The 922,746-nt window shown below is 59.3% G+C and carries 688 protein-coding genes, 6 tRNA genes, 2 rRNA genes and 1 pseudogene (2 of these 697 running past the window's edge); 354 read left to right on the forward strand and 343 right to left on the reverse strand.

Features of this window, described 5'->3' with window-relative positions; all coding sequences use genetic code 11:
- From atpD to ACYQ2I_RS06260, 9 genes are all read right to left on the reverse strand, one after another.
- On the reverse strand, positions 1–259 hold the 5' end (the start) of the coding sequence (atpD, locus tag ACYQ2I_RS06220) for a F0F1 ATP synthase subunit beta (protein ID WP_460166139.1). Its footprint begins 1,238 nt before the window's first position; only the first 259 of its 1,497 coding nucleotides appear in the window; the start codon lies at positions 257–259; its stop codon lies off the left edge, out of view.
- A 77-nt stretch (positions 260–336) separates the two neighbouring features.
- A complete protein-coding gene (gene atpG, locus ACYQ2I_RS06225; RefSeq protein ID WP_460166140.1) occupies positions 337–1,206 on the reverse strand; it encodes an ATP synthase F1 subunit gamma in 870 nt (289 codons plus the stop codon).
- A gap of 60 nt (positions 1,207–1,266) precedes the next feature.
- Entirely contained in the window at positions 1,267–2,796 is a 1,530-nt protein-coding gene (gene atpA, locus ACYQ2I_RS06230) for a F0F1 ATP synthase subunit alpha (protein ID WP_460166141.1), read from the reverse strand.
- Complete coding sequence (atpH, locus tag ACYQ2I_RS06235; RefSeq protein ID WP_460166142.1) at positions 2,747–3,400, reverse strand: ATP synthase F1 subunit delta; 654 nt, start codon at positions 3,398–3,400, stop codon at positions 2,747–2,749. Before atpH ends, atpA begins: the two co-directional genes overlap by 50 nt.
- Positions 3,401–3,457: 57 nt before the next feature.
- Entirely contained in the window at positions 3,458–4,117 is a 660-nt protein-coding gene (gene atpF, locus ACYQ2I_RS06240; RefSeq protein ID WP_460166143.1) for a F0F1 ATP synthase subunit B, read from the reverse strand.
- A gap of 198 nt (positions 4,118–4,315) precedes the next feature.
- The gene (gene atpE / locus ACYQ2I_RS06245; protein WP_460166144.1) at positions 4,316–4,672 is read right to left on the reverse strand and encodes an ATP synthase F0 subunit C; all 357 of its coding nucleotides are present in this window, start codon (positions 4,670–4,672) and stop codon (positions 4,316–4,318) included.
- A 133-nt stretch (positions 4,673–4,805) separates the two neighbouring features.
- Positions 4,806–5,642, reverse strand: a complete 837-nt coding sequence (atpB, locus tag ACYQ2I_RS06250; RefSeq protein WP_460166145.1) for a F0F1 ATP synthase subunit A — start codon at positions 5,640–5,642, stop codon at positions 4,806–4,808.
- A gap of 51 nt (positions 5,643–5,693) precedes the next feature.
- Positions 5,694–5,933, reverse strand: coding sequence for a hypothetical protein (locus ACYQ2I_RS06255; RefSeq protein ID WP_460166146.1), 240 nt, complete (start codon positions 5,931–5,933; stop codon positions 5,694–5,696).
- Between the two features lie 240 nt (positions 5,934–6,173).
- Positions 6,174–6,506: an AtpZ/AtpI family protein gene (locus tag ACYQ2I_RS06260; protein WP_460166147.1), complete on the reverse strand. Its 333-nt coding sequence runs from the start codon at positions 6,504–6,506 to the stop codon at positions 6,174–6,176.
- A gap of 877 nt (positions 6,507–7,383) precedes the next feature.
- Between ACYQ2I_RS06260 and ACYQ2I_RS06265 the strand changes: the two genes are divergently transcribed.
- The 6 genes from ACYQ2I_RS06265 (at position 7,384) to ACYQ2I_RS06290 (ending at position 15,670) form a co-directional block, all read left to right on the forward strand.
- A complete protein-coding gene (locus ACYQ2I_RS06265) occupies positions 7,384–8,601 on the forward strand; it encodes a DUF4912 domain-containing protein (protein ID WP_460166148.1) in 1,218 nt (405 codons plus the stop codon).
- A 332-nt stretch (positions 8,602–8,933) separates the two neighbouring features.
- Entirely contained in the window at positions 8,934–9,722 is a 789-nt protein-coding gene (locus ACYQ2I_RS06270; protein WP_460166149.1) for a UvrB/UvrC motif-containing protein, read from the forward strand.
- 228 nt (positions 9,723–9,950) lie between these two features.
- Positions 9,951–10,913, forward strand: a complete 963-nt coding sequence (locus ACYQ2I_RS06275) for a bifunctional riboflavin kinase/FAD synthetase (RefSeq protein ID WP_460166150.1) — start codon at positions 9,951–9,953, stop codon at positions 10,911–10,913.
- Between the two features lie 80 nt (positions 10,914–10,993).
- The gene (locus ACYQ2I_RS06280) at positions 10,994–12,031 is read left to right on the forward strand and encodes a DHH family phosphoesterase (RefSeq protein ID WP_460166151.1); all 1,038 of its coding nucleotides are present in this window, start codon (positions 10,994–10,996) and stop codon (positions 12,029–12,031) included.
- 483 nt (positions 12,032–12,514) lie between these two features.
- Entirely contained in the window at positions 12,515–13,087 is a 573-nt protein-coding gene (locus ACYQ2I_RS06285; protein WP_460166152.1) for a QcrA and Rieske domain-containing protein, read from the forward strand.
- 60 nt (positions 13,088–13,147) lie between these two features.
- Complete coding sequence (locus tag ACYQ2I_RS06290) at positions 13,148–15,670, forward strand: cytochrome b N-terminal domain-containing protein (RefSeq protein ID WP_460166153.1); 2,523 nt, start codon at positions 13,148–13,150, stop codon at positions 15,668–15,670.
- Between the two features lie 186 nt (positions 15,671–15,856).
- Here ACYQ2I_RS06290 and ACYQ2I_RS06295 read toward each other — a convergent pair whose 3' ends face one another.
- Entirely contained in the window at positions 15,857–16,354 is a 498-nt protein-coding gene (locus ACYQ2I_RS06295) for a Fur family transcriptional regulator (RefSeq protein ID WP_460166154.1), read from the reverse strand.
- Positions 16,351–16,632 (reverse strand): flagellar biosynthesis anti-sigma factor FlgM, encoded by a 282-nt coding sequence (locus tag ACYQ2I_RS06300; protein WP_460166155.1) that lies wholly within the window; start codon positions 16,630–16,632, stop codon positions 16,351–16,353. Before ACYQ2I_RS06300 ends, ACYQ2I_RS06295 begins: the two co-directional genes overlap by 4 nt.
- A gap of 1,127 nt (positions 16,633–17,759) precedes the next feature.
- On the opposite strand from ACYQ2I_RS06300, the gene ACYQ2I_RS06305 reads away from it, so the two are divergent.
- From ACYQ2I_RS06305 to ACYQ2I_RS06315, 3 genes are all read left to right on the forward strand, one after another.
- Positions 17,760–18,728, forward strand: coding sequence for an EF-hand domain-containing protein (locus tag ACYQ2I_RS06305; protein ID WP_460166156.1), 969 nt, complete (start codon positions 17,760–17,762; stop codon positions 18,726–18,728).
- Positions 18,729–19,112: 384 nt separating this feature from the next.
- Positions 19,113–21,170 (forward strand): right-handed parallel beta-helix repeat-containing protein, encoded by a 2,058-nt coding sequence (locus ACYQ2I_RS06310; protein ID WP_460166157.1) that lies wholly within the window; start codon positions 19,113–19,115, stop codon positions 21,168–21,170.
- 139 nt (positions 21,171–21,309) lie between these two features.
- Positions 21,310–22,140 (forward strand): oxidoreductase, encoded by an 831-nt coding sequence (locus ACYQ2I_RS06315; protein ID WP_460166158.1) that lies wholly within the window; start codon positions 21,310–21,312, stop codon positions 22,138–22,140.
- Positions 22,141–22,220: 80 nt separating this feature from the next.
- Here ACYQ2I_RS06315 and ACYQ2I_RS06320 read toward each other — a convergent pair whose 3' ends face one another.
- The 6 genes from ACYQ2I_RS06320 to rho (ACYQ2I_RS06345) form a co-directional block, all read right to left on the reverse strand.
- Positions 22,221–23,975: a sulfatase gene (locus ACYQ2I_RS06320; RefSeq protein WP_460166159.1), complete on the reverse strand. Its 1,755-nt coding sequence runs from the start codon at positions 23,973–23,975 to the stop codon at positions 22,221–22,223.
- Positions 23,976–23,989: 14 nt separating this feature from the next.
- Entirely contained in the window at positions 23,990–25,915 is a 1,926-nt protein-coding gene (locus ACYQ2I_RS06325) for a sialate O-acetylesterase (protein WP_460166160.1), read from the reverse strand.
- Between the two features lie 113 nt (positions 25,916–26,028).
- Positions 26,029–27,111 (reverse strand): sialate O-acetylesterase, encoded by a 1,083-nt coding sequence (locus ACYQ2I_RS06330; RefSeq protein ID WP_460166161.1) that lies wholly within the window; start codon positions 27,109–27,111, stop codon positions 26,029–26,031.
- 178 nt (positions 27,112–27,289) lie between these two features.
- Positions 27,290–29,164: a rhamnogalacturonan lyase gene (locus tag ACYQ2I_RS06335; RefSeq protein ID WP_460166162.1), complete on the reverse strand. Its 1,875-nt coding sequence runs from the start codon at positions 29,162–29,164 to the stop codon at positions 27,290–27,292.
- Positions 29,165–29,525: 361 nt separating this feature from the next.
- Positions 29,526–29,610, reverse strand: a tRNA-Ser gene (locus tag ACYQ2I_RS06340).
- Positions 29,611–29,773: 163 nt separating this feature from the next.
- Complete coding sequence (rho, locus tag ACYQ2I_RS06345) at positions 29,774–31,042, reverse strand: transcription termination factor Rho (protein ID WP_460166163.1); 1,269 nt, start codon at positions 31,040–31,042, stop codon at positions 29,774–29,776.
- Positions 31,043–32,181: 1,139 nt separating this feature from the next.
- Between rho (ACYQ2I_RS06345) and ACYQ2I_RS06350 the strand changes: the two genes are divergently transcribed.
- Positions 32,182–33,930 carry a thioredoxin fold domain-containing protein gene (locus ACYQ2I_RS06350; RefSeq protein WP_460166164.1) on the forward strand — a complete coding sequence of 583 codons (1,749 nt, stop codon included), beginning with the start codon at positions 32,182–32,184 and terminating at the stop codon, positions 33,928–33,930.
- Between the two features lie 314 nt (positions 33,931–34,244).
- Here ACYQ2I_RS06350 and ACYQ2I_RS06355 read toward each other — a convergent pair whose 3' ends face one another.
- Positions 34,245–34,910 carry a tetratricopeptide repeat protein gene (locus ACYQ2I_RS06355; RefSeq protein WP_460166165.1) on the reverse strand — a complete coding sequence of 222 codons (666 nt, stop codon included), beginning with the start codon at positions 34,908–34,910 and terminating at the stop codon, positions 34,245–34,247.
- A gap of 300 nt (positions 34,911–35,210) precedes the next feature.
- Between ACYQ2I_RS06355 and ACYQ2I_RS06360 the strand changes: the two genes are divergently transcribed.
- Positions 35,211–36,365 carry a hypothetical protein gene (locus tag ACYQ2I_RS06360; protein ID WP_460166166.1) on the forward strand — a complete coding sequence of 385 codons (1,155 nt, stop codon included), beginning with the start codon at positions 35,211–35,213 and terminating at the stop codon, positions 36,363–36,365.
- 120 nt (positions 36,366–36,485) lie between these two features.
- Here ACYQ2I_RS06360 and ACYQ2I_RS06365 read toward each other — a convergent pair whose 3' ends face one another.
- Positions 36,486–36,848, reverse strand: a complete 363-nt coding sequence (locus tag ACYQ2I_RS06365; RefSeq protein WP_460166167.1) for a response regulator — start codon at positions 36,846–36,848, stop codon at positions 36,486–36,488.
- Positions 36,849–37,491: 643 nt separating this feature from the next.
- Here ACYQ2I_RS06365 and ACYQ2I_RS06370 point away from each other — a divergent pair.
- From ACYQ2I_RS06370 to ACYQ2I_RS06395, 6 genes are all read left to right on the forward strand, one after another.
- Positions 37,492–38,007, forward strand: a complete 516-nt coding sequence (locus ACYQ2I_RS06370) for a chemotaxis protein CheW (RefSeq protein ID WP_460166168.1) — start codon at positions 37,492–37,494, stop codon at positions 38,005–38,007.
- Positions 38,008–38,263: 256 nt separating this feature from the next.
- Positions 38,264–39,313: a CheR family methyltransferase gene (locus tag ACYQ2I_RS06375; protein ID WP_460166169.1), complete on the forward strand. Its 1,050-nt coding sequence runs from the start codon at positions 38,264–38,266 to the stop codon at positions 39,311–39,313.
- Positions 39,314–39,414: 101 nt separating this feature from the next.
- On the forward strand, positions 39,415–42,366 hold the full coding sequence (locus ACYQ2I_RS06380) for a chemotaxis protein CheA (protein WP_460166170.1): 2,952 nt from the start codon (positions 39,415–39,417) through the stop codon (positions 42,364–42,366).
- 21 nt (positions 42,367–42,387) lie between these two features.
- Positions 42,388–43,008 (forward strand): chemotaxis protein, encoded by a 621-nt coding sequence (locus ACYQ2I_RS06385; RefSeq protein ID WP_460166171.1) that lies wholly within the window; start codon positions 42,388–42,390, stop codon positions 43,006–43,008.
- A gap of 68 nt (positions 43,009–43,076) precedes the next feature.
- Entirely contained in the window at positions 43,077–43,574 is a 498-nt protein-coding gene (locus ACYQ2I_RS06390) for a chemotaxis protein CheD (protein ID WP_460166172.1), read from the forward strand.
- 112 nt (positions 43,575–43,686) lie between these two features.
- Positions 43,687–44,070 carry a response regulator gene (locus ACYQ2I_RS06395; protein WP_460166173.1) on the forward strand — a complete coding sequence of 128 codons (384 nt, stop codon included), beginning with the start codon at positions 43,687–43,689 and terminating at the stop codon, positions 44,068–44,070.
- 63 nt (positions 44,071–44,133) lie between these two features.
- Here the strand turns inward: ACYQ2I_RS06395 and ruvC are convergent, their stop codons facing one another.
- The 7 genes from ruvC to ACYQ2I_RS06430 form a co-directional block, all read right to left on the reverse strand.
- Positions 44,134–44,649, reverse strand: a complete 516-nt coding sequence (gene ruvC, locus ACYQ2I_RS06400) for a crossover junction endodeoxyribonuclease RuvC (protein WP_460166174.1) — start codon at positions 44,647–44,649, stop codon at positions 44,134–44,136.
- A gap of 77 nt (positions 44,650–44,726) precedes the next feature.
- Positions 44,727–46,265: a cysteine--tRNA ligase gene (gene cysS, locus ACYQ2I_RS06405; RefSeq protein ID WP_460166175.1), complete on the reverse strand. Its 1,539-nt coding sequence runs from the start codon at positions 46,263–46,265 to the stop codon at positions 44,727–44,729.
- Between the two features lie 74 nt (positions 46,266–46,339).
- The gene (ispF, locus tag ACYQ2I_RS06410) at positions 46,340–46,837 is read right to left on the reverse strand and encodes a 2-C-methyl-D-erythritol 2,4-cyclodiphosphate synthase (RefSeq protein ID WP_460166176.1); all 498 of its coding nucleotides are present in this window, start codon (positions 46,835–46,837) and stop codon (positions 46,340–46,342) included.
- Positions 46,838–47,130: 293 nt separating this feature from the next.
- Positions 47,131–47,649 (reverse strand): carboxypeptidase-like regulatory domain-containing protein, encoded by a 519-nt coding sequence (locus ACYQ2I_RS06415; RefSeq protein WP_460166177.1) that lies wholly within the window; start codon positions 47,647–47,649, stop codon positions 47,131–47,133.
- A 280-nt stretch (positions 47,650–47,929) separates the two neighbouring features.
- The gene (locus ACYQ2I_RS06420; RefSeq protein ID WP_460166178.1) at positions 47,930–48,379 is read right to left on the reverse strand and encodes a hypothetical protein; all 450 of its coding nucleotides are present in this window, start codon (positions 48,377–48,379) and stop codon (positions 47,930–47,932) included.
- A 400-nt stretch (positions 48,380–48,779) separates the two neighbouring features.
- Positions 48,780–49,607, reverse strand: coding sequence for a tyrosine-protein phosphatase (locus ACYQ2I_RS06425; protein ID WP_460166179.1), 828 nt, complete (start codon positions 49,605–49,607; stop codon positions 48,780–48,782).
- Positions 49,608–49,745: 138 nt separating this feature from the next.
- Positions 49,746–50,012, reverse strand: coding sequence for a hypothetical protein (locus tag ACYQ2I_RS06430; protein ID WP_460166180.1), 267 nt, complete (start codon positions 50,010–50,012; stop codon positions 49,746–49,748).
- A gap of 18 nt (positions 50,013–50,030) precedes the next feature.
- Between ACYQ2I_RS06430 and ACYQ2I_RS06435 the strand changes: the two genes are divergently transcribed.
- Complete coding sequence (locus ACYQ2I_RS06435) at positions 50,031–50,183, forward strand: hypothetical protein (RefSeq protein WP_460166181.1); 153 nt, start codon at positions 50,031–50,033, stop codon at positions 50,181–50,183.
- A 150-nt stretch (positions 50,184–50,333) separates the two neighbouring features.
- The gene (locus ACYQ2I_RS06440; RefSeq protein WP_460166182.1) at positions 50,334–52,529 is read left to right on the forward strand and encodes an esterase/lipase family protein; all 2,196 of its coding nucleotides are present in this window, start codon (positions 50,334–50,336) and stop codon (positions 52,527–52,529) included.
- A 113-nt stretch (positions 52,530–52,642) separates the two neighbouring features.
- Here ACYQ2I_RS06440 and ACYQ2I_RS06445 read toward each other — a convergent pair whose 3' ends face one another.
- The 3 genes from ACYQ2I_RS06445 to ACYQ2I_RS06455 form a co-directional block, all read right to left on the reverse strand.
- Positions 52,643–52,972 carry a carbon storage regulator gene (locus tag ACYQ2I_RS06445; protein WP_460166183.1) on the reverse strand — a complete coding sequence of 110 codons (330 nt, stop codon included), beginning with the start codon at positions 52,970–52,972 and terminating at the stop codon, positions 52,643–52,645.
- A gap of 349 nt (positions 52,973–53,321) precedes the next feature.
- On the reverse strand, positions 53,322–54,128 hold the full coding sequence (locus ACYQ2I_RS06450; RefSeq protein WP_460166184.1) for a sugar phosphate isomerase/epimerase family protein: 807 nt from the start codon (positions 54,126–54,128) through the stop codon (positions 53,322–53,324).
- Positions 54,129–54,334: 206 nt separating this feature from the next.
- Positions 54,335–55,354, reverse strand: a complete 1,020-nt coding sequence (locus ACYQ2I_RS06455) for a hypothetical protein (protein ID WP_460166185.1) — start codon at positions 55,352–55,354, stop codon at positions 54,335–54,337.
- A gap of 961 nt (positions 55,355–56,315) precedes the next feature.
- Here ACYQ2I_RS06455 and ACYQ2I_RS06460 point away from each other — a divergent pair.
- The gene (locus ACYQ2I_RS06460; RefSeq protein WP_460166186.1) at positions 56,316–62,903 is read left to right on the forward strand and encodes a hypothetical protein; all 6,588 of its coding nucleotides are present in this window, start codon (positions 56,316–56,318) and stop codon (positions 62,901–62,903) included.
- A gap of 323 nt (positions 62,904–63,226) precedes the next feature.
- On the forward strand, positions 63,227–64,423 hold the full coding sequence (locus ACYQ2I_RS06465; protein ID WP_460166187.1) for a BBP7 family outer membrane beta-barrel protein: 1,197 nt from the start codon (positions 63,227–63,229) through the stop codon (positions 64,421–64,423).
- A 215-nt stretch (positions 64,424–64,638) separates the two neighbouring features.
- Here ACYQ2I_RS06465 and ACYQ2I_RS06470 read toward each other — a convergent pair whose 3' ends face one another.
- Positions 64,639–68,106 (reverse strand): aminotransferase class I/II-fold pyridoxal phosphate-dependent enzyme, encoded by a 3,468-nt coding sequence (locus ACYQ2I_RS06470; protein WP_460166188.1) that lies wholly within the window; start codon positions 68,104–68,106, stop codon positions 64,639–64,641.
- A 587-nt stretch (positions 68,107–68,693) separates the two neighbouring features.
- Between ACYQ2I_RS06470 and ACYQ2I_RS06475 the strand changes: the two genes are divergently transcribed.
- The 3 genes from ACYQ2I_RS06475 to dapB all read left to right on the forward strand — a co-directional run bounded on the left by ACYQ2I_RS06475 (position 68,694) and on the right by dapB (position 71,855).
- Positions 68,694–69,380, forward strand: coding sequence for a zinc ribbon domain-containing protein (locus ACYQ2I_RS06475; RefSeq protein ID WP_460166189.1), 687 nt, complete (start codon positions 68,694–68,696; stop codon positions 69,378–69,380).
- 273 nt (positions 69,381–69,653) lie between these two features.
- Positions 69,654–70,952, forward strand: a complete 1,299-nt coding sequence (locus ACYQ2I_RS06480) for a threonine synthase (RefSeq protein ID WP_460166190.1) — start codon at positions 69,654–69,656, stop codon at positions 70,950–70,952.
- A gap of 105 nt (positions 70,953–71,057) precedes the next feature.
- The gene (gene dapB, locus ACYQ2I_RS06485; protein ID WP_460166191.1) at positions 71,058–71,855 is read left to right on the forward strand and encodes a 4-hydroxy-tetrahydrodipicolinate reductase; all 798 of its coding nucleotides are present in this window, start codon (positions 71,058–71,060) and stop codon (positions 71,853–71,855) included.
- A 55-nt stretch (positions 71,856–71,910) separates the two neighbouring features.
- On the opposite strand, the gene ACYQ2I_RS06490 is transcribed toward dapB, so the two are convergent.
- A complete protein-coding gene (locus ACYQ2I_RS06490; protein ID WP_460166192.1) occupies positions 71,911–72,621 on the reverse strand; it encodes a hypothetical protein in 711 nt (236 codons plus the stop codon).
- 414 nt (positions 72,622–73,035) lie between these two features.
- A complete protein-coding gene (locus tag ACYQ2I_RS06495; protein WP_460166193.1) occupies positions 73,036–74,484 on the reverse strand; it encodes a retropepsin-like aspartic protease in 1,449 nt (482 codons plus the stop codon).
- A gap of 285 nt (positions 74,485–74,769) precedes the next feature.
- Between ACYQ2I_RS06495 and rpmB the strand changes: the two genes are divergently transcribed.
- The 6 genes from rpmB to bioA all read left to right on the forward strand — a co-directional run bounded on the left by rpmB (position 74,770) and on the right by bioA (position 80,954).
- The gene (gene rpmB, locus ACYQ2I_RS06500; RefSeq protein WP_460166194.1) at positions 74,770–75,087 is read left to right on the forward strand and encodes a 50S ribosomal protein L28; all 318 of its coding nucleotides are present in this window, start codon (positions 74,770–74,772) and stop codon (positions 75,085–75,087) included.
- 166 nt (positions 75,088–75,253) lie between these two features.
- Positions 75,254–75,547 carry an Asp-tRNA(Asn)/Glu-tRNA(Gln) amidotransferase subunit GatC gene (gene gatC, locus ACYQ2I_RS06505; RefSeq protein WP_460166195.1) on the forward strand — a complete coding sequence of 98 codons (294 nt, stop codon included), beginning with the start codon at positions 75,254–75,256 and terminating at the stop codon, positions 75,545–75,547.
- A 72-nt stretch (positions 75,548–75,619) separates the two neighbouring features.
- A complete protein-coding gene (gatA, locus tag ACYQ2I_RS06510) occupies positions 75,620–77,161 on the forward strand; it encodes an Asp-tRNA(Asn)/Glu-tRNA(Gln) amidotransferase subunit GatA (protein WP_460166196.1) in 1,542 nt (513 codons plus the stop codon).
- A 75-nt stretch (positions 77,162–77,236) separates the two neighbouring features.
- A complete protein-coding gene (gene gatB, locus ACYQ2I_RS06515) occupies positions 77,237–78,715 on the forward strand; it encodes an Asp-tRNA(Asn)/Glu-tRNA(Gln) amidotransferase subunit GatB (protein ID WP_460166197.1) in 1,479 nt (492 codons plus the stop codon).
- The gene (locus tag ACYQ2I_RS06520) at positions 78,688–79,497 is read left to right on the forward strand and encodes an SAM hydrolase/SAM-dependent halogenase family protein (RefSeq protein ID WP_460166198.1); all 810 of its coding nucleotides are present in this window, start codon (positions 78,688–78,690) and stop codon (positions 79,495–79,497) included. Before gatB ends, ACYQ2I_RS06520 begins: the two co-directional genes overlap by 28 nt.
- Positions 79,498–79,562: 65 nt before the next feature.
- Positions 79,563–80,954 (forward strand): adenosylmethionine--8-amino-7-oxononanoate transaminase, encoded by a 1,392-nt coding sequence (gene bioA, locus ACYQ2I_RS06525; RefSeq protein WP_460166199.1) that lies wholly within the window; start codon positions 79,563–79,565, stop codon positions 80,952–80,954.
- A 39-nt stretch (positions 80,955–80,993) separates the two neighbouring features.
- Here the strand turns inward: bioA and ACYQ2I_RS06530 are convergent, their stop codons facing one another.
- From ACYQ2I_RS06530 to ilvD, 9 genes are all read right to left on the reverse strand, one after another.
- Entirely contained in the window at positions 80,994–82,019 is a 1,026-nt protein-coding gene (locus ACYQ2I_RS06530; RefSeq protein ID WP_460166200.1) for a hypothetical protein, read from the reverse strand.
- 30 nt (positions 82,020–82,049) lie between these two features.
- On the reverse strand, positions 82,050–83,633 hold the full coding sequence (locus tag ACYQ2I_RS06535; protein WP_460166201.1) for a hypothetical protein: 1,584 nt from the start codon (positions 83,631–83,633) through the stop codon (positions 82,050–82,052).
- The gene (locus ACYQ2I_RS06540) at positions 83,630–84,976 is read right to left on the reverse strand and encodes a MotA/TolQ/ExbB proton channel family protein (protein WP_460166202.1); all 1,347 of its coding nucleotides are present in this window, start codon (positions 84,974–84,976) and stop codon (positions 83,630–83,632) included. Before ACYQ2I_RS06540 ends, ACYQ2I_RS06535 begins: the two co-directional genes overlap by 4 nt.
- 420 nt (positions 84,977–85,396) lie before the next feature.
- Positions 85,397–86,449 (reverse strand): saccharopine dehydrogenase family protein, encoded by a 1,053-nt coding sequence (locus ACYQ2I_RS06545; protein WP_460166203.1) that lies wholly within the window; start codon positions 86,447–86,449, stop codon positions 85,397–85,399.
- Positions 86,450–86,615: 166 nt separating this feature from the next.
- Positions 86,616–86,837, reverse strand: coding sequence for a hypothetical protein (locus ACYQ2I_RS06550; RefSeq protein ID WP_460166204.1), 222 nt, complete (start codon positions 86,835–86,837; stop codon positions 86,616–86,618).
- Between the two features lie 98 nt (positions 86,838–86,935).
- Positions 86,936–88,660, reverse strand: coding sequence for a vWA domain-containing protein (locus ACYQ2I_RS06555; RefSeq protein WP_460166205.1), 1,725 nt, complete (start codon positions 88,658–88,660; stop codon positions 86,936–86,938).
- A gap of 60 nt (positions 88,661–88,720) precedes the next feature.
- Positions 88,721–90,139, reverse strand: a complete 1,419-nt coding sequence (locus ACYQ2I_RS06560) for a magnesium chelatase ATPase subunit I (protein ID WP_460166206.1) — start codon at positions 90,137–90,139, stop codon at positions 88,721–88,723.
- A gap of 154 nt (positions 90,140–90,293) precedes the next feature.
- Positions 90,294–91,256 (reverse strand): DUF1559 family PulG-like putative transporter, encoded by a 963-nt coding sequence (locus ACYQ2I_RS06565; RefSeq protein ID WP_460166207.1) that lies wholly within the window; start codon positions 91,254–91,256, stop codon positions 90,294–90,296.
- 748 nt (positions 91,257–92,004) lie between these two features.
- A complete protein-coding gene (gene ilvD / locus ACYQ2I_RS06570) occupies positions 92,005–93,840 on the reverse strand; it encodes a dihydroxy-acid dehydratase (RefSeq protein ID WP_460166208.1) in 1,836 nt (611 codons plus the stop codon).
- Between the two features lie 533 nt (positions 93,841–94,373).
- Here ilvD and ACYQ2I_RS06575 point away from each other — a divergent pair.
- A complete protein-coding gene (locus ACYQ2I_RS06575) occupies positions 94,374–94,697 on the forward strand; it encodes a hypothetical protein (RefSeq protein ID WP_460166209.1) in 324 nt (107 codons plus the stop codon).
- Here ACYQ2I_RS06575 and ACYQ2I_RS06580 read toward each other — a convergent pair.
- Entirely contained in the window at positions 94,687–96,333 is a 1,647-nt protein-coding gene (locus tag ACYQ2I_RS06580; protein WP_460166210.1) for a BNR-4 repeat-containing protein, read from the reverse strand. The two genes, ACYQ2I_RS06575 and ACYQ2I_RS06580, sit on opposite strands and share 11 nt — an antisense overlap.
- 284 nt (positions 96,334–96,617) lie before the next feature.
- Between ACYQ2I_RS06580 and ACYQ2I_RS06585 the strand changes: the two genes are divergently transcribed.
- Positions 96,618–97,958 (forward strand): serine hydroxymethyltransferase, encoded by a 1,341-nt coding sequence (locus ACYQ2I_RS06585; protein WP_460166211.1) that lies wholly within the window; start codon positions 96,618–96,620, stop codon positions 97,956–97,958.
- Positions 97,959–98,184: 226 nt separating this feature from the next.
- Here the strand turns inward: ACYQ2I_RS06585 and ACYQ2I_RS06590 are convergent, their stop codons facing one another.
- Positions 98,185–98,481 carry a hypothetical protein gene (locus ACYQ2I_RS06590; RefSeq protein WP_460166212.1) on the reverse strand — a complete coding sequence of 99 codons (297 nt, stop codon included), beginning with the start codon at positions 98,479–98,481 and terminating at the stop codon, positions 98,185–98,187.
- Positions 98,482–98,852: 371 nt separating this feature from the next.
- On the opposite strand from ACYQ2I_RS06590, the gene ACYQ2I_RS06595 reads away from it, so the two are divergent.
- The 5 genes from ACYQ2I_RS06595 to ACYQ2I_RS06615 all read left to right on the forward strand — a co-directional run bounded on the left by ACYQ2I_RS06595 (position 98,853) and on the right by ACYQ2I_RS06615 (position 105,035).
- Positions 98,853–99,503, forward strand: a complete 651-nt coding sequence (locus ACYQ2I_RS06595; protein ID WP_460166213.1) for a cyclase family protein — start codon at positions 98,853–98,855, stop codon at positions 99,501–99,503.
- 56 nt (positions 99,504–99,559) lie between these two features.
- Positions 99,560–100,447, forward strand: a complete 888-nt coding sequence (locus ACYQ2I_RS06600) for an HAD family hydrolase (protein WP_460166214.1) — start codon at positions 99,560–99,562, stop codon at positions 100,445–100,447.
- Positions 100,448–100,522: 75 nt separating this feature from the next.
- Positions 100,523–101,491 carry a GSU2086 family protein gene (locus ACYQ2I_RS06605; RefSeq protein ID WP_460166215.1) on the forward strand — a complete coding sequence of 323 codons (969 nt, stop codon included), beginning with the start codon at positions 100,523–100,525 and terminating at the stop codon, positions 101,489–101,491.
- Between the two features lie 23 nt (positions 101,492–101,514).
- Positions 101,515–102,582: a bifunctional heptose 7-phosphate kinase/heptose 1-phosphate adenyltransferase gene (locus ACYQ2I_RS06610; protein WP_460166216.1), complete on the forward strand. Its 1,068-nt coding sequence runs from the start codon at positions 101,515–101,517 to the stop codon at positions 102,580–102,582.
- A gap of 68 nt (positions 102,583–102,650) precedes the next feature.
- Entirely contained in the window at positions 102,651–105,035 is a 2,385-nt protein-coding gene (locus ACYQ2I_RS06615; RefSeq protein ID WP_460166217.1) for an N-6 DNA methylase, read from the forward strand.
- Between the two features lie 13 nt (positions 105,036–105,048).
- Here ACYQ2I_RS06615 and ACYQ2I_RS06620 read toward each other — a convergent pair whose 3' ends face one another.
- From ACYQ2I_RS06620 to ACYQ2I_RS06630, 3 genes are all read right to left on the reverse strand, one after another.
- The gene (locus ACYQ2I_RS06620; RefSeq protein ID WP_460166218.1) at positions 105,049–106,416 is read right to left on the reverse strand and encodes a sulfatase; all 1,368 of its coding nucleotides are present in this window, start codon (positions 106,414–106,416) and stop codon (positions 105,049–105,051) included.
- Positions 106,417–106,756: 340 nt separating this feature from the next.
- Entirely contained in the window at positions 106,757–107,635 is an 879-nt protein-coding gene (locus ACYQ2I_RS06625) for an HDOD domain-containing protein (RefSeq protein WP_460166219.1), read from the reverse strand.
- A gap of 268 nt (positions 107,636–107,903) precedes the next feature.
- Positions 107,904–108,158, reverse strand: a complete 255-nt coding sequence (locus ACYQ2I_RS06630) for a hypothetical protein (RefSeq protein WP_460166220.1) — start codon at positions 108,156–108,158, stop codon at positions 107,904–107,906.
- A gap of 292 nt (positions 108,159–108,450) precedes the next feature.
- Here ACYQ2I_RS06630 and ACYQ2I_RS06635 point away from each other — a divergent pair, with 292 nt between their 5' ends.
- Positions 108,451–109,446 carry a C-terminal binding protein gene (locus ACYQ2I_RS06635; protein WP_460166221.1) on the forward strand — a complete coding sequence of 332 codons (996 nt, stop codon included), beginning with the start codon at positions 108,451–108,453 and terminating at the stop codon, positions 109,444–109,446.
- Between the two features lie 26 nt (positions 109,447–109,472).
- Here ACYQ2I_RS06635 and ACYQ2I_RS06640 read toward each other — a convergent pair whose 3' ends face one another.
- The 3 genes from ACYQ2I_RS06640 to ACYQ2I_RS06650 all read right to left on the reverse strand — a co-directional run bounded on the left by ACYQ2I_RS06640 (position 109,473) and on the right by ACYQ2I_RS06650 (position 111,417).
- Positions 109,473–109,709: a hypothetical protein gene (locus tag ACYQ2I_RS06640; protein WP_460166222.1), complete on the reverse strand. Its 237-nt coding sequence runs from the start codon at positions 109,707–109,709 to the stop codon at positions 109,473–109,475.
- A 153-nt stretch (positions 109,710–109,862) separates the two neighbouring features.
- The gene (rsmA, locus tag ACYQ2I_RS06645) at positions 109,863–110,777 is read right to left on the reverse strand and encodes a 16S rRNA (adenine(1518)-N(6)/adenine(1519)-N(6))-dimethyltransferase RsmA (protein ID WP_460166223.1); all 915 of its coding nucleotides are present in this window, start codon (positions 110,775–110,777) and stop codon (positions 109,863–109,865) included.
- A gap of 34 nt (positions 110,778–110,811) precedes the next feature.
- Positions 110,812–111,417 (reverse strand): riboflavin synthase, encoded by a 606-nt coding sequence (locus tag ACYQ2I_RS06650; RefSeq protein WP_460166224.1) that lies wholly within the window; start codon positions 111,415–111,417, stop codon positions 110,812–110,814.
- A 523-nt stretch (positions 111,418–111,940) separates the two neighbouring features.
- Between ACYQ2I_RS06650 and eno the strand changes: the two genes are divergently transcribed.
- Positions 111,941–113,236, forward strand: coding sequence for a phosphopyruvate hydratase (eno, locus tag ACYQ2I_RS06655; RefSeq protein ID WP_460166225.1), 1,296 nt, complete (start codon positions 111,941–111,943; stop codon positions 113,234–113,236).
- A gap of 127 nt (positions 113,237–113,363) precedes the next feature.
- Here the strand turns inward: eno and ACYQ2I_RS06660 are convergent, their stop codons facing one another.
- Positions 113,364–115,166 carry a hypothetical protein gene (locus tag ACYQ2I_RS06660; RefSeq protein WP_460166226.1) on the reverse strand — a complete coding sequence of 601 codons (1,803 nt, stop codon included), beginning with the start codon at positions 115,164–115,166 and terminating at the stop codon, positions 113,364–113,366.
- Positions 115,167–115,442: 276 nt separating this feature from the next.
- On the opposite strand from ACYQ2I_RS06660, the gene ACYQ2I_RS06665 reads away from it, so the two are divergent.
- Positions 115,443–115,976 (forward strand): hypothetical protein, encoded by a 534-nt coding sequence (locus tag ACYQ2I_RS06665; protein ID WP_460166227.1) that lies wholly within the window; start codon positions 115,443–115,445, stop codon positions 115,974–115,976.
- A 61-nt stretch (positions 115,977–116,037) separates the two neighbouring features.
- Here ACYQ2I_RS06665 and ACYQ2I_RS06670 read toward each other — a convergent pair whose 3' ends face one another.
- The 6 genes from ACYQ2I_RS06670 to guaA all read right to left on the reverse strand — a co-directional run bounded on the left by ACYQ2I_RS06670 (position 116,038) and on the right by guaA (position 122,999).
- On the reverse strand, positions 116,038–116,922 hold the full coding sequence (locus ACYQ2I_RS06670; protein WP_460166228.1) for a DUF6263 family protein: 885 nt from the start codon (positions 116,920–116,922) through the stop codon (positions 116,038–116,040).
- A 122-nt stretch (positions 116,923–117,044) separates the two neighbouring features.
- Positions 117,045–117,899, reverse strand: coding sequence for an NAD(+)/NADH kinase (locus ACYQ2I_RS06675; RefSeq protein ID WP_460166229.1), 855 nt, complete (start codon positions 117,897–117,899; stop codon positions 117,045–117,047).
- Positions 117,900–118,012: 113 nt separating this feature from the next.
- Positions 118,013–119,953 carry a 1-deoxy-D-xylulose-5-phosphate synthase gene (gene dxs, locus ACYQ2I_RS06680; RefSeq protein ID WP_460166230.1) on the reverse strand — a complete coding sequence of 647 codons (1,941 nt, stop codon included), beginning with the start codon at positions 119,951–119,953 and terminating at the stop codon, positions 118,013–118,015.
- Positions 119,953–120,858 carry a polyprenyl synthetase family protein gene (locus ACYQ2I_RS06685; RefSeq protein ID WP_460166231.1) on the reverse strand — a complete coding sequence of 302 codons (906 nt, stop codon included), beginning with the start codon at positions 120,856–120,858 and terminating at the stop codon, positions 119,953–119,955. The genes dxs and ACYQ2I_RS06685 overlap by 1 nt, the downstream gene beginning before the upstream one ends.
- 217 nt (positions 120,859–121,075) lie before the next feature.
- Positions 121,076–121,420 (reverse strand): exodeoxyribonuclease VII small subunit, encoded by a 345-nt coding sequence (locus ACYQ2I_RS06690; protein WP_460166232.1) that lies wholly within the window; start codon positions 121,418–121,420, stop codon positions 121,076–121,078.
- 28 nt (positions 121,421–121,448) lie between these two features.
- Positions 121,449–122,999, reverse strand: coding sequence for a glutamine-hydrolyzing GMP synthase (guaA, locus tag ACYQ2I_RS06695; protein ID WP_460166233.1), 1,551 nt, complete (start codon positions 122,997–122,999; stop codon positions 121,449–121,451).
- 236 nt (positions 123,000–123,235) lie between these two features.
- On the opposite strand from guaA, the gene surE reads away from it, so the two are divergent.
- From surE to ACYQ2I_RS06710, 3 genes are all read left to right on the forward strand, one after another.
- Positions 123,236–124,096: a 5'/3'-nucleotidase SurE gene (gene surE / locus ACYQ2I_RS06700; protein WP_460166234.1), complete on the forward strand. Its 861-nt coding sequence runs from the start codon at positions 123,236–123,238 to the stop codon at positions 124,094–124,096.
- A 104-nt stretch (positions 124,097–124,200) separates the two neighbouring features.
- Complete coding sequence (locus ACYQ2I_RS06705) at positions 124,201–124,827, forward strand: hypothetical protein (protein ID WP_460166235.1); 627 nt, start codon at positions 124,201–124,203, stop codon at positions 124,825–124,827.
- A 275-nt stretch (positions 124,828–125,102) separates the two neighbouring features.
- Positions 125,103–125,714 carry a hypothetical protein gene (locus ACYQ2I_RS06710; protein ID WP_460166236.1) on the forward strand — a complete coding sequence of 204 codons (612 nt, stop codon included), beginning with the start codon at positions 125,103–125,105 and terminating at the stop codon, positions 125,712–125,714.
- Positions 125,715–125,724: 10 nt separating this feature from the next.
- Here the strand turns inward: ACYQ2I_RS06710 and ACYQ2I_RS06715 are convergent, their stop codons facing one another.
- Positions 125,725–126,957, reverse strand: a complete 1,233-nt coding sequence (locus ACYQ2I_RS06715; protein ID WP_460166237.1) for a class I SAM-dependent methyltransferase — start codon at positions 126,955–126,957, stop codon at positions 125,725–125,727.
- A gap of 343 nt (positions 126,958–127,300) precedes the next feature.
- Here ACYQ2I_RS06715 and ACYQ2I_RS06720 point away from each other — a divergent pair, with 343 nt between their 5' ends.
- Positions 127,301–128,020 carry a DUF6690 family protein gene (locus ACYQ2I_RS06720; protein WP_460166238.1) on the forward strand — a complete coding sequence of 240 codons (720 nt, stop codon included), beginning with the start codon at positions 127,301–127,303 and terminating at the stop codon, positions 128,018–128,020.
- A 34-nt stretch (positions 128,021–128,054) separates the two neighbouring features.
- Here ACYQ2I_RS06720 and ACYQ2I_RS06725 read toward each other — a convergent pair whose 3' ends face one another.
- Together ACYQ2I_RS06725 and ACYQ2I_RS06730 are read right to left on the reverse strand one after the other, a co-directional pair.
- A complete protein-coding gene (locus tag ACYQ2I_RS06725) occupies positions 128,055–129,062 on the reverse strand; it encodes a DNA integrity scanning protein DisA nucleotide-binding domain protein (protein WP_460166239.1) in 1,008 nt (335 codons plus the stop codon).
- 214 nt (positions 129,063–129,276) lie between these two features.
- Positions 129,277–130,002, reverse strand: a complete 726-nt coding sequence (locus ACYQ2I_RS06730) for a HEAT repeat domain-containing protein (RefSeq protein WP_460166240.1) — start codon at positions 130,000–130,002, stop codon at positions 129,277–129,279.
- A gap of 311 nt (positions 130,003–130,313) precedes the next feature.
- Here ACYQ2I_RS06730 and ACYQ2I_RS06735 point away from each other — a divergent pair, with 311 nt between their 5' ends.
- From ACYQ2I_RS06735 to ACYQ2I_RS06755, 5 genes are all read left to right on the forward strand, one after another.
- Positions 130,314–130,823 carry a hypothetical protein gene (locus tag ACYQ2I_RS06735; RefSeq protein ID WP_460166241.1) on the forward strand — a complete coding sequence of 170 codons (510 nt, stop codon included), beginning with the start codon at positions 130,314–130,316 and terminating at the stop codon, positions 130,821–130,823.
- A gap of 122 nt (positions 130,824–130,945) precedes the next feature.
- Entirely contained in the window at positions 130,946–132,322 is a 1,377-nt protein-coding gene (locus ACYQ2I_RS06740) for an SPFH domain-containing protein (protein ID WP_460166242.1), read from the forward strand.
- A 112-nt stretch (positions 132,323–132,434) separates the two neighbouring features.
- Complete coding sequence (locus tag ACYQ2I_RS06745; RefSeq protein WP_460166243.1) at positions 132,435–133,967, forward strand: ABC transporter permease; 1,533 nt, start codon at positions 132,435–132,437, stop codon at positions 133,965–133,967.
- Positions 133,968–134,173: 206 nt separating this feature from the next.
- Positions 134,174–135,229: a DUF1570 domain-containing protein gene (locus ACYQ2I_RS06750; RefSeq protein ID WP_460166244.1), complete on the forward strand. Its 1,056-nt coding sequence runs from the start codon at positions 134,174–134,176 to the stop codon at positions 135,227–135,229.
- Between the two features lie 236 nt (positions 135,230–135,465).
- Positions 135,466–136,788, forward strand: a complete 1,323-nt coding sequence (locus tag ACYQ2I_RS06755; RefSeq protein WP_460166245.1) for a Gfo/Idh/MocA family protein — start codon at positions 135,466–135,468, stop codon at positions 136,786–136,788.
- Positions 136,789–136,910: 122 nt separating this feature from the next.
- Here ACYQ2I_RS06755 and ACYQ2I_RS06760 read toward each other — a convergent pair whose 3' ends face one another.
- From ACYQ2I_RS06760 to ACYQ2I_RS06790, 7 genes are all read right to left on the reverse strand, one after another.
- Positions 136,911–138,734 (reverse strand): DnaA ATPase domain-containing protein, encoded by a 1,824-nt coding sequence (locus ACYQ2I_RS06760; protein WP_460166246.1) that lies wholly within the window; start codon positions 138,732–138,734, stop codon positions 136,911–136,913.
- A gap of 564 nt (positions 138,735–139,298) precedes the next feature.
- Positions 139,299–140,279, reverse strand: coding sequence for a GNAT family N-acetyltransferase (locus tag ACYQ2I_RS06765; protein ID WP_460166247.1), 981 nt, complete (start codon positions 140,277–140,279; stop codon positions 139,299–139,301).
- 52 nt (positions 140,280–140,331) lie between these two features.
- Positions 140,332–141,027 carry an NAD(P)H-hydrate epimerase gene (locus ACYQ2I_RS06770; protein ID WP_460166248.1) on the reverse strand — a complete coding sequence of 232 codons (696 nt, stop codon included), beginning with the start codon at positions 141,025–141,027 and terminating at the stop codon, positions 140,332–140,334.
- A 121-nt stretch (positions 141,028–141,148) separates the two neighbouring features.
- Positions 141,149–142,039, reverse strand: a complete 891-nt coding sequence (locus tag ACYQ2I_RS06775) for a hypothetical protein (RefSeq protein WP_460166249.1) — start codon at positions 142,037–142,039, stop codon at positions 141,149–141,151.
- 181 nt (positions 142,040–142,220) lie between these two features.
- On the reverse strand, positions 142,221–143,696 hold the full coding sequence (gene guaB / locus ACYQ2I_RS06780) for an IMP dehydrogenase (RefSeq protein ID WP_460166250.1): 1,476 nt from the start codon (positions 143,694–143,696) through the stop codon (positions 142,221–142,223).
- Positions 143,697–143,971: 275 nt separating this feature from the next.
- A complete protein-coding gene (locus ACYQ2I_RS06785; protein ID WP_460166251.1) occupies positions 143,972–144,883 on the reverse strand; it encodes a hypothetical protein in 912 nt (303 codons plus the stop codon).
- A gap of 536 nt (positions 144,884–145,419) precedes the next feature.
- The gene (locus ACYQ2I_RS06790; RefSeq protein ID WP_460166252.1) at positions 145,420–145,803 is read right to left on the reverse strand and encodes a hypothetical protein; all 384 of its coding nucleotides are present in this window, start codon (positions 145,801–145,803) and stop codon (positions 145,420–145,422) included.
- Between the two features lie 494 nt (positions 145,804–146,297).
- Between ACYQ2I_RS06790 and ACYQ2I_RS06795 the strand changes: the two genes are divergently transcribed.
- The 6 genes from ACYQ2I_RS06795 (at position 146,298) to ACYQ2I_RS06820 (ending at position 155,346) form a co-directional block, all read left to right on the forward strand.
- Positions 146,298–147,563, forward strand: coding sequence for an L-rhamnose isomerase (locus ACYQ2I_RS06795; RefSeq protein WP_460166253.1), 1,266 nt, complete (start codon positions 146,298–146,300; stop codon positions 147,561–147,563).
- A gap of 120 nt (positions 147,564–147,683) precedes the next feature.
- Positions 147,684–149,747 carry a purine-cytosine permease family protein gene (locus ACYQ2I_RS06800; protein WP_460166254.1) on the forward strand — a complete coding sequence of 688 codons (2,064 nt, stop codon included), beginning with the start codon at positions 147,684–147,686 and terminating at the stop codon, positions 149,745–149,747.
- A gap of 65 nt (positions 149,748–149,812) precedes the next feature.
- Entirely contained in the window at positions 149,813–153,016 is a 3,204-nt protein-coding gene (locus tag ACYQ2I_RS06805) for a family 78 glycoside hydrolase catalytic domain (protein WP_460166255.1), read from the forward strand.
- Between the two features lie 227 nt (positions 153,017–153,243).
- Entirely contained in the window at positions 153,244–154,050 is an 807-nt protein-coding gene (gene proC / locus ACYQ2I_RS06810; RefSeq protein WP_460166256.1) for a pyrroline-5-carboxylate reductase, read from the forward strand.
- Between the two features lie 136 nt (positions 154,051–154,186).
- Positions 154,187–154,678 (forward strand): hypothetical protein, encoded by a 492-nt coding sequence (locus ACYQ2I_RS06815; protein WP_460166257.1) that lies wholly within the window; start codon positions 154,187–154,189, stop codon positions 154,676–154,678.
- Between the two features lie 104 nt (positions 154,679–154,782).
- On the forward strand, positions 154,783–155,346 hold the full coding sequence (locus tag ACYQ2I_RS06820; protein WP_460166258.1) for an elongation factor P: 564 nt from the start codon (positions 154,783–154,785) through the stop codon (positions 155,344–155,346).
- A gap of 51 nt (positions 155,347–155,397) precedes the next feature.
- On the opposite strand, the gene xseA is transcribed toward ACYQ2I_RS06820, so the two are convergent.
- The 6 genes from xseA to ACYQ2I_RS06850 all read right to left on the reverse strand — a co-directional run bounded on the left by xseA (position 155,398) and on the right by ACYQ2I_RS06850 (position 163,636).
- Positions 155,398–156,633: an exodeoxyribonuclease VII large subunit gene (xseA, locus tag ACYQ2I_RS06825; protein WP_460166259.1), complete on the reverse strand. Its 1,236-nt coding sequence runs from the start codon at positions 156,631–156,633 to the stop codon at positions 155,398–155,400.
- Positions 156,630–157,499: a lysophospholipid acyltransferase family protein gene (locus tag ACYQ2I_RS06830; RefSeq protein ID WP_460166260.1), complete on the reverse strand. Its 870-nt coding sequence runs from the start codon at positions 157,497–157,499 to the stop codon at positions 156,630–156,632. The genes xseA and ACYQ2I_RS06830 overlap by 4 nt, the downstream gene beginning before the upstream one ends.
- Positions 157,500–157,545: 46 nt before the next feature.
- Complete coding sequence (gene dapF / locus ACYQ2I_RS06835; protein ID WP_460166261.1) at positions 157,546–158,388, reverse strand: diaminopimelate epimerase; 843 nt, start codon at positions 158,386–158,388, stop codon at positions 157,546–157,548.
- 205 nt (positions 158,389–158,593) lie between these two features.
- Positions 158,594–158,917, reverse strand: a complete 324-nt coding sequence (locus ACYQ2I_RS06840) for a hypothetical protein (protein ID WP_460166262.1) — start codon at positions 158,915–158,917, stop codon at positions 158,594–158,596.
- Between the two features lie 179 nt (positions 158,918–159,096).
- Complete coding sequence (locus ACYQ2I_RS06845) at positions 159,097–162,294, reverse strand: hypothetical protein (RefSeq protein ID WP_460166263.1); 3,198 nt, start codon at positions 162,292–162,294, stop codon at positions 159,097–159,099.
- Between the two features lie 58 nt (positions 162,295–162,352).
- On the reverse strand, positions 162,353–163,636 hold the full coding sequence (locus ACYQ2I_RS06850) for an ArnT family glycosyltransferase (protein WP_460166264.1): 1,284 nt from the start codon (positions 163,634–163,636) through the stop codon (positions 162,353–162,355).
- A 478-nt stretch (positions 163,637–164,114) separates the two neighbouring features.
- Between ACYQ2I_RS06850 and ACYQ2I_RS06855 the strand changes: the two genes are divergently transcribed.
- Positions 164,115–165,746 carry a purine-cytosine permease family protein gene (locus ACYQ2I_RS06855; protein ID WP_460166265.1) on the forward strand — a complete coding sequence of 544 codons (1,632 nt, stop codon included), beginning with the start codon at positions 164,115–164,117 and terminating at the stop codon, positions 165,744–165,746.
- A 126-nt stretch (positions 165,747–165,872) separates the two neighbouring features.
- Here ACYQ2I_RS06855 and tilS read toward each other — a convergent pair whose 3' ends face one another.
- Positions 165,873–166,841 (reverse strand): tRNA lysidine(34) synthetase TilS, encoded by a 969-nt coding sequence (gene tilS / locus ACYQ2I_RS06860; RefSeq protein ID WP_460166266.1) that lies wholly within the window; start codon positions 166,839–166,841, stop codon positions 165,873–165,875.
- A gap of 1,075 nt (positions 166,842–167,916) precedes the next feature.
- On the opposite strand from tilS, the gene rny reads away from it, so the two are divergent.
- The 5 genes from rny (at position 167,917) to ACYQ2I_RS06885 (ending at position 173,088) form a co-directional block, all read left to right on the forward strand.
- Positions 167,917–169,485 (forward strand): ribonuclease Y, encoded by a 1,569-nt coding sequence (gene rny / locus ACYQ2I_RS06865; protein ID WP_460168400.1) that lies wholly within the window; start codon positions 167,917–167,919, stop codon positions 169,483–169,485.
- A gap of 69 nt (positions 169,486–169,554) precedes the next feature.
- On the forward strand, positions 169,555–170,391 hold the full coding sequence (locus ACYQ2I_RS06870; protein WP_460166267.1) for a TIGR00282 family metallophosphoesterase: 837 nt from the start codon (positions 169,555–169,557) through the stop codon (positions 170,389–170,391).
- Between the two features lie 144 nt (positions 170,392–170,535).
- Positions 170,536–170,952, forward strand: coding sequence for a DUF2752 domain-containing protein (locus ACYQ2I_RS06875; RefSeq protein WP_460166268.1), 417 nt, complete (start codon positions 170,536–170,538; stop codon positions 170,950–170,952).
- 41 nt (positions 170,953–170,993) lie between these two features.
- The gene (locus ACYQ2I_RS06880) at positions 170,994–171,659 is read left to right on the forward strand and encodes a hypothetical protein (protein ID WP_460166269.1); all 666 of its coding nucleotides are present in this window, start codon (positions 170,994–170,996) and stop codon (positions 171,657–171,659) included.
- A 379-nt stretch (positions 171,660–172,038) separates the two neighbouring features.
- A complete protein-coding gene (locus ACYQ2I_RS06885) occupies positions 172,039–173,088 on the forward strand; it encodes an alpha/beta hydrolase (protein WP_460166270.1) in 1,050 nt (349 codons plus the stop codon).
- Positions 173,089–173,888: 800 nt separating this feature from the next.
- On the opposite strand, the gene secD is transcribed toward ACYQ2I_RS06885, so the two are convergent.
- The 5 genes from secD to ACYQ2I_RS06910 all read right to left on the reverse strand — a co-directional run bounded on the left by secD (position 173,889) and on the right by ACYQ2I_RS06910 (position 183,318).
- Entirely contained in the window at positions 173,889–177,248 is a 3,360-nt protein-coding gene (secD, locus tag ACYQ2I_RS06890) for a protein translocase subunit SecD (protein ID WP_460166271.1), read from the reverse strand.
- Positions 177,249–177,367: 119 nt separating this feature from the next.
- Positions 177,368–177,766 (reverse strand): preprotein translocase subunit YajC, encoded by a 399-nt coding sequence (gene yajC / locus ACYQ2I_RS06895; protein WP_460166272.1) that lies wholly within the window; start codon positions 177,764–177,766, stop codon positions 177,368–177,370.
- Between the two features lie 390 nt (positions 177,767–178,156).
- Positions 178,157–178,936: an alpha/beta hydrolase gene (locus tag ACYQ2I_RS06900; protein ID WP_460166273.1), complete on the reverse strand. Its 780-nt coding sequence runs from the start codon at positions 178,934–178,936 to the stop codon at positions 178,157–178,159.
- 670 nt (positions 178,937–179,606) lie between these two features.
- Positions 179,607–180,551: a malate dehydrogenase gene (mdh, locus tag ACYQ2I_RS06905; RefSeq protein ID WP_460166274.1), complete on the reverse strand. Its 945-nt coding sequence runs from the start codon at positions 180,549–180,551 to the stop codon at positions 179,607–179,609.
- A 298-nt stretch (positions 180,552–180,849) separates the two neighbouring features.
- Complete coding sequence (locus ACYQ2I_RS06910) at positions 180,850–183,318, reverse strand: hypothetical protein (RefSeq protein WP_460166275.1); 2,469 nt, start codon at positions 183,316–183,318, stop codon at positions 180,850–180,852.
- A 703-nt stretch (positions 183,319–184,021) separates the two neighbouring features.
- Here ACYQ2I_RS06910 and ACYQ2I_RS06915 point away from each other — a divergent pair.
- The 5 genes from ACYQ2I_RS06915 (at position 184,022) to ACYQ2I_RS06935 (ending at position 190,276) form a co-directional block, all read left to right on the forward strand.
- Entirely contained in the window at positions 184,022–187,108 is a 3,087-nt protein-coding gene (locus tag ACYQ2I_RS06915) for a hypothetical protein (RefSeq protein WP_460166276.1), read from the forward strand.
- A gap of 76 nt (positions 187,109–187,184) precedes the next feature.
- Positions 187,185–188,219, forward strand: coding sequence for a tetratricopeptide repeat protein (locus ACYQ2I_RS06920; RefSeq protein WP_460166277.1), 1,035 nt, complete (start codon positions 187,185–187,187; stop codon positions 188,217–188,219).
- A 234-nt stretch (positions 188,220–188,453) separates the two neighbouring features.
- The gene (locus ACYQ2I_RS06925; RefSeq protein ID WP_460166278.1) at positions 188,454–189,293 is read left to right on the forward strand and encodes a MotA/TolQ/ExbB proton channel family protein; all 840 of its coding nucleotides are present in this window, start codon (positions 188,454–188,456) and stop codon (positions 189,291–189,293) included.
- 56 nt (positions 189,294–189,349) lie between these two features.
- Positions 189,350–189,790 carry an ExbD/TolR family protein gene (locus ACYQ2I_RS06930; protein ID WP_460166279.1) on the forward strand — a complete coding sequence of 147 codons (441 nt, stop codon included), beginning with the start codon at positions 189,350–189,352 and terminating at the stop codon, positions 189,788–189,790.
- Between the two features lie 3 nt (positions 189,791–189,793).
- Positions 189,794–190,276 carry an ExbD/TolR family protein gene (locus ACYQ2I_RS06935; protein WP_460166280.1) on the forward strand — a complete coding sequence of 161 codons (483 nt, stop codon included), beginning with the start codon at positions 189,794–189,796 and terminating at the stop codon, positions 190,274–190,276.
- A 120-nt stretch (positions 190,277–190,396) separates the two neighbouring features.
- On the opposite strand, the gene holA is transcribed toward ACYQ2I_RS06935, so the two are convergent.
- A complete protein-coding gene (gene holA, locus ACYQ2I_RS06940; RefSeq protein WP_460166281.1) occupies positions 190,397–191,446 on the reverse strand; it encodes a DNA polymerase III subunit delta in 1,050 nt (349 codons plus the stop codon).
- A gap of 74 nt (positions 191,447–191,520) precedes the next feature.
- Positions 191,521–192,180 carry a bifunctional 4-hydroxy-2-oxoglutarate aldolase/2-dehydro-3-deoxy-phosphogluconate aldolase gene (locus tag ACYQ2I_RS06945; RefSeq protein ID WP_460166282.1) on the reverse strand — a complete coding sequence of 220 codons (660 nt, stop codon included), beginning with the start codon at positions 192,178–192,180 and terminating at the stop codon, positions 191,521–191,523.
- A 238-nt stretch (positions 192,181–192,418) separates the two neighbouring features.
- Between ACYQ2I_RS06945 and ACYQ2I_RS06950 the strand changes: the two genes are divergently transcribed.
- Positions 192,419–192,667 (forward strand): hypothetical protein, encoded by a 249-nt coding sequence (locus ACYQ2I_RS06950; RefSeq protein WP_460166283.1) that lies wholly within the window; start codon positions 192,419–192,421, stop codon positions 192,665–192,667.
- 261 nt (positions 192,668–192,928) lie between these two features.
- Complete coding sequence (gene clpX, locus ACYQ2I_RS06955) at positions 192,929–194,206, forward strand: ATP-dependent Clp protease ATP-binding subunit ClpX (protein ID WP_460166284.1); 1,278 nt, start codon at positions 192,929–192,931, stop codon at positions 194,204–194,206.
- A gap of 124 nt (positions 194,207–194,330) precedes the next feature.
- Here the strand turns inward: clpX and ACYQ2I_RS06960 are convergent, their stop codons facing one another.
- Complete coding sequence (locus ACYQ2I_RS06960) at positions 194,331–195,452, reverse strand: pyridoxal phosphate-dependent aminotransferase (RefSeq protein WP_460166285.1); 1,122 nt, start codon at positions 195,450–195,452, stop codon at positions 194,331–194,333.
- 163 nt (positions 195,453–195,615) lie between these two features.
- Positions 195,616–196,632 carry a helix-turn-helix transcriptional regulator gene (locus ACYQ2I_RS06965; protein ID WP_460166286.1) on the reverse strand — a complete coding sequence of 339 codons (1,017 nt, stop codon included), beginning with the start codon at positions 196,630–196,632 and terminating at the stop codon, positions 195,616–195,618.
- 181 nt (positions 196,633–196,813) lie between these two features.
- On the opposite strand from ACYQ2I_RS06965, the gene ACYQ2I_RS06970 reads away from it, so the two are divergent.
- Positions 196,814–197,641, forward strand: a complete 828-nt coding sequence (locus ACYQ2I_RS06970) for a sugar phosphate isomerase/epimerase family protein (RefSeq protein ID WP_460166287.1) — start codon at positions 196,814–196,816, stop codon at positions 197,639–197,641.
- 188 nt (positions 197,642–197,829) lie between these two features.
- Here the strand turns inward: ACYQ2I_RS06970 and ACYQ2I_RS06975 are convergent, their stop codons facing one another.
- Positions 197,830–198,834 carry a 3'-5' exoribonuclease YhaM family protein gene (locus ACYQ2I_RS06975; protein WP_460166288.1) on the reverse strand — a complete coding sequence of 335 codons (1,005 nt, stop codon included), beginning with the start codon at positions 198,832–198,834 and terminating at the stop codon, positions 197,830–197,832.
- 243 nt (positions 198,835–199,077) lie between these two features.
- On the opposite strand from ACYQ2I_RS06975, the gene xerD reads away from it, so the two are divergent.
- The 8 genes from xerD (at position 199,078) to ACYQ2I_RS07015 (ending at position 207,783) form a co-directional block, all read left to right on the forward strand.
- A complete protein-coding gene (gene xerD, locus ACYQ2I_RS06980; protein ID WP_460166289.1) occupies positions 199,078–200,007 on the forward strand; it encodes a site-specific tyrosine recombinase XerD in 930 nt (309 codons plus the stop codon).
- Between the two features lie 131 nt (positions 200,008–200,138).
- Positions 200,139–200,213: transfer RNA gene (locus ACYQ2I_RS06985), tRNA-Pro, on the forward strand.
- A gap of 481 nt (positions 200,214–200,694) precedes the next feature.
- Entirely contained in the window at positions 200,695–201,813 is a 1,119-nt protein-coding gene (locus tag ACYQ2I_RS06990) for a DUF1559 domain-containing protein (RefSeq protein WP_460166290.1), read from the forward strand.
- Positions 201,814–202,400: 587 nt separating this feature from the next.
- Positions 202,401–203,516 carry a DUF1559 domain-containing protein gene (locus ACYQ2I_RS06995; protein ID WP_460166291.1) on the forward strand — a complete coding sequence of 372 codons (1,116 nt, stop codon included), beginning with the start codon at positions 202,401–202,403 and terminating at the stop codon, positions 203,514–203,516.
- A gap of 223 nt (positions 203,517–203,739) precedes the next feature.
- Positions 203,740–204,225: a DUF6795 domain-containing protein gene (locus ACYQ2I_RS07000; protein WP_460166292.1), complete on the forward strand. Its 486-nt coding sequence runs from the start codon at positions 203,740–203,742 to the stop codon at positions 204,223–204,225.
- 102 nt (positions 204,226–204,327) lie between these two features.
- Entirely contained in the window at positions 204,328–206,076 is a 1,749-nt protein-coding gene (locus ACYQ2I_RS07005; RefSeq protein ID WP_460166293.1) for a hypothetical protein, read from the forward strand.
- Positions 206,077–206,156: 80 nt separating this feature from the next.
- Positions 206,157–206,897 (forward strand): rhomboid family intramembrane serine protease, encoded by a 741-nt coding sequence (locus tag ACYQ2I_RS07010; RefSeq protein WP_460166294.1) that lies wholly within the window; start codon positions 206,157–206,159, stop codon positions 206,895–206,897.
- 46 nt (positions 206,898–206,943) lie between these two features.
- The gene (locus ACYQ2I_RS07015; RefSeq protein ID WP_460166295.1) at positions 206,944–207,783 is read left to right on the forward strand and encodes an SDH family Clp fold serine proteinase; all 840 of its coding nucleotides are present in this window, start codon (positions 206,944–206,946) and stop codon (positions 207,781–207,783) included.
- Positions 207,784–207,798: 15 nt separating this feature from the next.
- Here ACYQ2I_RS07015 and ACYQ2I_RS07020 read toward each other — a convergent pair whose 3' ends face one another.
- From ACYQ2I_RS07020 to ACYQ2I_RS07030, 3 genes are all read right to left on the reverse strand, one after another.
- Positions 207,799–209,253 (reverse strand): glycoside hydrolase family 130 protein, encoded by a 1,455-nt coding sequence (locus tag ACYQ2I_RS07020; RefSeq protein ID WP_460166296.1) that lies wholly within the window; start codon positions 209,251–209,253, stop codon positions 207,799–207,801.
- Between the two features lie 265 nt (positions 209,254–209,518).
- A complete protein-coding gene (locus ACYQ2I_RS07025; protein ID WP_460166297.1) occupies positions 209,519–211,834 on the reverse strand; it encodes a glycosyltransferase family 4 protein in 2,316 nt (771 codons plus the stop codon).
- Between the two features lie 92 nt (positions 211,835–211,926).
- Positions 211,927–212,988, reverse strand: a complete 1,062-nt coding sequence (locus ACYQ2I_RS07030) for a glycoside hydrolase family 130 protein (protein ID WP_460166298.1) — start codon at positions 212,986–212,988, stop codon at positions 211,927–211,929.
- A gap of 331 nt (positions 212,989–213,319) precedes the next feature.
- On the opposite strand from ACYQ2I_RS07030, the gene ACYQ2I_RS07035 reads away from it, so the two are divergent.
- A complete protein-coding gene (locus tag ACYQ2I_RS07035) occupies positions 213,320–214,678 on the forward strand; it encodes a porin (RefSeq protein WP_460166299.1) in 1,359 nt (452 codons plus the stop codon).
- Between the two features lie 326 nt (positions 214,679–215,004).
- On the opposite strand, the pseudogene ACYQ2I_RS07040 reads toward ACYQ2I_RS07035, so the two are convergent.
- From ACYQ2I_RS07040 to ACYQ2I_RS07055, 4 genes and pseudogenes are all read right to left on the reverse strand, one after another.
- Positions 215,005–216,252: pseudogene (locus ACYQ2I_RS07040) on the reverse strand (Gfo/Idh/MocA family protein); the annotation flags it as partial.
- A 128-nt stretch (positions 216,253–216,380) separates the two neighbouring features.
- Positions 216,381–217,949, reverse strand: a complete 1,569-nt coding sequence (locus tag ACYQ2I_RS07045; RefSeq protein WP_460166300.1) for a sulfatase family protein — start codon at positions 217,947–217,949, stop codon at positions 216,381–216,383.
- Positions 217,950–218,110: 161 nt separating this feature from the next.
- Complete coding sequence (locus ACYQ2I_RS07050) at positions 218,111–219,208, reverse strand: glycoside hydrolase family 43 protein (RefSeq protein WP_460166301.1); 1,098 nt, start codon at positions 219,206–219,208, stop codon at positions 218,111–218,113.
- Positions 219,209–219,253: 45 nt separating this feature from the next.
- Positions 219,254–220,363 carry a CAP domain-containing protein gene (locus ACYQ2I_RS07055; RefSeq protein WP_460166302.1) on the reverse strand — a complete coding sequence of 370 codons (1,110 nt, stop codon included), beginning with the start codon at positions 220,361–220,363 and terminating at the stop codon, positions 219,254–219,256.
- 379 nt (positions 220,364–220,742) lie between these two features.
- Between ACYQ2I_RS07055 and ACYQ2I_RS07060 the strand changes: the two genes are divergently transcribed.
- From ACYQ2I_RS07060 to flhB, 27 genes are all read left to right on the forward strand, one after another.
- Entirely contained in the window at positions 220,743–222,251 is a 1,509-nt protein-coding gene (locus tag ACYQ2I_RS07060; RefSeq protein ID WP_460166303.1) for a Gfo/Idh/MocA family protein, read from the forward strand.
- 321 nt (positions 222,252–222,572) lie between these two features.
- Complete coding sequence (locus ACYQ2I_RS07065; RefSeq protein ID WP_460166304.1) at positions 222,573–225,014, forward strand: tetratricopeptide repeat protein; 2,442 nt, start codon at positions 222,573–222,575, stop codon at positions 225,012–225,014.
- On the forward strand, positions 225,004–225,567 hold the full coding sequence (locus ACYQ2I_RS07070) for a hypothetical protein (RefSeq protein WP_460166305.1): 564 nt from the start codon (positions 225,004–225,006) through the stop codon (positions 225,565–225,567). Before ACYQ2I_RS07065 ends, ACYQ2I_RS07070 begins: the two co-directional genes overlap by 11 nt.
- 45 nt (positions 225,568–225,612) lie before the next feature.
- Positions 225,613–226,545, forward strand: a complete 933-nt coding sequence (locus tag ACYQ2I_RS07075; protein ID WP_460166306.1) for a sensor histidine kinase — start codon at positions 225,613–225,615, stop codon at positions 226,543–226,545.
- Entirely contained in the window at positions 226,542–227,966 is a 1,425-nt protein-coding gene (locus ACYQ2I_RS07080) for a sigma-54-dependent transcriptional regulator (RefSeq protein WP_460166307.1), read from the forward strand. The genes ACYQ2I_RS07075 and ACYQ2I_RS07080 overlap by 4 nt, the downstream gene beginning before the upstream one ends.
- Positions 227,967–228,229: 263 nt before the next feature.
- Complete coding sequence (flgB, locus tag ACYQ2I_RS07085; RefSeq protein WP_460166308.1) at positions 228,230–228,646, forward strand: flagellar basal body rod protein FlgB; 417 nt, start codon at positions 228,230–228,232, stop codon at positions 228,644–228,646.
- 65 nt (positions 228,647–228,711) lie between these two features.
- The gene (gene flgC / locus ACYQ2I_RS07090; protein WP_460166309.1) at positions 228,712–229,131 is read left to right on the forward strand and encodes a flagellar basal body rod protein FlgC; all 420 of its coding nucleotides are present in this window, start codon (positions 228,712–228,714) and stop codon (positions 229,129–229,131) included.
- Positions 229,131–229,427: a flagellar hook-basal body complex protein FliE gene (fliE, locus tag ACYQ2I_RS07095; RefSeq protein WP_460166310.1), complete on the forward strand. Its 297-nt coding sequence runs from the start codon at positions 229,131–229,133 to the stop codon at positions 229,425–229,427. Before flgC ends, fliE begins: the two co-directional genes overlap by 1 nt.
- Positions 229,428–229,515: 88 nt before the next feature.
- Positions 229,516–231,165 carry a flagellar M-ring protein FliF C-terminal domain-containing protein gene (locus ACYQ2I_RS07100; protein ID WP_460166311.1) on the forward strand — a complete coding sequence of 550 codons (1,650 nt, stop codon included), beginning with the start codon at positions 229,516–229,518 and terminating at the stop codon, positions 231,163–231,165.
- A 53-nt stretch (positions 231,166–231,218) separates the two neighbouring features.
- The gene (locus ACYQ2I_RS07105) at positions 231,219–232,274 is read left to right on the forward strand and encodes a FliG C-terminal domain-containing protein (protein WP_460166312.1); all 1,056 of its coding nucleotides are present in this window, start codon (positions 231,219–231,221) and stop codon (positions 232,272–232,274) included.
- A gap of 36 nt (positions 232,275–232,310) precedes the next feature.
- Entirely contained in the window at positions 232,311–232,973 is a 663-nt protein-coding gene (locus ACYQ2I_RS07110; protein WP_460166313.1) for a FliH/SctL family protein, read from the forward strand.
- 15 nt (positions 232,974–232,988) lie between these two features.
- Positions 232,989–234,341, forward strand: coding sequence for a FliI/YscN family ATPase (locus tag ACYQ2I_RS07115; RefSeq protein WP_460166314.1), 1,353 nt, complete (start codon positions 232,989–232,991; stop codon positions 234,339–234,341).
- Positions 234,342–234,360: 19 nt separating this feature from the next.
- Entirely contained in the window at positions 234,361–234,813 is a 453-nt protein-coding gene (gene fliJ, locus ACYQ2I_RS07120; RefSeq protein ID WP_460166315.1) for a flagellar export protein FliJ, read from the forward strand.
- Positions 234,810–235,514 (forward strand): hypothetical protein, encoded by a 705-nt coding sequence (locus tag ACYQ2I_RS07125; RefSeq protein WP_460166316.1) that lies wholly within the window; start codon positions 234,810–234,812, stop codon positions 235,512–235,514. The genes fliJ and ACYQ2I_RS07125 overlap by 4 nt, the downstream gene beginning before the upstream one ends.
- A 1,130-nt stretch (positions 235,515–236,644) precedes the next feature.
- Entirely contained in the window at positions 236,645–237,235 is a 591-nt protein-coding gene (locus tag ACYQ2I_RS07130; RefSeq protein WP_460166317.1) for a flagellar hook-length control protein FliK, read from the forward strand.
- 50 nt (positions 237,236–237,285) lie between these two features.
- Complete coding sequence (locus ACYQ2I_RS07135; protein ID WP_460166318.1) at positions 237,286–237,783, forward strand: flagellar hook capping FlgD N-terminal domain-containing protein; 498 nt, start codon at positions 237,286–237,288, stop codon at positions 237,781–237,783.
- Between the two features lie 172 nt (positions 237,784–237,955).
- Positions 237,956–240,403, forward strand: coding sequence for a flagellar hook-basal body complex protein (locus tag ACYQ2I_RS07140; protein ID WP_460166319.1), 2,448 nt, complete (start codon positions 237,956–237,958; stop codon positions 240,401–240,403).
- Between the two features lie 174 nt (positions 240,404–240,577).
- Positions 240,578–240,814 (forward strand): flagellar FlbD family protein, encoded by a 237-nt coding sequence (locus tag ACYQ2I_RS07145; RefSeq protein WP_460166320.1) that lies wholly within the window; start codon positions 240,578–240,580, stop codon positions 240,812–240,814.
- A gap of 9 nt (positions 240,815–240,823) precedes the next feature.
- A complete protein-coding gene (locus ACYQ2I_RS07150; protein WP_460166321.1) occupies positions 240,824–241,606 on the forward strand; it encodes a motility protein A in 783 nt (260 codons plus the stop codon).
- Positions 241,607–241,637: 31 nt separating this feature from the next.
- Entirely contained in the window at positions 241,638–242,405 is a 768-nt protein-coding gene (locus tag ACYQ2I_RS07155; RefSeq protein ID WP_460166322.1) for an OmpA/MotB family protein, read from the forward strand.
- Between the two features lie 305 nt (positions 242,406–242,710).
- Positions 242,711–243,262 carry a flagellar basal body-associated FliL family protein gene (locus ACYQ2I_RS07160; RefSeq protein WP_460166323.1) on the forward strand — a complete coding sequence of 184 codons (552 nt, stop codon included), beginning with the start codon at positions 242,711–242,713 and terminating at the stop codon, positions 243,260–243,262.
- A 129-nt stretch (positions 243,263–243,391) separates the two neighbouring features.
- Positions 243,392–244,261 (forward strand): flagellar motor switch protein FliN, encoded by an 870-nt coding sequence (gene fliN, locus ACYQ2I_RS07165; RefSeq protein ID WP_460166324.1) that lies wholly within the window; start codon positions 243,392–243,394, stop codon positions 244,259–244,261.
- 47 nt (positions 244,262–244,308) lie between these two features.
- Positions 244,309–245,223 (forward strand): FliO/MopB family protein, encoded by a 915-nt coding sequence (locus ACYQ2I_RS07170; RefSeq protein WP_460166325.1) that lies wholly within the window; start codon positions 244,309–244,311, stop codon positions 245,221–245,223.
- 60 nt (positions 245,224–245,283) lie between these two features.
- Complete coding sequence (fliP, locus tag ACYQ2I_RS07175; RefSeq protein ID WP_460166326.1) at positions 245,284–246,144, forward strand: flagellar type III secretion system pore protein FliP; 861 nt, start codon at positions 245,284–245,286, stop codon at positions 246,142–246,144.
- A gap of 66 nt (positions 246,145–246,210) precedes the next feature.
- Entirely contained in the window at positions 246,211–246,477 is a 267-nt protein-coding gene (gene fliQ, locus ACYQ2I_RS07180) for a flagellar biosynthesis protein FliQ (protein WP_460166327.1), read from the forward strand.
- Between the two features lie 39 nt (positions 246,478–246,516).
- Positions 246,517–247,311, forward strand: coding sequence for a flagellar biosynthetic protein FliR (fliR, locus tag ACYQ2I_RS07185; protein WP_460166328.1), 795 nt, complete (start codon positions 246,517–246,519; stop codon positions 247,309–247,311).
- Between the two features lie 47 nt (positions 247,312–247,358).
- A complete protein-coding gene (gene flhB, locus ACYQ2I_RS07190) occupies positions 247,359–248,438 on the forward strand; it encodes a flagellar biosynthesis protein FlhB (RefSeq protein WP_460166329.1) in 1,080 nt (359 codons plus the stop codon).
- A gap of 33 nt (positions 248,439–248,471) precedes the next feature.
- Here flhB and ACYQ2I_RS07195 read toward each other — a convergent pair whose 3' ends face one another.
- Positions 248,472–249,677: a sulfotransferase family protein gene (locus ACYQ2I_RS07195; protein WP_460166330.1), complete on the reverse strand. Its 1,206-nt coding sequence runs from the start codon at positions 249,675–249,677 to the stop codon at positions 248,472–248,474.
- A 361-nt stretch (positions 249,678–250,038) separates the two neighbouring features.
- Here ACYQ2I_RS07195 and flhA point away from each other — a divergent pair, with 361 nt between their 5' ends.
- The 5 genes from flhA to ACYQ2I_RS07220 all read left to right on the forward strand — a co-directional run bounded on the left by flhA (position 250,039) and on the right by ACYQ2I_RS07220 (position 255,716).
- Entirely contained in the window at positions 250,039–252,135 is a 2,097-nt protein-coding gene (gene flhA / locus ACYQ2I_RS07200; protein WP_460166331.1) for a flagellar biosynthesis protein FlhA, read from the forward strand.
- Between the two features lie 62 nt (positions 252,136–252,197).
- Positions 252,198–253,445, forward strand: coding sequence for a flagellar biosynthesis GTPase FlhF (gene flhF / locus ACYQ2I_RS07205; RefSeq protein WP_460166332.1), 1,248 nt, complete (start codon positions 252,198–252,200; stop codon positions 253,443–253,445).
- A 32-nt stretch (positions 253,446–253,477) separates the two neighbouring features.
- Complete coding sequence (locus ACYQ2I_RS07210) at positions 253,478–254,398, forward strand: MinD/ParA family ATP-binding protein (RefSeq protein WP_460166333.1); 921 nt, start codon at positions 253,478–253,480, stop codon at positions 254,396–254,398.
- Between the two features lie 189 nt (positions 254,399–254,587).
- The gene (locus tag ACYQ2I_RS07215; RefSeq protein ID WP_460166334.1) at positions 254,588–254,815 is read left to right on the forward strand and encodes a hypothetical protein; all 228 of its coding nucleotides are present in this window, start codon (positions 254,588–254,590) and stop codon (positions 254,813–254,815) included.
- Between the two features lie 118 nt (positions 254,816–254,933).
- Entirely contained in the window at positions 254,934–255,716 is a 783-nt protein-coding gene (locus ACYQ2I_RS07220; protein ID WP_460166335.1) for a FliA/WhiG family RNA polymerase sigma factor, read from the forward strand.
- Between the two features lie 79 nt (positions 255,717–255,795).
- Here the strand turns inward: ACYQ2I_RS07220 and ACYQ2I_RS07225 are convergent, their stop codons facing one another.
- Together ACYQ2I_RS07225 and ACYQ2I_RS07230 are read right to left on the reverse strand one after the other, a co-directional pair.
- A complete protein-coding gene (locus ACYQ2I_RS07225; protein WP_460166336.1) occupies positions 255,796–256,527 on the reverse strand; it encodes a hypothetical protein in 732 nt (243 codons plus the stop codon).
- Between the two features lie 128 nt (positions 256,528–256,655).
- Positions 256,656–256,850 (reverse strand): hypothetical protein, encoded by a 195-nt coding sequence (locus ACYQ2I_RS07230; RefSeq protein WP_460166337.1) that lies wholly within the window; start codon positions 256,848–256,850, stop codon positions 256,656–256,658.
- A gap of 932 nt (positions 256,851–257,782) precedes the next feature.
- On the opposite strand from ACYQ2I_RS07230, the gene ACYQ2I_RS07235 reads away from it, so the two are divergent.
- From ACYQ2I_RS07235 to ACYQ2I_RS07255, 5 genes are all read left to right on the forward strand, one after another.
- The gene (locus ACYQ2I_RS07235) at positions 257,783–258,775 is read left to right on the forward strand and encodes a substrate-binding domain-containing protein (protein WP_460166338.1); all 993 of its coding nucleotides are present in this window, start codon (positions 257,783–257,785) and stop codon (positions 258,773–258,775) included.
- 46 nt (positions 258,776–258,821) lie between these two features.
- Positions 258,822–260,354 carry a sugar ABC transporter ATP-binding protein gene (locus ACYQ2I_RS07240; protein WP_460166339.1) on the forward strand — a complete coding sequence of 511 codons (1,533 nt, stop codon included), beginning with the start codon at positions 258,822–258,824 and terminating at the stop codon, positions 260,352–260,354.
- Positions 260,354–261,448 carry an ABC transporter permease gene (locus ACYQ2I_RS07245; protein ID WP_460166340.1) on the forward strand — a complete coding sequence of 365 codons (1,095 nt, stop codon included), beginning with the start codon at positions 260,354–260,356 and terminating at the stop codon, positions 261,446–261,448. The genes ACYQ2I_RS07240 and ACYQ2I_RS07245 overlap by 1 nt, the downstream gene beginning before the upstream one ends.
- A 560-nt stretch (positions 261,449–262,008) precedes the next feature.
- Entirely contained in the window at positions 262,009–264,525 is a 2,517-nt protein-coding gene (locus ACYQ2I_RS07250; protein WP_460166341.1) for a methyl-accepting chemotaxis protein, read from the forward strand.
- Between the two features lie 311 nt (positions 264,526–264,836).
- Positions 264,837–266,753, forward strand: coding sequence for a right-handed parallel beta-helix repeat-containing protein (locus ACYQ2I_RS07255; protein WP_460166342.1), 1,917 nt, complete (start codon positions 264,837–264,839; stop codon positions 266,751–266,753).
- A gap of 27 nt (positions 266,754–266,780) precedes the next feature.
- Here ACYQ2I_RS07255 and ACYQ2I_RS07260 read toward each other — a convergent pair whose 3' ends face one another.
- The 10 genes from ACYQ2I_RS07260 to ACYQ2I_RS07305 all read right to left on the reverse strand — a co-directional run bounded on the left by ACYQ2I_RS07260 (position 266,781) and on the right by ACYQ2I_RS07305 (position 278,657).
- On the reverse strand, positions 266,781–267,896 hold the full coding sequence (locus ACYQ2I_RS07260) for a hypothetical protein (protein ID WP_460166343.1): 1,116 nt from the start codon (positions 267,894–267,896) through the stop codon (positions 266,781–266,783).
- 162 nt (positions 267,897–268,058) lie between these two features.
- The gene (locus ACYQ2I_RS07265; protein ID WP_460166344.1) at positions 268,059–268,553 is read right to left on the reverse strand and encodes a hypothetical protein; all 495 of its coding nucleotides are present in this window, start codon (positions 268,551–268,553) and stop codon (positions 268,059–268,061) included.
- A gap of 261 nt (positions 268,554–268,814) precedes the next feature.
- A complete protein-coding gene (locus ACYQ2I_RS07270; protein ID WP_460166345.1) occupies positions 268,815–269,090 on the reverse strand; it encodes a hypothetical protein in 276 nt (91 codons plus the stop codon).
- Between the two features lie 120 nt (positions 269,091–269,210).
- Positions 269,211–269,885, reverse strand: a complete 675-nt coding sequence (locus tag ACYQ2I_RS07275) for an FHA domain-containing protein (RefSeq protein WP_460166346.1) — start codon at positions 269,883–269,885, stop codon at positions 269,211–269,213.
- Between the two features lie 446 nt (positions 269,886–270,331).
- Positions 270,332–271,162: a lipoate--protein ligase family protein gene (locus ACYQ2I_RS07280; RefSeq protein ID WP_460166347.1), complete on the reverse strand. Its 831-nt coding sequence runs from the start codon at positions 271,160–271,162 to the stop codon at positions 270,332–270,334.
- A gap of 36 nt (positions 271,163–271,198) precedes the next feature.
- A complete protein-coding gene (gcvPB, locus tag ACYQ2I_RS07285) occupies positions 271,199–272,662 on the reverse strand; it encodes an aminomethyl-transferring glycine dehydrogenase subunit GcvPB (RefSeq protein ID WP_460166348.1) in 1,464 nt (487 codons plus the stop codon).
- Between the two features lie 61 nt (positions 272,663–272,723).
- On the reverse strand, positions 272,724–274,064 hold the full coding sequence (gcvPA, locus tag ACYQ2I_RS07290) for an aminomethyl-transferring glycine dehydrogenase subunit GcvPA (protein ID WP_460166349.1): 1,341 nt from the start codon (positions 274,062–274,064) through the stop codon (positions 272,724–272,726).
- A 95-nt stretch (positions 274,065–274,159) separates the two neighbouring features.
- Complete coding sequence (gcvH, locus tag ACYQ2I_RS07295; RefSeq protein WP_460166350.1) at positions 274,160–274,561, reverse strand: glycine cleavage system protein GcvH; 402 nt, start codon at positions 274,559–274,561, stop codon at positions 274,160–274,162.
- A gap of 288 nt (positions 274,562–274,849) precedes the next feature.
- Positions 274,850–277,243, reverse strand: coding sequence for a ribonuclease R (gene rnr / locus ACYQ2I_RS07300; RefSeq protein ID WP_460166351.1), 2,394 nt, complete (start codon positions 277,241–277,243; stop codon positions 274,850–274,852).
- Between the two features lie 436 nt (positions 277,244–277,679).
- Positions 277,680–278,657, reverse strand: coding sequence for a 3'-5' exoribonuclease YhaM family protein (locus ACYQ2I_RS07305; RefSeq protein ID WP_460166352.1), 978 nt, complete (start codon positions 278,655–278,657; stop codon positions 277,680–277,682).
- Positions 278,658–279,066: 409 nt separating this feature from the next.
- Here ACYQ2I_RS07305 and ACYQ2I_RS07310 point away from each other — a divergent pair, with 409 nt between their 5' ends.
- Positions 279,067–280,851: a proline--tRNA ligase gene (locus ACYQ2I_RS07310; RefSeq protein ID WP_460166353.1), complete on the forward strand. Its 1,785-nt coding sequence runs from the start codon at positions 279,067–279,069 to the stop codon at positions 280,849–280,851.
- 33 nt (positions 280,852–280,884) lie between these two features.
- Here ACYQ2I_RS07310 and ACYQ2I_RS07315 read toward each other — a convergent pair whose 3' ends face one another.
- The 4 genes from ACYQ2I_RS07315 to ACYQ2I_RS07330 all read right to left on the reverse strand — a co-directional run bounded on the left by ACYQ2I_RS07315 (position 280,885) and on the right by ACYQ2I_RS07330 (position 284,304).
- Positions 280,885–282,225, reverse strand: a complete 1,341-nt coding sequence (locus ACYQ2I_RS07315) for a sulfatase-like hydrolase/transferase (protein WP_460166354.1) — start codon at positions 282,223–282,225, stop codon at positions 280,885–280,887.
- Between the two features lie 70 nt (positions 282,226–282,295).
- The gene (arsB, locus tag ACYQ2I_RS07320) at positions 282,296–283,390 is read right to left on the reverse strand and encodes an ACR3 family arsenite efflux transporter (protein WP_460166355.1); all 1,095 of its coding nucleotides are present in this window, start codon (positions 283,388–283,390) and stop codon (positions 282,296–282,298) included.
- 69 nt (positions 283,391–283,459) lie between these two features.
- Positions 283,460–283,903 (reverse strand): arsenate reductase ArsC, encoded by a 444-nt coding sequence (locus ACYQ2I_RS07325; RefSeq protein WP_460166356.1) that lies wholly within the window; start codon positions 283,901–283,903, stop codon positions 283,460–283,462.
- A complete protein-coding gene (locus ACYQ2I_RS07330; RefSeq protein WP_460166357.1) occupies positions 283,903–284,304 on the reverse strand; it encodes an ArsR/SmtB family transcription factor in 402 nt (133 codons plus the stop codon). The genes ACYQ2I_RS07325 and ACYQ2I_RS07330 overlap by 1 nt, the downstream gene beginning before the upstream one ends.
- Before the next feature lie 167 nt (positions 284,305–284,471).
- Here ACYQ2I_RS07330 and ACYQ2I_RS07335 point away from each other — a divergent pair, with 167 nt between their 5' ends.
- The 4 genes from ACYQ2I_RS07335 (at position 284,472) to serA (ending at position 290,545) form a co-directional block, all read left to right on the forward strand.
- Positions 284,472–285,446, forward strand: coding sequence for a DUF3179 domain-containing protein (locus tag ACYQ2I_RS07335; protein WP_460166358.1), 975 nt, complete (start codon positions 284,472–284,474; stop codon positions 285,444–285,446).
- Positions 285,447–285,685: 239 nt separating this feature from the next.
- The gene (locus ACYQ2I_RS07340) at positions 285,686–287,476 is read left to right on the forward strand and encodes a hypothetical protein (RefSeq protein WP_460166359.1); all 1,791 of its coding nucleotides are present in this window, start codon (positions 285,686–285,688) and stop codon (positions 287,474–287,476) included.
- Between the two features lie 216 nt (positions 287,477–287,692).
- The gene (locus ACYQ2I_RS07345) at positions 287,693–288,847 is read left to right on the forward strand and encodes a pyridoxal-phosphate-dependent aminotransferase family protein (RefSeq protein ID WP_460166360.1); all 1,155 of its coding nucleotides are present in this window, start codon (positions 287,693–287,695) and stop codon (positions 288,845–288,847) included.
- A gap of 66 nt (positions 288,848–288,913) precedes the next feature.
- Entirely contained in the window at positions 288,914–290,545 is a 1,632-nt protein-coding gene (gene serA / locus ACYQ2I_RS07350; RefSeq protein ID WP_460166361.1) for a phosphoglycerate dehydrogenase, read from the forward strand.
- A 71-nt stretch (positions 290,546–290,616) separates the two neighbouring features.
- Here the strand turns inward: serA and ACYQ2I_RS07355 are convergent, their stop codons facing one another.
- From ACYQ2I_RS07355 to ACYQ2I_RS07415, 13 genes are all read right to left on the reverse strand, one after another.
- Positions 290,617–292,551, reverse strand: a complete 1,935-nt coding sequence (locus ACYQ2I_RS07355) for a hypothetical protein (RefSeq protein ID WP_460166362.1) — start codon at positions 292,549–292,551, stop codon at positions 290,617–290,619.
- Between the two features lie 111 nt (positions 292,552–292,662).
- Positions 292,663–293,997 (reverse strand): alkaline phosphatase family protein, encoded by a 1,335-nt coding sequence (locus ACYQ2I_RS07360; RefSeq protein WP_460166363.1) that lies wholly within the window; start codon positions 293,995–293,997, stop codon positions 292,663–292,665.
- A 63-nt stretch (positions 293,998–294,060) separates the two neighbouring features.
- Complete coding sequence (locus ACYQ2I_RS07365) at positions 294,061–294,897, reverse strand: sugar phosphate isomerase/epimerase family protein (protein ID WP_460166364.1); 837 nt, start codon at positions 294,895–294,897, stop codon at positions 294,061–294,063.
- A 26-nt stretch (positions 294,898–294,923) separates the two neighbouring features.
- On the reverse strand, positions 294,924–295,880 hold the full coding sequence (locus ACYQ2I_RS07370; RefSeq protein WP_460166365.1) for a UbiA family prenyltransferase: 957 nt from the start codon (positions 295,878–295,880) through the stop codon (positions 294,924–294,926).
- A gap of 10 nt (positions 295,881–295,890) precedes the next feature.
- The gene (locus ACYQ2I_RS07375; protein WP_460166366.1) at positions 295,891–296,742 is read right to left on the reverse strand and encodes a sugar phosphate isomerase/epimerase family protein; all 852 of its coding nucleotides are present in this window, start codon (positions 296,740–296,742) and stop codon (positions 295,891–295,893) included.
- A 69-nt stretch (positions 296,743–296,811) separates the two neighbouring features.
- The gene (locus tag ACYQ2I_RS07380; protein WP_460166367.1) at positions 296,812–297,648 is read right to left on the reverse strand and encodes an ABC transporter permease; all 837 of its coding nucleotides are present in this window, start codon (positions 297,646–297,648) and stop codon (positions 296,812–296,814) included.
- A gap of 4 nt (positions 297,649–297,652) precedes the next feature.
- Positions 297,653–298,516, reverse strand: coding sequence for an ABC transporter permease (locus ACYQ2I_RS07385; protein WP_460166368.1), 864 nt, complete (start codon positions 298,514–298,516; stop codon positions 297,653–297,655).
- A gap of 85 nt (positions 298,517–298,601) precedes the next feature.
- Positions 298,602–299,630, reverse strand: coding sequence for an ABC transporter ATP-binding protein (locus ACYQ2I_RS07390; RefSeq protein ID WP_460166369.1), 1,029 nt, complete (start codon positions 299,628–299,630; stop codon positions 298,602–298,604).
- A 172-nt stretch (positions 299,631–299,802) separates the two neighbouring features.
- Positions 299,803–300,882, reverse strand: a complete 1,080-nt coding sequence (locus tag ACYQ2I_RS07395; RefSeq protein ID WP_460166370.1) for a zinc ribbon domain-containing protein — start codon at positions 300,880–300,882, stop codon at positions 299,803–299,805.
- A 27-nt stretch (positions 300,883–300,909) separates the two neighbouring features.
- Positions 300,910–301,536: a Holliday junction branch migration protein RuvA gene (ruvA, locus tag ACYQ2I_RS07400; protein WP_460166371.1), complete on the reverse strand. Its 627-nt coding sequence runs from the start codon at positions 301,534–301,536 to the stop codon at positions 300,910–300,912.
- A gap of 28 nt (positions 301,537–301,564) precedes the next feature.
- Positions 301,565–302,413 (reverse strand): sugar phosphate isomerase/epimerase family protein, encoded by an 849-nt coding sequence (locus ACYQ2I_RS07405; protein WP_460166372.1) that lies wholly within the window; start codon positions 302,411–302,413, stop codon positions 301,565–301,567.
- Positions 302,414–302,680: 267 nt separating this feature from the next.
- A complete protein-coding gene (locus tag ACYQ2I_RS07410) occupies positions 302,681–304,426 on the reverse strand; it encodes a Gfo/Idh/MocA family protein (protein WP_460166373.1) in 1,746 nt (581 codons plus the stop codon).
- Between the two features lie 98 nt (positions 304,427–304,524).
- The gene (locus tag ACYQ2I_RS07415; RefSeq protein WP_460166374.1) at positions 304,525–305,478 is read right to left on the reverse strand and encodes a DoxX family protein; all 954 of its coding nucleotides are present in this window, start codon (positions 305,476–305,478) and stop codon (positions 304,525–304,527) included.
- Between the two features lie 571 nt (positions 305,479–306,049).
- Between ACYQ2I_RS07415 and ACYQ2I_RS07420 the strand changes: the two genes are divergently transcribed.
- Positions 306,050–307,060 (forward strand): D-2-hydroxyacid dehydrogenase, encoded by a 1,011-nt coding sequence (locus ACYQ2I_RS07420; protein ID WP_460166375.1) that lies wholly within the window; start codon positions 306,050–306,052, stop codon positions 307,058–307,060.
- Between the two features lie 219 nt (positions 307,061–307,279).
- On the forward strand, positions 307,280–308,389 hold the full coding sequence (locus ACYQ2I_RS07425) for a serine/threonine-protein kinase (RefSeq protein ID WP_460166376.1): 1,110 nt from the start codon (positions 307,280–307,282) through the stop codon (positions 308,387–308,389).
- Positions 308,390–308,406: 17 nt separating this feature from the next.
- Here ACYQ2I_RS07425 and ACYQ2I_RS07430 read toward each other — a convergent pair whose 3' ends face one another.
- Positions 308,407–309,426 (reverse strand): Gfo/Idh/MocA family protein, encoded by a 1,020-nt coding sequence (locus ACYQ2I_RS07430; protein WP_460166377.1) that lies wholly within the window; start codon positions 309,424–309,426, stop codon positions 308,407–308,409.
- A gap of 683 nt (positions 309,427–310,109) precedes the next feature.
- Here ACYQ2I_RS07430 and ACYQ2I_RS07435 point away from each other — a divergent pair.
- Positions 310,110–310,583 (forward strand): thioredoxin family protein, encoded by a 474-nt coding sequence (locus ACYQ2I_RS07435; RefSeq protein WP_460166378.1) that lies wholly within the window; start codon positions 310,110–310,112, stop codon positions 310,581–310,583.
- 24 nt (positions 310,584–310,607) lie between these two features.
- Here ACYQ2I_RS07435 and ACYQ2I_RS07440 read toward each other — a convergent pair whose 3' ends face one another.
- Positions 310,608–311,135 (reverse strand): chemotaxis protein CheX, encoded by a 528-nt coding sequence (locus ACYQ2I_RS07440; protein ID WP_460166379.1) that lies wholly within the window; start codon positions 311,133–311,135, stop codon positions 310,608–310,610.
- A 276-nt stretch (positions 311,136–311,411) separates the two neighbouring features.
- The gene (locus tag ACYQ2I_RS07445) at positions 311,412–313,421 is read right to left on the reverse strand and encodes a sigma 54-interacting transcriptional regulator (protein WP_460166380.1); all 2,010 of its coding nucleotides are present in this window, start codon (positions 313,419–313,421) and stop codon (positions 311,412–311,414) included.
- A 597-nt stretch (positions 313,422–314,018) separates the two neighbouring features.
- Here ACYQ2I_RS07445 and ACYQ2I_RS07450 point away from each other — a divergent pair.
- Entirely contained in the window at positions 314,019–315,371 is a 1,353-nt protein-coding gene (locus tag ACYQ2I_RS07450) for a DUF1598 domain-containing protein (RefSeq protein ID WP_460166381.1), read from the forward strand.
- 170 nt (positions 315,372–315,541) lie between these two features.
- Here ACYQ2I_RS07450 and ACYQ2I_RS07455 read toward each other — a convergent pair whose 3' ends face one another.
- The 7 genes from ACYQ2I_RS07455 to ACYQ2I_RS07485 form a co-directional block, all read right to left on the reverse strand.
- On the reverse strand, positions 315,542–315,859 hold the full coding sequence (locus tag ACYQ2I_RS07455) for a metal-sulfur cluster assembly factor (RefSeq protein ID WP_460166382.1): 318 nt from the start codon (positions 315,857–315,859) through the stop codon (positions 315,542–315,544).
- A 35-nt stretch (positions 315,860–315,894) separates the two neighbouring features.
- Complete coding sequence (locus ACYQ2I_RS07460) at positions 315,895–316,212, reverse strand: Rieske (2Fe-2S) protein (RefSeq protein ID WP_460166383.1); 318 nt, start codon at positions 316,210–316,212, stop codon at positions 315,895–315,897.
- Between the two features lie 85 nt (positions 316,213–316,297).
- Positions 316,298–317,611 carry a Fe-S cluster assembly protein SufD gene (gene sufD / locus ACYQ2I_RS07465; protein WP_460166384.1) on the reverse strand — a complete coding sequence of 438 codons (1,314 nt, stop codon included), beginning with the start codon at positions 317,609–317,611 and terminating at the stop codon, positions 316,298–316,300.
- An 86-nt stretch (positions 317,612–317,697) separates the two neighbouring features.
- The gene (sufB, locus tag ACYQ2I_RS07470; protein WP_460166385.1) at positions 317,698–319,176 is read right to left on the reverse strand and encodes a Fe-S cluster assembly protein SufB; all 1,479 of its coding nucleotides are present in this window, start codon (positions 319,174–319,176) and stop codon (positions 317,698–317,700) included.
- A gap of 88 nt (positions 319,177–319,264) precedes the next feature.
- Positions 319,265–320,071: a Fe-S cluster assembly ATPase SufC gene (gene sufC / locus ACYQ2I_RS07475; RefSeq protein WP_460166386.1), complete on the reverse strand. Its 807-nt coding sequence runs from the start codon at positions 320,069–320,071 to the stop codon at positions 319,265–319,267.
- Positions 320,072–320,178: 107 nt separating this feature from the next.
- Positions 320,179–320,820 carry an NADH-quinone oxidoreductase subunit B gene (locus ACYQ2I_RS07480; RefSeq protein WP_460166387.1) on the reverse strand — a complete coding sequence of 214 codons (642 nt, stop codon included), beginning with the start codon at positions 320,818–320,820 and terminating at the stop codon, positions 320,179–320,181.
- Between the two features lie 167 nt (positions 320,821–320,987).
- Complete coding sequence (locus tag ACYQ2I_RS07485) at positions 320,988–321,644, reverse strand: helix-turn-helix transcriptional regulator (RefSeq protein WP_460166388.1); 657 nt, start codon at positions 321,642–321,644, stop codon at positions 320,988–320,990.
- 321 nt (positions 321,645–321,965) lie between these two features.
- Here ACYQ2I_RS07485 and ACYQ2I_RS07490 point away from each other — a divergent pair, with 321 nt between their 5' ends.
- Together ACYQ2I_RS07490 and ACYQ2I_RS07495 are read left to right on the forward strand one after the other, a co-directional pair.
- Positions 321,966–323,624: a sodium-dependent transporter gene (locus ACYQ2I_RS07490; protein WP_460166389.1), complete on the forward strand. Its 1,659-nt coding sequence runs from the start codon at positions 321,966–321,968 to the stop codon at positions 323,622–323,624.
- Positions 323,621–323,779, forward strand: a complete 159-nt coding sequence (locus ACYQ2I_RS07495; RefSeq protein ID WP_460166390.1) for a hypothetical protein — start codon at positions 323,621–323,623, stop codon at positions 323,777–323,779. The genes ACYQ2I_RS07490 and ACYQ2I_RS07495 overlap by 4 nt, the downstream gene beginning before the upstream one ends.
- A 51-nt stretch (positions 323,780–323,830) precedes the next feature.
- Here the strand turns inward: ACYQ2I_RS07495 and dusB are convergent, their stop codons facing one another.
- The 3 genes from dusB to ACYQ2I_RS07510 all read right to left on the reverse strand — a co-directional run bounded on the left by dusB (position 323,831) and on the right by ACYQ2I_RS07510 (position 327,809).
- Positions 323,831–324,862: a tRNA dihydrouridine synthase DusB gene (gene dusB, locus ACYQ2I_RS07500; protein WP_460166391.1), complete on the reverse strand. Its 1,032-nt coding sequence runs from the start codon at positions 324,860–324,862 to the stop codon at positions 323,831–323,833.
- A 127-nt stretch (positions 324,863–324,989) separates the two neighbouring features.
- Entirely contained in the window at positions 324,990–326,837 is a 1,848-nt protein-coding gene (locus tag ACYQ2I_RS07505) for a hypothetical protein (protein WP_460166392.1), read from the reverse strand.
- A 756-nt stretch (positions 326,838–327,593) separates the two neighbouring features.
- On the reverse strand, positions 327,594–327,809 hold the full coding sequence (locus tag ACYQ2I_RS07510) for a hypothetical protein (RefSeq protein WP_460166393.1): 216 nt from the start codon (positions 327,807–327,809) through the stop codon (positions 327,594–327,596).
- On the opposite strand from ACYQ2I_RS07510, the gene ACYQ2I_RS07515 reads away from it, so the two are divergent.
- The 6 genes from ACYQ2I_RS07515 to ACYQ2I_RS07540 all read left to right on the forward strand — a co-directional run bounded on the left by ACYQ2I_RS07515 (position 327,796) and on the right by ACYQ2I_RS07540 (position 337,114).
- Positions 327,796–328,212 (forward strand): hypothetical protein, encoded by a 417-nt coding sequence (locus tag ACYQ2I_RS07515; RefSeq protein WP_460166394.1) that lies wholly within the window; start codon positions 327,796–327,798, stop codon positions 328,210–328,212. The genes ACYQ2I_RS07510 and ACYQ2I_RS07515 overlap by 14 nt on opposite strands.
- A gap of 204 nt (positions 328,213–328,416) precedes the next feature.
- Positions 328,417–330,144 carry a sodium:proton antiporter gene (locus ACYQ2I_RS07520; RefSeq protein ID WP_460166395.1) on the forward strand — a complete coding sequence of 576 codons (1,728 nt, stop codon included), beginning with the start codon at positions 328,417–328,419 and terminating at the stop codon, positions 330,142–330,144.
- 259 nt (positions 330,145–330,403) lie between these two features.
- Complete coding sequence (locus ACYQ2I_RS07525) at positions 330,404–331,681, forward strand: ribonuclease D (protein ID WP_460166396.1); 1,278 nt, start codon at positions 330,404–330,406, stop codon at positions 331,679–331,681.
- 225 nt (positions 331,682–331,906) lie between these two features.
- Positions 331,907–334,414 (forward strand): hypothetical protein, encoded by a 2,508-nt coding sequence (locus ACYQ2I_RS07530; RefSeq protein ID WP_460166397.1) that lies wholly within the window; start codon positions 331,907–331,909, stop codon positions 334,412–334,414.
- A 49-nt stretch (positions 334,415–334,463) separates the two neighbouring features.
- Positions 334,464–335,390 carry an ABC transporter ATP-binding protein gene (locus ACYQ2I_RS07535; protein ID WP_460166398.1) on the forward strand — a complete coding sequence of 309 codons (927 nt, stop codon included), beginning with the start codon at positions 334,464–334,466 and terminating at the stop codon, positions 335,388–335,390.
- Between the two features lie 53 nt (positions 335,391–335,443).
- Positions 335,444–337,114 carry an ABC transporter permease subunit gene (locus tag ACYQ2I_RS07540; RefSeq protein ID WP_460166399.1) on the forward strand — a complete coding sequence of 557 codons (1,671 nt, stop codon included), beginning with the start codon at positions 335,444–335,446 and terminating at the stop codon, positions 337,112–337,114.
- Between the two features lie 23 nt (positions 337,115–337,137).
- Here ACYQ2I_RS07540 and ACYQ2I_RS07545 read toward each other — a convergent pair whose 3' ends face one another.
- Positions 337,138–337,971: a GGDEF domain-containing protein gene (locus ACYQ2I_RS07545; protein ID WP_460166400.1), complete on the reverse strand. Its 834-nt coding sequence runs from the start codon at positions 337,969–337,971 to the stop codon at positions 337,138–337,140.
- 425 nt (positions 337,972–338,396) lie between these two features.
- On the opposite strand from ACYQ2I_RS07545, the gene ACYQ2I_RS07550 reads away from it, so the two are divergent.
- The 3 genes from ACYQ2I_RS07550 to ACYQ2I_RS07560 all read left to right on the forward strand — a co-directional run bounded on the left by ACYQ2I_RS07550 (position 338,397) and on the right by ACYQ2I_RS07560 (position 341,488).
- Positions 338,397–339,350 carry an aspartate carbamoyltransferase catalytic subunit gene (locus tag ACYQ2I_RS07550; protein WP_460166401.1) on the forward strand — a complete coding sequence of 318 codons (954 nt, stop codon included), beginning with the start codon at positions 338,397–338,399 and terminating at the stop codon, positions 339,348–339,350.
- Positions 339,351–339,430: 80 nt separating this feature from the next.
- On the forward strand, positions 339,431–340,714 hold the full coding sequence (locus ACYQ2I_RS07555) for a dihydroorotase (protein ID WP_460166402.1): 1,284 nt from the start codon (positions 339,431–339,433) through the stop codon (positions 340,712–340,714).
- A 63-nt stretch (positions 340,715–340,777) separates the two neighbouring features.
- The gene (locus ACYQ2I_RS07560; RefSeq protein WP_460166403.1) at positions 340,778–341,488 is read left to right on the forward strand and encodes an NYN domain-containing protein; all 711 of its coding nucleotides are present in this window, start codon (positions 340,778–340,780) and stop codon (positions 341,486–341,488) included.
- 63 nt (positions 341,489–341,551) lie between these two features.
- Here the strand turns inward: ACYQ2I_RS07560 and purD are convergent, their stop codons facing one another.
- Positions 341,552–342,844, reverse strand: a complete 1,293-nt coding sequence (purD, locus tag ACYQ2I_RS07565) for a phosphoribosylamine--glycine ligase (RefSeq protein ID WP_460166404.1) — start codon at positions 342,842–342,844, stop codon at positions 341,552–341,554.
- Between the two features lie 438 nt (positions 342,845–343,282).
- Here purD and ACYQ2I_RS07570 point away from each other — a divergent pair, with 438 nt between their 5' ends.
- The 18 genes from ACYQ2I_RS07570 to ACYQ2I_RS07655 all read left to right on the forward strand — a co-directional run bounded on the left by ACYQ2I_RS07570 (position 343,283) and on the right by ACYQ2I_RS07655 (position 371,495).
- The gene (locus ACYQ2I_RS07570; RefSeq protein WP_460166405.1) at positions 343,283–343,783 is read left to right on the forward strand and encodes a QcrA and Rieske domain-containing protein; all 501 of its coding nucleotides are present in this window, start codon (positions 343,283–343,285) and stop codon (positions 343,781–343,783) included.
- Positions 343,784–343,801: 18 nt separating this feature from the next.
- Entirely contained in the window at positions 343,802–344,575 is a 774-nt protein-coding gene (locus tag ACYQ2I_RS07575) for a cytochrome b N-terminal domain-containing protein (RefSeq protein ID WP_460166406.1), read from the forward strand.
- 54 nt (positions 344,576–344,629) lie between these two features.
- Positions 344,630–345,994: a cytochrome b family protein gene (locus ACYQ2I_RS07580; RefSeq protein WP_460166407.1), complete on the forward strand. Its 1,365-nt coding sequence runs from the start codon at positions 344,630–344,632 to the stop codon at positions 345,992–345,994.
- Positions 345,995–346,065: 71 nt separating this feature from the next.
- Complete coding sequence (locus ACYQ2I_RS07585) at positions 346,066–349,899, forward strand: PDZ domain-containing protein (RefSeq protein WP_460166408.1); 3,834 nt, start codon at positions 346,066–346,068, stop codon at positions 349,897–349,899.
- A gap of 198 nt (positions 349,900–350,097) precedes the next feature.
- Entirely contained in the window at positions 350,098–350,892 is a 795-nt protein-coding gene (locus ACYQ2I_RS07590; RefSeq protein ID WP_460166409.1) for a hypothetical protein, read from the forward strand.
- Positions 350,893–351,034: 142 nt separating this feature from the next.
- Positions 351,035–352,207: a cytochrome c gene (locus tag ACYQ2I_RS07595; protein ID WP_460166410.1), complete on the forward strand. Its 1,173-nt coding sequence runs from the start codon at positions 351,035–351,037 to the stop codon at positions 352,205–352,207.
- 38 nt (positions 352,208–352,245) lie between these two features.
- Complete coding sequence (locus tag ACYQ2I_RS07600) at positions 352,246–353,373, forward strand: COX15/CtaA family protein (RefSeq protein ID WP_460166411.1); 1,128 nt, start codon at positions 352,246–352,248, stop codon at positions 353,371–353,373.
- Between the two features lie 101 nt (positions 353,374–353,474).
- Entirely contained in the window at positions 353,475–354,389 is a 915-nt protein-coding gene (locus ACYQ2I_RS07605; protein ID WP_460166412.1) for a protoheme IX farnesyltransferase, read from the forward strand.
- A 202-nt stretch (positions 354,390–354,591) separates the two neighbouring features.
- The gene (locus ACYQ2I_RS07610; protein ID WP_460166413.1) at positions 354,592–355,635 is read left to right on the forward strand and encodes a uroporphyrinogen decarboxylase family protein; all 1,044 of its coding nucleotides are present in this window, start codon (positions 354,592–354,594) and stop codon (positions 355,633–355,635) included.
- Positions 355,636–355,709: 74 nt separating this feature from the next.
- On the forward strand, positions 355,710–357,938 hold the full coding sequence (locus tag ACYQ2I_RS07615; RefSeq protein WP_460166414.1) for an outer membrane protein assembly factor BamB family protein: 2,229 nt from the start codon (positions 355,710–355,712) through the stop codon (positions 357,936–357,938).
- 176 nt (positions 357,939–358,114) lie between these two features.
- Positions 358,115–359,173: an AAA family ATPase gene (locus tag ACYQ2I_RS07620; protein WP_460166415.1), complete on the forward strand. Its 1,059-nt coding sequence runs from the start codon at positions 358,115–358,117 to the stop codon at positions 359,171–359,173.
- Positions 359,121–360,026 (forward strand): DUF58 domain-containing protein, encoded by a 906-nt coding sequence (locus ACYQ2I_RS07625; RefSeq protein WP_460166416.1) that lies wholly within the window; start codon positions 359,121–359,123, stop codon positions 360,024–360,026. Before ACYQ2I_RS07620 ends, ACYQ2I_RS07625 begins: the two co-directional genes overlap by 53 nt.
- A gap of 33 nt (positions 360,027–360,059) precedes the next feature.
- Positions 360,060–362,252 carry a BatA domain-containing protein gene (locus ACYQ2I_RS07630; RefSeq protein ID WP_460166417.1) on the forward strand — a complete coding sequence of 731 codons (2,193 nt, stop codon included), beginning with the start codon at positions 360,060–360,062 and terminating at the stop codon, positions 362,250–362,252.
- 3 nt (positions 362,253–362,255) lie between these two features.
- Positions 362,256–364,619, forward strand: coding sequence for a hypothetical protein (locus tag ACYQ2I_RS07635; RefSeq protein ID WP_460166418.1), 2,364 nt, complete (start codon positions 362,256–362,258; stop codon positions 364,617–364,619).
- A 113-nt stretch (positions 364,620–364,732) separates the two neighbouring features.
- Complete coding sequence (locus ACYQ2I_RS07640; protein ID WP_460166419.1) at positions 364,733–368,368, forward strand: hypothetical protein; 3,636 nt, start codon at positions 364,733–364,735, stop codon at positions 368,366–368,368.
- 35 nt (positions 368,369–368,403) lie between these two features.
- Complete coding sequence (locus ACYQ2I_RS07645) at positions 368,404–369,129, forward strand: hypothetical protein (RefSeq protein WP_460166420.1); 726 nt, start codon at positions 368,404–368,406, stop codon at positions 369,127–369,129.
- A 33-nt stretch (positions 369,130–369,162) separates the two neighbouring features.
- The gene (locus ACYQ2I_RS07650) at positions 369,163–370,185 is read left to right on the forward strand and encodes a prenyltransferase/squalene oxidase repeat-containing protein (RefSeq protein WP_460166421.1); all 1,023 of its coding nucleotides are present in this window, start codon (positions 369,163–369,165) and stop codon (positions 370,183–370,185) included.
- A gap of 185 nt (positions 370,186–370,370) precedes the next feature.
- Positions 370,371–371,495: an NPCBM/NEW2 domain-containing protein gene (locus ACYQ2I_RS07655; RefSeq protein WP_460166422.1), complete on the forward strand. Its 1,125-nt coding sequence runs from the start codon at positions 370,371–370,373 to the stop codon at positions 371,493–371,495.
- A gap of 123 nt (positions 371,496–371,618) precedes the next feature.
- Here ACYQ2I_RS07655 and ACYQ2I_RS07660 read toward each other — a convergent pair whose 3' ends face one another.
- Positions 371,619–372,830, reverse strand: coding sequence for a 2,3-bisphosphoglycerate-independent phosphoglycerate mutase (locus ACYQ2I_RS07660; protein WP_460166423.1), 1,212 nt, complete (start codon positions 372,828–372,830; stop codon positions 371,619–371,621).
- Positions 372,831–373,213: 383 nt separating this feature from the next.
- Here ACYQ2I_RS07660 and ACYQ2I_RS07665 point away from each other — a divergent pair, with 383 nt between their 5' ends.
- Positions 373,214–374,644 carry a glucose-6-phosphate isomerase gene (locus ACYQ2I_RS07665; protein WP_460166424.1) on the forward strand — a complete coding sequence of 477 codons (1,431 nt, stop codon included), beginning with the start codon at positions 373,214–373,216 and terminating at the stop codon, positions 374,642–374,644.
- Between the two features lie 141 nt (positions 374,645–374,785).
- Positions 374,786–375,484 carry a metal-dependent hydrolase gene (locus ACYQ2I_RS07670; protein WP_460166425.1) on the forward strand — a complete coding sequence of 233 codons (699 nt, stop codon included), beginning with the start codon at positions 374,786–374,788 and terminating at the stop codon, positions 375,482–375,484.
- Positions 375,485–375,579: 95 nt separating this feature from the next.
- On the opposite strand, the gene ACYQ2I_RS07675 is transcribed toward ACYQ2I_RS07670, so the two are convergent.
- Complete coding sequence (locus ACYQ2I_RS07675) at positions 375,580–375,915, reverse strand: Rieske (2Fe-2S) protein (RefSeq protein WP_460166426.1); 336 nt, start codon at positions 375,913–375,915, stop codon at positions 375,580–375,582.
- 186 nt (positions 375,916–376,101) lie between these two features.
- Between ACYQ2I_RS07675 and ACYQ2I_RS07680 the strand changes: the two genes are divergently transcribed.
- On the forward strand, positions 376,102–376,899 hold the full coding sequence (locus ACYQ2I_RS07680) for an HpcH/HpaI aldolase family protein (RefSeq protein WP_460166427.1): 798 nt from the start codon (positions 376,102–376,104) through the stop codon (positions 376,897–376,899).
- Between the two features lie 22 nt (positions 376,900–376,921).
- On the opposite strand, the gene ACYQ2I_RS07685 is transcribed toward ACYQ2I_RS07680, so the two are convergent.
- From ACYQ2I_RS07685 to ACYQ2I_RS07705, 5 genes are all read right to left on the reverse strand, one after another.
- On the reverse strand, positions 376,922–377,851 hold the full coding sequence (locus ACYQ2I_RS07685; RefSeq protein ID WP_460166428.1) for an ABC transporter ATP-binding protein: 930 nt from the start codon (positions 377,849–377,851) through the stop codon (positions 376,922–376,924).
- 129 nt (positions 377,852–377,980) lie between these two features.
- Entirely contained in the window at positions 377,981–380,176 is a 2,196-nt protein-coding gene (locus ACYQ2I_RS07690; protein WP_460166429.1) for a hypothetical protein, read from the reverse strand.
- Between the two features lie 101 nt (positions 380,177–380,277).
- Positions 380,278–380,541, reverse strand: coding sequence for a MazG nucleotide pyrophosphohydrolase domain-containing protein (locus ACYQ2I_RS07695; RefSeq protein ID WP_460168401.1), 264 nt, complete (start codon positions 380,539–380,541; stop codon positions 380,278–380,280).
- Positions 380,542–380,713: 172 nt separating this feature from the next.
- The gene (locus ACYQ2I_RS07700; RefSeq protein ID WP_460166430.1) at positions 380,714–381,577 is read right to left on the reverse strand and encodes an HAD family hydrolase; all 864 of its coding nucleotides are present in this window, start codon (positions 381,575–381,577) and stop codon (positions 380,714–380,716) included.
- Positions 381,578–381,747: 170 nt separating this feature from the next.
- On the reverse strand, positions 381,748–383,538 hold the full coding sequence (locus ACYQ2I_RS07705; protein ID WP_460166431.1) for a TIGR03960 family B12-binding radical SAM protein: 1,791 nt from the start codon (positions 383,536–383,538) through the stop codon (positions 381,748–381,750).
- Between the two features lie 219 nt (positions 383,539–383,757).
- Between ACYQ2I_RS07705 and ACYQ2I_RS07710 the strand changes: the two genes are divergently transcribed.
- The 5 genes from ACYQ2I_RS07710 to prmC all read left to right on the forward strand — a co-directional run bounded on the left by ACYQ2I_RS07710 (position 383,758) and on the right by prmC (position 388,613).
- Positions 383,758–385,008, forward strand: coding sequence for a protein-L-isoaspartate(D-aspartate) O-methyltransferase (locus ACYQ2I_RS07710; RefSeq protein WP_460166432.1), 1,251 nt, complete (start codon positions 383,758–383,760; stop codon positions 385,006–385,008).
- A gap of 188 nt (positions 385,009–385,196) precedes the next feature.
- Positions 385,197–385,970 carry a TIGR03000 domain-containing protein gene (locus ACYQ2I_RS07715; RefSeq protein ID WP_460166433.1) on the forward strand — a complete coding sequence of 258 codons (774 nt, stop codon included), beginning with the start codon at positions 385,197–385,199 and terminating at the stop codon, positions 385,968–385,970.
- 286 nt (positions 385,971–386,256) lie between these two features.
- Entirely contained in the window at positions 386,257–386,508 is a 252-nt protein-coding gene (rpmE, locus tag ACYQ2I_RS07720) for a 50S ribosomal protein L31 (protein WP_460166434.1), read from the forward strand.
- 127 nt (positions 386,509–386,635) lie between these two features.
- Positions 386,636–387,709, forward strand: coding sequence for a peptide chain release factor 1 (prfA, locus tag ACYQ2I_RS07725; RefSeq protein ID WP_460166435.1), 1,074 nt, complete (start codon positions 386,636–386,638; stop codon positions 387,707–387,709).
- 13 nt (positions 387,710–387,722) lie between these two features.
- Positions 387,723–388,613: a peptide chain release factor N(5)-glutamine methyltransferase gene (gene prmC, locus ACYQ2I_RS07730; RefSeq protein WP_460166436.1), complete on the forward strand. Its 891-nt coding sequence runs from the start codon at positions 387,723–387,725 to the stop codon at positions 388,611–388,613.
- A 48-nt stretch (positions 388,614–388,661) separates the two neighbouring features.
- On the opposite strand, the gene ACYQ2I_RS07735 is transcribed toward prmC, so the two are convergent.
- The 5 genes from ACYQ2I_RS07735 to pdxA all read right to left on the reverse strand — a co-directional run bounded on the left by ACYQ2I_RS07735 (position 388,662) and on the right by pdxA (position 393,967).
- Complete coding sequence (locus tag ACYQ2I_RS07735; RefSeq protein WP_460166437.1) at positions 388,662–389,882, reverse strand: DUF11 domain-containing protein; 1,221 nt, start codon at positions 389,880–389,882, stop codon at positions 388,662–388,664.
- Between the two features lie 2 nt (positions 389,883–389,884).
- Positions 389,885–390,667 carry a hypothetical protein gene (locus tag ACYQ2I_RS07740; RefSeq protein ID WP_460166438.1) on the reverse strand — a complete coding sequence of 261 codons (783 nt, stop codon included), beginning with the start codon at positions 390,665–390,667 and terminating at the stop codon, positions 389,885–389,887.
- A 187-nt stretch (positions 390,668–390,854) separates the two neighbouring features.
- Entirely contained in the window at positions 390,855–391,910 is a 1,056-nt protein-coding gene (locus ACYQ2I_RS07745; protein ID WP_460168402.1) for a hypothetical protein, read from the reverse strand.
- Between the two features lie 322 nt (positions 391,911–392,232).
- Entirely contained in the window at positions 392,233–392,868 is a 636-nt protein-coding gene (locus ACYQ2I_RS07750; protein WP_460166439.1) for a histidine phosphatase family protein, read from the reverse strand.
- Positions 392,869–392,914: 46 nt separating this feature from the next.
- Positions 392,915–393,967, reverse strand: coding sequence for a 4-hydroxythreonine-4-phosphate dehydrogenase PdxA (gene pdxA, locus ACYQ2I_RS07755; protein ID WP_460166440.1), 1,053 nt, complete (start codon positions 393,965–393,967; stop codon positions 392,915–392,917).
- A gap of 204 nt (positions 393,968–394,171) precedes the next feature.
- On the opposite strand from pdxA, the gene dtd reads away from it, so the two are divergent.
- Entirely contained in the window at positions 394,172–394,636 is a 465-nt protein-coding gene (dtd, locus tag ACYQ2I_RS07760) for a D-aminoacyl-tRNA deacylase (RefSeq protein WP_460166441.1), read from the forward strand.
- A gap of 25 nt (positions 394,637–394,661) precedes the next feature.
- Here dtd and ACYQ2I_RS07765 read toward each other — a convergent pair whose 3' ends face one another.
- Positions 394,662–395,456: a metal-dependent hydrolase gene (locus ACYQ2I_RS07765; RefSeq protein WP_460166442.1), complete on the reverse strand. Its 795-nt coding sequence runs from the start codon at positions 395,454–395,456 to the stop codon at positions 394,662–394,664.
- A 233-nt stretch (positions 395,457–395,689) separates the two neighbouring features.
- Between ACYQ2I_RS07765 and ACYQ2I_RS07770 the strand changes: the two genes are divergently transcribed.
- Positions 395,690–396,289: a CvpA family protein gene (locus ACYQ2I_RS07770; protein WP_460166443.1), complete on the forward strand. Its 600-nt coding sequence runs from the start codon at positions 395,690–395,692 to the stop codon at positions 396,287–396,289.
- Between the two features lie 731 nt (positions 396,290–397,020).
- On the opposite strand, the gene ACYQ2I_RS07775 is transcribed toward ACYQ2I_RS07770, so the two are convergent.
- The 23 genes from ACYQ2I_RS07775 to ACYQ2I_RS07885 all read right to left on the reverse strand — a co-directional run bounded on the left by ACYQ2I_RS07775 (position 397,021) and on the right by ACYQ2I_RS07885 (position 424,782).
- Positions 397,021–398,028, reverse strand: coding sequence for an acetyl-CoA carboxylase carboxyltransferase subunit alpha (locus ACYQ2I_RS07775; protein ID WP_460166444.1), 1,008 nt, complete (start codon positions 398,026–398,028; stop codon positions 397,021–397,023).
- Positions 398,029–398,094: 66 nt separating this feature from the next.
- A complete protein-coding gene (locus tag ACYQ2I_RS07780) occupies positions 398,095–398,961 on the reverse strand; it encodes a serine/threonine-protein kinase (protein ID WP_460166445.1) in 867 nt (288 codons plus the stop codon).
- A 196-nt stretch (positions 398,962–399,157) separates the two neighbouring features.
- Positions 399,158–400,366, reverse strand: coding sequence for a glycosyltransferase family 4 protein (locus ACYQ2I_RS07785; RefSeq protein WP_460166446.1), 1,209 nt, complete (start codon positions 400,364–400,366; stop codon positions 399,158–399,160).
- 18 nt (positions 400,367–400,384) lie between these two features.
- Positions 400,385–401,167 (reverse strand): tRNA pseudouridine(38-40) synthase TruA, encoded by a 783-nt coding sequence (truA, locus tag ACYQ2I_RS07790; RefSeq protein ID WP_460166447.1) that lies wholly within the window; start codon positions 401,165–401,167, stop codon positions 400,385–400,387.
- Between the two features lie 80 nt (positions 401,168–401,247).
- A complete protein-coding gene (locus ACYQ2I_RS07795) occupies positions 401,248–402,249 on the reverse strand; it encodes an aspartate-semialdehyde dehydrogenase (protein WP_460166448.1) in 1,002 nt (333 codons plus the stop codon).
- A gap of 264 nt (positions 402,250–402,513) precedes the next feature.
- On the reverse strand, positions 402,514–404,316 hold the full coding sequence (locus tag ACYQ2I_RS07800; RefSeq protein WP_460166449.1) for a hypothetical protein: 1,803 nt from the start codon (positions 404,314–404,316) through the stop codon (positions 402,514–402,516).
- A complete protein-coding gene (gene kdsA, locus ACYQ2I_RS07805; protein WP_460166450.1) occupies positions 404,316–405,146 on the reverse strand; it encodes a 3-deoxy-8-phosphooctulonate synthase in 831 nt (276 codons plus the stop codon). The genes ACYQ2I_RS07800 and kdsA overlap by 1 nt, the downstream gene beginning before the upstream one ends.
- Positions 405,147–405,323: 177 nt before the next feature.
- Positions 405,324–406,286, reverse strand: coding sequence for a diacylglycerol/lipid kinase family protein (locus ACYQ2I_RS07810; RefSeq protein ID WP_460166451.1), 963 nt, complete (start codon positions 406,284–406,286; stop codon positions 405,324–405,326).
- Positions 406,287–406,911: 625 nt separating this feature from the next.
- Complete coding sequence (locus ACYQ2I_RS07815) at positions 406,912–410,244, reverse strand: serine/threonine-protein kinase (RefSeq protein ID WP_460166452.1); 3,333 nt, start codon at positions 410,242–410,244, stop codon at positions 406,912–406,914.
- Positions 410,245–410,332: 88 nt separating this feature from the next.
- Positions 410,333–411,334 (reverse strand): zinc ribbon domain-containing protein, encoded by a 1,002-nt coding sequence (locus ACYQ2I_RS07820; RefSeq protein WP_460166453.1) that lies wholly within the window; start codon positions 411,332–411,334, stop codon positions 410,333–410,335.
- A 33-nt stretch (positions 411,335–411,367) separates the two neighbouring features.
- On the reverse strand, positions 411,368–412,363 hold the full coding sequence (locus ACYQ2I_RS07825) for a type II secretion system F family protein (protein ID WP_460166454.1): 996 nt from the start codon (positions 412,361–412,363) through the stop codon (positions 411,368–411,370).
- Between the two features lie 45 nt (positions 412,364–412,408).
- Positions 412,409–413,251: a type II secretion system F family protein gene (locus tag ACYQ2I_RS07830; protein WP_460166455.1), complete on the reverse strand. Its 843-nt coding sequence runs from the start codon at positions 413,249–413,251 to the stop codon at positions 412,409–412,411.
- A 2-nt stretch (positions 413,252–413,253) separates the two neighbouring features.
- Complete coding sequence (locus ACYQ2I_RS07835) at positions 413,254–415,176, reverse strand: TadA family conjugal transfer-associated ATPase (RefSeq protein ID WP_460166456.1); 1,923 nt, start codon at positions 415,174–415,176, stop codon at positions 413,254–413,256.
- A 57-nt stretch (positions 415,177–415,233) separates the two neighbouring features.
- Complete coding sequence (locus ACYQ2I_RS07840) at positions 415,234–415,992, reverse strand: CpaB family protein (RefSeq protein WP_460166457.1); 759 nt, start codon at positions 415,990–415,992, stop codon at positions 415,234–415,236.
- Between the two features lie 168 nt (positions 415,993–416,160).
- Positions 416,161–417,099, reverse strand: a complete 939-nt coding sequence (locus ACYQ2I_RS07845; protein WP_460166458.1) for a hypothetical protein — start codon at positions 417,097–417,099, stop codon at positions 416,161–416,163.
- Positions 417,100–417,163: 64 nt separating this feature from the next.
- Positions 417,164–418,096, reverse strand: a complete 933-nt coding sequence (locus ACYQ2I_RS07850; RefSeq protein WP_460166459.1) for a hypothetical protein — start codon at positions 418,094–418,096, stop codon at positions 417,164–417,166.
- Positions 418,097–418,231: 135 nt separating this feature from the next.
- Positions 418,232–419,728 (reverse strand): pilus assembly protein TadG-related protein, encoded by a 1,497-nt coding sequence (locus tag ACYQ2I_RS07855; RefSeq protein WP_460166460.1) that lies wholly within the window; start codon positions 419,726–419,728, stop codon positions 418,232–418,234.
- 80 nt (positions 419,729–419,808) lie between these two features.
- Entirely contained in the window at positions 419,809–420,792 is a 984-nt protein-coding gene (locus ACYQ2I_RS07860) for a TadE/TadG family type IV pilus assembly protein (protein ID WP_460166461.1), read from the reverse strand.
- Positions 420,793–420,873: 81 nt separating this feature from the next.
- Positions 420,874–421,449, reverse strand: a complete 576-nt coding sequence (locus tag ACYQ2I_RS07865; protein WP_460166462.1) for an A24 family peptidase — start codon at positions 421,447–421,449, stop codon at positions 420,874–420,876.
- 13 nt (positions 421,450–421,462) lie between these two features.
- On the reverse strand, positions 421,463–421,669 hold the full coding sequence (locus ACYQ2I_RS07870; protein WP_460166463.1) for a TadE/TadG family type IV pilus assembly protein: 207 nt from the start codon (positions 421,667–421,669) through the stop codon (positions 421,463–421,465).
- A gap of 135 nt (positions 421,670–421,804) precedes the next feature.
- Positions 421,805–421,993, reverse strand: coding sequence for a hypothetical protein (locus tag ACYQ2I_RS07875; RefSeq protein ID WP_460166464.1), 189 nt, complete (start codon positions 421,991–421,993; stop codon positions 421,805–421,807).
- A gap of 67 nt (positions 421,994–422,060) precedes the next feature.
- Complete coding sequence (locus ACYQ2I_RS07880; RefSeq protein ID WP_460166465.1) at positions 422,061–423,173, reverse strand: TadA family conjugal transfer-associated ATPase; 1,113 nt, start codon at positions 423,171–423,173, stop codon at positions 422,061–422,063.
- Between the two features lie 415 nt (positions 423,174–423,588).
- Positions 423,589–424,782, reverse strand: coding sequence for a DUF3500 domain-containing protein (locus tag ACYQ2I_RS07885; RefSeq protein WP_460166466.1), 1,194 nt, complete (start codon positions 424,780–424,782; stop codon positions 423,589–423,591).
- A 236-nt stretch (positions 424,783–425,018) separates the two neighbouring features.
- Between ACYQ2I_RS07885 and ACYQ2I_RS07890 the strand changes: the two genes are divergently transcribed.
- The 3 genes from ACYQ2I_RS07890 (at position 425,019) to tgt (ending at position 428,084) form a co-directional block, all read left to right on the forward strand.
- Positions 425,019–425,091 (forward strand) — tRNA-Thr (locus ACYQ2I_RS07890).
- Between the two features lie 442 nt (positions 425,092–425,533).
- Positions 425,534–426,859, forward strand: coding sequence for a tetratricopeptide repeat protein (locus tag ACYQ2I_RS07895; RefSeq protein ID WP_460166467.1), 1,326 nt, complete (start codon positions 425,534–425,536; stop codon positions 426,857–426,859).
- Positions 426,860–426,953: 94 nt separating this feature from the next.
- Complete coding sequence (tgt, locus tag ACYQ2I_RS07900) at positions 426,954–428,084, forward strand: tRNA guanosine(34) transglycosylase Tgt (protein ID WP_460166468.1); 1,131 nt, start codon at positions 426,954–426,956, stop codon at positions 428,082–428,084.
- A 64-nt stretch (positions 428,085–428,148) separates the two neighbouring features.
- Here tgt and ACYQ2I_RS07905 read toward each other — a convergent pair.
- The 8 genes from ACYQ2I_RS07905 to ACYQ2I_RS07940 form a co-directional block, all read right to left on the reverse strand.
- Positions 428,149–428,219: transfer RNA gene (locus ACYQ2I_RS07905), tRNA-Gln, on the reverse strand.
- A 236-nt stretch (positions 428,220–428,455) separates the two neighbouring features.
- The gene (locus ACYQ2I_RS07910) at positions 428,456–429,367 is read right to left on the reverse strand and encodes a sugar phosphate isomerase/epimerase family protein (protein WP_460166469.1); all 912 of its coding nucleotides are present in this window, start codon (positions 429,365–429,367) and stop codon (positions 428,456–428,458) included.
- A 214-nt stretch (positions 429,368–429,581) separates the two neighbouring features.
- Positions 429,582–430,331: a tetratricopeptide repeat protein gene (locus ACYQ2I_RS07915; RefSeq protein WP_460166470.1), complete on the reverse strand. Its 750-nt coding sequence runs from the start codon at positions 430,329–430,331 to the stop codon at positions 429,582–429,584.
- A 211-nt stretch (positions 430,332–430,542) separates the two neighbouring features.
- Positions 430,543–431,973 (reverse strand): aldehyde dehydrogenase family protein, encoded by a 1,431-nt coding sequence (locus ACYQ2I_RS07920; protein ID WP_460166471.1) that lies wholly within the window; start codon positions 431,971–431,973, stop codon positions 430,543–430,545.
- Position 431,974: 1 nt separating this feature from the next.
- Entirely contained in the window at positions 431,975–433,126 is a 1,152-nt protein-coding gene (locus ACYQ2I_RS07925; protein ID WP_460166472.1) for a mandelate racemase/muconate lactonizing enzyme family protein, read from the reverse strand.
- Positions 433,127–433,173: 47 nt separating this feature from the next.
- Complete coding sequence (locus ACYQ2I_RS07930) at positions 433,174–434,304, reverse strand: L-rhamnose/proton symporter RhaT (protein ID WP_460166473.1); 1,131 nt, start codon at positions 434,302–434,304, stop codon at positions 433,174–433,176.
- A gap of 306 nt (positions 434,305–434,610) precedes the next feature.
- Positions 434,611–435,306 (reverse strand): GntR family transcriptional regulator, encoded by a 696-nt coding sequence (locus tag ACYQ2I_RS07935; protein WP_460166474.1) that lies wholly within the window; start codon positions 435,304–435,306, stop codon positions 434,611–434,613.
- Between the two features lie 135 nt (positions 435,307–435,441).
- Positions 435,442–437,439 (reverse strand): NPCBM/NEW2 domain-containing protein, encoded by a 1,998-nt coding sequence (locus ACYQ2I_RS07940; protein WP_460166475.1) that lies wholly within the window; start codon positions 437,437–437,439, stop codon positions 435,442–435,444.
- Positions 437,440–437,838: 399 nt separating this feature from the next.
- Between ACYQ2I_RS07940 and ACYQ2I_RS07945 the strand changes: the two genes are divergently transcribed.
- Together ACYQ2I_RS07945 and ACYQ2I_RS07950 are read left to right on the forward strand one after the other, a co-directional pair.
- On the forward strand, positions 437,839–438,357 hold the full coding sequence (locus ACYQ2I_RS07945; RefSeq protein ID WP_460166476.1) for a UvrB/UvrC motif-containing protein: 519 nt from the start codon (positions 437,839–437,841) through the stop codon (positions 438,355–438,357).
- 123 nt (positions 438,358–438,480) lie between these two features.
- Positions 438,481–439,551: a protein arginine kinase gene (locus ACYQ2I_RS07950; protein WP_460166477.1), complete on the forward strand. Its 1,071-nt coding sequence runs from the start codon at positions 438,481–438,483 to the stop codon at positions 439,549–439,551.
- 75 nt (positions 439,552–439,626) lie between these two features.
- Here the strand turns inward: ACYQ2I_RS07950 and ACYQ2I_RS07955 are convergent, their stop codons facing one another.
- Positions 439,627–440,388 carry an SGNH/GDSL hydrolase family protein gene (locus ACYQ2I_RS07955; RefSeq protein WP_460166478.1) on the reverse strand — a complete coding sequence of 254 codons (762 nt, stop codon included), beginning with the start codon at positions 440,386–440,388 and terminating at the stop codon, positions 439,627–439,629.
- A gap of 293 nt (positions 440,389–440,681) precedes the next feature.
- Here ACYQ2I_RS07955 and ACYQ2I_RS07960 point away from each other — a divergent pair, with 293 nt between their 5' ends.
- From ACYQ2I_RS07960 to purB, 7 genes are all read left to right on the forward strand, one after another.
- The gene (locus tag ACYQ2I_RS07960; protein ID WP_460166479.1) at positions 440,682–444,545 is read left to right on the forward strand and encodes an outer membrane protein assembly factor BamB family protein; all 3,864 of its coding nucleotides are present in this window, start codon (positions 440,682–440,684) and stop codon (positions 444,543–444,545) included.
- A gap of 263 nt (positions 444,546–444,808) precedes the next feature.
- Complete coding sequence (locus ACYQ2I_RS07965) at positions 444,809–445,414, forward strand: TetR/AcrR family transcriptional regulator (RefSeq protein WP_460166480.1); 606 nt, start codon at positions 444,809–444,811, stop codon at positions 445,412–445,414.
- A gap of 65 nt (positions 445,415–445,479) precedes the next feature.
- Positions 445,480–446,259: a ThuA domain-containing protein gene (locus ACYQ2I_RS07970; RefSeq protein ID WP_460166481.1), complete on the forward strand. Its 780-nt coding sequence runs from the start codon at positions 445,480–445,482 to the stop codon at positions 446,257–446,259.
- 68 nt (positions 446,260–446,327) lie between these two features.
- A complete protein-coding gene (locus tag ACYQ2I_RS07975) occupies positions 446,328–447,200 on the forward strand; it encodes a sugar phosphate isomerase/epimerase family protein (protein ID WP_460166482.1) in 873 nt (290 codons plus the stop codon).
- A 74-nt stretch (positions 447,201–447,274) separates the two neighbouring features.
- The gene (locus tag ACYQ2I_RS07980; RefSeq protein ID WP_460166483.1) at positions 447,275–448,636 is read left to right on the forward strand and encodes a Gfo/Idh/MocA family protein; all 1,362 of its coding nucleotides are present in this window, start codon (positions 447,275–447,277) and stop codon (positions 448,634–448,636) included.
- Positions 448,637–448,906: 270 nt separating this feature from the next.
- Positions 448,907–450,316, forward strand: coding sequence for an HD domain-containing protein (locus ACYQ2I_RS07985; protein ID WP_460166484.1), 1,410 nt, complete (start codon positions 448,907–448,909; stop codon positions 450,314–450,316).
- A gap of 80 nt (positions 450,317–450,396) precedes the next feature.
- Positions 450,397–451,839 carry an adenylosuccinate lyase gene (gene purB / locus ACYQ2I_RS07990; protein ID WP_460166485.1) on the forward strand — a complete coding sequence of 481 codons (1,443 nt, stop codon included), beginning with the start codon at positions 450,397–450,399 and terminating at the stop codon, positions 451,837–451,839.
- A gap of 99 nt (positions 451,840–451,938) precedes the next feature.
- Here the strand turns inward: purB and ACYQ2I_RS07995 are convergent, their stop codons facing one another.
- From ACYQ2I_RS07995 to ACYQ2I_RS08005, 3 genes are all read right to left on the reverse strand, one after another.
- Positions 451,939–453,327: an alpha-L-fucosidase gene (locus ACYQ2I_RS07995; RefSeq protein ID WP_460166486.1), complete on the reverse strand. Its 1,389-nt coding sequence runs from the start codon at positions 453,325–453,327 to the stop codon at positions 451,939–451,941.
- A gap of 150 nt (positions 453,328–453,477) precedes the next feature.
- Entirely contained in the window at positions 453,478–454,203 is a 726-nt protein-coding gene (locus ACYQ2I_RS08000) for a DUF502 domain-containing protein (RefSeq protein WP_460166487.1), read from the reverse strand.
- Positions 454,200–455,390, reverse strand: coding sequence for an aminotransferase class V-fold PLP-dependent enzyme (locus tag ACYQ2I_RS08005; protein WP_460166488.1), 1,191 nt, complete (start codon positions 455,388–455,390; stop codon positions 454,200–454,202). The genes ACYQ2I_RS08000 and ACYQ2I_RS08005 overlap by 4 nt, the downstream gene beginning before the upstream one ends.
- Before the next feature lie 457 nt (positions 455,391–455,847).
- On the opposite strand from ACYQ2I_RS08005, the gene ACYQ2I_RS08010 reads away from it, so the two are divergent.
- Positions 455,848–456,030: a hypothetical protein gene (locus ACYQ2I_RS08010; RefSeq protein WP_460166489.1), complete on the forward strand. Its 183-nt coding sequence runs from the start codon at positions 455,848–455,850 to the stop codon at positions 456,028–456,030.
- An 83-nt stretch (positions 456,031–456,113) separates the two neighbouring features.
- Here the strand turns inward: ACYQ2I_RS08010 and cobA are convergent, their stop codons facing one another.
- Positions 456,114–457,637 (reverse strand): uroporphyrinogen-III C-methyltransferase, encoded by a 1,524-nt coding sequence (gene cobA / locus ACYQ2I_RS08015; protein ID WP_460166490.1) that lies wholly within the window; start codon positions 457,635–457,637, stop codon positions 456,114–456,116.
- 379 nt (positions 457,638–458,016) lie between these two features.
- On the opposite strand from cobA, the gene ACYQ2I_RS08020 reads away from it, so the two are divergent.
- Both ACYQ2I_RS08020 and rpsT read left to right on the forward strand, forming a co-directional pair.
- The gene (locus ACYQ2I_RS08020; RefSeq protein ID WP_460166491.1) at positions 458,017–459,546 is read left to right on the forward strand and encodes a tetratricopeptide repeat protein; all 1,530 of its coding nucleotides are present in this window, start codon (positions 458,017–458,019) and stop codon (positions 459,544–459,546) included.
- 139 nt (positions 459,547–459,685) lie between these two features.
- Complete coding sequence (gene rpsT, locus ACYQ2I_RS08025) at positions 459,686–459,967, forward strand: 30S ribosomal protein S20 (RefSeq protein WP_460166492.1); 282 nt, start codon at positions 459,686–459,688, stop codon at positions 459,965–459,967.
- Positions 459,968–460,066: 99 nt separating this feature from the next.
- Here rpsT and ACYQ2I_RS08030 read toward each other — a convergent pair whose 3' ends face one another.
- Positions 460,067–460,954 (reverse strand): dihydroorotate dehydrogenase electron transfer subunit, encoded by an 888-nt coding sequence (locus ACYQ2I_RS08030; RefSeq protein WP_460166493.1) that lies wholly within the window; start codon positions 460,952–460,954, stop codon positions 460,067–460,069.
- Between the two features lie 39 nt (positions 460,955–460,993).
- Positions 460,994–461,848 carry a pseudouridine synthase gene (locus tag ACYQ2I_RS08035; protein WP_460166494.1) on the reverse strand — a complete coding sequence of 285 codons (855 nt, stop codon included), beginning with the start codon at positions 461,846–461,848 and terminating at the stop codon, positions 460,994–460,996.
- Positions 461,849–462,614: 766 nt separating this feature from the next.
- Between ACYQ2I_RS08035 and ACYQ2I_RS08040 the strand changes: the two genes are divergently transcribed.
- The 3 genes from ACYQ2I_RS08040 (at position 462,615) to ACYQ2I_RS08050 (ending at position 467,196) form a co-directional block, all read left to right on the forward strand.
- Positions 462,615–464,090: a hypothetical protein gene (locus ACYQ2I_RS08040; RefSeq protein WP_460166495.1), complete on the forward strand. Its 1,476-nt coding sequence runs from the start codon at positions 462,615–462,617 to the stop codon at positions 464,088–464,090.
- 178 nt (positions 464,091–464,268) lie between these two features.
- Entirely contained in the window at positions 464,269–465,894 is a 1,626-nt protein-coding gene (locus ACYQ2I_RS08045) for a glycine--tRNA ligase (protein ID WP_460168403.1), read from the forward strand.
- Between the two features lie 249 nt (positions 465,895–466,143).
- Complete coding sequence (locus ACYQ2I_RS08050) at positions 466,144–467,196, forward strand: tetratricopeptide repeat protein (RefSeq protein ID WP_460166496.1); 1,053 nt, start codon at positions 466,144–466,146, stop codon at positions 467,194–467,196.
- 24 nt (positions 467,197–467,220) lie between these two features.
- On the opposite strand, the gene ACYQ2I_RS08055 is transcribed toward ACYQ2I_RS08050, so the two are convergent.
- Positions 467,221–468,015, reverse strand: a complete 795-nt coding sequence (locus tag ACYQ2I_RS08055; RefSeq protein ID WP_460166497.1) for a hypothetical protein — start codon at positions 468,013–468,015, stop codon at positions 467,221–467,223.
- 110 nt (positions 468,016–468,125) lie between these two features.
- Positions 468,126–469,484, reverse strand: a complete 1,359-nt coding sequence (gene tatC, locus ACYQ2I_RS08060) for a twin-arginine translocase subunit TatC (protein WP_460166498.1) — start codon at positions 469,482–469,484, stop codon at positions 468,126–468,128.
- A gap of 348 nt (positions 469,485–469,832) precedes the next feature.
- Between tatC and ACYQ2I_RS08065 the strand changes: the two genes are divergently transcribed.
- Both ACYQ2I_RS08065 and ACYQ2I_RS08070 read left to right on the forward strand, forming a co-directional pair.
- Positions 469,833–469,905: transfer RNA gene (locus ACYQ2I_RS08065), tRNA-Glu, on the forward strand.
- 1,319 nt (positions 469,906–471,224) lie between these two features.
- On the forward strand, positions 471,225–471,677 hold the full coding sequence (locus ACYQ2I_RS08070) for a hypothetical protein (protein ID WP_460166499.1): 453 nt from the start codon (positions 471,225–471,227) through the stop codon (positions 471,675–471,677).
- On the opposite strand, the gene ACYQ2I_RS08075 is transcribed toward ACYQ2I_RS08070, so the two are convergent.
- Positions 471,560–472,036 carry a hypothetical protein gene (locus ACYQ2I_RS08075; protein ID WP_460166500.1) on the reverse strand — a complete coding sequence of 159 codons (477 nt, stop codon included), beginning with the start codon at positions 472,034–472,036 and terminating at the stop codon, positions 471,560–471,562. The two genes, ACYQ2I_RS08070 and ACYQ2I_RS08075, sit on opposite strands and share 118 nt — an antisense overlap.
- Before the next feature lie 136 nt (positions 472,037–472,172).
- On the opposite strand from ACYQ2I_RS08075, the gene ACYQ2I_RS08080 reads away from it, so the two are divergent.
- The 18 genes from ACYQ2I_RS08080 (at position 472,173) to ACYQ2I_RS08165 (ending at position 490,859) form a co-directional block, all read left to right on the forward strand.
- A complete protein-coding gene (locus ACYQ2I_RS08080) occupies positions 472,173–472,604 on the forward strand; it encodes an HAD family hydrolase (protein ID WP_460166501.1) in 432 nt (143 codons plus the stop codon).
- Positions 472,601–473,932, forward strand: coding sequence for a hypothetical protein (locus ACYQ2I_RS08085; RefSeq protein WP_460166502.1), 1,332 nt, complete (start codon positions 472,601–472,603; stop codon positions 473,930–473,932). The genes ACYQ2I_RS08080 and ACYQ2I_RS08085 overlap by 4 nt, the downstream gene beginning before the upstream one ends.
- A gap of 14 nt (positions 473,933–473,946) precedes the next feature.
- Entirely contained in the window at positions 473,947–474,363 is a 417-nt protein-coding gene (locus tag ACYQ2I_RS08090) for a capsid cement protein (protein ID WP_460166503.1), read from the forward strand.
- 37 nt (positions 474,364–474,400) lie between these two features.
- Positions 474,401–475,435 (forward strand): hypothetical protein, encoded by a 1,035-nt coding sequence (locus ACYQ2I_RS08095; RefSeq protein ID WP_460166504.1) that lies wholly within the window; start codon positions 474,401–474,403, stop codon positions 475,433–475,435.
- 14 nt (positions 475,436–475,449) lie between these two features.
- On the forward strand, positions 475,450–475,950 hold the full coding sequence (locus ACYQ2I_RS08100; RefSeq protein WP_460166505.1) for a hypothetical protein: 501 nt from the start codon (positions 475,450–475,452) through the stop codon (positions 475,948–475,950).
- Between the two features lie 9 nt (positions 475,951–475,959).
- On the forward strand, positions 475,960–476,493 hold the full coding sequence (locus ACYQ2I_RS08105) for a hypothetical protein (RefSeq protein WP_460166506.1): 534 nt from the start codon (positions 475,960–475,962) through the stop codon (positions 476,491–476,493).
- Positions 476,490–476,912, forward strand: a complete 423-nt coding sequence (locus ACYQ2I_RS08110) for a hypothetical protein (protein ID WP_460166507.1) — start codon at positions 476,490–476,492, stop codon at positions 476,910–476,912. The genes ACYQ2I_RS08105 and ACYQ2I_RS08110 overlap by 4 nt, the downstream gene beginning before the upstream one ends.
- Entirely contained in the window at positions 476,909–477,106 is a 198-nt protein-coding gene (locus ACYQ2I_RS08115) for a hypothetical protein (protein WP_460166508.1), read from the forward strand. The genes ACYQ2I_RS08110 and ACYQ2I_RS08115 overlap by 4 nt, the downstream gene beginning before the upstream one ends.
- Before the next feature lie 3 nt (positions 477,107–477,109).
- Entirely contained in the window at positions 477,110–478,501 is a 1,392-nt protein-coding gene (locus ACYQ2I_RS08120; protein ID WP_460166509.1) for a hypothetical protein, read from the forward strand.
- On the forward strand, positions 478,498–480,783 hold the full coding sequence (locus ACYQ2I_RS08125; RefSeq protein ID WP_460166510.1) for a hypothetical protein: 2,286 nt from the start codon (positions 478,498–478,500) through the stop codon (positions 480,781–480,783). The genes ACYQ2I_RS08120 and ACYQ2I_RS08125 overlap by 4 nt, the downstream gene beginning before the upstream one ends.
- Positions 480,784–480,835: 52 nt before the next feature.
- Positions 480,836–482,347 carry a hypothetical protein gene (locus ACYQ2I_RS08130; RefSeq protein WP_460166511.1) on the forward strand — a complete coding sequence of 504 codons (1,512 nt, stop codon included), beginning with the start codon at positions 480,836–480,838 and terminating at the stop codon, positions 482,345–482,347.
- A 1-nt stretch (position 482,348) separates the two neighbouring features.
- The gene (locus ACYQ2I_RS08135; protein WP_460166512.1) at positions 482,349–482,837 is read left to right on the forward strand and encodes a hypothetical protein; all 489 of its coding nucleotides are present in this window, start codon (positions 482,349–482,351) and stop codon (positions 482,835–482,837) included.
- On the forward strand, positions 482,834–485,962 hold the full coding sequence (locus tag ACYQ2I_RS08140) for a hypothetical protein (RefSeq protein ID WP_460166513.1): 3,129 nt from the start codon (positions 482,834–482,836) through the stop codon (positions 485,960–485,962). The genes ACYQ2I_RS08135 and ACYQ2I_RS08140 overlap by 4 nt, the downstream gene beginning before the upstream one ends.
- Before the next feature lie 24 nt (positions 485,963–485,986).
- Complete coding sequence (locus tag ACYQ2I_RS08145) at positions 485,987–487,729, forward strand: glycosyltransferase (RefSeq protein ID WP_460166514.1); 1,743 nt, start codon at positions 485,987–485,989, stop codon at positions 487,727–487,729.
- Between the two features lie 44 nt (positions 487,730–487,773).
- A complete protein-coding gene (locus ACYQ2I_RS08150) occupies positions 487,774–488,514 on the forward strand; it encodes a hypothetical protein (RefSeq protein ID WP_460166515.1) in 741 nt (246 codons plus the stop codon).
- Between the two features lie 9 nt (positions 488,515–488,523).
- Complete coding sequence (locus tag ACYQ2I_RS08155; RefSeq protein ID WP_460166516.1) at positions 488,524–489,936, forward strand: hypothetical protein; 1,413 nt, start codon at positions 488,524–488,526, stop codon at positions 489,934–489,936.
- Between the two features lie 16 nt (positions 489,937–489,952).
- Complete coding sequence (locus ACYQ2I_RS08160) at positions 489,953–490,156, forward strand: hypothetical protein (protein WP_460166517.1); 204 nt, start codon at positions 489,953–489,955, stop codon at positions 490,154–490,156.
- Between the two features lie 115 nt (positions 490,157–490,271).
- Positions 490,272–490,859 (forward strand): hypothetical protein, encoded by a 588-nt coding sequence (locus tag ACYQ2I_RS08165; protein ID WP_460166518.1) that lies wholly within the window; start codon positions 490,272–490,274, stop codon positions 490,857–490,859.
- A 326-nt stretch (positions 490,860–491,185) separates the two neighbouring features.
- Here the strand turns inward: ACYQ2I_RS08165 and ACYQ2I_RS08170 are convergent.
- Positions 491,186–491,274, reverse strand: a tRNA-Ser gene (locus ACYQ2I_RS08170).
- A 329-nt stretch (positions 491,275–491,603) separates the two neighbouring features.
- Between ACYQ2I_RS08170 and ACYQ2I_RS08175 the strand changes: the two genes are divergently transcribed.
- The 11 genes from ACYQ2I_RS08175 (at position 491,604) to ACYQ2I_RS08225 (ending at position 505,621) form a co-directional block, all read left to right on the forward strand.
- On the forward strand, positions 491,604–492,425 hold the full coding sequence (locus ACYQ2I_RS08175) for an alpha/beta fold hydrolase (RefSeq protein WP_460166519.1): 822 nt from the start codon (positions 491,604–491,606) through the stop codon (positions 492,423–492,425).
- A 188-nt stretch (positions 492,426–492,613) separates the two neighbouring features.
- Positions 492,614–492,784 carry a hypothetical protein gene (locus tag ACYQ2I_RS08180; protein WP_460166520.1) on the forward strand — a complete coding sequence of 57 codons (171 nt, stop codon included), beginning with the start codon at positions 492,614–492,616 and terminating at the stop codon, positions 492,782–492,784.
- A gap of 240 nt (positions 492,785–493,024) precedes the next feature.
- A complete protein-coding gene (gene rpsO, locus ACYQ2I_RS08185) occupies positions 493,025–493,294 on the forward strand; it encodes a 30S ribosomal protein S15 (RefSeq protein ID WP_460166521.1) in 270 nt (89 codons plus the stop codon).
- 178 nt (positions 493,295–493,472) lie between these two features.
- Positions 493,473–495,668: a polyribonucleotide nucleotidyltransferase gene (gene pnp / locus ACYQ2I_RS08190; RefSeq protein ID WP_460166522.1), complete on the forward strand. Its 2,196-nt coding sequence runs from the start codon at positions 493,473–493,475 to the stop codon at positions 495,666–495,668.
- A 273-nt stretch (positions 495,669–495,941) separates the two neighbouring features.
- Entirely contained in the window at positions 495,942–496,697 is a 756-nt protein-coding gene (locus ACYQ2I_RS08195) for a sensor histidine kinase (protein WP_460166523.1), read from the forward strand.
- Between the two features lie 39 nt (positions 496,698–496,736).
- Entirely contained in the window at positions 496,737–498,143 is a 1,407-nt protein-coding gene (locus tag ACYQ2I_RS08200; protein WP_460166524.1) for a sigma-54-dependent transcriptional regulator, read from the forward strand.
- Positions 498,144–498,290: 147 nt separating this feature from the next.
- Positions 498,291–500,207: a DNA mismatch repair endonuclease MutL gene (mutL, locus tag ACYQ2I_RS08205; protein ID WP_460166525.1), complete on the forward strand. Its 1,917-nt coding sequence runs from the start codon at positions 498,291–498,293 to the stop codon at positions 500,205–500,207.
- 97 nt (positions 500,208–500,304) lie between these two features.
- The gene (hisH, locus tag ACYQ2I_RS08210) at positions 500,305–500,910 is read left to right on the forward strand and encodes an imidazole glycerol phosphate synthase subunit HisH (RefSeq protein WP_460166526.1); all 606 of its coding nucleotides are present in this window, start codon (positions 500,305–500,307) and stop codon (positions 500,908–500,910) included.
- 132 nt (positions 500,911–501,042) lie between these two features.
- Positions 501,043–501,756, forward strand: a complete 714-nt coding sequence (gene hisA, locus ACYQ2I_RS08215; protein WP_460166527.1) for a 1-(5-phosphoribosyl)-5-[(5-phosphoribosylamino)methylideneamino]imidazole-4-carboxamide isomerase — start codon at positions 501,043–501,045, stop codon at positions 501,754–501,756.
- 71 nt (positions 501,757–501,827) lie between these two features.
- Complete coding sequence (locus tag ACYQ2I_RS08220; RefSeq protein WP_460166528.1) at positions 501,828–503,927, forward strand: elongation factor G; 2,100 nt, start codon at positions 501,828–501,830, stop codon at positions 503,925–503,927.
- 317 nt (positions 503,928–504,244) lie between these two features.
- Positions 504,245–505,621, forward strand: coding sequence for a porin (locus tag ACYQ2I_RS08225; protein ID WP_460166529.1), 1,377 nt, complete (start codon positions 504,245–504,247; stop codon positions 505,619–505,621).
- 100 nt (positions 505,622–505,721) lie between these two features.
- Here ACYQ2I_RS08225 and ACYQ2I_RS08230 read toward each other — a convergent pair whose 3' ends face one another.
- From ACYQ2I_RS08230 to ACYQ2I_RS08245, 4 genes are all read right to left on the reverse strand, one after another.
- Positions 505,722–506,030 carry a putative quinol monooxygenase gene (locus ACYQ2I_RS08230; protein ID WP_460166530.1) on the reverse strand — a complete coding sequence of 103 codons (309 nt, stop codon included), beginning with the start codon at positions 506,028–506,030 and terminating at the stop codon, positions 505,722–505,724.
- Positions 506,031–506,099: 69 nt separating this feature from the next.
- Positions 506,100–507,239: an enolase C-terminal domain-like protein gene (locus ACYQ2I_RS08235; protein ID WP_460166531.1), complete on the reverse strand. Its 1,140-nt coding sequence runs from the start codon at positions 507,237–507,239 to the stop codon at positions 506,100–506,102.
- An 11-nt stretch (positions 507,240–507,250) separates the two neighbouring features.
- Positions 507,251–508,798, reverse strand: a complete 1,548-nt coding sequence (gene trpE / locus ACYQ2I_RS08240) for an anthranilate synthase component I (RefSeq protein ID WP_460166532.1) — start codon at positions 508,796–508,798, stop codon at positions 507,251–507,253.
- A 159-nt stretch (positions 508,799–508,957) separates the two neighbouring features.
- Positions 508,958–509,404, reverse strand: a complete 447-nt coding sequence (locus ACYQ2I_RS08245; protein ID WP_460166533.1) for a hypothetical protein — start codon at positions 509,402–509,404, stop codon at positions 508,958–508,960.
- A gap of 379 nt (positions 509,405–509,783) precedes the next feature.
- On the opposite strand from ACYQ2I_RS08245, the gene ACYQ2I_RS08250 reads away from it, so the two are divergent.
- Positions 509,784–512,144 carry a VIT domain-containing protein gene (locus ACYQ2I_RS08250; protein WP_460166534.1) on the forward strand — a complete coding sequence of 787 codons (2,361 nt, stop codon included), beginning with the start codon at positions 509,784–509,786 and terminating at the stop codon, positions 512,142–512,144.
- Positions 512,145–512,228: 84 nt separating this feature from the next.
- Here ACYQ2I_RS08250 and ACYQ2I_RS08255 read toward each other — a convergent pair whose 3' ends face one another.
- A complete protein-coding gene (locus tag ACYQ2I_RS08255) occupies positions 512,229–512,933 on the reverse strand; it encodes a hypothetical protein (RefSeq protein WP_460166535.1) in 705 nt (234 codons plus the stop codon).
- 597 nt (positions 512,934–513,530) lie between these two features.
- Here ACYQ2I_RS08255 and ACYQ2I_RS08260 point away from each other — a divergent pair.
- From ACYQ2I_RS08260 to glnD, 5 genes are all read left to right on the forward strand, one after another.
- Entirely contained in the window at positions 513,531–515,036 is a 1,506-nt protein-coding gene (locus ACYQ2I_RS08260; protein WP_460166536.1) for a transglutaminase-like domain-containing protein, read from the forward strand.
- An 86-nt stretch (positions 515,037–515,122) separates the two neighbouring features.
- On the forward strand, positions 515,123–515,713 hold the full coding sequence (locus ACYQ2I_RS08265; RefSeq protein WP_460166537.1) for a cob(I)yrinic acid a,c-diamide adenosyltransferase: 591 nt from the start codon (positions 515,123–515,125) through the stop codon (positions 515,711–515,713).
- Between the two features lie 384 nt (positions 515,714–516,097).
- Positions 516,098–517,519, forward strand: coding sequence for an ammonium transporter (locus ACYQ2I_RS08270; protein ID WP_460168404.1), 1,422 nt, complete (start codon positions 516,098–516,100; stop codon positions 517,517–517,519).
- Positions 517,520–517,709: 190 nt separating this feature from the next.
- Positions 517,710–518,048: a P-II family nitrogen regulator gene (locus tag ACYQ2I_RS08275; RefSeq protein ID WP_460166538.1), complete on the forward strand. Its 339-nt coding sequence runs from the start codon at positions 517,710–517,712 to the stop codon at positions 518,046–518,048.
- A gap of 181 nt (positions 518,049–518,229) precedes the next feature.
- On the forward strand, positions 518,230–520,854 hold the full coding sequence (gene glnD / locus ACYQ2I_RS08280) for a [protein-PII] uridylyltransferase (RefSeq protein ID WP_460166539.1): 2,625 nt from the start codon (positions 518,230–518,232) through the stop codon (positions 520,852–520,854).
- Between the two features lie 12 nt (positions 520,855–520,866).
- Here glnD and ACYQ2I_RS08285 read toward each other — a convergent pair whose 3' ends face one another.
- A complete protein-coding gene (locus ACYQ2I_RS08285; protein ID WP_460166540.1) occupies positions 520,867–521,358 on the reverse strand; it encodes a hypothetical protein in 492 nt (163 codons plus the stop codon).
- 330 nt (positions 521,359–521,688) lie between these two features.
- Here ACYQ2I_RS08285 and trpB point away from each other — a divergent pair, with 330 nt between their 5' ends.
- Both trpB and trpA read left to right on the forward strand, forming a co-directional pair.
- Positions 521,689–522,891 (forward strand): tryptophan synthase subunit beta, encoded by a 1,203-nt coding sequence (gene trpB / locus ACYQ2I_RS08290; RefSeq protein WP_460166541.1) that lies wholly within the window; start codon positions 521,689–521,691, stop codon positions 522,889–522,891.
- Positions 522,892–522,948: 57 nt separating this feature from the next.
- Positions 522,949–523,755 carry a tryptophan synthase subunit alpha gene (trpA, locus tag ACYQ2I_RS08295; protein WP_460166542.1) on the forward strand — a complete coding sequence of 269 codons (807 nt, stop codon included), beginning with the start codon at positions 522,949–522,951 and terminating at the stop codon, positions 523,753–523,755.
- Between the two features lie 111 nt (positions 523,756–523,866).
- On the opposite strand, the gene ACYQ2I_RS08300 is transcribed toward trpA, so the two are convergent.
- From ACYQ2I_RS08300 to ACYQ2I_RS08310, 3 genes are all read right to left on the reverse strand, one after another.
- Positions 523,867–525,081: an argininosuccinate synthase gene (locus ACYQ2I_RS08300; protein WP_460166543.1), complete on the reverse strand. Its 1,215-nt coding sequence runs from the start codon at positions 525,079–525,081 to the stop codon at positions 523,867–523,869.
- A gap of 284 nt (positions 525,082–525,365) precedes the next feature.
- A complete protein-coding gene (locus ACYQ2I_RS08305; RefSeq protein WP_460166544.1) occupies positions 525,366–527,441 on the reverse strand; it encodes a hypothetical protein in 2,076 nt (691 codons plus the stop codon).
- Positions 527,442–527,503: 62 nt separating this feature from the next.
- Positions 527,504–528,016 carry a TIGR03546 family protein gene (locus tag ACYQ2I_RS08310; RefSeq protein WP_460166545.1) on the reverse strand — a complete coding sequence of 171 codons (513 nt, stop codon included), beginning with the start codon at positions 528,014–528,016 and terminating at the stop codon, positions 527,504–527,506.
- A 311-nt stretch (positions 528,017–528,327) separates the two neighbouring features.
- Between ACYQ2I_RS08310 and ACYQ2I_RS08315 the strand changes: the two genes are divergently transcribed.
- On the forward strand, positions 528,328–529,428 hold the full coding sequence (locus ACYQ2I_RS08315; RefSeq protein ID WP_460166546.1) for a sialidase family protein: 1,101 nt from the start codon (positions 528,328–528,330) through the stop codon (positions 529,426–529,428).
- A gap of 113 nt (positions 529,429–529,541) precedes the next feature.
- Here ACYQ2I_RS08315 and ACYQ2I_RS08320 read toward each other — a convergent pair whose 3' ends face one another.
- From ACYQ2I_RS08320 to ACYQ2I_RS08330, 3 genes are all read right to left on the reverse strand, one after another.
- The gene (locus ACYQ2I_RS08320; RefSeq protein WP_460166547.1) at positions 529,542–529,961 is read right to left on the reverse strand and encodes a hypothetical protein; all 420 of its coding nucleotides are present in this window, start codon (positions 529,959–529,961) and stop codon (positions 529,542–529,544) included.
- Positions 529,962–529,980: 19 nt separating this feature from the next.
- Positions 529,981–531,057, reverse strand: coding sequence for a DUF1559 family PulG-like putative transporter (locus tag ACYQ2I_RS08325; protein ID WP_460166548.1), 1,077 nt, complete (start codon positions 531,055–531,057; stop codon positions 529,981–529,983).
- A gap of 468 nt (positions 531,058–531,525) precedes the next feature.
- Positions 531,526–532,506 (reverse strand): RluA family pseudouridine synthase, encoded by a 981-nt coding sequence (locus tag ACYQ2I_RS08330; protein ID WP_460166549.1) that lies wholly within the window; start codon positions 532,504–532,506, stop codon positions 531,526–531,528.
- 238 nt (positions 532,507–532,744) lie between these two features.
- Between ACYQ2I_RS08330 and amrA the strand changes: the two genes are divergently transcribed.
- Positions 532,745–533,341, forward strand: coding sequence for an AmmeMemoRadiSam system protein A (gene amrA, locus ACYQ2I_RS08335; RefSeq protein WP_460166550.1), 597 nt, complete (start codon positions 532,745–532,747; stop codon positions 533,339–533,341).
- A gap of 27 nt (positions 533,342–533,368) precedes the next feature.
- Here amrA and pyk read toward each other — a convergent pair whose 3' ends face one another.
- Positions 533,369–534,814, reverse strand: coding sequence for a pyruvate kinase (gene pyk / locus ACYQ2I_RS08340; protein WP_460166551.1), 1,446 nt, complete (start codon positions 534,812–534,814; stop codon positions 533,369–533,371).
- 362 nt (positions 534,815–535,176) lie between these two features.
- Here pyk and ACYQ2I_RS08345 point away from each other — a divergent pair, with 362 nt between their 5' ends.
- The 4 genes from ACYQ2I_RS08345 to xylA all read left to right on the forward strand — a co-directional run bounded on the left by ACYQ2I_RS08345 (position 535,177) and on the right by xylA (position 540,777).
- Positions 535,177–536,511 carry a Gfo/Idh/MocA family protein gene (locus ACYQ2I_RS08345; protein ID WP_460166552.1) on the forward strand — a complete coding sequence of 445 codons (1,335 nt, stop codon included), beginning with the start codon at positions 535,177–535,179 and terminating at the stop codon, positions 536,509–536,511.
- Positions 536,512–536,832: 321 nt separating this feature from the next.
- On the forward strand, positions 536,833–538,167 hold the full coding sequence (locus ACYQ2I_RS08350; protein WP_460166553.1) for a Gfo/Idh/MocA family oxidoreductase: 1,335 nt from the start codon (positions 536,833–536,835) through the stop codon (positions 538,165–538,167).
- A gap of 251 nt (positions 538,168–538,418) precedes the next feature.
- Positions 538,419–539,231: an SDR family NAD(P)-dependent oxidoreductase gene (locus ACYQ2I_RS08355; protein WP_460166554.1), complete on the forward strand. Its 813-nt coding sequence runs from the start codon at positions 538,419–538,421 to the stop codon at positions 539,229–539,231.
- Between the two features lie 232 nt (positions 539,232–539,463).
- The gene (xylA, locus tag ACYQ2I_RS08360; RefSeq protein WP_460166555.1) at positions 539,464–540,777 is read left to right on the forward strand and encodes a xylose isomerase; all 1,314 of its coding nucleotides are present in this window, start codon (positions 539,464–539,466) and stop codon (positions 540,775–540,777) included.
- A 78-nt stretch (positions 540,778–540,855) separates the two neighbouring features.
- Here the strand turns inward: xylA and ACYQ2I_RS08365 are convergent, their stop codons facing one another.
- Positions 540,856–541,476 carry an HAD family hydrolase gene (locus ACYQ2I_RS08365; RefSeq protein WP_460166556.1) on the reverse strand — a complete coding sequence of 207 codons (621 nt, stop codon included), beginning with the start codon at positions 541,474–541,476 and terminating at the stop codon, positions 540,856–540,858.
- A gap of 352 nt (positions 541,477–541,828) precedes the next feature.
- On the opposite strand from ACYQ2I_RS08365, the gene ACYQ2I_RS08370 reads away from it, so the two are divergent.
- Positions 541,829–542,509, forward strand: a complete 681-nt coding sequence (locus tag ACYQ2I_RS08370; RefSeq protein WP_460166557.1) for a hypothetical protein — start codon at positions 541,829–541,831, stop codon at positions 542,507–542,509.
- Positions 542,510–542,635: 126 nt separating this feature from the next.
- Here the strand turns inward: ACYQ2I_RS08370 and ACYQ2I_RS08375 are convergent, their stop codons facing one another.
- Entirely contained in the window at positions 542,636–543,487 is an 852-nt protein-coding gene (locus ACYQ2I_RS08375; RefSeq protein ID WP_460166558.1) for a sensor histidine kinase, read from the reverse strand.
- 317 nt (positions 543,488–543,804) lie between these two features.
- Here ACYQ2I_RS08375 and ACYQ2I_RS08380 point away from each other — a divergent pair, with 317 nt between their 5' ends.
- Positions 543,805–544,065, forward strand: a complete 261-nt coding sequence (locus ACYQ2I_RS08380; protein ID WP_460166559.1) for a hypothetical protein — start codon at positions 543,805–543,807, stop codon at positions 544,063–544,065.
- Positions 544,066–544,153: 88 nt separating this feature from the next.
- Here the strand turns inward: ACYQ2I_RS08380 and nadD are convergent, their stop codons facing one another.
- A complete protein-coding gene (gene nadD / locus ACYQ2I_RS08385) occupies positions 544,154–544,792 on the reverse strand; it encodes a nicotinate-nucleotide adenylyltransferase (protein ID WP_460166560.1) in 639 nt (212 codons plus the stop codon).
- 295 nt (positions 544,793–545,087) lie between these two features.
- Here nadD and priA point away from each other — a divergent pair, with 295 nt between their 5' ends.
- From priA to rnhA, 3 genes are all read left to right on the forward strand, one after another.
- Positions 545,088–547,391 carry a replication restart helicase PriA gene (gene priA / locus ACYQ2I_RS08390; RefSeq protein ID WP_460166561.1) on the forward strand — a complete coding sequence of 768 codons (2,304 nt, stop codon included), beginning with the start codon at positions 545,088–545,090 and terminating at the stop codon, positions 547,389–547,391.
- Between the two features lie 97 nt (positions 547,392–547,488).
- Positions 547,489–549,294, forward strand: a complete 1,806-nt coding sequence (locus ACYQ2I_RS08395) for an ATP-binding protein (protein ID WP_460166562.1) — start codon at positions 547,489–547,491, stop codon at positions 549,292–549,294.
- Between the two features lie 59 nt (positions 549,295–549,353).
- Positions 549,354–549,827, forward strand: a complete 474-nt coding sequence (rnhA, locus tag ACYQ2I_RS08400) for a ribonuclease HI (protein ID WP_460166563.1) — start codon at positions 549,354–549,356, stop codon at positions 549,825–549,827.
- 30 nt (positions 549,828–549,857) lie between these two features.
- Here the strand turns inward: rnhA and recG are convergent, their stop codons facing one another.
- The 5 genes from recG to ubiE form a co-directional block, all read right to left on the reverse strand.
- Complete coding sequence (recG, locus tag ACYQ2I_RS08405; RefSeq protein ID WP_460166564.1) at positions 549,858–551,948, reverse strand: ATP-dependent DNA helicase RecG; 2,091 nt, start codon at positions 551,946–551,948, stop codon at positions 549,858–549,860.
- A 53-nt stretch (positions 551,949–552,001) separates the two neighbouring features.
- Complete coding sequence (gene mqnE / locus ACYQ2I_RS08410; protein WP_460166565.1) at positions 552,002–553,135, reverse strand: aminofutalosine synthase MqnE; 1,134 nt, start codon at positions 553,133–553,135, stop codon at positions 552,002–552,004.
- A gap of 141 nt (positions 553,136–553,276) precedes the next feature.
- Positions 553,277–554,143 (reverse strand): 4-hydroxybenzoate octaprenyltransferase, encoded by an 867-nt coding sequence (locus ACYQ2I_RS08415; RefSeq protein ID WP_460166566.1) that lies wholly within the window; start codon positions 554,141–554,143, stop codon positions 553,277–553,279.
- Position 554,144: 1 nt separating this feature from the next.
- Entirely contained in the window at positions 554,145–554,831 is a 687-nt protein-coding gene (locus tag ACYQ2I_RS08420; RefSeq protein ID WP_460166567.1) for a UbiX family flavin prenyltransferase, read from the reverse strand.
- Positions 554,828–555,589, reverse strand: coding sequence for a bifunctional demethylmenaquinone methyltransferase/2-methoxy-6-polyprenyl-1,4-benzoquinol methylase UbiE (ubiE, locus tag ACYQ2I_RS08425; RefSeq protein ID WP_460166568.1), 762 nt, complete (start codon positions 555,587–555,589; stop codon positions 554,828–554,830). Before ubiE ends, ACYQ2I_RS08420 begins: the two co-directional genes overlap by 4 nt.
- 258 nt (positions 555,590–555,847) lie before the next feature.
- Between ubiE and ACYQ2I_RS08430 the strand changes: the two genes are divergently transcribed.
- Entirely contained in the window at positions 555,848–556,618 is a 771-nt protein-coding gene (locus ACYQ2I_RS08430) for a 2-phosphosulfolactate phosphatase (RefSeq protein WP_460166569.1), read from the forward strand.
- A gap of 30 nt (positions 556,619–556,648) precedes the next feature.
- Here the strand turns inward: ACYQ2I_RS08430 and ACYQ2I_RS08435 are convergent, their stop codons facing one another.
- Both ACYQ2I_RS08435 and ACYQ2I_RS08440 read right to left on the reverse strand, forming a co-directional pair.
- Positions 556,649–558,322, reverse strand: a complete 1,674-nt coding sequence (locus tag ACYQ2I_RS08435) for a SpoIIE family protein phosphatase (protein WP_460166570.1) — start codon at positions 558,320–558,322, stop codon at positions 556,649–556,651.
- A 305-nt stretch (positions 558,323–558,627) separates the two neighbouring features.
- Positions 558,628–559,671, reverse strand: a complete 1,044-nt coding sequence (locus tag ACYQ2I_RS08440; protein ID WP_460166571.1) for a DUF1559 domain-containing protein — start codon at positions 559,669–559,671, stop codon at positions 558,628–558,630.
- A 404-nt stretch (positions 559,672–560,075) separates the two neighbouring features.
- Here ACYQ2I_RS08440 and ACYQ2I_RS08445 point away from each other — a divergent pair, with 404 nt between their 5' ends.
- From ACYQ2I_RS08445 to ACYQ2I_RS08485, 9 genes are all read left to right on the forward strand, one after another.
- On the forward strand, positions 560,076–561,575 hold the full coding sequence (locus ACYQ2I_RS08445; protein WP_460166572.1) for an ATP-binding protein: 1,500 nt from the start codon (positions 560,076–560,078) through the stop codon (positions 561,573–561,575).
- Between the two features lies 1 nt (position 561,576).
- A complete protein-coding gene (locus tag ACYQ2I_RS08450) occupies positions 561,577–563,046 on the forward strand; it encodes a sigma-54-dependent transcriptional regulator (RefSeq protein WP_460166573.1) in 1,470 nt (489 codons plus the stop codon).
- A 118-nt stretch (positions 563,047–563,164) separates the two neighbouring features.
- The gene (locus ACYQ2I_RS08455; RefSeq protein ID WP_460166574.1) at positions 563,165–565,657 is read left to right on the forward strand and encodes a DUF5060 domain-containing protein; all 2,493 of its coding nucleotides are present in this window, start codon (positions 563,165–563,167) and stop codon (positions 565,655–565,657) included.
- Positions 565,658–565,791: 134 nt separating this feature from the next.
- Positions 565,792–569,946 (forward strand): FHA domain-containing protein, encoded by a 4,155-nt coding sequence (locus ACYQ2I_RS08460; RefSeq protein WP_460166575.1) that lies wholly within the window; start codon positions 565,792–565,794, stop codon positions 569,944–569,946.
- 172 nt (positions 569,947–570,118) lie between these two features.
- Positions 570,119–570,664 carry a manganese efflux pump MntP gene (locus ACYQ2I_RS08465; RefSeq protein ID WP_460168405.1) on the forward strand — a complete coding sequence of 182 codons (546 nt, stop codon included), beginning with the start codon at positions 570,119–570,121 and terminating at the stop codon, positions 570,662–570,664.
- 253 nt (positions 570,665–570,917) lie between these two features.
- Positions 570,918–571,499, forward strand: a complete 582-nt coding sequence (locus tag ACYQ2I_RS08470; protein WP_460166576.1) for a hypothetical protein — start codon at positions 570,918–570,920, stop codon at positions 571,497–571,499.
- A gap of 88 nt (positions 571,500–571,587) precedes the next feature.
- Positions 571,588–573,195 (forward strand): serine/threonine-protein kinase, encoded by a 1,608-nt coding sequence (locus ACYQ2I_RS08475; protein ID WP_460166577.1) that lies wholly within the window; start codon positions 571,588–571,590, stop codon positions 573,193–573,195.
- Between the two features lie 202 nt (positions 573,196–573,397).
- On the forward strand, positions 573,398–574,813 hold the full coding sequence (locus ACYQ2I_RS08480; protein ID WP_460166578.1) for a glycoside hydrolase family 140 protein: 1,416 nt from the start codon (positions 573,398–573,400) through the stop codon (positions 574,811–574,813).
- A gap of 24 nt (positions 574,814–574,837) precedes the next feature.
- A complete protein-coding gene (locus tag ACYQ2I_RS08485; protein WP_460166579.1) occupies positions 574,838–576,472 on the forward strand; it encodes a DUF5060 domain-containing protein in 1,635 nt (544 codons plus the stop codon).
- A 50-nt stretch (positions 576,473–576,522) separates the two neighbouring features.
- Here the strand turns inward: ACYQ2I_RS08485 and ACYQ2I_RS08490 are convergent, their stop codons facing one another.
- Positions 576,523–578,667, reverse strand: coding sequence for a right-handed parallel beta-helix repeat-containing protein (locus ACYQ2I_RS08490; protein ID WP_460166580.1), 2,145 nt, complete (start codon positions 578,665–578,667; stop codon positions 576,523–576,525).
- A gap of 199 nt (positions 578,668–578,866) precedes the next feature.
- On the opposite strand from ACYQ2I_RS08490, the gene ACYQ2I_RS08495 reads away from it, so the two are divergent.
- The 5 genes from ACYQ2I_RS08495 (at position 578,867) to hisN (ending at position 585,663) form a co-directional block, all read left to right on the forward strand.
- Positions 578,867–581,344, forward strand: coding sequence for a hypothetical protein (locus ACYQ2I_RS08495; protein WP_460166581.1), 2,478 nt, complete (start codon positions 578,867–578,869; stop codon positions 581,342–581,344).
- Between the two features lie 185 nt (positions 581,345–581,529).
- Positions 581,530–581,901, forward strand: a complete 372-nt coding sequence (locus ACYQ2I_RS08500) for a TraR/DksA family transcriptional regulator (protein WP_460166582.1) — start codon at positions 581,530–581,532, stop codon at positions 581,899–581,901.
- A 217-nt stretch (positions 581,902–582,118) separates the two neighbouring features.
- Positions 582,119–582,787 (forward strand): signal peptidase II, encoded by a 669-nt coding sequence (locus tag ACYQ2I_RS08505; RefSeq protein WP_460166583.1) that lies wholly within the window; start codon positions 582,119–582,121, stop codon positions 582,785–582,787.
- Between the two features lie 214 nt (positions 582,788–583,001).
- Complete coding sequence (locus ACYQ2I_RS08510; protein ID WP_460166584.1) at positions 583,002–584,852, forward strand: chloride channel protein; 1,851 nt, start codon at positions 583,002–583,004, stop codon at positions 584,850–584,852.
- 31 nt (positions 584,853–584,883) lie between these two features.
- On the forward strand, positions 584,884–585,663 hold the full coding sequence (gene hisN / locus ACYQ2I_RS08515) for a histidinol-phosphatase (RefSeq protein ID WP_460166585.1): 780 nt from the start codon (positions 584,884–584,886) through the stop codon (positions 585,661–585,663).
- 40 nt (positions 585,664–585,703) lie between these two features.
- On the opposite strand, the gene ACYQ2I_RS08520 is transcribed toward hisN, so the two are convergent.
- The 4 genes from ACYQ2I_RS08520 to metH form a co-directional block, all read right to left on the reverse strand.
- Positions 585,704–586,762: an ROK family protein gene (locus tag ACYQ2I_RS08520; RefSeq protein WP_460166586.1), complete on the reverse strand. Its 1,059-nt coding sequence runs from the start codon at positions 586,760–586,762 to the stop codon at positions 585,704–585,706.
- Positions 586,763–586,795: 33 nt separating this feature from the next.
- Positions 586,796–587,452: a 3-keto-disaccharide hydrolase gene (locus ACYQ2I_RS08525; protein ID WP_460166587.1), complete on the reverse strand. Its 657-nt coding sequence runs from the start codon at positions 587,450–587,452 to the stop codon at positions 586,796–586,798.
- Positions 587,453–587,587: 135 nt separating this feature from the next.
- Positions 587,588–589,027, reverse strand: coding sequence for a phosphomethylpyrimidine synthase ThiC (thiC, locus tag ACYQ2I_RS08530; RefSeq protein ID WP_460168406.1), 1,440 nt, complete (start codon positions 589,025–589,027; stop codon positions 587,588–587,590).
- A gap of 238 nt (positions 589,028–589,265) precedes the next feature.
- Positions 589,266–593,000, reverse strand: coding sequence for a methionine synthase (metH, locus tag ACYQ2I_RS08535; protein WP_460166588.1), 3,735 nt, complete (start codon positions 592,998–593,000; stop codon positions 589,266–589,268).
- Between the two features lie 461 nt (positions 593,001–593,461).
- On the opposite strand from metH, the gene ACYQ2I_RS08540 reads away from it, so the two are divergent.
- Entirely contained in the window at positions 593,462–596,563 is a 3,102-nt protein-coding gene (locus ACYQ2I_RS08540) for a secretin N-terminal domain-containing protein (protein WP_460166589.1), read from the forward strand.
- Between the two features lie 6 nt (positions 596,564–596,569).
- Here ACYQ2I_RS08540 and coaD read toward each other — a convergent pair whose 3' ends face one another.
- Positions 596,570–597,088, reverse strand: coding sequence for a pantetheine-phosphate adenylyltransferase (gene coaD, locus ACYQ2I_RS08545; RefSeq protein ID WP_460166590.1), 519 nt, complete (start codon positions 597,086–597,088; stop codon positions 596,570–596,572).
- A 219-nt stretch (positions 597,089–597,307) separates the two neighbouring features.
- Between coaD and ACYQ2I_RS08550 the strand changes: the two genes are divergently transcribed.
- The 5 genes from ACYQ2I_RS08550 to larE all read left to right on the forward strand — a co-directional run bounded on the left by ACYQ2I_RS08550 (position 597,308) and on the right by larE (position 602,704).
- Entirely contained in the window at positions 597,308–599,074 is a 1,767-nt protein-coding gene (locus tag ACYQ2I_RS08550) for a rhamnogalacturonan lyase family protein (protein ID WP_460166591.1), read from the forward strand.
- A gap of 71 nt (positions 599,075–599,145) precedes the next feature.
- The gene (gene larB, locus ACYQ2I_RS08555; RefSeq protein ID WP_460166592.1) at positions 599,146–599,931 is read left to right on the forward strand and encodes a nickel pincer cofactor biosynthesis protein LarB; all 786 of its coding nucleotides are present in this window, start codon (positions 599,146–599,148) and stop codon (positions 599,929–599,931) included.
- Between the two features lie 46 nt (positions 599,932–599,977).
- A complete protein-coding gene (locus ACYQ2I_RS08560; protein ID WP_460166593.1) occupies positions 599,978–600,892 on the forward strand; it encodes an NAD(P)H-hydrate dehydratase in 915 nt (304 codons plus the stop codon).
- 9 nt (positions 600,893–600,901) lie between these two features.
- The gene (locus tag ACYQ2I_RS08565; protein WP_460166594.1) at positions 600,902–601,303 is read left to right on the forward strand and encodes a DUF2784 domain-containing protein; all 402 of its coding nucleotides are present in this window, start codon (positions 600,902–600,904) and stop codon (positions 601,301–601,303) included.
- 531 nt (positions 601,304–601,834) lie between these two features.
- On the forward strand, positions 601,835–602,704 hold the full coding sequence (gene larE / locus ACYQ2I_RS08570; RefSeq protein WP_460166595.1) for an ATP-dependent sacrificial sulfur transferase LarE: 870 nt from the start codon (positions 601,835–601,837) through the stop codon (positions 602,702–602,704).
- A 35-nt stretch (positions 602,705–602,739) separates the two neighbouring features.
- Here larE and ACYQ2I_RS08575 read toward each other — a convergent pair whose 3' ends face one another.
- Entirely contained in the window at positions 602,740–604,311 is a 1,572-nt protein-coding gene (locus ACYQ2I_RS08575) for a serine/threonine-protein kinase (protein WP_460166596.1), read from the reverse strand.
- Between the two features lie 317 nt (positions 604,312–604,628).
- Here ACYQ2I_RS08575 and ACYQ2I_RS08580 point away from each other — a divergent pair, with 317 nt between their 5' ends.
- A complete protein-coding gene (locus ACYQ2I_RS08580; RefSeq protein WP_460166597.1) occupies positions 604,629–605,495 on the forward strand; it encodes an O-methyltransferase in 867 nt (288 codons plus the stop codon).
- A gap of 112 nt (positions 605,496–605,607) precedes the next feature.
- Here ACYQ2I_RS08580 and ACYQ2I_RS08585 read toward each other — a convergent pair whose 3' ends face one another.
- The 11 genes from ACYQ2I_RS08585 to ACYQ2I_RS08635 all read right to left on the reverse strand — a co-directional run bounded on the left by ACYQ2I_RS08585 (position 605,608) and on the right by ACYQ2I_RS08635 (position 621,269).
- Complete coding sequence (locus tag ACYQ2I_RS08585; protein ID WP_460166598.1) at positions 605,608–605,955, reverse strand: P-II family nitrogen regulator; 348 nt, start codon at positions 605,953–605,955, stop codon at positions 605,608–605,610.
- A gap of 852 nt (positions 605,956–606,807) precedes the next feature.
- Positions 606,808–608,547, reverse strand: coding sequence for a porin (locus ACYQ2I_RS08590; protein WP_460166599.1), 1,740 nt, complete (start codon positions 608,545–608,547; stop codon positions 606,808–606,810).
- Between the two features lie 463 nt (positions 608,548–609,010).
- A complete protein-coding gene (locus ACYQ2I_RS08595; RefSeq protein WP_460166600.1) occupies positions 609,011–610,387 on the reverse strand; it encodes a Gfo/Idh/MocA family protein in 1,377 nt (458 codons plus the stop codon).
- Positions 610,388–610,576: 189 nt separating this feature from the next.
- Positions 610,577–611,503, reverse strand: a complete 927-nt coding sequence (ftsY, locus tag ACYQ2I_RS08600; RefSeq protein ID WP_460166601.1) for a signal recognition particle-docking protein FtsY — start codon at positions 611,501–611,503, stop codon at positions 610,577–610,579.
- Between the two features lie 49 nt (positions 611,504–611,552).
- The gene (nusB, locus tag ACYQ2I_RS08605; protein WP_460166602.1) at positions 611,553–611,987 is read right to left on the reverse strand and encodes a transcription antitermination factor NusB; all 435 of its coding nucleotides are present in this window, start codon (positions 611,985–611,987) and stop codon (positions 611,553–611,555) included.
- A gap of 10 nt (positions 611,988–611,997) precedes the next feature.
- On the reverse strand, positions 611,998–612,537 hold the full coding sequence (gene ribH / locus ACYQ2I_RS08610) for a 6,7-dimethyl-8-ribityllumazine synthase (RefSeq protein ID WP_460166603.1): 540 nt from the start codon (positions 612,535–612,537) through the stop codon (positions 611,998–612,000).
- Between the two features lie 167 nt (positions 612,538–612,704).
- Entirely contained in the window at positions 612,705–614,198 is a 1,494-nt protein-coding gene (gene rho, locus ACYQ2I_RS08615; RefSeq protein WP_460166604.1) for a transcription termination factor Rho, read from the reverse strand.
- Positions 614,199–614,461: 263 nt separating this feature from the next.
- Entirely contained in the window at positions 614,462–615,058 is a 597-nt protein-coding gene (gene coaE, locus ACYQ2I_RS08620) for a dephospho-CoA kinase (protein WP_460166605.1), read from the reverse strand.
- Positions 615,059–615,109: 51 nt separating this feature from the next.
- Positions 615,110–617,986 (reverse strand): DNA polymerase I, encoded by a 2,877-nt coding sequence (gene polA, locus ACYQ2I_RS08625; protein ID WP_460166606.1) that lies wholly within the window; start codon positions 617,984–617,986, stop codon positions 615,110–615,112.
- A gap of 155 nt (positions 617,987–618,141) precedes the next feature.
- Positions 618,142–618,248 (reverse strand): 5S ribosomal RNA (rrf, locus tag ACYQ2I_RS08630).
- A gap of 101 nt (positions 618,249–618,349) precedes the next feature.
- Positions 618,350–621,269: ribosomal RNA gene (locus ACYQ2I_RS08635) — 23S ribosomal RNA — on the reverse strand.
- A gap of 702 nt (positions 621,270–621,971) precedes the next feature.
- Between ACYQ2I_RS08635 and ACYQ2I_RS08640 the strand changes: the two genes are divergently transcribed.
- Positions 621,972–623,675: an ABC1 kinase family protein gene (locus ACYQ2I_RS08640; RefSeq protein WP_460166607.1), complete on the forward strand. Its 1,704-nt coding sequence runs from the start codon at positions 621,972–621,974 to the stop codon at positions 623,673–623,675.
- 27 nt (positions 623,676–623,702) lie between these two features.
- Here ACYQ2I_RS08640 and ACYQ2I_RS08645 read toward each other — a convergent pair whose 3' ends face one another.
- Positions 623,703–623,933 (reverse strand): hypothetical protein, encoded by a 231-nt coding sequence (locus tag ACYQ2I_RS08645; RefSeq protein ID WP_460166608.1) that lies wholly within the window; start codon positions 623,931–623,933, stop codon positions 623,703–623,705.
- Between the two features lie 418 nt (positions 623,934–624,351).
- Between ACYQ2I_RS08645 and rpsU the strand changes: the two genes are divergently transcribed.
- From rpsU to ACYQ2I_RS08660, 3 genes are all read left to right on the forward strand, one after another.
- A complete protein-coding gene (gene rpsU, locus ACYQ2I_RS08650; RefSeq protein WP_460166609.1) occupies positions 624,352–624,546 on the forward strand; it encodes a 30S ribosomal protein S21 in 195 nt (64 codons plus the stop codon).
- Positions 624,547–624,750: 204 nt separating this feature from the next.
- Positions 624,751–626,799 carry a hypothetical protein gene (locus ACYQ2I_RS08655; protein WP_460166610.1) on the forward strand — a complete coding sequence of 683 codons (2,049 nt, stop codon included), beginning with the start codon at positions 624,751–624,753 and terminating at the stop codon, positions 626,797–626,799.
- 271 nt (positions 626,800–627,070) lie between these two features.
- On the forward strand, positions 627,071–627,493 hold the full coding sequence (locus ACYQ2I_RS08660; RefSeq protein WP_460166611.1) for a hypothetical protein: 423 nt from the start codon (positions 627,071–627,073) through the stop codon (positions 627,491–627,493).
- Here the strand turns inward: ACYQ2I_RS08660 and ACYQ2I_RS08665 are convergent.
- The 3 genes from ACYQ2I_RS08665 to ACYQ2I_RS08675 are packed head-to-tail and all read right to left on the reverse strand — an operon-like array spanning position 627,488 to position 629,972.
- Positions 627,488–628,648: an N-acetylglucosamine-6-phosphate deacetylase gene (locus tag ACYQ2I_RS08665; protein ID WP_460166612.1), complete on the reverse strand. Its 1,161-nt coding sequence runs from the start codon at positions 628,646–628,648 to the stop codon at positions 627,488–627,490. The genes ACYQ2I_RS08660 and ACYQ2I_RS08665 overlap by 6 nt on opposite strands.
- Positions 628,649–628,663: 15 nt before the next feature.
- Positions 628,664–629,440, reverse strand: a complete 777-nt coding sequence (locus tag ACYQ2I_RS08670; protein WP_460166613.1) for a hypothetical protein — start codon at positions 629,438–629,440, stop codon at positions 628,664–628,666.
- 19 nt (positions 629,441–629,459) lie between these two features.
- Entirely contained in the window at positions 629,460–629,972 is a 513-nt protein-coding gene (locus tag ACYQ2I_RS08675; protein WP_460166614.1) for an RNA polymerase sigma factor, read from the reverse strand.
- A gap of 237 nt (positions 629,973–630,209) precedes the next feature.
- On the opposite strand from ACYQ2I_RS08675, the gene ACYQ2I_RS08680 reads away from it, so the two are divergent.
- Positions 630,210–630,422, forward strand: coding sequence for a hypothetical protein (locus tag ACYQ2I_RS08680; protein WP_460166615.1), 213 nt, complete (start codon positions 630,210–630,212; stop codon positions 630,420–630,422).
- Between the two features lie 220 nt (positions 630,423–630,642).
- On the opposite strand, the gene uvrB is transcribed toward ACYQ2I_RS08680, so the two are convergent.
- Entirely contained in the window at positions 630,643–632,769 is a 2,127-nt protein-coding gene (uvrB, locus tag ACYQ2I_RS08685; RefSeq protein WP_460166616.1) for an excinuclease ABC subunit UvrB, read from the reverse strand.
- Positions 632,770–633,009: 240 nt separating this feature from the next.
- On the opposite strand from uvrB, the gene ACYQ2I_RS08690 reads away from it, so the two are divergent.
- The 3 genes from ACYQ2I_RS08690 (at position 633,010) to ACYQ2I_RS08700 (ending at position 636,740) form a co-directional block, all read left to right on the forward strand.
- Positions 633,010–633,891, forward strand: coding sequence for a phosphoribosylaminoimidazolesuccinocarboxamide synthase (locus ACYQ2I_RS08690; RefSeq protein ID WP_460166617.1), 882 nt, complete (start codon positions 633,010–633,012; stop codon positions 633,889–633,891).
- The gene (gene aroC / locus ACYQ2I_RS08695; protein ID WP_460166618.1) at positions 633,839–635,119 is read left to right on the forward strand and encodes a chorismate synthase; all 1,281 of its coding nucleotides are present in this window, start codon (positions 633,839–633,841) and stop codon (positions 635,117–635,119) included. Before ACYQ2I_RS08690 ends, aroC begins: the two co-directional genes overlap by 53 nt.
- Before the next feature lie 139 nt (positions 635,120–635,258).
- A complete protein-coding gene (locus ACYQ2I_RS08700; RefSeq protein ID WP_460166619.1) occupies positions 635,259–636,740 on the forward strand; it encodes a hypothetical protein in 1,482 nt (493 codons plus the stop codon).
- 44 nt (positions 636,741–636,784) lie between these two features.
- Here the strand turns inward: ACYQ2I_RS08700 and ACYQ2I_RS08705 are convergent, their stop codons facing one another.
- The 5 genes from ACYQ2I_RS08705 to ACYQ2I_RS08725 all read right to left on the reverse strand — a co-directional run bounded on the left by ACYQ2I_RS08705 (position 636,785) and on the right by ACYQ2I_RS08725 (position 644,480).
- Positions 636,785–639,703 carry a cytochrome c biogenesis protein gene (locus ACYQ2I_RS08705; RefSeq protein WP_460166620.1) on the reverse strand — a complete coding sequence of 973 codons (2,919 nt, stop codon included), beginning with the start codon at positions 639,701–639,703 and terminating at the stop codon, positions 636,785–636,787.
- A 156-nt stretch (positions 639,704–639,859) separates the two neighbouring features.
- Positions 639,860–642,043: a hypothetical protein gene (locus tag ACYQ2I_RS08710; RefSeq protein WP_460166621.1), complete on the reverse strand. Its 2,184-nt coding sequence runs from the start codon at positions 642,041–642,043 to the stop codon at positions 639,860–639,862.
- A 313-nt stretch (positions 642,044–642,356) separates the two neighbouring features.
- Positions 642,357–642,632, reverse strand: coding sequence for a hypothetical protein (locus tag ACYQ2I_RS08715; RefSeq protein ID WP_460166622.1), 276 nt, complete (start codon positions 642,630–642,632; stop codon positions 642,357–642,359).
- Positions 642,633–642,722: 90 nt separating this feature from the next.
- On the reverse strand, positions 642,723–644,024 hold the full coding sequence (locus ACYQ2I_RS08720) for a helix-turn-helix domain-containing protein (RefSeq protein ID WP_460166623.1): 1,302 nt from the start codon (positions 644,022–644,024) through the stop codon (positions 642,723–642,725).
- Between the two features lie 105 nt (positions 644,025–644,129).
- On the reverse strand, positions 644,130–644,480 hold the full coding sequence (locus ACYQ2I_RS08725; RefSeq protein ID WP_460166624.1) for a hypothetical protein: 351 nt from the start codon (positions 644,478–644,480) through the stop codon (positions 644,130–644,132).
- A gap of 392 nt (positions 644,481–644,872) precedes the next feature.
- Between ACYQ2I_RS08725 and ACYQ2I_RS08730 the strand changes: the two genes are divergently transcribed.
- The gene (locus ACYQ2I_RS08730) at positions 644,873–645,514 is read left to right on the forward strand and encodes a 7-cyano-7-deazaguanine synthase (protein ID WP_460166625.1); all 642 of its coding nucleotides are present in this window, start codon (positions 644,873–644,875) and stop codon (positions 645,512–645,514) included.
- 158 nt (positions 645,515–645,672) lie between these two features.
- Entirely contained in the window at positions 645,673–646,116 is a 444-nt protein-coding gene (locus tag ACYQ2I_RS08735; protein ID WP_460166626.1) for a 6-pyruvoyl trahydropterin synthase family protein, read from the forward strand.
- Positions 646,117–646,137: 21 nt separating this feature from the next.
- On the opposite strand, the gene ACYQ2I_RS08740 is transcribed toward ACYQ2I_RS08735, so the two are convergent.
- A complete protein-coding gene (locus ACYQ2I_RS08740) occupies positions 646,138–646,782 on the reverse strand; it encodes a hypothetical protein (protein ID WP_460166627.1) in 645 nt (214 codons plus the stop codon).
- A gap of 492 nt (positions 646,783–647,274) precedes the next feature.
- On the reverse strand, positions 647,275–647,508 hold the full coding sequence (locus ACYQ2I_RS08745; RefSeq protein WP_460166628.1) for a hypothetical protein: 234 nt from the start codon (positions 647,506–647,508) through the stop codon (positions 647,275–647,277).
- Positions 647,509–647,835: 327 nt separating this feature from the next.
- On the opposite strand from ACYQ2I_RS08745, the gene ACYQ2I_RS08750 reads away from it, so the two are divergent.
- Complete coding sequence (locus ACYQ2I_RS08750) at positions 647,836–650,232, forward strand: carboxylesterase family protein (protein ID WP_460166629.1); 2,397 nt, start codon at positions 647,836–647,838, stop codon at positions 650,230–650,232.
- 23 nt (positions 650,233–650,255) lie between these two features.
- Here ACYQ2I_RS08750 and ACYQ2I_RS08755 read toward each other — a convergent pair whose 3' ends face one another.
- Both ACYQ2I_RS08755 and ACYQ2I_RS08760 read right to left on the reverse strand, forming a co-directional pair.
- Positions 650,256–652,013 (reverse strand): GntP family permease, encoded by a 1,758-nt coding sequence (locus ACYQ2I_RS08755; protein ID WP_460166630.1) that lies wholly within the window; start codon positions 652,011–652,013, stop codon positions 650,256–650,258.
- A 169-nt stretch (positions 652,014–652,182) separates the two neighbouring features.
- Entirely contained in the window at positions 652,183–654,087 is a 1,905-nt protein-coding gene (locus ACYQ2I_RS08760) for a hypothetical protein (protein WP_460166631.1), read from the reverse strand.
- A gap of 365 nt (positions 654,088–654,452) precedes the next feature.
- Here ACYQ2I_RS08760 and ACYQ2I_RS08765 point away from each other — a divergent pair, with 365 nt between their 5' ends.
- The 6 genes from ACYQ2I_RS08765 to ACYQ2I_RS08790 all read left to right on the forward strand — a co-directional run bounded on the left by ACYQ2I_RS08765 (position 654,453) and on the right by ACYQ2I_RS08790 (position 660,578).
- Positions 654,453–655,577, forward strand: coding sequence for an ABC transporter permease (locus ACYQ2I_RS08765; RefSeq protein WP_460166632.1), 1,125 nt, complete (start codon positions 654,453–654,455; stop codon positions 655,575–655,577).
- Positions 655,578–655,610: 33 nt separating this feature from the next.
- Positions 655,611–656,330 carry an ABC transporter ATP-binding protein gene (locus tag ACYQ2I_RS08770; RefSeq protein WP_460166633.1) on the forward strand — a complete coding sequence of 240 codons (720 nt, stop codon included), beginning with the start codon at positions 655,611–655,613 and terminating at the stop codon, positions 656,328–656,330.
- The gene (locus ACYQ2I_RS08775) at positions 656,327–657,400 is read left to right on the forward strand and encodes an HlyD family secretion protein (RefSeq protein ID WP_460166634.1); all 1,074 of its coding nucleotides are present in this window, start codon (positions 656,327–656,329) and stop codon (positions 657,398–657,400) included. The genes ACYQ2I_RS08770 and ACYQ2I_RS08775 overlap by 4 nt, the downstream gene beginning before the upstream one ends.
- A 342-nt stretch (positions 657,401–657,742) precedes the next feature.
- Positions 657,743–658,477, forward strand: a complete 735-nt coding sequence (locus ACYQ2I_RS08780; protein WP_460166635.1) for an N-acyl amino acid synthase FeeM domain-containing protein — start codon at positions 657,743–657,745, stop codon at positions 658,475–658,477.
- Positions 658,478–658,542: 65 nt separating this feature from the next.
- Entirely contained in the window at positions 658,543–659,655 is a 1,113-nt protein-coding gene (locus ACYQ2I_RS08785) for a nitroreductase family protein (protein ID WP_460166636.1), read from the forward strand.
- On the forward strand, positions 659,652–660,578 hold the full coding sequence (locus ACYQ2I_RS08790; protein WP_460166637.1) for a ThiF family adenylyltransferase: 927 nt from the start codon (positions 659,652–659,654) through the stop codon (positions 660,576–660,578). The genes ACYQ2I_RS08785 and ACYQ2I_RS08790 overlap by 4 nt, the downstream gene beginning before the upstream one ends.
- A 99-nt stretch (positions 660,579–660,677) precedes the next feature.
- On the opposite strand, the gene ACYQ2I_RS08795 is transcribed toward ACYQ2I_RS08790, so the two are convergent.
- From ACYQ2I_RS08795 to ACYQ2I_RS08955, 33 genes are all read right to left on the reverse strand, one after another.
- Entirely contained in the window at positions 660,678–661,616 is a 939-nt protein-coding gene (locus tag ACYQ2I_RS08795) for a PEP-CTERM sorting domain-containing protein (RefSeq protein ID WP_460166638.1), read from the reverse strand.
- A 125-nt stretch (positions 661,617–661,741) separates the two neighbouring features.
- On the reverse strand, positions 661,742–662,185 hold the full coding sequence (locus ACYQ2I_RS08800; protein WP_460166639.1) for a hypothetical protein: 444 nt from the start codon (positions 662,183–662,185) through the stop codon (positions 661,742–661,744).
- 365 nt (positions 662,186–662,550) lie between these two features.
- Complete coding sequence (gene wecB / locus ACYQ2I_RS08805) at positions 662,551–663,675, reverse strand: non-hydrolyzing UDP-N-acetylglucosamine 2-epimerase (RefSeq protein ID WP_460166640.1); 1,125 nt, start codon at positions 663,673–663,675, stop codon at positions 662,551–662,553.
- Between the two features lie 59 nt (positions 663,676–663,734).
- Positions 663,735–665,546 carry a heparinase II/III domain-containing protein gene (locus ACYQ2I_RS08810; protein ID WP_460166641.1) on the reverse strand — a complete coding sequence of 604 codons (1,812 nt, stop codon included), beginning with the start codon at positions 665,544–665,546 and terminating at the stop codon, positions 663,735–663,737.
- 86 nt (positions 665,547–665,632) lie between these two features.
- Positions 665,633–666,816, reverse strand: a protein-coding gene (locus tag ACYQ2I_RS08815) for an IS3 family transposase (protein ID WP_460166642.1) whose coding sequence is annotated in 2 segments (ribosomal slippage) — positions 665,633–666,543 and positions 666,543–666,816 — 1,185 coding nt in all. Because the reading frame shifts where the segments join, the coding sequence is not laid out codon by codon here.
- Positions 666,817–666,987: 171 nt separating this feature from the next.
- Positions 666,988–668,427, reverse strand: coding sequence for a hypothetical protein (locus ACYQ2I_RS08820; RefSeq protein ID WP_460166643.1), 1,440 nt, complete (start codon positions 668,425–668,427; stop codon positions 666,988–666,990).
- Entirely contained in the window at positions 668,411–669,376 is a 966-nt protein-coding gene (locus ACYQ2I_RS08825; protein WP_460166644.1) for a glycosyltransferase family 2 protein, read from the reverse strand. The genes ACYQ2I_RS08820 and ACYQ2I_RS08825 overlap by 17 nt, the downstream gene beginning before the upstream one ends.
- Positions 669,358–670,617, reverse strand: coding sequence for a glycosyltransferase family 4 protein (locus tag ACYQ2I_RS08830; RefSeq protein WP_460166645.1), 1,260 nt, complete (start codon positions 670,615–670,617; stop codon positions 669,358–669,360). The genes ACYQ2I_RS08825 and ACYQ2I_RS08830 overlap by 19 nt, the downstream gene beginning before the upstream one ends.
- Positions 670,617–671,774, reverse strand: a complete 1,158-nt coding sequence (locus ACYQ2I_RS08835; protein ID WP_460166646.1) for a glycosyltransferase family 4 protein — start codon at positions 671,772–671,774, stop codon at positions 670,617–670,619. Before ACYQ2I_RS08835 ends, ACYQ2I_RS08830 begins: the two co-directional genes overlap by 1 nt.
- Before the next feature lie 13 nt (positions 671,775–671,787).
- Entirely contained in the window at positions 671,788–672,540 is a 753-nt protein-coding gene (locus ACYQ2I_RS08840; RefSeq protein ID WP_460166647.1) for a sulfotransferase family protein, read from the reverse strand.
- Positions 672,527–673,453 (reverse strand): glycosyltransferase family 2 protein, encoded by a 927-nt coding sequence (locus ACYQ2I_RS08845; RefSeq protein WP_460166648.1) that lies wholly within the window; start codon positions 673,451–673,453, stop codon positions 672,527–672,529. The genes ACYQ2I_RS08840 and ACYQ2I_RS08845 overlap by 14 nt, the downstream gene beginning before the upstream one ends.
- A gap of 11 nt (positions 673,454–673,464) precedes the next feature.
- On the reverse strand, positions 673,465–674,613 hold the full coding sequence (gene rffA, locus ACYQ2I_RS08850; protein WP_460166649.1) for a dTDP-4-amino-4,6-dideoxygalactose transaminase: 1,149 nt from the start codon (positions 674,611–674,613) through the stop codon (positions 673,465–673,467).
- On the reverse strand, positions 674,610–676,760 hold the full coding sequence (locus tag ACYQ2I_RS08855; protein WP_460166650.1) for a bi-domain-containing oxidoreductase: 2,151 nt from the start codon (positions 676,758–676,760) through the stop codon (positions 674,610–674,612). The genes rffA and ACYQ2I_RS08855 overlap by 4 nt, the downstream gene beginning before the upstream one ends.
- Positions 676,761–676,904: 144 nt before the next feature.
- The gene (locus tag ACYQ2I_RS08860; protein WP_460166651.1) at positions 676,905–677,330 is read right to left on the reverse strand and encodes a hypothetical protein; all 426 of its coding nucleotides are present in this window, start codon (positions 677,328–677,330) and stop codon (positions 676,905–676,907) included.
- Positions 677,331–677,672: 342 nt separating this feature from the next.
- Entirely contained in the window at positions 677,673–678,680 is a 1,008-nt protein-coding gene (locus ACYQ2I_RS08865; RefSeq protein WP_460166652.1) for a glycosyltransferase, read from the reverse strand.
- A 1,091-nt stretch (positions 678,681–679,771) separates the two neighbouring features.
- Positions 679,772–680,955, reverse strand: a protein-coding gene (locus ACYQ2I_RS08870; RefSeq protein WP_460166642.1) for an IS3 family transposase whose coding sequence is annotated in 2 segments (ribosomal slippage) — positions 679,772–680,682 and positions 680,682–680,955 — 1,185 coding nt in all. Because the reading frame shifts where the segments join, the coding sequence is not laid out codon by codon here.
- 800 nt (positions 680,956–681,755) lie between these two features.
- Positions 681,756–682,820 carry a hypothetical protein gene (locus tag ACYQ2I_RS08875; protein ID WP_460166653.1) on the reverse strand — a complete coding sequence of 355 codons (1,065 nt, stop codon included), beginning with the start codon at positions 682,818–682,820 and terminating at the stop codon, positions 681,756–681,758.
- 258 nt (positions 682,821–683,078) lie between these two features.
- Positions 683,079–683,981 (reverse strand): glycosyltransferase family 2 protein, encoded by a 903-nt coding sequence (locus tag ACYQ2I_RS08880; protein ID WP_460166654.1) that lies wholly within the window; start codon positions 683,979–683,981, stop codon positions 683,079–683,081.
- Positions 683,982–684,020: 39 nt separating this feature from the next.
- Positions 684,021–685,244, reverse strand: coding sequence for a glycosyltransferase (locus ACYQ2I_RS08885; protein WP_460166655.1), 1,224 nt, complete (start codon positions 685,242–685,244; stop codon positions 684,021–684,023).
- Between the two features lie 35 nt (positions 685,245–685,279).
- Positions 685,280–686,095, reverse strand: coding sequence for an O-antigen ligase family protein (locus ACYQ2I_RS08890; protein WP_460166656.1), 816 nt, complete (start codon positions 686,093–686,095; stop codon positions 685,280–685,282).
- A gap of 397 nt (positions 686,096–686,492) precedes the next feature.
- Positions 686,493–687,635, reverse strand: coding sequence for a glycosyltransferase family 4 protein (locus ACYQ2I_RS08895; protein WP_460166657.1), 1,143 nt, complete (start codon positions 687,633–687,635; stop codon positions 686,493–686,495).
- Between the two features lie 29 nt (positions 687,636–687,664).
- The gene (locus ACYQ2I_RS08900) at positions 687,665–688,861 is read right to left on the reverse strand and encodes a glycosyltransferase family 4 protein (RefSeq protein ID WP_460166658.1); all 1,197 of its coding nucleotides are present in this window, start codon (positions 688,859–688,861) and stop codon (positions 687,665–687,667) included.
- A gap of 3 nt (positions 688,862–688,864) precedes the next feature.
- A complete protein-coding gene (locus ACYQ2I_RS08905; protein ID WP_460166659.1) occupies positions 688,865–689,866 on the reverse strand; it encodes a glycosyltransferase family 2 protein in 1,002 nt (333 codons plus the stop codon).
- 8 nt (positions 689,867–689,874) lie between these two features.
- Positions 689,875–690,660 carry a sulfotransferase gene (locus tag ACYQ2I_RS08910; RefSeq protein WP_460166660.1) on the reverse strand — a complete coding sequence of 262 codons (786 nt, stop codon included), beginning with the start codon at positions 690,658–690,660 and terminating at the stop codon, positions 689,875–689,877.
- A 2-nt stretch (positions 690,661–690,662) separates the two neighbouring features.
- A complete protein-coding gene (locus ACYQ2I_RS08915; protein WP_460166661.1) occupies positions 690,663–691,838 on the reverse strand; it encodes a glycosyltransferase family 4 protein in 1,176 nt (391 codons plus the stop codon).
- Positions 691,835–692,971, reverse strand: a complete 1,137-nt coding sequence (locus ACYQ2I_RS08920) for a polysaccharide pyruvyl transferase family protein (RefSeq protein ID WP_460166662.1) — start codon at positions 692,969–692,971, stop codon at positions 691,835–691,837. The genes ACYQ2I_RS08915 and ACYQ2I_RS08920 overlap by 4 nt, the downstream gene beginning before the upstream one ends.
- Positions 692,968–693,903: a nitroreductase family protein gene (locus tag ACYQ2I_RS08925; protein ID WP_460166663.1), complete on the reverse strand. Its 936-nt coding sequence runs from the start codon at positions 693,901–693,903 to the stop codon at positions 692,968–692,970. The genes ACYQ2I_RS08920 and ACYQ2I_RS08925 overlap by 4 nt, the downstream gene beginning before the upstream one ends.
- 146 nt (positions 693,904–694,049) lie before the next feature.
- Positions 694,050–695,318 carry an ABC transporter ATP-binding protein gene (locus tag ACYQ2I_RS08930; protein WP_460166664.1) on the reverse strand — a complete coding sequence of 423 codons (1,269 nt, stop codon included), beginning with the start codon at positions 695,316–695,318 and terminating at the stop codon, positions 694,050–694,052.
- A gap of 140 nt (positions 695,319–695,458) precedes the next feature.
- Positions 695,459–696,394, reverse strand: a complete 936-nt coding sequence (locus tag ACYQ2I_RS08935; RefSeq protein ID WP_460166665.1) for an ABC transporter permease — start codon at positions 696,392–696,394, stop codon at positions 695,459–695,461.
- Positions 696,395–696,471: 77 nt separating this feature from the next.
- Positions 696,472–697,149 (reverse strand): EpsI family protein, encoded by a 678-nt coding sequence (locus ACYQ2I_RS08940; RefSeq protein ID WP_460166666.1) that lies wholly within the window; start codon positions 697,147–697,149, stop codon positions 696,472–696,474.
- 71 nt (positions 697,150–697,220) lie between these two features.
- Positions 697,221–698,723 carry a glycosyltransferase family 4 protein gene (locus ACYQ2I_RS08945; RefSeq protein WP_460168407.1) on the reverse strand — a complete coding sequence of 501 codons (1,503 nt, stop codon included), beginning with the start codon at positions 698,721–698,723 and terminating at the stop codon, positions 697,221–697,223.
- Positions 698,724–698,828: 105 nt separating this feature from the next.
- Complete coding sequence (locus ACYQ2I_RS08950; protein WP_460166667.1) at positions 698,829–701,078, reverse strand: polysaccharide biosynthesis tyrosine autokinase; 2,250 nt, start codon at positions 701,076–701,078, stop codon at positions 698,829–698,831.
- Positions 701,079–701,224: 146 nt separating this feature from the next.
- On the reverse strand, positions 701,225–702,190 hold the full coding sequence (locus ACYQ2I_RS08955; RefSeq protein WP_460166668.1) for an exosortase/archaeosortase family protein: 966 nt from the start codon (positions 702,188–702,190) through the stop codon (positions 701,225–701,227).
- A gap of 1,138 nt (positions 702,191–703,328) precedes the next feature.
- On the opposite strand from ACYQ2I_RS08955, the gene ACYQ2I_RS08960 reads away from it, so the two are divergent.
- From ACYQ2I_RS08960 to ACYQ2I_RS08990, 7 genes are all read left to right on the forward strand, one after another.
- Positions 703,329–704,129, forward strand: coding sequence for a choice-of-anchor N protein (locus tag ACYQ2I_RS08960; RefSeq protein ID WP_460166669.1), 801 nt, complete (start codon positions 703,329–703,331; stop codon positions 704,127–704,129).
- A 320-nt stretch (positions 704,130–704,449) separates the two neighbouring features.
- Positions 704,450–704,731 (forward strand): hypothetical protein, encoded by a 282-nt coding sequence (locus tag ACYQ2I_RS08965; protein WP_460166670.1) that lies wholly within the window; start codon positions 704,450–704,452, stop codon positions 704,729–704,731.
- A gap of 238 nt (positions 704,732–704,969) precedes the next feature.
- A complete protein-coding gene (locus ACYQ2I_RS08970; protein ID WP_460166671.1) occupies positions 704,970–705,773 on the forward strand; it encodes a hypothetical protein in 804 nt (267 codons plus the stop codon).
- On the forward strand, positions 705,770–706,561 hold the full coding sequence (locus tag ACYQ2I_RS08975) for a YdcF family protein (RefSeq protein WP_460166672.1): 792 nt from the start codon (positions 705,770–705,772) through the stop codon (positions 706,559–706,561). The genes ACYQ2I_RS08970 and ACYQ2I_RS08975 overlap by 4 nt, the downstream gene beginning before the upstream one ends.
- 885 nt (positions 706,562–707,446) lie before the next feature.
- The gene (locus ACYQ2I_RS08980; RefSeq protein WP_460168408.1) at positions 707,447–708,409 is read left to right on the forward strand and encodes a sensor histidine kinase; all 963 of its coding nucleotides are present in this window, start codon (positions 707,447–707,449) and stop codon (positions 708,407–708,409) included.
- A 212-nt stretch (positions 708,410–708,621) separates the two neighbouring features.
- The gene (locus ACYQ2I_RS08985) at positions 708,622–709,260 is read left to right on the forward strand and encodes a response regulator (RefSeq protein WP_460166673.1); all 639 of its coding nucleotides are present in this window, start codon (positions 708,622–708,624) and stop codon (positions 709,258–709,260) included.
- A 366-nt stretch (positions 709,261–709,626) separates the two neighbouring features.
- Positions 709,627–710,454, forward strand: a complete 828-nt coding sequence (locus tag ACYQ2I_RS08990; RefSeq protein ID WP_460166674.1) for a WecB/TagA/CpsF family glycosyltransferase — start codon at positions 709,627–709,629, stop codon at positions 710,452–710,454.
- A 4-nt stretch (positions 710,455–710,458) separates the two neighbouring features.
- Here ACYQ2I_RS08990 and ACYQ2I_RS08995 read toward each other — a convergent pair whose 3' ends face one another.
- From ACYQ2I_RS08995 to ACYQ2I_RS09005, 3 genes are all read right to left on the reverse strand, one after another.
- Positions 710,459–712,408: a thioredoxin-like domain-containing protein gene (locus ACYQ2I_RS08995; RefSeq protein ID WP_460166675.1), complete on the reverse strand. Its 1,950-nt coding sequence runs from the start codon at positions 712,406–712,408 to the stop codon at positions 710,459–710,461.
- A gap of 241 nt (positions 712,409–712,649) precedes the next feature.
- Complete coding sequence (locus tag ACYQ2I_RS09000) at positions 712,650–713,687, reverse strand: PrsW family intramembrane metalloprotease (RefSeq protein ID WP_460166676.1); 1,038 nt, start codon at positions 713,685–713,687, stop codon at positions 712,650–712,652.
- A 100-nt stretch (positions 713,688–713,787) separates the two neighbouring features.
- Positions 713,788–714,897, reverse strand: a complete 1,110-nt coding sequence (locus tag ACYQ2I_RS09005; protein WP_460166677.1) for a hypothetical protein — start codon at positions 714,895–714,897, stop codon at positions 713,788–713,790.
- A gap of 341 nt (positions 714,898–715,238) precedes the next feature.
- Here ACYQ2I_RS09005 and ACYQ2I_RS09010 point away from each other — a divergent pair, with 341 nt between their 5' ends.
- The 3 genes from ACYQ2I_RS09010 to ACYQ2I_RS09020 all read left to right on the forward strand — a co-directional run bounded on the left by ACYQ2I_RS09010 (position 715,239) and on the right by ACYQ2I_RS09020 (position 719,975).
- Positions 715,239–716,189, forward strand: coding sequence for a hypothetical protein (locus ACYQ2I_RS09010; protein ID WP_460166678.1), 951 nt, complete (start codon positions 715,239–715,241; stop codon positions 716,187–716,189).
- A 469-nt stretch (positions 716,190–716,658) separates the two neighbouring features.
- Positions 716,659–717,972 carry a hypothetical protein gene (locus ACYQ2I_RS09015; protein ID WP_460166679.1) on the forward strand — a complete coding sequence of 438 codons (1,314 nt, stop codon included), beginning with the start codon at positions 716,659–716,661 and terminating at the stop codon, positions 717,970–717,972.
- Positions 717,969–719,975: a right-handed parallel beta-helix repeat-containing protein gene (locus tag ACYQ2I_RS09020; protein ID WP_460166680.1), complete on the forward strand. Its 2,007-nt coding sequence runs from the start codon at positions 717,969–717,971 to the stop codon at positions 719,973–719,975. The genes ACYQ2I_RS09015 and ACYQ2I_RS09020 overlap by 4 nt, the downstream gene beginning before the upstream one ends.
- Before the next feature lie 400 nt (positions 719,976–720,375).
- On the opposite strand, the gene ACYQ2I_RS09025 is transcribed toward ACYQ2I_RS09020, so the two are convergent.
- The 4 genes from ACYQ2I_RS09025 to ACYQ2I_RS09040 all read right to left on the reverse strand — a co-directional run bounded on the left by ACYQ2I_RS09025 (position 720,376) and on the right by ACYQ2I_RS09040 (position 728,818).
- Complete coding sequence (locus tag ACYQ2I_RS09025; RefSeq protein ID WP_460166681.1) at positions 720,376–721,152, reverse strand: SDR family NAD(P)-dependent oxidoreductase; 777 nt, start codon at positions 721,150–721,152, stop codon at positions 720,376–720,378.
- Positions 721,153–721,265: 113 nt separating this feature from the next.
- Entirely contained in the window at positions 721,266–722,690 is a 1,425-nt protein-coding gene (locus ACYQ2I_RS09030; RefSeq protein WP_460166682.1) for a glutamate synthase subunit beta, read from the reverse strand.
- The gene (gltB, locus tag ACYQ2I_RS09035) at positions 722,683–727,239 is read right to left on the reverse strand and encodes a glutamate synthase large subunit (protein WP_460166683.1); all 4,557 of its coding nucleotides are present in this window, start codon (positions 727,237–727,239) and stop codon (positions 722,683–722,685) included. The genes ACYQ2I_RS09030 and gltB overlap by 8 nt, the downstream gene beginning before the upstream one ends.
- Before the next feature lie 388 nt (positions 727,240–727,627).
- The gene (locus tag ACYQ2I_RS09040) at positions 727,628–728,818 is read right to left on the reverse strand and encodes a radical SAM/SPASM domain-containing protein (RefSeq protein ID WP_460166684.1); all 1,191 of its coding nucleotides are present in this window, start codon (positions 728,816–728,818) and stop codon (positions 727,628–727,630) included.
- A 168-nt stretch (positions 728,819–728,986) separates the two neighbouring features.
- Here ACYQ2I_RS09040 and ACYQ2I_RS09045 point away from each other — a divergent pair, with 168 nt between their 5' ends.
- From ACYQ2I_RS09045 to ACYQ2I_RS09060, 4 genes are all read left to right on the forward strand, one after another.
- The gene (locus ACYQ2I_RS09045) at positions 728,987–730,912 is read left to right on the forward strand and encodes a prenyltransferase/squalene oxidase repeat-containing protein (RefSeq protein ID WP_460166685.1); all 1,926 of its coding nucleotides are present in this window, start codon (positions 728,987–728,989) and stop codon (positions 730,910–730,912) included.
- 141 nt (positions 730,913–731,053) lie between these two features.
- Positions 731,054–732,838: a polyprenyl synthetase family protein gene (locus ACYQ2I_RS09050; RefSeq protein WP_460166686.1), complete on the forward strand. Its 1,785-nt coding sequence runs from the start codon at positions 731,054–731,056 to the stop codon at positions 732,836–732,838.
- A 58-nt stretch (positions 732,839–732,896) separates the two neighbouring features.
- Complete coding sequence (locus ACYQ2I_RS09055; protein ID WP_460166687.1) at positions 732,897–734,222, forward strand: glycosyltransferase family 4 protein; 1,326 nt, start codon at positions 732,897–732,899, stop codon at positions 734,220–734,222.
- 49 nt (positions 734,223–734,271) lie between these two features.
- Positions 734,272–735,189: a prenyltransferase/squalene oxidase repeat-containing protein gene (locus ACYQ2I_RS09060; protein ID WP_460166688.1), complete on the forward strand. Its 918-nt coding sequence runs from the start codon at positions 734,272–734,274 to the stop codon at positions 735,187–735,189.
- Here the strand turns inward: ACYQ2I_RS09060 and ACYQ2I_RS09065 are convergent.
- The 3 genes from ACYQ2I_RS09065 to ACYQ2I_RS09075 form a co-directional block, all read right to left on the reverse strand.
- Complete coding sequence (locus ACYQ2I_RS09065) at positions 735,182–737,824, reverse strand: serine/threonine-protein kinase (RefSeq protein ID WP_460166689.1); 2,643 nt, start codon at positions 737,822–737,824, stop codon at positions 735,182–735,184. The two genes, ACYQ2I_RS09060 and ACYQ2I_RS09065, sit on opposite strands and share 8 nt — an antisense overlap.
- A gap of 242 nt (positions 737,825–738,066) precedes the next feature.
- Positions 738,067–738,690, reverse strand: a complete 624-nt coding sequence (locus tag ACYQ2I_RS09070; RefSeq protein ID WP_460166690.1) for a nucleoside monophosphate kinase — start codon at positions 738,688–738,690, stop codon at positions 738,067–738,069.
- A 17-nt stretch (positions 738,691–738,707) separates the two neighbouring features.
- Entirely contained in the window at positions 738,708–739,514 is an 807-nt protein-coding gene (locus ACYQ2I_RS09075; RefSeq protein WP_460166691.1) for a ThuA domain-containing protein, read from the reverse strand.
- Positions 739,515–739,707: 193 nt separating this feature from the next.
- Here ACYQ2I_RS09075 and ACYQ2I_RS09080 point away from each other — a divergent pair, with 193 nt between their 5' ends.
- A complete protein-coding gene (locus tag ACYQ2I_RS09080) occupies positions 739,708–741,642 on the forward strand; it encodes a RiPP maturation radical SAM C-methyltransferase (protein ID WP_460166692.1) in 1,935 nt (644 codons plus the stop codon).
- Between the two features lie 253 nt (positions 741,643–741,895).
- The gene (locus tag ACYQ2I_RS09085; protein ID WP_460166693.1) at positions 741,896–743,437 is read left to right on the forward strand and encodes a DegQ family serine endoprotease; all 1,542 of its coding nucleotides are present in this window, start codon (positions 741,896–741,898) and stop codon (positions 743,435–743,437) included.
- Positions 743,438–743,583: 146 nt separating this feature from the next.
- Here the strand turns inward: ACYQ2I_RS09085 and ACYQ2I_RS09090 are convergent, their stop codons facing one another.
- From ACYQ2I_RS09090 to ACYQ2I_RS09110, 5 genes are all read right to left on the reverse strand, one after another.
- Positions 743,584–744,690, reverse strand: a complete 1,107-nt coding sequence (locus tag ACYQ2I_RS09090; protein WP_460166694.1) for a TIGR04053 family radical SAM/SPASM domain-containing protein — start codon at positions 744,688–744,690, stop codon at positions 743,584–743,586.
- 109 nt (positions 744,691–744,799) lie between these two features.
- Complete coding sequence (locus ACYQ2I_RS09095) at positions 744,800–745,237, reverse strand: hypothetical protein (RefSeq protein ID WP_460166695.1); 438 nt, start codon at positions 745,235–745,237, stop codon at positions 744,800–744,802.
- Positions 745,234–746,559 (reverse strand): hypothetical protein, encoded by a 1,326-nt coding sequence (locus ACYQ2I_RS09100; RefSeq protein ID WP_460166696.1) that lies wholly within the window; start codon positions 746,557–746,559, stop codon positions 745,234–745,236. Before ACYQ2I_RS09100 ends, ACYQ2I_RS09095 begins: the two co-directional genes overlap by 4 nt.
- A 58-nt stretch (positions 746,560–746,617) precedes the next feature.
- Entirely contained in the window at positions 746,618–750,013 is a 3,396-nt protein-coding gene (locus ACYQ2I_RS09105; RefSeq protein ID WP_460166697.1) for a hypothetical protein, read from the reverse strand.
- Between the two features lie 108 nt (positions 750,014–750,121).
- Entirely contained in the window at positions 750,122–751,315 is a 1,194-nt protein-coding gene (locus ACYQ2I_RS09110) for an agarase (protein ID WP_460166698.1), read from the reverse strand.
- A gap of 298 nt (positions 751,316–751,613) precedes the next feature.
- Between ACYQ2I_RS09110 and ACYQ2I_RS09115 the strand changes: the two genes are divergently transcribed.
- The 5 genes from ACYQ2I_RS09115 (at position 751,614) to ACYQ2I_RS09135 (ending at position 758,966) form a co-directional block, all read left to right on the forward strand.
- Positions 751,614–752,519, forward strand: coding sequence for an alpha/beta hydrolase fold domain-containing protein (locus ACYQ2I_RS09115; protein ID WP_460166699.1), 906 nt, complete (start codon positions 751,614–751,616; stop codon positions 752,517–752,519).
- A 73-nt stretch (positions 752,520–752,592) separates the two neighbouring features.
- Positions 752,593–753,285, forward strand: coding sequence for a hypothetical protein (locus ACYQ2I_RS09120; protein WP_460166700.1), 693 nt, complete (start codon positions 752,593–752,595; stop codon positions 753,283–753,285).
- A 283-nt stretch (positions 753,286–753,568) separates the two neighbouring features.
- Positions 753,569–755,812 carry a glutamine amidotransferase gene (locus tag ACYQ2I_RS09125; protein ID WP_460166701.1) on the forward strand — a complete coding sequence of 748 codons (2,244 nt, stop codon included), beginning with the start codon at positions 753,569–753,571 and terminating at the stop codon, positions 755,810–755,812.
- Positions 755,809–756,708 carry a DUF58 domain-containing protein gene (locus ACYQ2I_RS09130; RefSeq protein WP_460166702.1) on the forward strand — a complete coding sequence of 300 codons (900 nt, stop codon included), beginning with the start codon at positions 755,809–755,811 and terminating at the stop codon, positions 756,706–756,708. The genes ACYQ2I_RS09125 and ACYQ2I_RS09130 overlap by 4 nt, the downstream gene beginning before the upstream one ends.
- Positions 756,705–758,966 (forward strand): BatA domain-containing protein, encoded by a 2,262-nt coding sequence (locus ACYQ2I_RS09135; protein WP_460166703.1) that lies wholly within the window; start codon positions 756,705–756,707, stop codon positions 758,964–758,966. Before ACYQ2I_RS09130 ends, ACYQ2I_RS09135 begins: the two co-directional genes overlap by 4 nt.
- A 32-nt stretch (positions 758,967–758,998) precedes the next feature.
- Here the strand turns inward: ACYQ2I_RS09135 and ACYQ2I_RS09140 are convergent, their stop codons facing one another.
- Complete coding sequence (locus tag ACYQ2I_RS09140; protein ID WP_460166704.1) at positions 758,999–760,141, reverse strand: ABC transporter ATP-binding protein; 1,143 nt, start codon at positions 760,139–760,141, stop codon at positions 758,999–759,001.
- Positions 760,142–760,221: 80 nt separating this feature from the next.
- A complete protein-coding gene (gene phoU, locus ACYQ2I_RS09145; protein ID WP_460166705.1) occupies positions 760,222–760,899 on the reverse strand; it encodes a phosphate signaling complex protein PhoU in 678 nt (225 codons plus the stop codon).
- Between the two features lie 467 nt (positions 760,900–761,366).
- Between phoU and ACYQ2I_RS09150 the strand changes: the two genes are divergently transcribed.
- Together ACYQ2I_RS09150 and ACYQ2I_RS09155 are read left to right on the forward strand one after the other, a co-directional pair.
- Positions 761,367–762,764, forward strand: coding sequence for an OprO/OprP family phosphate-selective porin (locus tag ACYQ2I_RS09150; RefSeq protein ID WP_460166706.1), 1,398 nt, complete (start codon positions 761,367–761,369; stop codon positions 762,762–762,764).
- A gap of 105 nt (positions 762,765–762,869) precedes the next feature.
- Positions 762,870–763,469 (forward strand): hypothetical protein, encoded by a 600-nt coding sequence (locus tag ACYQ2I_RS09155; protein WP_460166707.1) that lies wholly within the window; start codon positions 762,870–762,872, stop codon positions 763,467–763,469.
- 122 nt (positions 763,470–763,591) lie between these two features.
- On the opposite strand, the gene rbsK is transcribed toward ACYQ2I_RS09155, so the two are convergent.
- From rbsK to ACYQ2I_RS09175, 4 genes are all read right to left on the reverse strand, one after another.
- Positions 763,592–764,506 carry a ribokinase gene (gene rbsK / locus ACYQ2I_RS09160; RefSeq protein WP_460166708.1) on the reverse strand — a complete coding sequence of 305 codons (915 nt, stop codon included), beginning with the start codon at positions 764,504–764,506 and terminating at the stop codon, positions 763,592–763,594.
- Positions 764,507–764,636: 130 nt separating this feature from the next.
- The gene (locus ACYQ2I_RS09165) at positions 764,637–766,010 is read right to left on the reverse strand and encodes a tRNA modification GTPase (protein WP_460166709.1); all 1,374 of its coding nucleotides are present in this window, start codon (positions 766,008–766,010) and stop codon (positions 764,637–764,639) included.
- 53 nt (positions 766,011–766,063) lie between these two features.
- A complete protein-coding gene (locus ACYQ2I_RS09170) occupies positions 766,064–768,619 on the reverse strand; it encodes a YidC/Oxa1 family insertase periplasmic-domain containing protein (protein WP_460166710.1) in 2,556 nt (851 codons plus the stop codon).
- Between the two features lie 319 nt (positions 768,620–768,938).
- Positions 768,939–769,694, reverse strand: a complete 756-nt coding sequence (locus ACYQ2I_RS09175; protein ID WP_460166711.1) for a metallophosphoesterase family protein — start codon at positions 769,692–769,694, stop codon at positions 768,939–768,941.
- Positions 769,695–769,975: 281 nt separating this feature from the next.
- Between ACYQ2I_RS09175 and tsaB the strand changes: the two genes are divergently transcribed.
- Positions 769,976–770,665: a tRNA (adenosine(37)-N6)-threonylcarbamoyltransferase complex dimerization subunit type 1 TsaB gene (gene tsaB / locus ACYQ2I_RS09180; protein ID WP_460166712.1), complete on the forward strand. Its 690-nt coding sequence runs from the start codon at positions 769,976–769,978 to the stop codon at positions 770,663–770,665.
- Positions 770,666–770,711: 46 nt separating this feature from the next.
- On the opposite strand, the gene hemL is transcribed toward tsaB, so the two are convergent.
- The gene (hemL, locus tag ACYQ2I_RS09185; protein ID WP_460166713.1) at positions 770,712–772,019 is read right to left on the reverse strand and encodes a glutamate-1-semialdehyde 2,1-aminomutase; all 1,308 of its coding nucleotides are present in this window, start codon (positions 772,017–772,019) and stop codon (positions 770,712–770,714) included.
- Between the two features lie 237 nt (positions 772,020–772,256).
- Between hemL and ACYQ2I_RS09190 the strand changes: the two genes are divergently transcribed.
- The gene (locus ACYQ2I_RS09190) at positions 772,257–772,520 is read left to right on the forward strand and encodes a MoaD/ThiS family protein (RefSeq protein WP_460166714.1); all 264 of its coding nucleotides are present in this window, start codon (positions 772,257–772,259) and stop codon (positions 772,518–772,520) included.
- A 49-nt stretch (positions 772,521–772,569) separates the two neighbouring features.
- On the opposite strand, the gene ACYQ2I_RS09195 is transcribed toward ACYQ2I_RS09190, so the two are convergent.
- Together ACYQ2I_RS09195 and ACYQ2I_RS09200 are read right to left on the reverse strand one after the other, a co-directional pair.
- The gene (locus tag ACYQ2I_RS09195; RefSeq protein ID WP_460166715.1) at positions 772,570–775,359 is read right to left on the reverse strand and encodes a tetratricopeptide repeat protein; all 2,790 of its coding nucleotides are present in this window, start codon (positions 775,357–775,359) and stop codon (positions 772,570–772,572) included.
- Positions 775,360–775,632: 273 nt separating this feature from the next.
- Complete coding sequence (locus ACYQ2I_RS09200) at positions 775,633–776,271, reverse strand: helix-turn-helix transcriptional regulator (protein ID WP_460166716.1); 639 nt, start codon at positions 776,269–776,271, stop codon at positions 775,633–775,635.
- Positions 776,272–777,081: 810 nt separating this feature from the next.
- Between ACYQ2I_RS09200 and trxA the strand changes: the two genes are divergently transcribed.
- Positions 777,082–777,651, forward strand: a complete 570-nt coding sequence (gene trxA, locus ACYQ2I_RS09205) for a thioredoxin (RefSeq protein WP_460166717.1) — start codon at positions 777,082–777,084, stop codon at positions 777,649–777,651.
- A gap of 208 nt (positions 777,652–777,859) precedes the next feature.
- On the opposite strand, the gene mutS is transcribed toward trxA, so the two are convergent.
- The gene (gene mutS, locus ACYQ2I_RS09210) at positions 777,860–780,478 is read right to left on the reverse strand and encodes a DNA mismatch repair protein MutS (RefSeq protein ID WP_460168409.1); all 2,619 of its coding nucleotides are present in this window, start codon (positions 780,476–780,478) and stop codon (positions 777,860–777,862) included.
- A 184-nt stretch (positions 780,479–780,662) separates the two neighbouring features.
- Between mutS and ACYQ2I_RS09215 the strand changes: the two genes are divergently transcribed.
- Positions 780,663–782,042: a glycoside hydrolase family 28 protein gene (locus ACYQ2I_RS09215; RefSeq protein ID WP_460166718.1), complete on the forward strand. Its 1,380-nt coding sequence runs from the start codon at positions 780,663–780,665 to the stop codon at positions 782,040–782,042.
- A gap of 14 nt (positions 782,043–782,056) precedes the next feature.
- Here ACYQ2I_RS09215 and fliG read toward each other — a convergent pair whose 3' ends face one another.
- Positions 782,057–783,052, reverse strand: coding sequence for a flagellar motor switch protein FliG (fliG, locus tag ACYQ2I_RS09220; protein WP_460166719.1), 996 nt, complete (start codon positions 783,050–783,052; stop codon positions 782,057–782,059).
- A 598-nt stretch (positions 783,053–783,650) separates the two neighbouring features.
- Between fliG and ACYQ2I_RS09225 the strand changes: the two genes are divergently transcribed.
- Positions 783,651–785,735, forward strand: a complete 2,085-nt coding sequence (locus tag ACYQ2I_RS09225; RefSeq protein ID WP_460166720.1) for a methyl-accepting chemotaxis protein — start codon at positions 783,651–783,653, stop codon at positions 785,733–785,735.
- A 171-nt stretch (positions 785,736–785,906) separates the two neighbouring features.
- Here the strand turns inward: ACYQ2I_RS09225 and ACYQ2I_RS09230 are convergent, their stop codons facing one another.
- Entirely contained in the window at positions 785,907–786,230 is a 324-nt protein-coding gene (locus ACYQ2I_RS09230; RefSeq protein ID WP_460166721.1) for a hypothetical protein, read from the reverse strand.
- A gap of 62 nt (positions 786,231–786,292) precedes the next feature.
- Positions 786,293–788,839 carry a ComEC/Rec2 family competence protein gene (locus tag ACYQ2I_RS09235; protein WP_460166722.1) on the reverse strand — a complete coding sequence of 849 codons (2,547 nt, stop codon included), beginning with the start codon at positions 788,837–788,839 and terminating at the stop codon, positions 786,293–786,295.
- A gap of 131 nt (positions 788,840–788,970) precedes the next feature.
- On the opposite strand from ACYQ2I_RS09235, the gene ACYQ2I_RS09240 reads away from it, so the two are divergent.
- The 21 genes from ACYQ2I_RS09240 (at position 788,971) to ACYQ2I_RS09340 (ending at position 811,707) form a co-directional block, all read left to right on the forward strand.
- Complete coding sequence (locus ACYQ2I_RS09240) at positions 788,971–789,312, forward strand: cupin domain-containing protein (protein WP_460166723.1); 342 nt, start codon at positions 788,971–788,973, stop codon at positions 789,310–789,312.
- A 131-nt stretch (positions 789,313–789,443) separates the two neighbouring features.
- Positions 789,444–790,547, forward strand: coding sequence for a M24 family metallopeptidase (locus ACYQ2I_RS09245; RefSeq protein WP_460166724.1), 1,104 nt, complete (start codon positions 789,444–789,446; stop codon positions 790,545–790,547).
- Between the two features lie 17 nt (positions 790,548–790,564).
- The gene (gene accB / locus ACYQ2I_RS09250) at positions 790,565–791,134 is read left to right on the forward strand and encodes an acetyl-CoA carboxylase biotin carboxyl carrier protein (protein WP_460166725.1); all 570 of its coding nucleotides are present in this window, start codon (positions 790,565–790,567) and stop codon (positions 791,132–791,134) included.
- Between the two features lie 132 nt (positions 791,135–791,266).
- Complete coding sequence (gene accC, locus ACYQ2I_RS09255) at positions 791,267–792,613, forward strand: acetyl-CoA carboxylase biotin carboxylase subunit (RefSeq protein ID WP_460166726.1); 1,347 nt, start codon at positions 791,267–791,269, stop codon at positions 792,611–792,613.
- 326 nt (positions 792,614–792,939) lie between these two features.
- Complete coding sequence (locus tag ACYQ2I_RS09260; protein WP_460166727.1) at positions 792,940–794,298, forward strand: 6-phosphofructokinase; 1,359 nt, start codon at positions 792,940–792,942, stop codon at positions 794,296–794,298.
- 305 nt (positions 794,299–794,603) lie between these two features.
- Positions 794,604–795,230 (forward strand): type IV pilus modification PilV family protein, encoded by a 627-nt coding sequence (locus tag ACYQ2I_RS09265; protein WP_460166728.1) that lies wholly within the window; start codon positions 794,604–794,606, stop codon positions 795,228–795,230.
- A gap of 2 nt (positions 795,231–795,232) precedes the next feature.
- Entirely contained in the window at positions 795,233–796,084 is an 852-nt protein-coding gene (locus ACYQ2I_RS09270) for a PilW family protein (protein ID WP_460166729.1), read from the forward strand.
- A gap of 54 nt (positions 796,085–796,138) precedes the next feature.
- Positions 796,139–797,683: a hypothetical protein gene (locus tag ACYQ2I_RS09275; RefSeq protein ID WP_460166730.1), complete on the forward strand. Its 1,545-nt coding sequence runs from the start codon at positions 796,139–796,141 to the stop codon at positions 797,681–797,683.
- Between the two features lie 71 nt (positions 797,684–797,754).
- The gene (locus ACYQ2I_RS09280; RefSeq protein ID WP_460166731.1) at positions 797,755–797,994 is read left to right on the forward strand and encodes a hypothetical protein; all 240 of its coding nucleotides are present in this window, start codon (positions 797,755–797,757) and stop codon (positions 797,992–797,994) included.
- Between the two features lie 2 nt (positions 797,995–797,996).
- Positions 797,997–798,611 carry a prepilin-type N-terminal cleavage/methylation domain-containing protein gene (locus ACYQ2I_RS09285; protein WP_460166732.1) on the forward strand — a complete coding sequence of 205 codons (615 nt, stop codon included), beginning with the start codon at positions 797,997–797,999 and terminating at the stop codon, positions 798,609–798,611.
- Between the two features lie 114 nt (positions 798,612–798,725).
- On the forward strand, positions 798,726–799,781 hold the full coding sequence (pilM, locus tag ACYQ2I_RS09290) for a type IV pilus assembly protein PilM (RefSeq protein WP_460166733.1): 1,056 nt from the start codon (positions 798,726–798,728) through the stop codon (positions 799,779–799,781).
- A gap of 39 nt (positions 799,782–799,820) precedes the next feature.
- Positions 799,821–800,951 carry a hypothetical protein gene (locus ACYQ2I_RS09295; RefSeq protein ID WP_460166734.1) on the forward strand — a complete coding sequence of 377 codons (1,131 nt, stop codon included), beginning with the start codon at positions 799,821–799,823 and terminating at the stop codon, positions 800,949–800,951.
- A 62-nt stretch (positions 800,952–801,013) separates the two neighbouring features.
- Positions 801,014–801,571, forward strand: coding sequence for a hypothetical protein (locus ACYQ2I_RS09300; RefSeq protein WP_460166735.1), 558 nt, complete (start codon positions 801,014–801,016; stop codon positions 801,569–801,571).
- A 73-nt stretch (positions 801,572–801,644) separates the two neighbouring features.
- Positions 801,645–802,280, forward strand: a complete 636-nt coding sequence (locus tag ACYQ2I_RS09305) for a hypothetical protein (RefSeq protein ID WP_460166736.1) — start codon at positions 801,645–801,647, stop codon at positions 802,278–802,280.
- Between the two features lie 100 nt (positions 802,281–802,380).
- Complete coding sequence (locus ACYQ2I_RS09310) at positions 802,381–804,615, forward strand: hypothetical protein (RefSeq protein ID WP_460166737.1); 2,235 nt, start codon at positions 802,381–802,383, stop codon at positions 804,613–804,615.
- A 12-nt stretch (positions 804,616–804,627) separates the two neighbouring features.
- A complete protein-coding gene (locus ACYQ2I_RS09315; protein WP_460166738.1) occupies positions 804,628–805,881 on the forward strand; it encodes a tetratricopeptide repeat protein in 1,254 nt (417 codons plus the stop codon).
- 215 nt (positions 805,882–806,096) lie between these two features.
- The gene (locus ACYQ2I_RS09320; RefSeq protein WP_460166739.1) at positions 806,097–807,578 is read left to right on the forward strand and encodes a sensor histidine kinase; all 1,482 of its coding nucleotides are present in this window, start codon (positions 806,097–806,099) and stop codon (positions 807,576–807,578) included.
- A gap of 88 nt (positions 807,579–807,666) precedes the next feature.
- Positions 807,667–808,062: a response regulator gene (locus ACYQ2I_RS09325; RefSeq protein ID WP_460166740.1), complete on the forward strand. Its 396-nt coding sequence runs from the start codon at positions 807,667–807,669 to the stop codon at positions 808,060–808,062.
- Positions 808,063–808,335: 273 nt separating this feature from the next.
- A complete protein-coding gene (locus ACYQ2I_RS09330; RefSeq protein ID WP_460166741.1) occupies positions 808,336–808,671 on the forward strand; it encodes an STAS domain-containing protein in 336 nt (111 codons plus the stop codon).
- 71 nt (positions 808,672–808,742) lie between these two features.
- Complete coding sequence (locus tag ACYQ2I_RS09335) at positions 808,743–810,473, forward strand: GspE/PulE family protein (RefSeq protein ID WP_460166742.1); 1,731 nt, start codon at positions 808,743–808,745, stop codon at positions 810,471–810,473.
- A gap of 34 nt (positions 810,474–810,507) precedes the next feature.
- Positions 810,508–811,707: a type II secretion system F family protein gene (locus tag ACYQ2I_RS09340; protein WP_460166743.1), complete on the forward strand. Its 1,200-nt coding sequence runs from the start codon at positions 810,508–810,510 to the stop codon at positions 811,705–811,707.
- Between the two features lie 110 nt (positions 811,708–811,817).
- Here ACYQ2I_RS09340 and ACYQ2I_RS09345 read toward each other — a convergent pair whose 3' ends face one another.
- The 5 genes from ACYQ2I_RS09345 to ACYQ2I_RS09365 form a co-directional block, all read right to left on the reverse strand.
- Positions 811,818–812,609 (reverse strand): SDR family NAD(P)-dependent oxidoreductase, encoded by a 792-nt coding sequence (locus tag ACYQ2I_RS09345; RefSeq protein WP_460166744.1) that lies wholly within the window; start codon positions 812,607–812,609, stop codon positions 811,818–811,820.
- Between the two features lie 66 nt (positions 812,610–812,675).
- The gene (gene gnd / locus ACYQ2I_RS09350) at positions 812,676–814,127 is read right to left on the reverse strand and encodes a decarboxylating NADP(+)-dependent phosphogluconate dehydrogenase (protein WP_460166745.1); all 1,452 of its coding nucleotides are present in this window, start codon (positions 814,125–814,127) and stop codon (positions 812,676–812,678) included.
- A 67-nt stretch (positions 814,128–814,194) separates the two neighbouring features.
- Positions 814,195–815,061 (reverse strand): HAD family hydrolase, encoded by an 867-nt coding sequence (locus ACYQ2I_RS09355; RefSeq protein WP_460166746.1) that lies wholly within the window; start codon positions 815,059–815,061, stop codon positions 814,195–814,197.
- A 92-nt stretch (positions 815,062–815,153) separates the two neighbouring features.
- Positions 815,154–816,452, reverse strand: a complete 1,299-nt coding sequence (locus tag ACYQ2I_RS09360) for a diphosphate--fructose-6-phosphate 1-phosphotransferase (protein WP_460166747.1) — start codon at positions 816,450–816,452, stop codon at positions 815,154–815,156.
- 486 nt (positions 816,453–816,938) lie between these two features.
- The gene (locus ACYQ2I_RS09365) at positions 816,939–817,253 is read right to left on the reverse strand and encodes a hypothetical protein (protein ID WP_460166748.1); all 315 of its coding nucleotides are present in this window, start codon (positions 817,251–817,253) and stop codon (positions 816,939–816,941) included.
- Positions 817,254–817,724: 471 nt separating this feature from the next.
- Here ACYQ2I_RS09365 and ACYQ2I_RS09370 point away from each other — a divergent pair, with 471 nt between their 5' ends.
- Positions 817,725–818,558 carry a PP2C family protein-serine/threonine phosphatase gene (locus ACYQ2I_RS09370; RefSeq protein ID WP_460166749.1) on the forward strand — a complete coding sequence of 278 codons (834 nt, stop codon included), beginning with the start codon at positions 817,725–817,727 and terminating at the stop codon, positions 818,556–818,558.
- Between the two features lies 1 nt (position 818,559).
- Here ACYQ2I_RS09370 and ACYQ2I_RS09375 read toward each other — a convergent pair whose 3' ends face one another.
- Complete coding sequence (locus ACYQ2I_RS09375; protein WP_460166750.1) at positions 818,560–819,012, reverse strand: ComEA family DNA-binding protein; 453 nt, start codon at positions 819,010–819,012, stop codon at positions 818,560–818,562.
- A gap of 192 nt (positions 819,013–819,204) precedes the next feature.
- On the opposite strand from ACYQ2I_RS09375, the gene nadC reads away from it, so the two are divergent.
- Positions 819,205–820,134, forward strand: a complete 930-nt coding sequence (gene nadC, locus ACYQ2I_RS09380; protein WP_460166751.1) for a carboxylating nicotinate-nucleotide diphosphorylase — start codon at positions 819,205–819,207, stop codon at positions 820,132–820,134.
- A 45-nt stretch (positions 820,135–820,179) separates the two neighbouring features.
- Here nadC and hisB read toward each other — a convergent pair whose 3' ends face one another.
- The 3 genes from hisB to hisD all read right to left on the reverse strand — a co-directional run bounded on the left by hisB (position 820,180) and on the right by hisD (position 823,310).
- Entirely contained in the window at positions 820,180–820,767 is a 588-nt protein-coding gene (hisB, locus tag ACYQ2I_RS09385) for an imidazoleglycerol-phosphate dehydratase HisB (protein ID WP_460166752.1), read from the reverse strand.
- 73 nt (positions 820,768–820,840) lie between these two features.
- On the reverse strand, positions 820,841–821,896 hold the full coding sequence (gene hisC / locus ACYQ2I_RS09390) for a histidinol-phosphate transaminase (protein ID WP_460168410.1): 1,056 nt from the start codon (positions 821,894–821,896) through the stop codon (positions 820,841–820,843).
- Positions 821,897–821,942: 46 nt separating this feature from the next.
- Complete coding sequence (gene hisD / locus ACYQ2I_RS09395) at positions 821,943–823,310, reverse strand: histidinol dehydrogenase (RefSeq protein ID WP_460166753.1); 1,368 nt, start codon at positions 823,308–823,310, stop codon at positions 821,943–821,945.
- A gap of 360 nt (positions 823,311–823,670) precedes the next feature.
- On the opposite strand from hisD, the gene ACYQ2I_RS09400 reads away from it, so the two are divergent.
- Together ACYQ2I_RS09400 and aroF are read left to right on the forward strand one after the other, a co-directional pair.
- Positions 823,671–827,231 carry a DUF1559 family PulG-like putative transporter gene (locus tag ACYQ2I_RS09400; RefSeq protein WP_460166754.1) on the forward strand — a complete coding sequence of 1,187 codons (3,561 nt, stop codon included), beginning with the start codon at positions 823,671–823,673 and terminating at the stop codon, positions 827,229–827,231.
- A 420-nt stretch (positions 827,232–827,651) separates the two neighbouring features.
- The gene (gene aroF / locus ACYQ2I_RS09405; protein WP_460166755.1) at positions 827,652–828,698 is read left to right on the forward strand and encodes a 3-deoxy-7-phosphoheptulonate synthase; all 1,047 of its coding nucleotides are present in this window, start codon (positions 827,652–827,654) and stop codon (positions 828,696–828,698) included.
- A 125-nt stretch (positions 828,699–828,823) separates the two neighbouring features.
- On the opposite strand, the gene ACYQ2I_RS09410 is transcribed toward aroF, so the two are convergent.
- Positions 828,824–830,365: a sulfatase family protein gene (locus ACYQ2I_RS09410; protein ID WP_460166756.1), complete on the reverse strand. Its 1,542-nt coding sequence runs from the start codon at positions 830,363–830,365 to the stop codon at positions 828,824–828,826.
- 390 nt (positions 830,366–830,755) lie between these two features.
- Between ACYQ2I_RS09410 and ACYQ2I_RS09415 the strand changes: the two genes are divergently transcribed.
- The 5 genes from ACYQ2I_RS09415 to ACYQ2I_RS09435 all read left to right on the forward strand — a co-directional run bounded on the left by ACYQ2I_RS09415 (position 830,756) and on the right by ACYQ2I_RS09435 (position 842,547).
- Positions 830,756–831,979, forward strand: coding sequence for a serine hydrolase domain-containing protein (locus ACYQ2I_RS09415; protein WP_460166757.1), 1,224 nt, complete (start codon positions 830,756–830,758; stop codon positions 831,977–831,979).
- Between the two features lie 80 nt (positions 831,980–832,059).
- Entirely contained in the window at positions 832,060–834,630 is a 2,571-nt protein-coding gene (locus tag ACYQ2I_RS09420) for a prolyl oligopeptidase family serine peptidase (protein WP_460166758.1), read from the forward strand.
- 173 nt (positions 834,631–834,803) lie between these two features.
- Entirely contained in the window at positions 834,804–837,905 is a 3,102-nt protein-coding gene (locus ACYQ2I_RS09425; protein ID WP_460166759.1) for a glycosyl hydrolase, read from the forward strand.
- A 141-nt stretch (positions 837,906–838,046) separates the two neighbouring features.
- Positions 838,047–839,306 carry an alpha-L-fucosidase gene (locus ACYQ2I_RS09430; RefSeq protein WP_460166760.1) on the forward strand — a complete coding sequence of 420 codons (1,260 nt, stop codon included), beginning with the start codon at positions 838,047–838,049 and terminating at the stop codon, positions 839,304–839,306.
- Between the two features lie 67 nt (positions 839,307–839,373).
- Complete coding sequence (locus tag ACYQ2I_RS09435) at positions 839,374–842,547, forward strand: outer membrane protein assembly factor BamB family protein (protein WP_460166761.1); 3,174 nt, start codon at positions 839,374–839,376, stop codon at positions 842,545–842,547.
- A 51-nt stretch (positions 842,548–842,598) separates the two neighbouring features.
- Here the strand turns inward: ACYQ2I_RS09435 and ACYQ2I_RS09440 are convergent, their stop codons facing one another.
- A complete protein-coding gene (locus ACYQ2I_RS09440) occupies positions 842,599–843,510 on the reverse strand; it encodes a cell division protein FtsQ/DivIB (protein ID WP_460166762.1) in 912 nt (303 codons plus the stop codon).
- A 402-nt stretch (positions 843,511–843,912) separates the two neighbouring features.
- Between ACYQ2I_RS09440 and ACYQ2I_RS09445 the strand changes: the two genes are divergently transcribed.
- The 3 genes from ACYQ2I_RS09445 to ACYQ2I_RS09455 all read left to right on the forward strand — a co-directional run bounded on the left by ACYQ2I_RS09445 (position 843,913) and on the right by ACYQ2I_RS09455 (position 849,306).
- A complete protein-coding gene (locus ACYQ2I_RS09445; protein ID WP_460166763.1) occupies positions 843,913–844,998 on the forward strand; it encodes a sugar phosphate isomerase/epimerase family protein in 1,086 nt (361 codons plus the stop codon).
- A gap of 16 nt (positions 844,999–845,014) precedes the next feature.
- Positions 845,015–846,505 (forward strand): sulfatase, encoded by a 1,491-nt coding sequence (locus tag ACYQ2I_RS09450; protein WP_460166764.1) that lies wholly within the window; start codon positions 845,015–845,017, stop codon positions 846,503–846,505.
- Between the two features lie 113 nt (positions 846,506–846,618).
- Entirely contained in the window at positions 846,619–849,306 is a 2,688-nt protein-coding gene (locus ACYQ2I_RS09455; protein ID WP_460166765.1) for a sulfatase-like hydrolase/transferase, read from the forward strand.
- Positions 849,307–849,407: 101 nt separating this feature from the next.
- Here the strand turns inward: ACYQ2I_RS09455 and serC are convergent, their stop codons facing one another.
- The gene (gene serC / locus ACYQ2I_RS09460; RefSeq protein ID WP_460166766.1) at positions 849,408–850,505 is read right to left on the reverse strand and encodes a 3-phosphoserine/phosphohydroxythreonine transaminase; all 1,098 of its coding nucleotides are present in this window, start codon (positions 850,503–850,505) and stop codon (positions 849,408–849,410) included.
- 284 nt (positions 850,506–850,789) lie between these two features.
- Positions 850,790–855,259 (reverse strand): hypothetical protein, encoded by a 4,470-nt coding sequence (locus ACYQ2I_RS09465; RefSeq protein ID WP_460166767.1) that lies wholly within the window; start codon positions 855,257–855,259, stop codon positions 850,790–850,792.
- A 324-nt stretch (positions 855,260–855,583) separates the two neighbouring features.
- Here ACYQ2I_RS09465 and ACYQ2I_RS09470 point away from each other — a divergent pair, with 324 nt between their 5' ends.
- From ACYQ2I_RS09470 to ACYQ2I_RS09485, 4 genes are all read left to right on the forward strand, one after another.
- Complete coding sequence (locus ACYQ2I_RS09470) at positions 855,584–859,078, forward strand: CRTAC1 family protein (RefSeq protein ID WP_460166768.1); 3,495 nt, start codon at positions 855,584–855,586, stop codon at positions 859,076–859,078.
- Between the two features lie 197 nt (positions 859,079–859,275).
- Positions 859,276–860,715 (forward strand): Gfo/Idh/MocA family protein, encoded by a 1,440-nt coding sequence (locus tag ACYQ2I_RS09475; protein WP_460166769.1) that lies wholly within the window; start codon positions 859,276–859,278, stop codon positions 860,713–860,715.
- A 34-nt stretch (positions 860,716–860,749) separates the two neighbouring features.
- On the forward strand, positions 860,750–862,030 hold the full coding sequence (locus tag ACYQ2I_RS09480) for an FG-GAP repeat domain-containing protein (RefSeq protein ID WP_460166770.1): 1,281 nt from the start codon (positions 860,750–860,752) through the stop codon (positions 862,028–862,030).
- Positions 862,031–862,092: 62 nt separating this feature from the next.
- Entirely contained in the window at positions 862,093–863,472 is a 1,380-nt protein-coding gene (locus ACYQ2I_RS09485; protein WP_460166771.1) for a sulfatase family protein, read from the forward strand.
- 219 nt (positions 863,473–863,691) lie between these two features.
- On the opposite strand, the gene ACYQ2I_RS09490 is transcribed toward ACYQ2I_RS09485, so the two are convergent.
- From ACYQ2I_RS09490 to ACYQ2I_RS09505, 4 genes are read right to left on the reverse strand one after another with little or no spacing between them, the layout of a single operon-like run.
- Positions 863,692–864,141, reverse strand: coding sequence for a hypothetical protein (locus ACYQ2I_RS09490; protein ID WP_460166772.1), 450 nt, complete (start codon positions 864,139–864,141; stop codon positions 863,692–863,694).
- A gap of 30 nt (positions 864,142–864,171) precedes the next feature.
- Positions 864,172–865,269 carry a hydrogenase formation protein HypD gene (gene hypD, locus ACYQ2I_RS09495; protein ID WP_460166773.1) on the reverse strand — a complete coding sequence of 366 codons (1,098 nt, stop codon included), beginning with the start codon at positions 865,267–865,269 and terminating at the stop codon, positions 864,172–864,174.
- A gap of 18 nt (positions 865,270–865,287) precedes the next feature.
- Entirely contained in the window at positions 865,288–865,569 is a 282-nt protein-coding gene (locus ACYQ2I_RS09500; protein WP_460166774.1) for a HypC/HybG/HupF family hydrogenase formation chaperone, read from the reverse strand.
- A gap of 54 nt (positions 865,570–865,623) precedes the next feature.
- A complete protein-coding gene (locus tag ACYQ2I_RS09505; protein WP_460166775.1) occupies positions 865,624–866,496 on the reverse strand; it encodes a menaquinone biosynthesis family protein in 873 nt (290 codons plus the stop codon).
- Positions 866,497–866,630: 134 nt separating this feature from the next.
- On the opposite strand from ACYQ2I_RS09505, the gene ACYQ2I_RS09510 reads away from it, so the two are divergent.
- Positions 866,631–867,362 (forward strand): NUDIX domain-containing protein, encoded by a 732-nt coding sequence (locus ACYQ2I_RS09510; RefSeq protein WP_460166776.1) that lies wholly within the window; start codon positions 866,631–866,633, stop codon positions 867,360–867,362.
- 87 nt (positions 867,363–867,449) lie between these two features.
- On the opposite strand, the gene ACYQ2I_RS09515 is transcribed toward ACYQ2I_RS09510, so the two are convergent.
- From ACYQ2I_RS09515 to ACYQ2I_RS09540, 6 genes are all read right to left on the reverse strand, one after another.
- Complete coding sequence (locus tag ACYQ2I_RS09515; protein ID WP_460166777.1) at positions 867,450–867,995, reverse strand: hypothetical protein; 546 nt, start codon at positions 867,993–867,995, stop codon at positions 867,450–867,452.
- Positions 867,996–868,054: 59 nt separating this feature from the next.
- Positions 868,055–872,098, reverse strand: a complete 4,044-nt coding sequence (locus ACYQ2I_RS09520) for an efflux RND transporter permease subunit (protein ID WP_460166778.1) — start codon at positions 872,096–872,098, stop codon at positions 868,055–868,057.
- A 94-nt stretch (positions 872,099–872,192) separates the two neighbouring features.
- On the reverse strand, positions 872,193–874,460 hold the full coding sequence (locus ACYQ2I_RS09525) for a heavy metal-binding domain-containing protein (protein WP_460166779.1): 2,268 nt from the start codon (positions 874,458–874,460) through the stop codon (positions 872,193–872,195).
- 170 nt (positions 874,461–874,630) lie between these two features.
- Positions 874,631–875,473 (reverse strand): anti-sigma factor family protein, encoded by an 843-nt coding sequence (locus ACYQ2I_RS09530; RefSeq protein WP_460166780.1) that lies wholly within the window; start codon positions 875,471–875,473, stop codon positions 874,631–874,633.
- 2 nt (positions 875,474–875,475) lie between these two features.
- A complete protein-coding gene (locus ACYQ2I_RS09535) occupies positions 875,476–875,997 on the reverse strand; it encodes an RNA polymerase sigma factor (RefSeq protein WP_460166781.1) in 522 nt (173 codons plus the stop codon).
- Between the two features lie 28 nt (positions 875,998–876,025).
- Positions 876,026–876,520 (reverse strand): hypothetical protein, encoded by a 495-nt coding sequence (locus tag ACYQ2I_RS09540; protein ID WP_460166782.1) that lies wholly within the window; start codon positions 876,518–876,520, stop codon positions 876,026–876,028.
- Here ACYQ2I_RS09540 and ACYQ2I_RS09545 point away from each other — a divergent pair.
- The 4 genes from ACYQ2I_RS09545 to ACYQ2I_RS09560 all read left to right on the forward strand — a co-directional run bounded on the left by ACYQ2I_RS09545 (position 876,519) and on the right by ACYQ2I_RS09560 (position 880,574).
- Positions 876,519–876,692, forward strand: coding sequence for a hypothetical protein (locus ACYQ2I_RS09545; protein WP_460166783.1), 174 nt, complete (start codon positions 876,519–876,521; stop codon positions 876,690–876,692). The two genes, ACYQ2I_RS09540 and ACYQ2I_RS09545, sit on opposite strands and share 2 nt — an antisense overlap.
- A gap of 123 nt (positions 876,693–876,815) precedes the next feature.
- The gene (locus ACYQ2I_RS09550) at positions 876,816–878,246 is read left to right on the forward strand and encodes a TolC family protein (protein WP_460166784.1); all 1,431 of its coding nucleotides are present in this window, start codon (positions 876,816–876,818) and stop codon (positions 878,244–878,246) included.
- Positions 878,247–878,302: 56 nt separating this feature from the next.
- The gene (locus tag ACYQ2I_RS09555) at positions 878,303–878,515 is read left to right on the forward strand and encodes a hypothetical protein (RefSeq protein ID WP_460166785.1); all 213 of its coding nucleotides are present in this window, start codon (positions 878,303–878,305) and stop codon (positions 878,513–878,515) included.
- 421 nt (positions 878,516–878,936) lie between these two features.
- Complete coding sequence (locus ACYQ2I_RS09560) at positions 878,937–880,574, forward strand: alpha-L-fucosidase (protein ID WP_460166786.1); 1,638 nt, start codon at positions 878,937–878,939, stop codon at positions 880,572–880,574.
- Positions 880,575–880,654: 80 nt separating this feature from the next.
- On the opposite strand, the gene ACYQ2I_RS09565 is transcribed toward ACYQ2I_RS09560, so the two are convergent.
- The 14 genes from ACYQ2I_RS09565 to ACYQ2I_RS09630 form a co-directional block, all read right to left on the reverse strand.
- Entirely contained in the window at positions 880,655–882,073 is a 1,419-nt protein-coding gene (locus tag ACYQ2I_RS09565; protein WP_460166787.1) for a transposase, read from the reverse strand.
- A gap of 967 nt (positions 882,074–883,040) precedes the next feature.
- Positions 883,041–883,928, reverse strand: a complete 888-nt coding sequence (locus ACYQ2I_RS09570; protein ID WP_460166788.1) for a hypothetical protein — start codon at positions 883,926–883,928, stop codon at positions 883,041–883,043.
- 550 nt (positions 883,929–884,478) lie between these two features.
- A protein-coding gene (locus tag ACYQ2I_RS09575; RefSeq protein WP_460166789.1) for an IS3 family transposase occupies positions 884,479–885,683 on the reverse strand; the annotation gives its coding sequence in 2 pieces (ribosomal slippage) (positions 884,479–885,419 and positions 885,419–885,683; 1,206 coding nt in all).
- A 49-nt stretch (positions 885,684–885,732) separates the two neighbouring features.
- Positions 885,733–886,044, reverse strand: a complete 312-nt coding sequence (locus ACYQ2I_RS09580) for an alginate export family protein (protein ID WP_460166790.1) — start codon at positions 886,042–886,044, stop codon at positions 885,733–885,735.
- On the reverse strand, positions 886,035–886,868 hold the full coding sequence (locus tag ACYQ2I_RS09585) for an alginate export family protein (protein WP_460166791.1): 834 nt from the start codon (positions 886,866–886,868) through the stop codon (positions 886,035–886,037). The genes ACYQ2I_RS09580 and ACYQ2I_RS09585 overlap by 10 nt, the downstream gene beginning before the upstream one ends.
- A gap of 471 nt (positions 886,869–887,339) precedes the next feature.
- Positions 887,340–887,984, reverse strand: a complete 645-nt coding sequence (locus tag ACYQ2I_RS09590; protein WP_460166792.1) for a molecular chaperone TorD family protein — start codon at positions 887,982–887,984, stop codon at positions 887,340–887,342.
- On the reverse strand, positions 887,981–888,847 hold the full coding sequence (locus tag ACYQ2I_RS09595) for an ethylbenzene dehydrogenase-related protein (protein ID WP_460166793.1): 867 nt from the start codon (positions 888,845–888,847) through the stop codon (positions 887,981–887,983). The genes ACYQ2I_RS09590 and ACYQ2I_RS09595 overlap by 4 nt, the downstream gene beginning before the upstream one ends.
- A 40-nt stretch (positions 888,848–888,887) precedes the next feature.
- Positions 888,888–890,015 carry a 4Fe-4S dicluster domain-containing protein gene (locus tag ACYQ2I_RS09600; RefSeq protein WP_460166794.1) on the reverse strand — a complete coding sequence of 376 codons (1,128 nt, stop codon included), beginning with the start codon at positions 890,013–890,015 and terminating at the stop codon, positions 888,888–888,890.
- Positions 890,016–890,017: 2 nt separating this feature from the next.
- Positions 890,018–893,473, reverse strand: coding sequence for a molybdopterin-dependent oxidoreductase (locus ACYQ2I_RS09605; protein ID WP_460166795.1), 3,456 nt, complete (start codon positions 893,471–893,473; stop codon positions 890,018–890,020).
- Between the two features lie 5 nt (positions 893,474–893,478).
- A complete protein-coding gene (locus tag ACYQ2I_RS09610; RefSeq protein ID WP_460166796.1) occupies positions 893,479–895,134 on the reverse strand; it encodes a c-type cytochrome in 1,656 nt (551 codons plus the stop codon).
- Positions 895,135–895,138: 4 nt separating this feature from the next.
- Positions 895,139–896,689 carry a cytochrome b N-terminal domain-containing protein gene (locus tag ACYQ2I_RS09615; protein ID WP_460166797.1) on the reverse strand — a complete coding sequence of 517 codons (1,551 nt, stop codon included), beginning with the start codon at positions 896,687–896,689 and terminating at the stop codon, positions 895,139–895,141.
- Positions 896,689–897,171: a QcrA and Rieske domain-containing protein gene (locus tag ACYQ2I_RS09620; protein WP_460166798.1), complete on the reverse strand. Its 483-nt coding sequence runs from the start codon at positions 897,169–897,171 to the stop codon at positions 896,689–896,691. Before ACYQ2I_RS09620 ends, ACYQ2I_RS09615 begins: the two co-directional genes overlap by 1 nt.
- Positions 897,168–899,102, reverse strand: a complete 1,935-nt coding sequence (locus tag ACYQ2I_RS09625) for an FAD-dependent oxidoreductase (protein ID WP_460166799.1) — start codon at positions 899,100–899,102, stop codon at positions 897,168–897,170. Before ACYQ2I_RS09625 ends, ACYQ2I_RS09620 begins: the two co-directional genes overlap by 4 nt.
- Positions 899,103–899,141: 39 nt before the next feature.
- A complete protein-coding gene (locus tag ACYQ2I_RS09630; protein WP_460166800.1) occupies positions 899,142–899,663 on the reverse strand; it encodes an RrF2 family transcriptional regulator in 522 nt (173 codons plus the stop codon).
- Positions 899,664–900,271: 608 nt separating this feature from the next.
- Between ACYQ2I_RS09630 and ACYQ2I_RS09635 the strand changes: the two genes are divergently transcribed.
- The 14 genes from ACYQ2I_RS09635 to ACYQ2I_RS09700 form a co-directional block, all read left to right on the forward strand.
- A protein-coding gene (locus ACYQ2I_RS09635; protein WP_460166642.1) for an IS3 family transposase occupies positions 900,272–901,455 on the forward strand; the annotation gives its coding sequence in 2 pieces (ribosomal slippage) (positions 900,272–900,545 and positions 900,545–901,455; 1,185 coding nt in all).
- A gap of 624 nt (positions 901,456–902,079) precedes the next feature.
- Positions 902,080–903,717: an alpha-L-fucosidase gene (locus tag ACYQ2I_RS09640; RefSeq protein WP_460166801.1), complete on the forward strand. Its 1,638-nt coding sequence runs from the start codon at positions 902,080–902,082 to the stop codon at positions 903,715–903,717.
- A gap of 785 nt (positions 903,718–904,502) precedes the next feature.
- The gene (locus ACYQ2I_RS09645) at positions 904,503–907,211 is read left to right on the forward strand and encodes a glycoside hydrolase family 95 protein (protein WP_460166802.1); all 2,709 of its coding nucleotides are present in this window, start codon (positions 904,503–904,505) and stop codon (positions 907,209–907,211) included.
- 420 nt (positions 907,212–907,631) lie between these two features.
- Complete coding sequence (locus ACYQ2I_RS09650) at positions 907,632–908,918, forward strand: glycoside hydrolase family 117 protein (RefSeq protein ID WP_460166803.1); 1,287 nt, start codon at positions 907,632–907,634, stop codon at positions 908,916–908,918.
- Complete coding sequence (locus ACYQ2I_RS09655) at positions 908,915–910,468, forward strand: sulfatase family protein (protein ID WP_460166804.1); 1,554 nt, start codon at positions 908,915–908,917, stop codon at positions 910,466–910,468. Before ACYQ2I_RS09650 ends, ACYQ2I_RS09655 begins: the two co-directional genes overlap by 4 nt.
- 154 nt (positions 910,469–910,622) lie before the next feature.
- On the forward strand, positions 910,623–912,158 hold the full coding sequence (locus tag ACYQ2I_RS09660) for an alpha-L-fucosidase (protein ID WP_460166805.1): 1,536 nt from the start codon (positions 910,623–910,625) through the stop codon (positions 912,156–912,158).
- Complete coding sequence (locus tag ACYQ2I_RS09665; protein ID WP_460166806.1) at positions 912,155–913,687, forward strand: sulfatase-like hydrolase/transferase; 1,533 nt, start codon at positions 912,155–912,157, stop codon at positions 913,685–913,687. Before ACYQ2I_RS09660 ends, ACYQ2I_RS09665 begins: the two co-directional genes overlap by 4 nt.
- Positions 913,688–913,833: 146 nt before the next feature.
- A complete protein-coding gene (locus ACYQ2I_RS09670) occupies positions 913,834–915,435 on the forward strand; it encodes a sulfatase family protein (RefSeq protein ID WP_460166807.1) in 1,602 nt (533 codons plus the stop codon).
- On the forward strand, positions 915,432–916,325 hold the full coding sequence (locus ACYQ2I_RS09675) for a polysaccharide lyase family 20 protein (RefSeq protein WP_460166808.1): 894 nt from the start codon (positions 915,432–915,434) through the stop codon (positions 916,323–916,325). The genes ACYQ2I_RS09670 and ACYQ2I_RS09675 overlap by 4 nt, the downstream gene beginning before the upstream one ends.
- A gap of 65 nt (positions 916,326–916,390) precedes the next feature.
- Positions 916,391–918,643, forward strand: a complete 2,253-nt coding sequence (locus tag ACYQ2I_RS09680) for a right-handed parallel beta-helix repeat-containing protein (protein ID WP_460166809.1) — start codon at positions 916,391–916,393, stop codon at positions 918,641–918,643.
- A gap of 153 nt (positions 918,644–918,796) precedes the next feature.
- Entirely contained in the window at positions 918,797–919,327 is a 531-nt protein-coding gene (locus ACYQ2I_RS09685) for a transposase (RefSeq protein WP_460166810.1), read from the forward strand.
- 65 nt (positions 919,328–919,392) lie between these two features.
- Positions 919,393–920,811 (forward strand): transposase, encoded by a 1,419-nt coding sequence (locus tag ACYQ2I_RS09690; protein WP_460166811.1) that lies wholly within the window; start codon positions 919,393–919,395, stop codon positions 920,809–920,811.
- A 146-nt stretch (positions 920,812–920,957) separates the two neighbouring features.
- Entirely contained in the window at positions 920,958–922,400 is a 1,443-nt protein-coding gene (locus tag ACYQ2I_RS09695) for a transposase (protein ID WP_487248089.1), read from the forward strand.
- A 54-nt stretch (positions 922,401–922,454) separates the two neighbouring features.
- On the forward strand, positions 922,455–922,746 hold the 5' portion of the coding sequence (locus ACYQ2I_RS09700) for a hypothetical protein (RefSeq protein WP_460166812.1). 230 nt of this gene lie beyond the right edge of the window; 292 of the gene's 522 nt are visible here — the first part of the coding sequence; the start codon lies at positions 922,455–922,457; the stop codon falls past the right edge of the window.

Consider the following 922,746-nt stretch of genomic DNA (forward strand, 5'->3'; position numbering starts at 1 on the left):
CAAGACCGTCCGTCGATCCCAACGCCACGCACCGCACCTTTCCACCGCCGAGATGTTGCTGCACCTCGCCGGTGAGGTCGATCTTGACGCCCTTGTTTTCTTCGACCACCCGCACGGCGTTGTAGATCGTCGGCAGGCGATCTTCGGGAAACTCGGCATCGAAGGTCGAGCCGATCACTTGGGTGATGCGGCCGTAATTGGGACTTTCGGTTACGACTGCCGAAGTTGCCTGGGCGGTGTTTTTTCCGGTATCTGCCATGATTCTTTCCAACTAGATACAGCGGGTTGGGATTTCGGCCAAGGGATCCGTTCGATATAGGCTCCGGTGGATCCGGATTATTGAATCGCTTCGGCGCCGCTGATGACCTCCAACAGTTCCGAGGTGATTTGCGTCTGCCGAGCGCGGTTGTACGCCATACTCAGGTGCGAGATCATCTGATCGGCGTTGTCGGTGGCCGTCTTCATGGCCACCATGCGGGCGATTTGTTCGCTCACCGCCGCGTCGAGGAAGAACTTGAACAAGCGGATCTTGATGCTCATCGGCACGACTTCCTCGAGGATGCTTTCCGCCGACGGGAAGAAGTCGTATTGGGCACGCGAGGCCGCTTCCTCGCCTTCTTCCAAGGCGGCCGGCGGCAACAACGTCTCGACGACCGGATACTGACGACTCGCCGACTCGAATCGGACGTAAGCCACGTCGACGCGATCCAGGTCGCCGCAGGTGTATTCGTCCAGGTAACGCTTCGCAAGCACGTCCACATCGACGAACTTCGGGCGGTCTTCGAAATGGGTGTAGGCCTCGGCAACCTCGGTGCCGCGAAAACGGAACGCCGAAATGCCGCGTTTTCCCGAAACTTCCAAGGCCACCTGGTCGTATTCTTCCCGCAAGTTACGATGCGCGGCAATCGCCGTCCGCAACACGCCCGAGTTGTAGCCGCCGCACAAGCCGCGGTTGGAGGTCAAGACCAACAACACGGCTCGACGTGTCGTCGTTCGCGGTTCAAGCAGCGGGTGACTGACCTGCAGGCCCGCCTCGGTCAAATGCCCGACCAGTGCGGCAATCCGGTTGGTGTAGGCGGTTGCCGCTACGGCGCGATCCATCGCCCGTTTGAAGCGAGCGGTCGAGATCAGTTCCATCGTCCGCGTGATCTTGCGGATGTTGCGAACCGATTTCCGCCTTCGGTCGAGTGCACGTGCTTTGGCCATGTTTAGCCCGATTACCTATTGTGCGTATGTTGTTCGGTCGCTAGGGGGCAACCGCCGTGGTCAAGCGGCCACCGATTTGTCCTTTTCGACGAATTTGGCCTGGAACGCCTCGATCGCTTGAGTGAGCTGCTGTTCCAGATCCGAAGTCAGGTCTTTGGTTTCGGCCAATCGGTCCCACAACGCCTGATGTTCGGCGTGGATGTATTCGAGGAATTCCTTTTCCCAGCGGCGCACCTGCGAAATCTCGATCTTGTCGAGATAGCCCTTGGTGCCTGCGTAAATGACCATCACCTGGTCGACCACGTGCATCGGAGCGTACAACCCCTGCTTGAGCAGCTCGGTCATGCGATAACCGCGGTCGAGTCGGGCCTGCGTGGCCGGGTCGAGTTCCGTTCCCAATTGGGCGAAGGCCTCCAGTTCCCGGAAAGCCGCCAAGTCGAGCCGCAGGCCGCCGGCCACCTTTTTCATGGCGGGCATCTGGGCTTTACCGCCCACACGGGAGACCGAAATACCGACGTTCATAGCGGGCCGCTGACCCGCAAAGAACAAGTCGGGTTGCAGGTAGATCTGACCGTCGGTAATCGAGATCACGTTCGTCGGAATATAGGCGGACACCTCGCCTTCGAGCGTTTCGACGATCGGCAACGCAGTGAGCGAACCGCCGCCCAATTCGTCGCTGAGTTTGGCCGCACGCTCGAGCAAACGGCTGTGGCAGTAGAAGATGTCGCCGGGGTAGGCCTCACGTCCCGGAGGACGTCGCATCAGGAGCGACATTTGCCGGTAGGCTTGGGCCTGACGCGACAAGTCGTCGTACACGACCAGCGCGTGTTCGCCCTTGTACATGAAGTACTCGGCCATCGAACAACCGGCGTAAGGGGCGATGTATTGCAACGGTGCCGGGTCACTCGCTCCGGCCACGACGACCGTCGTGTATTCCATCGCGCCGTGGCGTCGCAAGGCGTCGATCAAACCCGCCACGCTCGATTCTTTTTGGCCGACGGCCACGTAGAAGCATTTGACGCCGGTACCCTTCTGATTGATGATCGTGTCGATGCAGATCGCCGTCTTCCCGGTCTTCCGGTCGCCGATGATCAGCTCACGTTGACCGCGGCCGATGGGCGTCATCGAGTCGATCGCCTTGATACCGGTTTGCAGCGGCTCGACGACGGGTTGACGCTCGGCGACACCCGGCGCGGGACATTCGACGGGCCGGCGCTCGCTGGTCACGATGGGCGGACCGCCGTCGAGCGGATTGCCCAGCGGGTCGATCACGCGGCCCAATACCGCTTCTCCGACCGGAACGCTGAGCAGTTCGCCGGTACTGCGAACCTCGTCGCCTTCGTGGACGGTCAAGTAGTCGCCCAAGATGGTCACGCCGACCGAGTTCTCTTCCAGGTTCAGCGCCATACCCCGGACGCCGCTGGGGAACTCGACCATTTCACCGGCCATCACGCCCGACAGACCGTACACGCGGGCGATGCCGTCACCAACCTCCAGCACGCGACCGACGTCCCGGACGTCGATCTTTGAGCGATACTGCTCAATTTCCTGCTGGATCACGGAAGCGATCTCGTCGGCTTTGAATTTCATGAGCGCTCCTATCGATGATCTGCTTACGCACGGCCGCCAATTGTGCGGCGACCGAAGCGTCGTACACGGTATCCCCCACGCGGATCTTCACGCCGCCGATGAGGGAAGGATCGACCTCGACTTCCAGTACCGGTTCACCCGCAACCAACGGAGCCACACCGGCTTTGATCTTGGCGAGCAAGTCTTCGCTCAACGGTTCCGCTGCGGTGACCCGCACGGGAACGCGTCCCAGACGTTGATCGTGCAGGGCCTTCGCCTTGGCGGCGATTGCCCGCAGGCAGTCGAGCCGTCCCCGCCGTGAAAGCACCATCAGAAAGTTGAGCAACACGGGTGTTGCCCGACCGCCGAGCGTTCGCTCGATGATGCCTTCCTTTTCGTGATGGGGAACGACGCCCGAGGCCAGCACGGCTTCGAAGTCGGGGAACACGTCGAGAACGTCGGTCACGAGCGATTCGAGTTCTTCCAGGCACGAGGCGACGTCACCGACGTTTTGCGCCGCGTTCAAGAAGGCTTCGGCGTAAACCTCGGCGATCTGCTCGGCGTTGACGTCGGCGTCCCATTCTGCCGCAAATTGGGCGTCGCGGGCCTGGAGTTCGTCGCTCATCTCACGGTTCTCGTTGAAAGACGATGCCACATTCGAAGCACAACCGACGGGCAGGGATCATTTCTTCCCGTTGCCGGCGGTGTTTCCTAAGTTGTTGACGGCTTTCTCGATCAAGCCGGCATCGGCTGCGGGATCGAGACGTGCCTGGATGATTTTCCCGGCCAGTTCGACGGCCAAGGCACCCGCCCGTTGGGCGACCTCTTTGACCGCCTGATCGGCCGCTTGTTCGATTTCGGCGAGCTTGCGTTGATGCTCGGCCTCGGCTTCCTGGCGAGCCTTTTCGACGATTTGGCGGGCCGTTTCATCGGCACTTTGTTTCGCTTGTTCGAGCATGTTGCGGACTTCGTTTTCCGCATCGGTCAATTTCTTGCGGTATTGCTCGAGCAGCTCTTTGGCCTCTTGGTTGGCCTTTTCGGCCGATTCGATTTCGTTACGGACGTGTTTTTCACGTGCCTCGAGTGCTTCGGCGATCGGTTTCCAAGCGAACACCCGCAACACCACCAGCACGAGCAGAAAGACGACCGCCGTCCACAAGGCCAAGTCGGTGCTCCACTCGAGCGGATTCAAAGCGCTGCCGATATCGCCGGACTCTTCGCCGTGCGCAGCCGATTCGTGCGCGGCTGCCGGACCTTCGGCTCGTACCGGAGTCGGTGTAGCCGCCCACGCACAAGCCAAACTTACCGAAATCGTTGCCAGGATCAGTATCCGCCGAAGCATTGCATCAAGCCTTTTGTCTTGAGATCGTGGCGAACCGTCGACTTCGCGTCCCGCCGGTTCCGCTCCCGCCGCCTCACACGAAGACCGACAAGCCTTCGTGTGAGAACGGCAGAACGTGTATCGACAGGAGATACGAAGCCGTTCGGCGGGGAAACGTTGCCGTTCCTCGCCGCCGTGCCGATCGCGTGATCCTCCCGCCTAGAAAATGTAGGCAAGCAAACACACGATCAACGCGAAGAACGTCACACCTTCGATCAAGGCCGCCGAAATGATCATGGCGGTTTGGATGTTTCCGGCCACCTCCGGCTGTCGCGCCATTGCGTCGACGGCCTGCGAACCGATCTTGCCGATGCCCAGGCCGGCACCGATGATCACCAAGCCGGCGCCGAACGCACCCGACAGCGAGATCAGCGTCCAGGGCGGAGCGGTGTCTTGTTGCTCGGCGGCAGCGGGTTGACCTTCGTCGGCAGCAGGCGTGGCCTCTTCGGCGAACACGGGAGCGGCCATCGCGAGGACCGCAAACACCAAGATCGCGATCTGCAGCAACTTGTTCACGGATTCGTACTCCTTATCCTTGTCGAACCAATTCGAACGTTTTTGCCCGGAAAAGGGCCGAGCGTTCCCGATCGTTTCACTTGTCGTACCGATTCGTTCTCGAAACCGTCGACGAATCGGCAATCCTTGCGGGCTAGTGCTGATGTACCGCCATGCCGATGAACAACGCCGCAAGGAACGTAAAAATGTACGCCTGAAGGAATGCCACGAACAATTCAAGCATGTTCAATGCCACTTGCAGGCCGATGCTGAAGACGGTCACGCCGAACCACAGCAGGAACATCCGCAAGGGGATCGCGGCGATGAAACCCAATATGACGGCCAATACCAAGTGACCGGCGAACATGTTGGCCATCAAACGCACAGCCAACACAGCATGTTTGATCAACAAACCGGCGACTTCGATGCCCCAGAGCATCGGTTTCAGGAAAACCGCCAACAACGGCGGCAGATCCATCTTCGGCACCAGGCCGAGCCAAAAACCGGTGATCCCGAATTCGGCCATGCCCGACCCGATCACCACCAGGAACGTAATCAGCGCCATGGCCGCGGTGACCGACAAGGCAGCGGTCGCCGATCCGGCCCAAGGAACGGCACCGAGCAGATTGCAAAACAAGAGGAAGAAAAACGTCGTCCACAAAAACGGCAGGAATCGATCGGCGTGATGCGAACCAATGGCCGGTCGCGCAACCTGATCGCGGAAATACAGCAAGACCGCTTCGAAGAAATTGGCCAGTTTGCCTCGCGGCGGTTTTCCACCTCGCAAACGCTGGGCCAGCGGGATGAAAATCACGATCATCAGCACCGCGGCGACCAGTTCCAAGACCATGAACTTGGTCAACTGGAATTCCACGTGCCCCAAGACCGGCAGATCGAAGACGAACCGAGGCAGCTCCACGTGGTAGCCGAACGGGAGATGAAACCCGTGAGCATCCTTGACGTGTTCGCCGGCCGACTTGATATCCAGCATGCTTGCGCTCCGCTGTTGGGAAATCCATGTGCAAAGCAGCGGTGGCTTGTCTCAATTTTGACGTGATCGTTCGCCGTCGGGCAGCATCACGGCCACCTCGAATACGAGGGCGATCACGTAGAAAACCAAAAGATACACCAATGTACCCAGGGCGACTAGGTCCCCAAGGATCCAGCGCCCTACTCCCAATACGGCAAAAGGAACCGTAAACCGCGGAATCATCGCGGCGACTGCCGCATAGGGGGCCGCATGCGTGGTCTGGAGACGCCCGAACAAAACGAATGCGGACACTCCACCCAAGTACACGGCACCAGCCGCCCATGCCGCCGACAGGTGGGAAAAATCGAGGGACTGCGTAAGGCGGGAAATTGGCGGGACTATCAAAACGTATACCGCGCAAATGAACAAGAGAAGCCATTTCGCTGCCGAAACAACCCCTCCGTCGCGCAGGTTGCGCCGTATTGTCCGCAATTTCCGCACGATCATTTCTGGTTCGTTCGTCGAGGAATACGCCGGATCGCGGGGGAAGGTTCATCCGGATGGCGGTTTGCGGTCTGACGGGCCAGGCTCCGTGTCGTTTTCGGCCGTCGAATTCGTGTGGTGGGGGCCGACCGGCGACGTGTGTCGGGCGGTCGCTTTCTGCTGACGCACGGCGAACGAAATAAGGGAGCTACCACCGACAAGTAATCCGATCGCCACGCCCGCCAGCAGCAACCAGGGACCGGTGTCCCAACGGCGGTCCAACCACGCCCCGAGCAGGGCCGGCAACGCCGTTTCCAACCCGATACCGACGATCGTGTAAGCGATCGACCAGCCTTGGGCCCAAGCGGCGCGATCGTCTTCGCTGTTCCGTCGCGGGATCATGCGCACGACATCTCGAAACGTGATGATTGTCAAAAACAGAACAAACGCATTTGTTGTCTTGTCGTTTGTGCTGGTCGATCGACATCTCTAGCGGCGCGTTGATTATCGGGGTTTCGCGAGTCGTGTCCAGGCGTCTGTTACGCCACGTTGTCCACGGATCGAAAAACCTGAGTGGAACAGGGCGGTGCGGTTTTGCTATCTCCCTCAACCTTGCTGGTTCGTCTGGGGGGATCGATTGACGGTCAAGTCTGGGCGTGATTTGCCAAGGGATGGGAGCCTCCCTCTGTGTCGGGGGGCAGTGCGGGTCGGGAAGGTATTGCAAGGTAGTAAAGATGAGTGGTAAATCGACGTAACTCTTTGAATGAAAAGGTGTTATGTGTTTCGGTGTGCGTGCGGCCGTTTGCGGGAAATGGTGGTCGATCGTTGCGTAGGCTGTTCGGGCGCGTTAAAATCGGAATCAAGTGATGTCCCACAGCTTCAGCGACAAGGGCGAAACTGTGGCCAGCGAGTCTTTGTCGCATTCGTCACAGTCGAACAGTTGTTTCGCGGTTTTTTGAGCAACGAGGCCTACCGACTAAGTAACGCCGCCGCGAGATGGATGTATGGTGGTCCCGCCTACCCGGCCACCTAGGAGATCTCGTGAACTGTTCGTTCGCAACGGACGCTGCGTCCTGTGATGGTCTCCGGAGACAGAGCAAGAGGCGCGTGTGCAGGCTGCATGCTCCCCGCGAATCGGCGGCATCCGGCCCCAAATTCGTGCGGGTTTGTAAGTGTGTGCGAGCGGAGATGTCGGGTTTCAAGACCCGCCCCGTCGTTTACCACCGATCGCCTACCCCCGACAACTGAATCGTGAAGCGGTCCATCGGAGGTTTTGCCCGTGACAACCGCGTCGAAATTGAAGTTGCACACCGTGAAAGACCTTGCCGAAATGGCAAAGGCCCACGGAATTCCGGGCTGGCATGCCATGCGAAAGCAGGAGCTGATCGAGGCGCTGGTCAAGGTTTCTAAACGACAAAAAGGAAGTGGAGCCTCGAAATCGTCGCGCAACGGCCGCAGTCGAAAAAACGGGCAAGTTACGGCAAACGGTAAGAACGGCAAGGCCGCGAAACGATCGGCGACCAAGAGTGCCAAAGCAGTCGCCAAGAAGGTGGAGAAATCGAAGGCGGCAACCAAGGGATCGAACGGGCGAAGCAAGTCGAAACGCAAGAATAGCGACGAGGGGTCGACTCGCGAATTGCGTGAGTTGTGGGCAAGGCTGCGAGAGGCGAAAGACCTTGCCACCGATGTCGATGAGCAGCAGCCGGCCGGGGAAGACCGGATCGCCCTGATCGTTCGTGATTCGTATTGGTTGCAGGCATATTGGGAGATCACCCAACAATCGGTCAACCGGGCTCGGGTTGCGTTGGGGCAGCATTGGCATATCGCCAAGCCTGTCTTGCGGTTGTGGAAAGTCATTCATGATGCCGCCAGCAGCCACGAACGAGAACTTGTTCAAGACATCGAAATTCACGGACGCGTCAACAACTGGTACCTGAACGTTGACGATCCTCCGCAGTCGTTCCAGGTGGATATCGGGTATCTCGTTCCCGGGGCGCGATTTTTCTCGCTGGCACGAAGCAATGTCGTGACCACTCCGCAAACCGGCTCGACGCAGTCGGCCGATTTGAACTGGGAAGGCGTCGCCGAAGACTACGAGCGGATTTACGCTCTCAGCCGGAGCGATTCACCGCACGAACAAGAACGCCTACGGGAAATCTTCGAACGGCGTCTCAAACGGCCCATGACGAAACCCATCTTGGGCCCCGTCGGTCTGGCCACCGATGAAGAATTGGGGGAACTCGAATTTCCCTTTGAGGTCGATGCCGAATTGGTGGTCAGCGGTCGTGTCGCTCCTGACTCACGGGTAACTATCAAAGGGGAACCGGTCGAGTTGGAGTCGGACGGGACCTTCTCGGTACGATTTCACCTGGCCGACCGACGCCATGTGTTGCCGATCGTTGCGCAAACCGGCGACGGCTTGCTCGAACGTACGATCGTCTTGGCGGTCGAGCGCAACACGAAGGTCATGGAACCGCTCATTCGCGAGGTCGAGTGATCTCGGCTTGCTTTCGGCGGGCATACGCGGTCGAATGGGGCGATTCTGCGCGCTCACATGCGCGTCCCATACCGGTTGAAGAACTCCTCTCGGATTTTGTTTTTTGACGCGATTGCCGGTTTTCTCCGTGTTTGCGGCGAATGCTCGTAAATAATCTGTGAAATTTCAGGAAAACGCCGTCGTCCGTCCCTGTGAACGGATCGCAGGGTAAGTACAATCGAAACTAGTTGGTTGGTGTGCACGCGCCGGCCGAAATCTTCGCCCTTTTGTTGGACGGGGGATCGTATCAGGGGCGACAGCACGCGGGTTGAGCACGAGGAGCGTCGGACTCGATGTCGGACGACATTAGCAAGATCATTGCCGGTTGGGATTTCGATCCCGACAAGCTGAGCGTTCGCATCATTCAAGGAGACGATGGAAAAGAAAAGGTCCAGCTGCGTCTCGACTTGGGCCTGCTGCAAATGGAGATGGACGGTCGTCCCGACGGCGAGACGCCGTGCGGTTATCCGTCGTGGTTCGACTATTACCAAGCGCGTCGCGAAGAGCACGAGGTCGCGAATCCCGACGGCCCGCCCTTCGTACTCGACGACGAAGCCTGCTCGCGACTGTGGCGCGAAGCGGTTCAATATTACCACCGGTATCTGAGCCTGTGGCATCTCGAGCGGTACGAAGCGTGCGCCCGTGATACGGAGCGGAATTACCAGCTTTTCCGTTTTGTGCGCACCTATGCCGTCAGCGAAGAGAACATTGCGCAGTTCGATCAGTGGCGCCCGTATGCGGCGATGATGCACGCGAGGGCAGTGGCCAAGCCGCTGGTCGAAAAGCAGCGGATTGCCCAGGCGATCGAGGCCATCGAGGAAGGGATCGATCGAATTCGGGAATTTCTCGAAGATTACGACTTGCTCACCAAAGAGGATGAGTACCCCGAGCTCGTTCATCTGAAGAAGTGGCGCGATGAGCTTCTCGAGTCGCTGGATCAACTCGATCCCGTCGAAGGGCCGGTCGAGGATCGCCTGCCGTTGCTCCAGCGGCGTCTCCAACGCGCCGTCCACGAAGAGCGCTTCGAGGAAGCCGCTAAGATTCGGGACGAGATCCGGCGGCTGAGCAAAGTAACGCAATAGTTCCTTCACAGACGATCTCACACCGGTTTCTGCGGTTGAGATTCGCGGCTGCAACGGTCGTTTTGCGGAATGCGGCGATTGCTCCGGCGGTTCTCCGAATTCGATCGGTGACTATAATGTAACTCTTCGGACATCGGACCCTATCGTGTGCGGGAGAGAGGCGTTCGGCCGCCCCGACACTGGGGATAAGGGCGATGTCGAAGCCGAGTCGAATTCACGAGGTGCTGCGTGAGAATCGTGCGAGCGGGAAATTCGGAGGTCGATCCGAGCATTCGCCACGGCGTGGTGACGATCGGCAATTTCGACGGTGTGCATCGCGGCCACCGCGCGCTGTTGGCACGAACGCGGCAAGTGGCCGATCGGCTGGGCGGACCGGCCGTTGGCGTGACGTTCGACCCGCATCCGGCCGCCGTTCTGCGTCCGAACGAACCGATTCGGCCCCTCACATGGACCGAATTCAAGTTTGATCTCTTGGCGGAAACGGGCATCGATGCCGTGCTGGTCTTGCCCGCCGACATGACGTTGTTGAATCGCTCGGCCGAAGACTTTTTTCGGGCGGTCCTTCTCGATCGCTTGGGTGTGAAGGGCATCGTGGAAGGCGCCGATTTTCGGTTCGGCCGTGGTCGTGAAGGTGATGTGGAAACGCTACGAGCACTGGCCGCACCGCACGGTATCGTAGTGGAAGACGTGCCCGCCGTCGAAGTCGACGGCAAGCCGGTGTCCAGCTCCCGAATTCGGCAGCTCATTACCGAAGGTGCCGTTGCCGACGCCGGGCGGTTGTTGGGGCGTCCGTTTCGAACATGTGGTTTGGTCGTTCACGGGGCGGCTCGGGGGCGCACGCTGGGCTATCCGACGGCCAATCTGCAACGAGTGCGCACGATCTTGCCGCGCGAAGGCATCTACGCCGGCGCGGCGTGGGTCGAAGGTTGTCGATTACCGGCGGCCGTCAGTTTGGGAGGTAATCCGACCTTCGATGAATACTCGGTGAAGTTCGAAGTCTTCATCTTGGACTTCGAGGGTGACTTGTACGATCAATGGCTTGAAGTGGAATTCTTGGAGCGATTGCGCGACGTCGAAAAACACGACTCGGTCGAATCGTTGCTTTCGCAAATGCAAGAGGATGTCGCCGCGACGGCGTGCCTCTTCGATGAATTGTTTGGAGCCGGCAAGGCGGCCTCGGACGCCGGCTGAGAATAAATGCGGTGATTGCGAGCGGCTGATCACTCCTGCCGCACGCGGAGAGTCCGTGAATTGCAGGAAAGGGAAACACCTTGGCGGAGTCGACCAATACTCAAACGGCGGAATTGACGCTTCGCAATCCCAGCGCAATCGATTGGGAGCGGCTGTTGGGAATCTTGCGGGATCATGAGCGTTTTGTCTTGGTGACCCACATCCGCCCCGACTGTGACGCGATCGGCAGTCAGTTGGGCATGGCGATGTTGTTGGAGTCGATGGGAAAAGATGTTGCCTGTATCAACGACTTTCACATGCCGCCCCACTTGGCGTTTCTCGAAGACGGAGGACGACTGCGGAAGATCGGCGAACCGGGCACGCAAGAGACGCTCGAGGCCGCCGAAGTGCTGATCGTGCTCGACACCACGGCGTGGGCTCAATTGGGGGCGATGGGGGATCGCATTCGCAGTTTCGGCGGCAAGAAGTTGGTGATCGATCATCACGTGAGCGCCGACGATTTGGGCGCCGAGCTGTTCAAGAACACCGAGGCCGAAGCCACGGGGCGGTTGATTACCGAATTGGTTGCAGCCGCGGGCATGCAACCGACGCCGGCGATGGCGACGGCGCTGTTGTCGGCGGTCGCCACCGATACCGGGTGGTTCCGCTTTTCGTCCGTGACCGGTGACACGTATCGCGTTGCTTCGTACCTGATCGACTGCGGTGCAGCTCCCGACCGGCTCTATCGGGATTTGTACGAGAACGAGCGATTGCCTCGTTTCCGGTTGGCCGGATGTGCCATGCAGCGTGCATGCGTGGAAGAAGACGGGCGTTTGATTCACACGTACCTCACCCGCGCCGACTTCGAAGAGTGCGGCGCCGTGCCTTCCGACAGTGAAGACATCATCAACACGACCCTGTCGGTGGGCGGAACGAAAGTTGCCGTTATCTTGATCGAGCAGCCCTCCGGTGAGTTCAAAGTGAGCTTCCGAAGCCGCACGAGTCTCGATTGCAGCAAAGTGGCGGCGCGATTCGGAGGTGGGGGGCACAAGGCTGCCGCCGGTGCGACTGTTCCGGGGCCGTTGGACGATGCCCAACGAAATGTGCTTGACGCCGTGCGTGCCGCGATGCAAGAATAACCCAATCGGGTGGTGGCTTGCCGACGTTGATGACCGCCACCGATTTCGGGGCTGCGTGCGAACGATTCGGTGCGCCGTGCGTACCCAATACCAACCACACACCGACGCAATTATATTGGAGCCCCATTGATGCCCTCCGATGAGCGGTGTGTGTCCCTCCGATGATGCATTCTTAGCGAAACGGTTGATACCTTCGTACCCCAATGGGTCCTCCAATGGGGGGAAGGTTCTGGTGCGACCGATACCGGGCGAAATACCGGTACGCGCTCATGCCGTCATTCCTGATGCTTGTGGCTGTAGGAATCCGCCATCGTTTGAAAAAGCTGCCGTGTCGGGGCAGAATGGGACGGCAGCGGGAGCCAGCGAGTGTGCGGCAAGCTACCGTTGAACAGGCGAAGGACAAGCGAAACATTGCCGGACGAGCTGGAGCGGCTTTTGGCGAACTAGTGATCTGCGGCCGAACGTGATAGGGGACGAACGCGAATGAACACTGAAAAAAAGAAGCCGGAAAAGACTTGCTGTTGCACGGGAGAACCGAGGCGAGGATTCTTGGGTTGCGCCGTCGCGTGGGTGTTCGGTTTGGTCGCCTTGGTGCCGGCGGGGGTTTCGGCGTTGGCGGCCTTTTTCTCGCCCGCATTGGGAAAAGGCGGCGGCGGAACCTTCGTGCGGTTGACGACCTTGGACGAGTTGCCTGCCGACGGAACGCCCAGAAAATTCCCGGTCGTTCTCGACCAGGTCGATGCTTGGGTACGATCACGTGAACCGGTCGGGGCCGTCTATCTGCGCCGCGTGGAAGGCGATCAGGTCGAAGCGTATCAGGTGATCTGTCCGCACGCCGGTTGCTCGGTCGAGTTCATGCAGTCGGCTGAAGGCGGACAGTTTTACTGTCCGTGCCACCAAGCCCACTTCGATTTGTCGGGCAAGCGATTGGACGAAGTCTCGCCCAGTCCGCGGGATCTCGACACATTGACCGTCGAATTGCGAAACGGCAACGAAGTGTGGGTCGAATTCCAAAACTTCCAGGTCGGGGTCGCCGAGAAGAAGCCGGTGGCCTGAGCCGGTCTTCCTCCAGTCTTGCAATCGAACCGCAAACACCTATCGTCGGGAATCATATCGATGAACGTTCTGAAAACTTGGTTGGCCGATCGGTTGTGTTGTCCCAATTCCGAGGCCTGCGAATCGACGGGGCCGCGTGGTGCCTGGTGGACGCTCGGAATGTCGGTGACGGCATTCTTGCTGTGCGGACAGGCGATTACCGGATTCGTCTTGTGGGCCTATTACAGCCCTAGTGCTCAAACGGCGTGGGAGAGCGTCTACTTCATTCAATACGAGGTACCGTTGGGCTGGCTCGTGCGCGGAATCCATTACTGGGCCGCTCAGGTGCTGGTCGGATGGTTGGGGCTTTACGTCACATGGTTGATCATTCGCGGCCTCGTGCGGGCGCCGCGCGAATTCGTCTATTGGACCGCACTGTTCTTGGGCCTGTTTGCCTTGGGAGCGTGTCTGACGGGCGATTTGTTGGCGTGGGACCAAGAGGCCTACGCGGCGACGAAAACCCGCGTGAGCTTTCTCAATCTGTTGCCTGAAGTAGGGGACGAACTGTTCCGCATCGCCGCCGGCGGTCCGCAGATGGGCTCGGCGACGCTGACACGATTCTTCGCGTTGCACGTGGCCGTGTTTGCGGGCGGTCTGATCGCCCTCTTCCTTTTGCACGCGTGGACCTCGCGGCTGGCTGCCGTGCCGCGAACAGCGTATCCCGAGACGCGTCGACGCAAGGGATTTCACCCGGTGTTGCACGGCGCGGCTTGTATTGTGACCTGCGCCGTCGTGTTGGGGTTTGTCTTCGCGCCCGCGGCGAAAGACAAGTCGGTCTTGGAACAACCCGCGATGCATTTGGGGGCCGATCTGGGGTCTCCGGCAGATCGCAATCCGGCTAACTTCTACGCGGGTGCGCGTCCCGAATGGTCGTTCCGGGGCCTATACGGTTTCTCGAACGCGTTCCCCGGCGAGCTGAAGATCTTGCCGATCTTCGTGATTCCCTCGATCGTGATGGTCTTGTTCCTGCTGATGCCGTTCGTGGGACGACTTGACCTGGTGGGGTATTTGTTCAATTTGGCGGTGTATCTCGTCGTGCTCGTCGGGTTGGCGTATTACTCATATGTGGCCTGGAGCCACGATTGGCACGACGAAGATTACTATGCCTCGGTCGCGGCCGAGGAAGCTCAGGCCGAACGAATCGTGGAACTCATTCAGGGCAGGCAGGGCATTGCGCCCGACGGCGCTCTGGCGATGCTCAAACGCGATCCGAAATTGCAAGGTCCGAAGCTGTACGATCAGCAGTGCGTCAGTTGCCACAACTGGACGCCCGAGGATGAATCGCAAGCGATGACCAGCGACAATCCGAGCGCTCCCGACCTGTACGGCTTCGGCACGCGAGCATGGATCGAGAAGTTGTTCGATCCCGAACACATCGCTTCGGATCGCTACTTCGGCAACACGAAGTTTGCGACCGGCATGATGGTTCGCTACGTACAAGACAAGTTCGGCGACGTGCCCGAAGAAGATCAGGATGCCATCATCGAAGCGTTGGTCGCCGAGGCAGGGCTGTCGAAGGAACCGTTGGACGAAACCCTCGTCGCCCGCGGCCGCGAGCTGATCGCCGGTCCGGAATGTGCCCGCTGCCATCGCTACCGCGGGAACGGGCCGGTGGGGGCTGCACCGGATCTGACGGGTTACGGTTCGCGGGAATGGTTGCTCGGCATGATTGCCGATCCGGCTCACTCGGCGTTCTATTCCGCTCGGAATGATCGGATGCCCGTCTACGTCGAAGACCCTGCCGCACCCGAAAAGAACCGATTGTCGGTCGGTCAGGTCGCCGTGCTGGCCGATTGGCTCCGCGGCGATTGGTACGAACCTGCCGAGCAGGAAGCGACGGAAGAAACGCCTTCTTCCTCGGTGAAGCCTGCCTTACTGGCTTTGGGAGAATGGGAAGGCCGCAAGGTCGAGGTGCCCCCTATGCCCGAGGCCCCGGAAGAGCAAGGACGTTGGTTGTTCGAGACCGCCGGTTGTGCCGTATGCCATCCCCACACGGGGACGGCTGACGGCGACATCATGCCTGCGCATCCTGTGGCCCCCGACTTGGGTGGGTTTGCTACCGAAGACTGGATTCGCGGCTTTCTGGATCGAAAACAAATCGACGGGCCGAAATACTTCGGGAATACGGCGTTCGCCGAGGGAGACATGGTCGACTTCGTGCAAGGGAGCCTGCGCGAGTTGATCGACGACATCGGTGACGATGTGTTCGACGAACTCATTGCCGCCCTGGCGGCCGAGGCGAAGAAAGGCCCCAATCCCGAGCCGCCCGACGAAGATACCATGTACCTCTTCGAGGACTTTACCTGCATAGATTGCCACAAATTCTACGAAGAGGGCGACGGCGGCCCCGATTTGACCGGGTACGGTTCGGTCGCCTGGCTGAAGGGAATCATCGCCGATCCGACCCATTCGCGGTATTACGGGAACTCGAACGATGCAATGCCGTCGTACGCGGGCTCGGAAGATCCGGCCAAGAACATGCTGACCGACGAGCAAATCGACATCTTGGCGAAGTGGCTGCTCAAGCCGGCCCTGGCGAAATAAACGCCGAGCCAAGACGCTGCAACGGCAATCACCCGCCTCGGACGTACATGCTGAGGCGGGTTTTTGTATGGGGATTCATGACCTCGAGCGCGGCGACCTTCGATACCGGCCATGTTGCAGCTCGGCGGGATCGAGAAGCTGCGTTGTCGACAAGCGGCAAAGCCGAGAGTCGTGATGCAAAATGCACTACACGGGAGGGCGAGGTTCCGGCTGTCTTGCGCATTCAGCACAGATGCCGGTAATCAGCATCCGGTGACCGTCCGATTCGAACGCGTGCGCGCGGCTGACCTCGTTACGCAGTCGGCTTAGACGCTCGTCGTGGAACTCGATCAGGCGATGGCAACGTCTGCAATAGAGGTGGTCGTGTTCGGGATAACCGAAGTCGTGTTCGTAGATGCTCCGGCCCCGCAGGATCATCTTTCGTAAGAGTCCCGCTTCGACCAGTTCGTTCAGCGTGCGGTAGACGGTCGGACGACTGACTTCCCGCTTCTTCATGGAGTCCTTCAGGTGCTCCATGAGTTCTTCGGCGTCGAAATGATCGTGGTGACTGAAGATCATTTCGACGATCAGACGTCGCTGGGCGGTCATTCGTCGCCCGCGAGCACGCAAGTATTCGGCAAGCCGGGCGATCGGCTCACCGGCGGAATCTGTCGTCTGAGATGGTTGTTGCCGTTCCGAACTCACCCGATCTCGTCCAGAAGTCTCTCAATGGCGATGTCCAGCTTCTCAGGCGTTTCGTAGGTGCCGTTGGCGATTTCGGCCCGAATCTGCTCGATGAGTTCCATGCGCATTTCGGGAATCTCGTTCACCTTGTCCAGCAGTTGGGCGGTGTCCGAGATTTGCAACTCGTCCTGAATCGGTGCCGAGTTGCCGTCGATCGGCTGCGGCTTGGTCGGTCGATTTGCGTGCGGGCCCGTGATTCCCTGCGGACCGTGCAAATAGTTCGGACCGTAAATCTGCATGATGAAATCTCCTCTGCGACGAAGGGAGCCGTTGTTGCCGAAAAGATGCGTTCCGTGGACCGGCCCGGTCGTCTCGCTGGGGCCGACTCTTCGCAACGACGATGCCGCCTTATACGGCGTCACCGTTGCGATAACCTGATCGGGTAAGGTTTTTCGGCACGCCGGTGCCGACTTCCTTGTCGTGGAACAACTCACCTTCGTGTACTGTAACTATAGCCCAAGTTGCAAGTTGTCGCCATAGCAGCCCTTTTGTGCAGGCCGCACCTCGAACGAAGCATCCGTACCCGGCCGATATTTTGTGGATTTGCCTGTGTTGCCAGGCTTGCGTCTTTTGCCTCAAGGCGTATCCGATGCCGGGCTGCGAGTCGTGGTCCCATGAATGGACACGACCCAAGTTTGCGGGAACTCCTTTTTCCCGCAGGCACGGCTTGCATGCGTCTATTCGACCTCTTCGCAACCGCCAATTCACAAAAGGGTTGCGGCAGCGCGTCGTATCAAACGACGGTTCCCTGACGGACGCACCGTCTGTTCCCGTTGCTTGCTTGAAAACCGGACGGGCAAGGTTTGCACGGCAAACCGGTGGCCGTGGTGAATCCGATTGGGGACGCTCCGCCCGCTTGCCCGCAAGAGGTGATTCGCGCCTCCTGTTCCGGCTTTGTGTTCCGTGCTGCCGGTGCGGGTTTCGAATGGCTTGCGGGCAGTGCCGGTTCGGAGTGAGCGTTCGCCGTTTCGTTGCAGATAGCGAAGCGATCGTTTCAAACATTGCCGTCGAAGCCTCCATGCTCAGCACTTACCTTTCCGGATAACTGTACGGATGTTCTGGTTCTCGGTTCGCGCCGGATAGGCAGATTTTTTCCGATTCCGGGCGAATCGGGAGCTCGTGAAGCGCTCTCTAACCAGATGAGACGATCGCGATTGCAACAAAAAAACGAATGATCCGGCGAAACCACCGCCGTCGGTGGTGGTTGGATGTATTGGACAGAGAAGGGTCACGTGACGATCTCTCCGCGACCGGGCTCCACGTGGGCCGATTGTTCAGGGACGCGTCTTCTGAAGCTTTTCTCGGATTTCACGACGCCGACTAGGCGTCGACCGATGGTACGGTTCTTTTCGAAGGAGGTAGGCGTATGCGTTTGCGCATCTTGTTGGCATTGGCGGTGACGTGCGGCTTCGGGCTGTGCAATGCCGCAGCCGCTTCAGCTCAGGACGGTCCGCCGCGGCCCGACCGACCGTCCCCCCCGATGATGTTCAAACACCTGGACAAGAACGGCGACGGCGTCCTTTCACAGGACGAAATCCCGGAACGGTTGAAACAGGCGGCGAAGGAGCTTTTGGCCAAGGCGGATCAGAACGGTGACAAGAAACTGGATCCGCAGGAATTCGGCGGTTTGGTGCGTCGCCTGGCAGCCGAACGCGGTGGTTCCGGTGGTCCGCCGAAACGTCCCGAGGGTGGAGCGGAAGGTCCGAAGGGACCGCAAGCCGATCGTCGTCCCGGGCCTCCGATGGGGCCGCCGGAACGCGGGATGGGGCCGCGCGATGGGGAACCCGGTCGTCCTCTGTTTGCCGGTCGGCGACCGCCGATGGGCCCCGAGGCAAAGGGCGATCGGCCCGAGCCGTGGTCGCGTGGAAAGGATGACGACGCCGGTACGCGTCCGCCGCGACCGTTCGGTCCACCGGAAGGCAAGTGGGGCAAGAAGCCCGGTCCGGGGCCGTGGGCCCCTCCGCAATTCGGACACCGTCCCGGTTTTGGTCGCCCGGGTGGACCGCAAGGCCCGGGATGGATGCCGCATCGGCCGTTCGGGCCGCCGCGTGGTCCAATGGCCGGCCGAGTGCCCTGGGGGCGTGGTCGGCCCGATATGAAGGGACGGCCGCCTTTCGCAGGTAAAGGGCACGGACCGGCTGTCGCCGCCAAGGGCAAGGCCCCCGGGGCGAAGGGCAAGTGTCCCAAGACCGCCGCGAAACGGCCGACGCCTCCGCGGAAGGGCCCCAAAGCGGTCGCAAAGCGGCCGGGTTCGCGAGATCACGGGCCGAAGGGGACGCACGGTCGTCCTGCTCACCCGCAAAAACGGCACGGACCGCCCGTCAAGCGCGGATGATTTGCGGGAGATTTTTGCGAAACCGATCGCCCCTCGACGGGGTTGATGGAGATAGTCGGTTTCGTACCGAACGATAAGCATGGGACACCACCAGCCCGCGCTGGTTTGTTCCCGGCGGACTTTCCTTGCGGAAGGTTCGTCGGGACTCTTTTTTTGCGCGATCGTTTTGTCGGTGATGTCGACAATTCTACGAGGCAATCGAGGGCGGCATCTGTCGAGAATCCGGCAAATCGATCGAGCTTTGTTGGTGACGTCTTGAGTAGCCTCTGTGTTCAAGCCAGAATGCCGGACACGTGATACCTTCCGGCGATTCGGCGGCTGAATCGCCGCGTCCCCCCGCAGACTCCCACCGTTTTGTATCCCGCCTTGAAGAGGAGGAGTGCCGTGTCGTTCCGCGTAGGAAGCTTTGGGGGAATCGTGTGTTGTGTCGTGATGTCGATCGGGATCGCGTCGTCTCCGGTGGCTCAGGGAGAACAAGGGACGCTGCAAATTCACGTGGCCGTCGACGGCGACGATCATGCCGCGGGTACGGCCGAAGCACCGTTGGCGAGCCTGGAGGCTGCCCGCGATCTCTTGCGGGAACTCAAACCTCGAAACGGTGCCGTCGTATGGTTGCACGGCGGACGGTATGTGCGGACACATGCATTCGAATTGACGGCAAATGATTCCGGCCGGCCCGACGCGCCCATCATCTACAAGGCCGTGCCGGGCGAAACGGTGATCCTCGACGGAGGACGTCGCCTCGATGCGGCGGTGTTTCTTTCGGTAAGCGACGAGTCGGTAGTGGCGCGGTTGCCCGAGAACGCCCGCGACCGCGTGGTGTATGCCGATTTACACAAGCTCGGTATCGACGACTTGGGCCGCTTCGGCCCTCGTGGCTTTGGACGTCCGACGTTTCCTGCGCCGCCGGAATTGTTCATCGACGGCAAGCCGATGCAAATCGCCGTGTGGCCGAATCCCGGGGAACCGTGGATTCCCTTGGGTGAAGTCTTGGACAAAGGCAGCGTGCCGCGGCGAGGGGAGACCGACAACCGGCCCGGCGTGTTTCGGTACGTCACTCCGCGCGCCGAGCGATGGGTGCAAGCAGAAGACCTTTTTGTCCAGGGGTTCTTTGCGTGGGGATACGCCGAAGACACCGTCGGCATTGCCCGCATCGATACCGAACAGGGCACCTTCACCACCGACGGTCCGCACTTGTACGGGTTCGGCGGCGGTCGCCAGCCCAATTTGTGGGTGTGGCGAGCGGTCAACCTGCTGGAAGAAATCGACCTGCCCGGTGAATACTACATCGATCGTAAGCGCGGGCGCGTGTACCTTTTGCCCCCGGGACGGCTCGACGAAGCCGCGATCTGGATTTCGCTCTTGGACGAGCCGTTCATCGAAGCGAAAGGGATTGCACATGTGCGGTTCGATGGAATCGTGTTCGAGTATGCCCGTGGAAACGGTATGCGGTTCGACGATGTCGAGGACGTCGAAGTCGTCGGGTGCACGTTACGAAACCTGGGGTTGATGGGCATCTCGATGGTCGGGACACGCTGTCGTGTGCGTTCGTGCGACGTGTACCAAACCGGTGCCGGAGGGGTACGCATCAGCGGGGGCGATCGGCCGCGTCTCGTGCCGGGAGAAAATTGCGTTGAAAACTGCGAGATTCATCACGTGAACCGATGGTATCGCAACTATCGCCCCTGCGTGGCCGTCAGTGGTGTGGGTAATGTTGTGCGTCACAATCATTTGCACGATTGTCCCGGGCAGGCGATCACAATGGCGGGAAACGATCACCTGATCGAGTTCAATCACATTCATCATGTCGTGGGTGATATGTCGGATCAGGGAGCGATCTACATGGGGCGGAATCCCTCCGACGCGGGCAACGTGTTCCGTTACAACTATTTCCACCACACGGCGAGCACCCACGAAAAGAGTTACGGCAATTCGGCGATCTTTTTCGACGACGGCGACAGCGGGCAAATCGTCGTAGGAAATGTCTTCTACCGGACCGGGCGCAACGGGGCCGTCAAATACCATGGCGGGTTATACAATACCTTTGCCGGAAACATCGTGATCGACTGCGATCGGACGGTGACGTATCAACTGTGGGACCAAGAGCGGTGGGACGCGTTCCTGGCCGACGAGAACATGCAGCGACGGCTCTTCCACGAGGTGGACATCCGAAAACCGCCGTTCAGTACGCGCTACCCTCACTTGAAGAAGCTGTTTGACGAACCGTATTCCCGCGAGACGCACATCGAAGAACGGAACTACGCGACGACGGCCGACGATCCCTTGTTCGTCGACGGAGAGAACGGCGACTTTCGCGTCCGCGATTGGAACGCTCTCGCGGATAGAGTACCGGGATTCGAACCGATTCCGCTGGAGAAGATCGGGCCGTATCGCGATGCTTACCGACGCAAGGTGATGCCCGTGTGGGGGCCGGGTAACTAAGCTTCAAAACGACGAACGCCGATTCGCGGCTTTTCCCCGCACTGGATGTTTCGCTCGATTCACGATACGATTCCCGCAGACGGCCGTCGGGCCGTGGTCGAGGGAGTGTCGTTCGTGAAAGCGATTTGGGGAAGGACGTATGGATACGCGAGTGGCCTGGGTGACCGGGGCATCGGCGGGCATCGGAAGAGCGGTTGCCGCGGCGCTGACGGATGCCGGTTTTCATGTGTACGCCTCGGCGCGGCGCACGGCACGGTTGGCCGAGCTGGAATCGGCGAGGATCACTCCTTTACCCTTGGATGTTACCGATCCCGACGCCGTCGTTCGGGCCGCTTCGCAAATCGAACAGGAGCGAGGACGGATCGACGTTTTGGTGAACAATGCCGGTTACGGGCTCTACGGTACAATCGAAGGATGTTCCGAAGAGGAAATCCGCCGCCAATTCGACGTCAACGTGTTCGGATTGGGACGTGTGACCCGGGCGGCTTTGCCGATCATGCGGCGGCAAGAGGCGGGCAGGATCATCAACATCGCCTCGGTGGTCGGCAAGCTCGCGCTGCCGTTCGCCGGTTGGTATTCGGCGACCAAGCACGCCGTCGAAGCGATCTCGGACGCCCTGCGCCTCGAAACGTCGCCGTTCGGCATTCGCGTGATCGTGATCGAACCGGGAGCAATCAAGACGGAATTCGACGAGACGGCGCTCGCCAAGCTTGACGCTTCGCCCGATCCGGAAGTGTACGGGCGCGCCAAGAGCGGTTTTCGCAGCGCGATCGAAGATGCCTATCGTAAGGCGCCGGGCCCTGAAGTGGTCGCGAAAGCAGTCGTTCATGCGGCTACGGCACGGCGCCCCCGTCGTCGTTATGCGGTTCCCGCCGATGCGAAAGCCCTGATGATCGCCCGCCGCATCTTGACCGACGGGATGTTCGACCGAATTCTGCTTCGCGTCTTGCGGCTACGGAATCGCGGTTGATCAACGCAACAGCGGTGTTGCCGAGACATCGTCCGGGCGTCTTTGCAATCTGAAGATCGCCGGGAGGCGGTACCGGCAGACTACGGTGCCGCAGCGTTTTTTCCATCACGCATGCGGAAGAGCAGGGCACGCAGTTCCGCTTTTTGCGATGCATAGGCCGGATCGTCGGCTAGGTTCGTCCATTCATGCGGATCGTTATCGTGGTCGTAGAGTTCTTCGGCACCGTTGTTGTAGAGGATGTATCGCCAACGCCGTGTGCGGACCGACCAGTGTTGCTTCGCCGGATCGTTCTTCGATTCGGGGCCGGCATAAACCATCGTCAATGCCCCGGGTGGTCCGTCCCATTCGGTCGTCGCCGGGTTTTCCAGGAAGGGACGCAGGCTGTAGCCGTCGAGCGGATGGCCTTTTTCATTCTTGCGGTTATCGCCGGTCAAATTACACAAATCGGCCAATGTGGGATACAAATCGATCAGCGCCACGGGATGCTCGACGATTCCCCCGGGAACCGTAACGCCGGGTGCGCGAATGACGAGTGGGACTCGCGTGCTTTCTTCCCAGAGCGAGTTCTTGAACAGGTAGTCTTTTTGCCCCATCGTCCATCCGTGGTCGCTGGTGACGACGATGATCGTGTTGTCGCGTAACGGACTGTTGTCGACGGCCTCGACGACCTCGCCGATGCACTCGTCGACCGCCGCGATACTCGCCAGGTAAGCCTGCATGAAAGCCTTGATTCCTTCACCGCAACTCGGATAGGACTCGCACAACAGCCGGAAGTACTTCAGCCCTTTCGATTCGGGAGAGATGACCTCGGCGTAGTGGCAGTCATCAGCGTCGTGTGGTTTGATCAGCGGCAGTTGCAACCGGTCTTTGGGGAACATGTCGAAGTACTTCTTCGGCACGTGCAGCGGTGTGTGCGGCCGGATGAAGCCGACGGCTAAGAAGAACGGCCGTTGGCCGGGGGTTTCGGCGAACCGGCGAATACGTTCGGCGGCCCAGCGGGCATTCCGTTCGTCGGGGGTCGGATCACGGTCCGTCTCGCTACGATACCGGAACGGAACCGTCTTGCCCCAGGTGCCGTAAATCCAGCCTTTGGAGCCCGTGGTGTCGTCGGGATAGGGGAGGTCGGAGAGCGGGGCGAACGAACCGTCGACCGGGCCGATGCTACGGAAGGGCTCGGGTACCGACGGGTGGGCCACCCGCTCTTGTCCGTCGAAAACGAACGGACCGTAGTCGGGCTTATAGGCGTATTCGTCCCATTCTTCAACACGCACGTGGTGCATGACTTTGCCGCTACCGACGACGTAATAGCCGTTGTCGCGGAAATAATGCGACAGCGTTTTCGAATTGGCCAAGACGGGGTTCTTGAACCAATAGTCGAAGAACATGTTTCTCGACTGGTGCGGATAAATGCCCGTCAAAAAGCTCGAGCGAGACGGCGCGCAGATGGGATTGTTGCTGTACGCGTGCCGGAAGGCGACTCCGGAAGCCGCCAGTTTTTCGAGATGCGGAGTTCGTGCCTGCGGGTGACCGCCCAGAACGGTCACGTAGTCGTTGAGATCGTCGCACACGATGAGCACGACATTGGGCCGCTCCTTCGCTGCGGAAACGCATCGAGGCGAAAACGCAGCCGGGATGGCGGTCCACAAGAATAGCAGAGCGAGCGATCGGGTTCGTGAGTGAAGCATGAGGTTCTCCAGCAACGTGGGGTAGGGCGGTCGGTGGAGGGAAATCGCGACGCCGGGAAGAAGTGTATACATGGTATACACGCAGCCCGCCAATAACAAGTACCAATCGCAGCCCAACGTAACGTGAGCTGCGATCAGCTTTTCTCTCACCTTGGCGTCTGTCCTCAGTTTCCCAACGCGGCCTTCGCCTTTTCGACCAGCGGAGTCAGTTCTTCGACGGTTGCTTGAGCCGTGCGCAAGCGACGCTCCAGGTCGGCGGCTTCCAGCACTTTACGCAATCGACCGGCGATGTATCGGCGGGCCGAATCGGGCGACATGCCCTCGGGAACTTCGATTTTGACGGGCGTTTCCTCCAGGATCCAATCGTCGCTTCGCTGAGTCGCCAACGGCACACCGCGACCGTTCACGATGTTTTCCAGCGGATTCCTCGCCCACGCGTACCGGTAATGAACCGGTTCGTCTACGAAAGGACTGCGCAGCACGAGGATGTTGCGACGTTCACGAGGCTTTTGACCCTCGATCGTTTCGGTGTAGTACGTAACCTCGGCCGGATAGAAGATGCGGTCCTCACCCGCAATGGCGAAACCGAGCATTTTTCCGTCGGCATCGTCTTTTGTGCGGACGTCGGTGCTCAACGTCAGGCGAATTGTGCCGTCGACGATTTCCATCTTTTCGATCGTCGGGGGGAGCCAGAACTGCTCGGCACCGCCGCGCTGGAACACCCCGTATTGCGTCGTCAATGCCCATTTGGCGACTCGCTCGCCCGCGGGAATCTTGATCTGCGGATGGTACCAACTCTTACGCAAATCATACGTGCTCGCAAATCCGATGTTGGGATCGCCCGCATCGAAGAAGTCGCGAAACGTGCGGTACTGGGCTTCGCGGATATACGGACCGACGTCGTACATCGGTACGAGGAAGTTGTCCAACGTCTGCGGTGCACCGGCCGTGCACAGCGAGACGATGCAAAACGGCATTTGCGGATCGTCGAATGCTTTTCGCCAGGCGGTGATCATCTTGCCGAATACCTGGTAGTACATTCGCGCGCCGGCCGATCCGCTGAAGCAGTTATTGAAGCCCTGATGAAACACGGCGCCTTTGACCGCGAATCCTTCCAGCGGTCGGATCACGCCCGCATAACAATAGCCGGGACGATTGCGGTCGGCGGCCGGGCCGGGACGCAGATCGTTCGGGGGGCGGCTGTCGGGCGGAATCGGTTCGCCGCGTTCTTTGAGCGACTTGATTCGCGCTTCGTAGGCCTCGATCCGGCGTTGCAGGTCGGCCTGCGGATCGTAAGACGCGATGCGCTCGGCCCAATCCTGCAATAATGCCCGCGTTTCGGCCCCTTCGACTTGTTCGAGAACGTCGATGGGCGTCCACGTTTCGACGGTCGTGCCGCCGATCGACGTGTCGATCAGGCCAATCGGCACACCGGTCGCCATGTGCACACGTCGGCCGAACACGTACCCGATCGCCGAGAATTCGCGCACGGTTTCGGGGGTGCAGATTTCCCAGTCACCCTTGCGAAAATGCCGTTTCGACCACGAACTCCATTCGTACAACCGTTCGAAGCTGTGGACGGAATCGAACCCCTTTCCTTGCGGCGTCGTCAACAGGCGAATTTGGGGGAAATTGGCCGACGCGGCCTCGAGTTCGCCGTCGTCGACGTTGGTGATGGGAAACTCCATGTTGCTTTGGCCGCCCAACACCCACACGTCGCCGACAAGGATGTTTTCCAACGTGATCGTTTCTTCCTTGCCTCGGACGACCATCGTCTGCGGGGTTGTGTTCACCGGCACCGCGGGAAGCACGACCTCCCAAGCGCGATCCGATCCGGCTTCGGCCGTCGCTTCATGGCCGGCGAACGAGACCGTCACTTTTTCACCCGGAGAAGCCCAACCCCAGACACGGATGGGCTTGTCTCGTTGGATGACCATGTTCGTTTGGAAGATGTTGCTCACGCACAGCCCGTCGCCGATCGCCGGTACCTCGACGACGTCTTCTTTCGGCAAGTTCGGCGGAATTCCCTGGCCGAACGCGGAAGAAGCGAGAATTCCAAACAGCAAACAGACGGCAAACGAAGAACGCATTGTCGAGAGCCTTTCTTCCTTCGAAAAGGTGGGCAACACAACAGAGCCTCATGCCGATTTCGCCTGAGAAAACGGCATGAGGCAAACGGGACGACGTTTCCGCGACGTTACTTTTACTTGCCTTGTTGCAGCAATTTGACCATCGCGGCTCCCATGGCCTCGCCGACGTCCATGTACGTTTCGGCGTGCCCGTTGTAGTGGCTGTTGGAGGCGCCGCCGTGGCACAGCGGGTGCGTGTAAACGGTGGCCACGTTGCCTTTGAATTCCGGATACTTGCCCGATTCACCGTCGACAGCCAGTTGCGCGTTCAGAATGAGGCCTTCGTTACCTTCGGCTCCCTTCTCGGTTTGACCGAGTGTGGCGCAGACGAACTTGGCATCGGGCGCGTTGAAGTCCTTGCGCAACTGTTTGATGAGGTGCACCAAATTTTGTTCGTAGCGGGCGGCGTGTCCTTCGTCGTAACGATCCTTGTCGCCCTGCCACCAGAAGAAACCGGCGATTTCGTAGCCCTTGGCGCCGGGATAGTACTTGTCCAATTCGGCCAGCACGGCCTTGGCGTTGGCGACGTCGCCGTCGTATTGCATGCCGGCGTACCAGCCGATCGGCTCGGGTTCGGTTCCTTTTTCCCACTTGGACGGCGATTGTTTGTAGCCGGCGTAGACGTACGTTTTCTTTTCGCCGGTTTTCTTGTCGACGATTGTATATTCGTACGATTCGCTGCCGGGCGGAAGGAGATCCCAGCCGAGGCTGCGGTTGCCGATGCAGCTCTTCAGAATGAGGACGGGTTCGTCGAGCGCATTACCAAGGTAATGACCGATGCCCAACTCGGGGCCGATTTTGCCGCCGCTGACGGTCAGCCATTCGTTGTTGAACAACCGCATCGGCCCGGTGCCGCTCCCCATGACCCGCACGTAGCGAACGTCTTGCCGTACCGTCCAATTGCCTTGGTCGTCGACGAGATAAAGATACTTCCCCTTTTCGCGGACGGCATATTCGAGCGAACCTTCGGAATCGCCGGTCACCTTACCGGCCCCGAGCATGTTCGATTGTCCCATCAAGATAAAGACCTTGACTGGTTTCGACATGTCGGCCGGTTTGCCGTCGGGATCGGGAAGTGAGTCGGCAGCGTAACCGTGCGATCCGATTGCGATTGCAAGCGCAAGGGCAAGCCACAGAAACACGCGAAGAGACTTCATGGCATTCCTCCTCGATAGGGACCGGGGGTATTGTGCTGAGATGCCCGCGGTCGGCAAGCCGATGGGCCAGAATCCGCGGGCATGACGTCAGCGAGTATAGTTGCCGCCGCCGTCGCATGCAAAGATTCGGCAACACCGCCGTTGCAGGACTTCAGGGAGCCGTCGTCGCTCACCGTGCTTACCGCGCCGGGCGTGAGATTGTTTCCACGTGAGGTGGCGGAGGTGCGCGCATGCCTGAGCCCAGGAAAAAACCGGGATGCGGCGGCTGATTGTAGCCGACGTTCTGCCATACGATGCTCAACCGGTAGACGGGATCGTGCATCAGCGTAACAAGCCGATGCGGTGTCGGCGACACCGTGCTGAAGACGAACAAACTCGATCCATCGGCGCTGGGCCAAATGACCTCTTCTCGCCAGTCGCCGAGAATATCGGCCGACAAGCACGGATTGGCTTTCGTGCCGTTGATCGAAACGGCCCCGAATGCCGCAGCATCGAGGATCAGTTCGCTTTCCTGTGTGAGCGGGTTCCACTTGGTGATGCGTGTCCCGTCGAGTAGTTCGCGTGAAAGATCGCCGTCCCACCACACGGCAAAATTGCATTCGCGCGGTGCACGCTCGGCGATGCGCCGTCCGCGGCAATCGTAGATCCCGCGCAAGCCGCCCCCTTTGGCCCAACATTCCAAGCCGGCATGATTCGGATCGACATCGCACGCCAGGCCGCGGCCTACGTCGGGCGAGGCCAGGCCCCAGAGCACCTCGCCGGTCGCCGCATTGCGCAAATTCGCCCCAAACGGATGCGAAGGATGCTCGTGAATTCCGAACACTTCCAACCCGGGATGTTTGGGATCGATATCGGTGACGTGCAGCGCATCGCCATGCCCGAAACCGGTCGAATACAGGCCCGATCCGTCGTCGTCGATCGCACACGCGCCGTAGATGATTTCGTCACGACCGTCGCCGTCGACGTCGGCTACCGCCAAGTTGTGGTTGCCTTGCCCCATGTACTTGGTGCCCTCGGGAGCGGTGTTCGTGTCGAACTTCCATCGTCGAACGAGCCGGCCTTCGTGCAAATCCCATGCAACGACGACGATTCGCGTATAGTAGCCGCGGGCGAAGACGAGACTCGGATGCCGGCCGTCGAGATAGGCTGCGCAGGCCAGGAAACGATCCGACCGGTTTCCGTAATCGTCGCCCCAAGTTTCGACGTCGCCGCGGGGAGGATCGTAGGGAACCGAATCGCGCACCGAACCGGTCCGCCCGTCGAACACGGTCAGATACTCGCGCCCGGTGAGAATCAAGCCTTGGTCGTTGCGATAGTCGGCCTCGGGATCGCCCAGGATTCGCCCCGTGCCGTCACGTGTTCCGTCGGAAGTGCGGCACGCGACTTCGGCTCGGCCGTCGCCGTCGAAATCGTAAACCAAGAACGGCGTGTAGTGCGCTCCCTCACGAATGTTTCTGCCTAGATCGATACGCCACAGAAATTTACCTTCGAGTGTGTAGGCCTCCAGTCGGGTTCGGCCTGTCGGGCCGCGCTGGGAATTGTCTCGCGGCGTCATCTCTTGTTTGAGGACGATTTCATAATCGCCGTCGCCGTCCAGGTCGCCGACCGATGCGTCATTCGGCCGACAGCCCGATAACGTTCGCAGCGGAATGCGAAGAAAGCCGTCTTCCCAAATCACCGTCGGTGTCGATCGGGCAACGAGCGTGTTGCCGTCGAAACTTTCGACGATATAGCCGGTCGTGTTTTCAGGCGGCTTTCGGTCGATGAAGAAAGTCGGTTGGTCCGATCGACAGGTCCAGATCGGCTTGCGAGAACCATCGTTTCCAAGACGAACAACTCGGAACGTTCGAGTGTCCGGATCGTCGGCAGTGATGCGCCACGAAATCGCCACGTCGCCTTCCGGCGTGCGGATGGCCGCCGTGCCGCGGTCGAGCCGTTCGACCAGTCGCGAAAGCGGGGGCCCGGCAGATACAAAATTGCCGCCGGCGAGAACGACGAACATCAGGCCGTACACGAAAGGCAAGCGACTGAATCGGATGCGTAGCAATTGCATGGTGCGCGCCGTTGAGGCTGGAATTCGTGAGATGAACAAGAATGGCTGCTTGCAGACAAATGATTCGGCGGCGGAGTCCTGGTGAGACGGATCGCTCCTCGCGTGCGACTGACGGCGGGTAAAGAATTCGTTCGTCGAAAGCCGTCAAAACGGTTTTCTCGCAAGGTGTCCGGTCGCCATTCCCCCACAACCTGCTTCCAGCTTATTCGGAAGATGCCTGACTTGCCAATGCAGACCGGGGAGCAAGAAGGGCAAAACGCGATAACATTTGGCCTTCCGCGTGAGGGGCGTCGGGGTGTTCGGAACCGGGCGCATAAAGGCGCATAAAAAAGCCTCTGCAAACGCAGAGGCACTTTCGGAGCGGAGGGCACGGGACTCGAACCCGCAACCCCGTCACCGGGGCACCACATTTCCAGTGTGGCTGCTAACCAATTCGCGTACCCTCCAAAGGGTTGTCGCCGGTGCTGCAAATCGCTTTCCGACCAGCTGATCTACGAAGAATTATAGCTCGATCCACTTCGGCTGTCAGGACCGGAAAGAGACTTCCCGGCCGGCGCACATCGCTGTGTCGGGCGAACGCAAAGCGCTGGAATCAGCGGCTCACCGCCGTCAGTCCGAAACGTGGACGCCGCTGATCAGTTCGATGAATTCGGCGTTCGACTTGTACTTCGCCAATTTGGCGGTGAGCTGTTCCATCGCGTCGACCGGCTGCATGCTTGCCAGCATGCGTCGCAGCGTGTTTACCGCCCGCAGTGTCTCCGGCGGCAGCAGCTTCTCTTCACGCCGTGTACCGGATTGCGTGATGTCGATCGCCGGCCAAATGCGGCGATCGGCCAGCCGACGGTCGAGAACCAGTTCCATGTTCCCGGTGCCTTTGAACTCTTGGAAGATGAGTTCGTCCATGCGGCTGCCGGTGTCGATCAAGGCCGTCGCGACGATAGTCAACGAGCCGCCTTCTTCGAACACGCGAGCGGTGGCAAAGAGTTTCTTGGGGATGTCCATCGCCTTGACGTCGATACCGCCGGACATCGTTCGTCCGGTGTTGCCGACCCACTTATTGAATGCCCGGGCGAGACGGGTGATCGAGTCCATCAACAGGAAGACATCTTTGCCCATCTCGGCCAAGCGGCGGCAACGCTCAACGATCAATTGCGACAACCGCACGTGGCTTTCGATTTCGCAATCAAGGCTGCTGGCTACGACTTCAGCGTTGTGGCAAACGCGGCGGAAGTCGGTGACTTCCTCGGGACGTTCGTCGATCAACAGAATGATCAACTTGATGTCGGGATAGTTGGTCGCGATGGCTTGGCTTACGTGTTGAAGCAGCACCGTTTTGCCGGTGCGCGGCGGCGCCACGATAAGGGCACGCTGACCTTTCCCGAGTGGGGTCAGGAGATCCATCACCCGGGTGGTCATCGGCTCGGGGCCGGTCTCCAATTGGAGCCAGGACTCGGGGTTGATCGGAGTCAGTTCGTCGAAATGCTTGACGTTGGGGTATTCGTCGGGGGGGAGACCGTCGACGTCGTAGATTTCACGGACGCGCGGACCTTGGCCGCGCCGTCCCGGTTGGATCTTGGCGTTGATATGGACGCCTTCACGGAGCCGGTACTTGTCGACCATGCTGCCGGGCACGAAGGGGTCCGAGAGCTGTCGGGCGTAGTTGGCGGCCGGATCCCGCAGAAAGCCGTATCCGCTGGGATGCATTTCCAGCACGCCGCCCCCATCGTAGAGCTGGGGTTCACCGTTTTCACCCGTTTGCGGTTCGGGAACGGTGCCGATCGGCGCGTTGGGATCTCGACGGCGTGACCGAGATCGATCATTCCTTGATTTCCGGTTCCCGCCCGATCTTCCGCGGGCACGTCGTTTGTTCTTAGCCATAAAGCACCCAAGCTACCATTCGTAGCGCGCAGTAGAAGAATAAGGTATTTCACCTCATTCGCAGACGCACCGCACGATCGCACTCCACGATCCCGTCGTTACGGTGCGGAACCAAGAGTTCCTCACGGCGGAGACATGCCACAGTCTCCACCTGCCACTCCGGACGCTCCGTCTCAACCAATAGTGATCGGTCTGCCGGGTGGCAAAGCCAATGATTTCATTTGGTCGGTTCGATGCCGGTGAAACAACGGCATCGCCCGAGATGCCCCCTGTGCATGTCACCGAGGGGATTCACGCAGGAACTTCCACGCAGTCAAGAAGCCGCGACTCCCCGCTACGTAGAGAACGCCTACAAGGGAAAATGGGCCGTTCAACCAGAGGCCACCAGGGCGTCGATGGTCATTACCTGCGGCAGAGAACCCTTACATGGTCATCTTACAGGGTTGCCGCGACGTGTCAAGCTTCGGGCGACGGCCCGCCTGATTTTTCCGAGCAAGGCAGGAACACATGCCGACTGTGTTCCTCGCCGGTCATGTACGGCTCACCCCCCGGATGACAGTTCCCAATATGATCAAACCTTTGAACGCTTGTCAACAGCTTTGAGCCGACAAAGATGCCGTTTTGCAGCGATTCTACCGTGTGGTACCGGAGGCGGCGATTCGGCCACGTACGAGCTGTTTCCGGCTAGAGTGAACGCTTACCCGACGATGGATGGACCGTGGTGTCGGGCCTCGAACGGAGTGCCGACTATCGTCTCGCTGCTGCACAAAGGTAGCATACCGGTGTGTAATGACAAACGGAATTTCGACGATTGACCGGCCGAATCACCGTATCGAGGCGAAGCGTACGTCACGGGTTCGGATGCTTCCCGGCCCATGATGACTCGTTCCGCACCGGCTAGCGGCGTCATGCCTCACTGCCCGTGACCTTAATTTCTGCGAAAACATGCCGCAAAACAATCGCAGTTTTCTGGCTTTCCTGGCTTGCCGAGGCTCTCCGTTTTGTCGCTACAACCGATAAATTTCGACTGATTCGACCAAACCGAACGTGGCGGCGGTTCCGATAAGGAAAGAGCGGGATCTCTTCCCGTCTGCCTTTTCTTGCGTGTATCGGAGCAATCCAGGGTCGAGGAAATCAAAATGCGCGGTCTGTATTCGTGGATCGTCGGTGCGACGATCGGAGTCGGTTTGATGTGTGCGTCGGTCGTGCAAGCCGACGTTGTTCATTGGCAGCCGACGCTCGACGCCGCCAAGCGGGTTGCCGCCCAGACGAACCGACCCGTGCTTATTCACTTTTGGGCCGAATGGTGCGGTCCCTGCCGTCAGATGGAGAGGACCGTATTCAGTCGTCAAGACGTGGCGGCGGCGATCGAGTCGCAATTCGTGCCCGTCAAAATCAATCAAGACGAGTTTCCATATACGGCGCAGCAATTCAAGGTCTCGGGCATTCCCTGCGACGTGGTGATTACCCCGCAGGGCCAAGTGTTGCGGAAAATGACCGGCGCTGTTTCGGCGGAAGTCTATTTGCAACGGATCAATCAGATCGCCGCAGCCTACCGATCGACGGCCAATCGCCAATTGGCGGCAAATCCGACATCCGTGCCGAGGGAGGAGGCGTTACCTTCCGGTGTTCCTCAAAATCCCGTTCTCGTCGGAAACTCGCCGACCGGATCGTACGGGCCGATCGGTCCACAGCCGGGGCAGTCGCCGGCCGCACCGGCGACGAACACCCCTTCGCCGTGGAATGCGCCGGTGAGCGCGGGCCCCGGGGGAGTGACAGCACCCATGATGCCTGCGGCGCCCGCAGACCCGTCGTTGGTCGGGCCGCGATATGCTTCGCAAATGCCGACAAACTACGGTCCGGTAGCGTCGGCGCAAGTGCCTGCCTCGGCACAAGCGCCGCAGCTTTCCGCCGGTTTCGGCGGTGCCACGACGAGTGGTTTGCAAGAGACGCCGGCACGGCCGGCGGTTGCGTCGGCACAAGCAGGGCTTTCGCCGTCGGTCCCCTCGCCGTGGAGCCGCCCGGCGATGCAACCAACCCGTTCGCCGGCACCGTCGGCAGCTCAACCGGGCGGGGTGATGGACTATCGTCCCGGCCCATCCGTGAACGGGACGCCGACCGAAAATCTCGCGATGCAGCCGGCTGTCGCAGACGACCCGATGGCCGAACTGGAGCGGCGAGCGCAGCCCGCAACAGCGGGATTGAATGTCCATCTTGATTTGCCGCCTGGCGTGGCGGTCGAGCAGTCTTCGACGCCGCCGGTGGTTCCGGAAACCAGGCAACCGGCCGGTCGGCTCACCGCCGAAGCAAGAACACCCTCCGGACCGGTCCAACCGCATGGGACGATGGTGACTGCGGACGCCACTGCCGGGCAATCGGCGGGCTTGACACAAGCTCCCGTTCGTCCGCCGGTCGGAAATGCCGTCACGATTCCCCCCGGAAACCCGCCGTTGGGGCTCGAAGGATATTGTCCGGTGAGTTTGACCGAAAAAGGTCGGTGGGTGCTGGGCAATCGCCGTTGGGGTGCCCGCCACGAAGGACGCACGTATCTGTTTGCCGGACCGGTCGAACAGCAAAAATTCCTGGCCGATCCTGAGCGATATGCGCCGGTCTTGGCGGGGATCGACGTGGTCAAAGCTCTTGATTCGGGACGGGTTGAAGAAGGCCGCCGCGAGTTCGGCGCGTGGTACCGGGATCGCGTTTACTTGTTTGCCGATGAAGAATCGTTCGAACGGTTCAATATGAATCCGGAACGCTACGTGCAGGCACTGCCCGACATTCGGCGGATCGCTTTCGGTGCAGGCGGCACGGGAAACATAGCCGTTCGACCGCGCTATGATACATCGTGGAATACCGTACCCGCGCAACCGAACGCGGGATGGTACTGAACCGAACGCAAAGCGAATACTTCACGCGATCGAAGCATTCTCGGTATGCAGCAGCCCGTTGCAAATCCCAATTGTGATCAGCGGCTGACCGCAGAGAATTGCGGCACGAAGCGGCAAGAGCGTCTTTCCCTGTGTGAGGTCTGCCGAAAGTGAAGAAACGGTACTTGGTGCGGATGAGGGTTGCAACCTAGCGGTGATTCTGTCCTTGCGGTTCGGACTGAGCGTTCCACGGAGCCTGACTGGTGCGGCCGAAACAGCCGCGGGGCTTTATTCAGCCTCAAGCGATCCCCAAAACCCGCTTGTGCAACGGGCGGTTAGGAATCTTCGATCAGACGGCTGAGGCGATGGACCTGGACGCGGACGGCTTCGAGGTCGGGATTCAATCGCAACGCGCGGCGAAAGGCCTCGAGCGCCGATACCGGGTCGTTCAGCTCCAGATAGGCTTGGCCCATGCCCGCTGCGGCGCCGAAGTGGTACGGATTCAACTCTAGCGCCTGGTGACAGTCTCGAATCGCTTCGGCGAACTCGCCCTGTCCGAAAAAGGCTACCGCCCGTTGGTTGTAGGCCTCGGCGAAATCGGGCAGCTCATCGATCAAAGCACTTGCGCGGCGAATGACTTCGTGGTAGCGTTTTGCCGCGTTCATGCGTGCGATGACGGCGATTTCCCTCCGGTGCTCCGGATTACCGAACCGCATCCAGATTTTTCGAATGCTGGTTTCGGCCATCATCCGCGTGGTGCGGTCCTTGTCGTTGAGGGCACGGCCCAACACGTGGTTCGATTCATAGTCGCCCACGAAGCCCAAAACCAGCACGGCCGCGCGGCGCGTGATGACATCGTCGAACGAAGCCACCAGTCGCTGGAGAGTGCCCTGCGTGTAGCGGGCGCGAACCGCCTTGAGAAAGGCGGCCGTGTCCTGCGATTCCAGATAGTGCATGTAGAGATCGGCAAGAAGGGCCGTTCGAGGACGGTCGTCAGCCACGGAGATGCTCCCCGAAGGATGTCAATGTGCAACACGCCTGTTGCCGTCCGTGACGTACGCTATCGCCTCCAGGCCGTACGGTCGATTGTAATCGGAGTTCAGCGTTTCCCAAACGAAGTTCTTCAGGAACCGCTCGTGGTGAACAGGCCTTGAGATGTCACAGAATCGATTTTCGCAATCGCAACGATTGTGCCGATCGCAGGAGAGCGACCGGCTCGGTCGTCGCCGAGCGGCGGCGTATAATGAGGTGTACGAGACATTGCCTCGTGTTTCGGTTCACTCGTCAGCGGAGGCCGCTCAATGCGGAAACCGATCCTCTTTGTGCTCTTGTCGATGGCTTATTGGGGGGTAGCGTGTGGGGTGATTGCGGCCATCGGCGGACCGACCTTGGGCCAAGAAGGCAAGGCCGCCGGCGGACAACAAACCTTGTCACTTCACTGGACCGACGTGCCTTTGCGAGACGGACTGAAGGGCGTCGTCGAATCGGCGGGGCAATTCTTGTTGTTGGATCGCCGACTCGATCCGGATCGCAAGATTACGCTTGAACTTCGCGATGCGACCTTACAGCATGCGGTTTCGGGCGTCGCGCGATCGGTCGGCGGAGACGCCGCCTTTTTCGACGAGATCGTTTATGTGGCGCCCCCGGCGGCGGCTAGACGCTGTCGAACATTGCTGGAGCTTCGACGTCGTGAATGGGAGAGGTTGCCTCCCGATGTTCGTCAGCGCGGCAACGTGCTCGTTTCGGGCGGCTGGGAGCGATTGGCGACCCCGCGTGAGGTCGTCGGCCGATGGCTGACGCAAGCCTCGTTGCAGGCAGAAGGCCTGGACCGGTTTCCGCATGATCTGTTGGCTCCGGCAGATTTGCCCGAGATGCCGTTGCATCAGGCTCTCACGCTGTTTGCCGGCATGTTCGAGCTGACGTATGTTCCGCGGGCGGACGGTGTCGTTCAGTTTGTTCCCGTCGAAAAGGACATCGTCGACACACGACGGTTCCAGATTGGAGCGCGAGCAGCGGAAGCGGCCGATCGATTGAGGCAAGCCGTTCCGGAGCTGCGCGTGCAAGTGAACGGTACGCAATTGATTGTCGAAGGACGCATCGAAGCATTGGAGCTGGCGGCCGGATTGTTGCAGGGGACGAATTCCGGTGCGTCTTCCGCAAGCGGGCATACGGCGGTACGTCCTCGCCCGGGAAGTGATCCTTATGCGCTTGACCGGTTCACCGTAAAAGAAGCCAAAGCTACCTTGCGACAAGTGATCGAACAATTCGGACGACAGCTTCGCCTAGACATTCGATATGACGAAAAGGCGTTGGCGCAGGCCGGAGTTTCGCTGGATCGGCCGATTGTGTTTCAGATCGAAAATGGCACGATCGACGATCTTTGGCACGCCGTTCTCGATCCGTTGGGGTGTCGCTTCGAACGGCGAGGGCGTGTCTTGAAGATCGAGCCGAAATAATGCAGGCGGTCGGTTCACGACACATCGGCGACATGCAAAGGGGGCAGTCCGACAAAAAAATACGGCCGTCGATCGGCGCAGAGCGATCGGCGGCCGTGTGTGCGTGTAAACTTTGCCGGTTCAGCAGCCGTGCTTTTCCAGCTTCTCGCGGAGCGTTTCGGCCGTAAAGGGCTTTACCAAGTAGTCCGAGACACCGGCTTGGATCGCCTGCATGACGCGGCCTTTTTCCGCCTCCGTCGTGATCATGATGATGGGGACGTTCGGATCTTGGGCGCGGATCTCTTGAATCACCTCCAAGCCCGTTTTGCCCGGCATGTTCCAGTCGGTCAGGACCATGTCGAATTCACCGGGCTTGAACAGGGAGACGGCCTCGGTGCCGTCGGCCGCTTCGACGGCTTCCGGGATACCTACGGCTTGCAACGACCGCAGGATGATTTTCCGCATCGTGCTGGAATCGTCGGCAACAAGAACTCTCGCGCTCATGGTCTTACCTTTTCGAAAATCAAGTCGACGAAATGAATACCAAGGATGTTTCGATGGAACCTGTCCGGCCCGCGAACATGGAGCCGGCGTACGGATTCGTTTGAGTTCTCTCAAACGTAGGATGCACGCGGCGCGCAGTGCCGCCTTTTTTTGAGGTTGGTTGCGCGGGGCTTGCCGCAAAGACACCGGCTTGTATGGATTGTGCCGGTTGAGACGAATCCGCGCCCGCACCGAACGGAAGTTGCTGGTCTGCGGTAGCTCTATTCTCTCTATCTGTCTATTTGTTTCTTTTTTAATGCGCGGTCGAAGAAAGGAACTTTGCGGACCGAGAGTCGAGTGAAAACCGCGGCCGGCCCGGCAGCGAGTTGGGTCGGCACACGAAAGGAGTGCGATTGCAACAGTTGTGCTGCCGATGCAGGGGCACCCTCGGAGAAAAAGGCGCGAATAGCCAAACCTCGCCGTTTGTGTGGTCTATAGTTGTTCAGAAATGTCGGTGATTTTCGGCATTTTTGCTGCCGCGTTTGCATTCGACCGGCGGCAACGGGCCTTTGGGACCACCGACCTCGGAATCGACCAACGACAGCAGATGAAGCCGGGATTTCCGGCCTCCGTTGGTGGCTTTGAACGAATGAGGAGGAAAACCGTGTCGACGACCACACAAGAGGCTCTGATTCAGGAAGTGAATCAGCAGGAAGGTTCGGGCACCATGCAACTGGTCAGTTTCCGCCTCGGCCAAGAGGAATACGGGGTGGAAATCACCAAGGTGCAAGAAATCATCCTGATGGGTGAAATTACTCGCGTGCCGCAGACGCCCGAGTACATCAAAGGTCTGATCAACCTCCGCAGCACGGTCATTCCGATCGTTGATTTGCGGTTGCGATTCGGGCTTCCGCCGCAAGACCTGACGGAAGATACCCGCATCATGGTCGTGAACGTGCGCAACAAGACGATCGGCATCATCGTCGATGCGGTGAGCGAGGTGCTGCGAATCACGCAGGACCAAATCGCGCCGCCGCCTCCGACGGTCGCCGGTTTGGGCCGCGAGTATCTGACCGGCCTGGTAAAGCTGGAAAACCGATTGCTCATTCTTCTCGAGATCGATCGCCTCTTGGGCGAGGAAGAATGCGCCGGGATGGACGCTTACGCAGGTATGGTGTGATCCCTGTGTGATCCGCGGGGGCCGGTGAGCTGGAAGTGTTCGCGCCGGCTCGCCACCGAAGCCGGGAAGGCACCGACGGAACGAGATATTTTCAACGTTTTTTGGATAGATTCCGGCAGGGAGGTCGTCTGCGAGCCCGAGTAGCCTCCATCACTCCGGTGGATTGTCGCACTTGGCGGTGCTGCAAGCCGGCGTCGATGCCGAAGGAGGCGGTTTTCGGGACCGCCTGGGGCGGGGGCGATCGAAGGAATCGTGAATGGAGTTTGACATGCTGCCGAAACGCTTCGGATTCAAAAAGAGCGGTAGCGACGACAAGAAGAATACCATTCCGGCAAAACCGGTGGTGAAATCCACCTGGAAGAAAACGACGGAAGCCAAGACGATCGCTGCGAAACCGCTGTCCGGCGGAGTATCGGCGTTCGGTGCACAGGTGACCGACGAACAATTGCGCCGGTATGCCGACCTGATCTACCGCCGCACGGGCATTCGCATTTCGCCGCAAAAGAAAACGCTGCTGTCGAATCGGCTGCGCCGTCGGCTGCGTGAGACCGGCATCAAGGGGTATGACGAATACTTCCAGTATCTCACGTCGCTCAAGCCCGACGATCCGGAATGGGACGGTTTTCTGCAAGAGATCACCACGCACGAGACTTACCTGTTTCGTGACGAAGCACAGTGGAACTGGTTTCGCAAACAATTCCTGCCCGAGATGGAAGCGCGGGCGAAGAAAACCGGCCGTCGCCAACTGCGGATTTGGTCTGCGGCGTGCAGTACCGGCGACGAGGCGATGACGATCGCCACGTGCATCGCCGCCTCACTGCCCAATTTTCAACGCTGGAACATTCGTATCCTGGGGACCGACATCGGCATCGGTGCCGTGGAGCAGGCCAAGACGGCGGTGTTCAACGAACGGGCGATGAGATTGGTGCCCGAGGAGCTTCGCAAGAGGTACTTCACCCAAGTGCCGAATGCGTCGGTATGGAAGGCGAAACCGGTGCTGACCTCGATGGCGAGCTTTCGCCAGCATAATCTGCTCGATCCGCTGGTGAACGAGGGGCCCTTCGACATCGTCTTCCTGAAGAACGTGTTGATCTATTTCGATACCGAATCGAAAAAACGGGTCATCGGCAATGTGACCAAGGTGATACGCGAAGGCGGCTACCTGGTTGCCGGTGCGGCCGAGGGAATCAGCGACCTCGTACGGTCCTTCCAACGGCTCCAACCGTGGTTGTACCGCGTTCCCGAAGCCAAGGAAAAATCTTCCTCCCCCGCCAAGAAGACAACCTATAGTTTTCTGAAGAAGTAACCCCCCTTCGGCAATCCATGCCGAAGTTCAGCCTTCCAGTTGATGCCAACCGAGACAGGGACAACTCCTGCCCCGCCGAATGGAGACCACAGGAGTCGGATATGAGCGCGACCGCTCGAGACGAATTCTTCGAAAGTATGTTGGGCGATTTCCTGGATGAGTCCGCCCAGTTGTTGGACCGTCTCAACGAGAACCTCTTGCAGTTGGACGACTGGGTACGCGCCCAAGGCGGTACACCGACCGAGCGGTTCGACATGGAGCTGCTCAACGAGATGTTCCGGGCCGCGCACAGCCTCAAAGGTCTGTCGGCCATGCTGGGGCTCGACGACATCAACGAGCTGACCCACAAGGTCGAAAACGTCTTCGATGCCGCCCGCAAAGACGAGTTGATCATCACCAGTGAAGTCGTCGACCTGGTCTTTCAAGCGGTCGATCGGCTGACGGCCATGATCGATTTGCTCAAAGAGCCGGATTCGGACGAGTCGGTCGACGCGGAAGAAGTTGTCGCCGCCATCAAGGAACTTTTGCAACGAGCCGGCGTCGAACGGCAAAAAAGCAGCCAAGCTGATGCGGAACGCGCCTTGGCCGCCCTCAGCCAAGCCGAGGAAGGCGTCGAAGAAGCCATGGAAGGAACGGAGGAAGCTCCCGCTCCGGAAACGCCCGCAAACGCGGCGCCGAGCGACGATGCCGCGGTCGAGGCGGTCGTGGCCGAGCACTTCAACGGCTTGACCGACGAAGCGGATTTCTCGTCGAAGTACTTCCAGATGTTCATCGACGAGTTGGACCAGTCGCTCGACACACTGTCGGAAACACTTTTGGCCGTCGAGGGGGGCGGAAGTAAAGAAGAACTTGAGCAACTCTTGATCACCTCGCATCGGATCAAGGGATCGGCGGCTTCTGTGGGCTTGAATCGTGCCGCCAAGCTGGCGCATTTGATGGAGGATTTGCTCCAGAACCTCCGCGACAACGGTAAGCCGCTTAGTCCTGAAGCCACCGATGCACTGTTGAAATGCACCGACGGTTTCCAGCAGTATCTCGGCAACCTGCGTTCCGGTGGGAACGATGCCGACCATTTCGTCGAACTCGCCGTCGGTTTGGTGAAGGTGCAGGGTGGTGCGGTCGACGCCGCGAAATCACCGTCGGCCGGAGAGAAACCGGCTGCCGGAGAAATTGCATCCCAGAAAGGTTGTTCGACCGACCGAGTCGAAGATGCGGTTCACGCGGCTGTGGCGAAAACGGCCGGCGATCTGGGCGCTTTCGTCGGGCGCGTCTTCTTCCAGCCCAAGCTGCCCTTGGTCGGACTGAAAGGCCGACTGATCTATGAAAAGCTGAACAACGCCGGCGATGTCTGCTATTTCGATCCGCCGTTGGAGAGCGTGGACGAATTGGAGACTCTGGACTACGTGACCTTCGGCGTGATCACCGAAGCATCGCTGGAAGATATCGTTCGCCTTGTGCGGGTGGGCGGCGTTCGTGATTTCGTGGTCGAGCCGTTGCGACAAGTCGCAGAACCGGCAGAGAAAAAAGCCGCTTCGACAAGCACGAGCGGCCCCAAGCCGCAGCAGGCGAAACCGCAGGCGAATGCCAAGGAGCAGGCAAGTCCGGCACCGAAAAAACCGGCTTCGCGCGGCCGACAAGGCGAATCCAACAAGCCGAGCGAGACATTGCGGGTCGACATCGAGCGGCTCGACCAGCTCATGAATCTCGCCGGCCAGTTGGTGATCAGCCGTGCCCGTTTTACGGAAATCGGGGAAAAACTGAAGACCGTGCTTTCGGTCGGGCAATCGCTGCAGTCGCTGGCGAACGTTCAAACAAAGCTCGACAGCTTGTCGTCTTGGCAAAAGGAAACCGGCGATGCCGGCAAATTGGCTGCCGAAATGGCTGCTGCGGCGGCCGCCGCCCGGCAGATGCAGAAGGACCTCGTCAACGTCCGTCGCGAACTCGAGGCCGTTCTCGAGACACGTGCCGCAGTGAACAACCTGTTCGACGCCATCCATCAATTGGACCGTGTGACGGACGGAATCCAACAGAGCGTGATGGACACGCGGATGGTTCCCATCGGCCCGTTGTTCACTCGTTTCAAACGCGTCGTGCGCGACATTTCGCGGTCGAACGGGAAAGATATCGAACTGGTCATCCGCGGAGAAAAGACCGAACTCGACAAGCGGATGATCGACGAGCTGGGCGACCCGCTGATCCATATAGTCCGCAACTCGGCGGATCACGGTATCGAGTTGCCCGAGGTGCGCAAAGCGGCCGGAAAGCCGCCCCGAGGGACGATCATCCTGGATGCCTTCCACCGCGGGAACTCGATCGTCATCCAGGTGATCGACGACGGAAAAGGACTCGACGGCGACCGAATCCTGAAGAAGGCGCTCGATCGAGGAATCATCACGCAAGCCGAAGCCGACAAACTCACCCCGCAGCAAATCTATCAGCTCATTTGGGAGCCGGGGTTGAGTACGGCGGAGAAAGTCACGGAAGTTTCCGGCCGCGGTATGGGAATGGATATCGTCAAGTCGAAGATCGAGGACCTCAACGGTACCGTCGAGATCGACAGCAAGCCGGGGGAAGGAACGACGATCACCATCAAGCTTCCGCTTACCCTGGCGATCCTGCCCAGTTTGCTGGTCGAAATTCACAAGGATGTGTTCGCGATGCCGATCGAGGCGGTGGCCGAGATCGTCCGGTTGCGACCGGAGTATCTGACGACCGTCCACGGATTGCGGACGGCGCGAATTCGGGAACGCGTCATCTCGGTCGTGGAGCTTTCCGACTTGTTCGGATGGTACCACGAAGATTATCAACCCGAAGAGCAGCAAGGCGATGCCACGTTGGTCGTAGTGGGCGACCCCGGCCATGAATTCGGTCTGATCGTGGATCGCGTGCTGGGTGAGGAAGACGTCGTCATCAAGTCGATCTCCGAGAACTACCGCAACATTGCAGGAATCTCCGGGGCAAGCATCTTGGGGAACGGTAGGGTTTCGCTGATCCTGGATATTGCCGCTTTGACGCAGATGGTATCCAACAAGGTTTCCGGGGCGGCTGTTTGAGGAGCAAAAGGAACAAGAACCATGAACGCCGAATCGACGCTCGGGACTTCCCGTAACATCGATTATTTGGAAAAGCTTTTCGCCACAGCTACGCACGACGCCTCGGCGGCGATGTGCCGGTGGACCGACGGTCTGATCTCGCTCAGCCTCGACGAGGTCAAAGAGATCCCGTTGGAAGAGGTTTACACCGAGCTGGGCCTGGGCGATGAATTGTTGACGATGGTCGTGCTCAGCTTGGAAGGCGAGCCCGGTGGTGAGATGATTCTCACCTTCGACGATGTCAACGGTCGCCGGTTGGCGGCGACCCTGCTCGGCCAAAACTACGAGCCGAGCGGTGAGTGGACCGATCTGGAAAAGTCGGCCCTCACCGAAACCGGGAATATCTTGGGGTGTGCCTACATGAACGCCCTGACCCGGATGATCGATTACAAGCTGGTACCCTCTCCACCGTACTTCATCCAGGACTACGGTATCAGCGTCCTGCAACAAGCCCTCATGCCGCAGGTGATGCACTCCGACATGGTCACCATCTGCCGTACGATCTTTCGTCGTGAGGGCGAGGCCTTGAGTTGGCACGTGCTGTTCGTGCCTACTCAAGAATTGCGAGAACTCATGGAGAGGGCGATTCACGCCAAGAATTGACGCCTTCGCCCTGTACGATTGCCGCCCCGTGGGTTACGGAGAGTAGTGTTGGAGAGGGAGTGCTCGAAATGACGGTAAACGTTCAATCCGGTGCTTCCACCGGAAACAAGATATCGGTCGGCATGGGCCAAGTCGCCATCGGTAAGGCCGGAGATCAACTTTCGTCGGTCCTCGGATCCTGCGTCGGCGTCGCCCTGTGGCATCCTCGGCTCAAAGTCGGGGCCTTGGCACATGTGGTGCTGGCCAATTCTCAGGGGAAAACCGGCACCCCCGGTAAGTTTGCCGACACCGCCGTAGCGCACATGGTCGGTGAACTGGAAAAGCAGGGAGCCATGCGTTCGTCGTTGGTAGCGAAAATCGCGGGAGGTTCCTGCATGTTTCGCAGTTGCGGTCCGCTTCAAATCGGAGACGACAACATCAAGGCCGTGCGTGAGCATCTGAAACGACACAGCATCCGAATTGTCGCGGAGGACACCGGCGGGAATTCGGGACGGCGAATCACCCTCGACTGCGCCACCGGATCGGTTTCCGTCGAGGTGGCCGGCAAAGTGACTAAAACCTTGTAGTTCATTTGCAGATCGGCGCAATGCTCAGGAACGCGAGTTGCGCGTTCGGCAGGGCGGATCGAAAACATCATTGAGCGGAATTGAACAGGTTAGGAAGAGAGGCGGAGCTCCCATGTCGAGGAAGATTCTCATTGTCGACGACGCCGCGATCATCCGTGCGATGATCAAAGATACCGTTACTGCCGCAGGATGGACGGTGGTCGGGGAGGCGGACAACGGTCAGGCCGGAATCGACAGATACCGCGAGCTGCGCCCGCACGCCGTGACCCTCGACTTGGTCATGCCGCAGTATGACGGTTTGCACGCGATGCGAGGTATCCGCGAGTTTGATCCGCAGGCTCGGATCGTCGTCGTCAGCGCATTGGATCAGACCGAGATTCTTCGCGAAGCATTCAAGGCGGGAGCGTCCGATTTCCTCGTCAAGCCGTTCGACAAACAAATCTTGCTGGATACACTCGATCGCCTTGTGCCTCTCGAGGAGGTTGTGACCTCCTGATGTGCCGAGAGTCCGTCGACTCACCTACGAAACGCCGAGGTGGTGCGCCCGGGCACGCGTCGGTCATCTCAAAGACGCATCGGTGTTCAGGCTGCTTTTCGACAGGTAGTGGTGGCAGATGGCGATCGCCAATGCGTCGGCGACGTCCGGCGGATCAGGAACGGTTGCCAAGCCGAGTTCACGGCAGACGGCCTGCTGAACCTGGGACTTCGGCGCCCGACCGGCGCCGGTCAGAATACGCTTGATTTGAGTCGCTGCATACGAAACCACCGGCACCCCCGCTTGGGCTGCCGCCAGGCAAATGACGCCGCGTGCGTGGCCCATCAAGATAGCCGTTCGCGGACGAGCAACATGAGAATAGAGTTCTTCTAGGGCCATCACGTGCGGACCGTATTCCTCGATCAAGTCCGTCAGCCCGCGATGGATTTCGGCCACACGCTTGGCCACATCGCCCTTTCCGGCCCGAATTACACCCGCCTCAACCAACGACACGCCCTTGCCGGGCGAGTCGAGGATCGCATAACCGGTTACGTTCAATCCGGGATCGACGCCCAGAATTCGATGCTTCGTGGCGCTCACCGCGACGTTCCGTCACTAGGCCGTGTCGTGCTCGATGTCGAATCACGGCAACGATAGGAGGCTCCAACGATCGTAGATCAGGAGACCAGCCGCCAACGCGTTCCCTGAGGCCCGTCTTCTAAAAGCACGCCCATCGCTTTCAGTTCGTCCCGAATCTTGTCGGCGGTGGCAAAATTCTTGGCCTTGCGAGCGTCGGCACGGACTTCGATGAGCAACTCGATCAACTTTCCAACCAATCCGTCGTCGGCGACGGTCTTCTTCTTCTCGACCGGTTTGAGAAACAGTCCCAACGTTGCGGCGACTTCCCGGAACAGAGAAACTCCGCGTTCCAAGCGGGTGATCGCGTCGGGTGTGGCGGATTGCTCCAGGTTGTTTTGGTCGATGAACCGGTTGAACAGACGCAGCATTTCAAACAGCTCGGCCACGGCCCCACCGGTGTTGAAGTCGTCGTCCATGAACTGCCGGAAACGTTCGGCGTGATCGGCGACCTCCTGCAACCAAGTATCGCCGGCTTCGGGAGCCGGGCTGTCGGTGCGTTTCTTGGCATAGTCGACATCGTAAAACGACTTGCCGGTGATCCGGGCGAAGCGTTCGAAGAAGCGATAGAACCCGTCGAGCGCCGTTTCGACCTCCTTGAGTCGCCGATCGCCGAACTCGATCGGCCGACGATAATGGGTCGAGAGAATGAAGAATCGGATCGTCTCGGGGGCGTACTGTTCCAACAATTCACGGAATGGGCGGGCGCCTTTCGACTTGCTGATTTTGCCCGCCTCTTGGGCTTGTTCGTCGTCGGCCGCACGAGTGCGACGGCCTCCGACCTTGCCGATTTCGTCGGCCGCCTGCATCAAGCCGTTGTGCAGCCAATACTTGGCCATCGGCTTGCCGTGCCGGGCCTCGCTTTGTGCGATTTCGTTCTCGTGGTGGGGAAAGACCAGGTCGAGCCCGCCGCCGTGGATGTCGAACGTCTCGCCCAACAGCGTACCGCTCATGACGGAACATTCGATATGCCAACCCGGCCGACCCGGTCCCCACGGACTTTCCCACGACGGTTCTCCCGGTTTGGCCGCCTTCCACAAGGCGAAATCGGTGGGAGATCGCTTCTTGTCGGCCGCCTCGCCCCCTTGGCCGATCATGTCTTCAAGGCTGCGACGACTGAGTTTTCCGTATTCGTCCAGCTTGGTGACGTCGAAGTATACGTCGCCGTCCGACTCGTAGGCGAAGCCCTTGTAGATCAGGTCCTGGATGAAATCGATGATGTGCCGGATATGCTCGGTCGCCCGTGGGAAATGATCGATCGTGTCGATCGACATGGCTTCCAGGTTGCGCATGTAGTCGGCGATCATTTCTTCGGCGACCTGCGACATGGGGATGCCTCGCCGGTTGCTCTCGGCGATCAACTTGTCGTCGACGTCGGTGATGTTGACGACCCAGGTGACGTCGTACCCGGAATAGAGCAGGTAACGCTTGATCGCGTCGAAAATGACGGGCCCGACCATATGCCCGATGTGGCTGGGTTTGTAAACGGTGGGTCCGCACAAGTACATGCCCACTTTGCCCGGCACGACGGGTTCGAACGGTTCCTTGGTTCGCGTCAACGTGTTGTATACACGGATCATGATGGACGACCTTGTTCGTTGGTTTATTCTTTCAATCGGCTGATTGGTGTCGAGGTGCCGCGACCCGACGTGTCTCAATTCGTGGATCGCTGGAGCAGGGCGACGCATTGCACGGCAACCGCCCGGCGATTGCCGACGGCGTCGAGGCCCTCGCCGGTCTTAGCCTTGACGCCGATGCGTTCGGGAGGGACGCCCAATATCGTCCCGACGGCTTGTTGGATCGCCGTTCGGTAATTGGCGAGTTTCGGGCGCTGCAGGTGGACTACGCAGTCCAGGTTGACTAGTTCCCAGCCTGCGTTCCGAACGAGTTGCCACGCCGTGCGAAGCATGTCGCCCGAGTCTCGGTTGCGGTTTTCGGGGGCGGAATCGGGGAACAAAGTTCCGATGTCGCCCAACGAGGCGGCTCCGAGGACGGCGTCGGTAACCGCATGAAGCAAGGCATCTGCATCGCTATGGCCGACCGCCCCGAGGTCGCTTGGGATGATGACCCCCCCTAATCGCAAGGGTCGGTCGGGTTCCAAGCGGTGAAGATCCGTCCCCAAACCGATGCGAAATTCCACAGTTTGACTCATGCGCAAGGTTTCCCAACATCTCAATGCGGCGGATTATACCGCCCCTAAGAAGAGGCGACAACACGAGAAGCCGCGGCAGGGAGCCTTGTGCGATGATTCGGGCAGGCCGCGTTTCGACTTCCGCGGCGCCTCAAAAAAAGCCTGCACCGATCCTTCGGTGCAGGCCTTGTGGGCTGGAACTTAGTTTGGGGATTTTCACGAACCGAGTGGAGCGACGGTAGCGCTCTTCTCAGTCCGTTCGTGCCGCATCGGCAAAAACGGTTGCTGATGGGGCAAGGCTCGAGTCGCTCGACTCACGGCGAACTCGGAGTATCGTCGTCGGCATTGTGGATGGCTACCGGAACGGCCACGGCGGTTGCAACGATACCGCCGACCACCCACGGATTCGACAGCCACGCCCGCATCCGGGCGCCCAGTTGACCGCGGGCCAGATCCTGACCGGCGACGACCAACGCACCTCGCTGAGCAGAAGGCGGCGCCGTCCGCGGAGCCCACAAGCGGTACATGCCGGTGCCGTCTGCGGCCGTCAACTGATACATGCCGCCTCGCAGACCGCTGAAAGCGAAATAACCCTTCTCGTCGGTCTTGCCGACGGCGAGTTCCTTCTCGCCGGCGGTCAGTTTGACCGGCACATTCGCTTTGGCGATGCCTTGGGTATCGACCACTTGGCCCATGAGCACACCGCCGTCGGCCAACGCGACGTCGATCACGTTGATCTTTTGCTGTTGAGGTGCGGCAGCCTGAGCCGTCCATCCCATGCCGACCAAAGCGGCAGCGACCAGCATCCCTACAATGACTTGGATCCGTTTCATGATCGTTCGTGTCCCCTTCGGTAAAACGAAAATCCCTTGAATGACGTGCCGTCGTTATCCAGCCCTCGCGTGGGTGTGTACGTAGAAGCTCAAACGCGAAAACGAGGAGGCTTGCTCCCTTCATCGGCGCTTCGTGTCGGCATCTTTGAAAATTCGGCCGAGAATTCGCGCCGGTCTTCGTTCTTCGGAGAGAGGCCGCCGGATTCTTCAGTTGCTTTCACCCGGTCAACAAAAAGGCCGCAGGTTGTCCAGTGTGACGGCACGTAAAAATAGAAAAGAGTTATTCGTGCCAGTTCAGAAAGTGGTCGATGTAGGCACGGTGCAGATCGGGAATTCGCTGCGAGAGATGCGCTTGCAGGCTGCCCGGCGGCGTGTAATTACGGATGCGACTCAAGAACGCGATGAGTTCTTGGCGGGCGGGCGGCGGCCCGTGGAGCATGAAATGGACCCACGCCCAGGCGTCGCGGTATTCGCGTTCACCCATTGCCTGCATCGAGCCGAGGGATTCGAGGCGAGCCAGATCGGGAACGCGGCGAAAACGGCACGCCCAACGGATTGTTTTCAAGTAGGGAGAACCGAACGCGCGTTCGCCCGGTGGCACCTCGAAATACTCGGCCAATCCTTCGTCGAGCCAAAGGGGAACCATCGGTAGGGCGGCATGGAGCAAGGCGTGCGTACATTCGTGCCGCAGATCCGTTTCGAAATCGCGTCCGCGGGCGGTGAAGACCATCGAGCGACCGTTTTCCAAGACAAACAATGCCCGACGGTAGGGAACGTCGGGAAAACGGCGGACGATGAAGTCTTTGTAGCCGGCCTGATTGGCAAAGATGTATAAACATCGATCGCGCCGGCTTCGGGAGCGATTTTCAGCTTTACGGCAATATCGTCGGCGAGGTTTTGCAGGTCGCTCAAGGCCGGGAGAATCTCGTCGATCGGAAAATCGGCGATACACCGGAACGGACCGACCGTGTGGCTCCATCGCCACGGACTCGATTGTCCTCTTGCCGGACCACTCAGAAGCAGACACAAAGTCAGCGATCCGACGACCGTTACGGCCGGGCGGCAAAGGCGTATCGGGTTGTGGCGCGAGGTGTTCACGATCGAATCATTCGGCGCCTTGCAGTCGAAAGCTATCCGGCGCGTCGTTTCCAGAACGATCCCCAAAAGCTCGTGGTCTTGGGAAGTTCGAGGATGACGTCTTCACCTTGGGCGATTCGAGTGGGATTTTCTCGAAACAGGACGTCGGCCGCGCGAGGGCCGATCAATTGGTGCGTGCGACGGTAGGCCCGGCTCAAAATCGGGCGGCGGCGTCGCAGGCCATGGGCGTCGGAGGCCACCATGTGAATGACGCCTCGCTTCAACAGAACCTCGCTGAGGCGTTGAATCGGTTCGCCGAAGCTGCCGGTCAAACTGCCGGCGGTCAGTTGCATGAGGCAACCGCGGGCCACGAGCCGATCCACGATTCGCGGATCTCTCTGGATTCCGGCGTTGCGTTCCGGATGCGACAGAATGCCGACCAGGCCCATGCGTTCGAGCCGATCGAGCAGTCCCTCGAGCGGTACGTAGAGTTCGTGCGGTAGTTCCAACAACACGTGCCGCCCCCGATCGGCCAACGTCATTACCGAATCATCGGCCACACGTTCGGGGAGATCGTCGTCGATGCGGACGTCGGCCCCCGGCCGAATGACCAGCGGTATCCCTGCATCTTCCAGTCGGCGGTTCGCCTCGGTGACGAGCGATCGAATCGTTTCGGCCGTGTTGTTTCGGTACGAGCCGAGCTGATGCGGCGTGGCGACCACGAGCGAGATGCCGTCGGCTGCGGCCGCGCGGGCCATGGCGAGCGTCGTTTGCCAGTCCGTCGCTCCGTCGTCGATTCCGGGCAAGATATGGCAATGGACGTCTACCAACGCCGTAGGCGAAGGAGGGGAATTGCCGCGGGCATGACGATCGGTCGTCATGAAAGGCCTCCCATGAAGTGATCCGTGTCAAGGTCGTAAGTGCTGGAAATCGTGGAGCTTGACCCATTTCGCATTCGTGCTCCGTTGCCGTCACACGTGTGCTCAAGGCTATCGCAACCCGCCGCCGACGCATGGCAGTCAGGCGGCATCGGCGCGAGGGGGGCGGTTTCGCCGCGAGGCCAAGTGCAGTTCGGCCTGCGACGGGGCGGAGATTTGATCGCGTACGATGCGTAATCGCGGCGGATGAACCCGCTTGCCCCACGTGAAAAACCACAATGTCACGAATTCGTGGAAACAATGCCGGCAGGCCATCGGCCGCAACAACAGCAACGCGTACACCCAGCGTTGCCAAGCGGGGCACGATCGGAGATAGGCCTTGTCGGACCAGCATTTCGGGCACTTCATCAGGTCGGAACTCCTCGATTGCTTGAAACGATCGTCGACGCAGCAGGACCGGCCTTGCTTTACGGTTTCGGGGCTGCGAAGCGTATCGTTTCGGCCTGCGAAAAACAAGTGAAAATGGGCAGGGCAGGATGGATGGGGCGTGCCGTCAAACACGGCGTGTTGGAGACATGAATGCCGTTGACCGATTGCCCGTTCGACCGCTATCCTTTTCCGCCTTCAAGCCGGGATAGAGATCCTCGGTAACGGTGGTACGGCGACGGTGGTCGCAGGAGAGGCGTGTCGCCGTGGTCGTGTTCGCGGAGATGATCATGGAGGATCACCATGCGAGCGGTTTGCAAAACGACGGCCGACCGCACCCGACTGGTATTCGGTGTGCTGGCGGCGGCATGTTTGACGCTCGGGTGCGCAAGTGGGCGGTACGCCGAGTTGCGGAGCGTGCCGCACGATCCTCTTTACTCGCAGGTCGATTTCACCTGGTGGCGTCGGCCGATGCCCAGCGATCGAACGATGCAGTTTTTGCGACGTTACGATCTAGTGGAAGACCTCGACGGTGAGCCCGAGGAGTTGCTGGAAAAGGTCCGCGCGACGATCGAAGCCGATCCCACGCCGGAAAAAGTTTACGCCTACGCCGAGTTGAGTCACTGGGCGGCCAAGCAGGTCGAAAAGTCGGATCCCAAAAGGGCGCTCGATTTGTACGGCGGAGCCGTCTTGTACGCCTATCAATACCTGTTCGACGATACCTTGGCGAAGTGGCGGAATCCGTACGATCCCCAGTTTCGCGGGGCTTGTGACCTGTACAATGCGGCCCTCGAGTCGGGGTTGCGCATCGTCTGCCGCGATTCGGGATTGAAGCCGGGATATTCCTACGAAGTCGAAACAGCCGGCGGAAAGTGGGACATCGTTTGTACGATCAGCTCTTCGCAGTGGGACGTTCGCGATTTCGGCCGTTTCGAGTTTGTCTCGGATTACGAGATCAAAGGACTGCGGAACCACTACGTCAATTACGGTCTCGGCGTTCCGATGATTGCCGTTCGGGAGAACTACCAGGGCGAGCCGCAAGTGGCGAAGTATTATCCACCGGATTTGAGCTTTCCCGTTACGGCATTCTTGCGCCCCGGCAACGTACACACGATCAACACGTCGACGAATCGCCTGCCCGGCGCCTCGCAACGCGCGGCATTGGAACTGTACGATCCGATCGTGCGAAACGATCTCGAATTGGAAGGCCGACGGGTGCCGCTGCAAAGCGATTTGACGACGCCGCTGGCCTATTTCCTCTCGAAGCCCGAATTGGGAGCACTGGCGACGGTCGGCTTGTTGCGGCCGGACGTCATGTTCTTGGAACGTCCGACCGGCGGAGAGCCGATTATGGGCTTGTACATGGTGCAGCCGTATCAGCCCGGCAAGATTCCCGTCATCATGGTACACGGCTTGTGGTCCAGCCCGATGACGTGGATGCAAATGTTCAACGACCTGCGGGCGGATCCCACGATTCGGCAAAACTATCAGTTTTGGTTCTATCTGTATCCGACTGCCGAACCGTTCTGGGTGACGGCTGCGAAGTTCCGCAAAGATCTTCAGGAGATGCGGGAGAGCGTCGATCCGCAGCATCGCGAGCCCGCGTTGGATCGGATCGTCTTGGTCGGGCACAGCATGGGCGGCCTCGTCTCACGATTGCAGACGATCGACAGCGGAAACGACTTTTGGCAACTGGTCAGCAACCGTCCCATCGACGAGTTGAAGTTGGATCCGGACACCCGCAAGGAACTCGAAGAAACCTTCTTTTTCCACGCAAACCCTTCGATCCGACGGGTCATCACGATCGGGACGCCGCATCACGGAAGCGAGTTTTCCAACGAAACGACCCAATGGTTGGCTTCGTGGTTGATTCGATTGCCCAAGAAGTTGATCCAAACGCAACAGCGCCTGTTCCGCGAAAACAAAGACTTGCTGAAGCCCGAGAGCTTGCTGGCGATCACCGACAGCATCGAGTCGTTGGCGCCCGAATGTCCTGTGTTCGGAGTCATTCTGGCTGGCCACAAGGCTCCCTGGGTGGTCTATCACAACATCATCGGCGTGTTGCCGCAAGACAAGTGGATCGGACGGATCGCCGGCGAAGGCGACGGGGTCGTGCAGTATGCCAGTGCGCACGTCGAAGACGCCGCCTCGGAATTGGTCGTGCCTGCCGATCATGTGGCCGTGCACGCCCATCCGTTGGCGATCTTGGAGGTGCGACGTATTCTGCTGGAACATCTCCAACAAACCCGCGTGCCCGACGGGGCGCCGGGCGTCGTTCAGCCTGCGGGATATCCCAGCTTGGGGCGTTCGATCGATCGCACGTCGCCCCGTTCGATTGAGGACGGAGACGTAAATGCGGTGGTTTCGTGGACGACGCCGTTCGAAGAGCGCGACGGATTCGCTTCGGCCCCTTACGCGGACGAGGATGGAGTGGCTCGAAGACAAGGTTCGCGGCAGATTGCCGTTGTTGCGTCACCGGTAGAAGGTCGGGACCGGTAGCACATGAGATAACGGTTCGGCCGCAAGGGAAAAGATCGCCCTGCCGTCGGATGCTCCCCATGAGAAGACCGTTCAACGGCGGCAGGACGAGTTCGTCGGGCCCGACGAGATAATCAGCTCGATGAAGACGCGCGCTCTTCGCAACAAGCCGGGATCGTGAAAAACACGACTTGGCTGTCGCAGGCTTGGGGCGTTCCGACATCGGCCGACGACGATGCGGACGTTTCGTCCTCGATTCGCCCCTGAAGACCGGTCACGATGGGGCCGTCTCGGCTTGGGGCGTCCGGCGATGTGTCGGCGCAAAGCTCTTCACGTAACACGCGGACATCGGGCGGTGCCTCGATGCCGATCCGAACCGTTTTCCCCCGAACGGCAATCACGACAAGGCGAATGTTCGGGCCGATCGTGATCCCTTGACCTTCCTTCCGGCTGAGTACCAACATGATTCGATCCTTCCTGGATGAGACGGCTGCCCACCAACCTTGCGCGACCTCGATGGATCCGTTGCCTACAATTTCGTTGCCGCGGTCGGCCGCTTTCTTCCCCCGTGTTCCTCAGTCGTCACCTTGTGCAGTTTGCATGCCGAACCATGGCCGCTTCCGTAAGTTTCCCTCTTAACTCGTTCTAAGATCGTTACTTGCGCATATGCCAAGTAGTTCGCAAGAATCCGAGGATTCTTTCGACGCTATTGGAACAGACGCACCGGCAGCGCACGAAATTACAACAATGGTTGAAAAATGCGCCACCGTTACGGTGTAAAGGAGGGTTGGCTGGGAGGTATAAGAAATATGGTTAGCTTGCGATGTGTTCCGCGAAGAATTGTTTCGCGTTTTCTAGAAGTTGCTCGTAAGAGTACGGTTCGACGTCTTCCCCGAGCAGTTCGACATCGTAGTAACCGTCGTAGCCGGCCTGTTTCAAGGCGGCGACGATTTCGGCCACCGGCAATATTCCTTCTCCCAGCGGGCACCGGTTTTGTTCGGAGCCGGGGTCGCGTTTTGCGTCACCGAGTTGGACGAACGCGATCCGAGGAATCCAATCGCCCACCCGGTAGGTCACGTCGGGATCGAACCCTTGATGGTAGACGTCGAAGACCATCTTCAGCCGCGGCGAACCGACCTCATCCATCAGCTCGAAGACGTCTTCAGGCACGTTCAAGAACGTGAACTCTCCCGCGCACGAGGGATGCATCGGCTCGATAGCCAGATCCACGTTGTGTTTTTCGGCGTCGTCCAGCAGTTCTTTGATTGCTTCGCGAACGAGGCGGCGGGCGTGATTATACGTGTGTCCTGCTCGCGCACCGCTGAAAAGAACCAGGCACGATGCACCGAGATCGGCGGTCACGCGGACGGCTTCGCGCGCGTCGTCGACGGCAGCACGGAAGGACCGACCGTCGCTACCGGTGAACCCGCCGGCCCAGTACAGATGGGACGCTCGAAGCCCTTTGCCGGCCAGCAGTTCGGCCCCTTTGGCCTCGCCGAAGTCACTCAGCTTGTGTCGCCACACCCCCATCGCCGGGATTCCGGCCGCAGCGTATCGTTCGACATCTTCTTCGAAAGACCAACGAAAGGTCGTGGTTTCGTTGACCGAAAGGAATGCCATCCGTGCCGACTCCTTGAGGTGCCGTTCGAGCGTCGAGTGCTTCTGCGTGAGATGGTTCGGCGCGACGGATGCGGAAAATTTACTCCGAATTCCGCAGCCCTGAATGCCGATCCCCACTATCGCGGTAGTATGCCCGATGCCGAATGCGATGTAAAGAACGGGCCGATGTGAAGACGTGCCCGGGCGACTGCCTCGCCGTGTCGCGATCAATCACCCGAAACGCCGCGACGTTTGTGAGACCGGCGATTCTTGTTCTTGGTCTTGGGGGGCTTTCCGTCTGCGTCGTTGCCCGGTTCCGACAGGTCCCATGCCGTAAGCCAACGGACTTCCACCGGCTCCAGTCCGTACTGCGTCCTCAGACGCTTGTCGAAGTCGTTCATATGGCCGGCTCCGTAAAAGATGGCAATCTTCTTTGCGCCCTGCTCGATTTGCGAGTCGAGGACCTCGAGGGCTTTGGCGTTTCGGCCGGCGATCAAGGTCGAACCCTGTTCTCCCGCCAAGGCGTCGATCGCGGCGGTGGCGTCGTCTGCCATTTGGCCGCATAGCACCCGTTTGAGAGCCAAAGCGCGATTCTTGCTGAAAAAGGCCGCCAAAAAATCGGCATCGCTACCTTGACGGCTGGGAGCCGAACTGCGGGCCATTTCGTAGCCCATCATTTTCAGCATCAACTTCCATAGGCTTTCATCGCGTTCGGCCATCGATCGCGCGAACTCGGTCGGGTTCATGTCGGCATGGACAAAGTTTTCGCGGGTGTAATCGATTCGGTCGAGTTGGTATTCGAGTTCGAGCAACTCTTTCATGCTCATTTGCATCGCGCTGATGGGATGCTGCGGCACACCGGCGCCCCCTCTGGGGATGCGGGTACCCTCGGGGGCGACCAATTCATAAAGCACGACGTCATACTTGCGCAGAATCCGATTCAGCTTGTCGTAATAAGCGGCATCTCCAATGTGGATGACCCCGACCAGGTCTACTCGCAGACCCGATTCGCTCTCTTTGGGGTTGGCGTAGCCGACGATCGCCGTTTGAAGGGCGACCGGCGTGCCCGAATCGTCCAACTTCGCCCGAATGAATCTGTCCGAGGTGATCTTCTTGTCGGTACCTTTGGCCGATACCGACGAGGTGCAAAAAATCGCCGCGATCACGACAGCCAGAATCAAACTTGAGGTGTGCGATTCGGCGAGAAAGCGGCGTTGTGGCTTACGGAAAAAGGCGTCGATCGGCATGGCGTTCCCTACGACTACTTAGGATGCTCGGTAACGGCAACGCGAACTTGGGTTTGCCGCGACATGTATAGCTCTGATGAGCGGGAAGGCTTCCTCAGAAAGTGGGTGGGGTGACGCGGGAAAACAATCTCTCCCGGAGAATTGTACGTCGTGAGCGTGATGATTTCACGCGTTTTTCTGGCAAGGTCGCCGGTATTAGGGGAACCGTCATTGTCGGAAAAACGGGAACTTTCACTCAAGTCGGTGCGTCAAAGGTAGGAGCCGGCATTCTTGCACACGCCAATCGCGTGTCTTCTGCGTGTTTGGGCAAGCTTTAGCGAACGCGACGACCATGATGCTCCCTGTCCGCCCGATTCTGCTGGTGTGCGCTGCCAGGAATGCGTCGTTCTTGCCTGGGCGGGATAGGAATGACGCGATTGCTGAAGAAGAATTTTCTCCAGTAGGGGGTGTACTTTCCCTGAATAGGTGGTGTATGCGTTTCCATTTCGGCCCGGAAGCCGCGTCACGACGACCCGCGGTTCGGCGGCAAGAGTCCGGTTGTGACGGTCATAACCGGCTGCGTTTGCCCATATTCCTATCGCGTTCGCAAAGTCAACCCTTGACCGGATTTCGGTGCGGAATCATGATAAAGCCGTCTATCTGGTTGGTTTGGGCAAGATGCGTTGCTTATCTGGTTTCCCGCGTTTTGGGGCTCAAACCGATCGGGAAGTTTTGCCTTTCCCCTCGAAATGGGGTGTTTTCGGCCGGTGGATGTGCCGCGACGGAGGCGGCAAGGTGGTCCGTCGGTCGCCATACCGGCGAGCCGGGCAGGAAGGCCTCATCTCGCAAGCAATAGATCGTTTTCATAAGCATGTTTCCCTCGTCGCCGGGGCTATCGGCGTCGGCGAATCGAGACTCATCCAATAGAGGTTCCCAACAGATGTCCTCGATGCGACTGCCCAGTTTTCGAAGGAACAAGTCGATGAAGAAGAGCGCGCTTGGTCGTTGGGGAAGTGACTCCCGATCGCCGCGGCGAGGCCGCAAACACCGTCGCCTGACCATCGACGCGCTGGAAGAGCGGACCATGTTGAGCGTCAGTCCGATGCAATTGGACGACACGCTCGTCAACCAGTCGCTCATTTCCTTTTCGACGACCGGTCCGAAGGGAAGTTCGCTCGCCGATTTCGACGGCGGCACGATCGAGGCGCAGTCGATCGCGGTCGACAACGACGGCGACTTCGTGATCGCGTGGTCGCGGCTGGATCCGGTGCTCGATCCGAATACCGGATTGCCGATGGTCGATCCGCAGACGGGCGAACCGCTCACCGAGAGTAACATTTACGCTCGTTACTTCACCGACGAAGTCCAACGCGTGACGTTGCCGTCGGGCGTGGTGGCCGACAATGTCGCCGGGGCTTACGGGACCTTCACGCTGGTTTACGGCGGGTACCAACTCAAACAAAAGTTGACGTTTTCGGCGACATACGAACCGTATACGACCACGCAACAGCCGATTGCCGGCCAGGTCGTGCTTCAGGCCGACGGGAACGGCGACGGTGTCATCGATCCGAGCGAAAAGACGACCTTCGTGTACGACGAGACGCAAGATCCCGCGACGATTGCGGAAGCATTGCAAAGTGGATTGCAGGGGATCGGCGGCGCCTTGCAGGATGCGAAGGTGACGGCCATCAGTTCCAAGGAATTCATCATCGAGTACGGCGACGCGGAACTCGGCATCGATCAGCCCAAGTTGGAGGTCGGATCCGCGACCTGGACCAGCGGCTTCTTGCCCGCCGCGACGTTGACGGTCGAAAGCGAGCCGATCGTCATCGCCGACATTCCGGTGTCGCCCGACAATCCGGCAGCGACGGCGAACGCCATCGAGCAAGCCTTCGCATTGCGGGCGAAGAACTACCCGATCGGACCGGTTTCGTTTCCGCCGCCCAGCCGTGTGCCCGGCGTTGAAGGCCCGTACCGTGCGCCGCAGACGTTGCGAACGGCCGTACCCGGCGTGTCGGTGACTGCCGTGAGCGCCACGCAGTTCGATATCCGCTTTACGGGCGATTCGGCGAAGGAAGATCATCCGACGCTGATCGTTTCCGACGTGCGCGACGATTTGGGCAACTCGCTGTTGCCGTCGATCGAATTGAACGTGCAGACGCTCAAACAGTCGAGCCCGGAATTCCGCGTGAACCCGGAAGAACCGGACAATCCGCTGACGCCCGGACCGGACCAGCTCGATCAGACGAACCCGGCGGTCGCCATGGACGCCGACGGCGACTTCGTGATTGTTTGGGAAAGCGAGGTCACCAACTTCCAGGATTTCGGCAGTGTGACGGATATTTTCGGGCGTCGCTATATGCCCGTGGGGACGACGGTTCTCGGCCCTGACGACATTCCCGGCGTGCGTCCGGTGGCCGTGCCCGATACCGAGGGCTCGTTCCGCGTCGATGAGTACACCTTCCGTGTGAACGACAATACGACCAATCCGCAATTCGACCCCGCCGTCGCGATGGACGATGCGGGCAACTTCGTGGTCGCTTGGGCCAGCGGCGGGCAGGACTTCAGCTTCTTCAACTCCGTCAACGCGCAGATCTTCAATCGGCACGGGGAACGCGTCGGCGTCGAGTTCCAGGTCAACAACGAGGCGACTGCGGCGTTGCTGGATCCCGCTGTAGGGATGAGCCACGACGGGAACTTCGTAATCACCTGGTCGCAAACGAACGATCCCGATTACCTGCTGTGGCGGAACGGCGGCTTTCCGCAGCAAGTGTTCACGTCGACGATCAATGCCGTGGCCTACGACCCCAGCGGAACGGTTCTGTTGCCGCAATTCTCGGTCGGCAGCGGCTGGCGATCGATGGTGTCGTTCGATTCGGCGAATCACTTCGTCGTTGCCTGGGAGACGGTCGGTACGTCCGACAACACGCAACAAAACTCCATCGACACACATGCGATCATGTACGAGTTGGTCGATGCGACCGGGACACCGACCGGGACGGTGCTGCGCGACGAATTCCGATTGAATAGCGCCGCTTTTGATCCGGGAGATGCCACGCTCTGGCCTTACTCTCAGGTGTCGGCCAACGCCGGTTTGGATGCCGACGGCGATATCATCGGCGTCTACGAAGGGTACGGGCCCGATACCTCGGACTTCCTCAGCATTCCGGGGGCCTGGTTGAGTTCGCAGATCAACGCGTCGACGAACGCCGACCTGCTGCCGTATTTCGATCCGGCGACGGAAAACATTGATTCCTTCCTCGGTTTCGGCTTCGGTTTCGGATACGGAGTCGATGTCGACAGCGTCATCGAACAATATCTCGTCCGAGCCGTGAACCGTGGCGCAAACAGCGAGCAACTCGGCCGTTTGCGGGCGATTTTGGATAGCGTCGCCGGACTGATGCGGGGCGAGGCCAACGGCATCCTGGGCAGCCGATTCGATGCCGATCCGCAATTCAGCACGTTGGTGCTCGAAAGCGACAGCGTGCTGAACGCGCAGCGCGACGGTCACAACACCCGGTACTACATCGTGATGGACGCCGGCTTGAACTGGGAATCCTTCACGCTGCGGCTATTCAATGACAATTTGGTCGGGTTCGAAGACCTCACCGTCAACAACATTCAACAAAACAACACGTTTAGTCCCACTCTCGCCGCCCAACGCATCGACGAGGTCCTCGAAGGCTCCGATCTGACGGGTGTCAACTGGCCGGAAACCGCTTATGATGGACCGGTCCATGTTCGTCTCGTGAGTGGCCTGGAAATCGTCGATCGGCAAGGAACGCCGTGGGAGATTCGAGACGGATTCGGCAATCCGGTGGATCCATTCGGTTCCTATGTCTTTGAAGTGACATTCCAAGGGGAGGTCCATGATACGGGGCTGACGATGTTCCCCATCGGAACGGCACGTGCCGGGGGGGCCGATGTTGCACCGCCCGATGTGGTCTTGTTCGAGGCAGGTACGGAAGGGACGCCGCAGACCGAGCCTTCACTGGGCGTCATGCCCGACGGGTCGTTCGTCGTCGCGTGGACGCAGTGGGAACAGTCCACCGACGGCACGTACACCAACAAGTCGATCTACTATCGTGAATTCAAGGAGTCGGTCGACACGGCCGGCCCGATCGTCACGGATTTAGTGGCTCCCGACGGCACGAAGATCGACGACGGCGACGTGGTTGTGACCGATGACGGGTTGCAATATCTGGTCGTGACGTTCGACGAAGAGATGCTTGCCTACGACCAGGCGACCTTGGGATGGGCTCTGCAAGAGCGCGACAATGCGCTGGCGAACGGATTGCCCGTGCCGGCCGCGGTCAAGCACGTTCTCGACAGTGTCACGAATCCCGAGAATTACCGCTTGGCTCGCAACGGCGTGTTGATGGGCGGGAGCATCGTGCACGTCGATTTCGGCATGAACATGGCCTCGCAATTGGCCGATACGCTGGGGCTCGATCCCACGCCGACCAATAAGTGGGAAGCCGTATTGACGATCGATGCTGATGCCGGTCAGCCCGGATTACAACCCTTGCCTGCCGATATCTACTCGCTCGAGGTCGTGGCGCCGATCGGTGCCGGTCAAGGCCAACTCGAGCAAAGCGGCGTGCGGGACAAGGTAGGAAACCCGCTGGGACGGACCGGGTTCGCTCCCAACGGCGCATCGTTCGTGCGGAATTTCCGCGTACTGATCGGGTTGCCCGGCCCCGAGGTGCCCGGCGAACCCGGCGAGGGGGCCGAGGACAGCGTGGTCAATACGACCTTGCTGGGCGACCAGACCGACGTCGCCGTCGCGATGAACAACAACGGCGACTACGTGGTCGTCTGGGTGAGTCCCGATCAGGGGGCCGACGCCGGTACCGGCCAGACGAACATCATCGCGCAGCGTTACAACCGCGAAGGTGAGCCGCAGGGGCCCGAGTTCATCGTGAACACGTACGAGACGGGCGACCAGGTCCAACCCGACGTCGCGATGGACGATACGGGGAACTTCATCGTCGTGTGGGCCGGTGAAGGTGAAGACGATCTGGACGGCGGCATCTTCGCACGTCGGTTCGACCGCTTCGGGACGCCGCAGGGCGACCAGTTCCGCGTGAACCAGTATCGGCTCAACCTGCAGGATTCGCCGCAGGTGGCCGCCGACTCGGTCGGGAATTTCGTCATCACCTGGACCAGCTTCGGCCAGGACGGCGATTCGGACGGTGTTTATGCTCGGCAGTATAACCGTTACGGCCAGCCGATTGCCGACGAGTTCCGCATCAACGATACCACGGCCAATCGTCAGCAGAACTCGGACGTGGCGATGGACGATGCCGGGAACTTTGTGGCCGTGTGGATGAGCTACGGCCAAGACAGCAACGAGTACGGCATCGTCGGGAAGGTTTACAACGCCGACGGCACCGCCCGGACCGGCGAGTTCGGGATCAATCAATACGTCAACGACGAGCAAATCGACCCGCAAGTGGCAATGGATGCCGACGGCGACTTCGTCGTGACCTGGGCAAGTTTCCTCCAGGACGGCAGTGGTTACGGCGTGTACGCCCGCATGTTCTCGCCCGCCGGGACACCCAAGGGCAACGAGTTCCAAGTGAACGAGACGACGCTCCATTGGCAGTATCAGCCGGTGGTGGCGATGGACAAGGCCGGCGACTTCACGATCGCGTGGAACACGTCGGGGCAAGACAATGATCTGGCCGTGGATGACGGTATCTACGCCCGCATGTTCCAGGCGGACGGCTCCGACTTCGTCTTGCCGCCCAAGGGACATCAAGGCGAGTTCCGCGTGAACGCGTTCACGGCAGGCAATCAGGTCACTCCGGCGATCGCGATGGACGCCGTGGGGAACTACGTCGTCGCTTGGGTCGGGCCGACCACCGAAACCGATCCGTTGATCGCTCCGCTCAACGGCACGGACATTTTCACCCGATTGCTCGACCCGCCGGGATTGGCGCCGCGGGAGGTTCAGACCATTGCCCACCTGACCGGTACGACCGGCGATGACGTGTTCGAGTTCGTGGCCGACGCGAATTCGAGCAACTGGATCGTCAAGGTGAATGGTCAAACTCAGGCCGTCGCCGACGGGATGACCACCGTCCGCTTCGACGGGCTTTCGGGTTACGACCAAGTGAAAATCACGGGGACGACGGGCGCCGATTCGGCCCGCCTGTGGGGGAACGGCGTGGCATTGAACTTCGGGACCGACTTCGTCGTCGATGCGACGAACGTCGAGGCCGTCGATCTCAACGGCAATGGTGGGGCCGATACGTTGGAAATCTGGGATTCGGTGGGCACCGACATGGTGGCCCTCACGCCGACGACCGCCCGGTTGTATTCCGACAGCTTCAGCCACATCGCCCGCGGCTTCACGGATGTCGTCGCCCACGCGGGTGAGGGCGTGGATATCGTTTCGCTGTACGACACGGCGGGAGACGATGTCGTCACCGGTTCCCCCGAGGCAATGGAATTGGTCGGTTCCGGGGTTCGGTTGCGGGCTGAGGGCTTCGAGTTTGCTCATGCCTACGCGACCGCCGGTGGAAACGACTCGGCGCAGTTCGTCGACGGATTGGGCGGTGACACCGTCACGGCCACGCCGAGTTACACCATCTTGGACGGTGCCGATTATTACCTGCGGGCGAAAGGATTCGAGAACGTCGTCGTCGACACATCGACCGGCGGTATTGACGTGGGACGTCTGGTCGGCAGCAACGGCAACGATCAGCTCACCATCACGGCGAAGCTGGCTGAACTTTCCGGTGCCGGATACGCCCTGGCGGTGCGCGACCTCGATACGATCAGTGTCGATGCCGCGGGAGGCTCCGCCGATAAGGCGACCATTATCGGTACTGCCGGCAATGAAGTGATGCTCATCACGCCGACCTTGGCGAACGTGACGGGGACGACCTATGCCCAATCGCTGCGGGGATTCGAGTACGTCGATGCGCATTCCGGTGGCGGTGAGGATGTCGTCCACCTGTATGACTCGCCCGGAAACGACGTGTTCACGGCGAAGCCGGATTATATCGTGTTGGCCGGTAACGGCTTCCGGTTGACGGCCGAAGGGTTCCGCTGGGCCCACGGTTACGCCACCCGCGGCGGAGCCGATGTCGCTCACCTGTACGATTCCCCCGGGAACGATACTTTCCAATCGTACGCCAATATGGGGAAAATGTACGGGAACGGCTTCTACCTGCGGGCTAAGGCGTTCGACTACGTCCACGCGTACAGCGAAGCCGGTGGCGTCGATCGTGCCTACCTGTGGGGAACGGCCGGCAACGAGACGATTTACGCCAACGATCAATATGTGCGAATGGACGGCGTGTACGGCGTCCAGCGGGCGAAATGGTTCGAGGAAGTCGTAGTCCGCGGCGAAGGCGGCTTCGATACGGCTTACGTGACCGGCGGCACCGTGCTCGACGGCGTCGTGACGCGAGCGTCGTCGGTCTTGCCTGCCGACGTGGCCGAGCTCGCATGGTTGGTGTCGGTTGACCGCATCCGAACGATCAACGAAGGCGGTACCGGCCAGAACCGCACGATCGAAGCAGCCGACCAGATTTTCACGAGCTACTGGCGCGAGTAATCTGATACACCTTCTGTAGAGGGGGTGGGGCCAAGGTGAGCGCCTTGGCCCCTTATTTTTTTGCGCGGCGAAAAAGGCCGCGTTCCGAAGGTGCCTTGCCTCAAGAGGCATTGAACCTCCCTAGCGGTGGCATTGCACTCCCCTCTGTGGTGCGTTTCTTGGCCAAAAATTGCCGCATTTTCGGTAAGGCTTACCGTTCTTACTCAACTAGCACGGCTGGAACGTCCGATACTAACGTCGCAACCCCATTCTGTCGGCGTCCGTGTGTGGTATGGCGCCGGCTTCGGACTGTTCAATTGCGGACATCGAGGTGGAACAAGACCATGTCGTTACAACGCATCCCAACGTGGCTGGTCGCGGGGCTCATGGCACTGCTGGTGGGATCTCCGGCAGTGGCGCAAGTCCAGGACATGCAATTCTTCAACCCGGCCGAGGTGAGCCAGTACGGCGGCGGCGTCCGGCCACACGAAGGTTACTTCTTGAATCTTGAGTATCTGCACTGGTCGATCGGTCGTCCCGACACGACGCCGATCGGTTTTCCCGGGGCGACGCGGACTGTGTACTACGATACCGACGTCTTTGCCGTCCAATCGAATACCCATGACAATGGTTGGATCGGGACCCCGTGGAGCGACGGCGATCGGGTGGAATTCGGTTATATCGAAGGGCATCACGGTTGGTTGTTCAGTAATACCTTCCTGGGCACGGCCGGTTCGAACCACAATGCCCGCCAGATGGATGTGGTGTTCTCCGATCCGCCGTACGGTCCCTCGCCGGGAAGCCAACTGTTGCAAGGGTATGTCGACTCGGCATTGACCGATATCCAGAACTTGCCGGTAAGCTTCACCGCGCCCGTTATCACCGACGATGACGACAATCCGCTTCCCAGTTGGGGAGCCCGGATGGAAAACCTGATCCAGACCTGGAGTCTGGAACTGAACTACACGTATCGCTTCCATCCCACACACCACGGGTCGATTTGGGAGCTGTACATGGGGGTTCGGTACTTCGAATTCAACGAAGAATTCAATGTGAGAGCTTTCGGCGGCACGCTGGCCGACAGCGAATGGTTCAGCGACGTCGACAACCACATCGTCGGTCCGCAATTGGGCGGTCGCATTTTCCGGACCTACAATCGCTGGACGTTCGAAACTCAGGGCCGCTTCTTTGCCGGTTGGAATGCCCAGAGCGTGAACCTTGACGGCATTTTGGGCAGCCAGTTGGATCCTTCCGCCGGTCCGGTGGAAGATATGCCGCTGGCGATGGGACCGACCGCCTTCAGTCACACCGAGCATGTCCAAGAGTGGTCGCCGGGTGTCGAACTGCGATTCAACCTGAAATATCAGCTTACCGAGAAGATGGCGATTTCGGTCGGTTGGACGGGCTTCTGGATCGACGGGATCGCCCGAGCATCGAACGTCATCTACTATGACGTACCCGACATGGGCATCACGATGGACCGAAACCGTCAAGACGTCTTCATGAACGGTGTCAACGTGGCGGTGGAATTCAATCACTGAGCAGTCCGATAATCGTCGGCCAACCACGATTTCGGATGAGAGGGGTGCGACCCGAGCCGACGCCACACGGCTCGGGTCCTTTTTTTCTTGGCCTTGTCCAAAAGCTCACAATCGCCGCTAAGAAGATGCCGGCTTACGCGGTAAGGCGACGAAAAAAAGCCCCGCCTTGGAGCGGGGCTTGGAAGATACCGTCGCCTGGAGCACGAGGCACGGGCTCAATCGCTTTTGGCCGCCTTTGGAGCCAAGTATTCGGGGCTGATGTTGTTCAGCTCTTCGGTCATGACGTCGATCGTGTACCGGATTTGCTCTTCGGTATGGCACGAGGTCAGGAAGAACCGAAGTCGTGCAGCTTTTTCTTCCACCGCCGGATAAAGAATCGGTTGGACGTTGATGCCGCGTTTGAACATCGCCTGCGACAGCAACAGGGCATGCATCGAGTTACCGATGATGATCGGTACGACCGGCGTATCTTTGCTCATGCCCGTGTTGAACCCGCGTTCCTTGGCGAGTTCGAGGAACAACTTGCTGCGAGCGTGCAGTCGTCGTACGCGCTCGGGTTCTTGCTTCAACAGGTTCAGCGAGGCCAACGCGGCGGCGGCGTTCGGCGGTGAAAGTCCCACGCTGAAGACAAAGCCGGGAGCCGTATATTTCAGGTATTCGACCAGCGGCTTCACCCCCGCGATGTACCCTCCGCAGCTTCCGAACGACTTGCTCAGCGTGCCCATCCACACGTCGACATCGCGGCGATCGACGCCGTAGTACTCGCCGATTCCCCGACCGGTATCACCCAACGTGCCCGCCGAATGGGCTTCGTCGATCATCAGTTGGGCCTTGTGCTTTTTCTTGACTTCGATGAAACGCGGCAGGTCGGGAATGTCGCCGTCCATGCTGTAGGTGCCTTCGATGACGATCAGCACGCGGCGGTATTCGTGTCGATAACGGGAGAGAATCTCGTCGGCCGCTTTCCAGTCGTTGTGCGGGAAGGGCCGTCGCCGGGCTCCCGAGAGAATGCACCCCTGCACGATGCTGTTGTGGGAAAGGGCGTCGTGCAAAATCAGGTCGCCCGGGCCGTACAGATGCCCGATGACCGTCTCGTTGGTCGCGTGCCCGCCTACGAAAACGACGGCGTCCTCGGTGCCGAAGAAGTCGGCCAAGCCTCGCTCCAGTTCGCGGTGGAGAGGCTTTTCCCCCGAGACCAGGCGGCTGGCCGATACACTGGTCCCGTACTTCTCGACGGCCTCTTGAACGGCTTTGATGACCGTCGGGTCGCCCGACATGCCGATGTAGTTGTAGCTCGAAAAATTGATCAGCTCACGGCCGCCGATGATCGTACGGTCGTTCGTAATCCCTTCGTGAACGGTGAAAAATGGATTTCCCAATCCGCTGGATTGCAGAAAATCAAGTCGTTCTCGCAGACTGACGTATTCGGGGAACTTTTCGAAACGATACGCCGACTCGGGAATCTCGGCATCGGGGGCGACGGCGGAACGGCGCCGCGGCGTCGTTCCCAGGTACTTTTCGACCGCCTCGATGACTTGGCGGCATGTCTCCAGGTCGGGCAGGATTTCTTCCGGGAAGCGACCGCCGAAGTATTCTTCCAACGAGGCCAAGATTTCCATGCGCTCGAGGGAATCGAGGCCGATTTCGGCGATATGGGTGTCGAGCGTCAACTCGGCGGCTCGCTCTTTGGCAATTTTGCGAACCTGCTCCAGTACGACTTGGGTCAGTTCTTCGCGGGTAAGCGGTTTCGACGGTTTCTCTTCGCTTTCGGAAGGGCTGCTTTCGTCGACCGGTGTTTCGGCCACCGAGTCCTCCGCGCCGCCTGCGGGTTGCCAAGCGGATTCGCCGGTCGAAGGCACTGCGTCCTTTTCTGCCGACGGTCCGCTTGCGGATGTTTCGGTGGCTTGTTCTTCCTCCAGGTCAGGCAAGGGTTGGCCGATTTCCCAACGGGCGACTTCTTCGAGTTCGCCGGCCAAGAACGCTTCGCGGCATGCGTAGCGTTGGATTTTATTGCTCGAGGTTTTCGGGATCGAGCCGGCGCGCACGAGCACGATCGTATCGAGGGGGAGTTCGTGTTCACGAGCGACGGCCCGGCGCACAGCGGCGAAGATTTCGTCGAAATGGTCTCGCGTACGGCGTTCCAGCTCTTGTACCAACACGAGCCGTTCTCGACCCTCGTGTTCGACGGTGAAGGCCGCCCCTGCGTTCGGCCGCAGACGCTCGTGACTGTTTTGTGCCGTCCGTTCGATATCCTGCGGGTAAACGTTGACTCCGCGAAAGATCAGCAGTTCCTTGATTCGGCCGGTGACGAACAACTCGCCCTTGTCAAGGAAGCCGAGGTCGCCGGTGCGCAGGAAGGGGCCTTCGTTTGTGTCGGCGGTGTACGCTTGGAATGTTTCGCGGGTGGCTTCTTCGTTTTCCCAGTAACCTTTGGCAATACTGGGGCCATTGACCCAAATCTCGCCGATCGTTCCATCAGGACACGTTTTCTTGGTTTCGGGATCGACGATACGGATGGTTTCGTCGGGTAATTGCTGGCCGCAACCCACGATGCGTCGGGGACGGGCTGTCGACGCGTCGGCCGGAACGGCCTGGCCATGTTGCAGTCGATCACCGTCGAACGTGCGGATGACGGGCGGTTCCTTCACATATCCCCCGGAGACGATCAACGTGGCTTCGGCCAATCCGTAGCAGGGATAGAAGGCCTCGCGTCGGAACCCGCACGGCGCGAAGTATTCGCAGAATCGCTCGATCGTTTCTTCGTGGATCGGCTCGGCCCCGTTGAATGCGACCTCCCAACTGCTCAGGTCGAGCTGATCGCGTTGTTCGGGTTTGATTTGACGCACGCAAAGGTCATAGGCGAAGTTCGGGCCGCCGCTTGTCGTGCCTCGGTAGCGGGTGATCGCCGAAAGCCACCGGAACGGGCGCTGCAAGAAGGCCAGCGGCGACATGAGCACGTTCGGCCTTCCCACGTACAGCGGCTGAAGGATTCCTCCGATCAAGCCCATATCGTGGTAGCTCGGCAGCCAGAACACTCCCGTGCCCGACCGCGTGTGTTCAAAAGCGTAGGAAATCAACGCCGAATTGTGGAGCAGGTTGCCGTGCGTGAGCATCACGCCCTTGGGCGTGCCGGTGGAACCCGACGTGTATTGAAGGAACGCGAGCGTGTCGGTGTGAATATCGGGAGGCGTCCAATCGTCGGCGTGCCCTGGTTCGACCTCGTCGGTGGCCAACCAAGGCATTTCTTGGAGGTGAGGTGTCTCGCCGATGATCGATTGCACGCGGTCGATCACTTGCCGCGTCGCCAAAGTCACCTTGGCATGGCAATTGTCCGAGACGGCCTCGATGCGGAGCATCGACCGGTTTTTGCGCGGCGGATACGCGGGAACGGCCACCACACCCGCATACAGGCAGCCGAAGAACGCGGCGATGAAATCCAATCCCGGCGGATAGAGCAACAACGCACGTTGTCCGGCAAGTCCCATCGACTGCAAGCGGGCGGCGACGGCCCTTGCGCGACGATCCAACTCGGCGTTGGTCAGTTTTTCTTCTTGATGATCGCCGTCCACGAGATAGACAAATGCGATGTCGTCCGATTGGTGTTCGGCACGATGACGCAACAGTTCGACCAGGTTCGGCGGTCCGAAGAATGTTCCCGGGATGTGATCCATGGAGTTGGTCATCGGTTCGTCGCTTCGTTGAATTTCGTGGAGTCGTCTATTTGGGCACACACGCCGTCGGCGTTATGACAGGGGAGACGCGACACACGTTGCTTCCGAACGTATTCCCCCATCCTCTCGGCCGCGGGAGATCGCCGATCGCCGCGTTCCGCTCGAGACTTGCCGGCCGGCGGAAGTCGGTTCCCTGCAAATATCTGCGAAGTTTCACGTCGATGGCGATACCGCCGTGCGACCGCCCTGCGGGGCGGCGACTGGCGAACGGGAGGTTCGGCGTGAGACTTCCCGCCTATGGGAAGTCGAGCCTGCTGTGCGGCGCATTTTCCGTTTCACCGGCGGTTACCGTTTCCATCGGTTGGGTGATACAGGAGCGATAACGGGGCCGGCCCTTCGTAGAATCTCTCCCGACTTCCCGATAATCGACCTATCTTATTCTTATTGTTTTGCTTACGCAATTGTGGGCATGGCTGGAGACTTGGTATCATGATCCTTGGGAGGGGGCTCGTTCCACCGTGTCACCCCACAGAACACACGGAATCGGCGAAGCCCGCCTGCCCGATGCCGCAGACCGGCAAGGCCTGGGATGTTCTCGTATGCATTCCCAAAAGGGGGAGATCATGGCGATCATCGCGTGTCCGAAATGCCAGGCAAAACTCAAGATTCGGCCGGAATACGCCGGCAGGGTGGGTAAGTGCCCTAAATGCCAGGGGGTTATCCGGATTCCTGAGATTCTGGAGGAACCCGGCTTGTCGTCGGCCGCCTCCGAACCCGGCGCTGCCGAGGAGAACGTACCGGCTGTCGAGACGCCTGCTCAACTGGTTCCTTGGCATCATTACGTCGTCTGCGATCGGACGGGGCTGTTTGCCACCTGGGAAAACAACGGCAAAGGATGGCAAATCAAGAGTGGCACCCAAATGGTGCCTGTTCGACAGCATCCGGACAAACTTCCCTCGCAAGGGACGTTCGTATTGGTCGAGCTTCAAATCGAATCGACCGACGAGGGGCATCGACTGGTGGGGATCGTGCCGTATCGGCTGGCTGATCGGTACGCGCTTACGAAGCTCGAACGTGGTCCCGACGAGATTTTGAAGGCGATACGCGGCCCCGGAGCACTGAATCGAGAACAGAAAGTCGCTGTCATGGGATATTTGCGCAGTCGGTTCATGCGCGAGGTGTGGGCCGGCAATGAGGCGTTGCGAGACTACCTGACCAATCAAGACTACCATTCGCCCGGCATCGGCAAGCCGTCTCACCCCTGGAACGAACAAACGATCGGTTGACCGTCACTTGCGCGCGGTCCGGCCAGTCTTGCAGCCGAGGGGGTTTAGGGGTATAGGTTTGAGAATCTGCGTCGGCTTTTGCGCGCTTCGTGCGGATGGCTGGCTCAAGTCGACCGCTTGGTGAGGTGTGGGTGTTTCGTCCTCCTGTTGAACAGAAAGTGAGGCGTCGCCATTTGCGCTTCAGAATTTGTCTATCAGCGATGCATCGATCCGGACTGTAACGCCTCGTTCGGGGTTGAAGAGGTTCTCGTCGGTTGCCCCAAGTGTGGCGGGTTGCTTGATGTTGCGTACGAATGGGATCGGCTCCCGTTACCCAATCGGTTGGCCGACTTTGAGAGCAAATGGGCCCGTCGCCACGAGCGTTTGGCGTTCAGCGGTGTGTGGCGCTTCCGGGATCTGTTGCCGTTCGTGCCGGAAGAATTGTGTGTGACCGTCGGCGAAGGGCAAACGCTGTTGCTGCCTGCCGACGCTGTCGCGGAATATGCGGGCCTCGAAGCGGGGTGTTTGTTCCTGCAATACGAGGGAATGAACCCGTCCGGTAGTTTCAAAGACAACGGAATGTCGGCGGCGTTTTCGCACGGGCGGCTTGTCGGCGCGAAACGCGCAGCCTGCGCTTCAACAGGGAATACCAGTGCCTCGTTGGCCTTGTATTGTTCGGTGACGCGGCTGATGAAGGCGCTGATCTTCATCGGCTCGGGGAAGATTGCCTTCGGCAAGCTGTCACAAGCCCTGGAATATGGGGCACTGACGATCCAGATTGCCGGCGACTTCGACGACGCCATGCGGCGCGTCCAGGAGGTTTGTAGTAAGCTTGGAATTTATCTTGTCAACAGTGTGAATCCTTTTCGGCTGGAAGGTCAAAAGACGATCATGTACCGGGTGCTTGAAGCGCTACGCTGGGAAGTGCCCGACTGGATCGTCGTGCCCGGCGGCAACCTGGGAAACTCCAGCGCCTTTGGAAAGGCGTTCATGGAGCTGCGTGATCTCGGATTGATCGATCGTGTGCCCCGGCTGGCGATCATCAATGCCCAAGGCGCAAACACCCTCTTCAGGCTTTACGAACAAGAAGGCTTGCGTTGGAACGGCGGACGCCCCGATCGAAAGCTCATCGACGGCTTTTTCGGTGAGATGGATGCCGAAGGACGCCGCGCATCGACCATTGCCAGTGCAATCGAGATCAATCGACCGGTCAATCTGACGAAGTGCTTGCGGGCGCTCGACGTGTGCAATGGCGTCGTTCGCGAGGTGACCGACCAGGAGATTATGGACGCGAAAGCCCGCGTGGGGGCCAACGGCATCGGGTGTGAACCGGCCAGTGCTGCCAGCGTCGCCGGAACGAAGAAGTTGGTCGACGAGGGGATCATCGGCAAGGATGAACGTGTGGTGTGCATTCTGACCGGCCACTTGCTGAAAGACCCCAATGCCACGGTGGCCTATCACACGACCGACCAGCATCTATTCAACGAGGTGTTGGGTAAACGCGGGGTCCGTCGTGCGGCTTTTGCCAACCGTGCGGTCACGGTGCCGAACGACCTTTCCGAGATCATCAAGGCGATCGAACTGTACGGGTGAATTCGCCTTGTGTGAATGTTCTTACTCGGTGTTGCCGCAATATAAGGCGGTCGGCTTGTTGCGTTCGATAGACCGACCACGCATGAACGAAGAAAGCTGAGAACCATGGCGAAAAAGAGTATTCGTGTTGCAATTTTCGGTGCAGCAGGACGCATGGGGCGGCGATTGACGGCCTTGACTGCCGCTGATGACGACTTGGAGCTTGGGGCTGCGGTCGATGCTCCGGGCTGCCCCGACTTGGGGAGCGATGCCGGTGAGCTCGCCGGCTGCGGCCGTTTGGGCGTTCCAATTTCCGCCGAGCTGGATCATGCCGTCGACGTGGTCGTCGATTTTTCGAAGCCCGAGGCCACCGACGGATTGTTGCAGGTGTGTCGGGAAAAGAAATTGCCGTTGGTCTTCGCGACGACCGGAATCAGCGCCGAGCAGCAGCAGCGGCTGCACGATTTGGCGGCGATCGTTCCGGTGGTGTGGTCTCCGAATATGAGTTTGGCGGTGAACCTGGGGATGCGTCTCGCCCAAACCGCGGCGAAGGCGCTGGCCGATCACGATGCCGATGTCGAGATTCTCGAACGCCATCACCGGTTCAAAGAAGATGCCCCCAGCGGAACGGCCTTGAAATTCGGACAATTGATCGCCCAAGCCATGGGCCAGACGACCTTCCGTCACGGGCGTGAGGGGCGGCCGGGCAAGAGGCCGCACGACGAAATCGGCTTTCACGCGATCCGCGTGGGCGACAATCCCGGCGAACACACAATTGTTTTCGGGATGCTCGGCGAAACACTGGAAATCGTCGTGCGGGCGAGCAGCCGCGACGCCTACGCCCTGGGCGCCTTGGCCGCTGCGAAGTTCGTCGTCGGCAAAGAGCCGCGACTCTACTCGATGTTCGACGTGCTCGGCCTTTGAAGCGAGCGGCCTTGCCCCGTTCGGGACAAGGCGTTGAATCGGCCGAGATCGGCGCTTACTTCAGTTCGGCCGACAGTGTGGCACGCCAAAGCACGGCGTCTTTCCGCAGGAACCAAACAAGCAGGGTTCCCTTGCCGGAAAACAAAGGATGGTTCAGGTCGAGCCACAACGTGCGCGCGTCACGGGACCATTGCTCGGGGTAGCAATACGACGAGCACGCGTACGGGTCGGTCGGTGTGACGCGAACGATCTGATCCACCACCAACGACGGTCGGCCTTGGGTGTTCCTGAACGTGCGAACTTGGTACGTTCGATCTTCGATGCTGAGATCTTTCTTCAAATCGAGCGTCCAGGTTTCGTCCAGTTGCCGCTGGAAGTCGATCCACATCTTCCCATGCAGGTGTTGGGGGCCGAACTGCGGAGGACGAATCCGGTCGGTCGATACGCTCGGCGGCCGGTTGTCGGGAATCCACATTGTTTCGATCGTCACGTCGGAATGGATCGACCACGGGTAGACGATTTCGAGTACCGGCGGATGCGTACCGCCTTGAAGGACCGAAAGACGCGGGGCCGGGGGACGCGTCCATTCGATGCCGTTGCCGAAGCGGGGAATGCGGTCGGTCGCCTTCGGCAAGTCGGCAATTCCCACACTCGGGCGGAAATCGGCCGCCGTCGTGGAACCCGCCGGGACGACCAAAAGCATCAGGGCAAGCAAGCACAACCCGCTGTCGCATCGGCGTTCGAGGTGAGTAAGAACCGTCCCCATGAATTCCTCCTATACGTCGATTCTCGAATCAAGGTAGCCGGCAGTTCGGTTTTTCCGGCACACGATCGCGCGCCGAACATGCCGCGTGTGCCTTCGGACTCCGAAAGAAAAAACCGCTCGGAGTACGAATCGCGACGATGCGACGGAGCCGTGCCCGAAATGCTTCGGGAGCCGGAGCGTCGGCATTCGGCAGCAGTTGCGACGGAGACTCGTCGCACGCGGAAGAGACGCGTCGCAGAAGCCCTCTAGAGGCCAACCGACTCGCGATGTCTCATCCTGATGTGCCGCGGCCGGTCGGCCGTCGTCTTGGAGCATGAGCACGCATGCGCAAGATGACCTTATTATCGAAAAAGCCGCGCGCGAATCAAGGATTTTTTGGAAAGTTTCGGGCCGGCACGCCTGCGGACCACCAGGCTATCGCTCGGCGCTCGGTGAGCCGAATCGTTTGCGCAGAAGCCCAGTGAGGACGCCACAGGCCGCGACGAGAAACAGTACCAGCGCCGCCGGTTCGGGCACTGGGGCGGCGGCACTTTCAAGTGAGAATCGGGGGAAGGCGGGGCCGCTCGTGACTAGATTGCCGAGTAACGGGTCGGCCTCTGCGGCCAGGGCCAACAGATCGGTTTCGTCCGGATCGGGGATCTCGCGGGCAGCAGTGTAAAACGTTGCCTGGAACGAAGCCCCGAGCGGATCCCACGGGTCGTACAAGAATTCCGCGGCCGAGTTCCAGAGATTCATTCCCAGGATTCCGTCCAATCCCGATTCGAAATCGATCACGAACACAGGCGCATTCGTGAACCGCAAATCACTATCGGCCGTTCCGTCGAGGTCCGAATCGTAAGGAACGACGAGTTCGTCGAGCACATAACCTGGGACAGCTACGGGGGCCCCGGCGGCTCCGACGATGTCGATTGTGGTTTCCGGTGCGTTCAAGTCGAGCCCTAACGAGGAGGCCACGTCGCTGCTGATCACACTTACCGACGCGCCCGTGTCGAGCAGAAAGGTGAGATCGGTTCGCTGCGCGCCGCCGTCGGCGACGGAGACGTTCGGCTGTATCGGATTCGGGGCGACCGTCAAATCGTTTCCCGGCGCCGGATGATTCGTGTCGCCGTACATCGCCAACGGAATTCGGACCGGATCGGTTGTCTCACCGACGATCGCCGTCAATCGAAGCCCGGGCTGGACGAACGTCAAATCGGGCATGTAATAAACCATTCCCGCCAACAGCGTACTGAGGAACGGGTCGTCGGCGAAAAGTTCGCCTAAGTCGAGCGCATAACCTCGCATGTCGACCAACGCGGCGGCACCGGCATCGGACGGATCGATCTTGCCGAGATGGATTGGAGTGCCCGCGATGTTGGGGAGCTGGGCGCTGCCGTCGTAGGTGCCGACAAACACTTGCACGCCGGGTACGGAAACGCCGCCGGTGAGGTCGAAGGTCGCGTCCAACGACAGCCCCGACCAGTTGAATGTGACAGCGTGGATACCGTCGGCCCAAAAACTCACCGGTTGAGAAACATCTCCGACGACCGTTCCGTCGATGGCACCGGCCTGAGCACCGCCGGGGACTTTGATCGGGACCGGGTTTCCTTGAAGGGAGAAGCCCTCTTGGTCGGCCGCCGAAAGGGTCACGACGCTGGCTCCCGTATCCCAAATGCCGAAGGCAGCTCGCTGTTCTCCGCCGCTTTCGTAAATTTGGACCGTTTCGATCTGGTCACCGTACCAATCGAGTTCGGGGATCAGCGGGATTTCGAGAACTCCGGCCCGAATCGACTCGGACGCCGTGCCGAGGATGATCGTGCACGCAGCGACGAACGCCGTCCACACACCGGGCCGAAGGAATCGGCAGCTACAGTGCTTTTTCATGGTTGGACACCCCGATCCTGGTTGCCGAGAAACGGATCCCGTTGATTTCGGCAAAATCGTAAGCCTGTATGCAAAATGGCAGCTTGCGGGAGCTACGTGTGGATTGATGCCGAGATCGATTGTAATGGCGCAAAGCAGGCGTGCAAGGAATTCGGAAAGAATACGTTGGCACGGTGGTAGCAAACACCCAGATATAGGGAGGTTCGCGTCCTCTTGCAATGCCTCGAACGACCGATATACTAAGGGTTTCTTTCGCCATTGCAGGCCTCCCCAAGGAGTCCAGATATGTCGCAGAAGTGTGAAATTTGTGGAAAGACCGGCGTTCAAGGCCGTTCGATCACTACAAAGGGTAGGGCGAAATACCTCGGTGGTGTCGGTACCAAGATTACCGGTATTAGTCGCCGGCGGTTTCGTCCCAACCTCCAGCGGGTTCGTATTACGGATAAGAACGGTGCGCCTCGCCGCGTGCGTGTTTGCACTCAGTGCCTGCGATCGGGGGCTGTGACGAAGCGGATTCGGCAGAAGCCGTTCGAACTGCCCGCCGATGCGGAAGCCGTGTTGGCTTCCGGCGCCGGCAAGGGACGCAAACGCCGTAAGAAATAACGACGTGACACCGGGCGCCGGAGGCCGGCCCCAGTCGCGATCGACGTGCGCATCGGACCGCCTTCGACACTTTCGGGTTCGCAGGCGGTTTTGCTTGCGCGGTCGTCTTTTCGGAGAATCGTCGCTAAACCGGTTAATCGGCGCGAATTCTGGGGGAGGACTCATCGTGGGACTGTCGCGTGCCGACGTGGAAAAAGTGTCGCTGTTGGCTCGGTTGGCGCTCTCGGACGACGAAATCGACGTCATGGCCGGGCAATTGGCGAAAGTTCTCGATTACATGCGGCTTCTCGAAGAGGCCGATGTCGACGGCGTCGAGCCGTTGGCGCATGCCGCCGACGTCACGAACGTGTTCCGCGCCGACGAGGTGAAACCGAGTCTGCCTCGCGAAAAGGCTTTGGCGAACGCACCGAATCACGACGGCGAGTGCTATCGCGTGCCGGCGGTGCTTGGAGACTTGTAGTTCTCGTTCCCCGGCGATTGCCGGTCCTCGCAGTCGGTCCTCTTGTTCTTTCACGATAGTTCGGGGGTCCTCATGGATATCACCGATCGCTTCGCCGTCGAGTGGCTGAACGCGTTGGAAAAAGGGGAGGTTTCAGCAGTCGAGCTGACGAAGGCGTGTTTGGACCGTATCGAATCGCACGACGAAACGATCGGCGCGTTTCTGACGGTCGATGCCGAGGGTGCCCTCGCACAAGCGGAAGCCGTCGACCGTAAGCGGAAGGCCGGTGAAAAGCTCGGTCGGCTTGCCGGCTTGCCGGTCGCCGTGAAGGACGTGTTGTGCACCAAGGACCTGCCGACGACCTGCGCTTCACGCATGTTGGCCGATTTTCGCCCCCCCTACGATGCCGACGTGATCGAACGTTTGCGTCGCGCCGATGCGGTCATCATCGGCAAGACGAACATGGACGAGTTCGCGATGGGCGGATCGACGGAAAACTCCGCGTTCAAGCCCACGCGAAACCCTTGGGATACCGCTCGTATTCCCGGTGGTTCCAGCGGTGGTGCCGCTGCGTGCGTGGCGGCCGGAATGGTACCGTTGTCGGTCGGGTCCGACACCGGCGGATCAATCCGACAACCGGCCGCGTTGTGCGGCGTCACGGGCTTGAAACCTACCTACGGGCGTGTGAGTCGGTACGGTCTCGTCGCGTTCGCCAGTAGCTTGGATCAAATCGGCCCTCTTGCCCGCAGCGTCGACGACTGTGCCTTGTTGTTGGAGGTCATCGCCGGGCACGATCCGCGGGATTCGACTTCGGTGAACCGCGATGTGCCCGCGTATACCGAAGCGGTCGGTAGGTCGCTTGACGGATTGAAGCTTGGTGTCGTTCGGGAACACTTCGCCGAAGGGCTGGACCCGCAGGTCGAAGCGGCCGTTCGGGAAGCGATCGAAGTTTATCGCTCGTTGGGAGCCGACGTTCGAGAAATCTCGCTTCCGCACAGTAAGTACGCCGTCGCGGCGTACTACATCATCGCGCCGTGCGAGGCGTCGAGTAACCTCGCGCGTTACGACGGTGTGCACTACGGGTATCGAACCGACGTCAAGGCGGTGCTCGACGAACTGGCGGCGGAACGCAAGGCTTGCCTTGAGCGAGGCGACACGACGGCGGCCGAAGAAATCGATTCGGCTTTGGTTCGCATGTACCGGAAGACGCGGGCGGAAGGATTCGGCCCCGAAGTCAAACGCCGAATCATGTTGGGAACGTATGCCCTCAGCGCCGGGTACTACGACGCGTACTACCTGAAGGCCTCGCGTGTGCGTCGCTTGATCAAAAACGATTTCGATGCTGCGTTCGCCGACGTCGATTTGATTGTCGGGCCGGTCACCCCCGGTCCCGCTTTCAAGTTGGGGGACAAAATCGACGACCCGCTGGCAATGTACCTGTTCGACCTGTATACCGTCGGTACGAACCTTGCCGGTTTGCCGGGAATTTCGGTGCCGTGCGGGTTTACCTCCGAGGGGTTGCCCGTCGGTTTGCATTTGCAGGCACCTTGGTTCCGTGAAGACTTGCTTCTTCAGGGGGCGGCCATGTTCCAGCGGGAAACCGACTGGCACACGAAATTGCCGTCGCTTGGTTGAGACGGTGCCGTGGGAGCAGATTGCGTCGCGACGAACGGGCGAACGAAACGACGGATTATCCGAGGATCGGTTGACATGACCAATGCCGCTGCCGCCGACTACACGATCGTGATCGGGCTGGAAGTTCACGTCCAGTTGTTGACCGAGAGCAAACTCTTTTGCGGCTGTTCGACGAAGTTCGGTTCACCGCCGAACACGCAGACCTGCCCGGTGTGTATCGGTATGCCCGGCGTTCTGCCGGTGATGAATCGTCGAGCCTTCGAATTGGCCATGAAAGCGGCATTGGCGCTCAACTGCCGAATTGCCCGGTTTACGAAATGGGACCGCAAGAACTACTACTATCCCGACCTCCCCAAGGGATACCAAATCAGCCAGTACGACTTGCCGTTCAGCAGCGAGGGATGGCTCGAAATCGACGATCCGGCAGGGGAGGGCGTTCGACGGATCGGGATCATCCGAGCGCACCTCGAAGAGGATGCAGGCAAGAGCATGCACGACGAGGCGGCCGGGCGGGCCGACAGCCGCATCGACCTCAATCGTACCGGTACACCGTTGCTGGAGATCGTCACCAAACCCGACATTCGGTCTCCCGAAGAGGCTAAGGCTTTCCTCACCGAGTTGAAGTTACTGTTGAATTACATCGGGGTTTCCGACTGCAACATGCAAGAGGGAAGTTTGCGGGTCGATGCCAACATCAACCTGCACATTCCCACCGAAGACGGTACGGCCGCCACACCGATCGTCGAAATCAAGAACATGGGCAGTTTCCGCGCGGTCGAGCGGGCGCTGGCCTACGAAGCGAAGCGTCAGTACGAAGCCTTCTTGGAAAACGGGCATCGGCTGGGCGATGTTCCCAAGCAAACCCGCGGATGGGATGAAGAATCGCAAGTGACCCGCGCCCAGCGATCGAAAGAAGAATCCAGCGATTACCGTTACTTTCCCGATCCCGACCTGGTGCCCGTGACGGTCACCGACGAAGAAGTCGAGGCCGCGCGAGCCTCGTTGGGCGAACTTCCCGCGGATTTGCGGCGTGAATTGCGGGAACGGTACGGTCTACCCGGCTACGATGCGGGGGTGATCGTCGCGCAGGGGCGCGAGTTCGTCGCCTATTTCCGCAAACTGGCCGAGTGCTGCGGTGAGCCGAAAACGGCGGCCAACTGGTTGCAGCAAGACGTGTTGCGAACGTTGAACGCCCAAAGCAAGACGATCGACACGTTTTCGGTATCGGCCGAAACATTGGGAGACTTGCTCACGCGTGTGGTAAGCAAGCGACTCGATACCGCCCGGGCGCGAAAGGTCTTTGAATATCTTGTCGAGAACGGCGGGACGGTCGAAAAGGCGTTGAACGCACTGCAATTCGAAGAGGTCGATGAGGCTGAAATCGACGCCTTGTGTCGCGAACTGGTCGAGCAGAATCCGGATGTGGTCGCCAAAGTGAAGGCGGGCAATCCCAAGGTTATCGGTCGACTGGTAGGACTGGCGAAAAAGCGAAACCCGAACGTCAACCCGGCGCAGGTGCAAGAGCGGTGTCAGGAATTGATCGACCAAATGTGAAGCCGATCGTCACGTTGACGACCGATTTCGGTGTCGACAGCCATTACACGGCGATCATGCGCGGGGTGATGCTGTCGATTTCGCCCGAGTTGTATTTGGTCGACATTTCGCATCGCATTCCGCCGCAAGACGTCCGGCAGGCCGCGTGGATCTTGGATCAGGTGGCCTGGTCCTTTCCGCGGGGAACCGTCCACTTGGTGGTGGTGGATCCCGGCGTGGGAACCGACAGGGCGTGCGTCGCGGCAGAGATCGACGGCCGACGGTTCGTCGCACCCGACAACGGCGTGCTGTCGCTGGTGTGCCGGCGCGCTTCACCCGACTGGTGCGTTCGATTGGAGAACCCGCGATACCGCGGGGCGGAGATTTCCGCGACGTTCCATGGACGCGACATCATGGCACCGGCAGCGGCACATCTGGCGGTCGGCATCGAGCCACAGGAATTGGGGCCGACCCATTGTCTGCAATCGACAATCCGGTGGCCCGAACCGGAGGTCACACCCGAGGGGATTCGCGGCGAGATCGTGACGGTCGATCCGTTTGGAAACCTCGTGACGAACATTCTCGGAACCCAATTGCCGCCGCCCGCCCGACTGACCGGTTTTCTCGTCGGCGATCGAGAAGTCAAGCATTTCGTGCACACGTACGCCGAGGCCTCTCCCGGCATGTTGGTGGCTCTCATCGGATCGCACGGCTTTCTCGAAATTGCCCAAGTCGACGGAGACGCAGCCGCTACGCTGGGCGTAAGGCCGGGTGTCGAGGTCTTCGTCTCGTGCCGTCGATAAGCAAAAACGACCTTTGTTTCTGACCCGACGGCAGCGATCCATCGATTGGAGCGTCGGATACGACCATGAACAACGAACCTAATAGCGCATCGAATACCGCTCGCCGCCCCTCGCGGGAAGACCTGGAACGTTGGGACCGTGAGATCGTCTGGCACGCCTTCACACAGATGGCCGAGTACGAGCCGTTCATCATCGAGCGGGCGGAAGGGTGCACCCTGATCGACCTCGATGGAAACCGCTACATCGACGGTGTCAGCAGCCTGTGGTGCAACATTCACGGTCATCGCCATCCCGTCATCGATGCGGCGATTCGAGAACAACTTGCCCGCACCGCTCATGTGACGAATCTCGGGCTTTCGAATCCGACGACCATCCGGCTGGCCAAGCGACTGACCGAGATCGCTCCAGCGGGATTGACGCATGTGTTCTTTTCGGACGACGGGGCCACCGCCGTCGAGGTCGCGTTGAAAATGGCGTTTCAGTATTGGCGACAACGTCCCGATCCGCGACCCGAGAAACGACTGTATGTGGCGTTGGGTGATGCGTACCACGGCGATACGATCGGTTCGGTGAGTGTCGGCGGTGTGGAACGCTTTCACGCGATGTTTCACCCGTTGTTGTTCGAGACGATTCGATTGCCCGTCCCCGATTCGTATCGGCGGCCGGCGGGAATGTCGGACGAAGCGTTGACGGCGCACCACCTCGCGAAACTCGAAGCGGTATTGGCCGAGCGGGCATCGGAGATCGCGGCAATGGTCATCGAGCCGTTGGTGCAGGGGGCCGCGGGCATGATCATGCATCCACCCGGCTATCTGCGAGGGGTGCGGGAACTCACACGCAAGTACGATGTTCTCCTCATCGCCGACGAGGTGGCCGTCGGTTTCGGAAGAACCGGGAAGATGTTTGCCTGCGAGCACGAAGACGTCGTGCCCGATCTTCTGTGTTTGGCGAAGGGGATCACCGGCGGCTACATGCCGCTGGCCGCTACGCTGGCCACCGACGAAATCTACAACGCTTTCTTGGGAACCTACGCCGAGTCGAAGACGTTTTTCCACGGACACACCTACGGCGGCAATCCGTTGGGCGCCGCAGCCGCTTTGGCCGTGCTCGACGTGTTCGAAAAAGAGCAGACCCTTGCCCATTTGCCGGAAAAGATCGATCGATTGTCGCTACACCTCGAACGTATCGCGCAGTTGCCGCATGTGGGGGATGCACGCCAACGCGGCATGATTGCCGCCGTCGAACTGGTGGCCGATCGGTCGACGAAGACGCCCTATCCGTGGGAAGAAAAACGCGGCATGCAGGTATGCGATCACGCGCGCAAACGGGGGGTTTGGCTGCGGCCGTTGGGGAACGTCATCGTCATCATGCCCCCGTTGGCCGTCTCGCTGGATGAAATCGACCGCATTTGCGAGGCGGTCGAAGAGGGGATACGCCTCGTGACGGAAGGCGATTGACCGCAAAGGCGTTTGGGGGACGGCCGGGAGAATGACGGATCATTCGGCCATCGATTTGCTTCCGTCGGGTGCCCCGGAGATCGGAAAGCCCTTCGGCAGCGGGCGCGCTGCTGCGGCGTATCCAAGTTCGTGCACGACATCGCGCAGCTTGCGAAAGTTGCCGAAATCTTCCGGATACACCCAAATCGTGATGACGGTCGTTTGCGGATCGTATCCGGCCAAACGACGGCGGAACATCGAGGTCGCTTGCAAGGCTTCCTCCACCGTTTCGCCGGTCACCGTTCCGGAGGGAATCAAGACCCAGCGTTTCAGTTCGATTCGCCCCCCGGCGACGGGGCCGGCGCTCCAGCGGTCTTCCGGTGTTGCGGATTGCCGCCCCAACGTGTACCGCAGGCGATATCCACCGATCGGTCCGACGGTTGCCGTGATTTCAGGCATTCGCAGCAGGCTGGGAACCCGCGTTCGGGCGTCGTCGACAAGCTCCTTGAGTAGTTCGTCCAAGGGGATGAACGTGATCCGCCCGTTTTCCAGTCGAAAGTGGATTTCGGTTTCGTGGTCGACTTTCTTGCCGAGCGGTGTCACACGGTGCCGGATTTCGATCGGCTGAGAGGCCTCGTCCAACGCGGCCCGCTCGCGAAGAAGATCGTCGGCTTTCCGTTTCGCCTCGGCGATGCGGGCTTCGAGTTCCGCACGCCGCCGCGACTGAGTATCGAGAGAGGAACGGACCTCGGCAAGCTTTTCTTCCAAAGCCAGTTTCAGAGCGACGAGTTGTTCTCGCTCGAATTGGCGAACGACGCGTTCCCGTTCGATGGCTTCGATTTGGGATGCGAGCTGGGCGATCTCGCTCCTCAGCGTTTCGACTCGCAATTTTCTCGCGGCCAGTTCTTCGATCATCGCGTGCGAAGGGGCCGCTTGAGGCGCGATCGACAACGGCGGCGCATGCTTGACCCGGACGCCGACAACCATGACCAGAATGATCAAGATGCCGACGATGTTCGTTACGATGTCGAGGAACGAATCGTAACCAGGTTGCTGTCTGTTCCGAGGTTTGCGTTTTCGGATCATGGTTGCTTCCGGCGTTGGACGGCGCGGCGGTCATCGGGGAGAGGATCGAGACTGCTCGACGGCCAGGCCGCTGTCTTCCAGCAGGATTTTCAGCTCTTCATAGCGAGATTCGGCGCCCGGCGCTATTCGAACGGCGAGCACGGGCTTCCAATACATGCCGTAGCCGGCGATCCCCCAGCCGTCCATGATGTTCCACAGAGCGGAAGCCAGGCGATCCATACTCGGTTCGAGCGAACCGCGGACCTCGATTTCAACGGGCGCCGCACCGGGCGTGTCGGGTACGATCACGAGCTTGTCGGGATAACAATCCACACGGACCGGCCGCGTGACGGGAATTCCGTCCGCTGTGTGGTCGGGCAATCCCCAGTTTTCGCCGCGGGTACGTGCCAGCGGACGTACGCTGCCGCCGACTGCGACACCATGTTTGGGTGTTTCGCCTGCCCAAGTGCGGTTCGGTTGCCCTTCATTCGAGTTTGCGGCATTGGGCGGAGAAAGGCGTGTACCACCGGTCGCCGGGGCGTCGGCCGCGAGTGCTGAACCGACCGGCGGGCGAATTTCCGAGGCGCTTTCCGCGACCTCGGCATACTCACCGGAAGGGCTGCGCGATCGTTCGGCCTCGATCGGAGCCGAGAAGGTCGGAAATGCGTTCTCGTCGGCAACCGATTCGGATGCACCGCCGGAGCGACCGTACTTGCGAGGAGCCGCTCGAGCGAGCAACTTCTGCCGAAAGCGAGCTTCGGCAACGGTTGTGACCACCAGTTCGGCCAGTCGCGGATCGGGGGCCGGGAACGCCAAGTCCCAGTCGGCTTCGATCAGTTCATACCCGAATTCGCTGCCCCACGACGTCATCGCGGCTCGGGCGGCGTAGTAACCCGCGATCCCGTCGGGCCGAACCAACAACAAAGGATACGGCTCGCCTTGCGACGAATCGAAGCGACCCGACTGCATGAGGTATTCACGGACCGCCCGCAGCGCCGCATCGAGCGGATTTCCCGGGCCCAGCGGACCGCTGAAGTCGGACACGGTGAACCGGATCCCTTCCGGTTGAAGAATGACGGCGTCGCTGCGGCACTCGAGATAGATGGGGATTCGTCGGGTGCCGTACTTGCCGTCGAAAGGAATGACGGCGTAGGAGCGTTCCCTTGCCTTTCGTCTTGCTTCCGCCAGTTCCGCCTCCGCCTTGGCGACGGCCTCTTCCAAGCGAGCGGCCTTGGCTTCCAGTTCTTCCAAGGTGAACGAATCAGAGTGCTGAGGCGGGCGTTTCAACTCGGCCTCGAGACGCACGACTTCTTCGCGCAGCTCACGAATATGTTGCTCGGCATGGCCCAACAACCGCCTTGCGTCGGCGAGCTGCTTTTCGGTGTGTTCTTTCGAGGCAGTGAGCGCTTCGATTTGCCAGTCGAGTTCTTCGCCTAGTTTCCGGATTTCGTCCACCGAAAGGGTCGGTTCGGTCGAGGTCACCGATTGGATCGCTTCGAGACGCATTTGGCGTGCCATGACCACCAACAGCACGATCAGCGCGCCCATCGTACAGATGAGCACGGCGAGAAAGGGAAACAGTGAGACGGGGGTTCCGTCCGTCTTCGATATGGAAACGTGCCGTCGCACACTCATGCGGCTTCACTCGCGCTGTCGGAATCGAGCCGAACCCTGCCTGCCGCACTGTGTGCCCGTCGATCCAATTGCGTGCTGAGCAGGTTGACCGCAGCGGCAAGGCTGGCCACGACCTCTTCGAACCGTCCTGTTTCGGCAAGTGTTTCCAGATTGCGGTTCAATGCCGATTCGAGCTTGGCGATTTCGTCGGTCGCCTGGACGGCACGTCCGACGGTTTGGACGTGTCGTTCCATTGTCGACTGCAAACTTCGCAGTTGCGCGGTAGCGGCGGCGGCTTCCTCGATCAAGGCAGACCAACGCGATTCGGTCCGGTTGCGCGATTCGGATTCGACTTCCGCCAGGCGAGTCAAATGACGATCGGTCGCGTCGGCAAGCCGGTTTCCCAGCGAGGCGGCGACGGCCTCGCTGCTTTCGGTAATCGCCGCAGCCAATGTCGCGCCGAGGCGATCCAACAGCGTATTCCAGCGTTCCTCTTGTCGGCGAAGCGACTCGGCTTGGGCCGAAATCATCGTCTCCAGCAACGAGCGAACCGGGGCGAGTTCGCCGTTTGCCGCCGGGTCGACAGCCGGAAGGCGAGCGGTAATCTGCTCGTCGACCAGTCGATCCAACTGGCTGAGCATGCCCGATTCGTACCGATCGGCTACGAATTGAAGGAACATCAGGATGATCGACAAGGCCAACGCCAAGGCGGTCGTGTCGAAGGCCACCGTCAAACCGGCCATTACGACCGGCAGAGTTTCTTCCAAGGCTTTCGGAGAAAGATTGCCCAGCGCCAAGGCAATCCCGATCACGGTGCCCAAAAAACCGAGAATGGGAATCGCCCACACGATCAGTCGTACAAAGCCGAAGCTGCGATCCTGCTCTTCACGATCTTGGTCGGCCAAAAGGACGACGCGATCGTCGATTCCCTCGGGCGATTGCCGGTGGATCAGGTGTTCCAACAACGATTCGATCCGCCGGACCGGGTAGGTGTCGCGTTTCGACGGCGAAAGCTGCCGCAGTCGATCGACAATGCGGTCGAACGCTCCGAGCAACTTGCCGAAGGCCGTTTCGTGAATCGAGGAGGCCTTCAGATCGCCGAGTTCCGAGTCAAGGCGTCCCTCGAGCTGTTGAAGCAGGCGATATTCTCCCGCGGTGCGAAGCAGTTTCAGCACCAAAACCGCGGCGCCCAAAAAGAACAGAGCAGTTTCAATATACTCCACCGGGTGGCCGGTCGTGTATCGCCGCACGATGCCCATGCCGGGAATCGGTAGCGAAACGACGGCGGCAAACGAGGCGAAGCCGATTGCCGCCCAGAAAAACGGGTACAAGATAGCTTTCCATTTGCGATGGAGGTTCGCCATCGGTAGGCTCCAGAGTGATCTTCGAATGGAATCCGGCGGTGAAAAGGCTCACCGCGCAGAGGTGCCCCTACATCAAGGTCCACACGATCGGTATCGGCAGAGAATCCCGCAGAATCGATCCAATCCGCAATCTTTCTGTAGATTACGCAAGAAAGGCAGCTTGGGAGGTTTGGTGTGGCCGCATTAGGTCAGTACGGCGGGCGGGAGAGAGGTCCGGCGCTTTTTGCCCGGTTGCTCATAAAGTTACGGTTCGTTTGGGCCGATTATTCCCTTCGTACCAAGCTTCACGCGGAGAACGGAAGCTCCGTTTGCGGCGAGGTATTTCCAGAGACATCTTGCCCAGGGGGGACCAGCCCGGTTGAGCGAGCGCGCGACTGCCGGGCTGACTTTTTGCGCCTACTCCGCTTTTGGAAGGGGACCTCAGGCGTCCGGCGTTGTCCACGCCCAGCGACAACCGGGAAACCGCTCGATCAGATAGCCGCCGAGCGCCTGGGCCGGAGTATGGAAGCCCGGAGGAATCGAGCCGGCAAGGACTTCGCCGGCGATTTCCAAAGCGGTCAGAACGGTCAAGTGATAGCCGTCGGGTGTTTGCAGAGTCGCCGCGGCCGCCTCCGATTCACCGGTTGCCCGTCCCCAAAACGATCCCGGTATCGAAGGGGATTGCTCTTGCGGTGCCAACGAACGGCGGACGAAAGTGGCCAGTCGCTCGCGCGAAACGAGCCGCAGCAACGGCGCCAACCGACCGAAAAAGCGAAGAAAACGGACGCGACTCGGCGGCATGGCCAGGTAGACGGTGATGTTCGGAATACCGGTAGAATACCAGGCCGAGGCTACATCGCCCCACGGAACGGCCACGGCCGTTTGCGTGCCGTCGGCGAAAGGTACCTTCCGAATGAGCGTGCCGAACGGCACCCGCACGAGACGCCCGTCGCGTCGCACGACGCAACCACGCGGAATCGCCTCGGCAATGGTTCGCGCCGTCCCGCGACTGATCGATCCTGCCGTCGCAAAAGCGAGTTCCAGCGAGGTCGCATTCAAAACGCGTTCAGCCAGACGCACGGCAAGACAATCGCTCGGTACAACGTCGAACCCGACCGCGGGCATCAGGACGACACCGCGGCTCTCGGCACGTTTGCCTTGTGCTGCGGCCGCTTCGATGACGTCGATTTCGCCGGTGATGTCGAGGTAGTGAACGCCGCAGCGAAGGCAGGCTTCCATCATCGGTGCCGCCGTTTGCGAAAACGGACCGGCACAGTGCAGCACGAGCCGACAACCCTCGAGTCGATCGGCGATTTCTTCGACCGAATCGAGAGGAAAATCGCGGATTTCACCGTCGCACTCCGCAAGCAACGTCTCCAATGCGTTGGGATTACGTCCCGCCAAGATCGGGCGTTGGCCGCGGCGATAGGCTTCGAAGGCGATCCGCTTGCCCGTGTAGCCATAGGCGCCGTAAATCATCCAATCCGAAGCCATGACACAGCCCTCTCGATAGTGGACAACTCGCCCCATAGCAGTAGAACGGCACGACTTGAGTGCCGTGAGATTATACGCCGAGCGAGATCCGGCAGTCGACCGAGCGAAAAGAATGCCGAAGCCGATAACGCGCAGTCAAAAGGGGCGCCGAGAAAAGAGGAAGGCGTTAGGCCGTCTTGTCGATCAGCTTTCCGGTATCGAGACTCTTGCTTTGTTGAACAGCGTTATCCAACAGCTCGACAATCGCCTGTCCTTGCGATTTGGCCGCTTCGAGTTGCTTTTTGGCGAGGGCCATCTGGATTTGATTCGCCAAGGCACTTTCCTTGGCTTGGCACACAGATTGGACCGGATCCATCAGCGACTCTCCCGTGAGCTCAAGACCGACCATGCCCCTTATTCGTTATCGACCGGCCGGAAAGCGATTCTGTGAGGATTCATCGGGCGGTCAAGATGGAGGGATTGCGTTGAAAAAAGCGGCCGGGGGGGTTAGGAGATGATGTCCCGTCGCCGCTGGAAATAATCCCACACGACGTAGCGGTCGAGATTGCGCCCGGCTGTGAAGAACACGCGTCCCTGTGTCGATTCCGCCAGTCGGTAGGCAAATTGGATGTCGGCCCGGCTTTGGTTCCAGCTCGACAGCAAGAAAATGTTGATGGTGATGTCCTCGCGTGCACACAGGTGGGCCTCGCGAAGCGTCGCCTCTTCGGTACGCGGATCAGGAGGGTACAGGAAGAAGAGTTGTTCCTCTTCGAAGTGGGCGGTAGGAAGGCCGTCGGTGATCAAGATTATTTGGCGGTTGGGCGTATCCTGGCCTGCCAGCAACCGCCGCGCGATGCTCAGGCCGTGCTGGATGTTGGTGAAGTGCGGGGGCAGATCCGATTCGGTCAAATTCGGGTCGCTCATATCCGCCCGCAACCGAACGATCGGATCGAAGATCGTCACCGGCTTGGGGAGCAGCGCGGCGATTTCCGAGGGGTGCCGCATTTTGGCGACACTGTACACTTCGACGAAGCGGAGGATATCGCCGGGGTATTCTTTGACGATCAGGCCGTGCAGCGCCAGGGCCATCCGCTTGACGTCGACGTACAGGCCGTCGTAGCGCATCGAGCCGCTCATATCCATGAGAACGACCGTGGCACATTTCGGCGTATTGCGCGTCCGGTGGACGAGAATGTCGTCGGGCCGAAAGCGGATCGGCAATCCGGTTCCCGAGCGGATCATCGCGTTGATCATCGTGCCGGGAATGTCCATCGCCGCAGGCGAATCGCCGAATTCATACGGCACGCTGTCGGGCAGTTCCACGGCCCCTTCTCCGGCGATCGGCCCGCGGTGTCTTCCGGAGCGCGCAGCCTGGATATCGCTGAAGATGCGATCCAGCAACTTCGCCTGAAAGAGCCGGTATGCCTTGGGCGTCAAGACGAACCCGTCCTTGGTCCGTTCGAGGCCCTGACGCCGCGCGAGATCGTCGAGCATTTCGCGAATTTGGTCGGCGATCCGCTGAAGATCCTCGAGCTGTTCTTTTTCGGCGAAACGAGCAAGGGCCTGCATGTCGATGATCGCCGGCTTCGCCTTCTTTTTCGCTTCTTCCAATTGAGCGATCAACCGATCGATCGTTTCCAGTTCTTCTTTGACGGTCAATGCTTGCTCGACCGTCAGCGGTTCGCGGCCGGAGAACGCATAGCGTGATGCCAACAGTTCGACCTGGTACAGATTGCCCATGTGTTCGATCAACCGGGGGAGGCATCGCGAGAATTCCGGCGCGCGGCGTTCGGCCCGATACCAAAGTCGCTCGAGGTCGTAGATTTGACGTTCCGCTACGGCTCGTCGAAAGGCCTCACGGAACAGGGCAGGGGGGCGTGCTTTCTTTGCAGCGTCTTCAACCCGGCGAGCGGCTTCGCGCTGCACGCGGTGCGTTTCGTAGGTCGCCAGGATTTTGGCCTTGCGCTCTTTCAACAGGCGCAACAGTGCATCGATACTCGGTCCCAATCCGGCGATCATGCGAGGATCGAGTTCGATCGCTTCGGCCAATTCTTCTTCGGTCAATTCCCGCAGATCGCCGAACGCCAGCAGATGCTCGAAGGCGGGAGTGACGATGTCGGCGGTCGGTTGCCGTGGACCGGGAAATCGCTGGGGATCGTATCGCTGGTAGACGTGCACGATGCCTCCGACGGGAGGACGTCGTGACGGCTTGCGGGAATTGCGACTGCTCATTGGAATCCCCGGTGTTGGTATTCGTCCTGCCGACCGCGTCGGCGGAGATTCACCGAATCGTCAGAGTTCATACACAATCTTGCCGTGACGCGTCACGCGAGAAATGCGTTCGGTAGCGTACAGGCCCGCGAGAACGAATTCGACGCACGAGGCACGCATTGCCGGATCCGAGGCCGTGTTTACCTCGAACGCTTTTTCCCAGGCGGGCGGCACACGCTGCAATCGTTCGACGTATACCGACGAAGGCAGCAGGTCGCCGACTTCGATTCGAACGCCGCGGGAAAAGATTTCGGCGATTTCTTCGAGGCCGTGTTCGTCGACGTATTCGCGGAATACATCAGCGACCGCCTCGGCGATGATTGCTTCGAGAACCTGTCGCTCGCTGAGCTGATGGCTCGACATTAGATCAAGTTCGAGTTTGCCCAGCGACGACGACACGATGTGCTCCAAGTCGCTGATCCGAGGTACGGCCGGTTTTTCTCCCAAGACGACCCCTCGTTGCCGAGCCGAGGCGACCATCGTGCGATAATTGGCGATGCTGAAGCGGGCGCTGACGCCCGACTGCTGATCGACGTATTTCGATTGTCTGGCGACAATGCTGATCTGCTCGATGATTTGCTTCATGAAATAGGGGACGACCACCGGGTACTCGCCGCCCAGGTCGATTCCCGCCTCTTGTTCCATGATGCGAATCCCCAAGTCGCGGTCGGTCGGGTAGTGCGTGTGAATGACCGCGCCGATGCGGTCCTTCAGTTGCGGGATCACCTTTCCGCTGCGGTTATAGGTGGCCGGGTTCGCGGAAAATAGAATCAAGAGGTCGAGGTCGAAGCGAATAGGATAGCCGCGAATCTGGACGTCCCGTTCTTCGAGAATGTTGAACAGGCCGACTTGAACGGCCTCGTCCAGTTCGGGAAGTTCGTTGACGGCAAAGATCCCGCGATGCATACGAGGAATCAGCCCCAGGAACAACGATTCCTCAGCCGACATGCTCGCCCCGGTGGCCAGTTTGGCGGGATCGATTTCGCCGATGATGTCGGCGAACTTCGTGCCGGGGGCGAGGCGTTCGGCGTAGCGCTCTTCGCGCGGCCACCAGGCGATGGGAATCTTTTCGGGAGGCAACTCGGACGTGAGACGCTTGCCTCGCGACGTGATGGGACGAAACGGATCTTCGTGAAGCGGGATCTCGGGATCGTCGATGTACGGAATCGCGGGATCCAAGAACCGCACCAGAAGACGCATCAATCGCGACTTCGCCTGTCCCTTTTCGCCCAAAAAAAGCATGTCGTGACCGGCGATCAGTGCCAGATTGATTTCGGGAATCACCGTGTCGTCATAGCCGACGATGCCGGGGAAGAGTTCCTCACCGGCCGCAAGGGCGGCAAGCAGGTTGTCGCGGATCTCTTCTTTGACGGTTTTCGATCGCCAACCGCTTTCTTCGAGTTCCTTGAGGTTCGTCGCGCGCGATGTCGTCGTGGCCATGCGTCTCTTGTTTCCCTCGCTGTTGTCGCCCGACGGCGGTCGTCGGCGCAAGTCGATCATTTCTGGGAAAGATGGTGACCTTGCCCAATTCTAGCGCCGAAGCGGTTGGAGCCAAGCAACCTACCGGCCGTTCCAAGATGGCGGAATCGGCAGGTCAGGGAGCCTGCACGACTTCGCCGCCTCGTCGTGTGCTCAAACCCAGGAAGACATCGGTGTCGATTGTGTCGGGGACGAAGTGAACGGAGCCGTCCGCCCGCAGAAAGTTCACCCCTCCGGGATGCTCGCTTCCGAAGTTGTGCACGAAGTGCTCTTCATCGACTTCGGAGTTAGGCGGAAAGGCAGCCACGCCTACCACACGCGCGGGGGCATGTTCACCGCCGGAAATCACGCCCACCCACGTCGAGGGGGCATGACGGGAGCTGCGTTCGCCGACGATCAGCGTGTTACTCAATCCGTCGATGAAATCGCGGAAGGACACCTGGCGGTTCAAGAAAAACGTACCGTCGCCCTGGCAGCCGTTGAATGCGGGACTGTCGGGATCGCAAACTGCGTGCATTTCCAGGGTACCGAACATGCCGATGTAATTCGACTTGGGAACTTCGGTGGGAAATTGGACGTGAATGCCGGGGACTTCCTCGTCGTGATCATGGTCGTGATCTTCCGCCAACGCGAACGTGCGACGCGATTGGTCGAGATCCGAAGGACAGCGAAACGTCGGGATGGGGATTGTGCGTGCGCCGGCATTAATTGGGTCCCAAACCGGCGCGTCGTAGTGAACTTCGTTTTCAAAAACGTTCGCTTGCTCGATGTACGGCAACAACACGGCACTCCATGCCCAGCCCGGCGAGCCCTGCCAGTGCGGTTGTTTTGTGCCCGGAATGTAACCTCGCCAACCGGCGGGTAACCCCTTGTGGGCATCGTGATACATATGCATCGCCAGCCCGAGTTGCTTGAGATTGTTTGTGCATGAGGCCCGGCGCGCCGCTTCGCGGGCGGCTTGAACGGCGGGCAAGAGCAAGGCGATCAGAATTCCGATGATTGCGATGACGACCAACAATTCGATCAGCGTAAATCCACGAAAAGCGCGACGGAAGCGTGGGCTATGGACGGAATACATGACTTGAATCTCCTCCGAACGGTTCATTTGATAACGGCATGACACAAGCTGGACGATTGCGCGCGACGACACGAACGATTCGACCGTTCAGGCGGCGCGCGGAAGAAGACGATCGGCAATTCCGTCGTCACGCCGTTCGAGGAGGGGCACGACTGTGCCACGCAGAGAAGTTGCCCGCTCGGGGTGTTGCCTTTGCATGGGCGACCGACCGGACCACGACATCGAATCGGACCGGTCCTACGATCGATGCCGTTTCCGACGCCGGGGTTCGCTGAAAACGGCATACGAGGCAATGCGTGTCGCGATGATCCGCGGAATCGGACGAAACGAACCGACGCTGTACACCGTTTGCATCGCGGGTTGCGAGTTCATCCGCTTCAGCAACACATCCGTGGTCGCACGATGCCCGGGAATATTCTTGCAGTCCGGCGTGGTTGTGCAGACCGATCGCGCCGACCGAAAGGTAGAGAAACCATCCGGTCAAGAGTATCCGGCCGAATTTACAAACCTTCGTGCGAACCACGGTACTTGCCGTTACCGGATCCAATCAGTCAAGCAGGTGGATGTGTATAGATTATAACTAGAAAAGCAAGAGCGGCTTCCATTCGTTTCGAGGTTGTCCCTTCGACGCCTGACGGTTGCAGGAGGGCTTCGAAAGCAAGAAAAGCCGGAAGACGCACTTTCGATGCGTTTTCCGGCTCGAAATCGTGGGTCGATTTATCGGCTCAGCCGGCGTGCCGGCAAACCGCTATTGGTCCCAGCGAAGCACGGCACCTTGATCGGCGCTGGTGGCCAGCTTCGCATACTTGGCCAAGTAGCCTTTCGTGTAACGAGGCGCCGGCGGCTGCCAGTTTTTCTTGCGTTCGGCAAGTTCTTCGTCGCTCAACTGCACAGCCAGTTTGCGGTTCGGGATGTCGATCTCGACGATGTCGCCGGGCTGTAACAGGCCGATCGGACCACCCGCCGCCGCCTCGGGGCTGACGTGCCCGATGCAGGCGCCGGCCGTTCCACCGGAGAAACGTCCGTCGGTGATCAAGGCGACACTGTCGTCCAGCTTGACACCTTTGAGGGCGGTGGTCGGCGCAAGCATTTCTTGCATGCCGGGGCCGCCTCGCGGTCCCTCGTAGCGAATGACGACGACGTCACCGGCCTTTACCTTGCCGTTGACGATTCCCTCGTAGGCCTCGGTTTCGGATTCGAAAATGACGGCCGGTCCCGAGTGTTGCATCATTTGCGGGAGGACGCCCGCCGTCTTGACGACCGCGCCGTTCGGCGCCAGGTTGCCGTACAAAATGGCCAGGCCGCCGTCTTGGCTGTAGGCGTTGTCGACCTCGCGGATACAGTCATAAGGATCGAAGCCGAGCTGTTCCGCCGACAATTCCCGCACGCTGCCGACGGTCCGTTCGACGTTGAGGCCTTCGACATTCCGCTCGCCGGTGGTCGTGACCGCCGCCAAGGCCAGTGCTTCTTCGCACACCTTCTCGCCGCGGATGTCGTACTCGTCGATGTTTTCCCCCAGCGTCTTGCCGGTGACGGTGGGACATTCGAGATGCAGCAACTGGGGGCGTCCTCGACGGATCGAACCGAGAATCGTGTGGATGCCGCCGGAATTGTGGACGTCTTCGACATGATAGCTGCTGCTGGGTGCGACCTTGCACACATTGGGCGTGCTGCGGCTGAGGTGGTCGATCCGGCTGATGTCGTAAGGGATTTCCGCTTCGCGGGCGACGGCCAGCATGTGCAGCACGGTGTTCGTGCTGCCGCCCATCGCCATGTCGAGCACCATCGCGTTGTCGACCGATTCGGCCGTAACGATTTCGCGGGGCAACAGGCCGTGGCCGTCCCCTTTTGCTTCGTACTCGAGAACCATTTGCACGATGCGTTCGGCGGCACGGCGGTACAGCTTCTTGCGCTCGGCGCTGGTGGCGACGATCGTTCCGTTGCCGGGCAACGCCATGCCCAACGCCTCGCACAGGCAATTCATGCTGTTGGCGGTGAACATACCCGAACACGAACCGCACGTAGGGCACCCGGCCTGTTCCAAGGCGAGCAATTCTTCTTCGGACAATTTGCCGTCTTGCTTGGCCGCGGCACCGATGAAGACGTCGATCAGATCGACTTTCTTGCCGTCGGGCGTGCGGCCGGCCTCCATCGGCCCGCCGCTGACGAAGATAGTCGGGATATTGCATCGGACGGCCGCCATCAGCATGCCGGGCACGATCTTGTCGCAGTTCGGAATGCAAATCATTCCGTCGAAGCAGTGGGCCTGGACCATCGTTTCGACCGAATCGGCGATCAGTTCGCGGCTGGGCAACGAGAATTTCATCCCGCTGTGCCCCATGGCAATACCGTCGTCGACGCCGATCGTGTTGAACACGAACGGCACGCCGCCTGCCGCGCGAACACATTCCTTCACATACTCACCCACTTTGTTCAGGTGGACGTGACCGGGAATGATGTCGGTGTAGCTGTTGCAAATGGCGATGAAGGGCTTTCGGAAATCGTCTTCTCCGACGCCGGTAGCGCGTAAGAGACTACGGTGCGGTGCGCGTGCATCGCCCAGTTTGATCGTGTCGGATCGCATGGTCGTCACCTGAAAATATTTGAAATATCGTCATCGAAACGGGGATGGCCCAAAAATGCTATTCTAGCGATGCCGCCGGGGCGAAAAAAGGATCGCAAAGCAATCGGCGCGCCGCGTCGACGGTTGACCGATGTTTCCGGAAAGCCATAATGGTTCTAGTCGACGTGAAGTTTCCCGTACCGCAGCAGCCGAGAAAACGATCGGTCTGCCGATGTAATAATGCGGGAACACGTGCGTTCGACGGCAAAGGGTGCAACATGCGTGTTGCAGGGACTCGGTCGTACGTCTTTAGTTCATGACCGAGAGTGATCGGGGATGGTCGGGCCGCCATCCGGTTCGGAAACACACGTTCCGGAGACTGCACGATGGCAAAACCCCGCAAACGCGGTGGGCGAAAAACGTCCGCCCGATCTTCTGCACAACCTGCCCAAAACGATTCTCCCGCGCTGCAAAGCTCAAACGCGGAATCTTCGCGGACCGACGACAATCGCGAGACGGATTCCGTGTCCTCACCACCACGCGACGATACCGACGTGGCCGCTGACGATGCGACGACGCAAAGCGCCGGCGGTTGTCTCGTTCGCCTCTATTGGATGGTGGTCGGTTATCTGATCGCGGTGATTTGCGGCGTGTCGATCATCAACCATCACGGATCGTTCTCGGTGGTCGATGTCGTTTATTGGGCGGCCGTCGCGGGGATCATCGTCGCAAGGTATGTGGACGTCGTGAAATTTCAAGGCACGAGAACCGACGGGAAACCGGCCACTCTGGCCGATTGGAAACGGCATGCGGCGATCAACGTCGCGGTGGCGATCGTCGGCTGGGCTGTGATCCACTTCGTGCGCATCAGCGGGTGACGGTCACTTCTGCGGTAGACGGTTCCGAATCGCTTCGAGGCCGAGGGGCGACTTCCTCGCCGCGCCATACGGGAATCGGTCGCGAGAATTCTCCGGTCGTCACCGGCGGCAGCATGAAGACGGTGTCTCCGCTTCGATTCGTGAAATACAGGCGGCTTTCCGATTCGCGGCGCGCATGGCCGTCGGCCCATAAGGCGTAGAAATCGGGCTGCGCTCCGAGCGGCCGGCGAATGTAGGTGTGGTTGAACACGCTTTGAGCCGTCAAGCGACGCACTTTTTCCCAATGCCGGCCTCGATCGCGGCTGGTCCACATGACGACTTCGCCGCCGGGATTGTACGCTTGTGGCCCGGTGTCGGTCGGTGCGATCAGCCGCCAGGTTCCGTCCGGCTCGATGTAGAGCGGCCCGTAGTCGTAGTTGTGGTCCGAGGTGGTGACGTCACGAATCACCCATCGCGTGCCGTCGAATGCGGCCGTGTGCCAAACTCGCGGACCCGATTCAGGACCCGAGCGGTAGCCGTTGCTCGTCAGGTACAGAATCACCGGACGCCCTTCGGCGTCGTAATTGATGTCTTTGAGGTACACGAGCCTGCCCTCCGAGGCGTAGTCATGTACCAACGCCGCGTTGTCCGGCTCCAGGAGCGGGAGGTCGATCGGTGTGCCGTCGGCGGTTTGCCACGTGTCGCCACCGTCGCGGGTTTCCAGATAGTACAAGTTCGTTCTTGCGTTGAGACCACCCTGCCGGGGATGGACGTTGAACGCCGTTCCTACTCCCCACGGGGCCGGCCAACTGATCTGGTATTGGCCTTGGGCCATGGCTGCCAACAGGCGACGATTCGACCAGGTGAATCCGTCGTCGCTGCGCCAAACGAACAAGAATCGTCTCCCCTGTTCGTAATGCGTGTGGAGAAAACAGAAGCCTTTTTGGGGGACGAACCATGGTTGAGAATATGAAAAATTCGTTTCCGCGATTCTAATGAACGAATCGATCGCGTACGGCTTTTCGCTGCGATGGACGAACGCCGGTCGGGACGTTCCGTGGGCATTCGAGAAAATCCACACGTATCCCTCGCCATCGATGACCAGCGTGGGGTTGTCGTGGGCGTCGTCCGTCTGTTTGTCGAGCAGGATGCGGGGGCGTGCCACCAGGCCGGTCTCGTGGTCGTAGTACGAGATCATATGCAGCAGCCGGTTGGCGTCGGACGCTCGCCCTCCGAAAACGAAGAACGTCTTGCGGACTTCAGGAGCGTAGATCGCGATCGGATTCAGTTGCTGCGGGTACGTTCCCAACCCGCCACTGTACTTGTACACGTATTCGTCGCCCGACGGTTGATTGGGATACCAGATTCCCTGGAAGCCCTCGGCATACGGAAGGGGGAACGGCTTTTCCGTTGCGACGGCGGGCAGGGGAGAGTTGTCCACTCGCTGCCAAAGCGGTATCTCCGGCGGCTCCGTCGGCGGCGAGTCCTGGGCAGCGGGAACCCCGCGGCTGTTTTCGGCGACGGGCGGTTCTTGCTCGACCGGCGGCTTCGCGGAGGACTGCCCCAAGCACGGCACGGCAAGGAAACCCGCGAGGAGGCTGCCGGCAAGCAGAAGAAAAAGCCGCGTTCCGCGATCGTGAGAATTGAATTGGTGCATCGGCGACACCTTGAAAAAGGAGATTGTAAACCCAAAGCACTCCAGCGGTTGGCAGTATGTTTCGGCAATTCCCTCAAAGCAAATGTCTGTGCGCCCGGCGATCGGGCGAGGCAAGGTGGAAACGACCTGTCCAGAGGCGGGGTGTCGGCTTGTGGGCGAGATAGGCGTGCGGTATCCTGAGGGTTTCTTTGTCGGTCGCCGGGTTCCGTCCGAGTGAACCGCATCACCGTCCCCCCATTCGGCGGGAAAACCGATTCGTGGTTGTTACGAACAGCGAGGTCACGATGGCGCTTTCGAAGTCCACCAGCGACGTTTGCCGAGAACGGTTTCCCAACTTGCGTGAGAACGATCCGGAACTGTACACGCTGATCGAACAGCAGGCCGAATACGAGGCGACGACGCTCAAGATGATTCCGTCGGAGAACTTCGCCTCGATCAACGTGTTGGAAGCGACCGGTTCGGCCCTGACCAACAAGTACTGTGAGGGATATCCCGGCGCCCGCTACTACGAAGGCAATGATATTGTCGACAAGATTGAAAACCTCGCCATCGAGCGTCTGAAGGCCTTGTTCGGTGCCGAGCATGCCAATGTGCAGCCTTATTCCGGTTCGCCTGCGAATCAGGCGGTCGACCGGGCGTTGGCCGAACCGGGTGATAAAATCATGGGCATGCCTGTGCCTGCCGGAGGGCATTTAACACACGGGTGGAAGGTCAATTTTTCGGGACAGGATTATCAAACCGTTCATTACGGCCCGCGGGTCGACACGGGGCTTCTCGATTACGACGAGGTCCGCGAGATCGCGCGGCGGGAACGGCCGAAAGTGATTTGGGTGGGCGGCACGGCCTATCCTCGCACGTTCGACTACAAGATCTTCGCCGAGATCGCCCAGGAGATCGATGCGTACTTGGTGGCCGACATTGCCCACATCAACGGGCTGATTGTCGGCAAAGTACATCCTGATCCGGTGCCGTATTGTGATGTGGTATCGAGTACGTGCCACAAGGCACTGCGTGGTCCGCGGGCAGGATTCATTCTCAGTCGAATCGAAGATCGCCTGAAAGACAAGTATCATCCCGACAGCAAGCTGAACTTGGCCAAACGCATCGATCGAGCCGTGTTTCCCGGCTTGCAGGGCGGACCACATATGAACGTCATTGCGGGCATGGCGACTGCCTTTCGTGAGGCGGCCACCGACGCCTTCCGCCAATACGCGGCTCAGGTGGTCAAGAATGCGAAACACCTGGCCGAATCGCTTTTAGCCAAAGGCTACAAATTGGTCAGCGGCGGGACGGACAATCACCTTCTGATCATGGACTTCCGCGACAGCGAGCATACCGGTAAAGAAATCGCCAAAGCGCTGGCGGCAGGCGGCATCATCGCCAATTTCAATATGGTGCCCGGCGATCCGCGAAAGCCGTTCGTTACCAGTGGTGTGCGAATGGGAACACCCGGCTTGACCAGTATGGGCATGAAAGAGCCGGAAATGGAGAAAGTCGCGGAGTGGATCGACCGGATTTGCCGCAACATGGACCGTTTGGATGAAGTCGCTCCGCAGGTGCGGGCGGAAGTGGCCGACTTGTGCCGTCAATTCCCCGTGCCGGGATTGCGATCGGCAGCGGTGTGATTCTAATTGTCTTTCGAACGTTCGACGGGCGCCGGGAGTCTGTCTAGATTCGGGTATCGCGGGGGAAGACGCGCGCGGGCAGAGACCGGCGAGCGGTCTCGCACAAAAAAACGCCGCGCCCCGAAACAATCCATTTCAGGACGCGGCCGCTTCCGGGAGGGACAAAAAGCGTTCGGTACTCGGCCGAGATTACCTTTCGGCCCTACGGCAGCTCATCGTGGTGCCGTCATTTGTCTTTTTTCGTGTCCTTGTCACACTGCTTGTCTTTGTCGCAGCCCTTCTTGTCTTTGCAACATTCCTTGTCGCAGTCCTTCGGACACTTTTTCTTGTCACAATCCTTTTTGTCTTTGTCGCATTCCTTCTTTTTGTCGCACTCACCACAATGAGTGAGGTTGGCGTCTTCGGCGACGGAAACGGTCGCCTGGCCATCCGAAGGAGAAGCCGACTCGACCGCCGTGGCAGCCCACGCTGGTAAGACCAACAAGGCGGCCAACACTGCAAACAATCCCAAATAACGCTTCATTCAACCACTCTCCCAACAAGAGATACCCGAAGGCCGACAGAAAAACAAGCGCCTTTCACGAAAATTTTGGCAATGCTTTCTGTCAAATTTGACACAAAAGTATTATCGACCGATCCCGAGCTGCGGCAACCCATAAAATTGTCGATATTTTCAATGATGTATGCATCGTTTTTGCGAGGTTCATGTCGTCTTAAGTTTGGGAGGGCTGTTTCTCCAGAAGTGCCTTTTGCAGCGGTGCATTCGGGCAGTCGTGGGGGACGGGGGGTGCGCATGCTTGATCGCCGTTGTCCCGGCAGCTACCTTTAGAATCCGGCGATCGAGTCCGCACAGCCTCTCGGAAATCTTGTGTCGGCAAAGCAAAGGAAGCTGTCATGAGCCGATTGATCGACCTGTCGCATCCGTTAGTCGACGGGCAGTTGAGCTATCCGAACGATCCGCCCTTGGTGATTCGAGACTACCGAACGATTCATGCGGGCGGGTGTAACGTCAGTAGCGTTCAATTCGGCACGCATCAGGGAACGCACCTGGACGCCCCGTACCATTTCATCGATGGGGGAACACCGCTGGACGCAATTCCGCTCGAGCGGTTTTACGGGCCGGCCGCCTTGGTCGATTTGGCACCCGGCGGCGAATTACCGGCCAAGACCCCCATTACTGCCGAGATGCTTGCCGAACACGCCGACGCCTTTTCTGAAAAGGGACGCGTGATTTTGCGGACGGGCTGGTATTCGCACTTCGATACTCCGGCTTATTTCACGGATCTTCCGTCGCTGACGGAAGACGCGGCTGCTTGGATCGCCGAACGAAGAATTTGGCTGTTGGGGATGGACATGCCGACCCCCAGCAAGATCGCCGGACGCCGGTGCCACGAAATCTTGTTGGCGCCGGGTACGGAGATCGTCATCGTCGAGGGACTGACCAACCTTCACGAGCTGCCTTCCCGGTTCACGCTGGCGGCGTTTCCGCTGAATTTCGCAGGACGAGACGGTTCGCCTGTCCGTGCGATAGGCATCGTCGAATAGTCTCGCCGCCGGTTAATCGCATGCAACAGGGGCTCGTTTCGGAGAAAATGGGCATCATGACGGCATCGTTCGAGGAATCCGACTTTCGTGCCGTCGTGCCCGTGCCGCAGAAACCGAGCTATCTTCCGGGGACACGGATCGAGATCGTCCGCACCGTTTTGCCTCGTCGTTACCGGCACGCCTTGTTCGATTTCGACGGAACGTTGAGCTTGATCCGTGAAGGTTGGCCCGAGGTCATGATCCCGATGATGGTCGAATACCTACGGGAAACGCCGCGCGCCGAGCCGGAAGACCGACTGCGTGCCTGTGTGACGTCGTTTGTCATGCGATTGAACGGGAAGCAGACGATCTACCAAATGATGCGTCTTGCCGAGGAGGTCGAGCGACGCGGCGGAAAACCATTGGATCCGTTCGAATACAAGGCGGAATATCTGCGGCGGCTGCGTGTGCACATCGACGGTCGGAAGGCCGCGCTGCGGGACGGTTCCCGATCGCCGGACGAGTTCTTGGTGCCCGGGGCGAGACGGTTTCTCGGCCTTCTTCAGGCCCGGGGACTCATCCTTCATTTGGCGAGCGGAACCGACGAAGAAGACGTGGTCGAGGAATGCAGGTTGTTGGGCTTGGACGCGTTTTTCGGAGATCGCATTCACGGCGCACGACAAGATTTCCGCCGGTTTTCCAAAGCCCGTGTGATCGCCGACATTTTTGAGCACGAAAACGTGCGCGGCGATGCGCTTCTAGGCATCGGAGACGGGTACGTCGAGATCGACAACATCAAGACTGCCGGAGGAACGGCCGTAGCGGTCGCCAGCGACGAGAAACATCGTAGCGGCCGCGTCGATCCTTGGAAACGCACGCGACTGATCGAGGTCGGCGCCGATCTGGTCGTTCCCGACTATCGTGAGGGAGAAGCCCTTGTTGCGTATTTGTTCGGCGATTCGTAGCGCCGGACATATCGATGGCCGTCGCGCGTGTGCCGCCGTGTCGATCAAGGCCGTCACGACGAACAGGATGCGACCATGTCGTTTGAACGATTCGACCCTTCGCGATTGCATCTCTTGCCGCTGCGGCAGCGCGTGCACGACATAGATCGCAGTGTCATGATGTCGCCGAATGCTCCTCCGCCTGCGTTCAGTCATCCGGCGCTCGAACCGTTGGCCGAACGCATTGCGGCGGCTGCAAGAGCAAGGCGGGCGATCATTGCGGCTTGTGGCGCCCATGTGTTGCGAGAAGGGGCCGGGCCGTTGCTCATCGATTTGATGGTGCGCGGCTTGATCACGCACCTTGCGTTGAACGGAGCGGGAGCCATTCACGACTTCGAATTGGCAATGATCGGAGCGACCTGCGAAAGTGTGGCCAGATACGTTCAAGAAGGACAATTCGGATTGTGGCAGGAAACGGCCCGCTTCAACGAGGCGGCCGTCGAGGCGGCGAAGAACGACATCGGACTCGGTGAAGCCTTGGGCCGGATGATCGAACGGGAAACTTTTCCGTATCGAGAGACGAGCGTGTTGGCAGCCGGGGTGCGATTGGGTGTGCCGGTGACCGTTCACGTGGCGTTCGGGCAAGATATCGTCCACGAGCACCCGAACTTCGATCCGCAGGCGACCGGGCTTGCGACGTACAACGATTTTCTCGTGTTCTGTCGTTCGGTCGAAGACCTGGAAGGCGGGGTGTTCTTGAACATCGGCACGGCGGTCATGGGCCCCGAGGTCTATCTCAAGGCATTGGCCATGGCACGCAATGCGGCACACCGGCAGGGGCGACACATTCGGCTCTTTACGACCGCCGTCTTCGATATCGCGGCGCCGGAAGAGGGAATCGACACGGAGCCGCCCAAGACGGATCCCAAGTATTACTTCCGGCCGCTGAAGACGGTTCTCGTTCGCACGGTGGCCGACGGCGGCGAGAGTTTCTCCGTTCGCGGTCCGCATCGCCTGACATTGCCGGCACTGTATCACGCCGTGGTCGAAGCGGCGAAACGTTGACAACGTCCGAAAAGGAATTGCTCATGCCTGACGGGCTGACGCCGTATACCGCGTTTTCGAAAGAAAGAATTGCCTCGCTGATCGACCGGTTTTCGCAAGTGCGGACGGCAGTGTTCGGCGATTTCTTCTTGGACAAGTATTTGGAGGTCGATCCGAGGCTTGAAGAAACGAGTGTCGAGACGGGACAACCGGCGCACCAAGTCGTAGGTATTCGGCATTCTCCCGGCGCAGCCGGAACGGTCGTGTGCAATCTGGCCGCCTTGGGCGTCAAAGAAATTCACACGATCGGGATCATCGGTGACGACGGCGAGGGATACGAATTACAGCGGGATCTCATCCGAATGGGATGTATCACGCAATACTTGCACGTCGTACCCGGCCGTGCGACGCCCACGTATCTCAAGCCGCGCGACATCGATCGTCCCGGGATTGCGGGCGAGCATCCGCGGTACGATACGAAGAACCGGACACCGTTGTCGGACGATCTTGCCGATCAGTTGTCGAGGTCGTTGGAGACGGTGTGTCCGCAAGTCGATGCCGTGGTCGTATTGGACCAGGTCGAAGAACACGATTGCGGCGTCGTGCATTCGAAAACGATTGCTTTCTTGCCGGAGTTGGCAGGTCGCTATTCGGACGTGCAATTCTGGGGCGACAGCCGAAGCCGAATTCACCGGTTTCGGGGAGTGGCGGTAAAGTGCAATCGATACGAGGCCGTCTTCGGACGGGCGGCCAAGGACGATACGGAGCTTTCGTTCGAGCGGTTGGCCGAGGCCGTGGAAGATCTACGTCGTAAACTGAATGCGCCGCTTCTGGTAAGTTGCGGAGCCGACGGGATGCTGGTGTACGACGACACCTTGCGCCGTGTGCCGACCATCTCGGTAGAGGGGCCGATAGACCCGACGGGAGCGGGCGACAGTGCGATGGCCGGGTGCGTCGCGGCGCGAGCTTCCGGGGCTAAGTGGGAAGAAGCGGCACTCGTGGGGAACCTGACGGCATCGCAAACCATTTGTCGACTCGGAACGACCGGAACCTGCTCGCCTGCCGAACTGCGTCGAGCCGTCGATGCGTGGTTCGAAGAGTGGGGCGATTGAATCGCACGACCTCGAGCGAACGGTCTCGTAGAGAACCGGGGAGAGAGAGCACTGCGACGAGGAGCGACGTGAGCAAGTCCGGCAAAAAAACGGGCGGTGCGGCACATTCACGAGGCATACGTCCCGCAAGCGAGCGCTGGTTCGATGGTATCCGCGCGGTGTACGGGGTGATCGATCAGCTCGACCGAGAGCATGCCGTGGCCGAGGCCGAAGGTCTTTCGTGTCTGATCGACGACGCGGCGTCACGCCATCTGATGCGATCGCAGCCGTTGAAAACGTGGGCGAAGAAACTAGGAATCGGCACTGCCGACGATCGATTGCCGCACTTGATGGCGGCGATCGATACGGTGTTTGCCGTCGCGGCTGTGGCCACCATACTTCCGCGGTTGCCTGAACCGTGGCAACGTGCTCCGCAGCGAATCCGGCAATTTCTTGCCGGGAGGAATACCGACTCGTCGCAAGCTGCGAGAGTCGGCGGAAAGATCGTGACTTGTCTGCCGCGGCCATTTTCTTGGTTCGTTGATGCCTTCGACGATTTCCCGGATTTGCAGGGGTGGACGGCTCGTTTGTCGGAGCGTCGATCCGACGCCGGGGAAGCGGGTGGGACTTGTGCCGACGATTTATGCAGGTCGTTGTACGAGACGATCGTGCCGAAAGCGGTCCGGCTGTCGCTGGGAGAGTTTTATACACCCTCGTGGTTGGCCGAGCATGTGTTGGCCAATGTCGTTCCCACACGCCTCGACGATCGGCATGCGTATCCGCTTGACGGGGCGCCGTTGTTGATCGATCCCTGTTGCGGATCGGGCGTATTTCTCTTGGCGGCGATTCGTCGTTTGACCGCGGGAGGAATAGACGACCTGCATGAAGCGGATTGGAGCGGTTTGATGGGGATCGACATTCATCGGCCTGCCGTACTGGCGGCACGGCTCAACGTGCTTGCGGCGCTGGCTTCGATGGTCTCGCCCGCAACGGCCGAACGATTGCCGCGGATTCGTCACCTTGATTTCCTAGGGCAGTTCGGCACGGCGTCGGCAGAGCTTGGGGGCGACTTTCGCTTGGTTGTCGGCAATCCGCCGTGGCTGGTGTGGGATAGCCTACCTGAATCGCGGCGGACGGGGGCCGAAAAGTTGTGGCGGCGATTCGGGTTGTTCACGCTCGACGGAACGGCGGCGCGGCACGGTGGAGCGAAGAAAGATCTCGCTTCGTTGGTCGTGTTGGCGGCTGCCGAGTCTCTGCTCGCCGACGGCGGGCGGCTGGCGATGCTCGTTCCTCGATCGTTGTTGCATGCCAAGGGGGCCGCCGAAGGCTTTCGACGCGCATTGAGCGAGGTTCGGGGCACCAAGCTGCGGTTGACGGCGGTCGACGATTTTTCGGCCGTTTCGGTGTTTCCCCGAACGACGAATCGGACGGCGGTCCTGTATTTGGAAAAAGGGAAAACAACGCAGTTTCCCGTTCCTTATCGGCGGTGGTCGGAAGATGAAGGCGACCTCGCATCGCTTGCATGCACGTTGGGACCGATCGATTCGACCGACCCCGGCAGACCGTGGCTCATCCTGCCCGACGGTGTCGAGGTGGATGCGGGCCGCATTTTGTCACCGTCGGCTTACCGCGGCAGTCTGGGGGCCAATACGGCCGGGGCGAACGGCGTGTATTGGGTGGAAATCGTCGGACGACGTGACGGTTTGCCGGTGATTCGCAATCTCGGCGATGCGAGTCGTCCGCCGTTTCCGATCGTCGAAACTCCGATTGAGCCGACTTATTTGTATCCGCTGTTGCGCTGGGGCGATGTGCAACGCTTCCGGGCTCGGCCGAGCGCATGGATCCTCCTCCCGCAAGATGTCCGCTCACGTCGCGGCGTTCCCCAAGAGCAGTTGGAGACCGAATCGCCGAGGACGGCGGCATATCTTCGGCATTTCGAAGGTCGCTTGCGGACGCGGGCGGCTTATCGGCGATTCCAACATCGGGCGGCGTGGTACTCGATGTACAATGTGGGACCGAACACACCGGCCGAGTGGAAGGTCGTGTGGCGTCGGATGGACCGTTCGCTGCAAGCGGCCGCCGTGGGGCCGATCGACGATCCGTACCTGGGGCGGCGTCCCGTCATCCCGCAAGAGACGTGCGTCTTCGTGCCCTGCGACGACGCCGACGAAGCGCACTACCTCGCGGCGTTTCTCAATAGCTCGCCCGTCCGGTTTGTGGTGGGCCATTACAGTTTGACGGGCAGCAAGGGGTTCGGCTCACCGCATATTCTCGACGTGGTGGCCGTGACGCGGTTCGATCGCGAAAACGACGACCATCGCCGATTGTCGGAACTCGGACGCGAGGCGACCGCAGCCGAAGCGGTGGACCGTCAAGAGCGCTTGCTTGCTATGATCGACGCCGTGGTCGCGCGATTGTGGGGCCTTACTGAACGGACGGTCGCGATCATGCAGGATTGCCTCGGCGTCGGCTGAATCGGCGAGGAACCTACGGCGCCTGCTTGACGGGTGGTGTCTCGGCGCCGGCATTTCGACGCAGCCGATCCAATTCGGCCAGCAGTCGTTTGACGATCTCGGGATGGGTATCGGCCAGGTTGCGGGTTTCACCGATGTCGTCGGCGAGGTTGTACAGCTCGATTTCGCCGGTATCGAAGAACTGGATCAACTTCCAATCGCCATGGCGAATGGACCCCGCCGAGCGGCCTCCTAAGAAGTGCGGCTTTTCGAGCGGATAATGCCACCACAACGGCCGATCGGGCAGTTCGGCCCGTGGATTTTCCCAGACGCTCCGCAACGAAATGCCGTCGATCGGCTGCGAGTCGGGAATCTCAAGGCCGCATATTTCGGCGAAGGTGGGGAAGAAGTCGATCGTGGAAACGGGCGCGTCGCACGTCGTTCCCGCAGGCACGTATCCCGGTAGACGGACGATCATCGGTTCGCGGACGCCGCCTTCGTACAGCGTTGATTTTCCCGCCCGCAAGGGCGCATTCGAGGTGACGCGATCCTCACCGCCGTTGTCTGAAGTAAACACGACAAGCGTCTTGTCGTCGATCCCGTACCGCCTCAAACGCTCGTAGATCATGCCGACACCTTCGTCGATCAGTTGCAATTGGGCGGCGAGATGCGGATTCCGCTTGCGTTCGGTTGCGTCGGGGAAATCGGCAAGTTTCTTTTCATATTTTTCCACGAGATCGGGACGTCCGACTAGGCGCGTGTGCACCGCGTAATGGGGCACGTACAGGAAAAACGGCTCGTCGTGGTGCCTGTCGATGAATTCGACGGCCTCTAGATTCATCCGGTCGATCAGGTGTTCGTCGGGCAGCCGCTTCTTGATCGCCGGATTGAAGTGGTACGGCCAGAAATAGCTGCCGCCGGCGATACCGCGACGCTCCGAGACCAGGACTTCTTGGAAACCGTGGGCTTGTGGTCGAATCTCGACGGCACCGTGGTGTTCGTAACCGGTCAAATGCCACTTGCCGATCATTCCGGTCGTGTAACCGGCGGCCTGAAAGGCTTCGGCAACCGTCGTCAATTCGGTAGGCAGGTGTTTTGGATCGTTAGGGCGAAGATAGTCGGTGATTCCCACGCGGGCGGGAACCTGTCCCGTCATGAAAGCTGCTCGCGTCGGTGAGCATACCGGGGCAGCGGCGTAGGCTTGGGTGAATCGCATGCCTTCACGCGCCATACGGTCGAGGTTCGGCGTTTCGTTGAACGTGTTACCGTAACACCCGAGTTCGGCCCAACCGAGGTCGTCGGCCAAAATGAAAATGACGTTGACCCGCTCGGCGGCCGAGACCGCGATTGTCGGAAACCACACACCGGCCGCAGCGAGCAGAGCGGCAAGCACGTGCAGCATGCCGAAAAAAGGTTTCGTCCCCGTCGAAGCCCGTCCACAAAGTTCGAGATCATAGGTCGTCATCGTATTCCCCCACAACGAAGTAACGATTGTGTATCCGGTTGCGGCGCTCTCTTGTGCATTGCGAAAATCGGTCCCGGCGCACGATGTCGCAGCGGAAACGAGAAATCGGGCCCCAGAACGCCTCCAATGTGGAGCCTCGCGCACGCCAAGTCAACCGAGCGGCAAAGACGAACCGTGGAGAATCGTACCCCGACCAACGGCACGAGGATCGGCCGGCGTTCTAGAAATATGTGACGCTGTAGGGGGACGCAAGCCGAGCGGAGCCACAAACTTGCGATCACGCGAGGGCGATCAGGTGTTTGTGATCTTCCAGCTCTTCGTCGAACAACGTCATGATGTTCCGCAACAGCGGCGGCGTGATCCGTAGAGAATGCAGCAACTGCTTGGAGAGGACGGTCAAGTTTCGCCCCACCGAGGTAATGCCCTTGTTGCTGCACAGGGCATTGGCCAGCTCGACGCAACGCACGATGTCGGCATACTTCCCCCGGTAATTGACCGACATATGATGATAGCGGATTGTGTCTTTGACGCTCTCGGGGAATCCCCAGATCTTGCCCAAACACTCACCGAGCATCGAATGGTCGAATGCCAACACGTTCTTTTCGACCGCGCAAAGCGGCGTTTCGTCGGTCAGTCGCTCCATCACCCGACAAAACGACGTGTGAATGTGCTGGTCTTCGAGGATGATTCCGATATCGTGCAGCAACCCGGCCAGAAACATGTCTTCGGCGTTGGAATGACCGAGTTGACGGGCGATCATGCGGGCAATGACCGCAACCGAGACCAGGTGGCGCCACAACTCGCTGCGCTTGTATGTGCCGATCGTTTCATCGACCTTGAACAATTCGCTCACGCTGGCGGTCAGCGCAAGGTTGCGGATTGCCTTGACGCCCAGGTAGGCGATCGCCTGTTGAAGATTCGTGATCTTTTGCCGCAGGCCGTAGGCGGAAGAATTCACGTACCGCAGCACGCGAGCCGAAAGCGCCGTGTCGCTTTCCATGGCGATCGTCATGTCCGCCGCACACGAAGTCGGATCGTTCGCGATTTGCAAAATACGAATCGCGACGTGGGGAAGCGTGGAAATCTCGTCGATACGCCGCGCGACGGCATCAACCGCCGCGTTGCCCCCGGGCACGAAGTTCATCAGTTGAGGCACGGTTGCGTCCCTCTTGTTCGAACCGCTCACATCACCGGACGAAGAACGAGCGGGGTTTCGAACGACAACGGGCGATTGAGGTGTCGGGTTCCAGGGTTCGTCGTCTTCTGAAGCACCGTGTCGGCGAAATCTGCCCGAAAAAATCTAGCTCTTCGTCGAGTCGAATATTCGTCGATCCCGCCTCACACGACCGAGTGGCAGGGGGACATTGCATCGACGACGCGGGTTGTAGCGACCGTGCCGGTGAATCCCCGCTCTATTGCGGGGGTCACGCTGCGCCTTCGGCTTTTTCCAGGCCCACTGCTTGGATTTGTTCCAAACTGCGGCCGAGTTTCTTGCGTCGCGTGCCCGACTTCGTCAAGCGGCGCGAAGCGATCGCCTGCGGCGAGCTTTGGATAGCCTCGGCAATGTGTTGTTTGTAGTCGCCCGCCTCCGGCGGCGTGCCCAAATTGTCCACGGCATCGGCAACGCCCAACAACACGGCCTGACGGACTCCTTCCCGAATCCACGCGAAGAAATTCATGAGTATAGGCCTCCTGCCCGATCGGCTCTTTGAAGTGCAAGTTTCGTATGCTATCGGCGACGAGGAGGGACGCCGTTGGTGAACTCCTCCCCGCAGGGAACGGCGTCTGCTCTGCGAACATTGCGTCGCCTTGATCACAAAGGTACCGTACCGCGCTTGGGCTTTACGTGTCCAGAGCAGTTGCTTCGGTCGCTTGAGCCTGCGAGACTAAGAGGCCGGTAGCTATTGCCCCCCCAAACGCTTCGCTAGTTGTTGCCGTCCAGTGATTCGGAAAATGGCGGGATTGGTGAAAATGGAAAGAAAGTCACGGGTCGTGCTGACCGATTTCATCGACGACGATTTGGCGATCGAACGCCGTGTTTTGGGGGAACTCGCTGAGGTCGAAGCGCTCGCAAAGCATCACGAGAGCGAGTTGGAAGGTCTCGTTGAAGATGCCGACGTGTTGATTGTTTTCCATGAGTTGAGTGTGACCCGGGCGACGATCGACCGGTTGCAACGGTGTCGCTTGATCGTCCGAGCGGGGGTCGGGGTGGACAACGTCGACGGCGAAGCCGCTCGGCGACGCGGCATTCCGTTGGCCAATGTTCCCGACTACGGTTCGGAAGAAGTCGCCGATACGGCGATCGGCATGGCGCTCGCATTGGCACGTGGTATCCATCTGCTGAATTCCCGACTGATTCGCAAACGAGGTCCGTGGAGTTACGAGCAGGCGGTTCCGATTCTTCGGCTTCGCGGAAGGGTTTTCGGAATCGTCGGATTGGGCCGGATCGGCACGGCGGCCGCTTGCCGCGCGAAGGCCTTGGGAATGGACGTCGTGTTCTACGATCCGTACAAACCCGACGGTTACGATCGTGCGTTAGGGATTTGGCGGGCAGAAACGTTGACCGATTTGCTGTCGCAGGTCCACATTCTGAGCATCCATTGTCCGGCGACCGAAGAAACACGCGGCATGATCAATGCGGAGGCCCTGGCTGCGATGCCGGAAGGGGCCTACCTGGTGAACACCGCACGGGGGGCGATCGTCGATCCGGCGGCCGTGCTGGCGGCGATCGAATCGGGCCGTTTGGCGGGAGCGGCATTGGACGTGTTGCCGCAAGAGCCGCCTTCCGAGGACGATCCGCTGATTGCCGCCTGGCGGAATCCTGATCATCCGGCGCACGATCGGATCATCCTCAATCCGCACGCCGCTTTTTATTGTGTCGAGGGGCTGGAAGACATCCGTCGTAAGACGGCCGAGGCAGCACGGCGGGCGATTCTCGGGGAACCTCTGCGAAACATCGTGAATTGAGCGGGCGCGCCCGCGGTTTGTTTCGCTCAATAGGGGCTGGCCCAGTCCAGACCGGTTTCGCGTCGGATGCGGGCTTCGTAATCCCCCAGCAGACCGCCGATTAAGTCCCAGCGGTCGGCGCGGCGGATTTCGATGTCTCCTTGCTTGTTCACGCGGACGACGCTTTCGTCGGTCAAGCCCACCGCCTTCAACTGCTCGGGCGACGGGCCGCCTTCGTTGACCACGCGAAGCAATTGCTTGCCCGACATCTCGATGAATTCCATGCTCGATCTTCTCCGAAACCGGCGTTGAATTACAGAGAAAAGGGGAGTGAAAAGCGAGACGAGTTCCTGTGTAAACCGGCCCGTGGGATGAGCCGACGACCAACCCATCATAGATTTGCGCCGATTCGATCGTCAACCGATTCGGCGTTTCGCTCAGAGCTTGTCGACCAGCGGCCGGCAAGCCTTTGCCAGTTCAAGAATCGTTTCCAGCGTCAGTTCTTCCGCCCGCAGTTGGGGTTCGAGGTCGAGCTCGGACAGCACACGATCGACGGCTTCTTTCGAGGCCTTGCGCCCGAGCGTGCTGAGTACCTGCGCCCGGAGGAATTTGCGTCGATGCAAAAACAACCGCCGCACGAATTGATGAAAGAACTCACGGTCGAAGATTCGTGCCCGCAAGGCCGGATCGAATCGTAATGCGACGATGGCCGAGGTCACCTTCGGCCGCGGCCAGAAGACGCTCGGCGGCAAGATTCTAGCGATCTTGACATGGCATTGACTTTGTACCCAAAGCGAAAGAGAGCCGTAGTCCTTCGACCGGGGACGCGCGATCATGCGATCGGCGAGCTCTTTTTGGATGGTAACCGCCATCAGCTCGGGTGGGCGATCCAAAGTCAGTAAGTTCGTAATCAGCGGCGTCGCGATATGGTACGGAAGATTGGCGACCAGCTTGAATCGAGCGTCGGGAACGGCGGCCAGCTCTTCTTCCAACACCTTCAAAAGGTCAGGATGCAGTTTGTTTTTGTTTTTGAGGGCATCGTGATGAAGCAAGCGAACATTGTCGACTCCGCCCAGCGTTTCGGTTGCCAAGGTGTGCAGATCACCGTCGACTTCGACGCTCACGACGCGGCCGGCACGTTCCGCCAGCATCGACGTCAAGGCCCCGGTGCCCGTGCCCACTTCGAGGACGACATCTTGCTTGTCGACCTTGCCGACTTCGACCAACACGCCCAGCAGGTTCAAGTCGATCAGGAAGTTCTGTCCCAAGTCGGTCTTCGGACGAATCCCGGACGCCTCGAACCTGCGGCGGAGATAGCTAAGGGTTTGGCGCGGAAGAAGCGGCTTTTCCATCGTCGAGCGGGTCCTCGTCGGGGCGAGAGACGCATCAGGCCTTGGGCCAACTTTGGGCTTCGATCGCCCGTTGGACGTATTTGGCCAGAATGTCGGTTTCCAGGTTGACGACATCGCCTTCTTGCAACCCGCCCAGCGTCGTGACTTCCAACGTGAACGGGATCAAGGCCACGCTGAACCGTTCCGGTTCGCTGTCGACGATCGTCAAGCTTACGCCGTCGACGGCGATCGAGCCTTTGGGGGCCATTTGAGCGCCGAGACGCTGCGGAATGCGGAACCAAAAGCTTGACCAGTCGCCGTAATCTTCCCGCTTTTCCAGCGTGCCGACGTCGTCGATGTGTCCGGTGACGAAATGACCGCCCAGCCGTCCGCCCACCTTGAGCGAACGTTCCAGGTTTACCTTCGAACCGACGGCCAGCTTACCGAGGTTCGTGCGTTTGAGTGTTTCGGGACCGGCCTGAAAGGCGAACGTGTCGTCGGTGACGTCGACCACGGTCAGACAACAGCCATTGACCGAGATGCTGTCGGCCACCTTCGTCTCGGCGGCAATCGTCGGTTCACGGATGATCAGTCGTGTTCCGGGGCCTTCTTGAATCAGTTCGGCGACCGTACCCATCGTTTCGACGATACCGGAAAACATGGTTCGGCGTTCCTTTAAGCTTGTGTTGATTCGTGACGGTGCCGGCGAGGGGAAGCTGTCGAGTAGTCTGCGGGGCCTCGTGCCGCTCAGGGGACGGACGAGCCCGAGACCACGACGCCGCGATCACCCGAGCAGGCGCGGTGGTAAAGAATCGCAACCTCTTATCCTAAACGGAGTTGCGTCGCGTGAAAAGCGGGGGCGGGAGACCGCGGCGGCCAATGGAAATTGCGGAGTCGGCAAGTTGCGCATTGCCGTACGAATGCCGGACGACACTGCGGAAGATCGGCCCGACTGTTCAAAACGCGCGGGATGCGCCACAATACGGTCTTTGATCCCCGGCCGACAGAGGGTTTCGGAGAATTTCTTCCCGAGGAGGTGCCGTCCAATACGCTGTCGGCGGTGTCGGATGGCCTGATCGGGTGGATTGCGATAAACGTTTCGGTCGAACGCGAAGCCGGGAGGTGTTCGCGAGACCGGCCAGTCACGGTCGTTCCACGCAAACATTCTTTACGAGGGACAAGTCATGAACTCTACAATTTTGGACATTCAGGCCCGGCAGATCCTCGACAGCCGCGGCAACCCGACCGTCGAAGTCGACGTGGTTTTGGAAGACGGCTCGTTCGGCCGCGCCGCCGTTCCCAGCGGGGCCAGCACCGGGGTCCACGAGGCACTTGAACTGCGCGACGGCGACAAGAGTAAATATCTCGGCAAAGGCGTGTTGAAGGCGGTCGAAAACGTCAACAACGTGTTGGCCGCCGAGATTTGCGGCATGGATGCTTTGGATCAAGCGGCCGTCGACATGCGGATGCTCGAACTCGACGGTACCGAAACGAAAAGCAAGCTGGGGGCGAACGCGATCTTGGGCGTCTCGCTTGCCACGGCGCACGCCGCCGCCGACTACTGCGGGTTGCCGTTGTATCGGTACCTCGGTGGAGTGGGGGCTCGCGTCGTTCCGGCGCCGATGATGAACATCATCAACGGTGGTGCCCACGCCGACAACGCCGTCGACGTGCAAGAATTCATGATCATGCCGCTGGGCTTCGAGCGGTTTTCCGATGCGATCCGCTGCGGTTGCGAGGTGTTCCACAACCTGCGAAAAGTGCTCAAGGATCGCGGTTTGTCGACCAACGTCGGTGATGAAGGTGGTTTTGCGCCGGACTTGAAGAGCAATGAAGAAGCCCTCCAGGTGATCAGTGAGGCGATCGACAAGGCCGGTTACACGTTGGGGAAAGATGTCTACATCGCCCTCGACGTCGCTTCGAGCGAATTGGTTCCCGAAGAAGCCAAGAAGAGCGGCAAGTACGTGTACAACGTCGGCGGCAAGGAACTGACTTCGGCAGAAATGGTCGACATGCTTGCCGAGTGGGTCGACAAGTATCACATCGTCTCGATCGAAGACGGTTGTGACGAAGACGACTGGGAAGGTTGGAAGGTTCTCACGGAGAAGCTCGGCTCGAAGATCCAGCTCGTCGGCGACGACTTGTTCGTGACGAACACGAAGCGACTCCAAAAAGGTATCGAATCGGGGATCGCCAACAGCATTCTGATCAAGGTGAACCAGATCGGTACATTGACCGAGACGCTCGAGGCGATCGACTTGGCGCTGCGGAATGGTTACACGGCCGTCATCAGCCACCGCAGCGGCGAGACGGAAGACTCGACGATCGCCGACCTGGCAGTGGCCACCGGCGTCGGCCAGATCAAGACCGGTTCGGCTTCGCGAACCGACCGCATGGCCAAGTACAACCAGCTCTTGCGGATCGAGGAGATGCTCGGTCAGGGAGCGATCTACGGCGGTCCGTTGTTCCCGAAGAAGTGATCTTGACGCCGTTTTTACACCGGTAAGCCGTCATGAGACGATAGAGGTCGTCCGGGCCACGCAGTCCGGGCGACCGTTTTTCGTAGCCGGCGAGACTGAACGTGTATCGACGGAGCGTGCCGGTGCTTCAGTGGCCGCCGAATTCCTTCCACGTTTGACGCTGGGCTTCCGGCGGAGAGGGGGCATAGACGCGGCCGCCCAGATCGTTGACGATGTGCGCGATCTCGCTGCCGGGCGTTCCGTCCAGCCAAATGGTCGTCAAGTGATGCAGTCGGATGCCGGGTCTCGTCGGGGCTTCGACGGCGCTTCGAGCTTTGATCGGAGCGTCACGGAAGTAACAGTAGACTCCGATGCCCCACGCCTCATGCGTCGTCACGTGATCGGCCACCTTGTACGAGGCGAAACCGTTCGTTGTGCCGTGACGCCACGATTGCTGATCGGGGACGTCGTAGGGCATCTCGGATTGGTACATGTAGACGCGTCCGCCTTCACCGTTCCACACGGTTTGATATTCTTCGTGGTGTTCGTTGAACAAACCGTAAATCACGACGCCGTCGCCGTTGACGACCAGGCCGTTCTTCGTCGGGTTCGTGTTCCATCCCACGCCGTCACCGTGGTCGGCTCGCCAGATCCAAATGTGATCGACGACCGTGTGGTTGCTGTTGATGACGACGCCGACATCGTTCAGCCCGGCCGTGGGGCCGCCCGTGCGGACGGTAAGGTCGTACAGGAAGGTAGGATCGGCAGAATGATCCGCCGTACTGCCGGGCGGACCGATCTCCAATAGACACGTCGATTTGGGAACTCCGGCATCGAGAATCAAACCGGCGATCGTTGCACCGTCCACGTCGGCGACGGTGACGGCCGGCTGTCCGGTGGTAGGAACGAGCGACGGCAGCCCCAGTCCGAGCAGAATCGTCTTCGGATGCACGACGCGCAGCGGTTCCCGCAAAGGATAGATTCCCGGGGTAAACAGAACGTGCTTTCCGGCTTTCAACGCCGCGTTGATCGTGTCGGAATTCGATTCGTTCGGGTTCGCAATGTAGAACGCCTCGAGAGGCAGGGATTCGCCCGGTGTGGGCGCGTTTCGCCACGAGACACCCTTCCTGTCCTTTTGCAAGGCCGGAACGAAAACCCGAAAGCGCCCGCCCTCATCGATGAATAAATAGGGTTTTTCTCGGATAAGGGGCGCACGGTCGATCACCGTGTAGGCCGGTTCGGGGAACGTATTTTCGGGTGCATTTTCGCAACCGACGAAGACCATGTTCCACACGGCATTGGTCCAGTCTTGCCATGCACTGTTGCGTGAAAGCCACTGTTGCTGCGATGCAGGGACCACTTTTCCGTCGACGATCGAATCGGCCAGAAAGCCGCCGCTGGCGTAGCCGACGTTTCCGTGCGGTCCCCAATCGAACAATTGGAGTTCGCCGCGAATGTGGAGTCGTCGCAACGGCGCCGCCTGCGAAACGGCGATGCGTGTGATGCCCAGCTCCGTCAGGTAGGGGACTTTCGCCGAAGGTGTTACGGAAAGATTTTCCAGCACCCGCCAAAAGTTGTTCAGTGCATGCCCGTTGGGATCCCACTTGGCATTGACGGTGACGCCGCCGTCGATGTGCACGTCGTCCGGATTGCGGCCCAAGCCCGCCACGTGCGTGTAAAACCCGATGCAAAAATTCACCCGGTAGGTTCCGGGGGCGAACAAGAGCGCGTATCGCTCGCGGCCGAAATGATTTGTCTCCATCTTCCGAAATACGGCGTCCAACGTTTGTTGAACGGCTTCGGAAGGCATGTCGGGTGTGAAGACGTACACATTCGGGCCGAGAACGGTTTCGTCGGCGACGGCGATGTTGTCGGCGTGGGCGATCGTCGGCCACATCAGCGCGACCGCCAGGCTCGCGAGGAAAGAATAGAGTGGACCGTATTTGTTCATGGTGATCGGGGGATTCGTAGAAAGAAAAAGACGCGCACACCTGTTCCGAACGAGATAAGGAGGGGCGACCGCCGGCGAAGACCGTCGAACCTCTTTCGATTATAGTTGCCCCAGGGGAAATGTGTGCTCGGCCTCCAGCTTCCGGAGAAATCGCCAATCGGCCATTGCGAAAAAGAACGTTTTGCCGCAAAGGGCGGTAGTGGTATCCTGGCGTTGACGTATCGTCGCGGTGAAATAAGCGGACGTTGGTGCGGGATTCGCTACCGGAGAAGTGCCATGACGTGGCTCGTTGAAAACCCGACGCCCATTTTGATGGTGGGAATCATCTTCCTGGCGGCCTGTGCGGGCCTGTTTTTGACCACCGTCCGAAAAGAATTTCTATGGGCGTGTGCCGGGATTCTGCTTGCAATGGGGGCGGTCGCGGCGATCGACTGGTGGGTCGTGACCGATCGCGAACAGATTCAAACGTTGATTGCCGAGGGGGAAGACGCCCTGGAGGCCGGAGACCTGGACCGCGTGCTGTCGTTTCTTTCGCCGAATGCGGAGAAAACGCGGGAACGTGCGCGATGGGCGCTCGCAACGGTCGAATTCCGAAATGTGAATGTTTCGAATCTGGAGATCACGGTGAACAATCTGACGTCGCCGCCGACGGCAACGCTTCGGTTTCACGGAACCTTTCGCTACAAAGAAAAGGTTACCCCCGATCAATTCGAAGGCGTGTACGCGGCGAAATTCACGGTGGAACTGGAAAAGGTCGGTGATCGCTGGTTGATCACCGACCATTATGAATACGAAGCAACACCGCTGTGACACACGTGATTTCCCCGGCGGGGACCAAAGCGTTCGCTCCGCCGGTCGAGAACGGATTCGCTCACCGTTTTGCTTCGGCGGGCAGAGCGGCGACGGCTGCCTCCTTGTCCATCAATTTCTCTTCGAACCGCGTCGCATAATGGAAGCTGCTGGCGTCGCCGCGGAACCCGACGATTTCTTTGTCGACGTCGAGTTGTTGTGCCACGATGCGGCCGGCATCGACATCGAAGCGAACGGTACCGTCGAGCAGGTGTTGTACCAGTTTGGCTTCCATGGCCGGGTTGTCGATCGGCGTGAGAATTTGCGTTTGCATGCGGATCACGGCGATTCCCGATTGCAGACTTTCGAGCGTGAATTTTTGCTGGGCTTTCACCCGCATAATGCGGCCGCCGGTGTCGGGAAGCTCAATGTTCATCGGCTCGACCCACGAATCCCCCTCACCGACCGGCTTTTCGGGCAAAGGAACGGTCACGTTTCCGAGGCTTTGAGCGGCGTTCTCGACCAGTTGCTTGCGGGAAACGATTTGTCCGCGGTCGTTCAACGTGATGACGGCCAACGGCTTGCCGACCGTATCGGCGATCGGCTTGAATTCCGGCGGCGGAGTTCCCTCGTCGTCGGTCGAGAATCGAAGTTCGCGACGGCCGGAAATGCGCTGCGTCATGTCGACATGGGTGACGAAATTTCGCAGGACGAACGTATTGTCGCCTCGTACTTCGTCGATTTGCCAAAGTTTCGTCGAGCGAGTCAACGTTTCGACCGATTGGGTGGTTCCGGAAATGGTCGTCCGAACGGCTGCACGATGGGTCACATCCCAGGCGACGGTTTCGCCCGGAAGAAATTTGTACCGCAAAAGAACCTTTTCGGCTGCGTTGGATGACGTCGCTGAAAAGACCAAGGCGACGGCCGGAACGATTGTCCGCACAAAGATAGACACGTACGACGACACGATTCTCGCCTCCTTACGAGAGGGCCGGTCGAAACAGAATACTCCCGATGACGTTTGCCGCATTATGGCCCAATCGGGAAAACCGGGAAAGACCGAATCGCCCGTCGGCGATGCAGGTTCCGTCAGGTGGGCCGGCCGCCTTCGCTGCGATATCGCAGTCGGCCCCCCCAGCCGAGCTTCTCCCGCAGCGTGCGGTAATACGTGTGACCGGGAGCGCTGGCCAGCGTGAAGCGCGGCTCCGCCTTGCAAAGGGTGACGCGATCGGCTTCTTCCAAGCGGCAGGCGACGTGCCCGTCGATTACCAGGCTGGTGTGCTCGCGCGGCTGGCGAACCCGCAGTTCGTACCGGCGATCGGCCGAGTCGACGACCGGCCGATTCGAGAGCGTGTGTGGGCTGATCGGGCAAATCACCAGTGCGTCGAGGTCTTTGCGGATAATGGGACCGCCCGCCGAAAGGCAATGAGCAGTGGAACCGACCGGCGTCGCCAAGATCAATCCGTCGCCGCTGTAAGTCGTCGCCAACTCGGAATCGACATACAAATCGACATCCAGGATGGCAAAAGGTGGACCGTTGAGTACGGCAACCTCGTTGAGAACCAATTCCTGAACGACGGTTTCCTCACCCCGCAGTACGCGGCATTCGAGCATCACGTGATGAACCAACGGGAGCGGTTCCCGAGCGGCTTTTTGAAGGACGTTTTCCAGCTCGTCCGGGGAAAGGTCGGCTAGAAACCCCAGTTTCCCTAGATTGACAGCAATCACGGGAACCTGGCGATAGCCCATTTGGCGTGCGGCACGAAGAATCGACCCGTCGCCGCCGAATACGATGGCGTAATCCAGCTCGAAGCGACTGAGATCCTCTTTGCCGGTGAAGTCGACGATTTGGATTTCGGCGTATCGCTCGATGATCGGGCGCATTCGCTCGGCGTGCGCAACCACATCGGGGCGACCCCCGAATCCCAAAATGGCTACTTTCATGATCGACTCCGTCGTGAATGGAAAGCGGCCGTCGGTTCGCGTCTTCGGCACGTCGGCCCAAAGAGCTTTTTCGTCGCTGTGTGCTCGGCGCGGATTCTTTCGCCGACGCGGGATTACGAAGCACGTGATTTCGTCGACGTGGGGATGTCGTCGACCGAGTCGAGGTCGGTCGGCTCGATTCCGGCAGCTTGGCAGCATATCGCATAGAGTCCGTCGGTGTCGAGGCCCACCTCGGCCAACTGTTCCGCGCGTTCGGCATGTTCGATGTAGCGATCGGGAATACCGACTCGTCGGACACGACTCGTGTCCAATTGCCGCTCATTGAGTAGTTCGAGCACGGCGCTGCCGAATCCGCCCGCGAGAACACCTTCTTCAACGGTCACCACGAAGCGACATTCCGTTGCGGCTTTCGTGATGGTTTCGGCATCGAGCGGCTTCACAAAGCGGGCATTGATGACGGCGATTTCCAGTCCGCTTTTTTCCAAGCGATCGGCGACGTCGAGGCATGTACGCAGATGCGCCCCGCAGCAGAGAATAGCTCCATCGTTGCCCCAGCGGAGAACCTCTGCCCGTCCTAGTTCGATCGGGGCGACGTCTCGGGCAATCGATTCGGCCTTTGCCTTGGGATACCGCACGGCAGCAGGCGTTCCGAGGTCGACGGCAAACGGCACCATGCGTGCCAGATCTTCGGCATCGCCGGGAGCCATGACGGTCAAGTTGGGGAACGGACGCATGTAGGCCAGGTCGAAGACGCCGTGGTGGGTGGGACCGTCGGGACCGACGAGTCCGGCGCGGTCCATCAGGAACGTAACGGGCAAATTCTGCAACGACACTTCCTGAAAGATCTGATCGTAGCTGCGTTGGAGGAACGTGCTGTAGATGTCCACGATCGGCCGCATGCCGGCCTTGGCCAATCCGGCCGCGAAGCCGACGGCGTGCGATTCGCAGATTCCGACGTCGAAATAGCGATCGGGAAACTCGTCTCGCACCGGCTCCAGCATGTTCCCTTGGCACATTGCCGCGGTGATGACGGCCACTCGCGGGTCGTTTTTCATCGCGGCGTGAACGGCATCCCGCGCCACCTTCGTGTAGCTGACCGACGACTTCTTGCGGAACTGGATCTCCGTCTTGCCGTTGCGTTCGAAGGGGGCCGGTGCGTGAAATGTGCGGGGATCTTCCTCGGCGGGTGGAAAGCCGTGGCCCTTTTTCGTGACCACGTGCAGCAGTACCGGCGTATCCAGTTTCTTGACCATCGCCAGGTACTTTTGCAAGTGCGCGATGTTATGGCCGTCGACCGGACCGATGTAGCGAAAACCCAGTTCTTCGAACAGCATACCGCCGAGCATGCCCGCCTTGATGGCGTGCTTCATTTGGTCGAGCATCTTTTCGACCGAATCGCCCACCACGGGCACGCGAGCCAGCCACTTCTGGATTTCGTGCTTCAAGCCGGTGTAGAAGGGGGCCATCCGAAGGCGATCGAGATAGTCGCCGATACTTCCCACCCGCGGACAGATCGACATCATGTTGTCGTTGAGGATGACGATCAGCGGTCGTTTCAAGGCACCGGCGTGATTCATCGCCTCGGAGACGATGCCCGAGGGAAACGCCCCATCGCCGATTACCGCGACGACGTGGCGTTTGGTGTCGGGATCCATCCGTTCATCGCCGCACCGCAGGCCGACCGCCGCCGAGATACTGCAACCGGCGTGACCGGTCATGAACAGGTCATATTCGCTTTCGGCCGGGTTGGGATAGCCCATCAGGCCGCCTTTGGTACGCATCGTATCGAAACGTGCGTAGCGGCCGGTGAGCATCTTGTGAGGATAAATTTGGTGGCCCGTGTCCCAGATCAAGCGATCCTTGCGGAAATCGAACGTGGTATGCAATGCCAGCGCCAATTCGATGACGCCGAGATTCGATGCGAAATGGGCCGAACGTCTTCCCAAGAGTCGACACATCGCTTCGCGCATCTCTCCGGCCAGTCGCTCGAGTGCGGCGACATCCAACCCGGCGAGATCGGCGGGCGATCGAATTTGGGAAAGGAGTTCGTCCATCAGTGTGAGCGTCCCTCCAAGGTGCGGACCAGGTAGGCCAATTCCTCGGCCTGTGGAAACACGGCAAGGATCGTTGCGGCGGCACGTTCAATACAATCGCGGGCGCGACGCCGGCTTTTTTCGATGCCGAGAAGTCCGGGAAAGGTCAACTTTCCTTGTTCGGCGTCCTTGCCCACCCGTTTGCCGACGGTCGATTCGTCGCCTACCGCATCGAGTAAGTCGTCGGTGATTTGAAAGGCGAGGCCGAACTCACGGCCGTACGAGGTGAGGGCGTCGAGTTGTCGCTCGTCGGCCCCGGCGACGATTCCGCCGAGTCGTAACGACACCTCGATCATCGCGCCCGTCTTGCGGCGGTGGATGGCTTCCAAGTGCTCCAACGTCGGCGGGTCGGGCGGTCCGGCGATGTCGTCCGCTTGTCCACCGACCAAGCGTCGGGCACCCGCTGCGATCGCCAGCTCGGCGCAACAAACACCGGCGGTTTCTTCCGGGCGGATGTGTTTCGCAAGTGTCTCGAAGGCGAGCGTCAACAAGGCGTCGCCTGCTAGAATTGCGATCGCTTCACCGAATTTCTTATGACAGGTGGGACGGCCGCGTCGCAAATCGTCGTCGTCCATCGCCGGAAGGTCGTCATGCACGAGCGAGTACGCATGGATCATTTCGACGGCCGCCGCCGCAGGCATCGCGCGTGCAACGATGGAATCGTTGCCGGCGACCGCCTCGGCCGCCAAGAGTACGAGCAGCGGCCGGAGCCGTTTTCCCGGCGAAAGGAGACTGTAGCGGATAGCTTCTTTCAATGAGTCGGGACACCCCTCTCCCAAATCCGAATACCGATCGAGCGCAACATCGACGTCGGCACGCAATGCGTCGAGACGCCGGCGGACTCGCTGTTCGGTATCGATGGGCATAGGCTTATCGCTGGGCTTCCCTGAATGGGGTGATTACCGGAATGCAATCCGTACGAACGAGGACGGACGACCGAGTTGTGCGTACCCGCATCGTCCCAAGATCTCAGTGCATCGACTCCATTCTAAACGTCGTGCCGGAACACGTCTATCGAGCGAACAGAGCTCGTGCGTATGCTTGCCCCGTTCCGACGTCGCGAAAAAGTCGTCTTGCCGCCGCTTAAGGGGCGGCGTCTTCCGAGGACGAAGACGCCGATCGGCGATTTGGAGCCCGCCGTCGTTTTCGCGTTCCGGACTCTTCCGTCGAGGGCGTGTCGTCAAACGGCTCGGTAACGGGTTCGCCGTCTTCGTCGGTACCGGTCAAGATGCGAATCTTGGCCTCAACGTCCTTCAATCGCCGGTGGCAACCCCGCAAAAGGGAGACGCCCCGCTCGTATTCGGCCAACGATTCGTCAAGGCCCAACTCGCCCGATTCGAGCCTCGCGACGATTCGCTCCAGTTCGGCCAGCGATTCCTCGAACGTCGGCTGATCGGAAGGCGACTCGGCGTCCTGTTTTCGGCTCATGGCGTTTCTCGACAATTCGCCGCGGCGATCACTCCCATTCGATGGTGGCCGGCGGCTTGGAACTGATGTCGTAGACGACGCGATTGACGCCGCGGACTTCATTGATCACGCGGGTAGCGATTCGGCCCAACAACTCGTAGGGTAAATGCGCCCAATCGGCGGTCATGAAATCTTCGGTTTGGATCGCCCGAACGGCGCAGACGTCTTCATACGTGCGGGCATCGCCCATTACGCCGACACTGCGAATCGGCAGCAACACGGCAAACACCTGCGAGGTCTTGCGATACCAACCGGCTTTCTTGATTTCTTCGATGACGATGGCATCGGCTTCCCGCAGCGTGTCCAATCTGGGTTTGCTCACCGGTCCCAAGCAACGAACGGCCAGACCGGGACCGGGGAAGGGGTGCCGCCATACGATTTCCTCCGGCAGTCCGAGTTGCAACCCGAGGCGGCGCACTTCGTCTTTGAACAGATCGCGCAACGGTTCGATCAGCTCGAATTGGAGGTCGCTCGGCAGGCCGCCCACGTTGTGGTGAAGTTTGATTGTGGCGGCGGGACCGTCCTCGAGGCCTCCGCTTTCGATGACGTCGGGGTACAAGGTTCCCTGGGCCAAAAAACGGGCGTCTTCGATCTTGGCCGCTTCGTCGGCAAAGCAATCGATGAAGGTATGGCCGATGATGCGTCGCTTTTCCTGGGGATCGTCGACCCCTTCGAGGGCGGCCAGAAAGCGATCCTCCGCACGGACGACGTGCAGGTCGATCTTGAAATGTTGTGTGAACTCTCGGATGACCGCCTCGGCTTCGCCCTTTCGCAACAAGCCGTTGTCGACCAAGATGCACGACAGTTGGTCACCGATCGCTTCGGCCAACAGTGCTGCGACGACCGAGGAATCGACGCCGCCGGATAGGCCACAGATCACGCGGGCGCTGCCGACTCGCTTCCGAATCGACTCGATCACCTCGCGTCGGAAGTCTTCGAGTTTCCACAGCCCGCGACATCCACAAACACCCTGAACGAAGTTTTTTAGAATTTGGGAGCCTTGCGGGGTGTGCGTAACTTCAGGGTGGAATTGGAGGCCGAAAAACGGACGTGCTTTGTGTTTGACCGCAGCAAGCGGGCAAGTCTCGGTCGAAGCCAGAACCTCGAAATCGTCGGAGATTTCGGTGACCTGATCGCCGTGGCTCATCCAGACCTGGAATTCGTCGGAGACGCCTTCCAGGAGGGGGCTATCTTGTACCTTTCGACACACGGCGCGACCGTATTCCCGAGCCTGGGCACTGCCAACCTTCCCCCCCTGATAGTGGCAGAGGATCTGCATGCCGTAGCAGATGCCCAAAACAGGAATTCCCAATTGGAAGATCTTGGGATCGCAACGCGGGGCACCGTCGGCATAAACGCTGGCCGGACCGCCGGATAGAATGATGCCTTTGGGGGCCAATTCTCCGATTCGCTCGGCCGAAATGTCGTGCCGGACGATGGCCGCGTAGACATTCTGTTCCCGGACACGACGGGCGATCAGTTGGGCGTATTGCGAACCGAAATCGAGAACGAGTATCTGTTCGTCGTGCGTGTGCGCCATACGTTTTCCCTCGCGAAAACCCGCCATTATAGGGCGGGGCCATACCGCTGTCCATCGGCGCTTCGGCCCCCATGCGAATGTCTCGGACTGCGTGCAGAGGAGCGGCTGTCTTCCTCGGCGAGTCGATCGTAAACGAGCCGGGCCACGGTAATTGTCCTGGTTTCTGGAAGGCGATATAGTGGAGTTGGAATGCCATAACATCTTGAAAAATCAAGAGTTAAGAGGGAACAATCGACGTGCGCATCTTGTTGACGAACGACGACGGTATTTACGCGCCCGGCTTGGCGGCCATGGCAGAAGCGCTGACGCGGCTGGGTGAGGTTCATGTCGTGGCTCCTGCCACCGAGAAGAGTGGTGTCGGCCACTCGATCACCTATTTGATTCCGTTGGTCGTCAAAGAAGTCTTTCGCGGCGACGATCGCTGGGGATGGGCCGTCGAGGGGAGTCCTGCCGACTGCGTCAAGATCGGAATCGCCGAACTGTGTCCGGAACGCCCTGATTTGATCGTCAGCGGCATCAACGGAGGGTTGAACGCGGGCATCAACGTGTTGTACTCGGGGACGGTAGCCGCTGCGATCGAGGGAGCCTTCTTCGGGATCGATAGCGTGGCCGTCTCGCTCCAATTCGATGAACACGCGCCCTTCGAAAAGGCCGCCGGGTTGGCGGCTGAGTTGATCGGCCGGCTTTTCGAGAAAAAAGAACCGCGTCCCCGTCTTTACAACCTGAACATTCCCTTGGCGGCTCTTGAAGGAGTGCCCGAAACAGCCGTCGTTCCCATGGATGTGACCCAGTACGGTGAGAAGTACGAGAAGCGATTCGACCCCTGGGGCCGAGCCTACTATTGGGCGACCGGCGAGCCACGCCCGACGCTGCCCGACCGACCGACCGATTTGACCGCCTTGGCCGAAGGCAAGATCACGATTACGCCCCTTCATTTCGACTTGACGGATCGCCGGGAATTGGAACGTTTGCAAGACAAAACGTTTGAGTTGTCCCCGGTAAAGGTGGAAAATGGGCGTCGGTTCGAAGATCGACTCGTCCTTCGCACGACGCGAAAACAACAGCAAATTGCGCCGGAACTGGAAGACGACAGTTAACGTGGTTCGGACGCGGGCCGTAAGTGGGTAGATCACTTTTTTCACGGCGGTTGGGCCGTTTTTCGACGGCGACAACTGTGGCCGAGCGGAAAAGGAGGGGGACCATGAGCCGGTGTGTGGGATTGAGATTCGTCGCCATTGCAGTGTTGATCGGCGCGGTCGGACTGCTTTACGGATGCAGTGACGGCGGTCGCTACGACAAGGTCGACAACTCACCGAATCCGACCGTGCAGTCGGCGCCTGCGTCGACGGACGAAGCGGTCGCCGCGCAGCAAGCCCCGTCGGCCGAGCAATCCACCGCCGGCGAGGAGGCGACCGACGAAGGACGCTGGAATCAGGGGCGATCCGTGTCGACGACGGTGGGCGGGCTGGATTTGCCTGGAGCCGACCCCGCACCGAGTGCGCCCGCCGAGCAGACGCCTCCGCCCGAGCGACAAGTTGCCGATGTCGGAGTCGGGCAGAAAGGGAGATCGTTGGGCGAAGGTATTTTGATGACGCCGATCAAGGCCTTTTTTACCAGTCGCGAGTTGGTGGCTTACCGGATACAGATTCCCAAGGCAATGCAACTTTTCAAAGCCGAAAACGGCTATGCACCACGATCTCACGAGGAATTCATGCGGGAGATCATTCAGAAAAACCAGATTCCCTTGCCGGAGCTGCCGCCGGGCTGCCGGTATGTCTACGATCCGGAGCGAGAAGAGCTGATGGTCGAACATCCGGGGGCGCAGTGAACATCTCGATCGCGCCATCGCATAGCACATACTACGCCGCGCCGGAGGTGGTCGCCTTCGGCGTTTTTCATTGGATACGGGAAGTGCAGTTCCGGTTTTAGGGTTTGAATCGAATCTAGCGGCCGATTTGAGGAGCGAAACAGCGCAAAAGAGGCTGTTCAGGGGTTTGGGGGAGAGGTTTCGGCAAGGGCTGATTATCATAGAAGCTGTGGAGTCGGAAACCGACTCCCGCGCATTACTCATCTTCCACATGCTTTTTGTGAGTGCGTCGACTCATGACGCTTATCGGCCGCGACAATCGGATCGAGCATCGAGGCCGGGATGATCGCCGGCCGCGTCGGGCGGTAGTGCGAGACGGTTTGACCGTCGTGTGCTTCGTTGCCGCCGTGGTAGCGGCCGTTTGTGTCCGGGCCGATAGTTGGGTTTTTCAGCAAGGCTATTATTCGCACAAGCCGTCCGGGGAGCGTGTGGCCCAATACGCTCCGAAACCACATCCGACGGCACCCTACGATCCCACGTTTCAGCGGTCGGCCTATCGGCATATCCGCAGTAGTTTGCGAGGGGCGGATGGGAGTTTCGACCAATTCCATGTGGTCGAAACATGGGGACGAGGTGAATATCTGCGGCCGTACGGGGAATGGCAGTTTCCCTATCGCGCCGGCGCGACACCTTATGGGCCGTGGGGAAACCCTCTCGGGCCGTGGACGACTCCGTTCGGGGCATGGGTGAATCCGTATGGACTGGGGCGATTACCCTGGGGATGGGGCTATCCGTATCCCCCGATTCCGACACCGTACGGACCCGTTCCGCCAAACGGCGGGGCCAACGGCGGCTCCGGCGGCGGAGGTTCGACGGGAAACGCGGGCTCGTCCGGTGCCACTCCGTAACAGGGGAACGTCATGTGTCGTCGACGCGTCGAGCGAAAAAGACCACGACCGACTTTCCCTTGCGCGTGATCAATAGAACCCCGGCTTCCTGACCCGTGACGCGCAGTTGCTTGCGGAGCTTCTCGATATCGACAGGCACGCCCCAGGTCTTGATTTCCAGCCGTCCGATACGACGCTCCGCCAGCAGAGGCCGGATCTTCTTGGGGCGAAACGGAAGCACGGCCTCGACTTGAAATCGCTGGACCGCCGGATCGGGCGGAATGAGGGGGCCGGTAAGATACGCCGAGAAAGAATCCACGCGCGCCAGCCCAAGCTCAGTAGCCAGGTCGTCGACCAGTCGACCGGCGATGACGGCCGGGTCGGGCGTGTAAAGGTAATCACCCGGCTGCGATGCCGCGATCGGCTCCTCGTAATCGCGCCGAGCGTAGATCGTGCGGGCTACGGCAGGCTCGGGCGTACCGTTGTCGATTAGGATGGTCGCACAACGACTTCCGAGGTGCGTTGCAAGATTGCCGAATCGCACCACCAATTGACGGCATTCTCGCCGGCGGCTGATCCATTCGAGTTCCGCCGCCCGTTCCCATGTTGCCGGAATTTCTGCGGCCGGCGCGAGTTTCAATAAGCCGTCGGGACAACGTTTTCGCACCGAATCAATGACGTCGGGCCCCGGTTCGTGCAGCTCCACACGCGTCGTGCGGCGATTCTTGGGACGCCGATCGGGATCCAAGTGCCAGCAATCGTGTGCGTGCGGGAACGACTCCACCGTACTGCAATGAAACTCGGCATCAAATTTGGGCGATTCGGTCCCCGTAGCTTCGAGACAAGCACGATGATTGGCTTCAGCGAACAAGAGAGACAACGGATCGCGGTCGATTCCAACAGGGATCGCGTGCCGTGCAATCCCGAGCAGGTCGCCTCCGATACCGCAACAGAAGTCGGCCACTCGAGCACGGTTAGAAAACGATCGTGCCTTGTATTCGGCGGTCCACCAATCGGTTGCTTGCTCGAGCCCTATGGGGGTGAAGAACATTCGATCGGCAAACGGGAACTTGAGAGCTGCCTTTCGGCGGAGGCGACATTGCTGCAATACGAGAGCGACCCACTCGGAGGACCAACGTTTGCGAAGGCGGTTCGCCGCGGTATTCAGCGGCAGCTCGCGCAGGAGAGCGTCGGCTTCGGCCAGCGCTTCGCGGCCTCGATCGGAGAGGAGTTCTCGGTAGATGTTCAGATCTGTGTCCGGCATCGCCTTCGGGGACGGGTGGGGCACGCACGCTGCCGTCCGAATTGTGTGTGGTCGGGTAGGGGACATACGCTCCAAAGATGATAATGAAATCATTTTACCGACGTTTGAGAAGAGGCGCCGACAATGCCGGTCGGGCAAGTTACAGAAGAGGTCACCCGCGATTCGTGGCAAGAACTGGCGGTTCCGAAGGAAATCACGTTCGATCGAGCCGAACGGAATGAAACGAGAAAACCTCCCGCGAAGCCGGAAACCAAGATGAACTTCTTTGGAGTCGATCAGAGAGGAAGGGAAAACGTGTCGTTATGGGGAATGAGTATCCCGACAGGCAGGATGGTACGCGCGAATGAGTGAGGAACAAAAGGCGTCTCCGGTGGGGCCGCCCCGTATTTTGGAACGGTCGCTGGTCGTCTTGATCGGTTCGATACTGGCGATGTCGCCGGCGGCCATTTTGTGGGGAGCCGGCCGACTGGTGGAGGTCGTATCGACCATTGCGCACTCGCCGGAGGTGGCGGTTTCTGTGCCTGCCGATAAGCCGATCTCGGAAACGCCTGAACCGAAACCGCCGATGAGTATTGAATCGCCGCCGCCGGTTTCGGAATTGGTCGAAATCGATATGATTCCGCTGGAGTCGGCTTTTCGATTCGACGTGACTCCCGACTGGATCTTGGCGCACTGGCCGCGTGTCTCGGCCGGGTTGGCCGAATTGCGACTCCAGGGCTATCGGGTACCCTTGACGACCGGCACACGGGAAGACGACATCGCCGGATCGTTGACGTACTACTTCACGCCGGAACAGACCGTCCAACGAATCACGTTCCACGGGACGACGGGCAACCCGAATCGCCTGGTCGCGTTCTTGGCTCGAAATTACGGCTTCGTGCATCGGAAAACGAACCACGCCGGGTTATTCCTGTACGTGGTCCCCGAGCCGGGCAACGTGGATGAGGTGCGCAGCTTTCTTTGGATTCGGCCGAAGCAGATTCTACACCAAGCCGATCGGTACCACCGTTTCGACTTGGAACTCGTGATCGAGCGCCCGTCGCGGCCGGGTGCGCGGTATTGAACACATGTACCGCGAGAAAAACGCGGTCCGTGGCTTACGAACCGGGAATCGGTCGGTGATCGAACTCTTTCCACATGACGGTGTTTCGCGATCGCGATTCAATTCGCCAGAGAACTTCGCCGTCTTTGAAGATTCGAACTGTGCCGTCCGACTGGCTGACGGTGACGGCGACTGCATCGGGGACGGTTCGGGTAATCGCCGCCGCAGCCCAATGCCGTGATCCGAGACCTTTCGACAGAGTAATGTCGGTGGCCGGACAGTTGATGTAACGACATGCCGCTTCGACGATGCCTTTGGGCGAGATGATGAACGCGCCGTCCATCATCGCGATCTCTTTGAGGCCTTCGCGAACTTTTCGTTCGGCAATGTTGCGTTCCGCGCGATTGTAGCCGCGAACGGGATCGAAGCCCAACGGCGAGGTGTAGGGCAAAATCTTGCGAGGGTTGCCCAGCACGAACATCGTGCCGATCGGATGGCCTTCACGTCCGTCGCGCCCGATCTCGACCGCCAAGTCCAGCACGTGACGAAGAACTTGCGACGGAATGTTGGTGATTACCCGGCGAAATTCGCGGGCGTTGACGTTTTGCATATGGTCTTTCGGGATGATGATACTGAGCGTGTCGATCTTATTGGGTTCGAACGCACTGTAGACGGCGACGACGCATCCGGCATTGCTGATCATTTCATTGGCGACCGCTTCCATGATCGCTTGGGACAGCCGGTCATACGTGGCGTACTCGGGCATATCGAGCGCGATTGTCTCGAAATCCGCATCGGCGGCACCTTCAAGCTGCTCCTCGGTGTCGGTTGCCACGATGATGCGTTGCTTGCCGGCCAAATCTCGCAGTCGTGCCCATTTGGCCGTCCCCGAAAGCAACAACAGGACGGCCTCGGCTTCGACGACTTCCGCGATATGAATGGCTTGTCGCAAGAGTAACGAGAAACGCTCTGAAAGAACCAGCGAGTTTTTGGGGGCAGCGTCGTGAGGCGCTTTCGTTTCCGATGCGTCGAGCCGGTTGATGGTCGGTTCAACGGGGGCCATGCCGTCGTGTCTCCACCGAAAGGGGCAGGGTGGTTAGCCCTGTGGAGGTAGTTTCGGCTCGCGGCGAATGTCCGGATCGCCGCTTTTGCTGAGAATGCAACCCTATGGTACGCTCTTTGCAATATCCCTGCAACCTCAAAAACCCCAAGTAGTTGGGGAGAATTGGTGCCGGGGCAACCCACCGTTTGAGGCGAAGGGGAGCGAAAGGTCCAGCTTAGCGAGACGGCTCCACTGGACGGGTGGCAATCATCTGACCTGAATTAGGGGTTCCAGACCGGTTTTCCAGGTAAGCCAGCCATTGGCGGGCATCGTAGCCGAAGTTTTCGCCGGTAACTTGGCGAAGGGACTTCATCGCAAGGTATTGGGTGGCCGGATCGCGCGTTTTCAGTTGCGAACCGAGTGCTTGTAAAGCCGCAGGATCATTTCGTTTGCCCAGTGCGGCAATGGCCGTGTGTCGCACATCACTGTCGGGATCGTTTTCGGCCAGTTGCACCAACAACGGTGTCGCTTCGGGGATGGGCAGGTCTTTCAGGGCCTCGGCGGCGGCCATGCGCACCCGGGGATCAGGGTCCCGGGCGGCCGTTCGAAGGACTTGCACGGTGTCGGGACCGACGAGTTTCGCGGCCAACTTTGTCAGGTCTTGGCGAATCGAGGGATCGTCGCTTTCTTGAAAGAACCGGGCGATTTCGGCCGCGATGCGCCGTTTTTCCGCCTCGTCAGGCTTCGATGCGACAGCTTTTTCCAGGCGTTCGACGCGTGCCGCGGGATGCTCGAAGTCGGGCGGCAAAAACTGGCGTTCGCTCTCATCTACGTAGGGCCGATACTTCGCAATTAGCCCGCACCCCGAGGCCGCGAGAACGAGGGCGCATCCGGCGAAGGTCCACACGACGCGCCAAAAAGCCGAGGGAATTCGGTGAATCGAGATGCCCGCAAATCGCATGAGGTCGGGTACTCCATGGCAGTGCCGATGGAAATGCAAAGCTGACAAACGGCTGAGAACTTATAGCCAAAGCGGGGCAGGACTCCAAGACGAGTTCGGCGGCCGGCCGGCACACTGTCCGAGGAAAACCGAGATGTGCCCGTATTTAGGGGTTCATTGACACCCCTCTATTCGGTAAGATGCCCCCGGATAAGGGCCCAATGCATGGCGTTTTTCGTCGAATTACTTTGGGTAGACCGGCGGTCGGGAGCGTGTGTCGACCGTCGCGACGGAATGAGGTTGTGATTTTCTTTCTGCACGAGGTGTCATCGATGCCGGAACCGATCGAACATACCAAGCATCGCAATTGGATTGAAACGATCCTACGGTACATTCCCGGCTTTCGGGGCTACCTCGAAAAGGAATATCGCCGTGACAGCGACGAGCTTCAAAGGCAATGGTTGGCCGATCGACTGCAACGATCGAAGCGGGCGATGGACAACGTAGGGGGGCTCTTGGCTGAAGCGGGACTCATCGACGTGTTGCCTCGCATCGATCGCATTCGCTCACAAGTCGACCACTTGATTGCCCGCATTCGCGGTGCCATGCAGGGCTACAGCGGATTTTTCGACTTGGTGCGGGTCGATGAGGCACTCTTGGACAAGCTCTATGATTTCGACGTTCGATTGATCGGCGTGGTGGACGATTTGGCCGGAACGATCGAGACGTTGGCCGATCGGCAAGAGGGTGTCGAATCGGTATTGCCGCAAATCGAACAAAAGATCGAAAACCTGCAAGATCTCTGGGATGAACGGGACGACCTCTTGCAGGGGTTGGGCTGAAACTACACGATGATGGCCAATGGGATGGTCCCACAGTCGGTGAATGTGTTTGCGGCGTTCACGGTTCGGGGCGACCACCCGGCGGCTGCCAATTCAAGCGACGACCGAAGAGGTGAGTGAAGATGGGAATCCGACTTGAGGTCATTCAATACTTCGACGAAACGAACCGGACGTTGGTCCATCGGGTGCCGCAGCAAGGTTCTGCCGACATCAAGTTGGGCGCCCAACTAATCGTCCAAGAGAATCAGGAAGCCGTCTTCTTCCGCGACGGGAAAGCGCTGGATAAATTCGGCCCTGGCCGATACACGCTTACCACGCAAAACTTGCCGATCATCACGCGGCTGTTGACGATCCCGTGGGAAAAGTCACCGTTTCAGTGTTCGGTTTACTTCTTCGGAAAACAGGTATTCCTCGATCAAAAGTGGGGAACGCGTCAGCCGATCGTGTTTCGCGATCCCGAGTTCGGGATGGTGCGATTGCGAAGTTTCGGGAAGTACGCGTTCCGCATCGTCGACTCGACCGTATTATTGAACACCTTGGTGGGAACCCAAGGGAAATACACGACCGAAGAGGTGACCTCCTTCCTGAAGGACTTGATCGTCGCCCGCATGACCGACCTGTTGGGAACGGTCAAGATGAGCATCTTGGACTTGCCGGCGCGGTATGACGAGATCGCCTCGGGAACGCGGGCCAAGGTGGCTGCCGAATTCGCAAAATACGGCCTCGAACTGGTCGATTTCTTCGTAAATGCGATCACACCGCCGGAAGAGGTGCAAAAGGCGATCGATGCCCGCAGCAGCATGGGGGCTGTGGGCGATTTGAACGCCTACCTCAAATTCCAGACTGCCCAGAGTATGACCAAGCTGGCCGAGCAAAAAGGCGAAGCTGGAGGACCGATGGCGATGGGGTTTGGGGCCGGGTTCGGCATGATGATGCCCCAGATGATCAACCAAGCCATGCAACAACCGGGAGCCGGGGGGACGTCTCCGCAACCTGGGGCCGGACCGGCGCCGGCCGTCGGGGCTGCCGCGGCGGGAGCTGCGGCTGCCGGGACGGGTGGGCTCGATTTCGCCGAGCTCGCCGAAGTCGAGGTGGATCCCAAGGCGGTGGTTCGCGGAGCGATCGAGTCGGCCGGCTACCAGATGGTCGAGTCGGGGGACGCCCTGCAAGTCACCGTTCCCATCGGGCAGTTGCGAAAGCAAGTCGTCCACGTGGAATTCGTGGAAGGCAAGGGGGACGACGAAGAGCGAGCCGTGCGGTTTTGGTCTATTTGCGGTCCGTCTTCTCCCAAGAATGCCATCGCCCTGTTGCGCTACAATGCGAAACTGGTGTACGGCGCGTTCGGGTTGCGATCGATCAGCGGCCAAGAGATGGTTGTTCTCCAGGCGAGCCTGCCCGCGGCAACCATCAATGCCCTCGATGTCGCCCGCATCATTCCGGCGATCGCGTGGCAAGCCGATCGAGTCGAACAAAAATTGACCGGCGGTGATGCCTTCTAAGTTCGGAGAACGCGGGCAACGCGAAAACCGTTCGGCGCCCATGCTTGCCGAAAGGCATTCGTCACGGCTTGACGCACGCCGAAAGATAACGACGGTTTTCGGACGACGCGGGTTGACGCTTGTCACGGCGATCGTCGTGATCGCGTGGGCCTGGTTTGCCGCCGGAGATCAACGCCTGTTATTGCGCAACACGCTGCTGGTTGCGGGGACATCGTCGTTCTTGGCGATGTTCTTCGCTGTGCCTTTGGGTGCGATGATCGCCCGCTTGCCCGATCGCGATCGTCTGACCGCGATGTGGATTTTCTTGGCTGCCGTTCCGGCCTATTGGCAAGGGATCGCGTGGGAGTCGGCGCTTTTCGGCGAACACGGCGTGCTGGCGACCGTCGCGATCTCCGGCGGTGCGGCACGGCACGGGATTTTCGCGGTAATCGGCATCCAAGCGGTTGCCTGGTTGCCTTGGGGCGTTCTGTTTGGGCGCTTTGCGGCCTCGTGGGCAGACAAGTCGCTCGAAGAAACCACGCTGTTGGCCGGCGGACGCGCGCGGGCGTTTCGATTCGTGGTGCTTCCACATCTAAGCGTCTGGGCCATGTGCGGCTGGGCGTGGAGTTTCTTGGCCGCGGCGGGTGAAATGACCTTGCCGGCCCGATTTGCCGTCCGCACATGGGCTGAGGACATCTATTCACGATTCGCCATGGGAACGCCGCTTTCGGAAGCGTTGACGGCGTCGTTCCCTGCCATGGGCGTCGTGGTGGGCTTCGCGGTCGTCATGGCGACATCGGCGGAATGGAAAACACTGCGGGAAGACGTTTCGCGGCCGTTGGTCAGGGTCGAGAACGACGGACGGCCTTCGCGGCTTGCGTGGCTCGCGTGGTCGGCGACGCTTGTCGTCTTGTGTGTACCGTTGGCGGGATTGACGTATCGTGCGGGGCTTTTCTTTGAGGAGCACGCAGGTACTTGGCAGGCACATTGGCGGGCCGCGTCGATTTTGCCCCGCGTGGTAGCGACCAACTGGGAATTGCGTCATGCATGGATGTGGTCATTGGCGATCGCCGGTTGTGCGGCAATGGTATCGGTACTGTTGGCGGCCGCGACCTTGTGGTGCTTTCGTTACCGGGACGGCGTTCGCACGACGTTACTTTTTGCGGGCATTGTGATCTATGCGCTGCCGGCACCGTGGCTTGCCGTAGGATGGATCGAGCTGTTCAGCCGGGCGCCTTGGCCGCCGATCTCGTGGTTGTACGATCATACGATCTTTGCACCTGTCTTGGGATGTGTGTCGCGTGTTGCCCCGATCGTAGCGATTTTGTGGGAGGCCGCATGGAGGACGTTTCCTCGCGAGCAACTACGTTTGGCCGCACTCCACGGGGCAGGGGCGTGGGATGTGTTCGCAGCCTATTCCGCGGCACGCCGCGGTCCGATCGTAGCGATTTTCCTGACCGCATTTCTCTTGAGCATGACAGAGTTGCCGATCACGTTGATGCTGCTTCCTCCGGGAATCACCACGGTTCCCGTCGAAGTTGCCGGATTGTGGCATGCGGGTATCGAAGAACGTGTCGCCGCCGTGTGTCTCGGTCAGGGATTCGTCCTTGCGGGAGGCTTTTGGGCGGTCTGGCGCTGGTGGCGATCGCGCACGGTGACTGTGTGAACAGCCGATTTCGATACAGCAAGAAGAAATCAGGAAAGCACCGCATTGGGGCACGCTATAATCGAGAAAGAGCGGAGATCCTGGCGAACCGTCTCTTCTGTTCCGGGGAAACGATCGTTGTGAACCGATTCCATAAACGTCTTGTTGGTTTGGTTGTCGTGCTCGGCCTCCATTGGGTTTCGGTCGATTGCCGACGTGCGGCAGCCATGGATTCGTTTCGTCTGCGGACCGAGACGGGCGAGATCGAGGTTGCCGGTCGAGTCATCGCAACAGGGCAGGACGGCAGTCGGATGCTCTTGGGGCGAGACGGCCGGCTGTGGACGATCATGCCCGGCGACGTCCTCGCACACGACGAGGATCTTCGCCCCTTCGAAGGTGTTTCGAAGGACGAGATGGCCCGAATTTTGCTCGCCGAATTGCCCCAAGGGTTCCAGGTTGTCCAGACGGCTCATTATGTGATCGCGTACGAGACGTCGCGGGACTACGCACTCTGGTGCGGTGGCCTGTTCGAGCGGCTGTTCACGGCGTTCAACAACTATTTCTCGCGTCGCGGCTTCGAGCTTCGCGAGCCGATCGTTCCTTTGGCGGCGATCGTGTACGGATCGCGGGAATCGTTTATTCGCAACAATCGTGACGAAGTCGGCGACGGTGTCACCGGTATTCTCGGGTTCTACAACCTGGAAACGAACCGTATGAAGTTGTTCGACCTGAGCGGGGGCGCCGCTCGTGGAAATGCCGCACAGATCAACCGCTACTTGAATCGTCCCGAGATGCTGGCCAACTTGGCCACCGTGATTCACGAGGCGACACACCAAATTGCGTACAACAGCGGGTTGAACTGTCGGTGGACGGATACTCCGCTGTGGTTGAGCGAAGGAATTGCCGTTTATTTCGAGACTCCCGATGTACGCAGCACGCGGGGATGGAGCACTTCGGATGTGATCAATCGCCCGCGGTACGAACAGATGCGACAATATTTGCCGCGACGTCCGGCCGTTTCCCTGCGAACGCTGATTGCCGACGACGCACGCTTTCGTGATGTCGATCAAGCCGCCGACGCGTATGCCGAAACATGGGCATTGACGTACTTCTTGCTGCATCGCAAGCCGAAAGAGTATGTGGCCTATCTCCGGCGATTGCAGGAGAAAAAGCCGCTGATTTGGGACGATGCCGACACGCGCATTGCCGACTTCGAAGCTTGTTTCGGCGATCTGCAACAGCTCGACAAAGAGTTTCTTCGCTATTTCTCGCAACTGCGCTAGAGGCTTGCGACGTTTCGCGCCTTCGGGATTCATGCGAGATGTGTTCTCGCGAGGGCAACGTGACGGGAGAGGTGCGGGGCTCGTCCGAAAAAGTTGCACGGCGCGTGCGGCTTGACTAGGATGCACACGTGGCGTGCGACGCTCCCATTGCGTCCTGCCGGTTGGAAGGATTTTCCCCCGATTCTTGCGCAGGATACCGTTGGGTATCTGTGACCGTTCGACGAGGAGTGTATTTCATGGCCGACAGCAAAGTGCACCAAACGCGTGGAACGACGTCCAGGCGTCGATTTTTGCAGACTTCGGGCTTGATTGCCGGGGCTGCCGCGGGGTTGAGTATCGCCCGTAGCGCTCACGCCGCCGGTAGTGAGGGATTCCTCAATTTGGCGTTGATCGGTTGCGGCGGCCGGGGGACGGGTGCCGTGGCGAACGCTTTCGAAGCCGATCCGAGAACTCGCCTGGTTGCAATGGCCGACGCCTTCGAGGATCGGTTGCAGACGAGTTTGGCCAACCTGAAAAAGCGGGCACCGGATCGCGTGTTGGTCGACGAAAGCACGTCGTTTGTCGGTTTCGATGCGTATCAAAAGGCAATCGATGCCGATGTGGACGTCGTTCTCCTGGCCACGCCGCCTCATTTTCGACCGATTCATCTCAAGGCCGCGATCGAAGCGGGAAAACACGTTTTTTGCGAAAAGCCGGTTGCCGTCGATGCTCCGGGTGTTCGTTCGGTGCTGCAAACTTCGGAATTGGCGGCACAAAAAGGATTGAGTCTCGTTTCGGGGTTGTGCTGGCGCTATCACACCGCCACGCGGGAAACGATCCAGAGGATTCGCGACGGGGCAATCGGCGACGTCGTTACGATCCAAGAGACGTACAACACGGGGATGATCGGCGGACGCACCCGCGATCCCTCGATTACCGAGATGGAATACCAGATGCGAAACTGGTACTGCTTTACGTGGCTTTCGGGAGATCACAACGTCGAACAGCATGTGCACAGCCTGGATAAGGCTCTGTGGGTGATGGGCGACGAACCGCCCGCCTATGCCTGGGGGTTGGGTGGGCGACAAGTACGCACCGAGCAGCCGCGCTACGGGCAAATCTACGATCATCACGCCGTATGTTACGAATACGAAAACGGCGTGCGGGTGTATTCCTTCTGCCGGCAAATGGCCGGTTGTTGGAACGATACGACCGACAAGGTGTTCGGAACCAAGGGTACCGGCTACGTGCTCAACAAGTTCGCCATCGAAGGTGAAACGTCCTGGAAGTTCGACGGTTCCAGCAAGAACATGTACGTCGCCGAACACGAGGCTTTGTACAAGTCGATTCGTGAGAACGCCCCGATCAACAACGGCAAATACATGGCCTACAGCACGATGATGGCAATCCTGGGGCGAATGACAACCTACACCGGACAGCGGATCAGTTGGGAGCAAGCCATCCAATCGGAAGAGCTATTGGCGCCCAAGGAATACGATTGGGAAGCCGATCCGCCTGTCTTGCCCGATGCCGACGGACATTATCCCGTGGCGACCCCCGGCGTCACCAAGTTCGCATAACGCAGGATGCCGGTGCGTGTTCGAAGAAATGACGCGTCGGTCGAGACGGCCTCGTTTCGGCCGACGCTCTTTATTGCGCATGGGCGAAAGAGCGGTTTGTGCGCGAAGCCGGAACACGCCCTTCAGCCGACGCGCAAACGACGTTCCACCTGGCCCAGCAACGATCGCACATCGCAACGCCGCTTGGCGATTTGCACCTCGGCCTGTTCTTCGAGCCAGCCCTCGACACGTTTCTGCGCCGAGATGACCGTACTGTGGCTTCGCTGGCCGAAGTAGCGGCCGATTTCGCTCAACGGGGCCTGTGTATAGCGACGGGCAAGGTACATCGCCAACATGCGTGGATAACTGACGGCGCGGTCGCGTCGCCGCGATTGCAGTTCACCTTCTTCCAGACCGAACGTGTCGCGAACGGCCTGCTCGATCTCGGCCAATTGCACACGGGGTTGGGCCTCGGCGAGCAAATCGCCCAACACTTGGTGGGCGAGTTGAAGATCGATCGGGCGATTGAATGCGCGGGCGGCCGTTTGTAGCCGGCACAACACGCCGGAAAGTTGTCTCGCGTGACGGGAGAATCGGCGGGCGATCCACTGGGCGGTTTCTTCCGGTATTTCCAGGCCAAGTTGTGCCGCAAAACGGTCGATGATTCCCCGTCGCGTGGCGAAATCGGGCGGATCGATCCGACATACCATCCCGCTTTGCAGACGACTGACCAGCTCCGGCCCCAAGTCGCGAAGTTCCGACGGTGCACGATCGGCTGCCAGGATGATCTGTCGACCTTCCCGCAGCAGCGTGTCGATCGTGTACGTCAATTCGATCTGCGTTTGCCGCTTGCCGCGGAAGAAGTGCAAATCGTCCAAGATCAATAGGTGAACCCCGCGGAACTTCCTCCGAAAACTCGGAATCCCGCTGCCCCGCAAAGCCTCGATGAATGCGCTGGTGAACTGTTCGGCCGATTGATACAGGATGGGACAATGTCGATGTCGGCGTCGAACCTCGCGATAGACGCCTTCGAGTAGATGCGTCTTGCCGACGCCGGTCGGTCCGTACAGCAAGATCGGCGAAATTTGGCCCGGACGCCGTAAGGCCGATTCGATGGCGGCGTAGGCCAACCGATTGGACGGGCCCACGACGAATTCTTCGAGAACATTCCACGTGCGTCTACGGGGGGCCGAATCGGTTGCCGCGGAGGAACGCGAGGTGCCGTTGGATTCGGATATCGCATCACGCAACGCCGAACGCCGGTCGGCAGAGGTCGCCTTTTGGTCGGAGTGAGAAGGGCCTTCCGCGGCAGCGATCGGTATCGATTCGACGGCGGCTGTGACATCGAACAAAGTCGGACCGCCCCGTCTTGTCGTGTTTTGGGACCGTCGGACGCGATTCGTGGCGCGCGTCGCAGTTCTTCGGCCTTGTTGCGTGGTTGTTGTGGCAGCGACTCTACGCGGAGACGTCGAGTCGGCCGCGCCGTCGTTGCCGGCGCTAGCGGCAATCGATACCTTGCGATTCTTGTTCGATCGCGAATTGGTAACATCCTTCGGCGTGTTTGCGGCCCGAGCCGTCACTTTTTGCGACTGCCGAACGGCTGCGCATGCAGTTGAACCGGGCGTGGTCGTCTGCGCAACGTCGTTCGACTCGCCGGAGGAGCGATCGGCAACCACTTCGAATCGAACGGGCGGAACGGTGCCCAGCACGCATCGGCAGGCTTCGTGGATCACACGTCCGAAGCGAGACCGAATCCACTCCATGAAAAAACGGTTCGGCGAGGCGACGACGAGGGCGTCGCCGTGCCACGAGAAATGAGCGCGCGATCCGAACCAGAGTGCGAATCGTTCTGCTCCGACCCTGTCGGCGATGATTCCGAGCACCGCCGACACGATGTCCATATCGTCCTTGGCCACGTCCTGATTGCTCCCGGCGCGCGCACCCTTCCCGCAGTTCGAACCGAGCATCCATGACGAATCACTCGCCAGTCCACGCGGCGATGCGCGGAAAGAAAAGGCGCGCAATGATCAACGGCCGAAGCCGTGTCATCAGAATTGTGTGTCACCCGATGAGCGTTGATTGTATCGGTGCTTGCAGTGCTGTCAAATGCCCGAGCCGGGTTCGCCGTGCGATTTCTTTGTGTGGCGCAGAAGCAGAACCGTTACCTTCGATACGCCAACGACTTTACGCGACGTCTCTTCGCCGGATTTTCCTCAAGTCGACGACCGTGCAATGGGGAAAGCGTGTCGAAACCCTTTCGGCTCGCGTGCGGGAAGACGCTCGTTGCGATCGTAACTCGTTGTCAAATCGATGGTTGGGAAACCTGCCCGAAGTTCACGATGGAGCATGCGCCGGCGGGGAGGTGGACCTTTGCCACGGAAGAACGTAATGTAGCGGTGTACGCTCGTCGAGCCCATGATGTTGTGGTCGATGCGCGGGGGCCACGTCGTCTGACAGCAAACTGGAAAGTGCAGGACGGGCACTGCGCCTGCGACATTCGGGTGGGCGTGTGCGCGCGTCGCAACGGGTGTTTATGCTTTTTCCCCAGCTTGCCCGCTCTTGCCGGTGTTCGGGCGGTACATGAAGACCAATCGCCGTTCGAAGGCGCAAAAGCCCGCCTTCGAGTACATGTGTAACGCCGGTTCATTGGCTTCGTCTACCGCCAACAGAATGCTGCGCCGACCGAGTTGGCGAGCGATCCACTGAGCATATTGAGTGGCCGCCAGCCCCCAACCGTTGCCGCGGGCCGTCTTGATCAGCCCCATATAGACCAATTCCAAGCTTTCGGTGTCCGGGTGATCGGCCAAGAGAAGGCATCCCACCGGACGATTATCGGCCATGATTACATACCACAACGAAGTGGGGCTTTGACCGATCGTCTTGTAGCCGCTGAGAACGTCGTCGATATTGCGAAGTCCGTTCAAGGCCGGGCAGTCCAGCGTCTCTTCGTACGTGGCTTCGACAATCTCGGCGAACTGTTTCGGTGAAGTTTCACCGTAGGGGTGGAGTTTCAATCCGGATCGAGGCGGCGCATCCGGGAATTCGTCCAAGGTCGAAACCATGTACGCAAGATTGGCGAGATGTTCGAAACCGGCCTGTTCGATCGCCCGAATCATGTAGTGCCGGTGGCTTTCGAGCGTGAGAAACATCAAATCGATGTTGTATTGCGTCACCTCGTGACAAGCTCGACGCAGTAACTCGGAGATCAAGCGATTGTCCGCAGGCGGGACGATACCCGGTGGAGTCGCGATTGCCGTTCGGCCCGGTTGAATGTACCACGCCAAGGCGCCGAGCACACGTTCGTCGGCGTCCCTCGCTGTGAGGATGCCGCATCGCTCGCCGGCGGCAATCGATTCTTGCAGTAGGTGATCGAGCTGTCTCGCACGTGCACTAGCTTCGACATGTCCGAACAGGACCGAGCTGACTTTCCGTAGGTGCGGAATGTCGAGCGGTTCGACGTCGATGCGAAAAGGCGGACTTCCTTGCTTGGGTTCACGGGGGGAATCGGGCATGTCAACTCAAGTCGTACCGGGTTGAGAAGAGCTGTCGGCGAAAAGGGAATAGCTACGCGCGTTCGCCTGCCACACGTTCCGTCAGGCAGGGCGGAACACCGATCGACATGACGTGCACTTCCCCCAGGTAAGGCTGCGCCTCGGGTGAGGCAAAACCTTGCTTCCTCGCTACGAACGTGCAGGTGAAATCGGCACGAAAACAAACCCCCGGGGCTGTTCCCGTGTCGCAATCCAGCCCGCTCGGCAGATCGACGGCCACGCGATTTCCTGCAGCGGCGTTCATTGCCGAAATGACCGCATCCAGCGGCGGACGCGGGGCCCCTCTCGCTCCGGTACCCAGCAAGGCATCGACAAGACAAGTTGCGTGTTGGAACGCCTGCTGGAGATGTGTTGTTTCGAGGTCGCGGCCGAGGACGGCGATCGGAATTTTACTTTTGACCGCAATCCGATAATTCACGGCCGCGTCGCCTTGCAACGATTCCGGATCGCCGCACACCAACACGCGAACCGAATGGCCCATGATTTGCAAGTGTCGCGCGATCACAAAACCGTCACCGGCGTTGTTACCTCGCCCGCAACAAATAACAGTCTCGCTTCTGCCGAAACGCGAGTCAAGAAACTGGGCCACGCTTCGTCCGGCGTTTTCCATCAGAACGACGCCCGGAATTCCATATTCTTCGATCGCCAGACGATCGACGCGGCGGGACTCTTCTCGCGAAAGATACAACGGATGGGAATCGTTCGGCATAGTCGTATCGCTGTATCCGGCAGGGATGCTACGCAAACGAGGGGCTTTTCCGAAAAACGGAAAACCCCTCGTAACGTGTCGAATTCGTCTTGCTGAAGGCCACTGTCGATCCGACGCGGGCTTACGGAATGGCAAACGCCGCACCCGTCCATGCACCGGCTTCCCACAGGCCCGCACGCACGCTCAGGGGAATCGGATCGAGAATCCACGGGGCGCAATTGCCGGGACGGTAATAGCCCAAGGGATACATGCATTCGTTCGGCGGTGTCAGGCCCATCTTGTAAGGCAAGATGGGGAACGTCAGGAAGAAATGGGCCCCGGAGGCAAACGGTTGGGCGATCGGGCCCAGGTTGTGGCCGTATCGTTCCACGGCGACTTGTTCGAAGTACAACGGCTTGTGGCACACCCCCGAGGCTTTCCAGGTGAACGTGATCGGGGCCCACGAGCGGGGTTGGAACGTGCCGCCTTGCAAAGTGCATTCGGTCGGGAATTTCGTCCCCTTGGCGGTAATGTCGTTGGTGATTTCGGTGATCGGCCGAATGTTGTCGGGCGAAGGGCATTCATCTTCCACGGGAGGCGGGCCGAGGGCCAGTTCCTCTTCCAGCGGACCGAAGTCGTCACCCTCTTCGGCAGCTTGCCGATCGAGTTCCTCGCCCGGCAGGGGTAGCGGTTCGGGCGTGGGAATCGTCTCGGGAACGCCCGACTCGATTTCAGGAGCCGGTTGCGATGTAGGGGCCGCTTCAGTCATCAAGGCGGGGCCTTCGGCGAACGGATCGGCCAGCGGCTTCGCGTTCTCGGGGGTATTGGGAATGACGAATTGAGCCGGAGTCGCTTCCTCGGCCGAAGCGGTCGGTTTCGTTTCAGGGAGGTTTGGCGCAGATGTCGCCTTGTTGCCGCTTTGCGGGCGCACGGGAAGCCAACGGAGTTGTGTGCTCGTGTGAGTTGTGGTGTACCCGACTTGAGCGATCGGCTCTTTCGCCGACTGTGCGGCCAGGGCAACGGCCGGTTTCACGCCGGAGATGCCTGCACGACCGGCGGGGGCCCAGCCGTCATTGTCGGCACGAACGAAGCCGGCGAAAAGCAGCAGGCTGCACGCGGCAATCCAACACGCAAGAGAAACGGGTGACGAAGCGGGCTGAACGGGGGCCGCGACGGTGCAACGTCGGGCAACCTCCCGTGCCCGTGCTGTGATGCTATCCGTCGTTGCCCGGTTGCCCAACACTGTAGTTGGGTGCTTCTTGCGTGATAGTGATGTCATGAGGATGACTCTCCCGCACACTGGCCGGTGAAACCTGAATGAATCTCGCCTTGGTGCGAAGTTCTTCGATGGTTCGAGTTCCGCAGTATCCCATGCCGGCCCGCAGACCGCCGACCAATTGGTACACAAACGGTCCGAGGGGGCCGCGATAGGGCACACGCCCCTCGACGCCCTCGGGAACGAGTTTTTCGGGACGGTATCCCGGATCTTGACGGTATCGTTCACTGGATCCGCGGACCATGGCGCCCAACGAACCCATGCCGCGGTACACTTTGTATACTCGCCCGTGGTACAGGATGCGTTCGCCGGGACTTTCATCCAGCCCGGCAAACAGGCCTCCGATCATCACGACGTGGGCACCGGCTGCGATGGCCTTGGTAATGTCACCGGAGTACCGAATTCCGCCGTCGGCGATCACGGGGGTTTGCGTCGCCTGCGCGGCCTCCACTGCCCGCATGATTGCGGAAACCTGGGGAACACCGACACCGCTGACGACCCGCGTCGTACAGATCGAACCGGGGCCGATGCCGACCTTTACGGCGTCGGCGCCCGCCTTGATCAAGTCCGCGGCACCCTCCGACGTCGCCACGTTGCCCGCGACTACGTCGATATCCCACTGGCGTTTGATTTCTCGTACCGTTTCGAGCACGTTGCTCGAATGACCGTGGGCGCTATCGACCACCAGAACATCGACGCCGCACCGGATGAGTTGCTCGACCCGCTCGTAGTCGTGCACTCCGACGGCCGCCCCGACGCGCAGCCTTCCGTGTTCATCCTTGCAGGCATTCGGGAAGCGCCGTTGGTTGTCGATGTCCTTGATCGTAATCAGGCCCGTCAGTCTAAAGTCTTCGTCAACCAGCAGAAGCTTCTCCACCTTTTTTTCCATCAAAATCGTTTCAGCTTCTGCAAGCGTTACAGTTCCCGTAGCCGTTACAAGGTGTTCCTTGGTCATCACCTCGGCTACCGGCAGGTCGAGATTGTCGAGGAATCGCAGATCGCGACGGGTCACGATCCCGACGAGCTTGTCGTTGTCGGCGACGATCGGAATGCCCGAGACATTCGCCTGATTCATCAATTCAGCGGCCTTGGCGGCGGTCGCGGTCGGTGGAAGCGTCGCCGGGTTGGCGATGATTCCGTTGGCGCTGCGTTTGACTTTTTCGACCTCTTTGGTCTGAGTAGCGACATCCATGTTCTTGTGGATGATGCCCAATCCCCCCTCTTGAGCGAGGGCAATCGCCATCGCTGCCTCGGTGACGGTATCCATGGGAGAGCTGATCAGCGGGATGTTGAGCCTGATCCTTGCCGTCAGGTGGGTGCTGACGTCGACCTCCGCCGGGACGACTTCGCTGTAGGCAGGTTGAAGCAGAACGTCGTCGAATGTGATGGCCTGGCCGAGAATCTTGTCTTGCATGCGACACTACTCCTTGTAGGGGGATCGGCACGGCGCGAGCCGCACAACCTGCACCCCGAGGGAAAAGTTCGCCGTCGAAGGGCGTTGCATTCTTGGGAATTCTGAAATTATCGGCGATCGCCCGGTGATTGCAATCGGCGGCAGCTTTGCAGAACCGGAATCCGGCCTACCGGCCTTATTGTGGCACGGTGACACCCGTGCCGGGCATGGGCGACATCGTTGAAAATGGCAGAAAAGCAGAAAGGAGGAGGAATAGGCGATCTGCGGCAAGGCTGTTACAGTTCCGAGTCCGACGGCGTGGGTAGTGAGTAGACCCGACGCGGGAAGAGATGGCGTCGGAAAAGCCAGCCGCGGCGGCTTTCGGGATGCAGTCCGTAGTCGACCAGCTCTAAAGAACTACGGCGAATGAGATTGCCTTCACGATCTTCTTCGCGAGTGGTTTGGCAGACGACTCCGCCGGGAACTTCCATCGACATGACCGTGCGCGTCACTGATTTCCCCTTAGGGAACACTTCGGTCACCGTGGCGTGTGCCGTATTCAGGATTTCTCCCGCAATGCGGCAGGGAACGTCTAATGCCGTGACTTCGACCGTGGTTCGATTCAAGACCGTGTTGCCGGTCAGATCGGTTTTCAACGTCTCTCGCCGAAGGATGAATGGTTCGATCTCTTTATTGAGAAAGATCTTGCTGACGGTCTTGTGCGTCGTGCCGGTGAGTGTCAGTTGGAGAACCTGGCAAGGGATCTCTCGGCCTTGAATGACGATGTTGGCCGGGGGTAATTCGGTGATCGTGGCCGATTGGTCCGCTCGCTCGCCGTGAAATCCTTGCACGATCAATTGTGGTTCGGCACTGAAACGCTTTCCCGCCACGCGAACGACGACCTCGACTCGCAGCGTGACCGTGTCGTCTTCGACCTTATCGAGCGTTGTCTTGGTTTCGGTGACGCTGATGACCTTACGGGGCTGCTGAAACGTTTCGGTGACCGTGCGAACGATCTTCCACGCGCCCGGTTCAAAGCGCGCCCATGCGTGAAACTGGCGCGAAAACTCGGCCCCGGTGACGTCCGAGATCGCGGCAGCCGCGACGATGAACGCGACGGCCAGTACGGATCGTCGAATGATCGAAGGAGACCATCCGAAGAAACGGCGACTCGTGCAGGCGATCTTCTTTGGGGATGCCGGGATCATGGAACAATCGACAGGCAGCGGAAAGGTATGGCGGGAGTGGACTCGCCCTATGACGCGTGCGGCGAATTGGGCGTGGTAGGCAACATCCGTGAGCGGCGGCCGGTGGAGAAGCACGTTTCTGCCCGCTCAAAACGTGCGTCTAGGCCGTCGGCGCAAATCCCAACCGCCGGGAAGATGTCATCTTCACCAATGTGTCAGTATACCGATGTTGGGGGAGGATGTCAGCAAAGATTTGATGCCTATCCCCCTGATTGCGGGGGTTCAAGGCCGGCTTCTTGGGCTGAGGGGAATGGATCAGATGCGGCTTGCCGCTTGATCGCCGCGTCTTTGTCGAGCAGCGACCAACCCGAAGCCGTCGGTCCCGAAGTGGTCGTTGCGCTACAACCGATCGGCAACGCGAGGCATACAGCGATCCATCCAACCCCAATGCAAATTCGGAGTTTTGTCTGCCGTCGACGAAGCGACCGGCGGCGCGAGATAGTGAACCGCATGATTCGATCTCCCGGTGCGACGAGCGGTCAAGGCGGGAATACTTGTCACGGACGGGGCGCGGGCTGTTTCATCCAATCGACGACCGTCGTCGGTCGGTGAGGCTCGGGTTTCTTCGATGGGAACAACTTGCTGAAAAAGCTCGGTTTTTTCTCTTGGGTGCGATGCACCGATCCGGTAGGGAAGTAACGCGATTGCGGCTCGGGCTCTTTCGCAAATGGGTTCAAGGCTTTGATGCCTTGGCCGAGTTTTTCGGCGCCGCTTTCGAGGGCTTTTACCGGGTTCGGAAGCGACACGTGGGGCATTTTCAACTCGGGCAGTTTCGGCTTGGGGAGTTTCGGGAGCGCGGCCTGCGATTGGGGCGCCCACATTACCAGCCATACCAGCGCCATCGCATATACCACAAGAATCCGGTTTTTCGCGATCATCATTGACCACTCCTTTTGTTCGATTGCGACAGCATCCTTCTTGCTGAAGCCGGCCGGGGTAGTTTGGTGCGCACGTTGTTTCGGGCGGCACTCTTTGACCGCCGGGGCCGGGAGAATATCGCAAAGAGGACCGCGGCGTCCAGAGCATTTTCGGACTCATCGGCGCCTGCAAACCGACATCTGGCCGGGCGCAAGGGGGCCGGCGATCGAGTTGGTCTTGCAAGTTCGCTGATCGGCTTTTGCGGGGGCATTGTCGTCAATACAAAGCCCCGAGGATGCTATCTCCGAAAATTGCCCCAAAACACGCCTGCTATTAGTGGACGTGCGCGACGGTGGAAAGCACAATGATGCAAACACAAACGGTGCGTGCGAGAATGCCGCCGAGAGTCGACGATCGCGGCAGTCGTGGCGTGAGGAGAATCCGCGGCGGGCCGTCGACGATCCGAGTTACGGGGCAATTCCGCAGGAATTATTGACGTCAATGACGGGAGGTGACGGTGTCGAACACGGAACGAATTGAGCAGGCTTACCGGATTGCGCGAGAGCGATACGCGGAGTTGGGCGTCGACGCCGAAAAGGCGTTGGAAACGTTGGCTTCGGTGCCCATTTCGATGCAATGCTGGCAGGGAGACGACGTCGGCGGATTCGAAAGCGATGAAGGCCTGACCGGCGGCGGGATCATGGCCACCGGTGCCTATCCCGGCAGAGCCCGCACACCCGACGAGTTGCGGCAAGATATCGATTTCGCATTCCGTTTGATTCCCGGTCGGCATCGAGTGAACTTGCACGCGAGTTATCGCGACTCGGGCGGTGACGTGGATCGTGACGCCATCGGGCCGGAACATTTCTCCGGTTGGATGGACTGGGCGGCGGAACGAAAGATCGGGATCGATTTCAATCCGACCTATTTTTCGCACCCGAAGGCGGCCGACGGCTTCACGCTGGCCCATCCGGACGACGGAATTCGCCGGTTTTGGATCGAGCACGGAATCGCTTGCCGCAAAATCGGGGCGGCCTTCGGGAAGCGATTGGGAACGCCCTGCGTGACGAATGTGTGGATTCCGGACGGATTTAAGGATACGCCCGTCGATCGCAAAACGCCGCGGCGTCTGCTGGCCGAGTCGTTGGATGCGATCTTTGCCGAGCCGATCGATCCGGCGTTCAACCGGGATGCCGTCGAAAGCAAGTTGTTCGGCATCGGATCCGAAAGCTACGTGGTGGGGTCACACGAGTTCTATCTGGCATACGCCGTCAGCCGCGAAAAACTCCTCTGTCTCGATTCGGGACATTTTCACCCGACCGAGTCGATTGCCGACAAAATCCCCTCGGTCTTGCTGTTCTTGAAAGAAATCTTGTTGCACGTCAGTCGGGGTATTCGATGGGATAGCGATCATGTCGTGATCCTCTCCGACGAGACGAAGGCTATTGCCGAGCAGATCGTTCGCGGAGGATTCCTCGATCGTGTCCACATCGGCCTGGATTTCTTCGATGCGAGCATCAACCGAACGGCCGCCTGGGTGATTGGGATGCGGGCCATGCAAAAGGCGTTGCTTTTGGTCTTGTTGGAGCCGACCAATCGGTTGCGCGAGCTGGAAGAAAACGGTGATTACACGGGGCGCTTGGCGATGCTGGAGGAGGTCAAGGCGTTGCCGTGGCAGGCGGTGTGGGATGTCTTCTGCTTGCGCCAGGATGTGCCCGTCGGCGAGACGTGGTTGGACGAAGTTCGTGCCTACGAACGTGAGGTGTTGAGTCGTCGAGGGTGAGAACTGCCGCGGCGAGAGTGGTGCTTGGGCGGCGATCCGTTCGGCGACCTTGGGGTCGGCGAACGCCCCCCGGACGCAGCCTGCCGTTTGGGAAATCGTTTTGGTGAGGAGAAAACGTGCATGGCCGAGGTCGAAACTCTCGTTGAAAAGAAGAGTGTATTCGAGCGATTGGACGAACTGAACGAGTTCGAGCGGACGCCGATTACCAAGGACAAGTTGCAGAGCGGTCGCTATTTCGCCGGAATGTTCGCCGGTGAGCACGTGGCCGCGACCGAATTCGTCATCGGTGCGTTGTTCGTCATGTGGGGCGCGCGAACCGGCGACGTTATTTTCGGCTTGCTCTTGGGAAACCTATTCGCCGTTTTGTCGTGGACGCTTGTTTGCGCCCCGATCGCCGTACAAACCCGACTCACGTTGTATTGGTACCTGCGTCAAATTGCAGGTCCGGCCGTGATGGTGATTTACAACGTATGCAATGCGGTGTTGTACTGCGTGCTTGCCGGTTGCATGATCACCGTCTCCGCTTCGGCGGTGCGCATACCGTTCAACATCCCCCCGCAAACCGGCTGGATCCCGACCGATCCGTGGTTCGTCGTGGTGGTGATCGGGGTCGGTACGGTGGTCGTGTTGTTGGCCATCTTGGGATTCAAGAAACTGGCCCAGTTCGCCACGGTGTGCTCTCCCTGGATGCTCCTCATGTTCATTGCCGGGGCGTTGATGGCACTACCGCTGTTGGGGCATGTCGATTCTTGGACATCGTTCAAAGAAGTCGCTGAAAAGGAAATCTGGACAGGGCCTCCGCCGGTGTATCGCACGTCGACGACCGAAGGGCATGAAGTCGTCGTCGAATTCGAGAACGTACACGGCCGATTGATCGTGGTGGGCGCCGAGGCCTCGCAAGAGCTTGCAGACGACGAAGCCGATGCGGTGGGAACCGCTGCGACGATCAACGGTTTCCGCGTGTCGGCCGTCGAGAATCCTCAGGCCGAGGATGATTTCGTGCCGGCTCAGGCGCGAATCGAGGGAGACCGCGTTGTCGTGTGGGCCGATAACGTCGAAACGCCGAAAGTCGTTGCGTACTCGCCTCCCGCGACGCCCGAGGGATTGCTTTGCGACGAGCGACGTGTGCCGGTTGCCGCGTTCGATTCGATCGTCGGTAACAAGTTCGAACATATTTCGTTTTGGCACATCGTCTTCTTTGCGTGGATCTGCAATTTAGCGATGCACTTGGGGCTCTCGGACATGGCCTTGTTCCGCTACGCGAAGAAGTCGTGGTACGGGATCTATTCGGCTTTCGGAATGTATCTGGGGCATTACGTTGCCTGGATCTGTGCGGGAATCATGGGGGCGGCCGCCGTCAAATTGGGTAGCATCCCCTTGGCGTATCTCGACTCGGGGCAAGTCGCCTACACTGTGTTGGGATGGTGCGGTGTGATCGCCGTCGTGATCGCCGGATGGACGACGAGTAATCCGACGTTGTACCGGGCCGGATTGGCGCTCCAGGTCGTGACTCCCGGGTGGCCGCGATGGCTGGTTACGCTGGCCGCGGGTGCCGTGACGACCGCCATTGCGTGTTTCCCCTTCGTCTTTCGACGCTTGCTCGATTTCGTGGGCATCTACGGCATTTTGCTTGTGCCGGTGGGAGCGATTGTCGTCGTCGAACATTGGGGCTTTCCCTTGTTGGGCTGGCAGCGCGGTTGGGCGGCAAAACGAAACTTGACCCTCAATGTCCCGGCCTTGATTGCGTGGGTGACGGCGCTGGTGTTTGCGGTCGTCGCTTGGCAATTCAGTTGGATTCACTTGTTCTTCCTCGTGATTCCCGTGTGGCTGTTGACCGCGGTTGTGTACATCGTGCTTGCGGGAATGGCCGGGGCCGCACGTAAGGTTGAGGAAACGGAAGAGACCTCCGACAAAGCGTCTTCGGTCGCGTCGCCCACGACGGTCGAAACGTCGGTCGATTCGAACGGCTCGCAACCGCAAGCAAGCGACGCAACTCGCACGCCGCGGTTGGTGTTCGGCATAGCGGCATTGGTTTGTCTGCTCTTGAGTATCGGCCTGCCGACTGCCGTGTACTTGCAGATGTTGCAGGTTGAAACGGCCAAGACCGGCATGTTGGTCGCGGCGATAGCCTATTTCGTGACGGGAACGTTGTACATGCGTTATCGCGAAAAGCCGCAATCATAAGCGGCCGACGGTATATGCGAGGTCGTGATAGAAGACGCAATCTGCAACCGAAAAGGAGATATGCCATGCACGCACTTGTGGTGTTGCTCGGATTACTGCCCCAAGTTGCCGCCGTCGAAAGTCCTATTCAGGCGGAAAACCTGCGATGTGAGTACCGTGTCGATCCACTGGGAATCGACGTGTTGCGTCCGCGGTTGAGTTGGACGGTCAAGGACGATCGCCGCAGTGCCGTGCAGACGGCTTACCAGATCCTGGTCGCTTCGTCGCGCGAAAGGCTGGAGGCCGGCGAAGCCGACTTGTGGGATTCGGGGAAGGTTGCCTCCGGGGCGATGAATCAAATCGAATATGGAGGAAAGCCGCTCGAGTCGCGGATGGAGTGCTATTGGAAGGTGCGGCTTTGGGATGCCGAGGGGAAGTGCGGGGCCTACAGCGCACCTGCAAAATGGACGATGGGGCTATTGCGCCCCGGTGATTTTCAGGCGAAATGGGTCGGCCTCGACGGGCCGATGTTGCATCCGGCGATGGGCGATCCGCTCGACTTCGATGGTTGCCGCTGGGTATGGTACCCCGAAAAATCCGGTGACGCGAAAGTGACGGTTCCCGCCGGGAAACGCTATTTCCGTGGCTACGTGACGATTCCCGACGATGGGCGTCGCATCCTTCGGGCAAGGTTTCTCATCACCGCCGACGATGCGTTCGAAATGACCATCGACGGCAAACCCGCCGGTCGTGGGAGCGCGTGGAACGCACCGCAAGTCGCCGAGGCGACACACCGATTGCATCCGGGCAAGAATCTTGTGTCGGTGATGGTGACCAACGGCAGTGATTCACCCGCCGGATTGATCGGGAAGCTCGTCGTCGATTTCGATCACGGCGAATCGTTTACGGCGGTGATCGACGAAACGTGGCGTGCGAGCGATCGGGCGCAGGCCGGTTGGAATCAGACTGGTTTCGACGACAGCGCCTGGCCGCACGTGAAGGCGGTCGCCGAATACGGCGCGAAACCGTGGGGAACGTTGAACACGGAAGGGCTCGACAACCTGGCTTGTCCGCTCTTTCGCAAGGAGTTTGCCGCGCCGGCGGGTGTGCGACGCGCGACACTCTACGTCTCGGCCTTGGGCAACTACGATGTCGAAATCAACGGTCGGCGGGTGGCCGATCACTACTTTTCCCCCGGTTGGACCGATTACAACAAACGCGTGTACTACGACACCTACGACGTGACGGATCTGGTCGATTCCGGTGGTCTCAACGCCGTAGGAGTCACCCTGGCCGCCGGTTGGTACGCCGGGGCCATCGGCTGGAAAAGCGAGCGGTTCCACTATGGAAAGGACCCTAAATTCTGGCTTCAACTCGAATTGGAAAATGCGGACGGATCTCGCCGCACGATCGTCAGCGACGAAACGTGGAAGACGGCGTTCGGGCCGATTCTGGAAGGTGAGTTTTTGGCCGGTGAGACGTACGATGCGCGGCTTGAGATTCCGGGATGGTCCAGTCCGGGATTGGACGACGGCGATTGGAACTCCGTCAAGGTAACGCCGGCGATCTCGGCGCAATTGCAAGCGCAGCCGGGGGTGCCGGTAATCCAGACGGGAACGCTTCATCCGAAGACGATTACCGAGCCCAAACCCGGTGTGTTCGTCTTCGATATGGGCCAAAACTTTGCCGGCTTCGTGCGGTTGAAAGTTTCCGGGCCGAAGGGGACTCGTGTCGTCATGCGATTTGCCGAACGCCTCAATGACGACGGCACGATCTACACGACGAATTTGCGCGGGGCAAGAGCGACGGACACCTACATTCTGAAAGGTGAAGGAGAAGAAATCTGGCAACCGCGATTCACATTTCACGGATTTCAATACGTCGAATTGACCGGTTATCCCGGTACTCCGACCAAGGACACCGTGACCGGAATCGCGATCAACTCCGATACACCGCTGGTCGGAAAGTTCTCTTGTTCCAGCGAAATGGTGAACAAGCTATACAGCAACATCGTGTGGACGCAGCGGGCGAATTTCATCTCGGTGCCCACCGATTGCCCCCAACGGGATGAACGACTGGGTTGGATGGGGGACGCCCAAGTGTTCATCCGGGCGGCAACCTATAACGCCGACGTTGCGGCATTCTTCACAAAATGGCTCGTCGACGTCGAAGATGCGCAGACGGACGAAGGCGCTTTCACCGATGTATCGCCGCGCGTCGTTGCGATGGGAAGCGGTACTGCGGCGTGGGCCGATGCTGGAGTGATCTGTCCGTGGACGATTTACGAGGTCTACGGCGATAAACGCGTGTTGGCAAAACATTTGGATGCCATGGAACGCTGGGTGGCCTACTGCGAGTCGCATAGTACGAATTTGTTGCGGCCTGCTCAGGGGTACGGTGACTGGCTGTCGGTCAACGCCGATACCCCTAAGGATGTCTTGGCGACTGCCTACTTTGCCTACAGTACGTATTTGACGGCGAAGGCCGCCGAGACATTAGGGCAGCAGGACAAGGCCGAGAAATACATGGACTTGTTCCATCGGATCAAGAAAGCCTTCAACGAGGCATACGTCGACAAGGACGGACGTATCAAGGGAAACACGCAGACCTGCTACGTGTTGGCCTTGTGGTTCGATTTGTTGCCCGACGAACTGCGTCCCAAGGCGGCTGAGTATCTGGTGGACGACATCCGTTCCCGCGATTGGCATCTTTCGACCGGCTTCGTGGGAACGTCGGTGTTGATGCCGACGCTTTCGGCGACGGGCAACACCGATGTTGCGTATCGGCTGCTGCTGAACGATACGTATCCTTCGTGGGGCTATTCCATCAAGTACGGGGCGACGTCGATTTGGGAACGTTGGGACGGCTGGACCGCCGAAAAAGGGTTCCAGAATCCGGGCATGAACTCGTTCGCCCACTATTCGTTCGGTGCTGTTGCCCGCTGGATGTTCCAATCGGCTGCCGGAATCGACACCGATGGGCCGGGATTCCGGAAGATTTTGATCCGGCCGCAACTTGGTCCCGGCATCGATTGGGTCGACGCCGAATACGGTTCTATCTGTGGTAAGATTGCCGACCGCTGGGAAAAGACGGAGAATGGTGTCGCGATGACGGTGACGATTCCGGCGAACACGGTTGCGACCGTTTGCGTACCGACGCATGATCCTGCAAGCGTTACCGAGGGCGGTGTTGCAGCCGCCGACGCATCAGGAGTGACGTTCCTGCGACAAGAGCCGGGATATGCTGTCTTCCGCGTGGGGAGCGGCACGTACCGGTTCAAGGCGAAGTAGTCTCGTTTGTCGGGCAACAAGTATCGCGGGCCGACCGGTTTTTCGAGCACGGTCGGCCCATTTTCTTCTTTCTTCGACGTCGCCTTTACCGATTCCAAGAGGACATTACCCGGGTCGGTGTTGCCGATACCGCATGCACGGTAAGATGACGGCAAGTGCTCCGACGCCGTACAGTCGGATGTCGGCATGTTTGGATTGATTCGTAGTGAACGAGGGGAAACGGCGAAATGGGAACGCGGATCGGATTTATCGGCGCAGGACGAATGGCGCAGGCTTTGGCGGGTGGAATGATTCGCAGCGCGATCGTCCAACCCCGCGACGTGACGGCCTCGGATCCTTCGGAAGCAGCCCGCAAGGCGTTTCAAGAGGCAACCGGTGCCGATTCGGTCGATGACAACGAGACCGTCGTGAACCGATCGGACGTTATCTTTTTGGCCGTCAAACCGCAGCAACTCGCCGCCGCACTCGAGCCGATTCGTGACTGCTTCGAAGAGGCGAAACTCGTCGTCAGTATCGCTGCCGGGGTGGGGCTTACGAAACTGATGGAATGGACGGGCGGACGCTGTCGGTTGATTCGCGTGATGCCCAACACGCCTTGCCTGGTCGGCGAAGGTGCCTCGGCGTATTGTCTTGGTCCGCACGCGACCGAGCAGGACGGCGAGCTCGTCGAAGGGCTGCTCGGGGCGGTCGGTTGTGTGGTGCGCGTTGATGAGAAACAGATGGATGCGGTTACCGGTCTTTCCGGTTCCGGTCCCGCATTCGTCTACGTGGCGATCGAAGCATTGGCCGATGCCGGGGTTCGCGTCGGATTACCGCGCTCGGTGGCCCTCACGCTTGCGGCACAAACGGTCAAAGGCGCCGCCGAAATGGTGCTACGAAGCGGAGAACACCCCGGCGCTTTGAAAGACGCCGTAGCGAGCCCGGGCGGCACCACGATTGCGGGGTTGCACGCCCTGGAACTGTGCGGGCTGCGGGCGGCTTTCTACGAAGCGGTTTCGGCTGCGGCAGAACGTTCGGCCGAACTGGGCGGTTGAAACGCTTCCGCTCGAACAAAGCAGACCTGAAACCGAGAGGGCGGGGGAGTGTTTCCCGGTTGCGGGGGGCGGTAAAATAGGACGAAACCGCTCGAAAGCCGGATTCGCGCTTGCTGTTTTCCGGAGTGCCCTGGGCATGTCGTTGTTTCAGAATCCCGAATACTGCTGGCGGGAGACGTTCTTGGTCTTTTTTGCCGCCGAGAATCGGCCGTCGGCTCACGAAATTGAAGCAGCGATGGAAAGCCTGGGGGGGCGTTATGTCCTGGCCAATTTGACGGCAACCGACGACGGTTTGTTCGACTCGGCCACCTTGTTGGCCCCAGACGATTTCGCCGCCATGGACATCTGCTACGTCGAAGATGAAGACGTAGCGGAGCAAGCACAGGAAACGATCGAGGAATTGCAGCGCGGTGATCGTGATGCCCTCGACCCGGATCAGGTGGCCAAGATCCGCAAGGCGACGGCAAGGATAGACGTACTCCACTTCGAACAAGTGGGCACGACGCGGGACGACTTGGACGACGAAGGCGACATGTTCGATCCCAGTGCCTTGATTTCCGTCTTGGAAATCCTGGCTCGCTTGACGCAGGGAGTGGCCGTCGATCCTCAATCGGGAACAGTCATTTGAAGACCTCGGTTCGACGAGTGCCTTCAGGGTAGATAATTCGTACCGAATGTGCCGGGGCGTCGACTGCCTTGGTGCGATTTCAGCGAAACGGGTGATTGCAATCGATGTTGGCGAAAGATATCAAACGTGGTGCGATCGTCGACTACAACGGCGCTCCTTGCATGATCGAGTCGATTACGGTCCAAACGCCTTCTGCTCGCGGGGCGGCGACGCTGTACAAGTATCGAGCACGAAACCTGTTGACAAAGCAAAAGGTCGACATCGTTCTCAAGGGAACCGAAGGCTTGGACGAGGCCGACTTTGAGCGGCGTCCTGTGACGTACATGTATTCGGACGGCACGCACGTCCATTTTCTCGACTCGCAGAACTACGAACAGTATTCGCTCGCGATTGCCGACGTAGAAGAGGAACTCAAGTTCCTCAAGGAAGGGCTGGAAGGTCTTTTCGTGCTCATATACCAAGAGCAGGCTGTGGGAATCCAATTACCGTTGGTCGTCGAGCTGGAAGTCGTCGAGTGCGATCCGTATGTGAAGGGAAACTCGGCAACCGGCCGTACGAAGCCCGCAAAGCTCGAAACCGGCGCCGTGATCCAGGTTCCCGAGTACCTCTCGCAGGGCGAAATCGTGAAAGTGGATACACGCACCGGCGAATTCCTATCGCGGGCGTAATCGCACGGCAACAGGGGTGTTGCCGGAAGAGCGAACGACCGGTCGGTCCGGTTATTCGTCCGGCAAGATCGTTTCCACGCGACTGGTGAAACGTCCGCGGGCGAGACGGGTGTGAATCCGATCACCGGGTGTCAGTTCAGCGGCGTCGCGCACGGGGCTGCCGTCTTGTGTGGTGGTGATGCTGTAGCCGCGTTCGAGAACGGCCAGCGGGTTCAACGATTCGAGTTTGCCGGCCAAGCGTGCCATGTATTCACCACTGCGGCGTATTTTCTCGCCGATGGCGCGGGCAAGTCTGGTCTCATACTCGTCGAGCGACTGTCGCCGTGTCTCGAGCATTTCCCACGGGCGTTGAAACACGCGGTGCCGAGACAACATTGCCAGTCGTTCGCGAAGCGATGCCGCCTTTTGCGTGAGTGTCGATTTCAGGCGGTGTTCATAGTCTTGTAGTTGCCGAATCAGGTCCTCGCGTGAAAGTGAAATGCGCTCACCGGCTTCGGTCGGTGTGAGTGCACGCAAATCGGCAGCCAGATCGCAAAGGGTGACGTCGATTTCGTGGCCGACGGCGGAAACGACCGGCAGCGAGGAATCGGCAACTGCCCGGCAGACGATTTCTTCATTGAAGGGCCACAAATCTTCGAGGCTGCCGCCGCCGCGAGTGACGACGATCACGTCGAAATGTTCTTTCCACCGGTTGGCGGCGAGAATTGCCTGAACGATTTCACCGGCCGCTTCGGTTCCCTGGACACGTACCGGCAAAATCGTGACGTGCAAGTCGGGGCGTCGCCGCCGCACAACCTGCAAAAAATCGTGAATCGCGGCGCCCGAGGGACTGGTCACGACGGCGACGTGCCGCGGGTAAAACGGTAGCGGCCGTTTCCGCTCGGGAGCGAACAGGCCTTCCTTTGCGAGCTTTTCCCGCAGTTGGCGAAAGGCCAGCTCCAGAGCGCCCAACCCTTCGGGCTGAATCTGTTCGACGACCAGTTGATACTTACCGTGCGGCGGATAGACATTCAGACGTCCGCGACAGACGACGGCCAGCCCGTCGTGTAGCTCGAATCTCACTTTTGCGGCCGTGCTACGCCACATGACCGCCGGAAGTTGAGCATCGGCGTCTTTCAGCGAAAAGTAGCAATGACCGGATCGAGGGCGGGAAAGGTTCGAAATCTCGCCGCCCACCCAGATTTCCGGAAAGGTTTCTTCCAGCACGAACTTGATGGCCCGCGTGACCTGCGAAACGGTCAGAATGCGCGGACGGCCCTCGTCGTCGGTCGGATAGCCGGTGTTCATCCAGCCTCTCCCTTCATATCGGCACGCCGCGGAAATGATGCAGGTCGTAGCGGATCGTGGTCGGCAAAAAGGGGATCATCCCGCACGACGCGAAATCGCCGTCGGGCAGTTGCAGATTCGACGGAAACGTCGGCTGCGCGTTGCGACTCGGGGGGAGCCGGACGCACCGCCGCATGCCCTCGAAAGAGCGGTAGACTTCCCGGGAGTCGTCCTCCGACAGCCCAGTTTTCTGCGGCGGTCGTCAAGCGGGACAAGAGTGTCTCGATTCGTCGCCGTTGGCTTTCGATTTGTCTGCGATCGAGCGACGGCGGGATCAAGATCGGCGGACCAACCACCGCTCGGGCGCGGGAAAAGGGACGGGGAATAGCGAAACGATCCCACGTCGGCAATCGCCATGGTCGGTCGTAGCCGAAACCCATCAGCACCAGCGGCATGCCCAAGCGCGATGCCAGATAGATCGGCCCCGCCGCCAACTGACGTCGCGGACCTCGAGGACCGTCGGGCGTGATCGTCAGGTGCTGCCCTTGTTCCTGCATCAATTGCCGCAGCGCCGCCGTTCCGCCGCGGTTTGAGGACCCCCGGACAAAGCGAAAACCCATCATCCCGGCTACGTACGAAAGGATATCGGCGTCGCGATGCCGTGAGAGCAGCATCGTCAAATGGCAATGCCCCCGCAGGTAAAGGGGAAACAAGATGTACTCGTGCCAGAACAGGTACAGCTTGGCCGTCGTGCATTCCTCGAACACGGGATCGATGGACCGGTCGTAATAATAGACGCGGTAATCCAGGGTGCCCATCCAGAGGCGAACGAGCGAGGTGGCGGTCAAGCCTACGAATCCGTTGAGGAGCGATCGGTTCCGTCCCATGCCGCCTTCATCTCCGTTTTGCGACGTGCCGGACGATTCCTCGGAACTATTCAGGCCATTCGCCGGTGAAGACCTCGACGGCGGGGCCGGTCATAAAAACGTGGTTGTTCTCGGCCCATTCGATTTCGAGGTCGCCGCCGAGCAAGTGTACGGTTACTCGACGATTTGTCTTCCCCGTCAAGACGCCCGCCACCCCGACCGCGCTGGCGCCCGTGCCGCAAGCCAACGTCTCTCCCGAACCGCGTTCCCACACGCGCATGTTCACTTCGCCGGGTGAGACGATTTCGACGAATTCGGTGTTGATGCGTTGCGGGAAGGCCGCGTGCCGTTCGATTTGCGGTCCGACGATATGGACCAGTTCATCGGTTAGTTTGTCGACGAAGATGACGCAATGCGGATTGCCCATCGACACGCACGTCACTCGATAGCGCGAAGCTGAAGCGTCGTCCAGGCGGAGTTCGGCGTCGACGACCGGCGAACCGGGAAGCGTAGTCGGAATCTGCGAGGCCTCCAAGATCGGCTCGCCCATGTCGACTCGCACACGAGCCACGCGGTCGTTTTCAAGTTCAAGGTGCAATGTCAGCACGCCGCGCCCGGTTTCGATGTGTAGCGGGTTTTTCCGTGCAATGCCGTGGTCGTACACGTACTTGGCAACGCAGCGAACGCCGTTACCGCACATTTCGGCTTCGGAACCGTCGGCGTTGAAGATGCGCATCCGCGCATCGGCCGTTTCCGAGGGTTCGATCAGAATCAGTCCGTCGCCGCCGACTCCGAAATGGCGGTCGGAAATGACTGGCGCCAAATCGGCCGGGGGGGACGGCAGTGTTTCGGTGAAGCAATCGACATACACGTAGTCGTTGCCGGCACCCTGCATCTTGGTGAATCGCATCGGTGGCTTTCCGCTCCTGGAAGCCTTGAGGTTTACTCAGCGGATATGCCGCTTGGGGTCGCGCAAAAGAAAGACGAGCTTCTGCTCGTTCGGTCGTTTTCCCATTCTAAAGGGGGTTGAGAAAACCAACAAGCTGCACAAACCGCGGCGCATAGGGTGCGACATGTTTCAACCGACAGCTTGCATTTCCGACGTGGAAGTGTCGTCAGCCGCATAGGTCGAGCAAATTGCCGGCCTGACCGGAGGCGTCTTTGCTGCGGGGTGTTTCGGAATCTTCCGCATCATCCTTCGGCGATTGGGTGGTGTCTTCCCAGATCCGGCGGCCGTCGGCATCGCGTTCACCGGTTTCGTGGTCTTCCCCGTCGGTTTCTCCGACACCGGCGGCGGCCTCGGCTTCCCGATCCATTTGAACTTGCCGATCTTGCTTGGCGGCGTCGGTTTTCACGCGATCGGTTTCGCTTCCGGCGCTTTGGGCGAAGGGTGTGCCGGCGGCTCCGGCAGCAAGCGGATTGAGCGGACCGATGCTCACGGTTCCACCTCCTTTCGGTTCGGGCGGTCGATCCGTCGAACTGCATAAAGCCGACGAACTACCGCCGCGGCACCCGGACAAGCACGTTCATTGCGGGGTGTCGAAGGGGCCGTGTGCTTGCGCAACCTGCGATTGCGTCACAAATCGGTCGCGAGAGACTCGATCACGGCATGTCGGCGTCAAAATCGCGGCGGCGGACCGAGACGCGGTCGTTGCGTCGTGGTCGTGCCCCCTTGCAACATCTGCAAGGCTTGATTCACGCCGGGAAAAGCCTCTCGTCGTACCAACGGATTTTGCAACGTTCCGCCCACGCGGACAAGAACGATTTGCTCGCTGGCGCCGCGGAACAATTCCCGCACGATCGGGATTTGCACCTCATTGCGCCCCAACATCGAGCGGAAGGTCAGCCGCACGTTTCCTTCCCGGTCGACCTCGCCTCCTCCGAGTAGGCTGATGGCGTCCCCTCGAAAGTTTAGCTCATCCAGGTAGATGTGACTGCCCGCCAATCGGAATTTGGCGTCGGCCTCGCTGAAGGCGGTGCGGTCGACTTCTTGAACGCTCAGAATCTTGAGTAGAGCGATCATCAACGGGAGTTCGTAGATATCGGCGTTTTTCAATTGAAAATTGCCGTAGCCGCTCATTCCGGCGATTCCGCGGCCGGTTCCCTGGAGGCTGACGGCGACCGACAGTTGTCCCTTGAGCCGGTTGGGAGTTCGGAAGGCCTCGCGGACCGTGCGGCCGAGATCGGCTTGTTCGAGCGAGAGCGTCAACGCGTACCGCAACGGATCGCTGAACAGCACTTGGCCGGCCGCATAGAGCGTTCCGCCTAAGGCGTCGGCTTGAACCGGGGAGGGATGGGACGGCATTTCGGCTAGCCGCCCCTTGCCGGCCGGTCCCACGCTCGGGTCGACCTCGTAGCCGAAGAGAACACGATCGTCGAGCAGCCGGAAGGGACCTCGTACTTGCGTCAACTGGATGCCGTCGTAGGTGGCCGAATCAAGCCGCAACAGGCCGTCGCTCAAAAGGCCTTCCGGGCCCCAGCCGCCGATCAGGCGAATCGTGCCGTTGACGTTTTCAAACAACACGCCGCAATCCAATGACGCCTGAACGAGCGCCGCTTCGATGTCCCAGTCGTAGCGACAGGGAGTGTTTCGGTCCGGTCCGCGGGCCAGCGAAAATCGCCCACGAACGTTGATCGGTTGCTTCAATTGAAGTTGTTCGAAGGCCGTGGCGGCACGTTCAGGCAAAGCATTCAACAGCGACCTGTCGATGCGGAAATCGTCGAGCCAAAGGTTGTCGAACGTGAGCGTCCACGCCCCTTGCGGAGTGAAGCGGCATTCCGCCGACGCTTCAAGGACGGTGTCGCCGTGTTCGGCTCGCAGTTTCGGCATCGAGACCTGGCCTTGACGGTATTCCAGTTCGCCCTGGATGGCGTCGAACCGGTAAGGAAAATAGACCGGTTCGATCGAAACCGTCTTTTCCACCGGTTTGGCGTGGAAGGTGACGGCTGCTTGCGGCCACCCCGTTTGATAGCGCACGACGGCATCGAGGTCGACTGCGCCTTGCGGTCGCAAGTCGTTCCATAGTTGCCGGGTTGTTTCGCCGGGCAGGGCGTCTCGCAGTTCGGCGTCGAGGGGAATGCCTCGTCCTTGTACCCGCAGGTCGAGCGCCCACACGCCGGGGGTTCGCTGTTGGAGTGAACCGGACGCCGTGATTCGGCCCGTGTCGTTGCTGCCGGACAGATCGAGGAACTGCCAGACGTCGTCCTGCATCACGAGCTTGCCGGTGATTCCCCCAATCGGATACGGAAAACGATCGTAACGTAGCGAGCACCGGTGCAAATCGGCCTCCAGATACTTGGAAGGCGTCTGCCCCGGTGCTTGGGTCGTGATCCGCAGAATACAATCGAGCGTGCCTTGCGGGTGGAGAGAGCGAACGACGTTTTGCGCCGTCATACTCGGTACGGCGGCGACGATCTGCTCGTCGAGAACGATGTTTTTCCCCACGACGGTCACGCTCCCGTAAGGGCCGGTGAGCGGATCGAGAATCGTGCCGGTGATCCGCACGGGACGTCCGCCTGTGGCTTGAGTTTGGAGGTCGATGGCCAATCGATTCCCCTGGAGATCCAGTATCCCCGCAGCGTGCGAAAGCCGATACGGAAAGCGATAGTACGTGAAAGCGGTGTCGAGTGCTTCCAGTCTCGCAGATAGCTGCGGCGTCTCGCTCAACGTATTCATATGCACGTCGAGGTTGATCACGCCCTCGGGGCGAAACTTTTCCCATACCTGCGAAAGGTCGCCGGGAAACAGAGTCAGCCACTGGCGATGCAACGTCACGTTGCGGGCGGAAGCATCAAGCAGGAACCCGTTTTGCAGGTCGTATCGAGGAACGATCAGTTGCCGGATGTGAACGGTCGCCCGACTTCCTTCGGCGGAAAGGTCTTCGACCCGTAGTTGCGAGTTGTCGCATTGGAAGCGACCGCGGATGTCGGTCAACGGGTGTGGGAGTCGCGGGTCGTCGATCCTTCCCCGGGCGATTTGACCGGACACGTCGAATCGAACGCCGGGGGTGGCTTCACGATCGAACGAGATTCGAAAGCCGCACACGATCTGGGCTCGCAACGTGCCCAGGACGGCCAGTTTTTCGGCCCACGACGACGGCAACGCTGCACGGGACTCGGGCGACAGCTCAAGTCCTTCGATCGATCCGCCGATGAATCCGCGGAAAGACTCGGGGTCGATATTTCCTTCGATGGTGATGCGATTCGCAAAATCGCCCGTGCAACTGCCCGTGATTTGTCGCAGGTCACGGCCGGTGGTCGCGTCTTTTTTCGGGTCGAATCGCAGGTCGATATCACGTAACGTCAATGAGCTGCGGGGGCGATCGGCATCGACGATCTCGATGGAGCCGCTGTCGATACGAATCGGGATCGGTTTCGGCCCCAGTTTCGGCAGCGGTAATAAACGCGAGAGACTCCAAGTTCCGTCGGGGTAAACGATGGCCCGCAATCGAGGGTGTTGAAGCACGACGGCATCGGCTTGGAAACGCCCCGTCAGCAACTCGTCGAGTGTTCCCGAGGACGGCAAATCGACCCGTTCGACTTCAAGGAGCGGCGGTTCGTCGGGCGGTACGTCGAGCGGTCGAATGGTGAGCCCGTGCAGAGAAATGCCTTCGCCCGGCTGATACTGCGCCGATCGGATGCGAATTGCCATGTCGCGATAATGCTTCGCGAAGAGGGCTTCCGCGTGCGAGCGAATCGCGTCGTCGAGACGGTTGTACGAATACGCGAGCGCAAAGACGGTTCCTCCCAGGACCACCAACAGGCCCCATTTCAGAAAGAACCATGTGATTTTGAATAGCCCGCGGGTTGGTGTCACGTTCGACCGTCCGTGGTTTGCCTTCGTGTACTGCCGACGCTTCCTTCGGCATCGACGCCTACGATAGTGGAGTCCGTTCCGTCTTCGATGTTTCGGGGTGACCGGTGTGTTTCCGGAATCGATTCCAAAGCGATACCGTTACCGCTGCCGAAAACACGATCATAAGCGGCATTACCGGTTGGCGATATCGAATCGAGCCGACGAACACGCAATGCAGTAGGGCAAAGTAGACGGCCGGGTACCACACCACGTGATACGCAAAGCCGCGTCTCATCGTTCGCACGATGCCCCCGATGCCGGTTGTCATCACGAACACATAAGATAAGGCGATCGCCGCCGCAGGCAATGGGCGGCGCAAAGCGGCTAAGTTGGGAACCGGATTCCAGGTGCGCAGGAATTTTTGTCCCGCAAGTTTTACGGCGTCCCATGGATGTTCCCGTATCCAGGCCACGGCCGCCTGCTTCATTTCGCGATCGATGGCCAGTTCGATTTCTATATCGTCGGCTTCCGGCATGGCGGCGACGACGTTGCGGACCATCGATTCGGTGAAGTCCATACGGCTGGAGCCGTCGGCCTCGGGATTGAACGCGTCATACAGGCTCGGGCCTACTTGAAGTGTGGTAGGTACGAATCGGCCGCAAACCCGGTAGTTGCGAATCCACCAGGGAACCATCACCAGCAACATCACCGCGACCGCAGTTGCTCCCGGTAACAAAATGCGGCGTCGGTCCTTCGTCAAGAGCATGCCGAGCAACGCGGCAAAGACCGGAAACAGCAAAAAGCTCGGACGGATCAATGCCGCCGCGCCGGCCAAAACTCCGGCTGCCGCGCCAAAACCGACGGCCGAAGCGCGCGACTTGCTCGTCACGCCGCTTGCCAAGACCCCGACGCACCAAACCAGGCACGCTGTGAACGGTGCTTCGGCGAGAATCAGCGTGCTGGTGAAAATGCTTCCCGGGTATAGGGTACATAGGCCGGCGGCGACCAGAGCGGTGCGTTCGTCGAACAATCGAGCGCTCAGCCAAGCGACACCGGCAACCGTCAGCGTTCCGAAACAGACGCTTACCAACCGAGCGAGCAGCGGCGAAACGTCGGACTCGCCGCACATCATCACCGGCGCGAGCAATAGCGGATAACCCGGCGTGCGGAAGACACTGCCGAAACGGCCGTAACGGTACGGTTCACCTTCGGCGATGCAGCGGGCAAGCACCCAGTAGCTTTCGCTATCGCCAAAGAAAAATCGACCGTCACATTGCTGATCCCACCACCACGCGGCGGCGAGCCGGATGCCGAATGCGGCCGACAAGATCAGGATCAGCCATCGGCTTCCTGTCCGATGCATCTCCGGCTCCTGCCTGAAAGGGTAGAGAAGGGGGTTCCGGGATTCGTTCGCGCGCTCGGCGAAACGACATCCCCGCGCGTCCGTGCTCAAATGACGTTCTGATTCGGCGTAAACTCTGAAACGGTATGGTACTTCGGACGGTCCAGGCGGGTCAATGCGAGAATCGCCGGGGGACGTGGTTCACTTGCGATCGCGGGCGTTTTCTTAGGTCCCATTGGAAAGCGAAAGCAGAAGATGGGGTGTATGGGTGATGTGGGGTGGATCGGTCAATTGTATCGACTTGCGTCCGAACTCGGCCGATGATTGCCGGTTGCGGTGGGGTGGAGTGTGGACTTCCGGTGTGGGGTTATTATACTCAGTCGAGACCGTCGGCGATGTCGGCATTGATAGCAGTGTCGGCAATGGGTACGCGGCAAGGCGTAGGGCGAAGACGGTGGTCGCCCGAGGTCCCGAATAAACCCACAGGAGGTTTGAGTCTATGGCAACGAATCTTCCCGATTACGTGGCTTCGGCGAAACCGGTTCCATTGGACCAACGAACGCCGTGGTACAAGAGTACGGCACCGACGTATGCCGGTATCATGCTCTGGTTCGTGTTTTGGCAACAGGTGCCGGCCCTGGACGGGTCCATCGTCGGTGGAGGGCTGGCTGCCGGGTTGGGCGTCGCGATCGGATCGTTGATCGTGGCGGCACTGATTTGCCATTACCTGTTCTATCTCGTACCCGGCAAGCTCGGTGTGCAGACGGGGCTGCCCTTGTACATCGTAGGCACGTCGACCTACGGCGTGATCGGTGGGTTCATCTTGCCCGGGTTCCTCATGGGCTGCCTCCAGTTCGGGTGGTTGAGCGTCAACGCCTACTTTACCTCGGGACTGCTGTGTAAGCCCTTCGGGATCGAAGCCGGAACACCGGGGTTCTGGGTGGTCGCTGTTGCGTTCATCATCCTGGCAACCGTCTTGGGGATTGCCGGGATTCAGTACGTGGCCAAGGTGGCGACGTACCTTCCGTTGCTGCCGTTGGCGGTGTTGATCATCTTGACCGTGTTGACCATCGGTGGGATTGGAAAATTCGATGCGAAGCAGTTCGTAGCCGATGCCGGAGCGCCGCCCGCCGCATCGGAAAATGACGATACGGCAGACGATGCGACTGCCGCACCGGCGGATGCGGAAGACGCCGACGACCAGGCTGATGAAGCCGAAGAGGCGGCTGCCGAAACCGAGGATGCGGACGAAGCCGCTGAGGCAGCCGAGGAAGATGACGCGGACCAAGCCGCTGACGCCGAAGAACAGGCCGATGATGCCGAAAACGAAGCTGCCGCCGGGGAAAACAAGTCGAAGCCCGGCACGCCGTTGAACGTGTTGTTGGTCATGTGCACGGTGGTCGTCGGGTTCTTTGCGACGGCCGGAGCCGCCGGGGTCGATTTCGGGATGGGGAATCGCGACGAAAAAGACGTTCAGTTGGGCGGTCTGGTCGGTATCGCCGGAGCCATCGTGTTGACCGGCGTGTTGTCCCTGCTCATCGTGGCAGGGGCCTATGGAATGGGATACATGAAGGACGGCGTTATTCTCCTCACGCCGAATGTCATGAACAAGATTCCGGCCCTTGGTGAAAAAGGGGCCGGCGTGCTCTGGTATCTGTTGGCGATTGCCGCTTTTCCGCCGGCGTGCTTCTCGAGCTTCATCGCGGCCAACAGCTTTAAGACGACGTTGCCGAAGGTCAATCCCTTCGTGTCGTGCGGTATCGGTGCCGCGATTGCCGCCGTATTGGTCATCACCGGCGCGGCCGGGAATGCCGCCGGCGTGTTCACCGTGATCGGTGCTTCGTTCGGGCCGGTGTGCGGGGCGATGGCTGCCGATTACTTGCTGGCCGGACGCAAATGGGCCGGGCCGCGGGCAGGATTCAATCCTGCCGGGTGGATTTCCTGGCTCGTGGGATTTGTCGTCGGCGGTATCGACTTGATTTTGGGAACGTCCTACGTTCCCTGCCCGCCGGTGGCGGCTTTCCTCGTCGGCTTCGTGCTCTACTTCATTTTGGCGAAAGCCGGGATGGAAAGTGCCGTCTTGGAGATGCCCCAAGCCGACGCTGGAGAAGAACAGTCGGCTGAGGGCTGATGCCTCCACGTTTGTTTGGAGCGCTTTTTCGGATTGAGCGAAGCGACGCCCGAGTAAAGACCGTTACGGTCTTGTTCGGGCGTCGTAATTTTTTCTTGATCGGCCGCGAAAATGGGACCGCTTGCTTCAGACCGACGGTTCAGCGGCCGAACGCCGCCGGATGATAATCAATTTGCCGTGGGATCGAACATCGACGGCTCCCGGCAACGTGAACAAACCGCGAGTTTGCATCGAGGGGGGGTCGACCGAGCGCACGGCCTGCTCAAGACGGTGCCAATGGCGAGCGGTCATGTCACGGAGAGGCCAGCCTTGCTCCGTCCAGATCGCGTACAGCCATTCCCGAACGACGGGGCCGGGTACCGTTCGCAAGCGAGCCGGATCGACGACGATGCAGCCAGAACGCTTTGTCCGCAGCGCGAGCCGATCGACCTGTTCGACGGCAAAGCGTCTGATCTCGGCTTGATCCTGCGCCAGCCGCGCCAGACGTCCGAGGGCGCGATCCACCGACGGATTGAAACGACGTCGCAAAAGCGGCAGCAACCGATGCCGGATTCGATTGCGGGTATAGCGAAGATCGTGGTTCGTGCAATCCTCCCGGAACGGTTGCCCGATGGCAGAGAGGTACGATCGCAGCTCGGCCCGCGTGACTTCGAGCAACGGTCGGATGAGGACCGCAGGCGGCAACGGCCGCGTACGGGGAATGCCCCCCAGACCGCGGATGCCCGTTCCCCGAAGAATTCGGTGGAGTACGGTTTCAACCTGGTCATCGGCTGTGTGGGCGGTGGCGACGTAACGCGCCCCGAGTTCACCGGCGAGTTCTGCCAGCAGTTGATAACGCGCCCGGCGAGCCGCGGCCTCCAAGCCGACGGCGGCGGTCATTTCGCGTATCGGCCGAGACGGATGAACCAGCCGGCATGGAAGTTGAAGCTGCTCGGCCAAGTCGACGACGAATTCGGCGTCGGCATCGGCTTCTTCACCTCGGAGTCCGTGGTGGACGTGCACGGCGATCAGGCGGCCCGCTCCGGGCCGGCGTAACGCTGCCAAGGCTCTCAACATAGCGACACTGTCGGCCCCTCCCGATACGGCAGCCAACACGGTGACATTACTCCACCGTTTGGGGGGCCATGCCGTGGCAATCTTGCCGATTACCGCATGCCCGTCGGTGTATGATTTGCGAGCCGATGTCATGGTACGAACAAATGAAAAAGAACCCAACGTGTGTCGCGACGATCCGGACTCGGCCTTGCGCCGGCGCGTCCTTTCCCCCTCAAGGAGCCGATGCACGGGACGCTTGGCGCGATTGGAATGCGTAAGCGGAGAAACGATCGTGAGTTATTGTCGAAGCGGCGACGGATTTCAAGCTTGCGGAGCCTTACGTCAGGGAATAATATTAGGGACAGATTACCAGATCGAGTTTCGAGCCCCCTGAATGGGTTCGAGCTCGATGGAACACGAGAAGAGGATTCTCGTTCGGAATACGGTAATTGCGTACAGTCAACACAAGTGTCTACCCACGGAAACCAAGCTGGCTAGCCGGATCCGCGGGAGGTCGGACACCAAAACGAACTTGCGAACGTTGGATCGAGCATCTTGACGTGTGAGTGCGAGGCGGGGCACTGCCTCGCATGGTGAGAACGAAATGAGCGGAATTGGGTGGCTGATTCTGGCGGCGATACGGTGGGTTTATGCCCTGTTGTTTCCGACGACGGGGAACCACGCCACGATAACGCTTACCATCGGCGAATCGGAACGTCGCTTTGAGTCGGCTCTGACACAAACCGGCAAGAAATCCCTCGCTGTGCGATCCGGGATGATTCGCGGACCGACGGGCTGCCGGACTGTGCCGACTGTGGTTCGGCGCTTACGGCGGGGATGCCGTTCTCTCATCACACCTTCGTCGGGGGGATTGTCTACAATAACACGTTCTCCGGTTCTTTGGTGTATTGCAACTTGCCTTTGGGGCGATTCGCGATCAAATCCGACTTCTCTTGCGACGGTTCGGTGCTTCGAACCTTGGGCGATTTCGAGCTTCAGAAATCGCAACTGAGGTAGGCCGGGGGGCATTAGGGCCCTAGATGGGCCGGATGCCGCCGGTAAAGGCTTGGCGACGTGTGGCGGACACCTTGATTGCAAATTCAGGAAGGTGAACGTCATGCTCAGCCGGTCCCTGGTGCTTGCCCAAAACAGCGGGCAGGTCATCTTCGTCATCGTGCTCTGCTGTTTGGTGGCGGGGTTGACCTTGGCCTTGGTCAAGCTGCTCGACTACCTGCGCAAGAAGGACGCCGAAAGCGAAGCGCAAAAGATCATCGAAAAGGCACGACAGGAGGTCGAAACGTTGCGTCGAGAGACGCAGCTGGAACTCAAGGAGCAGGCGATCCAAGAGAAAGCGGAACGCGAGAAAGAGTTCCAGGCGATCCGCGAGGAGTTGCATCAGCGCGAGCGGGCCCTCGAAAAGCGGGAAGATGCCGTCGAAGAACAGGCCGAACAGCTCCGCAAGCAAGAAAAAATCGTCGAGAATACGCAGCGGCGACTTACCGAACGAATCGAAGAGGTCAATCGACGCCGTGAAGAGCTGGACAAGCTGCTTGATATGCAGCGGCAAACGCTGCACGAACTCAGCGGCCTGAGTCGGGAAGAAGCGACCAAGCGGTTGTTGGAGATTCTCGAAGCCCAGCTTCAGGAAGAGGTCGGGGCGGTGGTGCTGCGCCACGAAGAAAAGGTCAAGCAGCTTTGTGAGGAGAAATCCCGCGAAATCCTGCTCACGGCCATCCAACGCTACGCGGCCGCCCACACCGCCGAGACGACCACCAGCACCGTCGACATTCCCAACGACGAAATGAAAGGGCGTATCATCGGCCGCGAAGGGCGCAACATCAAGGCGTTCGAAAAGGCGACCGGTGTCGACGTCATCATCGACGATACGCCCGGGGTCGTCATCGTCAGTGCGTTCGATACGGTGCGTCGGGAGATCGCCCGCGTGGCGCTGACCAAGCTGATCGCCGACGGACGTATCCACCCCAGTCGGATCGAAGAGGTCGTGCTCGAGACGGAACAAGAATTGGATCGAATGATCCAAAAGGCCGGGGAGGCTGCCTGTCAGGAAGTCGACGTGCACAAGGTCCACGAGCGATTGGTGCATTTATTGGGCCGTTTGCAGTTTCGCACAAGCTATAGCCAAAACGTCTTGCGGCATTCGATCGAAGTGGCGTTTCTGGCCGGAATGATTGCCGACGAGTTGGATCTCGATTGCCGTTTGGCACGTCGCTGCGGGCTGCTTCACGACATCGGGAAGGCGGCGGACCACGAGATGGAAGGCGGTCACCCCGAAATTGGGGCCGAATTGTTGAAACGGTACGGAGAACCGCCGGAGGTTGTCCACGCCGCCGCAGGGCACCATGACAATTTGCGAATCGACAACCCGTACACGGTGATCGTGGCCGCCGCCGATGCCTGTAGTGCGTCGCGGCCGGGAGCGCGGCGAGAAACCCTCGAACGCTATATCAAGCGCATGGAAGAATTGGAGGGGATCGCGGCCTCATTCCCTGGTGTCGAACAGGCTTATGCCATTCAGGCAGGCCGGGAGCTGCGTGTCATGGTCAATGCCCGACAAACTACCGACGAGGTGGCCGCCAAGATTTGCCGCGACATTGCCAGGGCCTTTGAAGAACGGCTGAATTACCCGGGTGAGATCAAAGTTACGGTGCTGCGGGAAACGCGGTGCACCGAAATCGCACGTTAGGGGAAGGACGACCACCGGCGCCGGGACGACGGTACTTGGTCGAGCATCGAGCAGTGAAAGGGTTCGCGAGTGCGATTGTTGATGGTGGGGGACGTCGTAGGGCGTCCGGGACGCCGCATCGTAGAACGGGCCGTCCCCCTATTGCGACGCGTGCGCGACATCGATTTCGTCGTCGTCAACGGTGAAAACGCCGCCGGAGGTTCGGGGTTGACCCCCGACATGTACCGTTCTTTCATCCGGCACGGCGTCGATTGTGTGACGATGGGCGATCACGTGTTTCGACGCAGCGAGATTCAATCGGTGCTCCAGTCCGAAACGCGCATCGTTCGACCGGCAAACTATCCGCCGGAAGCGCCGGGCCGAGAATTCACCGTATTGACGGCCCACAACGGTGTGGCCGTCGGGGTGATCAATCTGTTGGGCCGCGTGTTCATGCGCCCGGTCGATTGCTATTTTGTCGCCGTGGACCGCGTATTGTCGCGGATGTCGGACCGTGTCCGCGTGATTCTCGTCGATTTTCATGCCGAAGCCACAAGCGACAAACAACTGCTGGGCCGCTACCTGGACGGAAAGGTTTCCGCCGTTTTGGGCACGCACACGCACGTACCGACCGCCGACTCGTGCATTCTGCCCGGCGGAACGGCCTTTCAGTGCGATGTCGGGATGACGGGGCCCCACGACAGTATTATCGGCCGCCGGGTGGATCGTGTGATGCGGACAACGCGAACGTTCTTTCCCACGCGATTCGACGTGGCGACCGGCGACGTGCGGCTGAATGGAGCCGTCGTGACCGTGGACCCCTCTAGCGGGAGGGCGACGCATATCGAGCGCATTTGCTTGACCGATGCCGATCTCGACGCGCTCGAGCGAGAGGCGCAGGAAAACGACGTCGGCAACGGTAAGTAGCGAGGGCATCGGGGGATCGAATCAATCTTGTCTGGGGGGCGAGAAGACGCTATCCTCCCGTCCGATCGGTCTGGAGCCATGAACAAGACCGGCAAATTCGGCGGTGTGAACCTATTTCGCAAGACAAACTGCCGATCGAGGCGAATGGGCCGTAGGGCACGTTGCTTGATCGGAGGGGTGGCCGTCGGACTGGTTGCCTTATTCGTGATCGCTGCCGTGCTGCGTCCCGACCCGACCGGCCTGGGAACGCACCAGCAGCTCGGATTGCCGCCGTGCACGTTTCGCGTCGTGTTCGGGGCACGCTGTCCGACCTGCGGGATGACGACCGCCTGGGCGAACTTGATGCACGGACGCTTGGCGGCAGCCCTGCGGGCGAACATCTCGGGCACGGTATTGGCCGTTTTGGCGGCGGTTTGCGGAGTGTGGTTGGCTGTTTCGGCAATCCGCGGGAGTTGGTGGCTCGTCGAGCCGAACGACAGATGGACGGCGGTCATTTCCCTAGTGATGGCCGGCTGCATCATGGCGGAATGGTTGATTCGCTTGTGGATGGAATCACGCTGAGGCGAATTCGGAAAACACTCGGACGACTGCGAGGGAACGCAATGACTCGCGAGGGAACGCGGCGAAAGTGCACGGTTTGGATGGGACCGGTGGTCGTGCTGTTGCTCGGGACGGCCGGCTGCAACATCCTGGCGACGGCAGCGTGGATAGCCCGAGGGCACAAAGTATCGCCCGAGTTCGAAGGCCTCAAAGAGAAACGCGTGGCCGTGGTCTGCCGACCGCTGGTCAATCTGAGCTACCGCGATTCAAGTATCGATCGCGATCTGGCGAGAAATCTGAACACCCTCTTGCGAAGGAACCTACCGCAAAAAAGCAACGTCGAGATCGTCGACCAGCAAGAAGTCGACGCGTGGACGGATGAAAATACTTGGGACGAATACGTGGAAGTCGGAAAGGCTTTGAAGGCCGACGTGATTATCGGCGTCGATATCGAAGGTTTCAGCTTGTACAAGGGGCAAACCGTTTACCAGGGGAACGCCGATCTGTTTGTGCGGGTAATCGATTGCCATACGGGCGAAACCTTGTTCGAGAAGCCGCTCTCGCAGATCGTCTATCCCCCGAATAGTGTCGTGCCGGCGGCAGAAAAGCCGGAACAGATGTTCCGCCGTGAGTTCCTCGCGGTGTTGGCCGACGAAGTCGGAAAGCTCTTTTATCCCTACGATCCCACTGAATATATGGCGATGGACGCCAAGGCTTTTCACGACTAGGCGTGCCGTCGACCGGTAAAACAAGCAGAAACGCCTTTCAAAGCGGCCCATGTCGGCCGCTTTTCTATTGGGAGAACGCCGAGGGATGCTTCCCGGCTTTCTCGTTGCCGAGATCGTAGCCCCGGGACGGATGCGGTAACGTAGGGTTGCGATAGGATATGACATCCTGTTTTGTTCGATTGACGTTGTCTACCACCCCGGTTAGGATGGCCCGTAGGCTCCGGTTTACGTCAAATTGGGGGGCTGTGTTGCTCAGCGGGGGTGTGGAACCAAGCTTTGTCGGGGAGCGTCCAAACGAATGGACGGAGAAGAAGAGGCGCGATTCGTCCGATCTTGCGGATCGGTTGATCGCCGGCGTTCGACAACGAGGAAAAGAATCATGAAGCGGTTGACATGTGGGTTTCGGATTGCCGTAGCGGTTTGCCTGATCGTCTCGGGTAGCTTCGTTTTCGGGCAGCAACCCATCCCGCGACGCCCTCCCGTCCCGCCGCGAGCCCAGCCGCAAACGCCTCGTCAACCTGTCCGGCCTGCGGCGCCCCAACCGGCGGCGACGCAGCCTAAACCGGCGACCACGCCGGCACGCCCGGTGAGGTTGCCGCCGCCCGTGGAGATCGGCGGATCCGATCTGCTGACGAAGGACGGTGTTCAACTGACCGCGACCTACTACCCCAGCACCAAGGGGAAGGATGCCGTCGTTTTGGTCCTCTTGCATGATTACAAGGGAAGTCGGCGCGATTTTGCACCGTTTGCCGAGATGCTGCAACAAGCCGGGCATGCCGTGTTCGTGCCCGACCTGCGAGGCCACGGCGACAGTACACGGGCAGCCGGTCCGCGGGGGCCGATTACCCTGCGGGCGGAAGATCTACCGGCAACCGCTTATGCCGCAATGGTCCAATACGATATGGAAGCCATCAAGTCCTTTCTGTTGAAAGAAAACAACGCTGAAAAGCTGAACATCGAGAAATTGGGCGTGCTCGGCGTTGGAATGGGGGCCACCGTCGCCTGTGATTGGGCACGATTGGACTGGAGTTGGCCGATTTACCCCGGCTTGAAACAAGGCCAGGATGTGAAGGCGCTGATCCTGATTTCGCCGCAATGGTCGTTGGGTGGGCGGCTCAATCTACAAGCGGCCCTCCAGCATCCGGCCGTCTCGCAGAAGCTTTCCGTTTTCTTGGTCGTCGGACGCAGTGACTCGAAGGCTGCCGGCGACGCGAAACGGATCTACAACCTCCTCAAGCGTTTCCATCCTGATCCGCCGGAAGGCCAAGAGGCAATGCGCGACCTCGTCTATGTCGAACTCCCCACTCGTTTGCAGGGACGTGAATTGTTCGGCAAGCAAGGATTGCAGCTTGAACGCTGGATCATGACGTTCGTCGAAAACCGGCTCGACAAGCAGCCCTTCCCGTGGGCGGAACGCTCCAAGAAATGACACCATCCACCGCAAGTTCGACGGTGTGCGCGTACCCTTACCGCGACAGTCTTGGAATTGGGACCAGCGGCGGTTCGGCGATGGCAGGAGAATCGCTTGAACGGTTCGGTCGTGTCTCGCTGGCGGCTATCGGATCTTGGCCATTCGCGACGGGGATTCGGCGAGCAGGCGATTTATCGCTGCTGCGGTCGTGTGGTGCTACGGGGTAACTTCGCGGCAATGACGGAATCGGCCCGATTTCCAAGGTCGGAAAACGGTTCTGCGGTTGTCGTTCTCGAAAGGTAGCGGTCGTTCGCTCACGAGCCGCTTCTTCCCAGTCGGAGGCCACCGGAGGGAGAGGAGATTCCGCCGTCCGCACCGGCTCGGAAAGCGGTAAAGGGCGGGGCACAAGGATCAGTCCGGCCCCGAGTAGGCTGCGAATCACGAGGATCGCGACCGCGGCAAAGCCGAGCGAGAGAACGATCCTGCGATGCACAACGATACCTCGACACTTCGGACCAGTTCAGCCGGGTTGTCACCCGGATTTCGTGGACGCCTGCGCCATCACTAATTCGGCCGGTCGATATCCCGAAGTTTTGCCGGTTTGGCGGCACGTCGAGGCTTGAATGCAAAAGTCCGTCGGCTGCGCCGGTCAAGAAAACGTTTGCGAGAGTTCGGAAAAGAAAAGTTCGAGAGTGCTTACCGGCGGTATCGATTTCAAGCGGTGCAAACGCTGCAAGTTGCCTGACAGCGGTTATCAAGAACGACAAACGGGCGGACTGCGGTAAACAGTCCGCCCGATCGGCAACATAACTCTAGGCTTATGAAATGTGTTTCAGCTTTCGCCCATTGCCGTTGGGTTCCGGCGGTTTCGGAGAGAACCACAGCAACACCGGCGACGCGATATAGATCGAACTGTACGTCCCGACGATGACGCCGACGACCAATGCGAACGAGAATGCGTGAATCCCGGCACCACCGCCGATGTACAGCACGAGGACGACGAACAACGTCGTCAATGATGTGATCAAGGTACGGCTTAGCGTTTGATTGACGCTGTTGTTGATCATTTCGCCGCTGAGGTACGGGGACTTGCCTTTGATCTCGCGGATGCGGTCGAACACGATGATCGTGTCGTTCAGTGAGTAACCGATGATCGTCAGGAAGGCGGCCAGCACCGATAGACCGATCTTAAATTCGTTGATCAACAAGAAGCCCAGGAATCCCGTGACGTAAGCGCTTAGGGCGATCATACTCAAGGTGGTCAACACGTCGTGCACCAAGGCGACGACGGCCGCAAGCCCGTAGCTGACGCGGGTGAAGCGAACCCACAAGTAGCCTACGATACAAAACAGACTGCCGATCAACGCCCACATGGCCAACCACCGCGTTTTTACAGCCACCTTACCGCCGATCGTGTTCGACGACGGGAAGTAGGGCGTGTTCTCGACTTCTTCCTTCAGTCGATTGAGGATGGGCATGCCCTCTTCCGGCGATGTATCCAACATCACTTCCCATTCTTTGTACGACTCGGTATCACCGCGGCGATACGATTCGTTGGAAATCTCGTAACGAATTTCGCGATCGCCTATCGCCGCTTGCAAGAGTTCTTCCACGCCTTCGTAACTGATCTTGTGTTCGAAGACCAATCTTGCACGGGTTACGTTACTCGCTGCCGAAGAGCTGTCGGCGGGAGGACTTTCCGGTTCGGTAACGTCGTTGCCGGTATCCCCGTTGTTTGTAGCCGGCGCACTGTCATCCGCAGACGTCGTGTCGGTTTCTCCGTCTTGGAGGGTAGCGAACATGGCACCGGCGATCGCGGCGTCACGGGGCAACCACGACGATTGATCGGACGACGAGGAAGCCGAGATCGGTTGGATTTCAACCGAGTAGTGAACGAGTTTCTTGCCGAAGGTTTGCGCGATTTTGTCTTTGACTTGCTGTAAATAGGCTTCTGCCTCGGAACCCGGCGGACTGGACGTATTGATCATGAACCGCCGACCGGGTTCCTCGCCTTGTAGCCGGACATCGCTGACGGCCAAGTCTCGTAGATCTTTCAATTCCCGGCGGATGTCGGCGATATCTTGCGGTTCGGTGAAATACGTTTCCAGGGCGACACCGCCGGTGAAGTCGATATCCAGCAAACCCGAGCCTCGCTGATAGACGGCGACCATCCCGGTAAGAATGAGCAGGCCGGAAAGGGCCATGGCCACGTTCTTGGCTGCCATGAAGTTGATGTTCGTTTTGTCGATCAAACGCATCATGGTCAGCTTGGTGATCCAGCGCCGCCGCTCGGCGATTTCGAAGACGATGCGGGCACAGTACACGGCAGTGAACAAGCTGAGAGAAACCCCCAGGAAGAGAGTAACCGCGAAGCCTTTCACTTGATCCGTACCGACCACATAAAGGACGACCGCAGTAATCAAGGTGGTCACGTTCGAGTCGACGATGGCGCTCATGGCCTTTGCGAAACCGTTGCGAATCGCCATGCGCAACGTGGCTTTGCGGTCGAGTTCTTCACGGATGCGTTCATAGATCAGCACGTTCGCGTCGACCGCCATACCGACCGTCAACGTGACGCCTGCCAAGCCGGGCAAGGTGAAAGCGGCTTGGATCAGGATCATGATCGCCACCAGCATCAAGAGGTTCATGACCACTGCTAGTGAGGCGACGATACCGGCGAAGCGATAATAGAAGATCATGAACGCGAACACGAGCACGGCGGCGATTGCCATCGCCACGACGCTCTGCTCGATCGTATCACGTCCCAATTGGGGCCCCGTGATCAACCGGCTGATCGGTTCGGGGCTGAGTTGTGCCGGCAGGCTGCCTGCCTGTAGTACCTGCAACAATTCACGCACTTCTTCCCGCGTAAAGTCACCGGAAATTTGGCCTCGAGCGCCGATCTCGGATTTCAAGTTCGGGGCCGAGTGCATGAACCCGTCGAGGATGATGCCTAACCGCCGCTTGAATCCCGTTTTCGGGTCGGGGGCATTCGCGCCGGTCAAGTCGGCGAATCGTTGGGCGGGGACGGCTTTCAATTGGAAGTCGACCGCCGGCGAGCCTGTTTCGTCGACCCCCTCGCTCACCCGCGCGAGGTCTTCACCGGTGATGTCGTAGCGATCTTTGACGACGAGAACTTGCAGCCAGGGCTCGTTCCGATATTGACCTTCACGCAAGGCAATTTCACCGAACGAACCGATGCTGTCTTCTTTTCCCTTGGCGATCGGGACCCACCAAGCCAGCAGTTGTCCGTTTTCGTCACGCAGTTCCTGTTCGTCGGGCGGCAACTGCATGGCTCGTTCGATCAGGGACTGGTGGTCGCGTCGGTTGGCCAGGATGCGAAACTCCAGCGTTCCCACGCTCGAGATGATGCGTTCGAGGCGAGCGACTTCGTCTTCGTCGACCTCGGGAACGATGATTTCGATCTGTTTCGGGCCGTACCGGCGGATCGTGACTTCTTTGACGCCGCTGGGGTTGACGCGTTTCGAGAGGGCGGCGATGAGTTGGTCCATGTCGACCGATCCGCTGCGGTTCGGCGTATCCGTCCCGCCGGCGGTCGGCTCTTCGATTTCGTAGACCATGATCACACCACCGCTGAGGTCGATCCCCAACTTCGGCGGCCACCGAGTCGCCAAGACCACGACGCTGGCGATGACGCAGAAAAGTATCAGTGAAATGCCCGTCGACTGGTTGGGTACATTCCACTGCCGGGCAAGGAAGTTGCCCACCACGATGGGGACGACGAAAACCAGGACGAGAATCGCGGCGAGCATCAACCCGTTCATCAAGCGGGTGGTCGTGGTCGCCTCTTCGGTTCCGGTCGTTTCGCCTTCCGCTGCGGTTTCTTCGGCGGTCGGTTTTTCGCCGGTCGCTTGGTCGGAGGTTGCGTTTTCAGGTGTTTCCGGTTCCGTTCCGGCCGTGTCGGTAGTCGTCTCGCTTTCTGCGGCTGCGTCGCCGGGAGCGTTTTCGGACGCCGAATCAGCCGCCGGCGGGGCTTTCGTTTCGGCTGCCTCGGTCGGAGTCGACGTGGGCGTGGCAGCCACATCGGCAGGAGCGGCCTGCTCGACGGCCGATGGTTGCTCCTCCGCCGACAAGGGGGCCGACGTGCCCATCAAGGTCATGCCCAAACCGACCAATGCCGCCCACAACACCGCCTTGGAAAGACTGCGGGACGACATTCGGAAACCACCGGATGAGGTAGGAAGGTTCGTGGACTGCCGCATTGCCGATCCTATTCGTATCTGTGTCGATATCGATGAACTTCTCGGCCGAAGCCGATGGAGGAAGGATGTCGCGTCTATTTCCCCTTTTTGTCTTTTTGGGCGGTGTCTCCATCCGCCCCGGCGGTATCGCCGTCGGCCTTGGCCAGCACTTGCGCGACCGCCGCCAATTTGATTCGCATTCGCGTGTTGTTCGATTCGTCGATGCGGATCGTTACCTCTCCCGCGTCCTGGTGCACGTTTGTGACCGTGCCGATGATACCGCCGACCGTCATGATTCGGTCGTTCTTTTTTAGCGACGACCACATCGCCTTTTTGGCGGCTTGCTCACGCTGCTGAGGACGGATCATCAAAAAGTAGATGATGAAAAGAGCCGGGCCGCCGATCAACGCCATGCTGATCCAGAATTGAGACGGATCTTGGTTCGGGCCCGCCCCGGCTTCGGCCAGCAACCACAGCGAAAAGAGTTCGGTCATCGGATTCTCGAAAGCGGAGGAAAATGAGGAATACGCCGTCGTCTCCAGGACGATCACTTATTGCGTGGACACTTGAATCGTACTCAAGTCGCCCAAGTTGCGTTGTTTGCGCCATTTAGCCCGGGGAGTTCAACGCACTCTACCGCCCGAGGCAAAGCGCGCAAGCCTCCAGACCCTCCCCACTACCGTGTGTAATAAGCTGCCTATGATAAACCCTCGGTTCCGGCGGAACAAGGGGACTTGAGAACCGCCCGCGGCGGCGAAAAATCCGCTTCACGCGTTGTGCTGGGAGATGCCGCGGTGTTCTCGGCGAGGTGCACAAAGTCGCACGGCGTCGACGGATCGGTGCGGGGGACGGGAAAGAGAGCGAGGCCGATCCGCTGTCGGAGATCAGTCGCCTCGACATGAACCCGGGGCATCGAGCGGATCGCAGGAGGCGTCTTCTTCGGTAATCGCCGCCATGATCCACTCGTTTAGGTCGGCCAACATGTAGGGCGAAAGTTCCTGGCCGCAAGGATACTGCCGTAATGTGACGTTCACACCGGCGGTATGCAGCAGCTTCAGGTTTTCTCCGGCTTTGCACGGCGAGTAGTAGTCGCTGTCTCGCCCCACCGCCAAGAACATGGGAATCTGCCGGGCCTGTACGAATCCGGCGAACGGCTGATATTTTTCGGGAAGCGGACCGCACAGTGAAACGGCACCGCAAAACACCTGCGGGTTTCGCCATGCGATTCGAACGGCCATCGTGCCGCCTTCGCCGAATCCACCGATAAAGATTCGACGCCGATCGATGTGGAACCGCTTGTGGGCGGCTGCGATACACTCGAAGGTGCGTTGTTCGGCCTCGATGATCCCTTCGAGGGTTTGCGGCCAGCCGAACGTCGGCTTGCTGCCGTTCTCGATCGACAAGCCTCGCGGTGCCACCGAGACGTAATTGCTCAGGCTCACTTTCGGCATGATTTGGAGCAGCTCACGGTTGTCGCTCGTTTCGCCGCCGTGCAGCCATACCAGCAGCGGGTAAGGATACTTCGGCTCGTAATGCAATGGAGCGAAGAGCGTCTTCTCGGTGTCCGAGAGTGATCGGCGGGAGGGAGCCGAATCGGAGTCTTCCAGGCAGGATTCCACGAACGAATCAAGAGAAAACTTCCGATGCGGTTCGAGTGGATTCATGATCAGTCTGCCGATCCGGTTGCCAACGAACACGTACCTGGTCGACGCAAGCGGCAGCAAACTCCGTCTTGTCGCCGCGGCACGTAGGGGAGAAGAACACACGCCGCTAACTGCTTCCAGACCGGGAAAACCGGCCGTCGATCTCGAGTGCGTACCCACGAAGGGAACGATCAGGTGACGAGACCAAAACGACTTTACCGCAATCGCCGCGATCGTGTCAACGGTATCGTAACTTGTTTTTGCTGAACGATGAAAACGATCGGCGGTAAGCCGTTTATTTGCCGCGTCCTACCGGGCGAATCGACTTGCCCTCGCGGCGGATGACCGCCGAAAAACCGCGTTGGAAGCGGCTTCTCGAAATTTTGTAGCGATCGAAGTTTGTTGTACTATCGACGGATTAGTGTCGTTGTGCGGAACTGCTAGCTTTGCTGCTGGACGTTCTCGCGACGCGGTCGAAACAGTACCGACGGTTGTGGAAAACTCGGATTGCCGCTGCGGTTGCGCCGCCCGGCCATAGGTGGATTTCCTCGCTTGCCTCCGAAGGGATGACGGCGCGCATCGTTCGGCGGAGCCGGCGCATGAAAACGAGCCTTTCATGCTAAGACGAAAGGCTCGTTTCGAATCGCAATCGGTCTCGACATTCAATCGCCGTCGTATCGGACGGCGTTTACTACCCCAGTAACGAGGCCATTTTGGCCACCAGCTGGCGGACGGCTTCGACACTGGCATCGAAGGCGGCTTTTTCGCTTTCGGTCATGGCTACCTCGATGATTCGTTCGACGCCTTCTTTGCCCAAGACGACCGGCACGCCCACGTAGTAGCCGCCCACGCCATATTCCTTATCGCAATACGCGGCACAGGGAAGGACCCGTTTCTTGTCGCGGACGATTGCTTCGACCATTTGGGCCGTCGCGGCCGCCGGGGCGTAATAGGCGCTTCCTTTTTGCAAGAGGCTGACGATTTCGGCGCCGCCTTTACGCGTTCGTTCGATGATGGCGTCGAGTTTGTCTTGCGGGAGGAGCTGGGTCAGCGGAATGCCGCCGACCGACGAGCAGCTCGCCAAAGGAACCATGCTGTCGCCGTGTCCCCCGAGCAACATGGCCGAAACGTCTTCGACGCTCACTCCCAACTCCATGGCGACGAACGTGCGGAAGCGGGCGGTATCGAGCACGCCGGCTTGGCCCATCACTCGATAATGAGGGAAACCGGTCACCTGCCACGCACGCTGCACCATGGCGTCGAGAGGATTGCTCACGACGATGATGATCGCCTCGGGACTGGTTTTTTGGACTTGTTCGGCGACGCTGCCGACGATTTTGGCGTTGGTTTCCAAGAGATCGTCTCGGCTCATTCCCGGCTTGCGGGGCAGGCCGGCCGTAATCACCACGATATCGCTATTTGCGGTATCCCAATAGTTGTTCGTGCCGATAATCTGCGAATCGAAACCGACGATCGGCGAGGCTTCCATGAGGTCCAGCGCCTTGCCTTTCGGCATGTCGCCGGCCTCAGGAATGTCGAGCAGCACGATATCTCCCAGTTCGGCCGCTGCACACCAGCAAGCGGTCGTGGCACCGACGTTTCCGGCGCCGATGATACTGATCTTGGCTCGTTTCATGACCACAACGCTCCTCGGTAGGAATGTGATGACAAGATGAGACGGCGGCCCACGACACGACACCCGTACGCGCCGGCACCGTCGAATGATTGACTCGCTAGTTTTCGCACGTGCCGGAAAACCGTAACTCACGGAGTTCGCAGCTGCGGCTACTGTTCGGTTTGGTGGTGGCCATTATACCGGTCGTGGGACTGCGGGAAAGGAACGCAGGCAGGGGACCTCGCTTTTCTCTTGTGCGAAGGCACGAGAGAAAGGCAAGCCTACCGCCACAACGGATTGCGGGGAACTGCACCGCCGTTTACGGTTCGACAGTGTCGTCAGGCCGACTTGTTTCGTCGCGCGAGGCTCCGGGATCAATGGTCGGCGCTGAAGCAGCGGACTGCGAGGTTCGGCGCCGCGCATCTTGGCGGTTGAACCACCAGACGGCTAGCCACACGACGAATACCAGTAGCAGAAGAAGGCCAGGGAAGATGAGCAGCCAGTTCGTGCCCTCCAAAGAGCTCATTGGAGAATAACGCTGGACATCGGTACCGATGATCAGCGGGGCGAGTTGCCACGGCGCCGCTTCCGAGTCGGTATCCAGTACGCCCGCGGGCTGAAAGGCCCAGGTCTTCATGAAAAAGCCGGCCACCGACACGTGTTGGTGATACCCGGCCCCCTCACCTAGGGGCAAATCCTCGGGAATCGAAGGAACGCATACCGCAAGCGGGTAGTTTTGGGAGTCTTCGGTGAATAGATAAATTGTGTAATAGTGGTCGATGTCGAAGCGTTCGCGGATATCGGGGGAAGTGACGTCCACTCGTTCGACACGCCGGGCCGTGCCTTCCAATCGGACGAGTTTGCCCCTCTGTTGAAGGGGGCGATTGAACAGTGGTTCGACCGGAGTGCTCCGCCGCTGAATCGGGGTCAATTCTTCCAGGGCAAGGCGGTTGAGCATACCGGGCGGAGCCTTGCGGACTGCTGCCAACAGGGTGTAAAAGCACTCCCGGTCTTTCATGCCCAGGTGGTGCCAAGCGAGGCGTTCGGCTGCCGAGGTTGGTTTGCGGGCGGGCAACAAATCGTCGAATAGCGATGCGTCGACGCCCAGGCGTCCTAAAAGGTCGTTGCGCAGCCAACCGACCCGCCTCGCAGCGAATATTGCTTTCTTTTGAGGGGGGCGATTTCCCCACTTGAGGAAGAACGCGGATGTCTTCAGGCGACCTTCGGGTTTCCAATCCTTGCTTTTCCAAGCCGCGGGGATTCGTTCAGTGTAAATCTCAACGGCAACCCCTGTGGTGTCGTCGCGTCCGCGGCAGAGAAAGATTTCCGACAATCCGAACCGTTCTTGGATCTCGGCAAGCACGGGGACACGTTCCCACGATTCGATATCGGCTTCGACGGTGAACAGTTGACCTTGCAGCTCCTGCACGGGACGATCGATTTGTTGCGCGTCGAACGGACCGCGATTCCACCGAAACGCTTCGATCGGTTGAATCTTGCGCCCGTGGTACAGCACCAGATACAGCAATTCTTTTTCAGAGTCACTCAGGGGGACACCGTGTTCGACTCTTTCCCACAAGCTGGTTGAAACCCCGTACAATTCGAAAAACTGCCGGGCGGAATCGATCGTCGAAGCGGGGACGCCGGCGACCGTTGGGGCCTTTTCGCCTTTTGCCGTGTCAGTCCTAGTGTCGGGGGGGAGGGAGGCGTCTTCTTGGCCCAATGCGACGTTTGCGAGCCCGATGGTTGTCGTGCAAAGCATCAGGATTATGATTGACCGCACGCTACCGTTCGACTCGGTTTGCGCTGATGAAGGCGATTTGTCGTGAGGTTGCCGGCGACCGGACAGCGACTGCGGAGGACGCGAGGGGCGGGTTTTCAAGTAAATGAGGTACGCGATCAGAACCGAAGCGATTCCCGAGATGAGGGCAATCAGACCGACGGGCGGCGGGCCTTCGGCCGATTGCGCCGCTGGACGCGGTGACCAATGAATGGTCTTGGCCAACACGACCGGGGCCGAACGGAGCCCGTCACCGGCGAGATAGACCCAGCGTTTGAAGTAGACGCCGACCACCTCGGCCGGTTCCGTCAATCGTGGAGCAACCGGGAAACTCTTCGGCAATTCGAGAACGTACAAGACAACCGGATCGTCTTCGTTTTCGGGACGCAAAATCAGCCGGTAATATCGGTCGATTCCGATGTCATTCTTGGGGGCGGGCATTTCCGATGCTGCCATGATATCTCCACGCAACGCCACCGGACGCCCGCGGTATTGCTCGCTTTGACGAAACAAGGTTGCGAACTGCACGTGAGGATATTTGGCAGGCGACAGTTCGGCCTCGTCGGCCTGTCGGAGCAGCGCGAAGATCCGAAACCACGGTTCCGCCTCGTCGGCCCGAAAAGGAGTGTCGTCGGATACCTGTGAGAGATCGACCTCGGCCAACGCCGTTTGGAGCTCGCCGACGGCGGCGTCTGCGACCGGCGCCGCATTTTGCGGCGTCGTTGTAGGGGATCGGTTATCGGTGGGGGACTGCGACAGGGCTTGGTTCGCCGTCGGCGCAGACAACTCGTCCGGCAGCGATTCATTGGACGGTGCCCCGGTGTCGGAAGAATCGGTCACGGCGGACTGTTCGAACATGACCCACAGCCAACGGTAGTTTTCGGGCTTGCGGGCTTCGACCATCAACCAGATCACCGTGCCCAAAAGAAACACCAACAGGGCGATGCGGCGTCTCTCGGAACGAGAAAAACCCCCCGACGAGCCTTCTTTCGGTCGAAAATCCAGCACACTCGGTTCCTCGCAAAGTGTTTGGAAAACAAGCCTCTTTCTCCGTTTCTCATTCTACCCCGTCTTCGAGCCGGCTGTCGAAGTACTTCCGCTGCGGCCGTCAAAGTCACATCGAAGTGCAATCCGTACTGAGAAGGTTTTGTCAAAATAGGAGGACTGGCGTGTTCAGGGAGGCCGAGGCCGGAATGGCGTGCGTCCATTGTTGCAGAGCGGTGATGTGTCGATTATGTTGGCAAAAGGTAGCAAGTGCCGATTTGCGAAGTGGGCTGGGCTGTTCCATGCCGACCGGTCTTTTCGGCAGTTGCGGTGCCGGAAGGAAGTTGCCGAGCGGCGAAGTCTGGTGCAAGGTGAGAGAGGCCACCTTCTGTGTAGCTCAATTTTCCCTCGGCGGCTTGATCGCGGACGAACGGAGCAGAGACCATAAATCATCGCGGCCGAAGCGGCTGCATACGGCGCATGACTCTTCTGCCTGCGGAAAAGCTTTTCCGATGCTCGCCATCGACGACGGATTCGGGTATGCTTTCGGTCCGAAATAAGGTGCCGAAACATCGGGAGGTCGTCGTGCGCGCCGAAACGCTTGGCGATACGCAGGCTTGTCGGTGTGGCGGAAGGGAACGCCTCGATCGGAAAAAACGGCGTTGACATTCGCGCAGAAGACGCGAGGTGCAAGCCAATCATGATTGACGAACGGAATGCGACAGCCATGAGAAGCAGGTTGCCGGTTTTGTTGATCGTTTGTGTGCTTTCGGCGTTCGTCGGGGTGAGGGGAGGCCCTGCCGTCGCCGCCGACGATTTCAGGCCGTTCCTCGAAGCCCTGAAAGAGATTCGTTACTACGATACCGTGGTCGATTTTCTCGATCGGGCGGCCGAGGATCCGCGATGCCCCGACGAATTCAAAGCCGTCATCGATTACGAAGCCGGAAAGGCCCTGTTGGAATACGCGAAGACGACTCGCGACCTTGCGTTTCGGCAACAGCTCCGGGAAGAAGCCGCGACTCGACTGGAGCGATTCATTCAAAAGCACGGTGATCATTCTTCGGCGATCGATGCCTACAGTTTGCTCGGGCAAATGGCGATCGAAGATGCGACCTTGAAAATCGCCCAATCGAAGGAAGAGGGGAAGTCGGACGCCGAACGCAAGGCGTTATTGGACGAGGCGAGAAAACTCATCGAAAAAGGCCGTCCGCATCTCGAGAAGTTCCTCCAATTGTCGCGAGATCGCGTGGCCGACATCCGCAAGAAAGCGGCTACGTCCACCGATCGGCGACTGCTCGACGAGAAGAAAGAGGCTGAAAACGAATATGCGCGGGCAAGGTTGTTGATCGTCGGCGTCGATTTCGCGTTGGCCAAGACGTACACGCAGGACGCCAAGAAGCAAAAAGAACTGCTTCAGCAAGCTTACGACGAGTACGGCAAGGTGTACGAAACGTTCGGCGACAATTTCGTCGCCGGGCCGATTGCCCGCATGTACCAGGGAATCGTGGCGGCCGAACTCGGGAAGAACGACGAGGCTGTCGCGATTTTCAAAGAAACGTTGACGCTGCCGGGCAACGTGCCGGCATACCAGCAGATTCTCAACCAGGCGATGGTCAATCTGCTTCAACAGTACCAAGCCCAGAAGAAATATACCGAGGCATTGGAAGAAGTTGCGAAATGGGAAGAAGCTGTGCCGGGCGATGCTCGGTCGACGCCGACGGGCCTCGAAGTCTATTTCTTGGCGGGGGAAATCGCGATTGCGTATGCGCAGTCGATCGAGAAAAAGGATGCCGATGGAGCACGAGCGGCAAAAGGTACGGCCCGCAAGTACTTCGAGTTCGTAAGTCGATTCAGTGGTCCGCGTCGCTTGGAAGCGGCGGAACGTCTCAAGGGCTTGGTGAGTGCTTCGGCTACCGGGAGCGAAGCCCCAAAGACGTATGTCGAAGCGAAGGACAAGGGCGACTTCGCGTTCGGCCAATTCACGGTAGCCTATGCCCAACTTCAGGACCCCAAGCTGGATCCCAAAAAGGCCGAGACTCTCGAATCGGATCGTGAGACGAATCGAGACGCGGCCATCGCCGCGTACCTGGCGGCCTTGCGGATGGCCGGGCCGGAGAATGACGCCGAAGAACTGAACGAGATTCGACGTCGCTTGGTCTTCCTGTTTTGGGACGCCAAGGAGTATTACGATGCGGCCGTCGTCGGCGAATACTTGGCCCGGCGTCAGCCGCAATTTGCCGGAGCTCCCAAAGCCGCTGAGATTGCCGTCAAGGCATATCGCAATCTATTCATCGCCGCGGTGAAGAACGGAGAAGATACTTCGTTTGAACGTGCTCGCATGACCGATTTAGCCGAATTGGTCGCGCGAAATTGGGGGGATCGGCCCGAAGCCGGTGAAGCGGTGTTGATGCTGATTGATACGGCTTTGGATTCGGGAGATTTTGAGACTGCTGAAAAGTACCTTGATTTGCTGCCCGAAAATTCGGCCGGTCGAGGTCGTGCGGAACTCCGCTTGGGGCAAGCGATCTATACGTCTTACGCCAAGGCTGCCTCGGCACCGGAAGCCGAACGACCTTCTGCCGAGGCGCTGGCGGAGATGCGTTCGCGGGCTCAGAAAATCTTGGAGACCGGTTTGCAGCATGCCATGGCGGCTGCGAAAGCCGGCGGGACGATCGACTACTCTCTCGAATACTCCATCTTGTTGCTGGCACAGATGTATCTGAGTGCCGGTGACGCCGAAAAAGCCGTTCAGTTACTGGACGATCCCACGATCGGCCCGATCGGTTTGATCGGCAAGAAACACCCATCGGTTGCGCTGGAACGCTTCCAAGAAGAGGTATATAAGACGGCCCTGCGGGCGTACGTGGGAACCCGCCAATTCGACAAGGCGGAGGAATGCCGGCAAAAGCTTGAGTCGCTGGTGGCTTCGTCGGGGGAAGGAAGCGCGTCGCGGTTGACGGCGCTCTACGTGAGCTTGGGGCGTCAGTTGCAGGATCAAATCGCTCAATTGAAGGCCGAAGGGAAAACCGACGAACTCGACCGCGTGATCAGCGGCTTCACCGTTTTCCTGAAATCGATCGCGCAGCAGGGTGACGAGGCCGATTTCCGCTCTCTCAGTTGGGTTGCCGAGACATTTTACGGCCTGGGAAAAGGGCTGGATCCGGGCGGAGCGGAGCTTCCTGAAAAAGCTGCGAACTATTACAAGGAAGCCGCTCGAACCTACCTGTTGATGATCAAACGCTGCGAGGAAGATCCGGCGTTTGCCCCCGAAGCCCTGGGCGCCGATGCCCAGCTCAATTTGAAAGTGCGCTTGGCCGGTTGTCTGCGGGCAATGGGACAATACGAAAGCGCCATGAAACTGATCGTGAGCGTCCTCGAAACGAAGGAAACCCGACTGGATGCCCAAATCGAGGCGGCCACGATTTACCAAGAGTGGGCCGAAGAACCCGACAAGGAAGATTACTACCTATACGCGATTCGCGGCGGGGTCAAGAAAGGCAACAAGTACATCGTGTGGGGGTGGGGAGGGATCGCCAACCGGTTGGTTGCCTATTACGACAAGTACTCGGACATGTTTCATCAAGCGCGGTACAATCTGGCCTTGTGTCGGATGAAACTGGCGCAACGCAAGAGTGGAGAAGAGAAAGAGCAGCTTTTGGAACAAGCGCGGCTCGATATAGCGCGTATCTACCAGTTGTATCCCTCGATGGGCGGCAACGAGTGGTACGCCAAGTACGACGCGCTGTACAAAAAGATTGAACAACTCCAAGGAAACCGCATGCCGCAAGGCCTGGCCGGGTTGAAGAAGTCCTGAACCGACGTAACCGCTGCAAGGCCCGCCCCTGCGGGCGGACGTTGAGTCGGCGGCACGTGCGAGAGGAGAGAACGCGATGAAACGTTGGTTGATTGAGACGTCTGCGGCGGTAGCGCTGGTGTTCGCAACGGCGCTTCCCTCGCTCGCTTTGGACACGATCAAAACGGAATCCGACACCTTGACGGGACGCATCGTTGCGATGACCGCCAACGAGGTCACATTGGATCAGAGCGGGGTCCAGCAAAAAGTGCCCGTCAACAAGATCGAATCGATCAGCTTCGGGGGGGATGAACCGGCGGCGCTGCGGACCATTCGAACGTATGTGTCGGAAGGCCGATTCCAAGATGCGCAAAGCGCCCTCGAACGAATCCAAGTGAGTTCGGTGTCGAGGCCGGAAGTCAAGGAAGAGATTGCGTTCCTCTCGGCCTATGTGGCCGCTCGGGTGGCTCTTGAAAGCGGTGGTTCCATCGCCGAGGCAGGCCAGCAAATGGCGGCATTCGAAAGCGGCTCTCCGAACAATTGGCATCACTGGGAAGCCGCTCGGATCGTGGGCGATTTGCTGATGGCCGTCGACAAACCGGAAACCGCCGAGAGCTATTACGCCAAGTTGGCTCAAGCCCCCTGGCCGGAATACAAGCTTGAATCCAACGTTCTGGTCGGTTGGGCGAAGCTGGCTGCCGGCAAACCAAGTGAGGCTGCCGCGGCCTTCGATGCCGCCGTTCAATTGGCGGGACAAGTTCCCGGTGCCGATCGACTGGGAGTAATGGCAAATATCGGGAAAGCACAGTGTTTAGCCGAAGAAGGCAAAACCGACGAGGCGTTGGCTATCTTGGAGCCGATCTTGGCGCGACCCGACCTGGCCGACGATGTCGAACTGGCCGCTCGAACCTACAACGCGATCGGCACGGCCTATCGCAAGGCGAACAAGCCGAAGGATGCGGTCTTGGCCTTCCTGCATGTCGATTTGTTGTATTCGCAGTTTGCCCAGGGACACATCACGGCACTGGAGAACTTGGTCCAATTGTGGCCGCAATTACAGCGGCCGGATCGTGCCGCGCGGGCGGCGGAAATTCTGCGCCAGCGGTACGGACGCACGCCTCCCTCGGGCTGATTCGGCGGCGGATTGTGCCCTGCGACGCAAGGAATTGCTACAATCGGCACAATCGGGTGGTTCTCCAGAGAGTCACTTATTGGGCCGGCGTGGGAGCGGAATTACACTTTGTAATAACATGACGGATTACCGGAGGGCTTCGCGTAAGGTCCTTCGAGCTGCCTTACTGCAAACGGGATTTCCACCCCCCATATTTTCCTAGCGGAACTGAGAACAAGCGTATTGGAGGTTTTCATGCGGCAAGCATTTTGGTCGAGCTGGTTGGGAGCGGTCACGATTTCGCTCGGGTTGTTGGTCTTGTTGCTGGGGGGGATCCCGGCGGTGTCGACGTGGATGACGCCTACCGCCCAAGCCGAAGAAGCGGCCGACGACGAGTTGCCCGCCGCCGATGAGGCCCCTGCCGATGCCGGTGCAGGCGATCAGGCCGCCCAACCGGTCAAAAAGTCGGTTCTTGTTTGGTTCTTCGAGTCGCTGGGCATCTTTTACAGCTCGGCGTTCTTCGTCTTGTCGTTCAGCTTCGTGGCCCTGTTGGTGATGAACATCGTCGGGGCACGCCGCGAGGCGGTGATTCCGACCGCCTTGATCGACGGCTTCGAGGCACATCTCAACGAAAGACAATATCAAGAAGCCTACGAACTGGCAAAGAATGACGACTCGTTCCTCGGCCAAGTGTTGGCCGCGGGATTGGCAAAGCTTTCTGCCGGCTATCCGCAGGCCATCGAGGCAATGCAAGAGGTCGGTGAAGAGCAGTCGATGCGGATGGAGCACCGGCTCAGCTACATCGGCTTGATCGGTTCGATCAGTCCGATGGTCGGGCTTTTGGGAACGGTTCACGGTATGGTGAACTCGTTTAGCGTCATTGCCAACAGCACGACCACTCCGAAACCTTCGGAATTGGCTCGCGGTATTTCGACGGCGTTGGTGACGACATTGGTCGGTCTGTCGATCGCTATTCCTGCCATGCTCGCTTACGGTCTTTTGCGCAACCGCGTTGCCCGGTTGGTACTGGAAGTCGGGATCGTCAGCGAAGGCCTGATGTCGCGGTTTTCGAACACGGGCGCGAAAAAGGCGTAAGCAAGAGGTTAGTCGACCCTTCGGGAACGACTATCGAGGAATTGAGGAGAGCCGTCATGCGAGTCGAACAACGTCGCGAGCTCCCCGCCGCGGAGCCCGAAATGACGCCCATGATCGACATGACCTTCTTGTTGATCGCTTTCTTTATGCTGTTGATCAACTTTTCGGCTGGAGATCAAAATCAACTCATCCGGTTGCCGTTGAGCCAGTTGGCCCAGCCGCCGGACACCCCTCCGACGTATCCGATCACCCTGCAGATGACTTCCAAAGGCACCGTTTTCTACGGAGCCGAAGAAGTCACGATCGAGGGGGTGAATCCGCTCTTGGTGGCCGAAAAAGCCATCATGAAAATGCGCGGTCTGTCGCCGCAGGACGCGACCGTGATCATTCGAGCCGACCGGTACGCCAAGACCGGCTGGGTGCAAGAGTTGATTCAGCAGTGCCAGCAGGCCGGGTTCGAGAAGTACACGTTGCGGGCGAGACAAGAAAGCGCGTAAGCGATGAAGATACGACACACTGGTAAAAGGCTCAGCGAAGATCTCAAACTGGAGATGACGCCGATGATCGACGTTGTCTTCCAGTTGCTCACGTTCTTCTTGATGACTTTTAAGATCGTGGCACCGGAAGGGGATTTTTTCATCAAAATGCCTGTTGCGGCGCCCTCACCGGGAGTGCCTAGCGACGTGCCGATTCCGCCGATCAAGGTCCGCATGACGGCCGATTCGCAGGGACAACTTGCCGGGCTGTACTTGGCCGAGGCAAAGCTGGGAAGCTTCGCAGAATTGCAACAGCGCGTGCGGGGAATCGTCGGCGACGATCCGGGGCCCGGCGTGTTGGAGAGTACCGAGGTCGAACTCGATTGCGACTACGATTTACGCTACGAGTACGTCATGCAGGCGATTACGGCCGTGTCCGGGTACATTGAGGGAAATCGTGTGGTGAAGCTGGTCGAAAAGGTGAAATTCGCCCCGCCGCACCGCTGACGGAAGACGCAGCAGACCGCTTTCCGACTCGATAGACATAAGCGATGCCCGGGGGATGCCTGGACATCGCTTTTTTGTCGGCGAAGGAAATGCCGCGGGGAACATGCGAGGAAACAACCGTCATAGTAGCCGGGCTTCGACTCGCACGGCGTCGGGAGCTCCGATCAACCACAGAAGGCGTTCGAGCATCCAACGCGGATCGCTGGGACGCGCCCCTTTCATGGCCAGGTCGGCCTCGTTCAGCCAACGCACCAGTTGCGCAGTACGATAGCGTCCTAATCGTTTCAATCGGGCTTCGGCGTTGCGCAGTGTGAATTTTCGGAATCCCGCCTGCTCCAGCGCGGCCGGTATGGGGATAGGACGTCCCCGCGGATGCAGCAAGATATGGGCGGCGGTTGCGTAACGCCGGAGCGTGGGAGCGATCATGCCGAAGATTCCGACCGGGTTCTCGCCTGCATTGATCAAGCGATCGAGCATGACCAGCGCTTCGTGCGGGCGGCCGTCCAATGCAGCGTCGAGCATGTCCCACACGGCCTTGGCATGCCAGGCACTCACGTTTTCCTCGACGATCGCTACCGTAATCGGCCGGCCCGGCGAGACGACATTGGCCAGCTTGGCGACTTCTTGATCCAGCACACCCGGATTCGGGCCCACCAGGTCGATCAAGAGTTCGGCGGCCTCTCGCTGTAATGCCAGGCCGTACCGAGCCTCGGCCCATTTCGTCAATATTTCGACCAACGTTTGGGGTTTGGGCGGCGTGCAGTCGATGACCCACGCCCCTTCTTTGTCGGCGAGCTTGGCCAGCCGCGTGTTCTTGGGCCAGCTTTGGACCGACAGGATGAGAAAACCGGTTGCCGGAGGCGATTCCAAAAACGTTTCGAGTTTGTCGCGGAACTTCTTCAAAAAGGCGTCGGCGTCGTCGATCAAGGCAACGCGCGTGCCGCCGAACATGCTCCGTGTTGCCACCTCGCCGACGACGTCCCGCAATTCGGTCGATTTTCCGTCGAACCGGCGGATATCACATTCGTCGTCGCGGTCGCCGAACAGCTTCCGCAGACGCTCCAAGGCCAGCGCACGCAAAAACGGTTCGGTGCCTTCGAGAACACAAAACCCCCCTTTGGGGGAAAGGCGTTTCCTTCCGGCGAATTCGAAGGCCGATAACTTCGCCATTTGTTGGAAACCTCGAGGGGCTGCGTGGTTTGGGAAACAGGGGTGTTGCCGCAATTAGGCGATCACGCTTTCCGTCAACCTTGGGCCAATCGTTCACGGGTTGCGCGGACGATTTCGACGTACTGCTTTGCCAAGTTTTCGATGCGGGCGAAATCGCGGTCGCGCACGGCCTTCTTTTCGACCAGGGCGCTGCCCACTCCCAGGGCGCAGGCGCCGGCTTCCAAAAAGGATGCGGCCGTGTCGAGATTGACACCGCCGGTCGGCATCATGCGTACCTGCGGCAGCGGGCCTTTGAGAACCTTGAGGTATTTCGCCCCCACGACGTCGGATGGAAAAATCTTGACAACATCGGCTCCGGCTTCCCACGCCGTCAGAACCTCGGTCGGGGTGAATGCCCCAGGCATGACCGGCTTGCTGTACCGTTTGCACATGGCAATCACGTCACGATTCACTGTGGGCGCCACGATGAATTCGGCCCCGGAAAGAATCGCGATGCGACACGTCTCGGAATCGAGGACCGTGCCTGCACCGAGGACGATCTTGTCGCCGAGCCGAGCCGCGACTTCCTCCAGCACGCGATGGGCGGCCGGTACGGTGAAGGTGACCTCCATGGCCGTCACCCCCCCGGCGTGGAGGGCTTCGGCGACGTCCGCCAGCATTTCACCGCTGGGGGCCCGCATGACGGCAACGATTCCACAATCCAGGATGCGGTCCAATGTCGATTTTGTACTCATGAGGCATCGTTCCTGAGACTACCTACAAAATTGGTTACGACCCGTTACGGGTGGAAAATGTGTCCCGGAACGCCAGCCTACGACTCACGGAATCGGCTGTCAATCGGCCGCGAATTCGGGGTGGACGAGGTCGCCGGTGACTTCCATAATACGACGTGGGCAAGGTAAAAGGGTATCGACGACTACCGATGTCGGCGCGTGACGTTCACTTTGCGTAAGATTGCGAGGATGAGAAGCCTTGTCCAACATCGTCCAACTACTCTTATCTTTGTTGATCCTGGGGATCCTCATAATCGTCGCCGTTCGTTTCCTGAAGAAAATTCGGGCAGAGGCCGTACAGAACGACTCATCGGCCGAAGATTTGCTCGCGAACCTCGAGGAATTGCGAGCCTCGGGTCAGCTTGAGGAGGCAGAATTCCGAACAATAAGGACAAAGCTGATCGAGCGGCTCCGCCGTGAGAGAAGAGACGAGGAGAGGATCGGTTGATCGGGCGGTGCCTATCGTCCCGATCGATCCGAAGGCATCGACACGGCAAGGTGATGCCTCCGGGCCTGAATAAACCGAACCCATTTCCGTTTCGTACCGACAATTACCGTGCGAGGCGACACGCCGGTACCGGCGAACAGGGCCGTTCGCTGTCGTCACTGAACCATCATCGGCGTGTGTGTGGAGACACCATTCGAGTATGACATCCGCAGTCTACCTTAGGAGGGGGTAAGCTGCCCGACGGAAGAAGGGATCTGTGGTATGCCGACCGGCCGGGATTTTACCTCTGGGCGCCGCGGGAACGGGGGGAAGAAGTTCTGCTCCTTTTGCCGCAAAAGCTACCGGGACGTCGGCCCGCTCGTCGAAGGCCCCGGCGATGTGTACATCTGCGGCGAGTGTATCGACTTGTGCCAGTCGATCCTCGAGCAGGAACGCCAGCGACGCGGGACGACGCGCCCCTTGTTCAAGCATGTGCCCACGCCCCGCGAGATCGTCGATCGCCTGAACGAGTTCGTCGTGGGGCAGGAGCAGGCGAAGAAGGTGTTGGCGGTGGCCGTCTACGCCCACTACAAACGCCTGATGCACCAGGCCAAGAACCCTGACGTTCTCATCAACAAATCGAATATCCTGCTTATCGGACCGACCGGTTCAGGGAAGACGTTGCTGGCGCAAACGTTGGCGCGGATGCTTGATGTACCGTTCGCCATCGGGGATGCCACCACGTTGACCGAAGCCGGGTACGTCGGCGAGGACGTCGAAAACCTGCTGCTGAAGCTTCTGCACGCGGCCGATTTCGATATCGAAGCCGCCCAACGCGGGATCATTTATATCGACGAGATCGACAAGATCGGGAAAACGAGCCAAAACGTCTCGATTACCCGCGACGTTTCCGGTGAAGGCGTCCAACAGGCCCTGCTGAAGATGATCGAGGGGACGACGGCCAACGTGCCTCCGCAGGGCGGCCGCAAGCATCCCGAGCAACAGTACATCCAGGTCGATACGACGAACATTCTGTTTATCTGCGGTGGAACGTTCGTCGGCTTGGAAGACATCATCGCCAGTCGCTTAGGGAAGCGTTCGATCGGGTTCGGCGGGGGCTCGGAAAAGTCGGCCGCCGACCAAGAGAACTTCCTATTGCAGCACTTGACCAGCGAAGATTTAGTCGAATTCGGACTGATTCCCGAATTCGTCGGGCGATTGCCGATCATCACGTCGCTGCGCCCGCTCGACGTCGATGCATTGATGCGAGTTCTTTCCGAGCCGAAAGATGCCCTCGTGCGGCAATATCAGCAGTTGTTCGCCATGGAGAACGCCGAGTTGGAGTTCACCGAGGAGGCGCTGCGTTTGATTGCCCGCAAGGCTTACGAGAAAGGAACCGGTGCTCGCGGTCTTCGCTCGATCGTCGAGAACTTCATGCTCGATATTTTGTTCGAATTGCCGGAACAACCGCCGGGAAGTCGCTACGTCGTGACGCCCGAAGTCGTCGAGGGCAAACAGCCGTTGTTTCCGCTGCCTGCGGCAAAGAATAAAAGTGCCTGATTTGACGAGCGAAGCGTAAGACTCGCGGTGCGCATCTCAGAACGAATCACGGCCCGAGCACGGGAAGCTCCGGTGTTCGGGCCGATTGCTTTGCGCCGGCGGCCGTGCAACGAACGAATTGAGGTTAGGATCGCCCGGCCAATCGCCGGAGAATCTCGATGCCGCGGGCGATCGTCTCATCGGAGGCGGCGAACGAAATGCGGAAATGCGTGTCGCGCTTGCTGAATACGTTTCCCGGTATGATCAGTAGGCCGTGTTCGGTAATCGCCTTTTCGACGAATTCCGTGCCGGTCCCCCAAGGAGCTTTCGGGAAAAGGTAGAACGCACCTTCTGCCCGGGGAATTTCGTAAAGATCCCTCAGCCCTTCGTACAGCATGTCCCGCTTGCGCCGATACGCCGCGTAGGTTGCCGACATGTCGACATCGAGAGCTTCCAGGGCAGCCCATTGAAGCGGATGCGGGGCGCACACGAAGCTGTATTGCTGGAGCTTGACCATTTCGTCGATCAAGGCCGACGGGCCGTGCAACGCGCCGATGCGCCAACCGGGAATGCCGTGACTTTTGCTGAACCCCTCGATGACGATGGTTTCGGGGTTGAACTCGGCAGGCGATACGAACGCCCCGGGATTGCAGAATTCCCGGTAGATTTCGTCGCTGACCAAGGCAATTCCATGCGATGCGGCAAGGTCTGCCAGTGCACGAACTTCGTCTGGGCCGGCCACGGCGCCGGTCGGATTCGCCGGGGTATTGAATAGAATCAGTTTCGTCCGTTCGGTGACGGCGGCTTCGACGCGGGCGGGATCGATGTGGAAATCGGGATAGGTATCGACGTATACCGGAACACCGCCGGCCACCTGAACCAGGGCGTCGTACATCACGAAATAGGGATCGAAGATAATCACCTCGTCACCCGGATCGACAATCGCGAGGATCGCCAACATCAGCCCGCCGCTCGTGCCGCTGGTGACGAACAACTTGCGATCGCTGTGTCCGTAACGCCGATCGACGACCTCTTGCAGGCGTTCGCGTAGTTGCGGAATGCCCTGCGTGAGTGAATAACCGTTCTTGCCTTCGGTAACGGCACGCACAGCCGCTTGCTTGACCGGTTCGGGGGCGTCGAAGTCGGGTTGGCCGATCGACAGGTTGACCGGATTCTTCAGCTTGGCGCCGAGTTCGAACACGCGGCGAATACCGGACGAATCGAAGCGGCCCATGCGAGCGGCCAGCCAAGGATGCTTCTGCGACATGGTCGTGATTTCCTTGTTTCGCGACGGCGAGTGCCCCCGGGGAATACGAGGTCTCCCGAGTCGAATCAGCCAATCTATCACAACGCCGAAAAACCGTCCATCGGCGCCTGGACCCTACTGGAGACGATGCTTCGTCGATGCCGTTTTTCATCCGAAAGCGGCGTCAAATCCTGTGCTTTCGGCGATAGGTTCGCGGCGAGCAACCATACCGGCGGCGGAAGACGGTCGCAAAATATTGTGAGGCTCGAAACCCGCAGCGACGAGCGACCTCGTAAATCGGCATGTCGGTGTGTTCCAATAGATCGGCAGCCGTCCGCAAGCGAACCTGGTTCAGATACTGCGCCGGCGTCAGGTTCGTGATCATTCGACAGTACCGTGTGAACTGTGTAACCCCCAGTCCGCAATGGTCCGCCATGCGACGAACCGTCCATTGTCGCAGTTTGGCCTGCGATTGGGTTTGCAAATCTTTCAAGAACAGTTCCACGCTGCGTCGTGTTTCGGAGAGACTCGCGTCCAGTGGTGGACGTTCCCGACTGAGCAGCTCCAACAAAAGGACGAACAATTCGTTGATACGGACGATCAGGTGTGACTCGGCTTCTTGCGGCGAACGCTCGGCGATCGTTGCGGCGATCGATTGAAAGCAATGCAAGATGCCTCGATCGGCACGCCACACGGGATACTCGTTATGACGTAGCAGCGTGGTCAGCCGTTCGAGGTCGCGGGCGGCAAGCATGATCCAGCTCGGCCAGCGCCACGGTTGATCGGGGCGTCGCACGCCGACGTCGAGAATCAGCCAATGCAGGCGCCCGGCGGGAATCCCTCGTTCGTTTCCCAGGCGGTGTAGTTGCCAAGGCCGCGTGACCGTCAGGTCGTACGGTTGCAACTCGAATGCCTCGTCGTCGACGGCAAAGGGCAAGTGCCCCCGTTCGACGAATGTGACCTCGATGCCTTCGTTGCGATGCCAAGCAAGTTGCCACGCTTGATTTTCGACGGCGTCCCAGAAGCCGATCGACTTCACCCCTCGCAACGCGTGACGCGGCAGCCGTTTGCCGGGATAGTGGCCGTGCACGAACGATTCCATCACCAACGTTCCCGCTCGAACGGCTTCGACCACCGGCCGGCAGGTGTCGGCGACATACGTTCGCCCACGGTCTTCGTAGATCGGAAGACGACGATTCACAAATGTTCGATTTCTTTCACTGAAGGAAATTTGCCTGGGAATTCACCGGCGAGCGGATATGATGATAGCGTGCCGACGACGTTCCTGCAATCGGCCGCTGCAACTTTCAGTGGGGCGTTTCGGCGACCAATCGGGCGGATTGCGACGACGCGTACTGATGTCGATTCGGAGGAACCAAAACATGGGAAAAATTTCACTTGGCGTAAACATGGAATTTGTGCGGCACGCCGACAAGTCGTTCGAATGGGGTGTCGAGAAAGCCGCCGAGTTGGGATATGAGTACGTCGAACCGATGGTCCACTGGGGCCGCGAATTGCTTTCGGAAGCAGGGTACTTCCACAGCGTTTCGATGCTCGACGACCCGTACCGGATTCGCGACGCGTGCGAGAAAGCGGGCATCAAGCTTTCGGGATTGTCGGCGCATTCGCCCTTGTGTAAGCCCGAGGTAGGCGTCGAGTATCTGAAGCAGGCGATCCGCTTTGCCGCCGAATGCGGTGCTCCCGTCGTGAACACCGACGAGGGGCCCAAGCCGGCCTGGACGACCGAAGAAGAAGATTTCACGCTGATGCGTTATACGCTTCGCGAGGTTTCGTTCGTCGCCGAACGCCGGGGAATCAAGATCGGCCTCGAGCCGCACCAGCAATACAGTAAGTCTCCCGACGGACTCGATCGAATCTACAGTCTCGTCGACTCGGAGGCGATCGGGATCAACTTCGATACCGGTAACAGTTATTTGGCGGGTGAAGAGCCGATTCCGTGGTTGGAACGTGTGGCCGACCGGCTCGTTCATCTGCACGCCAAAGATATTTCGGTCGAGCAGTCGGAAGAGGAACGGGGCAAGGTTGCGGGGACGCCCGTCGGTTGTGCCTGCGGCGACGGCGTCATCGACTGGAAACGGGTCATCGAAATCTGCAAAGCCTTGCCGCAGGACATCGTTTTCAGCGTGGAATGCGGAACGGTCGAGCAGGCGAAACGAAGTATCGAGTATCTCAAGCCCCTGATCGCCTGACGGGGACGAATCGTACCTGCCTTGGAAAGCGTCCGACCGTCGGGCCGGGCGCTGCGGAAGACGGGGCGTTCCCTCGACCACGGTTTGCGATCCCCGTTCGGTTGAGAACGCCCCAATGCGGCGGTGGCGGCACGAACCGCACCGCCGCTTCCGCTTCTTGTCAATTGTCGTCGAACATTCGCTTTAGATCACTCCGGCCGGCCGCGGAAAACTTGCTGATGCAGCAGGTTCTTACTCGAAGTCAACGGTTCATCCCCCGGTTCGTTTCGCAGGATGTCGGCCATCATCTCGAACTTCGCGTCGCAATCGTCGGCAAAGTGGACCAGCAAGGCTTCCGGGGTCATCGGCGGCTTCGGCGCACCCCATTCGGGCAATCGTTGGTGCGCAATGACGACATGTTCGAGACGTAATCGGCGTTCATCGTCCAGACCGACTGCCAGTGCCGCGTCACGGACGAGATCGCGACCTAGCAACATGTGCCCCAGCAGGGCGCCTTCGGGCGAATAGCGGGCTTCACCCACGGTCGTTTCCAGCTCCAAAAGCTTGCCGACGTCGTGCAAAACGGCACCGGCAACGACCATATCGGTATCGAGCGGGGGCTGAAGATCGTCGTAGAGCGACGCGTACTTTTCGGCCAAGAAGACCGCCGTTTTCACGACCGACAGGGTGTGTTGGAGCAGGCCGCCGATATACGCGTGATGATGCGCCCGCGCAGCGGGAAGGCGTTTCCAGGTTTCCGCGTGTTCTTCGAGCAGTTGCAGTACGACACGTTTTACCGGTGGATGCTCGATGCGACCTTCGACGATCTGGATGAGTTCGGCCCACATTGCCTCGCGATCGAATCGCGATTGGGGCAAGAATGTGTCGGGATCGAATCCCTCGGCCCGGTCGTCGTCGCTTGCCGGCCGAATGCGGCGGATGTCGAGTTGATGTCCAAATTGTGTTTCTTGCAGGGTGGCTTGCAGCTTGTAACAGGTGCCCGGGAGCCAGTCTTCCCGACACGCTTCGGCCCAGCGGGAGTTGCTCCATACCGGGAAAGTCACTTCTCGCTCAGCATCGCGAAAGGTGACGCGAAAATACGGTTTTCCGTCACGGGTGGTACCGACTTCTTTTTTGCTAAGCAGAGCAAAAAATACGCCTTCTTCTCCCGGTTGTAAGGAAGACAACGACGTGAGGGTTTTTTTAGCTGCCATGTCGTCCCTTGCCCCGCAAGAACAGGGGCCGAATCAGATGAGTGAATCTCGTCGACTCCATGTTTTCGGGCATTATGACGTTCCCCCCACCCGGGCTCAAGGGTGACGATAGGTCCTGAATGTGCGGACGCCATCCCCTCTGGCGGAAACCTTGAAGTAAGGCGCCGGCTCGGTCGAATTCCCCTAAGGCGATGGTGCCCATCGCCGCCCCCTGTTCGTGCACTTGTGGAGTGATTTCACGCGATGGCCGCCCGCGAACGCCGACGTCGATTGAAACCCGTTACCGCCCAGGCGGTTTGGGAGGAGGCTTTTGCGCACTATCTGGCTGCGGAATGTCATCTGGCCGAAAACACCGTAGCGGCCTATCGTCGCGATATGCGTCGTTTTTTTCAGTGGTTGGGGAAATGCGACCCGGCAGCGTTAAAGGTTAGCGACCTTTCCGATTATGTCGGCTGGTTACATGCTCAGTCGCTTTCCCCGGCGACGCTGGCGCGGCACATCGTTTCGTTGCGCATGTTCTTTCGTTTTCTTCAGCTCGAAGGGGCGGTGCAGGAAAACTATGCCGAATTGTTGGGCAGCCGCAGGTTGTGGGAACGCATTCCTGCCGTGCTGACGCCCGAGCAGATCGACTCCCTGTTGTCGGCCCCGAAACCATACGATCCCTTGCCGTACCGCGATCGGGCCCTGTTGGAGACGTTGTATGCCACAGGATGCCGCGTGAGCGAGGTCGCGGGACTGCGGCTGGAGGATGTGCATTTGGACGACGCCTTTTGCCGGTGTGCGGGCAAGGGAGGAAAGGAACGCGTGGTGCCGTTGGGTGAACCGGCGGTGGAGGCGATCCGGACGTATCTCGTGAGGGAATACCCGAAGCTCGTGGAAAAGGCCGCGAGTCCGCCGCCGTGGTTGTTTCTTTCCTATCGTGGGCGGCGATTGGGACGTGAGCGGATTTGGGCGTTGCTGAAACGCTATGCCGCGCGAGCAGGGATTCCCCCGAACGTGAGTCCCCACACGCTGCGTCATAGTTTTGCCACGCACATGTTGGCCGGGGGGGCGGATCTGCGCCAGGTTCAGGAATTGCTGGGCCACGCGAGTATCACCACGACCCAGCTCTACACGCACGTCGACTTTTCCAAGCTGAAGACGTTGCACAGTCGTTGCCATCCGCGTGGTTGAGAAGGCGAAGGGCATTGGGAAGCCGGGAGAATCTGCAAATGACCCAGCTTGACGGAATCCGTCCTGCGGCGGTAAACTACTGTTTTCACGGCGGCGGGATCGTGGTCGCCGTTGCAATGCAAAGGGGGTTCCGGGGCGTAGCTCAGCCTGGCTAGAGCGCTTGGTTCGGGACCAAGAGGTCGCTGGTTCAAATCCAGTCGCCCCGACTCGCAAGGCCGTCCGAGGTCGTTACCGGCTTCGGGCGGCTTGCTTTTTGCCCGGCCCGGCGAGAGTGATGTCCGGGCATGTCGATTTTTGTCGCCGGAACCGTGCGCATTCGACGCAGGGAGCCGCGACGTGCAATGGCTGTTCCCCCGGAAGACGATTCGATAAATCGCGCCGGAGACAGGGATGTGTCGAAATAATGCGTGCTCGGAGGCGAAATCGTCAGCAACGCGGTGTGGAAAAAGCTATGGTTGAAAGGGCCGGCATCACGGCTAGGGGTGATCGGCCGCGGTTCGAGTTTCTTGACACAGGTCACAAAAAAACGGGGTAAACAATTAAAACGCGCAGTTGTGGGCCGATTCACCCTCAGCGTATAAGGGAATTGTGAGTCCCTCCGTTTGCCCTTCAGTCCCCCCGTAGGGCAATGAACTCACCCCGTTTTGGTTTTCGTCGTTTTTCCGTTTTTTGATGGAGTCTTCGAGTATGTACAGTCTTTTGCAACGTCGTGATCCGCACACCCGGCGCGGCTTCACGTTGGTCGAATTGTTGGTTGTGATTGCGATCATCGGAATTTTGATCGCGCTGTTATTGCCTGCCGTGCAGTCGGCGCGGGAAGCCGCGCGTCGAGCCCAGTGCACGAGCAACCTGAAGAACATCGTGCTGGCGTGCCACAACTATGTCGACGTCAACAAGACCTTTCCCGCCCGCCAGTCGGGGACCGGTAACGTGAACACCGGCGGTCAGCGTTTGCGTATCAGCGGCTTCGTGTCGATCTGCCCCTTCATCGAACAGCAGGCGATCTACGATCAGATCCAGCAGCTCAACAATGCGCCGTGGTCGAATAGTGCCCCTTGGAAACAGGTAATCGACGTGTACACGTGCCCGAGCGACGCGGGTGACAATCCGCCCAAAGGTTCGAAGCGCGGGTTGCGCAGCTACGCCATGTGTGCCGGCGACAATTACGAGTCGTCGGTAGTCGACGGCGAGAAACAGGACGATACGCTGGCCGCCCAGCGGAAGCCGATTCGCAACCGCGGTATCTTCGGCCGGTTGGATTTCACCACCATGGCCGAAATCCAAGACGGAACGAGCAACACGATCGCGTTGGCCGAGCGATCGCGCCCGTCGAACATCCGTGGTCGCGGCATGGTTGCCGTCGATGCATCTGCCGATCCGACCAGCTATGTGCCGCTCACCTGCCGCACATATTGGCAGGGTAATCAATACAGCCCGGCCGCGGCAATCTTCACGCAAGATACCTCACCGGGGTACCGTTGGGGTGACGGTGCGGCCTTCTTCTCGGCCGTGACCACGATCCTGCCGCCCAACTCGGCGGTGTGCTTGATCGGCGATCCGTCGTGGCAGAACGGTGGCGGCCATTACGCATACGGTATCTGGACGGCCACGAGCGATCACCCCGGCGGCGTGAACGTGGCGATGGCCGACGGCTCGGTGCACTTCATCCGCGAGACGATCGACACGGGCAATCTGTCGGTCGTGGCACCCAATCGCGCGAATACCAGCGGCGTCAGTCCCTACGGCGTCTGGGGTGCGCTCGGTACGAAACGCGGCGGTGAAACCGTCAGCGGCAGCGATCTGTGATCTGGCGTAGCACGTTCGCGTCGCTTTCCGATGCGTGGATGGTGATCCCGCTTCGCCCGCGGGCGTGAGAAATTCTCGGCAACGAACAGGCTGCTCTCCAATTTCGGAGGGCGGCCTTTTTTCGTTCGTCTTCTTTACGGCCCGGCAGAACGGGGCAGCCCATCACATGTTGTCGGGTATCTGAAGAAAATACGGAATCGTTCCTCTGCAGTTCTTGCGATCGGCATGTGATTTGTTGTGCACGTCGCGTATGGGTGCGGTTTCTATGTTTTACAGTGTTCGTCATTTAGTCGAAATGCCTTGTTTTGTCGACATTTTTCGTAGGACGGGTGGGGGATGCAGAAAAAGGGAAATAACTGCCGACAAAAAACTTGCGTGTGATGAGGGTGTCGAGTACGATCGCTAGCAGGTGGCAGTGTCTGCTTTTTCTAGGGATATTTGGAAAGGAAGTGCAGAAAAGGTTTGCGCTGCAAAATTGTTTCTTTTTGTTCCGCTTCGCCGTATGATGGGGGATGTAGCTGAGGGTTCCGGTGCGGGCCGCATCGCCCCGCTATTCTTTCGGTTTTTTGTCATCGAGGAGAGATCGTATGAGCCGTACCTGGTCAGAACGCAGGAGAGGTGCCGGCGGTTTCACATTGGTGGAATTGCTGGTCGTAATTGCGATCATCGGTATCTTGATCGCGCTGTTGCTGCCCGCCGTTCAGTCGGCCCGTGAGGCAGCCCGACGTGCCCAGTGCACCAGCAACATGAAGAACGTTGTGTTGGCATGCCACAACTACGTGGATGTGAACAAGGCGTGGCCCGCCCGTCAAGCCGGGACGGGGACGATCCGTTCTGGTGGACAACGGCTTCGTATGTCGGCGACCGTCATGCTGTGCCCGTTCATCGAGCAAAAGGCGCTCTACGAGGAGATCATGCGCCGTAATAACGCCCCCTGGGCGAACAGCTGGTGGTGGAAAGAAGTCATCGACGTGTACAACTGCCCCAGCGACGCGGGCGATAGGCCGCCGAAAGGGGGGTTGCGGGGGACGAAGAGTTACGCGTTTTGCTGTGGCGACAACTACGAGGCGTCGGTGGTGGATCCTTCGGAACGTAGCGATCAGACGTTGGCCGACCAACGGAAGGTGATCCGTAACCGCGGTATTTTTGGGCGACTCGACTTCACGCCGATGTCCGCCATTCTGGACGGGACGAGCAATACGATCGCCATTGCCGAACGGTCGCGGCCGTCGAACATTCGCGGGCGAGGGATGGCCGCGGTGGATGCCAGTGCCGATCCGACGACTTACGTGCCGTTGAGTTGTCGGGCATACTGGTTGGGAAATCAATATGCCCCCAGTGCCGCCATCTTCACACAAGATACCTCGCCAGGTTATCGGTGGGGTGACGGTGCCGCGTTCTTCGCGGGTGTCAACACGATTTTGCCGCCGAACACGGCCGTGTGCTTGATCGGGGACCCGGCTTGGCAAAACGGCGGTGGCCATTACGCCCCCGGTGCCTGGACGGCCACGAGTGATCACCCCGGCGGCGTGAACGTGGCGATGGCCGATGGTTCGGTGCACTTCATCCGTGAGACGATCGACACGGGAAACCTGTCGGTGGTCGCACCGAATCGGAATTCCACCGGCCCGAGCCCCTACGGGGTATGGGGCGCCCTGGGGACGAAGCGCGGCGGTGAAACCGTCAGTGCTCAGGATCTGTAATTGATCGCGCCCGCGCGGGCCTTGGGAAACTGATGGAAAAAGGAAGCTCATGACTTGACCGGGCTTCCGCCGGTTGTCACACTTCGGGGTAACGGGTGCGTCATCGCCCCGTTGCCCTGTTTTTGCGTTCGTGCGGCGGGGATTCAAGGAATTCGGTCGGTGGTGTCGACGTGCGAAACGTGTGTGAATCATCGTGATTTTTGTAGAAAGAGAGGGTGGTGTCTTGAAGAGAATCGTAGGTAGTTTGGTCGTTTTGGTGTCGTTGGCGATGCTGACCGGCTGTCAAAAGGGGGACGATCGCGATTTGCCCGCAACGGTCGAAGCGTCCGGAGTTGTGACGTTGGACGGTCAGCCGGTGGAAGGGGCCTCGGTCGTGTTCATCCCGTCGGACGGCGGGCAGTATCCCGCGCAGGGGTTGACCGACAGCAGCGGTCGTTTCTCGCTACAGGCATTTGAAGAGAAGTCGGGAGCCGTTCCCGGGAAGTACGCCGTGCAGGTTTCCAAGACGGTCACGGTCGATGCCCAAGGGAATGAAGTGCCTCCGCCCGAGGCGGACGAAAGCAGCCACGACACCGGCAATTCGAACGTGCATTACGTCAACAAGTTGCCGAAGAAGTACGCCAGCATGGCGACTTCGGGATTGCAGGTCGAGATTCCTGCCGAGGGGATCAGCGACATCAAGCTCGAGCTGGTTTCCGATGGTCAATGATCGACTTCGGTAATTGAAACGTGTCGAACGCCGGGGAGCATCGCCGTAGTTGAAGGGTGGTGCTCCCTGCTTTTTTGCGTGTTCGGGGGGCCGACGATGCGCGTGCGGGAACGATTCCGGCTGTGGGCTGCGACCGCCGGAAGAGCATGCGTGTTACGTGGGGCGGCGATCGGGTTGTTGTTCGTGATCGCTGCCGTGTTTGTCTTGCAAAAGGCCGTTGTTCGGCCGTTCGATCGGCTTCCTGGGGGGCGACGGCTTTCGGCTACCGTCCCCATGCTCAATGCCTGGACGGTCTGGTGGAATGCCGATCGCCTGGCGCACGGGTTTTCGGATTACTGGAATGCCCCGATCTTCTATCCCGTCGAAGGCGCCTTCGCGTTTTCCGACCCGCAACCTGCGACCTGCATCGTCGCACCGGTGGTGTGGATGACCGGCAGTCCGGTGCCCGCATACCAGGCATACGTGCTATTGTCGCTTGTCCTCAATGGTGTGTTCGCCTATCGATTGGGCCGACGGCTTCGAGTGGATCGTTTGCTGAGTGCCGCTTTGGGGGTAACGGTCATATGGTTGCCGCTTGTGCATTTGCACAGCGACGTGCTTCAGTGGTTCGGTATTTGGCCGATCCTGTGGATGTGGGAGCTCTTGTTGGCCTTGCGGGAACGGCCGAAGCTGACGACGGCGATTCTGCTCGGTGTGTCGTATGCGTCGTTGGTTGCCGTGTGTACGCACCATGCCCTGTTGATCGCGGTAGCGAGCGTGCCTGTCTTCTGGGTGACCGCTCCGTGGAATCGCTTGCGCCGTTGGGCCGTGACCATCGGGATTGCCGCCGCGACAGCCGGGTTGTTGTCGGCGCCGATCGTAGTGCCGATGGCTCGCATCTTGGAGGGTTATCGATTCGCCCGCGGCGAACGGACGGTCGATGCCCTTTCGGCTACCTGGGCCGATTGGGGACGCGTTCCGCCTTCTGCCTGGGAAGCGCCGAGCCCGCCGGTCCCCGAGGCGTCGTTGCATGCGTTCAATCCTGGTTGGATTCGGCTGATTGCCGCGGCAAGCGGTGCGATCTTTCTGATCGGTAGTCGTCGTCGGCGCGCGGCGGGGATTTTCTTGCTGCTGACGGCCGTCGGAGGCGTGCTGCTGTCGTTGGGGCCGCATTTGCAAGTTTGCGGTGTACGTCCGTGGGAGATCGTGAGGGAGCATTGGCCGCCTTTGGCGATGATTCGGAACGTGTTCCGCTTTGCGTACGCGACCCAGTTGGCCGTCGTCGTGCTGGCCTTCATCGGTTGGAGTCGCGGCGTGCGATGGTGTCTTTCGGCACTGTCGCCGGCTGTTTGCAGGGGTGGCGGGAAGGCCGGGCGGCATCGTCTTCGATCGATAGCGACAGTTGCGTTGTGCGCGGTCGGGGCTTTCGGGCTTGTAGGAGAGCATGTACCGCCGCCGTCTGTTGCCGTGTACGTGCCGGACGTGCGCCGCTCGCCCGATTGGGTTGCGGCGCTTCGTGAACTTACACATGAGGGAGAAGCAATTTGCTGCCTGCCGTTCGGAGCCGGGCGTAGTGTGTACGAAGTCGAGCCGTCGGCTCGGTGGATGATATACGGAACGAAGCATGGGCGCCCGCTGGTGAACGGTTACTCGGGCTTCTTCCCTCGTGAATGGTTCGAGATGGGGCGATTGCTGGGGCGAGGTCCAATCACGGCGGAAGGCGTCGCGGCGCTTCGTTGCTCCGGCGTGCATTGGCTCGTCGTCGATCGAAAACGGATGCCCGACTTGTTTGCAGCGCCGCCGGCGGAACTCGGTACGCGGCGCGTTTGGAGCGGAATTGACGGCGTGGAGATTTGGCGGGTGGCGCCCTAGAATATCGTGGGAACGCCTGGTAGCAAAGCGACGTCGGGTCACCAAGTATCCGGCCCATTGCAAGCCGCCGAGGACAACGTATGTTTCCGATCATCGACAACATTCCCAGTCGGCGTCCGCCCATCGCCGTGTGGGGAATCATTTTCGCCAACGTCTTGATCTTTTTCGCCCAGCTCGGACTCAACGATGCGCAATTGCACAATCTCTTTATGCTTTTCGGCGTCGTGCCCCGTCGACTGGTGCATCCCGAGTGGGCGGCGTGGGCCGGTTTTCCGAACGCCGGTTATCTGACGCTCTTGACGTCGATGTTCCTGCACGGTGGTTGGGGACATCTGTTGGGTAATATGTGGACGTTGTGGATCTTCGGCGACAACGTCGAAGACCGCATGGGGCCGGTCGGCTTCTTGCTGTTTTATTTGTTGTGCGGCTTGACGGCCGGAATCGTTCACGTGCTGATCAACCCGAGCTCCACCGTGCCGACGGTCGGGGCGTCCGGGGCTATATCCGGCGTGATGGCGGCTTATCTCATGTTGTATCCTACCGCGGGCGTGATTACGCTCGTGCCCATTTTGTTCTACCCGTTGTTTGTCACGGTCCCGGCGGTCTTTTACATGTTGATTTGGTTGGCGACGCAGTTGTTCGGCGGCGCGATCGGTTTGATGGCTCCCGACGTCGGGGGAATTGCGTTTTGGGCGCATATCGGCGGGTTCGCGGCGGGGGCCTTTTTCTGGCCGTGGTTCGTGCGACCGACTCGGCGTTCGCGGCCGATGATGCGCGACGAGTACGGCATCGAAATGGGATGGCGCCGCGACTGGCTTTGAAGTAGGAGCGGCAATCGGCGGGGGTGAGGACGAGGAGAATCAACCCATGAGCACGATGGATATCCTGTGGATCTTCTTGATGATTTCGACGTTGCAGCCGATCATCCGGCAAAAAATGCTGGAAGCGGCCAGGCAACGCATGATCGCCCGCATCGAGCGGAAACGCGGATCACGCCTCATTACCTTGATTCATCGGCAAGAGACGATGAGTCTGCTGGGGTTTCCGCTCTTTCGGTATATCGATGTGAACGATTCCGAGGAGGTGATTCGGGCGATCCACATGACGGATCCGGAGTTGCCCTTGGACCTGGTGTTGCACACGCCGGGAGGTTTGGTATTGGCTTCGTTGCAAATTGCGCGGGCAATTCACCATCATCCCGGAAAGGTCACGGTGTACGTGCCCCACTACGCAATGTCGGGCGGAACGTTGATTGCTTTGGCGGCCGACGAAATCGTCATGTCGCGGCATGCCGTACTCGGGCCGGTCGATCCGCAACTGGGACAGCAACCGGCCGCGTCGATCTTGCGTGCGGTCAAGCAAAAACCGATCGGCGAAGTCGAGGATCAAACGTTGATCCTGGCCGACCAGGCTGAAAAGGCGATCGATCAGGTTTATGCGGCCGTTCGGGAACTATTGGCCGATAAGTTGCCCGACGACCGGGCAGACGAGGTCGCAAAAGCGTTGTCGGAAGGCCGCTGGACGCACGATTACCCCATCACGCCGCAAGCAGCCCAAGAGTTGGGTTTGAACGTGTCGACCGATATTCCCGAGGAATTCTTGCACCTATTGCAGCTCTATCCCCAACCGGTCCGGAAACAACCCAGCGTCGAGTACGTTCCGTATCCGTATCGCGGAGATCGGCCCAATCGGAACAGTTCCGGGTAAGATGGGCCGTGGGGATCAATTGCCGTTTTTCAACGCCGCGATCAGTTCGTCCAACTCGACGGTGGCGAACGTGGTCGCGTAGTCGGATACGGCGTAAGGGAGAATCAGTTTCCCATTGTGGACTAGTCCGCCGCAACTGTAGACGACGTTCGGGACATAACCTTCCCGTTCGCTTTCGGTAGGGGCCAGTAACGGTTGTTTCAGGCGGCCGATGACGCGCCGGGGATCCTCCAAATCCAAGAGCAGAGCGCCGATCGAGTACTTCCGCATCGGTCCGACGCCGTGCGTCAATACCAGCCAGCCGTGCTCGGTTTCGATGGGCGACCCGCAGTTGCCGATCTGCACGTACTCCCAAGGATACGTCGGCTTGGCGACGATTTCCTTGGTGTACCAAAAGTGCAGCATGTCGGAGTACATCAAGTAAAGGTTTTCGCCGTCCTGGCGGGAGAGCATGGCGTACAAACCGTTGATCCGGCGCGGGAACAAGGCCATACCCTTGTTCTTGGCCTCCGGGCCGTTGAGGGTCGCGATTCGGAATCGCAAGAAATCGTTTGTTTCCAAGATGTGTGGAAACGTCACGTTGCCGTCGAACGCCGTGTAGGTCGCGTAATAGGTGCGCGTGCCGTCGTCTTCGGTAAACAGCACGAAGCGGGCATCCTCGATGCCGTTCAGTTCGGTCGGTGCATAGGGAAAGATGACACGTTCGGAAATGTCGGTTTCGGGTTCGTGTTGAATCTCGTAGTTCGCCTTTGCCAACGAAACCACGGATTTTGCGAGGTTTTCCCACTCGCCGTGATGGATCCGGTGCTGGCGGAGGACGAATTGGATGGCGCGCTCCAATTCGGCAAGCGTGAAGTGGTCGTCCAAGATGCTCAGTACGATTTCGACGAATCCGTCGGCGATTCCCAGTTCCAGGAGCTTTTGCTGGAACAATTTCTTTTCGTAGAGAGCGTTCGGAACGACCTCGGGCGCGGTGACGTATCGCGAGGCCGGATCGATCTCGATGGAGCCGTCGGCATGAACGATACCCGACCGAAAACCGATCGACGAAACGTGTCCCTCGCCCGTTGATCGCAGGCTCATTATGAATCGCTTTGCCCCCGGCGGTACATTCGATTGGTCGTAGTGCCACACGATGGACGGGTTGAACAGCGCCGTCGCTTCCAGGGCATACTCTTGCGTGAAATACGATCCGATGAGCATCCGACGGTTTTCGGGCAGTTCGCGGTCGGTGAGCAGAAAAGGACGAACCGCCTCGAATCGTCGCAAAAAGAATTGCTTCAGTCGTTGGTGGCGGTTGTGAAACTCGCGGAGTACTTCACCGATTCGGTGGTCGACTTCTTCCTCCGACAGCTCCATGATGCGCGCGACGATTTTCAGGATCCGCCCTTTGTCGTCCGGTTCGAACGGGCGGAACAAGACTCGCTTGTTATTCGGGCTCAGGACGATATTGGAACGTTTCACTTCCATACCGAACCCTCGTCAATCGCAAAGTGATCGGTCGTTGTCGGTCCCCGTGCGATTTAAACGCGAACGTTCCGAGCGGCCCCTAATAGACTAGCTTACGGAAACCGCCGGAATTGCCCAATGGCGATCGGCCGCTCGAAACGTTCGTTGGTTCGCCGCCCGTATTGGACGCAATCCACCGTCCAGAGGGCACGGTGCCCCTCTTTGGGGATTGGTTTTCGTGGTTCGGGCGCTATCGAGGATTTCCCGATCGCCCGGCGGGGATGAGTTACACCGCCGCCGGAGGTTCCGGCGAAGCAAGTGCCGTTTCGGTCGCTCGGTCGAACGCGGCCAAGCTACCTTCCAAGAGTTTCATCTCGGCCCAAGCAGTTAGATAGGCCAATGTGGATTCGGCACCTTGATTCTGGTTGATACGATCTTCTTGCAGACCATCGCAACAACCGCCGGTATTCGGGTCGTAGAGCGATTGATTCAAGTCGTTTCGTCCCAGGAACCATTCGAAGGCACGGCGTGCCTCGTCGAACCACCACCGGTCGTCGGTGGCACGGTAAGCCTCGATGCAGGCCGAGACCATGGCTCCCGCTTCGAGCGGTTGTTGATCGTACTCGGCCTTGGGGCTCCCCTTACGATAGAATCCATTCGATCCGACCGGTCGGAAGTAACCTTTGGGGGATCGCTGGATTTCCACCAACCAGCGAAGCGTCCTGATTCCTACATCGAAAGCCTCGCCGTGGCACATCCAGCGGCCGCTGAGGATCAACGCGTGCGGGATTCTTGCGTTCGCGTAAGCGACGATGTCCTCGAACCACGGCCAGTCGTCCGACGCATTTTTTCGGTACAACTCCAACAGTCGCTCCGTGAACGTTCGTCGGGCTTCGTCGGCCATGCGATCGCCGCTCAACCTCCGCAAATACTCGTGAATGCCGAGCAAGGCATATGCCCACGATCGCGGAGCGGTGGTGTCCAAAACGCGTTGTAGCACCGGTTCGAACAAATGCGCCGCCCAATACTGAAGGGACTTGTGCTTCGATCGTCCCACACAGACGCCCAGTGCCCATAAGGTTCGTCCCAGTGAGTCTTGAGAGCCGCATGTGTCCAACCAACGGCGGTCGAAGCTCATGAAGTTGTGCCACGTGCCCGATTTCAAGTCGATCGCATAATCGACGAAAGCGGCGTACGTGTCGGCGAGACGGCGAACCTGCGGAGTGTCCTCCCCCAGCTCTTCCAGCAACACCGTCAAAATCAATGCTCTGGCATTGTCGTCCAGACAGTAGCCTTCCCGGAAATTGGGAATCGGAAACTTGGCGTGTTGGAAGATACCGGTCGAATCCGACATGCGAAACAGGTGGTCGAGCCGCAAGGTCGGCAATTCGGCATGTCGTTCTTCAAGCGTCGGAATGCGGGTAGGTTTGCGGTCGGATCCGACGGATGCACGCCGCGCTTGGCAGAACGAATCCATGTACAGGTGGGCGACGTTACTCCAAATCATTTCGCGCCCCAGCATGTACGCACGCTTGCGCATCGCGTGACGGCGAGCTTCGTCGCGGAGCAAAGCTTTGACCTCGCGGGCGATCGCTTCGCTGTCGCGGAAAGGTACGAGCACGCCGCGGCCGTCGGCCAATAGCTCTTCGGCGTGCCAATACGGAGTCGATACCACGGCCTTGCCGCAACCGAACGAATATGCCAGCGTACCCGAGGTGATTTGCGCCTGATTCAAGTAGGGCGTAATGTAGATGTCGCAGGCGCCGAGAAATTCCATCAGCTCTTCCAGTTCGACGAAACGATTGTAAAAGATGACGCTGTTCTTGATGCCCAAATCTTCCGTCATCCGTTCGAGCTGGAGGCGGTACGTTTCACCTTGTTCCCGAACGAGGTTCGGGTGGGTCGCGCCGAGCACGATATAAACGGTGTTTGGAAATTCCTCGAGAATCGACGGCATGGCCTGCAAGACGTATTCGATACCTTTGCCCGGCGACAACAAGCCGAACGTGAGAAGCACATTCTTGCCTTGGACGTCGAACTGGTCTTTGTAGAAATTGGGATCGACGAACGGCATGTCGGGAATGCCGTGGGGGATCACGTCGATCTTGCTTTCGTCGACATTGTAAATTTCTTGCAGGAATTGCTTGCCTCGCTCCGACATCACGATCAGTCGAGTGGAACGGTCGACCAATTGATGCATTGCGCGGCGTTGATCCGGCGTCGGTTCGCGCAGGATTGTATGCAGCGTGGTCACGATGGGCATACGAAGATTGCGCAATAAGGCAAACAGATGACTGCCCGCGGGGCCGCCGTAGATGCCGAATTCGTGTTGCACGCACACGACGTCGACATCGGCAAAGTTCAGGAAGTCGGCTGCGCGGCGGTAAGCATCGAGTTCCTGTTCCGGGATTTGAAAACGAACTTCGTCGGGATACTTGTACCCGCCGGGGATGTCGTCGACCGGAACGACCATACACTCGGTTCGCGGATACTGACTCGCCACCGCGTTCCGCAGATCGTACGTGAACGTAGCGATACCGCATTTACGAGGAACATAATCCCCCACGAACGCAATTTTGCGAAGACTACCGGGTCGTGACATTCTGTTTGCCTCCTGTTGTGAACGGTTGTTTTCGTGTCGGCGAGGGCCGGTCGACGAACCGCGTTGCGACAGCCCCTCCGGTGTCCTTCGTGTTAGCTTGTCAAGGCCTCTAGTACGTCACCTAACGCCATTTCGGCGACCGCCGTCGCGGTGTCGGCCGCTCCGTAATAGAGGTACAGCCGACCGTCGCGAAGCACGGCTCCGGTGGGAAACACGACATTCGGTACGAAGCCTTCTTGTTCGAACGGCTCGGTTGGTTCGAGAATCGGGTGATCTGTCCGGGCTATAATGCGATGGGGGGCATCGCCTGCCAATCGCCAAGCCGAGGCCGTGTACCTGCCCACCTTTTCCGGGGGCGCAGGGCTTTCCGCCCCGTGATAGATCGCCAACCAATCGTCTTCTACCCGAAGCGGTGGTACGCTCGGGCCGATACGGTCGGTTTCCCGACGGCTTTTTCCGCCCGCCAGGCGGTGATGTTCGCCCCAATGCACGAGGTCGGGTGAGTAAGCCGCCCATGTTTCCGGGGGGCAGAAACGGGTTGCGCCCGCGGGCCGATGAAGTGCGGCGTAACGTCCGCCGATCCGCTCGGGAAAGAGAACGACGTCCTTGTTTTCGGGGGGGAAGATGATCCCCCGGCGTCGGAAATGGCGGAAGTCGGTCGTGGTTGCAAGCGCCGTAGCGACCCCGTACGGGGATACCGCCACATAGGTGATCACGAACTCGTCGTTGACTCGCGTAACGCGAGGGTCTTCCACCCCGAAAGTTTCCCACGGGAATTCGGGAAGTATATATGTGTCCGTCAAGCGGGGGACGGCCGTCGGGGCTGCGGCGACCGCTACTCGCAGATACGAGAGGAAGGTCAGTCGAACTCGGTTCGTCGGGCGGTGTCTTGTCACCCGTTGGTCGATCGGATCGATTTCGGTCCGGGGAAAGAGATCGACCACCGGCTTGCCCGCATCAAGGTCCCAACGCGGCAGCGCGACGTGGTCCGGATCAACGGCCTCCGGGGCTTCGACCACCCGCAGCAGAAACACGATTTGGTTGTCGAATTCGACGACGCCGGGATTGAAGACCCCGAGAACTCGCCAACCCTGGGTAAGCGACGGTATCTGTTGCGGGGATAAGAGAAGCCGCTTCGCACACGGAACTGCCATGTCCGACCTCCCACGTACCGGCATTTTGGCGATGGTTCCCTCCTCCTGCAATTAACCCGATAGTGGGGAATGTGCCTGTCTCAACGTATTTGTTGCACGACGTGGGGCTTTGTTGCAATGGAGCGGGGCCAAACTTGTTGAGTTTGCGCAACCAGTAAAGTTTGCCGCGGCAATAGCGGGACCGGCGTAAATTCGTCAAAACGTCCGCAGGAAGACGAATGCTCACGTGCCGCAGAATCCGAAAAGTTTTCGGGGAATCCTACGCACACTCCTGTGGTTTTCGGTGAATCGCTTCCGTAGCGGCGAGCGCGAATTTGAATTGAGGTGATCGATGAAGACAATTTTTGCCGGACTTGCAGCCATCGGTGTTCTCGCCTGGGCGAGCGTCGCCCCGGCCGACGAGTTGGTCGATCTGTTCGCAGTTCCGAGTATTCCCGCCGATGACGGGGCGAGACTCGTTTCGCTGGCCGAGGATACATCCCCGGCTCCCGTTTCCGAACCGATTTCCACCGGCGAGGAATGCGTTGCCTGCCAGGCGGCTTGCGGGCCTTGCGGCGCGTGCGGGGCGGGAGGCGGCTGGAAGCTGCGGCAGCCGTGCTTCCTCCAAAAGATGGGGATTCACGTAGGAGGTTGGCTTGAGCAGGGGATTACTTTCAACGGTGAAGATCCGGCCGACGGCTTCAACGGTCCGACCGCCGTCAATGACCTCGACACCGAGTACCAGATGAACCAATTCTGGTTGTACCTGCATCGCCAGGCCGACAACGGCGGATGCGGATGGGCCTGGGGCGGCCATATCGACATGATGTACGGTACCGACTGGCGATTCGGGATCAACAACGGCCTGGAAAACCGGATCAACGGCTTCGATTACCAGACCTACGGGATGGTTATTCCGCAGGCTTACCTTGAACTGGCATACAACCGATTGTCGGTCAAGATGGGCCATTACGCGGCGATTCTCGACTACGAGGCCGTGCCCGCTCCCATGAATCCCTTTTATAGCCACTCCCTGTCGTACTCGTACACGGTACCGCAGCTCGTTACCGGTATGTTGTTCGACTACAAACTGACCGATCGGTTGTCCATTCAAGCCGGCTTCGATCGCGGGTGGCAACAGTTTGAGGACAACAACGGTGACTTGAACTTCATGGGCGGCTTCAAATGGCGCAGTTGCGACGATCGCCTCAAGTTGGCGTGGGCCTGCTCGACCGGCCCCCAAGACGACGCCGGCCGCCAAGATCGCTTCGTGTACAGTTTGGTCGGTCAGTGGCAGGTCACAAAGCGTTTTCAATACGTCGTCGTGCATAACCTGGGGTACGAAAACGACGCCACAACAACGCAAGACGATGCCGAGTGGTACGGTTTGAACCAGTACTTCCTCTATACGATCAATCCGTGCTGGTCGGCCGGTGTGCGCGTCGAATGGTTGCGTGACGACGACGGGGTTCGGGTTGCCGGGCCGGGCAACATTCCCGGTGTACGGGCCTGGGACGGTCGCGGATTTGCCGGTGACTTCTACGAACTCACATGCGGTTTGCAGTGGCGGCCCAACGACAACTGGCTGATCCGTCCGGAAATCCGATGGGATTGGTACGACGGTCTCGCAGGGCCGACGGGATATCCCTACGACGGCGGCAATAGCGACGACCAGTTCACCTTTGCCGTCGACGCGGTGTTCAGCTTCTGAGTTCTCAAAGACGTAAACGGGAAGCACCGACGAAAAGCCCCCGAGGCATCGGCACGCCCGGGGGCTTTTCATTCTTTGTCGGGTTGGATTCGCTACAACCGACTTGGCGGGACGACTCGTCAACTGAACTCGTAACGACCGGGCATGCGCACCGGTGCGAATTCATAGGGACCGAACTCGTACTTTTCCGGACCCAATCGCGTCGTCGACTGCATTGCGTCGTCCCAACGAATCTCATCACCGCTGTAGGCCGCCTCACGGCCGATGATACCGGTCATCGTTGATTCGGCCACGTTTTTAGCCTCGTTTAGCGGCTTACCTTCGCGGATGCTGTTGATCAGGTCCTCGTGTTCTTGTTCGTAGGGATTGCGCTGCTTGTCGCGGAACCGCCAGCGGTCGTCGCCGGCCACGATCGTGTTGGCGCAGTTGCTGGTTCCCTTCGTCCCGATGACCTCTTCCCCGACGATGTTCTTGCATCCGTTGGTTTGGCGGCATTGGCTGAACACGGTGACGCCGTTGGGATATTCGAACTCGACGGCAAAATGATCGTAGATGTTGCCGTATTTCGGGTCCGTGCGAACTTGGCGGCCGCCCACCGCCGAGACGGCGCGGATAGGATGCGTGCCCAGCACCCAGTTCATCACGTCGAGATTGTGTACGTGCTGCTCGACGATGTGGTCGCCCGACAGCCACGTGAAGTAATTCCAGTTACGAAGTTGCCATTCCATGTCGGACCAGCCGGGTTGGCGCTCGATGACCCAGATCTCACCGCCGTTCCAGTAGGCCTTGGCATAGATGATGTCGCCGATCGCACCGTCGTGAATGCGCTTGATCGTCTCTACATAGCTTGCCTGGTGACGCCGTTGAGTTCCTGCGACGATGCCGAGGTTTTTCTGCTTGGCAAGCTCGCCTGCGGCCAGTACCTTCTTGACGCCGGGCACGTCGACGGCAACCGGCTTCTCCATGAATACGTTCTTGCCCGCTTCGATCGCCGCGGTCAGGTGATCAGGACGGAAGTGCGGCGGCGTTGCGAGGATCACGTAGTTGACCTCGTCGAGGGCAAGGAGCTTCTTGTACGCGTCGAACCCTACGAAGCAATGGTCGTTCGGGACTTCGACGCCGACCTTGGCCAGCTGGGTGCGGCAGTTGGAAAGTCGGTCCTCAAACAAGTCGGCCAGGGCCACAACGCTGACATCTTTACGTTGGGCCTTGGAACCTTCGGCGGCGTCTTCGGTATGGTAGCCGGCCGATGGATAGATCACTCGGGTGGCTGCCCCAAGCGCATTCAGAGCGGCACCGGTGCCGCGACCACCGCAGCCGATCAAGCCGATCCGGACTTGAAAACCATCGCCTTGAGCATGGACGTAGGGGATGCGCACGGCGACCGAGCCGACAGCGGCGACGGTCGATAACTTGACGAAGTCACGTCGGGAGACCTTTCCGACGCTCCGCTTCCCGTTCTTTTGAGACATGGCACAATCCTTTCTTTGGGGCATGGAAAGACACCGCCAAACAACCAGCAAAGGCAAGCGGGGTGTTTGTGCAGCCGGAGGAGCTGAAAGCTGGGGCTGCATGGCCTTCCCCGCAATGCACACCGTGAGCGCCTATCGTAACAACCGAAGCCGCGAGGGGGCAAGAAACAGGCCCGAACAAACGGTTCGGGCCTGCGTGTGATGCTGCATTCAGGAAAATGTCTCTAATTCTATTTACGCCGGGAGGGCGTGGCGTCCGCCTCGTCTTTCGGCTTCGCATTCCGGCGGTTCTGGGCGGCCTTTTGCGCGGCTTTAGATTGGACCTGCTTCGCCTTGCGATGCGATTCCCCGATTGCGTCTTGTTCGGCCATGAATTGACGTCGAATTTCTTCGTTGCCGCGATGTCGGAAGACGACCAGCGCCGGATCGTTCGTACGTTCCATCCAACGGTCGAGCTGTTCGCGAAGTCGGTTCAATTCTTCCGTATAGGTCGGATCATCGATGAGGTTGTGGAGACCGTCGGGATCCGATCGCAGGTCGTACAGTTCTTCCGGCACACGATGCAGGAACAGCTTGCACCGTGCATCGATGTCGGGATTCGTCTTCGCAGCTTCGAGCATCGCTTTCATCGAACGCCCCGATTGCGACTCGTTCCGGAAGATACGTTCACCGTCAGACCACGGGTTGAAGATGTAGAGAAAGTCGCCGTCCTGGACTGCCCGCATCGGGTACCGCTTGCGACCGGCGGTTTCGTGGAATTGGGTGAACACGTACTTTCGCCCTTCGAACGATTTCCCTTCGAGCAGAGGCCGGAAGGATTGCCCGTCGATATCGGCAGGGGCTTTCAAACCGACCATGTCCAACAAGGTGGGCATCAGGTCGATGCCGGCAACGCGGTGATCTTTGTCGACCGTCCCCGGCGGGATGACGCCCGGCCAACACACGATCAAGGGAGTGTGCGTGCTTTGGAAATACACGTTCGTCTTCGAGAACGGAAAGGCCATCCCGTGGTCCGAGAGAAAGACGACGATCGTGTTGTCGGCTTGGCCCGAGGCGTCCAGCACGTCGAGCAGGGCGCCGACCGTGTCATCGCAGCGCCGCACCGAACTGAAGTACTCGGCAACTTCGCGTCGCACTTCCGGGATGTCCGGCAGGAATTTCGGGACGACGACTTCTTCCGGTTTGAATACACGCGACGGTACCTGCGGACCGTCTTCGGTGCCGTATTTATAAGGATCATTGCCGTAGAAAGGGCGGTGCGGATCGTGCGAGTTGGCCATCATGAAGAAAGGCCGCCCTTCCTGTTTCGCTCGTTCAATGAATTCCTGTGTATGCTTTGCATACAACTTGGGGTTGCGGCCGGTGCCGGTCGGAAGGGGCGGGTCGGTTGGAACATCCCATTCGAAATCGGGGTACGGTGTGCAGTGCGGTACCTTTCCCAGAATACCGATCAAGTATCCATTTTCTTTGAGAATTTGCGGCAATGTCTGAATGCCCGGCCGAGGGAAATGATAGAACCCCTCCACACCGCTGTGATGCGGATACAGGCCGCTGAGCATCGCGTTACGCGAGGGTTGGCAAACGGCGATCGTGACGTGCGCCGATTTCAATCGCATACCGCGAGCGGCAAGACGGTCGATGTTGGGCGTCACATCGGGGATGGGACAACCGAACGATCCGACGCTGTCGCAATTCAGATCGTCTGCGGTAATCAGAAGGATGTTCGGCCGATCCGCGGCCGACAGAACGGAACAAAGCCCGATCGCCCAAACGACAAAGGCGGGAGCGAGGATGCGCATGAGGGACTCTCCAATCGATGACAGGAAGACGTGGCTATCGAGACGCTGCACATTTCCCGCTTCGCCGTGAAAATTCGAGTATTCTCAAGACTCGTCGTCGATGCAATGGTTTTGCAAATTGCGGCGGTCCGCCTTGGTGTCGGGGTTACCGAAAACGGCGATCATTCAGCCGGGCCGAACTCGGCTTGCAGCCGATCGAGTTCCTTGCGCGTAAGGGGGAGCATGCATCCGTGGCGAGCCCCTTCGGGCACGGAATACTTCTGCCAATACAGCTCGTACCAGGGGCCCGAAAGTGAGGGCGCCGTGGCGCAGCCGTAGGATTTCCCGGGGTACTGCTCGTAGTACAAGAACCATCCCGTGCCGTCGAGTTTCGGAATGACGGTCGGAGCCTCGCGGAAGTTCGTCGTGATCGGCGGCGACGGTTCCGTATAGGGGCCGGTCGCGGCGGGGGCTCTCGCAATGCGGATGGTTTTCCCTGTCGGCCACGCGTACGACGGATATCGTTCGTCTTTGAGAAAAGCGATGTATTGATCGCCTTCCCGCCGAATGATCGTATCGATCACGGCCGATTCCCATGTGAACAACCGTCGCGGGGTTGAAAAGCTTTTCAGATCGCGGCTGGTCACGTACAGCGTTCGCATTCCCGACCAGAACTGTTCCGGATCTTCTTTGATCGGTTTTTCGATCGTGCTGTGCCACGAGAGGACGAAGCGGCCGGCTGCGTCGTCGTAGAAGACCTTCGGGGCGCCGACGTAAAACAATGCGGGACGAAAACCAGGGACGTCGTCGAGCTTCGGGGCATAAGTAGACCAGGATCGCCAGTGAATGAGGTCCTCCGACACCCAAAAGCGGATTTCCGGCTCCCGCTCGTAATTGCCGACGAGATAGAATCGATTGTCGGGACCGCGCGCGATATCGGGATGCCCGCGATAAACCTCGGGGGGCAGGATGCGCTTACCGCCATTTAACGTCTGCCAATGGAGCCCGTCGGTGCTGATCGCATAATACAGGTGGCCGTAGTCGCTTTTGAGCATATGCGCAAACAAGTAACCTGCGTACTGCGTTCCGTCGGGAGCCGCGGGTGGATTCGAGATCGACGGTGCGCTTGCGGAGAGGGACACGCCGGAGCAAAAGAAGACGAGCAGCGGTAACAGGGCGTGCCGCATCGATTCCGAGGCGAGATGCCGACAGGTAGACGCTGAAAACGGCCCGTCGTGGCACTTGAATGAGAAACGCAACGGAGTGCGGCGTGTCGCCATCTTTGATCCCCCCAAAACAACGGCGATTTCGGCCGACGGAACATCTTAGTTGCCGAACATCTCGGTGTAATACGAACCGACACGCCCCACGCCGACCCGTTTGTGCTTGCCCAACATGTTCTTGTGGTGGCCTGGGCTGTGGAACCATCCCATATTGGCTGCGGCACCGTCATGAAATCCCATGGCGATGTTTTCGGCCGAGGCGGTCGTGCCGAACCGTTTGGCGCGATCCCAGGGGAGTTTCTTCCCGGGAACCGGTGAGTTGTGGTCGAAAAACTTCAACGTCTTCATGTCGTTGGAATGGTCCCGCGCAGCAGCGCACAGCCGAAGATCGATCACGCACGGATTCAACCCCAAGAGAATGCGGGTGATGTTCAATGCTTCGATCGTGCGGGCTTCTTCACGATCCAGGCGGGTTTCCAGCCTCGCATTTTGCATGAGTACGGCTCGGGCGGCGTCCGGCATCGGCGAGGCGAGCCCGGCGACGAGTTCTTCTTCGCCTTCCAGGTATTCTTCGAAACTCGGCGGATGATCCGGACGGTTGTCGGGCGGCAGCGCCTCGTATTGGACGCGTACGCAAAGTGTCCACCGTTGCCCCAGCGTCAACAGTTCGTTGCGGGCTTGTTGCAGAGATTCCGAAGAATCGAGGATCTCTTCTCGCGGTACGAGCAAAAGTTCGCGTAGTCGTGCCAAACCGGGGTCGCCGACTTGCTGGATCATCTCTTTTGTCAGGTTGGGGTGCTCTTTCAAGGCCAGTACGGCCTGGCGGATCGAGGCGACTTCGGCCGGATTGACGGACGACGTGCGTCGCGCGGCGACGTTGCGGGCCTGTCGCAAAAACTGATCGCGGTACCGCTGTAAGCGAGGGTTGAGTTCGCGTTCGATGACCGGCAACAGGATGTCGACGGCGTCGCTTCCCAATTCGATCGCTTGCGAGACGATCTCGTCCTTGGCTGCTTCGGTGGTGCGGCTGGAACGATACTTCGAGACAAGGGATCGTACGAGGCGTTGATCGCTAGCCGACAATTCGGCCGAGACGGCGTTTTCGACGAAAAACGAGAATGCGGCAATTCCCAGGCACAAGGCGAAGAATGCTGTGCGATGGGCTCGCGGCGACGCGTGACCGGGGTCGGAACATGCAGTGAAACGGCTCATGGATCGATCGCGGGAGTGTGATGGAAAAAATGAATGTCGACAGTGATTCTTTTGTTGAGCAGCCGTATTCTGTATGCGATATTTCGGCTTTTGCCTGCTGGGGCGGGCGCGATGAAAGACAAAATCATTCGTTTTCCGGCAGGCTGCTGGCATCGAATAGGCCGACTTATCACAATATCTATTATTATGAGTTCGCATTTGCGAGCGGGAAACGGTGCGCCGCTCGGAAGTTTCCGTATGTAAACGGCAGGGAATCGTGCCCCATGTCCGTTCGCCGGGCAGGCATGTTCAGGCCGACGGAATTGCGGGGCCACACCGTTCTTCCGATCTTCCGATCACTTCCTTCGGCGTTTTTCGGTTCTTGTAAGGAGAAAGATCTATGTCGCGTTTCTCACGTCGTCGATTCTTGGGCGCTTCGGCACTCGGCGCGGCCGCGGTTATCGGCGTTCCCTATATCGCCAAGGCGAAAACTCCCAACGGGAAAATCGGCATGGCGATCATCGGTGTGCGGAGTCGCGGAAACTCGCACATCCAAGGTTTTCTCGAAGATCCCCGATCCGAGATCCTTTACATTGTCGATGCCGACGAGACCGTCGGCGAAAAACGTGCCGCCGAAGTCGCGAAGCGCCAGGGCTTCGCGCCCAAATTCGTGAAAGACATGCGCGAAGCGTTCGATGATCCGGCTGTCGACGCGGTGAGCACGGCGACGCCGAATCACTGGCACGCCTTGTGCGGCGTGTGGGCGATGCAAGCCGGAAAGGACGCTTACATCGAAAAACCGGTTTGTCACGAGATCGCGGAGGGGGCCGCGCTGGTAGCTGCCGCCCGAAAGTACAAGCGGATTTGCCAGGTCGGCACGCAATGCCGCTCAAACCCGGCCATTATCGAGGCGATGAAGTTCCTCCACGAAGGCGGGATCGGTGAAGTCAAGTTTGCCCGCGGCCTGTGCTACAAACGTCGGAAATCGATCGGTCCGTTGGGGGATTACCCGATTCCTGAAGGCGTCGATTTCAACCTGTGGAGTGGGCCGGCTCCGTTCACGACGCCGCGCGTCACCCGCCCGCAGTTCCACTACGATTGGCACTGGCAACGACTGTACGGCAACGGCGACCTCGGCAACCAAGGACCGCACCAAACCGATATCGCGCGTTGGGGCCTGGGAATCGACACGCATCCAATCAGCGTAATTTCCTACGGCGGCCGCCTGGGATACCAGGCTGAGCGGAACGATCCGAATTACGTCGACGCCGGTGATACCGCAAACACCGAAGTTTCGATCTACGATTACGGCGACAAGTGCATTGTCTTCGAGACGCGCGGACTTTCCGTCGACAATTCCGCCGATACCGAGCTGAACAAGTTGTTCCAAAGCACCAAGGGAAACAAGATCGGCGTCGTTTTCTACGGTACCGACGGCTACTTGGCGCAGGTCAGCTACACGCACTGCATCGTGTACGACAAGCAAATGAACGTCGTCAAGGAATTCGGCGGTGGTGGAAACCACTTTGCCAACTTCCTCGACGCGGTCATCAGTCGCAACCCCAAGGATCTCAACGCCGAGGTGCGCGAAGGACACCTTTCGGCGGCGCTGAGTCATCTGGGCAACATTTCGTACTATCTGGGCGAGCAAAACAAAGTCTCGCCCGCAGAGGCGAAACGTATCTTGGCCGATGTCAAGAGTCTCGACGACAACGAAGCGACCTTGGAACGCACGTTGCGCCACTTGACCGACAACGGCGTCGACCTGGACAAGTATCCCATCTCGATGGGACCGCTTCTCAAGTTCGATCCCGAAAAGGAAATCTTCCCTGAATCGCCCGAGGCGACGGCGATGATCACTCGCGAATACCGCGAAGGCTTCGTCTGCCCGACGGCGGACAAAGTCTGAGATCGTCCTTCGCTGATTCGCGTTGAACGAAATCGAAAGGCGACGGTGGGAGCGACATGCTTTCCCGGCCGTCGCCTTTTGTGTTTCTTGCCTGCGTTCTTTGCTTTGTCTCCGACTGAAGGATCGGGGTAATTCCAGGGTCGGCCGTTAAGACGAGCGATGTAACCTGCCGTAGTGCAACGGGTTGCGGCAAACGGTGGGCATGCCGAGCCGAACCGGCATTGACAGCCGGGGGCCCGTTTCGGTACATACTCCCGTCCGTTTTTCAGTAGGAACGGCAGTCTGCGCCTGCGCTGCCGTCGTAGAGAGTCGCTTGTACCCATGGCCGAAAAGAAACCCGCAGAAAGCGACGAATCGCAGCAACCTCCGAAAGGGATCGTGGGCAAGCTGCGCGCGCTGATCTTGGGCAAGCCGCTGGTGACAATTCCGGCGGCCGTCGGCGTGCTGGCTGTGCTGGGAGTGGGGGTGTGGTTGTTGGCCGGCGGGGAGAAGGCTCCGGATCATCCGCCGAGTGCCGAAGCGTTGGCGGCGCTGGATGAAGGCGATTATGCCAAAGCGGCTGAGCTTGCCGAGGTCGTGCGGAATCACCCGGCAGCCGATATTGCCGACGACGGTGTCGCCGCTTTCGTATCGGGAATGGTGGAATCGGCGGAAGGGGATCGCTCCGTCGGGGCCGAGCGACGCAAGCATTACCTGGCTGCCGCACAGTTCTTCGATGAGGCTCGCAAGGACGGTTTTCCCAAAGGTCGCGAGGCCGACGGCTGGTTCTATCTCGGGCGAAGCCTGCATTTTGCCGGACGCTTCGCGGCGGCGCGTTTGGCACTGAAGCAGGCGCTTCAAATCGACGAAGAACGCAAGCCTCGCATTCTGTGGTTGATGGCCGAAGCGCATCTGAAAGATACCGTACGCGACTTGGACGCGGCGCTGGCGTACAACGATCAGTTTTTGGCGATCGAGGGATTGGCCGCGAGCGCGAGATCGGCGGGTATTCTACAGCGAATTCGCATCCAGCTCGAACTGAAAAACGCCGACGAGGTCCGGCGATTGCTCGGCAAGCTGCCGCCTAGTCAGTTGGAAAAGCCAGCGGCTTTGTTGCTCAAGGGGCGACTGAAGATGTTGCAGGCCGAGGCGATGATGGCCGCCGGCGAAGATTCCGAAGGAGAAACCGAGCAAGAGGTCGTCGACAAGCAAAACGCTTTGTTGAATGAGGCGATCGCGTTGTTCCAGGAGGCCCAACAACGGGACCGACTTGGTGAGGATGTGGCCCCGGAAGCGATGTACCTGGCGGGCGAATGTTATAAATCGGCGCAGCAATACGAGGAAGCGATCGCGCAATTCCAACGCACGTGGCGGCGGTATCCGCAGTCTCAAGCAGCGTGGGCGGCGGAATTTCGGGCGGCCGATTTGGCGCGTCGGTTGGGACGCGACGACGAGTCGCTTACCGAATTTGCGCACGTGATGGCGACGATGCCTCCGGAAGATGAGTTCTCCTGCCCCTGGGTGACGCTCGATGAGGTTCGTAGTGCCGTTCGCGATGCATATGATGCGTACCGTGCTGCGAAAAAATACGACCGCTGCTTGGCTTTGACCGACGTTGTGCGCCCTGCCTTGCCGCTGTCGCAAGTCTATGAAATGGAGGCGACTGCTCACCGCGAATGGGGTGACCTGTTGTTCGAGCAGGCGCAGACGGCACACAAAGATCAAGTGGAAGGTCTTCTGAAGCAAGCGCGTCGGCAGCACCGGCTCGCGGGCGACGATTATGCCCGCCTGGCGATCATTCGTGTGACCACTCGGTTTTACGCGGACGACTTGTGGAATGCCGCCGAGTGCTACCTGTCCGGGAAGTGTTACAGTCGCGCCGCGCGTGCGCTGCGCGAGTACTTGCTGAACGAAACGAAACGCCGAAATTCGTTGGCGTTACTGCAACTTGGAAAATGTCTGATGGCCTTGGGTAAGTACGACGAGGCCATCACCGTACTGGAGGAATGCATCGAATTTCATCGGCGCGACGCCGCATCGTACGAGGCTCGTCTGCTGGCTGCGCACGCCTATCAGGAAAAGGACGATTTCGAGCGCGCCGAAAAATTGCTGCGCGAAAACCTGAGCGGCATGTTGGCTCCGTCGAGTATCGAATGGCGGGACAGCTTGTTTGCCTTGGGAAAATTCCTTTTTCTGAAGGGTGCGTATCCGGAAGCCATCGAGAAACTCGAAGAGGCCGTGTTCCGCTATCCCGACGCTCCCGCGGTTACCGAAGCGTTGTATCTGTTGGGGGAATCCCATCGCCGCATCGCCGACGAAATCGGATCGGCGATCGAAAAGGAGCTGGTCCAGAATATCAGACTGGCCCGAAGTCGAAAGATCGGTGAGCACTTGACATCGGCGTTGAATTACTACCGCCGGGCGCAGGAGACGCTGGCCGAAAGGCAAGAGAGCGGCAACCTTTCGGAACTCGATCGGCGCACAATGCGGAATCTGTTTTTCGCTTCCGGTGAGGTTCTCTATCGGCTGGGGCGATATTCCGAGGCCGTCAAAGAGTACACAGCCGTCACCAACCGCTTTCAGGACGATCCCGCTATTTTGGAAGCGTACGTACAACTCGCGCGAAACTATCGTGCTATGAATCGGCCCGACCAGGCCCACGTCGCCGTGGAACAAGCCAAGATCCTTTTGCGGCGGCTCAACCCCAAGATTGCCTATACGCAAACCACCAACTATGACGCCCAGCAATGGGCGGAACGACTCGATTGGTTGAGTGCCTTGTGAGATTGCAGCGGCTCAAGGTTGGAGTCGGCAGCAAGCATCGCTTGAACGCAACATGCACGACGTGAAACGACCGGTGCCTCGAGAAGAAAACGTATCGAAGACGGACGAAACATTGCTTCTGGCCGAATTGATCGCCAAGAAGCACGAGTGCCTGTGCAGGCTCGATGAAATCGGTGCGCGCCAAATGCTCTTGATCGAAGAAGGCAACATCGCCGGATTGCTCGATTTGTTGGCGTTCAAGCAGCAATTTCTGGTGCGTATCCAGCAGATCGAACAGGCCCTCAAGCCCTTTCAACGACAGGATCCCGCCGACCGCTTGTGGCCCGATGCCGAGCTTCGGCGCAAGACGGCCGCTCGGTTGGAGGAATGCAAAGAGTTACTCGCGCGAATCATCGAGAGGGAACGCGTCGGCGAGCAGATATTGGCCCGGCGGCGCGACGAGATTGCCGCAACGTTGGAAAATGTCCGCAATGTCCAGGCGGCACAAGGCGCCTATCGCGCCCAAGAAGAAGAGCCGACCATCGTCAGTCGGTTCGATGCGTCGTGTGAATAGTCCATATGGACCGGCAACCGACTTATGGAGGAGTCGATAGCGAGAATGAGTACCGACTACACGGCGGATACGTCGAGTCACGTACCGATCGTCGTGCCCGGAGCGGGTGCAGGACGCCCGAGGGAAGGCGCATCGTCCGCCGATGACGAGGCAATGGCACTGGATGCTTCGGCGGGGTTGGATGCCGTTTTGGCTGCGTGGCATGCCGCCACGCTTCGACTCGAGCAGACACACGAGGCGTTACGGTTGGAGGTCATTCGACTCACCGATGAGTTGGAAAAGAAAAACCGCGAACTTGCCCGCAAGAACCGGTTGGCGGATCTGGGACGCATGGCAGCCCACGTGGCGCACGAGATCCGCAATACACTTGTGCCCGTTTCGTTGTACGTGAGCTTGCTGGAGCGAACCGCTCGCGGCAATCCGGATCAGGCGGAATTGATTTCGAAGATGAAGCAAGCGTTTACGTCGGTCGAACGAACAGTGGGCGATTTGCTCCAGTTTGCCGCCGATCGCGAGCCGAAACGGCAACGCGTCCGCCTGCGCGACTTGCTGGAAGACTTGGCGACGGGCATGATGCCTCAATTGATTGCGCAGCAGATCAGCGTTCTCGTCGAAGCGGATCCGATGTTAGGGGTACCTGCCGATCGCGACATGCTCAGGCGGGCCGTGTTGAATCTCATTCTCAATGCGGTGGATGCGATGCCGCAAGGCGGTGTGTTGACCTTGCGGGCGGAAGAGCATGACGACTTCGTCGTCATCCAGGTGCTCGATACCGGGACGGGACTTTCCAAAGAAGCCGTGCGTCGAGCCTTCGAGCCGTTCTTCACCGATAAGAAGGGCGGTACCGGCCTGGGCTTGGCCATCGTCGAACGCGTTGCCGAAGTCCACAAAGGCCGCGTGTTGGCAGCGAATCGCGACGAAGGTGGGGCTTGCTTTTCGCTTTGCCTGCCGAAATCGAACAGGGAGGATCGACAATGATTCGCAATCGCGAGTGTAGCGAAGAGCGAACGAATGCGGTGCAGGCGAGAGTATTGGTTGTCGACGACAACGAACCCGCCCGCGTGTCGGTGGCGGATATCTTGCAACGTGCCGGTTACGAAGTGGAGCAATGTTCCAGCGGGGCGGAAGCCCTGAAATGTGTCGATCATCGAGAATACGATTGCATCATCACCGACCTGCGAATGCCGGGGATGTCGGGTGTCGAACTCGTGAAGCGACTTCAGCCTCGACGTCTGCGAACGCAAATCATCATGGCGACCGCGTATGCCTCGGTAGCGACCGCTGTCGAAGCCATGCGCTACGGCGCTTTCGACTACATCGAGAAACCGTTTGATGCCGATTCGCTCGAACGGCTGGTGGCCGATGCAGTTCGACGGGCACGCTTTATCGCAGGGGAACGGGCGGAGAATGCGGACGACCCCGCCCGACCGCCCGTGATGATCGGCGAAAGCGAACCGATGAGGGTTCTTCGCGACCGTATGGCGCGTATCGCGCCGACTCCCGAGACGGTCCTCATTTGCGGCGAAAGCGGGACGGGAAAGGAATTGGTTGCCCGCACGATCCATGCGTTGAGCGGGCGGGCAGACGGTCCTTTCGTGAGTCTGAATTGTCCCGTGTTGTCGGCACACTTGATGGAAAGCGAGCTGTTCGGCCACGAAAAAGGGGCTTTCACCGGGGCGGAAACATCGCGAGTCGGTCGGTTCGAGCTGGCCGACGGCGGTTCCATCCTGCTCGATGAGATTACCGAGATCGATTTGCCGCTCCAGGCGAAGTTGTTGCGGGTGCTCCAAGAAAAATCGTTCGAGCGGGTCGGTTCCAGCGAAACGAAACACGTCGACGTGCGCGTGTTGGCGACGACGAACCGTAACCTCGAAGAGGAAGTCGAGGCGGGCCGTTTTCGGCAAGACCTATATTACCGATTGGCCGTCTTGCCGCTGGTCGTGCCGCCGTTGAGGGAACGAAAAGAAGACATACCACTGCTGGTCGACCATTTCCTGGATCGCTCGGCCGCTCGATTGGGAAAACGGGTCGAGTTGGATGACGGTGCCCTTGAGTTGCTGATGGAGTATGATTGGCCGGGCAACGTGCGTGAACTGGAAAACATTGTGACGCGTGCGGCCGTGATGGCTGTCGCTGAATCGATCGGCGCCGATCAGTTGAAGCGTTGGTTGCGGCCGGGACACGACGCGCAGACTCCCGCAAGCGACCAACCGATCGTCGTAGCCGGAATGAGCTTGGAAGAAATGGAGCGAAAATTGATCGAAGCGACACTCGCCAAGTTCGACGGTCACCGGGAGAAAACGGCCAAGGCCCTGGGAATCGGTGTGAGAACGCTATCGAGCAAACTGCGACAATACGGATACGCGCCGCGCGCAAAACGTCCTGCCAAAGTCGGCTAGCAGCCTTTCGAACTGCGGCAAAACTTGCCGAATGCGACCGGCAGAAATTGCCGGTCGTCGTGCCTCGAAACTTCGACGGGGTCGAAGGCGGCTCGCGCCGTGCGCCGAAAAGCGGCATTTCACCCGGGAATGGGAAGCGGGAGCCGCATAGCGAACGCGTCCGTGGGGACGAACGGCACGCGAATTGCAACATCTTGTGCGAGGTGGAAAAAATGCCTCAAAAGAAGTCGTGAGCATTTGTTTCCGCCGAGGAGGTGAAAACCATGTTGGACGGACTCTTCTCGGGAACCACGGTTCCGATCTTGGAAGAGGTAGTGCGATTCAATCAGGCGCGACACACCGTGTTGGCCGGAAACATCGCCAACATGGACACCCCCGGTTACAAGGCGCGAGACCTCGATAAGGCATCGTTTCAAGCCCACTTGAAGGAGATGATCGAAGCCAGGCATCGGCCGGTCTCGCGGTACGGAAGCAATTCCTCGATCGGGCGTTCCACGCCTTCCCTATCGGCCGACGAGCATGAGAATCCTAAGACGATCTTGCGGCACGACGGGGCAAAGGTAGGGATCGAGTACGAAGTCACGGAAATGGTCAAGAACCAACTCGAGCACAATACCGCATTGGCGATCATGACCAGCCAGTTTCGGTTACTCTTGACGGCAATCAGCGAAAGAGTGTAAGAGATTACGCTCCCCAATGGCAGCGCAATCGCGAGTGAGAAGCGATTCCTTCGAGGACGCAAGCAATGTTTTCGGCACTTGATGTCAGTACCAGCGCGTTGGTGGCACAGCGTGTGCGGATGACGGCGATTTCCAGCAATATCGCCAACATTTCGACCACGCACAATGAACAGGGAGAACCGATTCCTTATCAGCCTCGGTACGTCGTCTTCGAAGCCGATCCGTCGGTAGGATCGCACGGCGCGGCGGGCGTTCGGGTCGCCGAGGTCGGCATCGACGATGTCGAACCGCGCTACAAGTACGAACCGGGACATCCCGACGCCATCAAGAGCGGGCCGATGAAAGGCTACGTCGCCTATCCCGGCATCGACATGATGACCGAGTTCACCGATGCCCTGGAGGCGGCTCGCGCTTATGAGGCCAACTTGGGGTCGATCGAAATCGCCAAAGACATGGCTCAACAGACGCTGAGGATTCTCGCCTGATGAACACGATCGGATCATCCGCTCCGCTTCATCTGCCGTCGCCGACACCGGCGTCCGGTGTGTCGCAGGCCGACGGCGGCGAATTCAAGAACCTGTTGTTGAAGTCGATACGTGAAGTAAACGACATGCAGCAGCAGGCCGATCAGGCGGTGGAACGCATGGCGGCCGGAGAGGATGTCACGCCCGCCGAGGTACTCACCGCCGTCCAAAAGGCCGACATTGCCTTCAAGTTGATGATGCAGGTCCGCAACAAATTGGTGCAGGCGTATCAAGAGATCCAAAACGTGCGGATTTGATGTTCACGCCGCACGATGCGGCGGAAAACCGTGCACGATGAATACGCCCGGCGCGGCATAAAGCGATACGAAAACAAGGTGTCCACGGATGGACTTCCTGAACAAGGCAATTCAACAACTGCGCGATTTGTTTGCCTCGATGACCCCGGCGACGCGAATCACCACCGGGGTGTTGTTGGCTGTCTTGGTGAGTAGTCTGGGGTTTCTTTTCACGCAGCATGCAAGCGGCCCCGACGTCTACTTGATGAACGGCGAGCATTTTTCGCCGTCTGATCTGCCCGCCATGGAAGCGGCGTTTGCGGCGAAAGGGCTCAGTGATTACACGTTCGAAGGCACACGTATACGTGTGCCCGCCGGCAAGCAGGACGAGTACATGGCTGCATTGGCCGAAGGGAACGCTTTGCCGAGCAACTATCTGGACATCCTCGACAACACGCTTAAAGAAGCGAGTCCTTGGGAGAGTAAGTATCGCCTCGCTGAGCGGATCAAGGTCGCCAAGCAAAAAGAGTTTTCCCGCGTCGTCTCCGAAATGAGCGGAGTACAGAACGCCGTCGTGATGTTCAACACGACCAACAAAGGCGGGCTGCGCAACGAAGAAGTCACCACCGCCAGCGTGGCCGTCAAGCCTGAAGGGGGCCGAGAGCTTCCCGATAAAGTCGTGCGGGCGATTCGGTATTTCGTCGCGATGGGCTTCGGCATCAAGCCGGAGGACGTCGTCGTTACGAACATGGAAACCGGCGCGAATTATTATGCCAGCCCGGACGATCCGACTCATGCGGCCGAAGATACGCTTGCCTTGAAGCAATCGGCTGAAGAGTATTTCGCCGCCAAGGTGCGTCAGGCCCTGGGTTACGTTACCGGGGCTTTGGTGAGCTGTAACGTCGAACTCGATCCCACGAAGTATCACCGGGAAGAGCAGGTTACTTATGATCCCAAACCGGTTGCCGCCTCGGTGACGGAGACTACCAAGAGCCGGCAAGTACAATCGCCCTCGCAGGGCGGCAGGGTCGGGTTTGTCGCGCAAGGCAACACGCCTCGAACGCTCAATACGTCGTCGTCGACCGGGCCCCAGGAAACGGAAGAAGAAACCGAACGGGTCGAGCAAAACAACGTCGGGCAAACGGTCGTTCAGCAAGAAACGGCGGGGCTGATGCCGAAGCAGGTGACCGTCTCGGTCGCCGTTCCCGCCAGCTATTTCCGCAAAGTTTGGGAGCAATCGAAGGCAGGCGATCAAGCAGCGCTCGATCAGGGCCCCACGCAACAGGAGTTGGACCAGATCCGAGTTGCTGAGATTGCCAAGATCACTTCTCACGTGGCCGCCGTGCTGCCGCCGGTGGCGGGAGTCAACGATCCCACACAGTTGGTCACGGTCACCGAGTTCGCCGATGTTCCCGTCGCTACCCTTGAAGGTCCCGGCTTCGTCGAACAGATGACCGACTTCTTGTACCGGTATTGGACGACGATCGGGTTGATGGGCCTGGCGTTGGTCAGCCTGGTCGTGTTGCGGTCGACGATCCGCAGCGGCATCCCGGCCCCGACGACGACCATCGAGATGGACAAGGCGCCGCCTATGCCGGAAGAGGAAGAAGAGGAAGAAGAGCCCGAATCGGAACTGTTGAAACTTCGTAAGTCGCGCGGAACGAGCATGTCGTTGCGCGACGAACTGGCGGCCATCGTGTCGGAAGACCCCGACACTGCGGCCGAAATCCTCAAGACTTGGATCGGGACGCCCGTGTGACACCCGACGCACAGTCGCCGTCAAGCCGTGTTTCGTAGCCGAAGGAGTATCCCGTGAGTCCCGCGGTCGTTGACAAAGAAGCCATCCGCAAGGTCGTCGTCTTGGTCGATTCCCTGGATCGTCGAACGGCCGACATGTTGCTCGAACGCCTCGACGAGGGGACGGCTCGGTTAGTGCGCGACGCGTGGATGCATCTGGATGTGGTCGACGAAGCAGAACGTGAAGCCGTCATTAGCGAGTTCTTGCAAGCAGGGGCTCCCGTGCGGGCGACGTTGCGGTTGATGCGCGAAAAGGCTTCGGGCGAATCGACCCCGGTGCCGAAGCGGGCAATGGAGCGAAAAGCGAATGCTCCCTCGACGGAACACGGCAAGCCGTTTCAGGCTTTGCGGGCGGTAGACGCCGAAAAGGTCGTCAAGATTCTGGCCGACGAACGGCCCCAAACGATTGCCTTGGTATTGGCCCATTTGCCGCACGCGCACGCAGCCTCGATCCTGGCGAGATTCTCACCGGTCGATCAGGCCGAGATCGTGCGGTGTTTGGTCGACTTGGAGGAGGCCGATCCCGTCGTCGTGCAAGAGCTGGATCGCGTGCTGGCCGAACGATTGTCGGATATCGTGCGATTTCAGCGGCGTCGTGTGGCCGGTGTATCTGCGGTAGCGGGAATTGTGGCCTCGGCCGAGGAACGGGATGGAGAACGTCTACTCGATAACTTGGGCATGTTCGCGCCCGATGTCGCCGGAAAGCTGACGCCGAAACGGCTCGATTTCAATCAGTTTGTGCGATTCGACGACGTGAGCTTAGGCGTCGTCTTCGAGCGTGCAGCCCCGGAACTGGTGACGCTTGCGTTGTGGGGTGCGCCTGCGGGATTTCAACGGCGGGTCCTCGATCAGCTTCCGCAGGTCACCGCCGAGCATATCGAAGAAGAACTCAAGAGTATCGGCCCCGTGCGGCTCAGCGATGTGGAAGAGGCGCGACGTCGTTTAGCCGAAATGGCGGAGAACTTGGCGATTCGCCGCAAAATTCGCATTCCACCCGAACTACGGCGTTTATTGCAATTGCCCGTCGAAGATTCGGCGCAACAGTCGACCTTCGTTCGGGAAGTGGGATGAGACGAGCCGTCGCATTGCGGAATAAGGAGTAGGTGAATGTCGTCGATCATCAAGGCCGGAGATAAGAACGTCCCCGTTTCCGGGGCCGTTTTCAATTTCGACGACATGGCCGCGAAAGCGAACGAGTACCTTGCCGGTGTGCGGCGACAGGCCGACGAGATCATTAAACGCGCCAAGCAAGAGGCCCAAACGATCCGTCGACAGGCCGAGCAGCAAGGCCGTACCGAGGGCCATCGATCGGTGGAAGCGATCGTCGAGCGACAACTGCAAAGCAAGTTGGCCACCTTGTTGCCCGCCCTCAAAGAGGTCGTGAAGCGAATTGAAGAATCTCGGCACGAATTCCTACGTCAATGGGAGCGAGAGACCGTCGAATTGGCCGGCGCCATCGCCGCCCGGATCATCCGTCGCGAGTTGTCGCACCAACCCGAGTTGGCGCTGGATGTGATCCGTGAGGCGATCGCGTTGGCGGTCGGGTCGCCCGCCATGGTCATTCGCCTGCATCCCGACGACTACGAGACCTTGAAAAATCAGGTGGAAAGCATCGTTCGCGAGTTGGCTCCTGTGGCCAAGGCCGAGATTGTTCCATGCGAACAAATTACCAAGGGCGGATGTCGAGTGGAAACGGATTTCGGCGTGATCGACCACCAGATCGAACAGCAAATCGAACGCATCGTCGAGGAATTGACCGGCGAGTTTTGAGAAACGGCGAGAACCATGCGTCTGGCGGAACAAATACCGTTGATCATGCCTACCAAGCTCGAAGGCAGCGTTGCCGAAACGGTCGGTATGACCGTCGCGGCAGCGGGCTTTCCGTCACCGGTGGGTGCGCTGGCGCAGATCGATCGCCAATCGGGACCGCCTTTACTGGCGGAGGTGATCGGTTTTCGAGGACAGCACACGCTGCTGTACCCGTTCGACGACCTTTCCGGCGTACGACACGGAAACCGCGTGCGCCTCGTGCGAACACTGCGGTGGTTGCGAGTGGGTGAGGGGCTTCTCGGACGCGTGATCGACGCTCACGGACGCGCGGTGGACGGCAGACCGCAGCCGGTGCTCTCCGATCGCGTGCTGTTTCGTCGCGATCCTCCACCCCCTTGTGATCGGCCGCGGATCGACGAGCCGTTGCCGACGGGGGTGCGGGCGATCGACGCCTTGTTAACCTGCGGTAAAGGCCAAAGGCTGGGAATTTTTGCCGCCGCCGGTGTCGGCAAGAGTGTGCTTCTGGGAATGATGTCTCGATACACCGCCGCCGACGTGATCGTCATCGGCCTGATCGGTGAGCGAGGACGTGAAGTCAACGATTTCATCGAGCGCGATCTCGGCGAAGAGGGAATGAAAAAGAGCGTCGTCGTCGTGGCCACCAGTAACGAGCCCGCCATGCAGCGGGTGCAGGCAGCCATGACGGCAACCGCCGTCGCAGAGTATTTCCGCGATCAAGGCAAGGACGTGCTGTTGCTGGTCGATTCACTAACGCGTTTCGCCTTGGCGCAGCGGGAGATCGGCCTGGCCGCCGGGGAACCGCCGACGACGCGCGGCTATCCTCCCAGCGTGTTTGCCATGCTTCCTCGCCTGGTTGAGCGTGCTGGACGCAGTCCGCAGGGGAGCATTACCGCCTTTTACACGGTATTGGTCGAGGGTGACGATCCGAATGAGCCGGTGGCCGATAACGTCCGCAGCTTGCTTGACGGTCATATTTGGCTGTCGCGTCGACTTGCCTCGCGAGGACATTTTCCGGCGATCGACATCCTCGACAGCTTGAGCCGTCTGATGCCCGATATCGTACCGAGAGAACACAATCAGGCGGCCATGAACATCCGGGAGTTGACTTCCATTTACCGAGAGAACGAAGACGTCATTTCACTGGGGGCGTATCGCAAAGGTAGCAATCCCGCGGTCGATCTGGCGATTCGTATGCGAGAACCGATCAATGCGTTTTTGAAGCAAGATGTTGCGGATCGTGCCGAATTCGACGAGACGATTCGTCGCCTGATCGAGTTGCGAGACCAAATCACCCAACCGCCTTCGCAACAAAATGGGAATCCACAAAACAACAGACGACAGCCTTGATTGATTTGGTTGTGCCTCGATGGCCGTATTTCGATTTCGCTTGGAACCGGTTCAGCGCCTGCGTGAGCATGTGCGGGATCAGCGTCGGGCAGAATTGGCCCAAGCGCTCGAGGCAATGGAGTTGGTGGAACAAAAACAACGCGAATTGGCCGAAGAACTCGAACGAGCAACAAAATTACAACGGGAAGCCGCCAAGCCGGGAAGCATCGATGTCGATACGATCATGGCCGTGCGACGATACCAAACGGCCTTGTATGCCCAAGCCGCCCAATTGCAACAGCAAGCGGCGGCGATTGCCGAGGAAATCGAACGACGTCGGGAGGCTTTGGCTCAGGCAGATCGTGAAGTGCGAATTTTGGAGAAGCTGCGGGAACGGCAACTTGAGCGTCATCGAAGCGAGGAGAAACGCCGCGAGACGAAGCTGATGGATGAGACGGCGGCGCAACGGTATCTGCGACAGGAGAACGAATGATGGGTCGACTGTTCGATGCATTGGTCGCCTTGTTCGTGCACCTGTTCGCCGCCATCCTGATCGGCGAAATCGTGGTGGGAATCCATTTGTGGATTGCCTGGGGAATGACACCCGATCGCGTGGCGGCGATGATCGCGGTTGCGAGGGGAGACGCCGAAACGGACGAAGCCAAAAAAGGCGACAAAAGCGAAAACGACGCCAAGCCCGAGCCCAAGGAAGAACCTTCCTACGAAGACGTCCTCGAACGGCGCGCGTTGGAATACCGCGACTTGGAGTTGCGTGACATGGCCCTGAAGACGGGGCTCCAAGACTTGGCCCTGTTGCAGAAAAAGATCACGCAAGAAAAGCAGTTGGTGGCCCAACAGGCGGCCGACTTTCAATCGCAGATCGCCGCCTTGCGCCAAAAGGCCCAAGACGAGGGAATGGAAACGGTTCGCCGAACCTTGGAGTCGATTAAGCCGGATCAGGCACGGCTATTCATCTTGGACATGCTCGACAAGGGCGAAGAGGATCAGGTCGTCCAATTGCTCAAAGATATGAACGACTCGAAGCGGGCGAAGTTGTTGGCCGAGTTTCAAACGCCGGAGGACACAGACAAGATGGCCGACGTACTTCGCCGCATCCGGGAGGGCGGACCGGAAGGGGAAATCGCAAAGCAGGCAGAACAAGCTCTGGGCAACCTAACGCCGTCGGGAAGTTGACGGTTTCGGTGCATCCCCGCAAAGGAGATGACTGACGCATGTCGGAAATTCAGACGCGACAATCCGATCCAACGATCGCATATCGACGGCCCATTGCTTCCGCCGATTTGTTTCAGTCGGCGCAAAGCGATTCTGCACCGTTTGATGTCTTTCTTTCGATGGTGCGGGAGGTGTCGAAACCGTCGCCTTCAATAGATGGCGATTCGTCTTTGGTAAGCAGGGATCGAAGTTTCGAGGACGATTCGCGTCGCGATTCGCGGGGAACCGCGATCACTGCCGAACCGGATGGTCGCTCAAAGCAAACGCCGGAAAAACAACCGCAGGAAAGCGTTCCGGCCGCCGATAGTACATCCTCCACGCGATCTGAGTCGAACAACGACGAGCCTGAGGCGACCGAAGCGGAAAGCCGAAACGAGACATCACCGTCTCCTGACGGATCGCAGGAACCGAGCGAATCGCAGGTCTCCGACGAAAAAAAAGCGGGCGACGCTCAAGCGGAAAAGAAGAAAGGAGAAGAAGACCGGCAGGAGAAGAGCAATGTAGAGTCTGCGATTCTCGATATTTCCGTGACCACGACGCAAAACGTGCGGCAGGAGGCACAATCTCACGATTCACAGAAGGCGACGACGGAAGCAAACCATCCCGCAACGAACGAACTGGCGACCGACGAGGCAACGGCAAATTCCGGAAATGTGTCGGTGCCGTTGATTGATGCGGTGGAGGCTGCTGAAACGACCGACGAAGATACCCGGTCGCCCATGGAATCGTCGAAAACCGATGACGCAAAGCCGCAGGACACGTCGTTCCAGGAAATTGAGCACGTGAATGAACTTCCGGCCGAACTTACGGAAGTCAAAGAGCCAAGCCCTCACAAATCAGCACCCAACCATCCCGATCAAGCACAGGAAGCGTCTTCTCAAGGAATCCGCACGTCGCGACGAAAACGCGATCCCCGGCGCGCAGATAACGAACAGTTTTTTGGAAGCCGATCGTCGCCCGACCGCGAAAATCCGCCAACGGAAACGCCGCCGAACACGGCAGGCCGACCGGGAGGGCAGGCCAACATTGCCAGGACGACTGCACAATCTGAATCGGCAGCAACGGGAACCGCGGTCGACGGTCGGGCAAACATGAGAATCGTCGGGGAGGACGCAAGACAGACCGTAACGGCCCAATCGATGCTCGACACGGTTCGCACGCGTTCCGACCAGGACACGAATCCTCAGGCTGCGAAAGTCCGGGGCGCTGATGCCGAGGTGTCAAACCGACAAACCGTTCACGTCGATCGCGCCAAATTCGTGCGACGCGTGGCCCAGGCGTTCGAAGCGGCGGCCGAACGAAACGGGACGGTAAGGATGCGCCTACGACCGCCGGAACTCGGATCTTTGCGGTTGGAGTTGCACCTGCGGAACGGTGTAATGACCGCCCGCCTCGAGGCCGAGACGCCGACGACACAGCGGCTGCTGGTCGAGCACTTACCGGCGCTGCGTGAACGCTTGATAGAGCAGAACATTCGCGTGGACCGGTTTGACGTGGACCTCATGGGGAATGGTTTTCAGCAGGGGCGGCAGGAGACGGCCAGCGATCGACGTCCGTGGCAAGCTCCGAGCTGGAACGATGCGGGCGGCCGAGTCGGAAATCCGGCTGAGGGAGACGAGGCGGTCGACACGGCCGCGGTTTACCGGCGCGTGAGGTCGACAGACTTCGATGTGTTGGCGTAGTCGGAATAAAGCAAAACAAAGACGCACTATATAGATGGACGAGGTGTGACATGCAGACGTCGGCGGTTGGTATTAAAGGCGAACTGGGACCGCAAAATCCTACGGGGAAAGATGCATATGACGACCTTAAGAGTCAGGACTTCTTGAATATGATGATTGCGGAGTTGCAAAATCAAGATCCGCTGAATCCTATGGACAATACGCAACTCCTGACGCAAATTAATCAAATCAGGGAGATTGCGGCAAACACGAAACTGATCGATACGCTGGACGCGCTCAGCCGTGGGCAGGAGCTGGCATCAGCCGGTTCGTTGTTGCGTCAGATCATTCAGGGAATGACCGAGGAAGGCGACAAAGTTACCGGTGCTGTTGATCGGATTGTGGTCGAGAATGACAAAATATACTTGTTTGTCGGTGACAAAAAAGTTCCGATGAAAAATGTCGGCGAGATCTATCCTGAAGGTACGGATCTCGCAGAAGTACTCGCAGGACAGTCTGATTTGACGCCCGAGGAAATAGCCGAGGCAGGGAAACAGGCGGCCGAGTAATCTTTCCGAATTATGACCTTTGGTGAACTGGGGAAATGATTCGGCGAATGGGTGAAGCGGGATAACGGCGCGAGTCGAAAAGAAGGGGTAGACAGGAGCAGGATACATTCCATCTGGAACGCGCGCAACACGGTTGTTTCCGTGGTGTTCGAGAGAATCGAGGGTGTGAACGATGGGTTTGGCATCGGCATTGACGACCGCTTTGACGGGTTTGACCGCAGCCGAGACCACGATCGACGTCGTGGGCAACAACTTGGCGAACGCGAATACCGTCGGCTTCAAAGCATCGGAAGCGACGTTTGCGACGCAGTTCTTGCAAACCTTGTCATTGGGTTCGCAGCCGACGGACAACAGCGGCGGTACCAATCCGCGGCAAAAGGGATTGGGGACGATGGTCGCTGATATTACCCCGAACTTCAATCAGGGGACGATCGAAATCAGTTCGAACCCGACCGACTTAGCGATTCAGGGAGACGGCTTCTTTATCGTCGAGGGCCAGCAAAACGAGGTGCTGTACACCCGCAATGGCATCTTCAAGATGAACTCGGAGAATGAGCTGGTCACGACGACGGGAAACCGGCTCTTGGGCTACGGAATCGACGACAACTTCGAGGTGCAGCGCACAACACTGGTGCCGATCAAAATCCCCCTAGGGGCCGAGGCGGTCGCGAAGGCGACGGAGAACGTTTACTTGGAAGGAACGTTGTCGCCGACGGGCGATTTGGCGACGACGGCCGCGCGAATTCAAACGGGCATCTTGGGCGACGGCCGATACACGCGACCGGAGACCAAAGCGTCGGTCGGGTACGCACCGGAGCCTGACGTGTCGATTACTGCCGGCGTGGGAAGCACGACCGGTGGTGGGTTGGTGGGAGGAACGACCTACGAGTACCGGATCGTGTTTGCAACGAATCAATATCTGCCGCCTCCGCCGAACAATCCGCCGGCACTCAGCGAAAGCCGGTTTTCGGACATCGTTACCGTTGCTACGAATCCGGGCGACGACACGATTACGTTGAACAATTTGCCGAGCGATCCGAGCGGCGATTACACCTACCTGCGGATTTATCGACGCACGCTGGGCGATACGGAATTCAAGTACGTCGGCGAAACCGCAATGGGGTCGGCGACCTTTACCGACACGGTTGCGGATGCCGCGCTCGGGCCGACGCTGGACGAAACGTTGCTCAGCGGGAACTACACGTACTACGTGACGTTCGAAAAAGATGGTGTCGAGAGTCGGCCCAGCCCCATCAGCGACCCGATCAACGTGGTCAACGGGCGCGTTGTGCTGTCGAACATTCCCACCGGCGATCCGGCCGAGTGGAACAATCGATACGTGTATCGGTTCGATCCGACCGATTCGAGCTATCACCGGATCGGCGAGATTTCCGGGGTTACCGATCCGAACGTGATTCTAGTCGACAACATGTCCGACACCGAGCTCTTGTCGCAGCCGGAAATCGACCTCGACGGGCCGAAGATCATTCCCTCGACATTGCTGGTCGATGTGTTGAGTCGCGACGGGTCGGTGTATAAGCAGGTGTTTCAGGAAGGCGTGTTGGAATTCACCGGCCGGAAAGGGAATCGCACCCTCGACACGAAAGAACTGGTGATTACCGACACGACGACCGTGCAGGACCTGATCGACTTCATGACGGATTCGCTGGGGATCCAGAAGCCGTCGGACGACCCGGTGAATCCGATTCCCTTGTCGCCGCCGCCCGATCCACCGGCCGAACCGGCAACCTCGCCCGGTGGTGTCGTCAGTGTCGACGGCCGGATCATCATGACCGGCAACAACGGGGTCGATAACGCGATTGACGTTGGGCTGTCGGGGATGCTTTTGCGGACCGACACCGGTACGGAGACCGTCGATTTGCCGTGGGGCAAATTGCAGGACGCCGTCGGCGAGAGTGCCGTGACGGACTTCATCGTCTACGACTCGCTCGGGATTCCGGTACAAGTTCGGTTGACGGCCGTTTTGGAACAACGCGACAGCACCCAAACCGTGTACCGGTGGTTCGCCGATTCGGCCGACAATCAGCCTGCCGAGGGAACCTCGATCGCCGTCGGGACCGGCTTGATCTACTTCGACGGTGAAGGGAATTTCGTTTCGGCGAGCGAATCGACGATTTCTATCGAGCGTCGCGATGTGTCGTCCCGTTCGCCGTTGGAGTTCGAGCTGGACTTCTCGAGCATTTCCGGTTTGGCGGCCGATCGAAGCAGCCTGGCCGTGTCGCGGCAGGACGGTTCGGCGCCCGGGGTGTTGACGAGCTTCATCGTGGGGGAAGACGGTCTGATCCGAGGCGTGTTTTCCAACGGCGTCACGCGCGACTTGGGCCAAATCTTGTTGGCTCGGTTCGCGAACCCCGCCGGGCTGGAACAGCGCGGACAGAATCTGTACGCCGAAGGTGTGAATTCGGGATTGCCCGTCCGCGGTAATCCGGGCGAACAGGGGATCGGCACGGTCATTGCCGGGGCGGTTGAGCTGTCGAATACCGACATCGGTGGCAACCTGATCGATTTGATTTTGGCTTCGACAATGTACCGTGGGAACACACGCGTGATTACCACGGCCCAGCAAATGTTTGACGAGTTGTTGGCACTTCGGCGTTGATTTGTCGCTGCGGCAACCTATGTTACCCGGGGACGATCCTGCGACGGTCGCCCCATGAGAGGGCCCATTGCGACACGGTTCGCTGTGACGTGATTGCAATGGGCTTGCCGTTCGTATCGGTCGTGAGGGGAATGCGGCGGCTCCGCCGAAAGAACGAAAAGCGCGAGGGAACGCATGATCAAGTTGACACGATTGGGCGGCGAACCGTTCGTGTTGAACGCCGACTTGATCTGCTACGTGGAGCGTCGGCCCGACACGTACATCACGCTCACGACTGGAGAACGGATCGTTGTCGCAGAAACGATGGAAGAAGTCATGCGGCGGGCCGTGCTGTATCAGCAGGCAAAGCATTATCAGCCGGTGCGAACACCCCACATGCACCGCAAGCCGCAATCGGTCAGCAGGGAGTGAGAAACGACGATGGACATTGCCAGTCTCATCGGAGTCATCGCGGGAATTGCCTTGATTATCGGGGCAATCGCCATTGCCCCCGGTGCTTCGTTTTCGGCCTTCATCGACTACCCTTCGGTTGCCGTCGTCATCGGTGGGGCGACGGCTGCCGTGTTGGTGGCTTTGCCGCTGAAAGAAGCTCTCAAAGCCTTCATGGTCCTCAAGAAGGTCTTTCTCAATAAGCAGGAAGATGTCGTCAAGCTGATCGAGCAGATCGTTTCGTTGGCGGAAACGGCTCGTCGCGACGGTCTGCTCGCCTTGGAAAGCCGCATCGAAGAGATCGACAATTCGTTTGTCGTTCTCGGGATTCAGATGGCCGTCGACGGGACGCGACCGGAAGTCATGGAGGACGTGTTGCGAACAGAGATGGAAGCAGTGGCCAGCCGCCACCGGACGGGAAAGCTGGTCATGGATCAGTTCGGAAAGTTCGCCCCGGCATTCGGAATGATCGGAACGTTGATCGGCTTGATCATCATGCTGGGGAATATGGATGATCCTGCGGCGTTGGGGCCCGGTATGGCAGTGGCCATGTTGACGACCTTGTACGGGGCGGTGGCGGCCAATTTGTTTGCCGTTCCTATGGCCGAAAAGCTCGGATTCTTGGCGCAGCAAGAACAGATCAACATGGAAATCATCGTTCGCGGAATCATGGCGATCCAGTCCGGCGAAAATCCGCGAGTGATCGAGCAAAAACTCAAGACGTTCGTACCGCCCAAACAACGCAAGGCCCTCGAACAGAAAGAAGCCGCCTGAAACACGCCGTTTTTGGCTCAAGGAGAACGTCATGGGAAAACTGAATCCTCCGGAAGAAGGTGGCGGCGGAGCACCGGAATGGGTGTTGACCTTCGGGGATATGATGTCCCTTTTGCTGACGTTCTTTATCATGTTGGCGGCCATGAGCGAGGTGAAAAAGGAGGACGAATTCCAGGCCATGGCCGAGGCCTTTCGCAAACGTTTCGGCAAATACGTAGCGTTGGACGATTTGGCCGTCTATTACAAGCCGACCGTGGCCACGCCGCTGAAGTCGACCAGCAAGGGGCGAGAGAAAAAGGCGAAAACTCTCAAAGGAGCCAGTCGCACCGACGGACCGGCGGGCGAAGATATGCGTGTCCGTTCGATTCGCCCGGGCGACGATCCGACGATCGGTGGTGTCATCCAGTTCACCGAGGGAACCGATGCGATGACCGCCGACGCCGACGATGCCTTGAAAAAGATCGTGGCCACGATCGCGGGCAAACCGCAGAAAATCGAGATTCGCGGTCACACGTCGGCACGACCGCTTCCGCCCGACTCACCCTACAAGGATCATTACGATTTGGCCTATGCGCGGTGCCGCGAAATTGCGCAAAAATTGGTCGAAATGGGAATCGACGAACGCCGGATTCGGATCTCGGTTGCCGGGCCGAACGAACCTCTGCACATCGATCACGATCCGAAGAAGCGGGAACTCAATGCCCGCATCGAAATCTACATGCTCAATGAACTGACGCAGGATCTACAAGGGACGCCGGACGAACAGCAAGATCGGTCGGCGACGTTGCCGGAAAGCTGAACCTCCTCCCGGCGAACATATGGCACTTCAGCCCCCGGAGAAAGCAGCAGCCTTCTCCGGGGTTGTTTTTTGGGCGGTCGTGTTGATCGTAGCGGTCTTGTGGATTACGCAGATCTCTAAATCGGGGGAGTGCCCGCAAGCGCCACGGATGACCGGCAGCGGTCTCCCCGTAACCTATACTGTTAAGTGAGGAGGACTGTACAAACAAATCCGGGAGTTGTGGTGCACCCATGGCGGAAACCACGAACGGCAATCAAAACTCGGATTCCCAAGCTGCTCAGAGCGATAAACCACGAGGGGGAACGATGTTAGCGAAGTTCAAACTGATCGGGTTCGTGGCCGGCCTTGTGATTGCCGAGGCGGCGGCGGCCTATTTCGTGTTGCCCGGTTCGGGAAACGACGAGGCAAAGGCGTCTTCGACCGAAACGGCCGAAGCACAAACGCCGCCCGAAGCAACTGCCGACGGTGCAGATCCGGCGACGGTTCCCGAAGCGTCGATGGATCCGACATTGAACTTCGGTTTAGCGCCCATCGGTAATGAGGTCGAGGTCGACTTGGGCGAATTCAGTGTGACCGCTTATCAACCGACGACCGAAACCACTCTGCGAATCGATTTCCACCTGTGGGGAACGGTGGCGGCCGACAAACAAGAGGCGTTCACCGAGACGTGGAACAAGAACCAGAACCGTCTCCGTGATCAGGTTATTACGATTGTCCGAAGTGCCGAGCTTACCGACCTTACGGATGCCGGTTTGAGTTTGGTAAAGCGACGCATTTTGGAAAAGACGAATCGTCTGATGGGCAAACCGTATTTACGGACGGTCATCTTCAGTGATTTCTCCTTCGTCGAGCAGTAAAGGTGGGGTAAACTGCGTGGTTTAGGAGGGTTTTGTGTGGCGTGATCGGTCTTGAGGGATCCAGGCCGATTTGGTCAACTGTGACCTCGGCTCCGGCCGGCTGTTTCCGGTGAAAGGTGCCGGCCGCCGTTGAGCCGACCGACTTGGCACAGTTACCGTTTTGCGTTGTCTCGGGAATGGAATCCGATGGGCGACGACGAATTACTGAATCAAAACGAAATCGAAAAGCTATTGGCCCAAGGCGCAGGAGGCGGCGCCAAGCCGGAAGAAAAACCGGCAGAATCGGGCGGGGGCCAAGAAGCCCTTGACCAGGCCGAGATCGAGGCCCTTCTGGGCGGCGCCAAATCGGGAAATGCCGAGGCTGCGCCGCCGAAAGACGAGGCTGCCCCGGCTCCCGACAAACCCGCTGCGCAAACTACCGAACAACCTGCGGCGGCCGCTGCAGCGCAGCCGTCGGAGCCTCAAATCGAAGATGCCGACAAGCTGTTGGGCCAAGACGACATCGAAAAGTTGCTCAATCAGGCCGGACGTGGCGCGACCGCCAAGAAGAAGCAAGAACAGACTCCGCCGAGTGCCGGTCCGCAACCGGAGGAAGCCGATATTCCCGAGCAAGACTTGGATTTGTTGCTGAAGCAGGCGGAAGCCGCTTTGGCCTCGATCAATGAAGATCAGCCCGGCGAGGTCCCGCCGGGGGTGGTCGCATTCCAACTTCATGAGTTCTCCGGGGCACCGCCTTCGACCGAGGCGGCAACGCTCGATTTGGTCAAGGAAGTCGAGCTTGACGTCAAGATCGAGCTGGGACGCACACACATGTATCTGGAAGATGTCTTGCGGTTGCGCAAGGGCTCGGTTGTACCGCTGGACAAGCTGGCCGGTGACCCGGTCGACATCTACGTGAACGGGCGTCTCGTCGCACGCGGTGAAGTGCTCGTGTTGAACGACAACTTTTGTATCCGCGTCGCCGAATTGGTGGCAGGCCAAAATCCGGCAGTGGCTTGAGGCGGCGGTTGACAGCCTGGGAAAAAGGCAAGGATGGTTTCTTCCCGATGATCCGGCATTGGAAGTCGATCCGGCGGCGAATTTGCGGAAGAGGGGCCGACGAAGGTCCAAGAGCCGCGTTGCGCACCACGGGCCGTTTTTTGGTCTGGGGAGCTTGGGTCGTCGTGCTGTCGAATCTTGGATGGAAAGCGTCGGCTGCGATCGCCCAAGAGTTGCCGTTTCCGTCACCGATTCCCCAATCGCAAGCATCGCAACAGGATATTCGGCGGCCGCAATTCGATCAGCCGTTGGGAACCGTTCCAGGCTCGGAAACGCTGGGGAAATATTCACAAAGCGACGGTGAGAGCACCGCCTCGGCCGATCGTCGCACGGAGGGGCCGAGTGCCACGGCCGTCACGCCGGTAGTATTGGATGGGCCGCAGGGCGGTTCGACGCCGACGCTACAGATGCCGGATGGATCCTCGGCAGGCGAGGGTTCTTCCGTGGCCTCAGAGCCGCAGCCGGAGACCGACGACGGTGGTGAACAAGCCCCGTTGTTGTTGCGTCCCAGACAAGGTGGTAGTGCCGGGCGTTTTTCCGCCTCATCGGGTCGATCGGGGCTAGGGACGACAATCAGCACTTTGGGGGCGGTTGCGTTCGTGTTGGGGCTGTTCTTCATCTTCGCATGGCTGTTGCGCAAGGCCGGAACGAAGACGACGGTGAAGCTGCCCTCTGATGCAGTCGAAGTACTGGGGCAAGCACCGTTCGTGGGCAAACAACGATTGATTCTGGTTCGATGCGGCCGAAAGCTGGTCCTCGTGGCCGTCGGCGATGGAACGGCCGAGCCCTTGACCGAAATTACCGATCCGCAAGAGGTGGATCACTTGGCCGGGCTGTGTGCGCGAATGCACGGCAATAGTTCGACCAAGACGTTCGAGCATCTTCTCGGACAATATGCGCAGGGTACCGTCGGCGATCTGTGACGCCGACGTCGGGACGACGGGACGTTTTCGGTGAAGTAGGCGACGCAAGGAGGCGTCGAAATGGACCGCCGAAATGAAAATCGCAAGCGAACGAGAGGACGGCTGCTGTTCGCCTGCGCGCTGGCGGTCGGTCTGTGTGCTTTGGGCGTTCCACCGGCCTTCGCGCAGCAGGGAAGCGACGCTTCTTCGGAAAACGTTTCCAATCGCCCCATTTCGTTGGAACTGCCGGAAGGCCTGTCGGGCGGTCCCAAGGTGTGGACGAGCCCCGAGGGACTCTCGTCGACACTTCAGGTAATGTTGTTGTTGACGGTTTTGAGTCTGGCGCCGGCGATTTTGTTGATGACGACGAGTTTCATTCGCATCATCGTCGTTCTGGGGTTCGTGCGGCAGGCGCTGGGCACACAAAACCTGCCTCCCAGCCAAGTGATCACCGGGCTGGCGCTGTTCATGACCGTGTTCATCATGATGCCCGTGTGGAAGCAGGTCTATTCCGATTCGATCCGACCGTATACGAATCGAGAGATCACGCTGGAAGAGGCCTGGGAATTGGGGTCGCGTCCGATACACCGGTTCATGAGCGCGCAAATTGAACGGTGCGGGAACAGCGATGACGTGTGGTTGTTTCTCGAGCATTCGTCATACGAAAAAGAGCCGGAAACCTACGACGAGGTGCCGTTGTCGGTGATCGTACCCGCCTTCATGCTCAGCGAACTGAAAACGGCCTTCCTGATCGGTTTTCAAATCTACCTGCCGTTTTTGATTATCGACATGGTCGTTGCCAGCGTGATGGTGTCGATGGGCATGTTGATGGTGCCGCCCGTGATGGTGTCACTGCCGTTTAAATTGTTGTTGTTCGTGCTTCTCGACGGATGGCACCTGGTCGTCGAGATGTTGATGCAGAGTTTTCAAGGGATCACCTAGCAAAACGCCGTGCGCTTGGTGTGCCCGGTTGCCTCGGTTCCTGCGGAGTGAAAACGATAAACCACGATGGATGCACAAGATGCGGTAGAACTGGTGCGTCAGGCGCTTTGGATCGCTTTGCTGATCAGTGCTCCTGTACTGGTGTCGGGAATGTTCGTCGGCCTGGTGATCGGCTTTCTCCAAGCGCTCACGCAGATTCAGGAGCAAACCGTCGCCTTCGTACCGAAGATCGTCGTCATGGCGATCGTGCTGATGCTCACGCTGCCGTGGGTGCTCATACAGCTCTTGGAGTACTCGCACGAAGTGATCGCGAATATTCCATCGATGTTGTAGGGTTTCGTCGATGCGATTCGCGAATCGGGGGCGAGTTTCATGGATTGGTTGGCGCAGCTACCCGCCGAGAAATTGATTCTTTTCGCGCTGGTGTTCGCTCGCGTGAGCGGCCTGTTCATGGTTGCGCCGATTTACGGTACAAACGACATTCCGATGCGGATTCGGGCCTTGTTGTCGTTTGCGGTCGCGGCCTTGGTGATGCCGGGGGTGTGGTCGGTCGAGGTACCCGATCCGGGAAATGTCGTTGTGTTTCTTATTTGGATTGCCGCTGAAGTCGCGATCGGCTTCGTATTGGGCTTCGGTGTCGTCGTCTTGGTGAGCGGCATCGAATTGGCCGGCGAACTCGTTGCTCGGATCGGCGGAATCATGCTTGCAGATACGTTCGACCCGAGTTCCGGCAGCAACGTTCCGTTGTTCAGCCGTTTGTTTTCGTTGATGGGATTGGCGATCTTCGTGGTGTTGGGCGGCCATCGAATCTTACTCGACGGCTTGCTCACGAGTTTCGATATTGCCGCGCCCGGGGCGGGGTTGCTTCCGGTTCGGGCGCCCGAGGTGTTGTTGTCGTTGTTGGCCGAGAGTTTCGTGTTAGGCGTGCGGGCGTCGGCACCGGTGGTGACCGCCTTGTTGGTGGCCATCCTGGTATTGGGCTTGATCAGTCGGACCGTTCCGCAGTTGAATATCTTGGCCGTCGGATTCGGCTTGAACGCGATGCTGACGTTTGCCGGATTACTGATTACCGTCGGCATCGTTGCGATCGTTTTCCAAGAACACCTCGAAGTGGCGTTGGATCGCCTCATCGAGCAAATCCGGTATACGACCACGGCCTTGAGTTGATTTCGTTGGAAGATCCGTCGCTCCCTCCGATTGCTTGACACGAGTCCATGCCCGAGCAGAACGGCGAACGCTCCCATGATCCGACCCCGCATCGCAGGCGGAAGGCTCGCGAGCAAGGACAGGTGGCGCGCAGCCAAGACTTGACCTCGGCGGTGATTCTGCTGGCGGGGGCCGTCGCCGTCTTGGTGGCGGGAGAACGATTCGTCAAACTGCTGACCGACTTCACACGACATCAATTGGGTGGACCTACGATCGTCGCAGCCGACTTCGGAACGCTCGTGCGATTCCTGCATCAGGTTGCGTGGGATACGGCGTTGGCTGTGGCACCGATTTTCGTCGTTGTCTTCCTGGCGGGGGTTGTGACGAATCTGTTGCAGATGGGGTTTCTGTTTCTTCCCGAGCGACTGGTTCCCGACTTGAACCGGGTGAATCCTATCAAGGGATTGGAACGGTTGTTTTCGCTGTCGAACGTCGTGCGGTTGGCGTTCGGTATCTTCAAACTGTTGGTCGTCGCGTCGGTGGCGGGAATATTCTTGACATCGCAGTTTGAATCGATCTTGAACGTGGCCGCCTTGTACCCCAGCGAGATCGCCTCATTTATCGCCGATTTGTTGGTCTGGACGACCATTCGCGTGGGAATCGCCCTGTTCGTGCTCGCCATTTTGGATTTCGGCTTCCAGTATTGGAAGAACGAACAGGATTTGAAGATGACGACCGAGGAGGTCAGAGAAGAACTTCGGAACCTGGAAGGGGATCCGCAGGTCGCCGCCCGACGGCGCGTCGTGCAACGACAACTGGCATTGAATCGCATGAGTCAGGCGATCCCGAATTCCGACGTGGTTGTGACGAACCCTACCGAGCTCGCCGTGGCCTTGAAATACGATCCCGAAACGATGGCCGCGCCGGTCGTCACGGCCAAGGGGGCCGGGCTTACGGCTCAACGCATTCGACGTCTCGCCTTGGAACACGGCATTCCCATCGTCGAAAAGAAACCGTTGGCGCAGGCGCTTTACAAGAACGTCGAAATCAACCAGCCGATTCCTCAAGACTTGTACGCCGCCGTGGCCGAAGTATTGGCTTACGTGTACCAGCTCAACGGTAAGAAGTTTCCGAAGCGGGCGGCATGACCGACGCACGTTTCGGAGGACGACGTCTTCGCGTCAGTTGCCGGATTTCTCTACGCTATCGGGGGAACGATCCGACGCGGTCGCTTCTTCCGCCGTCGAGATCTTTTCGTAGCCGTAACGTTCCATGAACGACGCCCAACGCGCGTCGATTTTGCGTCGCAGTTCGTCGGGCAATGTGTAGCGGTTCTTCTTGTAATTCTTGTGGCTGTCGGCATAGGCCTGAACGGCAGGGCGGACCCGTTCAAAGTCGCCCAAGTCCAGCTCGCGGTAGATACGTTCCAGTTCCCTCACCGGATCGGCCGTCAGGTCTTCGAAACGGACTTCAGACAGGCGGTCGGACGGGATCAGTTCACGATCACGTTCGAAGGCCTCGTACATCGTCAAAAAGGTTTCGAAGACGTACTCTTCCAGGTTTTCGAAACGGGGCACTTGAAGGCCCTGATCGCGCCAAAGCCGCTTCCAGAGGTTGATCGTCGAGGGAAAAACGGAATAGGGATGGCGATAGATGTGGACGAAGCGGGCGCGAGGAAAAATCTCCAAGAGCGTTCGAATCCTCGCCGTATGCGGTGGGGACTTGAGAACCATGCGTTTCGGATTGCGTAGCGAAACCGCTTGGAGAAAGTGCAACAAAGCGCCCTTCCAGCGGGCCCTTTCGATCGGCGACACCTTGTCCAGCGTTAGGAAGGCATCGTATCGTCGCTTTTCGTTGGGGAAGATCATGCTCAAGTAGGGCGAGGGAATTCCTTGGTTGCACAGCGCGAACTCGTCTTCCTGCGGTTTGTCCCAGCCGAACTCCATGTTGTCCATGGGCCGTGTTTTGGGCATCAACAACGACAAGAAAGGGACGAGGAATCGCCGCGAGACGAGAAAATGATTCGGCGCGAAGCAGGCGTAGGTGTCGGGAAAAGCGTGCTCCGGATCGAGAATCATCAATTCGTGCAACAGGGTTGTTCCCGAACGCCAATGTCCCACGATGAAAATCGGATCGTCGGCCAGTCGTACCTTGGCGATTGCGCGGCCGTAGATCAATTTTTGAATGATTGCCAGAACGGAATTGAAAATTCCCACCAGCAGGAGGATCGTTGCCATGGCCCACCGGCTGGGGGCGATCCGAAAGCCGTGTGCGGCGAGGATTCGCAGCCAAGCCGAGAAGGTCATTCCCTCCCAAAACCGCGGAATCCACGGTTTGTCGACGTATCCCCCGACGGGAGCCGATGTTGTGACATCCGATTGGGACATGGTGGGCCCTGTGAAATTGAGGACTGAGACCGAGACGACGCCTGAAACCTCTCGCCTTTTTCAAGATTCTCTATTTTGTTGATCCTCGCAAGGTGAGATGGGGGCTACGTTTTTCCCCATCGGCAAAAATCGTCTCTTTCGCCTAGGAAAGACGCGATGTCCGGCCAAGAGAGTGTTGTCGCGGGAAAAAGGCCTGATACCGAGGGGGGCGGCAAGCTCGCCGGTGGGGTAAATTCATCTGGAAAATGACGCCCGGTTTCGCTACTGTTCGGTGCTCCCCGGAATGGGAGCGGCCGCTCCAGCGCGTGGCGGCCGCTAAGATCGCTGTGTCGTCAGGAAAAGGGAGTTTCCGAACCACACGATGGCTACGACGGCCCCGGCACCCCAAAGCGGTTTGCTCGGCATTGCCCGACCGCAAGAGCTGGTGTTCCCGATTGGGATCATCGCCAGCGTTCTGGTTTTGCTGGTTCCGTTGCCGGTAGGGTTGATGGACTTGCTGTTGGCCGCCAACATCACGCTGGCGGTTATCATGCTGCTGACGACCATCTACGTACGCACGCCGCTGGAGTTTAACATTTTTCCGTCGCTGTTGTTGGCCTCGACGTTGATGCGGCTGGTGCTGAACGTCGCGACCACGCGTTTGATTCTCACGCGAGCCGGCGAGGCCCGGCTCGATGCTGCCGGCGGCGTGATTCGTACCTTCGGCGAATTCGTCGCCGGCGACAAGATCGTAGTCGGCTTGATCATTTTCGTGATCATCGTGGTGATTCAGTTCGTCGTGATCACGAAGGGGGCAACGCGCATCAGCGAAGTGGCCGCCCGATTCGCCTTGGACGGGATGCCGGGCCGGCAGATGGCCATCGATGCGGACCTGAGTGCCGGGATCATCGACGAACACGAAGCGCAGCGCCGCCGTGAAGAAATCACTCGCCAGGCCGACTTCTTCGGGGCGATGGACGGTGCCAGCAAGTTTGTACGCGGCGATGCGGTCGCAGGCATTATCATCACGCTCGTGAATATCATCGGCGGCTTGTTTATCGGCGTCGTTCAGATGCAGATGTCGTTTGCCGATGCGGCATCTTTGTTCACCAAATTGACCATTGGCGACGGCTTGGTGAGTCAAGTTCCTGCTTTCTTGATCTCGCTGGCGGCCGGTTTGCTCGTCACCCGGAGTAGCCAAGAGATCAATCTTCCCGTCGAATTCGTGCGGCAGATGTTTGCACGCCCTCAGGCGTTGGCGGTCGCGGCGGGGTTCTTGGGGGTGTTGGTGTTTACCCGTTTACCGGCGGTACCGTTGTTGTCGCTTGCGGCCGGTTGTGTCGGATTGGCCGTCGTCTTGGGACGCGAGACGAAACGTAAGCAGCAGGTTGCCGCGAAAGAAAAGGAGGCCGAGGCCAAGAAAAAGCCCGAGGAGCGTATCGAAGACTACCTCGTCGTCGATCCGATGGAGGTGGAAATTGGCGTGGGGCTGATTCGCTTGGCCGATCCCAAACGGGGCGGCGATTTGCTCGACCGCATCCATCGGATTCGTAAGAACGTGGCCGCCGACATCGGAATCATTTTGCCGAAGGTTCGCATTCGCGACAACTTCCAGTTGGATCAGCACGCGTACCGAATCAAGATCGCCGGCGCACCGGTGGCTTCCGGCACGGTTTATCCCGGCATGTTGCTGGCGATGGATTCGGGAATGACTACCGGAAAGATCCAAGGCGTGGAAACGAAAGATCCGGCGTTCGGCACACCGGCCTTGTGGATCGAACCTTCGATGCGCGATCGGGCGGAAATGTACGGTTACACGGTCGTCGATCCGACGGCCGTCATCGCGACGCACTTGACCGAGACGATTCGACGTCACGCCGACGAAATCCTCACCCGCGATGCAACGCAGCACTTGATCGACGAGTTGAAGAAGACCTCACCGGCGGTCGTCGACGACTTGATTCCCAACGTCATGCGGCTGGCCGAAGTCCAGCAAATCCTGCAAATGCTGCTGCGGGAACAAGTTCCGATCCGCCAGCTCGGCGTGATCTTGGAGACGTTGGGCGACTACGCCGGACGGACGAAAGACCCGATTTTGTTGACCGAATTCGTGCGGGCGCGGCTGGCCCGAACGATTTCCACCCGTTATCGCGATGCCGAAAACCGGTTGCACGTGGTGACGCTCGATCCGACGCTCGAAGATCGGATTCGTGCGGGATTCGAGCACAATGAGCGAGGCCTGTTCATCCGCATGGCTCCGCAGATGATCGAAAAAATCAGCCGGGCGATCGCCGCCCAAGTGGAAAAATTGACCGCGGCCAATCGACCGCCGGTCGTGTTGGTCAGCCCGCAGATTCGTGCCGCGTTGCGTGAGATGACGGCGGCTCATCTGCCGAATCTAGTCGTACTCAGCTACAACGAGGTTACTCGTGATACGCGGATCGAATCGGTAGGGATGGTGGTCGACAGTGACAAATAGCGATTGAAACCGCGTTTTTCCAAAAACGGCGCGAAATCGGAAACCGTTGACGAGGATGCGAGATGGATATCCGCACGTTTCGAGCTTCCAGCATGCACGAGGCGTTGGCATTGGTTCGAAAGGAGCTTGGACCGGACGCCGCGATATTGCAGACACGCGAGGTTCGCACGAGTCGTTTGTTTGGCCTGTTGCCGGGGGCACCACAGGTTGAAATCACCGCCTCGACTTCGGTCAATGTTCCCAGCCGCCTGCCGCCGCGGGGACATCGCGTGGAAGCGGTGGCAACCCCGACGTCATCAGCGGTTCATGCGGCCGAAAATACGACGGCGCCGGCGATTGAACGGCCGGTTGTCGCCGGCGCCGCTCATGCCGGTCTCGACGGTGGACTCGACCTGACGCGAGCAACCGTCGCGCGATCCGCTCGGACCGACGACGATGTCCGCGGCCAGCTGGCACAAATGCAGCAAATGCTTCAGGAGCTGTATCGGAAGACGGGAGCGACGCCGCAAAACGATTGGCCCGAAGCGATCTTCAAATTGTTCACCGATCTGATTGAGGCGGATGTGCCTGAAGACGAAGCTCGAAAGATGATCGAGACCGTTCGCGGACAGGCCGGAAGCAAAGAGCTTACCGATCCCCTGTTGTTGAAGACGCGATTGGCCCGCATGGTCGAATCGGCCATTTCGGTGTGCGGCGCGATCGAGGTCGTTCCGGGCCAGAGGCGGGTAGCGGCTTTGATCGGTCCGACGGGAGTCGGGAAGACGACGACGATTGCCAAGTTGGCCGCCAATTATCGGCTTCGTGAAAATCGTAGCGTCGGGCTCATCACGGTCGACACCTACCGCATTGCGGCGGTCGAACAATTGAGGACGTACGCCGAGATCATCGACTTGCCGATGGAAGTCGTATCGTCGCCTCGCGAGATGCGGGAAGCCATCCGCAAATTGGCTCATGTCGATCTCGTATTGATGGACACGGCCGGGCGTAGTCCGCGCGACAGCATCAAGATTCGGGAGTTGCGGGCATTCCTGAACGAGGCACAAGCCGACGAAGTGCACCTGGTGCTCAGCAGCGTTTCCGGAACGAAGGCGCTGCGTCAGACGATCGAGCAGTTCGAGGCCGCCCAGCCGACGGCCATGATCCTGACAAAGCTCGACGAAGCCCCGGCTTTGGGCAGCCTGCTCGAGGTACTGCGCGACAATCGACTGCCTTTGAGTTACCTGACGAACGGGCAGAGCGTGCCGGATGACATCGAAGTGGCGCGAGCCGGGCGAGTCGCCCGCATGGTTTTGGGAATCGAAACCGTTTAGACGCGAGTGTGGCATAGCAAGCGAGGTGAATCGTGTACACGGCACACGATCAAGCATTTCGACTGCGTGATCTGGTCCGGCGCCGCTTGGCCGGATCGGTGGTAGTGCCGCCGCTGCTGGTGCCGATCTGCGCCGGAAGCCGCAACGTCGGGGCGACAACCGTTGCGGTCGTCATCGGAGAGCGCTTGGCCGAAGAGGGAAATCGCGTCGTCCTGGTGACCTCGGAGAACGTCACGCCGGAGGAGACCGAGGGGGCGGAAAAAACTGCCGGCTGGCAGGGGATGCTTTCGGGTAGTGTGGGATTCGTCGATGCCGTCGTGCCCGGAAGTCGCGGAATGCTGGTTTTGGAGCCGGGAACGCCGTCGGAGTTGTTTGCGGCCGGCACGCGGGTGGAAAAAAGCGATGCTGTCGTGGCTCGGTTAGCCGCCCTTTTGAGGCAGCAGGTCGAGACCGACTACGTGCTGATCGACGTCGGTGCCGGTTGCGGGGCTTGGTGTCGCGCATGGCTGGGCATCGCCGATACCGGATTACTCGTATGTTCGCCCGATTCGACCGCGATCGTGGCCGGCTACAGTTGGATGAAATCGGTCGGTGCCCAGTCCGTGGCTCGGTCGGTCGCTCTGGTGCTCAATCGCGCCGCCGATGCCCAGGCGGCTGCCGACGTACGTCGGCGGTTGGAGGAAGCATGTCGCCGATTCTTGGGCGTCACAATCGGATGGGCAGGGCGGTTGCCGGAAGTCGAATCGGTGGATGATTCGGACGCTCCTTGGCGCAGAACGCACACTTCTTTGTCCCGGGAAGCGGCCGCGATCGTCGAGCACGTGATGGAACGACGGCAACGGCAACGGGCATCGCTCATCGCGAAAAGTGGGGCCTCGCTCGAAATGCGTGCGGCAAGCACGACTTTGCGTGCTGATGCAGCGCAACCGACAAACGAGATCGAACGACGTTAGGCTCCAAACCCGCTGCAAAAGCCAAAATCCGAGAAAAAGACACAATTGTCGCGGCTGTGAATGCCGATAGCTTGAAGGAGACTGAATAGCGTAGTGCTTGGCAAAGTTTAACGCTTGGGATGAGTTGGTGGGCCGTCGCGAGGCAGGGCTGTGGCGAGAATCTACGCAGGAGTCCTGGGACCATTGGCGATGACTGCGACACTCATCCACGGGCTGTTGCATGCGGGCAGCACGAACGATGTGTTGTTTCGATCGTGGATGGCCCTTTGCGTTTTCAGCGTGGTCGGCGCGATTGTCGGAGCCGTCGCCGACCGGTTGGTGACCGAAGCTGTCAAGGAGCAGATGGAACGCGAATTGGCATCGCAACACGGCACTTCGGAAGGGTCGAAGGACGAAACCACGAACCGATCGTCGTAGTTCCGTTCGAGCCCGGCCAAGCAACGCAACACGGAATTGGTAAACGCGTAGTAAGCGGCACGATCCTTTCCCGTGGAAACGACGCGCCGCCAAGGAATGCACCTTCAGGGAGGAGCCCATGGCGACGACTCTCGCTCCGGAAGATGTGGAGCAGTTGTGGATCGCGTTCAAAAAAGATCCCACCAACAAAGAGCTTCGCAATCGCCTGGTGGAAATCTATTTACCGCTGGTCAAGTACAACGCCGAGCGTATCTGGTCGCGCCTGCCCGAGGGCGTGGAGCTGGACGATTTGATCTCGGCCGGCGTTTTCGGCTTGATGGACGCCATCGACGCCTTCGATTTGTCGCGCGGTGTCAAGTTCGAAACGTACTGCGTGCCCCGAATTCGCGGTGCCATGCTCGACGAACTGCGGACCATGGACTGGGTGCCGCGGCTCGTGCGCGCGAAGGCCAGCAAGCTCAATGAGGCCAAAAAGAAATTGGAGGCCAAGCTCGGACGCCAGCCGACTGAAAATGAATTGGCCGAGGAGCTCGGCCTAACGGTGCCCGAACTCGAACGGATGATGGTCGAGGCCAGCGCCGTCAATCTCGTCAGCTTGAACAAGAAATGGTATGAGACCGACAGTTACAAGGATGTGCGGGAAATCGACATCCTTGAAGACAAACGCGGCGAGGACCCTACCCGCCGAATTCAGAAAACGGACTTGATGCGGTTGATCACCAAGGGGCTCAACCGAAACGAGCGGCTGATCATCATTTTGTACTACTACGAAGAGCTGACGATGAAGGAAATCGGCGCGACGCTCAACCTTTCGGAAAGTCGCGTCAGCCAGATGCACAGCTCGATCGTTCAGCGATTGCAACAGCAATTGGCCAAGCGCCGAACCGAGTTCGGTAGCTGAACGGCCGAATCATCGCCCGACGGGCTGCAATATTCGTGCGGGGAGCGTTTCAAAGACGTTCCCCGCTTGCATTTGGTGGCTAGACGTTCAGGAACCCAACCAACAATCCCCCCAGCAAAACGCCTAAGACAACCACGGCTATTGCGATTTTCCAGGTCGGCACGGCCGGTTCGGTTTCCGAGACGCCGATTCGGTGGTCTGCCAGCCGTTCAGGCGAAACGGGAATACCGTCCGGGAAAGAGTGGTTGCACCATGGGCACCGGTTTGCCATCCGCGGCCGGAACGGTTCATCGCAACTCGGGCAAATTACCAGGTTCGGGGCGTCTTCCACGTAGCCTTCACCGTCATCGGCGGTCGGGTCGGGACGTTTCGCAATCACATCGGACGTCTGGGGGCCGCATCCGCACTCGCCGGTGCTACAGGCCTCCTCTGTGGTTGTGAATTCTTCGGGAGCGATCGAGTCCGGCTCTAAAAACTCATTGCCGGCTGTTTCGCAATAAGGACATACGGCTAGTCGCGGTTTTCCGCAATCCGGACACGTGGGCCAATCGGCCGCCTTTCGGTGTCGAGGCGTGTCGGGCGGGAGTTCGCTTTGGGGCGTCCCCAACAACGCACGCGCTTCCGCTTCTTGGGCCTTGGGAACGCATAGCGTGTGCCGTCGTCGCAGGCCGTACACGTCGGTCATGCCTGTTGCCGTTCCGAGTTGCTCGGGGATTTCGGCGCGTATCCCGTGATCCCGCAATCGCTCACGCAGGTCTTGCAGTTCGATCAATGACCCGCTTTCGGCAACGGTTACCCAGTCGTCCGTCATGGCGGCTTCCCTCGACAGTGAAGAGATGAGAACATCGAGTTGCCGCCATTATACGACGTTCGCACTCCTATACCACGATCGGCGAGACGTGAGGCGCTGGAGATAGACCGGCAGTCGTTCGGATCACGCTAGCACGGCTTGATGATCGATTCGCTGCGCTTGATTCGCCGCGGCGAACGGTGTTTGGCGATCAAACGACTGAGATCGGCGCGAATCGTTTCGCAGAAGTTTTCGTAGGCCTCCCGGTCGACTCGGATCGGCACATCCGAGGCTTCGTGTGCTCGGCGACTGTCGCGGCTGCAATCGAACTTTGCACCCTTCATAAAGTCACCTCACGCGAGACGAGAGCAGAGCGGGTAATCCGTTGGGAAACGGAATCGGAGGCCCTCTGGTGATAGCATCGGCCGATACGTGCACCGGCGATCGGCAGATTCTTCAGAGATCATCCCAATCCTTCCCCAACAACTTCCACGATAGTCGGTTCTTGTCGTTTGGTAAAGCGATTGGCTTCGGCGAAATCTTGCCGCCGGCTTATCGTGAAACCTCGATACTTGATGTGCCGACGCGGCGTAACATGCACACTGAACATGACTTGCGATCCCGAACTTCGGCATCGAACCGGCTCCGACAGTGCTTCGCCGCCCGTTCCACTTTCTTGGACGTATTCTGGCCGCAATTGGTTCGCACTTGCGCGTTTGCCGGCAAAAGCGTGTAAATATGGGGGGATTGCAAAAGCAGGGGGGCTGTCACGGCGTTTCGCAGAATCGCGCGATCGAAACTTCCGACCGGTACGGTTGATGCGGCAAGGTCCTGATGCGTGATTTCTGATTTTGTCATGCGGCCGCATGGCGCCGAAAAAATGACTGTCTCCCATTGCTCGCTTACGGCAAGTCGCGTCCGCCTGTGCTATGGGGGGCAGAGGACGGCAACATCAAGTCGGCAGTGCCGGGGGGATGGTCGAAGTGTTCGCTGGTTCCAAATCTCCGAAAGATTGGGATTTGTGGCGATTGTTCCAAGATGGCAAGCGAAGAAGTCAGGCCGTGGCACGCGGCCGAAGAATAGGCCTTGCGGTGGTTCGGCGAGCGATGGCGAGAAATTTATCGGCGCAAGATGGTGCACGTACCCCCGGGGCTTGCTACAATGAAAGCTTCGGCGATTGAGGATGGTGGTTCGCAAATACATGCGATTTTGCCGCAAGCGGACGTCGCCGATCCTGAATGATTCTCACGCTTCGTGACCGGCAGGGAGACAAATCATGCGAAAGAAACTTGCCTGGCTCGTGCTCGTTGGGGTTGTCCTGACGTTCCCCGTTTTCGGATGCAACAAAGGTCAGCAGGCCGACGACGGCAAGCTTTCGATCGCGGTCATTCCCAAGAGTACCGGTGCTGAATTCTGGGAAACGGTGGAAGAAGGCGCCCGCGAAGCTGCCGAAGAGTTGAACGTCGATATGCGGTGGGAGGGCCCGCTCACCGAAACCGAATTCGCCGAGCAAAACCGCATCATCGAGAACATGATCAGTTTGCAGGTGGACGGAATCGCTCTTGCACCGCTGAACCGCGTAGCGATGAAGCCCACCGTCGAGCGGGCCGTCGAAGCAGGCATTCCCGTGGTGATTTTCGATTCGTCCGTCGATACCGACACTTACGTGAGCTTTGTCGCGACCGACAATAAATTGGGTGGACGTCTCGGTGCCGAGCATTTGATCAGCCTGTTGCCCGAAGGGAAAAAGCGGGTGATGGTCATGCGCTTCGTGCAGGGTACCGGCAGCACGGAAGCTCGTGCCGACGGCTTCATCGAAAAGGCGAAAGAGGCCGGCTTGGAGGTCGTCGAAGATCCTTATCCGGCGGATGCCACGGTGGCCGGCTGCAAGAAAACCGCAGTCAATACACTCGAACGGCTGGTGAAGGATAACCGCCTGGAGTTGGACGGTATCTTCGCGTGTAACGACCGGGCCACGTTGGGAGTGTTGGAAGCACTCAACGATCTGCAGGGTGGCGGCGTGACCGTCGACGTCCGATTCGTCGGCTTCGATTTTACGCCCCGGCTCGTGGAGGCAGTCCAGAAAGGAACGATCGATGCCTTGATCGCACAAAATCCCAAGAAAATGGGGCGTCTGGCTGTCGAAACACTGGTCAAGCATTTGCGAGGTGAAGAGGTCCCCAAATATATCGACACCGGGGTCACGATCGTCACGAAAGAAAAACTTGAGCAGGATCCGGCCGTTCGTGCGTTGGTAGGGCTGAAGTGACGAAAGCGTTGCCGATGGTAGGCGGCAGGCGATAGCGAGAAGCAACATGAGTGTGGGCATCGAATCGACGAATACCGACCGCCTCGTGATGCGCGGCATCAAGAAAGCTTTCGGCGCTACGCAGGCGCTCCGTGGCGTCGAAATTCATGTTCGTCCCGGCGAGGTCCATGCGCTGGTCGGGGAGAACGGGGCGGGCAAAAGCACGCTCATGAAAGTGCTTTCGGGGGCCCACAAGGCGGATGCGGGCGAAATGTTCCTTGACGGTAAGCCTTTCGAACCCGCGAATCCGCTGGACGCGCGGCGACAGGGGGTCGCGATGATCTACCAAGAGTTGTCGCTCGCCCCGCACTTGACCGTTATGGAGAACATCTTCTTGGGGGTGGAGCCGACTCGGCGCGGGTTGCTCGATTGGAAGACGCTGCGCCGCAAGGCGGAAGATGCTCTTGCCCAGTTGCGCACCGACGAGATTCGACCCGATGTCGAAGTCTCTCGCCTTTCGATTGCCAATCAACAGATGGTCGAAATTGCTCGCGCATTGGCGCTGGATGCCAAGGTCGTCGTTCTCGATGAGCCCACCAGCAGTCTGACGCAACGCGATGTGCGGCGTTTGTTCGACCTGATCTCGCGACTGAAGGCCCAGGGATTGTCGATTGTCTACATTTCGCACTTCTTGGAAGAAGTCCAGGAGATCAGCGATCGGTTCACCGTCCTCCGAGACGGAGAAACCGTCGGTACCGGGATAACCGCCGAGACGTCGGCCGACGAGATCGTCACGATGATGGTCGGTCGGGAAGTGAGCGACTTGTATCCCCACTCGCAACGCGAGTTCGGCGAGGTGCTTTTGGAACTCGACGGGCTTTGCGGCATTGAAAAACCGAAAGACGCGCGACTTACGTTGCGACGCGGCGAAATCTTGGGCATTGCCGGGTTGGTCGGTGCCGGACGAACGGAGTTGATGCGGGCAGTATTCGGCCTCGATCCGGTGGTGTCCGGAAAGGTGTCGGTGGCTGGAAATACGCAACCTGCGACGCCGGCATTGCGGTGGCGCCAAGGGGTCGGGATGGTCAGTGAAGACCGAAAAGCCGAAGGGCTGGCTTTGGAGCTGAGCATTGCCGACAACGTTACACTGCCCAAATTGGACGGGCTTGGGCCCTGGCGGTTGGTAACTCCCGGCCGACAAGCCGCGGCCAGCAGGCGCTGGATCGACGCTATTCCGATCAAGTGCCGCTCTCCATTTCAATCGGTGGTCGATCTCTCGGGTGGAAACCAACAAAAGGTGGCGATTGCCCGGTTGTTGCATGCCGAGGTCGATGTCCTCTTGCTCGACGAGCCGACTCGAGGGATCGATGTCGGCGCCAAGGCGCAGATCTATCGCTTGATCGACGAATTGGCCAAGGGGGACCCGGCCGAAGGGCGAAAGCCTAAGGCGGTCTTGATGGTGTCCAGCTATTTGCCCGAACTCATGGGGTTGTGTGACACGATCGCCGTTATGTGTCGCGGTCGGATTGCCGACGTCCGTCCGACGGCGGAGTGGACCGAACACGAATTGATGCTCGCAGCCACGGGTCAACAGCAGTGATGAGTAACCTCACAAAGCAAAACGAAAACGGAACTCCGAACGAGAATTCCTCGCTTGGGGCGTTTTGGCAGTCGCCATGGGTCGAGACCGCGGGACGTTTCCTCGCGTTGGTCGTGGTGTTTGTGCTGTTCTGCGCTCTGGTGGGCCCGACGTTCTACTCGGCACGCAACCTCGAGAATATTCTGCGGCAAAGTGCCGTGTATGCCACGGCATCGCTGGGAATGACGATGGTGATCATCACCGCCGGGATTGACTTGTCGGTCGGCTCGATCATCGCGTTGACGGTCGTCGTCGTCGCGTGGACGTTGAATCTCAATTACGAAGTCGTCGTCGGTGGAGAAACGCAGGTCGTATACCTGGTCGACCAGTATCCCCGTTTGATGCCGCTGTTGGCGATGCTGTGCGGCTTGACGGCTGCGACGCTGGCCGGGTTGCTCAACGGTGTCACGATCGTGTGGATGCGATTGGTGCCGTTCATCGTCACTTTGGGAACGATGGGCATCGTCCGCGGCCTGGCCGAGGGGTTGGCCAAGGAACGCGACGTGTATCCGCACGATCCGACGTGGCTCGCGGATATCCTGGATCCGACGATTACGGCAAAGGCCCCCACGTTTGGAAGCCTGCTTCTGCCCTTGGGCGTCTGGATTCTGTTGCTCAGCGCCGTGGCCGCCGCTTTCTTGCTGCGATACACCCGGTTCGGTCGGCACGTATTTGCAATCGGCTCGAACGAGGAGACGGCACGGTTGTGCGGCGTGCCTGTCGGCCGAACGAAAATCGTCGTGTACACGTTGGCCGGCTTCTTCGGTGGATTGGCTGGATTGATGTATTTCTCCCAGATTGGAGGGTTTGGGACCCCGTCGGCAGCGGTGGCTTACGAATTGTATGTCATCGCGGCCGTGGTCATCGGCGGCGGAAGCTTGATGGGCGGACAAGGTTCCATCCTCGGTAGTATGATCGGCGCCTTGATCATCACAGTCTTGTACATGGGGGGAGAGCAGGCCGGGTGGCCCAAATGGGTGCAGAAGATCGTCATCGGCGCGATCATCGTGGCAGCTGTGAAGATCGACCAAATGCGACGGGCAAACACTCGGTGAGCAGCGTGCTGAAGAAGGATGGCCTGCGTTCAAGCCGACGACATCAGGCCTCTTGAGTTTTGTGCGTTCGGACTGCCCAAATTGCGTTAATTTTGGACGATTGGGAAAACACCTCATGCCTTGGCGGCAAAGGTTGCATATCCCGTCAAATGGCCAAGAAGAAAAGTCCGAACACGATCACGATTTTCTTTGCCTGCTGCGCAACAAAGGCCTACGGTTGGGGTGAAAGAGGGGCTTGCTGAATTCTTCTTCGACGAGCGCAGCTTGGGGCAAGTAGGCAGCTTTCTCTTGGCGACCCGAAGACATTGCGGGAATCTAACGACTGAAGATCGGGTCGTGGCAAACGTGTGACGAGTGCGCCGGCATCCGTGAGATGTCGAACAAGGCGCCGTTGCGCTTCTGAAACGTACGAGGAATTTGTGCGCCGACCGTGCGCATCTACGGGGCCGGTCTGCGCTTTGGGGGCAAGGGGAGCGACTGTGAAACGAAAAGAGGCAGACGTGGCCTCGAGGGAATTCGCCGTCACCCCTGTGAACACGCTACCGGTAAGGAGAAACCTCATGTTCAAGTGCCGAACGTTCTCCATTTGTGCGAAGTTGGCGCTAGCCTTCGCAATGATCGGGCTCATGGTGGTCGGGCTGGGGATGTGGACCATCCACGGCGTCGAAAGCCTGTCGCAAGATGCCGATGAGCTTGCGGATGCGAACGCCATTCGCGCCGAACTCATTCAACGAAATCTTGACCACTTGAACTGGGCCGAAAAGCTCCGGGAGTACGTGGAAAACCCGCAGTCGGCCAAGCTGGAAATCGAAACCGACCCTCAGCAATGCGGCTTCGGACATTGGTTTTACGGCGACGGACGGCAAGAAGCCGAAGCCGTACTACCGGCGTTGAGCGGCAACTTGGAGGCGATCGAAGAGCCGCATCGACGGTTGCACGAGTCGGCCGTCAAGATTGCCCAGGTTCGAACGACCGGCGATCCAAGATTGCCCGAATTGTTTGCCGAATTGAAGGCGGCGCATATCGCCTACGTCGATCGCGTGAAAACGGCGATTTTGGAGAATCCGCGCCAGTGGCCGAAACTGCCGTCGGCCACAGAGTGCGACTTGGGTAAATACCTTGCAAGTGATCAGTGCCGCGAGTTGATTGAGGGGGATGCGGCTTACGCTTCCGCCCTTCAGGCGGTGGCGGTGCAGCACGCGGCGCTCCACGCAGCGGTCGATGATGCCGCGGATGAATACCGGTACAGTCATGAAGGACTGGTCGATACGTTGCGAATGCGTCTCGACGATCATCGACGATGGGCGGAGCGGCTTTCCGAATGTTTACTGATCGACGCGCCCATCGACGTGGAAACGGACCCCACCAAGTGTGCCTTCGGCAAATGGCTGGCCGGTGACGAGTGCCGATCGCTCGAAGCCGAGTGGCCGGAGTTTGCCCTAATCATGGCGGAGGTTCGTTCCGCCCACGAACGGTTGCATGCCTCGGCGATCAGCATTCGCAATGCTGCAGAACCCGAGAAGCGGATCGAGATCTTTCGCGAGCAAACCAAGTCGGCCTTGGCCGACGTGGCCGGAAAGTTTACCGAGCTGATTGCCCTCGAAGCCGGGAATACAGAGAAGGCACGGAAAGCCGAAGCGATTTTGCGTGATCGCGTGCTTCCGGCGTCGCAGGGAATCTGTGAAGGCTTGGACAAAGCGCGGTTGCATGCTTTGAGCCAGCTCGAGGGTTGGGAAAAAGCCAGGCAGATATACGCACAAGAGACCGTTCCCGCACTGCACGAGGTGCAGAAGCACCTCGAGGAGATGCGAAGTACGGTTGATGCCGACATGATGACCGACGAGATCCTGAGAGAACACGTGGCATCGATCCGCAGCGGCATCATGGTTGTGACCGCTTTGGTCGTTGTGGCGGCGATCGGTTTCGGAGTGTTCTTCATCCGAAACATCAAACGTCGGTTGGGAAGCGTCATCCACAGCCTAAAAGAAATCGCCCAAGGTGACGGCGACCTGACTCGGCGGATGCCGCTGCCGAAGGTCAATTGCTCGGCGCGCAAGAATTGCGGCAAGAAGGAATGCCCCGAGTTCGGCCGCAAGTCGAATTGTTGGGATACGGTCGGTTCGAACGCCGTGGGCGAAATCCACTGTCCGGCGATCCTTTCCGGGAAGTACGAATCGTGCTGGGAATGCGAGGTCATGCAGAGCTGCGTGCGGGATGAATTGGACGAACTCTCTGTGTGGTTCAACACGTTTGTCGCCCAGCTCGCCCGGATTATCAACGGGGTTGCCGAAAGTGCCGACCAGTTTGCCGAGGGTGCGCGAGTGGTGGCCGAGACGTCACAAGAACTGTCGGCCGGCGTACAGACCCAATCGTCGGCTGTCGAACAGATCAACAGTGCCATGACGCATTTGTCCGAGTCGATTGCGGCCGTCAAGACAAACATCGATGCCGCCGATGAGGTCGCCCGACAGACGAGTACCCTGGCCGAAGGCGGCAGCAACGCCGTGACGAAGTCGATCGAAGCGATGACGCTTATCCGCGAAAGTTCCGAGAAAATCGGCGAGATCATCCAAGTCATTTCGGAGATCGCCGGTCAAACGAACTTGCTGGCACTCAACGCGGCCATCGAGGCCGCTCGTGCCGGTGAACATGGGATGGGGTTTGCCGTGGTGGCCGACGAAGTTCGCAAACTGGCCGAACGATCGAACCAGGCGGCCGGTGAGATCACCGCCCTGATTCGCGATTCGATGCATCGCGTCGAAGAGGGAGCCCGTTTGAGCGAAGAAACCGGACAGTCGCTCCAACAGATCTTCTCGTCGGTCGAAGATACCGTGGGCAAGATCGCAGAGATTGCCGAGGTGACGGCTCGCCAATTCGAAGACGCCCAAGAGGTGGCCAAGGCCGTCGAGGGGGTGGCTTCGGTGGCGGAACAGAGCGCTGCCGGCAGCGAAGAATTGGCCAGCAGCAGCGAAGAATTGGGGACTCAAGCGGCTTCGCTGCGCGACATGATCGCCCGTTTCAAGACCGGGCGGGAAATGTCGGCCGGGCGAGGTTCCGAATTGCCCGTCGTCTCGTGAAGGGCGCGTTTGGGGGCTTATCGCGCCTTTGGGGGCCGCCGATGCCGGGGCGATGCAACCGGCTGCCCCCGCGGAATCATCTTCATCTCTCGGCTCGGGTCCGCCTGCCGCCCGTAGCCCTCAGCCCGTCGGAGCGGTCTCTTCCCGCCGCTCCGACTTCTTTCATTCGATACGATTTTTTGTCAGCGCACGAAACGCAGGTGAAATTGCATTTGCAAAGTGGTGGACCGACAAATAAGCTTTACCCTATCTTGAACGCCCCCGAACCTTTTCCGCCTCGTTTTCTTTTTAGGCAGAAAGGGAGTCGTAACATGCGGTACCGTGTGGTTGGTTTGGTGTTGATGGCGGCACTCGTGGCCTGTGGCGCGGTTCAGGCTCGAGAATGGCACGTCGCAAAAGGTGGTTCGGACACGAACGACGGATCTGCGTTGCATCCGTTGAAGACGATTCAAGCGGCGGCCGAACGGGCTGTGCCGGGAGACGTCGTTACCGTCCACGAGGGCGTTTATCGGGAGCGTGTGGCTCCTCCACGCGGCGGCCGATCCGATAGCGAGCGAATCGTATTTCAGGCGGCGCCGGGCGAGCGCGTGGTCATCAAGGGCTCCGAGCCTGTTCGCGGCTGGATGCCGGTCGGAGAGGATACTTGGAAGGTGACGTTGCCGAACACGTTTTTCGGCGACTTCAATCCGTATGCCGACGAAATTCACGGCGACTGGTTCAATCCGCGAGGACGTGTGCATCACACGGGGGCGGTGTACTTGAACGAACATTGGTTGACGGAAGCCGCCAAGCTGGAGGACGTCTTGGCGCCCGCCGGAGAACAACCGCTGTGGTTTGCCCGCGTCGACGACGCCACGACGACGATTTGGGCACAGTTTCCGGAAGTGAATCCCAACGAGGCGAATGTGGAAATCAACGTTCGCCAAACGGTTTTCTATCCGCCGCATCCCGGAGTCGATTATCTGACCGTGCGTGGATTCGTCATGATGCACGCTGCGACTCCATGGGCTCCGCCGACCGCCGAACAAAAAGGGTTGATCGGTACCCATTGGTCCAAGGGATGGATCATCGAGGACAACGATATCCGCTATTCCGTGTGCGTCGGGATCGCGTTGGGGAAGTACGGCGACGAATTCGACAATACCTCGCAGAACACGGCGACCGGTTATGTTGAAACGATCAATCGTGCGCTGGCGGTCGGTTGGTCGAAAGAGAAGATCGGCGGGCACATCGTGCGCCGCAATCATATTTCTCATTGCGAGCAAGCCGGAATCGTGGGCAGCTTGGGGGCGGCATTCAGCACCATTACCGACAACGAAATTCACGACATTCACGTGCGGCGACTGTTCAGCGGGGCCGAAATGGCCGGAATCAAGATTCATGCGGCCTTGGATACCTTGATCGCCCGCAACCACATCCACCACACGTGCCGGGGCATTTGGCTCGATTGGATGGCTCAGGGAACGCGCGTCACGCAGAACTTACTGCACGACAATGAGGTTTCCGAGGATCTGTTCGTCGAAGTGGATCACGGGCCGTTCTTGGTCGACAATAACCTGATGTTGTCGTGGGCGCCGAAGAATCCCGGAGAACCGTTGCGAGGCTATTCCGTCCGCAATTGGTCCGAGGGCGGCGCGTATGTCCACAACCTGTTTGCCGCGGGCGTGTTGATGCGTCCGGAATTGCGGCGAAAGACGCCGTACATGAAGGCGCATTCAACCGAAGTTGCGGGGTTGATCGAAATCCAAGGCGGCGATGACCGGTTCTTCAACAACATCTTCTTGCATCGAGTGAGTGACGGATACAAAAACTTGGCAATTCAACCGCTATCGGGCGGAAACGTGTTGGTCGCCGTACCACAACAAACCGGCGAAGGCCAAGACGGACAGCAAACCGTTACGCTACCGGAGCCTGAGATTTCCGGTGTGGTGGTCGTGGCCGGAAATCCGTTTTTCGAACTGGCGAAGCGTGACGACGGCTACTATTTGCGATTCGAAGGCGACCCGAGCTGGCGCGAAGCCGCTCAACCCCAGGTCGTGACCACCGCGCTGTTGGGCAAGGCAAGGATTCCGGATCTGCCGTTCGTGCAACCGGATGACTCGGCTTATCGGATCGTTTCCGATTTCTTCGGCCGTCCGCGCAACGAGTCGGCACCGTTCCCCGGACCGTTTGCAATCGGCGAGGCGTGGCCTGAAGAAATCAAAGTGTGGCCGATCGAGCAGCCGTAAGGATTTGAGCCGCAACGGGCGCGGCGGTCAATGCGATCCGAATTCCGCTAAGAACCGTCGCGCCCGCATCAGCACGTAGGGATCGCCTTCGCGTGCCAGCACCTCGACCTGACGGCGAACGGCTTCTATCTCTTTCGCTCGGGTTTCGAGCAGGTCGAGAAGATACACCTGTTCGTGGGCGGGCAGGTCTTGCAGCTTCGCGGCCAGCGCCGACCAAAAATCGGGAGACAAACCCTGACAGCTTTCGAAGTATCGGTACAGCAGACGAGTGGAACCGGGATTCGTGCCGTACAGCGGGATCAGCTCCGATGCCAATCGGCGTGAGTCGGAAGCCGAACGCTCGAGGTAGTCCAACGCCAGACGGCAGTTTTCCAATCCTGCGGTTTCGAGGATTCGGAAGCATTCCTTGCGGAATCGCCCGTCGGGTGTTTCGAGGATCAACTCCAGAGCAAATCGCACGACTTCGGGGTCGCCGTCGGCCAGCATCTCGCGGAGCCGCCGTTCGTCCATTCGGCGGATGGTTTCCGCACGAAGTTTCGCAACGATCGGTCCGTTCACCCAGTGCCATAAGACCCAGCTTGTGTAGGCGGCTCCCGGTACGACGGCCTCTTGGATCGTCAGCGGAGTCGGCTCGCTGACAGCATCGGGAGTCGGGGGGCTCACGGCGTTTGCGCCGACCGAAAAGTCATTTGTCTTGGTTTCTTGTTTTGACGACTGTGCTGATGCGGTGCTTGCGGGCACTGCGTTCGGAGCGAACAGTTCGGCGGGGAAGGGGCCCAGCAGTGAATCGCGGTCGGAAAGAATGCGGTCCAGTCGCTGATAATCGGCCGCCGTGAACGGATCGTGTTCCTTCTTGGTCAAAGGCAGCTTGGCGGGGACCTCGAGAGACCGGTACCGGCCGATCGCGTCCCAGGTCAGCGTAACATCCAAAGGTCGGCATTTTCCGTCGAAACAGGTGGCACTTTGAAGCCGCATGCGGTAGGTCGTCGGAACGCCGTACCGGTCGAGCGCGATTTCAATACGACACTGCTTCGGCGGCTGGTCCGGATACAACGGATCGGGCAAGGCAACCTGCATGGTCGCCGAACGGACCGTACCGGTGATTCCGACGGCTGCCGTAACCAAAAGCAAAGGCGCGATCATGGAAGGCATATTGCGAGAAAGTTGTGCGTGAACGGGGTGACGCCGCAACCATTACTTTACGCTAAACCTGTCGGCGGACAAACTCATGGTGTTGCGGACACGCCTGCGCACAAAAAAGCACGGGCTGGGCGCCCGTGCCGAAAAGTGCAGTATCGGAAACCGTCATGTGGTCGCCGCTAGTTCACCCGCCTCTTGCGGAACGTCTTCGCCGCCTTCCGGGGGGGCGGATTCCTGCGCATCTGTGACTTTACGGTAGCCTAGGTTTCGCAGCACCTCGAGGATTTCACTGCATGTGGGGAACATGCGCCCGCTGGTTCGCTTGTATTCGTCCAATGCGACCATGAACTCAATTTCTTCGGGGGTGTAGTCACGCTCGCATGTGGTGGGATCGATCTGTCGGCGCCGTTGAACCTTAGGACGCGGCTTCAATGCGAGCTTGTCGGAAGCCTTGTCCGTTGCGCGACGACCACCCTTGACCGGTTTGCTTTTGGGGCTGCGCCGATCGAGCGTGACCGTATCGGGGCCAAGTTCTTCCATGATTTCCCGGGCTGCTTCTTCCGCGGTACGAGTCTTGGTCGTGCGCTTGCGCTTGCTACCGGTGGCGGCAGTCTTGCCTTTCTTGGTTGCTTTGGGCGTGCGTTTCTTGGTGCTGGGCACGGTCGAAGACCTCCAATCTCAGACTGTGGGAACCATTGCGTGACGGCCTAGACCTTCGGAGGGCAGGAACGCCTGTTGGAGCGAGCAATGCACTGGCAAATGCTCTCGGCAGGACAGGCGTGGTCTAGGAATCGGGAGGGCGGTGTGTTCCCTGCCCAGGGAAATATAGCACGTGGGCGCAATCTAGGCAGACTTTTCTTGAAAAAATGCCTGGAGAAGAGTTGTCGGCAAATGTGCCGGAGATTCCCACAAAAGAGGGGACTAGCCTTGCTGTTTTCGGATTCCGATGGAATCGGTTACTTTGTGGACAATGTCCCGGAATTCTTGCGGGGAAACGTCTTCCAGGGCTTTGCCTCGTTCCTTGAGCTGCTCGTTGATTTTGATGGCCGTCTCTTGCATGATCGCGTGCGTATCCTTGCTTCCCCCATAAAGGAAGAAGTTCTTTCCGCGCGTGATTCTGGTTTGGCCGTCGTCTCCGTCCAGTCCGAGGCCGAGCATACCCGCCTTTTTCTTCGGTTTGGGAGTGTTCGCGTCCACGCGAGGCCCCTCGTATTCGTCGTCTTGTGGCTGCGAAATTTCCAAACGCACGGCCGCCCGATATTCAGGCGGCCGTCGCCGTCATTCTCACGTAATCGTCACTCGGCAAGGCCGAGACGCTCAGCGTTTGAAAAAGTTTTTCAAAACACTGGCAGCCGCATCGCGACTATTACCGGCAGAAGGCTTCTGAAATTTCGGCGCTTTCGGTCCTTCCTGAGCTTCGTCGGCCGAATCGTCGTCCGAGAACAACGCCGCGATACGTTTCTTCTTTTCTTCGTCAAGTTCCTGCTGCGGCGGTTCGGCAGCCGGTTGGGCCGAGACATCTTCCGGCGTTTCGTTGACCCGCACGTCGATCGTCTTCGTTTCGGCCGTGGCCGGCGATTCGTCACCGACCGTACCGTCGTCGGTGAGCCATTCATCGACATCGAAGTCGCTTTGAGCGGCTTCGGCCGTACGTGCGGCGGCCTCTTGAACCGATTCGACCTTGGGCTTCGTCGCCGGTTGCCCGACTTTGACGACGAACTCAAGGACGCCGACGATCAACTTGTCGCCGTCGGAGAGGGGGCATTCACCCCGCACTCGCTGACCATTCACGAATGTTCCGTTCTTGCTTCCGAAGTCTCGTACCGCCAAGTAGTCGCCATCGAGAATGATGGCGCAATGGTGACGGCTGACGAGTTCACTTCGGGGGCGGAGATGGCAGTCTTCGGAACGGCCGATGTAGAATCGCGGACCTTTGACGGTGACCGCCTTTCCTGCCAGCGAGCCGCTGGCAACCACCAATTTGACATCCATTGTACCCAACCCTAATCACAGAGTAACGAGGCACCACGGAAGGCCTCGGGGAAAAGTATGGACCTCTGTGACGGCTGTCGTGCGAGCACGGAACAACTCCACGGCATCGCGCCAGCCAGGGGCCCCCCAACACGAAATCAGTCCGAAAACAGCACCAATGGATGATGAAAATGTTGGAGTGCCGAACCGATAGGTTCCGGCAAGGGGTTCTTGCCGACCCCGCGAGTAGCCCGACCCGCGACTGCTCGATTTTCCAGATAAGCCCGAGGAAAACCGGCTCCCGCATCGCCGGTCTGCCGATCGTGCCCGAAACGCGATCGACGTTCTCTGACGGGGACGAACCTATCGAAGCTACACCCTAGCTGCCCCTCTGTCATACTACCAACGCCGCGAAGCGCAGTCAAAGCCTTTTCCGCGGCTCAGTTCATATCGTCGTCAAAACCAGATTATTCGGATCGACGTTTTTCTGTCCAGACGGAGGAACCGTAAATCTTTTCAGAAATTTTTGTGATGGCAGAAATGTCGAGCGACGACTCGTCGGTTTTCACCCATGTGACGAAAAGCGAACCCCTCAAAAGGCGTAGCCATTCGGTCAACACACGTTTCCGGTTGATCGTATGCAGGCATAGATCGTCGAGTCCGGGCAGTTCGGGAGCGAACGGGGAACGCCGAAACAAGATACTGCCGTGTTGGAGGACCGCCCCACGGAGTCTGCGTTGGGCACTGCCGACCACTTTGTGGCCGGCAATGAGCAAGTCTCCCGGGCAGTGACGTTGAAAACACAAGAAGGCTTTCCGATCGGCAGGGACGTTCGCAGGCGAAACGGTTTGCGACTCGGCGGCGCAGCCGAGGTCGGTGACGTCCGCTGACGAATGGCATCCCGTGTCGCCGTGTGCATAAACCGGTGCTCCTGCCGCGTTGAGTACCGTTGCCAGTGAATCGTGCACCACGCGGTACAAGACGTCTCGCTTCGCCGCAAGCGGGTGGCGGAGGGGAAGCGCGATGCTGTACGTCCATTCGTCGTCGTGAAGGATGGCTCCGCCTCCGCTGGGCCGTCGAACAATCGGACAAGACGCGCTCGCCGCATGGCGCCGGCGGTCTTCCAACCGCTGAAAGTAGCCCAAGCTGAGCGTAGCGGGCGACCACCGATATAAGCGGACGGTTGCCGTTCCGTCTTGTTCGGCCTCGCGCAGCAGCAATTCGTCGACGGCCATGTTGTGGACCCCGTCGCGCGGTTCACACCAAAGCAATCGACAGGGCAAAGGTGAGCTGCTCATGGGAAGCGATGTGTCGTCGAAAGAATGCGTGGCCGCTTAGGTCGAAGGGGAAGGCTTCCAAACCAAGCAAGGTTTACGCGCCGCACCGACCTCGTCGGGACGACTGATTTCGGTTGTGTGCGGGGCGTCGTGCAAGGTATCTGCCGGTTCTTCGGTGATGCGGAACAAGGCTTCGACGAAGGCGTCCAGTGTTTCCTTGTTCTCTGTTTCGGTCGGCTCGATCATCAACGCTTCGCGGACGATCAATGGAAAATACATCGTCGGGGCGTGAAATCCATAATCGAGCAGACGCTTGGCGATATCCATCGCCGTGATACCCTTTTCGGCCTTGAGTTTTGCGGCCGTGGCCACGAATTCGTGCATGCAACGATCGCCGTGCGGCACGGGCAAGATGTGCTTTACGCGGCTGAGCAAGTAATTGGCGTTCAATACGGCTGTTTCGCTGACCTTGCGCAGACCGTCCGGACCTTGCGTGCGAATGTAACAATACGTTCGCAACAGAACGCCCACATTGCCGAAAAATGATCGCACTCGCCCGATGGATAGCGGCCGGTCGTAGTCGAGGCGGTAGCCTTGTTCGGTTTTGACGACCACCGGCGAAGGCAAAAAGGGAGCCAAGTCGTCGCGCACGGCGATCGGGCCGGCCCCGGGACCGCCGCCTCCGTGCGGACCGCTGAACGTCTTGTGCGGATTGAAGTGCATCATGTCGGCCCCAAAATCACCGGGGCGGGTGATGCCCATGATCGCGTTCATGTTCGCCCCGTCGATATATACGAGGGCGCCGAAACGATGCACCCGATCGGCGATTTCGGCAATCTGATGATCGAACAATCCCAGCGTGTTGGGGTTGGTGATCATGAAGACGGCTGTTTCCTCGTCGAGCTTTGCGTCGAGGTCGTCCAGGTCGACCAAGCCCTGTTCGTTGCTTTTGATCTCGATCGTGGAGAACCCGGCCATCGAGGCGCTGGCGGGATTGGTGCCGTGTGCGCCGTCGGGGACGAGCACCTTCGTACGCTTCTGTTCCGTGTGCCGGAAATAGGCGGCTGCGGTCAAGAGGGCCGTCAACTCGCCTTGGGCGCCGGCGGCCGGTTGCAAGCTGACCGCCGGCAATCCGGCGATTTCAGCAAGCATTTCCTGGAGTTCGTACAACACTTGCAGGAGGCCTTGAATCGTATCATCGGGCTGCAAGGGGTGTACTTGTGAAAATCCCGGCAAGCCGGCCAAGGTTTCGTTCCGCTTCGGGTTGTACTTCATCGTACAGGAACCGAGCGGATAGAAATGGGTGTCGACCGACATGTTTCGAGTCGAGAGATTGACGAAATGCCGAACGACGTCCGGCTCTGCCAGTTCCGGCAAATCCGGCGGTTCATCGGCCAAAAATGAGTCAGGAATGATATTCGACAGCGGGACCTCGGGAACGTCCGCATCGGGTAACACGCGTTCCCCGCTTCCCGGTTTCGACATTTCGAACAACAGTCGCGTGGCCTGACGGTTTCTCATCGTGTATCGATTTGCGGTTTCTGGCTGACGAGAGAAGTGTCGGTACAAACGGCTTTCCGAGCTATTGCAAGCAATCTACCAGACGGTCGATTTCGGCTTTTGTCCGCTTCTCGGTGACGGCCGTCAACAAGGCGTCGTCCATGTCGGGTAGCCAACGCGAAAGCGGAATTCCGGGGAAAATCCCTGCTTCGGCGGCTTTGGCAATCGCCGCTTCGAGTTTTTCGCGGCTGCCCGCACGAATGACGAATTCTTTGAAAGTCGGGTGGACGAATGCCGGTTTCCACGAGGTTCGCTCGATAATCTGCGTTTTCGCGTAGTGTGCGTTGCGGGCACACGCCTCGGCCATTCGACGAATTCCCCCCTTGCCGAGCGTGGCGAGGAAGACGGTTGCCCGCAATGCCAGCAACCCTTGGTTCGTGCAAATGTTGCTTGTAGCCTTTTCGCGGCGAATGTGCTGTTCCCGCGTTTGCAGCGTCAGGACCCAGCAGCGTTTGCCCCGTCGATCGACGGTTTGACCGACGAGACGGCCCGGCATCCGGCGGACGAATTGCTCGCGGCAAGCCATGATGCCCAGGTAGGGGCCGCCGAATCCCAAAGGAATCCCCAGCGGTTGCCCCTCGGCGACGACGATATCGGCTCCGTAGTCGCTCGGGCGTCGGAGTAGTCCGAGACTCACAGGGTCGACCACCGCGATCAGTAACGCCCCGCATTCTCGAACGGCTTTCGCCACGGATTCGGCATCTTCCAGGCATCCGAAAAAGTTCGGATGTTGCAAGACGACGCAGGCTGTTTTGTCGTTCAGTTCTGCTGCGAGCGTTTCGGTCGTGACTCGTCCGTCGGGGGTGGGTAACGAAACGAGTTCTGCATCGAGGTTGGCCAAGTACGTTGCGACGACCCGGCGGTAATCCGGATGGAGCGAATCGGGAAGAATGACCCGATTGCGACCTCGTGCCGCGGACAACGCCATGACGACCGCTTCGACCGTTGCCGACGCGCCGTCGTACATGCTGGCGTTGGAAATATCCATGCCGGTTAGTTGCGTGACCAGCGTTTGGTACTCGAAAAACGCTTGCAGGTTGCCTTGCGCGACCTCGGGCTGGTACGGCGTGTACGACGTGTAGAATTCGCTTCGCGACGCGACGAAATCGACGACCGCAGGAACGAAATGGTCGTATGCCCCACCGCCGAGGAAGCAGACGGTATCACCGGCGTGGCGGTTTTGGGATGCCGACACGTTCATGTGCCGCGTGAGTTCCCACTCGCTCATCGCCGGTGGCAGGTCGAGAGGGCGCGTCAAACGAATGTCGGATGGAATCGAGGTGAACAGCTCATCGATCGACGCAACGCCGATCGCCTCGAGCATCGCGCGAACATCCTCTTCGGTGTGTGGAATGTAAGCCATCGTATTGCGATTCAACGTGATTTTTCAGCCGGGCAACGACGCAGAAACGAACACGGCCGAGACATGCCCGGCCGGAGGAAAACGATTGCCGACGCTCAGTGATCGGCCTCTTCTTCGCACTGTTTTTTGTAGGCCGCCGGATCGAGCAGGGCATCGATCTCTCCCGTATCGGCCGGACGAAGCTTGATGAGCCACCCCTTGTCTTCAGGAGATTCTTGGATCACAGTCACATCGTCGACGGCATCTTGGTTGACGGCGACGACCTCTCCGCTGATTGGTGCGTACAAGTCGCTGACCGCTTTGACCGACTCGATCTGGCCGAAGGGTTCTCCGGCTTTGACGGTAGTGCCCGGTTCAGGCAGTTCGATGAAGACGATGTCGGATAGCTCGGCCGTGGCAAATGCCGACAGGCCGACGACGGCTACTTGTTCGCCGCCTTCTTCCTCCAGGCAAACCCATTCGTGCGTTTTCGTGTACCGCAGTTTTTCCGGATTCACGAGAGGCTACCTCCTTCGACGACGGCTGTTACCGGGCCGGAACGCCGCACGGCGGCGAGTATCCCGGAAGCGATGAGAAAACTTAAGCTGGGGATGTTCTTCGCAGAATGCCATCCCCAAAGACACGGGCTGCGTTGGTTGTTTCGCACCGACCCGTGAGGCAAAGCGGCTATTGTACACCTCGGCGCACACGCACGGCAGCCCCCCGGCGAATTCCCCCCGCGGTCGGCGGGGATTGTATGTAATGGACAATCCGGTCTCCAAGAAACGCCCTGCGCTCGATCGTCGCTACGAGCCGGTTCGCTTGGTGCGCCGCTTTTTCGACGCTGACTTGCGAGGGCCGGCCGCCTTGGCTGTTTTCGATGCCGACTTCTTGGATTTCTTGGCGGTCTTTCGCGACGACGAGCTCTTTTTTGAAGAGCGTTTGCGACCGGCGGCCTTGGATGTCTTGGCCTTCTTGCGGGCTCGTTGAGCGGTCTTGCGGGTGCCCGTGCCGACCGCCCGGAGAGCCGTCGGGGCTTTTCCGAGCAGGCGGAAGTCGAGTTCTCGTCGTTCCAGGTCGATACCGGCCACCGCGACTCGAACGACGTCTCCCAATCGCAAACGACGGCCGGACATGCGACCGGTCAAACTTCGCGATGCGGCGTCGAACACGTAGTAGTCGTCGCTGAGGGCGTTGATGTGGATGAAGCCGTCGCACGGCAATTCCAATCCTTGGGCGAACAGGCCGAACTTCTCGACGCCTGTGATGACGGCGTTCATCTCCATGCCGACGCGTTCGTTCAAGTAACGCAGCAGTTTCAGTTTGGTTAGTTCACGTTCGGCCATTTCGGCACGGTTTTCCTGATCCGTGCAATGGCGGCCCAAAGCGGCCAGGGCGGCGGGATCCATAGGCGGGGTCTCGCCGAAAATCAACGCGTCGACCAATCGGTGGATGGTCAAATCCGGGTAGCGACGAATCGGCGATGTGAAATGACAATAGCAGTCGCTGGCCAAGGCGAAGTGGCCTTCGTCGGCGGGGCTGTACGCCGCCCGTTTCAGCGAACGAAGCACTGCGTAGTTGACCGCGTACTCGTGCGGTGTGCCGCGCACGGCTTGAAGCAGCCGTTGCAGTGAGAACGGGTTGTCGAGCTCGTCGGCTGCGTAACCCAGCTCGGCGACGAATTCGCGGAGATGGTTCAGACGTCGCAACGCCGGCGGTTTGTGAACGCGACGCAGGAAGAGCCAGTCGCGGTTGCGAAGTTGCTCGGCGACCGCCTCGTTCGTGACGAGCATGAATTCTTCGATCATCTGGTGGCTTTCGGTGTACGGGACGACGTGCGCGCCGACCACGTCCTCATTACGGTCGAGATCGACTTTCAGCTCGGGCATCGACAGCTCCAATGCACCTCGCTCTTGCCGCTTGCGACGCAACAGGCGAGCCAGGTCACGCATCCGCAGCAGCAATTCACAGACTTGCTTGCCGAATTTCCGCTTGAACGCCTCCGGCGTTTCGAGGAATGCATCGACTTCTTCATAAGTAAGTCGCTTCGTGCTGCGGATGACGGATCGGTGCAGGGTCACATCGGTGACGTGGCCTTCGGGAGAAAACTCGATGAATACCGTCTTGGCGAACCGATTTTTCCGGGGCTGGAGGCTCGCCAGCCCGTTCGAGATCAACTCGGGGAGCATCGGGATGACTCGTCCCGGAAGATACACCGACGTGGACCGTTTTTGGGCCTCACGATCGAGCGGGGAATTAGGTTTCACGAAGTGAGCGACATCCGCGATGTGCACCCCCAGTTTCCAGAATCCGCTTGCATCGCGTTCCAGCGAAATAGCGTCGTCGAAATCGCGGGCGTCGACCGGATCGATTGTAATGATCGTCTCACCGGTCAGGTCGAGGCGGTCCGGTGGGATGCTTTCGTCGAAAGCGTCTGCCTGACGCCGAGCGTCTTCGAGAACATCCTCGGGAAAACGCTCGGGCAGATCGAATTGGCGCATGATCGTGCGGGTATCGACCCCCGGCTTGCCTATCGGTCCCAGCACTTCGGTGATGACGGCTTCACCGTCGCGGAAGTGGTTTGGGAAGCGAAGCATTTCGATGACGACCTTGTCGTCGGGGCGTGCATTCTTCGCCCCTGGATCGCCTACGTAGATCGGCTCGGCGAAGACGTTGCCGTCGACGCGGACGAAGCCCATGCCGTCCTGTTCGAAGTATGTACCCACGAACTGGGAGGTTTGACGCTCGATGATCTCGACGATCTGCCCGTAACGGCGGCCTCGCGAACCGCGTCGTTTCACGAGTCGTACACGCACCCGGTCCCCGCTTGAGGCATCTCCCGACCATTCTGCGGGAACATGGATTTCATCGACCGGAAGCGTTTCGGCGAAATCGGCATCCGGACGAACGATCCCGTTACCGGATGCGCGGCGTCGAAATATGCCGGTGATCATGTCGGCTTTTGGTTTCGCGGTAACATCGGCTTTTGCGGAAGCGGCTTGCACTCGATGCCCGGATCCGAAGGAAAGCAGCCCGGCATTGACCAGCTTTTTCACCGCTTTCTTGATCAACGTGCTGTCGTCGGGGGAAAGTTGAAGACGACGCGCGATGGCCTTCGGTTTCAACGGCGTGTAGTCCGGAGACTTGACGAGCTTCAAAACGGCTTGTTGGATTTCAGAAATGCGTTGTTTGGTACCCATGTTTTTCCTTTACTCATGTTTCATGATGGGTGATTTGTCGTTGCGCCGGGAGGAAGCTGGCGGTCTTGATTCTGAGGTGTATCCGTCGATTTGCCCTCATGAAAACGGCAGCGTCGAAGCGACGGTGTGGGCTGTTTGAGGAAGATCGTGCGACGGACGGGCGAAATCGATTTGCGGCTTTGTTGTTCGGTTGCGAGGAAGAATAAGCGGCAGGGCGTGCCGGCGGTATGCGATAAATCGTGCGCGCACAGAGGATGTCGCTATCCCCCAAAAGATAGCATATTGCCCGCTTGCCCCTGAAAAAGCGCCGGTTGTTCGGGGCAGGAGAGTGACAACGTATTCGGCGGTGTCCGCGAAGACACGGACGCAGACCCGAAAATCAAGGCGAGTCGTTCGATGCCGCGCGGAGGGGCCGAACGGCTTGAAATGGTGAGTATCAACCGTCGTAATCGCCGCGACCTTTGAAAACCTTGCAGCCGAGCAAATTGTTGTACGAAGTCCAAGCACTATCGAGATTCGCATCCTCGCGAATTTGACGATCGAATGCCGCAATCTTGGCGTCCAGGTTGTCCAAGCACGCCAACGCAACCGCCTCGAGCGTCATCGGAACCTTCGGACTACCGAACTCTTGAATACCATGATGGGCAACGATCATGTGCTTCAGTCGGACGGCCAGTTCCGAGGGAAATTCTTCACCCGACAGATTTTCGGCTTCTCGAATCTTGTCGGAGAGCATCTCGATTCCGATAACGAGATGGCCAAGTAATTGCCCCGAATCGCTGTAGGCAAATTCTCGCGAATAACTGAGTTCGTCGACCTTTCCTAGATCGTGAAGGAATGCTCCGAACAACAGTAGGTCGGCGTCGATTTGGGGATAACGCGGCGCGATCAACTTGACGATCTCCATCAAGTTGACGATGTGTTCAAGAAGACCGCCGCGGTACGCATGATGATGGCGAATTCCCGCCGGAGCTTCGGCCAGCTTCCGCATCAATCCTTCGTCCATCAAGAAGCATTCGGCCAAGTTGGCCAAATGGTGATTGTTGAGACTTCGCAAAAGTTCCGCCAGGCGGACGGAAAGTTTCTCGACATCGGCCTCGCTGACCGGTACGAAATCCGACGCGTCGACCGTCTCAGGAGGGACGCGTTCGATCTTCGTCGCGATCAGTTGCAGCGCGCCTTGGAAGACTTGCGTCGTGCCGGTGACCCGCACGTAATCGCCGTTTTCAAACGACCGATAGAGCGATTCGGTGGCGTTCCAAAGCCGCGCGTTGATGCTGCCGGTTTTGTCCGACAGATCGACTTGAAGATACAAATTGCCGTTCCGATTCGGACGCAATTGTTTTTCGGTAGCCAGGAAGACCTGGTCGACGTTCTCTTGGGCTTGCAGTTCGTTGACGAATCGGCGGCTCATTGCGAAGAGTGGCTTCCTTGTCCGACGGATCGAAATTGAATGTGGAAAATAGGAAAAATGCAATTGCGGCGGGCGCTGAACGACGGCTCCGAGTAGGTTTCGGTGAACGGAATCGAGTCGCAGGGAGAGGAGTCCGACAACGGGGCAATTCCTGGTTACCCCCTCGCCGGTCATCCGCTGAGAGGTGGTAAATCTATCGTTCTGAAGTGGTAATTCTAGCGCAGACGATGCCCCGGGACAAGGACGCCCGTGGTCGGGACGCACGCCGGGATCGGGCCGTGACAGCACCGTCAATCTGGCGTGATTCGGAACGTGACGGTACAATCCACGGTTCGTTTTGTGGATTCTGTGGTCTGCCTAGGCTGCGGAAATGAATTGACCGATCGGTTCTCCCTAACTGGTGGTAATCATGCGCTGGTCCCGCACGTTCATCCACACGCTGAAAGAGGTTCCCGAAGGCGCGGAAATCCCTAGTCATGTCCTGATCTTGCGGGCAAGTTTGGTGGATCAGGTGATGGCAGGAGTGTACACGTACCTGCCGCTTGGACTGAAAGCCCTGCAGAAAACGGAACAGGTCATCCGGGAAGAAATGAACGCCGCCGGGGCCGTCGAACTGCTGATGCCGGCGATGAGCCCTTTCCATCTATGGGAAAAGACCGGCCGATCGAAAGCCTTCGGCAACGTGCTCGTCCACTTCAACATGGTGCGGCAGAACCGTGAAGTGCACGTGACGTTAGGTCCCACTCATGAGGAGGTGATTACCGACCTCGTGGCTCGCCACATTGCCAGCTATCGCCAACTTCCCATCACTCTTTACCAGATTCAAACCAAATTCAGGAACGAAGAACGGCCCCGCTTCGGCACATTGCGAACCGCCGAGTTCGTAATGAAAGATGCATACAGCTTTGATACCTCGATCGAGGGCCTCAATAAGAGCTACGACAAGATGTATCGGGCATATTGCCGGATCTTTGAGCGGCTGTGTCTCGATTACTTGCCGGTCGAAGCTGAGAGCGGCCCGATCGGGGGGGACGCCAGTCATGAATTCATGGTACCGGCCGAAAACGGCGAAGACCGCATCGTTCACTGTGCCGAGTGCGGCTACGCGGCTAACCTTGAGAAGGCCGAGGTCGGTCCGCGCAGCGGTGAGGAGTCGGATGTCGAGTTGAAAAACCTCGAAATCGTCGATACGCCGAATGTCGGATCGATCGAGTCGGTGTGCCGCCTGTTGGGTTGCGCGCCCGAACAGATGATCAAGACCCTTGTCTACCTCGCCGACGGCAAACCGATCGTCGTTTTGATCCGAGGCGATCACGAAGCGAACGAGAACAAGATCCGCCGGGCGGCCGGAGCGCAGGAGATCGAACTGGCCGATCCGGAGACGATCGAAAAGGTCACCGGTGCCCCGGTGGGCTTTGCGGGACCGGTCGGCTTGAAAGAGTCCGTGCCGATCTTCGCCGATTACGATGTGCGGGCCGTCCGCAATGGAATCACCGGCGCCAACAAAGCCGACGCCCACTACAAGGGGGTGAATTTCGATCGGGATTACCGGGTCGATACCTTTGCCGACCTGCGTTGTGCCGTCGACGGAGACGCCTGTCCTCGTTGCCATTCCACGATGCGTATCCGCAAGGCGATCGAAATCGGTCACGTGTTCAAGTTGGGGACGAAGTACTCCGAGGCGTTGAATGCCCGCTTCCTCGATGCCGATGAGAAACTGCACCCGATGATCATGGGATGCTACGGGATCGGTGTCGGTCGGACGATCGCTACCTTGATTGAGACTTCGTACGACGAAAACGGTATCGTGTGGCCGGTGATCGTCGCGCCGTACGAGGTCGTCATCGCGCCGATCAAGGCGGGCGACGAGACGTTGATGCAGGCGGCCGAAAAGCTGCACGATGCCTTCGAGCAGCGCGGAATCGACGTATTGCTCGACGATCGCGACGTACGCGCTGGCGTGAAGTTCAAAGACGCCGACCTGATCGGCTTCCCGTTGCGGATCGTCGTCGGCGACCGCGGCCTCAAAGAAGGCAAGGTCGAGGTCAAGTGGCGCTGGGAGAGCGAGTCCCAAATGCTTCCGATCGACGATGCCGTCGATACGATTACGGAGTGGCTTGCCGACGAGCGCAAGACGGGCAAGCGGTTCCGTGAGGCTATGGCGACACGTCGTGCCGCGCAAAGGAAGAAGTGAGCGAGATTTCGCTTCGGGCAGACGCGGGAGTCGTTAGTCGACGGGCCGCGTGAGTGATTCCGGAATCGCCACTGTTCCGTCGCAAGCAGGCGACTTCGACGTTCCGTGGCGGTCCACCACCGAGTGCGCAAATTGTGTCGCGTCGGAGAGGACTTCGTCACAACGGTCGGCGACATCGCTCACTTCCCAGTAGTCGTCGGGCTTGAAGAAAAGTTCTCCGCGGCTGTCTCGTTTCGTTTCCACGTCGATTGGGTCGAGATCGACACTGGCATCGTCTTGTTGAAGTCGCAGGCCGCGCGCGAACCAGTGCTTTGTCCGCACCGCATAGGCGATTCCTCCGTCGGAAAACGATTCGACGGCCAGTAATGCTTCTCGTTGTTGAGCCGGTTCGGTGAACGGACGCCGAATGACCTGGACCGGATTATGCCGGCCACATAACGGACACGGCGATGCCCCCCCGCTCGGTTCATCGATCGTGCGACCGAATTCGTCGGCGGAAGCTGAGAGAATCCATTCAGCCGCCATCGGCAGCAGGTCGTGCGCATAACACAGGGTCGGTGAACGCAAACCCGCGTACTGCCTTTCCGGAAAGCGGATCAACAGCGGTACGTGAAGCGTTTCGTTGTACAGCCGTTCGTCGGGACCGACGACACCGTGTTCACCCAGCGGGTATCCGCGAGCGGATGTGAACACGAACAGAGTATTCGGACGGGCCTCGTCGATCGCTTTGACAAAGGCTTCGAGGCACCGGTCCAACACGGTAATTTCGGCGGCATAGGAAACTTGGTGGAGGAACACTACGTCGGGATCGAGCTGGTCGGTTTCCGCCCGGAGACATGGAGGCGTCGTGCTTTGCTCGGCAGGCGAATCGTCCTCCGAAAGGTAGTGTTCGCGGAAGGCAATGGGGGCCTGCCACGTTCGGTTCAGATAGTCGAACCGGCAATAGGCGGTGAACGGCTCGGCCGATTGAGTCAGGATTTGGACGGTTTCGGCGGCCAATCGCGCGATCGGGGTTTCGCTCCAATCGTCGGCCGGCGCATCGCAAGCGACGGTGAGCGACGCGAGGGAATACGCCTCGTCGAAGCCCTGGGCCGCATCGGATTCGAGAATCTCGCGATCGTCGCTGATCAGCAGGGCCTTTCGGCCGGGTAGACGAATCGGAGCGGTCTTGCCGTTGCGCAGTAATGCCGGATGTCGGCCGCTCACCAGGGACTCGAAACCGCGCCATAAGTCGTTCGTCGCCGTGAAGCAGTTCTCAAACAGGAATGCTTCGGCGGCCAGGCGGTTCAAGCCCGGGGTGTCGACCCACGTGTTTCCGTACGGTCCCAGGAAACCGGCCTGAATGCGATCGATACACAGGATGACGACATTCATGCCTTGGATTGTATCGTACCTTCAGCGGCTTCCCAGGGAGGGACCGCGAAACGGTTCCGGGAGCAAGGGGTCAGCTCTCCGCGGAGGCATCGCCGAAATACTTGCGGCGAAAGGCCAATGCCACGTTGACCAGCATGATCAACACGGGCACTTCGACCAGCGGGCCGATTACCGCGGCGAATGCGGCGCCTGAATTGATTCCGAAGACGGCCACCGCCACGGCGATCGCCAGCTCGAAGTTGTTGCTGGCCGCGGTGAAGGCCAACGTGGCGGTTTGCGGATAATTCGCTCCCGCTTTCTTGCTGAGCCAAAAACTGAGCAGAAACATTACCACGAAGTAGATCAGCAGCGGGATCGCGATTCGGACGACATCCAAGGGGATCTGAACGATCAGGTTTCCCTTGAGGCTGAACATTACGATGATGGTGAACAAGAGGGCGATCAGCGTAATCGGGCTGATCTTCGGGATGAACGTTTCGTGGTACCAGGTCTTACCTTTGGCCTTCACAAGAACGAAGCGGGTGAGCATGCCGGCCAGGAACGGAATCCCCAGGTAGATGAATACGCTCTCAGCGATTTGTGCGATGCTCACGTCGACGGTGCTGCCTTGCAGGCCGAACAGCGGCGGAAGCACGGTAATGAAAATCCAGGCGTACACGCTGTAGAACAACACTTGGAAGATACTGTTGAAGGCGACCAGCCCGGCGCAGTATTCCGTGTCGCCGTCGGCCAGATCATTCCATACGATGACCATGGCAATGCAACGGGCCAACCCGATCATGATCAGGCCGACCATGTATTCCGGGTATCCTCGCAACAGCATGATTGCGAGGAAAAACATCAAAATCGGACCGATGATCCAGTTTTGGACGAGCGAGAGGCCGAGCACCTTCCAATTGCGAAAGACGTCGCCGAGTTCTTCGTATTTGACCTTCGCCAAAGGCGGATACATCATCAAGATCAAACCGATCGCAATCGGGATATTGGTGGTCCCGACTTGAAATTTGTGGATGAACGCTTCGACGCCGGGTACGAGTCGCCCAAGGGCGATTCCCAACGCCATGGCCAAAAAGATCCACAAAGTCAAGAAGCGATCGAGAAACGACAACCCCGTCTTGCGAGGACATTCCCGCGTGACGGCTTCCGTCGATTTCGTCTGGGACATTGCGATTGGTTCTCCCTCGTTGTCGGTTCGTAAGCGGTAATGCGATACGGATCGTCGAACGCGTTTCGGCTAGCGATTTTCCAACGACTCGGGCAGCGTTTCTACGAAGGTCCGGATTTCATCGCGAACGCGTCGATAACAATCGAGAGCCTCTTCTTCCGTTGCGGCTTCGCGGGCCAATCGAGGCGGGTCGTCGAACAGTACGTGTACGACCTTCGTCGCGCCGGGAAACACGGGACAGTGTTCATCGGCATGGCCGCAAACGGTTACGACGTAGTCGAAGGCGATGTCTTTGAGTTCGTCGACATGTTTGGACCGCTGTTGCGAGATGTCGACGCCGGCTTCGGCCATGACACGCACGGCATGCGGATTCAGTCCGTGCGTTTCGATTCCCGCCGAGTATGCCTCGATGCGGTCGCCTTTCAAGTGCCGCGTCCAACCCTCGGCCATCTGGCTACGGCAAGAATTTCCTGTGCACAAAAACAAAATGCGAAGCATGGCGTCAAAAACCATCAACGGCAGTGTTCTTTGGAACGTGAGGCGATCATCCGGTGGATACGTCGGCGATCGTCAACTATTTGTGCGTCGTGTTCGGCGAATTCGACGGCATGTTGAAGGACATCCGCCGCGAAGTCGGACAGCGACTCGGAGAGCCGAAAAAAGCTCCACCGACCCCGTTGTTCGACGTCGATGAGCCCGGCTTGCCGCAATACCCGCAGGTGTCGGGAGACCGTCGAACCGGCCAAACCGAGCAGATCGACCAACTGGCAGTGACAAACCGCGGCTTCGCCCGCCGTCCAAAGCACGCATAAAATGCGCATGCGCGTGCGATCGGCCATCGCCGACAAAGGCGAGACGACTGCGTCCAAAACGCCTGCCTTCGAAGGAACGGGAGCGTCGAGTTCGGTGGTCATCGGATATTCCGCCTGCCGGCGGCAACGGAGTTTCGTCCTTGCACTGTTCGCCAAAAAGCGAAATGATACCGGGAACGAGCTTTTCGGGGAAGGGGAGGTGTAAGCATCATCGCGGTTTCGGCGTCCTATCGGGTGTAGGCGAAACAAGGCGAGGGAATTTCCTGTCGGTGGTCAAATTGGGGGACGAGGGGATGGGAGGCAGGGCGTTATTGATCGCGTTCACGGTGGGGGCGTTGTTGTCCGGCGGCGGGACGCTTGCGCAGCCGACCGCCCAGGAGCCGACGCGAAGCGGCTTTGATCTGCAAAACTTGACGATCCCGCTTCGAGAGATTCGCTCGGGCGGTCCCCCCAAGGACGGTATTCCGGCCATCACGAATCCGGCGGTTATTCCCGCCGGAACAGCGAAGTTTTTAGGAGCGGCCGATCGCGTGATCGGCGTTGTGATCGCCGGTCGGGCCCGGGCGTATCCGTTGAAGATTTTGAATCAACACGAAATCGTCAACGATCGGTTGGGCGACGTCCCGATTGCGGTGACGTATTGTCCGTTATGTGATTCGGCGGTCGTGTTCGACCGTCGCACGTCCTTGGGCGAACTGGAATTCGGTGTGTCCGGCCTTCTCTATAACAGCAACGTGCTGATGTACGACCGGGCGAAACAGCGGTTGTGGTCGCAAATGGCGATGCAAGGCGTGTCGGGGGACGCCGCGGGCGTGACGCTTCGACCGATTCCCTTTGAAACGACCACGTGGAGCAAATGGCGTAGTCGCCATCCCGAGGGGGATGTTCTTTCCGATCGAACGGGCTTCAATCGAAACTATCGCGTCGATCCGTATGCCGGGTATGCGCGGCTCGACCGCTTGTGGTTTCCTGTCCGGCCGCTGGATCGTCGTCTGCCTTTGAAAACGCGAGTACTCGGTGTGACGGTCGACGGCAAAGCAAGAGCATACCCGATCGCGGCATTTGCCGAGAAGAAGCAAGTGCTCGATGATGAGTTGGGCGGTAAGCGTTTCCGCGTCGAATTCGATGCGAAAGACGGCGTCGCGCGCGTGGTCCAGGCGGAAAACGGCCTTCGGTGGGTCTATAGCTATTGGTTTGCCTGGTACGCCTTTCATCCCGATACCGAGGTCGCGCGCGTCGAGTAGCGATCGTTTGCAATCAACTCGGGCATCGCTTGCGATGACGTGGTACACTGATGTTTCGTGAGTCACCCCCGAACGCATGATTGAAGGCAGCGGTTTCCCACGAAGTCTCCGTGTCGGCGATGAACGAGTCTCACCTGTCGTTGGCGAATCTGGAAAGACGCAACTGCGGCTCTTGCAGATGCGGCACACAACTGGTTGCGTGCTGCATTTTCGTCTGGGCCGTCTTGCCGGGCGTAAGGATGCCGGAACGATTCGTGGTCGCCGCGGAAGCAGTCCAGCCAAAGGGGGACGCGGCCCGGCTACCGCAGACCTTGGCAATTTCGAACGACGGCAAACGGTTGTATGTCGGGTGCGCGGGGACACACGACCTGCTGTTGGTTGATCCGCAGGACGGAACGATCGTGCGGCATGCAGCATTGCCCGGTCCGCCGAGCGGCGTGCTGATGCATCCGGGGAACGACGAAATCCTCGTGTTGATCGAATCGTCCAAGGGAATGGTGTGCGCATTCGATGCCCGGACATTGGCTGCAAAGGGAAGTGTTGTCGTCGGACATACGCCCGTCGATGCCGTATTTGGGAAAGACCGGAGGACACTTTACGTTTGTAATCGCTTCGACGATTCCCTTTCCGTTGTCGACTGGAGGCAGCGACGCGTGTTGAAGACGATTTCCGTCGGGTGGGAACCGATCGCCGTCGATCGCACGCCCGATGGGGCGTCGCTCGTGATTGCACACCATCTTCCCGACGTGCGTACGGATCGGCCGAGCGAAATCGAAGTACGATGTGCGTTGACGGTGATCGACACGGCGACGCTGGCTCGACGCGTGATACCGTTGTGGCACGGGGCGCATAGCGCCCGCGATGTGCGCGTGTTGCCTGACGGACGATATGCGGTCGTCTCGCATTTGTTCGGCAATTTCGAGTCGATGCCCTTTCGAGTGGAGAACGGTTGGATCAATGCGAACGTCGTTGCGGTCGTCGACTTGGAAAAGGAACGGGTGTACGCCACGATCGGGCTGGACGAATACTACGAGGGAGCCGCCGTTCCCTGGGGAATCACGCCGGCGGCGGGAGGCGATGTCGTGTGTGTTGCGGCGTCCGGCACGCACGAACTGCTTTATATGAAACGCGACGAATTGCTCGGCGAATACGCCTATCGCACAATGCAGCCGATGCTCGCCGTGTGGCCGATCTACTTGAGTCTAGGCGACAGCTTGTGGCGCCATGTTCCGCTTCCCGGCCGCGGCCCGCGGGCAATCGTCGCGCACGGCAACATCGTGTATGTCGCCGAACGGTACAGCGATACGATCGCGTGTGTCGATCTCTCGCGGGAAGAACCTCACGTGCGGCAGCTTCGTTTGGGACCAGGCGTTGGCGATGATCCGGTCTTGCGGGGCGAGGCCTTGTTCCACGACGCGACGATTTGCTATCAGCATTGGCAAAGTTGCGCTTCGTGTCATCCCGACGGCCGGATGGATGCCTTGAACTGGGATCTGCTGAACGATGGGACGGGCAATCCCAAGAACACGAAGAGCTTGCTCTTTTCGCATGTCACACCGCCGGCCATGGCAACCGGTGTGCGTCCGACGGCCGAGGCGGCTGTACGAGCCGGGTTGAAACACATCCTGTTTGCCGGAGAGGACGAACAAAAAGCCGAGCTGTTGGATGCCTATCTGCGCGCATTGCGGCCGATTCCCAGCCCCGCATTGGTCGACGGTGAACTCAGCCCGGCAGCTCGCCGCGGGCGCGAATTGTTCTTCTCTGCCGAATTGAGATGCGACCGTTGTCATGCCGGTGCGTATTACACCGATGGTCGCAAACACGATGTAGGTACGGCCGGCTCCGTGGACGCCGACCCGCGATTCGATACCCCCACCCTCATCGAGGTATGGCGGACGGCACCATATCTGCACGACGGCCGGTATCGCACGCTGGAAGAGCTTTTCCACGAGGGGAAGCACGGATTGTGGGGCAGAGAATTGACCAAAGCCCAAATTGCCGATCTTGTCGAGTTCGTGCGGTCGCTCTGATCTTACCGAAACCCGACGACGGGGACGGTTGATGCCGCGTGTCGGGGTGGTGTGCTTCCACAAATGCCGAGGAACGACAGGCTCGGGGGGCGCGGTACCGTTCTTCGCGTTGCGGTAGAATGACGGTTTCGGCAGTGTGTATCGTTGCGTACACACCGCGGCGAGGCGTTCTGTCTTGTTGGCATTGTCGACAATGTGTTGTGTGCGAGGTTTTGCATGCGGTCCCGCTATCGCCTGATGACTCCCGGGCCGACGCCTGTTCCTGACGCTGCCAGGGCCGTGCTGGCCGAGCCCGTGCGGCATCATCGCACGCCCGAATTTCGCACGCTGTTGGCCGAGGCAGTCGAGTTGCTCCAGTACGTGTTTTGCACTCGCAACGACGTCGCCATCCTGACGAGTTCAGGTACGGGGGCCATGGAGGCCTGTGTGGCGGCTGCCGTCGGGCGCGGTGACAAGGCGATCGTGCTCGATTCGGGTAAGTTCGCGCACCGTTGGGGCGAAATTGCCCGACGATTCGGTGCGGAGGTGATATCCTTGTCGCTTCCGTGGGGGAAGGCATATTCACCCGAGATGCTTCGCGAGGCATTGGAGCAGCATGCGGATTGTCGGGCTGTCTTTGCCACACTTTCGGAAAGCAGCACGGGAGTGGGACACGACATCGAGGGGCTAGGAAAGGTCGTTCGTGAGTCGAAGGCACTATTCGTCGTCGACGCCATCAGCGGGGCCGGTTGCATGGAATGCCGCACGGATGATTGGGGGATCGATCTTCTGGCGGTGGGAAGTCAAAAGGCGCTCGCGATTCCGCCGGGTTTGGCGTTCGTGGCGGTCAGCCCGAGGGTCTGGGAGCGGTTGGATCGACGTCCCGAGCGGCCTTGTTATTATTTCGACTTGGCCGCGTATCGGCGGGCATGGGAAAAGCACGATACGCCGTACACCCCCGCAAGCGGCCTTGTAAGGGCACTGGTCGTCAACCTGCGCGAGATTCGCGCCTACGGGATCGAAAAAATCTGGGCGAGGTGTCGGCGGTTGGCGGCGGCAACGCGGGCCGGTTTGTCGGCGGTCGGGTTCTCGATGGTTGCCGAGAGGCCGGCCGACGGTCTGACGGCGGCGTATTTTCCCGCCGGGATCGACGGAAAGGCGTTCTTGCTGCGGCTCGAAGAACGCTTCGGTATCAAGTTGGCAGGAGGGCAGGGGCCTTTGGCCGGAAAGATTTGCCGCATCAGCCACATGGGGGAAGTGGATGAAGTCGATATCTTGGGCGTGTTGGGGGCGATCGAATTGACGCTCATCGAACTGGACGCGACGATACGGCCGGGGCAAGCGACCACCGCCGCTTCTGAAGTACTGGCAGCGGCTCAATTCGAAGCTTGAAGCGACGTGGTAAGACACACGGCAAGCGCGAACCAAGGGCTTGTTCGGGAGAAAGGGGAAGGCGACATGGCGAAACGACGTGTCATCGTATTGGACAACATCGCCCGAGAAGGTCTCCACGAATTGGAGGCCGTGGGCGAATTCGAGGTCGTCGTGCAAACAGGGTTGGCCGGGGACGATCTCAAAGCGGCCTTGGCCGATGCCGATGCCGCCATTTGCCGGAGCGGCGTCAAGATTACCGCGGATGTTCTCGAAGGGAATACACGGTTGAAGGCGATCGCGCGGGCGGGCGTCGGCGTCGATAATATCGACCTCGAGGCGGCGACGCGGCAGGGGATCGTCGTAATGAATACGCCGGGCGGGAACACGCTGGCCACGGCCGAACTGACGATTGCGCTGATGCTCGCCGTTTCCCGCCGTATTCCCGAAGCCTGGCAATCGCTCAACGAAGGGCGTTGGGACCGCAAGATGTTCATGGGAACCCAACTCGAAGGAAAGACGTTGGGGATCGTCGGACTAGGTCGTATCGGTCAAGCAGTTGCGCAGCGGGCGGTCGGCTTCGGCATGAAAGTGATCGGTTACGATCCGCTCGTGTCGCAAGATCGTGCCCGCGAGTTACACGTTGCGTTGGTGGATCATCTCGAGGACCTCTTGCCGCAAGTGGATTACCTGACCGTCCATACGCCGCTCAACGATCAAACGCGACACTTGATCAATCGGGATCGCATCGCCTTGTTGAAGCCGGGCGTTCGCTTGATCAATTGCGCCCGGGGCGGAATCTACGAAGAAGCGGCCCTCGTTGAAGGTCTGAAATCGGGCAGGATCGCCGGTGTGGCCGTCGATGTGTACGAGAATGAACCCTGTACCGACAGCCCGCTTTTCGGAATGCCGAACGTCGTATGCACCCCGCACCTTGGGGCAAGTTCTCGTGAAGCCCAAAAGGCTGTGGCCCTGGAAGCCGTGAAACTGATCACCGACTTCTTGCTCCACGGCACGATTCGCCAGTCGGTAAACGTCTCACCGATCGACGCGGCGACGCTCGCTTCTGTAGGTCCCGACATGAACCTGGCCTATCGATTGGGGCTTGCGTTGGCCCAGATGCACAACGGTGCGCCGGAGGCATGCAAGCTCGTTTACCAAGGCGATGTCGCCGAACGCGATACGCGACTGCTGAGTGCGGCGTTTGCCGCAGGGCTCCTCGAAGCAGCGATGGACCTGTCGGTCAGCATCGTCAACGCCGAAGTCTTTCTCAAAGAGCGGGGGATCCGCGTGTACGAAGAGCGGACGCCCGAACGGGGCGACTTTGGTTCGGCCATTCATGCCGAAGTTTCAACAGCGGCCGATACGAAGACGATTTGCGGTACGGTGATCGGGCAGAATCAGCCGCGGATCGTCGGCATGGGATCGTGTCCTTTGGTGGCACCTCTAGAAGGCATCTTGCTTTTCTTCGTGCATCGCGATATGCCGGGCGTGATCGGCCGAGTGGGCAACCTGTTTGCCCGCTACGGGATCAATATCGGACACATGTCGGTCGGGCGCAGTACAAATGAGCCGGGGCACGAAGCGATCGGCGTGCTCGTCCTCGATTCGGTGCCCACCGCCGAGGCGATCGACGAATTTCGTGCCATGGACGCGATCGGCGATAATTGGTTGGTGAAATTGCCGCCGCTTGCCGAAGTGCCGGTCTGGATGCGCTGATACGGTGACGGCACGAATCCTGACCGCAGAAGCCGCCCCGGCTGCGCGAGAAAATCGGGCATTGGTCGGTTTCATTCGCCCGGGCGAATCGTCAGGGTGACGGTCGTCGACTTCGCGGCGGGCAGAGCGATGCCCAACCGCGTGGGCTTCTTGTGGTAATGGATGTCTTCTTCGATCGTTTCGGCGTTGATTGTGAACGGGACGCCGCCGGTGTCGATTCGCACCGAAACGGCTCCCTCGCCTTCGCCGATGATCAACGAGTCGCCTTGACGTTTCCACGAATCGAAGGTCAGCAATGCGGTTTCGAAAGAAGCGGGCTCGCGGAAAGTCGCCGTGTCGGTCACGATCAGGCTTCCGGTACCTTCACGAGAGAACGTAAAGCTCCGCTCCAGCCGCAGCAACGTGTCGACCGCGTAGGCATCGGTCAAGTCGAGAACGAGGCGATCGTGTCGATCGGAGAACTCGGTTTCGAGTACACGGGCGCGGGCGTCGCGGCCGGGACGTTGTAATTTACCCGCGATAACAGGCACGGGGTGGCCGAACGAATTGAGAAGGTTGCTTTCGTACCGGCGGCTGCTGAAGGTCCGGGCGGTGTAGACCTCACCTCCGGGATCGACCAAAGGCACGTGAACTCGCAAGGCGACCACATATGTTCCCACGTCGTTGTGATTGTGGTGCTCGGCGTTGTGGCCGCCTTTGAGCGCAACCGCCAGGTCCGATGAAGGGCCTGTTCCCCGTGCAATCAAGATTCCGGCATCGGAAAACCAGTCGCGCAATGCGTGAGAAGCGTGTTCGCTGCTCGGCGGTGTGCTCGAGGCGGAATTTGGAAACACGAAAATGCCGATCGCATAAAGGCCGTCGGAAGGGCCGGCTGCGGGGCCGAGGTAGCGACGTTCGAGTTCCTCCATACCGAGTCGAAATCGACGACTGAGAAATCCCGACATGATCGGATTCGGCGAAGCGCCGTAGGCGCAGTCGGCGAAAGCAGGATAGATTCCCGGGGTCATCTCCATCCGATAGCCGAAGGTGGCGATCGGTCGGATCGCTTCACGCCCCAACCAGTCGAGTCGGCCGCCGGTCGCCTGGTACACGGTTTCAGAAAGCATGACGAATCGTCCGAAGCCGTAGTTCCAATAGCCGATGCCTTCGCTGCAATAACCGTCGGGCGTGAAACCCGACAGAAAGTTTTGCACGAATTTTTCTGCCGATGCGACGAAGTAGGCCCGCCGTTCGCGCGATTCGATGTTTTCCAATGCGGCGCCGGTCACGCCCGCCAAACAGACGGCGTTCCAGTTGTTGGTCGTCGTGAGCCACCAAAGCCGCGGCTTGCCCGTCTTCAGCGACTGTTCGAACGGTGTGAAGATTCGGCGTTCGAGGTTTTCACGGATGATGGTGCGCGTTTCGGGGCTGAGTTCATCGGCGAGCCAGTAATCGATGGTCGCCAGCATCCAACCGACTGCCGAGGAGTTCAAATCGATTTCAGTCGTCTCTCGACGAAAGTTGGCCAAGCTTCGGTCGTGTGCCGGGAGAACCCATGTCTTGTCACGACAAAGCTCCGCGATGGCTTCTTCCAATGCGGGGATGAATCGCCCTTTGTGCTCGACGCATTCGGCCAGCGCCAACGTGTGCACGCGCGACGTTCGCTGCGAGATGACTCGCTGGCCCCGCGTGCGATTGCCGGTCTTGGAGAAATCGAGGTAGACCTCGTCGGTCAACGGCGGCATCGGCTCGTCGAGAAGGTCTTCTGCGCGGTGAACAACCGACTGAAATCCAGGGTCGGTTGTTGCGTGCGCCCACGCATCACGGTCGCTCGCAGGAGCTCCCACGCCTCGTGGCGACGCCGGAAGAAGTTCGGCAATCGCCTTCACGCGTTCAGGGGCGGGGGAGTCATCGCCTAAAGCAACAGCGGCGTTGCCCAGAATCATCGCACCCAGAAGCAAGACGCAGAACGATTCACGGATAGCGTTTCGACGGCACGACGATATCGATTTCAGGAAAGCGGACATGGCAGGCCTCCTGTTTGTCGGCGGGAAAAACAAGGCAGGAAGCCATATCATGCTTCCTGCCTCGACGTCGTGCAAGTGCCAAATCGAGTTGCTCGGAAGGCCTCGCGGTGTTCAGCGGACCATCGTCATGTCGAACTGTTGCAACACTACGTCAAAGATCTGTGTGTCGCGCACGGTCGTGTGGGGAAAGACTCCCGGCGTCGACGAAACGGCTACCGTGAGCTGCGAGGGATCGTAGGCGGGAGCTCCGTGCGATCCGCCGATTAGCGAGGCATCCAAGGGAATGCTGCGGCTCGACGGGTCGAAGCACAATTCGACCGGGTCGTATCCCGGCTTGCGGTGAATGTCGACGGTTCGTGCGAAGGCGGGCGCACGCGCGTCGTCCAACCACCAGTAGTACGCTTGCCAACTGTCGGGAGTCGAGACGAGGACGACGTCTCCGCTTCGCGGATGAAGCAGTTCGTACCGGATCAATGTGGCACCGGCCAAGACTTCGGCGATTCCTTCGTGTCCCTCGAACAGCTCGACGACTTTTTGCTGGGTCTGCGGATCGCCGTCTTGGACGTAAATGTGGCTGAATTGATGATCGACGACGGCGAAGGCACGGCTTTTCTCCAGGTCGAGATGCTCACCGTCGTCACGTTCTTCGACTGCCAGCAGGCCCGCTTCGCGAAGCACGCGGTTGGGATAGACGACCGATTGGACCGGCGTGATGGCGTATTCTCCGGCGATCAGCCACGCCGGATCGGTGTCGTACGATTCACGCAGGCCTTCGGCGAGTCGGCCCAGGGCTTGGTCCAATTCGGCGACGGCGGCTTGAGCCTCGGGACTGTCGGGTCCGGATCGCTGAGCGGCATAATCCAAATGCGGCAGATATATGTAGAACAGCCGAGGTCGATAAAACCTCGCTGCGAGCACGGCCGAGTCGACGATCCAGTTCGTCCCTTGAATTCCCGCCATCGGCCCCCAAAAGTGGTGCAGGGGAAAATCGCCGAGCTTCTCCCGGAGTTCTTCATACAGCTCGTTCGGCCGCGTGTAGCACCACATGGTTTCGGAGCCGTCGGGATTGTGGATCGGCTTGGGCGTGCAGACATAATCTGCTTCACACCCGACGCTATGCAAGGGGAACCACACGGCGCTGGTGATTCCCGCTTCGTGGTGCGACAGAAGATCCCACAACTGCGGTTTTAGGATACAGTCGTTGGGCGACGTCCACATCTCGACGCGCCGCTTGTCTCGCCAGTAGAACCCGTTGCCGATGACACCGTGGTCGCGCGGCAGCAATCCGGTCGTCATATTGGCCTGCACCGGGCAGGTAACGCACGGAAAAGAAGGGGCCAAATTGACGATCTCGCCTCCGGCGGTCATCCGGCGAAGGTTTTGCATCACGGCGACGTCTTTTTCCCGCAAACCGGGGACCGACAGAAACACGAGGTATTCGACCATGGCGATCGCCTTTCGTTCGAAGTGTTGCGTCGTCGGTTGGGTTGAACGATCGTGGCAGCGCCCTTACTTGTTGAGCGACTCAAGACAGGACGTCAGAAACGATTTCGCCAGCCGGGCAATTTCGGGGGCCCGATGGCTGTCGCGGGACAGCTCGACATACACTCCGCGATCGTACCCGCTATCGAGGAGTGCCTGCAAGACGGGCGGGAACTCGATCACCCCTTCGCCGAACGGCAAATGTTCGTGAACGCCCGGTTTCATGTCTTCAATGTGGATGTTGACCAGTTCCGGGGCACACGCCCGAATCACGGTTGCCGGATCGCCTTCGCCGTTGCACACGACGTGGCCTATGTCCAACGTCAGTCGGAGTAAGGGACTGTCGCATTCCGCTTTCAGTCGACGATAGTCGGCTACGGTTGCGACAAGCATTCCCGGTTCCGGTTCGAAGCCGATCGGAATCCCGAATTTTTCGGCGAGCGCCAGAACGGACGACACGCCTTCGGTCAGACGCCTCCAGGCCGCTTTCGGATCGTCGGCGTGATCGATTCCGGACCAAACGGAAACACAGTCGGCACCGAGTTCGGCAGCACAGCGGAAGGCGTGTTCGTAAAACGCGATGCGTCGGCGCCGCTTTTGCGGATCAGGCGTAATCAACGTGGGTTCGTGTTTTAACCGGGGATCGAGCAAGTATCGCGCGCCGGTTTCGATGACGCACCGCATGTCGTAAGTCTGTAGTGCGCGGCGGATGCGGGCCGCCTGCGACGACCAATCACCGTACGGCGACAAAAGATTGTGGTCGATCGTCAGCCCTACGGCGCGGTACCCCAGTTCGCCCAAGATTGCGACGGCATCCGACGGATCGTGATGTGCAAATCCGTTTGTGTTGTATCCGAGGATCATGGCCGCACTTCGAAAAACCTTGAGGATCACGTGGCACGCAAGTAACGACCTGCGAAGATGGTCGGCGGCAACAGAACGAGGGCGCACAGCGCAGCAGTCAGGCCGGCGGCGGCAAACACGACGGCAGCGTCGAGCACAATGAGCCCGAATATGGCTTGGGTGACGACGAGCTGCACCCGCTTGGAGGTCGGGTTTTGAAGCACCCACACGCAACGAAACGCCAACCAACCGGCGAGCAAGACGAAAAGCGACGTCCAACGGAAAGTGTCTTTTGCGGCGATGGGAAACTGGGCCCCGAAGAAGCCCAGAATCGCAATCCCGGCCAGCATGATGCACCCGGCCATGGCGGTCGTAGCTCGCGACGAGTGCACCGCTTCCGTGCGGGCGAACAACGTCAAACCGGCGACGTAGCAGGTGAGCCCGCAGACAATGCCGAGCCCGTGATCGAGCGGTCCTGATGCGGCGAGGTATGCCCACGCGAAATTCAATCCACGGCACGCCCCCATGGCGATCGGACCAGCGGCGGTCGGTTTGAGTTTTGCATTGTACGCAATAACACACACAACAAGTCCGGCGAACGCGGCCGAACCTGCTATCGCACTTGCATCCGATGAAGGACGCACGATCCACATGGCGAGCAGCATGGACAGCACGGCGCCGACAAGCAAGCCGACGGCGAGTCGCCGCGCGGCGGCTATCGTGATCGTTCCCGAGGGGATCGGCCGCTCCGGGCGTTCGGCGGCATCGAGGTTGCGGTCCACGATGTCGTTGACCACAACACCGAAGGCGTACACGAAAGCCGAGGTCGCACCTACGACGACAGCGGTCGGTACGTGGGCGACGAGCTGCTGTTGCGTCCACACGGCGGGCATGGTGGAAAGTGCCGTGCCGGTTAGCAATCCGGCCACGGAATCGGCGGCCGCCGTGAACAAATTCGGCAGTCGCACGAGTTGCAGTATCCCTTTCCAAGTGCGGACGTTCATGTGACGTGTCCTAGTTTGACGCTTCGATTGCGGGCAAGAGGTGGTCGCGGGCGGCGCGACCGGCCGCATCCGGGTCGTCGATATACGGGTACAATTCGACGGTGACCCAGCCGTCGTAACCGGTTTTGCCGATCTCCTCGAGGACGGCATGAAGATCGATCGCCCCCTCGCCCGGAATCAAATGGGCGTGAACACGCGATGCGGCGATGTCTTCGATGTGGTAGTGCCGCGTATGGGCCGCCATTTCGGCGACCCACTGCTGCGGTTCTTGCTCGACACAAAAGGCATGGCCGATGTCGAAGTTCAATCCGACGAAAGGAGAGTCGATTCGGTCGGCGAACTCGAGGTACTGTTCGAAGCGTTCGATCAACAACCCCGGTTCGGGTTCGATGAGAAGGTTGACTTCCAGACGTTCGGCAATTTCGACGCAAGGCATGAACTCGTCATAGAAAACAGCATAGGCGTGTTTCCGGGAAACGCCGCGCGGGATCGGTCCGCCCGGTTCGGTTTGAATGCCCGGTGCCCCCAGATCGTGGGCGAGCTTCAAGGCACGCTTCGTGTGTTCCCGACGCACGGCACGATAGTGGGGATCAGGTTCGATCCACGAAGGATGCCAATAAGGCTGACGCGGATCGGCAACCGCATTCATCATGAAGGCATTGACGTTCGAGATTGCCAAGCCGTATTCGTCGAGCATGGCAACGATGGTGTCGATGTCTTCGGGCAACGTCGAAGGCGGCCAGGCGTGCGGCGCATCGGCGAGTAGCTCGAGGCCTTCGTAGCCGAGCGAGGCAATTCGCCGAATCGTCTCGGCCAACGAGTAATTCAGGTACGCATTGGAACTGTACGCAAGTTTCATCATGACTCCCAAAGGTAGTTGGTTCGAATGCCTGCGGATTTTCCGAGCCGGCGAATCGCCGTGCGCACGGAATCAACTGCTTGCGCTGCGGTACGAAGTCAGCGCCGCTTGAAAGATCATGCGCGATACGATCAAGGATACGAGGGCGGCGACGACGGCGAAAAGGGGCAGGAACCAATCCTCGAAATGTTCCGGGTGAACGGGCAACGCCAGCAATCTCGCCGGCACGTTGACGACGACCAAGATCGGTACGATGAACGTAAAAAACCATCGTAACGGTGCGCCGTATGTACCGTCGAAGATCTCCATCGGATAACGACCGAAATTCACGATGTAAAACCAGAAATCGTATAGCGTTTGATTGCGCCCGAGCCAGATGCTGGTGGCCGCCAAGGAAATCATCAACGAGTACATGATGGCGACGCCGCACGCGATATACAGCGGGTACAGCACACACTGGAACAGCGTGGGGGTGTAGTCGATTCGCATCAAGGAATAGGCCAAGAGTAAAAGACCGAACCCGAAGTTGCCCATGCCTGCCCAGTGAACCCGACGAAGAGAAACCAAGAATTGCGTGTCGATCGGCTTGAGCAGCGCGAAGTCAAGATTACCCAAGCGAATCAAGTCGCTGAATTCGTCGGCATTCGGCATGAAGAAGGTCTGGATCAGGCTGTTGATCAGCAATCCGGTCGCCATGAAGACGAAGAATTCGTACTTGCCCCACCCCGTGTCGGCACCGATCGACGGCGTATAACGAAAGATCAACACGTAAAAACCCAGATTCATCAACATCCACGACAGTGAAGAAAGCACTTGGATGATGAAGTGAGCGCGAAACGTCGTCTCGCGAATCAAGCTATTGCGGGCGAAGGTGAGGAACACGGCGAGATAGTTCGGTTGCTCGCGCATGGGGTCATCCTCCGAAAGCGCTGTACCGACGAGTGCCGTAATGGAAGGCAATGCGCCCTGCGACAGCGAAGAAAAGGACCCAGCTCGCTTGGATGCACAAACCGCGCACCAGTTCGGGGCCGGTCACCTTCCCCAGGAACACGGCTGCCGGAAAGTACGCGAGGTATTGCAAGGGGATCGCTCGCACGAATACGTCGAAGGGGTACGGCAACATGTCGATCGGAAACATGTGGCCGGAGAAAAAGAAGTTGAACAGCATGTACACGAATAAGAGCGAGTTGACTTCCAAGAACCAGAAGCCCAACATGCCGATCGTGCTTTCGAGGAAGAATCCCAGCAGAAAGCCGAGGATCAACGACAACACGAAGGCCGCCAGGACCGGCGGGGCGGGCCATCCGGGAAAAAAGTTCCGGCAAAGAAAGAATACGAACGCGAACGGACCGATCGCCACCGAATAGTAAACGGCCTTGTGAGCGGCCCGGTAAGCCAGCAGGTAACCGATCATATCGATCGGTTGGATGAGAAACCGCTTGATCGTCCCTTCACGGATTTCACGGGCAATGCCCGAAGCCAAACCCGGCATGCTTGAAAACGCTCGGGCGACCATCGTGAGAAGATAATACGCTACAAAGTCATGATAGGTGTATCCGACGATGCGGTCCGGTTTTCCCGGCAACGTGGCGGCTGCCGAGAAGACCGCGCCCCAGAGGAAGATTTGCGTCACGATGGGCAGAAAACGCATCAACGTCCCCAGCGCGAAATCGCCGCGATAGACGAGCCGTTCTTGGACGCTGATGCGGAAAATCGTCCACCAAACCGTCAGGGGGTTGATTCGGGAGGGCGAAATTCCGTCGAGGGTGCGTGGCATGGCGAGAACGTCGGTTTCGCTGGAATAGACTCTGGTAGTGTCGTGATACGGGCGGGTGGTGCGCCGGCGGCGTTTTGTGAACCAATCAGCCGGCCGCGGATGCGGGAGCAGCGACCGCGCCGTTGGCGCTTCCGTTGTGTTCGGCGGTCGAAAAGACTTCGGCAATCACTTCTTCCAAGGGCGGATCTTCCACGCTCACGTCATCGATCGCGTGTGCGGCAAGCAAATTCGAAACCACTTCGGTGACGCCGCGTCGAGGAACTTTCAAGCGGACACGAGGCGGTGCCTTTTCCACGATCGTTCCGAAGCGATCGACTTCATCAGGCACGATGCCGCCGGCGAATTGGACGGTCACGACCTTGTAACCGCCGAAGCGGTCGACGATACCCTCGAGAGAGCCGTCGTAGATGATTTCACCTTGCGCGATGACGACGACGCGCCGGCACAGGGCCGCGATATCTTTCATGTAATGACTGGTCAACAAGACGGTGATTTTGCGACGTTGTTGGTATTCACGCAGGAATCGTTGAATCGTGTATTGGGCGACCACATCCAAACCGATCGTCGGTTCGTCGAGGAACAGCACCTCCGGTTCGTGCAGCAGAGCCGCGATCAGTTCCATTTTCATGCGTTCACCCAGCGACAACTCCCGAACGGGCTGATGCATCAATCGCCGTACATCGAGCATTTCCGTTAGTTCGTCGCGGGTTTTCTCAAACCGATCGGGGGAGATCCGATAAATCTGCTGATGCAGTCGGAAAGATTCGGCCGCGGGCAAATCCCACCAAAGCTGGTTTTTCTGCCCCATCACCAACGCAAACCGACGCCGATAGGCGTTTTCACGATGCCACGGAACGTGACCCAGCACCGTTGCCGTTCCCGATGTGGGCGTAATAACGCCCGACAACAGCTTCAGCGTGGTCGTTTTGCCCGCTCCGTTGGGGCCCAAAAAGGCCACTAGTTCTCCCCGTTCGACCTCCAGGTCGATTCCTCTGACCGCTTCAACGACCCGATATTCGCGACGAAATAGACCGCGCAGCGATGCCCACAGGCCTTCCTGTTTTTGATAGACCTTGTATACCTTGCGCAGTTTGTCTAGTTTTATGATCGGCATAGGTCGGTAGCGATTGCCCACGGGGCAGGGGAGGGGATTCGCCGCACGAATTCCATTATACGGCGGAGGGGAATCGGCGGAAATTACGGCCGATTTCCGGCGGCCGTCCGAAGGAATAGCCGGAACGTTCGCGACGTGGCGGGCCGAATCCGATACGACGTCCGTACAGGAGTTACAAAAGTAGGAACAACGCCAAAAGCAGGATTCCCAGGGCCAGGACTCCGGCTCCGGCTGCAAGACCGATTCTGACCCAAGAGAGGGGCTTCGTGCCGTAATGCTTGCCGGTTTGGCCGTTGATGAGAAAGCGATATTTTTTGTCTCGGTACATGTACGTGAGGACGTAGACCGGCAGCAGAATCAGATCGGACGACGCGTTTTCGAAAGTCACGTCGACGCTGTGGATTTGATGCGTATCGCCGGGCATGAAAGCGGCGACCTCGTTGCGCTCCCATTGCTCGAAGACTTGACGTGAGATTGCCTCGGCTTGTTCGCGGGTGATCGTGTATTCTTCACAGGCCCAACCGGCCAAGTAATACGGCTCGTAACGTCGCATACCGGCCAGATGGAACGGCGTGATGCGATCGGCCAGTTCTTGCGGCAGGCCTCGGCTGCCCGAAATCAGGTAGCCATTGTGAAACTGATGATGGCGACCGGCCAACGGCCACCATTCGGTTTCGCGAACCCTGCGGGTTTTGGTCACCGTCTTGCCGTTTTCGACCGTCGTGTACGTTTCGGTTCGGTACCAGTACTCGCCGATCATCGCCTGCCATGTCGATCGGGCGAGCATGCTGAACGACCAGAAGGGGATATAGACACCCCGCAGCTTTTCGGACAGCGCGGCCGCTTTGAGATCGGCGGGGCGAAACCAGCGGTTTTCGTTCAGCCAACGATCGAAAATCTCGCGGGCCTTCTCGGGGGTGATCGCGAACCCGATGACGAATTCCGGTTCCTGCTTACCGGTGACCTCGGGCGAGAACTCGACGACGTATGTCGAGTCGCAAAAAGGACACACGTAGCTGCGTTGCGAGCGGTCGACGGCCACCTCGGCACCGCAGTTCTTGCAGCGAAAGTGGCGATCCGGTGGTGAGGACGGCCGCTTTCGCTGTTGCGGCGGACTTTGTGCGGCGCCGCAATAGGGGCAGAATTTGTCGTCGGCCTCGACAATGCCGGAGCACGTGGGGCAAACGATCGTCGCCACGACGGGCATTTCTTCGGCACCGCCTGTCGGATCGTTTTGGATTACCTGCGACATGCCCATCGACCCTCACGCGTGTGGTCGTTACGTGTGGCTTTGTTGATAAACGGCGTGAAGCAGGGCTTCACTGCTCTTGTATTTCTTGCCGCCCGAGAGGGCCGCATCGAGCAAACGCCGTGCGTCTGCCTCGCTGTGCCCCAACGTGATCAGGATTTCGTACGTTTCCGAGACGACATCCGACGGAGCGCTGTCTGCGCTCACCGATTCACCACGCCCCACCAAAAGGGCGAACTTGGACATTTTGCGACGTAGTTTCGCTACGATACGATCGGCCATGGCCGGGCCCACGCCCGGGAGGCCGGAAAGGTACTTCGTATCCTGTTCTTCGATCGCGGTTGCAATATCTTGAACAGGACGCACCATCGCTCGCAGGGCTTTCTTGGTTCCAAGGCCGTCCACCGAACAAATCATCTCGAAAAACTCGCGTTCGACTTCGGAATTGAACCCGATCAGCCGAGGAACCATGCGGCCCTGATTCGGATTGCCGTCCAGGAATTCGAGGGTGTGCAACGCAACCTCGGTGCCCAACTCGCCCTGTAGGCCCCGGCGGGTGAACTCGGGGACGAGCACCTCGTATTCGAATCCGCCGACGGCGATCGTCGCAGCCGTTTCGGTCAAACGAACGAGTTTGCCGGTAATCTTCGTGATCAAGCGTACCCTCCGTGTGCTTTGGAAGCGGTCATCCGACTCCCAGCTTGGCTTTTATCGAGCGAATCAGCTCGACGGCTTGGCCGATTTCGGCCTTCTGCCGTTCGGGCTCTTGCGGAATCTCGCGTTCGATGGTCAACGCGCCGTCGTATCCGAGGTCGAGCAACGTTTTCAGAAAGGCTTCCGCGTCGACGTCACCGGTTCCGAACGGGACTTCGGTTCCCCATTCTTGCCCGGGATTTGCAGCCCATTTGGCATCCTTACAATGCACGCTTCGCACGTAGGGGCCGATCTTTCTCAGGGCTTCGAGCGGTTCGCCCGTTCCGTAGAGAATCATGTTTGCAGGATCGAAATTGACAAAGATGTTGTCTCGCTCGACGTCCTTGAGAAATTGCAACAGGCCGTCGGCCGTTTCTTGGCCGGTTTCCAAATGCAATCGTTGGTCGTTGGCGGCGAGATGATCGCAAACCTCGCGTGTGACATCGAGCACCTCACGATACAGCGGATCGGAGGCGTCGTGAGGAATAAACCCCAGGTGCAACCCGACGGCGTCGACGCCCAACAGCTTGGCGAAATCGGCGATTTCTTTCAGCTCTTGCGTGCGGGCGGCACGGGTTTCGGGCGGGACGAGTCCCACCGTCTTGGAAACCGTCGGAATATCCGCGTAGCTTTCTCCTTCGAAACCGGCGAAGACGACGGTAATCCGAATTCCCAGGTCGTCGAGTTGCTTCAAGAACTTCTTCGCGTTTTCCTCGGTTCGGGTCACCTTTTGCGGGGTGTGTAGTTGAATCGTCGGGACGCCCAGTTCGTGGGCCACGTTCAGGTGGACGCCCAAGCCTGCATCGATGCTGGCAAACACGCCGATCGGCCACTTTTCCATGGCGAACTCCTCATCGGTGAATAGGGGGACTTGCATTGTAGACCGACGTTCGCATGTCGCCGACGCGCACGTCGGTCGGATTGTTTCCATCGGATCGATGCGCAGAATAGCGAAACCGGGAGCCGGTTGCAACCGTCGAGCCCACCGGACGACGGCCGACTACCAACGAAAATCGAAACGAGGCGTCCGAACGGTGCAACGTTCGAACGCCTCTGCGGGGTTTATCGTTGACTGCACCGGTTGAGATGCAGCCGGATTGCTGGGGCGTCAGGACGAATAGCGACTCAAATCGGGTTTGACCCCTTCGGGCGTTTCGTCGCTGTCGATTTCGAACCATTCCGGTTTGAACTCGATACGGCGACCCTCGCGGGCAGCCATGTTTGTCGTCAGGGCCAGCACGGCGTCGTCGAGCGCCACGGGCGGATAGCACCGCGGATGGATTTCGGGATCCGATGCGTCGGGATTGTTGACGATGCACCAAGCCCAATGTTCGAGCTCTTCTTTGTAGCCGCGGCTGGCCGAAACCATCGCGCCCAGACCTTCTTTCTTCTTTTGAGCGGGGCCGCTGGCCTGCGTATCCAGTGCGGCTCCGGCGTCGCTCTTTTTCACGTCGACCTTGGCCGAGGTGTCGGAACCGGCAAAGAGCATCGCCTCTTTTTCCCGTTCGATGATCAGCGTGCCGCTGGTACCCATGATGACCTCGCCGTACCCGCCGAATCCATTACCGTTGATCGACGAGTATTGGAAAGCAATCTTCTTCATCTTGTCGACGGGATGATCCGGATTGTAACCCGGTGCCGGGTATTCCACGATGCAGTACACGTGATCTTCGATCTCGCGGTCGAGCGGGAAGATCGGCCGATTCCCGGCGGCAACGACGTTCAGCGGCAGCTTCTTCTCGCCGCCGTTGGCCGCGGCCACGAAGATGCTGGCGGCATCGAGCTGGTGGCTGCCCAATTCGGCCATCAGACCGCCGCCGGTTCGTTCCCACAGACGCCAACGAATGAGCTCTTCGATTGCGGGGCGGAAGTACGGATCGTGGCCGGGGGCTTCCAAAGTCTTGTCTTCGTAACCCAGTTCCTTGACTGTTTCGGCGATGACCTGGTCTTCGATTTGGGCCTGCTTTTGAGCAACGAGCTTGCGGTACTTTTCGACCTCTTTGGTGTCGCCTCGCTCTTCGGCCGCCTTCAGTTGCTTCTTCCAGCTTTCGAGCTCCTTCACCAAGCGGTTGCCGGCTTCGTCTTCGTCGGGTTTGACACCCGGCGGAAGGGGCATTTTCCAACTGTCGCGGCCGGGAAGGTTTCCGCGGTGCCACTGGCCGCGGATGTAGTGAATGTCGCCCAACAACCCCTGGAGGATCATGTTGTAGGCGTTCTCGTAAAGGATGTTGTAGTGCCGTTGCAGCCCGACGGCCAAGTGTTTCTTGGCCTGGATAGCGGCACGGGCCATTTCTTTGCATTCATGGACCGAATGCCCCATCAGCTTCTCGGTCAACACATGAAAACCTTTTTGCAAGGCCATTACGGCCGCGGGGGCATGCAAGTGCAGCGGCAAGCCGATGATCACACCGTCGAGGTCTTTTTCGGTGTTGAGGAGTTCGCGATAGTCACCGTAGACCTTGACGTGCTTGCGGGCTTCGTCCTCGGTTTTCCAGCCGTACTTTGCCATCAATCCGGGACGAGCCGCGAGTGCGGCCTCACTGTAATGATCGCCATGGAAAGCGCGGTACACGTTGTACGGCCGAATGTCGGCGATGGCGACGACTTCATGAAATTCGGGGTTCAATGCACCGATGAGCACGTTCCCTTCATCACCGGTGCCCAGCACGGCCACTCGCACTCGACGCGGCAACGTGCTTTCGTAACCGAAGTAAAAGGCGCCCAACGACCCGCCGGCGACCAACGCGGTCAATGCCCCCGATTTCACGAAATCGCGGCGCGACAACATCATGTCGCCCATCACGGTGTTGAAATTGGCTTGACCAACAGCTCGTTCTTCAGGTGTCAGGTTCATATTTCCTCAGACCTTGCTTGAGTATCTTGATTTGTGGGATTGGGAAACAGGTTCAAAGTCGGCGACGACGGTTGCAAACCGTATCGGACCGATTTCGATCAACCTTTCGGAGACTCTTTCTTGGCTTGTTCGGTTTTCGCTGCTTTCGGCTTGCAGCAGCCGATGCGCTGTCGCAAGGGAACGCAGACATAGTCGTAAAGGAACCGGTCGAGTCCGGCCCAACGGCCGACCGGCAATGCGGCCAAGGCAAGCATGGCGACCATCTCGACGAAGTTCTTGTCGACCAACAAGGCGTGTCCGACCACCGGCGGAGCATGCGGGATGACCGTCGGCCAAGGCCACTGCGTTGCGACCACGAATGCCAAGAAGCCCGCGCCGCCGAGTGCCGCCAACCGCGTAAAACATCCAAGCATCAAGCACAGGCCAATGGCCGTCAGGGCGTAGGTGACGGTGAAGTCCAGCAACTCCGAACGACTGTTCGCAAAGGGCAGCTTGACAGGCAGCCGATCGGACGGGATGACCGGTCCCGCAATCGTTCCGCGAGCACGCTGTTCGTCGCTGAGAAGCGACAACAGACGCAGGTGGTAACTTTCGCCCATGGCGTCGATCGCTTTGCCCCACGTGGCGACCTTGCTCCGAAGTTCCTGTTGGCGATCCCACAATCGCTGACGTTGGAATTCGGTGCCCTCATTCTTGCTGGCCATATCGCGCTTGAGTTGTTCCAATCCGGAAAAGCACGCCAGCATTTCTTTGCGGTTCTGGGCGAGGTACTTATTCAGCCCCGTCAGGTACATCTTGTGGATTCGGTCCACTTCCTTCTTTTGCTTGTCGTCGAGTGAGTATGCGGCCAGGAAGCGTTCTCGCATGTCGTTCCAGGCGGCTTCATAACCCGGGGCCGTGACGACTTTTTCGCCGTCTTTCTCGACGACCGCGAAACGTTTTGTGCCGTCGATATCGGGCAACATTGCATAGAAAACCGGCGCGAACGGGCCTTTCGCCTGACTCGAGAAAGGCGCGGCCGAAAACTCGTCGGCGTTTTGGATCTTCCACACTCCCTCGTAAAGGAAGTGCCAACCAATGGTCAGCCGTAACGCCACCAAAAGGACGACGGCGACCAGACCGATTTGATACTTGGAGCTACTCAGGGCTGACCTCCTTCCGCTATGTGATCGGGGAAGATACGCTCGAGGCGTCCTCGATCTGGGACATACGATACGTTGAGTGTTCGAACCGATTCGACGTCTAAACGGAGGGAACGGGAGGAAGCGGTTCGCACACCATGGGGCGCTTACGGGAAAGTTGCAGACTCTCTTATTCTAATTCACCGCGTTTGCCTTCTCTACCGGCCTTATCAACAAAAATCGGGGGGTCTAGAGTGCGCGGACGGTGGGCCGGCGCAGCATCCCTATCGGATATTACGCAGCCGCGATCGAGTTGTTTTCGGGTTCGTGGAAAGATTCTCCGGGGGAATAGGTGCGGAATTTGCCAGGCGAAATTGGTTTTTTCGGCGGGCGCGGCACCTTGCAGACCTATGTCGCAGCCGTGTACGCTTTTCGTTTTCGCCGATGATCCTCGGTGGATCTGCCGGATTTTCAGTTGAGATCGAACGTCAAGGAGTCCGCGATGCGCGTCGTACTCGGTTTTCCTCACGAAGCTCGTCACCGCGAGCTGTTGGCGCAGATTCTTCCCGACGCCGAATTTGTGGATTCCCCCCAAGAGGATCTTCCGCACGAGCTTTTGCAGGCGGACATCTTCTGCGGGCACGTGAAGGTGCCGGTCGATTGGGAACGTATCGTGAAAGGCGGTCGTTTGCGCTGGATCCAGTCTTCGGCGGCGGGTATGGATCATTGCCTGACGCCGCCGGTGATTGCCTCGGACATCGTCGTGACCAGTGCATCGGGTTTGCTGGCCGATCAAGTCGCCGAACACACAACGGCTCTGGTGACCGGCTGGTGTCGCAGTCTGCCCGTCTTTTTTCGCGCGCAGCAAAAAAAAGAATTCATTCGTCGTCCGACCCGCGATTTGACCGGGGCGACGGTTGCGATCGTGGGATTCGGCGGGGTGGGGCGTCGGATTGCTCAGATTTGGCGGACATTTAAGACCCGGCTGCTGGCAGTCGACAAGTTTCCCGTCGACAAACCGGACTATGTCGAGACCCTGGTGCCGCCCGAGCAAATGTTGGACGTAATTCCCCAGGCCGAGGTGGTTGTGCTGTGCTTGCCGCTGAATCGTTCCACACGCAAATCGGTGGGGGCCGCATTCTTCTCGGCAATGAAGTCCGACGCGTTGTTCGCGAACGTCGCCAGGGGGGCCATCGTCGTGCACGAGGACTTGATCGAGGCTCTGCGAATCGGTCATCTGGCGGGAGCCGTCATGGACGTCACGGATCCCGAACCACTGCCGCCGGAGAGCCCTCTTTGGGATATGCAGAACGTGATTATAACCCCTCATGTAGGTGGCCAGGTGAAGACCCGGGCCGACGACGTGGTTCGGTTGTTTGCCGAAAACCTGCGGCGTTGGAAAGATGGTCGCCCTTTGATCAATCGGATCACAAACAAAGAGGAGGGGTACCCCTTCCGTGACGGTTCGTGTCCGCTATGGATCGATGTTGAATCGGAGGTTCCCCGCTTATGAGGGAACTGACAGGGGGCTGGTCATGACGAAATCTTCCTATGTATCGTAGATTGTCTATCCTTTGTCGTTGCGGCGGGCTGATCTTGGGGTCCCGTCTGGAACTGCGTATGATACCGGCACGGGGCAAATCGATTTGATGGGCGTGCCGGCCGGATACCGGGAGACATTGCGTTTGTTATGGAATCGTCCGACCCGTTCAAACCCGAGGAAGAGTCGCGAATGGCGACAACGACCCTCGTTCACGAGGCAAGCGCGACCCGCACCTGGGGCGGTCACGTGGCGACCGGCTGCTCGCCTGCGCTGCTGGAGCAATACCAGTCGATCATCCAGCGACAGCGAGTAAGTTGGACGGAGCATCTTCGGTTTATCCGGCCGCTTGGTTCCGGTGGCCAGGGAGTCGTCTATTTGACCGAGCGACGGGGAGCGGACGATTTCACCCTGCCGGTGGCCGTCAAAGTCTTTTCGCCGGAACGGTACGCCAATGATGCCGCGTACGACGAGGCAATGTATCGTATCGCTTCCGTCTCGGCCCGCGTGGCTCAGATCCAGCAAGACAATTTATTGGCCGTTCACAACTGGGTCGAACGCCATCGCATTCGGCTGATGGAGATGGAATGGGTCGACGGTTTCGACCTGCGCGAATTGCTGACTCGCCGCCGTTACGAGCAGGTACAAAAACGGGTCAGCCTGCAACGGTGGTGCGAAATCAATGAAGTCGTCGTCACGGCCGGTCCCGTTCAGCCGCGGTTGAAGCCGGGGGTTGCGATGGCGGTGATCCGCGATTGTTTGGCCGCCCTGGCGGCCTTGCACCGTGGAGGCATCGTGCACGGCGACTTGAAACCGTCGAACATCATGCTCAAGCGTACCGGTAGCGGCAAGATCGTCGATTTCGGGTCGGCATACGCACTCGATGATCCGCCGCCGCAACGGACGTGCACACCGACGTACGCGGCTCCTGAAGTGCTCGAGAACGGCGAGTGTACTCCCCGCTCCGACCTGGCGAGCTTGGGCTATGTTTTGATCGAAATGCTGGCGGGCGTGTCGCCGTTCTACGGGCTGACGACCCGTAAAGAATTGCTCGAGCAAAAGCGGTTCTTGGCGCAACGGCTCGATAAGGTTTTGCCCAAAGACGTGGTGTCGAGCGAGTTGTTGATGAATTTCTGTCGGCGATTGATTGCGCCCGATCCCGATCGACGTTTCCCGGATGCCGAACAGGCCGACTTGCAGCCGGAGGGAGCGGCCGCCTTTCACCGACAGCTGGTCAAAGGCGATTTGGCCTCGGAATACGACAACGATATCCGACTGTGGTTGCAGGAGCTGGGGGACTGACGCCGTCGCGTATTCCGTCAAGTCTTTGGGAGCTCCAGACGCCGGCCTTCTGCGGCGCTTCGATCGGCAATGTCGACTACCTGGACGGCACGACACAGATCGTCGATGTCGGTCATTCGCCGGATCAGGCTCGTGACCATCCGGTAGAAGATCATCAGCATCGATTCCGTGAGCGGAACCTCTTGTTCGAGCGCTTCGATGTGCTGTCCTGCCTGATCGAACCAAACAAGCGTCGTCGGCGGATCGAGGTACGCCACACCGTGTTCGCATACGACCTTCATTGCCGGAGGCGGGCGGTACGAGAGCGCTTCTTGCCACGGTTCCCAGCTACTGTGAGCGCAGTCGATCATGGCGATGGGACCCGATTGAGATGTCGCTACCTCGCCGAAGTCGAGTGTCAACGCCAGCAGGTGTGAATCATCCCCTACTGGGGCTCGGCAACGTGTGGCAGTGACACGACGTGGTCCTTGCCCCATGACGAAGGTGCACCAGTCGACTAGTTCTGCGGCGTGGCGCTGGAGATTCAGGCCTCCGTTGGGAAGTCTTCCCGGCCGCGGATTGCGCGGTGGAATGCGATCGTGGCAGAACAGCAAACGCGGCGGCCCCAGTCGTGTGGCGATCAACTCTTTCAATCGGATCGTCGCCGGATAATGCCGTCGGGGCAATTCCGCCATGAACGCCACACCGGCCGTCGCCACACGATCCCGCACCCGACGTAGTTCGTCGGGAGTGAGAACGACGTCTTTTCCCAGGAACACGGCTTTGGCTTCGTCGCAAGCCGCCAAGATCGGCAGTGGGCCGAACCAAGCCGTATCGAGAACGACGACCGCATCGACGTTCGGGTCCCGACACATCGCCCTAAAGCCGGCGTACAGACGTACGGGATCCGCGGAAACGGTCTCGGCTACGCGGCACGCGATGGGTTCACATACTGCCCGAACTTCCAGGCGGTCGACCAGCGTCCGCAATGCGGCAAGGTAGCGTTGGTGTGCACCGTTGCCGAAACCGATGATTCCGATACGTAATTTGACACCCATGCCGCTCGATGAAAGCTCCTGGTACGTGGGTGATGCGGTTTCAAGGCCGGGACGGGCAACCGGTTCTTCGCATGAATATGGTGCTTTTGCCAAGTTTGGATGAGCTCGGCAATAGCGAACAGACGGCAATTTCGTCGGTATTCGCCGCTAGTTGAGCACAAAGCCATTGTTTGAAGCTAGCTCAATTCTCAAGAGAATGCAAAAGCCGGCCCGAACGCCCCTTGCGAGTGGGAGGATTTCGAAGATCGAGGGGGATGGGTAGTTTTTTTGGGGCTCGTCCATTGCGTTCCGGGCGATCGTGAGTATCCTGCAAAGGATCATGTGCTTCCACGGAGGGCCGATCCTCGCTTCGGATGAAGCGCAGGTTCGGCGAAGCGGCAACAGGTCACCAGAACATACCTCCGTCGATCGAACGTTTTTTCGAGGCGGTTTGGTCGGCGATAACCTGTGGTCCCACCCGGCCCTCTCGGCCAAGGATTTGTTGACGCGCCGAACTCGCTCGTTCGCGTAAGAAAGCGGATCATTCGGCGTCTTTGCATTCGACGGCGATCGTCAGACGGTCGTTCAGTTTTGTTCCGACGGTAAAGGCGGAAACGCGGCCGGTGTGCGATCGTGGTACGGCTAGGCAATTGCATCCGCGCCGTACCCATTTGATTCATCATGTGACGAAAGGAGTAGCGAGCATGTCTCCGGTCTTGGTTGTGGCGATGCATTTGGTATTGGCCGTCAACGCCGATACGTCTTACGCGAACGCATATCGCTCGAGCATGGAAACCGGACGTCCGTTGGTCGTCTTGGTGGGTGCCGAGTGGTGCCCGGCGTGTCGAACGATGAAGACGGAGGTCTTGCCCGTCCTCGAAAAACGCGGTGAACTCAAACGCGTCGCTTTTGCCCAAGTCGATTACGATGCCGAAGGCAAACTTGCCCGCGAGTTGACCAATGGCGGGGCGATTCCCCAGCTTTTGGTGTTCGAACACAATAACGGCCGAGACTGGAAGGTGCGACGTCTGATCGGGAGTCAGCCGGTCGAAAAAGTGGTCCGATTCTTGCGTGAGGGCCTAGGGACGACGCAAGCGTCTCGGGAAGACCGATCGGAAGCAAATACAGACGATCAAACCTCGGCGATTGCTTCACGCAATCGGCAACCGCCGAAATGAGCTGCAACGCGAGCGGCCGATCACCTACAGCCGCAACAGCGAAAGAGCGACGTGCAACAGGCGGTGTTCGAGGAGGTACGCCTCTTCGTTTTCATGTTCGAACGTACACACCAGGTAATGCAGACCTTTGGTGTAGGCGATCTGGTAGTTGCGCCCGATGATGACGGATGGGACCGTCACGGCATCGAATCCCCAGGTTGTGCCGGAGAGACGTTTCTTGATGCCGCCGGCGATCAGGTTCGTCACTTCCCCCACGCCGTCGACGACTTGATTGTCGATCTTGTCGAATCGCTCTTGGAGAAAACCGGTGGCGAGATTCAAGGCGACTTGTTCGGCCATGTTGACGGTGATGAATCCCGACACTTTGCCGTGGACACCGATCACGCCGGTGACGGCTCCCGGTTCGTGAATGGGTGCCGATGAAAAGCCTACAAACCTCGCCTTGGCGTCGCACATGGTGAGCGATTCTGTGACGGCGGCGGTCATGGATTGGAGCAATTTGGGATCGGCGGGGATCTCCAGTGTTCCGTTTTCATACGTAAGTGTCGCCATGATTCGCACGATTCCGTTGTTGGGGACTTCATGTCGTCGGCCGCCTGGGGCCAATCCTCCGGCCGGTCGGCACCATCGGCTGTAGCGGGCGAGATCACCTCCGAAAAAGTATGGGATATCCGTGGAGGAATGCCGACGCGAACGCGGAAAAAAGCCGTTTTTCCCTGGCCCTTCTCGCGGGGAGGTGCGGTCTTCGGCGTTACAATCAATGCAACCGGAACGGCGGCGAAAGGCAAACGAAGGTGGCACGTGCGGGACGCCGACGAGAACGCCCCCTCATTCCCGCGCGATTCCGTACCGGCGAATTTTGCGATCCAGCGTCGATCGCTCGATACCCAAGATCATCGCCGAACGCGATTTGTTCCAATTGGTGTGCTTCAGCGTGGCGGCGATATGCGCTTTTTCCATTTCGGCCAATGAGCAGGGCCGATACGCGCTTTCCAGCATGGCGTCGGCGGTGTCTCCCGCTGTGTTGAGGCTCGACAAGAGGAGATCTTCCTGGTCGATCGCATCCCCCCTGCAAAGGACGACCGCCCGCTCGATGACGTTTTTCAGTTCGCGGACGTTGCCCGGCCAACGATAGCTGACGAGGCGATCCATCGCCCGTTGCGTAAATCCCTTGATCTTGCGCCCGGTTTCCTCACGAAACTTGTTCAGGAAATAGTAAGCCAGTACGGGGATGTCGTCGACCCGCTTGCGCAGCGGAGGAACGACGATTTCCAACACTCGCAACCGGAAGAAAAGGTCACGGCGAAATCGGCCTTCGGCGACCTCTTTTTCCAAGTCTCGGTTGGTCGCGGCGATGACACGTACATCCACTTTGATGGCCTTGCTGCCGCCGAGTCGTTCGAAGGGATGACCTTCGAGCACGCGGAGAAATTTGGCCTGGATTCCGGGGCTCATTTCCCCGATCTCGTCCAGCATGATGGTGCCTTGGTGGGCGAGTTCGAACTTGCCGATTTTCCGTTCATATGCTCCCGTAAAGGCACCTTTTTCGTGGCCGAACAACTCGCTGGCCAACAGTTCTTCAGAGAGAGCGGCACAGTTCAGGCATACGAACGTGTGGTCCCGCCGCGGACTCGAATAATGCACGGCACGAGCGACAAGTTCTTTGCCGACGCCGCTTTCGCCGCGAATGAGCACGGTGGCCTTGCTGGCAGCGGCGCGGGCGATCTCTTCATTGATTTTGACGATCGCCTCGCTGCGACCGACGATTTCGGATTGGATGCCCAGCCGTTCTCGAAGTTGATAGTTTTCTGTTCGTACCTGAGTGAGATTTTGTGCAAGTTCCTCCCGGCGAGTGAGATTTCCCAGGGCCACCGAAACCGTATCGGCGACGGCGAGCGTAAACTCGAGGTCTTGGGGATCGAGTTCGCAATCGGCGACCGTGGAGTACACGTGGATGATTCCGAGTACCTTGTTGCCTTGCCGGATGGGCGCGCAAATCACGCTGGTGGCGCGGATTTCACCTTGACTGTCGCGGCTGGCGATGGCGCTGTCGCCCATGACGTTGCGGGCAAGAACAGCCTCACCTTCGCGCAGGACGGTTCCGGCCAAAAAGCCCGAAACCCGAAAATACCGATATTTCGACGTTGTTTTCGACGCGACCAGCGTAAGGTTGTCGGCTGTGGGCGGCTCGTCGGTATCGCGAGGGGCGACGTAGATGGCACCGGCGTCGATCTTGACGTTTTGGAACAAGCCCTCCAGTGCCGTTTCGGCCATGCTCTTCACGTCGGGCGCTTTTCCGAGCTCGAACGCCAACCGGCACAAGCGAGCGGCCGCACGTCCTAGTTGCGAGACACCGGCTTCTTCCGATTCGGCCGAATCCAAGAGCCTTGCACGATCCCGACGGTGTGTGATCGTCGTGGGGCCGTGGCCGGCGAGAACGTCGATGTCTTCTTCGGAAAGATTTGTGGAAACGCCGGTCGGCGGTGGAGCCGGATCGCGGCTGACGACCGTTCCCGATTCGGGAAATGCATCGCTCAAATTGTAGACAAACACCAACTGCGACCGTCCGATTCGGACGACATCTCCCGGCTTCAGCGGCCAATCGTTGCGGATCAATTGGTTGCCGACCGCCGTTCCGTTCCGACTTTCCAAATCTCGCAAATACCATTTGCCCTCCGACATGAAGATTTCGGCATGGCTGCGACTGACCCGTTCGTCTTTGATGACGATTTGGTTCGTCGGAGCGCGGCCGATCGTCACCAGTTGGCCGGGAACGAGACGAAAGACGTCGGTCCACTTCGAGCCCTCACGGATGACGAGATAGGCAAGTTCGGGCACGGATTCCTCCAGCAAAACGCGAGCGAGAGATGGAAAGCGAACGATCCTTCCATTTCACCATTGTAAAGTGAATCGTCGAAATCGCGACAGTGTCGGAGTGTGGGCCCTCTCACCGATCGATGAACAGGCGACGATGAATGGTCGACGCCGCTATCGACGAGCCGCCGGGACCGCGAGGGGCTGAGACCTTTGCAACCATTTGCAGTACCGGCTGTCCATAGGAGTCGACGCTGCCGGCGACGGCGTTGGCTTCCGGCAGCAGGTTCTGCCGCTTGGAACGTCTTCCGAGGTGCCAAATATACCGCTTGTAGGTGGTAAATGGGGCTACAAGATCAGCTGTGCGAGCGTAAACGTTGTTGAATTCGGAGGTTTGGCGAATTAGGATAGACTAGAGTGAATTGCCGGGCATGCCATGTGCGCCGGCATGTGGAGTAGTTCCCCACCGTAGAGTGGGGAAAGGAACTTTTCCGGCCTTCGGTGCGTCTTTTCTCCAGCACATTCGACCCGTGGAGATTCGACGCTTCGGGGAAACCCTGTCTATTGGACCGTACACATCGATACCCTGATTGCGGGGACTTGTCGTACAGGAGACGTCTCATGGCAACCAAGCCGATTTGGTTCCGGCTTTGTGGGCTTTTCGCGGCAGCCGGAATGTTGCTGGCGACCTCAGCCGCTTGGGCTCAGAACAACAACTCGCTGTTTGCGAACCGCGCGGTGGGTGGGGTGATGATCGACGCCTCGGGCATGCTTCAAGCGGCTGCCCTGGATGCTCGTGGTGAGATTCAGAAGATTTGGCAGGAAAACCGACAGACTCCCCCGGCGGGACTCGCCGAGGCCGTTGAACACCGACGGATCTCGTTGAAGAATCTCGAGTCGACGCTTGCCCAATATGCGTCGCGGGGCGAGCCGCTGCCGGAAGCCGTCCAATGCCTGGGGGGACTGATCGAGATCGATTATGTCCTCGTCTATCCGGAACAAAACGACATCGTGTTGGTCGGCCCGGCCGAACCGTGGCAGGTCAACGAGAAAGGCGCTTTCGTCGGCGCGGTTTCCGGACGCCCGACAATGTTGTTGGACGATCTTATTGTGGCGTTGCGGGCGGTCTTCTCGCCGCAACCGGCCGTGTTCAGTTGCTCGATCGATCCGACGGCGGAAGGTTCCCAACGGTTGCGGGCGTATTTCGCGAGACTGCGGACGAGCCGTGCGTTCCCGCAGGCCGAGCAGGTCAAGGCAGCCTTCGGACCGCAGGTCGTCACGGTTCAGGGGGTACCGGCCGACTCCCACTTCGCGCGGGTGTTGGTGGCAGCCGACTATCGGATGAAACGTATTTCGATGGGCGTCGAGCAGGCACCGGTTGCCGGTTTGCCCAGTTTCATGCAGCTGGTCATGCAGAGTCGCCGCGTCCCCAGCAACATGTTGCCGCGTTGGTGGCTGGCGCCCGATTATCAGCCTGTTCTCAAAGACGAAGACGGAATGGCGTGGCACATTCAGAAGATCGGCGTCAAGACGATGGTCGAGGCCGACGTGTTCAATCAAGCGGGCGAGCGCGAGACGGGCGCCGAGAAAGTCGACCCCGTCTTCAAGCAGTGGGCCGAACTGATGACGCAACGTTACGACGAGCTGGCAATTGCCGAACCGGTCTTCGGTGAACTGCGAAACTGCATGGAGCTGTCCGTCGTTGCCGCCTGCATTGCCCACGAGAACCTTTTGCAGAAAGCGGGCCTGGCGATTCCCACGATGCTCGAGGGCGTCGATCGAGTCACGTTGCCCTCGCCCAAGCAAGTCGCGCCCGAGACGGTGGCCGGGAAAATCGGGCGAAACTGGGTGTTCGCCACCGGTGGGGTGATGATCAACCCGTGGCAGATCGTGACCGAGGCTCAAGTCGACGCGGCAGCCGATGTTCGTGCGAAACTCGGTTACGCCGTCGGGGAAAACTGGTGGGCGAATTGACGTCCAGCGAACGCGTCTTCCGGCGACGAATGTCGGAACGCCAGGTTGAAACTTCGACCGAGATAAAAACAGCGGGACGCAACGACGACGTCGGCGTCCCGCTAATTTTTTGGGTGAGTCGATCGCGAACGAGCACGATGGGGACCGTGATTGGGCAAACGATACTCTCGTTAGAACATGCCCAACTCGTCTCGTGCTTCTTCGGTCATGCGATCGGGCGTCCAAGGCGGTGAAAGTGTAACCTCGACCTCCACGGCACCAATTTCGTCGCTCAGCTTGGCAAGCGTGTCTTTGACATCTTGCACCATCTGCGGACCGGCAGGACAAGCAGGGCTGGTCATCGTCATCTTGACGTAGACGTCGGTCTTGTCGTCATGTTGTTCTGTTCGGACCTCGTAGATCAATCCGAGGTCCACGACGTTGACGAATAGTTCCGGATCTTTGACTTGCTTCAGCGCCTCGTAGACGACGTCTTCGGTGATGGGCATCGCGTTCCTCTCTCTTCGCGCGATTCGGGAGACGATCAAGCGTCGTTCACCTCGATGTAGACGGTATCGTCGATCACGGTCACTTTGTGGGCCGTGGTACCGCGGACGGCGGGCATCGTCTTGGCGTGGCCGTCACGGATGTCGAACTGTGCCCCGTGGCGAGGACAGACGATCGTATAACCTCGCAGTTCGCCTTCAGCCAGTGGCCCACCATCATGAGTGCACACGTCATCGATGGCCCAGAACGTTCCCGACACGTGAAACAGGGCGATCATGCGACCGTCGATTTCCACAACCTTTTTGCCCATTTCGGGGAGTTCGTCGACACGACAGACGGGAACCGGATCACTCATTGCCGGCATTGCTCCTATGGTTTGTCTCGGCTGCACGGTTTCGAAGCGTGCGTTGTCTTCGATCTCGATTCCGGCGGTAACCGGATCAACGGTACTCGCGAACACGGCGTCGAATGACGCGTTCGAGTTCTTCTCGGACGCTGTCGATGCTGACGCGATCGAATACCTGTTGGAAAAACCCGGTAACGATCATGCGAGCGGCCTCGCGCCGTGTCAATCCGCGGGTTTGCAGGTAGAAGATTTCGCTATCATCGACACGTCCGGCTGTTGCGCCGTGCGTACAGCGGACGTCGTCGGCTTCAATTTCCAGGCCCGGAATACAATCGGCACGGGCTGTTTCGGACAAGATAAGGTTGTCGTTCCGTTGGTAGCCGTCGGTTTTGATCGCACCCGGATCGACGCGGATCATGCCTCGCCACACCATGTGCGACCGATCTTGCAGGGCACCTTTGTACAACAGGTCGCTTTCGCAGTGCGGGGCCTGATGGTGCTGCAAGGTATGATAGGCATGGTGTTGCCGGTCTTCGGTGAACATGACCCCGTTCACGGCGGCGCGACCGTGAGGCCCCGCCAGAACGACATGTTGGTTGACTTTGGCCAGGCGGGCGCCAAGCGCGCCGACGGTCCATTCGATTTCGGCATCTTCGTGCAAAACCGCTCGCTGGTGCGAAAAGTGCCACACGCCGCGATTCCAGTTTTGGAAGTCGACGAAGCGGAGTTTCGCCCCTCTACCGACGACGATTTCGACGGCCCCGCAATGCAGGGCTGCGTCGGTCGATTCGGAATCGAGCGACGCCGTTTCGGTTACGAGCGTGGCTTCGGCGCCGTCCTGGAGGACGACCAACACATGCCCGAAATCGCTCTTGCCCGCCGAAAGGCTTCGCAGCAGGTGAAATGGTTCGGCGATCCGGGTTCCTGACGGAACGAACAAGCAGGCGTCGGCCGAACGAAAGGCGGCATGCAGCGACGAAAACTTGTCGTATCGGTAATCGACGATCGCATCGAGCGTTTTTTCGATATCGAAGCCTTGCAATCCGGCGTTCGCTGCTTCGATGATCGATCCGAAGAATGCCGGTGAGTCGCTGTCGGAGCCGGTTTTCGAAACGATGTTTCCATCACACGTAACGAGCCGAGCCGCCGCCGTGAATCGCTCGGTGAATGCGCCGGTAGGAATCGGCAAGTTTTCGCTTTGCGACGGCGGGGTAAAGTGATCAAGCGAGAAGGCTCGCATGTCGGTACGTCGCCATTCTTCCATTCTGCTGTTAGGGAATGGAAGTTCCTGGTACGTTGTCCACGCGTCCTTCCGCCGATCGATCATCCATTGAGGCTCGTCGGCGCGAGAGGCCAAAAAAGCCTCGAAAGCGTGTTGGTCGAATCCGGTTTTTGCTTCGGTAGTCATGAGAAGTCGTTATGTAGCTGGTTGAATGATCGCTTGCGTCGGCGTCTACCGACGAGAAAGACGTCCCGATGGCCGTTGGTAGCGGATCAGCCCACGCTGCCTTCCATTTGCAGCTCGATCAAGCGGTTCATTTCGACGGCGTATTCCATCGGCAGCTCTTTGACCAACGGCTCGATAAAGCCTGCAACGATCATCGTGCTCGCTTCGGCTTCCGTCAGTCCGCGGCTGCAAAGGTAGAAGAGCTGCTCTTCACCGATCCGCGAGACGCTGGCCTCGTGGCCGATCATGACGTCTTGTTCTTCGAGTTCGATGTACGGGTACGTGTCGGACCGGCTTTGCGGGTCGAGGATCAACGCGTCGCACACGACGTTCGATTTCGATTTGACCGCTCCCCGCTCCATCCGGACGAGTCCACGATAGCTCGATCGGCCGCCGCCTTTGGAAATCGACTTCGAAATGACTCGGCTGGCCGTGTGAGGTGCACAATGAACAACCTTGGCACCGGCATCTTGGTGTTGGCCGGCCGAGGCAAACGCAACGGAAAGGATTTCGGCCCGGGCCCCGGGTTCAAGCATGTACACGGCCGGGTATTTCATCGTCAACCGACTGCCCAGGTTGCCGTCGACCCATTCGACCAGGGCATCTTGGTAGGCAACCGCCCGCTTGGTCACCAGGTTGTAGATGTTGTTGGCCCAGTTCTGAATCGTGGTGTACCGGACGCGGGCACCCCGCTTGGCGATGACTTCGACCACCGCGGCGTGGAGACTTTCAGAACTGTACGTCGGGGCGGTGCAGCCTTCCACGTAGTGACATGATGCCCCTTCGTCCACGATGATCAATGTTCGCTCGAATTGGCCCATCTGGGCTGCATTGATGCGGAAGTACGCCTGGAGCGGGAAGTCGATGTGAACGCCCGGCGGGACATAGATGAACGATCCGCCCGACCATACCGCAGAATTCAATGCCGCAAACTTGTTGTCCGTCGGTGGGATGATTGTCGCGAAGTGTTCCCGCACAATATCGGGATACTCACGGACGGCGGTATCCATGTCGGTGAACAACACGCCTTGCTTGGCCAAATCCTCACGCAGCGAACCGTAGACGACTTCACTTTCGTACTGCGCCTTGACGCCGGCGAGGAATTTCTTTTCGGCCTCCGGGATCCCGAGCCGGTCGAAGGTTTCTTTGATTTCGGGCGGGACCTCTTCCCACGTACGGCCCTGGCCTTCGGTCGGCTTCAGGTAGTAATAGATGTCGTCGAAATCGACATCGATATTGCCGCCCCAGGTGGGCATCGGTTTCGAATGGAAGATATCCAGGCTCTTCAGCCGAAACTCTCGCATCCAATCCGGTTCGCCCTTGATGTGCGAGATTTCGGCGACGACCTCGCGATCCAACCCCTTGCGGGCGCGGAATACGTATTTTTCTTCGGTTCGAAAATCGAATTTGCGGATATCGCCGATGGCCTCTTCCATTCGCCGGCGCGCCGACGACGTGCTCTCGTTGTCGCCGGTAGACGAAGCAGGAATCGGGTTTTCGGCGGTCGGGTTCGTATTGGGTGCCACGATACCACCTCGTTGTGTGGGTGTGGAATTCAGTCGTTATGGAATCGGACGCTTGATCGGGCAGGGACGCGGTGTGCTCCGGAACCGATCAGGTAGCGGCCGCTTCTTCGGTTTGCGCAGCTAACTCGGGAAACTTGGCTCGGATGCGGTCGTAGCCGTTGCGATGAAGTTCCAAAGCCAATTCGGGGCCGCCGGTTTCCACGATACGGCCGGCCAGCATGACATGGGTGTAGTTCGGCGGATTGTGTTCGAGCAAGCGTTCGTGGTGCGTGATGATCAGCAGCCCCATGTCGTGGCCGCCGATTTTCGCGATGCTTTCGCTGGCCAGTCGGACGGCATCCACGTCCAAACCGCTGTCGGTTTCGTCCAAAATGGCGAAACGCGGCCGGAGCATCGCCATTTGAAGGATTTCGGCTCGTTTCATTTCGCCGCCCGAGAATCCGTCGTTTACGTATCGCCGGGCGAAGGATGGATCCATGCGAAGCTCTTCCATCTTTTCTTTGAGTTCCTTGCGGAACTCCCGCATCGGAATCAGTTCTTCGCCTTCTTTGCGGTCCGGCCGCCGAATGTTTGTCACGGCGTGACGCAGAAAATCGGCCATTTTGACACCAGGGATTGCCACGGGACGCTGAAATGCGATGAACAAGCCCATGCGGGCCCGCTCGTGCGGTTCCAGCTCGACCAGATTGACGCCGTCCAATTCGATGCGTCCTTTGGTGACCTGATACCCGGGGTGTCCCATGATCGCCAAGCCGAGGGTCGTCTTACCCGAGCCGTTCGGCCCCATCAAAGCGTGGATTTCCCCACGCCGGATCGTCAGGTTTACTCCCTGCAGGATCGGCTTGTCTTCGACGTTGACGTGCAAATCGACGATGGACAGAACTTCTTGACTCATTGCATTTTCCGTACTTCGGTTCGATGTTTTTCGCCGGAGCGATTTGATGGTTGAAGAAGAAGGTTCAGGTAGACCGCGGTTGCGAAATGATGACTGTGTATATGCGATTACGATGGATTGTTTGGTTCACGTTTCGAGGTAGGGGCTTCGTGGACTGCCTGAGCTGCCGTGACACGGTGGACCTCCTGTACCGACACGAAGCCTGTTTGATGGGGGAGGGGGATTTCGTCGGGCACCTTCGAGCCGGGATCGGCCCCCGGTCGGCGTGCGATTCGACGGCCGCGAATCTTGTCTTGCAGTCGCATCAGGCCTTCCAGCAAGGCTTCGGGACGGGGCGGGCATCCGGGTACGTATACATCCACGGGGACGACGAGGTCGACGCCTTTGACGACGTGGTAGCCGTATTCGAAATAGGGACCGCCGCCAAGCGTGCAAGCGCCCATGGCGATGACGTATTTCGGCTCGGGCATCATTTCATACAGTCGCCGGACACGACTGGCCATCTTGTACGTTACCGTTCCCGCGACGATCATCAGGTCGGACTGTCGCGGCGTCGCGCGAAAGGCCCCTGCACCGAACCGATCGATGTCGTACCGGCTCGCACCGACCGCCATCATTTCGATGGCACAACAAGCCAAGCCGAACGTCATCGGCCAAATACTGCCTTGTTTCGCCCAATTCAGCGCTTGTTCGAGCGAAGTGACTACGACCCCTTCTGCAAATCGACCTTCGATCCAAGGTTGAGTCATGCCGACCGTCCGTCGTTGGTATGGTGTTGAACTAGAACGCTTAGAAACTTCGTGAAAATGCCCACCCGGCATTCAACTTCACCAGTATATCGGGTTCGGCAACTTGGGGGGAGCAACATAGGGCCTTCTTTCGCGTTCCGCGGCCCATCGGTTGCAGGTTTGAAACGTCAGGGGGCCGATTCGCCCGCAGCGTCGGCGGTCGACCCGGGCGAAAGACAAAACCGGCACGAATCGGAACCGTCGGCACGGCACTCCGCCAAGTCCATTTCGTGTCCCATCAGTTGAGACAACATCAGCTTTTCCAGACGACAAATATCGCGGTTTGTTTCGGCAAGTCCGGGATAGGGACAAACTTCTGCATTCAGTACGGGCAGGCCGTCTTCTTTGTCGACACGAAAGGGCACCCTGCGTTGACCGAGAAGGTGTATCAAGGCTTCCATCCGCTGAGCCGGGGTCGTGCCGGCGACCTCTGCGGCGTATTTTTCGGCCAGTTTCGCGGCCACAGCTCGGATGATGGCCTCCCGTGTTTGCGGATCGTCGACGGCACAAACACCTTCCCACAACGCGAACGCCAAATCGGTAAAGTTCGAACCGGTGAGTCGGACCCCCCGTTCGGTGAGTTCATAGACGTGCTTCGGGCGCCCTCGGCCTTCTCGCACGGATCGCCGCCGGATGGCGCCTTCGGCCATCAATCGCCCCAACCGCTGACGGATGGCTGTAGCCGTAACTCCTACGGCTTGAGCCATCTCGGTTACATCCATCGGGCCTTCGACCCGCAGCAGGTCGAGAAGCTCCAGGTCATTTGCCGGGGGGATCGTATTCACGGTTCACTCGATGCCATTCGACAAAAAGTCAGTCACTCTGATCGGTTCATCCGGAACGGAAGTCGCTCGTTTGCAATCGTACGGCGTTAAGACAGTTTTGGCAAGCGTAATTGTTAAAAAGTCGGTGCGTGTGTGAAAAAAGTCGCTTTTGGAAATGCAAAAAGTGAAGAGTGTACCTGGAAACTGGCGGATCAGGGGTTGCGTTTCTTCGCGGCTTAGCCCAAATTAAGCTCCGAATTTGCCCCGATTTCGGCCCGCGAACGTTCGGAATCGAGAAAGAGGATCCAGCCAGCTGAAATTCTCAATTCGAAGAACGAATCTATGAACCGACACGCTTCGAAGGAACATTGGGGATCTCGTATCGGCGTCATCATGGCCGTCATGGGTAGCGCGGTGGGACTAGGGAACTTCTTGCGCTTTCCCGGTCAGGCGGCCCAGTACGGTGGCGGGATTTTCATGATCCCTTACCTAGTCGCCCTTGTTTTTCTCGGATTACCGCTGGCGTGGGCCGAGTGGGCTATGGGGCGCTACGGCGGCGTGCGGGGGTACAATTCATCGCCCGGCATTTACCGATCCATCTGGAAAACCAAGTTTGCGGGCTACGTCGGCACACTGGCGATCCTGATTCCAGTGGTCATTTACATGTATTACGTGTACATCGAAGCGTGGTGTCTGGCGTATGCCGTTCGCTACTTGGGGGGACATATGAATTTCGAGTCGGCGCAGGCAGCCGACAGTTTTTTTGCCTCGTTCGTAGGGGCCAATGCAAACCACGGCGGCGAGGTGTTGGAGCATGCTTTTGCGGGCAAGACGGGATTTCTCGAGTCGGCGGTCTTTTTCCTGATTATCTGTTTTGCCGTCAATTTCTTCCTGATTTACCGGGGCTTGACCAAGGGCATCGAATGGTTTTGCCGATGGGCGATGCCGGCGCTCATCGTGTGTGCGGTGATCGTTTTGATCCGCGTATTGACGCTGGGCCCCCCCGATCCGGCCCATCCCGATCAGAACGTTCTCAACGGATTGGGACAAATGTGGAATCCGGTCAAACCGGGCGAAACCTGGATGGATGCCTTGGACAAACTGAAAAATCCCGAAATCTGGCTTGCCGCAGCCAGTCAGATTTTCTTCTCGCTGTCGGTTGGGTTCGGCATCATTATCACGTACTCGAGCTATCTGAAACGGGATGACGACATTGCCTTGTCGAGCTTGACGGCGGTTGCCGGGAACGAGTTTTGCGAGGTCGTATTGGGGGGGCTGATTACCATTCCGGCGGCGTTTGTTTTCATGGGCATGCAGATTATCGACAACCCGCCGGGAACGTTCGGGATGGGGTTTGCCACCCTGCCCAATGTGTTCAGCCACATGGCGTACGGCAACGTCTTCGGTTTCCTGTTCTTCTTCCTGTTATTCTTGGCGGCGGTGACGAGTTCTCTGTCGATGTTGCAGCCGGCCATTGCCTTTCTGGAAGAAGGCGTCGGGCTCAAACGGCATGCCTCGGTGACGATTCTCGCCTTCATCACGGCGATGGGGGCGATGCTGGTCGTGTATTATTCGGCCGGATTCAAGGCTCTCGACACGATGGACTTTTGGATCGGAACGTTCGCCATCTTCTTGTTGGCGACGTTTCAGTCGGTCCTGTTTGCGTGGGTGCTGGGCGTGGATAAAGGATTGGAGGAACTGTCTCGGGGCGCCGAGATCCGCATTCCGCGAATCTTCCGATACATTTTGAAGTACGTCACGCCGGTCTACCTGCTTCTGGTTTTGGCCGGCTGGACATATCAAAGCATCATCTCGCCGATGATCAAGACGCAGGCAGACGGGGGGGAAACACCGCGGCTGGTGCAGGCCGTCGAGGATCCGGTCGTGCGGTTGGTGTTGATGTTCCTGTTGTTTGTGGCGTTGATTTTCGCCTTGTTGGTAGGGCAAGCGATGCGACGATGGGATCGAGCGGAGCAGGCACAGGAGGAGGTGTCGATATGACCGCCGCCGGGTGGATCGTGATGATAACGGCCGTGTCGGCCGTCACGGGCTTGTTGGCGTTCTGTATTGCGAAGGTGTTGAAGACGCCGGGCAGCGAAGAACACCTGCATTCGCCGGTGGACATTCGCACTCCCGATGTCGACGAACCGGAGTAGTTTCGGCTGCTTCACGTTTCGACGGGCGTTTTCGGGAGTGTTCGCGTCGAGCTATCGGTCGGCCGAAAAGTGGCGGCACACGATGTCCTGGAACTCTGCGGGGGAAATTGCCCGCCCCGCCTCGATGCGAAACCGCTTTGCGCCGGGTTTACCGTGGGCGTAACGACAGGCGAATTTCCGCATCAGTACCGTGCCTCGCTGTGGTCCGAAGCGGTCCATGAGCAGGCGGTGATGGTGCAGAATGAGGTCCCGCTGTTCGGCAAGCGACGGTTCCGGCGGCGGTGATTTTCCGGCCAGCAATGCCGCTGCTTGGCGGAAAATCGATGGACGACTCAACGACGCGCGACCGACCATGACCCCGTCGACATCGTACGTTCGCAGGGCATGGACGATTTGTTCTGGTGTCTTCAGGTCGCCATTGCCGATCAACGGAATTCGTTTGAGGTGAGACTTGATGGCCGAGATCGCATCCCAATCGGCCTCGCCGCGATACATTTGGGCGGCCGTGCGGCCGTGAACGGCCAAGGCGCTGCCGCCGGCTTCTTCCACGGCTTGGGCGACTTCGTGTGCGGTGATGTTTTTGCGGTCGGTGCCGAGGCGGATCTTGGCCGTCACCGGGACCGGTCGGACGGTTTCCACGATACGTCGGACGATGGCTTCGACACGCCCCGGAAATCGCAACAAGTACGAGCCGCACGATACGTTGCCGGCAATTTGCTTTGCCGGACAACCGAAGTTGATGTCGATCGTGCTTACGTGGAATTCCTCGACGAGCCGATGAGCCACCTCCGCCATTTGCCCCGGATCGTTGTCCCAGATTTGAACCGCCAATGGGCGAGGTTCCTCTCGCACACCCCAGAGTCGTTCCGGATAGCCTTCGCCGCGACGGTCGATTTCCAGGAATCCGCGAGCAGAAACCATTTCAGTGATCGGCAGCCCGCAACCACCGAACGACCGCACGATTTGCCGGAATGCGAAATTCGTGAAACCGGCCATCGGCGCCTGGAACAAAGGCGGCGAAATGGATAGGTGGCCGATGTGAACTTTGTCGTCGATGCAAAGGCGGCCGGTGTTCGTCGTCATTGCTGGTGAATGGGCACGGCGAGAAACGAAGGAAGTGACGCTGCCGAGCAACCCCCGAAGGAGCCGATGGCTTCCTTTGTTCATCGTTGGTCGATTGAGGCGATTCGGCAAGGGGATGGCGTCGCGATCAGCGTGAATTGCCGATCAAGACGCCGACGTAACGTGCCGCCGGAAGATCGTGGGGAACGGCGAGATGCGCGTATCCGGCGACCGCCTGATTGTAGTCGATTACCGCGTCGATCCACCTGTCGACCTGATCGTAGTACCGTTCCACGGCCGCTATTTGTTCTCGCCGGCTTGCCGCCTGTTCGACGATGTGAGCGGAGGCGGTGACTCCCCTGTGCGCCGCATGGACGGCCGCAAACGAATTTTCAATGGCCGACTGCGCCGCGTGAATGCGAGGATCAGCTTGCAATTCGCCCGGAAGTGTATCGGCGCGGGAGGCGTACGCCGAAACGAGAGGCAAGTCGCTCGGTCGTAGCAATGTGGTCGCTCCCATCGCTTCGCCGAGTGCGGCGCCCGCTTCTCGGTAGGCTATCCTCGTTTCTTCCAGTCGGGCGTCGGCGTTTAGCATGCTCGCTTCGAGTCGACGAGCGGTCGGCAGATCGGAGAGCGATGCGGCTTCGGCGCGTAGCACGGCAAAGGCGGCGCTGCGATCGACCGCATTGGCGTAGTGGGCTTTCCGGCGGACGGTTTCCCAATACTTGCCGACCGCCTGCGAGCGAGAGGGGATTCGCGACAGACATTCCTCCAAAGACGCCGCGACACCGTCGATGTCGGAGATCGCGTTGCCGAAAACGGCGTCCCGAAGCGATTCCCTCTCGGAAGAAATCGATAGTGAAACGTCTCCTACGGACACGCGGCGGGCGCGGTACGGTTCGATTGGCGATGGAAGGTCGCTTTCTGCCGAATCTTCGATCTCGTCGTCTGTGTCGACAGGTAGGGGATCGACGTCGTTCGCCCGACCGCCGAGAGGAACCAAGGGAGGTTCGAAGACGGCTTCGGGCGTTTGTAGCGCCTCGGGATTCGGCTGGGGTTGCCACGCGTCGTCGGTCGGTTCGAGAGCGGCTGTGGGGACGACGGCCTCGTCGCGATGTGGATTCGATGGCAACGAATCGGCCGTACCGGGATTCTGTGGAAGCGTGGGCGGGGCAGGGGGGGGTGTCGGGTGAGCGCTGTCTTGTTCCGAATCGGTCGAGCCTTCCGCAGGACGCCAGTTATCGCCGGATCGATCGGATGGTTCGCTACCGCTCGAACCGGTCGATTCGGAAGAATCGACCGGCGAGTCCGGCCGCAGAATCAACATGCGGACGAGGCGATCGGGCGGTAGGTCCGGCGGGGCCACATAAAGGGCGTAGAGGGCGATGTCGTTGTTGTACGATTCGACGGCTTCACAAAACTGTGCCAGCGCATCGCGTAGTCGCTCTCGCGCGAGGATCGGCAAATCGATCCCGACCGCTCCGGCGGCATATGCCTGGTCGGCCGATTCACAGAATTCCTCGGCGGCGAGTACGGCCTGGTACCGCAGAATGAGTGCTTGGTGACGATTCGGCAGCCCCTCGGCCTTGATTCGGACGGAAAGCGGCAATGAGATGGTTGCCGGTAGACGCTCCAGGTAGGTTTCGTAACGACCCACGTGCGGCAAATCTTGGGGGACCGGCAACGCGGTAGACGATGTGCCCAGTCGGGCCGCAAGTTCTCCTTGCAGCGTTGCCGAACGGGCTCTCGCTGCTGCCAGTTCCGTTTCCCAAGCGGCCGTGAAGGCATCCCAAGTGAGCTTGTCTTCCGGGCGGACCGCCTTCGAAGCGGCCGACAACGCCAGCACGTCCAGCCGATTGATCCGTACGATCGTCGTCGCGGTCTTCCAGTAGAGAGCAATCCGTGCGAGTCGCTCGTCTCGGCTCGAGGTGACCGTAAAGACGGCTTCCAGCGGAATACGTTCGGAGTTTTCGCCGGCGGTAGCGTAACGCTTCAAGAAAGTTTCGACCGCTTGTCGTTTTGCAGGGGGATCCAGCTGTTGAAATGCGAGAGCCCGGCTCGGTTGGGGAACCGTGTCGGGAACATTTGCCGGGGGAGATTGAGGGATTGAGGATGGTCCGTCAGGAGGAACGGGTACGGGCTGCGTCTGGGATCCGGGCGAGACCGCGGGAGAACTTGATTCCGGTGCTTCGGGATCGGTTGATCCGGCCGGCGTCGGGGCCGCTGACGAGCCGGTGCCTCCGCTGTCGACCGGAATTTGTAGCACAGGAGGTGGGGCGACACTGTTTTCATCAGAGAGATCTGATGTTTCCGGACCGGTGGGCGGCATCGGTGGGGCGGCCGTGGGCGTTTGGGCCGGTGATGTCGGCCCGGCGAAGAACAGCCAAAGCGTCGTCGAAATCGCCGCAGCAAAGACGTTTGGGCGGGAAACTGCGAGGGGCCTCCGCAGGCCGAAAAGGCTGTTGCTGCGTACGCGAAACGATTTCTGAACGGCGGGCGGTTTCATGGCTATCCCCTTTCGCGGTTCACTTGCGATCGGCGATTCATGTTGTAGCACACCGCCGCACGCAATGCAGCCCCAACAGGGATGCGTGCTTCAAGAAGCCTGGCGAAGTGGGATACGGCACCAGACGCTGACCGACGAGAAGAAATCGGCAGGTGCCCCGGAAGACAGACAGGAGAGAATACGCCCCGCGGCGTCATGCTCGAAAAGGGAGGCATACGCCCGATCGGGACGAGGTCCGCTGATCTATTAGCGAGGTTTCTTGGGGCGGAACGGTTGATCCATGCCGTTTCGATCGTCGGGGTGCCACAAGGGCAGGCCCTTTTGAACTCGCTCGGCCAAGACGCTCAGTTTCTCCTTCGTGCCGGGCATGGCGTCGGTCGAGGAGAACTGAGAAGCGTCGACTTCCGGCGGTTCATAGTCCCACAAGCCCATCTTGATCGCTTCCAGGATGGATTTGGGCACGATAGGTACCTCCCGTTCACATGGATATGCCGCCGGTTTGCGAATGCAATTACCGACTTCCGGGCAGGGGCACGCCGGCATCGCGCCTGCGATCCCCCCTTTGGAACTGCATCAAACCGTTGATTGTCGGGATTTTGCGGAGAATGTCAAGCAAATTGATGCGATTCTCGGAATCCTGCGGGGCGAACGCCGCAAGAGCAAGACGACTCATGCGGCCACCCCTGAATTCACCATTACGCGGGGAACCGGCTTTTCGTTCTCCGAATCCGACCGCGTGGATACCGGCGGTTTCGCCGACGACCGGATTTGCACGCAGTTCGCGAGGTTGCGTAGTTCGCGCGGTGGGGTAATTTTTTCGTGGGATTATTCTTCGTGGCGTTCTTTTCTTGTGACCTATCTTTGAAGGGAACTCGACCCCGTCGTGCCCACCCTTGATTTTCTCTTGCGAATCGGGTTCCCTTAGCCGTTCATCTTTCTGACTGTCGGGCGGCACATTGGAGTGTGCAGAACCGGGATCCGGGTGCACACCGCCCGCGAGCACGGACGGCCGGTTGCGTCGCCCCGTGTGACTTCCGGTAGGGCAAAGGATTTTGGTGTGGAGAAAACGATGTCTCACTCACACGATCTGCACAAGACGAATCGCAACATCGTCGTAGCGTTGGGCGTCGTCGCGGTGCTGTATGCCGTGGCGCTGGCGTTGGGAATTCCTCAAAAAGGGACGGCGTTGCTGGTCGAGGCTGCGAAACACGAGCAAGCGGCCCTGCACGAGGGTTCGGCCGACGACGCGGATCATGCGACGGAGGACGCCGACGGCGAGCATGGTACGGCAGACACGACCTCGGACGAGGCTGCCGGCCATAGCGAGGCCGCGGAGACGCACGACGAATCGGGCGAGGAGCACGCGGGAGCCGTCCACGAGGACGTCGAGGGCGAGCACGCCGGAGGAGGACATGGTGAAGCGATCGAACCGCCGCCGCTTTGGATGGTCACGCCCTTCGTGATCCTGCTGTTGGCCATCGCCCTGTTGCCGTTGATGAAATGGAGCGAGCATTGGTGGGAAAGCAACCTCCATCGATTCTACGTGGCGGCCGTGCTGGCTTTCGTGACGTTGATTTACTTCCTCGTCATGCACGGCAACGCCATCGAGGCTCACTGGCCGGCGCACCATATTTCGGAACCCTCGGCAGATTTGAATTGGGGGTTGACCTTCGACGTCTTCGCCAACGCGATTTTCAATGAATACGTTCCGTTCATCGTGTTGTTGTTCGCGTTGTACACGATCAGCGGCGGGATTCGTATCGAGGGTGACCTGCGGGCGCATCCGCTGACCAACTCGATCATCATCTTGCTGGGGGCTTTGTTGGCCAGCTTCGTCGGCACTACCGGCGCGGCCATGTTGTTGATTTGGCTGTTGCTCGATACGAACGCCGAGCGAAAACACGTCCAACACACGGTGATCTTTTTCATCTTCTGCGTGTGCAATTGCGGTGGGTGTTTGTTGCCGATCGGTGATCCGCCGCTGTTTTTGGGGTACCTCAAAGGCGTGCCTTTCTTGTGGACTTTCCAGCTTTGGAAGGAGTGGCTGTTCGTCAACGGGGTGTTGGTGGTCATCTACTTCTTGATGGATTACCTGTATTTCTACCGCAAGGAAGAGAAGCTGGATGTGTTGCGGGACGAAGTTCGAACCCGCAAGCTGACGGTGAGAGGGTTATTCCCGCACCTGCCCCTATTGATCGGTGTGATTTTCGGCGTGGCGTTGCTCGATCCGTCGCAGGCGTTTCCGGGGACGAACTGGCACCCGCCGATGTACCTGCGGGAGGTCGTCCAGTTGGCCATGGTGGCGTTATCGCTGATTTGGGGCGACGACGAGTTGCGCAAGGCCAACCAGTTCAATTATCACGCGATCATCGAGGTGGCGGCGCTGTTCTTTGGGATCTTCATCACGATGCAGCCCGCCCTGCAAATCCTGAACGTCGAGGGACCGAACCTCGGTTTGACCTCGCCGGTGCAATTCTTCTGGGCGACGGGTGCGTTGTCGTCCTTCCTCGACAACGCGCCGACTTACGTGGTCTTTTTCGAGACGGCCCGGAGTTTGGGAGGGGAGAACCTCGTGCCGCCGGGCAATGGGGTGGCTGAACACTTGTTGGTGGCGATCAGTATCGGCGCCGTGTTCATGGGAGCGAACACGTACATCGGAAACGCTCCGAACTTCATGGTGCGGGCGATCGCCGATAAACGCGGCGTCAAGATGCCCAGCTTCTTCGGCTATATGTTGTGGAGCGGCTTGATTTTGATTCCGCTATTCGTCGTCGTCACCTTCGTGTTCCTCGTGTGATTGCGCGAACACGAATACGGGGAAGGATTGGCCGTTCCGGAGGGGCTGCCGATACCGGCGAGAGATCGCATATAACATATAATATCGGCAGTCGAGCTCCGGCCGGGCTTCGCTTGTCGAGCAAAGGGTTGCGGAACGTAGGAGCCCTGCCGAGAGGCGGGGCTCCCGCCGTTTGAGCGTGCGTTCAGGACGCGCGAGGCTGCAAAGCGATTGCGCGTTCTTCGTCAACCGGTGAGTTACAAGACGGAAATCAACAGTCGTGCCTTATCAATACATCCGGAAGAACGCGGAATTCGAAACGTTGTGCCGCAAGTTGGGCACAGCGCGCCGCATCGCGGTCGATACGGAGTTCGTCGCCGAAAACTCCTATTTGCCGCAGCTTTGCCTGATTCAATTGTCCCTCGACGATCAGCTGTTGGTGGTCGACCCGCTTGCCGTCGAAGGAATTCAACGCTTTTGGGAGGCGTTGGCGGAGACGGAAGCAGAAGTGATTCTCCATGCCGGTCGAGGCGAGCTGGAGTTTTGTTATCGGGCGGTGCGAAAGTTTCCGCGGCGGATCTTCGACGTACAGATTGCGGCGGGGATGACGGGGCATGAGTATCCCGCCGGATATGCCAATTTGGTGTCGAAACTGCTTGATGAAAAGGCGGGACGTCACGAAACGCGCACCGACTGGCGGCGACGACCGCTCACCGATCGACAAATCGAATACGCCCTCGACGACGTTCGTTATCTGCCGCGAATGCGGGACGTTTTGCACGTCAAACTCGTCGAGTGGAATCGGGAAGCGTGGCTCCAAGAGGAGATCGAAAGGCGAAACGCCGAGATCGTCGAGCACTACCGGGGTACGGATCGTTGGCGGATTTCGGGGAACCGCAGCCTTTCGCGACGCGGCTTGGCGATCGTGCGCGAGCTTTGGAAATGGCGAGAAGACCGGGCGGCGCGACTCAATCGTCCCCCGCGAACGATTTTGCGCGATGATCTGATCGTCGAATTGGCCAAGCGCGAATCGGCAGACCCCAAGCACATTCTGGCCGTGCGTGGGTTGGGCTATCCCCGCTTTCGAAAGCTTGTGCCCGAGATTTCAGAAGCCGTCACCAAGGCTTTGAATCTACCTGACGACGAATGCCCCAAGCCCCAGTTTCGGATGCATGCGCCGCATCTACCATTGTTGGTGCAGTTTTTGTATGCCGCGCTTGGAAGCGTGTGCCGGCGCGCGGGGGTATCACCCGGGTTGGTGGGAAGCCCGAACGATGTGCGGAACTGGCTCGGCTTCCGTTTGCACGAGTTCGACGATCGCGGTCCACCGTTGCTGGCAACCGGATGGCGGGCAGAATTGGTCGGCAACTTGTTCGATCGGTTGCTGTCGGGCCGTGAGGCCATTCGAATCGTCGATCCTTTGGCCGACGACCCGTTCATTCTCTTTCCCGTCGACATGCCTGCCGAAAAGGGCAAGACTGCCGGTCACAACAACCGCGGTCATCGTGGTGCGCGGAGAGATGTCCAAGATTCGCTCGATGAAAGCGAACAAGGATAAGTCCGAACGTGTGGAGCCGGGTAGAATGTCCCGACGCAAGTGCGATGGACGGATTTCTTGACCCGCGCGGGTGTATCGGCCATCCTCTAAGAGTGGCAGTCGGTTTGCCGTCGTGGACGGTACTCGTCTAGACGTTGCTGGGCCGTTCGTCGGTTTTCGGTTGTGACGGAAGAAACTCGTTTCCGCGGTCGCCGACCGCTTGCAGCCAGCCGGAGGGAGACCTCGATGCGACCGAAGCGAGCGGGCGCACGGAATCGCGGAGCCGGAATCGCTTTCCGGTGTGCCCGGCGGTTGCGCGCCGTGCGGCTCGTGTGGATGCTTGGCGCGGTGTGCGGTCTACTCATCTCGCTTCACGATGCACGTCCGTTGTGGGCAGAATCGGCTTCCGAAGCCGTCTCCGGCCCGGCCGATTCGGTAGACGAACTTCTGGAAGAACGTCGGCGGCGCCGTGAAGCGATGCGGGAAGAAGAACTGCCCGCTTACGAGCTGGGGAAGATTCGCGTCTTTCCCGACATGGAGAACCGCGAGTTGCCGACCGTGCGATGTTCGCACATTCAACGAATGCTCGTGTTGGCCCAGGCGAACAAGCAGGATTTCCAAGGGACGCTGCGAGTCGAATTTCACGATGCGGATTCGAAACGACCGATTCCGGTGTGGGACGACGCCCGAGTTGCGGTCGAGCGTCCTGTGCGGTTGGCGAAAGGGCAAATCAAGCAGTTGGCGCTCGACGTGCTGACGCCTCCGCCGCAGGTACAGCCGAATGTCCTCATTCACGGCGAATTGCGAGATCGCCGCGGTCGCGTCGTAGCGGCATCGGATACCGAGGCGATGCTGAACCCAAAGCTCGCGGCGGACGTGATTGTGTTGAGCCGCACGCCGGAAAAGTATGCTTTTCTGGATCGACTTCCCGTCTTTGCCGCACCATGGGACATCGTTGCGTTGCCCGGGGTGTTGCGGGCGTGCCGGTACGCGGGGGATCGCGATGTGCCGCTGCCGGACAATCTGGCGTCTTGGGCGTGTACGGCGTATCTCATATGGGACCAAGCCGATCCCGACGTATTGGACGAAGGGCAACAAGCGACGTTGTTGGCTTGGTTGCACTTCGGCGGCCAATTGGTGATCAGCGGGCCCGATTCGATGGAGTGGCTGCGGGGTTCGTTCTTGGAGCCGTACTTGCCTTGCCGGCCGGCTGATGACGACTGGACGACGGCGTTTTCGCCGGATCGTTTTCAGCCGTTGGTCGAGCCTTTGGTGGATGATCCGAAGAACGCCGTGCCGCTGGAAGCATCGCGGCCGATTTATGGAATCAAACTTGAACCACAAGCGCCGGGGCGGGAAGTTCCCGAAACACGCGGGTTGTTTTACGAGCGACGTATCGGACGTGGACGGATCGTCGTTTCGGCCTTTCCGCTGAGCCACGCGGCGCTCATCGAGTGGCCGGTTTACGATCTTGTCTGGCGGGGCTGGTTGTTGCGGTTGCCGCCTCGAAGTTGGGAGTATACCGATATCCTGATTAAGTACCGGTACTTGAACGGCGAACCCGGGACGTACATCGGTGCGTGTTGGTGGGTGGGACGCGATCGTAACGGGAGATCGAGCATCACTGATGCGGTAGCAGGAGAAGCCGTCGCCGCGTACGCTTCGTTCTTGCGCGATCCGCAACTGGTCGAGGCTGATCCGTTGTCGACAACGATCGTGCCGCAACTGCGGGAGAAATGTCGGATTCGCGTGCCGCCGAAGCGATTTGTCATCGCGATGTTGATCGGTTACGTCGGGTTGACGATTCCTTGCGTGTGGATCGTATTTCGACTGGCCGGCAAGCCGGAATGGAGCTGGATCGTCATTGCCGCCGCTGCGGTTGTCTGGACAATCGTCGTCGTGCGGCAAAGCCAAATCCATATCGGTTTCGTGCGGGCAAAGACCGATATCGACATCGTCGAGATCGAGCCGGATTGTTCGACGGCTCGTGTTGCCGGATGGACGGGGATCTACTCGTCGCTGGCGACCACGTTCGATCTTTCGCTGGCGGATGCCGGTGGGACGATCCTCCCTGTGTCGGTACCGCAATCCGACGCGACACGTCCGCTTTTGGACCTGGGACGCTCGCAGGCGGTTGCGTTGGGCCGAAACGATGGTACGGTACTGGAGGATTTTCGGCTGTCTTCAAACTCGGTTGCGTTGTTTCGATATGAAAGTTCGACCGATCTGGGCGGCACGATCGACTTGGCGAACGACGGGACCGCGTGGCGGCTTGTCAACGGGACCAATGTGAGTTTTGAATCGTTGGGCCTGCTCCGGCGAGAAAGCTCGGGGACGGTTCGTTTTGCGGTTCTTCCCCGCCTCGATCCGGGGGATATTCAAGAGGTCACCTGGAAGGACGCCCGGTCGTTCGATGAAGCAGTCGCCGACTTGACGGCCGCTTGGCGAACGTTGGAAGTCGACGATCGTGAATTGCCGTGCACGGACATGCTCCCGAAACTGTTAACTGCGGCGGGTGAGGTGTCGCCGGTTTCTCCGACGACCGTTGCGATCGGATACGTCGAGGGACTGCCCGAAATGGTTGCGGCGTCTCCGCAAATTGCCCAGAAACGCCGCGCCGCCATTGCGATGATGTACTTGGACTATCCATACCCCAAAGCCCCGGTCAAGGATCGATTTTGGCACAGTGATTGGCGCGAGCGGCTTGCGAAGATGACGGCCGACGAGGCGAGGAACGAATCCCCTTCCAATTAGACGGCGCGTTGTTCGATTCGTATCCGTTTGGATGAAGAATTGGTGGAACATGATCGAACTACAAGGGTTTCGCAAAGAATATCGTGACGTGACGGCGGTCGACGACCTGTCGTTGAAGATCGAGCAAGGGGAGGTGTTCGGTTTCATCGGTCCCAACGGGGCGGGCAAGACGACGACTATCCGATTCCTGGCTACCTTGCTCAAGCCGACGGCGGGGGAGGGGATCGTCAACGGCTTCAAGGTGACCAAGCAACCGTTGGACGTGCGCCGAAGCATCGGCTACATGCCGGATCATTTCGGCCTGTACGACGGCATGCGAGTATGGGAGTTTCTCGACTTTTTTGCTGCGGCCTACCAGATTCCGCGGGCGCGTCGAAAGGCGGTGATCGCCGACGTCCTCGAGTTGCTCGATTTGGTCGAAAAGCGAAACGCGTATCTGCGGACCCTGTCGCGAGGCATGAAGCAGCGATTGTGCCTGGCAAAAACGTTGGTTCACGATCCGCCCGTACTGATATTGGACGAGCCCGCTTCCGGGTTGGACCCCCGTGCGCGAATCGAATTGAAAGAACTGTTGCGGGAACTGCGGCGGATGGGGAAGACGATTCTGATCTCGAGCCACATCCTCAGCGAACTCGCCGATTGTTGCACCTCGATCGGCATCATCGAGCGAGGGAAACTTCTCATCAGCGGGGCGATCGGCGATGTCTATCGGAAGATTCGGGCCACGCGGCACATTCGGATTCGCTTTCTTGAACATGCCGATCGCGGACTGGCCGTCCTTCGCGAACGTCCGGAAACGATCGGAATCTCGACCGAAGGAGGCGAAACACGTGTGGAAATGCAGGCCGACGACCAGGCAGTGGCCGACGTGCTGGAACAGCTCGTCCGCGAAGGCGTGCGGGTTCAATCGTTCGCCGAGGAGGATCCCACCTTGGAAGACGTTTTCATGACGGTAACGAAGGGGATCGTCCAGTAGCACGCGATCTTGTCCTTTGCGTTTTTGCGACCGGGTTGCCGAAAGGAAGGGACGTGGCGGAACGTCGGCGCTGGAAACAGAATCCGATCATCGGTCGTGAATTGCGACGCTCGTTGCGATCGGCAGCTGCATTCTGGGCTGCGCTCATCGCGCTGGGGGCCCTGGGCGGCTTGGTCGTGTCCGCCTGGCCGGAGGTGGAGTATCTTGATTTGACCACTCCTTCGGGGGCATCTGCGCTGCTGATTCGCGTCTTTTTCGGCGGGCTTTTCGTTGTATTGGCGGGGCTCGTGCCCGCCGAATCGGCCGGAGCCTTCGCCGACGAAAAGGAACAACGCACTTTCGAGCTGCTGTTGACCACTCCGCTGACCGGCCGAGCGCTTTTCTGGGGGAAGTGTTGCTCCTCGATGGCCTATTTGGCGATCATGACCCTGATTGCGCTGCCGATCGTCATGCTGTGCATTCCATTAGGTGGAGCTTCGGTTTCGGAGGTGCTCGCCACGTTTTGTTATACCGCTTCGGCTTTGCTGGTGATGGGGGTAACGAGCGTTGCGATCAGCGTATTCGAAGAGAGCGTCGTCGCAGCACGTTTGAAGGCCGCTTTCGTGGTTGCGATCATCGCCGTAGGGTACCTCGCGGTGTATTTCGCCTTGACGCGTGTTGCGATTCCGATCCGGTTGGTGATCGAGTTCGCGATAGCACCGTTGTTTTCGACGTTTGCCGCACTGCAGGTCGCGGGAACGGCCATCCGTGCCCTACAACGTCCAGAGCTGACGCTGGTCGACACTTCACCGGACGAGACCGCCGACGATGACGTTTTACAAGGCGGGTTCGTGTTGCAGTCTCGGAGTATGCCCGACCGCTTGTTCGTGCCCTCGCCGAAAAGGGAGCTGATTCCGGACGGATGCGACCCGGTTTTCGACAAAGAGATTCGCGCCGACTTGTTTGCGCATCACGGTGCGGTGTTCCGGGCGGTCGTCAATCTGGCTTCGTTGTGGACGATCGGCTGTATGTTCGTGTGCCTTTTCGTTCGTCCCGAGTGGGCGTCGTTGTACATCGTCAACGTGATGCTCTTTGGAATGTTGCTGGGAGCCATCTTCTCGGCCGACAAGATCGCCGGCGAGCGAGAACGAGAGACGCTCGAATTGCTGTTGACGACGACCCTCTCGCCGGGGCGGATCGTAGCCGGGAAGTTGTTTGCGTCGTTGCGGATCGCGGGCGGCATGACGGCAATGTTTTGTGTGCCGATCGTGCTTGCGATGATCTTTCCGCCTCGCGTATTCGGCGGCGATCTGACGGCAGTTGGGTGGTTTCTTTTGTTTATCGCGTTGGGGGTGTTTACGGGGGGGACGGTCGGATTGACGTGTTCACTCTACGCCCCGAATACGCGCCGCGCACTGGTCGTCGGATTGATGGTTTTGTTTCTCGGTTTAGTGCCGATTCCCACTGGTTACGGCGTGTTGAAAATCTACTCGCCGGACCTTCCGTGGCTGCCTTGGTTGGCGCATTCGATGTGTACGAGCCCGATCGCGGCGGTGTTGAGCGTGCCGGTGCGGTGGATTGCCGAACACACGAACTCGCGAGGCGCCCTGCTCGATTTGTCGTATGCCCACGTTGCGATCTCACTCGTTGTGTGGTCGGTGATCAATCTCTCGTTGTTGGCGTGGATGCATCGCGCGTTCGCCCGCCGTTGGCGCGTCGGCTTTGAGCAGGAGAAGGACATCTGAAACCCGCACGATCGGCGACGCCTTCAGCTTCCCGGCGTGAAACGGCCGCCGCACGTTCGATTCTTGCCGGCCTGTTTGGCCGCCAGCAGGGCGCGATCGGCGCAATCGAAGAAGGTTTCGGCAGCAAGGCCCGGTTCGGTTCCCGAGCATACGGTGAATCCGGCGCTGGCGGTTACCGGCGGCAGATCGCCGCATTGCTCGTGCATTCGCGAAATCTGGGATCGCACGCGCTCGACGACCGACCGGGCAATCTCTGCGTCGCTGATTTCCAGCAGCAGGGTGAACTCATCGCCTCCGAAGCGGAAGATGCGATCTTCCGATCGCAACGACGCCCGCAGCACCCGGGAAGCCGTCTGGAGAACCTCGTCGCCGCGCCGGTGACCGAGCCGATCGTTTACCTCCTTGAAACAGTCGATATCGAGGATCGCCAGGGCAAAACCTTGCCGGCGACGAATCGCCCGATGAACCCGGCGGCGCAGCAAGACTTCCCACGCGCGACGATTGAGTAACTCGGTCAACGGATCCCGATAGGCCTTGTCGTGTAACAGACGGCGTGCACGGCGCGCAGGATGCCGTAACGTCGCCAAACGGCCCGCTACGAGCGCGGCTTCAACGACCAGCCGAAATTCCCTTGCCGAGGCGTCCGGCGGCAGCGGTAAGATGGGAACACGAGCCTGGCGGACGCGTAGAATCTCGGCCGACAACGACGAAATGTCTTCCCGTACTGCAACGACGGCGGTCGGTAGCGCGTCGGTTTCGCGAAGTTTTTCCGACAGTTCGTGATCCGACCGATCCGTGATCCATACAAGCGGTTCCGCGCTCGTGGAGGTCGATTGCAGCGTCTGGGCGACCTTCATCCGGTCCGCACCGGACGCGCGCTGCGGAATCTTTTCGGAAGTGTACGAGCACGATCGAAGGACGGAGCGCAGATGTGCCGTAATACCAGGATCGTCGATGCAGAAAACGAATTCAGGTCGCGGAATATGTTGCGTCATACTCGTCAATTGGAGCAAGGAGCCGTACCGCTTGTACTGGACGAAAAAGGCGGATGATTTTCCGATTTCGAGCGTGAATGTTTCCCCTGGGTTTATTGCAGCAACGTGACGGACGCCCTACAATCATCGCCGAGAGGTGTCGGTGCGGAGGCTGAAAGACACCAGTGTACTATAGCATGCCCCGATGGGGGCCGATTAGTTCCCCGGATGCAGCGGATCTGCTCGCATCGGCTCCCGCTCAGACGGGGGGCTCGTTCTCGTCTTTCTTACCTGATTGGATGTCGTCGATGGAGACACTGCAGCGTGAATTGGCGGCGTTCGCCGGAAAATGGACTCGTCCACATCTTCTGGGGCTCGAGGAGCTTTCGGCAGACGAGATTCGGCTGATCCTGGATGTGGCTGATGTGTTTCGGCGGGCCCTTGATCGAGGCACGCATAAAGTCCCGTTGCTGACCGGCAAGACATGTGTCAATCTCTTTTTCGAAAATTCGACGCGAACGCGCACCAGTTTCGGGCTTGCCGCGCGGCGTTTGGGGGCTGACGTGGTCGATTTTTCGGCATCGACGAGCAGCCTATCGAAAGGGGAGACCGTCGTCGACACGGCGAAAAATCTTGAGGCGATGGGAATCGACGCGGTCGTGGTTCGCCATCGCGTGCCGGGCACGCCGCACTTGCTGGCCAAGCATCTGCGCTGTTCCGTGCTCAACGCCGGAGACGGACCGCACGAGCACCCGACCCAGGGGTTGCTGGACATCTTGACGATTCGGCAGCGGCTCGGTCGACTGGAAGGCGTCACCGTTGCCTTGGTCGGCGACATCGCCCACAGTCGGACGGCACGTTCAAACATCTGGGGGCTCAAGAAACTGGGAGCGACGGTCATCGTCTGTGGTCCGGCTACGCTGGTTTCGCCGCTTTGGGGAAAACTCGGCGTCGAGTATTGCTACGACCTCGATGCGATCTTGGGCCGGGTCGATGTGCTGAACTTGCTGCGGATCCAGTTTGAACGACAGGCCCGTCGACCGTTTCCCTCGGTTCGAGAGTACGCATTGCTGTACGCAATGGATGCCGAGCGCCTTTCGAAGACGAAAGACGATATCTTGATCATCGCGCCGGGGCCGATCAATCGGGGCGTCGAGGTGACGGCCGATGTCGCCGACGGTACGCATTCCGCGATCCTGGACCAAGTGACCAACGGCTTGGCCGTACGCATGGCGGTACTGTGGCTGTTGTGCGGACGTTGACCGCCGAAGGGAAGACGAACTACGACGACAACGAGAATCGGAACGCGGCCCCCCTGAAAATAGAACGCTGACGGAAGAACATGAGCGGGAAACTCGTAATCCGAAACGGACGTGTCATCGACCCTAGTCAACAGATCGATCGCGAGATGTCGATCGTGATCGAAGACGGTAAGATCGCCGCTTACGATCAGGAGCCGACATCCGGCGACGAAGTGATCGATGCGAGCGGATGCATCGTCTCTCCCGGTTGGATCGACATGCACGTTCACCTTCGGGAGCCCGGACAGTCCGAGGACGAGACGATCGAAACCGGCACGGCCGCGGCGCTGGCGGGTGGGTTTACGTCGATCGCGTGTTGCCCCAACACCGATCCCCCGATCGATTCTCCCGCGGCCGTTGAATTCGTGCGTCAAAAGGCCGCACGTGCCGACAATTGCCGTGTGTACGTGTTGGGGTGCGTAAGTAAGAACCGAGAAGGCGAAGAATTGTCCGAGATCGGGCAGCTCGTTTCGGCGGGCGCGGTCGGTTTCACCGACGACGGCGCTCCCGTTTACGATGCCGAGTTGATGCGACGCGCCTTCGAGTACTGCAATATGTTCGGCAAGGCCGTCTGCAACCATGCCGAAGTTCCCGAGTTGGTAAAGGGCGGCATCATGCACGAGGGCGAGGTCTCGCTCGTGTTGGGCCTGCCCGGCATCCCCGAGGCGGCCGAGTCGGTCATGGTCAGCCGCGATATCGGCTTGGCCGAGGCGACCGGCGGCCGGCTGCACGTGATGCACGTATCGACGGCAGGTGCCGTCGAGGCCGTCCGGCGCGGTAAGAAACGCGGTGTACGGGTGACGGCCGAGGTGACGCCGCACCATTTCACCTTGACCGACGAGTGTATGCGGGCGTTCGATGCCAATTTCAAGATGAACCCGCCGCTTCGTTCAAAAGAACATGTCGATGCGGTGATCGAGGGATTGAAGGACGACACGATCGATGCGATCGCGACCGATCACGCACCGCATGCGAAAGAAAAGAAGATGCTCGAACTCGATCGCGCGCCGTTCGGCATCATCGGGCTCGAAACGGCCGCGGGATTGATCGTAATGCGGCTGATCGACGAGCATAAGATGCCGTGGATGCAAGTCCTGGCGAAAGTGACCTGCCGTCCTGCCGAAATCCTGGGTATCGAAGGCGGCACATTGAAGATCGGGGCCCCGGCCGACGTCACGATCCTCGACCCCGAGGATCGTTGGGTGGTCGATCCGGCGAAGCTGAAAAGCAAGGCGTCGAATACGCCCTTTGCCGGATGGGAACTGAAAGGTCGTGTCAAGTTTACTATCGTGGGCGGAAAGGTGAAGTATCGGCTCGATGGCTAGTCGAGCGTCGCGGGGCGAGCCTGAAACCAGCCGCATGTGGAGTCGATCGCGGAAAACGAGGCGGTGATCCGGATTCTCATCGACGGATACAATCTGCTCAATGCCACCGACGTGCAAGGACGCGCGTTGTCGGATCGATTGACCGAACTGGAACGCGCGCGAAACGCCTTGCTGGATTTTCTGGCCGAGTCGTTGTCGGCCGATGAATGCCGGGCGACTTGGATCGTCTTCGACGCATCGGCTGCTCCGCCGGGACTGCCCAAACAGTTCGAGTATCGCGGGCTGACCGTCCATTTTGCCCCCCGCTCGCGAGAGGCCGACGACGTCATCGAACGCCTGATTCAGGAACATCACTCTCCGCGACAGTTGACGGTCGTCTCCAGTGACCATCGTATCCATCGTGCCGCACGGCGCCGCAAGGCGACCGTCGTCGATAGCGAGGTCTGGTTTCGGCAGATCGTCGGCGCGGCAAATATTTCCAAGGACGAGGAAGTCGATCCGACCTGGAAGCCGACGACGGACGATATCGATCTTGGGGAATGGTTGACGGAGTGGCTGCGGGATCGTGAGATTCAACAGCTCGAACGGGAACTGACCGCCCCTTTGTCCACAGGTGACAAACCCCGGAGAAACCCCGGCAAAGCGTCCAAGCCGAAAAAGACGATTGCGCGGGAGCCCGTCGAGGATTCCAAGCCGGATGTCGGAAATCCGTTTCCGCCCGGGTACGGCGAAGATCTCGAGTGGGATGACGACGATCCGTTACTCGGCCCCTAGCGAACAATCGGCCGGCCGGCGCTCCTCGGTAGGGCCAAGCGATATTCGATCGCCGAAACCGAGTCAGGTTTGATCGAGCATTGCAATGGCCTTGTCCGAAATATCCTTCCGGCACCACGCGCCCTTCCAACGGATTTTTTTGACCGCGGCATAGGCTTGATACTTGGCGCGAGCGATGTTTTCGCCGAGGGCCGTAACCCCCAGGACACGTCCGCCCCAGCTCAGGACGGTACCGTCTTCCTTGATTCGCGTGCCCGCGTGGAAGACCTTCACGTCGGGCATGGCATCGGCTTCTTCCAACCCGGCGATCGGATGTCCCTTTTCGTACTTGCCCGGATAGCCGTCGCTGGCCATGACGACGCACACCGCCGGGCGCGGATCCCATTCGAGGCCGTCGAGGTTGCTCAACTTGCCTTCGACCGTTGCCAGCATGATTTCGAGCAGGTCGCTTTTCAGACGCATCAAAAGGGGCTGACATTCAGGATCACCGAACCGCACGTTGTATTCGAGGACTTTGGGTTCGTTTCTCGCGATCATCAAGCCCGCGTACAGCACGCCCTTGAAGGGGCGACCTGCCATCTTCATTGCGTGGACGGTAGGTACGAGGATGTTGACTTCGATGCGATGCAGAAGTTCATCGTCGACCAGCGGGGCAGGGCAGTAGGCGCCCATTCCGCCGGTATTGGGACCTTTGTCACCGTCGTAGGCCGGCTTGTGGTCCTGCGCCGGTTGGAGTGTGACGATGGTTTCGCCGTCGGTGATGGCCAGCACGCTTGCCTCTTGGCCGGTGAGGCGCTCCTCGATGACCATGCGATTACCGGCGTCGCCGAATTCACGATCCACGGCAATCCGCCGTACGGCTTGCGCGGCCTGTTCTCGATTATCGCAAACGATCGCCCCTTTCCCGGCCGCCAAACCGTCGGCTTTGACCACGATCGGGCCGTCTTCACGCTGTTCCAGGTACGCGAGTGCCTCTTGAGCTCGTGTGAATACTTGGTACTCGGCCGTCGGGATGCGGGCCGAACGGAGCAGGTTCTTGCAGAACACCTTGCTGCCTTCGAGTTCGGCTGCCGCTTTGGTCGGGCCGAAGGCTTTGAGCCCTTCTTGGGCGAAGGCATCGACGATCCCGGCGGTCAACGGAGCCTCGGGGCCGACAACGGTCAATTCGACCTTGTTTTCCTTGGCGAAGCGGATCAACGCCGGAAAGTCGGTTGCCTCGATGTTGACGTTTTCAGCATCCTTGGCCGTCCCCGCGTTACCGGGCGCGACGAAGACACGATCGGCCAAAGGACTTTGTTTGAGTTTCCAGGCCAACGCGTGCTCACGACCGCCACTTCCCACGACGAGGATGTTCATCGAACCCGCTGCTCCCATTACGACCACCAAGGAGAACTTACCGACAGGCCCTGATTACCGGCCGGTCGGGACACTGAAACGATTATTGTAGTGGAGGAGATTCGGCCGCAAAAGTCCGCCCCGACGTCGTTCGATTGACAAGGCGAACGACGACGTCGATAACAGAACGAACGGCCTTGGTGATAGGATTGTCCGGACGGGGGCGGCTCGCCGCGGTCGAAAGGAACGCTGCGCAGCATCGTTCCGGCGCGATGTAGGGTTAGCCACCGATCTGGGATCGAATAGCGAGCCGAGTCGACCAATCATACGGGATTATCGGATCCGATGTGCGAGTGTAAGAGAACAACTCGATCTGGCGGCTTTGGCGAGCGGTCGCCAAAGTCACAACGGCATATGCGTTTCGGTATCACACGTCGCCGTTGGTTTCGACGAGCCGTTGTGCGGTTGCAAACACTGGCGTTCACGGTGTTCGGCGTTGTCGGCGGCTTGTGGGGGCTCGGGATCGTGCGATTTCTTTTCCCGAACGCCGGGACCACGCGGGAGCCGCCGATCGACGTAGGACGCCCCGAGGATTACGCGCCGGGGCATGTGGAGACCCGCTACCGCGATCGGCACGGTGTATGGATCGTCCGCGACGTCATCGGAGAACAGGAAGTCATCATCGCACTGAAGGCACGCTGTACCCACTTGGGGTGCCTGACGTTGTGGGACGCGGCCGGCGGTCATTTTCGTTGCCCGTGCCATGGAAGTGTGTTCAGTCGGCTTGGCGAGAACGAAGCCGGACCGGCGCCGCGGCCGCTCGTGCGGTGCGGCATCACGTTGTCCGCCTCCGGCAGGCTTTTGGTCTTGCCGCAGATCGAGTTTTCCGAATCGGCACTTCGCGGCAATCCGCCCGGCAGCGTCGTGGTCGTCGGTCAGGCCGAACCGAAGCATGCATGACACGATTGTGATTGGCCCATGTCGTTTTGGCAGCGTATCCGCAACTCGCAGCTTTACCGCAGCATCATTCGGCACCCGGCGCCGAAGGATCGGCGGCATCGAATCATTGTCGTGTTGATGAACTTGGTGCTGCATTTGCACCCCGTGAGTTTGCCGAAATACGCGCTGCGGCTTCGGTTTACGTGGTGCATGGGCGGAATCACGTTTTTCTTATTTTTGGTTGAGATTTTGACCGGCGTGTTGTTGATGTTCTACTACCGGCCGACGGCGCAGTATGCATATGCCGACATGGTTGCGTTGCGCGATGTCGTGTCGTTCGGGATTCTGCGTGAACTGCATCGCTGGGCTGCGCATGCCATGGTGATTGCAGTGATGCTCCACATGCTGCGGGTCGTACTGACCGGCAGTTACAAGCCGCCGCGTGAATTCAATTGGGTGGTCGGCGTCGGGCTCTTGGTGATGACGTTGTTGTTGTCGTTCACCGGATATATCCTCCCTTGGGATCAGCTATCGATTTGGGCGGCGACGGTCGGTTCGAACATGCTCGGAGCGACTCCGATCGTGGGGCATCAGGGGCCGGGGCACACATGGTTGACGGTCGATGGGATACGGCTGATTACTGAAAGCTCCGACATCCGGTATTGGGTGTTCGGATCGACGGCCGTCGATGAGAATACGTTGAATCGTTTTTATGTGCTTCATTGCGTTGGAATCCCGGTTGTTGCCGCCTTTGCCTGTGCCTTGCATTTTTGGCGAGTCCGGAAGGACGGCGGCATCAGTGGACCGTTGTAAGCCTGCCAGTCGAACGGCGCCGGGGAATTTTTCGCGGTGCCGGCGAGAAAACATATGAGCGACGTTGTCGGATCCGAAACCTTGAGCAGCACGTGTACGGCGGCTTGGTATGCGCTCGCGGCGATTGTCAATGCGTTCCCCGTGGTCCGTTGGGGCCGGCGTATTCGGATGCGACATGTTCGAGCAAACGTCCAGGAGACACAACATCGAGCCGCAGGCGAAGATCATCAACGGTTGACGGGGGAAATCTTCGTCGCCGGGGTTGCTTGCGCGGTTTTTGCGGGATTGAGCGTTTCGGCAATGATGGGCAGCGTGCCCGTATTGCCGGCGTTCGTACGGCGCGGGATCGACGGCGTGTTGAAGCCTGCCACTTTGCTCGTTGCATCGGTCGCGTGGACGGTCGCTGCGGCCCGTTGGCGAACGCTCGTCGCCCAACGCTGGTTCGGGCTGGCGGCGGCCGACTTGGCGGCTGCTTTCGTGTTGTTGTCCTTACCGGATCGGCATTTCTTTCAGCTCGTCTCGCAGCCGGACAACATCGCCATCGTTCTGCTGTTGGGAACGATCGGCTTTTTCACCTGGCTGGGAGTGCATTTGGGCTGTGAAAACGATGCGCGGATCCTCGCGGGCAAGCCTCCGATCGAGGCCGAGCCGGGAGAACAAGAAAAATTCCTGGTGTGGCCTGATCTGGTCTATATCGAGCTGATCGCGATGGTATTGACTACCGCGGCATTGTTGGCGTGGTCGGGAGCCGTCGCTGCACCGCTGGAAGCACCCGCCGATCCGATGGTCACGCCGAATCCGGCCAAGGCCCCGTGGTACTTTTTGGGATTGCAGGAGTTGTTGGTTTATTTCGATCCCTGGTTGGCCGGAGCGGTTTATCCCGTCTTGATCATCGTGGGACTGTGTGCCGTGCCGTACCTCGATCGAAATCCATCCGGTAACGGCTACTACACGTGCCGTGAGCGTCCCATGGCGTTGTGGCTGTTCTATTTCGGTTTTCTCAATTTATGGATCCTGTTGATCGTGATCGGAACGTTTTTTCGCGGTCCGAATTGGGGGTTTTACGGGCTTTACGAAGGCTGGGAGACGACGAAAACGGCCGTGCACGGGAGTCGGACGTTTTCCGAAATGGTGTGGGCCCTCGTCGGTATTGGCGGTGAGGGGCGTATCGAGGCGTGGCCGATCGTCGTCCGGGAATTGCCGGGCATCGCGGCCGTCATTTTGTACTTTCTCGCGCTGCCGTGGTGGATCGCATGGCGGCCGGGAAAGCACCTCGTCCGAGAAATGGGGCGGGTTCGGTATGTCGTTTTCGCCGGCCTGAGCCTTGCCATGTTCTTGATACCGTTGAAGATGTTGGGCCGGTTTGCACTGGGGATCAGTTATTTCTTGAGTTTTCCCGAGGTCGGAATTCACGTGTAGCCGTGTGAAGGCGAGATGCCCGACGGATAGGGTGTTTCGGCTTCGAAAACTATGAACACATCGATTCAAGTATGCCGGTCGACGATCGCACGTTTTACAACTTGAAGACGCTGCACTGGTGGTTTCTTGCCGGCGGAATGTTGACGCTGGGGGTTACCGTCTGGTTGGGACTGCGCGATGCCGACCGGCCCTGGCGCCGCCTGCAACGACAACAGCGCGAGGCCGTCGAGCCCTGGCTGGAAGCGGCTCGCACAGCGGCTGCCAATCCGGCCCAATCACCTCCGGAATCGTTCGTCGTTGCCGAGCATCGGCGAGGGCCCATCCTCGCCGGTTTCGATTGCAACACGACCGTTCGTGAGCTGCTTGTTCGCGATATTCCCGTCGAAATCGGTGGCGCCATGATGCCTCGTGTCGATCGCTGCACGACGTGCCATGCGGGGATCGAGGAGAATGCCGCGGGATTGCCTCACAATCCGCTTGTTGCGGGGAAGACTGTGGTGACTTTGCGGTTGCCGCTTCCCTTTCTCGGGGAGACTGATGAAACCGATATCCGGAAGCCCGAAGAACTGGACAAGGCGCTCGGGTGGTGTCTTGTCGATCGAGACGTGACGGGAGCACGACGCCCGACTGTTCTCTCGATTCAGCCGAAAAGCCCTGCTGCCTGCGCGGGCCTGCACATCGGCGATGTGATCACGCATATGGCGGATCGACCGGTGACGGATTCGACGGAAGCGAAAACGGTACTTCTCGAGCTCCTCGAAGACGCTCGCTCACATACTGACGATGCGCGTAGTGCATCCGACGAGGCGGCCCTCGTGCAGGTCGGCTATCCGTCCGAGTTCTTTCCGGATCGGTTCGTTCCCGCGGTCGTATTGACGGTCGAACGAGGAACGGACTCGCCGCTGGCGGCGCATCCGCGTTTGGATTTGTTCGTTGCTGAAGACAGTCCGCATCCTGCGTCGCGTTTCGGGTGCACGGTGTGTCACGACGGCCGACCGTGGGCTACCGATTTTGTTCACGCAGGACACACGATCGTGCGGGATGACGGTTCAGTGGATGCCTCGATCGGCGAGCGGGAATGGTCCCAACCGATGCTGCCCGAACCGCTCCTCGAGTCACGATGTATTCGCTGCCATTACGAAGTCTTCGATTTGGCCGACCACGCATTTCGGGCCTCCTCCACTGCTCCGCGGGCGGTAGAGGGATATCGTCTCGTTCGGCGTTTGGGGTGCTTTGGGTGTCATGAAATATCGGGTTATCGCGACGGTTGCCGCACAGGACCGGATTTGCGATCAAAACCTCCCAGCGTCGAGGCGGCCGAGAGTCTCTTGGCCGAATTTTCGTTACCGGAAGACCTTGCCTCGCGTTTGCGCGCAGTGGCTGACGGCACGGTAACATCTGTCGCCCCGGAACAAATCGTGGAAGGTTTGGAGCAGGTGCGCGAAGCAACGCCTTTGGAAGATCCGATTGCCCGAGCACGCTGGGCGGAACTGTTGCGGTTGCTGCGGGACGTTCCCGCACATCCGGGCACATTGAGAAAAATCGGACCGTCGTTACGGCATGTCGGTGAGAAACTGTCGAAAGAGAGCATTACAAAAATTGTGGCGGATCCTCGTGCCGTAAGGCCCGACGCCAAGATGCCCCGTTTGTTCGGGATCGATTCTCACTTGAGTCGGTCCCTCCGGTCTTCGACCGAGCCGATAGAGCAGGCGGAAATCGCATGCATTGCGGAATATCTCGTGTGGAAATCGCGCCCGTTTTCGAACGCGATTGCTTCCGAAGTGAACACCGACGGGAATTACGAGCCTGCGTCCATCACGCGGGGCAAAGAACTGTTCGAGACGCAAGGGTGTTTGGCCTGCCATACGCACCGTGACTATTCGGGGATCGGCGGCACGATCGGGCCCGACTTGTCCGATTTGGCCCGGCGAATCGGACGCGGCACGAACGCGCGACGATGGTTGGAGGCATGGTTGCGCGAGCCCGCGTCGTATTCGACAGGCACGAAGATGCCTGCGGTCGAGGTGCAGTATTCGCCTTTGAGCACGCCTTCGGCCTACCAAGACGGCATTGTGGCGGCAGGCGATCCGATCCGTGATCTCGCCGGGTATTTGTTGTCCGGGGAGAACCCGGAAGCGACAGCGGAAACGTCCCTTACGTCGATTGCTGAAGAGATCGATCGCTTATTTCGAGAGTTTGCGGGAACTCGGCTGTCAAATGAGGAGTTGGAAACGTGTGCCGAAAGAGGCCTTTCGGCGGAACGGGCGGCGGTCTTGGGGACCGGATGGGAGGCGTTGATCGGCGGGGCTAGTTTGTCGTCGAAGGCGCGTTTCGTAGGCTATCAGGCGATTGCCCGTCGTGGATGCTTCGGATGTCACACGATTTCCGGCTTCGAGGGAGCAGCGCCGATCGGTCCGCCACTTTCGGATTTTGGACGCAAGCCGGTCGAACTGTTGGCGTTCGAACGAATCGAGCGCTATCTCGCCGAAACGGATGTGGGGCGGAAGCAGTCGGAATCCGACGGCGAGAGACCGTATTTGGCGTTGGTGAAAAACCGTCGCCGCGAAGGATTTCTGTATCAAAAATTGACTGCGCCGCGAAGTTTCGATTATCAAATCGCCGAAACGAAACGCTACGGCGAGTTCTTGCGTATGGGGCAATTTTCGCTGTCGCTTGAAGATCGCGAGGCGATTATGACCTTCGTCTTGGGACTCACGCAAGATGCTCCCGGCGAGGCTTGGTCGCCGTACGCGGAAAGCGGACGTGATTCCGACGCGGCTTACTTCCGCTCGATCCGGGCGAGGGCGAGGCCTGTGATGGAGGAGTACGGTTGCGATGCCTGTCATCTGCTGCGACCGGAAGAATGGACGTTTCGCTATGCACCGGAGATGTGGTATCCGCCCGTTCCGCGAGAGACGTACTCGAGTCTCTTGCCGCAATTCACCGCCGCGGAGCGCAAGGCGTCGAAGCTGCGTGATTTGGCGGGGTTCCAATCGGCGACCGTGCGCGGGCTTCCGCAGTACGACATGGAAGGCAACCTACTTGAAGATTTGGATGAGTTTGACCAACCGCTTTACTTTTTTACGTTACTGGAGCCGGCCGTGATCGACGGCGAGGTGTGGGCCGTCGGCGGGGCGCAGTTGGCAATTTCGAAGCCTCAATTGACCGCACGACGGGAGGCGTGGGGCGGACGGTTCGCACGACAATTGCATTCGGTGTTGTTGCAGCGGTTGATGCAAATGGGAGCTGCAATGGGAGAGGCGGAAGCGTGGGGGCTCGGACCGCCGCCATTGATTCACGAGGGCGAAGCTGTCCGCGCCGATTGGCTCGACGACTATCTCGCGTCACCGACGGTTGTGCGGCCGTCGTGCGCGCTGCGCATGCCGCGATTCTCGCTTTCCGACCGGGACCGTCAGACGCTCGTTCGCTATTTCGAAACGGTGGCCGAAGCGCGGCAACGGCGGAGGATTCACGGTTCGATCGACATCGACACTTTGTTACCGCAGTTTACCGACGAATCGACACGTACCGCGGCTTGGGAGAAGGCGCAGTTGCTGTTGACCGACACGACGACCTACTGCGGGAAGTGTCACGCGATCGGGTCTCGCCTTCCGCCGGATGAGACGGGGCTTGTCGTCGCACCGCGACTCGACCGCGTTCGCGATCGTTTGAAAAAGGAGCATCTTGTTCGCTGGGTGGCCGATCCGAAATCGGTGCTGCCGTATACGAGTATGCCGGTCAACTTTCCGCCCGATGGTGAACCGCTGGATCGCCGCCTGTTTGACGCTGATAGCCGCGAGCAAATGGCGGCGGTAATCGATCTGCTGCTGCATTACGGGGAATTTCTCCTGGAACGAACGCTATCGTCGGATTCGGAAAGCGAATCCGAGACGTTAAGGCCGTGAGATAGGTCGTTTTGGGGGGAAGTTTTCTTGCCGGAGATTTTCCCGTTCGGCGTAATGGGCCGTCTTGTTTTCCGTGTGTACCCGGCTGCGTTTTCTTCGGGGGACACGGCAGCGTACAATGGAAATTCTCAGAGCGGATTCGGCAGTACTTGTGACATCCCCCGTGTTTTTTTTCTCGCTGCCAAGGAGAACTGAACGATGGCACGTATGCGACGTCGGCGTTTTCTGGAGCGTATCTTGGCTACCGGAGCCGTTGCCGTGCCGACGATTGCCGCAGGCAACTTGTTTCAGACGTCTTATGGAGATTTGACGGGCCGGTTGGTGTATATGGGCAACCCGCCCGAGCGGGCGAAATTGACGGTCGACAAGGACGTTGACTGCTGCGGAAAATTCGACATCCGAGACGAGTCGCTGATGGTTTCCGACGACGGCGGCTTGGCGAATGTGTTCATCTACGCGAGATCACGCGGCATGCCGATCGTACCTGAGCGCGAGGCCGAAATGTCGGAGGAAGTCCTGTTGGACAACCGCGATTGCATTTTCAAACCGCACTGCATGGCGATTTGGTACACGAAGCAAGTATTCCACATCGTCAATTCGGATCCGATCGCGCAAAATGTTGCGTTTGCTCCGTTGGGGGATTTGCCGGCCAATATCGTGTTGTCGCCCGCTCCGGGTGAGAAGACGGAGGCGACATGGCGTTTCCGGCGGGCGCAAACGTCACCGGTTCAGATCGTGTGCAATTATCATCCGTGGGAATCGGCATACATCCTTGTTCGCGATACGCCGTATTTTGCGATCTCCACAGCCGACGGTCGTTTTACGATTCCCAAGTTGCCCGTGGGGACATGGGAGTTTCAAGTGTGGCACGAGCGAACGACGTATTTGGAAACGCCGAGCTGGCCTCGCGGGCGATTTTCCGTCGATATCAAGCCGGGGACGAACGACCTCGGTGAGATCACATTGCCGGCGTCGTTGTTTACGCGAAGGTGATTGCGGGCTGCGGAGGCCGTGCCGTCGGCGGAAAGTGATGCACGGCAGCGAATCTGAGCCCAATCGTCATGGGCTTGCACTTCGGCGGTGATGGCCGAGTAGAAACGAGACGAGATATCAGCGAGACGAGCGGGAACTCTCGATGCTTCACGCGAACGTGTGCAATTCGAACCGCATACCTTGGCGCCGGTGGCTGATTGTTGCGGCGGTCGTCGCCTGGGCCGGCTGTTCACGGTATTCGCCGCCCTCGTTCGAACTGAACTTGGAAGGGCGGAAGCCGGAATCGGTGAGCCCATTGCAGCGTCAAGTCTTGGAAGAAACCTTGACCGACTTGTTCGGAACGCCCGACGACCCGAAGGTGCCCGACGGAGTCGATCTTGATCCGAAAAAGCTCAAGCGAGCCGCAGGACCGGTCGGCCGGGATTATGACGGCGTGGAGCGAGGATTGTTTCGAAAACATTGCGTGACATGTCACGGGATATCGGGCGACGGTGCCGGACCTATTGCGGCTCTGCTCACTCCGTATCCGCGAGATTTCCGTTGGGGAATCTTCAAGTACACCTCGACCGTCTTGGGGGCGAAGCCGACCCGTAGCGATCTGCGGAAGACATTGCGCCGCGGTCTGCCCGGCACGGCCATGCCGTCGTTCATGGGGTTGGCCGACGAAGACCTGGAATGCCTGATCGAGTACGTGAAGTACTTGGCGATTCGCGGCGAGACGGAACGTTATCTTGTGCAACTGGTCGTCGACGAGAACGAACCGATTCCGCTGGACCGCGAGCTGGTGATGGAAGAGGGCGTCATGCCGGCGGCCCAGTCATGGGATTGGCCTGAGCTGGATCCCGAAACGTTCGTCGTCAAGCCCGAGCGGCCTCGGCTGTCGGCCGAGGAATTGGCCGAGTCGATTGCACGCGGGAAAGAATTGTACCAAGCCGAAAAATCACAGTGCGTGAAGTGTCACGGCCCCGAAGGTCACGGCGACGGCGAAGAAAAGGAGTTGTACGACGATTGGAACAAGCCGAAGAAAGGGGTGACCCCGGAGCAGACGGCCGAGTTGCGTCCGTTGTTCAAGCTTCCATTACAGCGATTGCAAGCCCGTGACTTTCGCGAAGGGATCTTTCACGGAGGGGGAACACCCGAAGATATTTACTTGAGAATCTATACCGGTATCAAAGGAACACCGATGCCCGCTGCGGGGGCGGCGCCGGGGGTTCCCGGTGCATTGGAGCCGGAAGAAATTTGGGACATCGTCCATTACGTGTTGTCGCTGTCGCGTTCACAAGTGCAGCAGGCAAGCCCGCCGGATCGATTCTAGGACCAGATCGACTCCGCGCCCTGCGGCGGATTCTTGGAATGAAAAGCGACCCTACCGTGAAACTACCCATGACCGACGAACACGCAGACACGAATCTGTCGCGCCTCCGGCGTGCTCACCGAATCGCCTGGGCGCTGGCGATTATGGTGTTTCCGTTGATTTGGATGGGCGGGCTGGTCACCACGTACAACGCGGGAATGGCTGTTCCGGATTGGCCGAACACCTACGGATACAATTTGTTTTTGTATCCAATCGAAAGCTGGTTGAAGACGTGGGACGTGTTCTTGGAACACAGTCACCGATTGATCGGGGCGACGGTCGGCCTCTTGGCGATCGCTTTGGTCGCGGCACTGTGGCAGTATGAAGAACGTCGCTACCGTTGGTGGGCGTTGGGGGTGTTGACGGCCATTTCGGCCCAAGGGGTATTAGGTGGCTTTCGCGTCGTCGGACGGGAAATGCTCTTGGCCGACATTCACGGCTGTACGGCACCACTGGTATTTGCTGCCTGCGCGTGGATGGTCATTGCCACTTCGGACCGTTGGTCCAATTCGAAAGTGTGGGGCCGACCCGAACGAGAGATCGCGAGGACTCGACTAAGCGCTGGGCCGTTTTGGTTGCTGGCGGTGATGACATACTGCCAAATTGTCTTGGGAGCGCAAGTGCGGCATCTCTTTCCCACCTTGCCCGTTGTGTGGGGGACGTTGTGGGTATGGTCGCACGTGGGGGTCGGGCTTTGTTTGGTCATCATCTGGGGAATCGCTCGACGGGCCGTCGGCGTGCTTCGTCGGGATTGTCCTTTCTTGGTCCGACGCGTCAACTGGTATTTGGGGCTTTACGTCGTACAATTGCTCCTGGGTGTGGGAACGTGGGTGACGAATTACAACTGGCCGCGCTGGTTCACGAATAATTTCGTTGCCGTGCCGTTCACGGTCCGTGACGGAGGAATGCTTCAAGCGACGACGACTACGGCGCATGTGGCCGTCGGTTCGTTGTTGCTGATCACCGCCTTTTCTTCGGCGGTTTGGGTGAAGCGGCGGGCGATGTGGATCGATCCGGCGGTTGCCGAGTCGGGGAAGGCCGGAGACCGGAAGGCGTCCCCGAACGAGACTGTCGTCAAGCCCGCGCCGTCCACCAAAACCAAGACCAAGAAGCGCCGACGGCGTTGATACTCCGATCAACGATCGCATGACCCAACTTCGCATTCTTCGGCAACCGGAGCGATGCAGTGCCGATCAGTGACATTCGATAGCGAGAAACGATTGTGCGGATGAATGACGGCGATACCGCCTTGAATGGCGTCGAACTGGATGATGCGCCGATGTCGTCGGCTGCGAAATCGCTGGTTTCCGATTTGTTGGCTTTGGCCCGGTTGCGGATCGTCGCCATGGTCTTGGTGACGATGTTGGTGGCCGCCTGGGCGACTTGCCCCGGCCCGTTTCCGTGGGGGCAAACGCTGTATGCGGCGGTCGGCGTAGGAATGGTGGTCGTCGGCGCGATCGTCTTCAACCAACGCATGGAATGGCTCAGCGACGCACGGATGGAACGAACGTCGAATCGCCCGATTCCCGCCGGTCGAATTTCGCTGCACGTGGCAACCGCGATGGGAGCGAGCATTACCGTCTTCGGCGTTGCGATGTTGGCGTGGTCGGCAAATCCCGTCTTGACCGGCCTGACGGTGTTCAGTTGGTTTGTCTACGTAGGTATGTATACTCCCCTGAAACCGGTTTCGGCATGGCAAACGGCCGTAGGGGCACTCGCCGGCGCGATGCCGGCGCTTCTAGGAACGGCGGTCGTCGGCGGTTGGGAATCGCCGCTTGGTTGGGGGCTGTTCGCCGTGATCTATCTGTGGCAGTTTCCGCACGCGATGGCGATCGCCGAGTTGTACCGTGAACAGTATGCGAGGGCGAACGTCCGGGTGGCGCCGGTCGTGGACGATTCCGGACGCCTGGTGACGTTGCTGACGCTCTTTGGTGCGACGGCACTGTTGTGCCTTTCGGCGGTCGTGGTGTTGTGGGGAAATCTATCGATGCCGGGCGCATGGGCGCTGATGGCGGGCGCCGTCGGCTATTTGGGCGGTTCCATCTGGTTCGTTTGCCGACGTAGTGCCGTCAGCGCCCGCTGGTTGCTTCGAGGATCGCTTCTCTATTTGCCGCTGGCATGCGCGGCCTTCTTGTTGGCATAATTCGTTCATGTCCGCCGGTCTCGTTGCGACGGGTGATTTCGGAAGAGGCTTTTTCGATTTGCGGCAGCAGCGATCGCGAGGTGTCCTTTTCGGGGACGCCCTCGATGCGCCGTGGTTGCTTTCGGTTGCACCTGTCGCCATGCTGATAAGGATGCGGAAATTCATGGATGCCTGAAGTCGCACGACTCGGAGGGACGAACGCATGCGCGACGACCAGTGGCAACAGCTCATCGACGTGATTGAAGGACGTTCCATCGGCAAAGCTCCGGCAGGATTCATAATCGACTGCCCGTGGCTCTCCGGTTGGGCGGGGACGTCGTTGATGGAATATCTGACCAACGAAGAGCTCTGGTTCGAAACGAATCGGCGAGCGGTCACGGAGTATCCCGACGTCTGGTTCATTCCGGGGTTCTGGGCTGAATACGCAATGTGCACCGAGCCTTCCGCATTCGGATGCCGCTGTGTGTGGCCCGAAGAAGAATTTCCCTTTCCCGAGAAACTGATTCGTCGCTTCGAGGATGTCGATGACCTGACAGTGCCCGACTGTCGCAAGTCGGGCTTACTGCCGTTCGTCGTCAAACGACTGCACCGCTATCGTTCGCGCATCGAGGCTTTGGGGCATCGGATTCGGTTCGCAACGTGCCGGGGGCACTTCAATGTGGCCTCGTACTTGGTTGGCCAAACCGAATTGCTGTTGGCGATGCGCACCGATCCCGAGCGGACGCACGTGCTGCTCGACAAAGTGACTCGTTTCCTGGTCGACTGGATCCGATATCAGAAGGAGCAGTTTCCCGACATCGAGGGAATCCTCGTGCTGGACGATATTGTCGGCTTCGTCGGCGAGAAAGATTTCTTGGAATTCGCCAAGCCGTACCTGAATCGCATTTTCCATGCCGTCGATGTCCCTGTTCGAATGTTCCATAACGATGCGCACGGTCTGGTTTGTGCGCCGCATTTGGCCGACGTCGGCGTCAATATTTTCAACTTCGGGTTTGCCCATTCACTTCCCGATATGCGAGCGGCATTGGGGCCTGAGGTTGTGATGTTCGGCAACATTCCGCCTCGCGATGTGTTGGCCGGCGGAACTGCGGACGATGTACGGCAGGCGGTGCGCGACGCTTACGCGTCGATCGGCGACAAGACGCGGATTATTTGGTCGGCCGGCGGCGGCATGCCTCCGGGCGTGACGGACGAGAACTTGCGGGCTTTTCTCGATACGTTGAGCGAAGTATCGTCGGGCGCGTGATCCGACAGTTGCTTTCGGGGGCCTCGGATGGCCGGCGAGATTTCGTACAACATGGCGGCATGATTGTGGGCCACATGATCCATCGAGTACGGCTGCGGGCTTTCGCCGTTTTGCGAACGACGGCGGCGTGTGCCGTGCCGACGGTCGTACTTGCTGCGATGTCGGCATTCTCGGCAGGGGCCGTTGTGGCCCAGGTCGTCCCGTATGCGTCATCGGTGTACGAACTGTCGGGGTCGATCGTCGTCGACGAAGCCGATGCGTCGTTGATGGTGCAACTCGACCAGGCTCGCCGGGCGATGGATGCCGGTCAATACGACGACGCCCTCGGTATTCTCGTTCGCGTTGCCGACATGGGTAGCGACAGCCTGATCGATGTGACGGGCGATCTGCCGAACGTGCCTCGACGATACGTGAGCGTTCGCCGCTATTGTCAGGCGATGCTGCTGCGTTTTCCGCCGGAAACGATTGCCGAATACCGGCGTTTGGCCGATCCGGCATTCGGCACCTGGTTCCAGCAGGGACGCCGAAACTTGGATGAGGATGTGCTCCGACGCGTCGTCGAGCAGGGGCTCGCAAGCAGTTGGGCCGACGATGCTCTGTGGCTGCTCGGCGAGCTGCGCTTACGCGAGGGCGATCCGATTGGGGCTCGGGCATATTGGGAACAACTCCTTCCGGTCGACGACCGCGACGCCTTTCCGACGTGGCTGAGCGTTTACGACAGTGAGTATTCTCCGGCGGAGGTTCGGGCGAGAATTATCTTGGCGGACGTTCTGGCCGGGCGACGTCGAGAGGCCGAAAAAGAAGCCGCGGCGTTCGCTGAATTACACCCCGACGCGACGGGGCGCTTCGGCGGACGCGATACGATGCTCGTGGACGCCGTGCGGAGTCTTCTCAAAGAAAGCGAGGCTTGGGCTGCGCCGCGCGATCGCGGCGAATGGTCGGAATTCGGCGGGGCAGCGACAAGACAGCGGCAAGTCGGCGGCCGCCCCGATTTTTCTCGCCTGTTGTGGCAGTTGCCGTTGCCCTCGCCGCCATGGAGCGAGATTACCGCTTGGAGCCCGGCTCCCGAGGCGATTCCGGGGAGTGCCGAAACCCGCCTGACACCGACGAGTTACTTTCCGATCGTGGTGGGCGATCATGTGATCGTGGCGGGCGAAAAGGCGTTGTATGTTGTCGACAAAAAGACGGGCAAACCGGCGTGGGGACGAGAGCCGGCAATCTTGCGTTTGGGCGATCAAGCCGAGGTCGTGCCCCGATTGCCCCGCAATACGGTCGGCGTGCCGCGGTATACGGTATCGTCGGACGGAAGAAGGATTTTCGTGCCGATAACCATTCTGCCGAATTCGGACACGGAAACGCAGCGTTTGCAGGCAGCAGCGACATCGGAGCTGATTTGCCTCGACATCCAAGGTCAAGGCCGGATGTTGTGGCGCATTTCTCCGCCGGAAAACGATTTGGTATTCGCCGGTGCACCGGTTTGCCTGGGCGAGCAAGTGGCCGCGGTCTTGTGGCGCGACGGGGCGCCGGCGAGGATTTCCGTCGCCGCCTTCGATGCGGCGACCGGAAAGTTGCAATGGGAACGATTCGTATGTTCGGGTGATACGCCCGGGAGGGGCCTTTTTCCCGAATGTGTGTCGCTGTTGATCGCAGCCGATTCTGCGAACCTGTACGTCAATACGAACATGGGCGCGGTGGCGGCGTTGGATCGGCGACGCGGTACGATCCGTTGGATCACGACGTATCCGAGGGCGACGAAAGGGGATTTAGCGAATCCCGAGCCGTGGCTGTATCGGGCGCCGAATCCGTGTGTAGTCGATCGAGGAACTCTCTACGTGGCTCCTGCCGATTCGCCGGAGGTATTTGCCTTCGAGGCTCGGACGGGACGCATGACGTGGCACAGCGGACCGGAAACGCAGCGCGTTCGCGATTTGCTGGGCGTGATCGACGATCGTCTGATCGCCTCGGGAGATCGCCTTTACTGGATCGAGTTGCGCGGCGACAGGGCAGGGCGGATCGTTGCTCGATGGCCCGACGGGCACGAAGAGCTCGGGTTTGGACGCGGACTCCTTGCCGAATCTACGGTCTATTGGCCGACGCGGGAAGCCGTGTATGCGGTCGACGCCGTCACGGCTCGTCCGGTCGACCGCTATGAGTTGCTGTCGAAGGGAGCTGCCGGAGGCAATCTGGTGGCGGCCGACGGAGTTTGCCTGATTGCGGAACCGACCCGCATAAGCGCGTTCTCGGTTCTGGAAACTCATGACAACCTTCGGCGGAATCACCAAGCTAACCGGTCGAATCGGTAACCGGCATAGTGTCTCGGTGCGCTTGAGCCGGTCGGGTATGATCGACGATAATTGAGTGTACGGAGAATGTCGGCTCTCGCTGCTTGGGACGCGAAAACGAACATTCCTCGGCGTGACGGCCTTCGATGGCGGGCAATGACGGCAAGGGCCTGTTTCTTACCTGAAATCGGTGCGGTATGAACGAACGAGACGATGTGCAACAACTGGCGAGAATTGCCGAGGCTGCCGCGAAATTGAAGGAGCAAATGGCCCGCATCATCGTGGGGCAGGAGACCGTCATCGAGGAGCTGTTGACGGCGTTGCTTGCCCAAGGGCATTGCTTGCTGACGGGGGTTCCCGGGCTGGCCAAGACGTTGATGATCCGGACGTTGGCGAAATCGCTGTCGTTGGAGTTCAATCGGATTCAGTTCACGCCGGACCTTATGCCGTCGGACATTACCGGTACCGAAGTGATCCAGGAGGACAAGGCGACCGGCGTGCGGCAGCTTCGATTCTTGCCCGGGCCGGTGTTTGCGAACGTGATCTTGGCCGACGAGATCAACCGAACACCGCCGAAAACGCAGGCGGCGTTGCTGGAGGCGATGCAAGAATACCAGGTGACCGTCGGTGGCAAGCGACACGCGCTGCCGCGACCGTTTTTCGTATTGGCCACGCAGAATCCGATCGAGCAAGAAGGAACCTATCCGCTGCCCGAAGCGCAGCTCGATCGTTTCATGTTCGAAATCCGGATCGATTATCCATCCGAGGAAGAAGAATTGGCGATCGTTCGGCGCACGACCGCCGGCGAAGTGCCCGAAGTCGAGCCGGTGCTCTCGGGAGAGGAAATTCTCGAATTGCAGCGGGTCGTGCGGCGTGTGCCGGTTTCCGACGTGGTGGCCAAGTTCGCTTTGCAGACGGCGCGACGCAGTCGACCGGGACCGGATTCCCCCGACTTCGTGCGGGACTTCGTGGCTTGGGGGGCGGGCCCGCGGGCAAGTCAATACCTGGTTTTGGCGGCCAAGGCGCAAGCCGCGATCAAGGGTCGGCCGCATGCCTCGGTGGCCGATGTCAAACGTGCGGCACATCCGGTCTTACGACATCGGATTATTACGAATTTCAACGCCGAGGCCGAAGGGGTCAAGGTCGACGAGTTGATCGACCGATTGCTTGATTCGGTTCGGCTTCCCGAAGACGAGTTGGTGCATGGCGGCAAACTCCCCGACATTCTTGGATCCGAAGGTTCTGGCGCAAATTGAAGGCTTGACCTTTCGTGCCCGAACCGTCGTCGAGGGTTACGTGGCAGGCCTGCACCGAAGTCCGTACCACGGCTTTTCGGTCGAGTTTGCCGAACACCGTGAGTATGCGCCGGGAGACGACTTGCGTTATGTCGACTGGAAAGTATTCGGCCGTACCGACAAGTTCTACGTCAAGCAATTCGAAGAAGAAACGAATCTGACATGCCATCTCGTTTTGGACTGTTCTGCGGGAATGGCTTACCGTAGTAAGGACGCGGTTTTCTCGAAGTTCGACTATGCCCGGTGCACGGCCGCGGCGTTGGCCTATTTGATGGTTCGCCAGCAGGATCGCGTGACGCTTCAGGTTTGCGGCGCGCGGCCGGTGTGGCTGCGATCCGTGCAGCAAGGAGCCGCTTGGGGCGACTTGGTTCGTGTGCTGGAAGAGGCAACACCCGAAGGTACGGCCGAACTGCCGAGATTTCTTACCGAGGTGTGCGACCGTACGAAGCGGCGAGGCGTGGTGGTCGTCATCAGCGATTTCTTGGACGATTGGCGGCCGATGGAACGCCCGCTACGACGCCTTCGCCATGCAAGAAACGACGTGCTGTTGATTCACATTCTCGATCCGCAAGAGTTGGCGTTCGACTTTCGTCGTACCGCTCTGTTTGCCGACTTGGAAGGGCCGGATCGTCTGTTGGTCGAACCGGGAACGATTCGTAAGGAGTACCGTGAAGAGATTGCCCGGCATTGCAAACACGTCGCCGCGTTTGCGCGATCGGTCGGGATCGACTACTTGCGATTGACGACGGATCAGCCGCCGGGTTTGGCTTTGGCACGGTACGTGACCGCGCGGCAGGCCGGCGGTCGCTTTTGACGGCAGGGTGCGTTTCCGCAGTGGAACGAGTGGATGATTAGCGATTTTGGACTCTTAGGATTGGAGTTCCTCTCGCCGGCGGCCCTCGGCTGGCTGGCGGCGGCTGCCGTTCCGCTCGTTTTGCATCTGTGGAATCGACGTCGATTCGAGCGCGTCGACTGGGCCGCCATGCGGTTCCTGGAAGTCGTATTGCGCAGAAATCGGCGGCGAATACGGGTGCGCCAGTGGTTGTTGCTCTTGTTGCGAACGGCGTTGCTCGTGTTGATCGTCTTGGCCGCCGCGGAGCCGACCGTGGAGCGTTTTTCGGCAACGATCCATCCTTCTTCCGGGCATACGCACCGTGTGGTTTTGCTCGACGGGTCGTTTTCGATGCAAGTTCGGGAAGGGGGCAGTGAACGATTCGAGGAAGCCAAGCAAGCGATCGCGCGATTGATCGAAGTGATGCCCGAGGGTGACGGAGCGACGCTCATATTGGCCGCCGATCCGGCGTCGGTGATCATCCGATCGCCGGTTTTCCTAAGGCAAGATTTCTTGGCAGAGCTTCGGGCACTCAAACCCGTCGATACAGGGTCGGATTGGACCGAAGCGATGCGATCGGCGCGCGAGATTGCCCTTCAAGCGAGGCAACGATACCGGCGGCTCGATCGAGTCGAGTTCTACTGCTTTTCCGACCTGCAACGCAGTGGCTGGTCCGACGGAAGCGGCGAGGGCGCCTCGAGACTTCGCGAAGCGGCGTCCAAGCTCTCCGATTTGGGGCGGTTGACGGTCGTCCGAGTCGGAGACGATCCGATCGGCAACGGGACCGTAGATCGCTTGGTGTGCCGGGAGGCCGCTCCGACGGTAGCCCAAGAGGTCGAGCTCTCGGCTCGCGTGAAAGTCTACGGCGCCGCGCGGGGCGGTTTCCCGGCGACGGCCGAGTGGTTTCTCGATGGGAGACGCGTGGAGAGGATCTCCCTCGAGCCCTCTCGCGACGGTGTTGCGACGGTGAGCTTGGTGACACGGATCGGCTCCTCCGGAGATCACGTGGTCGAGTTGCGGATCGACGAAGATGCGTTGCCGGTGGACGATCGTCGGCGGATCGTCGTGCCGGTGCGTGAGGCCGTTCGCGCGTTGTGTGTCGATGGTCGTCCGTCACCCAGAATGTTTGGAGGGGCAAGCGACTATCTCGTACTCGCACTTTCAGCGTCTGAGGGAACCGCCGGAAAACGGATTTCCGTCGACAAAGTGCCGGACGGCATGCTCAGTGAGACGGATCTCGACGCGTTCGATGTGGTGTTCTTGTGCGACGTACCGCATTTCACCCCGGGCGAGGCAAGACAATTACGAAGTTACGTGCAGCGCGGCGGCGGGATTGTGTTCTTTGCCGGACCAAATATCACGTCCGAGGCCTACAACCGCACGATCGGCCCTCAAGGTGAAGACTTGTTGCCCGGCGAGGTATCACGGGTTGTCGATGCGATCGGGAAGGAACTGTCGATCGCCGTCGAAGATCACCCGATCGTGGAAGCATTTGCCGGTCGACAGGCGTCCAGTTTGCTCTTTACGCCGGTCGACAAGTTGCTGTTGTTGGACCCTCTTGCCGCCGGCGCCGTCCCGGTGTTGCGGTGCACGACCGGAGAACCCGTGGTGACGGTACGTGAGGTCGAAAACGGCCGTGTGGTTTTTGTGGCCGTGAGTGCCGATCGAAGTTGGTCGGCATGGCCGTTGTCGCCCAGCTATGTGCCCCTGATTCACGAGATCGTCGACTACGCGGCAGCGGGGGATGCGGAGCAGCGAAACGTGATCGCCGGAAATGCGATTTCGGGGGCATTCGAGGGAACGAGGTCCGGCAGTGTCACGGTTACGCTTCCGGACGGAGAACGACGCGAATTGTCGTTGCGTCCGGAGGGGAATCGCAGTCGATGGCGACTGGGCTGCGCGTATACGTCGGGAATCGTCACCGTGTCGGTGTTGGAAGCGAACGGGACGGCGTCGGCGACGCAGACATTTGCAGTCAACTGCCCGGCCGAAGAGTCGAATCTCGCCTGTTTGAACGAGGATGCCGTTCGTCGCGGACCGCTGTCGGGGGTCGACTTTCGGTACCGAACGACATCGACATTCAACGGTGCCGAGATCGAACCGGGTCCCGGCTCGGTGCAGTATCTTCCCGTCTGGTTGTTGTGGTGTGCCCTCGTCGTCTGTGGGCTCGAATTCTGGGTTGCTTGGCGCAGCGGACAGGGGGCGTGAGCGATGTCGGCACAGCAACTGGCTGCGTGGTTGGGCATCGAGACCGGTCCCGGAGAGGGCGTGCTTTGGCGATTCGAGTGGCACTGGCCGGTCCCCGGTTGGCTCACCGTGTTGCTGGGAGCGGCCGTGTGCGCGGCGATCATTTGGTGCAATGTGCGCGGAACGCCGACGATTTCTCGCTCCTTGCGATGGGTTTTGGCGTCGTTGAGAATCGGGGCGTTTGCCGTTTTGGCCTTCATGATCGCGCAAGCGGCGTTGGCTGCTTTTCGCACCGGATTGCCGACTCTGGTCTTGTTGATCGACGATTCGGCGAGCATGGCCCTACACGATGAATACCGGCCCGATGAGGCCTCGGCCTTGCGAGAATTGTTGGACCGGGAAGAGATTCCCGACCGCTTGACGATAGGACGCGAAGCACTTTGCCGAGACGACGCCCGCTTGCTGAAGCTGTTGGCCGACCGCTATCGACTGGAACTGTGTGACGTTCGCGGCGACGTCATAGCCGCCGATGACCGAATCGACGCGATCGTGAGTGCGCTCGAGCAAATGCAAGCGTCGACGCCGGAATCCCCGCTGGGGCGGGCGATCGAGCGAATCCTGCAACGTAATCGCGGGACGCTGCCGGCCGCAGTCGTTGTGTTTTCCGACGGCAATACGACCGTCGGCCCCGGCCTCGATTCGGCGGCGGACAAAGCTGGAGAAAAAGGAGTACCGCTGTTTCTGGTACCCATCGGCGATACACGTCCGCCGAAGGATGTGGCCGTCGAGCAAATAATCGCCGATCGCAGTGTGTTCGTCGGTGATGTGCTGGGGTTCGACGTCCGACTGAACGCTTCGGGATTCGGCGACAGTGTTGTTCGCATTGTCGTCGAAGAAAAAATGGCGAACGGGGCGACGGCGCCGCTTGTGGAAACGGAGGAAACGGTCCCTTCCGACGAATGCGTGATGACGGTGCGGTTGTATCATCGGCCCAGCGAAGAGGGATTGCATCGTTACGTTGTGCGGGTCGAGCCGTTGCCCGATGAACGCCGTACCGACAACAACGCCCAGGAAACAGTCGTCGAAGTACGCAACGAGAAGTTGCGTGTCTTGCTCGTTCAGGCCGATCCGAGTTTCGAATACCGCTATTTGCGGAACGCGTTGATGCGTGAGCCGAGCATCGAACTCGAGTGCGTCTTACAAAACGCCGATGTCGAATACCGCGAGGTAGCTGCGGGGATGCGAGGCGGTGTGCCGCTTACGCCGGCCGAATGGAACACATTCGATGCTGTAATCCTCGGCGACGTAGATCCGAACTTGTTACTGCCGCGGAATTTGCAGGACATTCGAGAGTATGTCGCCGGCGACCGGGGGGGAACGCTTATCTGCATTGCGGGGCCTCGGTTCATGCCTGCCGCATATCGCGGAACGCCGGTAGAGGACCTCTTGCCGATCGACGCGGGACGCGTCTCCGATCCTGCTCGCGACGGCGGAAACGAAGCGGGCTTTCGTATCGTTCCGACGCCGTTGGGAGAACGATGCGGGGCTTTTCAAATCAGCGACGATCCCCGCGAAACCCTGTCGCTTTGGAAAACGTTGCCCGAATTGTATTGGTATGTCGCGGCACCTCGGTTGAAGCCGGGAGCCCGCGTCCTGGCGGTACATTCCCAAGCGACGGATACCGGAGGAACACCGTTGCCGATGATCGTCATGCAGTACGTGGGCCGCGGCAAAGTGCTGTTCCACGCGACCGACGAGACATGGCGCTGGCGTCGCCGGATCGGCGATAAGTACTTTACGCGATATTGGGTCCAGATGATTCGATACTTGTGTCGCAGTCGCCTGGGCGGAACGTCGGACGCGTTATTGACGATCGATCGCGACCGGTATCGAGTGGGAGAGTCGGTCTCGATTCTTGCCGAGTTTCCCACAGGATTACCCGGGGCATCGGAGGATGTCGTCGTTACTGTCGAAAACGGAGAAGGCACTCGCCGGCATTTGACGGCCCGGCGTGCTTCGTTGAGTGAGGACCGGTTTCAGGTCGTTTTGGACGACTTACCGATCGGAACCTATCACGCCTGGTTGAGTGCGCCCGTTCTGCCGAAGATGCCGCCGGGGGTGGATTTCAGTATCGAACCTCCCGATGCGGAGTCGGCTGCGGTGCAGGCCAGAGTCGACGTGATGCGCCGTGCTGCGGAACGATCCGGCGGAAAGTTGGGCAAGGTAGATTCGTTGGACACCCTCTTTGCGGAATTGCCTGAGGGAACTCAAGTACCCGTCGAAGCGTTGCCGCCTATTAGTCTCTGGAATCGATGGCCGATACTGCTGTTGGCGCTTGGGCTGTTGACGGTTGAGTGGGCGTTGAGAAAGTGGGCCGGGCTTCCGTAAGATTTCGTACAATTACGTAGGAACTTCGCGAGGGTGTTTCCCGACTGGAATTTTGAAACCTCCTCGGGTGTTTGGCGCGTAACCGGATCGTTGGACAATGTAGAGCGGTCGCCATGTTATCCCTTTCGGCAAAACTGGATCGTTTTGCCCGCCGTGTGCGGAACAGGCTCATCTTCTGCGCGACGGCGAGGGTGCTTGCGATTGTGTGGGCTGCTGCCGTGTTGCTGGCGGCGATGGATTATGGTTTTCGCTTCAGCGATCTCGGATTGCGGATTTTGGCGACCGGATGTCTTGTCGGATCGTTTGCTTGGGGCGCGGCCCGCTATCTTTGGCCGATCCTTCGCACGCCGTTTAGCCGCCGTCTCGTTGCCCGGCAATTGGAGCTGCGGTTTCCCGAGTGGGAGGACGGCTTGACGGCGGCGGTCGAGTTCGCTTCGGCGGCCGAAGACGACCTGACGATCGGCTCACCTGCATTGCGGAGGGCGGCTATCCTGGCGATGGAACGTCGGTTGGCCGATTTCGATGAATCAGCCGTCTTGCGGCGCGAACCGGTGCGCCGAAGTGCGGTGCTTATCTGCGGCATTCTGGGTACTACCGTGCTCTTGGCGGTGGCGTTTCCGGGAACGGTTCGGACGGGTGTTCAACGTTTGTTGATGCCGTGGGCCGACCTCCCCTGGCCGCGGCAGACGGAACTCGTCGTCGTGGAATGGCCGCGTCGGGTTGCATTGGGCGGGACGGCGCGTATTGCCGTTTCGGAAAAACACGGTCGACTGCCTCGGTTGGTCGCGATCGAGTATGAATGGGAAAGCGAGTCGGGACGCGTGTTGCGCGAGCAGCGTTGGATGCGGCGCGTCGGGGACCGAATGATCGACGAAAGAGAAAACGTGGCGTGGTCGTTCCGGTTTCGGGTATCGGGCGGCGATGACGACACGCAACCTTGGTATCGAGTCGAGGTGGTCGAACCTCCGAAGTTGCGACGTTTCGACGTGACGGCGATACCCCCGGCCTATAGCGGGTTTGCACCGGAAACGTCCGACGGACCATTGACCGTCTTGGCCGGTAGCTCGATTAAGGCCGAGTTGGAAACCGACAAGCCGCTGGGGAACGCAATCTTATTGTTCGCTGACGGCTCAGTGGTCCCCGGCAAGCCCGGTGACGGTCCGACCGTGTGGTATTTTCACTCAGGGGATACCGTACCGGACGGCTTACAGCAGTCCGGAAATTACGCATTGGTGATCGAAGACCAGGAGGGTGTATCCGTTCCGGACCGGCCGGAGTGGCCGATCGTCGTCGTCCAGGACGGTCCACCGAACGTGTGGTTCGACGACGAAGAGGTTCCCCGGCTGATGACGGTCGCTGCCGGATTCGATCTTACCGTGCGTGCGAAGGACGATCTGGCGCTGCGGCGGGTATCGTTGGTGGCGGGCATCCGTGACGATCCGAGCCGACAAGCAACACAGGTGTTGCATGAAGGCCCGGAACCTTTTCCCAAAATGCAGGCTACGATGTTGGAGCCCGACCGCTGGGGTGAAGAGTTGTCGCTCCCGGTTACTTGGAATGCGGCCTCGGTTTCACCGTTGCCCGGCGATGTCGTCGAGTGGCGGTTGCTGGCGGAAGATTACAAGGGGCAGCAAGCGAGCTCGCAAACGATAGCCGTCCGGTGCGTGACGCGGGAAGAGTATCTCCAATACGTCGCCGGTGAACGGAACACGTTGGCCGACGCTTTGAGTCGGTTGTTGGAAGCCCAAGAGGAAGCCTCGCGGGGAACGGAGGTTTGGTTCGCCTCGCTGCCGAAAGATCCGGCAAGCGACGAACGCACGTTGGACGCCCTGCGCAGCGTCCAATTGTTGCAGCGACGCGTTTCGGCCGGAGCCGCTCGTGCACCGGGAAGTATTCGCGAACGTGCGGAAAAGCTTCGCCGTCGTCTCGCGGCCAACGGCCTGGCTGATTCTTCCGAAGATGCCGTGCTTGCCGAGATCGTTTCGGTTCTGGACGAAGTTTCGACGCTCCACTTGATTGCGTTGGACGAAGTATTTACCGCCTTGGTAAAGAATTTGGAGAGCGCAGCCGCAGCGAAGTCGCCCGTTGACGGATCGTTTCGGGATCAGGAGCAGACCATCAAATTGCACCAGCAGGCCGTTGTCGAAACACTGCGGCGACTGTTGGATCGGTTGGGCAGACGTCGGACGTTGGATGTGTTCCGACGCCAACTGGAACAGCTGCGGGATGATCAGCAGGTGTTGCACGACAGAACCAAACAGTTGGGCCGACTCCTGTTGAGTGGTGATGCCACGGCCGATGAGGTTGCGGGAATGCTTGATGATACGGCACGCACGCAGCGCGAAACGGCGCTGCGAGCTGATCAGGTGTTTCGCGACATCGACAAAGAAATGCAACGAGCCGACGACCGTGCCCGCTCGGTTTTAGAGCAGGTGGCAACGGCGGCCGCGGAAACTGCTCTGACCGCCAAGATGCGCGATGCGGCACTGGGGATCGAACAAACGCAGGTGACCATCGCCTATCGTTTGCAGGAAGAAGCACTGGCGGCCTTGGATCGCATTTTGGCTCTTTTCGAACAGGAGCGGGAACCGGAAAGCCTCGAATCAAAACGCCTTCGCTTGAAAAATCTCTTGGGTGAATTGGTTCGGCGTCAAAGGCAACTGGCCGATGCCGCAGAGGTCGCAGCGGCCGAGTCCGATGCCGCCGCCAAGGCTGAAATGCTTCAGAAACTGAGGGAGGAACAGGCCCGTATCTTGGAGGATGTCGACGCGGCGACTTCACTGGCCGATGCGGTTGAGGCCGAAGACGTTTCCGTGCGAACGCAACGTGCCGAGAAGCACATGCAACAGGCAATCGAGGCGGCCGATCGACTTGCCGCCGAGGAATTCCGGACGCAGGCGGCGCAGGCTGCCGACGCACTCGACGACGCGGACGAAGCTTGCCGGCAGGCAGAATTGGAACGCACTCGCCGCGAGCAAGAACGGCAGATCGAAAAATGGTTGCAAGAGGCGACTGCGTTGGCGGCTCATCAGCGAGAATTGCTCGAACGGACGCGCCGATTGCAAGAGGAGTCGCCCGTTGCCGCGTCGAGCGACGCCGACCGCCAGGCCTGGCGTCGACGCGCCGAGGACACGGCGACTTCGCAGCGATTGTTGGCAGAGGACACGCGTCGGTTGGGCGGTGCGTTCGAATCGCAGCCGGTGCTCAATACCGTGTTGGAAGAAGCCGCCGTGCTGATGGATCAGGCCGCCGATCGCGTAGCAGCCGAAAGCGTCGATGCGATGACCCGTTCCCTTCAGCAAGCGGCGCTTACCCGTCTGCTGCATGTCACCGAAGCCTTGCGGCAAACTCGTGAAGCGAGTCGTGCGTCCGAACAGCAGCCGCCGGAGGAAAACGATCCGTCTCAAGAGCAAAAAATGACGCCCGAACAGCAACGGCAAGCGGCACTTCGCCTGGCCGAATTGAAATTACTCAAATCGCTGCAATTGGAGCTCAACGCCGATACGGTGGAGATCGATCGGCAGATTGCCGCAGCCGCGTCGAGCGACCGCTTCGAGGGCGAACTGCGACGTCTGGCAGAACGCCAGCAACAAATCATGCGATGGTTGCAACAACTCTTGGCTCAGCCGCACCAACAATCGGAGGAGACGCCGCGGGCAAACGGAGAACGGGAAATTCCGGTCGAACCGGACCAACGCAATGGTGACGAAGAGAAGCTTCCGACTTTGGATGAGTTGCTGTCGCCGTGAATGTTTGTAGCAGAATGGTGACTTCGGAGGAGACTATGAAGGGCGGTATCGTGCTGCCGAGCCTGATGTTGGTCTTTTGGCCGGCCGTCGGGGCGGTCGTCGGAGCGGCCGAGCCTGCCCGGCCGCCGGATCGACCTCCGGCCGTGTCGGCACCAGGCGAGTCGATCGATGAACTCTTGTTGCGGCCGGACGAAACGCAAAACACGGAGGGTGTCGGCCGGGCTTCGCCGCGTGTGTCGCCGCCGTCGCCGCAGGCGGATACTTCCCAGGGACGCACGTTGGAACAGGAATTGGGGAATGCGGCTGTGTCGGAAGACGTCGATCGTGTGATCCGATTGCTGGAGAAAATGGAACAAGTTCGTTGGCGTTTGGTGGCCGGTGATCCCGGTGTGAAAACGCAAGATTTGGAAAGGGAAGTCGTCCAAGAACTGGACCGATTGATCGATCAAACGCAACAGCAGTGTTCCGGTAGTTGCAGCAACACGTCGCAATCGTCCACGAAACCGTCGAATGCTTCGCGTCAGGCAAATACCTCACAAACGCAAGGAACCCGGCCCGGGAGGGGAACGCAAGGGAGTGACGCGGTCGGTGAAGACAAAGAACCCCTCCAACAGGTCTTGGAGAGCGTGTGGGGAGAGTTGCCGGAACGGGAACGTCGCCGGTTGATTCAGTTGCCACCCGAGACATTCTTGCCCAAGTATCGAGGAATGATCGAAAACTATTTTCGCAGATTGTCCGAGGCGGTGGATCAAGATCGCTAGTATCGAGGTTTTCGTAACTCGGGGGACGGCACGATGTCGGCAACAAACGTGTTGCGATGGCTCATCTGGACGACCGTGTGCGCGGTGTCGTTCCCGGCGTGTGCGCAGGATCCCGCGGGTACCGCCGTTCGATTCATGACACCGGAAGTCGATGCCGCGGTGAATCGTGGGTTGACCTATTTGGCGGCGCACCAGAATCGCGACGGCTCGTTCGGCTCGGGCGATATGCGGGGAAACGTGGCTGTGACCGCCTTGGCCGGTATTGCGTTCATGGCTCAAGGAAGTCAGCCCAAAAGGGGCCCCTATGGAACCGCCGTCGATCGCGCCTTGGGGTATTTGTTGGCGAACGTCCAGTCGAGCGGCTACATCGCACACGGTCCGGAAGATCAAATGTACGGACACGGATTCGCGACGATGTTTCTCGCCGAATGTTACGGAACGTCGCAGCGTCCCGATTTGCGGGAAAAACTTGCGCGGGCGGTACGGTTGATCGTGAACACGCAGAACTCGGAAGGGGGGTGGCGGTATCAACCGCAGCGTTTGGGGGCCGATATTTCCGTCACGATCTGCCAGATCATGGCCTTGCGTGCTGCGAAGAATGCGGGAATTCACGTTCCTCGAGAAACTGTCGATCGGTGCATCGAATACGTTCGCAAGTGCCAGAACCCCGACGGCGGGTTTCGTTACATGCTGACCAGCGGCGACAGCGCATTTGCCCGCTCGGCTGCGGGGGTCACGGCGTTGTATAGTGCCGGTATTTACGAAGGGGAAGAACTCGAAGCCGGATTGCAGTACTTGATGCAGTTCGTACCGCGTCCAGGTGAGGTCAGCCGGGAATCGTACTATTTCTACGGGCACTACTATTGCGTGCAGGCGATGTGGCAGGCCGGCGGTTCGCGGTGGACGACGTACTACCCGGCGATTCGCGACGAATTGCTTGCGCGTCAGTTGCCCGACGGCTCCTGGAGCAGTCCGTTTTCTCCCGAGTACGGAACGGCGATGGCTTGCATTATCCTGCAGGTACCCAACAATTGCTTGCCGATTTTCGAGCGGTGACGGGAACGCATTCGACCATGAGACGAGGCTGCCGCAATTCGAGCGATGGTGGAGGTCGCCGACGCCTTTTTCGGTCGAAGAGGCCTTTGCGGTTCGGCTTCTGCGCAGCCGTTTCGGTCGTTCTACTTTTTCTTGGAGAAGGCATCGCTTTCTTGCCGGCAAGGGCGGAAGTTGGAAATGCGAGGGTGGCGGGAGAACTCGTGTTGCCCGAAGGGCGGGTCCTTGCCGCACAGCTTCGCGGGTTGGACGAACAGGGGCGTTTCTTGTTCGAAGCCGGTTCACAGAGCTTGCGATTGACGATCGACCAATTCGTTCGCTTCGGGGGCGTCCCGGAAGTGACTCGGGGGCCTGTTGTGGTACTCCGGTCCGGCGGAATGGTGTGTGCCGACGTCATCGAAGCCGACGACGCAACCATCGTCGTCCTGAGCGATTTGTTCGGTATCCGTCGCCTCGATCGGCAAGCCGTCGCCGGAATTCTCTTTTCGTTGCCGGGCGATCCTGTTCGCATGGATCGCGAACTGGATCGGTGCGGGCTCCTTTCGCTTGATACGAGTCCGAAGAACGAGGAAGACCTTGTGTGGCTGCTGAATGGTGACGAGATTCGAGGCCGAATCCGCGGTGTGACCGATCGCCGATTGCAAGTAGAAACAGAATTCGGTGAGATTGAAACAGCGCGGAACCAGGTTCAAGGTCTTCGCTTTGCCGTCGATCACCCGGAAGATGACAACGTGGCCTGTGTCGTCGGTTTTGAGGATGGAAGCGTGTTGCAAGCCGTGAGCTGCGCCCGCGGGAACGAAGAAGAACTTGTCCTTCGCGACCCCCGCGGGAAAACGTGGCAGGCCTCAATAAGCCGGATTCGCTTCATCCAGACTTTTTCGGCACGGTGGAGTTACCTTTCCGACTCGGAGATTGAATATCGACACGTCCCCTTTTTCTCGGTGGTGTTGAGCGAACGAAGGGATCGGAACATTGTCGGCGGGCGCTTGCGGGCCGGGGGGATTACCTATTGGAAGGGACTCGGCGTTTATAGTGCGTGTCGGCTTACTTATCGCGTCCGCGAGGGAGATCGGCTGTTTGCGGGACAAGTGGCGATCGATGATTCAACAGGCGGGGCGGGCAGCGTGGGCGTGCGAATATACGTCGATGGGAAACCCGCCGTTGATTTGGGGATCATTCGTGGTGGAGACGAACCGCACCCCGTCGCCGTGTCGCTGGACGGTGTATCGCGACTGGACCTGTTGGTCGATTTCGGTGAACGGGCCGACGAACTCGATCGCGTCGATTGGCTGGATGCCCGCATCGTTCGATAACGTCGGCTTGTGCAACGGATGTGAGGCTCGGGGCGAGGCACGTCGAAATCGCCCACGAAAAAACCGCCACGGAAAAATCTCCGGGCGGTTTGTGGTGATGTACAGCGCAGGGGCAGACGGCTCTTACGCACCGAATTTTCCGAGACGATCGGCGTGCGCCAACGCCAGCGGCATCAGGTAGATCGCCTCGAATTGCCCCAGTCCGCCGTGAAGGGCGGCACGCTCGCCGAAGGTCGTGCATTCGTCGGGGCGGCAGTTCTTGGCGACGAGAAGCGTCGGGACCGGATGGAAGCTGTGGCTGGCCATCGCGGCCGGCGTACTGTGGTCGCCGGTTACGATGAGGACGTCGGGCTCGAGGGCTTCGACCCGCGGGATGATCGCGTCGAATTCCTCGATCATCTTTACCTTTGCCTCGAAGTCGCCGTCCTCACCACGGCTGTCCGTGTATTTGAAGTGGAGGAAATAGAAGTCGTAGTCGCTTTCAGACCAGGCCTTTTCCAGCGTGTCGACCTCTTCTTGTAAAGTTGTCGGTGTGCCGACGATTTCCATGCCGACCAGTTGCGCGAGCCCTTTGTACATGGGATACACGGCAATCGCCGCAGCTTTCAGCCCGTAAGCTTCTTCGTAGCTGGGAATATCGGGTTTCTTGGAGAACCCGCGCATCGTCAATCCGTTCGCCTTGGGTTGCGAAGCAAGAATTTCACGAGCCTTGGCGACGAACTGGGCGGCAACCTCGGCGGTGCGTTCGCTCTCGGCATCGAGGGCTTTCGGTGGAAGCGGCGGTTTGCCGGTTACCTGGGGGTCGGTGTCGGCGACGTTTCCTCCGAGGCCCTCACCGCGGAAGACGACGACGAACCGATGCTCTTTGACGGGGCGCACGAATACTTCCACGTCCGGAATCGTGATCTGGGAAAGCAGTTCGACGACTTTCGTGCTTTCCTCGGTCGGGATTCGGCCCGCCCGTCGATCGGTGATCTTTCCGGCTTCGTCGAGCGTGCAGAAATTACATCGGATGGCAACATCGTTCGGACCGACGGCGAAACCGATGCCGGTTGCCTCTAAGACGCCGCGGCCGATAACGTACTTCAGCGGATCGTAGCCGAAAAGCCCCAAGTGCCCGGGGCCGCTGCCGGGTGTGATTCCCGGTTTGATCGGGATCGACAAGCCGCAAACCCCTTTGGCAGCCAGGCGGTCGAGATTGGGCGTCTTTGCCGTTTCGAGTTCCGTCGGACCGCCCGGTTCGACGGGGAGACCGCCGAGCCCGTCGGCCACCAGCATCACGATTCGCTTGTCGTTTTTCGTTTTCAAGTTCCGAACGACTTGCTGAATATCCATGTTCGGTGTCCTCTTCGCCACGAAAATGAACGGAGACAGCCGGATCCCCACTGCATGGGGGTCGGCAAAGAACAGTCGGCTGGCTTTCCCAGAAACGCATTGGAATATATCAAAACGGGATGCCGCCCACTACCGGGACCATTTCGGATGTTCCTTCCGTGGGGTGGAGGTTGGTTCGCTCAAACGAGTGGGTGGCAGACGGGGCTACTGGTCGGCGCCGGGCGCCCCCGTTATCTTGATAACGTCGCCGGGGTAGGGGGCGGCTCAAGGCTGTATTGTCGATTGTCGACAATGTCGCGAGGTTTTACATGGGGTGCTGCGGCGGAGAGCGAATCGCGTTCCCTTGGAACGCTGGGCATGTCAAGAATCGGGAGAGACGGAGCATGGCGGACACAAAATCACGGCTGACATACGATCCGCAAGCAGCGTTGGCGGCTGGTTCGGCACCGGCCATCGAGCGGGAGACCGGCGTCTTGGCGGACGACCTCACATGGTTGGCACCGCGGTTGGAGGCAGCGCGTGACGAAGTGCTGGCCGACCTCGAGCTAAAGAAAAGCGGCCGACCCGTTCCGCCCGAAAAAGATCCATTGGATGCTCGCTTTATGGATCTTCCCGAACGCTGGCTCGGTGAGGATCGCGCAAAGCTCGATGCGTTGAAAGCGGCCGCCGATAAGCTGGCTGCCGAGGTCGACAACGTCGTCGTGCTCGGGATCGGCGGGTCGTACATGGGCGCCCGGGCACTCTTCGAGGCCTGCTGCCATCCCTACCACAACGAGCTTCCTCGCGACAAGCGAGGCAGCCGCCCCCGCATCTATTTCGAAGGAAACAACGTCGATAACGATACGGTGGCCGGCTTGCTCGATCTCTTGGCGACTCCCGAGGGCGACGGCCGCTCGAAAGACTGGGGTATCATCGTCATCAGCAAGAGCGGTTCGACGTTGGAGACGGCGGTCGCGTTTCGCGTGTTCGCCGAGGCATTGCGGAACGCCGTGGCCCAAGAGGTCTTCGCGCAGCGCGTCTTGGTCGTAAGTAGCGAAGGTAGCCGCCTCTGGAATCTCGCCGCGGAGTTGGGGGTAAGCGAGGCCAACTTTTTTGCGTTTCCCGACGATGTCGGCGGACGGTTTTCCGTCTTAAGTGCTGTCGGGCTGCTGCCGGCGGCCGTGATGGGGCTTGATCTTGTCGCCCTTCTTGAAGGCGCCCGCGACATGAACGCCGACTTTGCGGCAAAGCCTGCGGCGGAAAATGTCGTTCTTCAGTACGTGGGCGTTTGCCACTTGATGGAGCAGCGTCGCGGCGCCCGAACCCGGATCTTGTCGACTTGGGGGGCTCGTTTGGAGGCCGTAGGGCTTTGGTACGATCAGCTCTTGGCCGAAAGTCTCGGCAAGAACGGCCAGGGAGCTTTGCCGTTGACGGTTGTCAATACACGTGACTTGCATTCGCGGGGCCAGCAGCATCAGGAAGGGCCTCGCGATAAGTTGATCACGAACCTGTACGCCGAGATGCCTTCTGCAAAACCGGTGGCCGTTCCAAAATGGGACGTCGACGCCGACAAGCTGAATTGCTTGGCGGGCACGGAAATGCGGAAGTTTTTGGAAGCGGCACGGGTAGGGACGAACAAAGCGTACGCCGAAGACTTGCGCCGCACGACTGATTTGGCTGTGGAAAAGCTCGACGAGTATGCCATCGGCCAGATCTTCCAAATGCTCATGTTGGCGACGGTGACCGAGGGACGCTTGATCGGCATCAACCCGTACGGTCAGCCGGGAGTCGAAGGTTACAAACGCCACATGCGCAGATACCTGGGGCTCGAATGAGCGGCGTGAAGAGGCCCCGCCTGCAAGTTTCGGTGTGCTTGAGGGGTGCGTCGCGCCGGCAACGATGGTGTTGCCGAAACTGCGGCGATGCGCTGGGACGATCCATGCGAACCGTGAGCGAATAAGGAGGTGTCGGAACTCATGGCGACGAAGCTGACATGGTTGGGGCACGGTACCTGGTTGATCGAAAGCGGAGAGCACACGATTCTTTTGGATCCGTTTTTGGACGAGAATCCCCAGGCTCCGGTGAAGGCGGACCAGGTGAATCCCGACTACATCCTGGTTTCACACGGCCACTTCGATCATATCGCCGATGCCGCAAAGATCGCCAAACGCACGGGCGCCGTCGTCGTGGCGAACTTCGAGATTTGCGAATGGCTCAAACGACAGGGAGTCGAAAAAACGCATGCGATGAATATCGGCGGCGGGTTCGACTTCCCGTTCGGACGGGTCAAGATGACGATTGCCCATCATTCGTCGATGTTGCCCGACGGTTCGAACGGCGGTTGTCCTTGCGGCTATCTTTTGACCTTCGCCGACGGCAAAGTCTATTTTGCGTGCGATACGGGTTTGTTCCACGACATGCAATTGATTGGGTTGGCGCACGTCGATGTGGCCGTACTTCCGATCGGCGACAATTTCACGATGGGGCCGGACGATGCCTTGGAAGCCGTTAAGCTGCTGGCTCCGAAGCGAGTCGTTCCCGTGCACGTGAATACATGGCCGGTCATCGAAGCCGACGTGCACGCTTGGGCCGAGCGGGTCTTGAAAGAAACCTGGACCGAGCCGGTTACGTTGGCGCCGGGTGAATCGACCAAGTTGCCGGAAGCCGAGGCATAGCCGGGGGAACTCGACTTACCGAGCATCCAGCGAACGCTCGTAGCGGGAACCGGCCAGAGGTCGGTTCCCGCCAATTTTTGTCGACGGTAGACGCCTTATGGGGGTTCGTCGCCTTCTTCGAGGGACGTAAGGCAAACTTGAATCTCGTCGCCCACGACCCGCACCGGGAAGGTTTTCGCCTGCAAGGCGGGTACGTCTTCACATACGCCGTCCGTCAGCCGGAACGCCCACATGTGACGCGAGCACAAAACGCAACCGTCGTGTATTTCACCGAGGCTAAGTGATTCGCCCATGTGGGGGCAATAGTCATCCAAGGCGAAATACCGGCCGTCGTAATGGAAGACGGCGATGTCGTGGCCTTCGAGTTGAAACAATTTCCCTTGTCGCGGGGGGATTTCGCCTACTTTGGCAACCGTAATGTATTCGGCCATGGCATGAACTCGCACGGGTCGGTTATCATTGCATCACGAAGAGGCCGGCGGGCGAGAAAACTTCGTTCGTTGTTCTCATCGTACCGACGAGATCACGACGAGTGAAGACGCTTCGGGGACCGATTCGCCGGTAAAAATCGGCCTGGTACCGTTGCCGCCGATTGCCGACAGGAAGGCAAGATTTCCATGAAAACGAACAAGGTCAAAGAAATGTTGCGGGCGGGCGAAGTCACCTTCGGTACGTGGCTTTCGCTGGGAGACTTGTACACGGCGAGGTTGTTGGCGCGTTCCGGCTTCGATTGGCTCACTCTTGATATGGAGCATTCACCGATCGATTGGCAACAGGCTGCCGCCGTCGTTGCGGCCGTAGCCGACGCCGGATGCGTTCCCCTTATTCGCGTGCCGCGCGGTGAGCATTACTTGATCAAGCGAGCGCTGGATGCGGGCGCGTACGGAATCGTGGTGCCGATGGTCGAGACGTTGGAACAGGCCCGCGCGGCGATTGCCGCCGCCAAATATCCGCCCGAAGGAAATCGAAGTGCAGGCGGCGGATGGCACACGCTGAATTTCGAAACGTCGAGCGAAGAGTATTTCCGCCGGGCGAACGAAGAAATCCTCGTCGTGCTTCAGACGGAAAGCCCACGAGGCGTGGAAAACGCGCCCGAGATTTACGCCCTGCGGGGATGCGATGCCGTGTTCGTCGGACCGGTCGACTTGCGGTTCACCATGCGCAAACCGGACGGTGCGATGCCGTCGATGCACGCCCATCGGGCCATGATCGAGCGAGTCATTACGATCGGTAAAAGGGTCGGCTGTCCCACCGGCATTCATGCGATGGACCCGCACGAGGCGATCGAGTGGGGAAAGGCAGGGATGCAGTTCATCGCCGTCGGCAGTGATGTGCGGATGCTGTACACAAGGGCGTGTGAATGGGTCGGATGGCTGCGCCCGGATTCTCCGTCCAGTCACCGCGTGCAGTATTGATGCGCTCGCAATCGAGCGTTCATCAGGCGGTAAGACCTTGCGTGAGCGTCATGAACGCCGTTTCGAGATTGACTTCGTCTTCTTTGAATAGCGTCAGCCGGAATCCTTCGGAAACCAACACCGACGCCAGATCGCTGTAGTCGTTGCAACCTTTCTTCAAGGTCACGTACATACGGCCTTCGCGAATCTCTACGCCGTCGACGATGTCATGTTGTTCGACGAGCCGGGCGGCATCTTCGAGTCGGTCTTGGACACCGATCCACAGCACGGTTTGCTCGCGCACCTGTCGCATCACGTCGGCGACGTCGGCGCATACCTTCAGTTTGCCTCTCTCGATAATACCCACTTTGTTACAGATGTCGGCCAACTCGGGGAGAATGTGGCTGGAGACCATGATCGTCTTTCCCATTGCCCGCAGCCGTTTGAGTAGGCCGCGGATTTCGATGCGGGCACGCGGATCGAGGCCGCTTGCCGGCTCGTCGAGCAGGAGTACTTCCGGATCGTGGAGCAGAACGCGCGCAAGGCCCAATCGTTGCGTCATTCCGCGGGAAAGACTCGTCACGAACGCGTTGCGCTTGTATTCGAGATCGACCAGCGCCAACATCTCGTCGCAGACCTTGCGACGCTTAGGGCCGTTGATGCGGTACGCGGCCGCGAAGAACTCAAGATACTCGATGACGGTCATATCGTCGTACACGCCGAAAAAATCGGGCATGTACCCGATCAATCGTCGAATTTCCTTCGGGTTCGTGTAGATCGAGTAATCGCACACGTAGGCCTCGCCCCAACTAGGTTGTAGGAGCGTGGCCAGGATGCGCATGGTCGTCGTTTTGCCCGATCCGTTGTGGCCGATGAAACCGAACAGGTCTCCGCGACGCAATTCCAACGTCAAATGGTCGATCGCGTGGAGGTCGTCGTACACTTTCGTCAAGTCACGTGTGCGAATGACCACCGGTGCTTCATCGGAAGTGCTTGGGGGTTCGGCGGGGGAGGTCGAACCAAAACGGTCGGTATCTTGAGGCTTCATCGGTTCAGACGTCGTCAAATTGGAATCGAGTGCGGGATGCACGAAACAGGAAAATTACTCTACGGGCAAGACACAGCGTAGGTACACGATTTGTCGACGGTCATCGAGGTTGTATCGGCCGCTGCGACTACGGACGGTCAAACCGCCGAAATCGTTCGCCCCTGCGTCGTCTGCCGGAGTCGCCGTGAAGACAGCTCGGCCCGATCGTAGCCAGGGCGTGCAGTCGACATAGGGCTGATATGTGTGGCTCAATTTGGTGTACCCGAACCCGCCGGCCGCGTCGTAAAACATCATCATCCGCATTATGTAGGGGATGTCACGACTCGATCCGTCGTACGGGGTCGTAACTTCGCGGATCTTCGCTTGGTTGGGATCGCCTTCCACGACGATGCGTTTGTCCGTCAACCAGGTTCGCAACTCTCGGCGTTCCGACGACGCCGAGATCTGCACCGAATCGCCCGGTCCGAGGTTGCCGAGAAAATAGATCCAGTTGCCGTACGCAAGCAGGCAATCACGCAGCGGCACCTCGCTTCGATTGGTGATCGTTCCGAAGGGAAGAGCATCGCGGCGCCGCAGGTTGCCTTCTACCGGCGAAGCAGCCGGATGACGCCATTTGGCGAGGAACGCCTTAGTCGACCATTTGGGGATAGGGACGCTTTCGATCGTTCCCGTGGAATATTGCGATCGGTAGAACGTTTCCCACGGCTGGATGTCGACTGTGGGCGTGTCCATGCCGCCGAGGCCTCTGCCGGGAAGACCGTGCCAGGCAAGGTCGACGACGGCGTCGGGCGGGCCCGTGTTCTCTGCGTTCCAGGCGAACGGGGTGAAGCGGCAATCGTAGCGATCGGTGCCGGCGACGAAAATGTCGGACCATGCCGTTTCCCGCACGATGCCTCGCGATTGGTCGTAATCCAGCAGAAGTACTTCATTGATGCAACCGTCGGAAGGCTTCGAGGCGTTCGCCCACAGAACGGCGATCGCGAGCGCCCCGATGATCCATAACGGAAGCGTAATCCAGGCGGTCGTTCGTCGCTTGAGAATTCGCGCATTCAGCCACCAATCCAAAGGGCCGACCAACAAGAGAAAGACAGCGACGGCCGCGCCGACGGCGAAGAACGGCACGGTTCCCACACCGGGAAACAGATCCAATGCGCTCCGCAACTGGCCCGACAAATCGGTGTAGCCGTAGTGCATAAGAGCCTGATCGTGGGTGTCGGTTTCGACCTGTTCTACCGGAAAGCTCAACAGGTTTGCGACAAATAGCCCGCGGTCCTCCCAAACGGCGAGCGGTTCGGCCGACAAGTCGACGGCCGTCGTCACGACGTGTCCCAAGCCGAAGGGGATATGGACGACCACGGGCAAATCGGCTTCGCGTGCCTCGACGCGTCCTTGGTCGACACGAAAGACGACGGCGTCGAGCGGCGAGCTGTCCAGTTCCAAGGATCGTCGTGCACCGGCGAATTGCTCGAGAGCGGCCGATCGTCGCAGGCGATAGCGACGAACGAACGGCCCCGGCAAGAAGGGCCGGAGGGGCGAACGGTCTCCAAAGGCGGCTTCGTTTACACCGCCGGCCGCAAACAGCATCGCGCCGCCGTTTTCCAGCCATTCCTCGACCGAGGCTAATCGACGGGCGTCACGTTGAGAATCGGGGAGAAGGCTGTCATCCTCCCCGGGAGCGACTACCAACGTGCCGACGGCTTCGTAGGCCGCCGGAGATTCCGGCAATTCGTCCCACGACCTGAGCGAAACGACGGCCGGTTCCACGTCCTCTGCAAAAGAAACTGCCTTCACGGCTTGTTCGACGCCGACATCGTCGCCGGCGAGTACGACAATCAATTCCTTGCTATTGGGAACGCCGGGAAAGAATCGTTGGCGCGCCGAGGATTCAGAGGGGCGGAAGACGTGCGTCCACAAGATCGTGCCTGATGATTCTTCAACGGCTACGATGCGGACCGGGCTCCCCACGCGTCCGAATCGCACCACTCCCACGACTTCGCGTGTTGCGGGATCTACGTCGAGGGGATAGCGAACCGGATAGCCGTCGGGGTCTGGGATTTCGGCGCAAAACGAAACATCACTGCGTTTTAACCATTGTGCATCGGGGCGGAACCGCAGCGGTACCCAGTTGCCGGGTTTGAAGTAGCCGCGGAAGCCGATTTCCAACACGACCGAATCGTTCGACGCGGCATCGGCCGAGGGTGAAGCTGCCGCAAAGCCGTTTGCCGAACCAAGCAGCAGAAGAGCAGTCACAATGCCGGCGAGACGATACCCGGCAGCGACAACGTGACCAGATCGGACCGGCCTGCGCCGAGCAGAATGGTCGGAATGAGAACGCGAATCACCATTCATGGCTACGGTTTTCCAGAGTCGGGGCATTCGCAGACGTAACGTCCGCAACCGGGGCAACCCGCACCATATTTTTGTGCCAACGCCGCAGTCAGATCGACTCCGGCTACGTTGGCGATCGTCGTCAACCAGGCGATCACATCGGCGAATTCGGCGGCTTGTTCTTCTCGCGTACCGTTTCGCAGGGCGGCTGCCAACTCGCCGACCTCCTCCATCAGCCACATGAATGTGCCGTCGATGCCCCTTGCGATGTCTTTTTCAAGGTACATCGTTCGGATCAAGTCTTGGAATTCGGCAAAGGTGATCTCGGTCTTGACGGCCGCTTCCGACGCCGATGTCGACGGATCGCGGCGTTCTTCCGGTTGTTTCCTCACCTCAGACATGGTCGTCACCACCGCTTGCAACGGATTTGGGAGCGAAACAGGTAATGTCAACGCCTTCTCACGATGAGTTTGAAATCGCTGCGTTTGCCGTCAGAATCCAATCGACGACGGTCGACAAGCCGTCTTCGTCGTGTCCCGGAGCGATTCGATCGGCGACCGCTTGAACTTCCGGCAAGGCGTTGCCCATGGCCACGCCTAAACCGGCGGCCCGGATCATGGGGATGTCGTTGACGTCGTCACCGACGGCGCAGACGGCCTCGTCGGGAATACCTTTTCCAGCGGCCAATTTGCGGATTCCCGACCATTTGGTGACGCCGCCGGGCGCGATTTCGCAAAAGTATCCGGTGTATCGCGGGCTTCGCAATACGTGGGTCGACAACGCACCGGGAAAAGTTCGCTGGAGTTGATCCTGGAGGGCGAGCATTTCATCTCGGGTGCCCATGGCGAATGCCCCGAAAACGTCCGACGGCGGAGCCTGAAGCAAATCGGGCACCAACCGACCGCATCCGGGATTCAATCGCAGGTACTCTTCCAAAGGGGGATTCGGCCGTTCGATGGGCGGAAGATAGTAGTCGAATCCCTGTTCGAAGGTGTCGCCGAGTAGTACCGGGATAAAACCTTCGGCGGCAATGAATCGAGTCATCTCGCCGAGCAGGCGAGGACCGAAATCGGCCCGAAAAAGCGTTTCGTGTGTCGAGGGCGATTTTATCAGCGCCCCGCTGGCGGTGACCAGCGGTACCTCGATTCCGAGCGGCTCCACCAAGTGGATCGTGCGACTGTAACGGCGTCCGGTGGCGATGACGACAGTAACGCCGTGGGTTGCCGCACGCCGTAACGCCGCCTGGGTGGCAGGCGTGAGCTCATCGTTGCTATTGACCAGCGTGCCGTCGACGTCGACGGCGAGCATCCGAAATTGCGGCATGGAATTGGGCCGAAATATGCGTTTTCTCGAATCGGCGCCACAATCGGTCGGCCGAAATGGAGACTGTGACGGTCGGTCGCAAAGCGGAGAAAACTCTAATGTACCATGTACGGCCCGACAGGGGAACGAACCGGCGGGTTGTCGGTACGCAATGAAGGCTGCGGATACCGTCATGTAGACGGTTGCATCGATGCCAACTGGCTCAACGAACGGTCTCGTTCTCGCTCCAGATAGGGGCGACCTTGCCGAATGGCGATCCGGTCCCACGGCAGGGGAATCTCCGGCGAGACGCTTTCGTGGACGAGGTGGCCGACATCGATGCCGCTGTCGGCGAACACTTCCCACCAAAGCTGCGGATCCAAATGATCGCTCCAACTATCGAATCGGGCACCTTGTCGCCAAGCCGTTTCGATGGCTTTGCCCACCCGGCGATCACCACGGGCCATGACCCCTTCCAGGAGCGATGCTTCGATGTCGTGGCACTTGATGTCGACGGCCTTCAATCGCTTGTGTCGGTACAGGCAGTCGCGGGCATAGCGAAAGTATTCACGCGTTTGCATGCCGGACCACTGGTACGGCGTTTGAGGTTTGGGAACGAAGTTCGATACATTGACGACCACTTTGACGCTTCGTCCCCTTACTTGCTTGCCGAGACGGGCGATGTCCTCGGCTAGCTCGATCATGCCTCGCAAATCTGCCTCGCGTTCCCCGGGTAGACCACACATGAAGTAGAGTTTCACTCGATGAAACCCCCTCTCAAAGGCTGTTTTGCATCCTTCCAAGAGGTCTTCGTTGAGGATGGGTTTGCCGATCTGCCGGCGCATGTCGTCCAGGGCGACTTCCGGGGCAAGCGTCAGGCCGGAATGACGCTCGGTGGTCAGTAGTTCACTGAGAGTGCGCCATTTCTTGTTGACGCGCAGGCTGGGAACCGAGATGGACACATTCAGCGGCGACAACACGTCGCGTAATCGAACGACGAGCTCTTCGAAGTGCGGATAGTCGCTGGCCGAAAGTGACAGCAGCGCGACTTCTTCGATACCGGTGTTCCGATACGCCGTAAGGACTGCGTCGATGATCGTTTCGATCTTCCGGTACCGCAAAGGGCGCTTGATGGTCGTGCTTTGGCAGAACCGGCAGCGCCAGGGGCAGCCTCGCATGATCTCGACTGCGATGCGATCCTGGACGGTGCGGATCAGCGGGACGATCGGCGCCGGTGGGAGCGGGATTCCGTCCAGATCGGACACCACGGCCGGACGGACTGTTTGCGGAATCCCATCGCGGCGTGAAATGGGAATCAGGCGGCCGCCCTGTTCTTCGAGTTCGTAACACGAGGGAACATACAGCCACGGAAACCGCTCGGCCAACATCCGCAACGCCTCTTGACGAGAACCGGCGGCAGATCGAACTTCAAGCCAAGCGTCGGCTACCGCAGGCAAGGTTTCCTCGCCGTCGCCGATGACGAACGCATCGATAAAATCGGCCATTGGTTCCGGGTTTTCGGCACACGGGCCGCCTGCGAGAATCAGCGGATCGTTTAGGCGGCGGGCAGTGACGTGCAATGGGATCCGGCCGAGATCCAAAATCGTCAACACGTTGCTGTAGCCGAGATCGTATTGGAGCGTGAATCCCACAAGGTCGAATTCGGCAAGAGGGGTGAAGGTTTCAAGACTGTACAAGGGAACGTCATGTTCTCGCAGGAGCTGCTCCATGTCGGGCCAGGGCGCGAAGACTCGCTCACAGGCCCAGGCGTCACGGCGATTGACGGCATCGTAGAGCACTTGAAGGCCGTGATTGCTCATCCCGATCGTGTATGCGTCGGGGGTGGCCAAGCAGATGCGGCCTTTCAAAAGCTCTTTCGCTTTGACGACGCTGTTTCGCTCTCCGCCGAGGTACTGAGCGGGCGTCTGAACCTGTGGTAAGAGACGTTCCGTAACAATGCGGCGTATTTCGGATGATGTCATCCGTCCCCTCGTTTGATCATCGAAAACCGGCAGACCGGTGTTCTTCCCCTCGAAGCATTCCACGTATTATGGGGCGTTGCCGCCGTGAAAAAAAGGAAGCCGGTCGGTCGACATTTGGGCTGTTGGCGCGAGTCGACCATAATATGGATAGATAGCGGGCGATCCGCAGACTGATAGGTGTCCAGCCCCCGAGAGTTGAACGAACCGGAGAGACGAGGTATGCGGCATATCGGTTTCACGGTGACGGCAATTGTCGCTTGGGCGATTATGGGGCCCACGACAAAAGCGCAGCCGCGGCTGCCGTACGACCTGCAACGCAAGATCATGGTCCAACGCTATCTCGTGGAAGCCGGGATCAAGGATCCGAACGTGTTGCGGGTATTCCAGCAAACACCTCGCCACGAGTTCGTGCCGGAATCCGAACGAGCCAAGGCGTATCTCGACATGGCCTTGCCGATCGGTCACGGCCAGACGATATCGTCCCCGTTCATCGTCGCGTACATGACTGAACAGTTGCAGCCGGAACCGGACGACAAAGTGTTGGAAATTGGGACGGGGAGCGGATACCAGGCCGCTATTCTCAGCCCGCTGGTCAAGGAGGTGTATTCGATCGAAATCGTACAGCCGTTGGCCGAGCGGGCGAAACGGACTCTGAAGCGATTGGGTTACGACAACGTCTACGTGAAAGCCGGTGATGGATACCTCGGTTGGCCGGAATATGCCCCCTTCGACAAGATCATCGTTACGTGTTCGCCGGAGGATATCCCCCAGCCATTGGTCGACCAACTGGCCGAAGGCGGTCGGATGGTCGTGCCGGTAGGGCAACGTTACAGCCAAACGCTGGTGTTGTTGAAGAAAGCAAACGGTCGCATGGTTCGCGAGGCTCTTCGACCGACTTTGTTCGTGCCGATGACCGGCGAGGCAGAATCGCGCCGCGAACAATTGCCGGATCCGACCGAGCCCGCTTTGGCCAACGGCGATTTCGAGGAAGTCGACGCCGACACCGGGATGCCGCTGGGGTGGTACTATCAGCGTCAGTTGGCCGTGCGGCACGACGATCCGCCTAGTGGCCGGAACTACATCGAGCTGGCCAACGAGGAAGTGGGGCGTCGCGCGCAGGCCCTAGCGGGCTTCGGGGTCGATGGTCGTGTCGTCAACGAACTGACCGTTCGCTATTGGGTGCGCGCGGAAAATGTGCGCGTCCACCCGAACAACCTGCAACCGGGAGTCGGGATTGTATTCTTCGATGAACGACGGGCCGTGTTGAGCGAAGTGCCGGTCGGCAGCCACGCCGGAACAGCCGGATGGCGGCAGGTGGAACGCACGATCCGTGTGCCGTCGGAGGCACGCGAAGCCATCATCGGCATCGGCCTTCTCGGGAACACCGGCAAGTTGGCATTTGATGATGTAGAGGTAACAAAAAGCCGGGGGCGAGATACCGGCGAGACCCGCAGTGATGAAGGGGGGTGAGCATATCTTGTGCTGTCGGCGTTATCTGTAAACACTTCCTAAATTGCTCAGCCTACTTGCACAACCGGCCTCGGGGAGTATGTTAGAAGTCGAGATCGTAATCGGCGTTTCTCCAGCGATCCGCGGGGAACGAGCGCTCGGCCCCGTTTAGAAATCTCAGAACCATCATCAGGAGAGAGGGGACAAAAATGCTTCGGAAGCTGATGATCGCCAGTGTGGCAGCTGTTCTCGGCTTGACGGCTGCGGAAACCACGCAGGCGTTTTGGCACCATTGGGCCCCCTGCGATCCCTGTTGTCCGGTCGTGGTATGTCGACCGGTCGTAACCACCTGTTATCGTCCTGTTTGTCCGCCGGTCGCTCCGACGTGCGGAGAGTGGTACTTGGGGTGGCGGCCCGGTCCCGTGCGTCGTTTGCTGTTCGGTCCCTATCGCTGGTATTGGGTGCCCGGCGAATGTTGTCCGGTATGCGGACTGGATCCGTGCGGATGTGAGCCGATGGTGGTTTCCGAGCCGCAGCCCGAACCGACTCCGGCGACGGATGTGCCCTCTGAACCGGCACCGGCTGCCGAACCGAGTCCGGCGCCCGCAGCCGAGCCGGCCCCCGCGCAGCCTTCGATTCCTACGACGCCGATGTCGCCCGATGCGCCCGGTGCCATGGGGTTGCCGGTAAATCCGACGGCCTATTCGCCCCAAACGCAGGAGAACAGCGGGATCCTGACCGTATATGTGCCGGTCGACGCCAAAGTGACGATCAACGGATATGAGACCCGGAGCACGGGAACGCGACGCGAATATGTGTCGCTGGGGTTGAAGCAGGGACTGGAATATCGGTATGAGATTACCGCCGAGATCGTTCGCGACGGTAAGCGACTGGTCGAGAAGCGCGCTGTGGTCTTGACGGCGGGCGAGAAAGAAGGGGTCGCGTTTTCTTTCGAGCAGGCGACCTCCGTCGCGGGGCTGTAGTTCCCCGCGGGAAGCGGGAGGAATTCCCGTCTCCCCTTTGGTAGCCGAAATCGACGCACCCAGGAGATGAAGCATCTCTTGGGTGCTTTTTTTGAGTCCGGAAGAAATCCGTCGATGCGCGGTTTGCGAGCCTTGTCGCTTCGACGCAACCGCGGTAAACTCAATGACTTGGGCTGTTCGGAAGCAGTGAAAGCGGTTCGCGTGGCTCCCGACGGCCGTCCGGATTGTCTGCGAAGCGACTTGCGTCGCCGTGTATGGGGTACATTCGATATCAGGGAACGCGGTCATGAAAAAAGGCATTCACCCGAAATACATGGAAACGAAGGTGACCTGTGGTTGCGGGTATTCGTTCACCACTCGCAGCACCGTCCCGGAGCTGAAGGTCGATATTTGCAGCAATTGCCATCCGTTCTTTACCGGAAAACTCAAGTATGTGGACTCGGCGGGACGGATCGAGAAGTTCCGTAACAAATTCTCGGGTGGATACGCAAGCGTCGCTAAGGCCAAGAAAGCCAAGGCTGCTGCCGAGAAAAAGTAAGCCGATGACATCGTTGGAGGCTCGCGTCGAGACTTGCCCGTCCGGCGGGTGAGTTCGGTGATTGGAGCGAGGGGGCGGCCGTCTGCCGGTGGTCGAGCCGTTCTTTACTCCCTGGTGAGTGTGACGCATGCGGGAACAGCTCGAGAAAAAGCTCGCGCGCTTCGAGGAATTGGAGAAGCAGCTTACCGACCCCGACGTGCTCGCCGACTCGGCCCGTTTGGCGGCAGTGATGCGGGAGCACGGTTCGCTGGCGAAACTGGCGAGCAAATATCGTCGTTTTAAAGAGCTAAATGCTCAGATCAGCGAGTTGCGCGAACTTGTCGAAGGCGATGATCCCGAGCTTCGGGAATTGGCCGAAGCCGAGTTGCCCGACTTGCGACGGCAGCGAGAAGAAATCTGGGACGATTTGCTCCTTCTGACCGTAGGCGGTGAAGACGCCAACCGGACCCGCTGTATTTTGGAGATTCGCGCGGGTACAGGCGGAGAAGAAGCGGCGCTGTTTGCGCGGGATCTGTTCGAAATGTATCGGCGCTACGCTGAAAGCCGCCGATGGAAATTCGAAATCTTGGGCGCCAATCCGACCGAATTGGGCGGATTCAAGGAAATCAGCGTCGCAGTCGAAGGCGAGGAGGTTTTCCGGCGTCTCCAATACGAAAGCGGCGGTCACCGTGTGCAACGCGTTCCCGAAACAGAGGCCAAGGGCCGCATTCACACTTCGCTGGCCACTGTGGCGGTGATGGCAGAACCCGAGGATGTCGAAGTCGACTTGAAACCCGAGGATTATCGACGCGACACTTTCAACGCAAGCGGTCCCGGCGGGCAGCACGTGAACAAGACGGCTTCGGCCGTCCGATTGACGCACTACGAGACCGGGATCGTCGTCCAGTGCCAGGATGAGAAAAGCCAGCACAAGAACTTGGCGAAGGCCCTGCGGGTGCTGAAGACGCGAATCTACGAGTACTACCGCCGACAAGAGGAAGAAAAAAGGGCAGGGGAGCGCAAGAGCAAGATCGGATCCGGCGACCGGAGTCAGCGAATCCGCACGTACAACTTCCCCGAAAACCGCGTTACGGATCATCGGATCGGCCTCACGTTGTACCAGCTCGATCAGATTCTGGCCGGTAACTTGGATCCGGTGATCGAGGCGATTCTGGACTACGAACGCCAGGAGTTGCGGTCGGCGTTCGGGCCGCTCAATTGACGGGACGGCATCAATGGGCGGGACGGAATCATGGACGATCGGGCGGCTCCTCGAGTGGACGACCCGCTATTTTCAGGAACATGGTTCTTCGACCCCGCGTCTCGACGCCGAAATCCTCTTGGCGCATAGCCTCGGTTGTCCGCGGATCATCTTGTATACGCGTTTCGACGAAGAGATCGGCGAGCAACCGCGGGCCGTATTTCGCGAACTTGTGAAGAAACGCGCTCGCGGAGTGCCGGTCGCCTATCTGGTCGGGTACCGGGAATTCTTTTCTCTCAGATTCGTCGTGACGCCGGCCGTCCTGATTCCACGCCCCGAGACCGAGTTCGTGGTCGTCGCCGCCTTGGAAGCAGCCAAACGGCGTTTGGAAGATGGAGAATCGCAAACTGTTCGAATTTGCGACATCGGTACCGGTAGCGGCGTCTTGGCCGTGTGTTTGGCAAAGCATTTGCCGCAGGCCGAAGTGACGGCCGTCGACCTTTCGTCGGAAGCCCTCGAAATAGCACGACAAAACGCCGAAGCGCACGGGGTGGCCGAGCGAATTCGATTCCTGAAGAGCGATTTGTTGGCGGCGATCGACTCGGGCGATCGATTCGACCTTGCGGTCTCGAATCCGCCGTATGTCCGCGAGTCGGAGCTGGATTCGCTTCCGACGGAGGTTCGAGATTATGAGCCGCGTATTGCCTTGGTGAGCGGTCCCGACGGGACGGAGATCATCGCTCGGCTATTGGACACGCTGCCGGAGTATTTGGAAGCGGACGGTGAATTCTTCTGCGAAATCAGTCCGATGATTTGCGATCGCGTCGAGCTGTTGGTGCGCGATCATCCGCACTGGGAACTGGTTCGCGTCATTCCCGATCTGGCGCGATTGCCGCGGGTGATCCACGCACGAAAAGTGGGGTGATGCAAGTTTCCGTGTGAGAGATGCCGTCCCACGGGCATTCCGGCCGGTTCAGCGAACCTTGCATTGGAAGCGGATGATTCCGCCTTCACCCGGTTTGAGAGGCTGCTTGATTGCCCACGCCAGTGCTGATGAGCCTTCTTCGTTGGGCTGCATGCCGAATTCGGCTTCGACACTGCATTGCGCGGAACCGGGTACGAATTCCAAACGCGTGTTCAGGTTGTCGGTGAGCACGATGTCGTTCAGCACGGCCGTACCGACGTTGTCGAAGCGGATGGTAAAGTCGATGATGTCGCCCGGCTGGGCTGCCTGCGTCGAGGCGACTTTCGTTACCCGCAATTTGGCCGTGCCGGTTTTCGATTCGATGCTGAAAACAGAGTGTACGCCTTCGGACGCGGCATCGACGGTTGCCGCCTGATGGTTGATCGTCACACCGATGGATTGGTTTTCGAACCAGATTTGCGCGGCCTCGGCGTATTGAGCCAACAAGGGGAGATCATCTCCTCCAAGTCGTCCGAAGCGGATTAAGTTGAAGTTTTCATAGGCTTTGTAATCGTTGGCAAATCCTTCGGGCGTCAGCACCGAAGAAAACGCCCCGTTTTGCATGCGGGATTCAAACATACCGATGCCCGATCGACCGCGTGCGCCGACGGACTGAAGATAGCTTTTGTTCGAAGCGACCAATGCGTTGAATTGTTGCCCTTGGGGGCCTTCCCCACGGCGGAAACCTTGCAGACCGACAGCTTGTTCGTCTTGCTGCATGCTGACGACTTGTCGTACGGCGCCGAAACGGGGGCTGTAAACGAAAACGCGATTGCTGGCAGCCACCTGCGTTTTGCCGTCGGGGCCGCTGTAGTACGCGACCGTGTCCTCCATGTTGACCCCACGGATGACGCGGTCGTCGAGTCGAGCAAACGGCGGAAGATCGCCGCCGTCGGCCAGGTATTCGTCTTGCGGCCAGGGCCCCGCGATCCCGGGAGGACTCCATTCGGGTTGCGGTGGCGCCCCCAGCGGTGTACCGACCGGTAGGGCCTCGCCGTTGGGGCCGACCATGGCAGGAGGAGCCTGCATCGGCACGCCGGTGTATGCTTGCGGCGGCAGGGAATCGGCGGCCGTCGGTAGGGCAGGGGAGGGGGCGCCTGCCGTCGGCAGCGGTCCGTACGTCGGTAACATCTGGCGACACGATGAAAGCGACAGGACCGCCAACGACACGAGACAGACACACGTTCGACCGACCAAGTGCCGATGCATTCCCCGGATGCCTCCCTGCATGTTCATATTCCTTGACGTTCGGCCGTCGGGTCAGCCCCGTTCGCAGCGGGCTTCGGCGGCCGAGGAAGCAATTTGACCTTTGGGGGATACTTCACGAACGGCGGAAAGCCGTACGCAAATCCCGCGTCGATCTGCTCGGACATCGGAACGACCCCGCCCATCCGCAGAATTGCGATCGGTCGTCCGAGTGTGTCGGCGATTGCTAAAGGATCGCTGCCCGGCTTCGCTTCGAACCACGGTTGTTGTTTGCCGTCGAAAGAAACCGGCATCGCCTTCATGGGGTCTTCGACGTAAATGACCCGCGTGACGAATTTGCCTTCCAGTGCCAGTTTCAGATCGTCGGGAGTGAGATCGACGACGACAGGGAATTGCACTTCTTGGCCCACCGGCGGATACAAACGATCGATGATTTCGACGGTGGGAAAGAGTTCCATGCCGGGGTATCCGGGAATCCCGGTGACGCGCAGCCGATATACGCGACCGACCAGTAGCCCGAAATCGGCGGGACAATTCGCGGGCTCGGCGAACCGACCGTTTTCGGCCGGGGCGACTTGAAGTCCGGCCGGGCCGCGAAACTCGACCGGTTGAAAGTAACCGTTGACCGGTCCGCCTCGTTGCAGCCGTGTGGCCCCGACCAACCCGGGCGGCATCGTGCCCATGTGGTAAAAATGAACGTTCGGCTGTTGCGCCGAGGATCGGCCGATCGGAAGACAAATCATCGCCGCGATGCCCGTCAGGCAATAGACGACGAGAGTCGTCGCCGGATGACGTCCCTTCCGATTCATGGCTCGCCGGCTTGTGGCCTGCATGAGAACCGATTCCATGTGATCAAGTGACCGGGTGAGTCGTCGGCCGATAATCGGCCGACGCCCTTGATGACGCAACGATTTTGGAAGGAAGGCTGCCTCGCAATCGACGCATCGGACGAGGCAGCCGTTGGCCGTCGTACGTCGTATCAAACGACGCGGATCGTCACTGCATGGGAGCGGCGTCCGCCGGGCAGGCTTCCGTCGTCTCGTTCAGCACTTGCACGCGGTCGGAAAGCGGTTGATGGAACATATTCAAACCGCTGGTGGTGTGCTCCGAAATCCATACGTGATCGGCCGGTTTCGGATACGAGATGCCGGGCGTCTGCTTCACATCGATGCGAACCTTCGAGCTTGGTTGCGGCATGTGCACGTGCGTGTGATTTCGCATGACATGTTTTTGAAGTCCAGCCGGTGCTCCCAACGGAACGTGCGGCGGACCGGCAAGGCCGATCGGGGTGCCGCTGATCGGCATTCCGTACTGCGGGCCGGTGACACCCGAGATGTAATTCGACGGACCGGCCATGGGGACGCCGGGAGCTGCGACGCCGAATCCGGAGGGCATGCCCGGAGCATACTGCGCCGGAACGACGTTCTGGGCGTCGGCCGATTCGCCGGGCAGCTCGAGGTCACGATTGCCCAGCCGCACGATCGCTAAAATCGAGCCGCGGCGATCAGCTTCGATGACCGGGTCGACACCCGGGTCCAAACGGGTGCTGACGAGCGTGTCGGGACCGGCAACGGCCAAATCTTGGTATTCGGGGTCGGGCAAGTAGATGACCTTGGTGACGAAGTTGCCCGCGAACACTTGATCGAAATCTTCATCGGTGAACGAAACCGGAATCGCGTTGTGCGCCAGGAAAGCCTGCGTACGCGGCGTTGCAGGGCCGACTTCCAACGTCGGATACAGTTCGATACCGGGCATACCGGGGATTTCGGTCAATTTCAGGCGGTAGATGGCCCCTTGGGGGAAATTCTGCCGAAACGGCGTGTAGTGGGGGCCCGAATCGAAGGCACCCGGTTCCGTCACATCCCACATGACGACCATGTCGTCGGGGGCTGCGAAGAGAATTTGGGAAACGGCTTCAGGGCCGGGGGCGGGGGGCATATACATTGCCTGAACGCCCGGTCCGGGGCCGCCGACGCCGGGACCCGGTTCCATCAACTGTTGGGCAGGAGGCAAGTTGTGATGGAACGGGCCCTTGCAGCCCGCCACAGCCATCAGAACCACACACAAAAAAGCTCCATATCTCATTTAGGTGTCCCCCCTAAACGCGTTTCTTGGGGCGCATACGACCGACGGGATTGCTTGACCGACAAACGTTCCGATTCGACTCACGTCGAACTCGTCTCCGGAGGAATGCGCGAAAGCGCAATGGTCGAAAAAGACCTCCCTCTGACGGTTATTGGTCGGTTCGGCAGAACGGGTTTCTTTGGTAAATCCGTCAAGACCCGCCGAATGAGCTTACTTTGCTCTGCCCAAAGAGATCGTGTGCGAAAGAAATGCCCCGAAAGATGTAGAACAACATGCCCGGAAGAGGGGGTCAAAGGTGAAACACGGCGTTGATGGTGACCGGTCGAATTCGGTCCTCACGGGCCCTGAGAATATTGATGCCGCAATTGTCCTGCGGAATTGTCCGATATCTGTAAATCGGGATATCGAGAAGATGGGCAAGATAGACGCGGTTGACCACATTGTGGGCAACCACGACGATGCACTTGCCACGGTGCTGTTCCGCCAGCGCGCTGAAGGCGGGAACGACGCGCTCGCGTACTGAGGCCATCGTTTCTCCCTCAAGGTAGGGGTGCTCTGCGGCGTTCGACATGAAAGCCCGGTAAGCCTCCGGATATTGCGCCTCGACGTCCTCCCATGACATCCCTTCCCAGATGCCGACGTCGACTTCGGTAATCGCCGGGACGACTTCGACAGGAAGATCGTGTGGGCCGGCGATGGCTTCGGCCGTTTGCCGCGCGCGGAGCAGGGGACTGGAAAAGACCTGAGAGATGGGGAGAGATTCCAGGAAACGGCCCGTGCGAGAGGCCTGCTCTTGGCCCTCGAGCGACAACGCGGGGTCGGTCCGTCGACCTTGGAGACGGGGCGGCTTCGCGCGGTTGTTGGCCGTAGCCGCATGCCGTACAAGCAACATCCAGCACGTTCGTTCATCCGGAGTCAGCAACATGACTTGTCGTCTCGTGTTGTAAGGAATGGAAGGGGGCGGTGAACGCCTAGCGTGCGCTGTTGACGAGCATCGCCGCAGTTCGGACGGCTTCCAGCAGACTTGCGGGATCGGCCTTGCCTTGCCAAGCGATATCGAACGCCGTTCCGTGGGCAACACTGGTGCGCACGATGGGGAGCCCGGCCGTGATATTGACCGCCCGGTGCATGCCCAGCAATTTCAAGGCGATGTGGCCTTGGTCGTGGTACATCGCCACCACGGCGTCGAATGCTCCGTTGCGAGCCCGGACCATGATCGTATCGGCAGGCAAGGGACCTTCAATTTGTAGCCCCCGTTTTCTAGCCTGAGTGACTCCAGGCACGATAATCTCTTTTTCTTCGTTCCCAAACAGTCCGCCTTCGCCGCCATGGGGATTCAGGGCACATACACCGATTCGGGGACGGTCGCATCCGAGCCGCCGCATCAAGTCGTGAACGAGTTGCGCCTTCGCCGTCACGGCATCGGGCGTGATTTGTGAAAAAATCGACCGCATGGCCGTGTGCAACGTGACGTGCGCGACCGCCAGACCGTGTGGTCCTTCAAGGGGGGCTCCCGGGCCCATGTACAGGACCATGGAAAACCGGTCGACGCCGCAGCGCTCGGCCAAGAGTTCGGTATGGCCGGGATAGCGATGCCCGGCCCGATGCAGGGCCTCTTTGTGGATCGGACACGTAACGATTGCGGAAACGGTTCCTGCCAAGACGAGCTCCACCGCGGCAACGATCGAACGGTACGCTGCTTCACCCGCTCGGGCATCGATCTCGCCGGGAATCACCTCGCCGCCGGCATCCCAACCACAGGAAAAACAGGGAAGAACGGTTGGCGAGGTTTCAAATTCGCGAATCTGGTCAGGCGAGGATAGAAGGACTATTTGCAGGGAAGCGTGAAATTGAGCTGCTGCGTGTTCCAGAACCGCTGGGGAACCGACGACGAGCGGTCGACATTGCCTGAACAACTCGGCGTGTTTCCACGCTTTGACGATGATTTCCGGGCCGATCCCGGCGGGGTCACCCATCGTCACAGCAATCACGGGAAGGGAAGGGCTCACGAGCGGTCGTCTCATCTGGCGAAAATCGAAAACACGAAGCGAACATGTCGAGACACCTTATTCTATTGGCGACACCGCCCGTGTCGCAGGGGAGGGGCAGGGGGGGGAGGGCGGTTGTGGTCGTGGCGGTCGTGGTGTACGTTGAGCCTTCTTGCAACCTTTCGGCACTGAAGGCGCGCAAAAGACCGTGTTCCAAAAAACGGGAGAGCGTAACCGGCGATGATTGCGTGTGTTCAGCGAGTAACCCGAGCGTCGGTCACCGTCGGCGAAAAGGTCGTCGGTGAGATCGAAAGGGGAGTCGTCGTATTGTTGGGAGTGGCGGCGGAAGACACGGAAGACGACGCCCGGTTGATCGCCGGAAAACTGGCCGGATTGCGCATTTTCGAAGATGGCGACGGAAAAATGAATCTGTCGATTCGAGACGTTGCCGGAAAAGCCTTGGTGATCAGTCAGTTCACACTGCTGGCCGACTGTCGCAAGGGACGCCGACCGAGTTTTACTGCTGCGGCGCCGCCTGAACCGGCCGAAGCGTTGTATCGCGTCTTTTGTGATCAGCTCAAAGAGCATGGTATTCCGGTCGCTACCGGAGTGTTCCGCGCGCACATGGAAGTCGCGTTGGTCAACGACGGGCCCGTGACCATTTTGCTCGACAGCACTAGCTTGAAGCGGCCGCGACGCGGGTAACCCGGTCGATGCCCCCTTTAGGGCGTCAGCGCGGCGGACGGATCGGGACGACCTCGGTATCGTCGATTTGCGGGGAAAGAGTCTCGGGACCGAATAGGGGCGCATTCGCGTCGCTGCGGCGTTCTTCGAGCCGTTCCAGCGAGGCGTCGATCTTTGTGCCCGCCGCGTTTCCCAGGGCGTCGAGGTGGGCCATTAAACGCGGTTCTTGGACGATGGTCAATGCCAGGAACATGCAGGTCAAATAGGTGAAGGCCGTTGCGAATAGATTCTTGCTGAACATCTTCAAGCCGGTGCCGAAGCTCTTGCGGAGACGGACGCGTCCACGCGACGTGTCGATGCTATAAAACTCGTCGAGAAGTAAATGGGACAAGTAGCCGATGACGACACCCGCTGCTTTGAAGAGGCGGATCGAAATCGGCCCGCTGGCAAGCAGAAAGGCTACTTGGCCGAAGCATGCTGCAGCCGGAATGCTGTGAAACATGCCCCGGTGGACGGTGAAGCGGCTGAGTAGATGGCCGCCTACAAACCGAATGGCTAAATAGATCGTCGCGCCAACGAGAACGATTGTTTCGGAGTCGCAACCGGCTCGCTGCATGTGACCGATCAGCATCATGGGAACTACGGCGGCGGCGAAGGTGAGACTTTCCCGCTTGGGGATTCCCGAGTCGCTGTCGATGTCGGGGAGCATTCCAGAAACGGCGCACAGCCCCCCAGCCAAGAGCGATGAGGAAAGCGGGGCGTGGAACAGGACGTGTCCGGCACCTGCATAGGCGAAGCCGAGCACGCTGCTCGTGGAAAGATGCGTTTTAAAGTCGGCCATCGGAATCGGCTTTTCTGAAGGGAAGTCAATGACGAGTGAGACGAATTCTTTAGCAAATACCCGACGTCGGCGAAAAGGCCGTTCTTCGACGGTCGGTGCGAAGTGCCTGCACTGCAGGCGATGCATGCAGGCACGGCGAATCGCTATTTGGTGAAGCGTCCGGACGCGATATACTCCCCTGCTCGCTTCGGCGGGCGAAGATCGACGACTCGAATCCGGTAAGAGGAACGACCATGCAGATATACGACGTTGTGATGGTGGTCGTGTTGCTTTTGGCGACGATGTTCGGGGCCTGGAAGGGGATGGCGTGGCAATTGGCTTCACTCGGCTCGCTGGTGGTAAGCGGCTTTGTCGCCGTTCGGTTCAGCCCGCAGTTGGCCCCGGCGATCAGCAGCCAGGCTCCCTGGAACCGATTCTTGGCCATGCTGATCTTGTTTCTGGTTACCTCGCTGGGGATCTGGATTCTATTCCGGTATGTCCGAGACGTGATCGACCGGGTTCAACTGAAAGAGTTCGATCGCCAGGTAGGGGCGATGTTCGGTTTTGTGAAGGGGGTGGCGTTCTGCATCGTGATCACGTTTTTCGCAGTGACGCTGTCGGCATCGGCCCGCAACATGGTGCTCCAGTCGCGGTCGGGCTACTACATTGCCGTGCTGATCGAGAAAGCGGACCCGGTCTTGCCCGACGAAGCCAGGGCGTACATCGGCAAGTATCTCAAGGAGCTACACGAGCGATTGGATCCCAATCATTCGCCCGGCCGTTACATGGACGACAACGACATCATCGTACCGGCCGTGGGCGAGAGGCTCGGTGACGGGGCAGGGGCGATGTGACCAAAAGGCGGCGTTCGCGAAAAGCTGCTATGCCGACAATGGTCGATTTCGCTGAAGGTCCCCTGCCGTCGTCGCGCCGGATTGCCGTGCGAGGATCGGCAGAATTACTGTATCGCCGTCAGGTTGTCATCTTGAATCAAGCGATATCGCCCACGTGGAACCTTCCGATTGGTTGTCGCGGGAAGATGGCTTGAGCCTTGGAGGTTTGTCGGCGAGCTCTTGCCGGAGGGGCGTCTTTGAGCCGGCAAGGCAAACCTACACGAATCCGGACCACGTCCCGCAAAAAACGGGCCTGCGACACAACATAAGATACATTATCGGACGTTGCGGTTCGGTCCCCTTTTGGGGTTCAGACGCCGGTCTGTGTTGTCTGCGGTATTGTGGTTTGACGGCAGCACATCACGGACGGGAACGGTCGAGAAACGGCGAGGAAGCGGCGGCATGGACAGGCGACCGTGAGTGAGATGGGCGCCGCATGAGATCGAAGGAGGTGCCGAAGGTCGAATGGCACACTTGGAACGCGAAGCATTCGGAAGAATGCGAGATTGCAAGGGCGGAGAATGCTGGGATGTTTGCCGGCGATAAACCAAGCGTTTTGGGATGGAAAATTTCGCGCCGGGAAGCATGCTTCCGACGCGGAAATTCGGGGCGGAAAGTGGGCAGGATGGGAAAAAGAAATGGCGAATAGGGGGTTCGCCCTATCCGCCGGTGTGAAATGGCGTTGGGCATCGTTAGTTGTCGGACGGGGCGTCGGTGAAGACACCGGTAATGGTTTCGCCGTTCTCGAGATATTGACCGAGAACGCGAAATCGGCGGTAACGCTTTTCGAGGAGTTCGTCCGTCGGTAGCGTGCGCAGTTCGCGGATGGTGGTGCGCAAGTATGACTTGAGGCGGGTGGCCGTGGCGAAATGATCGCGATGAGCGCCGCCGGGCGGTTCCGGGATCACGGCGTCGATGATACCGAGTTCAAGAAGGTCTTTTGAGGTCATCTTGAGTGCGCGGGCGGCTTCTTGTTTGTATTGGTGATCCTTCCAAAGGATTCCGGCGCAGCCCTCGGGGCTGATGACGGAATAATAGGCGTGCTCAAGCATGGCGACGCGATCGCCGACACCGATGCCGAGCGCGCCGCCCGAGCCGCCCTCGCCGATGACGACGCAAACGATGGGGGTGGGTAAGCGCGACATCTCCATCATGGCGGTTGCGATGACCTGGGCCTGGCCCCGTTCTTCGGCGGCAATTCCCGGATAGGCGCCGGGGGTGTCGATGAAGCAGATCACGGGTAAACCGAATTTGGCCGCCAATTTCATTTTGGAGATGGCCTTGTGGTAGCCTTCAGGGTGGGCGCAACCGTAGTTGCAGGCGATGCGTTCCTTGACCGTCTTGCCTTTCTGGTGACCGATGACCATCACCTTCTGTTCGTCGAGTTTGGCCCAGCCGGTAAGGATCGCGCGGTCGTCGCCGAAGAGCTTGTCGCCGTGCAGCTCGACGAACTCTTCGAAGCACAACTGCAAGTAGTCGCTGGTCATGGGGCGATCGGGGTGTCGAGCGACCTCGACGACTTCCCACGGTTCAAGGTTGGCATAGATACGCCGTTTGAGTTCAAGAAGCTCACGGCGTTTTTCTTGTAGTTCCTGCCGAGCGTCGGGATTGTCTTGCACAAGGCGTTCGAGTTTCTCGACGCGGGCTTCCAATTCATAGATCGGACGCTCGAAAGACAGGCGATGAACGGCGTTACTCATGGTATTCAGTCTCGTTTTTTTCTGCAAAGACTCGTAAATATTCGAATTCCGTCTTTGGCTGCGCGCCTAGAGCACGGCAGCCGGGGCCGGTGTCGGATCGTTCTTGAAAATCGGCACGGCGTGTAACTCTCCGAAAAACTCGGGGACGGATCGAAACCGGTCGTTCGGATTCTTGGCCAACGCTTTGATCAACAGTTGCGAGAACTGCGGTGACACTTCGGGGTTGACTGTTTCGGCGGAAGGCGGCGGAGCCTTCAGGTGTTTCGTCAATAGCTCGTTTTGCGAGCTACCGGTAAACGGTGGTCGCCCGGTCGTCAGTTCAAAGAACGTGCAGGCGAGGCTGTACAAGTCGGCGCGGCCGTCGAGCGGTTTCTTGCGGATTTGTTCCGGCGAAATGTAGCTGGCAGTGCCTTGGATCTTGGGGGCACCACCGAAGAACCGTGACAACAGCCCGCCGGTTTTCTTGGCCAATGCGAAATCGATCAATTTCACTTGGCCCTTCGGTGAAACGAGGAAATTGTCGGGCTTGATGTCGCGGTGGACGTACCTTTGCCGATGCATGGCCGCCACGGCCTCGGTGGCTCCGAAGATGATTTGTCGGATGATTTGTCGATAACTGTCGAGGCCCTCTTGGATCCACGATTTCATGTTCGGCCACGGGCACCACTCGATCACGAGGAATGGGACCCCCTGCTCGACGCGGTACTCGAGGATGTTGATCAGACTGTCGTCGAGAACGCGTCGGCGGAATTCGTATTCTCGCTTCAAATACGCGATCTGACCACGGTCTTTGGCTGCCCGATGGACGAGCATTTTCACGGCGTACGTGACGCCGGTCGCGTCGTGGATGGCCTTCCAGAGTTGCGTGGTGGCCCCACTGTAGATCAAGTTCGTCAACCGATATGGGCCGAGTTGTCGAATTCCGCTGGACACGATTCCCTTCAATCCTCGTTTCGCAGGCCGAATGCTCTTCTCAATGACGCGTTCCGGTGGTTGCCCCCCTGCCCTTTCCCGCGTTCGTCTGCCGAACTAGCGAGGGCAGTTTGCGCGGAATGCGCAAGCTAGCGTAAGCACGGCAGAGATAATCATGTTCAGTCTACCGAAAACGCAAAATCCCCACAATTGCGGCTCACATCGCCCTGTGTTGGGGCGTGTGCGTTCCGAAGTCGGTAGCTCCTTCCCTTTCCTGCAAGATGGACTCATAAAGAGTACGTATCTGGCGGGTCATTTGTTGATGGCAAAATCGCATCTTGCATAACTCGCGCCCACGTCGACCGAATCGGTGTCGTTTTTGCGCATCGCCCGCCAACGAGATTATGGCTCGGCTGAGGGAGGAGATGTTCCGGGGAGGGATGAGGTGTCCTGTTTCGTCTTCCAAGACGACCTCGCGGGCGCCGTCGATGTCGTAGCTGACGACCGGCTTTCCGGCGAGTAGCGCCTGCGGCAAGACGCGTGCAAGACCTTCGCGCAGGCTTGTGTGAACGACGACGTCCATGGCCCCAAGATATGCCGGGAGTTTTTCGGGAGGCACGAGGCCGACGAACCGAAAATACTCGGTCAAACCGCGATGCGCGATTTCGGCTTCCAGCCGGGAGCGAAGGATGCCGTCACCGACGAGTAGGAATCGCACGTGCGGTGCCTCACGGACGATGGTCTCGGCGGCACGAATCAGATCCTCGTGTCCTTTCAAGTGGAACAAGCGGGCAATCTTTCCGACCACGCAATGATCGTCGGCGTATCCTAGTTCTCGCCGTGTTTCGTCGCGGTGGGTGTCGGCTTGAAGGAACGGGGCGACTTCCATGCCGCTGTAGATCGTCGTGAACTTGTCGCGGGCGGCGACGCCGTCACCGGCCAAAAGATCTGTCATCGCGTCGGCGACACTGATCATCGCGTGGCAGCGTTTTGCCGCGTAGATTTCGCATATCCGCACGAACCAGCGGGCCGGGGCCGGTTGATATGGGTGGTACGGGGCACCGTGGACGGTATGGACGATCGCGGGCGCTCCGAGCTTCCAAGCTGCCCGGCGTCCCAGGATTCCCGCTTTCGCGCTGTGTGTGTGCACGACGTGCGGCTGGAATTCCCGCAGGATCGTCAAGAGCTTTCGATACGCAACGAAATCACGCCATGGATGAACGGCTCGCCGCATTTCGGGGATTTCGAAGATTGGAACACCCCAGCCTCGGGCTTTTTCCAACAGCGAGCCTTCCGGCCCCAAGGCGGGCCCGGTGATCAACAACACGTCGTCGCCGTAATCGCGCAAGAGATCGCGGCAACACAGAAGCGTGTTCTCCTGTGCACCGCCGAGAATCATCCGGGTGATGATGTGAGCGATTCGCACGAGTCGTGAATCGGTCGATTACAGGTCGAATTCGTACGGTGGCGGATAGGTGACGCGCACCAGGAACAGGCCTTGCGGCGGCGCCGTCGGACCGGCAATCCGGCGATCACGCGATTCGAGCACTTCGCCGATCCACTCGGGTGGCCGGGCTTTGCGACCGACTTCGACAAGGCTGCCGACGATGTTCCGTACCATATTGTACAAGAAACCGTCGGCTTCGATCTCGATCGCGAGTAGTTCATCGGAACCGGTCGAGAGCACGCCGCCGGAAACACGGTTCACAGAGAGGGCCGTGACGGTTCGCACGCTGCTTTTTCGCGGTGCGCCGCTGGTTTCGAAGGCAGAAAAGTCGTGTCTGCCTCGGAGTTGTTCGGCAGCTTCTTGTGCGGCTGCCTGATCAATTTTGTAAGGGATTTGCCACGCCATATTCCGCCAAACGGGGAGCGGCCGGCCGTCTTGGATCAGGTAGCGGTAACGCTTGGCGGCGGCATCGCGAATGGGGTGAAAATCGGGAGAGACCTCGTCCGCGTGCCGAACTCGAATGTCGGGCGGTAAATTGGCGTTCAACGCCCTGCTCCACACTTCGGCCGATAACGACGATTCGGTGCGAAACACGGCGACCTGCCCCAACGCGTGCACCCCTGCATCGGTACGTCCGCTGGCTAAAGGGCGAACGTCTTCTCCCGATACGCGGCGAATGGCATCACTCACGGCGCCTTGAATCGTGGGGTGATTCGGCTGGATTTGCCATCCGGCGTAGGCCGTGCCGTCGTATGCCAAAAGCAGCCGAATCGTTCGCATGGTCAAAATCGTCCGGCGTCGAGGGCCCCTACCCCGTCGGTTTCGAGCAGGAGCGCGGCAATCGATTGGCTGTCTCGTTTTCAGGACTTGGCCAACAATTGGGCGATTTGGACGGCGTTCGTCGCGGCACCCTTGCGGACATTGTCGGCCACGCACCAGAACGTGATGCCGGATTCGCTGGAGATGTCCTCGCGGATGCGGCCGACAAACACTTCATCGCGCCCGTTACACGAGATCGGCATGGGATATTGGTTTTGTGCCAAATCGTCGATGACGACGATGCCTTCGGCGGCCTCGAACAACTCGCGCGCTTTTTCGGCGGTGATTTTCTTTTTGGTCTCGACCAAAATGCTTTCGCTGTGACAGTTGGTGACCGGCACCCGTACGCAGGTGGGGCAAACCGCGATCGATTCGTCGTTGAAAATCTTGTGCGTCTCGAGGACCATTTTCATTTCTTCGGAGGTATACCCCTTGTCCCGCGGCGACCCGATTTGCGGGATGAGATTGAAGGCGAGCGGGTGAGCAAAGGCTTTGTATTCGTAAGTTTCTCCCGATGCTGCCGCCCGGACGGCTTCTCTCAGATCGCGACTTCCTTGCAACCCTGCTCCGCTCGCCGCTTGGTACGTGCTGACGACCACTCGCTTGATGCGGCCGTAATCGTGGAGCGGCTTCATCGCCACGACCATCTGGATCGTCGAACAGTTGGGGCTGGCGATAATACCGCGATGGTTCCGAACGGCCTCGGGATTCACCTCCGGAACGACCAACGGAACATTCGGATCCATACGCCATGCGGCGCTTTCGTCGACGACCACGCAACCCCGCTCCACGGCTTTCGGGATGAACTCGCGGGCGACGTCATCGGGGGTGCTGCTGATGACCAGGTCGACGCCGTCGAATGCCTCCGGTTGCAGCAGCTCGACGGTGTACTCCTGTCCGGCGAACGTGATCGGTTTGCCTGCCGAACGCTGCGAGGCGAGAAACTTGATTTGCTCGAATTCGAACGGCCGCTTTTCCAACAAGCTGCAAATAATCCGGCCGACTTCTCCGGTGGCTCCGACGACGGCGATCGACTTGAACACGGGAAGACTCCCTAAGTTGAAAAACACCACTGTCTGGAATGCCCATGCATCGTGTTTGATGGCGGACTTCAGGAAAGACCGTCAAGTCGGCAAGACACGCCGCGGCAACCGACGGTTCGCGCACGAAATGACGGCCGTTCACCCGGAATCCCACCTCCACGATATAGCGAACTCTTCATTCTACGAAGAGGCTTCAAATGGCGAAAGTCGCCCCTGGATGCACTAACATGGCGGGGTGGTCTCTACCCATTGGTGGCGGGGGGGTTAGTCGGCTGGATTCGGCGCCGGGTTTTCCGTGCTGCGGTCTTCTTCCGGAGCAGGCCTGTCGTTTTCCGGAACACTCGCCGGGGTGGCGGAGGGGCGGCCCCCCTCCCCTGCTCCGTCATTCGATGCCGCTTCCGGTTCGGATGTGGTTTGCTCGGGCGCTTCAGGCTCTGCCAAGCCCGCTAATTCGATGATCTTCGATGCCCGCAACAAACTACCGAAGCGGCTGGGTAAGAACGTGTCTTGTTGATACAGGGCGACGGCTTGCGGATAGTTGCGTTGCAGCTGAGTGATGCGCCCCAAATGAAATAGGACGCCTGACTGCCATTCGATGCCCTCTTGCTCGGCCAGCGTGTGGCGCTGAAAAATCTCGACCGCCGAGTCGAAGTTGCCTTGTTCCATGGCGATCAGCCCGAGCCAGTACGCGGCGGTAACTTTCATTTGCTGAAAGAGGGCGTATTCTTCGGGACGCAAATGCATGGCCGACATTTGCCGTTCGGAAAGTCGGGCTCGCTGGAAGAACGAGGCGGCTCCTTCCTCGCCTGCCAGCTTCCCCTGGAAGTACAATTGACGCCCTCGCCACAGCGGCGCCACGTCGCCGATCACCAATTGCAACATTTGCAAGCGGGCTTGCGTGTACCGGGTGATTTCTGTCGGATACTGAACTCGCTGGGCTACCATTTCGAACGGGTATGTCCATAACCCTACCGTCGTTACTCGCGGATGGGTCGCGAATTGCTCCGCAACGGCCGTTGCATCGATGTACAAAGCGAACCGATCACGGCCGGTCAGTTCCTCTTCGATCCGTTTCATTCGTTGTGCCAGCGCAAGCGGCGGCGCCGGAACGAAGACTGCTACGCGATCCAAGACCGACGGATCCGGCAAGCGTTGCCACGTTTCGCCGATGTCCAATTGTCGGACGATGGCCGGATTGCCCGCTGCATCGTCGAGGGTGGCGGTTTCGGCGGTCAACAGGCCGTATTCGTTGAAGTAGAAGCCGCGTTCGTTGGGCACGGGAACACCCAACAACGGATCGAACAGGTGGATCTTCCCGTCGATCAGGACGCCGACGAACGCGACTTGCCAGGTTCCGGCTCCGTCGGGTGTATTGGGTTGGACGGCGATGATTCCGGCGTCGAGATGCTCTTGTCGACAAAGTTCAGTGAACACCAGCGCGCGATCCAATGGAGAACCGCGCCCCAGCAACAAGACCTCCGTCATACTAGGGATCAGCGGTACCCCGGAAGGCAGCACAGGGACGCGTTGTTGGTTTTCGAGCTGGATGTTTCGAATCGTCCAGTCGAATAGGGATCGCGCGCGACTCAAATCGTCCAAGGTATCGCCGCATGCCCAGTCGGCGATTTGGCTGAACCAATAGCTGACCAGTAAGTGATTCGCATCGTTCTGGTTGAAGCTGAATTCCCCAAGACGTTGAACGACCGGCAGTTGCCGGAAGCCTTCGGGGAGTTGGTCGACGAGAGGATCGGGTTGCCACGCGGGATCCGGCTGTTGGTCTTTCAGCCACTGATTGAGTTGATCGGCGATACGGCCGATCATTTCGCCGCCGTTGAATTCGTGTAGGCGATGCAAATCGTTGATCGCAATGTCGAAATAGCGCCGACTTTCAATATGCGCCGCTTGGGCCCGTGTGCGAAGTTGTTGTTGCTGCTCCGTCGTCGACCGGTTCGGACACCCGGCCGAGAGCACGATTCCCGCGAGGCACACGATTGCCGTTCGAGAAACGGTCCAGCGAAAGGCCGAACCTCGCAGTTGCGTTCGGAAGGCTACAGACAAGTGTCGCATCAGAAGTTTTGCTCCACGCATTGACGGAGTTTGAGCAGCCCGCCGAGCAGGCTTTCCATCGCATCGAGGGGAACCATGTTGGGACCGTCGCTTCTTGCTTCGTCGGGAGCGGGATGGGTTTCGAAAAACAACGCGTCCACGCCGACGGCGACGGCGGCCCGCGCCAAAAACGGCACCATCTCTCGATTTCCGCCGGAAGTCGTTCCTCGACCTCCCGGTTGCTGGACGCTGTGCGTCGCATCGAAGACGACGGGAACCCCGAACGACCGCATGACGGGCAACGCTTGCATGTCGTTGACCAAACGTCCGTATCCAAAAAACGTGCCCCGCTCACACAAAAGGATATCGCGGCAACCGGCGGATTCCAACTTCTCGATCACGTTCGCCATATCGCCGGGGGCCAAGAATTGGCCTTTCTTGACGTTGACGGGCTTGCCGGTTTGGGCTGCGGCGGTGAGCAGGTCCGTTTGGCGGCATAAGAAGGCCGGGATTTGAAGCAGATGGCATACCTCGGCTGCCGGCGCCGCTTGAGACGGTTCGTGGATGTCGGTCGTCACGGGAAGGCCCGTTTCTCGGTGAACCTCTGCCAAGATGCGAAGGCCCTCGTCAAGGCCCGGGCCGCGATACGAGTGAATGCTCGTCCGATTGGCTTTGTCGAACGACCCCTTGAAGACGATCGGAACATTCAACTTGTCTCGAAGTGCCGCCAATCGCCGAGCGACACATAGCGCAAGTGATTCGCTTTCGAGAACACATGGTCCGGCAATGATCAATAAAGGTTTGCCGACGCCGCAACGGTATTCGCCGATGGTCACCACCGGATTTGGCAACGCCCTGCTCCTTTCTCCAGAGACGCAAGAGTACAGATATCGGACGATTGGTTCGGTTGGTCCGACCCGCGGTTGCGGAATCGATCGTGGTCCTTCCTTGAATGGTAACCGATACGAAGCGTGTTGTCCGCCTTGATGCACGCGACCGAAGGCGACGGTCGGCGCGCAACCGGTCGCTCAATCGCGAGCTTCGGCAGCGGGACTGTTCGATGGAATGATGAGCCGGGCACGATCTGGGACGATCTCGATTTCCAGCGGAAGACGACCGCCCGGGTCGCCGTCCAACTGATAGGCCAAATCGTGTTCAGAGGTGATTCGGAAACGTCGGGCGGCGGTCAGCGTGCAATCGGAGAGATGCACGTGTTGGGCGAATTGGGCAAAGGCTACGTAACGCAGACCGTGCACCAGGCCTCCTTTGGCAAGGGTGCAGAGATCCAGCAGCCCGTCGGTGCCGATCGCCTTGGGAGTCAGCGGAAGGCCCCAGGCGTATTGGGGAATGTTGAAGACGAAGGCCCAGCGGCCGACGGCTTGTTTCGACTTGGGGGCCGAGTCCCCTTCTTCGCGCGACTCGAATTCAATGCGGATTTCGGGATAGGGATACGAGGCGATCAACTTCAAGACGGGGCCCACGTAACTGAAATAACCGGCATAGCGCCCATTGCGTTGTTGTCGTCGTTGGTGGACGCGATACACGGCTTCGGCGTCGAACCCGCAACTGGCGACCGCCAGGAAAAGCCGACCGTTTGCGCTGCCCGCATCGAATCGACAGACACGGCCCTGACGAATCATCTCCAGAGCCTTGGTGGGCGATTTCGGCAGGCGGAAATGACGGGATACGAGATTCGCCGTACCGGCAGGCAGCAACGTGAACGGTACGCCGGGAACCGTTCGATTGACCAACTCGGCGGCGGTTCCGTCGCCCCCGATACCGACGATCGTGCGCAGGGTGCCCTTTTCGAAGGCGCGGTTGGCCAAATCGGCGGCTTCGCTCAAGTCGCTCGATACAGTGACATGGAACCGGCTTTTTTCGAGAACGGACAGAAAGGCCTTTCGTCGTTTTTCGCGAGATCGCCAACCGGCCTTGGGGTTGATCAGCACGACAATCTGATCGGCTTCCGGGGGTAGTTGCTCGATAGCCATAGTACCTCGTACAGGGAGCGAAACCTGTCGATGATGGGGAATCGATCGGCTTATATGGTACGATCGAGATTCCCTTAATCCGAACATCTCACCGTTGAAGATGCAACCTTCCGGTGGTTGATTCGCGGCGAAAACGCGAGAATTGTGCCTTAGCTGAAGTGCCGGCATTAACTTCAAGGGGCTGTGTATTATTTTGCAACACTCAAACGCCGAGAACTTGTTGCCGCCATGCGGCTGTGGCATCTTGCAACACACTCGATGCTTTTTTGGCGAAAAAAGATTCACCTAAACAGGGGGTGCCTTTCTTGTGGGCTCGGGTGAATGTGTTGAAGGATTTTCATAAGGTCCGATCTGTCAATGGGTTACGTCAGATTTTCGGTAAGCGGTCGAGCTTTGGCGCGGGATGTGCTCAAGAATAGGCCCCCGGAGAGGGCGTACCTCTCCGATGCTGGCCCGTGGGGTCTTCGACGGTCGGTGCCGAGTGATTCCCTTGCCCTTGTCGCTCGGTTGAGCCGCTGTGGAGGCGGCTGGTCGAAGGCCCCATTTTTCTTTCTACCCGGCCCCCGGCACAAATAGGCGCATAAGGCGATCTTCCTCGGAAGTCGAATTTCCGGGGCGGCGGCCGTCATCGGTTCAAATTTGCCAGGGCCGTTTGGATGAGGTCGTCGAACGGGAATTCCACGTAGCGGGACAATTGACGCCGATCGTATTGCAGCTTGACCGCCGCCGCGTGATTCGGGGCCTTGGCGATGGCCGCGTCGAAATTGGCTGCAATCGAGGCGGATTGCTTGCGCCCTTGTTCATAGGCCTGTTTTGCGTCTTCGGCATAGGCTGCGGCGGCTTCGTCCAGTTGGGCAGCGGCTTTTTCGATGGTCGACGATTCGCTTGTCAGGACGGCGTACTCGCGGAGCTGTCCGACCCAATAGAAAAGCTTTTGGCGAGCTTCGTCGCTTATGGGGGAGTCGTCATCGACGGCCGGCAAGTGCCCCACCATCGCGACCAGTTCATCCATGGCTTGTTGGTAGTCGCGGCGCGACATGTGGAACCACGCCAGCCCCGCATAAGGAATCGGATCGGCGGGTTGGGCCATTTTTAGTTGTTCCAAGAACGCGATTCCTTCCCGCGATTCCTTGGCGCGCACCAGCAGCAATCCGTACAGCAATTCCGGTTCGGGTTCGCCGTCGGCAGCCGTTCGCGCTTCGCGGTAGACTCGCTGACCTTCGGTCAGGTCGGGCTTACTTTGGGCCACCAGCGCGGCCAGCCGCATAATGGCCTGTTTGGCTTGGTTGCTCAGCCGTGGAGGCCGGTTGTCGGGGAGGAAGATCTCGGGGGTTTGCGTTCCCGCAGTTGCTTGGGCAAGGCGGGGGGTTTCGAGCTTCAAGTACGAGAACAACTCGGTCGGTTCGATACGTCCATCACGGTTGGCATCGGCCTTGCCGCGAAAAGCCGAGACCAACGCTTCGCCGAAGGCGCAGCGTTCTGATTCCAGAGAGACGGAATGTTGGTCGTCGACCGTTCCCGCGATGACGGTCACCGTGCGGAACGGCGCCATGCCCGGTGGTCCCTTGACGGTGGCCAGCAACGCGGCGGCTGATCCGCCGGTTTGTTCCCAGCCGTCGACATCAAAGAGAAGCAGTTTGCTCTTGGCTGGACAAGCTTCGAGTTGATCGAGTAGCCACTGAAGTGCGACGCCCGTGGTTTCCAGATTCGCGAGATCGGTGTCTTTGGCCGCCACATACCCGCGTTCATCGACCAGCCCCCCGCGACCCGCGACGAACACGATCAATTGTCCGTCGGGTGGAACGGTCTTGAGCAGGTTGGCCAAGCCTTGAGTCAAGCGTACGCGACTGGGGTTTTCCAGTTTCAGCGCTTGGGAACGCGGTACGGCGTATCGCTTCAAGAGTGCATCGTACAAAGCGGTTGCGTCGGCCCTCGCGTGCGGGCACGCGGGAATCGTGGCGTCGTCGAACGAATCTAAGGCGACGAGCACGGCCCAGCGGTCGGCTTGGGCCGGCCTGGTCGCTTCGATACGCATAGCTTGCGGTATTTTCTCTCCCGGCCGATCATGCGTAATGTCGACCCGATCGCCTGTGCGAAGTTCTTCCAAGGAAGCCGGTTCGCCGGCCAACGAGATTTCGCAGTCGGAGCCGACTAGAAATTGGGATACTTCCGAAGAGCCGGTCAGTACGACGCCGATCGTTCGACCGGTGTAGTCGATTTGCTGAATCGTACCGGCCTGTCCGACGATGCGATACGCATCGATGCGACGAATCTGCGTATCGGCGATAACCGTCACGTGGTCGCCGGGCCGGATATCGGCCGGTGAGAGCAATTGCTCGTTGATTTCCGTCCGATCATTCAGGGTAACGGTGCAGTCTTCTGCAATGGGGAAACTCGTCAACTGGCCGTTATCCGTCCGCTCGACGGTAAGCTCACCCTTTTGGGCATCGATATTGCGAACAACGCCTTCGAGTGTGACTTGGCGGTAAACGCTCAACGCCACAGCCCGAAACCCTTCGTTCTCGCCGATGTATTCCAGTTGGATGCGATCTTCCGGTTTGATGTCGGAGATCGAGATCGTCCGGCCGTCAATCGTCGTTTGGTCGTTGAAACGGATCGGCACATCTTGCGGAACGACCACCGTCACGGTCGTCTTGCCGTCGGTTCCCAGAACCGTCAACGTACCGTCGGCCAACGACACCGCCTGAACGTTTCCGGCAATGGTCTCCGGCCGAATCGCGTCCAGCCGTTGGATTCGCATTCCTTGCGAGTCGAGGTAGCTCTCGACTGTGATTCGGTCACCGGGTTGCAGGTCGCGTAAGAGGTGTTTTCGTCCGTTGATGAACACCTCGTCCGAAGGTTTGATCCTGATTTCGACCGGTTCCCCTTCGTCGGTGTTGATTACCAGCAACCGTTCGTCGAGAAACAAATTGCGAATTACACCCGACGGCGGAGGCGGCGGGGCGACAGGCTCCGGTTTTTGGGCCGGAGGGAGCAGCATCAAGACGCATAACAGCAGTGAACAGACGGAGGCGATCGCCAACAAGATGCGTTTGTTGCGCTTTTTCTTGCGTTCGGCTTCCGCGGCCTTGGCAGCTTCCTCATTCTCGTCCACCGGCGGAGGCGGTACGACCTCGCCGCGGGCGGACGGCAGCATCCGAAGGGCTTCGCGCGCCGATGAAATCCGTTTCGACTGGTCCTTTTCAACGAGACCGTCCACGACGGCCGCGATGTCGGGCGGGACGCCTTCAAGAACCTGGTCGACCTTGGGAAGTCGCTGGTCGGCTGCCGAGTGCCACATCATCCACGCGACTTGTTGGTCCCGACCGAAGGCATCCAAACTGGGAAACAACAGTTCGAAGTCGGGGCCGCACATCAGTTCGTAGGCGGTGAACCCCAGCGAATACAGGTCACTGGCCGGTCCGACCTGGCCGAACTGGTCCGAGATCAGCTCGGGGGCCATGTATTTGGTCGTGCCCTTGAGGAGACTGCCCGAAGCATCGGTGGCACGGCGCGCCAGCCCGAAATCGCCGAGCTTGACCCGTCCCTGGGCGTCCAATAGCAGGTTGCTCGGCTTGATATCGCCGTGAATGACGCCGTTGGCATGGAGGAATTCTAGGGCCTGAAGCGTTCCGGAGAGGACGTCCCGCAAGAAATCGAGATCGATGGGACCGGTTTCGACGCTGCGCTGAAGATTTCCCCGCATCAACTCCAAGATGATCCATCCGCGTTTGCGATCGATGTCGTAGATCGTAACGATGTGCGGATGCTGAAGCGACGCGAGCAACTGGGCTTCGCGCCAATAGCGTTCGAGCTTTTCCGGGTCGCTGCGAAAGTGGCGGTGGATTTCTTTGACGGCGACTTCGCGTCCCAGTTCGCGGTCGCGCGCCTTGTACACCGTGGCAAAGTCGCCGGTGGCGATTTCTGCGACGATTTCGTAGCGTGGTGTCGATTCCATCACCGTCTCGCTGGTGTTGATTCGGGATCACGATTCCGGAAGCGGAGCGTCCCGCCGTGGGCGACCGGCAAGGCACATGCTTTCGGCGTCATGGTTGTAACAAGATGCGAATCTGTTCTTCAAGTCGCTTGTCGCGTTCGCGGCTGCCGGTCAAGCCGCGAAAACTATCGGATTCGGCGAACAACAATCGCAACACGCGGCGGTACATTTCCCGCTCGGTGCGCGTGTCGCCGCGAGAATGGGCCCATTCCGCCTCCCGCAAGTATACCTGATAGGGCTCCAGGGGTTCATCCGGATTGAGATTGGTATAGTACTCTTCGGCAATGATACGTCGAGCCTGGTCTTTGGCCGACAGATTGCTGCCCGTCGGCTGTACGTCGACGAACAACAGTAGAATCGAAGCCATCACGCTCAAGGCTGCCAAGAAGAACAGCAACAGCGGGTTCGATTGTTTGGGTTTTTCTTCTTTTTCCTCTTGTTCCTGATCTTCCTTGAGGTGCAGGTTGGGCAGATCCCCGTCGCTGCCGAGTTTCCATTGAGACTCAGCTTGCTCGGTCAGGATCAGTCTTGCCACCTTTTTCTTCGGTCCCGCAGCCCCCGGCGAAGCATCGTCCCCTGCCCTGTCGGCCGTTTTCGTCGGTTGCGTCACGGGCGCACTTTGTTCCGCCGGCGTGGAGACTGCGGCTTGTCGTTTCGGCGGGGCGGTCGGTTGGGGACTGGAGGGTGAAGCCGGTGTCTGCGCGGCCGGCGGGGCGGACGGTCGGCGTGAATCTGCCTTCGATTCACGTAAGGCATCGAGTTTCAGGCGGGCTTTACGCCCGATTTGCGTCGGGATCGATTCCGTCGGCGTGTCGTGCGAGTCGGCTTCAGGGGGCTGCGAAGGAGTTGAGTCGCCCTCCTTCTGGCCGGAAGCCATCGTGGGCGGTACGGCTAAAGGCGCATCGTCGGCTGGAACATCTGCGGCGGTCGGTTTCGTGCCGCCGGGGTGAAACCGATGGTGACACCACGGGCATTTCAGCCGCTTGCCGTGTAAGTCCGGCTTCACGGTGATTTCCGTCTTGCACAAAGGACACTTCACTTTGATCGGCATCGCCGGCCAACTCGCTTGGATGGATAGGTCGGATCAGAGAATCATACCGAAATACAGGTAGTTCAAAATAAACGGACCGAGGATGATCAGGACGGTGGCCGCCATGACCAGCATGCTCGGCAGCAACATGTTGACGCCGGCCTCGCCGGCGACCATTTCGGCGCGTTGCGTCCTCTTGATTCGGAGAACATCCGCCTGCGTGCGAAAAATATGCGCCAACGGACTTCCCAGTTCTTCACCTTGTAGGATTGAGCCGATGATGCTGGTGATTTCGTCGTCGGCCAAACGATCCCGCATGGCACTGAAGGCTTCGTATCGGGTCTTGCCCATGTTCATGTCGGTTAACACGCGCCCGAACTCCTCGGCAATCGCGTGGCCCTTGTACTCTTCAACCGCCTGGGCCAGTGCGTTGAGGAACGTCGAGCCGGCTTCCATGAGCAACGTCAACAAGTCGAGCAAGAACGGCAAGCGACGCTTGATTTCGAGGATGCGCCGTTCCGCACGAGAGGCCAAACGGTATCGCAGCAACCAGACCGTCAGTATCGTTCCCACCAAGGCGACCAACACGCCGACGATGCCTACCGCCCGGACACAAAAATAAATGTAAAGCGGGGTCAGCATGAAGCTGATCAATTCGAGCTTCGCCAAGTATTCTTCGGCGAGCCAAAACCGCGAAAGTCCCGCCGCGTGAATGTGTCGTTGGATTTCGGGGAGTGCGTCGCGAAACGCGCGGCGATTGAACTGAGCCAACAGAACGATGGCCGGTTGAAATACGCGATAGAACGTGTCGGCACGGCGCAACTCGTTGATTCGGCTGATGTCGTACCGCCACTGTTCGCCCTGCTGTAAATCTTCGGTGTAGAAGACCGTCAGCAGCCAACGTGCCACCAGAAAAACGGCGATGCCCATCAGCGCCGATGCACCCCAAAGAAACCAGCCGGTTGTCTCGACGGTTTCGACGACCGTTACTTCAGGCGGCGGGACCTGAGCCAGTGTCAACCAGTGGTCGAAGGTCGGGAGCGGCGGCATGGCGATGTGGCTCTCGTATGCGTATGAAATCGACGGCGATTCGGTTCAAATGTCGGGATTCAAGATGGCGCGTGCCCACAAATAGGCGATGACGTTCAGCACGACCGCCATTGCCAAGAGCAAGTGCCCCAGCGGTTGCGTGAACAACATTTTCGTGTTTTCGGGATCGATGTAGTAATAGGCGACCAGGATCAACCAGGGCGAGATGGCCATATAGATCGACGACTTCCGGGCCTGGGCCGTCTCCGCCATGATCTTTCGATCCAGGCGTTGGAGTTCGAGGACCGACTGGGCGATCCGTTCGACGGTTTCATTGAGTTTGCCGCCGTGTTCGTGGCTGGCCAACAAGGCGGCCGCGAACAGGCTGAAGTTTTCGCTCTTGAGGCGTTGTTTCGCTTCGCTTAAGGTTTGGGCCAGCGGTTGGCCCATGTTGTATTGGCCGACGATCTGCCGGAATTCACCGTTGATCGGCTTGGGGCACTGTGCCGCCAAGATTTCCAGCGATTGGGTCAGTGAGAGTCCCGCCCGCACGGCATTCGACAGCGCCACCATGGCATCGGCCAATTGGTCTTCGATCTTTTGGCGGTATCGTTCAGCCATTCGCCGCAGCAGGTACCACGGCGCGGCAATCAGAAAGGCGCTTAGCAAGAACGCGAAGATCAAACTGTTCAGGACGAGCCAAAATCCCAAAAAGCAGGCGACGATGCCCAGTAGCCAAATGATCAGGTTGCGGCGCAAGTGACGTGTCGGTGCCCGCAGACGGCGGAGCTTTTCCCCGATGTCTTCTTCAACCGCCTCGAACACCTTAACGATCCGGTCCCGTAAGGCGTAAGCCGCCAAGGCGACGGACGCGCCGGTGAAAATACATCCTGCCAGCAACAAGTCCATGGTCAGGCCTCACCTTTTCCTTGTGCCGGTTGTAGATCACCTTGCCCGTACAGGAATCGGGGGTCCAGCAATTCTTTGTCCACCAACGAGTCGACGAACGTGGGCAGGTAGCCGGTGGGCATCAATTGTTTACCGTTGCGGAAGTTGAAGATATCGACCACGACGACGTCCTTCGTATCGGGATCGACACGGGTAACCTCGGCGATCTCGGTCACGACCCGACGGCCGCCGGGCAGACGGCTGATATGCACGATCAAGTCGATGGCCGAGGCAATTTGGCGATGGATCGAATAAATGGGCAATTCCGCGGCCATGAGGATCAGGACTTCGAGTCGCTCGATCACCTCGCGGGCATTGTTGGCATGAACGGTCGTCAGCGAACCGTCGTGTCCGGTGTTCATGGCTTGGATCATGTCGAGAGCCTCGGGTCCGCGGCACTCGCCCACGATGATGCGGTCGGGACGCATTCGCAGGGCGTTGCGGACGAGATCCCGAATCGTGTACGCCCCTGCCCCTTCGACGTTCGGCGGTTTCGATTCGAGGGTCACGACGTGCTCTTGGTGCAATCGCAGTTCGACGGTGTCTTCGATCGTGACGATACGCTCCTTGAACGGAATGAAGCTGCTGAGGATGTTGAGGACGGTTGTTTTCCCGGCGCCCGTGCCGCCACTGACAAGAATGTTGCGGCGATCGATCACAGCCGCTCTCAGGAACGTCGCCGCCGCTTCGGTGATCGAGCCCAGCTCGACCAAGTCGTCCATGGTCATACGGTGGACGGGAAACTTCCGGATCGTCAGACACGGTCCCTTGACCGCCAACGGTGGAATGATGGCGTTCACCCGCGATCCGTCGGGCAAACGGGCGTCGACCAAAGGTTGGCTCTTGTCGATGCGACGGCCGACCTGGGCCACGATACGTTCGATTACCGACTCGGTGACCTTGTCGGAAATGAATCGCCGGCCCGATTTTTCGATCACGCCGTTTTGTTCGACGTAGATCTGGTCTTTCGCGACCACCATGATTTCGGTGACGGACGACGCGCGGAGCAAATCTTGCAGCGGTCCGAAACCGAAGATGGTGTCTTTCAGGTCTTTTTTTAGTGTGCGCAAAATCATGTATTTGCGCAATTCGCCGTGAAGGTGCGGACGCACGAGTGGAAACACCTCGTTGAAGCGCGCTTCGATGCGATGGATTTTTTCCGTCGTGTCGCGGCACTCTTCGAGATTGAGACGTTTTCGGACGAACGTCAAAAGGCCGTGCAGCTCCGATTCCCGCTCGGGGACCAACGTGGCGGGGATGTCGAACTCGTTGCTGGTCAACGAGCCCAAGTCGAAGAACTCGCTCGGATCGGCCTCCATGATCGTTTGATTGACCAGATGGTCCCGCAGGACGAGCCCCGTGATTTCGTCGAGAATCGGTTCGTTGTCCTTTTCAAAGACGCCCAATTCCCGGCAGACGTCTTCGATATTGTTTTCCAGCAGAAGAATACTTTCTTCGTCGCCGCGATAACGTTGCTCGAATTCGTACAGGTCAAGGCGTTCCAGGAGCTTCCGGTGGATTCGAAGTTCGAGATCGGCGATGAGCGACCGCAAGTGGGCTTCCAGTTCGGCTCGGCTGACCACCGCGGGACGTTCGGCTTCGAACGTCAGGGTGAACGGCCAGATCCGCACCTTCGTACCCGGTTCGAAGACGGCCGACTGCCCCCCTAGCAATTCTTCGTCGCCGACGACGCAACTGTTCAAACCGACGTTTTCCAGCCGTAGTCGCCCATCTTCCAGCAGTTGCACCATCGCATGACGGCGCGAAACCAGCGGGCTGGGCAAGACCACCGTGTTCGTGGCGTCGCGGCCGATCGAGATTTCGTCGGCATCGACTTCCAAGACCGTGCGGCGACTATCGTTGATACGGTTGTACCAGATTTTCATGGGCGGTGCTTAGGCGCTCGGAGGGGAACTCGTGAAGACGAAAGCGGTCTTACGCCATCAGTTGTTCGACTTTCGTCTCGAATGGAGGATCACGCCGACTTGTCGGAAATTCGTGGCTTCCAGTAACGTCCAAAGCTCTTGGGCTTTGCTGTCGAGCTGGCCGTTCGTCAGCCGAGCACTGATCGTGAGGATGTTTTCTTGAGTCTGCGGTAGATTCGATGCACGTTGCACGTCGACCGAAGCCAGGCGATTGCCGACCGAGAGAATCTTGAACGGGCCGATGATCTTCGTCGGCCCCGGTACGACCGGTGCCGATCCGTCTGCCGACGGATCAGATGTGCCGCCCAAGGTTGCCGGTGTGGGCGACGTCACGAGGAACGAAACCTGGTCGCCGGGCTGGAGAAGTGAGGGGACGATCGTGCGGGTATCGATCGGAACGAACATGGCGACCTGTTCGGCGCCGCCGGCGGGTTCGTCCCCGAATTGCAGTTCGGGAGGCGGGGTTCGCAAATCGTCCCGCAATAACAAAGCACCACCCGGCACCGGCCGCGATACCGGCCAGCCCATGATGCTTTGGCGATCGGAATAGAGAATCGCGAACTCTTTCAGGCGCCCTGCATAAAAGGCCGGAATCGGCACGGTCTGGATCGCTTCTTCCGTTACAGGATCTCCGGGGGCCAACGGTTTGTCGGAAGCAATGCCGATGAAGTCGACCGTTTCGATGCTTCCGGTCGACCGGACCATGTAGGCGTAGTTGAACATGGCAGCGGCACATCCCAGCCCAAGTGCCAAGATCACACCGTAGATACCTTTCATCCCGGTCACCCGTTTTCTGTGATTGTTTGGGAATGCGTTTCGATTTGGTGTTCTTGTTTTGGCTCAATTTCGGCGGTAAGGCAAGGCCGAAGGCGTCGCCTCAACCATTGCCGAGTCGGAAAATAGCGGCTCCAGCCCCGCCGGGGCAAGATGCGGCATGGAAAGGGTTCACGACGAGTCATCGCCTGCAAACGAGAGGACAAGAGTACCGTAGACCCTTCCTGATTTCGTTTGTCGCCACGAAACGACCGCCTCTTGTTTGTTGCGTTGATCGTCTTTCTCTCGTGTATAACGCCGGCACATGCCGTTGGGAAGCTTGAGCCACTCATCGGCTGCCGTGAAGCCTACCGCAGCAAGCCGATCGTCGAAATGATCCCGCCACCCGGCGGTATCGGCGTTCGGCGCCGCAAACCCGGCCATGACGGCACTGTGGGCGTCGGACAGTGTCAGCGTGTATTTCGCACCGCGAGGAAGCGCGATGCGAGGAAAGTCGTTTCTGCCGCAGCTTTTTTCGGTACGACAGAACGCGTATAGCGTGTAACGATCGTTGCCCAAGGGTACCGCCGTCACCCACGCAGCCACACGGTGATTCTGCGTTTCGGCGGTCGGTTCAGAGATGCCCGGATCGTTGTTCGACGTTTCTGGGGGTGAAAGAATGCCCACCAACAAGGGATAATCGATCCAGGGCCGGCACACCATCGCACGAAACGCGGCGGGATGTTCGTCCCTCGTGGTTTCGACGGTGAACTCATCGACGACCTCGCCGGGGCCTTCTGCCATGTAGGCTGCCTCGCTTGCCTCCGGCGGCGTGCTCGGAAAAGCGGCTTTCGACAAGGCGTCTCGGCAAAGGGCCGTCAGTTGCGAATCCAACGATTCACGATCCCCCTGAAAAGGACGCAACGACAGCGACCAATCGGTTTCGGCAATGAGTACATCGCGAGGTAGGAACTTCGCGGGTTCATTCGGAGGGGAGCTCGCTACAGGTGCTTCCCGCCACCATTGATAGACCTGTCGAATCGTCGCAAGCCCCAAAATCACGATCAACGCCGTGACGACCATGTTGGTCGTCCAACGTGCCAAGCGGATCGCTGGAACGGACGTCGACACAAAACGTTCGTTCGTGGAAGCGACGCCTTCGATGTGGTCTTCGGGTGTCGGCCCGGAGGGTGAATCAGCGTCCATGGTTTTGAAGGCCGGCGCGGAAAGCGTCAAGGATGTCGATCTTCTGTTGCAGGTCCGATATTTCCGCTTGGATCGCGCTGATCGGCGCGGGAGGCGGCGTCATATTCATTTGTGCTTGGAGTTCTTGGATGACCCGTTCATAAAGTCCGATGAACGACGAGGCCATGCGTTCGGGCAGCGAGGGGATTCTTCCTCCGCCCCCGGGATTCGCCTTCCGACCGTATATGTGATCGAGCGTGTCTTCGACATTGCTCGATGCTACACTCCAATCGAGTGAGCAGAACCGTCGCACACGCGGATGGAAATCGGGGGCACCCCCACCCCATTGAAAACGCATGGCGTAGCCGATGAACTCGTCGTCACGGTCGAGCGGGAGAAGCGATTGACGCAACGGCATGTACAGGATCGCCAACGCAGCCTGGACGTAGTTTTGCGAGAAAACGGCCGGTGCGGTCGGCAGGAGATACAACGATATCGTGCGTCGCTCGAAATTGTGCGCCTGACCCGTCCGGTGGAAATCCCAAAGGTTTTCTACCAGCTCGTCGGAAGATCGCACATGATAGGGGCCCATCGACGGCAATAGCGGAAAATCGCGATCCAAACTCGCGGAACCGCGGCGAAAACCTCGCGATGGATCCAACCGTTCACTGCGAACGCCGAAATCGCCGACGGTCGGGCCTCGAACCACAGGCAGGTCGACGGCGGGAAAATCGAGTGATGGGGCGTCGGCCGCTCCCCCCGAGCCGACATTGGCCGAAGCGGGCCAGTAGGCCGGCCGTGGCGACCGCGACATGCTTCGTGGGTGTCGCGATTGCCATGCGGCGTGACGCGACATTCCCAGTGTCCGCACTCGCCAACCGGCGACGGTTCCATAGTTGATCATCAACGCCATCACAAAAAGCAACAGCGGGATGACCAGCACGAATTCGAGCGGAGCGAGACCTGTTCGGAGCGAACGTACGGATCGTCCGGCGTGAAATCGAGACGCTGGACGTCGCTGAACCAACGTTTCCGAAGTGTCTACGGGATTATGCATCATGGGGTGTGTGCCCCCGAGTCAATGCGGACTGATTTGTTGCAGAGCGTCGGCATCGAGCCCGCTCAAGTTGGGTAGACGAATTTGGCGTCCGCCGAATACCGGCAGCGTCGGCTGCGTTTGCAGAACCGTCGGCCATGCCGGGCTGGTGGCCGGTACGAGGTCCGTCGTCCAGTGCTGAGTCAACAAGTTCCAGGCCTCGGGGACGTGTTCTCGACCGACGTACCAGCGTCCGCTTTCGGGATCGGCGGGTTCGTCCGGCTCATCGCCGGGAAGTTCGGGGAAATCCCCGGGAATACCACCGATCAACTGCGGACCGCCCCCGCCGGGTGGATCGTATAACCAAACGAGTCGTCGCCTCGGTACGAATACGCGCACCTGGGCATAGGCGATGCTGTCGCTGTCGAGTGTATGACTGAAGAAGCCGGGAAAGATGGGACGCATCGGCCCCCAGTACACGACACCGAGGAAAGTAAACTCCTCTTCCAAATGGGCCGTCGAATCGGCGACGTCCTCTTTGTCTGTTCGGATCAGGAACGGCAGATTCGTGTATTCGTGTTCTTGTAGGAGTTGTTCCAGTTGGCCGCAGGTGAACGACCGCCACAACGACCCGAATTGCGACATCTTTGCTTCGCGATCGAAGAACCGCATCGCCTCGTTGTTCCAGGCGTTCAAGTATCGTTGGGCCAACGATTTTCGTTGATCGCGAGCGCGAGCGAGATACTCGCCTTGGTTCGGCAGCATGTCGAGCACAGGATCGACGACCGGGAGTGTTCGATCGAAATATTCGTAGCTCCCGCCGACGGGAACTCCGTTCGTTCGCCAGAGCACGCCCAGCAGTTCGCCGCGGCCGTTTTGCGGAATGCCGTGCCGACGGGCCGTTTCCAAAACGGCCGCCTGCGCCATATCCGGGAAGGTGGCGACGACCGCGCGTTGATATTCCGGAATCAGCTCGTTCGCCAAAATGTATTCCAGGGTCGGCAGAATCATGGCCGACGCAGCGGCCCCCCAGTCGCCGAACGATTGCACCAGTTGGCGTTCTAGGGGCACCTTTTGCGTGATGGCTGGAGCCAGTGCTTCGAACTTCGGAAAGCTGGACGTGCCGAACACGGGCCCTTCGGCTTCCCAAGCGTCCAGAATGGCCGGTACAAACTGTTCCGCGTTGCGATCGCGTGCCTCGCGCATGAAGGCCGTCAAGGCGAATACGTCGCACATCAGGTGATTTGTGAACGCTAGGGCGTTCATGCCCCTGGCGATGACGGCTCCGCCGGAATAGGTCGCGGCATCCGCCGCATTTTGCAGGCGAATCTTGCCGTCGACCGCACGACCGACATTCATGACCATGCCGAGCAAGATCGTGAGCAAAAGCAGCGTGAACACCGAAACGATGCTCATGACGCCTTTTTGATCGGCATGCAATCGCCGAAGGTGTCCAGCAATAAGGGAAAGCGCACGCGCACCGACGATGCGGCCTCGCTGGTACGTTGCTGTCGGATCCAAACGGTGTCGACGAACCATCGGTTCGGTATCCTCGCCCCACGGTTCATGATCGTTGAGGACGTTTCGTGCAGCACCGGCGCTGCAACTGTGTTTGGTGCTCAGTACAGGAAATAACGATACGGGAGCACCGATTTCTCTCCTTCGTTGCCCAGCACGATCGATGCTTCGAGCGGGTAGACATAAAGGCCGTCGATTTGTTGAATCGAGGCGGCGACCGTATCGACCCCACCTTCGGAACTTTCGACGGTCTTGGCCAACAGTCTTCCCGGGCCCGGTAACAGGGCCATGTAATGCCGTACGGTTACGGTGATCGGGTCTTGGAAACCGATTTCATTGTAGGCAAATTCCGTCACATCAGGGCCGACGCCATACGGCACGAGCGGCGGCTCCCGGTTGGAATGGAAGAATCGAATTTCGACCTCGGTCGCTCTCGCGGCATACGCCAGTTTGTTTTCAAGTCGTCGGCTCACCCGGCTGTTGACCGAATACTCGGGAACATTCAGGGCATAGGTCCTTTGCAACACATCGTGTGCTCGCATCCAATTGTTCGGGATGCCGAAGCCCAAATCGCGTGATGGAGCAATCGGCAAACATGCGAGAATTGCAGCCGATGCGATTTTCTCGTACTTCGGAGAGCCGGGCCGAATAAGGAACGTCAGTCCGCCGTCCACCGGTCCGTAGTCCGGGCTGGTCGGATCCAAGATCGGATAAACCTGGTCGGGAGCCTCCGGATCCAGCGCGTACGAGCTGATGCGATTCTCCAGTTCGCCGCTGGATTCCAGTCTTGCGGGAATCCAGACAACGGCGCTGCGGGCAGCGGCAAATGCCGCATAGTGGACGACGACCGTTCCGATCATCAATTGGCTCACCTGGATGATGAACAGGATGAGCATCACGAAGATCGGCAGCGTGAGAACGAAGCTCAGACTTTGCACGGCACCGCGCTGATCGACGTGCAGCGTCGCCAGCGCGTCGCGCCGGAATCGGGCACGGCTTAGGTAGACGAGCAACCGAGCCGCCGCCAAGGCAGACGCCAGCCAAAGAAACCACGGGAAACAAGCTGTCAGCAAGGCTTGTCCCATTTGTTGTCGCCTCTTCTCATCGGTCGATCGGACGCAGCGACATCGACGTCCGCCTCCGGAGAGGCGGCGATTGACTCGCCGTCAACCGATCAACCAGGCATCCAAACGCCACTGTACGATGACGACACCGGCCAAGGCCGTCGGGGCCAAAAACAACGGCGGCTGCAGCATGGCCCGCTCCTCGTCGGTCAGGCGGTCGAATCGCCCGAGTCGCAATGACCAAAACACGTGGCGCATGACCTGCCGGAGGAGCCGCCAGGCACCCACCCGCCACACGAGTAAAATCAGGGCCAGGCATGCACCGAGCACAAAGGCCCAGAGCATCGCCTCGATACCGCGTTCCGGTCCCAGGAAGGCGCCGATCATGGCAATCAGCTTGACGTCTCCTCCCCCGATCGGGAAAAAGACGAAGCAGGTGACCATGATCAGGCCGCAAATCAACCATCCGGACAACCCGGCTCCAAGACCGATCCACCCCAGCTCTCGGAGAAGGCCTTCGTCGACGAGGTGCAACTTCAATGCCAGGGTGCCCAGTCCGTTCAACGTCAAGCCGAGCGCCATACCCGGATAGGTCGTCCAGTTATAAATGTGCTGTCCGCGCACGTCGGTATACGTCGCCACGGCCAGCAGTATGAGTAGAACCGAGAACGTGAGCATTGCCGTCGGCAGATTATTGCACGGCGTTGCTGCGCTCGGCTTCCAGGTCTTGCAAGCCTTGGTTGAAATAACCCTTGATGCGCGGCCAACCGACCCGCAACAAGAAGATGAGGATGGGAAGTGCGATGACGCCGATGATCAGGATCGTCTCCAGGCTCATCGCCCCTCGCTCATCCTGGTGGATTCGCTTGAGCAACGATCGAAAGCTGGCTTTTTGCATGACCTCGTTCCTTGCCTCGAAGAAACCGACTTCTCTGTTACCGAAACGATACCCCCGGCATGCTAACCGGCTGATCGTGTCGTCCGTCCATTCATGGAACCCTGCGGCAAGGGAGCGTGTTTCGCTTCACGTCGCCTACATGAACGGCCAAGCGATGATCGAGTAGACCAAATTGTAGGTCAATCGAATGATTCGCGGTCCCGCCCACAGGGCGAACGCTGCCATCGGAAAGATGACACCCAGCAACAACACATAATCCAACGACGCGACGGCCCCCCGCCGCCTCGGAAACGATCGCGTGTTCTTGCCGAAAGACCTTGCCATTTCTACCCTTATTTTATCAATCGGGCATTCGCATTCACAATGTTTTTCTACCCCGAAACACGATCCCCTATTCTTCCCAAATGTCCTGCGTTAGCTTGATTTCATCAGCCAGCCCCATCTGATAGGGGGTGTTTGCGAAACTGGGTTTTGTGCCTGTAAACGTCAGTTCAGCAATAACGTTTCCGTCGGGCGTGCGACCTTTGTGCCGTGACACGAACAAGTCTTTGACGACGTACTGGTTGCTTTCGTCCAGCCCGGCGGTTTCGGCGATTCGAGTCACCTTTCGGGAGCCGTCTTCGGTAAACCGGGCGATCTGGACGACGACGTGAATGGCCGACGCTACTTGGGCCCGGGCCACGTACACGGGGATTTCGACATCCGACATCAACGATAGCGTTTCGAGGCGGATCAGGGCATCCCGCGGCGAACTTGCATGGATCGTCGACAAGCTTCCCGAATGACCGCTGAGCATCGACTGGATCATATCGAGGGCTTCGCCGCCGCGGACCTCTCCCACGATGATGCGATCCGGACGCATTCGGAGTGAGTTGACGAACAATTGTCGAATGCCCATCCCCCCGCGGCCCAGCGCGTCGGCATGGCGGGCTTCGAGATACACCGTGTGCGGTTGGACGAGACGAAGCTCGGAGGTGTCTTCGATGACGACAATTCGTTCCGAGTCGGGAATCGCACGTGACAACGCTCCCAAAAGCACCGTCTTACCGGTGCCTGTACCGCCGGCGATCAGGATATTTTTTCGCAGTTTCACACAGATTTCGAGGAATTCCCGAGCTTGGTGCGACAAGCTGCCGAAGCCGACGAGATCTTCCAGCGTAAGTGCTTCGCGGGTGAACTTGCGGATGGTCAAGCACGGCCCGACCCGCGAACTCGGCGGAATGATCGCATGAACTCGAGAGCCGTCGGGCAACCTGGCGTCCAACGCCGGGTGCTGTTCGTCGATTTCGCGACCGACCCATTGCGCTACGTTGTTGATCGCCGAAAGCAGCGTGTCTTCGTCGGCAAATCTGGCCGGAGTTTTTTCCAGTTTGCCTTTGCGCTCGATGTAGACCTCATGCGGGCCGTTGACCATGATCTCGGTGACCGACTCGTCGTCGAGATACGGCAAAATCGGATCGAGAAAATAGCGAACGCTCGCTTGAAAGATGGCTTGGCGCGACATACCGCTGTTCCGGTTTCGGTTTCGCAACGAGAGGAGGCCTCTTCAGGGATGGCCTGCCCACGGGCGTCATGATACGTTCCCGCAGGATTCCAAGCAATGTTTGTCCTCGACGAAATCGGAAACGCGCCGGCTGCAAACGATGCTGGGAGACTGCGTGTTCGTAAGCTTCGCTCGGCTCCTCCCGGCAAATCCCCCTTGCAATCCGTGGACGATTGTAGGCAACCGCGGCCCGGTGCCGCAACGAACAACCTTGCCGGACCAAGTTTCCGGCTGCACGATGCGCGGACATAGAAAATCGCTTTGACAGCCGACGGTTCATAACTGCCCCGCGCGAATCTGCCTTGCACCGGCAAAGCCGCCGCCGGGGCTTATGCGATCTCAAACGTTCCCCAAAACAGGCTCACACGACGAGCCGCTAACGTTGGTGGTGATCGGCGTGTTCGTAGTGTTCTTTGAGTAGATCTCGCCCGAAGTCGTCGGCGAAACTTCGCCAGACGGTATGAATGTGGTTCGCGTTGTTTTGCGTGTTGTCGTATTCGAAGACGTAGTCGGGAGTTTGAATCCGCCAGTAATGGCCCTGGCCCGGTTCGATGCCTCCTGCCCACGCAAAGAACGATTCTTTTCCTGGGATGAGTGTCGTGCGACGCTCCAATTGGGCCACGATCGGTCGGCGATACTTTCGTGTGAATTGTGCCGCCAGTCGCCGGACCAGGTCTTGTTGTTCGGCGTCCAGCTCCTCGAACGGGATACCTTGAGGCGGGTGAAATCGGTCTTCGGCGACCTCCGTCTCGGCGGAGGTAAGAATATCGCGAGGTGCCTTTTCGGCGATGATCGCCTTTTCGCGTTGGGTGGGCGTCAGCGACCGGACTAATCGCCGCGCAAGAGATTGTTCCTCATGAAGGACATCGAGGCCTTCGTGCGGACCTTCGGGAACGATCGCCGGATTCGAGCCGAAGAAGGAAGGTGTGGCCGAAAAGTGCGTGCCGTCGACCACGGTGACATTGATCGACAGATGGTGGCCCTCGAACGACCAGCCCCAAGTTGCATCCGAGCCGGGGGTGCCGAAGACGGCGATGTGATATGCGCCCGAGTCCCGCGCCGGATTACCGTTTTCCATGTCGCGCAACACAGTTTCGAGAGCCTGGATCGTGGACGCTTGAAGGATCCCGTGATGGCTGAGTGTCGTTCCCAAGACCGCTTGAACCAGCGCCCGCTGGTCGTCGCGGAGGTCTTTCATGGCGATCCCCGCACGTCCCCCGCGTGAAGCCATCATTGAGGTCGGAAAATAGTGCCACGCCGTTCTGGCCTCGGAGTCGAACGAAAATTGGACTTGTGGGCGCTGCGATTCATCGAGGGAAGCTAAAAAACGAGCGGCAGCCGTTGCGATTTCTTTGGCCGCGGTACGCTCCGCCACAGAAGACGTATCGGGTTTGGCCGAGTCGGCGGCGAATGTGAGGCTGATGCTCGGTAGAAGCAAAAGCATGATGCTTGCAGCGGCCGATGGGATCCGACTCGAACGCATGCGGCTCGCGTGAAGGATGGGCCGGGGACGCAAATCGGAAGAGGGGGCATACACGTCGCACGATAGACTCATGACTTCCTCACTCATATGGATGGGAACTAGGAAAACGCGGGATTTTTTGACAGGAAAAGCTGCTAATTTTATGGCGGCGGCGAAAAGAAAGAACCCCGCTGTTGGAGTGCGCGTTGTGTGTCCCTCATGTGGGGGAGCTGAAAGTGCTAATGGGCAGAGGATGGGGGATATGCCCGGCCTTGTCAGAACACCATTTCTTGGTATCTTTAGCGATATCCGTCACCGGTGGCTCGGTGAGCAAGGCAAGTGTTGCCAGCGTAGCTCAGTCGGTAGAGCACCGCTTTCGTAAAGCGGAAGTCGTGGGTTCGAGTCCCACCGCTGGCTCTCAACTTCTGATTTTGAAGTGATTTGAGTCGATTAGTGTCGGCGGCGGTTTTGGATTACGCGATTTGAAGACCGGTACACGTCGACCGACAAGCATCCGGTGAACCTACCCGAGGACGAGGGCGATACGCCGAGAAACCTCGGATATCCACGCGATGCCTCTCCGCTCGAATCGACTGGCTGAAAGACGGCGCATCCGACGGGAAAAACCCATTTCGGTCGGTTCGCCGTATTCAAGTTCGATACGGGATTTTCGGCAGATAGGCAGTCGATTCTTCTCGGTTGGTTCTCCAGCAGTATCGTTCTCGGTCGAACGAACGTTGTCGTGCGCCGAGATTTGTGAACCGTCCCGATTCTACCGAACAATAGCTGTCGAAACGGGATGCGTCCGCCGTTGGCGGATGACTCGTAGAGCGACACGGCTCAAGAGGAGAACGAAGGCATGCTCGAAGCGGAATCGACGTTTGACTTGAAGCAGGCGGTGTTGGGGAGTTCGGCGTTCGGGCCGCGCGAGGTGACCCAAATCGTCGAGGCGATGGCCGAGCAACCGAAGCTCTTTGCCGAGTTGCGCGACGCCACCAACGAGCTGGAGTCGCAAGGCGAACAAACACCCGCCAGCAATGTCCGGCTCGGAGTGTGCCAATACCTGCTGGGCCGATATGAGAAAGCGGCAGAATCGTTGCGGCACGGCGACAGCGGAGCGCTGGCCTACTTTTACCTGGGCAAGACTTTGGTAGCGCTCGAGCAATACGAGGACGCGCTGGCGGCGTTCGATTCCGCAAAAACCGCCGGCTACGATGCCGACCAATGTGCCGTCGCCAAAGCCGAGGCTTTGCGGTTGGCCGGTAAACCCGACGAGGCGCTCGCCGTGTTGGATCGCCTTTCGGGAGCCATCGAGCAAACGGCCGAATACCTCTATCAGCGCGGGGCGACGATTTCTGCGTTGGGCGTGAATCCCGACGAAGCAGTCGCCTTGTACGAACGCGCCGTTGCCGCCGACGGCAAGCACGCGGGCGCTCTGTTCGGCTTGGCGTTGGAGAATGATCGCCGGGGGAATGATGACGAGGCGTTCGAGTTGTACCAGCGGTCCGTGTCGCGGTTTCCTCCGCACGTGGGCGCTTTGCTGAATCTCGGCTTGCTGTACGAAGACCGTGAAGAGTACGAAAAGGCGGCCGATTGCTATCGTCGGATCCTTGAAACGTATCCTGATCATCCGCGGGCACGGCTCTTCTTGAAAGACACCGAGTCGGCCGATTCGATGTACTACGACGAAGATGCCCAACGCAAGCGGGACCGGCTCAGCCAAGTGCTGTCGATTCCGGTCTCCGATTTCGAGCTTTCGGTTCGAAGTCGAAACTGCCTCGAAAAGATGGGCATCGTGACGTTGGGCGATTTGTGCCGCTGCACCGAACAGGAACTCTTGGCCAGCAAGAATTTCGGGGAGACCAGCCTCCAGGAAATCAAAGAAATTCTGGCTTCCAAGGGATTGAAACTGGGACAGTTGGCGCAACAGCGGCACGAGCCGGAACCGTTCGACGCCGAATCGCTCAGTCCCGACGAACGGGCGTTGCTGAGCAAGCCGGTGACCGACCTGAATCTCTCTGTCCGGGCCCGCAAGTGTATGGCTCGCAAAGGAATCACGACCATCGGTGAACTCCTTCGGCGAACCGGTGATGAATTGCTCGAGTGCAAGAACTTCGGGGTGACCAGTCTGAACGAGGTTCGAGAGAAGCTTGCCGCACTCGGATTGAAGCTCCGCGGCGAGTAAAACGCAAAACCGACGGGGACTTCATTCGGGGAAATACCCTCTCAGGCCGCGCATCGTCGGTGCGCCCGCGGTGCTGCGCAACGCGGAGTGTCGCATGGGAAAACGCGTGTTCGAACTGTGCGCCGTCGACAAATCGACCCGGGCACGCCGGGGCGTGCTCTTCACGGCGCACGGGGAGGTCGACACGCCTGCTTTCATGCCGGTCGGCACCCAAGGAACCGTCAAGGGCGTGCTGGTGGATCAGCTCTTGGCCACCGGCACGCAAATCATTTTGGCCAACACGTACCATCTGACGATTCGGCCCGGCGAAGACGCGGTGGCCGACTTGGGAGAGCTTCACGGGTTTTGTGGTTGGCCGGGACCGATTCTCACCGATAGCGGCGGCTTCCAAATCTTCAGTCTTGCGCAGCTCGTAAAAATCACCGAACGCGGGGCGACGTTTCGATCTCACGTCGACGGAAGCCCAATGGAACTCACGCCCGAAAGAGCGATTGCGATCCAGGAGAAACTGGGCTCCGATATCATGATGGTCCTGGATCACGTGGTGCGCTTGCCCAACGAATACGCAGTGGTTGAGGACGCGATGGAACGAAGCGTCCGATGGGCTCGCCGTTGTTTGGACGCCAAGACACGCGACGATCGGCACTTGTTTGCGATCGTACAAGGCGGTTTGGAACCGGAACTTCGTAAGAAGTGCGCCGAAACGTTGTGCGAAATGCCTTTCGATGGGTATGCCGTCGGTGGATTGAGCGTCGGCGAGCCGCCGGAAGCGATGTATCGCACGCTCGATGTGACGACACCGCTATTGCCGGAGGAACGGCCGCGATACTTGATGGGGGTCGGCCGGCCGGAAGATCTCTTGGAGGGGATTGCGCGCGGAATCGACATGTTCGATTGTGTCATGCCTACGCGCAACGGCCGCAACGCAACGGCGTTTACCGACAAAGGTCGTCTGCGGATGCGCAATCGTAGTCACCAGCGCGACCCGCGGCCGATCGAGGAAGATTGCCCCTGCCCTGCCTGTCGCCGTTCGCGGGGATATATTCGGCACCTCTTTGCTGTCGGCGAGATGCTGGGACCGATCTTGCTCACGTTGCACAATATTACGTTCTATCAGCGACTGATGGCCCAGGCACGAGAGGCGATCGCGGCGGGCGAGTTTGCCGAATTCCTCGCCGAGAAGCGTGCACGGTGGTGGGAAGGCGAACGGAAAGATTCCAGGTAAACTAGCTCGGTCTCACGGCAAACAAGAAAGCAAAAAGGGGAAGCCAAACGCTTCCCCCCAAAGACTGGGGATCTAGGATTCGAACCTAGACTAACTGATCCAGAGTCAGTCGTGCTGCCGTTACACCAATCCCCAATGACGATGCCTCAAAGCATCTCTTCCACAAAAGATAAGACAGGTTTCTCCGAACGTCAAGACGGCTTGCTTCCGCTTCCGGAAACGCGGTTTTCAGTGATCTCGCGGTCTTCGGAGCCGTTACCGAAAACGGACCGCCGGTGCCGCAATCGTGCGACTCCGGCGATCCGTAGTGTCTCCTTAGTGTGCTCACCCGCTGGAAATCATCGAGCGTTTCACACCAGGACAACGGCACTCTAGGCAAGCACTTGCTTGCAAAATTCGACGCACTTGCGGACCTCGGTCACTGCATCGGAACCCTCGGGAATCTTGTACTCCAGTTCGATGTCGGCTGGGAATTTCAGGCCGTTTTCTTTCATGTGCAGTAGGACCAAAGCCAACGGCGTATCCCCTTGGCCCAGCGGCATATTCGGGCCGTTGTTCACCTTGCGGTCCTTGATGTGCAGGCTCACGATCCGATCGGTGTACTTCTTGATCAGCTCGATCGGGCAGCGGTTCGCACCGGCCACATAGTGTCCGATGTCGAGATTGATTCCCAAGTTCTTCCCGTAAGTAAGGATTTCACCGTCGTAGGTATCGAAGCGAAGTTGCGTGTGGTTGTGGAAGCCGATCTTCACATTGTGCTTGTCGGCCATCGGGCCCAGCCGCTTGGCCGCATCGAGCGAAAGCTCGCGCGTGATCGCACCGGCCCCCAAAGCCTTGGCGACGTTAAAGTAGTACTCGATCTGTTCGTCGGGCATCCCGGGATTGCCGATATCCCCGAACTTGACGATGTGAATCTTGACGCCGGCGTCGGCATAGAGCCGCCCGAGTTCTTCATACTTTTTCATCGGGGCCGAAAGTCGCCATTTCAAGAGATCGTTGCCCTTGAGCCCTTTCGGCAATCCTGCATATTCCTCCGCCGGCCCCCCCATTAGCTCGACGGAACTGATTCCGCACTCGGTGATGTACTTGAGGAGGTCTTCGGCACTGCTGGGTAGCGAGCGGAAGCTATACGTGATCGTTCCGATCTGGACGCCTCCGAAGACCGAATTCGGCTTTTCAGCGGCCGATGCGGAGGAGACTGGTCCCAGAACGCTGCCGGCAGCGACGGCCGCGGCGGTACCCAAGACGGTTCGGCGGGTGATGCGCAAAGCACCTTTTTTCATCGTGGCAACTCCCTAGAAAACAAAAAACGGTCACAGGTTATTCGTATACTCGCTACGTCAAGACGACACCCCCCTGCCCCGGCAATTCAGTCGAGCATCCCCCTTCCCAATTGCACGGTAGTTCGTGAGGCCGTGGAATGCAACGGATCGGTGGGAGAATCCAACACAGGAGAGACGGGGCGAGTGGCATTGGGGGCCGGCCGTACCGACGCGGTCAATAGCGTAACGGCTGATCGGCGCGGGCGCTGAGGCGTGTCTCGTTGCGGTTCGGCAACGAGGCCTGCCCGGAAAGGCCGAGATGGCTTTGCAATGCGGCGACGCGCATCGCGACCAGCGGTTGGCGTTCGTCGTACATCAGCGATCGCTGATAGTTCTCCAACGCCTGAATCGTATGGCCGTTGAGTTCACGGATATGCCCCAAAGCAGCCAATGCGCGGGCATTGGTGTTGTCGATCGCCAAAGCGCTGAGAAGATGGTTTTCGGCGGCGTCGATTTCTCCAAATTCTTCGCACAGACGCGCCAGCTCGATTTTGGGCTCGGGAGATCCGGGATTTTGCACCATCCAATTTTGCAACAAACGAAATGCGGCTTGCGACTTTCCCTGCTCCACCAACAGCACGGCCAAGGCTCGATAACACGCCGTATGGTTGGGATCGTAGTCTAAGCAACGGTGGTAGTATTGCTCGGCTTGGGCGAAATAGGCGGGGTTTTTCTTGAGCTTGCCGAGTTGGTGGTATGTCGACGCCAAGTTGTAATAGGCGTCGGCGTTTCGCGGGTCGAGTGCGGTTGCCTTCTCGAATCGTTCGATCGCCGCATCGTAGTGGGATTGCCGGTAGAGCCGAACTCCTTCGGCATTCAAGCCTTGCGCCGTAATGCCGCTGCATCCGCTTGCCGTCACGAGGCAGACAAGAAGCAGTATGCCGCCTGAAATCCCGAAAGCTGTTGTCGATTTCGATCGCCGCATGGCATCGTTTTCCGACTGGACTGAGCCTTCCGTGCGCAGCCGATCTGTGCTCGGCCAACGCCGTCGTTCGCGTTGTCGTCTACGTCCCAACCGGCTCGCGGGACGCCGAAGGTGCGGGATCGTACCAATCCCCACCACGTTCAACAAGACGAAAAAGCCGCTTCGTTTCGGAAAATGCGAAACCTGGGAGGGGTGGGGTGGATGAGAACGCTTACGGTCGGATCGAAACCCGCTTTAGGGTGAGGTATTCTTCCAGGCTGTAGCGGGAGCAGTCTTTGCCGATGCCGCTTTGCTTCAACCCGCCGTGCGGCAAGTGGACGGCATAGTGGGCTTCGTTGACGCACACGCTGCCCGCCTGAATACCCGCGGCGGCTTCCAAGGCTCGCTTGAGGCTTTGTGTGTAGACGTACGCGGCCAATCCGTACTCGGTATCGTTGGCCAAGGCGATCGGATCATCTTCATCGCCGAACGGAATGACCGGTAACACAGGACCGAAGATTTCGGTACGGGTGATGTCCATATCGCGGGTTACATCGCGGAGAATGGTCGGTTCCAAATAGTAACCCTTCGGCGGCGAAGCCGGGATTCGGCCTCCGCAGACGACTTGAGCGCCGGCATTGCATGCCATGTTGACAAGCTCGAGAACCCTGGAGCGATCTTCTGCCGTCAGCATCGGCCCCATGCGGGGGCCTTCGCCGCGTCCCGCGCCTAGGACGATTCGCGAAGCTTCTTGCGCGGCACGATCCAAGAAATCTTCGTAGACCCGCCGATGCACGAAGCAGCGGTTCGGCGAAACGCACACTTGACCGGTATTGGCGAATTTCAATCCCACGATGTCGGCGGCAGCGGCGTCGATATCGGCGTCGTCGTAGACGAGCACGGGGGCATTGCCGCCCAATTCCAACGAGAAATGCTTGACGCCCGTGCAGGCCGTTTGCATGGCACGAACACCCGATCGGGTTGATCCGATCATGGTGAACATCGCGGGAATGGGGCTTTCCAAGAGCGGTCGTGTCACGGCGTAATCGGTTCCGGTGATGATGTTCACCACGCCTGCGGGGATGCCGGCCTCGGACAGAAGTTGGCCGCACCGCAACGAGGCCAAGGGGGTGAGCCGCGACGGCCGCACGATGGCCGTGCAGCCCGACGCCAATACGGGGCCGAGTTTGTAACCCAGGTTGAGCAACGGAAAGTTCCACGCGAGGTAGCCGACGACGACACCCAACGGCTGACGCAACGTGTAGTGCAGAAGGCGGCCGTCGGGATCCGGGATGACTTCTTGGTCGATTCGTGCGGCCTCCTCGACGAAAAACCGCAAACAGGTCGGCAGCATTCCGAAATCGTATTCGGCGTTGTCGATCGGCTTTCCCGTCTCGGCGATCAACAAGTCGATGATTTCGTCGCGATGTTCTTCCAACAGTTCGGCGAAGCGCAAGATCAAAGGACGTCGCTCCGAAAGCGGCATTGCGGACCACCGGGCGAATGCGCGTTCAGCCGACTCCAGGGCCTGCGTGACTGCCGTTGCGTCGGCCTCGGGGGCGTAGCCGATGATTTCTTCCGTTGCCGGATCGACGACGGGAAACGTCGTGTCGGTTGTGACGGCGCGACCGTCGATCAACATCGGATACGTGGCGCTCGACATCTCAGCAGATCTCCGTTTGTGAGACTTCGAATTCGGTGAGCTTATTTCGATCGACTTCGACTCCTAGGCCGGGAGCCTCCGGTACCGCCACCTGACAGCCGTTGATTTCCAACGGTGTAGAGAACAATTCATCGCGCAGCGGGTTGGGCGTGCGATCGAGTTCCAGGTGCGGGTCCGGCATTTCCGCCCGCCCCGGTTCGCAATACGTCGTGGCCAGAAAATGCACGGCCGCCGAAAGGTTCAGCATGGTGCCCCAACAATGCGGCAGGACGTCTATTCCCATTGCCGAGGCCAGTGTTCGAATCTTGACGGCTTCCGAAATGCCTCCGCAATACGCCAAATCGGGCTGGGCAATCCGCACACCGCCGGTAGACAGCAGACGCCGAAAGCCGTAACGAGTTTGTTCGCATTCACCCGCGGCAATTGGTATCTGCAGTGAGTCTTGCAACGTCTTGAACAGATGTTCGTGGTCCGGTGCCAACGGTTCTTCAAACCAAGCGTAGCCGAATTCTTCGAGCAGGCGTCCGATGTTCAGTGCCTCGGTCAGGCTGTACGCGTGGTTGGCATCGGCCATCAGGACGGCGTCGGGAACGGCTTTGCGTACAGCGGCGATGAGCCGGCAGTCGAAGGCCGGATTCTTGCCCACCTTGATCTTCATGGCCCGAAATCCGCACGCCCAGTAGGACTGCGCCTCGGCACAGATCGCCGAGATTAGATCGCCTTCGGGGATTCGGGTGAAATACATACCGGTTGCGTAGGCGTAGACTGTACGACGGTACCGACCGCCGAGAATCTCCGACACCGAACGTCCCAACAGTTTGCCTTTCAGGTCCCACAAGGCCATGTCGAGTCCCGACATAGCTCCCATCATCACGCCGCCTCGGGCGAAATCGAGGGACGCTTGCCACATCTTGTGCCAAAGTCGATCGACCTCGAGGGGCGATTCGCCGATCAATAGCGGGCCGTAAAACGAGGTGATCGCCGCTTGGTAAACCGGCGCAGGACCGTAGCATTCGCCCCACCCCACCGTTCCATCGGTTGTTTCGATTTCGACGATCAGGCTGTTCCGAGCGTCGTAGTACCACTGCGAAAATCCGAACGGCTGTTCGAGCCGGCATCGAAGATGGTGCGTGCGAATGTGACTGATTTTCATCGCTGAAGGGTTCCTGGATGCGACCGAGCGGTCGTGACGGAGAACATTCAGATCGACGCTTCGAGGCCCACGCCGACGGTTGTCGGTGCGGTCGTCGTGATCATCGGACAAGGACGATACGCGGTTTCGGCACCCGAGTCCGATGCTTTGGGATTCAACGTTGAAGCATACGACATGACGGCTGTTGCTACGATGATCAAAAGCACGCCGATCGCCATTGTCATGAACGGTTTGGCCATGTTTTTCCACTCGCCGGTGAGAACACCGACGGCGTTACTGACGATCAGCGAAAGTCCCAGCAACATCGGCCATCCGATCACGGTGCCGAGGTCGCCCATCAAGGCGGCGCCTTGACCGAACGTTCCTAATGCGGCAAACCACAACAGCCCCGCAATAACGGCCCATTTCAGGGCAGAGACGGCACCGGCGTTTTTCAGTGAACCGAGGGATCGGTTCTTGATGAGCAGAAAGACGGCGTATCCGGCGTTCATGAGGTACGCGCCGGCCAGCACAACGACCCAGCGGGCCAACGCACTGTTGCGTTCCACGGCGCCGTGCTCGACGGCGATGCGGCCGATGGCGTCGGTGCGGTCAAATCCCACGGCCAACATCGCCGAGAGAATACCGCAGACACACGCGATCACGAGCCCGACTCGAAGATCACGCCCGGTCTTGATGCCTTCGAGTTGTTGGCCCCGTTCGGCCGCGGCCTTATCCCGTTGCAAGCCGGCGACCGTACAGATGACCACACCGACCGCCAACAAGCCGAGCCCGATCAACACGAAAATCATGGCTTCCGACGAGGTGCTGCCGGAACGCAGGATCAAGGGAATCAGCGATCCCACCAGCGAGCACAGGCCCATCACGATTCCATAAGTGAGCGACATGCCGATATAACCGACGGAGATACCGAACATCATGCCGCCGATTCCCCACAAGAATCCGAGAAGCGCCCCTTGAAGCACCTGGTCGAGCGGCGCCTGTTGAAGGACCTGCGGCAGCTCGGGGACGACGAGGAATGCCCAGATCAGCGGAAACACGAGCATGGCGACGGATGCGTGAACCAGCCACCAGGCTTCCCAGGCGAGCGGCTTGACATATTTCATGCCGAGTCCGAACGTCCCCTGAAACACGCTCGCCAACAGAATCAACAACAAGGGGAACAGGTAGTCGTTCATGCCGATCCTCGCGGGGCGAACCAATAAAGAAGGTTAGAGAGCCAAATACCCGTAATCACGCGAAAAAAAGCAACCGGCACACCGCGCTCGTCGTCGCTTCCGACTTGGAGAGTCTTTGTCGGTTTGGCCGATGGAGAATCTCCGCCGGACGGCGATAAAGGCTTGTGGCGGTCGGTGCGGTAGTCACTCGTCTCGTGACGCAACCATTTGCTTGTCGTCAGGTCGGCCCGCGAACGAAATCGAGCCGACCTGATCGGTTTTTCTCGGCAATCGAATGTTCGGTTCACGCCCGGCTGCGCATGGCAGCTATGCCTCGGTCTGTTGATGGGCTTCCCATGCGGTGACGGCATTTTGGCGGGCGACTCGCATCGCTTCGACGGTAGCCGTCCGTGCCGCCTCGGCGTCACGGGCGTTCATCGCTTCGACCAAGCGACGGTGAAAGCGTTCGGCTTCATCGAGTTTGGGGCGATCGTATTCCCAAAAGGTAGCCGTGAAGACACGCACCAGCAGTCGCGTATCTTCCAGAATTTTGGACATGTACCGATTGCGAGCGGCGTCGATCACCGTGCGATGAAATCGGATGTCGAGAGCCACGAACTTTTCGAGGGCTTCGCCGGCGAGCACAGGCTCACCGCGGGCACGAAACGCGTCGGCGATTTCACGCATCTCGTCGAATGTCGCTTCGAGCCGTGCCAGTTCTTCTGCGGTGATGTTGACGGCCGCTTCCGCCGCGGCGAAGCTTTCGAGGACTTCGCGCACGGCGTACATTTCTTCGAGTTCTTTGCGATGTGGAACGCGCACCGCCGCCCCGAAGCGGGGAGCATATTCGATGAGCCCTTCGTTCTCCATCTGCCGCAGGGCCTCACGGACGGGCGTTCGACTCATGCCCAGGCGCCGAGCGAGTTCGGGTTCCGACAGCTGCATCCCGGCGCGCAATTCACCGCGCAACAAGAAATCTTTCAGGCGTTCGTACGCTTGCTGGCGTAGGGTAAGGGGAAACATACAGCACTCCTCAACGCTTCCAGTGTGGGACAGTATACCGTGTATACACGGAATGCACAACCACTCTCACTTTTCGATTAAACACGATTTGCGCCTGTCGGGCAAATGGTTTGAGCGCTCGAAAGGCCCCGGCGACTATCGGCTCGCTTCCACACGAAGCAAGACCACGCCATGGCGCGGCACTTCGGTCCGAAAGCCGTCCGGGAATACGCCAAGATCCTTTTGACGCCAAAGATCGCGGACGCGCTGCGGTTCCGATCGGCCCAGTTCAGACCAGTCGATTCCGATTTCGATAGGAATCTCGGTGATGTTGAAGAGCCCCACGGCTGCCGAACCGTCTTCCAGCGGTTTGACCATGACGAATTCGTCGTCCGTGCGTCGGATGATCTTGCCCTGTTTCCCCAGCGGATCTTGATCGACGGCGATCACCTCGGCGTTGCACAGCACGTTCAACGTGAACTCGTCGAGGTGTTCCATGTCGCCCGAGAAAATCAGCGGTGCCGCCATCAAGCACCACATCGACATGTAGCTGTACTGTTCGTTGGGCGTGAGACCGGTGGGTTTCGGGGGGGATTTTTGATGCGCGTCGCCCACCTGCCCGATCAGGATGTAATCGGGATCATTCCAATGCCCGGGCTTGGCATATTCGTAGTGTTCGGCGTTGGCGAAACCGATGTGGTAGAATCCCGGCAAGGCACCGCCCCGGGCAAGGCCCAAGTCGCCGGTCGTCCGCCAGCAGTTTCCGTGAACGTCGGCTGCCCATTCCCAAACGTTGCCCATGCCGTATTGGCACAGGTTGTAGACGATATCACGATCCAATCCGACGAGAATCTCGCCCATCTGCCGATAGGGTTTTTGAAAGCGCTCCAGGCCTTCGCCGGTGGCGACGCGACCGTAACTGCACCAGTCGTACTTGAGGAAATCATATCCCCAAGCGGCGAAGGTCTCTGCATCCTGGCGTTCGTGCCCGTAGGCACCGGTGTAACCGCCGAGACACGTGGTTGGGCCGGGGGACGTGTACAACCCGATTTTCAGCCCCTTCGCGTGTACGTAGTCGGCCAAGGCGGCCATGTCGGGGAAATAGCCGTTCGAGCGGAGCGTGCCGTCCGGCTCCCGCGGGATGCCGGCGCGTTTCGGATCGGGATGCTTCGGGTTGACCATCCAACCGTCATCGATGTTGACGTAGCTATAGCCGAAATCGGCCATCCCCGAAGCGATCATTTGATCGGCGGCACGACGGATATGCGATTCGGTGACGAAGCCGTACCAGGAATACCAATGGTTCCAGCCCATCGGTGGGGTCAGCGCCAACGTCTGCCCGACGACGATATCGAATGAGCGGTGATCCGTACCGACGTCGTTTTGGGCCGTGAAGACGACCGAGTAGGTTCCCGGAGTTGAAGGGGCTTTGCCGCGAATGATGCCGCTAGTCGGATCGAGGTGAAGCGATTCGGGAAGTCCCTCGGCGGTGAATCGGATGGGGCGGCGTCCGGTCGCCGGAATGCGATAAAGAAAGGGACGCCCCGGACGGCAACCGTACACCTTGGGGTTGTTTAGCCGCGGCTCCGGGGCGGGCTTGGGAGTCAAAATCACTCTCTCTTCTTTCGGGGCGGCAACGCATTCGATGACGGTACCTTCCTTGATCACGAAGTGGGCTTCCGCCCAATCGGCATGATCGAAGTGGATGTCGTCTCCGCCGGATGTGACCCACAAGAGCATCGAAGAGGCGTCTTCTAGATCGATTTCCACGGACTTTGCCGCATCGCCGCCGTGCATCAGGCCGCTATCGAAACGCGGTTTGCCGTCGACGAAGATCCGAAAGCGGACAGAGCCTCGGCTACCGGCCGAATCGTCGATGCCGCAGTAGGCACGAAACTTTTTCGCCTGCCCGTTCCAATGGAGCCGAATAATCGAGTCGGCATGGGTTCCGACGCCGTATTCGAACGTTCGGCCGGCGATTCGGAGCGGTTCACCGACGACGTTGCGATCGACTTGGGGTGTGCCCCAGCCTTGCCGAACGGGGGCCAGGTCGAGCGAACCGAGCGGGACGACGATATCGTCGCCGAACGTGATCGATTGGGCAGCGAAGCCGAACAAAAACAAGGCGAACACAGGTGTAAACACGGATCGCATGATTAGAACCTCGAGCGGGGATTAGGTGGGAAACGGCAAGGAGACGAGCCGCACCGATTCGGTCGCCCCATCCGGCGAGGGTATTCTAATTGCCCCGTTTTCCAGGCACAAGCAACGCAAAGACGATGTGCAAAAAACCGACATATCACCGCTGCCGACTCGCATTGAAGGCTGTTTCAGTTCATGTTGACAGGGGTAGGCTTGGTGATAGAATCCATGTGTTCTCGGCCGGGAAATTGCAGTTGGGACCGGTCTTTCGCCTTTCAGGGTTGCGGGCGAGCATTCCGTCGGCGTTCAGGTTGCACCTCGGCGGTGCCCCGTCGCCCGGAGAGACGACGACAGACGCAATCAGCGTCTACAGAACCGACGACAACACCCCAATCGTGGGATCGGCGTACCATGAAGTGTCAGCAATGCGAACGGCCGGCAACGTACCACATCACCGAGTTGACCGGCGACAAGCCGACCGAAATTCATCTGTGTGAAAAGCACGCTCAGGCATATTTGAGTCAAAAATCGGGGCCGATGGAACCGTCGGCCGCTGCGGCGGTCGAAGGATTGGCCCAACACATCGTGAAACAAATGGCGGTGGGGCAAGCTGCCGAAGAGATGCAACGTCTGGACGAGCAGACATGCCCCTATTGCGGCATTTCCTTCTTCAAGTTCCGAAACCAGGGACGGTTAGGTTGCCCGCACGATTACCAGGCCTTTCGTGAACAACTCGAAGCATTGATTCTCAACATTCACGGGGAAACGCGGCACACGGGTAAAGTGCCGCGACGCGGCGCGGAAGGGTCCAGAAGACGATCCGAGTTGATCCGGTTGAGGCGGGAGATGCAAGAGGCGGTTCAACGTGAGGAGTACGAGCGGGCGTCTGAGATTCGCGATCGAATTCGCGAGATCGAGCAGGAAGGCTGACGCGTTGCGACGTCGTGGGAAAACGCCGGTGCCGGTACGGTATTGCAGTCGTTTTCCACACCGGTGACGGCGATTTTCGACGTCATCGAGCTTGGATCCTTATCTCGGAAGTGATGACGACGGATGACGAAGGTGACACTCGACGACTTGGTGTTTCGACGCGGTGAATGGCTGCGCGGTGAAGGTCCGGAATCGGTCATCGTCGTATCCACTCGTATTCGTCTAGCGCGAAACTTAGCCGACTACGCGTTTGTTTCGCGCGCATCTGAAGTCGATCGTAAACAGATTCGCGATCGCGTGGTCGAGACCGTTTCGGCCAGCGAATTGGGCGATCGTGTTTTCTGTGTCGATGTCGAGGAGCTTTCGGAGCTCGATCGCCAGTTCCTCGTTGAGCGTCACCTGATCAGTCGCGAACTGGCCGAGATGAAAGGCCCGCGGGCGGTGATCATCGACCATGACGAGCGGTTCAGCATCATGGTCAACGAGGAGGACCATATTCGCATCCAGGTGATGCAAAGCGGGCTGAATTTGGCCGCTGCGTGGGAACTCGCAGCGCAGATCGACGACATATTGGAATCCGGGCTCACTTACGCGTTCGACGACGAGCTGGGTTTCCTTACGGCTTGTCCGACGAACGTAGGGACGGGGATGCGGGTGAGCGTGATGATGCACTTACCCGCTGTCGTGATCGCGCGCAATATGGAACAAATCCTGCGTTCTTTGCAAAAAATCGATTTGGTCGTTCGCGGATTGTACGGCGAAGGATCGCAGGCGATGGGTGACTTTTACCAGGTGAGCAACCAAGTGACGCTGGGGGCCTCCGAGCAGGAATTACTGGACAAGGTGGGAGACGTCATTCCGACGATCATCACTTACGAAACGAAGGCTCGTGAGTTCCTGATGGAACAAAACGAAGAGAGTCTTCAAGATCGCGTAAGTCGGGCGCTTGGGATTCTGTGTACGGCGAAGACGATTTCTTCCGAAGAGACGATGCATCTGCTTTCCAGCGTGCGAATGGGGATTGCCTTGGGATTGATCGACAAGTACGACATCCCGACGATCAACGACTTGTTTTTACAGACACAGCCGGCCCACTTGCAGAAGGTGTACGGTCAGGAACTCGACAGCGCCGATCGAAACATTGAGCGGGCGAACTTCCTCCGCAAGCACCTGGCCGGTGAGGGTGCCGTATAGCCCCCAAAATGCCGCCCTTCCGCCGAGTTGCCTTGCCTCGGCGAATGGAATTGCATCGTCTCTGGTTGCCGAGCGTTAGTCGGCGGTTTTTTCTGATTTGCGAGCGGCCAAGGCTCGCCGGATCGAATCGGCAACGTGCTTGGCTAGTTTCTTGGACGATTCCGGGGAGAAATGCACGTTTCCGGGACGTACCGGCGGAATCTTTTCATCGATTACGAACTGATACAAATCGTCGATCGCAATCCCATGCTTTTTCATGATTTCCGCCGCGACGGCGTTGTACCGAGCGGCATCGCCCTTGACGCGTCCGAGTGAATTTTCCGGAACCGGTGTCGTGCTGCACCAAATCAACGCGGCGCCCGTCTTTTCCAATCGCTCGACGATCGCTTCCAGATTCTTCCGATATTCTTGGATCGGGACCTGTTGTTTTCCCTCGGCGACATCGACCAGTCGTCGTTGTTCATCGATATACTTCAGATCGTGCAGCCCGAAGTTGAAGTGGATGACATCCCAAGGGGCGTCGCCGAGCCAAGCGTCGAGTCGTTCCAATCCGAAGGCGGTCGACTGGCAGTTTTCGGACGGACGATGAACGTTGGCTTCACCCTTCAGCTCTTCTCGCACGGCGAGCGTATAGCCGATCGAGATGGAATCGCCCAGCAAGAGGACCCGCGGTAACTTCGGATCGTCCTCGATTTGGGCCAGTGCGCGGTTTTTGGGAGGCTGGGGATTCTGCCGGCGCGTTTGTCCTTGGGACAAATCGGCAAGGAGAGTCAAGCAAAGGACGGAAGCAACGGCGAGATTCAGCGTTCGGAAAGAGGGAGAAATGCAGGCTCGCATGACGACTGACTCCGAGGGGACACAGCGGTGAAAATCCAACGACGCTATCGTAGATCGGTGGGGCGTGCTCGTGCAAGTGTTCTGCGAGAAGATGACGCTTCGCTGCCCAATTTGTTGCATTTTCGCACCGAGCAGACACAATGAAGCGGGCGTGAATGTTTGTGTGTCGCACCGGTGAAGCGGGGCCGTGGATCGGATTGTGGTAGCGACGAAGCGTCCTGATCAGAAAAAGGAGTGTGACGCAGATGTTTCGGCCAGTGCTTTCAGGCGGTGGAGAGTGTCGGAGGACCGCGATGTATCGATATTGGGTCGGTTGCCTCATTGGTGTGCTCTGCTGGGCGGGTTTCTCGGTCGGCGGACGGTTCGTAGCAGCCGCCGAAACTCGCGGATCGGCCGATTTGCCTGCCGGCCTCGTTGTCCAAGTGGGGGCTGGCGATATCGAATCGGTCATCCGACTTGCCGCCGAAGGAGGGCGTCTGATCCAGGTGTTCGATACGGACGCGAAGAAGGTGGCAACCGCACGCGAGCTCGTGGCGGAAGCGGGATTGTACGGTACCGTCGCAGTTGATCGCTTCGACGGCCAACATTTGCCCATCATCGACGATGTCGCCGCGGCGGTGATTTTGCGGTCGTCCTTTTCTGTTCGTTCCGACGAGGCACTGCGCGTGGCTCGGCCGTTGGGGGTGGTTGTTCATGACAACGGGACGATCACAGTGAAACCGCGGCCGGCGAGCCTGGATGTTTGGACGCATTATCTGCATGATCCGACGAACAATGCCGTGTCGAAAGATTCGGTGGTGGCGCCGCCCCGGCGGTATCAGTGGGTGGGAAGCCCGCGTTATTCGCGACACCACGATCGAATGTCGAGCGTCAGCGCGGTTGTCGCGACCGAAGAACGTGTCTTTTCGATTGTCGACGAAGCCTTGCCGGTCTCGATCTTGCTGCCGCCTCGCTGGCAACTGGTAGCCCGAGATGCGTTCAGCGGGGTCGTATTGTGGAAGAAGCCGATCGATAAGTGGGCACCCCATTTGTGGCCGTTGAAGAATGGTCCGGCCAATCTGCCTCGGCGGTTGGTGGCCCAGGGAGACCGTGTGTTCGTCACGCTCTCTTTCGACGGTCCGGTGTCGATGCTCGACGCGGCCACAGGCAAAACTGTGCGAACGTATGCCGATACCGAGGGGGCCGAAGAGATTCTCTTACGCGATGGGGTTCTGTACCTGGTGATCGTGCGGGATCGACCGACGCTTACCTCGTTGGCGCCCGCTGCGCGGAATCAGTTCTATTGGCAAGATACCCCGCGTCGGATCATGGCGGTCGATTCCGAATCGGGGAATGTGCTTTGGGCCGTCGATTCACCGGTGTTGCCCGTGACGTTGACGGTGGGTGACGCCCGCGTACTGTTTCACGACGGCAAGTCGGTCGTGTGTCTGAATCGCGATACCGGCGAAGTCGTGTGGAGATCGCAGCCGATCGAACGAGCCGAAGTGATTCAGTCGTTCTACGCCCCCACGCTCGTGTTGTACGACAACGTCGTGTTGTTTTCGGGGGGAGAAACCGCCGGCGTCCAGACCGGTTCCTGGTATATGTCGGGCAAAGATACGATGACGGCCTTGTCTCTGGAGGACGGGCGCGTCTTGTGGCAGGCCCCGCATCCGCCTTCCGGCTACCGGTCGGCCGAGGATCTTTTTGTGGCCAAAGGGCTGGTGTGGACCGGCGAGACGACCAGCGGACGCGCGGTCGGCGTCTTTACCGGTCGCGATCCGCTTAGCGGCGAAATCAAGGTCGCTTTTCCGCCCGATGTCGACACGTATTGGTTTCACCACCGGTGTTACCGGGGAAAAGCCACGGAAAACTACTTGTTGACTTCCCGAACGGGGACCGAGTTCATCGACATCGAAAAACACAGTTGGGATATCAACGACTGGGTTCGCGGTGCGTGTTTGTACGGTGTGATGCCGGCCAACGGTATGTTGTACGCACCGCAACACCCTTGCGCGTGTTATCTCGAATCGAAGCTTTCCGGATTCAATGCGGTGGCACCTGCCAAGGGTGAACGCGTGCCCGGGTGGGCGAGGAATGTGCCGCGATTGGAAAAAGGCGAAGCCTACGACTGGACGCCCGCCGGAGACGTCAGGGCGGAATGGCCGACCTATCGGCATGACGGTGAGCGGAGCGGCAGGACGTCGGCGAAGGTCGGTATCGACGGCGGAATCGACGTTGCCTGGGAGGCGAAGCTTGGTACCGGGAAGCTGACGCCGCCGGTGGTCGGTAACGGGCTCGTTTACGTTGCGGCCGTCGATCGCCATGTTCTTTATGCAGTGGATCAACAATCCGGTGAAGTTCGTTGGCAGTATACGACCGGCGGGCGGATCGATTCTCCCCCGACGCTCTATCGGGGCCGCGTTCTGTTCGGTTGCCGGGACGGCTACGTCTATTGTTTACGAGCCGATGACGGAGCGTTGATTTGGCGTTTCCGTGCCGCGCCCGTCGATCAACGCATGGTCGCTTGGGAGCAGGTGGAATCGGTCTGGCCGGTACACGGAAGCGTATTGATTCACAACGATCGGTTGTACACCGTTGCCGGAAGGTCGTTGTTTTTGGACGACGGCATGCGGTTCCTCATTCTCGACCCCGAATCCGGGGAACTGATCGCCGAGAAGCAATACGATGCACGAGATCCCGCGACCGGAAAAGAGGTTCAGGAATTCGTGAGCTGGTTGAATATGCCCGCGGCGATGCCCGATATCATGTCGACCGACGGCAAGTTGTTGTACATGCTTTCGGCAGCCTTCGATTTCGAGGGAAATCGTCTGCCGCTGGAGAAAATGCCGACCAGCGGCAATGCCGATGCGGGAGCCCCCGAACCGTTCGTGCGGCCCGACCGCGTGCACTTGTTCTCACCGACCGGGTTCACCGACGACACGTGGTGGCATCGAACCTATTGGATCTACGGCAGCGACTTCATCAGCGGTTGGCAAGGCTACTTCCGAGCGGGGATGGCCGTACCGGCCGGAAGGATTCTCGTGCTCGGCGACGACCAGGTGTTCGGATATGGGCGGAAACCGAAATACTATCGATGGACGACCCCCATCGAACACCAACTGTTCGCAGCGCCCAAACCGGGGCTGGAGAAAGCGGAACAACCTTCGGGCAAGACGGTCCTCGAGATTGCACCGTCCGAAGCCCTGAGTCCGGCGAATACGGCATTGACGGTCGAAGCCTGGATTCGCCCGAGTCGAGAAACCGGCGTTGTGCTGGCGCACGGCGGCGGAAATCTGGGATATGTGCTGTATCTCGACAAAGGCCGGCCGGTATTTCAATTGCGCTGGGGCCCTCAGGCGACGGTCAAGGTGGCGGGAAAACGACTTGATCTCAAGCAATGGCACCATGTGGCCGGTGTCGTAACCGCCGAAGGAAACGTCCGGTTGTTCGTCGACGGTGCCCCGTCGGGACGTGCCGAGGCACCGCAGTTGCTTGCGAAAGCCCCAATGGAAGGGATTTCGATCGGGCGCGATGATCGATCGCTCGTCGGCGACTACACAGGGGCCTCGCCTTTCGATGGAGTGATCGACGAAGTGCGTATTTACCATGAAGCACTGTCGCCTGCCGACGTCGCCTCGCATGCCTCGGGCGACTCTGCCGCGCCGATCGATTCGGCCGTCTTGGCATTGAGCTTCGATGATGGGAAGGTTCAAGACGCATCGCCGGCTAAGAATGCGTGCGATGCTGCCGATCCGCAGTTTGCCGAAGGCAAGTTTGGTGAAGCATTGGTGTTCAGCGGTGGTGAAGAAGCTGTTCCCGGTTACCGCGTACCGCACGAGTGGATTGCGGATCTTCCGTTCTTCGCGCGGGCGATGGTGTTGACCGGCGACGCGTTGTACGTAGCCGGGCCGGTCGACCTGATCAACGAGGAGGAATTGTACAAAGAGGTTTCGGATCCGAGTCGTCCCGTTCCGGCCACGCTGCGGGAGCAGGAGGCGGCCTTCGAGGGGCGGAAAGCCTCGTACCTCGGTGCCGTCTCGCCCCAGACGGGAGAGCTCCTCGGCCAATGGGAACTCCCGGCAACGCCGACCTTCGACGGGATGATTGCAACCGACGGGTGCCTGTGGCTTTCGACCCAGCAAGGAACCCTTCTTTGCATCAAGCCGAAACGTTGATCGGACGGTAATCCGCACGTCGTTCCAATCCGATACCGGGAAGGGGCATCCTTCCCGGTTTTTTGTGGTTGATTCGGTAATGAAAACGTACTTGTGGGACTGTTTTTGTTGACAAAAAGGGCCTCAGCGTGTTTCAGCATCTTGGGTGAATTACGCATGCACGTTTGTTTGCAGAAAAATGCTTGACGCGATAGATACCGGCTAGTATGTTATGGTCGTTTGCTAAGCCCATAGCGTGACTGTAATGAGGAGGAACCGGCATCGTGCCGCGACAAGCGCCGAAAATGCCGATGCGGTTGACGGAGGCGGCGTTCGAGCTCTTTTCGCGCCATGGGGTCGACGACGTTACGATCGATCGGATCGCCGCCCAGGCGGGTGTGACCAAGGGGAGTTTCTACAGTCATTTCACGAGCAAACGCGACATCATTCTTGCGGCTTGTTCGTACTATTACCGCCGTTATCTCCAGGCGGTACAGCAAGAGGCTGCCACCCGGTCCGATCCGGCGGAACGCCTGCGGGCGGTTCTGGTGTATTCGGTGCGGGAATGCGTTGCCAATCGGCAAAACCGCGTGTTCACGACCGAGATCATGACCCTTTCGCAAAAGGACGAGGCGTTTCGACGAAGTTGGGCCCAATTCTACGATGCGGTGCGCGAGTTTTACGTCGGGATCGTCGTCGCCGGGAAGGAAAGCCGTGCGTTCGACGTCGTCGATCCCCGACTGGCGGTCGATGTGATGTTGGCCGCCATGGAGGGGATCAAGTTGAGGGCCGGATTCGAAACCTATCTGGCCGATGCCGATGAGCAAGCAAGGCTGGTGGAATCGTTGTTTCGAATATGCGCCGGAAAAGCTGTTTCGGTCACAGCGTAACCACCGCCAACCGAAGAGAACCGAGGGATATGTCGAAGACAAGTCGAGTTGTGAACGAGTTTCGTATGGCGGGGCGAGGTGGTCTTGTTCGCTGGTGGGTGCTGCTGATTTTTTGGAGCAGTATCACCGGTGTTGCAACCGCCGAGTTCAACGGTTCGCCTGATTCGCCGGTCGGGGAAGCGACGGGCGTGAAGCGAATTCTGCTTGTAACCGGTGAAGATTATCCCGGGCACAAGTGGCAAGAGACGGCCCCTGTGTTGGCGAAAGCGATCGGCGACGACAAGCGGTTGCAGGTTGAAATCGCCTGGAAAACGACCGCCCTCGCGAGCGAAGACTTGGGACGCTTTGACGGCGTCGTGCTTCATTTCAAGAACTACGATCCGGAGGAGCCGGGCCCCAAAGCTCAAGAAAATCTGGAGCGATTCGTTGCCGACGGCGGCGGTTTAGTGCTCGTGCATTTCGCCTGCGGTGCCTTTCAAGAGTGGCCCCGCTTCGAGCGTTTGGCAGGACGCGTGTGGGATCCGCAACTGCGAGGCCACGATCCGCACGGGCCGTTTGTCGTCCGCATTGTCGATGGCGATCATCCGATCGTGCGAGGAATGAAGGACTTCGAGACGGTCGACGAACTGTATACCTGCCTGGCGGGAAAGACACCGATTCACGTCCTGGCAAGTGCAACATCGAGAGTCGACGGCAAGGCGTATCCGATGGCCTTCGTTCTCGAATATGGAAAAGGCCGAGTGTTTCATTCACCGTTGGGGCACGATGTGAAGGCTTTGTCTGTTCCCGAGGTGGCGGAGTTGTTTCGCCGCGGAACAGCGTGGACGGTCGGTCTGGATCCGTAGAAGACGAGCGTGCTCGGCGTTGAGAACGCGGTTCTGAGTATTGTTGAGCGAACCGGTGGGGTGAAGCAATGAAGATCGGATTTCACACGGATGCGTTCAATTCTTCGTATTGGAATTTCGAGAGGTGTCTCCAGTGGGCGCAGGAACACGACGTTCACTTCATTGAATGCGGTGTCATCGACGGCGTGAGCTGGATTCACGGATTGGGCTATCAACCCCATGTGGCATTATATGAAGATCCCGTCCTCTTGCGGCGAAAGATGGAATCGTACGGCGTGCGGTTCTCGCAGATCGATGCCGCGTTTCCTCTTTCGGGTAAAGATGGGCCCTTGTACGGGGTGCCGTATGTGCTGAAGGCAATTCCGTGGGCGAAGCTGGCCGGTTGTTCCCGCGTGGCAACGACCGACGGTTTGCACAAGCCGCCGGGATTGGACGACGACGAGGCCATGGTCCTGATGAAACGCAGTTACGAACAGATCATCGAAACGGCCGAAGCCTACGAGATTACCGTCAATATCGAGGTTCACGGTTATTTTACGACCAATCCGGATCGTTTGGCCGAGATGCTCGATTTCGTGGATTCTCCGTACCTTCGGCTGAATCTCGATACGGGGAACTCGTTCATCGCCGGACAAGAACCGGTTGCGTTCGCCGAGCGTTTCAAGGATCGCGTGAATCACGTCCACGTCAAAGATGTGAGTGAATCGCTGGCCGCCGCGGTGCGCGGTGAAGAAACCGGAATCGCAGTCAGCCATTGTTCCATCGGGGATGGCGTCAACGCGGCGAACATTCGTCGCGTGTTGGAAATCTTGCGCGATCACGGCTACCAGGGCGTGCTCAGCATGGAATGCGAAGGAGCGGGCGGGCCGATGATCGAAAAATCGCTCACTTGGCTTCGCAATACGCTTGCCGAACTAGGTATTCCTGAGGAGAAAGAGTAAACCGTCGGACGCGCGCCGGCGCGTGCAAGTCGTGAGTGTCCTCCTTCTTCGTCCTTCCTACCTGGAGATCTGCCATGTCGAAGAATCCTGCCGAACGAAAGGGCTCGTCCGGGGTCGATCGCCGCGAGTTCCTCAAGAGGGGCACGCGTGCGGGGGCAATCGGGGTCGGAGTGGCTGCCGGATTGTCGTTGGATCGCAGCGCGCACGCTCAAGGGAGCGATGTCATCCGAATCGGCATGATCGGATGCGGTTCGCGTTGCTCGGGGGCCGCTGTCAACGCGTTGAATACGGGTGAGGACGTGCGGCTTGTCGCCATGTGCGACGTATTTCCCGAACGTCTCGAAGCGTCGCTCGCGAATATCCGCAAAGCCAAGCCCGATCAAGTCGCCGTCGACGACGATCACAAATTCACGAGCTTCGACGGGTATCGGCACGTCATCGAGGCGAGTGACGTCGTGCTGATCGCGTGCGCATCGAAGTTTCATCCCATGTACGCCGAAGCGGCGATCCAGGCGGGCAAGCATGTGTTCGTCGAAAAACCGCACGGGATCGACCCGACGGGCGTCCGACGCATGGCCAAGGTGTGCGAGCTGGCCAAGGCAAAAGGTTTGAGCATTCAATCGGGCTTGCAAAGCCGGTATAGCCTGGCTTGGCAAGAAACGATGAAGCGCATTCACGATGGGATCATCGGCGACATCGTGGCTACCCAGTCGATGTTCCTGCGCGGGCCGTATCGCGTCTACGACCGCGAGCCGCGCTTGAGCGAGGTGCAATATCACTTTTACAACTGGTACCATTTCTGCTGGTTGTCGGGCGATGACGTCCCGCAATCGCTCGTTCATAACATGGACCGTATGACGTGGGCTTTGCAGGGCGAAACGCCCAAATGGTGTTTCTCGTTGGCCGGTCGAGCCACCTCGTTCGGTACCAAGTACGGCGACATGTTCGATCATCACACAGTCGTCTACGAGTACGAGAGCGGCGCGCGGGTGTACGCAATGTGTCGCACGCAAAACGGCACCTACGGCAACGGCAGCGACATCATCATGGGCACGAAGGGAGTGTGTTATCTCGGCCGGAGCCGAATCGAGGGCGAGACGAATTGGGAATACTCGGGGCCGCGCAACAATCCGTATCAGACCGAGCACGACGTCTTGTTCGACGCCATCCGAAAGAATGAGCCGATCAACGCCGGTGATTACATGGCCAAGAGTACGATGGTGACCGTCTTGGGACAATTGGCGGCGTATACCGGTAAGCCGATGACGTATGCCGAAGTCGAACAACTCGATTTCGAGTACAAGCCGTCACCCGAGGATGCAAGTTTCGAGATCGAACCGCCTACCGTGCCGGGGCCGGACGGCAACTATCCGCTGCCGATTCCGGGGGTGACGACGCTCGACTGGTTGGCCGGTCCGCGACGGCCGAGGACCTGACCCGACAGCGGCAACTCGATCGACCGCTTCCGAGAGGTGGCATGACATCAAAAAGGCCGGGCACGTGGTGTGCCCGGCTTTCTTTGTAGGACGGTATGCGTGGCTCCTCGCCCTGCCCTGCCCTGTCGGCACCGGTTCGAGTAGAATCGACACCTGTTCGGCCCCGCCCGGAGGCGTGGGCGATGCGACCGGGCCGCGGGCCGGAGAAGTCGGCCGACGTACCGAACACCACCGCGTCATCCTGAGGAGAACGAGGAGCCGCAGACTGCCATGTCGTATGCCTCGGATTTGTTCAAAGGGATCAGTCTCAGTTACGATCCGATCCACGGCTACATCCGCTTTACGGCGAATTCGGGCGTACCGGAAGGCGAGACTGCCGAGCAGCAAATCATCGATCACCCCTGGGTGCAACGACTACGGCACATTCACCAGTTGCAAACGGCATGGTGGGTGTTTCCATCGGCCGAGCATACGCGGTTTCAGCACGTACTGGGGGCGATGCATTTGGCGAGCCGAGCGGTCGATTGCCTCTACGCGTCGTTGGCCAAGGCTGTTCCCGATTGCCCCAGTCGCGGTTACGTCGAATCGCTGATGCGCATGGCGGCGCTGTTGCACGACGTCGGCCACGGTCCGTTCGGGCACTTTTTCGACCGGCACTACCTTGCACGTTACGACTTGACCCACGAAACGCTAGGGGCTGAGATCATTCGTCGAGAACTGGGGCACTTGTTGCGAGGGATCCGACGCAATCCGTACAGCGAACTGGCCGATGGCGAAACGCTCGATCCGGAACACGTTGCCCTTCTGATCGTCAGGCCGCGGGCGGATGAGCCCGAGATTCCCGCATGGCTGCGAATGCTGCGGTCGCTTTTCTGCGGTCTTTATACTGTCGACAATATGGATTTTGTGCTCCGCGATGCTTACATGACCGGCTACAGTCATCGCGCATTCGATCTCGAACGCCTGTTGCATTACAGCTTTTTTTCTCCAAAGGGATTGACCATCCACGAGCGAGGACTGTCGTCGTTGGTGCGGTTCATCTCGGTGAGGGCGGAGCTGTTTCGGACGATCTATTTTCATAGGACGGTTCGTGCGATCGACTTGGCATTGCAGGACCTTTTCCGCGACGGGGCCGATTTGCTGTTTCCCGGTAACCCGCTCGAGAATCTGGACGAATATCTCGAATTCACCGAATCGTCGTTGTGGAGCCGAATTCGGGAGTGGCGGCGGGCGCCCGATCCTCGGACACGGGCAATCGGTGAAGCGTGGCAGGAGCTCGTCCAACGAAACATCGAATGGAAAATGGTTTGTGAGCGGGCGATTTTCTTCGGACGTGAAAAAAGTGAAGATATGAGCGTCTTCAGCAGCGAAGAGCTGTTCGAAGCGGCCGTTCGAAGTCGCTTGCCTGCACACCTGAAGAACATGGAATTACGATTCGATCCGCCGCGGCACGTTCACCGTCCCGGCACGCGGGCTCCGGCAGGAGGGCAGAACTTTCTTTATGATCCGTCCAAGGAGACGATCGAGAGCCTCGACGATCGCGAACTGTTCCGCCAGATTCCGGTGAGCTGCCGTTTGTGCCGCATTTACGCCAAGGATACACGCTATCGCCGCGAGATTGCGCAGGCGATGGACGACCTGATCGGCGGCGGACGGGCGGACGACGACACGAATATGTGACGAAGTGACGCATCCCGTAAGCGGATACAGGTACGTTTCCCCGGGAAAAGGACGTTGAAAAAAAGATTCCTGGAGACGACATGACCGACAAGACCGACAAGTACGACGTATACGAAAATCCGTTGATCACCCGCTACGCGTCGCGTGAAATGGCCGGGCTGTGGAGTGCGCGGCGTAAGTTTCGCACGTGGCGTCGCCTGTGGATCGCCTTGGCCGAGTCGGAAGCCGAACTTGGTTTGCCCATCACGAAGGAGCAAATCGAGGAACTCAAGGCCCATGCCGACGACATCGACTTCGAGGCTGCGGCGCAACATGAGCGGCGACTGCGTCACGACGTGATGGCGCATGTGCACGCGTACGGAGATCAATGTCCCAATGCACGCGGGATTATTCATCTCGGGGCGACGAGTTGCTTCGTTACCGATAACACCGATCTGATTTTGATCAAAGAAGCCTTGTCGTTGGTTTGTCGGCGCCTCGCGGCGGTGATCGATGCATTGGGATCCTTGGCCGCCGAGTATCGTGATTTGGCGTGTTTGGGATTTACGCATTTTCAGCCCGCCCAACCGACTACGATCGGCAAACGGGCTTGTTTGTGGGCGTATGATTTCGTCCTCGATCTGGAGGAAGCCGAGCATCGTTTGCAATCGCTGCGGGCAAGGAGCGTCAAAGGGACTACCGGCACGCAAGCCAGCTTCCTGGCGTTGTTCCACGGCGATCACGAAAAAGTACGCCGGCTCGAAGAACTGGTGTGTCGCAAGATAGGCTTCGACAACAGTTACGCCGTGACCGGTCAGACGTATAGCCGCAAAGTCGATTCGCAAGTTTTGGCGTTATTGTCGCAAATCGCCGAGAGCGCCCACAAGATGGCGACCGACATCCGGTTGTTGGCCCATCGCAAGGAAGTCGAAGAACCATTCGAAAAAGACCAAATCGGTTCTTCGGCGATGGCTTACAAGCGCAATCCGATGCGTAGCGAACGGATTTGTGCATTGGCACGCTTCGTCATGTCGCTCGTTTCGAGCGCTTCGATGACGCACGCCGTGCAATGGTTGGAGCGCACGTTGGACGATAGTGCCAATCGGCGTCTTGTCATTCCGCAGGCGTTCTTGGCGATCGACGCCGTGTTGATTCTTTGCCTGAACGTGTTGCGTGGAACGGTAGTCTATCCGAAGGTGATCGAGAAGAATCTTGCCGAAGAGCTGCCCTTCATGGCGACCGAGAACATCATGATGGCGGCCGTCGAAAAGGGCGGCGATCGCCAGGAGCTGCACGAGGTCATCCGGCGGCACAGCCAGGCGGCGGCCGCTGAGGTCAAACAACATGGTAAGCCCAACGATCTGTTGGAACGATTGGAGAACGACCCGGCGTTCGCCGGCGTAGATGTCCGCGGGGCGTTGGACGTACGCCGATTCGTGGGGCGGGCGCCGGAGCAAGTCGATGAATTCTTGCAAGAAGTGATCAATCCGATCCGGGCACGGTACGCCGATTTGGACGAGGTTTCGGCCGACGTGCACGTGTGAGGTGTGATGAACCGGAGATTGCTCGACAAGAAAACGGCGGGCCGCCTTTCCCCTGGAAGGACAGCCCGCCGTGTTTTTTCGTCAATCAAGCGGCGACGATTACTCGATCACCTTCGGTTCACCTTCGATTTCAAGGGCAATGACCGAGGCGATCGGATCGGGAGCCCGGCGAGGCAGTGTGATCGTGATACCGTCGTTGCCCGCGGCGACGTTCAGCTCACTACCGTCGGCGAGCAGGACCGCTCGTAACGCTTTGTTGCCCAGCGGGACTTCGAGCTTGCCCGAAGCGGGCCAGTCGAAAATATGCAGGTAAAGCCGCGTGTCGTCGCCGATTTTCTTCTGAGTACAGCGTCCCCACGGTGTCTTGGCGAACGGGCTTGCCTGAGTTCCGTAAATCGATTCACCGTTGACCTTCATCCAGCGCCCCATACCTTGGAGGCGTTCCACCGAGGCGGGAGGAATCTCGCCTTCGGCCGTCGGGCCGACGTTCAACAGGTAGTTGCCTCCCTTCGACGCGATGTCGATCAGGTTGCGGATGAGGGTTTCGGTCGACTTCCAATTGTGGTCGTCGCGTTTGTAGCCCCATGTGTTGTTCATCGTCATGCACGATTCCCAGTCGACACCGGGCAAGCCGGTGGCGGGAATCTGTTGTTCAGGGGTACCGAAGTCGCCGACGTATTCCTGGTCGCCGCGGTTGAGGCCTTCCATGCCCTTGCGGCCCTTGCCGACGCGGTTGTTGACGATGATGCTCGGCTTCAGTTCTCGCAAATAGGCGTAGATCTCGCGGCCGTGGGCCTCGGTGTACCATGAGGGCCATTCCCCGTCGAACCACAAAACGTCGGGATCGCAGCTTTCCAGCAGTTCTTTCAGTTGGGCCTTTACGTAGTCGATGTATTCGCGTTCCCGCCCTTCGTGGATTCGAGTCGGGTTGTAACGGTTTTCGCTTCCTCGGTATTGGGCCGGGTGATGCCAGTCCATGATCGAGTAGTATGTGCAGAAGTGGAGACCCTGCTTGCGGCATTCCTCGGCCAGCGGGCGGAGCAGGTCCTTCCCGTACGGCGTAGCATCGACGACGTCGTAATCCGTCACTTTTGAATCGAACAGACAGAAACCGTCGTGATGTTTCGACGTGATGACGATGTACTTCATGCCCGCATCTTTGGCGATGCGCACCCACTCCGCAGGATCGTATTTCACCGGATTGAACTGTTTGGCCAATTGCTCGTATTCTTCGACAGGGATGTTGGCGCGATCCATGATCCACTCGCCGATTCCGTTGATCTTGCGGCCTTTCCACTCTCCGGCCGGGATGGCGTACAAGCCCCAATGGATGAACATGCCGAAGCGAGCCTCGCGCCACCACGCCATCCGTGCATCACGTTGTTCGGGCGTTTCGTGTGGGATGGGCGGTAACTCGGCATGGACGGCCGAAGCCGACAACAACGCGACAACCAAAGCCGCCATAGATTTTTGGAAGAGATTTCTCATCGCTGAGACTCCTTGAAGCGATCTTGACGATATGAATCCAGCTTGCGATCAGCCGACTTGCCGTCCAGCGTATTTGCGAGCGCAAGCAGAATCCAACATTTCTTAGTAGGAACCACGATGCCGTGCTTGGGCATTTTGAGGGCGAATGGTTCAGCTCGGCGCCGGTGATTCGATCTTCCCGGAAGTCGCTTTGAGCGAGTCGGGCATGGCCTCGCCGGCCGTGACGCCCATCGTTAGGTAAATCCGCATCAACTGTTCGGCTGTCATATCGACGGTATGGACTTGTTCGGCGGGAACAAACATCACACCGCCCGACATCGGTACAGGCGACGTCGGTACGTAGACGACCAGGTAGTCCCGGTCACAAATTCGAAATCGCTCGGGGCACGCCAACAAAGCCAGAAAGCCGCAATTCTGCTCGCTGCCGAACGAACAGAAAACCACGCTCATCCCGCTGAGCTCGCTCTCCTTGTCTTTCTGCAACAGGTTGACGAACTGCACGGCGGTTCCATACACGCTGTTGACCACCGGCAGACGATCGGCGAGCGACTTCAACGCGGCGCTTACCTGGTTGCGGGCAATCCATTTGCTGTAAACACCGACGCCCCAAATCAAGGCCACCACGAACAGAAAACCGATGAGCGTGGCCAAGGTCGTGTTGTCGACGAACTGCATACCCAGGCTGCGAATCGCTTTGCCCACAGGTTTGTCGGGGCCGAAGATGCCCATGAGGAACGATGCGACCCAACCGATCAAGGCTGCCGTGATGATCAACGGCAGCAAGGTGAGAAGTCCCGTCAAGAACGTCGAAAGAATGCCTTTTTCCCAAATCCAGCGTATGAACCGCATGTGGTCGCTCCCTTGGATGTTGCTCATTCGATCACACCCGGTGAACCGGTAGGAGAATCGTCGCAAGCAATTGCTCGTTGCAGGACTTCGACAAGACGTTCGATATCCTCTTTCGTGCAATAGCCGTGGGGGCTGATTCGCAATCCCGGCCCGCGACAACTCAAGACGACCCCCTCCGCCAGACAAGATGCCCGCAAACGTTGGTGGTCGCAATCGGGAAACCGAAACGCCACGATTCCTGAGGCAACTTCGGGTGAACGATCGCTGAGGATTTCGGCTCCAACGCGGCGCAGTGCCTCGCAGGCGGTTTCTGTTGCCTCCAGCACCGCATCGCGAATATGTTCAATACCGACTTCCAGCAGCAGCCCGAGGCTGCCTTTGAGGCCGATCATGCCGACCATATTTTGGGATCCGCCCTCGAACCGCTCGGCTGTCGGCTTTAAACGGTATTCGAGGTGGTCGAAACGAAAGGCGTGAACGACGCTGTTCCAACCGACTCCGATTGGGTGCAAACGATCCAAATGCTCTTGCTTGCAGTAGAAAAAGCCGGCGCCTTCGGGCCCCAGCATCCACTTGTGGCCGTCGGAGGCCAGGAAGTCGATGGGCAGGTCGTGGACGTCGAGCGGAAAGACTCCCAAGCCTTGAATCGCGTCGACGAAGAACAATATCCCGCGCCGATGGAGTGCCTCGCCGATCGATCCCAGATCGTGTCGCCGACCGGTCAGATAATTGACCCAACTGATCGACACGATTCTCGTACGCTCATTGCACGATTCGAGCAACTGTTCGAGCGAAAACGTGTTGTCGAGCGGAACCAGTCGCGTTTCTACGCCACGATCGGCCAGATTCATCCAAGGATACACGTTCGAAGGAAACTCATCGGACAGGATCACGACGTTGTCGCCCGGTTTCCAAGGAAACCCTTCGGCGACCAAGCCGATTCCATGCGAGGTGTTTCGGATCAGGGCGATTTCGTCTCGTGCGGCGCCGATCAACCGTGCCGCGGCGTCTCGCAGGTCCTCGACCTCCTCTGCCCAACGCGGCCAGTGTAAGTCGCCACACTCGTGTGCCTCACGCAGCCAGCGAGTGATCCCCTCCACGGCCCGCTGTGGGAGAGGGGCCACGGCGGCGTGATCGAAATAGGCAAATTTTCGGGCGACGGTCATTTCGTCGCGAAAGCGACGGAGGCGGGCATGATGATTCGCTTGGTTCATCGTTGCTTCCGGACCGGCCGCAAGCTGCGGATCGGACAAAAGATGAGTGGGGGGTAAGCGTCTTCAACCTGGATCGTTGCCGAGGGCGAGAACGCCCGAACAGCCAACACGCATTATAGCAGTTTCCCGGTGAAGAAAACGTCCGTCCTTACAGGGACGACGGAGCCGGGGGCGATGCCCTGGACGAGCCGGCGTGGATGTTTCCCGGGGAATTCCGGTTTCCATCGTTCCGGGGGCGATGGTACAGTAGAGACAACCGGCGGGCTGGCGTCGATGACGAACAACCATTGCCATTTTCGGCAAATCCGGCAATACTCGTCTTTTCGTTTTCTCCGGTTCGATCCCCCAATCGGAAGGGGTGTCTGCACGTCGGGGGCAATTATGCTATCCTTGGATGGCTGGTGCGCTGTCAATTTCGGAGGTTCGGGAAGCCCGGGCAACTTCGAGGATTTCACCCATGCCGAGATTCTTTTGTGTCTTCGGGTTGGTCATTGCGGCGGTCTTGGTGTTGGTGTTCGGCTTGGACGCTGCAATCGGGCTACCCTTCGGTAAGGCCAGCATTTTAGCCGACATCGGTTTCATCGTGGCCGCCGGCATGCTCGGTTTCTTGAGCTTCCAGACACTTCGCGAACAACGGTAAGCATTCGTTCGGCCGCAGCGACCGTATTCGCCTGTTCTCAGCGGCCCCGGCATTGTGGTGGATAGAGGCGACCGGAACCGCGCTTACGATTTCACTTCGCGGGCTTCTGCTTCCAACACGGCCTCGACGAGGCCCTCCATTGTATAGGTTCTAGCTTCGACAGCCGGTGGATAACCGAGCTCCCGCAACACCTCGCCGGTAAGAGGGCTGATCGCCGCCAGCCGCGTGCCGCGGAGACGTTCTCCGAACAACCGGACCAAGGATCGTGCGATGGCCGAGCTGGTGACTGTGACCCAATCGATCGCGCCGAGTTCGAGCAGACGGAGCACTTCGGGATCGGCAGCGGTTACATCGACACTTTGATACGCGACCACCTGTTCGACTTCGAGGCCGGCAGAAGACAGCATTGTCGGCAACGTGTCCCTACCACGGCTGGCCCGAACGAGTAACGCGCGTCCTCTCCTGCCCTGCCGATCGGCCACGGCTTGGGCGAGATTTTCGGCCCGGTACGTGGCTGGAACGAGATCGGCGTGGAGTCCGAAGCGTTCTAGTGCCGCAGCCGTTCCCGGACCGATGGCAGCAATACGAAGACCGGCCAGGCAGCGGACATCACGGCCGATTTCCAAAAGACGACCGAGGAAATAGTTCACCCCGTTGGCACTCGAAAAAACGAGCCAGTCGAATCGATCGATGTGGGCAACGGTTTCGTCTACCGGAGCCCAATCCGGCGGAGGAACGACGTCAATCGCCGGTTGCTCGAACACCCAAGCCCCCAGATCTTCGAACGCGGCGATCAAGTCGTCGCTTTGATGTCGGGGACGCGTCACCAAAATGGTGCGTGCGAAGAGCGGTCTTCTCTGGAGCAAGGGGGCATCCGACATATGGCCGACCGCTTCGCCGATAACGATGACCGCCGGAGGACGGATCTTTTCCGTGCGAATTTTTTCGGCGACTTCCGACAGGGTGGTTCGCACGATTGATTGGTTGGGCCACGAACAACGGTGGACGACGGCGACGGGGGTTGCGGGATCTCGGCCCGCGCCGATCAAGGCACGGCTCCACGTTTCAGCCGAGCGCACGCCCATGTACACGATGAGTGTTCCGGGGAATTGTGCCAAGACGCGGTAGTCGAGTGGATGAACGTCGTGGGTGGTCGATTGTTGGCCTGCTACCAGCGCGACCGCCGAGGCACATTCGGCATGAGTCAGCGGAATGCCGGCGAATGCGCCCACTGCGAACCCGGCCGTGATGCCGGGAACGACCTCGATCGGGATTCCTTCACATCGTAGCAGCACGGCTTCGTCGGCCGATTTTCCGAACACTGACGGGTCGCCGCTTTTTAGACGAACGACGTTCTTGCCTTCGTGGATCGCTTGACGAATGATCGCATTGATTTCATCTTGCGTCATGCATCGAGAAACGCTGTGATGTCCTAGTGCGATCTTTTCGGCACCGGAGGCATGACGCAGCAACGCGGGGTTGACGAGATAGTCGTAAAGCACCAAGTCGGCCTGCTGAAGGCAACGCAAGCCTCGCAACGTGAGTAGTCCCGGATCGCCCGGCCCCGCGCCGACGAGGTATAAGATTCCCTTAGGATGAGGGGGCATTGGTCTACTGTCTTCGACAGGAGATGTCATCGTGCACGACCGTCGGTTTTAGGTTGGACACCGGCAGTAAACGATCCCGCTTTGTTGGCCGGGGCGCGAAACAAAGGGCATCGGTGTCGACTGCCCGGCTTGTGGATTGTGGATGGCATTCATGGATTGTACCTGGAAACGGGCAACGGCACCTACACCGCACGAGTGTTGCTTTCTTCAGAGAAGACTGCTACATACAGTCCCAACCCCATGGCGGAAGGTTGAGTTGGTATTTTGCCGGAGTAAAATAAACTTTAGAGCCTGGAGAAGCCCGTCGACGGTCGGGCGGCGGTGACGGCTCGTTCTCGTCTTTTCTGGTGCGCTAGATTTTCGAACTCTCGAGGCCAGCATGGCAAGCGATCATCCGCAAGATCAAGCACAGACGCAGGAAGCTGTCCAACCCGCAGCCGACGGCCGCAAGGGGAATTTCCCCCCCCCGCTTTCCGATGCTAAGCGAAAGCGGCTCAAGCAGATGTTCGAGCACGGGAACCGGATTGCCGCTCAGGATCAGTTCGATTATGCGACCGACTTGTTTACCGAGTGCGTGAACGGCGATCCGTCGAACCTGTACTACGTGCAGGCATTTTTGGGGAATCTCAAGAAAAAGTACAACAACAACAAAAAAGGGGCTGCGTTGGGTTTCTTGAAGACGATGCCGCTGAAGGCGAGTCTCAAGAAAGCCATGCTGAAGAAGGATTGGGTCGGCGCGATCAAAACCGGTTTAGAGATTCTCAAAATCAATCCGTGGGATACGTCGGCCCTGACGGCTCTTTCCGACGCATGCGATCAGTGCGGTTTTCAAGAAAGCCGGCTGGCGTTTTTGCGTCAGGCTCTCGACGCGAATCAAAAGGACGTCGAATTGTGCCGTCGTTGTGCGAGAACGCTGGCCGAGTTGGGTAGCTACGATCAGGCGATTGCCCTTTGGCACCGTGTCGAGCAATTGAAGCCGAACGACGCGGAAGCGTCACGCGCGATTGCCGACTTGGCTGTCCGACGGACGATCGAAGAAGGGGAATTCGATCAGGAATCGGGGAAGTCCAAACGTTTGATCGAGGCGGCCGGTGGAACGACCGCCGGGGGCGTCGTTACGAAAAAAGACAAACTCGAAGAAGAGATTCGCCGCAATCCGCAAAATGTTGCCCTGTACGTCGAATTGGCCGAGCTGCATTTGCGGAACGACAATTACGATGACGCCGAGGCCGTGTTGCAAGCGGCCTACGAACGGACGAACGACCCCAACGTTGCCGAGCGGTTGGAAGACGTTCAGTTGCGACGTTACCGGCATGAGCTGGCGGCTGCGGAAAATCGGGCACGCGCAAATCCGAACGACGAGGCCGCCAAGAAGCAGGTATCGGAGGCCCAGCGTCGTTTGTGGGCGAAAGAACTCGAAGTCTATATTCGCCGAGTCGAACGTTATCCAAACAACTTGACGTTCCGTTACGAGTTGGCGGTTCGCTATCAGTTGAACGGGAAGTACAAAGAGGCGATTCGCGAGTATCAGCAGGCGATGGGTGATCCCCGCCGCAAGGGGGTGTGTCTGTTGAGTCTCGCCCAGTGCTTCGAAAAAATCAAACAATATCGCTTGGCGATGAGCCACTACGAAAAGGCGATCGAAGAGATTTCCGACCGCGAGGGCGAGGCAAAGAAACGCGCGTTGTACCTGGCGGCCATTTTGGCCTATCGAATGGGCAACCTGACGGTAGCCGAGAAATATGCCAACCAGCTTGCGGCGATGGATTTTTCTTACAAGGGGGTGGCGCAGCTGCTCGACAAGATTGCCGAAAAAATGGAGCAGCAAGGTGCGGCCAAGGCCTCGGAGGAAGAGCCCGAGGAGGTGCTTCTGCCCGAGGAAGAAGACTTGCCCTCTGGACAATCGTGACCGCCCCTGGCATAATCTGAGGTTTTCAGCGAGGCTTCGACGCCTCGTCTGTGCCGAATGAACCGTCCGGTCGCTTGCGTTCCCCATGGAACGTTGCGCGATCGTCACCCCTTGTACCGTAATTGGACCACGGAAGACGATGCCGAACACAAAGAGCGCCAAGAAACGACTCCGCCAGAACCTCGTCCGACGAGCGCGGAATCGCATGATCAAGCGAACCGTGCGGACGCACATTCGTAAGGTGCGGGAAGCGGTGGCTGCCGGAAACATCGAAGAGGCCGAAACGCTGTTTCGCGTCGCGGTGAAGAAGATGGATCAGGCTGCCGCGAAAGGTGTGTTCCACAAGAATGCGATTTCTCGCCGTAAATCGCGTTTGTCGGCGTTGATCAAGAAGGCGAAGCAGGGCTCCGCCGAAGAGTAACGCCCGTACCGATCACCGATTTCGATTTTCAAACGGCGGGCTTTGTCGCACGCAGCAAGAGTCCGTCGTTTTCATTGCGCCCGTCGGGCTTTCTGGCGGCTAATCGTCCAAAACGAGTGTCGCTGCGTCAAAGATAGGTCCCTCGACGCACACACGACGATAATCCCAGCCGGAAGCCCCGTCTTTTACTTTGACGACGCAGCTAAAGCACGCACCGATGCCGCAGGCCATCGGAGTTTCGAGCGAGAGGTAACAACGGACACCGCGGTCGAGGCAAAGCCGTGCCGCAGCCTGCATCATTTTTTTGGGGCCGCAACAAACGACCAGCGTTTCTTCTCGAAGTCGTTGCTCGTGTTCCAGCAGTTCTCGCAAGGCATCGACGGCCGTTCCTTGTCGGCCGCGAGAACCGTCGTCGGTGGTCGTGAGAACGCGCACACCGACCGCTTCGAAATCGTCGATGTTCGCCAATTGAGCGGCTCGACGCGCGCCGTAGCACAAGGTGACGCAATCTACCTGCGGGACTTGGTAGCTTCCACCGGCGTATTCGGCCCGGCCGAGGACCGCCTTCGCCAACGTCAAGAACGGGGTGTGGCCGATGCCGCCTGCGACCAGAACCAAGTGCTTTGCCGACGGCAGGTGAAACCCGTTCCCCAGCGGTCCCCATACGCGGAGGGTGCTGCCGGGCTGAACATCCGGCAGCATGCCCGTCATTCGGCCCAAGGTCATATATACGATGTCGACGCAGCCGCCGGCCGGTGATTCGACGAGGTCATAAATTGCAAACGCTCGACCGAGCAATGGATCGGTCGACCGGGGAAGGCGCAACATGACGAACTGCCCGGGAATCGCCTTGTCGGCGAGTGTCGGCCAATGCAATCGAATCCGATAAATGGCTTCGCCGATACTACGATGATCGACAACCTCGCATAGGCGGTCTTCGGCTTGATCGGCAAAGCAAGTGCAATGATGGGCCGCGTGTTCGTTCACCGTCGCTGTCCTCGCTCAAGCAAGAGCTGCCAAAAGCTGTCAGGGGCGTTTTCGGGGGGCTTTGGGCGATTTCTCGCCTTGTTGATTTTCTGTTCGCGTGAGCCCCGCGGCTGCTCGTAGCGCCGCAACCTCCTCGCTGGAAAGCGGTCGCCAATGGCCGACGGCCAACCGGCCCAGACGCACCGGCCCCACGGCGATTCGCTTCAGCCGCATGACTTTGTGGCCGACGCGGGCGAGAATCCGCCGAATTTCTCGGTTCTTTCCTTCTCGAAGCTCCAGTTCGAGAATCGTACTTTGCTTGTGACGCTTTCGCACCCGCACGCGCGAGACGCGGGCGATGCCCTCGGCAAGATGAATACCGCGTTTGAGTTTCGCCAGCACTTCGCGTTCAGGTGTTCCTGCGACTTGCACAACGTACGTCTTGGGGACTCCGAATCGAGGATGGGTCAACCGTTGGGTGAGTTCGCCGTCGTTGGTGACCAAAATCAAGCCTTCACTGTGCAGGTCGAGGCGGCCGATCGTGTACAACCGTTGGCGATCGGCCGGGACCATGTCGATCACCCGCGGTCGGCCGGAGGGATCGCGCGATGTGCAAACGACGCCGTCCGGCTTGTTTACCATGTAGTAAACCCGCTGCGGCTGTTTGACGGGCGTTCCGTCGACGCGGATTTTTTGTCGCGTGGGATCTACCCGGGTGCCCAATTTTGTGACGACTTTGCCGTCGACTTCGACGCGACCGGTCGTAATCAGCTCCTCGCATTGTCGCCGACTTCCCAGACCGGCAGCGGCGAGCACTTTTTGCAGACGTTCGCCCTGAGCGGGGCCGTCCCGCTTGGCCGAGGTCTTTCGTGTCTTGGAAACCGGGGTTTTTCGACGTTTACCGGCTTTTTTCATGTTTGGTCGGGTCCGTGCATTTTGATGAGAACAGGCGAGGGTTGTGCCCATTCGGCTGCGGCTACGAAGCCGCGGAGACGCAGAATAAATCCCTAAGGGTTGATGAAAGCAGCCTTTGGGATGGCACCTTGATCGCGGAGCAATAAATCGATCATACCCGTGCGAGCATCAAGACGGTAGGCGATCCGGGACTGCGGCAGAAGCGGTTCACCATCGGTCCCAAGCCCAGGGACGCCGTCGTGCGCGCGGTGTTTCAGGCATTCCGTCGATTGCCCCGGGGGGGCGGGCGCCTTCCATGGGAAGTCCGCGGGCATTTTCGGGGAACGGATCGAAGACTTCGGCGGCCCGCCGTTGCTCTTCGGCGGTACCCGGCCGAGACCAACGGGGTGTTTGCAATGTTCGGCAACCGACTGCCGCGAGGCTTCCCGCCAAGAGAGCGATCAGCAATGCGCGGCCGACGGTCGGTCTCGTTCCGACCGTGACCGTCCAGCTTGTCCGCGACGGAAGGATTCGATTGGTGTGCCTTGAGGACATCGACGACTTCACTTCGAGATTCCGAGTTAAGAGAAGCCGGATTGTAGGTTTTGCGGCAAAGCGGTACCAGCCCGAATTCTCCTTCCAAGTGGGGGGTGACGGTTGCCTTGGCTGTTGCCCAAAGCTACATTTCATCGAACGCTAAATACCTAATGAGAGGGGATTGCGGCGAGTCGCTGCGGGGTGCGGCGGGGCTGAAAATTCATCGAGCCGGTAATCGGGATACGCCTTCATGGGGAAATTAGTTTTCCGGATTCCCCATTTCGATCTGTCCGAATCACAGCAAGACTTCGCCTGGACGGCCGGAGTCGATCGTTTGCCGGTGGATGCTCGTGGCCGTTTCGAAGGCGACCGGCTGGAATTCAATCTTCCGCAAGAAGCCGAAGGCGGCCTCGTTCTTCAATTTCCTTGGGTGGTCGAGCCGTGGGGGGAGTTGGCCCTCTTTACCGCTCCGCTTTTGCCCGACGAGAAACGCGAGTACTTTCTGCCCCTGGAATTGGCACGCGGCAAGATCGGTCAGCTTCGTAACGCATTGACCGAGTGGACGTTGCTGGGGTTGGACGTACCCCGCGATATTGTCGAATCTATCGATGATGCCGTCGCCCTTTTTTCACAATCGCTCGTGGCGGGCAAAGGAAGTCGATCAGGGGCAAGGTTCGCCGACGAGGCACTCCGGACCGCCGTCGAAGCGTCATTTCGGTTGTGCGATGTTTATGCCGACGGAGCCATCGCCGTTCGCCGGGAGATGGGGCGGCGCATTCCCTTTTTCCAGGCGATTGATTTGGGGACCGCCGTGCCGAGTTCGGCGTTGACCGACCTCATTACCGAGACGTTCACGACGGTTTCCATCGATGCCGGGTGGCGGCACACCTTGCTTGCCGAGGACCGGTTGGACTGGGATTTGCCCGATTCACTCGTGGAGTGGGCACGTCTTCATCGTTTGCCGCGGACGATGGGGCCGCTGCTTCGATTCGACCGCTACGGCTTGCCGGAATGGCTTCGAGAAATCGACGACGTGGAGTACATCCAACGGTTGGCCGTCGACTATCTCGAAAGCGTCGTGCGGGAGTATCGCGGTCGCATATCGATGTGGGAGGTCGCCGGGCCGGTGAATTTGCCGCTGGGTTTCGCGTGGGATGAGGAAGACGCGGCCAACTTTCTTGCCCGATGCGTTCACAAGGTTCGCTCGCTCGATCCGGCAACTCCGATCGTACTTTCCGTGCGTCAGCCTTGGGGGGAAGACCTTTTTCGATTGCGCAGCCAATTTTCGGGTTTGGTGTTGGCAAACGCGTTCGTTCGAGCGGGACTGGGGCTTGCGGGAGTCGTCCTGGAGATTCATTTGGGATACGCGCCCGCCGGAACCTTGCCTCGCGACCTTCTCGACTTGAGTCGCCAGCTCGACTACTGGGGAATGCTCGGCACGCCGTTGTACGTTCGATTTTGTGCGCCCGACGATTCCGGTCCCGATCTATTGGCCACCGGTCCGGCACGCCCCTCCCCTGCCCCTTGGAATCCCGCGATGCAACGGGCGTGGGCTCGTCATTATCTCCGCATGGCGCTCACGAAACCCTACGTTCACGGCATCTTCTGGTCGCCGTTTCGAGATGCGGAACCGCACGAGTTTCCGCACGGGGGCCTGATCGACGTTGCGGAACGCCCGAAACCTGCGATCGGCGTTCTTCAAGAATTGCGGTCCGCCTTGTTGTGACACCCCTTCGCCGCACGTGGACAGAAAATCGGCATCGCGGTAAACTGATAGTTTTCCTGCACTTAGGTCACGGTCATTACAAAGTCGAGCGAGATCGAGCGGCGTCGGCCACGGCGGAACGTCTTGATCCAAAATCGGCTGTTTCCGAGTTCGCCATTGTGGAGTGCTTCCGATGCAGATGGAGCAACTGGTTTCCCTGTGTAAACGGCGAGGTTTCCTCTTTCAGTCGAGCGAGATCTACGGCGGACTCAACGGCTTTTGGGACTACGGACCGTTGGGAGTCGAACTGAAACGGAATATCCGCGAGGCCTGGTGGCACGACATGGTGACGGCCCACAACGAGCTGGTTCCGCCAGAGGGGGCTCCCAGCGCCTACGAGATGGTGGGGCTCGATTGCACGATCATCATGCATCCGCAAGTTTGGAAGTGCTCCGGTCATTACGACCTGTTTCATGATTACATGGTCGACTGCCGCGAAACCAAGCGCCGCTATCGGCATGATCAAATCGTCGGCCGGTGGGTTTCGTACAACGGGCAACAGGTTTTCGTGACGACGGATGTGGCCGGTGACGAGGCGGAAGAAGAGATTTTGCGCAACGCGCTGAAGTTTTTCGGTCTGCGCAGCAAGCAAGCTGATCGCCTCACTTGGGAAAGTCCGGTCGTCAATTTGACGACGGTCGAAGATTTCGGCAAGGTGTTGGCTCCCGGCGCGAAGACGGTCGGCACCCTGACCGAGCCGCGCGAATTCAACTTGATGTTCAAGACGTATGTCGGCGCGCTGGGCGGCGAGGAGTCGGCTGCTTTCCTGCGGCCGGAGACGGCCCAAGGAATCTTCGTCAATTTCAAGAACGTCCTTGACAGTACGCGGGTAAAGATTCCGTTCGGTATCGCGCAAATCGGAAAGAGCTTTCGCAACGAAATCACGCCGCGAAACTTCACGTTCCGGTCTCGCGAATTCGAGCAAATGGAGATCGAATTCTTCTGTCGTCCCGAGACCTCGAGAGCGTGGTACGAATACTGGCGAAATCGGCGGTTTCGCTGGTATGTCGAATTGGGCCTGGCGGGAGAACGGCTTCGCCTGCGGGACCACGATCCCGATGAACTTAGCCACTATTCTTGTGGTACGGCCGACATCGAATACGCATTTCCCTTCTTGGCCGAGGGGCAATTCGGCGAACTTGAGGGGATCGCACATCGGGGCGACTTCGACTTGCGAAGTCACATGGAAGGAAAGCTCGTACGCCGCGGCGACGAACTGGTCGTCGAGACCGATGAACACGGGCAACCGAAATATCGGGGAAGCGGGCGCGATTTGACCTATTTCGACGACGAGACCCGCGAACGATTCGTGCCGCACGTCATCGAGCCTTCGGCGGGGGCAGATCGTGCCACTCTGGCGTTTTTGTGTGAGGCCTATCGGGAAGACACCGTTCCCGACGACAAAGGCAAGCCGACCACGCGAGTCTTGCTTTCGTTGCACCCGCGGTTGGCACCTTTCAAGGCGGCGGTGTTCCCGCTCGTCCGTAAAGACGGAATGCCGGAAATTGCCCGCGAGATCTACGGGGAACTGAAGCCCCGGTACAACGTTTTCTACGACGAGAAAGGGGCTGTCGGTCGCCGCTATCGCCGTCAAGATGAAATCGGCACGCCGTACTGCATTACCGTTGATAGCCAGACGCTTGAAGACGGCACGGTGACGATCCGGGACCGAGATTCGTTGCGGCAATGGCGGGTCAAGCGGGATGAAGTCGCGGCGTCTCTGGCCTCGCTCATTCAGGATCCGACGGCGATACCCGACGCGTAGCTGTTAGATGAGGCAGGTTGCGTGAACCGGGCAAGATACGGCGGTCGATAAACTGCTGTTTCGGAAACTTTTTGCCTGCTTGGTGCGTCCAAACAATAGGAGCGGTCTTGCGGTGTGGTCCTTGGGAACCATACAGATTCCCATAGGGAAAACCTAATCTGATTGCCGTCGCCGGCCGGTTGATCGCGCCGGGCAGAAAGCTACAGCGGGCTGGTGAACGGCAACGACCTCCATGAAAGGAGGCGGCGCATGCAAGACCGAATTGTATCTCGTCGACCGCCGATGCGTACCGCATCTGCTCTTTGGAAGATCGTGGCGGCGAGCGCGGCGTTCATGATCGCTGTTCATGCGGGTCCCATGGCTTCCGCTCAGTCGTGGGAGGAAAAGACACGGCAGAATTTCGCACCGCCGACGATAGCACGACCCGATTTTGGGATTCAGTCTCCCCCCGGAGTCTCGATCGATCGGCCCGGTTCGCCGCCGGAAGTCGAGAACCCCGTGGAACCGCCGCCGTCAAACGGAGGGGATCGCGGTGGTTGGTGCCCGGGCATTTACCCGTGTTGGCCTTGGTATCCGTATCACTGTTACCGTGAGTATCGACGACGGTGGTGGGCGTATCCCGTCTATCCGGGTTACGGATACTACCCGGACTACTATGGGTACTATCCGCCGTATGGGGCACCACGCCCGGTGTACCCGGTTCCGTATCCCGTTTATGTTCCGGTCGATCCCTTGATTGGTGGGAGGCGGGATCCTGCCCTGCCGAACGCCGGGCGGGCTGAACGCGACGATGCGGCCCCGGATGCCGACGAAATGCTGGATCGGCTAGAGCAGCGGGCGAAGGAAACGGCCCGACAGGAAATTCGTATCGGCGATTCGTTGTTTGCGCAGGGGAAATACGCCGAGGCTTCCGTCCGATATCGCCGCGCGATTCGGGCCGACGGCACTCTCGCCGATGCGTGGATCCGGCAAGCATTGGCCCTGATTGCGTTGGGAAACTATCCGACGGCCGTCGAGATGATGAAGCGAGGGCTTGCACTCGCCCCGGATTGGGCGCAACGCGGCTTTCGATTGGACGATCTCTATGGAAAGGACGGGGTCGCAAAGCGAGTCCATATCGGTGATTTAGCCCGCGAGGTGGCCGCCAATCCGAATAACGCCGGGCGGTTGTTCTTGCTTGGGGTGATGCTCTACTTCGACGGCGAACGCGAGGCTGCAGGAGAGTTTTTCCGGCGATCCGCGGCGAATGATGCGGCAGGGACATTGCCGATCGATGCGTTTTCAGAAAACGCGGGTCACTAGGGGGGATCGCACCGGCAACCGCGTTCAGCGTCTCGCGGAGAGCCTCGATTTCATTCGAGAGGTGTGGGATCGTAGCTCAGAATGAGCGGGCGCCGACAGTTCAAACTCATCGTCGAGTGAATCCAAATCGACGTCGACGAGAGCTTCGTCCAGTTCCGAGAGCTTGCGGGCGGTGGATTCCCCCACCTGCCCGAGCCGGTCCATTTGGAATACCAGCCCGATCAAGAGAACGACGATTCCACACAGGGCGATCGGGATCCCGTAATTGCTCAGCTCGGGCCGCGATGCCAATATCGCCCATCCTTCGAGCACAGCTCCGCAGACGGTCGCCATCAGCCCGATCGCGAGGATCGGCCATGTGAACCACGCGCTGATGTCGTCGTCCATGGCGAGATTCGGCGAACGGTGACGAGGACGGTGCGGGCCGATACGCACTTCGTGCCCGGCATCCACCCGATAACGCTTATGCCGCCTTCTCGCGTTGGGTTCGGCAGGTACCGATTCCAGCAGCCGTTCCAAGTGGGCAAGCCGTTCTTCGATCGACCAAAAGGTGGCGGAGCGGCGTAGGTTTTCTGTTCCGACCAGCGGTAAGTCGGTGTCCCGAAGGCCGGAATCGAGAGATTCCGTTCGGTCAACGGCCGGTTCCGGCGCATGCGGCTCGGGAACCCTCGACGTCGATGCCTTGGCCGAGAGATCCATGCGCAAATCGGATTCGGGACGTCCTTCCGCCGGTGCCGTACCGCAACGCAGGCAGACGTATCGACCTGCCTCGTGGGAGAAGACGCGGGGAATGTCCTGCTGGCAATGGTCACACCACATGGTGTTCTATGGATCGGCTTTTCCCTCGCCGGACTTTTCCGATTTTGCTGCCGATCCGGTTTTGTGAGAATATGAACAAAATGCGGTGCCTGGGCTGTTTTGGGGGCCGCTCACGCGTCGGTGTATTCCGTTTTGCGGCGCGGCATGAACTTGCACAGCAGGATGCCGCCGAAGTAGAGGCACGAAAGCGGCACGGCCATCATCATCTGGCTCGAGGGATCGGGCGGGGTCAGCAACGCGGCCGTGACAAAAACCACCACGACGGCGATTCGCCACTTCGACCAGTAATCATCGACCGTGAAGATGCCGATTCGCTCCAAGAAGAGCATGACCAGCGGAAGCTGGAACCCGATGCCGAATCCCAGCGGCAATACCAGAACGAACCGTAACCACTCGCTGATTCGCGGTTCGAGTTCGATGCCCATCCATTCGTTGAACCGGAACAGGAACGTCAACACCGGCTCGAACACGAACAGGAAGGCCAGCATCGCCCCGGCCGTGAAGAGCACCAAGCTGAAGGGCAAGAACGTGTACACGAACTTGCGCTCGTGTCGATAAAGCCCGGAGGCGACGAATGACCAGATCTGCCAGAATATCCACGGGGCGGCCAACAAAGCACCCACCAACAGCGATGCCCGCATGTAGATCGAAAACGCCTCGTGGGCGCCCAGGCTTTTGGCTTTGACGCGAGGATCCTTTTCGGCCTTGCGCCACACGAACACATGCATCATGTCGTCGGTGTCGAGCTGCCGCAGCGAATCTTCGTAGACGTCGGTTAGTTCCCCCCACGCATCGAGCGAAGCGGTCACGCGCCGGAGTTCTTCTTCGACCTTTTCGATTCGAGCATTGGCAGCAGCTTGAATGGTGCGGAGTAGTTTCGCCTCGGGAGCTCGCTTCGCCTCGACGCACTTACCAAAAGCGGTAAGTTGGTCGGCGTCGGCATCTTCACCGGCGGAAAGAAGTTTCGGCAAGGAATTCAACGTATTCCATTCCTCGTCGCTCCAACTGTCGGCCGGTGTGCCGAGAACGTTGATCGCCGCCGCGAGTTGCCCCCTCTTTTGGGCGAGCTGTTTTTGCAACGTGGCCAGCGATTCCTCTAATTGTGGGGCAATTTCGCCCGGGGTGATGTAAAACTCGTCGACCAGGAGGTTTTCCCGCTGAAGGAACGATGCGGCCGCCTCGACGTCGAAGGGGACATCCGTTCCGGCCTCCTCCAGTTGGGTGATGCGTTCGTCGATTTCTTTTTGCGATTGCCGCAGGTAATGCTTCGTGAGCGCTTTTTGCAAAGGCATCTGGATGATTTGCACGACTTGGTTGCCGAACAGCAAGCCGATGCAAAAACCGACGCCCAGCCCCAGAAGCGCCCGGAACAGACACGTCCGGAGCTCTTCCAGGTGCTCACCGAAGGTCATCGTCGATTCGCGGAAGAGGTCCTCGTCGGAGCGAGGCGGTCGAAAGAGTCGGATCATGGCGGGTCGTCTATTGAGTGAACGGCGGAGAGGCCGCCGCCGGGATTCACAACCGAGGTAAGCCTCTATGTTACCACCGGTCGGAACCGCCTTCAAACCGGCTGTCGGAGCAATCGTCTTCTAAAAACACTCCTTTGCCGATGCGATTGTGCCGGAGCCGATGAGGTTGCATTGTGCCGCCGACCGTGCCGGCAAACGAGTTGAAAGGCCGAGCCGGGGGTGTTGACGCTGCCGGGGGAGCAGGGCAAAATACCAAAGAGCCGTCGGGGAAACGCCCCGTCGGACGGTGCAAATCGCGGAAGTTTCGCGTGGCTCCAGCCGATGTAACGAATGCGTTCCGCGAAAAAAGCCCCCTTCGTCTAGTGGCCCAGGACGTCGGATTCTCAGTCCGAAAACAGGGGTTCGACTCCCCTAGGGGGTACTCACAAGTTCCGCCTCTCTAAGGCGGTTACGTCCACGGTGTTTTCGGATGCATAGTCCGAAAACACCACGCTAACCCGAGGGAGGACCCGAGCGACCGAGCCAAGACGCGGGAGAGGCCCGCGACCGCGAGGCGCGGGAGGCCGGAAAAAACAAAGTGCGGGGCCTCGTCACCCCCGCCGCGTTTGGTGTGCCGGTTGGTTCTACCTCTCCCGCTTCTTTTTTGCCGCAGATCGAGAAATCGGGGACGAGCGAGCCAAGACGCGGGAGAGGCCCGCGACCGCGAGGCGCGGGAGGCCGGAAAAAACAAAGTGCGGGGCCTCGTCACCCCCGCCGCTTTTGGTGTGCCGGTTGGTTCTACCTCTCCCGCTTCTTTTTTGCCGCAGATCGAGAAATCGGGGACGAGCGAGCCAAGACGCGGGAGAGGCCCGCGACCGCGAGGCGCGGGGGGCCGGAGAAATCAAAGTGCGGGGCCTCGTCGACCCCGCCGCGTTTGGTGTGCCGGTTGGTTGTACCTCTCCCGCTTCTTTTTTGCCGTGCGGGGCGCCGCGGGGCGCTTCTGCGGGCGAAAAAAACTTTTTTCGCCCGGCGCTTGGACTGTGCGCTTGACAAGCCCGCCGCCGCCGCGTAGATTGATCGTCGCGACGCTCGAGAAGCGGGCTACAACCCCGCCGCGTCGCCGACCAACACCAAACGCCTCTGGACGATCGACGCCCTCTTGGCGGAAGCCGGCCGGGCGCGGTCGCAGGAGGCCGCGATCTGGGTCCCGGTCGGAAGGTCCCGGATTCCTGAACGAACCGTTTGCGCCCTTGGTGCGCCCCGGAGATCGCTCCCGTTGCGCCTGGAGTCTGCGCCCGCGGGTCGGGCGTGCGATGCGCGCCCCACTCTGTAGCGACCGGGACGACCCGCGGGCTGTTTGACACAAACAATGCATGAAGCACGGCCGCCAGAGACGGAGCGGTGAGCTATGGTTGTAATGATCCGCCTATTAGGAGGGTTCAGCCATGACGAGCACCGCACCGCAACTACGTGTGTGGCGGCCGAGCGAGGAGCCGCCGGCCTCGCCGACGTTGTGCGAGGTCTTCCGGGAGCGGATCGAGCCGGCGAAGCGGGCATCCGGGACGAGCGAGCGGACGCTTGCCGAGATCCGGTCGAGCCTGGGCCTGTGGGCGCAGGTGACGGGGGATCCGCCGATCGACACGATCACCGAGGAGTTGTTGGACGCCTTCGTCGCGGAGCTGGGGACCCGACCGGGCCGGGGCGATCGCCCGCCTGGCGGCCAAGAACGCCGTCATCATCCCCTGTGCCGACCGGAAGGAGGTGGCCGGCTGGGCGAACCACCTGGCGCGCACCTTCCACGTCAACAAGGATCCCGAGGCGATTCCCGGCGGCTTCCACGTCGCGATCACCACCCCCGACGGGCGTCGCGTGCACGTCGTCGCGGTGACGCTGGAGGACGTAAAAACCAAACGACGCGCGGCCTGGCGGGTGTTCCACGAGCTGGCGCACCTGGTCGACGCCCCCGACTCGCCGCAGGCCCGGCGGCTGAGCGACACATCGGAATGGCGGGATCTGCTCGCCGAGGTCAAGCCGCGACTGGCGACCCTGTCGGCGCGACGGGCCTCGCCGCGGGAGCTCTTCGCGGAGCTGTTGGCCTACGCCTGGGAGGCGGCGGTCGCCCGCCGCAGGAACGAAAGGCCGCTGTTCACGATCCCGGAGAGGATCGCCCAATACTTCCAGCGGCCGACCAGCAACCACCAGAGCCTGATATAACCGAGCGGATGGCGGAGGGTGCGATATGCCCGGATCAGCTTCCAGCGACGCTCGTAGCGGCGGCGTTCCTCCGGCGTCATGCGGGCCAGCTTCCACCGCCGGTTCCGCCCCGCCTTCCACTTCCCCCAGCGTTCCGGGTGCTTCCGCTGGTGGCGTGCCACCGCGTCCAGATAGCGATCACAATCCCATGACGACAACGGCGGCAGGTTCCGCAGTTCCTCGTCCGGCTCGTCCCGGAACTCAAAGTAGTAGAAATCGCAGCCCGGCGGCGCCGTATCGAAGATGCTGTAGTAAAGCGGCACGCGGTCGCCGATACGCTCCCTCGTTCCCTCGGTGCTCTTCACCAGATACCTGGCCATCGTGCGCCCCCTTGTGCGGAAAGAGAAAAGACGACCGGGTTCCAACCGCCCAAGACACCCATATTATCGAACCGTTCCCGCGAAACGGCAAGAAAAAAACGGCCGAAATCCGCTCGCAAGCCCTGGAGTGAGAACGATGAGCGAACCGTCCGCCCGTCGACCGCAACCCGAAAACGGCTACTACCCGAAGACGATCGCCGTCGATCTCGACGGCGTCCTCGCCCGCTACGACCGTTGGCGGGGACCGCTTCATTTCGGGGCGCCGATCGAGGGGGCCCGCGAGTTCCTGGCCGCGCTGCGTCGGCTGGGCCGCGTGCTGATCTACACCACCCGCACCAGCGCCGAGGCCAACGGCGGGACGTCCGTCGTCGAACTGGTCGATCGCGTGCGGGGCTGGCTGGACGACCACGAATTGCCCTACGACGCGATCCACGCCGGCGGCGGAAAGCCGATCGCGGCGGCCTACGTCGACGACCGGGCCGTCGTCTGCCGCCCGCAGGAATACGGACGCGCCGCCTTCGAGGCCGCCTTGGATCGCGTCGCCTTCCTCACGGAGACCGAACGATGACGACCATCACCCCCGCGGATCCGGCAAAACTGTTTCCGCCGGAATTGTTCAAACGGGTGCCGGCGGTGCCCGTCTTCGCCGAGCACGAAACGACGCTCTCCGACGGCCGCCCCGCCCGCTACGACCGCGCCGCCCTTGAGGCGATCGCCGAAACGTGCAACCGGCGGATCGCCGAGACCGGCGACTACGTGGCCCTCGTCATCGGCCACGCCCCGCCCTGGGAAGAACGGCCGGTGATCGGCTTCGCGGGCCCCTTCCGCGTCGTCGATCGCGACGGCCGGGCCGTCCTGGTCGCCGACTTCCACCTCTACAAGGAACACGCCGACGCGCTGAAAAAGTATCCCCGCCGGTCGCCGGAATTGCACGTCCCGCGAGACGGGCGACCGTTCGATCCCTCGCGCGTAGTCTTGGATCCGATCTGCCTGCTCGGCGCCAGCACGCCGCGACTGCCCACCGGGCTGACCCACCTCTACAGCGCACGCGCCGGCGACGGCGTGATCGTCGACCGCTACGCGGCGGTCTACCCCTCGGCGGCCGACACCTACATTCCGACCCCCGCAAGTGCGCCGCGCGGCCCTGATAGAATCGAACCGACGCGAGATCGGGACATCTACACGCAACCCGACGAGGAACCCAAGATGCTGACGCCGGAAGACATCAAGGCCCTGCTGGCCGCCCTCGAAGAGCTGCCCTGGGTGAAATGGGCGAAGACGCAGGCCGAAAAGGCCGCCGCCGAGGGCGACGACGAACCGCAAGACACAACGGCCGCGCCGGACGGCGAACCGGACCAGTACAGCGACGACCGCCCGCCCGAGCCGCCGCAGCCGCCCGCCGAAGACGACAAGCACGCCGCCCCGCCGACGCCGGACGCCAAGCCTGACCAGCCCGAGCCCGAGCGCTACAGCCGCCGCCTCGGCGAGCTGGCCCGCGAGATCTACACGCTCCGCGGCGAACTGGAAAAGGAACGCGGCCGCCGCGTCGACACCGAGCGACGGGCCCGCCTCGAGGAACTCAGCCGCCGCTACCAGTTGGACGTCGACGAGGAACTGGAACGCTGCCGCTATTCGCGCATGGCCGACGACGAGTTCGCGCGACACCTGGAGCTGATCGAGACACGCTACCGCCCGATCCCGGCCGATACGTTCTTGCCGACGACCGTCGCCGAGTCCGACGCCGGCGATCACCCGGGAAGCGCCAAGGAACGCTATCAACGGCACCGCGACGCGGAGCTGCGCCGCCGGGCCGTCGAGATCGGCAAGCGCCTGGCCGCCCGCGGCCAATACAAGCCCTTCGACGAGATCCTGGCCGAGCTCCACGACCAACAATAACGAGGACCGAGTCCATGCCGAACACCCCTCCGCAACTGGTCGCCGCCGGCGACATCCGGCCCTGCCGCTTCGTCAAAATCGCGGCCCAACACAAGGCCGCCGAGTGTGACGCGAACGAGCTGCCGATCGGCGTCTCGCAGCAAGGCACCGACAAGCCGGAGATCGAGAACCTATCGAGTGCGACGCTGGCCGCGGCCGCCGGCGAGTCCCTGCAAATCTACTCCGTGGGCGACGTCTGCCTGCTGGAAGCCGGCGCGACGATCAACGCCGGCGACCGGCTGAAAAGCGACGCCGACGGGAAAGGCGTTCCGATCGCAACGACCGGGACGGCGCTTCAAAACTACGGCGCCGTGGCCTTGCAGGACGGCGCCGCCGGCGAGCTGGTCCGCGTCTTCGTGCTGATCGGGTCGGAACGGCCCGCATTGGCCTGATTGTTCCCCTGTGGTCTGAAGAAAACGGGTGTTTGCCATGCCTGCCGTCTATCCGTCCTCGAGCAACGTCTACGTCCCCAACCTGGAGGCGTCGCAACGGCTGATCGTCGACTTCGCCCGCAACGTGCGGGACTTCGCCGTCTCCCGCTACGCCCAAATCATGCCCGTGACCAAAATCGGAGGCCTCTACCTCGAGATGACCGTCGAGGAGGCCGGCCGCATCCTCGACACGGATCTGTCGCAGTTCGTCTGGTACGACAACCAGCCCGCCCCGGAGGGCAACGACGGCCTCGAGGCCTTCGAGTTCAAACAATTTCAATGCCGGCGGCTGGCGTTTTCGTACAGCGTCGGTTTGCGGACCGTCGACAACGCGGATTGGTCGATCCTGGCGACGCAGGAATCCATCAAGGCCCGGCAGGCCATGACCGCGAGAACGCAGGCGGTGGTCAACGAGATCTTCGACCCTGCGAAGTATCCCGCCGATCACGTCGTCGACTGCTCGAGCGCAAAATGGAACGCCGCCACGACGACCAACCTGAACATCCGCAAGGCCGTCAACGCGGGGATCGCGAAGGTCTTCGACGCGACCCTCGGGGCGGTCGATCATCAAAACATGATCCTTGTCATGGGCGACGCCGTGGCCCGAGCGATGAGCGAATCGCAGGAAATCGTCGACTACCTCAAGGGAAGTCCCGACGCCCTGGGCGCGCTGCGCTACCAGTTTCGGGATGAGACGCCGACGTCCGAGTCGTTCGGGCTGCCGTCGCGTCTCTACGGCGTGGAAGTGGTGGTCGACAAGACCCGCAAGGTGACCAGCAAGAAGCGGGCGACCACCGTCCGCGAACCCGTCTTGCCGTCCAACGCCGCCGCCTTGGTCTCCCGTGTCGGCGGCCTCGAGGCGCCGTATGCCCCGACGTCCTTCTCGACCTGCTGCTTGTTCATGAAGGAAGAGATGACCGTCGAGCAACTGCAAGACACGAACAATCGACGGATCCTCGGGCGTGTGGTCGAAGACTACGACGCGAAACTGGTGGCGCCGGCGACCGGCGTCCTGTTTACGAATGTCGTCTGATCGAGGCCCCGGCGATGGCTTACGCGACGGCGGCCGACCTGGCCGCCCGCTACGACGAACGGCTGTTGGCCGACCTGGCCGGCGACGGCGAGCCCGCCGCCGACTGGTCCCAAACGCCGCGCATTTCGGCGGCATTGGCCGGCGCGTCCGGCGAGCTGCGCAGCGCCGCCGCGGTCGGCAATCGCTACACGCCGGAGATCCTCGAGGGATTGTCGGGCGACGATCGGGCGTTCCTGGTCGACATCGTCTGCCTGCTGGCCCTGCGGCGGCTGGCGTCGTCGCGGGTCGCCACGATCGGCGAGGAAACCTACCGCGAGATCGCCCGCCGCTGCGACGACCTGCTCGACCGCCTGCGACGCGGCGAGCGGGTGTTTGCCGCCGACGAAGTGCGGCGGGCCGAGACGCCGGACACCGGCGGCCTGACCGCGATCGAATACGATCGGCTGAACTTGATTCCGGACCGCTGTCGCAACTATTACCCTTCGCGGGCCTCACGCCTTCCGTTCGGGCGATAGGAGTAGAAGATGGCTGGCACGATACACGTCCCCGGGGCCGTGACCTGGCTGATCAACACCGAATCGTCGGGGTCCTTCACCGAATTGGGGATCGCCAACGGCGGCGTCACCATCCGCGAGCAAATCTTCACCGAGCCCGTCCACAACGACATGCGGGGCGGAAACGCGGGCCCGCCGATCGACCTCAACTACCTGGGCGAGATGCACTTCGTTCGCGGCGAGCTGAACGTCTACGACCAAGACGTCCTCGACGCCCTGCGGGCCCGGATCAACGCGGCGACCTCGGGCCTGACGAAAGACGAGGGGCGGGTTTTCCCGCCCGGGTTTCTGCTCAAGAAGAACACGGCCCACTACAAGCTGCAATTGCTGGCGGAGAATTTCGTCCGCGAATATCAAGTCGCCGTCCCCGTGCAGCCGATCGAGATCCCGCGCGTCGGGCCCTACGCCGCGAGCTGGGTCGTCGAGTTCCAATGCCTCGCCGACGATTTCGATCGCCTGTACGTGGTGCCTACGACCACGACCAGCACGACGCCCGCGCCATGATCCGCCGCATGTTCGGGAAACTCGCCGACGCCATCCTGCGCCGCCGCGACGAACGGCGGGGCCTGTACCGTCTGTGGGACGGCCGGCGCTGGCGCCGCCTCGACTGGCTGCGCGTCTACCGCGCGTTTCTGGCGGATCCCGTGCTGACCGACGAGGCCACGGCGCAGGCCGTCGAGGCGCAGGGCCCGGAGACCGATCGCTACCTGGACGCCCTGGCCCGTCTTTTCGGCGTCCGCCGGTACGACCCGCAAACCGGCGACGGGCTCACCGACGAGGAGCTGTTCGCGGCCTTCGCGGCCTTCTCGCAATGGATCCTGCAAAAAAAAATGCCGTCCGGGAACTCGCCGACGGCTTCGCCGTCTACGGCGAGGCGGCCTTCCGTATCTACGACGCCGAGCCCGACGACATCCGGGCTTTGATCCTGCACGCCGAGCGGATCCGCCTGCAAAAGGCCTGGCTGATCGCCTGCGGGATCTCGCTGCAATTCTCCGATCCGCTGCCGGAGGCCCTGTTCGAGGCCCTGGCGAGCGATCCCGATCAAGCCCGACGCGAATATCGGCGTTACCTGGCCGACCGGGCCCTGGACAGACGAGCCGCCGACCTGGGAATCTGAGCCATGCCGTTGCGCCACCTGGAAGCCGTCCTCGAGCAACTCGCCGCCGTCGAGGCCCACAACCGGCGCCGCGAGACGCCGCACGTCGTCGACGCGAGCACGGTAACCAACGCCATCGCCCTGTCGCGACGCCTGCGGGGTGAAGAGGAACAAGACAAGGCGGCGACGGCGGCCCGCCGCTTCGCCGCCGCCTTGCGCACGGCCGCCGAACACTTGAGAACCCTTCCGCAAACCGTCCGCGCCGCAGCGCCCAAGGGCAAGGCCCCGGAAAAGCCGAAGGGACCGGCCAAGGACAAAAAACCGCGTCGGCTGCCCTTCGACATGCAGGCGCTCCGCGCCTTCGCGGATTTGACGGACGCCCAAGTCCGCGCCGGCAAACGCGTCGACGCTTTCACGCTGGCCCTGGCCGTCGCCGCCCGCGCCCTGATCGGGTTCCGCGACAAGCTGGTTGCGCTGCGCCCGGGCCGGTACGTCGGACCGCTGCGATTCGCCGCGCATGCCATGCGGCACGTCGCCCGCCGACGCCCCGCCCTCTCGGCCGTTCGCGGCGCACTGCTGGCCCCGAGCCGCGTCATCCACCGGATCGGCCGCTCGCTCCGCCGCGTCTCCGCGGACCGGGGCCCGCAGTCCGCCCGCATCGTCGCCAAGGCCGCCGGGGCCGGTCGCAAGCTGGTCGGGGCCGGTCGCAAGCTGGCCGGGGCCGGTCGCAAGCTGGCCGGAGCCGCCGCCGCCCGAACCGCCGGAGCCGCCGCCCGAACCGCCGGAGCCGCCGCCGCGGCCGGAACTGCGGGCGCCGCGGCCGAAACCGCCGGAACCGCCGCCGCGGCCGGAACCGCGGGCGCCGCCGCCGGAACCGCGGGCGCCGCCGCCGCCGGAACCGCCGCCGCGGCCCTCTCCGCCGCCGGCCCGATCGGCCTGGTCGTGGGCGTCGCCGTCGCCTTGGCGGCCCTGCCGTTTATCGCAAAACAACTGGGCATGGCCTTCCTCGAGGCCCGCTACCGCATCGCGGAATTCTCGGCGACCGTCGGCCGGGCCCGCGCCGAAATGCAGGCCTACGAGATCGGATCGAAGGTCCGCGAGGGCGCGCGGACCGGCGAGTCGACGTTGTTGTTGACCCGCGAGATGATCCGCCTGCGCCGCGAATTGGGGCCCATCCGCCGCTTCGCGATCAATATCGGGAATCTGAGCTTGACGGCTATGGCCTACACCGGGCGGCTCATCGTCGAGCTAAGCGGCATCGTCGACGTGCTGCGCCTGGTCAACCAAGCCCTCAACCATATTTTGCGTTATCTGAACAAGACGGATTTCACAGATCCGCAAACCCTGCGGTTCCTGGACGAGCTCGCCACCCGCCCGCGAAGCATTCCGCCACGACGGAGAAATCCGCCGCCATGAGTGTGACCATCTGCCGCTATGGACTGATCGAGATCACCGGCGCAAGCATTCGGCAATTTTCGCAGCGCGTCGAATACGACGCGACCCAATCGGACGCCGTCGCCCTGGTCACGGACCTGGAGATCGAGGGGTTCATCGACCCGTCGGGAGCCCCCGGTCTGCCCGATACGCACCCGATCGCCTCGCTCAATCCGGCGGCGCCGGTCTCGCTGAATCCGCTCGAAAGCATCAAGGCCGCGTTGCTCACGCCGCGCCTGCCGCTCGAGCTGTATTTTGTGACCTACGACGAAAGCGGCAGCGCCACCGCCAAGGAATACATCTTCATCGCTCACGCGAACGCCGACGAACCGGCCGGCCTGGACGTCGACCGCGGCCCGAAACCGCAAGGCGTCGACGTGCACACCTTCGCCAGAAACCTGGTCGCCGTCACCTGGTCGGTCCGCATCAAGCAAATCCCCTGGGATCGCCTCGGCCGGCCGTTGCCGCCGAAGACCGGCACCCGCGGGCATTCCGAGCCGGTCTTGTCGAATCGCTGGAGCCTCACCGAATCGGTCGACCACAACGGTTTCGTGACCAAGACGATCGTCGGGCAGATCCGCGTCGCGGCCCCCGTGCCCGAGTGGCAAGTCTTGGCCCGGCTGTTCGCCGTGCCGCCGCTGGAACGCTCGTTTCGCCGCGATTCGATGGAGTACGGCATCGAACAAGACGGGGTGACCGTGCGCTACCGCATCGTCGACCGCCAAGTCCATACGTCCGCCCCCTACCCGGCGACGAACCTCGACCTCGAGCACACCGAGCATATCGCCAACCTCGGCTATGAAGTCCTTTCCGAATGCCGGGTGACCCTGGAGGGGCCCATCTGGGCGAACAAGTCGCACCTGATCGCCCGCGCGGCGCAATTGCTGCTGGACCGCCTGGCCATCGACCGCTTCCGCGGCGATTTCGGGCGGACCTGGTTCCTCGATTCGCTGACGCTGACCGAGTACATCGGCACCGGTAACCGCGTCAGTGCGACGATGCGGATCAAGCGATTCCCGCTGGGTGACGATGGAAAGACTGGTCTCGCCGGAACCGCTGCCAAGGCCTTCTGGCGGGTTCTCAAGTTGATTAGCGATATTCCTACGGGAGGCGCCAGAACTTTTGGCGATATGCTTGCCGAAAAGCTCAAGGACGCGATCCTCGAGGCCTTCGACGAGGACAACCAAACGCCGCCGCCTTCGGCCGATTTCTTTCAATACCTGCGCCTGAACTTGTTCGGATCGGATCCCGATCTGCCGGCCCTGCCCTACGGCCCGGACGAAACCCGGACACTCTTGCGGCACGACGTCACGCGGTCGCAAGAGATCAGCCCCTGGGGATATACCCCCTGGCAACCGAAATTGGGCGGGGAATTGCAAGGCCGCAGCCCGGGCGACAAATCCGCGCCGCAGCCTGTGGAATCGCCGATCGAACGCAACCCGGCGGTCATCGCGTTGTTCACCTGCTACGCCCAAGTGCCTTGGCGGCCCCCGCACGACATGCGGAAGGCGCCGCCGTGGAAACCGAAGCGCGAGCAAGATCTGCGCGACGCACGCAAAGAGGGCGAACGGAAGGACGGCGAAGCCGAGACCGGCGACCTGGGCGGCGGTGGAAAACACGCCCCGGACGAGGGCGATCAGGCCGGCACCTTCGGCGGCCGCGTGCACCTGGCGAGTGTGACGAGACAGGTTCCCACGCGAGTGATTCCGGTCGCCTTCGAGTCCCCGCTTAAGGCCGCCGCGGCCGCCGGCGGCATCTATACCTTGGTACGGCTGTCCGGCACCTACCGCGCACGCACCGGAACGAAGGCCATCCCGCTGTCGATCACCGCCTCCGATGAAGACCACGAGACGGACGATCAGATTCTGATCACGTCGTCGCGGCAGGCCATCCGACGCCGCGTCGTCTACGAGGCGGAACGGGCCGGCGACTGGCCCGACGTCCCCGCACCGATCCCCTACCAGACGCCCGACGGGATCCGGGGCCGGATCCTCGACTGGGCGATCGAGCTCCGGCCGCCGCAGGTCGGCCCCGACGGCAAGACGTTGTTCTACGCCGTCCGCGCCGTGTATCTATTCGCCCTCAACCGCGCACCGACCTACGGCGAGGACCTCGAACTGGGCCTCGGCCCGCACCTTTCGGGACGCGGCGTGCGCCCCTTCTCCCTGGCCCGACACGCCGACCCGCGGGCCCTCTTGTTTCGCGGCGACCGCCGCTTAAAGCGCCCCACGTCCCCGGGAGAAAAGCCCAATGAAACTGTATGACCCGACCAACCGCGACGGCCTATTCGACTATCTCGGTCGCGTCTGGCACGAAATGGAGACGCTCGACGCGGCCGCGGCGAACCTGGAAACCGCCGCCGACGCGATTGGCGACCTACTAGTCGCCGATGCGACGCTCTTCGACCCGGCGGCGAATCCCGGCGACCCGCCGACCGTGCACGCGGCCCGGCACGCGGCGGCCGTCCGATCCGCCGCCGCCGACCTGGCCGCCTGGGCCGCGGAGATCGCCCGCAAGGCCGTATCGGAGGCACTGGGCCGCGACGTCGCCGGCGACTATGCCGCCGCCTGGATCGCCGCCGAGATGGCCCGCACCGGGTACTATTTCGCCGCCGACACGGCAAGCGTGATCCTCACGCCCTCGACGACCGGCGACGCCATCCTGTTCGCATCCGATCTCGACGCCGACGGATTCTCCCGCGCCTATCTCAACGCCTCGACGATTGCCGGGGCCTATCGCGCGGACACCGGACGACTGGATCTCAACGGCGACCCGCCCGCGGGCGTTTTGTCGACGGCCTGGCCGCGCGGCTGGCCCGGAGGGGCCGCCTGGCTGATCCCGCAACCGCTGACCGCGGGGCGGATCCCCTCGGGATTCGCCTTCGACGCCTACGGCCTGCCGGCCGACTGGATCACCGACGGCGAAACGCTGCTCGGGGCGGCCGCCGCCGCCGAATGGGCGATCACGTTTTCCGGCACGCCGACCGGCGGCTGGTGGGCGATTCGGCACACGACGGCCGCCGGCGCCGCCTTCGAGACGGCGCGGTTGGGCCCGACGGCGACCGCCGGGGCCGTTCAATCCGCCTTGCGGGCCTGCGACGAGCTGGCCGAGATCACCGTCACCGGATCCGTGGCCGCCGGCTTCACCGTATCTTTCGCCGAGATCCGCGGCGACGCGGGCCCGCTTTCGGCCGTCGACAATCTCTCCGGCGCGACGGTCACGATAGCCGCCTCGCGGCCCGCCGAACCGGGATACTACCTCGGCCCGACGCTCCGCATCACCGGCGACGGAAGCACCGATTTCGGGATCTACTACCCGCTGGGAACCGCCTTCGCGGCCGAGCTGTTGGGGCTGTCGATCATCCTGCGCGGCGACGCGGGGATCAGCGGGGGCCTCGAGGCCGGGATCTACGAGTCGCCCTCGGCTGCCTCGGCCGTGACCGACGCCGCGGGCAACCCGTCCCGCGTCACGCTCGACCTGGCGGCGATCGGCACCGATTTCTACCGACTCACCGGCGCGCTGCGAACCGTGGCCGACCGTGCCGCCTATTTCGGCATCCGTTCGACGGCACCCGTCGCCGCCGGAAAACGCCTGTGGATCGCCCGCCCGCAATTGCTGGCCCCGAGCTGGGATCATCCATCGACGCCGGCGTTGTGGTTCGTCGACGGCCGCGACGGCCCCGCCGACGGCGATCACTGGACGATCACCACCACGCCCGCCGGAACCGCGAAATGCCTCCGATTCTGGCGGCGCACCTTCGGAGACTCGGCGGCGACGCCGCCGCTTTCCGGCACGACCTTGATCCCCGATTCGATCATCGCAAGCTGAGATGAACGCGATTCCGACCGCTCCGCACGAGATCTTGCAGGCCATCGCCGCCCGCCTGAACGAGGCGACCGGGATCCCCTGCTACCTGGTCGCCAACACCCACATGCTGGCCAAGCTGCCGCCGGGGGCCGACCAATTCGCCGCGATCGCCATCGAGGGGATCACCTACGAGGGGCAGACGCAGATCCCCGGCACGCTGCTGATCGCCGATCTACGAATCGCCTTGACGCTGTACGCGAAAACCGCCCTCGACCGGGCCCACACCGCCGAGAAGCTCTTGACGGATGCCGACCGCGGCCTGTGGCCGCTGTCCATGCGGGCCCTGGGGGCCCTGGCCGGCGGGTTCCTGGAGGCCGCGGAGGGCGTCCGCCTGGTCGACAACCTGCGAGTCGTCGCCACCGAGGCGGTAGGATGGGGAGAGTCCGGCCGGCACCTGCTGGCTTACCTCACGCACCGCCTCGAGGCCCGGGCACTGTTCGCCGACCGATGAACCTGATCGCCTATCTCCGTGATTCCTCGAACAACCGGCATCCGCTGGCGCTTCCTTCGCCACGGCAGCGCCGTGCGATCCGGCGCCGATACGATCTGGCCGGAATCCTCGCGGGCCTGGCGAGCTCGCACGATCCGGCGTCGCGACGGCGGCCGCACGGGCGCATCGGCCTGGCCCCGGGCCCGCTGGGCAACGCCGCCACGGCGAGCTGGAACATCGGACCGATCGGTCCCGCGGTCGGGCTGCCGGCCTGGCAATGGGCGCACCGCCGCCCGCCGGCGCCGCGGCTCAATTCGATCTGGCTGCCCGCCGGAACCGCCCGCCTGGGCATCGGCCTGTTCGTCGTTCCGGCCGATTCGCTCGAGGCCTTGGAGTCGGGACCCGTCGACGTGATCGTCGAATTGCTCGGGCCCGACGAGACGGAATCGGAAACGCTCCTCGCCCGCCTGCGACCGGTCGCCCTGCTGCGCCTTGCCGAGCTGGGCTTGTTCCTCGGAACCGGGCCCGGGAACGCCTGGCACGGCGCATCGGTCACCTTCGGCAACGCATCAAGCTGGCGGGAGCTGTTCGACGCCTGCGAGGCCGCGAGCGGAAAATCCGTCGACGATCCCGACGGGCTGATCGCCGCCGCCGACGCCGCTTACCCGCCGCAACCGGACGCCGTGGCCGGAACCTGGCACGTCGGCGCCGCCCTCGAGGCGATCGCCTCGCAAGTCGGCGCGATTCCGCGGGTCGATGCGATGGGAGACGTCGAGCTGGTGCGGTACGGGAAGGCGGGCCCCGAGGCGGACTGGAGTCGCGTCTTCGATACGAACCTGTTGCAGCTCATACGCCGGCCGAAGGCGGTCGAGGCGATTTTCCCCGTATACGTGCAGGGGTTGCCCGATCCGCACGGCCGCACCGTAATACGCCGCGCCGCGGCAAGCGATTGGCCCGATGACGGCCTGCGGGTGGTGTTGTGGGAATCGGCCCGGGCGCCGCGCCCGGGCAGCCCCGAAAGCACCGCGCCGCTGGACGCCTTGGCGGCCCGGCATGTGCGCTGGATCGAGGACCTGCAATCGGCGGATCCGCGGATCGGCCGAGCCGTCGGCGTGCCGACCGCCTCGGCCGCCTTCGATTGGCTCTGGCTGCAATTCGATCCGGCGCCGCGGCTGACGATCCGCGCGTTGTCGCTGGACGCCTACCCGATCGAGCACTGGCACGCGGCCGGCGTCGAGAGGACGACGACCACGACGACGACGCCTCCGCCGCCTTGTAGCGGCTGGTGCACCTGGACCTGGAGCGCGGACGATCTGCGCTGGACGATCAGCGCCTCGAATTGCCCGACCGGCTGTTACTGTTACCCGCCCGACTATTGCGGCGACACCGACGGCCAAACGCACAAGGGCCCCTGTACCGGCGCGCCCGGTCCGGAGCCGGATTGCACGACGACGCCCGAGCCGCCCTGCGAGGGCACTTGCCGCTGGCGCTGGAACGGCACGCGCTGGATCCTCGACGTCGGCTGCCCGCCGGCCGCCGGCTGCGACTGCCGATACCCGGAACGCTGCGGGGAAACCGACGGCGAGCTGCTGCTTTCGATCTGCACCTTCGACGCCGGCACCGAGCCGGACTGCACGACGACCACGCCCGAACCGCCGAGCTGTAGCGGCACCTGCCGCTGGGAATGGGCCGGGGAAACCTGGATCTTGATCAGCGAGGATTGCGGCGACGGGTGCGACTGCCCCGCGCCGCCGTTCTGCGGCGAGTACCTCGGCGATTGCTACTTTACCGACTGCGCGCTCGGGCCGGTTCGGCCGCTGCCGCTGTGCACCGAACCGACGACCACGAGTGCGCCGAGCACCACGACGACCACGACGACCACGCCGCCGGAGTGCGCAGGCGCCTGTACCTGGGCCTGGGATCCGTTCGACGTCGGGATCGGGTGGATCCTGCTCGAGGATACCTGCGGGCGCGGCTGTCCCTGTGCGACGCCGACCGCCGCCGGCGAACCCTGCGCGACCACGCAAACGCCTTGCATCGTCCCCCCGCCGCCGACCACGACGACGCCGCCCCCGCCGCCGGGCTGCGCCGGGAAGTGCGTCTGGACCTGGCTCAATGGCGACTGGGCGAAGATCTCGCACGGCTGCGCGGCGGACTATTGCTCTTGTGATAAGCCCGATTGGACCGGCGCCGACTGCGACAAGGCCGAGACGCCTTGCTGGTCGCCCGTCGACCGCACGACCACACCGGCCCCCGGTTGCGAGGCCCGCTGTCGCTGGCGTTGGAATGGGACCTGGTGGGATCTGTTGGATACCAACATCTGCGGCGAGGGGTGCGACTGCGTCGAACCGCCCTTTTCCGGCCGCGACACCTGCGAGCTGGCGATGACGCTCTGCGGCCCGACGACGACCACGACGAGCACGACGCCGGGCCCCACCAGCACGACGACCACGACGACCAGCACAAGCACCACGACGACCAGCACCACGCCGCCCCCCTGTGACGGCTGCGACTGGATCGGCCGCGACGTCGGCGGATTTGTCTATTGGTCGCTCGACCGCAACGGCTGCGAGGGGTGCGGGCCGTGCGCGCCGCCGGCCTGGGCGGCGACCACCGGCGCCACGGCATCGACGCCGTGCGGGCCCACGACGACGACACCCGAGCCGCCTTGCAGCGGTCAATGCGAATGGCGCGCCGTCCGCGCCGAGTCGACCTTTGGTCTTGACGCTTATCTGTGGGTGCCGGCGTTTATATTCTCGCCCTGCAACCGGCACGGCTGCGGTTGCGCCCCGCCGGACGATCCGCCGAGTCGCTGGGATTACGAGTTCAATGTCCCGCGTTTCACGCCGTGCGAGCCCTACGTCACGACCACGCCGGCCACGACCACGACCACCACGACGACAAGCACGACGACGAGCACGACCACGCCGGCCCCGAGCACGACCACGACGACAACGTCTACGACGAGTACGACGACGAGCGACCCTTGCGCCGCACAAGCGAATTGTGTCTGGTATTGGAATGATTCCTATCAGCAGTGGGAGCTCTATGAGGACTATTGTACGGGCGACTGTTCCTGCCTGACGCCGCCCGAGGGCACCGGCTACCCCGACGAGTATCGCAGCGCACCTTGCGAATACTACTGACGACCGACAAGGGAGGACGCCTCGATGACTTCCGAGCATACGACAGACAAACGGCCTCGCTGGACGATCGGCATGGCGACCGCGGCCGACCTGTCCGGCTGCTACTTCACCGTCCAAGCCCTGCGGCTCTATCACCGGATCGACGATTGCGAGCTGCTGATCGTCGACAACGCCCCGCAGCACGCGATCGCCCCGCACCTGCGGAGTTTCTGCGAGAAAACCGGCACCCGGTACATACCGCTGGCGTCGCCGATCGGCACGAGCCCGGCGCGAAATGCGATCGTCGAACACGCGCGCGGCGACTGGGTGCTGGTGCTCGATTGTCACGTCTTGCTGGTCCCCGGGGCCCTCGAGGCCCTGCGGGCATTCGCGGCCGAGAAGCCGGAATCCCGGGACCTGCTCCAAGGCCCGCTGCTGTACGACGACGGCCGCGGGCTCGCCACGCATTTCGAGCCGCAGTGGCGCGACGGCATGTTCGGCGTGTGGGGGCACGATCCGCGCGGCGACGATCCGCGCGGCGAACCATTCGAGATACCGGCGCAGGGGTTGGGGCTGTTCGCCTGTCGCCGGGACGCCTGGCCGGGGTTTCACCGGCACGCCGGCGGTTTCGGCGGCGAGGAAGGCTACATTCACGAGAAATTTCGCCGCCGTGGTGGGCGGTGTTTGTGCATCCCGGCCCTGCGATGGATGCACCGGTTCGGTTATCCGGCCGGTGCGCCGTATCCGCTGCGCATGTACGATCGCGTTCGGAATTACGTGCTCGAGTGGCTGGAACTGGGCCGCGATCTCGAGGAAATTCGCGCGCATTTCGTCGAGGGCGGGCGCCTCGCGGCGCGCGATTGGGAGCACCTGATCGCGGATCCGGAAAAGCACGTCGACCCGCCGACCGTCCGGTCCGGCTGCGGCGGCTGCCGGGCGAGCAAACACGATTCGATCGACGCCTGGTTCGCCGATGAGGCGGCGCGACATCCTGATCTGCGCGGGCATCTGCCGCGGCTGCGCGAGTTGGCCGAAGGGGCCGACCTGGTCGTCGAACTGGGCGTCGGCAGGGGCGGCTCGACCGCGGCGTTTCTAGCGGCTCGGCCGCGGCGATTGATCTCGATCGATGCGGTGCGTCCGAACTGGCACGCCGACGCGGCGGCCTTGGTCCCGCCGGAAACCGACTGGGAATTTCGCGAAGGCGATTCGCGGTCGGTGGAATTGCCCGAGCCGATCGACCTTTTATTCATCGACACGAAGCACACGGCGCCGCAATTGTGGGCGGAGCTCGAGGCCCACGCCGGCAAGGTCCGCGGGCGAATCGCCCTCCATGACACGAAAACCTACGGCGAGCACGGCGAGGGGGGCGGCCCCGGACTGCTGCCGGCGCTGCGCCGGTTTCTGCGCGAACGGCCCGAGTGGGTCGTCGCGGCCCATTATCCCGACTGGCACGGGCTGACCGTCATCTCGAATCGCGCCGAGGACAAGAAACCCCTCCCCTCGACGGCGCGACAGGTTTTCAATTTCGCGAAGGCGGTCGCGGCGCACGTCATCGAGGGCGGCGCGACGCCGGCGGACGAACTGGAACGCCGCCTCGACATCTGCGCGCTGTGCGAGCTGCGCAGCGGGAACCGCTGCTCCGTCTGCGGCTGTTATTTGATCGCCGCGCCGACCGGCAAAGGCGGTAAGGCGGAATGGGCCGAGCAAGAATGCCCCTTGGGGAAGTGGCCGCCGGTTGCGGCCAAGAAGGGCGAAAAAACAGGTGCGAATTTGAACGCCGGAAGCTAGCTTCCAGCGACGAAATCCGGGTCGAAATCGGCGAGGTGTCGCGAATGAAACGGGCCGTCGTATTGTGTCCGACCTATCGACGGGTCCGGACCGTGCCGACCGCCTTGGCCTGCTTTCTGATGCAGCGGGTGCCGGCGGACTGGTCCGTCCGCCTGTACCTGTTCGACGATTCCGGCTCCCTCGAGCCTTGCGAGGGGATCGCCTGGTCGATCGAGTCGACGGCCGAGCGCGCACCGAGCCTGCCGGCGAAGTACAACCGCATGGTTCGCGATGCGCGGGCCCGCTTCGGCCCCGTCGATGCCTGGATCCTCTTCGATGACGACGATCTCTATCTGCCGGAGCATGTCGCGGGGCATCTGCGGGCTTTCGAAAGGGGTGCGGCCTGGAGCAAACCGTCGCTCGTCTGGACGACGTACGGCGGCCTGCACACCGAGAATGCGGCGGGGCGTTTCCACGGATCCATCGCCTTGAGCAATGGAGCTGTAGAAGCCGTGGGCGGGTGGATCGAGTCGGATCGCGAGACGTTCGATCAAGAGTTTCTGGCGGCCCTCGAGGCCCTGGTCGGGCCGCCGGCCGAGCCGCCGACGGCGTCGCCGCAATACGTCTTTCGCTGGAACACCGGATGCTGGCACGCGCAGCACGCAATGGGGCGGGCCGACTGGTATCGGCATGTCGAAAGACTGGCGGAACCGGTCGAGGGGCCTTTCCGCATCCTGCCGCGGCTGGATCCGCAGGCCGCGTCGATCTTTCGCGCGTTGCGGGTCCCGGTCTGTTTTCACGAATGAGGTCGCTTTATGGATCGCGCAATCTTCCTGCGATATGTGGCCGCCCGCACGATCCGCGAACTGTACGCCGAGCCCGCGGGTAGATGGGTCACCATCGGCGGGCACCCCAAGGACGGCAAACGCCACGCCGGCGGGACGCCGGTCAAGCTGGACTCGGCGGGGCGGATTGTGGCCGGGCCCTCGCACCTGGTCGGGCATCGGCCGGATGCGATTCCGAAGCAAAAACGCTTGTTCGATACGGGGAAGGTCGAACAAAAAAAGTTATTCGACATCGGTCCCAAGGTCCGCCGGCCGGCCCCGGCTGCGGCGACGTCGGCCGACGTGCGGACGCCGATCGCCTCGAGCGGGTTTGCGACGGTGGGGCCGCGCCGGCTCGCCGACGGGCGTCTGGTCGGTCACGCCATGCTGCGGGTCGAGGATCTGGACGTCGATCCGAAACGGTTTCAGTACAAGATCCAAGGGATCAGCGCGAAGACCGGCACAACTGAAGAGTTGAAAGAGATCAAGCGGTTTCGCCCGGAGTTCGGCGGCCAGTTGCTTGTCTGGCGCGACCCGGCAGACGGCAAGACCTACGTGGTCAACGGACACCACCGTTTTGAGCTGGCCCGACGGTCGGGCTACGACGGCCCGCTGCCCGTCTACTATCTGGACGCCAAGACGCCGGAAGAGGCGAGGGCCCTGGGGGCGCTGGCGAATATTGCGGAAGGTCGCGGGACCGCGCTGGACGCGGCAAAATTCCTTCGAGACTCCGGGATGTCGATCGACGAATTGCGGGAACAGGGCGTCTCCCTCAAGGGCCGCATCGCGGCCGACGGCGCGAAGCTGGCGAAACTCGACGGCCGGCTCTTCGACGCCGTGGTCCGCGGCGAGCTGCGCGAGCCGCACGCTTTGGCGATCGCGGAATATTTGGGCGACGATCCGGTCGGGCAGCGGACCGTCTGGAAGGCGATTCGGCGGCGAAAGCGCGCCCCCTCGGTCGAGGACGTGGCCGAGGTCGCCCGCGAGGTCGCGGCCGCCTCGCGAATCACGTCGCAGACGAAAACACTCTTCGGCGACATCACCGAGGAACGCTCGACGATCTGGGAACGGGCCGCCATCAAACGGGCCATTCGCGAAAAGCTGGCTTCGGAGGCGGCGGCGTTCGGCGCCGTGGCGAGCGAGCGGCGGGCCGAGAAACTCGAGGAAGCGGGCAACCGGATCGAGCTCGAGGAAAATCGCCGGCGGGCCCAAGAGGCGAAGGAGATGCTTTTCACCTTTTCGACCTTGGCCAATTACCGCGGGCCGGTGGCCGACACGATCAATCGGCTGGCCGAGGAGCTCGCGGAAAACCCGAAATCGAAGCGACGGATCCTCGAGCGGGCGTTCGAGGAAGTCATCGGTTTGGTGCGTCGGAGCGCCGAAACGGCAAGCAATGCCGCCTGAAAGGGAGATAGTGAGTATGGATCGGGAGGATCGCCACCCGCGGCTGCGAAAAGCCGATCGCTGCAAAATGCTGTCGCAAATCGCCGAAATCCAGCGGTATCAGCGCGAACACGGGCTCGAGGACAAGGGCGATCCGGTCGACGACGGGGCCGACGTCGGTGAACTGGATCGTGCCGCCGTCTACCGGCGTCTGCTTCGCGAGGCGATCAAGCTGCGGTGAAGGGCGGGATGACCAGATCGCAACCGCTGGGAAGGTCGTCGCTTGACAGCGGCGCCGGCTCGGGCCACCATGCTAGCAATGTTGGCTGGTAATCGACCTACACCGAGGGGGCGGTATGTCAGGGGGCGAGAGCAAGCGACACGGGGCTTGCCCGAACTGCGGCGGCCGGTTGTTGATCCCGCAAGGGGCGGAGAACGTGGGCGTTCGGTGTCCGTTGTGCGGGCATGTGTTCCATCCCAAAGAGGCGGAGAACTCGCCGTTTACGGCGGCACCGGCATTCGCCGGAACGGGGAAGTTTTGTCCGGGCTGTGGCGGGGCGGTTCATCCGGCTGCGGAAATCTGTCTGCGTTGCGGTGTTCGCCTGCCGGCCTTGCACGGTTTCGGTTTCGGGGCGAACGTCGAGAACCGGGGGTGGGCGAAGATCCCGTTGTTGATCTCGGCGATCGCGAACATCGTCGTGGGGCTTATCTGGCTTGCGACGTGCTTCGGCGTGGTTCTCACGGTGCCGATGGTCGTCTTGTGTATTTTCGAGTTCAAGGCGTGGGCCGAGGCTGACGACATGCCGCTGGACCAGCTCATCGATCACGCCGGGAATCTTGCCATCGCGGAAATAGTCGTCGGTCTGTTCAACACGGCGACATTGGTTTGCGGTATCATCTTGGCGATTCAGTCAAGCAAGAAGCGTCGGCGGTATTTCGGCTAGTGCGCGGCATGCCGATAGAGGCTTCTCTTGCCGTCTCGCTCGTTTCTTGCCTGATCGGCCGGCTCTGAACCCTCACAAAGTGTTCTCAGTCCGAAAACAGGGGTTCGACTCCCCTAGGGGGTATTACCTAACCCATTGTGATGCTTTGTTTTTGCGTGCCCCACGTTGTCGGGGCTTTTTTTGTGGCTGCGTGCCGAAAAAATGCCGCCCCGCAGCTTGATGCCGCGGGATCCGATGCCATAGCGGGAACGGCACTTGAAGCGACAAGTAAACAAAAAGCCCGGCTCAGTCGGCCGGGCTTCGAGTCGTTTGTCGGTGTTGGTAAGCGGAGAGGACAGGATTCGAACCTGCGGAGCCCTGTTACAGGCTCACCGATTTAGCAAACCGGCGCTTTCGACCACTCAGCCACCTCTCCGTTGAGCCGACCATTGAGATCGACCATCTTTCTGTAAACAGTTTAACAAACCCCTTCGACACGGCAAGTCCCTTGGACAAGCCGCTTTTTCGGTCGGCCTAGGGAATCTTTCCGGCGAGGCTTACGGCAGATTCGATCGCCCGGACGCATGTGCCCGATTACGCTTCGAATCGGTTTGGGGTATGATCGCTCGATCGGCACCGCATTTTGACATAATTCCCGCAATCACCGCGTTCGGAAGCGGAAAGGCCGTTGCAAAAATGAGGGGGAACGGATCTGAGATTCGCTTGCCGGCAGAGTCCCGGTTTTTCGAGGTGGACGGGGTACGGATGCACTACCTCGACGCGGGCAGCGGTGCGCCCGTTCTGTTCGTCCATGGGAACCCAACCTGGGTTTATTACTGGCGTCATCCTTTTGCAAGGACAGCCTCGATGCGGCGGGCGGTGGCGGTCGACCACATCGGATGTGGTTGGTCCGATCGACCTTCGGCTTGCGTTTATTCCTACCGGCTGCGCCGGCGAATAGACGATCTCAAAGCCTTCATCGAGTCACTGGATCTGACTGCAATCACGCTAGTGGCGCATGACTGGGGGGGCGCCATCGGGCTGGGGGCTGCGACGGAAATGCCTGAGCGGTTCTCAGCGATCGTTTTGAGCAATACAGCGGCCTTTCCGGGGGGACGCTGCCCTCTGCGGATACGTGTCGGCAAGTTGCCGCTGATAGGACGCTGGGCGATCGTCGGAGCTAACCTGTTCGTGAAGGCGGCGCTGTCGATGGCGGTTTCGCGTCGTGATGCATTGACGAAGGAAATCAGGGCGAATCTTGCGGCACCGTACGCGTCGCCCGCTCGGCGAGAGGCAATCTATCGGTTCGTGGAAGATATACCGCTTCGTCCGAGCCATCCGAGCTACGCCACATTGGCAGCAATCGAGCGCCGGCTGGGGCTACTGCGGCACTTGCCGGTGTGCCTGATTTGGGGGATGCGGGATTGGTGTTTCACTCCCTGGTTTCGGGACCGTTTTCTGGAGATCTTTCCGCAGGCGGAGTCGTACGAGCTGGACGTTGGTCATTATCTCGTTGAAGAAGCCCCGGAGGCGTACTCTGAGATACTCGTGGAGTTCTTGCGCCGGAGCGGCGGGCTCGGTGCCTGAAACGCCAGCCGGAAATTTGAATTCGGTGGGAGTTTCCAAAGCCGCCCGAAATTTGAGTGTCCCCACCTTGATTGCGGGCATGAGCACGCGGTACACTTATGGTCTTTGACCGATTTCGAAAGAAACCATTGGGAAAACGATTTGCGAGCAAAAAAGACCGCCCCCTCGGGCGGGGGAGCGATGGGACCATGAGCACACGCGAAATCGAAAACAAGGCGGCCGTCAAAGAAGCTCTCGCGGCGAAGTATGCCCGTTTGGCGAAGGTGGCCAAGAGCGACGCCAAGCGAAGTCACTTCCTATTCAAATCGGCGCGATATCGACGGCAAGCCGAAAACCTGCGGAAGCTCGTGGCCAAGTAGCGTTCCGGCGGCGATGGGGGGAATCGTCCCCTATTGAAAAAGGGGCTGGGATTGCTAAACTTACGTCAAACCGTCGGGTTGCCGGCGGTGATCGTCGGACGGCGAATGTCCGGCTTGAAGTGTTGGTGTTGGTTGTTTATCGGTGGTTTCCGGCAATGGGTCGTGGCGTTGATGCGACCGAATGATCGCTGGGGAGCTTTTACGCGAACAACGGGGTAATTCAGGGACTTGCGGTAACAGATGACGATCACGAAAGAGCGCAAATCGGAGCTGATCAACGAGTTTCGTCGCAGCGAGAATGATACCGGCTCGGCCGAGGTTCAAATTGCGATTTTGACCGAGCGAATCAACTCGCTGACGGAGCATCTGCGTGTGCACCGCAAAGATTTTGCCGGCCGGCGCGGGATGTTGATGCTTGTCAACCAGCGTCGACGGTTGCTCGATTATCTGAAGCGAGAGGATCGGCAACGATATCTCGACGTGATCAAGCGTCTGGGGATCCGCAAGTAACAACGCGACGGCAGCAGCGTTTGGGCGTTTCCGGGGTGGGGTGTTTTCGCCCCTCGTGGAGCGTTGAGCGTTGCACGACAAGCAGCTGCGTTGTTCGCGGGAAAGCTTCTCGGGTGTCGGTCGTCGACAGCCTCGACTACGGTCGCCGGATCAGTGACGTAGTGAAGGTAGGACGATCTTGAAAGAACGCGTCGAGAAGCGGATTGGAGCGAGTACTCTCTGGATTGAAACAGGAGAACTTGGTAAGCAGGCGGCAGGTTGCTGTCTTGTAGGTTACGGTGACACCGTGGTGCTCTGTGCGGTCACCACGGGCAAGCCCAGGGAAGGGATCGATTTCTTTCCCCTGACGTGCGATTATCGGGAACGATTTGCGGCGGCCGGCAAGTTCCCGGGGGGATTTCTGAAACGCGAAGGTCGGCCGACGATGCGCGAGGTGCTGATCTCGCGGTTGATCGATCGGCCGATTCGTCCCAATTTTCCCGCGTGGTTTCGGGACGAGGTGCAGGTCCAGTGCTTGGCCATGGCTGCGGACCAGCAGAACGATCCCGACGTGTTGGCAATGATCGGCGCTTCGGCCGCCTTGACCGTGTCGAAGATTCCGTTTGAAGGCCCGATCGGCTCGCTGCGTTTGGGGCTGGTCGACGGTAAATTCGTGCCGTTCCCCACCCAAGACATGCTCGAAGAAAGCGAGCTCGACTTGGTTGTTTCGGGCAACCGGGACGGGGTAGCCATGATCGAGGGGTTCGGCAACGAGCTTCCTGAAGACGTCATGGCCGAGGCCATCGTCACGGCATCGGAGTACATTCAGCAGATTTGTGAGTTGCAAGAGGAACTTGCCGCTCGCATTCAGCCCGAAAAAATACCCGCTCCGGAACCGTCGCCGAATGAACTGTTCGAGCGATTGAAGACCGAGTACTACGAACGGTTCCGTGAAGCCAAGCAGACGGTAGGCAAGCTGGAACGAAAAGCGGCATGTGATGCCGTGTACGAAGAGGCGCTCGCCGCCGTGATTCCCGACCCGGATGCAGAAGATGCCGTTTCGGTCGCCGAATTCAACAAGGCGTGGCACGATCTCGAACAGCGGGTCGTCCGCGACATGATCCTCGATGGTAAACGGCCGGACGGTCGCGGTCCCAAGGACTTGCGCGACATCACGTGCAAGGTCGACGTGTTGCCGCGGGTGCACGGCTCCGCCTTGTTCCAGCGCGGTGAGACGCAAGCGATGATCACCGTCACGCTCGGTACCTCGCGAGATGAGCAACGGGTGGACGGGATCATCGAGGAATACAGCAAAAAGTTCATGTTGGACTACTACTTTCCGCCGTTTTCGGTGGGCGAGTGCCGGCCGATTCGCGGGCCGGGCCGACGTGAGATCGGTCACGGTGCCTTGGCGGAACGTAGCGTGCAGCCGGTTCTGCCGTCGCCTGACGAGTTCCCGTATACGATCCGGATCATTTCCGACATCTTGGAGTCGAACGGCTCCAGTTCGATGGCGACCGTCTGCGGTGCGACCTTGGGATTGATGGCCGCCGGCGTTCCCATCCGCAATCCGGTGGCGGGAATCTCGATCGGGTTGGTCAAGGAATCCGACGACAGGTGGATTTTGTTGACCGACATCATCGGAGAAGAAGATCACTTCGGCGACATGGATTTCAAGGTCGCCGGTACGCAAAACGGCATCACTGGAATCCAGTTGGACCTGAAGATCAATACGATCACCGAAGAGATGATCCGGGCGACGTTGACACAAGCTCGCGAAGCTCGGCTTGAAATCCTCCGGAAGATGTTGGCGGCGATTCCTTGTCCGCGAGACGACATTTCTCAATTCGCCCCGCGTTTGCTGCGTACGAAGATCGATCCGGAAAAGATCGGCGCGTTGATCGGGCCTGGAGGAAAGGTGATTCGCGCGATCCAGGAAGAGACCGGCGCCGTTATCGAAGTGGACGACGACGGGACGGTCACGATTGCCAGCCGCGACCTCACGGCGGCCCAGCAAGCGTTGCAGAAGGTCGAGGCTGTTACGGCTTCGGTCGAGATCGGTAAGATCTACGACGGAACGGTTACGAGCATCAAGGAATTCGGGGCCTTCGTCGAGATCCTTCCCGGCAAGGACGGCCTGTGTCACATCAGCGAACTGTCGGACGGCTATGTATCGAGCGTGACCGATATCTGCAAGGTCGGCGATCCGATGAAGGTGAAGGTGATCTCGATCGACGACAACGATCGGGTGAAATTGAGTCGCAAGAGTGCCTTGCAGGAGCTGGGCATCGAGGATCCGGCCGCCGGTGCCTCGCGGCCGCCGCAAGGACGAAGCGGTAACGGTCATTCGAGTCACGGTGGTGAACGGCGTCGCGGTGGTCGTCGGCGCAATTGAGCCCGACTGCTCGAGACGCCCCCTGCCGATGTGAAATAAGTCGAATAGCGGAGCTTGTGACGTGTTGTTGCGGGCTCCGTTTTCGCATTGTTAGGCGGTGTCGTCACGGAGAGGACGACGTCGCGAAGCCTTTTCCGGCGGACAAAAATTCAGGAAAATCAATCGAAGGCGGACGGTAGCGGTCACGGATACGGGGTCGGCCAAAGGAAGGCGCGCGTGCCATGCCGACGCAGAAAGGTGAGGCGTATGGGTCAGTTAGGGGAATCTGACAGGATGCCGCAAGGGCGCAGCGAACGGGATTATTACTACGACATCGCCCGGTTGGCGGGCGGTTTGGCGCATGAAATCAAAAATCCTCTTTCTACGATTCGCTTGAACCTGGAGTTGTTGGCGGAGGATTTCGCCGATCCTGAAACTCCAAGAGAAAGACGTGCCGCCCGCAAGATCGAGATCGTCTACAAGGAATGTGAACGCCTGCAAACCATCCTGGACGATTTCTTGAAGTTCACCCGTGCTCGGCAATTGAAACTCGTTCCCTGCCAATTGAACCGCGAGGTCCGGCAGTTGCTGGATTTCTATGCCCCCAAGGCGACGGAAGCCGGAATTGAAGTTATCGACTACCTTTCCAGCAGCCTGCCGACGGTAATGCTGGATCCCGAAGCGTTTCGTAGCGCGTTGTGGAACCTGATCATCAACGCCGAGCAGGCCATGCCTGAGGGCGGACAGATCGTGGTGCGCACCGCCCCCTGCCCCGACGGCGTGCGGCTCGATTTGATCGACACGGGCTGCGGCATGGATCCGCAAATCTTGCGGAACGCGTTCGATGCGTTCTACTCCACCAAGCGCAACGGTTCCGGCTTGGGGCTCGCCATTACCAAGCAGGTGATTGAGGCCCACGGTGGCCGAATCTACGTGCAGAGCGAGCGCGGGAAGGGAACGCAGTTTTCGATCGTGTTGCCGACGCCGCCGCGATTGCAAAATGAAGATCGGCCCGCCATTACGGCCGGGACGGATCGAACAACGACGTGACGTTGCCATCGATGATCGGAACGAAAGAGCCTGCCCACGATGTCGCCCAATAAAAAGCAAGCGGAACACGAAGGAAACGGCCGAGTCGCGAAAGTGCTGATCGTCGACAACGATGAATCGCACGCGTGGACGGTCGCCGACGCGCTGGAAAGCCAGGGGTTGGAATGCGCCGTTGCCGTCTCGGGCAACGAGGGAATCCGTAAGATCGACTCGGAGCCCTTCGACGTGATCGTGACCGACCTGGTGATGAGCGACGTCGACGGGCTGGGGATCTTAAGTCACGCTAAGAAGGAGCAGCCGCACGCCGAGGTGATCTTGATCACGGGGCACGGGTCGGTCAGTTCGGCCGTGACCGCGATTCAGGAAGGCGCCTTCAATTACCTCTTGAAGCCCCTGGACTTGAAGCAACTTCGCGCGGTCGTCAAAAAGGCCGCCGAAAGTGCGCAGCTTCGCCGCGACAACGCCGAGCTTCAGCGTCGCCTTGACGAACGCTTCGGCTTCCAGGGGGTGATCGGGGACAGTCCGCAAATGCGACAAGTGATCGAGAAGCTCAAACGGATTGCCCCGACCGACGCGAGCGTCTTGATTTTGGGAGAAACCGGTACCGGTAAAGAACTGGTCGCTCAGGCGATCCACCAGAATAGCCCGCGCAAGAACAAACCGTTCGTCGCATTGAACTGCGCGGCCTTGAGCGAAAACATTCTGGAAAGCGAACTGTTCGGGCACGTCAAAGGCGCGTTTACCGATGCATGCAGTGACCGAATGGGAAAATTCGAGTACGCCCACGGCGGAACCTTGTTTTTGGACGAAGTGGGTGACATGCCGATGGCGACCCAGATCAAGTTGTTGCGCGTGCTGGAAAACGGCGAAATTACGCGAGTAGGCTCAAACGACCCGATTCGCGTGAATGTGCGCGTGCTTTCGGCGACGAATGCCAATCTGGAAGAAGCTGTCGAAGAAGGGACGTTTCGCCGCGATTTGTATCACCGTCTCAAGGTGGTTACGATTCGCCTGCCCTCGTTGGCCGAGCGCGCCGAGGATATCCCCGTCTTGGTGGACCACTTCATCAAACAATTCTCCGAGAAACACGGAAAAGAAATTCGCGGGATATCTGCGGCTGCCCGGCGGCGTCTGCAAGGGTATCATTGGCCGGGAAATGTACGTCAGTTGCGCAATGTGATCGAAAGCATGGTCGTCGTCGACTACGACGGACTACTGGATGTCGATGACTTGCCCGACGAACTCAGCGACTCCGGAACGACCGCGTCGAGTTCCGGTGATGTGTCGTTGGCATCGTTGGTCGGAAAACCGTTGCGCGAAGTTGAGCGGCTTTTGATCGCCGAAACGCTGCGGGCGACCGGTGGAAACCGTGAAGAAGCCGCGAAAAAGCTGGGAATCGGGGAACGGACGCTCTACCGAAAGATCAAGGAATACCAGCTATCGTAGGGCGGCGCTGGAAACCTCGATTCGACGGGGAAATCTTCACGATGCGCGGCGGCGTGTACGCAAGGCGATGATCAAGACGGCGACGGCCTTTGCGATTCGGTACGGAAGCGGCGAGACACGACGGACATTTGGTAGACGGAGTTGAGTATGCCCAAGATTCGGCGCCTTTCACAGAGCCTGATCAACAAGATTGCCGCCGGCGAGGTTGTGGAACGCCCTGCCAGCGTGGTCAAGGAGTTGCTCGAGAACGCCCTGGACGCCGGATCGACGCGCATCGACATTTCCGTCGAAAAGGGCGGGACGCAACTCGTCCGCGTTGCCGACAACGGCTGCGGCATCTCGGCCGACGATTTGCCGTTGGCTGTCGCGAGTCACGCGACCAGCAAGCTCGACGATGTCGACGACCTTTTTCATGTAACGACGTTAGGCTTTCGCGGCGAAGCCTTGGCGTCGATATCCGAGGTCAGTCGCTTTCGCATCCGAAGCCGCATCGAAAACGCCGACTCGGGTTACGAGCTGACGGTTATTGGCGGTAGCGTGGGCGAGGTGGTTCCCTGCGGTTGTCCGAAAGGGACCGTAATCGAGGTTCGCGACCTGTTCTACAACACGCCCGTTCGACGAAAGTTTCTCCGCAGTGTGCAGACCGAACTGGGGCACATCACCGACATCGTCGCCCGCTTGGCACTGGGGCATCCGAACGTCCATGTTACGTTGGCTCATAATGACCGCGTGCTATTCAACTTGCCGCCGGTCGATTCGCCGCTCGAGCGGATCGGTGCCTTGTACGGGGAAGCCCTGGTGCGCAACCTCGTCGAGGTTGGCGGGACCGACGGCGATGTTCGCGTCTGGGGCTACGTAGGGTTGCCGCAGGAAAGCCGTTCGAATACGAAGATGCAGATCCTTTTGCTCAACGGTCGTCCCATCCGTGATCGTGCATTACAACATGCCCTTCAAGAAGCGTATCGCGGTTTGTTGCTGACCGGTCGATATCCCGTCGCTTTTCTGTGGTTGGAGATTCCTCCCGATGCGGTGGACGTCAACGTCCACCCGACGAAGGCGGAAGTCCGCTTCTTGGACGGCGGAAGACTATACGCTCAAGTCCTTTCCGCCCTCCGAACGCGGTTTCTGTCGACCGATTTGACCGCCCGCGTTGATGAATCGCCGGCCGACGAAGTGCCGCACGATCCGGAATCGGAACAACGCCATCGTCAAGCGGTGGTCGATTGGGCCAAAGGAAAGCTCGCAGAGCTGAAAGGCGACGAGTCGGGAAGTCTGTCGTCTGTGAGCATTACGCCCCCCGACGAACGCCGCCCGCTCACTTTGACGCGGCTGGGGCGTGCCTTCGCCGAAAAGACGGCGGCTGAAAAGCCGTTGCCTTCGGGTGTGCCGAATCGGCCGGAGACGCTACCCCGGACGGACGAAAAGCACGAGACGACGGGAACTTCGCCGACATACGACGGCGATGCCGCGGAGGAACGTGAATCGGTCGGACGTCGCCCTCAGGCGCTCCAAATTCACAATCGCTATCTGGTGACCGAGAACGAAGACGGTGTCGTCATCATCGATCAACATGCTTTGCATGAGCGTATTTTGTTCGAACAACTGAAAAGTCGCATTGACGCCGGACCGTTGGAGTCGCAAGGGCTGCTGGTTCCCGAGCCGGTCGATCTGGATCCGATCGAGGCGGCCGTCGCTCTCGAACATGGCGAGGTGTTCGAGTCGCTCGGGTTGAAGATCGAGCCGTTCGGTGGAAATACCGTGCTGATCGTTCGCTATCCGGCGTTATTGGCGGGGATGAGTCCGGCGGAAATCTTGCGGGCGGCGATTCAACCGTTGCTGAACGCCGGCAAGACGCCGGATCGTCGCGATTTGTTGGACGAAATCCTGCACATGATCGCGTGCAAAGCGGCGATCAAGGCCGGTGATCGGCTGACTCCCGAAGAAATCGATGCTCTGCTGGCCCAAAGCCACTTGGTCGACGACGCACACCATTGTCCGCACGGAAGGCCCACGGCAGTCGTCTTCACCCGCAAAGAATTGGATAAACATTTCAAGCGAATTTGACGTCGCGCGCGGGCATTGCAGCGTCTGCGAACTTTCGGGTAGCCTGGAATGTCTTGCCCCAATGACGGAAGCACCCGTTTTGCGAGAGTGAAGAATAATGATAGCAATAGTCGATTATGGCATGGGCAATCTGCGGAGCGTCCAAAAAGCCTTGGAGAAGCTGGGCTACGAGGCAATTGTGACCGACGATCCGCAGCGGGTCGGCGAGGCATCGAAGGTGATTTTGCCGGGCGTCGGTGCTTTCGAGGATGCGATGACGAATCTCCGCCGTCTTGGGATGGTGGAGCCGATCAAGGCACATATCGCAGCCGACCGCCCTTTCTTGGGGATTTGTTTGGGGCTCCAACTGCTTTTCGATCGCAGTTACGAGAACGGCAATCATCCCGGGTTGGGTGTGATTTCCGGGGAGGTCGTTCGATTCGACCTTCCGCGGGAATACTCCGTGCCGCACATGGGTTGGAACGAAGTGCATTACCGTGCGCCGAGCCCGATTTTCGAGGGAGTTCCCGACGGTACATTTTTCTATTTCGTGCATTCTTATTATGTGTCTCCGAGCGATTCCAATGTCGTCGCCGGTGTCACTGAATATGGGCACGAATTCTGCTCGATGATTCGCCGGGGTAATCTTTTTGCCACGCAATTTCACCCTGAGAAGAGCCAGCAGTTGGGCCTGGCTGTCCTGAAGCGTTTCGCGGAACTGTAAGAGGGGCCACACCGTTCTTGGGGACGCCACGGCGGGGTTCCGGACGGCTGCGGGTGCCTTGAACCGTGCGCGAAACTGTGTCATATTAACGGTTTCCGTGTGTTCGGATGTCTCCCCGGGGAGGGTGGATGCGTGCGGATTTGGCCGGCAATCGATCTGCGAGGCGGAAAATGCGTCCGCCTCGAACAGGGGGATTACGACCGCGAAACCGTCTTCGGCGAAGATCCGGCCGCAATGGCACGTCACTGGGTCGGTCAAGGGGCGCAGTGTTTCCATTTGGTCGACCTCGACGGTGCCAAGACGGGGCGCCCTGAGAATCTGGAGAGTATCCGAGCCATTTTGGAAGCCGTTGATGTCCCCTGCGAATTGGGGGGCGGCATTCGGACGGAAGACACCATTCGAGCGTTGCTCGAACTGGGCCTGTCGCGACTCGTGGTAGGCACCGCAGCCGTGAAAAATCCGGAGTGGTTCGCTCGGATGTGTCGGACTTATCCGGAGAAATTGGTGCTTGGAATCGACGCCCGGGACGGTTGGACGGCTACCGACGGTTGGCTCGAAACGAGTCGCAAGAAAGCGATCGATGTGGCCCGCGACTTCGCATCGCTGCCGATTGCCGCCATTATATATACCGACATTGCAACCGACGGGATGTTGACGGGACCGAATGTCGCCGCCATGAAGGCGATGAAAGAAGCCGTCGACGTGCCTGTGGTGGCGTCGGGTGGTGTGGCTTGCCTTGACGATATCGTGCGGCTGGCCGAAGCCGGGCTGGATGGCTGCATCGTCGGTCGCGCCCTGTACGAGGGGCGTATCGACCTCGCCCAGGCCATCGCAGCGGCCGGTTGAGGCCGGTTCGTCGGACGACATACCCATCATTATCTTGCAGGGACGAATCTTACCACCAAAAGGACAGTTCCATGGCCAAGTATCAACCGCAAGACATCCGCAATATCGCGCTATGCGGACACGGTTCCACGGGCAAAACGACGCTGATCGATAAGTTGTTGAACTTTACCGGCGCGGTCAATCGACAAGGCAGCGTCGATGATGGAACCAGTATCTGCGATTTCGACGAAGAGGAGAAATCGCACCGGTACACGATCGAGGCCAAGGTGGCCAACTGCGACTACAAGGGGATCCACTACAATTTCATCGACACGCCCGGCTATCGGGATTTCATCGGCCAAACGATTTGCGGTCTGCACGGCGCCGATGTTGCGGCGATCGTCATCAACGCTCAGGCCGGGATCGAGGTCAACACTCGACGCGTGTTCGCCGAAGCCGAAAAGCTCGGGCTTGGGCGGGTCATCATTATCAACAAGATGGACGCCGAAAACGTCGATTTCCCGGCCGTGCTCGACGCCCTGAAAGAGTCGTTCGGCGAAGCGTGCGTGCCGATGAATGTGCCGATTGGCCAAGGTGCCGACTTCAAGGGGGTCGTGAGCACGATCAAACCGCCGGAAGACGTTACCGGCGCGTTGGTCGATCCGAAATCGATCAGCGAGTCGTTCATCGAATCGGTGGTCGTCGCCGACGAGGCCGTTCTCGAGCGCTATTTCGAAGGCGAATTTCCCAGCGATGAGGACTTGAGCCGTTTGATCGCTCAGTCGGTACAGGGCGGCAGTCTGATTCCGATTCTCTGCTGTTCCGGCAAGACGGGCGTGGGGCTCGAGGAACTGTTGGACGCTTTGCGATTGTGCGTCCCATCGTCCGTCAGTGTAGTACGGACGGCCCAGGACGCCCAAGGCAACGGGGTCGAAATCAAGGCCGATCCGAATGGACCTCTTGCGGCGCAAGTGTTCAAGACCCGCGTCGACCCGTTCGTGGCGAAGGTGAGCTATATTCGCCTGTTCTCAGGAACAATCAAGACGGGCGACACTGTTCCAGTCCCCGGTGAACGGAAAGGCCTGAAAATCAACCAGCTCTTCCGACCGCAGGCGAACGAGAACGAACCGATCGACGAGGCCTGCGCCGGCGATATCGTTGCCGTTACAAAGGCCGAGGAGCTGGAAACCGCCGGTTCGATCGGAGAATTCGTTTTCCCGAAGTTCGAATTCCCGACCCCGATGACCGGCTTGGCCGTGGCGCCCAAGAGTCGCGGCGACGAGCAAAAGCTTTCGGGCGCGTTGGCCAAGATTTGCCAGGAGGATCCGACCGTCACGCTCGCCCGGGATCCCCAAACCAAAGAGTTGGTGATCACCGGTATGAGCGAATTGCACCTTCAAGTGCTGCAAGAGCGTCTCAAGCGACGTGACAAGGTCGAAGTCGAAACCAAAGAACCGAAGATTCCTTACTGCGAAACGATCCAAGCACCCGCCGAAGGAATGTACCGCCACAAGAAGCAGACGGGTGGTCGAGGACAATTTGGGGAGGTCCATATCCGCATGTTCCCTTTCCCCGGCGGGACGAAGGTCGAAGAGTTTGCCACCAAGGAACGTTTCCCGCAGATGAAAGAATGGCATTACCACGAGGAAAGCAATTTCCTGTGGATCGATTCGATCGTCGGAGGGACGATTCCTGGGAATTTCATGCCCGCGGTGGAAAAAGGCTTCTTGGACCGAATCGCACGCGGCGTGATTGCCGGCTACCCGGTCAAGAACGTGTGCGTCGAGGTCCACTTTGGAAAGCACCACCCGGTGGACAGCTCGGAGCAGGCGTTCAAGACGGCGACCTCGTTTGCCTTTCGCGAAGTGTTTCAAAAGGCGAAGCCGGCGTTGCTGGAACCGATCGTTCGTATGGAAGTGACCGTGCCGGACGAGAATGTGGGTGATATCAGCAGCGACATTTCCGGCCGTCGAGGGCGCATGTTGGGCATGGAATCGCTCGGTGGCGGCTACCAGTTGATCGCGGCCGAAGTTCCGTTGGCCGAGGTGATGACATACGGGCGAGCTTTGAGCAGCATCACCGGCGGTCAGGGAAGTTACACGATCGAATTCAGCCACTACGACGTAGTGCCCGGCAATATCCAGAAGGAAATCGTCGAAAAAGCCCAACTCAAGGAAGAAGAGGAAGACTAAGCGGCGACTCCTGTTTGCGAACAGGGGATATAGGCGGTTTGCGCAGAAAACGGCAGCCGAGCTTGAGGCTCGGGCTGCCGTTTTTTTGTTGTTTTGATTCTGCTGTTTGTGTATTCGCCCCGGCTTTCCCATTTTTCGCCATCTGAATCCTTTTCCTTCCAAAGCAGAGGGGGCCGGAAGATCAAAGGTCTTCATTATGTTGTGCCGATGAAAACGAAAGATTTCCGCTCTCGTTATGCGGGGAGCAAGTGGGAGCCGGTTCGAAGCTCGGTACTTGATATCTGAAGGTCCTTGACGCGGAGTTGGAGAAACCTGGAATGAAAGTGACACACAAATGGGTAGGTCTCGGCCTAGGCATTGCCTTGGCTGTAGGGCTCGGATGGGCCGCGACGGCGCAGGCCCAGATGTCCGGCCCGATGTATCGAACGGCGGCGGCCGGAATGTATTTCGAGGAGCCGTCGAGTGCTTCTCCCAGCGATGTTGCCGTGGATGCGTACGGCTGCGATAGCTGCGGAACGCCGAGTTGCACGTCGTGCGGTTCCTGCGGCGGATTGTTCTCCGACTGGCTGCCGTGTAATCCTTGTCGGCCCAGCGATCCGTGGAAACTGCGGACCCCCGGTTTCCTGGCCTGCCGCGGCTGGGAAATCGGCGGCTGGATCGATGCCGGGATCTCGGCGGTCGCCAACAATCCCGCCGATCGGTACAACGGCGTCGTCACCTTCAACGATCGTGACGGCGAAGGACAACTCAACCAGCTGTGGTTCTACCTGAACAAAGACGTCGATACCGACGCCTGCGGGTTCAGCTACGGCGGTCGCTTGGACTTCGTCTACGGAACCGACGCCCGCTTCACACAGGCGGTCGACGGCCTGGAAGCCGATTGGGACCAGACGGAACCCTTCTATCAAGCCGCCTTGCCGCAGTTCTACCTGGACGTGGCCTACAACGGTTGGGTCGTTCGGATGGGACATTTTTACACCACGATCGGGTACGAAGTGGTGGCCGCTCCCGACAACTTCTTCTACTCGCACGCCTACACGATGCAATACGGCGAGCCGTTCACGCACACCGGCTTGTTGCTGATGCGTGAGCTGGGCGGCGGCTTCGCTTTCTCCGCCGGGTTGCAACGGGGTAACGACCAGTTCGACGATACCGACGGCCTGGATGCCCTGGGCTTTTTGGGCGGTGTGAGCTGGACCAGTTGCGACGAGCGTTTGTCGGTGGCGTTCAACATCAGCGCCGACGAAGCCGGTCCGGATCAACCGGTCACGATCTACAGCCTCGTGGGTAATTGGCAGGTGACCGACAATTTGGAATACGTGATTCAGCACGACTGGGGGAACCAGGAGTGGGCCAACGGCGGCTCGTCGCAGTGGTACGGGCTGAACCAGTACTTCCTGTACACGATCAACGATTGCTGGAAGGCCGGGATGCGTGTGGAATGGTTCCACGACGGCGACGGCGCTCGGGTGAGCGGCCTGGGCGTCGGCAATCAGACGGCGGGCAGCTTCCCGGGCGATTTCTACGAAATCACCGCGGGCTTGAACTGGACGCCGCATCCGAACCTGATCGTTCGTCCCGAGCTGCGTTGGGACTGGTACGAGGCGGACGGTGCCGTGGCTTCGTATCCATACGACGCCGGCGACCTCGACCACCAGTTCATCTTCGGTTGCGACATGATCGTGACCTTCTGAGAAAGCAAGCGACGATACGTATCGCGTGAACTTATGGAAAAGGGCCGGGATTTCTCCCGGCCCTTTCGCTATTTCTTGCTTCGGCGGTATCGCAAGAGAACTACGCAGGTTGCAGGATTTGAAGCTGCATGCCGACGACGATGTCCTTCACTTCTTTACGGTACTCCAGCATATGGGGAGCCATCAAGTGCTTTTCCAACGCTTCCACCGATTCCCATTTTTCGACCACGACGACAACATTGTCCCGCGGGGAACCTTGTGCGGAGATGTTGGTCGGCAGATCGATCATCGGTCCGTATTCCAGGCAGCCTTCTTCGGCATGTACCTTCGGAACGAGGGCTTTGAATTTTTCGAGGAATGTGTCCCGCAGGCCCTCTTTCACTTCGATCGTAGCAAGGACGCAAATCATGGGAAATCTCCGTCAGAATAGGGGATAGAGTAAGCAGACACGATATTCGGGCGGGTGGGTGACACCCGATCAACCTCCGACCGTGATCGATTGGACCGCGTACTTTTCGATCGCTGCGAGGTCCGGTTCGATGCCGATGCCGGGAGCTTGATCGAGGACGACCTCCAAACGCCCGTCGCTGTTCTTTTCGACGGTCAACGGCGGTAGGAGATCGTCCGGCAGGAGTTCGTCCAGAGGGTAGAAATCGGCCGGATAGCAGAAATTCTCTTTGCCGGCCAGGGCGTAGACGATCCGCAGGCCCAGGGATGTTTGGAGGTTCGTGCCCCCGTAGCAAGGTGTGCACGCTTCGTGCGCCGCATCGTGGACGGCCATCGAGGGAGTCAAGCCTCCCAAACGGGCCGGATTTACGTTGAGGAAACGAGCACTGTGAAGTTCCAGTGCCATGTCGGCCGACTCAGGAGTCGTGATCGACTCATCGAGACAAATGGGCGTAGCGATCGTTTCTTGGACCATGGCATGGCCGACGAGATCTTCCGGCGGCAGCGGTTGCTCGAGGAAGCGGAGCTGGAAATCGTCCATGCGGCACAGAATTTCCATGTGATCCAAGCGCAAGGCACCTTCGACATCACCGTGCAGGTCGACGCCGGGAAACTCGCTCCGCACGACGTTGAGCATCGAGGTATCCCATCCGGGGCGAATTTTCAGGCCCAAGCGACCGGCGCCCCGTTCGATTGCGTTCCGCAAGGCAGCCAAGAAATCGTCGACCGGCTCGAAACGATCGAACGTCTCGCCGACCGGAATGCGCGTATGTTTTGCCTTCAACAACTCGAATAGCGGTTTTTCCTGTTTGCGTGCCCGGAGATCCCACCAGGCGAAATCCAACACGGCCTTGGCATATCGGTGTCCCTTGATGAATTCGAAACGTTTGTGCAAATCGTCTGCCGATTCGAGTTCGACGCCGAGTGCGCGCGGAGCGAGGTGGTCTCGGAGGACGGCGAAGACGCCCGCTGCCCATTCGTGGGAGAGCATCGGCAGGTCGCCGGGAGAAGTTTCTCCCCATCCGATCACGTCACCGGAATGGGCGGCTACGATGACCGTTTCCAGTTGCTCCAGCGGGGGAAAGTTTTCAACGAACGGGACCGGCTCGCGCGGAATCGGCTTTTTGAGCGGTATGGCGAGATGGTAGACGTCGATCCGATCGATCCTCATGGGGTATTCCTTCAGGTGGTACGGGCGAGATCGTGCGTTTTCTGCCCGGCAATTTCAAGGGCCTTCAGTAAGCCGCGAGCTTTGTTGAGTGTTTCGTTCCATTCATTGGTCGGCTGACTATCGGCAACGATGCCGGCGCCGGCCTGGACGTATGCCGTATCGCCCTGAATGACGATGGTGCGCAAGGCGATACACGTGTCCATGTTGCCGTTGAAATCGAAGTAGCCGACGGCGCCCGCATAGGGACCGCGCCGATGCGGCTCGAGTTCGTCGATGATTTCCATGGCACGCACCTTGGGGGCGCCCGAGACGGTTCCCGCGGGCAGGCACGCTTGCAACGCGTCGAATGCCGTCTTGCCGGGGGCGAGAACACCATTGACGTTCGACGTAATGTGCATCACGTGGCTGTAGCGTTCGATCGTCATGACGTCGGTCAACTCGACCGAGCGAAAACGGGAGACACGCCCGATGTCGTTGCGGCCCAAGTCGACCAGCATGACATGTTCGGCACGCTCCTTCGGGTCGGCCAAGAGTTCCTCGGCCAAACGTTGGTCCTCTTCTTCGCTGGCGCCGCGGCGACGTGTTCCCGCCAAGGGACGCGTCGTGACGTGCCCGTCGACCACCCGGACCATGATCTCAGGCGAACTACCCACCAGCGTCACACTAGGCGATCGCTGGTAAAACATGAAGGGGCTCGGATTCACGACGCGCAGTACGCGGTAGATGTCGAAGGGGTGCGACCGCAACGGCACCGCCAAACGTTGGCTGATGACGACTTGGAAGATGTCTCCGGCCCGAATGTATTCGACGCACTTGCGAACGGCCTCTTCGAATCGCTCTTGTGTGAAATTCGATGTGTACTCGATTTGCGGATCGCCTTCCGTGTCGATGTCGAGCGGTTTTAGTGAGCAGGGTGTTTCGGACAACAGATCCACGATCTCATCGATACGACGGCATGCTCGATCATAGGACTGTTTGACCGAAATACCGGGCCGGCTCGTGTCGGCCAGTACGATCACGTCGATCGTTTTGTTGATGTGGTCGAAGACGACCATCTGGTCGTAGAAGGCGAACGATAGGTCGGGAACATTCCGGTCGTCGGCAGGCGGATTCGGTAAGTGCTCGCAGTAGCGGACGACATCGTAGCCGGCGTATCCCACGGCACCGCCGCAGAACGGGGGAAATCCCGGTACGGACGCGACCTTGCGCGATTCGATTTGCTTGCGCAGCTCGTCGAGCGGATTGTCGGATTCGAACTGCCGGCTTTCCAACAAAGGCTGCCCCGACGCGGAGATTCCCGTATACGCGCTGACGGTTACACGATTCTCGTACGCTTCGATCTCCATGAAAGGGTGCGTGGCGAGGAAGCTGTAACGCCCCACCTTTTCGCCGCCGACGACGCTTTCGGCCAAGAACGCGCAACGACCGGCATCCAGCTTGTGAAATGCCGTTACGGGGGTCAGCGAGTCGCTCAGCAGCCGGCGGCGGACGGGAACCAGATCGGCGCCCTGCGATAGCCGACAGAACTCGTCGAACGCGGGATAATATCGCGTGCCCATGAATGCCTCGACCTGGGAAACGGATGGGAGTCACTCGATCGGCGGTTGCGATTCGAGACGCACGCACATCGACCGCAACCGCCGAAAACCTGAGCTTACCACCCATTCCGGGGTCAGGCAACCGGAAGGCTGAACGGACCGATCGGTCCTCGATTGGGACTACCGCGCGTACATCGGTCGGCGCACCGAGCCTCGCATTTTCCCGGCGGCCGCCTTGTCGCCCAGAACTTTTTGCGCTTTGGCGATGTTGTTCACCTTGATTACGGCAACTCCGTTCTTGGCACTGCCGCCGAAAGCACAATACGCATAGTCGATGTTCAGATGCTCTTCAGCCAGCCGTTCGCAGATGTTGCGGAAACCACCCCCCTGCTTGGGAAGGTCGACCATCAGCACGTCGGTGACGTCATAGCGTACGTTCAGCTGGTCGAGCACCTCGCAGGCCTTGTCCAGATCTTCAGGGACAAAACGGACCGTGCCGCGATCGTCGGAATCCATGACGACCAAGGCGCGAAAGCTCACTTTTTCCTTGTGAAGGGCATTGAGCATCGACGCCAGCCGACCAGGTTTGTTCACCAGACGCACCGAAATCTGCTTGGTCGTTTCCATCGGGGTCCCCTTTCCTGATCGAGAAACGCATTGAAATGCCGTAACCCTGGCTCAATTGAGGGGATACGGCGACAACCCCTGCGCCCGCCTTAAGCATAACAACGCACGACGGCGGGTCAACGAAATTGCCGAATTTCGGCGGTCAAAAGATACGTTTCCGATCGTGTAGACCCTCTTGCAGATTGATGCGTAAGTTGCCCAAGTTGTCGGGCATTTTGCGGAAGTCGCGCAATTTTTCTGAATCCCCAAGAAATATACACGGATGGGGGATAATCCGGGGCACATTGAGGAACTTGCGCCGGTTTCCCGTCGTCGAACCGTCAGAATGGGGTTTTCGCGGAACCGATCGAAGGTACTTCCGGACACGGAGGAAATCGCCATGCGTCGAGTCGTTGCGTCCATCGCGGCCGCCATGCTGACCTTGTTGCTGGGCGGATCGCTGTTTGCCCAAGGGTTCCTGCTGATCAACGACGGGGATCGGATCGCTCCCCTACCCCGCCCGATCATCATTTGGCCGCCGCATCCCCCGCATCCGCCGGTGCCGCCTCGGCCACCGCAGCCGGCAGCCGTGTACGCCGTGGAGTCGTTGGAAGTGCAGGCTCGTATCGACGACCAAATCGCGCAGGTCGAGACGACGCAAACATTCGTCAACCATGGAAGCCGCCCGGTCGAGGCCCGCTTTGTCTTTCCTTTGCCGTATGAGAGCGCGATCGATCAGATGACGTTCATGGTGGACGGGAAGGAAATCCCCGGCAAGATTTTGCCCGCCGAGGAGGCACGCCGCCGATACGAAGAGATCGTACGGCGCAATCGTGATCCTGCCCTTTTGGAATGGGTGGGCTACGGAATGTTTCAGACGAATGTCTTTCCCATCCCGCCCGGCGGCAAGCGAACGGTTTCGTTGCATTATTCGTATCTGTGCCGGTCGTTCGAGGGGATGAACGATTTTCTCTTTCCGCTGAGTACCGCGAAGTACTCGGCCAAACCGTTGAAGAATCTAAGCATTCGAGTGTCGATTCGGGCAAGCGACGCGGTAAAAAACGTTTACTCCCCGACGCACGATGTCGATGTGGAGCGCCACGGTGAGAATCGCGTGACCGTCGAGTGGCAAGAGGAGCAAATCCTTCCGCATCAGGATTTTCGCTTGTTGTTCAACATTTCCCACGATCCTCTCGCGGCACGCATCATCAGTTATCGTCCCGATCGCGACGAGGAGGGGTATTTCCTTCTGTTGGCCTCGCCTCCGGTCAAGCCGGGGGGTAAACCGCTCAAGAAGACGGTCGTGTTCGTAGTGGACAAATCGGGCAGCATGAGCGGCAAGAAAATCGAACAAGTGAAAGAAGCGTTACGCTTCGTGCTCGATAATTTGGAAGAAGGCGATTTGTTCAACATCATCGCCTACGACAGCAATGTCGAAGCGTTCGAACCCGAACTCCAGGCATTTAGTCCGAAAACGCGTCGTAAGGCGTCGGCGTTTATCGACGGACTGTACGCAGGCGGATCGACGAACATCGACGCGGCGCTACGAACGGCATTGAGTCAACTGCATGATCCTGAGCGAGCAAATTACGTGGTCTTTTTGACCGACGGATTGCCGACGACGGGCGAGCGAAACGAGGCCGCTATCGTAAGGCGGGCGATCGAAGCGAATGAAGTCGATGCAAGATTGTTCTGCTTCGGCGTGGGTTACGACGTCAATGCCCGGTTGCTCGATCGCCTGGCACGCGCGTCACACGGACAAAGTGAATACGTTTTGCCGAATGAGGACCTCGAAGAACGTGTCGCCCGCTTCTACCGCCGGATTCAAGCGCCAGTGATGATCGAGTGCGAACTCGATGTCGTAGTCGACGATCGCGAAACCGCTTCGTCGCCGGTAAGCCGATTGTATCCGAAGCCGCCGTTCGACCTGTTTGCCGGAGAACAATTGGCTCTGGTCGGCCGATACAAGCGCGGCGGCGACGTCGTATTCCGGTTGTCTGGGAAGGTCAACGGCAAGAGCCAAGCGTTTACCTTCGAAGGCCGATTCAAGGACTACGATCACAATGAGCAGACGGCTTTCGTGGAGAAGCTGTGGGCGATCCGTCGTGTCGGCGAGATCCTGGATCAGATCGACCTGGAAGGCAAGAACGAGGAACTGATCGAGGAATTGGTTGCTTTGGCGACGAAGCACGGGATCCTCACGCCGTACACCTCTTTCTTGGCGGATGAAAACGTGCCGATTACCGACTTGACCGGAAACGCTCGCCTTGCCGAGCGACAACTCGAGTCGCTGGCGCAAGCGGAAGGATACGGCGGCGTCATGCAACGTTACGGTAAGGCAAATTTGCAGAGGGCGCAGTCGGCCGATGCTTCGGGGAGTATCCGCGGATTCGGAGGGTACGCCGCTCGGAGTAGCCCTGCGGCGCCGAACGCACCGGCTGTAGCCGGGGGACGAGCCGGAAACCTTCCGGCCGCTATCGGTCAAGCAGCCCCACTCACCGCCGAGGATGCGCCCGCGGAAGCCGCTGTTCCGGCAACCGTTCGCCACGTCGGTAATCGCGTGTTCTACTACCGCGACCATCGGTGGGTCGACGGATCGTTGTCCGAGTCGCAACAAGAAAAGCCGATTCGTGTCAAGCAGTTTAGTGACGAGTATTTCGAGCTGATCCACAAGAACGGCCGTTCGATTGCGCAGTACCTCATATTCGACGAGCCCACCTTGCTCGACATCGACGGGCAAGCCTATCTGATTGAGCCGTAATTGCTTCGGCTTGCTGCAATAGAAAAACGCCGCAGGTTCGCGGGCGACCTGCGGCGTTTGTGTCTCCTGTTGGACGATTCGTGGTCAAACGAATGCTTCGTCCATGCCCAAGCGGGTTCGCAATTCTTCGAACTGTCGTGCGTAGTATTCGGTGGACGAGTGGACATGTTCGGCTTCGGTGATGAAGCGGATTTTCTCGTCGCAAGCGATCTTGTGGCGGCCCAAGATGGCTTCGAACTCTCGCAGGTCCGATCCGTATGCGATCAATAGTTTGTGCTCGTCGAATTGCACTTCGAGCGGAATATTCGGGTTGAGAACGGCGATGCCCGTGCAGCCGTCGTTGGTCAGTAGGTCCTCGTAGTCGTAAAGGATGCTTTCAAGGACGGGAATGTCGATGTGTTCGCGGTAAAGGTCCAAGTGGCCCGGTTTGTCGCGATGGTGACTCGTCTCGAGGACGACATCGACCACCGAACCCAAAGGTTCCAGCAGGTCCATGAAGACGTCGAATAGACGTTCCTTGCTGACGGCGGCCATCAGGACCGGAATCGTCGTGCTGTTGTCGCTCTCCCGGTAGACGTCATGACGGTAACCTTCGGTGGGGACGACCTGGAGATCGTACGAGGGACGAATGGCGTCGGTGAGGACAAACTTGCCGTAGCGGGCGATCCGCAGATGCGCCTCGAGTTCGCCCTCGCTGAGCTGGTCGAAACTGCTCGTTCCGGCCGGCACGCTGCCGTCCCGCGTCACGTTACGGAAGAATTTTTTCAGGAAGCCCATCGGTGTGCTCAAACTCTTTCGTATGATGTTTCCAACGCTGGTCGTTTATGAGTCGCCGAGGAGTCTCCCCCAGCGGTCTACCAAATCCTAGGTCACGCTTCGTGTGCGGCACTTGTCGACAAAGGACAAACTCCCTAGGATTTCTGCCCCCAACGGCAGGTGGTTGCCGTCACAATCGACATAGCTGATACCGTCGATTGGGGGGCACGTAGCCACGCGGCGTGTGGTCGTTTCGCGGCTTTTGGGACGCTTCAGTTTCGTTGCGTACGGAGCCCTCAGAAACCTAGCACGCGGCATCGGCCTGGGAGTGTCGTCGGATACTGAATCAGCACACGTTGCGAGTCGGATCGAAGCACCTCTGCCGACTTGGTAAACTCTGCCTTCGGCATTTTTTCGCCGATGGTTCGGCATTCCCAAACCGGCTAAGATGACACTTTCCGCGTATCTGCTTCAGCCGGAAAATCTCGAATCGAGGAGGCGAGAGGTTTCGTGTCTTGCTTTTTTCGTTTGTTGCCCATGCCCGTGGCCGTCGCATCGGTGATCGGGCGGCCGCGCACAAGTTTGACGGCTCGAAAGACATGCCTCGCGGAGAGCCCGGAACTCGGCCGCGTGGCAGGCCTTCTATGCGTTCTCGTGTTGATGTCGCTTGTCGGCTGTAAGCGTTCCGAAGCGGAGCGTCAGCTCAAGGATCGCTCGATCGCACAAGGGACGTCCGCCCAAGAGAAGGCTGCCCTGCCCGCCCCCGGCGCGTGGTTCGAACCGTGCGATTTATGGTACCGCACCCGTTTGTTCGGCAAGGACGTCGGTTGGGAACATACCCATGTCGAACCCGTACGCCGTGACGGAAAACGCGAGTTGGTCGTTCACATCGAATCGGTGACGAAGTTGCAGCGGGCCGGTACGCCTGTCGAATCTCGCGTGACCGGTTTTTCACGTGAGACGCCGGACGGTCGCCTGTTGGCGTTCGAAGTTGCGATCGATCAAGGCGGATCCGTAATGCGCACTACCGGGCGGCGCGTGGGCGATCGGTTGCTCGTGACTTCAGGAGCCGACCAAAATGAACGAACGATTGAAATTCCGTGCGATTCCAGCGTACGAGGATTCTTCGCGATCCAAGGTGAACTGTTGCGGCGACCGCTGAAGGCCGGGGAACGGCGAATGTTCCATGCCTTCTTGCCGGGATTGTTCCAAGTCGGCAAGATCGAACTCACTGCAGAGAAAGCCGAATCGGGGTTGCGTATCGAGAATGTGACGACGTTGTCCGACGGCGCACGTTTGACGAGTGAATTGTTGGTCGATAATCGAGGGATCATCCGGCGGCAGACGATTCCGAACCTCGGGTTGGAGTCGATTTTGACAACACGGGAACAGGCCGAAGTACAAGCAACAGGTTCGTTGCCCGACTTGATTACCGACGTTGCGGTTCCGGTGAACGCGCCCGAGAAACCGCTCCGTCACGCGAGGCGCGCCGTGTATCGAATTTCTTCGCGGCGAAAGTCGCCGGCGGAGGTGTTCCCGGTCACCGGCGTGCAACGAGTTGAGAGCATCGATAACGAAACGGTTCGGCTGATCGTAACCTTTCCGCCCGAACGCATTACCCCTCAAGAGACGCCGGGGAGTGCATCGACGGCGGCGAGTCGTTGGATCGAAGCGGACGATCCGAAGATTGTCGCGTGTGCTGCACAAATCGCCGAAGAAAACTCGACACCGACCGAGCGCGTGCGCGCCATTTTGGAATTTACGGCCTCGACGATTGAGGACAAAGATTACACGGTCGGGTTTGCCTCGGCGAGAGAGGTGCTGGAATCGAGGCGGGGCGATTGTACCGAACATGCCGTGTTGGCCGCGGCGCTGTCGCGGGCGCTTGGAATTCCGGCTCGGGTCGTCGTCGGCTTGGTCTACTACCAGGAGAGTTTTTGTTTTCATATGTGGAACGAGTTTTATGTCGACGGACGTTGGATCGAGGGCGATGCGACGCAACGGGCGTTCCCGGCCGGGGTGGATCACATTCGGATCACCCAGTCGGACCTGGCCGGCGTCGACGCGTTAGGGGCACTTTTGCCTGCTCTCGAGGTCATCGGCGACCTTGAAATCGAAATCGTCGAAGTTGAGTAAGGGCAATTTCCAGCAGCCCAAATGCGCGTCGCAAGCAGAGCAGCACTCGGGAAATTCGTGAGTGAGCGTCGGGAGAAAAGGATCGGATGGCGAAGATCTACACGCGGACGGGGGATTTAGGGGAGACCGGTCTTTTCCGCGGGCCCCGGGTGGGAAAGGATTCACCTCGCATTGAGGCGTACGGCACAGTCGACGAAACCAATTCTGTCGTCGGTATGCTTCGTACTACCGGCGTGCCCGACGATATCGACGCGATGCTGAACCAGATTCAGAACGATTTGTTTCGTTTGGGGGCTGAATTGGCAACCCCGAAGGCCGACGGTCCGGGCTGTTCGGTGATTGATCGCGGGGACATCGAGCGACTTGAGCGGTGGATCGATGAACTCGACGCCGACTTGCCGCCGATGCGCTATTTCGTTCTGCCCGGCGGCTGTGCGGCAGCGTCCGTTGCCCACTTGGCACGCACCGTGTGTCGTCGCGCCGAACGGCGGGTGGTCACGCTCATCCGGGATGCGAAATCGCGTGACGAGCACATCTCCCTCTTTCCGCTTCAATACTTGAATCGCTTGAGTGATCTCTTGTTCGTCGTTGCGCGGGTTCTCAATGCCCGCAGCGGTACACCAGAACCACCGTGGATTCCGGATGCTTCTCCAGGCGGCGAATCTAGTGCACATTAAGCGCGCAGGCATATCTTTCGGTGCCTTGTTTGTGTGCTGTCGAGGGTTGTGTTCTTGTGGCTTTTTGGGCTCTTGTTTCGGATGCCGCTTCTTTTTTGTGGCGTAACTTCTTGTTTATGGGTGAGTTGCGTCTTTGGGGCTTGTCCTTTCTCGTCTTTGGCACGTGATGTGCAATCGCTCTGATTGCACATCGTACCGTCATCTTTTGCACGTTGTCGCGCACCGGCTGAGCAAGGTCGTGATCGGCGCAGCGGTTGGCGGTTGGAACTTCCATGAAGCATTTTGGTGTTTTAGGCGGGATCCATGCTAATTAAGACTCAATGGAGGCGGTTGGACCATCGCAGGAACTTCCCTGTGCGAAGACTTGGGGCGTTGGCGACTCTCGTGGCGGCGATTGCCCTTGTGATTGCCGCGCCTGTACGCGGCGAAGAGGCAACGACCGGGGGGGCGGGGGCTGTCGTGAGCGAGTTGGAAGACGCCGTTGCTTCGCAAACGGATGCGGATGACATTGACGCGGTAGCGGAAGATTCGGAGTACAACCCTGCCGACAATGTGTGGTTGCTCTTGAGTTCGGCCTTGGTGTTGATGATGACGGCACCCGGGTTGGCCATGTTCTACAGCGGTCTCGTTCGCCGTAAGAACGTACTGAGCGTCATGATGCAATGCGTGTTCCTGATGGCCATGATGACGGTCGTCTGGGCGCTGTGGGGATACACCCTGTCGTTCGGTGGAAGCGGTGCGTGGATCGGGGATGCCTCGTATGTGTTCATGCAGAACACCGGTCCGCAGGCTGTCGGCAATACGGTTGCCTATCCGTTGTTTCCCGGGTTGAGTGTACCCGTTCTGACTCACATGCTGTTCCAGGGAATGTTTTTCATCATTACGCCCGCGCTGATCTGCGGAGCCTTCGCCGAGCGAATGAAGTTTAGCGCAATGGTCCTGTTCTGCCTGTTCTGGGGGACCGTCGTGTACGCGCCGTTGTGCCACTGGGTATGGGGGGGCGGCATTTTGCAATACGGCAGCGATTATGCCGTCGCCGGTGGGGCTCTCGATTTTGCGGGCGGGACGGTCGTACACATCAGCTCAGGGGTGTCGGCCCTGGTGTGTGCACTGTTGATCGGAAAGCGGCTGGGATACGGTTCCGAGCCGATGCCGCCGCACAATATGACCTATACCGCCCTCGGAACGGCATTGCTTTGGGTCGGCTGGTTCGGATTCAATGCCGGTAGTGCCTTGGCGGCTACAGAATCCGCCTCGTTGGCTTTTTGTACGACGCATTTTGCGGCAGCAGCGGGAGGACTCGCTTGGGCGCTAATCGAATGGATTCGCGATAAAAAGCCGACCTTGTTGGGAACATGTTCAGGGGTGGTGGCCGGACTCGTGTGCATCACGCCGGCGGCCGGGTTCGTGATGCCGATTTCGGCAATCATCATGGGGGCTGCGGCAGGCATCGTCTGCTACTTCTCTGTTGCGGTGATCAAGCCGAAGTTCGGATATGATGATTCGCTCGACGCGTTCGGCGTGCATGGTGTCGGCGGGACGTTGGGGGCGATCTTGACCGGCGTATTTGCCACGAGATTGGCACTTGGAGACGTCGACAGTCCCGCTTTGGGCATGATCGAGGGGGGATCGCTGATTGTCGGCCAAATCATCGCCGTCGTCATCAGTATCGCTTTCGCAGGAGTGGTTTCCTTCGTGGGCCTCAAGATTATCGATGCGCTGGTCGGGTTGCGCGTCGGCAAGGAAGAAGAGATCCTGGGACTCGACATCAGTCAGCATGGCGAAGAAGGCTACATCTACAATTGATGGGGCGCTGTCGCGTCCATACAACTTCGGCAGATTTATGGAACCGCGGGCAAGTGAGTTCGCATGGGACAGCGCTCTCTAGTTTCCCGCCGCTTGGCCGAGCGAATCGATGAAAGATCGTGCCCGCGGCATGCCGTAGGTGGGGCGAAAGCAATATCTCAATTCGTGTTTCTGAAATTGGAGACTGCTCATGAAGAAAATCGAGGCCATCATTCGCCATTACAAGCTCGACGAAGTTAAGGCCGCCCTCAACCAACGCGGAATCGCGGGCATGTCGGTCACAGAGATTCGCGGCTTCGGTCGCCAGAAGGGGCATACCGAGACTTATCGCGGCACGGAGTACAGAGTTGACTTCGTGCCCAAGATGAAGCTGGAGATTGTCGTCCGGGACCGGGATGTGGCGGACATCGTCGATACGATTTGCAATGCGGCAAAAACCGGCCAGGTGGGCGACGGAAAGATCTTCGTTAGCGACATCCGTCAGGCCGTGCGCATCCGGACCGGCGAACTCGACGACGAAGCTCTGTAATCCCAGAGGGCATCGCTCGATACTCGTTCGGACGGTCGGGGCGAACTCGGCGTTGATGCGAGGACGCGGCAAGTTGTCCGGGGCCGATGTTTCGTGGAACGGCGAATGGCCCTCTTCGCCGTGACGGTGAACGGGGCAAGGCGAGCGGAATTCTTGAAAACTGCACACCGTCTGGTTTTGTATGCCGGGACTTCCTTTTCATGTCGTCGAAGCCAAACGCCGCTTGACGCAGCACCTGTCCAGGCTGGTCGACGGTTACTCGTCTGCGATTCCGATCGACCACCTCATGCATTCGCTGGTCGAGGTTCGAGACGCCGTTGTCCTGGAAATGCTCCGTTTCGCCGTAGACGGGAGTCGTGATTCTGCCGTCGATTGGAGGCGGGATTGCGCCCTGGTCGCTTTGGGTGGCTACGCCTTGGGAGAGGTGTGTCCGCGTTCGGACATCGATCTGCTGCTATTGGTCCACGATTCGGTCGTTCCGGCGGCCGAGCAATTGGCGGGACGATTCTTCCGGGATCTGTACGACACAGGGCTGTCTGTCGGTCATGCTCTGCGCTCGCCGCGGGAATGCTGCCGGTCGGCGCTGCAAGATGCCGAGATTCTGACGTCCTTGATCGAATCGCGATTGTTGTGGGGAAACCGGGAACTACTGGAGGAACTACGTTCGCGGTTGGCTGCGGCCGTTCGAAGGCATCGCGCTCGGTTGATTCGAGCGGTTCTCGCGGCACGTCGTGAAGAGCGGGCAAAGTACGGCGATACCGTTTACTTGCTCGAACCGAACGTCAAGCGGTCTCCCGGAGGATTGCGTGACCTTCGTCTCTTGCATTGGCTATCCTGCCTCGTTTCGAGCGAGCCGTATACGTCCTCGCGGGCATTCGAGGTGGTGCCTTTCGAGTTCCATGCTTCCTTGACGGATGCACGCAGCAAGCTATTGCGAATTCGCGCCTTTCTCCATGTGCGATCACCCGATACGAACGATGTATTGACCCGCACGATGCAGCTGCGTCTCGCGGAGGAACTGGCTGTTCAGGCGCGCCCCGGCCTCATGCCCGTCGAATGTTTCATGCAGGACTATTTTCGAACAACCGAGCAAGTGATGCAGGCGGTTCGAGTCGCCGAAAGTGCTGCTGCTCCGATTTCGCCGGTCGGACGATTCCTCGATCGGTTGGTGGGACATCGTTTGCCGGGAGGCTTTTTTGCGGGAGTTCGGGGATTGTCGGCAACCTCGTCGGGGCGAAAACGCCTTCGGCAGAATCCCAAGGCCGTTCTCGAGTTCCTCGAATCGGCCCAGCTCTACGATCTTCCGATCGAGCCCCATACTCGCTTGTTCTTGTTGAAGAACAACTCGCGACACGCTGACTGCGATATCGAGACGCTTCGCAAGCAGTTTCTGGCGTTGCTGCGAATACCGACTCGCCTAGGGCAAAGCTTACGACTGATGCACGAAACCCGGCTTCTAGAGCAATTCATACCGCACTTTGCTCGGGCGCGGGGATTGATCCAATTCAACCAATACCACAAGTACACGGTGGACGAACATTGCCTGTTGGCCGTCGAGCAAGCAGCCCGCATGAATCACGACGACGGCTTGCCGGGACGCGTGTACCGGGCTAGCGAAGAAAAGCACGTTCTGCATCTGGCGTTGTTGTTGCACGACTTGGGGAAAGGAACGCCGAGCGACCACTGTGAAATCGGTAAAGCGATAGCCGAAACCGTGGCGGCCCGACTCGGGTTAGGGCGCGTAGAAACCGAACACCTGGCTTTCTTGGTTCACCGTCACCAATTGATGAATCACATTTCGCAACGTCGCGACATCACCGATCCGCAAGAGATTCTTGGGTTTGCTGTGCAGGTGGGGACGCCGGAACTGTTGCGAATGCTATACGTGTTATCGGTGGCGGATCTTCAAGCGGTCGGTCCTGAGGCGTGGTCGCAGTGGAAAGGGAAGCTGCTGGAGTCTCTTTACCACGAGACGCATCGTTATCTTGCCGACGACGATGACGACCGCACACGCGAACATTACGTTCGGCGCGTGAGGGAAACGGTAAGGCGAAGCGTAAGTTCGCATCCGCAGCGAGGTTGGTTGGAAAAGCAAATCGCCGCGTTGCCGGTTTCGTACATCCTGGCGGCCGAACCGCCGGACATCATCGCCGACTTGGAACTGCTGCGGGTGCAAGAGACGCAGTCCCCGTGCGCCGTTCGATTCCGGTACGACGAGACGTGCGAAACGTTACACGTGGTCGTGGCAACGCGTGAGTCGGTCGTGACCGGCGCGTTTCATCGGTTGGTCGGTGCCCTGACGGGACGGGGATTGGAGATCCTTGCCGCACAGATTCACACGTTGGCCGACGGAAGGATTCTCGATCGGTTCGACGTGCGCGATCCTGATTTCGTACGATGCCCGCCGCAAGACCGTTTGGAGGAAATCGAACAGGCCGTCAAGCGATCACTGGATCAGGCCGAAGAAGCGCCCCCTCGGTTTCGACGGGTGTGGACGGGCAAGAACGGGGCGGCAGACGAATTGCTATCGCACAAGGATCGCGTTGAAATCGATGCGCATTCGTGCGAAACGGCAACCATCCTCGAGGTGTTCACCGCCGATCGACGCGGGGTTTTGTACACGGTGGCGAAGGCCGTTTTCGATCTCGAATTGGAGGTAACCAGGGCGAAGATCGGCACGTATCTGGATCAAGTGGTCGACGTGTTCTACGTGACGGACAAACAAGGGCGCAAGATCGTCGATCCCGCTGAGCTCTTGCGGATTCGAGAAACGCTCCTCCGCACGCTCAAAACGCGGAGGGACTGACGGCGCGATGCTTCAGTCGCATTCTGCCGGTGCAGCGGCCTCGGAACTGCGGTTTCGCCACCGGCGCAAAAAATGGCAGCCGACCAGGTAGGCGAACACCGGTTGTTGCAGCTGCGGCGGCAAGTCGTCGAGCGAGTCGATGTCATCGGCGCGAATCACATCGCCGGTCGAGAACAGGTAAACCGGTCGCACGTAACTGATTTCGGCCAGCATTTCGATGGGCTGATCGCCGGCATTCAACCGCACGATCAACTTTGTATAATCGGGCCGCTCGAGGGTGAAGTAGGAGAATCCGCCTTTCGAGATGTCGTAGCAGTGAACCTTGCGGTAGGAGTCTTCGGAGGTTGGGCGATCGCCCTGCAAGGGAGCGATGTACTGAGCCGATAAGAACAGTTGTCGGCGCTGCCCGCGCCGATCCCGGCTCGGATCGTCGGCCGCTTCACGCATCAACCGAGTGACGAGTCGGTAGAATTCTGCTTGTGCCTCGGCGTCGACACTGGGCATGGCTACTCTGACGGCAAATCGTGGTGCGTTCCGTCGACAGACACGGAACGAAGACGGTAGACCTCTGCTAGCTCTTAGCTTACGGAATCGGCGCGAGCAAGCGTCCTCCGTTGGTTGAGGGGCACGGTTTTGGGGAGAGAGATCGGAAATGCAGGTTCCGACGGTCTTACCGTCGCTTGATTGGGTGCCGCGGAACGCCGTTGCCTACAAGAATCAATTCTTGCGGGCTTGCCGGTGCCGACGGCAGCGGGGACAATAAATGTTTCCCGTTATTCGTCTCCCCTTTGTATGGGGGATATGCGAGATGTGGGCTTCGGCCCGGGAGTTGAGATGAAGGCTACACAACAGGTTCCCGACGAATCCGGCCGTTTTGGGCTTTTCGGCGGCCGGTACGTCCCGGAGACGTTGACTCGTGCGCTCGATGAATTGGCCGAGCACTACGCACAGGCGAAAGCCGACCCGGAATTCCGGCAGGATCTTGATCGCCTGTACCGACATTACGTGGGCAGACCGTCGCCGCTGTATTTCGCCGAGCGTTTGACCGAACACTGCGGCGGCGCGCGTATCTTCTTGAAGCGGGAAGATCTGAATCATACCGGGGCCCACAAGATCAACAACACGCTCGGCCAAGCCCTGCTGACGATTCGAATGGGCAAGCGGCGCGTGATCGCTGAGACCGGTGCCGGTCAGCACGGTGTCGCGACTGCGACTGCTTGTGCCCGCTTCGGCCTGGAATGCGTCGTGTACATGGGCGAGGAAGACATTCGACGGCAAAAGCCCAATGTCTTCAATATGAAATTGCTGGGTGCAGAGGTTCGCCCCGTGACCAGCGGATCCCGTACCCTTCGCGACGCGATCAACGAGGCGATGCGAGACTGGATGGGGTCGGTCGAGACGACGCACTATTGCCTCGGGTCCGTGATGGGACCGCATCCGTTTCCGATGATCGTTCGTGATTTTCAGTCGATCATCGGCCGGGAAACCCGACAACAGTGTCTCGAACAACTTGGAGGGCTGCCCGAGTTGGTCGTGGCATGCGTCGGCGGCGGAAGCAATGCGGCCGGCATGTTTTATGCCTTCGTGGAAGACGACGGCGTGGCGCTCGTCGGCGTCGAGGCCGGCGGCCGCTCGCCGAATCCTGGCGAAAACGCCTCGACGTTATGTTACGGACGCCCCGGCGTGCTGCACGGCTCGTTTTCTTACGTGCTTCAGGACGACGACGGGCAGACTTGTGACGTGCACTCGATTTCGGCCGGATTGGATTACCCGGGGGTCGGCCCCGAACACAGCTACTGGAAGGAAACGGGGCGTGCCGAGTACACGAACGTGACCGACGCCGAGGCCCTGGAAGCTTTCCAAACACTCGCACGTTTGGAAGGAATCCTGCCCGCGCTCGAAAGTTCCCATGCGGTCGCTTACGCCATGAAAGCCGCACGCGAGCGACCGAGAGACTCGACGGTCGTCGTATGTCTTTCGGGACGCGGGGATAAAGACGCGCAAGAAGTAGGCCGTTTGCTCGGCGAACAACTGTAGCGTAAGCAGCTCAGAGGCCCGCCTTTTCTTCGAATAGAATTCAGCAAGACAAACACCATGTCCGCCATCGATACTTTGTTTGCGAAGCTTCGGCAGGATAAACGGAAGGCTTTCATGCCGTTCGTCACGGCGGGAGATCCGGATCTCGAGTTCACGGCTGCCGTTATCCGGGAGTTGGCCGCCCGCGGAAGTCATTTGTGCGAGGTCGGTATTCCCTACAGCGACCCGATTGCCGACGGGCCGGTTATTCAGGCGTCCTACACGCGAGCTCTGGCGGCGGGGACGCGGGTGAGTGATGTCTTGGCCATGCTCGGCGATCTGACCGACGAAGTCTCGATGCCCGTGGTCACGATGGTTTCGTATGCGATCGTGTACCGTCGAACGCCGACAGCTTACGTTCAAAAGGCCGCCGAAGCGGGAGTTGCGGGCCTGATCGTGCCCGATTTGCCGGTCGAAGAGGCGGGCGAACTTGCTGCGGCTTGCCGCGACGCCGATATCAGCTTGATTCAGTTGGTGACGCCCACGACGCCGCACGAGCGGGCGGTTCGCATCGCGCAGCAAGCGACCGGGTTCATTTACTACGTATCGGTTGCCGGTACCACCGGCGAACGGAACGAATTACCGCCCGATTTGTCGGGCAGTGTTGCTGCTTTGCGGAAAGAAACCGATTTGCCGATTTGCATCGGGTTTGGCATCAGCAAGCCGGAACACATTCGGCGGCTTGCGTCGGTAGCCGACGGATTCATCGTCGGTTCTGCGATCGTTCGCCGCATCGCAGAGAACGCGGGGCGTCCTCGTGACGAGGCCCTCGCCGCCGTAGGAGATTTCGTCGGCGAATTGGTGGCCGCGACGGAGGCGTGTTGAGCGGCAACAGGGCTGTTGCATTCAGATCACATGAAAACGGCTCCGTCGAACCGCACGCAGGCGGTAGGACAGAGCCGTTTCGTGTTCCGGTCGAATCGCCGGCAATCCGGATCAGTAGCTGCGCGGTCGCACCTTGCCTTGCACTCGCGACGGCAATCCTTGAATCCGAAGGAACCCTTCAGCGTCGGTCTGGTTGTAATCGCCGCCGCCTTCCATGGTGGCGATTCCCTCGTCGTAGAGGCTGTTGGGGCTTTCGCGGCTGTCGACCATCATGTTGCCCTTATACAGCGCAAGCGTTACCGTTCCGGTGACGGGTTTTTGTGCCTCGCGAATGAAGGCCATCAACGCGTCGAGTTTGGCGTGGTACCAGAAGCCGTAGTAGACCATCTCGGCGACTTCCGGTGCCAATCGATCTCGCAGATGTGTCAAATCACGGTCCAACGTGAGTTGCTCGACAACGCGATGGGCGAAGTACAAGAGGGTCATACCGGGGGCTTCGTACACGCCTCGACTCTTCATACCGACGAAACGGTTTTCGACGATGTCGATGCGCCCGATGCCGTTGCGCCCGCCGATTTCGTTGAGTTTCGCGACAATGCCGTAGGGACTCAACGCTTCTCCGTTTACGCTCACCGGGACGCCTTCGTGGAACCCGATCGTGACTTTTTCGATCGCATCGGGCGCGTCCTGGGGTGAGACCGTCATCCCGAAGTCGACCAGTTCCACTCCGTTGACCGTCAGGTCTTCGAGCTTTCCGGCTTCGTAGCTGATGTGAAGACAGTTTTCGTCGGAACTGTACGGTTTTGCGGCGGTCACTTTGACCGGGATGTTCTTTTCTTCACAGAAGGCGATCATCTCGGAACGCCCGGGGAATCGTCGGCGGAACTCCTCGATTCGCCAGGGCGCGATGATCTTGATGTCCGGATCGAGGGCCTCGGCCGCCAGTTGGAATCGACACTGGTCGTTACCTTTTCCGGTGGCGCCGTGGGCGAAGGCGTCGGCGCCGACTTCGCGTCCCACTTGCAAGCAAACCTTCGAAATCAAGGGCCGGGCAATCGACGTGCCCAGCAAGTAGAGGTCTTCGTATCGTGCCTGCCACTGAAGAACAGGAAACGCGAAATCGCGGCAAAGCTCTTCACGAGCATCGACGATACGTGCCGAAGCAGCGCCGATGTTTTTGGCTTTCTCCAAGATCGCTTCCCGATCTTCGCACGGTTGGCCGAGGTCGACGTAAACGGCGTGAACTTCGTGGCCTTGCTCAATCAGCCAGCCGAGGATGACCGACGTATCCAGACCGCCCGAATAGGCCAGAACGCATTTCGACATCGCAGGATCGCTCCCCTTAAGCAGGCAACCAAAGCGGAGAGAACCGGCTACAACGGCAGGCGGAGTTCTCCGCCCCGCCGATTTGCCGATTCCACGAAAGCTCTATTGTCACCGCGGGAACGACGGCTGACAAGCTGTGGAGCAGAGCGGACATGTCGTCTCGCTTGCGGCACCCTTCCCAAATAGATCACCCGAAAGGCACACCGTTGAGGAACGCGCCGGCAGGCGGGAACGTTGCTTGAGGGCTCCAATTCCTGGTGCCGCCTCGGAGTGGCGCGTAGTTTCTACCGCCATAGCGGGGGGAGAGGTCCGGCCGGTTGATCGGTTGGTTGCGTTGACGGTACGTCGGCCGGTACGAGACCGTTCAGGGCCGAGCCGATGACTTCGGGAAGATTCGTGTTTCCGTCCGTTTGCGGAACCGGGGCCGAAGTGCTTCCGGCCGTCGGTGCGAAGATCGGCCCGGGCAGCGAACCGCCCAACGCCTGGCCGATCCGTGAGGCGACTTCGGGAGGGATGTTTCGGGAAAGGTCCGGGATTTGGTTCGTGACACCGGTTTGTGCGGCTAGACGTTCCAGGTCGCGTTGAAGCCCCTGCCATTGGGCAAGCAATTGTTGAGGATGCGTTTGCATGAGTTGATCCAACGGCGCCAGGTGTCGGCGAAGCTCCGATTGGTACAGGTCTTCGAGACGGCTCCGCTGGGATACCAAGGCGCCGAGCACTGCCTGCTGGACCGCTCGATCGACTCGGTCGTCGAGGTTCGACTCGAGACGCATCCGAGGATTCTCCGTTGTTCCCGATACCTCGATTCTCGCTTCGAGCTCGGCAATTTCGGCGAAGGCACGCGACAAAGCGAGTTGAAGCTCGTGTTGGCCGTCCAATCCCGGCAAAATCGGATGAAGCCGACCGCCGGATTCACGAAGTTCGAACCGTCCCGACCATTCCTTCCCCGTGAGCTGAAGGAAGCCCGATACATTCCACACGGCGTTGTCGACTACAATCGCGAACTTGTCGGGATTGCCGAAACGTTGGGCCTTTGCCGGAACGGTCGGCGCCGTAAAGTCGATGCGCGTGACGGGGATCTCGTTTCGTCGATCAAATGTCAAGGTGATGGTTGCTGTTGCGACGCTCGCGTGCGGCACCTTGTCCACACCGGGAGGAACGATGCGGTTCGATGGCTCGTGAATAGGGCCGCTTCCGGTGTTTTCGTGCGCCGCGATAGCAACGGCATTCTGAAACCAAGGTAGGTTATGCGGATCGACCTCGAACACGATTTGGAGTGGATATTCTGTCAAACGCGGATGCGACGACAGGTGTCGAACTTCTCCGACGATGGGGATTTCACGCCCGTCGAATTCCATGATGCCGTCGACGGCAAGCCGATCGGCTTCGAATATCGGCAGCGGATCACCTGTGGGAAACGGGATGTCCACGCCCCTGGCGCGTTCCGGCTCCGCGGTGGTTTCGCTGGCGGTGCGTCCGAAGGCGTCGAGACGCACAAGAATCGCTGCCAAGGGCCGGCCGAGCGTCGGGCCGAGAAGGTACTCGGCGAGTTTCTGCGAGGTGTATTCTCCCGGATCGGTCATGCGGGCAAGGCGTTCGAGATCGCGGTCACGAGCCGCCAGAATCGCCTGTTTGTCGGCTTCAGCTTGTCGTTCGAGTCGCTCGATCTCAACGGGGATCTGTTCCAATTCGATACGCAACGATTCGAATTCCGCCAGCATGTCGCGGAACATGGCGATGCGGGCGGCAGGATCTTGCGGTTGTTGCCGGGCCAGGGCCTGCAAGCGTTCGATGCGCTCGCGGATCGAGTTGACGCGACGCGACATTTGCCGGTACTCGAGCGGCCATCGACGCTCGAGTTCGCGAGCCAAGCGGACCGACTCGAAGCTGTCGACTTGCTCTTCGATCGATTCAAGCAGAAGCGGGCGCACGCGATCGAACCAGGGCGTAAGCGCGTCGGCAAGGTCTTGCGCCGCCCATTCCGGCAGGAAATCAAGGTCGGGATCGAGTTTGCCCGATGTGTCCCGCTGCGTCGAAAACCGCACGCCGGACAATGTGCCGCTCTCGACGACGTAGCGACCTGCCAACAATGCCTTGCCGTCGAAATCGAGCGAGGCTTGCTCGATCGAAACCAAGTTTTCCATCGGTGCAGTGGGATCGGCGACCGCGACGTCGGAAAGTACGACGCGTGCTTGTCGAAACGATACCTCGGTCGTGCCCACGTCCCAACGCGAGGCGGTTAACGATTGGCCCGTTACGCGAATGCCGTGTTGGACGATCCAAGGCGCAGTCCACCAAGCGACGAACAAAAGAATCGACAGCAACAGCAGACGCGGCAAGAGGTAGGACCAACGCAACATCGAATCATTCTCCCGATTGGGAACGGCCGTGGGCAGTGCCGAAGACGGCGGCCTCCTTGCGACTAATTAGCGGCGTTATCCAAGGCATTGGCGAATAATCGTACGATGGGCACGAATCGTAACCGGCGCAAGATTTGTTCCCGCATCGGCTGAAGCCGTTCGGCGAGCCGGCGCACGATCTGGTAAACCGGCCAGGCGCCCCACAGACCGATCAGCAGATTGCCCAAGACGACCGTGTTGTTGAGTTTCGTCCACGACATGCCGGGTAGGTTGAACAGCCATGTCCACGTGCCGTGGAGGGATTCTCGTGTCAAAAGACTCCAGCCGAGACGATGGGCGATCGGATCCAACCACACACCGACCCATGAAAACACGACGGCCGAGGCAATGCCGGCGGCAAGATTTACGTTGAACGCGAAGAGGGCCGTGCTGAGAAGAACGGCCGTCAAGTTGCCTTTGGGAATCAGACCGATTAGCATGCCCAGCACAAAGCCTGCCGCGATTTGCCGTGGTGAGTCCGAGTCGGTCAGCAGTCGGATCAGGAAGGCTGCCGGTCGCATCATGGATTTCCACATGGGATCCTTCCGTTTGATTCACTGAGTACGATGTTCGTGCGTCTCTCCGGACAGCACGGTTCGCGATGGTGTCGCACTGCGCGCATTCGGTCCCGTGTCGTCTCTCGCTTCGCGTATATCGACAGGAACAACCGGCATAATAGACACTTTTTGCGCAGTTTACAGAAGTCGAATTGTGTCGCGGTAAGCGTGGCAAGGTTTCTGTGGAAATAGGAGGAGTAGTGGTGAATCGGCGAAGTGGGGGATATCGCAGACGGACGCTGTCGAGGCGTTTCTTTTTGGCGGCTGTTGGGGGGGCGGTGCCGCTGGTCATGGTTCGCCACGGACGGGCGGCAGCACCGAAGTCGACGGTGGAAGACGTGCGCACCATCAGTCGATTGGCGAATCGCTACCACGGGTGGCCGACGGTCGCCCGACGTCGAAACGGGCAGTTGTGTCTCACTTATTCAGGAGGGCGGGAAGCGCACATATGTCCGTTTGGACGCGTCGAAATGATGACTTCGGACGACGCGGGCGACACCTGGTCGTATCCGCGTGTGCTGTTGGACAGCGCTCTGGACGATCGCGATTCGGGCGTAATGGAAACGTCGCGTGGCACATTGTTGGTGACGACGTTTACTTCGACGGCTTACGTGTCGATTTTGCAGCGGGCGCTCGCTGCCGAAGGCGCGGCGTGGCCCGAAGACCGACTGGAACGCTGGAACGCCGCCCATCGGCGGCTCTCCGAGGAACAGCGAAAACGTGACTTGGGCTGCTGGATGCTCCGCTCGACCGACGGCGGCGTCACGTGGTCGGCTCGGTATGATTCGATTGTCAATAGTCCGCACGGACCGATCGAATTGTCCGACGGGCGTGTGCTCTATCTTGGCAAAACGTTGTGGGCCGAAGAAGCATGGGTGGGCTCGTGCGTGTCGACCGACGACGGGCAGACATGGCGACGATTGGGCCGCGTACCGACCCGTTCCGGCGATTCATCGAGCAATTACCACGAACTGCACGGCGTCGAGTGTCCGTCGGGTAAAATCGTGTGTCACATTCGTAATCACAACAAGCAGAACTCCGGTGAAATCCTTCAGTGCGAATCGAGCGACGGCGGCGCCACGTGGTCGGTGCCGCATGCGATCGGCGTGTGGGGATTGCCTTCACACCTGCTTCGGTTGAAGGACGGCCGCATCTTGATGAGCTACGGCTATCGGCGGGAACCGTTCGGGTGCCGAGCACGGCTCAGCCGCGATGAAGGTGCGACGTGGTCGGATGAAATCGTGCTGTACGATCAAGCGACCAACGGCGACTTGGGCTATCCCTCGACGGTCGAATTGCCGGATGGACGGTTGTTGACCGTCTGGTATGAATTGACCGACGCCTCACCCTATGCCGTCTTGAGGCAATGCCGCTGGCGGCTCAGCGACTGACAGGATCTCCTTCGCGAGTGACACGCGCCTGCGGCCGACGTGGTAAGTTCGGGCCGGCCGCAGGCCGGCGTTGGAAAACGGCAGATGGCCGCTCGTGGTTGCCCGTCCGGTTTCTACCGGGACGTCAGCTGGATATCGAGCGTTTGGGACAGTTCGGAACCGATCGTGATTTTCTGTCGATTTCCTTCCGCATCGGCGACCTGTTTGGCCAAGGCGTCGGCCTGCATTTGGCGGGCGTTCATCTGCATCATTTCGTCACTGGTCTTGGGAAACTGCGGTGAGGCATCGACGGTGACGAGAACCACCTTGTCGCCGGGCGGCACGTTTTCGACCCGGTACGCGCCGTCCTTGATAGGGGCACCGACTTGCGCGCCGTTGCCGTCGAGGGGAGAAAACGTGACGTATCCGGCCGCCAAAGGCTGATTATCGAGCGTGACGGTGCCCCGGACCGCCACGCCCTTGGACGCATCGCGGCATCCGAGCGCCGTAGCAAGTATCGCCAGTAGAATAAGTGTCGGCATGCGTGTCGGCATGGTGTGGACCTCCGGAGAGTTAGAGACCTTGGACCGTTTCTTTGCCGTTGCGTGTGGCGATGTACCGCCACGTGAGCAAATCGACGGTTTCGATCAAGAACCGAACCGATCCGTCGGCCATGCCGACGTTGACCCCGCCGGGATGGTAGCTCCTGGCGCCGGCGAATGCCTGTGCCGCCGAAGGCTGCCCACCGATGTTCCAGCCGATGCTTTGGCACGGTGCCGAATAGGAACCGTCTCCTTGGTTTTGCGGACACGGGCCGATGATCCGGTCGGGTGCGGTGGAATTGGGCGTGACGGCGTGACTGTACAATGCCCCGCCCATGTTCCCGTAGATGATGCTGCCGATCGGTCCGCCCCAGGCGTTTGTGACCTGCGGGGCGATCCCTTCGGAGATCATGGCCGTATTCGAGGTGCCGTCCTTGATGTCGGCCATCTTTACGCCTTCGGTTGGCACCGAGGCGTTCGTTTCAAAGCTTTGACTGTGCCGGACTGCGAACACCCCGGGACGCCACGGACCATTCGTTCCGTCGTTGACGTCCTCCCCGTACATATCGCCGGAGCCGACGCATCCCCGATAATTGCCGCGATAGAATCCCCATGTGTCGCTGAACAACTCGTTGCCGTACGGACCGCCGTCGCTGGGACAGACGAACGCCGAGATCTTCGATTGTCTGGCAGCGCGGAGTTGGGAGTTGCTGCCTGCGGGCGTCAGGGGGCAGGTGCCCTCGGCGCCCCAATCGGGATGGTCCCACGGAGCCGTGCCCAACGCGTATCCGCGTTCCGGGAGCGACACGTAGCGATCGTAAACGGCTTTCTGCTCGATGTACGGAAGGATAAGTTCGCTCCACGTGTAGCTGTCCCATACGTCGTATTTACGGGCGTACGGAAATTCGCCGTACTGACCATGAAAATTGTGGCATGCTAAAACTAATTGTTTGATATTATTGACGCATTGCGACCTTCGGGCCGCTTCGCGTGCCGCCTGGACCGCCGGTAAGAGCAATGCGATCAAGATGCCGATGATCGCGATGACGACGAGTAGCTCGACGAGCGTAAAGCCGCGCGCACGCAGCCTCCTACGATGGCTGGTCATGATACAACCCCCACATTGAAAAAGATGACACGGAAATGTCGTGACGCCGCGCGCTTTTCGAATGCAGCGTCACTAAACCAAGGCTTCCTGTGTGGTTTCGGCCCCGCAACATTTCCCCCGCGCAAGGCCGATTTCAAGTCTAATTCTGGTTTCAAGAAACCGCGTGTCAAGCCGTAAGTTTCGGCTTGTGCGTCATTTCCGGCGAAGTGGGAAATATGTCGCAATCGGGCTTCAAGTTGTGGTTGGCTCCGTGAAAATCAGGCGGGGCCCTAAGGGATGACACGGGAGGTGTCGCCTGCGTGCGAGTGGAGAAAAACCTTTCGTCGCCGTGTTCGGATGTGAGCGCGTGTTGGAGAAGTAGCTATCGACACCACGCAGGCAAACGGCTGAAAAACGATCGGAAAATAGTCGAGGGCGGCGAAATATACGCAATCGTCGGAAACATACGCTGCGTGTAAATATATTACGCTATTGTTCGTGGGCTTTACGGCGTAATTCGTATAAAAAGTCCGTCAGGTCTTTGGGGAGCGGGACTTCGAAATTCATTTCTTGGCCGGTGACGGGATGAATGAATCCGAGTTCGACCGCCGAGAGCGCAAGGCGCGGTGCACCGCTGTCGTCGGGACGCGGCTTTCCGAATTTGGGGCGGTCGTAGACTTTTTCGCCGCAGACCGGATGGCCGGCTTCGGCCAAATGAATGCGGATCTGGTGTGTTCGGCCCGTTTCGAGGCGGCATTCGACGAGTGTATATTTGCCGAGTCGTTCCACCGGTTTGACGTGCGTGACGGCTCGTTTGCCCAAATCGGGGTTGTCGGTGCTGCCGCGACGACCGTCCCCGCGATCGCGCACCAGGTACGACTCGATGGTTTGGGCAGGCAGATAACCGTGGATCACGGCCAGATACTTGCGCCGTGTCGTGTGGTGCCGAAACTGTTCCATCAATCCGCGTTCGGCAACCGCCGTGCGCGCGAATACGAGGAGGCCGCTGGTATCGCGATCCAGCCGATGAACCGGCCGCACCGGCGGCGGGAGTCCGCGACGGTGTCTCTTCTCGATCTTAGCGATGATGCCGGGTAGCAGTTCATCGAGCGTCGGTTGAAGTTGTCGGCGACGTTTCGGAATATGTTTTTCTTCCCGATGTCGAACGGTCGTCAGCCCGGAGGGTTTATCGACGACAACGAGGTGTTCGTCCAGATAAAGGACGGTGATGTCTTGCGGCTTGGGCGGTGCGGGCAGCGGCTTGGCATGGAGTTTGGCGACGTCCTGAAGACGAAGACGGCGGCCGGCGTCGATGCAGGCGTTTCCATTCAGCGAGACGTAACGTCCGCGAATCAGCTTATGAATCCGCGACCACGGGACGCCCGGGAGCCACTCGCGCATGGCGGCCGCCAGCGACATGTCGACCTGTCGCGGCAAGACACGAAAAATGCGCTCGCCGAATTCGTGCATCGCAGATCCTCGAAAAGCCCGGTGCTTCGCGTTTGAAACGTTCCCGGAGAGAGCTGTCCCGGAACGGCCAATCCCTTATTATTGCCGACGAATTGAGACTTGCCTATGACCCCGACGACCGACGCACGCACGTAATGCCGCATGCCCCCGCTGGATGGAATTGTCAAGCATCCGTCACAATAGATAGCAATCCGTCGAAGCCGACGGAATATCCGCCGAACGCGATCAGGAGACAATCATGGTCGGACTTTCGGACGACGATAAACGGTACTTGCTGAAATTAGCTCGTGATACGATCCGCAAAATTCTGTCGGAAGGAAAGCTTCCGAATGTCGACCCAGCCGAATTGTCGGAGGCCCTTAAGCGGGAAAGTGCTTGCTTCGTGACGTTACACCGCGGGAAGGAGTTGCGAGGGTGCATCGGACATCTCCGCCCCAGCGCGCCGTTATATCAAGCCGTGATGGAAAACGCCCGAGCAGCCGCGGTCAAGGATCGGCGTTTTCCCCCTGTTCGACTTGATGAGGTGGACGATCTAACGATCGAGATCAGTGTGCTGGACGAGCCGATTCCCCTTGAACGTCGACCGGGTGACGCGGATGAGGTCTTGAGTCGAATCGTGCCCGGCGAGTGCGGCGTCATTTTGCGAAAAGGTATGCGTTGCGCCACACTCCTACCGCAAGTTTGGGCCGTGTTGCCCGATCCGGAGGTGTTTTTGGATCGACTGGCCCAAAAAGCAGGATTGCCGGGCGACGCATGGAAGGATCCGTCGGTGCAGTTGGAAGTGTACCGCGTCGAGGCGTTTCAAGACGAGCCGACCGCACGGGAACGCAAGTGATCGGGGCGTCGCTCCGGTATCGATGCATCACGAGATTTGGTGAACGACGATCGCATTGTGCGCCGACACCGGCAGCCCCGTGCCGGTGATGAGTACAATTCGGTCGCCCGATTCGAGGAATTTTTCCTCTTTGCCCCACTCGACGACGGTTCGCACGATCGCGACGGGATCGTCGGCCGGTGCTTCCGGGAGCGGGATTACCCCCCAGTAAAGACACATCCGCCGAATTCCGACCGCAGAGCTGCTGACACCGATTGTCGGGACGGGAAATCGGTGTTTCGAGATGCTCAGGGCCGTTTGGCCTGAACTGGAAGCGACGACGATCAGCTTGGCTCCGAGATCGACGGCGATCTTGCCGGCATGGAGGGCCATGGACTCGGTAATCGCATTCAGTTCGTGGTCCGGTTCGGCGGCCGCACGAAGGGAGCCGGATGACGATTGTTCCACCGCCGTCGCGATTCGGTGCATCATCTCGACCGATTCGACCGGATACTCGCCGATGGCCGTCTCGCCCGAGAGCATACAGGCATCGGCGCCGTCGAGGATGGCGTTGGAGACGTCGGCCACTTCCGCCCGCGTCGGAAGCCGTGCATGCTGCATGCTGTCGAGCATTTGCGTGGCGATGATTACGGGTTTGCGGTGCTTCGTAGCCACGCGGATGATTCGCTTCTGTTCGACGGCAACGCGAGCGATGTCGATTTCGACGCCGAGATCACCGCGGGCCACCATGACGCCGTCGGCGGTCTTCACGATGGCTTCCAGGTTTTCCAACGCTTCGGGCTTTTCGATCTTGGCGATGATCTGGGTTTCGCCCCCGGCTTCCGTGATCAGATCGCGAAGGCGAAGAATTTCGTCGGGAGTGCGCACGAACGATAAGCCGACGAAATCGACTTCGTTTTGTGCCGCCCACCGGGCGGCTTCGCGGTCTTTCGGTTGTAACGCATCGACTTTCAATTTGACGCCCGGCAAGTTGATTCCCTGTCGGCTGCGGACGAGCCCCCCTTGAACGATGCGGCAGACGGCGGCATCGGGGGTGACTTCTTCGACACGCAGAGCGACGGTTCCATCGGCCATCATGACGCGATCACCGGGCGTCAGTTCGTCCAACAAGGTCGGATATGTGCTGGTGAATTCTCCGGGGACGGACGATCGGTTGCCGCGCACGAAGCGGACGGTGTGTCCGGTCACGCACAAGAATTGTCCCTCCGGCAACTCGCCCAACCGGATTTTGGGGCCTCCCAGATCGACCAGAACACCGACAGGAATCCTCGTCTTTTCCGCGGCTTCGCGAATTTGTTTGAGGCGCCGGGCGAAATCGGGAATGTCGCCGTGGGCTGTGTTGATCCGAAACACATCACAGCCGACTTCGATCAGTCGTTGCAGCGTCGCGACATCGTTGCAGGCGGGGCCGACGGTCGCGACGATCTTCGTTTGGCTGGGGTGTTGGGCCCGAATCACAGCGTGACCGACCATGTGTTTCCTCCCGGCGGCTCGGTTGACCGAGGCAGATTGTACTGCCCCCTCGGCGGGGTGCATCATCCCAACGCTGGAGACATCAGAAGCTCAAGATACGAGATCGGTCGATCGAAGACAATCCGATACGTTGTTGAGGCAAAGTGATAGATCGACGCCGCAAGCGATTGCGTTTCTCGTTCGGTTCGACTAGTTTGTCGGGTATCGATCCCACCCGATTGGTGCGCTGCGCAAATTGCATTTCCCCCCTGCCCCGCGCGGCCGCCGCTATCCGGCGACTTTGAGCGTTACGCGTCTTGGAAAGAGCCGAACCGAGACCGTGTTTTTCGATCGTTGGAATTTCGAGATAGAAGGAGTGGAAGATGTCCGTGATTCGTGCATCCCGTCGCCGTTTCTTGAAAGCCGGTGCCGCAATGGCGGGGCTGGCGAGTGTTCCGAGCCTTTGGATGCGTGCTGCGTCGGCGGAACCGGCCAGTGAACGCTTGCGGGGGGCCGCCATCGGCGTCGGCGGCCGAGGGACCGCCGACGGAAACGCCTTGGCGGCGTTCGCCGATATGGTTGCCTGCGCCGACGTGCACCGTGGAAATGCGGAAAGATTTGCCGCACGCTACGAAGGCAAGTGCGAGATCTACGGGGATTATCGGAAGATCCTCGATCGGGATGACATCGACGTCGTGACGATCGGGACGCCCGACCATTGGCACGTCAAGATCGCGATCGACGCGATGAAGGCGGGCAAAGATGTGTACTGCGAGAAGCCTCTCACGTTGACGATCGAAGAAAGCAAGCTGATCTGCCAAGCCGTGCGGGAAACCAATCGCATCTTCCAGGTGGGGACGCAACAACGCAGTGAATATAACGAGATGTTCCTCAAAGCGGTTGTTCTCGCCCGCAGCGGGCGGCTCGGCAAGAAGCTGCACGCGCTGAGCTCGGTCGGGCAGGCCACGGCGGGTGGTCCCTTTGAAACGGCGCCGGTGCCGGACTATCTGGACTGGGATTTCTGGCTCGGCCAGGCCCCGAAGGTGCCGTTCTGCCCGAATCGGATCGGCTGGAATTTCCGCTGGTGGTTCGAGTACTCCGGCGGCCAGGTGACCGACTGGGGGGTTCACCACACCGACATTGCGTTGTGGGCGTTGGGGGGTGAGAACACCGGCCCGACCGTCATCAAGCCCGTTAGTGCCGAGTATCCTTTGGGACGAGAATTGATGCTCGAAACCATGCTGGGCAAACGGCGCTGGGAAGATTTGCCCGTCGCGTACAACGTGGCGCACAAGTTCGATTGTGACATGGTCTTGCCCAACGGCAACACGATCAAGTTGTTCAGCGGCAAGAACGAATTGATCATCGAGGGCGAACTCGGCAAGATTCGTGTCAATCGCGGCAGTCTGACGGGTAGGCCGATCGAAGAATTGACCGAGGCCGACAAGAAATGGTTGCACGACGAAGTTCGTAAGCTTTACGGCGGCGAACCGGGCAATCACATGCGAAACTTCATCGAGTCGGTGAAGGCGCGCAAGCAGCCGATTTCGGACGTGTTCACGCATTGCAATTCGGTCAATGCCTGCCACATGGCCAACATCGCCATGTTGCTGAACCAGGAAATCCATTGGGATCCCGAAAAACAGGAGTTCGCCGAAGAGGATGCGAACAAGCTCATGTCTCGCAAGCAGCGCGAGCCGTACACGATCACGCTGTGATCAGTAAGGGTAACGGCGCGTTCGGCTTTGCTTTCGCCGATGCGAAATAAGGTGACGGCCCGAAAACGAAGGTGTCACAAGAATTTGCGGGCGACGAAGTGGTGGACTTCGTCGCCCGCGTTGTCAAAGCGGCATCGGAATTGTTCTTCACAGTCGGCGGTTGGTAGGTCGCGCACGTTGCGAACGAACGTTGCGCGAACTACAATCCACGCCGTATATCGAGCTATGAGCGATACGGTGAGGCTATGCCTCGCGAGTATTCGAAGAAGTTTTCCGTCCCCCCCTACCCCGTCCCGTAACGTTTTGAATAGGAGTCACTCCATGCAACGAACCAATACGTCACGTCGCCGTTTCTTGGGAACGCTGGCGGTCGGCGGTGCCGCGGTTGCCGTTCCCTCGCTGTGGGATGTCCGGCTTGCTTCCGGAGAGTCGGCAAACGAACGTCTGAACGTCGGATCGATCGGTGTCGGTGGACGTGGATCGGGCATCGGGCACGATGCCGGTGGTCGAGGCAACATGGTCGCGTGCGCCGATGTCGACCTTTCGCATGCCGAACGGTTTGCGTCTCGGTATGAGGGGCGCTGCAAAGTTTATAAAGATTATCGTGAACTGCTGGATCGCGACGACATCGACATCGTGACGATCGGAACGCCCGATCACTGGCACGTTCCGATCGCCATCGCCGCCTTGAAGGCTGGAAAAGACGTCTATTGCGAAAAGCCCCTCACCCTCACGATCGAAGAGTGCAAACTCATTCGACAGGCGGTGAAGGAAACCGGTCGCGTGTTTCAGGTGGGGACGCAACAACGCAGCGATCGTCGTTTCTTGCAGGCGATTGCCATCGCCCGCAGCGGCCGGTTGGGAAAGACGTTGACTGCGACCTGTTCGATCGGCGGTGGACCGGTCGGCGGTCCGTTTCCGGTCACCGATCCGCCGGAAACGCTGGATTGGGATTTCTGGCTCGGATCCACGCCGAAGGTGCCCTACAGCCGCGAACGTTGCCACGGGACGTTCCGCTGGTGGCTCGAATACTCGGGCGGAAAGTTGACCGACTGGGGGGCCCATCACGTCGACATCGCGCAATGGGGACTCGGGTACGAACACTCGGGGCCGATCGAAATCGAAGGCGAAGGCAACTTCCCGACGATTCCGGACGACTTCGATCCGGTTGCCTTCTTTGCCGGCAAGGTCACGTTACCCAATGCGTATAACACGGCGACCACCTTCCAGTGCACCCTCAAATTCGACAACGGGTCGACGATGATCGTGCGTCACGGTCCCGATAACGGTGTATGGTTCGAGGGCGAAAACGGCCGCATCTTCGTCAACCGCGGACGCATCTCCGGAAAACCGATCGAAGAGATGACCGAGGCCGACAAACAGTGGCTCGAAGAAGAGGTGCGCAAACTGTACAAGGGCCGCGAATTGCGAGGCCACATGAACAACTTTTTCGAGTGCGTGAAGGAACGCGCGGAACCGATCTCCGATGTCTACACCCATGTGCGGGAGTTGACTTCGTGTCACATGTGCAACATCGCCATGTTGCTCAAACGCAAGTTGCGCTGGGATCCCGAGAAAGAGGAATTCATCGGCGATGAGCAGGCCAACGCCTTGATGTCGCGTCCGCGTCGGGCGCCGTACACTCTCGACGTGTAAACTTCCCAAACTCGGAATTGGCGAGATCATCGCGTAGTCGACCGACGATTCAGAGCACCCGCGAGTTGGTGGAGATTCACCGATCGCGGGTGCGTTTCGTTGGCACGGTTTACCACGCGGGACGCATGCTGCCGAATCAAGACCGTCTGCTTGTCGTCGGGCGATATTGCCGTTAGGTTGAATCCGTCGGGACAAGCGGCATCTGCGTTCGGCCGGCAAAAGTGTTCTCTGCAATCGCATTCGGGTGTTGAATGGCAAGCGACTATTGGAAGGAAAAAGTCGTTCTTGTGACCGGCGGCTCCAGCGGGTTGGGCTGGACGATCGTGCAGGCGTTTGCTGCGCGTGGGGCGAAGATCGTGATCGTCGGCCTCGAGCCCGATGCGGTCGAGGCCAAGAGTGAAGCGTTGCGCCGTCGCGAGGTGGCGTGTCTTGGGCTGTGCGGCGACATTCGCCGGCAGGAAGATGTCGATCGAATCTTCCAAGAAACGCGAGAAGAATTCGGCGGGCTGGACGTGCTGGTGAACAATGCCGGTCGGTCGATGCGCGGAAGTCTGCGGTCCACCTCGCCGGAGCAATTTCGCGACTTGATGGAGCTGAACTTGATCGCGCTCGTCCGCTGCACCCAAGCGGCGCTGCCCGATTTGCTGGCGAGGCGGGGACACGTGGTCAATATCGGCTCGCTGGCGGCCAAGTCGGCGGCCCGATTTGTGGGAGCGTATCCGGCTTCGAAGCACGCGGTGGCGGCGTTTTCGCAGCAGCTAAGGTTGGAGTTGGGACCGGAAGGCCTGCACGTGTTGTTGGTGTGCCCGGGGCCGATTGCTCGTGACGACGAGCGGCTTTATCCGTTGGAAAACGCCGAGGAGGTTCCCGAAGAAGCAAGACGCCCCGGGGGCGGTGTGAAGGTAAAAGCGATTCGGCCCGAGGTCTTGGCCGATCGGATCGTGGATGCATGTGAACGGCGAAAACCCGAGATCGTGATGCCGGCGAAAGCGCGTCTGCTTTTTGCGATTTCGCAGATATCCCCTCGTTTGGGTGATTGGCTGATCCGCAAAAATACGCCATGAAGTGGTGATTCGTTCGGCAAGCGGCTTCGCCCCCTTGTGGGACGGGCTTCGATCGGTCACGATTAGGGCCAAACGGAATGGTCCCAATTCCCCCGACATCGGTTTTCGCGCGACCGCACGACCGATTCCTGAACCGGATTCGGTATGTTGTCGACAATGTGCGGTCGGTGGCGTCGCTGCGGAAACGATCGTCGCGTTTCATGCCCATTCGAACCAGTGAGGGAGTTTCCAGATGGCAGCATTTCCCGACATCCCCAAGATCCCGTTTGAAGGTCCCGATTCGAAGAACCCGTTGGCGTTCCGGCATTACAACGCCGACGAGGTTGTCGAAGGCAAGACCATGAAGGAACAGCTTCGTTTCAGCATCGCGTATTGGCACACGATGCGAGGAACCGGGGCCGACCCGTTCGGTGCGGCGACGATGTTGCGCCCTTGGGAAAGTGGTGACGACAGCGTCGAAAACGCCTGCAATCGCGTGCGGGTATTCTTTGAATTCTGTGAAAAAATCGGGGCTCCCTACTTTTGCTTCCACGATCGCGACGTGGCGCCCGAGGGCAAGACGCTGGCCGAAACGAACGCAAACCTTGATGCGGTCGTCAAGGTCATCAAAGAAGAAATGGATCGCACCGGCGTCAAGTTGCTGTGGGGTACGGCCAATCTTTTCAGCAACCCGCGGTACATGCACGGGGCGTCTACCAGTTGCAACGCCGATGCCTTTGCTTTTGCTGCCGCTCAAGTGAAGAAGGCCTTGGAAGTTACCAAGGAACTCGGCGGTGAAGGGTACGTGTTCTGGGGCGGCCGCGAAGGGTATCAGAGCTTTTGGAACACCGACATGAAGCGTGAGCTGGATCACATGGCGCGCTTCATGCACATGGCCGTCGACTACGCGAAAGAGATCGGTTTCACCGGACAGTTTTACATCGAGCCGAAACCCAAGGAACCGACGAAGCATCAATACGATTTCGATGCAGCCGCGTGCATCAACTTTTTGCGGGCGTACGATCTGGCCGATCACTTCAAGCTCAACATCGAGACGAACCATGCGACGTTGGCCGGTCACAACGTCGAGCACGAGTTGGAATATGCAGGAATGCAAGGGTTCCTCGGTTCGGTCGATGCCAACACCGGCGACCTCTTGTTGGGGTGGGATACCGACCAGTTCCCGACCGACGTGTACCTGACGACGAAGATCATGTTGATCTTCATGAAGTACGGCGGATTGGCTCCCGGCGGTGTGAACTTCGACGCGAAAGTGCGTCGCGAAAGTTTCGAGCCGGTCGATCTTTTCTACGCTCACATCGGTGGTATGGATACCTTCGCCATGGGATTGAAGATCGCGGCTGCCATGCGAGCCGACGGCGAATTGCAGAAAATGGTCGCCCAGCGGTACGCGTCGTGGGATGAAGGCATCGGTGCCGAAATCGAGGCCGGTAAGCACGACCTCAAGTCGCTCGAAAAGTACATGCTCGAAAAGGGTGATGTCTCGCCCAACGCCAGCGGGCGACAAGAGCTGTTCGAAAACGTCGTCAACCGGTACATCTTCTAGTACCAATCGAGAAACACGTGAAATTCGACGGGCGGCGCAAGGGATGCAACTTGAGCCGCCCGCAGTGTTTCTTGGGGGTCAGTAGTTGAAGCGTATGCCGAGATTTCGTAAATCGCGGGCGAGTTGTCGGCCGTCGGTGTATTGAACGGCCGTCAGCCCTGCTCGGATTGCACCTTCGACGTGTTGGGGCAGGTCGTCGACGAAGAAGATTTCCTCGGGATCCACGCCCGCCTGCTCGATGGCCGAAGCAAATATCTTGGCGTCGGGTTTCGAGGCCCTGGCCTGGTAGCTCAGCACGAACGCGCGGTAACCTCCGTCGAGAATGGCGAATCGTCGCCGACAATGTTCCCAGTGGATGTGACACGTATTGGACAAAATGCCCAAGGGCACGCGGGCGGCAAGCAAGCTCGCGAGAATCGGCAGCGTCTCGGTGTTCGGCCAGAAGATATCGGAGGCGGCTTCGATCAACCGCTCCTGCGGTGGACGGCACTGGAGCGCTTCGCAATAACGCTCGTAGAACTTCACAGTCGAAATCCGTCCGACTTCGTAATCGCGTTGAATGCCGTTTTCGAACACGACACGATATACGTCCTCGGGCGCGGCGTCGCTGACCTCGGCCATTTGCCGGCACATCCGATCGACGTCGAAATGGATCAAGACGCGGCCGAGGTCGAAGTACAAAAAACGAATCTTGGCCATGGTGAACCTCACACGATGCATGAGAAATCGAGGTGCCTCGGGAAAGCCGTTCGGCCGGGGGCAGTATCGTCCCCAACGTACGAAGTCGTCCGCCCGCTGACCAGCCCGACCCGGTAAGTTTTCAGGGCTGAACATGAACACGCTTACTCAGTCACCCATTCGTCGAGTCGCCGAAGCCGATCGGATGAGTATTGGCGGGTTGTGTAGTTTGTGTGAATTATCCAGACAACGGGGCTTGCCTCGTTCGGTTGCTGCGATTGCTCTTGCCGTCGCCGAACGCAATTGGGAAACTCTTCCTCTCTCATTTTCCTGGCTGAATTGATCGCCCGCTGTGGAAGAGAACGGAGTTCTCATGCGGTCATCCGTTGCGTACCGGAAGAACTTGGTTTGGTTGGCAGCCGGCGCCTTGGTTGTGGCCGTGGTCGCTGGTTGTGCCGAGCACGTGCTTTGGACGGCGTCGCCGGAACTGGCGGTTTATGAACCGAATCCGATTATGGTGCCGTATCAACCGCCTGAAACCTTTTGGGAAAACCTGGTTGAGGTCGTCCAACGGTATTTTGAGATCGACCATGAGGAACCCGTTCGAAACATCGGCGGAATTCTGACGGAAGGCCGGCTGGAGACACGTCCGAAGATCGGGGCGACGATATTCGAGCCTTGGCATCGCGATTCGGTGGGGCGCTACAATCGTGTCGAAGCGACCGTTCAGTCGATTCGACGAACGGCGACGGTCAAGGTCGTCCCGGCGGAAAACGGGTACCAGGTTTCGGTGCAGGTATTTCGTGAGTTGGAAGACGTATCTCGTCCGTTGGGAGCGACCAGTTCGGCCGCTGCTTTCCGGGATGACAGTTCGCTGACGCGCGTGGTCGGGCCGGTCGGCGCGCAGCAGGTCAACGAAGGTTGGATTCCCAAAGGGCGTGATACCGAACTCGAGCAGGCCATCTTGCGCGACCTGGTTGCCCGCTTCGGTCGAGCGTCTAGTTGCCGGCCGCAGACGGCGGACGAACTGGGCCTCGAGCCGCCCGGCTATTGAGGCGCATCGCGGTTCCATCGGTGGATTCGATTTCTTCTCGCACACGCCGGGAAAAACCAAGGGCCGGGTGAAGCGTCCAAAAGTAGCTTGCCCGGGGGGCTGCGTGTTCCCGATTAAACCGCTCGGTTACGACGAAGCGGCAGCGCGATCGGCATTGCTTTTCGGAGTTGCGATCGGCGGAACGTTTGCCGCTCTGGTTTGCTCGGTTTGTCGTTCTTCCTCGTCGTGGTACACGGGCAACCGGATCGTGAACGCCGTTCCCTTGCCGACGGTGCTTTCGACGCGGATGCGCCCGGAATGGGCCTCGATGATGTCTTTGCAGGAGGACAATCCCAAGCCCGTGCCGCCTTTTCCGCTGGCGTCGGGACCTTTCTTGGTCGTAAAGAAAGGATCGAAAATCTTCGGCAGGATTTCAGGCGGAATGCCCGTCCCGAAGTCGCGAATCAACAGATCGACGGTGTCGGCTTCGGGATCGTGCGACAGCCGAACGATCAAGCGGCCGCCGTTGGGCATGGCTTGTCGCGCATTGATCAAAAGGTTCAGCAGTACCTGCTGGATTTGGTTCCCGTTCGCCATTACGCGGGGGACGTCTTTGAGCTGGACGTCGAGCTTGATGCGATACTTGTTCATTTCTCGCTCCAAGAGGAGGAGCGTGTCGTCCAGCAAGGCGGCAAGATTGGTAGGTTCCATTCCCTGCGATCGGTTGCGCGCAATGCCCAAGACCCCGTTGGTAATGCGGGCACCTCGATTGGCCGCAGTGAGGATGGTTTCGAACGCTTTTTCGCGGGTGGCGGCGTCTTTGTGACGCAGTCCGTGCTTGGCCCAGTTGATGATCGTCATCAACACATTGTTGAATTCGTGCGTCGTCGTGCCCACCAACTCTCCAAGGGCGGTCAATTTCTCTGCCTCGGCAAGTTGCTTTTTGAGGAATTCGACCTGTTCTTGCAGGCTGGGCGAATCGTGGTTCGGCACGTCCATCACTCCTGTGCGAGATTCCCTTCGGTGGTCGAAAGCGATGATTTGCGAAGTTGTGTGTTTTGCCTCGGCGGCCGGCTCTTCTTTGCTTTGCTAGGCCGGTTATTTTTCCGAGGTTCAAAAATCTGCCGACAGCCAAGGCTGTAGTCGTATCGTCGAATTCGTCTGTGCGTCTACAGCCGTTCCTGATACAATCCGCAGACGCTATATACTTTGCCAAGATTGACATGTCGATCCGCACGGAGGGCGGATCGGGAGTATCGAAATCGTTTGATTTCCGTAAAACACATCGAATTCATCCCAGGGAAGGAGCGAGTAGGATGCACTCGGTCGAACGGATTCGTTTCTTGTTGGATTCGGCAAAAGAGCAAGGATGGGTGGTTCGCGAAGAATGGCTTTCGGGGGCCGGATGTAGCGTTTGTGAATTGCGGGGGGCTAAGGTGTTGTTTGTCGACCTTTCGCTGCCGACTTCCGAAGTGCTCGCGCAACTCGAAGAGATGTGCCGCGACGTGTCCGTCGTCCCGATGGAGAATGCGACAAGTCCTGGGGCGGTGACCTACCCTCGGCGCAAGACGGCGTGACCGATGAGCCGGTGAAAAGTCCTGTTTCGGCGGAACTGGCCGAGGTTGCCCACCAGCAGATCGGACTCCGGAAGTTCGCTGGCGGGGGTCATTTTCCCACGGAGCGTGGGGTAGTCCCGGGGCTGCCGTAGAGCCCGTGCGCGTAGATGTACTCTTCCACGGCACGGGGGGTCCGATAGCGAATGCTGCGCCCGGTGCGTATCCGTTCTCTCAAATCGGTGCCCGAAAAATCGACCTGGGGAGCAGTTACCACGAGGTTCCGAACAATCTCCAACCGGCCGGAATCCAGGATGTTCGCCAATCTGTCGATTTCAAGAGGCGGCATTCCGCAGCGTCGAACGGGCACGGGAATCGCGAGCTGTACGATCTCGGCGGCGCAGCGCCAATTCGGAAGATCGTGGAACATGTCCGTCCCCAAAAGGAGAAAGAGCCCGGCTTCGGGATATTCGTCCCGTAGGTGCCGCAACGTGTCGACCGTATAGCTCACTTCGTCACGGTCCAGCTCGAAACGGCAAATCTCGAAGTGAGGGTTGCCCCCGATTGCCAATTCGAGCATTGCGGCGCGATCTCGGGCGGGGGACAACGATTCGGCGGGTTTGTGCGGAGGGCGGCCTGCCGGTACGAAGAGCACGCGATCGAGTGAGAGTTGCTCGCGACAGGTTTCCGCCAAAAGCAAGTGACCGTAGTGGATCGGGTCGAAACTTCCGCCGAAGATGCCTAGTCTCATCGCTTTTCGCCGTCTGGAGCTCGATTTGGACCAATTGTTTCAGGGGATACCGGGGCAGGTGCATTCGGCCGGGCGATTTCCTAAGATGAACCGTGTGCCGACCTTGCATCAAGAATCGCCGAAGGCAGGCGGTGGACACTGTTGTCTCGCCCTCATGTGGTGATCATACCATCCGGTCCCCGAATGGGGTACGTGCCCGGCGGGGTTCGGCCGAAGGACACAATCTCTCTTTTAGTTCGCAGTGACAGCAAAAGAAAAGGCGCCGACAAAGCATGTCGGAGGTTTTCGGGAACGCATGACGTCGAAGCAGCCGCGACTTTTCGACACCGATCCGGAACCGTGGGAGCTCGATTCGCAAGAAGAGCAGCCGGTCGCATCGATCGTGTTTGCCAAAGGATTGGACGGCGTATTCGACTACGCCGTGCCGGAGTCGCTGTTGGACCGTCTGGCCGTTGGAATGCGGGTAGCGGTTCCTTTGGGGCGAGGAAATCACCGTCGCATCGGATACTGCGTGAACTTGACGCTGCGCCGGATCGCGGGCCGTCGACTCAAGGAAGTCGCGGACGTGGTCGACAACGTGAGCTTGCTTTCCCCCAAGATGCTGGAGCTTACCCGTTGGATCGCGGAATACTATCTTTGCGGCTGGGGCCAGGTTCTCGAAGCGGTGGTGCCCGTCGCGGTCAGGAACCAAGCAGGCACCCGGGCGATCAATCTGTACGACCTTGCCGGCGAAGTGCGCCCGCAACTCGAAACTGTGATGTCGCACTTGCCTCCCAAACAGCGCCGCGTCGTGGAAATCTTGGCGGCTTCGAACGAGCCCCTTTCGCTTGAGCAGCTACAGCAACTGGCTGGATGTTCCGCGGGACCGATTCGTGCCCTGGCCGGCAGGGGGATCCTTGTGTGTGAAAAAGAGCGGCGATTCCGCCCGACGGCGACTAAATCGCGAGACAGGGAAGAAGACGATCTTGAACTCAATAACGACCAACGCCGTGCGTTGAGCGCGATTCTCGAGGCCATTCACAGTGGAGAGCATCGCACGGTACTCATCCACGGGGTGACCGGCAGCGGCAAGACGGAGGTATACCTCCAAGCGATCCGCGAGGTGATTTCGTTCGGCAGGCAGGCGATCGTGCTGGTACCCGAGATCAGCTTGACCCCCCAGACGGTCAAGCGATTCGAGGCTCGGTTCGGTCGCGTGGCGGTGTTGCACAGCAAGCTGACGGATGCCGAGCGACACTATCAGTGGCAACAGATCGCCGAGGGACGCGTGCCGGTGGTGATCGGTGCCCGCAGTGCCGTGTTTGCGCCCGTTCCGCGGTTGGGATTGATCGTCCTTGATGAAGAGCATGAGTCGACCTTCAAGCAAGAGACCGTGCCTCGGTACCACGCGCGCGAGGTGGCCGCCAAGCGGGCCCAGCTCGAAGGGGTGCCGTTGGTCCTCGGGTCGGCGACGCCGTCGTTGGAATCGTGGTTTCGGGCCAAACGTCAGAAGGCCGTGATGGTGGCCATGCCCGAACGTATTTCGAAGTTGCCGATGCCCGAGGTCGAGGTCATCGATCTGCGGGATCGACGTCATCGTGTGGGAACGCGAGCGGCGATTACACCGCGATTGGCGCAGGCGATCGACGAAGCGATCGCCGCAGGCGGGCAGGTGATTCTGCTTCTCAATCGACGGGGTTATGCGACCCACATTCAGTGTCCCGGTTGCGGCTTCGTCATGCAGTGTCCCGACTGTGAGATTGCCTTGACCCATCACCGCACCGAAGATGTGGCCGTCTGCCACTACTGCGATTACACCGTTCCCGCGCCCATCGATTGCCCGGAGTGTCGCTTCGAAGGGATCCGCTACAGCGGGATCGGAACGCAGCGGGTGGAAGCGGAATTGCGGGCGCGGTTTCCGAAATATGTGTGCCTGCGAATGGACACGGATACGATGCGGGGACCGAACAGCCACGAGCAGGCGCTCCGGCGATTCCGTAGCGGCGAGGTCCACATTTTGCTGGGCACGCAGATGATCGCCAAGGGGCTCGATTTTCCAAGCGTTACGCTGGTCGGAGTGATCAATGCCGATACGGCGTTGCATCTGCCCGACTTCCGCGCCGCCGAGCGAACCTTTCAGTTGGTGACCCAGGTAGCGGGGCGAAGTGGGCGGGGAAGCCGCGGGGGGCGCGTGTTGGTGCAGACTTACAACCCGGAGCATCCCGCCATTCAAGCGGCCGCCCGGCACGACTACGAGGCGTTCGTAAAGAACGAATTACCGTTGCGGCGGGCCCTCGGCTTTCCGCCGTTTTCGCACGTGATTCGTTTCATTGTGCGGGGTGACGTTCCCGATCAGGTGCAGGCGACTGCCGCAGCATTGACACGACGTTTCCGCGAAGAGTCTGAGAAAGTCGAAAATGAGCGATATCGACAGTCGATCCGAATCTTGGGGCCTGCGCCGGCACCGATCGCGAAGCTGCGGGGGAAGTACCGGTACCACGTACAAGTAATGGGCGTTTTGTCGGCGATTCATCAGGCGGCGAAAGCGGCGACGGCACACTTCAAAGCTCCCGACGGCGTCGATTGGGTTGTGGATGTCGATCCCGGAAGCGTTTTGTGAGGTGTCTCGTTCCGTCACCCGATCGCGTCTGGCGAGAAATGCTTGCGTTCCCTAAAATGCGGGTTCGGAACGGAATTCCGGCCTGTGAGAGAACACCATGCCGTACCGTCGGTTGAACCGAGCCCTGATCGAGACGAGCCTCGAGGTCAAGTGCCTCGCGCTGTTCGGCGTTTTCTTGTTGTTGGTGATCTCGGTGAGCGTGTTGTTGTATTGGCGCGTGACCGAGGCGGTCGTCACGCGTCAAAATCCCGACACGGCTCGGTTACTGGTGGATCAAGTGATGCTCATCAAGCATTACGCCGCCATGGAACCGAGCAAAGACTTTGTCGAGTACCTGACCGGCGTCATCGAAAGCCGCGAGCAACAAGGGTATCGCTGGCGATTCATCCGGCCGCCCGATCGCGCCGCCGCGGCGGGGACGGCCGACGGAGCCCCGCGGGACGAATTGGAGGCGCGCTTGCTCCAGCATTTTCTTGATCTCGCGCTGCAAGGCGAGGTGCCCCAAGATACCGAAGATTCTCCCCTGTTTGCCGATCGGACGGTGAACAACGGCCAAGTCTACCAATACTACAGGCCGGTGTTCGCGAAGGAAAACTGTGTGGGGTGCCACAATGCGCTCGAAGGGCAAGGCTTCGATCCGCTTTCGGCGGGAGGAACGATCGAACCGTTGCGTCCCGGTGATCTGATGGCCTTGATCCAGGTCACTATCCCCAACGGGCCGACCCAAGCCGCCGTCATGAAGTATTGGAGCATGCTGCTGGCGGTCGCAATCATTACTACCTTTCTCGCGATGATTGCCTTTTACGTCACGATCCGGTACGTGATCGTTCGACCGTTGCGGCACTTGCGGTCGGTTTCGGAGGCGATCACCCAGGGGGATATCTCGAAGCGGGCGAAGCTCAATACTCGCGACGAATTCGAGTTGCTGGCCAACGCGTTCAACCGCATGCTGGGGCATTTGGTCGCCATTCAAGACGAGCTGCGGGACGTCAATGCCGACTTGGACTTGAAGCTCGACGAGTTGGCCCAACTCAACATGCAGTTGTACGAAATGAACCGTATCAAGAGCGACTTCATGGCGACCATGAGCCACGAGCTGAGGACGCCGTTGAACAGCATCTTGGGCTTCAGTGACGTATTGGCGTCGATCGATTCACTCGATGAAAAGCAACGTCGCTACGTGCACAACATCCAGCGGTCCGGCCGCATGTTGTTGGAGATGATCAACAACATTTTGGACCTTGCGAAAATGGAAGCCGGTCGCATGGAGATCCGGCCCGCCGATTTCCGAATCGAACAAGTCGTTCACGCGCAATGCGACATGGCAAGGCCATTGTCCGAAAAGAAGAACATCGAGCTTCAAGTCGACATTCAACCGAATCTGCCGCCGCTGTTCCAAGATCAAAATCGCGTACAACAGATCCTCAACAACCTGCTTTCGAACGCCATCAAGTTTACGCCCGAGGGCGGCTTGATCCGTGTGGTCGTACGCAAGGAAGGCGACAATCTCGTCCTTCAGGTTTCCGACACCGGCGTGGGGATCGCCGAGGAAGACCGGCAGATTATTTTTGAAAAGTTTCGCCAAGGCCGAACGGCGATGCCCTCGGGCGATGCCATTAAACGCGAATATCCCGGTTCGGGGCTCGGGCTTTCCATCGTCAAAGAATTGTGTCGCTTGCTGCACGGCGATGTAACGGTTGAGAGCGAGTTGGGCCGCGGAAGCACGTTCCGCGTCGTGTTACCGTGGAAACTCGATTCCGAGTCGATCGACATGCCGGAGAGACGCGAAGGGTCCGTCCAAGAGCAACTGGCCCGGTTCGCCCGCGGCGGGACACGGCCGATGACGCATTTGGGCTCTGTCGTGGCCGACAATTCTTCTGCCGAAGAGGAAGCGGAAGCATAACAGGGACATTCGCAATCGTCGGCAAGCATCTTTGACTCCGATTGGGCCTACACCGCACGATGAGCACTCGCGACGAATCGAAGGCGCACGTTATCTTGTTCACCGACGGTGCTTGTAGCGGCAATCCCGGGCCGGGAGGGTGGGCGTTCATTCTGCGCCATCCCAAGACCGGCAAGGAATTGGAGCGTTCCGGGGCAGAGGCCGAAACGACCAACAACCGCATGGAAATGTTGGCCGTCATTCGGGGGCTTGAAGCCTTGCAACGTCCTTGCCGTGTCAAGGTCGTCACCGACAGCAGTTATGTGGCCAAGGGCATCGCCGAATGGCTGCCGACATGGAAAGCCAATGGTTGGCGACGCCGAGTCCGAAATCGGTGGCAACCCGTGGCCAACGTGGATTTGTGGAAGCAGCTCGATGCACTTTTGAGCAAGCACGACGTGACGGTGGAGCATGTTCGCGGACATGCCGGCCACCCCGAAAATGAACGTTGCGATCAGATGGCCGTTGCGGCCTATCAAGCTTTGCGGTCGTAATCCGTGTCGAACGTTCCGGCCGTTCGGAAACTAGCCGACGTCTCCCAGGTCGAGCGTCTTGCCGTAGCGGGTCAAAACCATCTTGCGCAGCAGGGCATGTTCGGGGCTGCGCAAATCGGGATCTTGCTCCACCAATGCCTGAGCGTCGCGGCGGGCTTCCTCGGCGATTGGGGCGTCACGCAAAAGATCGGCGATCCGAAACGGCGGGATGCCGTGTTGCCGTGTGCCGAGGAGTTCTCCCGGCCCGCGCAATCGAAAGTCGATTTCGGCGAGTTCGAAGCCGTCGGTTGTTTCGACGAAGGCCTTCAATCGTTCTTGGGATTCGGGAGTCTGCGATTCGGCGAAGACACCGCAGTAACCGGGGTATTTGCCGCGCGAGATGCGTCCGCGAAGTTGATGCAGTTGGGCAAGTCCGAATCGCTCGGCGTTGATGATCGTCATCACGGTGGCGTTGGGAACGTCGATTCCGACTTCGACGACCGATGTACAAATCAGCACGTCGAGTTCGTGCCGGTGAAACCGCTCCATGATTTCGCCCTTCTCGGCGGAACTCAACCGACCGTGGACGATGCCGAGGTCGTATCCGGCCAGTTCTCCCTCGCTCAGAGAGGTGAACACGCTCTCCACGCTTTCGATCTGCCCGGAATCCGATTCCTGAACGAGGGGGACGACGACGTATGCTTGGCGTCCCTTGTCCAGGTTGCGACGCACGAACCCCCACCAGTCCTTGCGCTTTTCAGGTGGAACCAGGTAGGTGTGGACCGGCTTGCGACCGGGAGGCGACTCACGCAGCACGGATACGTCCAGATCGCCGAACAAGAGCATCGTCAACGTCCGTGGGATCGGCGTGGCGGTCATGATCAGGCAGTGCGGGCGCCGGTTGCCGCACCGCAGTGCGGCCCGCTGACGCACCCCGAACTTGTGTTGTTCATCGATGACGACGACGCCGAGTTTCGCAAAACGAACTTGCTGTTGGATCAATGCTTGGGTGCCGACGACAAGATCGACCTCACCGGCGGCTATTTCGTAAAGTGTTTTTTCTCGTTCGGCGGAGGGGAGTCCGCCCACCAAGAGACGCCGTCGGACGTGGCTGTGTTCAAGCAGCCGGTCGATCGTACGGAAATGTTGACGGGCGAGCACCTCGGTAGGAGCCATCAGCGCCGCTTGATATTCATGGGCGACGGCCGCCAGCATCGCGTAAACGGCGACGACGGTCTTGCCGGATCCGACGTCGCCTTGCAAAAGTCGATTCATCGGATGCGGCCGAGCCAGGTCGGCTTTCACTTGTTCGATGACGCGATTCTGTGCTTCGGTCAGCTCGAACGGAAAGAGGCGGCGAATGCGGGCGTCGATCTTCGCGGTGACTTCCAAAACAGGGGAAGCCGTAAGATCGACCGTCCTCCGGCGATGGATCGCCATCCCCAGTTGCAACAGCAACAGTTCTTGATATACGAATCGCCGCCGCGCCTGGGCCAGTGTTTCATACGAATGGGGAAAATGAATTTCACGAACGGCACGATGAATCGAAAAGAGATCGTGTTCGGCGCGATAGGCGTCCGAGAAGACATCTTCCAAGAGCGGCGTGTACCGCGGAATCGCCGCACGCATGATGCGGCGTAAATGCCATTGCTGCAAGCCTTCGGTCAACGGGTAGATGGGCAGCAATTCCCCTTGCGGGGCCTGGTCGGCGCCTAACGGAATTACCCGCGGGTGCGTCATCTCCCACATGAGACCGTTCTTCTTGGGCTTGCCGACGACCGCCACGCGCCGGCCCGCGGGCAGCTTCCGACGGATGTAGTCCTGATTGAACCAGATTCCGCGAAGATAGCCGCCGCCTTCTTCCCCACGGAACAAAACCCCGATCAAGATGCGGCCGGAACGTGTTCGACGTGTCTCCACATTTTCGACGACGGCAACGACCGTTTGGAGTTTGTCCTCTTCCAATTGGTCGATCGTTCGGCAATCACGCGCGTCTTCGTAGTCGCGCGGAAAGAAGAAAAGCAAGTCACAGGCCGTGCGGATGCCCAGCTTGATGAGAAGTTCGGCGCGCGAAGGACCGACACCTTTCAGAAATTGAACGGGGGTGTGCAGCTCGTCGGGCGAATCTTTGCGCGGATCCATGCCGTACGCTACAGGACGGGAAGGTCGTTCGGAAGCGAATCGACAGCCTGTCGCTACGACGATTCGGCGATCCGCCATTCCGTTCCGTCACGCACGACGCGCCGGTACAGGCTGTCCCGTTCCACCGGTCGACGACCGGCTTCTTCGATCAGACCACGTAGTTGCTCCACCGTCAATGCGTCCGGTGCCTCTGAGCCGGCTTCATGGTGGATCTGTTCGTGGTACACCGTGCCGTCGAGGTCGTTTGCCCCGTACGCCAAGGCGACCTGAGCCGTGCCCACGCCCAACGAAATCCAGTACGCCTTGATGTGCGGAAAATTGTCGAGAAACAACCGTGAGACGGCGATGACGCGGAGGTCATCCAACGACGTGGACTGCTCCAAGCGCGAAAGTTGTGTTCCCTTCGGGTGAAACGACAGGGGGATGAACGCCTGGAAGCCGCCGGTTTCGTCTTGCAGTTCGCGCAGACGCCGCATGTGATCGATGCGATCGGCGGGGGATTCGAGGTGCCCGTACAGCATCGTGGCGTTACTTTTCAGCCCCAGTCCGTGCGCGGCACGGTGCGCCTCCAGCCATTGTTGGGCGTCGGCCTTTCCCGGCGCGATTTGCTTGCGGACGTGCGGTGCGAAGATTTCGGCGCCCCCGCCGGGGAGGCTTCCCAACCCCGCTTCGATCAACTGTTCCAGCACCCAAGCATACGGTTTCTTCGTCAGACGGGCGAACCAAACGATTTCGACCGCCGTCCAAGCCTTCAAGTGTAGATTCGGCCAAGCCTCGTGGATCGTGCGAAGAATGTCCAGGTACCACGAAAACGGCTTTTCAGGGTGAATTCCGCCTACGATGTGCAATTCCGTGGCGCCGCGCTCGACCGCCGATTGAGCCCTCGCGAGCATCTGGTCGAAGTTCAGCTCGTAAGCGTCGGCGTCGCCGGCCTTGCGGCTGTACGCGCAGAACCGGCAGTTGTAGACGCAGAGATTACTGGGATTCAGGTGATCGTTCAGATTGTAATACGCGATGGGGCCGTGCCTTTCGAGGCAGCGTGCTTCGGCCAGTTGTCCCAAGGCGTGCAAATCGACCTCGGGCGAAAACAGGTAAATGCCGTCGTCGACGGAAAGACGTTCGCCGGCGACCACTTTTTCGCGTATGGCGTCGAAACGCGTATCGTGCCGCGTTGATGAAAGCAACATGGAGGTCTCCGTGATTGGTGTATCACCGTCTCTTTGCCGGCCGAGGGGCGTACCGGTGGAGACGACTCTTGTTTCCAATTCGGTATGAACCGTCACCTCCGACTTCGGAAATGGTGCGATCGGCAGGTGACGGTAGTGCCGTCACAGCAGCCAAATATCGATGGCGCCGATTACAAACACTCCAATACTGATCACGGCGTTGACGTGAAAGAAGGCCACGTTCACCCGCGTCAGGTCGTCGGGGCGGACGACGCTGTGCTCATAAATCAATAGCGCTGTAATAATTCCGACGCCGATCAGGTATGTCGCGCCGAGCCTGGGGTACCACAGCGGGACGGCCGCCAGCAGGGCGACGACAATCGCATGGCACAACGCCGAAAGACGCAAGGTCCGGCGGATGCCTAAACGTGCGGGAACGCTGCGCAATCGCACTTTGCGATCGAATTCGGCGTCTTGGCACGCATAAATCATATCGAAGCCGGCTACCCAAAACAAAACAGCAAGTCCCAGCACCACGGGGGCGGCAGCCGGTCTTCCCGCAATTGCCACCCACGCCGCGATCGGTGCCAGCATCAACGCCGTACCGAGCCAAAAGTGCGACAATTCGGTAAATCGCTTGGTGTAACTGTATCCCAGCAGAAACAATAGTACGGGAAGCGAGGCGGCAATCGGCCATCGATTCGGCAAGAAAAGCAGGGTCGACGCAACGAAGCCGAGACAGCAGACCACGGTGAACAACATAACCGTGCGAGTAGATATTTCGCCGCGCGGCAAGTGTCGATTCGCCGTGCGAGGATTCAACGCATCGTAATGCCGATCGACCAGCCGATTGAACGCCATTGCCGCGCTGCGGGCGAATACCATGCAAAGCAGAATACCTGCCAAATCTCGCCAGCGAAAGGGCGTTTCGGCCCAGGCCATGACGGCTCCCAACAACGCGAACGGCAGGGCGAACACGGTGTGGCTGAATCGGACGAGCTCAAGAAGCCGGCGAATCGATGCGATCACGTCAGCTCCCCCAGCGGCGGATCAGGGCGTTTTCGATTCCCAGTTGGTCGGCAATGCGGGCCACGACGAAGTCGACCAGATCGCGAACGCCGGTAACCCCGTGGTAAAAGCCGGGCATGGCGGGCATGACGATCGCCCCGGCTTTGGCTACGCGGGTCATATTTTCCAAGTGTACGACCGAAAGCGGGGTTTCACGCGGTACGAGAATCAACGGTCGTCGTTCCTTCATATGGACTTCAGCCGCTCGATGAATCAGGTTCGTGCCTGTGCCGTGAACGATGGCTGCAAGCGTCGCCATGGAGCAGGGGCAGATCACCATCCCATGCGTCAAGAAGGAACCGCTGGCGATCGCAGCGGTCAGTCGCTTGTAGTGATGGTAAATGATCTCGCCCGGTTCGCCGGTGGAAACGTCGAGCACATTGCTCGATTCGCTGGACACTCCTGCCAGGCTGCGGATGATCCGCAGTTTGGCGTCGTCCGAATCCGGACCGCGATCCAGAAGCAGCATGCCGGGCTGGAAGTTCTCGAGATCGACCTGCATGTCGAGCTCTTCCCGCAACACGGTGGCTCCTGCCGAGCTGATCGTCAGGTGAACGTCGCAGGCGGCCGCCAACAAGACCTCCGCCAGACGGATGGCGTATGTCACCCCACTCGCTCCGGTGATCGCCAGGACGACTTGTCGTTTCATTTCGTACCTATATACAGGGTTGCAATGCCGAACGTCATGGGAAGAAACCGCACGGAGTGCAGTCCGGCGCGTTCCATTTGCTGACAAAGCCCCTCGTATTGGGGGAATTCCGAGACGCTGACCGGCAAATAATTGTAGGCCGCGTAGCGATTGCCCGCCAACGCCTGGCCGATTCTCGGCAGCACGCGGTGGAAGTACCACGCGTAAAGCTTTCCGACAATCCCTCGGGGCAGTGTGAATTCGAGGATCGCTACTTTTCCACCGGGTTTGGTCGTCCGGACCATTTCGGCCAATCCGGCGTCGGTATCGGCCACGTTGCGCAGGCCGAAGGCGACGCAGACGAGGGCGAACGTGTCGTCGGCAAATGGTAGCCGCTGTGTGTCCGCCTCGAGCCAAGCAATGCTTTCGCAACGTTTCTTATGTGCTTTTTGCCGGCCGATGGCCAGCATGGGACGACAAAAATCGGCTGCGATGATGCGGCGTTCTCCGCGGAACCGTCGTTGCAAAGCGAACGACAAATCGCCGGTACCGGCGCACACGTCGAGAATCGGTCCCTCCGGCAACGGCAACACCCGTTTGGCCGTTCGGCGACGCCAATAGATGTCGACACCGGCCGACAGCAGATGATTCAGAAGATCATATCGCGGGGCGATCTCGGCGAACATGTTGCGGATACGTTCATCGGACTTGTCGATGACCCGCGTCTGGCTGGAATCTACCGGCGGTCGGTCGGTGGTTCGGGAGGGGCGACTCAACATACCGTCTCTCTGGGAAACGCGATGCCCGGGCAGGGAACATCGGCATTGAAAAGTGGAGGCTTTGTGTCGGTTTCTGGGAATTGGGGGTACGATCCGTACAATCGGTGTATTCTACCGTGACCGTCGTATCGATGGCGGAATTCACAGGTTGCGCATAACCTTTTGGGGGCTGAGCGGCGAAACATGTTCAAAGGCGATGCCGATCGCCGAAAAGATCATTGCGCAAAACATTGTGTCCCCTAAAATGAGGGGGTGTTCATGAATCCGAGAATCATCGTCCATTCGTTACCTAGTTTGGCGGAACCGTCGGAACTTTCCCAGGGGACGGTCGTGGTAATCGACATTCTGAGGGCGTCGACCACGATCGTGTACGCCTTGGAAGCCGGGGCGGAGGCGGTTTATCCCTGCCGCGACCTCGAAGATGCCCGTCGAACGGCAGAGAGCCTAGGCGACAACGTGTTGCTCGGAGGTGAACGCAAGGGTTTACCGCCGGAAGGATTCGATTTGGGAAATTCACCCGGCGAGTACGAAGCGGACCGGGTCGCCGGCAAGCGGATCGTTTTCACGACGACCAACGGGACGCTCGCGTTGTCGCGCTGTGAGAAGGCCGAACGAGTCCTAATCGGGAGCTTCGTGAACGCGACGGCCGTGTACCAAGCGCTGCTGACCGAAACGAAGGCAATTCACTTGTTGTGCGCCGGAACCGACGGTGACTACAGCCGCGACGACACCTTGTTCGCAGGCTTCCTGGTTGATCGATTGCAGCGTCGCGGCGGGTTGCGTTACGACTTGAATGCGCAGGCGATCACCGCTCGCGAGAATTGGCGATCGACCTTTGCGGAACCCTATGTCGTCGGAGCCGAGCCGATCACCCCGGAAATGCTTGCCGAAAAGCTGCAAGACACAGAGGGCGGACAAAACTTGGTCGAGATCGGACTGACCGGCGACATCCTCGATGCGGCGCGAATCGACAAATTCAAGTCGGTACCCGAATTGGACGTCGATGAATTCGTCATCCGCAGGCCCTAAGCAAGTACCGGTCACAGCCGGCGCCTTCCTTCAGGAGCCTTCTTTTCGCGAGATCACGGTAAGGCAGATATCGTCGCTTTGCGGTTGTTCGCCCACGAAGCGGTGGACTTCCTGGACGATGCGGTTGCCGATCGTTTCGGCAGTGGCTTTGCCCGTCGGCAAGGAGCGAATGATTCCGTCGCGTCCGAAGAACTCTTCTTTGCTGTTCATCGCGTCGGGAACGCCATCGGTGTAAAAGATGACGGCATCGCCGGGAGCGATCGTGAATGTCGTTGTCTTATAGGTTGCCGAAGGGAGTACCCCCAGTGGAAGTCCGGCGATTTCGGCACCGACCGATTCGAGCTCCCCGTTGGCCCGACGCACGATCAGGGGGGGATGGCCCGCGTTTACCAGCACGATTCGATGCGTGACCGGATCGAGTACGGCCACCAGCATCGTAACGAAGCGGCTTTCCCATTGCGGTTGGCAGAAGATCTTGTTCAGTCGGGTGACGGCCGCCTCGGAGGCGCCTTCGGTTGCCAGGCAATATCGCGTTTCGGCCGAGAGTTTTGCCATCAACAGCGCCGCTGCGATCCCTTTTCCCGACACGTCGCCGACCACGATTGCCAAACGTCGGGCGGGCAAGGGAATGTAGTCGAAGTAATCGCCGCCCAACTCGTGGGCAGGATCGTAGTAATCGTAGAACTCGTAGGCTTCCAGTTCCGGTCGGTCGGCCGGTAAGAACCCTTGTTGCACCTTGTGTGCCAACGCCAGCTCGCGGCGCAGCAATTCTTCCCGCATTAACGCCTCGTGGAGCATGGCGTTTTCGACGGCCACAGCCGCTTGGTTGGCCGCACCGGCCAGCACTTCGAGGTCGCCGGCGGTGAATCGCATCCGAGGATCGCGGGTGTCGAGCTGGATGACCCCCAGTACTTTGCCTTCTGATGAGACCAACGGCGCACACATCATCGAGTGGATCGGAAAGTCGACGATACTTTGGCTCATCAAGAATCGCGAGTCGGTCGCCACGTCACCGGAGAGGATCGCTTTCTTCTCAGCCATGACGCGGCGGATGATCGTACCGCTGATGCGCGGGCCGCCGGAGGGGTCTTCTTTGCGGCTTTTGAAGGCTCGGGGAACCAATCGGTCGCGGGTTGGGTCATACAATACGACAAAACCGCGGTCGGCCTGTACAAATACCTTGAACAAGCTTTCCAGAATCTTGTCGAGGACCTTTTCCAGCGAAACCGCCTTGCCCAGATTGTGGCTGATCTCGATCAGGGCTTTCAGCTTGGCTTCTGTGTTTACCTCCAGCCGAAGGTTTTCCCGCGTGGCGACCACGTCGATCGTCGACATGATCGTCGAGTTACCGGGTTGTTCTTCGTCGAGGAAGGCGGTTTCCGGTTCGCCCGAGGCTGCCGAGCCCTTCGGCACGGCCGACTCTTGGAATTGGAAGACGAGGTCGCAGATACGGATACGGTCTCCCTCCCGCAGACGGTGTGGAGCGATCAAACGTTGGTCATTGACGAACGTTCCGTTACGGCTATTGAGGTCTTCGATGATGTATCCCGTTTCCGTCCGGGTGATGCGCGCGTGTTGACGGCTGACGGCCCCGATTTCCAGCACGATGTCGCAGTCGGGATGCCGTCCGAGGACGGTTTCCGGCTCGTCGATGCTGTAGGTCCGTCCGGCGTTGGGCCCCTCGATGATGTGAAGAACCGCCATGACAAGTCTCCCTGCCGACCGCACGTTGTCGGTGTCGGTTTGGAATGATGCTGCCGCGTCGCTTGGGACGACTCCATACCGGTCGCAAGGTGAGCAAGACAAACGTGCGGGAGGCCGTAGGTCCGAGAAGCGGCACGATACCGCCTGACGGTATGATTCTAAGCCCCCCGCGTGTTCCCGAAAAGGCGACGGCGCAAAAAGACGGCGGCCCCGGAGGTTAAATCGCGGCAAAAAGGGGCCGCCGGTCGAGCGGTTTGCACTTTACGTTGAGCGATGTCTCGCCGTGTGCCGACCAATCCGGTGAATCATCGCGTGCGGTCTCCGCCCCGACGCGTCCCCATGGCTCGCCAGATTGCCAAGTCGATCGTTTCCTGGGTTTCGTGGACGGATCCATCCATGTAAAGGCTACAGACGACGCCGGGATGATAGCTGCGGGCGGTGACGGCGGCATAGGTGGGTTGCGTCGTGCTCTTGCCCTCTTGCATCGAGTTGTAGTCGACGTCGTACGTGTTGCCGTCGGTGTGCGTGTACAGGACCTTCGTGTTGGGGGTGAAAGTCGTCGTAATCCCGCTGTGATGCACACGGCCGTCGCACCATTCGGTGTGCCCCGTGTTGTTGTTGACGGACGGCCCGAGTTTGAATTGGGCGCCGGCAGCCAATGCGGCTACGTCGGCAGGCGATGCGGGAACGGTGGGACCGGGATCGGCCGTGTTGCGAAAATAAGGCGTGAACGCTTTTACTTCGGCGGCGGCTAGGGTATTGCTCAGACCGTCGACGAACGCCGCCGGCGAGAGACTGCTGTTTACATAGAATGCTCCGTCGCCCCCTTCACCGGTGGAAGGATTCCAAACCAGCCAGGTACCGAAATTGAAGCCGTAATTTTGAGGGTGAATGTACGGCGCTCCGTTTTTGGGGCGGACTCGATCTCCGTTGGGATCGCTGGGACAAATGTAGGTCGAGATCCCCATGGTCGGGACGCCGGTCGCCAGTTGGGCATCCCAGGCGATGTCGAGTCGCACGTTGTTGTAGGCATTGCCTTGTTCCAGGTACGGCAAGAGACGACCGTGAATCGACCAAGAGCCGTTGTTACCGGTCAGAACCGTTTGTCGGCGGATACAGAAGCTCGGCGGAAAGACGCGGTTGGCCGAAAGGTAATTGTGCAGTGCCAAGCCGATCTGACGGAGGTTGTTCTTGCATTGCGATCGCCTCGCCGCCTCGCGGGCAGCCTGGACGGCGGGGAGCAGGAGCGCAATCAAGATTCCGATGATGGCGATGACGACCAGCAATTCGACGAGCGTAAACCCCATTTGCGGGTTGTTCTTCGGCGCGGAGTCTCGGCGATACATCATGTGTCCTTTCGGCGATTTCCAAGCTGCAATAGCTGTTCTCTTCTCGACGTCCGGTCGGTGACGATTCCGAACGCGCGCGTCTTGGTGAGGCCATGAAGTAAAGCAATCGGCGTGCCGTTCGATTGATAGGCCGGAAATTCCGGGCAATGCACCGTTGAAAAAGCGGCTTGCTGTAACAGATGGGATTGTAGATTCGAGGAACGAATTCAGAATCAACAGCCTTCCGGTGTCGGTTCAGCCGACAATGTGGTGTCGGAAACGACGCCATATACTGGAACCGTTCTCCGGATATCAGAAAGCGTTGCCCGGCGGGTTGACATGTCGAGTTTCCGTCAAGTACCGTGCAAAAAGTACGAACAAGCGGCTTTCGCTCCGGACTCTCGAATCGTTGAAATGTTTCTTGCATGCGTTGGTCCATCCGCCATCAACTCTTGTTGCCGATGTTGGGAATCACGATTATTCCCATGATCTTGCTGGTACTGGTGTGCGGATTCCTCGCGACTCGAGAATTGCAACAGCAGGATGCCTTGCAGGTCGGCCGTTTGGGCGAAACGTTGGCTTCGGCCGAATTTCCCCTCACCAAGCACGTGTTGCTGCAATTGAAGGGGTTGTCGGGCGCCGAATACGTTTTGGCCGACCGTCATGGAAACGTTATCGACGCTACCTTCGACGCCGAGCAGTTGCGGCACTTTCCTGATCGGTTCTTCTCGCACCCGGATCGATGGGCACAAGATGAATTCAATCGTGGAGTGTTGCTGGACGACGTCGATTTTCGCGTGCGGGCCATACCACGAACCCGGCGAGGCCGACGCGACGAGGTGCTTTGGGTGTTCTATCCTCAAGACCGAGCGCAGCCGTTGATGCGGGGGCTCGTCTGGGGATTGGTGTTTGCCGCTTTGCCGGCTGCCCTTCTGGCTGCCCTTGCTTCGGCTTGGTTGGCCGGACGCTTCCGCAAACGCATCGGTCGGTTGTCGTCGCAAACACGACAAATCGCCGAGGGCCGCTTGGTGCCCATTTCCGACCCGGTACAGAAAGATGAATTGGGGGATTTGGCCCGCTCGATCAACCAGATGACCGAGAAATTGGCCCAGTATCATCAAGCTTTACGCCGCGCGGAGCAATTGCGGGTAGTCGATCATCTGGCCGCGTCGTTGGCGCACCAATTGCGCAATGCCGTGACGGGGGCCTTGTTCGCAATCGAGATTCACGGTGATGAGTGTCCCGCCGGCTCGGCGGACGATGATTCGTTGGACGTGGCGCGGCGCCAGCTCGAATTGATGGAAAACTACTTACGGCGATTCCTGGAACTGGGCCGACACGGCGAACCACGACGATCGGTCGTCGACGCGAACAAGATTGTTGAAAAGGCGGTCGAGCTGTTGCGGCCTCGTTGCCGCCACGCGGGAATCGATTTGGAATTCGCTCGCGATCAGACACAGGATGGGGTGTTCTTGTGCTGTGATGAACAAGCCGTAGCGCAGGCCGTCGTCAACCTCGTTGTGAATGCCGTTGATGCCGTGGAGCAGCGGACGGAGTCGGCGGGAACGGGACGTGTGCGGGTAGCGGTGGAGCAACGTCTTCTCGACGGAGAAACCGCCGGGCGATTTGCCGTCTTTGCCGTCGAAGACAACGGTCCGGGCCCCAGTGAAAAAGTCAGAGGTGAACTGTTCGAACCGTTCGTCAGTGATAAACAAGACGGCACGGGATTGGGTCTGTGGGCCGCGGCGAACATTGCCGCGTCGCACGCTGGAAAAATCACTTGGCGACGTGAGAACGGCGTGACTCGGTTTGAATTGATTTTGCCGTGCAACGTTCGAGGAGAGGACGGTTTAACATCGGAATCGCCACCGAGTGGACACGACAACCGCGATCGCGGAACGGCGGAAGAGGGACGACACGACTGACATGAACACGCTTCCGAACGGCAGATCGAGTCGATTGCGACCGTACTGGCTCGTCGTAGACGACGAAGAGGCCATCTGCTGGGGATTTCGACGTCTGGGTAAACAGGTCGGGGCAGAGGTGGCGACGGTCGCCACTGCCGAAGAAGGGCTCGAAATTGCCGCAAAACGGCGCCCCGACGTCGTCGTGTTGGACGTTCGACTGCCCGGCATGAACGGACTCGACGCGCTGGAGATCTTTCAGCGCGAGTATCCCGATTTGCCCGTTATCGTGATCACCGCTTACGGCGACCTGGAAACTGCCGTCGAAGCGGTACGTCGCGGCGCCGTCGAGTATCTTACGAAGCCGTTCGACATCAAACAGGCTCGGCGCCTGATCGAACAGGTGAGCCGGGCTCCTACGGTAATGCAACCGGGTAAAAGGGATGCGGTAAACGACGGTGATGAGTACGTTATCGTCGGGAATTCGCCCGTCATGCAGGACGTATTCAAGAAAGTTGCCCTCGCGGCCGCAGGGACGGCATGTGTCCATCTGAAGGGAGAAACCGGCACCGGTAAGGAGTTGGTGGCGCACGCCATTCATCGTTTCAGCCGCCGAGCGAACGGCCCGTTCGTGCCCGTCAACATCGCCTCGCTGAGTCCTACCTTGGCCGAAAGTGAACTTTTCGGCCACGAACGAGGCGCCTTCACCGGGGCTGAAAATCGTCGTCGCGGTTTGTTGCAGCAGGCCGACGGCGGCACGTTGTTCATCGACGAAGTCGCCGAGATCCCGGAGGCGATCCAGGTTAAACTTCTGCGCAGTCTTGATTACGGCGAAGTGCTTCCCATCGGTGCGGAACGGCCTGTGCGGTGTGATTTTCGAATCATCTCGGCTACACACCGGGATCTGGCCGACTCGGTTCATCGCGGATTGTTTCGCCGAGATCTGTATTTTCGTCTCGTAACGTTCGAAATCGAATTGCCGCCTTTGCGTGACCGGCTGGATGACATCCCCTTGTTGGCCGAGCACTTCTTGGCCCGATTCGCCGGTCGTAACGGCAGCCCCGTACCGACGTTGGCACCGGAAACGGTGGCCGAAATGCGTCGCCGACCCTGGTGGGGGAACGTACGCGAGTTGCGCAACTGTTTGGAGGCGGCCGCGATGGTTGCACGTGGGGGCCGAATTCTTCCGGAACATTTGCCCCCGCCGTTTCCCCAATCACTGGTTGCCGGAACGGGAACCGGAGACGAGACCGACCTGGAAAACGAAATCGCCGAATTGCTCGCGCAGTGGACTCGCCGTCAACTTGCTGCCGACGGCGTGCTGGAGAATCTGTATCAGCGATTGCTCGATCTTGTCGAGCCGCCGGTGATGAGGACCGTGTTCAATGCCTGTGATCGCCGCTATGCCGCCGCCGCGCGTGTGCTGGGGCTGCATCGCACGACGCTCCGTAAGCGGCTTGCGCGAGACGAAGACGAACCGAATGATGCTTGATTGCCGGGCAGCGGCCGATTTCAATGGGGCACGGCGTCGTGCGTTCCAACATGTGTACGGCGCGTGTGGGCAGGCGATCTCGTTTTGCAATGTGTTCCGTCGCTTCAGGGGGAAAATCATGTGCTGCCGGACAAAAGCTTTGTTGGGGGCGGCAAGCCGCAAAGAGATTCTCTTGGCGGTCTTTGTCGCTGCCGTCGTCGGGGGCTGGACGGACGCTTCAGCGACGAATTCGGAGACGGTCGAACGTTGGGGATTGTACGAGGCGACGCTCGAGGGACCAAGCGACGGTAACCCGTACCTCGATGTTCGGTTCGAGGCCGAGTTTCGCTCGGGCGACACGCGTATCGTCGTTCCCGGATTCTACGATGGCGGGGGGCGATACAAGCTCCGCTTTTCGCCGCCTGCGGAAGGACGTTGGGAGTTTGCAACGTCAAGCAATGTTTCTGCGTTGAATGGTCGACACGGAGTACTGATTGCCACGGCGCCGGGGGTAGAAAATCATGGGCCCGTCGTGCCCTTCGCCACATATTATCTACGTTATGCCGACGGTACGCCGTACCATCAGTTCGGCACGACCTGTTACGCATGGGTACACCAGACGGAAGAACTCCAAGAACGGACGCTGAAGACGCTTGCCGCGTCGCCCTTCAATAAGATTCGCTTTTGTGTGTTTCCCAAGAGCTACGTGTACAACGAGAACGATCCCGAACGTTATCCCTTTGTGCAGCGTGCAGACGGATCGTTCGACTTCGATCGTCCCGATCCGGCGTTCTGGTCGCATTTCGAAAAACGAATCCTTGATTTGCAACAGCTTGGAATCCAGGCCGACATCATCCTCTGGCATCCTTACGATCGTTGGGGGTTTTCGCGGATGAGCGACGAACAAGACGATCGCTACTTGCGATATTGCATCGCCCGCCTTGCCGCTTTTCGCAACGTGTGGTGGTCGCTGGCCAACGAATACGATTTCATGACCGAGCAGCCCGACCGAAAGGGACCGAAGCAATTCGAGGACTGGGACCGATTTTTCCAAATCCTGCAGCATGAAGACCCTTATGGGCGCATGCGCGGTATTCACAACGGACGCGTTTGGTACGATCACACCAAGCCCTGGGTGACCCACGCCAGTTTGCAGAGTTCCGACATGCGCGGCGGGATTCGATATCGGCAGCGGTACCGCAAGCCGGTCATTTACGACGAATGCCGGTACGAGGGAAACGTGCCGCAGGGATGGGGAAATCTCACGCCGCAGGAAATGACGCAACGCTTCTGGCTGGGAACATTGTCGGGCTGCTATGTCGGACACGGTGAGACGTATCTGGATCCGCAAGACATTCTTTGGTGGTCCAAGGGCGGCGTGTTGCACGGTAAGAGTCCCGCCCGCATCGCGTGGTTGAAACGCTTCATGGCCGACGAAGCGCCGCCGTTCCACGAAATGGAACCGCTTGGAGACGATGAGGGGCGGTTCATCTTGGGAAAACCCGGTGAGTTCTACTTGGTTTACTGTTTTGCCGGTCAATCGATCGATTTCGAGTTGCCCGGAAGCAGGCCGTATAAACGAGACGTCATCGATCCGTGGAACATGACGCGCCTGCCCGAAGGGACGTCGATGCCCGGCCCCGTGCATCTCACCGCGTCGACGACCGATCTTGTGTACTGCTTCGAAAAATACGCGTCCGGAGAACGCTTGCGACCGGCGGTCCGACCGAGCGCCTCGACGACCGAAGGGCTCGCGCCGCTCGTCGTGCACTTTGCTTGCGATACGCCGGGGACCCAACATTGGGACTTTGGCGACGGTAACGTGACCGACCGCAAGGATCCCTCGTACACGTTTGCACGTCCCGGTGTATATGAGGTCGTCGTGACGGTGACGCAGGACGACGGTACGCAGGCGTCGGGAAGGCTCACCATTGCCGTCGATGCAGCCGAGCTGCTGCCGTTGGTCGTCGCGGGCAAAGCGGAAGGGGAAATGCCCTCGTTGCTCGTTCAGTCGCCGGTTTCACGTGGGCCGAACGGCGAATTCGTATTCCCGACCGAGAAACCGTTCGGCTGGGTCGACTCGGGGAATGAACGTTTCCCGGAATTGGGCGGTTTGCGGTCTTTCACGATCGCCGGATGGCTCAAAACCGAAAGCTTCACTGTGGGAAGCGGCGGCAACCGGATCGTTTTCTGGCTGAACCATGATCATGCCGGAGTCGATCTCGTGTATTTGGCGGACGGACGGTTGCGATTGGCAGTGAACGAGTGGCCCGATCGCGTTCAAAACGACAGTGCGCCGGGAAAACTTGTTCGCGGTCGATGGATCTTCTTTGCCGTCACATATGACGCTGGGAAGGATGCAGACAACGTGGCCTGGTACTTCAGCGATCCCGTCGACTCGCCGGATGTTCCGGTCGAAGTGCACTTGGATCGACGGACGAGTTATCCGCGGGGACCGGTAGGAACCGACATCGGCCCTTTGGCGATCGGCAATTTCAATCGCACCCTGCGGGGGGCCGGTTTGGATCGACAGTTTCGCGGCGCAATCGCCCGGCTGGTTGTTTTTGGAAGCCGAATTTCCGGCCGAGGAGCCCTGGATGCAGAAGCCGTGCAACGCCTCACTCGACGGTAGCCCCTCACGTGGGGGCCTTTAGAGATTTCCTAAATTACTCTGTTTGTGCGAAGTCCCCTTCCATGAGGGGATTCTGAGATACAATAGAGTTGGTGGAATGTTGATTTAGGAAATCATCGGTTGAGTCGGACGGCATGGCGAACGCACCGCTTTCGTTGTGGGACTGGCAGCCGGTCGAGGTGTGTCTCGACGGCCTTGGCGGTGTGCGCCGTATTTCCCTCGAGCGGCCTTTTGCCGTGGTGGGGAGTCTCGAGAAGGTCGATATCCGGCTCTCTCACCCCGAAATAGAGCGACGTGCCCTGTTGATTCTGGCCGTGGAGGACCAAGTATGGGCCGTTCCGTTGACCAACGGCGACAATCGTGGTCACGCTTCGCTCATCCAAGCCGAAAACGAAGCATGGCGATTGGGGCCGTACCGAATCTGGTGTGAGCCTGCCGCCGGTGCGTCGTGGAGCTCGCCGAGCGGTTCACAACGGCCTGAATTGCCCTTGGACGCACGAGGGACGCTGGATTCTGGCGATCGCCTCGGAATCGAGGTCTTGGCGGGCAAACGGGTTCTCGGGCGGTATCAACTGGTGCGGCGGTTGACGTTGATCGGCCGCCATGCCCCCTGCCCCATCGTCTTGACGCACCGCTCGGTCTCGGGCGTGCATGCTGCCGTCTTCCACCATGCCGGCCGCACGTGGCTGCTCGACTTGCATAGCGTCAATGGGGTGTGGCGGGGAAAGGATCGTCACGACGCACTGGTTTGGGAGGCGAATGAGGGCATTCGGCTGGGCAAGGTAGGACTGCGCTTGGTCGTCTCTGAGACGGCCCGACGACAAGTCGACGACAGCGGAGACGATCTGTTCGATTTGTCCCCGATCGACCCGAACGACGATGCCTCGAATCTGTCCGGCCTATACGGCGACCTGGGAGATGTGACGGTGTCGCCGGTTTCGATTTCGGATGGTGCGGACATCGCCGATGCGGCATCGGAGTCCCCTGCCCCGCCCTCTTCTGACGACGATTGTCGCGAAGGAACGGCAACGGCGGCGCCGCAGGAAGACGCAGCCGCCCAATCGCTTCGACGAGAACGGCAAGAGCTGGAGACCCTACGACGGGAATGCGAGGCGCGAAAACGGGCGATCGAGGCACGTGAGCAGGCAATCATCCAGCGGGAGCGGGAACTGGAGCAACGCGAAGCCGATTTGCTCATCCGTCAGGAGGAGCTGGATGCACTTGCCGCAACGGTGCAAGAACGCGAGGCGGCACTCGGTGAACGCGAAGCCGCTCTGCAAGCGGAGGAAGCTTTCCGTCAGGAGTTGACTGCCCGGTGTGAAGAGCGGGAAGCCGCAATCGACGCGTATCGCCGGCAAGTGGAAGAACTGACCTCGCGTCTCGAAATGCAAGAACGCGACGTCGAAGAACATTTGCGGCAAGAGAAAACGCGGCTTCGAACGTTTGAGCAATCTCTCCGGGATCGTGAGGCCGCGCTCGATCGACGTGAAGAGGAACTCGAACAGCAGCTCGCCGAATGGGAAAAGGGGCGCCATGAATGGGAAACCGAACGGAATCGGGAACAGGCGTCGTTGAGAAAAGAGCAGGAGACCGTCGAACAGGCAAGGAAAGATCTCGAGCGGGAACGTTGCACGCTCGAGGAGCGGCAATCCCATTTGAAAGAACTCGAGCAGACGCTGCGCCGTGCCGAGGAAGACTGGGAACGACGGCGCGACGATTTGGAGCGGCTTCGAAAACAGCTCGACCTGCGAGAACGACAGATCGAGGAACGTGAAGCCGAGTTCGCTTCTCGACGGGATGGTTGGGAAAAGCAGGTGGCCGAACGACAGGCTGCCATCGAGCGTTGGCACGACGAGCTTGAACAACGACGTGCAGCACTGGTCGAACAGGAAGAGCAATTTTCGCGCGACCGATCCCAATGGGAAGAACAACGCGACCGGCGGCAGAAGGAGCTGGCCGATCTCGAAGAACAGCTTCACAAGCGGCAGGCGGAGCTCGATTCCCGGTTTGCCGACTACGAGCGACAGATACGCGAATTGGAAGAGAGGAAACGCGGCCTGCAAGAGCAAGCGAGTGCTCTCGCGGCTCGCGAGGCGGATCTCGACAAGCTGTGGGAAGAACTCAAAACACGAGAAGCAAGTTGGCGAGAGCGAATCGCCGAACTGGAGCGCGACCGGCAAGAACTTGCTTCGCAACGGGAGGAAATCGACGCCGCGAGAGAATCTCTCGCAGCCGAAGCCGAGGCATTGCGGGAACGCGGTAAGACGCTCGCACGCAGAGAAAACGAGTTGGAAGAACGTGCCGGCTCGCTTGAGAAGGCAGAGGCTGACGTAAAACGCCGAGATGACGAGCTCAAGAAACGAATTGAGTCGTTGGAGGCCGAGACGCATTGTCTTCAAGAAATTGAGGCCGATTTGAACCGGCGCAAAGCCGATTTGGACGCACAGGAACAGGCTTTGAAACAGCGAGTCGAGGCGTTCGAGGCTCGTTGTCGCGAGTGGGAGAAGCAAGCGGCGCGGCGCGAAGAGGCGCTCCGCGACCGCGAACAATCCTCACGAAAACTCAACGCAACCGATCAGCCTGCGGCCGATTCCGGCGCTTCGCCGGGTGAAAGCGAGAAAGCGGTACCGGAGCGTCCGAAGTTTCGAAAGAAGGAAGTGGGGGATTCGCGACAGCAACCTTCGTCCGCGAACGGTAGCGAGGAACCGAGTGAACTTCCGGCGGCGGAACCTTTCGGTGGAGCTCGGCGAACGGCTCAGACCGGCGAGGTTGCAAGTCGTGTTCTGCCCGCGGGTGAAGCTCCGATGGTGGCCGTCGGACGTGTGCCGCGTTTTCGCCGACAAAGCGGCAAACGATATTTCGCAGCGGCCGGGTTGATCGTCGCGTATATCGGGATTGCCGGCGGAGTGTATGCCCTGCGTGACCGGATCGTTCCGCCGGAATACGAAACGACCGCCCGAATCGAGTTTCCGGCCGATAGTCTCTTGACCGCCGTTCGCGACGGCTACAATCCGATTGCACCGGAGTCGGAACCTTCGGGCGCAAAAGTGTTGCCGAATCAAAGCACGCTCTTGATGCGTGCGCTCCGGCATGATGCGTATTTCAAGGCGAACATGTCCGAGGATGCCCAAGACCGACTGAGTTTTCTGGCCGACCGGCTCGAAGTCTACGCAGTCGAGAGACTTCCGTTCGTTCGCTTGGGTCTGAAAGGGAATGAACCGAACGGGGCAGAAGTCGTCTTGCGGACAATCGGCGAAGAGTATGGAAAAATCCTGCGCGGGGTCGGTTCGCTGCGCGCAGAGGCGTATCTGCAAAAGATCCGCACGGATCTGGAAGATCGTGAGATGCGACTCGAGGAGATCGATCGAAAACTTGCCGATATCGAGAAAAGGCTCGGAACACGCAACCCTTATCAGCTCGAGATTCAACAACAATTTGCGCAGCAGCAAATTGCGGCGTTGCGAAAAGAAAAGAACGATTTGCAGATCGAACGAACGACGAAGGATGCCCGTCGTCGCGAGTTGTCGCGGCTCTTAGAAGACGATACGTCTGTCGATGCCGAGCGTGTACGGCATGAATTGGAAAAGAATGCGGAAACGCTCAAATTACTGGCGACCGAAGACGTTTTGGTACGCCGTTTGGCCGAATTGCAAGCGGTCGATCATGCAGCCGAAAACGGCTCTGAAACACAAAGCGAGGCCGGGGCCGAAGGGGGGGCGAGCGAGGATGCCGAAGCCGATGGTGCAGCCGCCGTCCGATTGGTTCGGAATCAATTGACGGCGGTGCGCAAGCAGCTCGATCCGCTGCGCCGGGAAGCCGAACAACGGGTGTTGACAGAAATGCGGGAAGAGGCCGAAATCGAACTGAAAGTTCTCGACGGCGAGATCGGCCGCATCGATGAGCGGATCGGGGAGATCGATGCCGAAACCGAGCGTTTGCAAGACGAATCGGTGGAGGCGAGTCGGGCCGCGGTCGAGATTCGCAATTTGGTCGAAGCCCGCCGTCCTCTGGAAGACGAGATCGAAACGCTGCGTGCGCAATTGGATACCGCGCAGGCATTGCATCGGAAACTTGCCGACGAGAAGCTTCCCTCGGTCACGATTCAAAGCCGCCCGCTGCGGGTTTGGTATCGGTGGGGCGTTTTGGGCGGCATCGTCATGCTGGGGTGGTCGCTTGTCGGGTTGATCGCGTGGCGAATCTATCGCCGGCAATTGCGACGTCTCGCGGCTCCTCTCTTCGTCGAAGAAGATTGGCACCGTCGTGCTGCGCGGCTACGGGTATCGCATTGATGCCCACTCCGCCGATCGATTTCCCGTTGCCGAAAAGGTTGTCTCGTCGCGGGGGCCGGAATCCGGTAGCATGGAAGGACCGTGTCGGGAGAGCAACGTCTCCAATCGGCCTTCGAAGAATACTCACACGATTGTTTGCATAACGGGATAGCGACGAGTGGACCTGTTGACGGTGCTAGCATTGGCAGTCGCACTGGCGATGGATGCCTTGGCGGTTTCGGTGGCCGTCGGCCTGCGTCTGGGGGAAATCACCTCGCGGCACGTATTCCGCATCGCGTTCCATTTCGGTTTGTTCCAGGCGTTGATGCCGATCATCGGATGGTCGGTCGGGAGCAGCATGGCGAGCCGGTTGGAAGCCGTCGATCACTGGATCGCGTTCGCCTTGTTGGTTGGAATCGGCGGCAAGATGTTCTGGGAATCGCGTTCGGATGACGAGCCCGAGGATACTGCGGATCCCACGCGGGGATGGTCGTTGGTCGTGTTGTCGATTGCCACCAGTATCGATGCCTTGGCCGTCGGGTTCACGTTGGCGTTGTTGAATGAATCGGTGTGGGTTCCGGCGGTCGTGATCGGCTTGGTGGCCGCCGGGTTGAGCTGGGCCGGAATCGGATTCGGCGCACGTATTGGAAGACGCTGGTCCCGTGTCGCCGACCTGGCCGGCGGGACGATCTTGATCCTGATCGGAACGAGGATCTTACTGTCGCACCTTGCCGCTTGAGACCGGGAGTATCTCCGGTTACCAAGTTGCGGTTTGCAAGGGGGAGCCCGGCTGCCAAACACAGCTCGCAGGCGAGAAAGGCGATAAGATATACTATCGTGAAGTTGGATGCGGCAAGCTCGAAACCGTGATGCGTCGCTTTGCCGCGTGACGGAAAAGGAAGAGTGCGACGGAGCGGCACGCGCCGACGGATGCATCGCTCGACAGGACGGCGCGCCGACACCGGTGCCGAATGCGATGGTGGCACGAGACGATGGACGCTGGGTTTGACCCGTATCATCGATGGTTGGGAATCCCGCCGGACGAGCAGCCGCCCAATTACTATCGGTTGTTGGGAATCGGGCTGTTCGAGTCGGACGTCGACGTGATCAACAACGCGGCGGAACGCCAGATGGTCCATTTGCGGCGATTTCAGACAGGACCGCATGCCGCATTATGTCAACGATTGTTGAACGAGGTGGCTGCGGCACGTATCTGCTTGACTGATCCGAAGCGAAAGTCGGCGTACGACGAACAACTGAAGCACGAGATGACGGCAGTGGTGTGCCCGGCAGGCGAGTTGCCCGTCGGCGTGTTGCGTCCGCCGCCTGTGGCGAGCCCCGTTCCTCCGCCCGTCGCTCCGGATAGCGAAATGGAGGACGATGTCGAGGCCGTTCCGACCGTGCCGTCGCCTCCCTTGTCCGCCGGCCGGGTGCCGCGGCCGTTGGCCCGGCGCCGTCGGGACATATGGCGATCGCCGGCGGTTTCGATCATCCTGTTGATGTTGGTCGTCTTTCTCGGCATTGTCGTGTGGTTGGTGCTCAGCGGAGAGATAGCCGGAGTCGTCGGATCGTGAGTTTCCGGTAAGACGGTCGAGTACGTATTGCCGTGGGCCGGGGACGCGATCGTACGAAACGCCGTGTCGATTTCAAGAGGATACTCAAATGGCGGAAGGAGATCGTCCGAGCCGAAAAGCCAAGGCCGAGTTGGCCGGCCGCAAGATCGGGGATTTCCACCTCCTGCGGTCGCTGGGAGCCGGGGCCATGGCCGAGGTCTACCTGGCCGAGCAAGAGTCGCTGCAACGTCAGGTGGCGCTGAAGGTCTTACGGCCGGAGCTGGCTTCCGACGAAACATACGTCCGCCGTTTTCATCGCGAGGCACAAGCCGCTGCGCGACTTGTGCATGCAAACATCGTACAAATCTACGAGGTCGGGAGTTTCGACAACACGTACTACATTGCGGAAGAGTACGTGCCCGGGATGAATCTGCGGCAATGGTTGCAGCGCAACGGCCCGCCGAACGCGAAAACGGCGTTGATCATCATGCGGCAAGTGGCCGCGGCGTTGGTGAAGGCGTCGGAAGAGGGAATCGTCCATCGCGACGTGAAGCCGGAGAACATCCTGCTGAATCACACGCTTGCGGTGAAAGTGGCCGATTTCGGATTGGCACGTGTTCGGCCCAGCGGCGAAGGCGTCGAGTTGACCCGCGTCGGGATGACGATGGGAACGCCGCTTTACATGAGTCCCGAGCAGGTCGAAGGCAAACCGCTCGATTCCCGCAGTGATATCTACTCCTTCGGCGTTACGTGTTATCACTTGCTCGCAGGGGAACCGCCGTTCTCGGGGGAAACGCCGCTGGCGGTGGCCGTCCAGCACTTGAAAAAGCGGCCTGAGCCGCTTGAATCACTGCGGCCCGATTTGCCTGCGGGTTTGTGCCGCGTCGTTCATCGGATGCTCGAGAAAGATCCTGCTCACCGGTTTCCTTCGGCGGTCGACTTGCTGCGCGAGTTGCGACGGATCTACCTGGAAGAGTTCGGCGACGATTGGCCCGAGTCGCTGCCCGACGTCGAGACTACCGAATTGACGACGGCCGCGCGAACCCAGGCAGTGGAACAGCTTGGACGTTTGATGAAGGCGTCACGAGCATCGCGCAAAAAGGTTATCGTTGCCGTGTCGATCGGGCTTGCAGCGGCGGTTTCTTTTTCGATCGGAATCGCCGTCGCTTATTGGGGACATACTGAACCACCGCTTCTTGCTTCGGCCGACGCACCACGGTTGGCGGTTCAGCGATTCGATACCAGTGTCCGGCAGATTCTCCATGCCCGTGTCGTGGGAACAGAAGAGGCGTGGAAGGCCGTCATCGAGTACTTCCCCGATCAGACGGACGACGTGGCCTTGGCGAAGTCGCAGTTGGTGTTGATCTATTTGGGGCAGGATCGTTTGGAAGAAGCGCTCAAGTTGTGCGATGAGTTGGCCGCGGAATCGGATGCCGAGTCGGAGATGCGCGCGTTCGGGTTGGCCGGCCGTTGCGGGATCTTGACGTTGCAAGGCCGCTACCAGGAATCGGCTGAAACGCTCAACGAGCTGTGGCCGATCCGGTCGTATTTGCGCAATCCGTTCATGGCTCAACTCTTGGCCTATGCCGTGACGACCAATCGGGAACGGCTGGGGCCGGTTTCCGCTCGCGGCTGGAACGATTGGTTGGAAGAACAAAACGTCAAGGTACAAGACTCGGGGGCGATTCCGTCGTCCGCCGTGCTGGACAATCCTTGAACGTCGACGTTTGCGGTGAACGAACGCTATTCGGTGAGCCTCTTGTCTGGCCGGGAGTATTGTCGATTGTCGACAACACAACTTTCTTCCGGCTCGCTTGTCTTGTCGTTTTCCGGGAATTACGTTTGCTTCTGCGCGACGTTGAGGCTCATTTGAACGACCGGATATGTCGTCGCCGTTCGCAGATACGAGGAGGCGCCCTATGCGCATGCGGCAGGTTTGCTTCATCGAAGTGTGGTTGGTGCTCTTGTTGGGGGCATCGCTTGCCGGTAGTCGATGTTGCGGCGACGAAACGGTATGGCGGCTACAGGTGGCACTGAACGGGCGATTCTTGCAAACGGCCGACGGCAAGCCGTTTTTCTACTTGGGCGATACGGCTTGGGAACTGTTTCACCGCACGACCCGTGACGAGGCGGAACTGTATCTGCGGGACCGGGCGGCGAAGGGCTTTACCGTTATTCAAGCGGTTGCGCTGGCTGAGTTGGACGGGCTCCACACACCAAACGCCTACGGCTATGTTCCGCTGGTGGACGACGATCCGACGCATCCTCGCATCGGCCCCGGGGAAAACGATGATTATTGGGATCACGTCGATTTCGTCGTCGACAAGGCAGCGGAACTCGGGATGTTCATCGGCATGTTGCCCACCTGGGGCGACAAGTGGAACCAGAAATGGGGCGTCGGACCGGTCGTCTTCACGCCGGAAAATGCCGAGAAGTATGGTGAATTTCTGGGGCGCCGCTATCGCGACAAGCCGATCATTTGGATCTTGGGCGGTGATCGAAATCCGGAGAACGAAAGGCACTTGGCTATCGTGCGGGCGCTGGCTCGCGGCCTGGAACGCGGTGACGGTGGAAGCCACTTGATGACCTACCATCCCCAAGGCGGCGCGAATTCGGCCGACTGGTTTCACGGCGATGCGTGGCTCGATTTCAACATGTTCCAGTCGGGGCACGGCAGACGCTTCAATCCGAACTACCGAGAAACGCTTGAAACGTATCGGAGACGGCCCGTCAAACCGGTGCTCGACGGCGAACCGCGTTACGAAGATCACCCTGTGGCCTGGAAGCCCGACGGCGAATGGTTCGATGCGTGGGACGTGCGGCAGGCGGCGTACTGGTCAATGCTCAGCGGCGCGTGCGGCCACACGTACGGCAATCACAACATTTGGCAGATGTGGCAGCCCGGCCGGAAGCCGATTTCATGGGCACGCACGCCGTGGAAAGAAGCTTTGCACCATCCCGGCAGTACACAGATGGGCTACATGAAGACGCTTTTCTTGCGCAGGCCGTTTTGGCATTTGGTGCCCGACGAATCCTTGCTTGTCGATCCATTGGAGGGAGCCGACCATCGCCGAGCGGCAATCGCCGATGATTGTACATACGCCGTCATCTACTTGCCGACCGGCGGTTCGGTAACAGTGCGCGGCCATTGTTTGCGGGGTGATGAGGGAGTCGCCTGGTGGTTCAATCCACGGACCGGAGCGGCCGAGAGAATCGGACGCTTCCCCGGCACGGATCGGTACACCTTTACGTCGCCGTCGCAGGGGGAGGACAACGATTGGGTACTGGTACTCGACGCTTCCGACGCACACTTGTCCCCCCTCGACGACCGCTGATGGTTCTACGAGAAAGGAACGTTCATGATCGATCGTATGACAGTTTCCGGAATGGGGCTCGCGATCGCCTGGATGGTGTGGCTGGTCGGCGTTTCCGATCGGGCGTTCGGTGGGCCTTCCGGTACGCGCGAAACATTGCAATTTCACGTGGTCGAACTGGCGTTCGAAGGACCGACATGCGGGCCGAAGGATGCCGCGGCGCGGGATATCGAATTGTCGGTCGTGTTTCGCCACGCGACCTCAGGACGCGAGATTCGCGTATGGGGCTTTTGGGACGGAGATGGTCGTGGGGGTGAAACCGGCAATGTGTTCAAAGTGAGGTTTTGTCCCCACGAACCCGGCCTTTGGCGCGTTGTCGAAACGTCGTCGAACCGTGCCGAGTTGCGAGGACAACGGGTTGGTGCTGAGATTTTGTGTCGGCCGAGCGACCATCCGGGGTTTTGGATCGCGGACGGCGGCTGGTACCGCCGGAGCAGCGGGGCGGCGATGTACATCGTCGGCAATACGCACTACACGTTTTTGAGCAGACGAACAGCCGGCGGCGAGTTGGATGCGGCGATCGCCGACGACATACGCGGCAATGCCGAGTACTTCAAGAAGCTGCGTTTTTCGTTGGTCGGCGGAAGATATGTTCATCCCGATGACAAGCCGTTTTTCGATGCCGAGGGCCGACCGAGTGACGACGGTCGGAATTCTCTGCGACCGAATCCGCGTTGGTTTCACGAGCGCGTCGATGCGGCCGTTCGTGCGGGATTCGATAGCGATCTGATTTGCGACTTGATCTTGTGCGGGCCGGATACCGTCGAAGCGCGGTCGACGTTGCAAGGCGATGCGGAATCCTGGTTGCGTTACGTGGCGGCTCGCTACGGCAGTTATCCGAATGTGTGGTTTTGTTTGTGCAATGAGTGGGACATCAAGAATCCCCATTACAAGGCCGAAGACGTTCGCCGGTTCGGCGCGATCTTGCGCCGATATTTGCCGTACGGCAATCCCGTTTCGATTCACGGGGCGCCGGGGCCGTGGAAAAGGGAACTCGAAGGCGACTGGCACGATCACCGCATTATCCAATGGAAGCTCAAAACCATCGCCCGAGCGGCGGACGCAGCCGCCGAGAGCCGCTTGCGGTCGCCGGAAAAACCGCTGGTGAACGACGAGAACGCTTACGAAGGCAACGGCGACCGCTTCACGGAAGCGGACGTGATCGAAGGTTGTTTCGGCACCTTCCTCGGGGGCGGCTATCCGACCACCGGCGAGAAGTACGGCCGGAAACTGGGGCAATATTTTTGGGGCGGTTTCGACGCTTCGGCGCACAAGGCGGCAGATAATTTGCGCTACCTGCGCCGATACATCGATGAGCACATTGCCTTTGAGACGATGCGCCCCCTGCCCTTGTCCGAAACGCCTTTCGTCGATGTGCCCGAGACGTTCCGTGTGCTGGGATGTATCGGACGAGAATACGTACTGGGAAGCGACACGGAGAGCAAGTTGACCATCCGCTTGCCGAAGGGACGATGGAAGGTCGTCCAGGTCGATCTGATCGCGATGACGACCAAACTCTTGTACGAGCACGTCGAGGGGACGATTACAATTCGAACCCCTCAATCCCGCGCGGGACTGCTCCACGTTCGACGCCTTGACGATACGAACGGCACACCCTAGCTGCATGCCGCAACTTCGGGTGCAGCGCGCGTCCGGACTTTGCAGGGTACTCAGCGAGACGGTGTGCGCGGCCCGGGGGTTGTTCGCGGTCCGATCGTGGTCGTGTCGATGGGACGAAAGCCCAAGTCGAACGCCGGGGAATCTGCGGCCAGCGTGAAGTCGCCGTTTTCCGGATCGCGGAATTTCGGATCGGCGTACAACGAGTGTTCGTCTTTGCCGCGTGCTTGCCATTGGGCGAAATTACCGCCGGCGAAATCGACCTCTTGAAGCGACTGCGTCGGGTTGAAGTAGAGGTTGTAATCGAATACGAACGTCGTATCGACCGTTCGTTCACCTTCTGCATTCTTCGGATGGAAGTGGAATGTGTAGGGCTCGTCCGACCAGTTTTTCGACAGCAGTTTGCCTTCTCGCCAGTACACGATGTTGTTTTCGAAGAAAACACTGATGTGCGGTTCGACCCGGCCGCGACTGATCTGTTCGAGTTTGCCGAGAGCAAAGACGTTGTTGCAGACGGTTACCTCTTTCGCATAGTGAATGTTGTAAGTTGCGAATTTCGTGTTGTAGACGATGTTGTTCTCAATGAGGATGTGAGTGGAGCCCTCGTCGTTGTAGATTCCCCAGCCGCCGTATTGATTGGCGTCTACGTCGTGGATCAGGTTGTTGCGGATGACTGTGCCGGGCGACACGCCGAGCGTATACACCGCTCCCATGTCGGAAAGTAGCCCCTGGCCGATGTGGTGTATATGGTTGAACTCGATTCGGTTGTCGCGACTGATGCTCCGTTGGTAGCCCCATTCCCAGCCGACGGAAACGCCCGTGTACCACCCGTGGTGAATATGATTGTGAGAGACGCGGTTACCGAAGGTGTGCATGAGCAGGATGCCGACCGCCGAAGGGTAGACTTCGCCGTAGTACTCGACCACATTGTCGGCGATTTCGTTGTTGCCGGTGCGGAGCAGCGGATGAGCGGTGTCGTCGCCACCGTTGATCCGAAAGGCTCCCGCCGCGCAATGCGCGATCCGGTTGGCTCGGAACGCATTGTCGCGGCATCCTTCGGCGATTTCGAAGGCGAACGTGCCCACGTTTTCGACCGTGCAATGCTCGAAGGTACATTGCTCGGCGCCTCTGAGATAAATCGCGGCCGGGACGCTGGCCGATCCTTGCTTGTCGTTGGAATTGCCGATCGGTAGTTCGAAATTCGCGTACGCGAACGCGATGTCGCGGAATTCCACGTTTCGCACGTAGTGCCGCGTCGACGGATTCCCCCGTAGTTCGACGAGTCGCGGTGCAATCGGGGCGATGACCGATGTGCGGTCGGGGTGTTCTCCCGGCAGCGGCTTGTATGTGAGTATTCCCGAGCGGCGGTCGAGATACCATTCGCCCGGTGCATCCAATTCTTCGCGGACGTTTTCGACGATGTAGCGGGCACCGTTGGAGGTGAAGTCGTCGGTGAAGACTTTTCCTGCCTTATGGCGAAACGTGACGATGTTCGTCGCCGAATCGATCGATTCGATCGGCAAGTGAGAGTCGGTCCAAAAATGATAGACGATGACCTCGACGTCGTTCAGGTTGTACCAATCGGGATCGAGGTCGCCGGGGGCAAATTCGAATCGCCGACAGTCGGTGTGATAATGAACCTCACGACCGCCGTCGGGGAAACCGGCCACGCGGAGAAAACCCTTGTTCGGTTTGCGGGCGCGAAGGCGGCGTGTGCCGCCGACGAAGAGTTCCCGAAAGTGCCACCTGCCTTCCCGCACTTCGGGAATTTCAGTCTGCCACAAACCGTCAGCAGTCAATCGCCAACCGGTGATCGGCTTGCCGCCGGAGATGACGACCGGGCCGTCGCCGGCAGCCCGAATCACCAAGGGCGCATTCGGTCTCCCGCTGTCTTCGGGAGTCAAAACGATGGGCTTTTCGATCGGATACGTTCCCGCATGGATCGCGATGGTGACGGGAACACTTGTGGCTTGGCCTTTGCGCAGTTCGCGGGCACGCCGCAAAGCCTCTTCAAGGGTGTGCACTGTCGGTTCGCCGGGGGCATCACTGTTCGTTGCGGCCACATGCACGGTGATTTCTGATGCGATCGCTTCCGAAAAATCGGTTGTTGAGGTGCAAAGGAACAGGCAGAAGCCGAGCGACGAAACGACGGTAAGGTGAGTGATCGACGGTAGATACGAAAGCGAGTTGCGTCGCATAGAAAGCTCCGGGAGAGAAAAAGGCAGGCGGAAGGAACCGGCGGGTGACAACGCGTAATTTTTCGCGTTCTTTTTGCGAAACGGCGTGTTGGTGCGATTATAATCTCCGAAACAGGTTCGGCCAACGCGCGTTTCCTCCCTTTGCCGACGGCTGTTGCACGATCGGCGAGGTAATACGAACACGGTGGGGAGGTTTTCCATGCCAGGACGACGCACTTGGAGCCATTGCAAACGTCGGATTGCGGTGGTCGGAATGTTCGCCGTGAGCTGGGCGATTGTTGGAGGGGCGGCATTGCTCGAAGCCCAACCGCCGCAGACGGAATACTTGTGTATCAGCGGAATCTATCCGCACTTGGCGGCGTTCAATCAGCCGGAAGACGTCAACGATCGTCCGCAACACGGCGAGGCGGGAACGGGTGCGATCGTACCCTGGGCGGGAAAGCTCTGGTTTCTCACGTATCCGCAGCACAAGACGACCGGGAGCAACGACAAACTGTACGCCGTCGACGAGCACATGAATATCGAAATCCGGCCGGAAAGCGTTGGTGGTACCCACGCCTGCCGCATGATTCACCGGGAATCGAACCAGTTGATCATCGGACCGTATTTCATCGACGCGCAAGGAAACGTACGCGCATGTGATCTGCAAAAATTGCGAGGGCGCATGACGGCCGTCATGCGGCATCTGACCGATCCGGCCCACAAAGTCTACTTCTACGACATGGAAGGTGCGTTGTACGAGGTCGACGTTTATTCTTTGGAAGTCGTTAAGCTCTTTGAAAAGCCGGTGCCCGGTTGGCATGGGAAAGGGGGATACACTGCCCAGGGCCGCGTCGTGATTGCAAACAACGGTGAACGGGGGAACGGGAATGCGGCTGCGTATCGGTACTTGAAAGTGGGGGGACCGCCCGAAGGAGAAGAGGCCGGCGTGTTGGCCGAGTGGGACGGTGAATCGTGGCGCATCGTCGAACGCAAACAGTTTACCGATGTGACCGGTCCTGGTGGAATCGAAGGCAATCCGGACGATCGGGCACAATTGTGGGCGATCGGATGGGACAAGCGTTCCGTTATCCTCAAGCTGCTGGACGGCGGCACTTGGTACACGTACCGGCTGCCGAAGTCGAGTTTGACCTACGATCCCGAGCACGGTTGGTATACCGAGTGGCCCCGCATTCGTGAGATCACCGACGGTCGCTGGATGCTGTGCATGCACGGCGGCCTGTTCGATTTCCCGCCGTCGTTTGCGGCCCACAATACGGCGGGCATTCGACCGATTTCGACGCAACTTCGGTACATCCCCGATTTTTGCGGCTGGCGAGGCAAAGTCGTTCTCGGCGCCGACGATGCCTCGATGATGAACAATCCGTTGTGCGGCCAGGCACAATCGAATCTTTGGTTCGGAACGTACGAGCAAATCGCTGCATTCGGACCGGATGCCGGTTGGGGAGGCATCTGGCGGGAAGACGCCGTCCAGGCCGGCGAGCCTTCGACGCCGTTTCTGGCGGCCGGTTATCGCGATCGAACGATCCATGTGACCGTTGATGCCGATGGGCCTGTTCGGTTTACGTTCGAAGTGGATCGCGCGGGCAATGGTGAATGGCAATCGTTGACGTCGTTGGAGGTGCGTCCCGGCGAGTATCGCACGATACAACTTCCCGGCGGCGACATCGGCGAGTGGATTCGTGTCGTTGCCGACCGAGACTGTCGCGCGACTGTCTTCTTCCACTATTGGTCCCCTACCCCGGCATGGTCGAAATCGGAGCCCGATTTGTTCACTGCCCTGGCCGAGGTGGATGCCGAAAAGGTCGTCGGCGGAATCGTGCGGCCGGCGTCGCATAATCGTGGACTGCAATGGCTGACAACGCCGAATGCGAGAACACCCGATGCGATCGTGTACCAGGAGGTGCGATTGGCGGAAGACGGTTCGCGTTTCGTCTTCGACGATCAGGTCGACGATCGGTCGGCTGAAGTGTTGCGGATCGGGCGGTTTCGACCCGAATTCGAGGTCGAGGCGGCGTCGGTGATCGTTAAGGATTCGCAAGGTCGACGCTTTCGCTTGCCGAAAGGGGATCCGGCGTTCGATACGTGGATTGGAAAATGCCGCGTCGTACGGGAGGTGGCTTCGGAGCGTTTCTTGGCGAATGTTCACGGCACGTTTTATGAAATTCCGCGGGCGAGAGACAACACGCCGGACTGGCGTTTAGCAAAACCCGTTTGTAGCCATCGCAAGGCAATCGTTGATTTTTGTTCGTGGCGCGGCTTACTGGTGCTCAGCGGTACGCAACCGAATGCACCTTGCGATGGGCACTATTTCGCCGATGATCAGGGACGTGGCCTCTGGTTCGGAGCGTTGGATGATCTGTGGCGATTGGGGAAGCCTCGTGGAACCGGAGGGCCTTGGTGCAAGACGCCGGTTGAGGCCGGAAAACCTTCGGATCCTTACATGATGACCAATTTCGAGCATACAGCGATCCGGTTGTCGCACGATGCCGAGGTTCCGGTTCGCTTTACGTTGCAGATTGATTTCGACCACGGGGGATTTCACGATTGGACGACGCTCGTCGTTCCGCCGCACGAAGTGCTCCAGTACGAGTTTCCCGCCGGATTTCACGCCCACTGGCTGAGAGTAACGGCAGACCGCGATTGTACGGCAACAGCACTGTGCGTCGATGAGTAGCGGTGGGCCGTTAGCGAGCATGTGCATTTTGCGTATACGGCCGGAGGCGGGATCGCTTCCGGCCGTTTTTCGTCGGCGTAATCGGCCGTGCACCCAGTTTGACAGGGGGGGCGGTCCCCTCTAAAATGAAGCGTTTGCCATAGTGGAAGATGACGTAGATCGGTTTCACCGCGGAGCCTACCAGGATGACAAAAGCCGGCTACCAGCAATTTCGCGACAAGCTTTTGGAGTTGCGAGCCAGAGTACGGGCGCAAGTGGATAACTTGGCTGATTCCGCGCTCAATCGAAACGGCGAGAGTGCGTCGGTCGGCTCGAATATGCCGATCCACATGGCGGACTTGGGCAGCGACAATTTCGAGCAAGAGTTCGATTTGACGTTGGCCGAGTCGGAAGGTGAGGTACTGCGGCAAATCGATGAGGCCCTCGAACGCATCGAACAAGGAACCTACGGTGTGTGCGCCGAATGTGGGTGCAAGATTCCGAAGGTTCGGTTGAATGCCATTCCGTACACGGCGCATTGTGTGCAATGTGCGGAAAAACTCGAAGAGAACGGATGACCTCCCGACGAAGTGTTCCTTGGGACGCTATCGGATTATGCCGCCGCCTTGGGCGAAGAAACGGACTTGACCGCATGCAAGCGGCAGGCGAGGGATCGACGGCCCTCGTCGACACGGCCTTCTTTTCTTGTTTTCTTGACGAAGTCGCGTGCGGCAGAATGACGGGTTCACGGATTCGAACGGTGACGACCAATCTTCAAGCCGAGGGGGCTGAATCGTGACGCGATTTCCCGCCGAATCGGAAACGCCCTCTGCGACGGAACGAGATCGGCTTCCTGCGAGTCGCTACGTGTGTTTCGCTGTTGTCCTCATCGGCGGAGTGGTTGCCGATTTGACGACCAAAGCGTGGATATTCGCTCGGTTGGGAATGCCCGGTGAAAAGCCGGTGTGGTGGATCATCGAAGGAGTATTCGGCTTTCAGACGAGCCTCAATGAAGGGGCGCTTTTCGGCATGGGGCAGGGAATGACGGCGGTTTTCGCCCTCGTGGCCGTCGTCATGGCGGTCGGGCTTCCCTTGTGGCTGTTTTGGGGGAAGGCGGCACGCGACTGGCGGCTTGCAGCAGCGGGTGGGGCGGTAACCGCAGGCATCCTCGGGAATCTGTATGATCGCCTGGGGTTTCCCGGTTTGGTGTGGAATTATCCCAGCCAACTGCATCAGGTCGGCGAGCCCGTGTATGCAGTGCGGGACTGGATTCTCGTCATGATCGGGAGCTGGCCTTGGCCGAATTTCAACATTGCCGACAGCCTGTTGGTGTGCGGTGTGGCAGTGATATGTCTGCACGCCCTGCTTGTCGGAGAATCTGAAGACGAGGCTTCCTGCAAAACGAAGGTCGCTGCCGAAAACGAGCAAACACGTCCGGTTGTCGCCGAGAAAAGTACGAGGTAGAGTAAAAGTTTTCCGCCTTGCGGGGAAACGTCTGAACGAGTCCGGAGCTTCTCTTGTTGCATTCCGAAGCCCCGGTCGTGGCCGGATGGAGCCGTAGTGTTCTTCGACGGCAATTGGCAGGACGCCAGGTTCGGCGAGGTTCTTGAATCGACTTGTTTTCCCTCTAGCTAGGGGTTGGAAATCGAGGTGCGCCGTGTCGGAAAACGAAGATTCCGTGAGTCTGTGGTCGTTCTTGACGCGTTGGTTTCCGTTGCGTGAGATCTTCGACCTGGAATCGTCGGGCCGTGTCTTGGCGTACAGCGTGTTGGTAGGGGTGGTTGCGGGATTAGGGGCCGCGGCGTTTTACTGGCTGCTCGAGATTGTCAAATACTACGCCCAGGAAGTGGCGATGGGGTATGTGCCGCCGCTCGCCGGCGGGGAAGGCGGCGGGCAGGTCGTCGCCATGCATCTTCCCCGGCATTGGTGGGCCGTCGTCCTGATTCCCACGATCGGCGGTTTGTTGTGTGGGCTCTTGGTGTACACGTTTGCTCCCGAGGCCGAAGGTCACGGGACAGACGCCATGATCAAAGCGTACCATTTTCAACGCGGGCTGATCCGGGGACGCGTGCCGATCATCAAGAGCATCGCCAGCATCATCACGATCGGTACCGGCGGTTCGGCGGGCCGTGAGGGGCCGATTGCACAAATTGGAGCCGGTTTCGGCAGTTTCTTGGCGACCAAGCTCGGATTGAGCGACTGGGAACGGCGGATGCTGTTGATCGCCGGGGCTGCCGGTGGGATCGGGGCTATTTTTCGGGCGCCCTTAGGCGGGGCCTTGTTCGTGGTCGAGGTTCTCTACGCCAGCACCGCGATCGAGTTCACCGCATTCGGGCCGGCGATGGTCGGAGCGGTTGTGGCGTACACCGTTTTCGCTTCTCTGTTCGGTCAAGGTGCGGTATTCCACGTGCCCACGGCGCCGGATCCTGTAACCGGCGCGTTGCCCTGTGCGTTTCATGGTGCGCACGAATTGCCGTTCTACCTCGTATTCGCATTGATTTGCGCGATCGTCGGGTTCGTCTACGTCAATGTCTTCTACGGACTGCGGGATCGCTTCTTTGCGAAACTGCCGGTGCCCAATCACGTCAAACCGGCGATCGGGGCTTTGTTGATGGGCATTTTGGCGATCGCCTTTCCACACGTGATGTCGGGCGGTTACGGGTGGATTCAGGATGCGTTGCTGGGACGGGAGTCGGTTACACTGCGCTTGATGATCATTTTGGTGGGAGCCAAGATTTTGGCGACGAGTTTGACCATTTCTTCCGGTGGAAGTGGTGGTGTATTCGCACCATCACTTTTTGTCGGAGCCATGTTGGGGGCGGCGGTAGGGACGGTGTGCAATCACTTGTTCCCCGGTGCACCACCTGTGGGGGCGTTCATCCTTGTCGGGATGGGAGGGTTCTTCGCCGGTGTCGCCAAAGTGCCGCTCACCGCGTTGATTATGGTCTCGGAAATGAGCGGCTCCTACGAGCTGTTGGCCCCGCTAATGTTGGTCAGTTTCGTGCATGTGGCGGCGCTGTCGTCACGCTGGACCTTGTATGAAGAACAGGTGCATTCGTTGATTGACAGTCCGGCGCATCTCGGTGATTTCGTCGTCGACGTGTTGGAGAATATCAAGATTCGTGATGTGTGGGATCCCGGTCGGCGCCCCATTGTGATCGCCGAAGATATGCCTCTGCCGCAGGTCTTGCGACTGGTAGCCGATTCCCGAGACACCGTGTTCCCCGTGGTGAACAGTGCCGGTCAATTGATCGGGCTGTTGTCGTTGCAAGACCTCCGCAGCGTCTTGGCGGGAGAAGGGGCCGGATCGCTGATCGTGGCGGCGGACATTTCGCGTCCGCCGATCACGGTGGCACCTGACGAAAACCTGCATACCGTACTGCGGGTCATGGCACAGCGTCAGCTGGATGAGATACCGGTGCTGAATGACGCGGGCGACGACATCGCGTGCATGTTGCGGCGTCACGAGATCTTGAATGCGTACGACGCGCATATTCACGCGTTGAAACACAACAACGGCGAACACTGAACACCAGGGCTCACAAGCCGAGGACGGAACGTTGTTTCACGAGCGATTGCAATTGGCCGTCGAAGCGGCTCGCGAGGCCGGGGAAGTCACCCTTCGGTATTTCGGTGACTCGCAGTTGAAGGTGGATCGCAAGGCCGATGCCAGTCCGGTCACGAGAGCCGATCGCGAAGCCGAAACGTGTTTGCGGAATCGGATCCTGGAGACGTTTCCAGAGGACGGCATTCTGGGGGAGGAGCACGGAACCGTCCCGGGAACGAGCGGCTTTCGATGGATTCTGGATCCGATCGACGGGACGAAGTCGTTCATTCATGGCGTGCCGCTGTACGGAACGCTGGTGGGTGTCGAATACGAGGGCCGGGTGGTCGTCGGCGTGATTCATATTCCGGCGCTCGGCGAAACCGTCTATGCCGCCTCCGGCGAAGGTGCCTGGTACGTCAAGGGCGATGCTTCCCCACGGCCGACACGCGTCAGCACGACGGCCGACGTGATCGATGCGTGCGTCGTCACGAGCGAGGTGAAGAATTTTGACTTGGCGGAACGTCGGGAAGCGTTCTTCGCCATGCAAGATGTATGCGGGCTCGTTCGCACTTGGGGGGACTGTTACGGTTACCTGTTGGTTGCGACCGGTCGCGCCGACGTGGCGATCGATCCGCTCTTGAATCCTTGGGACGCCGCAGCGCTTGTACCGGTAATCGAAGAGGCAGGCGGCCGCTTCACCGACTGGAACGGCCAGGCGACCTTCGAAGGCGGAAACGGACTGGCAACCAACGGACGGCTGCATCAAGCCGTTTTAGAGCTGATTGCCCGCTAGGCCGCAGCGCCGCCGCGTGGGGCGGCGTGTGAAATGCGGCTTATGAAAAATGGTCGGCCGCGAAGACCAACGCCCCGTGAACGACAACTTCTTCGCCCAAGGCAGCAGGAACGATTTCGTATCGGTCGGCCAAAGGGGGGAATACGTACTGGGCCACCGCCCGCCGCAGCGGTGCGAAAAACAGCTCTTCTCCCATGAGCGACACACCGCCGCCGACGATGATTCGCTGCGGGGCGATCAACGTAATCACCTGCGCGATGCCCCACCCGAGATGGCGAATGCCCGTGTCTAGAATGCGTAAGGCAAAAAGGTTTCCGGACGACGCCGCTTCGCCCAACAATTTTGCGTCAACACGTGAGAGATTGCCGTCGGCGAGTTGCCAAATGTCCTCGGCGGCACGACGAAGTTCGGGGGGAGTATCGTTCCCGTCGATCGCGCGGAAAGGAGCATTGGCGGTTGCCGTCTCCAAGATCGGCCGGGGAAGGTCGTCCAGCCGCGTTGCCGGGAGGCGATCCGGAAAAAAACTCTGCAAGGCTGCTTTCGCGTGGGCGGCAATGCCCCACCCGGCGGCCCACGCCTCGAGGATGTCGGCCGGCGATTCGGCCTCGGGACCGGGCCGCAAGTGGCCCAGTTCCGAGGCGATGCCGCAGCTACCCGTGTAGAGCGTGCCGTGTTGAATCAAGGCACCGCCGATGCCGGTTCCGACGGTGATGTAGAACACGATGTCGGCCCCCTGCCCTGCCCCCAACTTGGCTTCGGCCAAACCGGCCAAGTCGGCATCATTGGCGATCACCGCGGGCAGCTTCAGCGTGTTGCGACACCACTCTACCAGCGGAAAGTCATCCCAGCCCTCGACGTGATGGCTCTTGACGACGCGCCCTTTCGTCGGATCGATGGGCCCGCCGAAGGCGATTCCGATCGCTTCGACGGTATGCTGTGCTTGCAATTCCAAGACGCGTCGGCGAATCGTTTCCAGTATGCCTGTAGCGCCGCGACTGCGATCGACGGTGTCGCGCCGCAAGTCGACCAGTTGGGGCGACGTGCCCGTCCCTACCCCGACTTGCAGTTTCGTACCGCCGATTTCGATTCCAAGATACACGCTGGCGGCTCCTTCCCCTCACCGGCGACGGCATCACAGTTCCTTGATGCGGATGTTGCGGAATTCGACGCGGGAACCGTGGCCGAGGAAACCGATGTGACCCGACTTGCGATGCAATCCGGGGTGATCTCGGTGGTCCATCGTTTCGGTGATCTTGGAAATATCGGCGTCGACGATGACGGTTCCGTTCAGCGTGACGGTGATGTGCGGGCCGTCGCAGCGAATTTCTTCTTCATTCCATTCTCCGACCGGCTTCAGGAAGCCGCGTTTGGCGGGAACGACGCCGTAAATCGAACCGTGATACTGATACGGCTGAAGGTTTTTGTATCGCTCGGACGTGTTGTCGAGTACCTGGATTTCCATGCCGCAATAAGCTGCGTCGCAACCGGTAGGCGTGCGGATGCCGATTCCATTGTTGGCCCCGGGGGTCAGCTTGAACTCGAAACGAAACACGAAGTCGGCGTATTCCTTTTCGGTGTACAGGTTGCCGCCGGGCTTGCATACGATGGCCCCGTTTTCGACGACGTAGCCTTTCGTGTCGCCGATCCAACCGTCCAACGTCTTGCCGTCGAACAACAAGACGAAACCGTCCTTCTTCTCCTTGGGGGATAATTCGTTTTCAGCCCCGAATGCAGGCAACACGAATCCCAAGCCGACTACGACACCGAGTAAAACACAAGAAGCACGCATGAACACACTCCCACCGGCAGAAAATATACAGGGCAACAAACGCGGCGACAGCGACCGCCTCCGCATCATTCGATGCCTGCTATTCTGCTTGGGGAAAGCCGTGAGAGCAATGGATCGGCAAAGTTTCCTGCCTTGTCATTCCTTCACGGGGGTCGGCGTCGGCGTGGAAACGGTATTCGCACCGTCGGAGGATTCACTTGCCGCCGGTTGTTCGACCGTTTGATGAACGTCTTGTGAGATGCGCATCGAGCAGAACTTCGGCCCGCACATGCTGCAATACTTCGCGTTGGACGTCGAACCGCGTTGGGCCGCTTCTTCCCACATCCGGCGTGCCGTTTCAGGATCGATGGCAAGTCGAAACTGTTCCTCCCAATCGAAACGGTAACGAGCGCGGCTGAGTTGATCGTCCCAGTCGCGTGCGCCGGGACGGTGACGTGCCACGTCGGCCGCGTGTGCTGCAATCTTGTACGCGACCACCCCGGCTCTCACATCATCCAGATTCGGCAGCCCCAAGTGCTCCCGAGGCGTGACATAACATAGCATGGCTGCTCCGTACCACGCCGCCATGGCGGCACCGATGGCACTGGTGATGTGATCGTATCCGGGAGCCACGTCGGTGACCAACGGGCCGAGCACGTAGAAGGGAGCCTCGTGGCACCACTCCATTTGCTTTCGGACGTTCATTTCAATTTGGTCCATCGGTACATGACCGGGGCCTTCGATCATGACCTGACAGCCCAATTCCCATGCCCGCAGGGTCAAATCGCCCATCACCTTCAGTTCGGCGAATTGGGCTTCGTCACTGGCGTCGGCGATCGATCCGGGGCGCAATCCATCGCCGAGACTCCAGGTGACATCGTATTCGCGCATGATCTCGCAGAGTTCGTCGAAATGCGTATAGAAGGGATTTTCAGCGTTGTGCGCGGCCATCCAAGCGGCAACGAGGGAGCCGCCGCGGCTGACGATCCCGGTGACGCGTTTTTTCGTCAGTGGTATATGATCTTTCAGCAACGCGCAGTGGATCGTCATGTAATCGACGCCCTGCTCGGCCTGCTGTTCGACGACGTCAAGGAAGTCCCGGGGCCGCATGTCGGCGATGTCGTCAAGTTCTTCGGCGACTTGATAGATAGGAACGGTGCCGATGGGGACGTCGATTGCGTCGATGATTTGGCGACGGATTTCCGTGATGTTCTCACCGGTCGACAAGTCCATGACGGTGTCGGCCCCATAGCGCAAGGCGCAGTACACCTTTTCCAGTTCGCATTCGACATCGCTTTGCAGGGGCGAGTTGCCGAGGTTGGCGTTGATCTTTGTGCGGCAGGCAATCCCGATGCCGGTCGGTTTCAGCCCCTTTTCGAGGTGCACCCGATTTGCAGGGATGACAAGACGCCCCCGAGCGACTTCATCCCGAACAAGTTCCGGCGACAATTGTTCTCGCTCGGCTACGAATTCCATCTCGGGCGTGATGATTCCTTGGCGCGCTGCTTCGATTTGCGTCATGTCTGTAATCCGTTGTAGGGTGACGGGCCGATTGAATGATACGGCTCGATATCGAGTGAGCCGTATTTCGGTGATTCGCGTGGCGTGGCGACCATCTGCACGGCTTTCTCACGCGTCGCCGAAGAGATTGTATTACCGCGACATCGGTTGAAGGCAATCCTCCCTCTTTTTCTGCATTATGACGGAGCAAAAGAGCGGCGAAAACCCCGGGGAAGGAGCGCGAATCGGCCTACGCTCTCGGTCGAATCCCACGGCCGCCGACTGGACACTTCTCCGTGCCGATTCGGACAGAGCAAGGTATGTCGGCCGCCGATCATTCCTGTGTTACTGAAAATTCGGTTGGGTCGTAAGCGAGGTTGGCCGAAAGGTGCCGCTCGACTTCGGAAGTCGCCAGGCCTTTTCGCCTTGCGTAGTCTTCAACCTGATCGCGAGTAATGCGGTCGACGGCGAAGTAGCGGGATTCAGGATGACTGAAATACCATCCGCACACCGAAGCGGGGGGAATCATCGCCCAGTTTTCCGTGAGTCGAATGCCGGTCCGTTCAGACACTTCCAGCAGTCGGAACAGTGTGCGTTTTTCGGTGTGATCGGGGCAGGCGGGATAACCCGGCGCCGGTCGAATTCCGCGGTATTTTTCGCGAATCAGCTCCTCGTTGGTCAAGTTTTCGTCGCGGCCGTAACCCCAGTCGCGTCGAGCCCTTGCATGCAAAAATTCGGCGAAGGCTTCAGCCAAACGGTCCGCCAACGCCTTGATCATGATGGCGCGATAGTCGTCGTGTTGTTTTTCGTATTCGGCGGCCAGTGATGTGGTTTCGTGCCCCGAGGTGACAGCGAACAGCCCCAGATAGTCTCTCCGCCCGCATTCGAGCGGTGCGATGAAGTCGGCCAGCGAATAGTGAACGTCCTGGCCCTTTCGTCGCCACTGTTGCCGCAGCATGTGGAATCGCGTCGTCGGTTCCCGAGCGTCTTCGGAGGAAAACACCAGGATGTCGTCGCCCTGTGAGTTGGCCGGGAAGAAACCGTAGACACCGCGCGGCTGCAAAAGGTTGCGGGCGACGATTTCGTCGAGCATCGCTTTCGCATCATCGAAAAGTTGTCTGGCCTGCGCACCCTTTTCAGGATGCTCCAAAATCGCCGGGTACCGGCCGGGGAGTTCCCAAGCGACGAAAAACGGCGTCCAATCGATGTACGGAATCAACGTCTCGACGGTCACGTCGTCGACCGATCGAACGCCGACGAATTCAGGAACGGCGATTTCTTGCGACGACCAGTCGCACGTGAACCGCTTTCGATAGGCCTCGGAGTACGGAACCAGTTCGCGTTCCTGTCGCTTTTGGTACGAGGCGACCAAGGACGATTGCTGTTCCTTGTGCCGTTGCTGGAACTCCTCTCGCGAAGGCCCGGAAGAAAGGAGACTTTCGACGACACCCACGCTCTGCGATGCATCGGGGACGTGGACGACCGGCTGTGAATAGTGGGGGGCGATTTTCACCGCGGTATGTTTGGCGCTGGTCGTGGCACCGCCGATGAGCAGCGGTTGCCGCATTCCCCGGCGTTCCATCTCACGCGCGACGTGAACCATTTCGTCGAGACTGGGTGTGATCAGTCCGCTTAGTCCCACAAGATCGGCACCTTCGGACACCGCCGTGTCGAGAATCGTTTCACACGGCACCATGACGCCCAAGTCGACGATCCGAAAACCGTTGCACGCCAGCACGATGCCCACAATGTTCTTGCCGATGTCGTGCACGTCGCCCTTGACGGTCGCCAAAACGATGGTACCGCGATCGGATGTGTCCCCCTGCTTGCGTTTTTCTTCTTCCATGTACGGCGAAAGATAAGCGACGGCCTTTTTCATGACACGGGCGCTCTTGACGACCTGCGGTAGGAACATCTTCCCTTCGCCGAACAGATCGCCCACGGTTCGCATCCCGTCCATCAACGGACCTTCAATGATTGCCAAGCACGAGGGATATTGCTGTCGCGCTTCTTCGACGTCCTGTTCGATAAACTCGTCGATCCCGTGAACGAGAGCGTGATGTAGTCGCTTTTCCAGCGAAAGCTCACGCCATTTGTGCTTTTCGGATTCCGCGCCGCTTTCGTCCGATGTCGTCTTCAGACGATCGGCGAGCGCGATCAACCGCTCGGTCGCATCTTCCCGGCGGTCGAACAACACGTCTTCGACGGCTTCCCTCAACTCGGGATCGATCTCTTCGTACACATCGAGCTGTCCCGCGTTGACGATCCCCATGTCGAGTCCGGCTTGGATCGCATGGTAAAGGAACGCGGCGTGCATCGCCCGGCGAACCGGCTCGCTGCTGCGGAAAGAGAATGACACATTGCTGATCCCGCCGGATACCTTGACGCCCGGGCATTCCGCTTTGATCTGTCGGACCGCCTCGATGAAATTGATCGCGTAACGGTTGTGTTCGGCGATACCGGTTCCGACCGTCAAGACGTTCGGGTCGAAGATAATGTCTTCGGGCGGGAAGCCGACTTTCTCGGTCAGTAGTCGGTACGCACGCTTGGCAATGCGGACCTTGTGTTCGATCGTCACCGCCTGCCCTTCTTCGTCGAACATCATCACAATGCAGGCTGCGCCGTAGCGGCGAACGAGTCGTGCATGTTCAAGGAACGCTTCTTCTCCTTCCTTGAGACTGATGGAATTGACGATGCCCTTGCCCTGGAGACACTTCAGACCTGCTTCCAGGATCGACCATTTGGAACTGTCGATCATCACGGGGACGCGGGCAATGTCGGGCTCGGCGGCGATCAGGTTGAGAAAGGTCGTCATCGCCTTTTCGCCGTCGAGTAGGGCGTCGTCCATGTTCACGTCGATGATGTTGGCACCCGATTCGACCTGTTGACGTGCCACGGCGACGGCCTCTTCGTAACGTCCTTCGCGGATCAGGCGCGCGAATCGACGTGAGCCGGCCACATTCGTCCGTTCGCCGATCATCGTGAAGGTGCCGTCGGGGCGAAGCGTCAGCGGCTCCAGTCCGCTGTACCGGGTGAGGCCGTCTGGTTTGGGAGGAATGCGAGGCTTTTTGTCGGCCACCGCTGCGGCGATGGCGCGGATATGGTCGGGCGTGCTACCGCAACATCCACCGACCATGTTCACCCATCCCGCTTCGGCGAATTCTCCTAGGACGGCGGCCATCTGCTCGGGCGTTTCGTCGTATTCGCCGAATTCGTTCGGCAAACCGGCATTGGGATAACAGCTGGTGTAGACCGTCGCCAGAGTCGATAGCTCTTCGACGAACGGTCGCATGAGTTCGGGGCCCAAAGCGCAATTGAGCCCGACGCTCAACAGCGGAGCGTGGGAAATCGAAATCCAAAACGCCTCGAGTGTTTGGCCCGAAAGCGTTCGACCGCTGCGGTCGGTAATGGTGACCGAAACCATGAGGGGGACCCGTCGTCCGAGTTCGTCGAACAACTGTTCGCAGGCGAATAAGCAGGCCTTCAAGTTCAACGTGTCGAAAACGGTTTCGGCCAAGAGGAGGTCGCAGCCCGCCTTGATCAACGCTTCGGCCTGTTCCCGGTAGACGCAAACAAGATCGTCGAATGTGACGGCACGGTAGCCGGGATTTTCGACGTCTGGAGAGATCGACGCGGTTCGGTTGGTGGGGCCGAGCGATCCGGCGACGAACCTGGGCGTCGAATCCCCCGTCGTCGTTCGGAAATGCTCGACGGCCGATTTCGCGCATCGCACGGCCGCTGTATTGATCTCGCGCACGATGTCGCACAGATCGTAGTCGGCAAGCGAGATTCGGTTTGCGTTGAACGTGTTCGTGCAAAGAATATGGGCACCGGCCGATAGATAGCGACGATGGATGTCGATGATCGCTTCGGGCCGCGTAATGCACAAAAGGTCGTTACACCCCTTGAGTGGGCTTGGGTGATCCGCGAAGCGATCGCCTCGATAGTCGCCTTCTTCCAGCCCGAGACGCTGGATCATCGTCCCCATGGCGCCGTCGAGCACCAGAATGCGGTTGGCCAGAAGGTCTTGCAGAATTTCTTCCACCGTTCGCGATACGGCCTTGCTCAATGGTTTTCCCTTTTCGAATGCCCGGAATTCCGCTTTCCAAGGACGCGTGAGATCGACAGACGAGCCGAATACCTATTGCCGACTCCAAAACCGTATTCTACAGCCCCCCGACAGCTCGGAAAGTCGCAAGAATCCAATCCCGCGGGAAAGCAAGAGGCGTATGATCGCCCGTGCGTGCAGAAGGGATTATCCGCTTGCAATGCCCGGTAGTGGAACGACAATGGAATAGAAGAGGGATATGCCGATGGTTCGTCCCCTTGCTTCCCCTGGTAGTGTCAGTTATCGCCCCCCTGCGTTGGGTGGGACCTGCCGGTAAATCGTTCCTGCGGTGGTGTCGCTCGCAGCGACGTCGCGAACATGCGGTCGACGGTTGTGTGTTTGCAGGCGTCGATATCTTGGCCGAGGTGTAATCCGTGTTTGAAACGTGCGGCTTTCGAAAGCACCGGTTGGTTGCGTTCGTCATGGGTTTCGGTATTGCGTGGACGGGCATGCTGTCCTGTTGCAGTGTTGCCCAGCCTCCGCAACACGAAGAAGCCGCACGTGGTGCGGCTGTAGCCGACGCAGCAGCCGAAAAGAAGGCCGACGGTATCCCCATCGATTCGATTTCTGAAGAGGATCGAAAGAAGATGATGGGGCTGGCCGAAAAACTTTCGCCCGACGACCGACGACGGTTGATGGAAGCGGTCAAGGCGGGGCGCATTCCCTTTGATCTGGCCGGTAAACTCAAAGAGTTGGGAGAGAAAGCCAAGGACGAATCTGACACGGGCGAGAAGGATTCATCGAACGACGAGGAACACAAAGGGGATGAGAAGCCGGATGATGAAGATGCGCCGAAGGTCATCGAACGGCCGACGGAACCACCGAGTCCGCCCGACCCGAAGGAACTGGAGGTGCGCCCGGATGAGGAGGGCCGCGTACGGTTCAACTTCCACCATCAGCCGTGGGAGGGGGTGCTTCAGTGGCTTGCCGATATCTCCCAGATGAGCCTCGATTGGCAGGAATTGCCCGCCGATTACTTGAACCTGTCGACGCAATTGTCGTACACCGTGCCCGAGGCGCGTGATCTGATCAACCGGCACTTGTTCGCTCGCGGTTTCACGATGATCGAGCAAGGCGAGGTCTTGTCGGTGGTGAACCTCGAGAAACTCGATCCGGGAGTCGTGCCGCGAGTGTCACCGACCGAATTGGACAGTTTGCCCGACTACGCCTTCGTGCGGACTTCTTTCGGATTGGACTGGCTTATCGCCGATCAGGTCGCCGAGGAATTGAAACCGCTGTTGAGTCCGCACGGGAAATTGATCCCGTTGTCGGCGACAAACCGCCTTGAGGCGATGGACGTCGTGGTGAATCTGCGGGAGATCCGTCGCCTGCTCGACGAAGAACAATCGCGAGACGACGACCAAGGGCGGCTGGTGCGAGAATTCGTCCTGAAGTATGCCCGGGCGGAAGAAGTCGTCGAGCAGCTCAAGACATTGATCGGTCAGTCGAACGACAACAGCGGCATGCGGATGCCCGGAATGAGCCCCGACATGATGCGCCGCATGCAAGAGCAGGCGATGCAAATGATGGCCAAGATGGCCGCTTCGCAGGGAAGAGGCGGTCCGGCGAAGCCGCAGCGAAATGACGAGGCGAATTTCGTCGTCAACACGCGACGGAACAGCATTTTGGTCAATGCACCGCCCGACAAGATGGCGATCATCGAAGAGGCCGTGAAGGCGATCGACGTTCCGAGCGGTTCTGCGGAATCGCCGCTGGTGACGATGAACCGTTGGCAGGTCTACCGGCTTGCCGCCGTCGATCCGGAACCGCTGGTTGAGACGCTGCGCGAGTTGGGGGGATTGGAGCCGACCACGCGATTGGAAATCGACCGCGAGAACAACGCTATTATCGCCTACGCGTCACTGGCTGATCACGCGGTCATCAAGGCCTTGATCGACCGGTTGGATGGGAGCGGAAGGCGATTCGAGGTCATCCAATTGCGCGAACTGCCGGCAGATTACGTCGCCGGTACCATCAACTTCATGATGACCGGGAAGGAAGAGGAAAACCGGTCGTCGTACAACTGGTGGAATCCATGGGAGCGTTATCGGCGACCGGAGGGCGGCGACGGGAACAAGTTCCGTGTGGATGCCGACGTCGAAAATAATCGTTTGCTGCTGTGGGCGAACGACATCGAAATCGAGGAAGTACGCAAGCTGTTGGTCAAATTGGGAGAAATCCCCGAAGAGGCGAACGGGCCTTCTCGCGTGCGGATCGTGGAATTCGCCTCTCCGGAGGAGGCGGATCGACTGTTGGAAATGCTCGAGCGGCAATGGCCCGATCTGTCGCCCCATCCGCTGGAAATCGAACGTGCCCCGCTGCCCGACGAGGAAAACCTAGACGAACCGCCGCAGGCAGAATCCCACGACGAAGCCGCCAAGAAAGAAGAGACCGACACAGCTTCGACGGCGCGGGAAAGTACGGTCCGCCTGGACGCCGACAGGCCAAGCCGATTCCACTTTGCGGCAGACACGGCAAGCGTGCAAGATCAGGCTTCCGACACCGCACCGGACGCTGCGCCCGCAGATACGGAGTCCATCCCTGAGAGCTCACCGGAAAAGGCAATCGAAGAGGTGAACGACACGACGTCGATCGCCGGAACAGCGGCGATGTCCTCGTCCTCGCCCGTCCGCGTGTATCGAGGCCCCGACGGAAAGCTCGTGATTTCGTCCAACGACCCCGCGGCCGTCGCGCAAGTAGAGCAGCTTCTGTCGTCAATGAAAAGCAAACAGCCTGATTATCGAATCTTTCGGTTGCAGTATGCGTGGGCGGGGACCGTGGCCGATATCTTGAGGGACGTGTTTTCCGAAGAGGAGCGATCGTCGCCGTTCTTCTGGCGGCCGTCTCGCGAGGAAGGAACGGCTCGCTTGTCGCAGCGAAAGCCGGTCGAGTTTCTAGCCGATAACGACACGAATACGATCTTGGTGAAGAATGCGACGGAACAGCAACTTCGAGAGATTCGCGAACTGATCGAGTACTACGATCAACCGCCTCCGACCGACTCGCAAAGCGTACGAATCACGAAAGTGTTCAAGATCGAATACGGCGATGCCGACGAAATTGGCGATGCGATCAAGGATGTATTCCGTGATCTGCTGAGCACGAACGATCGCGCATTCGGCGGCGGTCGCAATCAGCCGGATCCATTCTTTTCCATGCTGTTCGGCCTGGATGATCGGATGCCGCGTTTCAAAGGATTGTTGTCGTTGGGCGTCGACGAGGAATCGAACTCATTGATCGTTTCGGCGCCGAGCTTCTTGATGGAAGACATCGAAAAAATGATCGAAGAGCTGGATCGAGCGGCCGAGCCCTTGGCACCGACCGTCGAAGTCATCCAATTGGGAGACAGCGTCTCGGCGGAAAACGTGCGACGATCGCTCGGGCGAATCTTGGGAACAAGCGGGGGTTCCTCGTCGGGGCGATACGGTTCTTCGGGAAGCAGCTACGGTTCGTCTCGCTACGGTTCGTCGAGCAGTCGTTACGGCGGTTCGTCGCATTACTCTCGTGATTCCGGCCACCGGTGAGACACGTTACGCGTTTCGTCGCTGTTTCAGCTTTCCTCGCAGCGCCGCCACGACCGGGCTGGGCAGAAAGCGCGCAAGTTCTTCGTCGCCTGCGATGGGGGCGATCTCTTTGATCAAGGAACTGGAGACGTGCGCCAATTCGCCGTCTGCGATCATGAAGAGCGTTTCGACGTCGGGAGCGAGCCGCCGGTTGGCCATCATCATCGTGAGTTCTGCAGCGATATCGGTGATGGGCCGGACACCGCGGATCATCACTCGCACGCCGCACTGCTTGACGAACTCGACTGCCAGTCCCTGAAACGTTCGGATTTCGATGTTGCGCAGGTGCGACGTTGATGCTTTGATCAAAGCAACCCGTTCGTCGGCCGAAAAAAGCGGCCGTTTCGAGATGTTGACGCCCACGCCGACGATGAGCCGGTCGAACAAACGGCTCGCTCGCTCCATCACGTTCAAATGCCCCAGGGTGATCGGATCGAATGAACCGGGGTACACCGCGGCGTGCGGGATCTCGATTGGGTTCGCCATGGAATTTCGTCTTGCGCACAAGGCAGAGGAACGTGGGATGCCGAGTTGGTCGTCGGATGGTCGTACGCGGTAGACGGGCCTTCCACGCTGCCCGACGGAACGTCAGGAAAGAATGGAGCGCGTGGCGACCCCCGACACTGCCGGTTATACTATGGGCTAAATCACGTGCCAAGAGGCGCGTGCTCGCCGACACTTCTTCGTCTCTACGGAGATCCAGCCATGAACGCCCTGCCCTTGTGTCGAACCGTGATGCGTGGTTTCGTTTTTGGCCTCCTTTTGATCGTCGGATCGATAGGCGGACGTGCGTTTTCCGCCGAAGATCAGTTTTCATTGCCGGAATCATTCGACCGGGGCGTTGTTGCGTTGTCGGATGCCGGGGGCGTGCGCGTGTTGTGGCGGTTGTTGCCATCGGATTCGCCCGAAACGGCGTTTCATGTGTTTCGTGCCGAAGGACAAAAGGTCCGTCGATTGACGCAGACGCCCGTCCGCGACGTGACCTATTTCGTCGATCGAACGGCCGAACGAGGGCAACGTTACGGCTACTTCGTGCAACCGGTCGTCGGAAATACGCCGGGAGAGGCGAGCAAGCAAGCGTTCGTGACGCCCACAGGAGAAACAGACGCTTACGTGTCGATTCCGGTGCAAGGGGACTACACGTTTCAAAAAATTGGTATCGCCGATCTGGACGGTGACAAGGCTCTGGACTTCGTGATCAAACAGCCCAATAGCAACATCGATCCCTACGAGAAGTACTGGCAACCGAGCCCCGACACTTATAAGCTCGAAGCTTACCGCAGCGACGGAACATTTTTGTGGCGGTTCGATCTCGGTTGGGCGATCGAGCGTGGGATATGGTATTCGCCTTACGTCGTTTACGACCTCGACGGCGACGGTAAGGCTGAAGTCGCAGTAAAGACCGGTGAGGGCGATCCTCGTGACGCCGATGGTCGGGTGCAGTCGGGCCCCGAATATCTGTCGATTCTCGACGGCCGAAGCGGCAAGATTGTCGCGCAAACCGATTGGCCTCCCCGCGAAGAAATGGGCGGGTACAACTATGCCTCACGAAACCAGTTGGGGGTGGCCTACCTCGACGGGAAGAACCCCTACTTGATCGTCGAACGCGGTACGTACAAGGTGATCATCGTTCGGGCGTATCGATTTGCCGACGGAAAACTACATCTGGTTTGGGAGTGGGACAATCGCAATGCGGGCGCGGCGTACAGCGGCCAAGGGGCGCATTGGATGCACGCCGACGATGTCGACGGCGACGGCAAGCAAGAGGTCGTTTTGGGATCCGCCGTCTTGGACGACGACGGTAAAGAATTGTGGTCGACCGGTCTTGGGCACCCGGATCACGTGTACGTCGGCGAAATCGATCCCGATCGTCCGGGCCTGGAAATCTATTACGGGTTGGAGCGACGACAACAAGAAGGCAACGGAATGTGCCTGGTCGAGGCCGCTACCGGGAAGATCCTTTGGGGCTATAGAGGATACACGCGGCATGTCCACAGCTTCGGCATGTGTAGCGATATTGATCCGCGATACAAGGGAGCCGAGTGTTACAGTGCCGATACCGATGAGCAAAAGAAATATGCGTGGTCTCGCCTGTGGAGCTGCAAGGGAGAAGTGATCAGCGAGGCGAACATCTCAGGATTCGGCCCGCGTACCGCTTACTGGGATGCCGATCCGTACCGCGAACTCATCATCGGGCACACGATCCAGAAATGGCTAGGCGAGCCGATGCCGCCGAAGTTGGAGGGCAGCTACGTCGCCACGATCGACCTATTGGGAGATTGGCGAGAAGAGATTATCACGACGGTACCGGGGGAGATTCGAATCTATGTCACCGACGTACAGCCGAAGGGTCGTCGCGTGACTTGGTTGGCCGATGCCGTCTATCGTATGGATACCGTGATGGCCACGATGGGATATTACCAAGTACCGATGACGTCGTCTTTGCTGTCGACCGATCCGGGCGTCCGTTGATTTCAGCGTCGCCCTTTCGATGCTGCGGTCACTCGCGGGAATTGGCACCAAGATTGGGGAGAAAAAGCGACATGTTCGACCGGGAACGGCTCCGCCGCATGGCCCTCGAGCTGACGCAAGGTCACATCGACATCGAGGAATTCGTCGACGCCCTGGCGAAACCGGGAATCGCCGATGTCGGCGAGGCACAACTCGACTTGGATCGGTCGCGCCGTTGCGGGTTTCCCGAGGTTGTTTATGCCGAGGGTAAGTCGATCGAAGCCTTGGAAAAGATCTTTCGTCGGCTGGCGGAGCACGGCGTCGACGTCTTCGCGACGCGCATGTCGCCCGAAAAGGCCGAGGTGCTCGCCGGCAAATTTCCCGAGGGACGGTACAACCCTGTCGCTCGTACGTTTCGTATCGAGAAATCGAAAGGCGATTCCGACGACGCGTCTCGCGGGATCGTGTGTGTCGTGACGGCCGGTACCAGCGATTTACCGGTCGCCGAGGAAGCACGAGAAACTGCCCTGTGGACCGGCGCTGAAGTGCGATTCGTACAGGATGTCGGTGTTGCGGGACCGCACCGTTTGCGCGCGAATCTGGACAAAATTCAAGGCGCCGATGCCGTGGTTGTGTGCGCAGGGATGGAAGGCGCTTTGCCGAGTGTCGTCGGCGGATTTGTCGATTGTCCGGTCATTGCCGTACCGACCAGCGTCGGTTATGGGGCGGCATTCGGCGGCTTGGCGGCGCTTTTGGGAATGCTTAACAGTTGCGCGTCGAATGTGGTTGTCGTGAATATCGATGCCGGTTTCAAAGGGGGTTACGTGGCCGGCTTGATCGCCAAGCGAGCTGCCGAACGCCGTGCGACTTGTGGTTAGGTGCGAGGCGCAAGCGAACCCTTCGACGGTAGTGTAAGGAGGTGCGATGACGGCGAAGGCGTGTGAGATCGTCGAAGACTTACCGACGTTGCCGGCTCGGGCGCGGGACGCACACAAAGGAAACTTCGGCCTCGTTTTCGTCGTGGGCGGTTCGGTGGGAATGGCGGGGGCTCCCGCGTTGGCGGCGATGGGCGCACTGCGGTCGGGGGCCGGCTTGGTTCGTGTTGCCGTGCCGCATCCGTGTTGGGCGATCACGGCCTCGTTCGATCCCTCCTACATGTGCCTTCCCTTGCCTGCCGATCGTAATGGAAGGCTGGCGCTCGACGCGCGGTCGGCCATCATGGAGGCGTCCTCCTCGGCAAGTTGGTTGGTTGTCGGCCCCGGATTGGGACGTTCCGCGGCGCTTGATCGAATTACGGCAGATCTCTACAAGGAAATCGATCGGCCGCTTGTCGTGGATGCCGACGGGTTGAACGCCCTTGCGGGGAATGAACACGTGCTGGCCGCCCCCGGTGGGCCTCGCGTTCTTACACCCCATCCCGGCGAGTTCGCTCGATTGTTGGGGAAGCGGTTGCCTTCCCGCGAAGAACAGGTTCGTGCGGCCGAGGAACTGGCTCGGCGTTGGCAATGTGTGCTCGTGTTGAAGGGGCACGGGACCGCCGTTACCGATGGGATGCGCACCTATGTCAATCGAACGGGGAATCCCGGCATGGCCGTCGGCGGTTCGGGGGATGTGTTGAGCGGTTGTATCGCAGCGCTCGGCGCTGCAGGATTATCCCCGTTCCACGCGGCGTCCCTGGGCGTTTTTTTGCATGGTTCGGCCGGCGATCTGGCGGCTGCGCGCTTGGGAGAGGACGGGATGACGGCGGTAGACCTGTGTTGCGATCTCCCGAGGGCGATCAAGCTCTACCGCGAAAGCAGAGGAACGGGATCCCGCGGCACAAGGCAGAGGGAATTCTGAGAAGCGACCATGAACGGTTACGCGATCGCCGCCGACATCATCGTCGTCGTTCACGCGTTGTACGCATCGGCGATCGTGGCCGGATTGATTTTGTTTCCGGTGGGAGGATTTCTCGGCTGGAAATGGATTCGCAGTTTTTGGCTGCGCACGATTCATTTATTGATGATCCTGATCGTCGTGGGGTTGACGTGGTCGTCGACGCCGTGTCCGCTCACGGTGTGGGAAAAGGTGTTGCGTGAAAAGGCGCATCAAGAAACCTATCCCGGTGCCTTCATCGGTCATTGGGTCCATGAGATATTGTTCTACGAAGCGCCGCAATGGGTATTCACGCTCCTCTATACGGCCGTTGGCGTGTCTATCTTGGTAAGCTTCATCGTTTGGTCGCCGCGATTGCCTTATGCGAAAAGCTGACGATTGGGAAAAAGAAAACTGTCCTAGCGATCATTTCTTACCCTTTTTGGGCGGTCGTTCGAGTTTCGGCGGACAAGTCTTGCATCGACGCGACGACAACGCTAACATAGGCATTGTCGGTGAAACGCGGCGTGAAAACGCTGGTTTCATCCTTACGGTTCTCACCGTGACCGCGTCGTTGTGTGTTTACCCCGTGAGCCGATAACTTGCCCGTTGGACGCCTTCGGGAAAGCATTCCAAACGATGTACAGCCGTGGATCGAGTGTCTGCGGATAACAGAGTTTGGGAGCGAGGCGCCCCCGTGAAATGCGGGCTCACCGTTGGACACACCGCGGTTGGCGGCTGAGAGCCGTTTTTTATGCGCGCGTACGCAATCTTTTGATTGTCGTCAATCAACGATATTGCGCGTCACGATCGGTTGACAGTGACCGTTGAGAGAAAAAGAATCCTAGAAGACCGTCGTTCAGTTCCCCACGCGTTCGCATCGGCCTGCCGGTGAACTATCCTCACAGTCGCTTTCTGCGAGACGATATGATGATTCAAGAATTGTCGCCCGAATTGGTGATCAAGCGCGATCGCCTGTTAGATTTGCTTCGTAGTTACGGAAGTTGCGCCGTCGCGTTTTCCGGCGGGCTGGACAGCACCGTGCTGGCCAAGGCCGCCCAGATTGCGTTGGGTGATCGAGCGGTGGCCGTCACCGGTGTCAGCGCCAGCCTGGCGTCGGGTGAACTCGATGAATGCGTTGCCCTCGCGAAGCAGATCGGCATTCGCCACGAAATTCTCGAAACCGAAGAGTTGACCAGCGACGCATATCGACGAAACGACGCCGACCGTTGCTACTACTGCAAATCGGAACTGTTCGACAAGGTCGAGGACATCGCCAAGCGGCTCGGCGTCGCGGTGGTGCTCGACGGTTCGAATCGAGACGATGAAGGAGAGCATCGGCCCGGGATGCGGGCGGCAAGAGAAAAGAAAGTGCGCAGCCCCTTGGCGGAATGCGATTTGACGAAGGCCGAAATTCGAGCACTGGCGAAACATTGGGGATTGCCCACATGGGATAAACCGGCGACGCCTTGCTTGAGTAGTCGAATCGCTTACGGTGAGGAGGTGACCGCCGAACGCCTGGCGATGATCGACAAGGCCGAACGATTCTTGCGGAAAGAGGGATTCGAGCCGTTACGCGTTCGCTATCACCGCGGAGACGTTGCTCGTATCGAAGTCGCGCCGGAGGACATTCCTCGATTCGTCGAGCCCGGATTTCGAGAAAAGGTCGTCGAAGTTCTGACCGACGCGGGCTTCAAGTTCGTGTCGTTGGATTTGCGCGGTTTTCGATCCGGTAGTCTCAACAACATCCTGCCGGTCGAGGCCTTGGAAATCGTGGCCAAGCGCAAGGCGACTTGAACGCTCACGACGCGATGGCTTTCGGGATTGCTTGTCTATAGCGTGCTAAAGACGAGAACGGCCAAGATTGCGGCGATGAGAAATCCTACACCGATAAGCCCCCACAACCACCATGGATTGGTGTGTCGCCGACGAGGGGGCAGCGCCGCTTGAGGTCGCAAGACCCGTTCCAGTACCGGATCTGCCTCGATCGGCAATTGAGGAATCGGGCCCGGAACTCCGCCCGGATTCACCGTCGGTATCGCACCGACCTGTGGTCCCGGCTGTGGCGATGTGGGGGCAGGCGAAGACGCTCCGGCAGGCGAAGGAGCCGAGTTGGCGGACGGTGCTCCAGGTGTGCCGGCAGGGAGCGGTTGAGCACGCGGCAATGGCGGCGGTGCTTTGGGCCCGGTTGCCGAAGCGGTCGGTGTTGCCGTCGGCAGCGGTTGAGCGGCAACGAGTTTACGACGTGTCGATTCCGATGGTGCCGCCGCCCGCCCACTTGAAGACGCCGCTCCTGTGGCTGTGATTTTCGACGAGGATAGACCGTTTCCTCTCAGGCGTCGCGAACTACCACCTTCGGGAATCGTGTGGCCGTGTGCCGTCAACCATGCTTCCAATGCGCCGGCAACCTCTGCCATCGTCTGAAAGCGTTTCGAACGGCTCTTGGCCATCATCTTCATGCAGATGGCGACAAGGTCTGCGGGGGCATCCGGACGATCTTTGCGGATGTCCGGCGGCGGCTGCTTTTGGTGGGCAATGAGCCTTTGAGGCAACGTGCCTTCGGTGAAGGGGGGATGGCCGGTCAGACAGAAATATAGCGTACACCCTAGGCTATAGATATCCGCCCGATGATCGACTCCGTGACTGTCGACGGCCTGTTCCGGAGCGAGGTAGTCGGCCGTTCCCAATACATTCTCATCGTGGGCGACCGTCAACGACGGCTTGTTGTCCTCGGTAAACCGCGCCAGTCCCAAGTCCAAGATCTTGACCACGCCCTTGTTGTCGACCAGCAGGTTGGCCGGCTTCACGTCGCGGTGGATGAGGCCGTGTTCGTGGGCGTATTGAAGCCCCAAGGCGGCTTGGCGAATGTATTCTGTGGCCTTGTGGTACGGTAACGGGCCGTCACGTCGAACCATCCGCTGGAGGTCGATGCCCTCGACGTATTCCATGACGAGATAGTGATTGACACCATCGTTGTCGACGTCGTAGGCCCGCACGATGTTGCGGTGATCGAGGGCCGCGGCTGCTTGGGCCTCGCGGTGAAAGCGAGCGAGATAGGAAGCGTCTTCGACTCGCTGTTTCGGCAGCACCTTGATGGCTACGCGGCGTTCCATGAGGACGTGCTCAGCCAGGTAGACGCTGCTCATTCCCCCTGTTCCGAGGTGATCCAAGAGTTTGTATTTGTTGAGGAAGAAACCCTTGTACCGGCCCTCGAGCAACTTTTCGCATTGCCAGGCGGTCAGCATTCCGGCGTCGACGAACCGCTGAGCGAGTTCTTGCGATGAGACCTCGTCGACACGAAGCCCGTCTTCTTTCCATTGCGCAATGGTGCGCTGAAGCTGATCCGGATCAACCAGCTTGCTTCGCGCCACGAGATCTAAAAATCGCTCAACGGTTACCGGCATCGTATCCTTGCACGCGCGACCGTCCCGGCGAAAGATGGGCAAATCCCCTTCCGTTGGGGCGTAAATGGTTTACATGAAGAGCTTGCAAATTCCAAGTTAGCATCGGTTCCGAAAAATTGCCAGCAATGACCGCAACGTCCCCCCAAAACGGGCGGATTTTTGCTTGACACCGAAACCTTTGCGACCACCATACGGTTAAACCATTTGAGCTGTGCGCCTCCGGGTAGACCGTATATCGGCTACCGGCAGTCGCACACCGGCAAACTGAAGCAGTGTGGTCGGTTCCGAATTGATGATGCGACAAGGAGAGAACTACGATGCGATTCCTGACGGCGGTACTGGTCGGCTTGGGAGGGGTTTGTTTAGCGGCAGGCGACGCAGCAGCACAGCCGTCCACGAGACTTGGACAACCTGCTGTGATGCGAGTGCTTGATGCCGACGGAAACGGCGTGATTTCGGCCGGCGAACTCGCCACGGCCGGGGAGTCTCTCAAGAAGTTGGATGCCGACGGTAACGGCGAAATTAGCCCCGCCGAATTGTTCGGGGGGCGACGACGGGGGCCCGGCGTACTGCCTTCCGTCGGCTCCGGATCCAATTCGCTGGAAAAGCCCCCATTGCCGAAAGATGACTTCGAGCAGCGCGTGCTCGGCGTACTGAAAGACATGGATGAGAATCAGCGGGCGGGTAATATGAACGTGCCGCTGAACGACGGACGCCTGTTGCGGTTGCTCGTCGAGGCGATCGACGCCAAGAATGTCGTTGAAATCGGGACGTCGAATGGGTTTTCCGGAACCTGGATGGCCCTGGCATTGAAGCGGACCGGTGGAAAACTCACGACGTTCGAAATCGATCACCAGCGGGCCGAGCTGGCTCGCAAGAATTTCGCCCGCGCCGGCGTCGCCGATATCGTCACCTTGATCGAAGGGGATGCCCACGAAGAAGTCACCAAGCTCAAAGGGCCGATCGACTTGGTCTTCATCGATGCCGACAAGCCGGGGTATCCCGACTATTTGACGAAGCTGCTTCCCCTGGTGCGGCCGGGCGGTCTGATCATCGGGCACAATATGAACCGCCCCGCCCCGGATCCGAAGTACATTGAGATGATCACGACGAATCCGGAACTCGAAACACTCTTTTTCCACATGAGTGATGCGGGGATCGCCGTCTCGCTGAAAAAGCGGTAGTTTGGCCAAGAGTATCAAGCCCCACGGGCCGGGACGGTCGCCCACTGCCCCGGCCCGCTTGCTTTTTCGTGCCCCTTCCAGGCGTCCTCGTGGATCGACACGGAACACGACGTCAAATGGCTTCTCCGCCTCGCTCGCCGGTGCGAATTCGAATGCAGTCTTCCAGCGGCAAAACGAAGATCTTTCCGTCTCCCACTTGTCCCTTTTCTCCGGTCCTTCCGCCTTTGATGATGGCGTCGATCGTGGGTTGAAGAAACTCTTCGTTGACGGCGATCATGACCTGGACTTTGCGCACCAGGTTGACGGCGAAATCGTCGCCCAAATGCAGTTCGGGTTGACCGCGCTGGCGGCCGAAACCTTGAACGTCCATTACCGTCATGCGGAAGACTTCGACCTCGGCGAGGGCGGTTTTGACGGCTTCCAGGCGTTCCGGCTGAATGATCGCAATGATTAGTTTCATCGACGCAGTTCCTCTATTAAGAGACGACTGTGCATCGTACCCCTCCGATCGACCGGGATCAAGATCACCGAGAAATCCGGGCATTCAAAAAACGGGGACGACACGCCGTCTTGCCCGGATGTCGCTTGGTGGCAGCCATGATGCTCAACGGTTCCCAAGGCAAACAGGACGCGCCGCTGGACACCGTCTGTCGTTCTGCGACTGACAGCCGATCGTACATAGGGATCACCTCCTTGATTCCATGAATCAACCAACAGAAACGAATGCGGTAGTCAACGTTGACCCTCAGACAGCATGTGGGCTCAAGCGGAGATTCGCCGGGAGCGGCGACCAGGCTCGCGCAGGTTGCCGGGGCGGCAGCGGTCGTGATTCCCAGCGGGCAACCGGGCATGCCGTGTTCGAGGTTATCGAGGCCTTCGGCTTCTTCTTCCGATGAGAACGGTGGGGCATGAACGTACCTCGCAACGGCGTCTGTGCTTGGTCTTTGTCTGCCGACTGTACTCTCTAAGCAAATGGTTCCTCTCCACCCGCTTGAGGGAGCCGAGGGGTTGGCGTCACTCTACTTCTGCGGTGCAAATTCCTAGCCAATATCGGGGAATGCAATCGCGATGCCGAAGCCGTGCAGGATTTGCCTGGAACTCATAACCTGTCAAATAGCAAGAGGATGTGGCATGGCAATGGACAACGTTGCCAAGAGGAATCTCCTGTGCTTTTCTGCCGCGCATGCGCGTTTGTAAATGCACATGGAATGTGCATTGCGTGGCGATTAATGCGTGCTTTTGTTCCAAAGAAAAAGCCGCGTCGTTGGACGCGGCCCTTGGAAATGTGTTTTGTGGGATTCGCAAAATTTGCTCAGAAGGTCACGATCATGTCGCAACCGAAGATGAACTGGTGGTCGAGGTCGCCGGCGTCGTATGGATACGAAGCCACGGCACCGTCCGCCTCGTACCAGTCCCAACGCAGCTCGGGACGAACGATCAGGTTCGGATGCGGCGTCCAGTTCAAGCCCGCGGTGATTTCGTAGAAATCGCCCGGGAAGCTGCCCGCCGTCTGATTGCCGACGCCCAGACCGCTCACCCGAACGCCGTCGCCGTCGTGGAACCATTCCACACGCATCCCGGCCTTCCAGCAATCGTTGATCGTGTACAGGAAGTACTGGTTCAGCCCGTACCACTGCGACGAGCCGCCGTTGGCCCACTCCTGGTTCCCCCAGTCGTGCTGAATCACGTATTCCAAATTGTCGGTCACCTGCCAATTACCCACGAGGCTGTAGATCGTGACCGGTTGATCCGGACCGGCTTCGTCGGCGCTGATGTTGAACGCCACCGACAAACGCTCGTCGCAACTGGTCCAGCTCACACCGCCCAAAAAGCCCAGGGCATCCAGGCCGTCGGTGTCGTCGAACTGGTCGTTACCCCGTTGCAACCCGGCGGAGAAAGCGAAGCCGCCGCCCAGCTCACGCATCAGCAACAAGCCGGTGTGCGTGAACGGCTCGCCGTATTGCATCGTGTAGGCGTGCGAGTAGAAGAAGTTGTCGGGAGCGGCCACCACTTCGTACCCAATCGTGGTGTAAAAATGTCCCATCCGAACGACCCAGCCGTTGTAGGCCACGTCCAGGTAGAACTGCGGCAAGGCGGCTTGATAGAAGGGTTCCGTCTGGTCCCAATCGGCTTCCAGGCCGTCGACCGCCTGTGTGAAGCGGGCGTCGGTTCCGTAGACGAAGTCCAAGCGACCGCCGTAGCTGAACCCGCAGGCGTCGGTATCGACGTCTTTGTTCAGGTAGAACCACAGCTGGTTGAGTTGTCCTTCGCCGTCACGATCGTTGAAGGTGACGACGCCGTTGTACCGATCGGCGGGATTGTTGGCGACCGCCGAGATCCCGGCATCGATCCAGCCGCCGATTTCCCAGCCGCGGCAGGCCAGGAAACCGGGTGTCCGCAGTTTCCACGGATCGCTGGGCCGACAAGGATTACACGGCAGCCAGTCCGAGAACAATCCGCCGCAGGAACCGCACGACGTGCAACTCGGCGTTCCGCAGCTATCGCAGCCGTACGCATCCACGGAAACATCGCTGGGAGAAGCACTCGACGCGGGTTCGCCGTCCATCGAAGACGCCACCGGCGGATGCGTTGCAAAATCGGGGATCGGCATCAGGACACCGTCGGATGCGACCAAGGCGAGCGACGGCACCTCGATCGGTTCAGCCGCATCGGTGAGCAACACGCCGCGGGGTTGTCGGACCGATTTCGACGTGCTTTCCTCGGCGGAGGTCGCGATACGTGTGACGCCGTTGTCGTGTTCCAACGCGGCAACCAAGCGAAGTTCGGCACGCGCGAGCGGGTCGAGTGCTTCGCGAACGAGGATTTCGGCACCCTGCTTCGCGTTGTCGGGGTCACGAAACCGGATCTCGGTCGACGCGGTGTATCGGGTGCGGGGCGCCAAGTCAGACGATGAGGTTGCGTTTTCCTGCGACTGGGTCGCTGAAGCGGTTGTGCCGTCGGCAGACGGCGAAGCGGTTGGAATCGCCCCCGCCGCGACGAGACCGACGCAAGAAAAAGCGAAAAATGCAAAGAGTAGGCGACGTGCCTTCATGGGTCGTGTTACCTCCCTGTAATTCCCTTGGGGTGCTGCGGGCCTAAATATGGCACGGCGAGGCCCGGTTGCTGCGGGAAATCCCCTTTTTCGGAGCATGGGCTGTCCTGCGGCGGCATCTTGCCGGTTTAGAATATCGGAGCGAGTCAATCGGAATATGCAGCCCGTATTGGATCGTTTCAACCTGATGATCGTGTCCGTCTTGGCGGATGGTATGGTTGTATCGGTTGTAACGAGCTGCACAACGCATCGGCCCCTCCCGAGAGCGGAGTGAATAATCGGCACCAACCGAAAATCTGCGCCAAGCCGCAAGGTTTTCCACGATTCGGAGGATTTCTAAGGGCGTCTGCGGGGTCGGCAAAGCGCAAAAAGAAGCCGGGACATCGTCGCCACGATGTCCCGGCGAAATGCGATCGGATTGCCGCTCGATCATTCGATCGTCGGCGATATGAGAGCTTTTCAATCAGGCCAAGGTGGGCAGCTCGTAGCCTTTACGGCGCTCCCGTTCCATGTACGAAGAATGATCGGCCGCTGCGTTCTCGGGGAACGTTTCGGTTTCGGGATCCCATCGCAAGGGCTTCCCGACTTCTCCCAGTTCCCGGACGATGTTGACCAAGTAGCACAGCGTCGTCGATCGCAAGCCGTACTCGATATCGGCGTTGCAACGTTTCCGCGTGCGAATGCAGTCGATCCAATTGGCGATGTGATATTCCGTTTCCGGCCGGGTGTTGGGACCGGGGTTGTCGGGCGAGTCGACGAGCTCCTTCGGGTTCGCGGCGATCTTGTTGCGGTTGATTTCGATCTTGCCTTTTTCTCCGATGAAGATGGCACCGAGACCGGGCCCCCAATCGCCGTCGAGGTGCAGGAGCAACTCGGTTCCACTTGCATACTTCATGCGGACCTTTGCCCGCGGGCCGACCACGGGTTTGGCCAATCGGTGAAGGTACTCAAGATAAGTCGGATCGTCATCCGGGATGTTTTCGAACTTCCCGCAACCGCCCACCTGAACGGGCTCTTCGAGGACAATTTCGACAGGGCCGGTTTCGTCGGTTCCCAATGCGCGCTGGATCTGGTCGTAGGAGTGTGTTCCCCAACCGGTGACGCCGAAACAGAGGCCGCCGCCGTCGTAGGCCCACCAACGTTCCCAGCCGTGGTGCAATTCGGGGTGGTACGGACGCAGTTCTGCTTGGTTTGTCCATACGTCCCACCAACCTTCGCTGCCGCCTTCCGGCATGGGCATTTCGGGCTTGTTCGGCCATCGATCGGGTCCGACGAAGTTCGGCGCGAGGACTTTGAGCACCTTGCCGATCGCTCCGTTTTTTACCAAATCGCTGGCCCAGTTGTTGATCGGCATCGACCGTTGCTGGGTACCGACCTGCGTGACCGTGCCGTACTTGCGGGCTGCCTTGACCATGTGGCGGCCTTCTTTGATGGTCAGGCACATCGGCTTTTCGATGTACGTGTCGACGCCCATCTGCATGGCATTCACGGCGATCCACGAACGGGCATGGGTCGTCGTTTCGATCATGACGCCGTCGAGCTTCTGCTCTTCAATCATCTTGCGGAAGTCTTCGTATGTAGCCCATCCCTTCTCTTTGCCGACATCCTGAACGAACCGATCGACCGCCGGCTTGAAGCAATCGCAAACGGCTACGATTTTCATGCCGGGGATCTCGGCCGACTCCCGAACGATGGAACGCGCCCGGCCACCGCATCCGATGATGCCGATCCGGACCGTTTCGGCGGGTGACGAGGCAAAAACTGAGCGCGGAAGAATCCAAGGGACGACGGCAGAAGCGGCCGCCAGCTTGACGACGTCGCGGCGGGAATGTCGGGACACGATCACACCTCCGTTCGCTGAGTTGTGTGGACGCGCGGGCAGCGAGCCCGCGACGTGGGATACGTTCTGATGCCGTCATCATAATCAGGATTCGGCGGCGGAATCCAATTTTTCTGAGAAGGACGGCCGTATCCGGGTGGGCAATGTGCCGCGGAGGTGAAGAAGCTCCATTGCGGGATCGACCTCGGATCAGCCGACGGTGTCTTCCGCGAAAAGTGCTTCGACGAACGAATCGGCGTCGAACAGTGCCAAATCTTCGGCTTTCTCACCGACCCCTACGTACTTGACGGGGATGCCGACCTGCTTCCGGATGGCGGCGACGACTCCGCCTTTGGCCGTGCCGTCGAGTTTGGCGAGTACGATTCCGGTGCATTGGACGGCATCGGTAAAATGCTTGGCTTGGCTGATGCCGTTTTGGCCGGTCGTTGCGTCAAGGACCAATAACACTTCGTGGGGGGCGTCGGGGATTTGCTTGCCGAGAACGCGGTAGATCTTCGACAATTCCCGCATCAAGTTTTGCTGCGTTTGCAATCGCCCTGCCGTGTCGATAATGCACACGTCGGCGTTCATTTCAATCGCTTCGGCAACGGCCTTGTGTCCGACGCTGGCGGGGTCCGATTTAGGCGGGCCGGTGACGATGTGTGCGCCGAGACGCTGCGCCCAAATCGTCAGTTGCTCGACAGCCGCAGCACGGAAGGTATCGGCGGCCCCGAGAACCACTTTTTTGCCTTGTGAGATGAACAGATGGGTCAGCTTGGCGATGCTGGTCGTTTTTCCGCACCCGTTGACGCCGCAGACCATGATGACGGTCGGACCGCTATCGGCAAAGCGGATCGGTTCGGGCGGTTGACGGAGCAGCTCTTTGAGCTTGGCCTTGACCCGCTCGAGCAACTCCTCCCATTTGACGACGCGACCGCGAAATGCGTCGGCCAAGTCATCCACGATCTCTTGCGAGGCATCGACGCCCATGTCGGTTTTCACTAACGCTTCGAAGACCTCCTCGAGTAGATCGTCATCTACCAACCGACCTTCCGACTTGAACAAGTCACGAACGTCGGTCTTGAGAAGAGTGGCCGTCTTTTTGAGGCCTTGCTTGATTTTGTCGAGCAATCCCATGACGTCATTCCTCGAATGTCGTGAAAAACCGGGAGCCCGCGACCGGCCGTCAGGAGGTCGCCGGGGGGACGGTTTTCCCTTTTTCTTTGAGTAGTCGGTCCAAAACCCCGTTGACGAAGGCGGAGGATTGGTCCGTGCCGAACTTCTTGGCCAGCTCAACGGCCTGATCGATCACAACACGTTCGGGCGTCGAGGTGTAAAGTAGCTCATACGCTGCCAGCCGTAACACGTTTCGGTCCGTTCCGGCCATGCGGTCGAGCGACCAGTTTTCGGCTACCGACGCAATTCGCCGATCGAGTTCCGAGCGGTTCCGGCGCACGCCGCGCAGCAGCTCTTCGGCAAAACTGCGCAAGGTGGCATCCGGCAGTTCTTCCTTGATGAACTGTTGGCCTAAGGCAGGATTGTTTTGCGGGTTCAGGTCATCCTGATAGAGCAGTTGCAGAACGACCTCACGGGCTCGGGCTCGTCGGCTCGGTGTCGCCATAGACACTCCCCTACTGATTGCGAATGCGGCGGAGCAATCCGACCATTTCGACGGCCGCTTCAGCACACTCGGCGCCCTTGTTGCCGATGCGGCTGTCGGGGCGATCTTTGCCCGTCGTTCCTTTTACCGGAGCCGAACGGGCAATCGCTTGCTCGAGGGTGTTGCAAGTGAGTACACCGAACAACACGGGGATTCCGGAGTCGGTACCGAGACGGGCGATTTCGCGACTGACGGCCCGGTTGATGTGTTGATCGTGCGTCGTTTCGCCCCGAATGACCGCACCCAGGCACAACACGGCCGCGTGCTTTGCTTGCCGGACCAACTCGCCGGCGACCGTCGGAAGTTCGAAGGCGCCGGGAACCCAATACACGTCGATCGAATCGGCGGAGATTCCCTTTTCGATCAGGGTCGACACGGCACCGTCGAGCAACCCACCGGTGATGCGGTCGTTGAAGCGCGACACGACGACGGCGTATCGCCCGGTGATGTCGCCGCTTCGGCCGTCGACAACCCGGCATCCGTCGGAAACGGTTGGCACGTTGCTGTTCATGAAGCTCCCTCATACGCGACGGGAAATACCTTTGTGGTCGGATCGAGCAGACACCGACCGCAACTTACATCCGGGAAAACTTCATTGTACGCGACCGAATCCGGGTGCACGACGGGGGTGAGGACGTAATCGAAAACACCCGCGGATGCCAAAATGTGGAAGGCCGTTCAGCGGACGTTCATGCTCATGAGGAACTCGGCGTTCGTCTTCGTTTTGGCCAGCCGGTTGACGAGGAATTCCATGGCATCGGGGGCGTTCATTTCGTTGAGAACGCGTCGCAGCAGGCATACACGGCGATGTTCCTCGGGATCGAGCAGCATTTCTTCGCGGCGCGTCCCCGACCGGTTGATATCGATGGCGGGCCAAATCCGCTTGTCGACCAAAGATCGATCGAGCACAATTTCCATGTTGCCGGTGCCCTTGAATTCCTCGAAGATGACTTCGTCCATCTTGCTGCCGGTGTCGATCAGGGCTGTGGCGATAATCGTCAGCGAGCCGCCTTCTTCGACTTTGCGCGCGGCTCCGAAGAATCGTTTAGGACGCTGAAGAGCGTTCGCGTCGACACCGCCGGAAAGAATCTTGCCCGAGTTAGGACATTCGGCGTTCCAGGCCCTCGCCAGTCGCGTGATCGAGTCCAAGAAAATCACGACGTCGCGTCCGTACTCGACCATGCGCTTGGCCTTTTCGATGACCATTTCCGACACCTGAATATGCCGGGACGGGGCCTCGTCGAAGGTTGAGCTGATGACTTCGCAATTCTTGCCCTTGACCTGGCGTTCCATGTCGGTGACTTCTTCCGGACGTTCGTCGATCAGCAGCATGAACACGTAACAGTCCGGGTAGTTGTGCAAGACGGCCTTGGCCATCTTTTGCAGCAGGATCGTCTTTCCTGCCCGAGGAGGACTGACGATCAACCCGCGTTGGCCGAACCCGACCGGGGCGATCAGATCGACGACCCGGCATTCGATTTCATCGGCCGTCGTTTCGAGGACGATGCGTGTATCGGGATGCATGGGGGTGAGGTCGTCGAAGAAGATCCGTTTAGCAGCAAGGTTCGGGTCTTCGTAATTGATCGCCTCAACCCGCAAAAGCGCGAAGTACCGCTCGTTTTCTTTCGGCGGCCGGATCTGCCCGGACACGGTGACGCCCGTCCGCAGACCGAAACGCCGAATTTGGCTGGGCGAAACGTAAATATCGTCGGGGCAGGCAAGATAGTGGTAGTCGGGGCTGCGGAGAAAACCGAAGCCGTCAGGTAAGATTTCAAGCGTTCCCTCACCGTACATCAAGCCGCTCATCTTCACGCGTTGTTTGAGGATGTGAAAGATGAGCTCTTGCTTTTTCATGCCCGAATAGTCGGCGACGTTTTGCTTTCGTGCCTCTTCGATCAATTCGGCCATCGACATCTTTTGAAGAGTGGCGATTTGGCTGTCGCCGTCCCCTTCGGCCGGGGCGGGCTCTCGCTTGTCGGCTGGCACCCGGATCCGGCCTTCCGCAATCTGTTCAGCCAGTGACAGCGGTTCCTGTTCGTCGGCCAGCAGTGGTTCGGGGCGTTCCAGAGCTTCGGTGTCGGTGTTTTTTTCAGCGGCTTCCGGTGACCGGGACTTCGTGCGGGCCGTATTTCGACTACGAGAGCGGTTCTTGTTGCTCCGGGAGTCTGACATGGCGTGAACTCCTGCTCGAAATGAAAAGTCGAGGTTTTCGACGATCAGAATGCGTCGAAAGGGTGGGAATGGTTCCCGAGCGGCCTCCTGCCGAATTCGGGCGGATAGGATACTTGGGTTTAGCGATCGCTCGGCGCACTCCGCCGCCGGAGTAAGGGGCGGGTAACGCGAAACGATTGCAGGGAATCTGCCTCCATGAGTGCCGTCTGCGAGAGTGCGACCGCACACGAGGGGAAACCAGCTTCCGATACCGGGTGCGGGACTCAGCCGACGAGTAAGGCCATCAGCCGTACCGTTTGCCGGTGCAGTTCTTCCAGCGAGCCGGAATTCCTGACCACCAAATCGGCACGGAGTCGTTTCAACTCCAGCGGAAGTTGGGCCGCCTCGCGACGGCGCAGCTCTTCCTCGCTCCAGCCTCGCTCATGGGCCCGCTGTCGTCGAAACGATTCAGGGGACGAGACGTAAATCACCCTATGACATAGGGTAACCCATCCCGCCTCCAGAAGCAACGGCGCGTCGATCACCAGTATGCCCCCCCTTTCGTTGGGGGTGGTGTCGATGTGCCGCCGCACGACATCGAGTATGCGGGGGTGAAGGATGGCTTCCAGCTTTTCGAGATCGGTCCGATCGCACGGATCGCCGAACACACGGCGAGCGAGCGTCTTACGGCACACGTTCCCTTGGGAATCCAGAATATCACGACCGAACGCGTTGACGACGTCACGTTTCACCGCGGGGGCGTCGAGCAGCGCATGCCCGATCTTGTCCGCATAGGAGACGGTCGCCCCGTGCTCTTCCATGATCCGAGCGACGGTCGACTTGCCGGACGCGATCCCGCCTGTAAGTCCAACGATTTTCATGGGTTATGAAAAGGAAGAAATCCACGATGCGGTATCGAAGTCGTTTGCCGTTCACACTTCTAACGGGCTCATGTCTGCCCAGTTTTCACCGCACTTGACATCGACGACGATCGGAACACGCAATCGCATGGCGTTTTCCATTTCGCGTTTCAGCAATACGGCGGCATCTTGAACGACACTTCGCGGGCATTCCACGATGAGTTCGTCGTGGATTTGCAGAATGAGCCGTGCGTCGGGCAATTCGCCGGCAAGTTTTCGGTGTACTGCCAGCATCGCCAGTTTGATCAAGTCGGCCGCCGAGCCTTGAATCACGGTATTGATTGCCGTCCGCTCCGGGAGCGTCAGGTTTCCCTTGCGTTGAGGACGTACCCCTTCGATGGCTCGCGTGCGGTTCAATATCGTCGTCACGAATCCTTGCTTGCGACAGGTATCGAGGGTTTCTTCCAGAAATCGGGCGATACCGGGATAGCTGCGAAAATACGCATCGATGAACGCGGCGGCCTCGTCCTGCGAGATTTTCAGTTGTTTAGCCAGACCGAAGGGGCTTTGGCCGTAAATCACGCCGAAGTTGACGGCCTTCGCCTGGCGTCGCATGTCGGCGGTCACTTCCGAGAGGGGAACGCCGAATACTTGGGAGGCCACTTTGGCGTGGATATCCTCGCCGCGCTCGAAGGCGGAAGTGAGTTGCTCGTCTTGAGAAAGGTGGGCAAGCATCCGCAATTCAATCTGAGAATAGTCAGCCGCGATCAAGACATATCCCGGTTCGGCAGTGAAGGCCGAGCGGATCTCGCGACCTTCTTCGGTGCGAATCGGGATGTTTTGCAAATTCGGGTCGCTGGAACTCAACCGGCCCGTTGCGGTGACCGCTTGGTGAAAGCTCGCATGAATGCGGCCGGTTTCGGCAAGGATCATCTGCGGCAGCGCTTCGATGTACGTGCCCAGTAGTTTGGCGTATTGCCGATAGGCGAGTACCTTCGCAGGTAAGGGGTGCAAATCCGCCAGGATTTCGAGAACCTCGGCGTCAGTGCTTGGCCCCGTCTTTGTTCGCTTGACCACGGGGAGCGCGAGTGTGTCGAACAGTATACGGCCTAATTGCTTCGGAGAGGCGATGTTGAATTCTTCTCCAGCCAGCTCGAGGATGTCTTCGTGGAGCTCCTCCATCTTCTGGCGATATTTCGAGCTCAGTTCGGCGAGGCGTTCCGGATCGACCCGGATGCCCCAGAACTCCATTTCGGCAAGCACGTCGATCAATGGAATTTCCAGCTCGGAAAACAGTTCGTACAGACCTTCCGAACGAAGGCGAGATTCGAGGAGCGGCTTGAGCTGCATCGGCACCCAGGCGTCTTCTCCGGCGTACTCGGCAATCTGCGCGAGAGGAACCTCGTCCATTCGCTTTTGATCTTTCTTTTTCTTGCCGATCAGCTCACTGATTTTCGTAGTCTTGTAGCCGAGATACCGCGCTGCCAGTTCGTCGAGATTGTGGTTTCGTTCGCCCGCATCCAGCAAGTAGCTGGCCACCATCGTATCGAACGCAATGCCTCGAAGTGGTACCCCGACGCGGCGGAATACAACCCAGTCGTATTTCAGGTTTTGACCGATTTTAGCGGGACGTTCGCCTTCCAGGATGGGGCGGAGCACAGCAATCGCCTGCTCTTCCGTAATCGCCGGTTGTCCTGCGGGAGATCGAATTGGGATGTAGTAACATCGATTTTGTGCGTCGCACACGGAAATTCCGACGAGATCGGCCTCACGAGGTCGAAGACCGGTGGTCTCCGTGTCTATCGAAAGGTAGTCCATCGTCTGCCATTGCGAGGCCACTTCTTGCAGTTGTTCAGGTGTCTCGATGCAAGTGACTTTAGCTTTTGAAGAAGCAGACGCCGTTGCCGCGGGTTGAATGCCGCCTTTTTTGTGGGGCCAACGGTCCAGCTCAGGAATAAGGCGTCGGAACCCGAGCGATTGAAGAAAGGAACGCGCCCGTTCGATATCCGTCGCGCCGACGATACCCCGACACCAGGGAATGGCGATCGGAACACTCCGTTCGAGTTGCACCAGCGACCGTGCATGACGTGCTTGTTCTTGAAACTGCCGGAGGTTTTCGCCGCGTTTGCCTTTGATCTCGTCGGCGTGGGCGAAGATTTCTTCGAGTGAGCCATACCGATTGAGAAGTTGCGCGGCAATCTTTGGGCCGATCAGCGGAACACCGGGCACGTTGTCGCCCGCATCACCGACGAGAGCTTGGAAATCGACGACCTGATCGGGCCGAATTCCCCACGTTTTCCGTAGCGATTCGGCATCGAACACTTCGTGTTTGCGTAGATTGTACAGACGCACATGGTCCGACAGCAATTGACGACAGTCCTTGTCGTTGGTCACGAGAAAACATTCACCGCCGTGGCCTTCCGTCACGGTGGCGACGGTGGCCAAGATGTCGTCTGCTTCGTAGCCGGGGCACGACAGGACAGGGATCCCGAGAACCTCGGCCAATTGTGCCGTCAAAGGGAATTGTTGTATGAGATCGGGGGCGGCTTCCTCGCGATTCTCTTTGTAGGCTTCGTCGAGCTCGTGTCGAAATGTCTTGTCGGGAAGGTCGAAAGCGCAGAACAAGAAATCGACGCGCCGGCGAGCGACGAGATTGAACAAGTCTCGGCAAAATCCGAAGACGGCACCGACCGACCGCCCGTCGGGGGCCGTCATCTCCGGTAACGCGTGGAAAAGCTGGTGAATCAGCGAATGTGAGTCGACCACGTAGACATGCTTTCCGGCGATGAGTGCCCGAAGGGCTTCGTCGTCCTGTGGATCGCATTCGCCCACCAAGGAACGAAGTAGCTGCTCGCCGGTACTACCGCCTGATGTTTCTGGCGGAATGTCGTTTCGATCAAAAAGGGTCGGTTGCAAGTCCGCCTTCTTTGCTTCCCTCTTTCGAATCATCCGAGATTCCCTAGAGCGCGATATCGATTGTCGGGCAGCCATCAGCCGCACCTATCGTAGCGAATGGGGAAGTGGGTCGCCAGACACGCGGCGAATAGCCGAAACCGCGCAAAAAAATCCCCCGGACGAAACGCCCGGGGGACCTTGTGTATTAAATCCGGCGGCACCTACTCTCACGCTTTTGGCACTACCATCGGCCCTGGAAGCTTAACTACCGTGTTCGGGATGGGAACGGGTGTGGCCTTCCAGGTTAGCCACCGGAAAGCACCGTCGCCGGCGATTAAGCCGTACGACGGCGTTGTATTTTGGTTGTGGACAAGTGACTCAACCCACGTCGAACGTGCGCTTGAGCGTAGGATACATGCGGTCAAGTTTTCGCCCGTTAGTACCGGTTAGCTTAACGCATTACTGCGCTTACACACCCGGCCTATCAACCTGGTAGTCTTCCAGGGGGCTTTCGAGCAATGCTCTTACGAAACCTGATCTTGGAGAGGGCTTCACGCTTATATGCTTTCAGCGTTTATCCTTTCCGCACATAGCTATCCAGCCGTGCCGCTAGCGCGACAACTGGTACACCAGAGGTGCGTCCTTCCCAATCCTCTCGTACTAGGGAAGACCCTCCTCAAGTTTCGCGCGCCCACGGTAGATAGGGACCGACCTGTCTCACGACGGTCTGAACCCAGCTCACGTACCGCTTTCATTGGCGAACAGCCAAACCCTTGGGAGCGCCTCCACCCCCAGGATGCGATGAGCCGACATCGAGGTGCCAAACCGCGCCGCCGCTATGGACGCTCGGGCGCGATCAGCCTGTTATCCCCGGAGTACCTTTTATCTGATGAGCGATGACCCTTCCATACGGAATCACCGGATCACTAAGCCCTACTTTCGTACCTGCTCGACCTATCGGTCTCGCAGTCAAGCACCCTTCTACCTTTGCGCTCTATGCCTGATTGCCGACCAGGCTGAGGGTACCTTTGGACTCGTCCGTTACTCTTTAGGAGGAGACCGCCCCAGTCAAACTGCCCGACAGACACTGTCCTCCGCCCGGTTCACGGGAATCGGAGTTAGAACTAAAGTATACCCAGGGTGGTATTTCAAGGACGGCTCCACCGAGACTGGCGTCCCGGCTTCACAGCCTCCCACCTATCCTACACAAGATATACCACAGCCCAATATCAGCCTGCAGTAAAGGTTCACGGGGTCTTTCCGTCTAGCCGCGGGTACGTGGCATCTTCACCACGACTACAATTTCACCGGGTCGCTGGTTGAGACAGTGCTTCAGTCGTTACGCCTTTCATGCAGGACGGAACTTACCCGTCAAGGAACTTCGCTACCTTAGGACCGTCATAGTTACGGCCGCCGTTTACCGGGGCTTCGGTCGCGAGCTTCGCCTTGCGGCTAACCCTCTTCCTTAACCTACCGGCACCGGGCAGGCGTCAGACCCTATACATCCTCTTACGAGTTGGCAGGGTCCTGTGTTTTTGATAAACAGTCGCTGAAGCCGATTTACTGTGGCCTCCAAAAGCTATTCACCTTCGGAGGCACCCCTTATCGCGAACTTACGGGGCCATTTTGCAGAGTTCCTTAACCAGCGTTCTCCCGAGCGCCTTAGACTACTCGTCTCGCCTACCTGTGTCAGTTTTAGTACGGTCACCGGAGCTTCAACCCTTAGAAGCTTTTCTCGGACGTCTTTCGGATGACTTCTCGAACGTAAACGCGATCGGGCCCGACCCTTGGCTTATGTCGGCGGATTTGCCTACCGACACCTCAGATCGTTCCACGGACATTTCTATCCGTACCGCTCACCCTACGGACGCCGTCCCTCCATCGGTCCACTCCGGTGGCGCAGGAATGTTGACCTGCTGTCCATCGTCTACGCCTTTCGGCCTCGACTAAGGGACCGGCTAACCCTGGGCGGAATTACCTTCCCCAGGAAACCTTAGGCTTTCGGCGAGCAGGATTCTCACCTGCTTTATCGTTACTCATTCCGGCATAATCACCTGTAGGGCCCGCAACCGCTCCTTTCGGTACGGCCTGTATCTGCCCTACAGCGCTCTCCTACCACTCAACGTCTCCGAAGAGACGCCGAGTCCATTGCTTCGGTGTATGGCTTACTCCCGTTCATTTTCGGCGCGGGGTTGCTCGACCAGTAAGCTGTTACGCACTTTTTAAATGGTGGCTGCTTCCAAGCCAACATCCTGGCTGTCTCAGCAACCCTACTTCCTTTGTGACTAAGCCATACTTCGGGACCTTAGCAGATGGTCTGGGTTGTTTCCCTCTCGTCCGCGGAGCTTATCCCCCGCGGACTGACTCCCGAGATAGTCGCACCGGTATTCGGAGTTTGGTTCGGCAGGGTAGCCGGCGAAGGCCCCCAAACCAATTCAGTCTCTCTACCCCCGGTGCGTAGTGACTCGAGGCTAGCCCTCAAGCTATTTCGGAGAGAACGAGCTATCTCTGCGTTTGATTAGACTTTCACTCCTCCCCACAGGTCATCCCCTCGGTTTTCAACCCAAGTGGGTTCGGGCCTCCACGCGGTTTAACCCGCGCTTCACCCTGCCCATGGGTAGTTCACGCAGTTTCGCGTCTACCGCCCACGACATACGCCCTATTCAGACTCGGTTTCCCTACGGCTTCGACCCGGAAGGTCTTAACCAGGCCGTGAACGGTAACTCGCCGGATCATTATGCAAAAGGCACGCCGTCACACATTCCCCTCCGAAGAGAGGCATAGTGCTCCGACCGCTTGTAGGCGCATGGTTTCAGGTTCTTTTGACTCCCCTAGCAGGGGTTCTTTTCATCTTTCAGTCGCCCTACTGGTTCACTATCGGTCGTCAGGTAGTATTTAGCCTTACGGGATGGTCCCCGTAGCTTCAGTCAGGGTTCCACGTGTCCCGACCTACTCAGGTACCCACGGGATGCAAGGCCGCTTTCGCGTACGGGGCTGTCACCCTCTGCGGCCCGCCTTTCCAGACGGTTCTGCTAGCAGCTTGCGTGTCCCATGTGTGGGCCCTACAACCCCGCAGGGAAAATCCCCGCGGTTTGGGCTCTTCCCCGTTCGCTCGCCGCTACTTAGGGAATCGAGTTTTCTTTCTTTTCCTCCGGTTACTTAGATGTTTCAGTTCACCGGGTGTCGCCCCGTGCACCTATGGATTCAGTGCACGGTAATTCGGGAATCCCGGGATCAACGCTCGTTTGACAACTCCCCCGGGCTTATCGCAGTCTTCCACGCCCTTCATCGCCTCCTGACGCCAAGACATCCACCATACGCCCTTAGTAACTTGACCGCATGGATCTTACGCTCGCATAAGCGCTTCACCACACGAAAGTTACCGTGTAGCTCGTAACGACAGTCGCCGTGAGATCCCAAAGGATCTCGATTTCGCTGTCGTTTCGCTCGACCCCAGACGGATCGAACGATGACGCTCGGCGTGGCTAATTGTGCCACTTGTACCACAACCAAGTTGTCAAAGAACAATCGGAGTGACCGTTCTGACGAACATCACTCCGAGCCAAACTTACGAGAATCGGATTCCATTCGTTTCTGGAACCCGGCTCTCGTCCTTTTGGCCGGGGGTTATCCCCTCACGAGTGTGCCCTCAAATTTAGTGGGCTTTGTTCAGCTCGTCAAGGGGGCCGGGCGATTTTTTTCTTCGCCCTGACGCCGGTCGTCGGCGTCTTTTCGAGACAAGTCATTATATCGACCGTCTCGACCCTTTCAACCCGCCCCATTCGAAATTTTCTTCTGGGCCGGGCTGCTTCTCGGATCGGCTCATGCGGCCGTCGCGAGAAGCTTAATCACACCATTTGTGGCGGCTTTCGTCAAGGGGCCGCCGGGTGATTTTTTCGGGCTCGGTTCGCTTGCCACACGCTGTCGCGTGCGAGCTTCGAACCGCAAGTTAAGATTTATAGATCGGCCGTCGCGAAACGTAAAGGGGGGAGGCTCGCGATTCGGCGAAAAACTTTACGGTTTCCGCGAGGACGCTGGGATGCGGATTTCTGCGATCGCTCAGATCTATAAGCACGGATATCGCTGGGGCGAGATTCTGGCTGTGCTGAGCAAATACGGGCTGGCCGACTGGATCGGACGTCTCGGCCCGGAATTTGCCAAGGATCTGCTCAAATCACAGAGTGGAACCGCGATCGCGCGAATTTCGTGGGAAACCCGTTGTCGGCTCGCGCTGATCGAGTTGGGGCCGGCGTTCATCAAGCTGGGACAAGTGCTCAGCACACGCCCCGATGTGGTCGGCGTGGCGATGGCCAAGGAATTCGAGGAACTCCAGACCAACGTCGAACCGGATCCGCCCGAAGTGGTTCGCAAGACTCTCGAGGCCGAACTCAACCGACCGCTTGACGATGTGTTCTCGGAATTCGAAGAGACGCCCGTTGCGTCGGCGTCGATCGGCCAGGTGCATCGCGCACGCCTGAAAAGTGGGGAGCGTGTGGTTGTCAAAGTTCAACATGCTGGGATTGCCCGCAAGTTGGAGATCGACCTCGACATCCTGATTGCGTTGGCCACGTTGATGGAGCGCATGCCGGAGTTTGCGCCCTATCGCCCCAGAGCGTTGGCGCAAGAGTTTCAACGAATGCTGTCGCGCGAGCTCGACTTCACTCGCGAGGCACGCCACATGGAGCAGTTTGCCCGCAACTTCGCCGGGGATCCGCGGATTCATATTCCGCAGTGTCATCGTTCCCTGTGCACGAAGCGCGTGCTGACCATGGAACGGCTCGACGGAATTCCATTGCGAGACCGCGAAGCGCTGGTTCGTCAAGGCGTCGACCTCGAAAAGATCGCAAAAAACGGGGCCGATATCTTCCTGAAGATGATTTTCGATCATGGGTTGTACCATGCCGATCCGCATCCGGGGAACGTGGTCGTGTTACCCGGCGATGTCATCGGGCTGTACGATTACGGCATGGTCGGGCGAATCGACGATCGGCTCCAGGATCAAATCGAAGAGATGCTGCTGGCGATCTCCGGGCAAGATGCCGAGTACCTGACGGCCATTATTACCCGCGTCGGAGCCGTGCCGCCGGGATGCGATCGGGCTTCGCTGGCCGTCGATGTCTCGGACTTCGTCAATTACTACGGGCATCAGCCCATCGATCAGTTCGATTTGGGCGGCGCATTGACCGAAATGACTGAGATCATTCGGCGATACAAAATCACGTTGCCCGCCCGGGTCACGTTGTTGATCAAAACCCTCATCAGCCTCGAAGGCACGGCGCAGCTCGCGTCGCCGCGTTTCAATCTTGTCGAGGTGATGCGGCCCTATCGGCGTCACATGTTGGCGAAGCGGTATTCGCCGCGAAAGATTTTTCGTCGCAGCCGCCAGTTCTACTGGCAGGTGCAGCACTTGATCGAAATGTTGCCGCAAGGATTGACGGACGTTTTTGAGCAGATCCAAAGCGGCAGTTTCGACATTCATTTGGATCACCGGGGACTCGAGCCCTCGGTCAATCGTCTCGTATTAGGATTGCTCAGTAGTGCATTGTTCATCGGCTCGTCGTTGCTGCTGGCAGGCGACGTTCCTCCGCACCTCGAGTCCGTTCCCTTTCTGGCCCGGTGGATCGAACTTGGCGCCATGCGGCAACTATCGTTGCCGGGGATGGTCGGGGTTGCGCTCAGCGCGCTGATGGGCGTGCGGCTCTGGTATGCCATCAAGAAATCGGGAAGGCTGGAAGATCGTTGAGCCGAGCCGTTCCGTGTGCCAGAGAAACTAGTCGGCCGCATGGGGGCCGTCGTCGACCGGCTGCTGAGGGCGACGTGTCCATTCGTCGAGAACGGCTTTCACTTTCCGGTCCAGTTCATCGAGACTCGCCGTCAGCTTTCGATGTTTTTCTTCCAATGCGCGAAACAGTTCTGTGGGGTCAATTGCAGTGGCGTGATGTGCGTGGCCGGTTTGCGGGCCTCGTCCTGCTTGGGGAAACATCACGGATGTGTTGCTCATGGTGGGAAACTCCCTCTGATGGTTGGGCAGGTTCATGGGCCGTCGTGTCAAATCGGCCGATGAAACGGGGGATTCCAGTCTTGAACGAGCGGAATTCTTCGGTTTTGGGGAACGACGGCGCAGTGGTGGTAAACTTTGCGGATCCTATCGGCGATCATGGGAAAAAGAGATGGATTGGATTTCCCCACTGGAGGGGGTGTGTCGGTCGTGCGCCCTGGAGGCTAGACAAGTGTGTCGCTTCGAGGTAACATCATACGTTCTCGCCGTTTAGGGCGAGGATGATGCGATACCGCAGCGGCAACATCACAGGCAGTCGCGGAAACATTTTGCGGTGAATGACGGTGAGGTACGGCGAGCTGTCGCCGCCGTGCCGGTGCGAATCCCCATTGGACGTTTGGTTGACAGAGGAGGATGCTTGGTGGTCAAGTTGATTTTGCGCGAGGGGGAATCGGTCCAGGAGGCCGTGCGGCGGTTTCGGAAGCTGGTTGAACGCAGCGGCATCAAGAAAGAAATGCGTCGCCGCGAGTACTACGAGAAGCCCAGCGAAACCCGCCGTCGGGCCCGACTTCGGGCTGAGCGTCGCGCCCGTCGTAACCGCATGCTGGGACGCTGAAACCGAAGCTGAGCAATCCGCTCCGGTCCGCGTCCGACCGGGGGGAGCTGCATTCAGTACGGCGGCTTTGCCGCCTCTAAGATCGCAATGAACATCAGGCGGACCATACCTTTGTCGCATCGCGGGTGGTGGTCGGCCTTTTTCTTTGCTGTGGCAGTGGTTGCGACCTCCGCCGCTTTCGGGCGATGCGAACCGCGATGTGTCGTGGTTGCTGCCTATGGAGATCGTCCGGCGAACGTCCGCATTACCGTGCGCAGCGGGACGTTGCGAGGTCGGTTGTTACCTGGGGATATCGTCGTCTGTTTTGCTGGTGAACCGCTATTCGTTGCCGCGTCGTGTGACGGCGAGGACGGCGAAGCCGGGCGGCAGGTGGAACCGGGGGAGTTGGCCGTCATTCTAGCCGGGCGTGAACAGGACTCGCCGCATATCCTTCGATTCTTCGACGCCGCGGAGACGGACAACCTCGAAACCGAAGCCGCCTCTCGGTGGTGGGAAAAGAGGCTTCACACTTCTTCCCGTACCGGTTACAGGCATGTGGGCCGATATTGGTTGCTGCCCGGACCGGCAGCGATGTTGCGGATCCCGACCAAAATCCTTGTCGACGATGATGAGCCCGCCGCCCGTGCCGTGTGGGAAGCTCGTTTGCGGGAGCGAATCGAGCGGGCCAACGACGTCTTGCGGAAAGCCGTTGGGACGGAACTGGAGGTCGTGGCCGTATCGGAATGGCGTAGTGACGACAAAGTTCAGTCGTTTTCCGATACTTTCCGTGAGTTCGTTTCAAACGTATCTCCCGAACCTGGCGAACTCGCGATCGGCTTCACCTCGCAATGGCCGGCTGATGCCCGCGAGAATCGCTTGGGTGGTGCCCGCGGCTTACTCGGAACGCACGTGCTGCTTCGGACGGCGGGAGCAAAGGTGACGGAGGCTGAGCGTCTTCAAATGCTTCTGCACGAATTGGGGCATTACCTGGGGGCCGTGCATATTCGGGATGCTGATTCGCTGATGCAGCCGGTTCTTGAAGAACGTCGCGCCCGGGCGAAGGAATTTCATCTTGGGTTTGATCCGCTAAATACGCTGTTGGTCAACCTGTTGGTAGATGAAATCGTTCAGCAGCACGGTCGTTCCGAACGATTGCCGGCGTCGACGAGCGAGAAAGTTTATGCAGTCCTGGACGTGATCGACAGAGTCGGACCGAAGGACGGCTCGTCGGCCCGATTACGTGAGGTGATCGCCCTGTTGGCTGATCCCCCTGCCCCGCTGGGAACTCCCGGCGTTGAACCGGTGCCGCCGCAGCCGGCATCGGCAAACGATTCCGATTCGCACGATGAGCCAAGGCGTGAGGAAATCACGACAAGGCAAGGCCGCGACGTCGACAACGACACACCGGAAGAAAAGCCGTCCGTTCCGCGAGAAAATCCATCTCCAAGCGAATCGATCGCAACGGGGAAGTCGCGTGAGATCGACGAACGTCCGGCTGAGCATCCCGAGTTGACGACACCGATCGGAACTTCAAAAGAACAGGTCGTTCCGTCGGACGAAGGAATTGCCGCGTCTGCTGGGGCGATCGTGCGGGCAGTCGTTGAACAAGCCCGCCAGACTCGCCAAGGGAGCGAGGAAACCGGCGGGCGGCTCGAAGGGGACGGCTGGACGGAATATCTTGTGCGGGAGACGGCTTCTGCGGCGTGCCGTTTGCCGGCTGATCGACAAAGTGAAGCCCCGAAGGCCTTTCTACTTGCCCTGGGGGTGTTGTTCGACGACTCAGACATGATGCGCCGCCAGCCGATTGTGGGGCGGGTTTGGCGGGAAATCGAGACAGAGGATCAGCGGGCGTGGCGCATTCGCAGCCTGGGGCGAATCACGATTCAGGACCGTCACGATTGGGCGCAGCATTTCGCCGTGTCGGCGGCGCTTACGGCCGTGGTGGGGCCCGGCATGGCCGAGACGGCGGGACGAATGAAGGAATGGCGGGATTCGGACGGCGGTTCGGGGTGGAGTTTTGCCGATCTGGGCGCGGATCTGGTGGGTGTCGAGTTTGCCCAGCGAATTCTGACGAGTCGATTGTCGCTTCAAGCTGTTTCGCAAAATTTTCGATTGGACGATTTTTTCCCTCCGCTGCACGGGATGGAAGAGGGACTTTCTCGAGACGACGTTCTACGACGTTATGGCGGGATGGCGACAGCCCGCATGAATCAGGCGGTCGAGACGCTTCGTAGGACGATTTTGGAGCGTCCCGGATATTCTGCTTCTCCCTGATCTTGGGGGCAAAAGCCGTGTGCCAAAATGGCAGGCGAATAGCTCTTTTAGCTGGAAGTAGACCGCACACGGCTTGGAATATGCATCCTCACTCACGTGAATAGATGTGACGTAAGTTATTGTTGTATAGGGAGATATGGCAGTGTCAGGCCGGGGCGGCAAACTTCCCTGAAAACGGAACGAAGTTTGCAATACGTCTGTGTACCTTTGTGTAGCGTTCCGATCGAACCGCACTACATCAGGAGACGGGTCAAACTTCGAGGTGCCGAAAATGGATCCCCAACAACTCCGAGGGCAACGCGTTGCGCGTCGTTTGCGGGAGTGCGAGGGATACCTGGAACTCGGGCTGCCGCACAAGGCGTTGGAACGGCTGGATTCGATTCGCGATGTGGGCGAATGGCGCGGCGTCGTCGAGATGCTCCGCGGCCGCATCTGCTTGGTAATGGGGGACTTGCCGAAAGCTGCCGAGGCCTTTCGTGCTGCGGCCGAATACTCGAGTGCCCCCCATGATCGGTTGGCTTGGGGATCACTCAGTCACGTCTACCGTCTCTGTGGTGAGCCGTTGTTGGCGATTCAAACCTTGGGGCGTGCTCGTGGGGCGTTTGCGAAGCCGTATCAAGGACCGCACGGGAACCAGTGGCCTTTTGGCCAAGATCTCGGCACCGGATCAGGCGATGTCGGGGCGGCGTCATGAGGTCTCCGGACGCACGACCTGAACGACCGTCGGCTGAACAGGGGCGCTTGTGGCATCCGTCAAGGCGGCAGTTTGGAACACGACCAGTTCGGCTGGAGCGCCTGGTGTCAACGAAGCCGGCCGATCGCCCATCAGACGGCACGGGACGACTGAGGCCCAATCCCACGCTGTCGAAAGCGGCACTTCGGCTGCGCGGGCGGCGGTGAACACGTTGACAAGCAGCGGGAACGAGGCTGCCGCCAACAGTGCCGGGTTCGCCCCCGAGACGATCTTGCCGTTCGCCAAAATCTTGATGTCCCCCAGTTGAGTGCGGTAGCGTCCCGGATCGCACCCGGCCATCCCGGAAAGGTCGCTTACCAGGCATGTCTTGTTGTGGCCTTTGACCCGTGCGATCACCTTGATGACCGCATCCGGCAAGTGGAAGCCGTCGGTGATCAAGCTCGCAGTGAGGCGGTCTTCGGCCAGTTGGGACCAAATGTAGTTGGGGTGTCGCGGAAGGATCGGATGCGCGCCGTTTCCCAGATGCGTACTCAAACAGGCGCCCGCCTCGGCGGCCGCCCGTATCTGGGAGTCGTTCGCTGCGGTGTGACCGATGGCGACGCGAATGCCGTCGGTCGTCAGCCGCCGAATGAAAGAAACACTCTCCGGGTACTCTGGGGACAGAGTGACCAGGCGGATCGTGCCCTCGGCCGCTCGTTGCAGCCGGTCGTACAACGTCTGATCGGGCGGAACTACGTATTCGGCCGGATGCGCCCCGCGAGGACCGTCTTGAGGACTGATGAAGGGACCTTCCAAATGAATTCCGGCGATCGCAGAATGGCGATGCCGTCGCCGGTATTCGGCAATCGTCGCGACGGCATGCTCCATGATCTCGGGCGCATTCGTCGTGACGGTGGCCAAGAATCGTGTGGTGCCCGAGGCGACCACCGCTCGACAAATCCGATCGACGTCTTGGAGTGCGAGATCGGGGGAGGAAAACTCTTTGCCGCCGAAGCCGTTGATTTGAAGGTCGAACAGGCCGACCCCCACCCACGGCAGGGATGTTTCGTCGGTTGATGTTTCGAGCGGACGGGCGTCGGCGATGTGTCCCGAATCAATGGTGAGGCGTACCGGTTTATTCCCTCCGATGGGACGGGCGACGATTTCCGTGACCATGGAGTTCGCTCGACGCTAAGCGATGGGTTCGGCAGGCGCCAGAAAACGGCGATAGGTGCGGGGATCGCCGGCAACGACCAATGCGTATACGGTCTCCCCTTCCCGCCACACAGCAACGGAAGTCCGACTGCCTCGCACCTGCGGCAAGCGGGGCGGAAACGCCGGACAGCGATCGACGGGGATCCGAGCGGCGTACAACGTGGCGACCTCTTGGGTGCGTAGCCGAATATCGAACGCCACGGCTCGGAAACTGCCCAATTGTGCGATTCGCCACGTAATCGCGGCCTCGCGACGTAATTCGTGAGGGAAGGCGAATTCCGGTTCGGCGGTGTCCAAAGCCGTGCCCGTTCCGAACAGGGTTGCTTCGGCTTTCCAGTTTTCTTGTGCCATTGCGGCGATCTGCGAGATCGTCCGGCGTGGTTCCGGCGGCCGAAAGAGCCACGCGATGATTGCGGCACCGGCAGCCACCGTAGAACCGGCGCCGAGCATGGTGAGGATGCTTCGGCGCGTCCACCGGGAGCGTCGAACGACGGGCGCCGGTATTTCGGCCGTTGCGTTCAGCCGTTCGAGAATGCGATCTTCAAGCCCGTCCGGGACGGGCGTTTGCGAAAGGGCTTCACGAACGACGGCGTCGAATTTGCATGACTCTTCATATGCGGCCGCCGCCTTCGGATCGGTCGCCATCAGCGCATGAAAACGGCGCGCAACGGAATCATCGGCACCATCCCGCTCGGGACGGAACACCTCGAGCAAATCGTCGGGATTCGGAGAGGTGTTTTCGGGATTCGTCATCGGCCGTGTTGCCCGAAATCTACGATTCGAGACCACGCCGCGTCTCGATTGCCGGTGCCAAGAGGCTGCGCAGTCGCTTCTTGGCTCGCGAGAGGCGGCTCATTACCGTCCCGATTGGAATATTCAATGCTTCCGCAATTTCACGATACGGCAATTCTTCGAAATAATGCATCAAGACGACCACCCGAAAATCGTCGGGCAGTTCGGCGATTGCTGCCGAAAGCCGTTCCCCGTCGAAAGGCGGTTCCTCTACGTGATCCGTCAGTCCATCACCGGTTTCGCCCAAAAGGACCGGGCGATTTCGACGTTTCGACTTCAAGAACAGCGATCTCGCAATAGCCAACAACCAACCACGTGCGCCTGACGGCTCGCGAAGTTGATCGCGTTTTTCCAAGGCGCGGGCGAACGTTTCTTGTGTCAAATCCTCGGCATCCCCGACGTTTCCGGTCAGATGGTACGCGTAACGATACACGTCTGCCGCGTGATCGCGTACCAACTGTTCGACAGAGGGTGATACCGACGGCCGCTCCATAACGAACGTTGCCCTGTTCTGGTAGATGCGCCGACTCCACCGATTATTCCCCAAAAAGGCTGGCTGCCCTTTTAGGGGGTGGTTCATCCTACAGAAGAAAAATTTAGCTTTTCGGGGAATAGATTCCTAGGGTTGAGGGTCTTTCTCGTTGTAGAGCTAGTCGCTGAGTCGGTCCCGATCTTGGGGATCGCAAAGCAAACTTTTCCTGTTTTTCCCCTTTGAGGAGGAGTGTGTGAGATGAAGAAGTTCGCGTTGTTCCTGATGATGTTGTTGGGCGTCAGCTTCCTGACCATCGGCTGCAACAAGCCCGCCGCGACCGAGGGCGGTGACGAGCAACCTGCCGCGACGGAAACCGAAGCCACCGGTGAAGAGGCTGCCGAAGAGGCTACCGGCGAGGCGGCGGAAGAGGGCGCCGAGGGCGAAGCCGCTGAAGGCGAGTCGGCCGGTTGATCGCCACCGAAGCCATCCGGTGTTGCCCAATCAACGCATGTGTTCCCTCTTGCCGAGGGGCTGCATTGGTGTTGAAGCCGGCAACGGCGGACGGAATGTAACGCATAGAATACCGGTGGAAAGTCTTGACGGGGCTTTCCACCGGTTTCTCTTTTGGGGCACCGTTGTGCAGCGACGGGGCTTTCAATTGTCGACCGGCGACAAGCGGCTGCAGCTTGGATTATGCCGTTCGTCCTCCTCGGCGCGGAATACGTTTGGCGGACGACTTGCCCTTGCGACGCTTCGTCTTTGCTTTGCGCTGAGATGGAGGCCCCGCTGAGCGGCCGCCGGATCGTTGCTCTCGCAATTCCATGATCCGGTCGCGAATGGCTGCCGCGCGTTCGAATTCCAGGGCCTCTGCGGCTGCGAGCATTTCGGCTTCCAGTTCGGCGAGGTATTCCTCGGTGAGAAAGGTCTGTTCGTCGGCGCGGCCGACGGCGGCGTTGGCTGCGCGGTGCGCGGCCACTTCCGACTCGATTCCTTGTCGGATGTTCTTGCGGATCGTTTCCGGCGTAATGCCGTGCTTTTCGTTGTATTCTTGCTGTATCTTACGACGGCGATGCGTTTCTTCGATCGCTCGTTGCATCGAGTCGGTGATCTTGTCGGCGTACAGGATCACTTTGGCGTTGACGTTACGAGCGGAACGACCGATTGTTTGGATCAGCGACGTTTCGCTGCGTAGAAAGCCTTCTTTGTCGGCGTCCATGATGGCTACCAGCGAAACTTCGGGCAAATCGAGTCCTTCTCGTAGCAAATTGACGCCTACCAGCACGTCGAATTGCCCTTCCCGAAGCTCACGTAACAACTCGACACGCTCGATGGCGTCCAGTTCGCTGTGCAACCACTTGCAGCGGACGTCTTGCTTACTGAAATAGTCGGCTAAGTCCTCGGCAAGTCGTTTCGTCAGCGTGGTTACGAGAACACGTTCACCGACGGCCGCGCGCTGCCGAATTTGTTCCAACAAGTGCGGAACCTGATTTTGTGCCGGTACGACTTCGATTTCCGGATCGAGCAAGCCGGTCGGACGAATGATTTGCTCGACGACCTCGCCGCCTGTTTGAGCCAGTTCGTAGTCGCCCGGTGTGGCCGAGACAAAAATCACTTGGTTGATTTTCTTTTCCCACTCTTCGAATTTGAGGGGGCGGTTGTCCAGCGCACTGGGTAATCGAAACCCGTGCTCTACGAGCGTCGTCTTGCGACTGTGGTCGCCGGCGAACATACCGCGGATTTGTGGGACGGTGACATGCGATTCGTCGACAAACAAGAGAAAATCGTCGGGAAAGAAGCTGAACAGCGTGTCCGGCGGCGAGCCCGGCGGACGCCCCGACAACGGCCGCGAGTAGTTTTCGATTCCGGGGCAATACCCGATCTCTTGGAGCATTTCCAGGTCGTACCGGGTGCGGGCGTTCAATCGTTGCGCTTCCAGCAGTTTTCCGGCCGCCTTCAACTCTTTGACCCGCTCGTCGAGTTCGCGCCGAATTTCGTCGACCGCTCGCTGAATGCGTTCCATCGGCAGCACGAAATGCTTTGCCGGATACACGAATACTTGTTGCTCACGGCGAATCACTTCACCGGTCAACGGGTTGATGATCGACAGTTGCTCGACTTCGTCGCCCCAGAACTCGACCCGGTAAGCGAATTGTTCGTATGAGGGGTAGACCTCGACACAGTCGCCGCGAACGCGGAAGGTGCCGGGGCTGAATTCGACATCGTTCCGTTCGTATTGGATGTCGATCAATTTTCGCAGTACGACGTCGCGGTCGATGATCTGACCGACCCGCAAACCGACCATCATGGATCGGTAATCTTCGGGCGATCCCAATCCGTAAATACACGAAACGCTGGCGACGATGATGACGTCTCGGCGGCTCATCAGCGCACTCGTGGCCGCCAGCCGAAGACGATCGATTTCTTCATTGATCGAGGCGTCCTTTTCGATGTAGATGTCGCGCTGCGGAATGTACGCTTCGGGTTGGTAGTAGTCGTAGTAGCTGACGAAATAGTGGACCGCGTTGTGAGGAAAGAATTCACGAAACTCGGCGTACAGTTGGGCGGCCAACGTCTTGTTGTGCGATAGGACGAGTGTCGGACGTTGGGCATACTGGATCACGTTGGCCATCGTAAATGTCTTGCCCGAACCGGTAACGCCCATTAAGACTTGCGCGCGCTTGCCCTCGTCAAGGCCGCGACACAACTGTTCGATCGCTTTGGGTTGATCGCCTGCGGGTTGGTACGGCGCAACGAGCTGGAACACGGCGGCAGGAACTCCTGGATGAGGGGTGCGGCCGATCGGCCGCGGATCATGCATCGATCAACGCCCGAAACAGAATTGAGTTGTCGTTAATTGTATCCGCTTCGGGATGCCCGGATGAGGTCCCGTCCTTTCGGTCGTCGGAAACCGGGTCGCTCATCCGCGGCGAACGCGCGATCTGCGTCTGGTCGGCCGTTCCGTACCGCGGTAAGATACTAGTTCAGCGGTCGGCGAAGGTACCCTCCTGGGGTGGCGCCGCCTTCAGCAGAAGATTTCCGATTTCAGGAGCGAGGTTAGATGACGCGCCCCGTAGTCCTCGAAACCGATTTGCCGTTTCCCGTCCGTCGCGGTAAGGTGCGTGACGTATACGATCTGGGCGATCGTTTGTTGTTGGTAAGTACCGATCGAATCTCGGCTTACGATTGGATTTTGCCGAACGGCATTCCGGACAAAGGACGTGTATTGACCCAAATCGCGGCCTTTTGGTTTGATCTGTTGGGCGTTCCGAACCACGTCGTCACGACCGACGTCGACGCGATGGATCTGCCGGAAGGCGTGGACCGGGAAATCCTTCGAGGGCGAACGACGCTCGTCAAGAAAGCGGAAGTCGTGCCCGTCGAATGTGTGGTTCGAGGCTACCTCTCGGGGTCGGGGTGGCGCGAGTACCGGGAGGCGGGCACGGTCTGCGGGATTCGGTTGCCGGAGGGACTACGGGAAAGCGATAAGCTGCCCGAACCGATCTTCACTCCCGCGACGAAAGCGACCGAGGGCCACGACGAGAACATTTCGTTCGAGCAAATGATCGAAATCACCGGTCGCGAGGTGGCCGAGGAATTGCGACAAAAGAGCATCGATACGTTTCGTCGAGGGGCCGAATACGCACTGGAACGAGGCATCATCATCGCTGATACCAAATTCGAGTTCGGTCGCGTCGACGGGGAATTGATTCTGGTCGACGAAGTGCTCACGCCCGACAGTTCCCGCTTCTGGCCTGCCGATCAGTACGAGCCGGGACATGGTCAGCCGTCGTTCGATAAACAGTTCGTGCGCGATTGGCTCGACTCGACCGATTGGGACAAGAACAGTCCACCGCCGGAGTTGCCGGAGGATATCGTGGCGAAAACGCGTGCCAAGTACGTTGAAGCGTACGAACGACTCACCGGTCGCACGTTCGGGTGAGGAACCGTTTCAACCGGCACGCACGCCGGGAGATACCGGTCGGGCATCGGTTGCCGGCGGAAAGCAAGTAAAGCAGGCAGAGACGACCATGTTGCGTTATTGGACCGCTGGAGAATCGCACGGCAAGGGACTGGTCGCTATCGTCGATGGATTTCCGGCCGGGCTCGAAATCGATACCGAAATCATCGACGCGGAACTGCGACGGCGCCAAGGCGGTTACGGACGAGGCGGACGCCAGCGAATCGAGACCGATCACGTGGAGATTCTCTCGGGAATATGGCGGGGGAAGACGTTGGGAAGCCCCATCGCCCTGCTGGTGCCGAATCGCGATTACAAGATCGAGCGGATGGAGGATCTTGAACGTCCGCGGCCCGGCCACGGCGATCTCAGCGGGGCGGTCAAGTACCTCGGCTCGATTCGTGGAATTCTGGAACGTGCCAGCGCCCGAGAGACTGCCGCCCGCGTTGCGGTCGGCGCTCTCGCACGGCAATTGCTGTCGCTGGTCGGTATCGATTTGGTCGGGTACGTCGTTGAACTGGGGGAACTGAAGTTTCCTCCGCCCGAGGCGGATATTGCCGAACTGCGACGATTGCGGGATGCAAGTATCGTCTATTCGACGCGTCCGGAGCACGATGAACAGGCCAAGGACCTGATCGACACGTGCCGAAAAGAAGGTGACACGCTCGGTGGGATCGTCGAAGTCCGCGTCGATAACGTGCCCTTCGGCCTGGGGTCGCATGCACAATGGGATCGCAAGCTCGACGGACGGTTGGCGCAGGCGGTCATGTCCATTCAGGCCATCAAGGGCGTCGAAATCGGCTTGGGATTCGAGGCGGCGCGACGGCGCGGCTCGCAAGTCCACGACCCGATCCAATTCGATCCGGACGATGTGGAATCTCACCGTTTGGGATATCAGCGGCCCACGAACAACGCGGGTGGGCTTGAAGCCGGAATGACCAACGGCCAGCCGATCGTCTTGCGGGCCGCCATGAAACCGATCAGTACGCTGGCGAAGCCGCTCGAATCGATCAACCTGGCATCGAAGCAGCCCGAATCGGCCAGCTACGAACGAAGCGACGTGTGTGCCGTTTCGGCCGCAGGCGTAATCGTCGAAAACGTCGTGGCCTTCGAGATCGCGGCAGCTTTGGTAGACAAATTCGGCGGCGACAGCGTCGAGGAGATGATCACCCGTGTGCAGCTCTTCGAGTCGATGGCTCGTAAGAGATGAAATGTCCCCTTGTTGGGTGGGTAGATCTGCGTTGCCTTGCCGGACGGTTTCGGGACATAATACGGTCGATTCCATCGTCCGGGCGCGATGATACCGGATGCATCGCCTTCGGCCGGTATTGCAAACAAGGATGTTTGCCATGTCGGAACGCACAACGCGTCGTTTGCTTGTGGGAGTGGTTTTGGTCGGCTGTTTCGGGCCGACGGCGGGAATCGTCGGGCTGAATATCTATCACCGCTCGGACGCGTTTCGAAACCATCTCGTGGACTCATTTCGCCAATGGTGCGCGGCAGAGGCTTCACTCGGAGGCGCAGCCACTCCACGGCCCGGTGTGATTCGTTTGGACGACATCGTTTTGCGTCGCCCCCTGACGGGGACCACCTTCGCGGAAATCGATCAACTTCGCATCGCGTCCGTAGTTGCGGCGGAAGACGATACCGGCCCCGAATCGGCTCGAAGGGTACGGCTCACCTGTCGCAACGTGACGATTTCGGCCGAAGCCTTGCCCGCATTGCGCGAACGCTTGGAAGAAATCGTTGCCGGACGACGCGGCTCCCTGCCCTGCCCGGTCGAATTCGAATTCAGTGAAACGACACTACTCGGCGCCGGCGGTGACGATGCGGCTCCGGCCGTACAAGCGGCACGAGCCCTGCGGGAAATCCGTGGTACGATCGAACCGATCCCGGGCGGGATGGCAGCCGATTTCGTTTGCCGGTTCGATGACGAGGCGGTGGCGCGCTTTCGTTTCGAGGCGGTGGTTGAAAATGGGCTGGTCTTGCATCGTTGCGGTGTCACGACGGGGGAAACGCGAGTCGATAATGCTTTCCTGGGTTTGGTGTGGCCGCAATGGCAAGTGTGGGCTCCGCAGGGACAATTCGCGGGGTACGTCTGGTGCGTCGAACGCGAACCGGGGCGGTGGTCGGGGGAACTGACGGGCGAGATTTCAGGGATCGCTTCGGCGTTGCCGTGGTCGGCCGGAATGCCGGTGAACCACGTGCATGTTTCACAGTTTCGATGGGAACCGGGCGAGATCACGGCGGGACGCATCACCCTGACCGGAGTCGACCGCGAAACCGAGGCTTTCAACGTTTCGTTAGACGTGTGTCGGCGCTGGGCCGCGCATTTCGGGACGTTGTCGGTTCCCGTGACGATGACGCCTTCTTTGCCGAAGACCATCACCGTGCGGCGGGTAGGTGCCGAGTTCTACTTGCTGCCCGAAGGTGTTTATGTTCGCGGCACCAAGGACATGATTCGCCAAGATTGCCTCGCCGAGGGGGAAAATAACCAACTCATCGTCGTCACCGGCAATCAACCGATACCCTGGTCACAAGTTCTGTCATTGATACGCTCGTCGTTGGAGGATAGCGAGCTTTCGACGTCGGTAAAGCATTGGGGGCTGTTGCAGCTTGCCGACCGCATGCAGAAATCACGGCAGGAAGAACTGCCGGTGATGACCGAGACTGTGAGGCCTGCCGTGATCGGCTCCTCCCTCGGAAACTTACCGTCGGCATCCGTAGTCCCAAGCTCGCCCGAACCAGGATACGGAGCCCCACCGGGCGACGCAGAAGGCAGCTCGGCGCGGGAAAACGTTTCGGCGGCAATTTCGTTGCCCGTGCAATAGTTCCGCCGGCCGACTACGCGAACGGCAAAGCGTTCGTCTCGACTCTACGAGACGGCTTTTTCGACGCTCGTGTTCGTGTCGGGTTTCGATTCTTCAGCCCGCAAAGAGTCGGGAGGCGATTCGGGCGGATGGTCTCTCCGGTCCGATGAGGACATTTCTTTTCGATAACGGAGATAGGCGGCTCCCACGAACAGGAGATTCAGCGTGAAGAACGCGACGATGTATTCGCCACCGCCGCCGCCTTCCCCGGCGTACGAATGTAAACCTGGTCCCATCAAGAAATTCACACCATACCATGCCCACACGATGGCAATCATCCCGAATACGGAACCTGCGGCCAAGCCGAACGTGTTGAGCCATCTCGCGTAGCGTCCGTGCATGATTACCATGTACACAAGAATGGAGATCAATGCCCAGACTTCCTTCGGATCCCAGCCCCAGAAACGTCCCCACGACCGATCGGCCCACACGCCGCCGAGAATCGTGCCCGCCACCAGGAGCACGACGGACACCTTGACGGCCTTGTACATGTACGGCCCCAGGTCGAGACACGGTTGCGGCGGATACACGGCGGTTGCCGACCCGGTGCCGCCCCCGGCCGGGCGGTGGACTTCTCCCGTGGTCGTGGTTTCCTCGCCGGACAGCTCGCGCCGACGGTACTTGCCGAACAGGTAGTAGAACAACGCGGCGTTGCCCAGTCCCCAAGCCAGCAATCCTCCTCCGTAGCCGGCGGTAACGGTCAGCACGTGCGCGAAAAGCCACATCCGGTCGCGCAAGATCGGTTGAATCGACGTGATGTTGCTGTTCCAAACGGGAGTAAAGTACGCAACGACTGCAACCAGGAACGCGAGCGCAGCTCCGGCTTTGGCGAACGGAATACGCCGCACGCATTCGTCGGTCGCCGTCCAAACGCGACCCTTGGCGAGCGATGCGGGAATCGTTACCGCGGCAAATACCACGGTGAGGACGGCACGCGGAACATACCACGAAGCCGACAGCAAAATCAGGATTCCCACCGACCATCCCAGCAAACTGTTGACCAGGACCCCGGTGGCGGCTCCTCGAGCCGTGGCGTCCAAGAGCCCTTCAGGCAATAGGTCGAACACGGGCCTGTTGGCTGCCGCGCCGTACGGTCGAACAGCCAACAGGTAGAAGAGGAGGCCGGTCAATAATGCCCGCGGCAGAAGACTCGCGATCGGCACGATCTTCGCCCAACGAGACGAGTCGTCACGAAGCGCCTTGGTCTCCCACGTTCCGGGGATTCCGGTCATGCGCCACGCGCGAGTGAGCCCTTCCCCGTACAACGGCCGCAGTGAAAAACCGATCGCCAGTAGGCCCATCACGAGCGATACGAATACCACGCTCTCGAACATGTTCGTGACCGGCGCCCAACCGGTGATCAGAACGCGCAGTACAAAACCGTAAATCGTAACGGCCTGCGCAACGATCAAGAGGATGATCCCGAACCAGAACAGCGGCGAACGAAGCCTGCCGACCGACAGTACCAAGACCAGGAACGCGCACAGGTTGACGACCCAAGACCACAGAAACGGATCGAAACGGTAATAGTGAACTTCTCTCAAGACGTATCCCGGCGGCGGATACGCGGTTTGCGCGAGTACGTCCCGGCTGGAGTCCGGTACGTCGAGTTCCCGACGAAGCGGCTCGACGGCCTCGCCGATGCTACGCAGGGCCGACCGGAAATCCACCAGTGCACGTCGGAATGCTTCGGCGCGGTTCGGATAATCTCGATCGCGGTACACCTCCGTCGCGTGGTCGAATGCGATTCTCGCCTTTTGGAGTTCGTCCTTGGGATATCCTCGCAATAGTTCGTCCGAGCCGTGAAGCAACGCGGGCAAGCTGATCCACGGTTGCAGGGCGATATCCGATTCACGATCGACGATCAAGCACACTTCATACAGTGCCGGAACGACATGCAGCGTGAACGTGCCTTGTTCGTACAGGAACAGGTGTAAAGATTGAACTTGCCGGTCTAATGCCTTTGTCTTTGTGGACAATGTCAACAAGGCGGCCCGGATCGACTTCATTCGCTCCGCATCGGTTGCCGAATCTTGCCGTCCTCGTTCATCGAGTTGCCGAAGCGATTCGACGATGCGGGTGGTCTGTTGCTTCAAGTCGACCAGGACGGCATCGAATTCGGAGAGCTCACCCCCCTTGGAGACAAGGTTCGTCAGTTTGTCGAAGTCGCCGGAAATTGTCTCGATGGGGTTGTCATCTCCGAAGAGTCCGATGGACGAAAGGCCGCTCAGCTCCGGCTCCAGTTCTCGCCAATTGCCGAGAGCATCGCGCAACGTCGCAAAGAAGGGACGCGACTCACCGGGACGCCTTACGGGAGAATACGAGAGCAACCGAAACGTTTGATACGCCGTCCACAGTTCTTGAGCCTTGCGGTCGACCCCGACCAGCCGAAATGTGCGCCCGCTCGATTCAACCGCTTCACGACGACGCATTAAGTCTTCCATCCAGGCCTGGAACGCCGAAGCCTTGGCTACTTCGGCCGGCGACACGAAGTTGATCCGCTTGCCCGCAGGATCGTTCACGGGAAGCCCCAGCAAGTCTCGTCGTAGTTCTTCGTGCGCGGCAGGCAGGAAGGCAACGTGTTCCCAGCGTTCCGGTTCGACAATCCAACTGAATATTAGTTCGGCCGGGGTGAATTTCCGGGGAGTGCCGTCCGGAAACAGCGGTTTCCATTGATCGTCCGGGGCATCTCGAGGCGGAGACAACGTAGGGCTCTTCTTTCCGCAGATTGTGTCCGCCATTTCTCGAGCCCAGCCCAGGATCGGTTTGATCCGACCATCGTCGTAGATTGGGATCTCTTCCCACACGGACCAATCGAGTTGATCGTTGGATGCGGCGGCGACCGATTTCGGCGTCGAGACGCCGGAGGACATCCAGAGGCCGCATGTCGTCACGAGAATTACGAAAACACGAAGACGAAACATGAATGACCCTTTGACGGTGAAGAAAGGCATACCCGAGCGTCGTACCGTTCTTGAAATCATATCCGGTGCGGCAACGAATTCAGGCAGTGATTCGCGTTTGACCGAGTTTCCGGACCCGTAACGTGAGTAGGAAGCTTTCGGCATTGCTTCTCATGTCTACGGGGTCAGTGTGGTTTCGGACCGGTTTTGATCGTTATGGGGTTTGTCGTCGTTACGTCGTGACGATGCGGGCGATTCGGGCGTTCTGCGCCGGAAGAAATAGGCTTTCATAAAGAACATGACGGCAATCCCGGCTACGATCATCAACGAACCAAAGTATTTGAGGCCTCGGCCCGGGTCATAATTCAGCGTGAAGTGGGACACGTAGATTTCTTCACGTTGCTCGGCGGCTGCAAAGTCGATCGGGAAACCGGGATCGCCCGGTCGGAAGGGACCGCTGAACGATGACTGGTACACCCGAAACATGCGACGCGTTCGCGGATCGGTGAACGGAACGGGATGATTCAATTCGATCCGGACATCTTTCGCCGTCAAGCGGAGACGCGTTCCGTCTTCGTCGACGATTTCTTGGAAAGAATCGGTCGTGCTTTCTTCCGGTCCGATCAAATCGACCGGGAGGAACAGATCGACGCTGCTGGCGTAGTAGGCAGGCTGACGCGTGCCAGGGTCCATCTTGCGTTCGAACTTGTTCAACTTCACGCGAAAGCCCGTGTCGAAGGTGTCGCGAGTGAGCCGAAGCCGGACGGCTCGGCCTTCCCCCCGGCAAGTGATGGTTGCGTCTTCTGCGGCTGTTCTCATACGCGGATCGACGTCGCTGATCCATCGCTCGACGGTGTTCCCGTCGACCGTGAGGCGTACTTTGACCCGCGGCGTCGTCATGCCTGTTCGCCCCACGTTTCCTGATCGGCGAATCGGCAAGGGGGCCGTGACCTCCCCTTCTTCTGCGAACGGCAAGAGTGTGTCGACCACCATTCGCGTTTCCCAGGGGCTGCCGGCCAACGCCGTTGCCTTTCGGCGATCCAACGGAAGTTCGAAAAACTCGGTCACCCCGCCTCGCCAAGTTCGTACCAGCAGTCGAGGCGTAGCCGTTTGGCAAATCTCGATTCGCGGACTTCGGACGGCTGCGGCCACCTCGCCCATCAACATCTCGTGCGGAGACGAAGCATCAGTCTTCGGCAGTACCCAGTACGCTCCGAACACTTCATGTTTGCGGGCTTGACGCGAAAAATGCGGGTGGGTTGCGAACAAACTCATTTCCTCCGCCGGGCCTTCGCCGCCGGATACTTCAAGGACTACGCCGAGGCTGCTTTCCCGCAACGATTTGACCGTCACCTCGATCGACGTGTTCGGAAGTTCGATTTTCTTTCCGACCGCATCGTCGTCCAACGGCAACACGAATCGCTTGCCCTCCGCGTACAGGATGACAATGCCTTGCTCGGGCAAAGGGGCGAGTTCCTTGGGAGAGGGAACGCAATGCCGAAAAGCCTCGGCTTCGGCAGGTGACCCGGCGACGGTGTAAACCAGCCGGACGCCGTTCCCCAGTGTTTCTTCCGAGGGGGCTACGGCGAGGCCCTGGGCGGCGGCTTCGTTGCCCAGGGGACGCAATCGCATGGTCAACGGTTCCCAGTCCCCTGCCTTGCCCGACGCGTCGCGCGACGAGACGTAAAGTGTCAGCAGCCCGCCCTCGATGATTTCGGAATCGGCATAGTAGTCCAGCGTTTCGAGTCGAATGCCGTCACGGTCGTACAGCACGCCGCGGTCTCGGACGGCAAGATTCCAGGGGAATGCAGGTAATTTACCGGGCGCGGCCCAGAATAGCGAGGTCCAGTCACTGTAGCTGCGCCAACTGAACGGACCGGGATTGAAAGAAACCTTTTGTTTGTCGGGGTTGCCGTGATCGTCGTTCTTGTCGATCGTCAGTTCGAAATGGTGTGAATCGCGGACGGCAATGTGGTTGAGTGCCCCCTCTTGAACCGAAAGTGTCGCCTCGATGCCACGAAGCGCGCTGACGAGACAGCCGATCAACAGCACGAGCAGACCGGCGTGAGTGATTACGAAGCCGGTTTGATACCGTTTCCAGGGATACCGGATCAATGCGGCAAACAGAATGTTGATGCCTAACAGGGTGCCCAGCAAATAGAACCACCACGATTGATAGACGGCGAATTGTGAGGCGGCCGGGCCGATACCTTTTTCGATGAACGTGGCTACCGCCAAGACGACCACCAACACCGAAAGCAGGATGACCGCCAGGCGAAGCGAAGCCAGGAACTCAATCGTTCCGTAAACGATGCGGACAGCAAGCGGTTGGCCGGGGCGCTGTAGGCGATAGCGAGGCATGTATGATCCGGTACAAAAGACGAATTCCGGGTAATGATCCGAGCGGCCCGCACGTCCCTTTTTCCGGTCGGCGACCACCCGATGTCGCTTGCGCGTCGCAACTGGGTGGGGAGACGTCCAGGCTGCTCTTTCGTGCGAATCCGTAAAGGACCGGGAGTGCGTCCCGTCGGATTCGCTCGCGTGTGCCGGGGCCTCCGGTTGCGAAGATTCGACAGCGCAAGATCGAAAACGAACCAACTCGGTTGATTATACGCAGCAGCAGAGCGAGAAAACAGGCGACGCCCGTCTACCTGATTCCGGTTAGCTTGATCTGTCAACGTCGCTGACTGTCCGCGTTGTCGGGGGCCGTTCGCCCGTTGTCGAGTTGGGCCAGCCGTTGTTCGGCGAGATAGAGTTTCAAGGCCAACTCTTCGGCGTGGCGTTTCACGTTGGCCAGCTCGGTTTCCAACGCCATGTTTTTTTCGCCCAACGCCCGACTTTCGGCCTCGAGCCGATTGTACTTCGAGGCCGACACGACGCAGCCGCTGCCGGAAAGCACACCGGCAACCAAGACTGCAAGGGCGATGCATTTGACCGTCGAGGTTTGCACGACTCGCCTCCTTTCGAGTCGAACGGGGAGCCGACCGTCCTGCCGCCGGCGGTACTAGTCGCAGCGGCGGGACGATGGCGTCGTTGTCGGTTAAGGCAGCATTTCCAGGATCGCGTCCATGATCGTGCTGTTGAGAGAGTACGGTCCTTGCCAGCTCCACATGTTGCGCAACAGGTCGAAGCACATCATCCCGCACAAAATCAACAAAACGGCACAGATGATGAGCATCGTAACCCAAAGCGTTCCCCATGGGGCTTCCGCCGGGGCGGCAGCCGCACCGTAGGCTGCCGGTTGCGCGACCGGGCCGCCCGGTTGCGGCGCAAATTCCGGTTGTGCCGCAGCCGGTTGAATGGCGGGTTGGGGTATTTCCATTCCCGGCGTGGGAGGAATCGGACCGGCGCCCGCGGCCGGCATTTCAGGCATTCCACCGGGAGCCGCCGGCGGTTGCATGCCGCCAAGGACACCTGCCGGTTGGGCACCAGCACCGGCAACATCAACGGGAACATCAGTATCCAGCGCGATGACCTGGGAACCGCTGGCCGATTCATCCTCGCTGACCTCTTCCAGCGGTGTCAGCAGGAATTCGTCGTCGGTTTTCAGTTGAGTCGGCGATTCGGTATCGACATCTTCGGCGATCGTCAGGATGTCATCTTCACCGAGTTCGAGCGAGTCGTCGACCGGTGCCAATTCCAACGGGTCCTCGAGTGAAATGCCGCTGTCGTTCGAGTCGAGAAGAGAAATGCCGCTGTCGCCGGAGAGGGTGATGTCACTTCCGCTGCCGCTGCCCCCCAATACAAGATCGTCGTCCTCCAGCTTTTCGGATCCGGGCGAGAGGTCGACGGAGGAGTCGGGTTTCGACTCGGCTGCCTCGCCGCTGGTGTCCGCGGCAAGGTCCAGTTCTTCCGGCGAATCACCGGCTTCAGCGGCTTCGAGTTCGAGCGGCTCGGCGTCGCCGACTTCTTGGCTTTCGCCGAAGCCGTTGACCTTGGCGTCCATCTCCACCGAAGCGAAATCACCTTCGTCGAGCAGGTCCAGGTCGCTGCCGCCCAGCTTTATATCACTGACGCCTTCGCCTTCCGCAGAATTACTGCTGCCGATTACCGTGCCCGATGCTTCGCTGTCGGCCAAGGTCGACAGGTCGTCACCCATGAGAACGATTTCATCAGTTTCGGACGGTGCTTTCTCACCCTCATTCGAATCGAATTGCGACGAGGAAACCACATCTTGACGTCGCTGACGAACAAGGGCTTCGACGTCTTCAACTTTGAACTTCCAGTCCATGCCGTCCCGGAATCCTCGCAACTCGTTGCGTTCCCGCATGGCGTTCACCTCGGCGGGAGTGAGTCCGAGAATCTTGGCTGCTTCGTCGGTGGTATAGAATTTCTTGTCCATTCCGGAACTCCTGGAACCGATATCGTTCCTCCTCGACGCGACTCGTCCGTTGCGGGGCCGGGCGCGAAACACGCCGGTGCTCGACACCTCGCGCCGAATTGCGTCTCAAGGAGCTTGTGATTGATAAGCCGATTCGAGTTCCCGCGGTGTGGGATTCACCGCGTTGAACTCGGTCATCAACAGGTCCCATCGGAGCGAGCGTACACTTCGCAACGCGATCTGACCGGTGGTCGTATCGACGTGGTACACGGCCATCACCTCGCGTTGCGGGTGAATGACGGTGATTTGCTGAGCGTGAGGCCCAGCCTCGACCGACAACGCAATCAGCCCGTCGGCTGCCGCCGGTAACCGAGGTTCCGCCACCGGTGCGGCCTGTGGCTGATCGCCGCGAACGAAAAGTCCGACGACGCCGATCGCACACCCTGCGATGACCATTGTCCCAAGGGCTCGCCACATCGTCTTCACACCTCCTCTGGTGGTAATGTGGGCAACCTGGGACCTTTACAATTTATTGTAAAAGCCCCCGGCCGTATTGCAAGAAAATTCAACGGGTTACGACGAAACGCCCATGATTGGGAAACATCTCGCGTACGCTATAATTGACGTAGTCGGCACTTCCGACACACTCAGATTCCGTAGACGCCGCCGGAAGCCGCTTCGGGCTTTTCGTGTGGTCCAAGATTGCTTTTCGAGGGGAGTCTACCAATCCCTCTCGATTGTCTCAAGGTTGGCCGCTCACGCCCCTGTGAACTACCGAATATGCAGGTAAATGCGCCGTGAATGAACGACCATGCAAGGAAAGTGCACCCTTTAGAGGGGTCGGTTCTCCTTCTCGCAAGGGTGAGCGTGTGGCGGTCTTGTTCAGCGGAGGGTTGGACAGCACGGCCGTGTGTCGGCGATTGTTGGAGCCGGGGCGTTCGGTAATGCCTCTCTATGTGCGATCCGGGCTCTTCTGGGAGGACGCCGAGGTCCGGGCTGTCCGACGGCTGGTCGATTTGTTGGCTCCTTTCGGGCTGAAGCCGCCTAAGCTGTTGGATGTGCCCGTTGCAGACGTGTATGGCGATCACTGGAGTGTGACCGGTCGCAGCGTACCTGATGCCGCATCGGAGGATACCGAGGTCTATTTGCCGGGTCGAAACCTTTTCTTGCTTGCCAAAGCCGCACTTTGGTGTTCGCGGCAAGGTGTCCGGCAATTGGCGATCGGTGTGCTTGACGGCAACCCCTTCGGCGATGCGAACGGACGTTTTTTTCGGCTGTTCGAGCAACTAGTGGCCTGTTATCCCGATGAGACGATCGAAATTATCCGGCCGTTGGCCGGTATGACCAAAGCCGACATTGTCCGCGAGCTGCCTCCGGAGATTTCGGCGGCCACGTTTTCGTGCCTGCGGCCGGTCGGTGAAATGCATTGTGGACAATGCAATAAGTGCCGTGAGCGCAGGCAAGCATTCGCCGATGTGGGGGTATCGGACCCGACATCGTATGCCGGGTAGTTGTCTGAGCGCTTCGTTGGTAAACAATGAATGCGTCGGATACCTCGGCTGCTCTGAGCCGAGAGACGCGACGGCGACTTTTGGGCGGGAATGCATCCCGTCGCCCCAGTCGCCGATTGAGGAACGAACGGGAACGACCGTCGACGTACGACGGATGAATGCGAATTGAGGAAAGCATGTACCACGTCTCGCGGGAAATCGAGTTTTGTTACGGCCATCGATTGCTCAACTACCCCGGCAAGTGCCGACATTTGCACGGACACAATGGACGACTGATCGTTTCCTTCGCCGGAGGCGGACTCGATGACTTGGGAATGGTGCTCGACTTCGGCACGATCAAGCAGATCGTCGGCAAATGGATCGACGAAAATCTCGATCACAAGATGATCCTGTGCCGGGACGATCCACTGATTCCCCATCTGGAACAGTTGCAGGAAGAGTTCTTCGTCATCGATGCCAACCCGACGGCCGAAAACATTGCGAAGTTGGTTTACGATTACGCAAAACAGCAGGGTTTGCCGGTCGTCGGCGTGAAACTTTGGGAAACCCCGCGGTGTTCGGCCACCTATGGTGAATATCCCTCGAGCAGCGCCGAGGAATGACGCGAGATGCCGTGGTGGTGGCTACGGCTTCAGGTCGAGGCTTTCCAGATCCAACGGGTTGGTGTTCCGAAACGTGTGCACGAGCGGTTCTTGGCCCGGTTGGGCCGACCAAGACATCCAAGCAAACTCTCGATCGCCGATGAGGTCCACCGGGCGCGCAAACCACTCACCCATTTGCGTCAGGGCCAATTCGTCGGTGATGCCCGACCTTGCCAAATGACGTGAGACGATGAGAACTTTGTACTTGCCCGGTGAGGGCAACACGACGCTGAATGTTCCGTCGGACGTTGCGCGGGTATATCGACCGCCGATTTGTTCGAGGCTTTCTAAAGTAGAGGCTGGCGGCGAGGTGTTTTCCCATGTTCGAAATCCCTCGATAGAAAGCGGGGAATGGGGACGCTTGTCGGCCGGAACGACGAGCACGACGGCCTGTTCATCCGGAATGAGCGTGTTTTCTCCTTTTGCGTAGAACACTTTGCCGTCGAACAAGATGGGATCGGCCGGTTGCGGGGGCGGGGCGGCGCGATGCGACGCGGTCTCGACTTCGCCTGTGGACTCGGTAGCAGCGAGCTGATAACCCAGGAAAAGGCTGCCCAAGGAAGCCGTCAGCAATAGCAGGAAGTACGCGCCCAGCGCCGAACGACTAACGAGGATGCTGTTGCGCAACCGGCGATCGCTGAATTCTCGGAAGGCAAGCCGGCCATCTGTCTCAGCTGCCGAGGGGTCGTCGTCAGAATGTCGAACGCTCATCTCAAGGGAAGATTTCCCGTCGAGTTTCCCTGAAGAACGCTTCTTTGCCTCGGAAACAGCGGGCGACCGGTCGTCCGAGGGGGCGATCGCTTCTGCACTGCGATGCTGGCGCAATCGGCGGGCTTTCTCGCGTGCGACGGGATCGGATTCGGTGGGAACGGTTTGCGAGTTGCCGCAACGAGGGCATTGGATCGTCGTGCCGCTTTTTCGCCGAGCGATCGACAGTAGACCTTCGCAGTTCGGACAAAAGAAGTGAATGGGCATCGTGCTGGCGAGCGTCGGCTCATGCTGGTGGTGTGCAAAAGACGCGTCGCCCGAAACGGCGACATGCCCTACACCGCTATTTTAAGCATACTCGATCCTTCGGGTGCCGTCTTGTCGCGCGCCCGTCGAAGTTCGACGACATACTCAGTCTGCGTTTGGTGGATCGTCGTCTGAAGGGCCGGAGGACAGGCTTGCTGCGATCAGATAGCCGACAGTCAACAACAGACAGACGACGTCGATGGCCAGCAAAACCCCGACGCCGAGAGCCACATACCTCGACGCAATCGCTCCGGCGACGTCCCCTAGTGCATCCAACACGGTGGCCGTGACCAAGATCGCCGCGAGTCCGACGACGCCCGCAAAGGCCGCAGTCGTCATGAATGCGATCGCAACTTTCCAAGAATGCGCCGGTCGCATAATGGGCATAATCCTCCTAAACCTTCTTGTTTGTATGATCTTCCGGGCAACCGGCAACGTTGTCAAGCGAGACGGATGGAGCCGCTTGTGATAATCGACGGCTCGACAGGAAATATGCAAGCGAAGGGAATGGAGGGTGGTACAATAGCGCACAGTCTCATGGCGGAGGCCGTAACCTCGTGCCGAGGGAGACGCGGTACCTAGGCAGGAAATGACGCGCACAATTGGGGGTGATGGGCAAGTTTGGTGATATGAAGCAACCGGCAGGGAATTAACGAGAGAAGAGCCATGACGGAGCGAAGTCACCGGCGGATGCGAACGAACCGGCGATGGGGCGGCCGACTTTGCTTGTCGGCCATTTTCGGTGTGGCGGCACTGGCCGGGCTGTGGAACCCGGACGTCGTCGCCGAAGAAGTCGTGTTGAAAAACGGTTGGGTACTGAGCGGCAGTTTGGGCCAGGTGACGGGGCTTGTCGAGTTGCCGAAGCCGCTCAGTGAGGACGGCGGCGACATTCCCTTGATCGTTTTCGTGGATGACGAATTGCGCCGCACCTACGTCGCGAAACGCCAGATTCTAGAGATTCGCCCGGGCGAAGTGAACGAGGTCCTCGAGCGGTTTACGATACCGCAGCGAGTCAAACTGGCGGGACCGGCAATCGGCTCGGTCGGGATGCCGCTGCGGGTGACGCCGTTCGATGAATATGGAAGGCGCATTTTTACGATGCGCGGGGCGAAGGGCCCTATCGACGTCGTCCAAGGGATTACGGAAATCACCCCCAAGTGGACGCGTGTTCGCGGGCTTACCCACTACTGGGACATGCGGATGGCCACGACCTCCATTCCGCCGGAAACCCTTTATCGCATTCTCACGGGGCGAAACGACAATCCGGACGTTGATCTGCGCAAGAAAATTGCGCGGTTCTTCATCCAAATGCAACGCTACGAGGACGCGGTCAAAGAGCTGAAGGCAATTCTCGAGGACCCGACCGTCGAAGACGAAGAACGAGATGCCCTTCGAGCGACGTTACGATCGCTGCAATCGTTGGCTGCCCAACGTTTGTTGGGCGAGTTGCAAATGCGACGGCAGGCGGGCCAACATCGGTTGGTCTTCGATTTGTTGAATCGATTTCCTTCTGAGAACGTGGGCGGAGAACTGCTCCAACAGGTGCGTCAAATCGTCGACGAATACAAGCAACAATCCGACGAGGGGCGACGGCTCGTGACGCGATTGGAAGAATTGGTGGACGAGATACCGTCGACCGGCGTTCGCGAAGAGCTGGCACCGATCTTGGCCGAGATCAAGCAAAAGCTCGATTTCGACACGCTCCCTCGTTTGGCGACGTTCGCCCAATTAGTCGACGACGACACGCTGTTGGCCGAAGAACGGGTGGCCTTGGCCGTCAGCGGGTGGTTCGTAGGCGCGAACTTGGCGGGAAGACGATTGCCCGTGGCGCTCTCGCTGTACCGTGTGCGAGAACTCGTACGACGGTATCTTACCGCCGAGGATGCCTTGACCCGCAGCGAAGTTCTCAAGGAGTTGGAAGGTGAGGAAGGGGCTACGCCGACATACGTATCGGCCGTGTTGGCCCATATGGAACCGGTCGACGCGCCGGAATTGTCGGAAGAAGCGGGGGGCTATTTCGTCGTCGACGTCCCGGAGACGGTTCCCGAACGGGCGAACCGGTATCTTGTGCAGCTTCCTCCCGAATACAATCCGTTGCGAAAGTATCCCACGATCGTGACATTGCACGGGGCGGGAACGACGGCTGCCCAGCAAGTCGATTGGTGGGCGGGAGAACGTACAGAAAACGGTGTTCGATTAGGACAGGCCGGACGGCACGGCTACATCGTCGTTGCGCCCATGTGGACCACCGAGCATCAATCGCGCTACGATTACTCGCTACAAGAACACTTGGCCGTGTTGCATGCCGTCCGAGATGCATGCCGTCGCTTTTCTATCGACACCGATCGACTGTTCTTGTCGGGGCATTTCATGGGGGGCGACGCGGCGTGGGATATCGGGTTGGCACATCCGAGTATGTGGGCCGGGGTAATTCCGGTGTGCGGACGTTCCGATCGCTATTGCTCGTTCTATTGGCCGAACGCCAAGTTGCTTCCGTTTTATGTCGTGATGGGAGAACTCGACGGTTCTTTGCTGAAGGATAATTCCCGAGATTTGGATCGTTGCCTGCGGACCGCCTCGCCGACGATCGTCGTCGAATATTTGGGACGCGGCCGTGAGAATTTTTCGGATGAGATTCTGAGAATCTTCGATTGGATGGGCCATCAACAGCGAATCGCTTTTCCGCAGGAGTTCGAAGCCGTTACGATGCGCGAATGGGACGATCGCTTTTGGTATGTCCAAATCGAAGGTCTGCCGCCGGCGGTGGCGACCGATCCGGCATTGTGGCCGCCGCGTGCTCCCAGAACCATGAGAATTACGGGGAGTCGGCCGTCGCCGACCAGCAACAAACTGTTCGTGCGCGCGGGCGCATCGTTGGCGACCGTGTGGCTTTCGCCCGAGTTGGTCGATTTCGAGGAACGTTTTTCGCTGAGCATCAACGGTCGAACGATCGACTCTCGCGACGTCTCACCAAGCGTGGCGACGATCCTGGAAGACGTGCGACTGCGAGGGGACCGGTTGCATCCGTTTTGGGCCAAGGTGGAAGTCGGCACCTCTCGGTGATCCGGCGCGTGCCGTGTCCCCTGTTACACGAGCGGGAAGCACCAAGCAGCCGCCAGCGCGAACAGGAAGGCCGTCGTGCCCAATATGGCTACCGGCAGGGTCCAGGCTTTGAGCGTTTCGCTCTCTGTGAAAACGCTCATACGAGACACGACCCAGAACCCGCTGTCGTTCATCCAGCATCCCACCAGTGAGCCTGCACCGATTGCCAAGGCAAGATAGACCGGGTGGCAATGCAGGTTTTCGGCCATCTGTTGAGCCGAAGGAAACATGCCGGCGAAGATCGACGACACGGTAAGCATGGCGACGGTGCTCGACCCTTGGGCCATCTTGATCAGGGAAGCCAGTGCGAATCCGGCGACCAAAAGGAGAATTCCCGGGGGAATCGTACTGTTCGCGCCGATGTGCTGCCGCACGTAATCTTGCAAGCCCGACTGTTGCAAAGTACCCCCGAAGGCACCTCCCGCCGCTGTAATCAAGATAATCACACCGCCGCTCATCAGAGCGGTTTCGGTCGTCTTGCCCAGTTGTTGCAAAGTCAGTTTGCGGTGGCGTACCAGTGTGTACATCGCGATGACCGCTGAAAGCAACAGCGCAAGGTTCGCGTTGCCGAAAAAACCGGTGAGCGAGGCCACGCGCTGCCAGGTCGTTTCGACACGTGCTTCGGGAAGGGCAAGATCGATAATCGTCCACGATACGAGCATCGTCTCGGCCGTCGAGCGCTCATCCGGCGGTATTAGCGTGAGCCGTTCAACGTTTCGCGGAAGTGTGAGACCGGCCGCGCCGGGTAGCGTCTCGGGGACCCCGCGTGCGGCGAGACCGTCAAGAGCCTGAGCGATCGTATCGGCGAGCGTTGTCGGCTCGAGGTCCGAGCGAAGTTGCGATTGTATGCTTTCCGGTAAGGTTTCAGCGAGTGCCGTAACCAAGGGAGACGCTTTCGCTTTGTCGTCCAGGCTTTCGGCCAGCTTCTCGGCGAGAACATCGGGACGTGATATTCGCCCTTGCGCACGAAGGCTTTGTAATTCGCGTTGTTGGACGACACCGACGATCGTATTCGCCGAAATCAACACGACCGGCAAAACCACCGGCAGCAACGACAACGTCAGCGGCGGCAAGGCGTTATCCGGCTCCGCTGCCGTATCCTGTTCCTCACCCGGGTAGGGCCGCATTGGGAGTTGAAGCCATCGGTCGAAGAGCCGAGCAAGAACAAGGGCGACGAGTGCGGTCGGAAGTCCGACGATCACACCCATCATGATCATCATGCCCAACTCGACGCCCAGGTTGTCGGCAACCGCCAACGGTCCCGGGGTGGGCGGAACCAGGGTGTGCGTGATCGCCGCGCCCCCGCCGATCGCCAGGATGTACGTCAGATAACCGCGACGAGTTTGGCGGTGAAGCGATCTGGCAAGCGGGACGAGCAAGTAAAAGACGGTATCGAAAAACACAGGGATCGACAGCAGGAACCCGCTGCCCAACAGGGCGAAGCCGGCTCGCTTTTCACCGGTTACGTTCATGCATGCGCGAACGATGCGGTCCGCGGCACCGCTGTCCATTAGGCATTTTCCGATGATCGCCGCCAAGGCGATGACGATGCCGATGTTGCCGGCCGTCTTTCCGAACGCTCCTGCAGCAGCACGGATGCTGTCGTCGGTCGGACCGCCCGAAAGAACGGCGACGACGATGGCCGCCGTGATCAACGCGATGAAGGCGTTTACCCGCAAGACGAGAATCAATCCGACGACGGTGACGACGCCGCACGCAACGATCAAGAGTGGGTGAAGCATGGTTGTTGCAAGGCAGTGGAATGGCTTGGGGCAGACCCTACGGCAAACAGACCACAGAAGAACCTGTGTGCCGTGCGATCGTACCCTGCCCTGCGGTGTCCTTCAACACCCGACCGCGTTTCGTGGCGATCGCGAACCTCGCAACACCACGCAATCAGCGTTGGTGGGATTATTTTTTCGGTAACCCGAAGCCCTTGAAGAACCAGCCTTCGTCTTCGGTGATTCCGAACAGTCCGGCCGGCCCCAGGTGGCGTCGTACGACTTCGAAGTCGGGTAGCTTGCTGCCGTCGATACGTTGTTCACGAAGTTTGCCCGGTTCGGGCGGCGCGAGCAGGACGTTGAGAACGCGTCCGAGGACGGTCTCGCTTTCCGGCATCTTGCCCTGTCGGATGAGTTCGAATGTGGGGCGGTATTCTTCGTCGGTCAGCGAGAAGAATCGGACGCACGACTTCGCGCCGTCCATCTCCTCGATCTTTTGCATAACTTCGAGTAGCTCCGGAATTCTGGCGGCCGTTTCTCGCGGCTCTTCGATATCGAGAATTTTCTTGAGATGATCCAGATGGGATGCAATCAGCAGATGGCCTTTGGTGACCGTCACGGCCGCGTTCGGCAACAATGGTTCTGCGGTTTCCTCTTCGGCCGGTGTTTCCTCCAAGCCGGGAATGCCGCCGATGTTGAATTCCATCTCGGACGGCTCGGGCGGTACCTTTTCCCAGATCGTCAGCCCCTTGTACTCCCGCTTGTGGAAGTCGGGTTCGTTGGCCAACATCTTGGCCAAGGCCGCCTCGACTTGGGCTTCGTCGGCGACCTCGATGCCGATGAGCAATCGCTCGCTCTTGGGGGTAATCGGCTTTTCGTAACTGGTGACCACCGTGATTCGTCGGCCCAGGTGAACGATCAGTTCATTGCGCAGATCGATTTGCGGGCCGTAAGGATCGTCCTTCAAGCTGGCCAACACGTCCTGCCACACGCCCTCTTCGCCTTCGCCGATCGTTTCGTCGAAGACGGGCCCGATACTGTCGAACGCCTTGAGGATGTCGCAGTAACCGGTCGTATAGGTGGCAAGATCGCGCGGTACCCACGAAGGTAATGAGAAATCTTCTCCATTGGGAAACGAGAGCATGTTTGCCGACTTTTCCCGCGGGCCGGGAGCGTAGATGTACGTGCGGTGGAGCAACTCGACGTCGTCCACTGCCACGTCGACCCAACCGCCGACACCGCGAATGAACGAGAAGCCAGCCGCTTCGAGGGCCGCAGCGATTCGCCCCCGACGAGCGTTTTCGTCTTCGGGCAGAAGAGACCGGACGGCCGCCGCGTAGCCGAACGGGCTTACATACCAACGTACCTGCGGGACGTGATCTTCGCCCGCGTCTTGGCGGCATCGGGCCATGACCGCTTGGTAATTCTCGTCTTCATCCAACGAAGGAGCATCGCCGTCGAGCCGGGCGAGGACGTCTTCGACGATCTGGAGAGAATCCGAAACGATCAACAGCCCCGAATCCAAGCAGTACACGGCTTGTCGTTTGCCCGGTACCCGTTCGTTTTCGGGCAGATCGAACACGTGGACGGTTCGTCCTGCGGCCTCGTTTGTCGATTCTTTCGCCCCACGTTCGGCGAGGCCGTCGGCGACCTTTTCCAGGAGTACGGCGACACGTTCTTCGTTTCCCGCCACTTGCACCAGCAGAACGACCGCACCTTTCCCGCCGGGAGGCAGTAACGTGGCGACGGCCATTTCGCCGGAGGGGATGCCCTCGAGGTCTTCCAGCGAAATGCCGAGTTTTTCTCGCACACCGGCAATTCGATCGCGGAGTTGAGCACGGACGTCATCCAAAAACGGCTTCATCGCCGGATCTTGGAGAAGTTGCCCCAACTGAGTCGAGCGCACGTGTTCCCGAAAATCGGCGACGTCATGGACGGCTGCAAACCCCACGGCATAGTCGGGTACGAGGGTTTCCAACTCACGGGACGAGGCTTCCTCGGCGCGAGTCGTCGGTGCGTATGCAAAAATCGTGACCAATGTTGCCAGGAAAAGACATCCCGCCCAAGAAAGCTTACCCAAGTCGAACCGCGGCACGGCCACCTCCTCGTTTTCCATCCTTGCCGGTAGCTCTCAGATTCCACAAATCAACAAGCCTGAGTGTAGTCGTTGCGCAGGTATTTCGCTAGATCGGTCGGTTTGGGAGATCCTATTTACATTCCGCGCGGATTATACCGATTTTCCTGATAGCCCAGCTTCTCGTCTCGCATTCACTAGGGGCATCATTCCGGCACTTGAGGGGGGCTTTCGGGAAGTTTCGGTTGTGACCTGTGCGCAACATGCGCCGTGTGGGTGGAATAGGCAAGTTGTCTCTGCCCTCAAAATGGCACTTCGTGCGACGAGCGTTCAAGGAACCTTGCGTCGGACTCGCGTACGCCCCTATGAGCTACGGTTGAAATGGAATGTGGTCGATCGCCCTGAAAACGCTGATTTCCGACCGAGGCAAGTTGTTGACCGCCCTGGTGGGCGTGGTGTTCGCTGTTGCGCTGGTCAACATCCAAGGCGGGTTGTTCATCGGGCTCTTACGGAAGGCCAGCCTCCTGGTGGAGCACAGCGACGCCGATATCTGGGTCGGCCACTATCGGATGCACAACGTCGATTTCCCGCACGATGTTCCCCGTCGCTGGCAATATCGGATTGCCGGAACGCCCGGTGTGTCGCGCGTCGAGCCCTACCTGATCGGCTGGTCGAACATGACGCTCCCCAGCGGATCATGGGAGGCCGTCGTCGTGGTGGGAATGCCGCCCGGGGCTAAGCTCGGACGTCCCTGGAATCTCGAGGCGGGCTCACCCGACGCTCTGTTGCAAACCGACGGGGTTGTGGTCGATGCCTACGAGATGGAAAAGATCGAATTGCCCGAGCTGAACGAGCGTCGTGAGATCGGAGGTCGCCGCGCGAGAATCACAGCCAAGACGCGAGGAGTGACCGGCTTCCTGGTTGCACCGTACGTCTTCACGACATACGACCGTGCCGTCGAGTATACGGGCAAATCTCCCGATGCCGCCTCGTATTTTCTTGTGAAGGTCGCCCCGGGGGCCGATGTCACCGAGGTTCGTGATCGCATTCGCGCGCGGATTCCCGATGCCGAGGTGCTGACCGCCGACGAATACGCGTGGACCTCCATCCGATTCTGGCTCGTGCGCTCGCCGATCGGCGTCGGATTCGGCGCGGCGACGCTTTTGGGATTGGTCGTCGGTACGATCATCATCGCCGAATCACTCTACACGTTGGTGCTCGACCGGCTCACCGAAATCGGGACGCTCAAGGCGATCGGTGCCACCGATGTGCATGTGAGCCGACTTGTCCTGACGCAAGCCGTGTTGTTGGCCTGGGTCGGCGCATTGATCGGCTTGGCGATCACTGCCGCGATGCAGGCGTTTCTCGACGGGCCGGTTTCGCCGATCGTGATTCCGTGGTGGTTGTCGTTGGGAAGCTGTGCCTTGGCCGTCATCACGTGTCTGATCGCGTCGATCGTGCCGTGTGCGCGGATTCGGCGGGTGGATCCGTTGATGGTTTTGCAGGGATAACACGGTGAAAAACTTGGAGCTCGAGAACACACGATGATCGTCTCCGTCCGGGGAATCGAAAAATCGTTCACTCGCGGGACGAACCGCATGCAGGTGCTGCGCGGGATCGATCTCGACGCACGCCCGGGTGAATGCGTATTTCTGGCCGGGCCTTCCGGCAGCGGGAAATCGACCCTGCTTTCGATTCTCGGTTGTATTCTGACGCCCGACGCCGGAACCGTGCGACTGTTCGATACCCCCGTCGAACGACTCGATGAAACCGCCCGTGCCGAACTTCGGCGGAAGCGAATCGGTTTCGTCTTCCAGCGGTTTCATCTCATCCGAGGTTTGGACGCCTTGGACAATGTATGCGTGCCGATGGTGCTTCAAGGGGTGGACTGGTCGGCGGCGCGGCGCCGTGCATCGGCGCTTCTTGACCGGGTGGGCTTGCGAGAGCATCTGCATGCCGATCCTCGCCGCATGAGTGCCGGCCAATGCCAGCGGATTGCCTTTGCCCGCGCCTTGGCGAACGATCCGCAATTGATCCTTGCCGACGAGCCGACGGCCTCGCTCGACGGTGAGCACGGCACCGAGGCCATGCGTCTGTTGCGGGCGTTGACGGCCGAACAAGGTAAAACGGCGATCGTCGTCACGCACGACGCACGGATCTTCGGCTTTGCCGATCGCGTGTTGTGGTTGGAAGACGGAAGCATTGTCGAGAAAGCAGAACCGCAAACGGCGGTCCTTGCGACCGCGGAGGGTTCACCGGCATGACGCGAATCATTCTCGCCGTTGTTGGAATCGGCCTGGTGGCCGGGTTGGGATTCGCCATCGACAGTCGATCCCGCGGACCGGCCGGTCCCGAAACGATCGATTGGACGGCCGAGCACGGTCGCATCTGCGCGCCCGGCATCGTCTCAGGAAAGGGCGATCCGATCGAGCTGCGTCCTCAAATCGCCGGAAAACTCGTGCGATTGTACGCCGCAGAAGGCGATTTGCTCGAGGCGGGCGATCCGATTTTGCAAATCGACGATGCCGAGTATCGGCATCAGGTCGCCTTGGCCGAAGCGCAACTGGCCGAGGCCAAGGCCCAACTCGACAAACTCTTGGCGGGCGCACGATCGGAAGAAGTCGCCGAGGCCCGCGCCGTCTTGGAAGCCAAACGTGTGGCCCTGGAACATGCGCGAACGACCTGGGAACGGGTAAACCGTTTGGCCGCCGAACAGTCGGTGTCGCGCCAGCAAGCCGACGATCGAAAAGCCGATCTCGATCGGCTGGAAGCCGAAGTCGCCGCGGCCCAGGCCTCGCTCGAGCTGATCGAGTCGCCGCCTCGGGCCGAAGACGTCGCTGCATGTCGCGCCAAAGTGGCCGCCGCCGAGTCGCAATTGGAGCTTGCCAAGATTCGACTCGAACGGACGGTTCTCAAGGCCCCCGTTTCGTGTCGCGTCCTCGACATTCATTGCGAGCCGGGTGAGCTGATCGGCCCCGAAAGTCCCCTTCCGGCGGTCGTGGTGGCCGATACGTCGGCAACTTTCGTGAAGGCATTCGTCGAGGAGTTCGACGCCCCCCGCGTGAAGGAAGAGATGGCGGCCGAAATCACCGCCGAAGGGCTTCCCGGTCGAACATTCTACGGCAAGGTCGTGCGATGCGCCCCCCGACTCGAAACAAAGGTTTTCTCCGGCGACCGGCCGGGTGAGCAATACGACCTAAAAACCCGCGAAGTGTGGATCGAGGTCGAGAAACAAGGAGACAATCTCGACACCGAGTTGGTTGTGGGGTTGCCTGTCGATGTCACGCTGCTTCCGCAGCCGAAAACCCCCGGAACATCGGATCAACCGGAATGACCGTCATTGGTTGTCCGGCTTCGTTCGTTGGTAATCGACGAAGTCTACGAAATATGCGTTGACTTTTTTGACTTGCCCGCCGGGCGACCTAGGCTTTCAAGGATAGATTTCTCGTCCGTTCACTTATCGCAATTGATTTCGCCGCCGTATCGGCGGCCACCAGCCGGACCTTCGCCGACTCGGTGCGAAGACGGCGCAACTCGTCCTTTTCCGTGAGATTGGGCGGTCCATTATCGCGCCGCGCGTTCCCTTTTGGGACCGATCGTGAAGATTGTATCACGTGGCGCGACTGTGCGACCGATGCAATCGTATCGGAAGCTCCCGCTCGGGAAAGGTGATGTCATGCAACTCGATTACCGCATCGCGCGCACGCTGGGGGAGCGTGTGTCGGCGCTGGGCCTCGTCTACCAGGCATACCGCCGAGCCGGGCTGATCGAACCAAATCCGCACGGGGTACGCGTGACCCCCTATCATCTGCTTGATTCGACGACCGTTTTCTTGGCCGTCCGCGACGAAGCGGAAACGGTCTTCACGATGAGTCTGGTAGGAGACGGCTCGCTCGGGTTGCCCATGGAATCGATCTATCCGGGCGAGATCGGGGAGCGTCGCGATCGCGGAACGCGCATGGCCGAAGTTTCGTGTTTGGCCGCCGATCCGGCGCGCGGCGGGGGCGGCTTCGACGTTTTCATCCATTTGTGTCGCTTGATGACCGTCCACGCCCTGTGGAACGGATACGACGAATTGGTCGTCGCCGTACATCCCCGGCATGCTAAGTTTTACCGGAGGATGTTGGGGTTCCGGGACTTCGGCGACCTGCGGGAATACCCTTGCGTCAAGGATCATCCTGCGGTGGCGCTGTACCTCGACCTGCACGCGCTGGATCGATTGTTGCCGCCGCGGTTGTACCGGTTCTTGCAGCAGGCGGAATACATACCGGAACAAATCGCCGACGCCCCCCTGTCGGAGCCCGATCGAAAGCACCTCGCCGAATGCCTCCGAACGGAAGATTACGCCCTGCCCACATTGGGTTTCTTCGAGTCGACTGAATCGGAGACGTTGACGGGAGCGGTGCGATGACCCGTCCGGACGAGGAAACCCTGACGGAAACCATTCGCAGCGAACAACGCGATAAGAATTGAGCCATGAGCATTGCCGTCGGTATGGATCCGAAAGTCGTCACCGCCTGCCTCGAAGCGGCGTGTCGTGCGCCCTCTCCCGACAACAACCAGCCGTGGCTGTTCTCCGTTTGCGACGACTCGATCGTGGTGTATCGCGACGACCGCCGACGCCTTCCTTCCGACGTGTGGAACATGTTCGATTTGCTGGCCCTGGGGGCGGCCGTCGAAAACATGTCGTTGGCGGCCGGGGCCCATGGATACGCTGCCGATGTCGAATGGCTGCTGGAGGACGCCCCTTCGCCAATCAACGGGCGGGAGCCGATCGCAAAAGTACGATTCGGATCGCCGGCCGAGCGAGACCCGTTGGTCGAGGTCGTCGGCGAACGCCATACGAACCGTCGTAACTACCGCAAGACGCCGATCGCCGATGAGACGTTGCAGCGGTTGACCGCACAAGTCTCGCGGGTAGCCGAGGCCGTACACGTTCACTGGCTGACCGACCGGTCCGCTATTCGGGCCTACGCCCGACTGACTGCACGCGCCGACCGCCTGCGGTTCGAGTACCGGCCGTTCCATGCGGAACTATTCAGGCAGTTGCGGTTCTCCCCTCGCGAGGCGGCCGAAACGGCGGACGGCCTCGATGTGCGGACGTTGGCGTTGCCGCCGGGGGCCTCGCTCGTGTTGCGGGGCCTGCGATCGTGGCACGTGATGGCATGGTTGGCCCGGGTGCGGTTGACCGGGGCCTTGACGGTGCCTTCGGCCATGGCGGTCGTGAACAGCGGGGCCGTGGCCGTGATCGCGGTCGAGCGGCCGATTCGCCGTTTGTTTGTCGAGGCCGGCCGGGCGATCGAGCGCCTTTGGTTGCAATCAACGCGGGAAAATCTGGCGGTCCATCCCTTGGGAAGCCTGCCGATCTTTCTGGCCCACGAAGAAATCGCCGGAGGCGCGAAGCTGAGCGAACGTCATCGTGCGGAAAGTCGCCGTCTGCGAGATCGCCTCGATGCCTTGCTGCCCGATGTCCGCGGGGCTTGTCCGGTGATGGCCCTTCGCCTGGGCGACGCCTGCGCCCCGAAGGTGCGCAGCGTCCGCCGTTCGCCTGCCGATTGCACGATCGATAGCGAGGAGATGGGACCGTGAGTAGTACACTGTGCGACCGCGTGTCGGAAGCGAGCCGCGACGCTGTGCTTCCGGCGGCCTTCGATTACGACGAGGCCTTTTGCCGCAATCGAGGGCTGATCTCCTCGGAAGAGCAGGAAAAACTGCGTCGTTCGCACGTGGCGATCATCGGGATGGGCGGCGTCGGCGGGTTGCACCTTGTGACCTTGGCACGCTTGGGTATCGGCCGGTTCACGATCGCCGATCCCGACGTCTTTGAACAGGCGAATTTCAATCGGCAATACGGCGCACGCATCGACACGATCGGCCGAAACAAGGCCGAGGTCATGGCCGAGGAATTGCGACGCATCAATCCCGAGGCAAGCGTGCACGTGATGACCGAGCCGATCGATCCGGACAACGTCGATCGTTTCCTGGATCAGGCCGACGTGTTGATCGACGGCGTCGACTTCTTCAACATCGCCGTTCGCCGACTGGTGTTTCGGAAAGCTGCCGAGCGGGGAATTTGGGCCGTTACCGCGGGGCCGATCGGGTTCAGTACGGCATGGCTCAGCTTCGATCCGGCGGGGATGACGTTCGATCGGTATTTCGGGATCAATGATCGTATGTCGCGGCTGGAGCAACTCGTGGCCTTTGCGATCGGGCTGACGCCGAGAGCGTCGCAGCGGCACTACATGGACTTGGGAAAGGTCGATTTGACCTCGCAATCGGGACCGTGCGCCGGCCTGGCCTGTCAGCTTTGTGCCGGTGCGGCAGCGGGAGAAACGCTCAAGGTGTTGCTCGGTCGCGGGCGGTTGCGCCCCGCACCGTGCTACTCGCAGTTCGATATCTATCTTTCGAGACTCTATCGCGGGCGGCTGCACTTCTGGATGCGGCCCATCTTGGCAATAGTGCGCAGGCGGTTGGTGCGCCGTTTCGCATTGCAGGACGTGCAAAGCACCTGACCGCGCAAAAAGGAACCCCGGCAACCCGCGGCTGCCGGGGCTTGTGCTTTTTCGATTTGCGGCAGTCAAAAGAAACGCTGCCGCAACGCTATAGAGCGATTACGCCTTGTTGCGCCGACGTCGGAAGAACGTCACGCCCAGGCCCATCGCACCCAGCGACAACAGGGCAATCACGCTCCCCGGCTCGGGAACGTAGTTGACGATATAGTCCACGTCGTCGCGCACGCGTCCTGTGAGGGCTCCAGATGTGTCAAACTCGAAGTATACGGTACCATCTATCGATATCCCAGCGGTATAAGCAATATTGGTTGACGGACCTACGGCAGGCGCCTCCAAAATGCCCTTGAAGTCACTAAGGTTGAGACCGGGAGCCACTCCAATAACGTCTAAGCGGGCCACCTCTTCGACGCTGCTGACAGTTTTCCCCCCCACAGGCGGAGAAACCGGCTCCACGTAGAGAAAGTTGTCGGTGTTATTGGTGCTGAACCCAATGTCAAAAAGATGTTTGGCCGTTCCACCCGTTAGAGCGGTCTTGATATCCGTAATCGCTCCCGACACATCGGTTGGGGTAGCGAACGTGTTGTCCAGCAAGCCCGCCAAATAAGTTCCGGAAGATGGAGAAGCGGCCAGTTCAATGACCGAGACCACAGCACCATTGGTTACCGAGACCCCCAAAAGATCCGTAAGTGTCGATCCGCTGACGGTGGTTGTCGTGTGTTTCGTGTAACCGGAATAGCTTCCCGCGAAAGGATCCGAAACACCCACCGTGCCGTTTTGAGTTGCCGAAAACACCAACCACACAGTGTTTGACGGACTTACATCAACGCTGTTTACTTTATTGATACGCGCCAAACCGACGACAATGTCATCATTCCCGCCAGGATCGCCGACGGGGACGATGTATCCCCAGCTTTGGTCCTGGATCGTATCGTCGGCTGTGTTCTGTGATGCCAACAACGACATCAAACCGGCGTGGGCACTGGATGCCAACAACAGCCCCAGCGCACCGGCCGCGATTGCAAGTGTTAACCGTTTCATGAATCAATCTCCTTCGTGAACCGAAATCGGAATTCCTTACACCCCGTTTCTCAGCCGGTCAGGCTTCCTTGACGACCGACCGACATTCCCGGCGAGCAGACTCGCCGACACGAGAGGAAAGGCGGTCACGAAGGGCGGAAGAGTTCGTACGGGGGGCCCGTGGGAACGACTAGGCGATGTTCCTGCTGCAAGCGACCCAAAAGCGGCGGATCGCCGAGCACGACCGTTCGCGACAAGGCAGCGTTTGCGCCGCTGCTGCTGGAGCTGCTCGAAGCATGGCTCGGGGCCGAACAATTGCCCGGTACACCCATCCACTTCTCGAGCGTCGGCTCTTTTTGCGGGAACGGAATCGGTGACTCGAAGGGATCGAAGGCACCGCCGGCGAGCAGATCCCCAGGCGGGGCCTCCGCCTGCTGCGACAACTCGTATTCCAAAAGCGACATCATCGAGCCGTCGGGCGTGACGAGTTCCCACGACGCAATCCACCCGGCGCAGGCGCTCGAGGCCCACACGCCTGCCAGCAGCAGAGCCGCTGCCGCGATCAGGTTGTGCCGAAGAGGTCGCATCATCGGATACCCATTGCCCCGTCAAAAAAGCCCCAGCACCGAAAACGCTCGACTTGAGCATTTCCGGTACCGCCGATTCGATCCACACAATCGGCAAAATCGAATCGACTACGGCCATCATCATAATCGGCGCCGGGGCCATCGCAACCCCCCTGGGGTGTAGGTTTGGTGATTTTTCCGAAAAATCCTGCCGCGGGCTCGTTTTAGCCCGCCTATAGTGGGGGTGGCTCCAGATGATCCTCATCGATTTGCGGGTGTGTGTCGTCGGTGGTGTGCGGGATATCGCGGCGCATGAAACATGAAAAAAGCCGAACCGGCGTTTACGGTTCGGCTCGCGAAAGGTTTCTGTCGAGAGGAAGAATCGGCTGCTAGGCAAGGTCGGCCGCCAGGCGGGCGGCGATCCGTTCGGCGGCCTTGCCGTCCCACAAGTCGGGACATCGCCCTTGCTTGTATGTGCCGTCGAGGACGCTTGCCAGGACAGCGCGTAACCGCTCGGCGTGGTTTCCGACCAGCGTACTCGTACCTTCGTCGACGGTGATGGGACGCTCGGTGTTCGGTCGCATGGTCAGGCATGGTACACCCAAGGCGGTCGATTCCTCTTGCAGGCCGCCCGAGTCGGTCACGATCACCTTGGCTTGAGACGTCAAACACAAGAAATCAAGGTAGCCCAGCGGTTCGGCCTCGATGATTCCGCCGCCGGCCTTGCCGTTCAACCGATCGCCCAGGCCGAATTGTTCGATCCGGTGCTTGGTCCGTGGATGGATGGGAAAAACCATCGGCAACCGCGTTGCGGCCTGGGCCAGTACGTCGAGTAGTTTGCCCAACACCTCGGGCGTGTCGACGTTCGCCGGGCGGTGCAGCGTGATTACCCCGTAGTCACCGGGGCTGAGGCCCATCCGCCCGAGGACGTCGCGGCTGCGGGCCTTGGGTAATTGATGCTGCAACGTGTCGATCATCACGTTGCCCACCAGATGGATTTGAGATTCGGGTTTGCCTTCGGCCTTCAGGTTTTCGACGCCGGAGGGCTCGGAAACCAACAGCATGTCGGCGACGGCGTCGGTGACGATGCGGTTGATTTCTTCGGGCATCGTGCGGTCGAAACTGCGCAGGCCCGCTTCGACGTGCGCCACGGGGATGTGTAGTTTCGCGGCGACCAAGGCCGCCGCCATCGTCGAGTTGACGTCGCCCACCACCAGCACGCGATCGAAAGGCTTGCCTGCTTGCCGGGCGTCGATGAACACCTGTTCCAGGCGTTCCATCACGCGTGCGGTTTGCGCGGCATGCGTGCCGGAACCGACCTCGAGGTAGATGTCGGGCCGGCGCATCTCGAGATCGGTGAAAAACACGTCGGAGAGGTTTGGATCGTAGTGCTGCCCCGTGTGGATCAACACCGGCTCGACTTGCGGATAAGCCGCCAGCGCCCGCAGAATAGGCGCCATCTTCATGAAGTTCGGGCGTGCGCCCACGATACAAGCGATACGAAGATCAGGCATGGGTTCTTCCGTTGGTGAGCTTCAGGAACGCAGCCGTTTTCTCAAGGATAGCTGCCGGCTTACGCGAGGTCGGAGGGATCGATGTCGATTTTTCCGACGCGGAGACGCGACGTCGCCTGGTCAAGCGAGACATCGACCGGCGGTCCCCGGTGGATTGCGAATCCGATCATTCGTGCCGGTGGTGACATTGCGTGCAAAGTAATGCACGGCCGCGGAAGGCACACCCCGAATTCGGGGTGGTAGGTCGATTCCGTCATCTCGATTCGGCACGGCCCCAAAGCGGTGACGAGGACCGTTCGGCCGCCGATTTCGAGCGTGACGCGGTCGGGAGAAACCTCTTTCGGTTCGACGGCGGGGTGCAGGTGAAGCCGCGAACACAACCGGTGTGTGCCGCGGGTGTTAGTATCCAACCGGTCGAAGAGAATCCACGGCCCGCCTGCGCGGCATAGGACGTATCGCCGTACCGATGGAACGCCCAAAAAACGGTAGGCGTCATGGCTACAGGTCGCCCAATGAAACTCGGCGTACGTACCGGTGACAAGCCGGCCGGGGCGGCCGCGCCGCCCCATGCGGAACCGCGAGTAGACGTCGCACTGGTTTTGTCCGTCGATTTCAAGCGTGTTGTGCGCGGCCGTGCTCCGACAATAGGCCCGCTCGGGGCTGTCGTCGTAGTCGAAGACGCCGCTGTCGGTAAACACGCGTTTGCCCGCCACGGCGACCTCGACGTGAAACAAATCGGCGTGTCCATGGGCCGGCAGCCAATCGCAAGCCGCCGGTCCGGCGTCGAACAGAAGCATGTCGTCGCCTTCGCGGTGGATGAAATACGGGCCGATCGACGACGGAGGGCCGGTTCGATCCACCGCGCGCGAAAACGGCGACAGGGATGCCGCTCGCCGCAGCACGACGCGAGCGGGCGGAGCCTCGCCGAAGCAACTGTCGCCCAGTAACGGAATCTCGCCGTCGGGCAGGAGGAGCGCATCCAGAAACTCAGCCATGCGGGCCGCCGTCGTGCGGCATGTTTCGGCAACGGCGGGCAAGAGGTCGGGGAGCAATTCGGCCATGTCGAGCACGGCATCGAGCATGGCCGCGTGGTACATGGTCGAACGTTCGATGTGCTCACCGTGAGGAAGAACCTGTTCCTCGAGCTGTGCGGGCACGTGACGCTCGAGTAAACGCCGCCAGCCGGGCGAGGCGTCTTTCCCGAAGAAGGCGGTCGCCCAAGCCAGGCCTCGCAGGTCTTCGAGCAGATGGTTGCCCCGCAGATCCCATTCCAACGTGCGGGCCAAGAAATCGGCCTGTTGCCACAATGAACGCAGGAAACGCCGTTGAAGATAGGACGGCGTCGTAGACCGAAGTCGCAGGCGGACCCAGTTCGGAATCCGTCTTGCAATACAGTACGGGTGCCACGCGTCGACAGCCTGCCGTCGGGATTCGGCAGGGAAAGCGTCCAACCACGAGGCGACGAACAGCCAAGCGGCATTCGTGTGGCTCGAATCGTTGCTCTCCGCCAGGCGGCGGACGATATCGTGATATTGAAGCTGAAACCGCCACAGCCGTGGAACGGGGGGCCGGATGTCTTCCTGCCATCGCGGCGGGAATCCGAGGTTGCGCTTCTGATTGAGAAAGCAGAACTCTCCCTTCAGGACGGCGGCAAGCGACGAGCGAGAGGGGTGGACTGCGCCAGCGCGCGAATCGCCCTCCTTTTCGGCACGCGGACGAAATGCCGGCTTCCAGTCGTCGGAGAAACTAGGCGGCCTGCGCACTCGCGGCGGAAATCGCCGCCAAACGATCATTCGCCACAGCCGCGCGGCGAGCTGCCGTTTACGGTAGTGACGCAGGGATTTGACTCGAGTTTGTATCGATCCAAACACACGTAGTGCTCGCCATGAATTTCCACGCCGCCATTCCTTCACATATCGCCCGAAGACTGACCAGCTTCAAATTCTTGTACCAGGTGTTATGAAGGTACGGGTTGGGAAAGATCGCTGTGCTGCTGGAGCGGAGGGAGCGTAGCGACCGAAGCGGAAGCAGCACAGCGGGCCGCAAACTCGGCCGGGGCTACGTACCCCAGTGAGCTGTGCGGCCGGTTTCGGTTGTAGTCCTCTCGCCACAGCTCGGTCAGCACCTTTGCCGCCGCCAAGCTCTCGAACACCTCCGTTGCCAAAAACTCGTCACGCAGCCGGCTGTGGAAACTCTCGGCGTAGCCGTTCTCCCAAGGGCTGCCCGGCTCGATGTACAACGTCTCTATCCCCATCCGACCCAGCCAGGCCCGAATCGCTTCGGCCACAAACTCCGGACCGTTGTCGCTGCGGATGCACTTCGGCACGCCTCGTCGGGCGAACAACTCCGCCAGCGTCTCGATCACGTCCTCGCTGGTAATACTCCGATCGACCTTCATGGCCAGACATTCCCGCGTGTGCTCGTCGACGATCGTCAGCCACTTCAACCGGCTGCCGCCCGTGGTGCGGTCGAACACGAAGTCCCAGCACCACACATGGTCCTTGTGGTCCGCCCGGCGACGGACGCAACCGTTCTCGCTCGTGCCCAATCGTCGCCTTTTGCGCTTCTTCTGCGGCACTTTCAGCCCCTCACGACGCCACAATCGGTAAATCCGCGTATCGCTCGCCCGCCAATCCTCTTGACGAAGAAGCCAGGCGATCCGCCGGTAACCCCATCGCGGACGACGTCGGGCCAATTCCAACATCCGACCCGCCAACGCCGCCTCGTCGTCTCGCGGCTTCGCTCGGTAACGCTGGGTACTTCGCGGCTGACTCAAGGTCTTGCACGCCCTTCGCTCGGAAACCGAAAACCGCTGACGCAGGCCTTCGATCGCCGCACGCTTCCGGGAAGGGCTTACCAGTTTCCCTCCGCTACGTACTTGAGCATCTGGATGTCCAGTTCCTTCTCGGCCACCAACAGCTTCAGCCGCCGGTTCTCCTCCTCCAATTGCTTCAGCCGTTTCGCCTCCTCGGCCTTCATTCCGCCGTACTGGTTCCGCCAACGCAGGTACGTCGACTCGCTGATCTCCAAGGCCTGGAGCACCGCCGCCACGTCCTTGCCCGCGTTGAGCATCGCATCCGCGTCCCGAAGCTTCCGAACTATCTGCTCCGGCGTGTGTCGCTTCCTTCCTCGTGTCGTCATCTTCCTGGTCTCCTCGCCTTACGGCTCTGAGACCTTCATAACACATGGATCAGTTTTTCGATAGCAGGCCAAGACAACATCTAACCAAAGTGATTAGGGGCCTACGTAGAAGAGCCCCCGGCTTGCTGGCAGCCTTCTGCTCAGCATTTGTTAGCCCAGCATCCGTGTCCGTCACAAGTCACAAAGTGTAATGTCTTTGGACGTAACTGTAGGCGATCGGCGGTGGGTGTGGCCGACAATCAGGTCAACACCCTTTGTGGTGCGAATGATGATCGCAGGGTACCGCTCAATAGTTGCGAAGCCGACTACGTGACCAATTGTTAAGGCTTCAAATACGCCTAGTTGGCAATCGTTTCCGCCGTAAAAGAGAATCGGCTGCGTGCCAGATTGCAGGAGAACATCGCGGGCACGTTGCTGCCGTTGTAGCCACGATGTCCTCACAGCGTCCGCGCAGGAAAACACATTGCACGATGGAATGGTCGTAGACGGACGAGGCCAAGTTTCAAGCCAGGGAAAGAAAACATGGGCTACGACCAACGCAAGAGCCAGTACAAGACGGTGCCTTATGTGCCGGCTTAAACAAATTGCGTAGGCGGCGAAAAAAGGAATGAATACCATACCGGCGACAAGATGTCGCACGCTGTTTCCGGGGCGTATCCCCCAGAAAAATACCGGCACGGCTATCCAGAGAGCCAAACTGGTCGTTAAGAGCCACGAACGGTTGCGGAATGTTAAGACCGTAATCCCGAGGCAGCCTGCGACTAAAATGAGGGGGCCAGTAGCGAACGCGATTGCCCCCAAATTCCGGCCATCAAAAAACGCACACAACGATGCTGGCCACGTTTGCTGCCATTTTGAGGCGAAGTCGAGGCTATCAGATTGAGTGGCTGGCACCATAAAATTGGTGACAAGCAACGTGCCGACGATTCCAAGGATGAAGGCAACGGCCACGATCAAAGCGTCGAAACGCGGGTGCGATTTGGAAAACGCAAACGTCAGAAGTACGAGCCCCGGCCCGATAAGAATGATGTCGGCCTTGATCGGGACGGCGATGGCTATCAGCAGGCTTCCTAAGGTAAGAACGCACAGTCGACCGGCGGCACTCGCAAGTGCTGAGCTATTTGCGATTAGGTATCCCCCAGAAAGGACCAACGCAAGCGAGGGTACGTGCGGCATCCCATAGAGTGTGCCGAACCAAAAACCGGGGCCTAATTGAAGTAGTACGGCCCCGAAGAGGGATGCCCAGGGGCCGACAATTCGTCGCGAAAAAAATGCTGCGACAGCAGTGGCGCCCAGACCGCCGATGAAGCTTATCGCGGTCATAAAGTGAGGCAGTAATTCAAGTGGTAGACCTGCGCGTTGAGCGAGTGATAACAGCAAAATATATGCCGGGCTCGTGCGAAATACATAGGGCGGGTTTTTAGAAATGTGTCCCGTGTTCCATAACACCGACACTACCGCGATACCTGCTGCGTCATCTTCGCCAAAGGTTGGAAACAAGTAGGGCACGCGAATGACGGCAGAGGTCGCCAAGATTAGTAACAGTAATGCGTACCAACGGCGTAATGGCAGGTGAGTCGAACACGTTGCGAGGTTATTTCTGTGTGTCATGGGGTGTTTCTCCGTAGCGGTGGAGCGCGTGTTGTATAAAGTATAGGGGGCGCCGTTTGTCTTCTTCATAAATGCGCGAAATATATTGACCGTGAATTCCTAAAATAAAGAGGGTGATTCCGTGGAGAATTAGCTGTGTGGATATTAGCGATGCCCATCCGTGCACAAACGGGAGTGCAAATGTATATCCTATCACGACGTACGCTAGGTAGAGTATTCCGGCAAGAGCAAGAGACAGGCCTACGTGTGAGGCTAATCGGGCCGGTCGGGATGAGAATGAAAACAGGGCGTCGGTGGCCAGTCGGAGCATTTTGCGAAATGTGTATTTTGACTGTCCGGCGATGCGTGGGGGAGCGGTGTATTGCACGTACGTTCGGGGGTATCCCATCCAGGCAAGCATTCCACGGAGAAAGCGGTGGCGTTCCGGCATGGATTGTAATGCGGATATTACGGAGCGATCGATAAGGCAAAAATCAGCAGCATGCATTTGTATTGGGGTGTCGGAAAAGAAATTGAAGACGCGATAGAACAGAGAGGACGTGAGTGATTTGAGAAGTGAAGCATCTTCCGTGTGGTTGCGGATTGTTTGGACAATCTTATAGCCATTCTCCCATCGGTCTACGAGGACTGGGATCAGCTCCGGCGGATGTTGTAGATCGGAGTCGAGGAGAATCGCAGCGTCAGCGTTTGCGTGATCAATGCCTGCCGTGAGTGCAATTTGATGGCCAAAATTCCTCGAAAGGGATAGGACGGTTACGCCGGAATGCTGGCGCGCGAGCGTTTGCAGGGCGTCAAGCGTGCCGTCGGTGCTCCCGTCATCTACGAATATGAAGTCAACGGTGTGGCCGCGCGACCGTAAAGAGCAAGATACCGCGTATACAGCATCAAAAAACAACGAGACGGAGCTTTCCTCGTTGAAAAAAGGAGAAATTATAGTGATGTGTGGCATGATCGGTGCGTCGATTGGGTTGGTAGGGAAAGTAACGTAGAGATGTACGTGTGAGCCAACTTGTTTCGATCAAAATGGTCCGCTAGGTAATCGCGGCCGTTTAGTTTCGATCGGGGGTTGGTTGCTAGCCGTTCGAGGCATTGGATCAAGGACTCGGGCGAGTCCGGTTCCATGGCGACGCCGGCTTGGGCTTCGTCGACGACGATTCGCCGGGCCTCGCCCCGGACGCCCATGATGATGGGGCGTTCCATTGCCATCATCTCGAAGATTTTCGAAGGGATGACCGTCCCGAAAAGTTCCGTTCCCCGAAGATGGACCAGGCAGGCGTCGGCCGAGGCGATCACGCGAGGCATTTCTTCCTTGGGGAGTGATCCGGTGAACAGAACCCGGTCGGTCAGCCCGCGACGCTCGGTTTCCCGTTGCAATTCTTCGCGACGGGCGCCGTCGCCGACGAGCCAAAACACGAATCGGTCATCACCGCGGGTGCGAAGGATATCGGCAGCTTCGATGACGACCTCGAGTCCGTGGGCCATGCCGATCGTGCCGACGTAGGCACACACGAATGTGCTGTCGGCGGCGTTCCATCGGGCGCGAAGTTCGCGATCGGGAGGCGTAGGACGGAATTTGTCGAGGTCCACGCCGTTTGTTACGACCGATATCCGATCGTCGAGGGGCACTTTTTCGAGGATTTTTTGTTTGTACCCTTCCCCGACCGCGACGATGTGATCGGCGGCAAGATACATTCGGCGTTCGAGGAACTCGAGGAAGCGTAAGATGGGACGAAACCGGATCGCGCCCACCGTTTCGATAGATTCGGGCCAAATGTCCCGAATTTCAAGGACGAAAGGACGTCGCTTCAGGCGTGAAACCCACACGCCCGCCCATCCACAAAAAAACTGGGGACTGGTCGCTACGACGACATCCACTTTACGGATTCGAAACGACGCGATGATCGCTGCGACCATGTATGACAGGAAGTTGAGAATTCGGCGAACGGTGCCCGCGTTGGGCGCGAGAAGCGTCCACACGCGAACGACCTCGATGCCGTCGACGACGTCGCGTTGTGCACGCAAACGGTTGCGATAGCCGGGATAAATCACGCCTTTGGGATGGTTCGGGTTGCAGGTGATGACCGTGACGCGGTGCCCCGCCTTGACCCATCGGACGCAGTGTTCGTACGTCCGGGTGGCCGGGGCGTTGACTTCGGGCGGAAAATAGTGCGTCAAAAACAGGATGTGCATCAGGCTTCCGACACGTTGTCTTTCGCGAAGGCGGTTCGTTCGAGGAGTTCCACGAGGTTTCGGGCGACGGCGGCATGACGCGTGCGACGGTAGACCGGCTCCCACGCTGCGTGAATCGCCTCTTTGTCGGGACGCTCCTGTAGATGACGGAGGAGGGCTGCGGCCAGTGGTTTCGGTTTCCCCGGCGGAACGACACTGCCGGTCTTCGGATCCTGGATCACGTCGGGATGACAGCCGACCAATTCGGTCACGACGACGGGAAGTCCGGCGGCCAGCGCTTCCATGACGACCACACCCCACGGTTCCGTCAGCGACGGTAAGGTGAACACGTCGGCGGCAGCGTACCACTCGGGTAATTCATCGGGCTGCAAGAAGCCGGGGAATTCGACGCGGTCGGCGATTCCCAAGTCGGCGGCGAGTGCTTCGAGCTTCGGACGTTCGACGCCGTCGCCGGCAATCACGAGTCGCGCGTTCGACCGGGCGACAACCTGTTTCATCGCTTGCAGGAGGATATCGACGCCTTTTTTCCAGATGAGCCGGCCCACGTAAATGATGACAGGCTCCTCGCCCCATCCGCGGGCAGCGCGAAGCTCACCTCGCCGCGGTGCCAGTTCGCGAGCCAACGCACGCAGGCGATCCAGATCGGGCGAGTTCGGAACGAAACAACAGGCGTCCGGATTGCCGCCGTAATGGATCAGGTACTCGCGGGCCAAGACGCCCGTCGGAAGGATACCCCGCGCGTTTTTCACCACCCAACGCACAAACGGCGTTTTCAATATTTTGCGGTAGGTCGCGCGGCGGAGCCCCAAGAAACTCTCGCACATCAAGTAGTAGGGGATGCGACGTCGTTTTGCATAGAGAATCGCCCGCACCATGGTCGGGTGGTTGTAACCGCCCAGCAGGATCGCGTCGCAGTTCGATTCGGCGAGCCGACGCGCGATCGTCGGATTCCAGTAGCAACTTCCATTTCCGGCGAGAGCCCGACCGGGGAGCACTTCAGCATGAAAGTCGAGCTGCCAATCAGCCTCCCAAGGGCGATCACTCGTTCCCTTCGTGCAATAGAACACATGCAGATCGACGTCGGGCTGCTTCGCAACCGTATTCCAGAACGGATCACGATAGGGAGTCAACGTCGGTGTGACGACGGATATGTTCATTGTCGACAAGGTGCTATTTTTCGAGGGGTTCTCGCCAGCAGCGCAAATTTAGCCCGAATTCTTGCTCGAGGATGTCGATTTGCGGCATCAATCGGGCGGCCAGTTCGTGGCGGACGTGTGGAGGAATCGGAATGTCCATCTTGCGACGGTTGGCGCGATCTCCCCAGGTAGCCGGCAAGAACGACCGTTCGACGTCCAGCCAGGCATACAGATCGGTCAGCATTTGCGGATCGGCCAGCGCGGTTTCCATGATCAGGATGCGCACACGGCGAAATCGTGTGCAGTACCAGCGTAACGGCGCGACGTATTCGCTTCGCTGGATATATCGAAAGGGAGAAACGGACACGCCCGGCGGCGTGGGCGGGATATCGTCCCCGAGCAGAGCGACTTCCGGCGGCCGTGTTTCCAAACCGTTTTCGACGGAAAAACAATAATGCGAAATGGCCCGTTCGATCGGGTTCCGCAATTGGACGAGGATCGAACAGTCGGGCAGCACACGTCGAATGCGTTCCGCGTAGGTTTCGGATTCGAAATAGCTGGTGCTCTTCTCGACGAGCACTTCGCCTTGCGTTTTCCCGAACAAGGCGCTGCGGTAATCGAGGGGCGTTTTTTCCGCAGACTCGGCATTCAGGAACCATTTCGGCTCGGGGCGAAACGGCTTGGCGACCTGGATTTGCGGATGAGCGTCCAGCAATCGGGCGAGCTGTGTCGTTCCGCAGCGTTGGCAGCCCACGATGACGGCGTGTCGAGGCTCAATCGTCGACATGACTCTCCCGCACTGCCGCTCGCGGCGGGCTTTGGACCTGCCGCAGAATGCGAATCAAGTATTCGCCGACGATCCCCAGCGAAAAGAATAGCAAGCCGAAGAAAAAGAGCATCAATAGGGTTTGCGTGGTCCATCCCGGGACGCGGATGCCCGATATGAAATACTTTGCCAAGTAGTAAAGGCCCAACGCGAAACTGAACAACGAAGTGCAAAAACCCAGAAGGCTCACCAACTGGAGCGGCAAAGCTGTGTGGCCCAAAATCGTATCGAGTGCGTTTGAAATCAGCCGACGGGTCGAGTACCGTGATTTCCCACCCGGATCATGCCGCACTTCGACACTCCCGATCGCCGTGGTTGCGGCCAGAATCATGTGATTCAATCGGGGCGTTCGTGTCGGCATCGCGCACAACGTCTCGGCCAGCCAGCGTCGCATGATGCGGAAACTGGTCAACGAGATATTCGGCGGGACATGAAATACCTGTCGAGTGATCACGTTGACGATGCTGCTGCCCACGTTCCGCAAAAACGAATGCCGCTTTTGGGTGTAAGCGCCGAATACGACATCCCATTCGGGGTGCGCCGTCAAGGCCTCGTATAGCGAGACGATTTCCTCCGGCGGATGCTGGAGGTCGTCGTCCATCGTGACGACGAATTCCCCCTTCGCGGCTGCCAGTCCCGTCAACAGGGCGAAATGCTGCCCGAAATTGCGCGCATGCTGAATGATTTTGACCCGCTTATCGGCCCGGCGGGCCTCACACAACAGTCGCCAGCTATCGTCCTTTCCGGCATCGTCGACGCAAATGATTTCGTAGTCGTGTGCGAGGTCGGAAAGCACGCGGTGCAGGCGCTCGATCAACGCCGGGAGCGTCGACTGTGCGTTGTACACCGGAATGACGACCGAAATCTTGGGCATTGAGCTGCGCGTTACGAAGGAGACTCGCCGAAAAACGCATAAATTGCATCGACGACGCGATCCTGCTGCTGCCTCGTTATTTCAAAGAAAAACGGCAGCCGAATCAATGAAGCGGCAAGTCGTTCCGTGTTCGGCAGCGACGCGCGATCCAGCCCTAACGTGCGGGCCATCGGCGATTGATGAAGCGGCACGAAGTGGAACGTCGCTCGAATCCCGCGTTCGTGCAAATATGCCAGCAACGGATCGCGCCGCGATTGTTCCTCGACGATCACGTAGAACATGTGGTCGTTGCTCTTTCGATCGTCGAATCGGGGCGGAAGCCGAATGATCCCCTGTTGGGCCAAGGGGCCGAGCCGCTCGTAATAGTACTCGGCGACGGCGTGTCGGCGAGCGGCGATCGAATCGAGCATTTCGAGCTGCGCGTACAGAAAAGCGCTACAAATCTCGCTGGGAACGTATGACGAACCGATATCGACCCAGGTGTACTTGTCGACTTCGCCGCGCAGGAATTGTTGTCGGTTCGTTCCTTTGTCGCGCAGAATCTCGGCGCGGTCGAGGAACCGTTCGTCATTGATGCACAGGGCCCCCCCTTCCCCACAGATATAGTTTTTCGTTTCGTGAAAGCTATAGCAGCCCAAATGGCCGATCGAGCCGAGGGCACGTCCCTTGTAATAGGCATGCACTCCTTGCGCGGCATCTTCGATCACGAACAAGTCGTTCCGTCGAGCGATGTCGACGATGCGGTCCATCTCGCAGGCGACACCGCCGTAGTGGACGGGAACGATCGCCCGCGTGCGAGGGGTGAGGGCGTCTTCGATTTGCGATTCGTCGAGATTGAGGGTATCGGCACGTATATCGACGAAGATCGGCTTCGCCCCCGCCCGTACGAATGCATTTGCCGTCGAGACGAACGTGTACGACGGCATGACGACTTCGTCGCCGTCACCCAAGCGACACAACATGGCTGCCATTTCGAGCGCCGCCGTGCCCGAGGGAACCAAGAGCACGCGACGAATACCGAATTGTTCTTCGAGCAGCCGCGAGCATGCACGGGTGAAACGCCCGTCGCCGGCGATATTGCCGTACGTCACCGCCTGGGCGATGTAGTAAAGCTCCTTGCCGGCGATGAACGGCTTGTTGAACGGAATGACGTCGGTCACGTGACGCCCTCTTTTGCATCGTGCGACGGACGATCCGACATGCCGACCATCGCGAAGGTGGCTTGCGTGGTGGCGACGAGATCGTCGATGGGGATCAGGAATTCACCCCGCCGGACGGCCTCGACCCATGCCCCGAGCATCGCACCATGGCCTTTGTCCATCTTGCGCAGCTTTTTCTTCGTGCGGCGACCTTCTTCGTCGACCAACTCGAGCACCCGGAAATCTTCGATGACGGCTCCCTTGCCGCCGCCGAACACTTCGATGCGTTCTTTGCTCCAACCGGCGGGGCCGTTGACGGCGTAGGTCAATTGCAGCACGGAACCGTCCTTGTAACGCAGTACGGCTTGCGTTTCGTTGCGGATATCGGCATCGGCAGGCATATCGACGGACACGCTCAACGGCAGGCTGCCCGTTAGTGCGTTGAAAAAATCGACGAAGTGACACGCTTCACCGATGATCCTGCCGCCTTCGGCCGGGTCGGCCAGCCAGTGATCCGGAGGAATCGTACCGGCGTTCACGCGATAGATGCCCCGTAGCGCTCCGCAACCATCGAAATGCTCTTTCAATTGATGTGCAAATCGTGAAAACCGACGATTGTATCCAATCGACAATGGGCCGCTGTGGCTTTGAAGGGCATCGACAATGCTTTGCAATTGTTCCCAATTCACGGCCAACGGCTTTTCGCAGAATACCGCCTTCCCGGCCGACAAGGCACGGACGATCATGTCGGCGTGCTGGGAATGTCGCGTGACGATGAACACGATGTCGGTGGCGTCGTCCGTCAGGATTTCGTCGATGCTCGACGCGCACCAGGCAAACCCGTATTTCCTTCCCACCGTGGCGGCGGTCGCCCCCGACCCGGTCACGATGCCGCGAAAGCGAACATCCGACAGTTTGGCCAGCTCGGGCAGTAGCACGCTTTGCGCAAAGCTGCCCGCACCGACGAACGAAATCCCCAAACTGCCCGCTCTGGTTTTCGGGGCTTTCGTTTGGAGAGTGATGCGGGCGGGCTGCTCGACGGGCTTATCGATCGGATATTCGAGCACGACGCCCAGGTACGGTTCGCTGCCTTTGAGGATCAGTTCAAAAGCGTCTGCCGCACGTTCGATTGGAAAACGATGCGTCGTCAACGCGCCGGGGCGCACCTTGCCCGATGCGACGAGATCCAAGAAAGCCTCCAGGTTACGGCCTTGCGTCCAGCGGACGTACCCCGGGGGATAGTCGTTCCCGTGTTGTTCGTACGAGGGATCGTACCGCCCGGGACCGTACGATCGCGACACGATGAACGTCAGCTCTTTTTCGTAATACGGCTTGCGAGGGATGTTCATACCCGTCACGCCGACGAGTACGACGCGTGCCCGGTCGCGGGCGATCTCGGCCGCCAATTCGATCGGTGCGTTCGAGCTCGTTGCCGCGGTGATCAGCACCGCATCGACACCTAGCCCTCGCGTGAACGAAGAAATCGCCGAGGCGGCTCCGGAGTTTGGCGGCAAGACGAGGTCGGCGCCGTGGTCCGCCGCTAAACGACGCCTCGCTTCGACCGGATCCAGGCCGACGACCCGGCAGCCCGCAGCGGCCAGCATTTGAACCGCCAATTGTCCCAAAAGACCAAGCCCGACGACCGCAACCGTTTCGCCGACGCGGCAATCGGTGTTGCGAATCCCTTGCAAGGCGATGGCCCCGAGCGTCGCGTAGGCGGCATCTTCCGCCGAAACGCCGTCGGGGACGGAAGCCGCCAGCAACTCGGGTACAAGGTTGTATTCCGCATGATTCGCAATGCCCGCCCCGGCGCAGGCGATGCGTTGCCCTACCCGAAACCGAGATACCCGCGGACCTGTCTCGAGCACTTCGCCCGCGGCACTATAGCCCAGCGGCATCCAGCGATCGAGCTGTTGCTGCACCGTTTGGAACGTGGCCCAAAAACCGTCTCGCCGCATCTTGGCCAACACCTTCTTGACCAGATCCGGGCGTGCCCTGGCCTTACCGAGCAGGCCCTTGCGGGCAAGCCGGGCCACCATCCGCTCGGTACCTGCCGAAATCAACGACGCGTGTGTTCGAATGAGCACGCGATTGCCGGAAGGCCGAGGGACCGGAATGTCGGCCAGCTCCATGCGGCCGTTACGAACGTTTTGGAGGAGTTGTTTCATGGCGACACAAAAACAGGCCGACGACCGCGTCGGCCGACAGCCTGCCGGAGTTCTCGGATGAAATGCTTCGATTATTCCACTGAAGCCGATACTTTCAATGGCACGTAAAGTGAATTTCGCTTGTCTTTCGATAAATGCGATAGATTATGGGGACGATTGCCGGATGGATTTTCGCCGGGCGGCCGCTTCATCCCGAGCCTTCTGAACGGCGGCCTTTTGCTCGGGACTCAAGACAGCTTCGATTTTCGCGTCACGTTCGGCTTCCAAGGCTTCTAATTGCTTGAGAAGCGGTTGAATCTTTTCCCAATATTCTCGCTGAATCGCGTAGATTTGTTGCCGTTGCTGCTCACTGACGACGGCCGCGTAATAATTGGGCAGTCGCGGACGAAAATTCGACGTCCCGGTTTTGGCATCGTTCGTAGCCGGTTGCGATGATTGCGTTGCCGCGGCCTGAGTAGGCGCCGCAGACGGCTTCGTCGTTTCTTGCGCTGTAGCGAGGTTCGACATCCATACGACCGCCGAGCCGACAATCACCGCCGCCGCAACCCGGAAAAACACTGCCCTGTTCATCAATGTACCCCTTTTTTCACGATACGGAAAACGACGCTATCCCGAAAAAGCGTGAGTAGTGTAGCAAGGAATCCAAGTGACGGCAAGCGTTTTGTCCGCCCCTCTGGCCGACTTCAAATTTTTATACCAGGTGTTTTGAAGGCGTTGTTCGGGAAGCAGCGCAGCGGGCCATAAACTCGGTCGGACCTACGTAGCCTATTGCGCAGTGCTTCCGGCGTGGGTATCAACCCGTTGCACAACCTCTTTGCAGTCGCAGCCTGCAAAGAGGTTGTGCAACGGGCTGTCAATGGTGCTAGTAGGTCCAAACTGTTGATCGCCACGTGCCTGATTAACCCGGCAAAGTTACCGTGAAACGGCGGGAGCACCTTCGGCAGCCGAATCGCTTGCCGTGAACCATTGTGCCAAAATCTCAGCATACCTTCGGGCGACGGCATCCAAAGAAAGATGGCGCATAAAAGATGCTCGAGCGTTCCTGGCGACGTGCTTCCAATGATTTGAGTCGGAAAGTAGCCAGAGTACCTCTTGTGCAAACGCCTGCGACCCGCTTGCGATACAACCGTTGTCTCGATGGCGAAAAAAACGGACGTATTCAGTATGAGCACTAGCAACCACAGGTAACCCCGCGGCGAGGTACAGCAGCACCTTGCCAAAGCTTTTCCCGCGTTCAAAGGGTGTTAATAGCGATTCAAGAGGGGCCAAGCCAACGGTGGTAGTTGAAGCTAACCGTGTGGCTGCATCGAAGTCGAGGAATGGGGCAAGTTCGACCGTGCTGGAACAAATGCCAGCCTGTTCGGCGAAGGCTTGCAATAAGTCGCGTTGTGAACTGTCGCGGACCCCCATGATAAGCAATCGAGAATCTGGATAAACGGAGCGTACTGTCCTGAAGCACTCCAGTACGCAGGTGAGATTGTCCGGGTACGCGGTTGGGTTGGAGGACGCGTACAGCAGAGTATAGGGGCGGCCTAGCTGAACCGAAGGTTTAGGAACACTTGGTGGACAGCCAGTCCATATGATTTCGACACGCGAACAATGTTGCTCGGCCCAATCCGCGACAAACTGACTTCCGGCGATGATACCAAACGAGGCACGAGCAGTAGCATTCGTGCGTTGTGACCATCGGGGAATAACCCAGTCGGCATCGTCGATATCCAAAATGCAGCGATATGAAGGGAATAACCGTGGCGAATGAGTCGAGTGGCGGGCTTTTTGCATGTATATTAAATGTGCCCTGAAGAGGCGTGCTATCAGGGCCTTTTGTGATGTTTGCAAGACGTGATTGGTCACTAGTGTGGCGTAGCCGTAGCGCCGCAGCGCCTTGGCGACATTGTAGCCGCGAAGTTCAGCGGCCATGCCGTTCGGCCAACTGTCCACAAAGAATTGGATTCGGGGACGCTTTAAGAACCGTAGCGCCAACGCGCGAGCAATCGAGGCTGGAAAGGCGACACGCCGGGCTAGTCCGCGAGAGATGCGAGCATTCATGCTTCGAAGTAGCTTTGTATCACAAAAGCAGAGAGTAGAAAAATCACGGTGCTTGCCCAAACTGGCGTGAGTGTTATAGCGCGTCGAGCGTTGGAGATTGCCGCGAGAACTCTTTTTCCCGCAATTCGGGGGCAAAGTATCGCTTCAGCTTATTAGGTTGCTCCCTGAGCCAATGCAATACCTGGGTGGGAGGGAAGCGGTTGTCTGAAAGGGAAGATACGGTCGTTGCGAAAATCATCCGGTGTTCCCATATTTTTCCAAGCGTAATCTGTCGGATTACATCCGGCGGTGGGGCGTGGCGCTTTACCTCCTGAACCGTGCTCGCGATCGCGGAAGGGGTTGCGGGTACGATCCGAGTGGTAACGGGGGAGTAGAAGGCATCGCGTCCGTCACGATAGGGAGTTGTGATTACCGGAACGCCGCAAAGAAGAAACTCAACGGAGGCCTTATAAACTCCCTCGGTTCGGGAGAGAGCTAGCCCGGTGTAAGATTCATTAGTAATGGCTGCGACCTCCGTGGGGCTGAGTTTCCGATACCCTTGGGAAGTAAAATTGGGCCAGAAAGCGTGCCGCAGGGCCTCTCTCACCCTGGTTGCATAAGCAGGGTGCATCGATCCGTCTTCGTTTGTCAGAACGACGAGGTTCGGCACGTCGCTTGCGAGTTCATGTCGTTTTAAGGGCAGGAGAATACCGTTGCAAATTGCATCATATTTCTTTCTGCGACTGAGAGAAGGGTGAACATTGTAAAGCCGCTCGTCCAGGAAGGCACCTTTGTGGAAGAAGAGAGTGCGCAACCCAAAACGAGTGAAGAGTGGCACAGCAGCACGATCATGACATAAATAGGTGACGTTGATTCTACATCGCGAGAATTGTCGCTGCAGGAGTCGATGTTGTCGCCAAAGGCGGACGGCGAAACCGGCATCCCGCACGGGGCTGACCAGCTTCAAATTCTTGTACCAGGTGTTATGAAGGTACGGGTTGGGAAAGATCGCTGTGCTGCTGGAGCGGAGGGAGCGTAGCGACCGAAGCGGAAGCAGCACAGCGGGCCGCAAACTCGGCCGGGGCTACGTACCCCAGTGAGCTGTGCGGCCGGTTTCGGTTGTAGTCCTCTCGCCACAGCTCGGTCAGCACCTTTGCCGCCGCCAAGCTCTCGAACACCTCCGTTGCCAAAAACTCGTCACGCAGCCGGCTGTGGAAACTCTCGGCGTAGCCGTTCTCCCAAGGGCTGCCCGGCTCGATGTACAACGTCTCTATCCCCATCCGACCCAGCCAGGCCCGAATCGCTTCGGCCACAAACTCCGGACCGTTGTCGCTGCGGATGCACTTCGGCACGCCTCGTCGGGCGAACAACTCCGCCAGCGTCTCGATCACGTCCTCGCTGGTAATACTCCGATCGACCTTCATGGCCAGACATTCCCGCGTGTGCTCGTCGACGATCGTCAGCCACTTCAACCGGCTGCCGCCCGTGGTGCGGTCGAACACGAAGTCCCAGCACCACACATGGTCCTTGTGGTCCGCCCGGCGACGGACGCAACCGTTCTCGCTCGTGCCCAATCGTCGCCTTTTGCGCTTCTTCTGCGGCACTTTCAGCCCCTCACGACGCCACAATCGGTAAATCCGCGTATCGCTCGCCCGCCAATCCTCTTGACGAAGAAGCCAGGCGATCCGCCGGTAACCCCATCGCGGACGACGTCGGGCCAATTCCAACATCCGACCCGCCAACGCCGCCTCGTCGTCTCGCGGCTTCGCTCGGTAACGCTGGGTACTTCGCGGCTGACTCAAGGTCTTGCACGCCCTTCGCTCGGAAACCGAAAACCGCTGACGCAGGCCTTCGATCGCCGCACGCTTCCGGGAAGGGCTTACCAGTTTCCCTCCGCTACGTACTTGAGCATCTGGATGTCCAGTTCCTTCTCGGCCACCAACAGCTTCAGCCGCCGGTTCTCCTCCTCCAATTGCTTCAGCCGTTTCGCCTCCTCGGCCTTCATTCCGCCGTACTGGTTCCGCCAACGCAGGTACGTCGACTCGCTGATCTCCAAGGCCTGGAGCACCGCCGCCACGTCCTTGCCCGCGTTGAGCATCGCATCCGCGTCCCGAAGCTTCCGAACTATCTGCTCCGGCGTGTGTCGCTTCCTTCCTCGTGTCGTCATCTTCCTGGTCTCCTCGCCTTACGGCTCTGAGACCTTCATAACACATGGATCAGTTTTTCGATAGCAGGCCAGGGCCACAAAAGGAGACGAGAATTCTGGCTTCTGAATCTGACAGGCTGAGCAGGTCCCGTACAATGCTGAGAGAGTGAAACGTTTCGGTGTAAACAATGGGAGGACGTCGCGAAATGACAGTGAAATTGTAGGGGCGGGCCGGTACGTTCAGATCGGGACGCTGTATCCATGCGAGAATAAACTTCTTTAGCGTTCGTAGTTGATGGCGGATCTGCATCAGTACCTATTCCTTTTCCTTGTGCCTAGCTTCGAAGGGGGGCTGTTACATGTTATGAAGGAACGGATTGGGAAGGAGTGCTGTAGTGCGTAGGATAGCGAGTGAAGCGGACGCAGCGCAGCGGGCCGTAAACTCGGCCGGACCTACGTAGCCCATCGCGCGGTGCTGCCGGCGTGGGTATAGTACGGGGCAGTGTTTTTCCGCCCGTCGGTCGAGATCGTGTTTCACCAGAAGCGCGTTCAGCTTGCGATAGAACGCGGCACCCGGCGGTTCGGGGATCTCATCCCGGCGGATAAACTGCGTCGGCTGTCGAAGCCTTTTTGTGCGTCCGAGCATCGTGCCGTCAGAAAATTGATCTCAGAAGCTTATTCCTTGCCGTTTCGTGCCACGATCCTCTACAATCAGCCGCAGTCTGCAAAGAGGTTTTGCGACGGCCTGATGGCACATGGGCCATTTCTCGAGTCCCGTTCACCAGGCTCTTATAGCGATTCCTCGACGACGGCCAGGCAGGTCACACGTTTTCATCCGGCCTCAGGCAAAACAAGTTTCTGCCGCGACTAGTCGGGCCAAGCAATGTGATGTTCCTGAGGCCGCACCAGCTTGACACCATGCTGGCGAACTCGTGTGGGTTAGGATTTATGAATGCCCCTGCCATAATGGCGTCTTCCGGACAGTGAGTTTCTAAGAACAAATACTCACACCGCAAATCCTTCACAAAGTGCTTGAGTCGCTGAAACAACTTTTCCGTTTTCAGAAAATGGTGAAATATGTTCAGTGCGAGCACGACTCTGTATTCAATCGGCCGCGGCAAATCGAACATAGAACCTTCGAACACTTTCAGCGGTATGCAGTTTGCACGTGCTAAGCGTTTCATAAAGTAGACGTGTTTTGGGTGGCTCTCAACCGCGAGGCATTGCCACCCTTGTGTCGCTAACATACTGGCGCAGTATCCGAAATATGCTCCAAGGTCTAATGCCGTACCTGTTTTGTTTTGTACTTGCTCTAGTATCTTGTGCATTCTGTCGTCATCATGTTGCGCTCTAATATCGCGAAAGTCCGGATGAAGGATTGGCTGATATGACAGCCCCTGCCTCGAATGGACATAATCTAACACTTCTCTTCGGAAAGAGGCCCACTTCGAATGTCTAACACCGACGGCAACCGGTATGCTCGTGATGCCAAACGCTCGCGCGTAGGCGAGCCTGTGCTTTCCATCCTGAAGCAGAAAACGTCCGTCCCGGTCAATTGCTACAGTGACATCATCAATATGTGCGAATGGGCCGAGGTGATCCCAGTTGTGCCTTACCGACTGTGGCAGCTCGGACACAAGCTGAACGCCTCTGGCCCGAATGCTTTCTCCTAGCCGCTCTAGTTTGTAAAAAAACTCTTGTACGTCAGAACAGCCATGATAAGTCCCATGACGTTTAATCTGCTTCTCAACAAAAGACCAATAGGCTGTGTCTTCCCATCGCACGTTGTGGCGGGTATGTTGCAAAATGGCTTTCACTGCCGGTAGATCATCAGTGGAACCGACAGTGCGGTCCCAATTGCCGCTGCGCACCATTCCACGCGTCACGAATCGGTTGCCTAGCTTACCACCCAAATATCGTCGGACCGTGCGAGGATCCAGTTCGATGTATTGCGGCCCACTGGGCGGTCTTCCAGCGAAATTCCTGACTTGCTGAACCAGTCGCCACTTTACGAATAACGCCGTACGAATGGCGTGTCCCACAGCCGGATGGCGTTGGGCAAAATGGAATAACTTTCTTCGAAGTGTCATTGGTGCTGGGCCTCCTGGTTCAACATTACACCGTCAACGTCGCTGGCTCTGGCCCTAGTGCGGTACGCCGTTGCGCACATCAGACCGGGCAGATCGCATTTCTCGCAACTTCACCGAAATATGAAACTCTTGAACCGCCTTGAAGACGGCATATGTCAATCCAGCGCGGCCGTCGAGAAAGCCTAGACGCAGGACGTACATGTAGAAAAAACGGAGAAACGGCTTTCCCGGTAGGCGAACCCAGAGTCTTTTGAGCCAACGTTTTCGTTCGACGGGCGTGCCGAACAGGCGTGGGGGAATCGATTGGCTGAAGCGTCCACCGTGCAACAAGTGGAGTCGCATTTTGGCGTCCCAGGTTGAGTAATTGTTGTGGCGCTCGATAAAGCGATGCAGATCCTTGTAATCAAGGTGCAGCATCGGCGCGCGAAGGTAACCGGCGTGCCCGTCGAGAACGACATGTTCGTGAACTTCGACATCGCCGGCGGAAGCGAGATCTTCTGTGTTCAGTCGCTCGTAGCGCCCGAGGCGATGCTTGAAGAGCCGCAGGTTCCAACTTGGGTAGTTTCCGCCGTAGCGTAACCAGCGCCCCATGAAAATGAGCTTTCGATTCAGGTAGTATCCGTCGAATCGAGGGCCGTTTTTGAACTCCTGGTGAATTTCGTCGCGAAGTTCGGGAGTGATACGTTCATCGGCGTCAAGCAACAGCACCCATTCGTTTGTAAACGGAAGATTGTCAAGGGCCCAGTTCTTTTTGCGGGGTCCGCCGGGTTGGAATTGAAACTGAACGACTTTTGCTCCCGCTTCTTCGGCGATGCGACAGGTGGCGTCGGTACTGCCGGAGTCGACGACGAAAACCTCGGTTGCCCAGTCGACGCTGTCAAGGCAGTCGCGTAAATTCGCTTCTTCGTTTAGGACGGGAATTACGACCGAAATGGGCAATTGGATATTGGTGTCCATAAATGTGAAAGAATGTGAAGTGTGCCGGGCGAACGGGCGCTACGTGATGTGAAACTGGGTAGATGTAAGGACGTCGTGGTAAAGTTGATCGATGCGTCTTGCGACGGCGGGCCACGTGAGATGTTGTTCGACGTAGCGTCGGCCGCGTAGTCCGAGTTCGTCGCGGTCGGCTTCGAGAATCTGTCGGATGCCGTCGGTAAACGATTCGAGGGAATCGTCGGTGGTGACCCCGCATCCGGCGGCATCGACGTAGACATGGCTGGCTACTCCGGGGGTGACGACTACCGGCACACCGTGTGCCATCGCCTCGATCACGGCAACCCCGAAGTTCTCGTGTTGGGAGGGCAAGCAGTAAACGTGAGCTGCCTCGAAGATGTAAGATTTGTCGGGGCCGGTCAGGAAACCGAAGAAGGTGACTCGATCTTGGACGCCCAATTCGTGGCCAAGTTGTGTGAGACGCCTTCGCTCACCGGCATCAGGGCCGACATACGCGAGGGCCAAATTTTCATGTTCTGACGACAGCGAAGCCAAGGCGTGGAGGAGCCAACTGGGGCGTTTTATTTCGTGGAGACGGGCCAGGAATAGGATGACTTTGCGATCTGATAGCTCGGCGCGTGTGTCGCCGAAGAGGGCGGGAAGAGCCAGAGCGTCATTTTTCGCGGGCACCGCAACACCATGCGGGATGACGACAGTCCGAACGCCGGGAAAGGCGTGCGAGAGATGGTCGGCCTCGGCTTGGGAGGTGACGTGAACGGCGGCTGCCGCACGGAGGTCGCGACGGTGAAAACAGGCAATGAACAACCGCTTCCACAGTCGCATGCCTTTTCGAAGGCATGTTGCGTCGAAACTACCGGCCGGACGAAAAACGTAGGGAATCCGGAAGCGTCTGGCAAGCTGCGCCGCGCGGATGGTCAGGTGGCTGAATGCACCGTGAATATGAACGAGGTCGGGGCGGCGGCGTGGATCCTGAAGGACGTGTCGCAGCAGCGCCACGGTATGCGGGCAATACGAAAAGCGAGACCAAGGACGCCGCCTTCCCCACGCATTCCCGATGAGCAGGTTGACTCCATCGAAGGCCGCATCCGATCGCATACGCTGCACGTATTCGTCACGCGGCGCCCAGGGCTCGGCAGATTGAGCCGACGTGGTGACAAGCGTGATAGCGTACCCTAGCGGCTTCTGAGCGCCGAGCAGGCCTCGCAAAGAATTACTCGGGCCGCCGGAACGCGGATCGATGCTGTGGATTACGTGGACAATGTGCATGTAGAAAACTTCAGAGACGAGGCGGTTTGGGCGGTTCAGGCAGGCCGGGAAGCCGGGCTCAGCCGGACAGCGGCGCGATAGGCACTTGTGTGTTGGGTTTTGGATACGGACAGCAACCCGATTGCCATTCCGAAAAACAAGGTGTTGACGGTCGAGCCAAGCAAGAGTGCGGATTCCGCAACCGCGTGTACGCTCAAGCTGACAAGAAAGGCCAGGGCGAGATACGTGGTTGGGTGTACCACGTTTTTTGCGCCGCGGTATGCGCTCATAGCCAGGTTGATGATTGCCAAGGCTGCTGCGCCGAATAACAGTCCGCCAATCAGGCCACCCTCCGCCAAGATTTGAAGGTACATATTCTGCAAGTTTGCGGTGCTGCGTCCCCACGAGAGCCAGCCTTTTCCGATCACGGGCGATGCCGCAAAGTGTCGGAGTCCCGCAGCCCACATTCCGGATCGTGTGTTCTCCAGGCTTCCGAATCGCTCAATCGCTTGGGCGGAGATATCGCCGGAAAACGCTAAGAGCAAGCCGGCCAAGGGGATCGCAACGGCAAGCACGCGACCGGGGTGTTTCAGGAGGGGGATCGAGAGAACGGTCCCACCGAGAACGGCCATCGCAAGCGACGCGCGGCTGCCGGTGGCGAGAATGATAAGTCCGAGAACAGCCGTACCGCCGATGCCTATCGTTCGCCATCGGCCTTTGTCGAATACGGCTAGGTAGTACGCCATCAGCGCGTAGCCGGCGGCAGTCATTCCGATCGCGTTGGCGTTGATTCCATAGGCGGCAAGACGTCCTACACGAGAAAACTGGGTCGGCGACCGTAAGTATTGGTAAAGCACGATGCTCGATGCCATGACGGCAACGGTGCAGAGGAGACGCATTCCTTTCGTCAACTGTGCTTCCGATTGCGAAGAAATGCCGAGAAAGACTCCGAAAAGCAAGGACGACAGAAATACCGTGCGATAAATGAGGCCGTTGAGCGGAAAAGGCGACCATAGCGGTGAAATGGAGTAGAACGCAGCGAAAGCGAAAAGGGGCATACATTGCTGCGGCAGTTTGGTGAGAGCCCCTTGGCCGATGGCAAGGAGTACACCAAGGAAACAGATCGCAATCCTTGCATATTTCAGTGTTTCATGACCCTCGAGCTCGGTAGCCAACGAGAGGGGTGAAATCACCAGAAACAACGCTGCAAGGTAATACGCAGCGGGGATGCTCGATCGGCGAGATGCGGGAGCCTGCATGAGGAGAATATCAGCGGGAAATGATGCGATGATACGCTGTGGATGTTAGGACGCAATTGCGTTGCCAACTGTGCTCGCGAAGGTAGCCGGTAAACTCTTGCGGATTCGGCGTGTACGTAATGATTTTGCTTAGGCCGCCTTTGAGCGAGGGAACACTGTCTGCTTCCACCACAATTCCGAGTTCAAAGCGTTCAATGGTTTCACGGAAAGTGCCCGCGCCGGAAGCTAGAATGGGGCGACTGTAACTGGCTGCGATGTTGAGCACACCGCTTTGCGACGAAAAGGTGGCACTGTACGGCAGGGTGACAAAATCGGCAGCGGTGAAAAGATCGGGGACTTCGGCATCAGGGATGTACCGGATGTCGAAACGGACAGAATCCAAGACATCCGCTTCACGAGCAACTTGCTCGTAATAAGAAAGCGGTCTGGCACCGGCGCCTTTGATCCGGCCTGCGACAAGTAGAAAGACTTTCGATTTGTGAGGAGCCAAAGCGCGAATCAAGAGGTCGAGGTTCTTGTCCGGTCGGATATCACCGAAAAACAGGGCGACCTTCTTGTCGGCCGGCAGGTCGTACTTGCGGCGGAGTTCTTCTTGGGGGCCGGAAGGATCACCGTAACTGTAAGGCCCGTGGGGAACGATGACGACACGTTCTTCGGGAACCCCGGCAAAATCGATCAGATCCCGTTTCTGGAAGTCACTGTGAACAAACAAGACGCGGCATGTTCGGTAAAGGCGGCGAAGTTGTGCAAGTTCGTAAGGCAAGTACGTGATCGCGTGACGGCGACGCACGTCATGGGCGGTGGCGACAAGTTCTACCTGCGACTTTCTTAAGAACCGAGACCAAAGCGGAAAAGTGACATGAGGAATCGAGGATAAATGCAGCAACCTCGCTCCGGTTTTCTCGGCTCGGCGAATCGCTCGAATCGGATTCACCGCCAGGTTGGCGGCAAAGCGAAGCCGGCGAAGGATCGGTATGGGGTGGGTGATGTTGAAAAGCCCCGGCCATGTGGGGTACGTGGCCTGTTGGAGATATTCAAACGACGGCAGGCACGCCAATTCGATGGCTGGACCGTCCTGATCTTGCATGGCCCGCAACAGTTCGTTGACATAGCGTCCGATGCCTCCGCCGGGAAAAGCGAAGTAGTGCAACACGCGGATTGGATCCGTGGAGGGCTTGCGGCTCATTGCTGCGGTGCGGCCGGCAAAGTTACCGTTTCGTACAAAGCGGTGAGCGTGCCAATATGCTGTTCCGGCAGAAAACGCTTTCGGATCGTTTCGAGTGCGGCGGTTTCCATGGAATCGAAAAGTTCCTCGTCGCCTAGCATGCGACGGACGGCCTCGGCGATCGCCTGTGGATTTTTCGGCGGTACTACCAGCCCGTTCGTACCGTGCTCCAGCCATTGACGCACACCGCCGATGTCACTGGCGATGACGGGAACCCCGCAGGCCATCGCTTCGAGCCCGACGATCCCGAGTGTTTCAGGCCAAATGGAGGGAAATACGAATACGGTTGCTCGTTCGTAGACGTCGCGGATATGTGCTCGGTCGGCCCAAGGGTGTATTTCGATTCTTTGCAGGCAACCGGCTTCCGCGGCAAGGTTACGGATCTTCTCTTGCGTGGCCTCGTCCGCGTCGCCGACGAAAAGTCCGTGCACCCCCTCTAACTCTCCGAGTGCCCGCACAAGCACGTCATAACCTTTAACCGGCCGCATGCGTCCCACGAAGAGAAGGGTTGGTGTCTTGGGGCGTTTTCGCGGACGTTCCAAAGGGGCAAGCGGGCAAAAATAGGGGATCGTATGGAGTCGTGTAAGGGAAAACCCGGCACGCTGGTAGCGTTCGCGAACGGATTCGCTCGGACATATCACGGCAGCAAAGCGGTGGTGATTCCGTCGTATCCAGCGTACGCGATGGTAATAATCCAACGCGAAACGCGGACGCGGCGTCATACAGTGGCGAGCAATCGTCGTGGCGAAACAGCCGATTCCCGCCGTGCGGCCACACACCGTTTTTGTACGACGATGAAAAAACGTTGATGCCGGGCACAAGTACATGTAGTCGTGCGATGTCGCGATGGTGCGGCCATATTCGACACAGGCTCGTAGTACGCCGACGTTGTAAACGCGGTGAACGTGGATGATGTCGGGAGCGACCTCTTGAAGAAGCCTTTTCGCGGCTTGGTAGGCTCGTTTGCGGGCAGCAGGCCCGATTCGGCCGATTTCCGGCAGCAAGACTGCGCGGCGCACCAGATCAGGCGTTCCTTTCGCATAAGCAACATGGGACTCGATGCCGCGCGCCTCGAGGAGCGGCAGGACGTTCAGCAGGTACGTCTCGACGCCGCCCGACCAGCTAAGATGCTCGTTGAAATGGAGAATCCGCATGGATTACCGCTTTGCCGCCGCGGGGCTCGAGAGATTTTTCGTTGTCCGACTTACAAACCGCGATCGCCATTCCAGCGAGTCCAAGTATTCCTCCCATTCAGCACGGTCCGTTTCAGCGTTTCCGAGACGTCGGAGTAACCGAAGTACGTCAAGGTGTCCCGCTAAATAGGCAAAAAGCGACGCGTTTGTTCGGCCGAGCATGGATCGAGCGGTGTTCCGCGGAAAGGTGCCCAACATATAACGGAGGAATCCGGCTTTCCGGTTTGACCATTTCCATCTTGCAGCATAAATGACGCGATTGCGGGTGATCCATCGAGCACGGCGTTGTGCGGCCGCCCGGTCCGTCGATACCGATCCGCCGAAATGCCCGACGCGCCCTCGCGTACAGATGCCGACTCGATAACCTGCTGCCGCGATACGGCGACAGAGGTCATAGTCTTCGTAATAGCTGCCGAAAATCGGGTCGAACGGGCCGGATTTGCCAAGGGCTTCCACGCGGACGACCATGGCCGCCGCGGTGATTTCGGGGACAGGGATAAACGGGGGAAGGTCGGAGGGATCTGCCGAGACGCCCTCAGCCAGACATTCCATGAGAGCGGCATCGGCTCGTGCGCAAGCTCGAAAGGCTTCATCCCAATCGGTGCCGTCGTAGTTGGTGATCAGTGGTGAGACGGCACCGATCGAGGGATCGCGCCGGAAACAATCGGCACAAGCCCCCAGCCAGTCTTCGTTCGAAACGGTATCCTGATTCAGAAAACAGACCAATTCGCCGTCAATCTTGGCGTTGACCAGGGCAAAATTATTCGCTTCGGCAAATCCCAGGGGACGCGGTGTTGCCAAAAACGTGACGTTCGATTGCGATACGTACGGCTCAAGCGAGTTGTTTCCGCCGTTGTCGACCAAGATCAGGTGCCACTCGTGTCCGCACGCCGCTTGCAAGGATTCTACGCAATGCGTGATCCAGCGATCGGAATGGTAGGCGACGAGGATGACGTTAGTGCGCAATACGCCGGTCATTGAGATAGGGACAGGTGCAGGGTTGCGCGTTCCAGTACGTCGCGGATTTCGTCATAGTTCTCGACGCACTCACCAAGTTTTCGGGGGTTCTGTTTACGCAATGTCGTCGATACAGGGTGCGGCCTGACACAAAGAAACGGAAAGACATGTTCTGCCAAGAGGTTTGCGGCATCTTGAGCGAGATCTTCGTAAGCGATCGTGACCGCTCGGCGATGAATTGCCGTGCATGACTCAACTTCGGCATAACGCTCGCGGACGGCATCGCACCAAGCACCAAACTCGACAGGGTCGATCTTGCATGTCGCCGCATGAACAGCCTTGGCGGAAGTGCCCACCCAATGCCCGGTGTTCTTAGCAAGTTTCCACGAAACGAATTGTTCAGCCAGGGATCGCCGAAAAACAACGAGAAAACGCATGTCAGGAAAGTGCGAAGCGACTTCCTGCAGTGCAATGCCATGCAAACGAAAGTGAAGAATGTGAGTCTGGGCTCCACGACATGCACCTGGCTGCGATCGCAAAGAGCGATGTATATGCGCAAAGACCTGATGGCGAAATCGGAATCGTGTGCGAATTCCTTGGGGATCGAAGGGGTTTAAGATTTCACCTGCTACGGAAATGTCAGGATGCGATCGCAGGAGGCTTGCCAACAGGTTCGTGCCGGTTCTTCCCTCTCCGAGAATCAAAAACTGCGTATACGGTGCCGGATAAACCGTGCCGTGAATGTATCTTCGGAATCGCCAGCGTTTCCAGTAAAAACGGACCAACTCGCGAACTGTGCGCATATTTATGTTCTTGTAAGCTTATTAATAACACTGCATATTTGCAAATCATACGCTTCGAACGTGTAGCGTTGTTCGGCTTCGCGGCGGGCGTTGGCCGTCAGGCGACGACGCACCTCTTCGCGGTCCAACAACAGCATGATCGCTTGGGCCAGCCGGTTGTACTCGCCGAAGTGGACCAGTAAGCCCGTCTGTCCGCCACGAATCGTTTCCCGCAAGCCGCCGACCTTGCTGGCAACCACCGGCGTGCCGACCGCCATCGCCTCGACGGGCGTTCGGCCGAACGGTTCGGAACGCGACGGAACACACACGACATCGCATGCCCGGTAAAACGCGGGCATGTCGGTGACCGTCCCCAGAAAATGAACCCGCTCGGCGATCCGATACCGCCGGATGAGGTCTTGCAGCATTTCGCGGTAGTTTTGCGGGCCGTCGCCGGTGATCGCAAATCGGACGTCGGGTTTGAACCGGTGAATGACTTTGGCGGCCTTGAGGAAAAAATCGTGTCCCTTGACCGGTCGTAACGTGCCGGGGACCCCGACGATCCGTGCATCGACCGGCAGGTCAAGTCGCCGGCGGGCCTCTTCGCGGGAACGTGATTCGTCGAAAAAGCAGCGATCGACGGCGTTGGGAAGGACGGTCACGGGGCGTTCATTCCAACCGCGGCCGAGAACGTTGTCTCGCACGGCGCGGGAGACGACGACCACGTGATCGGCACAACGAGCGAGCATCTGCCGCACGTATCTCTTGCCCAAAATGGCCGGCGGATGCATCTCCCCGCCTTCGTCGGCGAAGAGTTCCCGAACGTGCCAGATGCAAGGAATGCCGAGTCGGCGGGCCGCTGCAGCCGGCGCCATGCCCGTCAGGTTGTTCACGTAGACCAAAGACGGCTTGTGCTCGCGAAAGAGCCGTTCGAATCGACGTACGGCGCGCCGATCACGGCACAGCTTGCGCCACTGGCGGTGAAACGCACCTCCTCCCAGCCATTGTCCGTGCGGAATCGTCGTGACCGACGTAGATCGCTCGCGGTAGGCTTCGGAAAGGGCGCCATCGTGTGCGAACACGGTATGAACCGTATAGCCTTGTTTCCGTAACGAGTCGACCACCATCAAACCGCTGATCGGCGATCCGCTGGGCTCGGCCGTGAATTGAACGAATAGGACCGTTTGGGGCTCAATCATCCCGATTGATCGAATCCGAGGACGGCGTCTACCTGTTTCCACATCGCGAGCACCTGCTCACGAAGCCGCCGGCCGGCAGTTTGAATGCGGGCGACGATTTCCCGTCTCGGTCCGTCATCGACGAACGGTTGAACGATCTCATGAAGCCGTGGCGTGTCGTGTACCGAGAGAACGCCCTCGGGACAATCGAAGTCCGACAGCAATTCTTCGTACTTGTGGCTCCATCCGCAGGCCAAAGTGGGCACGCCTTGCGACAGTGCACCGACCACCGCGTGAAAACGTGAGCTGACGACCAGGTGAGCAGTCCCCAACATGCCTTTCAGACGGACCGGACACGATTCTTCAACAATGTCGATACGTTTGCCGACCGCTTCGGCGATCCGGGGGACCAACGCTTTGTCCTCCGGGGTATGCAAGAGAACGACCGGGCGAAGGTCCATGTTTCTAAGCGTTGTAATGACATTCCCCAGAAAAGGAACGTAGTCCTTGCGAATGTTTTCGTCCGTCTTGTCGAGCATCCGCATATTTGGAACGATGAAGGCGACATTGTTCCCAATGTTCTGGGATGCGGATCGATCGCCTTCCACCAAGACGGTAAAATCCGGAGCCGTGCGAATGTGCGGGAGTTGACCGGCCACGTCGACGACGTGTCGGTACGACGTTTCCTCGCGGGCAAACACCAAGTCGCAGAATTCGAGCATCGCACGTGCGGCCTCTCGGATACGCCGTGATGAGAACGGCCCGAATGCCTGCGGCAGCAACACGATCTTCTTGCCTTGGGTTTTCCATCGACGGCAACGGTCGAGCATGGCCTCGGTCGGACGTGGCCCGTGCTGATCCCCGAAGGCGAACCCCGAGGCGTCGATGACGGCAGTTGTCTCTTCCTCGAGAACCAACCCGTAGGTTCGGCGAAATGCCGGATTCATCAACCGGAGTGCGAGCTTCGATCGCCCCCATCGCCTTGCATGAGGAATCGTCCACAGGCCGTATCGTGCTCGATCCCGGTATGTGCCGAAATGTGGCAGTACGGCAAACTCGGGCGGGCAAGGACGGCAACGGTAGTGTTGCAGCACCGCCACCGCCATCAATTCGGCGCCCTTATTATGGGTGCCGGTGCCGTGAAGAAGGATCATTTCGATTCGAAGTTGTACGTCCGTAACTGGTCCAGCGATTTTTTGGCTGACCGCGGAACCTTGCCTTCGGGGTCGGGCCAACCAAGGGCAATCAACATGACCGGCCGTTCATCGGGCTCCAATGCGAGGAGTTTTGCCATTTGCTTTTCCCGGTCGGGAAGGTCGGGCCAGTTGATACAGCAAGAGCTCAACCCCAGCGACTCGAGGGCAAAGAGAAAACTCATCGCCGCCAGCGCACCGTCGATGTAGATGAGGTGCCGATCTCTCGCGTCGAAAAAATTGCGGAGTTGGCCGACAATCACGACCACTACCGGTATTTGATGTTCGTATCCGATAACGCCGTAAGGGATCGACAGGACTCGCCGTACGAGATCGGGATCGTCGAAGATCCGAAACTGAAACGGTTGCCGATTGCATGCACTGGGGGATTGTGCGGCAACCTCCATCGCTTTATCGATCAAGTCTCGAGGAACGGGATCGGGAAGAAACCAGCGGCAGGACCGGCGGCGCTTGGCAAGTTCCGCTAAAGATGCGTACGTTACGGGAGGCGGTTGTGACAAGTCCCGGGCGTACGGGACGAGGCGTTCCGGACTGACACGAGGAGGAGTAGGCAGGGCTTCGAACACCTTGCGAAGCCGGTCGATTTTCGGATGCGAACCGGTGACGGAAAAGTAATCTTCAAGAACATCATGCATCCACTGCAATTGTTCGCCTTCAAGCGATGGCCCTCCGCTGTTGACCGCATCAAGAGCCGCCTTGTACGCTTCGACCGTTTCTTCGATATAATCCAGCGCAAAAATGTCCCGCCGCGGACGCATGATAAGCCCCTTTTCGAGGCGATGGGTGTTGCGCCGAAGGACGGTGCACAAATTGTTTCGCTCACCGAAATGGGCAGTGATTCCTTTGATGCACAACACGGCCTCGCTATTCATGTGAGACAGAATTGTGGGGGCACACATGGCGAGTTTGCAGAAACGGACATGCGCAGTGGCTAGACGAATGAATGTCTGGTACGCCGAAAGAAAAGAGACAAGGCACTGTCTTGCGGCTGTTCGCAGGCGCGCGTACAGGGAGAGTGTCATGGTGTGGTTAGGCACCAAGTAATATCTGGATGCCAAATGGCTGTGTGGACGGGGAGTTGTTTATTTGTTTTATAGAGGTCGCTCGGATGTACGTCAAAGCGAAAGGCGTGATCTTTCCTGAAGTACACGGTGTTTCTGTCGTCGAGCTGAAGTTCGACCGTGTATGTTCCTGGAGTTAAGCGACAGTCATGAATGGTGCACAACAAATCCTGACGATCGGTTACGTCAATTCTGTGCGGATAATGATACTCCGTGTGGCACGTTAGCACACGTTGCCCAGTCGCGGTGTATATCCGAATAGCCAGCCGGGCGTTATGGATGGGGTGAGGCGGGCAAAGCGTGATGCAAAAGGAAAGATCGTCTCCTTGATATATGGCCGATATGGAATCGCCATTTTGCCCTAGAATTCGAGCTGAAGAAATGGCGGAACCGGGGGAGGAAAACTGCTCAGGAGAAAGATTCCTGGTGCTATCCAGGTAGGCGCTAAGTACCGAATTCGTTGAGCCGAGTTTGTGTTTGCGCCCCGCATCCAATAACATTGCTCTACTGCATAACCCCTCCACCGCGGCCATGTTGTGACTCACGAAGAGGATGGTGCGGCCGGAATTGGCCACTTCGTCCATCTTGCCGAGGCAGCGTTTCTGGAATTCGGCGTCACCAACGGCCAAGACCTCGTCGATGATCAGGATCTCGGGGTCCAGGTGTGCGGCAACGGCGAAGGCCAATCGCACCTGCATGCCGCTGGAGTAACGTTTTACGGGCGTGTCGATGAATTTTTCGACGCCGGCGAAGGATACGATGTCGTCGAATTTCTTGCGGATCTCCCGCTGGGACATGCCCAGGATCGATCCGTTGAGGTACACGTTTTCACGGCCGGTCAGCTCGGGATGGAAGCCGGTTCCGACCTCGAGGAGACTGCCCACGCGGCCGCGGATTTCGGCGTAACCGGTCGTCGGCTCGGTGATTCGGCTGAGGATTTTCAGCAGGGTCGACTTGCCCGCCCCGTTGCGGCCGATGATCCCGAGCACTTCGCCGTGCTTGACCTCGAAGGAGACGTCCTTCAAGGCCCAGATCGTGTTCTTTTCGCGTCGAGGGGCGCCGTTATCGTCGGCGGAACCGTTACGACCGGACTTTCCGAATAGCCTCCGGACTCCTCGGGTGACCGACCGTTGGAGCGTGTCGCGAAGGGTCGTGTACCGCTCCAACTCGCCTAGGCGAAACATCTTGCCTAGGTTTTCGACGCGGATCGCAATGTCGTTGGACATGGACAATCGCAATAGGAATAGGGATTTACCAACTATTGTACCGTGCAGTCGGCCCGTTCGCTGAGACCGGGTGGTGTTTTAGGACGTTTCTCTGGTGGGGGAAGGGGTAAAATGCGCAAACGATTCCGGTTGTAAGGCGATCAGATGACGTCGGCGAAGAGGCGTTCCATACGGCGGAAGTAGAAAGCACCGCCGACGAGGATCGCCAGCGTGGCGGCGGTCGACGCCGCCAAGAGATGGACCGAGGGCGGAGAGGCCGTCCCCAGGATCGCCCAGCGGAACCCCTCGATGACCCCGGCCATCGGGTTGAGTCCGTACAGCGTGACCGCCCAGTCGGGGAGTTTGTGTCGAATGGATTCCATACTGTAGACGACCGGGCTGACGAACATGCCGATTTGGACGATGAAGGGTAAGACGTACTTGAAGTCACGATAGATGGCCGCCATCGCCGATAGCCAAAGGCTGACCGCCAACGAGGCGGTGACCGCCATGAAGATGAACACCGGCAAAGTGATGATCGCCCAGGTGGGCACGATGCCGTAGTAGAGCATCATCAGGATCAAGGCGACAAAGGCGATTGCAAAATCGACCAAACAGGCCAACGTGCTCGACAGCGGAAGGATGAGACGCGGAAAATAGATTTTTTGGATCATCGCGCGGTTTTGCACGAGGCTGTTGCCCGACTGATTCAAGGAAGAGGCGAACAACTGCCACGGCAACATCGCGCAAAAGGTGGACACGACATAGGGGATCTCGCCGACGGACGGTTCGTTGCCGCGACCCATCAACAGGCCGAACAAGGCGGAAAAGATGCCCGTCGTCATCAGCGGCTGAATGATTGCCCACCCTGCCCCGAGGAAGGTTTGCTTGTAGCGGATGCTGATCTGACGCCACGTGAGGATGAACGCCAGTTCGCGGAACCGCCACAATTCTCGTAGGTCCAGCGCACGCCAGCCGTGCGTCGGGCGAATCACGGTTACCGGGACATCGGCCGGGATTTCGACCGCCTCGCGGACGGGGGTTTCTTCGTTTTCGGCGTGTGTGTCGCGTTCTTGTTCCGTGTCGATGCTCGTCATTCCGTTCACCTTACGAACGGGATTCGATAAGTGGATAGTTTTGCGCGGCTATAGGGGATGGAGGGGACGCAACGATGTTACGGGTTGGCCAATAGGCCCAGGTCCTTTTCGACGTCCCAAGCAAACTGTAGCACGCTCGCGGCGACCTCGGTCAGCCGGTTTTCGATATCGGCCCCGTGACCGGGGGCTTGCAGCATGACCTTCAGCAACGCGGGACGTTCAGGACGACCGCCGAAACGCCAGTAGAAGCTCCGGACTTTGTCGCGCTTCGCAGCGAACGGACCGCCCATTTGATAGGCGTAAAGCACGGTAATCGGGATTCCGTCTCGCTCGAATCGCAGCAGGCGAACTTCCCCGCTCGTGCCGTTGGGCAATTCCAGGGGAACATCCTTGGATTCGATTTGGCGCCAACCGGCGCCCGAATAACACAATTCGGGCGGGTGGGGCATGCGGAATTCACGATCGTCGAATAACGCCATGTGCACCGAGATGGCTCGTCCGCCTGGATCGGAGTAGTTGCGGTTGATCGTGCAGGCGGCACCGGTAGCAAGGAAGAGATCCTCGTCGAGTTCGACTTCTTCGCCGGACCAGTCGTCGAGGGTGAGGGGAAGTCGAGCGAGTTCCTCCGACGGGGTAATCACCTTCTCCGGTACGGCCGCTACCGCTAGCCAGCGAGCCGCGAGGACGGCGAGAACGATCGCGCCGGCGGTCGCAAGCAGGCGAACGATGGCTGCTTTCGTGCTGTTTTGTTTCATGGGAAAGTGCTGCCCTCGACTCAGTGGACTTGGAAGGAAGAAAAGACGAACAGGCCGGCGAAGAAGTGAGACTACTCGGCCGTCGCGGCCGCCTCCGCCGGTTCCGGTTCGGCCGGCAAGTCGGATGACGCGGCGTGCAGCATGGCGAGCTTGTCTTCGACCATGGTACGTAGTTCGGCGAGGATGTCTTCGAACGCCTGTGTTTCGGCGAGGAGACCGGTTACTCGCAGCGATCCGGCGATTTCGCCGTCGTACCGGACAGGGCACCGGCATTGCCACAGAGAGTTTTCATCGTGACCGTTGATCGGAGCGTCCCATGCGGCACAGAAGGATTCTTGAAGGCGGGGAACGTCGATCGTCAGCTCGACCGAGAGGAGGTTTTGCCGGGCAGCGTGCTCGGTGATCGTGTCCCACAACCGGTCCCACGAGCAATTCCCCTGAACTTGAATACACGAGTTGTGCGCTCCGTTGGGTTGCCGGAAGGGATAGAGCAAACCGCGGAGAAGCCTGCGAAACTTCGTATAGATCAGCTTGGCTTCGCCTCTGCCGAACAGCCCGGTTACCAGGAGGATGACCACCACGGCCGCCGAGGTGGCGAGCGCGACCAGGTCGTTTTTCAAGGCGACGCCGGCCAAACCGCCCAGGCACAATACGATGCACAGCACACCGACTACCGCCAGCACGCGATAGTTATTACCGAGCTTTTCCAGCAGGCGATGGTGCAAGTGGGCGCGATCGGTGGCGAAAATGCTGCGTCCCGAGAGCTTGCGGCGCACGACCGCGGCCGTTGAGTCGAGGATGGGGAGCAGGCACAACGCCAACGGTGCAGCCAAGAGGACCGTGCCCGCCCCTTTCAGCGAGGCCCGAATAGCCATGGCGCCGATCATCAGGCCGATCAACATACTGCCCGAGTCGCCCAGAAAGATCGAGGCAGGCGGCAGATTGAACCACAGGAAGCCGATCAACGCGCCCGCGAAGGCCAGCGAAACGAATGCCACGGCGTAGTGTCCGGTCAGGGTAGCCAGGCCTGCGAGCGAAAGAGCCAAGATAATCCCGATCGTCGTCGCCATTCCGTCGATGCCGTCGAGAAGGTTGACGGCATTGATCGTGCCGACGAACCACAGGATGGAAATCGGCACGGCGAAGACGCCCAAGGGTATATCGTAGCCGAAGACGCCCACCTGGCGGATCGTCGCCCCCGAGGCCACCAAAATGATACCGGCGAACACCTGCCCGAGAAGTTTATATCGTCCTCGAAGTTGAAATCGGTCGTCGATGGTACCGAGGATGACAATCCACAAGCCCGCGCCAAAAAAGGCGAGGATGTCGGGCCAATCTTGACTAGGATGGATCGCCCACGGGTTCGGGGTGAACACCACGATCCCCAATATCAGCGCCATGGTGGCGAAGATCGCAATACCGCCGCCGACCGGTGTCGCCGATTCGTGCAACTTGCGATGCCGATCGGGTTTGTCGGTGAGCCCGACGAGCGGAGCATACCGGCGAATGAGCCATGTCAGTGCCGCCGAGACGAGCACGCACACGACAAATGCCACCGACGCGTAGCGGATCATCGGATTCACAGTTGAATTTCGCCTCGTAAGAGAAGGAAACGGTCGCCGAGCAACAGGGCTGTCGCCTTGTTCGATCGTCCGGGATCGACACAAGGCCCGGCTGGATCAACTCGTTTCGTCGGACGACACGGTTTCGTTCGGGGCGTTGATGTATTGCGTGTACCGAGGGTCGTGGTAATAGGCTTCACCGGGATTGCCGGTCACGATTGCGCCCAAGATTTTGGCGTCGAACGCGGCCAACGTGCGGTATGCGGCGTGAACTTTCGGCATGCGACTCACATCGCGCAGGACCGACATGACGACGCCGTCGACGTGCATGCTGACGAACCGGGTATCAGCCACCGGCAAGACCGGGCTTCCGTCGACAATGACGAAGTCGTACTGTTCGCGAAGTTTGCGGAACAATCCCCCGACCACGCCGTTGGCCAGCACAGCCATGCCGCGGAACGACCACTGACCGGCCGGAATGATGTCGAGGTTTTCGATTCCACTGTCGCGGCAAACCTGTTCCCAGTTCGCTTCGCCGCGGAGGATTTCGCTCACGCCCCGATCGTTCTCGATTCCGAAGACGCCGTCGAGCGACGGGCGACGAAGATCGAAATCGATGAGAATCGTTTTTTGGCCCATCTCGGCCAGGCTGATGGCCAATTGGGACGCAACCGTCGTCTTGCCCTCTCCGCCGAAGGCGCTGGTTACTAGGACCACGCGGGTTTCGTCTTCTTTGGCCTGCCGAATCAGGCGGGCTGCAATGCCCCGCACCGATTCGGTGAAGATCGCCCGCCAATGATGGTAGCGTTTGCCCTCGCTGTGCAAATGCTTGGCGGCTTTTGCGGGGACAAGCGGGACGGTACCCAACAGATCGAGACCGGTCGTGCGGACGACTTCTGCGGGAGTGTTGATGCGCTTGCCGCGAGTGTCCCACCACAAAATCAAGGCCACAGGACAGGCAAAGCCGCCCAAGCCTGCCAAAATGGTCAACTGGATTTGACGATCTTGATCGGCGACGCGCGGTTGTTGTGCTTCCTGGACGATTTCGACTCGCGGTTTGGACCGCTTCAGCTCGATTTGCAAACGCCGTCGTTCATCGGCGATCGTTTTGAAGGTCGCTTCGGTCGAGTCCTTTTCGGACCGCATGATTTCGACCTCGATCGATTTGATTCCGAACTGTTCGGCGACTTTGCGGGTGGCTTCGACCTCTTGTTGGAGCTGTTTTTCCTGCTGTTCTAAAATGGCGATTTCGAATTTGAGCTCTTCGATTTGCTGATCGATGTCGCCCAGGCGACCGCGGGTCATCTGCTCGCGGATCGCTTCGCGGCGCAGGTCCATTTGACGAGCGACCTCTTTGAGTTCTTCCTGATACCGCTTGTTGTACCGGGCGGCGATGTCGGTTCGGACCAATTCTTCGTTGCGGGCAATCTGGCCTTTGAGTTCGTTCTCACGAACGGAAAGCTGGATCATGACCGGATCGGTTTGTGCCGCGGCATTCAACTCGGCTTCGGTGACCGTCGACTGGGCGGCCTTGTTTCGTAACGACTCTTTCAACGCCAGCTCGCCTTTCAGCCGCATCAATTTGACTTGCGTCGAAGCCAGCTCGCTTCGGTAGGTGGCGAACTGCTGCAAAGTGATTTGTTGCTTCAGCGTCAAGGCTTGGCTGTCGGTCGTTTCCAACTGCTGAGCCAATTCCTTGAGATTGTTTTCGAGGGTCCGAAGTTCGGCTTGGGTGTCGGCATATAACTTGTCGAGTTCGTTCAACCGTTCCCGCTTTTGTTGCATTTCAACGTCGACGACTTCTTGCAAATACGCGTTGACGACCGCATTGGCGAGAACGGTCACCTCTTTCGCGTTCGGCCCGGTGACGCTGACATTCATGATTTCGGCGTCGCCCGGATATTTGACCGACAGATGCTCGCTCAACCAGCGAACCGGGTCTTCTTCTTGGCGAATCGTTTCAAGATTGGCTACTTTTGAATCCCGCAGTGCTGCATTGAGCACAAATTGGCTCACGATGTACTGCTGTTGAGTGCTCTTGTAAAGCGAGTAGTCTTGGCGACTTGCGGCACTTCCGCCTGGAAGTACCGATTCCTCGCGAGCGGCGACACGCAACAGGGCTGTTGCCGTGTACTGAGGAACGTAGAAGTACCAAGCCGCTGCGGCAGCCGCGGCGGCACAGAAGACTCCGGCCAAAGCGGAAACAAGCCATCGCCGACGCAGCGCATGCAGGTAGGCGCCCATCCCTGCGCCGGTTTCGGCTTGGGGAACGGCTTGCCACTCGGCATCCAGATAGACAGGACTAATTGCGGTACCGGTCGGTTGCCCCATCGGTGCGGATCCAGTCAGTTGCTCGAATTCGCTCATTTGGCTCTCTTTTCTCGGTTCCGGTATCGGTTTTACGCGAAATACGTCAGCTTCCCAGCCTGCGCCTGTTCACTATAGTTACGCCCGCTGTTCACTGACAAGAAACTACCCCTAAATCTTGTGCTAGAGCTGTGTCGCCACTCCCCTCAACGACGCGGCCGAATCCCTTTGCTCGCACTCGAAGATGCTGTGCGGGACGGCGTCGGTCGTAAAGTCAAAGGGCCTTGCAAATCCGATGCCACAAACAAACGATCCAGGATTGCCAGTTCTCCAAAGGCGAGCAGGACGGCCACCGGCATCATGAGCCAGCCGGCCAGATCATGTTCCCATTGTCCGGCATGTCCGGCGAAATGGATGAGCAATCCCGTCAAAGTGATCCGAAAAATATTGGCCAAAAGTGCGATGGGCGGGGCACTTATGGCGATTATTAAGCGGTCTGTCCACGGGCGATCGACGATCATCGCGGCCCCCACGCAGACAGCGAAGAACAGGGACATCATTTTCAGCCCGCTGCAAGCCTGGACGACCTCGAGTTGGCCTTCCGGCAGACTGATTACGTTGCCCTGAGACAACGCAGGGATGCCGAAAGTCTGCAACACTGCCGTGCTGGCCATCGTGCCGATTCGCTGCAGCGGGTGGCTCAACATCGTGGCCACGATGCCCGGCAACGGGAGCATGAATACGAGAAAAACGAGGGACGGCCATCCCCAACGCAACGCCTTCCACCCGCCCGCAGTCAGCAGCAAAGCGGCTAGTGCCGGGATCAAGGCCGCAGGTCCGAGAATCGAGATGAACAAGACGCGCGAGGCGAACAAGATTCCTGCGGAAGTAACGATGGCGACCCCGGCAGCTGCAAGGCTCGTCGGAGAGGGGGTACACGGCAGGTCGGCGGCCAACTTGCGACGATGCCACAGTAAGTACACGGCAAAGGCCGGAACCAGAAAGCCGTGCGCGTAGTCGGGATCGTTCAGCCAGCGGCTCACCAAGATGCCGACGGGCTCCCACATGGCAACTACGATTACGCCGACTGCCAACATCGCGGCCCAAACGACCGGCGACCGCATCGCCTTAAACAATTCGCGAGTTATTGCCGTACGGCTGTCGTCAGGCATTGTGGATTTCACTGGTTTGTCGGTAGCCGGGATGTGCCCTTTTATGCGTCTTTTCCCTCTTTGGGGTGGTGCAGGCTGCGCAAACTCCGTCCTCTTCGGGGGACGTTCCCGAACTTCGGCGCCTTTGCGAGGCACGTGTTTCTCTCCTCGGCAATGATCTTATGACGCCCTCCTAATTTTCGGTGGTGAGGGCGTACTACATTAGCGGGTAGATATATGTGCTAGTCGGCACAAACCCGCCTTCTGCTACGCTTCGAGCCGCTTGTGCTCAACAGAAATCTCTGAGGTCAAAAACCAAACTTGGACAACTAGCATAGTTGGGTTGTCTATATGCCCGGAATACGCGGCTTTCGGTTTTCCGGCTGGAAATCTCGGGGAAACCGAGGCACCCGTGCGGATTTCGGGATTGTAGCGATTGCGGCTAGGTGGTTTTCCGGGCATGCGGTCACCAAGGCTCGCTATCCTCGGGGGCCGGCGCCCTTGGCCGGCATTCCAAGCCAGCCGCAAAGCCGCTTCGCAAAAGCGAAAGTCGCCGAAAGCGGCTGACCGGAATTCGAACGATCTCCCATTTCCTGATTGGTAAATCGACTCCAGTTGCCAACCGCAGTTGACTCTAGTCCGGGCGAAAAATGTGCATTCGGTGAGATTGGCGCAGTGACACTCCAACGCCGATCCGTGGTTGGAGGACGTCCGTGGGGCGAAATGGGGATTGGGTGGATTCTACCATCTCGATAGAGTGAATTATATAACCCGCTCGAAGGGGTGGCGGTGGAGCCGAGTTTGCGCACTGATTTCGGCTCAAGTACACCCTGCAAGCGGAACACTCCCGATAGAACATTGTCGTTACGTTGATTCGCACGACGCCCAACTTCGTGCCGGAAGGTTCCGGCAACCGAGTCGCGGGCGATAAAATTGGGAGCAACAGAAGAGGCAGCGTCTGTGAGGACGCCTATTCGGTGATCAGGTTTCAGCATATATCGCTTGACCGCGATGTCAAGCATGGATCCTCGTATTCCTTGAGCGAAGGGGGGCAAAAAACGGCAAATGTCCCAAAATGGGTGGTTGATTCGCATTTCATAGGTGGATATTGTTGTGTCGGTTGGTGAAACGGCTCCATTGGTTTTTGAGGCCGGGAACGATGTCGCGCCAAACGATTTTGCGGTTTGCATTGCTTTTCATTGTCGCGATGTGGATGAGTCTTCCCGCCCGCGGGGAGCCGATCTTACAGCTTTATTTGGAAGGCGGTACGTACGATCCGGTATCGGAGTCGTGGTATCTCCAGCCGCCCGGGTCTTCGGCTGGTCAAGCGTTTCGCTTGTGGGCGATCGGCAACGTGGCTGCGAAGGGTACGATTGAAGACGTCAAGCTGGCCGTCGCCTACGGTGCGGAATATCGCACGGCCGAGCGAGATATCCTCGTCGAACTTATTCCCAGTTTGGTCGGCGGCACAGGCGAGTACTCAGGCGTCAGCGACGACTCGATACCCGAGACGCCTGAATGGGTGCAGTACGGTGAAGAGGGTTCCGTGCCTGAATTGGCTGACGGCACTTCCCTGCCCTCGCACGGTGAATACGGTCCGGGGATTGTGTGGCAAGAATTCTTCTTGGGCGACTTTACAGAGCCCGGCGATTCTCCGTTGGGGGATTTCACTGGCGCGTTTCCCACATCCTTCAAAGCGAATGCCGCACAGATCAATGCGTATGAGGTGAGCGTGCGGTTTACGGACGGTAGCTCCGCGCATGGGGTACGTGTCCATTTCGATCTCTACAATCACGTGATGGCGGGCAATCACGCGAAATACAAATTTGCCCCCTTTTCCCACGACGCAGACGGAACCGGCGACATCGTGCCGGAACCCGGAACGTGGGCGGCGGTATCGGGCATGATCATCGTCGGAGCCTGTGTTTGGTACCGACGTCGGAAACGCGGTGCTGTCTAGTTTTCTTATCCGACGGTGGTGGCCGGTCTCCTGGGCTCTGAAAGTTCCTCGAGTGTGTTTCAGGAATGAAACATCGCCCACGGCATTGCTGTTGTTGCCCGTAAACACTTTCGCGTGTGCACTGTCGACACCCGGCATCATCGGCGGCCGTAATCGTGCCGGACGACTCCTACGATCGTTGCAACCGATCCTTTTCCCGGCGAAACAGGGTGCGGCGTTGCGTTTGGCACACGGGATGCTCCGTTCGAATGCGACGGCGAATTGCCGTTTCCGAATCGGCGCTTGCCGGACCGGGACACTTCGCACCAGGAGCGACAACCATGAGCCGAGTCGTATTTTCCCGCAAGCAAAAGCGTTCACGCCGCGGGTTCTTGAGTTTCGAGTGGATTCTTCTTATCTCTTTGCTGGTCATCGGGATCATCGGGGGCCTTTCCGCCGTTCGCAATGCGTTGTTGAGCGAACTGAACGATTTGGCCAACGCGGTCGAGGCGATCAATGTCTGCGGCAACAGCGGCGGTTGCGGCGATGTAGGCAATTCTCCAGATCCTCCCGCGCCGCAAGCGCCCGGCGATTCGGACGACGATCCCTGGTGGGATGACTGAAAACGCGTCCGCTGTCGGCTCGGTGTCCGCACCGTAAACAAAACGGATTTCGTCCGGCCGATTGCGGAAGCCGCGATTGTTCGCTTGTCTCTGTTCCTGCGTGGGAATCGCTACAATGACGGTCGGACGGTTGTGATGGGATGCTGAGGATCGACCGAGGCAACCCCTACGCGCTGTGTGTGTTCGCAATTTGCCGCCTATCGATGGCCTGCACGCGGCCGGAACGGAGGAGGATGTCATGGAGGCCGAACACTCCGATAAGCCAACTCACCTTTCTCGGCGCAGGCGGGTGGTTTGGGGATGCTTGGTCACCGTGGCCGTGATGGCGACGGCGGGGGTGTTTCATGCCTCGCTTTTGCGCTGGCTCGTTGCACCACTGGTGGCCGACCCCCCTGCCCCGGACGGTGTGGCTGTCATCTGGCTCCGCAGCGACAATGGAACGAGCCCGAACGGTGACGGGGCGGTGGATGCGGCTGCCGCCTTATGGCAGAAGAACCCCGCCGCCGAAATCATTATCACCCAAGCATTTTCGAGTCGATTGGTGCAAATCGGAGTTGTGCCCTCGTTGGAGACAACTCTTCGGCGCGAGCTGATGCGTCGCGGTGTTCCCGGCGGTCAGGTCGTATTTTTGGAAAGTCGGCCCGGCGGACTGTGGTACGAGACGGAAAGCGTCTGTTCTTATCTTCACAGTCGACAGAGAGATGGAACCGAAGCCCCGGCGCAAGTCGTACTCATCGGTGAAGAGTTCGCGGGTAGGGCGGCAACTCTCCAGTTGCAGCGTGCGATCGGTGCTGTTTCGAAAGCTCGGCGAGACGGTGAGACAGCCCTGCCGTTTGAGTTCGCTGTGTGGGGTGTTCGCGATCGCCGATTTTCGCCGGCGGATTGGTGGAAAAGTCGTGACGGGGTAAAGGCTTGTATGTTCGGTTGGCTCAACCTTATCTATTCGTGGTTGCAGCGAGGGCCGCCACCTGAGATTCATCGTCTTGCCCCGGAAGACTTCAAGGATATCTACATGCGACGATTCGGAAGGGCCGAAGGATGACGGACTCCGGAGAAATCCAACGAACACCGAGCGGCAACGAGCCGCGATCGGGCCGTCTGCCCCAAGCGGTTCGTGCGCGTGTTCATCGGTCTCGCGCGGCTCGCTTCATTGTCCTGCTCGCGACGCTTGGGATTCTGTTCATGTTCGGCGAGGGCTTGCTCGGCGGAATCGGCCGGTGGCTCGACGTGTCGGAACCGCCTGTTCGGTCAAAGTATGTGATGATCCTTGGAGGAGGCGTCGAAAACAGGCCATTCGCCGCTTCGGCATTGGTCGAGTTGGGGTGGGCCGAAGAGGTGCTTGTTTCTGAAGTGAAGCCGCCTCCCGAGGTGGAAGATCAGATTCTTCCTCCCGAGCATGTCGTGACGCGAGAAATCCTTATTCGGATGGGCGTGCCTGCGGAGCGAATTCACGTATTGCCCGGCGCCCACAATTCGACGTTCAGTGAAGCGGTGAGCCTTCGGTCGCTGTTGGACACGGATGCCGAGTCACGGGTTCTAGTCGTAACCGATCGGTGTCACTCCCGTCGGGCGCGTTGGGTGTTCCGGCGGATCTTGGGACGCGACTCACGCATTCGGTTCGTGGCCACGCCCGATGAGGATTTCATTGCCGAACGTTGGTGGGCGGCTCCCAAAGGGGCTCTGTACGTCCCGGGGGAGTATCTGAAGCTGTTGTTTTATACGTGCCGGTATGGTGACGGGCTGTGGTATCTTGGGGGCGCTTTTGCGGTAGTGCTTGCCCTAGTCGGCATACGCCAATGGCGGAAGGTGGTGTCGTGCACCGTGGGATGACCCTCTGGCGTTTCACGTCTCCCCCGAAATTGTTCCCCCGTGTCGAGGATAAGCTGTATACACGTGCGCGTTTTGGGGTGCAAGCAAACCCGCTATTCTTACGGCTTGCAACGCTGTGATAAGACGTTACTTTTTTGAGGGCAGTTGCACGGCCCCCATCGGCGTTGGCTGTCGCGGCCTCGCGAGCGTCGACGCCCCACTCGGGCGATATCGGCGTAAGTGTTGTCTCGGGAGCGAGTTGTACTCATGATAATCCCTGGGGACCGTCGCAGTGGACGATGCAGCCACCCATTCGAGCTAGGGAAAGTGCACCCCCTCGACTGTTGCCGATCGGCGTTGACATTATGGGGTGTGTTGACTAGTATGGGGGGTAAGGTTCCCCAGAAAACGGCAGGACAACGAGAGAGGTTGGTGGATCGGTGATTTAGGGGGCAAAAAACATATATCTTCTGCGCTCCCTGGTGGTCGTTTTGAGGCAGAGTGTTATCGAGTCATTTGGTCCGGGGCAGGGTCAGTTGAAACCCGAGGAATTGCGCCAACCCAAGGAACGCTTCCCGGAGTAGAGCATCCATGCACCGCGACACGCTTCCCAGGAGAACCGGTGGGCAACAATCGGGCGCTCGCAATGGTTCTGAGGTATTCCGAGCAGATTCGGAAGTGGATGAACGGCGTGTCATCGGTGTGGAACGGGTGCGACTTGGGAACGTCTCGGTTTCGGGCGGAAAAAGGCGTGATTCCCTGAGTGTCCTATTGCGTCAGGTGCTTGGCGATGAGGTCGCTGCGGGCCTGACTCGAAGGTCCGGGGAGGCCACACCGTGCCCCGACCACAGCAGAAAGCGGGACGCAGTTTTCGCAAGGCAGTCGCAGCGTGCCGTTTTGTGGAAGGTGGGACAAAACGGTAAAGTCCTTTCGGTATTCGGCGATCCCGATCAGTTGTGGGCCGAATTCTCGGAAGTCGAGCGCAAGCAGTCGTGGGAGTCGATCGACGATTGGTTTGCGCCGTGGCCCCACGCGGTCGACGAGTTGACTGCCGTTCGGCGCGGTGAATCGGCGAGATTCCTGATCGACGCGCCGAACGACCAAGTTTGGAGCGTCGTCGTAGAACCGGCCGATACGGTGATTTGGGTTATCGCGACCCCGTTGCCGGAAAAGTCGGCGGTGGTCGCCGATTTATTGCGGGAAAACAAGGCGCTTCGGCGCGAGCTGAAATCGTCTCGGCGCGAGAGGGAACTCATTTCATACGAGATCCATGACACCGTTGCCCAAGATGCGTTGGCTGCCCTGTTAGGGGTAGATACGCTGTTCGACCATCCCGATGCGATGGAATTGGCCGAGAAGAAGCCGGAGTTTTTCCGAGGTTTGCTTCGCGTCCGACGGTTGGTCGCACGAGCGATGCGGACAAGTCGCGAGTTGATTCGTGAGTTGCAACCGGACGAATTGGAGCGAAAGTCGTTGCAGGGATGTCTTGAGAATTTGGCGGGTGAACTCGAGGCAGAGGGAATCCGCACGGTAATAGACTGGCGTTGCGCAGAGCCGACGTTGGGAGATCGAGTCGTTGATCGGATTGTTTTGCGGCTTGTTCAAGAAGGGTTGGCGAACGTGCGGAAGCACAGTCGGGCCGAATCGGCGAGTGTGGTGGTCATGGACGATGAGAGGAGTGTGGAAGTGCGCATCGTCGATGACGGCGTAGGTTTTGAGGCCGATCGAGTGGATAGCGATCACTTCGGATTGAGGGGAATGCGGGTTCGGGCCGGGATGTTGGAAGGGAGCCTGGAGATTGATTCGGCGCCGGGAGAAGGAACAACGGTGCGGATTCGGTTGCCTCGTACACGGCGAAAGCCGAAATGAGGTACAGCGCCGAGGGCATTTACTACCCGACAAGTGTGGAGCGGACAGAGAACTCAGGAGGCATTCTCGCGAGCGAGTGTACGGGCTCGGTTGCGTATTTCGTTTCCTAATTAGACGCGCTGAGGCGGGACATGGTAGCCGGTGGACGAGACAACTTGGGATGACCCTCGCCAGGCGGGAAGCTGATTACCTGATTGTGGGGAGATGAGCAAATGGAAAAAATCCGACTGTTGATCGCTGACGATCATGAGGTCGTGCGGACCGGTCTGCGATCGATGCTCGCCGGCAGCGAGATTGAGATCGTGGCCGAAGTCGGTACCGGCGAAGAGGCGGTTCGCCACGCGTTGGAACGAGACGATATCGACGTCGTGCTGCTGGATATCCGTATGCCCAAGGGCGACGGGCTCAACGCGTTGGGACGCATCAAGCTTGAAAAACAGTCGATGCCCGTCTTGATGTTGTCGACGTTCGACAACCCCACCTACATCGCGCGTTCGGTGGCCTTGGGAGCGAACGGTTATCTCTTGAAAGGGTGCTCGCGGGAGGAGTTGGTCGACGCCATCCGCCGCGTGGCCGCCGGAGAAAACGTGTGGACTCGCGATGAACTCCGACGGGTGACGGGCGCACTGGCAACTCCGCGTTTGGGTGCTGATGTTGAAGTGCCGTTGACCCAGCGCGAAAGCGAAGTCCTTCGACAGTTGGCCTACGGGTTGACCAACAAGGAAATCGCCATGGCGTTGAACATCAGCTATGAAACGGTCAAGGAGCACGTGCAACACATTCTTCGCAAAATCGGTGTTTCGGATCGAACGCAGGCGGCGGTGTGGGCCGTGCGGAAGCAGCTTGTGTAAGAGATGTGCGTCTTACGCCTGCCGTTGCGAAATGCTGAACGATTGAGAAATCTGCCGGCGGGGCTCGCCTGTTACGTTGTTGCCGGAGCGCGGGGGCCGTTACATTGTCACTCTGTCGGAGTTTCTTGGCCCCGGGAACACACCGTTTGTACGCGAACGATGACATGGCGCCGATGACATCGGCCGAGGATGCTCCGCTAGAATCGTCATGACCGTTGCCGTCCGCGAAGCTTCTGCGTGGGAACAGCACACCGACGGCCAGCAAGCGGATTTGGCGGGAAGGCCGTAGGCCATACTTCTGATGACGATCCGAAAACGAATGCGCCGGACTTTTACGGCGGCGGACCGAAATCAGGAGCGGCGACTTTGAAAGTTGAGATTGCGGTTCCGGAAGCCTCGCCGGACAATCCTTCCACCGAAACGTTGCGTGTGGAAACCTGCCGGGTGCTGGGACTCCCGCTGGCGTGCATGGATTTTCGCCGGACCGTTGAAGCCGTTGAGCAGTTGATTCGGGCGGGGCGTCCGCAGTTCTTCATCACGGCGAATCTGCATTACGCGATGCTCAGCGACCGGCTGCCGGAGCTACAGGCAGTGAATCGGCAGGCGGCTTTCTTGACGGCCGACGGGATGCCCTTGGTGTGGCTGTCTCGCTTGCTGGGAACTCCGTTGCCTGAACGGGTGACCGGTGCCGACTTGATCTGGGCGTTGTCGGCGCTGTGTGCCGATCGGGGATGGTCGATTTACCTTCTCGGCGGAGGACCGGGGGTTGCAGAGGAGGCGGCCGCCGTATTGCAGGGTCGTTATCCGACACTGCGCGTGGTCGGAACCGAGTCGCCGACGATTCGTTTGGACGATCGGATGACCAACGAGGCCATTGCGGCACGGATTCGCGAGGCACGTCCCGAATTGCTGTTTGCCGCGCTCGGGCAACCGAAAGGTGAACTTTGGTTGCGTGATTGGCACACCGCGACGGGCGTTCCGGTGGCCGTCCAAGTCGGTGCATCGTTCGATTTCGTGTGCGGTCGGAAGAGTCGCGCGCCGGGATGGTTGGGCCGCTTAGGACTCGAATGGATGTACCGTCTGCTCACCGAACCTCGCCGGTTGGGGCCTCGGTACTTTGCCGATGCCATGTTCTTGTGCCGGCGTTTGCCGGGCGAATTGCGCCGCGCACGTCGAAACACCGTTTCATCGTGAGCAACTATGGGAGGGCAACGTCGATCGTTACAGTGGCAGGACCGGCATCTTGGGCGAGGGTCACGGGGACGATGTAACGCCGTGACGTCATGCGGCAGACTCGACTGCCCTTGTCGCACCAGAAACAGGTGATTTGCAGAAGAAGTCTACGCGGAACGACGGTATCGGGGACTACGATCGACACGGGGTCTGCGGCATTCGAAAGCTTGAAGACCGGCCCGACGAGAAGCTTTCCCTCGTTCGATTCGAAGCACGTTTCTACGGCGATTGGAATTTGAGGGTTGAGTTCGATCGTCGGCCCCACGTCGATGAGGAGGCGAATCGGCACAGCCTTGCCCTTCGCGACGACTGTTTCGGGAAGCAAGGTCGCCTCGCGCTGGGCGACTTCGGCCCACTTGGGAACACCGTCGGCGGCGGGGGCGGGTGGGGTCAAGCCTTGGATCTCTAGCGTCGTTACTTGGTACGGAGGCTGGAGGCTCACTTTCCGAATCACGTGGTTGTTGGTGTCCGCAACGAACAGGCAATCGGGGCCGAGTGCCAAGCCGGCCGGTTCGTTGAAGCGGGCAGGTGGGTCGCGAAAAAGAGAGGCGTCGTTTCCGGCAATCGTGCGAACAGATTGCAAGGACGGGTCGATGACTTTGATCTTGTCGTTGTACGTGTCGGCGACGTACACCTTTCCCTCGTGATACACGACGCCTAAGGGATGCTGAAGCCGCGCACGATCGAACGGGCCGTCGACGTCGCCGAAGGTAAACAGCCGTGCACTTGGAAGGTGCGCCGTGCCGAGCAGGGTTTGTACGTCACCGCGACCGTTCAAAGGGACGATTCGAATGGAGCTTCCCTCACTGTCCGCCACATACAGGCTACGGCCGTCGGCGCTGAGGCCGCTGGGTTGCGCAAACGACGAATAGCCGGTTAGATAGGGACGCGGCGGCAGAAGCGGACCGTCTACGATGTCTTCTCGCCCGTTGCCGGCGTACGGGCCGATTCGGCCCTTTCCCGGATCGAAAAGCCAAATCTGGTGTGCACCGGCCATGGCGACGAAGATGCGCTCCTCGGCGGCATACAAATCCCACGGACTGTTCAAGGCGACGGACGTTGCTTTGCCTGGGACCAGCAGTGATTGGCTCCGGGCCTGCTCTCCCGTACCGGCCACGGTCGAGACTCGACGAGTTTGCCAATCGACCTTTCGGATCAGGTGGTTCTCGGTATCGGCGATGTACAACGCACCGTCCAACAACGTCATTCCCTGGGGATGGGAGAACTCAGCCGTTTCAAACGAACCGTCTTGTCGCCCTTTTCGGCCGCAGCCGACGATCTCGAGTAGTCTGCCGTCGGCGCGTGTGACGACGATTCGATGGTGGTTACTGTCGGCGATGAAGAGCCGCTCCGACGAGGCGTCGTAAATCACCTTTCCCGGAAACCGAAGCGGTGTTTCCGTGAGGTGTTCCGATTCTGGAGAAAAGTAAATGGGACGCTCATCCAGGATCCCCTGCCGACGATAATACGGTATGGCCTTGCGTAATATCGAATCGAGTGTTTCGAAGGTTTGTTCGCCGCTACGCGCCCAGACGATTCGCCCGACCGGATCGATGAGAACTAATGTAGGCCAAGCAGACACCCCGAATCGCCGCCAGAGTCGCATGTCGTGATCGTTGATCACAGGATGGCGGATCTCGTAGCGCTGAACGGCTTCGCGGATATTGGCCGTTTCGCGTTCACCGGAGAACTTGGCCGAATGCACACCGATGACGACAAGCTCGTTCGGATAGGCCTCTTCGAGCTTGGCCAGTTCCGGAAGGATATGCATGCAGTTGATACAACAATACGTCCAAAAATCGAGCAGAACGAATTTACCGCGCAGATCACGCCAGTCGAGAGGAGCCGACGTATTCAGCCATTCAAGGTCGTTCGGAAGATCCGGGGCCGGCATTTGCATTGGGAACGGCGACATTGGGGAGCCTCCCGATTGGCCGTAGACTGAACATGGTGGCAGAAAGGCCGTCACCGCAAGTATTCCCGCGAGGACCGAAATGCCTAGGCTTGTTTGCACATTCTTCGCGGGGAAGGCGAGCGGTAAAATAGACAGGCGAGTTGCGAAAGGCATGGTGGGGCTCCCGGTGAATAGGGGGACAACGGCAAACACTACAGTCGAATGCAGCGTCGTCCGGGAAATGCCGCACGGTGAGAGTATTTTAGAATCGTTGCCCTTCCGCGGCCAACTCGCGCCGAATTCTTTCAATAGCGGGTCTGTTCTCGAAAGAGTCGTGCGAGGCGCGCACGGCCCCACTGCCATCGTCCTCTTGCGTTCGATCTTTGCGATTGTCGCCCTCGTCGTCGGGGATATCGGCAAGCTCGGCGAACAATTCAAGGAAACGATGGTTTCGCGGTTTGACGAAGGGGATCAGCGTCTGGATGCGGTATCCCGCGTACCGCACGGGTGAGGAGAGCATTCGGAAGCTGGTGCGCGAAAGAGTACCGGCTTCGATTTCCCTGGGAAGACACTTCACGATCTGCCGATGTTCGCGGTACACCACGTAGGTTGCCAAACCGCCCATGAAAACCCATGCCGACAAATCGACCAAGGCAGCGCCCGCAAGTGGATCATGGTTGCCGGATCTGGCTGTTTGTAACACCAATAGGTTGCGGACCAGGCGGATGACGATCGCCGCGGCCCAGGCGAGAGCCAGGCTCCGAATCTGTCGGCGTCGAGGTTTGCCGCCTGCCGAGACCAAGCTCACGCCGATTACCAAAGTGCCGAGCGGTTGACCGAACACACCCGCCAGGCATCGAAAGGCAAACACACGGAGTGCTTCGACGGCTCCGCCCTCCGCAAGGCTCAGCTGTAGGTAGAATACGTTTTCGGTGGCAGCGAAGCCGGCTGCGAGCGTGCCTGCCAGAACGATGCCGTCAAGAGGACGTTGGAAACTTCGACGGGCCATCCACCACAGTGCAACCAACGCGACGGCTTTGGCCGATTCCGAAATCACCGTCCCGGCGAGAAGATACCACCATGGCGATCGCAGGGCGATGCTTTCGATGCGTCCGGCGACATGCCACGGCATGAAAACAGCCAGGATCAACAGTGTCAACGCGCCGGCAACGCACCCCCACGCCCAGGAACCTCCGAGAAGGTAAACCGGATCCTTGCGCCGGCGATCCAGCCAGTAGTAGAATCGCAGCGGAATCGATGCGGCGGCGATCGCCGATAGCGTGGTAAAAAACACGCCCATAGCGACCTCGAACGATGGGAGCGGACAGTTTCACCCGGATGCGAGGTGACGGTCGGTAGGCGCAACCTAATCTCGGTCGCGAGAGGCCGAGAACCGGAGGTTAGCGCCGTCGCCGTCGTCGTCCGCTCTGCGACTTCTTGTTCTCTTGCCCTTCCCGCGATTTCATGTTCGATTCGATCACGACGCCCACCGTTTCCGACCACGTGGGGATTCCACGGTGTTTGTCGCCGGCTTTCTCTTGCTTTTCCTCGCGGTCGGCATCGGAAGTCGCCGATGATTTTGATCGCTTTCGCCGTCGCGATTTCCGTTCAGATGAATTCCCGGACGGGGACTCTTGCACTTCTTCAGAAGAGGACTCGTCGCCCGACTCCGACGTGTCGAGCTCGTCGATCGTTTCGATTTCATCGACACTCGGGGGAGGCACGATGGGTTCTACGTCTTCCTCGACAGGGACCACCTTCTTGCGCCGGCGAGATCGTCGTCGCTTCTTTCGCGGTCGCACGCTCGGAAGGTCGTCTTCATCGAACAAGGTCGATGCTTTGAATGCGGATTCCTCGTCGTAGAACTCCACGGCGGTGGCGTCGACCGGTGTGAGCGCTTCGCTCTCCCGCGATTCTGGAATGGAAGGGGAGGCCGACTCTTCCGTGTGCCAATCACCGGGTGGCAGCACCGACGCCTCGACCACAGGGGTGTCCTCCGGCAAATCGGGCGAGACGGTGGCAACGAGAGGTGGTTCTTCGTAATCGAGAAGCTCAGTGCTTGCCGAAACCGGACTGAGGACCTCGCTCAGGTCGGCCGTTGCATCCGAGTCAGCGAGAGCTTCTTCTGCGGGTTCCTCCGGCATTACGGCAGCTGGTTCTTGCGGCGCTTCTTCGACCGCTTCGGCTGCTTGCAACAGTTCCGGCGGCGGTTCGAGCCCGAGGCTGCGGTGAACGTCTACCCACGAAGCCGCAGGACGCGGTGCCGACGTCGGCTCCTTCCATGCCTTCGATACGGGATAGGGCGAATCCGTGGAGGAAGCGTTCACTTCCGTCTCCGGCTCGGCAGACGCCTGCGAATCCTCAACGCCGTTATCGATCTCTCCGTTTTGATCAGAAGGCGAGTCGAGCTGCTGATCGGACTGTGCGTCCTCCGATCGGGTGGTTTGCTCAACCGGAAGGCCCAAGGATTGGGCCAAAGATTGCCAGTGGCTGCGTTTCGGATCTGTCATGAGATGATTCGCCTCGAGAAAACCTGCGATTCCCGTTCCGGTTCGGGACGAGAGTCGATCGCCCACCGCTCACCTCTTCCGACGGTGCAAGGCGAGCATGATCTTACCCATCGAACATTCGCCCAATATACGACGTTTACGGGCCGTTGGGAAGATCGTAGCCGTTCGAGATTTGCGACCGCAAGTCGGGATAAAATCGGATGTTATGGACGACTCGGGAACTCCGCATCGGCGATTTTGCCGTTGGATTCTCATGGTGGATCGCTACAATGCGAACAGTCGGCGGAAGGATGATCCGTGCCGACGCGGAATGCCCACTTTTTCGTCAGGGAGTAAGGCTCATGACACCCCATCACAGACGCTTCCCTTGGATTGCCGCACGTGGAGCGACGATCTGCGCCGCAATCACGGGCTTTCTAGCTGTGTTCGCGGTGTACGCGATCGCCGGAGAGCCGTCCCCGTTTCGCTTTGCGGCCGATTCCAATGACGGGCCGCCGCTTCGTCTGGTTCCGCTAGGAAACACGCCGGTTGCGCAGCCGAATGCGGAGGATGACCGACCGCGTGGCGGGCTGCTTGAGCGGATTCGACGTCGCCGCGAGGCGTTGCGCCGTGGCGATGAGAGGGCCGGTCCGCCTTCACAAATCGTCCCGGCTCCGTTGTTGGAGGGGGCTGCCGTGCCGGGACCGGTCTATGGGCCTGGGCAACCAAACCCGGAACGCCGCCCCGTGTTGTCGCGATTGCGACAGATGTTGGAGGGCGAGATTCCCGCTGTCGAGGGGCTGATACCCGAACCGACGATGCCTGCTCCGGGAGCGTTGCCGCCGGATGAACCTGCACCGTTTGCTCTGCAACCTTATCCCGTGCCGTCCTCACCGAAAACCGAGCAGTCGCCGACGGCAGAAAACGTCCCGTCTAGCGGTCCCATGCTGAAACCGGCTCTCGTGTCGCCCGAGCAAGCCGCTCCCGATTTGTCGGCTCCGACGGAAAACGACCATTCGGCCAAGCCGAACGAGGCGAAGGTTTCGGAGACCGATGCCGGCGACGACTCCGAAGGGATCCGGGGTGGCCCCCCCTCCCCTTCGTCGGCGCCGACCGTTCCCTCGCAACCGGCCGGCGGCCTTGGCGGGTTGCTGGGCGGAGCCGCGAAGTTGTTCGGCGGCACGGCGAGAACTGATTCTTCGAAACTCGAGGCCGACGAATCAGCCGAAGTTCAACCGTTACGTCGTGGTCCGACGCTGATGGAGATTCGCCGTCGTATCCTCCGACGCACCGCTCCTGTTGCCGTCGAATAGCCCCGCTGATCGGCAACGGAGATGTTGCCGATCGTATTTGCGGTCACCATCTCGCTAGCTGTGACTCGCGTCCTGCGACGCCGATCGGGACGGAATTCTCTTTTCGCGATGATGATCGCCCGAGAGCGTTTGGCAAGTCGTCCTCGCTTGTATCATAATCGGGTGGCTCATGCTGGTGAATTCGGCGGCGGAACGCTTCGACAGAAGGACGCGAGTCGTGACGACAAGAGATGCCGTGAAAACGCTGTTAGGGCCCCTCTTTTCCCGAAAGAAAAGTAGCAGACGCCGGGTCTTGGCGACGCTCGGTTTGGGAGCCCTCATCGGGCTATTCATAATCAGAGGGCATGATGGTTACCGGCTGCAGGCCTTCGACGTGCCGCCTTGGCCGTCGTCGCCGTACTTGCGATCGCAACTGACGAGTTCCCTGGCAAGCATTCCAAAGGATGACCCGAATCGGTTGAGGCACGCCGTGCACTACGACGTGCGCTATAGCGCGTTCCAAATTGTGGGTTTGTTGTGGCGGGATGCACCAGGAGATCAAGCGGCAGCCGAGGCGATGCTCCGCGAACTCTTGGCGGTGCAGTACCGCGATCCGACCGATCCGAAGAAACACGGGGTGTGGCCCCGGCAGGTTCCGGAAGACCGCGTCGATCCCAACTGGCGCGAATTTGTCGGATGTACCTTGATCTTGATTCGGGAAGCTTTTTCCGATCGATTGCCCGAGGAATTGCTGCAAGAGATGGACCGGGCCTTGTTGTACGCGGCCGAAGGCGCGAAACAGCGCGACGTGGGAGCCGGGTATTCCAATATCGCCATCCTGTCGGCGCTGTTGATGCAATACGTCGGCAGTGAAGAGAAGCGGTCCGACTTGCGCCGTGCCGGTGAGATGAAAGCGCAGGAAGTCTACGAGCGTTTCAGGCAACACGGAACGTTCGATGAATTCAATTCGCCGACATATTACGGCGTGGATTTGATGGGGCTTGCCCTGTGGCGTCGGTTCGCACGGTCGCCCGAAATGCGCGCCTGGGGAAAGGCGATGGAGGACGCCCTATGGCGGGAGATTGCAGCCGTATACCACGCCGACATGCGCAACATGGCCGGGCCGTACGTGCGGGCCTACGGCATGGATATGACGCAATACTGCGCCCTGGTCGGGCTGTGGATTGCCGTTTACCTGGATGATGCCGATCGCTCGCCGTGGCCGGCCGCTTTCGGCATGCATGCGAGGGAACGGGGATATGCACCAGTATTCATGCTTTTGGACAGTCGTCCCCCGACGGATGCGGCCGAGCATTTTCGACGGTTTGTCGGGCCCCGCGAACTCGTTCGGAAGTTCGGTACGTCGGAGGCACACATCCGGCTGGAACGCGACATCATGATGGGCACCGCACGCATGAATCGGGCCTGGGAACAGCATCATCCCGCCACGATTCATTGGTTGAGTCGGAATCGAAACCGTGTCTACTGGATCGCCTTGGCCGGAATGACTCCCCAAGTCGTACCAAAATTGCTCGACGACGGTATCGCCGTGGAACGCACCAGCGACAGCACGGAGCCGATCGTGTGGTGGGTGTATTGCCCGGAGATGGAATTTTGGGAGCATCACTGGCAATCGGAGGAATTGACGGTTTCGGTAGAACACTCGGACGGCGTTGCCTTGACGGCGCTCGAGCGGGAAGAGTCGAGTCACCACGGAGCCTTTACGGCCTTGCAATACCGTGTTCCGAAACGCGAGAAATCCGCGAACCCATACATCCGACTGCATTTGGAGAAGAGGCCATGAACCGAATTTGCGGCGTGTTGTTGATCATCTTGTGCGAAACGTTATGGGGCATGGGGCTCGACGTTTTTGCTGCCGATTTGGAAGTGTTTCCGCCGGAAACGCAGGCGAAGATTTCGTTCGACGGGGCCACGAAATTCACCTCGATCGGAGAGGCAACCGCGGTAGCGAAGCCCGGCGACACCATTTTGATTCACGGCGGGGTGTATCGGGAACGTATCCGCCTGCCGTCGGGAGAGCCGGGAAAGCCGATCGTTCTGCGAGCCGTTTCCGGGGAAAACGTATGGATTTCAGGAGGGACGCCCGTAAAAGAATGGCAACCCGCCGGAAGGAACCTGTGGACGGCGCGTCTAGATTCACGACCGAAGAAGGTTCTTCTCGCCAAACGCCGACTGCCGGTAGCGCGGTTGCCTCGTGAAGGTTGGTGGCGCAGCGTCCGGGCGCGACAAAACGAAATCGAAGACCCCGTCCATTTGCGGTCCCTTTCGGCGACGACGGGAGGTGAAATCTACGTATGGATCGCCAACGGCAACACGTTCGGTCGATACCCCATTCGGGAGATCGTACCGGAACAAGGTGCGGTGCGATTCGATATGGGAAACGACAGCCGCAGGCTTTCCGACGGAGACCGATACTGGCTGGAGAACCGTGTGGAGTGGATCCGCGAGCCGGGGGATTGGGCAGTGGAGGAACTCGGCGACGGCTTTCGGTTGACGATATGCGCTCCGTCGGCCGAGGCACTGGCAGAGGTTGAGGTTGTATTGGGTGAAGGCTCGCTGGTTGCAGGGCGAAAGGTGCACGACGTCGTACTCGAGGGAATAGGCGTCTACGGGGCGCCTCGCGACGGTGTCGAGGTCATGGAGGGAGAACGCGTTGTGGTACGCCGTTGCGGTGCGTGGGAATGCGGACGCACCGGAATCTCGCTTCGGGCAGTAAAACAGTGTTCTGTGGAAGGGTGCACTGCTTGGTGGAACGGGGCGGGAATTTCGATCAGCTATTCCGACGATGTTGCGATACGTCACTGTGATGCCGGGTACAACGATGTCGACGGCCTCTTGGTCACGTGGAAATCACGAAACGTGGACGTTGTCGAAAACTGCTCGCACCATCACTTGCGCTGGGGGCATCCCGACAACGTACAGCTTTACCGCGACGTCGAAAAAGTGCGGTTCGAACGGAATCTGTTCTTGGCCGGCGGCCAGACAATCATGATGGAAGAGGCACGCGATTTGACCTTCGAGGGAAACGCCTTCGTCGGATGCGCCGCAAACATGCTTATTTTCGGACACGGAAACGCGGGTGATGCCGATATCAGACGGAATACGTTCTTGTGTTCCGGTTATTCGTGTATGAGTCTGACCGCCCGCGATTACCGCGTGTTCGAAAACATCTTCATGACCGGTCACGGAGGCATTGTGTACGGTGTGCGCGGTGTGCCGGGCTACCAAGCCGATCGAAACCTGTTTTGGGGGTCGACGCGGGCCGCGTCCCCTCAAATCATGGCTACCGATGCCGGTTGGTTGCGCGACTTCGAGGCCGTGAGACGCTCCACCGGTCAGGATGGCTCTTCGCGTTATACCGATCCCGGCTTGCAACACGCGCCGATCGCCTTCGCGGTTTTCGATTCCAAACGGTTGACCGAATGCACGCACGCAACAGTCGTGTTGCGTTCCGGAGTCGAATTGTTTCGAGTCGGTGATCATGTGGAATTTGATTTCGACGGTGTCGTGCGGAAGGTGACGGCAATCGACGGCGACGAATTGACGATCGATCCTCCGCTCGACGTGTTGCCGGTGAAGAGCATGCTTGTGGCGAATTGGGGACAAAGCCGATCGGTTGCGTTGGATATTCGACCGACCGACGCGAGTCCTGCACGACGATTGGGGGAAAACGGCGCCGTCGGTGCCGACCTGGATGTGCAGGCGTATTTGCGCGGTGATTTCAATGCCGACGGCAAGCCCGATCGCTTTCCCACGCCCGGCGAATTGGGGATCGGCGATTTGTGATGTCTTTCTTGCTTCGCCCCATTGGGCAGCGAAGGAAAGAGCGTGGTCGTCGCCTCTACCCGCCGAGGTGTTGCGACGACCATTCGCATTATTATCACGACGCACGTTGTCTATGATCGACCACCGCGATCGAGAGGGCCACCTTGTGGGGCGTACGATCGTGGGGAGGCATGACGCCGCGGACATCGCCGGGAACGCGGGCAGACAGGGTTATCCGATGCGATGATGCGGGAGGGGCACGATGTTGCTGCAATACCTGCAAACCGCCTCGGCGTCGGGTGCGTGGCGGTGGTGCTTGCCGTGTGGGTGACGGCGGGGGGAACTTCGGCTATAAGTGCACGAGCTATGTTCTTGACGTCGTGAAAAAACGTCGACGAATCTCGGACGGCCGGCTGTGCGGCTATGCCGGGCGTTCAGCGTCGTGTGCGGCAAGTCGTCGCCCTGCGTCCACCGGTAGACAGACTCCGGTAATGTAATCGTTGTCCCAAAATGCCAGAACGGCTTGAGCAACGTTCTCCGGTGAACCTTCACGTTTGAGAAGTGTGCCTTCGACGGCATAACGCCGTTCGGAAGGGCGGAGGTGATCGGGCAGCATGACCGGCCCCGGTTCGATGCAGTTGACGCGGATACGCGGGTTGCGTGACGCAAGTTCGACGGCGAACGTGCGGGTGAGCGTCGGAATGGCTCCCTTCGATGCGAAGTAAGCGGCGTAGTTCAAATACGGCCGGGCGACTGCCCAGTCTCCGACGAGGACGATCAATCCGCCCTCGGGTTGTGCGGCCATGATCTTGCCGGCCTCACGACAACACAAGAACGTTCCCAATGTGTTGATGCGAAATTGCCGTTCGACATCCTCGGCGGACGTTTCTTCCAGCGGTTTCGCTTCCCATACCGACGCACAATTGACCAACACATCGAGCCGCCCAAAGCGTTCACGAATCGTCTGAAACATGCGATCGACGTCGGCCTCGACCGCCACGTCGGCCTGGATCAACTCACAGCAACCGCCTGCGCTGCGGATTTCCTCGGCAGTTGTTTGCGCTTCGGCATTCGAACCGCGGTAGTGAATGACGACCGCAAAACCGCGTTCGGCAAGGCGACGCAACACCGTGTTGCCCACACGACGTTTGCCGGATCCGGTGACCAGCGCGACCGGGCGTGAAGATGACGTTGCCATGAATCAACCTCGCCGAGAAGCATGCAGGACTCAACGAAAAAGGCACATCACGCCGATTAGGGGAGTGATGTGCCGGAATTGTATAACGACTTCAGGCTACGGCAAACAGGTCGTCAGGCGAGCAGCCACTGGTGGACCGCTTTGGCGGCCTGACGCCCCTGATTGATGGCGTGCACTACCAACGACGCGCCGCGGACGGTATCACCGGCAGCGAAAATGCCCTGCGACGACGTTTGCCAATCGTTTACTTTCACATTGCCGCGTGCGTCCAATTCAAGCCCGAACTGCTCGATCAGGCCTTCGTGGACGACATGGACGAAACCCATCGCCAACAGCACAAGATCGGCCTTGAGCGTGAACTCGGTGCCGGGCTTTTCTTTCATTTTCCAGCCTTCGGGCCCGTTTTCCCAATCGACCTCGACGGCATTCAGCGCCGTCACGTGACCGTCGTGCACCTCGAGCGATTTCGTCAAAACGCCCCAACGACGCTCGCACCCCTCTTCGTGAGAAGTCGACGTTCGCAAGATGCGGGGCCACAGCGGCCACGGTGTGTCGGGATTGTATTTTTCGGGCGGTTTGGGAAGGATTTCGATCTGGGTGACGGATCGCGCACCTTGCCGAATCGAGGTGCCCACGCAGTCGCTTCCGGTGTCGCCGCCGCCGATGACGACGACATCTTTGTCCTTGGCGTAGATCGCTCCTTCGCCTTCGGTAGGCACAGGATCGCCGGCGACGCGTTTGTTTTGCTGCCGCAGGAAATCCATCGCGAAATGAACGCCTTTCGCGTCGGCGCCGGGACAAGTCAATGCCCGCGGCTTGCCGGCGCCCATTGCCAGCACGACCGCATGGAAGGAACGTTTCAAATAGCGACCGCTGACGTCCTCGCCGACGGTTACCGACGGTTCGAAGCGAACGCCTTCGGCTCGCATTTGTTCGAGCCGTCGATCGATTACCGACTTATCGAGCTTGAAGTCGGGGATCCCATAGCGCAGCAGTCCGCCGATACGATCGTCTTTCTCGAAAACGACGACTTCGTGCCCCCAACGGGCAAGTTGTTGAGCCGCCGCCAATCCCGCCGGGCCGGAACCGACAACAGCGACTTTCTTGCCGGTGTGAATCTCGGGCTTCTGCGGACGAACCCAGCCTTCCCGAAACGCGCGTTCGGCAATCTGATATTCGATCTGCTTGATGTTGACCGGGTCCGAGTTGATCGACAGTGTGCAAGCCGCCTCACAAGGAGCCGGACAAACACGGCCGGTGATTTCCGGAAAATTATTCGTCGAGTGCAGGTTGTCGGCCGCGGCACGCCAATGATCCCGATACACCAAATCGTTGAATTCGGGAATGCGGTTGACGACGGGGCAACCCGCACCGTGGCAAAACGGGATCCCGCAATCCATGCAGCGAGCCGCTTGTCGGTTCAGCTCTTCGGCATCCAGCGGGATGTCGACCTCGCGCCAGTCATGGATGCGTTCCTCGACGGGGCGATGGCCGATCGGGACGCGGGGATATTCGATAAAGCCGGTCGGTTTAGCCACTGAACACCTCCTCGGTTGTCGGAGTCTGGTCTCCGCTGACCTGTTCCTGCTCGCGCAGACGTTCCAGGGCGCGGCGGTAGTCGATCGGCATGACCTTGACGAACTTGCCCAGGGCCGCGGGCCACGAATCGAGGATGCGTTGCGCCCGTCGGCTGCCGGTCCAGTGATAATGTTTCTCGATCAGCGTGTATAGCTGATTGATGTCTTCCTCGGCGATGACCGGTTCGAGGTCCACCATGTCGAGGTTGCACAACGTGTCGAACAGCTGATGCTCGTCGAGTACGTAGGCGATTCCACCGCTCATACCTGCGGCAAAGTTTCGGCCCGTTTTTCCAAGTACGACGACGACTCCGCCGGTCATGTATTCACAGCCGTGGTCACCGACACCCTCGATGACGGCATGCACGCCGCTGTTGCGGACGGCGAAACGCTCGCCCGCCAGACCGTTGATGAAGACTTCACCTGAAGTGGCGCCGTACAGCAACGTATTGCCGACGATCACGTTCTCGGTGGGGTCGAACGGTGATTCAGGGGGTGTGACGACCACGATCCGGCCGCCCGAGAGGCCCTTTCCGAGGTAGTCGTTGGCATCTCCGATGAGCTTCAAGGTGATTCCGGGGGCCAGAAATGCACCGAAACTTTGCCCGGCCGAACCGGTAAAGTTGATACGGATCGTGTCGTCGGGTAATCCTTTGCGTCCGCGTTTGAGCACCAAGCGGTTGCTTAGAATGGCCCCCACCGTTCGATTCACATTGCGGATCCGCATGTCGAGTTCGACCCGCTCGCCCGTGTCGAACGCTTTTTCGACCTTGGGCAGAATCTCCCAGTCGAGATGGTCCTTGTGGATGTTTGACTGGGGGCGCACGCGTCGCAGGGCACAGCCGTTCGACGTGTCGGGCATCGTCAGGATCTTCGAGAAATCGAGGCCTTTGGCCTTCCAGTGATCGACCGCCTTCTGGACGGACAAACGATCGATCCGACCGACCATGTCGTCGAACTTGCGGAACCCGAGCTGGGCCATGATTTCTCGGATCTCTTCGGCAACGAATGTGAGGTAGCGGACAAGGTATTCCGCCTTGCCTGCGAAGCGGTCTCGCAGATCTTGCCGTTGTGTAGCGATTCCCACAGGGCAAGTGCCCAGATGGCACTTTCGCATCAGAATGCAGCCCAAGGCGACCAGGGCGGACGTGCCGAATCCGAAGCGTTCGGCGCCGAGCAACGCGCCGATGACGACATCGCGTCCCGTTTTCATCTGGCCGTCGACCTGCACGAGGATGCGATCACGCAGCCCGTTGAGGACGAGGGTTTGCTGGGTTTCGGCCAGGCCCAATTCCCACGGGGCTCCAGCATGTTTGATGGACGAAAGCGGACTTGCACCCGTTCCGCCGTCATGGCCTGAAATGAGCACTTCGTCGGAATTCCCCTTGGCCACGCCGGCGGCAATCGTGCCGACGCCGACTTCCGAGACTAGTTTGACCGAAACCAGAGCCTCGGGATTGGCGCACTTCAAGTCGTAAATCAATTGGGCCAAATCTTCGATCGAGTAGATATCGTGGTGAGGCGGCGGAGAAATCAACGAGACGCCGGGGGTCGAGTGCCGCAGACGGGCGATTTCTTCGGTCACCTTGTGGCCGGGCAACTGGCCCCCTTCTCCGGGCTTGGCGCCTTGGGCCATCTTGATCTGAATCATCTTGCCGTGGGCCAAGTATTCGATCGTCACGCCGAAGCGACCGCTGGCGACTTGCTTGATTCCGCAGTTTGCCGAGTCGCCCGACGGCAAGGGTTTATACCGTTCGGGATCTTCGCCGCCCTCTCCGGTATTCGCCAATCCGCCGAGACGATTCATGGCGATGGCCAGTGTCTCGTGCGCTTCTTTGCTGATCGAACCGTGCGACATGGCACCGGTATAGAAGCGTTTTACGATTTCGGAGGCCGGTTCGACTTCCTCCAACGGTACCGGATCACCCGGCAAGAATTCGAACAACCCCCGCAGTGTGCACAACGCTTTGCTTTGATCGTTGATTTCGCGGGCGAACTCGCGGTACAGCTCGCGATCGTTGCGGATCAGCGCGTGCTGTAGCTTCGTAATCGAGGCGGGGTTCCAAAGATGTTTTTCGCCGTCGACGCGGTAATGGTATTCGCCGCCGAAATCGAGTTCCAGCTCGCCGGGATCCCGAGGTCGGAACGCTTCACGATGGCGGGCGAGCGTTTCTTCGGCGATCGTCGCCAGCGAACAACCGCCGATTCGGGACGCCGTGCCCTTGAAGTAGCGATCGACGACGTCGCTGTTGAGACCGATCGCCTCGAATTGCTGGGCGGCGTGATAGCTTCGCAGGGTGGAAATCCCCATCTTGGACATCGTTTTGAGGATTCCCTTTTTGACCGCGGTGATGTACTGGTCGACCAGTTGATCGACTTCGACATCTTGGGGTAGATCGCCCTCGCGGTGCATCTTGTGGATGATTTCGAACGCCATGTACGGATTCACGGCGTTTGCACCGTATCCGACCAAGAGACAAAAGTGCATTACTTCTCGCGGCTCGCCGCTTTCGATGATCAAGCCCGCTTCACTTCGCAGGCGACGATCGAGCAGGCCGTGGTGCAACGCCGCTGTTGCCAGGAGACTGGGGATCGGTGCCATCCGCTTGTCGGCGCCGCGGTCGCTGACGATCAACAGCGAGGCGCCGTCGCGAATGGCCTTTTCGGCAGCGTCCACCAAGTCTTCGAGGGCTTGTTCGAGAGCCTTGCCGGGTTCGTCCGTGTCGGCCGGGAACAGCGCCTGGAGGGTTTCGACCTTCAGGTGCGGATGGTTCACCGTTCGCAATCGCCGAATGTCGTCGTTGGTCAGAATCGGGTGCGGTAATTTGAGTTGACGGCAATGTTCCGGCGTCTCGTCCAGCAAATTGCGCTGCTTGCCGGTGAATGTCATCAACGACATCACCAACCCTTCACGGAAGGGGTCGATCGGCGGGTTGGTGACTTGTGCGAACAGTTGCTTGAAATAATTGAACAACAACTTCTGTCGATTCGACAGGACCGCCAACGGGGCATCGTTCCCCATCGAGCCGACCGGTTCTTGGCCTGCTTGGGCCATCGGACCGATCAACATGCTGAAGTCTTCGCGGCAGTAGCCGAATGTTCGCAATCGCGCCGCCAATGTTTCGTCGTCTAATTGCATCGGTTGCGAAGGAGCGAACAAGCCTCGCAGTTCGATGCGGTTTTCTTCCAGCCAGCGGCGGTACGGTCGCTGGCGCGCGATCTTGCCCTTGATTTCACTGTCGCGAATGATTCGCTGTTCCTCGGTGTCGATGAGGAACATCTTGCCCGGCTGAAGACGGCCTTTTTCTTTGATTTGGTCCGGCGGAAACTCGATGACACCGACCTCGCTGGCGAGAATGGCCAGGTTGTCTTGAGTGATGATATAGCGCGACGGGCGCAAGCCGTTCCGGTCGAGCGTGCCGCCCACCAAACGTCCGTCGGTAAAGACAATCGCGGCGGGCCCGTCCCACGGTTCCATGATCGCGGCGTGATACTCGTAGAAGGCCCGCTTGTCGATACTCATGTGGTACCGCGGTCCGAACGCCTCGGGAATCATCATCATCAAGGCGTGCGGGGCGGAGCGCCCGGCCCGCACGAGAAGTTCCATGCAGTTGTCGAAGCAAGCCGAGTCGCTCACGCTCGGCTCGAGAATCGGAAAAATCGTCGACAGATCGTCGCCCAGCACCGGGCTGGCCATCGTTTTTTCGTAGCCGGTCAGGCGACTCATGTTTCCCCGCAGGGTGTTGATCTCGCCGTTGTGCGCAATCATGCGGAAAGGTTGCGCCAACTTCCAGCTCGGGAAAGTGTTCGTACTGTATCGCTGATGCACGATCACCAGCGCGGTCTTTAGTCGCTCGTCCGAAAGATCGGGATAATATGCGAACAATTGCGGCGAGAGGAACATGCCCTTGTAGCAGATGGTTTTCGCCGACATGCTGGGGATGTAGAAATCCTCGGCCGGTTCGCCCAACTCCCGACGGACACGGTGTTCCAATCGCTTGCGCGTCACGTACAGTCGTCGTTCCAGGTCCTCATCCCGCAAGCCTTTACCATCGATGAACACCTGCACGATCACCGGTTCGGCGGCGCGGGCGATGTCGCCCAAGCACTCGTTCGAGCGAGGCACGTCACGGATGCCGAGGACCGCCAACTCGCTCTTCGCGATTTCGGCCTGAAGCAGATCGAGACATTTTTCTCGTACGGCCTTGTCTTGAGGAAGAAAGACCATCGCTGCGCCATACGCGCCGGGATCGGGAAGCCGGAACCCCAAGCGATCCGACTCTTCCGCGAAAAATTCATGCGGCAATTGGAAGAGCATCCCGGCACCGTCGCCGGTGATTTCGTCGGCTCCGGCGGCCCCCCGGTGCTGGAGGTTCATCACCACCTGCTTGCCGTATTCCAGAATCTTGTGGTCGCGACGGCCGGTGATGTCCACCACGGCACCGATACCACAAGCGTCGTGTTCATTGGCAGGGTCGTAAAGTCCGTGCGGCTTCGGAAACGACTTCATGTGTGAGATCCCAAATCTTGGTTTCAAACGGTGTGTTTGTCGTCGACAAACGCACAACGGGACGAGTCGAGTAGGCGACTCCTCGCATGTCGCGATAGGGTTTGGCACGCGGTTGCCGGCTTGCAGCCGAGGCGGTTCATCCATTCCGACATCGATTCCCGCTTCGGTGTCTGCAGGCAGCGTATGTTGCGGTCGTCCCGCAGGGAACTCCGACGATCGACACGGACCGCCGCAGCGGTTTGCTCTTCCGCACCCGATTCACACACTGACGGATACGCGCTCTCGGAACTCCCGCGGGCACAAGCCGAGAACAACTCATTGTAACTTAAGGCCATCTGAATTCAATGGGTGCAGATCATAAGTAAAACGCTCATTGATAAGCGCGAGATCAAGCGTAGGCACCCATTCCGAAAAAGAGACGCCGCTTCAGGAAACGGTACAGCCAGTAGTCTTCCGGGATTTCCCGGCCCGGTTGGTGGTGGCTCGGACGAGGCGTTGCGCTGCGTAGTTCAGCGTAGGCATCCCGACCGCTGGTGTCCAGTGCCCCATGCTGTTCCAGGAAATCGGCGAGTTCGTGGGGCTGTTCCAAAATGACACAACCGCGCGTGCGCTGATGTACGAATGTCCCGAATTCCTGCAGGAGACGGCTTTGATTGATGGTTTCGACGAGTCGGCCGTCGTTGTGACGAACGTTTTCCGCAGCAAACGAAAGCGGTGGACACGGATTGATGCCTCCCTTGGGGTCAATGTGGTACCCCAATCCGTGGGCAGCCGGACAGACCGCGCGGCCTTCGGCATCCCAGTAGGTATCAATGATGATAATGGGGTGACGACGGCGAAACGCGAGAATCTTTCGGCGAATTTCGACAAGCTTGTCGCCCGAGACTGCCAATTCCGGGCTCGGATCGGCGCCGACCGGGCGAAAGACGTAATACCAAAGGTACATTGCACCCGATTCGATGACGCGCCGGATGTAATCGTCGGAAAGCACCTCGTCGGCGTTGGCAGCGGTAATCGTCGTCGCTACCCCGAACAACAATCGAGCCCTTTTCAGCGCCGCAAGGCCTTCGACCGCGCGGACGTACGTCCCTTCCCCGCGTCGCTGATCGTTCGTTTGTTCCAGACCGTCCAAGCTGACAAGCGGAGTCACGTTTCCCAAAGCGCGCAGCCGCTTGCACGTCGTGTCGTCCAAGAAAAGCCCGTTTGTGATGATTTGGAAGTAACACTCGGGGTGCGCTTCGAGGAGATCCCAGAGGTGTGGCCAAAGGAACGGTTCGCCCCCCAGCAGCGTGTAAAAGTAGCTTGCCTGCGATTTGCCCGCTTCGATGATTGCTTCGGCATCTTCAAGGGACAGTTGGTCTGGAGCCCCATGGCTTTCGATCCAACATCCTCGACAGCGAAGGTTGCAAGCGTTGGTCAACGCGAGGAAAAGGAATGGTGGAAAGATTTCGCCTCGGCTTCGGCGACGGCGAAACGCCCGCATCGCGCGATTGCCTTTGTACACCCAAAGATATCCGGCCTTCAGCAGGATGCGTGGCGGTATTTCACGGACGATGCGGGCAAACAGACGATGGAACATGATGGTGGAGGTGCCGAGTGAGTCGATGCGAACGATGGAATGACCAATTATACTTGGGATTCACCGCGAATCGCACCCGCATTGAAGGCATCCTGACCGGTTGTGCGCCCTTCATAGCCCCATCGCTTTCCATAGTGACCCGTCCGACGTCCTCCCACGAGTTTCGGCATGGTGTCGACCGACCGAATCGAACGCGCGTACAAAATAGTGCTTGCCGACCTAATGGCGGCTCGGACAGCCGACTGTCATTGGGAGGGTGAGTTGGCGTCTTCTCCGCTCGGCACGGCGGTGGCCGTCGCGGCGTTGTGTGTCGCCGCGGACAATGTGCGTCAAACCCAGCGAGAAGATTCCGGCAGCGACACGTTCGACTCACGATTCGGATTCGATGGGCCGCTGATCCGCCGGGGAGTCGAGTATCTCCTTCGAACCCAACACGAGGACGGTGGTTGGGGGGATACCGACCGCGACCGCTCGAACATTTCGGCCACGATTCTGGCGGTCGCGGCGTTGCGACTGTGTGGTATGCGCAACGCAGAAGTGCGTGCGGCAATCGAGCGGGCCGATGCGTATATCGAGGCTTGCGGCAATCTCGAAGCACTTCGGCGTCGCTACGGAAAAGACAAGACGTTCGTCGTGCCGATTCTGACCACCGGTGCACTGGCAGGCATGAACGAGTGGCACGAAGTGACGGCATTGCCGTTCGAGTTGGCGTGTTTGCCTCATCGTTGGTACCGCGCCGTCCGACTACCGGTCGTCAGTTATGCGATACCGGCGCTGGTAGCCATGGGAATTTGCCGCGACGTGCATTTGCGCCCTCGCAATCCTCTGGTTCGACTGATTCGGCGGAGATTGAGGCGAAAAGCGATCGACATTGCCCAACAGATGCAGCCCGATAGCGGTGGGTTCTTGGAGGCGACACCGTTGACGGGTTTCGTGGTGATGGCGCTCGCTTCGTCGGGGTGGCGAATGCACCCGGTCGTCGAACGTGGATTGAAGTTCTTGCGGAATTCGATCCGTGAAGATGGATCGTGGCCGATCGATACAAACTTGGCCGTTTGGACCACGACGCTTTCGATCAACGCGCTCGCGGGTGCCGGCGAACCGTTGCCCGGAGAACATGTTCTGCGCTGGTTGGCTGCATGTCAGCACCGGGAGGAGCACCCGTTTACACATGCCCGGCCCGGGGGCTGGGGCTGGACCGATCAGAGCGGAGCTGTGCCCGATGCCGACGACACGCCCGGGGCCTTGCTCGCGCTGGCCGCCTATTGGGCCCGGCGCGACGAATTGCCCCCGGAGCTTCATGCGGAAATCGCCGATGCGGCTGTTTTAGGAATTCGTTGGTTGTTGGAACTCCAAAACCGCGATGGGGGATGGCCCACTTTTTGTAAAGGATGGGGAAAACTACCGTTCGACCGTAGCGGGGTCGATTTGACGGCACACGTGTTACGTGCGATGGACGCGTGGTTGCGGATCGCCGAATCGGAACAGAACGCCCGCGTAACCGGGTTGCAGCCTATCCGGGAGGCACGGCGTGCGATACTCGGCGCGGTTCGGCGGGGTTTCCGGTTTTTGAGGCAACGCCAACAGCCGAACGGGGCGTGGCATCCCTTGTGGTTCGGGAATGAATTCGTTGCCGGAGAATCGAATCCGGTATACGGGACGGCGAAGTGCCTGTTGGCATACTGTGAATGGGGGAAGATCGCATCCCCCGAAGTTGAATTGGGGGTTCACTGGGTGACCACGCATCAATGCCGAAATGGTGGTTGGGGCGCTTGTCGGGAGGATATCATAGGGGGGCCTTCGCGATTCGATCATGAGGAACGGAGCGAAGTGGCAACTGTCGAAGAGACGGCCTTGGCGTTGACTGCGTTGGCCGCGGTCGGGAATCCGTCGGACGAATCGGTTGCTCGTTCGATAGAGCGAGGCGTCGAGTGGCTGTGCACCGCGGTGGAATCCGGTGCGCATCGCCGGGCGGCGGCCATCGGGTTTTATTTTGCGAAGTTGTGGTATTACGAAAAAATGTACCCATTGGTGTTTGCTTTTGAGGCGTTGGCCGCGGTGAAAAAGCGGTACGTGCAAAACGAAGTGATCTGATCGCTGCAAGGTCGCACTGCGAAGGAAAGTCGGCATCGGCACGGTAAGCCGGATAGCCGTTGGAGCGGAAGCACGCGCTAATTTGAAACCGCGATCAGCAACAGCAGAGAAAGACCACGAATCGTGGAAAGTCCGTTGAGAATGGGCGATAGCGACGGGGCTTTGGGCGATCGCGTTGCCTCAGGCGCGTCGGCAGCGCAGAAGCAGGTGCCTCCGACAAGAAACTTGCGCGCCTTGATCCGAGAGCAGGCTGTTCGCCGTGCCGCCGAACTGCCCGTCGAAAGGCCGATTCGTCGTGCCGACATCGAAGCCAAGGCACGTGCGGCACTTGCCGATTGCAACTTGCCCGAGGCCTATTTAGGGTGGGCGATGGTATCGATCGGTTCTGCCTTTTGGCGGACTCGCGTCACGCGAATCCCTTATACGCGGCGCTTGCTGCTGTTGCCGCACTGCCTGCGAAACGTGACCGTGTGTCGGGCACGATATGATGCCGAAGGGCTTCACTGTTTGGGATGCGGTGGTTGTGATCTGACGGCGGTCAAGGCAGAGGCTGAGCGACTCGGATACGACGTTCTGATCGCCGAAGGGTCGCCGGTGGTCATGCGGCGAATTTTGGCCGGCAAGACCGATGCCGTGCTGGGCGTGGCGTGCTTGAACACACTTGAGAAATCGCTGGAGAAGATTCTCACCGCCGGCATTCCGTGTATGGCTGTGCCTTTGTTGGCGGATGGATGTAAGAGCACCTCCGTCGATCTCGATTGGGTGTACGAGATGGTGCGAACACCCTATCGAGAAGGCGGCACCGGTGATGTTTCTTACTTGTCGTTGATGCGGGCGGCCGCGCGGCTGATGGAGCGGGAGTCGCTCGTCGAATTGCTGCCTGAGTTTTCGGATGCGATTGCGGCGGCCTTCGAGGCCGAAAGAGAAACGCAGTCTTGCGAATCGTTGATGATCCAAGCGGCAGGACGACTTCCGGCGTTGGTTACCGAGATTCCGGCGTTTTCGTTCTTGCGGGCGGGCGGGAAGTTCTACCGACCGTTCATCACGCTGGCTGCGTACGATGCCGTGACGGGCAGTCGCGTTCTTCGCGGCGAGGCAGAGCCGGAAGACGTCATTTCCAACACGGTGCGTTGCGCGGCATTGGCGGTGGAAGTGTTTCACAAGGCCTCGTTGGTGCACGACGATATCGAAGACGACGATGCGTTCCGTTACGGTCGCCCTGCCCTGCACCGGCAGTACGGGGAGGCAGCGGCCATCAACATCGGCGATTTCTTGATCGGCGTGGGGTATCGTCTGCTGGCCGACGAGAAGGTTCCGGCGACGAAACGCGGGGCGTTGGTTGCGCTGTTCTCGCAAGCACACCTGCGGCTGAGTCGGGGGCAAGGTGCAGAATTGCTGTGGCGCCGGACCGGCCGCGACTTGTCGCCGGTGGAAATCTTGAAGATGTACGCGTGGAAAACATCGCCCGCGTTCGAAGCCGCGTTGTTTGCCGGAATTCTTTCGGCAACCGAGCAGATCCCGCAGCAAGAGGTGTTGGCAGCCTTTTCGCGGCACCTTGGCGTGGCCTTTCAAATCCAGAACGATTTGGATGAGTGGGAGCCGGACCCGCACAACAAGCGGCTTGCCGGGGGCGACGTCCTGGATGGAAAGCCGAATCTCTTGTGGGCGTTGGCGCGGTACGCAGGTGCCGACATCCCGTTCCGAGACCGTATCTCCGAAGAATACTCGGAGGCACAGCGGCAGACATTGCTGGCGGAGATTTGGGAGCGTTATTACCGCGTTGGAGCGATCGATCGAGCCGTCGAACTGCTCGAAAGGCACCGAGCACGGGCGATCGAATTGGCCGGGGAAGTAAGAGACGCTCGACTGCGCGAATTGTTGGAGTATTTTGCCGATGCCATGATTCGCAAAGCAAAATGCTCGTGAGCGAAAATGTCGGTGCGAAAGAGAGATGGGATCGACCGGCCGGAAGCGAGACAAGGGAATGCAGCCAGTCGATCAGTTGAAGGGAACGATCGTTCATCTGATATCGGGTGCCGGTGACCGATATTGTGGAAGTTGTCTTTTTGCCGCCACGTTGGTGAGGGCGTTGGAATCGGCCGGTTGCCGCAGCGTGGTTTATCCGTTGTATACACCGGTTCATGGCGATGTCCCCATTCCAAACGTCGGCCCCCTTTTTTTCGGCGGCTTGAACGTCTACTTGCAGCAGCGATTTGCGTTCTTTCGCAAGACGCCACGTTGGTTGGACGCGTGGCTCGATCGCCCCGGACTCCTCTCGCGATTGGCCGGCGCTTCGACGGGGGCTTCGAAAGCGACCGGCGAAATCTTGTTGTCGATGCTGGCGGGAGAAGACGGACGACAGCGCAAAGAATTGGACCGGTTGCTGGCTACGTTGGCGGCAACCGAAAACGCGGCGGTCGTCCATCTGTCGAACGCATTGTTGATCGGGATCGCGAAGTCGGTCCGAGATCGGTTGGGGACGCCGGTCGTATGTAGTGTGACCGGTGAAGACTCGTTCCTTGAATCGCTGCCGTCGGAAATCGCCGATGAAGCGCGAGAACGCATGATGCGGCTCGCTGTGCACCTGGACGCAGTCGTCGCCGCAAGCCCCTATTACGCCGAAAGAATGAGATCTTTTCTAGACATCCCCCGAGAAAAAGTGCACGTCGTTTTGCCCGCGGTCGTCATGCCTGAAGGCGTAGAAGTCCGTGATCGGAAGACGGCTAAAGAGGGGCCTGTTCGCGTCGGTTTTCTGGGAAACATCACGCCGGAAAAGGGTGTGGACTTGGCGGTAGAAGCGTTTTGCCGAGCGGCTTCCGAGCCGGGCGGTCGCGCCCTCGAGTTGGCTGTTGCGGGCAGATTGGATCGCCCCTACCGCCGTTTTTGGGATGAACGGATGCGGCTGGCGGCGTCGAGGGGCATTGCCGGGCGAATCGTCTATCACGGAGAGTTGACCCCGAGGGAGAAGTGGGAGTTTCTAAGCTCGCTCGATCTGATGTTACTTCCCTCGCGGTACGGCGAAAGCAAAGGGACCGTCATGCTCGAAGCCGCTATGTGCGGGGTGCCGAGTCTCGTTCCGCGTCGCGGTGCGTTTTCCGACTGGCTCGACGTATTGAAGTCAGGCTGGCATTATACCGAGGATACACCCGCAGTGATCGCTGACCGGCTGATCGAGGTCGTCTCGAATCGCGAGGCGTTGATGCAGGCGCAACGACAAGTCCGCGAGACGGCCCGGCAAGTATTCACGATCGAACGATTGGGCCGTGACGTGCGGGGGGTGTATGAACGGGTAACGGCACAACGCCGATGACCCCAAGTGCTGCATCGCCCCTTGCCGCATGTGAGGATGCAAGGATCGAATGACGCATTCGGAACGTTTGACGATCAGGATCATCGAAGTCGTGTCGAAGTTGCCTGCCGAGGTTCGTCGGAGGCATGCGCAGTACATTCTGTCGTCGCAGGCAAACGACGGGGGATTTCCCGGGCGACGTGGGGCATCCGACGTGTATTATACGAGCTTCGCAGCAAGAATGCTCACCGTCTTGGATGCGTGGAACGACGACGCGATCGGGCGGGCGGGAGATTATCTCGCACTCGCTTGGGAACGGTTACACACGCTAATCGACTACACATCGTGGTTAACAACCGCGGCATCGCTTCGGATTGCCGGATACCATGGAAGCTTGATCGCCGAGCCGACGGTCGAGCGAACGATTTGCGGGCTCCTGAACGAATTGCGACGAGACGACGGTGGATTCGCCAAGGTGATCGGTAGTGGGTTGTCGAGCACGTATCACACGTACTTAGCCGTCTTGTGCGCCGAATTATTGGGCTTGGAGTTACCGGAACCCGGCCCGCTGACTCGCATGCTTCGGGCGCGACACCAAAGCGACGGTGGATTCTCGGAATTGCCCATGCTGCGATCCAGCGGGACGAATACCACCGCGGCGGCCGTGGGGATCATGGAAGCGGCCGAACTACAGTGGCAGCCGTATGTCGTTCCCGTCACACGATTTCTCTGCGGGATGCAGACCTACGGGGGCGGATGTCTCGCCGCTGCACGCGCGCCGATGCCCGATCTGTTGAGTACATGCACGGCGCTTCTGACGCTGGATCGATTGGACGCACTCGATGCATGTGACATCGAGGCGGCACGGGAGTTCGTGCGACGATTGGAAGTTTCTGACGGAGGCTTTCTGGGGACGGAAGCCGACGAGATGCCCGATGTCGAGTACACGTTTTATGGCCTGGTAGCGTCGGGATTGACCGCTAGTTAGGCGGCGACGCAGCGGAGCTCTGCTGGGCAGGGAGCCGAGAATCGACGAGAACGATGTCGGTGTCGTCTGCCGATAGGACGATGCGGTAATGGAGCACGAACTCCTCGGCGGGCTGCTCGATCAAATCGAGCAACCATTCCTGTCGTTCGAGCATGACAAGATTGTGATCGAGATGAGCCTTTTCTTCCCCGCGGGCATTCTTCAGTTCGTTTTCGAGCCGTCTCTTCATGGTGGCGAGGCTCGGGCGCAATGTTGAGGGATCGATCCGTGACAACATTGTCGGAGGAGGATCGAGCAGCTGGCGGCGAAACGTCAACGATGAACCGCGAAAGCTCATCGTCAGCCGCATCGAGATTCCGGGCGAGACGTTTCCGTGGCGATCTTGGTAACCGATGAGAATCGTCGTCGGATCCTGGAGCGAATGCGGTCCGGCGGGGTCCAGGGTGAGACCTTTGACCGTCTTGGGTGGGAAGAAGACGATTTGAAGTGCGGAGGCATCGGGTGCGGTTTTCAGCGGTATTGTGCCCGCCGAGATTGGACGGCGCAAGTCCAAGCTGATCGGTGGGCCCGGAACCGGCTTGCGAAGTTGGAGGGTGTGAGACCATTCGGTACATTGCAATCGCAAACCACAGTTTGCGAAGTAGGTCGCATCCGATGGAGACACCTCGGGCGACCAGTGCAACGTCAGAGCATGCGAGGCGTATTCCAACCGGCCGACATCGACGACATCCCCGCCGGTCGGTCCGGTAGGGCGAATGAGAATTCTCCACTGGTCGGAAGCCGCACCTTCGAGCGAGAACTCGCGAGCGCCCTTGATTGCAGCCGCACCACCGCACAAGTTCAGCGCGAGATCGGCCGACTGCGGAATCGTGAACCGAGCGAGCACAACAGGGGTATCTCCCCGTTCCGCATCTCCCGGCGACGGGACGGCCAGCTCGATCGCAGCAGGAAGCCCCTCGAACGGATTCTTCGGTTTCGGTGGAGGCTGCGGAGGGCTGGGGGCCGGTTTCTCGCCCGATGGTTTGCTAGAGGTTGCATTTTCCGGTTCATGCGGTGGTTCAGACGCCGATTCCCCTGCCGGGTCGTCAGCGGAAGGCGGCGAGCCGTCCTCGTTCTGCGCCGGTGCAGGTGACGTGTCGGTGCCCGTTTCCTCGGGCTTCGGCGGTTCGCTTTCGGGCGTGTTGTCCTCCGGGGGTGCGGGCTTCGAGGCCGACGGCTTTTCCGGCGTATCCTCGGCATCGGAAGTCGATTGGTCGTTTGTCGGCGAGGTCTTGGAATCGGATCCAGCGGCGTTTCTCGGTTGCCCGCCTTCGTCGTCAAGCGACCATTGCGAGACAATATCCATAACTTGTCGCTCGAAGTCGTCGACCTCTTTTTCGGAACGTGTCGTTGCTTGAGGCGCGGGGGCCGACGAGGGGCGATTCGTCGCGGCGACGTAGGCGACGAGGCCGACGGTCAGCAACACGATAAATCCGACGGTAACAGAGACGACGACGAGCCGGGAACGTAGTGATCTGCCGGTATCGGTCGACGCAAAGTCCGACGCGTCGTGATCATCGGCATTTTCAAGGGCTTCCGGCTTGCTAGCGTTATCTTCGAGTGGTGTTGCCCGCACGAGGCGAACAGGCGGCGGTTCCCATTCTGCCAAGAAATCGACAACTTGGGCGGCCGAAGCCGGACGCTCGTCTGGGGTGATCGCCATCATGCGGCGGCAATATTCGTCCAGATCCGCGGGAGTTTCCGGTCGGTGCTCGCGAACAGACGGTCGGGGAGCCGACTGGTGTTTCAGAATGCGTTCGGCCAGCGTACCGTCGGGAAACGGCGGCTTGCCCGTCAAAGCGAAAAACAGCGTACATCCCAGCGAGTAGATGTCGACACGACCGTCGATGTCGTCGCGACCAAGGGCCAGTTCGGGGGCCATGTAATCGACGGTTCCCAGTACGCCGGCGCTGGAGCGTTTGCCGTTCGATTCGCCTTCGGCGAAACGGGCCATTCCCAGGTCGAGAATCTTGACCGTTCCGTTTTCGGTAACCAAGAGGTTGCTCGGTTTGACGTCGCAATGGATGACGCCTCTCTCATGCGCGTATGCGAGTCCCTCGGCTGCCTGGCACAACAGGTCGACCGCAGTCACGAACGACAACGGACCTTCCTCTTCAACGATCGTCGCGAGATCCTTTCCGGCGACGTATTCCATTACCAGAAAATAGCGTCCGTCGACTTCATCCACGCTGTAGGCGTGAACGATATTGGGGTGATCGAGCGCTGCAATCGTGCGGGCTTCGTCCAAGAACTGTTTCAGCGCTTCCGGATTTCGGTTCAGGCGTGAGGAGACCGATTTCACGGCGACGCGCCGATTCATGGTGACGTGTTCGGCAAGGAAGACGGTGCCCATCCCACCTTCGCCCAACACGCGAATCAGCTTGTACTTGCCGAGATGAAACTGCGTGCGTCCTTGGAGAAGTTGAGCGGCTTGCCACTCGGACAGCAGGCCTTCACGGACAAGACTGCGGGCGATCGCCTGTGGCTTGTCGGCTTCGGCGGCCGCCGCGGCGGCACGGGCGAGTTGTTCGTTGTCGAGAAGCCGACTTTGCTCCAGTCGTTGAAGAAATGTCGCTTTCGACGAAGTCGTGGCCATGGTCAAGCTCGAGCTTGAAAAGGGCCGGCACACACCCCGGCTCCGTGGGCGTTTTTCCGCCCGATCGAAACGATGAGTTCATCGCGGCCGCCGCGATTGAATTCAGCGGTCGATTGCGGCGCCTTTCTGGCGACGAGAAAGGTCGCGGCTCCTTAACCCGTCCCGCTTCTTTAGTGTACCCCTCGCTCCGGTCGGGGGCAAACAACCGTCGCGGCCTGTCCGCTCGGAATGCGGCTTTGTGGTTACGATTCCGCCGTGATTTGGGCGAAACGGCGGTAGACTTCTTCCGGTCCGTCTTCAACCGAAACGTGTATGGAGCGAACAGGGACGTTCTTGGCTTTGTACCAGTCCAGCAGCGGTTGGGTCCGCTGGCGATAAAGGGCCAATTTCTTGGCGACCAGTTCGGGGGTGTCGTCGAGGCGTGTCGCTCGATCTCCCCCCGTGTTTCGCCGCAGTCGTTCCCGTACGGTATCGGCCGAACAGACGAGTTCGACGACGAGGTCCATCGTGACGTGCTTCGCCAACCCTTCTGCCTGACCGACATGACGCGGTAGGCCGTTGAACACGATGGTTGCCTGCTCCGGGCAGGCCCGCTGCGTCAAGAATCGTCGCAGTAATCGCAAAGCCAGCGGAAAATGTTCGTCCTCCAGCAACGCGCCTTCGGTCAACACAAGGCGGACGAAGCCGATGTCTTCCTCGGTAACCCATTCGTCGCCTTTCGGCAGAGCGGCGACCGCACGCAAGTTTGCCCCGAAGTCGAAGTGGACGCACGGCAGCCCATGCAGACCACGTTCTTCCAGGAGGTCGCCCAGCGGTGTCTTTCCGGAACCGGTCGGCCCCAGTAACAGAAGACCGTGCAGCATCATGGATTGTCCGCCCGGTGTCACTTCGTTTCTTCGGCGGCCCATCGGATCGATCGGACGAGCAATTCAGGGTACATCGGATGCTGCCAGGCGAGCTTGTCGTGTCCGAGTTGCAGGTAGACCACGCGGCTTTTTCCGTAGTGTGTCGTCCACGCAATGCTGGGATCGTTTACCGCCGTGTCGGTCTTCAGTAAAAGCTTTACCGTCTCGGCCAGGTAGTAGTTCTTGTACGATTCGTCATGGATCGTGAAGGCTTTGAGGCCGCGAGTGATCGGATGCTCGGGGGCGGCGATCATGACATGCAGGTCTTCGCCGTGTGAATAGGTCGAGGGGCCGTACGTTTTGTCACCTTCCTTCAGGGGTTGGAAAAGGTAGGCGCCGCCGATGATCTTCCGGTACTCGGGCCAGTTTCGGTGTGCGCCCAGGTTGTGGTGGAGGGAAACCAAGCCGATACCGCGTTCGAGCAAGGCGACGAATTGTTCCCTTTGTTTAGGCGTGAACTCGGGAACCATGTCGTATCGCACAATCACATCGAATTGTTTTTCCAAACCCGGGCTCAGGCGATCGGCCTCTTGCGGCAGGACGGCCTTTTCGTAACGAATTTCCGGCAAAGCGTCCCACATGGCGAAGAACTCTTTTTCCTGAAAGCCGTGGCCGCCGACCGTCAACAGGACGCGAATCGGTTCCGCGGCGACGGATGTCTGTGCTCCGGCGTATAAGCAAGCGACGGCCGCGAGTGCGCTGGATATGGCCCTCATCGAGAGCGGGCGGATGAATCGACGGGTATGAACGGGATCACGGAGGGGCGAATTGTATGTTGTCGACATGGTTCATGCTCCAATTTCCGAACGGGGATCGATGGGAAAGCGTCGTCTTGGGATCGTCGAGATCGCCGCGGACGTCCGTCGCGATGTGACGTGGATTGCCGTACGTTCAACAGCGATCGTTCGTTTATGATAACTATGCGGCAGAAAATGTGCACGCGGAGGTGGTGTTGAATCCAACGGAACGGGGGCCCTCATGTCGCAGGTACTGCTGGTCAACATGCCGTTTGCCAATCTGCGGTGGCCCAATTTGGGGATCAGCTTGCTGGCGGCGGCGACGAAAGAACGCGGAATTTCCTGCGAAGTCGCGTACTGGTGCTTTGATTTTGCCGAGCGTATCGGCTTGCCGACCTATCACTGGGTGGCCGATCATTTCGCGTTTGTACTCGGCGGCGAGCGGTTGTTCGCGAAGCACTATTTTGCCGGGCGGTTGCCCGACGACGATGCGTATTTTCGCGAGGTGCTCGCGCCTGCCGATCCCGAATTGACACGAGACGAATTCGCCGAGTTTCTCTCTCTGGAGCGGTATGTTCCCGGTTTCGTCGAATGGTGTGTCGATCAGGTTCCGGCCGAATGCCGCGTGGTGGGATTCGCGGCCACGTTTCAGCAAACGTTGCCTTCGTTGTGCGTTGCCCGTGAGTTGAAACGGCGACGTCCCGAGATCGTGATCGCGTTCGGCGGTGCCGCCTGTGAAGAGGAAATGGGGGTGGAGCTGTTTCGACGGTTTCCCGAAATCGATTTGTTGTTTTTGGGCGAGGCCGACGACACCTTTCCCGAAACGGTCGAAGCCCTATTGCAAGGCGAACCGGTGACCGGCGGACCGGGCGTGCTGAGTCGAGCAACCGAGGGCTATTCGGTCGAGGATTGTCGCGAGCGTGTTTCGGCTGCAACTCTACCGATGGTTGCCGAAAACGTCTGCCGACGGCTCGCGGTCGATCAGTTGGATCGACTTCCGTATCCCGATTTCGACGATTATTTCAAACGTTTTCGGAACAGCCCCTTTCGCGGCGATTTCGAACCGTTGCTGGCGTTTGAAATGTCGCGTGGTTGCTGGTGGGGTGAGAAGCACCACTGCTCATTTTGCGGCTTGAACGGCACGTCGTTGGCGTACCGCAGTAAGTCGGCCGATCGGGTACTCGAAGAATTGGCGCACCTCGTGTCGCGTTACGGAATCGAACGCGGCTTCGCTGCCGACAACATCTTCGATTTTCGATACCGAAAAACCTTGTTACCCAAGCTCAAGTCGGCACCGTTTCGGTTCCGCTTCGTGTGCGAAATGAAAACGAATTTGACGCGAAAGCAGGTGCACGAGTTGTTGGAAGGCAAGCTCGGTGCCGCCCAATTGGGAATCGAGACGTTTTCAACCGACGTGCTGCGCGAGATCGGCAAAGGGGCGACGGCGATTCACAATCTACAGGCTTTGAAATGGTTTTCCGAGGCCGGGATCGAGGTGAAATGGAATATTCTCTACGGTTTTGCTTCGGAGAATGAACGGGTCTATCGCGATTTGGCGGCGTTGATCGAACAGATCGTTCACTTGGCACCGCCGATGGCGGTCGGTCGCGTACGCGTCGATCGGTTTTCCCCCTTTTTCGAAAGACCGGTAGATTTTGGGTTGACCGACATCCGGCCTGCGGAAGCATTTCGGTTCGTGTACCCGTTTTCAGAAGACGTTCTCGCCGGCCTTGCCTACTATTTTCGGGGCCGATACGCCTCGGGCGACGATCCCGCAAATGCGTCGGCACCGCTACTGGCAGCCGTGGCACGGTGGCAAGAAGTCCATCCGATTTCACGATTGGCGGCCGCGGACCAAGCAGACGGCTCAATCGTGATTACGGACACGCGACCTTGTGCCGCGCGATTTCAGTTTCGCTTGAAGGGCGTCGAAGCCGAAATCTACCGCTTTTGCGACACCGGCCGATCGCGGCGGGCCGTCTTGGAGCACATACACTCGCTCGAGGTTCCCGGTCCCGTCTCGTCGTTGGCGCAAAGCATGGACGGACCGGAGCTGGAAAATGTGCTTCGGCAATGGAAAGACGACGCTTTGGTCGCCGAAATCGACGGCCGGATCCTCAGTTTAGCCGTGCGCGTTCCGGAGCAATCGGAACTCTACCAAGCCGCCCATGCCTGATCTCAAGATGGGCCGCATTCACTTCCCGTGGAAAGAGTCCCTGCGCACAAGCACTTCGAGCAGCTGGAAAAGCGGCAGTATGCGGTGAAGGTACCTCCCTCCATCAGGTGGAGTCAAGTTTTCGCAACATCCGGCAGCCCACGGTAACTATCAGGGTGATTTTGGTTCGCGGCGGCGGTGTGTGGGGCACAGCGGGGTGCTCCATCGCAGTCGGAAATAACCACCGAATCCAGGAAAAGGAGGAATAGAGGAAATGCGCAGTTGGGGTCAAAGTACAAGTCGCAGGAAGTTGGTTTTCGCGGTTGCGGGCGTGCTCGCGTTGGCACTCGTGCTTGCAGTCGGAATCACATGGGAGCCGGCCGCAAAGGCCCAATTGCCCGCCCTATTCACCGGAAAGACGCAGGCGGGGGGAAACCATGAATTCGTCCAACAGCTCTCCCAGGCATTTCGTGACGCAGCCGACGAAGTCTTGCCGAGCGTCGTGATGATTCGCACGGCGAAGAAGGTGCACATCACGGGGCCCGACGTCGTTCCGTTTCCGGAGAATCCCTTCGAGGGCACGCCCTTTGAAGACATGTTCCGAGATCGCTTCGGACCGGAGTTCTTCCGGATTCCGCAGGATCGGTCGGGCGTCGTACAAGGATTGGGCTCGGGCGTGATCATCGATGAGTCCGGCGTCATTCTGACCAACTCGCACGTAGTGGACGGAGGCAAGGCCGACGACGTGGTCGTGCGATTGCACGACGGCCGCGAGTTCAAGGCTGTCGACGTGAAGGCCGATCCTAAGACGGACCTTGCAATCGTCAAGATCGAGGGCGCCAAGAACCTCAAAGCTGCCCGATTCGGCGACAGCGACGCTGTGCAAGTTGGAGACTGGGTGTTGGCCCTCGGTCAGCCCTTCGGTTTGGAAGGAACGGTGACCGCCGGAATCATTTCGGCGAAAGGACGCGGGCTGGGAATCACCCAACGAGAAAACTTCATTCAGACCGATGCCGCCATCAACCCCGGTAACAGCGGCGGTCCGCTGGTGAATCTGGATGGTGAGATCATCGGGATCAACACGGCAATTTCAACGAAGACCGGTGGATATGACGGGGTCGGGTTTGCCATTCCGTCGAATCTGGCGAAGTGGGTTGCCGAGAACCTCATCAAGCACGGAAAAGTTCGTCGGGCATACCTGGGGGTTTCCATCCAGTTGATCGACCAGGCCTTGGCCGATGCATTGGGCATCGGCGTGCATGAAGGCGTATTGGTTGCCGAAACACTCGAAGGAACGCCTGCCGAAAAGGCCGGAATCAAGCCGGGCGACGTGATCGTCAAATTCGCCGGGAAACCCGTCCACAGTCCGATCGAGCTTCAAGGGTTGGTGGAAGAGTGTGAGTTCGGTAAGGCCTATCCGGTGGAGATCATCCGCGACAAGAAGCGGATGACGCTGGAGGTAACGCTCGAGGAGCAGCCCGAGGATTACGGCTTGGCCTCGACCTCGCCTCGGCGTCGCGGTAGTCTCCGGATGGACCGCTTCGGGCTCGAAGCCCAGACGCTGACGGAAGAGTTGGCCGAGCAACTGGGCGTCGACGTGACCGAAGGGGCCGTCATCACCTCGGTGAAACCCGGTAGTCCTGCTCAAATGGCCGGCCTGGAAGAAGGGATGGTCGTCGTGGAGGCCAATCGCAAACCGGTGAAAAACGCCGATGACTTGGCCGCGGCGCTCCGTGAAGCGTCGGAAACCGGCCGCCTGCTGTTACGGGTCGTCAGTCGCGAAGGAACCCGATTCGTTGCAATTCGAGTCGACTGAGCGAATACGGCGGTTCGCCGTCGATCGGCCTGACGCTGCGAATCCCCGGTGCCGAAAAGGATTCCGTCGATCCCGTGCGAGGCATTCGGCACCGGGGGCATTTTTTTCTTGGAGCGGCGGGCTTTCTTGTTGTGCGAAACCGATTCTCAGGGACGAATCGGTTCGCCTTTGGGAACGGGCGTGTACGCGCAGTCGGGATCGGTAGCCAGATAGTCGCCGGTCAGGGCAAAGGCTCGGGCCCGACTTCCGCCGCACACATAGCGATACTCGCAGCGCCCGCACCGCCCGTGAAAGCGATCGGGATCGCGTAAAGCACGGAAGACCTCGTGACGCTGATACGTTTCGACGAGGGAATCGTCGGGAAACCGCCCGCACGTCACCGGCAGAAATCCGGCGGGATAGATTTCGCCCACATGGCTGACAAACATGACCCCCTTGCCGTCACCGACTCCCAGCGGGGCGCGACGGTGACCGGGACGGTGCGAAGACTTCGGACCGGCCAGCGGATCTCCGCCCTGTTGCAGGACGAATCGCCGGTAATGAGGGGCTTCGGTGGTTTTCACCGCGAAAGGACTATGGTTCGCATGGTGCCATAGCCTCGCAAAGACTTCTTCGTACTCGTCCGGACGAATTCGCTGTTCTTCGACACCTCGCCCGACGGGCACCAGGAAAAAGACCGACCACATCATGATCCGACGCGACGCAAGCAGTTCGGCGATGGCGTCGACTTGCCGAAAATTGCGGCGGGTAATGGTCGTGTTTACCTGGACGGGCAATTCCAAGGCCGCCGCGGCGTCGAGCATGGCGAGCGTGCGCTCGAAGCTTCCTTCCCAACCGCGAAACGCGTCGTGAGTCGCAGCGTCGGCGCCGTCGAGGCTGATGCCCAATGCCCGCACGCCCACCTGTTTGGCTCGCGCGAAGTTTTCGTAGGTCGCCAACGGTGTCGCCGACGGGGTCAAGGCGACGGTGAGACCTCGGGCTACAGCGTGTCCGATGAGTTCCCAAAGATCGGGACGTTTCAACGGATCGCCGCCGGTAAAGACGAGGTTCGGTGGACGAGGAAACGTGGCCGCTTCGTCGATGAGTGCCAAGCTTTGCTCGTGGGTGAGTTCTCCCGGAGCGGGATCGGATTGGGCCGACGCCCGGCAGTGCTTGCATACCAGGTCGCACGCCTGGGTGACCTCGTAATACAGCATCAGGGGGCTGGTGCCGAAATCGTCGACGGTGTACGGACGGTTTGCAGGGTGTTTCATGGGGCTGTCGTCGGGAATAAAAGCCTCGGTACGGGCTGCTTACAACAGAAATGCGAACATGTCGAGGGGGCGGGCGTCCCGCCGCGTCGAGGGTGAAATCTTGGCGGTACTATTCCGGCGGTGTTTCCCTTTTCTTCGTGCCCGGCCCGCAACCGTAAGAAATCATACGGCCGTGGAGAAAAGAATGGTAGCGCCAACGTGCCGGCATGTGCGAGCCGACCGATCCGACGGCCAACACAACCAAGAGAATCCACACCCGCTGCGGCCAGAATAAAGGTACGACCGCAATCAAGATCAACTTGAGGAGCGTTGCCGCTCCCCTGCCCTGCACGAACCACAACAATCGCGGCCAGGCTTCGAGCACGGCCAAGATGACGCCGCTGGCGATCGTGACGATCAAGAGCCCCCACAAGCGTTCGCGGGCAACGTCAAAAAAGTGACCGCCCAGCAGCATCCCCGCGGCAGCGATGTGGACCGTCCTGGCCGCAATGTTCCACGCACGAGCGTACGGGATGGCCGGAAGCGGCGATTCGATCCGGTCGCTCACTTGTCGTCGGCTCCTCCTTGCCGCAATTCCTGCGCGCGGCGTTCGTTTTCCTCCATCTCCTTGATGGTTACATCGCTTTCGAGCGAAAGGCGAGGATCTTTTTTCGTTTCGCCGGGTGAAGCGGGAATGATCATCTTCAACACGCAGTCGTCGAATTCGATGACGCCTCCCCCCAAGTAACCGTATAACATGACGCGACCGACGCTGGGAGTATACCGCGTATGCCGTGGCGTGAAGTCTTCGGTATGGATGTTCCAGGTGTTCTTGGGGCCCTTCAGGTTCTGTTGACTCCGGTAGCATTCGTGCATCTGCGACAAGTCGCCCGAATGTCCCGAAGACGCTCGCGTGGTGGGGGCGCCGGGCGAGATCGGACGTCCCGCACCCGCCCGCGATGCCTCGTAGATCGACTTGTACTCGCTGGGCATTTCAGCATAGCACTTGATGAAGACCTTAGCTGTCGGACCGTTCGTGCGCCAGCGGCACTGGAATCGGTACGTCGCCCCTTCGACGATCGGGAACGGTTTGCTGTAGTACATGACGCCCGTCGAATTCCCGATACCTTTATCGAAGGTCAACCGAATCACGTGATTCGAGGGATTACCGACTTCCGGTAACCATTGTACCAGCTTGCCCAAAGGCTCCCGGTTTTGGCCGCAACGGTCTTCCCAGCCGATCGGAACGCCGCCTACCGCCCGTTCGAAATCGCCTCCGATCAAAAGGTTCGGGTTTTTCTCCCAGTTTTGCTCGGCCACTTCGTTGACCGGTGGCGGGCCGCCCGGCTCGCGTCCGTAAAGTTTGTCGAGCATCTGCTTGACGTAAAGGTGCGGAATCTCACTGACCGAATTTGTCCGCACGCCGGAAAGTTCGTAGATGACCTTCGGTTCACCGTACACCGAAAAGTCGACGCACTTGATTACCAAGTCGTAGATTTCGCCGTCGGTTCCAGGAGCACGCTCGACACTTCCCCAAATACCGATATCGGCGCCGAACCCCTCGACGACGATCTTGCGCACCTCTTCCAACGGGGTCTCCGGTGTGACGTGGTAGCCGTTGGCGTTACAGAAGTCGCGAACGTCGAGCATCGATTCGGGCAGGACGAAACCGCCCTCGCGGTTGATTTTCGTCCATATCATGTCGCCGACCATCTGGCCGTATCGACCGTTATCGAACTGTGAGACGAAATCGAACGGGATGACGACCTTTTCGCGCGGGGCGGCAACTGCCGACGGCGGCAATCCCGAAAGCATGCCCGCACACAAGGCGAAAAAGAAGACAATGACCCGCGAAACGAATTCACGATCACGCATGCGTGGACGTTTCATCGGCAAGCTCACGAGACGGAAGAAACAGGGATATCCACAATCCGGCCGACGCGGCGAATCATTCATCGCCTGAGGGAGCCGTATCTGCCGTTGGTTGTCCGGCCGTCGTTTCGGTACCGCTCAGGCGGCGGTAGTAGCCTCGAACCAGCTCTTCCCAACCCGGCGGGGCGGGGTCTTGAACGGCGCCGAGGATGTCTTTTTGGATGTCGGCGGGCAGATTGGCCGTCGTATCGCGCTTGACCTCGAATTCACCGGCGACGTACTGCTTTTGGCTTTCGAGGCTTTGCAAAACGATTTCTCGCTTGCGCAGCGCATTTTGGTACCGGCCAGCTTGCAAGTCTCGCTCGATTTCGGCCATCAGATCGATGAGCTGTTCCATGTCGGTGTGATGGTAGTTCATGATCTGCATTTGCGCATCGATGCCCTCGGCCTTGTTGCGCAGTGCGGCTTGCTTTCCGGCCAAGCGTTGCAGTTCTCGGGGTCCGGGAGATCGCGGAGCCGGCCCCTCGAGCCCTTCACCGCCTTGCCCGCTTTCCTTCCCGCCGCCGGTGGCGCCGCCCGTGGGATCTTTGCTATGGTCTTTCACTTGGCCTTCCATGTAGGGATCGGCGGTTAAGCGGCTGGGGGTTTTGCGCCCGCCCTTGCCGACCGCCTCTTCGCTGACGAATTCACCGCTCGATTTGCCGCTGCGCCCTTCGCCGGCGCGCCCGCCGAGTTCACTGGTGTTCGGCAAACGGTTTCCCGTGGCGCCCTTGGCGCTCATGTTCGAGATCGGCCCGTCGGCGACGTCCCAACCGGCGCCTTTATCGAGCGAGTCGGCAGCGCTCGAGGAGACGTCCTCCATTTCGTCGAACAGGTCTTCTTCCTCTTCCAGGAGTTCGCCGATGAGGTCTTCCAACTCGCCAGGCAGTTCGGCCATCGGTGCTTCTTTGCCTTCGTCATTGAGGGCCTCTTCCTGACTCCAGCGTTCTCGATCCGGGGTGTCGGGGAGCCACTTTTCTATGTTGGTCGTGATTTCCTCTGCCATTTCGGCGCCCAATTGCTCCAGCGGAACCGCGATGTCGGCCGATTTTTTGAGTAGTGCATCTTCAGCCATTTTCAGCTCGGTCTGAATTTCGTTCAGTTCTTTGCAAAGCGTCGAATTCGAGAAATCTTGTTCGGGCAGCTTGCTGAGATCACTGTGCGCCTCCTGCATGAATCGCGACCAGTCGTCTTCCTGGGCCGCCAAGGTTTTCAGAAGCTGCTCTTCCTTTTCCGTGAAATCTTCGACCGGCGTCTTGGCGAGTTCTTCCGATGCCTCGATGATCTTCTTTTGCTGTTCGAGGAACTCTTGCATTTTCGCGTGGATTTCTTCGAGTTTGTCGCGAACGTCGTCCGGCAGATCACCCGTCGAACGTCGCTCCATTTCCGAAAGCATTTCGGCCTGGGCTTTCCTGGCTACGTCGAGTAGGCGCCGCAAGATGTCGATGATCTGGTCTTGCGTTTGCGAAAGTTCTTCGGCTTGCGGCCGAAGTCGCGATGCGTCTTTCGTTTTCGTGAGCCGATCGGCCAGATCGACGGCCTGAAGCATTTCGCCCACGGCCAGAGTGTTGAGGATGCGTCGGATGGTGCGTCGCTCTTCGCTGTCGGTATCTTTGATCGTGGCGACCAGATCCGTCGTTTGCTTTTGGATGTCGATTTGACGTGTACGTATTTCGTTCGACAATGCCAAGCCGGCGGTCAAGTCCATGCCGACATCGCTGCCCACCAGGCGTCCTGTGGTTGCGCGGGCGCGAATCTGCTGTTCGAGAATACGGAAGATCGCCGTACGCAAGCTTTCGATCGACGCCAATTGTTCGGCGTCGCGGGTTTCCCGCGAGATCAAGGTGACCGTGTGCCAGGGGCCTTCCGATTCCTGCGGACGTAAATCCAGGCCCCACGAACCGACATCTCGCGTGTCCCAAGCGACGGCGCGAAGCATCACCCTCTGGCCGGGATGGAACTTTTCGGGATCGAGTTCGAGAGTATGATCGGCAAGAACCGTGGTCGTTCCTTCGAATTCGGTCCACACGCGGACTGTACTGGGGATGTCGTCTTCAGACACACTGGGCACCGAGTCGCCCGTCGGGGCATCTTTGACCAACATTTCGAGACGAATTCGACTGATTCCGTAGTCGTCGCGTCCGCGAATTTTGACGGCCAGCGAGTCCCCGGGGGCGGCCGTGCTCGTACGACCGGGTTTCAACAGCTCGACCGACGGCGGATGATCAGGGAGGACCGTAATTCGATTTACGCGCGGCGTGGGATCACTGTAACCGGAAGCCGTTTCGAGATGGATCGTATAGGTTCCGTCGTTGATCATCGGGATGTCGACCAAGAACAGGTTGCCGTTCTCGCGAACCTCTCCGACGATCTTGCCCCGCTCGGCATCGACGTATCCGCGGGCGATAGGCGTCGAGGGGCGGATGCGCAAAGTCGCTTCGGTATACTGCGGTGCCTCGAGATCGGCCGTCTGTTGTCGAAATGTATCGGCGGGCCGTTTCAGATAATTCGGATAGCGATAGGTGACTTCCAAGTCGGCGACCGTCGGCTTTTCGCAGACGGTCAACTGGTAGATTTCGCTTTGTGAGTCACCGACCTCGACTCGATATTCGATCGGTTCCGTAACCGCCGGAATGGTGAACGAATAGACTGTCGACGTCTCGTCGACGGCCATGGGGAACCGCTCCTCCGGTGATTCCTCGCGCCGAATGAACAAAAAGCCCTCGTAGGCTTTCTTGTCGGGATTCTCAATGCGGGCCTCAACCGTGATCGAAGACCCGATCAAGACCTCGGCATTGCCGGGCTTCACGTCGACGATGCGTACTTTTCCCTGGGCGGGCACGAAATGCCACGGTTGCAACAATCGCGAACCGGCCGACCCCCAGCCCGGAACGAGGACGTTGCAGGCCACGGTGATGCCGATCAAGGCGAGCAAGACGCCGGTCCACTCCAGAAGGTCTTGCGCCGTCTGCATGCAATAGACGAATCGCCCCCAACGGGTTTCTCGCTTGGCCGCTTCTTCCAGACGGATATGCCCGATCTGCCCGGCCGCATGATTGACCGCCGCAAGGCAAAAAGCCCTGTTTTCGTTTCTAGTGTCGTCGACGAGCTGGATCAGATTGATCAAGTTGCTTTGAAGTTCGGGAAGTTCGGCCTCGATGCGTCGAGCGGTGGCTTCCAAGCTGCGATGGGAACGCCCGAGACGGCGAAATACCCACACGATCAGAAACAGCACCAACCCGGCCCACACGACGAACATGCCGGCCAACACAGGTTGGGGAAACCGGAAGAAGGCGTCGGCAAGCATGAACACGATAAGCACCGCCAACGCCGCAGAGGCCGCCATGACGCAGGTCGTCAAGAGTGTGTACAGCCACCACTGCTGCCGCGCAGCATCGACCCGACGAATAATGTTTTCCGCCACGGGAGACATCGGCCGTTCCTCCCTGTTCCGCGCAAGAGGAGCCACTCCCCGACTACTCGGGGCCATGTGTATTCTGCGACGAAGGGGCCCGTTGCGTCAAGATTTTTCCTTGCACATCTACCCCTTATCACGGGGGGCGAATAGTTCGTCCATCCGCCGGGCGATTTCTTCGTTGGCTTGGCGGATGAGCGATACGTTCTCGCTATCAAGGTTTTCCTGTTCGTCGAGCAGACCGTACCGCCGCGCGCGATTTCGCTGGTAAGCCCCGCAGAGATGAAAACCGACGCACCCGGGGGTCTCGAAAAGCCGGGACAGAGTTTGAGCGTACCAACGGCCGTCGTTGCGGGTGTATTCGCCCGGATTGGTTTGCCAGTTGATTCGAGCGGCATCGGCCAACAACACGGGTTTACCGGTCTTTTCGTGCCAGTCGGCCAGATGTGAGACGGGGTCACGGAAATCTTGAAAAGAAAGGACGTCGACGTAGGGAATAGCGGACTCGATTATCTCAACCGGCAAGGGGGCATTGGCCTCGTAGCGATCTCCCAGGATGAGGTGATGAGGATCGTAGCGGCGGATGGCGTCGTGTGTCGTTTTGTAATAGTGGGCAGCCAAGTCGCGAAGTTCGCGGCGGCCGCTCTCGGTCTGAAGTAGTTCCGGATCGAAAATCGGGCCTCGCCACGCGTTGGCCGGTCGGTCGTGAACCCAGCACGGACAGTCGCTGTAAAAGTATCCGATCAGATTGGGATCGTTCCGGAATTCGGCACAATGCGCCCTCGCCACGTAGTCGCACCATTCGGTCCAATCGCTGCTTCGGTAATCGTAATGTCGCGTGTGCTTTTCCCATTGGTGCGATTCCGTAAAAGGCAGCATATGACAATAGGGCATTCCGATCGCTTGGTATTCCTGAAGCGTGAAAGATCGGGAATGACGCCATTGTCGGACGGTCACCTCTTGCACCCAACCGACGGTATTGAAGCCCCACGCTTGCAAATTGGGGGCTACCGACTCGCGTAGCCAGCGGAAGATATCGCCCCCGTAGCGATCTTCCCACAGATGGATATTTTCGGGATAACGCAGGGTGGCGGGATCGATGTGATTGAGGCCCAACGAAAAAAACGGTCGTCCGTCCGGGGTGAGGAACCACCAGTGCGTTTTTTGTATTCCGATCGTGAAGAAACCTTCCGGTGAAGGTTGTGTCGTCTTAGTTTTTGTTGCGGCAATCGACGATCGGGATGCCGCCCCTGTCAGCAGTCCAGCCGCAAGGCTGAGAGAGCCCTTCAAGAGATCGCGTCGGTTGTAAGAACGGGGCATTCGGCGGGTTCCAGAATACTGAAAAACCTACAAACATGTGCAAATATCGATTATAGGGACGTTTTGCCCGGAGCGACAACGAAAAGGCAGCGGCTGCGGGAGCCGGCAAGTTCACGACAGCCGAGGGCTCCTTCGGGCGTTGCGCGGGACCCATGGTAAAATGGAACAAACGATGGACGGCCGAGAAACGTTGGTGGTATCATCCACGTGGCACGGTGCACGCCGATATTCGGTAGCGAGCAAGTGCAAATCGCCGAGGAACGACCGTCTGTTATTCTGAAACTTGCGAGGTGATCCTATGCGATGCTGGGTAGTCGTGTTTTCAACGGTCGTGGCCGCCTGGATTGGCATCGCCAGCGTGAGCACGGCACAAGGGAATCGAGCAGGTTCACCTCTCGAGCCGACGTATGCCGACGTTCCGTACGGCCCCCACAAACAGCAGCGCATCGACATCTATGTGGCCGATTCGCCCGATCCGACACCGCTGGTTTTGTTTATTCACGGCGGCGGATTTCGGTCCGGTTCGAAACGCGCGGTGAACCCGAAACCGTTTCTCGACGCCGGAATCTCGCTGGCAGCGATCGAGTATCGATTCGTTCAGGATGCCCCCTTGCCCGCCGCCCATCAAGATTGTTGTCGGGCATTGCAGTTCCTGCGGTATCACGCCCGGAAGTACAACTTCGACAAGACACGCGTCGGAGCGTTCGGCGGTTCGGCAGGGGCTCAGTTGTCGATGTACTTGGCGTTCCACGACGATTTAGCCGATCCCGATGCCGAAGATCCCATTGCCCGCGAATCGACGCGACTTTTGTGCGTGGCCACCACGGGCGGCCAAACTTCGATGGACTTGAATTGGTGGCAGGAGAACATTCCCGGTTACGAGCGTCCGCATCGTGACGTGACGGAGATTTTCGGACCGGTAAGCCGCAAGCGACAGAGAGAGATCGTCGAAGATATTTCGGCTTTGTCGCTTCTCAGTGAAGATGATCCTCCCATTTTCATGACCTATGGAATGAGGCCGAACGATCCGATTCCCGAGGGTAGTCGGGCGCAAGGTTGGAAGGTCCATCACGTGAATTTCGGCATCGCCCTGAAAGAGAAGGCCGATGCCTTGGGCGTCGAGGCCTACTTGCAATATCCGGGGGTGAAGACGAAGTACGCCTCGCAGACCGAATTCTTGATTCGCAAGCTGAAGGGAAATTGACGTTCGGTGTCGCACGGCTCACGTGATGAGTGAGGGGTTTGGATATCGAGGAAAGGCAGAGACGAGGTGTGGTATGCGAATCTTGGGCGATATAGGAGGTTTCGGGGCGACGGAATGTTGCGCCGGGTTTGCGAGGGCAGCAGTCGCTTTGTTGATCGTCTGGGGCGTGTTGGTTTGTGGGAAAACGGGGACGGCAGAGGAACCGCCGGCTATCAACCCGTTTGGGCCTGTCCACCAAGAGCGCGATGATGCCGTGCCGGGATACATCGAGCTGTCGGACGGCACGATTTACTACGGAAAAATTTACATGACGCGCGATAAGCGACTCAAAATTTACGACGAGTCACTGAAGCGGCAGCGGGAGATTCCGTTGAACCGGGTGTCGACAATCGAAGCCCGGGTCGTCAAAGAATGGATGGAAAAGGAGTGGCGATTCAAGGAGTTGGCCTTGAACGAAAAGCAATATACCGGTCGCAGTTATCCTGCTAGAGAGTACGTATACACGATTACGTTGGACGATGGGCGGAAGATCACCGGTCCGCTGGCCGAGTTGATCTATGTCGAGGCTGAAAATATGCGATCCCCGGGAGATCGTGGAGCACGGCTTGAGCCGATTCGCGTCATTTTGCACAAACGCGACAAAGGAGACTTCGGCGACGATTTGAAGTCGCTCGTCTATGTGAAGCAGATTAAACTGGGAGAAGAGGCCTACGAAGAGGGCAAGAAAAAAGCGTCGACTTCGCGACGTGTGTCTCCTCGAGATTGACGCATTTGCGGATTGCGAGGTCGGCTCTTGATTGCGGCGGCTGCCTGCGAAAAGATAAAGACGCCCTTCGATTGGGCCGAAAAGGTCGAGGCGTCGCGCGAGGAAGCTTTCCGAAGCGACGAGCTCGCATCGCGGAACAGAGGCGGAGGTGTCGCTCTTGAGGCAGGGCGCTCTCCCCGTCGACAGTGTAGACCGAACTTCAGCCGTTAGTCGCCGTTTCCGGCTCGGGGGCTGGGGGACGGGCGGCAGCGAACGTCTTTTCTCAAAACAGTAGAGCGCACCGGTGGTCGAAATCTCGCTCGAGAAGGGCTACAGCTTCACGACGATGCTGATCGTCCTGTTTGCGGCGATCTCGCTGGTGTCGCTTTTCTACTACCGGGCTTACCGCGAACTCAAACGCGGGCAGTGGCAGCTGCTGCTGGGGCTGCGCATCGTTGCCATCGTGTTGATCATCTTGTTGTTGTTCAAGCCGGTTTTCAGCTATTACAAAGAGCTAGAGAAGAAGCCTGCGCTGACGATCGCGGTGGATACCTCGCAGTCGATGAGTATCACCGACGATGCGGGTGGGATACCTCGGTTTGAGCAGGTACGAACGCAGGTTCGAAACTGGATCGACCAGCTCGGTGACGATTTTCAGATCGACCTGATCGCCTTCGACGAGCGGGCACGTGTCTTGAATTCTGTGGAGGAACTTCCTCGGCTGAAGCCCGAGGGCAAGGCCACCTCGATTTCGCGGGCTCTCGTGGCGGCGGCTAAAGTGCTTTCGGGCGAGGAGGCCGAAGGCGTCATCTTGCTTTCCGACGGGATTCACAACTCGGCGCGGGATCCGTTGGAATTGGCCCCGCGGATGCCGGTTCCGGTGTATACCGTCGGCGTCGGAGCGAGCCTGAAAAGCAGTGTGTCCTTTCGGGATGTGCAAGTCACGGCGATCGACTGCCCGGAACGGATGATCGTCGACAATAAAGCGAGGATTCGCGCTTCGGTAGAGGGCGTCGGTCTCGCCGGGCGGGTGGTCACCGTCGTATTGACCGGCGACGACGATACCCGGATGCAGCAGGAATTGACGCTTGATGCCCGCGAGGGCCCGCAACAGGTCGAATTCGAGTTCACCCCGCAGCAGAAAGGACGACACGTCTATACGGTCTCGGTACAGGAGATCCCCGAGGAAAAGATCAAGGAAAACAATTCGCGTTCGGCACCGTCGCTGGTGGTCGAGGCGGGGATTCGGGTTTTGTACATCGAGGGGACGTTGCGTGCGGAATACGGGGCCTTGGTCGATCGGTTCCTGGCCAAAGATCCCGACTTGGAATTCTATGCGATGGTCCAGACGCGACCGAACGTCTTCCTGCGCCGAACCAACGTCGAGGATTTGAACTTCGACGGCATTCCCAGCGACGAAGCGACGATCGGTCAATTCGATGTCATCATCATCGGCGATTTGGATGCCAGTTATCTCCAAGAGCCCCAACAGCAAGCGATCATCAAGCACGTGCGCGAAGGGGCCGGCCTGATCATGCTGGGGGGGTATCACAGTCTGGGACCGGGCGGATACGGAGAAACATCTCTGGCGGAAATACTGCCCGTCGAAGTCGGCAGTCGGGATATCGGGCAGGTCGAAGACGTCTTTCTGCCGCAATTGACGCCCGAAGGGACGCATCATCCGATCTTTGCCAACGTCGTCGAATTCTTCCCGACGCAAAACGCCGAGCCGAAGCGTGTCGGGTTGCCTCCGTTGGACGGGTGCACGCGGATCGTGGCGGCGAAGCCCGGGGCGGTCGTCTTGGCGGTTTGTCCTCCTGCCGACAACATGCCCGTCCTCACGGTCATGCCGGTCGACAAGGGACGAACCGCGGTGTTTACGGCCGATACGACCCGCAAATGGCAACAGGGGCCGCGTGCGTTGGATCAAGAGTCTCCGTTTTTGCGGTTTTGGGGCCAGATGGTCCGATGGGCGGCCGGTCGATCCGATGAGGTATCTGCCGAAGCAAGTGTGACCGCCAATACCGATAAGGCCTACTACGAGCCAGACGAAGCCGTTCGGATTTCGGCGGTCGTTCGCAACGCCGAAGGGGAAGGAACCGACAAGGCCAAGGTCTCGGCAGTGATTCGCTATCCCGATGCAGCCGACGAAAAGATCACGCTGACGACTGTTCCGGGACCGGGAGGACACTACACAGCCACATACGAACCCACCGGCAACGGAACGCTGGAGATCGAAGTGACCGCGCTGTTGGGCGATCAAGAATTGAAGGCCGAAAAGATCGTCGTCGAGGTGGGACGCCCCTACCTCGAGTTCGAGAAACTGGATTTGGCCGAAGAGATGCTGGCCCAGATCGCCGGCGAGTCCGGGGGGCGCTACGTGCATATTTCGACAGCCGACCATCTGATCGATCAACTCGATCGCAGCGTTCGCAAAAAGAAAGTCTACGTGGAACGTCCGCTGTTCTGGCCGCCGTTGTTTTGGGCGTTGTTCGTCGTTGTGTTGACGACCGAATGGGTTTTGCGCCGGAGGTTCCAGTTGCGATGAGTCCGCAAACCGGATACCGATATCTGGAACCCTCCGCCCTGGCGCGGGTGAAGAACCTCCAAATGGTCGCCCGCGGTGTGGTCGAGGGGTTCATCAGCGGATTGCACTCCAGCCCCTACAAGGGATTCAGCGTCGAGTTTGCCGAGCACCGGGAATACGTGCCGGGCGACGATCCTCGGCACCTCGACTACAAGATGCTTGCCCGCACCGAACGTCTCTACATCAAGCAATATGAAGAAGAGACGAACATGCGGGTGCAGGTGCTCTTGGATGTCAGCGGGTCGATGGGGTACCGCTACGAGACGAAGATCACGAAGCTGGAATACGCGTGCTACTTGACGGCAATCTTGGCGTATATGATGACGCGTCAGCAAGATTCCGTAGGGTTGACGACCTTCGACGATTCCGTCCGGTTGGATATGCCGGCCCGAAGCTCGCCGCGTCATTTCAATGAGATGATGCGCGAAATGGAGAAGATCGAGGCGGCCAACGAAACGAATGTGGCCGAGGTCTTGCATAAACTGGCGAATCGGTTCAAGCGGCGTTGTTTGATCGTGCTCATCAGTGATCTTTACGACGATCCCGATGCCGTGATGCGGGCGCTGCACCATTTCCGTCACCGACGGCACGAGGTAATCGTTTTTCACGTGTTCGACCAGGCAGAATTGGAGTTTCCCTTCAAAGACGTCACTGTCTTCGAAGACCTCGAGACACACGAGCGGATTCAGGTCGATCCGGCCTACGTGCGCGACGTGTACAAAGAACAAATCGACGAGTTCGTCGGTGCCTATCGGCGCGGTTGTGCAGAAAGCGGCATCGACTACGTACTGACCGATACCGCCGTTCCCTACGATTTCATGTTGTCACAATACTTGGCCAAGCGAAACCGGCTATGATATTCGGTGCAGCGGCATTCCTATTGGCGACGCTTGCAGGCATCATTCCCGTGATCCTGCACATGATCAATCGGCAGAAGGCCAAGGAGCTGCCGTTTCCGACGCTGCGCTTCTTGAAAATCAGCGTCCAAAAGACCCGTCGTCGCCGCCAAATCCATGATGTGTTGCTGATGCTCTTGCGGATGGCCGTGCTCATCTTGATCGCAATCGGACTGGCCAAGCCGACGGTGACCAAGCTGCGCTCGCTCTTGGGGGGAACGAACACGGCTGTGGCGATCATTGTCGATAACTCGGCCAGCATGGCTTGGGAAGACCAAGGCGGCGTGCGATTCGAATTGGCCGTTTCGGCCGCCGAACAAATTCTCGATGAACTGGCGGACGGCGACCAAGTGGCGTTGTGGCTGACCAGCGGCGTTCGATATCCCGAGATGGGGAAATTCTATCGTTCGCAGGACAAAGTGCGTCAAATACTTGCGCAGGCATTGCAGGCGGGTGTGACCTATGAAGGGGGAGATGTCGGGGCATTGCTCGAAGAGGCACGCCGGCAGCTGGTCGAAACCGACGCCGTCAACAAGCAGGTTTTCGTGATTACCGACAATCAGGCGGTCGCGTGGGAAACGCTGAAAGAAGGCGAAAACCGCACTCAAAACGAAGATGACGAAGCGGCCGATCCCGAAGAACGAAAACGGGCTGCCGAAGCTGCGGAAATTCCCGTGATCGTCGTTGATTGTAATCGCGCGCCGAAGCCGAACGTCGCTTTGGCCGACGTCGAGATCAAGACGACGATTCCCGTCGCCGGCGTGCCGATGAAGGCGGTTGTGCAGCTTCGCAATGCCTCGGGGGTCGAGCAAACCCGGGTGGTCGAATTGTACCTCAACGGTGAGAAGATTGCCGCCGATGTCGAAGTCAAAGTGCCTCCCTCGGAATCGGCCGTGGCGGAAATCGTCTTTGCTCCTTCGCGAGGTGGATTGCAGGAAGGCGAGGTCCGGCTCGCCGGTAAGGATGGTTGTCCGGCGGACGACAGACTGTTCTTCACCGTCGAGGTCGATCCGGCCGTGCCCGTGGGGATCGTCGTGACCGAGCGTCATGAGATTCCCTACTTGGATGACAGTTTCTATCTCGAACGCGCGCTCAAACCGATCAACAAACCGAATTGGGCGATTCGCACGACCGTTTTGACCGTTGATGAATTGGCTACCGAGCCCTTGGTGAATTACAAGGTGTTGTATCTAGTGAACGTACCGGCGCTGTCTCCCGAGACGGCTGCGCGTGTCGCGTCGTTTGTGGAACAAGGGGGAGCCGTCTTTTGGATCATGGGCGATGAGGTCGATCCCGATGCCTACAACGACATGAACGAACAGGCCGGACGCCGACTATTGCCGGCGGAACTCAAGCCGGTGCGAATGCCCGAATTGGGCGGCGAACGCGACAGTTGGTCGGTCGCGTGGTTGAACCAAGAGCACCCGGCCCTTGGATATCTCATCGATCCGCCGTCGTTATACCAATCGGTATTGGTCTACAAATACGTGCCCTGTGACACCGAGGAATACGCCGACACGATGATTCTTGCGCGACTCGACGGAGACGGCGATCCGGTTCTGCTCCAGCGGCGAGTCGCGCGCGGAAACGTCACACTGTTGGCGACCAGCGCCCACGTGGGGTGGACGAATTTGCCGCTGCGACCCATCTTCGTGCCGCTCACGGCTCGGCTGACCTTCGATTTGGCGGGGGTGGCACCGGCACAGCATCAATCAATCGCGGGCACACCTTTGGTCGTGCAGTTGGAAGGCGCCATGTCGGCAGGCGGTATCGAGGTCTTGCCGCCTTCCGGCGCCGTGATTCGTCCAGAATTGGGGACGGAAGACGGGCTCCCACGCGAGTTTCGATTCGAAGATACACACGACGTGGGAATCTACCGTTTCCGATTCGTAGGCGCCGGACAGGGAACGCAAGTGGCCTACGCCGTAAATGCCGATCCCGACGAATCGGATCCGGCGAAGCTACCGCGGGAAGAACTGGAAAAACGCTTGGGCAAGACCCCGGTAGTGTTTGCCGAGAATCCCGAAAACATGGCAGCTACCTTCGAAATGTTGCGCAAAGGACGCAGTCTTGCCGAGTTGTTCCTGGCTGCCGTCTTGATCGGATTGGTGTTCGAAACCTTTGTCTCGAACTGGTTCAGTCCTAAAGAGAAGGACGAACAGGCTCGCTACATTCCCGGACGTCCCCGAGCACATCCTTCCCCTTCTACTGCGGGATGACTCGCACGCGCGAAGAAGCCGAGCGGAGCGTGTTACGTCTGCAAAGAGCCGGTGGGACAGGCTACCATGTCGGTCGCAGAAAACAGCCGGAAACTCGTTGCAACCACGGCGACTTGATCGCCCGGGTGCACGCAGCGGATACACTCGGGTACGGCAGTCGTCTCACGGGACATCGAACAACGACGGCGACCGATGGCGAATTCGATGTGAAAAAAACCGTTTGCGTCCTCGACGCGGACGACGGTTCCTGTGCCTAAGGAGACACCCTCGTTCATTGGTGGGGCATTCGATTTCGGGTACAAGATCAAGTGGTGACGGGCTATGGCCATGATAACGGACGTGTCGGCAGTCGGCCCGTGAGGGAGATGTCGCTTGGGAATCGTCACTCTCATAAGCCCCTCGTAGGCCGAGAACACACCGCCCTCATCCGTCCTGTGCCACATTCCGTGAAACAATTCGATGCCTAACGGACTGATCATTGAGAACACGAACGGGTCGGCGGGGGAGGCGGCAAGCTCTGAACGCGTTCCGGCCTGGACCACCCGGCCTTCCCGCAACACGGCCATGTGCTCGCCCAAACGGCCGGCTGCTTCTCGGTCATGGGTGACGCACACGATCGTTTGGCCCGTGCGGCGGTGATGATCGCGAACGACATCCATAAGCGGATCGCGTAGTACGATGTCCAAGTGCTTGAACGGTTCGTCGAGCAGCAGACAACTTACCGGTTGGAGCAGCACCTGGGCCAATCCGACGCGTTGCCGCTGACCACCGGAAAGTTCGTGCGGATACCGATCGAGATACTGTTCGACCTTGCAGGCCGTCGCGATCTCGGCGACTCGAGTGCGAATTTCGTCCGATGGAACCCGTCGCCAGTAGAGCGGTTTGACGAGGTTTTGGCGGACGGTCCATTGCGGTAATAGGCCGTCGCCTTGCGGAAGGTACGCGATCGAACGCTCAACGGGCGGAATTTCGCAAACGGGACGTGAATCCAATCGGACACACCCCGCATCGGGCACGATTAGACCGGCGACAAGACGAAGCAACGTCGTCTTCCCGCTACCGGTGGGACCGACGACCGTCCAGAAGCTCCCACGGCGGATGGTCAACGACACGTCGGCAAGCGCGGCCGCTTGCGACGCGTAGTGCTTTGTGACGTTGCAAACATGAATGTCCATGGGAGTGAGGCGATGAAGGGACGCAGCCGAGAGTAGGGCCGCGATAACTATTTGCCCGCGAAGATGCGCTCTCTTGGTTGTTACGGCGATGAATCGGAATCCGCGTCGTGGCGGTGCCTGGCAATCTGGCCTTCGACCATGTAGATCACGTCTTCGGCAATGTTCGTCGACAAATCGGCCAATCGTTCCAGGTTACGGGCGATCGCGACGACTTTGAACAGCGGAACGACCGACTCAGGGGTTTCTGCCATCATCTGTTCAGCGCGTCGCCGAATCGAATGTTTCAGTTCATTGACTTCGTCGTCGCGACGGCAGACTTCGCGGGCCAGTTGCGTGTTCATGTTCACGAGGCAATCGAGAGCATCACGGAGCATGGCACGCACCTTGCTCCACATGCCTTCCAGGTCGAACGGGACGCTGAAATTCGGCACCTCGCACAAGGCGCGGGCCTTGTGGGCAATGTTTACCGCCAGGTCGCCCATGCGTTCCAGGTCGTTGTTGATTTTCAATGCCGCCACGATGAACCGCAAATCGACAGCGACCGGCTGGTAGAGTGCCAAGATCTTCAGACACTCTTCCTCGATTTCAACTTCCCGCCGATCGATCAGGTTGTCGTTGGATTCCACCTTCTCTGCCAATGCGGCATCGCGATCGACGACGGCACGTACCGCCGATTCGATTTGCTCTTCGACGATTCCGCACAAACTCAGCAGGCTTTGTTTGAGACCGGCGACGGCATGATGAAAGTGTGAACTCACCGTAGATTCCTTTCGGCCCAAAGTGGGGGACTCAATCCACATCGGCATTGTGTGCCGGCTGCAAGCATCGGTCAATTCTCGGTTGAAGTTCCTGGTCGTATCATCATGGTCCTTTTTGGTTTGTTCTTCGTGAGAAAATCGCTCGGATCTTGTTTGGTTTGACTGGATCGCCGTGATGGCATGCTGGGGACATCTTTCATGGCAAGTCGCCTTTTTGTGTTGTGTTGTTGTGCGCAGGTGATGTCGTCTTGTCGGGTGTGACGTGGCAGTATGGAGAGGGTGCGGTGGATGGGGTAACTGAAAAGGGATTGTGGGCTTCTCAATGTTGTACGCGCTCCGCGCGGTCGAGGAACCGATCAGTTAACGTGTGGGAGCCGTTCTCCGTCTGATCAGAGGGATTTCGTGGTGACGGAGACAGCTTTGGAAAATTCAGTCGTCGTTTTCCCGTGATACAGGGGGGTCACTCGATGCATGGAGGTTTTTGGAAGGCCTTAACAGGCGCGTTCGTTGTCGGAGCGGGGATCACCCTTGCCGGTAACGCCGTAGGTCAACAATTGATCGGTGTCGGAGATCCGGCTTATATCGTTGCCGATCAGAATCAAGCCGTGGCGACAAGCATGGCCGAGGATGATCTGGCTCAGCGGGTTGCCGACTTGGAAGCGGCTTTGAAGGGGATTCAAGACAAAGAAGCCGCCGCCAAGAAAAGCGCAGCCGGTAAGATGTCGGTCAGCGCCGGCGGGCGTATTTACACCGACGCCGTGTGGTTTGGGCAGGGCGCCTCGAGCATCGCTGCCTTCGGTGATGCCCAGGACACTGTCTATTTCCGAACCGCCCGAATCTTCTTGAAGGGCGACGGGTTCGACCAGTTCGGCTACAAGATCCAGATGGATTTTGCCGGACGCGATTCCAATTCCGAGCAGCTCACCAAGTTCAAAGATGTTTACATCAGTATCAAGGAGCTGCCGCTTGCCGATCAACTGAAGATCGGTCACTTCAAGGAACCGTTCAGCTTGGAAGAACTGACGAGCTCGCGGTTCATCACCTTCATGGAGCGAGGTTTGCCGGCCGTCTTCTCGCCGAGTCGAAACATCGGTATTGCCGCCTACCGCCACAGCGAAAATGAACGCATGACCTTTGCTTTGGGTGGTTTCCGCACAATGCAGGACGACCCGCCCTATGCGTCCGATGACGACGGCGGTTACGCGTTCACGATGCGTGCCACATGGCTGCCCTGGTACGACGCCGCAACGAACGGCCGAGGGCTGCTGCATGTCGGCTTGGGTTACAGCTATCGCGACGTTGACGACCCGACGCAACGCATCCGACAACGCCCGGAAGTCGGTGTCGGACCCCGTGTTGTCGATACCGGTGCGATCGCGAACGTCGATGACATTCAACTACTCAATCCGGAAATCGCCTTCGTGTACGGTCCGTTCTCGGTGCAGGCGGAGTACATCGCGGCCTTCTACGATACGGCTGCGGGAACCGGCGATTTCCACGGTGCGTACGTGTATGCGAGCTACTTCCTGACCGGTGAAAACCGCGTGTACAAGCGGACGGAAGGTCACTTCGATCGGGTCAAACCGTTCGAGAACTTCTTCCGGGTATGCACTTGTGACGGCCAACCCGCCACCGGTCGTGGTGCTTGGGAAGTCGCGTACCGGTATTCGTGGTTGGATTTGGACGATGCGGATATCGGCGTCCTCGGCGGTACCGCTTCGGACCACACGATCGGTTTGAACTGGTACATGAACCCCTATACCCGCCTGATGTTCAACTACGTGCACTCGCAAGTCGGGACGGCCGGCAACGGCACCGATGCCGACTTGAACATCTTCGAGATGCGTGCTCAGATCGACTTCTAAGAAGAATGACCCGGCGGCCGGCCCTCGAGCGGGGCCGGCCGATTTTCCCCAAGCGATAATCTGCACGTTGGAAGGCGTGCAAATGTTTGAACGGAGGTGTTGACCATGAAGTTCGTCCGGATGTCGCTTGCCTTGGCGATTGCTCTGGCGATGGGCCAGTTCGCCTCGGCGGATATCGGTTGCCTGGGGGCGCCGAACCATTGTGCCGAATGCGGCCGCAATGCTCCGTGCCAGAAGAAAGTGTGCCGTATTGAGTGTGGTACAAAAACGATCACCAAGCACTGCTGGTGCGTGGAAGAAGAGGACATGTGCACGATGCTGCCGCGGCTGGGTGATCCGTGCAAGTCCTCGTGCACGGCATGCGGCGAGCCGGGATGCGGCGAGGTCGGCTGCGAGGCCGGCTGCTCCAACGGCTGCGAGAAGTGCGGCGGTTTGCGTCAGCTCGGTTGCAAGCCCGACAAGATCGTTCCGCCGAAGCCCGGTCGCGCACGAACCACGCGGCGTTTGGTGAAGAAAGAGTACACGATCGAGGTGCCCGTCTATAAGACGGTCGTCGAATATGTGTGCGGCGCGTGCGGTGCCGAAGAAGCCGCTCCCGTCGAAGAAAAGGCGCCGACCCAAGCGGCTCCCGAGCCGGCTCCCTTGCCGAAGGCTCCGGAACCCGCTGATCAAGCCATGAATCTGGCTCCTCTCCCTCCGCTGTAATGGCGGTCGTTGTGGCTTTGCCGCGACGAAAAAAGGAGGTTCTCTCCAACGACTGCAACAAAACGTGACCGAGCCGGGCCGGTCGAGATAACGGAATCTCGACCGGCCGCTTTTCTGCGCAGTTACCGTAAATCAATTTCCGCGCGGCGAGGCAGCGAGGGTTGGGCGCCTTTTCGAGTAACGGAAATGGAAGCCGCCTTGACCGCAAAGCGAACGGCATCGTCCAACGCCGATCCTTCGGCGAGGGCGACGGCAAGGGCGCCGTTGAAGGCGTCCCCGGCAGCGGTCGTATCAACCGCTTGGACGTGCGGGGCGGGAACGGTCCCTTCGACTTGCCCGCGCAACATGGCCCCATCCGCACCTCGCGTCACGATCAACTGCCGTACGCCGCGACTCAATATCGAGTCGACAGCCTCATCGAGTGCGGACGTTTCGACTCCGGCCGCAGCGGCCATTTGGAGGGTTTCGACCTCGTTGGGGGTCAGGATATCGACGTTCCTAAGAAGCGCGGGCTCGGCCCAGTCGGGAATCGTCGGAGCGGGATTGAAGATCGTGGTCAGGCCGCATGCTTTGGCCCGTGCCAAGGCGACGGCGACGGCGTCGGCGCAAAGCTCACCGCAAGCCAGGAAGACGCCGTTTGCCGGGAATACCTCGTCAGGAAGCGACTGGACAAATGAGATATCGAGACATAGGTTGGCACCCGACGCGACGGCGATCATGTTTTCGCCGTGCTCGTCGACGAGGATTACGGCGACGCCCGTGGCGGTATCGGGAATCGTTCGTACATGGCGACAATCCAGATTTTCTTGCTGGAGTGCTCGGAGAGCGGCAAGGCCGTTGTCGTCATCGCCGACGCATCCGAGAAACACGACTGGTGCAAGGGCGAGTCGGGCGGCCGCTACTGCCTGATTGGCCCCCTTGCCCCCGAAACTGCGATAAAATGCACCGCCAAGGACGGTTTCGCCCGGGGAAGGGAGACGCGGCGCTTGCACCGTCAGATCGACGTTGACGGATCCGAGTACGACAACCGGTTGCATGACAAACTCCACAGGCAAGGATCAACGTGGCGATGTCGCAACAGCGACGAACGAGCGGACCGTTGTCGAAATGGTACTTCGCCGGCCGTTGAGTCGCAACGAGCGGCGGCTCGGCGTGCCGCAAAGGGACCTATTTGCCGATGCAGAATCGGCTGAAGATCCGATCGAGGAGTTCGTCAGTGTAGACGGCGCCGACGATTTCTCCGAGTTGATCGAGAGCCACGCGCAGTTCGGCCGCGATGAGTTCTTCGGCTGGAGAGTCATCGGCCAGTCGCAATGCCTCGGTGAGGGCACGCCGAGCTTCCAGTAACGCCTTTCGGCATCGTGCCGCCGTCGCGGGAACCAACGCCGAGGAATCGGCGCTTTCCGTCAGACGGCGGGCGATCAGCCGACGAAGGTTTACGAGGCTGGCGGGCTGGTGAATACTGACTTTGAGATCGTGTTCCGGCAGCACCGGTACCGCCGGAAGATCGGCCTTCGTCACGATAGTCACGACCGGCTTGCGCGAAGAAATGGATAGCGCGGCCTGCCCGGGAGCCGACCCGTCGATGCAGCGCACGATCAGGTCGGCCGTTTTCAACAGGTGTTGAAGTTGTCGTCCGGTAGCTTCGGCGATCGAATCGGCTGCGGCTTCGTCGTGGCCGGCGGTGTCGATCAATCGAAAGAGGACCCCGCCTTCGCGGCATTCAGTTTCGAGGAAATCACGTGTCGTACCCGGTACGTTCGCGACGATTGCCGAAGCATTTTTCGACAAGGCGTTGAACAGGCTGCTCTTGCCCGCATTGGGAGCACCGGTCAAGACGACCAAGAAAGTGTCGTCCGTCCGGGTTTCGTCGCGAAAGGCGCGTGCAAGATCGTCCAGGATCGTGATTCCGTCGGCGAGCGAACGACGGAGGCGATCCGCGTCGAGGAATGGTAGGTGCTCGTCGGCAAAGTCGAATCCGAGTTCGAGTTCGGCGGACAGGTCCAGTAGTCGATCGCGAAGGGCGTACAGCGGTGCGAACGCCCGGCCCGATAGTTGGCGAAGGGCTGTTTCCATTTCCGACTTCGTGTCGGCTTCGATCACGCCCAGCACGGCTTCGGCCTGTGGTAAGTCGATGCGACCGGCGCGGAAAGCGCGGAAGGTAAACTCGCCTCGTTCGGCCGGCCGGGCGCCCGCGCGGAAAACCGCCTCGAGCAGTGATCCGAGGATGACCGGCGAGCCACAGGTATGAAGTTCGACGGTCTGATCACCGGTATAGCTTCGCCCCTGCGGCCAATAGAACACGTGGCACGGGACAGGACCGAGTTCACCTGCGACGATGTCGACGGCCGGCCACACTCGGGGGTGTTCAGGCGGCAAGGCGCAGCAGGGAGCGTCGGCGCGAGCATTGTGGTCCGACTGAGCATACAACTGACGCACGATTTCCCACGCCCGCGGCCCGCAGATTCGTATCAGACCGCGCCCGGCGCTGCCCCGAGCCGAAGAGATGGCCGCGATCGTGTCGTCAACCGTGTAGGTCATGGAAGGGATCGACGGAAATCATCACAACCGGCTGGGTGGGAGATTCGCGAAAATCAGCGCTTGCGGTGCTTTTTCTTGCGCTGTGGTTTCGAGGTGTCCTGTCGACCTTGCGGCGAGGCGATCTCGTCGAGCCATTTCGCGATCTTTTGAACGGTCGGATTGGATTTGCCGTCGACCTTGGCTCGCGGGGCCTTCGTTCCCGATCGTTTGCCCGCGGATTCGACCGGCGAAGTTGCCGGTTTTTTCTCGCTTGTCTTGTCGGGGGCTTTGGGGAGCAGTTTCCGTTCCGCCATGCCCCAGGCACTTGAGGCGATAAAGTACAAGCAAAGTCCCGAAGCCACTTTGTAGAACAAGATGCCCATGAAAATCATCATGAAGGTCATCATCCGCTGTTGCATCTGGGCCTGTTCATCGGCCGGCGGCGGCATCATGACCTTTTGTTGCCACAGGAAGAAGGCGATCGTGACGATCGGCAACAGGTTGAAATACGGTCCCAAACCGAACAATCCTTGGCCTTGGTTGAACCAGTCGGGCCAGAGGAAGCTCCAATTGAACAACATGTCGGGGGCGGCCAGATTCGAACACCACCGAATCGCTTCAGAGAACAACGGAGATTGGCGAAGCTCGACGTCGATGGCCAACGCCTTGTAAAGCCCGAAGAAAATCGGGATTTGAATGAACATCACCAGACAACCGGAAAAGGGATTGAAGTTGTGCTTGCGCCACAACTCCTGCATGGCCCGGTTGCGCTCCTCCATGTCTTTGTACGTTTCTTGAATCCGTTTGATTTCAGGTTGTAATTCCCGTTGTTTGATCATGTTGAGAGTTTGCTTGCGGCTGATCGGGAACATACAGCCGCGGACGAGCACGGTCAGCAGAATGATGGCCAGTCCGTAGTTGAACACAAAGTAATCGTGGAAGAAGTGCAACAGCCGGCTCATCGGTTGGGCGACAAACCAGAACCAGCCGTACTGAACCAGACCGTTCAAGTCGTATGCCGCAAGCAGGTCCTCTCGTTTGGGACCGATGAACACCCGGTAGCTGTGCGCAAACGTCTCCCCGGGGGCAAGCTCTTTGGAAATGCTCGTCAAACGGCAGGAAGTGTCCGTGAGGTGGAGCAGCTTCTTGTTCGCCGGTCCCACCTGTAAAGGTTGGGCCTCCGTAAACCATACGTCTTCCGGCGTTTTCTTTTGCGGCAACAAAATCGCCGAGAAGTATTGCGCGTCGACTCCGATCGCAGTGAGATGATCGACGTCGTCTTTCCAGGGAACACCCCAATCGTTCTTGGCGATCTTGTGACACGAGAGCAGTTGCGGCGTCGAATCGCCGAGCTTGAATGCTATGTCGCGCAAACCGACGGCTCCCCAACTGTTGCTCATTTTGCGGGCGTACCAATAACCTTCCGTGGGCAGGCCCGTCGGACCGTCGAGCTGATAGGCCACGGTGTGCTTGCGGCTGTCGAGATTGTGAATTTCGATATCAAGCGTCAGGTGATAGTCGCCGTGATCCCCGTCGTCGCGATCTTCGACCGCCACCGACGCCAACCGGTATCGCTTAAGCATGACGAGCTTCGCCTTGGGAAAGTAGGCGGCAAACACAGCTTCGTCACGCGGTTCGGGGGGCATTGCCGGAGAAGAAGTCGGCCAGGTCGAAGGATCGTCGGGATCGGCGTCACCGCTGAGCAAATACCAATTCGCATGGCGCAGATCGACACCGGCAAGTTCGACGTCCAGGTCCGGCTGAGGGAGCGTAATGTCGGCGGGAATATCTGCATTTGGCTCGGAGTTCTTTTGCGCAGCCTCCCGGATCGATTGCTGTAACTTTAGAAGGTTTTGGTCGTCGATCTCGGCAAGGGTGGTCAGGAACGACAACGGGTCGTTGCCCTCGGGACGAATGACCGAGAGCGGTCGGCGGCGAAGAACGGCCGTCGTCTCCAATTCCTTACCGTCTCGTCGGTAACGGATGGTAACCTCTTGGCCGGGGATCGTTTTCCGTAGGATTGCGTCGAGGGACGATCGCCCCACCACTTTCTGGTTGTCGACCGAGACGATCACATCACCCGGTCGCAATCCCGCATCGGCCGCAGGGGTGCCGGGGCCGACTACGCGCACCCGGAATCCGTTGCTGCGGACATCATCGTCGTCTCCCAATTCTCCCAGGTAGCCGCTTCGGTCTTCCAAATCGAGATATTTTCGGCTCGAAAACTCGACCCGTTCCACAGCCGCCCCCCGGCTGGTGAGTGTCACGAGCATTCGATACGGCCCGTTCGTTTCGAGGGAGCCGAGCGTGATTATCGCCTCGGGAGCAGGCGGAAGTTCGGGAGAAGGCTGCGACTCGCCGGATTCTGCCGCGTCGGGACTATCGGATACCTCCGGCGGTTCGCCCGTTTCCCCTGACGATGCGTCGGTGCTGTCGCCGGCAACCGCATCCGGCTGATCACCCGGTTCAGTCGTTTCCGTTTCGGTGGCGACGGTTTGTGGTTGTTCCTTGGGCGGGAAAAATTGCGCCAGGATGTACGGGTAGATGAGCATCAAGGCCATCATGATGCCCAAAAACGTGAAATATCGCGGTCCGAAGGTGGACCGGTCGTCTTCCATCAAATTTCGCATGGTCGTATCGTCGAATCGAGTTGCGAACTGCGACCGCCGGCCGCAGAAAATGGGATCCAGTTACCAATAATTAGAGGGCATCTGAATGCCGAAGCATAATCGGCCTCCGATACCCGACTTGTTGCGCCGTTCGGCGTGCCGCCGATGCCGGAAATGCCTCCTGGGCAAATCTACCACACCAAGGAGTGATCCCTGAGAGCGTTGCGCCGATTGCAACAATCCCCCCATTTTCCGAGATTCGGCGTAACATGCAATGCCGACCGGGGTTCCGACGCTGATTCTCGGAGAGAAGACGCGCAGGAGCACGTTTGATCCGGGACTACTGGCCCAGGCGGAGACGGTCCCCCAGATAGTTGTCCAATTCGGGAGTGGCGTAGATTTTTCGGGCGGTTTCTTGAAAGTCGTATTCCACGCGACGGAACTCGACCGTCTTTCCATCGTAGATGACATAGCATGCGCGGGGGTCTTCGTCCCGCGGCTGACCGACTGAGCCGACGTTGATCATCAGTTTTCCGTTGTCGGTGATGTCGAACCGGTAATCGACCTCGTCCGGGCTGATGAATTGGCGATCCTCGGTGAAAATGCCGGGTACATGCGTGTGTCCCTGGAACGAACATCGCTCGATCAGGGAAAACAACTTATCCATCTTGGTTTGTTCGTAGATGTGCTCCGGAAAAACGTATTCGTTGAGCGGGTTGCGTGGGGAACCGTGAACGTAGATATCGGGACCTTCACGGTGAATGCGAGGCAACTCCCCCAGGAAATCCCACCGTCGGAAGGCCGTAGCGGAGCCGTCCGTCGGATTTTCGAGCCGTTCGCGAGTCCAAAAAATCGCCCGTTCTGCTGCCTGATTGAAACCTTCCGGGTCGAACAGCGCACCTTGGTCGTGATTGCCCAACAGGCAGACCTTACATTTCATGACCATGTCGATGCATTCGCCCGGGTTCGGCCCGTAGCCGACGATATCGCCTAAACAATAGACCTCCTCGACGCCTTGTTCTCGAATGTCGTTGAATACCGCCGTAAGCGCTTCGAGATTGGCGTGGATGTCGCTAATGATTGCTCGCTTGACCATATATGACGGTACCGTCGCTGGGGGTTGTCAAAACAGAAAAAACACTCCTTCAGTCTCAAAGAACCCGGCCGTGCCCTACCCCCTGTCGGGGTGCGTGCCACATGACAGCGGGCCGGTGATCGCGAAGGAGCGATTTGCGTCTGATTGCAGTAAGTTCTTTGATAGTTTATGCTTGTGAATTTCAACGGTCAAGTTGCGCCGGGCGCATGCTCAGCAAACGACGGCGCAAGGCAAACTGGCACGTCAGTCTTTCCAACTTTCCAAATATCGGAAGGAGAGCGGTGGTGCGCATTCTCGCGGTCGAAACATCCCATAAATTGGGGGATTTGGCGGCGTTCCACGGAGGAGCGTGTATTGCTCACCGTCCGCTGCCGCCGGAGAAAAAAACGACCGCTGCTTTCGCGACCGAATTGGAAGCGTTGCTTCGTGAAGCGGGATGGAAGCCCGATGATGTTGCGGGAATCGCGGTAGGAATCGGTCCCGGATCGTTTACCGGTGTACGAATTGGGATCGTTCTGGCGAAGGCGTTTGCCTATGCCGCCGGTGCCCAGGTGGTGGGGATCGATTCGCGGGACGGGTTGGCTGCCACAATTGGTCCCCAAAAGGCGGGACTGTGTGTGCTGGTGGATGCCCAACGTGGTGATGTCGTCGGGCGTCGTTACCGCTGGAACACTCAAGCCGAGCAGTGGGATGCTGTCGAGGACATTCCTTTGACTCCTTTCTCCCACGTTTTGGTTTCGCTTGCAAACGACGAAACAATCGCTTGCCCAAGCGCCGAACGCTTTCAAAAACGTGACACTCGGGGATTGAACTGGCTTCCAGCGGAGGCTGCCCGTCCCTCGGCGGTCGGGGTAGGGCGTCTCGCCGTCCCCCGGTTTGCCGCCGGGGATGTCGATTCCCTGTGGACACTCGCGCCGCTTTATCATCGTCCCAGCGCTGCGGAAGAAAAGAGGATGGGCGATTCTTCGTGAGTGACGGCGCAAGCGTCCAACGGAGCCAAGCTTGGTTCCGAAGGTGTCATTCTGCGGCGGCGATCGTCAAAGACTCCTCGGCCGCAGCCAAGGTTCGACTTATCTCTTCCTCGCCGTGACAGGTGGAAACGAACATGGCCTCGAACTGGCTGCACGGCAGGTAAATGCCGCGATCGAGCATTGCGTGAAAGAAACGCGCGAAACGTTTTGTATTGCTCGCCGAGGCACTTTGCCAATCGGTGACGGGCGCGGCGGAAAAGAACAAGGTCAACATCGAGCCGCAGCGCGATACGAACCCCGGAGTGTTGGTTTTTGCGAGTGCTTGAGTGAACCCGTCGGCCAGCCGTTGTGCGGTTTCGTCCAGTCTTGGGTAGGGATTCTCGTCTCGCAAGGCGCGCAACGCTGCGGTACCGGCCGCCACGGCCAAGGGGTTTCCACTAAGGGTGCCGGCCTGGAAGACTTTCCCCGCGGGTAGTACGTGATCCATGATTTCCTTCCGGCCGCCGTAGGCACCGACGGGCAGCCCCCCACCGATGATTTTTCCAAGTGTGGTCAAATCGGGAGTGATGCCGAATAGTTGCTGGGCGCCCCCGTAGGCGACACGAAATCCGCTCATCACTTCGTCGAAAATAAGAACGGCACCCGAGTCGTGCGTGACATTGCGCAGGGTCGTCAAGAATTCTCGCGTTCCTGGGACACACCCCATGTTGCCGGCGACCGGTTCGACGATCACCGCGGCAATTCGGTCGCCCATCCGCCGGAAGCAATCTTCGACAGCGCTCGGATCGTTGTACGGCAGCACGATCGTATCTTTCGCCGTTCCTGTCGTGACGCCGGGCGAATTGGGGACGCCGAGCGTTGCCGCAGAACTTCCCGCGGCTACCAACAGGCTGTCGACGTGTCCGTGGTAGCAGCCTGCGAATTTCACGATCACGTCCCGACTGGTGTAACCGCGGGCCAGGCGGACGGCGCTCATCGTGGCCTCGGTCCCGGAATTCACGAGTCGTACTTTTTCGATCGAAGGGACGGCCTCGATGACCAGTTCAGCCAGCGTATTTTCGGCTTCGGTAGGGGCTCCGTAGCTGGTGCCGCGTGTCAGGGCGTCGCGCAGGGCGTCGACGATCAGCGGGTGATTGTGGCCGAGGATCATGGGGCCCCACGAGGCGACGTAGTCGATGTAACGATTCCCGTCGACGTCCGTCAGGTAGGCCCCCTGGGCGGAGGCGATCACCACGGGGTCGCCGCCGACGGCTCCGAATGCCCTCGCCGGGCTGTTCACTCCACCGGGCATCAATTCACAAGCACGGCGAAACACTTCTCGACTACGACGATATCGATCCGACGTCGCGTGCATCGGCGGAGGGCTCCTTTCCTTCGAAAACTACCGCGTTTCGGCCGACAAGAACTCGACTCTCTTCTCGGATTGCCGGTACAGGGGGATTGTACGGGCACATGGGCCCGGCGCAAAGATGCAACGGGCGGACGTCGAGCGTGCCGAATCGCATACGTCTCGATACAATGAACTTGCCGGAAGGAAATGCCGCTTCGTGTAAACCGGTCTCGTATTGCGGACGTCGATAGGGGGACGGAGATGATTCGAGTGCAACTTCCGCGATTCTTGGCCGATGTGACCGGCGGTTGTCGGGAGACGACCGTCGAGGCAACGACGCTGGAAGAGGTTTTCTCGGCTCTGGAGATTCGCTTTCCCGGCATCTTGGCAAAAATCCGGGACGGCGACACCTGGGCACCGGTGGTTGTTCCCACAATCGACGGAGTCGTCCCGCCCGATGGTCTGGCGGCTGCGGTTCCCGACGGCGCCGAGGTATGCCTTTTGCCCTCCTTCGGCGGCGGATGACAACTCGCAGAGCGCCGCGAACCGGCCGGACCGGTGCCTCGCTTGGAATTCAGCCTCCGGGTGTCCGCGGATCACGTCGGGCGCGAATCGCTTCCCATATCGCCTTCGTCGCAGGTGACGGATTCTCTTGGAACAATTGTTCGGCCATTGCCGCGGCTTCTTCCCATTTGCCGCGATCGACGAGAACAAACAGAAGTGCTTGGCGGGTTTGCGGATCTCGCGGTGCCAACCGGGCTGCCTTACGGAGTGCCGTCTCGGCGTCTTCCAGCTCCTTCAAGTGTTGAAGCATCAGTCCCAGGTTGTAGAACACGCGGGCGTTTTGCGGCATCAGGCGACTCGCCTCGCGCAACATCTCGGCCGCTTCACGCATGCGCTCGGGATTCTCGGCCAACAAAAGTCCGAGTGAGAATCTCGCTTCGCCGTTGTCCGGCGCCTTTTCAATGAGCTTTCGGAAACTCGCTTCGGCCTCGGCGTAGCGCCCTTGGCGGTAGTAGAGACGTGCCAGATTGTCCCAAGCCGGCAAGAAATTCGGATCGCGCTCGAGGGCCGCCTTTAGTTCCCGTTCTGCGTCGTTGAAACGACCCAAGTCGGCGTAAAGCAGGCTCAGGTTGTTCCGGGCCGGGAGGAAGTCGGGATCGATGCGAACAGCGTGTCGGTACTCGTCGACGGCTTTGTCGGCCTTGCCCAACGCCAGATACAAGACGGCCAAGTTGACGTGCGAACCGGCGCGATCGGCAACTTCGTTCTGTGAGACGATGTATTCGTCGATCGCCTTGTCGAGCAGACGTCGATAATGGGTGTCGAGCCGATCCCGGAAATTGACCAACCAAGGGACGGCTTCGACACGAACGGCGCGAATCGGGTCGTCCAGCAAAGGCTTCACACGATCCACATATTGCGGATCCGGCGGCAAGGAGCGTAAAGCCCTTGCGGCGGCTGCACGAACCAACGGATCTTTGTCTTCCACGGCCGAAAGAATTCCGGCTCTCGCGGCAGGCGCATCGAAGCGACTTAACAGCAACACGGCCGTTCCGCGAACTTGTCCGGCATTATCGACCGCCCGAAGCACATCGAGCAGCTTCGGGATCGCTTTCGGATCGTCTTGCTTGGCGGCGTGGAAACCGACGGCGAAGTGTTCATCGGGTTTCTTGCCGTACCATTCTTCGATCGTTCGCGCGGCCCATTCCGGTGTCTCGCCTTTGTCCGGATCCTGGTGACAGCCGTTGCAGGCGTTCGGAATGCCGAGGGCGATCGTGAGGTCGGGACGCGGTATCCGCAAGCTGTGATCGCGCCGAGGATCGACGACCATGTAGGTCGTTTCGGGCATGTGACACTCGACGCAGTGCGAACCGGGTTCGCCCGTCTTGGGGTGGTGATGGTGATTCGGTGTGTCGTACTTTGCGGGCGTGTGGCATTGGCCGCAGAGTCGATTGTCCACGTATTTCTCTCGTGGGTTATCGGGATCGGCAAACTTGATGCGTGCGGTATGCGGGTCGTGGCAATCGATACAGCGCACCCCTTTGCGATACATCAGGCTTTGGATGAATGAACCGTAGACGTAATCCTCGTCCTTGATCTGGCCGTCGTCGTAATACAGGTTGCCTTCCAGGAATTCGGCGATGTAGTGGTCGAGAAACTTGTCGCCGGGACGAAAATCGGGTGCCACGATGCGACGGCGGGAGTGGCACGGCGCACAGCTTTCGACGATTTGACGCTGGTCGGCAGGATCGAGTTCGGGAAGCCCGTACTTATAGCGACGATCCCAAAACAGGCTATTCGACTCGGCTAATTGCACGTGGATACTGCCGGGGCCGTGACACTGTTCGCACGAGACGTCGATTTCGGACCAGGTCGTGTGATAGCGGTCCGCCGCCAAGTCGTAATTCTTTTCGAGGTTCGTCGTGTGGCACTCGGCGCACATGTAGTTCCAGGTTTGGAACTCCCCGGTCCAATGCAAGGGATCCCTGGCGGGAATCGGCTCGGAGGGGTAGAGGTGAAACCATCGCTTGTTCTCGGTATCCCAGGCGATAGGCAGGCATTGTATTCGCCCATCGGGAAACGAGACCAAATACTGTTGCAGCGGCCAAATGCCGAACACATAGTCGACGCGGAAGGTCTCCAGCTTGCCTTCGGCATTGTCGGTTTCGACGTAGAACTTCCCGTTGCGGCGAAACATGCGGCTTCGCACGGCAAAGTCGGGATGGATTTTTCCTTCGTCGGCCAAGCGGCGGGCGACGTCGTCTAGTTGCTGATGGGCCGTGGTGATATCACAGGGGCGGGCGAACTGAGCCCGCCAGTCTCGAAGTTCTTCGATTTGCGCCCGGCGATCGGGTGATAATACCGACAAAATTGCCCGGCGGCTGGGTTCGCCGCTTTCGCCGGGACCGAGGATCAAATCGGCTTCTTCCGGTTCATACGGCAATAGGGAGACGGCCAAGGTTTCGTCGTCGCAGTTTTCCACGAGAAGCCGCAGTTCGTCTTCGGGCAGCTTGTGAAGATCTGCGAAGGCGATATGGATGAAATGAGCGTCGTCGAAATCGCCCAACACGGTCGATTCATCGGCGCGGTCCATCGCCATGTCGTGATCGGAGCCGTGCCACAAGTCATATTCTTGCCGATGACAGTCGATGCACTTGTCGCGGCCTACATAATGCGCTTCCAATCCGGCGGGCAGGCAAATGTACCAGTCGAGAAACACGCTGCCGCCGACAAGCAAGACAACGACACCGACAGCCGGAATCCACCATCGGCGACGGGTGAATCGACTGGCGGTGGGACGCGGATTATTCTGACGGGAAGGTGTGCGATTCTTGCCCATATCACCGTTCGAAAATCTCATAAGGGAGAATTGTCGGTCGCGTGTGCCGTGTCATCGACGTTGCGGGAAGCGAGGAATCCGCTCGAAAGCTCCAGTGTACCATCCCGCGCGTGCGGCTTCCCTAGTTGTCGTATCGCCGAAACGCCGCCGAGGGAACCGGCTTTTCCGGCAGAATCCCGTGAATCATCGGCGGCTCCGGTGAGAAGACGGCCGTGGACGCAGAAACGGCCCGCACCGGGATGGACCGGCAGGGCCGTTTTCAGGCAGGTGTGAGGTGTTTCGCCGACGCCAGCATTACCGGGATTGCTGCTGGATGGCGAATTCGCAGCAAGGGTCGCCGTCGTGGCGGCAGGCGAGTTGTTTGATCGGCGCACCCACCACCGATTCCATGATTTCCATGTCGAGGAGGCAAGCCGACCGATTTTCTTCAAACATGATGATGAACGGACAACTTCGCTGCTTGACCGTGAGTTGGCCGTCCTCTTCCTCGATGTCGACGAGGATCCCTTCTTCCCGCAGGATTTGGATCAACTGGTTGAGGCGTTCCTGCGGTTCCTCGGCGGTGATGCGGCGGGAATAGTGTTCGGCCAGCACTTCGCCGACTCGTTGGATGACCTTTTCGACCATCTCCGAGCCGCCGATATCACGAATGGCCCGCCAGATCGCGGGCATGACGATTCGCTGGTTTTTTGCGAACAACAGCAGCAAGGCCGCAGTCGTGGCCGAATAGACGTGCCGCGGACGACCGCGTCCCGGGAGCCGTTGCATCTTCCGCTCGACCAGCCCGGCGGCCACCAGCTCGTTGAGTTGCTCTGTGACGGCCGTTCGCGTGACCGAGGTGGCCTCGATCAGATCGGCTACGGTTTGGGGTGGTTTGCCGACCAGCAGCTTGATGATGCGCATCGCTGCCGGTGAAACAGCCACGTCCGACATGATGAATTCCTCTGCTTCTTAGGCGTGAAGGAAGCTACTCGTGCGGTCGGCAGCGGTGTCGTTCAAAAAAACAATGCTTTTCAGAAACCTTCGACGACACCGAAACAGCCTGCAACCCGTTTCGGACATCCCGTGTCCGAAAGCTTTTGCCGAAGCGACGGCGACGAGAAAGGCCGATTCGCTTTGGAATCCGGCCGAAAACACCGCATAAGACCGTATCGACTCGCAGCCGACTCGTTGATCCGGCTCAGGCGGACTTTCACACGCCGCGCAAAAGGGGATGAACCTTTTGCGTGCATCATCGGGACGTGACATAACCTGGAGTGCTTGGTGACGTCTGCATCAAGGACGTCACCACTATCTTCATATTTTACTGTTTCGATTGCGACAACGCAATTTCAGACGGAGGATAGCACGCCGGGCGATCGTCCGGACGCTGATCGGACGTGCTTCCGGCACACCGGCCATCGTCAACAAACGTTACGTCGCAGGTTCCGAATCAGTTCGAATCGAGCTATCGACAACAAAAAGATTACTGTGGCGATCATTGTTGTGTAGATTGTTTTCGGCTGCTCTGGCTTCGGGCGCCGAAATCACGTACAAGGCGCTCGCACCTGCCGTTGGTCGGCGCGATGTGCGGTTGGGTAGGCGTCTGCAAATCCGGCGGACATTGCACGAATCGCCGAAAAAAACGTGTAACGAAGGCCCGCTTCGAGCGTCATTCCGTGTGAGGCTGAAAAAAGCCGAACGCGATGGACCGCGGTCGCGGGAGCGACCAGCTTCACGAAGAATGTCAGAGGAGTTGATTTCATGCGAATCACGGGAACCAAAAAACGCCGGAGTTCCTTGGTCGGGCTGTTTGCCGTCGGCGGTTTGGTGGTCGCCGTCGGTTGTGCCGAGCATGGACTGCCGTCGCTGTTGAGCGGCGGCCGCACGGGCGCGTCGCTCGCCGAAACGGAGACCGGCGCAAAGGCGCAGTCCGATTCCGCGGTCAGGGAAACGTCGGGCCCGAAGGTGATTCCGGCGAGTTTGGAAGAAGGAGCATCGGTCATGAAAACGGAACAACACGAAGGAGTGATCCACGCGAACGCAGCCGATTTTGAAAAGCTCGTCTTGCAGTCGCCCAAACCGGTATTGGTCGATTTCTATGCCGATTGGTGCGGTCCCTGTCGGGCGGTGGCCCCGATCTTGGAGGAGATTGCAGCCACCACTTCCGATGTGCGCGTCGTCAAGATCAACGTGGATCACAATCCCACGCTTGCGCGGCAATTCGACGTTTCGTCCATTCCGACGTTGTTGGTCTTCGAGAACGGGCGACTCGTGCAACGACAAGTCGGATTGGCTTCGAAGGGCCAGATCTTGCGAATGTTGGGCAAGTGAGGGTGTTCTTGTCACCCGATACGAATGCGGTTTTCGGTACGAGTCGGCATCAGGCAACGCCGAGCCCCACCCGCCGCTGCTCGTCCGGCTCCCAAGGACCGCCCGCGAACCTCCCGCGGTGCCGAGGCATCACGGGAGGTTCCACTTTGGACGGGTGTTTGTGGGCCGCAAGAGACTCGGGTGAGCCCTCTTGTAAATTTCGTGTGGTTTACCGACGGCGGGATCGCGATTTCGGCTTGGTCTCTTGTTCCAGGCGATCCTTCCAGTCGGCCAGGAACTTGAGGGCATCGACAGGGGTAAGGTGGTCGATGTCCAGTTCACGGATCTGTTCGACGACCGGGTGGGGCAACATTTCGAAGAACGTCAGCTGAACCGGTTTCCCAGCCGGGTGTGCGGAGTCTTTCGCAATGTTGGGCTTACCGGATCCGTCGAGATGTTCGGCTTCGAGCCGGGCGAGAATGTCTTTTGCCCTTTCGATTACCGGCTTTGGGACCCCTGCCAGACGTGCGACGTGAATGCCGTAGCTTTTGTCGGCGGCCCCGGGGGTGATCTTGTGCAGGAAGACCACTTCGTCGGCCCATTCACGAACAGCCACGTTGTAGTTCTTGACCTTAGGCAGCAAGCGTTCCAGATCCGTCAGTTCGTGGTAATGGGTGGCGAAAAAGGTGCGGCACCCGATCCGGTCGTGGAGGTATTCGACGGCCGCCCAAGCGAGGGAAATTCCGTCGTACGTGCTCGTGCCCCGCCCGATTTCATCCAAGATGACCAAACTCTTGGACGTCGCCAGGTTCAAGATGCGAGCCGTTTCGATCATTTCCACCATGAAGGTACTGCGTCCGCGGGCGAGCTCGTCGCTGGCGCCCACGCGGGCGAAAATGCGATCGGCGGTGCCGATGACGGCTTTCCGCGCGGGGACGAAGCTGCCGATTTGGGCCATCAGTACCAAAAGTGCCGTTTGGCGGATATACGTGCTCTTCCCGGCCATGTTCGGGCCGGTGATCAGCAACACGTTCCCGTCCTCCGGTGAGCAAACGGCGTCGTTGGGAACGAACGTTCCTTCGGGTTCGGTAAGATCGAGGACGGGATGACGCCCGTCGATGATTTCAAGGACCGGTTCGTCGGTAATCTCGGGGCGGCAGTATCCTCGGTCGCGGGCCAATTCGGCCAAAGAGGCCAACGCATCGAGAACGGCGATTTGCCGTGCCGTTCGTTGAAGTTGCGACCTGTGCCGCAATACGGCGTTACGCAACTCGACGAACAGCTCGTATTCTAGCTGTTTGGCCTGTTCGTCCGCAGTGAGAACCTTGTCTTCGTACTCTTTCAGTTCCGGGGTGATATACCGTTCGGCGTTTTTCAGGGTTTGTTTGCGGACATAGGTCGACGGAACCTTGTCCCGATGGGTGTTGGTGATTTCGATATAGTAGCCGAAGACTTTGTTGTAGCCGACCTTGAGCGTAGGAATGCCTGTTCGTTCGCTTTCGGCAGCTTGATAGTTGGCGATCCATTCCTTGCCGCCGCGCGCCAGTTCTCGAAGGTTGTCGAGGTCGCTGCGGTAACCGGGGCGAATGAAACCGCCTTCGGTCGCCGCAAGCGGGCAATCGTCTTCCAGAGCGTTATCCAAGAGTTCCCGGAGATCCGGAAATACCTCGCATGCCCGGTCGATCTCTTGAAGTAGCGGAGAGGCGACGTCGTGCAGTGCCGCCTTGATATCCGGCAGCATGCGCAACGTGCGGCCCAGGTATGAAAGATCGCGCGGCGTGCAGCGGCCGGTCGTGATGCGCACGAGCAGCCGTTCGATGTCATATACGCGCCGCAGCGCCTCCCGCAAGTCGCGGCAGCGTCCTTGATCGTCGACCAGTTCGGCGACGGCTTCTTGGCGATGTCGAATTTGCTTCACGTCGATCAACGGGGCAGCCGTCCATTCGGCAAGTTGTCGCGAACCCATGGCGGTCACGGTGCGGTCGAGAACCCACAACAACGAGCCTTCGCGACGGCCCTGGCGAAGCGTCCGTGAAATCTCGAGGCTTCGCCACGTCGATTCGTCGATTTCTAAACACACCCCCGGTTGGTATCGTTCCAGCCGTTCGATGTGTTCCAGGGATGTCTTTTGGGTTTCATAAAGATAGTCGAGGATCGCTCCGGCGGCACGCACCGCCCCGCGATCAGGGCCCGATTCGTCGAAACCGAAGCCTTCCAGCCCCTTGGCCCCAAAATGTTTCGTAAGGTTCTCAATGGCAGTGGGATACGAAAACGCCCACGCGGGCCGGCGAGTGATCAACATGCCCGCCGTCTGCTGCTCGGAGAGCGGAGGGGCTTCACTGCTGATGAGGCACTCCGACGGCGCCAACCGCGTGATGTGGTCCCACACGCGATCGGTAGCGAACGTGCCCGCGAAGAATCGTCCGGTCGACAAGTCGATCCAAGCCAGTCCGACCGGCTCGTCGTCCGATAGGGCGACAAGATAGTTCGGCTCCTTCGGATCGAGGATCGCTTCGTCGGTCACCGTACCGGCGGTGACCACACGAGTAATCTCCCGGCGGACGAGCCCCTTGGCCTGTTTCGGATCTTCGACCTGGTCACACACCGCGACCCTTTTCCCGGCCGCGATGAGCTTTGCAAGATAGGTTTCGAGTTGATGATGAGGAAACCCCGCCATCGGGGTGGCATTTTCGCCCTTGTCGCGGCTGGTGAGGGCCAAATTCAGGATGCGGGCGGCTTCCTTGGCGTCGTCGTGGAACAGCTCGTAGAAGTCGCCCATGCGGAACAGGAGCATGGCATCGGGATGCGCCTGTTTCGCTTCCATATATTGTCGCATCATCGGGGTCAGATTCTCGCTCATGTACGCCATGCTAGCAGAGGGGATCGAGAATCCTCAAGAGGCGGCACGCTTCCTCTCGCGGCGGAACTCGCCATTTTGCGAGATGAAACTCCGGGATTGCTCGACTAACATGAAGCCATCGGAAGAAGCGGGATGCTCCAAGTCATAGCGTCATGTCAGCGAGGATGCACTGATGATTCGAGGATCTGCCGGCGTCGGACTGATTCTGTTGGTACTGATGCTCCACACGACGGCGGTCGGCGGCGTCGTCGATGTGCGCCGGTTCGGCGCAGTCGGGGACGGGAAAGCCGACGACACGGTAGCAATTCAGCAGGCAATCGATGCGTGCGCGAAAAACGGTGGAGGACGCGTGGAATTTCCTCCGGGGGCCTACCTTGCAGGAAGTGTGCGGTTGCAAAGCAACATTGAGATGCACTTCACCGAGGGCGCCGTACTGCTCGGAACGAACGACCTCGATGCGTATTCGGGATTCGAGAAGGCCGCTTGGGGAAAATCTCGGTGGCACCGGGGGCTGATCGTCGGCGAGGGGCTCGAGAACATCGCGTTCACCGGGAGCGGCGTCATCGACGGGGGAAATGTCCGTGATCCGCAGGGAGAGGCCGGTTTGCGCGGTCCGCACACGATCTTGCTGGCCGACTGCTCGAATGTCGAGTTAGAAGGCCTCACCATCAGAAATTCCGGCAACTACGCGTTTCTCTTTTATGCGTCGAATCACGTGCGGGTAAAGAACGCGACGTTTCAAGGGGGGTGGGACGGTGTGCACTTCCGCGGCAGTCCGGATCGGTGGAGCAAAGACGTATGCATCGAGGATTGCCGATTTTTCACCGGCGACGACTGCATCGCCGGACATTACATCGAGGACGCCCTCGTGCGACGGTGTTTCTTGAACTCGTCGTGCAACGGTGTGCGATTGATCGGGCCCGCGCGAAGGCTATCGTTTGAATCGTGTCGCTTTCAGGGACCGGGGGAGTTTGAGCATCAGACCAAGCAAAACCTGCACCGTACGAACATGCTGGCGGGAATCATCCTTCAGCCTTCCGCTTGGACGCCGACTCCGGGGCCCTTGGAAGAGGTTCGCATCGCCGACGCGACCATGGACGGTGTTTCTTGTGCGCTGCACGTTTCGATTCGAGAAGGCAACACGGCCGACGGGCTGACTGTCGAGCGGCTATCGGCGACGAACGTCTACGGTCCGGCGATTTCGTTCGAAAGTTGGGGTGAACAACCGATCGGTCGGGTAGTCGTACGCGATGTGCAGGTGAACTACACACCGGATGCGGTGATCGATCCGCGATTGGGGCGACCGCCCGAGCTGCAAGATCCGATCCGCAAACCGGGCGTGGGCGTGTGGAATCGAAAGTTGCCTGTGTGGGGGCTGTATGCCCGGCGGGTGGAAGACCTCCGGATCGACGGACTCCGATGTGCCACCACCGCCGCCGACGAATCGCGTCCGGCCGTATTGCTGCACGAGGTGGCGACGTTTCGGTTCGACGATCCGGCGAAGGCGGTACGAGCGCCGGTCGTGGAAGAATCGCCGGTCGACGGCCGCTGACTTGTCGATTGCCGCTACTGAATGTAACGCTCTTCTTCCTCGTTCGAGCTGACGGAGATCTCGCCCATATCTTCGAGCCGCCGAATGATATCGACAATCTGCTGTTGGACCTGCTCGACGTTCGAGGCTTTGACCGGCCCCAAGTATTCCATTTCTTCGAGCAAGAGATCGGCCGCCCGCTTCGACATATTCTTGAGGATCTTTTGTTTGAGTTCCTCGCTTGCCCCCTTGAGGGCCATCGCCCATTGCGAGTTTTCGACGTTCTTGAGAATGGTCTGAATGTCGCGATCGGAAAGTTTGATGATGTCGTCGAAGACGAACATCAAACGCCGAATCTCGTCGACAAGATCGGGATCTTCTTGCCCCAGGTTCTCGAGAATGTTGCGTTCGGTGGCCCGATCGATGACGTTGAGGATTTCGGCGACCGTGGGCACGCCGCCGGCCTTCTCGAAACGCTGGCTCATCACGCTGGACATGCGGGTTTCGAGCCCGTTTTCGACCGCATGAATAATGTCCGGGCTGGTTTGTCCCATCGTCGCGATGCGGCGGACGACCGAAACTTGACGCTCCGGGGGCAGACCGCGGATGATTTCTGCCGCCTGCGGAGGCGACAAGTGTGACAGGATGAGCGCGATCGTTTGCGGATGTTCATCGATGATGAACGTGAGAAGGTTTTGGCTGTCGACCTTCTGGAGGAAGCCGAACGGGAGCGCCTCGATCGATTGGCGGACGGCTTCCAGCGTCGCCCCGGCAGCCTTTCCCAGTGCTTGTTCCAACAGGCCCTTGGCGACGTCGAGGCCCCCCTGTCCTCCCGTCAGGGAACCCGGTTGAGCGGCGGCGAATTCGCGGATTGCCTGTTCCTGTTCGTCAGGCGTTACCTGGGAAAGCCGGGCGATTTCGATCGAAACCGCCTCGATCTGCTTGGGTTCCAAACGCGCCAAGAGCTGGGCCGCCTGCTCGTTCGGCATGCTCATCAGCAGGACGGCGGCTTTCCGAAGGTTGCTGGCCATGGCAACGGAGCGTTTTACAAAATCGACGGTTTCAGGTACGCGGCGCAGACCAACGGCTTGCTGCGTGGGTACGGCTGTTTCCTTATCGGCGTTCGCGATCGCGTCAGTTTAGGTAAAGTGTGTGGGTTGTAACGGTTCCACCTTTCTCTCTTTGTTGAGCCCGGGGCCGATGCTGTACGGCGCGAATGTTTACACAGTACACAAAATATTGGCAATTAGGGGAGTTTTGTTCTTCGAAAACGGTGGGGGCACGCCCTTCTGTAGGCGGTTGTCAGCCGATAAAGGTGTCAAAATCGTGCCCCAATGGCCGCCGCTCCCGGAAAAATTTCTTTCGCTTACTGTGTCTCGTGGTTGCTTCATTTTGTCCACAACCTAGCTTTTCTCAGAATTTTCCACTTTCCGCGGACGAGAATACAACGCGGTTTTCGTCCGCGGATTGCCGGGCCGCCCCCTTTGACGCGATGGTGTACTGCCCGGCAAGGCTTTGGAAGCAACGGAGCTGGTGGGAGCCGAAACGGACGGGCGAGATGCCCCGTTCGATCGGGGCTGACGGCTCGAGCACGAGGAATTCTTGTCCAAATTCGTGAGGTGTTGATCCATGAAGCTGCAAAAGAAAATCGTCATCACGAGCATCGGCGGCGTGGTCGTGACGGCCGTGGCCATCATCGTGTTGCTGGTCAGCCAAAAGTCGTGGCTGAAGGAATCGGTCCGACGTGAAGTCGGTGTTCTGGGCCGCGATCAGTGCGCGAAGGTGACCTCGAGCGTCTATCAAATGCTTGAGGTTTACAATGAGGCGATGAAGAAGCGGATGCACAACGACCTCGAACTGGCCTTCGAATGCCTTGAAGATGTCGGCGAAGTCACCTTCGATTCGGAAACGGTGACTTGGGAAGCCGTCAACCAGTACACGAAACAACCCACTCGGGTCGAATTGCCGAAAATGCTCGTCGGCGGTCAATGGTTGGGGATGAATCGTAGTCCCGATCAGCCGTCGTTGGTGGTGGACGAGCTACAAAAACGTTCGGGCGATACCTGCACGATTTTTCAACGCATGAACGAGCAGGGCGATCTTCTGCGGGTATGCACGAATGTGATCAAGACCGACGGAACACGTGCCATCGGAACGTACATTCCGGCCGTGAACCCGGACGGAAAAGCCAATCCGGTGGTGTCGACGGTCATGCGGGGCGAAACCTACGTCGGCCGCGCGTACGTGGTGAATAAGTGGTACCTGACCGCCTACGCACCCATTTTCGACGCCGACAAGAAAGTTGTCGGTTGCCTCTACGTGGGCGTTCCCCAGGAAGATGTGCCGGAACTTCGGCAGGGCATCATGAATGTCGTCGTGGGGAAAACCGGTTACGTTTACGTCTTGCAGGGAAGCGGTGACAACAAAGGATGCTATGTGATTTCCAAGGGCGGGGAACGCGACGGCGAAAACATTCTCGGCGCGAAGGACGCCAACGGAACTCCGTTCATTCAAGAATTGATCGACAAGGCTCGCAAGGCGAAGCCGGGTGAGATTTCGTTCCAACGCTATGCGTGGCAAAACCCCGGCGAGGATCATGCGCGTTGGAAAATCGCTGCCGTTACGTATTACGAACCCTGGGATTGGGTGATCGGAGCCGGAGCCTATGAAGACGACTTCGAAGATGCTCTGGGGCGAATCGACGCCAGCTTGACGGCGACGATTTGGTGGACGATCGCCGGTGCGGTCGTGGCCGTCGTTCTGTGTTCGATCGTCGCCGTGTGGATGTCGAAGAAGACCGTCGGCGTGTTGAACACGACTGTCGCGATGCTTGCCGATATCGCCCAGGGTGAAGGCGACTTGACGAAGCGTCTCGAAGTCGACAGCAAGGACGAAGTCGGCGAACTGGCCCACTGGTTCAACATCTTCATCGACAAGCTCCACGATATGATCCAGCAGATCGTGGAGAGTGCCGCGCAGTTCACCGAAGGGGCTCGTGTGGTTGCTGAAAGTTCACAGACCGTGGCCCAAGGTGCTCAGACCCAAAGCGCGACCGTCGAAGAAATGACCGCGGCAATCGAAGAATTGACGAATTCGGTCGAGGCCGTTCGCGCATTGGCCACGGAAGCCGACCAATTGGCTCGCCGGTCGAGTCAGTACGCCGAAAACGGCAGCCACGCCGTCGAGAAGTCGATCGAGGCGATGAACGCCATCCGCGACAGCTCGAAGCGGATCGCCGATATCATCCAGGTGATTTCGGAGATCGCGAGCCAGACGAACTTGCTGGCCTTGAACGCGGCAATCGAGGCGGCCCGAGCCGGCGAGCACGGCATGGGCTTCGCCGTCGTGGCCGACGAGGTCCGCAAGCTGGCCGAGCGGTCGAACCAGGCGGCTCAAGAAATCGCCCAGCTCATCCAAGAGTCGACGCAGTTGGTGGAGGAAGGTGCCAACCTCAGCGACGGCATGGGCGAAGCCTTGACTCAAATCTTGGAAAGCGTGCAGTCGACGGCAGAGAAGATCGGTACGATCGCCGAAACGACGACACGCCAGACCGAGACGGCCAAGGAAGTCAGTCAGTCGATCCAGGGTGTGGCCCAAGTGGCCGAACAGTCTGCTGCCGGCAGCGAAGAGATGGCTTCCAGCAGCGAGGAACTGGGGGCTCAAGCCGATGCGTTGCGCGAACTGGTCTCGGGATTCCGCACCCGCGGCTCCTGAGCCCAAAACCACGACCCGCGTCGGTGGTGTCGGTGACACGCCACAAAGGCGGTCGTGAAAGAAAAACCCGGGGAACTCCCCTTGCGTGATGCGTGACCGGGGCGGCGCTCTTGCGAGTGCCGCCTTGGTCCGTTTCTTGATGCCGATGGAACTCTTCCGGTGAGGCTCTTGTCAGCCTTCTGAATCGGGCGGCGCCACGTCGTACTCGTCGATGCCGGCACCGTCTTTCGGCGGCTGGATCACCCGCGAGGCCGAGGACTCTTGATCGGCGGCGGAAGCTTTGGTTTTCTCCACCTTTTTGGCACCGCAGGGACGTTTCAAGAACGCCGTCCATACCATGGCGCCCTTCATGTCCTTGTAATAACTCGCCGAGACGAGTTCCCAACCTTCTTGGCCGTGGACGTTCAAGTCATTGACCAAAAACTGCTCTGACTTGCGCGTCAAGGTGAGGTATTCCCACCGCTGCGCTCCGCGGATGACATGGGTTGCACTCATGGTCGGACCTCCCGAAACGAACAGCCTTCCGGCTTGAAAAGGATTCATGCTTTCGTGAACGATCACGGCGAGGCGCGGGCCGTGACGACACTCAGATCCGGAAAATTGCCCAGGCGGTTTGGAACGATCGGCATCCGAATGCTGACAGTTCCTGCGAAGGCGGTGTGATAGACCTGCACACCGGCCGGGGAACCGATTGCCGTGCCTTGCGACGGGCTCCCGCTGACGATGACGAATTCGGGTCGACTCCACTCGATCAAGCCGGCCGGATTACTCGATCGACTTCCATGATGCGGCGCAACGAGTACATCGCAGTCGACCGGAGGTTCGTCGAGAAGCATTTGGACTCCCGGCGGGGCCAGATCACCGGTAAGCAGCACGTGGCGATTTCCCGCCGAAACGAGCAATACGAGACTATTGGCGTTATCGTTTCCGATGATTCCTTCGGTCGGCGGGTGAAGAACATCAAGCCGACATCCGGCAGATTCGCAAGTGTAGCGACGATCGAGCGGAAGAATGGGGATGTCGGCACGACGGATTTCGTCGATTAGCCGACGCACGGCGGGGGCGTCGTCTTCCAACATGATCGGTGTCACGTACACGCGGCCGATTTCGAATCGCTCGATCAACGAGGGCAAGGCATTGAAGTGATCGACATCCGGATGAGAGATGACGACGGTGTCGATTCGGCGACGGCCCTTTTCCCACAAGACGCCTGAAATGCGGTCGGCGCAGCGGCGTGGTGAGCCGAATCCGCCGGCGTCATACAGCAATATGCGATGATCCGGCAATTCGACCACCGTGGCGCAACCGTGACCGACCGAGAGCACATCGATTTGCAAGTGTGTTTGAGGACGCGTCGATTGCCACGCTCCGACGGTGAAACCGAGAGCAATCCAGGCGCCGGTCAAAGAAATAACAGTTTTCCAGCTCGGCCGTTTCGAATCGTCGAAAAAGAACAGTCCACCGAGGATGCCGTAAAAGCCGATCAACCACCAATCCGGCGGACCGAATCCATAGAAATGGCCACCGGGGATTGCTGCGGTCGAATCGACAATCCGTCGCAGCAGATTGAAGGCCGGACCACAGATGGCACTCGGTACCCAGGCAAGCCAAGACGAAATCATGCCCGCCGGAAGCATGACGATGCCGGACGCCAAGCCTGCCGTCAACGGTATCCAGGCCAGAAAACTGCCGACGATGCCCACCGGCGCGCAAATGTGGAACTTGGCGAGAACCAACGGCGCCGTCACCAACCAGACGAGACCTCCTCCCCAAAGAACCGTCCAGGACTTTGTCGCGAAACGATGCAGTTGCCGAAGCCACGCGGGACGAAACGCCCGGTAAAGGCGCTCCAACGGATCTTCCTCTTCCGGCGGCGACAGGTTCGGACCGAAGGCCGCGAACAGCGTGGCAGCCGCGATGAAAGAAAGATGAAACCCGGTGTGGAACAACTGCGAAGGATTGGCGACCAACAGAAATACGGCAGCTCCGGCCAACGAGTTGATCGGATGCGGCCACACTCGCATGAACTCGGCTGCACAAAAAAAGGAAATCAACACACAGGCCCGCACGGCCGACGGCGGTGCACCGCACAACAGTGTATAGAAGATCGTGGCCGACCAAGTCGTCCCGATCATCCAACGGTAAGAATGGAAATTGACTTCGCAGTACCAGAGTACGAGGCCCGCCACGATACCGACGTGGAGCCCCGAAATCGCCAAGATATGAAGCAGTCCCGAGGCCAACAACCGCTCGTTCAATTCGCCGGGAATTTCGGATCGTTCTCCCAGCAGGGTGGCCGCTGCCAGCGAGCGGGAAGACTCGCCCAGGTGCCTGTCGATGACGTGTTTGCACCGCTCGCGCAGCGCGTCCATCAGGCGGCGCGGCAGATAGCCGATCCAACGCATCCAATCAACGATCGGGTAACGCTCGACCGGATTCACCGCCGTCCGAGTCACGGCCGCTGCGTAAGAGGTGGTGATGACGGTGTTGGTCCGAAACCCTCTGCGGTACGTCGCCAAGTCGAATTCACCCGGATTTCCCGGCGGCGCATAGCGCAGCATGCGACCGAATACGGACACGAGATCGCCGGGACGGAGTTTTTCTGTAAACGATTCGATGTACAATCGAGCGACGCCCGAGGCGCGTTCCCAACGTTGCCCGTTACGTACGGCAGTGACTTTGATTACGTAGACCGCCGTGTCGTGGGTGCTTGCAGGGGCGAACGTGAGGTCGTTGTCGGCCGGCAATAGTCCAAGATCGCGGTGAACGCGAGCAACGAGACACACCGGTTGCGGTGTGGCTTGGGAATACCGGCAGATTTCACGAGCGTCATACACGCTCCAGTGAAGATGATGGGCTCCGCACGCGACGGCGGCCACCGCGGCCCACAAGAAGAATTCGGAAAGGCGTCTTCCGGTGTACCACGCGGTTGCCCATGTCGCCAGGAAAACCGTGGCTGCGGTCCAGGACCATGCAAGCGATACGGCAAACCAGCGATCCAGCAGAATACCGGTCGCCATGGCAAAGAGTACAGGAACCCACGGTCGCGGCCCCGGGCCGGGCTCGATATCATCGTCGATCGGTACGGCGTTATCGGCGATCATGCCACTATTGTGTCCGGTTTGGCAGGGTGTGCAATAAAATTTCAATCAAAACTGCAAGCGAATCTGCTTGCAGTTCCTGATCCGCGTCTGATCGGCTTGGCTCGAACACGCAAAGAACCAGGAGCAATCCCGTGCACGACTTGAAGGACGTTTTTCCGGTCCCCGAAAATCTGATCGTGAAAGAACCGTTTCCCGGTGTGCGAATGACGATTATGCATGCCGAGAACATGACCCTTTCGATCGTCGAGATGGAACCGCATTCGGTGATTCCCGAACACACCCATCCGCATGAGCAGATAGGAACGATGCTGTCGGGTGAAGCACTGTTCATCGTCGACGGCACCGAGCGACTCGTGAAGGCGGGGGAGTGTTGGCGACTACCCGGGAATGTGCCTCACGAGGTGCGAACAAAAGGACAACCAATGCGGGCCATCGATGTTTTCTCGCCGGTTCGGGAAGACATGAAGGCGTAATTAGCACAACTTGAGCCGGGTGGTGACGGCTGTCCCATCTTGTCGGCAAAACGGATAACGCGTATCGTCAGAAGGGCACCAGGCAACCTGCGCGTGGTGTGCGCGCAGAGTGTTTTGAATGGGAGTGAATCATGATCGTACCCCAGAAATATTGCGTTCGTCGTCGCAACAACCTTCGCAAGGCCCTTGCTAAGGCCAAAGTCGACGCGATCTTGGTGACGAACTTCTCGAACGTCACATATTTGACGGGATTTACCGGCGACGACAGCTTCCTTCTCGTCGGAGCCGACGGGGACGTCATCATCAGTGATTCCCGCTACACCGAACAGATCGAAGAAGAATGCCCCGGCTTACAGGTGCACATCCGGCGACGCACCCAGTCGATGGTCAAGTCGGTGCGATCGTTGGTGAAAAAGCGGAAAATCGGGCGATTGGCGGTCGAAGCCGAGTCGATGACGCTCGGGCTCCGTGATCGGTTGGCCGCCGAGTTGAGTAACTGCGAGATCGTGCCGCTCGGCGATGCGGTGGAGCGGTTGCGGGCTGTGAAAGACGCGTGGGAAATCGACCGGATTCGCGTCGCGGTCGATTATGCCCAGCGGGCAATCACGATGGTTGCCGCCGGATTAGTACCGGATCAAACGGAAAAGCAAGTTGCGGATCTTCTTGAATACAATATGCGATCGATCGGTGCCAAGTGTTCGGCGTTCCCCACGATTGTGGCAGTAGGCGCCCGCGCGGCTCTTCCGCATGCTGTACCGACCGAACAACGCATCGCAGAATCCCCTATTTTGCTGGTGGATTGGGGGGCTAATGAGGGGGTATACCGGAGCGACTTGACCAGGGTTTTCGTGACCGGTAGAATCTCGCCTAAACTCAAGCGTATTTATGAAGTTGTGTTAAATGCACAGCTGGCCGGCATTGAAGCGATCCGGCCGGGAGTGACGTGCGAAGAAGTCGATCGGGCCGCGCGCTCGGTGATTGAGGAAGCGGGATTCGGCCCGAAATTCGGTCATGGTCTGGGGCATGGAATCGGCGTCGATATTCATGAGGCGCCTCGGCTGAGCGCCGCTTCGACGACCCCTCTCGAGCCGGGGATGGTCGTCACAGTAGAGCCCGGTATTTATATTCCCGGTTGGGGGGGCGTTCGGATCGAAGACGATGTGTTGGTGACGCCGGACGGGTACGAGGTTCTGACGACCGTACCCAAGAGTTTCGACGACATCGTTCTTGCTTAATTGCGGAAAACGGCATCATGACGGAATCATCCCGGAGTGAACAAATGGGCGATGCCCCGAATCAAGACGTTTTCGATGTGCGCCGTGTACGTCGCTTGGTCCAGTTGATGGACGAGCACGAACTGAGTGAGATTGACCTCCGTGACGGGGAACTCCGGATTCGCATACGGCGCGGAAAGGAAGCCCCGACGGTGACCGCTGTACCGGCAACGCCTGCGGCAGGCTACGTGCCGCCGTATCCGGTGGCTCAGCCCCCTGCCCCTGTTCCTGCCGGGGAATCAAAACCGGCTGCGGACGCGGCTCCGGCGGAGAAGAAACCGGCCGCGGAGGCCGATGACGAAAACATCGCGATCATTCGCAGCCCGCTGGTGGGAACTTTTTACGCCGCGCCCGATCCCGACTCGCCTCCGTACGTGAAAGTAGGTGATTCTGTCGGTCCCGACACGATCGTGTGCATCGTCGAGGCGATGAAGGTGTTCAACGAGATTCCGGCCGAGATTTCCGGCAAGATCGTTGCTGTGTTGGTCGAAAACGGCGAGCCTGTGGAATTTGGTCAGCCGTTGTTCAAGGTCGATACGAAAGGTTGATCGGCGCGGCTTCCCGGCGGGGAAACGGCTGCTCGCATTCCTCGATGCGGCGACCGATTGCCGGCAAGAGCCGAAGCACTTCGTGTCCGCCGGAGTACCAAGTCACCTTCGCAAATCCAGTTTGGCGGTTCTATGTTCAAGCGAATCCTCATTGCCAACCGCGGAGAAATTGCGCTGCGGATCATTCGCGCGTGTCGAGAGATGGGCATCGAGACGGTGGCCGTCTACAGCGAGGCCGACCGCGGGGCTGCGTATCTCGACTTGGCCGATGAAGCCTATTGCATCGGGCCTGCTCGCGCGTCGGATAGTTATTTGCGAATCGATCGCGTGATCAGCGCCGCCGAAATCGGGAACGCGCAAGCAATTCATCCGGGCTACGGGTTTTTGGCGGAAAACGCCCACTTCGCCGAGGTTTGTCGTAGCTGCCAAATCGAATTCATCGGGCCTCCGCACGAGGCGATGATTCGCTTGGGCGATAAAAACGCGGCACGCAATTTGGCGATGGAAGTCGGTGTCCCGGTCGTGCCCGGCAGCGAAGGTACGATCGACAACGAAGTCGATGCACTTCGAGTCGCCAAAGAGATCGGCTATCCCGTTTTGATCAAGGCTTCGGCCGGTGGAGGCGGGCGCGGAATGCGCGTCGCGGTCAATGAAACCGGCCTCAAGTCGGCTCTTCAGCAGGCCAAGCTGGAAGCCGAGGCGGCTTTCGGTAACGGCGATGTGTACCTCGAAAAATACATCGAGCATCCGCGGCACGTCGAGGTGCAGGTGATCGCCGACAATCACGGGAACGTGATTCACTTGTGGGAGCGCGACTGTACGACGCAACGTCGTCATCAAAAGCTGATCGAAGAGAGCCCCTCCCCTGCCCTTTCGGATGAGTTGCGGAAACAGATTTGCGAATCGGCTGTTCGTCTTCTGAAAGCCGCCGATTACACGAACGCGGGCACAGTGGAGTTCTTGGTCGATCGGCACGGGAACTACTACTTCATCGAGGTGAATACGCGTATTCAAGTCGAACACCCGGTGAGTGAGGCGGTTACGGGAATCGACTTGATCAAGGCGCAGATCATCGCCGCAGCCGGAGAACCGTTGCCCTTCAAGCAAGAAGACGTCCAGTGTCGTGGTGCCGCGATCGAGTGCCGAATCAATGCGGAAGATCCTGCCAAGAACTTCCGCCCTTCCGCTGGAAGGATTGACCGCATCTTCTTCCCCGGGGGATTCGGCGTCCGCTTCGATTCACACGTGCATTCGGGCTATGTGGTTTCCCCCCACTATGACTCGATGATCGGGAAGCTGATCGTCCACCAACCGACTCGCGAAGAAGCGATCGCCTGCATGAAGCGGGCGCTGTCGGAGCTGCGAGTTGAAGGCATCAAGACGACCGTCCCGATGCATCTGAAGATTCTTTCGCACCCGCTGTTTACCGAGGCTCGCGGCGATACGACATTCGTCGAACGCACGTGGTCCGGTAGCTGACGTATCGGCAAGCGGCCGCTTATTTGTTGGCGATGGTCGATAAGGCTGTTCGGCAAGTCGGTGCAGCTTGTCGCGGGATGACGTGCGGATTCGGTGCGGCTACCGCCGTGGACGCCGATTTGCTAAAATATCCGGTTCTGAATTTTCTGCAGACCGTTACCCGTGATAGTTCGCCGGAATTATGGGCCGGTTCGGGATCCCGGGGGGCTTCGGCACCCGACTGTCCGGTCTCGAGGCGAACCCATCGGATTCGGTCGCGTATTCGCTACGGGGGACAACTGCGTAACGATACTTTGAGCCTTATTTACTGAGCGAGACGCACGACCATGAGCAATCCGCTTTCCAGTCCGGCCAAGGTTGAATCCGACATTCGTCGAGTCGCAATTCTGTTTTCCGGCGGCCCGGCCCCGTCGGCAAATGCCGTAATTGGAAGCGCCGCGACGGCGTTTTCCCGCAATGGCATCGAAGTCCTGGGGATCAAGCACGGGTACACCCACTTGATGGCCTTCGACGGCACGCCGCTGGAAGAGGGAACTGCCTACCAGAAATTGCATTATGCCGACTTGGAGCTTGTGCGGACGTCGCCCGGGATCATTATCGGGACGGCCCGCGCGAACCCCGGTAAGGCGACGAAAACCCCCGAAGACCTCGACGATCCGGAAAAGACGAAGCCGCTGAAAACAGTCTACGACGCCCTGCGTTCACTCGATGTCGATGCCTTGATTTCGATCGGCGGTGACGACACGCTCACCACCGCCTCGAAGTTCAAATTGTTCCAAGATCGCTTGCCCGAGGGGTCGAAGCGGATCAAAGTCGTGCATCTGCCGAAGACGATCGACAACGATTATAAGGGAATCGATTTTACGTTCGGCTACTTCACTGCCGTCGATATGCTCGGCACCCAGATCCGCAACCTGATGCTCGACGGCAAGGCGGCCGGCGCTTACTTCTTCGTGCAGGTCATGGGACGCAAGGCCGGCTGGTTGGCCTACGGTGCGTCGATTGCCGGCGACGGCAGCTTGGCGTTGAGCCTCGAGGACGTGCCCGAGGAATGGTGGACGACCGAGCCGACTCGCGACCCGAAATCCGGGGAACTGGTGACCGACGGCGTGACGGAAGAAGTCATCCAGCGCCGGGTGATCAAGCTCGACAAACTCGTATCGCGCATCGCCGACACGATCATCGCTCGCGAAAAAGAAGGAAAGCGGCACGGCGTCGTCGTGATGGCGGAAGGGCTCGGCGAGTACTTTCCGCTCGAAGAATTGCGCCGTTGTATTCCGACCGAACAATTCGAGGAGCTCAAACCCGACACGTTCGGGCATTTCCCGATTTCGCAAGTCAAATTTACCGGCCGGATCGCACAGTTGGTCAACCAGGAGCTCGAACGTCGCGGGCACAAGCGGATCAAGATCAATCCGCTGCAGTTCGGCTACGAGGTGCGCTGCCATCAGCCGACGGCATTCGACATCATTTTGGGAAGCCAGCTCGGGGTCGGGGCCTACCGTGCTTTGGTCGAGGAAAAGCTCGACGGCGTGATGGTTTCGGTCGGTGGTCAGCTCAGCTTGGTTTACGAGCCGTTTGAAAACTTGATCGACATGAGCCGGCTGCGGGCGTACGCGCGGTTAATCGATCCGAACGAGGATTTCCATCAACTGGCCCGCTATCTTGAAAGCCGCGTCGACTGACTTTTCAGGGTGGCGACGCTCGGGGGCAGACGTCGCTTTCTTTCGGAAATTCGCTCCCGTTGCCTCGACTCGGCGACGGGATTTTTTTGCGCGCTGTATTTAATGAGCCGATGACTGAGCAGTTCGATCATGCGCATTACGCGGCTTGACGCGATTGTAGTGTCGCTTGGTGTGAAGGCAGGGAGAATGCTTTCCCGGGCTGCCGATCAGGCAACGCGAGCAGGATGACCTATAGTACCAATAGGGGTGTTCTTATGTCTCGCGAAAAGTAGCACGTCGTACGACTCCATTGGAGGATCGTGAAGGTGGTCGCGGAAACAAAACCGCTCGATCGAACAGGTGTTCAGGTTTGGCGTGCCCGCGCACGCGGCTTTACGATGATCGAAGCGGTCGTCGCCATCGCAGTGACCGTGATCGCCGCGACGGCCGTCTTTTCGAGTCTCGCGTCATTGCAATACCAATCGGATGATACGCGCGATCGGTTTGTCGCCGAACTCCTCGCCCAGCAGTTGATGGACGAAATCTTGGGCAAGATCTATGCGGCTTACGGTGATGCTTACGGTACCACGCTGACGGCCAACACGTGGGAGAAAGGGACGGGCACTCGCGAGCGGTACAACGATATCGACGATTTCAACGGTTGGGAAGCTTCTCCGCCGCAAGACGCTTACGGGGTTCCGCTGGGCACTGAGAACGATGCCGGTGGTACCCGGCCGGCCTCGCTGCAGTCGGTGATGTCACTGGACGGTTGGAAGCGTTCGTGTCGCGTCTACTATGTGGATGAAACGACCTTCGAGCCGTTATCGGCCGGGCAAACAAGCGATTATCGCGCCGTCGAAGTCGTCGTTTCGCGGACCTATCCGGATGGTATTACCCGCGAATTGGCTCGCAAACGCTACATCGTTTCTCACATTCCAAGTGAGGATTGGTGATCATGGTGCGGCATGTTCGGCGACCGCCTGAGATTCGCGATATCCCGCAGCGGACGGTTCGGTCGGGGACGGCATCGGCATGCCCTCGACGCCGGGGCCTAACGCTGATCGAGTTGCTGATTGCGATCTCGTTGATGCTGCTGATCGTCACGGCGTTGGCCGCCTTGCAATCGTCGTCCGTCGAAGTTTACGGTCAGGCTTCTGCCCGGCGAACCTTGATCGAGGACGGGCAGCGCTTGGTGGAACGCATTCGTCGGACCGTCGAGCATGCCCAGGCAAATGAGAATTATGCCGGCGCATGGGTCGTCAGCGAATCCGTGGCCGAAGATCTATTTCCCGTGGCATTGGTCGTATGGGCGCCGGATACCGGTGCCTCGAATCCGGCAGGAACACCGCTCGTGAAAGAATTGGTTGTGTTTGCGCCGGATCCTGAAAATCCCACATTGTTTTGCGAGTATCGCCTTCCGGGGAGCTCGGCAAACGCGCCGGCAATCGGTGACCAAACCGCCTGGCGGGCAGTTGTCAACGCGATTCGCAGCTCGCCGAACGTCGAGAAAATCGTGTTGAGTCGCCACGTGCGTTGGGTGACGGTCGGGGGCCACCGACGCCCGGCTGTTCGGTTTGCCGTACGCGTCACGCCTGACGATGCCGAGTGGGATGACGAGGTCGGCACGGCGTGGAACGAGCTACCTTGGCCGCAAGGAAATTTCACCCCAGAAATCGGAGTACGTCAAGTGTGGGTGAAATCGGAATTCCAATTGGCTGCCGATACGGGGAGCAAAATCGAGCACCTTACGGTGTTCGGTTCGGCCGCACTGTATTATCCGCTCGCCGAGAGTGATCGAGGGGACTGACGTTGGGAAGTTTGAGTACCTGACCGCATGGTGAACATGCACGAGGGACGGAAAATGATCCGGGTGGTGTTCGGATTGCCGGTGATGACACGATCGCTTCGCGAGCGGATCGATCGCGGCGGTTCCGCGTTGGTCGTGGTCTTGCTGATTCTCGCCTTGGCGATGTCGGTCACCTATGTTGCCGTGCGAGTCGAAACCCGATCGACGGCGGGAAGTCGCAACCGAGACTTACGAAACGAAGCCGCAGAAGCCGCCAACATCGGATTGCGTGCCGCCTTCGCACGCATGCACGAACCGGATTGGGAGGGGACTGGTACGTCATTTCGACGCAACGTCGCCGACGGGGTCTATTTCGATGTCCGCTATACCGCTGGTGACGATGCGCTTGTTGTGGGGGATCCCGAATACGACCGCAAGGCGATTCGCGTCACGATCGATGTCGAGGCGACCGCTGATTCGGATGACGATGCCACGCCGGTCAAACGCCGTGCCAAAGCCGTGGTCGAACTCATCCCGCGCGAGTTGGCCGATGAACCGAGTGAGTGGGCCGGCCTGACCTGGAGGAGCTTTACGCAAACGGATACCCGCTCAAACAGGGTTCATCTGGGCGTCCACTTCGATACAAAGCCGTTTTTCCAGGGCAAGCTCGAGCTGTCGCCGGACTACCCGAATGACGCAAACGCACGGGGCAGATACCTCGACGATCTCTATCGCATGTATGAGAACGGAATCGGTGACTATCGACCGTTTGCGGCGTCCCTGTCGGTGGTGTGGGCGAATCAGAATTCCGCCTACATGTATGAAATCGGCACGCGGTTGAAGCACGCGATTTCGACCCGTGGGCTTCTTGCACAAGGCGCCGATTACGGTCATCCGGGAGCGATAAGTACGTATCGGTTGTATTCCGGAGGACCGGTGTACACGGTGCCTCGTTTGGCGGCCGATTTGACGAACGTCGTTCTTGCGCCCGACCCGGATACGAATCCGGCCGGTATTTACTATCGTGACGGGACACTGACGATACGCGACAACGTAACGATCCAGGGGACGATCGTGTGTCGCGACGAATTGCATGTCGACGGCGACAACGTGAGCATGACGCCCGCCGAACTACCGACACTACTTGGCGAAACGAAACCCGTCGTCTTGCCGGTTGTCGTCGCGACCAAGGTAGTCGTCGGCGAGGGAACGAATCGACAGATGAAGGGCGTCGTCGCCGCTTTTTCCGAGTTTAGGATTGAACAGAAAAGTGCTCCCGCCGAACTGTCGCTGGAAGGACACATCGTCAGCGACAAGCTGGAAATCCAATCGGTTGACTCATATCAGAATTCCGACTGGAAGAGGTTGTACAACGACTTCAACGCGGCAGTGACGGCCGGAACGGCAGGCACGTCCTACTTTCCGGTGTGGTGCGCAAACGCGAGAGGTCTGCCGTGCAAGCCCTGGATCGAAGTCAAAGCCGATTCCGATGCGTATCGGCACCACTGGATTGGGGCAATCGATCCGGTGTATGTACCGCATCCCGACGACGTTACCGACATCGACCCGACTCCGGCGTTGCGGTGGAAAGTGATTCGTTGGCAGGAGGATATCGAATAGATTGGCGCCGGCGCGGCCGGTAACGCTTTAGGAGTCCGAAGGAAAAGGCCCGGGGGCCGGGAGACGGAATCATGCGGAAGGAACATGTCGTAGCGATTATAGCGACCGTCCTCTTGTCATTGGGAATGCTAGGCTTTTACCGGGCGGGTAATGCGGCACCGCCCCGGACCGAGCCGTTCGCCAATTCGGTCGTTCAGCGGCAAGAAATGATCAAGGAGCTTCAGGCGATTCGCCAACTCGTCGCCGAACAAAACAAGTTGTTGCAAGAGCAAAACGAACTGTTGCGGAAACAGCTCGGGCAAAAGAAATGAATATGCAAGAATCGAGTCGCGCTTCGCCCCCGTCCAACCGCGGTGTGCGAGCAGCGTTCACGCTGATCGAGCTGCTGGTGGTCGTTATGGTCATTGCGATCGTTGCAGCGGTCGTGTTGCCCGCAAGTAGCGGGAGTCAGGCCACCGCTCTGCAGGCAGCCGGGCGGAGCGTGGCGGCCGACATCGATTACGCGCGTCACTTGGCGGTGACGCTCAATACAAAGATTCGATTGACCTGGGACGTTTCCGGAAACCGGTACGTGATCGAACCGGTGGACGCAAGCATTCAGTTGCCTGCCTCACCGTTTGCCTCGGCCGAAGATACCGCCAATCGACAAGTCATTCGGTTGAACGATTTTCCCGGCTTGGGAATGCCGGTGCGACTGGCGGGAATCGTCGAAGGAAGTGCGTCTCCGGCGACGAGTTATACGCTCGAATTCGATACGTTGGGCGACTCGGAGAATCCGGATCCGGTGTACGTGTGGTTGGCATGCGGAACCGGCCAGGCGACGCGCTACATCGCTGTCGCTGTGATGCCCGTCACGGGGGAAACCTTGTTGGGTGACGTGACCGCCGCAGTACCGGGGTCGCCGGCGGCTGCGGCCTCGCTGCCGTGACAGCGAGTAAAGAGGACGCCCTGCACAGGGGTGAAACGGGGCAGGATGGTTGAACGGCGAACGCAGGAATGCGTTTGCTTCGTCGGATCAAGAAGCTTGGTACGGGTACACGACATGGTCGCGTTACTGCCCCAACGTTGTTCGCCGATCGGTGTCGACATCGGTTCTCGCGCGGTGAAGCTCGTGCAGCTTACTGCGGACGGGCGCCGTGTGTGGGAAACGTCGGCGGCCGACCTTCCAAAACGTGATCGCGACAAAGAATTACCGCACGAGGAGGCAATTGTCGATACGATCGAGCGAGCTAGACGGGGGCGCCGTTTCCGCGGGCGACAGGCCGTTTTCTGCCTGAACGCGCGCGATCTGTTCGTGCAGAATATTCGCGTTCCCTGTCAGGACGAAGGCGACTTGTTGCGAACCGTCTATGCGGAAGCCGAAACACGGTTACCGGTTCCGATGCAGGAGGCCGAGATCCGCTTTTTCGAAGCGGGGCAGGTTCGCCAAGGGGACGCCCTGCGAAGCGAATTGATCCTGATGGCATGTCGCAAACGCGCAGTCGAAAAGCTGATGGATATTGCTGATTCATGCGGTTTGCGGCTGGTCGGGGCCGACGCGGAACCAGCGGCACTGGTTCGCTGTTACGCGCAGCAATTCCGGCGGGAAGACGATCGGCAACGCACGATGATGTTCGTAAACATCGGCGCGTCGAACACGGTAGTGGCGATCGCCCGCCATGATTCGCCGATCTTCATCAAGTATGTTCCGATCGGAGGAAAGAACTTCGATGAGGCGGTGGCCCAGAGCCTGGGCATGTCGCTCGAGTCGGTCGTATTGTTACGGCGCCACAACGGCGATCGTCGGAGTGAGAATCGTGACCCCGAGATCGTGCGCAATATTGAGGATGCGGTACGTGAACCGCTGGATCGTCTAATCGCCGAGTTATCGATGTGCCTGCGATACCACAGTGTGACGTTTCGTGGGCGGACTGTAGATCGCGTGGTCGTCGGAGGTGGGGAAGCGTCGGAACGACTCGCAGGAAAGATCGGTTCGGTTTTGGGCGTTCCGACCGAGTTGGGAAACCCCTTTCGGAGCATCGAGTGTCACACGTACATCGGAAAGCCGACCGTTTGGGATGTTGCGGCCGGGTTGGCCTTGCGATCGGCCGTCAATTGAGCCGCAATTGGGAGACGACGGATAGGAGCACCCGACACCGTGCTGGAAGCTACGAATATCCGGCAAATCGATTTTCTTCCCGCCGAGCTGAGGCAGGCGCGCAACCAAAAGCGTCGCCGCCGGTCGCTCATCGCTTCGTCGGTGATCGTTTTGGCCGTAGTCTTGGGCACGGCGGCTGTCGAAGGGGGCCGGGCGTACACGCTCCATGGTGAGTTAGCCGAGGTTACGGCACACCGTGAGGCCGCACAAGCACGTGCCGCCGAGTTGATACAAGCCCGGGAACGCTTGATGGCAATGCGAGAAAAGGCCGACGTGATCGCTCTGGTTCATTCTCGTCGGCCGCGGTCGCGACTATTGCAAGGCTTGTTTGCCGCGATGCCTCCCGAATTGGTGTTGACCGATGTAACGATCGAAGAGAGTGTCGTCGCCGATTCCCAGGAAACTTTCACGGCCTCCCTACTTGGGGAACAAGATGCCGCGGACCAAGAAAAAGAGGCTTGTGGAAAATTCGTGCGGGACTGGCGAAACACGCAAACCACGATTCAAGTGTCGGGCGAAACGTCACAGACGCGGCAGCTTACCGAATGTCTGCGGGCCGTGCGCGATGTCCCGTGTTTCGAAAATGTCGAGCTGCGGTTACTCGAATCCCGTTCCGAATCCGAGGTCGGGACGAATCGATTTGCCTTTTCGGTGAGCGTTGCGCCGGAAGCCGGACGGAAAAATGGACCGGCGGCTCCGCAGGCCAGAGAACCGTATCTGGCGATTTGGGCGTACGTGTCCGAATCCGCTGAACTGTGCATCGAGGCGGCGACCGATTTGGATGACGGAAAACTTCACGTTCAAGTGTTCGAGTTGTCGGACGCTACCCGCGGGAGTCGCGAGGCTTCCGAACCGAGGGCGGACAGCCGACCGCTGGCCGAGTTCGGACTTCCTGTGAAGAACAAATCGGCCTCGATTCGTTATCCCTTGCGGCGCGTGCTCGGGCTCCGAACGTCGCTGTCATACCGGCTACTCGTTCGCGTACAACGGGAAGAGACTCCCGAACAGGGAGTCGAACGAAAAAGGTTGATCGCAGAACAACCCGTGTTTGTGCCGGCCGCCCCACAGCTCTCTGTCGGAAGAGAGCAAGAGACGCTGAGCCGACGAGGAGGAGCGGCCGACGTGCGCTAGTCGATTTCCGGTTACCGGATGGATTTCACAAGTCAGGAATCAAATAGCCTGAGAAAGGCGAAATGCGATCGATGGCAGAGCCCGAGGGACGGACAACGTTGTATTCGGTGGTCGTGACGACCTTGTTGGGATTGGCGACCGTCGTGTGCGTACTTTGGTCGGGCGAAAAGTACGCGCAGCGACTGCACCGTCGCCTGGAAGAAGAACGGATTCTCACCCAGGTAGCCGAGGAGACGATTCGAACCGTTCCCGAGGTGTCGGATCAGCTCCAGCGGACGGAGGCTTTTTTGGCTGAGTGGGACCGCCGCAAGCTGGGGGGAGACGACTTAACGCAGATCATGGGTGAACTTACCGCACTGGCGACAGCGGCCGGTGTGCAACCGACTCGAATGGCCCCGCAAGAGACCGTACGTCATGGGTGGTTGGCCGAAAGCCACCTCCGAATGACCGTGAAGGGAACCACCGATGAGATTTTCCGGTTCATCGCGCAAGCCGAAAAGCTGGACTGGGAGGTCTGGGTAAATCGCGTATCTCTGGAGCGATGCGAAGACCCTGCCGACCCGGTGTCGTGTGAAATCGACTTTGTCGGTTACGGGGAGAGTTCGGAATTTTTTGATTAGGCAAGTTGTTCCGCTTGCCGATATACGGATTGATGCGGGAAAATCTTTCCCGAAAAAAGGCAGAACGAGTTGTATGGGAAATTTAGGGCGACTGTACAAAAGATTCCAGCGTGAGGCGAGGCGGCGTCCAAAAGAGGTGCTCGTGCTCGCCGTCTTGGCTGTCGTTGCCGTACTCGTGTGGGGGCCGCGGCTGATGCCTTCGTTCGGGGAAGATGCCCAGACAGATGTGGCGGGAGCCGGGGTGACGGTCCTCTCGCCCGAAAGTGGCTCCCGAAGAACCGAGGAACCGTTGAGTTGGGATCGATTGGTTGCCTGGAATCGATCGGATCCCGCCGGTTGGGCCGGTGACGATTTCCCGTTGTTGCACGATCCGTTTGTGCCGCCGCAAGCGATGGCGGCCGAAGACGGTACACACGCAGAGGCAGGCGGCGCGTTGCATGTGGTGTCGCCTGCGGATGTGAACTTGGAGGTGACTGCCGTGTTGCTGCGCAGAGCAGGCGGCATGGCTGTGATTTCGGGTAGATTTGTCGAATTGGGGCAGGAGATACGCGTCGAGGCTGATGGGAAAGTCGGCGTGTTTACGCTGGCGGAGGTGCATGCCGATCACGTCGTGCTTGAAAGCGGCGGGCGGCGATTTTCCGTCGCCTTGCCCGGTGAGAAGACGCAAGACGACATCGAAGTTGTGCGTGCCGTGCCGGAAAACGAATGAGTCTGCATGATCGCGGAGTGCGGACGGCGGTCGTTTCCACGCCGGACGGAGCCGAAGGCACGCGACTCGCCGAATCGCAAACATTGTCACGGATGACTTCATGAAAGCGATCGTTCGTATCTTCTGGTTGAATCTGTTTCTCGCCTTGGGGGTGGGCATTGCCGTTCTCATTGCGCAACATACGGACGCGGTTGATACCGGTCCGACGGTTGCGGCCTCATCCGAAACGATCGCTCCGCAATCGCGGATCTCGGTGACTCCGGCCGAACCCGGCCCCGACGGCGCCCCGCGAGAAAGTTTCATTCGCACCGACGGCACTCCCGCGGGAAATGTTCGCCGTGCCGAGGATGCCGATCTGCCCGGAGACGTCTCGCAAAATGCCGTCGCAACGGCAAGCGACGATGATCCCGACGGAGTCGTGGGGGATCTAAAGGCGGCAGCGGGTGAGCTGCTCGGTAGGGCTGTGCCCGCCTTGGGGGGCTCGACGGCCGACTTGCAAGCCGCACTCAGCGAGGCGGCGAAGGCGCAAGGCTTGTCGCTGCCGGATTCGCCCCCGGTTGTGTTGGCAGAGGTTCAGGCTTCCGGTCGGTCGCAAGGTGGCGCGGAAATCCGTGTGCTCGAGGCGACCGCTCCTACGGAGGCCACGGAGGAAACACTCATCGATCCGGCAACGATCGCACCGCCCGAAGCATCGGAAGCCGAAGAACCTGCGGCCGACGCAACACCGACGCCCTCGGCTGCCGCGTCGCCTCGTGTGACCGTCCAACAAGGCGGCTCGTCAACGGAACAATTCAGCAAGGATGAACGACTGGACATCAATTTCCGCGATACGGATGTGCGGGAAGCCCTCGAAACGCTGAGCCGCGTCGGAAAACTCAATATCATCGCAGGCAAGAGTGTCACGGGCCAAATTACTGCTTCGTTGTCCGACGTTACCGCGGATGAGGCGTTGCAAGCTGTATTGGATGCTACCGGCTACGTGGCGCATCGCCGAGGCCGATTTGTTTTCGTCGGCACGCCGGACGATCTGAAGATCTTGGAACGGGCGGGCGACCGTGTTGGGACGCGAGTCTATCGCACGAAGTACGTTCCCGCGGCCGATCTGAAAGAACTGATTACGCCTCTGTTGACGCCGGAGATCGGCGTCGTGGCTATTTCTTCACCCGCCGAAGTCGGTATCGCTCCTGATTCGCAGAAGGCGGGCGGTGATGCGTATGCCGGCGGCGATGTGGTCGTCGTCAAGGATTACGAAGGCGTATTGCAGGAGATCGATCGGGTAATCGAGGGAGTCGATCGGCGACCGCCTCAAGTCGCCATTGAGGCGATGATCCTCTCGGTCAAACTCGACGATACCGACAAGTTCGGCGTCAGTTTCGAATTGCTCCGAAACGAAGGCCACATCAAGTTCGGTTGGGGGGCGCCTCCCAAAGACGATGTCGGAGAAATCAAACTCGACGGCGAGGGGCTGAAGATCGGCTTCCTCGACAGCACCTTTTCGACGTTCGTCCAAGCCTTGGAAGAGATCGGCGATACGAACGTGATCGCTTCGCCGCACCTGATGGTTGTGAACAAGCAAAAGGCCGAAATCCTGATCGGCCAGGAATTGGGCTATGTCAGCACGACCATCACCGAAACCAGCTCGTCGCAGAGCGTCGAGTTTTTGAAAGTGGGCGCGCAATTGATTCTGCGGCCGTTCGTGTCGTCCGACGGCCTGATTCGCATGGAGGTGCATCCGGAGTTGTCGACCGGCTCGGTCGAAGTCACGAACTCGATGACCGTTCCGAACAAAGAGACGACGCAAGTGACGACGAATATCATGGTGCCCGACGGCAAGACCGTCGTCATCGGCGGGTTGATGCGCGAGGATCTCAAGTCGAGCGGAAGCCAGGTGCCGTTGCTTGGAAATCTCCCGTTTGTCGGTGCGGCGTTCCGGAATCGGACCGAAACAATCCAACGGCAAGAGATCATTGTGCTGATCACGCCACGAATTGTTACTGACGGCGAAATGTGTACCGAAGGGGAACAAGCCGCTTGTGAATTCCACAGGCGCCAAAACGTGTACGCCGAAAAGATGAGCCCGCTGGGAAAGCGATCTTTGGCCAGGACGTATGCCCGAAAGGCTGAAAACTCAATGCTGGCGGGCGACCTCGACGCCGCGCTGCGGCAGGCCGAAATGGCGGTCCATATCGATCCGACCAGTCGGGATGCCATTGCGATCCGGGCCGAGATTTGGCAGCGGCTTCAGGCTGGCGGCATGCCTGCTCCGCTGATGCCGATGTCGGAAGAAATCTTCTTGGAAGACGCTGAAACGCCCGCCGGTACGGAAACCCCGTGAGGAGGATCGTCGATGGAGAACCGTCGCCGCAAAGAAGCTGCTTGCCGCTATGGGGTCGTGGTGGCGGGGGTGTTGTCGGTTGTCGGTTGCGCCTCGATTCCTGGTTGGACGCCGATGGAAGACGTCACCCCCCGACGGATTGCTCGGAAAGAGGCGGTGGCAGCCGATTTCGAACGAAAATATGCGTCGATCGCGATTCTGGAGGCGGAACGACTGTACCGCGCAGGGCGATACGATCAAGCCGAAGAAAAGCTCGCAGTCGCATTGCGTCAATCGCCGGATGATTCTCGCGTACTCGCCCTGGCCCGCAAACTGGCCGATTTGTCGGAAAGCGAAATGCACCGGGGGGAAGCTTCGTTGTCCGGCGGTTTGGTGGATCAACCCGACGCAAAGGATATGACGCTCGATGAACCGCTGCCGGGCGAGGTGGTCATCACATCTTATGAGGAGGCTCAGCCTACAGCAGGTAAGGAAGCGGTGCGTACAGATGCAGCGCATTCGAGTAAAGCCGCCCGCCCGCACGATACGTCTCGGTCGATCGATTCGTCCGACTCGCAATTGCGTATCGGCACGTTGCGTGAATTGCCGGAGAACGTGCGGTTGGCCGATCGCGAACGACTTGTGGCCCTCGTGAAAGGAGAACGGGCGGCATCATTTGAGGTTCGCGGAGCCGAAGGAGACGACCGCTTGTCGTCCGAAACAGGACTCGCAAAGCACGATGACGAGTCGGATTCGTATCTTGAACAGAGAAACGTCATCGAGCCGACAGTGGAAGGTGAGCGGCAAACGGTGAAGCTGCCCGATGCGGAGATGGAATCGTGGCGGCTCACCCGTGAAGATCGAGAGCTCTTGGCGGCCGCGTGCGAAGCGTTGCAAGCGGGAGAGCGACAAGAGGGCGTTTTGTTGCTTTGCGAATTGGCCGCACGATCGTCAAACCCGGTAGAAACGGCTTGCCGGGCAGCACTCACTGCGATGGAAATAGGCTGCCCCGAAGCAGCCGTTCAGGTGTTGTCTTCCGACACAGTACCGCAAAATCATTCTCTTCGCTTTTATCAGACCCGCGCTCTAGCACTTTGGCGGGCGGGCCGATTAGCTCAGGCAAAACGCGACTTGGACGTCGCGATCTCATTGGACAAGCACAATCCCCTATCCTATTTTTTGCTGGGGTGCGTGCAAGCTGAGCTGGGGCAGCAACGTGAAGCCGAGGCGAATTATCGGCTGGCGGCGTCGTTGGAGCCCCGCTTTGCCAGGTATCGCCTGCCGTAGCCTCGCCGAAAGCGAGCGGCTATCCGGCAGTTCAGCCTTCGCGCATCCTTCTCGGCGTTGCGACACTGCAACCGGGGCAGCAAGAGTTGGGTTCGGTGTCGATTGCATCCGGCAGTGAAGTTGCGTCGGGAGTTTCGGGTGCTTTCCGGATACTCAGCCGGCTGAGTCGGAAGTATTCCCGGTAAAGCATCCCAAATCGCGGGAGCGCGATCGGAATGTGGAAGGAAATCTTCTTTAGAAACGGATACCTGGCTGCCGTCGGGGTCACACTCGGCGGTTTGGGTTGCGCGTTTGCCCTTGCATTACGTTACCAGTTCGCAGGCGGTGTGCTGCCCCCTGCGGCCTTGATGATCTCATTGGGAATCGCGGCGATGGGGGCCTTCGCCATCATGGTGATCTTCGCCCTGTCGCGTCGCCAGGCCAAAGACGCCTTTTGCGCCATCGTCGATTTGTGTCGGGATGAAGGGGGGGAGATGGATCCCGCCCAGATTCGTGTCCGCTTCGGCGGTGGAGAATGGCGCGACGTCGTCGCCGAGATCGCGGAACGCATTTCCAGCTTGCACGAGCGGACCTTGCTGACCGAACAGCAACAAGTAGCCTCGGAGATGCGAATTCAACGCATCGTGCAAGAGTTGGAATTGAACCGAGTGCTTGTCGAGGCGATGCCGGACGCAATTCTCGTGGCCGATTCGTACGGAAAGATCGAGTCGGCGAATCCTGCCGCCTGCAAGCTGTTCGGGCTTTCGCCCGAGGTGATCCGAGAAGACGGTCGTACCATCGTCGAAGCGATCCAGCTTGCCGAGTTGCGGGACGTGTTGCTGGAAGATTTGCGTCACAAGCGAACAGCCGAGCGCGTGCGGGAATTGAAGATCGGCGAGGATCCGCAACACTCGAAGACTCTCCGCGTGCTTACCCGCAAGATCGGGGAAGGCCCCCGACAGTTCCTCGTGGCCGTGATCCGTGACATGACCGATTTGCAACAGTTGCGACAGCGACATGCCGAATTCGTGTCGGCGGTGAGCCACGAAATGAAAACTCCCTTGGCGGGAATCCGCGCGTACGTCGAGTTGTTGGTAGACGGCGACGCCGAGGACGAAGAAACCCGCGAAGAGTTCCTCGAAACGATTCAGTGCCAGGCCGATCGCTTGCAACGACTGATCGACAACTTGCTGAATTTGGCCCGGATTGAGGCAGGTGTCATCAAGGTGAAGAAAGAACCGCGGGCGCTGAATGAGATTCTCGAGGACGCATTTCGGATCGTGGCCCCGCAGGGCGAAGCCAAGCAACTCACGATGCATAAGGAATTGAGTTCGCTGTACCTGCCCGTACTCGGCGACCGTGATTTGCTGTTGCAGGCTGCGATCAACCTGTTGTCGAATGCGGTGAAATATACTCCCACCGGCGGCGAGGTGACATTGCGAAGTCGGGTGGTCGGCGATGCCGTCGTTTTCGAAGTCGAGGACACCGGCGTCGGGCTGAGCGAAGAAGATTGCAAACGGGTCTTCGAGCGTTTCTACCGCGTAAAGAAAGATTCACAAATGGCCTCGGGGACCGGATTGGGGCTACCGTTGGCAAAACACATTGTGGAAGACGTTCACGGTGGAACGTTGAGTGTGAAAAGTGAACTGGGGAAAGGAAGCGTGTTCGTCGCTACGATCCCGATGGTCAATCAGCACGAGCCGGTAGCGGCCGACTGAGTAGTGAAGCGACCGTCTCTTGCAGTGGATGAAGGGGAAATGGCGGCGAACGGTAAGTGAGCTGTATAAAGAGGAGGTTTCATTGCCCATGGCCGACTCGGCGAAGAAGGTGCTGCTTTGTGACGACGAATTGCCGATTCTGAAGGCCGCCCAATTCAAACTGCAACGTGCCGGTTACACGGTGCTGACTGCCGGAGACGGCGAGGAGGGGTGGGAGATCATCGAGCGAGAATCGCCTGCGATCGTGGTGACCGACTATCAGATGCCTAGGCTGGACGGCCTAGGGCTCATTCGGCGAATGCGGGAACACGACTCTACGCGCGACGTTCCGACGATTCTGCTCACCGCCAAGGGATTCGAGCTCGAGGAATCGGAATTGCGAGAACAGTACGGCGTGAGTGCATTGGTCGCGAAACCCTTCAGTCCGCGACATATTTTGAGCCTGGTCGAGGAAATCATCGGACCGGTGGCGGCCACGGCGTAAGCATCCTTTTCTGTCGTCCGTTCGATACGAATGCCCTGTTCTTGCACTTGCAAAGGGACAGGGCTTTTTCATGCGCCGGTTGTGCATTTTGTGTGCAATATTCCAAGACGCCGCAGACAGGGAATAGGACGCCTGAGGCCCGCGGTCCGATTCGTGCTATGGCGGAAAGCTATACTTGCGCGGCCCCCCGATCGTGGATCGACCGTTCGCATAGTGTTCGCGTCGTTGTCATCGGGATATGAGGCGCCAGGGCATTCGATCAGGAGTCACATCGTGAAACTGCCGACCGAGATCTTCGGGAATGTCGCCGTCGTTCATACGCCCAGTGAATTCGGCGAAGACCAGTTGCCGGCGTTTCGGGAATGCATCGGGAAGCTGGGGTTGTCGAACATCGTGGTGGACCTAGACGGAACCGAGTTGATCGACAGCGAAGCCCTTACCGAGTTGCTGGATACCGATGAACGCCTACAAGTCGAAGGAGGGCGTTTGAAGGTCGCCACGGCAAACGTGATGAACCGTCGCATATTCGAGATCACGCGGTTGGACCAGTATCTCGAAGTGTTCGACGGTGTCGTGGAGGCGGTACGTAGCTTTCGCAGGGGCCTGTGACTTCAAGGGCAATCCGCGACAGGCCGGAAACGCAGATTTTACTTGGAAAGGAAGACGGCGAGGCGTTTCCCATGATGACCCCCGAATCGACAGCTACATCGAAACGACTCGGCGATCTGCTGGTCGAGCGGCGATACTTGACCGAAGAGGATTTGCTCGAGGCGCTGCGCATCCAGAAGACCAGCGAGCGGCAACGCCTGCTGGGTGAAATCCTGATCGAGGAAGGGTTCTGCACCGAGGAGCAGGTTTCGGAATGCCTGGCTGCGGAATACGGATTTCCCTTCGCCAAGCTGGAAGCGCGGCTGTACGATTCGAAGATCATCGACGTACTACCGCGCGAGTACATCGAAAACAATCTCGTCTTGCCGCTGTTCAAGGTCCGCGACGTGTTGACGGTTGCCGTGGCGGAACCGTCGAACATGTTCCTGGCGGAAGAGATTCGGTCGCTGACCGGCTTGGAGGTGCAGGTCGTCGTGGCAACGGCGAAAGACATTCGCCGAATGATCTCGTCGTTGCCGAATTCGAAGGTGTTCGTCATCGACGACATCATCGAAGATTCCGACAGCGCAGACGTCACGCTGATCGAAGACGCCCTTGAAGATATCGGCGATATCGAAGAAGTCGCCGGACAGTCACCGGTCATTCGTCTGGTCAATTACGTCATCTACAACGCCGTCAAAGAGGGGGCCAGCGACATCCATATCGAGCCGGGCGAACGCTGTCTGCGCGTGAGGTACCGTGTCGACGGTCGGTTGCACAAGGCGCTCGATGTGCCCAGTCACCTTGCAAATGCCGTGACCAGCCGCATCAAGATCATGGCGTCCATGGACATCAGCGAGCGGCGATTGCCTCAGGACGGTCGCGTGAACGTCTTGCTGGACGGCCGGAAGATCGACCTCCGCGTGAATACGTTTCCCGGTTCGCGCGGCGAGAAGACCGTCATCCGCGTGCTCGACACGCGAGCCGTGTCTTTGAATCTCGAAGAGCTGGGGTTTGCGGAAGATATTCTCGCCCGGCTGCGCCGAGCCATTCAGGCCCCAAACGGAATCATCTTGGCTACGGGGCCGACCGGTAGCGGAAAATCGACGACCTTGTACGCCTGCCTGAACGCCATCAGTTCGATGGAAAACAACGTCTGCACGGTCGAAGATCCGATCGAGTACAACTTGCCGCTGGTGAACCAGTTTCAAGTACAAGAGAAGATCGGACTCACGTTCTCGACCGCCTTGCGAACGCTGTTGCGACAGGACCCGGACGTCATCATGGTCGGTGAGGTGCGCGACGAAGAGACCGCCCGAACTGCGATTCAAGCGGCGTTGACCGGGCACTTGGTGTTCAGCACGTTGCATACCAACGACGCGCCTTCGGCCGTGACGCGACTGATCAACATGGGCGTCGAGCCGTACTTGATCGCCGCCGCTCTGAACGCTGTGTTGGCACAGCGCTTGGTCCGGCGGATTTGCCCGAAATGCCGGGCGGAATACGAACCGCCGCGCAGCCTTCGCCGGGCATTGGAAAAGATGGGATGTCCGATCGAGACGTTCTACAAAGGCGTCGGCTGCCGACAGTGTCGAAACACCGGTTATCGCGGGCGATTGGGAATTCACGAACTGCTGATCATTACCGACGAGATTCGCGACAGTATCGTTACGAATCCCAGTGTGCATCAGTTGCGACGGTTGGCTGAACAGAACGGAATGCAAAGCCTGCGGATCGACGGTTTTCGGAAGGTGCAGGAAGGATTGACGACGGTCGAGGAGGTCCTGCACGTCGTCGGTGATGCCGGATTCGGCGAGACCTGATCCGTATCGGCGCTTTTGACGAGGAAGATCGAACGTGGCTGTCGAAGTTTTCAATTATCGCGCAAAGAACGCCGTCGGAAAAACCATCGAAGGAACGCTGGAAGCCGCCGATCGGGAAGAGGCGTGGGAACGCCTCACGCGCGAAGGATTGCGGGTTCTCGAGTTGGTGGCGGAAGAAGACGACGGGGTGGCCCTGTTCGAAGTCGTCACGCGGGCTGAAATCGTCTATCTGACGAACCAGCTTGCCGTGATGGTCGATACGGGCGTCGCGTTGTCGTCCGCGTTGCGGGCGATCGTCGAGCAGGAACGAAACCCCACACTTCGCCGTGTTCTCAAAGCGATCAGTGCCGACGTGGAAGCCGGCCAGGATTTCTCGAAGGCCCTCAAGAAACATCCCAAGTATTTCGACGAGACGTACGTCGCGTTGGTCCGCGCCAGTGAGGCGACCGGTAGCCTGGGGGAAATGCTGGAAACGATCGCCGCATACCAGCGTGCGCAATTGGAGTCGCGGGCGAAAATCCGCGGGGCAATGATCTACCCTGGGGTCATGTTGTGCTTTGCGGTTGCCGTGACGGTGTTTCTGCTCACATACGTGATGCCCAAGTTCATGCCGATCTTTCAGGCCCGGCACGTCGAATTGCCGGGCATCACGAAGTTCATGATGACCGTGTCGGAACTGGCCACCGGCTATTGGTGGGCATGGATCGGCGGCGTTGCGTCCGTCGTCGCGACATGGTATTTCGTCGGACGCACCGAAGTGGGGCGACGGGCGATCGATCGCCTGAAATTGGGGCTCCCCCTCGTGGGGCCGTTGTTACGCAAAGTGGCGATGGCGCGAAGTCTGAGAACGCTCGGAACGATGCTCGAAGCGGGGGTTCCCGTCTTGGAATCGCTCGACTTGTGTGCGGCCGTGGCCGGAAACGTCCTGTACTACGACTTATGGCAAAACGTCAAGGAAGAAATCTCGACCGGTAGGCAAATCTGCGATGCCCTGCGGAACAATCCGCTTGTGCCGCACTTGCTCGTACAGATGATCGCCTCGGGGGAAGAATCCGGGAAGCTTGGAAAGGTGTTGTTGCGGGTCGCCGAATTCTATGACCGCGATATCGAGTACGGGATCAAAAACGTCACGTCGATGCTCGAGCCGGCGATGATCATGTTCATGGGCGTGGTCGTCGGTTCCATCGGCATGGCGATGATGCTGCCGATCTTCCGGTTGAGTCGGCATCCGTAGGTTTGCGGTTGCCGGCTTCGAAAACGTTCGGTGCAAAGAGTCCACGACGAGAAAACGCCGGAGGCCCTAAAGGCCGTCCGGCGTTCTCGAAAACCTGTAGCCCTGTTGCGTCAGAACCAAGCGCAGGTGAAGCCGCCGTCGACGTTGAATGCGGCACCCGTGATATAGCTGCCTGCCTTGGGCGACAGCAAGCACAACGCGGCACCGACCAATTCATGCGGTTCACCGAATCGGTGCATCGGGGTGTGCTTCATGATGTTGTCGATACGCTCTTGGTCCAGCAACTTGCGATTCTGTTCGGCAGGGAAGAAGCCGGGGCAAATCGCGTTCACGCGGATACCCTTGTCGCCGAATTCTTGGGCGATGCCGCGAGTGAGGTTGACCACTGCGGCCTTCGAGGCGGCATAAGCGAACACCTTCGACAGCGGAAGATGCGACGTCACACTTCCGATATTGAGAATCGATCCGCCGCCGATCTCGAGCATGTGGGGAATGAATACCTGGCAGGCCTCGAACGTCCCCTTCAAGTTGACTGCCATGATCTGGTCCCATTTCGCGGGATCATGTTCCAAAAACGGCGTCCCTAGATTGATACCGGCGCAGTTGACCAGGATTTCGACCCGGCCGGTCACTTGTTTGGCTTCGTCGAGCAGGTTTTCCAGGGACGATCGCTTCGTTACGTCGACAGTCACGTACCGCACGTGATCGCCGTGTTCACGAAGCTTTGCCACTCGCGATTGGCAGGCCTGTTCGTTCAAGTCGGCGACGACGACGTTGGCACCGGCTTGCATCAATCCGGCGCACAATGCACCGCCGAGCTCACCGGCACCGCCGATGACGACCGCCGTTTGGCCCGACAGGCCGAAGAGTTCTTCGAGAAATTCGGCAGGAGTTTTCGGCATGGGCAGGCTCCCTTTCTGATCAGATCGCCCAAATTGTCTTGTGAACGTGTGAAGACCGACGTCGGCTCATGCGTCGGGCGTACGCCGCAGCTTGAGCCATTCGGCATGGAACTTCTCACCCCGCGGCTTGTCGACGCGTTCGAAAGTGTGCGCGCCGAAGTAATCGCGCTGTGCTTGCAGCAAATTGGCGGGAAGATTGGCCGAACGGAATCCATCGTAGTACACCAGCGCGGCTGCAAACGCTTGGACCGGTATGCCGTTTCGAATCGCCGTGCACACGACGTTGCGCCACGCCGGTTGGGCCTTCTCGACCGCTTCTTTGAAATACGGGGCTAGGAGAAGGTTCGACAGTTCCGGGTCGGCGTCAAACGCTTCCTTGATGCGTTCGAGGAAAACGGCGCGGATGATGCATCCCCCGCGCCATAGCATCGGAATCTCGCTGAAATTCAAGTTCCAGCCGAACAACTTGGCCGCCTCGCGCATCTGCACGAAGCCTTGGGCGTAACTGCAAATCTTCGAGGCGTACAGCGATTGCCGAACCTGTTCGATGAACGCTTGCTTGTCGCCCTCGAAGGGCGCCGGTTTGGGGCCGCCGAGAACCTTCGATGCGGCGACGCGTTCATCCTTGAGGCCCGAAAGGTTGCGGGCGTGCACGGCCTCGGTGACCAACGTACTCGGGATGCCCATTTCCAACGCGTGCTGGCTCATCCACTGGCCGGTACCTTTGGCTCCCGCGACGTCGAGGATCATATCGACCAGATCGTTACCGGTTTCGGCATCCTTGACGCTGAAAATGTCCCGCGTGATTTCGATCAAGTAGCTGTTCAGTTCGCCCTTGTACCATTCGGCGAACACGTCGTACAGTTCGGCATTCGACAGCCCTGCGATATGTTTCAAGATCCAATAGGCTTCGCAGATCAACTGCATGTCGCCGTATTCGATGCCGTTGTGAACCATCTTCACGTAGTGGCCGGCTCCATCGGAGCCCACCCATTCGCAGCACGGAATGTCGTTGTTGGGACCGACTTTTGCCGAGATGGCTTGGAAGATCGGCTTCACCAACGGCCAGGCGGCTTCACTGCCGCCGGGCATGATACTGGGACCGTGACGGGCTCCTTCCTCTCCCCCCGACACGCCGGTTCCGATGAACAGAAGCCCCTTCTCTTCGATCTCCTTGGTCCGGCGGATCGTATCCGAGAAGTGCGAGTTTCCGCCGTCGATGATCACGTCGCCCGGCGACAAGAGCGGTACGAGGTCGGCAATGACCGCGTCGACAGGTTTGCCCGCCTTCACCATCAGCATTACCTTGCGGGGTGTCGACAATGAATCGACGACCTCTTGCAGACTGTAACAGGCGACCAGTGACTTGTCTTTTCCTTCACCTTCGACGAGGTCTTTCGTCTTGCTGGCGGTGCGGTTGTACACGGCTACCTTGAAGCCGTGATCCGCCATATTCAAGGCCAGATTGCGGCCCATCACTTCCATGCCGATAACGGCAATGTCACATTTTTCGGACATGATGTGTGCTCCTACAGTATTTGGTTTTCGGGGGACGAGGAATGCCCGTGTCGGCGATCGATCTCAATTATGCTTCTTCAACCCACGGCGGATCGGCGGGCAGATATTTGTCGAAATCGTCCAACAACTCTTGCTGGTAGGCTTCGTCGAACGTTCCGTTGAGGAACCGATCGATACCTTCTTCGTAGAATCGTTTCCAGCTATCTTCTTCGTGGCCGGGGTTGATCGGGAAGAACAAGGCCCCGTTCGCCTTCGCCGCCCGATAGTCACCGGGCGCGTCGCCCAACATGAGGACGTGTCCCGGCGCATAGTTTTTCGCCAGCGACAGGTGTTCCTTTTTCGTTCCGCTCTCCTGGCCGAAGATACGCCGAACGTACTTATCGATACCGTGTTCTTGCCATTCGCGGGTGAGGGCTTCTTCGGGCGTGGCCGACACGACGACCACATCGCACTGTTGCGACAACTTTTCGAGCGATTCGCGGACGTAGGGAAACGGCGGCACGCCTTCAACCATGTCGGCTACGGTGTCGTTGACGGCCTTCGACCATTCCAAGGCGTGCGCCAGCTCCGGATCGCCGGTCTCGTCGACGGCTTTTTGCAAAGCCGGGTTGCCCAGCTTAGTTTCCTTGCTCATCCAATCTTTGACGGCCTGCGGGATGCGGATCGGAATTCCCCGGGCCTTCACTTCGGGACGCCGCGACAGCCGCTCCAGGGTTTCGATCAACGCCGGAAAACGGTTCACACCGCGAGACTTCGAGTACAGATTGACGAATTCGGCACACTGTCGGGCGTATTTGCTGACACCCTGGAGCTTGTAGTACTTGATGATGTTCGGAATGAAGCACTCCTTGTGCTTCAATTCCATGGTGTCGAAAGCGCAACCGTCGGAGTCGATGCCGACCAAAAAATCGTGTTGTTTTTCGAGTTCGATCATGGCTTTTCACTGGAATCTATTGGGACCGATGATTTTCAGAAGTCCGGAACGGGGTAAAGCCGGCCGTTTTTTCCCGAAACGGCACGCAGCCTCTAGTCGTTCTTGGGGCGGTCGGCCTGTGGAACGTACTCGGGCAGCTTCTTTTCGGCGAACAACGGCTCGAAGCGAGTGAGGCGGTGCCGCCCGTCGATCACCGGCAGCGATATCATTTCGTTGCCGATCAGCGGGCGCGCGTAGCGAATGAAATCATCCGTCACGTCGTAACCGTTGGGAGCGATCCAGGCATCGGGGAACGTTCGTTCGCTATTGGCCACTTCGGGCAAGGGAACTTTGTCGTATCGCACGTTGTAGACGGGCCCCGGTTCACGCAAGATGGTTGCCATATACCCGGATTCACCGGCGGCCGCCAAGACGGCCGCTTTTTGGCCCACGCGATAGGCTTCGTCGAGGTCGACCGGTGATGCGTAGGCCATGCTGTGGCGTTGGTCGGTACCCGGCACATTGCCGCGAGCGGCTCCCTTGGTGGCCAATCCGACCTGGTTGAGATAATTCACGACCACTTGGCACACGCTCATCTTGCTCGATCCGAACGCGACGTGGTTGAATGCGTCGCGGACCTCGCCGAGATCCCCTACCTTGAAACCTTCGCTGATCACGACGATACACCGTCCCGATTTGCGAAGCTGATCGTTGACGTTGTCGGCCAGTTGTTCCAACGGGCAGGATCGCTCGGCCAGATAAATCTGAAGCGGCATTTCGCGGTTCGGATCGGCCAATCGGGCGGCTGCCGGGATGAATCCGATCCGCCGTCCCATCGCTTGAATGACCAACACGGGATCGGCGGGACAAGACCCGTTGTTCTCTTCGTTCGCGTATTGGATCATGTGCGTCCAATACTTGGCAACCGACCCGTAGCCCGGCGTATGGTCGATCAGCTTGAACTCGGCATCGCCGACGTCGTTGTCGATGGTTTTCGGGACGCCGACGGCCACCAAGTCGAGTCCGCGTTCGGCCGCCAAGTTGGCGATCTTGTTGGCGGTATCCATTGAATCGTTACCGCCGATGTACAGGAAATATCCGACGTCATGCGTTTTGAAGACCTCGATGACGCGCTCGAAATCTTCGGTTTGGTGTTCCCGCAACTTGTAGCGGCACGTCCCGATGGAACCGGCGACGGGCGTGTACCGGAGAAGGGAAACCTCTTCCGGAGACTGGGAAGAAAGATTGAGAAGCTCTTCTTTGAGGACGCCTTCGATTCCGTGGTAGGCGCCGTATACCGTTCCGATGGCATCGAGGTCGCGACACGCCTCGATGATCCCCTGGAGGCTGCTGTTGATGACGCAGGTTGGACCGCCGCTTTGGGCGACGACGAGATTTTTCTTCCCGCTCATGCTCGATTCAGCTCCTTGGAGGTTGAGGAAGTGTTGTTTCGAGATACGACGGAATGCCTGGTAGACCTTCGCTGCGGTTTCCGAAGGTCGGCGCGCAGGCAACTTGTCGGTTCGACGGCACAAAAAGCGAGTCGTAATGCAAGCCGGCCGTTCAACGCGCACGTATCGACAGCCGAAAGACGTGATCGGCGGAGCACCGTCCCTGGGGCCGGAGAACGACCGTTCCAGCAATCGAGAATCCGATTCTAGATGATTCGGCGTCCGGGAACAATCAACAGAAAACCAATTGGTCTCTTGATTGGCAAATATCGGAAAGAATAGGTGTTTGCAGTTGTCTCGGTATTGCCAGGATGTCGACAAACGCCCGTCGACGGCGCGTTCGACGAGAATAGAGAAAAGGATGGTGATAAAATATCAAATCGGGAAACACGACGCTACGTTCGCCGCCCAAAGTCGCCTCTTTTAGGGGGCTTCGGTGCTGAACGCCTACTTGTCGCCGACCCGTCCTGCCGTGCCGATTAGGCGGATCATTGCCCGCTTGGCGCCTACCGCGTTACCGCGTTTGGCCTCGTCGGCCACGCGATGTGCCAGCAAGGTCAACATGGGGTGGTGTCCGTGTTCCAGCGTGTAACGGGCCGTCTTGTCGCCAAGTTCCGCCAACGAGACGAGATCGTCTTCGCAGGTGGCCGCAATCATTGCGTCGAGCTTGCTGTCGAGGCTTTCGGCAATTTGCTCGACCTTTTCGAGATTGGCGGCCATACGCTGGGCTGCATCGGAAAATCGTCGCGCGTCGATGGACATGAAATCGGCTCCTTGCGGAGGATGAACAGGGAGGATACTTGGGGAAGGCACAATCGCGGCAGGAATACGCGTCGGTTTCTTCTCAGCCAAACATAGCCCCTGAGAGTCTCCAAGCAAATCGGTGGAGAGGCTTTCCGGCGTTCCACTAGCGTAGCTTGTATTGATTTTGAGGAAGGTAATGATTTGTGCGCCGGTTGGGTTCGGCCGTGGCGTTGACGGGCGACTTGAAAGAGGGATGTTGCACGATCGCGTGCCAGGGGAATATGGCATTCTGCCGCCAATCTGGTGGTACGCGTGACAACGATCGAAAAATATAATTCATCAGTTTTTCGTGCGTCTTCATTGGGAACTGCTGCTGGACGCCGTGTAAAAGTGATCTTTCGCGAAAGCAAGAAAGGGTGATGACGGACGAAGTGTTGTCGTAGGAGTTCAAAGGCTCAAGGGGCGACCGCACGATGTCGGAGAACCGAGATGGATGGAAAGAATCCCGCGAAATGGCTTCGCCCCGGGCGCGAGACCGGCCCCCCGTCGCAGTACGATGGCGGTCTCGATCGCGCAGCCGTGTTTCTTCAGCGACTTCACACAGAACTGGAAGTAGCTGCTCGTATCCATCAGAGTCTGTTGCCCAGCTCGGTTGAGCATCCCGACATCGAAGTGGATGTGCGCTATCAGCCGTTGGATCAAATCGGTGGCGACTATTGCCAAATTCGGTTTTCGGATCGCGACACGTGCTACCTGACGATCAGCGATGTTTGCGGCCACGGGTTCGGGGCCGCCCTGTTAGCGACACGGATTAGCAGCGAGGTCCGCCACGGTATCTTGTACGGCTTGGCACCATCGGTCATCGTTTCATCGTTGATGGAGTTCTTTTATGAATTCGTGCCCGATTGCGGCTTGTTTTTTAGTTTTTTCATCACGCGTATCGACTTGGCGGACAAGCAATTGACGTGGTGCGGCGCGGGGCATCCGCCTGGAATGCTGTTGAAACGCGAGGGACGCGACGGCCTTTTCCTGAACAGTCAAAACCCCCTGGTCGGGATCGGAGTCGGCAATAGTAAGGAGCCGTGTTCCGACCAGGTTTCCATTCGGCCCGGCGATCGACTCGTGTTATATACCGACGGGTTGACGGAAGCGCCGAATCGCCAAGGGCGGCCGATCGGTACGCGACACTTGATGGGTATTTGTTTGTCGGCGTTCGACTTGGAAGTGCCCGATGCCTCGGCGCGAATTTTTTCGGAAGTGTCTCAGTTTGAAAGCGGTCGCGCAACCGACGACCGAACATTGATCGTCGCGCAATTCCGTTGATTCAAGGGTAACGTGTCGCGATTCCCTCGCTTGTCGTTTCGGCGGTGGTCGAAATTGACGGTAAAGGTGCCAGATACGGGCGAATCCGCTCCAAGGTCCGAGGCCCGATACCTTTTACCCGCGTGAGGTCTTCCAGACGCCGATACGGTCCATCTTGCTCGCGCGATATCACGATTCGCTTGGCCAGCGTTTCTCCGAGTCCGGGAAGTTGTGCCAGTTCGGGCCAGTCGGCCTCGTTGATGTCGACCTGAAACTCGTACGATAGTTCCGCGGCGGTTTCGAACTCGATTGTTTCACGACTGCCCAGATTGGCCCAGGCATACCAAAGCATTCCGGCGACCAGCCAAATCACCGTCAAGACGGCGATTGAGGGTTGGTCGACGAACTCCCATAGAAGCGCCTTCTCCGGTTCGCGAGGTTCCGGTTTGGTGTCGGGAGAAGCTTGGTCTGCCATCGGTTGCCCCAATAAGAATCGTCCGGCGGAAATGGACGATGTCGATCTCGAGATCGACAACATATCGGATTGTTTGCCCAATGACCAGACCTCGTCCGAGCGGGCGCATCGATTGCCTTGCGGGCGATGCGGGCAGGGGTACAATGCACGGAGAATTCGGGGATCGTATCGAGATGCCTGCGAGGGGAGATCGTGAAAAAAGAGTTTCGACAAATTGAATGGAGCCGCGAGGTCGAATCGGAAGCCGACCGCATCATTGCGTGGGCTTTCGAAGAGGATTGGGGGACGGCCGGCGACATTACCTCGCGGGCGTTGTTGCCCGACGACCTGACCGGAGCAGCCGACCTGGTTCCTCGAAGCGACGGCATTGCCGCCGGGATGCCGTTGGTGTCCGACGTGCTCCGGCATGGCGATCCCGAGTTGCAATGGACGGCGTTCGTTCGGGATGGGCAGCCCGTCAGGGCGGGACAGCCGATCGGCCGGATCGAGGGCAACGTGCGGGCGCTGCTGGCGGTCGAGCGCGTGTTGTTGAATCTGTTGGGACGCCTGTTCGGCATTGCGACCACCACGCGGCGCTTTGTCGACGCCGTAGCCGGGACCCGCGCCCGAATCTACGATACGCGCAAGACGACGCCGGGTTGGCGACGTTTGGAAAAGTACGCCGTGCGCTGCGGCGGCGGTTTCAATCATCGCCTCAATCTCGAGGCTGCCGTCCTGATTAAAGACAATCATCGAGCCGCCGGGGCAAGGCTATGGAGACTTCCGCCTTCCGCGGTACCGAAAGAAGCCGTGGCTAGAACCAGAAGCTATCTGGAAAAACGTTTGTCGGCCCAAGAGCTCGAGGATTTGATCATCGAAATCGAAGTCGATGATCTCGATCAACTGGCAAACGCGTTGCAGGCTGCCCCGGACGTCGTGTTGTTGGACAACATGAGCTGCGACGCGCTTGCCGAGGCGGTCGCGTTGCGCGATCGGACGGCGCCCCATGTCGAGTTGGAGGCTTCCGGTGGAGTGCGGCTCGAGACCGTGCGCGAGATCGCCCAAACCGGTGTCGAGCGGATCAGCGTGGGGGCGTTGACGCACTCGGCGACTTGTTTCGATTTGGGCCTCGATTGGGCTTGACGGTGCCGCGCTGGACCGATGGAAGCGGCCGTGCAGCCCGAACGGCTACAGCGTTCCCTTCGTGCTGGGAACGTCCTTGATGCGTCCGTCGGGTTCGAGTGCCATGCGAACGGCGCGTGCCGTCGCTTTGAACACGGCCTCGGCGATGTGATGACCGTTTTCTCCGTGGTGAACGATCACATGCAGATTTGCCGCGGCTTTGTTTGTGAACGCCTGCCAAAATTCGCGAACGAGTTCGGTGTCGAATTGCCCGATTTTCGGTGAGGGAAATCGAGCTTGAAAAACCAGATGCGGTCGTCCCCCGAAATCCACGGCCGCGGTGGCCAGCGTTTCGTCCATCGGCAGTGTGAAATGCCCGTACCGGCGAATGCCGCTTTTGTCTCCTAACGCCCGGTCAAACGCAGTTCCCAAAACGATGCCGACGTCTTCCACCGTGTGGTGCTGATCGATATGTAGGTCGCCGTCGGCTCGAATCTCGAGATCGACCGCCGCATGCTTGGCGAACAGTGTCAACATATGATCGAAAAAACCGACCCCGGTGGCGATGCGGCTGCGTCCGTTGCCGTCGAGATCGAGTAAAACTTCGATGGAGGTTTCCGAGGTTCGTCGTTGAATCTGGGCGGTTCGAGGCATAGAGGTGCCTTTTCGATCGTTCGCTGGATTTGCCGAGCGACGGAAAGCGCCGAGCGATTGAGCGTGCGCCGCTTCACGTCGATGAAGCCAAGATGTCTTCGAGTTCGCTGAGCAACGTGTCGATTTCGTCGTCGGTCCCCACGGTGATTCGCAATCCGTCGCCGTAACCTTCGTAATTCATGTATCGGACAAGGATCCGGCGGCGTTTCAATTCCTCGTAGATCGGCTGTACAGGCCGATCATTCCGAGTGGCCCACACAAAATTCGCGTGAGAGTCGGTCAAAGTGAAGCCGAGTGCCGTCAAGGCGACGCTGAGTTTCTTGCGGGTTGCAAGGATTTTACGGCGATTGTCGGCCAGCCAGCGTTGATCTTCGATGGCTGCCGCGGCTCCGGCAATCGACAGGGCGTCACAGTTGTACGAATCCTTCACTTTGCGCAGTTGCTCGATGACGTGCGGTTGAGCCACGAGGAAGCCGAACCGCAGCCCCGCCAAGGCGTACGACTTACTTAACGTCCGCGAGACGAGGATTTTTTCGTTTCTCGCGACCAAATCGAGACAGTTCGTGTCCGCGAAGTCGACATACGCTTCGTCGACCAGCAAGGGACAAGGGAGTCTATCGGCCAGCGCGAGGATTTCTTCCGGAGGAATCAGCGTGCCCGTCGGACTATTCGGGTTGGGAAGATAGACCAGACGAAGACGCTCGGTGTCGTCGAAGAGCGAATCGTCCAATCGCCAGTCGGCTGTGAAAGGAACCTCCTCGCTTCGAGCCGATTGAAGCTCGGCTAGAACCGAATACAGCACATAACTGGGACGCGGATAGCGGACGACATCGCCCGCTTCGACGAATGCGCGAGTGACGATCGTAAGGATGTCGTCGCTGCCGTTGCCCGCCAGAATCCAATCGGGATCGACGCCGAGAACCTTCGACGCTGCAATCCGAAAAGGCGTAGCCAAAGCATCCGGATACTTCTGAAGTCCCCCTTCGAGAACCGCCCGAATGGCTTCGAATACCTTCGGCGAGGCAGGATACGGGTTTTCGTTCGTATTCAGCTTGATGTACCGGCCGTCTTGAGGTTGTTCACCCGGTGTGTAGCCGGCCATCGAAAGGATCGTCTTGCGGAAGTTCATGGAGTTTTCCAACGTGCCCCATCCCGGAACGAGCAGTGTCATCAAATCAGGCGTTTTTCTGCGGGCATCGAACTTCAACGCTGGCGCGATGCGCGGTCAATCCCTCGCGCGTGGCCAGCAGGCAAATGTCGTCGGCCAGCGATGCCAGGCCTTCGGCCTCGCAATGAATCACGCTGGTCGGTTTGAGGAAGTCGTTCGCCGAAAGTGCGCCGGCGAATCGGGCCGTACCGCTTGTCGGTAACACGTGCGACGGCCCGGCCGCGTAGTCGCCGACGGCGACCGGCGTATAGTTGCCGAGGAATATCGCTCCGGCGTTGCGAATCGATTCGGCCATCGCCTCGGCGTTTTCCGTCACGATGTGCAAGTGCTCAGGCGCTACCAAATCGGTAATACGGCAGGCTTCCTCAGGAGATTGCACGAGGATGACGGCGCCGAATTCTTCGAGGCAAGCGCGAGCGAGATCGCCCCGCTCGAGTCCTGGAATCGCTTCGGCCAAGCAGTCTAACACCGACCGGAGAACGTCTTCCTCCCATCCGATCAAGACACTTGCCCCAGGGGAATGTTCGGCCTGAGCAAGAAGATCGTAAGCGGTAAACTTCGGATCGGCCGTGTGATCGACAATGACGACGACTTCGCTCGGTCCTGCGATCGAGTCGATATCGACCTCCCCGAAAACGTGCTTCTTTGCCAAGGCAACGAACAGATTCCCGGGGCCGACGATCTTGTCGACCCGTTCGATCCCTTCGACACCGTAGGCCAAAGCGGCTACCGCCTGCGCGCCGCCCATCGCGTACAGTTCCCGAATCCCCAATTCCCAACAAACGGCCTGAATGTCGGGGTTCAATGCCCCAAATTCGGTGGGCGGGGCGACGACGACCACCTCCTCCACGCCCGCCACTTGGGCCGGGACGACCGTCATGAGTACCGTCGACGGATACGCTGCGGCGCCTCCGGGCACGCAACAACCGACGCGTCGCATCGGGCGATATCGCTCGACGAGGTAGCTGCCGGCACGTTCCAAGCGGACATCCTTGTGTAAGATTGCCGTTTGGAATTCCCGAATATTGTCCCGGATTCGACGGACGGTGTGGAGAAGTTCCGGAGGACAGGCCGCGTGAGCCGCCTCCATCGCCTCCGGCGCGATGCGGATCGTTTGCGGCGTTGCTTCGAACTTGTCGATGGCTCGTGAATAGTGTTCGAGTGCGGTCCATCCGCGTTCGGCGATATCGTTGCAAATCCTTTTCACCACGTCGTTTGGGGAAAGGGCTTCGCCGAAGATTTCGATCGTGCGGCGTCTTCCCGACTCGCTGACGACATCCCCGCGAGGGCTCAGTTTTTCGCGCAAAGCGGACAGCCCGGCCGCAAAATCGTCACGGCTGCTGTCGAACCATTGAATGTTTAGTGCGTTTGTCATTGATCTGGTGTTTGCTGGGCGAAGTGGGCGCTCTCAACGCGACGAAAAGCGAGAGTACGTGTGTAATTCCCTCTCATTGTGATCTAGCCGTCGGTTACGGAAAAGCCCCAAGAGCGGTCACAGCTTCGGAACCCTTTCAAAGCGAGAAACGTCTTACCAGGGAGGTTCGTCGATTTCAAAACGGCAATCGAGCGGCAGGTGCACGATCGGCAACCACATTGGGATTTCCCATTGCTGTGTACTACATTTGTGGGAGGATGGGGGGAACGGAGACGCTCGGTGATCGAGGGCGTTGCCTGCTTGTGAGTCGGACGGACTTGCCGTGGAGTCGGCAAAACTCGAACAGATGGATGGCGTTTCATGGGCCGACCGTTATTTGTCATCACGTGCACGACCTGCCAAGCGAAGCTTCAGGTCCGGGATCCGTCGGTGATCGGGGCGATCGTGGCATGTCCCAAGTGTGAAAGCATGGTCCAAGTGACGCCGCCACCGGGTTGGGAAATACCCAGCGAACCGGAAGCTTCGGCAACACCCGAGCAAGCTTTGCCGCGAACGGGGGGCGATGCTGCTTCCTCCCAACCGCAGGAAATTCGCGCACAGGTTGATCCGGAGCGGGCGGAAAAGTCTTCTGCGAATCGCTGCGACCCTTCGCCTGTCGGGGCTGCGGCGGTCGGGGGTACGGCGGCCGACATCGTTCAGCGGCAATCCGAACCGCCCGCGGAAACGGGTAAGGATTTGAGCCTCGCTGCTGGTGAATCGAGCGAAACACATGCCGCCGATTCTTCAGCCGCGGACGTACCGGACTATGTCTCACCGATCGAGGCGGCCGCACGTCGTTGGTTGTACCTTGTCGGAGGTGGGGCGGCCGTGTTGGTGGTCGGAATCGCCGTTTGGTTTGCGTTGCCTCGCCGGATTCCGACGCCTACCTCCAAGCCGGAAACGGTTCCTGCGCCCTCCGAATCTCCGCAGGCGGTAAGCAGTGAAAAAGCGACGGTCGAGGAACCGGCTCTGGTTGAAGCGGAAACAGCCGAGTATGTGCGTTGGATACCACAAGACTCGGTGTTTGTGATGCACGGGCGGTTGGTCGATTGGCCTCGTGTTTTCGAGCTGATCGAATTTCCCCACAGTGAATTCGCCGAACTATGGCCCGACTTGCTCGGTACGCTTCGGATCGGTCCGGACGCCGTCGAGTATGTGACCTTCGCTTGCGTCGATGCGGCCCATCCGGCGGAATCTTGTGTGGCCGTGCTGGAACTGAGGGAAGGGCACGACGCGAACGCACTTGCCGTAGAAGGCGAAGCGGTTCCCTTTTCGGTGGACGGGAAACCGGTGCGACGATTCGCGAGTACGAAGTGGTCGCACCCTGTTGTCGTCGTCGATTCGCGGATACTGGTGACCGGGCGTGACGACTTGTTGCGTCGCCTGCCGCGCATGCCGGAGTTGAAAGATGACGGTGATTCGCCGGCGTGGGCACCGGGACGGTTGCCGCCGTCGAGCGGGGAGCGGCTATTCGCGGTGGACTTGGAGGCGATGCGAAAGGCCGGTCGACGCTTGCCCGACTGGTGGGCGGATGTCGATCCCGATTCCGCCGAGGCGTGGCACACGGTCTGGGCGGTCGGACGCTGGTTCGTGGCGGCAACCGCGCTAGACGAGGAGGCACTTGCGCTTCTTTTCCGCTGCGAGACCCCGGAAGAGGCAAAACGGGTGTACGACGCTCTCCAGCAGATGTCGGCACGCGTGTTGCCGCTGTTGGATCGTCAAGAACAGCTCTTGCAAGAGCGGTTGAAGGCGGGAAGTTTGCCCGCCGATGCGGCCTCGGTCGTCGATCTCGTGTTGACGAACCTGCGCGAGGGGCTGAACAAAGCCAAGTGCGAACAAATCGACGCCGACGTATGGTACCGCTTACCGCGCGAGCTGATCGAAGACGAAAAGATGACGGTGCTCGAAGCGGCGCTGCCGGTCTTCAGCGAACATCGAGCTGCAGCGGGATATACGCTGGATTGCCGCCGACATGAAGCGTTGGGCGGATCGTGTGCCGCCTATCTGAAAGCCGAGAAAGCGTTTCCCCCCGCTGCCGTCGGAGGCGGGCTCGTCCCTCCGCAAACGCGATTGAGTTGGCTTGCCTTGATGTTGCCCTACATGGGGCATCTGGACTGGTCGGAGCAGTTACAACCCGGGTATTCGTGGAACAGTGTGCAAAATCGACCGATCGCTCGTCGCGAGCTGCCCGAGGTGATCAATCCGGTTTTCGGGCGAACGACGGCTCTGCCCCCCTACCCCGACACACACTACGTGGGCGTGACGGGCGTCGGCGAGGGGGCCGGCATGCTGCCTGCCGATGATCCGAAGGCGGGCGTCTTTTCGTTTGTTCGCCGGACGCGATTGGAGGATATCGGCGACGGTGCCAGCAACACCATTGCCGTGCTGGGGGCGGCGGCGAATCGCGGACCGTGGGCTTCGGGGGGGACGGCGACCGCACGATCGCTGACCAAACCGCCTTACGTCGATGGTCCCGACGGCTTCGGAAGTGGGCAGCCGGGAGGCATGCTCGCGTTGATGGCGGATGGATCGGTACGGTTTGTTCGCCGAGATGTGGATGATCGTGTCCTCGAACAATTGGCGACGATCAACGGGGGCGAATCGGCGACTGTCGATGTGCTCATTCCCGCGCAGGATTATCGTCCATTCGATATGCCGAAAGAAGAGGAAAAACCACCGAAGCCAGGCGACGTCGAATCGGCGACGCCTTCCGGGGCCCCAAATGTTCAACCGGGAGAAGTCGTTGAATTGCCGGCAATCGACGTTGCTGCGCGCTTGTCGTTGTCGGCGGCGAAATTGCAATCGGGAAACGCGACGTTGGGCGAGTTCATCGGTGTCCTCTCTCGGCTGACCGGCGTACCGATTTCGCTTGACTTGGACGCCCTGGAGGCTGTGGGCGAATCGGCCGGTAGCGTGCCTGATATCGTTCTGCAAGAGACGGATGTTGCATCGGCCCTCGACGCCTTGGCGGAGACGCTGGGATTGGAGGTTCGTGCCGATGATTATGGGGTCCGTCTTACCTTGCCGGACGAGCGACGGCGGGTGATTGAAATCGAGTACGGGGCGGATCGTCTGCCGGGCAAGTCGGCAACCGAATGGCAAGCGGCGGCAAAGATCGCCCAAGAAATGGTGGCTCCATCAACTTGGGCCGATGTGGGGGGCGATGGAACGATTCGCGTCGCGGGTGACGGATGGATCGTCAACCAGACGCCCCTCGTTCATGCGCGATTGAGTCGCTTCTTGGAGGAGTGGAACCGGCTTCGGAGGATGGCGGCAGCCGGGCCCGTGGCTTGGCGAGACGTGCGCCGCATCAACCCGTGGTTGGCGGTGGACGAATCGCTGAACACCCCCGTTACAATTCTTCGGTACGAGATGGTTCCGTGCGAGCGTATCTTGGCCGACATCAATGCAGAAACCGACCTGACGGTCGTCGCCGATTGGTACAACTTGAGAGCGGTCGGCGTTCGACCGAATCGGTTGATGACCTTCGCGATGCAGAAACAGCCGCTGGGCGCAGTGCTGGAGCAGTTCGCGATACAACTCGAGGGGCGTCTGCGGGCAGTCGACGATCGCACGATCGAGATCACGTTACCGTCGATTGCCGATCGGGATGTGTGGGCGTGGTTCCCGGTAGACGAGTTCTTGGCTGCCGGTTGGACGGTAGGCCGCATTCGGGAAGCGATTGTGACGAACCATGCCCCCGAGTCTTGGGAAAATCGGAATAGCGAGGCCGCGATTGCTTATGACGAAGATGCGCGGACGTTCGTCGTGCGACACAAGCCGACGGTGATTCGCCAAATTGTCCAATGGGGCGACAAAGAGCTTGGATTACCTGAGCAGGCCGTACCCCCGGAAAGCGAGGCTCCTTCCGACTCGCGTTGACACGGTAACAGTTGACACGGTAACAGCGGTAAGGATTCTCCCAATTTTCACAGAACGCGCTTGTCTCGAACGGCACTTTACGCAAAAATAACAGTAGATATCCGAAACGAGTTGGCACTTGCCGACCGATGGAACAAGTAGCGAGGAATGTTTTGACTCTTTGGGGACTCAGCATCGAATACCGATGAACGGCACGTTTTTCGGCTACTTCTGGTTTTATTTTAGCCCGCCGGGTTGCGGGGCCGGAGGTGGTCTGTAGATCGAGCCGTTCCAACGATCGACAAGACAAACAAGCCCCGACAACCCACCGTGGGATGTCGGGGTTTTTTCGTGGTTCCGTACCGTTCGAGACAGCAATGAAGACTCCAAGGGAACCGTAACGCCGGACCCCGATCGAGAACCTTTCAGGAGACTTTTACCATGATTGTCGTGATGCGACACGACGCAACCAAGGAACAAATCGAACACATGATTCGCCGCGTCGAGCAATTGGGATTGACTGCTCATCCCATTTACGGCGAGGAGCGAACGGTGATTGCGGCCGTCGGTAACAAGCGGGACGAGCATCGGGCCTCGCTGGAAAGCGGCCCCGGCGTCGCCGAAGTCATACCGATTTTGGCGCCGTACAAGGTGGCCAGCATAGAAGTGAAGAAAGAGCGGACGATCGTCCAGGTAGGCGGGTTCGTCGCGGGAAATTCGCACTTGGGAGTGATTGCCGGTCCGTGCTCGGTGGAAAACGAGGAGCAGACGCTGGCCACGGCGAGGGCGGTGAAGGCGGCGGGAGCGACCGCGCTTCGCGGCGGCGCTTTCAAGCCGCGCACGAGTCCGTACAGCTTCCAGGGGCTCAAAGAGGAAGGATTGAAAATTCTGGCTGCGGCCCGCGCCGAAACCGGGTTACCGATCGTCACCGAGGTCATCACGCCGGCCGATGTCCCCTTGGTCGCTCGATATGCGGATGTGCTCCAGATCGGCGCGCGGAACATGCAGAATTACCGGCTGCTTGAAGCCGTGGGCGTCGCCGGAAAACCTGTTCTCTTGAAACGGGGACCGGCGGCCACGCCGGACGAATTGTTGCTGGCTGCCGAGTACATTCTCAATTCGGGAAACCAGCAGGTCATGCTCTGCGAACGCGGCGTGAGAACGTTCGAATCGCATACCCGATTCACCCTTTCGCTTGCGACGGTGGCTTGGCTGCACGAACGAACGCATCTGCCGGTCATCGTCGATCCCAGCCATGGAACCGGTCACGCCTCGTTGGTGCCGCGAATGGCCGCCGCCGGGGTGGCCGCGGGGGCCGACGGATTGATGATCGAGGTTCATCCGCAGCCGGAAACGGCACTGTCGGACGGCTTCCAGTCCCTCACGTTCCAGCAATTCGAAGAAACCATGGAACTGGTGCGTCGCGTGGCCGACGCGGTGGGGAAGACATTGGAACCCGCCGATTCTCCCGTAACGGCCGCGCACTGACGACTGCGTGGGCAAAGAAAGACGGCCGCTCTTGCACTGCCGTAGCGGGCAGTAAGGACGGCCGCGGGTGATTGGACGCTGATTTAAGATAGGGCGCTCTCGTGAATCGATTCGGCCGGGTCACCTCACGGTCGTGTACGCCCTGCCTCCGTGTCTTGTTGTAGTTTTTCCCCGAGCGAGCGAGTCAGTTCTTCGTACTTTTCGGCAAGGTTCGTTCGCTCGCCGATGTCTTCTGCGAGGTTGTATAGTTGAGGTTGCGGATCGTTACCCAACTCGATGTTCGTGTTGGTGTTCATTTTCGGACCGTTCGACGGGCGAATGTACTTCCACGGTCCTTTGCGTAAGGCGAGGGTCTTGGCTTGCTCGACAAGGTATTCACGTCCCTTCGGCGATTGCCCCAGCAATGCCGGTAGGACATTGAAACTATCGGGTGCCGCGTCGTCGGGAAGCGGACGATCGAGCAGATCGGCGAACGAAGCCAGAAAATCGACGTGACACACCAAGGCATCGGTTTCGCCGGGGTTTACGATTCCCGGCCAGCGGACGATCATCGGTACCCGCGTGCCTGCTTCGAAGATGCTGTACTTGCCGCCCCGCAATGGGCCGCCGGGCGTGTGGCCGTTCAAGTTCTCGACAGAGCCGTCGGCGTATCCGTCGTCGACGACCGGTCCATTGTCACTGGAGAAGATCAGCAACGTGTGGTCGGCCAGCCCGAGGCGATCCAACGTGTCCATGATTTGGCCCACGGACCAATCGAATTCGACGATCGCGTCGCCCCGCAGTCCGCAGCCACTCTTTCCGCGAAATCGCGGATGGGGACATCGCGGCACGTGAATGTCGTGGGTGGCGAAGTACAGGAAGAAGGGCCTGTCCTTGTTTTCTTCAATAAATCGAACCGCCTTGGCGGTGATCGTGTCGGCTATTTCTTCATCGACCCAGCGGGCCGCGTGTCCCCCGCTCATATATCCGATGCGACTGATGCCGTTGACGATCGTGTTGTTGTGACCATGGCTGAACGGATACTTGAGCAATTCGGGGTGTTCGGCTCCCGTGGGATCGTCTCCGATCGGTTTGCCGTAGCTTACTTGGATCGGATCGTTCGGGTCGAGTCCGACCACGTGATGGTTTTCGACATACACGCACGGGACTCGGTCGCCCGTGGCAGGAATCAGAAAGGCGTAATCGAACCCGATTTCCAGCGGGCCGGGAGCAATCTTGCCGTTCCAATCGAGGTTGCCGCTCCCAAGGCCTAAGTGCCACTTGCCGACGACGCCCGTGCGATATCCGGCCTCGTGAAACAATGAGGCCAAAGTCGTTCGTCCCGGCTCGATGATGAGAGCCGCAGCTCCCGACAGAACACCGGTGCCCTTTCGCCGAAACGCGTATTCGCCGGTCAAGAGTGCGTATCGTGAGGGAGTGCACGTGGCCGCCGGCGCATGGGCGTCGCGGAAAAGCAATCCTTGCGACGCGAGTCGGTCCAAGTTGGGGGTCGGAACGTTGGTGGCGCCGTAGCAGCCGATGTCACCATAGCCGAGATCATCGGCGTAGATGATGACCACGTTCGGTTTTTGGCCCCCCTGCCCTTGGTTCGCAAACATGCAAACCGCGATGGCTGCCGCGAAAAGAACGACAGGCAGTCGGACCGTGAAACGTCGAAGTGTGCTCATGATCGGAACATCCTGCGTTGGAAAAACGTGTTGTAGCGGGTGTCACGAGGGCGTTTGCCGAGCAACACCGCCGTTGCGAAGACTTTCTTGGAATCCCGATTCGGCAGGTCGTTTTTGCTTTGTTGTACTCGCTTTTTGTATGTTTGCAAGGCGTTCGCGCGCACGATCGGAATCGACGCGGAAAAACGAAAGGGGAAGTTTCTTCGATTCGCATCGAGAAGCCCGCGTTGGTATTCTGAAGTGCCGCCATGATAGAGGAAATCTGGAACGCGGCCGGGGACCTTTCAAGATTCATAGAACGCGAGCGACATGCCTCAGAAAGCTGACGTGCTGTCGTTTCGCCAAGGACTCTCGTTTGGGAATAATCTAGCAGGACGGCGGACGACGAAGATGAGTCATTCCAGACGCAGCGTCTTGCGAGCGGGTTTGGGCGGGGCGATTTCGATCGTCGGTATCGGGGAGGGCCGAGCTTCTGTTACGTCGTCGCTCGATGAATTGGGCGATATCGTCAAAAGCACGCGGCGACAATACGCCCTTCCGGCGATGGGGGCAGCTCTCGTTCTGGACGGGAAACCGGTAGGCACGGCGGTCTCCGGTGTGCGCAAGTGGGGATCGCAAGAGCCGGTAGCGGTGAGTGATCCGTTTCATCTCGGATCGTGCACGAAAGCGATGACGGCGACGATGCTGGCTGTACTCGTGCACGAAGCGAAGTTGCGTCCGCGCGACACGCTCGGGGAGTTGTTGGGTCACGTCTTGCCATCGCTGCACGACGACTACCGCCCGGTGACGATTTCCGACTTGTTGACGCACCGAGGTGGTTGTCCCAAGGATACCCTTTCCGGTTTTTCGTTGGGGGATGTGCATCGGTTTGCCGGCCCGACGTCCCACCAACGACTCGAGTTGGCTCGTCGCGTACTGACACGTCCGGCGCCGTATTCGCGAGGCACGTTTCATTATTCGAATTGCGGGTACGCCTTGGCGGCGACTTGCGCCGAGCAAGTAACCGGCCGGAGTTGGGAGCAGTTGATGCGGGAGATCGTGTTCGAGCCGTTGGGAATGAATTCCGCCGGGTTCGGGCCGATGGGCACACGCGGTCGTATTGATGCCCCCTGGCAGCATCGGTGGGGGGACGGAAAGCTCATCCCGGTCGAGCCGGACCGCCGGCATGACAACCCGCCCGCCATGTGGCCCGCCGGCGGTGTGCATGTGAACCTGTGTGATTGGGCGAAGTTCGTCCATTTTCATATGACCGACGGGAAAACTCCGACGTGGCCGACGGTCGACTCGTACCATGGGGAATTGGAGGGGCAAGGGCCTCACGTGAAAGCGGCGAAAACCGCCACGGTGCTCGACTTGACGGATCCGGAGGTTCGCTCGCTTCATACGCCGCCTGCGGGCACCGATTATGCTTGGGGATGGCAGATCGTTCGGCGTCTGTGGGCCAAAGGCCCCGTACTTACGCATGCCGGTACCAACACCATGAATTACGCTGTCGTGTGGTGTTCTCCGGCAGATGCCTTTTTCGTGCTGGTCGTAACGAACTGCGGCGGCGATGTTGCCGCGAGGGCTTGTGATACCGTCGCCGCCGATACGATTCGAACGTTTCTGAAATGAACCTTGAGGGTGACATGGTTTCAGCTTGTGAGGCGAAATGCGGAAGCCGCACGATGGATTATCCCAAGGAGCGGAGACAAATGATCGGAGGCACCTTTGCCAAGTGCGTATTGTGGGCGTCCTTTGTGACAGTGATCTTTTCCGGCATTTCGAACGTCCGGGCGCAAGGATCGAGGGCCGACTACGAGCGGGCCGCAGCTTACGCTTCGAAGGTGCGCAACACCGTGTTTCGTGCCGACATTGCGCCGCATTGGTCCGCGGAAGATCGAGGATTGTGGTACCGGGTCCAAACCGGTCCCGATGCTTGGGAGTTCGTATTCGTCGATTGCGAACTTGGAGTGCGGAAACCTGCATTCGATCACCGGTATGTGGCTGAAGCCTTGTCGAAGGCCGTCGGAAAGCCCGTGGCGCCTCAGCGATTGCCGTTGGAAATAGTCGATGTGGCAGACGGGGGCAATGTCGTCATCGTGCGATCGTTTGCGCGTCTATGGCGAGTTTACAACGACCCGCCGGAGTTCGCCCCTCTGGGGGCAGAGGATGATGCGACGGACGTTTCGGGCGACGACGGGATGCGAGGTGTCCGACTACTGCGTCGGTGGAAAGACGCCGGGCCGCGCGGCGTCGAAACGTCGATCGTTTTTGAGAACGCGATGGATCGCAAACTGCAACTGTATTGGCTGAGCAGCGAACGCGAGAGGAAGTTGTATCGGGAGTTGAAGCCGGGCGAAAAACACCGACAGCATACCTTCGCCGGTCACGTGTGGTTGGTTACGGACGAATCCGACCGGCCTGTTGTGATGCTTACCGGCACCTGGCAACCGGGCTTCGTTCGAATCGCAGCCGAGCAGGATGTCGATTGGCCGCCGCGAGATCGGAATGATCGGCCGTCGGGTACGTCCCCCGACGGGAAATATCGTGCGTTCATCCGAGACGATAACGTATGGATTCGAACAGATGCGGGAGAGACCTTTGCCCTTTCGGACGACGGGACACGCGAGGATCCATACGTGGGGCGTTTTTCGTGGTCGCCCGATTCGCGAAAACTTGTCGTGGTCAAAGAGAAGCCGGAACAAAAACACCCGGTGTACCTAATCGAGTCCAGCCCGAAAGATCAAGTGCAACCGAAATTGCACGAACTCCAATACTTGAAGCCGGGAGATCGAATCGCACAACCTCGTCCGAAAGTCTTCAACGTGCCGGATCGGCGGAAAGTTTTCGACGACGACACGCGAACACCGAACCCGTGGTCGGTCTCCCGACTTCATTGGTCCCCCGATTCGCGAACGTTCTACTTTCTCTATAACGAACGCGGACACCAACGATTGCAATTGATCGCCGTCGATGCCGAGACAGGTAACTCTCGCGTAGTCGTCGACGAACGATCGAAAACGTTCATCGATTACGCCTATAAGGAGTTCACGCACTACCTCGACGACTTAAACGAAATTCTGTGGATGAGCGAACGCGATGGTTGGAATCACCTGTACAGGATCGACGCTCGAACCGGACGCGTGCTCAACTCGTTGGGAAGCGGCCATTGGGTCGTTCGCAAGGTGGAACGGGTCGATGAAGAGAAACGGCAGGTGTGGTTTGCCGCAGGTGGCGTTTGGCCCGAACAGGATCCGTATTATTTGCATCTTTGTCGGGTCGATTTCGACGGAACGGGATTTGTGAGATTGACCGAAGGAGACGGTACGCACGAGTGGACTTTCTCACCGACGGGCAAATACTTCATCGACCGGTGGTCGCGAGTCGATTGTCCGCCGGTCCACGAACTGCGCCGAAGCGACGACGGATCGTTGGTGTGCGTCCTCGAGCGAGCCGATTGGTCCAGGCTGCTGAAGACCGGGTGGCGCCCTCCGGAACGTTTTGTTGCCAAGGGTCGCGATGGGAAGACGGATATCTACGGGATTATCGTTCGGCCTACCAATTTCCATTCGGACCGAAAATACCCGGTTATCGAGAAGATTTACGCCGGCCCGCAAAGTGCCTACGTTCCGAAGCAATTCGGGTTTCACAACGATCTTTACGAAATGGCGGAACTCGGCTTCATCCTCGTTCAAATCGACGGAATGGGGACGTCGCATCGGTCGAAGGCGTTTCACGACGTTTGTTGGAAAAACTTGGGGGATGCAGGTTTTCCCGACCGGATCCCGTGGATCAAGAAAGCGGCCGAAAGCCATCCGGAAATGGACCTTACGCGGGTGGGGATTTATGGCGGCTCGGCAGGTGGACAAAACGCTCTGCGGGCGCTATTGGTTCACGGCGACTTCTACAAGGTGGCCGTGGCCGACTGCGGCTGTCACGATAATCGTATGGACAAGATCTGGTGGAACGAGCTTTGGATGGGATGGCCCGTCGGACCGCATTATGCCGAGCAGTCGAACGTCACACAAGCGCATCGTCTGACGGGAAAGCTCTTGCTGATCGTCGGTGAGCTGGATCGCAATGTCGATCCGGCATCCACCATGCAGGTCGTCAATGCCTTGATCGAGGCCGACAAAGATTTCGATTTGCTCGTGATTCCCGGTGCCGGCCATGGAGCCGCGGGAACGCCGTACGGGCGGCGTCGACTGCGGGATTTCTTCGTGCGACACTTGTTGGGGGTTGAGCCTCGCTGGGAAGAAATGCCTCGAGAGAACGCCATGTGAGTCGGCCGCCGCGGTCATGCCTTGGTAATGACGCCGAAACCGCTCGACTTTCGCCGCTTGGGCTAACCATAATGTGTACCGCCGCTTTCATGACGTCGGCGTGTCTCATCACATGCGGCGCAAAAACGAGCGAAGACATGCCACGAAGTTGCCGTTGCCAACGGAGGTCGAAAATGTCGGGCCATTGTTCACCTGTAGCGCGCGTGGCGATTTGGGGCGGATTCGCAATCGCGGTAATGTTTGCGGGATACGGCGTCCTGAGAGCGGAATCCCCCGATCCTTTGGCCAAAGCGTTTCAAGAAGTCCCGAAGGAAGCCAGACGACTGACCGGGCCTCTTTTCTGGTTGCATGGAGACGAGACACCCGACCGGCTGCGCGAATACTTGCGCATCGTGGCGGAAGGGGGAAATGGATGCTTCACAGCGGAGTCTCGACCACATTCCGATTGGCTTGGTCCGGGATGGTACCGAGATTTGGCGATCTGCCTCGACGAGGCCAAACGTCTCGGTCTTGAGATGTGGATTTTCGACGAAAAGTGGTGGCCTTCGGGCGAGGTCGGCGGAAACGTGCCGAAGCAGTACGGCAGCAAGTTTCTCGAGGTCGAAATCGTTCCTACGGAAGGGAAGTCATCACTTGCAATTGACGTCGACACCCGACATTTAGTGGCCTTGGTGGGCGCCCTTCGTGACGGCGACGCGATCGTCGGCGATTCGTTGATCGATCTGACGCCGTCACTTGAAAATGGGAATCACCTGGAAGCGATCCCCGAGAAAATCGACTGTGTGCTCGTGTTTACGTGGCGATACGCGGAAGGACGACGCGGAAGAATTCTCGTCGACGGGGCCAGTCGCGACGCGGTCGAATGGTATCTGCAAACCGTCTACCAGCCGCATTACGACCATTTCAAGGAGGACTTCGGCAAGACAATTCGCGGTTACTTCTACGACGAACCCGAAACGATCGGCGATTGGGGAACGGAAGTCATCCCCGAGCTCAAGGCTCGCGGGATCGATTGGCGACGGGCATTGGTTTCGTGGAAGTTGCAATTGGCCGATCCGGAGGAACAAGCAGCGTACAACTATCAGTATCGTTACGCGCTAGCCGAAGCGTGGGGGAAAACGTTGTACGGCGGGATCAGCCGATGGTGTCGCGCGCATGATGTCGTATCGATCGGCCATTGGTTGGAGCATCGGCACGAGTATCTGCACCCGCTGAAGTGCGCCGGCGACATGGTGCAACTGCAAAAATACACAGACATGGGCGGAATCGACGCCGTCTTCAAACAATTCGTGCCCGGCCAAAAAGACGACAGTACCTACCAGACGCCGAAACTGGGAAGTTCGATCACCCACGCATACGGGAAACAGGACGATCTTACAATGGTCGAGATTTTCGGCGCCCGCGGGCAAGATTTGACCTATCCCGAAATGAAGTGGTGGACGGACTTGATGCACGTGGCGGGCGTCAACTTTCACATACCGCATTCGTTCAATCCCAAGTCGCCTTACGACAGGGATTGTCCGCCCTACTTTTATAACGGCGGGTACGAACCTCGCTGGCCCCTGTACCGCGTGTATGCCGACTATACCAGTCGATTGAGCTTGATGCTCAGCGGCGGGCGCCACATATGCCCCGTGGCGCTTGTTTATCTGGGCCAAAGTTATCACGTCGGGAAGGCAATTCCGCCCGAGACGATGACGACCGCCTTGCAGGACGCCCTCTACGATTGCGATTGGATTCCCTACGATGTGCTTGTCGACGGAATGAAAATCGATGGAAAACAACTCGTACTGAGAAACGAGGCATACCGGGTACTGATCTTGCCCGCGGCCGAAGTCGTGCCGTTTGAAGTGTTGGAAAAGGCGCATCGTTTCTTCGAGGCGGGAGGCGTGGTCGTCGGCTATGGCATTCGGCCTCGATTGTCGGCCACACCGGGGAAAACTTCCGACGACGTTGCGACGATATGTCGGGACCTTTGGGGGGACGCGCAACCGGGGCTCGGCGTGTGTCGCACGAACGAACGAGGAGGCCGGACATATTTCGTGCCCTCCGAAGTTACGTCCGAACAAGTGCTTGCCGTCCTCGCGAAAGATGCCGACGTTTCGCCGGTGTTGGAGGTTCTCGACGGCGACACGCGAGACTGGCTTCACGTATTGCATCGCGTGAAGGACGGTCGTGACGTATTCTTTGTAGCGAACCAGCTTTGGGAGGGACCGGTTGAGACATTTCGGCTTCGGACCGAAGTGCGCGGCGTGCCGGAACTGTGGGATCCGTTGCGGAACGAGATTCGATCGATTCCCTTTTCGACGACCGACGGGGGGACGGAATTCACACTGCGGCTTCACCCGTTGCAAAGTGTGCTGATCGTCTTTCGAGCCTCGGAAAGTCCTCATCCACAGTGGATCGAGGATCCGACCGGGTTGGGCGAGGAATTACTCGTCGTACGCAAGGAGACGCCGCGCGATGTTCGGATTCCGCACGAAGTCCCCTTGCCGGAAAGAGCTGCACGTTTGCTTCCCAAGGAATGCGCCTGGGTGTGGGCAGCGGCCGAATCGGCGATGAAGTCGAAACCGGGAACCTGGGGTTTTCGAAAAAACTTCGTTTTGGCCGAAGACGCCCCCGTCGAACATGCGACGTTGATTGCCACGGCCGACAATGCGTTCGAGGCGTTTGTCAACGGAAAGCGTGTCGGAGGCGGTGACAATTGGCAGCGAGTCTATCGTATACCGGTCGAGCAGGCATTGCAGCCCGGGAAAAACGTGATCGCCGTTTCGGTTTTCAATGGCGGAGAAGAACCCAATCCCGCAGGCCTCATCGGGGCGCTCGTCATCGAGTACGGTACTCGACGCACGGTGATACCGATCGATACGACTTGGAAGGCGACCGCGGCGTTGCGCGAGGATTGGAACGCGCCGGACTGTGATACGAGTGACTGGTCGTCGGTCGTCACGGTTGCCTCGCTGGGAGACGGTCCGTGGGGAGATCTCGGCAACGGTGTTCCGGTAACGCGTTCTCCGGCCGTTTCCGATCCGTTTTTCGGCGAGGCCGACATCCCGGCCGATTGGTTGAATGGCCGAGCGACGGTGTATCTCGTGATGAACGGAATCGCCCCCGAGGAAGCTGCTCGCGTGACGATCAACGAAAAGTACGCGGGCGGAGTCATCGGGCGACCGCTTCGGTTGGATGTGACGAGTCACCTGTCGGCGGGACGCAATACGATTTTGATCGAACCTTTCGCACCGAAGCAAGTGCGCTTGATTCGCGTGGCGGATTGACGGATTGTCGTCTGCAAAATCACCTTACTTGCGTCGAACAGAACAATCACTATCGAATGTTTTCGGTGCGTTTTCGCTGCGAAAGGCGATTCCATGAATGGAATTTTCCGAAAGGAGATGTCGGTTTAGGACCGGAGGTCGGTGGATCGGGGTTGGGCGATCATCTTTTTTGAACTCGAGCAACTCACAATGAAACGCAACAAGCCAAGTATCAAAAGACGTAGTTTTCTGGCCGCCTCGGCAGCTGCGACGTTGGGCGCGATTTCGGCGCGGGCATGGGCCGGGGAAGCCTCGGTCCCGGAGTACTTGCGCGATTACGCCTCTTTGTACCGGAAGGATCCGCATGCTGCCGCGATCGAGTGGTTCCGTAATGCCAAGTTCGGGTTGTTTATGCATTACGGATTGTATTCGCTGTTGGGCGGCGAATGGCAGGGCAAGATGGTCACGACCGGTAAGGGGAATTCGAAGCTGGTCGCCGAATGGATTCAGTTTCATGCCCGTATCCCCGTCGCCGAGTACGCAAAGCTGGCCGATCGATTCACCGCCGAGCGTTTCGACGCCGATTTCATCACCGATTTGGCGATTGCCGCGGGGATGAAATACGTCAACATCACGACGCGGCACCATGACAGTTTTTGTCTGTTCCGAACAAAAGAGACCGATTTCAACAGTCTGAATACGCCCGCGGGCAGGGATCTCGTCGCCGAATTGGCCGAAGCTTGTCACCGTAAGGGTTTGGGGCTGTTTCTTTACTACTCGCATGGCCGTGATTGGCGCCATCCGCACGCACCGACATTGGCATGGAGCAGCAGCGCGCGCCCGCATTACGAATCACCGCAACCCGAGTACATTCCCGACGACCAGGTGGATGTGCGCATCTATGCCGAGTTCATGGAGAAACAGATCACGGAACTGTTGACGCAGTACGGGCCGATCGCGGGAATCTGGCTCGACGGTGAAGGCGTTCTCAAGTCGTATGCGGCCTCGTCCGGGCGCCCCTTGTCGGAGGTGTGTGAACTGATGCGGGTGCCGCAACTGTACGCCACGATCCGCCGCTTGCAGCCGCAATGTTTGATTTCGTACAAACAAGGTGTGAACGGTGACGAGGATTTTCTCACCCCCGAACGGAAGAGTTTCGGCCTCGAGAAGTCGGGCAAGCCGCTGGAGATCAATACGACGATCCAGGAACACAGTTGGGGATACAACAAGTACTCGAAATTGAAATCATTCGATGAGATCTGGGATACGCTGGCTCTCGCCCGCAGTTTACCCGCTTGTCTGCTGTTGAATACCGGCCCGTTGGGCGACGGGTCGATTCGGCCGGCCGAGGAAAGGATGCTGCGTGCCGTCGGACGGCGCATTCGAGACGAGGGCTGGCCCACGGCGCAGAAGATCGGCTGAGCCGGTTTGCCCGGTGCCAATCCATTTCCCCGGTCAAGTCCCTCTGCACGGAAACGGAGGATGAAGAATGAAGCGTCATCGGATTTCTGCCTTGGCAATCGTGTCGATCGGGCTGGGGTTGCTGGCGGCGCAACGATCGCTCGCGTTGGCGACGGAACCGGCGGCCTGGGTCGAACAGCACGCCCCGACCGGCGGTATCGTGGTTGGGATCGAAATCGACGATGTGGAGACGGCCGCAGCCCTTCGCCCCCACGATCGGCTCGTGGTGCAATTGCTCGAGCACGATGATGCCGATGTCGCGAAGCTACGGAGCGGGTTGTCCGCCCGCGGCCTGTACGGAGCGATTTCCGTCGACCGGTTGGAGACAGGTCGCCTGCCCTATGTCGCCAACTTGATCAACGTGGTCGTGGATCCGAAGCAAACGGTATCGCGGGAGGAGATTCTTCGTGTCCTCGTTCCCGGCGGGATGGCTCTCTGGGGATCGGAAACTCTGGTAAAACCGTGGCCGCAGGAATTGGATCAATGGACGCATTTTCTTCATGAGGCCGACAACAACGCGGTGGCATCGGATCGCATGGTAGGGGTGCCCCGATCGTTCCAGTGGGTCGCCGATCCGAAATGGGGGCGTAGCCATGAACAGGCTGCCAGCATGACGACGACCGTCACGGCGAACGGCCGTTTGTTTGCGATTATCGATGAGGCACCGTTGGCGTCGATACGCTTTCCGGGGAGTTGGAAACTGGTCGCCCGCGACGCGTTCAACGGTACCTTGCTGTGGAAGCGTCCGCTGGTCAACTGGATCGACCCGTTACGACATTTCCGCTCGGGTCCGGCCCACTTGCCGCGACGATTGGTCGCCGTCGGCGATGTCGTGTACGTTACGCTGGGATTGGATCAACCTGTAACGGCGATCGATGCGGCGACCGGAGAAACGATCCGCACCTATGCCGGGACCGAGTACACCGAAGAAATCCTATACCAGGACGGCGTACTCTACCTGCTGCGGGGAAGCTCCGAGGTAAACCGAATCGGCGGTGGGCTGTTTTCACGCGGAGAACCGAATCCGGCGCCGTACCGAAAGATCACGGTCATCGATGCGGATACGGCCAGGATCCTTTGGGAAAAGGACTGCACGAAAGAAAATGTTCTGCCGTTGGGATTGGCTGTACTTGGCGACCGACTGTATTACCGCAGCACGCAGGCCGTCGTGGCCGTGGACGCAACCAAAGGCATCGAACTTTGGCGGAGTGGGTGGCCGACACCGGCCAAACGCATGGCATTTTCGGGGCCGACGCTGGTGGCGACGCCCGATATCGTGTTGTGTGCCGATCAAAAGCTGGGGCAGATTCCGCCCGCCGAGGGCGAAATCTTGTGGGGCGTAAACGGTTGGAACGAACAGGGCTTTCCTCGGGGAGCTGCGGCAGAGTTGCGGGCATTCGATGCCGACTCGGGAAAGCAACTTTGGAGCGTCGATTGCAAAGAGGGCTATAACTCGCCCGTCGATGTGTTCGTGGTCGGTGATCTCGTGTGGGTGGGGCCCAAGTTCTCGGCCTACGACCTGCATACCGGCGAAGTGGCGAGAGAAATCATCGTCCGCGGCCCGCGCGTCGGAATGGCGCACCATCGTTGTTATCGCAACAAGGCGACAGAGAAGTACTTGCTCATGGGGCTGTCCGGCGTCGAAGTCGTCGATTTCGAGCGGGGATGGTTGAGTAACAACAGTTGGTTGCGCGGAACGTGCCAGTACGGGATTATGCCCGCAAACGGCCTGTTGTACGCGCCGCCGGACGCTTGCGCGTGCTTTCTGACCGTCAAGGCCCCCGGGTTCTTCGCCGCAGCACCTCAACGGGATGTGACGCCCGCAATGCCGCTTCCCGAGGCACCGCGACTGGAGAAAGGTCCGGCATACAAAGAGAACGTGCGCGAGGCGATGTACGATTCGGCATGGCCGATGTATCGTGCACGCGTCGATCGGGGAGGCGCGGTCGACGCACCGTTGCCGGTGGGCGGTAAGATTGCCTGGAAATCGCAGCTTGCCGGTTCGCTGACGCAGCCGATCGTGGTGGGCAACCGCCTGTTCGTGGCCGCGCGGGATCGCTATACCGTCCACGCGTTGAACGCCGACACGGGGAAAGAACTGTGGCGGTTCATGACGGCCGGTCGCGTCGACAGTCCGCCGACCTATTACAAGGACCGTTTGTATTTCGGCTGCGCCGACGGCTGGGTGTACTGCCTGTCGGCCGAGTCGGGAGAACTCGTCTGGCGGCTGCAGGTCGCTCCGACGGATCGCTGGGTGTGTTCTTACGAGCGACTCGAATCGATCTGGCCTGCGCACGGCAGCGTCTTGATCCAGAACGATACGTTGTACGTGACTGCCGGTCGTTCGAGCTATTTGGACGGCGGAATCGTGCTTTACCGTGTCGATCCGATCTCGGGTAAACCGATGTCGCGGACGGTCTTGTATCATCTGGATCCGAAGACCGGCGAACAATTGACGACCGAGGCGAAATTCAATATGGACGGAACGACCAACGACGTTTTGGTCGGAGACGGCGAACGCGTCTATCTGAAATACTTCGCCTTCGACAAGGACGGCAAGCAGACACAAGAAGCGGTTCCCCACTTGTTCTCGATTACAAGTTTGCTCGACGAAGAATGGTTTGTGCGAACCTACTGGTTGATCGGGAAAGGTCGTCCCGGCGCCGGTTGGGGGCAATGGGCCGACGCAGCACAACAATCACCGTTTGGTCGCATTTTGTGCTTCGACGACGGCAAGGTGTACGGTTACGGTCGAGTTGAAGTGCAAAATGGTCCGGTGGGGCATCAGGCCGATGCGTATCACTTGTTCCGTTCGGACCTGCCCGCGGCACAACAAACGCCTCCTTCCGACGATGCACAGAAAAAGCGAGTACCGTTCCTGAAGCCGCAACCAGACTGGTCCACGTTCGATTCGCTGGTCGTGCGGGCGATGGTCAAGGGAAATAACGCCGTAGCGGTAGCCGGTCCGCCCGATGTGGGCAAGAAAGTGCCGGAGATTCTCGCCTATTTGAACGTTCGTGAGGCTTTGGATGCCTTCCGCGGCAATCGAGGCGTGTTCCTTAGGTTCGTCTCGCTTGATGACGGCGAAACCCTAGCCGAGATGGAACTACCGGCGATGCCCGTTTTCGACAGCATGAGTGCGGCAAACGGCCGACTGTACATCAGCCTCAAGGACGGCTCGATCGTGTGCGTCTCGCGGTGAACGGCATCAGGGAATGAGATTTTCCGGGGCGGGCCGCGGTAGCCTCGCTCTTTAGTCGTAGAGCGGCGACACGCGGATACCCGACGGCGGACGCAAGTCGAGCAGTTGGGGACCTTTCGGGCCGCTGTATGTGCCGTGGAGGCGGACGTAATCCCGCAGGCGGGCGAGCTTGGTTTGCGACGGCGACTCGCCCGGCGCAAGATCTTCACTTGCGCCGCCCCAAAGGATTCGACTGCCGTCCCTCGTCTCGATCACGATGACGTCGGCAGAGGCGTGGGCGGAGGTCGTCGACGGCAAGGGGAGAATGCGGGCCAGTTTCAATCGCTGCCAATCGTCCGCCAAGATAGCAGCTACTCGTGCGCCGGCCCTCACCGCCGGGTCGCCCCACGCACAACCCGCAGGCCCTGCCGGTGTGGTGTGGATACCCTCCAGCAAAGGGTAGTGCCCCGCTTCGATCGGAGTGAAATCGATGCTGGGCAAAACGACGCCGTCGGCATCGACAGGACGGACGCCGCCGGGTACGCGTACCATACACACCGGTTTGCGGTAAGCGACGTCCACCACGACTTGGTGGGGATAGCGCTTTTCGACATGCCGGACTTCGGCAATCCATGGGTGGGCACGCGCAGCTTCGAACATCTTCGCGCAAAGATCGTCCGAAAGCAACGAAAGCTGTGGTTCCAAAGTCGCGTTGCGGAAGATCTCCCGCCGGATGTCATGATGAATCCAACTCGGCAGCGGCGTGAGTTCGACGTGTTCGGCCGTGATGTTGTACTCGCTTTGCTGCGGAAGCGAGGCTTCCACCTTTCGGTAAATCGTGTGCCAGACGAAGATCGCCGAGCATCCGACGGCGCAGACCCCAATCCAGCCCGCGTACAGCGAGATTTGCTCGGCCAGCGAGGAAATGGAAACACTGCGTGCAGCACGCTTGCGTGTTTTCGACTTGGCTGTGCGTTTGGCCATGGATGTCGGCCGTCTCGTGGTATCGTGGGTAGAAGAATCTTCACTGAGAAGCGCGCACGATCTGCTTATTCGAATGTATCGCTAATTCGCCCGTGTTGAACCAGCAACCGGCATCGCCTCGGTGTAATCGGCATGAACGGGACGGCGGACAGCCTCCTAATCGTTGCAATCGCTACAGGTCCACCGATTATGAGCCGTAGAATCCCGTGGCCACGAGGCTGTGGAATCGGGCGGGAGACGCAAAAAACGATGGTGTGTTGTGAAATTTTTCGGCCTAGGCGTACATTTCGGGACAGTTCGAACATATAGTGAAGGATCGCTCGGCCCAAGGTTTCGGCGCCGAGCGACGGCGGATTTCGCGATTCGTTGTTCCCGTCCCCTAGATCTTCGAGAGAGGTTGTCATGCAGCAGGTCCCGATGCGCCGCCGGTCTTTCTTGTCGGCGGCAATGGCGGCCGGAGTCGCCTTGTCGCCGGTGTCGTCGTTGGTTGCGGAAGAGCCTCGTCGCATTCCTTTGGGGCTCGATGCCCATTCGATGCGGGCGTGGAAATGGAAAGCCCCGCAATTGATCGATTTTGCCGCAGAATGCCGACTTGATGCCGTTTCCTTCAACAGCTTGGCGTTCTTCGAATCGTTGGAGGAAGACTACCTTCGACAAATCCGCGATCGGGCGGCATCGCACGGGCTGAAGATCTATCTTTCGGCGGGTAGCATCTGCGAAAACGGAACTTCATTCTCTTCCAAGTACGGTACGGCGCGGGAACTGGCGGCGCTGGGAATCCGGGTCGCTACCATCTTGGGCTCGCCGGTCGTCAACGTACGCATCGGCAAACTTGCCGATCGTTATTTGGAAGGCGGTATCCGCCCTCGCATCGAGTCGTGCATTGCCGTTCTCAAGTCGCTACGCTCGCAGGCGCTGGATGCCGGAATCAAGTTCGGTTTTGAAAACCACGCGGGCGATTTGCGATCCGTCGAAGTGCTCGAAGTGATCGAAGAGGTCGGAGCGGACGTCTGCGGCTTCATGCTCGATCCGGGCAATTCTTTGTGGACCATGGAAGATCCGATGCAGCAGCTGCGGATGGTCGGGAAATATGTCGTCTGTACCAGTGTGCGAGACTACATGGTGTGGCAGACGCCGGACGGTGCCGCATTTCAGTGGACGGCCGTCGGCGAAGGCCTGATGGACGTCGGTGCGTTTGTTCGTACTCTGGCCGACTTGGCGCCGGGTGTGCCCTTGTTCGTCGAGAGCATCTCGAACGCGCCACAGTCGGTGCCGTATCTCACGCAAGAGTATTGGAAAGGCTTTCCCGAGATGCGGGCGTCGGAAGTCGTCGATTTTCTGAAGCTTTGTCGTCGCGGACACGCGATCGAAGTGGAAACCCCTCCGGCGGGCGTCGACAAGCTGACTTTCGATCGTGAAAGTCAACGGCGTGAATTTCTCAAGAGCATTGAAACCCTGCGCAAGCACGGCGCAGGACTGAAAGGTTAGAAGAGGGGACACTGTCATGTGGCGATACGGCTTCGCGACGGCGTGTATGTTGATGATGGTCGGCCGGGCGACGGCAAGCGATCGTCCCAACGTCATTTTCTTCGTGACCGACGATCTTTGTGATTGGATCAGCCCGATGGGCTATCGCCAGGCGATCACGCCGAACTTGGATCGGTTGGCAAAACGAGGAGTGACGTTTCAGCAGGCGCACGCGCCCGGCGTGTTTTGTGCTCCCTCGCGAACGGCCATCATGACCGGTCGCTTCGCTTCGACGACCGGATGTTACTCGACGGAAATCTATTTCTACGACCACCCCGAATTGCGTCCGTTGCAGGTCGCTTTTCATGAGGTCGGTTACGAGACCTACGGCGCCGGAAAGGTGTTTCATCATCCGGCCGGATACGTCGATCTGAGGGGGTGGACGGAGTTTTTCGTTCGCAGTCGGCGCCAACGTGAAGAAGGTTGGCCGTTGGACACGTGGGGGCCCGACACGCCGATTCCGCAGCCGTTTCCGCACAGTATCTACAATCGCGGGCGGGAGATTACCGGCGGTCTCTTTCTCGAATGGGGCGAAGTCCCCAACGAAAAAGAGGAGGAAATGGCCGACACGATCCGTGTGAATTGGGCCTGTGACGTCCTTCGACGTGAACACGACGCACCGTTCTTCCTGGCGGTGGGACTCTACGTACCTCACTTTCCCAATTACGCGCCGCAAAAGTACTTCGATTTGTACGACCCGGAAAAGATCGAGTTGCCGCCGTACAAGGAAGACGACATCGACGATTTGCCCGAACCGCTGCGCCGGTGGGCGATCAATCGCCGAAAGGCCCATCACGACCGCCTGGTCGAATTGGATGCCGTCGACGACGCCATTCGGGGCTATCTGGCCGCGACGTCGTATGCCGATGCCATGCTCGGCCGCGTTCTCGACACGCTCGATGCGAGTCCCTATGCCGAGAACACGATCATCGTGTTTTGGGCCGATCAGGGCTACCATCACGGCGAGAAAGGACATTGGGGCAAGCACACGCTGTGGGAACGCACGACGAACGCCCCGTTCATTTGGGCAGGGCCTCGGATTGCCCGCGGGCGCAGCGTCGATCTGCCTGTGAGTTTGATCGACATCTATCCCACGCTAGTCGACATGTGCAATTTGAAGGAGGATCCCGGTTTGGAAGGCGAGTCGTTGCGCGCGATTCTCGCCGAACCCGACCGAGCCGCTGAGATGGATCGTTGCGTCTTCGTGCCGCATGTCGATCCCGGAAGCTACGCCGTCATCAATCGGAAATGGCGCTACATCCGCTACGCCGACGGGACGGAAGAGCTTTACGACATTCAGAAAGATCCCAACGAGTGGTACAACCTTGCCGGCGATCCTCGATATGAAGAGGTCAAGAAGGCTTTGGCGTCGCGAGCCCCTTCTGACTTTGCGCCGCCGGCTACTCCAAAGAACCGGTTGCGGCTCGTGCCCGAAGGAGAATCTTTCCACTGGGAACCCAAGCGTTGACATATTCGCTTGTCGGAAAATTCGCCCTGTGGAGTCAAGTTGTCTGCAATTGGGGCTGCCTGTCGGTTGCGGGGATGTCTCGCACCAAGAGGAACACTGCCGAGACGGGAACCATGTGTACGATCCACAAGAAATGGAGTGACGTGATTGGGTTCGTTGTTTCGATTGCCGCGGTCGCGTATGCGATTGCGGTGACTACGACGAGCGCCGCCGAACACCCGAACGTGGTCATCATCATGGCCGACGACATGGGATACGGTGATCCGCAGTGCTTCAATCCACAGTCGAAGATTCCCACCCCCAATATCGACAGGTTTGCGCGGGAAGGAATGCGGTTTACCGATGCGCATGCGCCGGGACCGTTGTGTCACATGTCGCGGTACGGCTTGATGACCGGGCGGTATCCCTTTCGGATCGATACCGGACGATGGCCGCAACATGCGTTGATCGAGCCGGGGGAAACGACGTTGGCAACCTTGGCCAAGGCTGCGGGCTATCGGACGGCAATGGTGGGAAAGTGGCACGTGGGGTTCGACGAAGCCGGATACGAACGTCCGCTGCGCGGCGGGCCCGTCGATCACGGGTTTGATTCGTTTTTCGGCATGCGAGCGTCGACCGACATTCCGCCCTACTTCTACATCCGCAATGATCGGGCCGTCGAGCTCCCGACGGCTGAGATCGGCGCTTCGGCTTCGCCGGACTGGTCGCCCATCCAAGGCCGTTTTTGGCGTGCAGGCGGTATCGCACCGACGTTGAAGCTCGAAGACGTGCTTCCGCGGTGGACGGATGAGGCGATTCGCGTCGTGGAACAACACCGAGCGAAAGGAGCCGACGCGCCCCTGTTCCTGTACGTCGCGTACACCGCGCCGCATACGCCGTGGTTGCCGTCCGATGAATTCATCGGGAAAAGTGGTGCCGGATTGTACGGCGATTTTGCCGCGATGGTGGATGCCGAAGTCGGGCGACTTTGGGAAGCCTTCGAAAAGGCAGGCATGGCCGATGACACGTTAGTGGTGTTTACCTCGGACAACGGACCCGTCTGGTACGACGACGATGTGGCGAAGTTCGGGCACGATTCGGCGGGCGGCCTGCGGGGCATGAAGGCCGACGTGTGGGAGGCCGGGCATCGCATGCCGTTCATCGTTCGATGGCCGGGACGCGTTGCGGCCGGAACCGTATCGCGTCAGACGATTTGCTTTACCGACATTCCCGTCACATTAGCCGATTTGTGGAACGTGCCGCTGGACGGCGAAGCATGCCCCGATGGTTTCAGCTTCTTGCCCGTTCTCTTGGGGCGACAATCGGAGGACGAACCCGTCCGACCGAACCTCGTGATTCGGGCGGGAAGCGTTCGCGACATGTATATGATCCGCAAGGGACCTTGGAAGCTGATCAATGGCCAAGGGTCGGGCGGGTTCTCACGACCCGCGAAACGAGCCCCTGCGCCGGAGGAGCCCCCCGGGCAGTTGTACAATTTGGCGGAGGATCCCGGTGAAACAAAGAACCTTTACGCCGCACATCCCGAGATTGTCGCCGAGCTTACCGCGGTACTGGAGCAGGTGATTTCCGAGGGGCGCAGTCGCTCCATTGAGACGTCTGCCGAAAAACCGGAACGCGTTGCACGGGTGGATTCCGGTTCATTGATCGGAAAAGTGATGTGCGGTTACCAAGGATGGTTCACCTGCGAAGGCGACGGCTCGGGGCAAGGATGGACGCATTGGGCCCGAAATCGCCGGAAGCCGTTTGGGCCGGGAAATGTAACGGTCGACTTGTGGCCCGATATGTCGGAATACGGTCCCGACGAGCGATTCTCCACGGGGTTTCGACATGCCGACGGTCGCGCGGCGGAAGTCTTCAGTTCCGCGCATCCGCGTACGGTTCTGCGGCACTTCGAATGGATGCGCGACTACGGAATCGACGGGGTTTTTCTTCAGCGATTTGCCACTCGCCTTCGTGCGGACGACTCACGCGATCATGTCGATGCGGTCCTGGCGAATGTGCGCCGTGCTGCTGATGCGACCGGGCGCGTTTACTGCGTGATGTATGATCTCAGCGGTCTGCGCAACGGCGAGGTGGCGATGGTTGCCGAAGATTGGCGTCGGTTGCATCGGCAGATGAAGATTACCGATGATCCCTCCTATTTGCACCATCGCGGTCGGCCGTTGGTTGCCGTGTGGGGAGTCGGTTTCGCGGACGGTCGAGATTACACAGTCGACGAATGCTCACGGCTCGTGCAACAGTTGAAGGCGGAAGGCTGCAGCGTAATGTTGGGCGTTCCCACCGGTTGGCGCGAGTTGCATCGCGATGCCGTTCGAGACGAAAAACTGCATGCGGTCGTGGCTTCGGTCGATGTGATCAGCCCTTGGACGGTGGGCCGTTACCGATCGCTCGAGGGGGCCGTCCGTCACGCACATGAGTACTGGGAGCCCGACTTGCAGTGGTGCCGCGAGCACGGAGTCGACTACTTGCCCGTCGTCTTTCCGGGCTTCAGTTGGCACAATCTGAACGGCGGCGAATTGGGGGCGATTCCGCGGTTGAAAGGCGCGTTCTTCTGGACGCAGATCATAGAGGCGATCAAGGCCGGCAATCGCATGTTGTACGTTGCGATGTTCGACGAGGTGGATGAAGGGACGGCGATCTTCAAGTGCACAAACGATCCGCCGGTAGGGCGGGATGTCGAATTCTTGGGCTACGAAGTGCCCTCCGACTACTACCTGCGTTTGGCAGGCGAAGCGGGGAAGTTGTTGCGGCGGGAACGGACTTCGTTTGCTCAACCGGCGGTTTCCGAAACAGCGCCGTAATGAACTTTTGCGCCTTTGCGATCAGGTTGCAAATGTAAACGGGCGACGTCTCGAGGGAGGCGTCGCCCGGCTGTATGTAGTGCTTTCGAAAAGTGCGCGTTCTACGCGGGGTTTTTGTCTTGGAATTCCCGCATGAAATCGGCGAGTGCCCGAACCCCCTCGATGGGCATCGCGTTGTAGATCGATGCACGGCATCCGCCTACGGATCGATGGCCTTTGAGGTTGCACAAACCTTGGGCTTCGGCCTCTTGCAGAAACTTTGCTTCGAGCTCGTCGTTGGGCAGACGGAACGCGATGTTCATCAACGACCTTGCTTCCGGCTGTGCGTGAACTCGGTAGTAACCGCCGGCGTTGTCGATCACGTCGTAGATCAGCGCCGCCTTCTTGCGATTGTGTTCTTCGACTTTTTCAAGTGTGCCGAATTCCCGCAGTAACCAGTCGGTGACCAACTTCACCATGTAGATGGCGAAGGTGGGCGGCGTGTTCAAGAGGGACTTCGAATCGGCCATCGCCTTGTAATTCAGCAGCGAGGGCAAATCGGAGGGGGATTTTTCCACCAGGTCGTTGCGGATAATGACGATCGTCACACCCGCCGGGCCGACGTTCTTCTGAGCGCAGGCATACAAGATACCGTATTTTTCGACTGACACCGGACGGCATAAGAGGTCCGAGGACGAGTCACAAACCAAAGGTACGTTCCCCACGTTCGGTTCTACGGGGAATTGGACGCCGCCGATCGTTTCATTCGAGCAATAGTAGGCGTACGCGGCATCGTCGGGAATGGTGAGTTCCGAGTCGGCCGGCACCCGGTCGTAATTCGTTTCGGCACCGTCCCACGCGACTTCGACGTCACCGATCTTCGCGGCTTCGGCCTTTGCCTTCTTGCTCCACGAACCGGTCAATATGTATGCGGCTTTCTTACCGGTGTTTCTCAGAAAGTTGAGAGGAATCATCCCGAATTGCAGTTGCGCCCCACCCTGGAGAAAGAGGACGGAGTAATCGTCCGGAATCTTCAGCAACGTGCGCAGGTTTTGTTCCGCGGCTTCGATGATCTGCGTGAACGTTTTCGAGCGGTGGCTGATTTCAAGGATCGAGATTCCCACGCCCGGCAAAGCGAGTAGATCTCGCTGGGCTTCTTCCAACGCGGGAAGAGGAAGAACCGCTGGACCCGGTGAGAAGTTGAAAACGCGTTCGGCCATGATGGGAACTCCGACGATTCGAGAACCGGTAACCAGGCTTGGGCGTCGAGGGTGATTTTCGACAGCGCGGCAAAATTGCCGAAAGTCCGTCACAAAGTCGTGTCACAGTTTGCAAAATCGCTGCCTAACTGTGGAAAGCCTCGACGCCATCGTGAAACTATCAGTATCCCGAGCCGGGGCAATTTTTTCTAGGTGGGGGCGGTCGCTTCCGCTCGGCATGCGGGAACGCCGGGGCCGCAGACATACGCCCGTCGATGGTTGAAATAATGCCGCGGGTGATCGGATCAATCTGCCCGCGTCGGGGACGGAAAAGGTGCAAACAGAATGTCATAGCGTATCGGCAGGCCCTCGCCTACAAGTTCCCCGGCAGCGTATCGCCATGACGGTGGTTGTGATTTCACGGTGCGTGTGATCCACGAAGAAATCTGCCCGGCAGATGTTTCGCACTCGATCCAGACGTTCCGAATCTTGTAGCAATCGCCCGCGGGATTCGAAAGCTCGACCGTGTTCCAGGAACGGAGCGTAGCGACGACCTCAGGAGGCAGCTCCAAGGCTCCGTCGTCCCAACGCCCCACTGTTTCATCGCCGTGAACCGAGGGCAACGTGCCGGAGGGTTGATCGTTGATGGTGAGCAAAAGCGGGTAAGCCGGTGTTCCCTCTATCCCGATCGCTTGGAAGTGGAGGACCGCCTTTGTGATTTCCTTAGCCGGTGAGATGAGAACTTCGCGTAATCGCTCTTCAGACACACCGTGCGGCCCGGGAACTTGAGCCGGTCGATCATCCTGGGCAGCAATCCGACGGATCAAGACCGGAGAACTCGATTCCAAATGCAGATCGGTCCATGCCGCCCAATCACCGGTGGAATCGTCGCTCGGACCAACGTCCGCCGCGAGCCGAAGGAGCACGCGTTTACCTCTCAGACGGTCAAGGTCGACCTCGAAGCGCGACCACGTATGGTCGGTTTGCAATTGCTCGCCGATGATTTCGAAATCACCGAGCGGTTTGCCGTCGCTTGTTGATTCAGCCGCGTAAAGCTGAAACAAGATGCCGTCTCCCGGATCGCTCCCGTCGCCTTTGCCGATTTCGGATCGAAAACGCATCGAATACCCGCCGGGAAGCTCGATCGGACCGAAGTCGGCATACACGAAACCGACGCCTTGCTTGTACGGGGGATGCATGAAAAACGCCGGACGCATCACCTGCCCGCACGACACGTCCCGTTTTGCCACGACGGCCCCCGAAGCGGCGTCCAAGGCGGTGGGGACGCGGCTGCGGACACATTCGCCGCACGTTTGCCAGATTTCAGGAAAAGGAAGACGCTCCCGACGATATTCGGTTACGATGCTCCACCGTCGAGTGTAGTCGGCCTGCTCGGTGTGCAACGTGAAGTCCAGCGGAAGACGGGTCGGAAGATTCCGAGGGGCCAGTGGAACGGCTAGTTCGCTCGTTTCATCGGGGGCAAGACGGACGGCAAACTCCTCACCGTTGATTTCGGCTACGGCATCCGTTTCTTGTGGAAGATTGGAACGCACATGCAACACGACGCGATCATCGTCAAGCACGGGTGTCGCTTCCACGATCGGTCGAACACGAAAGTCCAGCCAGTGTTGTTCCACGATCATCCAACGCGGTGCCCCCGGTTCGACGTTTCGCGGAAGTCGCAAGGTGTGTTCCTTCTCGCCGGTCACCGTAACGACTTGCCCGGGGACGACGTCGTAATCGCGGCATCGCAAGGGCGTGCCGACCGGCGGCTCGGGAGCCGCGAGATAGCTGAAGGCGCCGGGGAACGGGTCGATGTGAACCAGCCCTCGGCTGAATCGAGTCGACGTTTGGCCCAGGATGTTTCCCGCCTCGTCCACGGCGCTGACGATCGCGTCTTTTCCCTCCAACCAGATCGCGATTTCGGAACAGTCGGCGATGGGGATGACTTCCACGCGGTCGTCGGGCAGATAGACAACCGCGAGTTGGCCGTCGGTCGCGAGTTTGGGAAAGCGGGTATATTTCCCGCGGGCATTCGCGTAAAGGTACTCCGGTGAATCGACGTAATCGGTTCGATGGCCTTCGTGAACGGCACTCCATGCGATCAACGAAGTACGCCGAATCATGTTTTCGTCGTCCTTTTCGACGGCTTCTTGGCGCACCTCGGGATCGTACGAGATGAACCACCCGTTCGGCGGCAGTACCGCTTTGTCGATCGTCCACGACTCGGTGGGATGCCCGTTGACGCGGACGATCAGGCCGTTGTCGTACCGGACGACCAGTTGCGAGCGTGTGTAGGCGCCGGAGGCAACAGCTTCGCTGGAATCGAGCAGGTTTCCGTGTCCGTCATGGTAGCGTATTGAAGTTACCTCGGCGGTAGCATAGTGGGTCGCCGGCTGCTGGATGGCGTAGTAGCTTTGCGCCGCGGTGGGAATGCCGCCCTCGGTGACTAGAAAGCCGGTATGTCCAAAGGCCAACGTGGCGGCCAAAAACCGGTCGAGCCGAGCCTGTCGCTCTTCCGGCGATTGACCTAGGCCTTTTCCTTTGCCGAAGAACATTCCCAGGTTGCCCATGCCGAAATTGCAACATAGGGGATGCAGCTTGCGAAGATCGAAATCCACCAGCCAAGGATTCACATCGAGCCTGGCAAGTTGGTCTTGGCCGTAATTACCGTCGGCCAGGCCGCAGTAATACCAGTGATTGTTACCCTCGCTGTAGACCGGGCCGTTCCACACTTCTTTCTGGTGAAGCAGCAGTTCCCCGTAAGCGTAGTACGTTGCCGCGAACGTTCCCGCACCGGGAACCCGTGCGTCGTAATCGCAGTATTGCCACGGTCGAACGGCCGTGTGCACGTCGCAATACCCGGTATTGAGATGGAACTTCTCTTGGATGATCGGAGCCAGTCGGGCCTCGAGCTCGACCGCCCGCGAGGGCTTCAGGTTGTAGCAACGGGGCCAGGCCGTTCGCCATTCGCCGGTGGGGAGGCGTGTGACGTGATCTTCATTCCAAAAAGCATTGACGGGCGCGAAATCGGTGTAGTTGTTGTATAGGCCGTATCGAATACCCAAGGCGCGGATGTTGTCTGCGTACCAGCGTTGGCCTTCGTCGCCGCCTTTGCCCGGCGCGGCCTGTGTTCGCAAGGTGAAACTTTCGCCGCCGTCGCGCCAGCCGGTCTCATGGTCCGTCACCAACAGGTGCCGCATTCCGTAGCGAACGATGCGGCGCCAAAATTGCCAATCTTGCATGCGATCTCCCGCCCCGTGCGATCGCCAAACAACACTGCCGGTTACTTGTTTCCACGGCGATTTCGGATTGGGTACGTTGGGGAGTACCTCCTCGAATTTCGGTGAAATGGTCAGGAACAGTCGCTCGTAGCAGTCGTTGCGGTTGCCGTCGGTTTTCGGCAGGTAACGCACGCCGCCATTGTAGGTCGTTCCGTCTTCCTGGGTGTCGTTGATGGCAAACAGTTCCGATGCGTTCGAGCGATAGTAATCGACAATGCCGAACCCGAACAAAGGCCCTTCATCGCATTGCTCGATGACGACGGCGGGACGCTGTTCATCGCAAGTCAGATATGGCAACGTTACAATTTGGCAAGCAGCGTTACCGTGCCACCGCCCGAATCGGACTTCTCGAACGTAGCCACCGGGAGCGGCCACGTCGACGATCAACGTCTTTTGCCGGATTTGAATGTGATACGTCCAGCGGAGTTCCGTTTTGTCGACCACGGCTTTCCACGTTGCAGCAAGCACGGTGCCGTCGAACGTGGTATCGACCAGGTGCGGATTGTCGGGCAATGTAGGCGCTCCGTCGGCTGCGGCAACGTACACGCCACCGTCGACCATCGGACGGATCGGATCACCGTCGTTCCACCTGGCGGTGATGTCGCCCAGCGTTCCCGATGCGGGCCGATACGTGTAAACGAGAGTGCCGTCGGAGCCGACATGACGGAACGTCCACTCGGGTGATGTGTCTCCCTTGTTCGCTTCGGCGTGGTTTTTGAAGGTCGCCGCTTCGTTGTCGGGGAGAAGCGTCCATTCCCGTGTCGGAAACGGCAGACGCCCCGGCCCGGTGTTCAGGCCCGGCGATTGACCGGGGAATGGATCGATTCCGCGTTTTGGTCGCTGCTCGAATTGCAGAGGGCCGAGCTTCTCTCGATAGATGGCAAGATTGTCGAAGTACAACGTTCGCTCAGCTCGATTGCGCCCTCCGGAAATTCGTAAGCCGACGACGCTTCCGCCGCGTGTCAGACGGGATTGTGTTGCTTCATCGAGTCGGCGATGAACTAACCACCATTCCTTCCAATGCACCGTGCCGAGGTCGATTTCCAGTCCTTTGCCGTCGGAATCTTCCAGCAACAGCCGAAGCGACACGGGCGGCGTCGTCGGATCAGGATTCCATGCCCAATTATTGCCGTACACCCACAGGTTGACGGCATCGACCGGCCCCGCAAAGGAAATCGGTTCGGGCGGCGACACGGTGATCGAGGGCTGATTGCCCGTCCCCCGGTACACCAACTTCCCGACGAACCGTTCCCAAATCGGTTGTTCGTCGGATCGCGACCATTGTGCCTCGGCATCGCTGGTTGTTACTTTCCAGTCGTTGCAGGTTTCGAAATCGATCAGTGGGGGACGAGTGTCTGTCGTGCGGTTTGCCCAAACGAGTTCGTAGGGACGTTTCGAAGCGTTCGAAGCGGCTGTCGATTCGGCGGAGCAAGGCTGAATCGCAATCGCTGCGAAGACGACGCATATTGCTATCGCCTGCGGATAAAGCAAGAACGCCCTCCTGCGGAGGGCCCGGCCCGACACGCAGGATTCGCGTGTGCGCAAGCTACGTGAGCATTCCGATTCGATGATCGACATGATTCGAAGAGCCTACCTTCGTAAGGGCCAAGCGAGACGAATGAATCGACGTGTGCGCGAGACGGGTGTTGTCCGTCATTTTCCGAAACGGTTCTCTGGTTAGCAATGCCGAACCTGCCGAAAGCTTGTTGTACGGCCGATCGGCTTCCACAATGAAATGCAGTGAACGCAACGCGAAAAATGTTTTGAGATTGGGATAGATCGATGAAATCGCCGTTCGATGAGGGCTGGGGGAACATGCTACGCAGGATCGCGGTCGGGTGCATCGCTGTCGGCTGGATGGTAGGGCACGTGGTCTGGGGCGGGGCGTTGTCGGGCCAAGAACCGGCACGGTCGGAGACGCCGTCGACGATTTATCAGTCGGTAAAGCACTTCAATCGAGGGTGCGCGTTGCTCGAACAGTACCGCTACGCCGACGCGGTCGCAGAATTCGAAAAAGTGCTGGAAGCAGCCCCGGACTGGATCGCAGCACGCTACAACTTGGCGCTTGCGTTGCTGAATACGCAAGAACAGCAGGGAGCGAAGGAATCGCTTGCGCGAGCTGCCGCGGAATTCCAAAACGTCTTGGATCTCGATCCGGCGAACCTGCATGCCTGGTTCGGCCTGGGAATGTACTATGAACACGTCGGTGATCACGAAAACGCGATTCGGTGTTTTGAAAAGGTCGCTCAGGCCGATCCGGAAGATCCTCATGCAGCATTCAAATATGCCGAAGCACTTGCCTCGGTCGGAAAAAACGACGAAGCGCGCACATGGTTCGAGAAAGCTGTATCGCTCGATCCGGGGTGCACCTCGGCGGTTTATCGTTTGGCGATGCTTTACCAACGCGAACGACGTCGTGACGAAGCATTGAAGTTGTTCGAGCGTTTCAAGAAGCTGAACGCCGAAGAATTGGCCGGAGGAAGTTTTACCGTCCGCAAAATCTACGGTACGGTGGGGAAATACTACACGGCGTTGGATGCCGACGCCTTACCGCTGAAGCCGAGTGACGTTTCGTTACCGTATCGCGTCGTCTTTTCTCCGGAAACGACCCAGTTGCCGGTCGTTTGCGAGACATGGCAGTGGGAAAAGATTGCGGTCAAGATGGCGGGCGTCGCCGTCGCCGACCTCGATGGCGACGACGATCTCGATCTTGTCTTGTGTGGTGCGGGATCCGACGGAGCGACCCAGCTATGGGTGAACGACGGTAGCGGGCGTTTTGCGCCCGGCGAGGTTCTGACCGATCACGGTGTCGCTCCGGTGATCGCCGACGTCGACAACGACGGTGATGTGGATCTTTTTGTTGGACGTGCCGGCGGCGATCGACTCTTTTTGGGCGACGGCAACGGAGGATTTCAAGAGGCGCCGCTGTCGAGGATGTCGGCGGCGCAAGATTTATTCACCTCCTGTGCGCGACTGATCGACGTCGATAGCGACGGCGATGTGGACTTGTTCGCGGCACGATTCACGTCCGACGGAATGCCGGCCGCCAATTCTCTGCTGAACAACAATCGCGATGGAACGTTTACCGAAACGGCCTCGCGGCTCGGCATCGATTTGCCGCAGGATCCCATCACTGCCGTGTTGTGGAACGACTGGGACAGCGACCGAGACATCGACTTGCTCTTCTTCAGTACTTCGGGCAGCCCGCGCTTGTGGGCGAACGATCGGGCGGGCGCCTTTCGCTTTTTCGATGCGGCCTACACGGGGATGACGATACCGGGAGCCGTTTCGGGTACGGTATGCGATTACGACGGTGACGGTCTCGCAGATGTCGCCGTGTTTTCCGGGGGGAAAGTGCGTCTTTTCCGAAATATCGGCCAACGCCGTTTCGCGTTGGATGAGCGTTTTTCGGCGCGCTTTGGTTCCTTGGGCGGCACGGGAGGACAGTTCACCGACATCGACAATGACGGCGACGTCGACTTTCTGATCGGTGACGCTTTTCGAGCGGACGGCTCACGGGGCCCGGTCTTGCTGGTGAATCGAGACGGCAAGGGCGACTTTGTCGACGCATCGCGAATCGATGCGGGATTCCTGTTCCCTCAGATCAAGGCTGCGGGAGCGGCTCCGCTGGTGGCGGCCGACTTCAACGGCGACGGTCGATGTGACGTCCTCTTGTTGCCGCCCGGGGATCGACCGATGTTCCTTTGGAACGCGACGGCCGGTGGGAATTGGGTCGAACTCGACTTGGCCGGGACGCGAAGCCGCGATCAAAAGGCGCGGTCGAACGGCTCGGCAATCGGGGCACGCGTCGAAGTCAAGACCGGGATGCGATCGCAGATGTTCGATGTGGGAAGCCCGTCGGGGGCGACGGCCATGCCTCCTCTGCGGGTGCATTGCGGCCTGGGCAACGCGTCCGAGATCGACTGGTTGCGAATCATATGGCCCGATTCGGTGTTGCAGGCCGAGTTGGGCGTGCCGGGTAACGGAATCCGCAAGATCACTGAGGTGCCGCGGAAAACGTCTTCCTGTCCGCACTTGTTCGCCTGGAACGGGGAACAATTTGCCTTCGTCGCCGACTTCGGCGGAATGGGTGGTCTGGGGTACCTCGTAGCGCCGGGCGAGTATGCGTTTCCCGATCCGACGGAATATGTACCGGTGCCACGACTGAAGCCGCGAGACGGCCGCTACGTTCTCAACGTGTTGGAGCCGCTGGAAGAGATCGTTTACTTCGATGAGGCGAAATTGCTGGCGGTCGACCATCCTGTAGGGACACGAGTCGTTCCCCACGAAATGATGGCGGTGAATCTTGCTCCGCCGCCGTTTGAGGTGTTTCAGGTCGCCGATCCGGTCCACGCGAAGGCACGCGATCACCGCGGAAACAATGTGACTCTGGAACTGTCGGCAACCGATCGCCGATATGCCGGTCCAAGTACGCTCGATCCGCATTTCCTCGGCTATGCCGAGCCGCACTTCGTCGAGTTGACCGTACCAAGACCGATCGGACAGATACGTGCCGACGCGCAGAAGAAGATGCCGGACGCGGATCGCGTCATCTTGGTGGCTTCCGGTTGGGTCGAGTACGGCTATTCCCAAACGAATTACGGTTCGTTCCAGGCGGGAAAACGGATACGGGCCCCGACGCTGGCCGTCTGGCGCGGTGGGCGTTGGATCGACTTGATCGTCGAGGGAGGATATCCGGCAGGAATCAATCACACGATGGCATGGGACATCACCGATCTTGTCGAATCGGGAGACAGAACGTTCCGCCTCGAAACGAACATGGAATTGTATTGGGACGAAATCTATTTCGCCGCCGCTTCCCTCGTTCCGGCGGATCGAATCTTCGAAGTTTCGTGTGTACGGGCCGACTTGCACTACCGCGGCTATCCTCGTGAGTATTCTCCCGACGGAAAGATGCCGAACTTGTTGGATTATGCCAATTACGATTTGACCGTCCCCTTCAAAAAGATGCCGGGCCGCTATACGCGATACGGTGACGTGCGCGACTTGCTCGAACGACCGGACGACATGTACGTGATCATGGGGCCCGGTGATGAGGTGACGCTTGAGTTTTGCGCCGATGATTTCCCAGAACGATCGGACGGGTTTGAGCGATCATGGATATTGAAGACCGATTCGTTTTGTAAGGATATGGATCCCTACACCGCATGCGGCGAAACGGTCGCCCCCCTGCCCTTCCACGCGATGACCGCTTATCCCTACGGGCCCGACGAGCATTACCCTGATACTCCGGCTCACCGGCGTTACCGCGAAACATACAATACCCGGATCGTCGAGCCGACTCGATGAATGGACGAGACGGATGTCACCGTTCTTATGAAGTGATGGCTCCATTCGATGGAAATCGTGGCCCAAAATCGCTGGAAAACGGCTTGCAGTGATCGTAGTCTGTTAGACGGGCGATTGTGGTCCGTGGTCCGGTCGGCCGACTGCCGGGCGGTTGGCGGCGTTCGGTTCGGTATCGAGTTTGGGCAATGAGGTGTGTCATGCGATGGCAACGGCGTCGTTTCCTGGGAGCGTTGGCGGCAGCCCCCGTCGTGATGTCGAAGTCGTGGGCGCAGACGCCGTCACGCCGTGTTCGTGTGGCGGTGTGCGGTTGCGGTTGGCGCGGCGGACAGCTCATCCCGCAGTTTGCCGGTATCGAGCAAGCCGAGATAGTCGCCGTGTGTGATCCCGACACGTCTCGGTTGGCCGAAAAACTGGCGTTGGCAAAAGATAAGACGGGCACTTCGTCGATCCGCGCTGTTCGCGATATTCGACGTGTGATCGATGCCGACGACGTCGATGCGATTGTGCTCAGTACCCCGAATCACTGGCACGCCTTGGCGACGATTTGGGGCCTTCAGGCGGGGAAGCACGTGTACGTCGAGAAGCCCGTCGCCCATGACTTGTGGGAGTCGCATCGCATGGTCGAAGCGGCTGCAAAGTATGGGAAGGTCGTTCAGGGTGGGACGCACCGGCGTTCCTTCCGAACGATCCGACGTATTATGGAGAGGATCGCTCAGAAGGAATTCGGCAACGTTCGTCGGGCCCACGTGGTCATTTATCGTTTTCGTGAATCGATCGGGCGGCGAGACACACCGCTGCCGATCCCTGAGGAGGTCGATTACAACCTGTGGTCGGGACCGGCCCAGATGGTCCCATTGTATCGCAACGCCTTTCATTACGACTGGCACTGGATGTGGGAGACGGGAAACGGCGAGCTGGGCAATAACGGATCGCACATGCTCGATTTGGCGCGATGGACGTTGCAGCAAGAGGGCCTTGCGCCTCGCGTCGTGAGCATCGGCGGGCGGTATCTGTGGAACGACGCCGGTGAAACACCCAACACCCAGGTCGCCTTTTTCGACTATCGACCGGCACCGTTGGTGATCGAGGTGCGTAATCTGCCGGCAGAGCCCGGCGGTCGCGATTGCGGCAAGTATCGGGGATTGTCGGCCGGTTTCGTGATTGAGTGCGACGAGGCAACGATTCAGGGCACGAACGGGTACACGGTACTGGATTCGAAGGGCAAGATCGTCGAATCGGCCGAAGAAAAAGAGACCGACCAAAATCCCCGCAACTTCATCGAGGCCGTTATGGCAGACCGACCGTCATCGGCGAATTGCCCGATGCGCACCGCCCATTTTTCGTGTGGCCTCGCCTTGCAAGGAAATATCTCACATCGGATCGGACGGCAAGCGGGAACCGTCGACATTCGGAAGGCAGCAGGGGTCGATGCCGATTTTCGCGAGACCTGTGATCGCATGTTGGAGCATCTTGAACGACTCGGATTCGACGCCGATCGCCTGCAAGCCTCCATCGGGCCGCTGCTCACCTGGGACGATAAGCAGGCGGTATTCGTCGGGCCACACGCTGAAGCTGCGAATCGATTGTTGCGACGGACCAAGGTGCGGCCGCCGTTTGTGGTGCCGGAGGATGTGTGATCATTTCGGTTGCGAATCGTTTTCGAGGACATCCGTGGGATTCAAGCGATTGAAAGCAATCTTGGGTTGTCTGCTGACGGGGGCTGCGCTTTGGGTATCGTTCACGGCGCGGGCCGAACCGTGGCGGCGTCATGCGATCGGAGAAGGCGGCCGTGGGGCCGACGGGGTTCGGCTGGGGGATGTCGACGGCGATGGACGGCTCGATGTGGCGACCGGGTTTGAGGAAGAGGCCGTGACGCGGCTTTTTGCTTGCCCGCCCGCGGGCAAGGTCTGGCAGCCGTGGCCGTCGGTCGTGGTGGGCCGTACACCTCATGTGGAAGACGCGTTTTTCGCCGATGTCGATGCCGACGGACGTCCGGACGTCGTCACCTGTTGCGAAGGTCCGACGCGGCAAGTATTCGTCCACTGGGCACCGCCGAAATCGCGAATGCTGGATTCCCAGGCATGGGAGCGGGATGCTTTTTCGGTTCCGCGCGACGGGACGATGTGGATGTTCGGTGTGCCGATCGTTCTCGCGCAAGGACGAAACGTGTTGGTCGTGGCTGGGAAGAACGGCGGGCCGAACGGCGCGGCCTTGGGGTTCCTGGTGCCGCCGAATTCGACCGGCCGCAATTTGGATGCGTGGCGGTTCATCGAACAAACACGAGTCGGGTGGGTGATGAGCCTGATCGTGTACGACGTGGACGACGACGGCGACGACGACATCGTGTACTCCGACCGGAAGCCTTACGAAGGATCGCCGGAACATACTTCGGGCGTCTACTGGTTGGAACATCCCGGCGGTGGTGAAAAGGCATTTCTGGAGCGATGGCCACGTCATCGCATTGGGGCGAACGGGCGGGAAGTGATGTTCATCGACGTTCGGGATTCGGACGCCGACGGTCGTCCGGACGTACTGGCCGCCGTGAAGCCGCGGGAAGTGCTGTGGTACGTTTCCGGGAAAAACGTCCGTGACGCGTGGACGTGTCGCGAAACGATCGATTTGACGAATCGGGAATTCAGGATCGGCGATGCGAAGGCGGTGCGGGCGGCGGACTTGGACGGCGACGGCATACGGGAAATCGTCTTTACGTGTGAACACGCTGTTCCACCGGCGTCCGGTGTCGTCTACCTGGATCGGCGCGATTCGCGATGGACGATGCACGACATCAGCGGTCCCGACGGCATCAAGTTCGATCGTATCGAGACGGTCGATCTCGACGGCGACGGCGACCTCGATGTTCTGACGACCGAAGAGCGGCACATCTGGAACACCGACCGTGAAGATATGGGCTTGGGCGTCGTCTGGTACGAGAATCCTGCCGACGCGAATTAGAATACAACGACAGCGGGGGCCGTGCGACCGTTACGTTCAGGGCCCTTACAGGAGACGTATCGATGAGAGTGTTGACGTATTTCTTGGCGTGTTTGGGGGTGTTGTTCTGCGGGACCATTTCGGCTGCCGAAAAGGCGCCATCGTCCCAACCGAACATCATCATCTTCTTTGCCGACGATCAAGGTTACCAGGATCTCGGATGCTTCGGATCGCCGACACTGGAAACTCCCAACATCGATCGGTTGGCGGCCGAGGGGATGCGGTTTACCGATTTCTATTCGGCGTATTGCGTGTGTTCGGCGTCGCGGGCGGCGTTGCTGACGGGGTGCTATCAACCTCGCCTCAGTATGCCGGGCGTATTGGGACCGCATTCGAGGGTCGCTTTGAACCCCGACGAGGTTACGATCGCTGAAGTCGTCAAGCAAGCCGGCTATCGTTCCATGTGCATCGGCAAATGGCATGTAGGCGATTCCCCCGAGACGTTGCCCACGGGCCAGGGGTTCGACCATTACTTCGGCATTCCGTACAGCAACGACATGGCCCGGCAAAAGGGTTGGGGAAACGATCCGGAGGACTTGGACAAGATTTGGCGACTCAAAAAGTGGGATATCTACAACAACGAACTTTACCGCGATACCAAGATCATCGAATCCCCGGTGAATCAAACGACGCTTACGAACCGTTACGTCGAAGAGGCGTTACGGTTCATTCGAAGTAACAAGGACCGCCCGTTCTTCCTGTATTTCGCCAGCACGTATCCTCATGTGCCGTTGTTCGTTTCCGACGATCGATACGATCCCGATCCCCACAAGGCGTACAAGTTGACGATTGCTCACGTCGATTGGGCCGTTGGTCAGATCATCGAAACCTTGAAGGAAGAAGGCATCGCCGAGAACACGTTCTTCGTGTACACCAGCGATAACGGGCCGTGGTTGAGTAAGAAGCACCACGCCGGAAGCGCGCTGCCGCTGCGGGACGGCAAGGGGACGACGTACGAAGGCGGAATGCGCGAACCGACGGTCATGTGGTGGCCGGCTCGCATCAAACCCGGCCAGGTTTGCAGCCGGGTGGCGGGAACGATCGACCTGCTGCCGACGATCGCAAAGATCGTCGGGGTGTCGTTGGATCCGAATCGTCCGATCGACGGTATGGATATCTCCGCTTTGCTGGACGACCCCAATGCACCGTCGCCGCACGACGAGGTCGGTTATTACTACTACAAGAACAGCCGACTCGAGGCGATTCGGCTGGGCAAATGGAAGCTGCATTTCAAGAAGGAATTGGAATTGTATGATCTGCGCGCCGACATCGGCGAAACGACGAACGTAGCGGATCAGCATCCGGACGTGGTGGCCCGGTTGACCGAAGTCGCCGAAAAGTACGATGCGAAATTGAAGGCCGAAGTCCGCCCGCCTTGGCGAGCGCAACCGGCGGAGAAATAATCGGCCGACGACCGCTGCGGACTAAACGGCATCGATATGGACCGACGGCGCTCGACGGAATCCCGGGCGCCGTCGTCACGTTTTGCTCGGGACGGGAGAATACGCCACATGCAGCGAATGATGCGCTGCCCCCGATCGCTGCGAGTTTCCAGTCTCGAAAGTCTGTCAATGAGAAGAGGACACCGACGGCGGCCGGCGAACGGGGCCATTCTCGCCCGCTTAGGAAGATTCTCGGCGTAGGTGCTCGCGGATCGCGTGGCATAATTCGTCGGGCGTCGTCGCTCGCCCGCGCTTGCTGATCACACGGCCGTTCACGACCACCGCGGGAACGGAGAATAGTTGCAACAGCGCCGTGACGGCAGCGCGGAATCCGGGGCGAAAGCGGAAGACATCGACCATCAATCGTGAAGCCAAGTAAAGCTGATTCCGCGGATCGACGATAACGACTTCCAACTCTCCGTTGTCGATCTGTTTTGCAAAAAAACGCGTCACGCTTCGGTGTAGAATGCCGAAGTGTTCCTGATCACGGCGCGTCTCGCGAAAGACGTTTCGGTGTCGAACCGTAGGATCGTCGTCCGTGAGAACGCCGCAACAGCCGCTGCCGGTCAGTTGTTCGGCACCGTCACGAATCAACAAGACAGAAACCAGCGGACGTCGAATTTGGGGCATCGCTGACAGTCTCGCGAGGGGAGCCTGCCGTCAGGACGGTGTGCTCCGTCGTCGGTAACGATAGTACGCCGCACAGGCGCCTTCGCTGGACACCATCGGGGCGCCGAGCGGATGTTCAGGAGTGCATGCGCCGCCAAATGCCGGACATTCGTGAGGCCTCTTTTGGCCCTGAAGCACCTCTCCGGCGATGCATTCCGGCGATTCTTCAGCGGCGATCGTCGAGACGTTGAAACGCTTTTCGGCATCGAAAGCCTCGAATTCCTCGCGCAGCGCGTAGCCGCTTTGCGGTATCATACCGATGCCGCGCCATTGGCGATCGACCACTCGGAATACCTGTTCGACCGGTCGCCGGGCTGCGGGATTGCCTTCCGGCCGGACCAACCGACCGTACTGAATTTCGACGTCGTGTCGCCCGGTTTCGAGTTGTTCGACACACATTGCGATTCCTTGCAGGATGTCGACCGGCTCGAATCCCGTCGCGACGATGGGAACTTTATATTGTTCCGCGATCGGCAGGTATTCCTGCGTCCCCATTACCGTGCATACGTGCCCGGCCGCCAAGAAACCGTCGATTCGGCAGTCGGGGGATTCGAGAAGTGCACGAATCGCGGGGGGGACGAGCACGTGGGAAACGAGCATCGAGAAGTTCTCGAGTCCCAACGTCTTCGCTTGGAGAATGGCCATCGCATTGGCCGGGGCGGTCGTTTCGAAGCCGACGGCGAAAAACACGACCTCTCGTTCCGGGTGTTGCCGCGCCAATGCGACCGCGTCAAGGGGCGAATAGACGATTCGGACGTCTCCTCCGCCGGACTTTACCCGCAACAAATCGGAGGTGCTGCCCGGAACTCGCAGCATGTCGCCGAAGGAACAAAAAATGACGTTCGGCAGTGACGCGATCGCCACGGCACGATCGAGCATTTCGACCGGCGTGACGCATACAGGGCAACCCGGCCCATGAATCAATGTGATTTGTTCGGGAATCAGCTCGTGGAGCCCGAATCGCATGATCGAATGGGTTTGGCCCCCGCATATTTCCATGATCGACCACGGCCGCGTTACCCGCCGGCGAAGGTGATCGGCCAATGTGCGGACGGCTTCGGCATCACGGTATTCGGCCAGATACTTCATAGGGAATGCTCCCAGCCCTCACGTCGACGGGGTGTCGGAAGCAGGCGACGGCGTCGTTGCGGACGGATCTTCGGCAGCTTCTTCGATCTGACGGATGAAATCCATCGTTTCTTGAGCTTCGGCTTCGTCGATGCGGTTGAGCGCGAAGCCGACGTGAACCAGCACGTACTCGCCCGGTTCCGCCTCCGGCGTGTAGGCCAGGCAGATTTCTTTGGTGATACCGCTGAAATCGACCTTGGCGTACGGCAGCCCGTCTTTTTCGTATTTTTCGAGGATCTTTCCCGGGATTCCCAAGCACATGATTGCCTTCTCGCTTCGGTTGTTTAGGGCGTCGGGGTGATTGTCCCGTGAGCGTCAATAGGCCCCTTCGACGAATTCGGGCTCGACAAGTTCCGGTACGGCTCCGCAAGCATGGCCGCGACGTAACAATTCCCGCACGGCTTCACGTCCGCGGGGACCGAAGTCGAGCGTCCAATCGTTCACGTACATGCCGACGAATCGATCGGCCAACGCCGAGTCGAGGCCTCTGCCGAATTGTAGCGCGTAGGCCAAGGCATCTTCACGATGTTCCAGGCCATAACGGATACTTTCCTGAAGCAACCGCGTGACGTCGCGGGCGACTTGATCGCCGAGATCTTTCCGAACGGCGTTGGCTCCCAAAGGCAACGGTAAGCCACCAGTTTCTTGATCCCACCAGACACCCAAATCGACTACACATTGCAGACCGAACGTTTGGTAGGTGAGTTGTCCTTCATGGATCAGAAGACCGGCTTCCACCGGCTTGCCTTGATAATGTCCATCGACGACGGCTTGGGGGATCTCGTCGAACGGCACGACGACATGGGGAAAATCCCCGCCCAGACACATTCGCAACGCCAGGAAAGCGGTGGTCAGCAATCCGGGAACGGCAATGGGACGCTCGGCCAGCGATTCCAGCGACACGTCGTTTTTGGCAACGACCATAGGCCCGTATCGCTCGCCCATGCTGGCACCGCAAGGGCACAGAATGTACTTGTCGTGAAGATGGGCATAGGCGTGCAGACTGAGGGCGGTCAATTCGAGTTCACCGCGAAACGCCCGCTGATTGAGAGTTTCGATGTCGACCAGTTCGTGCGTGAAACGATACCGCCCGGTATTGATCTTTTCTTTGGCGAGCGCATAAAACATGAAAGCGTCGTCGGGATCAGGGCTGTGTCCTACGCGAATGAGCACGGCATCATCGGTCATGGTGATTGGGTCCACGTGCAAAAAAGGTGCGTCCAGCAAAGTAGAAAGCCTTATTATACCGCCTTTCGAGCGGTTCGTTGACGGGGTTCAATCGAGCGCATCGAGGGCTTCCGCCGACATTCGAGGTACCATCCATGCCGTACACATACGCCTATCCTCGTCCGGCCGTGTGCACCGATTGCGTCGTTTTCGGTTTGTCCGGACCCGATTTGGAGCCTCAACCGGCCGAAACACGCACACCGCGAACATCACCGCTGCGTGTCTTGTTGATACGACGGGATCGAGAACCGTTCGCCGGGGCCTGGGCCTTGCCGGGTGGTTTCATCGAGATCGACGAGCCGCCGCGCGAGGCGGCGTTTCGGGAATTATATGAAGAAACATCCCTGCGCCCGAAGGAGTTGCTTCCGTTGGGGGCGTACGGTGCGCCGGATCGCGATCCGAGGGGGCGTACGATTTCCTTGGTGTTCACAACGGTCGTGGCGACAGAGAAGTCTCGGGTACGTGCAGGCGACGACGCTCGCGAGGCGGCTTGGCGACCGGCCCGTCGTCCCGGCCGTCTGGCATTCGATCATCGTGAGATTTTACGCGATGCCCAGCAATTCTGGCGACAGCGGCTCGCCGGCTTTCCGTTCGGTGCTGACTTGTTACCACGCACGTTCACGGCGAAGCAATTGCAGACATTATATGAAGCGATATTGGGACGCCCGCTCGACGGCCGAAGACTAATCGCTTGGTTGCGTAGTATGAACGTTCTTGAGCGGCAGCCTGGCGGCGAAGGGAAAAGAACTCCCGCTCGATACCACTTCGTCGTGGAAACGTATCGGCGGTACGCGCGATCAGGTTTCCCGTTTCCTGCCCATGCGTGATCGATTCGTGTGGATCGTTGGGGGGAGCGACGCACAAAAAGCCGGCCCGCGCCGAAGCGCGGGGCGGTGCAGAGCCGGGAAAGCCGTTCAACGTAGAGCTTGGCCGGACGGCTGTTCCCGAGCTTTTAGTGTGCGCGCATATGCGGCGTAGACTTTGCCCAAGTACTGCTTAGGATCGGCTTTGATTTTCGCGATGCATCCAGGGCAACACACAAACACCGTTTGCTCCTCGACGACGACCGACCGGGCGTTCGCCGGCAACGGCTTTCCCATCACCGGGCATGTACCCTGAGCCGTTTTCATTGCGGTATGGATCTTGGCCCAATTTTCGCCGGAGATCTTTCCGCCGAAACAGCCTTTGCAACAGAGAAAGATCGTTTCTCCGCCGACTTGTGCCTTCACCGGCTTGCCGTGAGCGCCGAGTTTTTGACCGGAGACCGGGCACACAGCTTGTACCGCGATTTTGAGACGGTCGACGGCCGCCTGACGTGCCGCTTCGGCGGAGGATGCGCTTTGCGAGGCGGTTTCCGCGGAAGCTCGTTGTTGATGCATGGAATGATCATGCATTTGTGCCGCGGCGGCCCCAACTGTGAAGGCCATCAACACGCAGGCTGCCAAAGAGCATCGCAACATCGAAATCTCCTTTGTACGACGAAATGAAAGCGAGTGGAAAGATGCCGATCTCGCCGGCATCACTCGGTTTGTCCGATTGTATTGATGCTCGGATCAGCCGCAAACTTCTCGTCTTTGATGCCCAGTGCCAGTTTCCACTCCATGACCCAGCAATAGAGAACCGGGACGATGATCATCGTCATCACCTCGATGAGCATTCCGCCGAAACTGGGGATCGCCATAGGAACCATGATGTCGGAGCCGCGACCTCGGGAGGTCAGAACCGGGAGAAGCGCCAAGATCGTGGTTGCGGTCGTCATCAAGCAGGGACGCACACGTCGCAATCCGGCTTCGAGCGTGGCCTTGCGGGCGGCTTCTTTACTGTCGATTTGCGCTCGGCGGAAACTTTGGTCCAAATAGGTTGCGATCACGACGCCGTCGTCGCTCGCAATACCAAACAAGGCGAGAAAGCCCACCCAAACCGCCACGCTCAAGTTGATGGGGTGGACCTGGAACAGTTCCCGCAGGTTCGTGCCGAATGCGGTAACGTCCAGGAACCACGGTTGACCGTACAGCCACAGCAAGAGGAAGCCGCCTGACCAGGCGACAACGATGCCCGAGAAGACAAGACTCGTCGTGATTACGGCGCGAAATTGCAGGTACAAGATGACGAAAATGACGAACAGAGACAGCGGAAGCACGACCATCAGCGTTTTCTGCGCCCGCAATTGGTTTTCGTAATTGCCTGCGAATTTGAAACTGACGCCGGGAGGCAAGATCAATTCCCCCGAGTCGATTTTCTCTTGCAGAAACCGTTGGCATTCCTCGACGACATCGACTTCGGAGGTCCCCGGCTTTTTGTCGAACAAGACATACCCGACCAACCGCGTATCCTCACTCTTGATGACCTGCGGCCCTCGGACATACCGGATGCGTGCAAGCTGTTCCAGCGGAATTTGTTGCCCGGTCGGGGTGGGAACGAGCACGCGACCCAGTTGCTCGGGGGTATCTCGCAATTCCCGGGCGTAACGGACTCGCACCGGGTAACGCTCTCGTCCCTCGACGGTCGTGGTGATCCGTTTTCCACCGATGGCCACCTCGATGACGTCTTGCACGGTTCGAATGTGCAAACCGTATCGGGCGATGGCGTCTCGATCGATTTCAATTTCCAGGTAAGGCTTGCCGACGATCCGGTCGGCGATCACGGCCGACGCCTCGACCGACGGCACTTGCTTCAAAAGCGATTCGAGTTCGAGCGCGGTTTTCTCGATGCTTTCCAAGTCGGGACCTAAGACTTTCACTCCCATAGGCGCCCGCATGCCGCTTTGCAGCATCACGATGCGCGCGGCGATCGGCTGTAGTTTAGGGGCCGAGGTCGTGCCGGGAATGTCGGCTGCTTCCACGATGGCATTCCAAATGTCGTCCGGCGTCTTGATCGAGTCGCGCCATTGGCGGAAAGGACGACCGTTTTCGTCGGGGATCAGGTTGCCTTGCTCATCGCGAACGAAATCTCCTTTTGTTTCGTCGTAACGGAATCTCACACGTCGCCCATTTTTGTCTGTGATATATTCCGGTTTGTAGCTGATGATCGTTTCGATCATCGAAATCGGTGCAGGATCGAGCGGACTGTCGACCCGACCGATCTTGCCCACGACCGATTCCACTTCGGGAATCGACATCATCAGTTTGTCTTGCAGTTGCAAGACGTCGAATGCTTCGCCGATCGAGGCGTGCGGCATGGTCGTAGGCATGTACAAGTAGGAGCCTTCGTCGAGGGGCGGCATGAATTCGCGACCAAATCCGGGGAACGCCGTGGCCAATTGTTGATAGATGTAGGAATTGCGAAACGACGACGGCAACCAGCCGAACTGTCTGTCGAATCCGAGCCACGCAGAGATTCCCAAGACCACGACGAGGGCCGGAATGCTCAAGAAGAGGAGTTTGTGTCGCAACGCCCAGGTCAATAGCGGGCGATATAGAAAACGACGAAAGATTTCGAAGAAACCGAGCAATCCTCCCAGTACGATTACAACGAAAAGCAAATTGGGAATAAGTCCACGTTCGGGGCCGAACGGCAGCCAATCGACGGCCAAGAGAACGGTGACCAACCCTAACGCGGTGAGGCTTCCGCCGATCGGCCCGATCCGATGCCACTCGGCAGGAAGGAACTCTTCGGCGAACTTGTAGCCGCCGATCACCAGCAAGGCCGTTCCGATCCACCACGGTAAAGTTCTCGGCAAGAACGAGGACAAACAGGAGGCAATGGCTGAGTCCGGCAGTGCCGCAGCAATCGAAGCCCACGCAATCAAACCTCCCCCGATCGCGGCCACCAGTCCGTAGAGCAGGCGACGCATCCAGGTGTTCCGAATGCGACTGGTGAATAGTACGTGAGCGGCCGGCGGGATGATCGTCAGGGCAACGATGACCGAAGCAATCAGGGCGAACGTCTTGGTGAAGGCTAACGGGCGAAACAGTTTGCCCTCTTGACCGATCATCGTGAAGACCGGCAAGAAGCTGACGACGGTCGTCGCAACGGCGGTCAAGACGGCGCTGCCGACCTCCGATGAGGCGCGGAACACGACGTCGCGTGTGCTCACATTGGGAGAGGCCTCTTCGAGGTGTTTGAGGATGTTTTCGCACAACACGATTCCCATGTCGACCATCGTGCCGATCGCGATTGCAATACCCGACAAGGCTACGATATTCGCATCCACACCGAATTGCTTCATCGCGATGAAGCACATCAAGACCGCCAGCGGTAACAACGCACTGATCAGCAGCGAGCTGCGCAGGTGGACCACCATCACGAGGATAACCACTACGGTGACCAGAATTTCTTCCACCAGCGCGCGGTTGAGCGTGCCCAGCGTTTCGTAGATCAGCCCCGTGCGATCGTAAAAGGGTACGATGGTTACCTGGCTGACAGTCGCCCATTCGGGGCGATCTTCCGGGGCCAGCTTTCGTAGGTGCGCCGTCCACGCGTCGTGATTCAATTCGGCGCCCACGAAGGCGTCGAATCCGAATTGGGAGGCGTACTGTTCGAGGTCGGCGGTCCCGACCTTCGACCAGTCGATCAAGACTTTGGCGGGCAGCCCTGGTGAAACTTCCTTGATCTTCTGCTTGAGGTTCTCGATGGCCTTGAGGGGATTGTAGCCATAACGCACGACGCACACGCCGCCCACGGCTTCGGCTCCCCCTTTGTCGAGTGCGCCGCGGCGAAGCGCCGGGCCGAGCGTCACCACGGCAATGTCGCTGACGCGTACCGGCACATTGTCGTGGACTCCGACGACGGTCTTTTCGATGTCGTCAAGACTGCGGATGAAGCCCAGACCACGGATGACGTATTCGACCTTGTTGACTTCGATCGTGCGGGCACCGACGTCCACATTCGACATTCGCACGGCCGAGTACACCTCGTTCATCGTAATGCCGTACGCCCGCATCGCGTCGGGATCGACATCGATTTGATATTCCTGGACGAACCCGCCGATCGAGGCCACCTCGCTGATTCCCTCGGCCGAATTGAGAGCATAGCGGACTTGCCAGTCTTGAATCGATCGCAATTCGTGCAAGTCCCAGCCGCCGGTTACGTTTCCATCGAGATCTCGCCCCTCGAGCGTATACCAAAAGACTTGCCCCAGCGCGGTAGCATCTGGTCCCAGTGTCGGTTGCACGCCCTCGGGTAAAGTTCCGGCCGGTAGACTGTTCAGCTTTTCGATAACCCGGCTGCGTGTCCAGTAGAAGTCGGCACGCTCGTTGAATATGACGTAGATGGTCGAGAAACCGAACATCGAGTAGCTACGGATCGTCTTGACTTCGGGGATGCCCAGCAGCGCGACCGTCAGCGGATAGGTGATCTGGTCTTCGACGTCTTGAGGTGAACGCCCCATCCATTCGGTGAAGATGATCTGTTGGTTCTCGCCGATGTCGGGAATCGCGTCGACGGGTACCGGATTTCGAGGGATCGGCCCCGTGTTCCAGTTGAAAGGCGCCGTCATGATTCCCCAGAGCACGATGCCCACCGTGAATAAGAGCACGATCAGCTTGTTGTCGATGCAGAAGGCAATGAGACGATCCAGTAGAGACATCTTCTCGTTCGGCGATGACGGCACTTGGTCGCTCATAGTGGTGTCCAAAGGGTGAACGGTACGGCGGTTTCAGAGTCGAAAAAACATCGAGGTAGACCGAAGGGAGACCGTCCGGGAACAACGCTTGTCGCTATTGCAGTTCGACGACCGGTTCGACGCTGTCCGCACAGCGCAACATCGTGGCACCGTAGTAGGGGTTCCGGGTCTGGTCGTCCGGCTGCAACCAGTAGGCACCGCGTCCGTCGAACGCCATCGGACAGTGGTGCCGGTAGATCGAGACGCCTTCGACACCGAAACGTCGGACGATCCGGTACATTTCATCCGAGACAGGCGAGAATGTTTCCCGCAGCTTGACGATGTCTTCGGCCTTCGCCATGAGCGACGTGAGTTTCGCAAAATCAGCTTTTTCCTTGTTCCAGGCCTCGGCGGCGATGCCGGAAAGCCCGGATGCGTCGATCGATTGCAAAGTTGCTTCCAGGTCACGTGCATGAGCCAGTGCTTGTCGGATGTCGTCGGCGGCGAGGGCCTCGCACACGGCGGAATATGCTTTCCACAATGTCGTCACCCTCGCCCGGAATTCGGGCGTTGTCGGCACCGCCGTTTCGCCCGGCTTAGGAGGCTCGGGAACGACAGCAAAATATGTCCCGGCTTGATCCAGGTGGGCACCGTAGGTCGCCAAGATGCGATCCGCATCGCGAAAATCGCGCACAGCCGTTCCTTCGGTTACGTCGTTCGTCAAAAGCATCGCGAATTCATTCCAATGCACCTTCGACTCACCGACGAGCGAATCGGCGTCGACTTGATCCAACGTCACGCCGACCTCGCCGAACGTTTGGCGGTAGACGGCCAAGTCTTGCTCGCGCAAAGCCCGGCGTAGGCGGTCTCGCAACATCCAGAGGCGGCGCAAGGTGCCCTTCAGCTCAGACGAGACGACTCGCTCTTCTCCGCTGGATACACCTCCTCCTTCGGGTGTCATCATCGACGGTTTGGCGAGAATTTGCAGCGCGCTGTCCAACTTGAAATTGCCGTGCGTCACGACGAATTCGCCTTCTTTTAGACCGCTTCGAACCAAGTAATAGTCACCGGCCCGCGGTCCGAGAACGATTTCTCGCCCCTCGAAAGTCGGTTCGTCGGCATCGGGATCCTGAACGTAGACAATGGCTCTCGTGCCCGTCAGCAACGGAGCCGAGGCGGGAATCACGAGAGGTTCGATCGTTTCAGAGGAATCGATCGCGGCGTAGCCGAGCGACTCCGGCCGGACCAACGGCATTCCGCAGATATCACACGCACCAGGATCGTCATGAATCACTTCGGGATGCATGGGGCACATCCATTTGCCGGCTATTTCGGCATCCAACACTTTGCCGCCGGCGGCAATCCTCGCACGGACGACCGCCCGCACGAACATCTCGGGCTTCAGGCGACCGTCTTCATTGTCGACGTTGACTCGTACTTTGATCGTGCGGGTTACCGGATCGAGAACCGGATCCATGAACACGATGCGCCCGTGGAACACTTCGCCCGGGTAGGCTTCCGTCGTGAATTCGACGTCTTGTCCGTAGCGCAGCCATTCTATATCAGATTCGTAAGCGTCGAGCTTCACCCACACGTGCGTCAAGTCGGCGACGGTATAGATGCGGTCGCCGATTCGCACGCGGTCGCCTTCTTGGCGGAGCTTTTCGACCACGATACCGCCGATCGGCGAATAGATCGTGACGTGATCGCTGGGGACCATTCGCGTTTCGATTTCAGTAATTTGGTCGGCCGTCAAGCCGAGCAGTCGCAGTTTTTCGCGAGCGGCGGCCACCATGTCGATCGACTGAATGAGTCCACCCTGCGGTTGATTCCGGCGTTGCCGAATCGCTTGGATCAGTTCAACCTGCGCAGCGTACAGTTCTTCACTGTAGATCAGCGCCACATGGTCGCCGGGGCGGACCTGGACGCCGGTGTAGTCTGCGAAAAGGCGATCCAATCTTCCGGAAATCCACGCCGTAATGTAGGCGAGACGGGTCTCGTCGTAGTCGACCTTGCCGACCATGCGAATCGTCGCCGTGACGAACCGCCGTTCGACGGGGCGCGTTTCCAATTGCATCAGTTTGGCGGCTTCGGGCGAAACCGTGATCGTTCGCAACGCTCCCGTGGTCGTCTTCACGGGAATCAAATCCATCGCGCAAATGGGGCACTTGCCCGGCTTGGGACTTCGAATTTGCGGATGCATCGAGCACGTCCAGACGACGTCTTCGCCTTCGGCGTCACCCTCGTTCGCTTCGGCGTGATCATGCGCGGACGCGTCGGCGGTTACCGATGTTGGAGACGGCTGCCGGGGCGCCCAAGCCGACCGGGCTGCCTCCCATAAGACGACGCCGAATACCATGCTTGCAAGCGAGACGACAAGCATGAATTTCCCGCCGTGTTTTCGCCGAAGTCGGCGAAGAAAGATTCTTATATTCATCGAGGTCGTCATTCAAAGACTCCGCGTTTGGATCGCGAAATTGTTTCTTCCTCCGCTGCAAGCGAGGTGCTTCGTTGCTGCGCGTTTTCTTGCCGGAACGCCGAAATGCCCGCGCGTCACGTTTGGGTGTTTTTCAGGCGTTCTGCAAACCAGGTGATGAGTTGTTCGGCTTCCTGTTCAGTCGAGGCGCCGATCACCGTGAAGAAACGGCGGCCGCAGGGCGAACAGACGGTCAACGTGTCGTCTATGCGATGCATGACACACCGTCCTCCACTTGAACAACGATCGCCGCAAGGACACCGAGCCGTCCCGTGCGGTGCCGGCCCCTGTTCGAACACGGCAAGTCGACGACCGTCTTTCCGTTCGAGTACGGTGACGACGGCCGGAACATCGCGGGTCGGTACGTAGTACGCTTCGCAGGCGGTGTAGCCCTTCGGGGTTTGCTGCAAGGCGACGGGAGCAAACGGGAGAGCATCAAGGCTATTGGTCTGGATCTTGCGGGCACCGAAATGCTCCACCAATACCCTGCCGGCCGCTTCCGAATCATGAGAGAACGATGTCGTATAGGCTAGAAACGCCTGCGATAGTGTGCGATCATTTCGGGATTCACTTCGGAACCCACCGACGATCACAGCGAACAAGATCAGGACGCTTGCGGCAACAAACCACCAGCGATTTTGCAGAACGAAATCCGTCCATGCACGTCGCCTGGCAATCCGGCGTTCCAATGCCGCGACTCTCGACGGGGTTTCGAAGATGTCTTTTCGTGGCCGGCGGAGCGATTCCGGCAGCGGGACGGGCGATTCTGCCACCAAGCGGGAGAGCGACTCGATTCCCGCGAGTGTCTCACGACACATGACGCATGATGCCAAGTGTGCCTCGACGTCGCGCCGGTCCGATTCCGAAATTTCCCGGTCGTGGTAGGCCGAGAGCCGCTCGCGAATGCGATTGCATTCCATGGTTATTGCTCCCAACCCAGTCGATTTAGGATGCCTTGAAGTTCCTTCCGCACTCGATTCAGTCGCGAACCGACCGTTCCTTCAGAAATACCCAGGACCTCGGCGATATCTGCGTAACTGAGCCCCTCTTGTTCTCGCAACAAAAACACCAAACGCAGATCGTCGTCGATCTGTGCAAGGGCTTGTTGCAACAGGTCGCGAAGTTCGTTGCGTGATGTCGTTGGGACGCTATGATTCATCGTTTCGTCGTATAGAGAAACGGTCGGAAGTTTGCGCTTTCGGCGAAATTGCAAAGCCTCGTTCACGGCAAGCCGATAAAGCCATGTTTCGAACTTGGAATTGCCTTCGAAAGTGTCGAGTTTGCGGAATACCTGAAGGAACACCTGTTGTGTGAGATCGGACGCGTCGTTGGGGCCGACCATTCGATACATCAGTCGATAAACCCGTTCGACGCACGCGTGGTAAATGGCTTCTCGGGCCGAGGTGTCGCCCGCGACGGCTGCTCGTACCGTCACTTCCGGCACGACTGCATGTGCCTCGTCATGCAAAGGATTAGATGGCATAGCTGCCGTATTTCTTCTTGTTCTGAAAGAAACCTGAGTTGTGCTGCCGAACGAGTGAGCAATGGAGATTCGGCGTTGAAAGGAACGATCCACGGCGGATTATGGCTTTCGAACCGAAGCGACGGCAAGCCCGTTGTTTCGGCAGGTCTCCCCTTTTCGCTGAATTCTCGAAATTCTGTGCAAGAAATCGGCCGACACGTGCATCAAAGCTATCGGTCATGGGTTTTGGTAACTCGGAAGAGAGAGAAAGGAACGACATGAGATACCTTATTTCATTGCTGGTGGTTTTAGGGATTTCCGTGGTTCTTGTCACAGGCGGGTGCAACAAAGCGTCCACTACCGACCAATTAGGTGAGGGGGATTCGGCGTCCGCCACCGAGCAATCAGCTTCGCCTGCGGGCGAAACCGCTTCGGAATCGGAGGGTATGGCGAAAATGATGGAGGGGCTGGCGGAATTGTCGCCCGAAGACAAAGAATCGGCCATGAAACAACACATCTGTCCCGTGAGCGGCGAGATGCTCGGCTCGATGGGGACGCCGATCAAAGTCGACGTAAGTGGCCGTCAAGTATGGATTTGCTGCGAGGGGTGCAGGGATTCGTTGCTGGCCGAACCGGACAAATACCTGGCCAAGCTTGACGGTGATCCGGCGAACTGACCGACCGGCGCCGGATTTGGATGGTTCCTATTCTGCGTTGTGTCGATAAAGGAGAAGTGAAATTAGGGGTTCGCTGTTCTGTCATTTGAGGGGGGCAGCTTGGCAAAAAAGGGGGGGCCATGGATGGCACACCCAAAAAGATTTTTGTGGAAACATGGATGGTTGTGGGGGCTGACGGTATGTGTGTTGGGGGGCGGCGCGATAGGCTGTCACAACGTCGACCGGGTGCGCGACACCGACTACGTTGAGATAGTCCATCGAGCGTCCTATTCGACGACCGTGGATGAAGCGGTGCTCCCCCCCGACACTCCCGCCGGTCCCTTGTCGCTCGACGCGTGCGTTCGCCTTGCTTTGGAGCGCAATCCTAGAATTCAAGCGGCGCGAAAGAAAATCGAGGCTCTCGCGTATCGTGTCCCTTCGGCGGCGTCGCTACCCGATCCCACGATGAATGTCACCGCAGCGCCCGCGCCGATTCAAACGGCGGCCGGTGAACAGGATCTGTTGCTTGGGATCACGCAAAAGGTGCCGTTGCGCCGCAAGCTTGAGGCGAAGGCGGATGCCGCAGAGGCCCGGGCCGATGCCGCTCGGGCCGAGTTCGCCGCTGTCGAACTGGCCACCGTGGCGGAGGTAAAAAAAGCATACTACCAGCTCCAATTCGTCGAGCAGGCGATTGAAATCACGCAGGCGGATCTTCTACTACTTACCCAATTGCGGAACGTGGCCGAAAGCCGTTATCGCACCGGTCAAACCAGCCAGCAGGACGTATTGCGGGCGGAGGTCGAAATGGCCAATGTCCGCCATGAGTTGATCCAACTCGAACGGCAACGAACGGGCGCACGGGCCAAACTCGCGTCCTTGATGCATATTTCGCCGGAGGCGCCCATCGAAACGACCGAACCGGCGAACGAAAATCTGGCACACAATCTCGCCGAACTTCAGGCTCGGGCGGTTCGTAATCGCCCGGAACTTCATGCCAAGTTGGCTTCGCTCGCGGCGAGTCGCAAGGCTGCGCAACTTGCCAGACTTCAGTATTTGCCTGATGTGGTCTTGGGGGCCACGTGGATTGCCGTCGACGATGCCGGCATCAGCCCCGTGCGCGACGGCGAAGACGCCTTCCTGTTGAATGTCGGTGTGAATCTGCCGATCTACAGGCGTCGTTTGGAAGCAGACGTTCGCTCGGCTGAAGCCGAGGCCGTTGCGGTGGCCAAGGAATACGACGCACTGCGAGACGAGACGTTGCGTGAAGTCATCGACCTCGTTGCCGACGCGCAAAGCAAAGAAGAATTGATCCGGCTGTTCGAAGCGGACATCTTGCCGAAGGCACGCCAAACGCTGGAAGTTTCGAGTCAGGCCTACAATGTCGGCCAAACCGATTTTTTGCAATTGATCGACAACTGGCGACAGTTGCTCCGGTATGAGATCGCTCATCGGCAACTGCAGACGGCTTTGCGGCAGACGCTGGCCGACTTGGAACGTATCGTGGGCGGCTCCATGGACACATCCGCCGGTGTGTTCGAGATCGAAGACGTTCCCGTTCCGGCTTTGCCGGAATAAAGGCGATGCCGATGGACCGAAAAGGCGAATGACGACTGCTTGAAGGGAATGGAGCGATGAAACGAATTTTCGTCGCGTGTGCTTGCGGCGTGCTGGTGGCGTTTTTGGTCGCTGCGGTCGGTTGCGCCGATGCATACCATCGGTATCGTGATTGTCGCCCAGGTTGCGGTTATTGCCCCCCTTCACCGTTGTTGTACGACGATGCCCCCGGGGACGGCTGCCACAGCGCACCGGTCGGTTCTTATCTCACGTCGGCGGATGCGCCGTAGCGGGACCGTACGCACGCTTCCTTTCCATCCATGCTTTCTTCTCTATTTTGGCTGCTGCTTTCTAGGGACGCTGTTTCACTCGTGGGGCTGTGGTCGGTGCCGATTGCACGAATGTGTGGGGTTTGCGAACGGGAGATATCGAGAATCCCTCATCTTTCCGTTTTCGTGCAAGCGGTGCGATGAGACGTCGTGGAATGAAGTTACAATAGCGACCTGTCGGACTACTGCGTGCAGGACACCTCGTCGCGCAAACCGCCGCCGGATCCCCCCTTTGCCGATTTCGACGGACGGCGACTGCCCGCATTCGGGGAACGTCATCTTGAAAGTTGTCCGTCGCACGCCCCCCTGCCCTGTTGACCACCCTTGGTGCATACGCCCCTCTCTAAAGAACGAATTCCGATTGGTTGCGAGGAGCATCCGGATGAAACGCCGTGATTTTCTGAAAGCCGGTGCCGTTGCTGCAGCTGGCGGATTGGTGTCGAATGCTGCCGTGTCTTCGTCGGAAACGCCGAGCACACCGTGTCGATCGACACCGCAGACATGGCCGAGTTTTCCCCTGCCGAAATTTCAAGTCGCCGACGGGCCGTTCGACCCGAACTGGGAATCGTTGCGAGCGGGGTACCGTTGCCCGGAATGGTTTCGGGATGCGAAGCTGGGCTTTTGGGCACATTGGGGGCCGCAATCGCAAGCAGAGGCGGGGGATTGGTATACCCGGCATATGTACCTGCAAGGTCATCCGAACTACCAGCACCATCTGGAGAACTACGGTCATCCGTCGGTCCACGGTGCAAAGGATTTGATGTGTGCCTGGAAGGCCGAGCACTTCGATCCGGAGGATCTGATCAGTCTCTACAAGGCCGCCGGGGGACGATATTTCGCCTTCATGGTGAATCATCACGACAACTTCGATTCATGGGATTCGAAGTATCAGCCTTGGAACTGTGTCAACATCGGTCCGAAAAAAGATTTGTGCAGGATGTGGGCCGATACCGCACGAAAGCACGGATTGCGATTTGGTGTGACGTTTCACAACACGCCCTATCGTTGTTGGAACGAGTTCATGCCCCTGTGGTATGGAAGTGACAAGGAGGGGCCGCTGGCCGGTGTTCCGTATGACGGGGCCGTGGTGAGCAAAGAAGACGGTATCGGAACACCGTGGGAAGGGCTTGATCCTCGCGACCTGTACGGCCCCGTCCACGAGGCCAATTCGCCCTGCCCGCAGTTCGTGCGGCAATGTTTGTTGCGGGTAGACGACTTACTTCGCAAGTACGATCCCGACCTGCTCTACTTCGACGACGCCGTGTATCACTTGCTCGACGTCAACGAATCGAAGCAGCTTAGAGCAGTGTTGGGAATGCCCGACCTGATTCCGCAGATTGCGGCACACTATTACAACCTCGCGTGCAGCCGGCGCGGCCGGTTGGATGTCGTTTTGAATGTGAAACACGCAACGCATGATGAGGCGACGGCGATGATCCTGGCAAGCGCCGTCGTCAACGACTTCGAAGTGGTCGACCCCGATCGGCCGTTTCCCAATCCCTGGCAGACGGACATTTCCGTCGGCAGTTGGCACTACCGTCGCAACGATCGATATCGTTCGCCAAGCCAGTTGATTCGAATGCTCGTCAACATCGTAGCCAACAACGGGAACATGCTGTTGGGCGTCCCGCCCCGCGGCGACGGACGCATCGACGACGAGGCACGCCGAGTCGTTGAGAAAATCGGTGAGTGGATGCGAATCAACGGGGAGGCCATCCACGCAACGCGTCCTTGGAAGCAAAGCAAAGAAGGCGACATCCGCTTTACCCGCAGCAAGAACGGCGAAAGCCTGTATGCCGTCAGTCTGTCGTGGTCCACCAGCGGCAAGGTTCGTATATCCAACGCCGCACTCGACAACACGCCTGTTGCCGACGTAGCGCTGCTCGGCCACGCGGGGCCTCTTGCATGGCGACAGACGGAAACGCTTCTCGAAATCACCCTACCGCCGCACCCGCCGTGTGAGGCGGCCTACGCGTTCCGAATCCGCGGGCAAGACCGAACTGCCTTTGCCGACACATGAACCAACGGACACGGTGATCGCCGATGCAAACAAGGGGGTTGCGGCTCCGCTGCCGCTTCGCATCGCGCTCAGACCGCAGCTTAGCAGCCCGTTGCACAAGCCGGTTTTGGACGCGGCTTGACGGCGAATAATGACCAATGGGCGTTGTGACCTTGCCAGGTCGAATATCGCCAAATAAGCGCCAAATGGCCGTTTATACGGCGCAATCGGCCGAGTATCGACGTGGTGTGAAGATAAACAATCGCAATGACAAAATAGAAAAGGCAACCGACGCGAGTCAGGCTCCGCGGCGAGGCAAGGCCGAACAGCAAGCGCAGGATCACCGCCAGGTTGTAGCCCATCACCCGCACCAGGTACCATTTCCTGACTTCCGTCAGGCCCCGCAGCCATACCCGACGACTACCGCCGGTATCGCAGACGTGCGCGAACGTCCGCTCGCAGACCTCCGAGCGCTTCCGCAGAAGCCGTTTCCCGCGGGCTCCCAGGCAACGTCGACGGTTCGCGCGATACGCTTCCTCGTGCTCGCTCGGCTTGTCCGTCCAACGACGCTTGTGCCGAAGACGCTTTTCCGGAATGTATGTCCTCCAACCACCGGCGTGCTGCAGCCGCGAAAGCGTTTCCGCCTTGTGATAGCCCTTGTCGGTAACGACTTCCTCGGCCGGTTCGGTGTCCGCCTTGATCGCGACCTTGTCCGCCGCCTGCAGCGTCTGTTCGATGCTTGTCGTGTCGGGCGTGTCGGCCGTGTACACCTCCGCCGCCAGGATCATCCCCGATCCAAGTTCGACCGCGTGCTCCGCCTTGTAGGCCATGTGGGTGCGGCCGTCTTTCAGCTTGGCGATCCTCGCGTCCGGATCGACCGGCGATTCCCAGTCCCGGTTCGAAAGCCTCTTGTCTTGCCGCTGTCGATCGAAACGACGCAGTTCGTCGTCGGTCGGTTCGTCTGCCTCGGGGTTCTCTTCCATGTAGATCTTGCGGACAAACTCCTTCCAGCTTTCTCCTTCCTCTTTATGTTGCAGCGACTTCAAGGCCGCATTGCCTTCCAGGAAGGTCGCGTCGACGCCCAAGGTCTTGCCGCGCAACAGGCCTTCTTTGCGGGCGATCTCGACGACCATGGCGAACAGTTTGAAGAAGACCTCCAGCGGCAGGCGTTGCCGCGTGCGGCTGAGCGTGCTGTGGCACGGCGTCGGTTCCGTGATCTCGCAGCCCAAAAAGATTCTGGCCGAGAGGCTGTCGGCACAGCGGGCGGCGATCCCGCGTTGCGAACCGATGCCCTCCAGAAAACCGAACAGAGGCATCCGGATCACCACCCCGACCGGTGTCGAGGGGCGGCCGGTTTGGGCATAGTACGGGGCACACAGTGCTTCTGCTCGTTGATCGAAGTCGTGTTTCGCCAGAAGCGCGTTCAGCTTGCGATAGAACGCGGCACCCGGCGGTTCGGGGATTTCATCCCGGCGGATAAACAGCGTCGGCTGTCGAAGCCTTCTTCTGCGTCCGAGCATCGTGTCGTCAAAAAATTGGTCCCAGAGGCTTATTCCTTGTCGGTTCGTGCCACTATTTTCTACAATCAGCCGCAGTCTGCAAAGAGGTTTTGCAACGGGTGATAGGACAAGTGATTGCCGTAGCTTTGTATTTCCCGTCGGCTTGACCAGTTCGCAGCACGCCGTGCTTCTTCCGCTTCGGTCGGTACGCTCTCCACGCTCCAGCAGCATGGCAATCCATCCTACCCCGACACCTTGAACAGAAATCTGAGGCTGGTCAGGGCTGCGCGCCTCGTTGTGCCACGAAGGATTTCGCGTGGGCAACCTCGATCCTTCGGTTTTTAGCCAATCGGGCACGAAAAAGACACTTCGAACGGCGTACCGAGCGCATGACGCCGCATTCCATGAGGTCCGGCATTTTTTTGGGGCAGTAGGTGTTACAGGCTGGACGGCAGGGACGTATTTACTCACCGAGTTTGTGCAACTCGGTTTCCAAGCAAGGGAAAAGCCATGACCCGTCGACAACGCCAAACCAGTTTCTGCAAACGATGTCACCGCACCGAGATCGCCTATAAAACTGTGGAAGGAAAGGCCCTTTTTGCTTGTGCGCAATGCGGTCGAAAATGGACCCGACCGGTTATCAATCCCGGTAAAGACAACTCTGCAGCAGCCGGCGGAGCGGCGCTTGCCGGCGCCGTGCTCGGGGCTGCGGTAGGAGGGGCTCTCATGGGACTAACCGGGTTCGGGATAGGGGGAGTAATCGGAGCCGGTGCAGGGGCATCCTTGGTCGAACAACCACCTCACGAAGATTGCTTTCGATGCGGCGGTAAGGCGAACATTGTGGGGAAGAAAGGAAACCAAATCTTTTGGCAGTGCGCCGAATGCGGCCGGTTTTGGAAATCCCGTCGCAATTAGGCTCATCTGCTCACATACGACTCACATTCGACGAGGTGGGGCCGATTACCTCACCACGCCGGGGCGATATTCGCTAACTACGAGCCATCACCGCCTTCCAGATTTCTTCCAGTGAGTCTTGTAATTCCTGCCCCAATTCTTTCAGATTACGTCCTCTCTCTAGCCCGGAAGTACACCCACGGCAAGTATCCTCAGAATTTTCGATCACCAGGGAGGCCGGCTTTCGATCTGGCGAGGACGACCGCAAAACGACGGCAATACGACTTTCCAACCCATGCGTCGACAACGCCTCTCGCCATAGTTGCTCCGTCGTATTCTTTTCGTCGTCCAACAAGATTAAGGCGTCGATCTCGGAGAAGATTTTTTCACGTCCGCGAGGAATCCTTTCCGGATTTCCCGGATTGTGCTTGCCGCCGGGAAGATCGGCGATGAGAACCGAAAACCATCGGCGGCCGCGTCGTAACTGTGAAGCGATCAATTCTTCCATTCGAGGCGTCCAGTTGCGTTTGCATTGCCGGCGAAGTTGGTTCACCTCACGAACAACTGTACTGTTCAACCCGGTGAGATACCAATGCGGGGTGGGCGACTGGCCGTCACAGTCGAGCATCCAGCCGTCGATGCCCTTTTCCTCCCGGAACCAATCCAACACACGGGAAAAGACGGACTTCCCGCGGTGAGGATCACCTGCGACACCGATAACGACTCCGGGGTCGGGCTTCGGAAAATGTTTTTCCAACCAGCTCGGCATTCTATCGCATCGCCCCAAATAGTCATTTTCTTCGTTATACACAAGGACGAGCCCATCACGGGCCGACCAACAGAAGATGCGACGTACCCTGACCTTTACGGCCGTGTAGGCGGCGATCGCGTAGAAATCGACACCGGCTCGACCTGCCAGAACGAGATCACGAGGTGGTTGTCTTCGCAGTTCGTCGAGCTGCGGATCGAGCAATTGCCGCACGGCAGATTCGGTGACCGGTGGATTGGCGCGCAATGTTACATACAGGAGGCGTGCGTCAATTGGCCCGTTCGCAGGAAGCAGTTCGCACCGACAGCCAAAGCAATTAGCCACGGCGTTGGTATACCCTTTTCGAACGGCCGTGACCTTGCCGGCTCCTTCTTTGCTTGCCAGAGCGGACGCGTGCGCGTACATCCAAATAGCGCCGGGCCCGTCGAGAACAATTTCCCGGCAGCCCATTTTTTCGCGGGGAAGCGGGGCTTCTTTGAGCACGTCGGGCTGCCAAAATCGGTCGCAAGAGGGCACGAACGTGATCCGCGTTTTTTCGGTGCTGCCACTCACCCGAAACCAATCAGCCATGTGCATTTCTCGTGGAATTTTGAAGGAACACATTCCAACCGCCCGAGAATTCTGGGGCGTCAAGACATCTAAACGGGTCGTTTCGTGTCGCCCTGGTTTAGATACACTTCCAACCGGCTGGCCGACTCTCTCGACAAGCTCTCACGCCGAATTGCTGCCAAAGCCGCTTTTGCCTGAAACACCGTGACCAGCTTCAAATTCTTGTACCAGGTGTTATGAAGGTACGGGTTGGGAAAGATCGCTGTGCTGCTGGAGCGGAGGGAGCGTAGCGACCGAAGCGGAAGCAGCACAGCGGGCCGCAAACTCGGCCGGGGCTACGTACCCCCAGTGAGCTGTGCGGCCGGTTTCGGTTGTAGTCCTCTCGCCACAGCTCGGTCAGCACCTTTGCCGCCGCCAAGCTCTCGAACACCTCCGTTGCCAAAAACTCGTCACGCAGCCGGCTGTGGAAACTCTCGGCGTAGCCGTTCTCCCAAGGGCTGCCCGGCTCGATGTACAACGTCTCTATCCCCATCCGACCCAGCCAGGCCCGAATCGCTTCGGCCACAAACTCCGGACCGTTGTCGCTGCGGATGCACTTCGGCACGCCTCGTCGGGCGAACAACTCCGCCAGCGTCTCGATCACGTCCTCGCTGGTAATACTCCGATCGACCTTCATGGCCAGACATTCCCGCGTGTGCTCGTCGACGATCGTCAGCCACTTCAACCGGCTGCCGCCCGTGGTGCGGTCGAACACGAAGTCCCAGCACCACACATGGTCCTTGTGGTCCGCCCGGCGACGGACGCAACCGTTCTCGCTCGTGCCCAATCGTCGCCTTTTGCGCTTCTTCTGCGGCACTTTCAGCCCCTCACGACGCCACAATCGGTAAATCCGCGTATCGCTCGCCCGCCAATCCTCTTGACGAAGAAGCCAGGCGATCCGCCGGTAACCCCATCGCGGACGACGTCGGGCCAATTCCAACATCCGACCCGCCAACGCCGCCTCGTCGTCTCGCGGCTTCGCTCGGTAACGCTGGGTACTTCGCGGCTGACTCAAGGTCTTGCACGCCCTTCGCTCGGAAACCGAAAACCGCTGACGCAGGCCTTCGATCGCCGCACGCTTCCGGGAAGGGCTTACCAGTTTCCCTCCGCTACGTACTTGAGCATCTGGATGTCCAGTTCCTTCTCGGCCACCAACAGCTTCAGCCGCCGGTTCTCCTCCTCCAATTGCTTCAGCCGTTTCGCCTCCTCGGCCTTCATTCCGCCGTACTGGTTCCGCCAACGCAGGTACGTCGACTCGCTGATCTCCAAGGCCTGGAGCACCGCCGCCACGTCCTTGCCCGCGTTGAGCATCGCATCCGCGTCCCGAAGCTTCCGAACTATCTGCTCCGGCGTGTGTCGCTTCCTTCCTCGTGTCGTCATCTTCCTGGTCTCCTCGCCTTACGGCTCTGAGACCTTCATAACACATGGATCAGTTTTTCGATAGCAGGCCAACCAGTTGGACGTTGGGTGATTCGATGTTGCGACGGCCGAACAGGTCCATGAAGCCCAGGTACTTGTGGCCAAGGGGGAACAGATGGTGGTAGCCGTTGCCCTGGCGAACATCCCCGGAGGCCCAATCGTAATAGGCGGTCAATACCGGAGACCAGGGCAGTTCCGGAAACTTTCGGCCCAGTCCCAGTGTCCAGGCGCCGGCGCCGTGACCGGCATCTTGAAAAGCGCCGAACTGCACGGCGCCTTCGGCTTCGAACAGCCAGTGGTCGAAGTCGGCCGTCAGACGCATGCCCAGCGTGTCGAACCCGAAGTCTTGGCGATCATCGTCGAGGCGCAGATAGTATACAGATCAAGGGCCCTTTTGGGGGCCAGCCGGCGTGTGACATAAACACCGGCAAACTGGCGGTCGTAGTCGGGCGAGTCGAAGTGATCAGGGTCGGGCGAGATCGGCCGGACCCAAAAGGCGTCCACGTCCCACCGCTCGCTTCGCCAGAACAGCTTGTAGCCCTCGAAGGTGCGCCGCGTGTTGGCCCAGTCGAGCGGCGAGAGTACTCGCTGGTTACCATAAAGGACTTCTTGCCGGCCGAGTCTGCCCCAAAGCTCGCCGCAAGCCGTGCTCCAAAGGCGCACGTCACCGAACAGGTTCTGCAAGTCGGTGCGGTTCTCCTCGATCGGCCGCGGGGCGAACGACTCGTAGTTGCTTACTGCATCAAGCATTTCCACATACGCACGCAGCGCGGAGCCGAACTGCATGTTGAGATAGATGCGCGTGCGATAAAGCAGAAAATCATCGTCCCGGCCCGTCAGGCCCAACCCACGATGGTTGCGTTCGCTATGATGGCGAAGACGAAATTGCCCGCCGATGTCGTAGGTAACACATGAGCCGAAAGGCATTCGTTTCAGCGTGTCGCCCAGATACAACTCTGCATCCGGCGCCAGTAGGTAAGAGAAATCGTTGTCGTAGAAGAGTCCTTTGTGGCTGCGTGCCGCCGGCGGTGATTCCTGCGCCCGGCACGTGTCTGAGCCCCAAGGCGTGCAAACGAGCAATGCCCACAGTGCTATGATTGTCGCCCCGCCATATTTCGCCAACAGCAAGTCGTGGGGACGGCTCATGGCATCAACTCCGCGATCAGGCCCAGAAACATTACGGTGCACTCCGGTTGCGCCGCAGTGCGCAGGTGCTTTCGTATAGTGTAATAATCGACATCGCCGGCACAGTCTTCGTATTGAGAATCAAAGTGCCCGTCACGCCTGGCGTACTCGCGTACACGGAGAGTAGCAACTAGGAAAACTTTGCCGCCACGTGCCACCCTGCTGCGGCGCGCAACAATCGCGCAGCCGAGGATCACCGGGCGGCGGTTAGCTAGGATAGGGCTCTCAGAACAGCGGGAGGAATGTCAGCGAAGAGAGCGAAAAAGCGAGGAAAGGGCACTATTTGCTATCTTGCCGCTCGGCTTTCCAAGTGATGTGCAGCGATGTTCAGCATCCGGGTTTACCCGGCCACAGCGTCGTGCCGGCGGACTGCTTCTTGAGAAGTCGTGCCACATGCGGGTGTAGTGAAGCCGACATGTGTGAAGCCGACCATCAAGGAAGCGGCCCGGCTGATGTATCGATCGACTCGGCGGTTCGAGGAAGTGTGTCGGCCAGCACTTGGGCCCAGTCGGCAACAGCCTTGACTGCCTGGGCAAGGAATTGGACATCCAATTTGGCGAGCGAGTCGGCGACAGGTCGGGCGACCGCCACGAGATGAGTCCCGGCGAATTGCGCAGCCGTCTGGTGGATAGCATTCGCCTTATGGCTCTCGGCAAGGGTTTGAGCAAATGCTTGCTTGAAGTGGAGATAGGCCATAAACCCGGTTTCGACGGCCAGATGGTCGGGGGATTCGCTCAGCCGCGGAGAATAGCCGAACAGTTGATACAACTGCCTCAATTCCGCCAGCAAGCGGCCGGGATCGGACAGAGGCCGATATGTGACTTCCCGCAGCGAGACCGGCCCCCCGGGGCCAAAAATCGTATGATAGGTCGCCTGGGCTGCATGACGGAGTGCGTCCTCTACTGCTTCGTTCAGCAGCGGGTCATCCGCCTCGACACGCAGCGTCAGGAGTTCCGAGGACCAGTTTGCTGCCGGAGGTTCGAGCAAGAGGGCAGCCAATCGCCATCGGGCAGCCCAGCGCAACAGAGAAACGGCTGCCCGCTCAGTAGGCGAGCTCTTGGCGAGTCGTGTGTTCATGGTGCCGATCCCTCGGGAGTCATAGTGAGCCAAGCCGTGCGCATTTTTCGGGCTCCAAATTCCTGATGGCTGCCTTCCCAGACAGCGAAGGCAACTTGCGGCTGAGGATAGTCGAGCAACGCCTCCGGCAAGGGGCGCACCAGCATCACCACCCACTGATCGCCGCTGCGTATCCCTTGGCCTTCTGAGAGAGTTTCCGAGGCGGCGGTCAAAGTGCCGGGCCCTTCGGCAATCAAGTCTTGCACAGCCCCAAGGTGAGGCGGAGCCACCGGGTTGCCCACGGCTCGGGCCGGACTGTAGCGCCGGGCCATGGCTTGCTGGGGGGGACTGCCCTGTGGAAGCGAAGGCGCGGTGAACGGGTAATGATCGACCGTGGCATTCGGATAAGCGCTGTGCAGAGTCGGCTCCGACCCCTGTGCCTGGACTTGCCAGGCGGCGTTCCAGTAAGTGATCTTCACCGGCCGGCCCGGTTCGCCCATCTGTGGGGCTGGGATCGAGGGGCCGATCTCAGCCGGCATTTGCACAGCGCACGCATCAGGAAAGGCGTCGATAAGACTGCGTGTGTTTTCCGTGGGATCATCCCACCGGAGGCGGAAAGCAATTCGAGTGCCGTCGGTGGCCGCCTGAATGTGCAGGGTTTTGACACTCGGCTCGGTCAGCCGGGGATCGACCATGTCTTGCAGCAACAGTTCGGCTTCATAGGTCGGCACAGCCTGCCATGCCTCGTCAGACGGATCGGCAGGCAATTGATCCAGCCTGACCAGTACCAGGCCGGTTGGCTGCGATTCCACGGGCCGGCTACAGCCACACCAGCTCGCCACCAACCATAGTGCCGCGAAAGCCAGCATTCGCCATCGGGGCATGGTGAAGTGCTCCTGTTATGAACAGTTGATTCGCCGGGTGTCAGGGACAGTTGGTTCGCCAGACCTGCTGCTGGGCATCGAAGGCCTCGCGCACGATCACCGGCTCGCGCACAGGGACGCGCAGGATTTCCGTTTGCGACTCGTCCAGGCCCACCACCTCGTCACCCTCGCGCCGCCAGACGCCCACTACTCGCTCAGTGCAGCCGAACAGTTGCAACAGAGCCGCCAGCTCCGGGTCGTCGGCGGCATTGCGGTAGGTGTTTACAGCCTGAGCGACGCCGGGACCGAACATCTGGAGCAGGAAATCCTGCGGGACGTGGATCGGCGGGATGTAATAGACGTTGGGTTCCAGGCCGAACTGCGGAAACAGCGGCAAGGCCACCTTCTTGATATGCACCAGGTAGTCGATGGGGTTTTCCGGACGCGCACGATCAGGGGGGGAAATCCAGCCGGCCAGACGGATCTTGCCGATGCAGTTGAGAAAACACTGCGGCTGCAAACCCTGTTCCATCTTCGGATAGCAGGCGATACACTTTTCCGAGGTGCCGGTGAGGAAGTTGTAAAAGACCTTCTTGTAAGGGCAAGCACGCGTGCATTCCCGATAGCCGCGGCAGCGACGCTGATCGACCAGCACAATACCATCTTCGGGCCGCTTGTAGATCGAGCCGCGCGGACAGGAGGCCAGACACGCCGGGTAGGTACAGTGGTTGCAGATGCGGGCAAGATAAAAGAACCATACCATATGCGGCAGGCGAAACAGTCCTCCGCCTTCCACTTGTCCCGTACAATCATCTTCGCCTACGTTGGGAAAGGCATAATCGCGTTCGGCCGGTCGCCAGCCCAGTACACGCTCCGCCGGAGGAGCCGCTTCGAAGATGGTACGTCCTTGATATACTCCGCCCTGCCAAGACTGCGGACCAAGCATTTCCAGCAGGTTCAAATCCCAGCGGAGCGGATAGAACCCGTAGGGCTTGGATTCCACGTTGTTCCAGAGCATGTACTCCTGCCCTTGGCCCGAGGTCCAGGTGGTCTTGCAGGCCAAAGTGCACGTCTGGCAGGCAATGCATTTATTGATATCGAAGACGGCGGCGAACTGCCGCTTGGGCCGCCTTTCGGGATACCAGTACGACATCACCCGCCCCAGGTGCCAATTGAACACGCGGGCCATGGTCAACTCTCCTCTTCTTTTCGGTCCAGCAGAACGAACCGGCCGGCAAGGTAACGTTGCATGGGTTGGTTTTCATAAGTGGGTCGGATCCCCAAAGCGGCCGGCCGCCAAAGTTTTGATTCGCCTACTCCGCCCGGCTCAGCGCGAGTGATTTTCACGATGGCCTCGCGCGGCGCTCCGGTGGGGCAATGCACGTCGGGTAGAAAGCCGCGGCCGACGGTCTGTCCGAGCAGTCCCTTGCGGACCAGCGAGTCAGTCATCCACGTGGGTTTCAGCCAGCCGCGCGTGGCCGACTGATGTGAGCCGGAACGGAACATCGCCTGGTAGTTGGTTTGCGGGTTCTTGGCCAGACCGTCGGGACGCTGCTGTTGGCCCAACTGGGAGCCGGGCGTGGTGCCGTACATGTTGAACCACATGCGAGTCACCCCGCGGGGCGTGCCCGGGTAGTAGCGTGCACGGCACAAGAGCCGAGAAAACGCGTAGTCCCGCCTGTTTTGCCGCCAGCCGCGAAAAGGACGGTCTTCCGGATCAGGATCGACCCACACATAGTCGCCGTCTTCTATGCCCAACTCGCGAGCATCCGCCGGGTTGATGTCCACATATCCCTCGGCTACGAACGGCGAACGCTTGTCCGCCCGATGCACATCGCCGAACGGTCCGAAGAGCACGGCCACAAAGTCGGTGTCGATCGGGTTGGTATGAGCACCGTGTCGATATTTCGGTGTATGGAAAACGAAGCGATAGCCCTGCGCAACCAGCGGATGAGGGCGCTGTTTCAGCTCCGACCAGCTACAGACCACGTTGCGCCCGCAGCGCACGTCACAGCGCATGTCGTCCGGCTCCACGCCGTATTGATCCGGTCCCGCCGGACGCAGTGCTTCGTGCTCGCCGGCCACGATCACATTCGGCTCGAAGAAAGTGGAATCCACCGGCTCGCGATGCACCGGCAGGTTCTCGCCGGCCTCGATAAACTCGGGTTCCTCTCGATAGAACTCCAGCCGGCCGCTCTTGGTGTACCAGGGACGCGACTCAGCAATCTGCTCGAAACCGACGGTCTTGGGGGTGGTCCGATTGTTCAGCAGTGCCGGGATGCCTTCCAGAGCCTTGGACTCGAGCTGGTCGATCCGGAAACCGGCAGCGTTGCTGGAGTGGTCGAGAATCCGCTGCAAGTAAATCTCGCTGCGCCCCTCGCGGACAAATCGCCAGTAATCGTTGAAACGTTGGTCGCCGGTGATTTCCGCCAGTTGTTCGCTGACCAGGGCCAACACTTCGATGTCGCCGATGGTGTTGAAAATCCGCGGCAAAGGGCTGCGCGGAAAGATCTGCAAGAACGGGTTCGTTACCGAGGCGGTCATGTCGGGCTGTTTCATCTCGGCCCAACTGTCCACGCCGAACACCACGTCGGCCCACTCGCACGAGGTGGACCACCACCAATCCTGCACAGCGATCATTTCGATCTTCGGCAGCACGTTGACCACCGTATTGTAGTGCCATTTCACATTGCCCAGGATCGAGTTGGCGTTGGCGAACCAGAGCGACTTGGTGGGCGCGGGGGTGTGCGTCTTGCCCGTCAGCAGGCGCTTGCCCACTCGCAGCATGTGGTCTTCGTGGTTGTAATAGTGGGCCGACTCGGGTTTCCAGTACTGGCGTACCCGGGCGGGCTTGGCCGGATCGAGTTCGATGTCGAAGGGGTTTTCGCTGATATATTGCGGGCAACCGTTGAAAAGTGCCACGCGATAGTTACCGGCAAACGAGCCCACGTTGCCGGCGATCTTGCCCACGTTGCCCGTCAGCGCCGCCAGTAAAAAAATTGTCCGGTCCTTGTTGTCATTGTTGAAAAACTGGTTCGGTCCCATTCCCACGGCAAACAGCGTGGTGCCCGGCTCTGCGGCGATCTGCCGGGCCAGCGACTTGACCGCCTCTGCCGGCGCCCAAGTCAGCTCCTGCGTGGTCTGGGGATCGAAATGCTCGGCATACTGTTTGACGAGATCAAAGACCGGCCGGCAAGTCACCTGAGAGCCGTCGGCCAGCGTTACCTGCACCGTGCCTTCCAGCAGCGCGTCGCCCAGTTCGGCTTTTTCACCCACCTCGTCGCGGGTGATTTGGCGAGGCGACTGCTTCTTCTGGTCCCACCAGACAAAATCGCCCCACTCCCGGCGCAAATCCTCAGGGATGAGCGTTTCGTTGTGCCGGCCCGGCGGCGGCAGCGCCTGGTCTTTGGAGACCACCCGCGTCTGGTTGGAAAGCTCGGCCGGTTCCTCGCCGAATACGTCTCCTGCACGCAGATACTGGAGTGTGTCCATACGCACCAGCAGCGGCAGGTCGGTCCACCGCCGCACGTAGTCCTCATCGTAGAGCTTGTCGCGGAAGATCACATGCGCCAGCCCCAGGGCCAACGCCGGAGTGGTCCCCGGGCGGACCACAATCGCCTCGTCGGCCTTGCAACAGGTGGCGGAGTATTCGCAGGCGATCACCACCACCCGGGTGCCTTTCAGGCGTGCCTCGGTCAGCCAGTGGGCGTCTGGCATCTTGGTCGTAATCCAATTCATTCCCCAGACCACCACAGTCTTGCAGTGTTCTACCGCTTGGAGATCGAAGTCCACGGTCTGCTGGCCGGTGACCATGGGATGGCCGGGCGGAAGATCGGTGTGCCAACTGTAATTGTCGAACCCGCGCCCGCCGCGTGCCTCTTCAGGGGAAACTTTGCGGATCGCTGCGTCGAGCAGCGCCATGGAATTGGCCATCCGATAAAGCCCGAAAATCCGGGTCATCCCCAGCAGCGGCATGCCACCGCGAAACTTCAACACCTGGGTGCCCGCACCGCCGGTCGCTTCGATGGTTTCAGGCTCATAGCCCTGGCGGCGCAACCGTTCGGCACCCTCCGGGCCGCTGTAGGTCTCGGCGATGTTCTTGAGCGTCAACGCCACCAGTCGGGCCGCCTCTGCATGAGTAATCCGCAGCCATTGATCTCGTCCGCGCTGGAAATACTCGGCTGGCGGACGGCCGTCGTCGCCTCGGGGAAAACCGTCTTCCACCCAGCGCTTGAACCCGGCACGCACCATGCACTGGTTGATGCGCCGATCGCCGTAAAAGCGCCGTGTCAGCGCCAGCCCCTTTTGACACACACGCGGGTCCCAGCGGTGCGAAGCCCGATTGCCATACAAGTCCGTCGCTTCGCCGTATCGCATCGTAGGCCCGATGCGCGTAATCACGCCCGAGCGGACGAACGCCCGCAACAGGCAGTTGTGCGTGTCATTCGGCGCGCAGAGAAACGTGAACGAGGAATCGTATCGCCACAGATCGCGATAGGCTTCTTCCCAGCCCCTGTCGGGATAGGCTGCCAGCGGATTCGACACAGCATCGACCCCCCAGGCCCTCTTGGCCGCCCCGACCAGTCCTGCAAATCCTGCGGCCGCCGCTGCCTTGAGGAATTCCCGTCGTTTCAGATCGTAGTCCATAGTGGTTATTTCTCCCAAGTGCGCAGAAAGGCAACAATGGCGTGGATTTGTTCGTCGCTCAACGTCGGATAGGCCGGCGAGCCAGCACCGAACGCAGGCATGGACGTGCCTCGCCGGCCGCGGCGGATCGTCTCGACCAGCAGAGTGTCGTCAGCCGCGGTCAGAAAGGCCCTATTGCTGAGAGCCGGGGCCTCGGGTCCTTCGCCCTCTGCGCCGTGGCAAGCGGCGCAGTGGGCGGCGTAAAGGCGCGCGCCAGTTTTAGCATCTGCTTGTACCCAGCGACGCCGCGTCGGTTCGACGACCGGCTTTGGCACGCCCGCCTCGGCGCGCAAGTAGTCTATCAGCGCCGTAATCTCTTCCTCTCGCAGCCCGCCTGCTGCTTCGTTCCAGGCGGGCATGCGCCGCTCGGGTCTGCCCTGGGCGACTGTTTGGCGCAGATAGTCGTCGGTCGCCACGGAAAGCAAATCCGCGTTGATGATCGCCGGCGAGAACAGCCCGCCGGGAAACCGCTGGCCTTGGCCCCGGCGTCCATGACATCCGGCACAAAATGTTCCGTAAAGTGTGCGCCCGTCGGTGGCGAACTCGCGCTGGCCCAAACGCTCGACGCGCACGCGATCGGTGGGCCAATATGCTTCGGGAAATGAGCTTTCGCGCAACGACAGCAGGTAGAGCACCAGCAGATCGATCTCCTCGTCCGAAAGCCCGAGCACGGGCATCTTGCTGTCGGGCACGATCAGCGGGGGATTGCGCAAGTGGGCGGCCAGCCAATTGGCCAGCGTGTGTTCGCCTTCGACGTGCGAGAAATCGAGCAGATGGGGATTCTTCTCGCCCACCAGCGTCAAGTCCGGCCCGTCGTCGCCACCCACCCCACGTATCTTGTGACAACCCCGGCATCCCACGCTGTGGAATACCGCTTTGGCTCGGACCAGCTCGGGCGCGCCGATCTGCGCGCGCAAGAATTGCTCGATCGCTCGCCGCTCCGGCTCGGCCACAGGGCCGAAGCTGTCGTGCCAGGGTCCTTCGGAGGCCGCGTCGAATCGCTGCAGATGTTTCTCATACCAATGCGGGTCAAAGCCTTTGCCGCCTATGAGTGTCAAGTCGGGAGCCGGCGACTCGATCCCTTGCTCCAAGCGCAAGCTGCCCCCGCGCCCCGCCAGTGGATGGCACGCCAGGCAGTCGTAGCGTTCGACCAGTTTGGCGCCCCACTCAAGCTGCTCCGGCGCGGCGACTTCCAAATGCGTGTGGCACGTCCCACACCCCGCATATGCATAGCGCAGCGGCAACATCGGATGCGGCCAGTGGCGTACCTGTCCGTGGGCATCATCTGCTTCGGTAGCACGTCCCTGGCCGCCGTGGCAAACCGTACAACCGATCTGCGCCGGATCGTGTACCACCGACTTGTGCGCCGACAGGAGCCCTTGTCCCTCGCTTGGTTCCCTATCCGGTGCCATGCCTACATGACAGGAAACGCAGCGATCCGTCACGTTCAGCTCCGGCACCACGATCTGGCGCAAGCGCACCTCGTTTACCACTCCCACAGCTCGAGCTTCGCGCTGGGCGACGCGCCACGAGCGTAAGAAGTTTTCCTCCACCGCCGCGATGACCAGCAGCGTCAGTAGGCCGATGCTCGACCAGAGCAACAGATGTTTGTTTCTGTTCATAATATCAATGGCCGGGCCAATGCGCCGGCGACCAGTAGAACTCCCAGTTGGGTCCGCGAAAATGCACGCCGATGATGGTCAAGATCACGAAACCACACAAGAAGCAGGTAAACAGCGCCAGGGCGCCGGCGCGAATGGAACTTGTGCGGCGAATCACCCAGAGTGAATAGACGGCGTAGGCCAAGGCGAGCAATGTGCCCGGATTGAACGCCGTGATCAGCAGTTGAGGCACTTGCGGGAACCAATCGCGCAGCCAGCCGAAGCGGATCGCCAGGGCCTCGATGCCCACAGCCAAGCCCAGGCCGACCACCAGCCCCTCGATCAGCTGCCTCCACCCCGCCGGCCCGGAGAGCCACAACCCGGTACCTTCCTGCTCACGGTCGAGATACGGAATCAGCGCCAGGCCGATGAGCACAATGGTGGGAATGCCGATCCCTCCCATGAATGCCGAATAAGAAACCAGCTCTTGCAGCCCCAGGAAATACCAGGGTGCTTTCGCCGGATTCTCCGGCTGTTGCGGATCGGCCAGTTCTTTGAGCGGCGCGTCGGCCACCATGGACAGGGCCACACAAATGAGCATCGTCAGCATCAGCACGGCCAGCTCGGCATAGAACAAATGTGGCATCGAGGGCAGGGTGTTTTCCGGTCCGGTGCCGACCGCAGGAGTCCGTCCTCGCACAACGGCCGCCAGATGGTAGGTCTTTTGGGGCGTTTGAGTGAAGACAGGCGAGACATTCTTCAGGGGTTTCAGTCGCTGATCCACATCCGCTGGTCGCGTCAGCCCGCCGTCTTTGCGGATCCGCCAGAAGTGAACGGCCAGTAGCACCACCAGCGCCAGCGGGAGGACGATCACGTGCAACACATAAAAGCGAATCAAAGCGTCTGCGCCGATTTCGTCGGATCCCAGCAACAGGTGTCGCAGCAAGCCGCCTATGTCCAGCCATGACGTGATGCCCAGCCCATCGGTCAGCTCCCGGGGTGACTGGGCGATATTCGTGCCGATGGTAATCGCCCAATAGGCCAGTTGATCCCACGGCAGCAGATAGCCCGTAAAGGCCAGCGCTACGGTCAGGGCGAGAAGCCCCAGTCCCACCAGCCAATTGAACTCCCGCGGCGAGCGATAGGCGGCGGTGTAAAACACTCGGGCCATATGGGCCAGTACGGTGACGACCATCACATTGGCGGCCCAGCGGTGGATATTTCGCATCAGCCGCCCTACGGGAACTACGTAGTGAATGTCTTTGATCGAGTCGTACGCCACCCCGGGGTACGGCTTGTAATAGACCATCAAGAGGATTCCGGTCACCAGGCTGATCAGGAACGCCGAGGTGGCCGCCAAACCCAGCCCCCAGGTGGTGGCCCAGCGCAGACTCCAGCGGTGGCAGCGCACCGAATGAATATGGAGAAACACGTTGCCAAAAACGAACTCTGATCGGCTGCGGTCCGTCTTGGGCAACCCGGTGCGAAACATCGACCGATAGACTCGGCGGGGCGCCTGGCGCAGGTTGGCCAGCACTGCACCGATTGCTCCTTTGGCTCCCTCAGTCTCAGGCATCAGCTCACCTCCGTGCCACTTGGAACCTGCTTCTGCAAGTCGATCACATATTCCTGCCCGCGCCGTGTCACCTCATACCACGGCAAGGCGGTCGGTGCAGGCCCTTTGCGCACTGTCCCGTCGCGGTCAAATCGCGAACCATGACAGGGGCACTCGAAGCCTTCGCCGCTGGGCTTGACCACGCAACCCAGGTGCGTACACACCAGCGAAACGGCATACACACCCTCTTCATTGCGGAACACCGCCACCGGATGGCCCGGTACCAGGTAGGGCTCTCCGGCGGCCAGTCCCTCGGGCACCCGCACGCGGATTTTCTTGGATGGCGTAGGCGAAACGGGTGAATAAACCACGCGTAACATGCCCAAAAGCGAGAAAAGCAGCGCGCCGCCCGCTGACCAAAGCGCCGCCAGTCCCAGCACATCGCGCCGAGCCACCGGCTCCGGCGCCAATCGTCCGCCTGGTGAAGACGTCTGTTGGTTCATCGGCAACTCCACTCAACCGTAACGAGTGCCCGTTCCATGGTGATCGCATCCGCCGGACATCGCGCGGCACACAGTCCGCAGCGAATGCAGCGATCTTCGTCCTTGATGATCGCCGCCGCTTGAGTCGCTTCGACCGACGCCCCCAGCGCCCGCTGAATGACCTGCTCGACTGGTTCATCAAGGGTCAGTTGTTCCAGCCCCACCAACTTCAGACAGCGCGTAGGACACACGTCCGCACATCCCCCGCAAAGCACGCATCGCGACCCGTCGAAAACCGGCGAAACCGCGCAATCCAGACATCGCGAGGCTTCGCGTCGGGCTTGGGGAAGGCTATAGGCTTGTTCCACCACGATATCCGGCCGAGCCAGCCGCTTTTCCGGCGGCAGGGTGGGAGGCGCCACCCGGCGGATCGCCTCATAGCCGCGTTCACGGCGGAACTGCTCCAGCGTCAGGTAGGCGGTAGTCGCCTCCAGCGCGATCCGCCTGCCCGTGAGATACTCGTACACAGACCGTGCCGCGCGTTTGCCCGAGGCGACGGCATCGATCAGCAGTCGTGTGCCGTGTGCCAGGTCGCCCGCTACGAATACACCGGCCGCTGTGGTGGCCAAAGACTCGGGATCCACTTTGGGACACCCTGGACGTGTTAGCTCCACATCCTCGCCACCATCCGCCAAGAAGGAGACGTCCGGCGACTGACCCACCGCCAGCAGCACGGTGTCGCAAGGCACCAACCGACGGATCGAGTCGTCAAAAGCGGGCATAAACCGCCGGTTCTCGTCATAGACTCGCAAACACCGCCGGAAAAGTACTCCCTGGATCCTACCGTTCGAATCGCGCTGGATCTCCACCGGCCCCCACCCGTTGAGCCGCTCGATGCCTTCCTCGTCGCCCTCGATGATCTCCAGTGTGTCGGCAGGCATCTCTTCCAGAGTTTCCAATGAAACCAGACACACCTGCGGACGCTGGGACAATCGGGCCGCCGAACGCGCCACATCGTAAGTAATCTGCCGCAATACGGTGCGGGCCACGTCATAAGCCACATTCCCGCCGCCGACGACCACCACCCGGTGTCCCAGCGGCGGCGGTGTTCCAAGGCTTACCTGGCGCAGGAAGTCCACTCCGCCAAAGACGCCCGGGCCGCGCTCTCCGGGCAACTCCAGTCCTCGCGATCCTTTGGCGCCCACAGCGATCACCACCCCGGCAAACCGCCGGCGCAACTCCGCCAGCGAGACATCCTTGCCCACGGTGGTGTTGCAGTGAATCACTACACCCAGCGCCTCGATCACCGCGACCTCGGCAGCTATCAGTTCCCGGGGTAATCGATAGGCAGGCACGCCCAAGGCCAGCATGCCGCCGGCCACCGGCTCGGCCTCGAACACCTCGGGGCGAAACCCCATCAGCGCCAAGTCATGCGCCGCAGCCAGCCCGGCCGGCCCCCCGCCGATCACCGCCACCGGCTCGCCTTGGGCAGGTTCAAAACGTCCGGCTGTTTGTGCTCGCAGCAGCGCCGCCATTTCCTCGGCTTTCGCTAGTTGGGCGGGAATCGGTCGGCACAGGCCAACGCGCAGTTGCTCGGCCGACATCTGTTCCCAACCGCTCTGCTCACAGGCGAAGCGTTTCAGGGCACGGATGGCCACCGGCTGATCATTGGCCACAAAGCAACCGTCCGCATCCACCCGCGGCACCTTCCCCCGCCGGCAATCCGCCTCGCAAGGCGCAGCACAGATGCGCCCACAGATGGAAGCCAAAGGATTGGGGCCGCGGGCGATCAGATAGGCCTCGTCGAACCGGCCCCGGGCAATGGCCTTCACATATCCGCGGGCATCGGTACCCACTGGGCAGGCCATTTGGCAAGAAACCAGCTCGCACTGATGATTCTCGCTCGGCACCAAGGCGTGAAGCTGCGCGGCTTTGCCACCGATTGGGTCCATCAGGTTTCTTCCTGCACACGGTTCTTCCGATTGAGGATTTTACTCTCTGCCGCGTTGGTTGCGCCGCACGCTCGTCTTGCGCCTGGTGTCCTTCGCCGGCCGATAGCCCCAGGCAGCGACAGGACCGGCAGTGAGAACACATCGCGAACGCAAGGCGGCAGACGGCGGACAAGGCTTGTTGAGCAAATCGGCCAGTGTCCACCGGGCGAGCACTTTGTGGATGGCCTGATGGAGCTCCACAGCCGCCTGGTGGAAGGCGCATACCTGAGTGTCTGGTACATCTTCGTCACAGAAGCTGCCCATCACCGCTCCCTGGCAGGCATTGACCACCATCAACAAGTTCACCTCGCGCGGAGGCCGACGCAGCACCACGCCCCCGCGCGGCCCGCGCAACGAACGGAGGATGCCTGCCTTGGCCAATTCCTGTGCCACCTTGGCCAGATAGCTGGGCGACTCGTCCAGTTCAGCAGCCAACTCTCTTATGCCTACCGGATCGGTCGGAGTGCGCTGACCGAGATGGACCAGCAGCCGCATGGCCGAGATGGTCGTCCTGGTAAACAAACACGTGCTCCCACAGTGTCAATAGGGCAATTAGGATATCGGATATCCACTATAGCATACATCGGCTGCCCACGTCAAGTGTCTCCACCTCTGGAATTCGCCCATTTTCATTTTGGACGTAATACGTGGCCGAGACACAACTTGCGGCAAGACCTGCTATTGCGCCGACAGGCATTCCTGCGTTCCGGCTTGCAAACCGGACGAGATGCGAAAGGGGCCGGAAGCTGGGCGAAGCGTAGACCGGGGACCAGTTACGTGACTCGTGAGATTCACGCCGCGAAAGTCCAACTAGGCGAACGTCAGTCCCCAGGTCAAGTTTTTGGGCGTTCGATTGCGAACGGTGAACGGCAGGAGGGAAGTGTCAGTCTTGACCGGAGATGAAAGCCTATTGCGGCAGTAAGCCCGCCGAAACGCCCTAAGAACCAGGTTTCCAGATTCACAACCGCGGCCCACCCAAGCGGTAGAAGCTCGGCCAAGAAGCAAGAAGTTCGAGACCATTTGCAACGTTTTGGCACCGCCGAACAGGTCTCGAACTCTTGGCCTGCTATCGAAAAACTGATCCATGTGTTATGAAGGTCTCAGAGCCGTAAGGCGAGGAGACCAGGAAGATGACGACACGAGGAAGGAAGCGACACACGCCGGAGCAGATAGTTCGGAAGCTTCGGGACGCGGATGCGATGCTCAACGCGGGCAAGGACGTGGCGGCGGTGCTCCAGGCCTTGGAGATCAGCGAGTCGACGTACCTGCGTTGGCGGAACCAGTACGGCGGAATGAAGGCCGAGGAGGCGAAACGGCTGAAGCAATTGGAGGAGGAGAACCGGCGGCTGAAGCTGTTGGTGGCCGAGAAGGAACTGGACATCCAGATGCTCAAGTACGTAGCGGAGGGAAACTGGTAAGCCCTTCCCGGAAGCGTGCGGCGATCGAAGGCCTGCGTCAGCGGTTTTCGGTTTCCGAGCGAAGGGCGTGCAAGACCTTGAGTCAGCCGCGAAGTACCCAGCGTTACCGAGCGAAGCCGCGAGACGACGAGGCGGCGTTGGCGGGTCGGATGTTGGAATTGGCCCGACGTCGTCCGCGATGGGGTTACCGGCGGATCGCCTGGCTTCTTCGTCAAGAGGATTGGCGGGCGAGCGATACGCGGATTTACCGATTGTGGCGTCGTGAGGGGCTGAAAGTGCCGCAGAAGAAGCGCAAAAGGCGACGATTGGGCACGAGCGAGAACGGTTGCGTCCGTCGCCGGGCGGACCACAAGGACCATGTGTGGTGCTGGGACTTCGTGTTCGACCGCACCACGGGCGGCAGCCGGTTGAAGTGGCTGACGATCGTCGACGAGCACACGCGGGAATGTCTGGCCATGAAGGTCGATCGGAGTATTACCAGCGAGGACGTGATCGAGACGCTGGCGGAGTTGTTCGCCCGACGAGGCGTGCCGAAGTGCATCCGCAGCGACAACGGTCCGGAGTTTGTGGCCGAAGCGATTCGGGCCTGGCTGGGTCGGATGGGGATAGAGACGTTGTACATCGAGCCGGGCAGCCCTTGGGAGAACGGCTACGCCGAGAGTTTCCACAGCCGGCTGCGTGACGAGTTTTTGGCAACGGAGGTGTTCGAGAGCTTGGCGGCGGCAAAGGTGCTGACCGAGCTGTGGCGAGAGGACTACAACCGAAACCGGCCGCACAGCTCACTGGGGTACGTAGCCCCGGCCGAGTTTGCGGCCCGCTGTGCTGCTTCCGCTTCGGTCGCTACGCTCCCTCCGCTCCAGCAGCACAGCGATCTTTCCCAACCCGTACCTTCATAACACCTGGTACAAGAATTTGAAGCTGGTCACTGGTGGCGTTTTTGGTCGCTGCGCTCGGTTGCGCCGATGCATACCATCGGTATCGTGATTGTCGCCCAGGTTGCGGTTATTGCCCCCCTTCACCGTTGTTGTACGACGATGCCCCCGGGGACGGCTGCCACAGCGCACCGGTCGATTCTTATCTCACGTCGGCGGATGCGCCGTAGCGGGACCGTACGCACGCTTCCTTTCCATCCATGTTTTCTTCTCTATTTTGGCTGCTGCTTTCTAGGGACGCTGTTTCACTCGTGGGGTTGTGGTCGGTGCCGATTGCACGAATGTGTGGGGTTTGCGAACGGGAGATATCGAGAATCCCTCATCTTTCCGTTTTCGTGCAAGCGGTGCGATGAGACGTCGTGAAATGAAGTTACAATAGCGACCTGTCGGACTACTGCGTGCAGGACACCTCGTCGCGCGAACCGCCGCCGGATTCCCCCTTGCCGATTTCGACGGACGGCGACTGCCCGCATTCGGGGAATGTCATCTTGAAAGTTGTCCGTCGCACGCCCCTGCCCTGTTGACCACCCTTGGTGCATACGCCCCTCTCTAAAGAACGAATTCCGATTGGTTGCGAGGAGCATCCGGATGAAACGCCGTGATTTTCTGAAAGCCGGTGCCGTTGCTGCAGCTGGCGGATTGGTGTCGAATGCTGCCGTGTCTTCGTCGGAAACGCCGAGCACACCGTGTCGATCGACACCGCAGACATCGCCGAGTTTTCCCCTGCCGAAATTTCAAGTCGCCGACGGGCCGTTCGACCCGAACTGGGAATCGTTGCGAGCGGGGTACCGTTGCCCGGAATGGTTTCGGGATGCGAAGCTGGGCTTTTGGGCACATTGGGGGCCGCAATCGCAAGCAGAGGCGGGGGATTGGTATACCCGGCACATGTACCTGCAAGGTCATCCGAACTACCAGCACCATCTGGAGAACTACGGTCATCCGTCGGTCCACGGTGCAAAGGATTTGATGTGTGCCTGGAAGGCCGAGCACTTCGATCCGGAGGATCTGATCAGTCTCTACAAGGCCGCCGGGGGACGATATTTCGCTTTCATGGTGAATCATCACGACAACTTCGATTCATGGGATTCGAAGTATCAGCCTTGGAACTGTGTCAACATCGGTCCGAAAAAAGATTTGTGCAGGATGTGGGCCGATACCGCACGAAAGCACGGATTGCGATTTGGTGTGACGTTTCACAACACGCCCTATCGTTGTTGGAACGAGTTCATGCCCCTGTGGTATGGAAGTGACAAGGAGGGGCCGCTGGCCGGTGTTCCGTATGACGGGGCCGTGGTGAGCAAAGAAGACGGTATCGGAACACCGTGGGAAGGGCTTGATCCTCGCGACCTGTACGGCCCCGTCCACGAGGCCAATTCGCCCTGCCCGCAGTTCGTGCGGCAATGTTTGTTGCGGGTAGACGACTTACTTCGCAAGTACGATCCCGACCTGCTCTACTTCGACGACGCCGTGTATCACTTGCTCGACGTCAACGAATCGAAGCAGCTTAGAGCAGTGTTGGGAATGCCCGACCTGATTCCGCAGATTGCGGCACACTATTACAACCTCGCGTGCAGCCGGCGCGGCCGGTTGGATGTCGTTTTGAATGTGAAACACGCAACGCATGATGAGGCGACGGCGATGATCCTGGCAAGCGCCGTCGTCAACGACTTCGAAGTGGTCGATCCCGATCGGCCGTTTCCCAATCCCTGGCAGACGGACATTTCCGTCGGCAGTTGGCACTACCGTCGCAACGATCGATATCGTTCGCCAAGCCAGTTGATTCGAATGCTCGTCAACATCGTAGCCAACAACGGGAACATGCTGTTGGGCGTCCCGCCCCGCGGCGACGGACGCATCGACGACGAGGCACGCCGAGTCGTTGAGAAAATCGGTGAGTGGATGCGAATCAACGGGGAGGCCATCCACGCAACGCGTCCTTGGAAGCAAAGCAAAGAAGGCGACATCCGCTTTACCCGCAGCAAGAACGGCGAAAGCCTGTATGCCGTCAGTCTGTCGTGGTCCACCAGCGGCAAGGTTCGTATATCCAACGCCGCACTCGACAACACGCCTGTTGCCGACGTAGCGCTGCTCGGCCACGCGGGGCCTCTTGCATGGCGACAGACGGAAACGCTTCTCGAAATCACCCTACCGCCCCACCCGCCGTGTGAGGCGGCCTACGCGTTCCGAATCCGCGGGCAAGACCGAACTGCCTTTGCCGACACATGAACCACCGGACACAGTGATCGCCGATGCAAACAAGGGGGGTGCGGCTCCGCTGCCGCTTCGCATCGCGCTCAGACCGCAGCTTAGTGTCCGAGGTTCGTGCTGTCAGCAATTCGACCACCAAACAGTTTCTCGTCGTTTCGGGCAGTTATCTTCGGCTGTCCGCCGTAGATCGCAAGGAGGTTTGTCAGCGGGCAGTTCCGGCGATGATGCGGCTTTCGAAGCGTGTTTCGAGCAGACCGAATGTGGCGGGCCGCGAGGGCTGAAGCGGCGATTTTCCCGGAAATCACGGCTGTGTACGCCGGCGGCACGAAGGTCTACACCGATGACAGTCGGCGAGAGATCCGCGTCGGTCGGATGATGTCTCACGAAGCGCAAGCCGGCCGCCACCTCAAGCGGTGATATTCCGTTTTCGCAAAAGACGGAAGGCCCCCTCTCTTTCCTCGTTGCCGTAATTTCTGCGCTCGACGTGCGTTCCCGCACGGCAATGGATTTGGTCTGGTTTGCACGCGCAAGTATACTGGCCGCAGACTTTCCAGCGTGAGTTTTCCGTCGTGTGGTGGAACGTCGATTTCGGCGACGGGCGGTCTCGGGTCGAGTGACGATTCAACGCTGGACAGAGAAAACATCCCTGGAAAGGCCCATCGACATCACACAATACCTGCCGAGGTGGAATCGTGAATCGCTCTAAGTTTCTTTGGCTTGCGCGCTTCCTGTTGTTGGGGGCATCTGTGTGTGGCCTTTTTCCGGTCGACGTCGGCGGTGCCCAGCCGGATCCGAGGACGACGATGTGGTACACGGCGCCCGCGGCCGATTGGTCGCACGAGGCGTTACCCATCGGCAACGGCCGTCTCGGGGCGATGATTTTCGGGAAGATCGACCACGAGAGAATCGCCCTGAACGAAGAAACCGTCTGGTCGGGAATGCGGACGGAGTGGAATCGCCCGAATGCCCACGAGAACTTGCCCCAAATTCGAGCCTTGTTGCTTGCGGGAAGAAATGACGAAGCCGAGGCGTTGGTGAATCAGACGTTCACGTGTCTTGGTGGGGGATCGCGAGGTGGGGCAAACGGTCCGTGGGGTTGTTTCCAAGAGCTGGGCAATCTGCGAATTACTTGGAAGAGCAATGTCCCGGCCGTGCCGCTGACACGCTGGAAGTACCGCATGATCACGACGCCCGGAATCACCGACATTCGGGAACATCGGGCAGAAGTGGCTCGCCAAGTAGAACGTGACGCGCAGCGCGATGTCGACGACCATGATTGGGTAGATTACGTCCTTGCCGAAGGTCGCGCCGTCAAAGGTGATCGAACCTTGGCGGTAAACGACAAGGTCATCTTGCGATGTCGTTTTACTCTTACCGATTCGCAAGCGATGGCGCTTGGACGGCTTCGTATCGGCCCTCGCGCACGCAACGGCCGCGTTTATGTCAACGGGGAGCTTGTGGGCGATTTGCCGGGATGGCAAGATGTCGGGCACGCGCAGTTCGAACGCGACGTGGCTGAGCACCTTGTCGCCGGGGAAAACGTCGTTGCCGTCTATTGCTCAAACTACCGACAACGCGGCCAGTTGCCGCTTTCTATTTCTCTGGAACAAAGGAAAAATGCGGCGAATTACCGCCGCGTTCTTGACTTACAGCGGGCGGTTGTGACCGTCGAGTACGAAACTGGCGGCGTCCATTACCGCCGTGAGGCGTTTGCATCGGCCCCGCGTAATGTGTTGGTTTTCCGCTTCACGGCCGACAAACCGGGCAAGATTTCGTTCACTGCAACGCTGGATCGGCTGACGCGTTTTCAAACGGTGGCGGACGGATCCAACGGTTTGTTGATGAGTGGACGCACGCTCGCTCGCCCCGGCGTTGACGGGTTGCGATTCGTGGCCCGCATGCGCGCGCTGCATCAAGGAGGTTCCGTAACGACATCCGGGAGCTCGTTAGTGGTCGACTCGGCAGACGAAGCCATTCTGTTGATCGCCGCTGCTACCGACTATCAAGGATTTGCCGGTCGTGGGACGAGCGATCCGTTTCAGGCGACGGCTGACGATTTGAACGTTGCCGAAGGTGTGTCCTATACGCAATTACGAACGGAGCACGAAGCCGATTATCGGGGGTTCTTCGACCGCGTCGACATCCGCCTCGATGACGGCGCCGCGGAAAGCCGCCGAGCGGCTGAACTTCCGACCGATCAGCGTTTGGAACGCTACGCCCAGGGCGAAGCCGATCCGGCATTGGCGGCGCTCTATTTCAACTTTGGACGGTACCTGCTGATCAGTAGTTCGCGGCCGGGCTGCATGCCCGCGAATTTGCAAGGGTTATGGGCCGAAGGAATCCAGACGCCTTGGAATTGCGACTACCATCTCGACATCAACGTGCAGATGAACTATTGGCCGGCTGAAGTGTGCGCTCTTGGCGATTGCCATTTGCCGCTTATGAAATTGATCGAATCGTTGCAAGAGCCGGGGGCCGCAACTGCCAAGGCCTACTACGATGCCGACGGCTGGGTGGCTCACGTCATCACGAACGTGTGGGGATTCACGGCACCCGGTGAACAGGCGGGATGGGGAGCCACGGCGAGCGGATCGGCCTGGTTGTGCGACCACCTTTGGGAACATTACGACTACACCCGTGACAAAGAATTCCTCGAGTGGGCCTATCCGATCATGAAGGGATCGGCCGAGTTCTACTTGGATATGCTCATTGTCGAACCTCGGCACGGATGGCTGGTAACCGCCCCCTCGAATTCACCTGAAAACACCTTTCGCATGCCGAACGGGAAGTCGGCACGTGTTTGCATGGGACCGACGATGGACATGCAGATTCTGCGGGAGTTGTTCGGCAATTGCATTCAAGCTGCCGAAATCCTCGGAGTCGATGAAGATTTTTGCACGCAATTGAAAGAAGCCCGCGCAAGGCTCGCCCCGACACGGATCGGGAAGTACGGACAAATCATGGAATGGTTGGAAGACTACGAAGAAGTTGACCCACACCATCGCCACGTTTCGCACTTGTACGGGCTGTTTCCCTACGACGAAATTACTCCCGAGGACACGCCGGCGTTGGCCAAAGCGGCACGCGTCACACTGGAACGCCGCGGCGACGCCAGCACCGGCTGGTCGATGGCTTGGAAGGCGAACTTCTGGGCTCGATTACGCGACGGAAACCACGCCGAAAGTCTTCTGCGAATGCTGATTACCCGCGGCGGCCGCAATCTCCTGTGCCAGCACCCGCCGTTTCAGATCGACGGTAATTTCGGCGGTACGAATGCCGTCGCCGAAATGCTTCTGCAAAGTCATGGCGGCGTGATACGGCTACTGCCTGCCTTGCCCGATTCCTGGCCGAACGGCCGGGTTACCGGTCTGCGGGCTCGCGGTGGCTACATTGTGGACTTCCAATGGCGGGACGGGAAAGTACTCCAATATCGTATTCTAGGTCGGCGTTCGGGTGAAGTAACCGTGCGCGTAAACGGCGAAACCAGGCTCGTTCCTGTCGAAACGTATTGAGGCACAGATGACGACTCGAATACACCACAAAGGAAACACTTCGTCCAAGCGTGTGGAAATTGTCCTTGCGGCGTCGACCGGGCAGCTCCACTTGAGGAGGAGGTTTTCGTCGTGATCCTGCAAGCAATAACAAAATGCGGCCGGAATCGATCATCCTTGTCAATTGATGCCGCAACCACGACAGTGCCCTCGCATCGGGAGAAGGTCAGTCGTGGGGGCGGCACTTCGCGATGATGGACGATTCCGATCGCAATTCGAACATCCGCCCACAGATCGCCGGATATCCGCCTGCCATGATCAAGGAAATGCCAAAGGACGATGTAGTGCGCGAAGGGGGATTGGTCGGCGCAGGTTCGATCACAAGTTGGTCATCGTAGATTTCGAACATCGAACGGTAAAAGTTCTATGGAGGTGATTGCAATGTTTCGCGTCCATGTAACGGCGGCCATTTGCGCGCTGGGAGTGATCGCCGCGCCGGGCATGGTTGGACAAGAGGTATCCCCCTTTCCGGCTCGGATTCCACCGACAAAGCCGGAAAATCGACCGCTCAGCGCGGCGATGCAGCGGCTTTATGACCAGTGGAATCCTTACGGAGACCGCGGCAATGAGCTTTACAGCAACTTCAAGTATTCGCCGCTCGAGGGGTTTTCGTACGAGCCGAACGTCTCTCGCCGCGATCCTTCCAAAGTCGTCCGCATCGACGGTGTCTATTACGTCTGGTACACTTGCCGTCGCACAACTCAGCCGCCCGCAGGGCCCGATAAAGCGACCGACACAGTCCCGTCCTATGACTGGGACCTCGCCGAGATCTGGTACGCGACCAGCCGCGACGGCTTTCACTGGCAGGAGCAGGGGCCGGCCGTGCGCCGGCCACCTAAGGGGCAATTTGGTTGGCGTTCCAATTGCACGCCCGATATTCTCTTGTGGGGCGGCAAGTATTATCTCTATTACCAGGCCTACAGTGCCGTGATCCAAGGCGGTGACGCCTGCCCGGTGACGCTCGCCGTTGCCGACTCGCCCGATGGCCCTTGGCGTCCGTTGGGTCGGCCGGTCATCGAACCCAGTGGCCCCGGCGCGTGGGACGGCGCTTGCATTCACGATCCGTTCCCGCTCGTTTACCGGGGCAAGATCTACCTTTACTACAAAGGCCAGCCCGAGAAGCCGATTGACGACACCATGATGATCCGCGCGCAAGGCGTGGCGATTGCCGATCGGCCGGAAGGCCCGTTTCACAAGTCGCCGCTGAATCCAGTTATCAACTCCGGCCACGAAACCTGCCTGTGGCCGTGGAAAGGAGGGATCGCCGCGCTGGTCAGTCTGGACGGGCCGGAAAAGAATACGATCCAATATGCGCCGGACGGGGTGAACTTCGAGGTCCAGTCGATCATCCAAGTGCCTCCGATCGCGCCCGGTCCGTTTGTGCCGGACGCCTTCGCGGACGACGGCAACGGACGCGGCATCACTTGGGGCCTTTGCCATATCAATCCTGACGGCGGCGGAGCGGTGAATCAATCCATCCTTGCCCGGTTCGACTGCGACCTGTCGCTGGACGTGGATCGCCCGCAGTTCAAGCACAACAACCTGCGCTTCAACGAAGCCACGTATTTCCAACCCCGCATCGCGCTACCACAAGGGATGCGATTCACGATCCGCAAAGAACAGGAACGCCTGGACAAAGACACGATCATGGGACACTCCGCGAAATGAAGACATTGACGCGAGTTTTCGTAATTGCCCTATTGACACTTGCTGTCCTTCCCCGGGCGCGGGCCGATCGGCCTAATGTTTTGTTCGTCATTACCGACGATCAAGAGCGATCGGAATTCAATTTCCTGCCGGAAGGACGTGATGAACAGGGCAGACCGCGCAACCTCACCCCCAATATCGATCGGCTGGCGATGGAAGGCGTTGTTTTTCTGAACCAGTACGTCTCAAGCCCGGTGTGCACACCGTCGCGATACTCCGTTCTGACGGGCACGTACGCCAGCCGGTCGCCATCATTCGCCGCCGCCGCTGCGAGGGGAGCGCAGGTCAACATTGCTTGGAACAGCCATATCGATGAGACAACGCCCAATATCGCGCGCACGCTGCAACGAGCCGGCTACTTCACCGGTTTCGTCGGCAAGAACCACGTCATCGAAGCAGAACAGAGCAGCCGAACGCCGGCTCCGCCGGATGACGCCGATCCACGCGATCCCGAAGTGGCAGCGTACTACGCCAAGACACAGCGAGCGCAGATCCAGGCCATCAGGGCGTGCGGGTTCGACTTTGCTGCCAGCATCTACGCCGGCAATATCCCGAACCATACTTGCAAAGCGCTCGAGTACCACAACATGGACTGGATCACCAGCGGCGCACTCGAGTTCCTCGACGAGTGGAAACGTACCGAGAAGCCCTTCTTTCTCTACATGGCCACAACGCTCAATCACGGCCCCGGCCCGAAGAACAAGAAGTATACGGGCGACCCGTTGGCCACACCCGCGGGCCTTTTGCCCAAGCCGCTATCGGTTCAGCCGCCGCGCTCCAGCATTCCTGAGCGAGTCAAACAGGCGGGGCTTTCCATCGACAGTCCGGCATGTGATCTGCTCTGGCTTGACGACGGCATCGGCGCCGTCTTGAACAAGCTCGCCGTTCTTGGCGCACTCGAAAACACGATCATCTTCTACTTCAACGACCACGGGGTGGAAAACGGAAAGGGATCGCTCTATGAAGGTGGCGTTCGATCGGTAAGCTTTGTGTGGTCACCTCGCTATGTGAAAGGTGGACGTCAGACAAAGGTCCGCATCTCCAACATCGATTTCGCCCCTACGATACTGGAACTTTGCGACGTTCCGGAAAAGGAGCGAGATGCCGTCGACGGCAAGAGCTTTGTGTCCGTGCTGCAAGGAAGTGAGGAGGAGATTCACGAGTACCTGTTCTTCGAACTTGGCGCCACGCGGGCTATACTGAAGGGCGATTGGAAGTACTTGGCGTTTCGCTTGCCGCCGACGCTTCCAAACAATCCGCCGAAGCCGTACACCCACCTGGCCGACCGTCCCGGCGGCCGCGGCTCGGAAGCTCCGGCCATTGCGTTTTATCCCAACTATTACGATCGCGATCAGCTCTACAACATCCGCCAGGATCCGCTGGAGCGAAGAAACCTGTTCGCAGATCCGTCGCAACGAACCCGAGTTCAGCAGATGCAGGCATTGCTTCGAAAAGCACTCGCCAACGTGCCCGGCTCGTTTGCGGAATTCACCCGGCCCAGCGAACAATAAGGAAGAAAACCGGTATTTTTGGCGTAACCACCGTCGTGAGACCACAGGGGCTGCCATACCACTCCCCGCACCCTGGTGGGCGTGAGTCCCCGACCGAGAACTGCAGGATTTCGACGCCGATCGTAAGGTGGCACAGACTGTGGGAAAGTTAAGTATGAAAACGCTCCAGTTCTGCCTCATCTTCTTCATCGTTTGTTGTGTTCTGTCGGCTCCCAGCGCGTTCGCAGACGACCCGTTCGAGCCAAGTTGGGATTCGCTGTCTCGCCAGCCGATTCCCGAATGGCTGAAAGATGCGAAATTCGGCGTGTACACCCACTGGGGCATCTACTCGGTGCCGGCGCACGGCGGACCGGACTATATCCGGAACCTGTATGCGGGATCGAGGACCGATGAAAAGGGCGTCTACTCGTACCACACGAAGAAGTACGGTCCGATCGAGGAATTCGGCTACAAGGATTTCATTCCGCTATTTACCGCGCCGAAGTTCAATGCCGACGAGTGGGTCGGGTTGATGCACGAAGCCGGCGCGAAGTTCGGCGGCATATGCCTGGTACATCACGATGGGTTCTTGCTTTGGGACAGCCAAGTCAACCGCTGGAACGCGAAGAACATGGGCCCGCACCGCGACATCTATGGGGAGATCGCCGCGGCCGTACGAAAGTACGACGACATGAAACTGCTCGCCACGTTCCATCACGGGCGCACGTTCGGCTATGCGATCGGCGGTATGAAGGAAAGCGACATCACCGACCACATGCGTCAAACGTGGGACGTCTTCGATCCGAAATATTCGGATTTTTACTGGAACGAATACACCGGCTCGGTGAAGGAGTTTGCCGACCAGTGGAAAGCCAAAGTCATTGAGGTCATCGACAAGTATCACCCCGACTTGCTCTGGTTCGACGGCCTGCGTAGCTCGATGCAAAATCAGCACCCGCCGGAATCGTACGTGCAGGAGGTATTTGCACATTACTTCAATTCCGCGGTTGCTCGAGGGCAGCAAGTCACGGTTTGCAACAAACATGCCGGCGGACTCAACTTTCCTGAGTCGTTTGGGCTTCACTCCTACGAAAATGGTCGCGACATGCCGATAGATGTGGGGCCTTGGTTCCTGATCGACCGAGCGATTGCGTATCCGTGGAGCTACGTCAACGACAAAAAGTACCGCGACGGTGCAGATTACCATGTGCGCAGTCTGGTGGACGTCGTCAGCCGCGGCGGCATCTTTCTGTTGTCGTTGACGCCGAAAGGTGACGGATCGATTCCACCTGAAGAACAAGAGATCATGCGTAACATCGGCCGCTGGCTGAAAGTCAACGGTGAAGCGATCTATGGGACGCGACCGTGGAAAATCTACGCCGAAGGCCCAACCGTCTGCCGCGGCATGAAACGAAACGCCAAAGGGGAAGTCAAAGAACAATGGGACTGGCGCAAGAACTTCACGCCGCAAGACATACGCTTCACAACCAAGGGCGACACGCTCTATGCCATCGCCCTCGCTTGGCCGGAAGACCGCAAACTGGTTGTGCGGTCGCTCGCGAAACATGCCGGTGTGGATGTCGGTTCGGTCAGCTTGCTCGGCCACGATGGCCCGCTTGTATGGACTCAGACCACGGACGGACTCGAAGTGACCCTTCCGGCGGAAGCACCCTGTGACTACGCCTTCTGTTTGAGGATCACGCCAAAATGAACTGGAACACAGCGAAGACCATCTTAATAGTGCTTACGGCGCTGGCGAGCGCGCTTGGTAGCGATTGTCTAGCAAATGATGGAAACGCACGTCCCAACATTGTTCTCATCCTGGCCGACGACGTGAGTGCGGACATGTTTTCGTGCTATGGTCAGCCGGGAACGGCCAAGACACCGAATATCGATCGGATTGCCAAGGAGGGAGTGCAGTTTCTCACCTGCTTTGCACCGGCGATCTGTGCCCCGTCGCGAGCCCTGCTGATGACCGGCGTCTACGGCAATCGAACGGGTGTATTCCGGAACGACATGTGGGCTTTCGATTCGCGCAGGACGTTGTTTACGGCTCAGCACAGTTGGGCCAAGTTGCTGCAACAAGCCGGATACAAGACGGCCATCGCCGGAAAATGGCATTGTGGTGCCAAGGAACCGTGGGATCCCGATGTTGGATTTGATGAATACTGCCTGTGGGAAGGCCCCGACGCAATCAAAGCGCACCTTGGCATCGACGTGATCGCCGACGGCCTGCGAAAGGACCTGAAGTTGCCGGACGATCGTTACTGGTATCCGTCGATCATCCAGAACGGAAAGTATGTCGAGGTGACCGAAAGTGACTTCGGGCCGGACATCCGGTGCCGGTTTCTCATGGACTTCATGGAACGCATGGCCAAAGCAGGAGAACCTTTCGTTGCTTACTGGCCGACAGTGATTCCTCACGGCCCTTATTCGACAACGCCCGATGCCGGGGCTGTCTTGGATATCGAATTGCCCAAACCGGACACCAGCGGCATGAACCGCGAGGAAAAAGCCAAGGCGATTGCAGAGTACGAGAAAAACCAACAGCAGCGGTTTGTCAACCTGATCGAATACATGGACAAACTGGTCGGCAAGCTCATACGGAAGACGGAGGAATTGGGCATCTATGACCAGACGTATTTCATCTTTTGCGCCGACAACGGCACGGCGGTTACTGCGAAAGATCGGGGCGTCGAGCGGGGCGTGCATGTGCCCTACGTGGTGAAAGGTCCCGGTGTGAAACGCCGCGGCATCACCTATGAATTGACCGACTTCGCCGATATCGCGCCCACGCTTCTGGACATTGCGGGCGTCCCTGTTCCGCAGGATGTTCTGTTTGACGGCAAGAGTCAGTTGCCTTTCTTGAGCGGTCGAACCGATTCACAGCGCGAATGGATTTATGCCTACACGGGGCCCGTTCAGGTTTTGCGCACGAAGACGCATCTCTTGGAAGCACGCTCGCCCTTCTATGGAAAACCGCGAGGACGTTTCTACTACACCGGCGATAACCGTTGGGGACGCGGTTACGTGCGAGTAGACGGCAATCCCGAACATGCGGCACAACGCGCAGCGTTCGAATCGATCCTCCGAAGGCTGCCGTCGCATCTGGAAGGCGATCATCCGTTCTGGACGTCCGAGCTCGGTAAGAGGTGGCTCCAATCGAACGATATCGCCGAGACCGCGCGGAAGCAGCTCTACAATCATCCTGACTACGCGTTCTATGACGAAACCGACTGAAGTGGACCTCCTTGCTTTCCGCCGATCGTGCCAGAGAGAGAAGAGAAGGCGGGACACGCCTATGGTATTGCCGACGAGTGGACAGTGTTCATGAGGGAAAAATAATCTGTGGGCCGGTCTGAAATCTACAGTCGCAGTTAAGTAGCATGAAATGCGCAATTGCTGTTTTGGCAATCCTGCCGTTGGCGGCGGCGTTGGCTCTCAATACGGTTAGCCAGGTTGAGGCAGCGTCAACGGCTGCACACAAGCCCAACATCCTCGTCATTATGACCGACGAACATAACGCCGGTGTGATGGGGTGCGCGGGCGATCCCTTGGCACGAACGCCGAATCTTGATGCGCTGGCTGCGCAAGGTGTCGTGTTTGACACCCATTATTGCGCATCGCCGATTTGCGTTCCTTCACGGCAATCGTTCACGACGGGCAAGTACGTGTCCCGTCACAACGTTTGGGGAAACACCGTCGGAGTTCCGGACGGCACGCCCTCTCTGCCACGGCTTCTCAACGCGGCCGGCTACGAGTCGTATCTCGTCGGCAAGATGCACTATAAAGGCGGCATGACGCATGGGTTTCATGTATTCGATGAAAGCACCGGCGAACTCAGGTCGCCCGGCAAGGCTGCGTCACGATCCGATGGCAAAACATCCGACAAAACCGGAGTACGACCGGATCAGCGCCGGGTGAAGCCGCGCAAGCGTCTCGTTGCTGGTAATTTTCGCGATAACGGCACGGATATCGGCAAGGAATTCAGCCCGATCGGTATCGCGACGGATATGGAGTCCACGGCCGATGCGGCACGCCGGAACGCCGCCATCCGATTTCTGCGCGAGCGGCCGAGGGATGCAACACCTTTTTTCCTGGTGGTCGGGTTCAGCGCGCCGCATTATCCATTGATCGCTCCGGCGGAATACCTTGAACATTTCAAGGACCGGATTCCACCACCGGAGATTCCACCGGGGTACCTCGCCGCGTTGCCGCTGAACTACAAACATCTGCGCAACGAACGCATACTGGAACGCGTTCCGCCGGAGACGGTCAAGTTGGCGCGTGAAGCTTACTATGCGCGCGTCGAATGGATCGATCATCAGATCGGGGAAGTGCTCAACACCCTGAGGACTTCGCCATTTGCCGAGAACACAGTCGTCATCTACACAGCGGATCATGGGGAAAACATGGGGGAGCACGGCTTGTGGTGGAAGAACTGCCTGTACGACACGGCGGCGCGTGTACCGCTGATCATCAGTTGGCCGGCTCGATGGCCGGGTGGTCAGCGTCGCGCCGGCGCATGCGCTTCTGTGGACCTCGTCCAGACGATCGCGGAATTAGCAGACGCCAAGACGCCTGCGGACTGGAATGGAACTTCGATGATCGCTTGGCTCGACGATCCATCATTCCCTTGGAAAGACCTCGCGGTCAGCGAATACTACGCCGCCTACATCGTGTCCGGCATAGCCATGATTCGGCAGGGTGACTGGAAGTACGTGTATCACTGCCGAGCAGACGAAAACCACGGCCCGGTGCGGGAGCTGTACAACCTGAGAACAGACCCAAAAGAATTGCACAACCTTGCCGGTGATCGGGGACAGCAAGAGCGTCTGACCGCCATGCATGCGGCGCTGGTTCAAGAAATAGGCGAAGATCCGGAACGGACCGAGGCTCGCTGGCGGGCGGGAGCATGTCCGGAAGCTCCCCACGGAATCCCGGACAACGAGAAAGAGACTGCAAGAAACGAGAGAATCCGACCATGACAAGCTGGAAACCGGCAACCGTCTTTGCGATTACAATCTCTTTCTGTCATCTCTTCTTAGCAGCCGACGATGCCACGCGGCGTTTCCGTGCCAAGGACGTTTTCGCTTACGGTCAACGGGTTCTCTTTCAAGACGATTTCCAATCCGGCCAGTTCGGGAAATGGAAATTTTCCGAGGATGACCGCTACGGTCTTCCGATGCCGACGCCGGAACGCATCAAGATCGTCGCTGCACCGGGCTTGGAACCTGGAAGGAAAGCAGTCCGCTTTTTTGTGCCGCGAGCACCCAATTCGTTCCGCGCCGAGATTTCGCTGCCGAGCGAAAAGGGGTTCAATGAGCGGTGGTACGGCGCGCGTCTGCTTGTGCCGGCCGACTGGGTTTTCGACTCCACGCGAGGCAACGACATCGTGATGCAATGGCACGCCGTTCCCGGTAACTGGCGAGCCACCTATCCCAATCTGGCCATCGCTATCGGAAACGACAATTGGTTCATACGGCAAAATTACGGTTGCGCTCAAACGAAACCGACGCGGGTCACGCACAAGCTGGATGACCCCGTCGAGCCGGGCAAATGGGTGTCTTGGGTGATTCATGCGAAGTGGTCGCCCAACGCGGACGGTCTGCTTCAGGTCTGGAAGGACGGCAGGTTGGTTCTAAATCTGAAAGGGCCGAACGTGTATTCGACCATCGGCGCAGAATACACGCCATACTTGAAGACCGGCATCTACCACCCGGAATGGCACGTCGATAACGACGCGAAGCGCGAAGCGTTCGACAAAGAAAGGCCGGTCGCGACGGACAAAGTCATCTACGTAACGGACATCAAAATCGGTGACGAGCGAGCCCGGTATGATGACGTCGTTCCATCCGGCAACGTGTATCGTCAGTAGCAAAACAAGTCGGATACGAGAAGGAAAACGGCGACAGGACCACGAAAAGAAAGTGACCGAGCACGATGCGAACTTGGCTACGGAACCATGTTATTCGGTTGACCATCTTTTGGGGCGTCACTTGTGTCTTCAGTGCCGTAACCTTGGGCGCCGATTTTTTCGTTGCCCCCGACGGCAGCGACCAGAATCCGGGGACATACGCGCGGCCGTTTGCGACGATTCAGCACGGGATCAACACACTTCGCGCAGGCGACACGCTGTATTTGCGAGGTGGACGGTACCGCAAGCAAGTGGTGATCAACGGAGTGGCAGGTACGGCGGCCGCGCCGATTCGTGTGCGAAATTTCCCGGGCGAAACGCCGGTTATCGACGGGACCGAGCCGATTGCGGAACTAGCGACAAGCGATTGGCGACACGAGGCGGACGGAGTGTACTCGATCAATCTAAGCCAGAGTGTGTGGCAGCTGTTCTTGGACGGAAGTCCTGCGCAGCCCGCCCGTTTTCCCGATGCGTTTCTGAGCGACGGCAGTGTGTGGGATATGCGCACGGCGATGCTCGAGCCTGACGAAGTGACGGTAACGCACCTGCGCAGCTCGGCGTTGGCCGACAGCGGCAAAGATTTTACGGGAGCGGTGGCCGTGTTGGCGGTCGGACATTGGTTGACCTATGCGCGACCGGTACTGTTTCATGAGCGAGGGGGGGCGGAAATCCGCTATGCGAGCCGGCTGCCCGGCGGCGGAGGTCAGGAGGTAACCCTGAAGCCGCACCGATTCTTTTATTTGCTCGGCAAGGCATGTCTGGATCATGAGAACGAATGGTGGTTTGACGCTTCAACGAAGACGCTATCGCTTTGGACGCCGGGGGGAAAGCAGCCTTCTCAGGCGGGAGAGATTACCGGCCGCGTCCGCGACTATGGTTTGGTGGTTCAAAGTGCGCGGCATGTGCAAATGAGCGGCATCGAGTTCTTTGCATGCGCTCCCTTTGTCGACAACAGTGCCAACATCGCCTTTGCGGACTGCCGATTCCGATACCCATCGGAGAACAAGTTTTTGCTCGGCAGGTATGAGTGGTTCTCTCCGGCGAAATCCGGCCCGAACCATCCTGGAAACAACATGTTCCTTCTACGCAATGGGCACGACTATGCGATGACGAATTGTATCGTGGAGTTCTGTAACAGCCCGGTTGGGCTGCTCGCCGACGGAATTCGCGTCGAGAACTGTTTGTTCCACGACATCGAATGGGATGTAACCTCAAGCGGTGGTTCCGGTTCGGTCTGGATCGGCTCCGGTGCGAAAGCCCTCCGCAATACGATTCACACCTGTGGAAACTCGGAAGGCTTGCGGCCCGTAGGGCCGCGAGCGGAAATCGCTTGGAATCATGTTTATCACATGGGGCTGCTACAAATCGACGGCGCGGCGATCAACTGCGGCATGCATTCCCATCGCGGTTTGGCAGTCCATCACAACTGGGTCCATGACTGCAATCGTGAGGCCATTCGCTTTGATTATGCGGACGTTGACGGTTTGGATCCCGACGGACAGGCCGGTACGCTCTGCTTCAACGTCATGTGGAACTGCCAGTTGCCGATGGTCAAGGGCGACCGGAACCTTGTGTATCACAACGTATCGTTCGGCCACCACAAGCACGGCGAATTCGGCGGCGGTTCGCTGGCGGACATACGCGATCTTGTCATCCTCGGTTTTCGCAAGATCCATCGCAACGTCCTGTTCAACGAACACACGCTGGTCTGCAACAACATCGCTCGACTGGGATATTTCATTAACGGCGATGAACTGCCCTGCCGCGAGGACCACAATCTGAATGTGCCCCGAGCGGCCACGAACGTGCTGCGCGATCCCGTCAACTGGGATTTTCGTCCGAAACCTGGAGCAGTGATCATAGACGCCGGTCGTTTGCTTTCGCCCAAGGACCGACCCGACCGCGATACGCCGTTCGTTCCGCCGACATACTTGGGCGAGGCCCCGGACATCGGCGCGTACGAATACGGGGACGAGCGGTACTGGATACCCGGCCGACAAGATACCTGTGCCTCAACCCCCGTGCCTCCCGACGGCTCAATCGGCGTCCAGCCTGACGCCGACCTAATGTTCCTTGCCGCCCGCGGAGTGGGCCAGCATGTCGTCTATTTCGGAACGTCCCCGGAAGCCATGACGAAGCGAACGATGCTAAACGATACGAACATGTTTCGCCCAGGTCCCTTGAAGCCGGGACAAACCTATTACTGGCGAGTGGACGGTATTCGTGATGGGAAAACAATCCCTGGACCGGTCTGGAAGTTCACGGTTGGCGTTCGGTAGTTCCGTTGCACAAGCGGGGGGTGGAGATTGCTTGAGGTCGAACAAGGCTAGCAGCCCGTTGTAAAACCTCTTTGCAGACTGCGGCTGATTGTAGAAAATAGTGGCACGAACCGGCAAGGAATAAGCCTCTGGGACCAAGATTCTGACGGCACGATGCTCGGACGCAGAAAAAGGCTTCGACAGCCGACGCTGTTTATCCGCCGGGATGAAATTCCCGAACCGCCGGGTGCCGCGTTCTATCGCAAGCTGAACGCGCTTCTGGCGAAACACGACTTCGATCAACGGGCGGAAGCACTTTGTGCCCCGTACTATGCCCGAACCGGCCGCCCCTCGATACCGGTCGGGGTGGTGATCCGGATGCTTCTGTTCGGCTTTCTGGAAGGCATCGGTTCGCAACGCGGGATCGGCGCCCGCTGTGCCGACAGCCTCTCGGCCAGAATCTTTTTGGGCTGCGAGATCACGGAACCGACGCCGTGCCACAGCACGCTCAGCCGCACGCGGCAACGCCTGCCGCTGGAGGTCTTTTTCGAGCTGTTCGCCATGGTCGTCGAGATCGCCCGCAAGGAAGGCCTGTTGCGCGGCAAGACCTTGGGCGTTGACGCGACCTTCCTGGAAGGCAATGCGGCCTTGAAGTCGCTGCAACATAACAGCCCGTTGCAAAACCTCTTTGCAGACTGCGGCTGATTGTAGAGAATAGCGGCACAAAAGGACAAAGAATAAGCCTCTGGGACCAAGATTCTGACGGCACGATGCTCGGACGCAGAAGAAGGCTTCGACAGCCGACGCTGTTTATCCGCCGGGATGAGATCCCCGAACCGCCGGGTGCCGCGTTTTATCGCAAGCTGAACGCGCTTCTGGCGAAACACGACTTCGATCAACGAGCAGAAGCACTGTGTGCCCCGTACTATGCCCAAACCGGCCGCCCCTCGACACCGGTCGGCGTGGTGATCCGGATGCTTCTGTTCGGTTTTCTGGAAGGCATCGGTTCGCAACGCGGGATCGCCGCCCGCTGTGCCGACAGCCTCTCGGCCAGAATCTTTTTGGGCTGCGAGATCACGGAACCGACGCCGTGCCACAGCACGCTCAGCCGCACGCGGCAACGCCTGCCGCTGGAGGTCTTTTTCGAGCTGTTCGCCATGGTCGTCGAGATCGCCCGCAAAGAAGGGTTGTTGCGAGGAAGAACCCTCGGCGTCGACGCGACCTTCCTGGAAGGCAATGCGGCCTTGAAGTCGCTGCAACATAAAGAGGAAGGAGAAAGCTGGAAGGAGTATGTCCGCAAGATCTACCTGGAGGAGAACCCGGAGGCGCAAGCGCCGGACGACGACGAGCTGCGTCGTTTCGACCGACAGCGGCAAGACAAGAGGCTTTCGAACCGGGACTGGGAATCGCCGGTTGATCCGGACGCGAGGATCGCCAAGCTGAAAGACGGCCGGACCCACATGGCCTACAAGGCGGAGCACGCGGTCGAACTCGGATCGGGGATGATCCTGGCGGCGGAGGTGTACACGGCCGACACGCCCGACACGACAAGCATCGAACAGACGCTGCAGGCGGCGGACAAGGTCGCGATCAAGGCGGACACCGAACCGGCCGAGGAGGTCGTTGCCGACAAGGGCTATCACAAGGCGGAAACGCTTTCGCGGCTGCAACACGCCGGTGGTTGGAGGACATACATTCCGGAAAAACGTCTTCGGCACAAGCGTCGTTGGACGGACAAGCCGAGCGAGCACGAGGAAGCGTATCGCGCGAACCGCCGGCGTTGTCTGGGAGCCCGCGGGAAACGGCTTCAGCGGAAGCGCTCGGAGGTCTGCGAGCGAACGTTCGCGCACGTCTGCGATAGCGGCGGTAGTCGTCGGGTATGGCTGCGGGGCCTGACGGAAGTCAGGAAATGGTACCTGGTGCGGGTGATGGGCTACAACCTGGCGGTGATCCTGCGCTTGCTGTTCGGCCTTGCCTCGCCGCGGAGCCTGACTCACGTCGGTTGTCTTTTCTATTTTGTCATTGCGGTTGTTTATCTTCACACCACGTCGATACTCGGCCGATTGCGCCGTATAAACGGCCATTTGGCGCTTATTTGGCGATATTCGACCTGGCAAGGTCACAACGCCCATTGGTCATTATTCGCCGTCAAGCCGCGTCCAAAACCGGCTTGTGCAACGGGCTGCTAACAGCCCGTTGTAAAACCTCTTTGCAGCCAGCGGCTGATTGTAGAGAATAGCGGCACAAAAGGACAAAGAATAAGCCTCTGGGACCAAGATTCTGACGGCACGATGCTCGGACGCAGAAGAAGGCTTCGACAGCCGACGCTGTTTATCTGCCGGGTGCCGCGTTCTATCGCAAGCTGAACGCGCTTCTGGCGAAACACGACTTCGATCAACGGGCGGAAGCACTGTGTGCCCCGTACTATGCCCAAACCGGCCGCCCCTCGACACCGATCGGCGTGGTGATCCGGATGCTTCTGTTCGGTTTTCTGGAGGGCATCGGTTCGCAACGCGGGATCGCCGCCCGCTGTGCCGACAGCCTCTCGGCCAGAATCTTTTTGGGCTGCGAGATCACGGAACCGACGCCGTGCCACAGCACGCTCAGCCGCACGCGGCAACGCCTGCCGCTGGAGGTCTTTTTCGAGCTGTTCGCCATGGTCGTCGAGATCGCCCGCAAGGAAGGCCTGTTGCGAGGCAAGACCTTGGGCGTCGACGCGACCTTCCTGGAAGGCAATGCGGCCTTGAAGTCGCTGCAACATAAAGAGGAAGGAGAAAGCTGGAAGGAGTATGTCCGCAAGATCTACATGGAAGAAAACCCCGAGGCAGACGAACCGACCGACGACGAGCTGCGTCGTTTCGACCGACAGCGGCAAGACAAGAGGCTTTCGAACCGGGACTGGGAATCGCCGGTCGATCCGGACGCGAGGATCGCCAAGCTGAAAGACGGCCGCACCCACATGGCCTACAAGGCGGAGCACGCGGTCGAACTCGGATCGGGGATGATCCTGGCGGCGGAGGTGTACACGGCCGACACGCCCGACACGACAAGCATCGAACAGACGCTGCAGGCGGCGGACAAGGTCGCGATCAAGGCGAACATGGCGCCGGCCGAAGAGGTGGTCGCGGACAAGGGCTATCACAAGGCGGAAACGCTTTCGCAGTTGCAACACGTAAAGGGTTGGCGGACATACATTCCGGAAAAGCGTCTTCGGCACAAGCGTCGTTGGACGGACAAGCCGTGCGAGCACGAAGAAGCGTATCGCGCGAACCGTCGACGTTGCCTGGGAGCCCGCGGGAAACGGCTTCAGCGAAAGCGTTCGGAGGTCTGCGAGCGAACGTTCGCGCACGTCTGCGATAGCGGCGGTAGTCGTCGGGTATGGCTGCGGGGCCTGACGGAAGTCAGGAAATGGTACCTGGTGCGGGTGATGGGCTACAACCTGGCGGTGATCCTGCGCTTGCTGTTCGGCCTTGCCTCGCCGCGGAGCCTGACTCACGTCGGTTGTCTTTTCTATTTTGTCATTGCGGTTGTTTATCTTCACACCACGTCGATACTCGGCCGATTGCGCCGTATAAACGGCCATTTGGCGCTTATTTGGCGATATTCGACCTGGCAAGGTCACAACGCCCATTGGTCATTATTCGCCGTCAAGCCGCGTCCAAAACCGGCTTGTGCAACGGGCTGCTATGCTACGGACTGTTATGAAGTAACAACCACTAACCCTCCTCGCTCGGGTGGAGCGGTGGCCCACTTGCTTGACATGCCACCCGCGACCTGATACACTGCGAGCGTTGGAATTCGTTATACAAACAAGTTCGTCGGACTAAACAAAGTGGCGCGGAAGAAGGAACCATCGCCTTACAACACACCACCTTGGCGCCGTTCACACCGCGCGACGTCACCGGATGGTTTGGTGACTGCCGAAATCGCAGAAGCTCGCGAACACTCAATGAGCAATCCGACAATCGGAACTCTGAAGATGTCCAACGGTCTTGAGATTCCGCGATGCAATCCCGCCTTCCTTTGGTCAGACGATTCGCGATATCTAGCTGTACCACAATGGATTCGGCGATTTGGCCTATTTCTGCGGCAACGTCTGTTGATCGTGGATAACAATGGAAAGA

The sequence above is a fragment of the Thermostilla marina genome, assembly GCF_054657455.1.

Coding starts and splice junctions, on each gene's coding strand:
- atpG (WP_460166140.1), bottom strand. CDS start 1,206: ATGGCCAAAGCACGTGCACTCGACCGAAGGCGGAAATCGGTTCGCAAC.
- atpA (WP_460166141.1), bottom strand. CDS start 2,796: ATGAAATTCAAAGCCGACGAGATCGCTTCCGTGATCCAGCAGGAAATT.
- atpH (WP_460166142.1), bottom strand. CDS start 3,400: ATGAGCGACGAACTCCAGGCCCGCGACGCCCAATTTGCGGCAGAATGG.
- atpF (WP_460166143.1), bottom strand. CDS start 4,117: ATGCTTCGGCGGATACTGATCCTGGCAACGATTTCGGTAAGTTTGGCT.
- atpB (WP_460166145.1), bottom strand. CDS start 5,642: ATGCTGGATATCAAGTCGGCCGGCGAACACGTCAAGGATGCTCACGGG.
- ACYQ2I_RS06260 (WP_460166147.1), bottom strand. CDS start 6,506: ATGATCCCGCGACGGAACAGCGAAGACGATCGCGCCGCTTGGGCCCAA.
- ACYQ2I_RS06270 (WP_460166149.1), top strand. CDS start 8,934: ATGTCGGACGACATTAGCAAGATCATTGCCGGTTGGGATTTCGATCCC.
- ACYQ2I_RS06285 (WP_460166152.1), top strand. CDS start 12,515: ATGAACACTGAAAAAAAGAAGCCGGAAAAGACTTGCTGTTGCACGGGA.
- ACYQ2I_RS06290 (WP_460166153.1), top strand. CDS start 13,148: ATGAACGTTCTGAAAACTTGGTTGGCCGATCGGTTGTGTTGTCCCAAT.
- ACYQ2I_RS06300 (WP_460166155.1), bottom strand. CDS start 16,632: ATGCAGATTTACGGTCCGAACTATTTGCACGGTCCGCAGGGAATCACG.
- ACYQ2I_RS06305 (WP_460166156.1), top strand. CDS start 17,760: ATGCGTTTGCGCATCTTGTTGGCATTGGCGGTGACGTGCGGCTTCGGG.
- ACYQ2I_RS06315 (WP_460166158.1), top strand. CDS start 21,310: ATGGATACGCGAGTGGCCTGGGTGACCGGGGCATCGGCGGGCATCGGA.
- ACYQ2I_RS06325 (WP_460166160.1), bottom strand. CDS start 25,915: ATGCGTTCTTCGTTTGCCGTCTGTTTGCTGTTTGGAATTCTCGCTTCT.
- ACYQ2I_RS06330 (WP_460166161.1), bottom strand. CDS start 27,111: ATGAAGTCTCTTCGCGTGTTTCTGTGGCTTGCCCTTGCGCTTGCAATC.
- ACYQ2I_RS06335 (WP_460166162.1), bottom strand. CDS start 29,164: ATGCAATTGCTACGCATCCGATTCAGTCGCTTGCCTTTCGTGTACGGC.
- rho (WP_460166163.1), bottom strand. CDS start 31,042: ATGGCTAAGAACAAACGACGTGCCCGCGGAAGATCGGGCGGGAACCGG.
- ACYQ2I_RS06350 (WP_460166164.1), top strand. CDS start 32,182: ATGCGCGGTCTGTATTCGTGGATCGTCGGTGCGACGATCGGAGTCGGT.
- ACYQ2I_RS06360 (WP_460166166.1), top strand. CDS start 35,211: ATGCGGAAACCGATCCTCTTTGTGCTCTTGTCGATGGCTTATTGGGGG.
- ACYQ2I_RS06365 (WP_460166167.1), bottom strand. CDS start 36,848: ATGAGCGCGAGAGTTCTTGTTGCCGACGATTCCAGCACGATGCGGAAA.
- ACYQ2I_RS06375 (WP_460166169.1), top strand. CDS start 38,264: ATGGAGTTTGACATGCTGCCGAAACGCTTCGGATTCAAAAAGAGCGGT.
- ACYQ2I_RS06380 (WP_460166170.1), top strand. CDS start 39,415: ATGAGCGCGACCGCTCGAGACGAATTCTTCGAAAGTATGTTGGGCGAT.
- ACYQ2I_RS06385 (WP_460166171.1), top strand. CDS start 42,388: ATGAACGCCGAATCGACGCTCGGGACTTCCCGTAACATCGATTATTTG.
- ACYQ2I_RS06390 (WP_460166172.1), top strand. CDS start 43,077: ATGACGGTAAACGTTCAATCCGGTGCTTCCACCGGAAACAAGATATCG.
- ACYQ2I_RS06395 (WP_460166173.1), top strand. CDS start 43,687: ATGTCGAGGAAGATTCTCATTGTCGACGACGCCGCGATCATCCGTGCG.
- cysS (WP_460166175.1), bottom strand. CDS start 46,265: ATGATCCGTGTATACAACACGTTGACGCGAACCAAGGAACCGTTCGAA.
- ispF (WP_460166176.1), bottom strand. CDS start 46,837: ATGAGTCAAACTGTGGAATTTCGCATCGGTTTGGGGACGGATCTTCAC.
- ACYQ2I_RS06415 (WP_460166177.1), bottom strand. CDS start 47,649: ATGAAACGGATCCAAGTCATTGTAGGGATGCTGGTCGCTGCCGCTTTG.
- ACYQ2I_RS06420 (WP_460166178.1), bottom strand. CDS start 48,379: ATGGTCTTCACCGCCCGCGGACGCGATTTCGAAACGGATCTGCGGCAC.
- ACYQ2I_RS06425 (WP_460166179.1), bottom strand. CDS start 49,607: ATGACGACCGATCGTCATGCCCGCGGCAATTCCCCTCCTTCGCCTACG.
- ACYQ2I_RS06430 (WP_460166180.1), bottom strand. CDS start 50,012: ATGAAGTGCCCGAAATGCTGGTCCGACAAGGCCTATCTCCGATCGTGC.
- ACYQ2I_RS06440 (WP_460166182.1), top strand. CDS start 50,334: ATGCGAGCGGTTTGCAAAACGACGGCCGACCGCACCCGACTGGTATTC.
- ACYQ2I_RS06445 (WP_460166183.1), bottom strand. CDS start 52,972: ATGTTGGTACTCAGCCGGAAGGAAGGTCAAGGGATCACGATCGGCCCG.
- ACYQ2I_RS06450 (WP_460166184.1), bottom strand. CDS start 54,128: ATGGCATTCCTTTCGGTCAACGAAACCACGACCTTTCGTTGGTCTTTC.
- ACYQ2I_RS06455 (WP_460166185.1), bottom strand. CDS start 55,354: ATGCCGATCGACGCCTTTTTCCGTAAGCCACAACGCCGCTTTCTCGCC.
- ACYQ2I_RS06460 (WP_460166186.1), top strand. CDS start 56,316: ATGAAGAAGAGCGCGCTTGGTCGTTGGGGAAGTGACTCCCGATCGCCG.
- ACYQ2I_RS06465 (WP_460166187.1), top strand. CDS start 63,227: ATGTCGTTACAACGCATCCCAACGTGGCTGGTCGCGGGGCTCATGGCA.
- ACYQ2I_RS06470 (WP_460166188.1), bottom strand. CDS start 68,106: ATGACCAACTCCATGGATCACATCCCGGGAACATTCTTCGGACCGCCG.
- ACYQ2I_RS06475 (WP_460166189.1), top strand. CDS start 68,694: ATGCATTCCCAAAAGGGGGAGATCATGGCGATCATCGCGTGTCCGAAA.
- dapB (WP_460166191.1), top strand. CDS start 71,058: ATGGCGAAAAAGAGTATTCGTGTTGCAATTTTCGGTGCAGCAGGACGC.
- ACYQ2I_RS06490 (WP_460166192.1), bottom strand. CDS start 72,621: ATGGGGACGGTTCTTACTCACCTCGAACGCCGATGCGACAGCGGGTTG.
- ACYQ2I_RS06495 (WP_460166193.1), bottom strand. CDS start 74,484: ATGAAAAAGCACTGTAGCTGCCGATTCCTTCGGCCCGGTGTGTGGACG.
- rpmB (WP_460166194.1), top strand. CDS start 74,770: ATGTCGCAGAAGTGTGAAATTTGTGGAAAGACCGGCGTTCAAGGCCGT.
- gatA (WP_460166196.1), top strand. CDS start 75,620: ATGGATATCACCGATCGCTTCGCCGTCGAGTGGCTGAACGCGTTGGAA.
- gatB (WP_460166197.1), top strand. CDS start 77,237: ATGACCAATGCCGCTGCCGCCGACTACACGATCGTGATCGGGCTGGAA.
- bioA (WP_460166199.1), top strand. CDS start 79,563: ATGAACAACGAACCTAATAGCGCATCGAATACCGCTCGCCGCCCCTCG.
- ACYQ2I_RS06530 (WP_460166200.1), bottom strand. CDS start 82,019: ATGATCCGAAAACGCAAACCTCGGAACAGACAGCAACCTGGTTACGAT.
- ACYQ2I_RS06535 (WP_460166201.1), bottom strand. CDS start 83,633: ATGAGTGTGCGACGGCACGTTTCCATATCGAAGACGGACGGAACCCCC.
- ACYQ2I_RS06540 (WP_460166202.1), bottom strand. CDS start 84,976: ATGGCGAACCTCCATCGCAAATGGAAAGCTATCTTGTACCCGTTTTTC.
- ACYQ2I_RS06545 (WP_460166203.1), bottom strand. CDS start 86,449: ATGGCTTCGGATTGGATGATTTACGGCGCCTATGGCTACACGGGCAAG.
- ACYQ2I_RS06550 (WP_460166204.1), bottom strand. CDS start 86,837: ATGGTCGGTCTTGAGCTCACGGGAGAGTCGCTGATGGATCCGGTCCAA.
- ACYQ2I_RS06555 (WP_460166205.1), bottom strand. CDS start 88,660: ATGAGCAGTCGCAATTCCCGCAAGCCGTCACGACGTCCTCCCGTCGGA.
- ACYQ2I_RS06560 (WP_460166206.1), bottom strand. CDS start 90,139: ATGGCCACGACGACATCGCGCGCGACGAACCTCAAGGAACTCGAAGAA.
- ACYQ2I_RS06565 (WP_460166207.1), bottom strand. CDS start 91,256: ATGTATTCCGTCCATAGCCCACGCTTCCGTCGCGCTTTTCGTGGATTT.
- ilvD (WP_460166208.1), bottom strand. CDS start 93,840: ATGCGATCCGACACGATCAAACTGGGCGATGCACGCGCACCGCACCGT.
- ACYQ2I_RS06580 (WP_460166210.1), bottom strand. CDS start 96,333: ATGCACCAATTCAATTCTCACGATCGCGGAACGCGGCTTTTTCTTCTG.
- ACYQ2I_RS06585 (WP_460166211.1), top strand. CDS start 96,618: ATGGCGCTTTCGAAGTCCACCAGCGACGTTTGCCGAGAACGGTTTCCC.
- ACYQ2I_RS06590 (WP_460166212.1), bottom strand. CDS start 98,481: ATGAAGCGTTATTTGGGATTGTTTGCAGTGTTGGCCGCCTTGTTGGTC.
- ACYQ2I_RS06595 (WP_460166213.1), top strand. CDS start 98,853: ATGAGCCGATTGATCGACCTGTCGCATCCGTTAGTCGACGGGCAGTTG.
- ACYQ2I_RS06600 (WP_460166214.1), top strand. CDS start 99,560: ATGACGGCATCGTTCGAGGAATCCGACTTTCGTGCCGTCGTGCCCGTG.
- ACYQ2I_RS06605 (WP_460166215.1), top strand. CDS start 100,523: ATGTCGTTTGAACGATTCGACCCTTCGCGATTGCATCTCTTGCCGCTG.
- ACYQ2I_RS06610 (WP_460166216.1), top strand. CDS start 101,515: ATGCCTGACGGGCTGACGCCGTATACCGCGTTTTCGAAAGAAAGAATT.
- ACYQ2I_RS06620 (WP_460166218.1), bottom strand. CDS start 106,416: ATGCTGCACGTGCTTGCCGCTCTGCTCGCTGCGGCCGGTGTGTGGTTT.
- ACYQ2I_RS06630 (WP_460166220.1), bottom strand. CDS start 108,158: ATGAATTTCTTCGCGTGGATTCGGGAAGGAGTCCGTCAGGCCGTGTTG.
- ACYQ2I_RS06635 (WP_460166221.1), top strand. CDS start 108,451: ATGGAAAGAAAGTCACGGGTCGTGCTGACCGATTTCATCGACGACGAT.
- ACYQ2I_RS06640 (WP_460166222.1), bottom strand. CDS start 109,709: ATGGAATTCATCGAGATGTCGGGCAAGCAATTGCTTCGCGTGGTCAAC.
- rsmA (WP_460166223.1), bottom strand. CDS start 110,777: ATGGAAAAGCCGCTTCTTCCGCGCCAAACCCTTAGCTATCTCCGCCGC.
- ACYQ2I_RS06650 (WP_460166224.1), bottom strand. CDS start 111,417: ATGTTTTCCGGTATCGTCGAAACGATGGGTACGGTCGCCGAACTGATT.
- eno (WP_460166225.1), top strand. CDS start 111,941: ATGAACTCTACAATTTTGGACATTCAGGCCCGGCAGATCCTCGACAGC.
- ACYQ2I_RS06660 (WP_460166226.1), bottom strand. CDS start 115,166: ATGAACAAATACGGTCCACTCTATTCTTTCCTCGCGAGCCTGGCGGTC.
- ACYQ2I_RS06665 (WP_460166227.1), top strand. CDS start 115,443: ATGACGTGGCTCGTTGAAAACCCGACGCCCATTTTGATGGTGGGAATC.
- ACYQ2I_RS06675 (WP_460166229.1), bottom strand. CDS start 117,899: ATGAAAGTAGCCATTTTGGGATTCGGGGGTCGCCCCGATGTGGTTGCG.
- dxs (WP_460166230.1), bottom strand. CDS start 119,953: ATGGACGAACTCCTTTCCCAAATTCGATCGCCCGCCGATCTCGCCGGG.
- ACYQ2I_RS06685 (WP_460166231.1), bottom strand. CDS start 120,858: ATGCCCATCGATACCGAACAGCGAGTCCGCCGGCGTCTCGACGCATTG.
- ACYQ2I_RS06690 (WP_460166232.1), bottom strand. CDS start 121,420: ATGAGCCGAAAACAGGACGCCGAGTCGCCTTCCGATCAGCCGACGTTC.
- guaA (WP_460166233.1), bottom strand. CDS start 122,999: ATGGCGCACACGCACGACGAACAGATACTCGTTCTCGATTTCGGTTCG.
- ACYQ2I_RS06705 (WP_460166235.1), top strand. CDS start 124,201: ATGAGCCGGTGTGTGGGATTGAGATTCGTCGCCATTGCAGTGTTGATC.
- ACYQ2I_RS06710 (WP_460166236.1), top strand. CDS start 125,103: ATGACGCTTATCGGCCGCGACAATCGGATCGAGCATCGAGGCCGGGAT.
- ACYQ2I_RS06715 (WP_460166237.1), bottom strand. CDS start 126,957: ATGCCGGACACAGATCTGAACATCTACCGAGAACTCCTCTCCGATCGA.
- ACYQ2I_RS06720 (WP_460166238.1), top strand. CDS start 127,301: ATGAGTGAGGAACAAAAGGCGTCTCCGGTGGGGCCGCCCCGTATTTTG.
- ACYQ2I_RS06725 (WP_460166239.1), bottom strand. CDS start 129,062: ATGGCCCCCGTTGAACCGACCATCAACCGGCTCGACGCATCGGAAACG.
- ACYQ2I_RS06730 (WP_460166240.1), bottom strand. CDS start 130,002: ATGCGATTTGCGGGCATCTCGATTCACCGAATTCCCTCGGCTTTTTGG.
- ACYQ2I_RS06735 (WP_460166241.1), top strand. CDS start 130,314: ATGCCGGAACCGATCGAACATACCAAGCATCGCAATTGGATTGAAACG.
- ACYQ2I_RS06740 (WP_460166242.1), top strand. CDS start 130,946: ATGGGAATCCGACTTGAGGTCATTCAATACTTCGACGAAACGAACCGG.
- ACYQ2I_RS06750 (WP_460166244.1), top strand. CDS start 134,174: ATGGATTCGTTTCGTCTGCGGACCGAGACGGGCGAGATCGAGGTTGCC.
- ACYQ2I_RS06755 (WP_460166245.1), top strand. CDS start 135,466: ATGGCCGACAGCAAAGTGCACCAAACGCGTGGAACGACGTCCAGGCGT.
- ACYQ2I_RS06760 (WP_460166246.1), bottom strand. CDS start 138,734: ATGCTCGGTTCGAACTGCGGGAAGGGTGCGCGCGCCGGGAGCAATCAG.
- ACYQ2I_RS06765 (WP_460166247.1), bottom strand. CDS start 140,279: ATGCCCGATTCCCCCCGTGAACCCAAGCAAGGAAGTCCGCCTTTTCGC.
- ACYQ2I_RS06770 (WP_460166248.1), bottom strand. CDS start 141,027: ATGCCGAACGATTCCCATCCGTTGTATCTTTCGCGAGAAGAGTCCCGC.
- guaB (WP_460166250.1), bottom strand. CDS start 143,696: ATGCAAGACAAGATTCTCGGCCAGGCCATCACATTCGACGACGTTCTG.
- ACYQ2I_RS06785 (WP_460166251.1), bottom strand. CDS start 144,883: ATGATCCCGGCATCCCCAAAGAAGATCGCCTGCACGAGTCGCCGTTTC.
- ACYQ2I_RS06790 (WP_460166252.1), bottom strand. CDS start 145,803: ATGATGATCGCGAAAAACCGGATTCTTGTGGTATATGCGATGGCGCTG.
- ACYQ2I_RS06800 (WP_460166254.1), top strand. CDS start 147,684: ATGGCCGAGGTCGAAACTCTCGTTGAAAAGAAGAGTGTATTCGAGCGA.
- ACYQ2I_RS06805 (WP_460166255.1), top strand. CDS start 149,813: ATGCACGCACTTGTGGTGTTGCTCGGATTACTGCCCCAAGTTGCCGCC.
- proC (WP_460166256.1), top strand. CDS start 153,244: ATGGGAACGCGGATCGGATTTATCGGCGCAGGACGAATGGCGCAGGCT.
- ACYQ2I_RS06815 (WP_460166257.1), top strand. CDS start 154,187: ATGTCGTTGTTTCAGAATCCCGAATACTGCTGGCGGGAGACGTTCTTG.
- ACYQ2I_RS06820 (WP_460166258.1), top strand. CDS start 154,783: ATGTTGGCGAAAGATATCAAACGTGGTGCGATCGTCGACTACAACGGC.
- xseA (WP_460166259.1), bottom strand. CDS start 156,633: ATGAACACCGGCTATCCGACCGACGACGAGGGCCGTCCGCGCATTCTG.
- ACYQ2I_RS06830 (WP_460166260.1), bottom strand. CDS start 157,499: ATGGGACGGAACCGATCGCTCCTCAACGGATTCGTAGGCTTGACCGCC.
- dapF (WP_460166261.1), bottom strand. CDS start 158,388: ATGCGATTCACCAAGATGCAGGGTGCCGGCAACGACTACGTGTATGTC.
- ACYQ2I_RS06850 (WP_460166264.1), bottom strand. CDS start 163,636: ATGCATCGGACAGGAAGCCGATGGCTGATCCTGATCTTGTCGGCCGCA.
- ACYQ2I_RS06855 (WP_460166265.1), top strand. CDS start 164,115: ATGGCAACGAATCTTCCCGATTACGTGGCTTCGGCGAAACCGGTTCCA.
- ACYQ2I_RS06875 (WP_460166268.1), top strand. CDS start 170,536: ATGGGCCGTAGGGCACGTTGCTTGATCGGAGGGGTGGCCGTCGGACTG.
- ACYQ2I_RS06880 (WP_460166269.1), top strand. CDS start 170,994: ATGACTCGCGAGGGAACGCGGCGAAAGTGCACGGTTTGGATGGGACCG.
- ACYQ2I_RS06885 (WP_460166270.1), top strand. CDS start 172,039: ATGAAGCGGTTGACATGTGGGTTTCGGATTGCCGTAGCGGTTTGCCTG.
- secD (WP_460166271.1), bottom strand. CDS start 177,248: ATGTCGTCCCGCAGTCTTTCCAAGGCGGTGTTGTGGGCGGCATTGGTC.
- yajC (WP_460166272.1), bottom strand. CDS start 177,766: ATGACCGAACTCTTTTCGCTGTGGTTGCTGGCCGAAGCCGGGGCGGGC.
- ACYQ2I_RS06900 (WP_460166273.1), bottom strand. CDS start 178,936: ATGAATCCACTCGAACCGCATCGGAAGTTTTCTCTTGATTCGTTCGTG.
- mdh (WP_460166274.1), bottom strand. CDS start 180,551: ATGAAACGAGCCAAGATCAGTATCATCGGCGCCGGAAACGTCGGTGCC.
- ACYQ2I_RS06915 (WP_460166276.1), top strand. CDS start 184,022: ATGAGAAGCAGGTTGCCGGTTTTGTTGATCGTTTGTGTGCTTTCGGCG.
- ACYQ2I_RS06920 (WP_460166277.1), top strand. CDS start 187,185: ATGAAACGTTGGTTGATTGAGACGTCTGCGGCGGTAGCGCTGGTGTTC.
- ACYQ2I_RS06925 (WP_460166278.1), top strand. CDS start 188,454: ATGCGGCAAGCATTTTGGTCGAGCTGGTTGGGAGCGGTCACGATTTCG.
- ACYQ2I_RS06930 (WP_460166279.1), top strand. CDS start 189,350: ATGCGAGTCGAACAACGTCGCGAGCTCCCCGCCGCGGAGCCCGAAATG.
- ACYQ2I_RS06935 (WP_460166280.1), top strand. CDS start 189,794: ATGAAGATACGACACACTGGTAAAAGGCTCAGCGAAGATCTCAAACTG.
- holA (WP_460166281.1), bottom strand. CDS start 191,446: ATGGCGAAGTTATCGGCCTTCGAATTCGCCGGAAGGAAACGCCTTTCC.
- ACYQ2I_RS06945 (WP_460166282.1), bottom strand. CDS start 192,180: ATGAGTACAAAATCGACATTGGACCGCATCCTGGATTGTGGAATCGTT.
- clpX (WP_460166284.1), top strand. CDS start 192,929: ATGCCGACCGGCCGGGATTTTACCTCTGGGCGCCGCGGGAACGGGGGG.
- ACYQ2I_RS06960 (WP_460166285.1), bottom strand. CDS start 195,452: ATGTCGCAGAAGCATCCTTGGCTGGCCGCTCGCATGGGCCGCTTCGAT.
- ACYQ2I_RS06970 (WP_460166287.1), top strand. CDS start 196,814: ATGGGAAAAATTTCACTTGGCGTAAACATGGAATTTGTGCGGCACGCC.
- ACYQ2I_RS06975 (WP_460166288.1), bottom strand. CDS start 198,834: ATGGCAGCTAAAAAAACCCTCACGTCGTTGTCTTCCTTACAACCGGGA.
- xerD (WP_460166289.1), top strand. CDS start 199,078: ATGGCCGCCCGCGAACGCCGACGTCGATTGAAACCCGTTACCGCCCAG.
- ACYQ2I_RS06990 (WP_460166290.1), top strand. CDS start 200,695: ATGTACAGTCTTTTGCAACGTCGTGATCCGCACACCCGGCGCGGCTTC.
- ACYQ2I_RS06995 (WP_460166291.1), top strand. CDS start 202,401: ATGAGCCGTACCTGGTCAGAACGCAGGAGAGGTGCCGGCGGTTTCACA.
- ACYQ2I_RS07010 (WP_460166294.1), top strand. CDS start 206,157: ATGTTTCCGATCATCGACAACATTCCCAGTCGGCGTCCGCCCATCGCC.
- ACYQ2I_RS07015 (WP_460166295.1), top strand. CDS start 206,944: ATGAGCACGATGGATATCCTGTGGATCTTCTTGATGATTTCGACGTTG.
- ACYQ2I_RS07020 (WP_460166296.1), bottom strand. CDS start 209,253: ATGGAAGTGAAACGTTCCAATATCGTCCTGAGCCCGAATAACAAGCGA.
- ACYQ2I_RS07025 (WP_460166297.1), bottom strand. CDS start 211,834: ATGTCACGACCCGGTAGTCTTCGCAAAATTGCGTTCGTGGGGGATTAT.
- ACYQ2I_RS07030 (WP_460166298.1), bottom strand. CDS start 212,988: ATGGCAGTTCCGTGTGCGAAGCGGCTTCTCTTATCCCCGCAACAGATA.
- ACYQ2I_RS07035 (WP_460166299.1), top strand. CDS start 213,320: ATGAAGACAATTTTTGCCGGACTTGCAGCCATCGGTGTTCTCGCCTGG.
- ACYQ2I_RS07045 (WP_460166300.1), bottom strand. CDS start 217,949: ATGCGCATCCTCGCTCCCGCCTTTGTCGTTTGGGCGATCGGGCTTTGT.
- ACYQ2I_RS07050 (WP_460166301.1), bottom strand. CDS start 219,208: ATGGCGACACGCCGCACTCCGTTGCGTTTCTCATTCAAGTGCCACGAC.
- ACYQ2I_RS07055 (WP_460166302.1), bottom strand. CDS start 220,363: ATGAGCCGTTTCACTGCATGTTCCGACCCCGGTCACGCGTCGCCGCGA.
- ACYQ2I_RS07060 (WP_460166303.1), top strand. CDS start 220,743: ATGTCGCGTTTCTCACGTCGTCGATTCTTGGGCGCTTCGGCACTCGGC.
- ACYQ2I_RS07065 (WP_460166304.1), top strand. CDS start 222,573: ATGGCCGAAAAGAAACCCGCAGAAAGCGACGAATCGCAGCAACCTCCG.
- ACYQ2I_RS07075 (WP_460166306.1), top strand. CDS start 225,613: ATGAGTACCGACTACACGGCGGATACGTCGAGTCACGTACCGATCGTC.
- ACYQ2I_RS07080 (WP_460166307.1), top strand. CDS start 226,542: ATGATTCGCAATCGCGAGTGTAGCGAAGAGCGAACGAATGCGGTGCAG.
- flgB (WP_460166308.1), top strand. CDS start 228,230: ATGTTGGACGGACTCTTCTCGGGAACCACGGTTCCGATCTTGGAAGAG.
- flgC (WP_460166309.1), top strand. CDS start 228,712: ATGTTTTCGGCACTTGATGTCAGTACCAGCGCGTTGGTGGCACAGCGT.
- fliE (WP_460166310.1), top strand. CDS start 229,131: ATGAACACGATCGGATCATCCGCTCCGCTTCATCTGCCGTCGCCGACA.
- ACYQ2I_RS07100 (WP_460166311.1), top strand. CDS start 229,516: ATGGACTTCCTGAACAAGGCAATTCAACAACTGCGCGATTTGTTTGCC.
- ACYQ2I_RS07110 (WP_460166313.1), top strand. CDS start 232,311: ATGTCGTCGATCATCAAGGCCGGAGATAAGAACGTCCCCGTTTCCGGG.
- ACYQ2I_RS07115 (WP_460166314.1), top strand. CDS start 232,989: ATGCGTCTGGCGGAACAAATACCGTTGATCATGCCTACCAAGCTCGAA.
- fliJ (WP_460166315.1), top strand. CDS start 234,361: ATGGCCGTATTTCGATTTCGCTTGGAACCGGTTCAGCGCCTGCGTGAG.
- ACYQ2I_RS07125 (WP_460166316.1), top strand. CDS start 234,810: ATGATGGGTCGACTGTTCGATGCATTGGTCGCCTTGTTCGTGCACCTG.
- ACYQ2I_RS07130 (WP_460166317.1), top strand. CDS start 236,645: ATGAGAATCGTCGGGGAGGACGCAAGACAGACCGTAACGGCCCAATCG.
- ACYQ2I_RS07135 (WP_460166318.1), top strand. CDS start 237,286: ATGCAGACGTCGGCGGTTGGTATTAAAGGCGAACTGGGACCGCAAAAT.
- ACYQ2I_RS07140 (WP_460166319.1), top strand. CDS start 237,956: ATGGGTTTGGCATCGGCATTGACGACCGCTTTGACGGGTTTGACCGCA.
- ACYQ2I_RS07145 (WP_460166320.1), top strand. CDS start 240,578: ATGATCAAGTTGACACGATTGGGCGGCGAACCGTTCGTGTTGAACGCC.
- ACYQ2I_RS07150 (WP_460166321.1), top strand. CDS start 240,824: ATGGACATTGCCAGTCTCATCGGAGTCATCGCGGGAATTGCCTTGATT.
- ACYQ2I_RS07155 (WP_460166322.1), top strand. CDS start 241,638: ATGGGAAAACTGAATCCTCCGGAAGAAGGTGGCGGCGGAGCACCGGAA.
- ACYQ2I_RS07160 (WP_460166323.1), top strand. CDS start 242,711: ATGTTAGCGAAGTTCAAACTGATCGGGTTCGTGGCCGGCCTTGTGATT.
- ACYQ2I_RS07170 (WP_460166325.1), top strand. CDS start 244,309: ATGATCCGGCATTGGAAGTCGATCCGGCGGCGAATTTGCGGAAGAGGG.
- fliP (WP_460166326.1), top strand. CDS start 245,284: ATGGACCGCCGAAATGAAAATCGCAAGCGAACGAGAGGACGGCTGCTG.
- fliQ (WP_460166327.1), top strand. CDS start 246,211: ATGGATGCACAAGATGCGGTAGAACTGGTGCGTCAGGCGCTTTGGATC.
- fliR (WP_460166328.1), top strand. CDS start 246,517: ATGGATTGGTTGGCGCAGCTACCCGCCGAGAAATTGATTCTTTTCGCG.
- flhB (WP_460166329.1), top strand. CDS start 247,359: ATGCCCGAGCAGAACGGCGAACGCTCCCATGATCCGACCCCGCATCGC.
- ACYQ2I_RS07195 (WP_460166330.1), bottom strand. CDS start 249,677: ATGTCCCAATCGGATGTCACAACATCGGCTCCCGTCGGGGGATACGTC.
- flhA (WP_460166331.1), top strand. CDS start 250,039: ATGGCTACGACGGCCCCGGCACCCCAAAGCGGTTTGCTCGGCATTGCC.
- flhF (WP_460166332.1), top strand. CDS start 252,198: ATGGATATCCGCACGTTTCGAGCTTCCAGCATGCACGAGGCGTTGGCA.
- ACYQ2I_RS07215 (WP_460166334.1), top strand. CDS start 254,588: ATGACTGCGACACTCATCCACGGGCTGTTGCATGCGGGCAGCACGAAC.
- ACYQ2I_RS07220 (WP_460166335.1), top strand. CDS start 254,934: ATGGCGACGACTCTCGCTCCGGAAGATGTGGAGCAGTTGTGGATCGCG.
- ACYQ2I_RS07225 (WP_460166336.1), bottom strand. CDS start 256,527: ATGACGGACGACTGGGTAACCGTTGCCGAAAGCGGGTCATTGATCGAA.
- ACYQ2I_RS07230 (WP_460166337.1), bottom strand. CDS start 256,850: ATGAAGGGTGCAAAGTTCGATTGCAGCCGCGACAGTCGCCGAGCACAC.
- ACYQ2I_RS07235 (WP_460166338.1), top strand. CDS start 257,783: ATGCGAAAGAAACTTGCCTGGCTCGTGCTCGTTGGGGTTGTCCTGACG.
- ACYQ2I_RS07240 (WP_460166339.1), top strand. CDS start 258,822: ATGAGTGTGGGCATCGAATCGACGAATACCGACCGCCTCGTGATGCGC.
- ACYQ2I_RS07245 (WP_460166340.1), top strand. CDS start 260,354: ATGAGTAACCTCACAAAGCAAAACGAAAACGGAACTCCGAACGAGAAT.
- ACYQ2I_RS07250 (WP_460166341.1), top strand. CDS start 262,009: ATGTTCAAGTGCCGAACGTTCTCCATTTGTGCGAAGTTGGCGCTAGCC.
- ACYQ2I_RS07255 (WP_460166342.1), top strand. CDS start 264,837: ATGCGGTACCGTGTGGTTGGTTTGGTGTTGATGGCGGCACTCGTGGCC.
- ACYQ2I_RS07260 (WP_460166343.1), bottom strand. CDS start 267,896: ATGATCGCGCCTTTGCTTTTGGTTACGGCAGCCGTCGGAATCACCGGT.
- ACYQ2I_RS07275 (WP_460166346.1), bottom strand. CDS start 269,885: ATGGATGTCAAATTGGTGGTTGCCAGCGGCTCGCTGGCAGGAAAGGCG.
- ACYQ2I_RS07280 (WP_460166347.1), bottom strand. CDS start 271,162: ATGAGCAGCTCACCTTTGCCCTGTCGATTGCTTTGGTGTGAACCGCGC.
- gcvPB (WP_460166348.1), bottom strand. CDS start 272,662: ATGAGAAACCGTCAGGCCACGCGACTGTTGTTCGAAATGTCGAAACCG.
- gcvPA (WP_460166349.1), bottom strand. CDS start 274,064: ATGGCTTACATTCCACACACCGAAGAGGATGTTCGCGCGATGCTCGAG.
- rnr (WP_460166351.1), bottom strand. CDS start 277,243: ATGGGTACCAAACAACGCATTTCTGAAATCCAACAAGCCGTTTTGAAG.
- ACYQ2I_RS07305 (WP_460166352.1), bottom strand. CDS start 278,657: ATGAGCCGCCGATTCGTCAACGAACTGCAAGCCCAAGAGAACGTCGAC.
- ACYQ2I_RS07310 (WP_460166353.1), top strand. CDS start 279,067: ATGCGCTGGTCCCGCACGTTCATCCACACGCTGAAAGAGGTTCCCGAA.
- ACYQ2I_RS07315 (WP_460166354.1), bottom strand. CDS start 282,225: ATGAATGTCGTCATCCTGTGTATCGATCGCATTCAGGCCGGTTTCCTG.
- arsB (WP_460166355.1), bottom strand. CDS start 283,390: ATGTCCCAGACGAAATCGACGGAAGCCGTCACGCGGGAATGTCCTCGC.
- ACYQ2I_RS07325 (WP_460166356.1), bottom strand. CDS start 283,903: ATGGTTTTTGACGCCATGCTTCGCATTTTGTTTTTGTGCACAGGAAAT.
- ACYQ2I_RS07330 (WP_460166357.1), bottom strand. CDS start 284,304: ATGACCACCGAACTCGACGCTCCCGTTCCTTCGAAGGCAGGCGTTTTG.
- ACYQ2I_RS07340 (WP_460166359.1), top strand. CDS start 285,686: ATGCCGGAACGATTCGTGGTCGCCGCGGAAGCAGTCCAGCCAAAGGGG.
- ACYQ2I_RS07345 (WP_460166360.1), top strand. CDS start 287,693: ATGCGGTCCCGCTATCGCCTGATGACTCCCGGGCCGACGCCTGTTCCT.
- serA (WP_460166361.1), top strand. CDS start 288,914: ATGGCGAAACGACGTGTCATCGTATTGGACAACATCGCCCGAGAAGGT.
- ACYQ2I_RS07355 (WP_460166362.1), bottom strand. CDS start 292,551: ATGTCCGCTTTCCTGAAATCGATATCGTCGTGCCGTCGAAACGCTATC.
- ACYQ2I_RS07360 (WP_460166363.1), bottom strand. CDS start 293,997: ATGGTCGAATACCTCGTGTTTCTGTCGGTCCCCGGTTTGCGGGAAAAA.
- ACYQ2I_RS07365 (WP_460166364.1), bottom strand. CDS start 294,897: ATGATCCTCGGATACAACACAAACGGATTTGCACATCACGATCCGTCG.
- ACYQ2I_RS07370 (WP_460166365.1), bottom strand. CDS start 295,880: ATGAACGTCCGCACTTGGAAAGGGATACTGCAACTCGTGCGACTGCCG.
- ACYQ2I_RS07375 (WP_460166366.1), bottom strand. CDS start 296,742: ATGATGAAACTTGCGTACAGTTCCAATGCGTACCTGAATTACTCGTTG.
- ACYQ2I_RS07380 (WP_460166367.1), bottom strand. CDS start 297,648: ATGCGCGAGCAACCGAACTATCTCGCCGTGTTCCTCACCTTCGCCCGC.
- ACYQ2I_RS07385 (WP_460166368.1), bottom strand. CDS start 298,516: ATGCCACGCACCCTCGACGGAATTTCGCCCTCCCGAATCAACCCCCTG.
- ACYQ2I_RS07390 (WP_460166369.1), bottom strand. CDS start 299,630: ATGCCGATCATAAAACTAGACAAACTGCGCAAGGTATACAAGGTCTAT.
- ACYQ2I_RS07395 (WP_460166370.1), bottom strand. CDS start 300,882: ATGTCGCAGGTAATCCAAAACGATCCGACAGGCGGTGCCGAAGAAATG.
- ACYQ2I_RS07405 (WP_460166372.1), bottom strand. CDS start 302,413: ATGGAAAAGTGGCCGATCGGCGTGTTTGCCAGCATCGATGCAGGCTTG.
- ACYQ2I_RS07410 (WP_460166373.1), bottom strand. CDS start 304,426: ATGAACCTGACACCTGAAGAACGAGCTGTTGGTCAAGCCAATTTCAAC.
- ACYQ2I_RS07420 (WP_460166375.1), top strand. CDS start 306,050: ATGCGCGTCGTACTCGGTTTTCCTCACGAAGCTCGTCACCGCGAGCTG.
- ACYQ2I_RS07425 (WP_460166376.1), top strand. CDS start 307,280: ATGGCGACAACGACCCTCGTTCACGAGGCAAGCGCGACCCGCACCTGG.
- ACYQ2I_RS07430 (WP_460166377.1), bottom strand. CDS start 309,426: ATGGGTGTCAAATTACGTATCGGAATCATCGGTTTCGGCAACGGTGCA.
- ACYQ2I_RS07435 (WP_460166378.1), top strand. CDS start 310,110: ATGTCTCCGGTCTTGGTTGTGGCGATGCATTTGGTATTGGCCGTCAAC.
- ACYQ2I_RS07440 (WP_460166379.1), bottom strand. CDS start 311,135: ATGGCGACACTTACGTATGAAAACGGAACACTGGAGATCCCCGCCGAT.
- ACYQ2I_RS07450 (WP_460166381.1), top strand. CDS start 314,019: ATGGCAACCAAGCCGATTTGGTTCCGGCTTTGTGGGCTTTTCGCGGCA.
- ACYQ2I_RS07455 (WP_460166382.1), bottom strand. CDS start 315,859: ATGCCCATCACCGAAGACGTCGTCTACGAGGCGCTGAAGCAAGTCAAA.
- ACYQ2I_RS07460 (WP_460166383.1), bottom strand. CDS start 316,212: ATGAGTGATCCGGTTCCCGTCTGTCGTGTCGACGAACTCCCCGAAATG.
- sufD (WP_460166384.1), bottom strand. CDS start 317,611: ATGACTACCGAAGCAAAAACCGGATTCGACCAACACGCTTTCGAGGCT.
- sufC (WP_460166386.1), bottom strand. CDS start 320,071: ATGAGTCAAGAAGTTCTGTCCATCGTCGATTTGCACGTCAACGTCGAA.
- ACYQ2I_RS07480 (WP_460166387.1), bottom strand. CDS start 320,820: ATGACTCAACCTTGGATCGAAGGTCGATTTGCAGAAGGGGTCGTAGTC.
- ACYQ2I_RS07490 (WP_460166389.1), top strand. CDS start 321,966: ATGAACCGACACGCTTCGAAGGAACATTGGGGATCTCGTATCGGCGTC.
- ACYQ2I_RS07495 (WP_460166390.1), top strand. CDS start 323,621: ATGACCGCCGCCGGGTGGATCGTGATGATAACGGCCGTGTCGGCCGTC.
- dusB (WP_460166391.1), bottom strand. CDS start 324,862: ATGACGACGAACACCGGCCGCCTTTGCATCGACGACAAAGTTCACATC.
- ACYQ2I_RS07515 (WP_460166394.1), top strand. CDS start 327,796: ATGGATTTGGGCACGATAGGTACCTCCCGTTCACATGGATATGCCGCC.
- ACYQ2I_RS07520 (WP_460166395.1), top strand. CDS start 328,417: ATGTCTCACTCACACGATCTGCACAAGACGAATCGCAACATCGTCGTA.
- ACYQ2I_RS07530 (WP_460166397.1), top strand. CDS start 331,907: ATGCGACCGAAGCGAGCGGGCGCACGGAATCGCGGAGCCGGAATCGCT.
- ACYQ2I_RS07535 (WP_460166398.1), top strand. CDS start 334,464: ATGATCGAACTACAAGGGTTTCGCAAAGAATATCGTGACGTGACGGCG.
- ACYQ2I_RS07545 (WP_460166400.1), bottom strand. CDS start 337,971: ATGAAGGTCGCCCAGACGCTGCAATCGACCTCCACGAGCGCGGAACCG.
- ACYQ2I_RS07550 (WP_460166401.1), top strand. CDS start 338,397: ATGGAGACACTGCAGCGTGAATTGGCGGCGTTCGCCGGAAAATGGACT.
- ACYQ2I_RS07555 (WP_460166402.1), top strand. CDS start 339,431: ATGAGCGGGAAACTCGTAATCCGAAACGGACGTGTCATCGACCCTAGT.
- purD (WP_460166404.1), bottom strand. CDS start 342,844: ATGAACATCCTCGTCGTGGGAAGTGGCGGTCGTGAGCACGCGTTGGCC.
- ACYQ2I_RS07575 (WP_460166406.1), top strand. CDS start 343,802: ATGTCGTTTTGGCAGCGTATCCGCAACTCGCAGCTTTACCGCAGCATC.
- ACYQ2I_RS07580 (WP_460166407.1), top strand. CDS start 344,630: ATGAGCGACGTTGTCGGATCCGAAACCTTGAGCAGCACGTGTACGGCG.
- ACYQ2I_RS07585 (WP_460166408.1), top strand. CDS start 346,066: ATGCCGGTCGACGATCGCACGTTTTACAACTTGAAGACGCTGCACTGG.
- ACYQ2I_RS07590 (WP_460166409.1), top strand. CDS start 350,098: ATGGCACGTATGCGACGTCGGCGTTTTCTGGAGCGTATCTTGGCTACC.
- ACYQ2I_RS07595 (WP_460166410.1), top strand. CDS start 351,035: ATGCTTCACGCGAACGTGTGCAATTCGAACCGCATACCTTGGCGCCGG.
- ACYQ2I_RS07600 (WP_460166411.1), top strand. CDS start 352,246: ATGAAAAGCGACCCTACCGTGAAACTACCCATGACCGACGAACACGCA.
- ACYQ2I_RS07605 (WP_460166412.1), top strand. CDS start 353,475: ATGAATGACGGCGATACCGCCTTGAATGGCGTCGAACTGGATGATGCG.
- ACYQ2I_RS07610 (WP_460166413.1), top strand. CDS start 354,592: ATGCGCGACGACCAGTGGCAACAGCTCATCGACGTGATTGAAGGACGT.
- ACYQ2I_RS07615 (WP_460166414.1), top strand. CDS start 355,710: ATGATCCATCGAGTACGGCTGCGGGCTTTCGCCGTTTTGCGAACGACG.
- ACYQ2I_RS07620 (WP_460166415.1), top strand. CDS start 358,115: ATGAACGAACGAGACGATGTGCAACAACTGGCGAGAATTGCCGAGGCT.
- ACYQ2I_RS07625 (WP_460166416.1), top strand. CDS start 359,121: ATGGCGGCAAACTCCCCGACATTCTTGGATCCGAAGGTTCTGGCGCAA.
- ACYQ2I_RS07630 (WP_460166417.1), top strand. CDS start 360,060: ATGATTAGCGATTTTGGACTCTTAGGATTGGAGTTCCTCTCGCCGGCG.
- ACYQ2I_RS07635 (WP_460166418.1), top strand. CDS start 362,256: ATGTCGGCACAGCAACTGGCTGCGTGGTTGGGCATCGAGACCGGTCCC.
- ACYQ2I_RS07640 (WP_460166419.1), top strand. CDS start 364,733: ATGTTATCCCTTTCGGCAAAACTGGATCGTTTTGCCCGCCGTGTGCGG.
- ACYQ2I_RS07645 (WP_460166420.1), top strand. CDS start 368,404: ATGAAGGGCGGTATCGTGCTGCCGAGCCTGATGTTGGTCTTTTGGCCG.
- ACYQ2I_RS07650 (WP_460166421.1), top strand. CDS start 369,163: ATGTCGGCAACAAACGTGTTGCGATGGCTCATCTGGACGACCGTGTGC.
- ACYQ2I_RS07660 (WP_460166423.1), bottom strand. CDS start 372,830: ATGGATATTCAGCAAGTCGTTCGGAACTTGAAAACGAAAAACGACAAG.
- ACYQ2I_RS07665 (WP_460166424.1), top strand. CDS start 373,214: ATGGCGGACACAAAATCACGGCTGACATACGATCCGCAAGCAGCGTTG.
- ACYQ2I_RS07670 (WP_460166425.1), top strand. CDS start 374,786: ATGGCGACGAAGCTGACATGGTTGGGGCACGGTACCTGGTTGATCGAA.
- ACYQ2I_RS07675 (WP_460166426.1), bottom strand. CDS start 375,915: ATGGCCGAATACATTACGGTTGCCAAAGTAGGCGAAATCCCCCCGCGA.
- ACYQ2I_RS07680 (WP_460166427.1), top strand. CDS start 376,102: ATGAAAACGAACAAGGTCAAAGAAATGTTGCGGGCGGGCGAAGTCACC.
- ACYQ2I_RS07695 (WP_460168401.1), bottom strand. CDS start 380,541: ATGTACCTTGAAAAAGACATCGCAAGGGGCATCGACGGCACATTCATG.
- ACYQ2I_RS07700 (WP_460166430.1), bottom strand. CDS start 381,577: ATGCCGCAATTTCGGATGCTCGCCGTCGACGTCGACGGCACGCTGGTC.
- ACYQ2I_RS07705 (WP_460166431.1), bottom strand. CDS start 383,538: ATGACATCATCCGAAATACGCCGCATTGTTACGGAACGTCTCTTACCA.
- ACYQ2I_RS07710 (WP_460166432.1), top strand. CDS start 383,758: ATGCGGCATATCGGTTTCACGGTGACGGCAATTGTCGCTTGGGCGATT.
- ACYQ2I_RS07715 (WP_460166433.1), top strand. CDS start 385,197: ATGCTTCGGAAGCTGATGATCGCCAGTGTGGCAGCTGTTCTCGGCTTG.
- rpmE (WP_460166434.1), top strand. CDS start 386,257: ATGAAAAAAGGCATTCACCCGAAATACATGGAAACGAAGGTGACCTGT.
- prfA (WP_460166435.1), top strand. CDS start 386,636: ATGCGGGAACAGCTCGAGAAAAAGCTCGCGCGCTTCGAGGAATTGGAG.
- prmC (WP_460166436.1), top strand. CDS start 387,723: ATGGGCGGGACGGAATCATGGACGATCGGGCGGCTCCTCGAGTGGACG.
- ACYQ2I_RS07735 (WP_460166437.1), bottom strand. CDS start 389,882: ATGCAGGGAGGCATCCGGGGAATGCATCGGCACTTGGTCGGTCGAACG.
- ACYQ2I_RS07740 (WP_460166438.1), bottom strand. CDS start 390,667: ATGAATCGGAAGGGACGTCATCCGGCGACGACTCTCGTCGTCTATTGC.
- ACYQ2I_RS07745 (WP_460168402.1), bottom strand. CDS start 391,910: ATGGCTGTGGCGGGCTGCAAGGGCCCGTTCCATCACAACTTGCCTCCT.
- ACYQ2I_RS07750 (WP_460166439.1), bottom strand. CDS start 392,868: ATGTTGCTGACTCCGGATGAACGAACGTGCTGGATGTTGCTTGTACGG.
- pdxA (WP_460166440.1), bottom strand. CDS start 393,967: ATGAGACGACCGCTCGTGAGCCCTTCCCTTCCCGTGATTGCTGTGACG.
- dtd (WP_460166441.1), top strand. CDS start 394,172: ATGATTGCGTGTGTTCAGCGAGTAACCCGAGCGTCGGTCACCGTCGGC.
- ACYQ2I_RS07765 (WP_460166442.1), bottom strand. CDS start 395,456: ATGGCCGACTTTAAAACGCATCTTTCCACGAGCAGCGTGCTCGGCTTC.
- ACYQ2I_RS07770 (WP_460166443.1), top strand. CDS start 395,690: ATGCAGATATACGACGTTGTGATGGTGGTCGTGTTGCTTTTGGCGACG.
- ACYQ2I_RS07775 (WP_460166444.1), bottom strand. CDS start 398,028: ATGAGTAACGCCGTTCATCGCCTGTCTTTCGAGCGTCCGATCTATGAA.
- truA (WP_460166447.1), bottom strand. CDS start 401,167: ATGCGAACGATTCGGCTGCTTTTGGCATACGACGGCACGGCCTACGCC.
- ACYQ2I_RS07800 (WP_460166449.1), bottom strand. CDS start 404,316: ATGCGACACTTGTCTGTAGCCTTCCGAACGCAACTGCGAGGTTCGGCC.
- ACYQ2I_RS07810 (WP_460166451.1), bottom strand. CDS start 406,286: ATGGCTATCGAGCAACTACCCCCGGAAGCCGATCAGATTGTCGTGCTG.
- ACYQ2I_RS07815 (WP_460166452.1), bottom strand. CDS start 410,244: ATGGAATCGACACCACGCTACGAAATCGTCGCAGAAATCGCCACCGGC.
- ACYQ2I_RS07820 (WP_460166453.1), bottom strand. CDS start 411,334: ATGCCGATCAAAGTGAAGTGTCCTTTGTGCAAGACGGAAATCACCGTG.
- ACYQ2I_RS07825 (WP_460166454.1), bottom strand. CDS start 412,363: ATGCCGCCGCTCCCGACCTTCGACCACTGGTTGACACTGGCTCAGGTC.
- ACYQ2I_RS07830 (WP_460166455.1), bottom strand. CDS start 413,251: ATGGACTTGTTGCTGGCAGGATGTATTTTCACCGGCGCGTCCGTCGCC.
- ACYQ2I_RS07835 (WP_460166456.1), bottom strand. CDS start 415,176: ATGAAAATCTGGTACAACCGTATCAACGATAGTCGCCGCACGGTCTTG.
- ACYQ2I_RS07840 (WP_460166457.1), bottom strand. CDS start 415,992: ATGAAAGGTATCTACGGTGTGATCTTGGCACTTGGGCTGGGATGTGCC.
- ACYQ2I_RS07855 (WP_460166460.1), bottom strand. CDS start 419,728: ATGGTTCGTCGACACCGTTTGGATCCGACAGCAACGTACCAGCGAGGC.
- ACYQ2I_RS07860 (WP_460166461.1), bottom strand. CDS start 420,792: ATGGGACAAGCCTTGCTGACAGCTTGTTTCCCGTGGTTTCTTTGGCTG.
- ACYQ2I_RS07865 (WP_460166462.1), bottom strand. CDS start 421,449: ATGCTCACGTTCTCGGTTCTACTCATACTGCTGGCCGTGGCGACGTAT.
- ACYQ2I_RS07870 (WP_460166463.1), bottom strand. CDS start 421,669: ATGCAAAAAGCCAGCTTTCGATCGTTGCTCAAGCGAATCCACCAGGAT.
- ACYQ2I_RS07875 (WP_460166464.1), bottom strand. CDS start 421,993: ATGGCAAGGTCTTTCGGCAAGAACACGCGATCGTTTCCGAGGCGGCGG.
- ACYQ2I_RS07880 (WP_460166465.1), bottom strand. CDS start 423,173: ATGTCGCGCCAAGCCATCTTTCAAGCGAGCGTTCGCTATTTTCTCGAT.
- ACYQ2I_RS07885 (WP_460166466.1), bottom strand. CDS start 424,782: ATGAGTGAGGAAGTCATGAGTCTATCGTGCGACGTGTATGCCCCCTCT.
- ACYQ2I_RS07895 (WP_460166467.1), top strand. CDS start 425,534: ATGCTCGAAGCGGAATCGACGTTTGACTTGAAGCAGGCGGTGTTGGGG.
- tgt (WP_460166468.1), top strand. CDS start 426,954: ATGGGAAAACGCGTGTTCGAACTGTGCGCCGTCGACAAATCGACCCGG.
- ACYQ2I_RS07910 (WP_460166469.1), bottom strand. CDS start 429,367: ATGAAAAAAGGTGCTTTGCGCATCACCCGCCGAACCGTCTTGGGTACC.
- ACYQ2I_RS07915 (WP_460166470.1), bottom strand. CDS start 430,331: ATGCGGCGATCGAAATCGACAACAGCTTTCGGGATTTCAGGCGGCATA.
- ACYQ2I_RS07920 (WP_460166471.1), bottom strand. CDS start 431,973: ATGTCGAGCGCCACGTATCCGATGTTGATCGACGGTCGCGCCGTCACA.
- ACYQ2I_RS07925 (WP_460166472.1), bottom strand. CDS start 433,126: ATGAAAATCAGTCACATTCGCACGCACCATCTTCGATGCCGGCTCGAA.
- ACYQ2I_RS07930 (WP_460166473.1), bottom strand. CDS start 434,304: ATGAACGACTACCTGTTCCCCTTGTTGTTGATTCTGTTGGCGAGCGTG.
- ACYQ2I_RS07935 (WP_460166474.1), bottom strand. CDS start 435,306: ATGTTTCCCCTTACCCTACGCCAGCAAGCGTACGAACGCCTGAAAGAT.
- ACYQ2I_RS07940 (WP_460166475.1), bottom strand. CDS start 437,439: ATGCGATCCGTGTTTACACCTGTGTTCGCCTTGTTTTTGTTCGGCTTC.
- ACYQ2I_RS07945 (WP_460166476.1), top strand. CDS start 437,839: ATGAAGTGTCAGCAATGCGAACGGCCGGCAACGTACCACATCACCGAG.
- ACYQ2I_RS07950 (WP_460166477.1), top strand. CDS start 438,481: ATGACGAAGGTGACACTCGACGACTTGGTGTTTCGACGCGGTGAATGG.
- ACYQ2I_RS07955 (WP_460166478.1), bottom strand. CDS start 440,388: ATGCGAGCCTGCATTTCTCCCTCTTTCCGAACGCTGAATCTCGCCGTT.
- ACYQ2I_RS07960 (WP_460166479.1), top strand. CDS start 440,682: ATGTATCGATATTGGGTCGGTTGCCTCATTGGTGTGCTCTGCTGGGCG.
- ACYQ2I_RS07970 (WP_460166481.1), top strand. CDS start 445,480: ATGGCGGGGCGAGGTGGTCTTGTTCGCTGGTGGGTGCTGCTGATTTTT.
- ACYQ2I_RS07975 (WP_460166482.1), top strand. CDS start 446,328: ATGAAGATCGGATTTCACACGGATGCGTTCAATTCTTCGTATTGGAAT.
- ACYQ2I_RS07980 (WP_460166483.1), top strand. CDS start 447,275: ATGTCGAAGAATCCTGCCGAACGAAAGGGCTCGTCCGGGGTCGATCGC.
- ACYQ2I_RS07985 (WP_460166484.1), top strand. CDS start 448,907: ATGTCGTATGCCTCGGATTTGTTCAAAGGGATCAGTCTCAGTTACGAT.
- purB (WP_460166485.1), top strand. CDS start 450,397: ATGACCGACAAGACCGACAAGTACGACGTATACGAAAATCCGTTGATC.
- ACYQ2I_RS07995 (WP_460166486.1), bottom strand. CDS start 453,327: ATGAGAAATCTCTTCCAAAAATCTATGGCGGCTTTGGTTGTCGCGTTG.
- ACYQ2I_RS08000 (WP_460166487.1), bottom strand. CDS start 454,203: ATGAGCAACATCCAAGGGAGCGACCACATGCGGTTCATACGCTGGATT.
- ACYQ2I_RS08005 (WP_460166488.1), bottom strand. CDS start 455,390: ATGAACCAAGCGAATCATCATGCCCGCCTCCGTCGCTTTCGCGACGAA.
- ACYQ2I_RS08010 (WP_460166489.1), top strand. CDS start 455,848: ATGCCGAGATTCTTTTGTGTCTTCGGGTTGGTCATTGCGGCGGTCTTG.
- cobA (WP_460166490.1), bottom strand. CDS start 457,637: ATGCCCCCTCATCCTAAGGGAATCTTATACCTCGTCGGCGCGGGGCCG.
- ACYQ2I_RS08020 (WP_460166491.1), top strand. CDS start 458,017: ATGGCAAGCGATCATCCGCAAGATCAAGCACAGACGCAGGAAGCTGTC.
- rpsT (WP_460166492.1), top strand. CDS start 459,686: ATGCCGAACACAAAGAGCGCCAAGAAACGACTCCGCCAGAACCTCGTC.
- ACYQ2I_RS08035 (WP_460166494.1), bottom strand. CDS start 461,848: ATGAAAAAAGCCGGTAAACGTCGAAAAACCCCGGTTTCCAAGACACGA.
- ACYQ2I_RS08040 (WP_460166495.1), top strand. CDS start 462,615: ATGGGGAAATTAGTTTTCCGGATTCCCCATTTCGATCTGTCCGAATCA.
- ACYQ2I_RS08045 (WP_460168403.1), top strand. CDS start 464,269: ATGGAGCAACTGGTTTCCCTGTGTAAACGGCGAGGTTTCCTCTTTCAG.
- ACYQ2I_RS08050 (WP_460166496.1), top strand. CDS start 466,144: ATGCAAGACCGAATTGTATCTCGTCGACCGCCGATGCGTACCGCATCT.
- ACYQ2I_RS08055 (WP_460166497.1), bottom strand. CDS start 468,015: ATGTGGTGTGACCATTGCCAGCAGGACATTCCCCGCGTCTTCTCCCAC.
- tatC (WP_460166498.1), bottom strand. CDS start 469,484: ATGATCCGACTCTTTCGACCGCCTCGCTCCGACGAGGACCTCTTCCGC.
- ACYQ2I_RS08075 (WP_460166500.1), bottom strand. CDS start 472,036: ATGGCCAGGTATCTGGTGAAGAGCACCGAGGGAACGAGGGAGCGTATC.
- ACYQ2I_RS08080 (WP_460166501.1), top strand. CDS start 472,173: ATGAGCGAACCGTCCGCCCGTCGACCGCAACCCGAAAACGGCTACTAC.
- ACYQ2I_RS08085 (WP_460166502.1), top strand. CDS start 472,601: ATGACGACCATCACCCCCGCGGATCCGGCAAAACTGTTTCCGCCGGAA.
- ACYQ2I_RS08090 (WP_460166503.1), top strand. CDS start 473,947: ATGCCGAACACCCCTCCGCAACTGGTCGCCGCCGGCGACATCCGGCCC.
- ACYQ2I_RS08095 (WP_460166504.1), top strand. CDS start 474,401: ATGCCTGCCGTCTATCCGTCCTCGAGCAACGTCTACGTCCCCAACCTG.
- ACYQ2I_RS08100 (WP_460166505.1), top strand. CDS start 475,450: ATGGCTTACGCGACGGCGGCCGACCTGGCCGCCCGCTACGACGAACGG.
- ACYQ2I_RS08105 (WP_460166506.1), top strand. CDS start 475,960: ATGGCTGGCACGATACACGTCCCCGGGGCCGTGACCTGGCTGATCAAC.
- ACYQ2I_RS08110 (WP_460166507.1), top strand. CDS start 476,490: ATGATCCGCCGCATGTTCGGGAAACTCGCCGACGCCATCCTGCGCCGC.
- ACYQ2I_RS08120 (WP_460166509.1), top strand. CDS start 477,110: ATGCCGTTGCGCCACCTGGAAGCCGTCCTCGAGCAACTCGCCGCCGTC.
- ACYQ2I_RS08125 (WP_460166510.1), top strand. CDS start 478,498: ATGAGTGTGACCATCTGCCGCTATGGACTGATCGAGATCACCGGCGCA.
- ACYQ2I_RS08130 (WP_460166511.1), top strand. CDS start 480,836: ATGGAGACGCTCGACGCGGCCGCGGCGAACCTGGAAACCGCCGCCGAC.
- ACYQ2I_RS08135 (WP_460166512.1), top strand. CDS start 482,349: ATGAACGCGATTCCGACCGCTCCGCACGAGATCTTGCAGGCCATCGCC.
- ACYQ2I_RS08140 (WP_460166513.1), top strand. CDS start 482,834: ATGAACCTGATCGCCTATCTCCGTGATTCCTCGAACAACCGGCATCCG.
- ACYQ2I_RS08145 (WP_460166514.1), top strand. CDS start 485,987: ATGACTTCCGAGCATACGACAGACAAACGGCCTCGCTGGACGATCGGC.
- ACYQ2I_RS08150 (WP_460166515.1), top strand. CDS start 487,774: ATGAAACGGGCCGTCGTATTGTGTCCGACCTATCGACGGGTCCGGACC.
- ACYQ2I_RS08155 (WP_460166516.1), top strand. CDS start 488,524: ATGGATCGCGCAATCTTCCTGCGATATGTGGCCGCCCGCACGATCCGC.
- ACYQ2I_RS08160 (WP_460166517.1), top strand. CDS start 489,953: ATGGATCGGGAGGATCGCCACCCGCGGCTGCGAAAAGCCGATCGCTGC.
- ACYQ2I_RS08165 (WP_460166518.1), top strand. CDS start 490,272: ATGTCAGGGGGCGAGAGCAAGCGACACGGGGCTTGCCCGAACTGCGGC.
- ACYQ2I_RS08175 (WP_460166519.1), top strand. CDS start 491,604: ATGCACTACCTCGACGCGGGCAGCGGTGCGCCCGTTCTGTTCGTCCAT.
- ACYQ2I_RS08180 (WP_460166520.1), top strand. CDS start 492,614: ATGAGCACACGCGAAATCGAAAACAAGGCGGCCGTCAAAGAAGCTCTC.
- rpsO (WP_460166521.1), top strand. CDS start 493,025: ATGACGATCACGAAAGAGCGCAAATCGGAGCTGATCAACGAGTTTCGT.
- ACYQ2I_RS08195 (WP_460166523.1), top strand. CDS start 495,942: ATGCCGCAAGGGCGCAGCGAACGGGATTATTACTACGACATCGCCCGG.
- ACYQ2I_RS08200 (WP_460166524.1), top strand. CDS start 496,737: ATGTCGCCCAATAAAAAGCAAGCGGAACACGAAGGAAACGGCCGAGTC.
- mutL (WP_460166525.1), top strand. CDS start 498,291: ATGCCCAAGATTCGGCGCCTTTCACAGAGCCTGATCAACAAGATTGCC.
- hisH (WP_460166526.1), top strand. CDS start 500,305: ATGATAGCAATAGTCGATTATGGCATGGGCAATCTGCGGAGCGTCCAA.
- ACYQ2I_RS08220 (WP_460166528.1), top strand. CDS start 501,828: ATGGCCAAGTATCAACCGCAAGACATCCGCAATATCGCGCTATGCGGA.
- ACYQ2I_RS08225 (WP_460166529.1), top strand. CDS start 504,245: ATGAAAGTGACACACAAATGGGTAGGTCTCGGCCTAGGCATTGCCTTG.
- ACYQ2I_RS08230 (WP_460166530.1), bottom strand. CDS start 506,030: ATGATTTGCGTCCTTGCTACGATCGAAGTGAAAGAGGGCCTGCGGGAC.
- ACYQ2I_RS08235 (WP_460166531.1), bottom strand. CDS start 507,239: ATGAGGATCGATCGGATCGACGTCTACCATCTCGCCATACCGCTCAAA.
- trpE (WP_460166532.1), bottom strand. CDS start 508,798: ATGGGCACGCGATATTATCCCGCGTTCGACGAGTTCTGTCGGCTATCG.
- ACYQ2I_RS08245 (WP_460166533.1), bottom strand. CDS start 509,404: ATGGAAACGACCAAGCAGATTTCGGTGCGTCTGGTGAACAAACCTGGT.
- ACYQ2I_RS08250 (WP_460166534.1), top strand. CDS start 509,784: ATGCGTCGAGTCGTTGCGTCCATCGCGGCCGCCATGCTGACCTTGTTG.
- ACYQ2I_RS08265 (WP_460166537.1), top strand. CDS start 515,123: ATGGCGAAGATCTACACGCGGACGGGGGATTTAGGGGAGACCGGTCTT.
- ACYQ2I_RS08275 (WP_460166538.1), top strand. CDS start 517,710: ATGAAGAAAATCGAGGCCATCATTCGCCATTACAAGCTCGACGAAGTT.
- glnD (WP_460166539.1), top strand. CDS start 518,230: ATGCCGGGACTTCCTTTTCATGTCGTCGAAGCCAAACGCCGCTTGACG.
- ACYQ2I_RS08285 (WP_460166540.1), bottom strand. CDS start 521,358: ATGCCCAGTGTCGACGCCGAGGCACAAGCAGAATTCTACCGACTCGTC.
- trpB (WP_460166541.1), top strand. CDS start 521,689: ATGAAGGCTACACAACAGGTTCCCGACGAATCCGGCCGTTTTGGGCTT.
- trpA (WP_460166542.1), top strand. CDS start 522,949: ATGTCCGCCATCGATACTTTGTTTGCGAAGCTTCGGCAGGATAAACGG.
- ACYQ2I_RS08300 (WP_460166543.1), bottom strand. CDS start 525,081: ATGTCGAAATGCGTTCTGGCCTATTCGGGCGGTCTGGATACGTCGGTC.
- ACYQ2I_RS08305 (WP_460166544.1), bottom strand. CDS start 527,441: ATGTTGCGTTGGTCCTACCTCTTGCCGCGTCTGCTGTTGCTGTCGATT.
- ACYQ2I_RS08310 (WP_460166545.1), bottom strand. CDS start 528,016: ATGTGGAAATCCATGATGCGACCGGCAGCCTTCCTGATCCGACTGCTG.
- ACYQ2I_RS08315 (WP_460166546.1), top strand. CDS start 528,328: ATGGTTCGCCACGGACGGGCGGCAGCACCGAAGTCGACGGTGGAAGAC.
- ACYQ2I_RS08320 (WP_460166547.1), bottom strand. CDS start 529,961: ATGCCGACACGCATGCCGACACTTATTCTACTGGCGATACTTGCTACG.
- ACYQ2I_RS08325 (WP_460166548.1), bottom strand. CDS start 531,057: ATGACCAGCCATCGTAGGAGGCTGCGTGCGCGCGGCTTTACGCTCGTC.
- ACYQ2I_RS08330 (WP_460166549.1), bottom strand. CDS start 532,506: ATGCACGAATTCGGCGAGCGCATTTTTCGTGTCTTGCCGCGACAGGTC.
- amrA (WP_460166550.1), top strand. CDS start 532,745: ATGGTCGGACTTTCGGACGACGATAAACGGTACTTGCTGAAATTAGCT.
- pyk (WP_460166551.1), bottom strand. CDS start 534,814: ATGGTCGGTCACGCTGTGATTCGGGCCCAACACCCCAGCCAAACGAAG.
- ACYQ2I_RS08345 (WP_460166552.1), top strand. CDS start 535,177: ATGTCCGTGATTCGTGCATCCCGTCGCCGTTTCTTGAAAGCCGGTGCC.
- ACYQ2I_RS08350 (WP_460166553.1), top strand. CDS start 536,833: ATGCAACGAACCAATACGTCACGTCGCCGTTTCTTGGGAACGCTGGCG.
- ACYQ2I_RS08355 (WP_460166554.1), top strand. CDS start 538,419: ATGGCAAGCGACTATTGGAAGGAAAAAGTCGTTCTTGTGACCGGCGGC.
- xylA (WP_460166555.1), top strand. CDS start 539,464: ATGGCAGCATTTCCCGACATCCCCAAGATCCCGTTTGAAGGTCCCGAT.
- ACYQ2I_RS08365 (WP_460166556.1), bottom strand. CDS start 541,476: ATGGCCAAGATTCGTTTTTTGTACTTCGACCTCGGCCGCGTCTTGATC.
- ACYQ2I_RS08370 (WP_460166557.1), top strand. CDS start 541,829: ATGCGGTCATCCGTTGCGTACCGGAAGAACTTGGTTTGGTTGGCAGCC.
- ACYQ2I_RS08375 (WP_460166558.1), bottom strand. CDS start 543,487: ATGGACGTGCCGAACCACGATTCGCCCAGCCTGCAAGAACAGGTCGAA.
- ACYQ2I_RS08380 (WP_460166559.1), top strand. CDS start 543,805: ATGCACTCGGTCGAACGGATTCGTTTCTTGTTGGATTCGGCAAAAGAG.
- nadD (WP_460166560.1), bottom strand. CDS start 544,792: ATGAGACTAGGCATCTTCGGCGGAAGTTTCGACCCGATCCACTACGGT.
- priA (WP_460166561.1), top strand. CDS start 545,088: ATGACGTCGAAGCAGCCGCGACTTTTCGACACCGATCCGGAACCGTGG.
- ACYQ2I_RS08395 (WP_460166562.1), top strand. CDS start 547,489: ATGCCGTACCGTCGGTTGAACCGAGCCCTGATCGAGACGAGCCTCGAG.
- rnhA (WP_460166563.1), top strand. CDS start 549,354: ATGAGCACTCGCGACGAATCGAAGGCGCACGTTATCTTGTTCACCGAC.
- recG (WP_460166564.1), bottom strand. CDS start 551,948: ATGGATCCGCGCAAAGATTCGCCCGACGAGCTGCACACCCCCGTTCAA.
- mqnE (WP_460166565.1), bottom strand. CDS start 553,135: ATGTTGCTTTCATCAACGCGGCACGATACGCGTTTCGACGCCATACGC.
- ACYQ2I_RS08420 (WP_460166567.1), bottom strand. CDS start 554,831: ATGAAACGACAAGTCGTCCTGGCGATCACCGGAGCGAGTGGGGTGACA.
- ubiE (WP_460166568.1), bottom strand. CDS start 555,589: ATGTTGAGTCGCCCCTCCCGAACCACCGACCGACCGCCGGTAGATTCC.
- ACYQ2I_RS08430 (WP_460166569.1), top strand. CDS start 555,848: ATGAATCCGAGAATCATCGTCCATTCGTTACCTAGTTTGGCGGAACCG.
- ACYQ2I_RS08435 (WP_460166570.1), bottom strand. CDS start 558,322: ATGGCGGTTCTTCACATCATCGAGGGGCCCAACGCCGGACGGACCTAC.
- ACYQ2I_RS08440 (WP_460166571.1), bottom strand. CDS start 559,671: ATGATGTATCGCCGAGACTCCGCGCCGAAGAACAACCCGCAAATGGGG.
- ACYQ2I_RS08445 (WP_460166572.1), top strand. CDS start 560,076: ATGCGTTGGTCCATCCGCCATCAACTCTTGTTGCCGATGTTGGGAATC.
- ACYQ2I_RS08450 (WP_460166573.1), top strand. CDS start 561,577: ATGAACACGCTTCCGAACGGCAGATCGAGTCGATTGCGACCGTACTGG.
- ACYQ2I_RS08455 (WP_460166574.1), top strand. CDS start 563,165: ATGTGCTGCCGGACAAAAGCTTTGTTGGGGGCGGCAAGCCGCAAAGAG.
- ACYQ2I_RS08460 (WP_460166575.1), top strand. CDS start 565,792: ATGGCGAACGCACCGCTTTCGTTGTGGGACTGGCAGCCGGTCGAGGTG.
- ACYQ2I_RS08470 (WP_460166576.1), top strand. CDS start 570,918: ATGGACGCTGGGTTTGACCCGTATCATCGATGGTTGGGAATCCCGCCG.
- ACYQ2I_RS08475 (WP_460166577.1), top strand. CDS start 571,588: ATGGCGGAAGGAGATCGTCCGAGCCGAAAAGCCAAGGCCGAGTTGGCC.
- ACYQ2I_RS08480 (WP_460166578.1), top strand. CDS start 573,398: ATGCGCATGCGGCAGGTTTGCTTCATCGAAGTGTGGTTGGTGCTCTTG.
- ACYQ2I_RS08485 (WP_460166579.1), top strand. CDS start 574,838: ATGATCGATCGTATGACAGTTTCCGGAATGGGGCTCGCGATCGCCTGG.
- ACYQ2I_RS08490 (WP_460166580.1), bottom strand. CDS start 578,667: ATGCGACGCAACTCGCTTTCGTATCTACCGTCGATCACTCACCTTACC.
- ACYQ2I_RS08495 (WP_460166581.1), top strand. CDS start 578,867: ATGCCAGGACGACGCACTTGGAGCCATTGCAAACGTCGGATTGCGGTG.
- ACYQ2I_RS08500 (WP_460166582.1), top strand. CDS start 581,530: ATGACAAAAGCCGGCTACCAGCAATTTCGCGACAAGCTTTTGGAGTTG.
- ACYQ2I_RS08525 (WP_460166587.1), bottom strand. CDS start 587,452: ATGCGTGCTTCTTGTGTTTTACTCGGTGTCGTAGTCGGCTTGGGATTC.
- ACYQ2I_RS08540 (WP_460166589.1), top strand. CDS start 593,462: ATGGGTTTCGGTATTGCGTGGACGGGCATGCTGTCCTGTTGCAGTGTT.
- coaD (WP_460166590.1), bottom strand. CDS start 597,088: ATGGCGAACCCAATCGAGATCCCGCACGCCGCGGTGTACCCCGGTTCA.
- ACYQ2I_RS08550 (WP_460166591.1), top strand. CDS start 597,308: ATGAACGCCCTGCCCTTGTGTCGAACCGTGATGCGTGGTTTCGTTTTT.
- larB (WP_460166592.1), top strand. CDS start 599,146: ATGTTCGACCGGGAACGGCTCCGCCGCATGGCCCTCGAGCTGACGCAA.
- ACYQ2I_RS08560 (WP_460166593.1), top strand. CDS start 599,978: ATGACGGCGAAGGCGTGTGAGATCGTCGAAGACTTACCGACGTTGCCG.
- ACYQ2I_RS08565 (WP_460166594.1), top strand. CDS start 600,902: ATGAACGGTTACGCGATCGCCGCCGACATCATCGTCGTCGTTCACGCG.
- larE (WP_460166595.1), top strand. CDS start 601,835: ATGATGATTCAAGAATTGTCGCCCGAATTGGTGATCAAGCGCGATCGC.
- ACYQ2I_RS08575 (WP_460166596.1), bottom strand. CDS start 604,311: ATGCCGGTAACCGTTGAGCGATTTTTAGATCTCGTGGCGCGAAGCAAG.
- ACYQ2I_RS08580 (WP_460166597.1), top strand. CDS start 604,629: ATGCGATTCCTGACGGCGGTACTGGTCGGCTTGGGAGGGGTTTGTTTA.
- ACYQ2I_RS08585 (WP_460166598.1), bottom strand. CDS start 605,955: ATGAAACTAATCATTGCGATCATTCAGCCGGAACGCCTGGAAGCCGTC.
- ACYQ2I_RS08590 (WP_460166599.1), bottom strand. CDS start 608,547: ATGAAGGCACGTCGCCTACTCTTTGCATTTTTCGCTTTTTCTTGCGTC.
- ftsY (WP_460166601.1), bottom strand. CDS start 611,503: ATGGGATTGCTCGACAAAATCAAGCAAGGCCTCAAAAAGACGGCCACT.
- nusB (WP_460166602.1), bottom strand. CDS start 611,987: ATGGCGACACCGAGCCGACGAGCCCGAGCCCGTGAGGTCGTTCTGCAA.
- ribH (WP_460166603.1), bottom strand. CDS start 612,537: ATGAACAGCAACGTGCCAACCGTTTCCGACGGATGCCGGGTTGTCGAC.
- rho (WP_460166604.1), bottom strand. CDS start 614,198: ATGTCAGACTCCCGGAGCAACAAGAACCGCTCTCGTAGTCGAAATACG.
- coaE (WP_460166605.1), bottom strand. CDS start 615,058: ATGAAAATCGTTGGACTTACAGGCGGGATCGCGTCCGGCAAGTCGACC.
- polA (WP_460166606.1), bottom strand. CDS start 617,986: ATGATTCGAAAGAGGGAAGCAAAGAAGGCGGACTTGCAACCGACCCTT.
- ACYQ2I_RS08640 (WP_460166607.1), top strand. CDS start 621,972: ATGCGGATTTCTGCGATCGCTCAGATCTATAAGCACGGATATCGCTGG.
- ACYQ2I_RS08645 (WP_460166608.1), bottom strand. CDS start 623,933: ATGAGCAACACATCCGTGATGTTTCCCCAAGCAGGACGAGGCCCGCAA.
- ACYQ2I_RS08660 (WP_460166611.1), top strand. CDS start 627,071: ATGGATCCCCAACAACTCCGAGGGCAACGCGTTGCGCGTCGTTTGCGG.
- ACYQ2I_RS08665 (WP_460166612.1), bottom strand. CDS start 628,648: ATGGTCACGGAAATCGTCGCCCGTCCCATCGGAGGGAATAAACCGGTA.
- ACYQ2I_RS08670 (WP_460166613.1), bottom strand. CDS start 629,440: ATGACGAATCCCGAAAACACCTCTCCGAATCCCGACGATTTGCTCGAG.
- ACYQ2I_RS08675 (WP_460166614.1), bottom strand. CDS start 629,972: ATGGAGCGGCCGTCGGTATCACCCTCTGTCGAACAGTTGGTACGCGAT.
- ACYQ2I_RS08680 (WP_460166615.1), top strand. CDS start 630,210: ATGAAGAAGTTCGCGTTGTTCCTGATGATGTTGTTGGGCGTCAGCTTC.
- uvrB (WP_460166616.1), bottom strand. CDS start 632,769: ATGCATGATCCGCGGCCGATCGGCCGCACCCCTCATCCAGGAGTTCCT.
- ACYQ2I_RS08690 (WP_460166617.1), top strand. CDS start 633,010: ATGACGCGCCCCGTAGTCCTCGAAACCGATTTGCCGTTTCCCGTCCGT.
- ACYQ2I_RS08700 (WP_460166619.1), top strand. CDS start 635,259: ATGTCGGAACGCACAACGCGTCGTTTGCTTGTGGGAGTGGTTTTGGTC.
- ACYQ2I_RS08705 (WP_460166620.1), bottom strand. CDS start 639,703: ATGTTTCGTCTTCGTGTTTTCGTAATTCTCGTGACGACATGCGGCCTC.
- ACYQ2I_RS08710 (WP_460166621.1), bottom strand. CDS start 642,043: ATGCCTCGCTATCGCCTACAGCGCCCCGGCCAACCGCTTGCTGTCCGC.
- ACYQ2I_RS08720 (WP_460166623.1), bottom strand. CDS start 644,024: ATGGACAAGAAATTCTATACCACCGACGAAGCAGCCAAGATTCTCGGA.
- ACYQ2I_RS08725 (WP_460166624.1), bottom strand. CDS start 644,480: ATGTGGCGAGCCCTTGGGACAATGGTCATCGCAGGGTGTGCGATCGGC.
- ACYQ2I_RS08735 (WP_460166626.1), top strand. CDS start 645,673: ATGCGAATTGAGGAAAGCATGTACCACGTCTCGCGGGAAATCGAGTTT.
- ACYQ2I_RS08745 (WP_460166628.1), bottom strand. CDS start 647,508: ATGACGACTGCGGCCTTTGCGGGCGTCGTCGGACTCGCGGCGATCTTG.
- ACYQ2I_RS08750 (WP_460166629.1), top strand. CDS start 647,836: ATGACGGAGCGAAGTCACCGGCGGATGCGAACGAACCGGCGATGGGGC.
- ACYQ2I_RS08755 (WP_460166630.1), bottom strand. CDS start 652,013: ATGCTTCACCCACTCTTGATCGTTGCGTGCGGCGTCGTCACCGTCGTC.
- ACYQ2I_RS08765 (WP_460166632.1), top strand. CDS start 654,453: ATGTGGTCGATCGCCCTGAAAACGCTGATTTCCGACCGAGGCAAGTTG.
- ACYQ2I_RS08770 (WP_460166633.1), top strand. CDS start 655,611: ATGATCGTCTCCGTCCGGGGAATCGAAAAATCGTTCACTCGCGGGACG.
- ACYQ2I_RS08775 (WP_460166634.1), top strand. CDS start 656,327: ATGACGCGAATCATTCTCGCCGTTGTTGGAATCGGCCTGGTGGCCGGG.
- ACYQ2I_RS08780 (WP_460166635.1), top strand. CDS start 657,743: ATGCAACTCGATTACCGCATCGCGCGCACGCTGGGGGAGCGTGTGTCG.
- ACYQ2I_RS08785 (WP_460166636.1), top strand. CDS start 658,543: ATGAGCATTGCCGTCGGTATGGATCCGAAAGTCGTCACCGCCTGCCTC.
- ACYQ2I_RS08795 (WP_460166638.1), bottom strand. CDS start 661,616: ATGAAACGGTTAACACTTGCAATCGCGGCCGGTGCGCTGGGGCTGTTG.
- ACYQ2I_RS08800 (WP_460166639.1), bottom strand. CDS start 662,185: ATGATGCGACCTCTTCGGCACAACCTGATCGCGGCAGCGGCTCTGCTG.
- wecB (WP_460166640.1), bottom strand. CDS start 663,675: ATGCCTGATCTTCGTATCGCTTGTATCGTGGGCGCACGCCCGAACTTC.
- ACYQ2I_RS08820 (WP_460166643.1), bottom strand. CDS start 668,427: ATGACACACAGAAATAACCTCGCAACGTGTTCGACTCACCTGCCATTA.
- ACYQ2I_RS08825 (WP_460166644.1), bottom strand. CDS start 669,376: ATGCCACACATCACTATAATTTCTCCTTTTTTCAACGAGGAAAGCTCC.
- ACYQ2I_RS08830 (WP_460166645.1), bottom strand. CDS start 670,617: ATGCACATCCTGTTTTTGACGCACTATTTTCCGCCCGAAGTCAACGCC.
- ACYQ2I_RS08835 (WP_460166646.1), bottom strand. CDS start 671,774: ATGAACATATCCGTCGTCACACCGACGTTGACTCCCTATCGTGATCCG.
- ACYQ2I_RS08840 (WP_460166647.1), bottom strand. CDS start 672,540: ATGTCGACGATTGAGCCTCGACACGCCGTCATCGTGGGCTGCCAACGC.
- ACYQ2I_RS08845 (WP_460166648.1), bottom strand. CDS start 673,453: ATGCCCAAGATTTCGGTCGTCATTCCGGTGTACAACGCACAGTCGACG.
- ACYQ2I_RS08855 (WP_460166650.1), bottom strand. CDS start 676,760: ATGAAACAACTCCTCCAAAACGTTCGTAACGGCCGCATGGAGCTGGCC.
- ACYQ2I_RS08860 (WP_460166651.1), bottom strand. CDS start 677,330: ATGAACAGGGCAGTGTTTTTCCGGGTTGCGGCGGCGGTGATTGTCGGC.
- ACYQ2I_RS08865 (WP_460166652.1), bottom strand. CDS start 678,680: ATGGCCGCTGAACTTCGCGGCTACAATGTCGCCAAGGCGCTGCGGCGC.
- ACYQ2I_RS08880 (WP_460166654.1), bottom strand. CDS start 683,981: ATGGACACCAATATCCAATTGCCCATTTCGGTCGTAATTCCCGTCCTA.
- ACYQ2I_RS08885 (WP_460166655.1), bottom strand. CDS start 685,244: ATGCACATTGTCCACGTAATCCACAGCATCGATCCGCGTTCCGGCGGC.
- ACYQ2I_RS08890 (WP_460166656.1), bottom strand. CDS start 686,095: ATGGCATCGAGCATCGTGCTTTACCAATACTTACGGTCGCCGACCCAG.
- ACYQ2I_RS08900 (WP_460166658.1), bottom strand. CDS start 688,861: ATGCGGATTCTCCATTTCAACGAGCATCTTAGCTGGTCGGGCGGCGTC.
- ACYQ2I_RS08910 (WP_460166660.1), bottom strand. CDS start 690,660: ATGCGCACAGTTCGCGAGTTGGTCCGTTTTTACTGGAAACGCTGGCGA.
- ACYQ2I_RS08915 (WP_460166661.1), bottom strand. CDS start 691,838: ATGATTGAGCCCCAAACGGTCCTATTCGTTCAATTCACGGCCGAGCCC.
- ACYQ2I_RS08920 (WP_460166662.1), bottom strand. CDS start 692,971: ATGATCCTTCTTCACGGCACCGGCACCCATAATAAGGGCGCCGAATTG.
- ACYQ2I_RS08925 (WP_460166663.1), bottom strand. CDS start 693,903: ATGAATAGCGAGGCCGTGTTGTGCATCAAAGGAATCACTGCCCATTTC.
- ACYQ2I_RS08930 (WP_460166664.1), bottom strand. CDS start 695,318: ATGTCCAACGACATTGCGATCCGCGTCGAAAACCTAGGCAAGATGTTT.
- ACYQ2I_RS08935 (WP_460166665.1), bottom strand. CDS start 696,394: ATGACGAGCATCGACACGGAACAAGAACGCGACACACACGCCGAAAAC.
- ACYQ2I_RS08940 (WP_460166666.1), bottom strand. CDS start 697,149: ATGAAACAAAACAGCACGAAAGCAGCCATCGTTCGCCTGCTTGCGACC.
- ACYQ2I_RS08945 (WP_460168407.1), bottom strand. CDS start 698,723: ATGATCCGCTACGCGTCGGTGGCATTTGTCGTGTGCGTGCTCGTCTCG.
- ACYQ2I_RS08950 (WP_460166667.1), bottom strand. CDS start 701,078: ATGAGCGAATTCGAGCAACTGACTGGATCCGCACCGATGGGGCAACCG.
- ACYQ2I_RS08955 (WP_460166668.1), bottom strand. CDS start 702,190: ATGCCTGACGACAGCCGTACGGCAATAACTCGCGAATTGTTTAAGGCG.
- ACYQ2I_RS08960 (WP_460166669.1), top strand. CDS start 703,329: ATGTCGCGCCAAACGATTTTGCGGTTTGCATTGCTTTTCATTGTCGCG.
- ACYQ2I_RS08965 (WP_460166670.1), top strand. CDS start 704,450: ATGAGCCGAGTCGTATTTTCCCGCAAGCAAAAGCGTTCACGCCGCGGG.
- ACYQ2I_RS08970 (WP_460166671.1), top strand. CDS start 704,970: ATGGAGGCCGAACACTCCGATAAGCCAACTCACCTTTCTCGGCGCAGG.
- ACYQ2I_RS08975 (WP_460166672.1), top strand. CDS start 705,770: ATGACGGACTCCGGAGAAATCCAACGAACACCGAGCGGCAACGAGCCG.
- ACYQ2I_RS08985 (WP_460166673.1), top strand. CDS start 708,622: ATGGAAAAAATCCGACTGTTGATCGCTGACGATCATGAGGTCGTGCGG.
- ACYQ2I_RS08995 (WP_460166675.1), bottom strand. CDS start 712,408: ATGTCGCCGTTCCCAATGCAAATGCCGGCCCCGGATCTTCCGAACGAC.
- ACYQ2I_RS09000 (WP_460166676.1), bottom strand. CDS start 713,687: ATGGGCGTGTTTTTTACCACGCTATCGGCGATCGCCGCCGCATCGATT.
- ACYQ2I_RS09005 (WP_460166677.1), bottom strand. CDS start 714,897: ATGACAGATCCGAAACGCAGCCACTGGCAATCTTTGGCCCAATCCTTG.
- ACYQ2I_RS09010 (WP_460166678.1), top strand. CDS start 715,239: ATGACACCCCATCACAGACGCTTCCCTTGGATTGCCGCACGTGGAGCG.
- ACYQ2I_RS09020 (WP_460166680.1), top strand. CDS start 717,969: ATGAACCGAATTTGCGGCGTGTTGTTGATCATCTTGTGCGAAACGTTA.
- ACYQ2I_RS09025 (WP_460166681.1), bottom strand. CDS start 721,152: ATGGCAACGTCATCTTCACGCCCGGTCGCGCTGGTCACCGGATCCGGC.
- gltB (WP_460166683.1), bottom strand. CDS start 727,239: ATGAAGTCGTTTCCGAAGCCGCACGGACTTTACGACCCTGCCAATGAA.
- ACYQ2I_RS09040 (WP_460166684.1), bottom strand. CDS start 728,818: ATGTTCCATCGTCTGTTTGCCCGCATCGTCCGTGAAATACCGCCACGC.
- ACYQ2I_RS09045 (WP_460166685.1), top strand. CDS start 728,987: ATGGTGTCGACCGACCGAATCGAACGCGCGTACAAAATAGTGCTTGCC.
- ACYQ2I_RS09050 (WP_460166686.1), top strand. CDS start 731,054: ATGGGCGATAGCGACGGGGCTTTGGGCGATCGCGTTGCCTCAGGCGCG.
- ACYQ2I_RS09055 (WP_460166687.1), top strand. CDS start 732,897: ATGCAGCCAGTCGATCAGTTGAAGGGAACGATCGTTCATCTGATATCG.
- ACYQ2I_RS09060 (WP_460166688.1), top strand. CDS start 734,272: ATGACGCATTCGGAACGTTTGACGATCAGGATCATCGAAGTCGTGTCG.
- ACYQ2I_RS09065 (WP_460166689.1), bottom strand. CDS start 737,824: ATGGCCACGACTTCGTCGAAAGCGACATTTCTTCAACGACTGGAGCAA.
- ACYQ2I_RS09070 (WP_460166690.1), bottom strand. CDS start 738,690: ATGATGCTGCACGGTCTTCTGTTACTGGGGCCGACCGGTTCCGGAAAG.
- ACYQ2I_RS09075 (WP_460166691.1), bottom strand. CDS start 739,514: ATGTCGACAACATACAATTCGCCCCTCCGTGATCCCGTTCATACCCGT.
- ACYQ2I_RS09080 (WP_460166692.1), top strand. CDS start 739,708: ATGTCGCAGGTACTGCTGGTCAACATGCCGTTTGCCAATCTGCGGTGG.
- ACYQ2I_RS09085 (WP_460166693.1), top strand. CDS start 741,896: ATGCGCAGTTGGGGTCAAAGTACAAGTCGCAGGAAGTTGGTTTTCGCG.
- ACYQ2I_RS09090 (WP_460166694.1), bottom strand. CDS start 744,690: ATGAAACACCCTGCAAACCGTCCGTACACCGTCGACGATTTCGGCACC.
- ACYQ2I_RS09100 (WP_460166696.1), bottom strand. CDS start 746,559: ATGAAACGTCCACGCATGCGTGATCGTGAATTCGTTTCGCGGGTCATT.
- ACYQ2I_RS09105 (WP_460166697.1), bottom strand. CDS start 750,013: ATGTCTCCCGTGGCGGAAAACATTATTCGTCGGGTCGATGCTGCGCGG.
- ACYQ2I_RS09110 (WP_460166698.1), bottom strand. CDS start 751,315: ATGCCCCGTTCTTACAACCGACGCGATCTCTTGAAGGGCTCTCTCAGC.
- ACYQ2I_RS09115 (WP_460166699.1), top strand. CDS start 751,614: ATGCGATGCTGGGTAGTCGTGTTTTCAACGGTCGTGGCCGCCTGGATT.
- ACYQ2I_RS09120 (WP_460166700.1), top strand. CDS start 752,593: ATGCGAATCTTGGGCGATATAGGAGGTTTCGGGGCGACGGAATGTTGC.
- ACYQ2I_RS09130 (WP_460166702.1), top strand. CDS start 755,809: ATGAGTCCGCAAACCGGATACCGATATCTGGAACCCTCCGCCCTGGCG.
- ACYQ2I_RS09135 (WP_460166703.1), top strand. CDS start 756,705: ATGATATTCGGTGCAGCGGCATTCCTATTGGCGACGCTTGCAGGCATC.
- ACYQ2I_RS09140 (WP_460166704.1), bottom strand. CDS start 760,141: ATGGACATTCATGTTTGCAACGTCACAAAGCACTACGCGTCGCAAGCG.
- ACYQ2I_RS09150 (WP_460166706.1), top strand. CDS start 761,367: ATGCATGGAGGTTTTTGGAAGGCCTTAACAGGCGCGTTCGTTGTCGGA.
- ACYQ2I_RS09155 (WP_460166707.1), top strand. CDS start 762,870: ATGAAGTTCGTCCGGATGTCGCTTGCCTTGGCGATTGCTCTGGCGATG.
- rbsK (WP_460166708.1), bottom strand. CDS start 764,506: ATGCAACCGGTTGTCGTACTCGGATCCGTCAACGTCGATCTGACGGTG.
- ACYQ2I_RS09165 (WP_460166709.1), bottom strand. CDS start 766,010: ATGACCTACACGGTTGACGACACGATCGCGGCCATCTCTTCGGCTCGG.
- ACYQ2I_RS09170 (WP_460166710.1), bottom strand. CDS start 768,619: ATGCGAAATTTGATGGAAGACGACCGGTCCACCTTCGGACCGCGATAT.
- ACYQ2I_RS09175 (WP_460166711.1), bottom strand. CDS start 769,694: ATGGTCAAGCGAGCAATCATTAGCGACATCCACGCCAATCTCGAAGCG.
- hemL (WP_460166713.1), bottom strand. CDS start 772,019: ATGCACGCGACGTCGGATCGATATCGTCGTAGTCGAGAAGTGTTTCGC.
- ACYQ2I_RS09190 (WP_460166714.1), top strand. CDS start 772,257: ATGATTCGAGTGCAACTTCCGCGATTCTTGGCCGATGTGACCGGCGGT.
- ACYQ2I_RS09195 (WP_460166715.1), bottom strand. CDS start 775,359: ATGAGATTTTCGAACGGTGATATGGGCAAGAATCGCACACCTTCCCGT.
- ACYQ2I_RS09200 (WP_460166716.1), bottom strand. CDS start 776,271: ATGTCGGACGTGGCTGTTTCACCGGCAGCGATGCGCATCATCAAGCTG.
- trxA (WP_460166717.1), top strand. CDS start 777,082: ATGCGAATCACGGGAACCAAAAAACGCCGGAGTTCCTTGGTCGGGCTG.
- ACYQ2I_RS09215 (WP_460166718.1), top strand. CDS start 780,663: ATGATTCGAGGATCTGCCGGCGTCGGACTGATTCTGTTGGTACTGATG.
- fliG (WP_460166719.1), bottom strand. CDS start 783,052: ATGGCCAGCAACCTTCGGAAAGCCGCCGTCCTGCTGATGAGCATGCCG.
- ACYQ2I_RS09225 (WP_460166720.1), top strand. CDS start 783,651: ATGAAGCTGCAAAAGAAAATCGTCATCACGAGCATCGGCGGCGTGGTC.
- ACYQ2I_RS09230 (WP_460166721.1), bottom strand. CDS start 786,230: ATGAGTGCAACCCATGTCATCCGCGGAGCGCAGCGGTGGGAATACCTC.
- ACYQ2I_RS09235 (WP_460166722.1), bottom strand. CDS start 788,839: ATGATCGCCGATAACGCCGTACCGATCGACGATGATATCGAGCCCGGC.
- ACYQ2I_RS09245 (WP_460166724.1), top strand. CDS start 789,444: ATGATCGTACCCCAGAAATATTGCGTTCGTCGTCGCAACAACCTTCGC.
- accB (WP_460166725.1), top strand. CDS start 790,565: ATGACGGAATCATCCCGGAGTGAACAAATGGGCGATGCCCCGAATCAA.
- accC (WP_460166726.1), top strand. CDS start 791,267: ATGTTCAAGCGAATCCTCATTGCCAACCGCGGAGAAATTGCGCTGCGG.
- ACYQ2I_RS09260 (WP_460166727.1), top strand. CDS start 792,940: ATGAGCAATCCGCTTTCCAGTCCGGCCAAGGTTGAATCCGACATTCGT.
- ACYQ2I_RS09270 (WP_460166729.1), top strand. CDS start 795,233: ATGGTGCGGCATGTTCGGCGACCGCCTGAGATTCGCGATATCCCGCAG.
- ACYQ2I_RS09275 (WP_460166730.1), top strand. CDS start 796,139: ATGATCCGGGTGGTGTTCGGATTGCCGGTGATGACACGATCGCTTCGC.
- ACYQ2I_RS09280 (WP_460166731.1), top strand. CDS start 797,755: ATGCGGAAGGAACATGTCGTAGCGATTATAGCGACCGTCCTCTTGTCA.
- ACYQ2I_RS09285 (WP_460166732.1), top strand. CDS start 797,997: ATGCAAGAATCGAGTCGCGCTTCGCCCCCGTCCAACCGCGGTGTGCGA.
- pilM (WP_460166733.1), top strand. CDS start 798,726: ATGGTCGCGTTACTGCCCCAACGTTGTTCGCCGATCGGTGTCGACATC.
- ACYQ2I_RS09300 (WP_460166735.1), top strand. CDS start 801,014: ATGCGATCGATGGCAGAGCCCGAGGGACGGACAACGTTGTATTCGGTG.
- ACYQ2I_RS09305 (WP_460166736.1), top strand. CDS start 801,645: ATGGGAAATTTAGGGCGACTGTACAAAAGATTCCAGCGTGAGGCGAGG.
- ACYQ2I_RS09310 (WP_460166737.1), top strand. CDS start 802,381: ATGAAAGCGATCGTTCGTATCTTCTGGTTGAATCTGTTTCTCGCCTTG.
- ACYQ2I_RS09315 (WP_460166738.1), top strand. CDS start 804,628: ATGGAGAACCGTCGCCGCAAAGAAGCTGCTTGCCGCTATGGGGTCGTG.
- ACYQ2I_RS09320 (WP_460166739.1), top strand. CDS start 806,097: ATGTGGAAGGAAATCTTCTTTAGAAACGGATACCTGGCTGCCGTCGGG.
- ACYQ2I_RS09325 (WP_460166740.1), top strand. CDS start 807,667: ATGGCCGACTCGGCGAAGAAGGTGCTGCTTTGTGACGACGAATTGCCG.
- ACYQ2I_RS09335 (WP_460166742.1), top strand. CDS start 808,743: ATGATGACCCCCGAATCGACAGCTACATCGAAACGACTCGGCGATCTG.
- ACYQ2I_RS09345 (WP_460166744.1), bottom strand. CDS start 812,609: ATGCCGAAAACTCCTGCCGAATTTCTCGAAGAACTCTTCGGCCTGTCG.
- gnd (WP_460166745.1), bottom strand. CDS start 814,127: ATGTCCGAAAAATGTGACATTGCCGTTATCGGCATGGAAGTGATGGGC.
- ACYQ2I_RS09355 (WP_460166746.1), bottom strand. CDS start 815,061: ATGATCGAACTCGAAAAACAACACGATTTTTTGGTCGGCATCGACTCC.
- ACYQ2I_RS09360 (WP_460166747.1), bottom strand. CDS start 816,452: ATGAGCGGGAAGAAAAATCTCGTCGTCGCCCAAAGCGGCGGTCCAACC.
- ACYQ2I_RS09365 (WP_460166748.1), bottom strand. CDS start 817,253: ATGTCCATCGACGCGCGACGATTTTCCGATGCAGCCCAGCGTATGGCC.
- ACYQ2I_RS09370 (WP_460166749.1), top strand. CDS start 817,725: ATGGATGGAAAGAATCCCGCGAAATGGCTTCGCCCCGGGCGCGAGACC.
- ACYQ2I_RS09375 (WP_460166750.1), bottom strand. CDS start 819,012: ATGGCAGACCAAGCTTCTCCCGACACCAAACCGGAACCTCGCGAACCG.
- hisB (WP_460166752.1), bottom strand. CDS start 820,767: ATGCCTCGAACCGCCCAGATTCAACGACGAACCTCGGAAACCTCCATC.
- hisC (WP_460168410.1), bottom strand. CDS start 821,896: ATGAACTTCCGCAAGACGATCCTTTCGATGGCCGGCTACACACCGGGT.
- hisD (WP_460166753.1), bottom strand. CDS start 823,310: ATGACAAACGCACTAAACATTCAATGGTTCGACAGCAGCCGTGACGAT.
- ACYQ2I_RS09400 (WP_460166754.1), top strand. CDS start 823,671: ATGGGCCGACCGTTATTTGTCATCACGTGCACGACCTGCCAAGCGAAG.
- aroF (WP_460166755.1), top strand. CDS start 827,652: ATGATTGTCGTGATGCGACACGACGCAACCAAGGAACAAATCGAACAC.
- ACYQ2I_RS09410 (WP_460166756.1), bottom strand. CDS start 830,365: ATGAGCACACTTCGACGTTTCACGGTCCGACTGCCTGTCGTTCTTTTC.
- ACYQ2I_RS09415 (WP_460166757.1), top strand. CDS start 830,756: ATGAGTCATTCCAGACGCAGCGTCTTGCGAGCGGGTTTGGGCGGGGCG.
- ACYQ2I_RS09420 (WP_460166758.1), top strand. CDS start 832,060: ATGATCGGAGGCACCTTTGCCAAGTGCGTATTGTGGGCGTCCTTTGTG.
- ACYQ2I_RS09425 (WP_460166759.1), top strand. CDS start 834,804: ATGTCGGGCCATTGTTCACCTGTAGCGCGCGTGGCGATTTGGGGCGGA.
- ACYQ2I_RS09435 (WP_460166761.1), top strand. CDS start 839,374: ATGAAGCGTCATCGGATTTCTGCCTTGGCAATCGTGTCGATCGGGCTG.
- ACYQ2I_RS09440 (WP_460166762.1), bottom strand. CDS start 843,510: ATGGCCAAACGCACAGCCAAGTCGAAAACACGCAAGCGTGCTGCACGC.
- ACYQ2I_RS09445 (WP_460166763.1), top strand. CDS start 843,913: ATGCAGCAGGTCCCGATGCGCCGCCGGTCTTTCTTGTCGGCGGCAATG.
- ACYQ2I_RS09450 (WP_460166764.1), top strand. CDS start 845,015: ATGTGGCGATACGGCTTCGCGACGGCGTGTATGTTGATGATGGTCGGC.
- ACYQ2I_RS09455 (WP_460166765.1), top strand. CDS start 846,619: ATGTGTACGATCCACAAGAAATGGAGTGACGTGATTGGGTTCGTTGTT.
- serC (WP_460166766.1), bottom strand. CDS start 850,505: ATGGCCGAACGCGTTTTCAACTTCTCACCGGGTCCAGCGGTTCTTCCT.
- ACYQ2I_RS09470 (WP_460166768.1), top strand. CDS start 855,584: ATGCTACGCAGGATCGCGGTCGGGTGCATCGCTGTCGGCTGGATGGTA.
- ACYQ2I_RS09475 (WP_460166769.1), top strand. CDS start 859,276: ATGCGATGGCAACGGCGTCGTTTCCTGGGAGCGTTGGCGGCAGCCCCC.
- ACYQ2I_RS09485 (WP_460166771.1), top strand. CDS start 862,093: ATGAGAGTGTTGACGTATTTCTTGGCGTGTTTGGGGGTGTTGTTCTGC.
- ACYQ2I_RS09490 (WP_460166772.1), bottom strand. CDS start 864,141: ATGCCCCAAATTCGACGTCCGCTGGTTTCTGTCTTGTTGATTCGTGAC.
- hypD (WP_460166773.1), bottom strand. CDS start 865,269: ATGAAGTATCTGGCCGAATACCGTGATGCCGAAGCCGTCCGCACATTG.
- ACYQ2I_RS09500 (WP_460166774.1), bottom strand. CDS start 865,569: ATGTGCTTGGGAATCCCGGGAAAGATCCTCGAAAAATACGAAAAAGAC.
- ACYQ2I_RS09505 (WP_460166775.1), bottom strand. CDS start 866,496: ATGACCGATGATGCCGTGCTCATTCGCGTAGGACACAGCCCTGATCCC.
- ACYQ2I_RS09510 (WP_460166776.1), top strand. CDS start 866,631: ATGCCGTACACATACGCCTATCCTCGTCCGGCCGTGTGCACCGATTGC.
- ACYQ2I_RS09515 (WP_460166777.1), bottom strand. CDS start 867,995: ATGTTGCGATGCTCTTTGGCAGCCTGCGTGTTGATGGCCTTCACAGTT.
- ACYQ2I_RS09520 (WP_460166778.1), bottom strand. CDS start 872,098: ATGAGCGACCAAGTGCCGTCATCGCCGAACGAGAAGATGTCTCTACTG.
- ACYQ2I_RS09525 (WP_460166779.1), bottom strand. CDS start 874,460: ATGCTTGTCGTCTCGCTTGCAAGCATGGTATTCGGCGTCGTCTTATGG.
- ACYQ2I_RS09530 (WP_460166780.1), bottom strand. CDS start 875,473: ATGGAATGCAATCGCATTCGCGAGCGGCTCTCGGCCTACCACGACCGG.
- ACYQ2I_RS09545 (WP_460166783.1), top strand. CDS start 876,519: ATGAAACAACACATCTGTCCCGTGAGCGGCGAGATGCTCGGCTCGATG.
- ACYQ2I_RS09540 (WP_460166782.1), bottom strand. CDS start 876,520: ATGGCCGATTCTTTGTCTTCGGGCGACAATTCCGCCAGCCCCTCCATC.
- ACYQ2I_RS09550 (WP_460166784.1), top strand. CDS start 876,816: ATGGCACACCCAAAAAGATTTTTGTGGAAACATGGATGGTTGTGGGGG.
- ACYQ2I_RS09555 (WP_460166785.1), top strand. CDS start 878,303: ATGAAACGAATTTTCGTCGCGTGTGCTTGCGGCGTGCTGGTGGCGTTT.
- ACYQ2I_RS09560 (WP_460166786.1), top strand. CDS start 878,937: ATGAAACGCCGTGATTTTCTGAAAGCCGGTGCCGTTGCTGCAGCTGGC.
- ACYQ2I_RS09565 (WP_460166787.1), bottom strand. CDS start 882,073: ATGCTCGGACGCAGAAGAAGGCTTCGACAGCCGACGCTGTTTATCCGC.
- ACYQ2I_RS09580 (WP_460166790.1), bottom strand. CDS start 886,044: ATGCGTCTGACGGCCGACTTCGACCACTGGCTGTTCGAAGCCGAAGGC.
- ACYQ2I_RS09585 (WP_460166791.1), bottom strand. CDS start 886,868: ATGAGCCGTCCCCACGACTTGCTGTTGGCGAAATATGGCGGGGCGACA.
- ACYQ2I_RS09590 (WP_460166792.1), bottom strand. CDS start 887,984: ATGAACACACGACTCGCCAAGAGCTCGCCTACTGAGCGGGCAGCCGTT.
- ACYQ2I_RS09595 (WP_460166793.1), bottom strand. CDS start 888,847: ATGCCCCGATGGCGAATGCTGGCTTTCGCGGCACTATGGTTGGTGGCG.
- ACYQ2I_RS09600 (WP_460166794.1), bottom strand. CDS start 890,015: ATGGCCCGCGTGTTCAATTGGCACCTGGGGCGGGTGATGTCGTACTGG.
- ACYQ2I_RS09605 (WP_460166795.1), bottom strand. CDS start 893,473: ATGGACTACGATCTGAAACGACGGGAATTCCTCAAGGCAGCGGCGGCC.
- ACYQ2I_RS09610 (WP_460166796.1), bottom strand. CDS start 895,134: ATGAACAGAAACAAACATCTGTTGCTCTGGTCGAGCATCGGCCTACTG.
- ACYQ2I_RS09615 (WP_460166797.1), bottom strand. CDS start 896,689: ATGCCTGAGACTGAGGGAGCCAAAGGAGCAATCGGTGCAGTGCTGGCC.
- ACYQ2I_RS09620 (WP_460166798.1), bottom strand. CDS start 897,171: ATGAACCAACAGACGTCTTCACCAGGCGGACGATTGGCGCCGGAGCCG.
- ACYQ2I_RS09625 (WP_460166799.1), bottom strand. CDS start 899,102: ATGGACCCAATCGGTGGCAAAGCCGCGCAGCTTCACGCCTTGGTGCCG.
- ACYQ2I_RS09640 (WP_460166801.1), top strand. CDS start 902,080: ATGAAACGCCGTGATTTTCTGAAAGCCGGTGCCGTTGCTGCAGCTGGC.
- ACYQ2I_RS09645 (WP_460166802.1), top strand. CDS start 904,503: ATGTGGTACACGGCGCCCGCGGCCGATTGGTCGCACGAGGCGTTACCC.
- ACYQ2I_RS09650 (WP_460166803.1), top strand. CDS start 907,632: ATGTTTCGCGTCCATGTAACGGCGGCCATTTGCGCGCTGGGAGTGATC.
- ACYQ2I_RS09655 (WP_460166804.1), top strand. CDS start 908,915: ATGAAGACATTGACGCGAGTTTTCGTAATTGCCCTATTGACACTTGCT.
- ACYQ2I_RS09660 (WP_460166805.1), top strand. CDS start 910,623: ATGAAAACGCTCCAGTTCTGCCTCATCTTCTTCATCGTTTGTTGTGTT.
- ACYQ2I_RS09665 (WP_460166806.1), top strand. CDS start 912,155: ATGAACTGGAACACAGCGAAGACCATCTTAATAGTGCTTACGGCGCTG.
- ACYQ2I_RS09670 (WP_460166807.1), top strand. CDS start 913,834: ATGAAATGCGCAATTGCTGTTTTGGCAATCCTGCCGTTGGCGGCGGCG.
- ACYQ2I_RS09675 (WP_460166808.1), top strand. CDS start 915,432: ATGACAAGCTGGAAACCGGCAACCGTCTTTGCGATTACAATCTCTTTC.
- ACYQ2I_RS09680 (WP_460166809.1), top strand. CDS start 916,391: ATGCGAACTTGGCTACGGAACCATGTTATTCGGTTGACCATCTTTTGG.
- ACYQ2I_RS09685 (WP_460166810.1), top strand. CDS start 918,797: ATGCTCGGACGCAGAAAAAGGCTTCGACAGCCGACGCTGTTTATCCGC.
- ACYQ2I_RS09690 (WP_460166811.1), top strand. CDS start 919,393: ATGCTCGGACGCAGAAGAAGGCTTCGACAGCCGACGCTGTTTATCCGC.